The sequence below is a fragment of the Aeromonas sp. sif2416 genome (assembly GCF_019218665.1).
GTDB lineage: Bacteria > Pseudomonadota > Gammaproteobacteria > Enterobacterales > Aeromonadaceae > Aeromonas > Aeromonas encheleia.
In genome coordinates this window covers 1-748,785 of sequence record NZ_JAHUXC010000001.1, presented here as the reverse complement: position 1 = coordinate 748,785, position 748,785 = coordinate 1, and the positions used below count along the sequence as shown (strand labels likewise).

Genomic DNA, 748,785 nt, shown 5'->3' with positions numbered 1-748,785 from the left:
TCGAACCCTTGCTGGCGGGCAGAGGTGAGCTCGCGGTAGTAGTGCTGGTACATGTTCCAGGCCCAGCCCTCGTCGGCCATGCCCGGGGTACCGGTGCGGCGGTAGTGCTCGAAGCGGCCGAGCAGCGTATCCGGCGAGAAGGCCTGCAGTATGCTGTCGAGCGCTGCGCCTATGGCCTGCTGATTCGCGACGTGATGGATGCGCACGTTGCGCAGGCTCTCGGCCACCGCCGCCGGGGCGGTCAGGTGCACCGGGCTCTTCTGCTCGGCAAACATCACCGCCAGGGTCTCGTCATAGTCGAGCCCGAGCCGCAGCGGGTTGTCCTCGATGGGACGCAGGTGCCGGTCCGCCAGCGCCGCCTGATCGCTTTGCAGTTTCAGTAAGCCTTCCACCATGGCGCGTACCGTCTTGCCCATCTCTTCGAGCATGTCGTGGGCCTGCTGGGTATCTTGCAACTGCAACGGCTGACCCAGCCCGCGCATCAAGGGCGTCAGTGCGACGTGATCGACCCCCTCCAGCGGATGGGCGTAATCGGGATGGTTCTCGATGGTGGGCATATCCAGAAATTCTTGGTTCATGGTGTCCTCGACGGCAGAAAAGGGGGACAGGGACGGATGTTCCATATCCGGTTGCGGGTGGAAGTCGCTCTGGCGACGGGGATCGACCAGCGGGGTCAGGGGGTTGCGCTCATGCTGCAGCGCCAGCAAGGGATCGACGGCCAGGGCGCGCGGATCGTCCTGGCTCGGCCGATGCGCCTCCCCGCTCAGCCACTCGTCCAGCTGCTCGGAGAGACGGTTGCCCAGCACCTGCTGCAGGCTCTGCTCGGCCGAGATGGCCCCCAGGTAGGCGCGTAGCCGGAACGGACCGACGATCAGCTCGTCCCCCTGCTCCAGATGCACCTTGCGGGCCCGCCCTATGGGTGAGGTCGCACCGTTGATATAGGTCTGACCGCTCAGATCGCACAGACAGAAGCGACCGTCATGGAGCTCGACTCGGGCGTGGGCCGGCATGACCGCCCCCAACCTGTCGCGCAGCTGCCAGTCATCCTGTTCGGAGGCCCCGAGGGAACCGCCCATCTCATCGAAGCGGTATTGCACCTGCTGGTTGCCATCGAGCTGCTCGCTGTTGAGCACCACCAGGGAAAGTTGCTGGTTAAAGTCGTCCACATTCACTCCTGCACACAAATGGTCACGAACGGCTCACTCGGCGGCTGACCGAGAAAGGTACTCCAGCCCAGGCGCGCACTCTGCTCCTCCCCCAACCTCAGCCCTTTGGCCTGCTCCTGGCCGAAGCCAAGCCGCAGATCCCAGGCCAATTGGTCGCGCAGGATGAAGGAGACAAAGGTCACCAGGGCGTGGAAATGCTCTCCGTTCGGGAGAAACCCGAGAAACTGCCCAAAACTCAGGTTGTTGATCTTCAATAAAAACTTGCCCGCACAATCGTTCACCTTGTCGCCGATGACGAAGTCATCCCCCAGGGTGGCGCAGGCGCTGCCCAGCCGGTTCTGCTGATCCTGATGGATGGACACCCGGCGCCACTGCCAGGCGCTGACCGTCACATCCGCCAGATCGAAACAGTGCGCCACCAGGCCGGCCACCACCTCGGGGGAGCGGCTGGGGCTGGCCAGCATGCCGGCGTAGGAGAGCATCTTGGCGCGGTTGACCGGCAGGCTGCGGCAGACCGCCTCGTTACCCAGCCCCACCAGGGCGAACATCAGGCGGGAGAATCCATCCTCACCGTTGTCCTGAAAGCGCACGTGGTAGCGGTACTTGCGCCAGATCCGGTGCAGCAGGGTCAGCAGGCGGTGGTGGAAGAAGTCCAGAAACAGGCCGAGCTTCTGCTCGCCCTGGGCGTACTCCCAGGCCAGCGAGTCCAGGTAGTAGCCGGGCATGGGAGACTGACTGCCGTGCAGGCCGAGGAAGGCCACCTCCAGCTCATGGCGCCCCTTGCCATCCTTGCCTATCTGCAGCACGTCGCTGGTGGGGAAGCCGAGGGAGGCGGTCGCCTTGAAGCGGATCCCTTCATCGCCCGGCAGATGATCGAGCCCCCGCTCCTGATCGGTGCCGTCCAGCCGGTTGAGCAACTCGACCAGCTGGAAGAAATTGAAGCGGGGGGCGTCCCTGGCGGACGTCACATCAGGGAGTGCTGACCGATCTGGACTGGCCACTGGTAACGCTCCTTGTTGTCGAGATTGACCACCTCAAGCAGGTGGAAGGCATTGACGCTGGCATACAGCGAGAAGAAGTGAGCCAGCACTGTGCTGAACAGGTAGAGCTCCCCCTCGCTGCCAAAGGCGGACTGGCGGATGGAGAGCACAGACTTGAGTCCGCGCACCGGCATGCCGCGCACCAGCCGGTCGACCGGGGTGGTCTCGATCTCCTCGATCCCCGCCAGCCGCTTGCGCGAGGCCTGCTCGGCCTGCTTGTCGTGCAGCGCCGGGAAGTCATAGGTGCGCAGCACCTGCACCAGGGCATCGCGACGCAGCAGGGAGACATAGTTGAGGGACAGGTTGGAGATGAGGGTCCAGTGCAGGCTGCCATCCAGTGCCGGGCGCAATGGCCGGGTCGGCCGGATCAGATTGCGGAAGGTGGCAAACGAGGGCGAACTGCCGGTCGGCACGCAGATGTTGCCGACCTTGAGGGCGGCGGCGCGGGAACGGTTGGTGCAGGTCAGGGTGACCGAGATGGATTCATCGAGATCGACGGTGGTGGTCTCGTCCCCCCGCACGAAGGAGAGCTGATGCTCGAAGCCGTCGCCACTGACCGCCTCCCTGACCCGCACCCGGTAGTAGAGCGCCAGGCGGTGCTTGGCCCGCTCGATCTGGTGCTGGAAACTCTCGAACGGCTGATATATGCGTGGCGTGCCGCGGGAGCGGCCCAGGTTGCCCTCCACCCAGCCTTCGACCTCGTCGACCGAGAAGATCTCGAAGCTGTCCGCGTGGCGGTAACTCGCCTTGAGGGGGTACTCGGCCTGGCGGCCGTTGAGGTTGACCGGCTCACTGTCGTGCTGGAACAGGTTGATGGCCGGCACGCAGTTGAGCATGAAGGAGTCGGGCCGGATCTTGAGCTCCGCCGGCAGAGGCCGGTCGAAACAGAAGTGGATCTTGAACTCGCTGACCGGCAGGGGTTGCTTCGGCCAGTCACCGCCGGAGAGCTCGAAGAACAGAAAACTCTCCGGGAAGCAGAAATACTCTTGCAGGATCCGGTAGCCGGAATAGACGTTGTTCGGATAGGGCAGCAGGGCATCGTCGCGCTCGAAGCCGATGGGCTTGAGTGCCTTGGCCTCCTGGCGAAAGCGCTTGCCGTCGATCTCCAGCTCGATATGAGAGAGCTGGTTGGAGAGCCAGAAATAGAGCTCATAGGCGGTATAGCTGTCGCCACCGAGGAAGAAACGCAGCTTGTCCAGCTGCAGCTCGCTTAGCGGCAAGGGGGCATGCAGGGCGATATCCAGCGAGATGGTGGAGAGATCATTGCCACTCTGGGAGGCGATATGGCGGATATCGGCCGGGTAGATCCAGGCATCGTGGCTGGTCTGGAAGTGACAGGTCACCTCGTCGATGGGCAGGCTGTCGAGTTGACAACCCTGCTTGACCAGCGCCGGCTGGGTGATGGCACCCGGAATGACCGAGAACTGCATGATGGTCATGCTGGGCACGGGGCGCAAATAGTTGGGCCAGAGCATATTGAGCAGACCGTGGGTCAGCTCGGGGAACTCATCCTCGATCTTGGCGCGCAGATTGCCGGTGAGAAACGCGAAGCCTTCCAGCAGGCGCTCCACGTCCGGATCGGTATTTTGCTCCGACAGGAAACGGGTGAGTTCGGGATAGGCATCGGCAAATTCGCGCCCTTGCAGGCGCAAAAATGCCAGTTCATCCCTGAAGTAATGTTCCAGCGACATTGATCAGACCATGCGGTAGTGACGGTGGCTGTCCATATGGACGTTGAACGAGGTAACCTGTTCGATGTGATCCAGTCTCACGTGTGCCGTCACCTGAAACGACATCTCGAGCGGACTCGATTGATGGTCTGGTGAACGGACATCCACGTGAATGATCCGCGGCTCATAGCGACGGATGCATTGCCGGATCGCCTCACGGATCCGCCCCTTGATGTCGGCACTGCCCTGAGTGGCGTCATTGAGATCGATGACACCCAGCTCGGGGGCACTGCGACAATTACCGGGACGGGTGTTGAGGATTTGATCGAGCTGCCGTTTGACCGAATCGATCAGCTCCTCAACGTCCGATTGGGGGGAAGAGGCCAGCCCCTCCCCCCGGATCCTGTCAAACAGACTGGCCGCATTTCCTCTATCCCAAGAAGAGAGATACGGCATCGGGCATTATTCCTTGTCCAGACGACCCACCAGAGACAGCTCGAAGCTGGCGCCCATGTACTTGAAGTGCGGGCGCACGGCCATGGCGACCTGATACCAGCCCGGCTCGCCTTCCACGTCCAGCACCTTGATCTGGGCGGCACGCAGCGGGCGGCGGCTACGCACGTCTGCCGGCGGGTTTTCCTGATCGGCCACGTACTGCTTGATCCAGCCGTTCAGCTCACGCTCCAGATCCTGACGCTCCTTCCAGGAGCCGATCTGCTCGCGCTGCAACACCTTGATGTAGTGGGCCAGGCGATTGATGATGAACATGTAGGGCAGTTGGGTACCCAGCTTGTAGTTGGTTTCCGCTTCCTTGCCTTCCTTGGTGTTCGGGAACACCTTGGGCTTTTGCACCGAGTTGGCGGAGAAGAAGGCCGCATTGTCGCTGTCTTTGCGCATGGTCAGGGTGATGAAGCCCTCTTCCGACAGCTCATATTCACGACGATCGGTGATCAGCACCTCGGTCGGGATCTTCGCCTGCAGCTGGCCCATGGCCTCATAGACATGCACCGGCAGATCCTGGATGGCGCCACCGCTCTGGGGACCTATGATGTTCGGGCACCAACGGTACTTGGCGAAGCTGTCGGTCAGGGAAGTCCCCATCAGGTAGGCGGTGTTGCCCCAGAGGTAGTGATCGTGATCCGAGCTGATGTCTTCCTGATAGTTGAAGCCCTTGATGGGGTTCTCGGTCGGATCGTAAGGCAGACGGGCCAGGAAGCGCGGTGCGGTCAGCCCCAGATAACGGGCATCTTCCGATTCACGCAACACGCGCCATTTGGTATAGGCCGGGCCTTCGAAGACCGACTTGAGATCCTTGATGGACGGCAGATCGGTGAAGCTGTCCACGCCAAAGAAGGCCGGGGCGACAGAGGAAATGAAGGGGGAGTGCGCCATGGCACCGACCGCACTGACGTATTGCATCAGCTTGATGTCGGGGGAGCTGTGGGTGAAGGCGTAGTCGCCGATCACGGCACCGATGGGCTGGCCACCAAACTGGCCGTAGCCGCTCGAATAGACATGCTTGTAGAGGCCGGACTGGGTGATTTCGGGGGAGAACTCGAAATCTTCCAGCAACTCTTCCTTGGTCGCATGCAGCACCTGGATCTTGATGTTTTCACGAAAATCGGTGCGATCCACCAGCAGCTTGAGCGAACGCCAGGAGGATTCCAGCTCCTGCACCTCTTTGGCGTGCAGGATGACATCCATCTGCTTGCTCAGCTTCTTGTCGAGCTCGACAATCATGCTGTCCACCAGCGCCTTGTTGACCGGATCCGTGGTGGTACCGCTGTCCAGAATGTTGGCGATCAGGGCGGCGACACCCTGCTTGGCGACACTGTAACCCTCATCGACCGGGGTGATGCGCGCCTGCGCCATGATTTCGTCCAGCAAGGACGAGGGAGCAGCAGCACTCGCCCCCGCTTTAACCTGTTCTTCGACCAGAGACATATTTTTTCCTTATCAATCAGTCAATTAATCTGCGGATCACTCGGCAGGCTTAATCAGATCCAGCTCCTTGAGCAGTTGCTCGCGAGCCTCGTCACTGGACAGCAGATCCTGCAAACGATTGCGGAAGGACGGGATATTTCCCAAGGGTCCTTTCAGAGCAACCAGGGCCTCACGCAGTTCCAGCAGCTTGCGCAGCTCGGGAACTTGCTGGGCAACGCTGTCGGGAGTGAAGTCTTCCAGAGACTGGATCTTGATCGACACGGGCAGCTCGTCCTGGCTGTTTTCCTCCAGGCGATTGGGAACGGAAAACTTCAGCTCCAGTGCAGATTCTTTCATGACAGAAGAAAAATTATTCTTGTCGATGGACACGGTCTGACGCTCCTCGATAGGGGTCTCTTCCGTGCGTCCTTTCATGTTGCCAACCACCATCATGGTCAACGGCAGCTCTATTTCCGCCTGCTGACCGCCGGTTGCCGGCACATATTTGATATTAATACGCTCTTTGGGCGCAACAGTGGCGCCATCAATTCCTTTTCCCATGCTCTAAATACCAAGTTAAGGATCCATTAAGACCCCAAAGCTTATAGCCAATGTCTTTGCCAGCAACTGTAAGAAATGACAGTTGACGGGATCAACAGAGATCCTGACAGAAAAACATTAACCGACGATACATTTTTGATATACGACAAGCCGAAGCGTTGATGATCAAAAATGCAATATGCATCTTGTTACTTAATACAACCCGATCATGCCTCTACTCTTTGTTAGAGGTCATTATTGGCCAGGGGCCATTTACGGTAGATGGTATATTTTTAAATGTCACAACGTCAACACACCAATCAACAACAGATATAAAATATTACAGTAAAATTTTAATTCAATAAAAATCAATAACTTAGAAGAATTATGTGAAATTTACAAATCTAGATTCAATGTTGTTAATAAATATGGTGGATATTCATTTAAAGATGCGAAACACAATGACAGGCCAGTCATTTTCTCGGGCTAACCCTTGATTGAAACGCTTATTTACATGTAAAGGGAAACACGAACCTCTGCTTCATAAGGAGCCTTCACAAAAAAATTCATAAAGAATTCATTTTTTGTTTAAAAAAGAAGCTAGCCATCTTAAGGAATACATCCTCATTAAATAGATTTATTTATCGTTACTGACGGTTTCCACGACTCTATATTCTGTCTTGATTATGTCTTGCGACTGCTCCAACTGATGCGTGCTCGTCAGTGTCGTAAACCAGTGCTGCGCCAGTTTCTGACCGGCACCTTTTTCCTGTTCCGTCATGCCTCTCTCCAGCTCACGGCTGGCGGCGGTCGCATCGGTATTTCCATCCGTGGCGGCAAGCAAGTACCATGCATAGGCATGCAGTCTATTACGTGGAGCCCCCCAACCCTTCTCACGCATGGTGCCCATGCGATACTGCGCCTGTCGGTGATTGGCATTCGCCGCCAATCGATACTGCTTCAATGCCTCGCCATAATCCGCCTCACCGCCGAGCCCCAGCCGCAGCACCTCACCGTAGGCATATTGGGCCTCGCTGTTCCCCTGTGCCGCCGCCAGCAAGACAGTCTGACGAGCCGCTTTCAGCTCTCCTCTGCCCTGCTGCAACTTGGCCAGCTCGAGTTGTGCCTGGCTCACCCCGCCTTTGGCCGCCAGCGTTAGCCAGTGCTCTCGCGCCGACGGGTCGCTCTGTTGCAGACTCAGCTGATATTCAGCCTCATGGGAGCCATGACTCGCTGCCAGCTCCAGCCAGTAACGACCGAGTGCGAGATCCTGCGCTATTACCTCGCCAACGAGGTAGGCTTGCCCCAACCACAGCTGGGCTGGTGGCGATCCCGCATTGGCGGCACTCTGATAAAGGGGGAATGCCTCGGCCTTACTTGCCCGGCGAGCCAAGGTCAACAAAGCATCCGGTTGTTGCTGGGCCGCGGCCTTCTCGTACCAACGCAGGGCGAGGTCGGGACGCTTGCTCACCCCTTTCCCCTGCTCATAGCGCAGTCCGAGTTGATACTGGGCCTCACGATTGCCCTGCTCGGCAGCCTTTTCCAGCCACTGAACCGCATCGGCATCGGCGCCGGGCTGTTTGGTATACCACTCTCCCAGCACCAGCTGTGCCGTCGCATGATCCCGCTTGGCTGCCTGCTCGAACCAGTCAAGGCACTCGCTTACCAGTTTTCCTTTATGCTGTTGCTGGCAATCAGCCCCCAGCTGATAACTGGCCTCTGGATTGCCCAGCTTGGCCGAGCGTTTCCACCACTCATGGGCCAACTTGGGATTCTTCGGCTCACCCAGGCCGGCCTGATACCAGCTCCCCACCTGCAGCGCCGCCTTTCCCCGTATGTCGGCATCCGCCTCCAGGGGCCCTGATTGCTCGGCGGCCTGTTTCATCCAGCGCATCGCATCGGGATAATCTGGCTTGGTCGCCAGGCGATTGGCCAGCTCATACTGCGCCTTGCCCTGACCCTGCTGGGCGGCTTGAGAGAGTTCGGATTCGGTCTGTGACGTCGTTGTGGTACAAGCGGCGAGCCAATGGCTCGCCAGCACCAACCATAATGTGCGGTATGTCATCGTTTGTATCTGCGAATAATTAGGATGGTAGGGGTGGTTGCGTACATAACACTTTCTTACAACTTGATTGATTTTCTATTTCTCATCAACTGTCTTTAAATAAATCGTATTCCAGAAGATTCATACTGATTCAGAATATTATTGTTCGTTCACATGGTCCAACTTGACCAGCTCCAAACCCAGCTTACCCCCCTCATTTAACAGCTTATCAAGAATATTTGATGGGCAAATGAAACCTGTATATTGATCAGAGCTGATATCCAAAAGCACGACACCATATCCTCGCGCTTGCAACCATAGGTTATAAAGTACCAGCATGCTCCAAACCGATGCGTCCTCATCCGGCTCGGAGCACATGAAATGCTCCTTCAAACCATGAATATCCGCCAATGCGTTTCCTTGTAACTCAACTTCCTCAACGTCTCGCCAGTCGATATTGAGACATACCCAACGCTCATCGGAATTCAGCTCAACAAGTGTTGACACGATACGACCCTGTAGCGCATCGGCGTTCGTATTCATCAGATAGTTCACTCTGCCGACTCTGATGTCTTCAGGCAGAGGGGATAGTAAAGTCGATAGAAACCATTTTTTTCTTCGTCTTTCGACATAAACCATGGGAATTAACAGGGGAGACAAGATGATGACAGAGAGGATCAGGAATAGTTCTTTTATCGCCTTCACTCTTCTTCCTCTATTTTTTTCATACAGAGCCAAGGGTGCTAGGCAATTCGTGCCTAACATGAATGAGCCTGCGCAATAACATCAAACGTCACTCGGGCATCGAGATATATCGACCATGCAGGCTGTGCATGATCGATAAAATGCAGACTACTCCTGTACCCAGAACAACATGTCATCCTTGTTGATATGGGTTTGGGAAGGCAACTTCTGTCCTTTTCGCAGTTGCCACTGTTCATCGGTCAGGTTGCACCGCCAGTTGCCATCCTGCTCCACCACAGAGCCCGGCATGGCAATGGGATGTTGAACCACTCGCAGTGCCTGCCATTTTTCTGCAATACCATTCGCTCTGGCATGATCGACCAGATCCTTGGGGTAATAGCGCATATCCCGATAACCGCTGTCGTCCAACTCATAGAGCAGGGTGACAAGCGCCGCTTCAAAAGCCCAATAGCCAAAGTAGATGGCATGCTTTGCCTTGTGCCTGTCGTACCAATAACACTCTTTACATCCCTTGTACCACCCCTTGAGATATTGCTTGATGCTCGCCTGACGCTCAACCCTGGTGGGATTCACACCATCACCCTTGATGGCATCAAACAGCGGGCGATAAACCTCGGGGATATAGGATTCTGGACCACGGGGGAGACCGGGATAGCCCAAGCGAGCCAACAACATGCTCCACAGCGGGTCGTCGTCCCCTTCCGGATTTTTACTGATATAACGCACCAGCTCGGGCAGCATCTCATCCTGCCCATAGAGGATGCTTAATGAGAACATCCAGAGCAGATATTGATAGGCATCTTGCTCCCAGTAATAAAACTGTTCATCTGGAAACTCTTTTTTATGGCGCAGAAACTCTTTAGTGACGACGCTCAGTTGAGCAATAACCTCTTCATGAGAGACTCCACCAGAATAAAGCAAGATTACATGTTCAAGATTATCCATAAACATTCCAGCACTGGCACCAGAGCGAGTAGGTAATCCTGCTGGGTCACTCCAACGTTCATGGTGAGGATCATTTATCCAGCTCCACCACTCTTGGTCAAAATAGAGCGATTCTTTGTAGTCTTCTAGCTGAACCAAGAAGAAATCTTCAGATAACAGTGGATCTCGACGCTGCTCAATAAATGAACTCATTCTCTGCTCCTACTTGACCGGGATAGTACCGATAGCATCGGCATTCTTATTCAACTTGGTGATCTGAATCACCTCACCAGACTCATCGACGATCATTAACCAAGATTCATATTTTTGTTTTCTGATATCCGCCAATACCTTTTTATCTGTTATTTCATCCGGTAACCGTCTTTCTATCCACAAATTGCTCATCTGCTTGCCAGACCCCTTGGTCATCGACAACAGCTGGGTACTCTTGGTGCCATCCTCATCGATATACTCGCCCCCTGCAGTCCGAAACTTGGTCTCGGTCACCACGTAGGGAGGCGGAGGATTGGTGTTCTTGTAGATACCATCGATTCCCCGCCCTCTGGGCTTGTCGTTCAGGCTACGTACCCGGCGATGTTCTGGCAACAGATTCTCGAACTTGTGATTTGCCATCCAGTTGTCGCTGATGATCTCGCCATAAATCCCTTTCTTGGAGCGGCTCAGGATCTTGAGATCCACTTTGACGACATCATCCGGCAGCGGGTGGATAACGGTGCCACCGGGCACAGCCTTGTAACCTGGGGCATGCTTGACCGCCTCTTTCTCCAATCCTGCGGCAATCTCATCGAGGGATTTGAGCACGGGCCCCATGGCCGCTGGCAGCATCTGGCCGGCCTGTGACTGCATCTGCAGCACCATACGCTGGGATTGCTCAAGCCAGACTTTGACCGAAGCGGGAGCCAACCCCTTGATCTTGCTAATCAAACCAGTGAGAGAGCTGACAGCATCGTTCAAATAGCCTAGCAGCGCACTGACTGATATCTGCCCTCTCAGCCCCCGGATCTGACCGGCAAACCTTTTTAGCACTGTATCGATGCGCGAGATACCCAGCACTTTCTTGACTTTGGGATCACTGAGAAACGTCAGCACTGGTGCCATTGCGGGTCTGATAGCCTTGGCTGCATCCCCACCCGCCTTGCGGACAAACAGGAAGATGATCTTCAGCACCCCCTTGAGGGCAGAGCCCAGTGACGGGATCAGACCTATCAGGGTGAAACAGAGGTAAACCCACTTCTCAGGCTGTTTGTGATCGCGGGAAATATCTCGTGCATTGGCGATTAGATCGCGACAGTCCAGCACCTGGTCGACAACGGGGATCAACCCCAACACGGCATTGGCGGCAATCTGCCCCGCGCTTTGATTGGGATTGAAATCCCCCTGAAGGGCTTCCCAGATCCATTGCAGGCTAGAAGCTATCCCCTTCTTTACTGCATCGGCACTTTGTTTGACATAGGCAGCGCCGCCGGAAACGGCCTGATCCAGATGGTCATAGAGCCGCTCAAACAGATCATTACCAAACATATCAACCCTCGTCGCTCAGACTATCGAGATGGCCAGAGAGGGCCGAGATGGGTTCACGGGGCAAGTCGACAAAGTTGTCCTCCAGGTCATAGGTCACGGATGCCGTACCGGCAGGCACCTCTTCCAGCAGCGCCATGCCTTCACCATCCAGGGTCCCTTCCCGCACCGAACCATCGCTCAATACGGCCTTGTAGGGGGTGCCCGCCAACGGCATCAACTCGGAGTCGAGGTGATAAAACTTCATCCAGCGGTTTTGAGGGACATCCAGCATTTCCTTTAAACTCTTGGGAATTTGGCCCGCCCAACCGGCGCCCGAGCCCGGGCTGCCGCCGGAGTTCATCTTGATGGTGGGCCCCACCAGGGTGACGCCACCGCCATCGACCTTGATAAAGCAGCCGCCGACCTTGACGGTGATCTCGGAGCCCGCCTCCAACACCACCTTGGCACCGGCCTTGACGTGTACTTCCTGCCCCGCCTGGGTGAGCCAGCTCTGCCCGAGTTTTTGATGCAGAGACGCATCCACGGTGAGCGAGTAATCGGCCTTGATGTGGTCCCGCTTCTCGCCATTCACGGTGAGATGGTCATTGGCCTTGATGCGGGTCACCCGCTCATTGTCAATGTCGGTGTGCTGGTCGTGCTTGATGTGCCAGGCGGCATCGTTTTCTATGAGTACGTTCAGGTCTTTCTGGCCGTGAAGGTAAATCTCTTCCTGTCCCGCCTGGTCTTCGAAGCGCAGCTCGTTGAACCCCTCCCCCTGATGGGTCTCGGTGCGCAGCACGGTGCGGGTCTTGTTAGCCGGCAGCTCGTAGGGGGGTCGGTTGGTGGCGTGGAAGGTCCGGCCTGTGACTATGGGCTGGTCCGGGTCCCCTTCCAAAAAGCTCACTATGACCTCATGACCGATGCGTGGGATGGCCAGCATGCCGTACTGGCCACCGGCCCAGCCCTGGCTCACCCGCACCCAGCAGGAGCTCTGGTCGTTACTGGAACCGTAGCGGTCCCAGGGGAACTGCAGCTTCACCCGGCCATGCTCGTCGCAGTAAATCTCCTCCCCCTCCGGGCCCACCACGGTGGCGATTTGCGGGCCGTCCACCATCGGCTTGTGGGGCGCCTGTGGGCTGCCGATGCGGGCACGCCAGCTGGTGCTCGCCTTCACCACCGCAAATTCGTTGTGGTAGATGGTCGGGCCGCTGCCGCCCTCTTCCTCCAGCGCCTGGGGCTGTAATCCGGTGTGGCTGATGCGCACCACTTGCCAATCGGTGTTCAAGCCACCGTTCGGGTGTTCGGTCAGCGAAAACGTCTGGCCCGGCAGCAGGGCCGCGCAGTTGGACTTGCCACTGCCAGTCACCGCATCGTTGCGCAGCGCATCCAGCCGATGCTGGGTGAAGGCCTTGCCACTCGGGTCCAGCTTGTAGCGGCCCGGGTAGTCGAAGTGCTGGTAGGTATCGCGCTGGTGTTCAAGCTCGGCCCCCAGCTTCTTGTGGGACAGGCCATAGGCTGGGCTCTTGAAGCTGTAGTCTTTCAGCTCCACATCTGAGGGGCGCACCGCCTCCCGGTAGTGGAACTGGCGCACGTAGGGGCCCTGTTCCAGCGAGCGGTTGCCCAGATTGAAGAACAGCTCGGGACCGGCAGTCAGGGCCACCGCGTCGTCGGCAAAGACGATGCGGTGCTTGCCCTGCTCGAATTCGTGGAAGTAGAACAACCCCTCTTCGGCGGCCAGCCGGTTGACGAACGCGAGGTCCGTCTCCCGGTACTGCACGCAGTACTCCCGCTGGGCGTGCTCGTTTTTCAGCGCGAAGGCGTAGTCGGTGATGCCGTGCTCTTGCAGCAGGATGCTGAGGATTTCGTCGGGCTTTTGGGCCTGGAACATGCGGGAGTTCTGGCGCAAGGAGAGCCGCCACAGCGCCGGCTGCACCATGAGCTGATAGCGGGTGCGGCGAAAGCCGCTGTCCCCCTGCGCCATGTCGCTCACCACCCCGCACACCCGCCGTTGCAGCTCGCCCTGGTACCACACCAGCAGCTCGCAGGGCTGGTCCAGCACGGCGCCAAAATCGATGTCAGGCTGGGGGCTGGCCAGCTCCAGTCGCAGCTGGAAGGGACCGTTCAACGCCTCTTCCAGCATGAACTCGGCCACCACAAAGGTGGTCTCGGGCAGCGCCCCCACCTTGACGGTAAATTGTAATCCTGTGCTGTCTGCCATCGGCACGCCTCTGCTATCGGCCCGGCCCCGCAATCTTGCCGGGTAACCTGAGGTGGATGAGAGATCCGCCATGGCTGTCACTTTTTCACCGCCATGGCTACCGCACGCCCGGAGGCGTGCAATGGGATCCGTCGTCATGTTCTTTCTTGTGCTCGCTCACCCGGGCAAACAAACAGAAGAAAGACGCAGCATCGGCATGGCGTCGACGATAAACAGCAAAGGGATTGGTGCGTTGCTATCGAGGCGAAGGAGCTCTTGGTACGCTGCCTTGTGCTCCACACACAGAAAAAGGAGCACCCAAATGGATGCTCCTTTATTGCATCAAGCCTCGATCGGGGCACGCCAGTCATCGGCACCGGAGGTACCGGCAACGGTGTGTTCCCAGTCGATCTTGCGGTAGGCCAGGGAGACCTGGATCAGCTGGGTGAAGTCAGACTTCGCCGGATCCTGGCAGTGGGGCATCTGGCAGTCGATGTCGACGATGGTGGAATCGGTCAGCACGGTAGAGAAGAAGTGCTCCTGCTTGCCTTCGACCGAGGTGCGATACCACTTCAGGGTCACTTTCGGCAGCATCTCGCCGGAGGCCAGGGAGTTGTACATCAGCGGCACGGCCTTGTTCAGCGCGACGGTGAATTTGAACGGCTTGTGGACACGCTGACCAGCCGGCTGACCGGATTGCGGGTCGGTCGGCACGGTAACGACGTGCTGGAACTCTTGCACCAGCATCTCGTCTTCATGGCCCTGCACGAAGATGTTGCCGACGGAGTCGGAGGTGAAGGCACCGGCGGTGATGTTGCCCTGGGTTTTACCTTCGATGCTGATATAACATGGAGTTGGCATGAGTATGCTCCTGATTGGTTGAACGGTAATGACACTCGACCGAACCATTAGCAGCGACCATGCCAATCAGTTTTTTACCTTTAAAACAAATAGTTACACAAAACCCTACCTTCCTCTCCTGCCTTTATGCCGCAATACCTTGCTTTCCTGGCATATACCGCCAGCATTTGTTGCAACTGCAGTATCTAAATCCAGTATTAGAGCAACATGTTGCCTTGAACAGAACTTATCACCAACGACAACCCATAGACCGAGCTCCTTCTGCGCGGCTGTCACGCCGATAGCAGGTCGCCCTCCAGACATGGCTCAGGTTCGCCATCGGCACGAGCGACTGTGACCGTGACCGTGACCGTGACCAGAAGCAGGATCCCGGCTGGCTATAAATTGTTGATGGCTGTGCGCTCCATCTGACCACCGCAAACGCTATACCTATAACCATGGACTCTTGAGCAGGTGTGTGGCGATGGCATCCGACAGTTGCAGTGATTACCCTCTCCCCATCCCTGCCCATCCAGGTTCTCTCACCTACACTCGGACTCTGGCGGTGCCTCGTTCAAGGGTCGCCATTGTTCCACCCTAAAACAGCACTCACTACCCACCGGAGCCTCATCACCGGCGATGAGGCGACCAAGTCCCTGCTACATTGCACATCAAGGTGGTTTCATCATGTCGCACCACAGGCCCGTCACCCCGCCCGATCCCCATGGCCAACCCCTGTCCGATCCTTACGACTTTTCCCTGATCCTGGGCGGTCCCCTCTATCAGCTGTGGAACCGAGCTCATCTCGGCGACATCAATGCCCATATCAGGCGACGGATCCTGATCCTGAGCGGGCTCTGCTGGCTGCCCCTGCTGTTGCTGTGCGGGTGGGAAGGCAAGCTGTTGCAAGGGGTCGCGGTGCCCTTTCTGCTGGATATCGAGACCCATGTCCGCTTCCTGATCTGCGTCTCGCTGCTGGTCTACGCCGAATTGATTGTCCATCAGCGGATCCGGCTGATCGTCCGCCAGTTCATCGAGCGGGGGCTGATCTCGCCCCTCTCCTTGCCGCGTTTTCACGACGCCATTCAGGGCGCTATGCGCTGGCGCAATTCGATCCCCGTGGAGGTCGGGCTCATCCTGTTTGTGTTCTCGATGGGCTACTTCATCCGGATCCACACCTTCGTCCTGCAATCCTCTACCTGGTACGCCACCATACATGGGGAGAACGTGGCCCTGACCCTGCCCGGCTTCTGGTTCTTCTGGGTGAGCAACCCCCTCATCCAGTTTCTGATCCTGCGCTGGTTCTATCGGATCCTCATCTGGACCCGGTTCCTCTGGCAGGTCTCCAGGATCCGGCTCGACCTCATCCCGACCCACCCCGATCGCAACTGTGGCCTCGGTTTTCTCGGCGCCTCGGCCTATGCCTATGCACCACTGTTGACCGCATTTGGCGCCCAATTGGCCGGCTTCATCGCCAACCGGATCTTCTATGACGCCGCCGTGCTGACCGCCTACAAACCAGAAATCATTCTGCTGGCCGGCTTCGGCTTGCTGCTCGTGCTGGCACCGCTGAGCGTCTTCGCTCCCCGTATCATGGCGGCCAAGCGCCAGGGGTTGCGTGAATACGGCGCCCTCGCGGCGGAATACAGCCGCAGTTTCGAGCGGCGCTGGCTGCGCACGGCCGACAGAGACGGTGAATCCCTGCTCGGCGCCGCCGACATCCAGTCCCTCGCCGATCTGGCCAATGCCTATGCCGTCATCAAGGAGGTCAGGCCCATGCCCTTTAGCCGGGACATGTTCCTGCAGCTGATCCTCGCCGCCGTGGTGCCCTTCCTGCCTCTGCTGCTCACCCTGTTCCCCTTCGACGTGCTGCTCGATCGGCTCGTCGGGGTGATCTTCTGATGCGGGGCCCTAGCGGGAATACGGCGCGTATAAGCCGCTGCCAGGCCCGAAGAGCCGACAGCGGGAGGTGATCAGAGAAGCCTAGCGGCACCCTCAGCGATGCGGCTCTATTGCGTGAGGTGTTATCCGGTCGGGCTAAAAAACAAAAACCCCGCTTTGCAGGCGGGGTTTTGTTATTTGGCAGGGGGATGCTTTACCGGGCGGCCTGAGGAAAATTGTCACAGCCAGCTGCTGCGCTCGAACCTGCAACAGTCTTCACCCATCCACAGTTGAGACGGAAGCCCAGAAAGCAAAAAACCCGACCATAAGGTCGGGTTTTGCTATTTGGCGGCGGGTCAGGATTGACTCGCACCATCCCTGGCGCTCGCCCTGCGGGCAGCCTGCGGCTGTCCAAGCGGGCTATCCTGCCCGCTTGTCAAACCAGGGGCCGAACCGAGCCGCCCGTCACCGGAAAAAGTAAAAGGCCTGTCGCAAGACAGGCCTTTTACTTTATTTGGCGGTGAGGGAGGGATTCGAACCCTCGATACGTTGCCGTATACACACTTTCCAGGCGTGCTCCTTCAGCCACTCGGACACCTCACCAAATTTTCGACTGCGCTTTAACGTGTCCAATCACCACGCCGTTCTCGTCGCTATTGCGCTGGAACGGGGCGTAAGATAAGGGATAGGTGCAGACCGGTCAATCTCATTTTTTACTTTTTGCAATCAATTGCTCAATTACCGAACCAACTGACCAAAAAGATGCCATTCCCTATCCCTTTCAGTCAATTTTCAGACACTTCGTGCAAGTGTTCTCCTTTGATGGCCTCCTCCAGCGAGCCGTAGAACTCCAGCTCACCCGGGACGGGACGCACCCTGGCCCGGGCCAGGGTCTTGAGGGGCTGGAACTGCAACTCGGCCACCTTCAGCGGCACACCCGCCTTGGCCATCCGCCTTGCAAACTGCTGGAAGGCAGACAAGCCCCCCGCATCGAGGATGGAGACGGCCTCCATCTGCAGGATCAGCGCCTTGTGATCCTTGACCTGGGCCAGCAACTCGTCGAAGACCCGCTCCGCCGCCGCAAAGAACAGGGGGCCGTTGATCTTGTAGATCAGGGTCTGCGCCGGTACCTCGCTGGCATAACGCTTGTGCTCGGCCAGATTGTGCAGTTTGGTCATCTTGGCGATCTCGCGCATAAACAGCAGGGACGCCAGGATCACCCCGAAGGTGATGGCGATGACCATGTCGAAGATGACGGTCAGGGAGAGGCAGACCAGCAGCACCAGCACGTCCGAGCGCGGCGCCCGGCGGATCAGATCCACCACCTTGTGGGCTTCACTCATGTTCCAAGCCACCAACAGCAGCAGCGCGGCCATGGCGGAGAGCGGCAACCAGGAGAGCCAGGGGGCCAGCACCAGGATGGCGGCCAGCACCACCAGCGCATGCACTATGCCGGAGATGGGCGAGGTAGCCCCTGCCCGCACGTTGGCGGCGGAGCGCGCAATGGCGGCCGTCGCCGTGATGCCACCGAAGAAGGGGGCCAGGATATTGCCCAGCCCCTGCCCCACCAGCTCACCGTTGGAGCTGTGCTTGCGCCCCGTCATGCCATCCAGCACCACGGCGCAGAGCAGTGATTCGATGGCACCCAGCATGGCCATGGAGAAGGCGGCAGGCAGCAGCCGCTGAATGGCCGCCAGATCCCAGACCACGGGCGCACCGTCCGGCCCGGGCAGGGACCAGGGCATCATCAGGGTCGGCGCTATGGGCGGGATCCCCATGCCCTGGGTGCCATCGGCCAGGGTGTAGCTGAACTTGCTGCCGATGGTGGCCACATCCACGCCCACACTGTGCAGGCCCACTCCGAGCCCGACCCCTACCAACACGGCTGGCAGATGGCCCGGCACCGGCAGCCGCAATCTGGGCCAGAGCAGCAGCACGGCCAGGGTAGCCACCCCCACCAGGGTATCCCCCCACTGCCAGCTTGGCAGGGCCAGGACCAGCGCCTCGACCTTGCCGACGTAGGTTTCCGGCATCTCGGCCACGGTGAGGCCGAAGAAGTCCTTGATCTGCAAGGTGGCGATCACGATGGCGATACCGCCGGTGAAGCCCAGGGTGACTGAGGGCGGGATGTATTCGATCAGGCGGCCGAGCCGCGCCATCCCCATGGCCACCAGGAAGAAGCCCGAGATGAGGGTCGCCATCAACAGGCCGCCCACCCCGAATTGCTGGGCCACCGGATAGAGGATCACCACGAAAGCGGCGGTCGGCCCCGAGATGGAGAAGCGCGAGCCCCCCGTCACGGCAATCACTATGCCGGCGACGATGGCGGTGTAGAGGCCATGCTGGGGCGGGACGCCGCTGGCGATGGCCAGCGCCATGGCCAGCGGAATGGCGATGATGCCGACCGTGATGCCAGCGATGAGGTCGCGGCCGAAACGCGCCACGCTATAGGGTTCGTCAAGACAGGATTGGCGCAATGCGATAGCCAGCTTCACGCCTTGTAAGGAAGCTTGATTGTGCATGTATAGGGTAATACCAGAAGGAGGAGACAAAGGCCGGAGTGAACCGGCACCCGATCATCATCAAGGGCCGGCAGAGCTGTCGACACGGCGATGGTATCGAGAGCAACCTTACCCGAGCCGGCGAGATATTTCGATGGCCGGGATCAATAAATGGGCATTACCAGGCGAGATGACCCTTGATTGGCCGCATATCGCCTACTTTTCCCGCCATTAGCCACCCTTTTCCCCTACTTAGCCTGAGCCTTGGCGACGGCTCGGCACCGATCCCGTGAACATCAGCCCTCCCCCTGAACAGTCAGCGCCGGGACTGCTTGTTTGCCCGTTCGGCACACCCCATGGGCAGCTGCCGACCAACCGCTGTTGCCCTTCGCCATATCCCCAGCGTCGCCGGCCAGGACGACTCAGACAGGCCATGAGCAACGGATCCAAAAACGCCGGGCAGGCTCATCTCAAGCTGCTGATTGTGCTGAAAATAGTCCACAACGTCCAAGTTTTGGGCAAACGGGGCGAAAACCCATTTTTTGCACGGGTTAACGGGTTGACACCCGACCGGCAGGCTATTAATATCCGCACCGTCTCGACGAGACAGGCAATTCCTCCTTAGTTCAGTCGGTAGAACGGCGGACTGTTAATCCGTATGTCACTGGTTCAAGTCCAGTAGGAGGAGCCACTTTTCCCTCGTAGTTCAGTCGGTAGAACGGCGGACTGTTAATCCGTATGTCACAGGTTCAAGTCCTGTCGAGGGAGCCATATTCGGTTCCGAGTTGGAACACAGAAGACCAGAAACCCGTAGAGCCTAAGGCTTTACGGGTTTTTTGTTGTCTAAATCAGACTAACTGGCTCTCATGAGCCCCAACCAACTGGTGCCATGACTAGTTCTACTGGAAAAACTTGGTGCCTTTATTCGTGGTACTAGGGAGCCGAGGAAATGGCGAAGGACACGCTAATCGACGCCAAGATCGGGACTGCCAAGCCTTAGGCCAAGGCCTATACCCCAGGGGTTGGTGTAAGGGTCAATGCAGTGGTCATTAAGAAAAGAGAAGCGGCCTGAGTGCTGGCCGCCTTGCCTCGGCATTGATCAACCAGGCACATCTTATCCCATCCTGAGTGCCCACGACCCTTAACCAACATCAAGAGGTGATATGCCATGAGCATCATGACTTATTGCCGCGACAAAGGCGGTTCTTGCCAGTGCGCTTGGCGTGGTAGAGCGCCTCATCGACCACAATCAGCAGATCAGATGCTGGTTGACCAACCGTCCAGCTCGCGATACCACCACTGAAGGTCACTGCTAACCCGGGCTCCCGCCACTTGAGGGCAGCCGTCTCAATCCGCCAGGATTCCATCAAGGCCTCCGCATCTTCCAGCGAGCATTGTTCGAAGATAGCGACCAGCTCTTCACCACCATAGCGACAGAGGGTGGATGTCTCCCCCAACATGACCTGGCCAAGGGTGGCAACACGATTTAATACCGCATCACCAACCCAGTGCCCGTAGCTATCGTTGATGTTCTTGAAGTTATCGAGATCGATCAATGCCATCACAAAGGGGGTGTTATTCGTCTGAAATTTAATTAGCAATTCATTGAAATAATGACGATTATATAATCCCGTAAGCGCATCGCTCACACTCTTTTGATGGGTGTCATTGATGTGGGTTATTGTCTGAGACAATTCGGATTCCAACTCGCTAAATTCCGCCATACCGACACCCATATCATGCATTTGGGCATTTGGGCATCCGGATCATCACGCAGTTGACGCACCTGACGAACCAAGTACTCCATGATATAGAGGAGCTTCAATTGAAATAGTTTTGCTATCACATAAAAGAGACTCACGGTCAATAGCGGCACAAGTATGAGTAAGGCAAGATTCAGATCAACGAAACTTTGACGCCAAGGTTGAACAGTGACGGCCACCAGTTCAGGTTTATCAATAAGCGCCTCATAGGCCACAAACTCTCCGGCCGTGGCATCAAAAAATGTCCCTGACTGCCCAACCAATTTATCTTTCCATTCCCCCGAGAAGACGGTTCCCACCCTGCCAAGGTTGGAATGCATCCAGATCAGGCCTGTCTGTTTATCCAACAGCAGATGGCGTAGCCCATTATCAGCTGTCAGCATATTGGCAATTCGCTGAGACCAAACAGCCAGGTTGGCATCGACCGCGACGACCCGATCCCTATTACCATCGCCGTCCCGATTTGGCAGAAGATAAGACCCGGTGAGAGAGGGTTGATCAGTCGCAATATCAAGGTAGATGGGCGACCAATAGAATTGACCCGGACGCCTCAACGCTCCCTGATACCATGCCCTGTCTGTCAGTATCAGACCTTCGTCTATTTTATTCTGTGCTGCCCTATCCCGCTCCTTGTCGTTGGTAAACCACATCCCATGCGAATCAGCATAAAAAACTGATTCAGAAAGCGGGTTTAGATGAGCCTGGTCATTCCAAAGACTGCGGTAATAACTGACACTATCCTCGGTGGAACTCAACCTGAACCGACTATCTCCCAATACGGTGACGTTCACCAAGCGCTCAAGCTGCTGAAAGTAATCGGTATGCATCAATGCCAGGCTATGATTCAAAATTCGTATTTTGTCGAGCGTCATGTTGCGGTGGGCTTGATTGGCAACGATCAGCAAGCCCACAAACCCACACACCATTGGCAAGGCCAACAGCACAAGATACATTTTTATGAATTTGAATTTACTTGTTTTCTTTGTTGACAACTGCATTTTCCTCTAACTACCAGTGCGGAGAAAATCAATAGCAGACCCGATTACCCATGACCCTCTGCCAACGTTAAAAGGCGGCATGCCATAGTCGAGTTCACATGGTTGCTTACTCCAATCCACTTGGTATCTTCTTGAACTCATAACGACGATTACATCGGAGACGGAACTCAGCCTGATGACGTTTGACCCACATATCTACTGGCATCACTGTGATGTGAATGCTGATCATGGGTAATCAGGTTGAGATATAGAGCGCAAACTGAAGCGCCCCCAGTTCCCTGGACACCTTAAAATGAGGCAACTATTGGAGGTATCATGGGCCCGTCATCTTGCGAAAAGATCACAGGGACATCTGCCTGGTAAATTCTGACATCGGCATGGGTCGGCCATAGAAATAGCCTTGCAGGAAGGTCACTTGGCGCGCCCTCAGATAATCTGATTGAAGCTCGGTCTCTATCCCTTCTGCCACCAGTTTCAGGCCGAGCCGGCTCGCCAGATCGATGACGTTCTCGACGATGTGGCTGGAGAGCGCATCCGAACCGATCATCCCGACGAAGCTCTTGTCGATCTTGAGGAAATCGACATGGAACTTCTGCAGATAGGTCAAGGTAGAGTGGCCGGTGCCAAAATCGTCGATGGCAATCAAAACACCCAGCACGCGCAACTCGGCAAACAACCGGTCAGTCACCTCGTTCGCCACGAGCAGTTCCCGCTCGGTCAGCTCTAACACCAACTGGATGGGATTGTCCCGGAAGGCATCGATGAAATCGCGGCAAATCTCCACCAGACTCAAGTCCTTGCACTGGCTGGCACTGATGTTGACACCGAAGTGAAAGCCCTTGGGCAGACGGTGAACATGAGGAGCAAAGTGATCTCGCACCTGTGTCATCATCTCGCTAGTCATGGGGATGATGAGACCACTGTCTTCCGCCAGAGGGATAAAGCGATCCGGCGGGATCAAGCCCTGCAGGGGGTGTTGCCAGCGCATCAGCACCTCGCAGCCACTCCAGTAGAGATTGCCAGTGTCGTCGCCGGTCACCACGGGCTGTATGTAGGGAATGAACTCACGCTGATCCAGGGCCCGTCGCAGCTCTTGCGTGGGCGAAGCAGATCGCCCCATCAGCCGGAATACCCAAAATCCGAACAGCAGTCCCAGCAAGGGGAAGAGGATGAGGCTGACCTTGGAGTAAGCCCAGAGGTGGGCGCCATACACTTCTATGGGAAGCATGGTGACGACCCGGTATGGGTACTTTTCTGATGCCTGCTCCAAATAGCCCTCTGTACCCGGGGAGAAGAGCTGCTCGGTGAGCCGGCCATCCGGCAACAACATCTGCTGGCCAACCACCAGGCCCAAGGGAGTGTTGCGCCTCAACATGTCGAGGATGTTAAGTAGATAGTAGCCATCGACCCCCGCCATCGCGCTGTAGCCTCCCGAGACCTGCCGATAGACGATGAGTGGTCGATTCGGCGTCACCTCGTTCCCCTTCATAAGATCGAGCCGGCCATCCGTATAGTCGTCGAGTTTGGTGTGTGCCTGAATGGGGCCATGGAGGGAGGTACAGTAAATGGTATCCCCCTTGGCCAGGCTGACACTGCGCACATCCGGCACTGTCGCCACCTGCTCCCTCAACCCTTGCACTGCCTCCAGACAGGGCTTACCCACAGTGCCGATGACAGCAGAGGTCGCCTGCCTGGCATGGTCCAGTGTGCGATCAAACATGTGCTGGGCATGCAGCAAGCGCCCCTCGGCATCTTTTCTCATCTCGGAGGCGGTTTGCCATGAAATGATGGGTAATCCCAACACTATGGGCAACATGCCAGCCAGCAAGGCTCCCCACTGCCGGGCATAGCGATGGCGTAACGTTGTGCGATAAAGCGGCATAGCCATGCCTCACATTAAGATCCGATACGGCATAGATAGGCTCATCGAGGCGAGCTTGCCCTAATTTCCCCAGCAATTTACTGATCTCAAAAATCGCCGGTTGGTTTGGAGATGGTGCTCCGCAAGATGTCGTGGTTGAACGAACAGCCCAAGCCAGTCACCAACGCACGCAATCATAAGAACAAACCGAACTGGTTATCGTATACAGGACCTGAAGCAGCACGAAATATTTTTAGCGCTATGAAATGAGGAATTGGATGGCAAGGCTGCTCCATTTTTAACCACACCAGAAGCAACTCAAGAGTCTCAGCCTGCATTTTTATGCGAAGATTTTCTTATGCATATGCATAGCCCTTGTTGACCAAACCAGGGACTATCCCTGCAGTGGCACAGTGAATTTGTGCCACCTGATTAGAGGTAGGTGTGGTGATCTCGGATAGAGCAGAGCATGAGTCGGTGGGGAAATTTTTGGGGCAATGCGTCGATGGATCGGTTGTTTCGCAATCTGAAAAGTGAGTGGGTGCCGGCGACGGGATACCAGAATATGGGGGATGCCCAACAGTCTATAGCCGAGTATTTGATAGGTATTACAGCGATATAAGACTCCACCAGAACAACGGGGGATTAACCCCCAACGAATCTGAGCACCTCTACTGGCATTCAGACTCTGTCGAGGGAACCCACTTCGAGAGCACGCTTAGGAAACCAAGCGGGCTTTTGCTATTCTGCGCCACCCAGGTAGGCCTTGCGCACATCCTGATTGCCCAGCAACTCCTCACCACTGCCGCTTAACCGGATCTGCCCGTTCACCATCACGTAGCCACGATCGGACAGTTTCAGCGCATGGTAGGCGTTCTGCTCGACCAGAAAGATCGTCATGCCGCTTTGCGCCAGCTCGCGCAGCGTCTGGAGGATCTGCTTCACCACTATGGGGGCCAGCCCCAGGCTCGGCTCATCCAACAACAGCAGCTTGGGGCGGCTCATCAGTGCCCTGGCGATGGCCAGCATCTGCTGCTCCCCACCGGACATCGTCATCGCCCGCTGTTTACGACGCTCTTTCAACCGCGGGAACAGCTCGAACATGGTTTGCAGATCCTGAGCCGCATAGCGATCGCCTATCGGTATGGTGCCCATCAGCAGGTTCTCTTCGACCGTCATGTCGGGGAAGATCCGCCGTCCTTCTGGCGCTTGCGCTATGCCCGCCGAGGCAACGAAGTGTGTCGATTGATGGCTGATGTCCTCGCCGCGAAACAGGATCTGCCCGCTGCGAATACGTGGCTGACCAAAAATCGACATCAAGAGCGTGGACTTGCCGGCACCATTGGCACCGATCAGCGCCACGGTTTCCCCCTGATGCACCTGCAGGTTGACCTGTTTCAGCGCCTGAATGGCGCCATAAAAAACGTCGACGTTACGAAACTCCAGCATCGCCTCACTCATGCGCAGGCCTCATCTTCGTCGGTGCCCAGATAGGCGGCAATCACCCTGTCATCATGCTGGATCTGCTCAGGCTTGCCCTCTGCGATCACATCGCCGTGATCCAGCACTATGATGTGGTCAGAAATCTCCATCACCATGCCCATGTCATGTTCGATCAGCAGCACCGTGATGCCGTGTTGGTCGCGCAGAAACCTTATGATCTTGCTGAGGGTGCGCGTCTCCACCGGGTTGAGCCCGGCGGCGGGTTCATCGAGGCAGAGCATTTCCGGGGCCGTGCACATGGCGCGGGCGATTTCCAGCCGGCGTTGCTGCCCATAAGACATCTCCCCCGCCAACCGGTTGGCGCAATCCACCAGATCCACCACCTCGAGCCAGTAAAACGCGCGATCCAGGGCGCGGCTCTCTGCACGCCGATATGCCGGGGTGTTGAGCACACCGGCCAGCAAGTTGCGGTTGACCTGCATGTGTTGGGCGACCAGCAGGTTCTCCACCACCGACATCTCCCGGAACAGACGGATATTCTGGAAGGTGCGCGCCAACCCCGCCCGGTTCACCAGATGGGTGCCGCCAAACATCTTGTAGAAGAGGCGCTGCCCGAGTTGGGCCGGGTTGATCCAGTCACCCGGCTGGAGCTTCTGGCCGAGGATCTGGATCACATTGGTCGTCTTGTCGCGTGCGTTGAAGAAAATATGCCCGCCGGACGCCCGGTAGAAGCCGGTCAGGCAGTTGAACACCGTGGTCTTGCCTGCACCGTTAGGGCCTATGAGTGCGGTGATGGAGCCCCGTCGCACCTCGAGGCTCACATCGTTGAGCGCCTTGATGCCACCGAAGGAGATCATCAGGTGCTCAACGCTCAGGATCATGTCGTCAAGGGTCCTCTTTGTCATGGCGCCACTCCTTTTCGCACCGCAAAGCCGCTGCGGTTAATGCGAATGAGGCCGCGGGGGCGCCAGATCATCATCACCACCATCAACATGCCAAACAGCAGCACCCGGTATTCGGCGAAGCCGCGCAGCAGTTCAGGCGTGACCGTCAGCACAAAGGCCGCCAGCACGACGCCAATCGTCGAGCCCATCCCCCCCAGCACCACGATGGCGAGGATCAGGGCCGACTCGAAGAAGGTGAATGAGGTCGGGTTGACGAAGCCCTGATAGGTGGCAAAAAACACCCCGGCAATCCCAGCGGTAGCGGCCCCCAGCGTGAAGGCGGAGAGTTTGACCAGCACATGATTCAGCCCCATGGAGCGGCAGGCGACTTCATCTTCACGCAGCGCTTCCCAGGCGCGGCCAATCGGCATACGGGTCAGGCGATGTTTGACATAGAGCACCCACACCACCACCAGCACCAGAATGGTGTAGATGAAGATGAATTTCAGGTTGGGGTTATAGCTCAGGTTGAAGAACTCGTGGAAGGGCACGCCGCCCTGCTCCTTCGCCCGCCGCCCGAACTCCAGACCAAACAGCGTTGGCGGCGGGGCAGAAATCCCGTTGGGGCCACCGGTAAACGCCAGCCAGTTGTTCAGGATCAGGCGAATGATCTCCCCGAAGCCGAGCGTCACAATCGCCAGGTAATCCCCATGCATTCGCAACACCGGAAAACCCAGCAAGGCTCCGGCCGCCGCAGAGATCAGCGCCACCAGCGGCAACATCGACCAGAACCCAAGCCCAAGATATTGGTAGCCAAGCGCAAGGCCATAGGCCCCGATGGCATAGAAGGCGACGTATCCCAGATCCAGCAAGCCTGCCAGGCCAACGACGATATTCAACCCCAACCCCAGCAGCACATAGATCAGGCCGAGGATCGCCACGGTGAGCACATATTTGGTGGCAACGAAGGGGAAGCAGATGGCCAGCGCGAGCACCAGCGGAATGATCCAGCGCAGGGGATTCTTGTAATCTGGATCCCGTACATAGACCCCCGAGTTGTCTGTCTCAAAACAGGCGAGCAGGCGAACGCCTGCGGCCGTGGTCAAGAAGGCGCTCATCAGGAAGCGGCCGGCCATGACGGCCAGGATGATCCACGCCAGCCGTTGCCCGGCGAAATTAAAGCTGTAGCCATCCAGCACCACACCGACGATGGGGCCGAAGATGATCAGCGCCACCAACCCGGCGAAAATGGCATCCAGCAGGCAGCGTTTGAGGGAGAATCCGTCCTGCAATCTCGTCTGTGATGTCATCTGTTACGCCCTCACACCTTGGCAATGATGGGGCGGCCGAGCAGCCCCTGGGGACGAAAGATGAGGATCATCACCAGCAGCCCGAACGAGAACACATCCTTGTAATCAGAGTTCACCATCCCCGAGAATTGCGCCTCGGCAATACCGAGGATGAGGCCCCCCAGCATGGCGCCGGGTAAGGAGCCAATGCCCCCCAGCACGGCGGCGGTGAAGGCCTTGATGCCGATGATGAAGCCGACATAGAAATCGAAGGTGCCGTAGTTGAAGGTGATCAAGACGCCGGCAAGCCCCGCCATGGCGGCACCGATCACAAACACTAGAGAGATGATGCGATCGGTATTGATGCCAATGATCGAGGCCATTTTTCGATCCTGCTGCACCGCTCGGCACATGCGTCCCAACCTGGTATTACTGATGATCCAGGTGAGCAACAGCATGCCAGCAAAGGAGGCGATCAAGATAAACACCTTGGTGTAGGTTATCTGGATAAAGCCGTCGCCAAGATGAAGACGAAATACACCGTCCAGCAAGGTAGGCACCCCTTGCTGGCGTGGTCCCTGGCTGATCTGCGCGTAGTTTTGCAATATTAACGACATGCCAATGGCGGAAATAAGCGGCGCCAGACGGGTGGAGTTGCGCAGTGGTTTATAAGCGATGCGCTCGATTGTCCAGCCATATACCCCCGTCACCACTATGGTGAACACCAGGGTACCGAGGATAAGCAGCGGAAAAGAGTGCAGCCCGAAGAATGACAACAGCGCCAGCCCGATGGCGCTGAGATAGGCCGATATCATATAGACTTCGCCGTGGGCGAAATTGATCATGCCGATGATGCCGTAGACCATGGTGTAGCCAATGGCAATCAGACCGTAGACGGAACCCAGCGTTAATCCATTGATCAACTGCTGCAGGAAAAAGACATCCATCATAGTACGCTCTCGTTATAGGCCACTGAGGCCCGGTGGTTATAGAGCGCCGACTCGCGTCGGCGCTGAGCGTTTTCCACTATGCCGTTACTTGACTTCTTTATATGAACCCTTGTCATCCCATTCGTAGACCACGTAATCGGAGACTTTCAGGTCGCCTTTGCTGTCCCAGGACTTCTTACCCATCACGGTATCTACGCTGTTCGCTTTCAGCCAGGCGCTGGCCTTTGCGGAGTCCGTGCCACCGGCCGCCTTGAATGCCGCGGCAATGGTCTGCACAGACGCATAGGCGTAGAGGGTGTAGCCTTCAGGCTCAAATTTGTTGGCGCGGAATTGCTCGATGACCGCCTTGCCGTCCGGGATCAGACGGGGATCCTGACCGAAGGTCATGTAGATGCCATTGGTGTACTGCGGGCCGCCGGCGGCCGTGACCATCTCGGCGTTGACGATGCAGTCCCCCGAGAAGAATTTGGCCTGCACGCCCTGTTCACGCATCTGGCGTACCAGTGGGCCCCCCTCCGGATGGCAGCCGCCGAAGAACACCACGTCCGGTTTCTGCGCACCTATCTTGGTCACCAGGGCATTGAAGTCTTTCTCGCCGCGCGACAAGCCCTCGTACATCACATCCTTCACGCCGCGTTTGGCCAGCGCCGCCTTGGTCGCATCGGCAAGCCCCTGCCCATAGGTGTCTTTATCGTGAATGATCACCACTCGCTTGGCCTTGAGCTTGTCGATGATGAAGTCGCTGGCCACCTGCCCTTGCTGGTCATCACGCCCGCACATGCGGAACATGTCGCTCATGCCACGTTCGGTGACCAGCGGGTTGGTCGAGCCCGGGGTGATGGCGATGATCCCCGCGTCGTTATACACCTCAGAGGCTGGCATAGTGGAAGATGAGCAGAAGTGCCCTACCACCGCATTGACTTTATCCTGATCAACCAAGCGGTTAGCCACGGAGACCGCCTGTTTGGGTTCACAGGCGTCATCCCCCTGCACCAGCTTGATCTTTTCGCCATTGATCCCGCCGGCGGCGTTGATGTCATTGGCGGCCTGAGTCGCGCCGTGCCAGTACTGATCGCCATAGGTGGCGTTTGGGCCGGTGAAGGGGCCTGCGACACCGATCACAATATCCGCCTGGGCGGAAAACGCCGTGACCATACAACCGGCCAACACAAGCGAAATAGGGCTTCTGATGAATTTCAGCGACATTATGATGTTCCTTATCAAAGAAGCTTGGGTAGGTAAGCTAGAACGCCGGACGGCGCGTCCAATCCAACGGTAAAACGAGAGCACGATGCACGAAACAAACTCAATCCAGACAACATCCTGTGAGTGGATATAGGGCTTTTTTGCACGGCTTGCGTGCTGAAAAAAGCTAAGCAAATGATTGCCATAGTTGCAAACCGGACAGCAAATATTTGACCTGCCACAGTATAGGGCGCCATTTTCGGCCACCCGGTGTCGCCAAGTGAAATTACGGAGGGGATCACATCTGCTTAAAAATAACGGAAATGATTTCTACGATGGCCAGGATATTTGCTACCTTGCGCCCAAAAAGCACCGATAAGAAAACAGCGGCAATATATCGCCTCTCAATTCAGGCTTGTTCCATGACACTGCCTTGGCGGGCTATTCAGGCCTATCATCAGCACCTTCTCACCCAGTTCAGGAGTATCCATGCGTCGCTTCAACTTCATGCTCAACGGCAGCCGGCTGATGATGTTCCCCTTTTATGTCTGCATCCTGGTCTGCGTCGCCCTGCTGATGGTGAAATTTGCCATGCAGCTCTATGTGCTGTGCCGCGACATCATCGAGATCCACTACATGGATCTCATCACCGGCGTGCTGACCCTGGTGGACTTCGTGCTGGTGGCCCAGATGCTGATCCTGGTGGCCATCTGCGGCTATGTGCAGTTCATCCAGACCCAGGAGCAGCGCGAGGCCCTCGGCAACAACTGGCTCAGCAAGATCAACTTCGCCTCCCTGAAGCTCATCGTCATCAACTCCCTGGTCACCATCGCCGGGATCGAGGTGCTCAAGGCCTTTCTGGAGGATGGGGTGGGCAACGAAGTGGAGATGAAGTGGTCGGTGATCGTGTTCCTCGCCTTCTCCACCGCGGCGCTGATCTATGCGATCACCGAACGCCTGGCGGATCACAAGTAGCTCGGCCTTTGTTTTCATTCAGGGTTTATTCATCAGGGGCGGAATTGATAACTCTTTTCATTGCGGTTACCCCATTGTAAACTTGCTCCCCCGGACGGAATGTCCGGGCGTTGGAGCATGTATGACAAGCCTTTCTCTCTCACCACGACACTTTTGGCGGTGGCTGGCCTATCACCATCAGGCGGCCGAAGGCTCCCTCTATCTGATGTTCTTCTCCGGCCTGCTGTTGTGGGAGCCGCTGACCCCCGTCTGGTCGCTGGCGCGCTGGAACCTGTTGCTCCACGTCATGCTCTCCCTCTCCCTGTTCCCCCTGCTGTTTGGCGCCTTCTGGCTCTCTCACCGCCACCTGCTGCGCCACAGTCGCAAGCCGTTCCTGCGCACCACGGGCCGGATCATCGAGGGCCTGCTGCTGCTGTGCCTCGGCAGCGGCCTGGTGCTGATCCTGCACGGCACGCCGGGAGACGGACTCGGGACACTGGCCAGCTGGGCCCACTGGCTCAGCGCCTTGCTGTTAACCCCCCTGGTCTTGCGTCATGCCTGGCGCTGGACCCTGCTCAAGTGGCGCCCCTGACCCATGTTGAAGTCGCTGTTGTCTTGCCTGATCGCCGGTCTTGTGTTGCTCGGGATGCCGCTGGCCCACGCCCAGCAGATAGGCAGTGCCCTGATTGCCTACGACGATGCCAGCTCCCCTCGCCTGCTCACCGCCAATCAGGGCGCCGGCTCCGTCACCCTGCTGGCACGGGACAGCGGCGAGCGCATCGAAGAGGCGCATTTGGGGGGGGATCTGCGCCAGCTGGCGCGGGCCCCCGATGGCACCCTGCTGGTAACCGACTACAGCGGCGACCGCCTGCTGCTGCTGGGTGCCAACCTCAAGCTGGAAAAGGCCATCCCCACCGGCCATAGACCCTATGGCGTCATCTTCGACCCCAAGCGGGGCTGGTTCTGGGTCAGCTTGTTCGAGGCCGCGCGGCTGCAAGCCTATGATCTGAACGGCACCCTCAGGCTGGATGTGGCGACCGCCGAAACCCCGCGCGGGCTGGCGCTCACCGATGACGATCGCCTGCTGCTGACTCACGCCATGACCGGCCAGCTGGCCATCTACGATCTCGGCAAGCTCAAAGACCCGCTCGATGCCACTGCCCTGGCCAGGCCCCGCCTGATCACCCTGGCCGAGACCCACAGCGCCACCCCCAGCGACTCCCAGGGGCTGCCGCGCCTGCTGGATGGCATCGCCCTCTCCCCCGACGGCAGCGAGGCCTGGTTGCCCCATGTGCTGTGGAGCTTCGACCATCCCTTCCAGTTCCAGAGCACCGTCTTCCCGGCGGTCTCTATCATCGATCTCGATGAGGAGAAAGAGCGGGTGGATGAAAGAAAGCAGCTGTTCTTGCAGATCAACCTGCCCAATGTCGGCAACCGCAGCCAGATCGTCTCCAACCCCTTCGCCGCCCGCTTCGCCGCCGACGGCAAACGGGTCTACCTGACCCTGGCGGGCTCGGAGGATCTGCTGGTGTTCGATCTGTCCCGCAGCGGCAAGCAGAACAGCAACCGCCACCGCCGCAAGAAGTTCCAGGGGGGTGCCAAGGCGACCCAGTTGCTGCGCCACCTGCCGGGCCAGAACCCGCGGGATCTGCTCATCGATGGCGACCATATCCTGGTGCACAACGTCATGGGCCAGGATCTGACCCGCCTCGCCAGCGGCGGCAGCGGCCCCTTCGCCCGGGTCACCGTCGATGTCCCCCACTTCACCAGGCTGGTGGAGCAAGATCCCCGCCCCGCCGCCCTGGTGCGCGGCGAGCGGCTGTTCCATCTCGGCAATACCCTCGGCAACACCAGCGCCAATGGCCGTTTCCCCATGGCGGGAGACAACTGGATGAGCTGCAACTCCTGCCACCTCGACGGTTTCAACTTCACCAACCGCTTCCTGATGCAGGCACACCGCCAAGCCAGCAAAGATAACGCCATCAACGGCCACGCCAACCTGACCAACATGGTGGCGGGAGACTTTATTGGCGAATACCTGCGCATGGTCCAGCAGACCCAGGGCGGCATGGGGCATGACGGCCGGGATGGCGCCGACACCGTGGATCCCGCCCATCCTCAGCCCGAGGTGAAGGCCATGATGGAGGATCTGCATGCCTTCGTGACGGCAGATGGCAACCTGCCCTATCTCGCCAACTGGCTGCGCCTCGATGCCCCGCGTCAGGATCCGGCCAAGGCGCCGACCACTCATCCCAAGGAGTGGCTGAACTCCGCCTCCTGCCAGAACTGCCATGCCCAAGCCTTCGCGGACTGGAGCGACAGCAACCACCGCCTGATGGGCAACTCCCACCCCTACTACAAGGCGGTGCAGGCCCTGGCCCGCCAGACCGAGGGCGAGGCCTTCGGCCAGTGGTGCCAGGGCTGCCACATGCCCCAGCAGGTGTTGAGCGGCCAGACCGACTTGCCCAAGGGTTCCCACATGCTGGAGCAGGGCGGCGCCTCCCTCATCGAGGCGCACCGAGCGGGCGAGCCCGTGGTGGAAGAGGGCACCGGCTGCGTGTTGTGCCACCGCATCACCCGACTGGAAGACGCGGGGGGCAACAGCGCCTTCACCGTCAACCTGAAAGACAGGGAGAGCTATGTGTTCGAGGATGCCCCCGGCGGCAGTGCCCGTCACTGGCTGGCCGAGCGGCAGATCAACGCGCGTCCGGCGATGCACAAGGCCTCCTATCAGAAGGATTTCTATCAGGACGCGGCGCTGTGCAAGTCCTGCCACAACGAGTTTGCCCCGGGCACAGGCGCCAACATAGTCAACACCTGGGACGAGTGGCAGAATTCGAGTTTCGCCAGGGCCGATGATCCGGCCAGGCGCCGCAGCTGCATCGACTGCCATATGAACCCGACGCCGGGTAAGGGTGGCGATGCGGTCGCCGGCCAGTCCACCGAAAACGGCACCATGAAGAGCCGCCTCTATCGCCACAACTTCACCGGTGCCCAGCACCAGTTGGTGGGGCTGCGCAATCCGGATCTGGAGCAGGAGAGCCTGGCGCTGCTGCGCTCCAGCGCCGCCCTCAGCGCCCGCATAGAGCAGGATGCCGAGAAGCAGGCACTGGTGGTGCGCGTCACCAACGTCGGCGCCGGCCACGCCCTGCCCACCGGGGTGGCGGATTTTCGTGAGCTCTGGCTGGAGCTGACCCTCACCGACGCCGCGGGCAACATAGTGCTGCGCAGCGGCCAGCCGGTGAATGGTGCCGTGCCGGAGGATGCCCGGCTGTTCAGGAAGGTGTTCGGCGATGCCGACGGCAAGCCGGTGGGGCTCAAGTTCTGGCGCTACGCCAAGCTCTTGGCAGACACCCGGATCCCGGCCGATGGCTGGCGTGACGAGTCCTGGCCGCTGCCCGCGGATGCCAGAGGCCCCTTCAGCGCCGACATCAGACTCAACTTCCGTACCTATCCCAAGTGGGTCAACGACATTGTGCGCGCCACCGAGCCGCAGCTGCCCGAGCCCCCCATAGTGCTACTCAACCGGCTACAGCTGACCCAGCTGCAGCCGACCCCATCCTCCCCCGACATGGAGCCTGAACGCTGATGTTTGCAAGTTTCCTTATTACCCTGCGCGAGGGGCTGGAGGCCTTTCTGCTGGTTGGCATCTGCCTCTCCTACCTCGCCAAGCTGGGGGCGAGTCGCTACAACAAGTTCATCTACCTGGGGGTGGTGCTGGGCCTTGTCGCCTCTCTGGCGGTGGCCTTCCTGTTTCAAGTGGTGGTCAGCCAGTTCGAGAGCGAGCGTTACAACCACCTGCTGATGGCGGGGATCCTGATCTTCGCCACCCTGGTGCTCACCTACATGGCAGTCTGGATGCAGAAGCAGGCCAAATCCCAGGTGGGGGCCATGACGGCCCGCATCGATGCGGCGGTCGATGCGGGCAACCTGTTCGGGCTGGTGCTGCTCGCCTTCCTGGCGGTGATGCGAGAAGGCTTCGAGACGGTGCTCTTCTTCTCGGCGCTGGTCTATTCGGGCCAGGGGGTGGATCTTCACGAAGGGCTGATGGGGGCCCTGGCCGGGTTGCTGGTCTCGGTAGCCCTGGTGTGGGCGCTGCTGCGCTCCACCCGCAAGGTGGCGCTGGCCCCCTTCTTCCGCTGGACCGGCCTGCTGATCATCATCATCGCCGCCGGCCTGTTGTCCTCCGCCGTCAACATGTTGCAGGCGGCCGGGGTCATCACCCTCTGGACCACGCCGGTGTTCAACATCAGCCATATCCTCGACGATCGAGGGGTGTTCGGCACCTTCCTGCGCGCCCTGTTTGGTTACAATGCCTCCCCCGCCGGCCTGCAGCTGGTGACCTGGGTGGCTTATCTGGCGGTCTTCGTCACCATCTGGTATCGCAACTACAAGCCCAAGCCAGCCGCCGGCAAGGCATAAGCCAGCTCGTTCAATCCGGGGCCTGCGGCCCCCTTTTCTCGCTTTCGGATACCAGTGGCATGACGGATAACAACCAGAAAATTGCAGTGTTGGGGGCCGGCCCCGCCGGTCTGATGGCCGCCTGGCGCCTGCGTCAGGCCGGCTTTGCGGTCACCCTGTTCGAGCAGGAGCCCGTGGTGGGCGGCATGTGCGCCACCCAGCGCTTCACGGGCAAGGATGGCGACTACCGCTTCGACTACGGCGGCCACCGCTTCATCACCAAGAACCCCGAGCTGCTCGCCTTCATCGACGAGCTGATGGGGGAAGATCTGCTGCACGCCGAGCGCAAGAGCGTCATCCGCTTCAATGGTCGCACCTACGACTACCCGCTCAACCTCGGCAACCTGCTCAAGACGGCGCCACTGCCGCTGATGGCGGGGGCGCTCAAGGATCTGCTGCTGTTGCCCTTCGCCAAGAAGCCGGCGGATTTCGCCAAGGCCAGCTTCGCCGACTGGATCCAGAGCCACTTCGGTCGCACCCTCTATCGCCAGTTCTTCGAGGGTTACACCGCCAAGCTGTGGGGCATCAACCCGGATCGGCTCTCCGCCGACTGGGCCGGTCAGCGCATCAGCCTCATCGACTTGAAAGACGTGGCGCGCCGCCTGCTGCCAAGGCGCAAGGGCAACCACTCGGTGCGCACCTATGCCCGCAAGTACCGCTATCCGAAACATGGCTTCGGCCAGATCTTCACCACCCTGGGAGAGCGGCTGGTGGCGGAGGGAGTCGTGCTCAGGACAGGGGCCAGCATCAGCCGGCTGACTCAAGCCGATGGCCGCATCGAGCGGGTCGAGTGGCAGCAAGAGGGCGTGGCGCAGAGTGAGGCATTCGATCAGGTGATCTCCACCCTGCCGCTACCGCTCACCTGCCAGCATCTGGGGCTGCCCTGCGACCTGCACTATCGCGCCCTGCGCTTTATCAACATGCCGCTCAATCAGGAGAACCTGTCGGACAACACCTGGCAGTACCTCTCGGACCCGCAGATCCTCGCCACCCGGCTGCAGGAGCCGCGCCGGCGCAGCCCCTTCATGGCACCTGCGGGCAAGACATCTGTGATGCTGGAGGTCCCCTGCAATCCGGGGGACGCCACCTGGCAGGCACCGCTGGCGGAGCTGCGCGGCCGCATCAGCCAGGATCTGGCGAGTCTCGGGGTCGACACCGACAAGCTCGGCGAGGAGACCTTCGAGGCGCGCAGCGAGCATGCCTATCCGCTGATGGATCTCGGCTATCAGCAGCGGCGCGACGCCGCCATCCAGGGCCTGATGCCCATCGCCAACCTCATCATGAGCGGGCGCCAGGGCACCTTCCGTTACATCTTCACCGACACCGCCATGGAGATGGGGCTGATGGCGGCCGACATGGTGATCGACGGGGTGGACAGACGTCACGCCATCTTCAATCATCGCAACGAAAACACCGTGATCGAAACCCAGAGCGTGGCCTGAGCCCGGCTGAATGAATCAATAAAGGAGAGTAAGGATGAGCATCCGCCACGGTTTTATCGCCCTCTTGCTGCTTGCGAATGTGGGGCAGGCCCAGGCCTACTCCTATGCGGCGGCAGGCAAGGAGCCCCTGATCGATGCCCGCGAGCAGTTGCTGACGGCGGCGAGCGAGGGCCAGGATGGCAGCGCCATACTGGCGAGTCTCGCCGAGGAGCTCGACTATCTGGAGCAGCATCACAAGGTGCAGCTCCAGGCGCCGCTGGCCGAGGCCATCAAGGGCAAGGACGTCGAAGCGACCGCGGCTCTGCTCAATCGCGCCTACAAGGCCGAGATCGAGCGCCGCCTCGAGGGGGCCAGCCAGAATCTGGGGGACTATCAGACCGCCAAGGTGCTGGTGGTCAAGAGCAAGCGCTTCCTGGATCTGATCCTGCCCTCCCTCAATGAAGGGGATCGCAAGGCCGCCGAGCAGGCACTGGCCAAGGTGCTGGATGCCATCGGCAACCCCGGCGTGTTCGGCGTCGGCGCCAAGCCCGCCGATGCCGCCGCCTTCGCCGAGGCCGAGAAGGCGCTGATGGCCGTGCTGGCCCCGCTCTGATTGCTACCCGCCGACCGATGACAACCTCTCCCCTCATCCCCAGCCCTTCTCCCGCAAGGGGAGAAGGGGGCGATGGACCTCGCAGGCAGGATACGGGGAGAGCCGGGATGCGGGCACAAGGTCCCGGCCGCCTGCTTTGGCTGCTGGTGCTGTTGCAAGGGGCCTGGATGGGCTGGCTCTTTGCCTTCCCGGTGGCGCTGGATTCCGACGATGCGCTGAACTTTGCCCACGGGGTGACGCGTTTCAGCGTGCTGGAGTTCTCCCCCCACTTCCCCGGCTATCCCGCCTTTATCTGGCTCGCTCGCCTGATCCATCTGGTGGCCCCGGATCCCGCCAGCGCGGTGCAGTGGGCCAGCCTCTTGGGCAGCAGCCTGCTGCCACCCCTGGCCGCCTGGCTGGCGGTGCGGCTGTGGCGACGGCCGGCGCTGCTGGCCCCGGTGTGGCTCGTCACTATGGCGCTGCCGCTCACCCCGACCCTGGCGCTCAGCGGCCTCTCCGACGGCCCGGCGCTGGCCGCCTGGCTCGGTGCCCTGCTGGCGCTGCAACATCGCCGCCTCGCCCTGGCGGGCCTGTTGGTGGGGCTGCTGCTGGCCCTGCGCCCCTCCTACTTCGTGCTGGCGCTGCTGCCATTATTTCAAGGATGGCGGCAGGGCTGGCAAGCCAGGGAACAGCGACTCGCCTTCCTCTCCCCCATAGCGCTGGTGGGGCTAGCCTGCCTGCTGTTCGTCTGGCAGGCCGATGGCTGGGCCTACTTCAGCGAGGGACGGCGCTTCACCGACGGCCACTTCACCCTGTGGGGCAACACGGCGGCGGCGCACGGCACCCGTCTGCTGAGCTGGGGCCAGACCCTGGCTGCCCAGCTCAGCCCGCTCTGGCCGCTCCTGCTGTGGCCGCTCTGGCTGGGGGGACGACGCCTGGCCGCCGACCCAACTGCGCTCTGGGGAGCCTCCTGGCGTTGGGGCTGGCTGGCCCTGCTGCTCTGGACCCTGTTTGGCCAGAACCCGGACAATCCCCGCCACCTGGCGCCGCTCATCTACCTTGGCCTGATCCTGCTGGTCGGCGGCCTGCCTGCGGCAAAGCCTGTCGCGGTGGCGGCCATGCTGGGCGGTCTGGCGCTGCTCTGCACCACCCTCACAACCCCCTCCTCGCCGGCCTCCTTACCCGCCATGGTGCAGGCCCGCCAGTTGGCCGAGCGGCACTGTCCGGCCCTGGTCACCCAGTGGGGCGTGCGCCTGCTGCGCGAATCCAGCCCGCTGCCCGTCACCGATGGCTGGTATAAGGGCGATGCGGCGCTGGCACTGGGGCGAGGCGCCTGCCGCCTCAGCCGCCGTCCCCTGGCGGCCCACGATTTGCCGGGCCCCTATAGCGCTATCTGGTTTGCCCCCCGCTTTCGCGCCGAGCCCGGCCTCTGGCTCGCCATACCCCGCTGATGCACTGACACCCCGGTCAGCCTGTGTGGCGCCAGATGGCTCACCCCTCCCCGCCGGGGTCGGCTACACTCACTGCGCATCCGCCAAGAGAGTGTCTGCCGATGAAGGGTCTCAGGGAGTGGTATCTCGTCGTGCCGAGCCTGGCGCTGGCCAGCGGACTGCTGCTGTTGCCGTTCTGGCTGCAGGGGGGCAGCCAGGGCCATGATCTGTTCCACCATCTGCTCTCCGGCCACTATTTCGCCCAGCAGCTGTGGCAGGGGGAGCCCTATCCGCGCTGGCTGATGGCCATGAACGGCGGCTTTGGCAGCCCCACCTTCTTCTTCTATCCCCCGCTGCCCTACTATGTCAGCGCCCTGTTTGCCGGCCCCGGCGCCCTCGCCCAGCACGCCATCACCCCGCTGCTGTGGAGCGCCAGCCTGGCACTGCTGCTCTCCGGACTCGCCGCCTACCTCTGGCTGCGCGGCTTCACCGCCCCCGGGCGCGCCCTGGCCGTCAGCCTGCTCTACCTCGCCCTGCCCTACCACCTGGCCATGGATCTCTACGCCCGCTTCGCCCTCGCCGAGTTCTGGGCCTTCGTCTGGGCGCCACTGATCCTGCTGGGGCAGGATCTCGCCACCCGGCGTCAGCGGGGCGGCCTGCTGTTGTTGGCCCTGAGCGTGGCGCTGCTGGCGCTCTCCCACCTGCCCAGCCTGCTGCTGATGATGGGGCTCATCAGCCTGCGCGCCCTGCTGCAGGCCTGGCAGGGCCGTACCCTGCGCCCCTGCTGGCTGATCCTGGGGGCCCAGGGGCTGGGGCTCAGCATGGCGGCCACCCTGCTGCTGCCCGCTTTGGCCGATCAGGGGGCCATCTCCATGGAGCTGATGCGCGGCGGCATGTTCGATTTTCGGCGCAACTTCCTCGACCGCTTGCCGTCCGGCTGGGAGGACTGGCGCTTTCGCAGCCACCTCGCCTGGCAGAGCCTGCTGACCCTGGCCCTGCTGCTGACCGCCTGGGCCGCCGCCCGCGAGCCGCACCATCCCGAGCTGCTGTGCTGGGGGGCGCTGGGGGTGAGTGCCTTCCTGATGATGCTGCCCGTCAGCCAGCCGCTCTGGTCCTTGCTTCCCCCGCTGCAGCGGGTGCAGTTTCCCTGGCGTCTGAACCTGATCCTCTGCCTGGCCACCGTCGCCGTGGTGGCGCTGGCCACCCCCGCGCACCGCCCCTGGCAGTGGCTCTGGTGGGGGTTGCTGCTGCTGACGCTGATCTCCGCCCTCGCCTATGTACACAGCTCCCCCCTCACCCAGGCACCGGACAGGGCCGCCCTCGCCGACGAGTTCGACAGCAAGCGCAGCGCCCGCGAATATAGGCCAAAGCAGGTGCCGAGCGGCCTGTTCGCCCCGACCCTGCTCGCCTGGAAGGAGGAGTTCCTGCCCCCCGTCAGCGCCGATCAACCCGGTGCCCACTGGGCGGTACAACGCTGGCAGCCCCGCGCGCTGGCGCTGGAGGTGACGACCAAGGTGCCGACCAAGCTGGTGCTGCACCAGTATGACTACCCCGGCTGGCAGGCCTGGCTGGATGACTCCCTGGCGCTGACGGTGAGCGCCAACCAGCAAGGGCTGCTGCAGGTCTGGGTGCCCGCCGGCAGCCACTCCCTCAGCCTGAGGCTGATGCCGCGCTGGCCGGAGCGGCTGGGCAACCTGCTGTCGCTGCTGGGCTGGCTGCTCTGGCTTGGGCTCGCATGCTGTCGCCAACGATCGCCGCTAGAACGCTGATTTGTCAGCAGATCAGACCTCCCGGCACGGTGCGTGATAGTCCAGCCGGCCCGGCACAAAGCTGATAAACTTCAAGATTATTGCGCACTCCTCACTCGCTCACGATCGGATACCCTATGCCCCAGTCCATAGCCCTCTCCCCTCGCTTCCTGTTTATCCTGCTCGGTGCCCTGGCGGGTCTGACACCGCTGGCGGTCGACATGTACCTGCCCGCGATCCCGGCCATCGCCCGGGATCTGGCCACCAGCATCGACGGGGCCCAGCTCACCATCAGCGCCTTCCTCGGCGGCTTCGCCATCGGTCAGCTGTTCTACGGTCCCCTGGCCGACAGCTACGGCCGCAAGCCGGTGATCCTGGCGGGTCTCTCCATGTTTGCCATCGCCTCGGTCGGCTGCGCCATGGCGGAGTCGCTGCCGGAGCTGCTGGCCTGGCGCATGGTGCAAGCCGCCGGCGGGGCGGCTGGCTCAGTGGTGGTCAACGCCCTGCTGCGGGACATGTTCGAGAAGGATGCGTTCTCCCGCGCCATGTCCTTCGTCATCCTGGTGATGACACTGGCGCCGCTGGTGGCCCCGGTGGTGGGCGGCTACATCAGCGCCCACAGCAACTGGCGGGTGATCTTCTGGCTGCTGGTGGGCATCAGCCTGCTCATCTGCGTGGTGATGCAGTGGAAGATCCAGGAGACGCTCAAACCCGAACACCGGCAGCCGCTCAAGCTCGGCCAGGTGCTGCGCAACTACTGGGGCGTGCTCTCCCACCGCGGCGCCATGGGCTATGTGCTGTGTGGCGCCCTGTCGAGCTCCGGCATGTTCGCCTTCCTGAGCGCCTCGCCCTACGTCTACATCGAGTATTTCAAGGTACCGACCGAACACTACGGTTGGCTGTTTGGCCTCAACATCCTGCTGATGATGGTGGTCACCTTCGTCAACAGCCGGTTGGTGAAGGGGGTGGGCGCCGAGCGCATGCTGCAATACGGCCTGATCATGCTGCCGCTGGCCGGTGCCCTGCTCATCTACAACGCCTGGAGCCAGACCGGCGGCCTCTGGGGCATCGTCATCCCGGTGGTGCTGTTCGTCGGTCACATCAGCCTGGTGGGGGCCAACGCCATGACGGGTCTGATGGGCCACTTCCCCCAGTCGGCGGGCACCGCCGCAGCCCTGGCGGGCACCCTGCGCTTTGGCGTCGGCGCCCTGGTCGGCATCCTGGTCAACCTCAATCCGCCCCAGTCCCCGCTGCCCATGGCCATCGCCATCGCCAGCTGCGGCTTTGGCTCGGCGCTGAGCTACTGGCTGCTGACCAGCAAGCGCGCCGCGACGGCCTGATGGCCGAGTTCAGCCTTCCTGACATGAAAAAGCCCTGTCCACCGGACAGGGCTTTTTGCATGAAGAGCAGCCGATGAGCGCGCTATTGATCGGCCTCAAGGCCGCTGCGCGCCAGGATCTCGCTCTCGAATCCATCCAGGCTCAGCTGGTTCTTCTTGCGCCAATAGGCCTCGATGCCCTCCTGGCCCTGGCGCGTCGACCAGTTGGCCAGCGCCTCCCTGTCCCCCTGATAGTCGTACAGGGGCACCGCCATGCCGCAGGAGGTCTGCACCCGTTCGATGTCGAGCAGGAAGATCTGCCGGGCCGCCACGCTGGCCGGAAAGAGCGCCATGGCCGCCTCCCAGCCCGGGTCGCCGCGGTGCAACACCCGTGCCTGGCCATAGGCCCGCAGTATCATAGGCGCCCCCTCGAAGGCGCAGAACATCACCGTCATGCGAGGGTTGCGCAGCACATGGGCCGCCGACTCGTTGCCGCTGCCGGTCAGGTTGAGCCAGGCCAGACGGTGGGGGTCGATGATCCGCAGGGAGTCGCCGCCCTTGGGGGAGAGGTTGACCGTGCCCTGCTCCGCCGCCGTGCCGACGAAATAGATCTGCTGTGCCTCGATAAAGGCGATATGAGGTGGCGAGAGCGCCTCGAATAACTGTCCCATCTTCCTTCCCCTCTCCATGCGCCTCAGAGCAGGGCGCTATTGAGCCACAGATGTGCCCCTATGCTGACCATATAACCAAGCAGAATGGCGGGCAACCACTTGAGGTGGCCGAAGAAGGTGTACATGCCGCGGGCCTGCCCCATCAGCGCCACCCCGGCGGCGGAGCCGATGGAGAGCAGGCTGCCCCCCACTCCGGCGGTCAGGGTCACCAGCAGCCACTGCCCCGTCACCATCTCCGGACTCATCGACAGCACGGCGAACATCACCGGGATGTTGTCGATGACGGAGGAGAGCAGGCCGATGACGACGTTGGCCCGGGTCGGATCGCCCCCCGCGTAGAGGAATTGGGAGGCCAGCTCGAGATAGCCCATGAAGCCGAGCCCGCCGACGCACATCACCACCCCGTAGAAGAACAGCAGGGTGTCCCACTCGGCCCTGGCGATCTGGCTGAACACGTCGAACGGCACGACGCTATCGAGCCGCTGCAGCCGCACCTTGTCGCCGCTGCGCTCATAGCGGGCGCGCTTGCGGGCCAGGGAGCGAGCCAGGGTCTTGCGCAGGTAGAAGCCGAAAAATTGCAGGTAGCCCAGCCCCAGCATCATGCCGAGCACCGGGGGCAGGTGCAGGAAGTGCTGGCAGGCGACCGCGGTCACTATGGTGAGGATGAACAGCAGCACTATGACACCGGCGCCGCGCTTGAGCTCCACCTCCTCATCCTGCACCTGGGGGGCGTGGCGCGGCACCATGAGGCTCATCAGCAGGGCCGGCACCAGGAAGTTGAGCAGGGAGGGGATGAAGAGCGCGAAGAACTGGCCGAACTGCACCTTGCCCGCCTGCCACACCATCAGGGTGGTGATGTCGCCAAAGGGGCTGAAGGCGCCGCCGGCATTGGCCGCCACCACTATGTTGATGCAGGCGAGGTTGACGAAGCGGCGATCCCCCCCCGCCACCTTGAGCACCACGCTGCACATCAGGAGCGCCGTGGTCATGTTGTCCGCCACCGGCGAGATGAAGAAGGCCAAGATGCCTGTGAGCCAGAACAGGGTGCGCAGGCTATAACCCGAGCGCACCAGGGCGGCGCGCAGGGCATCGAACAGCCGCCGCTCCTCCATGGCGTTGATATAGGTCATGGCCACCAGCAGGAACAGCAGCAGCTCGGCATATTCCAGCAGGTTGTGACGAAATCCGTCGTGAGCCAGGGTGCCGAGCCCCTGCTCGGCATAGACGATGCCAATCACTATCCAGATGATGCCGGCGGCGATCAGCACCGGCTTGGATTTGTGCAGCTGCAGGGGCTCCTCGGCCATCACCAGGCCATAGGCAAACACGAAGAGGGCGAGGGCGAACCCGCCGGCCCCGCTGTGGGTCAGGGGGATGGCGCCGCCGTCGGCGAGGCTTTCGCAGGAAAACAGACTGAGCCCGAGCAGGGCGATGAGGCGCAGGGATCCAGACATGAATGCTCTTCTCTTGAGAACCATCTGGCATTGATGCTAGCAGCGGATATCAAAATAAATCGTATTTATATCAGGCTTTTCGGCATCACTGCCCGGGGAGAGGAGCGGTGTCAACGAGGGGGGAAGCGCGACAAATCGGGCCCCGGACAGGGCCCGATATCGGAGCTATTTCTTGCCGAACCCGGATTGCTTGAGGGTATAGCCGGCGCTGTTCTGCCAGGCATCCAGGCCGCTTCTGTTGTTGCCCGCCACCAGACTGGCGGCCAGGCTGGGGCTGTTGAACAGCTGATCGGCGATGAACACCAGGCCGCCCTCGCTGCGGGCACTGAGCACCCCCTTGGCCAGCAGCTCCTGGCGCAGCTCGATCACCGCCTCGCGCAGGGAGGCGGCATCCTCCCCGTTGGCGGTGGAGCCGGCCTGCACCATGAAGCCGGGATTTTGCCGCTTGCCGACCGGGTAACCGTGGGCTTCCGCCCCCTTGCCGTTGAAGTGGTAGAGCTCGCGCTCACCCGGCTTGTTGTCGGAGAGCGCCTTCTGCAGGGTCATCAGCTCGTTATAAATATCGATGGGCACGACGGCCGCCTGCTTGGTGCCCTTGCTATCGATGATAAAACTGACTTGCTTGTGTAACATCCTTGCTCATCCTGTGCCCCATGGAGACCCCTATTCTAACCACCTCTGGCGAGCGGGATCCAGCAAGGATCCTCATCCCTTTTGCAGGCCCGATCACTAACTGGCATAGTGAAAGCCATTGACCATCAACCGGTTATCCCATGCTGATCCTGCGTGACCTCTCAAAGAGCTTTGACAACGGCAGCGAACGCCTGCCCCTGTTTCACGGCCTGGATCTGTGCCTCGCCGCCGGCGAGACCTGCCTGCTGCTGGGGCAGAGCGGCTGTGGCAAGTCGACCCTGCTCAACCTGATCGCGGGCCTGATCCCGCCCGATGGCGGCGAGATCTGGCTGGGGGAGACCCGGCTCGATCGGCAGTCACCGGATGAGCGGGCCCGGCTGCGCGGTCGCCACTTCGGCATCGTCTATCAGGATTTCAACCTGCTGCCGACCCTCAACGTGCAAGAGAACCTCAGCCTGCCGCTCGAGATCAACGGCCTGCCCCGCGAGCCGGCCGTGCTGGATAAGCTGCTCGAACGGCTGGGGCTGACGGATAAACGCCACGCCTGGCCGGAGCAGCTCTCCGGCGGTCAGCGCCAGCGGGTGGCCCTGGCCCGCGCCCTGATTCACCAACCCCAGTGGCTGCTGGCCGATGAGCCCACCGGCAGCCTGGACGAGCACAATGCCGAGCAGGTGATGGCGCTGATGATGGAGGCGGTCAGGGAGACACGCGCCGGCCTCCTGCTGGTGAGCCACAACCCCGCCTATGCCGCGCTGGCGGACAGGGTACTGCGCCTCGAAGGGGGTCAGTTGGTGCAGCTCAAGGGGCCACGCCATGATTGAATCCTCTCTTCCTGAGGGCATCACATGCTGCCGCTAAAGGCGCTGCTGCGGCTCTATCGCTGGCACCCCTGGCTGCTGCTGATGAGCCTGACCGGGCTGATGCTGGGGGTCTCGCTGGTGGTTGCCATCGACCTGCTCAACCACAGCGCCAAGACCAACTTCGTCGCCGCCCGCACCCAGCTGGCGGGGGATGCCAACTATCGGCTGGCCCCGAGCGGCGGGCTGGATGAGTCGCTCTACGTCAAGCTGGTGCGCAGCCAGCGCGAGCTGGACGCCATGCCCCAGGTGCACGCCTGGCTCAAAGACGAGCAGGGTCGCAGCTTCCAGCTGCTGGGGCTGGATCTGTTCAATCCCGGCCCCCTGGCCCCGCTCTTTACCCTGGCGCCTCAGGCCACAGAAGCCCCCTTCGGCCGGACCGACAGCATCTGGCTGGCGGCGCCCGAGGCCGAACGCCTCGACTGGCGCCAGGGCCAGTCCCGCAGCTTCCTGCTGGGCGAGCGTCGACTCACCCTCAGCCTGGCGGGCACCTTCACCCCGGGCCCAGTGCCCATGGATCGGTTGCTGCTCACCGACATCGGCCTGGCGCAGCCCCTGCTTGGCAAGGACGGACGGCTGGATCGCATCCTGTTCAAGCTGACGGAGCCCCAGGCCCGCGCCCTGCAGGCCGCCCTGCAAGCCTATCTCCCCAATAAGCCCCTGTGGCTCGAACCCATCAGCCCGGCGCTCGATGCCAGCCAGCTCGGCGATGCCCTGGCCCTGAACCTCAGCGCCCTCTCCCTGCTCGCCATGGCGGTGGGGCTGTTTCTGGTGTTCAACGCCCAGCGCTTCGTGCAGAGCGTGCGCCGTCCCCAGCTCGCCCAGCTGATCATCCTGGGGTTGCCACCGCGCCGTGTGCTGCGCTGGCTGGGGCTGGAGCTGATGCTGCTGGCCTCCCTCGGTACCCTGCTCGGGCTGCTGCTCGGCAGCCTGCTGGCCCTGGCCCTGATGGGGCAGCTGACCCAGGCGCTGGCGGATCTCTACGGCCCCAACCCCATCGATCTGCTGCGCCTCTCCCCCATCAGCCTGTTCAAGGCCATCGCCATCGGCCTGCTCGGCACGCTCGCCGCCAACCTGCCCGGCTGGTGGCAACTGCTGCGCCAATCCCCCTTGGCCCTTCGCGAAGGCAACAGCCGCCCCACCAGCCACCCGGGGCGCAGACGCCTGCTGGCGCTGGCCATACTGCTGCTGTGCGCGCTCTGCCTCGCCCTGCCCCAGACCGGCCTGCCGGGCGCCCTGCTTATCGCCGGCGGCTGGCTGCTGGCCATGGCGCTCTGGCTGCCGGACGCCCTGCGCTGGCTGCTCGGCAAGTTGCGCAGCCATGGCCGCAGCGGCCTGACCGCCAGGCTGGCGGTGGCCGAGACCCAATATCATCTGGATCGCACCGCCATCGCCGTGATGGCGCTGCAACTCGCCATAGCCGCGGCCATCGGCATCGGGGTCATGGTGTCGAGCTTTCGCAGCAGCGTGGAGATCTGGCTGAACCAGCGCCTCGCCGCCGATCTCTATGTCAGCGCCCCCAAGGGAGCGGCGGGCAGCAGGGGCAGCCTGAGCCAAGAGACCCTGGACGCCATCCTCGCCAACCGGTTGGTGGAGCTGGCCTCGCGCCGTGCGGTCCGGCCCGCCCGCTGGCAGGGGGAGCCGATAGAGTGGGCCCAGATGGACTTTATCCCGCCGCTCCAGGCGGCCTATCCCCTGCTGACCGGACGCTGGCCGGAAAAACACAATGAGGTGCTGGCGAGCGAGCCGCTGACGGTGCGGCTCGGGGTCAGGGTGGGCCAGACGCTCGAGATAACGGATGAGGCAGGCCCACGACAAGTTCTGGTCACCGGCGTCTATCAGGATTACGGCAGCGACAAGGGGCAGCTCCTGCATGCCTTCGAGCAGGGACCGGTGCAGTCCCTCGCGCTCTTTAGCAAGACGCCCGAGCGGCTGGCCGATGCGCTGCGTGCCCAGTTCGGCGAGCGGCTCAATCTGCTGCCCGCCCCCGCCATCCACGCCGCGGCGCTCAAGGTGTTCGATCAGACCTTCGTGGTCACCGAGCTGCTCAAGCTGCTGATCTTAGGGATAGCCTTCGTCGGGATCGGCTCCGCCTTCATGGTGCTGGGGCTGGCCCGCCGCGCCGAATTGCAGACCCTGCAGAGTCTGGGCCTGAGCCCTCGCCGCTGCCGCCTGCTGCTGGTGTGGCAAGGGGCGGGTCTGGGGCTACTCACGGCGCTGCTGGCCCTGCCGGTGGGCTATGGCCTGGCCTGGGTGCTGATCGCCGTGGTCAATCCCCGCGCCTTCGGCTGGACCCTCACCTTCGAGCCCGCCCCCGCTCACGCCATCACGGCCCTGCTGCTGGCACCGGTGTGTGGGGCCTTGGCCTCCTGGTATGCGGCAAGGAGAGTGATATGAAGTGTTTACTGCGGGCCAACCTGCTGGCCGCCCTGTTTGCCGTGCTAGGCGCCAGTGTTCAAGCCCAGGATCTCGGCAACCTGCTGGGGGATGGCGGCGATCACTTCAAAAAAGCCTTGCCCAACCAACCCATACAGCTACCTGCCGATCACGGCGCCCACCCGGACTACAGATCCGAGTGGTGGTATCTCACCGGCAACCTCAAAGACGAGCAGGGGCGCGAGTATGGCCTGCAGTGGACTCTCTTTCGTCAGGGCATGAAGCGGCAGATTGCCTCGGACAACCCCTGGCTTGCGCCCCAACTCTGGCTCGCCCAGTTCGCCATCACGGATCTCGCCACCGGCAAACACTTGCAAGACGAGCGCACCAGCCGCCAGGGGCCGGGGCTGGCGGGCGCCAGTGGCGGCGACTATTGGCTAAAGGAATGGGCACTGACGTCCGAGGGGGCGGCGCTCTTCCCGGCAGAGCTCAACATCGACAGCGAAATTGGCCAGCTCAGGCTGCGGGTGAGTGCCCGCAAACCCCTGGTGCTGCAGGGCAAGGCGGGCTACAGCGAGAAGAGCCCGGGCAACGCCTCCTTCTACTACTCCTACCCGCGCCTGGCGCTGGAGGGCACCCTCAACATCAATGGGGAGGCCCGCACAGTGAGCGGTCAGGGCTGGTTCGATCACGAGTGGAGCAGCTCGGTATTGGCCGAGTGGCAATCGGGCTGGGACTGGTTCTCGCTGCAACTTGCCGATGGCCGCGAGCTGATGCTGTTTCGCCTGCGCACCAAACCGGGCCGCGCCAATCCCGAAAACCAGCCCGAAAACCGCTACGGCATACTGATCGAGCGCGATGGCAGCAGCCGGGTGCTGTCGCCTGACTCCATCGTCCTCACCCCGGGTAAAACCTGGCGCGGCCCCAAGGGGCAAGACTACCCCGTCGAGTGGCAACTTGAGGCCGCCGATTTGAATCTCGTTATTAAGGCCCGCCAGCCCAATCAGGCCATGACAGGCCGCTTTGACTACTGGGAGGGGGCTGTCACCGTGGAAGGGGATGCCAAAGGGCTCGGCTATCTGGAGATGACGGGGTATTGAGATCCCAGCTTATGTCTGTTCGCCCCCACCAACCACTTTCTTAGTCACCAGTTCCTAACCATCCTGACATTCCCCGTCAAAATCTGACCGCCATCAAGATTCCATTCAAATTCCATGAGTTAGCTGCGCTTTCACTCAGCAAGGCTGGTCAGCCTTTGATATCATACTCATCCGGTCCTCACCGCCCCAAAAGCAACCAAGGAGGCCTATGGTTTCCCGTCCCTCAATCCGGTTAAAAGCAGCACACAGGGAGCTGTAACCCCATGCGGTAGCTATCTTGTTTTCTGAGCGATGGAATCAATATTCCATATTAATGAAATCTACTTCACAATTTACATTTTAAATATTTCATAACTTCCACTGGATAAATATGGAACGAAAGCACGTTACCATATGAAATTATTTTATATGAAAATGTTATACTTCAAAAGGAGTCTATGAATGAGTCAGCAAGAACTGCATAATTTAATTACTTATCAAGATAGATACTTTGAGATATTAACAGAATTCTTTCTCGGTGTGACTGGCTGTTTACCACGTAAGTTTTCTCCACTGGAGAGCTTCTCAGAGTACGTCCAAAGGATGGCAATTATTTTAACAGACGACCCTATAAAAGCTGAGAAATCTATTGCGGCATTTTCAATTCTCGAAGAAAAACTTAAAAAACTATATTCAGAGGAGGGTGGTAAAGCTTTTAGTGCTGCAAAGAAACTCGATGCATGCAAATTGAATTTAGGAGGGAGCAGTCGTTTCTTACAAACACAGTTAAATGCTACGCGTAAGTCACTTCTATATTCTGACACAGTCTTAATTCCAGATCCTGTAATGCCATGGTTAGAAAAAGCACGTGATGAGGAGAAATTCAATCATGTTATTCTTCTTCAAATGGTATTTTTCACATTACACTTGTCTGACCTGAAAGGGAATGAATTTGATCTGCCACCATTTTTTGTATTCCCGAGCTTTGAAAAATCACTTGAAGAACGTGATAAGCAAACGCAAATAAATAGTGCTCAACTTATCACCGATGTTTTTTCACATTATGTAGATTCAGGTATAGAACACCCTCAAGATATTATAGAGTTTTCTAAAAAGAACCCCAGTCTATACTTTAAAAAAATTGAAGAGGCAAGGCTTTTTGTCTCGCCGGGCTCTGAACCAGGGGAACCGATAAAAGTAGCGTTGGATAATTACAAAGCTGAAATGAGACAATGGAGGTCAAAAGATTGGTGTAGAGAGTCGTTTTCTAAAGGTGATGCTAGTGTTGTGACTAATGCGATTTTTGAGCGAATAATGCCACACTATCATTTACTAGAAAATGCCGATGAGCTTAGGAGTCATCCATTTCTTTGTATTAGTGCTCAGGCACATTATTACCAACTCATTGCAAGTATGAAGAATACATCCGCTAGTACAATTGCGTCATTTGATCCATCGACATCAGCAATTTTGCAGTCTCTTACGTCTAAAAGGCTTGATTATTTGTCGAATATTGAAGACTCGCAACTTGTAGCATTGAGAAAGACAGATGAAAATGTTGAGTTTAGAAGAGAGTTAAGAGACTTAGTTAACAGCCTACCTAATACTAAGCTCGAAGACTTAGGGTACGTTGCTGCAGAAGTATGCTCTCATATTGAAAGGGCAATATCAAAACATGAGAAGCAGGTTTCATTATTTAATGAAAAATATCAAGCAAAACATAAATACACAGCTTTAATTGCAGTTGGCACATTAGGTGTAACAATGTTTCCAGTTTTAGCTCCTTTCTTAGGAGCATTACTTCCCCTTGGGGCAGCTACGGCTACAGGAAAATATGTTTCAGACAAGCTTGAGGAAAAAGCTGAAAGTAGACAGTTTTCTCATTCTATGATGGGTGTGATCTCGATGGCAAAAAGGAAATAAAACTTTGCCGTAGGTTAGAATAGCGAAGCGTATTCTGACACTCGCTAATTAATAGACCGTTCAAACCTTGTAGCAACAAGACATTCCTTATTGGGCTTAGCTCAACCCAATCTACGCCCAACCGTCCCCATTAAATGGTTTACGCCCCGATCGTTTGGCTGGATATAAACGCCAGCGACTGCCGATTAAAGTGCTCCGGCTGCTCCACGTTGCAGACATGGCCGCAGTTTTCGATGATCGCAAGCTGGCTGTAGGCATCCCGCGCCACCTGTTCGCGCACCGGGGCGATAAACATATGATCCTCCTCCCCCATCAGGTAGAGGGTCGGGATCGGCAGGGCGCGTTCGCGGAAGTAGCGCATCAGCGGGTTGACCTCGGTGGCGAGGCGGAACCAGCGTTTGAACTCCTTTTGGCACAGCTTGCGGGCCTCGCGCACGAACAGATTGCGGGACTCCTGATGGTGCTGGCGCGGCATGATGATGAAGGCAAACAGCCGGTAGAGCCACATGTAGGGCAGGATGTGCTGGCCGACCCGGCCGAGCTGCACCAGCGTCTGGGAGCGGATATCGAGCCGCAGTATGGCGCCGCCGAGCACCATGCTCTTGACCCGCTCGGGGCAGAGCTCCGCCAGGCTGCGAATGAGGATGGTGCCGAGGGAAATGCCGACGAAATGGGCACAGGGAATGCGCAGATGATCCAGCAGCCGCACTATGTCTTCGGTCACGGCCCTGAAGCTGTAGTGACCCTTGACCACCTGTTGCAGCTGGTTGGACTGGCCGTGGCCGCGCAGGTCCAGCAGCAGCACGTTGAAGTGCTCGCGATAGGCGCGCAGCTGCTTGAACCAGATGGAGGAGCTGCCACCGGCGCCGTGCACGAACACCACCCAATCCCGCTCGGGGCCAAGCTCAAAGGTCTTGTGGTACAACATCTTATGGGCTCCCGGGGGGTTGGGGGATATACTCGGCGGGCATATTAACAGAAGCGGCGCCCCGCTGAATATGCTGTCACTCATCATCGGACCAGCACGGAGTCCTGTATGACGCTCACTCTTTTGCGTGAATTTCTGCTCAGCCTGCCCGGCGCCACCGAAGATACGCCGTTCGGCCCTGAGTTCCTGGTCTATCGCATCGCCGGCAAGATGTTCGCGCTGGTGAACTGGCAGGCCGATCCGCTGACCATCAACCTAAAATGCGAACCGGAGCTCGCCCTGCTGCTGCGAGAGATCCACCCCGAGGTCAAACCCGGCTGGCACATGAACAAGCAGCACTGGAACACGGTGACCCTGAGCGAGGCGCTGGCCACCGAGCTCTGGCAGGGCTGGGTTCTGCACTCCTATGAGCGGGTGGTGGCCGGCCTGCCCAAGGCCAAGCGACCGCAGGCGCCGGCCCGATGAGCCCGCATGAAATGAGTCACCCAGCAGAGCAATCGGTCCCCCTGCAGATAGTAGCGCTGCGGGAGCAGCACATCCCCCAACTGATCGCGCTGTTCGAGCAGACGGTTCGCGAGACAGGTCCAGAACATTACAGCCAGGCCCAGGTCGAGCAATGGGCCCTCGGCGCCCATCACCCCGGCCTCGCCAGCCAGCTGCGCGAGCACCACGGCTGGGTCATAGAGCGGGCGGCCGAGCCGGAGGGCATCCTGCTCGGCTTTGTCACCCTGAGCGATGACGGTCACCTCAGCCTGCTCTATGTCGGCGCCGCCCATCAACGCCAGGGGCTCGGCAGCCTGTTGCTGGAGACCGCCCTGCTGGGGGCGCGGCGACTCGGTCTGCGGCTGCTGACCACGGAGGCCAGCGCCTTCAGCCACGGCCTCTTCCTGCGTCATGGCTTCGAGCAGGCCGGATTGGAAACCGTGGAGCGCGGCGGAGTCAGTTTTGTCCGTCATCGTCTCTACTGCCGCTTGCCAAGCTAGGTCCAGCCACTAAAATACGGCCCAATTCCGCATATCAATGAATGAAGGCAACCATCATGGTGGTAGAGAGCGAAGGCTATAACGCGCTTGTAGAGTATCTGGTCGAGAGTCTGGGGCTGTTCGAGGGCCAGCAGCAGGGCACGGGCGCCCAGAGCATCGAGGATCTGGTGAGCGGCCGGATCGCCGACAACCTGATGCGCATCTGCGAGCAGAATCCCCAGCTCGATCCCAAGGTGCGCTTCATGATCATGCAGGAGGCCGATGCCGTGGTCGCCGATCTGGAAGAGGTGCTCAGTGCCGTCTGGCTGCGGGCGCCGACCCCGGCCCAGCAAGCCTTCCTCGACGAATTCATCGATCTCATCAAGAACCTGTTCGACAGCGTCATCGGCTGAGCCGCCCCGGCGCCAGCCTCCCCACGCCCCTCAACGCCCCAATGAAAAGGGCCGCCTCATCGGGCAGCCCTGCTTGCTATCATTTCCAATTCATCGCGCTTTTCTAAGTTGAATGAATATCGAGGCAAGAAATGTGTCTGGTCTTGGCTGCCATCCATGGTAGCTAGCTTGTTAGTCTAGTCGAAGTCCAATTAAGTTCCCGGCCATGACACATTTTTTAAAGATTCTTTTCAATCTGATGAAGAGAGCGTCATTCAACGCTCTTTTCTACCGCCTTCAGCGATTCAGGCTCGGCGGCAGACAGACCCCGATCCCGCCCAGCCCGCAGTAGCCTTCCGGGTTCTTCTTCAGATACTGCTGGTGGTAATCCTCGGCGTAATAGAAGGGCGCCAGCGGCAGGATACGGGTGGTGATGGCGCGGACATCGCCGCTCGCCGCCATGGCCTGCTGGAAGGCGGCCAGGCTCTGCTGGGCGATGGCCTCCTGGCTCTCGTCGTCATAGAAGATCACCGAGCGATACTGGGTGCCGACATCGCCGCCCTGGCGCATGCCCTGGGCCGGATCATGCTGCTCCCAGAACAGCTTGAGCAGGTCGCCGTAGCTGATGACCTTGGGGTCGAACACCACCTGCACCGTCTCCGCATGACCGGTCAGGCCGCTGCACACCTCCTTGTAGGTGGGGTTGGAGGTCAGGCCGCCCTGATAACCGGCGGCGGTGGAATAGACGCCGGGCTGTTGCCAGAACAGGCGCTCCACACCCCAGAAGCAGCCCATGCCAAACCAGGCAAGCGCCATCCCCTCGGGCCAGGGACCCTGGGTCGGGTGGCCATTCACTGCATGCTGCTGGCCTATCACCAGTGCCTCGCGTCGTCCCGGCAGCGCCTCTGCCGGTGAAATAATCTGCTCCATACCACCTGTCCTTGTATAAAAACCCGTGCGACCACAGGGCTGACGAAGAGTCACCTCGAAGATAACAGTTTATGGGGCGGGATCAACCGGGCTGCGGCCGCCAGCGGGGCGCACCGCGGCCCCCGGGTCGGCCCTTCGCCGGCAGAAAATGGCAAAAGAAAACCGACAATTCAATATTTAGTCTTGATTTGTGAATTTATTTTCATATATTGAGCGAATTGCTGTTTTTTTATGGAAGAAGCCTCAAGTGCGTGAACGCGAACCCAGCCTGGTCTATGCCTTTCGGCAATCCACCCCCTATGTCAATGTGCACCGGGGTGCCACCTTCGTGCTGATGATGGGGGGCGAAGCCATCTGCCACCCCAATTTTGCCAACATCGTCAGCGACATCGCCCTGCTGCAGACCCTCGGCATTCGTCTGGTATTGGTGTTTGGCTCGCGCCCGCAGAATGACGAGGCGCTGGCCAAAGCCGGCATCGAGGCGCAATACCACAGACGGATCCGGGTCACCGACGATGAGAGTTTCGACATCATCAAGCAGGTGTGCGGCGGCTTGCAGTACGACATCACAGCCCAGCTCTCCATGGGGCTGGCCAACACCCCCATGCAGGGCGCCCGCATCAGCGTGGTGAGCGGCAACTTCGTCACCGCCCAGCCGCTCGGGGTGGACGATGGCATCGACTTCTGCCACAGCGGCCGGGTGCGCCGCATCGACGTGGAGGGGATCTGCCGCCAGCTGGATCAGCAGGGGCTGGTGCTCATCTCCCCCATCGGCTGCTCGGTCACCGGCGAGAGCTTCAACCTGAGCTCGGAAGAGGTGGCCCGGCGGGTGGCGGTGGATCTCAAGGCCGACAAGCTGATCTGTTTCAGCAGCACCCAGGGGGTGATGGACAGACAGGGCGAGGCCATCTCCGAGCTCTTCCCCGAGCAGGCGGAAGAGCTGTTGGTGGAGCTGGAGCAGGCGGGTGAGGAGATGTCCGGCACCGCCCGCTATCTGCGCGCCGCCATCGCTTCCTGCCGCGGCGGCGTGCCCCGCTCCCACCTGGTGAGCTATCAGGACGATGGCGCCATGCTGCAGGAGCTGTTCAGCCGCGACGGCCTCGGCACCCAGATAGTGCGCGAAAGCGCCGAGCGGGCGCGGGCCGCCACCATCGAGGACATCGGCGGCATCCTGGATCTGATCCGGCCGCTGGAGGAAGAAGGCATCCTGGTGCGCCGCTCCCGCGAGCAGCTGGAGATGGAGATCGACAAGTTCACCATCATAGAGCGCGACGGCCTCATCATCGGCTGCGCCGCCCTCTACTGCTTCATGGAGGAGGCGATGGCCGAGATGGCCTGCGTCGCCATCCACCCCGAGTACCGCAACTCCAACCGCGGCGATCAGCTGGTCGCCAAGGTGGCCGAGCGGGCCAAGCGGCTCGGCATCGCGCGCCTGTTCGTGCTCACCACCCGCTCCATCCACTGGTTCAGGGAGCGGGGCTTCGAGCCGCTGGAGGTGGAGGATCTGCCGGTGGAGCGCCAGCGCCTCTACAACTGGCAGCGCCGCTCCAAGGTTTTGTCCAAGACCATCTCGTAACTGATTGATCTTGTGTCGGGTTATTACCAATTCTTAAGTTTTTTACAAACTCGATTGACAGTGCAATCCAGTGCAGGGTATTTCTTAATGCACTCCACCGCCTGCGGTGGAGCCAGAAGAGGAGCGCTGCCCAGGCAGCCCAAGGGAGGACGCCAGCGTCCTGCGAACTTGGGTCAGGGGGAGTAGCGCCGAGACGAGGCGAGTGACTGGACATCGCCACGTCGGCTGCGGGGGCTGAATCCCCCGGGTTGTCATCGGTCGTGTGCATCCCACACCGCATTCACAGCGGGTTTGGTGTGGGATGGGCACCGCGGATGGAGTGCTTCTGGCCGGGATCCTTCGCTATTCCTGCCATTTTTCGCCTCCTCCTCTCTTTTGCCTGATGAAACCGGATTTTCACATTAAGACAGGAGTACATGATGAGCCCGATCAACGTCGCCAAGTTTGGCGGAACCAGTGTCGCCGATGCCGCGGCCATGAACCATTGCGCCGACGTGGTGCTGGCCAATCCGGCGACGCGGGTGGTGGTACTGAGCGCCAGCGCCGGTGTCACCAACCTGCTGGTGAGCCTGGCCCAGGGCGAACTCGACGAGGCGGGACAGGATGCCCAGCTGGCCAAGCTGGCCGGGATCCAGCACGCCATCCTGAGCGCACTGGGGGAGCCGGTCGAGGTGAGCGCCCTGATCCACGCCCAGCTCGGCGAGATCCGCACCATGGCCCGCCAGGCCAGCCAGCACACAGATGCGGAGCTGGCGGACAGGCTCATCGCCTGCGGCGAGCTGATGTCCACCCGTCTCTTCACCGAGCTATTGTGCCAGCGTGGCGTCAAGGCCCGCTGGCAGGATGTGCGCCAGCTGATGCGCACCGACAGCCGCTTCGGCAAGGCGAGCGTGGATCTCGCCGCCACCCGCGCACTCTGCCAGGCCAACCTGGGCCCCTTGCTCGGCGAGCACCTCGTCATCACCCAGGGCTTCATCGGCTCCGATGCCGATGGCCGCACCACCACCCTGGGTCGCGGCGGCTCCGACTACAGCGCGGCGCTGCTGGCCGAGGCGCTGGATGCCGGCAGCATCGAGATCTGGACCGACGTGCCCGGCATCTACACCACGGATCCCCGGCTGGTGACCCGGGCCCGCCCCATCCCCGAAATCAGCTTCGTGGAGGCGGCCGAGATGGCCACCTTCGGCGCCAAGGTGCTGCACCCCGCCACCCTGCAACCCGCCCTGCGCCAGGACATCCCGGTGTTTGTCGGCTCCGCCAAGGATCCGGCCGCCGGCGGCACCTGGATCCGCGCCAGCACCCAGACCAACCCGCTGTTCCGGGCCGTGGCCCTGCGCCGTCAGCAGGTGCTGGTCACCCTGCACAGCCTCAACATGTTCCACGCCTACGGCTTCCTGGCCGAGGTATTCGGCATACTGGCAAGGCACCGCGTCTCGGTGGACCTCATCACCACCTCGGAGGTGAGCGTCTCCCTGACCCTGGATCACACCGGCAGTCAGAGCAACGGCGAACCCATCTTGAGCGACAAGGTGCTGGCCGAGCTGGGGCAGCTGTGCAAGGTGAAGGTGGAGACCGACTTCGCCCTGGTGGCGCTGATCGGTAACCGCATGAGCGAGGCGGCCGGGGTCGGCAGCCAGGTGTTCGACGCCATCCGTGACCACAACATCCGCATGATCTGCTACGGCGCCAGCGCCCACAACCTCTGCTTCCTGGTCAAGGAGAGCGAGGCGGGCCACATCGTCAACCGCCTCCACCAGGAGCTGCTCGACTGAGCCAAGTCCGGATAACTGACATGAAATAACGAGAGGGGCCAAGGCCCCTCTCGTTATTTCTGCGCGGTCTATGGCATCGGCATCATGCCGAGGGGTCAGAGGACGGCAGCAGGTTGGCCTGGATCTGCTCGCGCAGCCCGGCCAGCTTGCCCAGCAGCGCAGCCTGATCGAGCCCGGCCTCATCGGGCCCCAGGTTGTCGACCAGCAGGGGGAAGTGTTCGCTCACCGCCCGCTCCAGCCAGTCGAGGCGGCGCAGGGTGAGCGGGCCGCAGCTCTTGCCGCTGAGATCGTCCTGGATGTCGAGATGATGGCTGCGGTACATGTCGCGCCACCAGCTGGCGGCCAGCCCCTCCTCGCTCGCCAGCGCCGAGCGCCACTCCGCCTGCAAGCCCTGCAACCGCGCCAGCACGGGGGCACTGGCCCCCTCCCGGGTCAGATGCTGCAACTCTTCCCTTGCCCAGGCGAGGCAGAGCTCGCGCCAATGGCGAAACAGCGGCAAGGGATCGGCCTCATCCAGCCAGAGACCGGACAGGGTGCGGGTCTCCAGCCGCTCTGGCACATGAAACTGGGGATCGGCCAGGCCGTTGGAGTTGAACTCGTGGCGCGGATCGAAGGGCCACATGTAGCCAAAGTCGAACACCGCTATCTGCTGGCCATCGTCGAGCAGATTGCCCGGGCTCGGATCCCAGTCAAACCAGCCCCAGCGGGCCAGCTCCGCCTGGACCGCCAGCATCTGCGCCAGGTTGCGTTTATCCAGCTGGCTGACCGGGGCACCGCGCAACCAGGGGGAGACCAGCACCCCGGCCCGGGCGGAGCCGAAGCTGGTGCAGACCACCTTGGAGAGGATGGTGGGGTGCAGCTCGCGCAGGGCCTCGATCTCGCGGCGCCGCTCCAGCTCGGTGAGAAAGGCGGTCTTGCCGTCGGCATTGGCCACCAGGGAGTCGTGCCGACGCCGTTTCAGGCACCAGTGATGCCCCTCCACCTTGAGATGGAACACCTCGGCGGTGAGGCCATGGCGATAGATCTTGAGTACGGCCGGGTGAGCCTCGGTCAACCTGAGCAACTGCGCAAGCGGCAGGGGACAGTCCCGCTCACGGCCGATCCGGATCTCCTCTTTGCTCTCCAGCATCTGGAGCAATCTTGCCTGACGTGCCGCAACCTTGGGATTCATACATGTACCTCCAGCCATTATTGAGAGACTAAGCAGCAAGCTGGAGGCAGACCAGCGGCAAAGCGCCATGATGACGCTTTCATCACAGAATGAATTCGCCCCCTGGATCGGGATCACAATTTGCAAGTTGCGGCAGTCACACAATATTCATCTTCCGGTCATTAAATTGACATCAAGGAACAAGCCCATCACCATCGGGTCAAAATAGATGCAGTCGCACCGCAGCGACCCCACCCGCTCCAAGGATGAGCCCACTATGAATGCCCCCGTTTTCGGCCGCAGCTCTCCCCCGCCATCTCGTCTGGCCAGGCTGCTGTTTGGCCTGCTGGTCGCGCTGCTGCTGCTGACGCTCATCCTGCCGGTGCTCAACCCCGGCAGCTGGCTCGGCCGTACCCAGCCGCTGATCCTGGGGCCCGCCGATCAGCCGCTCGCCACCCTCAGCCGCCACAGCCTGCTCTACAAGAGTGACAGCCGTGGCCTCTATCTGGTGGTGCGCAGCCAATGGCAACTGCTCAAGCCGTTGCAGGAGGGGGACAAGGTGCGGGTCGAGCTGCTCAACGACAGGGGCGAGCGCATCGATCAGCTGAGTCAGTCGGTGAACAAGCGGCAGAAATGCCGCAAGGATCGCTGCACCCTGGATCTCAACAGCGCCTTGCGGGCGCCGGATGATGCCCTGGACAGCCGCTACCAGCTGCGCATCGGCCTGCTGCTCAAGGATCGACCCGAGAGCGGCGAGTACAGCCAGATCCTGCAGACCCTGCCCGAGCGCGGCTTCAATCTCAGCTACCTGATGACCAGCCTGCTGCTGGTGCTGCTGGCCAGCGCCCTGGTGCTCAGGGCCTTGCTGCCACAGCTGCGCCACAGCATGGCCTCGCGGGTGTTTGGCAGCCTGCTGCTCGGCAACCTCACCTTCGTGCTGCTGCACGGCTTCGTGGTGTTCAAGCTCGGAGAGTTTCTGCTCTGGTCAGGATTTCGGCCCGAACACTATTACCTGGCCTGGGGCAGCATGGTGCTGGGCTGGAGCCTCTGCGCCCTGGCGGGCTTCAATCTCTACATGGGGCTGGTGTTCACCGCCCTGTCCGGCATAGGCCTGCTCGCCAACTTCATGAAGATCGCCATCTACGGGGTGCCGCTCGGGGGCGACGATCTCGGCAACCTGATGGCGCTGCTGCACATACTGCTCGATCAACATCCTGTGCTGCCGGTGCTGGGCGGCGTCCTGCTGCTGTGGCTCTGCTGGCGCTTTGCCCTGTCGCGCTGGGTGCTGCGCACCGTCGCCGCCACCGCCGCCTTCTTCGCGCTCTGCGTGTTCGCCACCCAGACCGGCAACAAGCTGCTGGGGGCCAACGTCCGCTACGTGGACAGGGCAGTCAACTATCACAGGGACATCATCCGCTCCGGCCCCGGCCTCTACCTGTTCAACCTGGTGGACGAGATGCTGCAAAGCGGCAACGTCTTCCGCTACCCCTTGCAGATCAACGAGCGTACCCCCGAGCTCGGTCACCGGGATCCCGTCCAGTCGGCCCTGGGCCCCTCCCCGCGCTTCGATCTGGTGATAGTGCTGCAATACGAGTCGCTCTGGCTCGACTGGCAAGGCAGGATCTGCGCCCCCGCCCCCACCCTGAGCCTGCCCGCCGGGGTGGCGCAGTGGCGCAAGACCATCCACTCCCCCACCACGGGCGGCATGACGGTGCTGGCGGAGTTCGAGATGAACACCGGCCTGCCGGTGGGCCTGCTCAAGCAGGGGGTGGTGCCCTACTACTACCTCTCGGCGCAGGTGCCGGGGCTGGCGCAGAGCGCGAAGAAAAACGGCTACAAGACGCTGTTCGCCCACCCCTATGTGGAGAAATTCTGGGGCCGCGCCAAGGCCATACCGGCGCTCGGTTATGAGGAGCGCTGGTTCGACACCCGCTTCACCAGCCTGGAGCACAAGGGGCTCTACATCTCCGACGATGCGCTGATCGATCACCTGCTCAAGCGCAGCGAGCAGGACAGCCAGCCGCTGTTCGCCTACGCGGTCACCATGCAGGGCCACGGCCCCTTCGATGGCAATCGCTATCAGGCCCAGCAGATCGACAAGGCCTGCCCGGATCAGAGCCCGGCCGATCGGCAGTTGCTCAACACCTACTACACCGGGGTGGTGGATGCCATGGCCTCCCTGGAGCGGCTGCTCAAGACGCTGGATCAATCCGGCAAACGCTACCTGGTGGTGGCCTTTGGCGATCACCAGCCGTTCCTGATGTCGGCGGGCAAGGGCATCCACGGGGACAAGCCGCCCCGCGACGCCCCCTACCAGATCCCCATGATGGCCTTCACCCGCGACGATGGCTCCCTGTCGCTGGCGCGCCAGTTTGACCCGGTGCGCCAGCTCTATCAGATGGGCCAGGCCACCCGCCAGTTGCTGGCAGGCGACCTCACCCCCATCCCGGAACTGGCCCTGCTCCACCCAGTGCTGGGGGAGGAGAAGGGCTTCGATCCCTCGCCGCTGGTGCCGCAGATCCGCGCCAGCTTCCGGGCCGACGCCCTGCCCTGATCCCTGACCTGAGAAAGTGAAAGAGGCCGCTGGTGCGGCCTCTTTTTGTCTGTGGCAAGCCCCGTCAGCGCCACCAGGGCTCGCACAGGCTCAGGCGCTGGGCATCCAGATCCAGCTCGGCCTCGATGCCGAGCGGCACCGTCAGCATGGGGTGGGTGTGGGCGCAGTCGAACTCCGCCAGGATCGGAAACCTGGGCTCCCCCACCTGCTCCAGCAGTATGTCGAGCGGCCGCTTGCCGCTGCCCTGGCCGTCGAACAGTTCGTGCTTGCCGAGCACCAGGGCACCGATGCGCTCGAACACCCCGCACAGCTTGAGGTGGGCGAAGGAGCGCTCCACCGTCTCCGCCGACATGAGGCTGTCTTCCAGCAGCAGAATGTCCCCCGTTTCGATCGGCGGCATATAGGGCGAGCCCCAGATCCCCGCCAGGGTGTTGAGGTTGCCGCCGATCAGCCTGCCCCTCACCCGGCCGCTGCCCACCGAGATCAGCCGGTTTGGCTGGCACTGCTTGGCGCGGGTCTGCTGCTCCCAATCCAGCCGCGCCTCGGTCCATTGCGTCGGGGTTGGCAAGCAATGGGGCAAGGTTCGCTCCCCGGCGAGGCAGATCTCGGTGAAAGCGGCCAGAGTCTCATCCACCAGCGGTGGCAACTCGCCAAAGGAGGCCACCAGCGCCGGACCGTAGAAGGTCACCAGGCCGGTCTGGGCATGGATGCCGAGCAGCAAGGCGGTCACATCCGAGTAGCCGATGAGGATCTTGGGATCTCTTCTAAGCGCCTCGTAGTCGAGATAGGGCAGCAGGGAGTTGGAGTTGCTGCCGCCGATGACCGACATGATGCAGCGCACTTCTGGATCCCGGATGAGCGCGTTGAGCTCTTCGGCCCGCGCCGCGATGGAGCCGGAGCGCCAGTGATCCCGCTCCCCGGTCAGGTTGCCCGCCTTGAGTGCGAAGCCCTGCGCCGCCAGATAAGCCTTGGCGCGGGCGAAGCGGTTCGGTGCCCAGGCGGTGGCCGCGCTGGAGGGGGAGAAAAAGCCGATGGTGTCGCCACGCTTGAGTCGCGTGGGTTTGATGGGTGTCATAAGGTCCGCTCCTTGGTCCTGCGCCGCCCTCAGGGCGTCGGCATGGGATAAAGGATCCATATTACGACATACAAGGAGACCAAAAAAAGCGCCAAATGGAGACTTTCCGTCAGAAACAACAAAGCCGATGAGCGGCTCATCGGCTTGTCATCGAGGCGCGGGTAGCGTCAGAGCACCACGGCGGTGCCGCTGATGCTGACCATCAGCATGCTGCCATTTTGCCCCACCACCTCGTAGTCGATGTCGATGCCGACCACGGCGTTGGCACCCAGTGCCTGCGCGCGCTCTTTGAGCTCATCGAAGGCGATCTCGCGGGCCCGGGCCAGCTCTTTCTCGTAGGCACCGGAGCGGCCACCGATGATGTCGCGGATGCCGGCGAACAGATCCTTGAAGATGTTGGCGCCGAGGATGGCTTCGCCCACCACTATGCCGCGGTACTCGCGAATGGCCTTGCCTTCCAGGGTGGGGGTAGTTGAGAGGATCATCATAAACTCCAGCTGAGATAATGGGTTCCAGACTACCCCAAAGCCGCGGCCGGCAACATACCCCCACCGCTAATAGCCAGTCGCTCGATAAGGCCTCTCGGGCTCCAGATCGCGGCCATAAAAAAGGAGAGGCCAGGCCTCTCCTTCTGTCACCTGGCGATCAGACGCCCGCTTAGTGCAGCTTCATGCTCGGGCGCAGCACCCGGTTGATGCGGCCCACCAGCATGATGAGGCCGGTCTTGATGTAGCCGTGCAGGGCGACCTGGTGCATCCGGTAGAGGGAGATGTAGACCATGCGCGCGAGGTAGCCTTCCACCATCATGGAGCCACGCATCAGGTTGCCCATCAGGCTGCCCACGGTGGAGAAGCGGCTCAGGGAGACCAGGGAGCCGTGATCGTGATAGAGGTAGGGCTTCAGCTCGCCACCGTTCATCTTGGCCAGGATGTTCTTGAACGCCTGGCTCGCCATCTGGTGGGCGGACTGGGCGCGCGGCGGCACGAACTTGCCATCCGGCTGCGGGCAGGCGGCGCAGTCGCCGATGACGAAGATGTTCTCGTCACGGGTGGTCTGCAGTGTCTCTTTCACCACCAGCTGGTTGATGCGGTTGGTCTCGAGCCCCGCAATCTCCTTCATGAAGTCCGGCGCCTTGATGCCGGCGGCCCACACCATCAGGTCCGCTTCGATAAGCTCCCCATCCTTGGTGTGCAGCCCCTCGCCGGTGGCTTCGGTGATCATGGTGGCGGTACGCACGTCCACCCCGAGCTTGACCAGCTCCTGGTGAGCGGCGCCGCTGATGCGCTCCGGCAGGGCCGGCAGGATGCGGGGGCCCGCTTCCACCAAGGTCACCTTGAGGCTGTCGGTGGTGAGGTTCTTGAAGCCGTAGGCATAGAGCTGCTCCACCGCGTTGTAGAGCTCGGCGGAGAGCTCGACCCCGGTAGCGCCGCCGCCGACGATGGCGATCTTCACCTTGTCGCCCGGCTGATATTCGGTGGCGAACTGCAGGAAGCGGTTCATCATGCTGTTGTAGAAGCGGTGCGCCTGGGACGGGCTGTCCAGGAAGATGCAGTGATCCTTGATGCCCTTGGTGTTGAAGTCGTTGGAGACGGAGCCGATGGCCATCACCAGCACGTCGTAGGCCACTTCCCGCTCATGCACCACCAGCTCGCCGTTATCGTCGTGGATCGGCGCCAGCACGATGCGTTTCTCGTCGCGCTTGATGTCGGTCAGGCTGCCCAGCTGGAAGTCGAAGCCGTGGTTCTTGGCATGGGACTGGTAGCTCAGGGCATCGATGCCCGCATCCATGGAGCCGGTGGCCACTTCGTGCAGCAGGGGCTTCCACAGGTGGGTGCGGTTGCGATCGACCAGGGTCACCTTGGCCTTGTTCTTCTTGCCCAGCTTGCGACCCAGGCTGGTCGCCAGCTCCAGACCGCCGGCGCCGCCACCTACAACGACAATATTCATCATGATGATTTTCCTTGGTTCCTCAAAACGAAAGGGAGCCATTGGCTCCCTAAAACGAAATCGGTTGACGTGATGGTTCAAGCTTCCTTGAAGGCCTTCATCCGCTGCAGATGATACGAGATGTTCTTGAATTTGTGAGTCTCGTGCTCATCCCATACGATGTCGTAATAGTTCTTCAATTCACGTTCAGTGTCACGATTATCGCGGATTTCATCCTGAACGGAAAGGATACACAGGCAGTTTCCTGAATTTTTCTTACGAAATTCGGTTACACACTTGGTGCCGATGTCATCGTACTCTTCCGGCCTGTCGATCTTGCCCTGCATGTTCTCTGCCGGGTGCAGATTGGGGTTGAAGATCACCTGTTTGATGCCGCACAGGAAGCCGATCCGCTCGCTCCAGTAGCCCCCCAGCCCCACCCCGCAGATCAGCGGCTTGGGGTCAGTGCTCATGTCGAGCTGCTTCTTCACTTCCTTGAGCAGATGGCTCATGTCGTGGCGCGGGTGCACCGTGCTGTAGTGAACGAAGCGCACATCATCATCGATAAACTGCAACTGCAGCACTTTCTCATGATTGCCGGGGCTGGTGGCATCGAAGCCATGCAGATAGATGATCATGGATAAGACCTCAGGAACTGTGTCGGTTCTATCGAAACTACCCCAGCGACCGGCCGTGGCGCCACCAAAACATCCAACTTTCTTGCTTTGGATCACGCCCCCAGCCGCCTGAAAACGCATTTCATTCGGGGGTTGTGGTCACTCGCGGACAAATCGACCCGATTGCGCCGCTGCCCGGCTGGCCTGACGAGCGAAAAACCCCGCCTCTCGGCGGGATCTTGTCAGCTGGCGAGAGGGCCCAGGCCTCAGCCCTGGGTCTGCTCGAAGCGATCCACCGCCGCGGCCACCAGCGCCAGGCTGCCCTGCCAGAAGGCCGCCTCACGGATGTCCTGCCCCAGGTGCTTGGCCACCAGATCCTCGGCGCTCATGCGGCCGGTGTCGCGCAACAGGGCGCGGTACGCCTGGGCCACGTTCGCCTCCCCCTGCGCCTGGCGGCTCATCAGCTGGTGGTAGACCCCGAGGCTGAACAGGTAGCCAAACAGGTAGGGGTAGTTGTAGAAGCCGAAGCCGGCGATGGAAAAGTGCGCCTTGGCGGCCCAGAACATGGGGTGATAGCGCGCCAGGCTCCCTTCGTACCAGCGGCCCCAGGCCTCATCGGTCAGGCTCTTGAGCCGCGCCGCCGGGACATAGCCCTGCTCGCGCTCGGCCACCAGCGCCAGCTCGAACTCGAAGCGGGCCGGGATGTTGACCAGGAAGGTAGCGGCGCCGTCCGCCTCGGCCCAGGCGATGGCCTGGCGCTGCTCCGGGTTCTGGGCCTGCTCGAACAGGGCGCTGCGCACCAGGGTCTCGGCGAAGATGGAGGCGGTCTCCGCCAGGGTCATGGGGTAGCCGCGCTGGCTCATGGGCAGATCGCGGATCAGCCAGTTGTGCCAGGCGTGGCCCAGCTCGTGGGCGAGGGTGATGACGTTGTCCATGGTGCCGGCATAGGTGATGAAGACCCGCGGCTCTACCGGCTCGGCAAACTTGGTGCAGTAGGCACCGGTGCGCCGGTTCGGGGTCGGCGCCGCGTCTATCCAGCCGCGCTCGGCCATCATGCGGGCGAACTCCCCCATCTCGGGATCGAAGCGGGTGAAGGCCGCGGCTATGATGTCGATGGCCTCCTCGAACGTTATGGTCCGGCTGACCGAGGCCGGGGGCGGCGCGAACAGGTCCTCCGGCCCCAACTCGTCGATACCGAGCTTGCCGGCCATCAGTGCCAGGGCGCGCTGGCCCAACCCCCGGGCTCTATAGGTCTCGGCCATCATGGTGTCCAGGGTGGCGCGCTCTATGTGGCTCTGGTGACAGGAGAGATCCAGCGCATCAAGCTGACGCACCTTGCCGCGCTGGCGGGCCAGCTCGAGGCGCCAACCGTTGAGGGCATTGAGGATGGCGGCCACCGTCTCCTGCTCCCCCTCCCAGCCGGCGCTGATGGCATCGAAGGCCTCCCGGCGCAGGGCTCTCTCCGGACTGGACAGCAGGTTGCTCGCCTCGGCCAGCCCCCTCTCCCGCCCATCGATGTGCAGGCGGATCTTGCCCACCAGATCGTTGTAGAGGTTGCCCCAGGCGTGCAGGCCATCGGTACCGAGGCCGATCACCAGCTGCTCGGCCTCCACCGGCAGGCGCTGATCCTGCAGCCGGCGCTCGTGGCGCAGGCGGTAATCCTCCTCCCCCAGCAGCGGATCCTGCATCAGCCGCTCGAACTCGGATTCAGGCAGCCCCAGCATCAGATCCTCCACCGGCGCCAGGGCCTTGAACAGGTCCGCATTGAGGGCGCGGGCACGGGAGGCCAGCTGCTTGGCCAGCGGATCCCGGGCATCCTGACTGCCCTGCGAGGCTGCCAGCACGGCGATGTTCCAGCCGATGTTGCGGATGCGCTGGGCGCGCAGGCGTACCTCGCGCAGGAAATCCTGCAGGGCATCGGCCTGCTCGCGCACCGCCCCTAGCCCATTGATGAAGCCGGTCAGCTCCTCGAGGCTGGCGCGGGCCAGGCTCATGTCCGCCTCCAGCATGGCGCTGTCGAGGGAGGGGTAGATGTGCTGGTTGTGCCACTGCTGTGGGTAGACTGGTTGTTGCATCAGACGCTCGTGTTCGGAGACGGGCGCTGGCCCGTCATGAAATAGGGGTGGCCCCCGGCGAGGGCCACGATTAAGGGTTGCGATGGGCTATATCAGCCGCTCGAGGCGGCTGACCGCCTCCTCCACCTGGCGCAGGCTCTCCTGCCAGAAGGCGGGCTCGCGAATGTCGACGCCCAGGTGCTTCTCCACCAGATCCTCGGCGCTCATGCGACCGGTGTCGCGCAGCAGCTCCCGATAGGCCTGGACAAACTCCTTCCCGGCCCGCTCCTTCTGGGCATAGAGCCCCAGGCTGAACAGGTAGCCAAACAGATAGGGGTAGTTGTAAAAACCGAGCTCGGCGATGGAGAAGTGGCTCTTGCTGGCCCAGAACAGCTCGTCATATTGGCTGAGGCTGTCACCATACCACTGCTCCTTCATGGATTTCATCATGCCGCGCAGCTCGCCGGCCCCCACATAGCCCTGCTCCCGCGCCGCCACCAGCGCCCGCTCGAAGTGGAAACGGGACGGAACGTCGAGCAGCAGGCTGGCGGCCCGCTCCCCCTCCAGCCAGGCGATGTCCCTGCGCTGCTCCCGGGTCTCCATCCGCTCGAGCAGAGCCTCGCGCACCAGGGTCTCGGCAAACAGCGAGGCGGTCTCGGCCAGCGTCTTGGGGTAGTCGCGCTGCTCCAGCGGCGCGTCCCGCAGCAGCCAGCTGTGCCAGGCGTGGCCAAGCTCGTGGGCCAGGGTGATGAGGTTGTCCATGGTGCCCTCGAAGGTGAGAAACACCCGAGGCTCGGCGGGCTCGGCATACTCGGTGCAATAGGCGCCGCTGCGCCTGTGTTCGCTCGGGGCCGCATCGATCCAGCCCCGCTCGGCCATCATGTGGACGAAGGCCCCCATCTCGGGGTCAAACCCGGCGAAGGCGTCGGCCACCAGCGTCAGCGCCTGCTCGAAGTCGATATTGATAGGTGTCAGCGCAGGGGGCGGCGCATAGAGATCCCAGGGGGCGAAGTCGGTGATCCCCTGGGCACTCGCCATGGCGCGCAGGGCCCGCCGACCCAGCTCCTTGTGGGCCTCGGCCTCTGCCATCAGGGTATCCAGCGTGCTGCGCTCGAGATGGCCCTGATGGCAGGAGAGCGCCAGGGCATCGAGCCGCCGCCGCTGGCCGCGCCGGCTGGCGAGCTCGTTGCGCCAGCCGTTGATGGCATTGAGGATGGCGGCCACCGTCTCCTGCTCCCCGGCCCAGGCCTGTTGAATGCCATGCCAGGCACTGGCGCGCCGCGCCCTGTCCGGGTGGGACAGCAGATTGTCCGCCTGGGCCAGCCCCATGGGTTCTCCCTCCACCAGCGGTCTGAGCCGGGCCACCAGGCTGTCGTAGAGATGGCCCCAGGCGTGCAGCCCATCCACCCCCAGCCCCTCGATCAGTTGCTCGCTCTCGAGCGACAGCCGCTGATCCTGCAACTGGCGATCGTGGCGGATGGCATAGGCCAGCTCGAACAGCTCGGGATCCTGCAGCAGGGCCCGCACCTGCTCCTCGGGGGCGTTCAGCCAGAACAGGGCCACCGGCTTGATGAGCTGGGCGAGGCTCGCCTGCAACTGCTGGCCGCGAGAGAGCAGCACCTTGGCCGGCTCGTCGCGACCATTGCGGCTGAGCCGGTTGTAACCGTAGACCTGGGCGTTCCAGGCCAGCCGTCTCACCTCATCCGATTGGCTCCGAATGGCCCGCATCAGATGGCGCAAGGCATTGATGTCATGGGTCTTTGGCAACTCGGCCAGCAAGGGGATCAAGGTAGACAGGTGCTGGTGGGCCTGATGAAAATCGGCGTCGACGGCCGGGCAATCGGGGGCGGCATAGATGTGATCATCCAGCCAAGCGGTTATGGTCATAACTGTCCTTATTGTTTGCATCCATGGCAGCTGGCTCCGTCTCTGTGGAGGGATGCCAGCCAGGATAGTACGAAGGGGGCCGGCGCTTGCCTAGCCCCCATTCGCGTCAGCAAACGGGACGTACGATGAGTGCGACGGCCCCTGTCGGCCGCCTCACCCACAGCTGTTATTTGGCGGGCTTCAACTTGCTCACCAGGGTCATGGCCAGCACCAGCAGCAGGCCCGCCACCACGCCGGCCACCGCATTGAGCAGGGTCGGCGTCAGGGCGGCCAGCACTGTGCCCACGGTTGGCAGGGTGGCCACGGCCTCGGCGGCCCCCTCCACCAGGTGATGGGCGAAGGGCCAGCCGTGCACCAGGATGCCGCCGCCGACCATGAACATGGCGATGGTACCGACCAGCGCCAGCAGGTGCATCAGGCGGGGAGCCGTCACCAGCAGGCCGCGCCCCAGCAGGCGGCGCAGGGCGCCGGCGTCCGGCTTCTTCAGCAGGTGCAGGCCGATGTCGTCCAGCTTGACGATGAGCCCCACCAGGCCATAAACCCCCACCGTCATCAGCAGGGCGATGCCCGCCACCACCGAGATCTGCAGGGAGAGACTGGTGCCCTGTACGGTGCCGAGGGCGATGACGATGATCTCGGCGGAGAGGATGAAGTCGGTGCGAATGGCCCCCTTTATCTTCTGCTGCTCATAGGCCAGCATATCGTCCGGCACGGGCTCCGCCCCCTGCCCCGACCCCTCGTCGCCATGGGGCAGGAACTTGTGGGCCAGCTTCTCCGCCCCCTCGAAGCAGAGGTAGGCGCCCCCCAGCATCAGCAGGGGGGTGATGAGCCAGGGCACCAGCACGCTGATGGCGATGGCGGCCGGCACCAGGATCAGCTTGTTGCGAAAAGACCCCTTGGCCACCGCCCACACCACCGGCAGCTCCCGCTCGGCGCGCACCCCGGAGACCTGCTCGGCGTTGAGGGCCAGATCGTCCCCCAGCACCCCGGCGGTCTTCTTGGCCGCCGTCTTGGTCATCAGCGCCACGTCATCGAGCACGCTGGCAATATCATCGAGCAGGGCCAACAGACTGGTTCCGGCCATATCAAGCATTCCTCATATCAGTGGTGAGAGCCCCTCGGGCAGATGGCCTGGCGACGACCTTGCTCATCAGGGGTTCCGCATTGCGGGCAAAAGATGGCACAGTGTAACGAGAAGCCGCCGTTTCGGCAGCACCCATAGCAGGGTCAATTGACCTTGTTTTACCCGCAAGCCCCTAGCCCAAGGAGTTCCCATGCAACCCTGGCAACCTCTGCTCGATTTCTGGTTTGGCGATGATGCCGACGACGCCGCCCGCGCCAACCGGCAGGCCCCGCTCTGGTGGGGCAAAAGCAGCGAGACAGATGCGCTGATCGCCAGCCGCTTCGGCGCGCTGGCCGCGGCGGCCGCCGCCGGCGAGCTGGCCCCCTGGGCCGAGGTGCCCGTCGGCCGGCTGGCGCTGATCCTGCTGCTCGATCAGCTGCCGCGCAACATCCATCGCGGCACCCCTGGCGCCTTTGCCCAGGATCCGCTGGCCCGCGAGCTCTGTCTGAAGGGCTTGTCGCTCGGGGCGGACAGGGCGCTCTCGCCGCTGGCGCGGCTCTTCTTCTACCTGCCGCTGGAACACGCGGAGTCCCGGGAGCAGCAGACTCGCAGCGTGGCACTGTTCGAGGGGCTGGCGGCCGAGCAGGAGGGCAGCCCCGCCGGGGTCACCTTCGCGGGCTTCGCCGACTACGCCCGCCGCCATCAGGTGATCGTCGAGCGCTTCGGCCGCTTCCCCCATCGCAACGCCATCCTGAGCCGCACCGACACGCCGGAGGAGGCGGTCTTCTTGCTGCAACCCGGCTCTGGCTTCTAGGCCCCACCGCAAACCGCAGAGATAAAAAAACGGGCCCACTGGGCCCGTTTCGCATTGCTTGGCTCGGGGGATCAGGCCGCCTCCGCCAGCGCCTCCTCTTTCTTCTGGTACGCCTGGGGCGAGAGCCCCAGCAGTTCCTGCACGGTCGATGCCACAGTGATGGAGGAGATGGTGCCCACCAGGATGCCGGCGAACAGGGTGAAGGAGAAGCCATAGAGCGCATCGCCGCCGAACAACAGCAGGGCCCCGACGGTGAAGAGGGTGGTGCCCGAGGTGATCATGGTGCGGCTGAAGGTGGCCTTGATGGCCACGTCCGAGCATTCGTGGATCCCCATCTGGGTGCGCGAGCTGAGCAGGTCCCGCAGCCGGTCCGAGATGACGATGCTGTCGTTCAGCGAGTAGCCTATCACCGCCATCAGGCCGGCGATCACGTTGAGATCGAACTCGATGTGGAACAGCGCCAGCAGCCCCAGCGCCACCAGACCGTCGTGCAGCACAGAGACCAGGATGCCGATGGCCTGGCGCCACTCGAAGCGCACCGCCAGATAGGCGGAGATGGCGAGCGATGCCACCAGCACCGCCAGCATCCCCTGCTGGAACAGCTCGGCGCCCACCTGGGGGCCGACTATGGTAGTGCGCAGCAGCTCCACCGGCAGGCCGAGCTGCTGGCTCAGCATCACCGCCAGCTCCTCGGCCGGCCAGGGCAGCTCGTGGGGCGGCAGCTTGATGAGCCACTCCCCCGGGATGCCGGCGCCGCCGAGCTCCACCGCCCCCGCCAGCGGGGCGCTCAGCAGAGCGTTGAGCTCGTGGGCCTCCTTCAGGGTCTGGATGCGAAACTCCAGCAGTATGCCGCCGGTGAAGTCGAGCCCGAGCGACAGCCCGTTGATGGCCAGCACGGCGACGCTCGCGACGGTCAGCAGCACGGAGATCCACAGTCCGATGTAACGCCAGCGGGTCAGGCCCATGGCAGCGATCATTCTCAGCATTGTTCTTCCCTCGACAGCAGATGGCTCTGGCTTCCCAGCGGGAAGCCGGTGGCGCGGAGCAGGCTCGAACCCACGGCGCTATGACACAGGCAACTCGTTCTGATCATGGTCATACCCTCAGCAGCTTGGCGCTGCTCTTGCCCCAGAGGGGGTTGATGATGGCGCGGGTGCCCCAGATGCCGGTCACCATGCTGGAGATGAGCCCCAGGATCAGGGTGATGGAGAAGCCCTGCAGCGGGCCTGAGCCGATGGAGTAGAGCACCACGGCGCAGATCAATGTGGTGATGTTGGCGTCGAAGATGGTGCGAAACGCCGAGCGATAGCCAAAGTCGATGGCGTTGGCCAGGCTCCCCCCCTCTCGCAGCCGGTCCTTGATCCGCTCGAAGATGAGCACGTGGGTGTCCACCGCCATGCCGACGGTGAGCACCAGGCCGGCGATCCCCGGCAGGGTCAGCACGGCCCCTGGCAGCACCGCCAGCATGCCCACCTGCATCAGCAGGTTGGCGATGAGCGCGGTGATGGCGACCCAGCCGAACTTGCGATACCAGGCCATCATGAACAGCATCATGCCCGCCATGCCGAACGCCAGGGCGGTGAAACCCGCCTCTATGTTCTGCAGCCCCAGGGTCGGCCCGATGGAACGCTCCTCCAGGATCTTGAGCGGTGCGGTGAGGGCGCCGGCCCGCAGCAGCATGGCCAGCTCCTGGGCCTCTGGCAGACTGCCAATACCTGTGATGCGGAACTGGTTGCCGAGCGCCGTCTGGATGGTGGCGACGTTGATCACCTCGCTCTGGGCCCGCAGCTTGCCCTGGGCGTTGGTCTTGTATTCGGTGAAGACGGTGGCCATCGGCTTGCCCACGTGCTGGCGACTGAACTGGTTCATCTTGCTGCCACCCAGGCTGTCGAGCACGATATTGACCTGGGGTTGGCCCATCTCGCCCATATTGGCGCGGGCATCGACGATGTGCTCACCGCTCAGCACCGGTTTGCGCGCCAGACCGACCGCCTGACCGCTGCGATCCGCCATGAAGAAGCGGCTGTCGGCCTGGGCCTCGTAAAAGGCCAGCGACGCGGTGGCGCCTATCACTTCCTTGGCCTGCTTGGGATTGTGTACCCCGGGCAGCTCGATGCGGATGCCGTCCTGGCCCTGACGCTGGACCGAGGCCTCGACGATGCCGAGCTCGTTGATCCGCTTCTTGAGGATGGAGAGGTTCTGGGTCACGGCGTTGTTGGCCAGCAGGGTGCGCTCGGCCTCGCTCATCACCAGCCGCAGCTCGTTGCCGCTGCGATTGAGTTGCCACTGATCCTGACGGGTACCGGCGGAATCCTTGATGATGTTGAGCCAGGGGGCCTGATCCGCCACCTCGGGCAGCGTGACGCGCACCTCCCCCTCGCTCACCCGGGCCACGTTGGCGCCGCGCAGGCGCGCCTCGCGGAACTGGGTACGCAGCATGTCCACCAGGTTCTTGGTCTGGTTGTCCACCACGAAGCTGAGATCGACCCCGATCAGCAGCTGGGAGCCGCCGCGCAGGTCCAGCCCGAGCTTGATGGGGGCGGCGCCGAGCTGGCTGATCCAGGTCGGCGCATTGGAGTAGAACTCCAGGGTCAGGGCCGCGCTGTCATGGCCCTGTTGCTCCAGCAGCTGCTTGGCCCTTTGCTGATCGGCCTGGCTGTTGAACACCAGCTCGACCCGCTCTTTCTGCTGCACCTGTTTGACCGGCTCTATCTGGTGATCGCGCAGCAGGCTGCGCTGCGCCTCGGTCAGGCTTGTCTGGCCGTGCAGGCCGAGGGAAGGCTGCTCACCGAAGAAGGTGGGCAGGGAGTAAAACGCGAAGGTGAGCAGCATGAGCAGCAGCAGGGCGTACTGCCACAGGTTCATGCGGTTCAGGGTGATGCGACTCTTTTTTCTCATGGCAAAGGCCTCTGTCGGGCGAAGGCGGCGGGCACGGAACCAGGGTTCGCACCACGCAAGAAAATTCAAATGAGATGGCGGGCCCGTTCACATGCGGTGAACAGGCTTTATGAGCGGCGATGAGGCAGTGCGGTAAGGCCAGACCCCATCGGGATCAGGCGAGATAACTCTGGGAGAAACGGTATTGCAGATGCTGGCGTTGCAAGCGATGCCGGTGAATGGTGGCAAAGCGATCGCGGAAGCTGTGTTTGGGGTAGAGCAGGGCGGCATAGAGCAGCAGGCCGCACAGCAGCAGCAGGATGGCCTGCTGTGACCAGCTCATGACGAGCTCGTAGACGACGCTCTTTGGCTGGTTGTCGCCGCGCAGGGAGTGCTCGAGGCGCAGCAGATGATTCTGGTGGGAGCCGACAAACTTGACGACACCGTCGTCGCTGTCGCTGGCGCCGTGGCTGGCCTGTACCAGCTCGGACTGATCTCCTGCGCCGGCCTTAGTCATCATCTGGGTCTGCTGGGCGGCGGACCGATGAGCGGATACCTTGAGCCCCTCCACCGAGACGGTAGAGAGCAACAGAGTGAGCGCGATGAGCAGGGTCATCGTCGCCAGTTTCACTTTGTCCAGCAGGCTCAAACGGTTAATTCCTGAAAAATAGAGGGGGTAAACTACCACAGCCCCCCGGATAGAACAAGGACGGCAGGCCTCGCGGCCTGCCGTCCTTGTCGCCTAGGGGATGCGCCATCAACCGCCTTTGGTCATGGCCGCGAAGTCCTCGGCATAGTCCTTGAGCAGGCTGTAGAGGTGGGCACGCTGGGAGAGATCCATCGACTGGCTGAGATCGCTGAGCCACTTGATGGTGCGCTGGCGGGACTGGTCGGTGTAACCGGTGAAGCGCCCGTCCATCAGGCCGTCCCCCTGTTGCAGCAGACGAGTCAGCTCCTTGCCAAAATCCGGGCTCTGGCGCTGCTTCATCAGCCGATCCAGCTCCAGGCTCCAGGCCCCCTGGAACTCCAGCCAGGGCCCCATCATCTCGTATTGCCACTCGGCCCATTGGGCGATCAGCGGCTCCTGGGCCGGCTTGACCCTGCCTATCCAGAACCGCAGCCGCTCGTTCATCTTCTCCCTGAAGCCCTTGAGCATCTCCTCCCTGGATTCGGTGGCGAAGTCATGCTGGCGCTCCTGCTGGCGCTTCACCCTGTCGGTCATGAAGTGGGCCACCTGGGCGTCGGTCAGGGTGCGAGCGAGGCGCACTGTGCGGGGGATGGCATTCTCCAGGGTGCGGGTCAGGCTGCCCTGTACCTTGTCGAGATGATACTCGACCTGGACCGGGCTCATGGGGCTCGCCACCGCCTTGGCCAGGGCATCGAGATCCCTGGCGTAGATGGGCAGCTCATGTTGGCGATGCCAGGCCATCAGCCCCTTCACCTCGCTGTCGAGCAGCTTCTTCTGGCTGCGATCCAGGGAAAAATAGTCGTCCAGCTGCCAGACGATGGCCGAGTCGAGCCAGTAGTAGATCACCCGGGTCGCGCAGCCCGTCAGCAGCAGACAGAGCAGCAGCAGACTCCAGCTACGGGGTTGACGCCATGAGAATGTGGTCACCATGCATGCCTCCAATTCGTTGAAAAAATAAGCGTCATTCGATGCACTCGAGTCAGTCTCACTCCAGACGTTGGCGGTGGCTGTCGATCAGGGTCTGATAATCGGGGCCGGCTTGTTGCTCCGCCATCAGCAGGCCCCACAGCAGGGCGATGTAGTCAACCCATGGCAGGAAGGCGTCGGCCTGAAATCCCTTGCCATTGAGCAGCTTATGAGTGCCTCCCCTGTCTTCAAGATAGCAGTTCTCCAACTGACTCTGCTGCTCTTCGCTCCAACCGTGGGTGCGCACTATGCTGGCGAGCTCGAACCCCGGGTGGCCGGCGGCGCCATACTCCCAGTCGATGACCCAGGGTCGGCTGCCCAACAAGTTAGCCGGATTGAGATCGTGATGGCAAGGGAGCCAGCAATCGTCCGGCTCGCGGCTGGCGAGCAGGCCCCGCTCCAGCGCCGGCAACCAGGCTGGCACCTGGGCCAGCCTGGCGCGATAACCGGCGCTATGGGCCCGCACCGCCATCACCACCCGGGGCAGCGGCAGCCGGTGCAGGCGGCGCAGCACCTCGGCCAGCAGGCGGGGCTGTTCGGCCGGCGGGGGCGGCGCCTGGACCCAATTCGGATCGTCGCACCAGTCCAGCAGCATCAGGCCGGAAGCCGGATCGCTGTGATGGCACGCCAGGACCAGCCCCTGCCCCACCGCCCCCTGGTAGAGCTGCCATTCGGTGGCCCGATCGATACCTAGCCGCACCGGATCCGGGTGACCGAGCCGCAAAAAGTAGCTGCGCCCCGAGGAGAGGCGCAGCCGGTAGTTGCAGTTGGTCAGGCCGAGGGCAAGGGGCTCGAGCTTCCCCTGGCGCCAGGGGGCCGGCAGGCGGTTCAGCAGTTCGAGCTCGGCCAGATCGCCGGACTGGGCCCGCGCCGCAGCGACAGCTTTGTGCAGATTACCGGGCTGTTTGTTCACATCACCAAGCTTCTTGTTCACATCACCAACCGAAAGTGGAGGTCTTCGCCTGCTTGCGGATCTCTTTCTGATCGGCCCACAGTAGCTCGCCGTTCTGCAGATCCATCAGGTTCATGGTCATCTGGTAGTAGACGTCCTTCACCTTGCCGTTGTCCTTGACGATGCTGGCCAGGTTGCCATAGACCATGTAGCGGGCGCCGGTCTGCTTGCCGAGCCGTACCATGGAGGCGGAGTCCACCATGCCGCTGCTCTGCTGATACTCGAGCTGCTGCTTGACCGCGGCCACCTTGCTCATGTCGACGAAGCGGAACTTGCCGGCCCGCAGCAGCTTGGTGCGCATGGTGTCGGTGATGGCCTCGGTGTCGATGTGCTCCGAGGTCTTGTTGCGGATGCTGTCCATAAACAGCACGGGACGGCCCGCCGCGGTGATCTCGCCGGTGGCGGGAGAGCTCAGCATGGAGTCCGCCATCTTGTCGGCGATGGCCTGCAGATCCGACGAGCCGTAATCCACGGTCACCGTCTCGGTTTCGGTCGGATCGCCATAGCTGACGGTGGTGCTGGAGCAGCCGCCGAGCAGCAGGGTACCGCTCAGGATCAGCAGGGCATGGTTCATTTTCATCAGTTCGATTCCTCAATCACTTCGCGTACATAGACCCTGTATCCCTGGGCGGTCGGGTTAGGCGCCAGGGCCGACAGGGTGCGGCTCTGGTAACCGTGGAGCTTGATGGGGGTCCAGCCGCGACCATCGCTGGCCAGCTCCTGGCCGCTGCCATCATACCAGTAGAACAGGTATTGCAGATGGCTGTCCCCCGAGCGGCTATTGGCCAGGATCACGTTGACCTGCAGCAGGCCATTCTGCTCGCGGCGGCTCTGCTCGGTCAGGGCAACGTCCAGCCCGCTGTTGTGGGTCTCCAGCTGGGCCGCGCCCCCCGCCGGGGCATAGAGCGCCACGCCGGCGGTGTTGGTGGTACAGGCTGACAACAGCAGCATCAGGCCAAGGGCCGCACCATGGGCTTTCATCGTATTCTCCTTATCGACCGCCAAAGGTGGCCATCGGTGGCTGCCCCGCAAGGGGCATAAATCACATCGGGTGTGGCCGCTAGAGCGGCAGCACCCGGGTCGTCAGGCCGGCACCGAGCCGCTGCACCCACACCAGGGTGGTGCGGCCGCCATGGACGGTGAGCGGCAACTCGCGGCGGGCACTGCCCGCCCCCAGCTGGAGCCGCACCTCGCCGGCCGGCAGCATCCCCTGCCAGCTGGAGGCCTGGGCCGGCAGCGTCAACCAGCTGCGGGTATCGGCCCGCTCCGACAGGGTGTTGAAGATGCCGACCATGATGTTGCCCACGTCTCCCCCCTCCTTGGCGGCGCTGCGCCGCAGCTGCTCCTTGGTCAGCAGCCGCAGCGCCTGCCGGGTCAACATGCCCGGCAACCGCTCCTGCAGATCCTTGGCGGCCAGCGCCCCTAGCTGGACCAGGGGGCTGGTCTGCTCCTGGCGGCCGCCCACCGAGACCAGCAGCGGCCCGCCGTCGCTGGCCCGATTATCGTAATAGGGCACCGCCACGGTAAAGGTCCGAAAATCGCCGCCCGAGGTGGCGATGGGCAGCGGCAGGAACAGCTCCCGCCGCGCCGGGATCAGGCCATCTTCAAACAGCACCACCAGCTGGCCCTGATCCTTGAGCAGTGGCGGCGCCTTGCGACCGACGCTCTTCTCGGTCTCCTTGAGCTCATCGGTGGAGCCGCGCAGCCGTGCCAGCCGCAGCAGGGCATCCTGCAGGCTCCGGTTGTCCGGCGCTATCTGGTAGCCGCGCTGGTAGTCGACCCAGGCATCGTTGAGATCCCCGGCCGCCTCATAGAGGACGCCGGAGAAGTAGAAGGTGTAGGCGTTCTGGAAGCCGTTCTTCACCTGGCCTATCAGACGATCGAGCTCGGGGGCCCCGCGCGACATCAGCTGGCGCATCTGTTGCTCGGTGCTCGCCTCCCGCCCCTGCCGTTCGACCTGCCGCACCTCGGCGGCCCGCGCCTTGAGCGCCCGCTCCTGCACCTGATTGGCGCGGCGCACCTCCACCAGGGCGCCGTCGGCATCCCCCCGTTGCAGGTAGTTCAGCGCCAGATAGTGGTGCAGCATGGTGCGCTCGTAGTCGGGCACCCGATAGGTCATGGTCTGATCGTTGGTGAGCAGGCTGCCCGCCTGGGCCAGGCCGCGGCTCAGCCGGTACTCGGCCTGGTTGTCCTCCCAGCCGAGGCGGCCATCGGCGGCGGCGAAGGCCTGCTTGCTGCCGGCATCCTGGCCGGCGAGCCAGGCGATACGCCCCTGCTCCAACCGATCCAGCACATAGCTGTCGTCCCCCAGGCTGGAGTCGCGAACCTCGGGCAAGGCCTCGGCGGCATGACCCAGCAGCAACTGATTGCGCAGCGGCACCATCTGATCTGAATAGGAGACGAAGAGATCCTGCCAGTGGGAGGCGCAGCCCCCCAGCAGCAGACCGGCCAACAGCAGGCCGGTCAGTGGGGCGGGACGGATCACAGGCTGAGCAGAGGGCCCAGCGGCTGACCACCGACCAGGTGCATGTGGATGTGGTAGACCTCCTGCCCGCCGTGGCGGTTGCAGTTCATGATCAGGCGATAGCCGTTTTCGGCGATGCCGGCATCGGCTGCCAGCTTGCGGGCGACGGTGAACATGCGACCGAGGGCCAGCTCATGATCCGGCTCCACGTCGTTGACGGTGGGGATCAGCACATTCGGCACTATCAGGATATGGGTCTTGGCCTTGGGCTGGATGTCGCGAAACGCGGTCACCAGATCGTCTTGATAAAGGATGTCGGCGGGGATCTCTTTGCGGATGATTTTGCTGAAAATGGTTTCTTGCGCCATGGGTAACTCCTTTATATGAAAAAGAAAATTTAACACAAACCTCAAGCGACTCCCAAAAATGCCGCCGTGGTCCGCCAAGTGTGACACAAGCCGATATTTGGCACAGCCGTTGTCCCAATCCCTTCAGTTATTGTTAAAAATACCGATAGTCAGGGGGACGTCCTCCGTATCATCGACGCCTCGCCCGCACAGGGTGGAGTGCAGGGTACCAAAAGGACGGGGTACTCAGGCAAGGGACTTTTGCATAGACAGCGGGACAATAATGAAACAAACCATGTCAGACCTCTCGATCTTACAGAGAGTCTATTTAGGCTTTGCCATCCTGGTCGCCGTGATGGTGGCCACCTCGGTGCTGACGTTTCGTAGCCAGAGCGAGCTCAATCAGGCGCTGGATCAGGTGACGCAGCAATCCATGCCGCTGGTGATCGCCAGCAGCCAGACCCAGATCAGCCTGCTCAGCGCCAACAAGTGGCTCACCGACGTGCTGACCGAGCAGGACACCAAGTTGCTGCAGGGGGAAGTGGCCGAACTGCAGCAGGCCAAGCAGCAGGTCGACAAGATGCTGGCGACCCTCAAGCAGCAGGTCGCCAGCCACCCCGAGCTGCAGGGGGAGATGGCCGCCCTCGGCCAGCTGGTCGATGACTATCTGCGGCTGACCCAGACCCTGCCCACCGAGCACGAGGCGCTGCTCACCCGGCTGCACAAGGTCAACCAGGCCAAGGGCCAGTTCCAGGTCAGCCTGCCCCAGTTCAAGAAGAACCTCGGCGACATGATGGTCACCGTCGACGACAGTTTCATCAAGATGCTCTCCGAGACCCTGACCACCAAGCTCTCCGCCATCGAGCTCTCCACCATGGATGCCCTCAACCAGAGCATCCCCGCCCCCATCGAAGCGGCGCTCAAGCGCAACAAGATGCAGATCGAGGGCTTCAACAGCACCATCAAGGATCTGCAGGGGGAGCTCAAGGATTTTGACAACAACATGGGCCACTACGTCCATGGCTTCGTGCGCGACACCACCGCCACTGAAGGGGTGCTCGCCCAGTACCTGGCGCTGATGAAGCAGCAACAGAGCATGCGTGAGCAGAGCAAGCAGGCGAGCCAGCTCATCGTCAGCATCCAGAACAAGCTGGAGGGGATCACCGCCCAGAGCCAGCAGCTAATGAACGCCAGCATCAAGGCCTCCGATCGGGTGCAGACCCGAAGCACCCTGACCCAGGGGATCAGCATAGTCATCGCCATCTTCGTCGCCATCCTGGTGGCCTATACCCTGGGCAAGGCCATTCGCCGCCCGCTCAAGGAGCTGCTGCGGGTGCTGACCGAGGTGACCCAGGGCGACATGACCCAGCGGGTCGGCTTCAAGAGCCAGAACGAGTTCGGCCAGCTCGGCAGCCAGATCAACCTGCTGATCCAGCAGATGGGGGACGTGCTCCGTCAGCTCTCCCAGGCGTCGAACCAGCTCAACAGCGCCGCCCACGACAACCGCCACACCACCGAATCGGTGCGGGCCGATCTGGAGAAGCAGCGCCAGGAGACCGCCTCGGTCGCCGCCGCCATGACCCAGATGGAAGCCTCGGTGCGGGAGGTGGCCCAGGCCGCCAACCAGACCCTGGAGCGGGTGCAGGATGTGGAGAAGGCCTCGGAGGTGGGCCGCAAGGTGATGGCCGGCAACATCACCACCACCCATCAGCTGGCGGGCAAGCTGCAGCAGACCGGTGCGGTCATCGCCGATGTGAGCGCCATGAGCGGCCAGATCGGCAACATCCTCGATGTCATCCGCGGCATCGCCGAGCAGACCAACCTGCTGGCCCTCAACGCCGCCATCGAGGCCGCCCGCGCCGGTGAGCAGGGCCGCGGCTTCGCGGTGGTGGCGGACGAGGTGCGCAACCTGGCCGGCCGCACCGCCCAGTCCACCAGCGAGATCCAGACCATGATCGAGAACCTGCAGCAGGGGGTCGCCCGGGCGGTCGACGTGATGCAGGAGTGCTCCCGCGAGATGGACAGCTGCGTGGATCAGAGCTCCCAGGCCAACAACGCCATGGAGGAGGTGCAGGGCATAGTGGTGCTGATCAGCGACATGTCGAGCCAGATCGCCTCCGCCGCCGAGCAGCAGCAGGCCACCAGCGCCGACATCGCCACCAACCTCAACCGCATCTCGGACATCTCGGATCTCAACTATCGGGGCATAGAGAAGGTGGCCGAGACCAGCCAGCAACTCGACAGCCTGGCCGAACAGCAGGAGGGGCTGGTGCAGCGCTTCCGGCTCAGCGCCTGAGCTTTACCGGGCGTTCTGTAACCAAAGAGAGGGGCCTGCGGGCCCCTCTCTCGTGACGCCGCAAAGCGCCTGGCGCGAAAGTCGGATCCCGATCACGGACAGGGGCGCACCGCTGCGCCAGCATGGGCCATCGACCTCTTTTGACCCCCTCGGCCAGGCCGAGCCCAGGATCTCGCCATGATCTCCCTCAGCCAGTTGCTGCTGTTTGCCGGCGCCGCCCTCTTGATGGCCCTGACCCCCGGTCCCAACATGCTCTATCTGCTCTCCCGCTCCCTCTGCCAGGGGCGGATGGCGGGCATCATGTCCTGGTGCGGTGTGGTGCTGGGCTTCAGCGTGCATATGCTGTGCGCCGCCATCGGCCTGACCGCCCTGTTCATGACGATCCCGCTGGGCTATGAGCTGCTCAAGGTGGCCGGCGCCCTCTACCTGCTGTGGCTCGCCTGGCAGGGCATACGGCCGGGAGCCAGCTCCCCGTTCGAGCCGACCGCGCTGGCGGCCCAGTCCCCCGGCCGGCTGTTCCTGATGGGGCTGCTCACCAGCGTGCTCAACCCCAAGGTGGCCATCTTCTACCTGTCGGTGCTGCCCCAGTTCATCGCGCCGGATGTGGGATCCGTGCTCAGCCAGAGCCTGCAACTCGGCACAGTACAGGTGCTCATCAGCGCCGTCGTCAACCTGATGGTGGCCCTGTCCGCCGCCCGCCTCGCGCTCTGGTTCGCCCGCCACCGCCTTTGGCTCGCGGTGCAGCGTTACGTGATGGCCACGGTGCTGGGGCTGCTCGCCGTCCGTCTGCTGGCCCAGGGCCGCAGCTAGCAAACCCCGCCCGGACCCAGACAACAAGAAGGCTCCCGTGGGAGCCTTCTTTGATTGGACCTTCGATGCGGCCAATGAGCCACCTCAGAGTTCAGGCGTAGGCGATGGCGCCCTTGCCGACCCCCTCGTAGGCCACTATCTTCACGAACTTGTCGCCCACCTGTTGCTTCACCTCGCGGGCGATATGGTGGGCCAGCAGCTCTATGGTGGTGTCGGTGTCGATCATCTCCACCTCAGCCGCCGGCATGGCGAGCTGGAACAGCCCCTGTGGCGCCACGTACTTGAAGCCAAGGTGATGCTCACCCAACTCGGCCTGCGCCAACTCGCTGAGTGCCAGCTCGTTCAAGGGCACCTTGTCTTCCTCGGTGCCGAGGTAGATGTCGGCCCAGCGCTCGGCCCAGTTCAGCTCGAGCTCCCCATCCCGCTCCCCATCCACCAGGATCTCGATGGGAGAGCGATGGCCGTGGGCGATGCGCTGGCAGTTGCCGTCGTGCTTCTTGAGCCCGTGGCTGTAGTGATAGAAGGCGCCGTCGAGCCGCTCCTGGCGCAGGGTCAGCGCCAGATCCTTGATGTTGTCCGGCAGCCGCTTGGCCAGCACCGCCAGCAGATAGCGGGTCACCGACTCCTTGTCCACCTGGGGCGCGGAGATGAAGGCGAACGCCTGGGACGGGCAGCGCAGGTGGATGGAGCGCTGGGGGCGCAGCAGATCCACGGTGCACTCGCCGTCGTCCAGGGGCTGGATGTGGACCAGGCCGCAGTCGGTCGGCACCAGCAGCTTGTGATCCACCTCTTCATCGATGATCGACTTGATCAGCTTCTTCACCCGACCAAAGTCCAGCAGCATGCTCATCTCGTTGAGCTCGCCGCTCATCTCGATGTCCACCAGCCAGCTCTCCCCCACCATGCCGCGACGCTCGCACAGGTAGCTGGAATCGATCACGGTCAAATCTCTAACAAATAACTTCATCACTCAGGCCTTGCTACAGAGAAAGTGCAGTTTGCGATATTATGACCCCGGATTATCGGCAAAGGAACTGGAACCCCCCATGAACAAATTGCTTATCAAGAATGCCACCCTGGTCAACGAAGGCCGCATCTATGCTTCCGACGTGTTGATCGAGGGGGAAAGGATAGCCCGCATCGCCCCGGACATCAGCGCCCCCGATGCGGTGGTGATCGATGCCGCCGGCCGTCATCTGATCCCCGGGATGATCGATGATCAGGTCCACTTCCGGGAGCCAGGCCTGACCCACAAGGGCACCATCGCCAGTGAATCCCGGGCCGCCGTGGCCGGTGGCACCACCAGCTTCATGGAAATGCCCAACGTCAATCCCCAGACCACCACCCTCGACGCCCTCGAAGCCAAATACCAGATAGCCGCCAACTCCGCCGCCGCCAACTACAGCTTCTACCTCGGTGCCACCAACGACAACCTGGAGGAGATCAAGAAGCTCGATCCCAAGCAGTCCTGCGGCATCAAGATCTTCATGGGGGCCTCCACCGGCAACATGCTGGTGGACAACCAGGAGACCCTGGCGGCCATCTTCCGCGAGAGTCCGGTGATGATAGTCACCCACTGCGAGGACACCCCCTCCATCAAGGTGCTGGAAGACGAGGCCCGCGCCAAGTGGGGCGAGGATGTGCCGATGCGCGAGCACGGCCGCATCCGCAGCGCCGACGCCTGCTACAAATCCTCCAGCATGGCGGTGGGGCTGGCGAAAAAATACGGCGCCAAGCTGCACGTGCTGCACCTGACCACGGCCAAGGAGTTGTCGCTCTTCACCGCCACCCCGGATCTGAAGGATCTCAAGGACAAGAACATCACCGCCGAGGTGTGCGTCCACCACCTGTTCTTCAACGAGTCGGACTACGACACCCTGGGCAGCCAGATCAAGTGCAACCCGGCGGTGAAGAGCGCCGCCGACCAGCATGCGCTGCTGGATGCGGTGCGCAACGATGTGCTCGACATCATCGCCACCGATCACGCCCCCCACACCTGGGAAGAGAAGCAGAACAGCTACTTCAAGGCGCCGTCCGGCGTGCCCCTGGTGCAGCACTCCCTGCAGGCGCTGCTGGAGCTCTACCACAACGGCGTCTTCTCGCTGGAGACCATCGTCAAGAAGACCTCCCACGCAGTGGCCGAGCGCTTCCAGGTGCAGGATCGCGGCTACATCCGCGAGGGCTACTTCGCCGACCTGGTGCTGCTGGATCTCGGCAAGCCCTATGTGGTCAACGACAGCAACCTGCTCTACCTGTGCGGCTGGTCGCCGTTCAACGGCTACCGTTTCCAGAGCACCGTCGAGATGACTCTGGTCAACGGCCAGATCGCCTGGCAGAACGGTCAGGTCACCGATCAGGTGCTGGGCAAGCGGTTGACCTTCAACCGCTGACCTTTGCTCGCGAGCGATGCCTGTCACTCGTGCCAAACGGCCGCCCATCGGGCGGCCGTTTTCATGCCGGACGGCGAATTGGCGCCGACAAAATGAGCGGCTGGTCACACTTTGATCCGAGGTTGCTCGTAAAGCAGACGAACGCACTCAGGAGTGGATTTCCCCTGTTGACAGGATCGGGGCATCTCCATAAACTCCCTCCCCGTCAGCCGAGCTGACTCCGTCGGTGTGTAGCGCAGCCAGGTAGCGCATCTGCATGGGGTGTAGAGGGTCGGAGGTTCGAATCCTCTCACACCGACCAAATTCCCCGAGAAAGGCCTTGTCTAACGACAAGGCCTTTTCTTTTTGTGCTCCCCTGCCTCTTTTTGTGTTCCCCTGCGTGGCCGCGCCGCGATTGTCTCGCCCGGTGCTTTGTGCTGTAGTGATGCCGTGTTTCGCCAACCGGCTTGCAAACTAGATGTCGCGTATTGCCCCCCTCTCCCTCGGTTCCCGCCTGTGCGGCCTGCTGCTGATCGGCCTGCTGAGCGGCTGTGCCACCCCCTATGACAGCGAAAAATCCTTCTGGAACGGCCGCACCGGCTTCTCCCAGACCCAGCTCGGCACGGATCGCTGGCAGCTGGAGTTTGTCGGCAACGAGCTGGTGGACAGGGAGACGGCGCGCAAGTACGTGCTCAAACGAGCGGGGGAGATGGCGCTGGCACTGGGGTACGCCTGGGTGCAGGTGCATGAGCTGAGCGTTTCACGAGATGCGGTCAGGGTGACCCCCGCCCGCCCCCGGTTCGGCTTCGACGAGTATGAGCCCGACACCTTCATGGACGAGATGCAGGTAGAGCACCGCACCTCGGCCCTGCTGATCTTCTCCCTCGCCCAGCGCGCAGTAAATGAGCAGAGTCTCGAAGCTATTTATATTGCAAATGTAAAAATAAACAGTGATTAATATAGATTAATTGCAAGATCTATATCACATACAACTAATAACAACATAAAGTTCTGCCATAAGCCGCTGGATTTCCCTTTCGTGATTAGGCATTCTGCCAGCACACCGGCTGTCAGGATTCCATGGCCCGGATCACAAAAACGGACTGAGGTGGCCCCCCGCCACCTGTACACGCACTGCACACAGAGACACTGGGACTCCCCCATGAAAATGAATAAGTTGACGGTTGCCATCCTCATCGCGATGTTGCTTGGCATTTTTACCGGTCAAGGTTACCGCCTGCTGGCGCCCGCTCAGGCGGCTGATTTCGCCAGTGACATCACCATCTTGACCGACATCTTCCTGCGCCTGATCAAGATGATCATCGCCCCCCTGGTCTTCACCACCCTGGTGGTGGGCATCGCCAAGATGGGCGACACCCGCACCGTGGGCCGCATCGGAGTCAAGACCCTCGGCTGGTTCATGCTGGCCTCGCTGATGTCCCTGACCCTGGGCCTGATCATGGTGCACCTGATGCAGCCGGGCGTGGGGCTCTCCCTCTCCCTGCCCGATGACACCGCCAGCTCCGGCGTGGTCGCCAGTGCCCTCTCCCTCAAGGACTTCGTCACTCACGCCATTCCCAAGAGCGTGATCGAGGCCATGGCCACCAACGAGATCCTGCAGATAGTGGTGTTCTCCCTCTTCTTCGGGCTGGCCGCCGCCGCCCTGGGCGATGCCGCCAAACCCGTGGTCAAGCTGATGGCAAGCAGCGCCGAGATCATGCTGAAGGTGACCGGCTACGTGATGAACTTCGCCCCCTTCGCGGTGTTCGGCGCCATCGCCGCCATGGTCGCCAAGGAAGGGCTCGGCATCCTCGCCACCTACGGCACCTTCATGGCCCAGTTCTATCTGGCCCTGGCCTGCCTCTGGCTGCTGCTCATCGCCATGGGTAGCCTGTTCATCCGCCGCCGCATCCTGACCCTGCTGTCCATGATCCGCGAGCCCATACTGCTGGCCTTCTCCACCGCCAGCTCCGAGGCCGCCTACCCCAAGACCCTGGATCGGCTGGAGAAGTTCGGCTGTGACAAGCGCATCGCCAGCTTCGTGCTGCCCATGGGTTACTCCTTCAACCTGGACGGCTCCATGATGTACTGCACCTTCGCGGTCATGTTCATCGCCCAGGCCTATGGCATCGAGCTCAGCATGGCCCAGCAGATCACCATGCTGCTGCTGCTGATGGTCACCTCCAAGGGGATGGCCGGGGTGCCGCGCGCCTCCCTGGTGGTGATCGCCGCCACCCTGAACCAGTTCCAGATCCCGGAGGCCGGCATCCTGCTGCTGCTCGGCATCGACCACTTCCTCGACATGGGCCGCTCCGCCACCAACGTGCTGGGCAACGCCATCGCCGCCAGCGTAGTGGCCAAGACCGAAGACAGCCTGGGAGAGACCCAGCCCGAGGGCGAACTCGCCAAGGCTTGAGCCAACGCCACCCAGCAAAAGGCCCGCAGATGCGGGCCTTTTTTCTGCGCTGTGATCAGCACCAGCGCCGCACCCGCCGGCAGTACTGCACATAGGCGATGCCGAAGCGGGCACGCAGGGCGCGCTCCTCCGGCAGGATCTGAAAGCGGGTGAGCCAGCCCAGCAACAGCAGCGGACCCAGCCAACCCCAGAGGCCGCCGAGATAGCAGGCCAGTGCCATCAACCAGCAGAGCAGCCCCAGATACATGGGGTTGCGGCTGAGGTGATAGACCCCCTGGGTCACCAGCACCCGGCACTGTTGCAGGCGGATCGGGTTGACCGTCGTGCGCTGCCGATGAAAGTTCAGCAGCGCCCCGCCCCCCAGCAGGGCGCCCGCGATCAGCAGGCCGCCAGCCAGGATGAGCGCCACCCCGCCCCCCCTCTCATCCCCCCGCCCCAGCCACATGGCAAGCGCGATCACGACAAACAATAACAAGGGTGGGATACGCAGCTCGAAACGCATATTTTCTTCCTGCAACATGTGCCACAAATGGCGCCATTGCGATACACTCGCAGCGCCGGTAGCTGGGCAAAAAGTGACAAAGATCATCAGCATAGCAACATGCAGCCCCAGCGACACCGCGTCTCGCATCAACCGCGATCATCCTCAACACGAACAATAAGAAGGAATCACCTCATGCACAAGCAAACCCTGCTCGCGACCCTGATCTTCGGCCTGCTCGCCGGCCAGGCCGTCGCCGCCCCCTACCTGCCACTCGCCACCGATCTGCGCAACGGCCAGGAGCAGACCGCGACCAACGCCTGGCTGGAAGTGGACTTGGGTGCATTCGAACACAATATCCAGACCCTCAAGGATCGCCTCGGTGACAAGGGGCCACAGATCTGCGCCATCATGAAGGCCGACGCCTACGGTCACGGCATCGATCTGCTGGTGCCCTCGGTGGTCAAGGCCAATATCCCCTGCATCGGCATCGCCAGCAATGAAGAAGCCCGCGTGGCCCGTGAGAAGGGCTTCGAAGGCCGACTGATGCGGGTGCGCGCCGCCACCCCGGCCGAGGTGGAGCAGGCGCTGCCCTACAAGCTGGAAGAGCTCATCGGCAGCCTGGAGAGTGCCAAGGGCATCTCCGACATCGCCCTGCGCCACAACACCCAGATCCCGGTCCATGTCGGCCTGAACTCCGCCGGCATGAGCCGCAACGGCATCGATCTGCGCCAGTCCGGTGCCAAGGACGAGGCCCTGGCCATGCTCAAGCTCAAGGGCATCACCCCGGTCGGCATCATGACCCACTTCCCGGTGGAGGAGAAAGAGGACGTCAAGCTGGGGCTGGCCCAGTTCAAGCTGGACAGCCAGTGGCTGCTCGAGGCGGGCAAGCTGGATCGCAGCAAGATCACCATCCACGCCGCCAACTCCTTCGCCACCCTGGAAGTGCCGGACGCCTACTTTGACATGGTGCGCCCGGGCGGCCTGCTCTACGGCGACTCCATCCCCTCCTACACCGAATACAAGCGGGTGATGGCGTTCAAGACCCAGGTTGCCTCGGTCAACCACTACCCGGCCGGCAACACCGTCGGTTATGACCGCACCTTCACCCTCAAGCGCGACTCCCTGCTCGCCAACCTGCCGCTCGGTTACTCCGACGGCTATCGCCGGGCGCTGAGCAACAAGGCCTATGTGCTGATCCAGGGCCAGAAGGTACCAGTAGTGGGCAAGACCTCCATGAACACCATCATGGTGGACGTGACCGATCTCAAAGGGGTGAAACCCGGTGACGAGGTGGTGCTGTTCGGCCGTCAGGGGGATGCCGAGGTGAAGCAGGCGGATCTGGAGGAGTACAACGGTGCCCTGCTGGCCGACATGTACACCATCTGGGGCTACACCAACCCCAAGAAGATCAAACGCTGATCGGCCATCTGATATGAAAAAAGGGCTCCCATGGGAGCCCCTTTTATTGCTACTACATTTAGGCGGTCTTTTTACGGGTCACCCAGAGGCTCAATCCCATAGAAGTCAGCAGGATCAGGGCCACGACGCCCAGCGCTATGCCGGTGGGGATCTTGAACACCTCCAGCAACAACATCTTGACCCCGATGAACATCAGGATCAGCGCCAGCCCGTACTTGAGCAGGGCGAAGCGATCGGCCACCCCTGCCAGCAGGAAGTACATGGCACGCAGACCCATGATGGCGAAGATGTTGGAGGTCAGCACGATGAAGGGATCCGTGGTCACCGCGAAGATGGCCGGGATGCTGTCCACCGCGAAGATGAGATCGCTCACCTCCACCAGCACCAGGATCAGCAGCAACGGCGTGGCGTAGCGTACCCCGTCACGCCAGACGAAGAAGTTCTCCCCTTCCAGGCTTTCGGTCACCTTGAAGCGGCGGCGCATCCAGCCCAGCAGCGGGTTGTTGCCAAGATCCGGCTCCTTGTCGGCGGCCCACAGCATCTTGACCCCGGTCAGCAGCAGGAAGGCGCCGAACAGGTAGAGGATCCAGTGGAACTGCTCGATGAGCCAGCTGCCGGCGAACACCATGCCGGCGCGCATGACGATGGCGCCCAGCACCCCGTACAGCAGCACCCGGCGCTGCAGCTCGGCCGGAATGGCAAAGTAACCGAACAGCATCAGCCAGACGAAGACGTTGTCCACCGCCAGCGCCTTCTCGATGAGGTAGCCGGTGAGGAACTCCAGCCCCTTCTGGTTGGCTATTTCACGGCCTGCGCTGTGATCCAGCCAGAACCAGATGGCCAGGTTGAACAGCAACGCCACGCTGATCCAGACCAGGGACCAGATACCCGCCTCCTTGAGCGACACCTTGTGCGCCTTGCCACCGCCGACAAAGCGGATGTCAATCCATAACAGGGCCAGCACTATGCTGAAGAAACCGGCCCACATCCACCATTCACCCATTTTCACTTCTCCCAGAAACGACAAAACCCACGACCGAGAGGCGTGGGTTTGCGTTTGGAGCAGATACACCTTGCCTCTCGGCAAGGTCTCACTTACAGCAAAAATATTGCTGCCCGGCTGCCGGGTGCACTGCAGGAAATGGGTGCACCGTAATGACGACAAACCGGCGAGAAGTTACTCCCCTTGTGCGGCGGATAGTATCAGCCTCGAAAGATAACGCCAAGAGGCATCTTATCCGCCACGGCAAAAAATCGGGGCGCCACCTGGGCGCCCCGCATACTCATCTCAGGCTCAGAGTGGATCCACCTTGAGACAGGAGACCGCGTGGTCAAAGTTCCCTTCCAGCATGGGCCTGGTCTTGGCACACTCGGGGCCGGCCACCGGGCAGCGGGTGCGGAACACGCAGCCGGACGGCGGGTTCATGGGAGACGGCAGATCCCCCTCCAGGATCTGGATGACCTTGCTGCGCTCCAGGTCCGGATCCGGAATGGGCACCGCCGACATCAGCGCCTTGGTGTAAGGGTGCAAGGGGTTGGCGAAGATCTCCTGGCGAGTGCCAAGCTCCACCGCGTTGCCCAGATACATCACCAGCACCCGATCCGAGATGTGCTTCACCACCGACAGATCGTGGGCGATGAAGATGAGCGACAGCCCCATCTCCTTTTGCAGGGACTTGAGCAGGTTGACCACCTGGGCCTGGATGGAGACATCCAGCGCCGACACCGGCTCGTCACAGATGATCATCTTGGGCTCCAGGATCAGCGCCCGGGCGATGCCGATGCGCTGGCACTGACCGCCGGAAAACTCGTGAGGATAGCGGTTCACCAGGTTGGGCAGCAGCCCCACCTTGGTCATCATGGTGCGCACCTTCCCCTTCACCTCATCCCGAGACAGCTTGGGATAGAAGGTGATGAGCGGCTCGGCGATGATGTCGCCTATGGTCATGCGCGGGTTGAGGGAGGCCAGCGGGTCCTGGAAGATCATCTGGATCTCCTTGCGCTTCTCCCGCAGCGCCCCCTGATCGAGCTGGGTCAGATCCTGGCCCAGCCACACCACCTTGCCGTCGGTGGCCGGCACCAGGCCGATCAGCGCCCGCGCGAAGGTGGACTTGCCACAGCCGGACTCGCCGACCACCCCCAGGGTCTCCCCCTCGTACAGGCGCAGGGTCACCCCGTCCACCGCCTTCAAGGCGGAGGGTTTGGCCCAGGGCCAGGCCTTGTCACTCTTGATGCTGAAGTGGACCTTGAGGTCGGACACTTCCAGCAGCAGTTTCTTGTCAGTACCCATTTAGTTTGCCCCCTTGATCATGGCATCCGATACCCAATGGCAGGCCCGTGTCCGTCCGTCGCCGAAGGGGGTCAGGATCGGGGATTGCTGGCCACAGATCTCGTGAGCCCGGTGGCAACGCTCCTGGAAGGGGCAGCCGACGGGCAGACGCAGCAGGTTGGGCGGATTGCCCGGGATGGTGGGCAGCACTTCCCCCTCGGTGTCGAGGCGGGGAATGGCGCGCAGCAAGCCCTCGGTGTAGGGATGACTCGGGCGATAGAAGATGTCGTTGACCCGGCCGTACTCCATGGTGCGGCCGGCATACATCACCAGCACCTTGTCACAGATGCCGGCGACGACGCCCAAGTCGTGGGTGATCATGACGATGGAGGTGTTGAACTCGCGCTTGAGCTCGTTCATCAGGGTCATGATCTGGGCCTGCACCGTCACGTCCAGCGCCGTGGTCGGCTCATCGGCGATGAGCAGTTGCGGACGGCAGAGCAGTGCCATGGCGATCATCACCCGCTGGCGCATGCCACCGGAGAACTCGTGGGGGTACATGTTCATCCGCTTGCGCGACTCGGGGATCTTCACCGCATCGAGCATGCGTACCGACTCCTCGAACGCCGCCGCCTTGCTCGCCCCCTTGTGCAGCATCAGCACTTCCATCAGCTGATCCTTCACCTTCATGTAGGGGTTGAGGGAGGTCATGGGGTCCTGGAAGATCATGGCGATCTTCTCGGAGCGGATCTTGTTGAGCTTGGATTCCGGCAGGTTGAGGATCTCCTCGCCCTGGAACTTGGCCGACCCGGTGATGATGCCGTTCTTGGCCAGCAGCCCCATGATGGCGAAGGCCGTCTGGGACTTGCCAGAGCCGGACTCGCCGACGATCCCCAGGGTCTCGCCAGCCGCCAGGGAGAAGTTGAGGTCGTTGACCGCCACCACATTGCCGTCCGGGGTCTTGAACTCGACCCGCAGATCTTTTACATCCAGTAATTTCATATAAACACTCCTTATCGATCTTTCGTGACGCTTTCCTGCCGATCCTTCAGACGCTATTAGCGGTCCTTGGGATCGAGGGCGTCACGCAGACCATCCCCGAGGAAGTTGAAGCAAAACAGGGTCACCACCATGAAACCGGCGGGGAACAAGAGTTGCCAGATGGCCACTTCCATCGACTTGGAGCCTTCATCCAGCAGGGCACCCCAGCTGGTCATGGGTTCCTGCACGCCGAGCCCAAGGAAGCTCAGGAAGGATTCGAACATGATCATGCCCGGCACCAGCAAGGTGGCGTAGACGGCCACGATGCCGAGCACGTTCGGCACTATGTGACGGGTGATGATCTTCCACTTGGAGACGCCACAAACGTGGGCCGCCTCGATAAATTCCTTGCTCTTGAGGCTCAGGGTCTGGCCTCGCACGATCCGCGCCATGTCCAGCCAGCTCACCGCGCCGATGGCGAGGAAGATGAGGGCCAGGTTGCGACCGAAGAAGGTCACCAGCATGATCACGAAGAACATGAAGGGGAAGGCGTTGAGGATCTCCAGTACCCGCATCATCAGGCTGTCGACCCGTCCGCCGATGAAGCCGGAGGCCGCGCCGTACAGGGTGCCGATGACCACGGCCACCATGGCGCCCATGATGCCGACCATCAGCGAGATGCGGCCGCCGAGCAGGGTGCGCACGAACAGATCGCGGCCCAGGCTGTCGGTGCCGAAGTAGTGACCCGCCTCCATGTCAGGGGCCGATTGCATGGCACCCCAGTCCGGATCGTCGAAGGTATATTGGGACAGATGGGGCCCGACTATCACCGCCAGACCGATGATGGTCAGGATGATGAGACTGGTGAGAGCCGCCTTGTTACGCAGGAAACGGCGACGGGCATCCTTCCACAGGGAACGCCCTTCCACCACTTCCACTTTCTGGGCGAACGCCTCGATGGCTTCGCGCTTCTCAGTTGTGACAACCATGATGAACTCCCGACTTAGTAACGGATCTTGGGATCGATGACGGCATAGAGGATATCGACCACGGCGTTAAAGGTAATGGTGAGGGCGCCGACCAGAATGGTCAGACCGAGCACCATGGAGTAATCACGGTTGAGGGCACCGTTGACGAACAGCTGACCAATGCCCGGCAGGCCGAAGATGGTCTCGATCACCACGGAGCCGGTGATGATGCCGACGAAGGCCGGGCCCAGGTAGGAGACCACCGGCAGCATGGCCGGCCGCAGCGCATGGCGCAGTATGATGTGACGCAGCGGCAGGCCCTTGGCGCGGGCGGTGCGGATGAAGTTGGAGTTCATGGTCTCTATCATGCTGCCGCGCATGATGCGCGAGATGGCGGAGATGTAATACATCATCATGCCAAACACCGGCAGCACCATGAACTGCACCCCTCCCCCCTGCCAGCCCCCGGCGGGGAACCAGCCAAGGTAGATGCTGAAGAAGAGCACCAGCAAGGGCGCCAGCACGAAGCCCGGGATCACCACCCCGGCCATGGCCGACGACATCAGCAGATAGTCGATGATGGTGTTTTGTTTGAGCGCCGCTATGGTGCCGAAGATGGCCCCCAGCATCACCGCCAGCACGAAGGCCGCCGAGCCAATCTTGGCCGAGACCGGCAGCGCCTGGCTGACCAGATCGTTGACGCTGAAGTCCTTGTACTTGAAGGAGGGACCCAGATCGCCTTGCAGCAGGTTGCCCAGATAGGTGAGGTATTGCACGCCTATGGGCTTGTCCAGGCCGTATTTGGCCTCGATGTTGGCCAAGACTTCCGGCGGCAGGGCGCGTTCGCTGGTAAAGGGGTTGCCAGGAGCGAAGCGCATCATGAAGAAGGAGACGGTGATCAGGACCAGCAGGGTCGGGATCGCTTCCAGTAGACGTTTAAAAATGAATTTCAACATAGACATTTCCTGTCCTGTACTGCTTCCAAAGGGTCGCGGTTGTAATAAAGGCCCGCCGTCTGGCGGGCCTGCTTGTTATGCGACTTGTTGCTTTACTCAGTGAGCAATGATGTACATGTCTTTGCTGTAGAGGTTATCCAGCGGGTTGGCCGGGTAGCCGCCCACATAAGGCTTGACCATGCGGGAGGTCACGTACTGGTAAATGGGCGCAATCGGCATGTCCTTGGCCAGGATATCTTCGGCCTGGACATAGAGCTTGTTGCGTGACTCTGCATCTACCTGGTTGCGCGACTCGGCCATCATCTTGTCGAAGGCAGCATTGGAGTACTTGCCGTCGTTGTTGCCATGGGTGGTCTGCATCAGATCCAGCATGGAAGAGGCTTCGTTGTAGTCGGCGATCCAGCCTGCACGACCCACGTCAAAATCACCCTGCTTCTTGGTTTCCAGGTAGGTCTTCCACTCCTGATTCACCAGGCTCACCTGCACACCCAGCTTCTTCCACATGGAGGCGACGGCGACGGCCACCTTCTTGTGGTTGTCGTCGGTGTTGTAGAGCAGTTCAAACTTGAGCGGCTTGCCCGGGCCGTAACCGGCCTCGGTCAGCAGCGCTTTGGCCTGGGCATCACGCTCGGCCTGGCTCAGCTTGGACCAGGCAGGTGCCACCGGTTTGAAGCCGTCGACAAAATCAGGAACGAGCGTGTAGCCCGGGGTCTCACCCTTACCCATCACCTTGTCGGCGATCACGTTGCGATCGATGGCATAGGAGAGCGCGGTACGCACTCGTACATCATCAAACGGCTTATGCTTGAAGTTGTACTGGTAGTAGTAAGTCCCCACGTAGCCACTGACCTGCACCTCTTTCGGGTACTCCTTCTTCATCTGCTTGAAGCGCTCGATCGGCATGTTGTAGGTGAGATCGAGTTCACCGGCCAGATAACGGTTCAGCTCGGCGTTGGTGGACTGGATCGGCAGGTAAGTGACCTTGTCGACCACCGTCTTGGCGTTGTTCCAGTAGTTGGGGTTGCGCTCGACATCGACGCGCTCGTTGACTACCCAATCCTTCAGCTTGTAGGCACCGTTGGAGACCATGTTGGCCGGCTGGGTCCACTTGTCACCAAACTTCTCGATCACCTTCTTCGGTACCGGATAAGTGGTGGTGTGGGACAGCATGCTGACGAAATAGGGGACCGCTTTTTCCAGCTGGACCTCGAAGGTGTAATCGTCCACCGCCTTCACGCCCAGGGTATCGGACGGCTTCTTGCCGCCGATGATGTCGGTCGCATTGACGATGGTCGGGATTTCCATGTACCAGGAATAGGGAGAGGCGGTCTTGGGATCCACTGCCCGCTTGAAGGCGAACTCGAAATCGTGGGCGGTGACGGGATCCCCGTTGGACCACTTGGCATCTTTGCGCAGGTGGAACACGAAGTGCTTGTTGTCCTTGGTTTCCCAGGATTCGGCCACGCCGGGCAGGGTCTCACCCTTGGGGCCTGAGGTGACGAGACCCTCGAACAGGTCACGCAGAATATTGGATTCGACCGTTCCTTCGGTCTTGTGCGGATCCAGGGTAGCGGGTTCTGAACCGTTACCTTTCACCAGAGACTGCTCGGGGGCGAGCTTGGTGCCAGCGGGGACATCTGCGGCCTGAGCCAGGCTGGCCCCACCGAATAGCGCAGCCAATAAAAGGGTATTTATCATTGTTTTTTTATGAGTCATTTCCATTTACTCCAACAAGAACATTCCATGCATTTGCCATAAGTGCGAGCCTGAGGTCGCAATCAGCATAATTCCCTGTCATTTCTGATAATGCAACATATATCATCAGAGCTGGTGCTAAGCCTTGGTCAAATAAACAGCTTTTAAGCCATTCCCTAGCATTTAAACAGGCTGGTTTGGTGCTTTTATATACAGCCCCGCCCGATTCTAGGAAATGGCTAACAAAAAAGAAACAATAAAAAGCCGGTCACTGGGACCGGCTCCGACAAAACAGACCTGAATCACATCAATCCGGGGAAGACGCCCTTGACGCCAGCCACCATGATCTCGATGCCAAGGGACATCATGATGAGCCCCATGATCCGGGTCACCACGTTGATGCCGGTGTTCCCCATCAGTTTGAACAACAAGGGGGCGGCACGGAAGATGAGCCAGGAGCAGTACGCAAATGCCATGGCCACCACGAACATGCCCAGCAACTGGGGCCAGGTTTTCTGGCTGGCATAGACAATAGAAGAGGAGATAGCCCCGGGCCCCGCCATCAGCGGCAGCGCCAGCGGCACCACGGCGATGGATTCCCGCGCGGCCAGTTCGCCCTTCTCCTGCTTGTTATGCTTCACCTCGCCCAGCTTGCCTTGCAGCATGGACCAGGCGATTAGAGTGATCAGCGAACCACCGGCGATGCGAAATGACGCCAATGAGATGCCGAAGCCATCCAGGATCAGCTGCCCCATGCACATGGAGACCATCAGGATCACCACCACCGCAATATGGGCAGTGGTATTGGTCTTCATCCGCTCTTCCGGCTGCATATGGCCCGTCAGGCTGACAAAGACCGGCAACAACCCAAGCGGGTTGATGATCGCAAACAGACCGATGAAAAATTTCAGATACAAAGAGACGTCAATTGCTGCCATAGGCGCCATCCAGAATCAAACGGGGCCACATGGGCCATCCCAACAAAAACTGTGCGTAAATTTACACCATGCTCATGACCTTCACCAATCAAATAATCTCACCCTTTCCGTGGGTTTTCAGTTAGTTCCTCTAATGAATCGACATAATTCAACATATCGAGTTGTTAATGCCAGCTTGGTTAAATTAACATTTTGGCAAAATTCATTAGCGCTTTATCTGACCACCTTGTCTTGTCGCGATATTTTGCATCGCGAAAAGAGACTTTCTCATTGATTGATATGGAGCCAAGTTGCAATGAAACCGGATGCGCAGCCCCTTGGCGCGGCGGCTCTCCGACTCGCGTTGCCAACTGATTATCGACGATCTCTGTCCTAACATTTTGGCCCAGAGTCATGATCAGGGTCGAACGGAAATCACACTATCGCATGTCAACCCGTGCCGGCATCTTCTGCTGTGACCGCCGAGGGCCAGCAAGCGGCCCTTTGGGTGTACAGATGGATGAAAAAAACACGCTTTTTTGCCGCAAACAACGGTAACAAGGTAAGGGGCTACCGCGAGATGTTCGCCTGCGAATCCAGCGCGCCCCTGACCCACGCGGGCCGAAGGCGCTCGAGATCCCTTGGCGCATCTTCACTAACCATTTGAAAAATTAAACATATCCCTTAATTAATGCAGGGATTATCGCCGCCAGACCACGCCCTGCTTGCCGATCGCCTCAACCGATCTACATATATGAAACAAAATTTCTTTTGTTCTTTTGTTACATATGATCCAGATCAAGTTTTTCTGCAGCGACCCCGCTCTATAATCGACTCAGAAAGCAATTTAGTAAGGCATGTAAATACCCCGTTGTGGTGATTCTATCCTTGACAGGAAGGCTATAATTGCCGGGCATTGCCAAGGTCTTACTAAACAGTTTTCAAATCATCAGGAGATAAACATGGCAGTAACCAATTTGGCTGAACTGGATGCACTGGTTGCCCGCGTCAAAGAAGCACAGCGTGAATTCGCCAGCTTCTCGCAAGAGCAGGTAGACAAGGTTTTCCGTGCCGCCGCCCTGGCCGCCAGCAACGCCCGTATCCCCTTGGCCCAAATGGCCGTGGCAGAGTCCGGTATGGGTATCATCGAAGACAAGGTTATCAAGAACCACTTCGCCTCCGAATACATCTATAACGCTTACAAAGACGAGAAGACCTGCGGCATCCTGAGCCAGGATGACGAGATGGGCACCATGATCATCGCCGAGCCGGTAGGTATCATCTGCGGTATCGTTCCGACCACCAACCCAACCGCTACCGCGATCTTCAAAGCCCTTATCTCCCTGAAGACTCGTAACGCCATCATCTTCTCCCCGCACCCCCGCGCCAAGAACTCCACCAATACCGCTGCCAAGCTGGTACTGGATGCAGCCATCTCCGCCGGTGCACCGAAAGACATCATCGGCTGGATCGACCAACCCTCTGTTGAGCTTTCCAACGCGCTGATGAAGCACAACGACATCAACCTGATCCTGGCCACCGGTGGCCCGGGCATGGTGAAAGCCGCTTACTCCTCAGGCAAGCCGGCTATCGGCGTGGGTGCGGGTAACGTGCCGATCGTCATCGACGAAACCGCCGATGTGAAGCGCGCCGTCGCCTCCATCCTGATGTCCAAGACCTTCGACAACGGTGTGGTCTGTGCGTCCGAGCAAGCTGTCATCGTGGTTGACTCCATCTACAACCAGGTGAAAGAGCGTTTCTCCAGCCACGACGGCTACATCCTGTCCAAAGATGAAGCGGACAAGGTACGTAAGGTGCTGCTGATCAACGGCGCGCTGAACGCCGATATCGTGGGCCAGCCGGCCACCAAGATCGCTGCAATGGCTGGCGTGACTGTGCCTGCCACCACCAAGATCCTGATCGGTGAAGGTCTGGAACTCTGCGCTGAAGATGAGTTCGCTCACGAGAAGCTCTCCCCGACGCTGGGTATGTTCCGTGCCAAAAACTTCGAAGACGCCGTTGATATGGCCTGTGACATGGTCAACATCGGTGGTATTGGCCACACCTCCGGCCTGTACACCGACCAGGATCGCAACGCCGACCGCATCAGATACTTCGGCGACAAGATGAAGACCGCCCGTATCCTGATCAACACCCCCTCCACCCAGGGCGGTATCGGTGACCTGTACAACTTCGCTCTTGCTCCTTCCCTGACCCTGGGTTGCGGCTCCTGGAGTGGTAACTCCATCTCCGAGAACGTCGGTCCCAAGCACCTGATCAACAAGAAGACAGTCGCAAAACGGGCAGAAAATATGCTGTGGCACAAACTTCCGAAATCCATCTATTTCCGTCGTGGCTCCCTGCCGATCGCCCTCGGTGATCTGGAAGGCAAGAAGCGTGCAATGGTGGTCACCGACCGTTTCCTGTTCAACAACGGCTATGCCGACGACGTGGTTCGTCTGCTCAAGAAGCTGAACATGGAAGTGGAAGTATTCTACGAAGTAGAAGCCGACCCGACCCTGTCCATCGTCCGCAAGGGCGCCGAGATGGCCAACTCCTTCAAGCCGGACGTTATCCTGGCGCTGGGTGGTGGTTCACCGATGGATGCGGCCAAGATCATGTGGGTCATGTACGAGCACCCGGACACTGCGTTCGAAGATCTGGCCATGCGCTTCATGGACATCCGCAAGCGTATCTACAAGTTCCCGAAAATGGGCGTGAAGGCCGAACTGGTCTGTATCACCACCACTTCCGGTACCGGCTCTGAAGTCACCCCGTTTGCGGTAGTCACCGACGACGCCACCGGCATGAAGTACCCGCTCGCCGACTACGAGCTGACCCCGAACATGGCCATCGTCGATGCCAACCTGGTCATGAACATGCCCAAGTCCCTGTGCGCCTTCGGTGGTGTGGACGCGGTCACTCACGCCATGGAAGCCTACGTTTCCGTACTGGCTAACGAATACTCCGATGGCCAGGCACTGCAAGCGCTGAAGCTGCTGAAAGAGTATCTGCCGTCCAGCTACCAGAACGGTGCCAACGATCCGGTTGCTCGCGAGAAGGTGCACAATGCTGCGACCATCGCCGGTATCGCATTCGCCAACGCCTTCCTGGGTGTCTGTCACTCCATGGCGCACAAGCTGGGTGCTGAATTCCACATTCCGCACGGCTTGGCTAACGCCCTGCTGATCAGCAACGTCATCCGCTACAACGCGAACGACAACCCGACCAAGCAGACCGCGTTCTCCCAGTACGATCGTCCGCAGGCTCGTCGTCGTTACGCCGAAATCGCCGACCACCTGGGTCTGACTGCGGCCAGTGACCGTACCGCTGCCAAGATCGAGAAGCTGCTGGCCTGGCTGGACGAGCTGAAAGCGACCCTGGGCATCCCGGCCTCCATCCGTGAAGCCGGTGTGAACGAAGCCGACTTCCTGGCCAAGGTTGACCAGCTGGCGCTGGAAGCCTTCGATGACCAGTGCACCGGTGCCAACCCGCGCTACCCGCTGATCACCGAACTGAAAGCCATCCTGATGGACACCTACTACGGCCGTCCCTTCACCGAGGAAGCTCAGGTAGCGACCAAGGTGGAAGCCAAGGTAGAGACCAAGGTTGAAAGCAAGAAAAAATCCAAGGCCTGATAACTGGCCTTGTGATAAAAAGCCCGCGCACCTGCGCGGGCTTTTTTATTTGTCTATCTGTTTAATTTTGCTAGCTTGTTGGTAGGCAAACACGAAACAAGAGCTAGCCAATGGCGCTGATCCAAGCCTCCATCGAGCAGTTAAGAATCGGCCACTACATCCATCTCCCCACGGGATGGACCAGTCACCCTTTCATGTTCAATGCCTTCAAGATCCGCGATCAGCAGCAGCTCGACATCATCCGCCACCTCGAACTCACCCTGCTGATGGTGGATCCCACGCGAAGTGATCTCCCGGTCGAACCCCTCTTGCACGGCGACACCACTCCCGCGGTCACCCTATCCGTTCCCCTCGACGAGCCCCTCCTCCCCGAGCCAGTCATGTTCGACGAGAAGGCCTTTCGCCGCTCCCTGCGCGCCGCCGACAAAGCATTCGGCCAATCCCTGTCCGAGCTGCGCGATGCGCTTGGCGCCCTCAACCTCAAGCCGGACGAGGGGCTGGCCCACACGGCGCAGATAGTGCGCGATGCCGCCGCCCGCATGGCCGCCCACGAGGGGCCGCTTGGCTTGCACCTGATCCGCAGCCAGCACACGGATATCCTGCTGCAGCACAGCCTGAGCGTGGCCTTCATCGCCATGCTGATGGCCCGCGAGCTGGGCATGAGCCCCGTCGAGATGGAAGAGGTGGGGCTGGCCGGGCTAGTCCACGACATTGGCGAGCTCAGGATCCCGAGCCAGATCACCCAGAAGCGGGGGGAGCTCAGCCGTGCCGAATTGAATTTTCTCAACATGCACCCCCAGTACGGGCTGGAGATGCTCAACCACCTGCAGGCATTTGAGCCCAGGATCCGCCAGGTCGCCCATCTGCATCACGAGCGACTCGACGGCAGCGGCTTCCCGCTCGGCAGCAAGGGGGGAGAGATCCCTCCCCTCGCCCGCCTCATCGGCCTGGTGGATTACTACGACGAGCTGCTGCACCCGCGCAGCAGCGCCACCCCGGCGGCGCCGAGTCAGGCCATAGCCCAGCTCTACAAGCAGTCCCAGAAGAAGTTCGATCAGGATCTGGTCAAATTGCTGATCAAGGTGCTGGGGGTCTATCCGCCCGGCTCCTTGGTTCGCCTCGACGACGGCTTGGTGGCACTGGTGCTCTCCACCGAGCCCAGCATGCCGCTCAGACCCAAGGTGCTGCCCTACTGCAAGGCGCAGCGCCCGGAAGGGGTACCGATGATCGATCTGCGGGAAGACGGGAGAGCCATCACCGCCTGCATCAGGCAGGAGGAGCTGGACGAGGGGCAGCGGCTGTTTTTCAACCTGACCAAGCGCTTCTGTTACTATTTCGCCTTCTGAGTTATCCCCAGAAGCTGGGGATAACTCATTGGACAAACCTGAATAATTGCCCAATCCCCCTCAAAATGGTCCGCTATTGAACCTGAATAAAAAACGCCCAGCCAGAAGGCCGGGCGGAGCATGCTACCTCCGTGTAGCGTATCCAGCGGATACATTCATGCTCTCTTCAGCAATACCAAGCCTGAATCGATTACACAAATATCAATTTAACATGCTGATTTTATATGGTTTTACTCCAGCATTCTGGCAAACTGCTCGCCGCGATACGCCCATTGCCCGAGACGGAACAGGATCCGGATCACAAAACGCCGCGCCGGGGCCACTGCGCGGCATGGTTTTAAAGGAACGTTTTTTATGCAGTTAGTCCTCTCCCTGCTGCAGCAGATGAGCGTCAGCCTGGTCATCGCCTACCTCTTTTCCAAGAGTCCGCTGCTGCGCCCCCTGGCCAACTACTCGGTCAGGCTCCCCCACAAAGTCTTGATATACGTTATTTTTTCCTGCTTCTGCATCCTCGGCACCTATGTCGGGCTGGACATAGATGACGCCATCGCCAACACCCGCGCCGTCGGCGCCGTGCTGGGCGGGCTGCTGGGGGGTCCGCTGGTGGGCTTTCTGGTGGGACTGACCGGCGGCCTGCACCGCTATACCCTCGGCGGATTTACCGATCTCGCCTGCGCCATCTCCACCACCTGCGAGGGCTTGCTGGGTGGCCTGGTGCACTGGCGGCTGATGCGGACCAACCGGGTGGATGCCCTGTTCAAACCCCGGATCGCCTTCTTCACCACCCTCTACGCCGAGATCTTGCAGATGGTCATCATACTGCTGGTCGCCACGCCCTTTGAGCAGGCCCTGCAGTTGGTGCGCACCATCGCCACCCCCATGATCCTGGCCAACTCCTGCGGGGCGGCGCTCTTCATCAGCATGATCCGCGACCAGCAACGGATGTACGAGAAGTTCTCCCGGGTCTTCTCCGCCAAGGCGCTCACCATCGCCAACCGCACCGTCGGCATCATGACCCAGGGCTTCACCGTCGAGGCGAGCAACAAAATTGCCCGCATCGTGCAGGAAGAGACCGGGGTCGGCGCCGTCGCCATCACGGACACCGACAAGATCCTGGCCTTCATCGGCACCGGCGAGGATCACCACAAGCCGGGTACCCCCATCACCTCGGCCATCACCCTGCAGGCCATCGCCCGGAACAAGGTGCTGTTCGCCGACGGCAACCGCCAGCCCTATCGCTGCAGCATCTCCCCCCAGTGCCAGCTCGGCTCGGTGCTGGTGATCCCGCTGCAAGGGGACAAGGGGGTGATAGGCACCATCAAGCTCTATGAACCCAAGAAGCGATTGTTCCTCAAGATCAACCACACCCTGGGGGAAGGGATCGCCAACCTGCTGTCCCAGCAGCTGCTGAGCGGCCGGCTGGAGCAGCAACAGCGGTTGCTGGTGCAGTCCGAGCTCAAACTCATCCAGGCCCAGATCAACCCCCACTTCCTGTTCAACACCCTCAACACCATCAGCGCCATCACCCGGCGCGACCCCGAGCGGGCCCGCCAGCTGCTGCTGCATCTGTCCCGCTTCTTTCGCAAGAACCTCAAACGCCAGAGCGACATGGCCACCCTGCAGGAGGAGCAGGAGCACTGCCAATCCTACCTGGAGATCGAGCTGGCCCGCTTTGGTGAGCGATTGACAGTGCAAAACGAGATCCCGCCGCGGCTGGGCCAGCTGCAGTTGCCGAGCTTCACCCTGCAGCCCCTCATCGAGAATGCCATCAAGCACGGCATCTCCACCCTGCTGGAACATGGCCGCATCCGCCTCTACGCGGAGGAGATCCCCGAGCTGGTCAGGCTCTGCGTCGAGGACAACGCCGGCGCATGGCAGGGGGATCTGACGGGGGACGGGCTCGGCATGAACATAGTGGACCGCCGACTCAAGAGTGCCTTCGGCGATCGCTTCGGCCTCAGCGTCCAGTGCGAGCCGGAGCAATGGACCCGGGTCTCCTTCAGCATCCCCAAGGCGCCCCGGCCCCCTTCCAAGGAGATAACATGATCCGCATCCTGATCGTCGATGACGAGCCCTATGCCCGCGAAGAGCTGGCCGAGCTGCTCGGCAGTGACCCCGATATCGAGATCCTCGGCGCGGCCGCCAACGCCCTTGAGGCGCTGCCGCTCATCCAGCGACTCAAGCCGGACGTGGTGTTTCTCGATATCCAGATGCCCAAGCTCAGCGGCATGGAGCTGGTGGCCATGCTCGATCCCCTGCCCCGCATCGTGTTCGTCACGGCGTTTGATGACTACGCCATCCAGGCCTTCGAGGAGAACGCCTTCGACTACCTGCTCAAGCCGGTCGAGCCCGTCCGGCTGGCCAAGACGCTGGCGCGCCTCAAGCAGGATCTCACCCCGCAGTCCATCACCTCTCTGGCGCCCGCCATCCGCCACATTCCCGGCTACCTGCACAACCGGGTGCGGCTGCTGCCCATAGAGCAGGTGGAGTATGCCTTCTCGGATCTCGGCGGGGTGCACGTCGCCTGCCAGGGTGAGCTGTTTCACACCCAACTCACGCTCAAGTCGCTGGAGGAGAAGACCCCGCTGCTGCGCTGCCATCGCCAATACCTGGTGGCTCCGGGCGCCATCTTCGAGATCCAGTTACTGGAGAATCAGCTGGCCCAGATCGTCACCCAAAGCGGGGCCAGGGTGCCGGTCAGCCGTCGCTACCTCAAGGAGCTGAAGGATGAGTTAGGCCTGGAGTGACCTGGCCTGAGTGTGCGCCGGCTCACAGTCGGCAACCGCTCGGGTCGCCATGCCGCCGCTCACCACCTTTACCTGCCGTTAACAGAAGAGCCCACTTAGACTGACCGCGCACACCATAAAATAACAATGCTGGAGCGTAACAATGATCTGGTTCTTCCTCTGCGTCGGCCTGCTAGTGGCTGGCTATTTCTTCTATGGCAAGTTCATCGAGCGGATATTTGGCCCGCAACCCGAGCTCGCCACCCCCGCCATCACCATGGCCGACGGCGTGGACTATGTGCCCATGTCGGACAAGAAGGTCTACCTGGTTCAACTGCTCAACATCGCCGGGGTCGGCCCCATCTTCGGCCCCATCCTGGGTGCCCTGTACGGCCCGGTCGCCATGCTCTGGATAGTGTTTGGCTGCATCTTCGCCGGCGCGGTCCACGACTACTTCTCCGGCATGCTGTCGGTGCGCGCCAAGGGCGCCTCGGTACCAACCGTGGTCGGTGAGCACCTGGGCACCACCGCCAAGCACTTCATGAACCTGTTTGCCGTGGTGCTGCTGATGCTGGTGGGCGTGGTGTTCGTGCTGAGCCCGGCGGGCCTGCTGGCGAACCTTACCTCCACCGATCTGGTCTACTGGATAGTGGCGATCTTTGCCTACTACATCCTCGCCACCATAGTTCCCATCGACAAGATCATCGGTCGCTTCTACCCCATCTTCGGCGCCCTGCTGGTGTTCATGTCGGTCGGTCTCATCATCGGCCTTATCGTCTCCGGCAAAGGCTTCTACAACACCGGGATGGACTTCTCCAACCTGCACCCGACCGAGCTGCCGCTGTGGCCGCTGCTGTTCATCACCATCGCCTGTGGCGCCGTCTCCGGCTTCCATGCCACCCAGTCCCCGCTGATGGCGCGCTGCATGCAGAACGAGAAGTCCGGCCGCTTCATCTTCTACGGCGCCATGATAGGTGAAGGGATCATTGCCCTCATCTGGTGCACCCTGGGTCTCTCCTTCTACGACAGCACCGAAGCGCTCAACGCCACCCTGGCGAGCGGCGGCCCGGCGGCCGTGGTGCACGAAGTCTCCACCAGCCTGCTCGGCACGGTCGGCGGCATCCTGGCCATCCTCGGCGTGGTGATCCTGCCCATCACCTCCGGTGACACCGCGTTCCGTAGTGCCCGTCTCATAGTGGCGGACTTCCTGAAGCTGACCCAGAAACCCATGGCCAAGCGACTGCTGATCGCCGTCCCCATGTTCATCCTCGGCTTCATCATCTCCAAGGCAGAGTTTGGGGTGATCTGGCGCTACTTCGGCTGGGCCAACCAGACCACCGCCGTCATCATGCTGTGGGCCGCCGCCGCCTACCTCATCAAGGAAGGCAAGCTGCACTGGGTCTGCACCATCCCCGCCATGTTCATGACAGCCGTGGTGTTTACCTACCTGGCCAACGCGCCCATCGGCTTTGGTCTGGCGATGGACATCTCCACCATCATCGGCCTGGTGTGTACCGCCGTCATCACCCTGGCCTTCCTGATCAGGTTCAGGCCATCCCGGCTGAGCGCGGTGAAGGAGAACTAACCCGCGTATCGCACCCAAATAAGAAGGCCCGGCATCGCTGCCGGGCCTTCTCGTTTTCCCTCTGCATTCACCCCTGTCTGGCCGCCGGACGCGCCTCCGCGGGCGCCTCGGCCGGGGCCTGATACCAGTGCTCTCTGGCCACCAGCACCGCCTGCTCCGGCTGGGCGATGAAATTGGGGGACATGATCTGCACCCCGAACTCGTTGAACACATCCTGGATATGGCCATGCAGTTCCGTCTTGGCCACCGCGGGCAACAAGCCGTCCTTCATGCGCACCTGCAGCTCGTACTCCACATACCAGTCCTGCAGGTTGAGCTGACGCACCAGCGGTGGCTCGGCCTGATTGAGCTGCTGGCAGCGCCGCGCCGCCAGCTCCAGCATGGCGTGCACCTGACGCCAGGGGGTGTCGTAGCCGATGGTCACCTTGGTCAGCAGGGCGACCCCCTTGTCCCCCGCCAGCCGCGTGAGATTGGTCACCCTGCCGCCGACCACCACGGCATTGGGCAGGGTCACCTCGTGATCTTGGCGCGTCACCAGCTTGGTCGAGAGCGCATTGAGCTCGGTCACCATCCCCTCCACCTCGCCGATCTGAACCAGATCGCCGGGCCGCAGGGCGCGGGAGTAGATGAGCACCAGACCGCTCATGGCATGGTTCATGATCCCGGCCGAGCCCAGGGTCACCATCAACCCGAAGAAGACGCTGATCCCCTTGAAGGCGTCGGAGTTGGCGCCGGGCAGGTAGGGATAGGCCACCGTCAGGGCGAACAGCCAGATCACCACCGAGAGCAACCGCCGGGTGGCACCTATGGTCTCGGCGTGCAGGCCCTGCACCCGGAACTGACCGCGCTCGATGCGATCGAACACTATGGCCAGCATCCGGATGAAGAAGCGGGTAATGACGATGATCAGCAGCACAGTTACCAGCCCCGGCATGGCCGAGATCATTCCCTCCAGCATGTCGCCGCACAGGGTGAACAGGGAGTCTCCCAGCCGCTCGCTCCAGGCCCGCGTTTGCGGAAAGAGCCCCAGCACATAGGTGAGCCAGCCATAGGTGAGCGCGAAGATCAGCAGCAGCGTCAGCAGACTCAGCAGGCGAGCCTCGACATTGCCCGCCACCTGGCGCCACTGATGGGGGATCAACCCCCTCTGCAACAGCAGGCGGTTGGCGAGCCACTTCTTGACCAGCCGCAGCCCCTTTTGCAGCAGCCAGACCAGGCCAAAGAAGAGGGCACTGGCCAGCAGGGTCTTGCCGACGGCCTTGAGCAGATAGGGGGCTGAATGCAGCTCCAGATACTTGATGCGGACCTCATCCAGGCGCAGCCGGACCCGCTCGGCCGCCTGATCCAGCGTCAACTCATCGAACTCGTCCAGATCGCCGGCCAGCAGCACCAGAATGCGCTTGCCGTTCACCATGAACTCCCGGCTATCCTGGCCGACCCGAGTCCCCTTGGCCAGGGTGACGGGCGAGTTCAAGTCGCCGGGCGCCATGGCCTGGAGCCGTTCATGGACCAGCCGCACCCTGGCCGCCCCATCCAGGCTGCCATACTTGGTCTGCAACATGACGATGGGCTCATGGAGCAGGATCAGGGTCTGTGACCTCTCCTGTTCGGTGGGCGCCATCCTGGGCTCTGCCGCCCAGCCGATCCTTGCCGACAACAGGCTGACCAGCAGCAGCCCTCCCCATAACAGACTCATCCAGCATGGTCTTTTCATCGCTAACTCATCTCCTTGAGCTGTGACATCCGAATCCCTTTTCCCCTTTGATTTTACAGAAAGAAATTCATCGTGCGCGGTTTATGACCAGCCAATGAACCGAGGCTGTACCGGAATGTCAACACTCTGATTGCAGTCTTGCGCTGACGTAATATGCTGTCATCATGCACCAGAAACTATGGGTGCAAGTCAGTGTGTGACCTTGCAGCCTCGATTGGAGACATTAATGATACCTGATTACATACTTACCTACGTTGCCCTCGGGATATTGGTGTTTGTCGTTCTGGTCATGTTCTACGGTGTAATCGTTATTCACGATATCCCGTATGAAATTGCCAAACACCGCAATCATCCCCATCAGGATGCGATTCATGTGGCGGGCTGGGTTAGCCTGTTTACCCTGCATGTGCTCTGGCCCTTCCTCTGGATCTGGGCCACGATTTATCGCCCCGATCGGGGTTGGGGTTTCAATCAGCGTCTGGAAAAAGACGAGAATGAGATCTCCACGCTCAAGCAAGAACTTGCCGCATTGCAAGCCCGTATGGCAACGCTCGAACAGACCGAAAAGTAGGTAATATTTCATGGACTTGCTACTCATTCTTACCTATACAGCCATCTGTGTAGGGATTTTCAAGATCTTCAAGATCCCGCTCAACAAGTGGACAGTGCCGACGGCCGTGCTCGGTGGCGTCTTCATCATAGGGGCGCTCATCGTACTGATGAACTACAACCATCCCTATTCTGAAATGTCGCGCAACTACTACGTCTCCACCCCCATAGTGCCTCTGGTGAAAGGCCGCGTCAGCGAAGTTGATGTCAAGCCCAACCAGAAAGTCAAAAAGGGAGATGTGCTGTTTCGCATCGAGTCAGAACCCTTCGAGCAGAAGGTCGCCAGCCTGACGGCGCGGCTCGACTCCAATCAGGATTTCCTCAAGGCACTCGGTGCCAGACTCCGTTCAGCCAGCCTGGATCGCGATCGTGCCCTGGAACTGGTACGCCGCGGCATCGGCAAGCAGCGTGACCTCGACGTCACCCAGGCCAACGTGGACGACATCGTCGCCCAGCTGGATCAGCAAAAAGCGACCATCAATGATCTGCAGGCACAGCTCAACGAGGCCAAGTACGCGCTGGAGCAGACCGTGGTCTACGCCCCGAGCGATGGTCACGTCGTCCAGCTGGCGCTGCGCCCCGGCATGATAGCGACCCCCTACATGTATCGCCCTGTGATGACCTTCATCCACGAGGACGATACCTCTTATGTCGGCTGGTTCTGGCAGAACAGCATGCAGCGACTGGCGGTCGGCGATGAAGCCGAGGTGGTGATCGACGGTATCCCAGGCAAGATCTTCAAGGGTGAGGTACAAGCCGTGATCCCCGCCATCGCCTCGGGTAACGTGCAGGCCAACATAGGTTTGCTGGATCAGACCTCAGCCCAGGTGCCGGGCCGTCTGCCTGTCCTCATCAAGATCACCGACCCCGAGTGGTCCAAGTATCAGGTGATCGCGGGCTCGAGTGGTCAGGCTGCCATCTACACCGATTATTTCCACCATGTGGCCATCATGCGCAAGATTCTGCTGCGCATGGGTAGCTGGCTCAACTACCTGTTCCCCTTCCACTAAGCAAGATTGCACTCTCTCGGCGGGCCAGAATCATTCTGGCCCGCTTCCTTTGGCGGCGAGACGCCCGTCACCACCTGCCCATATCACTTCTGCCCTCTCACGCCTACCCGCTGCATTTTGGCGGCAAGATCCCTATAATGGCGCCATCCCGTACCGACCAGCCTCCTCATGTTCGTTCTCAGACCCTATCAGACAGACGCAGTCAACGCCGTCATCCAGCACTTTCGTCAACGTCCGGATCCCGCCGTGGTGGTATTGCCAACCGGCGCCGGCAAGAGCCTGGTGATCGCCGAGCTGGCCCGCAAGGCCCGTGGCCGGGTGCTGGTGCTGGCCCACGTCAAGGAGCTGGTGGAGCAGAACCACGCCAAATACGAGGCCTGGGATCTGCGCGCCGACATCTTCGCCGCCGGGCTGGATCGCAAGCAGGCCAGCGCCCAGGTGGTGTTCGGCTCGGTGCAGTCGGTGGCCCGCAACCTGGCTGCCTTCGATGGCGCCTTTTCGTTGCTCATCATCGACGAGTGCCACCGGGTCTCGCTCGATGATGACAGCCAGTACCATCAGGTGATCGGCCATCTCAGAGCCACCAACCCGGCCCTCAAGATCCTCGGCCTCACCGCCACCCCCTACCGGTTGGGGCTGGGCTGGATCTACCGGCGCCACTATCACGGCATGGTGAAGAGCCACGGCGAGCGGCTGTTTGGCGACTGCGTGTTCGAGCTGCCACTGCGCTACATGGTGAAGAATGGCTACCTGACCCCGCCACGGCTGATCGATGCCCCCATAGTCCACTACGACTTCAGCAAGCTGGTGCCACGGGAGAACGGCCTGTTCAGCGAGGCGGATCTCAATGGCGAGCTCAAACGCCAGCAGCGGGTCACCCCCCATATCCTGAGCCAGGTGCTGGAATACGCCGCCGATCGGCAGGGGGTGATGATCTTCGCCGCCACCGTCGAGCACGCCCGCGAAATCCAGGGCCTGCTGATGGCAAAAGAACAATCTGCGGCCCTCATCACCGGCGAGACCCCGGGCCCGGAGCGGGATGCCCTCATCCACGCCTTCAAGGCGCGGGAGATCAAGTTTCTGGTCAACGTGGCGGTGCTCACCACCGGCTTCGATGCCCCCCATGTCGATCTCATCGTGATGCTGCGCCCCACCGAATCGGTGTCGCTCTATCAGCAGATCGTCGGCCGCGGCCTGCGCCTGTCGCCGGGCAAGGCCGATTGCCTGGTGCTCGACTACGCCGGCAACAACTTCAACCTGTTCGCCCCCGAAGTGGGGGAGCCCAGGCCCCATGCCGGCACCGAGCCGGTGCAGGTACCCTGCCCCGCCTGCGGCTTTGCCAACACCTTCTGGGGCAAGACCGACGAGGATGGCAAGGTCATCGAACACTACGGCCGCCGCTGTCAGGGGCTGTTCGAGGATGACGAGGGCAACCGGGAGGAGTGTGACTACCGCTTTCGCGCCAAGATTTGTCCCGCCTGCGGCGCGGAGAACGACATCGCCGCCCGCCGTTGCCAGAGCTGCGATCAGTTGCTGGTGGATCCGGACGACAAGCTCAAGGAGGCGCTCAATCTCAAGGATTGCATGGTGATCCGCTGCGCCGGCCTCGCGCTCGCGGCTGGCCGGGGCAAACAGGGGGAGCGGCTGGAGGTCACCTACCACGATGAGGACGGCCTGACCCTGACCGAATACTTCGGCTTTCACTCCCCGGCCGCACGGCGCTTGTTTCAACAGCACTTTGTGCGTCATCATTGGCCCGCCCCGGGCCTGGAGCCCGAATTCACCACCCTGGACAGCGTGCTGGCGGCCGACACCCAGTTTCGTCATCCGGATTTTGTCATCGCGCGCAAGTCCGGGCGCTTCTGGCAGGTGAAAGAGAAAATTTTTGATTATCAGGGTCGATACCGTACCGCGGACACCCTGAGTTAGTGCCCGCTTCTTGCTGGCAGCTGAGAGAGCGAGTCATTGACTACCAGGGCCGATGTCGTACCGCGGACACCTTAGTGAGTGCCTGCTCCAGGCGAGCGGGTGAGGGAGTAAATGGTTGGTTATCAGGGTTGGCATCGCACTGCCGACCCCTTCGTCAAGTTAGAGGATCTTATGCAGCGGCTGTTGATTGGTTTTTGTGCTCTGTTTTCCATGGTGGCCCACGCCACCCCGCTGACCCCGCCCAAGGGGGGCCAGTACGCCATCATAGTGCAAGGCAACGGCGGGGTTGAATTCGCCCGTCACGCCGACGACATGATAGCGCCCGCCTCCACCATGAAGGTGCTCACCGCCCTGGCCGCCCGCCTCGAACTCGGCGCCGACTTCCGCTTCGCCACCGACGTGCAGGCCCAGCCCGGCGCCAAGCAGGGTGACGTCATCAATGGCGATATCTGGATCAACTTCGTCGGCGATCCCACCCTGTCACGGATGGATCTGGTGGCCCTGTTCAAACAGCTCGGAGTCACCCGCATCCAGGGCAATGTCTACGTCAACACCGGCGCCTACAACGGCTACGAGCGCGGCAACGGCTGGTCCTGGGGGGATCAGACCCTCTGCTTCGCGGCGCCTGTCTCCTCCGTCATCATCGACAAGAACTGCGCCTATGGCACCATCACCGCCACCCAGATTGGCAAGCCGGCCATCGGCAACGTGGCCACCGGCGTGCCCATCGGCATAGGGGCCGACAACGTGGAGGTGATGAGCTATGGCGACATGGCGCGCCAGTTCTGCGCCCTGGAAGTGGACATGGCCAAGGGCAACTTCTATGAGCTCAAGGGCTGCATCAGCCCGAGCAAGGAGCCGCAGGGCCTGCGCTTTGCCATCCACGACGTGGAAGCCTGGGGCTGGGACAACATCCGCTGGGCCATGAACCGCGCCGGGATCAGCCACGACGGCCTGCTGCGCGTCACCCACAAGGCACCGGTCGGTGCCGAGACCCTGGCCACCCACTACTCCGTCTCCCTGCCCGTCATGCTGAGCAAGATGCTGAAGAGATCGGACAACCTCTACGCCGACACCTTCCTGAAGACGGTGGGTCGCCACTATTACAACAAGCCGGGCAGCTACCGCAGCGGCACCATGGCGGTGCGCGCCATCCTGACCAAGAACGGCATCGATCTCGGCAACGCCACCCTGGCCGACGGCTCGGGCCTCTCCGCCCACAACCTCATCAGCGCGCGCCAGATGCTGTCGGTGCTGAACTTCATCCAGAAGAATGATGCCGAGCTCGACTTCATCAAGTTGCTGCCCAGCGCACAGGTCGACGGCACCCTGGCCTGGCGCCGCAGCGTCACCGCCCCCATGATGAAGAACAAGGTGCATGCCAAGACCGGCACCATCACCGGCACCTCCAACCTGGCCGGTTTCATCGACACGGCGAGCGGTCAGCGCAAGGCCTTCGTCATGTTCCAGCGCGGTCTGTCCCAGGATCCGGCCACCCATGAACGCTACCGTGCCAGCAAGGCACCCTGGCCCTGGACCGGATTTGAGAAAGGAGTGCTGGAGAGCATCTACCAGCAGCAACCCATCCAGATTGCCGAGCAATAAATCGGGCTGAGCCTTGCCAGCAGCAACCCATCCAGATTGCCGAGCAACATTCGGCTGGCTATCGAAGATGCCGAACATGGGTATCGGCAATTTCCACTTTGACTGACCCTGAGGCGGGGCTATGCTGTGCCCTGCCTCATATCACGGAGAAAAAAGATGTTTGTAGAAATTTTTGGTCGTCCCGGTTGCCCCTATTGTGTCCGTGCAAAGCAGATCGCCGAGCAGCTGGTCGAAGAGCGTGACGATTTCGAGTTCCGCTATGTGGACATCAACGCCGAGGGTCTGACCAAGGACGATCTGGCCGCCAAGGCGGGCAAGCCCGTCACTACTGTGCCGCAGATCTTCCTGGATGAGCAGCACATCGGTGGCTGCACCGATTTCGAGGCCTATGCCAAGGCCAATCTGGGCCTCTGATCCCAGCATCATCTGCATATAAAAAAGGCGCCCTCTGGCGCCTTTTTGCATCATGGCCACCGCCGCACTGGCTCAGTCCAGCGGGGTGAAGCGGCTCACCACCGCCCCCTGATGCTCGATCCACTCCATGAACATGCCGACGGGGCGGGCATAGACGGCCCCATCCTGCTCGGACTGATAGATGACCAGCGACTCCTGGGTTTCGGTATGAGTGGCCAGGGTGAGAACCCGATAATGGCCTCCCTTGAAGTGACGGTAGCGACCGGGTGCGGGTGCGCGCATGGCAATGCCTCGATGAGATGATGAAAAAGCCCGTCGGACGAAGTCCCGAGACGGCCAGGACCAGGGGCTGACGCCGGTTTCCTGATCCAGCCAATCGTGCCAGATGGGATGAATATTTCAATACACTAGGGCGGCCTGGTGAAAGCATTCCTCATCTTTCACTGGTTTCTCGCCAGACAGACAAACGATCCTGCTGAAATCAACAAATTGGTCACCCTGTTTGATAGTGAAAAATCAGGGATTTATTCCAGAAATAAGATTGTTCTAGCATTCAATTCTGTGAAGAATAGGGGCAAAGAAATTAGATACTAAAACTCGCTTTCTGCCAACGCGCCCCCAGGGGAAGGAATCACGCTCACCATGTTCACTATCGACAAGTCGCACAAGCTCGACGATGTCTGCTATGACATCCGCGGCCCGGTGCATAAAGAGGCTCGCCGTCTCGAAGACGAAGGCCACCGCATCCTCAAGCTCAATATCGGCAACCCGGCCCCGTTCGGTTTCGATGCACCGGAGGAGATCATCAAGGATGTGATCCTCAACATGCCCCAGAGCCAGGGCTATTGCGACTCCAAGGGGCTGTTCTCCGCCCGCAAGGCGGTGATGCAGTATTACCAGCAGAAAGGGATGCGCAAGGTCGACATCGATGACATCTACATCGGCAACGGCGCCAGCGAGCTGATCGTGATGGCCATGCAGGCGCTGCTCAACAACGGCGACGAGATGCTGGTGCCCTCCCCCGACTATCCGCTGTGGACCGCGGCCGTCACCCTCTCCGGCGGTCATGCGGTGCACTACCGCTGCGATGAAGGGGCCGACTGGCATCCGGATCTGGACGACATCCGGGCCCGCATCACCCCGCGCACCCGCGGTCTGGTGCTGATCAACCCGAACAACCCGACTGGCGCCGTCTACGGTAGCGAATTCCAGCTGGAGCTGATCGAGATCGCCCGCCAGCACAACCTCATCATCTTCGCCGACGAGATCTACGACAAGATCCTCTATGACGACATCTCCCACACCAGCGTCTGTACCCAGTGTGACGATGTGATGGTGGTGACCTTCAACGGCCTCTCCAAGGCCTACCGTGCCTGTGGCTTCCGCCAGGGCTGGATGGTCATCACCGGCCCCAAAGGCCGTGCCAAGGGCTATATCGAGGGGCTGGAGATGCTGGCCTCCATGCGGCTCTGTGCCAACGTGCCCATGCAGCACGCGATCCAGACCGCGCTCGGTGGCTACCAGAGTATCAACGAGCTGATCCTGCCGGGCGGCCGGCTGCGTCGCCAGCGGGACAAGGCCTGGGAGCTGCTCAACGAGATCCCGGGGGTCTCCTGCGTCAAGCCCAAGGGGGCGCTCTACATGTTCCCGCGCCTGGATCCCAAGGTGTACGACATTCGCGACGATCAGAAGATGGTGTTCGACCTGCTGCAGCAAGAGAAGCTGCTGCTGGTGCAAGGCACCGGCTTCAACTGGCCGGCGCCGGATCACTTCCGGCTGGTGTTCCTGCCCCGTGAAGAGGAGCTGGAAGAGGCCATCGGCCGCCTCGCACGCTTCCTCAGAGGCTACAAGCAGTAAGCCCCCGTGCTTCACAACAAAGGCTCCCGAGGGAGCCTTTTCTATTGCGCCCATCCCTGGGCCACACCAACAAAAAAGCCCCGTCTGTGACAGACGGGGCTTTTTGCAGGCCGGGAGCGGGAACCGCCCCGGCCCAGGGTCGGCTTACAGCTCGACCACGTCGAAGCGCACGTCCGGATTCACATCCGCATCGTAATCCACCTCGTCCAGGCCGAAGCCAAACAGGCGCAGGAACTCCTGCTTGTAACCGGTGTAGTCGGTAAGCGTGGACAGGTTCTCGGTGGTGATGGAGGGCCAGAGATCGCGGCAGGTCTGCTGCACGTCGTCACGCAGCTCCCAGTCATCCATGCGGATGCGGGCCTGCTCGTCCAGCACCAGCTCCTCGCCATAGAGGCGGGTGCGCAGCATGCGGTCGACCTGCTCCATGCAGCCTTCGTGGATGCCCTTCTCCTTCATGATCTTGAAGGCCATGGAGATGTAGAGCGGCATCACCGGAATGGCGCTGGAGGCCTGGGTCACCACGGATTTGAGCACGGCCACGTGAGCGGTGCCGCCCTTGGCCTTGAGATCGCCACGGATGGCGGTGGCGGCGCGGTCCAGATCTTCCTTGGCGCGGCCCAGGGTGCCATGCCAGTAGATGGGCCAGGTCAGATCGGTACCTATGTAGGAGTAGGCAACGGACTTGGCGCCGTCGGCCAGCACGCCCGCGTCACGCAGGGCCGCCATCCACAGCTCCCAGTCCTGACCGCCCATGACGGTGATGGTGTTCTGGATCTCTTCCTCGTTCGCCGGCTCGACGGTGGCGGTGATGATCTGATCCTTGTTGGTATCGATGGCGGTGGTGGTGTAGGTCTCGCCGATGGGTTTCAACGCGGAGCGCACCACTTCACCGGTATCCGGCATCTTGCGTACCGGCGAGGCCAGGGAGTAGACCACCAGATCGATCTGGCCGAGATCGGCCTTGATGAGCTCGATCACCTTGGCGCGGCACTCGTTGGAGAAGGCATCGCCGTTGATGCTCTTGGCGTACAGGCCGGCCTCTTTGGCCGCCTTGTCGAAGGCGGCGGAGTTGTACCAGCCGGCGGAGCCCGTCTTGGTCTCGGAGCTCGGCTTTTCGAAGAAGACGCCAATGGTGGCGGCGCCGGAGCCGAAGGCAGTGGCAATGCGCGAGGCCAGGCCGTAACCGGTGGAGGCGCCGATCACCAGTACCTTCTTGGGACCATTCTCGATGGTGCCCTTGGCCTGGGTGTAAGCAATCTGGCGACGAACATTGGCTTCACAACCGACCGGGTGAGTGGTGGTACAGATAAAGCCGCGAACCTTGGGTTTGATGATCATAGGGGGTCTCGACACCGTTAAATGAATGAAATCGGGGCATAAGATACCTCATTGTGGCCCGTTATGGTGCTCTGATGTGTTGAACTGCCTGGAAAACCGGCAAAGTGCCGTCGCCCGCCGCGAAAAATGAAAAATCCGTTGGTGCAAGACAACACCCTCAACCCAATCGGGTGTATCAACCTCAGCGACCTGGACACTACCCAGTGCGAAAGCCGTTTAAAGAGGGGTAAAAGGCCGGTGAATCAACAGCAGGCCCAGTGATAGCACCGGCCTGATAAAATACCTTTTGGCCAATGGCCACCCCTCGCACCACTACCACACCACCGCGAGCAGCTCCCCCGGCAGGATGAAGCTGTGTCTGCCAATAGTGGCAGCGCGATGGTCTGGGTACGCCTCGGCATAGTCTTGGCCAGGGCCACCAGCTGGCGTTCCAGCTGCTTGACCTCGGAGGCCAGCAAGCGTTCCTGGTCGGTCAGCACACGGACCTGCCCGGTACCGGCTTGCTGTTCAGCGCGCAGTTGCGCCAGCTTGTCACGGGAGAGCACGCTGGCCAGTTCGAGCTGGGTCAGGGCATCGGCGGATTGATTGAACTGCGCGATAAGTTCCTACTGCTGGCTTAAGCCATCCAGCGTTTGTGCCAGGCGGGCGGTTTCGGCGGCGGTCTCATCGGAGATGGGGCCCAGCTGCTGCACCTCACCCGCCAACGCGGCCAGATCCTCACGGCCGGTGACCTTGGCCGCCAGTTCTAGCGCGAGTTTGAGGGTGGTAGCAGTGGACATGAGACATTCCTGAGAGATTCAGATATGCCCCATGGTAAAGGGATGGCAAAATGGAAGGGTTTATGGCCGATTAGTAGAAATCAACATGACTAACATTTCGATTATAAAAGAAAACAATTACTTAGTTTTTTCGTATCAACCAGAGATGGGCATTGAATGGATTAATGAACGCCTTGGTAATAAGGAGCCAGTAATTATAAAGCGTTCTCTTCATGTCACGATAGACAACGTTTACAAACCACCTGAAGATTCATTCTATCCAATCCATGAAGACTCTCTACTAATAAAAGCAGGCACTCTCAATAAAGAAAATTACTACCAATTAGATGGCAATATATTTAATCTAACCAACCGAGTGTTCATACATCGTGACTGCGACATTACTGAAAAGCATTTTATTCTTTTAGGGAGATTTTCATTATTTAAGAAATTATCAAACATAGCGCGCACCGATGTTTATATCGGAGGGGAGAACAAAGACGCCATCCCATTCAAAGAATACAGAACTCTCACAAACAGAATTCCAAATCGTACTGAAATCAATCATTACATCGACGCCAGAATAAATAGCACATTCAAAGATCATATAGAATCAAAAGTAGACTTAGAAGAACGTTACAATCGTTTTTTAGACAAAAAAATAAACACCGCCGCTATCAATAACTTCCCGAGCTTAAATCAATATGAAATTGATAAATATAATTTAATTAGAAGCACCCTCAAGGAAATGCTTGATGACTCGCTAACTTATAGCGAGCACCAATGGCAGGATAAAATACTAGAAATAATAATATTATTGTATCCAAAGTATATTTCCGCATTCAAGGAAGTCAGTGTAAAAAACATTTACACTGACAAGAAAAAAAGAATTGATATAATGCTTGTCGATACATCAGGCTTTGTTGATATTATAGAAATAAAAAAACCATTTGATGATTGTTTACTAAGGCAAGCAACATACAGAGATAACTATATACCTGCTCACGGTCTCGTCGGTACAATAATGCAGGTCGAGAAATACATATATCTACTCAGCAAATCAGGCCTAGCCATTGAGCAAGAGCTAACTAAAAAATACCAAAATCAAATCCCTAACACTTTAAGCATAAAAGTGGCCAATCCACAGGGGATGATTATCATGGGGCGGGAAAACACTATGACACCAGAACAAAAAAGCGACCTTGCAATTATAAAAAGAAAATATAAATCCATAGTTGACATCATTAGCTATGATGAATTGCTGTCTAGATTAGATATTACGATCTCACAGCTAACTTCAAAAAAAGAAAACCATTGATAGAATTAAAACGGCGGGTTTCCCCGCCGTTTCTACTTCCCCATCGTCATGCCGTCTCCGGTCGGTCCACATAGAAAGGTGCGTCTTCGCCATCCAGGGCCAGCAGCTCCAGCTCGATCTCGATGGGCTTGTCAATGAGGAAGTCCACCGCCTTCTTGGGGGCCAGGCTGGCACGGGGCACCGTCAGGATGATGGACTCCCCACCGATCACACTGCACCCGTCCAGGGTCAGCTTGGCCTTCACCTCCGGCTGCACATTGCCGGCGATACGTGTGCCGGTGACGGCGTTGTAACTGCCGCTCACCGTCACCGGACCACCGTCTGCCACCGCCCCCGCCTTGGTGGCGTGCAGCAGCCCCAGGGCATAGTTGATCTCGAAGTCAGTACCCAGCACCAGAGCAGTGGCGCCCTCCTTCACCACCAAGCCGGTGGCCGAGAGGTTGGTCTTGCCCAGGCTCACCCACTTGAGGTGCGCCGGCAGAGTCAGCGCCATCTCGGTCAGCGTCCCCACCCCCTGGTTGATGGGACTCTCCAGCCCCATAAAGGTGGGACCAGCGGGATCTCGCTGGTCTTGATGGTGACAGTGGCGGGCTTGGGTACGAAGTAGGTGCCACGCCATTAATTACATGTTCTTCACACATATTAATTACAAATTTAAAGTTTCATTTTCAAAAACATTAATATAACTTCGCAGCATCTAGGCATCAATTAAAGGGTTGACACAGGACCCTCGCCTGGGTATTTTTTTGCTCCTGCATATTGTTATGCAGCACTTTAAATGACTGTGACTTGATGTTTTAAGGAGATGAGATGGCAATCATAGACTCAACAACTCAAGAGTTCCAACGCTTTATTAATAACGGCGGCTCACTGACATTTACCGTTGATGCTCGCGATATCTCTGTTAGTGATTTCGAAGAGCTTGATAGCATCAAGCCAATTCTCTGCAGTGGCTTCGAAATCCCTCCGTCTCTCGTCATTCATGACCCGCTGGAGAAGACGGTGATACATAAATATGGCGACGAGTGGACTAAGATAGTTGAGGAAATATATAGCCGAGGTGGGCGCATTGTTTACCAAAAGCAGCCCTCTGGCCAATTCCTTGCTACATGCACCATCCCTGCCAACGCCTGATATAAAGATTCTCTGGTTATTTAAAGTAAAACCCCGCCATGGCGGGGTTTTACTCGATGTGAGCATCACCACTCTGAATATCCAAACAATCCAGGCTGATACCGGGGCCCGATCAATTGCCACTGCTCCACCACTACCGCATGGGTTTAGGGCAGCCCATGTTGGCGACCCCATTTCGCTATATTGCGACTGTTGAACTCATCCCGGATAGCCCTATCTCGCAACGCCATCTTGGGATGCGCCCCGCTGGGAATGTAATCAACGCGCCCCCCATACAGTGCACCTCTGCCAGCACCGGCTCACGGGCTGGGGCAAGCAATAGGTACAATATGACGCAGGGCCGCGCGACCGGGCCGATAGCCCGAATGTGATAGTGGATGGACTGACATTTCGATTGTATTTTGTACTGTTTTTCCCACATAGCCCCGTCACTACTCTGGAGCACCTTGAAGTGATGGGCTGTATGAGAGCCACCGCACAGGCAAACCGGCTGGCAACGCCAGAACACCTTCATAAACTGTGGCAATCTGTCATGAAGCGGCTCGCCGCAGCGACTACTGTTTCAGATACCCGATGCAATCAGCAAGTCACCTGCCCAGGCTTGGTTGTGCAGGCACCGCATTCAAGGAGGAGTCCATGTCACGCATTCTGGCCATCTGCCTCACCAGCCTGATTCTCACTGCCCCGCTGGTTACCCAGGCCGCCGTCTATCAATGCACCGTCAACGGCCGCGTCAGCTTCAGCGACATCCCCTGCAGCGGTGACGCCAAACCCATGGACTTGCGCGTCTACACCCCACCGGTCGAGGCGGTGGCAGAGGCCAGCAAGCAGACCCAGGAGATAGAAAAAAATCTGGCCGACAGCCAGAAGCAGCGCCAGATTGCGACCCTGCGCGCCGAGATGGAGGCCAAACAGCAGAAGATGAAAGGTGAGATCGCCAGGTTCAACGGGGCCACGACATCCCAGACCGGCGAGCCACGCTCCGCCGCCGAGATACAGTCCCTGACCCGCCGCCATCAGAGCGACATGGAGGCCCTGAACAAGCAGATCACGACCCTTCAGCAGCAGAAATAGGTAGGCTCAGGTGCCAACGTCGGCGCCTGAACCTGCAAACTGGAATGAAAAGGGGGAGCCAAGGCTCCCCCCTTGCTACTCCCCTCAATACTGGGTTTCGAAAGCGGCCTCGGTGACCCCGGCCGGCAGCGCCAGGGCGCCGGGCGTGGTCTTGCTGACCACCAGCCTGCTGGCCAGGGTGAAGGTCAGCGGCTCTATGGCCGACACCTCGCTGGACGGGGCCACATACAGCTTGTAGGTCCCAGGCTCGATGACCCACTCGCTGTTGAGGTTGTCGAAGCTGGCCAGCCAAGTGGCCGGGATCTCGAAGCTCAGCGTCTCGCTTGCCCCCGCCGCCAGCAGGCCGGTCTTGGCGAATGCCTTGAGCTCGATGGCCGGCTTGCCGAGGGTGCCCGCCGGCGCGGCCACATAGACCTGGGCGGCCTCCTTGCCCGGTACATCGCCACTGTTGTACACCGTCGTCGTCAGGCTCAGCTTGCCCCCTTGCTCGGTGAGGCTGTTGGCCGTGATCGCCATGTTCTTGTAGTCGAAGCTGGTGTAGGAGAGTCCATAGCCAAAGGGATAGCTCACCCCCTTGCCGAAGGTCGCATAGTAGCGATAGCCGACATAGATGCCTTCGTTGTAGTAGTGGGTATCTATGGTGCCATCACCGTCGGTGTCGGTACCTGGGAAGCCCTTGGACGAGGGCACATCTGTGTAGCTGAGGGGGAAGGTCTGGGTCAGCTTGCCGCTGGGGTTGACGGCCCCCGACAGCAAGTCGGCCACCGCATTGCCCGCCTCCTGCCCCGGCATGTAGGCCAGCAGTATGCCGTCTACCTTATCCTGCCAGGCGCTGGTGTCCATGACGCCACTGATGTTGAGCACCACCACCACCTTCTTGCCCTGGCCGTGGAAGGCGGCCGCGACGTCGTCGATCAGGCTCTGCTCCACATCCGACAGCTGGTAGTCGCCCTTCAGGTTCTGGCGATCCACCCCTTGCATGGAGTTGCGGCCCAGGGTGATGACGGCGACGTCATTGCTGGCGGCGTAGGCGCCGATGTCGCTCGGGCTCAGCGCCGGCTCCGGGCAGCTCACCACGGTGGAGATGCCACCGAAGTCGCTCGATGTCTTGTTCGCCTCGAAGAAGCTGCGATAGAACTCCTTCAGCCCGGCATCAACGGCGAACTGCTGCGCCAGCCCGTCCACCATATTGACGGTATGGGCCGCGTTCACATCACCACTGCCGGCCCCACCTTTCAGCGTGTTGATCTGGGTGATCCCGAAGGAGGCGACCTTGCTGCCCTTGGTCAATGGCAGACTGGCCTGGCTGTTTTTCAGCAGCACCATGCCGTCGCTGGCCGCCTGCCGGGAGAGGCGAGCATGGCCGTCGAGATCCGGCGCATTGCCGGCCACATAGCCCTGGTTCGATGGCATCTTCAGCACCTGGGTCAGGATCCGCACCGCCCCCTGCGCTATGGTATCGGCGCTCAGATCCCCGGCGGCATAGGCCTCCTGCAGGCCGGTCAGGGCATCCCCGTAACCGTATGGCAAGGCCGGTCCACCCGGTTCAATCAGGTCGTTGCCCGACTTGATCATCGCGGCATAGCTGCCGTCCCCCGACCACCAGTCGCTCATGACGAAGCCCTCGAAGCCCCATTCGCCCCGCAGCACAGCGGTGTTGAGATCGGCCCACTGCCCGGTGTAGGTGCCGTTGACCTTGTTCATGGCGGTCATCACCGCCCAGGGGTTGGCGTGCTCCTCCGCGTATTGGAAGCCCCGCAGATAGATCTCCCGGATGGCTCTTGGGGAGATGATGTTGTCCACGATGGAGCGCGAGGTCTCGGCATTGTTGGCGATGAAGTGCTTGATGGTGGTCCCCACCCCCTGGACCTGCGCCCCCGCCACCTCGGCGGCCCCCATCACCCCGGACACCAGCGGATCCTCGGAGAAGTATTCGAAGTTGCGGCCGTTGAGCGGGTCGCGCTGGATATTCATGCCGGGAGCGAGCCAGACATCCAGCCCGTACTCCTTGATCTCGTTGCCGATGGCGGCCCCCACCTGCTTGACCAGGGCCGCATCCCAGGTCGAGGCCAGCAAAGTGCCCACCGGGAAGGCCGTGCCATAAAAGGTGCCCGCTTCCCCGTCCCGGGTCGGCGTGATGCGCACCCCGGCAGGCCCATCCGCCAGCTTGCTGGCCGCGATGTCCAGACCCGACTCGGCGTTGTATACCCCGTTGATGTAGCCCACGCTGCCGGGCACATCGCTCTTGAGGTTATTCAGGGCATCCTTGTTGGCCACGAAGGCGCCATTGGCAAACACATAGCCAGGCCCCACCAGCATCCCCAGCCGCTCCTCGGGCGTCATCTTCTGCACCATCCCCTCGGCGAGGGCGCGGTAATAGGCGTTATCCTTGTTGACCTCCGTCTTGGCGCTGGAGCTGTTGTCATTGCATCCTTGCGCCACCAGGGCCACTGCGATGGCAATGGCAACCCCACTCCATCTGTTGAGGTTATTATTATGTTTCATATGATTCCCTTTCATTCCATGTTCAGGTGAACAAACAAGCCAGAATAGCCTGTGCAGCGTAGCGCGAAGACAAGGGCGCCCGCTTTGCATCCGGGAGCGGGAATTGTGCATGGCGGTGGTGATATTCAATATCACCACCGCCATCACAGCGTTACATTTGGTTACAACAACAGACGTTAAGTTTCACTGCATTTGATCTGACGCGCAGTTATCTCACCGGGAAGATGCCTTAATCGCGCAGCGCAGCAGGATGCTGCCTGGCCAGCACAATAATACTTATCAGGCATGAAGGGACTTATATGGGGAAGAGCGTTTCCAATATTATCGCCAGATCGACGCTGCATTTCCTGCGCGAAAATGGCGTTAATACCGATGCCATCCGTGCGCAGTGTCAACTCAGCCAATATGAGCTGGATAAGAATGATGGCCGCATCTCGGACAAACAGCATCTGCGCTTTATTAGAGAGACGGAGCCATATGATTTCCTGTGGCAAGAGCGCATGCGCCAAACCGATGCAGATGACCAGATCATCAGCGGGGCCTACGCATTATTCCCGGAGCTGGTGGGTTATTGCCTCAATCAGAAAAATGCCGAGGAGGCAGTGCTCGGCTATATCCGCAACCGGGTCATCATCGGCAACTGCGACAACTTCGTCCTGCGCAAAGAGGGGGAGCATCTCGCCATCGGCTATGTCGAGGAGTCAGGCATGCCGCAGCGCAACTACTCCGCCATCGGCAACTTCATGCTGCTCAGGGCCCTCGTCCGTCTCTATGCCCCTACCACCGAGAGCGTCGTTTCCCTGCGCGGGAGCGATGAGCGCGGGCGCAAGCGGCTCGATGATGCCTTCGGCTGCCACTGCCAGTTTGGGCAGGAGGCCAACATCATCTATTTCAAGGGGGCCGATCTGGCCAGCCCGGCCGAGACCTATCTGCCCCTGCTCAACAAGAATCAGCACCAGCTGATCACCCGCAAGGTGGCGGCGCTGGAACATGAACAGGGTTTTTCATCCCTGATCTATTCCCTGCTCGATGAGGTCATCGAGAATGACCATATCCAGGATGAGACCAGTTTCATGGATCATATTTGTGCCGTCATGGGCATGAGTCGCTGGACCATCAATATTCGCCTCGGTCAGGAGGAAACCAATCTCAGCCTGCTATTAAAAAAGGTACGAATAAATAAGTCCTGTCGCTGGCTGGCCGAAACCAACCTGAGTATTCAGGATATCAGCGAACGGCTGCGTTTCTCTTCCCTCTCGGTATTCTCGCGGTTTTTCTCGACCCATATGGGTTCTTCTCCCCTGCACTATCGGCGCCGGCTCGGTCAGCGGATCTGATGGGCCTCATATAAATAGATCTCATGTAAATGGGTGTGACGCCGATAATCTCGCCCCCAGGCCTGCAATCATATTCCGAATGGCACCACAATTGTGGGGTGCCAATTGATGCGTATTTATGGCTGCATCCTGCATGACCGGGAGATCACCCTGTGATTATCCGACCACGCAGGGGCTAGCCGATATTCAAGTCTCCTCGCCCAATAAATTAATCGGCACTGATAATTAAAAATACAAAAAGTTCACCGTGATTCGAGTAGGGTTCATGGGATAGCGATGCTATTGTTAATTTACTCAGATTACGGTCAGTCTGTCATTCAAGGGTCTCATGGAGGAGCTCTGTTATGTTCTGGAAACGCACAACCAGCAAGGAAGCGAGTGAACAGGCGGCAAGAGTGATGGAGCTGGGGGCCTTCGAACAAGCCATCCAGTCCCAGGTTCCCTACATCCAGTTTACCCCGGCGGGCATAGTCACCTTCGTCAACGATCTGTTCCTGAAGATAGTGGGCTTTCAACGGGAGGAGCTGATCGGCAAGCACCACAGCGCGCTCTGTTTCCCGGAAGACATCAAAACCCGTGAATACGAGAGCCTGTGGCAGGATCTGCGCGGCGGCACAGCCCGCAATGGCCGCTTCATCCGCCAGTCGAAGTCCGGCAATGCCGTCTGGCTGGAGGCCACCTACTTCCCCATCATGATCGACGGCCGGGTGGCCAGGGTCGCCAAGGTCGCCTCCGATGTGAGCCCGCAACAAAGCTCACTGGAGCGCACCCAGGCCCTGCTGGCAGCGCTCGACAAGTCACTGGCGGTGATCGACTTTCAACCGGATGGCACCGTCATCACCGCCAACCAGAATTTCCTCCACTGCTTCGGCTACCGGCTGGAGGAAGTGGTCGGCAAGCACCACCGCCAATTCTGCGATCCCGAGTTTTATCATAAGAACCCCAACTTCTGGCGGGATCTGGGCTCGGGCAACATCAAGTCAGGGCTCTTCATGCGGTTGGGACGCCATGGCGAGAAGATCTGGCTGGAGGCGACCTACAACCCCATCTTCAACCACGAGGGCAAGGTGGTAAAAATCATCAAGCTGGCGAGCGACATCACCGAGCGGGTCGAGAAATCCATCTCTACCCGTGAGGCGGCCCAGAAGGCCTGCGCCATCGCCAGCGAGACCGTCTCGAGCGCCGCCAAGGGGCGCGAGGTGATCGACAAGGTGCTGGAGACCTCCCGCCACATCAACACCTCGGTCAACGAGGTCAGCAAGCAGATAGATCTGCTCAATCAGCAATCCAAGAGCATCGAGTCCATCATCTCGACCATCAGCGGCATCGCGGATCAGACCAACCTGCTGGCACTCAACGCCGCCATCGAGGCGGCCAGGGCCGGGGAGCAGGGCCGGGGCTTTGCGGTGGTCGCGGACGAGGTGCGGCAACTGGCCGCGCGCACCTCTAGCTCCACCAACGAGATCGTCTCGGTCATCAAGCACAACTCCGACATCACCTCGAAGATCACCCAGACCGTCTCCATCGTCTCCGACAAGGCGGTGGCGGGACAGGAGCAGGCCAACATCGTCTCCAGCGTCATCAAGGAGATCATCGAGGATGCCAACTCGGTCTCAGACACCGTCAAGAGCCTGTCCATCTAAGCGCTGGTCACAACAAAACACGGGGCCTGTCCCCGTGTTTTTGTTTGCTGACTGGGCTAGCCGTTATTCAGTTCGCGACTCAATCCTCCCCCTGCAGGTAGCGCCTGGCATCCTCGTCGGCCGATGCCAGGGCCGCCTCCCACAACTCGGCGATGCGCAGCCCCTCCTCGCCCACTGCCTCCTCCTCCAGCGCCTCCAGCGCCCTCGCATCGGCCAGGGTAAAGGGATGGTGGGTCAGCAGCGTCTGCGCCCTCGCCAGTAACATCATGCTGTTCATCGCTCGGCTCCTCACTCTCTGCACGCTTGCGCCATGCGGCCACACTGCTACTCAAAATGTAGCCAAGGTAGCCAACAAAGGGCCGCTGACCAGCTCAGTCTGCGCGATGAACAGGGGACAAAGCCCGGGCCTATGACGATGCCTCTGCCGCAGGCCTAAGCCACGACACCGGCCTGGGCACGGTCACCTTACCGGGACAAGATCAGGGAAAAAGGAGGGAAAGGGGCACGACGCCCCCCTAAATTGGCCATCCGAATAATAACCATGCGGCCTTCCGGTTGTCTAAAGGCACCTAAAATCAGATAATACGGTCGCCTTCATACCGGATAACCCATCTCCCATGACTGAGTACCTGCTTTTACTGGTCGGCACTGTCCTGATCAACAACTTCGTGCTGGTGAAGTTTCTCGGCCTTTGCCCCTTCATGGGCGTCTCTGGCAAGCTGGAAACCGCCATCGGCATGGGACTGGCCACCACCTTCGTGATGACGCTGGCCAGCGCCTGCTCCTATCTGATGGAGCACTATATTCTGATCCCGCTGAACATCGCCTACCTGCGCACCCTCGGCTTTATCCTGGTGATCGCGGTGGTGGTGCAGTTCACCGAGATGGTCATTCGCAAGAGCAGCCCGACCCTCTATCGCCTGCTCGGCATCTTCCTGCCACTCATCACCACCAACTGCGCCGTGCTCGGCGTGGCGCTGCTGAGCATCAACGAACGCCACAACTTCATGCAGAGCATCATCTACGGCTTCGGCGCGGCGTGCGGCTTCTCGCTGGTGCTGATCCTGTTTGCCGCCATGCGCGAGCGTCTGGTGGCCGCCGATGTGCCCACCCCCTTTCGCGGCGTCTCCATCGCCATGGTCACCGCCGGGCTGATGTCGTTGGCCTTCATGGGCTTTACCGGCCTCATCAAGATATAGCGCTATGACCCATATACTCTTTGCCATCCTGGTGCTGGCCCTGCTGGCCCTGGCCTTCGGCCTCATTCTGGGCTTCGCCGCCGTCAAGTTTCATGTCGAGGCGGATCCCATCGTCGATCAGCTCGACGCCCTGCTGCCCCAGACCCAGTGCGGCCAGTGCGGCTATCCCGGCTGCAAGCCCTACGCCGAGGCGCTCGCCAACGGCGATCAGATCAACAAGTGCGTGCCCGGTGGCGATGCCACCATGCGCAAGATAGCCGACCTGATGGGGGTCGAGCCCCAGCCGCTCGGCGGCGGTGACGAGGCGGCGGTGCCCATCAAGAAGGTGGCCTTCATTCACGAAGACAGGTGCATAGGTTGCACCAAGTGCATCCAGGCCTGCCCGGTCGATGCCATCCTCGGTGCCACCAAGGCGATGCACACCGTCATCGTCAGCGAGTGCACAGGGTGCGATCTCTGTGTCGACCCCTGCCCGACCGACTGTATCGAGATGATCCCGGTTCCGACCACGGTCGATAACTGGAAATGGGATCTGGCCAAGGTCACCATTCCGGTCAAGATAGTGGAGTAACCATGCAGTCCTTGCTCGAACGTATCAAAGCCGGCACCCTCTGGGATTTTCACGGCGGCATTCATCCTCCCGAAAACAAGCACCAGTCCAGCCTGACACCGGTGATGGACGCGGGGATTCCTCCCCAGCTCATCATCCCGGTGCGCCAGCACGCGGGCCCGGCCGGCGATCTGCTGGTACGGGTCGGTGACAAGGTCAAGAAGGGTCAGCCGCTGACCCGCTATGACAAGGGCCGCATAGTGCCGGTGCATGCCTCCACCTCGGGCACCGTCACCGCCATCGACCTCCATACGGTGGCCCATCCGTCCGGTCTCGACGATCTCTGCATCACCCTCACCCCGGATGGGGAAGATGCCTGGGGAGTGCGCGACGCTCGCCCAGATTACTGGAATCTGGAGCGGGGCGAACTGCTCGAACGCATCCAGCAGGCCGGTATCGCCGGCCTCGGCGGCGCCGTGTTCCCGACCCACAGCAAGCTCGATGGCCGTGGTCAGCTCACCGAGATCCTGATCGTCAACGGCCTGGAGTGCGAACCCTACATCACCACAGATGATCGGCTGATGCAGCAGTATGCCGACGAGATCATGGACGGCATCCGGGTGCTCAAGCACCTGCTCAAGCCCAAGCTGACCCTGATCGGGGTGGAAGACAACAAGCCGGCGGCCATCGACGCCCTCAACCGCCATGCCACAGACCCGGATGTGCTGGTCAAGGCGGTGCCGACCAAGTACCCCTCCGGCGGGGCCAAGCAGACCATAGAGCTGCTCACCGGACGCCAGGTTCCCAAGGGCGGCCGGGCGGTCGACATGGGTATCATGGTGCTCAACGTCGCCACCGTGTTTGCCATCAAGCGCGCCATCATCGACGGTGAGCCGCTGATCGAGCGCATCGTCACCCTCACCGGGGATGCCTTCAAGAAGCCGGGCAACGCCTGGGTGCGCCTCGGCACACCGGTGCGCTGGCTGTTGCAACGCTTCGAGCTGCAGCCGGAGGCGGATCAGCGCGTCATCATGGGTGGCCCCATGATGGGCTTCACCCTGCCCCACGCCATGGTGCCCGTGGTCAAGGCCACCAACTGTCTGCTCTCCCCCACCCGGGCCGAGCTGCCGCCCCCCGGCCCCGAGCAGTCCTGCATCCGCTGCAGCGCCTGTTCCGACGTCTGCCCCGCCAACCTGCTGCCGCAGGAGCTGTACTGGTACAGCCGGGCCAAGGAGTACGACAAGGCCGAGGGGCTCAACCTGTTCGACTGCATCGAGTGTGGCGCCTGTGCCTGGGTCTGCCCGAGCGAGATCCCGCTGGTGCAGTACTACAAGATTGCCAAGGATGACATCCGCGAGGTCCACGCCGAGGCAGAGAAGGCCGAGCGCGCCAAGCAGCGATTCGAGGCCAAGCAGGCCCGCTTCGAGCGGGAAAAGGCCGCGCGCGAGGCCCGCCATGCCGAGGCAGCGGCCCAGCGCCGCCAGGCCATGACGACGGCGGGTGGGGAAGACCCGGTCGCCGCCGCCCTGGCCCGTCTCAAGGCCAAGCAGGCGGCCACCGCCGCCGGCGCAGAGGTGCAACCGGACAACGCCGCCATGATGGCGGCCCGCGAGGCACGCAAGCAGGAGGCGCTGGCACGTCGCGCCGCCAAGGCCAGCGATGGCGACGAAACGGTCGCCACCATCACGGCGGTGACGCCCGAGGCAGATCCCAAGAAGGCCGCCATCGCCGCCGCCCTGGCCCGTGCCAAGGCGAAGAAGGCCGCCCAGGCTGCGGGAGAAGCGATCGCCGAGCCCGAGGCCAACACAGCCGAGGCCACTGTGACCGAACCGGCTCCCGTCGCCGTGGTCGATCCCAAGAAGGCGGCCATTGCCGCCGCCATCGCCCGTGCCAAGGCGAAGAAGGCCGCCCAGGCTGCGGGGGAAGTGATCGCCGAGCCCGAGGCCAACACAGCCGAGGCCACTGTGACCGAACCGGCTCCCGTCGCCGAGGTCGATCCCAAGAAGGCGGCCATCGCCGCCGCCATCGCCCGTGCCAAGGCCAAGAAGGCCGCTCAGGCTGCGGGGGAAGCGGCCGCCGAGACTGAGGCCAACACAGCCGAGGCCCCGGCGGTCGAACCAGCCCCCGCTGCCGAGGTCGACCCCAAGAAGGCGGCCATCGCCGCCGCCATCGCCCGTGCCAAGGCCAAGAAGGCTGCTCAGGCTGCGGGGGAAGCGGTCACCGAGACTGAGGCCAAGACTGCCGAGGCCCCGGCGATCGAACCGGCCCCCGTCGCCGAAGTCGATCCCAGGAAGGCGGCCATCGCCGCCGCCATCGCCCGCGCCAAGGCGAAGAAACTGGCCGCCGAGGCTGCCGCTCAGGGCGAGACAGAGTCAGACCCACTTTCCGACAAGAGTCACTGATCCATGTTCAATATCGCGAGTGCGCCGTTTGCCCATAACCGCAAACAGACCCAGACCCTGATGTTGCTGGTGATCCTGGCCTGTCTGCCGGGCCTGCTGGCCCAGATCTGGTTCTTCGGCTGGGGAACCCTGATCCAGATCCTGCTGGCGCTGGCGACGGCACTGGGCAGCGAGGCGCTGGTGCTCAAACTGCGGGGCCGCCCCGTCAAACCGGCCCTGCTGGACGGCAGCGCGGCGCTGACCGCCGTGCTGATCGGGCTCTCCCTGCCCCCCCTGCTGCCCTGGTGGATGCTGGTGCTGGGCACCGCCTTTGCCATCATCATCGCCAAGCACCTCTACGGAGGGCTGGGCCAGAACCTGTTCAACCCGGCCATGGTGGCCTATGTACTGCTGCTGGTCTCCTTCCCGGTCCAGATGACCAGCTGGTTGCCGCCGTCGAGCATAGCGGCCTATGACCTTGGCTTCGGTGACGCCGTCTCGGTGATCTTCACCGGCTTCAGCCTGGACGGCTACAGCATGCTACAGCTCAAGCAGGGGGTGGATGGCCTGACCATGGCCACCCCGCTCGACACCCTGAAGACCGGCCTGACCCAGGGCCTCACCGCCAGCGAGGTGATGACCCACAAAGTATTCGAGGGCTGGGGCGGGATTGGCTGGAGCTGGGTCAACCTCGGCTATTTGCTGGGGGGGCTGTTCCTGCTGCAGCAGAAGGTGATCCACTGGCGCATTCCGGTCGCCGTGCTGGGGGCCTTGCTGCTCTCTGCCGCCCTGGGCTATCTGGCCACGCCGGATGCCACCGCCACCCCCATGCTGCACCTGTTCAGCGGCGCCACCATGTTGGGAGCCTTCTTCATCGCCACCGATCCGGTGAGTGCCAGCACTACCCCGCGGGGCCGGCTGGTGTACGGCGTGCTGATCGGCGTGCTGGTCTACCTCATTCGCCGCTACGGCGGTTACCCGGACGCCTTCGCCTTCGCGGTGCTGCTGGCCAACCTGTGCGTGCCGCTGATCGACAGCCTGACCCGTCCCAAGGTCTATGGAGCGCGCCGCAAATGACCTCATCTTTGACTTCTCATCCCAGCGGAACCGGAGCCACAACATGTTAAAGAGCATGCGCAAGAACGGCGTGACCCTGGCCCTGTTCGCCCTTGGCTGCACCGCCATGGTGGTGCTGACCAACGAGCTGACCAAGGACCGCATCGCCCACCAGCAACAGCTGGAGAAGCTGCGCACCCTCGAAGCCCTGTTGCCGGAGGGGAGCTATGACAACGATCTGGTGGCCAGCTGCAAGCTGGTCAGGAGCCGGGAATATCTGGGCAGCGATCAGCCCATGCCGCTCTATACCGCGACGCTCAACGGCGAGCACACCGGCTATGCGCTGGAAACCGTGGCCCCCGACGGCTACAGTGGGGCCATTCGCATGGTCGTAGGTACCGATGCCAAGGGCGCCGTCAGCGCGGTGCGGGTGCTGGCCCACAGGGAGACCCCGGGTCTGGGCGACAAGATCGAGCTGAAGAAATCCAACTGGATCGACAGCTTCGTCGGCCGGGTGCTCAATGCGGACAACGACGCGAGCTGGGCGGTGAAGAAGGATGGCGGCGAATTCGACGCCTTCACCGGCGCCACCATCACCCCTCGCGCCGTGGTCAAGGCGGTGAAGAACCTGCTGCTGTTGCAGCAACAGCACCCGGAGCTGCTGCGTGACGCCCCCCCCTGCGACACAGCCCCATGATCCCGGTCGATAATGAACCGAGATGGCACAGATTGACGGCCGAAGCCGGCTACTCGAACACAGCGGAGCCAACAGATGGAACAGATTGATGTGATTGACGATCAGGGTCTCGCCAGCGAGAGCAATGGCCGTCGCGAAGAGCTCAAGGAGCTGATGCTGCAGGGGCTGTGGAAGAACAACCCCTCCCTGGTGCAGGTGCTGGGCTTGTGCCCCACCCTGGCGGTCTCCTCCACCTTCACCAACGCCCTTGGGCTGGGGCTGGCGACCATGGTGGTGCTGATCAGCTCCAACCTGGCCATCTCCCTGGTGCGCAACTGGGTGCCCAAGGACATCCGCATCCCGGTCTACGTGATGATCATCGCCGCCCTGGTGACCAGCGTGCAGCTGCTGATGAACGCCTACACCTATGGCCTCTATCAGGCGCTCGGCATCTTCATCGCGCTGATCGTCACCAACTGCGTCATCATCGGTCGGGCCGAGGCCTATGCCTCCAAGAACCCGCCCCTGCTGGCGGCCATCGACGGCTTGATGATGGGGCTGGGCTTCACCCTGGTGCTGCTGGTGCTGGGGGGACTGCGGGAGATCATCGGCATGGGCACCCTGTTTGACGGCGCCGATCTGCTGCTGGGGGACTGGGCCAAGTCACTGCGCATCGAGCTGTTCCATGCCGATGCCAGCCTGCTGCTGGCGATCCTGCCGCCCGGTGGCTTCATCGGGCTGGGGCTGCTCATCGCCGGCAAGAATGCCATCAACGACTGGATGGGCCGCAAGCAGAGTGCCGACAAGGCGCACTGCAGCGTGCCGGCGGCCGGTGCCCGCGCCACCCAGCTCTAATGCTCTTGCGCCAGGACAGACCCGAGAATCGATGAACAATCAAAAACGCAGACAGATTCTGGAGCGGCTGCGGGACAACAACCCCCACCCGACCACAGAACTCAACTTCAACTCGCCGTTCGAGCTGCTGATCGCCGTGTTGCTGTCGGCCCAGGCCACCGACGTGAGCGTCAACAAGGCCACCGACAAGCTCTATCCGGTGGCCAACACCCCGGCCGCCATGCTGGCGCTCGGGGTGGACGGGGTGAAGCAGTACATCAAGACCATAGGCCTGTTCAACACCAAGGCCGAGAACGTCATCAAGACCTGCGCCATCCTGCTGGAGCGCCACGGCGGCGAGGTGCCGGAGGATCGCGAGGCGCTGGAGGCCCTGCCCGGGGTCGGTCGCAAGACCGCCAACGTGGTGCTCAACACCGCCTTCGGCTGGCCCACCATAGCCGTCGACACCCACATCTTCCGCGTCTCCAACCGCACCGGATTCGCGGTGGGCAAGAACGTGGATCAGGTGGAGGAGAAGCTGCTCAAGGTGGTACCCGCCGAGTTCAAGCTGGATGTGCACCACTGGCTGATCCTGCACGGTCGTTACACCTGCCTGGCGCGCAAACCGCGCTGCGGCTCCTGTATCATCGAAGACTTGTGTGAGTACAAAGAAAAGGTCTACCCGGAGAGCTGATCGATGAGGCGCCTGCACAACATGCAGTTGTGCCAGCCTCGTGACTCTGCCTCTGTTATCAACGATTTGTGTGAATACAAAAGAACCACTACCCGGAGAATTGAGCAATGAGAATCCTGCATACGATGTTACGCGTCGGCGATCTGCAACGCTCCATCGATTTCTACACCCGCGTGCTGGGGATGAAGCTCTTGCGCAAGAGCGAGAACAGCGAATACAAGTACACCCTGGCCTTCGTCGGTTATGGCGATGAGAGGGACGAAGCCGTCATCGAGCTCACCTACAACTGGGGCGTGAGCGAGTATGAGCTGGGCTCGGCCTACGGCCATATCGCGCTGGAAGCGGACGACATCTACGGCACCTGCGACGCCCTGCGCGCCGCCGGCGCCAAGATCACCCGCGAGCCGGGCCCGGTCAAAGGCGGCACCACCGTCATCGCCTTCGTGGAAGATCCCGACGGTTACAAGATTGAACTCATCGCCAAGAAAGATGCGGGCGCGGGCCTGGGCCAGAGCGTCTGAGTCACACCAGTACCCTCCCTTGCATGGAGGTGAATAAAAAACGGGGCCCTGGGCCCCGTTTTTTATGCTCGAGATTTCTGCCGTGGCAGCCGGCCATCAGGCCAGCCGGAAGCGGCCTATGGTCTGGCGCAGGCCCGCCGCCAGCTGACTCAGCTCCAGGCAGGCGCGGGCGGTGTGATCGGCGCCGATCGCCACCTCGTTGGAGGATTCATTGATCCGCTCCACGTTGCGGCCAAGCTCATCGGAGACCGCATCCTGCTCACCGCAGGCGCTGGCGATCTGGATCCCCTGGCCGATTGCCACAATCGGCCCGCCAGCGTGGACAAAGGGGAGCGCCGGCGATGTAATGGAGCCCTCGTCTCCCCTTCGCCTCAAGGTCTTGTTCATGGATAACGCGTCGACCCTCCCCTCTTCCTGGTCCGTTCAACTGCGCGAGCAGATGCAGGCCCGCCCGCTCACCGCCTTCGGGTTGCTGATCGCGCTGGTCGCCGTGCTGCTGCTCCTGCTGCAGAGCCTCGTCATGCTGGCGACCGGTGACATCAGCCCGGGGGTTCGTTACGGCCTCATCGGCGGTGTCGCCGGTTTCGCGGCCACCGCCCTCGGCGCCCTGCCGGCGCTGTTTCTGCGCTCTGTGCCCCAGCGGGTGGAGGACGGCATGCTGGGTTTTGCCGCCGGCATGATGCTGGCGGCCAGCGCCTTCTCCCTGCTGCTGCCTGGGCTGGAGGCCGCGGAGGGGATCACCGGGGACGGTTTTCTCGCCGCCGCCGTGGTGGTCGCGGGCATGACGCTCGGGGTGCTGCTGATGCTGGGGCTGGATCAGTTCACCCCACACGAGCATGACAAGACAGGTCCCTGCGGCCCCGGCCATGAGAGCTGCTCCCGGGTCTGGCTGTTCGTGTTTGCCATCGCGCTCCACAACCTGCCGGAGGGCATGGCCATCGGGGTCAGCTTCTCCCAGGGGGACATGGCGGTGGGCCTGCCGCTGACCAGCGCCATCGCCCTGCAGGACATACCGGAAGGGCTCGCAGTCGCGCTGGCCATGTGCGCCGCCGGTTTTCGCCCCTCGGTCGCCGTGCTGGTCGCCATCGGCAGCGGCCTGCTGGAACCGCTCGGTGCCCTGCTCGGGGTCGGTCTCGCCAGCGGCATGGCCCTCGCCTACCCCATTGGCCTGGGGCTGGCCGCCGGGGCCATGCTGTTCGTGGTCTCCCACGAGGTGATCCCCGAGACCCACCGCAACGGTCACCAGACCCATGCCACCCTGGGCCTGATGGCGGGCTTCGCCCTGATGATGACGCTCGACACGGCGCTGGGTTGAGGCGCGGATTGATGGTCGGGGGAGCGAGCCGGTTTATTTAGACGCCACACCGGCCTCCCCCGCCCGCATTCGACCACCGGCACTCGGCGCCGCCCTTATCTTTTGCTATGATCCGCGCCAACTTATTCGGCCCAAGGGCCATAGAGACGAGGTAGAGGATGAAAGTAGGTATTATCGGCGCCATGGAGCAGGAAGTGGCCCTGCTGCGCAGCCAGCTGAGCGACCTGACCACCCTGCAACTGGGCGGCTGCGAGTTCTATCAGGGCCGGTTGGCCGGTAAAGAGGTGATCCTGACCCGCTCCGGCATCGGCAAGGTCGCCGCCAGCGTCGCCACCAGCCTGCTGCTGGAGAAATTTGCCCCGGATTGCGTCATCAACACCGGCTCCGCCGGCGGTTTCGCCCAGGACCTGCACATAGGTGACGTGGTGATCGCCAGCGAGATGCGCTTCCACGACGTGGACGTGACCGCCTTCGGCTACGAGATGGGCCAGATGGCGCAGCAGCCCGCCGCCTTCCCCTGTGACGAGAAGCTGATCGCGCTTGCCCAGAGCTGCATCGCCGAGCAGGGCAAGCATCAGACCAAGATCGGCCTCATCTGCACCGGTGATCAGTTTATGTGCAAGCCGGACGCCATCGCCAAGGCCCGTGCCGACTTCCCGCAGATGCTGGCGGTCGAGATGGAAGGTGCCGCTATCGGCCAGGTGTGCCACATGTTCAAGGTGCCCTATCTGGTGGTGCGCGCCATGTCTGACATCGCCGGCAAGGAGCAGGTGGAATCCTTCGATGCCTTCATCGAGGTGGCAGGCCAGCACTCGGCCGAGATGATCATCAAGCTGCTCGGCAAGCTGTGATCGACGCCGCCGCCCTGGCACCCATGGCCGCCTCGCTGGTCTCGACTACGGCGGCCATGTTAGTGGGCGCCGCCCTGCTGGAGGCCATCCTGCCCTGGCCTGCCCGCTTCCGCCTCGGGGCCACGGTGCCGCTGCTGACGCGCCTCGGTCGGCGGGTCTATCGCCCCGACGGCTCGCCCAGGCAACAAACCCAGGCGGGGCTGCTGGCCCTGCTGGTGGTCTGGCTGCCCTGCGCCGCCGGGCTCTGGGCGGTGCGCAACCTCTCCCTCTCCGAGCCCCTGTTCGATCTCCTGTTTCTGCTGCTGATGCTGGAATCACGGCCGCTGCGGGAACTCGCCAAGGCGACCCGGGTGCTGGCGACTCAGGAGACGCAGGTCCTGGCCCGCCTGCAGGCGGCGCCCTGGCTCAAGCGCGAGACGGGGGCGATGTCGGTGATGGGGCTGAACAAGGCGGTCAGCGAGAGCTGCGTGCTGCGCCTGGTCGGCCAATGGGCCGGCCCCTTGCTGGGCTTCGCCCTGGCGGGCGTGCAAGGCGCCCTGCTCTGGCGCCTCGCCCAGCTGATGAATCAGGGCTGGAGCCCGAAACAGCCGCAGTTTGCCTATTTCGGCCGCCCCGCCGCCGCGCTCTATCAGGCACTCTGCGCGCCCGCCATCCTGCTGCTGGGGCTGCCGCTATTACTAACCCAGTTGCGTCAGCTCGGCAGCCGGCTGCGCGCAGCCCTGCACTGGCCCTATCCGACCATGGGCTGTCTGCTTGGCCTGCTGGCTCACGCCTGCGGCAGCCGACTCGGTGGCCCCCGCTACTATCAGGGACAGCTCGTGCGCTTCCCGGTGTTTGACGCCCACGCCGAACCCGTCGCCGACTCGCCGCAACGCCTGCTCCGGCGCCTGCTGCTGACGGGCTGGGGCTGGCTGGCGCTGGCGCTGCTATTGACCCTGCTGGAGCAATTCCATGGCTAGTATCTTCAGCCCGCGCACCCTGGGCGCACTGGTTTGCCTGCTCTGCTGGCCGCTGGCCGGGCTGGCGCAGACGCCGCAACGCATCATCAGCCTCACCCCTCATCTGACCGAGCTGCTGTTCGATATCGGCGCCGGGGATCGCATAGTCGCGACCGACGATGCCTCCGACTTTCCCCCCGAGGCGCAGGCTAAGCCGCGGGTCGCCAACTACCGCAGCATCAACCTCGAGGCCCTGCTGGCCCAGAAACCGGATCTGGTGGTGGCCTGGCGCTCGGCCCAGTCCCGCATGCTGGCCCCCGTCGAGCAGCTCGGCATCCCCATCTTCTATTCGGAGCCCACCGACTTCGCCTCGCTGGCCGGCGAGATGCGCCGCCTCGGCACCCTGCTCGGGGTCGAGCAGCAGGCTAATCGTGAGGCCGATGCCTATCTGGCGCGGCTCGATGCGTTGAAGAGCCGCTACGGCCAGCCCAAGCCGGTCTCGGTGTTCTACCAGCTCTGGACCCCGCCGCTCACCAGCGTCAACGATTCGACCTGGCCGGGCCAGGCCATCGCACTGTGCGGCGGCACCAACGTGACCGCCGCGGCCAAGACCCCCTACCCCCAGATCGGGCTGGAGCAGGTGATCAAGGCCAACCCGCGGCTTATCCTGGCTGGCAGCCGGGATCCCGCCGTGCTGGCCCACTGGCAGCAGTGGTCCATGCTGGATGCCGTCAAGCACCGGCGGCTCGCCCTCATCAACCCCGATGAGCTGCACCGCTTCACCCCCAGAGCCCTCAACGCGGTGGAGCAACTGTGCAAGGAGATCGCCCGGAGCAACCCGGCCTCCCCCGCCTGACCCCTGCCTCCCTCCGCGGGTCATCCGTCCGATGACCCGCCATTATATGTGGCATAAAATATGCTTCCAATCTGCCAGATACTCACTTCATAACGGGACAATGACATGTTCAACGGAAAAACGATCCTGATCACCGGCGGCACCGGCTCCTTTGGCAAGAAATTTATCGAGACGGTCCTCTCCCTCTACACCCCGAGCCGGTTGATCGTCTATTCCCGTGATGAACTCAAACAATTCGAGATGCAGCCGCGCTTCAACCATCCCTGCATGCGTTACTTCATCGGCGATGTGAGGGATGCCGAGCGGCTCAACATGGCCATGCACGGCGTGGACTTCGTGGTGCATGCCGCGGCCCTCAAGCAGGTGCCGGCCGCCGAATACAACCCCATGGAGTGCATCAAGACCAACGTGGGTGGCGCGGAGAACGTCATCAAGGCGGCGCTCAACAACGGGGTCGAGAAGGTGATCGCCCTCTCCACCGACAAGGCCGCCAACCCGGTCAACCTCTATGGCGCCACCAAGCTCTGCTCCGACAAGCTGTTCGTCGCCGCCAATAATATGGCGGGCAAGAACCCGACCATCTTCTCCGTGGTCCGTTATGGCAACGTGGTGGGCTCTCGCGGCTCGGTGGTCCCCTTCTTCGACAGGCTGATCAGAGAGGGTGCCAGCCATCTGCCGATCACCCATGCCGAGATGACCCGCTTCTGGCTCACCCTGCAGCAGGGGGTCGATTTCGTGTTGACCAACTTCCAGCGGATGAAGGGAGGGGAGCTGTTTATCCCCAAGATCCCGTCAGTGCGCATCACCGATCTGGCCAGCGCCATGGCGCCGGAGCTGCCGCAAGAGATCGTCGGTATTCGCCCAGGCGAGAAGCTGCACGAGGTGATGTGCCCGGCCGATGACTCCTATCACACCTTCGAGTTCAACGACTATTACGTGATCTCCCCCAGCATCAGTTTCACCAGTCGCAACAATGACTTCGCGGTCAATGCCCTGGGGGAGACGGCCACCCTGGTCGAGCCCGGCTTCGAATACAATTCCCTAAACAATCGGCACTTCCTGTCGATAGACGAATTGAAGATGATGAACCAGCAGGTGCTAGCCGAATGATCCCCTATGGACGCCAATCCATCACAGATGAAGATATCGATGCCGTCGTTGCCGTCCTGAAGTCGGACTATCTCACCCAGGGTGAGGCGGTGCCCGCCTTCGAACAAGGGCTGGCCGACTATTGCCAGGTCCCCCATGTGATCGCCTGCAACAATGGCACCACGGCGCTCCATCTGGCCTGTGCCGCGCTGGAGCTGGGGGCGAACGATTGGGCCTGGGTCTCGGCCATCAGCTTCGTCGCCTCCGCCAACTGTGCCCGCTACTGCGGTGCTCAGGTGGATTTTGTCGATGTGGATCCCGAGACCGGCAACCTCAGCGTGGCGGCCCTGCGGGAGAAGCTGCACGCCGTCCAGGGAACCTCCCGCCTGCCCAGGGTGCTGGTCGCCGTGCATCTGGCGGGCCAACCCGGTGATCTGAGCGAGATCGGCGCCCTGTGCCGGCAATATGGCATTCACCTCATCGAGGATGCCTGCCATGCCCTGGGGGCCAGCTATCAGAATGCCCCCATCGGCAGCTGTGCCCACAGCGACATGACCGTCTTCAGCTTCCACCCGGTGAAACCCATCACCACGGGGGAAGGGGGCGCCGTCACCACCCGCGATGCCGCGCTGGCCGCCAAGCTGAGGCTCTATCGCAGCCACGGCATCACCCGCGATGCCGAGCAGCTGGACTCCCCCAGTCCGGGTGGCTGGTACTATGAGCAACAGGTGCTCGGCTTCAACTATCGGCTGACCGACATTCAGGCCGCGCTGGGCCTGAGCCAGCTCGGCCGCTTGTCCCACTTCATCGACCGGCGCCAACAACTGGCTGCCCGCTACGATGAATTGCTGACCGAGCTGCCGCTGCAACCGCTGCGTCAAGACAATGACCGTAGCTCCGGCTACCACCTCTACGTAATCCAGGTCGCCGACCGGGATCAGGTGTTTGCCCGGCTGCGCGAGGCTGGCATAGGCGTGAATGTCCACTACATGCCCATACCGGCACAGCCCTATTATCGCAATCTGGGGCAGGATCCCGCCGCTTACCCCGGCGCCCAGGCCTACTACCGACAAGCCATCAGCCTGCCTCTGTTCCCCACCCTCTCGTTGGCCGAGCAGGACAGAGTCATCCAGACCCTGGAGCGGGTGTTATGCGCCTAGCCCTGGGCACGGTACAGTTCGGGCTCGCTTACGGCATCAGCAACCAGGCAGGACAGGTCGGTGATGATGCCCTCGACGATATCCTGACGCTGGCTCGCCAGTTGGGCATCGATACCCTGGACACGGCGCAAGCCTATGGCAATGCCGAGTCGCGGCTCGGCAGCCGCCACAGCGCCGACTTTTTGCTGGTGGACAAGCTGGCCCCCGGTATCTTGGCCAGCGAGGTCGCTGCTTCCGTCGACAACAGCCTGCGCCAACTGGCGCGCCCAAAACTGGATGGACTGCTGCTCCATCGCGGCCAGGACGCCAGCCCCGCCCTGTTCGAACAGCTGATGGAGCTGCAGCGACAAGGCAAGGTGGGCAAGCTGGGGGTGTCGGTCTACTCCCCGGATGAGCTGGATCTGTGGTTGAGCCATGGCTACCCATTGCAACTGGTGCAACTGCCCGCCAACCTGCTCGACCAGCGCTTCCTGCGCACGGGCTGGCTGGACAGGTTGCAGGCGCTGGGGTGCGAGATCCATGTGCGCTCCCTCTTCCTGCAGGGGCTGTTACTGATGCAGCCAGCTCTGCGCCCCGACTATTTTCAGCGCTTCGCCCAGCCACTGACCCGGCTGGACCACTGGCAGCCCCATCTTCCGCTTCTCGACAAGGCGCTGTCACTGATAGCGGCCCTGCCCCAGGTCAGCCGGTTCGTGGTGGGGGTCTGTCATGCCCATGAGCTGGCCGCCATCGCCGCGGCCTATGCCCGGCGGCAGACATTGAGCGACACCGAGCTGGCCGGCCTCGCCTGCGACGAACCCGGCCTCATCAACCCGGCACAGTGGAAGTCATCATGATCCTCGGAATCCTACAGGCCAGGGCGGGCTCCAGCCGGCTGCCAGGCAAGGTGCTCAAACCCTTGCTGGGCGTCCCCATGCTCGCCCGCCAGATTGAACGACTGAAACGATCGGCCAGGCTGGATCAGCTGATGGTCGCCACCAGCGACCAGGCCGACGATGAGGCCATCGCCCGACTGTGCGCGCAGCTGGACGTGCCCTGTTTTCGTGGCCCCCTTGACGACGTGTTGCAACGCTTCCATCTGGCCGCACAACGCTTTAACCCCAGCCAGATCGTCAGGCTCACCGGCGACTGCCCGCTGGCGGATCCCGAGCTCATCGATGAACTCATCGAGCTCCACCTGCAGGGTGGCTATGACTACAGCAGCAACTGCTGGGATCCCAGCTACCCGGATGGCCTGGACGCCGAGATCCTGAGTGCCGCCACCCTGCGTCTGCTGGCCGCGCAGGCCCAGAGCCCGGCCGAGCGCGAGCATGTCACCTATTACATCCGCCAACATGCCGAGCTGTTCAAGATAGGCAGATTGAGCCGCACACCTAGCCTGGCCCAGCTGCGCTGGACCGTGGACGAGCCCGCCGATTTCGAGCTGGTCGAGCAGATTTACCAACACCTCTATCCGCTCAACCCTGCGTTCAGCACCGGGGATATCCTCAGCCTGCTGGCCCGGGAACCACAGCTCGCGACCCTGAACACCCAACACCGGCGCAATGAAGGGCTGGAAACATCTCTGGCCAAGGAGAAGCACTCATGACCTCACGTTATCAACATTCAATGGCACTCTCTGCCCGGGCCGAACAGAGCATTCCCCTTGGCTCCCAGACCTTCTCCAAGAGCCGTCTCTGCTTCCCCTATGGCGCCGCCCCGCTGTTTATCGAGCGCGGCCAGGGCGCCAGGGTGTGGGATGTGGATGGCAATTCGTATCTGGACTTTGCCAGCGGTCTGCTCGCCATCAGCCTCGGCTATTGCGACCCGGATGTGAACCAGGCCGTGCTGGAGCAGCTCAACCTGGGCTCCATCTTCTCGCTCCCCCACCGGCTGGAGACCGAGGTGGCGGAGCAACTCATCGAGCTGATCCCCTGCGCCGAGATGGTCCGGTTCGGCAAGAATGGCACCGATGCGACCTCCGCCTGCATTCGCCTCTCCCGCGCCGTCACTGGTCGGGAGCGGGTCGCCGTCTGTGGCTACCATGGCTGGCAGGACTGGTACATAGGCTCCACCACTCGCCACCTGGGGGTGCCCGAGTGCGTGCGGGAGCTGACCCATCGCTTCGATTACAACGATCTGGCGTCACTGCGAGCGCAACTCGAGGCCCATCCCGGGGAGTTTGCCGCCGTGATCCTGGAGCCGATGAACGTCGCCTGGCCCACCCCCGAGTTTCTGCCCGGCCTGCGCCAGCTGTGTGACCAGCATGGCGCCCTGCTCATCTTCGACGAGACCATCACGGGTTTTCGCTTCCATCTGGGCGGCGCCCAGACCCTGTTCGGCGTCACGCCGGATCTGGCCGCCTTCGGCAAGGGCATGGCCAACGGCTTCCCCATCTCCGCCGTGGTGGGCCGTCGCGATCACATGCAGCGCATGGAGGATATCTTCTTCTCCGGCACCTTTGGCGGCGATGCCATCGCCCTGGCGGCGGCCAACGCCGTGATCAAGAAGATGCGCAGCCTCGATGTGCCTGCCCGACTGGCCGAACGGGGTCAGCCCCTGCTGGACGGACTGGATAGCCTGTTGCAGACGCTGGATGCCCCCCAATGGCTCAAGACCGCCGGTCACCCGAGCTGGAGCTTCCTGCTGATCGGCGATTCGGCCAACCATTCCAGCTGGCTGCTCAAGAGCTACTTCATTCAGGAGCTGTGCAAACGCGGCATCCTCAGCCTGGGTAGCCACAACATCAACCTGGCACACAGCGAACAGGACATGAGGACGCTGCTGGATGTCTATGCCGAGGTTCTGCCGGAGCTGATCCGTCTGGATGCCGACAACGCCATCCATCAGGCCCTGGATGGCGAGCCGATCCAGCCGGTGTTCAAGGTGCGCTGAGTGCTGCCGCTGTGGATTTTCAGCGAAGGGGATAAAGAGCGGGGTCTCGGCCACCTCAGCCGCTGCAGTGCCTACGCTGCCGCCTGGCAAACCCAGGGGGGCGCCGTCCATTGGGTAGTGGACGGGGATGAGTTCGCCGATTCCCTGCTTGAGGGTGAAAGTGTCAGCTGGGAGGCGTGGCAGGATAAAAACGTCCCCCCGCAGAACGCAGTCGCCATCGTCGACTCCTACTCGGCAAGTCTGGCCACCCTCGAGAGTATCTCGGCTGGCTTCCAGCGGGTCATCTATCTCGATGACACCGAGCGCCTGAACTACCCCAGGGGGTTGGTGATCCATGCCAGCCCCGGCACGCCCAGCCACCAGTCGGGCGCCGCCAGCTGGCAATGGGGGCCTCGCTGGCAACCCCTGCGCCCCCCCTTCTGGTCCCTGCCTGCCCGTACCCGGGTCGCCGCCCGCATAGAGCGCATCCTGATCATCATGGGAGGCACAGATGTGCGTGACCTGACCCCAGGCTTGGTGGCCTGGTTGCGCCGGCATAGACCCGAGACTGAACTGGAAGTCGTCACCCGGGAGCCCGACCCGCGCCTTGAGGGGTGCAGGCAACATCACCGCCTCGACGCCGAGCAGATGGCCGGCCTCATGTCTCGCTGCGACATGGCCATCAGCAGTGCAGGACAAGTCACCTATGAGCTGGCGCGCTGCGGCCTGCCGGGCATCCTGATCGGGGTCGCCGACAACCAGGCAAGCCAGCTGGCCGGCTGGTGCAGCAGTGACGCTTTTCTCTCGGCGGGTTGGTGGCACGAACCAGCATTATTCTCCCGACTGGAACAGGGCCTGTCCAGGCTGGCGCCAGCAGATGAGCGCGCCAGACGGACCCTCAGGCTGCAGACGCTAATGGCAGGAAACGGAACCCTGGAGGCACTCTCATGGCTCAAGCAGACATAGACCTGCAACGGCACTTCAGCCTCGCCGGGCTGGAGCTCATCCCCTTCGCCATGCTGGACGAACCGCAGATAGTGGCGGTCTGGCAGATGCGAAACCATCCGGAAATCGCGCGCTGGATGAACACGGGGGGCAATATCAGCCTCGAGGCCCATCGCGTCTTCATGGCGCGCCAGCAAGATGAAAGCCGCAATCTCAACTACCTCTGCCAGGACGCGCAAGGGATCCTCGGGGTGGTCGCCCTGCACCGGCTGGACTGGCAAAATCGACTGGCCTGGCTTGGGATCTATCGCAATCCCAGGCGCACCGACAAGGGGCTGGGGATGCGTCTGCTGGCCGCCATCAACCAGCTGGCATTCGAGGTCGCGCGCTTGCACACCCTCAAGCTGGAGGTCGCGGCGGACAATGAAAGAGCCATTCAGGCCTATTTGAGGGCCGGTTTTTGTCAGGAAGGCGCCTGGCGGGAAGCGGTCTACCGACCCCATACCACACATTATGTCGATCTCTTGCTCATGGGGATCACCGAACAGGAGTGGAGACATCCATGAACCCAAGCAGGGCTCAAGCCATCAATCCGAAGCGATGCTTCATCATTGCCGAACTCTCGGCCAACCATGGCCACTCGCTGGACAAGGCCCTGGCGACGGTGCGCGCCGCCAAGGAGTGCGGGGCCGATGCCATCAAGATCCAGACCTACACCGCCGATACCATCACCCTGGATTGCGACAATGAATATTTCCAGATTAATCAGGGCACTATCTGGGATGGCACCACGCTATACAAGCTCTACCAAGAGGCCTATACCCCCTGGGAATGGCATGCCGCCATCCAGGCCGAAGCAAAGGAAGCAGGGCTTGTCTTCTTCTCGACCCCCTTTGACTTCACCGCCGTCGATTTCCTGGAAACCCTCGATGTCCCCCTCTACAAGATCGCCTCGTTCGAGATCACCGACATTCCGCTGATCGAATACGCGGCCAGCAAGGGCAAGCCGATGATCATCTCGACCGGCATCGCGACCCTTGCCGATATCGATGCGGCCGTGCAGGCCTGCCGCCGCATGGGCAATCAGGATATCACCCTGCTCAAGTGCACCTCTTCCTATCCCGCCCCGGTGGAAGAAGCCAACCTGCTCACCATCCCCAATATGCGGCAGACATTTGGCGTCAAGGTGGGATTGTCGGACCATACCCTGGGGCAGGCCGTGGCCATGGCCGCCGCCGCCTTGGGTGCCGAGGTGATAGAGAAACACTTCATCCTGGATCGCGCATTGGGTGGCCCGGATGCCTCCTTCTCCATGACCCCAGCAGAATTTGGCCAGATGGTGGCGGGCGTAAGGCAAGTGGAGGCCGCACTGGGTGAGATCAGCTATAGCCTCAACCCCAAGGCCGAGCAGAACCGTCTGTTTTCACGTTCGTTGTTCGTCTGTGAGGATATGAAGGCGGGAGAGGCGTTCACTCCCCGTAATTTGCGATCCATCCGACCCGCTCACGGGTTGCCCCCAGTCCACCTTCCCTCCCTGCTGGGCCGCTGGGCCAGCCAGGATATTCAGGCCGGCACGCCGCTGGCCTGGTCATTGGTTTCCCAAGCTGCCGAGGAGCGCTAGATGCAACAGAAGAACGTCTTCATGGCACAAGAAGGGAATGAGTGGTACGAGCGAAACAAGACCGCCATTCTCGGCAAGTCGCTGGCCAGCGATCCCATCTTCAAGGCGCTGCACTATCTGGCGGTCAAACCCGCCCGGATCCTGGAGATAGGCTGCGCCAATGGCTGGCGACTGGCGCAGCTGGCCGAGCATTATGGTGCCCGCTGCTATGGGGTGGATCCGTCGGCAAGTGCCATCCAGGATGGGCTCTCTCGCTATCCAGGGTTGCATCTCTCCGTAGGGACCGCCGATTGTCTGCCCGAGATAGAAGCCGTCGATCTCATCATCTTCGGCTTCTGCCTCTACCTGTGCGACCCACAGGATCTGTTCAAGATTGCCGCTGGCAGCGATGCCCTGCTGGCCGATCGGGGTCTGATGACCATCATGGATTTCAATCCTCCAGCGGGCCACTATCGCAACGACTACCAGCATCACGCCAATCTCTTCAGCTACAAGATGAACTACGGGGAGCTGTTTGGCTGGCACCCTGGCTACCATCGTCTGTTCGAACACGTGCAGCATCACGATGGCGACGCCGAACTGGAGCCGGATGCGCTGATCTCGGTTCAGATATTACGAAAGGATGCGAGGCTACTCGCAGCGCAGAACCCCTACCCCAAGAGATAAAAATACCGACCCTAGGGTCGGTATTTTCATTTTCTGCTCTTACTTTCTGAATGCTTCGGCTCTTATTTCCGGAACAGTGCCATCACTTCGTTATCAATCATGTCGACGCTGTCGAGCGCCCTTGGATACATCTCCCTCGCCTTGGCTAAAAACTCCAGCCAGAGATCGATGGCGGGTTTCATCAGCACCAGCGTCTCCTCTTCGCCCTCGAATGAATAGAGAATGGAGCTCAGCAGGGTGAACACATAATTCATCGACCCGACCATGGTCTGGGAAATATGTTGCTGCCGGGTGGCGGCGATCTGGGAGAGATAGCCAAAGTTACGCAGCATCAGCTGATTCAACTCATTACGAGACCTGAAGTCCTGTTGCCATTCGGCCATCATCTTGTCGATGAGGATATTGAAGAACTCGATGTCCAGCAAGGGTTCAAAATCCTGCTTTGACAAGGGAATGGGGGTGCAGAGCCCGGCGATCTCCTCGAGCAGCGCAGGCTTGTCGACCCGATGGAGCAGGCTTATTTCTGCACTCGGCAAGGCTCTGGCGTGCTCAATCTTGGCACCATCGCTGCAGTTGAAGCATCGAACATCTTCATTCGCAGCCAATACCTGCTCTATCACGCGGCGGGAGGTGTCAAACATGGCGTTGCTGATGACGGTGCCATCAAAGTTCCCTGCACGCCGCCACTGGCTGTCGCCATACATCAGGTCGCCAAGGGCCCCGGCATTTTCCTCATTGTTGTAATAGGAGCTGAGCTTCGAATGATGGTGCCCCTTGTGCTTGTAGCCATTATCCAGGCCGAACAGATAAAGGTTCTTGAAACCGAGGTGAGTGGGCGCGCTGACACCGATATTGCCCACCAGAGGGTTGACACCGCCAAGGGCGGCACAGGCTTGCCAGCCTGGGAAGTAGTTCCGATAGAGCACCACCCCTGGCTCACTGAGCTTGAAGACAAGTGCCGATTGATTGAAGAGTGTCGCGCAATCAGGATGGATCACATCCGTACTCAAGAATAAAACATCCCGCAGATATTCAGGGTCATTCAGGTTGACCAGGAAGTCATAGACTATCTTGGTGCGTTCGGTTTCCACGTGAATATCTGGCTTGATGCCCACCTTGTGCAATGCCGAAATGGCACTGCCACACGAGATCAAAATAGCCTTGTCTTTATTCTCCCTGATGACCGCGATTGATTCATCCAGCGAGGGGCCATTGGCAATGATGAAGACGGGGGTCCGGTGATATTCTGGCGCGACCCTCTGGTCTTGTTTCAAAAAAGGGACCGCACGTTCGATATTGTTGATGGTGTGAGACAAGGCAATCAGGTTGTCATCGAAGAAGCCCCATCCCATCACCAACAGATAATATTCTTGCTGCACCTTCTCTATCAGTTTCCTTATCTTGTCGTTCTGATATCCCCACATGATGAAGGCATTGGCGATAAGGAAAGAGCCACGACTATGAATGGCCGACGAGAAGTCCTTCACTATGGTCTCTTCATCCTGCCCCAACAGGATGTGCAGCCCCAGATTTTCCTGATGCAAATAAGCCAGCAGCGGTGCCCAATCAAAACAGAATAGCGACCCGTAGAAGAGATCCAGATCAGGTTCAAACAGGAACAGAGTACCGATCTTGCACCGCTCATAGAGATAGCCGAGGTGGTAACCCAGACCCACCCCGAAGATAAGGGCGCTGGGTACCTCGAGGGGAACCCGGCTCAACATGTCTTCCCTGGTAGATATGTCGTCCAGATAAGCATTCAGTTTGTTGAGGTATTCCACATGCATGAAGCCGAGTGGATTGGCCTCTTGACTGAAGGAGAACTTGGATAGCCCCCCCTTCTCCATGAACTCCTTAACCAGGGTCTCGCAGATGAGATAAGGCTCGGCGCCATACACGGCGACGTCATCATCGAGCCAGGCCAGATTGGGCTGGCCATTTTCACTACAGAAAAATCTGAATGGACGAGCGGGTTGATAGGCTTCATACATGTCCGCAATATGGGGAATATATTGGCGAAAGGCCGCCATATTCTGCGCAAAGCGAAGCGGTAACGCCGCCGCCATGGCCACTTCCTGCTCTGCCTGTTGTTGCAGTCGCAGCGCCTCCTGTTCGGCTTTTGCCAAGGCAGTATCAATATTGACGGACATCAGAACTCCTTGCTGTTCACTCGATAGGCTTGCCCGGCCTTGTTGGCCCGCCCGACCTGGGTCAGCTGTTTAAAAACGGCTTGATGATGGCTGATGGCCAGGGCTTTCATCTGCTTTTCTTGAATGGAGAGGCTTGTGGCCAAGGCGGCGATGTCCTGTTGTTGCAGAGGATCATCTTTTGCCAATTGAGCCAGACGAGCGATCAAGGCCAGACGCTCATCCATGCACAATAACGCCTCGTCGTATCGCTGCTGTTGCAACAGCGCCTCCATTAAACTGGCATTTTCCGTCAATGCCTCATCGAGGGAGGCTGACGTGACGTTCACAGCTCACCCAGCTGTTGTCTCATTTGGTAGCCTTGCTGCTTTTCTGTCTCCGGCAGTTGATCCCAACCGGATTTGATTGTCACCATCAGCCCCATGACCTCATCGAGGGGGGCGCTATCGCGTGCCAGACTGGCATCCCAGATACGCTCATCCATATAGGAGTAGAGTCCATATAGATCTTCGGCCATGGTGCCCTGGCTCATGTCGAGTGCATCCTGCAATCCATGCAACAGCCCTTGCGCCTTGGAGACTGCAATGGATTTTGCCTCCATATCATGCCGCTCAATGGCACCCTTGGCCTGAGCCAGTCGCTCGAGAAAGCCTTGCATCATGAGCTGAATGACACGGTGAGGATCGGCAACCGCCAAATCAGCCGTGATGCTGGTTGCCTTATATGCCTTCAGATTACGGTTGTACATAACATGAGTCCTCGTAATATCACGCTCAATCAATTCTTATTGTTTATTTGTAACGACGTCAGGGCGGATGCCGAGTTATTCATTTTAACAAGCAGGGCATCCAGGCTGCCGTATTGGGCTCGCAAAGAGGCTTCATATTTTGCCAGCTGCGCGCTGGCCGTCGCCGTTTTTTGAGTGAGGCTGCGCAAATCTGAATTCAACACATCTTCTCGTTGTGCCAGCATGCCGCCACTCTTGGTGTACTCTTTCAACCCTGTGTTCAGGGTGGCTGCCAGGCCCTTGTCCCCACCAAACAGCGCTACAACCTGGTCGAAGTTCTTGTCGACGGCCTCGCCAAACTTCGTCTTGTCGAGAGACAGCTTGCCCTTGTTATCCATCTTGACGCCGATCTCGAAGATGGTGGAATAGGTACCGCTGTTCTGGGAAGGGCTGACCAGTAGATTACTCATGAAAGATTCGATGGCTCGGGTGGTCGAATCACCGGCCAGGGCGCCACCATCATCCTGTTTCACCCCCCCCACGAAGGTGCCACGCTTGCCCAGGGTGCCCATGCTGTCTTGCAGGGTGTTGTAACCGTCTACGAACTGCTGGACAAGTTCCTGAATAGAGGTCTTGTCGGTCGTGATATCGACCTTGTTTGACTTCAGTGCTCCCGACGTGGTGCTGTCTTTGTCCAGGTCCGAGACGCGCAACACCGTTATCTTGAGATCCTGGACGGAGTCGTCAAAGGTATTGGTATCGCTCTTGAGGGTGTTGCCATCCACGACAATTTCGGCACTGCTGGCCGGCCGTGTCTGGCTCATGACACCTCCCCCCGCCTCGAAGATACCGAGCTCGGCGGTACTCCCGGTGATGGTCAGATCCTTGCCATCTCCTGATACACCGGAGTCAATCATCAGCTTGGCCTTGCCATCGGCGGTATTGACGATGTTGACACTGAGCCCAAAGTTGTCACCATTGCTGTTGATGTTCTTGCGGATGTCTTGCAAGGTATCGCCGGCTTTCACATCCACCTTGAAGGTCTTGTCGCCGGCCTTGAACGTCAGTTGACCATCCTGAGTGACCAACGGGGTGGTTGAGCTGTCGAAGGTCCCTTCCTGACGACTCGTCTGCGCCAACTTGTTGACGGTGATGTTGTATTGACCGTTGGAAGCGCCTGACTTGCTCTCCACCTTCAGCACGGGATCGTCCTTGCTTTGGGTGATGTTGATGGCGCGCTTGTTGAAAGCGCCGGGGGCACTCAGTTTGTCGAGGATGTCGGTGAAGGCGGAGAGAGAGGATTTGAGCTGGCCTATGCCAGACAAGGTGATCTTGGTACTGTTTTGTTTGGTGATGATCGGTTGCTGCAACTGGGCTTTCTTCGCCGCCACACTCGCCGAAATCACGCTTTCAAGATCGAGTCCAGAACCCGCCCCTGCAGAGGTAATCGCCATACATCCTCCTGTCTATCAACTTAAAAAATAGGGTCAAACCTGACCATCGAACAGCAGCCCCGGGAGACTGGCCAGATTGCCACTCGCCTGCTCCATAGCCTGTAACCTCTTGTTCATCAAGAGCATTTCCTCACTCGGGATCTGGCGAATAACCTGCTTGGTATCCGCGTCTATCACCTTGATCACCGGTTGTTCGAGTTCGGGGACCAGAGTGAAATTGATTGTCCATCCCTTCAACTTGCTCAAACTATCCAATCTTTCTTGCAATTCTTGGGCCTGTTTTTCTATATAGGCCTTATCTATACGCGACTCTGCTGGTTTGGTATGCGCCGGCGGATCCTGCGATACCTTGGCTGTCGGCTCGACACTTGCCTGTTCGACCGAGTTATCCCCACCTGATGCGGGAGAAACAGTCATGGCGGCCTGAGGGCCGCCATGTTGAGTGAGCGTCGAAGTAACAGAAGGCAAGGTTATCGATTCATTGGCCATCTGCTGCTCCTTATATCAGTGGCTGAAGATGGTACCGGCTTAGCCCAGCAGCGACAGGGCCGACTGCGGACGCTGGTTGGCCTGGGCCAGGATGCTGGAGGCCGCCTGTTGCAGAATATTCTGCTTGGTCATATTGGCGGTCTCGGTCGCAAAGTCTGCATCACGGATACGGGAGCGCGCGGCACTGACGTTTTCCGAGATGTTGGACTGGTTGCGAATGGTCGAATCCAGCCGGTTCTGCACCGCACCCAGCTCGGCACGCTTGCCATCCACCACACCCAGCATGGAATCGACGGCAGCCAATACGTTTTGAGCCGCGCTCTGGGTGGCAATGTTAATGCCACCTGCACTGCCGCCAACGAAAATAGCTGACACCAGCACGGTACCGCCAGTGGCGGTCGTGATTGACGTGCCCGCAGCAGCGGCAATGCCCGAGATACTGAAGCCTGCAGACTGATTCAGGCTAAAGCCGATGGTCTGGTTGGCATCGGCGCCCACCTGGAAGGAGCCGCTGTAGTTGCCATCCAGCAACTTGGTGCCGGCGAAGGTGGTGTCTGTAGAGATGCGGTTGATCTCCGATCCCAGCTGATCCACTTCCTTTTGCAGAGCCTCGCGATCCTTGGCGGAGTTGGAGCCGTTGGCGGATTGCTGAGCCAGGGTGCGCATGCGCTGCAGCATGCCGGTCACTTCATCCATGGCGCCTTCCGCGGTCTGCGCCAGGGAGATGCCGTCGTTGGCGTTGCGGTTGCCCTGATCCAGGCCATTGACCTGGGAGGTCAGACGGTTGGAGATCTGCAGACCCGCCGCATCGTCCTTGGCGCTGTTAATGCGCAGACCGGACGCCAGGCGGGTGTACGAGGTATCCAACGACTTGGTGGTGTTCATCAAGTTACGCTGCGCGTTCAATGATGAAGTGTTGGTATTGATAAACATGGCCATAAAAGATTTCTCCTGATGAACAAGAAACTGCGGACTCTGCTTGTGTCAACACAGTCAGGATCCCACCGTTCAGATGGACAGCTTGAACGGGTCTGTACCATCTGGCGGGTCCTCTGTTTGAACGGACATCAAACCCGCAGTTGCGCAAATGTTGGACTTCCGAACACCCCTCATTTTGCTTCACATTCTGTAGCGGCATTTTCAACAAAAGCTTTAGGAGATTTATTGCCGCCCTCATCAACCCAGAGGTAAATACTCGCCGCCCGGCGTGATCTGGTTGACGAAACATCACACCGTAAGACCGCTCTGATACGGAGAATAGGCAGCGCGATTGCGGATCAGGACTAGATAGGGAATGGCATGATTTGTGCTTTCTTTATAGGGAGCCGATTTCTCGGCACCCATAAGAAAGGCCGACAGTGTCGGCCAAAGAAGAGCTTACGCTCAGGAGAACAACCTCGAGGGTGACAGAGTGAACGATCTGCGCAACACTCGAGGGGTATACCAATAAGAGAATCATGCTTTCGATAGAACAAGGCGTAAATCCGAACACCCCGTTGTTCCATCTTTCTTACCAGGGCGGCCTGAACAACCGCCCTTTTCTTTTTCTTGGAACTTATCGAGTTAGCCCAGCAGCGACAGGGCCGATTGCGGGCGCTGGTTGGCCTGCGCCAGGATGCTGGAGGCCGCCTGTTGCAGAATATTCTGCTTGGTCATATTGGCGGTCTCGGTCGCAAAGTCTGCATCACGGATACGGGAGCGCGCGGCACTGACGTTTTCCGAGATGTTGGACTGGTTGCGAATGGTCGAATCCAGCCGGTTCTGCACCGCACCCAGCTCGGCACGCTTGCCATCCACCACGCCCAGCATGGAATCGACAGCGGCCAGCACGTTCTGAGCATTGCTCTGACTGCTGATGCTGATACCGCCGGGATTGGAACCGCTGGTGAAAATGGTTGAAACCGCGGTAACGATGGAGCCAGCAGGACCACTGGTAAAATTGGACGCCGCCGTCGCAATCCCAGAAATACTGAAACCACCGACCTGACTCAGACTGAAACCTATAGTCTGGTTGGCATCGGCGCCCACCTGGAAGGAGCCGCTGTAGTTGCCATCCAGCAACTTGGTACCGGCGAAGGTGGTGTCTGTAGAGATGCGGTTGATCTCCGATCCCAGCTGATCCACTTCCTTCTGCAGAGCCTCGCGATCCTTGGCGGAGTTGGAGCCGTTGGCGGATTGCTGAGCCAGGGTGCGCATGCGCTGCAGCATGCCGGTCACTTCATCCATGGCACCTTCTGCGGTCTGCGCCAGGGAGATGCCGTCGTTGGCGTTGCGGTTGCCCTGATCCAGGCCATTGACCTGGGAGGTCAGACGGTTGGAAATCTGCAGACCCGCCGCATCGTCCTTGGCACTGTTGATGCGCAGACCGGACGCCAGGCGGGTGTACGAGGTATCCAACGACTTGGTGGTGTTCATCAAGTTACGCTGGGCGTTCAATGATGAAGTGTTGGTATTGATAAACATGGCCATAAAAGATTTCTCCTGATGAACAAGAAACTGTGGGCTCTGCTTGTGTCAACACAGTCAGGATCCCACCGTTCAGATGGACAGCTTGAACGGGTCTGTTCCACCTGGCGGGCCCTCCGTTTGAACGAACATCGGGCCCACAGTTGCGCAAATGCTGGATTTCCGAACACCCTCATTTTGCTTCACGTTCTGTAACGGCAGTCCCATCAGAAGCTTTAGGGTGACCCTATCAATAAAGAGGTTGTCACTCTCCATAATGATGTGATGGCAAAGAGGGCTCTTTATCACTCCCTGACACCCTGCACTTAATCTGCCGTCGAAGGCTGATATCAGGTATCAACGGGGAGGGTTAATACGCTCTGATTTATGGTTCATCGTTTTACCGGTACCGATAAGAAAGCCGACGATGTCGGCCAAAGAAGAGCTTGCGATCAGGAGGACAGCCTCGAGGTGACAGTGTGAACGGCTGCCAACCTCGAGGCGATATATAAGAGGGTCTCTTTTTCGATAGAACAAGGCGTCAATCCGAACACCCCGTTGTTCCATCTTTCTACCAGGGCGGCCTGAACAACCGCCCTTTTCTTTTTCTTGGGACTTATCGAGTTAGCCCAGCAGCGACAAGGCCGACTGCGGGCGCTGGTTGGCCTGCGCCAGGATGCTGGAGGCCGCCTGTTGCAGAATGTTCTGCTTGGTCATGTTGGCGGTTTCGGTGGCAAAGTCCGCATCGCGGATACGGGAGCGCGCGGCACTGACGTTTTCCGAGATATTGGATTGGTTGCGAATGGTCGAATCCAACCGGTTCTGCACCGCACCCAGCTCGGCACGCTTGCCATCGACCACTTCCAACATGGAGTCGACTGCCGCCAGGACATTTTGAGCATTGCTCTGACTGCTGATGCTGATACCACCGATGTTGGAACCGCTGGTAAACACACTGCCAACCGGCGCGCCACCTGCTGCAGTCACCGCAGTCGCAATGCCTGAAATGCTGAAACCGCCAGCCTGGCTCAGGCTGAAGCCAATGGTCTGGTTGGCATCGGCCCCCACCTGGAAGTTGCCGCTGTAGTTGCCATCCAGCAACTTGGTGCCGGCGAAGGTGGTGTCTTTGGAGATACGGTTGATCTCCGATCCCAGCTGATCCACTTCCTTTTGCAGGGCCTCACGATCCTTGTCGGAGTTGGAGCCGTTGGCGGATTGCTGAGCCAGGGTGCGCATGCGCTGTAGCATGCCGGTCACTTCATCCATGGCCCCTTCCGCGGTCTGCGCCAGGGAGATGCCGTCGTTGGCGTTGCGGTTACCCTGATCCAGACCGTTGACCTGAGAGGTCAGACGGTTGGAGATCTGCAGACCCGCCGCATCGTCCTTGGCGCTGTTGATGCGCAGGCCGGATGCCAGGCGGGTGTACGAGGTATCCAACGACTTGGTGGTGTTCATCAAGTTACGCTGGGCGTTCAATGATGAAGTGTTGGTATTGATAAACATGGCCATAAAAGATTTCTCCTGATGAACAAGAAACTGCGGGCTCTGCTTGTGTCAACACAGTCAGGATCCCACCGTTCAGATGGACAGCTTGAACGGGTCTGTACCATCTGGCGGGTCCTCTGTTTGAACGGACATCAAACCCGCAGTTGCGCAAATGTTGGACTTCCGAACACCCCTCATTTTGCTTCACATTCTGTAGCGGCATTTTCAACAAAAGCTTTAGGAGATTTATTGCCGCCCTCATCAACCGAGAGGCAGATACTCGCCGCTCGGCATGATGCGGTTGACGGAGAGTTGCGCCGTAAGACCTCCCTGATGTGGAGAATGCACACAGGGATTGCAGATCAGGGCTAGATCGAGAATGGCATGGTTTGTGCTTTGTTTTATGGGACGTCAGTTTTCTGGCATCCATAAAAAAGGCCGACAGTGTCGGCCAAAAAAGAGCTTACGCTCAGGAGAACAACCTCGAGGGTGGCAGAGTGAACGATCTGCATGACACTCGAGGGCTATACCATTAAGAGAACTTCTCTTTCGATAGAACAAGGCGTAAATCCGAACACCCCATTGTTCCATCTTCTTTACCAGGGCGGCCTGAACAACCGCCCTTTTCTTTATTCTTTAATTACCGCTTAATTCTGCAGCAGGGAGAGTGCGGACTGTGGACGCTGGTTGGCTTGCGCCAGAATGCTGGAAGCCGCCTGTTGCAAAATGTTCTGTTTGGTCATATTGGCGGTCTCAGTCGCAAAATCTGCATCACGAATACGGGAACGCGCGGCACTGACGTTTTCCGAGATATTGGACTGGTTGCGGATGGTCGAATCCAACCGGTTTTGTACCGCACCCAGCTCGGCACGTTTGCCATCGACCACTTCCAACATGGCATCAACAGATGCCAAAACATTTTGAGCATTATTCTGACTACTGATGCTAATTGCACCGGCAGAGCCACTCCTAAATACGGTGTCTACAGCAATGGTAGTGCCGGTTGCGCCAGTAACTATCGCGGACGCAGCGGCCGCAATCCCAGATATGCTAAAACCACCAGCCTGTGACAGACTGAAGCTGATGGTCTGGTTGGCATCGGCCCCGACCTGGAAAGCACCACCAAAATTGCCATCCAGCAGCTTGGTACCCGCAAAGGTAGTCGCGCCAGAGATACGGTTGATCTCGGCCCCCAACTGATCCACCTCTTTTTGCAAGGCCTCACGATCCTTGTCTGAGTTGGAACCGTTGGCGGATTGCTGGGCCAGGGTACGCATGCGCTGCAGCATGCCGGTCACTTCGTCCATGGCGCCTTCTGCGGTCTGCGCCAAAGAGATGCCATCGTTGGCGTTGCGGTTGCCCTGATCCAGGCCGTTGACCTGGGAGGTCAGACGGTTGGAGATCTGCAGACCGGCCGCATCGTCTTTTGCGCTGTTGATGCGCAGACCTGAGGCCAGCCGAGTGTAAGAGGTATCCAGGGATTTGGTGCTGTTCATCATGTTACGCTGAGCGTTAAGCGATGAAACGTTGGTATTGATATACATACTCATGACTATTCTCCTAAGCTATTAAATTTTATCTTTAATTCACTCAGGCTTTATTTTGTTCGTGCCTGATATGTTTAGTTAACGGCGCTCTTTGGTGAGACTTTAATTTGTTTTTTACAGCCTTCATGGCCGTAATTGCCGCCTAACCTATATATCGGCCTGTATTTCTCAGCCTTGAGAAAAAAGTTCAGGATTTTTTGTGGCGACTCCGAAGCCGCCCTCCTCGGCCAAGAGCCATCTCCCCCTCCGATGGGTGGGGAACGGTCATTTCGCCAGCACCTCCTGACCGCCAGCCCCTGGAAACTGGGCCTGGCTCCCATTTTTACACTCCAGGATTGCTCACTCGCCTGACTTGCCCCTAAAATCGCCGCCCCATCATCTATCGGACGTGAGTTGTTCTCCATGCAGACACTGGTTGAGCAGATTGTTTACATCAGCGACATGTTTGGTACTGCGGTCTTCGCGTTCTCCGGGGTACTGGTGGCCGGCAGGCTGCGCATGGATGGCTTCGGTGTCATGGTATTGGCGGCGGTGACCGCCATCGGCGGGGGCACCATACGTGACATGATCCTGGGAGCCACCCCGGTGTTCTGGGTGCGCGACCCTCTCTATATCTGGGTGGTCATCGCCACGGCGCTGATTGGCATGTGGATGGTCAAGCTGCCAAGGCGCATGCCCTGGTACGTGCTGCCGGTGGCGGATGCCTTCGGCCTGGCCCTGTTCACCGTGATCGGGGCACAGAAGGCGCTGAACTTCGGCACCCCGGGCCTGATTGCGGTGCTCATGGGCACCATGACAGGGGTGGCGGGCGGCATGATCCGGGATGTGCTGGCGCGGGAGGTCCCCATGGTGCTGCAGAAGGAGATCTATGCCACCGCCTGCATCCTGGGGGGCATCCTCTACACGGTGGCACTGGAGTGTGACGTAGACAGGGTCGCCGCCATGCTGATCAGCATGCTCGGGGTGTTCGGTTTGCGGGTGGCGGCCATCTACTGGCACCTGTCGCTGCCCACCTTCTCGCTGCAACGCCACTGAATCTGCCCCGAATGAGCGATATCGCACTCCCGGACAGGTAGCATTGAACCAAGCCGGCTTTTCTGTTGTCATACAGTGGTCGTTTTAAGCCGGAATACCTCATGCAAAAACTTGGGCTCATTACCACGCTAGTTCTGATGACGGTGGCGGCGGCTCATGCCAGCGCACAGGTCCTGTTCGGCCGCCTGGCGTCGACGCCGGTGCAGCAGTTCAACCAGCAGATCCGTCAGGCGAATAGCAGCCAGCAGGGTTGGGTCAACGACTATCGTGAAGTGGCGCGACGTTTCGTCGGCCATAGCGACGTTCCCAGTCGCATCCACGCCCAGCAACTGGATAATGATCTGGTGCTTTCGGTGGCCCTCGATGGCAACAAGAGTGACATGATCTATATCCTGACCCTGTTTCGCAGCAACAATCTGTGGCAGATGCGTCAGGCCGAGATGGGCTGGCGTTGCCAGGGCCAGGAGACCTTTACCCCTGTGCCCTGCCCCTGAGCGGCTACCTCTGTGAAATAAAAAAATCCGGCACTTGGCCGGATTTTTTTATTTGGCGGCAATCCCACCGTTAAGGGCGATAGACCTTCACATTGTCAAAGCCCTGCTCCTTCAGATAGAGCGCCTGCAGCTTGCTCATCACGCCGCGATCGCAGTAGAGCAGATAGGTCTGCTCCTTGGGCAGATCACCAAAGGTGGTCGCCAGCTTGAAGAAGGGCAGATGTATCACCTCGCGTCCTTCCACCACCAGCGGCTTCTCATCACGCTCATCGCTGGAGCGGATGTCCAGAATGACTTCGCCTGCGGCCAGCTCCTGGGTGGTCTCCACCTCTTGCACCTGAGCGGTGGTCTCTTCGCCGATGCGGCGGATGTCGAGATAGCGCGCCTCACTCACCACCTTGTCCAGGATCGCGAAGTCGAAGTTGCCCTCTTCCGCCTCGATGTTGGACAGTACGGCCTTGATGGTCGGCTTCTTGGAGATGACGCCGCAATATTCCGGCATGGTCTCGGCGAACTCCAGGGTACCGATGCGGCGCGCCTCGCTGATGATGTCCGGCTTGTCCCAGGTGATGAGCGGACGCAGGATCACCTTGTCGGTCACCCGGTCGATCACATTGAGGTTGGTCAGCGTCTGGCTGGATACCTGACCCACGCACTCACCGGTTACCAGCGCCGGGATCTGGAAGGTTTCCGCGACCTGGCCGGCGGCGCGCATCATCATGCGCTTGAGCACCACCCCCATCTGACCGTTGTCGATCTTCTCGAGGATCTCGGCCACCACTGGTTCGAAGTCGATGGCGGTGAAACGCACCTTGTGGGAGGCGCCAAACTTGCTCCACAGGTAGTAGGCCACCTGCTTCACGCCGATCTCGTGGGCGGCACCGCCCAGATTGAAGAAGCAGTAGTGCACCCGGCAGCCGCGCTTGATGAACTGGTAGGAGGCCACACCGGAGTCGAAGCCGCCAGAGATCAGGCTCAGCACATCTTCCTGAGTCGCCATGGGGAAGCCGCCCATGCCGTGGTGGACGGCGCTGATAATGTAGAGCTCGTCATTTTCCACCTCCAGATTGACCTGGACATCGGGCTTCTTGAGGCGCACACCGGCGGTTTCGCAGTGCTGGTTGAGACCACCGCCCACGTAGCGCTCAAGCTCCAGCGAGCTGAAGTCGTGCTTGCCGACCCGACGGGCCCGTACGCAGAAGGTCTTGCCCTTGAGGCGATCGCCCCAGACCGCACGGGTCTGTTCGAAGATGTCGTGCAAGTCGGTGAAGTTGCTCAGTTTCACTTCGAGGAAGTACTGGATGCCGGGGATGCAGGCTAGGGTCTCCAGGTACTGGGCGTGGAACTGATCATTGCGGGAGCTCACGACCAGCTTGTCCCAGTCCATCCGTACGCGGGCATCGTCGTCGAAGCGGCGCAACACGTTACGGATGTTGCCCTGCAGCATCTTGGTGAAGCGCTGACGCACTGACTTGCTCTTGATGGTGATTTCCGGGAACAGCTTGATAATGAACTTCATGATGATGACTCGGGTGGCCTCGATTTAAGGGCGCGAATTATATCAGAAGTTTAGGGTCAGCGCCTACTGGCTGAGCACCGGCTCACATTTCCCCACGCAATGTTTGCGACGCGGCGGCGTTCTTGCGTATATTCCCGAGCCTGCGCCTTGGCAACATGCTCGACAACAGATCGATTCGATGAAGACCTATATCTACTACCCCGGCATGGAAGTACGGGACGAGCTCTGGCTCAAGTTTGCCCTGATCTACCTGGAGCGGCTCGCCTTCGTCTTTACCGTGAGTGAGAAGAGCGGCCTTACCGCCCTGCTGGAGCGCCTGCGCCAGCAGACCGATCTGCTGGCCGAGCGGCCGGATGCCAGCTTCTTTGCGGCCATCACCCCGCAGCTGGAGAGCCAGCTCGGCGGCCTCCTCGCCCCCGATTTCGCCCGCCACAAGGTGTTTGGCAACAGAGACCTCATCGACCGCTGGCGTGCGAGCCCCAATCACGACTGCTTCTGCCCGGCCCAGGCCGGGCTGGAGCGGCTGCACGGCTTCTGCCTCGCGGCGGGCTTCGCCAGCCAGGACGAGGGCGGGATCAGGATGGCGCGGCGCTTCGCGAATCTGCTCTCCATGCGTCTCGCCCGTGAGTGGGCACTCGCCAATGAGGGGGCGCTCATCACCGATCACGACTACCTGGATCGCCTGTTGCACCTGCTGGAATCCCGCTACCACCACAGAGGCGGCCAGGATTGCTTCCATCTCGAGATCCCGTTGCAAGTACCCACTCACCTTGGCGAGATAGCCTTTGACGAGTTGATCGCCCTGCGCGCCCGCAGCGGCTTTCGCCAGCAGCTGGCCGAGTTTCACCAGGCGCTCGATGCCCTGCTCGCCATGCTCGGCAGCGGTTATGCCGAGCCCGCCGTGCTGACCCGCTTCGAGCAGGCCCAGCGAGGGCTCAATCTGCTGCTGGGGGGCGAGACCCGCAGCCTGCCGCTCACCACGCTGATCAGCACCGGCTTGCCGGCCATGGCGATGATCCATCGGCTCAAGGAAAGCCATTCGGACACCGGGCTCGTCTTCCACCCCATCAAGAAGAGCCACTTCCACCAGCGCAAGAGCCAGCACTTCTTCACCCGGCTCGGTCAGGTCAAGCCCTGACCCACGCAGCAGCCCATATACCCTCACTCGACCGGGTCGGGCCAAGTCCAGCGAAAGTCCCTCCTGCTCAGGAGGGATTCTCCAGTCGAAACTCGATACGATCGCTATTGCCCGCCTCGTCCACCACCACCAGCTGGTAACGACCCGCCTCGCTCAACACCTGATCACCGTCCCAGCGCAGCCGTTGGCCGTTGAGGAACCAGTGCGGCTTGCCGATCCCCCCCAGCACCCTGGGCTGCAGACGATAGCGCTGACTGCGGATGAGGTTGCCCTCCCCCAGCGCCACTATGCGAATGGGCGCCTGCAGGTCCGCCTCCCGCGCCTCCCCGGCGCAGCCACCGGCGAGCAGTGCCCTGCGCCGCTCGGCAGGATCCCGCCAGGGCTCCAGCGACAGGGGCCAGAGCGCCCGCCAGGCCGAGTCACTGGCATTGCCGCAGCGGGCCAGGGTCGGTTTGCCCTCCGCCGTCAGCGCGACCTTGCGCAGCGGCGACGGCCAATCCATGGGATCGGGCAAGGTGGGGGGATCCCGCTCCTCCAGCAGCCAGGCGCGCTGATGCTGCAGGCAGGCCTCCGGCAGGGTGGCGCGCTCACTGCGCCCCAGCGGCCAGCAGATGTTGGCCTCGCTGACGGTATTGGGTTGCACCGGCAAGGGGCTGTTATCCCCCAGCCGTGAATAGACCGAGAGCAGCAGCGGTATGGCCGCACTCTGGCCGTAAAAGCCGGGCAAGGGGGTGCCATCGGGACGCCCCAGCCAGACGCCTAGGGTCCAGCGACCGGACACCCCCAGCGCCCAGCTGTCGCGATAGCCGTAGCTGGTGCCGGTCTTCCAGGCCAGTCGGTTGACCCGCCCGGTCGCCTCGCTGGCGAAGGGCTGATCCGCCCGCCCCTGGGCGCTCAGGATCTGCCAGATGATCCAGGCGGCACCCGGGCTCAGCAGGGGGCGCGAGATGGCCTGCTGGCCCGCCTGCCAGACCGGCATCGCCACCTGCCCCTGCCGGCTGAGGGCACTGTAGAGCGCCACCAGCTGCTCCAGCCGGATGCCCGCCGCCCCCAGCGCGATGGCGGGATTGGGTTTGTCGGAGAGCGCCAGCCGCACGCCGGCGTTGTCCAACCGGTTGACCAGGGTGTCGGGGCCCAGCGCCTCCAGCACCTGCACCGCCGGCACGTTGAGGGATTGCTGCAACGCCTGGGTCAGGGTGACCGGCCCCTGGAAGGCGCCGCTGAAGTTGGCGGGTCTGTAGTCAGAGCCGAGGCGCGGCGCATCGGAGAGCAGTGAGCCCCCGTGCACCAGCCCGGCATCCAGCGCCAGCCCATAGATGAACGGCTTGAGGGTGGAGCCGGGGGAGCGGATCGCCTGCACCATGTCGAGGTAGCCGTGGCGCCGCAGGTTGCCGTACTCGGCGCTGCCCACGTAGGCGCGCACCGCCATGGTCCTGTTGTCCACCAGCAAGAGCGCCGCCGAGGTCTGCTCCGGGAAGCGGCGGATATAACTCTCCACCCGAGCCTCCAGCCAGCGTTGCAGATCCCCGTCTATGGTGGTGTGCACCAGGGCGCCCGGCTGACTGCTGGCGGCGAGGCGCGCAAACAACGGCGCCTCCATGGGGGTGAAATGGCCCCGCGCCAGCACCGGCTCGATGCGTCCCTGAGTCCAGACGCTCTCGGGCCAGGCCCCCTGCTTGACCAGCCGCAGCATCACCTTGTCGCGGGCGGCGCGCGCCCGCTCGGGGTGGCGATCCGGGCGGTAACGGCTCGGCGCCTGGGGCAACACCGCCAGCAGGGCGGCCTCGGCATGGCTGAGTTTGGCCGCACTCTTGCCCAGATAGGCAAAGCTGGCCGCCTGCACCCCCTCCAGGTTGCCGCCGAAGGGGGCCCGGTTGAGGTAGACGGTGAGCAGGGTGCGCTTGTCATAGTGCCACTCCAGCTGCAGCGCCCGCGCCATCTGGCGCAGCTTGCCCGGCACACTGCGGTGATAGGGCTCGATCAGCCGGGCCACCTGCATGGTGAGGGTCGAGCCGCCGGAGACCGCCCGCCCATAGCGCAGCCACTGCCAGACCCCGCGCACCATGGCCACCGGATTGACCCCGGGATGTTGCCAGAAGTGGCGATCCTCGTAGCCGAGCAGCGCCTCGATGTAGCGGGGGGAGACCTGCGCCAGGGTCACCGGGTAGCGCCACACCCCGCTGGTGTCGGCGAAGGCTCGCAGCGGTCGCCCCTGCATGTCGAGCACCACCCGCGCATAGGCGGGATCCAGCGGTGGCGGCGGGAAGAGGCGATCCAGCGTCAGCAACAACAGCAGCAGACCGCACAGGCCGCCGCCGGTGATCCGCAGCCAACGGGGCCAGCGTGACCAGGCACGCCACCCCTTGCGGACGAGCGCCAGACCCCGCTGGTTGGCCGGACGGCTCGCGTCCGGCGATGGCGCCTTATTCAGAGATGATCACCTCGTGGATATCCTGTCCCACCGCGCGCAGTTCGGGGCGGTACATGTCCTCCACCTGGGTCGGCGGCACCCGATAACGGCCCGGCGTCACCGCCCGCATCAGGTAGACCAGCTGCTGGTTGCTTCCCTCGCTCAGATCCAGCGCCGCCGTGTAGCGATCGTCTCTGTACTCCTGATGCTTGAGGTAGTCGTTCCACTCGCTCTGCCAGGCCGGTTTGCCTTCGATGCTAAGCTCCTCCAGCTTGATGCTGTTGCCAAGGGCCGGATTTTCCAGCTCGAACCCCGCCGGCAGCATCTCCACCAGCAGGGCGTCGGGCACCGCCTGCTCGCTCGCCACGTTGAGTCGCACCACCACCAGATCACCGACCCTGACCTTGGCGGGATCGAAGCGCTGACCCTCGGCATTGAACCAGCTGCGGGTCACGCTCATCCCCTGGCTGATACGCTCGGGCGCCTGCTCCGGGTAGCCGATCAGGGTGCGCTGCACATAGAGGGAGCCCTTGCCCTCGTTGGTGACGCTGGTCACCCCCAGCGCCTCGGGCGCCCCTAGCTGTGCGCTGGCCCGGCCGGCCAGGGGTTGCCCACCGGTGGCCGAGCCCAATTTGGCCTGCCAGTCGGTGGCGGGATCGGCCTGCGCCAGCCGCAGCAGGGCGAGCCGCTCCTGGGTGCTGAGCCACTGGCGATGGGCCAGCAGCTCGGCCAGCCTGGCGCTCAGCTCGGGCCAGCGCTCGGAGGCCAGCCGGTGCTGGCGCAGCAGGGCGAGTTCGAGGGCCCCGTCCCGCAGCGGCGAGCCGTAATCCCCCAGATAGTCATCCCCGCGCTCGACGCCGAGCGCCTGGGTCAACGCCTTGGCGGCGCTCTGCTCATCCCCCATGGCCGACAGGGCCAGGGAGAGGTGCAGCAGCGGCAGGCCGGAGCGGGCGTGATCCGCCTGCTGCTCCCAGATGAGGCGCAGGGCGGAGAGCGGTGCCTTGCCCACCCGCGCCAGCACGAAGGCGCTGTAGGCCTGATAGGCCAGGCGGCTGTGCTCGGGGGCGCTGCTCCAGCGCTCCCCATACTGGCTGTCGGTGAGGTAGCTCTGCAGGCGACCCAGCGCCTGATTGAGCATGGCCTCCGGCACGGCCTCGCCGGCCTCCTTGCGGGTCAACAGGTAGTCGGCGGCATAGGCGGTGAGCCACTGCTCCTCGTCGGAGCGGCCATCCCACAGGCCGAAGCCGCCACTTGGCAGCTGCAGCCGTTGCAGACGCTGCAACAGGGCCCGCTGCACCTCGGCTTCGCTCAGCGGTTTCTCTGTCTTGGGCAGATTCTGTGACCAGGCCTCCCGCTCGGCGGCGGTGCTGAGCTGATAGGGCCAGGCGCGCGACAGGGTCTGCTCCAGGCAGGCATAGGGGTATTGCGCCAACGCCTGCCACTGGGCCGCCGGATCCCAGGGCGGGGTACCGGAGAGACTCAACAAGCCTTGCAGATTGGCGGGATCCAGCCCCGCCAGCTCAGCCAGGGCAAAACTCATCTGCTGCGCCGGCACCAGCATCTGGTAGCGCTGACGCGTCTGCGCCGGCCAGGGGGAGCGCAGCGGCAGCGACCAGTCGCGGCTCACGGCAAAGTCCTTGCCGCTGGCAGCCAGCTGCAGGCGGGCCACCCCGCTCGCCCCGGTCACGGTGAGCGGCAGCGTCAGCCAGCGCTCCTCGCCATTCTTGAGGTTGAGGGTCTCGGGCAATTCGCCCCCCGCCTGCAAGCCCCCACTCAGGGTCCAGGCCAGCGACAGGCTCTGATCCGCACCGCTCATGTTGCGCAGCTGCACCAGGGCCCGGGTCTCATCCCCCCTGGCGCCGAAGCGCGGCCAGCCTATCTCGGCCACCAGGGGCGCCACCACCTTGACGGCGCGCTCCGCCTGGCCGACCTGCTGCTCGTTCCAGGCCAGCGCCATCAGCGCCAGCTCACCGTTGAAGTTCGGCAGCTCGAGCGGAATGCTCGCCTTGCCAGCCCCATCGAAGCTCACCTCGCCACTCCAGAGCGCGGCGATCTCGACCCGGCTCTCCAGCGCCCCGCCTTTCTTGAGGGCCGGCGCATCGCCACCGTAGCTGAGGCGAGCCAGCTTGCCGTCCTGAGGCGGGATCACCTGACCGTAGTTATCGAACAGATCCTGGGCGAAGCGCTTGCGCCCGAAGAAGATCTCGAACGGATCGAGGGGCTTGTAATCGCTGATGTTGAGCACCCCTCGATCCACCGCCGCCAGCACCACCCGGCCCTGACTGTTCGGCGTCGAGGTCACCGCCACCTCGAACCGGGTGAGCGGCACCGCCTTGTCCGCTGCACTCAGGGTGAGCGGCAGGCGACGGGACTCTCTGTCCAGCACCAGGGGCACCAGACCGACAGAACGCAGACTCTGCACGCTTTGCTGGCTTATTGGCACCGACTCGCTGTCGGGGGCGGCGATCTGCGCCGAGATATGCAGGTCATGACGTTGCCACTCGGGGCTGACGGGGATCTCGAACTCGCCGCGCCCCTCCTTCAACTCGATGCGCTGCCACCAGCGCAGGCCGTCGCCATCCTCCACCAGCAGCAGCCCCTTGCCGGGACGGGGCGCCACAAGCGTTACCCTTGCCTTGTCGCCGGCCTGATAGGCCCGCTTGTCGAGGCTAATGGCAATCTTGTCCGGTCGAGCCTGCTCGCCACCGCCGCCCCAGGCGTAGCTGCCGATCTCTACCCTCAGGCTGGATTGATGGCCCTGGCTGTTTTCCACCTCGAGCCGATACCAGCCAGCGGCCAGTGGCAGGCTGAGCCTGGTCGGCTCCTTGCCATCCAGTTGCAGGCTCTGCTCCTGCTCCAGATAGGGCTGGCTGTTGAATTCATACTTCCACCCCTCCCCACCCGCGTAGTGCCAGTAGTAGTCCCGATACTCGTTGATGAGGCGCACCTTCACCTCACCGGCCACCGGCTGGCCCTGCTCATCGAGGTTGAGGATCTGGAAGGGCAGCGGCGCGCCCCCCTCCACCCTGTCTGCCACGAAGTCCGCCTTGAGGGCCGGCCACTGGCTCCCCTCGGGCCAACCATACTGGGTGCGGCCACGATTGACCGCACGGCCACCCGGCTCGGACAGGGACACCCGATACGCGACCTCGAGCGGCCCCAGCGCGGCTACGCTCTCCAGCTGATCCCCCAGGGCGACCTGCCCCTGCCCCTTCTCGTCGAGAGTCAGGCTGACGGGCTCCAGCTCCCTGGCCTGTTCGCTCAGCAGCACATCCCCCAGGGTGAAGCCCTGCCACTGGGTGAACGGCATGGTGGCGCGACCTATCTTCACCTCCGCCTTGGCCTTGGTGCCGCTGGCGGGGGCGCCGTAGAGGTAATCCCCCTGCAATGGCAGCGTCAGCGCCGCTTCTTGGGTCAGTAGTTCCCCGTCCGGTCCGCGGCCGAGCTGCAGCTTGAGCCGCTCAGGCAGGAACTCCTCCACCAGGAAGGGCCACTCGAAGCGGCTGCCGGCGGCGGTCTTCAGGGTGATGTTCCAGCGCCCGAGCGGCGCATCCTCCGGCAACCGCAGACCGTAATGGGCGGCGCCGAGATGATCCGGCAGCAGCCGTTTCTGCTCGAGCAGCTGACCGTCCGGCTGTTTCACCTCCAGCTCCACCGCCATGCCCGGCAGCAACTGGCCATCCTGCCCCTTGAGCAGGATCTCGCTGTCGAGCCGCTCGCCGGGACGATAGAGATCCCGGCCGCTGAACAGATAGAGTTGCTGGGCCTGCCAGGGCTGGGTGCCCAGATCGAAGGAGGAGAGATCGAGGGCGGCGCCGTCGAGACGCAGCACCGCCAGATGGCTGCCCTGCTCCGCCAGCAGCAGACGCGCGCCCTGCACCTGTTCGAAGCGGCGATGGCCCTGGGTGTCCGAGCTTTGCACCTGCAGCCGGTTGCCCTTCTCATCGAGCAGGGAGAGCTGCACATCCTTGAGCGGGGCGGCGCTGGCGAGGGAGCTCACGAAGACTTCCAGCTGATCCGGGTAACGGCGTGCGCTGAGCCCCATGTCGCTCACCGCGAAATAGGTGGTCTCCTTGCGCCAGCGGTAGTCACCGAGGGGCGACATCACCGCAAAATAGACCCCGGCCTCGGCCAGTTGCGGCTCCTTCACGTTGATGAGGCGAGTCTCGCGGCGGTTGGGATCCAGCTCCAGGGCGTAGCGGCCGCTGAACACCCGCTTGGCACGGGCCGTGATCTGCTCCAGCTCCCAGTTGCCCATACCGGCACCGGGCCTGTATTCGGCGAGAAAGCGCGGCAGATAGTCGGCATCGACCCGGAAGAAGTCGATGTTGACCTCATCCACGTTGACCCCGTTGATGGGCAGGCGCAGCTCCTGGCGCAGTGGCAGCACCATGCCGCTGGCGGCGAAGGAGGCACCGGCCTCCAGCGGCCGGGTCTTGAGGGTCCAGCTCTGGGGTGCAGGGCCCAGGCCTGCCTTGAGGGTCACCTCATAACGCTTGTTGGGCTGAACCTGCGGGAAGTAGAGGGTGCGGCCATCCTCGGCCAGGATCCAGTCCCCCTGCACCTGCTTGCCCCCCTCCGTCACCCCGAGCCAGGCTTGCCAGCTCGATCTCGGCGCCAGCGGACCGGAGAAGACCAGCGCCAGCGCCGGTGCATCCCGGTACTGGCGGGCATTGGCCTGGCTGATCTCGGTTGGGGTGCCCTCCTCCTGCCGCGCTGCGGGCGCCTGAGCGGTGGGCTCGGGCTTGTCAGGGCCACAGCCTGCCAGGACCAATACCGCCAGCAAGAGCGCAGGCCAGGGGCGCGACAGATGCAAGAGGCGGGAAACGAGGTTGGAATCGGAGAGGTACATAGGTTTGGTCCCGGATTGGGTTGCCGCATTCACGGCATAATGGCCAATAGAATAAGGGATCCGGACCGGGTAACACAAAACCCATTTCGGGGTGATCCGCACCGATAACAGTAAGCATCACCCCATGTTGTTTTTAAACAAGCGAGATTTACACATAATCCATACGAATCTCCTTGTTAGATAACTATTTTATAGTTAATGATGTCCACCAGTTTTCTGAACCCAAGCTAAACTGGGAGCTATAGATCGCTTGTGCCGATTTTGGCTACTCTTTATTCTCTGCGCTCGACTACGGGTCGAGCCCAGAGAAGAGAAGAGATGCACAGCGCGAGGTGGGGTAAACACTTAATAATTATGATGTTATCTTGACCCCACCCTGCAGTGAGACTTATCTGTTCCATGGATGAAAACAGGTGACGAGACTCTACAAAACACTCATCTCCATATTGAAATACTTTCTAGCTTATTTTATTGCGACTGCAGTTATCCGCAGGCCTGGACTTAGTGCTGGTCACGGATGGTTGTGCACTCATTACTGATTGGGATAACACCACAATGGAAAATAACGATCTGTCCGTAGTCGAAAAAAGGTTGGTTGCCAGATTCCTGGATATGTTCATCAAGTTTGGTCTTATCCTGGCATTGGGCTCTTTCTGCTTTACCGTATTCTCCCCCTTCATGAACATGATGTTGTGGGCCCTCATTCTGGCGGTCACCCTCTATCCGCTCCACCAGCGTTTTGCCACGCGGCTGGGTGGGAAACAGGGCAAGGCAGCGACCCTGCTGGTCCTGCTGGGAGTATTGCTGATCGTCGCTCCGACCGTCGCCATGCTCAGCTCCCTGGGTGACAGCGTCAGCACCCTGGTCGACAAGGTGAACAACAACACCCTGGTGATCCCGGCGCCTTCCGCCAGCATCGCCGAGATCCCGCTGGTGGGTGGAAAAGTGCACGCCATGTGGCTGAAAGCCTCGATGGATCTGCCCAGCCTGATCAACAGCTACCGCCCGCAGTTGGGCGATCTCGCCAAGCAGGTGGTGGGCATGCTGGCCAGCATGGGGGGTGGCTTGCTGGGCTTTGTCGCCTCCTTCATCGTGGCCGGTATCATGATGGCCTGGGGTGCACCTGGCGCAGTCAGTGCCGATCGCATCGCCATGCGCATCACCGATGAGCGCAAGGGGCTGGCGCTGACCAAGCTCTGCACCAGCACCATCAGAGCCGTGGCTCAGGGTGTCATCGGGGTGGCCTTCATCCAGGCGCTGCTGGCGGGCATCGTCATGTCACTGGCAGGGATCCCGGGCGTCGGCATCTTCTTCATCCTCGCCCTCATCCTGGGCATCGCCCAGGTGCCTGTCATTCTGATAACGGGTCCGGCCATCGCCTACATGTGGGCGACCGGGGATAACGGTACCGTGGCCAACATCATCTACTCCGTTCTGCTGGTCATCGCAGGCATGGCGGACAACGTGCTCAAGCCGCTGCTGCTTGGTCGTGGGGTCGATGCCCCCATGCCGGTAGTGTTGCTGGGTGCCCTTGGCGGCATGGCAACCAGTGGCATCCTCGGGATGTTTATCGGTGCCACCCTGCTCTCCATCGGTTATCGCATCTTCATGGCCTGGGTCAACGAAGGTCCGGCTGCGGCGGATAAAGTGGCTGCGGATAAATAAACGCATGATCCCCGATCGTTACCTTATGCGCCCCCTGCTCACAGGGGGGGCATGTCTGTTGCTGAGCGCCTGTACCGTGCTCGGCCCGGACTATCAGCCCCCCCAGGTCAAGGAGATGGCGGGCTGGCAAAGCGCCAGCGAGAGCCAGTTCAAGGATTCCCCCCGCGCCGCTGACTATCACCGGTGGTGGACCCAGTTAAATGATCCCGTGCTGAGCGCCCTGGTCGAGGAGGCCCTGGTCAAGAATCCGGATGTGCGGATCGCCGGTTTGCGCATCCTCGAGGCCCAGGCCCAGCTCGGCATCGCCGAGAGCCTGCTCGGTCCTCAAGCCACGGTCGCCAGCGGGGAATGGCTGCAAGCCGGCCAGACCCGCAACGGCCACAGCACTTCAGGAAGCAGCTATGGCGCCGCCTTCAACCTGGGTTGGGAGCTCGATTTCTGGGGCAAGTTCCAGCGTGGGGTGGAAGCGGCGGATGCCAACTACTTCGCCACCCTGGCGCAGTACGATGACATCCAGGTCCTGATGATCGCCCAGGTGGCCCAGCTCTATGTGAGCATACGGACAGTGGAGGCCCGCCTTGAGATCGCCCACGAGAACGCCCGTATCCAGCAACGCAGCCTGGAGATCACCGAGCGGCTGTTCAAGAGCGGCAACAACGCCGAGCTGGACGTGCAGCAGGCCAAGACCCAATACCTGGGGACCCTCTCCAGCATTCCGCAACTCGAAACCAGCCTGCGCCAGAGCCAGAATGCCCTGAGCACCCTGCTCGCCAGGGTGCCAGGTCCGCTCCCCGAGATGCTCCCCGGCACCGGCGTGATCCCGCAGGGCGAGCTCGCGCTGGTCGCCGAGATGCCTGCCGATCTGCTGCGCCGCCGTCCCGACGTGCGGGTGGCGGAGCGGCAGCTGGCCGCCCAGTCGGCGCTGATCGGGGTGGCCGAGACCGAGCTCTATCCCTCCATCACCCTGCTCGGCACCCTGGGGGTGAGCGCCACCGGCGGTGGCAGCGAGACCTTCTCCTGGGCTGCTGGCCCCGCCATCAGCTGGGATCTGCTGGATCGCGGCCGCCTCAGCAATCAGGTGCTGGTGCAAGATGCCCGCTTCCAGCAACTGCACGAACGCTACCGCGACACCGTGTTCCGGGCGGCCCGCGAGGTGGACGACTCCGCCGTGGCCTATGCCAACGGCCAGGATGAGATCGAGCTGTTGGGCCAAACCGGCGCGGCGGCTCGCCGTTCTCTGGATATCGCCAACACCCAGTACCGCGAAGGGATGGCCGACTTCCAGCGGGTACTCGACTCCCAGCGCGCCCTGTTCAACCAGCAGGAACGGTTGGTCAACAGCCGCGGCGCCCGGATGCGCGATCTCATCACTCTCTACAAGGCACTGGGTGGCGGATGGGAACAGGGGCGACAGCGTCCCCTGGTGACGCCAGAAGTCGATGCCCAGTTCAGGACCAACTCAGATTGGGCGCCCCTGCTCGATGCAACTCAGCCCCAGCCCACGGCTCAGAAGGTAAAATAGAATGACTGACAGTTCCGCTTCCCCCGGCCAGGCCAGCCGCCGCTCCACCCTGGGGCTGCTTGGGCTGATCGTCCTCCTGCTGATCTGGTATCTGCTGGCCGATCGGTTGACGCCCTACAGCTCCCAGGCCAGGGTGCAGGCCTTCGTGGTCCCCGTCGCCGCCGAGGTATCGGGCCAGATCCGCCAGGTCTATGTGAAGGACAATCAGGACGTGTCGGCAGGGGCCTCCCTGTTCGAGATCGATCCCGAACCCTACGACATCGCCCTCGCCAAGGCGCGCTCCGACTACCAGACCGTACTCAGCAGCGTCAAGGCGAGCGGTGAAGGCATCAAGGCCGCAGAGGCAAGCCTGCAGGCCATGCGCGCCGCCTATGACAATGCGGCCAAGGATGCCGATCGCCAGGAGCGCCTCTATCGGGAAGATCCGGGTGCCATCTCGGTCCGCCGACTCGAGGTCGCCCAGGCCACCCGCGAGACGGCCAAGAGCCAGGTGGCCGCGGCCGAGGCCGATGTGCGCCGCGCCATCGAGGCCGCAGGGGTGAACGGCGAGAACAACTCCCAGTTGCTCAGCGCCCGCTCGGCGGTGCACAAGGCGGAGCTGGATCGGAAGAATACCCTGGTGGTGGCGCCCGGCAGCGGCCTCATCACTGACCTGAGTACCGACGTCGGCCAGTTCATCGGCGCCGGCGCACCGGCCATGACCCTGATCGCCATCCACGACGTCTGGATCTCCGCCGATCTGACCGAGAACAACCTGGCCAACATTCAGCCTGACGATGAGGTCGCCATCCTGCTCGACAGCCTGCCTGGCCGTATCTTCAAGGGCAAGGTGCGCAGCATCGGCTACGGGGTGGGTGATGGTCAGAGTCAGCCGGCGGGGTCGCTGCCGACGGTGGACAACAACCGTGACTGGCTGCGCCAGGCCCAGCGCTTCCCGGTCAAGGTCGCCTTCACCGAAGACGATCTGCCGCCGGTTGCCGCGCTGCGGGTCGGCGGTCAGGCCGACGTGCTGGTCTATGCGGATGAGGGCGGGCTGATGAACCTGTTGGGCGCCCTCTACATTCGCCTGATGAGCCTCTGCTCCTTCCTGTACTGATGAGCCCTATGCATAACGGAGATCGTGCGGTACTCAGGATTGGTGTTGGCATCGCGCTCGCTACCCTGATCTGCTATGGGCTGGCCCTGCCCATGCCACACCTTGGCTGCATCATGGCCTGGGTGGTGCTGTGCCGCCCGGGGGAGCCGCTCGCCCTGCGCAAGGGGCTGGTCGGGGGCCTCATGCTGCTGGCCATCATGGTCGGCGGCGTCTTGCTGGTGCCCCTGCTGACCCACTATGCCCTGGCGGCCGTGCTGCTCATTACCCTGCTGCTCTATCTGCTGATGCAACAGTCGATGGCCGGCAAGGGGGCATCCGCCATGCTGCTTATCATGGCCATCACCGTGATCCCGGTGGCGGGCCTCATCGAGCAGACGCTGGCCATCTCCATCGCTCAGATGATGGGGGTGGGGATCCTGATCGGCACCCTGGTCAATCTGCTGAGCCATGCGCTGTTCCCTCCCCAGCCCACGGCCGCCGCCGCGGGTAAGGCCCCCTCTCGCCCCGATCAGCCGACCCGGCTGGCGATGCGAGCCGTGGTGATAGTGCTGCCGGTCTGGCTGCTGGCACTCGGCAACCCGGCCTTCTACATTCCCGCCGTGATGAAGACGGTGGCGCTGGCGCAGCAGAGCACCTCAATCAATGCCAAACACGCGGGCAAGGAGCTGGTGCTGTCGACCCTGATGGGTGCCCTGCTGGCCTTCGTGCTCTGGATGGGGCTCAGCATCTGGCCCTCCCTGCTGATGCTGGTGCTGATTCTGGGCCTGATGACCCTCTGGCTGGCCAGGCGCCTGGTGCGGCTGGTGCCGGGTCGCTTCCCGCCCTCGTTCTGGAGCAATGCCTGGATCACGGCGCTGATCCTGTTTGGTCCGGCCATCGAAGACAGTGCGACCGGCAAAGACGTCTGGCTGGCGGCCGCGATGCGGTGCGGCCTGTATCTGCTGGTGGCCGGTTATGGCTGGTTGTGCATCGTGACCCTGGAGCGCTGGTGGCCTGTTGGCCGACCGGCGGCAGAAACACAGATAGGAGAGTGATATGTTATCCATTTTACTGGTCGGCATCCCCGTGATCCTGGCCAATATGCTGCTGCAATCCGCGGTGTCCGTAGGCGGTATTCGCTTCTACATCAATCACTTCCATGAACGGGAAGGGGTGCTGGCCGGGGTGTTGGCCCTGTTTGGCATCATCATCATAGTGCTGACGGGCAACCTGCTGCAGATCACGCTCTGGGGCGCCCTGTTCCTGTGGCTGGGGGAATTTGCCACCCTGCAGGAGGCCATCTATCACTCAGGGGTCAACTTTGCCACCCTGGGCTATGGCGACATCGTCATGAGCGCACAGTGGAAACTGCTTGGCCCGCTGGAGGCGGTCAACGGCGCCCTGATGATCGGCCTGTCCGGCGCCAGCATGCTGGCGGTCCTGCAGCATCACATTCGCAAACAACTCGGCCAGTAGTGTCACGAATAGGGCCTCTCGCCGGGCGTTCGAAAACATAAAAAAGAGGGGAGCCAATGGCTCCCCTCTCTCATTTCAGGTGGCTTGGGGCCAACCGCTCGCCCCGTGCCCCTAACCTCAGCTCACGGCGACCTGTTCGGTCGCGGTGGCGGAGCCCTTACGCTTGATCTCCCGCACCAGCAGGGTGGAGAGGGCACTAAGGGGCTAATGCCGGAAATGAGGTTCCATTGGAAACCTTTAATCTGTCATCAGATTAGCCGAACACGAGGGGGCGGGTTTCTGATGGCGTGAAATTTCGTTTGGGCCGGTTTTGCAGTATTCTTGCCATCCGACAGTTGTTCAACAGGATAGTGCCAGTTCATGTCGTCTACCGCGCTCAGTCCCCTCCCCTCTGCCAGCCAGGCACCGCTGTTTTTCCGCCTGGACACCCGCAGCCAACGGCTGGTCGCCCTGACCGATGTGATGCAGACCCCGCTCCACTGGCTGGATGAGCCCAGGAGTGCCTGGCCAGGCCAGTTGCCGGATACCCTGCGCCAGCCCATCGAGCAACGGCTCGCCAGCGGCCAGGGTGGCAAGTTGCTGGTGCGCTTCGCCGATCAGCAGTGGCACATTTCGCTCTCTCACGAACAGGACGCATTCTGGCTCATCTGCCTGCAGACCCAGCGCCATGAGAGTGCCGCCAATCTGGCGTTGCAGTTGCCACGGCTGAGCCAGATGGCCAGCCAGCAACAATATGCGGCCATGCTGGAAAGCCTCAAAGAATGCCTTGGCGCCGATCGACTGATCCTCTGGCACTACCAGGCCAACGGCCCGCTCGGCAGCGAGCAACTGAGCCCGGTGTTCAGCCTGGGGGTTGATTCTCTCGGTGCCATCCGCGGGGATAGCCGCTATATCCGGGCCCTGCGCACCCGCGGCGCCTTGAGTTTCTCGGAGGCGGCCCACCAGCCCATGCTGAGCCAGCACTATTATCTGGCCGATACCCAGGTCAGCTCCCGCCTGGATGGCGCCCTGCTGGAGCAGGAAAAGCTCATCGGGGTGCTCAGCCTCGAATATGCCGAGACGACCCAGCTCGGTGAGGAGGCACTGCAACTGGTGCGCCACTGTGCCCAGCTGCTGGGCCACTGGCAACCGGCACAGGCCGAGCCTGAGCCTTCCCTGTCGCTGCCCGCCGAGCTGGCCAGCAAAACCGGCCACGACTACTGCCGCGCCCTGATCGGCTGGGCCATGGCCAGCAGCGGGGCCCGCATCGGCTGGCTCGGTGAATACCAGCCGAGGGGGCAGGAGCTTTGGCTGATCCCGCACTGCGTGCACAAGGATGGCGCCTTCGTCTCCCGCAGGCCGGTCAATATCAATCTGGGGCCGGGTCAGGATCTGTTCCTCCATGGCCAGGCGCTCTATGTGGAGGACCTGCCCCTGCGCTACCCGCAGGCGACCCGCCTGCTGAAGACCGAGGCCAAGGCCTACGTCGGCATCCCCCTGGCCATAGGCTCGGCCTCTCCGCTTGGCCAACTCACCCTGTTGCTCGATGCCCCACTAGCCGACCCCATGCCCCTGCTCGATGCCCTAAACAGCCAGCGTGAACGCGCGGCCATCGAGCTGCAGCGCCTCGCCAGTGACGATGCCCTGCGCCTGGCGGAGGTGGCCTTCAATACCCACGATGGCTTGCTGGTGATGGATGACAACGGCATCATCCTCAAGGTCAATGCCTCCTTCACCCGCATCACCGGCTTTCGGGACGATGAGATGATCGGCCTTCACTTCGAGTCGCTACGACCCACCTACTATGGCGACAGCCTGAGGGATGAGGTCATCTCGGCTGTGCTCAGGCAGGAGTTCTGGCTGGGCGAGGAGCAGTGCCTGCACAAGAGCGGCCACCTCTTCCCGGTGCGGCTCATGGTGAGCGTGGTCAAGGATGGGGCCGGCGGCATCTCCCATTTCGTCTGCAGCTTCTACGACATCACCGAGGAAAAAGAGGCGGCCCGCCACATCGAGCAGCTCGCCTATTACGATGATCTGTCCGGCCTCTACAACAGGCGCAGCCTGAACGACATCCTGCAGCGCACCCTGCTCGCCCCGAGCGGGCAGTGGGGTGCCCTGCTGCTGCTGGATCTCGACAACTTCAAGTCGATCAACGACTCCCTCGGCCATGCCTGCGGCGATCTGCTGCTGCGGGCCGTGGTGGAGCGGCTCAAGTCCCTGCCGCAGGACAATCTGGTGCTGGCCCGCACCTCGGGCGACGAGTTCGCGCTGCTGTTCACGGCCCTGGGCCAGGGCTATGTCACCGCCAAGATCCTGGCGGAGCACTTCGCCCGCGAGTTGATGGGGATGTTCCGCAACCCGTTCGATATCGACGATCACAAGCTGCACTGCAGCGCCTCGGTGGGGATCAGCCTCTTCTGTGACGAAGACAAGGATCATATGGTCCTGATGCAGCAGGCCGATACCGCCTCCCACATGGCCAAGCGCTCGGGCCAGGGCAGCTATGTCTTCTTCAGCGAGGCCATGGCCGAGAAAGAGAAGAACAAGCTCTCCCTGAACAACCAGTTGCGCGACGCCCTGCGCAACAACGAGCTGGAGTTGCACTATCAGCCCCAGTACCGGGTCGACAACGGCACCCTCTCCGGCGCAGAGGCCCTGCTGCGCTGGCAGAAGAGCGACGGCACCATGGTGCCCCCCGGTGAGTTCATCCCCATCGCCGAGGAGACCAGCCTCATCCAGGAGATAGGCTACTGGGTGATGAAGACCGCCTGTGCCCAGTACAGTTTCTGGCTCAACCAAGGTCTGGTCATCCCCCATCTGTCGGTCAACGTCAGCGCCCGCCAGTTCCACACCGCCGGTTTCGTGCAGCAGGTGGAGTACATTCTGCGTGATACCGGGGTGCCCCCCTCCCGCCTGCTGCTGGAGGTGACCGAGTCCGTGGTGCTGGAAAACCGGCTGGAGAGCATCGCCAAGATCCGCCAGCTCAAGGCTCTCGGCCTCCTGATCTCCATCGATGACTTCGGTACCGGCTATTCATCCCTCGCTTATTTGCGCGATTTGCCGGCCGACGAGGTCAAACTGGATAGAAGCTTCATCCAGACGCTGGTCCACAGCGAACAGGACAGGGCCATCGTCAAGGCGATCCTGGATCTCGCCCAGGTATTTCGCTTTACGGTGACCGCCGAAGGGGTGGAAGATGAGGAGCAGCTCAAGGTGCTCAAGCAGCTGGGCTGCCAGCACTACCAAGGCTTCCTGACCAGTCGCCCGCTGACGGTCAAGGCGCTCGAACGGTTGCTGGGGGCCCCATCCCCGGGCTAAACATGTAGGATTTATAGGGCTTTATGTAATAAAATAACGGCCTGCTCGAATCATTGGAGTCGTCTATGTCTGTCATAAACCGGATCCCTGCCGTTGAAACCAGCGGCTCTGCCGAGAGTTGCGGAAGCACGCACCGGAGCCCTGCCGCCAGCGATGCCAGCAGTACCGATGTTATTGGCCGGATCCATTCCGTTGAGACCTGCGGCACGGTCGACGGCCCCGGCATCCGATTTATCGTGTTCATGCAGGGCTGCCTGATGCGCTGCAAGTATTGCCATAACCGGGATACCTGGGACACCCAGGGCGGCCGCGAGGTCACTGTGCCCGAGTTGATGAGCGATCTCACCAGCTATCGCCACTTCATGAATGCCTCCGGCGGCGGCGTCACGGCCTCCGGTGGGGAAGCCATGCTGCAGCAAGAGTTCATCGCCGAGCTGTTTGCCGCCTGCAAGGCGCAGGGGATCCACACCTGCCTCGATACCAACGGCTTCGTGCGCCATTACGACGAGCTGCTCGATCGGGTACTCGACAACACCGATCTGGTGCTGCTCGACATCAAGCAGATCAACGACGACAAGCACATCCCGCTCACCCACGTCAGCAACAAATACACCCTGGAGTTTGCCCGCTATCTGGCGGCAAGGGGCCAGAACATGTGGATCCGCTACGTGGTGGTACCCAGCTGGTCCGACGATGACGAGAGCGCCGAAGGCCTCGGCCAGTTCATCGCCAAACTGGGGGACTGCGTCGAGAAGGTAGAGCTGCTGCCCTACCATGAACTCGGCAAACACAAGTGGGACGTGCTGGGTGATCACTATGATCTGACCGGGATCAGGCCCCCCAGCAAGGAGACCATGGACAGAGTCCAGGGCATCCTCGGCAAGTACCACCCCAACGTCAAATACTGATGACAAAGGGCTGACTCGAAAGGGGCAGCCCTTTTCTTCACCCGGGCCATCCTGTCGATACGCTCGTCTTTCGTTCATCCGCTGAGGATTAGATGCCAAGGAAGATGTCATGACTGAAGGACAAGTCGCCGCCCTCCTGCTCTGGCTGGTGCTGCTCATCTTCAGCCTGCGGGGCACCCTGCTGCGCACCCTGCATGACAACCCCCTCTATCAACACCTCTGTCTGGGCGGTGCCATCGCCCTGGTACCGATCTGGTACCTTCGAGCCGGCCTGCATGAGGGGCTGGAGATCCATTTTCTCGGCCTCACCAGCCTGACCCTGTTGCTGGGTTGGCGCCTCGCCCTGCTCGCCCCCTGCCTCACCCTGCTGATCCTCGGCTACTTTGGCATCACCGATCTGGCCGATCTGGGCTGGCAGGCGCTGATTGGCATCGGCCTGCCGGTCGCTACCAGCTGGTTGCTGTTTCTGGCGAGCTGGGCCTGGCTGCCCCGCCACCTGTTCGTCTACCTGTTCGTGGCCGCCTTCCTCGGCGGCGCCCTCAGCATCACGGTCAAGATGATCGCCAGCGCCCTGTGGATGGGGCTGGATGCGCGCTACAGCTGGCAGGTGGTAGGCGCCGACTATCTCTCCATCTGGCCGCTGCTGCTCTTCCCCGAGGCCCTGCTCAACGGCATGGCCATGACCCTGCTCGCGGTCTACCGCCCCCACTGGGTCAACACCTTCTTCGATCGGGAATATCTGGGAAGATAACGCCAGATCTGGCGTGCATCGACACAACGTCTGGCGTGAACCATGCCACGCCGGCACCTGCGGTCTCGCGATGGGGATAGCAAAAGCCCCTGCTATTCAGGGGCCCGATTGCAAATCCCACGACTATCTAAAATCTATATTCGATATGCAGGGTGTGGCTGTCCAGCGAGGGATTGTGATCGTACATTTTCCCATTGGACATGTGTTCGTACTGATAACCAATCATCCAGTGGGCATCGAAGAGATAGCCCAACCCCAGACCTGTCGACAGCTGGAATGGGCCACCGTAATCCTTGAAGCCATTCCCCCGGTGCCCGTACTCATACGGACTCAACCAAAGCAACTCAAACGGCATCCAAACCACCCAACTGCTCATCTGGCACTCGGCCCGAGCCCCCGCACCCAACCTAGCGCCTACCTCCCCCCCGACATCCAAGATGCCGCCACGAGCCCCCAGACCAAACTGGCAACCTGACTCACCCCATTGCCAAAACATATGGTGATACTTGATATCTGCGGTAAATATGTCCTGCTTTTCATTTTCGGCCGGTGTTCCCAGCTGCACGGCGACGATATCGTCCTTGGCCATTGCCCCTGTGCTGGTAACCAACAAAGCCAGCAATCCTGAGAGCAAGAGAGTGTTAGCGTCCATGTCCCCTCCTACATCATCCTTGTTATGGTGCCATCAAAGTGTCAAATGGGCACACATCAGGAATAGTCTGTAGAAAAGAGTTTTGTCAATCAGATGTAAAAAACTAAAAAAATCTAATCTTTTAGGGTAATGGTCTACATATATCCAGCTATAGGTCAGAGAATCAGATTAACTCATCATGACTGGTCGTTATTTATACATATGACGAATTTTTTATAAATCATAAAATTGATATTAATGCAAGGTGAGTGTGGAGCTTAATTTGAATATGGTGATACCGGTTGCATATTTAGAAGAGAATTTTCTGGTACCTATACGAGTAGAATTAAATGTAGTTCAAAACTGAACAAGATCTGAACAAAACCACTAAAAAACCTTCTTTAACAATGCATTATGATGTTATATCAATGTTTTGTGACTCAACATGGTCTATTGACTCAATCGCACCTCATGGGTACTATTCGCATCCAATTAATCAGCCGTGATATACGTCACAAGTTGGCGTACGTGAAGCGCGGATAATAACTTACCTTGGTAAGCCAATTCTCCGGGTCATCATTTTCTTCAGCCTCTGATTTATGAAGTTCCTACATTTTTCTACGTTTCTCGTCCGGGGCAATGTAATTTCCGTGCGGTAGCTATGTCCTTCGCAAAATTAAATTTAAACATATTGGCAACAATTGGTGTTCCATGTCGTTGCAACCACCACGCTTTATCCTAAGCAGCCTCTCCTATTCATCCATAGGGTGAGCACAGGCCTGCCACTCGTGATAGAGTCAGGCTAGTTTCCGCCTACGCATTTTATGATTAAAAATCGCACATCTTTATTCTGTCTGCTCAACATCGCGTTTCTCTAATGGTATTCACGGATGTAACCTCTATGCGGGCTAGGGGAGTATTAAAGGCAAACTTCAGCAGCTATCGCATCAGATTTGCTTGGATGATCATGGCTCTCTTCATGGCCGCGACATTTTCGTGCAGCCACCTGCCTCGATATGATTATCAGTGAACCTCCAGGCAGAAAAGCTTCCAGCAATAATGGCAACATAAATTTTACATATTGAGTTTCGACTCCATGGGAAATATTGACACATGAACTACGCAAGCCGATTCCTGGCGATCTCGCTAGCTCTACAGATTGGTGGCTGCGCATATGAGCCAAAACAGGTCGAAGCATCCCGGCCCCTCGTCAATCCGATAGCCTCTTCCGGACTACAGGTCATGCCCGCAAACCTGCAACAGTCTCTCGATACCCTGCCCCAAGGGGCCGCGCTCAGTACCAACAGCGTCACCTTCACATTGGGCCAACGCTATGTATCAGCCCTGGGGCGTGAATGTGTTGAACTGTTGTTCAACAACATCCAAGGCCATTCACAAAGAAGCGCAGCATGCAAGATCGAAGAACAGTGGTATCTGATACCCCAATTGGAACAAGCATCTATCGGCAACCTGCTTGCTGAGCAATAAACGTGAAGGTATGTGTTTTGAAGAAAATGAACATTCGTCAGCTGGGTACCCTCCTGTTTCTCGTCAGTGCCTCCTGTACATCCATGGCTGCCGTCGCATCAGACCTGGCACAATCAAACGGACAGTCATTTGGCTATAGCCTTTCGGGTAATGCCGGTGACAGCAGCAGGCCTCAGCTTGGCGGTCAGTCAGCGTTGAACGCTCAAGCCAACACGAATTCCACGACCGGCAGCTTTACTCAACAGAATCGGCAGGGAATGTTGCTGCCGGGTGAGTCAGATGTACGGAAGTTACTGCCGCAATCGGAGGCGGGGCTACCGCCGCCCTATGGCGCCAACCTGTTTGCCGGGGGATATGAGACTGAACGCAGCGATGGCCTGAATGACAATTACCTGATCGCACCAGGGGATAAGCTGAATATCTGGATCTGGGGAGCCGTCAATTTTTCCAATGTCGTGACCGTCGATAATCAGGGCAACATTTTTATTCCTGATGTCGGGCCGATCAATGTCAAAAATGTGCCCGCCAGCCAAATCAACAATCTGGTCACCAGCAAAATTGGTGACGTGTTTACCAACAACGTCAATATTTACGTCAATCTGCTTACGACGACCCCAGTCAGCGTGTTTGTGACTGGTCCTGTGATCCGCCCTGGCCAATACGCAGGTCAATCTTCAGATAGCGTGCTCTATTTCCTCAAGCGGGCGGGCGGCATCGACTCGGAGCGTGGTAGCTACCGTCAGATCAAGATCTTGCGCCAGAACCAGGTCATCCAGCAGATCGACCTGTACGAGTTCATGCAGCAAGGCCGGATGCCCAAGCTTTCGTTGAAGGATCAGGATGTGATCCTGGTGGAGCCGCAGGGACCGATGATCAATGTGGCGGGCAAGGTGCGAAATCCGTTCCGCTTTGAATTGAAGAAGCGCAATACACAAGGCTCTGAGCTCATCGACTATGCTCTTCCTCTTGCCAAGGTGAGCCACGTCGGGGTCATAGGTGATCGTCCCAACGGCCCCTTCTCTATCTATCTTCCGTACAAAGATTTTGCCCGAGTCCAGCTCAAGGATGGGGACAAGGTCCTGTTTAACGATGACATGCATGCGCAGGTCTACGATGTGCAGGTCACCGGCAGCTATATGGGTCCCTCTTATTTCACCGTTCGTAAAGAGACCAAGCTGCACGATCTGCTCAATCACATTCCTATCGATCCCCAACTGGCCGATTACCAATCCATCTACCTGATGCGAAAGAGCGTCGCGGCCAGGCAAAAAGAGATGCTGGATGAATCACTCAACCGGCTGGAACGTAGCGTATTCACCGCACCAGCCAGTTCGGATGGGGAAGCCTCCATCCGCGCCAAAGAAGCCGAGCTGGTCATGCAGTTCGTAGACAAGGCTCGCAAGATCCAGCCCCTTGGCAAAGTCGTGGTGGCAGATAAAGGCATCATTGCCAACATTCAGCTGGAACAGGGCGACCAAATCGTTATCCCGAACAAGACCGACCTGATCCAGGTGGGCGGCGAAGTACTGATGCCGCAAGCCGTGGTTTACAACGCCAATGCCGACCTCGACGATTATGTCGCCTGGGCGGGTGGATTTACCGAACGTGCGAATGACAAACGCATCGCTGTGGTACATGCCAATGGGCTGGTGGAGTTTAAAGGTCAGGGTAGTGTCCAGGCAGGAGATCAGATCCTGGTCTTGCCGAAGGTTGATAGCAAGACTATGCAGTCAGTCAAAGACATCACCCAAATCATCTATCAGATCGCCGTGGCGGCGGACGTAGTTCTTAACTAACCCTCCTCCAAGGACAGACTCGCCCGGTGGCGAGTCTGTCATAGGGCAAAATGACACAATGCATAAACCCATTCTCAATCAAACACCTCGAAGTTCCTTGCAGGTGCTGAGCGATGTGACGTTTGGCCTGCTGATCCGTGAACTGAAGACCCGTTTTGGCAGTTACCGGCTTGGCTATGCCTGGGCCTTGCTCGATCCTCTGCTGATCATTGGCGCATTTAGCCTCATTTTTGGTATGCGAGGCCACAGTGGATTCGGAGGAGCGCCGGCACCGCTATTTATTACCGCCGGCTATTTGCCTTTTATCTTTTTTAAAAATGTTGTGGGCAAACTGCAATCCGCGGTCAGTGCCAATATGGGGCTATTTTGCTATCGGCAAGTTACGCCTTTTTCCACCTTTGTTGCCCGCTTTATGCTCGAGACCCTGATTGGCATGATGGTGGGCATTATTCTGGTGTTGGGGCTGCTCTGGTTTGGTTTTGATGCCATTCCGGCGGATCCTTTGCAGGTCATCCTCATCTATTTGCTGTTGATGGTGTTCTCGTTTTCCCTCGGTATCGTCTTCTGCGTGATCTGCACGCTATTTCAGGAGGCAGACAAGTTCCTCGGTCTGCTGATGATGCCGTTGATGTTTATCTCTTGCATCATGTATCCCTTGATCAGCATCCCAGTTCAGTATCAACACTGGTTTTTATGGAACCCGCTGGTACATGCCCTAGAGCTGATCCGAAGTGGCTGGATCGCCGGTTACAGCAGCCCCAATGTCAGCTGGGCTTATTTATCTGGCGTGACCTTGCTGCTGCTGACCTTTGCCATGAGCTGCTATCGCCTGAGCCATCGTCGACTGATCGCCAGTTAGAACAGAATCATATGATTATTCTTGACAATGTATCCAAATATTACCCGACCAAGTTTGGCCGTAACTATGTGCTGCGTGATGTGAGCATCGAGCTGCCGCGGGATCGCAATATCGGTATTCTGGGCGTCAACGGCGCGGGTAAATCCACCCTGCTACGTCTGCTGGGGGGCATGGATACCCCCAGCAAGGGCAAGGTAACGCGCCAATGCCGCGTCTCCTGGCCGCTGGCACTCGGTGGCGGCTTTCAAGGCAGCATGACAGGACGGGAAAATACCCGCTTCGTCTGCCGCATCCACGGGGTGCGTGACACTCAGGCGCTGGAGGAGTGGGTCAAGGAGTTTTCCGAAATCGGTCAACATTTCGAGCTACCAATCAAGACCTACTCCAGTGGCATGAGATCCAAGTTTTCCTTTGCCGTCAGCATGGCCTTTGACTTTGATATCTATCTGACCGATGAGATCACCTCGGTGGGGGATGCCCGCTTCAAACAGAAATGCATCGATGTCTTTAATCAAAAACGCCAGACCGCCAGCCTTATCATGGTGTCACACGACATGAAAAACCTGCGTCAGCAGTGCGACATGGGGATATTGCTGCGCAACAGCAAACTGGAGATATTCGACAATATCGATGACGCCATCCGCATCTATCAGGATCTTTAACAAGCTGCACCCAATATGACTCAACCTATCCGTTCCGAAAGACCATCTCGCCTTGCGCGTAAACTACGTAAGCTTAGCAATGAGCCAAAGCGTTTCTTTATCGACTCCAGTGGTTTTCAGATTGCCCACCGTTCTTGGCAACAGAGCCTCAAGCTCGGCAGTTTTCTCTGGGTGGTGGCCTGCTTTTCCATCGCCGTACTCTATTTGGGGTTCATCGCCTCCGACCGTTACGTGAGCCGGGCAGAGATAATTATCAAGCAAGCTGATCAAATCAAGATGCTGCCCGATGCCCTGTCGATGCTGGGTATCGGTGGCAGCAATCATCAGGATGTACTCTTGATCCAGGATTATCTGAACTCCTGGGATCTGCTAGCCAAGCTGGATAAAGAGCTCAACCTCAAGTCCCATTACCAGAGCGATAAGGCGGACTATTTTTCACGCCTGCCGGGCGATGTCAGCCAGGAAGATTTTATCGAGTATTATCGCAAGCATCTGACGCTGCGCCTTGATGAACTGTCGGGTGTACTCACCATCGAATTGCAGGCGTTTGATCCCGAATATGGCCAGCAGGTGGTGGGCCTGATGCTCAAGGAGTCCGAGCGCTTTATCAACAAGCTGGGACATCAGGTCGCGCTGGATCAGCTGGCGTTTGTAGAGAAAGAGGTCGATCGGGCTTATCGACGGCTGCAGGATGAGAAAGCCAAGGTGCTGGCCTTTCAAAACAGCCATCAGCTGATCAGCCCGGAATCCACCAGTAGTGCCCGCCTGGGGGTTGTCAGCCAGATCGAGGCCGAGCTGGTGAACCAGCAGGCAGAGCTCAAGCAACTACGCAGTTACATGAAGGAAACCGCCCCTGGCGTCATCTCGGTGCAGAGCCGGGTCGATGCCTTGACCAGGCAGCTGGAGCAGGAGCGAGCCAAGCTCACCGGTCTGGATAAGGATGCGATGAACGAAATCACCGCCGGCTATCTGGATGTGCAAACCCAGGCTACCCTGGCAGCGGATCTCTACAAGACCGGCCTTATCAGCCTGGAGCAGGCCAGGATCGAGGCTTACCGCAAACTGAAACATCTGCTGGTCATCAGTCAGCCGACCCGGGCCGAAGATGCCGAATACCCTCGCCGTCTCTACAACCTGGCCACCGTAGGCGTACTGCTTTTCCTCTTCTATGGACTGGTTGTAATGGGTCTCGCTACCCTGCGGGAACATCAGGACTGACGAGAATATAGTATTGAATTTAAAGCCATAGCGGCATGCTCGGGTAAATAAAGATCTCATGTGCCCGAGCACTATATTGATAGATAACGTACATCATGATGGACTGCATCAATCTGCTGGCGGTTTACCCTGAATGTCAGCCACTCTCGCGTTTTTATTTTACCATTATGGCGCCGTCAGTCAGGTCGCTGGCGCTCTTATAATATAAATAATGGAATGGCAATTATTGCCACTCCATTTCAGCCATGAGTCAATATTTTGTATAAATATAAACGTCCACGTATTGCTTTAGTGGCAGATCAGTTCACGACATTCAGCTTGACACCTGATGCGGACCTTATTCATCTCACCCCACTAGACTGGCAATGGAAACTAAGGCTATTCAAGCCAGACTTTCTGTTTGTTGAGTCTGCCTGGCGTGGCTATAAGAGCAGTTGGCAAGGGAAAATTGCCAGTTATGCACATAGTTCACCCAATAAACCGGAATTGAACAAGCTGGTGAGCTTTTGTCGTAAGCGAAAAATAACCACCATATTCTGGAATAAAGAAGACCCGTTCCATTTTGAACGTTTTGCCGATGCTGCCGCACTGTTTGATGTTGTATACACCACGGATGCAGGATCGATCGATCGCTACCACGCCCTCCCCCATCAGGCATTCCAGCATGTGGGTGTATTGATGTTTGCCGCCCAGCCACGCTGGTATCAGCCGGCGATAAGCGGTGAGCGGGGGCCAGGGATCGCTTTTCTGGGCGGCTATTATGGCAATGAATTGGCAGAACGCAGCAGGACACAAGAAGACGTACTGTATGCATTGCGTGATCAGGGGTTAGTCATTTTTGATCGGTTTTGGCAAAAGAATAATGATTGTAGCTATCCGGATAAACTACAACCATATTGCAAGCCGGCCATCTCACCGGCATTGGTCGCCAAGGCTTATCGGCAATATCAGCTTTACTTGAATTTCAATACGATCAGTCAATCTTCAACCATGTTATCCCGCCGTGTGTTCGAGTTGGCGGCGGCTGGCTGTCCTATTATCAGCACGCCGTCGATAGCGATGGATAACATTTTTGGTGAGAGTATTGTTGCGGTACAGGATGGTACAGCGGCACGAGAGTGGTGTGTGCAATTACAAAAAGACATTCGACAGAGAAACGAATTGGGCGAACAAGCGAGGGATATAGTGCTGGCCCAACACACCTGGCAGCACCGGCTGACACAACTTAATCGTGAACTCAGCCTATATTGAGTCATTTTTGGAAAATACGTAAAACCTAATAACTCACACGGGAATTTTATTATGCCAACAAAAGTGCAACGGGTTTTAATGGTATTCGGGACCAGACCGGAAGCAATAAAAATGGCCCCCATCGTCAAGGCCTTCCAGGCCAATCGCAAGGTTGATATCAGAGTCTGTGTCACAGGACAACACCGGGAGATGCTGGATCAGGTGCTCAATCTGTTCGAGATCGAGCCGGAATATGATCTCAACATCATGAAGCCGGGGCAGGACCTGACCGATGTCACCACCGCCATTTTGCAAGGACTGAGGCCGGTGTTTGCCGAGTTCAAGCCGGATCGGATCCTGGTGCACGGTGACACTGCTACCTCTTTTGCCGCTACCTTGGCGGCCTACTATCACCGTATCGCGGTCGGTCACGTCGAGGCTGGCCTTCGCACCGGCAATATCTACTCTCCCTGGCCAGAAGAGGGGATGCGACGTCTGACCGGCGGTATTGCCGATCAGCACTACACCCCGACGATCAGCTCGCTGAAAAACCTCATCATGGAAAATATCGCGCCCGAGACCATCTTCGTGACCGGTAACTCGGTGATCGATGCCCTGATCGAGGTTTCTCACCGCATTGATAATAATGTTGGCATGAAAACCGAGCTGGCCAGCTGCTTCCCGTTCCTGGACAAGAGCAAGAAGCTAATCCTGGTCACCGGCCATCGCCGGGAAAACCATGGCGATGGCTTCGAGCGCATCTGCAAGGCGCTGGCAGTGCTGGCCCAGCGAGATGACGTACAGATCGTCTACCCGGTGCACCTCAACCCCAACGTGCAGGAGCCGGTCAACCGTAACCTCAAGGGACTCGACAATGTGCATCTGATCGAGCCGCAGGATTACCTGCCCTTCGTCTATCTGATGAAGCAGAGTTACCTGATCCTGACCGACTCCGGCGGCATTCAGGAAGAGGCGCCGACCCTGGGCAAACCCGTGTTGTGCATGCGCGACACCACCGAGCGCCCCGCCGCCGTCAAGGCCGGTACCGTGCGCCTGGTCGGCACCTGTGACGAGACCATAGTGGCCGAAACAGTTCGCCTGCTAGACGATGAGCTGGCCTATCAGGTGATGAGTCATGCCAACAATCCCTATGGGGATGGCAAAACCAGTCAGCGTATCGTCGAAGCCGTGCTTGGCCTGAGCGGTGCCCTAGGTCAGCAGATTGACAGCGGCCTGCAGGTCGCCTGATTTACAGATTACATAATCTGTCCTTGGGGCAAGGGTTATGCCCCTTTTTACTATCGAGAGCACAAAATAATGAAATTCGAAACCATCTCCGTTGTTGGTCTGGGTTATATCGGTTTGCCAACAGCAGCAGTCATCGCCAGCAACGGCATTCGCGTCGTGGGCGTGGACGTCAACCAGCATGCGGTCGATACCATCAATCAGGGCAAGATCCACATCGTCGAGCCGGGTCTGGAAGATCTGGTCAAGCAAGCCGTGCAGGATGGCCATCTGAGTGCCCACACCAGCCCACAGAAGGCTGATGCCTTCCTGATCGCCGTGCCGACCCCGTTCAAGGGGGAGGATCACCAGCCGGATCTGAAATATATCGAGAGTGCCTCTCGTGCCCTGGCCCCCATGCTGGAGAAAGGCAATCTGGTGGTGCTGGAGTCCACCTCTCCAGTGGGTGCGACCGAGCAGATGGCCAAGTGGCTGGCCGAGGAGCGCAGCGATCTGACCTTCCCCCATACCGTGGCTGAAGGCCAGACCCCTGATATCTTTGTTGCACATTGCCCGGAGCGGGTCCTGCCAGGCCAGGTGATCCGCGAGCTGGTCGAAAACGATCGCATCATCGGTGGCATGGACAAGGCCAGTACCGCAGCAGCCACCCAGGTCTACAAGATGTTCGTCAAGAAGGGTGAGTGCATCGCGACCGAAGCGCGCACCGCCGAGATGAGCAAGCTGACCGAAAACGCCTTCCGTGACGTAAACATCGCCTTTGCCAATGAGCTGTCATTGATCTGTGACAAGCAGGGCATCAACGTGTGGGAGCTGATCTCCCTGGCCAACCGCCACCCCCGCGTCAATATCCTGCAACCGGGTTGTGGCGTAGGAGGTCACTGCATCGCGGTCGACCCCTGGTTTATCGTCAACCAGAACCCGGACACGGCCCGCATGATCCAGCAGGCGCGCCTTATCAACGACTACAAGCCGCACTATGTGGTGGAGCAGGTGGAGCAGGCCGTTGCCGGTCTGACCAACCCGAAAATTGCCTGCCTGGGATTGGCCTTCAAACCGGATATCGACGACCTGCGCGAAAGCCCGGCGCTGGATATCACCAAGACCCTGGCCAACAACCCGGCCTATCAGATCCTGGCAGTAGAACCCAATATCGAGGCCCTGCCACCGGCACTGGAAAATCGTAATAACGTCACACTATCACTCCTCTCCGACGCTCTGCTGCAAGCCGATGTGATCGTGATTCTGGTCAAGCACAAGCAATTCCTTGGTATGACCCAGAACGATACCAGGTCCTGCGAGATACTCGACTTCGTTAACGCCATCCAATAATTAACCACGGGGCCATGTCAGCATGGCCCCGTTAATATATATAAGAACATGAAAAAACAAAGAAACAACCGAATAGCTAAGAAAAACGTGGCCGCGATATCCAAGGCGGATCTGGTAAAAAAACTGGATCTGACGGCAAGCGCGTCTGCAGAGAAAATCGACACACTTGAGGATGAAATACAAACGTCCCTTCACCAGCTACGTGAAGCTCGGATCAAATACCGAAATGTGACCCAGCAAGTTTCTGACTATAAGGAAAAAGTCACCAGCCTAGAAGAAGAATATGATGAGGCGCGAGAACAACGGGATACTCTTCAGCAACAACTTGCTCAGCTAAATCATCAAGTTGAACAACTCAATGATCACCTTTTGACAAAAGACAGTGCCTTGTCAGTCAATACGGCGGTGACACAATCGATTCAGTCTGAACAAGAACATATGAAGATGGAGTTCTTGCGCTCAAGACTCGCGCTTCATGAGATGAGACAAGAATTGGCCCGCGTTCATGGCGAGCTAGAAGAGCAACGAGTGAAAGCCGCCAAGCTAAAAAACACACTTTCCTATCAACTCGGTCATACGCTCATCTTTTCCACCAAGAGTTGGAAAGGCTTTTTCTCTTTGCCTCTAAAACTGTTGGCACTGAAGAAAACTGCCAAGGAGCGACGTGGGATTACCATTCCTCCGAGTATGCTGTCCAAGCCACTGCCTGACACGATCAGTGTCAACACCCGAGCCGATGTTATTCATCTTGAACGCGCCTTCGAAAAGCTGGTACTGGATACCGGTGATGGTATCACCAAGGCTTTACGACGACTCAAAGTCGCCAGCATTATGGATGAATTTACCTATCTCTCCTACGAGCCTGAATGCAATCTGCTGCAATTGACCCCGCAGAACTGGTTGACCGAGCTCGAATCATTCCACCCAGAATTGCTCATGATTGAGTCGGCCTGGCGCGGTAAAAATGACCTTTGGGGCAGCAAAGTCGGCCATATGAGCCAGGAAGTCGTCAGTGTCGTGGAATGGTGCCGCAGCAACGGTGTCCCTACCATCTTCTGGAATAAAGAGGATCCTGTTCACTTCGAGACATTCCTGAATACCGCCAAGCTCTTTGACTATGTCTTTACCACAGATATCGACTGTATCAGCCGATATAAGACAGCACTTGGCCATGACCGTGTTTATTTTCTGCCATTCGCTGCCCAGCCAAAGGTTAACAATCCGATTGAGATGTATCAGCGCAAGGATGCTTTCTGTTTTGCCGGTGCCTACTATACCAAATATCCTGAGCGTACCCGTGATCTCGGTGACTTCTTGCTGAGCCTGCCCAGTTTCAAGCCGGTAGAAATATATGACAGAAACTATGGCAAGAATGATCCTAATTACCAGTTCCCGGCAGAGTATCAACCCTTTATTGTCGGTACGCTCCCCTATAGTGAAATCGACAAGGCCTACAAGGGCTATTACTACTCGATCAATCTGAACTCGATCAAGCAGTCGCAGTCGATGTTTGCACGTCGCGTCTTCGAGTTGCTGGCCTCCAATACGATCACCGTCAGTAACTTTTCTCGTGGAGTCAGGGCCATGTTTGGCGACCTGGTCTTTACGGGGGATTCGGGAAGCGAGCTGGTCAGACGGCTGAAGAGCGTCGCCGGGAATCCGCTGAAAGTGAAGCAGCTACGGCTAATGGCCCTGCGCAAGGTCATGCTGGAACATACCTATCAGGATCGACTCGCCTACATCTATTCCAAGGTCAGCAGCACCTCGCAGGAAAGCATGCTCCCTGCAGTCTGCGTCACCGCCTATGCCAGAAGCATCGAAGAGTGCGTCGCACTGATACAACACTTCACTCTCCAGGAATATGAGAACAAGCGCCTCGTAATCGTTACACCGAACGGACTGGACACCTCCGGCCTGGCTCCCGGGGGCAATGTCACTCTGCTGAGTGCATCGGACGCCGAGCAGCGCAGGCTGCGTGAAGCCTGCGGAGGCGCATGGCTGTCGGCAATGGTGGCGGAAGACTACTACGGCCCTCATTATCTGACGGACATCATCATTGCGACGCGCTACACCGACGCTCAGGTCATTGGAAAGGGAGCGCTATACAAGGTTAAGAATGGTGAGCTGCAACTGAATCATGGTAAGCGCATCTATCAGGAGCTGGCCGTTCTGCCAGCACGTAGCAGCCTTGCGTTCGGCTCAGTAATCCCCGAGAGCAACCTTCGCGAGTGGGTCACCAACCTCTACACCTATCACTATGAAAATGCTCGCGCCTTCTCGGTGGATGAGTTCAACTACTGCATAAATGGTGCCGATGAGGCGGATCGATTCGACGAGTTCCATACCCCCACGCTGGCAGCCGGCTATAGTCTGGCCGAACTCAATCAGATTGCCGAAAACTGCCAACCGTTCGAAGGCGGCGTCGATGAGCTGCCCGCATTACACGCAACTACTTTGAGCGAGTTGCTGGTGCCTGCTAAGAACACCCAGGTTTCAGCCTTGATGGAAAACGGCCTGCTGGCGTTCAGCTCTTCATTGTCCGACGGCAAGCATGAGTACTGGTATGCCAAACGCGAGCACCATCTGTCCGAGCTCAATGTGCAAGATGGCAAGCTACGCCTGCATATGGAGACCACACCGGGACTGAACCTGCAATTTGTTCTCCTCTTTATGGATATTAATAAAGAGCGCATCTCCCATGTGATAAAGCCGGCCAATCGCAATGTGGAAATAGATATTCCGCAAGGAACTATGTCGGTCAAACTTGGCCTACGTATCTATGCGGCTGGCTCTGCCTCGCTGTCATCGCTCATTCTCGACTTCAAACCGCAAGCCCCCTGCCAGCAACTGGCGCGTAATCCGTACCTGGTTATAACCAACAACTACCCCAGCTATAACGATCTCTACAAAAATGCCTTTGTTCACAGCCGCGTCAAGGCTTACAAGGAAGCAGGTGTTACCTGCGATGTCTTCCGCTTTAAGGCTGATACCGCACTGTCCTATCATGAGTTCGAGGATATCGATGTCACCACTGGGGGGGCCGAGGCACTCGAGGTACAACTGCGACACGGCCATTACAAGCACATCGTTATTCACTTTATTGACCGCAGTATGTGGGACGTTATCAAACACCATCTGGACAGAGTGAAAATTACCGTCTGGACACATGGTGCTGATATTCAGTCCTATGAACGTCGTGCATTCCTCTATGACACACCCGAACAACACGCCAAAGCGCAAGCATTGAGCGATGCACGCCTCTCTTTATGGCGAGAGATGCTCAGCCCCATGCATATGAATCTGAAGGTCGTATTTGTTTCACGGTATTTGGCGGAAACATCCATGGAGGATCTGGGAATACGCATCCCACCGCAGCAATATGCAATCATCCATAACCCGATTGACACCGACTTCTTTGAATACAAGCCCAAGCCTGCGGAGCAGAGAAAGAAAATTCTGTCTATCCGTCCCTACGCCTCCCGTGTGTATGCCAACGATCTGATGGTCAAAGCAATTCTGGAACTGCAACAATACGAGTTCTTTAAGGAGCTGGAGTTCAGAATCATCGGTGACGGCCCACTCTTTGACGAGATCCTCGCTCCCATTGTGGGGTTGGACAACGTTATTATTGAACGACGCTTTGTCAATCGACATGAGATTAAGGCGCTGCACCAGCAATATGGGCTCTTTATGTGCCCAACTCGGATGGATACACAAGGGGTGTCCCGAGATGAGGCGATGTCATCTGGTTTAGTCCCTATAACTAGCTATGTTGCTGCAGTACCTGAGTTCATCAATAAGGAATGTGCAATTTTTGACGGGGCTGAATCTATAAAAAATATGGTTAGTGGTGTTATCAGTTTATATAATGACCCGTCCCTATTTTTAAATATGAGTAATACCGCAACCAAATGTGTAAGAGGGAAATCTGAATTAAAAATGACTGTAAGAAAGGAACTAGACATTTGCAATATCAGCAAATCTTAACTCAATCACATAACCCGTCATTAGAATAGCTACAAATAAATGAAAAGGATATTGAATTGAATTTAACTTATCTTTTTGAAGAAACATACAAATATATTTCTTATGATAAACAGGATGGTTCTCTAAGCATTTCTACTATCGGCAATTCAGATGAACATGACTTCAAATATGTTTATAGCAAACCAATTGATATTCAAGTATTATGCAATCCAGAAAAAAATGAACATTCATTCTTTTTTGATTGCGATGGTGAAGCGAATATCTGTGGAGGAGTTGTATTCTTAAATTCGTCAAAAGAAAAAATAGGTTCAATAGTTAAGAATTGCAATCAGATATTTGATTTTGAAATACCAGAAGAAGCAAGCTTCATAACATTATGCTTAAGGGCAATTAAGAATCACGCATTTAAAATAAATAATTTCGTGATTGGTGAAAAATCTGACATTCATTCTTACATTAATAAATGTAGCAGTTTTGATGTAATGGCAACCACTACTAACATTAGTAAACACCAGAATAGAAAAATTATAATTGAGACTATTTTCTGTGATACAGAAACAAGAACACATGCCTTAGAAAAATATTTTAGCTATTTTTCAACTCAGATATATTTAATGAGTAGGCAAACAGAAAAGAATTTTATATGGGTTATTCACATTTCCTCTGACAAGCAACTTTACATACGTAAGATATCATCATTATTAAGCGATTATAATCTACATGAAGTATGTTTCATTAATGTTTTTGAGCATCCCAAAGAAGGATATAATAATGAAAACGAAACACATATAGACAGAAGATGCAGACCTAACGCAAGTTATCCAGAACGGCGCAATCATTTATTTTCTTTATTTTTAGATAAGTTCAAACCTATAGACTTAAGCAAAGGCAACCTTATAGCCAGAGTATCTACTGATGATGACGACTTCATGTTTCCAAATTATATTGCCGCAATCAATTTGTTAATTTCAAAATACCGAAAAAATATTGAAAGTAATGAATTCGTATGCTTGGGGTTTGGTCGTAACTATGTAGCCACATACAAAACCAACGGCTCAGTATTTATGGAGGACGTTAGTTTGAGTAGGTTAATACCAGGAATGAAATTTGTATGTTCAAACAAAACAATACCACGTTCTCCATTTGGGTTGCCAGAAGATTTCAATTTTGAGAAAAATAACAGTGGCCATGATATATACATTGACGATCATGAATTCCCCCCTTGCTATGTGTATAATCGTCATGGCGCCAATTACTCTAATGGACAAAAAAACCTTTATTACACAAAAAAATTCAATGAACTGTCATTTAAAAACCACAACGAGATAGTTGACTATATTTTAGCATAACGTATTACTTACCCTAGTTTCCTGTTACTAATGAATTGTACATGAGCTGTAATGGCAATGATCAAAAATATATTTCAACATTGCATTTTGTTGGGGGGATTCATGGTTTATATATTTAATGGTGAACAAGTAATATAAGCCCGCCATTTTGGTGGAATATTGTAAATACAATTATTACCTATTTTTCACCTTGCCTATATAAATTAACGTAGATAAACCATGCCACACGACATCAACATTATCACGCCACTCTATTTTCAACAATCTGGACGAGGGCGTCTATGCATTTTAATGAAAAGACTAGAGGCCTGCCTCAAGTCCCTTTCTTGCGTTAACCCACAAAATATACTAGTACCAACTAATTTACCCCCACAGTTGTCTGAAATAATTAATGCCATTGTGCTTGACGATAAACAAAATGGTCCAGTTTATTCCCCTGGTAACGCTCGCAATCATGCCATCGTCTATGCTCCCGCCAAGATGATATTTATCATGGATGCTGATCTTCTTTGTTCATCCATGCTAAGTGAGCAATTACATAGTCGAGGTGTGGAATGCGAGAGAGCTGGGGACAACGCTTTTGATATGTACCCCTGCCTCTATCTGACCAAGGAAGAGACGGAGCGGTTTGACGGGGATTTTCAGGGCTGTCTGGAGTCCTTCTTACGTGGTGAAAACCACAGGGTGGAGGGCATCGCCCTGGCCAGCAGTTGCCTGCTGATGAACCGCGAGTGGTTTTTGCAACTGGGGGGGTTTGACGAGCAGTTTGTTGGCCACGGTGGTGAGGACTTGGAGCTGATCGACCGGCTGACTCGTCACTACCCGATAGGGCCGCGTCCCACTGACTATGGCTTGAATATCAAGGCGCAGCATCCGGGGGATTATCAGGGCTTTCGCCGCTATTTCAGCTATTATGCCCTGCCCCATCTGTTTGCCGGCCGCTTCCTGGTGCACCAGTGGCACCCGCGCCCACTGACCCACCCTTATCACAAACGGCGGGCGGGCAATGACCAACTACTGGAACAGATGCTGGCCCGCTCTGAAGCAGATAAAGGCCCCTTGAAAGGGCCTGTGGTCCCCTGCAATGACCTTAATGGGGAACTGCCCGATTTTAGGGAGTGGATGATCCGTTTGCAGGAAGAGGCGGGTTATCCCGTCAGTGAGTACCCGGGGCTGTTACGCTGGCAGGATGGCATTAAGCCCAAGCGTCCCTTGTGGCGCAAAGTACGCAAGCTTTACCTCAACCCCAGGGCTTTTTTCAGAGACATGTTCAAGCCCGCATCTCACTGAACTTCATTTTTTATCTGAGCAACTTGCATGACTCTATGGACACAATCTGGCGGCATACTGGCCCGCGACTCGCAGATCAGCGCCTGCCTGGGCCAGCCATTGGCGCGTCTCACCCCTGACGCCACTCCCCAGCCCGGCGATGTACTGGTCGGCTGGGGCCAAAAGGCCAATACCCGTCAGATCAAGCAGCAGGCGCAAGAGTTGGGCCTGCCCTATTGGCAGTTGGAAGATGGCTTTATCGGTTATATCGGCCATCCAGCCCGGGGGGGCAAGGCGGTGTCGCTTATCGCAGATCCCGTCGGCATCTATTACGATGCGCGCCAGCCCAGTCAGTTGGAGCAGTTGATTGCCACCCCCTGTGAGCCCGCCCTGCTGGATCGGGCCGAGCGCCTCATTCGTGAGCTGGTACGCCTCGGGGTGACCAAGTACAACTGCTATGCCACGCCACCTGTCTATCCATCTCTTCACTCTTCAGACCGGCCAGCGGCTCGCGGCGGGGATGCCAGCGGCTTGCCAGCGGCACTGGCCCAGCGTCTGCTACGGGATGCCAGACCCAGGGTATTGCTGGTCGATCAGGTGGCGGGAGATCTCTCCATTCCCGGGGCGCTCGCCAGTGAGGCGGACTTTGTGGCCATGGTGGAAACGGCGCGCCGCAATCACCCCAATGCCCGCCTGCTGCTGCGCACCCATCCGGACACCCGCTTTGGCAAGAAGAGCGGCGTACTGGCTCGGCTGCAACTGGATGATGTGGAGGTAGTCGCCGAGCACTGCCACCCCCATGCCCTGCTCAGCCGAGTGGAGGCAGTCTATACCGTCTCTTCCCAGCTCGGATTTGAGGCCCTGCTGCTCGGCAAGCCGGTGCATTGCTTCGGCATGCCGTTTTACGCCGGCTGGGGCCTGACCCACGACAGCAAGCAATGCGAGCGACGCGACACCCGAGTCTCACTGGCTCAACTGGTCGCGGCGGCGCTGATCCGCTATCCACGCTATTTGGATCCGGTACTGGGCCGGCGCTGTGAGGTGGAGGAGGTGCTGGCCATCATCGCCCGCCAGCAGAAGCCGGCTCCGCGCTGGCGCCGGCTCTATCTGGTGGGTTTCTCCCTGTGGAAACGCGCCTTTATGCAGGCGTTCTGCCATCACCTGGCCGACGAGCTGCATTTCGTGCGCAAACCACCTAAACGCCTGACCGGTGATGAACAGGTACTGGTGTGGGGCAGTCGCCACCCCGATCTCACCTCGGCCATCCGGGTGGAAGATGGCTTTATCCGATCCAAGGGACTGGGCTCCAATCTGTGTCGCCCCTCTTCCCTCTCCCTCGATCCGGTCGGGATCTATTTCGATAGCCGCACACCAAGCGGGCTCGAGCAGTTGCTCAACTATCAGCAGCTGACCGAGCAGGACGTTAATCGGGGTGCGGCGTTGATCGAACTGCTCCAGCATCACAGGGTCAGCAAGTACAATGTCGGCGCCCAGGAGCACTTCACTCCCCCTGCCGATGGCCGCCCGCTGGTGCTGGTGGTGGGCCAGGTGGATGGCGATGCCTCCATCCTGACCGGCAGCCCGTCCATTCGCAGCAATGAGCAGTTGCTGTGGGCCGTGCGCGCCGCCAAGCCCGAGGCCCACATCCTGTTCAAGCCTCACCCGGATGTGGTGGCGGGCAATAGGGCCGGTGCCATTTCGGCTGAGTGTCTGGCGGAATGTGTCGACAGTCAGGTGCTGGATATCGGCCTCACCAGCCTCTATCCCCATGTGGATGAGCTGCATACCATGACCTCCCTGAGCGGCTTCGAGGCGCTGGTGCAGGGGGTCAAGGTCACCACTTGGGGCCAGCCCTTCTACAGTGGCTGGGGGCTGACCACCGATGCCCATCCCCCTGCCCGCCGTCAGCGCAGCCTGCCTCTGGCGGCGCTGGTCTACCTGACGCTGGTCGCCTATCCGCTCTATATCGATTGGCAGACCGGCCTCTGGATTAGTCCGGAGCAGTTGATCCGCCAGCTGGCTGCACAAGGGCAATCCGCACCCCGGAAATCGAGCCGCTGGCAGCGCTGGCAGATCAAGTTCGGTTATCTGACACAGACCCTGTTGCAACGCCCTTCCCTCCCCCAGTTCATGAGATAAGCCGTACATGAAGATTTTGCTGCTGCAAGGACCGCTCGGCCCCTTCTTTCAGACCCTCAGCCAGGCCCTGAGCGAGGCTGGCCACGAGGTGTACAAGATCCATTTCAATGGCGGGGATGAGTGCTGGCCCTGCGTGGGCCATAACGAACGCTTCACCGGCAAGCCGGAAACTTGGAACACCTTCTTTCGCCGCTTCATCAAGTGCAATGGTATAGACAGCCTGATCTGCTACGGCGATTGCCGCTTCTACCATCAGCAGGCCATCCGCATCAGCAAGCAGAAGAAGATCGCCGTCTGGGCCATGGAAGAGGGCTATCTACGTCCCGACTATGTGACCCTGGAGCAGGGGGGCGTCAATGCCTTCAGCCCGCTCTATGCCAAACGCGATCAACTGGTCGACATGGATTGGCCCGCTCCTTATGAGGCACCGCTGCAAGTGGGCAAGACCTTCGCCCGTCGCGCCTGGTATGCCAGCCGCTACCACATCAACAAGAGCCTGCTGCACTGGCGCTACCCGCATTTTGTCAATCACAGGCCCTGGAACCTCTATCAGGAGGCCAGGGGTTGGGTGGCGGGCGGCGTGGTGAAGTGGTGGCACAAGTGGGCCGATCGCAGCCTGCTCAAGGCGCTGCCGCAATACAAGGGGAAAATCTTCTTCGTCCCACTGCAGGTCACCGAAGACTTTCAGATCCGGGAACACTCCGACTTGAGCGGTGTGGAGGAGATGGTGGCCCAGGTCATGAACTCCTTTGCAGCGCACGCTCGCAGCGAGGACGTCTTGCTGTTCAAGCATCACCCCATGGACCGAGGCTATGTCAGCTATCAGTCCCAGCTCAGTCGCCTCATCACCCTGCTTGGCCTGGAAGGGCGGGTGTTCTATGGCTACGAGTTGCCACTGCCGACCCTCTACCCTCTGCTAAAAGGGGTCATCACCATCAACAGCACGGTCGGTCTCTCCGCCCTGTTGCACGATGTGCCGACCTACTGCATCGGGCGCGCCCTGTACGATCTGCAGGGTCTCACCACCCGTGGTAGCCTGGAGCAGTTCTGGCACAAGCAAAATCCAGTCTGTAGCGAAACCTTCGAGCGGATGCGTCAATCCCTGCTCCACCTGACCCAGCTCAATGCCAGCTTCTATCGCCATCTGGATATCAGTGCCATGGCGGTGGTACAGAAGATCCACCAGCACAGCGAGCAAACCGTTCCTTCCAGGCAGGGCAAGCACTCGCTGGTTTCCTCCGGCGTTGTCGGGGCCATAGGTGCGCTGAGTGCCTTGGGTTTCATGGCCGAAGAGATGCTGACACCGATGGCCATGCTGTAAGCCATTCCTACCCATAAAAAAAAGCCCGCAATATGCGGGCTTTTTTGTCTCTGCTTTATGCGCTCCATTACACGGAGCGGGGGCGCAGGTGGGCGTGCCAGCGGGTCTCCCACTTCTTGAACAGCCAGACGATGACGAAGGTCAGCAGCATGTAGAGCAGGCCAGCGGTCAGGAAGGCCTCGAACGGACTGTAGTAGCGGGAGTTGATGATCCGCGCGGCGCCGGTCAGGTCGACGATGGTGATGATGCCCGCCACCGCCGAGCCCTGCAGCATGAAGATCACCTCGTTGCTGTAGGCGGGCAGCGCACGGCGGAACGAGTTCGGCAATATGATGCGGGTGAGGGTTTGCCAGCGGGTCATGCCGAAGGCGTTGGCCGCCTCTATCTGCCCCTTGGGCATGTTGAGCACGGCGCCGCGCACTATCTCGGCGGTGTAGGCGCCGGTGTTCAGGGTGAACGCCAGCAGGGCACAGAACCAGGCCTCGGAGAACAGCTCCCAGGCGACGCTGTTCTTCAGCCACTCCCACTGGGCGGCGCCGTAGTAGATGATGAACAGCTGCACCAGCAGCGGGGTGCCGCGGAAGAAGTAGATATAGGCCCAGATCGGCCCCTTGATCAGCCAGTTGTGACTGTTGCGCAAGATGCCCATGGGCACCGCCAGCGCCAGACCCAGCGCGAGGGACGCCGCCACCAGCAGTATGGTGGTGTAGAGGCCCTGCCAGTAGGTGGGCCACTCATCGAGAATGATTGAGAAATCCATGGCTTACCTCGTCTTTATCGCGTAGTGACGCTCGGCCCACTTGAGTGCCGAGGTGGAGACCGCAGTGAAGATCAGGAAGATCAGGGCCACCGCCATGTAGAAGGTGAATGGCTGCTGGGTCGAGCCCGCCGCCAGGGACGCCTTGCGCACCATGTCATCGAGCCCGATGATGGAGACCAGCGCCGTGGTCTTGAGCAGCACCAGCCAGTTGTTGCCAAAGCCCGGCAGGGCGTGGCGCATCATCTGGGGGAACAGGATCCGCACAAACACCTGGCTAGCGCGCATGCCGAAGGCTCGGGCCGCCTCCAGCTCGCCCTTGTCCACCGCCAGGATGGCGCCGCGGAAGGTCTCGGTCATGTAGGCACCGAAGATGAAGCCGATGGTGGCCACCCCGGCCGCGAAGGGGCTGATATCGATGTAATCGGGCAGCAGGGAGACCCACTCCTGGTTCGGATTGCTCTCCAGCAGCCAGTTATTGTAGGTCTCGTTGACCCAGGTGCAGAGGTTGTTGATCAACACCTGGCCACCAAAGAACAGCAACATCATCAACACCAGGTCGGGGATGCCGCGAATGACGGTGGTGTAGCCGGTGGCGATGCCGCGCGCCCACTTGTAGGGGGAGAGCTTGGCCAGCGCCCCCAGCATGCCGAGCAGCAGGGCCAGCAGCAGCGAGGCCAGCCCCACCTCCAGCGTGACCCAGGCGCCCTCCAGCAGGGAGGTTTCATATCCTTTCAAATCAAACATATGCAGCTCCATCGCAACTAATTGACTGGGCTCGCCCTTCCCAAGCAGAGGCTCCATATCCTTTCAAATCGACCACATGCAGCTCCATTGCAACTGAGCGGGCCCGTAAACTCCCCTGGGGAGGCCACGGGCCCGAAGACTACAGACGGGGATCAAGCTGTCTGGATGACTCGCCGTGAGCGTCTCATCCTGATCCGTCGTAGACGGCGTTCTTACTCGCCGTAGACGTCGAAGTCGAAGTACTTGTCGTTGATCGCCTTGTACTTGCCGTTGGCGCGCAGGGCCAGGATGGCGGCGTTGAATTTATCTTTCAGATCCTTGTCAGCCTTGCGTACCGCGATGCCGGCACCCTCGCCAAACCACTTGGGATCGGTCAGTTTCGGGCCGACGAACTCGAAGGCATCGCCCCCTTCCTTCTTCAGCAGACCGTCGCTGATGGCGGCGGAGTCGGCCATCACATAGTCAACCCGGCCGGATTTCAGATCGAGATAGGCCTCGTCTGCGGTGCCATAGCGCTTGATGGTGGCGTTGGGGAAGTTATCGGTGATGTAGGTGTCCATGGAGGTGGCGCGCTGTACGGCCACTGTCTTGCCGTCCATGAAGGCCTTGTCGAGCTGCACTTCGGTGCCTTTCTTGGCGGCGAAGCGGGCCGGAATGTGCTGGTACTTCTGGGTGAAGTCCACCTTCTTCTTGCGCTCTTCGGTGATGTCCATGGTGGCGATGATGGCGTCATACTTGCGTGACAACAGCGCCGGGATGATACCGTCCCAGTCCTGCTTGATCAGGGTACACTTCACTTTCATCTCTTCACACAGGGCGTTGGCGATGTCGATGTCGAAACCTTTCACCTCGCCACTTGGCTCGGTCCAGGAGAAGGGAGGATAGGCCCCTTCCACCCCGATCCGCACCTCTTTCCACTCCTTGGCCATCAGGCTGCCGGAACACAGAGCAGTCACCACGGCTGTCGCCAGCATCAGCTTGTTCATGTATCTCTCCTTGATAAACACGTCGATCGTTGAAAACGAAGATTGTTGAATAATGAAATCCCGCCCATCAATAGATGGAGGAGATGAATTGCTTGAATCGTTCCGACTTGGGATGGGCGAAGATCTCCTTGGGATTGCCCTCCTCCTCCACCCTGCCCTGGTGCAGGAACATCACCTTGTTCGACACGTCGCGGGCAAACGACATCTCGTGAGTGACCACCAGCATGGTGCGCCCCTCTTCGGCCAGCTCGCGCATCAGCCCGAGCACCTCCCCCACCAGTTCGGGATCCAGCGCCGAGGTGGGCTCGTCAAACAGCATCACCTCGGGCTCCACCGCCAGGGCGCGGGCGATGGCCGCACGCTGTTGCTGGCCGCCGGAGAGGTGACCGGGATAATAGTCACGCCGCTCCCACAGGCCGACCCGGTTGAGCAACTGCTCCGCCTTGGCGATGGCCTCGGCACGGGGCACCTTCAGCACCTGGATAGGCACCTCGATGATGTTCTGCATGATGGTCATGTGCGACCAGAGATTGAAGCTTTGAAACACCATGGCCAGCCGGCTGCGAATACGCTCGACCTGGCGCATATCCTCCGGCAGCCGCTCGCCAGCCCGGTTGGCTTTCATGCGAATCAGCTCGCCATGGAGTGATACTGTGCCGGAAGAGGGGGTTTCCAGCAGATTGATACAGCGCAGAAAGGTCGACTTCCCCGAGCCGGAGGAGCCGATCAGGGAGATCACGTCCCCCTTGTGGGCCGTCATGTCGATGCCCTTGAGCACTTCGTGGGTGCCAAAATATTTGTGCAGTTCACGAACTTCCAGTGCGGCAACGTCGCTCATCCATTACAACCTTGTCTGTCCCTAGACGCCGCTACGGCGCGACTCCACCATCGCAAATTTAACAAAAAGTTAACCGATGGCAACCTTCAGCGAAAATATCATTCAGGTAGTTAAAAAACAATACAGAACCGAGGTATTTAGTGGTTTATCTGTATTTTTATTGGCCTTGGTGGTATTTTTCAGCACTTTGTCTGCATAAAATCCGCTTTGCACCACCTCTGAGATACCGCCTTTTTATACCCGGAACGCACCAGTGGCAAGAAGATTCAGCCATTTCAGTCAGAAGCCGTTCAGAGTCACTTTATTCATCCCTGTTCAGTCGAACAAAACGCACTTTTTTCGAAATGGAATTGATTTCATTGGCGATGACGACCCGAGGCCAGGGCACTTCGGGAAGGGGGCTTCGCAATGAAAAGGTAACAATCCGATAAAAAAAGGGCCGAATGAAACATACAAACTCATGGATATATGACTCTTGGCCAATAAGTAGTGGTAATGTGTCGTTTTCCCAGTTTTGTGACCGAGGCCCCAATGTTGCTGAATGTGTTGCTGATCCTGCTGCCGTTAGGTGTCGGCTATCTTGTCCCCCTCTCTTCTACCCGGCTCATCAAGCTGATCAATCAGTCCCTCGGCAAGATGGTCTACCTCATCCTGTTTCTGATGGGGCTGGGGCTGGCCTATGTGGAGAACCTCGGCAGCAACCTGGCGGTGATCTTCAAGGTGGCCGGGGTGATGCTGGCCGCCATCACCGCCTGCAACTTGCTGGCGCTCTGGTGGCTGGACAAGCGCAGCCCGCCGACCCACGAGGCACCCGATGCCAGGATGCCGAGCAAGCTGCATCTGTTGTGGGAGTCCCTACAGCTCTGCTTCGTGGTGCTGGCCGGGGTCGGCCTCGGCCTGCTGGTCGATCTGCGCGCCCTGCCCATCGACAAGTGGAGCGAGTGGGCCCTGATGCTGTTGCTGCTGCTCATCGGCATCCAGATGCGCAACTCCGGCATGCGGCTGCGCCAGATCCTGCTCAACCCCTGGGGCATGAAGATAGCCGCCACCGTCATCCTCAGCAGCTGGCTCGGCAGCCTGCTGGCGGCCCAGTTGCTCGACATGCCGTTCAGCCATGCCCTGGCGCTGGCCTCCAGCTTCGGCTGGTATTCGCTGTCGGGCATCCTGGTGGCCGACAAGCTGGGCCCTGTGCTCGGCTCCGCCGCCTTCATCAACGATCTGGGGCGTGAACTCATCGCCATCCTCATCATTCCCATGCTGATGCGCCGTCACCCCTCCGCCGCCATCGGCTATGGCGGCGCCACCGCGCTGGACTTCACCCTGCCGGTGATCCAGAAGTCCGGCGGCATCCAGGTCGTGCCGGTGGCCATCGTCTCCGGCTTCATCCTGAGCCTGCTCGGCCCCATCCTGATACTGGCCTTCCTCGCCATCTGAGCCGGGCCGGCCACGGCCCCTCCCTGCGCCGGCGGATCTGCCAGCTCTATGCCATAGGCAAGGGCCGGCAGATCCGCTAGGCTCAGCCACAGTCACCCTCAGCCACGGTCAACGCCCGCCCCCATGAACTATCTGGCTCACCTGCATCTGGCCGCCCACACCCACAGCTCCCTCACCGGCAATCTGCTGGGGGACTTCGTCAAGGGACCGCTGCCGAGCACCCTGGGCCCCGCCTTTGACGAGGGGATCTGGCTGCATCGCAAGATAGATGCCTTCACCGACGCGCATCCCGAGCACAGGGCCGCCGTCGGCCGCTTCGAGGCACCCTGGCGCCGCTTTGGCGGCATCCTGGTCGACATGCTCTATGACCACTGGCTCTGCCGGCACTGGCCGCAATTTACCGCAGAGCCCCTGCCCCGCTTCCTGAGCGAGAGCTATGGCCAACTGCTGGCGGATCACGTTCTGCTGCCGGACGGCCTGCCCCTGCCCCTGCGCCGGATGGCGGAGCAGAACTGGATCGCCTCATACCACAGCAGGGAGGGGCTGACCCGCGCCCTCAATGGCATCGGCCACCGGCTGCGCCGCCCGCTGCCACTGGGGGAGGCGCTCAGCACCCTGGATGAGGCCAAGTGGCGAGCCTGCGAGCAGGGCTTCCTGCGCTTCTACCCCGAGCTGATCCTGTTTAGCGAGCGGCAGCTGGCGGCCCGGCGCCACGGCGCGCCGGCATAAAAAAACGCCCCATGCGGGGCGTCTCATCAGGGCTGAAGCTGGCCTATTCGGCCTGATCCTTCTTCTTGCGAATGCTGAGCCCCAGCTCACGACCGCGCAGGCGGGCGTAGTAGATGGTGCCGACGAAGGCGAGCGTAGTGAACACCAACTCCACCACCGCCAGCGCGCGCTCCCCCTCGTCCGTGGTGATCAGGGTCAGGGCATGGAGGAAATAGGGCATCAGCACGAAGTTGCCCCAGGCATGGGTATAAGGGTTGCCCTGCGCTATGCCCTTGAGCGGGAACAGCAGCGGCACGGTCCAGATCACCGGCAGCAGCCAGGGGTTGAGCCCAGGGTGAGGCGAGAGCCACAGGTGCCACAGGATGACCCAGGCCAGCAGGCCGAAGAAGCCGACCAGGGTCAGCAGGCGGGCGAAGCGAGTGGTCACTTGAGGATCTCCAGCACCTGCTCCGGCGGGCGACCGATGCGGGCCTTGCCATCGCGGATGACGATGGGGCGCTCGATGAGCTTGGGGTGCTGATGCATGGCGCTAATGAGCGCATCGCCACTCTGGGCGGCCAGTTCCAGCTCCCGATAGAGATCTTCCTTGGTACGCATCAGCTGGCGGGGATCCTCGAACCCGAGCTGCGCCAGCAGGGTCCGAATTTGTGCCTCGCTCGGCGCCTGTTCCAGATAGAGCACCACCTCAGGGGCGATCCCGTGCTGCTCCAGCAGGGCCAGGGTTTCACGGCTCTTGGAGCAGCGCGGATTGTGGTAAATTTGGGTCTCGCTCATGGTAACTCCCTGATTGAACGCAAGATGGGACAAGAAACGGCGCTATTGTAGGGGAAACGGATGCACAGGGTAAGCGCAAGGGGACTGGAAATGAAACGAATTTGTTGGCTGTTTGTGGCCACTCTGCTGGGGGCCTGTTCGCCGCCCCCCGGCTTCACCGATGCCGCCGGCAAGCAGGTTGCGCTGGCCGAATTCGCCGACAAGCCGCTGCTGGTCAACTACTTCGCCCCCTGGTGCGCCCCCTGCCTGCGGGAGATGCCGCTGCTCGCGGCGCTGCAGCGGGAGGGCAAAATCAGGGTCATCGCCATCAACTATGATCCGGCCTCCCCCGCCGAGCTGACCGAGCTGGCCCAACGCTACCGGATTGCCGTGCCCCTGATGATCCCCCTCGATGAGGCCAGCCTGCCCTTCCCCCGTCCGAGCGCGCTGCCCACCAGCTATCTGCTCGATGAAGCAGGCAAGTTGCAAGAGACCCTGCAGGGGGAGCTCGACGAAGCCAGGCTCGCCACCCTCAGCGCCTGGGCGGCGAGAGGCCGATAGCGACTCGGCGCTTGTCTCGTCGAGGGCATGTCGGGGGGCACAGGGCTGACCAGAAAGAGAACGGGGCGCACCCTCACAGGCACACCCCGTTTACTGTGCTATCCCCTGGCGTATCAGCCCTTCAGGCTGTCCAGGTCCTTCTTCGCCCGCTCCAGCTGGGTGATACGGGCCTCGATGCGGGCCAGGGTCAGCTTGTCGCTGGTGGTGCCACGGGCCACGATCAGCTCGTCGATGGCGGCCTGATAATCCCCGCGCAGGGAGAGCGTCTCCGCCCTGGCCATGTGCAAGTCCGTCATCCGTCCGGCCTTGCGATAGGCATCGGACAGCAGGCTCCAGGCCAGGCTGTTCTCCTCGTGCTCCCGGGCGTAAGGATCCAGGATGGCGATGGACTTCTTGTAGTTACCCGCCTCCAGATAGGCGTTGCCGAGGTTGACCACCACCACCTCGTTGTCCGGCATGCGGGTGCGGAACCGCTCCAGCCGGGCGATGGCCTGAGCACTGCGCCCCTTGGCGAGATCGATGTCGGTCAGGGCATCCACCATGAACAGGTCTTCGGGATGGCGCGCCGCCAGCTGCTGCATCAGGGCATCGGCCTCGTCGGTACGCTTGAGCTGCAACAGCACCAGCGCCTTGCCGTAGAGGGCGGCATCCTTGAGGGGATAATCCCCCTTCTGCAACCGGCTGTCGAAGTAGGTGAGCAGCCCCTGCGGGCTCTCGGTGCCGTAGCGCACCTGGATGCGCACCTTGGCCAGCCAGAAATCGAGGCTGGGCGGCAGGGTCCGTAGCCCATAGCTGCTGGCACGGGAGCGGGCCTCGCTGATCCGGGTCTCGGGCAGCGGGTGAGTGAGCAGCATCTCAGGCGGCTTGCTGGCGTAGCGGTACTCGGCCGCCAGCTTCTGGAAGAAGGTGGCCATGCCCATGGGATCGAAACCGGCGTCATACAGGGTCTTCATGCCGATCCGATCCGCTTCGTATTCGTTGTCGCGGGTGTAGTTGATGGCCGATTGCATCGACAGCCCGAGCGTCGCCTGCAGGGCGGCGATACCGGCGGTGGGGTTGATCACCGCGAGCGCGATGGAACCCACCAGACCGGCCAGGGTCATGGCAGAGCTGCTGGCCTGCGCCTCCATGTAACGGGCGATGTGGCGCTGGGTCACGTGGGTGATTTCGTGGGCCAGCACCGAGGCGAGCTCGCTCTCGCTGTCGGCGTAGAGGAACAGACCTGTGTGCACCTTGACCCGGCCCCCCAGGAAGGCGGCCGCGTTGATGCTGGGATCGTTGATGAGGAAGAAGGTAAACGGGAAACGTACCCCATCGGCGTTGGTGAGCAGGCGCTGACCGAGATCATCGATGTACTCGCTCAGCACGGGATCGTCGATGATGGGCAAGCCCGCCCTGGCGAAACGCATGAAGGCATTGCCATAGCGCACTTCCTGCTCGATGGGCAGGGCTGCGACCCCGGCAGTACCGATGTCGGGCAGCTGGTTGCTCGCCTGGGCATGGAAGGTGGCCCCCATCAGGGAAACCAGCATGGGAAGCGATGCCATCAAGGGGGAAAAACGGGCCACGTTATCTCTATCTCCATCGGAAAAGGCTCTGGCAGAATACCCTTGCCTATCAAGGCTCACAAGCGTTGTTTCATACTGGTATCACGGCCATAATGGCGGCCACTGCGCGCGATGGAGCCTCCCCTTAATATGGAACAGCAATGGGAACAGCTCGACCTGACCCCCTGGCGTTGTCCCGAGCCCCTCATCCGGCTCAAGCTCTGGCTGCGCCGCGCCCAACCCGGTCAATCCCTGCACATCCTGCTGGGAGATCCCGGCTCAAGACAGGACATTCCGGCCTGGCTGCGTCGCCAGGGCCATCAGGTTCTGCAACTGCAGGAGTCCGAAGCCTGCCTCTCTTTGCAGCTAGTCGTCGGGGTCATGCCGTCGTCATGATCCCAGTAATGTAAGGAAGCTCCGATGTTAGAAGTCTTGAAGCGCTGGTATCAGACCCGTTTTTCCGATCCGGCCGCCGTCACCCTGTTCCTGCTGCTGGTGTTCTGCTTTGCCGTGCTCTGGCTGTTCGGCGATCTGCTGGCGCCTCTGCTGGTGGCGCTGGTGATGGCCTATCTGCTGGAGTGGCCGGTGATCCGGCTGCAACGGGCCGGGCTCTCCCGCACCCTGGCCACCAGCCTGGTGCTGTTGCTGTTCGTCGCGCTGACCACCATGGCCCTGCTGGGGTTGATCCCGACCCTGGTGAGCCAGGGCATCAACCTGGCCAAGGAGGCGCCCGCCATGCTGGCCCACGCCCAGGACTATGTGCGTGGACTGCCGGATAAATACCCCGACGTCGTCGACATCAGCCTGGTCGAGACCCTGATCGACAACATCCGCCAACGCATCCTGACCGGCGGCGAGCAGCTGGTGAGCGCCTCCCTGAGCTCGTTGGTCAATGTGGTCGCCATCCTGATCTACGTCATCCTGGTGCCGCTGATGGTGTTCTTCATGCTCAAGGACAAGCAGGTGCTGATGGGCAGCCTGCGCCGCTTCCTGCCGCGCAACCGCACCCTGGTCAACCGGGTCTGGGTGGAGATGAACGATCAGATCATCAACTACATCCGTGGCAAGGTGATCGAGATCCTCATCGTCGGGGTGGCCACCTACATCCCCTTCGCCCTGATGGGACTGCGCTACTCGGTGCTGCTGGCGGTGGCGGTCGGCCTGTCTGCGCTCATCCCCTACATCGGGGTCGCGGTGGTGACCATCCCCGTCGCCATGGTGGCCCTGTTCCAGTGGGGGCTGACCCCCGACTTTGCCTGGCTGATGGTGGCCTATCTGGTGGTACAGGGTCTGGATGGCAACCTGCTGGTGCCCCTGCTGTTCTCCGAGGCGGTCAACCTGCACCCGGTCGCCATCATCATCGCCGTGCTGGTATTCGGCGGTCTGTGGGGCTTCTGGGGGATCTTCTTCGCCATTCCGCTCGCGACCCTGGTCAAGGCGGTGCTCAATGCCTGGCCCAAGCGGGACGACTCCATCCCGGTCGCCTGATCATCTTCCTCAGGTTTGCCGCGCAGCCGATCGGTGGCAAGCTATGATAGTGAGGACGCAAGCCCTCAGAGGCCGGTGATGAGCAGTATCGGCCGCTGATGAAAGCACGCTATCATGCTCGGCCAGGCCCCACAGGGATGTGGCCAATACGACCTGTTCACCATGCTTTGGAGAGACGATGACACCAATCCGTCAGCTTGCCGCCACCTGTTCCCTCTTGCTGTTGCTTTCCCCCGTCGCCCGGGCCGAGGTCGATCTCGGCTCACTCGATATCTTCGTGCAGGACAGCCCGACCAGCCCGGTGCCCAAGGGGCTGGTGCTGGGCGGTGCCGTCATCGGCGGCAATGCCCGCTATCAGGGCCAGGACGATACCGCCCTCGCGCTGCCCGGCTTCATCTACTTTGGCGAGCAGTTCATGTTCCTCGGGGACAGGGCCCGCTACTACTTCCACAAGGATGACAGCTTCGCCGCCTACGGTTACGGCAGGGTGCGCTTTGGCAACCTGGACCCCGACGATGCCCCCGAGCTGGCGGGCATGGAGGAGCGCGAGTGGGAGCTGGAGGGTGGCGTCGGCGCCAGCCTGATCACCCCCTATGCCCTGCTCAGCACCCGGCTCAGCACGGACGTCACCGGGACCAGCAACGGTCAGGAGCTGCTGCTGTGGGCCGACTTCCCCATACTGCGGGACAAGCTGCTCATCATGCCCGGCATGGGGGTGATGATCCGCAGCAGCAAGCTGGCAAACTACTACTTTGGCGGCGTCTCGGGGAATGAGGCCACGGCGCAGCGTCCCGAGTGGGACACCGGCACCACCTTCTCCCCCATGGCCGCCCTCATCACCAGCTACCGCTTCAGCCCCCACTGGATCGGCATGTTTGCCGCCAACTACGAGTTCTATGACAAAGACGTCGCCAACAGCCCCATAGTCCAGCACGATGGGGAGCTCTACGCCGGCTTCGCCGTGGGTTACATCTGGTAGGCCCCACCGTCGGCCAGCAAAAAGGGAGCCCAAGGCTCCCTTTTTTACTGTGGCCCTCAGCGACCGGCCGTCATCACAGGCTGGCCAGAAACTCGGCCAGCGCCCGGTTGACGAACTCGGGATTCTCCAGGGTCGAGATATGGCCCGCGGCCGGGATCTCCTTGAAGGGGCAGGCCAGCGTCTCGGCCATCAGATAGCCTTCCAGCACGGGGCGAGCCTTGTCCTCACAGCCGGTCATCACCAGGCTCGGCACCGTGATCTCTTCGAGCCACTCCATGCGATCCTCGCGGGTCACGAAGCTGCGCCCCACCGCCACCAGGCTCGCCACCTTGTCCGCTGGCCAGCTGGCGAGGCGTGCCTTGAAGCCCGCCATCAGTGCCGCATCCGGTTGATGGGCGAAGAACAGCGGCGCCACCTGCTCCACGATGGGCGCCGGTATGCTGCCAAGCTGCTCGATGGCGGCGAGCATGGCGAGATAGCGCTCGCAGGGGATCTGGGGCTCCCAGCCGACGAAGCTGTCCATCAGCACCAGTCCCTTGAGGCGCGTCGGCGCCAGCCTGGCCAGCTCCACGCCCCACATGCCGCCGATGGAGAGCCCTACCAGCACGAACTCATCCACGCCGAGGGCATCGAGCAGGGCCAGGTGATCCCGGGCCAGGGTCGCCAGGGAGCAGGGCCCCTCCGGCAACGGGTCGGAATCGCCGTGCCCCCACAGCTCGGGCACTACGCAGCGGTATTGTCCCTTGAGGGCGGCCACTTGCGGCGCCCACATGGCGCTGTCCCACAGATAGCTGTGGCCAAACAACAGGACCGGGCCCTGGCCCTCGTCCAGATAGGCCAGCTGACGACCTGCTATCTCCATCAATTGTTTCATGTTTTCTCCTGTTGCCGGCAAACGGGGCGGCAGTGTAGCACGACCACGTTGGCCCTGGCCTCCCCCACCGCGGGAGGACGTCGCCCGTGACGCAGAAAGCACCAGGCCATCGCTCGCCACGGGTTTGCCGAGTGCCGGGCAATAAAAAGCCGGTCTGACGACCGGCAAAAAGGCATTGAATACAAGGAAAACCTGAGCGCCCTCAGGCGCGGATATATTTCGCCGTGCGCGGGAAGGCCTGCTCCTTGGCATCGAACAGGTAGCACGCCTCGGCCGGGATGCCGACGCTGTACTGCTGACCGGTGGCCACGTCGATGTCGGAGTGCGCCTTGACGGTGAAGTCGTGGCCATCCACGTCCATGTAGACGAAGGACTCGGCCCCCAGATGCTCGGCTACCTGCACTATGCCGGTCACCTTGCTGTGGGCATGGGGGTGATCCAGGGTCACCAGATGCTCGGGGCGCACCCCCAGCTCGACCTTGTCACCGACCGCGCCGCTGCGGGCATCGATCCGGGCACGCACGGTGTCGCCTGAGGTCAGCCGAACCACACACTCCTGCTCGCCTATCTCCTGCAGCTCGCCCGCCAGGAAGTTCATCTTGGGAGAGCCGATGAAGCCCGCCACGAACTTGTTGTCCGGGTTGTGGTAGAGATCGAGTGGAGTGCCAAACTGCTCCAGGTTGGTCTCGGCCTCACCCTTGAGCGGGCTCAGTACCACGATGCGGTTGGCCAGGGTCATGGCCTCCACCTGATCGTGGGTCACGTAGATGATGGTGGAGTTGAGCTCCTTGTGCAGCTTGGCGATCTCGATGCGCATCTTGACCCGCAGCGCGGCATCCAGGTTCGACAGGGGTTCGTCGAACAGGAACACCTGCGGCTGTTGCACGATGGAACGACCTATGGCCACCCGCTGGCGCTGACCGCCGGAGAGTGCCTTGGGCTTGCGGTCCAGCAGCGGCTCAAGCCCCAGGATCTCGGCGGCGCGCATCACCCGCTTGTGGATGTTCTCCTTGTCCATCTTCTTGAGTTTGAGGCCGAAGGCCATGTTCTCGTAGATGTTCATGTGCGGGTAGAGGGCGTAGGACTGGAACACCATGCCGACGTTGCGCTCCACCGGCGGCACGTCGTTCATGTAGCGGCCGCCTATGGTCAGCTCACCGCTGGTGATGTCCTCCAGGCCGGCGATCATCCGCAGCAGGGTGGACTTGCCACAACCGGACGGGCCGACGAAGACGATGAACTCCCCTTCCTTGATGGCCAGGTTGATGTTTCGCAGCGTGTCCTTGTGGACCGCCGGATCGTAGTTCTTGCGAACGTTGTTGAGTACTACTTCAGCCATGACGAGCTCCGCTCTTGAATCTTTGCAAATCGTGATGGCGGGGGGAGCCTGCTCCCCCGGCCACAAACCTTAACCTTTGACGCCACCGGCGGTGAGACCGCCTACCAGCCAGCCCTGTGATAGACCAGCAGGAACACCTTGGTGTTGGCGGCGTGGCACATGCGGCAAGCACACTTAACCTTTCACCCCGCCAGCGGTGAGGCCACCCACCAGCCAGCGCTGAGCCAGCAGGAACACCACTGTGATGGGCAGACCCGACAGCACGGCGGCGGCCGCGAAGTCACCCCACAGATAGTTCTGCGGATAGAGGTATTGCTGGGCACCGACCGCCAGGGTCAGGTTGTTCACATCCTGCAGCAGGATGGAGGCCACGGGCACCTCGGTGATAGTGCCGATGAAGGCCAGAATGAATACCACCGCCAGGATGGGCACCGACAGGGGCAGCAGGATCAGGCGGAAAGCCTGCCACGGGGTGGCGCCGTCGATGGCCGCCGCCTCTTCCAGGGAGGAGTCGATGGTCTCGAAGTAGCCCTTGATGGTCCAGACGTGCAGCGCTATGCCGCCCATGTAGGCCAGGATCAGGCCGCCGTGGGTGTTGAGACCCAGCCAGGGGATGTAGTCACCGATCTTGTTGAACAGCGCATAGATGGCCACCAGCGCCAGCACCGCCGGGAACATCTGGAAGATCAGCATCCCCTGCAGGATGGTCTGCTTGCCACGGAACCGCAGGCGGGCAAACGCATAGGCACAGGTGGTCGACAGCGCCACTATCATCACGGCGGTGATGCCCGCGATCTTGATGGAGTTCCACAGCCAGGTCAGCACGGGGAAGGGTGGCGGCGTGATGCTGCCATCGGCGTTGGTGATGGACATGCCCAGCGCCAGCTTCCAGTGATCCAGGGTCGGATCGGAGGGGATGATCTCCCCCACCGAGAAGTTGCCGTTACGAAACGAGATGGCGATAACCATGATCACCGGGAAGATGATCAGCGCGAGGAAGCCCCACATGACCAGGTGGGTTGCCCACACCCGGTATTTGACTGACTTGGGTTGTACGATTGCCATTTAGAAGCCTCCTTACAGTTGCTTGTCGGCTTTGGACAATTTCAGGTTGAGCAGTGCGAGCGCGCCGACGATCAGGAAGATGGCGGTGGCGATGGCACTGGCCAGACCGTAGTCCTGACCACCCGAGCCCTGGAACGCGATCCGGTAGGTGTAGTTCACCAGTAGATCGGTGGTCCCGGCGGGCGTACTGGCCCCTATGATGTCCGGCGCCCCGTTGGTCAACAACTGGATGAGGACGAAGTTGTTGAAGTTGAACGCAAAGGATGCGATCAGCAGCGGCGTGAGCGGCTTCATCAACAGCGGTACCGTGATCTTGAAGAAGTTCTGTACCGGACCCGCACCGTCCATGGCCGACGCCTCGTAGAGGTCCTCCGGGATCGCCTTGAGCAGCCCCATGCAGAGGATCATCATGTAGGGGTAGCCGAGCCAGGTGTTGACGATGAGGATCATCACCTTGGCCAGGAAGGGGGTGGTGTACCAGTCCGGCTTGATGCCGAACGCCGCTTCCAGGAACAGGTTGATCTCACCGAAGTTCTGGTTGAACAAGCCCTTGAACACCAGGATGGAGATGAACGCCGGGATCGCATAGGGCAGGATCAGCATGACCCGGTAGAAGCCTCGCCCCCTGAGTTGCTCCCACTGCACCAGACAGGCCATCACCATGCCGATGGCCAGGGTGAAGACGACCGAACAGGCGGAGAAGATCACGGTCCAGACGAAGATCTGCATGAAGGGACCCTGGATGCCCGGGTCTGTCATGATGCGGGCGAAGTTCTTCCAGCCCACGCTCACCACGAAACCGGGGGCCATGCCCTTGCCGACAAACTGGCCATCGGCATCGATGTACTGGTAGAAGCCGGTGTCACCGTTGGGCAGCATCAGCTCGCCACTCTGGTTGTCACGCAGCAGATTGCTGTCCTTGATCACCACCCCGGACTTGAGCACGGCGCCGTCCACCAGCTGGGTATAGAGCGGCTTCTGGGCGGCAAACTTGCGCAGGCTGCTCATGGTCAGGTGGATCTTGCCATCCGGCAACACCAGATCCAGCGCATTGAGGTTGGTACGGTGATCGACGATGGCCCGGATGGGTGCCGCCTGGCCGACGGACTCCCCGTTCAGGGGCTGCAACTGAACAACCTGGACGCCATCCTGCACCTTGCCCTCGCGGACGGCCTGGGTGCGATCCTGGTTATTCAGCAGGGTAAGGGGTTGACTGATAAAGGATTGGTCGTCCTGTTGCAACAGCAGCTGAAACTGATTGTTCTCACCACCCAAGAGGGTGAAATCGAATTCACCGCCGGTCACCTTGTAGCTTTTTTTCAGATGGTATTCCCGTGCCTGCTCGAGGGAGAGCAGGTTGGCACCCGAGTAGTTGGTGAAGGCGATGCCGATCGTATAGGCAAGAGGGAAGATGATAAAAACAACCATGCCAGCCACACCGGGGAAGATATAGCGGTGGGCATAGGTCTTCTTGTTCATGAAGACATACAGACCGACGGAGACCACCACCAGATCGAGCAGAGCGAATACCCACTCACCGCTGGCGTACATCATCACGGCTGCATAACCGTTGAGGATGGCTACCAGGGCTGCGAGGGTCCACTTAAGCCAGGTGTGCTTATCCTTCGGACCGGCATAGGATTCAATAGAAGGTACTACTTCCATGCCAATTAACCTTTATAACGCCAAGAGAGATTTGAGAGAGTGGGAGGCCCGAAGGCCTCCCTGGTGCGTGCTTACTGAACGATACGCTTGGCAGCGGTATCCAGGGCTTCATCAACGCTCTGACGGCCAGAGGTGACGTTCTTGAGGGCAGTTTCGAAGGAGGACCAGAAACGGCTCATCTCAGGCACGGACGGCATCGGCTCGCCATTCTGGGCGTTCTGCATGGTGGCCTTGATGTTCGGATCCGATTCCAGGGTCTTCTGGAAGGACTTCAGTGCCACGGCACCCAGCGGCTTGTCGGCGTTCACCGGCGCCAGACCGGCATCGGTCAGCAGGTAGTTCTCGAGGAACTCGATGGCCAGATCCTTGTTCGGGCTGGCGGCGTTGATGGTCGCGCCCAGCACGCCGACGAAGGCCTTGGCCGGCTTACCCTTCAGGGTCGGCAGCGGCGCTACGCCGTACTTGATGCCGCTCTTGTCCAGGTTGCTCCAGGCCCAGGGGCCGTTGATCATCATGGCCACTTCGCCCTTGTTGAACTTGGCATCCATGACACCGTAGTCGATGCCCTTCTCCAGGTGACCGGACTTGATCATCTCGGAGATGTAGCCGACGCCGGCCTTGGCACCCGCGTTGGCCACGCCGGTGTCTTTCACGTCATAACCGGTGGCGGTCTTCTTGAAGGCATAACCACCGTTGGCGGCCACCAGCGGGTAGCTGAAGTAGGGGGTGTCATAGGCCCACATGATGGCGCGCTTGCCACTCTTCTTCAGGTCTTCGTCGATCTTGGCGATCTCTTCGAAGGTCTTCGGCGGATTGGGCAACAGATCCTTGTTGTAAATCAGGCTGACGGCTTCGACCGCGACCGGGTAACCGTAGGTCTTGCCATCGACGGTCATGGCATCCCAGGCGAACTGCTCGAACTTGGCCTTCTCGGCGGCGTTCGGGGTCACGGGGACCAGCAGACCGGCCTTGACCCACTCACCGTAACGGTCGTGAGCCCAGAAGAAGATGTCCGGACCGTTGCCGGTGGCGGCAGCTTGCTGGAATTTCACCTCGACCTGATCCGGGTGAGCGACGGTGACCTTGATGCCGGTCTCGGCTTCGAACTTCTTACCTACTTCGGCCAGGCCGTTGTAGCCCTTGTCACCGTTGATCCAGATGGTCAGTTGACCTTCGTCAATCGCAGCAGTGGCTGAGCAAGCCACGCCCAGAGTAGCCAGACCGATCAGGGATGACAGCAATTTCTTTTTCATGAGCCTTTCCTTGTATTAGTTCCGCGCTGTAAGAGCATTGTGTGCGAGATGAATATTATCCCAAGCCGCCACCGCCTCACATGACACGCCTCGCATTTTTGAAATGCAATTACGTATTTTCTTCCAGAAAGTTCTGAAAACATTTTCTTATTTCAGGAGGTTAGGGGGATTTATTGGCATATTTTTGGTTGTTGGCCGAAAAATAATTACCAAACAGAAATAAATTTACACCACTGAAAGGGGTTTCACTCCAATGAAAACCCTTTCATCCCCATTATTCTGTGCAATGTGTTAACAAAGTACCGAGTCGGTTTCCATGCACGCCAACCCCTTAAATAAAAAGACACCACAGCGGGCTGTGGTGTCTTTTTAGCAAAAATGGAGCCTGGATCACATTATGACTGACGCAGCAGCTGATCCTTGAGGTTGGGCGGCACGCCACGAATGGTCAGGGTATCGGTCTGCGGATCGTAAAAGATGCGGCTGTTCAATAACTTCTGTTCAAAACTCAGGGTCAGACCGCCGCCGGAGCCGACAAATTTGGTCAGCCCACGCAGGGTGGAGCGATCGGCCGGGAAGCGCTCTTCCAGCTCATATTCCTGGCCGAGGAAGCTATAGAAGTCGAGATCGCCCTCTCCCGGCAATTCGGCGGAGAGCTCCTTGATCTCTATCTCCTCGCCGGCGCTGGCCTGCTCGGTGCAATATTTGAAGACCTGCTTCTTGTAGTCATTGCGTTCGGCGGGTTCGAGCTGACGGCTGTCGCAATAATCGTCCACCGCCTGCAACAGGCCTTTATTCTGCACCTTGGCATCCATCCCCTCGCGGGCACCCAGCAGATCCAGGAAGAAGTCCCCCAACTTGCGGCCGACCCGCCCCTTGCTGAAGGTGATATAACGGCGGGATTCCGGCTGGGTTTTCCACTCGGTCAGATCGATGCGGGCCACCAGGTTGAGTTTACCGATATCCAGGTAGTGAATATGGCGCAGGTCCAGCGCCTCGCTGACGGTGACGCTCTCCTTGCCTTCCAGCAGGGCAATCATCAAATAATCGACGCCGACATAGTTGTACTTGGCAAACAACAGCACCCCTTGCTCATCCAGGGCGTGCTCCACCAGGTTTTTCACCAGCAGCTGGGTCATGGTCACCGAGAAGGGGACGAATTCGGTCTGCTCGCCGAGCAGTTGCTCGAGGGCGATGCGAAAGGCGGGAGAGGGCTGTTTCGGGGCGTCTTCGCCGTCGGCCAGCTCGGCAACGGCCGTTTCCGGGTCGGCAAAGAAACCGAAGCCCTTGCCGCCCTTGCCGTTATAGATGCGATGCAGTTCTGCCATCAGCCCTTGCACCGCCTCGTCGGCAGGCAGGGTCTGGCTGCGGGTGTCGGCGTGCGGTTGACCATCGTTGCCCTGGCGCAGGGAGTGAAGAATGATCTTGTCGATATCGAGACTCATGTCACAAAGCCATAGTGTTAGCCGAAAGGGTGAAGTATTATAAGGCGCTTTGAACCGAGATGAACTGAAGATTATGCCCATCGTATCAAAGTACACAAACCAGCAATTTGATGACCTGATGAATGACCTGATCACCGTACTGGAGAAGCACAAAGCGCCAGTCGACCTCAGCCTGATGGTGCTGGGCAATCTGAGCACCAACATCATCAACAACATGGCTCCGGCACAACGTCAGGCTATTGCTGAAAAATTTATCCAGGCTCTGACTTCTTCGGTCGACAATCGCCACGACGCACATTGAGTCGCCGACTTTTTTGACGTTTCTCTACGCAGATGGATCACTATGGTCGAAACCGGCAACCCCTATCGTGATAATGTCTCTCGCCTGATCACCTGGGGGCATTGGTTCTCCTTCTTCAACATCATCCTGGCCATGCTGATCGCGACCCGTTACCTGGGTTCCATCAGTTGGCCATCGACCACGCTCGGCGTGACCTATCTCATCATCAGCTGGATAGGTCATTTCTCGTTCCTGAGCTTCGTCACCTACCTGCTGACCATCTTCCCGCTGAGCTTCGTGCTGCCCAAAGAGAGGCCGCTGCGCTTCATCTCGGCCATCATCGCCACCCTGGCGCTGGTGCTGCTGCTGATCGATACCCAGGTGTTCCAGCTGTTCAAGTTCCACCTGAACGGTCAGGTGTGGCAACTGCTGCTGGATCAGGCCCAGACCGAGGAGGGCTCGATCTGGAGCATCATCTTCGTGGCGGTGCCGACCATCTTCCTGCTGCAGCTGCTGCTGTCGGCCTATGTGTGGCGCAAGATCAACAAGCGCAAGCGCCGCCAGTACGGCAATCAGGTCGGGCTGGCCCTGCTGGTCTGCTTCATGCTGACCCACCTGGTCAACAGCTGGGCCGATGCGACCCTGTATCAGCCCATCACCATGCAGCGCGCCAACTTCCCGCTCTCCTACCCCATGACCGCCAGAAGTTTCCTGGCCAAGCATGGCTGGCTGGATCTCGAGCAGTATGAGAAGAAGGCCGAGGATCAGGGTAACGGTGAGCACCGGCTGCTCTACCCGCTGCGCCCGCTCAACGTGAGCGCCCCGTCCGAGCACAAGAACCTGCTGGTGGTGGTGGTCGACTCGCTGCGAGCCGACATGCTCAACAGCATCAACATGCCCAACCTGCAGCGCTACGCAGACAACCATCTCAATTTCCGCAACCACATGAGTGGCGGCAACGACGATGTGATGGGGATGTTCAGCCTCTTCTACGGGCTGCCCGGCCACTACTATGACGACATCCGCACCGACAAGCGCCCCCCGGTGCTGTTCGACGAGATGCTGCGCCAGGACTATCAGTTCGGCCTGTTCGGTGCGCTGGAAGATGCCCAGCAATACCAGCAGAGCCTGCTCGCCGGCCTGCGCAAGCAGGTGTTTGTCTCCGAGCAGATAGATGACACTCGCCTGATCGGCGACTGGCAGCAGTGGATGCTCAAGCGCACCGACGATCGCCCCTGGTTCTCGCTGGTCTATCTGTCGAGCCCGGGCGACTATGAGGTGCCCGCCGGAGTGAAGGGGCCCTTCCAGCCCGAGCTGACCCGCTTCAATCCGGCCACCGCCTACCGGACCGAGAACCTGCAGAAGCTGGAGAATCGCTACAAGAACACCGTGTTCTATACCGACCAGTTGCTGGCGCAGATGCTGGATCAGCTGCAGCAGCAGGGGCTGAGCGAGCAGACTATAGTCGTCGTCACCTCCAACCACGGTCAGGAGTTCAACGAGACCCAGAGCAACAGCTGGGGCTATGGCAGCAATTACTCGCCCTATCAGGTGCAGGTGCCCCTGGTACTCGCCTGGCCCGGTGCCGAGAGCAAGTCACAGGAGCAACCGAGCAGCCACCTGGATCTGGTGCCGACCCTGATGAAGGGCATGCTGGGGGTCCGCAATCCGCCGCGGGACTACAGCATAGGCCGCAGCCTGTTCGACACCAGCCCGCGCAACTGGCTGCTGGCCGGCGATCAGAATGATTTCGCCATCTATCAGGACAACACCATCACCCACTTCAACAAGCAGGGTGACTTCGAACTGCTGGATCGCGACAGCTATCGCCCCATCAAACACGGTACCCCGGACATGGGCGCCATGATCCAGGTGATGAACGAGCTCAATCGCTTCTATCGCGCCCCCTGACGGGGTTTATCGAGTCCGAAAAGCCCGCCACCCCGGCGGGCTTTTTATTGCCTTCGGTTCCATTCGTCACAGACATGTTCCTCTCACCTCCCCCTCCCTTTTCCTTCATTGCTGACCTATCTATCCGCAAACGTCTGCCTTCCCCTACTGATTTACCAGTCAAAAATATCAATCCAATCAAGACTATAAAAACCAAATGATAATAGTTATCAATCATTGATCTGGCTGGACCACTCTGCAATAATCCGCGCCCTTCAGGCTTAAATAATAATCATTATCAACAATGAAAACACCATTGCACTACTGGCCCATGCTGCTGTCCGGCACAGCCCTGGCCGCCAGCGATCCGGCCGGGATAGACTCAACCGGGATCAACCCCACCCTCAAGGCGCGCGAGACCATAGTGGTCAAGGGCCAGCGCATCGAGCAGAAGCTGTCCGATGTCTCGGGCTCCATCACCGTCATCACCGAGGAAGACCTGGATCGCCAGGTAGCCACCGAACTCACCGACGTGTTCAAGAACGAGCCCGGCGTCTCGGTGACCGGCTCCGCCGGCCGGCCGCAGAACATCATCATCCGCGGCATGGGTGGCAACCGGGTGTTGATCATCAAGGACGGAGTGCGGGTCAGCGATGGCTTCGGCGCCGACGATCTCAACGACAAGGTGGGCCGCTTCAGCTTCGATCTCGATGACGTCAAACAGATCGAGGTGGCCAAGGGGGCGGGCTCCTCCCTGCACGGCTCAGACGCCATCGGCGGCACCATCGTCATCAGCACCAAGCAGCCGGAAGACTACCTGCAGGGCCAGGACGCCTATCTGAGCGGCAAGATCCTGCAGGATGGCAGCAGCGACAAGCAGAAGCTGAGCGCCACCGGCGCCGCCCGGGTGCTGGACAGCGAGCACCTGCTGCGCCTCTCCGGCTGGCAGGGGCACGAGACCGCCAACTATGACGAGAGCCGCATCCCGGCGGATCTGGACGGCCTCAGCGCCTCCACCAGCTCCCGCTTCGAGCTGAATGAACACCACCTGCTGCGCCTCGAGCTCGACTACTTCGAAGACAATGCCGAGCGGGATCAGGGACCGCGCGAGGTGCCTCAGCCCGATGGCAAGTGGCAGGTGCGCCAGTACCGCGAAGAGGCGTCGCAGACGAGCCAGGGAGGCAAGCTGAGCTGGGAGGCGAGCAGCCTCGAGCATCTACTGGCGGATCGGTTCAGCTGGAGCCTCTATGGCGGCCATGCCAAGAACACCGCCAACAAGCGCAGCCTGCTGCAAAACGACCTGCTGAGCGGCTACCCCCGCTATCGCAGCGAGCGGGAGCTCGCCACCTTCACCGAAGACCGCATCGGCAGCGAGCTGGACGTGCGCCGTGACCTCAGCACAGGCGCCCTCGCCCACCAGCTGAGTTATGGCATGGAGCTGGAGCGCACCCGCCATGAGCGGCCGGTGGACAAGCTGAGCCTGGAGGCCGGCGTGCCGCAACCTCAGCAGTCGGCGCCCTTCAGCCGGGCCCGCACCGATCGGGCCGGCGTCTGGCTGAGCGACGTGGCAACCCTGGGCCAGTGGCAGTTCACCCCGACCCTGCGCATGGATCATCAGTGGCTGACCCCGCTGGATGGCAGCAATGGCGAGAACCACAGCTGGCACATCTCCCCCAGCCTGGCCGCCAGCTACCGCGTCAACGAGCAGTGGCGCAGCTGGCTCAGCTACGCCAACGGCTTCCGAGCCCCCTCCTACGACAAGGTGTACGGCAACATCCCCCACTACTTCGCCCTGCCGCCGTTCGAGATCATCGCCAACACCGAGCTGCAGGAGGAGACCAGCCACAGCTTCGAGTGGGGTCTGGGTGGCGAGGGGGAGAACTGGAGCATCAAACCGGCCCTGTTCTACAACCGCTACTACAACTTCATCGACTGGCGTGAGGTGGGGCTGCGCCTGAGCGACGGCGTCATCCTGCGCCAGTACCGCAACGTGGCCAAGGCCGAGACCTGGGGCGCCGAAGTGGCCGCCAGCTACTGGCTGACCCCGGAATGGGAAGTCGCCACCAAGCTCGGCTGGGTCGACGGGGAAGACAGCCAGGGCGAGGCGCTGCGCACCCTCACCCCGCTGGAGGGCAACACCCGCCTCAGCTACCAGGCCAACGACTGGAGCCTGGGGCTGCAGGCCGATTACGCCGCCGCCATGAACCGGGTCCCCAGCTGCGGCAACAGCCTGACCAACCAGCAGGGGGCGTGCATGCAGAGCGCCGGCTGGTTCAGCTTGGGCATGACCGCCGACTGGCTGATCACCGACGCCCTCAAGGTCAACCTCAAGCTGGATAACCTGTTCGACACCCGTTACACCCGCTATCAGGATGTGGCCGGGCTGGAAGCCGGCACCGACGCCTCCCTCTTCACCCAGACCGGTCGTTCCCTGAGCGCCAGCCTGCGCTACACCTTCTGGGGGATCTGATGCAGCACTTACTGATCCTGGCCGCCCTGCTGGCCACCCCGGCGTCCGCCCTTCTTCATGAGGCGACCCAAGAAGCGGCGCCCCTCATCCCCAAGCGTCCCGCGCTGCTACAGGGGGAGATAGCCCGGCTCGATCCCTATGGCGGCTGGCGTGACGACAGCCGCCGCTCTCCCGAGCTGCTGGCCCTGCTGCGCGAGCAGAACCGCTGGACCGAACAGCGGCTCAGCGGCCAGCAAGGGCTGGCACGGCAGCTGCAGACCGAGTGGCAAGCCCGGGGGCGGGGCGAACCCATGCCCGAGGAGTGGCTGCACCAGGCGGGCAGCCAGTGGCGCATGCAGGCGGACGGCAGCCTGTGGCAACGGACCGATGAGCGGGCCGCCCCCCGCCAGCGGCTGGCCCCGCGCCAACCAAGCAGCGGCTACTACGAGCTCGCCGGCTGGTCCCTGCACCCCGACGGGCGCTGGCTGGCGCTGGCCGAAGACAGCCGCGGCGATCGGGATTACCGCATCACCCTGCTGGATCTGGAGAGTGGCAAGACGCTCACCACCCTGACGCACCGCGCCGGCGATCTGCTCTGGAGCCGGGATGGCCGCACCCTCTACACCCTCGCCAACGAGCGCAACACCCTGCGCCCCTGGCAGCTGTGGGCCTGGCAGGACGGCAAGGAAGCACTCGTGCATCAGGAGGCCGACGCCGCCTGGCTGCTCAGCCTCTATCGCACCACGGACCGGCGCCACCTCATCTTGCAGAGCAACAACCACAACGGCTCCGAGCAATATCTGCTGGACGACGGCAAGGCGGCCCTGATCAAGGCTCGCCAGCCCGGGGTGGAGTACTACCTGGACACCCTGGATGAGCGGGTGCTGTTCAAGAGCAATCAGGATGGGGCGCTCGGTCTCTACCAGGCCGCCAGCCTGGCCGAGGCGGGCCGGCAACCCTGGCGCCGGCTCTGGTCCGGCCAGGATAAAACCCTCGAGAAGTGGCGCCTGTTTGCCGATCACACAGTGCTGCAATACCGCAAGGAGGGCGATGACTGGCTCGATGTGCTGGATGCCGACGGCAGGCTGGTGCACAGCCTGCCACTCACCGAGGGGGCCGGCACGGCCTGGATCCAGGGCAGCCAGGAGCCCACCAGTGGGCGGGTGCTGATCCGCCGCCAGGGCATGGCCGAGGCCCCGCACCAGCGCTGGCTGGATCTGGCCTCGGGTCAATGGTCGAACGATGCCGCCCAGGCCACGGAGTCCCCCTATCAGAGCGAACGGCGCTGGGTGCAGGGCAAGGATGGCACCCGGGTGCCGGTCTCCCTGGTGTGGCGCAAGGATGTCACCCGTCCCAAGGCGCTGCTGCTCTATGGCTATGGCGCCTATGGCACCCCCATGCGCCCCTACTACCAACCCCAGGTGTTGAGCCTGCTCAATCGCGGCTTCGTCTACGCCATCGCACACGTACGCGGCGGCGGCCTGCTGGGGGATGACTGGTACCAGGAGGGGCGTGGCCTGCACAAGCAGCACAGCGTGGACGACTTCCTGGCGGTCGCCGACGCCCTGGCGCGGGATCCCGCCATCGACCCCGCCCGCCTGTTCGCCATGGGCGGCAGCGCCGGTGGCCTGCTGGTGGCGGCGGCGCTCAATCAGGCGCCGACCCGCTTCGCCGGCGCCGTGCTGCAGGTGCCCTTCGTCGACCTGCTCGGCACCATGTTGGATCCCGAGCTGCCCCTCACCCGTCAGGAGTATGCCGAGTGGGGCAACCCGGCCAGGCCGGCCGACTATGCCGCCATGCGCCGGCTCAGCCCCTATGACAACCTGCACGCCGCCCCCTACCCGCCCCTCTATGTGACGGCCGGGCTATACGACAGTCAGGTGCCCTACTGGGAGCCGCTCAAGTGGCTGGCCCGCCTGCGGGAGCACAGCACGGGGACGGGTCCCTATCTGCTGAGCACCGAGCTCGATGGCGGCCACCAGGCCAGCCCCCGCACGGCGCAGCAGCAGGCCGCCCGTGAATATGCCTTCCTGCTCAGCCTGGCCGGGATCAGCCGCTGATGCCATGGCACCCCCTTTCATCTCTGTTTTGGAGTCAACTATGAAACCCTCTTCCCTGGCCCTCTGGCTGGCGACAACCCTGCTCGCCCAGCCCCTCTGTGCGGCGGAGCTGCTGTTCGTCGATGCAGCGCCGCTGACCATCACGCCGCAGCAGTGGCTGGAGCAGCGCCTCGGCGTGACCCTGGCCCCCGACTACGACAGGACCAGCCTGCTCGGCCATCACCATAGCTTCCACCAGCTGGTCAACGGGCTGCCGGTGGCCACCACTCAGGCCGCCGTCAGCATCGATCCGGCCGGCAAGCCCTGGCGCCTCTACCACAACCTGCGCCCCCTCACCGCCAGCCAGCCGGGTTGCGATGCCAGCGGCAACCTGGATCCCCTGCTGACCAGCCTGCGCGATGCGGGCGCCGAGATAGATCCGCTGGGACCGGTCGAGGCCTGGTACTGGCGCGCTGGGGAGACCCTGGTGCCGGCCCTGCGCCTGCGTGTACGCGAGCACAAGGAGGGCAACGCCAAGGCCTCCCATGTGCAGCTGTTTTCGAGCTGTGACGGCAGTCAGGAGCTCGGCCGCTGGGGCGACATCGCCACCACCCAGGCGCTGCAGGTAGCCGACGCGGGCGAGGTGTCGGTGCTGGCCCGGGTGTTCGATCCGGATCCTCGCACCCAGCTGCAAGATGCCAGCCTGGTCTGGCACGAAGCTCTGGTGCTGGCCGATGCCGCCTATCAGGACAAGGTGGCGCTGCCCGTCACCCTGTCTGGCAGTGACTACGTGCTGAGCGGCCCCCATGCCCGGGTGGTGGATGCCATGGAGCCCAGCACGGCCCCCTACCGCGCCGACAACCCGCTGGCATTTCGCCTGACCCGGGACGATGCCGGCTTTGCCGACATCAACGCCTACTACCACCTGGACCTGGCCCAGCGTCACCTCGAGGCGCTCGGCTTTGCCGACCTCATCCCCGGCGCCCTCGACATCGACACCGATGCGGGCTTTCAGGACAACTCCCTCTACGATCCGTTCGAGCGCAGGCTGGAGCTGGGCCGCAGCGGCGTGCCAGATGCCGAGGATCCAATGGTTGTCTGGCACGAGTTCGGCCATGCGGTGCAGCACCACATAGTGCCGGATCTCGGCGATGAGGGAGACTGGGGCGCCATCGGCGAAGGCTTCAGCGACTATCTGGCGGCCAGCCATCGCCAGCGCAGCGAGGCCGGGCGCAACTTCGAGCCGGCCATGGTGTTCAACTGGGATGCCCGCTTCACCGACAGGGCGCCGCGCCAGCTGGACGATCTGCGCGCCCGCTACCACCCGGACTACAACTACCCGGCCCACCGCACCATCAACGGCAGCAACGGGGATCAGCTGTGGGGCACGCCCCTGTTCCAGGCCCTGCTGGCGGCGGTGGCCGAGCACGGGGAGCTGGCGCGGGACGAGTTTGATCGCCTCGTCATCGAGGCCCACTTCGGCTTAGGACCCGCCATTCGCATGCCGCAGCTGGCCCGCCTCACGGTGGACACGGCCGAGCGGCTCTACCCGGCGCGCCACTATGGCCGTCTGCTGGAGCAGGCATTCCGCCAGCACGGCCTGCTGCAGGCGCCGGTCAACATAGCCCTGGCCGACGGCAGCGCCATCGAACTCGGCAAGCGCCAGTCCGTGGTGCTCAGCCTCAGCAACCCCGGCACCACGGCGGTGACCCTGCACAGTCTGACCCTGGCCCTGCCCGGCGGCCTGCAGGCCGATCCCTACCAGTGGCAGACCAGCACCCTGGCGGCAGGTGCCAGCATGACCACCACCCTGCGGCTGCTGGCCCAGACCCCGCTCGCCTGTGGCGATGTCGCGGCGCTGCCGGTCAGCCTAGCCCTCACCGGCGCCAGCCCGAGCGAGCGCCAGTGGCAGCAGCAACTGAGCCTGCCCATCGGTACCCCCGTGATCAGCCGGGCCAACGGCCAGTCACTGACCCTCAGGGATGCGTTGAGCTCCGATGAGAAGGGGCTGAGCCAGACCAGCCTGATGGTGGAGAAGACCCTGGCCCGGGTGAGCGGTGAGCTGCAACTGAGCCTGGATCTGCAACACCAGGCCCTGGACGAGCTGGAGATCTGGCTCAACTCCCCCTCCGGCACCCGGGTCCAGATCTGGGACAAGGGCTACAGCCCGCTGCCGCGCCTCAAGGGGGTGTTCCCGACCGAGCTGCAATCCTTGCAGCCCCTGAGTCAGCTCATCGGTGAGCCGCTGGCCGGCCGGTGGACCCTGGAGCTGGTGGACAACGCCCCCGGCAAGCAGGGCCGCCTCAATGGCTGGAGCATCAGCCAGCGCACCGGTGCCCAGTGCGGCGAGCCCATAGCGCCGCCGGATGACGGCATCATCCACTTCGACACCGCGGACAGCGGCGGCGGCGGAGCCTTCAACCCGCTCTGGCTGTTGCCGCTCGCCCTCTGGCGCCGCCTCGCCCGTCGCGAGACCGTTCGTTCCTATTAATAGCAGCGGGGAGCCAAGGCCCCTCCAAGGACCATAAATGAAGATGAGAATTAGCCCGCTGGCCTGTTTGCTGGCGCCCCTGCTCACCGCCTGCGGTGGCGGCTCGGACGAGGCGCCCCTGGCCGCGCCGGACTATCGCCTGACGGTCAACCGGCCCCAAGCGGGCACCCTGTGCGTCAACCTCAACCAGAACGACAGCTGCGACGCCGGTGAACCCGCCGTCAGCGGCGCCGCCGGTGCCCGCCCGCTGACAGGCAGCTCCCCCGCCTTGCTGACCAGCCCCCTGCTGTTCATCCCAAGCGACCCGGCCGCCCTGACCCTGACCCACCCGGCGGCGCGCCAGGATGGGCAGCAGCTCACCCCCACCCCCCTGAGCAGCCTGCTGCAGACCCGCATCGGCGAGGGATTACCACCGGCCGAGGCGCTGGCCGCCCTGCTGCTCGCCCTGGCGCCGCTGCAGCCAGGCCAGGATCTGGCGGCCCTGGCTCGGTTGGAAGAGTTCAACCAGGCCCTCGGTGAACTGGCGCTGGCCGCACTCGATGACGCCACGACCCTGCCGGGCCAATCCGCCGATGAACGCCGGCGCCAGATCTGGCAAGGGCTGGTCACCCTGCTGCCCGAGCTCGGCCAGCACTTTGCCAACAGCCCCGAGCTGCTGAGCCAGCAGGCCAGTCTCGCCGCCGTGCTACGACAACAGCAACCGAGGGCCCTGGTCACCGCCAGCGGCGTCACCACCTACAGCGACGGAACCGACTACCTGCTGATCAGCGAGCCCGCCGATCACCCGGGCCAGGAGGCTAGCCTCAAGCAGCCCCCCCTGCGCTATCGCAAGCTGGACGGCAAGGGCCAACCGCTGCCGGACAACGCGGCCCAGTGGGACTGCGTGGAGGATCTCAACAGCGGCCTCGTCTGGGAGAAGAAGCTGGATGACCCGGACAGTCCGCGGGATCTGCATCGGGTCTTCGCCTGGGAATTCGGCAACTACCATCCCACCCAGAAGGAGCTGGACTACGCCTGCCCGAATGGCGAGGCCATCTGCACCACGGAGCAGTACCGGCAGTGGCTCAACAGCCAGCAGCTGTGCGGCATCGCGCACTGGCGCCTGCCCCATGCCCAGGAGCTGATGAGCCTGCAGCATTTCGGCTCCCTCGATCAACAGGGTGGCGAGATAGCCAGCCTGGATGTGCGCTACTTCCCCGACCTGGGCACCGGCCTCAATGGCTTCGACGGCTACTACTGGAGCCAGACCCTGACCCCGTCCCGCCGGCTGGAGGGCGCCCCCTTGAGCGCCATCGCCTCGCTGTTCTGGGGTGAGGATGCCGGCACCGATTACCCCACCCCCGTGCAAACCCCTGACGACGCCAACGCGCTGCAACTGCGCCTGGTGGCCGAGGTAACCCGATGAACAAGTTTCTCCTGACTCTGCTGCTCGGCCTGTGCAGCCCGCTGGCACTGGCCATCGCCATCTGCGACGACAGCATGCCCAGAACTAGCCCCAGCTCCCGCTTCCTCGACCGCGGCAACGGCACAGTGACGGACAGAGCCTCCGGCCTGACCTGGATGCGTTGCCAGCTCGGCCAGAGCTGGCGCAACCAGAGCTGCAGCGGCGAACCAACCCGGCTCTACTGGCAACAGGCACTGCTGACGGCGGAGCGGATCCGCACCGAGCCCAACCACGCCCTCTATGGCTTCGGCGGCCACCATGACTGGCGCCTGCCCACCATCAAGGAGCTGGCCAGCCTGCTGGAATCCGCCTGCTACAAACCGGCACTGAATGAAACCATCTTTCCCCGCGCCATGGCCGGCGAGGGCAAGGAGGTGAACGACGGCTACGTCTACCTCTGGTCCTCCACCCCCTTCCCGGCGGGCAAGACGGTGGCCTACCTCGACATCACCAGCGGCGCCATCGGCATGCGGGCACCGAGTGCCTGGGCCAAGCAGGTGCTGCTAGTACGCTAGCCGGACGGTGCGGGGCCTCGGCCGGCCGCGTTGGCCCCGCCCCCTCGGCGAGGGATGCGATCATGGGTGGATTTGATATCAAAAAAGCACCAGATCACGTCATTGTGTGCCTGATCCCGCCGGATTTGGGCCGCAGAGCGCTGGCATGAAACCGGCAGAGCGGTTAGTCTAGCGGCGTTGAACCAACCCCATGAGGTACAGATGAAAACCGTATTGCGTTTTAGCCTGCTGGGCGCCTTGTTATTGGGTGGCCATGCCTTCGCCGCCGAGCCGAAAAAATTTGATATCAGCATGTTCCCCGCCGCCGAAGTGAACCAGGAACGTGTCGTGATCCGCCTGCCGGAAGTCGAGAACGAAGCCGACATGATGGTCGAGCTGCAGGTCGGCAAGAAGATGCCGGTTGATTGCAACCTGCCTCGCTTCGCCGGCAACTTGGAACAGCACAGCGTCAAGGGCTGGGGCTACAACTACCTGACCCTGGGACAGGTCTCCGGCCCCATCAGCACCCTGATGGCCTGCCCGGACGGTCAGAAGAAAGAAACCTTCATCCAGATCTATGGTCAGGGCTTCTTCGTGAACTACAACTCCAAGCTGCCGTTCGTCATCTATGTGCCGCAGGAGTATGAAGTACGCTACCGTCTGTGGCGTGCCGACAACCTGGCTCAGCCAGCCATGATCGAGTGAGTGACCGGATATCGAGTTCCGCCGGTTCATGAAGATCCCAAATAAAGCGCCATATGGCGCTTTATTTTTAGCTTTTTTATCTGCGGCCATTCTCTCCTTCCTTTACAGAAGCTGACATAACTCCACTATTTTTCAGGCTTTTTGTGCTGCTCACCGCAAAATTCCCGCACGGGGTGAGACAAACCCAGTTCGATGAAAGATATTTGTTAACATAGGAAGAAAATTGATTTTGCACTCTGCGACGGCCTGATGATACTTGCCCGCAAAGGTCAAACTAACCAGAACAAGAGCACTATGAGCTTCGAATCAGACAAGCGTTTCAATGACTTCAAACATTTCCCCCGTGGCCTGCGTCGCAGTGGCGAATTCACCGTGGCCGAAGCGGACAGTCTGGAAAAGTTCGGCACCGTCATGCTGGCGCTCTATCAGGGCAACCTGGCGCCGCGCGATGAGGTCGAGAGTGCCTTCCTCGAACAGGTCAAATCCGGTGAGGCCGGTGGCAACCCGCACGCCAAGGTGTGGTTCAAATATCTGAAGGTGATCGGTCCCAAGCGGGTGCACCGCCTCTGCACAGTCGCGGGCGGCGCCAACGAAGACACCGGCGGCGGCTTCGAGAGTGGTGGTGGCGGCGGTGGTGGCAGCGACGAGTCCCTCGATTAATGGATACCGAACTGCTGCGGACCTTCATCGAGGTCAGCAAGACCCGCCACTTTGGCCGGGCGGCTGAGAATCTCTATCTGACCCAGTCGGCGGTGAGCTTTCGGATCCGCCAGCTCGAGCAACAGCTCGGGGTCAGTCTGTTTGCCCGTCATCGCAACAACATCCGGCTGACTGCCTCCGGTGAGCGTCTGCTGCCCTACGCCGATGCCATCTTGCACACCCTGGGCCGCGCCAAGCAGGATGTGGCCCTCTCCCCCGGTTTCAGTCAGCAGCTCGCCATCGGCGCGCCAGCGGTGTTCTGGGAGCTCGATTTCAACGACTGGCTCAACCATGTCTATGCGCTGGCCCCCGGCCTCGCGGTACGGCTCGAGACCGCTTCCCGCGAGCACCTGTGCCGCCAGCTGCTGGAGCGCTCCCTCGATCTGGCCCTGCTCTCGGAGCCGACCAAGATCGACGAGATCGCCCTGCACCCCATCGGTGAGCTGGTGTTCGAGCTGGTGAGCCGGGATGGGGCCGCCAACGCCGACAGCCTGATGCAGATGCCGCACATTCACCTCGACTGGGGCACCAGCTTCGAGCCGCAGCCCAGCCGGCTGCAGAGCCTGCAGAAGACCCCGGTGTTGCATTCGAGCTCCGCCAGCATGGCGTTGCAGTTCGTGCTGGCCAACGGTGGCGCCGCCTATCTGCCACGGCGGATGGTGAGCCCCTTCCTCGAACAGGGACGGCTTCATCTGGTGGAAGGGGGTCAGCCGCTGAGTCGCCCGCTCTACCTCGCCTACCTGGAGAAGTCCGATCGCCGGGAGCTGATCGATCAGTTGCTGACCCTGCCGCTGGGCTGGGCCGATGCCGATCTGCGCCTGCCGCAGCCGGAATAATCCCAGACGGGATAGCACAGACAGCAAAAGGGGCCTCAAGGGCCCCTTTTGTATGGATGCACGCCGCCTCAGCCGTGCTGGCGGCGGTCGTTGGCCTGGGCCAGCAGCATGCGGCTCTCGCGCAGGAACTCGTCGGCATGTTCGCCGAAGAAGCCGGAGACCTGCGAGAAGGCATCGATGAAACCGGCCCTGTCCCCCTGCTCCAGCAGCCCCAACACCTCACCGAAGTTCTGGTAGTAGCGGCGGATCATCGCCAGATTCTGCGGCGACGAGAGGATGATGTCGGCGTAGAGCTCGGGATCCTGGGCGAACAGCCGTCCCACCATGGCGAGCTCCAGCCGGTAGATGGGGGAGCTCAGGGCCAGCAGCCTGTCCAGATTGGCCCGCTCTTGAGAGAGGTGCCAGCCGTAGGCGAAGGTCGCGAAGTGACGCAGCGCCTGAATGAGGGTCATGGCCTCATCATGGGCGCGGGCCTCGACCTGCTGCAGGCGGGCGCCCCAGATGGTCATCTGATCCAGCAGCCACTGGCTGGCGGCCGGGTCCCGGCCCTGGCAGCAGACGATCACCTGCTTGGCGAGGCTCGCCACATCCGGCCCGAACATGGGGTGCAGCCCCAATACCGGACCCTGGTGTACCGCCAGCATGTGAGCGAGCGGCTCCCCCTTGACGCTGGTGACATCCACCAGCAAACAATCGGCGGGCAAGTGGCCGAGCCGGTCGATGATCTGGCAGGTGATGTCGATGGGCACCGCCACCATCACCAGGCCGGCACCGGCCAGTATGGCGTCGGCCCTCGGCCAGTCGGCCTGCTCCAGGGTCTCGACGCGATAGCCGGAGAGGCTGAACATATGGCCGAACAGCCGGCCAAGCTGGCCCTGACCGCCGATGATGACCACCTTGCCTAGGGTCGGCTTCATGCACTTGAAACCGGTATCTTTCTCGCTGGCGTAGGATTCGCGCATCACCCGGCGCAGCACATCCTCGATGAGATCCCCCGGCACCCCGAGCACCTCGGCCTCGGCCCGGCGGCGGGCCAGCATGCTCGCCTCCCGATCCGGCGCATAGATGGGCAGGCCGTGCCGACTCTTCACCTCGCCCACTTCCCCCACTAGGGCCAGACGCTCCGCCAGCAGATCGATCAACTGCCGATCTACCACATCAATCTTCTCCCTGAGGGCATTCAACTCTTCAGCCATATCCGGTCCCTGCTGGCGCCGCTGGCGGCGGCGCCCTGTGATTCAATCGATGACAACAAGATGTCACGAAAACGGCACAGCCAAGGGTTGTGCCGTTCTCGCATTTCCGTCAGACAAGATACCACGGCTTAAGACGCGGTTCTGCCCTTGAGCGGCGCCGCCAGCTGGCTGTGGCAACGGGCCAGCAGGGTGGCGGTGGTGTCCCAGTCGATGCAGGCATCGGTGATGGAGACCCCGTAGCGCATCTGCTCCTTGGGCTGCTCGCTGGACTGGTTGCCCTCCAGCAGGTTGGATTCGAGCATCACCCCTATGATGGAGCTGTTGCCCTCCTGGATCTGGTGGATGACGTTGTCGGCCACCTTGGGTTGCAGGCGGTGATCCTTGCTGGAGTTGCCGTGGCTGCAATCCACCACCAAGCCGGGCAGCAGGCCCGCCTTCTCCAGCGCCTCTTCCGCCAGCGACACATTGACCGAGTCGTAGTTCGGGTGCTTGCCGCCGCGCAGGATCACGTGGCCGTCCGGGTTGCCCTGGGTCTGCAGCAGGGCGACCTGGCCCTGCTGGTTGATGCCCATGAAGGCATGGGGGCTGGAGGCCGCCTGCAGCGCATTGATGGCGGTGCCGAGGTTGCCGTCTGTGCCGTTCTTGAAGCCGACCGGCATGGAGAGGCCGGAGGCCATCTCCCTGTGGGTCTGGGACTCGGTGGTACGGGCGCCGATGGCAGACCAGGAGAACAGCTCTGCCAGGTATTGCGGGCTGATGGGATCCAGCGCCTCGGTCGCCAGCGGCAACTCCAGCTCCGCCAGCCAGCAGAGCAGCTCACGGGCGCGATGCAACCCCAGCTCCACGTCGAAGGTGCCATCCAGATTCGGATCGTTGATGAAGCCCTTCCAGCCGACCGTGGTGCGCGGCTTCTCAAAGTAGACCCGCATGACTATGTAGAGAGAATCCTGATAGGCGTCATGCAGCGCTTTGAGTCTGGTTGCGTACTCTTTGGCGGCGTCCATGTCGTGGATGGAGCAGGGTCCACAGATCACCAGCAGGCGGTGATCGCGACGATGGATGATGTCGGCTATGGTGGTGCGGGCCCCTTGCACGAATGCCAGCGCCTGGGCGGAGATGGGTAACTTCTCCTTGAGCTGGGCAGGCGTGATCATCACTTGTTCGGACTGGATATGGATGTTGTTCAGGGGGTCTCTCTGCATGATCTCATTCTCTCTACTGTATTAAGCCAAAAAGCGCGAAGTGTATTTTATTTTTTACACGAGTCAGCACTTTGTTACGCAACCGCCCCCACATTACCAAGGAAAAACAAACAATCAAGTGAAACCAGCGGTTTCATTCTCCATTAGGTGGATAAACAACCAGCATGACGACGAGTGGCACCCGAAAGTAGCGTGACAAAGGTGCCTCAACCACCAAATTTGTAAACATACAGTTACACTCACCATGCTGGGAGTATCCCTATACAAGTCCCCTTCCCCTCCCCGGCCGCGGTCAAGATTCTCAATATGCCATAAAAAAGCGGGGCACCTTGGCCCCGCTTGCGTTCCCGTGTTGCTCTTCTTTTATTATTTGCCGTGCGCCTTGATGACCGCGACCGCCTTGTCCGGGAAGTCGCTGAACACCCCGTCCACATCGGCCTGATAGAGGAAGATGTTGAGCAGGTCGGTGAAGTCTTTCGCATAGGCCGGGATCTGGCCCTGATCCTGGCGGAAGGTATAGGGATGCACTTTGAGGCCGGCGGCGTGGGCCTCCTTCACCATGGAGGTGAACACCGGCTTGCCCGGGGTGCCCGGCTCGGTGACTATCATCGGCTTCCAGGGGCCTATGCCGTCGGCATAGCCGGCGATCGTCTTCATGGCGCCCGGCTTGAACATCCAGCCGTAGTCGTAGGGGGTCGCCTTGCCCTTGGCGTCGTAGACCATGGTCTCGTTCCAGTCGGTCTCGGCCATCAGCTGCACCAGCTTCAAGTCCATGCCCAGCGCCGGCATCAGCTCGCCGTCGATGCGCTTGAGCTCATCGGCATCGAAGCTCTGCAGGTAGATCTTGCTCTCCTTATTGGTGTAGCCGTACTGCTTGAGCACCTGCAACACCGCCTTGGAGATGTCCTTGCCTTCGTGGCGGAACAGCCAGGGCGCTTTTATCTCCGGGTAGATGCCGATGTTGTTGCCGGTGCTCTTGTTGAGCCCCTGGATCATCTCGATCTCTTCCTGGAAGGTGTGGATCTGGAAACTGGACTGCCACAGCGGGAAACGGGCCGGATAGACGGGCACCTGCTTGCCATCCACCAGCTGGAACGGCTCCGTCATGCGCAACGAGCGCACCTCGGCCAGGGTGAAATCCACCACGTAGTAGCGGCCATCCGGGCGGGCCCGGTCGGGGAAGCGCTCGGCCACGTCTGTGATGCCATCGAGGAAGTGATCGTGCATCACCACCAGCTGGTCATCCTTGGTCATCACCAGATCCTGCTCCAGGTAATCGGCCCCCATGCCGTAGGCCAAGGCTTTGGACTCGAGCGTGTGCTCAGGCAGGTAACCGGAGGCGCCGCGGTGGGCGATCACTATCTTGCCTTCGTCGGCCGCCAGGGCGGGCAAGGCGAGGGCGGCCCCGAGGCCGAGTGCGACCAGGGAGAGAGGACGTTTCTTCATAGGTGATGCTCTTTATTATTGTGTGTTGGATGTAGGTTATTGTTATAGCAGAGGTTTATTTCAGTTTTGCGGCGGGCGGCCGAGGGACCGCCCGCCCGTCGTTCAGCCCGCCTTGGAGAGGGCGTGGTGCTGATGTTCCAGCCAGGCCAGCAGTTGCTGCTGTTCGGCATCGGAGAGGCGCAGCCCCAGCTTGCTGCGGCGCCACAGGATATCTTCCAGCGAATGGGCCCACTCGCGGTGCATCAGGTAGCGCACCTCCGACTCGTACAGGCCGGCGCCAAAGTGCTGACCGCGCACCTCGTGCAGCCAGAGGCGGGCGTGGCTGCCATAGGCCTCGGCGATGCGGCGGGCGCTGCGCTCGTCCAGCCAGTCGAACTCGAGCAGATAGGCGCGGGCCAGCTCGGCGGTGGTGCAGTCGAACTCGCCGCCCGGCAGCCGGCTGAAGGCGGTCCAGTCCTCCCCCATCTGGCCGAACCAGGGCTTGAGCTTGTTGCAGGCGGCCTGGGCCAGCTTGCGATAGGTGGTGAGCTTGCCGCCAAACACCGACAGCAGCGGCGCGCCATCGGATTCGCCACTGAGTTCGAGCGTGTAGTCGCGGGTCACCGCCTGGGGCGAGTCGGACTCGTCATCGCAGAGCGGGCGCACCCCGGCATAGGTCCAGATCACCTCGGCGGGCGAGATCTGGCGGCTGAAGTGGGCGTTGACCACCTGGCACAGGTAATCCACCTCGGCGGCGCTGATCTTCGCCTCGCGCGGATCGCCCTTGTGCTCCACGTCTGTGGTGCCGATCAGGGAGTAATCCTGCTGGTAGGGGATGACGAAGACGATGCGGTTGTCCTCGTTTTGCAGTATGTAGGCCTCTTCGCGCTCATGAATGCGCGGCACTATGATGTGGCTGCCCTTGATCAGGCGGATGCCGCGCGGGGATTTCTCGTGCAGGCTCTCGTCGTAGAAGGTCTTGACCCAGGGACCGGCCGCATTGACCAGGGCGCGGCAGGTGACACTGAACTGCTCGCCTCCCGCCCGCTCCAGGGTCAGGGTCCAGTGCTTGGAGCCGCGCACCGCCTTGATGCAGCGGGTGCGGGTCTGCACCTCGGCGCCCTTGTCCCGGGCCATCATGGCGTTGAGCACCACCAGCCGGGCGTCATCGACCCAGGCATCCGAGTATTCGAATCCCTTGCCGATGCCGCTCTTCAGCCCATCCTGCGGCAGGAAGCGCACGCCGCAACTGCCCTTGAGCCGGTCGCGCTTGGCCAGGTTGTCGTAGAGGAACAGGCCGGCGCGGATCATCCAGGCCGGGCGCAGGTGCGGGCGGTGTGGCAGGCGAAAACGCATGGGGCGGGCGATGTGGGGCGCCATGCCGAGCAGCACCTCTCGCTCGGCAAGGGCCTCTTTCACCAGCCGGAACTCGTAGTGCTCGAGGTAGCGCAGGCCACCGTGGATCAGCTTGCTGGAGTTGGAGGAGGTGGCAGAGGCGAGATCCTGGGCCTCGAACAACGCCACCTTCAGCCCCCGCCCCGCCGCATCTGCCGCGATGCCGACTCCGTTGATGCCGCCGCCGACGACGACCAGATCATAATGTTCGCTCATGTTCACCTACTTTCTTATTTTGGGTTTGCCAGGCCGGCAATGTTTGATTTCGCTCATATTAGAACATGAAAAAATGATAAACGAACATTTTATGAGGGAAATGTGATCGCGATTGTTCTGACAATGCTAAAAATGCTGCCAATCGGTGACGGAATAGCCAGGAAGGGATGAGGCGCGCACAGGGTGCGAGACAGGGGCGATGCCGGGGTGCGGGTATAGAGGATGGAAACAGGGATAAAGAGGAAAGGAAGCGGCCGCCAGCGTGGCGGCCTGATGCCGGTGCGGGTTAAGGGGTTATCAGCAGATGTGGCACTCGATCTGGTGCTGGGACATCAGCCGCATCAGCTTCTCCGGCGGCTCCTGATCGGTGAACATGGCGTGGATCTGGTTGAGGTTGCCGAGGTTGACCATGGCATTGCGACCGAACTTGGTGTGGTCGGCGGCCAGGAACACCTGGCGGGAGTGGGCGATGATGGCCTGGGCGATCTTCACCTCGTGGTAATCGAAATCGAGCAGGGAGCCGTCGTTGTCGATGCCCGATATGCCGATGACGCCATAGTCCATGCGGAACTGGCCGATGAAGTCACGGGTCGCCTCCCCCACTATGCCGCCATCCCGGTTGCGGATCTCGCCACCAGCGATGATGACGGTGAAGTCATCCTTGGCGGTGAGGATGCTGGCGACGTTGAGGTTGTTGGTGACGATGCGCAGCTCACGGTGATCGAGCAGGGCGCGGGCGATGGCCTCGGTGGTGGTGCCGATGTCGATGAAGAGGGAGGAGCCATCGGGAATGTGGGCGGCCACCTCGCGGGCGATGCGCTCTTTCTCCTTGAGTTGCATCACCTTGCGGGCGCTGTAGGCGGTGTTGACGGTACTCGAATGCAGGGAGGCACCGCCATGATGACGCCGGATCTTGTTCTGCTCGGCGAGATCGTTCAGATCCCGGCGAATGGTCTGGGGGCTGACGTCGAAGTGGGTCACCAGATCGTCGGTCGAGACAAAGCCCTGCCGTGTCAGGACGTCCAGGATCTCCAGATGTCGTTGGGTTTGCTTCACGCTTGCACTCCGGTGATGAGACGAAAAAAGGCCCCGGCAATGCGGGGCCTTTTGGAGTTTACCTTATCCCCTTTGGGATCGATAAGGTCAGGATCACGTTTTATGCCTTATCGGCAGCCGCTTTCTTGGCCGCGACAGCAATGTTCTCGTGCTTTAGGGTCATGGCCAGCAAGATGATGGAGAGCACGCAAGACGCGGTCAGCACCATGAAGCCGCCATCCCAGCCGAAGTGGTCGACTGTGTAGCCCAGCATGGCGTTGGCCGCCACGGCACCACCCAGGTAACCGAACAGCCCGGTGAAACCGGCCGCGGTACCGGCCGCCTTCTTGGGTGCCAGCTCCAGCGCATACAGACCGATCAGCATGACGGGGCCGTAGATCAGGAAACCGATAGCTACCAGTGCCATCATGTCGATGGTCGGGTTGCCAGCCGGGTTGAGCCAGTAAACCAGCACGGCAACGGTCACCAGCACCATGAACAGGATACCGGCCGGGGCGCGGCGACCCTGGAACAGCTTGTCCGAGATCCAGCCGCACAGCAGGGTGCCCGGAATACCGGCCCACTCGTAGAGGAAGTAAGCCCAGGAGGAGCTGTCGACGCTGAAGTCCTTGGCCTCCTTGAGGTAGGTCGGTGCCCAGTCCAGCACCCCGTAACGGATGAGGTAGACGAAGGCGTTGGCGATGGCGATGTACCACAGCAGCTTGTTGTGCAGCACGTACTTGACGAAGATCTCCTTGGCGGAGAACTCCTGCTCATGGCTCTCGTTGTAGTCCTTCGGGTAGTCCTCCTTGTACTCCTCGATGGGAGGCAGGCCGACCGATTGCGGGGTATCGCGCATCACGAAGAAGGCGATCACCGCGATGGCGGCGGCGGCGGCGGCCGGCACATAGAAGGCGCTGCGCCAGTCGTTGAACCAGCCCATACCGAGGATGAACAGCGGACCTATCATGCCGCCGCCCACGTTGTGGGCCACGTTCCAGACTGCGACCACTTCGCCGCGCTCCTTCTGGGACCACCAGTGCACCATGGTGCGACCGCAGGGCGGCCAGCCCATGCCCTGTACCCAGCCGTTCAGGAACAGCAGCACGAACATGATGGCGATGCTGGAGGTGGCCCAGTGCACAGTCCCCATCATGAACATGATGCCGGCCGAGAGCAGCAGGCCGGCGGAGAGGAAATAGCGCGCGTTGGAGCGATCCGACACGTTCCCCATCAGGAACTTGGACAGACCGTAGGCGATGGAGACGCCGGACAGGGCCAGGCCCAGATCACCGCGGGAGAAGCCCTGCTCGATCAGGTAGGGCATCGCTAGACTGAAGTTCTTGCGTACCAGGTAGTAACCGGCGTAGCCGAAGAAGATCCCGAAAAACATCTGCCAACGCATGCGTTTGTAGAAGGGATCGACCTGGTCGGCCGGCAGCCTGTCGATGTGGGGTGCAGGCCTGAAGAGACTAAGCATGTTCTGCTTCCTTATTGTTGTTATGGGCGGTTGAGGGTGCCCTGGTCTTGCCACGACCAGATGAGTCCTGATTCGTAAGCGAGCCTATTGTGCTCATATGTGAACATTCAATCTGTGATGGAGACTCAAATATTGCATATTTATTACAAAATAAATCATGTGATGAGTGATCGCTCATTGGCTTCCATCCCATATATGGCAAGGCATAGGGATACCCCCTAAGTAGTATTTGCGCCAATCACTGTTGCTTTTCGTCACATTTTCTTAGCAATGAGTGGGATCTTGTCCACATTTCCGGTGGCAGGGGGATGGTGAATTCACCCAGAAGGTTTATTTTCTCTCTCGTCCAAGAACGAGCGCAAACGAGCATAACGTTTGCGCCGACTCAAAAAACAAGAAAAACCGTTTTCGGGCGCAATAGATGGGACAAAAAGATAACGAGATGGAACATCAAACCTACTCTGGGTGGATATAAGGAAAAAAGGTATGAGCATACAAAGACCCAATACCCTGCTTGGCGAGTGCATCGCCGAGTTTATCGGAACCGGCCTGCTGATCTTCTTCGGCGTCGGTTGTGTGGCGGCCCTGGTGCTGGCCGGTGCCAACTTCGGACAATGGGAAATCTCCATTACCTGGGGTCTGGGTGTCGCCATCGCCATCTATGTCACCGGCGGCATCTCAGGTGCCCACCTGAACCCGGCCGTGACCCTGGCGCTGATGACCTTCGCCGGCTTTGACAAGCGCAAGGTGGTGCCCTTCATCATCGCCCAGATCGCCGGTGCCTTCTGCTCCGCCGCCCTGGTCTACTTCCTCTACGGCGGCCTGTTCACCCAGTGGGAGCTGACCCACAACGTGGTGCGCGGCAGCGTCGAGAGCCTCGGCACCGCCGGCATCTTCTCCACCTACCCCAACGCCCTGCTCTCCAACATGCAGGCGTTCGCAGTCGAGCTGGTGATCACCGCCGTGCTGATGCTGGGCATCATGGCGCTGGGTGACAACAACAACGGCGCCCCCAAGGGCTTCGCCGCCGCCCTGCTGATCGGCATCCTGATCGCGGTGATCGGCGCCTCCCTCGGCCCCTTGACCGGCTTCGCCATGAACCCGGCCCGTGACTTCGGTCCCAAGCTGTTCGCCTTCGTCGCAGGCTGGGGTGATGTGGCCCTGACCGGCGGCCGTGACAACCCCTACTTCTGGGTGCCCATCCTCGGCCCCATCGTCGGCGCCCAGCTGGGTACCGCCCTCTATGTGAAAGTATTGGCCCCCTGTGTGCCGGGCAACCGTGTTGCCGCCACCCAGGATGCAGCCCAACTCGCTAACGACAAGGCCGCCGCATAAGAGCGGCCCCAAAAAACGTGGAGAACATCATGTCTGCTGAAAAGAAATATGTCGTCGCCCTGGATCAAGGCACCACCTCGTCCCGTGCCATAGTGTTCGATCAGGATGCCAATATAGTCGCGACCTCCCAGCGCGAATTCACCCAGCACTACCCCAAGGCGGGCTGGGTCGAGCACGATCCCATGGAGATCTGGGCGACCCAGTCTTCCGTCTTCACCGAGGTACTGGCCAAGAGCGGCCTGCACAGCGAACAGATCGCCGCCATCGGCATCACCAACCAGCGTGAAACCACCGTGGTGTGGGAGAAGGCCACCGGCAAGCCCATCTACAACGCCATCGTCTGGCAGTGCCGCCGCACCGCCGCCATCTGCGAGGAGCTCAAGGCCCGCGGCCTGGAAGAGTATGTGCGCGACAACACCGGCCTGGTGCTGGATGCCTACTTCTCCGGCACCAAGGTGAAGTGGATCCTCGACAACGTGGAAGGGGCCCGCGAGCAGGCGATGAACGGCGAGCTGCTGTTCGGCACCATCGACACCTGGCTGGTGTGGAAGATGACCAACGGCGAGGTGCACGTCACCGATCCGACCAACGCCTCGCGCACCATGCTCTACAACATCCGCGAGCTGAAGTGGGACCAGAAGATGCTGGACGAGCTGGGCATCCCGCTCTCCATGCTGCCGGAAGTCAAACCCTCCTCCGAGGTGTATGGCTACACCACCCGTGGCGGCGGCGCCCGCATCCCCATCGCCGGCATCGCCGGTGACCAGCAGTCCGCCCTGTTCGGCCAGCTCTGCTTCGAGAAGGGCATGGCCAAGAACACCTATGGCACCGGCTGCTTCCTGCTGATGAACACCGGCACCGAGCCGGTCCGCTCCAACAACGGCCTGCTGACCACGGTCGCCATCGGTCCTAAGGGGGAGGTGAACTATGCCCTCGAGGGAGCCGTGTTCATGGGCGGCGCCACCATCCAGTGGCTGCGCGACGAGCTGAAGATCATTCACGATGCCCGCGACACCGACTACTTCGCCTCCAAGGTGGGTGATACCAACGGCGTCTACCTGGTGCCGGCCTTCGTCGGCCTGGGCGCTCCCTACTGGGATCCGTACGCCCGCGGCACCATGGTCGGCCTGACCCGCGGTGCCAACCGCAACCACATCATCCGCGCCGCGCTGGAGTCCATCGCCTACCAGAGCCGCGATGTGCTCGACGCCATGCAGCAGGACTCCGGCATCAAGCTGGCCTCCCTCAAGGTGGACGGTGGCGCCGTCGCCAACGACTTCCTGATGCAGTTCCAGTCCGACATGATGCACACCCCTGTGGTGCGCCCGACCCGTATCGAGACCACCGCCATGGGCGCCGCCTTCCTGGCCGGTCTGGCGGTCGGCTTCTGGAAGAGCTCGGACGAGCTGCAGGACAAGTTCAGCGTGGATCGCGAGTTCATCCCGCAGATGGATCACGCCGATCGCGACAAGCGCTATCGCGGCTGGCAGAAGGCGGTAGAACGCTCCCGTCGCTGGGCCGAAGAGGATTAATCGGGCAACCCATGCATCCTTGAGATGAAAACGCACGAGGCCGACAGCGATGTCGGCCTCTTTCTATGGTGCTCGTTTGCTATGGCGCGCCTGAGGCCCGCCATCTCCCCTACAGCGAATGGTTGCCGAGCTGCTCTCTCAGGAAGTCGAGCCAGACCCGCAGCCGGATGTCGCGCTGGGCATCGGAGTAGAAGACCCCGTTGATGGGGCGCGAGGCGCCGCTGTTGCTGCGGGCCAGCACCTCCACCAGGGCGCCGCTCGCCCGATCCGGCCCTGTCATGAAGTCCGACAGGCAGACGATCCCCTGCCCTGCCAGTGCCAGCTGGCGCAGGGTCTCGCCGCTGCTGGCCCTCAGGGTCGGGCTGATGGCGAACCTGTCCCCCTGCTCTTCGCTGAGCAGCGGCCAATGATTGAGGTGATCGGGGTGCAGAAAGCCGAGCAGCTCGTGGCCCGCCAGCAGATCCGCCGGTTGGCGCGGGGTGCCCCGCTCGCTCAAGTAAGCAGGAGAGGCCAACAGCCGCAGCCGCGAGCGACCGAGCGGCAGGGCACGCAGGGAGGAATCGGTCAGCTCGCCGATGCGAATGGCCATGTCCACCCGCCGCTCCATCAGGTTGATGAAGCCCTCGGAGCTGTGCAGCTGCAGCTCGATGCCGGGGTAACGGCGGCGAAACTCGCCGATGATGGGCACCAGCCGGTGCAGGATGAAGGGGGTGGCGGCGTCAACGCGCAGTATCCCCTCCGGCTGCTCCCGGCGCATCAGCAAATGGCTCTCCGCCTCGCTCATCTCGGTCAGCACCTTCACCGCCCGCTGATAGAACCAGCTCCCCTCTTCGGTCAGACTGACCCGCCGGGTGGTGCGGTTGAGCAGCACTGTGGAGAGCTTCTCCTCCAGCCGCTTGATGCCGCGGCTCACCACGGAGTTGTCCATTCCCAGATTCTCCGCCGCCTGGCGAAAACTGCCCGCCTCCACCACGGCCACGAACAGGGTCAATTCATCGGAATGGGTCTTCATTGTTGTTATCTCAGCAAGAGTAATGCGTCTTTATAGTCATTATGGCGGTGAGTTGGCAAGCCAAATGACCCGCATCGACTCGCCGGCTGGCGCGCTAGCCCGGGCCCCGACAAGCCGCCGGCGCAGACTGGCTATACTGAGTCGGCTCGCGCATCCCGTCTGAATGCGCGTGGAGGACAATGACTGAGGGCCATCCGCAGAGGGCCGGTTCGCCGCCTGCCGGGGCTCACAACAACCAACGAGGAGTCCGGTGATGAAATACAAGGGAAGCTGCCACTGCGGCAGGGTGGCATTTGAAGTCGAAGGGGAGCTGACCCAGGCCCTGGCCTGCAACTGCTCCATCTGCCAGCGCAAGGGATCCCTGCTGTGGATCATGCCCCACGACAGGCTGCACCTGCTGACCCCGGACGAGGCGGCCAGCACCTACACCTTCAACAAGCACGTGGTCAAACACCGCTTCTGTCCGCGCTGCGGCATGCACCCCTATGGAGAGGGAGTAGATCCCAAGGGCAACCACATAGTCGCCATCAATATCCGCTGCCTGGAGGGGATAGACCCCGACTCGGTGCCGGTGCACCACTACGATGGCCGGGCCCTGTGACCGGGCGTTGAGCCAAGCCATTCGCGCGCCGGGGCGGCTCAGCCCTGGCGTGCGATAAGCTCCTCCTTTCCGCCACTACCTCTCCCCCCAGACTTTTCCAATCCCTGGTGCCATTGCTGTGATCCGGCGCTAACACTCCCGCCGACAACAAGGCTACAATCGGCGCCCACATAAGGATGTTGAGCAGGCGTCTTATCACCAGCCCTGCTGTCACACGAAGGAAGCACAATGTCATTTGAACATCGCCTGTACGCCGCCCATCAAGAGCTGGCCAGCAAGGGCGTGAAGGAGATCAACTACAACCCGCCCCTGTGCCAGTTGCTGCGCAAATTCGGCTGGCAACTGAAACCGCCCCACTATGAGCGCTTTATGGTCAACCTGATCGCCATGGGGCTACCGGTGGGCATCATCTGGGGTCTGTTGATGTGGTTCTTCGGCCGGGAATATGAGGTGAGCTTGGAATATGCCCTGCGTCAGGCCAGCGTCTTCACCCTCTGTTTCGGTCTGCTGATGGCTATCCTCTTTTGGGTGCGCCGCCGGCAGCTCAAGCTGACGCCCTGGGAGCAATTACCCGGCTCCACGCCACGGACCCAGAAGCGCTGGCAACTCAGGCAACCAACGACCAGTCACGCATTACCCATCGACAAACCAGGGAGCCAGCCATGACCAAGGCCCATGAAAAACTGAACTATGTGGAGTTTGCGGCCAGGGATCTGACGGCTACCAAGGCCTTCTTCCAGGCCGCCTTCGGCTGGCAGTTTGTCGACTATGGCCCCGACTATGCGGCCTTTGCCGATGAGGGGCTGGATGGCGGCTTCTACCGTGCGGATCTGTGCAGTCACAGCGCGCAGGGCGGCGCCCTGCTGGTGTTCTACAGCGCCGATATCGAGGCGACCCAGGCCAGGGTCAGCCAGCATGGCGGCACCCTCAACCGCCCGCTGTTTGATTTTCCCGGTGGCCGCCGCTTTCACTTTGTCGAACCCAGCGGCAATGAGTTTGCGGTCTGGTCGGAAGCGGCCGCCTGATGGCGAGGGGTGGGCGCCCCAGCCCATCCAGCTATCTGCTTTCCTCTGGATTGCTACCCGCCGGTCTCTTTTCTCTCCCTATTGCTGCGCTCATCTCAATAGTGTTTTGCGAGAGCGGCTATGTTTCGCCCCCCTCGCCGCAGGCATACTGACCCTCGTCTTAGCAAGGAGGTGCAGATGCCATCCCCCCTGATCGTGATTGCCCAGCTCGAAGCCAGACCCGAATACGGTGCCCAGTTCCGGGCCGCCCTGACGCCGCTGATAGCGGCCACCCTGCAGGAGCCTGGCTGCCTCACCTATCAGCTGCATCAGAGCCTGGACAACGCCCACGGCTGGCTGCTTTATGAGCTGTGGGAGAGCGAAGAGGCGCTGCTCGCCCACCAGCGTCAGCCCCATTTTCTCGCCTTTGTGGCCGAGGCCGAGCCCTGGTTTGCCAACAGCAGCATCCGTCGCTACCACAGCCTGCCGGCCTGACGCCCCGCGGCGGCGCGCCAATACTATTTACACTCCCCCCTTCACCAGTGAAGGGCCGGGAACCGTTGAGAACACCATTAAGGAACATGATGATGAAAATGCCTGCCATGGGTCTGGGCACCTTCCGCCTGAAAGCCGAGCCTCTGCTCGCCACCCTGAATACCGGCCTGGAGCTCGGCTATCGCCACATCGATACCGCCCAGATCTACGACAACGAGTCCGAAGTGGGCGAGGTGCTGGCCACGACCGCTGTGCCCCGCGGCGATATCTACCTGACCACCAAGGTGTGGACCAGCGAATTTGGTCAGGGCAAGCTCATTCCCAGCCTCAAGACCAGCCTGGAGAAGCTGCGCACCGACTATCTGGATCTCGCGCTCATCCACTGGCCCTCCCCCAAGGATGAGGTGCCGATGGCGGTCTATCTGGAGCAGCTGGCCGAGGCGAAGGCCCAGGGCCTGACCCGGGAGATCGGGGTCTCCAACTTCACCGTGGCCCAGCTCAAACAGGCCATCGAGATCCTGGGGCCGGGCGCCATCGCCCACCAGCAGGTGGAGATCCATCCCCTGCTGCAAAACCGCAAGGTGGTGGAGTTCTGCCAGGATCAGGGCATCGCCCTCACCGCCTACATGCCGCTGGCCTATGGCAAGGTGCTGAGCGAGCCGCTGCTGATGGAGATCGGCAAGCGCCACGGCGTCTCGGCGGCCCAGGTGTCGCTGGCCTGGCTGCTGGCCCAGGACATGACGGTGATCCCGAGCTCCACCAAGCGGGAAAACCAGGCCGCCAACCTGGCCGCCCTCAAGGTGCGGCTCAGCCCGGAGGAGATGGCACAGATCGCCGGCCTGGACCGCGGCGAGCGCTGCGCCAACCCGGACTTCGCCCCCGCCTGGGACTAAGCCTGCCGCGGCGCCTTAGCCCGACCGATACCCCAAGCCCACCCTCAGGTGGGCTTGTCATTTTCTGCGCCCCCCACCACCAGCCCCGCGATTAATGCTCGTCCAGCAAAAGTCTTTTGATGTCATCGTCATTTTTGCCAACAAACAAGCTCGGCATACTGCCGCCATTCTCCCGTCGGGAGTCACAGTCCAAGGAGTTTGTATGCCACTGGCGTTGTTTGCCCTCACCCTGAGTGCCTTTGCGATCGGCACCACCGAATTTGTGATAGTGGGGCTCATTCCCACCATCGCCGAGCAGCTGCATGTCTCGCTGCCCTCCGCCGGCTTGCTGGTCAGCCTCTATGCCCTCGGCGTCGCCATAGGCGCGCCGCTGCTGACGGCGCTGACCGGCAAGCTGCCGCGCAAGTGGCTGCTGGTGGGGCTGATGGCGCTGTTCACCCTCGGCAACCTGCTGGCCTGGCAGGCCCCCGGCTACAACAGCCTGATCGTCGCCCGGGTGCTGACCGGCCTGGCCCACGGGGTCTTCTTCTCGGTGGGTAGCACCATCGCCACCGGCCTGGTGGCCAAGGAGAAGGCGGCCAGCGCCATCGCCATCATGTTCAGCGGCCTCACCGTCGCCCTGGTCACCGGCGTGCCGCTTGGCACCTGGATTGGTCAGCAGTTCGGCTGGCGCGAGACCTTCCTGGTGGTGAGCCTGCTGGGCCTGATCGCCATGGTCGGCAGCCTGCTGCTGATCCCGAACAACCTGCCCAAGGGCGCCGCCTCCACTATCCGCGAGCAGCTCTCGGTGCTGACCCACAAGCCGCTGCTGCTGGTCTATGCCAAGACCGCGCTGGGTTACGGTGGCGCCTTCACGGCCTTCACCTTCCTCGCCCCCATCCTGCAACAGGTGAGCGGCTTCGGGGCCAACGCGGTCAGCCTGATCCTGCTGGTGTACGGGGTATCGGTGGCGGTCGGCAACATCTGGGGCGGCAAGCTGGCGGACAAGATGGGCCCGCTGCCCGCGCTGAAACTGATGTTTGCCGGGCTGGCGATCATCTTGCTGATGCTCACCTTCACCGCGCCCCATCCGGTGCTGGCGGTGCTGACCGTGCTGGTGTGGGGCGCCTTCGCGTTCGGCAATGTGCCGGGTCTGCAGGTGCTGGTGGTGAAACAGGCAGAGATCCACACCCCCAACGCGGTGGATGTGGCCTCCGGCCTCAACATCGCCGCCTTCAACGTCGGCATAGCGCTCGGCTCAGTGGTCGGTGGTTTAGTGGTGGAGCACCTTGGGCTGATGCACACCCCCTGGATCGGCGCACTGATCGTGCTGCTGGCCTACGGCCTGACCCATGTCAGCGAGCGGCGCGAGGCCAGGCTGGCCCTGGCGGTCTGATCCCTGGCAGATTAAAAAAGGCCGACACCCAGTGTCGGCCTTGTTGTTTGCCCGATCCGCAATAACGGGATCAGGGCTCCTTGAGATCCTCGTCCGCCGCCCAGCGCGCCTCCAGCCAGAGCAGGTTGACCAGGCCGCAGAGCAGGGCAAACCCGAGCCCCAATATCCAGGTGAAATACCACATAGTCGAAGTCTCCCTTCGGTAGAAAGCGGGTTAGTAGAGGCTATGGCCGTGCTGGCGTACCTGCTCGGTGCTCATCTTGCCCCGCACCACCCGGTAGACCCAGAGGGTGTAGCCGATGTTGATGGGCATCAGCACGCCGACTATCCCCAGCATGATGAAGAGGGTCCGCTCGCTGGAGGTGCCGTCCCACAGGGTCAGGCTGCTGGACGGATCCAGCGACGAGGGCAGCACGAAGGGGAACAGGGCGATGGCGATGGTCAGCATCATGGCGGCGCAGGCGCCACCGCTGGCGAGGATGGCCAGCCGCGGCTTGCCCAGCATGCTGGCCAGGGTGCTCACCAGGGGCAGCAGCAGGCCCAAGGCGGGCATGGCCCAGAGCCAGGGCTGCGCCACGAAGTTGCCAAACCAGCCATTCGGCGCCGTCGTGACCTGCTTCATCAGCGGGGTGAGGGCAGCGTTGAGATCGCCGATCGACTCTATCTGGTAGCCCCCCATCTGGCTGAGCCAGACGCCGCCGAGGGCAAACAGGCCGCTGGCCAGGGGGCCGAGCCAGAGGCTCTGGCGGGCACAGCGCTGCGCTATCACCCCCTGGGTCTTGCACTGCAGGAAGCTGGCGCCGTGCAGCATCAGCAGGGCCAGCGCCGTACCCATGCAGGTCAACAGCAGCGGCCAGTGGAACAGGAAGGCGCCGTAGTGGATGCGCAGGGCCGAGTCGAAGCGAAACGGCAGCCCCTGCAGCAGGAAGCCCAGCGTCGCGCCGAACACCAGGGTCGGCAGCAGGGCGCCGGTCACCAGGGCCCTGTCCCACCAGCGGCGCCACTGTGTGGAGGCCAGCTTGCTGCGATAGTCGAAGCCGACCGGGCGCAGGAAGAGGCCGAACAGCAGGAACATGAAGGGCACGTAGAGCGCCGAGAAGGCGGCGGCATATACCAGCGGCCAGGCGGCGAACAGGGCGCCGGCCCCGGCGATGAGCCACACCTGGTTGCCCTCCCACACCGGACCCACGCTGTTGAGCAGCACCCGCCGCTCCTCATCGGTCTTGCCGACGATGGGCAGCAGCAGGCCCACCCCCAGATCGAAGCCATCCATCACCACGAAGCCGATGAGCATGAACAGCACCAGCCCCCACCAGACCAATTTCAGGGTTTCATAATCCATCAGATGGGACTCCCGCTTTGCAACACTTCACCTTGATAACGACCCGTCTGCAGGCTGGCGGGCCCTTTGCGGATCACATGACGCAACAAGAACAGCTCCACTACCAGCAGCGTGCTGTAGATGAGGAAGATGGCGATGAGGCTGAACCAGAGTTGGCCCGGCTGCAGCAGGGAGACCGAGGCCGACACCGGCAGCACGTCGCTGATGGTCCAGGGCTGGCGGCCGAACTCGGCCACGAACCAGCCCGCCTCGATGGCGATCCAGGGCAGGGGTATGCTCCAGAACAGCGCCTTAAGCAGGCGGGTCGATTGCACCAGCTTGCCCCGGCACAGTTGCAGGAAGGCGGCGCCAAACAACAGCAACAGCACCACGCCTATGCCCACCATCAGCCGGAAGCTCCAGAACAGCGGCGCCACCTGGGGGATGGAGTCCGCCACCGCCCGGGCGATGGCCGCCTCGTCCGCCTTGCCGATCTCCTTGGCGTAGGGGGTGAGCAGCAGGCCATAACCGAGATCGGCGCGGTGGCGCTCGAAGGTGGCGCGGGCCTCGGCGTTGCCGCCGTCCGCCCGCATGGCCTCGAGCGCGTCGTGGGCCAGCATGCCGCTGCGGATGCGCACCTCGTGCTGCGCCTTGAGATCCTTGAGGCCCGTCACCTACTCATCCAGGGAGCGGGTGGCGATGATGCCCATCAGGTAGGGAATTTTGATGGCCGCGTGGGTGGTCTCGGCACCCTGATCCGGCAGGCCGAACAGGGTGAAGGCGGCCGGCGCGGGCTCGGTCTCCCACTCCGCCTCGATGGCGGCGAGCTTGACCTTCTGCACCTCCCCCGAGCGGTAGCCCGACTCGTCCCCCAGCACTATGACCGAGAGGATGGCGGCGAGACCAAAGCCCGAGGCGATGGCGAAGGATCGCAGGGCGAAGCGCACCTCCATGCGGCGCAGCAGATACCAGCTGCTCACCCCCATCACGAACAGGGAGGCCGCCACATAACCCGCCGCCACGGTGTGCACGAACTTGACCTGGGCCACCGGGTTGAACAGCACGGCGGCCACGTCGGTCAGCTCCATGCGCATCGTCATGGGATTGAACTCGGCGCCGACCGGGTTCTGCATCCAGCCGTTGGCGATGAGGATCCAGAGCGCGGAGAGGTTGGAGCCGAGCGCCACCAGCGCGGTCACCAGCAGGTGCTGGCCGCGGGAGAGCTTGTCCCAGCCGAAGAAGAAGAGCCCCACCAGGGTGGACTCGAGGAAGAAGGCCATCAGCCCCTCCACCGCCAGCGGGGTGCCGAAGATGTCGCCGACGTAGTGGGAGTAGTAGGCCCAGTTGGTACCGAACTGGAACTCCAGGGTGATCCCCGTGGTGACCCCCATGACGAAGTTGATGCCGAACAACTTGCCCCAGAAGCGGGTGATGTCCTGATAGATCACCTTGCCGGTCATCACGTAGGCCGACTCGGCGATCACCAGGATCCAGGACAACCCCAGGGTGAGGGGCACAAACAGAAAGTGGAACATCGCCGTCGCCCCGAACTGTATTCGGGACAGGCTGACCACATCATCCAGGCTTATCATGCATGACTCTCTATGTTGCATTTAACAGACAGGTTTTCGCCCGTTAAGTACAACACGCCCTATGACACCTATAACAGATGCAGTTATAGTGAAATACACCTATAACAGTTAGGGCGCACCATGTCCCGTTACGGCCAGCTGGCAGCCTTGCTGCAACAGCAGATAGAGAACGGCCTCTGGCAACCGGGGGAGCGCATCCCCTCCATCCGCCAGAGCTGCAAGACCCACACACTCAGCCCCATGACGGTGCTGCAGGCCTATCAGCTGCTGGAGAGCCGCGGCCTGATCCTGGCCAGGCCCCAGTCCGGCTACTACGTCAAGGCCGCCACCTCCCCGCTGCGGGCCAGCGTTCCCCAGCAGGCGCACTACACCGGCTCGGTGGACATCAACGATCTGGTGTTCGAGGTGCTGCAGGCGAGCAAGTCCCGCGAGCTGGTGCCGCTCGGCATGGCGGTGGCGGATCCCGCGCTCTTCCCCCATCCCCAGCTCGGCCGGGCGCTGGCCGGCTGCATGCGCCGTCTCGACCCCTTCAGCACGGTGGCCGACCTGCCCCCCGGCAACGAGGCGCTGCGCCGCGCCATCGCCCAGCGTTACGCTGGCGACGGGCTGGCGGTCGACCCCCAAGAGATCATCATCACCACCGGCGCCATGGAGGCGCTCTCCCTGAGCTTGCAGGTGCTGACCGAGCCGGGGGACTGGGTGGTGGTGGAATCCCCCACCTTCTACGGCGCCCTGCAGGCCATAGAGCGGCTCAAGCTCAACGTGGTGGAGATCCCGGTGATCCCCGGGGTCGGCATCGATCTCGCCCTGCTGGCCGAGGCGCTCGCCCAGCGCCCCATCAAGGCGTGCTGGCTGATGGGCAACGTCCAGCACCCCCTCGGCCACACCATGCCCGATGGGCACAAGCAGGGGCTGATGCAGTTGCTCAACCGCCATGAGGTGCCGCTGGTGGAGGACGACGTCTACGCCGAGCTCTATTTTGGCCGCGAGCGCCCCAGGCCCATCAAGCATTGGGACGCCCGGGGCGACAGCCTGCTGTGCGGCTCCTGGACCAAGTGTCTGGCGCCGGGCTTTCGGGTCGGCTGGGTGGTGGCAGGGCCCCATGCCGAGCGCATCCAGCGGCTGCAGCTGATGTCGACCCTGTCGACCAATGTGCCGAGCCAGCTGGCGCTGGCCGACATGCTGCGCCAGGGCGGGGTGGATGCCCACTTTCGCCGCCTGCGCCATACCCTGGCCCAGCGCCAGCAGCAGATGCGGGCGGCCCTGCTGCGCCTCTTCCCGGATGAGGTGCGCATCTCGACCCCGGACGGCGGCTACTTCCTCTGGCTGGAGTTTGACCCGACAGTGGACAGCCGATCCCTGCATGCCCAGGCGCTGGCCTGCGGCTTCTCGCTCGCACCCGGGGCCCTGTTCTCGAGCCAGGGCCAGTACAACCACTGCCTGCGCCTGAACAGCTCCCACCCCTGGAGCCCGGCGCTGGAGGCGGCCCTGACCCGGCTGGCGGCGCTGATCCACCGGCAATAGGCCCGCCAGCCCTGACCTCTCGGGCTGACATTCTCCTCTCCGCCGAGGCGTCCCCCTGGCGCCTCGGCAGATTTATTTTCCGACCACTGCATCCAATTGCCTCCCTGCTTCGTCTCTCTGATGACCCTCAATCAAGGAGAGATGATGAAACCACAATTCCCCTGGCTGCTGCTCTGTTCGGTCTGCCTGCCGCTGCAGGCGGTCCCCGCCTCCCATCAGGCCGCTGACGGCACCCTTCGCCTCTATGGCCCGGGCGGGCCGGACAGCGCCCTCAAGCGGGCGGCCCACGCCTTCCAGCAGGAGACCGGGATCCGGGTCGAGGTCACCGCCGGCCCCGAGGCGAACTGGCGTGACAAGGCTATCCTGAACGCCGATCTGATCTTCGCCGGCGCCGAGCAGTCCATGTCCGCCTTTCTCGAACGCTACCCCTTCCTCGATCGCCAGAGCGCCCACTCCTACTACCTGAGGCGCAGCGTCATCGCCGTGCAGAAAGGCAATCCGGCCGGGATCACCGGCATCGAGGACTTGATCAACCGCCCCCTCAAGGTGGTCGTGACCGAGGGGCTGGGCAGCTACAACACCTCGGGCACCGGGCTCTGGGAGGACGTCGCGGGGCGCAAGGGCAAGCTGGCGGATGTGCAGAAGCTGCGACGCAACATCGTCGCCTTCGAGCAGGGCAGCGGCGCCAGCTTCCGGGCCTTCACCGGCCAGCAGGCCGATGCCTGGATCACCTGGGTGCACTGGCCCCTGAACCACCAGGACAAGGCCGATTTCGTCGAGATCGAGCCCGAGCGGCGCATCTATCGCGGCCTGCTCATCGCCAGGGCCGAGGGAGCCGATACCAGCACCCAGGCCTTCATCAACTTCATCAACAGCCCCAAGGGCGAGCCGTTCTTCACCCAGGATGGCTGGACTCGTTAACCCAAGGAGATACCCATGAAAAACACCCTCATCGCCCTCGCGCTGCTGCCGCTCGGTTCACTCTGGGCCATGGAGATCCAGCCGATCCCCAGCGCCGAGCAGCTGCCCGTCGCCCGGATAACCGAGCACGGCAAGGCCTATCTGGTCGATCCCCTGGGCTTTAGCCTCTACCGCTTCGACAAGGATTCCCAAGGAAAATCCACATGTTATGCTGAGTGCGCGCAGAATTGGCCCCCGATCCTCGCTAGTGAAAAAGAGGTCAAGGCGGGACTGGGCAAGGCGGCCGACGCCGGCTTTGCGCTGCTCCAGCGACAGGACGGGCAATACCAGTGGAGCTACCGTGGTCATCCTCTCTATCGCTGGGTCAAGGACTCGGCCCCCGGCCAGAGCAGCGGGGATGGCGTGAAGAATGTCTGGCACCGCGTCCAGCTATGAGGTCTGAGTGAATATCGACAGCCAACAACTCACCCACCTGCTGGCGCGCTGCCGGCTCAGGGACAAGCGATCGTTTGAAGCCCTCTACCAGCTGACGGGCCAACCGCTGTACGGCATGCTCTATGGCCTGCTCAAGGACAAGCAGTGGGCCGCGGACATACTGCAGGAGGGCTTTCTGAAGATCTGGCATGGCCAGAGTGCCTATCCCGTCGACTATCCCTGGGCCTGGCTCTGCCAGTGCATGCGCAACCTGGCCATCGATGCCTTGCGCACCCGGGCCCGTCAGGGGGAAGTGCCATGGGATGAGGGGGCCGAGGGCCATACCGAGGGGGCACATGCCCCCTCTTTCGCCCTCGATCGCTGTCTCGCGCAGCTCTGCGCCGACAAGCGCAACGCCATAGTGCTGGCCTACCGGCACGGCCTGAGCCATCAGGAGATAGTCACTCACACCCAAAGCCCGCTCGGCACCGTCAAGTCCTGGATCCGGCGCGGGCTGGAGGAGCTCAAGCAATGCCTGACCCAATGACCCCCCGTCGCTATCGGGATCCGGCGCTGCGCGAGCGGCTCGCCGGCGAATATGTGCTGGGGACCCTGAGCCCGCGGGTGCAGGCCCGGCTGACCAGCCTGATGGCGCGGGATCCCGACTGGTGGCAGTGGGTCGAACAGTGGCAACGACACCTGGATCCCCTGCTGCGCGGCGGCGACAGCGCCCCGCCCCTGCCCCGCCAACTCTGGCGCCGCATCGAGCAAGGTATCTCTCCCTCACCCAGACCCAGACGGCTGTGGTGGCCGCTGGCCATGGCCGCCTCCCTGCTGCTGGGGCTCTGGCTGCAGCCGCTGCTCCCCTGGCAGTCCCCCACCGTCATCGAGCCGGTGCGCTATCTGGCCATGATGTCCTCGGCCCAGGAGGAGGCCCCCTTCGTGCTGGTGGCCTATCAGGGCAAGCAGCCGGGTCAGTCCAGCATCCGCCTGCAGCAGAACCAGGCGAGCCCGCTCGCCCTGCCCGCCGATGCCATGCTCTGGATGCGGGACAAGGGCTCCAAGGCCCTGGTGCCGCTCGCCCCGCTGAGGGAGGTCATGGGCGGTCGCTTCCTGACCCCGGGGGAGTGGCAGCAGCTCAAGGCGAGCAGCGAGCTGCTGGTGATGAGCGGCGAGAAGGGCAGCGAGCGCCTGCTCTATCGCGGTCACTGCATCGAGCTCGGCCCCTGGCCGGCGCAGAGTTAGACTACTGGGGCGGTACCCGCCCCCGGCAGCTCTGAGTGCAAGCCTCCCAGGATAACAACAAGGCCCCGTGTTGGGGCCTTGTTGGTCGGAAGAGACCCGGCTTATCGGGCGTAGATCTCGGACTGTCGTTTAAAGCCGAGGGACTCGTAGAGCGACTTGGCCCTGTCGTTGAATGACATCACCTCCAGCCTGATCTGCGTCGCATCCCGGGCCCTGGCCCAGTCGTCGCAATGGGCGATCAGCGCCTTGCCGATGCCGCGGGATCTGTGACCTTCATCCACCACCACTGAGCCGATGCGGCAGATGGGCAGCCTGGTGAGGAAGGGGATGGATTCATTGATGTCGATCCTGGCGCTCAGAAAACCCAGCACCCGATCCTCTGCCACCGCCACGCAGAACAGCCGCCCCTCGGCCGCGATGGCGTCGAGCAAGAAGCCTCTCTCCGCCGCCGAGGGGGGACAAAACACCTCGGGGGCCTGCGCGAAGTGGATCAGCCCTATTTGCCGATTCAGCTCCATGATGGCGTCAATATCCTGCTCGCCTGCCTTGCGTATCTCCACTGCCTGCTCCTTGCCTTGTCGCGTCCCTGTTGGGTCAAACTGCCCTCTCACCCTGGGGTGAGAGGGCCCATCATAGTGGGAGGATCACAGGATAAGAAGGGGGTCGCGGCTAAAACATGGCTCAAATGAGCAACAAAAATGACCACGGCCCCAGGTCGGCACGCTAGTGCAAGCGCGGGTTACAGCGCCGCTACCTGCCGCTCTATGCTCCCCTTGAGGCTGTCATCGAGCTTGAGGGCCCGCGCCAGCTCATCCAGATAGCCGCGCTCCATGAAGTGATCCACGTCGATGGCGAGCAGGGAGGCGAGGTAGACCTCGGTGGCCTGCTCCATGTCGGTCACTTCCCGCGCCAGCGCCTGGGGATCGAGGGGGCGAGCCAGCTCGGCGTCGATCCAGCGCGCCGCGTCGCGCTGGCCCTGCTCGGTCAGGTACTGCTGGATCTTCTGGCGCTCGCTGTCGTCGATGTGGCCGTCGGCCCGGGCGGCCGCCACCATGGCCCGCACCAGCAGGGTGGCGCGGGCATCCAGCGCCTGGCCCTGCAGGGTGTCGAGGGGCTGGCTGGGTTGTGCGGCCCCGCCCTGCTGGGCCTGCCAATCCTGATAGAGCTTGTAGGCCAGCCCGCCGAGGGCCGCCGCTCCGCCCACCGCCGCCACCTTGCCGCCATATTTGCGCATCTTCTTGTTGCCCAGCAGCAAGGCCATGGCCCCGGCCGCTAGGCCGCCCTGCGCCACGCCCTTCATCTGCGCCTTGCGGCTGTCGCCGCCGTCGTTGAGCCAGCCCTTGCCAGCTCCCATCAATTGCTCCAGCATCTGTTTCATGAGACCTCCTCTTTGCATGGGTTTCCATGCTGGTCCGCGCCCACTGAACTCAAGGTGAATGGATGCCACTGCCCCGCCTGCTGCTGCTGACCCTGCTGACGCTGACCGCGTTCGCCGCCAACTCGGTGCTCTGCCGCCTGGCCCTGTTCGAGGAGCGGATGGATCCGGCCCTGTTCACCCTGCTACGGCTGACCAGCGGCGCCCTGATGCTGCTCCTGCTGTGCCGGGTCCGTCAGCAGTCGCCGCGCCAGGGGGACTGGGGCGGCGCCCTCGCCCTCATCGCCTACGCCGCCCTGTTCTCCTTCGCCTACCTCACCCTGACCGCGGGCACCGGCGCCCTGCTGCTGTTTGCCGCCGTCCAGCTCAGCATGCTGGCGCCCCCCCTGCTGCGCGGGGAGCCCCTGCCACGGCGCCAGTGGGTCGGCCTGCTGCTCGCCATGGCGGGGCTGGTGCTGCTGGTACTGCCCGGCATCCGGGCGCCGGATCCCCTGGGGGCCGCCATGATGATCAGCGCCGGCATCGCCTGGGCCTGCTACACCCTGCGGGCCTCGCGCTTTGGCGATCCCATCGCCGCCAATGCCGGTCACTTCCTGCGCGCCAGCCTGCCCGCGGCCCTGCTCTACCTGCTGCTGGGCCGGCTCGAGGCCAGCCCGGCCGCCATCGGCTACGCCCTGACCTCGGGCGCCCTCGCCTCCGGCCTGGGCTATGCGCTCTGGTATCTGGTGCTGCCCCAGCTGGGGCGCACCCTGGCCGCCAGCGTGCAGCTGCTGGTGCCCCTGCTCGCGGCCATGGCCGGGCTCATCTGGTTGGATGAGTCCTGGTCGCTGCGGTTGTTATTGTCATCACTGGGCATTCTGGGCGGCATTGCCCTGGTCATCTCGGGACGCCCCCCTTCAGGAGACAAACCATGAAGATCGCCATACTGCTGCTCGGCTGCAGCCTCTCCACCGGCCTGCTGGCCGCCATCGAAGACAGGGAGGCCCAGCAGGCCAAGCTGGATGTCGCCTGCCAGCAGGCCCAGCAACAACTGATCGGGCAGGGCAAGCAAGAGCGCGTCGACGGCTGCATCGAGGAGGGTGGCAAGGCGGCCAAGTGCCAGCAGGAGTTTGCCAGCTTCGGCCAGCGTGAGGGCAACAAGCGCCCCGATTTTTCCACCGTGCCCGCCTGTCAGCAGGCCGAGGCCTATCGCAAGAGTTATCGGCAATGAGCCGAGGAGAGAGCATGACCCCACCCCGCGAGCTGACCCTGCAGTTTCTGGCCGAGCCCGCCGACGTGAACTTCGGCGGCAAGGTGCACGGCGGCATGGTGATGAAGTGGATCGATCAGGCGGGCTACGCCTGCGCCGCCGGCTGGTGCGGCGGCTATGCGGTCACCGTCTACGTGGGGGGCATCCGCTTCCTGCGCCCCATCCAGATAGGCCAGCTGGTGGAGGTGCACGCCCAGGTGATCCACACCGGCACCACCAGCATGCACCTGGCGGTGGATGTCTACAGCCGTCACCCGGCCAACCGGGAGCGCCACAAGACCACCCACTGCATCATCATCTTCGTCGCCATGGACGAGACGGGCACCCCGACCAAGGTGCCCCAGTGGCAGCCGGTCTCGGCCGCCGACCACCAGTTGCAGCAGTACGCCAAGAAGCTGATGGCCCTGCGGGCCGATCTCGACAAGGAGATGCGCCAGCATCTGTGACCCCGCCCGCCTTGCCCGAGGCGGGTGATGGCCCTGTATAATGGCCGCTCTGAGACAGGAAGAGGGGAGAAACGATGTCACTGGAAAACGCGCCGCCCGAGGTGAAACTCGCGGTGGATCTCATCGAGCTGCTGGAGACCAACCAGATCGATCCGGCCCTGGCCCTGGCGGCGTTGGCCATAGTCCAGCGGGACTATGAGCGAAAGATCCAGCAAGGCGCCGAGCAAAAAAGCCAGCCGGGTGAAGGTCAGGATCACTGAGTCCGGTCCACACAAACCCCGCCGCACCATCAGGAGGATCTATGACAGCCCCCATTCGTTTCGAGAACGGCCGCCCTATGTTGCTGGGTGGGCTGCGCCGTCACCATCTGTTCCAACAGGGGGATTTCGGTGGCCAGTGGCGCGACTTCGGCGCCCTGGGCCCGTTGCCGGGCCAGCTGGGGGAGCATGCCTACGGCGTCATCTGCGGCGCCGACGCCACCGGCTGCGAGTACATGTGTGCGGTGGAGGTCGCCGCGCTGGAGGTGTTGCCCAAGTCCCTTGGCCGGATGCGCATCCAGGCGCAGAGCTACGCCGTCTTCCTGCATAGGGGCCATGTCGATGCCCTGCCGCAGACCTGGCAGCAGGCGCTGGACTGGCTGGCGCACTCCGATTACGAGTCTGCCCACAGGCCGGATTTCGAGCGCTACGGCGCCGCCTTCGATCCCCTCACCGGCAGCGGCGAGGTGGAAGTCTGGCTCGCCGTGCTGCCCAGACAGGCCATCGCCTGAGCGAGCCCAGCCCTCAATCGCTGACTCAGCGCGGCCCCATCACCTGATCGCACAGATCGATCAGCGCCTGGCTGAGCCGGGTCAGCGGCTCACCGCCGCCCGCCCCCAGATGCAGCGCCAGCTCAATCGGCGGCACCGACGGCCAGTGTGACAGCTCCAACTGACCCGGCAGCAGCAAGCGCCGTGGCAAGAGACTGACACCGATCCCCGCACTGACCGCCCCCTGCAGGCTGGCGAGGCTGGCACTGACGTAGGCGATGCGCCAACGCCGCCCCAGCCCGTCGAGGGTCTCCGTCAGTTGCCGCCGATAGAGCCCCTCGCTCGGAAACACCACCAGCGGCAGCGGATCCCGCTCCCCGGCAGGCCAGTCGCGGCTGTCGACCCAGGCGAGCGGCTCGCGCCAGCTGGCGATGGGGCTGCCCTGACCGTGCCCCTGCTTGACCAGCGCCAGATCCAGCTCCCCCGCCTCGAATCGCTGCCACAAGGCGTGGCTGAGATCGCTCTGCACCTCCAGCCTGACCTCAGGGTATTGGCGGGCGAAGGCCGCCAGCGTCGAGGTCATGGCCCCGGCGGCGAAGTCCTCCGGCACCCCCAGGCTCAGCGGCTGGCTCGCCTCGCTCAGCTGCTGCTCGGCCTGGGCCAGCAGCGCCAGGATGCGGCGCGCCAGCCCCAGCAAGGTCTCCCCCGCTACCGTGGTCACCACCTGGCGTCCGCGCCTGTCCAGCAGCGGGCAGCCGAGCTGTTGCTCGAGGCGCCGCATCTGCTGGCTGATGGTGGACTGGGTCAGGTGGACGCGCTCACCGGCACGGGTGAAGCTGCCGGTCTCTATGATGGCGACAAAACTGCGCAGCAACTGGGGATCCAGCATGTCCGATTCCATTTATAAAACCACTGATTGCCATTCTATCATTTAATTTCCAAATGACCCGATGACCCGTTAGGCTGCCGCCACTCCCTCTCTGCGCAGGATCTGCCCATGTCACCCGCCCCTCAGTCCGGTACCCGCCTCGTCAACTCCCTGACCGCTCTCTCGGATCCCACCCATCAGGAGTGGCTGGAGCAGGTGCTGCACCTGGCTCTGACCCATCGCCGACAAGGGGGCCGCCCCTTCGCCGCCCTGCTGGTTCGGGACAACCGGCTGGTGGCGAGCGCCGTCAATCGCATGCTGGAGAACGGCGACTCCACCCGTCACGCCGAGCTGGAGGTGCTGCGCGAGGGGAGCCAGCAGGGGCCGCTGGCGGGCACCATCGTCTACGCCAGCGGCCACCCCTGCCCCATGTGCCTGAGCGCGCTGGTGATGAACGGCATCAGTGCCGTCTACTACGCCTTCGACAATCAGGATGCGGCCCCCTTCGGCTTCGACAGCACCGCGAGCTATCAGCGGCTGGGGCTGGCCCTCAAGCCGCCGCCCCTGCCGCTGATCAAGCTGCCGAGCCCCATCCCGGCCGCCACCCTCTACGGCGACCCCTGCCATGAGTAAGCAGGGGGCAGGCGCCCTGCTGGTGCTGGTGATGCTGATCGGCATCAACCTGCGCCCCTTCCTCACCGCCATAGGGCCGCTGGCGGGACGGATAGACGCCCGGCTGGCGCTCGGCATGGACAACCTCGCCTGGGTGACCCTGCTGCCCCTGCTGCTGATCGGGGTCGGCGTGCTGTTCACTCCCACCTTACTGAGGCTGACCAGCCCGCGCCGCCTGCTGGCGGCGGCGCTGTTGCTGCTGGCGCTGGGCAGCGCCCTGCGCTTCAATCTGGCCAGCGGCGCCCTGCTCATCGCCAGCGCCGCCCTCTGCGGACTGGGCTCGGCACTGGTGCAGGGGGTGCTGCCCGGTCTCATCAAGGGGGCCTTCGCCCGGCGGGTACCGCTGGTGATGGGGATCTTCTCTGCCTGCATGATGGGAGGCGGGGCGCTGGGCGCCATCCTCAGCCCCCATCTGGCAGAGCGGTTCGACTGGTCGCGGGTGCTCGCCTTGTGGAGCCTGCCGGTGCTGCTGGCGCTGATCTGGCTCGGCTGGCGGGTGCGACTGCCGACGGTGACCAGGGCCCCGCAACCGCAGAGAGAACAGCGGCTGATCGGCCTGCCCCGCAGTTGGCTGCTGATCGGCTGCTTTGGCATCATCAACAGCGGCTATGGCATAGTCGTGGCCTGGCTGGCGCCGGCCTACATGGCGCAGGGCCTGAGCGCCCAGCAGGGGGGTGAGCTGGTGGCCTGGCTGGCGCTGGCCCAGACCCTGAGCGGCCTCGGCCTGCCCATGCTGGCGGCGCGCAGGCTGGATCGGCGCCCCTGGATGGGGCTCGCCATCCTTGCCCAGGCGCTGGGCTTCGGCGGCCTCTGGCTGGCGCCGGCCAGCGCCCCCATCCTCTGGTGCATGCTGTGCGGCGCCGGCCTCGGCGGCAGCTTCTCCCTCATCATGGTGATAGCGCTGGATCACCTGCCGGATCCCAGACGCGCCGGCGCCCTCAGCGCCCTGATGCAGGGCTTCGGCTTCATGCTGGCGGCCACCGGCCCCTGGGTGGCGGCCAGGCTCTATCATGCCAGCGGCGATTTTGCCGCCGCCTGGCAGTGGCAGCTGGGGGGGCTGGTGCTGATGAGCCTCTTGGTGCTGCGCCTCGATCCCCGCCACTACGCCCGGGTGATGCGCCACCCCCTCAACCCAGCCGATATCACAACCACAATGGCTCAAGACAACAGATCGACTTAGCCCTGGGTATGGGAGTGCAATGAGATGGCGAGTGCTGCGCCTCCATTCCCTCCGCCACTACGCTCGGGTGAGGCGCCTGCCCGTCGCGGCCGAAACTGACTCCCCGGCCCCCCTGCCAGCCCAAAGCAATACACCGGCCTGGGGCCGGTGTATTGGGGAGTGCAAGCTGGGCTGGCACGCGTCAGCGGGGCCTGTTAGCGCCCCTTCTTCTGCCGCCCCGCCTGGTTGGCGCGCGGCTTGGCCGCGGCGGCTTTGCCGCCCTTGCCGGGGGCTCCCTTGCCAGGCGCCTTGCCCGCAGCCCCCTTGGCGGGGCCCTTGTTCTCGAATGCAGCCGGGCCCGGCACATTGGGACGCCCGCCTATCTCGTGATCATCATCCCGGCGCGGTTTCTTGCCCGGCGCCGGTTTGCCATTCTGACCCGCTTGGGCCTTGGCGCCCTGAGCGCCGGCCGCCTTGGGTTTCTCCCCCTTGGCCGGCTTCACCTCGGAGGAGGAGTCCTCGATCAGCTTGAACAGCTCGATCAACTCGTCGTCGGTGAGATCCCGCCACTCCCCCACCGGCAGCCCCTTGAGGCTGACGTTCATGATGCGAACACGCTCGAGCTTGGTGACCTCGAAGCCGAAGTGCTCGCACATGCGGCGGATCTGGCGGTTCAGCCCCTGCACCAGGGTGATGCGGAACACGAAGGGCGCCTCTCTCTTCACCTTGCACTTCTTGGTGACGGCGCCGAGGATAGGCACCCCGGCGCCCATGCCCCGGATGAATTCGTCGGTCACCGGCTTGTCGACGGTCACCAGGTACTCTTTCTCGTGATCGTTGCCCGCCCGCAGGATCTTGTTGACCAGATCGCCGTGGTTGGTCAGGAAGATCAGCCCCTGGGAGTCCTTGTCGAGCCGGCCTATGGGGAAGATGCGGGTGCTGTGGTTGACGAAGTCGACTATGTTGTCCTTCTCCCCCGCCTCCGTGGTGGAGACTATGCCCACCGGCTTGTTGAGCACGATGAACACCAGGCTGTCGGCCTCCCGCGCCTCGATCACCTGACCGTTGACCTTGACCAGATCCCCGGCGAACACCTGATCCCCTATCCCGGCCCGCTTGCCGTTGATGAAGACCTGGCCCTGCTCGATGAAGCGATCGGCCTCACGGCGCGAGCAGATGCCGCTCTCGCTGATGTACTTGTTAAGGCGCATGGATTCATCAGCCAGCATGGGTCACCTGCCAGAGTATTGGGTTGAAGAGGGTCGTCGGCTGGGTCAGCCACATCATCGTCGGGTTAGTCTGCATACCATTCCATCTGCAAAAAGCATCTTCAAAAAGGGCAAAGCCTGCGCATTCACCAAAAAAACGCCGCTACAGTAGCATATTGCCCCGCGCCATACGCCGGATAGTTGCGCCCGGCCGCCTCAGGCCGTCGCCGTCGGCCCCATCCATCCCTGTTCGCCAAGCCATTTTTGCCCCTGCCGCTCGGCGCGCCTTGATCCCCACGCGGGCCAAACCCAGCCCCAAGCCGGGTGGTGACACAAGTAAGGGCGCCGACCGAAACCTGCCGAGAGACTGGCTGGCGATCCAGACCGGAAAGAGAGAACTATCACTTGCTATTTATTTAACAAAAATGCATAAAAAGATTTTCAGCGGCGCAAATTATTATACCTGTTTCGGCCATGACGGGCGCCAGCTCGTGATTGTCGGCAGTCGTCGCTGTTTAACAAATTTTTATCCGTATTCACTTTCTAACTCGAACATAAATCTGAATGCGGGCCATGAACCCTTCTCTGGCATGACGCCAATATGATCTTTCACTACAGGAGTTACAGATGAGTCATTCCCTCTCCCAGGCGGCGTTTCTCGACCAGGTGGCCCAGCGCAATGCCCATCAGCCGGAGTTCATTCAGGCGGTGAGCGAGGTGGTTGCCTCCATCTGGCCTTTCATCGAGCGCCACCCCCGTTACCTGCAACACGGCCTGCTGGAGCGACTGGTGGAGCCGGAGCGACTCATTCAGTTTCGCGTCAGCTGGGTGGATGATCGGGGCCAGGTGCGGGTGAACCGCGGCTACCGCATCCAGCACAGTTCGGCCATAGGTCCCTTCAAGGGCGGCATGCGCTTCCACCCCTCGGTGGATCTCTCGGTGCTCAAATTCCTGGCCTTCGAGCAGACCTTCAAGAACGCCCTCACCACCCTGCCCATGGGTGGCGGCAAGGGTGGCAGCGATTTCGATCCCAAGGGCAAGAGCGAGGGCGAGGTGATGCGCTTCTGCCAGGCGCTGATGCTGGAGCTCTATCGCCACCTGGGGGCCAATACCGACGTGCCGGCCGGTGACATCGGCGTGGGTGGGCGCGAGGTGAGCTACATGGCGGGCATGATGAAGAAGCTCACCAACAGCGCCGAGTGCGTCTTCACCGGCAAGGGGCTCTCCTTTGGCGGCAGCCTGATCCGCCCGGAGGCCACCGGCTACGGCCTGCTCTACTTCGTCGAGGCCACCCTGGCCCACCGTGGCCAGTCCCTGGCCGGCATGACGGTGTCGGTGTCGGGCTCGGGCAACGTGGCGCAATACGCCATCGAGAAGGCGATGGCGCTCGGCGCCCGGGTCATCACCGCCTCCGACTCCGGTGGCACCGTCTATGATCCGGACGGTTTCACCCCCGACAAGCTGGCTCGCCTGATGGAGCTCAAGAACGAGCAGCGCAAGCGGGTCGCGGATTACGCCCATGAGCTGGGGCTGGAGTTCTTCACCGGCCGCACCCCCTGGCACCTGCCGACCCAGATCGCCCTGCCCTGCGCCACCCAGAACGAGCTGGATGCAGAGGATGCCGCGGCGCTCATCGCGGGCGGTGTGCTGCTGGTGGCCGAGGGGGCCAACATGCCGAGCAGCGCCGCCGCCATCCAGGCCTTCCACCAGGCCCGTGTGCTGTTTGCGCCGGGCAAGGCCGCCAACGCGGGGGGCGTCGCCACCTCCGGGCTCGAGATGAGCCAGAACGCCCAGCGCCTCGGCTGGAGCCGGGAAGAGGTGGATGCCCGTCTCAAGGGGATCATGACCAGCATCCACGCCACCTGCGTGCGCTACGGCCAGGACGAGAAGGGCCATGTGAACTACGAGAGCGGCGCCAACATCGCCGGCTTCGTCAAGGTGGCCGATGCCATGCTGGCGCAGGGAGTCTGCTAATACTGCGGGGAATGGCTTAGGGCCGATGCCTCAAGCCCCCAAACACAACACGGCAGCCCCAGGGCTGCCGTGTTGTTTACGCCTTGGCCGCTCCCTGTCATTCAGGGCGCCGCACCTCGGCTCAGAGGTAGCAACTGATCTCGATAAGGTTCTGGTCCGGATCCAGGCAATAGACCGACTCTATGGGCCCGCAGGCTCCGCTCCTGGTGACGGGCCCCTCCACTATCTCGACCCCGTGACTGGCGAGCTGGGCCATGACCAGATCCAGGGGCCAGCGGGTGATGAGGCAGAGATCCCCAGAGCCGACACAGGCCCGATTGCGCGGCTCCTGCCCAAGCAGTTGCAGGTTGATCTTCTGGTTGCCGAAGCGCAGCGCCCGTCGCCCCGCCCCGAAGCTGATGGGCTCCATCTTGAATGCACCGCTGTAAAACGCGACCGAGCGATCTATGTCGCTGACCGTCAATACCAGATGGTCGATATGGCTGATCATGATTCTCCCCCCTTGCCACAATATCCAGCATCCATCATAACTGGCGCCATCGCGGGAAACTGTGCCATGGCACGCAAGGAATTGCTCCCAAGTAACTCTTTATCCAGAACTTTATCTCACTGGTGCTGAGCGCAGCTGTTGTCGCGCTGAGCCAGTAGGGCCTCATCGTCGCTGCCCATGGCGGCCAGAATGGCCTGATTGCAGGCACGCTCCGCCAGGCGGGCTGGATCCTGCTTGGCATCGCCAATCTCGGCGATCATGGGGCGATAATTGAGGGCGGCCGCGCAGTACATGGTTCGAAACTTGGGCAGTTGCCAACTGCTGTCATCCTGACGGGACAGCTCGTCACACAGCTTGCCGAACAGGGCCGTCGCCTTGAGGGTGCACTGGCTGAAACGGCGCACATCCTGCTCATAAGAGCGGCAAACGCTGTTCGATTTGATCTGCCAGAACTGGAAGGCGAAGGGCACCTGCTCCCCCTCATACTGCACCACCAGCGCCTTGGCCTCGTTGCCGTAGTGATCCGATACCTGCTGTTGCACCAGATTGAGATAGGCCGAAAAAAGATAAGAGATCGGGTCCACCATCACCTCCCTGTGATCCTATTGCCAGGTCCTTGTCAGACTCCTGTGCAAAAATTGGGCAACACCAATAGTAGCCTACTGATTTATTTATATAAATTTATCTATGGCGCGCACGTTATCACCCCACGTCCGCTGAAGATAGGTGCCGTTTGGATTAAGATGATGGCCTGCATAAGGCATCCGGATGACACCCAGCTTGCCTTATCGAAACGGATAGGGCGATGAGTTCATCGGCATTGGAGTTCGAATGAGAGGGGTGGGTCTTGCACGCGCATTGGACGGAAGAAGAGTTAGCAGCAACGGTCGTGGCTTATCTGGAGATGCGCTCGAAAGAGCTGGAGGGTACGCCCTTCGTTAAGACGCACTATTACGCGAGCCTCGCTAACCGTTTTGGACGCACTCAGAAGTCGTTCGAATACCGGATGCAGAACATCTCCTATATCTGCTCCTTGCTGGGCCGCCCTTGGGTCACCGGCTTAAAACCCGCCAAGAATGTCGGCCCCCATAACGCCCCCATCATAGAGCGACTACTCTGCCAACTCGGCGGCCAAGCCTACCGGGGAGACGCCGCATTCGAACAGGAGGTCATTCGCTATAAGGCAAAGCCCGCACCTAAGATGCCCGCGGGTATCCAGGAGCCGAAGGCGCGCTATGCCACCACGGGAAGCTATGACCGTGACCCGCAGGTGAAGGGCTGGGTGATCAGAGTGGCCGCCGGCAGGTGCGAGTCTTGTGACCAGGAGGCGCCCTTCATCACCGCCACCGGTGAGCCCTTCTTGGAAGTGCATCACCTGCGCACCTTGGCCGATGGTGGCTCTGATACCGTCGGCAACACGGTGGCGCTCTGCCCCAATTGCCACCGAGCCTTACACTATGGCGCCCATCAGCTCGCGTTAAAGGCCGCGCTTTACCACAAGATTGCGCGGCTCATCCCGGAGTAACCCAACGCTCCACATGCCAAAGGGTCTCACCCACGGGGGAAGGCTCATCGGGGCTTAGCACTGGATGCGCTCGATCCGGCCGCCGCTGAGCCTGAAGAAGGCATCCTGTGGCAGGTCTTGCCGCCAGGTGGCGGCGTAGTCGAGATCGGCATACAGGCCGCGCAGGGTGGCGCCGAGCAGGCCGTGGGAGATGACGATGGCACGCTCGGCAGTGGCGGGATCCATCAGCCAGCCCTGGGCCCGGCGCTGGATGCTGTGAAAGTCCTCCCCGGCGGGGGCCTGCAGATACCAGTCCGGCTTGCTGATATCGAGTTCGGGATGATCTTCCAGCAGATCCGGCACCCGGCAACTCTCCCACTCCCCCATGCCCAGCTCTACCAGCCGGTCGTCCCAGACGATGTGCTCGCCGTCGAGCCCAAGCTGCTGGCACACCAGCTGCGCCGTCTGTCGGGCACGGCCGAGGGGGCTGGCATAGACAGTCCAGCTGGCGGGGTCGCTCAACTGTTCGCGCAGACGGGCCCCCATGGCGATGGCCTGCGCCTCCCCCTTGGCGGTCAGCTCGGAGTTGCAGCGCCCCTGTAGCCGCTGCTCGGCGTTGTAACGGGTCTGGCCGTGGCGCAGCAGATAGATGATGCGAGACATGGGTTCTCCTGTGAGGTCAAAGAGAGGGGAAAGAGGCTGGTCGGGATGATAACAGAGACGATGACCCATACCGGAACCCATCCCCGCCAGTGGCAACCCAGATGGTCATTGCGCCGCCTCGGCCGTCTGGTTAGGCTGGACCATCAAAAGACCCGTACGAACCTTTATTGACCTTCTCCATAACAGCAGCGGCGTGATAAGGAGGGGCGAGCGGATCGAGCCATTCAAATGAGGCAGCCCATGGCGAAGTACCAGTTTCTCACCATACCGGCATCCAACCGGCAGAGTTATACCTATCTCGATGCCGACTCCCCCACCTTTACCCTGGAGAGGAACGCGCTGCTGGCCCAGGGCTTCGAGGTGGAGGACGATTTCATCTACGCCAACACCCCGGCAGAGGCGGTGGAGAAGTACAGATCCAACTTCACCTATGTGGCGGAGGAGTATGCCCAGTCCAACGCCATCTATGCCGTCTTCAGCCTTCTGGTGGTGATTGGCAAGTCTCTGTTGGGCCGTAAAAGAAGGCATTAACAACAAGAGAATGGCCGGTATCCGTCATCCAACAACTCGGATGACTGTGCATTCCCAGAAAGAGAGTACAGATTGCTGCGTCAGTCTTTATAAATGGGGCGCCATTACACAAACTCACACCAAGAACACAACTACCCATCAAAACAGCCCGAAGAAAAAATATTAAATAAACACTAAATAAACACTAAATAAACACTAAATAAACACTAAATAAACACTAAATAAACACTAAATAAACACTAAATAAACAAACCGAAACACAAAGACCGATGCCATCTATTCTTTTCATCTAAAAGTAATAAATAAGCGGATGAAAGAAAATAAAAAATGCAGTATAAAAGCGAACCTACGACAAATCTTGACCGGCTGAACCATGGACGACAAAAATAACAATGGCATCAATTATGGCGTGAATAGAAAACCACTCAATGATGAAATAGACATTATTGAACTGATGATTTTATTGTGGAAGAAAAAGTACCGCATTCTTCTCGCGAGTTTCATCTTTGGCTGCATCGGATTATTATATGCCATGACCGCTCCCGAACAGTGGACGGTTAATGCAACCATATATCAACCTAAGCAACGAGATACTCTGGAACTTGATCGATTAAGAACCACCCTTAACATACAAGGGTTAGCCGGTGCTAAGAATAACAAAGCTATCTATAATGATTTTTTATTAGAGTTTAAGTCTTACAACAATATCAGTAACTATCTACAAGGCACCTCTCAATTTAAAGAGTATATTGTAGAAAATGATTTAGATTCTTTGGCACAACAGCGTCTGTTAAGAAAGTGGTCAGAGTGGATGACGGTCGAACCTGCAGATAAAAAAGGTGAGCAACCAGGCATACGCCTTTCCTTTTCTTTCTTTAAAAAAGAGGATGCATTATCACTGCTGACGGGATATATAAACTACATCATTTCATTACAAAGCCAAGAGTTACTCAACATCCTGGAGAATAATAGAAATAGCCAGCTCAGCACTCTCCAGCTAAGAATAAAGATGAAAACTGAAGATGCACAGCGCAAGCTGGCGAGAGAGATTGAGAACATTGATTACAGCATGAGCATTGCCAATGCTGCCGGGGTGAATAAGCCATTGGAAAATTTCAGCTATGGTGATCGCTTCCCTATTACCCTCGGCAGAGATGGGTTAGCTAAAAAATTGGCCATCCTTAAGTCACTAAAGCCTGAAGGGTATATGCCGGAGATCATGGAGTTGAATGTACAGCTTAACAGGCTAAAAAACATTAATCTTAATAAGCTGGAGTTTCGTCCATTCTCTTATCTGGATACCCCTAGCCAACCGTTAACGAGAGACAAACCTAAACGCCCGCTGATCGTTGTCTTGGCCACTATGCTTGGTGGGATGATGGGTGTAGCGCTGGTGCTACTTCAGCACGCATTCAGGCAAGATAGAAACAAAGACGAATATGATTACCGGCCACGCTTGGCTAACGTGGGATGAGTCAATGTTGGCGTCATGATTTTATATGGCAGCTTTTTTCCCGCTAAATACGAAACAAAAACGGCGCCCAAAGGCGCCGTTTTTTATTCCCGCTGTGCGGGGAACAAGCCAGAGGCTTATTCGTCTTCCAGATAGGCGTAGCCTTGCAGACCCAGCTCCAGCTCGTCGAGCAGGGCCTTGCGGGTCGCGTCGTCCAGCGCCGGGTGGGAGACGATGCGCTGGTAGTTCTCGCGAATGACGGACGGGTCTATGTTGACGTAACGCAGCAGCTGGTCGACGGTGTCGCCGCGCACCACGTTGCGAATGTCCATCTTGCCTTCCTCGTCGAGCCACACTTCCGCGCAGTGAGTGTCACCGAACAGGTTGTGCAGATCCCCCAGGATCTCCTGGTAGGCACCGACCAGGAAGAAGCCGACGTGGCACACTTCGTTCTCGGCGTACTCCGGCATCGGCAGCGTGCTCTCGACCCCCAGACCGTCGACATAGTGTTCGACCTGACCATCGGAGTCGCAGGTGATGTCCATCAGGATGCCACGGCGGGTGAGCGGACGCTCGAGCCCCGTCAGCGGCATCACCGGGAACACCTGACCTATACCCCAGGCATCCGGCAGGGACTGGAACAGGGAGAAGTTGGCGAAGCACTTGTCGGCCAGTTTCTCGGAGAGCTCGTCGGCCAGCGCGCGGTGGTTGCGGTTGACCGGGTTGAGCAGCTCTTTGAGCGCCAGACAGGTGTTCTGGTGCAGCATCTCGGCCCAGGCACGTTGCTCCAGGTTGAGCAGGCCCATGGTGTACTGGGTGTTCACATCGCCCAGATCAGCCACCGAGTCGTGGAAGATCTCCAGCAGGGAGGGATCTTCGCTGCGCAGGTCCAGCCAGCCTTTCCACATGTTCTGCAGAATGGTGGGGGCGTCTTCATCCGGCGCGCTGATGTCGCTCATCTCCACCCCTTCGGCACCAATCAGATTGGTGACCAGCACGGCGTGGTGAGCGGTCAGGGCACGGCCGGACTCGCTGATGATGGTCGGGTGCGGCAGGTCAAACTCGCGGCACACATCGCCGATGCCCCACACCACGTTGTTGGCGTACTCGGACAGGCTGTAGTTGGCGGAGCAGTGGCTCTGGGAGCGGGTGCCCTCATAGTCCACACCCAAACCACCACCGACGTCGACCACGTCGATGGGCACCCCTAAGCGACGCAACTCGGAATAGAAGCGGCCGCACTCGCGGATACCGCCCTGAATGTCACGGATGTTGGCGATCTGGGAGCCGAGGTGGAAGTGCAGCAGTTGCAGGCAATCGAGCTTGCCCAGGCTGCGCAGGCGCTCGACCAGCGCCAGGATCTGGGAGGCGGAGAGGCCAAATTTGGACATGGAGCCGCCGCTCGATTCCCACATGCCGGAGCCGGTGGAGGCGAGCTTGGCACGCACCCCGATGTTGGGCTTGATGTTGAGGCGAGCTGACTCGTCCAGCACCATTTCCAGCTCGGAGGGCTTCTCCACCACTATGTAGACCTTGTGGCCCATCAGGTTGCCCAGGAGGGCGTGGCGGATGTATTCGCGGTCCTTGTAACCGTTGCAGACGATCACCGAGCCTTGCTCATGGTGATGGGACAGCACGGCCAACAGCTCCGGTTTGGAGCCCGCTTCCAGCCCAAGCCGCGGCTTGTCGCTGTAGGACTGGCTGATGGTCTCGATGACGCGACGCTGCTGGTTTACCTTGATCGGGTAAACACAGAGGTAATCCCCTTCATAGCCTGACTTCTCGATGGCCTGACCGAAGGCGTTGAACAGCGCATCGACCCGGCTCTTGAGGATGTCGGGGAAACGCAGCAACACGGGGGTGGTCAGCCCGGACTGGCGCAACTGTTCGATGGCATCGGAGATGACGATATGCGCGTCAGGGCGTGACTTGTCGGGAGCGACGGTCACATGACCGGCGTCATTGATATTGAAAAAACCCGCACCCCAGTAGGGAACGTTGTAGACCTTCAAGGAGTCCTTGCTGGACCAGTTAGTCATGGGCTATGCCTCGCAAATGAGCGGCCAGTAGGCCGCCTTCGTTACCCTCAATCACATCCAGACCATCTATTGCACACAGTGGCAAGCCAAGGCTTGCCTGCTGGAAGCTTGAAAGCAACCTGCCTTGGGCGGTTAGCTTCCAGCGCTGCCAGACCCTCTGTGCGCACATCACGGCAAGCCTTAAGGCTGCCTGGTGGATTTTGGGAAGTAACGAGTCTTGATGTGGGGCTGGTGGCTTTACATCAAGCTCAACGGTATGCGGTACCACCCTATGGCGGCGCCGCGGTACTTTGATGACAGACAGCATCAGCCACGCCATCTGTTCATCATTCGGCAGCCATCACGACGACAAGGGAGGTTTCAAGGAAGGGAAGCGAAGGCGTCAGCACGCGAACGTGTTGATAGACGACAACCACCACAGCCCGCTCAACACCAGTGACCGCCCATGACAAGGGAAGATGATGAGCCGTTGGCTCACTCGGTCAGAAGGTGGATGAGAGTCTGTTGTTCTCCCTGATACCGGAGCCTAACCGGTATTAAAGAAACCATACCCTAGCAGTGTCTGTCGTTTCTGCGTGCCTCGCCCTATAGGCGTAAGATCTTCCGGTGTCTGGCGGCTCTGCCTGCATCAGGGTTACCCTCGGATCGGCGCGGAGTGTACACACTTACCGCCGACGGTGACAATAAAAAATAGTGTTCAAAAACTGGTTTTAATAAGTCGATCAAATCTTGCTGCCAACAAGGCTGGCACTGGGATGGCAAGGGATCGCCTCCCTCCCTATTACCCCTGGAAATAACAGGTGAACAGGCCATTTTCCCCCATGCCTTGCCACTACAGGGCCGAGCCGGCATCAGGCCCCTTTACAAGTGATTAACCACGCTTTAATTTAGAATTATTATTCAATAAGTAGCCGAGATGCCGACCATAGCACCACCGAACGGGTATCTTGCGCGATCTTCTGCAAAAAGTGCGTCAAAAACTGCGCTGACGCAATAAGCGATCCGACCAGATTGCTCACAATGGTGCCTCCCTAATCGGTCTGAGGCCTGCCCATGGATACCCTGCTTGAGCGTTTTCTGCGTTACCTGACTTTTCATACCCGCTCCGATGCGTGCAATCCCGCCTGTCCCAGCACTGAGGGTCAGCTGATCTTCGCCCGCGCCCTGCGCGATGAGATGACACAGCTTGGCCTCAGCCAGGTCACGCTGGATGACAATGGCTACCTCACCGCCTGCCTGCCGGGCAACCAGCCGGATGCGCCCGCCATCGGCTTGATTGCCCATATGGACACCGCCGATTACGAGGCCGAGCAGGTCGTGCCCCAGATCATCGAAAACTATCGGGGGGGAGACATCTGCCTCGGCAAGGGAGACGAGGTGCTGGCCATCCGCCAGTATCGCTGCCTGAAGAACTACCTGGGCCAGGATCTCATCACCACAGACGGCACCACCCTGCTGGGGGCCGATGACAAGGCCGGCATCGCCGAGATCCTCAGCGCCGTCGCCCAGCTGCAGGCCAACCCCGAGATCCCCCGTGGCGACCTCTGGCTTGGCTTCACCCCGGACGAGGAGATAGGCCGCGGCGCCAACCTGTTCCCCCTCGACCGTTTCCCGGCGCGCTGGGCCTATACCGTCGACGGCGGCGAGCTGGGGGAGCTGGAGTACGAGAACTTCAACGCCGCCAGCGCCACGGTGCGCTTCATCGGCAACAACGTGCACCCCGGCACCGCCAAGGGCGGCATGATCAACAGCCAGACCCTGGCCGCCCGCTTCCATGCCGCCATGCCCCCCGAGCAGACCCCGGAGTGCACCGAGGGCTATGAGGGCTTCTTCCACCTGGCACAGATGCGCGGCACTGTAGAAGAGACCGAGCTGCACTACATCATCCGCGACTTCGATGACGACGCCTTCGCCGCCCGCAAGGCCCAGCTCAAGGAGCGGGTCGCCTCCCTGCAGCTGGACGCCTCCAAGGCGCGCATCGAGCTGACCCTGACCGACAGCTATCGCAACATGCGCAGCCAGATCGAGCCGCACATGCACATCGTCGAGCTGGCCAAGGCCGCCATGCTCGCCGCCGACGTGACCCCCAAGATCAGGCCGATCCGCGGCGGCACCGACGGCGCCCGCCTCTCCTTCATGGGGCTGCCCTGCCCCAACCTGTTCACCGGCGGCCACAACTTCCACGGCAAGCACGAGTTCATCCCGCTGCAATCCATGGAGAAAGCGGTCGCCACCCTGGTGGAGCTGGTGCGACTGACGGCCGCCTACCGGGATTGAGGGGGGGGGCGCTCGCGCGGCGGCTGTCGAGGGGATCGCCGGCCGCAGATGAGCGCCGCGTTGACGTCAACAAGCAGAAGGGAGGCCAGTGCCTCCCTTCTGCTATTCAGTCTGCTGCAATTCGGTCACCGCGGTTCATTCACCGGCCGGCTTGCGATCCACGTGGCCCAGATCCCGCTCCGGGGCGATGAGGTCGCGCACCCGCTGCTTGATCTCCTTGGCCTCGGGGAAGCCCTCATCGGCGACCCTGTCCCACACCTGGACACCGTTCACCAGGATCCTGAACTCCCCCTTGCTGGCGGGCACCAGTGCCACCTCCCCCAGGTCGCTGTCGAAGGTGGAGAGCAGCTCCTGGGCCAGCCAGGCGGCGCGCAGCATCCAGCGGCAGAGGGTGCAGTAGCGGATCTCTATGCGAGGCTTGAGGCTGGGTTGTGCCATTTCTGTCATGGGGTGACTCCGTCAAAATTGGCCTGCTGAGGATGGGAAGCGCGCATGCGCCGCCCGGCATCCGGGATGGCGCTCATTGCACGACGCCGTGAAAATCCGCCAGCCAGTGGCGGGCTATGGTGCTCATGGTGGTCTGGGGCAGATCGAACAGCCCGGGCAGCGTCTCCTGGCGGGCCAGCTGACGCACCCCCTCGATGATCTCCGCCAGCACCAGATAGACGTATTCGCCGATGACGGCGCCGTGCACGAAGTTGATCGCCTCGCCGTGGTTGAGCAGGAAAATGATGCTGCCATCCGGTCGGGTCAGTGCCAGCACATGGGGGCACACCTCCTCGCTCGGCCAGGGCAGAAGGGAGAGGCAGAACGCGAACTCGTCATCGGCGGAGGTGACCGAGGCCAGCATGGCGCCGGGGCGCAGCGCCTGCAGATCCGCGAGATCCAGCGAGCCGTTGCCGGTGGAGCAGATCACCAGCTCGGCCCGCTTGAGCGCCTCGGCCTTGCCCACCAGCTTGAAGCCATGGGAGAGCGCCTCCACCTGGCGCAGCGCATCCGTCTCCACCAGCTCGAGATGCAGGTTGCGGCACCTGAGCTCGCGGGCGATGCTGCGCCCCACCTTGCCGTAGCCGAACAGGGCGGCCTGGCAGACATTGAAGGTGCGATTGAGGGTGCGGGCCAGGGACTCGGCGGAGTAGACCACGCTCAAGCCGATCTGGATGTCCTCGGCCTGCTTGAGCGGGCTGCGCGCCACCGAGATGACGGGGGCGGCCAGCGCCTCCAGTTCGTAGCGCTGGTGGCCGTTCTCGGTCATCTCCACCACCCCGAGGAAGCGCGCCCCAAAGTGCTCGCTCAAGATCGCCTGGGTCCTGGCAAAGTAACCGCCTATGTCCAGGATGATGAGCCGCTCGTGGGCGCGGACCAGGGGGGCGATCTGCTCGATCACCCCCTCGGGATCGTTGGTCCAGTGGCGGTTGAGGGGCAACACCGGGTAGTGCTGCTGGGCCCAGATCAGGGTCGGTCCGTGAACTGACTTGGGTTTTGGCAAGATGGCACCGATCCGCCCTATCTGATCGAGGGTCTGGATGAAATGGGGTCGATCGGGGAGCAAATGGGTGACCAGCAGGATACAGAGGCCTTCGAGGCGTCCCTGCTCGGTGAAATGGCGAAAAAACAGATGCTCAGATCCTTGACTGCGCAACTGTGGCCTCCTTAGCGCGCCGCAAACAAGCAGGCAAACAGAACCCGGCATAGCCGGGTTCTGTGTGTGTCCAGATAATTGAAAATCCTTTTTATCTGAAACCACCATGGCGCTCAATCTTTATCTGTGCAGACTATGACTGACTCATCAAATAATGATGTAATAGCATGTTTTTCATGCAGAAATTAATAAAGTGATGCTTCTGGCCACACCCACCACAGACTCAGACCGGCGCCGATCCCCGCCACCAGGATCAACAGGCCCCAGCGCGTCAGCCAGGGCTGCTTGCCCAGGGCCCACTCCAGCAGCGGCAGCAGCCAGACCGGCAGCAGCACCAGCAGCGGCACCTCCACATACTGCCAGGCGAGTATCTGCACGAAGGCCAGGGCGAGCGCCAGCGCGCCAGGCGACTGCTGGGCGCCGGTCAGGGCAGCGAGCAGGGCGCGCAAGCCGGCGAAGGCGGCGAGGGCTCCCGCCAGCTGGGCGATCAGCAGGCTGCCATCGATGCCGATGACCAGGGCCAGCCAGATGAAGCCGAGCGCGAAGCCGAGCCCTTCCCGGCTGTCATCGCGCCACCCGGTCCAGGCGAACCAAGTGATGGCGGGCAGCAGGGCCAGCCAGATCCGCGGCTCGGTGCCAAGCACCGAGGCCAGCCCCTGCCACCACACCAGGGCGGCGAGCACCGCAAACAGCGCCAGGGCGGCACGCTTGTCGGCCAGCTGGGCCACGATGGCGGGCACCAGCAGGCACAGCGGCAGCCATTGCCACGCCTTGGCGGGCAGGCCGTAGGCGCCCCCCAGCAGGGAGCCCACCAGCCAGAGGGCCAGTGCCCCCCACAGATAGCCCAGCCGTGGCCAGCGCCATGACAGCAAAGCGGCCCCCAAAGGAGCCGCCAGGGTTTGTAGCAGGAGTGCTGCGCCCATTACTTGCGCACGCCTTCGACGAACAGGTTGATGCTCATCTCGTCCGGAATGCCGGGCAGCATGTAGCTCACGCCAAAGTCGCTGCGCTTGATGGTGGTGGTGGCGTTAAAGCCGCTGCGGTAGCCGCCCCAGGGATCCTTGCCTTCGCCGATGTGGACCATGTCGAAGGCCACTTCCTTGGTGACGCCGTGCAGGGTCAGTGAGCCCTTGAGCACGCCCTTGTCCTTGCTGCCTTCATAGCCGCTGCTGACGAAGGTCATCTTGGGGTACTGCTTCACGTCCAGGAAGTCCGGGCTGCGCAGGTGCTTGTCACGGGGCTCGTGGTTGGAGTCCACGCTGGCAGCATCGATCTCGAAGCTCGCCTTGGCCGCGGCCGGGTTGGCCTCGTCCATGCTGAAGGTACCGCTGAAGGTGTTGAACCGACCGACCAGCTCGGAGAAGCCGAGGTGGCCCACCTTGAACTGGACTGTGGTGTGCGCCGCGTCGACATCATAATCGGCCGCCATCAGGGGGGCCGCCATAAACAGGCAGGAAGCCAGCAGGGCCTTGGTCATTTTCATTCGGTTCGTTCCTTCGTTAGGGGGTTCACATCGATACTCGAAATGCTAACCTCCCAGTAGCAATAGATAATCATCGATTTATTAAAATAATTATCAACTGAGAGTGGAATATGGACCAGATAGCCGCCATGCGCACCTTCATCAAGGTGGTGGAGTGTCAGAGTTTTACCAAGGCCGCCCACCAGCTCGGCATCTCGGTCGCCATGACCTCCAAGCTGATGCAGCAGCTCGAAGAGTCCCTGTCGACCCGGCTGCTGTCACGCACCACCCGTCAGGTCAACCCGACCGAGGCGGGCCAGTTCTACTACCAGCGCTCCCAGGCGCTGTTGGCCGAGCTGGAGGAGACCCACAGCCAGCTCACCCGCAACAACCAGCAGCCCCAGGGCACCCTCAAGCTGTCGGTGCCGATGGATTTTGGCTACCTGCACCTCTCCCCCGCCCTGCCGCTGTTTCGCGAGCGTTTTCCCGACCTGAAGCTGGAGATCGAATACAGCGATCGGCGGGTGGCGCTGGTGGAGGAGGGCTTCGATCTGGCGCTGCGCATCGGCAACCTGCCTGACTCCTCCCTGGTCGCCAAGCCGCTCGCCATGATGCGGCTGGAGGTGTGCGCCAGTCCCGCCTATCTGGCGCGCCGCGGCACCCCGAGCCAGCCGGAGGATCTCAAACAGCACGACTGCCTCATCTACACCCTGACCCAGCCGGACTGGGTGTTCAAACGCAAGGGGGAGCAGCTGAGCGTGCGCCCGCAGGGGCCGCTGCGGGCCAACAACGGGGTGGCGCTGACCCGGGCCGCCTGCGATCACCAGGGCATCATACTGCAGCCCACCTTCATCGTCGGGGATGCGCTGCGCTCGGGGGAGCTGGTCTCACTGCTGCCGGAATGGGACAAGGGCCAGGTCGGCCTCTATGCACTCTATCCGCACCGCCGCTTCGTCTCGGCCAAGGTGCGCTGCTTCATCGAATTCGTGCAGGAGCGCTACCTCGCCCCCCACTACTGGGATCGCGAGGCCTGAGGCGGGGTTTGACTGGATGTGTGTGACAGCACGGCCTCAACCCCCATGATGGGAAGCGCGAGGCCCGCGATCAGGGCTGGGTGCCGGGGGCTTGCGGATCGGTGGCGGGCACCGGCAGCTCGGCCACCAGCAGTTGCCCGCTCAGCGTCAACTGCCAGCGCGGCAGGCGCCGGTGCAGGGTGGCAAGCTGCTCATCGCTCGGCACATAGGGCAGGCTGATGTGCAGGCAGTAGCAGTCGAGCATGGCCGCCAGCTGCAGGATCAGGATGAGGTTGGCCTCGTCGGTCTTGTGCTTGTTGATGCGCTTGCCGATCTCGTGGCGAAAGTGGGTCTCGGGATCCTGGGTCATCGCCTGCCAGCCGTAGCCAAACAGCGGGATGAAGGAGCTGACGATGCCAAGCGCGGTGAGTGGCCGCTTGGGCGGATGGTAGAGCGCATTGAGATCCAGCAGGATAGGAGTTAGATGCAGCTCACGACTGCCGGACAAAATGTTATTACTCATTGGATAACCCTGTTGATTCCACTAGACTGCGCCGCATATTTGACCTGACATGCCAACGAGGTGCTGATGCTAAGCGATATCGAGATCTCCCGCCAGTCCCCCCGTCTTTCGATCCAAGAGCTGGCCAAGCGCCTCGCCATCCCGTCCCATCTGCTCTACCCCTATGGCCACCACAAGGGCAAGCTGAGTCTCGCGCTGCTCGAGCAGCCTGCCGCGCCGGCCAAACGGCCGGGCAAGCTGGTGCTGGTGAGCGCCATCACCCCCACCCCGCTCGGCGAGGGCAAGACGGTCACCACCCTGGGCCTCTCCATGGGGCTCAACCACATAGGCCAGGCCAGCATCGCCACCATACGCCAGCCGAGCCTGGGCCCGGTGTTCGGGGTCAAGGGAGGCGCCGCCGGCGGCGGTCACGCCCAGGTGGTGCCGATGGAGGAGATGAACCTGCACCTGACCGGCGATTTCCACGCCCTCGCCGCCGCCCACAACCTGGCCGCCGCCGCGCTGGATGCCCGCCTGTTCCACGAAGACAAGCTCGGCGAGCAGTTCACCACCAGGACCGGCCTGGCGCGCCTCGACATCGATCCCGCCAACATCCTCTGGCCGCGCACCCTGGACATGAACGATCGCGCCCTGCGCCACCTCAGCGTCGGTCAGGGCGGCCCGAGCGATGGGGTGGAGCGTGCCGATCGCTTCGTCATCACCGCCGCCTCCGAGCTGATGGCCATACTGGCGCTGGCCACCGATCTGCAAGACTTGCGGGCCCGCATCGGCCGCATCCAGCTGGCCCTCGACATGAAGGGTCAACCCATCACCACCGAGCAGCTGGAGGTGGCCGGCGCCATGACGGTGCTGCTCAAAGACGCGCTGCAACCGACCCTGATGCAGACCACGGAGCAGACCCCGGTGCTGGTGCACGCCGGCCCCTTCGCCAACATAGCCCACGGCAACTCCTCGGTCATCGCCGATCGCATCGCCCTCGCCCTGACCGACTACGTGGTGACCGAGGCCGGCTTTGGCTCCGACATGGGGCTGGAGAAGTTCTTCAACATCAAGTACCGCCAATCCGGCACAGCCCCCGCCTGCGTGGTGCTGGTAGCCACTGTGCGCGGCCTCAAGGCCAACAGCGGCTTGCTCGACATTCGCCCCGGCCAGCCGCTGCCCGCCAGCCTGGCGAGCGAAGACCTGCCGACCCTGCGCCAGGGCTGCGCCAACCTCTCCTGGCACATCGCCAACGCTCGCCGCTATGGGGTGCCCGTGGTGGTGGCGGTCAACCGCTTCCCCAGCGACAGCCAGGCCGAGCTGGATCTGTTGCTGGCCGAGGCGACCCGGGCTGGCGCCGCTAGCGTCGCCCTCTCGCATGCCTTCACCCAGGGCGGCGCCGGGGCCAGCGAACTGGCCCGCGCCGTGGTCGCCGCCTGTGAGCTGCCAAGCGACATCCAGCTGCTCTACCCCGACGAAATGAGCCTCAGCGCCAAGCTCGCCACCCTGGTGGAGTGCGGCTATGGCGGCCGCGGCGTCATCCTCTCGGACAAGGCGCGCAGGCAGCTGGCGGCCCTGTCGGCGGCGGGCTGGGATCACCTGCCCGTCTGCGTGGCCAAGACCCCGCTCTCCCTGAGCCACGATCCGGCCCTCAAGGGGGTGCCCACCGATTTCGAGGTACCCATCGAGGAGGTGAGGCTGTGCGCCGGCGCCGGCTTCGTCTATGCCCTGGCGGGCCCCATCATGACCATGCCGGGCCTCGGCAGCCTGCCGGCCTATCGTCACATCGACATCGACGAGGATGGCGAGATAGTCGGCCTGAGCTGATGGCGATCCCGGCAGCCTGCCCCACCACAGCCACATCGATATCGACGAGCAGGGCGAGATAGTCGGTTTGAGCTGATGGCTAGCACGAAACAGGCGGGGGCTTAGGCCGCCGGCCCCAAAAAACAAGGCCCCGCCAATTGGCGGGGCCTTGTTGTTATCGGCACCTTAACGGACTCAGAGCGTGAAGCGTTGGGTCATGTGGTGCAGGGAGGTCGCCAGCTTGCTCAGCTCGACGCAGGCCTGGGCGGTCTGCTGGGCCCCCAACGCGTTCTCGTCGGCGGCATTGTGGATGTTGACTATGCTGCGGTTGAGCTCCTCGGTCACCGCGTTCTGCTCCTCGGTCGCGGTGGCGATCAGGGTGTTCATGTCGGAGATCTGGGTGACGGCGCCGTTGATGCTGTCGATGCTGTTGCCCGCCTCCCGCGCCAGATCGACGCTGCTCTGCATCTGCTGACGGCTCAGTTGCATGGCACTGCCCGCCTCGGCGGTGCGGCCCTGCAACACCTCGATCATCTTGCTGATCTCGGCGGTGGAGTTCTGGGTGCGCTGGGCCAGGGAGCGGACCTCGTCTGCCACCACGGCAAAGCCGCGGCCCTGCTCGCCCGCCCGGGCCGCCTCGATGGCCGCGTTGAGCGCCAGCAGGTTGGTCTGCTCGGCGATGCCGCGAATAACGTCCAGCACCATGCTGATGTTGGCGCTGTCCTGCTCCAGCTGCTGCACCACGCCGCCGGCCTGCTCGATCTGCTGCGACACCAGCTCGATGCTGCCGATGGCACGCCCCACCACCTTGTGGCCTTCGCCCGAGGTGTGGGAGGCCGCCTTGGCGGCGCTCATGGCGTCCGTGGTGTTGCGGGCAACCTCGAGGACGGTGGACTGCATCTCGTTCATGGCGGTGGCGACCTGGGACACCTCCCCCTGCTGGCTGGCCATGCCCTTGGCGGACTGCTCGGAGATGGCACTCACCTCCTCCACCGCGCTGCTGAGCTGGCTCACCGAGCCCGAGATCTCGCTCACCAGCTCGGCCAGCGACCCCTGCATGCGATCGATGGCCGAGCCGAGCTGGCCCAGTTCATCCCGCTTGAAGCGGTCGTTGCGGATCCACTCCTGCAGCTCACCCCTGCCGAGCTCGCCGCCGGCGATGCGCTGGGCCTGACGGGCCAGCATCACCAGGGGATCCCGGATCTGGCGGGTCAGCACGGTGGAGAGCACCGCCACCAGCCCCAGCCCCAGCAGCAGCGTGATGACGACGCTCAGCTTGGCATCGTCATAGGCCTCCACCACCTCGGCGCGGGAGTTGACGGAGTAGCCATGGTTGATGCGAATGAGATCCGCCACCGACTTGGACAGGGTGGTGTAGAGGTTGACCCCCTCGGACATGAAGAGGCGCTGGGCCTCGGCCATCTGGCCGCTGTCCTGCATCTGCCGGATACGCTGATGCAGGGCGACGTACTTGTCCCAGCCCGCCTTGACGATGTCGAAGCTACGGCGCTCCTCCACATCTGTCGCCCAGATGCTGGCATCGTGGGCCGCTATCTGCTGTCCGACCTCTCTCAGGCTCTGCTCGCTGGCATCGCGGTAATGGGCCTTCTGCTGGGGATCGTCCGCCACCAGGAACACATCCAGCTCGTAGCGGCGCAGGGCATTGATGGTCTCACCCAGAGCACTGGTGCGCACCACGGCGGGCAGTATGCTGTCGGTGAAGCCGATGGCGGCCCGGTTCATCTTGCTGAACTCCAGCAGCGAGAAGCCGCCGATGAAGGCCATCATCAGGCCGAGCACGGCGAAGCCGGCGGTGAGTTTCTTACCTATCGTCATGGTGTTCATGGCGTGTCCTGCATATGGGTGAACGAGTGGCATCCTCTGCGCTGTGCCTGTGGCACAAATCACGATACCTGCCATCCATAGCAGTAGATCAGGCCCCTCCGTGCCGGCACGAACGGGGCGAGCTTACCGGTGAGCCGCGCTTGTCGACTCTGATCGCCAAGCCTGGCCGGCCTGACGGGGTCGGGTGTCAAACAGGCCGTCAATCGGCATGGTGAGCTGTATCGGCCTGATCGGGCATGCCTTTAGCACTTTTATGACGAAAGTTCGGAAGGACGAAGGGAAGAAATAAAAAGGGGGAGCAAACGGCGGGGGCAGGTCGCGTCGACCCGCCCCCTGTGATCAGCCTTTCAGGCCGCCCAGAAACTCGGCGCGGGTGTCCGGCTGGGTCTTGAAGACGCCACCGAGGGAGGTGGTGGTGGTATGGGAGGTGGAATCCATCACCCCGCGCGCCTTCACGCAGAAGTGGGTCGCCTTGATGCTGATGGCCACATCCCTGGTGCCGAGCAGGGTCTGCAGCGCCAGCAGGATCTGCTGGGTGAGCCGCTCCTGCACCTGGGGACGGCGCGCGAAGAACTGGACGATGCGGTTGATCTTGGAGAGCCCGATCACCTTGCCACGGGGGATGTAGGCCACGTGGGCCAGCCCGTCGATGGTGACGAAGTGGTGCTCGCAGGTGCTGGTGAGGCTGATGTCCCGCACCATGATCATCTCGTCCACCTTCATCTTGTTCTCGATCACCGTCACCTTGGGGAAGGTGGCGTAGTCGAGGCCGGAGAAGATCTCGTTCACGTACATCTTGGCGATGCGGTGCGGCGTCTCGGCCAGACTGTCGTCGCGCAGATCCAGCCCCAGCGTCTCCATGATGGCGCGCATGTGGCCTTCGATTTTTTCCTTCTTCTGCTGGCCGTTCAATTCATTGGCCACCAGCGGTGTCTCCAGGCCCTGGGCCTCGAGGGCTGCCCTGACCAACAGGGCTTCCTGACTTAAGTTCGTCATCATCTTCCTCTCCCGTGCTCAGGGACTGTGATGGCCGCCAGCAATGCTGCGGTGGCGCAATCGTACTGGGCGATTATTGTCATAATTCGGACTAACTCAAGCCCGACACCTGACTTTATGCCAATCCGCCCGCTTTTACCCCCGCGACAGCCTGCCCATGAGGGGCTTTTTTTGGGATAATCCGCCCTCTACCACACCAAAGAGGTAATGATGATGGGATTCGATACCGGCGCACTCCTCCCCTTGAGCGATGCCCTGCAAGGGATGCTGGACCAACTCGCCTGCTGCTGCGACAGCGAGCAACTGCCGTTGCCAGAGGCGCTGGATCGGATACTGGCCGAGGAGATCGTCTCCCCCCTGTCGGTGCCGCCGTTCGATAACTCCGCCATGGACGGTTACGCCGTGCGGCTGGCCGATCTCGCCGCCGGCGCGCCGCTGGCCGTGGCGGGCAAGGCCTTCGCCGGCCAGCCCTATCAGGGAGACTGGCCCGCCGGCCACTGCATCCGCATCATGACGGGGGCACCGGTCCCCGAGGGCACCGAGGCGGTCGTCATGCAGGAGGAGGCGCAAGTCGAAGGCGAACTGGTGCGCTTCCTCACTCAGCCGAGGCCCGGCCAGAACATCCGTCGCCGCGGCGAAGACCTGGCCGAGGGCGCCCGGGTGCTGGCGGTGGGCCTTCGCCTCAGCCCGCGCGAGCTGCCGCTGCTGGCGTCGCTCGGCATCGCCAGCGTCAGGGTCCGTCACCCGCTCAAGGTCGCCATCTTCAGCACCGGCGATGAGCTCAAACCGGTGGGCACCCCGCTCGCCCACGGCGACATCTACGACTCCAACCGCTACGGCGTCAAGGCCATGCTGGCACGCCTGGGCTGCGAGTGCCTGGATCTTGGCATCATTCCGGACGACCCGGCCCAGCTACGCGCCGCCTTCCTCGAGGCAGACCGTGAGGCCGATGCCCTCATCACCACCGGCGGCGTCTCGGTCGGCGAGGCGGATTTCACCAAGCAACTGCTGGAGGAGCTCGGCGAGATCGGCTTCTGGAAGCTCGCCATCAAGCCGGGCAAGCCTTTCGCCTTCGGCCGCCTGCCGAACGCCTGGTTCTTCGGCCTGCCGGGCAACCCGGTCTCCGCCATGGTCACCTTCGATCAGCTGGTCAAGCCGGCGCTGGCCAGGCTGGCCGGCCAAACCCTGGCCGCGCCGCTGCGCCTCGCCGCCACCGTCACCGAACCCCTGAAGAAGTCCCCGGGGCGCCTGGATTTCCAGCGCGGCATATTGACCCAGGGGCCAAACGGCCTGGAGGTGCGCAGCACCGGCTCCCAGGACTCCGGCGTGTTCAGCTCCCTGTCCCGGGCCAACTGCTACATAGTGCTGGAGCAAGAACGCGGCAAGGTGGCGGCGGGCGAAACCGTCACCGTCGAGCCCTTCTCGGGATTGCTGCTGTGAGCGAGATCCTCAGCGATGCCGAGCTGCTGCGCTACAACCGCCAGATAGTCCTCAAGGCCTTCGACTTCGAGGGGCAGGAGGCGCTCAAGCAGGCCAAGGTGCTGGTGATCGGCGCCGGTGGCCTGGGCTGCGCCGCCGCCCAGTATCTGGGGGTGGCCGGAGTCGGCCAGCTGACCCTGGTGGATTTCGACAGGGTGGAGCTCTCCAACCTGCAGCGCCAGGTGCTGCACCATGATGGCCGCATCGGCCAGTACAAGGTGGACTCGGCGGCCGAGACGCTGCGCACCCTCAACCCCTGGCTCAGGGTCGAGACCCACGCCGTCCTGGCCGACGAGGCGCTGCTCGATGCCCTGCTGCCGAGTCACCAGCTGGTGCTCGACTGCACCGACAACGTCGCCATCCGCAACCTGCTCAACCAGCGCGCCCGCCAACACGGCGTGCCGCTGGTGTCCGGCGCCGCCATCCGGCTGGAGGGGCAAATTGTCAGCTTCAGCTGGCAGGCGGGCGAGCCCTGCTACGCCTGCCTCAGCTCGCTGTTTGGCGAGCAGTCGCTGACTTGTGTCGAGGCGGGGGTGCTGGCGCCCATGGTCGGTCTGGTGGGCAGCCTGCAGGCGCTGGAGGCCATCAAGCTGCTCGCCGGCATGGGCAAGAGCTACAGCGGGCGGTTGCTGATGATCGACGGTCTCAGTGGCGGCTTTCGCGAGATGAAGCTGCCCAAGCGCCCCGACTGCCCGGTCTGTTCAGGGCATTAGCCCGGCCAGGGTATTAGCCCGGTCAGAGCAAGCCGCTCGCACCAATCAAAAAGCCGAACCCATGGGGTTCGGCTTTTTTTGTCTGCCCAGGCTCAGTGCGTCGCCAGGATCCGTTGCAGCAGATGGTTGAATCCGGCGGGATCTTCCGCCGGCCAGGCATGATGGCCGGGAGGGGTGTGGATGCTGGCGTTGGGCAGGGAGGCGAACTGCTCCACCCGTTTGGCCAGCGGCAGATAGTCCTGGGTCGTGGAGATGATGGCCACCGGCTGCCAGAGGGTGCCGAGCCGGGCGCGGGCCGACCAGCCGGGCAAGGCAGCGAGCAGGGCCCTGTAGACCTTCTTCTTGTTGCTGCGCACGAAACGCAGCCGGAAGGTCTGGCGCAACTGGGCAAGCTCGGGGCCGGGGAAGAGTTCCCGCGCCAGCCACCAGGCGAGCGGGCGCAGGCCGAACCAGCGCAGCCACTTCAGGCGCTGGGCGTAGCGCTCCCGCTCCTTGGGGCTCTCCAGCAAGAACTCGCTAAAGCCGTTGACCAGCACCAGACCGCGGATCTTGTTCGGCAGTTGCAGGGCCAGCTCCAGCGCCACCATGGCCCCCAGGGAGAGCCCCACCACCCAGGCGGGCTCCGGCTGCTCGTCGAGCCAGCGGGCCACGTCCGCCGCCAGGGTGGGCACATCGAAGGGCCCCTCCTGCATGCTCTGGCCGTGACCACGCAAGTCGAGGGCCACCACCCGGTAGTGCTGCGAGAAGTGCTCGAGCTGAGCCTGCCAGTCGAGACCGGAGGAGCCGAGCCCGTGCAGCAATAGCAACAGTGGCCCCTCCCCCGCACTACGCAGGGCCAAGCCATGGGATTTCATTACCTGATTGCGACGCACCCGCGCTCTCCCTCTCGGCTCGATGCCGGCACCTGATGACATAGATTCCCTTGTTGCGCTGACAGTCCGCCCTCACCAATCAGACTCGTCGCCTTGCTGGATAGGGACATGGAACAGCGGATCCTGTCCCAGGCGCCTCCTCCCTCACCGACCAGACTCATCGCCTTGCTGGAAAGGGCCATAGAACAGCGGATTGTTCCAAACGCCTCAGCCCTCGCCGACCAGACTCACCGCCTTGCTGGATAAGGACATAGAACAGTGGATCCTGTCCCAAACGCCTCAGCCCTCGCCGACCAGGCTAACCGCCTTGATGTAGGCATAGAGGAGCTGCCCCGGCACCAGCGCGAGCCGCTCGGCGGAGCGACTGGTGATCCGGGCCAGCAGTATCTGCTGCCCCAGAGCCAACTGCAACAGGGTTTGGCCCGGCCTGACTTCCCGGATCTCCAGCAGACGGGTCTCGAGGCAGTTGGAGAGACTGGAGTGCGCTATGGGGGCGGTGGCGATCACCACGTCCCGTCCCGCCACCTTTATCTGCAGGGGGCCTGTCTCGTCGGGGGCATGATCCATGGTGACCATCAGGGTCTGCTCGCCGAGTCGCAGGCTCGCCATCTGCGAGGCGTCGTCGTAGTGGGCCAGGGTGGCGCTCAGCATGACGCCGGCGTCATCGCGACTGGCGAGCGACAAGTCGGTGCGGGCAAAGATGTCGCCGGGCCGACCCTGGGCCTCCACCCGCCCCTCGGCCAGCAGCACCAGCTGATCGCACAGCAGGCTCACCTCTTCCATGGCGTGGCTGACGAAGATCATCGGCAGGCCGCTCTCGCGCTGCAGGCCCCTCAGCACATGGGCCTGATGAATGCGGCTGCGCCTGTCCAGCGCCGAGAAGGGCTCATCCAGCAGCAGCAGATCGGGCTCGGCCAGCAGCGCCCGTCCCAGCGCCACTCGCTGGCGCTGGCCACCGGAGAGGCCATGGGCGGGCTGGGGCAGCAGTTCGGCGAAACCGAGTCGCTCGGCCAGCGCCTCGGGCTGCCAGCGCCCCCTGCCCTTGCGGGCCGCCAGCTGCAGGTTGGCCAGCACCGTCATGTGGGGGAAGAGCCGCGAGTCCTGAAACACCAGGCCGATGCGGCGCCGCTCGGGCAGCAGGCTCCCAAGCTCCCGCCCCTGCCAGCGCAGGCGATCCTGAGGCTGGCGATCGAGCCCGGCGATGATGCGCAGCAGGGTGCTCTTGCCACAACCTGAGGGGCCGAACAGGCCGAGCATGCCACCCAGCGGCAGCGCCAGCTCGCAGTCGAGCTCGAAGCCGCCAAACCGGCGCCTGGCCTTGAGGTGAAGGCTCATCCGAACAGCCTCCGTTGCCGACGCTGCAAGACGCCGTAGACCAGCACCAGCATGACGAGGGAGAAGCCCATCAGGCCGCCGGCCAGAGTGTGGGCGTTTTGATAATCCATGGCCTCCACGTGATCGAACAGGGCGATGGAGAGCACCTGGGTCTCCCCCGGGATGTTGCCCCCTATCATCAGCACCACGCCAAACTCCCCGAGGGTATGAGCAAAGCCCAGCGCCGCCGCCATCACGAAGCTCGGCAGCGTCATCGGCAAGATGATGTGGAAGAAGCGCTCGAGGGGCCCCAGCCCCAGGGTGGCGGCCGCTTCAAGTTCTTTGCTGCCCATGTTGACGAAGGCGGAGGTGAGCGGCTGCACCACGAAGGGCAGCGAATAGAGGATGGAGGCAAACAGCAGGCCGAGGAAACTGAAGGCAAGGGGGGCGCCGAAGGTATCCTTCCACCAGGCACCGAAGCCGTAGGAGGGGGAGAAGGCGAGCAGCAGATAGAAGCCGAGTACCGTCGGCGGCAGCACCAGCGGCAACGCCACCAGCGCCTCCACCAGCGGCCGCAGCCGGTGTTGGCTGCGGGACAGCCACCAGGCCAGCGGTGGTGACAGCAGCAGCAGGATGCCAGTGGTGCTGCCGGCCAGCTTCAGGGTCAGCCAGACGGCCAGCAGATCTCCCTCACTCATGGTCAAGGCCCCGGCCAGGTTCGAGCAACAACATGTCTTGCATCCTCATAGCAAAGGGTGGCCGGCCCAGAGGCCGGCCACCCATCATGCGGAATTAGCACTCACGCCATCATTGCGGCAGGGCATAACCCGCGTCCTTGATGGTGCTCTGGCCCGGGCCCTTGAGCCAGGCCACCAGGGCATCGACCGCTTCCCCTTTCTTCAGCACCAGCCCCTGCTGCTCGATGGCCGGATAGAGCTGATTCGGCACCGCCCAGGCTTCGCCGGTCTTGCCCGCTTCCACCAGGTTGGCCCAGGCGACGAAGCCCAGCTCGGCGTTGCCTGTGTCCACAAACTGCCAGGTCTGGCCGATGTTGGCACCGGTCAGCAGGCGATACTGCTTGGGATCGATCTTGAGCTGCTCCAGGGTCGCCATGGCGGCGGCGCCGTAGGGGGCGGTGCGCGGGTTGGCGATGGCGAGGTTGCCCTTCCAGCCGCGCAGGGTGGCTTCATCGGGGGCCGGGCCACCCTTCTTCCACAGGCCCAGTTGGCCGATGGCGTAGGTGAAACGCTCACTGCCCTTGCCCTCCGCCTCCAGTTTTTGAGGGGTACTGACGTCGGCGGAGAGGAAGAGATCGAAGGGGGCACCGTGGCTGATCTGGGTGTAGAGCACCCCGGTGGCCGCCGAGCTGATGACGACGCTATGGCCGGTCTTGGCGGTGAACTCCTTGCCGATGCGCTCTATGGTGCCCTTGAAGTTGGCGGCCACGGCGACCTTGACCTCGTCGGCCTGCACGGCACCGCTGTGCAACACGGAGGCGGAGGCGCCCACCAACAACACGGATAACAGCTGCTTCATTCCCTTACTCCTGTCATTACACCGAGGGGCCTGGTTCTGCCTGGCCCGAAAATGGGGCAATCCCTTCGCGGGACTCACTCCCTCAATATCAGCGTGCGCCTTACCAACTTCTTTTTACCAGCGAGCCGCGGCGTCGTCATCGCTCTGCTTGGCCTCGACCCAGCGCGCTATGCCCTCGGCGGTCAGCTCTTTCTTCCAGAACGGCGCCCGGGTCTTCAAGAAATCCATGATGAAGTGGCAGGCCTCGAAGGCCGCCTCCCGGTGGGCGCTGCTCACCGCCACCAGCACTATCTGATCGCCGAGCAGCAGCTCACCGATGCGGTGGATCAGGGTGCACTCCTGCAGCGGCCAACGGCCGCGCGCCTGGGCGACGATATCGGCCAGCGCCTTCTCGGTCATGCCGGGGTAGTGCTCGAGGGCCAGCCCCTTGACCTGCTCCCCCTGATTGAAGTCGCGCACCTTGCCGACGAAGGTGACGATGGCGCCCGTGTCGTGACGGGCGGCGAGCCGCTGGTATTCGTCACCGAGGGAGAAGTCGGCCCGCTGCACCAGGATGCGATCGGTCAAATCAGTGGGCATCTCGTGGGACATGGGCTCAGCCTCCGGTCACGGGGGGGAAGAAGGCCACCTCGTCGCCATCGACCAGCGCCGTATCGAGAGGCACCAGGGTCTGGTTGACCGCCACCAGCAGCTTGCCCGCTTCCAGCGCCAGTGCCCACTTGTCGCCACGCTCGCACAGGGCCACGCGCAGTTGTTCGGCCGTGGCGTAGTCGCTGGGCAGGCTCAGCTCGTCGCAACCGACCAGCTCCCGCACCTGGGCGAAAAACAGAACCTTGATCATGCGTTCTCTCCTGCATCCGGCGCCAGCTGGAAGTGACCGGACTTGCCGCCCTTCTTCTCGACCAGGCGCAGCTGCTCGATCACCATGTCCTTCTGCACCGCCTTGCACATGTCGTAGATGGTGAGCGCCGCCACCGAGGCGGCGGTCAGGGCTTCCATCTCCACCCCTGTCTTGCCCGAGAGCTTGCAGAGGGTGCGGATATGCACCCTATTGTGCTCGGGCTGGGCTTCGATCTCTACCTCCACCTTGGTGAGTGCCAGCGGATGGCAGAGCGGGATCAGGTCGGCGGTCTTCTTGGCCGCCATGATGCCGGCGATGCGGGCGGTGGCAAAGACGTCGCCCTTGTGGTGCTGGCCGCTCAGGATCAGGGCCAGGGTGGCGGGCGCCATGGTCACGAAGGCCTCGGCGCGGGCCTCCCGTTCGGTGACCTGCTTGTCGGTCACGTCCACCATGTGGGCCTCACCGCTTTGATTGAGATGGGTCAGGTTCATCACTTTCCCTCAGGGGTGGGGTTCAAAGGTGGGAGACAAAGTTGCAGGGTCTGGTGCGGGCGTCGAGCTGATCCCGGATTAGCTGCTCCCAGCCCAGCTGGCAGGCGCCGGTGGAGCCGGGCAGGCAGCAGATGAGGGTACGGTTGGCGAGTCCCGCCAGCGCCCGGCTCTGCATGGCAGAACCTTTTATCTCGGCAAAGGAGAGCTGGCGGAACATCTCGCCAAAGCCCTGCACCGTGCGCTCGAACAGCACGCCCACCGCCTCAGGTACCCGGTTCTGTTCATTGAAGCCGGTGCCGCCGTTGATCAGCACCACCTGCACCGCCTCATCGACGATCCACTGGCTGACCTGGGCCCGCACGCGGAACAGATTGTCGGCGCACAGCGCCCGATCCGCCAGCTGATGACCGGCCTGCGTCAGGGCCGACACCAGATAATCCCCCGAGCTGTCGTCGGTGGCGGTGCGGCTGTCGGAGACCGTCAGTACGGCGATCTGGAGAGGAATGAATTCGCTGTTTTTGGGTGCCATTGGGCAATTCCTGTCAATCATTGACCACGAGAGGAGAAGGGATGACACGCCCCCACCCGGCCAGATACCGCCGAAGCCATGCCGGCTGGTGAGAGGGGAAAACGGTGGGGGTCGCGTTATCGCGCACGGATTCTATCAAAAGTTGCCGTGCAGATGGGATTAACGAGTCCATAAAAATGAAAAACCACAGGGCCGGGCATGCCCGACCCTGTGGTCACGTCCTTAGAAGCCTTTCACCCCCGTCATGTCGGGCAGCTGGTGCGCTATGCCCTTGTGACAGTCGATGCAGGTGCTCTCGCCGCTGGCCAGGTTGGTGGAGTGCATCTTGGCGGCACGCCGTCCCTGCAGGGAGAAGTCCATGTATTCGAAGTTGTGGCAGTTGCGACACTCCCTCGAATCCGTCTCCTTCATCCGCTGCCACTCCCGCTCGGCCATCTCGCGCCGATGCGATTCGAACTTCTCGCGGGTGTCCACCTTGCCGGTCAGCATGCCCCACAGCTCCTTGGAGGCCTGCACCTTGCGAATGATCTTGTAGGTCCATTCGTGGGGCACATGGCAATCCGGGCAGCTGGCGCGCACGCCGGAGCGGTTCGCGTAGTGGATGGTGTCACGGTACTCGACGAAGACGTTGTCCTTCATCTCGTGGCAACCGGTACAGAACTTCTCGGTGTTGGACGCCTCCATGGCGGTGTTGAAGCCCCCCCAGAAGATGACGCCGCCGAAGAAACCCATCATCAGCAGCACCCAGAGGGCCGCCTTGGAGGGAGACTTGAAGGTGGTCCAGAGTCGCTGCACAAAACCAGGTAATTTCATCTGTGGATTCCTCAGTTCGGTGCTTCGTTCAAGGGAAACTTGAAAGTGTTCCAGAGATGTTGCGCAAAGCCGGGTAATTTCATCTATGGACTCCTTAGTTCAGGGCTTCGACCGGCTTGAAAGTATTCTCCACCAGCGGCTTGGCATCCGCTTGCGGCACGTGGCACTGCAGGCAGAAGTAGCGACGGGGGGAGACTTCACCCAGGGTCAGGCCGTCACGGGTCTCGAAGTGAGTCGGGCTGATCTTGGGAGCCTTCATGGCACTGGCGTTCTTGAAGCTGTGACAGGCCAGACACTTGTTGACCTTGTTGTCCACCTCGTAGTTACGGGTATCGTGCGGGATCAGCGGGGGCTGATGCATGTACTGACGATCGTAGATGTCGCCATCCTTGCGATAGTTCTTGAGCGGGGCGGCCTCGGCCTCGATCGCGAGATCCGTGCTGCCTCGCTCCGACTTGATGCCTCCCGTGCTGTTGGTGATCTCGGGGACTGCCGCCATCAAGGAACCCGCCATCAAGCAGGCCAGCATTGCTCCAATCAGCTTTTTCATTATGTGTTCTCCGACGTTTTCTCTGCCTTGACGGCAAAACCTACTGTGATTTCGAAAACTTGCTCCGCGCAGACATCGATGCAACGGCCGCAGTTAGTGCACTCCTGAGCCACAATCAAGGGCCCGTGACCGCGCCTGGCACCGTGGACCGGGCCGCGCAGGATGGGACGCTCGGGGCAGACCGCATAACAATCCATGCAGTTGCTGCAACGCTCACGCCCTTTGGCAGAAATCTTGATAAACCCGACCCGGTTGAGCAGGGCATAGAAGGCCCCCACCGGGCAGAGATGGCCACACCAGCCTCGCTCCACCACCAACAGATCGAACAGGAACAGGGCCACCAGCAAGCCCCAGCCCGCTCCCATGCCAAACAGCAGACCGCGCAGGGTCAGCGACACCGGGTTGACCAGCTCCCACACCAGCACGCCCGTGATGGCCGGGGCCACCAGCACCATGGCCAGCAGCCAGTAGCGCGTGTTGCGGTTGAACTGACCGTTGCCCTTGAGACCGAGCCGGGCCCGCAGCCAGGCCGCCGCATCCGTGATGAGGTTGACCGGGCAGACCCAGGAGCAGAACAGCCGCCCCCCGACCAGCCAGTACCCGAGCAGCACTATGGCCGCGCCGAGCCACAGGGTGGCGACCGGCCAGTGACCCGCCGCGACCGACTGCAACAGGGTGAGCGGATCCGTCAGCGGCACCCTCTCCAGCAATAAAGAGCTCGAGAGGTTGCCCTTGAGGATCCAGATCCCCGCCAGTGGCCCCAACAGGAAGAGCCCCAGCACGCCGAACTGGGTCAGACGGCGCAGCAGCAGGAAGCGGTGTGATCGCCACCAGCCGAGCCGCACCCTCGCCTCTTGCCCCGGATAGCGGCTCATAGCCCCTCCGGTTTGCGGGTCGGCAGGGTGAGGCGCTCACCGATGAGCGACTTGCCCGCCTTCTGCTTCTCTTCCCAGCCGAGCCGGTAGTGATGGCCGAGCTCCCCCTTGGCGAGCCGGTGGGGCACCACCTTGATCGCCGCCGTCTCCAGCACGCAGGCATGCTCGCACTTGCCGCAGCCGGTACAGCTGTCGCTGTGCACTGTGGGCAGAAACATGGCGTGCTTGCCGGTGCGCGGGTTGCGCACCAGTTCGAGCGTGATCGCCTGATCGATGAGCGGGCAGACCCGGTAACAGACATCGCAGCGCAGGCCCAGATAGTTGAGGCAGGTCTCATGGTCGATGAGCACCGCCACTCCCATCCGCGCCTGATCGATGTCGGTCATGGCCGGATCCAGCGCCCCGCTCGGACAGGCCACCACGCAGGGGATGTCGTCACACATCTCGCACGGCACGGCGCGCGCCTCGAAATAGGGGGTGCCGGTGGTCACCGGCTCCAGCAGCCTGGCGAGCTTGAGGGTGTCGTAGGGACAGGCTTCGACGCAGAGCCCGCAGCGCACACAGGCGCCGAGGAACTCCGCCTCGTCCAGGGCCGCAGGCGGCCGCAGTGCCTGGGCGGGCACCGCCTGCGCCTGCTGCCGGGCCACCCCGCCGAGCCCTGCGCCAAGCAGGCCCACGGAGCAGGCCCCCTTGGCAAGGTCGGCAAGGAACTGGCGACGGCTGCGACTCATCCCCCGGGCCCCGCCTTACGCCTTCATGACCTTGACGGCGCACTTCTTGTAATCCGTCTCCTTGGAGAGCGGATCCGTGGCGTCCAGGGTCAGCTTGTTGACCAGCTGGCTCGCATCGAAGAAGGGCATGAACACCAGGCCTTTGGGCGGACGGTTGCGGCCGCGGGTCTCGACCCGGGTCTTCACCTCACCCCGGCGGGAGGCGACGATCACCTCTTCGCCACGGCGCACGCCACGGGCCTTGGCATCTTCCGGGTGCATGAAGAGCACCGCATCCGGGAAGGCGCGATAGAGCTCGGGCACGCGGCGGGTCATGGTGCCGGTGTGCCAGTGCTCCAGCACGCGGCCGGTGGAGAGCCACATGTCGTATTCCTTGTCCGGCGACTCGGCGGCCGGCTCATAGGGCAGCGCGAAGATCACCGCCTTGCCATCGGGCTTGCCGTAGAAGCGCACCCCCTCGCCCGCCTTCACATAAGGGTCGAAGCCTTCGCGATAGCGCCACAGGGTCTCCTTGCCGTCCACCACGGGCCAGCGCAGGCCGCGGGCCTCGTGATACTGATCGAAGGGGGCCAGATCGTGGCCATGGCCACGGCCGAAGCTGGCGTACTCCTCGAACAACCCCTTCTGCACGTAGAAGCCGAAGTGGTCGGCCTCGTCGTTCAGTGCCCCCTTGCTCTGCTCTTTCGGGAACTGATCGACCTGACCGTTGCGGTAGAGCACCTCATAGAGGGTCTTGCCCTTCACTTCCGGCATCTTGGCGATGAGCTCGGCCGGCCACACCTCTTCCACGGTGAAGCGCTTGGCGAACTCCATCAGCTGCCACAGATCGGACTTGGCCCCTTCCGGCGCCTTGACCTGCTGGTGCCAGAACTGGGTGCGACGCTCGGCGTTGCCGTAGGCGCCCTCCTTCTCCACCCACATGGCGGTGGGCAGGATCAGATCGGCGGCCTGGGCGGTCACGGTCGGGTAAGGGTCGGACACCACGATGAAGTTGGCCGGGTTGCGATAACCGGGCAGCCCCTCCTCGTTCATGTTCGGGCCGGCCTGCATGTTGTTGTTGCACATCACCCAGTAGGCGTTGAGCTTGCCGTCCTTGAGCATGCGGCTCTGCAGCACGGCGTGGTAACCCACCTTGTCCGGGATGGTGCCTTCCGGCAGCTTCCAGATCTTCTCGGCGATGGCGCGGTGCTTGGGCTCGGTCACCACCATGTCGGCCGGCAGGCGGTGGGCGAAGGTGCCCACTTCCCGCGCGGTACCACAGGCGGAAGGCTGGCCGGTCAGGGAGAAGGGACCGCTGCCCGGGGTGGAGATCTTGCCGGTCAGCAGGTGGATGTTGTAGCAGAGGTTGTTGGCCCAGACGCCGCGGGTGTGCTGGTTGAAGCCCATGGTCCAGTAGGAGACCACCTTCTTGGCCGGATCCGCATAGATCTGGGCCAGTTTTTCCAGCTTCTCCTTGGAGACGCCGGAGAGCTTGGAGACCGACTCGACGTCGTAGTCCGCCACGAATTTCGCGAAGTCATCGAAGCTCATGGGGGTGGAGTCGCCGCTGTCCGGGTTCTTCGCCTGCTGCTGCAGCGGGTTGGTCGGACGCAGGCCGTAGCCGATGTCGGTGACGCCCTTACGGAACTGGGTGTGCTTGTTGACGAACTCCCAGTTCACCTTGTCGTTCTGGATGATGTAGTTGGCGACGTAGTTGAGGATCGCGAGATCGGTCTGCGGGGTGAACACCATGCCGTTGTCGGCCAACTCGAAGCTGCGATGCTCGAAGGTGGAGAGCACATGCACCTGCACGTCCGGATTGGAGAGGCGGCGATCGGACATCCGGGACCAGAGGATGGGGTGCATCTCGGCCATGTTGGAGCCCCACAGCACGAAGGCGTCGGCCTGCTCGATGTCGTCGTAGCAGCCCATGGGCTCATCCATGCCGAAGGTGCGCATGAAGCCGACCACGGCCGAGGCCATGCAGTGACGGGCGTTGGGATCCAGGTTGTTGGAGCGGAAGCCCGCCTTCATCAGCTTGGAGGCGGCGTAGCCTTCCCACACGGTCCACTGGCCCGAGCCGAACATGCCGACCGCGGTCGGGCCCTTCTCTTTGAGGGTGGCCTTGAACTTCTCGGCCATGATGTCGAACGCCTGATCCCAGCTGATGGGGGCGAAGTCACCGTTCTTGTCGAACTTGCCGTTGGTCATGCGCAGCAGCGGCTGGGTCAGACGATCCTCGCCATACATGATTTTCGACAGGAAGTAGCCCTTGATGCAGTTGAGGCCACGGTTGACCGGCGCATCGGGATCGCCCTGGGTCGCGACGACGCGGCCGGCCTGGGAGCCCACCAGCACTGAGCAGCCGGTCCCGCAGAAGCGGCACGGCGCCTTGTCCCAGGTGATGGCGGTCTTGTCGGTGCTGGTGATAAGGTTCGCCGCCAGGGTGGGGGCACTGACACCGGCCACGGCAGCGGCAGCCGCCACCGCATTGGCCTTCATAAAGTCGCGTCGACTCAGCTTCATGGCATATCCTCGCATTGCTTATCGAGTTCATCGAACTGGTGGTAGATCAGGGCGGCGGAGAGCACCCCGGGCATTGCCCCAATGGCATCTATGGCCGCCATGATGGGGCGCTGGCTCGACCCTTCCAGGGTCACCACCAACTTGCCTTCGTCGCTGACAGCGTGGATCTCGGCACCCTCGAGGGCCGCGATCTGTTCGGCGAGCCGGTGACGCAATGGGGGCTGGGTCAGCACCACCAGGCTCGATACGTGGAACTCTTCTCGGTTCATAGTGTTTTCCAACTTGCTCATCCTTGCTTCCTATCGGCTAGCGGCAGAGGCGATGCCACCCTGGGGGCATGCCGGCGACGCCCTGGCTCAGACCTGATTCGGTTCGCCGCGGGGTGCGCCGACCCTGATGCTGCCGACCGGGCAATCCGCGACGCAGGCGCCACAGCCATTGCACAGCTCGAGATCGATGCTGGGCGTCGGCACTCGTCCCAACTGGGGAGAAAAACGGATCGCATTGTGTTCGCAGCTGTCCTGACAGCGCTGGCAGAAGACCTGCTCATGGGCCAGACAACCGGCTTCGATATGGGCCACGTAGTCCCAGGGGGCTTCCGTCACCGGACGAAACAGCGGCAGCTCGCAGGCCGAGACACATTTGGTACAAAAGGTGCACTCGCCGCGGCTAAAGTCCAGGGTCGGGAAACCACCGTCTCCCTTGACCAGGATCTGCTCCGGACAGGCCGTCAGGCAGTCTCCGCAACGGGTACAGTCGGCCACGAAGTCGGGCCAGGAGAGGGACCAGGGCAGCCGTGTCTCGGGCTCGGGCGCACTCAGTCGGCCTCGAAACAAACCACGGCGTGACAGGTTGACCCCATCCGGCATATTGCTTCCTCTTCGCAGGTAAAAGACTCGAGTGCGGACTATGTGACTGGTATTTTCAATACCAATTATAAGCGTGGGTGTATATTGCGTCCCCGACAAGTTAAGGGATATACCACTAGGGGGATAAACAGGGGGGATTCTTGCGCTGGATCAATCCCTTGGCACAATGAGGTCACACAGGGGCGGGTCAAAATACCCCTATGTGAGGATTGCTTATTAATCGGTGGCTATTTTTATCGGGCGGCGAAACCTCAACCGCCGATGGAGGCAAGATGGGGGGTCATGCCGGCATTGCCGTCGTGCAGGCGATGGGTGGCGGCCTTGCCGACGAGGGCATGGCGGATCCGTTGTTGCAACTCGTCCTGTTGGCTGTCGGCAGTGAGCAGATCCCGCAGCTCCACACCGTGGTCGCCGAACAGGCAGAGGTGCAGCTTGCCCACAGAGGAGACCCGCAGCCGGTTGCAACCGGCGCAGAAGTCCTTGCTGTAGGGCATGATGAGCCCCACCCCGCCTTGTGACGCCGGGTGCATAAACACCTGGGCCGGACCGTCGTCGGCCCCGCGCAGCTGCTGGACCCAGCCATTGCCGAGCAGCTGCTGCTTGATGAGCTCGCCGCTGGCGTGGTGATCGCGAAACAGGCTGTCCATCTCCCCGGTCTGCATCAACTCGATGAAGCGCAGTTCGATGGGCTTGTGCCTGATCCAGGCCAGAAACGCATCCAGCTGCTGATCGTTGAGCCCCTTGAGCAGCACCGCATTGATCTTCACCGACTTGAAGCCGGCGGCCAGCGCCGCTTCGATCCCCTCCATCACCTCCGCCAGCTTGTTCTCGCCGGTGATCTGGTGAAACTGGCGCGGATCCAGGCTGTCGACGCTGACGTTGAGGGCGGTCAGGCCAGCATCGAACCACTCCTGCGCCCGCTCCTTCAAACGATAACCATTGGTGGTCATCGCCACCTTCTCGATCCCGGGCGTATTGGCCACGGTCTCGATGATGGCGGTGAAATCACGGCGCAGGGAGGGCTCGCCACCGGTCAGGCGCACCTTGCGGGTGCCCATGGCGGCGAAGCCGGACACTATCCGGCGGATCTCCTCTTGCGAGAGAAACGACTTGCGCCCCTCGGGGCGATAGCCGTCGGGCAGGCAGTAGGTACAACGAAAATTGCACACGTCGGTGACCGACAGGCGCAAATAGTAAAAACGACGGGAAAAACCATCTTCAAGTGGCAACATAAACACCTTTCCAAATACGGGAGGCCAGGGCATTTCTTTCCTGACCCTTACAGCGCGAAGATCGGCTGACGGCGGTTTCCCCCTATCTGAGGACTTAGGCAAAACCGCTCGGAGTTCATCTAGTTTTTCGATGCTAGCACAAGTTGGAGTACACTCCCACGCAACTTTATGTGGTTTATTACCGGCCCCGGGACCCTCAACCAGCATGCGAAAGTGGTTCAAAGTGCAGTCTGTCAGCAGCGCCATCGGCCGCTCCATGGTACTCATCCTGTTCATGGCGAGCCTGATCGCCGTCGTCGCCATGGTCACCCTGTTCTATTCGGTCCCCGATGCCAAGGCCATCAACCTGTCCGGTTCATTGCGCATGCAGGCCTATCGCATGGCCTACGAGATCGAGCAGGGCCAGACCGTGCTGGGGCGGCTCGCCCAGTTCGAGCAGACGCTGCGCGCGCGCGAGTTGCAGGAGACCCAGCGCTGGATCACCCCCGCCTCCCTGCGCCGCACCTATGGCGAGGTGCTGCTGCAATGGCAGGTGATGCGTGAGCACATCGAGAATGCCACCCCCAGGCGCTACACCGACAACACCGAGCAGTTCGTCGCCGCCATCGACGACTTCGTCAACCAGATGCAATACCACGTGGAGTTCAAGGTGCGCATGCTGGCGCTGGCGGAGGGGCTGGGGCTGCTCTCCATCATCACCATCGCCTGGTTCACGGTGCGCTTCACCCGCCAGCAGGTGGTGGCCCCGCTCAACCAGTTGGTCTATTGCGCCCGCCAGATCCAGCGCCAGGAGTTCGATCTCACCCTGCCCCCCCACTGCGAGAACGAACTGGGGGAGCTGTCGGGCGCCTTCGTCACCATGGCGGACGAACTCGGCAAGCTCTATCGGGAGCTGGAGAGCAAGGTGGAGGAGAAGACCGCCAAGCTGCAACAGGCCAACGATACCCTCTCCTTCCTCTACTCCACCGCCCAGAAGCTGCATGCGGCGCCGCTGAGCCGGCGTACCCTGCAGAAGCTGCTGGAGCGGGCGGCCGCCCATCAGCACATCGACTACATCCGGCTGACCCGCTTCGAGCACAACGCCATGCCGGTGTACATCACCGGCCGCAAGGGCTGGCCCGGCGATCTGGATAGCCTGGTGAGCTTCTATCTGCAGATGGACGATCAGGAGTTCGGCCGACTCGACATGATCAGCGAGCACCCCATCGACGAGCGGTTGATGAAGAACTTCTCCATGCTGCTGGCCCAGGTGCTGCACAAGGATCAGACCCTGCTGCAACATCAGCGCCTGCTGCTGATGGAGGAGCGAGCCGTCATCGCTCGCGAGCTGCACGACTCGCTGGCCCAGGCGCTCTCCTACCTCAAGATCCAGTCCACCCTGCTCAAGCGCTCCGTCGCCAAGGGGGATCACGGCAAGGCCGAGGCGGCCATGCAGCAGATCGACGAGGGGCTCAGCAACGCCTATACCCAGTTGCGCGAGTTGCTCGGCACCTTCCGCCTCAGCATAGGTGACGCCAATCTCGGCGAAGCCATCGGCGTCATGCTGGAGCAGCTCAAGCCCCAGACCCGGGCCGAAATCAGGCTCCAATACGGTCTGGCCGATACCGACCTCGAGGCGGGGCAGCACATCCATATCCTGCAGCTGATCCGTGAGGCAGTGCTCAATGCCATCAAACATGCCGGCGCACAGCTGATTGAGGTTAGCTGTGAGACCCTGGCTGATGGTAACATTCAGGTTCAGATTTCAGATGATGGTGTCGGAATAGGGGGCGCGAGCTCCGCGGTCAATCACTACGGTCTTAGCATCATGAGCGAGCGCGCCAGCAAGTTGCACGGCCAGCTGGCCATCAGTGAGCCGCCATCCGGCGGCACCCGTGTACACCTGACCTTTCCCACCAGCCTAACAAGAGACGCCTGATGGACGAGATGAAATATAGTGTTCTGGTCGTGGATGACCATCCCCTCATGCGCAAAGGGATTGTGCAGCTGCTGGAACTGGAAGATAACATCGAGGTGATCGGTGAGGCTTCCAACGGTACCGATGCCGTGGCCATGGCCAAGGAATCCGAACCCGACCTGATCCTGCTCGATCTCAACATGAAGGGGCTCTCCGGCCTCGACACCCTCAAGGCGCTGCGGGCCGAAGAGGTCACCTCCCGGGTGGTGATCCTGACCGTCTCCGATGCCCGCCAGGACGTGGTGGCCCTGCTCAAGGCCGGCGCCGATGGTTACCTGCTCAAGGACACCGAGCCTGACATGCTGCTGGGCCAACTGGCCGATGTCATGACCGGCAAGCAGATCCTGAGCGAGCCGCTGCGCCCCTATTTGGAAAACATCTATGAGCTGGATCATCTGCAGCAGAAGCTGGAGAGCCTGACCCGCCGCGAGATGCAGATCCTGCGCGAGATAGCCAAGGGGCTCTCCAACAAGCAGGTCGCCTCCGTGCTCCATATTTCCGAAGGAACGGTCAAGGTCCACGTGAAGAGTCTGCTGAAGAAGCTCGAGGCCCAGAGCCGGGTGGAAGCCGCCGTCATGTACCTGGAGCAGCGCAACTAGCGCGCTCACACCCTGGGTCCTGCGATCACATCAGGGTCGCGGCTGGCGGCTCAGCTGGCTGCATAAATAATCAATCAGGCCCCGCTACGTCGGGGCCTTTTGCTGACCAGGTGTCGGCCCGCCCCCGCCACACAGTCCCGATCGGCCGGGCCCATGAAATGATTTATTTCCCCTCTGTGCCTTATTGAGCGAGTGCATTATTATCTTCAGGCGACCACATAGGAAGGATGGACGGCATGACTCCCGAACAGATCGAGTTGGTGCAGAGAGCATGGGGCAAGGTAACCGCGTTGAATCACACCTATGTGCAGGAGGTGTATGAGGAGCTGTTCCGACTGTCGCCGGAATTGATCGACCTCTTTCCCGATCCTGCGGGCATGCCGGTCGCCAAGGTGTCGGAGACCCTGAACACGGTGATCACCAGCCTGGAGCAGCTGGATGCCTTGGGTTTCATCATCAGGGATCTCGGTCGCAGGCACCGGAAATTCAAGGTGGAACCACACCAGTTCGCACTGTTGAAGCAGGCGCTGACGACAGTGCTGGCGCGGCGCTTGGGCGCAAACTTCAAGCCAGAACTGGCCGAGGCCTGGTCACAGATGTATGACGAGATCGCGGCCCTGATGCTGGAAGGCTTGAACCAGCACGCCGAGTCAACCGCCTAGCCCACATCTGCCATCATACCAGACAGCAGCTACCGCTGAAGGTGGATGGCAGAGGCGCATTTTGCAGGGGAGTCATTTGCAATATGCGAACGAGACCCCATTCTGCAGATGGGGCATGTTCGAAACCCTTGCGAGTCACTTGTGTCCAAGACTGCATCGGACCAACGCTGTATTTTTTCCTCCCCATAACCACATGATTTTCATCGACTATTAAAATAGTTCTTCCTTCAACGGCCCCAATAAACCGATTTCCCCACCCTCTGGCACAGTCACTGCATTGTCATATGCAGATGCGACTTATCGGAGGATGGAACATGAAACTTCAACCCTTGGCACTGTTCCCCTTGCCCTCACACATACTGCCGGGCGGGAAACTCCCCCTGCGCCTGTTTGAGCCACGCCACCTGCAGATGCTCAAGGAGTCGTTCATCGATGATCGGGGCTTTGGCATCGTCATGGAAGAGACGACCAGCACGGGCAGCTGCGGACGCATACTGCCGGTCGGTACCCGCGTCAAGGTGACTGATTTCTATACCCTCAACGATGGCTTGCTCGGGGTCACAGTGCTCGGTCTCGAACGCTTCTCCATTCATGAAATGGAGACGGACGAAACCGGCTTGCGCCACGCCAAGGTAGAAACCCTGCCCAACTGGCCGAGTGCCCACTCCGATTTCAGCGACACACCGCTGGTGAGCAGATTGAGGGAGGTGTTTGAACAATATCCGGAACTGGATGAGCTCTACCCGGACAAGCAGTTCGACGATGCGGCCTGGCTCTGCCAGCGCTGGCTCGAGATCCTGCCCATGCCGATCTATGAAAAACAGATGTTGATTGCCAAACAAAACAGTGAAGCGGCGCGCCAGTTCTTGCGCCGACTGATCGCACAGTGAGTCAAAAGCAGCTTTGCAAAATGCGAATATTCTTACAATGAAAACACATAATTCGCATTTTGCAACGATCCGGCAGCGAGGAATGACAGATTACTCAGCCGCAAGCCGCAAAAACAGGTCATTAAAAGTTGGCACGAATTTTTCATAAGTGCCTGTACAACCCGATTTATCCCGTGCTCTCTTCAGTATTTGCTGAAGAATTGGTCAACCACCAGGTTGACCATTTTTTTATCTGGATCCCGGGTTGGCGGTCCCGCAATGCCGCTGCAAGCAGCTGCGCAGCCGGGCCAGGCTGATCGGTTTGGCCAGGAAATCGTTCATCCCCTGAGCCAGACAGCGCGCCCTGTCCTCCGTCATGGCATTGGCCGTCAGCGCCACTATCGGGATCCCACACCCCATTTCACGCAAGCGGCGGGTCGCCTCCAGCCCATCCATATGCGGCATCCGCATGTCCATCAGGATGAGATCGGGCCGCCGCTCGTTGACCTGCGCCAACGCCTCCAGGCCATTGGCCGCCAGCCGCACCCTGCACACCAATTTCTGCAGCATGAGCGACACCACCAGCTGATTGACCGGGCTGTCCTCCACCACCAGCACATCCAGATCCAGCATGGCGAGCGCATCGGTGACGGGCTGACCCGGGTCGATGCAAGGGGCCGCCATGCCGGGCAACTCGAACCAGAAACGGCTGCCCTGACCGGGCGTACTCTGCAGGCAGATCTCGCCGCCCATCAGTTGCACCAGCCTCCGGCTGATGGCAAGCCCGAGCCCGGAGCCGGAGAAACGGCGGGTGGCCGAGCTGTCGACCTGAAAAAATGGTTCGAACAGCAACCCCTGATCCTCGGCGGAGATACCTATCCCGGTATCGGTCACCGACACCCTCAGCCGCTCATCCTGCCACCCCAGCGCCAGCTGCACGCTGCCGGTGGCGGTAAACTTCACCGCATTGCCGAGCAGGTTGCCGATCACCTGGGACAGACGGACCGAGTCCCCCTGCAACCAGTCCGGCACCGACTCATCCAGTTGCCAATGCAAGCGGATGCCCTTGGCGCTGGCTTGCGCCTGCAGCGGCTCCACCAGCGCCTGACACAGGCGGGTGGGTTGCAGCGGCTCAGCATGCAGCGCCAGGGTATGAGATTCGATCTTCGAGAAGTCGAGCACATCATCGATGATGGTCTGCAGCAGATGCGCCGAGTGGGTGGCATGGCCGAGCAGGGCCTGTTGCTGGGCCTCGAGCCGCCCGTATTGCAACAGATCCAGCATCCCCAGCACCGCATTCATGGGGGAGCGGATCTCGTGAGTCATCATGGCCAGGAACTGTGACTTGGCCCGGTTGGCCGTCTCCGCCTCGTCCCGTGCCCGCGCCAGCTCCTGCTCCCGGCGGATCTGGTTGTCTATCTCCCGCGCCGTGCCCCGATAGCCGATAAAGACACCGTCGGCATCGAAGCAGGGCTCGGCGTTGAGCTCCATCCAGCGAGGCCCCCTGGCCAGCACCACCTGGGTGCGCATCGCCCGCACCGGCAGTTGCAGCGCGATCAGCCGTCGGTACTTGCACCACTCGGGATCCTGGGGGTCATGGGCAAAATCATAGAGGCTGCGGCCGACCTGGCGGGCGATCAGCTCTCTGCGGTAACCGGGGGCCGACACATAACTGAGCCTATGCTCGGGATCCGTCTCCCAGAACCAGTCGGACGCCATGGCGGCAAAGCTGCGAAAACGCTGCTCGCTGGCCTGCAGGGCCAGGGTCTTGAGCTCGACCTGCTCCTGCAGGCGAGCTCTATAGGCAATGTTGACCAGCGCCTGGGAGATGAGGGGACGGCACCGCTGCATCGCCGCCTTGCTCTTGAGATCGAAGGTGCCCACGGCGCCATGACGGCAGATGAGCACCCCGGAAAAACCGGGGGCCTGCAGCCCCGTCATCATGACGCTGGCCCAGCCCGCCGCCCCCGCCAGGGGCGCCAGTTCGGGCAGCTGGGACGGATCATAGATGACCAGGGTTTCCCCCGCGATGGCGCGGGAGAAGAGCGGGGTCAGTGGCCAGGGGCGGCCCGTCTCCTCGGGCTGGGTGCTGAGATGAGTGGTGCCGCTCGCCCCGCCCCAGGCCACCACATCCGCATGCTCGAAGCCGATGAAGGGCTTGAGCGCCTGGATGAGGCTGTCCAGCACCTGCTCCAGGCTCTGGGCATCGGCCAGCGTCGCCACCCCGCACAGCAAGGCCTGCGACTCCTGGCGGTATTTGGCCTCCCGCTCCCGGCAACGCACCAGCTCCACCAGCGTGGTCTGCAGCTTGTCACCCAGAGCTTCGAGTTCGGTATTGCCTATCATCTTGTGTCCAGCACTGTGTCAGCTATCGAGGAAGATTACGCTCGATACCATGAGGTTGCCATGGGCCAGCTCACCATGGGGCAAACGCCCCTGCTCGCCGAAGGTAAAGGGGGTGATGAAGGGGATCTCCCCCAGTTGGCTGCGGAACTGGTCGACGACGTCGTTCAGACTCTCCCCCAGCACCAGTCGGCAGCCGGCACAGAACACCACCAGGGCGCCGAAGGGCTGCAGGCTGCCCGCCATGCCATATTCGGGCTCGATCCGCACCGCATTCAGGCTGCGCTGCAACAGGCCTTCCTCACTGCTGTACATCAGCTGCAGGCGCTCCCCCAGCCGGGTCTCGGTAAACAGCCGCAACCCTTCTCTCGGAGTCACCGCCTCGGGATGAGAGAGCTTGTAATAAGGCATGTCGTCCAGGGTCCCGACCTGGCGGGCCAGCGGAGAGAGGGTGGTCTCCCTCAGGATGGGGCCCACCTGCCAAGGGGTCTCGCGCTCCGTCCAGCGGGCATACACCCGGGCCGCCGGCTCGTGATCTATGGTCAGCACCTCGCGCCCATCCAGGGCGGTGATGGTGCCATGCTGCTCGGTGGGCACATAGCCGGAGTGAAACTGGAAGGCCAGCTGGCAATCGGGGTAGAGCACCGCCAGCACAGCGCCTTGCCGGCTCTCGCCCTCGTCCCAGCACAGCTGCCATTCGCCGGTGACCCCATCATCCGCCGCCGAGCCCCCCACGACGGGAACCGTCGTGCCAAACTCCGCCTCGATCCCCGCCAGCATGACCTCTTCCAGCCCGGGGCTGGTATGCAGCAAGATGAGCTGTGGCAGCTCGCCGGGGCGTCCGCCATCGGCGATGGCGCCGCGCAGCAGCTGGCGCGCATCCAGCTCGTCCCCGGCCTGACCGGCCACGCCGTAGGCCCCCTTGTCGTCATAGAGGGCGGCGACCGCCAGGCCCCAGCCATGCCGGGCATGGTGGCCGGCCTGAGTCATGATCCCGCCGCAGGAGCTGCAACCGATGAGACGACAATCCGGGAAGCAGATTTTAAGCGCATGACGCAGTACCGCAGCATCGTGAGCTTGGGTAAAATAGACCAGCAACAACGATGGGGAATGAGCTGATTGAGCGAGCAGCCGCTCGACTATCTGTTGGGCGGCCAGCAGGGTCGTCTCTGCAAGAGAGTGAGCCGTCAGGAAGTTCAACGCCATCTCCTAGTGGTATGCGATGCAGGTGGTAAGCAAAAATCATACCCTTATCAAATGATTAGCTGGCCATATTGGCTAGAATGGTTCTCACAGACCCACCCACAGGATGGCTGCATGTGGCAAAAAAATATCAGTAACTTTGATCGGGTCGTCGCCATCGGCGGTGGCCACGGCATGGGCCGGGTGCTCTCTTCCCTCTCGTTTTTAGGGCAACGGCTGACCGGTATCGTCACTACCACGGATGATGGCGGCTCCACCGGACGCTTGCGCAAGAGCCAGGAGTGCATCGCCTGGGGGGACTTGCGCAACTGCCTCAATCAGCTGGTGACCGATCCCGGCATCGGCAGCCAGTTGTTCGAATACCGCTTCAATGGCAGAGGGGAGCTGGCGGGTCACAACCTCGGCAATCTGATGCTGCTGGCGCTCGACAACCTCTGTGTCCGCCCCCTGGATGCCATCCGGCTCATCAGCGACATGCTGAAGATAGAGCCCCAGTTACTGCCCATGTCCGAGCTGCCCACCGATCTCTGTGCCCACACCGTCTGCGGTGACCAGATCCTGGGAGAGGTCTCCATCGATCAGCTCGCCACCCCGCCACGGGCCCTGAGCCTGAGTCCGGCCGTGCCGGCCACCCGCGAGGCCGTGCAGGCCCTGACCCAGGCCGACATGATCATCCTGGGGCCAGGCAGCTTCCTCACCTCCGTCATGCCCCCCCTGCTGCTGGACGAGGTGGCTGGCGCCATTCGGGATAGCCAGGCCATCGTCGTCTTCGTCTGCAACCTGGTCGCCGAAAACGGGCCGGCCGGCCAGCTGGCACTGCCCGAGCAGCATCGCTGGCTGGAAGAGCGGATAGGTCAAGGCCGGGTCGATGCCATACTGGCGCCCGAGGGCCTCAGTGTCCCCGAGCTGGCGGATTGCCTCATCCAGGCCGAGCTGGGTGAGACCGCCCTGCCCCATCGTCACGATCGTCTCAAGCTTCGACAGGCGCTGGATGAGGTGATCCAGGGCAGGCACATCAGGCATCACAAGGCAGGCTGAGCCCGAGATCAGTGATAGCGGGCCAGATGGGAGAAGACTTGTGGCAGGGAGTGCTCCAGCTGCGCCAGCAGTTGGCCAGCCTCTTCTACATCTTCCCGGCGGCAGGCAAGCTCCAGCGCCATCACCTGCCGGTAGCTGGGCTCGGCACCATAACTGCCACAGGAAGACTTCATGCTATGGGCCACCCGGGCCAGTGCGGGCCAGTCCCGCTGCTCGTACAGCGGCCTGAGCCGAGCAAGCTGCTCGCCCACCTCCTCGACAAACACCGAGATGACGACGGGCATCATCTCGTGACCAATGTCCTCTGCCAGCTGCCGTAGCACCTTCTGATCCAGCCACTCCATCTTCGCTTCCCTTTGATGGTATTCAAACAGACCACAATATAGATGATGATCGCGCCGGCTGTCATCCGGCATAGGATCGCAGACCAGCCCGGTGAGCGGTCTCGATAACGCCATAATGTGAGCCGGTTCAAGTTATCGAAAAGCAGGAATACCAGGGAGCAACATAAATGTTGCCACCAAATTAACATTTAAATAACAATGCGAGTCATGAGAATGATGCGGCTCAGCAACACCTCTCTCATCCCTTTTGCCTGTATGGCTGCTGCGAAGAACCAGGGTAGGATTCTACCCTGGTATTTTTTTATCTCTCACTCGGGTGAATTGCCGTGCGCCAGTTCACCCAGCCGGAACAGGCAAAACTCCCCCGGCACCATCTTCACCCAATGTTCATTGCCGGTCAGCGGCCTCGTCGCGATCAGGGTCACCACGTCGTTCGGCGTCGTCTCACTCTGGAAATCGATGGCCACGTCCTCATCCAGCAAACGGGCCTCGCCAAAAGGCGCCCGGCGGGTGAGCCAGTAGAGGTTGTTGCTGCAATAGGTCATCACGAACTCCCCATCCGACAGCAACATGTTGAACACCCCCAAACCGCGCAACTCATCACACCGGCTCGCCAGATAGCGGAACATGGCGGGGAAGTTGGCCGGACGCTTGGGATACTTCTGCTCCAGCTGCGCGAGCAGCCAGCAGAAGGCGTGCTCGCTGTCGGTGTCCCCGACCGGGCGGTGACGCCCGGTCGACAGCCGCTTGTAGCCTGTCAGTTGCCCGTTATGGGCGAAGGTCCAGTAACGGCCCCACAGCTCCCGGGTGAACGGGTGGGTATTCTCCAGCGACACGCAGCCACGATTGGCCTGCCGGATATGGCTGACCACGGCGCGGCTCTTGATGGGCAGCGCCTGCACCAGCTTGGCGATGGGTGACTGGGCGCTGGGCTCGGGATCCTTGAAGGTGCGAAAACCGCGCCCCTCATAGAAGGTGATCCCCCAGCCATCCTTGTGGGGGCCAGTCTTGCCACCGCGCAGCATCAGCCCGGTAAAACTGAAGCAGATGTCGGTCGGCACATTGGCACTCATGCCGAGCAGTTCGCACATATCCAGTCCACTCCCTGAATGACTTGAGCCTCTCTTCAATCAGCGGCTCTCGCCGGAGGGGGCGCGACAGAAGCGGTCGGCATGACCGCACCGCGTCCCCTCCGACAGACGCCGATTACTCGGCCATCTCTTTTTCTTTTCAACCAACTGGATCAGCATAAGGCGGATCACCTCGCTGAGCAGCTGGTTACTTGGCCATCTCTTTTTCAACCAGCTGGATCAGGATGTGGATTACCTTGATGTGCACTTCCTGAATGCGGTCGGCATAACCGAAATGGGGCACCCGGATCTCGACGTCGGCCAGGCCGGCCATCTTGCCACCGTCCTTGCCGGTCAGCGCGATCACCTTCATGCCCTTGGCATGCGCGGCCTCGATGGCCTTGAGAATGTTGCCGGAGTTGCCGCTGGTGGAGATGCCGAGCAGCACGTCGCCACGACGACCGACCGCTTCCACGTAGCGGGAGAACACATAGTCGTAGCCAAAGTCATTGGAGACGCAGGAGAGGTGGCTCGGATCCGAGATGGCGATGCCGGCGTAACCGGGACGGTTCTCCCGATAACGACCGGTCAGCTCCTCGGCAAAATGCATGGCGTCGCAGTGAGAGCCACCGTTACCACAGGAGAGCACCTTGCCTTCCTGCTTGAAGGAGTCGGCCAGCAGGCGGGCGGCCGCCTCTATGCTCTTCAGGTTCTGCTCATCGGCCAGGAATGCCTGGAGCACGCTGGCAGCTTCGGTCAATTCATTGCGGATAAGTTCTTGGTACATGGCGTCTGGTGTCTCTTTGTATCGTCCAACATAGGGTTCCGCATTGTCGCACAAGCCAATCCCGCCGTCGCCCCCCGGCCAGCAGGGGGAAAGCCGGTTGCGTTAGCTCGCTCACGGCCGGGAGGTAACCGAGTTGTAAACATCTTGATAATTTTGTGCACATGAATTACAACAGAGGCCACATCCAACAGGTCAGACCTCTGGATCAGTTCATTCACTTAGCACCCAACTTCGGCAACTCATGCAAGGAGCAAACAATGACGACGACCCTCACTCTGCTCGGAGTGATCCTGGTGATCGGCGCCATGGCTTATCGCCGGGCGTCTCTGCTCACCTCTACGCTTGCCACGGCAGTCGCCCTGGTCATCGGCACCTTCTATGGCCAGGTTCCCCTGCTGGTGTGGGCTCTGTTCGCCCTGGTTGCCATCCCGTTGAACCTGGTGGAATTTCGCCGTAATCAACTGACCAGGCCGCTGTTCAAGCTCTACAAATCCATCATGCCGGAGATGTCGCGCACCGAGAAAGAAGCCATAGAGGCGGGCACCACCTGGTGGGAAGCGGATCTCTTTGCCGGCAACCCGAACTGGAAGAAGCTGCACGCCATCCCGGTCGCGACCCTCTCCAGCGAGGAGCAGGCCTTCATGGACGGCCCGGTCGAAGACGTGTGTCGCATGGTCAACGACTGGGAAGTGACCCATGAGCGCGCAGATCTCTCCCCCGAGGTGTGGCAGTATCTGAAGGACCACAAGTTCTTCGCCATGATCATCAAGAAGAAATACGGCGGGCTGGAATTCTCCGCCTATGCCCAGTCCTGCGTGCTGCAGAAACTGTGCGGCGCCAGCGCAGTGCTCGCCTCCACCGTCGGCGTGCCCAACTCCTTAGGGCCGGGTGAGCTGCTGCAGCACTATGGCACCGAGGAGCAGAAAGACCATTACCTGCCCCGCCTCGCTATCGGCAAGGAGATCCCCTGCTTCGCCCTGACCAGCCCGGAAGCGGGCTCGGATGCGGGCTCCATCCCGGACTTCGGCATCGTCTGCAAGGGAGAATGGGAAGGGGAAGAGGTGCTCGGCATGCGTCTGACCTGGAACAAGCGCTACATCACCCTGGCACCGATCGCCACCGTGCTGGGGCTGGCCTTCAAGCTGCGCGACCCGGACCATCTGCTCGGTGAGGAAGACGATCTCGGCATCACCTGCGCCCTGATCCCGACCCATATCAAGGGTGTCGAGATCGGCCGCCGTCATTTCCCGCTCAACGTGCCGTTCCAGAACGGCCCGACCCGCGGCGAGGAGGTATTCGTGCCGCTCGACTTCATCATCGGCGGCCCCGCCATGGCGGGTCAGGGCTGGCGCATGCTGGTCGAGTGCCTCTCGGTCGGGCGCGGCATCACCCTGCCCTCCAACAGCACCGGCGGCGTCAAGATGCTGGCCCTGGCGAGCGGTGCCTACAGCCGCATCCGCCGCCAGTTCAAGCTGCCGATCGGCAAGATGGAAGGCATCGAAGAACCGCTGGCACGCCTCGGTGGCAACGCCTACATCATGGGCGCGGCGGCCAAGCTGACCGTGACCGGCATCGATCTGGGGGAGAAACCCTCGGTCATCTCCGCCATCGTCAAGTATCACCTCACCGACCGCGCCCAGAAGTGCGTCATCGATGCCATGGACATCCACGGCGGCAAGGCGATCTGCATGGGCCCGAACAACTACCTGGCCCGTGGCTACCAGGGCGCCCCCATCGCCGTCACCGTCGAGGGGGCCAACATCCTGACCCGCAGCATGATCATCTACGGTCAGGGCGCCATTCGCTGCCACCCTTATGTGTTGCCGGAGATGCTGGCCGCCAGCCACCCGGACCAGGAGCAGGCGCTCAAGGCGTTCGACAAGGCGATGTTCAGCCACGTCGGTTTCGCCATCAGCAACCTGGTGCGCAGCTTCTGGCTGGGCCTGACCGGTGCCCGCTTCGCCGCGTCGCCGTTCAAGGATCAGACCAAGGGCTACTACCAGCAGCTGACCCGCCTCTCCGCCAACCTGGCCTTCCTGTCCGACATGGCGATGGGCACCCTGGGCGGCGAACTCAAGCGCAAGGAGCGGGTCTCCGCGCGCCTCGGCGATGTGCTGAGCCAGCTCTATCTCGCCTCCAGCGCCCTCAAACGCTTCCAGGACGAGGGCCGTCAGCAGGCGGATCTGCCGCTGCTGCACTGGGCGCTGCAAGATGCGATGTTCAAGGCACAGGAGGCGATCGATGAGCTGCTGCGCAACTTCCCGAACCGCTGGATCGGGCTGGCCCTGCGGGTCATAGTGCTGCCGCTGGGTCGCGACCTGAAACGCCCGAGCGACAAGCTGGACCAGCAGGTCGCCCGTCTGCTGCAGACACCGAGCGCCACCCGCGACCGTCTGGCCGAGGGGCAGTACCTCACCCGCGAGGAGGGCAACCCCTTCGGCCTGCTGGAACAGGCTCTCGATGACGTGCTGGCCGCCGAGCCGCTGTTCGAGAAGATCTGCAAGGCAGACGGTCGCAAGCGCCCCTTCACGCAGTTGGACAAGGTCGCCGACGAGGGGCTGGCGCTGGGGGTCATCAACCCGGCCGAGGCCAACCTGCTGCGCCGGGCCGAGCAGAGTCGCCTGCGCACCATCAACGTCGATGACTTTGACCCCATCGACCTGGTCGCCAACAAGGCCCTGTTCGAACCATCGGCCTATCACAGAGCGGCCTGAGTCCGCGGATAAATGCCAAAACGCCTCCCTTGTGGAGGCGTTTTTCATGCCGATATCGGCAACCTCAGCGGAGGCGAAAGAGAGACGTATGCGGGATCATATTTTGGTTATCTATACGTTTCCTATCTTTAATGAAGCGGTTAAGGTAAGCACAGGATCACACACAGGATTGCATAATGGATGATCAAATCCTGATAATTGACGATGACGACGACCTCCCCCTGCCCACACCGCGCCCAGCCGGTTGGAAGGTGATGATCGTGGACGATGAGCCCGAAGTGCATCGCATCACCAAGATCACCCTGAGCAAGTTTGAATTCGATAACAAGCCGATCGATTTTCTGCACGCCTATTCGGCCGCCGAAGCCAAGGCGCTGCTCGCCGCGACCCCGGATGTCGCCCTGCTGCTGCTCGATGTGGTGATGGAAGCGGATCACGCCGGTCTCGAGGTGGTGAAGTTCGTGCGTGACGAACTGCAAAACAAGATGGTGCGCATCGTGCTGCGCACCGGCCAGCCCGGTCAGGCTCCGGAAGACGATGTCGTCACCAACTACGACATCAACGATTACAAGGACAAGACCGAGCTCACCTCCCAGAAGTTGCGCACCCTGCTGCGCGCCAGCCTGCGCTCCTACCGCGACATCCGCACCCTGGAGAGCAATCGGCAGGGGCTGGAGAAGGTCATCGAAGCCTCCAAGGGGATCTTCGAGCAGCGGGCCCTGCGCCAGTTTGTCGAGGGGGCGCAGACCCAGCTCAGCGCCCTGCTCAACCTGGAAGAGTCCCAGATCTACGATGTGAAGCACCTGGCCTACGAGGTGCGGGATCAGATACTGGAGCCGCTGCTGGCCGACGAGCCCTCGCTCCTGCTGAGCGAGGCGCCCGACATCTTGCGCCAGGCCATGACCAGGGGAGCCAACGTCTACGACGGCAACCAGCTGGTGCTCTACTGCCAGAATGCCCGCCATCACCTGCTATTCCACATCGAGACCACCCGCCCGCTCAACCAGATGGATACCGGCCTGCTGAGCCTGTTCACCGAAAACATCATAGTGGCGCTGGAGAACATCCGGCTCAACGAGGTGATAGGTGACAACCAGCGCGAGATCATCTATCGCATCGGCGAGCTGGTGGAGACCCGCTCCAAGGAGTCCGGCCTGCACGTCAAGCGGGTGGCGCTCTATACCGAGCTGTTCTGCCAGTTGCTCGGCATGAACGAAGAGCGGTGCGAGCTCATCAAGCGCGCCTCCCCCCTGCACGACATCGGCAAGGTGGGGATCCCGGATGCCATACTGCACAAGCCGGGCAAGCTCACCCCGGAAGAGTGGGAGATCATGAAGACCCACGCGCAATTGGGGCAGGACATGCTGTCCGGCAGCGATCTGGCGCTGTTCCAGATAGGCGCGACCATCGCCGGCAATCACCATGAGAAGTGGAATGGCAGCGGCTATCCCCGTGGGCTTCGGGGCGACCAGATCCCGCTGGAGGGGCGCGTCGTGGCACTGGCCGACGTATTCGATGCGCTGGGCTCGGATCGCTGCTACAAGCAGGCCTGGCCGCTGGATCGGGTGATGGCGCTGATCGAAGCGGAACGAGGCCAGCACTTCGACCCCCAGCTGGTGGATCTGATGCTGGCCAACCTGGACAGGTTTCTCGACATTCGCGATCAGCACAAGGATATCTACATAGGGGCGCATTGAGCGGCCAGCGAGGCATCCTCATCATAAAAAAAGCCGCCCCATGGGGCGGCTTTTTCACGGCCAGGGCCGGGTTACTGTTCCGGCAAATTGAGATCCAGTTTGAGCCCAGGCACCGCACTTTCGCTCTGCGCCTGCTGCGCCGCCATCGCCTTGTGCAGGGTCTGGCGCTTCTGTCGCAAGATGAAGCCCCCCGCCCCCAGCAGGAGCAGCAGCCCCCCACCAGCACTCAGCGCCCAGGGCAACCAGCCGCGGCTCTCCTGCTCCTCGAACCGGGTCTGAACCGGCACCGAGGTCGCGGGCGCCGCCGAGGGTGGTGGCGTCAGCACCGGCGGCAGGATGTTGAACGCCTTGATCGGCAGTTGCAGCTGGATTTCACGCCCCAATCGGGTCGTACCAAACAGGGTCGCCTCTACCTTGTACTGCCCCACCGCCTTGAGCGCCACGAGATCGATGCTGAGCCCGGGCTCGCTCGCCACGGCATTGAACGGCATGCTGACCCCAGTGCTGTCGGCGACCTTGCCCTGGATCAGCACCGAGGCCGGATCCAGCTCGTCGGCGTCGATGACGAACGAGAGCCTGGCCCCCATCTCGCCGGAGGGGGGCGCCAGGCTGTAACTCACCGGCCAGGGGTAGATCAGCACCTGCTGTGACTGGGCGCGGGAGAAGACCTGATTGCCGGTGCTGTAGAGTGCGCGGTACTTGCCAGCGGGCACGTCGAGCACCGCCTCCGCGGTCATGATGCCGTCACCCGGCACCTCATCGAGCCCCTTGCCATCGTCGAGGTAGTGACCGAGCGTCTCCTCGAGCATGGGCTCTCCGCTCTGCTCGGCATTGTTGAACTGCTGCAGCCTCACCGTCATGCCCAGATCGGAGAGGTAGTACCCCGCCCCGGGGGCAGCACCATCGATCAGCAGCCGGGACTGAAGCTTGATGCGTTCACCCTGATAGAGCTGAGTCGGCAGCGGCTCGCTCTCGAGCCGGACGTCGGACAGCAGGCGCACCCGGTTCTCGGGATCGACAGCCCCTATGGCCTGCCAGGGGCCCGGCATGGGGTCGCGCACCGTGATGAGATCCTGATCCTGCAACGCCAGCCAGCCCACCTCGGGCGGCGTGACCTTGCCGACATAGAGCTTGCTGCCATCGGGCCGCACCAGGATCACCGAGGGCATCCCCGGCTTGCGCTTGACGATGAAGGTGATCTCTTTCACCCCGTAATCGATGCGAAAGCGATTGTCGAGCAGGGGAATATCGGAAGGGGCAAACACCTCGTTGGCCATGACTGAAAGTGATAGCGAGGCCAGCAGCAGGCCACCCCAGAGGGTCCTCATTGCCGCCACAGGCAGGCGCCTCCTTTCTTCTGCACCAGATCGAGCCGCGCCTCGTGGGCCGCGAGTACCTCGTCATTGGCGCGCACCACCTTGAGCGGCGAGCGGTTGCTCTCCAGCCGGCGGATGCCGGTGTCCTGGCTGCTGTCATTCTCGCTGCTCTCATTGGCCAGGTTGAGCTTGGTCTGGCCACCTGTCATCAGCAGGTAGACGTCCGCCAGGATCTCCGCATCCAGCAAAGCCCCGTGCAGGGTGCGGTGGGAGTTGTCGATGCCGTAGCGATCGCACAAGATGTCCAGGTTGTTGCGCTTGCCGGGGAAGAGATCCCGCGCCATCGCCAGGGTATCTGTGATGCTGCAGATATCCGCCGTCTTGAAGCTGAGGCCGAGCTTGCTGAACTCATAGTCCATGAAGCCCACGTCGAAGGGCGCATTGTGGGCGATGAGCTCGGCGCCACGGATGAACTCGATGAAGTCGTCGGCTATCTGGCTAAAGGAAGGCTTGTCGACCAGGAAGGCATCCGTGATGCCGTGTACCTGGATGGCCTCGGGGTCCACCAACCGATCCGGCTTGATATAGACGTGGAAATGATTGCCCGTCAGCTTGCGGTTGATCACCTCCACACAGCCGATCTCGATGATGCGATGGCCGAGGTAGACGGGACCGCCTGCCGTGTTCATACCTGTGGTTTCAGTATCCAGAATGATCTGGCGATTCAGTTGGGGTGTGTTCATGATCCAATCTATGTCAAACTTCGGTTTTACTCGCTAGTTTACCCCAAGCCTCATGTTAAAACAGATTGATTGCTCATGTTGAAACAGATTGATTTATACACGGATGGCTCCTGCCTCGGTAATCCGGGCCCGGGTGGTTACGGTGCCGTCATGGTCTATGGCCAGCACCGCAAGGAGATTGCCGGCGGCTTTCGCCTGACCACCAACAACCGGATGGAGCTGATGGCCGCCATCATGGGGCTGCGTACGCTCAACGCCGCCTGCCAGGTGCGCCTCACCACCGACAGCCAGTATGTGCGCCAGGGGATCACCCAGTGGATCATCGGCTGGAAGAAGAAAGGCTGGATGACCGCCAACCGTCAGCCGGTCAAGAACGTCGATCTCTGGAAGGAGTTGGATGCGGAAGTCGCGCGCCACCAGATCGAATGGCTCTGGGTCAAGGGTCACTCCGGCCACCCGGAGAACGAGCGCTGTGACGAACTGGCCCGCGATGCCGCCAGCGGCAAGCAACTCGCCGAAGACGTGGGCTATCAGCCCTGATAGCTCCTCCCCGGGCCAGTCGCGAGACTGGCCCGATCGTGCATCACGCGAGGATGTAAGCTACCACCCCTGACGCGCCATGCCCGGCGCCGCCATCGACTCTGGCAGACGCCAGCGCCGGCGCACCGGGATCAGCGGAAAACGCCGCTTGCGGGCCGCGATCACATAGACAGAGGCCAGGGGCCGGCAATAGTCCCGCCCCAGACTCTCCCGCCACCAGCCGATCCGGCTCTGCCTTCCCATGAAGGAAAAACCGAAGCGCTCGTCAAACATCACCTCGCAGCCCAGCAGTTGCAACCAGTCGGTCACCCGCGTCGGGGTGAACATCCGCGCCGACCAGGGCAGCTGTTGTCGCATAAACGGCAGATAGTGACCGAGCCCCACCAGGCTGGTGGGGTTGTAACCGCTGACGATGAGCCAGCCATCATCGGTCAGCACCCGCTCGGCTTCACGCAGCACCTGGTGCGGATCCGGCGAGAAATCGAGGCAGTGGGCGAGCAGGCAGGCGTCCACGCTGCCGGTGCGTACCGGCAAGGCGAGCGGATCCCCCTTAATATCCAGCAGCCGCCCGCCGGGGGCGACCCCGATCTGGTGGCGGATGGAGGAGCCGCCGCAGGAGAGCTCGGCGCTCAGGGCGCCAATCTTCAGCAGATGATAGCCAAACAGGTGCGGGCACCAGTTATCGAGCCGCTCCTGCAGCTCGGCGGCCACCCAGTCTCCCATGGGCAGCGCCGACCAGCTGGTCGGGATCTCGATCTGTTGTTCGGTACGTGCCAGCTGCATAATGGGACCAATCCGGGGTTCGAACGCCATCCTGTTATATAAGATCCCTTCCACAAAGAGAACACAAAGAGAAGCCGAGCCATGTATACCGTCATCACAGTTCCTGCCTTTAACGACAACTACATCTGGTTGATCCGACACGAAAATCACTGCCTGGTCGTGGATCCGGGCGAGGCAGCCCCGGTACTGGAGCGGCTCGAGGCGCTCGGGCTTGAGCTCGATGCCATACTGCTGACTCACCATCATAAGGACCATGTCGGCGGCGTCGGCGAGCTGCTCCGTCACTTCCCCCGCGCCAGCCTCTATGGTCCAAGGCACGATCCCATGCCGGCCCATCACGGTCAGTGGCTCGAGGACGGGGATAGGATCAACTGGCACGGCCTGAGCCTGGATGTCATCCATGTGCCCGGCCACACCCTTGGCCACATCGCCTACCACGGTCAGGGCATGCTGTTTTGTGGCGATACCCTCTTCTCCGCCGGCTGTGGCCGCCTGTTCGAAGGCACCCCCGCCCAGATGCACGACTCCCTGCAACGGCTCGCGGCCCTGCCCGATGACACCCTCCTCTATTGCGCCCATGAATATACCCTCTCCAACCTGCGTTTCGCCCACGCGGTCGAGCCCGACAACCAGGCGATCCAGCGCCGGATCGGCCTGATCAGCAAGCTGCGCCAGCAGGGCCTGCCGAGTCTCCCTTCCCGGCTGGGGGATGAGCGGCATTTCAACGTATTTCTGCGCTGCGAGCAGGATTCCGTGAGATTTTCTGCTGAGAAATACGCCCTTAAATGCTTGGAAAATCCAGAGGATACCTTCGCCGTGCTGCGGGGCTGGAAGGACGTTTTTTGAACAAACCTTGATCAGGGGGCCATTGCCCCTTATGATGCGTGCTGTTTTTCCTAAAGATGACCTGAGCGAGATGAAGCTACGAACGGCCTTATTGGCAGCGCTGTTTCTCAGCGGCTGTCAAAACCTGAGCCATCAGGATGACCGGGCGGTAACGGCAATCGAGCCGATCAAATCCCCCCAAGTCAGCAAGAAAACATACAAAAAACATTCAGCGCGCTTCCTGTTCGGTGATGAACAGATTGAAGAACTGGATGACACGGATAACCTGTGGGTGCGTATCAGCGATGATATGCAGCTTGACTCGCATGAGAACGCCCGTGTCCGCCAGCAGCGTGATTGGTTACTGCGTAATGATAAGCATATGGCGACCATTGCCAGCCGGGCTGAGCCCTACCTGTATCTGATGGTAGAGGAAATCGAACGGCGTGAGCTGCCAATGGAGCTTATTACCATCCCCATGATCGAGAGCATGTTCGATCCCAATGCCCGTTCCCGCAGCAATGCGGTCGGTCTTTGGCAGTTCGTGCCTGCCACCGGCAAAAACTTCGGTCTGCGCCACGACAACTGGTATGACGGCCGTCGCGACGTGCTGGCATCCACCAATGCCGCGCTGGACTACCTGGAATACCTGAACCGTTTCTTCGACGGTGACTGGCTGCAGACGCTGGCCGCCTACAATGCCGGTGAAGGCCGAGTACGCAACGCCATCATCCGCAACCAGAAGGCCGGTCGACCGACCGATTACTGGTCGCTGGACCTGCCCCGGGAAACCCGGATGTATGTGCCCAAGATCCTGGCCATGGCTGACATGATCCGCAACGCGGACAAATACAATGTCACCCTGCCGGTGCTGGCCAACAGGCCGCAGCTGCGCACCATCAACACCGGTGGCCAGATCGATCTGAACGTGGCGGCGCAGTTGGCAGGCATTTCCGCCTCCCAGCTCAAGGAGGTCAATCCGGCCCTCAAGCGCGGCATGACCTCGCCACAGGGACCCTATCAGCTGCTGGTACCGGTCGAGTATGCGGATACCCTGGAGCTGGCCCTGGCCGACCTGCCCAAGCGTGAGCGTACCCGTGGTGCCGGCTCCTATCAGGTCACCAGCGGCGATACCCTCTCCCGCATCGCCCAGAACCACGGGGTGAGCGTGCAGCAGCTCAAGCTGGCCAATAACCTGCGCAGCAACAGCCTGCGCCGTGGCCAGACCCTGATGATCCCCCATGGTGGCAAGCCGATGGCGGCTCAGGCCAGCCAGAGCAAGCCACAGCAGCTGGCCAGCCGCAGTGGCAGCAAGATCCAGTACAAGGTGCGTTCCGGTGATAATCTCTGGAGCATCAGCCAGGCGCACGGGGTAGCTCACGACGAGCTGGCCAAGTGGAACGGGCTGAATGCCAAATCGGCTCTGAAGCCGGGCATGAAGTTGGTGGTCTGGCCCAAGCAGGGCAAGGGCAGTAACAAATCCATGGTCTATCAGGTGCGGCGCGGGGATTCCCTCTCCTCCATCGCCGCCCGCTTCCAGGTCGCCGTCAACGACGTGATGCGCTGGAATCAACTCGGCAAGAGCGACTACCTCAAGCCGGGCCAGGAGCTGACCCTGTTCGTGAAGAACAACAGCTGATGGTTGATGACCGACTAAAAAAATACCCCGCCTGGTGCGGGGTATTTTTTTGGCTGTTCAGCGGGCCACATCGCTCAGGGGCTGATGGCCTGGGCCGCGAAACGCGCCACTATGGGGTTGTGATCCGAGGCATCGGTGGCGGGTGAGTTCACCTCGACCAGATCCAGATTGCGGTAGTAGAGGTGGTCCAGCGGGCGGCCGAAGGCGGTGCGGCGCAGATCCGGTACCGGGATGGCTTCCTGCAGGCCGAGCTCTCCCACCAGCTTGTTCAGCCAGAACGCGCGCTTGTCGCTCCAGGTGTTGAAATCCCCCGCCAGAATGACCGGGCCCTGGTGACGATGGATCAACGCGGTCAGATCGTTGAGCTGCTCGCGGAAGGTGGCCATGCCCAGCTCGAAGTTGACCGCATGCAGGTTGACCACCAGCACACCGTCAGGATCACCCTGCAAGGGGTACAGGCTCACCAGACCGGACTTGGGAATACGCAGCAGAGGCTCGGGTGAGCGCACGCCGCAGACGAAGGCCTGTGGCGTTTTGGCCACTGTCATGACGCCGAAGGAGACACCGCCCTGGGTGAAGGCTTGCAGCTGCTGCCACTGGAGGTCGCCGCTCCTCAGCCAATCCAGCATCTCGGGCCGGGTCGCCGACTCCTGCAGCAACACCAGATCCTGGGACTTGGCATACTCGTCCAGCCCTTCACGCCAGTTCTTGCGCTGACCCTTGTAGAGATTCCAGACGGTGAGGCCAAACTCGCGGGGCAAGGCGGTGGAGGCCAGCGCCACCAGCGGTGGCTGCTGGCAGCTGATGCCGGGAACTATGCCCGCCGCCGTGACCAGATGATCCTGATCCGGCACCTCGAAACAGCCAACCAGCCCCAGCGTCAGCAGGGAGGTACCCAGAATACGATAACTATTTTTCATTGGCTAACAACCACCTGCCTCTGCAATGCGCCATGACCATCACAAATGTCATGGACGCCGACTAGTCTCATTATTCGTGTCCGGCCCGACTCATCCATGAGGGATCCCGCAATGGCGAGACAGCACCAGTACCGCGTGACATTTTATGATCAACAAGGAAATTGTCACCAAGTGGAGCTTTCCACCGTCTATCAGATCAGACGGGATCCCCAGTGCGATCTCTGCCTGTTTGACACCCAGCACTGCGTGGGATCGGAAGAGATGCTGGAACGCATGATACGGCAAAAAACCGGGCTTGAGCAGGAAATATCCATCATCAACGCCCGGCTTATCTGAGCCGGATCAGACCGGAACGGGACGGGATCTGCCCTGATCGTCGATGGCGACGTAGGTGAAGACCCCCTCGGTCACGCAGTAGCGCTGGGCTTCATTTTCCCGCAGCACCGGCTTGACCCACACCTCCAGCTTGAGCCGCATGGAGCTGCGACCCACCTTCAGGCAGCGACCGTAGCAACACACCACGTCCCCGACCTTGACCGGACTGTGGAAGGTCATCCCCTCGACGGAAACGGTACAAATACGTCCTTTTGCCAACTCCTTGGCCATGATGCCCCCACCTATATCCATCTGGGACATGATCCATCCCCCGAAGATATCGCCATTGGGGTTGGTATCGGCTGGCATCGCCAGAGTTCTCAGCAACAGTTCCCCATCGGGATGACGCTTTGTATCTACCATCATTACCGCTCTCTCTATCATGGATGCGGCATGATAGGGGGCGATCCCGGCCTTGGCAAACCTCAATTGCCCGCCAGCCCCGGCGAATACAGGGCTGGACGCGGCCCGTCACCGACACAACAGACGATATTGAGCCCCATTTCCGGCTCAGCGATCCGGGGCGGCCTGCTCGGCAAACCAGTGCGCCGGATCGGGCCAGCGGTAGACGAAGCCGAGCCGCTGGCAGATGCGTTGCCCCTCGATCGGCGCAAAAACGCCGGCGGGCTCGATAAACTGCGGGGGCGCCAGGCCGAGCAGCCGGCTCGCGAAGGGATAGAGCTGCTCCCGGCGCGGGTGCACGGGGGCGCTCAGGTTGTAGGCATCCCCGTCCTGTCCCTGGTCCAGCATCAGCTGGCAGGCCGCCACCACGTCATCCAGGTGCACCAGATTCACCGCCTGGCCGCCGCCAGTCACCATCTTGCCGGCGAGGAAATGGCCGGGATGACGCTCCGGGCCATAGAGCCCGGCCGGGCGCAGCACCATGGCGCAGGCAAAGCCTGCTCCCTGCACCACCTGCTCGGCGGCCAGCATCCGCTCCCCCCTGGCATGGGCCGGGCAGGGCTGATCTTCTTCCCCCTGCCCCGGCGCCCACACCGAGGTCGCGCTGATCAGCAGCACCTTGCGTGTGCCCGCCGCCTTGGCCAGCTGACACAGCCGTGCCACCGCTCCCGGGTAATCCTCGGTCTTGCTCGGTGGCACGCAGACAACCAGCGCGTCGCAGGCGAACGGCAAGGGCGCCGCCAGCTGGGGGCTAATCAACAGCGGCAACGCCGGCACCCCCTCCGCGCTCAGCCGCTCCGCCTTCTCGGCCGAGCTGACGGTCACCAGAACTCGCCTGCCCTCTGCCTGCAAGGCCTTCGCCAGCGGCAGTCCCAGCCAGCCTGCCCCCAGGATCCCGATCTGGCTCATGTTCGCGTCTCGCATTGGTAATATCCTGACAAAAAAAAAACGGCCATCCAATGATGACCGTCGAAAGTAACGAAGGAAATAGCTGGATTAACCAGTTACCTCCCACAGCGGGAAAATCGGGAGCGCACGCTCCTAATTCGTGGGGCCTATCCTAGTGGCAGCGCAGGCAAAAAGCTTTGAAGCGGATCACAGTTGAAAAGGATTTCTGAAAGCGCTTTCAATCCTGGCCGCGAGAATTGGCCCATTCAGGGCCAACTTATTGCTCAGGCCACGGACTCGCGGCGCACCAGTTCAGCCTCGAACTTGAGCGCCAGGCCGTCGACCGGCTTGTGATCCAGCAGCCGCAAGGCCAGCTCGGCCGCCCTCTCCCCCATCTCCTCGATGGGATAACGCACCGTGGTGAGTTTGGGGTAGATGTAACGGGCGTAGGGGATATCGTCGAAGCCCACCACGGAGATCTGCTGCGGTATCTTGTAGCCCCGCTCCAGCAGGCAGGAGATGGCGCCCGCCACCATGGCGTCGTTGAAGCCCAGCACGGCGCTGAACTCGACACCCCGCTCCAGCAGCTCGCCCATGGCCACATAGCCCCCCTTCTCGTCGGCGAAGGCGCGACCGATGAGGGCCTCGTCCAGCTCGATGCCGGCCCGTTGCAGGGCGAAGCGATAACCGGCCATCCGCTGCTGGCCATCGACGAACTCCTCGTCATCCGAGGTGACGAAGGCAATCTTGCGATGACCCGCATCCAGCAGATGCTGGCAGGCGGTGGTGATGCCGGCCTGGTTGTCCAGCCAGACGCAGCGCTCCTCGCAGCCCGGCACCTGGCGGTTGATGAAGACGATGGGGGTAGTGCCCGCCGCCAGCTCGCTCAGCTCCTCGTCGGGCAGCGCCTTGCTGTGCAGGATCAGGGCGTCGCACTGACGCTGCAACAACGCCTGGATGGCGTGGCGCTCCCGGGTCGCGTCATGGTTGCCGGAGACCACTATGGTGAACTTGTTCGCCTTGTCGACCATGCTCTCGATGCCGCGCATCATCTGGGCGAAGAAGGGACCCCCACAGAGGTCACCCACCAGCACGCCGATGCAGTTGGAACGTTTGCTGACCAGCGCCTGGGCAAAGCTGTTGGGACGAAAACTCAGCTCCTTCATGGCCGCCAGCACGGCTTCACGCTTCTCCGGGGCCACCTGCGCCGTGTTGTTGATGACTCTCGACACCGTCGAGATGGACACATTGGCCAGCTGAGATACGTCTTTGATCGTTGCCACTCTCAATTCCTTTGTTGGGGAAGCCTGTCTGTGTTGATCGGGGCATTATATAGAACCAGCCAGACCAAGACGCGGCGCCCGATCACCTGGCAGGTTTCCTTTTGTAACAAAATCTTAAGGGATGATAACCATTTTGAGGCAAGAAAGGGAGACAGCCGCCGCGGCGGCTGTCTCCCGTCTCAATAGGCGTGGTTCAGCTCACGTTCCGACATGAAACGCAGCGGCTGCTGCAGCTTTTGCTGGTAGATGAGATCGAAGGAGAGCACGTTCTGGACATAGTTGCGCGTCTCCCGGTAAGGGATGCTCTCCACCCAGACATCCATCGGCTTGTTGGTACTCTGATCGCGCCAGCGCTTGACCCGGCCTGGGCCCGCGTTATAGGCCGCCGCGGCCAGGATCCGGTTGCCGTCATAGACATCCAGCAGGCGCTTGAGGTAGGCGCTGCCGAGCCGGATGTTCATGGCCGGATCGAACAGCTGCTGCTCGTTGCGATAGGGTACCCCCAGCTTGGCGGCGGTCTCCTTGGCGGTGGCCGGCATCAGCTGCATCAGGCCCCGTGCCCCGACCGGCGACTGCGCCAGCGGGTAGAGGGCGCTCTCCTGGCGGGAGATGGCGTAGAGCAGGCTGGTGTTCATGCTCCGCTCCTGCGCCATCTGGGAGAAGGTGCGCTTGAGCGGCAGGGGGAAGCGCAGGTCGAGCGCGTCCCAGGCCTCGGCCCGGATGCTGGACAGGATCGCCAGTTCATGCCAGCCCTGATTGAGGGCGATGTGACCAAACTCGATGCGCTGGGCGACCGGGTTGCGATCCATGTTGTGGATCCACTCCGAGCGCGCCGCCGTGACCTCGTTCATGGCCAGCAACTCTCGCACCCGCAGCAGGAAGGGCCAGCGGCTGCTCGCCGTGCGCCAGTCCGGCACCTTCTGGGCCGAGCTCTGGTTCTTCATGCGATAGGGCACGCCGGTGCGCTGCGCCGCCATGAAGCCGTAGAAGCCGCGCAGATTGGCGGTTTCCAGATAGAGATCCCGCGCCGGTTTCTGCTGACCCTGCACCTCCAGGGCGCGGGCCAGCCAGTAGCGCCAGCGATCCTCTTTCTGCAGGGCGATGGGCATCCGCTTGACCCAACCGGATAGCCCACGCCAGTCCTGCTCCCAGACGGCGAGTCGCGATCTCAGCTCCAGCAGCTCCGCATCCTTCATCCGCACCAGGGTCGCATCCAGCCAGTTGCGCTGGACCAGGGAGCGGTCCAGCAGCAGGCGGCGCGCGGCGGCGCGTTCGATGGGCAAGACCTCGGCCTGGCTCAGGCCAAAGCGGCGCTTCATCTCCCCCAGCTGGCGCAAGACCGCCTCGGGATCCTGATTGGCGTAGCGGGCCAGCCCCAGCGACAGCAGGTGCCTGGACGACGGCGCCGTCGTGAAATAGGCCGGGTTCATCGCCTTGGCGGGCTGCTCATACAGCGCGATCATCTGATCCCCATAGGGTTTCAGGTTACCGCTCAGCTGGGCACCGAGGTGGCGGATCAGATCCGGATTCTGTGCCTCGAACGCCAGCTTCATGCGCTGCCAGATCTTCTCCTGGGTGCGCAGGCCCGCCTGTTGCCAGAGCTGGAACAGGGGATCGCAGGCATCGGGCCTGGACTGGCCGCTCAGCCAGAGCTTGCCTGCCTCATTGAGCGCCTGTGTCTTCTGCCCGGTGTAGTAGCGCGCCTGATAGTGCTGGCAGAGCAGATCGGTGGAGCTCGGCTTGGCCGGGTAGAAGCGCAGGAACTGGGACCACTGCTGGCTCTGGGCCAGATAGGTGAGGTAGCCGCGCTCCAACCGGTTGGACTGGGGGGTATCCCCGTGCTGGCGGATGAAGCGGGTCACGTCACCATAGTTGGCCGCCCCCGGCCGGAAGGCCAGCTGGTAGTAATCCAGGTAGGGCAGCAGCGGGTAATGGGCCAGCCGCGCGCGAATTTGCTGGAATCGGACCTGATCGTCGGCCCGCACCGCATCATAGCCCTCACGATAGAGGGATTGCTCCATGGTCTGCGCCATGATCCCTGGCACCCACAGCGCCGATAAGACGATTCCCCAGACGGCTTTCACGAATAGCGTTCTCCCTTGAGAGGCACAACCACCGCCCGTTGGCGGTGGTGACATGACACTCATTCTACCCGGTAAATATGGGAGCTACGCCACACTATTTTTATCGGCCGGGACGACGCGTTCGGGGCGGGTCAGCCGACGGACGTAGCGCTCAAGATAGGGCACAGGCAACGGCTTGGAGGCGAGATAGCCCTGGTAGAAATGGCAGCCCTGCGCCTGCAGGAACTCCAACTGCTGGCGGGACTCGACCCCTTCCGCCGTCACATTGAAACCCATGTGGCGGGCCATGGCGATCACCGCCTCGACGATGGCCATGTTGTCGCCATCCTTGGGGATGTCCTGAATGAAGGAGCGATCGATCTTCAGCTCATCGGCCGGCAACCGCTTGAGGTAGCTCAGGGAGGAGTAGCCGGCACCGAAGTCATCGATGGCAAAGCTGATGCCAAGAGCCTTGAGCTCGGTCATCTTGCTGATGGTGTCTTCCGCGTGGCCGAGCACCACGGACTCGGTGATCTCCAGGTTCAGGCAGGCGGGATCCATGCCGGTGGCGGCCAGCACATCGTGGACGCAGTCGACGAAATCCGTGGCGTGGAACTGCTTGGCGCTGACGTTGACCGACAGCTGGGGCACGTGGATCCCGTTCTCCTCCCAGGAGACATACTGGCTGCAGGCTTCATGCAGAACCCAGTTGCCGATATCGACGATGAGATCCGTCTCCTCGGCGATGGGGATGAACTCGGCGGGTGAGACCAGGGCCCGGCCCGGCGGCTGCCAGCGGATCAGCGCCTCCACCCCTATGATGTCGCCCCCCTCCACCATGTGTTGGGGCTGATAGTGCAGCGTCAGCTCCTGGTTGTTGAGGGCGCTGCGCAGCTCGTTGTGGATGTGCAGGCGGCGATCCGCCTGCAGTTGCATGGAGGCATCGAAGAAGCGCCGGGTCTTGCGGCCCGCCGACTTGGCCTGGTACATGGCGGTGTCCGCCTGCTTGAGCAGATCCCCCGCCTCCTGCTCCCGGCCGGGGAACAGGGTGATGCCGACGCTGGCCCCGATGTGCAACACCTGACCGCCGTGGGTATAGGGGGCGGCGATCTCGCCGATGAGTCGCTCGGCGATGAGATCGGCCTGCATCTCCGCCTGGGGCGGGCTGGTCGACAGCGACGGTAGCAGCAGCACGAACTCGTCACCGCCGAGGCGGGCCAGGCAATCCCCCTGCCGCACCAGCCGCTTGAGCCGGCTGGCCACCTCCTTGAGCAGCCAGTCGCCGGTGGCGTGGCCGAGGGAGTCGTTGATGGTCTTGAAGTGATCGAGATCGATAAACAGCAGGGCGCCGACCAGGTGCTCGCGGCTCGCCTCGAGGAAGGCCTGGGCCAGGGTCTCGTGCAGCTGACGGCGATTGGGCAGGCCGGTCAGCTCATCGTAATAGGCAAGATCCTGAATGCGCCGCTCCGCCGCCTTACGCTCCGAGATATCTTCGAAGAAGATGACGTAATGGCTGATCCCCCCCTTGTCATCCTGCACCGGGGTGACTATCTCCCACTGGGGATAGGAATCACCGCCGACGTTCAGCCGCAGGGTCTCCCCCTGCCAGCGATCGAGGGCATTGAGCTCGTAGCCAAGCCCCCCCAGTCCGGACCAGAGGTCATTGCCAAGGTGCAGGCCTATCACCTCCTGGCTGTCGAAGCCGGTGATCTGGCTGAACGCATGGTTGACCCGCAGGATCTTGAAGTCGGGATCCGTGATGATGATCCCTTCATGAGTCTCGAACGCTACCGCAGATAGCCGCAGCTGGGCGTCGCTCTGCAACCGCTCCAGCTCGGCCACCATGCGTACCGAGAAGATGGTCAGAACGGAATCCAGGTTGGCGGTCTGGGTCTGGCTCGGGAAGAGCAAGGCCAGATGGCCCAGGATCTGGCCAGCGCGATCACAGAGCGGCTGGGCGTAGTAGTGCTGGCCCGGTGGCAGGCCGGCGCAGTCGGTCAGGGGTTCGCTGATGGGGGCCGCACCGGCGGCACCCTGCCGATAGAGCTGCCGGCAGGGCAGGTCGGCGATCCCGTACTCCTTGAGATCGATGCCGTGACTCGCCAGTACCCTGAGCCGATCGCGACCGACCCGCTCCGTCAGCCATACCGCATTGGCCCCCAGGATGTGGGCGAGCTCGTTGACCAGGGTATTGCAGAAGTCGAGCCCCGTCCTGGCGGAGAGGGCCTGCGCCAGCTGGGCCAGCAAGGGGTCTTGCAACAGCGGGGGATGCTGGGCGAGCCCGGCAGCTTGCCCGCTGCCGTTCGCCTCTCGATCCGTCACCTCGAGGGGCGCCAGCCAGCCGCAGCACAGCTGCTGCGCGGGCACGTACTGGCCGCACCAGAGCACATGGTGCAGGGCGCCGGCATCATCGCTGAGATGACCGATGAACTGGCCTGGCTGACGAGAATGGTGGAGTCTGGAGAGAAAGTCGGCGAAGCCGGGTTCATCCTCTGGCGCCAGCCGCGTGGCCCAGGGATGCGCCCCCTCCCCCTGCCAGGGTTGGCAAGAGACATGATCGGACAGACTCCATTGCTTATGCTGCCGATCATAAAACCACATCATCTGAGTGGCTTGCTGTTTCATTTACGACTCCAACACTACAACTACGCAATCCATCCCGGACACGGCCTGGAGGGAATATCCACTCGCGCCCATATACCCGCCTGCGCATGGCGGTTGCGATGCGAGGAGAGAGGTGTGGGTAAAGAGGCGAGACTAAGCGGCGAAAACCAGACATCGGGTCGACACAAGGCGCTGCCAAGAGGGGACAGAGACGATCCTAGTTGCTTCATACTGCCTGCCCGTTTCGCCGAGCTCAAGCGGTTTTTGGCATGAAACGGGAAAAGCTCACAATTTATAAATTGCTGAATAACCAAGGGAATATTTCGTGACGCAGATCACGTTTTCATCCGCCAGCATGGGTAATCTGAGGGTGAAGACACAAGCAAGACGACCCGAAGGGGGCCAATATGAAAATCGAAATGACCAGTAAAATCATCGACATCACCCCAGCCATCCGCGAGCGCATTGAATCCCGTTTTGAAAAGCTCGAGCGTCTTCAGGTGCCTCTTATCACACCCCATGTGATCATCTCCAAAGAGCGTTTGATGTATATCGTCGAGGCCACGGCCGGTATCCCCAACGGCAAGCTGTTTGCACAGGCAGAGCACGAGGATCTGTACGCCGCCATCACCGATCTGGGCCAGAAGCTGGAGCGCCAGCTCACTCGTCACATCGAGAAACCCATAGCACGCCGTGGGGCGGCCGTGGTCAAGGAAGTGCCCCAGCCGGATGAAGCCGACGCATAATCCGGACTGTCATCACCCTCATTGAGCAAAAAGGCGGGCCATCCCGCCTTTTTGTATTTGCAGCGCCTGACGTCACCCCAGCCAGCGCAAGCGGGCATCGACCCCTAGTTTCAACTCCTCCAGCAGCGGCAGCATGAGCAAGGGATCCTCCCCCCTCGGCTGGGAGGCCAGCCTGCCCTGCCAGCGTTCACGCCCCAGCGCCGAGAGGTTGTCGTAGATGGCCGGATCCAGCGCCGCGGCCTTGCTCACCAGCGGGGGCGAGCGCAGCGCCAGCCAGAGCCGCACATCCACCATGCTCCCCCCCTGTTGCAGACGCTCGTTGAGCTCGCTGGCATCGGGCTCCGCCACTGTCCCCTGCAAGGCCGCCTCGGGTGGCAGACCGAAATGGCTGCGCCAGGCCTGCTCTTGCGGCGCCGCCGCCGGCGTGGCCCCAAACCAGGGTTGCTCCTCGACGGCATCGGTCAGCAGGGCCAGGTGCAGCCGGAAGTCGGCCCTGTCCCCCTGGCGGAGATCCTGGTTGAGGCGCTGGCCCAGCTGGGCTTCATCGACGAGCAGTCGGTCACGTATCGCGCTGGGCAGCATGAGATAAATCTCAGAAATGGGGGTTTCATTGTTTATCGGCCATCAACCCGATCCTTTGAGCATTAAAAATAAAGCCAAGGGGTTCACAAGCGCGACAGATCTGTTAGTATGCGCCTCGCACTCGAGGAGGGGTTCCCGAGCGGCCAAAGGGATCAGACTGTAAATCTGACGGCTCTGCCTTCGAAGGTTCGAATCCTTCTCCCTCCACCATTCAAGTGCAACAATCAGGTACTGCCCCGTGGAGGGGTTCCCGAGCGGCCAAAGGGATCAGACTGTAAATCTGACGGCTCTGCCTTCGAAGGTTCGAATCCTTCTCCCTCCACCACTCTTCTGAAGACCCGGCCAAGCGCCGGGTTTTTGCATTTCCGGGCCCTCTCAATCTCACCCCGTCGGATAGCACCATGAAAAACGGGAGGCCAAGGCCTCCCGTTGTTGCGACATCCGCCTCACAGGGTGAAGCGATAGAAGATGTCCACCGCCTGGGCCACCCCGCTCACCGCCTGCAGATAGAGTCTCGGCAGCACCTCGTAGCGCAGCTTGAACTCGGCGATGGGGCTGAACACCCCGACCCCGTACTGGAACTGCAGGCCCGGCAGCAGATAGGCAGACAGGGTCACCTGGGTATCGTCCCCACTGCCGGCGGTGTCGAGTGCCACGTCGCTCATGCCGAGGGACTCCCCTATGCTGGAGACCACCCCGTTGGCCTGGCTGACCGCACCGGCCACCAGCAGGCCGTTGAAGCCGCCATCCTCGCCACTGGTCTGCAACCCCTTGCCGCGCAGCAGATAGGAGAGCTGCTCGGACTGCGTCATCATGGGCTCGGAATAGACGGTGATCTTCGGCTTGGCCGCCGGCCCCGTGACCCGCACCCCGACGGTGACGTTGTCCTCTATGGTATCGGGATCCCGATACGCCTCTATGTTGAGATAGGGCTGATCGATGGGGCCGGAGAACAGGATCCGGCCATCCTTGATGATCAGGTTCTGGCCGTAGGCCTTGAAGCGCCCCTCGTTCAGGACCAGCTGGCCGTTGCCCGACAGCGGCTTGGACGGATCCTGGCGGATGTTGAGCGCCCCGGCCACCTTGGTCTTGAGCCCCATGGCCTCCAGCCGCACGTCATCCCCCAGCCGGATGGCCAGCTTGATCTCCATCGGCAGTGGCGCCGTCTTCGGCAGCGGTGGCACATCGTCATAGATCACGGTCACGTCATCGGAGAGGGCCACCGCGCTCTCGGGCAGGCTCTTGACCAGGATCCGCGACCAGGGGATGTCCACCTGACCGCTGATCCTGGTCTCCTCGCCCAGCGAGATGGCGATGTCCGGCGTCACCCTGACCCGGCCCATGCCCGGGTACTGGGCCTCCAGATCCTTGCCCTGGATGGTGAGGCTGCCGGTGACCGGCAGTTGGGCCCAGCTCAGCCAGCCCCCCAGCGCGAGCGGCCCCTTGCCCACCAGCATGGAGCCATCGAGCTCGGCCCTGTTGCCTTCAATCTTGAGACGGGTCACCAGCTTGCTCAGGGTGACCATGTCGGAGTGGGTCTGCACCTCGCCATCGCGCAGGTTGAGCTCGCCGTACAGCAGGGGTGACGCCAGGGTGCCATCGAAGCGCGCATCCGCCGAGATGATCCCCTGCAGGGTGCGCACCTCGGGGATCAGCGGGGCGAAGGTGGTCAGCTTGAGGCTGTCGAACTTGAGCTGGCCGGACAGGTTGCCACGCCCGGCGGGCTCCCTGATCAGCATCTCGGTGTCGATGTTGCCGATCTGGCGGGAGGCGAAGTCGATCCGGACCGCGGCCTGCTGGCGCTCGAAATCGACCCCCAGCTCGAGTTGCTGGTAGTCGGTCTTGAGCTCATCGGCCACGAAGGTCCCGGCCGTGGTGCGGACCCTGGCGTGCAGGGTCGGCTGGGAGCCGCGCCAGCTGGCGCGACCGTCTGCCGACAGGACCGCTTGCCAGCGGAAGTTATCCGGTAACCAGGGGCGCAGTCGCTTGAGATCGAACGCGCTCAGGGCGAAGTCCAGGCTGCCCTGCTCGGCGGAGAGCCGGCTGCCCTTGACGCAGAGGCTGGCCCCCTGCGACCCCAGGCAGAGATCCCCCATGGTCAGCTGCTGTTTGGGCAGATCCAGGTCCAGCGACCAGGGCGCCGCCAGCTCCCAGCGTTTGAGCGGCGTCTTCAACTTGAGGCTCGAGAGGGCGCCGCGCCAGTGATCCCCGTGCAGGCCGCCATTCAGGCTCAGGTTGGCGGCCACCGGCTCCCCCTTCATGGTCAAGGTGAGATCGTGGCGGTTGAGATCGCCGCTGAGGTTCAGGGCCAGCTGGGAGAGCGAGTTCGCCCCCTGCACCAGGCTCGCCACCGTCAGCGCCAGCTCACCGGCGGGCTTGTCTCCCACCAGGGCATTGCCCTTGATGGCGCTCCCCTTGAGCACTGTGCCGGCATAGGAGAGACGACCCGAGGCCAGATCGACGTTCACCCTCGGCGCCTGTTGGCTGCCGGTGAGGCGGACCTGGCCCTTGACGTCACCCTTGAGACCGGGATAGAGGCCACCCAGGGCGGGCGCATCCAGATCCGCATCCAGCCTCCAGGCTTGCGCGGTGAGCGATCCCTTGGCCCGTAGATGGTTGGGGCCGCTTTGCAGCGCCAGCGCCGGGATCTGCCACTCCATCTTATCGTTGCCGCTGAGCTCCCCCTTGAGGGCCAGCGGATACTGGTTCAGTTTGCCGTCTACCCTGAGATCGGGTAGCGCCAGCTGCCAGTGGCCCGCCTCGGTCAGCTCGAAACGGCTGACTATCTTGCCCGCCAGCTTGCCCTTGATCTCGGGCACCAGCTCGGCCGGGTTGATCTCCTTGAATTCGGTGGTGCCCTGCCACTGGACCCCCTTGCTCCAGGCCAGCTTGCCATCGAGCTTGAGCTCGCCGGTCAGGGCATTGAGCAGCAACTCGATGCGACTCAGCTTCGCCAGATCGCCCTTACCCGACAAGGCCAGCTTGAAGGGCGGCACATCCGTGCCCTTGCCGCTGGTCTTGAGCGCAAACTGATAGCCGGAGAGCTGTCCCTTGGCGGTCAGGCTGCCCTTGCCCAACTGGTAGCTGGGCTCCTCCTTGGCGGGCTTGTGCAGCGGCCAGCCGAGGCTCTTCCAGTCCAGCGCCAGATCAAACGGCAAGTCAGGATCCAGTGCCGCCAGGGTTCCCTTGAGAGTGGCGGCCACCGGCCCCTTGGCTTGCAGCGCCAGCGCCAGCTTGCCGACCGAGCCGTCCAGCGTCAGTTTCGCCTGCTCGGAGCCAAGCTCCCACTGCTTCAACCCCTTGCGCGCCTTGGCATCCAGGGTCAGGGCGAGCGGATAGTCATCGACCAGGCGCACATGGCCGCTGAGCGCCAGATCGGCCATGTCGTGGCGCAGGGAGAGTTCGCGGATGTCGATGCGCTCTTCCTTTGCCGTGGCGGAGAGCACCAGCTTGTCGATGCCCTCGATCAACTCACCCTGCTGATAACGCAGCCTGGTCAGGGACAGTCCTTCGAGCTGGACGGGGAATGGCAGGCTAAAGGCGGGCAGCGCGATGGGCGCCGCTTTCTTGGCCTTAGTGGCCTTGCTGTCATTTCCCTGTTTTGCCTTGGCGATGACCGGCTCCTTGGTGCCGACAGGGGATGGGGCCGCCTTGGTCGCCGACTGGGCGGCCTTGGCCGTCTTGCCTGCCTTGTCGGTTGGGGTCTTGGCCGGTGGCGTCTCGACCAGGGTCACATTCAGACCATCGAGCATGGGCCCGCGCACGATCAGCCCCTTGCGATCCAGGCTCGCCCCTATATCGAGAGACTTGAGGGTCAGCCCCAGCCCGGGCACGGCGAAATCCAGATCCGTCACCTTGAGGCTGTCGATCTGGATGCGCAGCGGCAGCGGCTGCCAGACGAAGGGCGCCGTCGGTTCTTCGGCGGCAGGCTCGGCTTGCGCCGCCCGGACCACGGGATGGCTCACCTCCAGCGACTTGATCCAGAGCTTGCCCTGCAGCAACTTGCCGAGATCCCAATCCAGCACGGCGTGATCGATCGTGACATCGACCAGCGCATCCTGCCAGCCGAGCCCTTTCAGGGTCCAGCCGTAGCCGAGTTGCCCTGCCACCAGTTCCCCCTTGAGGGAGGGCAGCGCGGCCCTGGCCTGTTGCCACAACCACTGGTTGCCCGGGTGGCTGAAGCCCAGCAGGCTGACGCCGATGAGCAGCAGAAAGACGATGCCCATCAGCCACAAGAAAATACGTTTTACCCAGATCACGATGCAGACCCCAGCGAAAGAGACAGCCGCAGCGGCCAGAGAAGAAGACGGTTAAAGCAGATCATAATTCAGGCCCCAGCGCGAAGTGCAGCCGCAGCGGCTTGTCTTCCTCGGAGATGCCCACCGCCAGATCCAGCCTGACCTGACCGATGGGCGTGACCCAGCGCACCCCGACCCCGGTGCCTATCTTCCAGGCCTCGCTGTAGTCGATGGTGGCGGTACCGCCATCCACGAACAGGGCGCCGAGCCACTTTTCGCTGAAGCGATAGTTGTACTCCAGGCTGCCCACGCTGGTATAGCGCCCGCCGGTGAGCTTGCCATCCTCATCCTTGGGGGAGATGGTCTCATAGCCGTAGCCACGCACGGTCTGATCGCCACCGGTGAAGAAGCGCAGGGAGGGAGGCACCAGGGCGAAGTCGTCCCCTATGATGGCCCCCTGCTCGACCCGCATCAGGAAACGGTGATCATCCCCCAGGGTCCGCAGCCACTTGCTGCGTCCCCACACCCGCATGAAGCTGATGTCGGAGCCCCAGTAAGGGCTGGAGAACTCAGTGGTCAGCTGCTGGCGATCGCCCCACTCCGGCACCAGGCCGCCGCGCACCCGCAGCCGCGACCAGGAGACACCCGGGATCAGCAGCAGGCTGTTCCCTTCGTCGTTACCCTGCACATAGCGTTCGTTCTCCAGCCGGATGAAGACGTCCCTGTCCCAGCTATCCGGCCGCCGCTTCCAGCGGTGCACGCCGAAGGTGGCCAGATCGGAGCGGGTGTCGTTGTTGTCCGTGTATTGGTAACCCGCTTGCAGCGAGTAGTAGTCCCGCAGCGGGTTGCCGACCGGGATCTGGTAATCGAAGCTGAGTTCGGCCTCAGGGGCCGAGATCTTGGCGGTGCTGGACAGGCTGTGGCCGTAGCGGTTGACCCAGGGCTTCTCCCAGGTGGCACTCATCCTCGGCCCCACGTCGGTGGCATAACCGACACCGGCCTCGATCTCGTGATCGACCCTGTTGGTGAGCGTCACCTGCAGCGGCACCATGTTGCCCTCGGCCTGACCGATCAGCGGCTTGATATCCACCTGTTTGAACAGCTTGGTGGAGGAGACATCCTGCGACATCTCGGCCAGGCGGATCGCCAGATAGGGATCGCCGCTCTTGACGTTGATAAGCGGCCGGATGAGGCGCAGCGCCTCCGGGGTGGCATCGTAGCGGATCTCGCCGAAGTGATAGCGGGAGCCGGAGCGGAACAGGATGAAGATCTCGGCCGTGCCCTGATCCGGGAACACCTTGACCTGGCTCTGGCTGATCTTGGCGTCGAAGTAGCCACGCGCCAGCCCCAGGCTGCCGAGATCCGCCTTGATGGACTCGTACTTGCCATGGTTGAGGGGCTCGCCCTCCTTGAGGGGCAGCTTGTCCAGCAGCTCGCTGTAGATCTCGTCGCTGCTCGCATCCCCTTCCAGCAGTATGTCGAGGCGCGAGATGAGCACCGGCTTGCCCCTGTCGATCTCGACCAGCACCTTGGCGGGGGACTTCTTCTCGCGCTTGAGGGTGATCTTGGGCTGATAGTAGCCATACACCTGCAGCGCTTGCTGCACGCTCTCGGTGATCTTGGCGCGGGCGGGGCGATACTGGCGCTCCTGGTAGACGGGCAGGGCATTGAGATAGGCCTCGACGTTATCCTTCTGTTCGCCCTTGACCCCCTTGATCTGATAGGTCAGCTTGGCCGCCATGGCCGGCGTCACCAGCAGCAACAGGCAGAGGGCGAGCCCCAGTGCGCCAAGCCCGCGACGAATGCTTCGTCCAGGCGATGTGATCCCTGCAGGCAGGAGAGGATAGCATCCTGTCAAACGTCAATTTCCCCGCATAACATTATTAAAAGACTGAATTATTTAGAATGATAATGAGGCTCACTCCCGAGCAAGCGCAGTTCATCCTAGCATAAACAGGGACTCGACAGCAGGGAGTACCCCCGCGCGCGCCTCCCCCATGTTGGCATGGGTCATCCCGCAAAACAGCCCTCGGCAGGTGCCCCCAGGGGGAAAACCCCGCCTCCCTGAGCGAAAAACGCACACTCCCCCGGCCAGGGGGTACAAAAAACCGCCACCCTGACCCGCGGTCACTCTCCCACAGCCTGCCACACTCCATGGCCGGCCGCGGGCGCCACGCGACAACCTCTGTCGGCTCACAACCGGAATGACCGCCCAGAGCATCAAGGGCGGCTTGACAGCCTCGTTCATCAAGGCCCGGTTCGCTCCCTGCTATTCAACAGGAAAATAAATTTAAATCAATCACTTGAACAGGTGGAATGAAAGCTTCGCTCAATCCAATCGATTTATCCCGCTGCCACTGCGCGCCCGCCTGCCCCACACTGGCGACATCAATAGAAGGAGAGATCCCATGCCCTCACGTAGCGAACAGATGGCTGACTACATCGCCGATCGGCTCGAGTTCATCACCTTTCTGGCCTGCTGCAGCGCCTTGCTGGCCCTGCTGACCGGCATGAGTGGCCAGCAGGCGCTGGCCTTCACCGCCCTCAACCTGCCCTTTGGGCTCGCCCTGTTGCTGGGGCTGGCCATGCTGGCCCCGCTGCCGGCGCACTGGCGCCTGCCCGGGATCACCCTGCTGCTGCTGGGGGGCGCACTGTCCACCCTGCAGCTGAGCGGTCAGTGGCTCAATCCGCTGGCGATCTGGAGCCTGTACGCCCTGCTGGGGCTGGAGATCCTGTGGCAGGCTCGTCCCAGAACGCGGCTGACGGCGAACGCGCGCGGCTGATCCCGCTCATCTTCCCGCCCCGGTGCGCCGACGGCTGACGTGGGCGCCGAATTCGGGTAATCTTGCGCCCCATTTGTTGTCATCTGCCGCGGAGCCCCCCATGAAGAAAGCCTGTGCCCAGCACATCCTGGTCAAAACCGAGAAGCAATGTCTTGAGATCAAGGAAAAGCTCGCCAAGGGCGCCGATTTTGGCCAGATGGCGAAGCGTTTCTCCACCTGCGCCTCCGCCAAGCGCAGCGGCGATCTGGGGGAGTTTTCGAAGGGGGACATGGTCAAGGCGTTCGACGATGCCGTGTTCAAGGGGGAGCTGCTGACCGTGCTGGGCCCGGTGCGCACCAAGTTCGGCTTCCACCTCATCAAGGTGCTGTACCGCAACTGAGCCCCGGGGCGTCGCGAGGGCGCCCAGCCCGCTCACACCTCACAGGGCTAGGACGCCGGCACCAACCCGGCAGCGAACGCCAAGGCTGCTGAAAATGGCCGGATTAGCATAAATTTACTAACGTTATCAGTTAATTAAGTTTATCCTTCTGGGCATTGCTCCATCATAACCAGTGGATCCCTCATATGCCCAGTTATTTGTGGTGGCCCCTGCTAGCCTGGTTGCTGCCCCTCGGCGGCGCCATCGGCAGCCGCGTTCACCTCTGGCCCTGGTGGGTCGGCTTCAGCCTCTGCCTCGCCAGCGCCCTGATCAGCCTCGGACTCTTGCTGCACCTGCTCTGGCGCCGATACGGGGTGCCACGCCGGGCGGACAACCAGTGGAGCCAGCTGTGGGGCCATCTGTGGGGAGTCGTCCCGCTGCTGCTGCCCCTGCTGTTTGTGGTGCAGGCGCTACGCGCCCCGCTCACCAACGACGTCAGCACGGATCCCTACCACCCGCCCCGCCTCCAGTGGGCCGAGCGGCTGAGAACGGCGCAGGATCTCCCCATCAATGCCGCCCCCCTGCAAGCATTTGCCGGCAATCCCGGTCCTCTCTATACCAGAGCCACCCCCATCGAGGTTGTCACCGAGGCGAGCGAGCTGATGAGCGAGCTGGGCTGGCAGGTAGAGCCCAGCCCGGACGGTCTCGATGCCGTGGTGACCTCGGGCTGGTTCGGCTTCCAGGACGATGTGGCGCTGCGGGTCTTCCAGGGTCCGAAAGAAACCCGGGTCGACATGCGCTCCGCCTCCCGTCAGGGGCGCAGCGATCTGGGCGCCAACCGGGCGCGGATCCAGGACTTTTTGACCCGCCTCAACGAGCGGCTCGGTCAGGCCTACAAACCCAATTTGAAGCAATAAGAAGGTAATCAATGCGTGTCGAGGTCAAGCCCGATCGGGAATATGCCTGGTTTATCCGCCCCTTCTTCTGGCTGCAGCAACGCAACTACGGCCAGGTGCTGATCCCCGGCAAGTGCTGGGGCCGCTCGCCACGCCTGTTTGCCGCCGTGGCCACCCTGTACGGGGTGATCAACCGCAAGCGATCCCCCATAGATCCCGTGCTGCGATCCCTGGTGACGGTGCGAGTCTCCCAGCTCAACTGGTGCCGGTTCTGCGTCGACATCAACGCCATGACGCTGATCAAGCGGGCGGGATCCAGCGCCAAGGTGGAGGCCCTGGCCCAGTGGCGGGACAGCCCCCTGTTCGATGAGCGGGAACGCGCCGTGCTCGACTACACAGAGGCGATGACCGGGCTGGAGGGGGTGAGCGACGAGCAGGCGGCACGGCTCAAACCCTGGTTCGACGACGATGCCCTGGTGGAGCTGACCGGCCTCATCGCCTTCCAGAACATGTCCGCCAAGTTCAACGCCGCCCTCGACATCGCGCCCCAGGGTTTCTGCCAGCTGTCGGTGCAACCCGAGCGGCCCCCTCTGCCCGGCAATAAAAAGCCGGACCAGACACCCCGATGACCAGATCCCGCCTGCTGCTCCTGCTGAGCATGGGGTGCCTCATCGGCGCCTTCTTCGCCCTCGATCTCGGCCGCTACCTGAGCCTCGCCGAGCTGCAGGCTCGTCAGGCGCAGCTCTCCGGTTGGGTACAGGCACACTTCGGCCAGGCCAGCCTGCTGTTCATGCTCATCTACGTGCTCACCACCGCGCTCTCCCTGCCCGGCGCCAGCCTGCTGACCCTGGTGGGCAGCGCCCTGTTCGGCGTCGCATGGGGGCTGCTGCTGGTGTCGTTTGCCAGCACCATCGGCGCCACCCTGGCCTTTCTCAGCGCCCGCTTCCTGCTGCGCGACTGGGTCAGGGCACGCTTCGGCGACAAGCTGGCCCAGCTCGAGCAGGGGATGGCGAAGGATGGCGCCTTCTACCTGCTGAGCCTGCGCCTCATCCCCCTCTTCCCCTTCTTTCTGATCAACCTGCTGATGGGGCTCACCCCCATCAGAGTCAGTACCTACTACTGGGTGAGCCAGCTCGGCATGCTGCCCGGCACCTTCGTCTATGTGCTGGCGGGCAACGAACTGGCCACCCTCACCAGCACGGGCAACATCCTTTCCCCCGGCCTGATGGCGGCGCTGACCCTGCTCGGGCTGATGCCTTTATTGATGAAGAGCCTGGTGAGCCTGCTGCAACGCAGGCTCGCCCTGCGCCGGCTGCACGCCCCCTATCAGAAACCCCGGCGCTTCGACTACAACCTGCTGGTGATAGGGGCCGGCGCCGGTGGCCTGGTCAGCAGCTACATCGCCGCCGCGGTCAAGGCCAGGGTGGCCCTCATCGAGCGCCACAAGATGGGGGGGGATTGCCTCAACACCGGCTGCGTCCCCTCCAAGGCGCTGATCAGAAGCGCTCGCTTCGCCTTTGATCAGCGCAAGGCCGGCGCCCTGGGCTTCAGCCCCAGCCAATCCCGGGCCGACTTTGCCGCCGTGATGGCGCGCATTGCCGAGGTGATAGAACAGGTCGAGCCCCACGACTCCGTCGAGCGCTACCAGCGGCTCGGGGTGGAGTGCGTCCAGGGGCAGGCCCGCCTAGTCTCCCCCTGGGAGCTGGAGGTGAACGGCCGGCGCCTCAGCAGCCGTCACATCGTCCTCGCCACCGGCGCCAGGCCGCGGGTGCCGGACCTGCCGGGGCTCGGCGAGGTGCCCTACCTCACCTCGGACAGCCTCTGGCAGTTGCGCGAGCCACCGCGCCACCTGCTGGTGCTCGGCGGCGGCCCCATCGGCTGCGAGCTGGCCCAGAGCCTGGCCCTGCTCGGCATCCCGGTGACCCTGGTGGAGCTGGCCGACCAGCTGTTGCCAAGGGAAGAGCCCGAGGTCGCCGCGCTGCTGCAGGCGCAGATGGAGGCGGACGGCGTCAGGGTGCTGACCGGCTGGCAGGCCGAGCGAGTCGAGCTCGACAAAAACGACGAGATCGCCCTGCAACTGCGCCAAAGCACCCCGCAGGGCGACGAGCTCATGCTCATCGAGGGAGACCGGCTGCTGCTGGCGCTGGGCCGGGTCGCCAATGTGACCGGCTTCGGGCTGGAGGAGCTGGGGGTCACCCTCAATCCCGGGGGCACGGTGCGGGTGGATGCTTTCCTCGCCACCAACTACCCCAGCATACTGGCGGTGGGGGATCTGGCCGGCCCCTACCAGTTCACCCACTTCGCCGCCCATCAGGCCTGGTATGCGGCGGTCAATGCCCTGTTCAGTCCCTTCAAGCGCTTTCGGGCCGACTACCGGGTGATCCCGGCCGCCACCTACACCAGCCCGGAAATCGCCAGGGTGGGGCTCAACCGCAGGGAGGCGCAGACGCAGGGCATCCCCTTCGAGACGACCCGCTTCGCGCTGGCCGAGCTGGATCGGGCCATCGCCGACGGCGAGCGAGAGGGGTTCGTCGAGGTGCTGACGGTGCCGGGCAAGGACAAGATCCTGGGGGCCACCATAGTGGGCGCCCAGGCCGGCGAGCGGCTCGCCGAATTCGCGCTCGCCATGCGCCACGGGCTGGGGCTTCGCAAGATCCTCGCCACCGTGCACGCCTATCCCACCCTGATGGAGGGCAACAAGCAGGTGGCGGGGCTCTGGTTGCAGGCCTGGCAGCAGGCCCACCAGCCAGCCTGGCTGCCCACCCTGCTGGCCCGTTATCACGGTTGGCGCCGCGGCGCCTGATCCCCTTTGCATAAGGCAATCATCATGTTCAAGACCCGGCTTCGCTCCTTGTTCCACGCCATGTGCCTCGCGGCACTGCCCCTACTGATGGCAACCCCGTTGCAGGCCGGCGAGGAGGAGTGGCAGCAGACCCTGCAGCAGGCCGAGGGCCAGACCGTCTATTTCAACGCCTGGGGCGGCAGCCCGGAGATCAACGCCTACCTGCTGTGGGCCGGGCAGGAGCTCAAGCGCCAGTACAAGGTCACATTGGTGCAGGTGAAGGTGGATGACATAGCCCAGAGCGTCAGCCAGCTGCTGGCCAACAAGCGGGCGGGCAAGTCAAACGGTGGTCCCATCGACCTGCTCTGGGTCAATGGTGAGAACTTCAAGGCGCTCAAGGAGCAGGGGCTGCTGGGCGCCCCCTTCAGCCCAGATCTGCCCAACATGGCCCTGGTGGATCGACGCCTGCCGGTGACGGAGGACTTCACCCTGCCGGTAGACGGGCTGGAGGCCCCCTGGGGCATAGGCCAGCTCAACCTGATGGTCAACGGCGATGAGGTGAGCACTCCGCCCCGTTCGGCCGCCGCCCTGCTCGACTGGGCCAGGGCCCACCCCGGCCGTTTTACTTACCCCAAGCCGCCGCAATTTCATGGCTCCAGTTTTCTCAAGCAGATTCTGCTGGAGTTGACCGCCGATCCCGCCCCCCTCTATCGGGAGGCGACCGACGCCGAGTTCGCTCGTCTGAGCGCACCGCTCTGGGTCTGGCTCGATGCGCTTCACCCCGCGCTCTGGCGCAAGGGCAGGCTGTTCCCCACCAGCGCAGCCGAGACCAAGCAGCTGCTCGATGACAATGAGCTGGCCATGGCCATCAGCTTCAACCCGGGGGAGGCCCAGAGCTCGGTGCAAAACGGCACCCTGCCGCCGACCGTCAGGGCCGTCGCCATGAGCAAGGGGGCGCTGACCAACAGCCACTTCCTCGCCATCCCCTTCAACGCCAGCGCCCGGGCCGGTGCCATGGTGGCGGCCAACTTCCTGCTGAGCCCCGCCGCCCAGACCCGCAAGGCGGATCCCGCCTTCTGGGGTGATCCCAGCGTGCTGGATCCCGCCAGACTCGGTGCCGCCCCGTCCGCGAGTGCCGGCCCCCAACTGCGCTTCAAGGCGGTGGCCGAGCCCCATCCCAGCTGGCAGCTGCGGCTGGAAGCAGCCTGGGCCGAACGCTACGGCCGCTGATCGATGAGCAGCCGGGCCTGGCGCCTGCCCTTCATCCTGCTGTGCGGCCTGCTGCTGGCCGCGCCGCTTTGTGGCGGCCTGTTGCTGCTGCTGGCCGAGGGCATCGCCATGGGCAATCTCAGGCTGCTGCTGGCCCAACCCGGGCTCTGGCACTCGGTGGGGCTGAGCCTCTGGGTGGCGACCGCCTCCACCCTGGGCGCCCTGCTCTGCACCGCCCTGCTGCTCGCCCAGGGCGACGGAAGTCGCTGGATGGGCTGGCTCCGCCGCCTGCTCTCCCCCCTGCTGGCCCTGCCCCACGTGGCCTTCGCCATCGGTTTCGCCTTCCTGCTCGCCCCCTCCGGCTGGCTGCTGCGGCTGTTCTCCCCCGCCCTCACCGGCTTTGCGCTGCCACCGGACTGGCAGAGCCTGAGAGATCCCTGGGGGCTAGGGCTGATACTGGCGCTGATCCTGAAAGAGACCCCCTTCCTGCTGCTGATGGCGCTGGCCGCCCTGGAGCCCGCCAAACTGGCGCGTCAACAGTGGCTGGGGGCCAGCATGGGCTTCAGCGCGCCGCAGATCTGGTGGCGCCTGCTGCTGCCCGCCCTCTGGCCCGCCCTGCGCCTGCCACTCTACGCGGTGGCGGCCTATGGCCTGGCGGTGGTGGATCTCGCCCTGCTGCTGGGGCCGGATGCCCCGGCCCCGCTGGCGGTGCGGATCTGGCTCTGGTATCAGGATCCCGATCTGCTCTGGCGCGGCGCCAGCGCCAGCGGCGCCCTGCTGCTGCTGGCGGGCAACCTGCTGCTGATCGCCGGCCTTCGGCTGCTGGAGTGGGGCCATGGGAGGCTGGGCAAGGCGCGCTGGCTGGATGGGCGGCGCACCCGCCCCTCCCCCCTGCTGGCACGGCTGACCCGGACGGGCGTCTGGGCCCTGCTCGCCATCAACCTGCTGGTGCTGGCCTCGCTGCTGCTCTGGTCGTTGACCCGGCGCTGGCCCTTCCCCGCCCTGCTGCCGAGCCAGTGGAGCGGCCGCCACTGGCTGGAGCTGCTGCCCAGCCTGGGCCCCTTGCTGTGGCAGAGTCTGCTGCTGGCGATGCTCTGCGCCGGCGTCGCGCTGCTGCTGGTGGTGCTTAGCCTGGAGGCGCAGCAGGATCGCCGACCCTGGCCGCTCTGGCTCATCTGCCTGCCGTTGCTGTTGCCCCAGGCCAGCCTGCTGTTCGGGTTGCGGCTCCAGATCGACTGGCTGGGCGGCGCCGGAGTCGATGGCATAGGCTGGGGCTGGGTGCTCTGGAGCCAGCTGCTGTTCGTCGCCCCCTATGTCTACCTCTGCCTGCACGGCGCCTATCGCCAGTTCGACCCTCGCCTCACCCGGGCGGCACTCTGCCTGGGGGCCAGCCCCTGGCGGGCCTGGTGGCGGGTGAAGGCGCCGCTGCTGGCACGCCCGCTGCTGTTCGCCTTCGGGGTCGGGGCGGCGGTGAGCCTGGCCCAATACCTGCCCACCCTGTTGTTTGGCGCGGGCCGCGTGGTCACCATCACCACGGAGGCGGTCGCCATCGGCAGCGGCCTCAACCGGCGGCTGGCGGGTCTCTACGGCCTGCTGCAGTTGCTGCTGCCGCTGTTCATCTACGGCCTGGCGCTCTGGCTGCCCCGCCGCATCAATCCCGCACTGAGGCATTGAGCATGCTGCATACCACCCCCCTCACCCTGCACCTGGATGGCCGCCCCCTGCTGGTGCTGCCCCCCCTCGAGGTAGCCCCCGGCGAGGTGCTGACCCTGATGGGGCCGAGCGGCTGCGGCAAGAGCTCGCTGCTGGCGGCGCTGGCGGGCGTGCTGCCCGCCAAGGGCCCCATCCGGCTGAGCGGCGACATCTATCTGGGTGAGCGGTTGCTCAGCCCCTTGCCCCCTCAGGCCAGGCGCGTCGGCATGCTGTTTCAGGACGATCTGCTGTTTGCCCACCTGACGGTGGCGGAGAACCTGATGTTCGGCATGCCCGCCCAGCTCCAGGGGCTGGCGGCCAGGCGAGCGCGCGCCCTCGAGGCACTGGCGCAGGTGGCGCTCGCCGATCAGGCCGACAAGCTGCCGGGCCGGCTCTCCGGCGGCCAGAAGGCGCGGGTCAGCCTGCTGCGGGCGCTGCTGGCCGAGCCGCAAGCCCTGCTGCTGGACGAGCCCTTCTCCCGGCTGGACAAGCCGCTGCGCAGCGCCTTTCGCGCCCTGGTGTTCGAGCAGATCAAGCGCCTGAACATACCGGCCATCCTGGTCACCCACGACGAGGAGGATGCGCCGGGCGCAATCCTGACCCTGACCCCCCCCTGCTCCGACAAAGAGGAAGCCGACCTTGTTTGACCGCCACCTGATCCCCCTCATTCGCCGTCCGCTCCAGTTGCTGGCAGTCCCCCTGTGCCGGGCCGGGATCAGCGCCAACCAGGTCAGCCTCACCGGCTTTGCCATCGGCATGCTGGCCTTGCCGCTGCTGGCGCTGGGATGGCACGGCTGGGCGCTGCTCGCCATCCTGTTCAACCGGCTGCTGGACGGACTGGACGGGGCCGTGGCGCGGCAGACGGGGATCACCGACTGTGGCGGCTTCCTCGACATCAGCCTCGACTTCATCTTCTATGCCGCCGTGGTGCTGGGCTTTGCCCTCGGCGCCCCCGCCAACGCCCTGCCCGCCGCCACCCTGCTGTTCGCCTTCATGGGGACGGGCTCGAGCTTCCTGGCCTTCGCCATCATGGCGGGCAAGCGCGGCATCGAGAACCCCGTCTACCACCACAAGTCGCTCTACTATATCGGCGGTCTGACCGAGGGCAGCGAGACCATCAGCCTGTTCGTGCTGATGTGCCTCTGGCCCGGGGCCTTCGGGCCGCTGGCCTACGGCTTCGCCCTGCTCTGCGGCATCACTACCCTGACCCGGCTCTGGGGCGGCTATCACACCCTTCATTGAGGAAGGGCACCAAGCGCTGGCGGCGAATCAATCAGAGGATGAATAGCGGCCCCCCGCCATGCACTGAGCACTTGCGCACCGGCGCCAATGTCTTACCATGACGACACTCCTTATTCAGGCCTTCGAGAACCCTATGCGTCGCCTTGTCTGTGTCCTCACCCTATCCGCCTTCCCCCTGCTTTATGGCTGCAGCAGCACACCGGCTCCAACGCCCGTGGTCAAGCCACAGCCAAAGAGCGCCTTCATCAACCAGACACCACCGAGCAAACCCCTTTATAGCCAAGGGGTTAGCAAGGGCGACTTCGCCAATCGTCCCAACGTAGACAGATTCGTGCAGCGCATGGTGCAGAAGCACGGTTTCGACAGTGCGCAACTGCATCAGGTGCTGGCGCAGGCCCAGCGCTACGACTGGATCATCAAGCTGATGGACGCCCAGGCCCCCACCACCACGCCGCCGACCGGCCCGACCGGTGCCTGGAACCGCTATCGCGCCAAGTTCATCACCCCGGACAACGTGCAAAATGGCGTCAACTTCTGGCGTGAATACGAGAGCGAGCTCAACCGGGCGCAGCAGATCTACGGGGTGCCGCCCGAGATCATCGTCGGCATCATAGGGGTGGAGACCCGCTGGGGCCGGGTGATGGGCAAGACCCGCATCCTGGATGCGCTGGCGACCCTGGCCTTCGACTATCCGCGCCGGGCCGAATTCTTCACCGGCGAGCTGGAGGCCTTCCTGGTGATGACCCGGGATGAGGGCATGGATCCCGCAGAGCCCCAGGGCTCCTATGCCGGCGCCATGGGCTATGGCCAGTTCATGCCGTCCAGCTTCCGCAGTTATGCGGTGGACTTCGACGGCAATGGCCATACCAACCTGTGGGATCCGGTGGATGCCATCGGCAGCGTGGCCAACTACTTCAAGGCCCATGGCTGGGAGAAGGGACAACCGGTGGCGGTGCGCGGTCAGGGCCAGCTGCCCGGCTTTGAGCACGGCTTCCAGACTCGCTACCCCGTCTCCTCCCTGCGCGGGGCCGGGCTGGTCCCCACCGGCTCCCTCGGCAATCACAGCGAGGCGAGCCTGCTGCGCCTGGATGTGGGCACCGGCTATCAGTACTGGTACGGCCTGCCGAACTTCTACGCCATCACCCGCTACAACCACAGCACCCACTACGCCATGGCGGTGTGGCAGCTGGGTCTGGCGGTCAGGGATGCCAGGGGTTTCTGAGAGCCGTCACCTACCAACCAAAACGGGCCCGCTGGGCCCGTTTTGTCATTCGTTTTCCAGCAACCAGCGCCTGAGCAAGCCGGCCAGCTGCGCCTGCTGCTGGTCCGTCAGCGGGGCCAGCAGGCGACGCTCGTTCGCCACGTGCCGCTCCACCGCCCTGTCGATCAGCTCATGCCCGTCCGCCGTCAGGCAGACCAGCAGGCTGCGCCTGTCGCTCGGGGCCGCCTGTCGCTCGATCAGGCCCCGCTCGGCCAGCTTGTCGAGCCGGGCCGTCATGGCCCCCGAGGTCAGCATGGCGGACTGGTAGAGCTGGGTCGGCGTGAGCGGCTCGCCGGCGCGGCGCAGGGTCGCCAGGATGTCGAAGTCGGAGCCCAGCAGGCCGCACTCCTTGAGCTCCTCATTCACCTCGCGCCCGGCGATCGCCGCCATGCGCGCCACCCGCCCCAGCACGCCCATGGGCGAGCAGTCGAGATCCGGTCTCTGCCGGGCCCACTGCGCCAGCAGCAGGTCTACATGATCACTGTCCATCCAGACTCCATTATCTTTTCGTAAAGATACTTGATAATAAACCAACTCGCGGCTAATTTATCTTTACTTGAAGATACTTTCCCATGAGATAGCCATGCCACTGCTGATTGCCCTGCTCGCCCCCCTGCTCTGGGGCAGCACCTATGCCCTGGTCAGCCTCTACCTGACCGACTACTCCCCCTACTGGGTGGCGGTGTGGCGCGCCTTGCCCGCCGGCCTGCTGCTGCTGATGCTGCATCCCCGCCGACCGCCGCTGATCTGGAGCAGGCAATTCCTGCTGGCGTTTTGCAACATCACCGCCTTCTTCGCCCTGCTGTTCGTGGCGGCCTTCCGCCTGCCGGGCGCCGTGGCGGGTACCCTGGGCGCGACCCTGCCGCTGATCCTGATGGGGCTGGCCTGGTTGCAGGATGGCAAACGGCCGAGCCTGAAATGGCTGCTGCTGGGGCTGATGGGGCTGGCGGGGGTGCTCCTGCTGCTCAACCCCTCCGCCAATCTGGATCCCATCGGGGTGGGCTGCGCCCTGCTCGCCACCCTGCTCATCGGCCAGTCCAGCCGCTGGATGCAGCGCTGGCCGGTGAGCGATCTGCTGGCCCTCACCGCCTGGCAGCTGCTGTTGGGAGGGCTGATGCTGATCCCGCTGGCCTGGTGGCTGGCGGGCCCCATGCCGATACCCCGGCTGGCGAGTGCCCCCGCCTTTGCCTGGCTGATCCTGCTCAACACGGCGCTGGCCTACTGGGCCTGGCTGTGGGGTCTCAAGCGTCATGGCCCCGAGGTGATGGGCATGCTGGCCCTCACCAATCCCATGGTGGCGGTGTCGCTGGGGGTGCTGATGGTGGGCGAGACCCTGGATGGCCGCCAGTGGCTCGGCATCGGGGTGATCCTGCTCTCCCTGTTCCTGATGAAGCTGCCGACGCGCTCCTTCCTCAAACGCTGGCAAGTCCGCAAGGCGAGCACCAGCAAGGCCGGCAATGACTGACCCGCGAGACGAATGGCTTGAATAGCCAACAGGATGCATAAAAAAAGAGGAGCCATTACGGCTCCTCTTTTGCGTTGGTTGACCTGCAGAGGGATCTAGACGCCGGCCTTGGCCAGGGCGGCGGAGACGATCAGCTGTGCCTCCTGCTGGATCAGATCCAGGTGTGCCTCGCCCTTGAAGCTCTCCATGTAGATCTTGTAGATGGACTCGGTGCCGGAGGGGCGCGCCGCGAACCAGCCGTGCTCGGTCACCACCTTGAGGCCACCGATGGCGGCGTCGTTGCCGGGCGCGCGGGTCAGCTTGGCGAGGATGGGGTCACCGGCCAGGGTGGAGGCTTCAACCAATGCCGGATCCAGCTTGGAGAGCACCGCTTTTTGCGCGCTGTTGGCCGGGGCATCGATGCGACGGTAGCTGGAGCGGCCGAACTTGGCCTCCAGGGCGTCGTAATGGGCCTGGGGATCCTTGCCGGTCACGGCCAGGATCTCGGCGGCCAGCAGGGCCAGGATGAAACCATCCTTGTCGGTGGTCCAGACGCTGCCGTCCTTGCGCAGGAAGGAGGCACCCGCGCTCTCCTCGCCGCCGAAGCCGAACTCGCCGCTGTAGAGGCCATCGACGAACCACTTGAAGCCGACCGGCACCTCTTTCAGGGTGCGGCCAATCTCGCCCGCCACCCGATCGATCATCGAGGAGGAGACCAGCGTCTTGCCGACCGCGGCCGTCTTGGGCCAGCCGGTTCTGTGGGTGAACAGGTACTGGATGGCCACCGCCAGGTAGTGGTTCGGGTTCATCAGGCCGGACTTGGTGACGATGCCGTGGCGATCGTAGTCAGGGTCGTTGCCGAGCGCGATGTCGAACTTGTCTTTCAGGGCGATGAGGCCGGCCATGGCGAAGGGGCTGGAGCAATCCATCCGGATCTTGCCGTCCTTGTCCAGGGTCATGAAGGAGAAGGTGGGATCGACGCGATAGTTGACTACCTCGATGTCGAGCTCATAGCGCTTGGCGATCACGTCCCAATAGGCCACGCCGGAGCCACCCAGGGGATCGACCCCGATCTTGATGCCGGCCCGCTTGATGGCCGCCAGATCCAGCACATTTTCCAGATCGTCCACATAGGGGGTGACGTAGTCGTGCTCGACCACCAGGGCGCTCTTGAGGGCCTCGGCGAACGGCATCCGTTTCACCCCGGCGAGGTTCGCCTCCAGGATGGCGTTGGCCCTGTCCTCCACCCACTTGGTGATCTCCCCTTCGGCGGGGCCGCCGTGGGGCGGGTTGTACTTGAAACCACCGTCTTCCGGCGGATTGTGGGACGGGGTGATCACCACCCCATCGGCCAGGGCCGCCGGCTTGCTGGCGTTGTGGCGCAAAATGGCGTGGGAGATGACCGGGGTCGGTGTGAAACCGAGGCCGGCCTGGATGCGGGTCTCGACGCCGTTGGCCGCCAGCACTTCGACCGCGCTGGCGAAGGCGGACTCAGAGAGGGCGTGGGTATCCATGCCGACAAACAGCGGCCCCGTGATGCCGGCCTGCTGGCGATACTCCACCAGCGCCTGGGTCACCGCCAGGATGTGGGATTCGGTGAAGGCGTTGTGCAGGGCGCTGCCGCGGTGGCCGGAGGTGCCGAAGGCCACCCGCTGCTCGGGGCGGCTCATGTCAGGCTTGTTGAGGTAGTAAGCGCTGACCAGACGGGGAATGTTGGTCAAGTCGCTGAGACGGGCCGGCTGACCGGCGTGGGGATGCTGTGCCATGGCGTTTTCCTTGCATGAGGCCTTGCCCGGCAAGGCCTGAGTCTTTGATGCGTTAAACGGTGCCGCACACCTGGGCGGTCAAGGCTTCATCGTAACCCATGCTGGCCATCAGCTGGGCCACCATGTTCTGCTTGCGGCTGGTGTTGGTATTGGTGATCACCCAGAACGGGGTATCCGGCACCTGCTTGGGCTTGGTGGTGCTGCCACTGGCACGCAGCGCCTCGGGGTCCCGCGAGAAATAGACGCGCTTGCGCCCCTTGATCTCGGTCGCCTGAGTGAAACTCTCCGGGTTGTCCTGGTAGAGGCTACTCAGCACCAGCATGAAGCGGTTGATGGACTTCTCTTCTCTTTGCAGCTCACCCGAGTCGAGCAGGGCCTGCAACCCCACGGCATCGGCGACCACACGCGGCTGGGGGGCCGCCACGGGCTCGACCACCGGCACGGCAATGTGGGATGGCTGTTCCAGCAGACGGCGCAGGATATCGGAGGCACTCTCGCCGATGTGCCGGGTCTGGCTGGCGATATAGAAGTAGAGATCGTCATCAAGCTCGATGGTTTTCATAGGGATGCGCTGGACTCGTCGAAATTCGGATGCGGCGATTATACATAGGCAAACCCGGCAGCCCAAGGGAGGGACTGGCAGATGTGCATGAATCTCATCGAGAATACGGCATAATGCGGGTCCAAGTGTGTGATCCCCCGCACTGATAAGGGATCCCGGGGTCGTCTTTTTGGAAAAAAACCACAAGAGAGACCACCCCAAGAGAATGAAATCCTTTTCTTTCAGTGCGTTAAGAATCTGGCGAAACAGCCCACGACCGATAAGGTGTTATTTTGCAACACAATCAGCTTTTGCATTTCAAGGAGCAGGGCCAGGGCCCTGCCGTCGTCCTGATTCACGGCCTGTTCGGCAGCCTGGACAACCTCGGCCTGCTGGCCCGTCCGCTCAGTGAGCAATACAGGGTCATCAGCCTGGATCTGCGCAACCATGGTGCCTCCTTTCACTCGGACGAGATGAGCTACCCGCAGCAGGCGGCGGATGTGATCGCCCTGCTGGATCATCTGGCGCTGGATCAGGTGGCGATAGTCGGTCACTCCATGGGCGGCAAGGTCGCCATGCAGGTCGCCAAGCAGGCCCCCGCGCGGGTCGGCCGGCTGGTGGTGGCCGACATAGCCCCGGTGGCCTACCCCCATGCCCGTCACCAGAATGTGTTCGCCGGGCTCAACGCCACCCTTGCCAATCCGCCCCAGAGCCGTGCCGAGGCCGAGGCCCTGCTGGCCCAGTACGTAGAGATCCCCGGCGTGCGTCAGTTCCTGCTCAAGTCCTTCGCCAAGGGGGAGTCCGGTTGGGGCTGGCGCTTCAATGTGCCGGCGCTGGAGCGCAACTACGCCAACATCATGGGCTGGCCCGACGACAGGACCCGCTTCGAGGGGCCGACCCTGTTCATCAAGGGGGGAGATTCCGACTATGTGCAGCCCCAATATACCGAGACGGTGATGGCACAATTCCCGGCCGCCAAGGCCCGCGTCATCGCCGGAACCGGTCACTGGCTGCACGCCGAAAAGCCGGTGTTGTTCAACAAATTGGTTGTGGATTTCCTGTCGACAGGCGGTTAACAGTTTCAAATCCTTTGTGATATAGTGCGCCCGTCATAAGGAGTGTGCGCAATCCATGCTGAGTGAACATATCGATCTGATCGAGAGTCTGGGCCTGAAGCTGTTCTTCGTGGCCATCTTCCTGCTGATTGGTCTGGCCATTCACGACGTGCTCAAACGCGGCAACGTGCCCCGCTTCGGTCGTCTCATCGTCTGGCTGGTTCTGTTTCTGGGTTGCGCGGGTTTTGTCGCCAAGGGGCTGATCGAAATGGGCTGGGAAGGCTCAGGGATCGGCTAACTACTTTTCATCTGTGATGTATGGCCAAACAGCAAACTGATCGAACAACACTGGATCTGTTCGCAACTGAGAAGCGCCCCGGCAGGCCAAAGACCAATCCACTCCCCCGTGAGACCCAACTCAAGATCAACAAGCGCAATCAGCTCAAGCGAGATCGGGAGAACGGCCTGAAACGGGTAGAGTTAAAGATGGAGGCCGAGTTGCTGGAGCGCCTGAACCAACTTGCGTTACAACAGAACGTCAGCCGAGCCGAGCTGATCCAATCTATCCTGAAGCAACAGATTGAGTCTGCTTTTGCAGCAGGCATCGCAATCTGACCGTTAAGCATTAACACCAAATACGGGTAACTAAACACTATGGCTAGTGTAGGTCTGTTTTTCGGCAGCGATACCGGTAATACCGAAGCTGTCGCCAAGATGATCCAGAAAGAACTGGGCAAACAACTGATTGAAGTCCGTGACATTGCCAAGAGCAGCAAGGCCGACATCGACAGCTTCGATCTGCTGATGTTCGGTATCCCGACTTGGTACTACGGCGAAGCCCAAGCCGATTGGGATGACTTCTTCCCCGAGCTGGAAGAGATCGACTTCACCAACAAGCTGGTCGCCATCTTCGGATGCGGCGATCAGGAAGACTATGCCGAGTACTTCCTCGATGCCATGGGCACCCTGCGCGACATCGTCGAGGCCAAGGGCGCCATCATCATCGGCAACTGGCCGACCGCGAGCTACGAGTTCGAAGCCTCCAAGGCCCTGGTCGATGACAAGCACTTCGTCGGTCTGGGTATCGATGAGGATCGCCAGCCGGAGCTGACCGCCGAGCGCGTCAAGGGCTGGTGCAAGCAGTTGCACGAAGAGATGTGCCTGAGCGAGCTGGAGTGATCTCCCTCCTCTGACAACAAGGGCCCCGCTGGGGCCCTTGTTGTTTCTGACTCTCGCCTCAGCAGGTGGCCTACTCGGTCGCTCTGTGTTCCGGTCTGGCGCGCACGTAGAGGGTGCGCTTGACCTGGGCCACCAGCTCACCCCCCTTGTCCTGCACCTGCACCTCGAACTCGGGGAAGTGCTTGTCTCCGCGCTCGGTGGCCGCCACGATCGATGCCAGCTTGGCGTCGGTCAGGGTGAACTCCGCCACCAGCATCCCTTTGCCCGGCTTGATGTAATTGATGCTGCCCGCCTTGTCCCAGACATAATAGCGGTTCTTGAAATGGCCCATCAGCATCAGCGGATAGATGGGGTCCGTCATGGCAAACATGCTGCCGCCGAACTGGGTCCGGTTGGCATTCTTGTTCCACCAGCGGGATTTCAGGGTGACCCGACAGAAGCGAAAATCGGGGCTCAGGGTTTCGATGTTGATGCCGGCTCCCCAGAAGGGAGGCCAGGCGTTGAGGGCGTGGCGCACCCAGGCCGCGTTGCCAAAAAGCCAATCCATGGATCTCATCCGACCAGACAATAGAGAAATTACATAGTATCAACATTTCCGGGCGGAGCAAGCCTAGCCACTGCGGGGTATATTTATACTCCAAGGGGGCTGAACATGCTAAAGCCCTTGAATTGCTGGGTTTATTTTTAACTTGGCTACGACCTATAATGACAGGCCATACGAGTTCGTGGTTGCCATTCCTTCGGCAGTCAATCAGAATAACCACACCTTCGAGAATGCGAATTAATAGAATATGGCAGACAACAACCAAGCGTTAAAAAAGGCCGGGCTCAAGATCACCTTGCCCCGCGTCAAAATCCTGGAAATCCTGCAACAGCCGGACTGCCAGCACACCAGTGCGGAAGATCTGTATAAACGGCTGATCGATCAGGGTGAGGAGATTGGTCTCGCTACCGTCTATCGCGTTCTCAACCAGTTTGATGATGCAGGTATCGTCACCCGTCACCACTTCGAAGGCGGCAAGTCGGTGTTCGAGCTGGCTACCCAGGAGCATCATGACCACCTGGTCTGCCTCGATTGTGGCAAGGTGATCGAGTTCTCCGACGAGGTGATCGAGCAGCGTCAGCGCGACATCGCCAAGGTGCACAACATCCGCCTGACCAACCATAGCCTCTATCTCTATGGTCACTGCGCGAACGGCGACTGCAAGCACGAATAACGCCGTCGGCCCGCGAGCAGCAACGAAAAAGCCAGCATGATGCTGGCTTTTTTGTGTCCGCAAGGGGGCGGGTGATGGCAGGGTCTCCCCTGCCTTTCTCGCATCAGCCTTCGGCCTTGCCCCAGACGTCGCGCAGGGCCACGGTGCGGTTGAACACCAGGTGCTCCGGGCTGGAGAGCTTGTTGTCGGCACAGAAGTAGCCTTCACGCTCGAACTGGTAGGCAAACTCCGGCTTGGCATCCTTGAGGGAGGCCTCGACCCGGGCACCGGCGATGATCACCAGCGAATCCGGGTTGAGCGCCGCCTCGAAGTCATCCTCGGCAGCGGGGTTCGGCATCTTGAACAGACGATCGTAGAGACGGATCTCGGCCGGCAGGGAGTGAGTGGCGCTGACCCAGTGGATCACTCCCTTCACCTTGCGGCCATCGGCCGGATCCTTGCCCAGGGTCTCGGGATCGTAGGAGCAGTAGACGCAAGTCACCTTGCCTTCCGCATCCTTCTCGACCCGCTCGGCCTTGATGACATAGGAGTTGCGCAGGCGCACTTCCTTGCCCAGCACCAGGCGCTTGAACTGCTTGTTCGCCTCTTCCTTGAAGTCCGCCTCGTCGATGAAGATCTCGCGGCTAAAAGTCAGCTCGCGGCTGCCCATCTCGGCGTTGTTCGGGTGCGCCGGTGCGGTCAGCACCTCGTCGCCCGCCAGGTTCTCGATGACCACCTTGAGCGGGTGCAGCACGGCCATGGCACGCGGGGCGTTCTCGTTGAGATCGTCGCGGATACAGGCTTCCAGCATGCTCATCTCGACGATGTTGTCCTGCTTGGTCACGCCGATGCGCTTGCAGAACTCGCGGATGGAGGCCGGGGTGTAGCCACGGCGGCGCAGACCGGAGACGGTCAGCATGCGCGGATCGTCCCAACCGCTGACGTGCCCCTCGGTCACCAGCAGGTTCAGCTTGCGCTTGGACATGACGGTGTATTCGAGGTTCAGGCGGGAGAACTCGTACTGACGGGGGTGGCAGTCGATGCTGATGTTGTCCAGCACCCAGTCGTACAGCCGGCGGTTATCCTGGAACTCCAGGGTGCACAGGGAGTGGGTGATCCCCTCCAGGGCGTCCGAGATGCAGTGGGTGAAGTCGTACATCGGATAGATGCACCACTGGTCACCGGTCTGGTGGTGGTGGGCAAACTTGATGCGATAGATGACGGGATCGCGCATCACCATGAAGGGGGATGCCATGTCGATCTTGGCGCGCAGGCAGGCGCTGCCCTCGGCCATCTCACCGTTCTTCATCTTGGCAAACAGCGCCAGGTTCTCTTCGACGCTGCGATCGCGGAACGGGCTGTTCTTGCCGGCCTCGGTCAGGGTGCCACGGTACTCGCGCATCTGCTCGGGGGAGAGCTCGTCCACATAGGCAAGACCCTTCTCGATGAGCTCGATGGCGTAGCCGTGCAGCTTGTCGAAATAGTCGGAGGAGTAGCAGATCTCGCCGCTCCACTGGAAGCCGAGCCACTGCACGTCCTGCTTGATGGACTCCACGAACTCGATGTCTTCCTTCGCCGGGTTGGTGTCATCGAAGCGCAGGTTGCACTGGCCCTGGTAGTCGCGGGCGATGCCGAAGTTCAGGCAGATGGACTTGGCGTGGCCGATATGCAGATAACCGTTCGGCTCGGGTGGGAAACGGGTATGCACGCTCTTGTGCTTACCGCTGGCCAGATCTTCATCGATGATCTGACGGATAAAGTTGGTTGGGCTGCTCGCCTCGGTCATGAATTCACCTCGAATGTCTCAGCTCGTGGGGCAACCGCGCGCCCCCGCTTAGAAACCGTCAATGATCCACTATTCATCCATGAGGCTCAACAGGAATTTGCCGCCACGGCAAGGGGGCCGCGCCACCAGGCCCCATTTGTGCTGGGGCCGACAAGCTTCCCACCTAGTGGACCCGCTAAACCTCACGCGGCTTAGTCTCATCCGGGTAAATCCTAAAATAGATCAATTCATATGGGTCTAGAATTAAATGGTCTCTTGTGAGTACACACAAAATACTTTTATCACGACAGTTCCAATACAAAAGCTCAAAAATACAAATCAAACACCACATAAGTCAGCTTATTATTCTGATAAATCGCATCAACTCAACATAAGATGCAACAATCCATTTTCCAAACCACTCAATCCTTAGTATTCTATTTATCATTTTCTGCAGCGACATCAAGGAAGATGACCGACAGCACCTGTCCCTCCTCGCTCCCCCGATCCGCTCGCCTCATCCTCACACAGGTAGCTGAACCATGTCCTATCCCTTATCAAGACGTGAATTCATCAAGCAGTGCGTCATCGCCGGCATCGCCGTCTACAGCGCCCCCCTTCTCGCCAACCTCTCGCTGTCCGGTATGGAAGACGAGATCTTCGATCCCGAGTTGCTCGGCCAATGGAAGCAGGGCGGCAAGATCAAGTTCCGCAGCGACGGCCTGGCCAAGGTGACCGGCCAGAAGATCTACAGCCGGGACTATCGCGCCCAGGATCTGGCCGGCTGGCCGTCCCAGCAACAACATGCGCTGCTGATCCGGGTCGACAAGGCGGATCGCGTCTATCTGGGGCTGGATCTCGCCATGCTGCCTGCCAATGCCCAGCCGGTTCGGGTCGTCACCGCCGCCGATCTGGCGCGCGACGGCGTCGAGCTGCCCTCCTTCTACGGCATCAACATGATGGTGAGCGAAGGGGCCACCCCGGATTATCTGGGTCATGCGGCCGCCATGCTGATCTTTCAGGACTTCGCCACCTTCAACCGGGCCAAGCAGATCCTGCAATTCAACGACAAGGTGATCCGTTACGGTGAGGTTGTGCCGCTGGTCGCCACGACCCGCGATCCCTGGGCCTGCTGGCGCATCATCCGGATCGAGGGCAAGCTCGGCATGAGCGACCAGTACAGCACCTTGAAGAACGGGCTCTTCTTCCCGGCCATCGTCAGCCACCAGCCGGTGTGGCCGACGGCCAAGGCCGATGGCAACGCGGGCGAACAGGGGATTTATCAGGCCGAGCTGGTGCACAAGGAGCTGGAGGCCGAGGACGCCCTGGTGCTGGATCGCAGCTACCAGACCCAGTTCATCGAACCCATGATGATGGAGCCGGAAAACTTCAACGGCTGGTTCGACGCCAAGGCGCGCACCATGCACCTGGTGATAAGCACCCAGTCCCCTCACGACTTCTACTACCAGGCCGCCGAGATGCTGGCCAAAGGCCCGCTGGCTGGCAAGGTCGACAAGCTGGTGGTGCACTCCCCCTTCATCGGCGGTGGCTTCGGCGCCAAGGATCACACCATATTCCCCTTCTATGGCCTGCTCGCGACCATTTATGGTGACGGCCCGGTGCGCCTGGCCAACGATCGTTTCGAACAGTTCCAGGGTGGCCTCAAGCGTCATCCGTTCAACATGCACAACAAGCTGGTACTCGACAAACAGAGCGGCCAGTTCCGCGCCCTGATCTCCTCCATGACGGTTGACGGTGGCGGTCGCCTGAACTTCACCGGCTCGGTGGCCAGCGTCGGCGCCAGCGCCATTCAGGGCGTCTACTACCTGCCCAAGAACGACATCACGGCGGTTGCCCTGCCGTCCGAGAACCCGGACTGCGGCTCCATGCGCGGCTACGGCTCCCTGCAAACCATGGCGGCCATGGAGATGATGATCAACGAGGCCGCCGCGCTGCTGAAGATGGATCCGCTGGCGCTGCGGCGCCGCAACCTAATCAAGCCCGGCCAGCCCAATACCCAGGGCGCCATTCCCCAGGGCAACAACCGTTACCCCGAGATCCTGGCGATGGCCGAGCGGCACGAGATCTGGGCCCAGCGCCAGGCCAGGAAGCAGGCTTACGAGACCCAGCACCCGGATCGCCTGCACGGCACGGGTTTCAGCATCACCACCAAGGACTATGGCACCGGCGCCGTGGCCCCCTCCGCCTGCGTCGAGCTGACAAGCAAGGGGGAAATCCTCCTCAAGATCAGTGGCATGGAGATGGGGACCGGGATCCAGACCTCCCAGGCCGAGATCGTCAGTCGCTACTTCGGCCAACCGGCCGACACCATAGATCTCGCCGAAATCGCGCTCTGGGAGAGCTTCAAGCTGGTCGAGACCGATAACCCCTACACCATCTCTCAGGAACGCCAGGACGAGATGCAGAAGAACCCGCGCTGGACGCTGGCCATTCCGCAGGCCTCCTCGGCCTCCATCTCCTCCTACTTCCAGAGTCACGCCACTGTGGCGGCGGCCCGCATCCTGTTCGAGCAGACACTCTGGCCGGCGGCGACCGCCATCTGGCGCAAGCAGTTCTTCGTCGGCCAGGCCGGCCTGGATCTGGGCCCCGCCAGCGAGGCGAGCTGGACCCCAGCGGGGTTGACGACCCGTGGCATGCCGCCGTTGCCGCTCTCCCTGCTGGCGGCTCATGCCCACGCCAACGGCCTCATCACCGGTGCCATGGTGCACAGCTTCAACCGCTGGGCCTGGGCCGAGTGCGACTTCACCATCGAGGGTCAGAGCCAGCGCCTGCCCATAGATGCGCTGGCGTTACGCTACGGTGACGGCGCCAGCAGCGCGCGGCGCGCACAGGCCGATGCCAACGGCTACCAGCTGCTCGATCGCACCCAGGCTCACTACCCCAGTACCAACCTGAACAACGCCATGGTGACCTACTACGCCCCCTGCGCCACCCTGGTCGAGATCGCGCTGGAGAAGGGCTCGGGCAAGGTGCACATACTGTCCGCCCACAGCTGGCTGGACGCCGGTCGGGTCATAGTCCCCGAACTGGTGGAAGGCCAGATCCAGGGCGGCTTGGCCATGGGGGTCGGTCATGCTCTGTATGAATATCTGCCGTCAGGCCAGGAAGGGCCGGGCAACGGCACCTGGAACCTGAACCGCTATCAGGTGCCCCTGGCGCACCAGCTGCCAGTCTGGAACCTGACCCACACCCTGCTGGAACCCCTCTCGCCGACCGATGCCACCAAGGGCATTGGCGAAGTGGTGATGATCCCCGTGGTCGCCGCCCTGGTCGAAGCCATCTATCAGGCGACCGGCACCCGCTTCTATCATCTTCCCGTGACTGCAACCGACATTCAGAAGGCCATCCAATGATCACCGTAAACATGACCATCAACGACCGTCTCATTGGCCCGCTCGAAGTGGATGACAACACCATGATGATCGACTTCCTGCACGAGTATGTGAACCTGACCGGCACCAAGTTCGGCTGTGGCATCGGCGTCTGTCATGCCTGCACCATAGTCGTCGACGGGGCGGATGGCAGCAGCGAGAGCGTGCGCACCTGCGTCAACGGGGTTGGCCGCTTCAATGGCCAGCGCATACGCACGGTGGAAGGCCACGCCAAGCGTAACAACCAGGGCAAGATCATCGCCCTGAGTCCGGTGCAGAAGACCTTCCTCGATCACTTCTCCTTCCAGTGCGGCTGGTGTACCTCCGGCTTCGTCAACGAGACCACTGTGCTGCTGGAACGTCTGCGCAAGCAGCCGGTGGCCATGGCCGATCTCGAATCCACCATCGAGGGGGCACTCAAGGATCACGTCTGCCGCTGCACCGGTTACAAGAAGTATTACGAGGGGGTCAAGGCCATGTTGATCTCGGAGGGGGTAGTACGCACATGATGCTCTCCGGACTCGCATTCGCACTCTTGCTCGGCACAGGCACAGTGTCTGCGGCCGACGCCCAGGATCCGCAGGTGGCACAGGGAGAATACCTGTCCAAGGTCGGCGACTGCGCCGCCTGCCACACCGCCGAGGGTGGCCAGAAGTATGCCGGTGGACTGGCGTTCAAGACGCCTTTCGGCGTCATCTACTCCACCAACATCAGCTCCGACAAGGCCCAGGGGATAGGCAGCTACAGCTATCAGAATTTTTATGAGGTGATGCACAACGGCAGCGCCCCCAATGGCCGCCTCTATCCCGCCATGCCTTATACCTCCTACCACCTGGTCACGGATGAGGACATGAAGGCGCTCTATGCCTACTTCATGCAGACCAAACCGGCCGCCACCCCTAACCGTGACAACGAGGTCGGCTTCCCCTTCAACGTGCGCACCGGCCTGCTGTTCTGGAACATGGTGGCCCATGAGGACAGCGCCTTCGAAACCGATCCGGCCAAGAGCAGCAACTGGAATCGTGGCCGCTACCTGGTGGATGGGCTGGGGCACTGTGGCGAGTGCCACACGCCGCGGGATACCTTCATGGCGATGGACGACTCCGGCTACCTGAAAGGGGCCATGATCGAGGGGGTGATGGCCCCGGAGATCACCGCCACCGAGCTCAGGCGCCAGGGCTGGACCCATGACTCCCTGACCCGGCTGCTGCGCAAGGGCTACTCGGTCAAGGGCGGCGTCTTCGCCGGCATGTATCCCGTGGTCGAGAAGAGCTTCGCCTACCTGACCGACGAAGACATGCACGCCGTCACCAGCTACCTGCTGGGCAGCGACACCCCGCTGCCGGTGCCGGAGCCCAAGCAAGTCACCCTGGATAGGGCGCACCCCGGCTATGGGCTCTACCGGGACTACTGCGCCGGTTGTCACGGCCAGGAGGGTCAGGGCAAGCCGAACGTGACGCCATCCATGTACACCAACGCCACCCTGGATCAGGCGACCCCGACCAACACCCTGGCGGTGCTGCTGCGCGGGATCCCGGCCCAGAGCTACAGCCAGACCGAGCGCTTCGCCCCCATGCCCAGCTACGCCAAGGAGCTCAACGAACAGCAACTGGCGGATCTGGTCAACTTCCTGCGCCAGACCTGGGCCCATCAGCCCTCCACCCTGAGTGCAAGCGACATCGAGGCGCTCAAGAAGGAGATCGTCGAGGCGCACGATGAGTAGCGGTCAGCTGGAGGTGCTGCGTCAGAGCCTCGCCTGGCTCGCCCAAGGAAAATCTATCTGGCTGTGCAGCATAGTGGCGACCTACGGCTCGGCTCCCCGCCCGCAAGGGGCCCTGTTCGCCACCGACGGCAGCCGCCGCAGCGGCTCCATCTCCGGCGGTTGCATCGAGGATGCCTTCGTCGCCATGTTGGCCAGGGGGGAGTATGACTCGTCCCTGAGTCTGCTGGACTATGGATCCCATCTGGCCCCCGATGGCAGCGAGTTCGAGCTGCCGTGCGGCGGCCGCATCCGGCTGCTGGTCGAACGCCTCTCAGGGGGCGAGGCCGTCGCGGATCTGAACGAGTGGCTGAGCAGGCTGCAAGGCGCCCTCCCCTTCGTGCGGGAGGTGCAACTAGGCCTAGGGGTGCGCTCCTATCTGGCCGACGAGATGCAGAGCCAGTGCGAGCAAGAAGATCCAGACAGGGTGCGGCTGAGCTATGCCCAGCGCTGGCGCCTGCTGCTGCTGGGGATCAGTCAGGTGAGCGAGCAGGTGGCCAGACTGGGACAGGCCGCTGGCTTCGAGGTGTTGCTGTGCGACACCCGCGAGGCATATCGCCCCGACTGGCACTGGGGGCCGGAGCAGGGCGGCATAGCGGTGGAGTGGTGTGACCCCGAGCGTTTCGTCGAGCGTCATGTCACGGCCCGGAGCGCCGTGCTCGCCCTGGCCCACGATCCCAGGATCGACGATGCCGGCTTGATGGCGGCACTGGAATCAGAGGCCTTCTATCTGGGCGCCATGGGCTCGGTGCGCACCAGCGAGCGCCGCCTGGAGCGATTGCAGCGCATCGGCGAGATCAGCCGGGAGCGGCTCGACAGGATCCATGCGCCTATCGGGCTGCCGATCGGCAGCAAGGCCCCGATCGAGATCGCCATCGCCACCCTGGCCGAGGTGATCGCCGCCCGTCATGGCATTCGCCTGAGGCTTCGCCAAGATGCGGCCTGAGCGGATAGCCCTGCTGCTGGCCGCCGGCTTCTCCCGCCGCTACGGCAGCGACAAGCGCCTCGCGGGCTCCCCGCCCCTGATCCTGCGCACCCTCGCCACCCTGCTCCCCTGCCATGACCGCGTGCTGGTGGTGCTCAGGCAGCGAGACGAGGCGTTACGCCAGCTGCTGGCGCCGACGGGTGCCCTGATCACCCAGGTGCCGGCAGATGGCGGCATGGGTGACAGCCTGGCCCACGGCGTCCGCACCCTGCTCGCCCAGGATTGGCCCATCCAGAGTCTGCTGGTGGCGCTGGCCGATATGCCCCATCTCTCCCGTACCAGTCTGCTGGCCTTGCAGGCTGCCCAGCAGGGTCACTCGCTGGTGCGGCCCCTCTACCAGGGTCAGCAGGGGCATCCCGTCAGCTTTCCCGCCGATCTGCTGCCCGAGCTGGCCCGCCTCTCTGGTGAGCAAGGCGCCAAGCCGGTGCTCGATCGCCACGCCGACCGCCTGATCTGCCTGACGCTGGATGATCCCGGCTGCGTGCAGGATATCGACAGGCCCGAAGACCCTCTCTGATCCACCCCGACGACGACGCCGGCAAAACGCGGGCAAAAAAAGCCCCGCACCAGGCGGGGTCACAAGGGATGAAAAACAGACAATACACACACACAACAAAGGCTCACACGCACAGTCAACCTTTCCCAAAACCGATGACATATCGGCCTTGGGAAAGGCGGGTCTTGCGACCCGCCTGGTGTTAGCGGTTGACAGCTATCAGTTCAGTTCGGTGACGCGGCTGGTGCGCTTGCCATCGAAGCTGGTGGTACGCAGGTAGACCTTGCCGTTCACGCTCGGCTTGGCCGCGGCGTCATAGGCGCTCCAGCTCTTGCCATCCAGGCTGTACTGGATGGGCAGACCAGGCAGATCCACGTTCGCTTCCAGCTTGCCGTTGACGACCTTGGCACCCGGTACCGAGAGACGGTACTCGACGCCGTAGGCTTCCAGTTTCGCCAGCTCACGCTGACCCAGCAGGTTGGCGAACTGGTTCCACTCCTTGTCCAGAGTGGCCTTGTTGACATGCTTGGTCTCGCCGGAGAACTCACGACCCTTCACATAATCCAGCTCGAAGCCACCCTTGTGCCAGGCACGCTCGGCCACGGAGAAGATCCGCGGGTAGACCATGTACTCGTACTGGGCATCGGTACGCACGGTTTCACCCCACTGCTGACCGGACATGCCCTTGAACTTGACGGGATCCTGGTCACCCTTGGCCACGAAGGCGTTGCCGTCGCGATCGGTCGAGGTCTCGGCGTTCTGCGGCAGGTTTTCCGGGGCGAAGTTGAACAACTTGCGGGTGTCGGTGAAGCGAGTCGCCCAGTAGTAGCCACGCTCGGCCGGATGCACCTCGTTCGGGAAGTCCAGGTAGAGGTAATCCGGGTTGGACAGCACCACGTCATAACCCTTGTGTGCCCACGCCATCGCGTTGTTGAAGCCGCCCCAGTAGAGGGTTTCCCAGAAGTTGACCTGGGTCTTGTCGGTGGCGAAATCCTTGGCGCCGTCGGCGTACTTCAGGCCATCTTCCCACGCCATCAGGGTGGAGTAGCCATCCGCCTTGACCATCTTGGCAACTTCCTTCGCGTAGTAGACCATCAGCTCATCTACGCTCTTGATCTTGCCCTCGTCGATCATCTTCTGGCACAGCGGGGACTTGCCGAACGGCTTGTCCTGCTTGCTCCAGTCGGCGTTGCCCTTCCAGGCCACCAGATCTTCTTTCTTGGTGACGGCCGGATCCTGGTAACCATCGCGGATCATGATGTTCTTCGCCTCGTCACCACCGTAGTGCCAGACGGTCAGCGGCTGGCCGGCGGCCTTGTGCATGGCGCCGACTTCATCCATGACCTTGGCCACGAAGGCGGAAGAGCCCGGCTGGCAAGGGTTGATGAAGGACATCTTGTCGTAGAACTGGACCGAGGTGATGTTGGAGGTATCGGCCGGATCGAGCAGACGGTACTGGTTCGCCTCCTGCTCTTTACCCTCGGCCATCAGCCGCTTGTAACGCGCCTCCATGGAGACCACGGCGGCACGGGCATGCGCCGGCATGTTGACCTCGGGGATCACGGTCACACCGCGCGCCTTGGCGTAACGAACCAGGTCGATATAGTCGGACTTGGTGTAGAAACCGCTGCCCATGTTGTCGCTGGTCGGGCCTGAACCCAGCTGCGGCAGGATGCACTTGGTTTCGGACAGATCGTGGCAACGTTCGCCACCGACGTCGGTCAGCTCCGGCAGGCCCGGGATCTCGATGCGCCAGCCTTCATCGTTGGTCAGGCCCAGGTGCAGGGTGTTGAGCTTCTTGGACGACATCTGGTCGATCAGCTTGCGCAGGGTTTCCGGGCCACGGAAGTGGCGGGCCACGTCGGTCTGCATGCCGCGGTATTCGAAGCGCGGGGCATCCTCGACCGCCATCTGGCTGATCAGCTTGTCGTTGACCCCCAGCAGGGAGATCAGGGATTGCGCGCCCCAGAAGGCGCCGTCGATGTCGTGGCCCTGGATCAGCGCGCCCTGCGAGCCGATGTTCATGTCATAGCCTTCGGCCTGCTTGACCTTGCTGCCGAGCTTGATGGTCACTGGGTAGCCGGTGTCGGAGAGGGTAACACCCAGCTTGGTCAGTGACGCCTTGATGGCTTCGGCACGGTCGGTCGGCAGATCCAGCGCGTTGAGTTTGATGCTGGAGAGATCGACCTGCGGACCCGCCTTCACCACCTGCTTGAGCGGGGTCGGCATGATCTGGTCGTCGATCTTGCTGGCCGGCAACAGCGTGCTGGCCTGATTGGCAGCGAAACGGGTCTCGCTGTTCATCAGGATGTTCTTGTCATCCTTGGTGCGCTTCCAGCCGTCGGCCGGCATCGGCTTCTCGTAACTGGTGGCATCTTCGATGTTGGTCATGCTGGCGATCACCTTGGGCTCGGCGCCCTCGGTGGCGACGTACCAGTTCGGCATGATGTCGCTTTCAAACAGCACCCAGTACTCCACCACCAGCGGCACTTCGACCGTGGCATCCTTGGCAAAGCCCTGGAACTTGTCGGTCGGCGTCATGCGATAGAGGTCGCCGGTCAGGTGGGTGATGGTGAACTGGTCGTTGTCCACCCGCTGGATGCGGCGGATGGAGTGGATGTAGATGTTCCAATCCTTGGAAGTCACGTCCGCACCGGTGTTGGTCAGGTGCAGCTTGGCAACGCCACAGCTCGCCCACTCGGAACCCAGCGCCTGACAATCCAGACCGGCACTGGCACCGTCGTTGGTGACCACTTCATACTTGACGACCAGGTTGCTGGCGAGGGAATCGACCACGGCTTGCTTGGCGGCATCGGCTGCCTGTACCTGAGCGGCACAAACGGTAGACATGGCAATGGCTAACAGAGAATGTTTCAAGTTCATAACTGCTGCTCTCATTTGAAGTAAAGGTTGGATTTTCTTGGCTTTTTTTATATGGGGCCCCTAAGCGGGGCCCTTAGTTATGTCAACAATGGACTTAGACTTGAGGTGAGCTTGCGCTCGATTAACGCAGGGATTTCATCTCACCGGCGATGATTTCGGCCAAGGGGCCCAGAATCACCTGCAGGTTCTGCTCACCGAGCTTGACCACACCGGCCGCGCCCAGGGCTTTCAGCTTGCGCTCATCCACGATGCTGCGGTCTTTCAGGGTCAGACGCAGACGGGTGATGCAGGCATCGATGGTTACCAGGTTATCTTGACCACCCAGCACTTCCAGATACTGGCGAGCCAGCTCGGTGCGGTCGGTAGTCTGAGCCTGTACCGGCACGGCTTCGTCATCTTCACGACCCGGAGTCTTCAGGTTGAACTTGACGATGACGGTACGGAAGATGGCGTAGTAGAGGCCGAAGAACACCAGGCCCTGCACCAGCAGCATGTACCACTGGGTCGCCAACGGGTTGCGCGATTGGATGAACATGTCGACAAAGCCAGCACTGAAGCCGAAGCCTGAAATCCAGTGCATGCTGGCGGCGATGAACACGGAGATACCGGTCAGCAGGGCGTGGATGACGTAGAGCACCGGCGCCACGAACATGAAGGAGAACTCGAGCGGCTCGGTCACACCGGTGAAGAAGGCGGCAAAGGCGGCTGCGATCATGATGGATGCAACTTTCTCTTTGTGCTCTTTCTTGGCGGTGTGGTAGATGGCCAGCGCGGCGCCCGGCAGACCGAACATCATGATGGGGAAGAAGCCCGCCTGGTACATACCAGTGACACCCACAACCGCTTTACCCGCGTCGATGGAGGTTTGACCGCCCAGGAAGTTCGGGATGTCGTTGATGCCTGCCACGTCAAACCAGAACACGGAGTTCAGGGCGTGGTGCAGACCGACCGGGATCAACAGACGGTTGAAGAAGGCGTAGATACCGGCACCGGTGGAGCCCATGCTGACGATGGATTCACCGAAGTTCACCAGGCCACCATAGATAACCGGCCAGACGGCCATCAGGATGAAGGAGACCACGATCATGACAACGGAGGTCACAATCGGCACCAGACGACGGCCGGAGAAGAAGGCCAGCGCCTTGTGCAGTTCGACACCGCTGAAGCGGTTATACAGCTCGGCGGCGATGACACCGGTCAGGATACCGATAAACTGGTTCTCGATTTTACCGAAGGCGGCAGGGACTTGATCCAGCGGAATTTGTTGGATCTGAGACACGGCGCCCGGGCTCAGCAGGGTGGTGACCACCAAGTAGCCGACCAGACCGGCCAGCGCGGCAGAACCGTCTTTATCCTTGGACATACCATAGGCAACGCCCACAGCAAACAGGATGGCCATCTTGTCGATGATGGCGGCACCCGCCTTGATCAGGAATGCTGCCAGCGCACTCTCGCCGCCCCAACCGTTCGGGTCAATCCAATAACCAATCCCCATAAGGATCGCTGCGGCAGGCAATACCGCTACCGGCACCATCAGGGCACGGCCGATCTTTTGTAAATAACCGAGAATGTTCACGGTTCCTCTCCTTAGTTGATGTTTTTCTAGAATTAAGTGCTTATCACGTTCGACGCATAAGCCATCAAGGCTTGATTGGCAGTCTATGGGTTTTATTTCGCTGCGCAAATTAATAAACCAACATTCGTGATCATTATCACTCAACAGAGATAAAGGTAACGGATAGATGTGGCTTAGTTCGCAATCTTTATTTACGCTATAAAACAACTTGAATCCATCTAAAATCCCTTGCCGTCGATAGACCGGCCGCAACCCGTACAGAGGTATCTAAAATGCGCCTGATCCCGTTGAAGTCCGCCAGCCAAGTGGGTCTCTGGTCTGCCCGTTACATCGTTGACCGCATCAATGCGTTCAAGCCGACCAGCGACCGCCCCTTCGTGCTGGGCCTGCCGACCGGCGGCACCCCGCTGACGACCTACAAGCGCCTGATCGAACTGCACCAAGCCGGCGAAGTGAGCTTCGAGCACGTGGTCAGCTTCAACATGGACGAGTACGTGGGTCTGCCGGCCGAGCACCCGGAGAGCTACCACAGCTTCATGTACAACAACTTCTTCAACCACGTGAATATCCGCCCGGAAAACATCAACATCCTCAACGGCAATGCCGAGGATCTGGTGGCCGAGTGCAAGCGTTACGAAGACAAGATCAAGTCCTACGGCAAGATCAACCTGTTCATGGGCGGCGTCGGCAATGACGGCCACATCGCGTTCAACGAACCGGCCTCTTCCCTCTCCTCCCGCACCCGGGTCAAGACCCTGACCGAGGACACCCGCATCGCCAACTCCCGCTTCTTCGGTGGTGACATGGAGCAGGTGCCCAAGCTGGCGCTGACCGTGGGCGTCGGCACCCTGATGGATGCCGAAGAGATCATGATCCTGGTCACCGGTCACGGCAAGGCCCTGGCCCTACAGGCCGCGGTGGAAGGTTGCGTCAACCACATGTGGACCATCTCCACCCTGCAACTGCACCCCAAGGGCATGATGGTGTGCGACGAGCCCTCCACCATGGAGCTGAAAGTCAAGACGGTCCGTTACTTCCAACAACTGGAAGCCGCCAACATCAACCGTCTGTAAGGAGCCGTCATGTACGCACTGACTAATTGCACCCTCTATACCGGCAGCTGCGTGCTGACCGGCCACGGCGTACTGATCGAGGGCGACAAGATTGTCGCCATTGTGCCCCGGGCAGAGCTGCCCGCGGAGGCAGTTCAGCATGATCTGCACGGCGCCAACCTGAGCGCCGGCTTCATCGACGTCCAGCTCAACGGCTGCGGTGGCGTCATGTTCAACGGCCACATCACCACCGAGACCCTGGCCATCATGCAGGCGGCCAACCTGAAGTCCGGTACCACCAGCTTCCTGCCGACCCTGATCACCAGTCCGGATGCGGACATGAAGCAGGCGGTGGCGGTCACCCGCGACTACATGGCCGCCCACCCCAACGAGGTGCTCGGCGTCCATCTGGAAGGGCCTTACACCAACCTCAAGCGCAAGGGCATCCACCCGGCCGATCAGATCCGCCAGCCGGCCGACGAGATGATCGACTTCTTCTGTGACAACAGCGACGCCATCGCCAAGATCACCCTGGCACCTGAGCGCAACAAGCCGGAGCACATCCGTCGCCTGGTCGAGGCTGGCATCCTGGTCTCCGCCGGCCACACCGCCGCCAGCTACGAGCAGGCCATGGCCGGGTTCGACAACGGCATCCGCTTCGCCACCCACCTCTACAACGCCATGACCCCCACCCTGAACGGGCGCGAACCCGGGGTGGTCGGTGCCATCTATGATCGCAAGGATGTCCATGCCGGCATCATCGTCGATGGTCATCACGTGCACTGGGCCACAGTGCGTCTGGCCCACAAGATCCTCGGCGAGCGGCTGGTGCTGGTCACCGATGCCACCGCGGCGGCGGGTGCACCGGAAGGCTTTGAGAAGTTTGATTTTTGTGGCGCAACCGTCTATTTCCGCGATGGTCAGTGCGTCGATGAGAATGGTACACTCGGCGGTTCTGCCCTCACCATGATCGAAGGGGTGGAAAATCTGGTCAAACAGGTCGGATTACCGCTCGATGAAGCACTGAGAATGGCCACCCTTTACCCCGCACGCGCCATTGGATGGGACTCACGTCTCGGTAGTATCCAGGTCGGAAAAATTGCCAACCTCACCGTCTTTGATCAGGCCTTCACGGTCTGCGGGACCGTGGTTAACGGACACTACACACAACAGTGACACTATGACTGGCGGACAAATAGCAAACGTAGATCTCATCAAGCAGGTTAACAGTGCGGTCGTGTACCGGCTCATTGACCTGCAGGGGCCCATCTCGCGGGTCAAAATTGCCGAGTTGAGTCAGTTGGCCCCGGCCAGCGTGACCAAGATAACCCGGCAACTGATCGAGCATGGGCTGATCAGGGAGACCTCGCCGCAGGCATCGACCGGCGGACGACGAGCCATCTCCCTGACCACCATCAAACATCGCTTTCAGTTTGTCTCTGCCAAGCTCGGCCGCGGCTACCTGCAGCTGAGTCTCTATGATCTCGACGGCAAGGAGCTTGATCAGCACATCACCCAGGTGACCGAGATCGAGCAGCAACCCGTGGTCGACATGCTGCTGCGGGAGATTGGCGCCTTCATCGATGCCAACGCCGAGCGCAGCCGCAACCTCATCAGTGTCGCACTCACCATGCCGGGCCTGGTCAATCCGGAATCCGGCATGGTCATCTACACCCCGACCTACCAGATCCGCAACCTGGCGCTGGCCAAGCTGCTCGAGCACCATTTCAACCTGCCCTGCTACGTGGGCAACGATACCCGCTCGCTGGCGCTGGCCGAGCATTTCTTCGGCGAGTCCCGCGACTGTATGGACTCCATCCTGGTGAGCGTGCACCAGGGCACTGGCTCCGGCATCATCACCAAGGGCAAGGTGTTCCTCGGCCAGAATCGCAACGTCGGCGAGATCGGCCATATCCAGGTCGAGCCGCTCGGCAAGCGCTGCCACTGCGGCAACTTCGGTTGCCTGGAGACCATCGCCTCCAACGAAGCCATCGTCGACAAGGTCAAGGAGCTCATCAGCCGTGGCCACCTGAGCGCCCTGCAGGACAAACACATCACCATCCAGGAGGTGTGCAAGGCCGCCGTGGCGGGGGATGAGCTGGCACGCAGCGTGATCGAGAACGTGGGGGAACATCTGGGCCGGGCCATCGCCATCACGGTCAACCTGTTCAACCCGCAGAAGGTGTTGATCGCCGGCGAAATCACCGCCGCGGAGGAGATCCTGATCCCGGCCATCCGTCGCTGCGTCGAGCACCAGTCCCTGCCGAGCTTCCACCGTGGCCTGCCCATCGTGAAGGCGCGCTTCCAGAACCAGCCCACCATAGGCGGCTTCGCCCTGGTCAAGCGCTCCCTGCTGGAAGGGGATCTGCTGCAGATCATCATGGAGCAGAAATAGTCCTGCTCCCTCCAATAAAAAAACGGCAGCCATCGGCTGCCGTTTTTGTTTTATGAAGCGTGACACCCGAATTAGCCCCCGGGGTTTGAACAGGCTCGGCTCCGGCCGAGAGACCCGGTTCCGCATAGCCATGTTCCCCGGCACATGGCTGGGAGCGGCAGGCAGTGTTGGAAATAGGCCCGACTTGACCCACCTGACCAGCCGCCCGGCGCCGGCGGCTTATCGCGGTGCCACCATACCCTCCCCTCTTCCCCAATAACAAACGGCAGCCCATCGGCTGCCGTTGCTATTGATGGTTCATCCCGCAGGCTTAGCCCGCGCGGCAGGGCTTGAACAGATCCAGCTTGCCGTCATAGATGCTGGTCTGCACGTCCATGATGCCGAGCATGGAGTGGAACAGGTTGTCGTGGGAGAAGCGCTTGCTGCTCGCCTCCTGGCGCAGGCAATCCTGGTTCAGTTGGCGGTCGCGTTGCAGCTGGGGGGAGAACCAGGTCAGCAGCGGCACCCGGGTCTGATCATCCGGCGCGAACTTGTAGGGGGTGCCGTGCAGGTAGAGCCCCATGGCCCCCAGAGATTCACCGTGATCCGACAGATAGACCAGCCCCACGTTGTATTGGCTCTCCAGGGTCTTGAGCTTGGCGATGAGCTGGGCCAGCACCTTGTCGGTGTAACGGATGGTGTTGTCGTAGGTGTTGACCAGCTCCTCGTTGCTGCAGTTCTCGATGTCGCTGCGCGGGCAGTCCGGCAGGAAGAAGCGATCGGCGGCCGGGTAGCGGCGGTAGTAGGTCGGACCGTGGCTGCCCATCAGGTGGAAGGCCACCAGCTTGTCGCCCTGCTTGCCCTTCATGTCGGCGATCTGCTGATCCAGCCCCTGCAACAGCACCTCGTCATAGCAGGAGTCGCCTTCGCAATAGGTGGGGAACTGCTTGGGCTCGATCTCGATGGTGGGCACCTTGTCGCACACCCCCTTGCAGCCGCCGTCGTTCTCCTTCCACAACACGGAGACACCGGCGTGTTGCAGCACGTCCAGCAGGCCGTCCCTGGACTTGGCCAGGGTCTCGTCGTATTCACGGCGCGTCAGGTTGGAGAACATGCAGGGCACGGAAACCGCGGTAGCGGTGCCACAGGAGCGCACATCCTTGAAGGAGACGAGGTTCGGCTCCTGCTCGGTGAAGCTGTTGGTCTCTTTCTTGTAACCGTTGAGGGAGTAGTTCTGGCTGCGCGCCGTCTCCCCCACCACCAGGAACATCAGGGTCGGCTTGTCGCTCTTGGCCACCACCTTGGCATCGGTTCCCATCGGCTGATAGGGGATCGGGGTGGCGAAGACGATGTCCCGGGCGTAGCGATAGAGGCCGCGCACATAGTTGGCGGGCACTATCTCCTTGACGATGGAGTGGTTGTTGCGCCCGACCGAGGCGTAATCCTGGTAATAGAGGGCGGCGACCCCGACCAGAAACAGCAGAGAGAGGGCGATGCCGCCGAGGCGCATGCCCAGCCCCTTGTACCAGGGCGTCGGGTATTCGATCTTGATCCACAGCAGGCAGAGTACCGGCAGCACGGCGGTCAGCAGGAACCAGAGCATGACGGATGCGTTGAGGTAGGAGGTCGCCTCGCCGCTGTTGGTCTCGATGATGTTCTGCACCATGCCGACATCGAAGATCACCCCGTACTTGAGCATGGCGTAGCTGGCGATGGAGCCGGTCATGATCAGCAGTATGAAGAAGGGTTTGAGCAGATACCTGAAGGTAAACGGCAGGAAGACGGCGTTGAGCGCGGCCATCAGCACAAAGGGGATCGAGAGGGCGAAGCCCGCCTTGACATGCTCAAGGGCGGTGAGAATGCGGTAAAAGTGCAGAAAAATGGGCCAGTTGAAGACCAGTGCAAACAGCAGCACCAGCAACAGGTTGACCTTCATCACTCCCAGGGTGAGACGCATAACGATACTCCGACAAGCCAGTAGATCGGGAGGCCCTGCATGGGGGCTCCGTTTTGAACATCCAGATCACCCGTCTCTCTTCCCGAGCAGACAACAGGGTGATGGGCACAGCGGCCCGGATGCAGGAGAGAGTAAGCAGGCAAACTTAAGCGGGAATTAAGGCTGGAGCAGATTGGATAAAATAAACTCAAACGGGGCCATTCAGACGTAAAAAACGGCAGCCCAGGGCTGCCGTTTCGTGCTCTCGTCGGAGGTGACACCGTGGTGATGCCCCTCCCGGGTTTTCTACCCGGCGATAACGCTACCTGACGATCAGAGCAGTTCTGCCACTTCGTCGGAGATGGAGCCGTTGTGGTACACCTCCTGCACGTCGTCCAGATCTTCGAGCATGTCGATCAGACGCATCAGCTTGGGTGCGGTCTCGGCATCCAGCTCGGCCTCGGTGGAGGGGATCATGGTCACTTCGGCGCTCTCGGGCTTGAAGCCAGCCGCTTCCAGGCCATCCAGCACGGTGCCGAAGTCGTTCGGGGTGGTGTACACCTCGATGGAGCCATCCTCCTCGGTCACCACATCATCGGCACCGGCTTCCAGCGCCGCATCCATCAGGGCATCTTCGTCCACGCCGACGAAGGTGATCAGGCCTTTCTTGCTGAACAGGTAGGCCACTGAGCCGTCGGTGCCCAGGTTGCCACCGCACTTGTTGAAGGCGTGACGCACCTCGGCGACGGTGCGGTTACGGTTGTCGGTCAGGCACTCCACCATCACAGCGGAGCCCGCCGGGCCGTAACCTTCATAGATAATGGTCTCGAGCTGTTCGCCATCGCCACCACCGGCGCCACGCTGGATGGCGCGGTTGATGGTGTCTCGGGTCATGTTGCCGGTCAGGGCTGCCGCCACCGCCGCGCGCAGACGCGGGTTGTTGGCCGGATCCGCGTCACCGATCCGCGCTGAGGTGGTGATTTCACGGATCAACTTGGTGAAGATCTTGCCACGCTTGGCGTCTTGCGCCGCCTTGCGGTGTTTGATGTTGGCCCATTTGCTGTGACCTGCCATAAAAACTCTCCGTTATAATTTTAAATCAATGGGATACGGGCCGCGCAGCGACCCGGTCTTAAGCATGTTCTCAGGCTTTCGCCTCAGCCTCGGCCTTGGCAACGGTGGCGATGGCCAGCTCGGTCAGCTGAGCCTGGTTGGCGAAGCTGGGGGCGTCCGTCATCAGACAGGCGGCGGCCGTGGTTTTCGGGAAGGCGATCACGTCCCGGATGTTGTCGGTACCGGTCAGCAGCATGCTCAGACGATCCAGGCCGAAGGCCAGACCGGCGTGCGGCGGGGTACCGTACTTCAGCGCATCCAGCAGGAAGCCGAACTTGAGGCGTTGCTCGTCCGGGGTGATCCCCAGGATGTCGAACACGGTGGACTGCATCTCGCTGTTGTGGATACGGACAGAACCGCCGCCCACTTCGTAACCGTTGATCACCATGTCGTAGGCGTTGGCATAGGCTTCCAGCGGATTGGCTTTCAGCTCGGTCGGACCCAGATTGCTCGGCGCGGTGAACGGATGGTGCATGGCGGCCAGGCCACCCTCGCTGTCTTCCTCGAACATGGGGAAGTCGATGACCCACAGCGGCTTCCAGCAGTTCTCCACCAGACCCAGATCGCGACCCACCTTCAGGCGCAGGGCGCCGATGGCATCGCACACCACCTTCTTGCTGTCGGCGCCGAAGAAGATGATGTCGCCGTCGGCCGCGCCGGTGCGGGCCAGGATCTCGCGCACGATCTCATCGGAGAGGAACTTGGCGACCGGGGACTGAACGCCCTCGAGGCCGTTGGCCGCGGCGTTGACCTTCATCCAGGCCAACCCCTTGGCGCCATAGATGCCGACAAACTTGGTGTACTCGTCGATCTGCTTGCGGGACAGCTCGGCGCCACCCGGTACCTTCAGGGCCGCCACGCGGCCTTTCGGATCCTTGGCCGGACCGGCAAACACCGCGAACTCGACGTCGGTCAGCAGATCGGCCACGTCGACCAGCTCCATCGGCAGGCGCAGGTCCGGCTTGTCGGAGCCGAAGCGGCGCATGGCCTCGTCGAAGGTCATCACCGGGAAGTCGCCGAGATCCACGGCCAGCACGTGTTGCCACAGCTGGCGGATCATCTCTTCCATCAGCTCGCGCACCTGGGGTGCGGTCATGAAGGAGGTCTCCACGTCGATCTGGGTGAATTCCGGCTGACGGTCGGCCCGCAGGTCTTCATCGCGGAAGCACTTGACGATCTGGTAGTAACGATCGAAGCCGGACATCATCAGCAACTGCTTGAACAGCTGCGGGGACTGCGGCAGGGCGTAGAACTTGCCCTTGTGGACGCGGCTCGGCACCAGGTAGTCACGGGCCCCTTCCGGAGTGGCCTTGGTCAGCATGGGGGTCTCGATGTCGAGGAAGCCCTGCTCGTCCATGAAGCGGCGCACGAAGGCGCTGGCCTTGGCACGGGTCTTCAGGTACTTGGCCATCTCGGGGCGACGCAGATCCAGATAGCGGTACTTGAGGCTGATCTCTTCGCTGTTGGTCTGGTTGAAGTCGAGCGGCAAGGGCTCTGAGCGGTTGATGATGGTCAACTCGTGGCCAAACACCTCGATGGCACCGGTGGCCATGTCGCTGTTGCGCTGGGAGTCGGGGCGGCTACGCACCACGCCGGTCACCTGGATGCAGAACTCACCGCGCAGTTCGGAGGCCAGGGCGAAGGCGTCCGGTTTGTCCGGATCGAAGAATACCTGCACGATCCCTTCCCGGTCGCGCATATCGATAAAGATCAGACCGCCGAGGTCACGACGACGATGGACCCAACCGCACAATGTAATGGTCTGCCCGGCATGGGCCTCATTGACCTGTCCGCAATAGATAGAGCGCATGGACTTCTTCCTTCGAAATTGTAGAGAGACGGTTAACCTTGGGCCGCCGGGCACGACTGGCAAGCACCGTCTGTCTCACAGCTGGCCAGATTCTTGTTCTTACCCGGTTTGAAATCAGTCTCGTACCATCCGGCTCCCCAGAACCGGACCGTTGCCAGCGATGTCGGCGCGACCGGAGGCAACCCGTAGGGGGCCGAAAAGTCGGTGCGAGGGCATCGGCAAGCGTCGTTGTTTGGCAAGTGTATGGTCGCCGCCATCGCCACCTTAGGCGCATGACCCCGAGGGTCACAACAAATTGGCAAACAAAAGGGCTGGCATTATAGAGGAAAACCCCCATTTGGGTAAAATGGCCCGCAGCCTCCTTTGCCCTGTTTTTATCATTCAGGATCAAAAATGAGTGCAAAAAGAGCGAAACCATCACACAGGATCCGTCATGAGCCTCTATTTGGGTCTGCCGCAGTGGTCACACCCGGCCTGGCCCGGTCAGTTACTGGGCATGGGTGCCAAGCCCGCCGACCACCTCGCCCACTATGCCCAAGTCTTCAACACGGTGGAAGGCAATACCACCTTCTACGCCTCGCCGACCCCGGACACGGTGCGACGCTGGAGCGATGCGGTACCGGACAGCTTCCGTTTCAGCTTCAAGTTTCCGCAGACCATCAGCCACCAGAGCGATCTGGTCAGCGTCGACAAGCAAGTGAGCGACTTCATCGCCCTGCTCGGCCCGCTGCACGACAAGCTGGGGCTGCTCAAGCTGCAGCTGCCCGCCCGCTTCGGCCCCGCCGGCCTGCCGCGCCTTGCCGCCTTCTTCCAGCGTTTACCGCAAGACTTTCGCTATGCGCTGGAGGTGCGTCACCCCGACTTCTTCGCCAAGGGCGAGGCGGAGAGGGCCCTGAACCGGTTGCTGATGGAGCAGGGCATCAACCGCATCATGCTCGACAGCCGGCCGCTGTTCTCGGTGCCGGCCAGCACCCCGGCGATGATCGACGCCCAGGGCAAGAAGCCCAGGCTGCCGGTGCACCTGCTCGCCACCGCCGATGCCCCTGTGGTGCGCCTCATCGGCTTGCCGGATCCGGCCGCCAACCACCCCTTCCTGCCGCCCTGGCTGCCCCGCTGGCAACAGTGGCTGGCGGAGGGGAAGGATCTCCACCTCTTTATTCATACCGCCGACAATGCCAGAGCCCCCGAACTGGCGCGTCAGATAAGCCAGTTGCTCGGCCACCCAATGGCGCCCTGGCCAGGGGAAAACGATCGCGCGCGGCAAGGCTCACTGGACTTTTAAGCCGGGCCAAAAAGAGCGGCTGTGTCTTTAGTAGCCAGCCCTTTTCGCTGTCCTCGGCCGGGCGCAAAAAAAGCCGCTTTTTTGTGGTACGGCCGGGCCGCACGTCAAGACAAACGCCGGTCAATCCACTACACTAGCGCCCCATACGAGGGCCCTGGTATTCGTCCGTTGCAATCCGTTGCAACTTGATTACACGGCTCAGAATATGGGCCCGGCTGCCAGTCCGTTGTGACTGATGGCCCGACTCAGAATAAGGGCCAGGACGATGGCCCGTTGCGAACGGAACTGGCCCAAGGGATTTCAAGGCCTGCTACCCGTTCGTCAACCGGTGACGACGCCATCTCGATGCCCGTCTACCCAAGATTCAATTGAACAAAAACAGTCGATTTGTACACCGGCTGTCAGGTTGCGCAGACATGCATACCAAAGATCAGATTTTTGCTGCCCCCATCGCCCGCCTGGGGGATTTTTGTTTTGACGAACAGGTCGTTGACGTGTTCCCCGACATGATCCAGCGATCCGTGCCGGGTTACAGCAACATCATCTCCGCCATCGGCATGATGGCCGCCCGTTACGCCCAGCCAGACAGCCGCCTCTATGACCTCGGCTGCTCCCTCGGCGCCGCCACCCTGGCCATGCGTCGCCACGTGGCGCAACCGGGCTGTAGCATCACCGCGGTCGACCTCTCCCACCCCATGATCGAACGCGCTCGCGCCCACCTCTCCGGCTTCAAGTCCGAGGTGCCGGTGGAGCTGGTCGAGGCGGACATCTGCGACATCGAGATCGAGAACGCCTCAGTGGTGGTGCTCAACTTCACCCTGCAGTTCGTCGAGCCCGAGCAGCGGGCCGCCCTCATCAAACGCATCCACGACGGCCTGCGCCCGGGCGGCATCCTGATCCTGAGCGAGAAGTTCCGCTTCGAGGATGCCCAGGTCAACGAGCTGCTCATCGATCTGCATCTGGATTTCAAGCGGGCCAACGGCTACAGCGAACTGGAGATAAGCCAGAAGCGCAACGCCCTGGAGAACGTGATGCGCACCGACACGCTGGAGGTGCATCGGGCTCGCCTGCGCGCGGCCGGTTTCGTCCATCAGGATCTCTGGTTCCAGTGCTTCAACTTCGGATCCATGATTGCCATCAAAGCCAGCGACGCCAACTAAGCCATGATCGACTTTGCCAACTTCTATCAACTGATCGCCAAGAACCGGCTGAGCCATTGGCTGCATAGCCTGCCCGCCCAGCTGCACGCCTGGCAGCACGACAATCTGCACGGGGATCTGCCGCGCTGGAACCGGGCGCTCAACAAGCTGCCCACGGTCGCCCCCGGCCATATCGAACTGCACAGCCGGGTCGAGATCGGCAGCGATGACAGCCTCAGCGAGGGCGAGCGCAAGAAGACCGAGAGCCTGCTGCGCCAGTTCATGCCCTGGCGCAAGGGACCTTTCCATGTCCACGGCATCCACATCGACACCGAGTGGCGCTCCGACTGGAAGTGGGATCGGGTGCTGCCCCACATCAGCCCCCTGGCCGGCCGCTACGTGCTGGACGTGGGCTGCGGCAGCGGCTACCACCTCTGGCGCATGGTCGGGGAAGGGGCCAAGCTCGCGGTAGGCATCGATCCCAGTCCGCTGTTCCTCTGCCAGTTCGAGGCCATTCGCCACTTCGCCGGCAACGATCAACGGGCCCACCTGTTGCCGCTCGGCATTCAGGAACTGCCCGAACTGCGCGCCTTCGACACCGTCTTCTCCATGGGGGTGCTCTATCACCGCAAGTCCCCCATCGAGCACATCGAACAGCTGCGCAACCAGCTCAAAGACGATGGCGAGCTGGTGCTGGAGACGCTGGTGGTGGATGGCGGGGTCAACGAGGTGCTGGTGCCCACCGACCGCTACGGCAAGATGCGCAACGTCTGGTTCATTCCCTCCAGCGCGGCCCTCAAACTCTGGGTCGAGCGCTGCGGATTCACCGATGTGCGGATAGTGGACGAGAATATGACCAGCACCGACGAACAGCGTCGTACCGACTGGATGATTAATGAATCCCTGAGTGATTACCTGGATCCCGCCGATCCGGCACTCACGGTCGAAGGATACCCGGCACCCAAACGTGCCGTGCTGATCGCCAGGAAGGCCAAAGACTAGCCGATGGCAGCTCAGGAAGTTACACTGACCCAATTCCAGGAAGCACAGTTAAATGAATGACATGAAAAGCAAATTAAAAGGAATGACCCTGCTCTCCCTGCTCAGTCTCGGCGGGTGTGTCAGTATGGAGAAAGCACCCCCTGTCCCGACCCTGACGCTGGCCGAGATTCGCAACGAGATCACCCTGAGCGAACAACGCCTGCAAACATCCATGGAACAGCAACAGAAGCAGTATGTGCAGCAACAGCACCTGCTGGTTCAGCTCAACACCGATGTCACCAACATGAAAGAGTCCGTGAAGAAAGTCGACAGCAAGCTGGCTACCCTGCCACCAGAGCCCCCCAAGCCCATGGCCATCCCGACCGAGAAGTGCCAGGCCCCGAGCCAGGGTCACACCGTCGACGGCAAGCTGCTGGTGGGTGAAGCGGAGTGGATCTGGGTCGATGCCGCCAACGATGCCTTCCAGGCGCGGGTCGATACCGGTGCCACCACCTCCTCCATCAGCGCCCAGGAGATCACCATCTTCGAGCGCAACGGCAAGAACTGGGTGCGCTTCTTCCTGAGCCATCAGGAGATGGACGACAAGATCCAGATCGAGGCCCCGCTGGTACGCCACGTGCGGGTGCGTCAGGCCTCCGCCGACGATCTCGACCGCCGTCCGGTGGTGCGCCTCACGGTGCGCATCGGCGACATGACCGAGAAAGCCGAGTTTACCCTCAAGGATCGCAGCGACATGACCTTCCCTGTGCTGCTGGGCCGTGAATTCCTCAAAGACATCGCCGTGGTCGATGTGGCCCGCGAATATATCCAACCAAAACCCAAGCTCAAGGATGTAAAATAATCCATGGTTTCCCGTAAGCCGTTCTATCTGCTGGTCGCCCTGCTGTACATTGTCGGCCTGGGAATGACGTTTTATCACCATGTCGCGCTGGACGTGCCTTTGACGCCAGGCGAGAAACGTCAGATCTGGTCTATCGAAGCCAAGCTGGAATTCGAGGCCACCGGTGAGCCGGTCATCGCCTCTCTCGCCATTCCGGGCACCCAGCCCGGTTTCACCCTGATGAACGAGAACGCCGCCAGCCCCGGCTACGGCCTCTCCTTCGTCGAGAAAAACGGTGATGCCCGCGCCGAGTGGTCCATCCGCACCGCCTCCGACCGCCAGGAGCTCTACTACCGGGTCGACATGATGGCCGATGCCCATGCCAAACCGGCCGCCAATCCCCAGCCTCCCACCATCGAGAAGCAGATCGAGAGTGAGCCTTACGCCACCGCGATGAAGCAGATCCTGGAGCGGGCGCAGGAGCGTTCCGCCGACGGCTACACCCTGACCCGCGAGATCATCAAGGAGATCGAGAAGCAGGAGCAGAACGCCGAGCTGCTGAAGTCGCACAAGAGCCGTGCCAACCTGATCGCCGAGCTGCTCAACAACGCCAACGTACCGGCCCGGGTGGTACACGCCCTCAGCCTGGAAGATGGCCGTCGTCGCCAGGAGCTGGTGGACTATCTGCAGGTGTTCAACAACCCGACCGACTACAAGCTGTTCAACCCGCAAGATGGCAGCCAGGGCCAGCCGGCCAACCTGCTGCTGTGGGAGTACAACTCGGGCGCCCTGCTGGACGTGACCGGCGGCCACAACTCCCGCGTGACCTTCTCGATGATCGAGCAGGAGCAACCGGTGAACGTGGCGCTGGCGCAGAAGTTCGAGAAGTCCGAGATGATGAACTTCTCCATCCACAGCCTGCCACTGGAAGAGCAGGCCCTGTTCAAGGGGCTGCTGCTGATCCCCATCGGCGTGCTGATGGTGGTGTTCCTGCGGGTCCTGGTGGGGATCAAGACCTCCGGCACCTTCATGCCGGTGCTGATCGCGGTCGCCTTCATCCAGACCTCGCTCATCACAGGTCTGGTGGGCTTCCTGCTGATCGTCGGCACCGGCCTCATCATCCGTTCCTACCTGTCGCGGCTCAACTTGCTGCTGGTGGCCCGAATATCGGCGATCATCATCATGGTGATCTCGATGATCGGCATCTTCTCGGCCTTCGCCTTCAAGCTGGGGCTGACCGACGGCATGAAGATCACCTTCTTCCCGATGATAATCCTCTCCTGGACCATAGAGCGGATGTCCATCCTGTGGGAAGAAGAGGGTCCGAAGGAAGTGGTTCGCCAGGGCGGCGGCTCCCTGCTGGTGGCGGTCATCGCCTACCTGGCCATGGACAACGAGCTGATCCGTCACCTGACCTTCAACTTCCTCGGCCTGCAGCTGGTGCTGATGGCGACCGTGCTGCTGATGGGTAACTACACCGGCTACAAGCTGAGCGAGCTCAAGCGCTTCAAGCCGCTGGTGAACGAGATGAAGTCTGGTCGCACCCCGGGTAAGGACAAGTAACAGATGTGGTTCTGGGAAAAATACACCAGTCCGTGGAGCCTGTCCCAGGCAGGCATCCTCGGCATGAACAAGCGCAACCACTCCTACATCAGCCGTTACAACCCGCGCAGCCTCTATCCGCTGGTGGATGACAAGTTGCAGACCAAACGCATCGCGCTGGACGCGGGCGTGACGGTGCCCGAGCTTATCGGCACCATCCGCGAGCAGCACGATGTGGGCCGGATCACTACCCTGGTCAAGGAGTGGCCGGGCTTCTGCATCAAGCCGGCCCGTGGCTCCGGCGGCAAGGGGATCCTGGTGATCCTGCGCCAGGAAGACGGCCTGTTCTACAAGCCGAACGGCAGCGCCTGCAACGGTCAGGATCTGGAGCGCCATGTCTCCAACATCCTGGCGGGGCTCTACTCGCTGGGTGGCAAGCCCGACGTGGCGCTGGTGGAAGGCCTCATCAACTTCGATGATGTGTTCGACGGCTACTCGTTCGAAGGGGTGCCCGATGCCCGGGTGATCATCTTCAAGGGCTTCCCGGTGATGGCCATGATGCGGCTCTCCACCTCGGCCTCCGATGGCAAGGCGAACCTGCACCAGGGCGCCGTGGGCGTCGGCCTGTGCATCCGCACCGGCCGCGCGCTGCGGGCGGTCCAGTTTGGCAATCCGCTGCGCCACCACCCCGATACCGGCCTCGATCTGTACGATCTCAAGGTGCCCCACTGGGACACCCTGCTGACCCTGGCGGCCTCCTGCTACGAGATGTCGGGGCTTGGCTACATCGGCACCGACATGGTGCTCGACAAGTTCCGCGGCCCCATGCTGCTGGAGCTCAACGCCCGTCCCGGTCTCGCCATCCAGATCGCCAACGGCCGCGGCCTGGTGCCCAACCTCAAGACCATAGAGAAGCTGGGTCAGGTCAAGATGAACGTGGAGCAGCGCGTCAACTTCGCCAAGGATCACTTCGGCATCTTCGATGAGTAGAGCTAGGTAGCCCAGCTGCCCGACTCGCAAAAAACGCGCCCCTGGCGCGTTTTTTTATGGCCGGCGCCCGGGTTCACCCGCGGCCAGTACGTGGCGTTCCGGGAAGGCCGATCGCCATCACATCCCATGGCCGCGCCGCTTCAACGGGGGGCGGGAAGGCGATAAGCTCCGGGGCAGTGGCGCTTAAGGTCGCCATGGGGCCTTGCCTCTTGGCCCTAGCGCTGAGTGACGCAAGCCTCTGCCAGGGGACAGGATGGCGCCTAATGTCGGCGACAAACCGCCCTCCCGATGGTAGATTAATTAAATCAAATAGATAGCAACGATCGGATTCCCCCTATGCAACGTTGGCCCAGCCTGAAACAGCTGCAATATCTGGTCGCTCTCGACGAGCACAAGAACTTCAATCGCGCCGCCAAGGCCTGCCATGTCAGCCAGTCGACCCTGAGCACCGGGATCCAGACCCTGGAGGACATGATGAATCTGCAACTGGTGGAGCGTGACCACAAGAGCTTCATCATGACGCCGGTCGGCATGGAGATAGTCGCCCGGGCGCGCAACCTGCTCTCCGATGCCCGCGATCTGATGGAGCTCGGCCAGCAGCAGGGCGGCGTCATGCACGGCACGGTCCGGCTCGGCTGCATCCCCACCATAGCCCCCTTCCTGCTCAGCAAGCTGCTGCAGGTGTGCGGCAAGGAGTATCCAGATCTGGAGCTGCTGCTGCGGGAAGACACCACCACCAATCTGCTCAAGCAGCTGGAGCAGGGTCAGCTCGACCTGCTCATCCTGGCGTTACCGGTGGAGATTGGCGGCTTTCACAGCAAAACGGTGGGGCTGGATCCCTTCCACATGGTGATGCCATCCAACATGGCGGCGGGCCTGCACATGCCGTTCGATTACAAGGAGCTGCCCAACCAGAGCATCTTCCTGCTGGAGCGGGAGCACTGCCTGACCGAGCACGCGGTGAGCGCCTGCCGGCTGCGGGACAAGAGCAAGATCAACCCGTTCGCCGCCACCAGCCTGCACACCCTGGTGCAGATGGTCGGCGCCGGCCTTGGCACCACCTTCCTGCCGCAGATGGCCATCGACGCCGGCATCCTCGAGAACTCGGATCTGGTGGCCATTCCCCTGCCGGGGGAGAAGCCCTATCGCGAGATCGGTCTGGTGTGGCGCCCCAGCACCACCCGGGTGCAGACCTTCTACAAGATCGCCGAGCTGCTCTCGCCGCTGATCGAGCCCAAGCCGGCGAGCTGAACCGCCGCTGGCCGGTTGCCCATTTTGTGCACCGGCCAGGCCATTTTGTTATCGGCGTTCAGGTTCCAGGCAGAAACACTGGCTATCATGAGTCGCGTGCCCTACCGAAGGAGTCCCGATGTTCCGCACGTTGCTGCTGCCCCTGCTGGTCCTGTTGCTGGCCGCCTGCTCCAGTACGCCCGAGCCAGCCCCCCCTGCCCGCCAGAGCGGTGCCTTCGACGGCTTCTACCAGCAGTGGCGCGGCGTCCCCTATCGCATGGGCGGCACCAATCGCGCCGGCCTCGACTGCTCCGCCTTCACCCAGCTCGCCTACAGCCAGGTGCTGGGCTTCGAGCTGCCCAGAACCACGGAGTCCCAGGCCAATCTGGGTCGGCCGGTGGATCGCTACCGCCTGCAATATGGCGATCTGGTGTTCTTCAAGACCGGCTGGCAGCAGTACCACGTCGGCGTCTACACAGGCGCGGGGGAGTTCATTCACGCCTCCACCAGCAAGGGGGTGATCCGCTCCCGGCTCGATAACGTCTACTGGAACAGCCGCTACTGGCAGGCGCGCCGGCTGACCCAATAGCCAAGCGTCCATAACGAAGAAGGCCCTGACGGGCCTTCTTCGTTTTCGCGTTCAACGACTCAATGCTTGCGGTGCCAGCGCGGCGAGACCGCTTTTTCCCCCCAGGGGGTGACGCAGGGCAGCAGGGCGCCCTCGATCACCCTGTCGCTGCCGGCCAGCGCCTCGGCAATCTTCTGATGCAGCACCTGCAACAGGCGACCCTCCTGCTCCGCCAGGGAGTGACCCGCGGCGAAGAACTCGCGCTGATGTTGCAGTGCCAGCTTCTGGGCAAACTCATAGGTGTTGAAACAGTCAGGCATACGCTCGATCACATCGTCCAGCCGGGTCAACAGGCTGTGCAGTTCCCTTGTCATGTGCGGCTCTCTCTCTGGATGGATAATAAAAACTATCCCTTATTGGATAGCCAGCCAACCTCGGCCCCCTGAAACTGTGGCACTGAACACAGTTCTGGCCACCTCATCCTCTCCCCCTCAACGCAATCCTGGCCCCCTGTTTACAAAGCTGCAACCAGGCAGTACATTTGGACCGACTAATCAGTCGGCCAAATCTTGAGCGGAGCCTCCATGGAAGCGAGACAGTTGCAATCCCCCCCGACCGACAAGTTTGCCCTGGCCGAGCGGCTCATTCGTCTCAAGCAGGCGTACCAGGCTCACCCCATGCCGAGCCACGGCGAGCGCAGCGCTCGGCTGCTGCAACTCAAGCGCAGCCTGCTCGCCCACAAGCAGGGGCTGTGCGACGCCCTGGCCCGGGATTATGGCCGGCGCAGCGACTACGACTCCCTGATCGCCGACATCCTGCCCTGCGTCATGCAGATCAACTACAGCCAGAAGCGGCTCAAGCGCTGGATGAAGCCCCAGCGCCGTCACGCCGGCTTGCTGCTGGCCCCCGCCAGGGTCGAGGTTCACTACCAGCCGCTCGGCGTGGTCGGCATCATGGTGCCCTGGAACTTCCCGGTGATGCTGAGCCTGGGCCCCCTCATCAGCGCCATCGCCGCCGGCAACAGCGCCATGCTCAAGCTCTCCGAGTTCACCCCCCACACCAATGCCGTGCTGCGCACCCTGCTGGCGGAGGTGTTCGATGAACAGCAGCTGACCGTCGTCGAGGGGGATGCCCAGCTGGCGGCCGCCTTCAGCGCCCTGCCCTTCGATCATCTGCTGTTCACCGGCTCGACCGCGGTGGGGCGACAGGTGATGGCGGCGGCGGCCCCCCAGCTCACCCCGCTCACCCTGGAGCTCGGCGGCAAGAGCCCCTGCCTCATCGCCCCCGACATGCCGATGGCCCTGGCGGTGGAGCGGATGATCTTCGGCAAGAGCCTCAACGCCGGCCAGATCTGCGTAGCCCCCGACTATGTGCTGCTGCCACGGGGGCAGGAGCAGTCCTTCATCGAGGCCTACCAGCGCCACTTCAGCCGACTCTATCCCAAGGGACTCGGCAGCCCGGATTACGGCGCCATCATCAATGCCCGCCAGTATGAGCGCCTCACCGCCTGGCTGGCGGAGGCCGAGCAGGCGGGTGCCCAGCTCCATGCCTGCGCCTCCCCCGCCCGGGACGACGCCACCCGGCGGCTGGTGCCCCACCTGCTGACCGAGGTGCCCGGCCATTGCCAGCTGATGCAGCAGGAGATCTTCGGTCCCCTGCTGCCGCTGGTGCCCTACGACAGCCTCGACGAGGCGCTTGCCTACATAGCGGCGCGGCCCCGCCCCCTCGCGCTCTATCTGATGAGCCTGGACCCGGCGCTGCAGTCGCGACTCATCCAGGAGACCCACGCCGGCGGCATGGCCATCAACGAGAGCCTGTTCCAGGTGGCGGCGGACGATGCCCCCTTCGGCGGCATCGGCGCCTCCGGCATGGGGCACTACCACGGCCACGAGGGCTTTCTCACCTTCTCCAAGGCCAAGACGGTGTTGCGCCGTGGCCGGTTCAGCACCGGCGCCCTGATCCACCCCCCTTATCGGCGCTGGTACCAGCGGCTGATGATGGCCCTGTTCCTGCGCTAGGAGAGCCCCATGACCGACAAGCGCCGCCAAATCCTGGATGCCGCCCTCGCCCTGTGCGCCGAAGATGGCCTGCAGGGGGCCGCCACCGCCCGCATCGCCAAGGCGGCCGGGGTGGCCAACGGCACCCTGTTTCACCACTTCCCCAGCAAGGAGCTGCTGATCCAGCAGCTCTATCAGGACATCAAGCAGCGCCTCGGCGCCGCCATCCGCGAGGCGGACCCGGCCCTGCCACTCGAGAGCCAGGCCCGGCACTACTGGCACCAGGCGATGGACTGGATGCAGGCCCACCCCCACGAGCTCAAGTTCGTGCTGGGATTCTTCCACTCCCCCCTGCTGGCGCGGCCGCTGCGCAGCCAGATCCTGCGCGACACCCTGGGTTTCCTGCCACAGCTCTTGAGCCAGGGGCTGGCCAGTGGCGAGCTGAGGCAAGCCCCCCCGGCCCTGATGCTGGAGGTCTGCCAGAGCCAGTTCCTGGCCTGCGCCTCGCTGTTTGTCGACGAGCCCGAGCTGGGACGAGACCCCGACTGGCAGGCCAGCGCCTTCGCCCTGTTCTGGTCCGCCATCGCCAGGGGGCGCCATGACGCCTGATACCCTGCTCGCCGCCGGTCGCCGCGGCTGGATCACCGCCCTGCTCTGGATCATTGGCCGCACCCTGTGCCGTGCCGCCCGGGTCGACGAGGCGGTGCGCCGCGAGCTGGCCCCGCTGCCCGAGGGGCTCTGCATCCGGCTGGAGGTACATGGACTGCGCCATGGGCTGACCCTCCATAAAGTGGCCGGACGCTGGCGCTGCGGGGCCCCCGCCACGCCGGCGCCCCACTCGCTGCGAGTCTGCTTCAAGCACCCCGCCATCGCCTTTCGGGTGCTCAGCTTTCGCCTCGGCATCAACCAGGCCTTCTGCGAGAACCGGCTGCTGGTGGAGGGGGATATCACGGCCGCCATGCACCTGGTGCGCGGGCTGGAGCAGTTGCAGTCCCTGATCCTGCCCGCCTTCATGGTACGGCCACTGCTGCGCCACTATCCGGATCCCGCCGACAAGCTGAGCCGCGCCGGCCGCATCTATCTGGGGTTGCTGACCGGCTGACCGGGCCGCCACGGACTGAAACAATTGCCTTGCAGGATCCTTTGAATTGACCGAGTACCAGGAGTGACGAGATGAGCCGATATTATGATTTCTTCTGCCCGGTCAAGCTGATGGCGGGGGAGCAGGCGCTGGAGCAGCTGGCCGGCGAGCTGATGGCGCTGGGAGCCACCCGCCCGCTTCTGCTCACCGACAAGGGGGTCAGCGGCAGCGGGCTCGCCACCCTGCTGAGCCAGGTGCTGGCCGAGGGCGGGCTACCGGTGGCCGCCTGCTGGGACGAGATCCCGGCCGACTCCTCCACCGCCGTGGTGGAGCGCATCGCCGCCCGTTACCGGGAGCTGGGGTGTGACAGCCTGGTGGCGCTCGGCGGCGGCTCCGTCATAGATACCGCCAAGGCGGTCAACATCCTCGCCAGCCTGGGGGGAGAGCGGCTGCTGGATCACGCCGGGGCCGGCTGCCTGACCCGGCCATTGAAACCGCTGGCGGCGGTACCGACCACCGCCGGCACCGGCTCCGAGGTCACCCAGGTGGCGGTGATCCGGGACGAAGGGAGCGGGCGCAAGCTGCCCTTCACCTCCCCCTTCCTGCTGCCCCAGCTGGCGGTACTGGACCCGCGCCTCAGCCAGGGCCTGCCGCTGTCCATCACCGCCGCCACCGCCATGGATGCCATGACCCACGCCATCGAGGCCTTCATCGGCAATGCCAAGAACCCGGTCAGCGACGCCCTGGCCCTGATGGCGGTGGAGAAGATAGCCGACGCCCTGCCGCAGGTGCTGGCGCGCCCGCAGGATCCGGCGTTGCGGCTGCAACTGGCGGAAGGCTCCACCCTGGCGGGCATGGCGTTTTCCAACTCCATGGTGGGGCTGGTGCATGCCCTGGGCCACAGCCTGGGGGCCCGCTGCCATCTGCCCCATGGCCTGTGCATGAACCTGTTCCTGCCCACGGTGCTCGACTACAACAGGCCCGGCATCGACGAGGAGCTGGCCCGTCTGCTGCTGCCGCTGGTAGGGGCGGAGCGCTTCGCGGCCACCCCCGCCGCCCTGCGGGCCCAGGCCAGCCTGGATGCCTTGTGTATTCTGCGCGACAGCCTGTGGCAGGCGGTGCGGCTGCCACGCACCTTGGCGGAGGCGGGGGTGACCGACAAAGCCGTGCTCGCCGAAATCCGGGATCTCGCCATCAACGACGGCGCCCTGCTCTATAACCGCAAGGATGCAGATCGGGAGCAACTGCTGGCGCTGCTGGAGCAGGTGTGGGAATAGAGGAGGATCGGCGGGCCGAGGCGAGAGCACTGCCGATGCCGGTATGCTGCCTGGCATCGGCTCACAGCTGATGACATGAGGAGTCAGGCCGGCGGCGTGAACACCCCGGTGGAGAGGTAGCGATCCCCCCGATCGCAGATGATGGCCACCACCACCCCCTGGCTCAGCTCGGCTGCCACCCGCAGGGCCCCCGCCACGGCGCCACCCGAGCTGACCCCGCAGCAGATCCCCTCCTCCCGCGCCAGCCGGCGCATCATGGTGAGCGCCTCGTCCTGGGTCACATCCAGCACCCGATCGACCCGCTCTGGTTCGAAGATGGCGGGCATATAGGCGGCGGGCCAGCGGCGGATACCCGGGATCTGGCTCCCCTCGGCCGGTTGCAGGCCTATTATCTGCACCGCCGGGTTCTGCTCCTTGAGGTAGCGGGAGACCCCCATGATGGTGCCCGTGGTGCCCATGGCCGAGACGAAGTGAGTAATTGCCCCCTCGCTCTGGCGCCAGATCTCGGGGCCGGTCGAGAGGTAGTGGGCATCCGGGTTGGCCGGGTTGTTGAACTGATCCAGCACCAGCCCCTCGCCGCGCGCCTGCATACTGAGCGCCAGATCCCGCGCCCCCTCCATGCCATCCTCCACCAGCACCAGCTCGGCGCCGTAGGCCTGCATAGCGTCCCGCCGCTCCTGGCTCATGTTGCTCGGCATGACGAGCCGCATCTGGTAGCCCCTGGCCGCCGCCACCATGGCCAGGGCGATGCCGGTGTTGCCGGAGGTGGCCTCGATCAGCCGCTTCCCCGGCAGTAAGCGGCCACTTGCCTCCGCCGCCTTGATGAGGTGCAGGGCCGGCCTGTCCTTGACCGAGCCGGCGGGGTTGTTGCCCTCCAGCTTCACCAGCAGCGTCACCCTTGAATGGGGATTGATGCGCTGCAGACGCAGCAGCGGGCTATTGCCGATCAGACTGTCCAGGGTGGCGAAGGCCATAAGGGGATCCATCCTCTGCTAACTGTTCTATACCTTGCCTAGCGAACCGCTCGCCGGCCGGCCAGTGTAAGCGAGCATCATCGGCCGGCAAAGAGCGCGGTTGGCAAAGTCCGGCCAGCATGCTCTGATAACCCTTCCCCACCCTTTGAGGAGCCCCCATGAGCGACATTCTTCATCAGGCCGACCAGCAGCAGTTCATCTGCGTGGTGGACGGCAAGACTTCGCGGCTCAGCTACCGCTGGCTGGATGCGAGCACTGTCGATGCGCACAGCACCCAGGTGCCCTCCGAGCTGAGGGGGCAGGGCATCGCCGATCGGCTGGCGCGCAGCTTCTATGACTGGTGCCAGGCGCAGGGGCTGACCATAGTGGCCAGCTGCAGCTATGTCGATGTCTGGTTGCGCCGCCATGGCGGGAAAAGTTGATGTACGCCACGGCCACAGCCACCTCGGGCATGACCGAACAGAGGCACCTCCAGGCACGCACTGAAGATCTGCTGCGCGCCGACCCCATGCGCATGGCCTGCCTGCGGGCGGCGCGGGAGCTGGCCCTGCCCGACTGGGCGCTGGGTGCCGGCTTCGTGCGCAATCTGATCTGGGATCACCTGCACCTGAAAACGGTGCCGACCCCGCTCAACGACATCGACCTCATCTATCTGGACCAGGGGGATCCGCAAGGGCTGGCCGAGGCGGCGCACGAGGCCTGGCTGGCGGCGAGGCTGCCAGGGCAGCACTGGGAGGTGCGCAATCAGGCGCGCATGCATCACCGCCAGCAGGTGCCCCCCTTTGCCAGCTCGCTGGAAGCGCTCAGTCACTGGGTGGAGATCCCCACCTGCATCGGGGTCAGGCTGCTGGCCAACGATGAGTTTGAATGGCTGGCGCCCCATGGCTTTGACCACAACTGGTCGCTGCGAGTGAGCGCTAACCCGAGATGCCGCCAGGACAGCCAGGTATTCGTGCAACGGGTGCAGGACAAGGGTTGGCAATCCATCTGGCCGGACCTTGAGGTCGAGTGGCCATAACGCCGTTGCAATGCCCCGCCATGCATGGGCAAACTAAGAAAAAGATCTATATGACTCAATGGGTTAATTAATGCGCGACTTCTTCTCTCTCGAACGCTGGCTGCCGGGCCTCGCCGCCCTGTTGCAATATCAGCGGGCCTGGCTGATGCCGGACCTTCGCGCCGGCCTGTCGGTGGCCGCCGTGGCCCTGCCCGTGGCCATCGCCTATGCGGAGCTGGCCGGGGTGGGCGCCATCGTCGGCCTCTACTCCTGCATACTGCCCATGCTGGTCTATGCGCTGTTTGGCACCTCCCGCCAGCTCATCGTCGGCCCGGATGCCGCCACCTGCGCCGTCATCGCCGCCGTGGTGACCCCCCTCGCCGCCGGCAACGCCACCCTGCAATGGCAACTGGTGATGACCATGACCGCCATGACCGGCTTCTGGTGCCTCATCGCCAGCCGCTTCAAGCTGGGGGTGCTGGCGGACTTCCTCTCCCGCCCCATTCTGATGGGGCTGCTCAACGGGGTGGCCATCACCATCATGGTGGGCCAGCTCTCCAAGATCTTCGGCTTCACCTTCAGCGAGCGTTACCTGATAGAGCGCATCCTCAACGGCGCCAGCTACATCACCCAGACCCACCTGCCGACCCTGGCCATGAGCCTGACGGCCCTGCTGACCCTGGTGCTGACCAAGCGCTACAGGCCCGCCTGGCCCTCCTCCATGGTGGCCATGATAGTGACGGCGGCCCTGGTGTGGGCCCTGGATCTCGGCCGCTTCGGCATCGCCACCCTGGGCACCATCGGCTCAGGCCTGCCGGAGTTTCAGGTGCCTGAGTTCCCCCCCGGCCTGATGCGCGAGCTGGTGTTGCCGGCCCTCAACCTGGCCATGGTGAGCTTCGTCTCCATGATGCTGACCGCCCGCAGCTTCGCCGCCAAGAACGGCTACGAAATCGATGCGGACAAGGAGTTCCGGGCGCTGGGGATGGCGAACCTGGCCTCGGCCCTCTCTCAGGGCTTCGCCATCAGCGGCGCCGACTCGCGCACCGCGGTCAACGATGCCAACGGCGGCAAGAGCCAGCTGGTCTCCATCATCGCCGCCCTCATCATCGCTCTGGTCACCTTCTACCTGACGGCGCCGCTGCAGTACATCCCCACCGCCGCCCTCGGCGTGGTGCTGGTGATGGCCTCATTGTCGCTGACCGACTTTCGCGGCCTCTGGGGGCTGCGCGACTCCGACCGCGCCGCCTTCTGGCTCGCCCTCATCACCTTCGTCAGCGTGCTGGCCATGGGGGTCATCCCGGGGATCACCCTCGCCGTCCTGCTCGGCCTGTTCCAGTTCCTACGCAACGTGATGCGACCAACGGATCAGCTGCTCGGCATGGATGACGAGGGGGTGGTGCGCACCCTGGGGGACAACGAGCAGGCCAAGGCCATTCCCGGCATCCTGGTCTATCGCTTCAACTCGCCGCTCACCTACTTCAACGCCCCCTACTTCAAGCGGCGGGTGCTGGCGCTGCTGGTGCAGGATCCCCAGAATCCCAAGTGCCTGGTGATCGACGCCGTCGCCTGCTTCACCCACCAGGACATCAGCGTGATGAGCATGGTGGGTGAGCTGCACAAGGAGCTGAAGCGCCGCGGCATCCACATGGTGATGGCCGGTCGTCACGGCCAGATGACCCACTGGCTGCAGCAGGCGGGGATCCGGGTCGGCGACGAAGGGATCACCCTCTATCCCGACATGTACCAGGCGCTGCGCATGACCCGCAGCTACCGCGAGCCGGTGTTCAAGGACGATGAGGTGGTGGAGAGCACCACCGACAGCCAGCTCGCTCGCTGGCCCCGGGATGAGGCGCTGCCGGACTCGGCGCGACTGACCCTGCCCTGCGAACAGGAGGCAGGCTCGGCCCCGGCCTGAGCCGGATCGGCGGCCCCACCCTCCCCACAGGATGACGGGGTCAGCCATTGCACAGCTCAGACTCTTGGTGTTAAATGCCCGTCCAGATGGCGCTGACGAGGGCCATCATTGCTATTTGGATATGCCATGCAGACTCAATCCCACGCGGGCCCGGGCACCCTCTTCGCCCTGACCTGGCCACTGTTCATCGATCTCGCCCTGCACTTCCTGACCGGGGCCCTCAACACCTTCATGGTGGGCCACGTCTCCTATCAGGGGGTGGCGGCGCTGGCGGTCGGCAACCAGGTGTTCGATCTCGCCATCACCCTGTTCAGCTTCGTCAGCATCGGCACCAGCGTGGTGATCACCCAGTATCTGGGGGCAGGCGATCGGGAGAAGGCGCGGGTGGTGATCCACACCGCCATCGGCTTCAACCTGCTGGTGGGACTGGTGGCCGCGGTGGGGGTCATGGCCGGTGCCAGCACCATGCTGGCGCTGATGAACCTGCCGGCCCACCTGATGGGCGACGCCACCCTCTACCTGCAGATCATCGGCCTCTGTCTGCTGCCGGAGGCGGCGGCGCTCTGCCTGGCTGCCACCCTGCGTGCCCACGGCCACACCCGGCAGGCCATGTACGTGACCCTGACCGTCAACCTCATCACCTTCGTCGGCAACCTGCTGCTGCTCTACGGCTGGTTCGGCCTGCCCCAGCTCGGGGTGGCCGGGGTCGCCATCAGCACGGTGGCGGGTCGCATCGTCGGCGTGGTGCTGCTGGTGTGGCTGGTGGGCCGCAAGACCGGCATCCGCTTGCGTCTGCCGGAGATCCTGCGTCCCAGCAAGGTCATGCTGGACAAGGTGCTGCACATAGGCCTGCCGGCGGCGGGAGAGAACCTCTCCTGGATGCTGCAGTTCATGGTGGTGACCGCCTTCGTCGGCCTGCTCGGCGACAAGGCGCTGGCGACCCAGTCCTACTTCTTCCAGATCTGCCTGTTCATCCTGCTGTTCGGCCTCTCCATCGGCCTTGGCAACGAGATCATCATCGGCCATCTGGCGGGGGCCCGCCGCTTCGAGCAAGCCTATAAGCAGCTGATGAAGAGCCTGAAGCTCGGCCTCATCGTCACCACCCTGATCGCCATCGCCGCGGCCCTGAACGGGCGCGCCATCATCAGCCTGTTCACCGACGACCCCGACATCATCACCCAGGTGGCGCAGCTGTTCCTCATCAGCCTCATCCTCGAACCCGGCCGCACCTTCAACCTGGTGGTGATCAACGCCCTGCGCGCCACCGGGGATGCCCGTTTCCCGCTCTACATGGCGCTCGTCTCCATGTGGGGCATTGCCGTTCCGCTCGCCTATTTCCTTGGTATCATGCAAGGCTATGGGCTGGTCGGCATCTGGTTGGCGCTCGCCTGCGATGAGTGGGTGCGCGGTCTGGCCATGTTCTGGCGCTGGCGCAGTCGCCGCTGGCAAAACAAAATCCTCGTGGAATCATAAGCGGAATCATGATGAAGAAAATCGGACTCTTGTTGGCGGCCATCCTGCTCAGCCCCCTGGCCATGGCGCAGACCGCCCCCAAAACCCCCAAGGCACCCGCCCCCCAGACCTGGTATGTGGCCCCCATCGCCATCGATGAGAGCAGCGAGGCGCAGAAGGCGCTGACCAAGGATTTCATGGCCCAGATGATCAAGACCATCAAGATCAACGAGTACCAGACCGGCAAGGCGCTGGGCAAGCACAAGGATCCCAAGTGGCTGATCCGCACCAGGCTGCTGCCCGCCAGCACCGCCCCCCTGGTCGGCAAGAAACATCCTCAGGCCCTCACCTACGGCAAGGGCATCCCGACCCAGGAGATCGTCGGCGAGCTCATCATGGACGGCACCCTGGTCGCCCATGTGGGCCAGGGCTGGCGTGAGCCCATAGTGCCCGGCACCCCGGTGGCCGAGAAGATCACCATAGCCAACTACCAGTACGCCATCGGCAACGAGGCCAAGGCACCGGATCTGGAAGAGCTGGCGGCCCAGATCGGCTTCGAGGTGGGCAAGGTGATCGCCCGTGACGGCAAACCGCTGCCCGAGAAGAAAAAGAAAAAGGAGTAATCCTCCTCTGCATCGCAACAAGGGGCCCGGTGCCCCTTTTTGCTGCCCGCGGCAGTCATGCCAGCGTAAAGTTGTGATGAGTATCGCAATTTTACGCGCGAATGCTTACTCATAAATCCCTTATCAGGTTGCGATTCAAGCAGTTAAACGCAGACTCCCCGGCACGATGAATCATTGCTCCCGAATTTGAGTTGGATCACATTTCTTAGCCCGGGTTAGGGGTACTTTGAAGGTCAAGGCACAATCAAACGACAACAAGGAGGCTTCATTACATGTTCCCTGAGTACAGAGATCTCATCTCGAAACTGAAGAGCAGTGATGTCCATTTCCAGCAGAAGTTTGACTTGCACAACGACCTGGATGCGGAGATTAGAAAACTGGAAAAGCATCACGCCAGCGATTACAGCTCCGAGGTGAAGGATCTGAAAAAACAGAAACTTAAACTGAAAGAGGAGATATACGACATCCTCAAACAACATCCACACTGACGCCTCGACGAATACCCGGATAAGCAACTTATCCCCCAGCCCGGCTTGTATGCCGGGCTTTTTATTGCCCGCCATACCGCCATCAGGTTCCCTGGAAATCCTGCTCTCTCAGGGCTTGGTTGGTGCCGCCAAGCCGGGTAACATCTCCCCTCTCTGCACTCCCCGACCCGCGCCGGCCTCGTCGCCCGAGCATGCCGGGTGGGAGTCGCCCCGTCGCCCTCTCGCCACGTTACAAGGACCCGGACATGCCAAGGCTCGACAGCATTCATCTCTATCCCATCAAATCGACGGCAGGCATGCCACTGACCCGCGCCCTGGTGACCGAAGAGGGTCTGCTGGGGGATCGCCGCTACATGGTGGTCAAGCCGGACGGCAGCTTCATCACCGCCCGCACCCATCCCCAGCTGCAGCTGGTGGTGGCCACCCCCATCGAGGGCGGCCTGCTGCTGCGCTACCCGGGCCAGGATCCCCTCAGCCTGCTGGAGCAGGCATTCAGCCGGGCCCCGCAGGCCACCGGCGTCTGGAGCGACAGCTTCAGCGCCCTGCACACCACGGCGCAGGCCGATGCGTGGCTGAGCCGATGCGTGGCTGAGCCGGTCCGGCTGCTCTGGCTGGGGGAGAAATCCGATCGCTTCAGAACCAAGACCGGCACCAGGGTCAGCTTCGCCGACGGCTATCCCCTGTTGCTCATCGGCCAGGGATCCCTCGACGATCTCAACCTGAGATCCGATGCCCTGCACCAGATGAGTCAGTTTCGCACCAACCTGGTGGCGAGCGGCACCCGGCCGTTCGAGGAGGATGGCTGGACGCGGATCCGCATCGGCGGGGTGGCATTTCGGGTCGCCAAGCCCTGCAGTCGCTGCATCATGACCACGGTGGAGCCGGGCAGCGACAGGTTCAACGCCCTCAAAGAGCCGCTCGCCACCCTCACCCGCTATCGCCGCGGCGAGGATGGGGAGGTCTATTTCGGCCAGAATCTGGTGGCGCTGAACGAGGGCTGGATTGAGGCCGGCAGCGAGATCGAGGTGCTGGAACGCACCCGCCCGCCGGTTTACCCCAATGCGGCGCCGCAGAAGCGGGCGCTGATTTGCGTCGCCCGTGAGCCGCTGGCGCGGGATCTGGAGACCTTCTGGTTCGAGGCGGCCGATGGCGAGCCCCTGCCCGACTACCTGCCCGGCCAGCACCTGCCCATCAGCCTCGACATCAAGGGCGAGCGGCTGCAGCGGCGCTACACCCTGAGCTCCAGCCCGGATCGGCCGGATCGCTACAGCATCAGCGTCAAGCGGCTCGGCGATGGCCGCCTCTCCCCCTGGCTGCACCATCAGCTGCGGGTGGGGGACAGCCTGCTGGCCGCCCCTCCCGCCGGTGACTTCCATCTGGGCACCGAGCGCAAGCTGCTGCTGCTCTCGGCCGGCTCAGGCGTCACCCCCATGCTGGCCATCGCCCGCACCCTGCATCTGAGACACGAACTCGGGGAGGTGCACTTTATGCACCTGTGCCGCAGCGAGGCCGACATCCCGGCCGCCGCCGAGCTGCACGCCCTGCGCCTTGCCGGCATGCAACTCTCCTTGATCCTGAGCCAGCCCGATGGTCACTGGCAGGGCATGAGCGGTCGCCTCGGCAAGTTGCACCTCGATCAGATCAAGGGTCTGCTTGAACGGGAGATCTTCCTGTGCGGTCCTCACGGCTTTATGAGCGAGGCGGTCAAGCTGCTGCAGGAGCAGGGGGTCACCGCCGAGCGTATCCGGCAGGAGAGCTTCGGCGGCGCCATCCTCTCGATGGCCCGTCCCCATCAGGCGGTGCAGCTGCGGATCGGCGAGAAGAGCTTCGCCGGCAACAACCAGGGCACAGTGCTGGATCAGGCCCACAAGCAGGGGGTGGAGCTGCCCTGGAGCTGCCGCGCCGGCATCTGCGGCAGCTGCAAGCAGACCCTGCTCGAAGGCGAGGTGGATCACCCGGAGGCGCCGGCCATCACCGCGGCCGAGCGGGCCGAGGGCAAGATCCTCACCTGCTGCGCCGTGCCGCTTAGCGATCTCGTGATCAAATGACCTGGTGATCAAATAATCTGATGATCGTGCCGCGATAAGCCAGGGGGCGGGAGCCCGGCCCGAACCACCGGACCACAGAAACGAAAACGGCTGCCCTGAGGCAGCCGTTTTCTTATCGCGTTTGGCTATCAGCCACGCAGGGCGGCGATGCGCTGCTCGATGGGCGGGTGGCTCATGAACAGCTCGCTCACGGAGCGCTTGCCGTTGATGCCAAAGGCCATCATGGCCCCTTCCATCTGCGGCTCGGCACCACGAGAGAGGCGCTGCAGCGCGGCAATCATCTTGTCGCGACCGGCCAGCTTGGCGGCACCGGCGTCGGCGCGGAACTCACGCTGACGGCTGAACCACATGACGATCATGGAGGCCAGCACGCCGAACAGCATCTCCAGCACGAACACGGTGATCATGTAGGCGAAGCCACCGGAGCTGCTGCTCTCTTCGCTGTTGTTGGAGCTGAAGAAGTTGCTGATGACGCCGGCCACGATGCGGGCGAAGAACATCACGAAGGTGTTCACCACCCCCTGGATCAGGGTCAGGGTGACCATGTCACCGTTGGCCACGTGGCTCACCTCGTGGGCCAGCACGGCTTCCGCCTCGTCCCGGCTCATGCTGTAGAGCAGGCCGGAGGAGACGGCCACCAGCGAATCGTCGCGGCGGGCACCGGTGGCGAAGGCGTTCATCTCGGGGGAGTCGTAAATCCCCACTTCCGGCATCTTGATGCCAGCCTCGCGGGCCTGACGAGCCACGGTGCTCACCAGCCAGTGTTCTGTCTCGTTACGGGGTTGCTCGATGACCTGGACACCATAGCTGCGCTTGGCCATCCACTTGGACATCAGCAAGGAGATAAAGGAACCCCCAAAACCGAACACGGCGCAGAACACCAACAGACCGGAAATACTGGACTTGTTGATCCCCAGAACCGAGAACAGGATATTGAGTACCACCCCCAGCACCAGCATGACGGCCAGGTTGGTCACCAGGAATAGCATAATTCGCTTCATATTGACTCCTTGTGAGATATAGACGCACGGTCCGGGCCGATCCATTGTCGGCCCGATACCACACCAGCTCCAGATAATAGATAGATCCGATGAATGTTTGCTGAATGTCAGCCTCAGAGCAGGGGTGAAATATCCAGGCACCCTCGCAGATCCGCCTCGAGTGGATTGTTTACAAAGGGTATTTCACCCAAAAACGGCGCCGGCAGCAAGCCCCTCAGGGTCTCCAGATTCTCCTGATAATGACTCATGCCGTCGCTCAGCCGGTTGATCACCCAGCCGGCGATCGGCAGGTCCATGTGGCGAATGGCGGCGAAGGTGAGCAGCGCGTGGTTGAGGCAACCGAGCTTGGCCCCCACCACCACTATCACCGGCAGGTTCTCCTGCTTGACCCAGTCCGACAGCAGGTGGTTTCTGTCCAGCGGCAGGAACCAGCCCCCCGCCCCCTCGACGATCACCAGCTCGGCCCCGGCCTGCTCTATCTCTCGCAGGCCCGCCGACAGGCCGCTCAGGCTGATGGTCTCGCCCACTTCCCGCGCGGCTATATGGGGCGCGATTGGGGGTTCGAAGGCGAAGGGGTTGACCCGCTCATAGGGCAGCGCCAGGCTGGCGGCCTGCTGCAGCAATAGAGCATCCTGGTTGCGCAGCCCCTCGGCGGTGCGGGCGCAACCCGCCGAGACGGGCTTGTAACCGGCGCAGCGAATGCCCTGAGCGGCAAACTCCCGCAACAGGGTGCGGGCGACCAGCGTCTTGCCCACGTCGGTGTCGGTGCCGGTGATGAAAAATGATTTGACCATGATGACTCCTCAACGCACATCGGGTGACGCCGGATCGACGCCCCCGCGTAGCCATGCTCTCAACAGGGGTGGCAGGTCCTGGCCTGTCCACCCGCGCGTTCTCTATTCGGACACAAACGGTACGCCTGCGGATCTGTCCCCGGCGAGATCCGGGGGACGGGTGGTTTAGCTGCGGATCACGCGCCCGAGGCAGACCTGGTAGCTGGCGGCCAGCAGGCCGTCTGGCTGGCGGTGGCGCTCATAGGCCTGGCTCAGGCGCTGCAGGCGCTGGCGGTTGCCGAGCCCGGGCCGACGCCCGTCGTTGATCTGGCTGGCGCCTATCCCCTTGAGATCCCGCAGCAGGCCGTTGAGCTCCGGGTAGGCGAGCGACCAGGTCAGGCACTCCAGCGCGGGGGCGCCGAAGCCCCCGGCGGCGATGGCGTGCTGCAATTGTGACAGGCTGAGGAAGCGATTGACATGGGCAGCGCCGTCAACCGTGCGCCAGGCCTCACGCAATTGCCAGAGCGAATCCGCGAGCAGGGTGGAGAACAGCAGTTGGCCACCGGGCTTGAGCACCCGGTGCAGCTCGGCGAACGCCTGGGCCGGTCGCTCGCACCACTGCAGGGCCAGGTTGGAGAAGACCCAGTCCAGGCTCTGATCGGCGAAGGGTAGCCGCTCCGCATCGCCACACAGCAGTTGGGCCCCGCTGCCGCGCAGGGCCGCCTGTTGCAGCATGCCGGGGGCGAGATCCAGCCCGTGCAGCCGCCGGCAACGGCCGGCCAGCTGGGGCAGGAAGAAGCCGGTGCCGCAGCCGAGATCCAGCCCCGACTCGGGCAACGCCCCTGGGTGCGCCAGGCCTGCACCGGCCAGGCTCGAATCGCTCGCCCCGTCCGGCATCCTGGCCAGCAAGGCCTGCCCCACCTCCTGCTGAAACTGGGCATGGGCGTCGTATCGGTGGGCCGCGGCGCCGAAACGGCGCGCCAGCTGCACCTTATCGACTCGCTGGAAGGCGTCATGCATGCTTGGCCTCCCCTTGCATTGGCTCGGCCCCGGCCTGGCCCAGGCCATCCAGCAGGCGATCGATCTCCTGCTCGCTATGGGCGGCGCAGAGGGTGATGCGCAGCCGCGCCGTGCCCGCCGGCACCGTCGGGGGCCGGATGGCGCCGACCCAGAGGCCGGCCCCGCGCAGCCGCTCGGCCAGTTGCAGGGCCGCCCGGCTCTCTCCCACCAGCAGCGGCTGGATCGGGGTCTCGCTCGCCCCGAGCGTCCAGCCGAGCTGGCCGGCGCCCTGCCGAAAGCGCCGGATCAGCTGTTGCAGATGGGCGCGCGCCTCATCGGCGCCCCTTACCAGCGCTATGCTCTTGGCTACCGCGCAGGCCTGGGCGGCGGGCATGTGGGTGCTGTAGACATAGGAGCGGGCGAAGTTGACCAGGTACTCCACCAGCTCGCGGCTACCGCCGACGAAGGCCCCGGCCACCCCGAGCGCCTTGCCGAAGGTGCCCATCTGGATGTGGACGCAAGCCGGGCTCACCCCTTGGGCCGCCAGGGTACCGCGCCCCTCTGGCCCCAGCACGCCGAGGCCGTGGGCGTCGTCGATCATCAGCCAGTTGCGGCTCCGGGCGGCCAGCTCGCTCAGCTCGCGCCAGGGCCCCTGATCCCCGTCCATGCTGAACACCCCTTCGGAGACGATGAGCCCCTTGCCCGACTCGAGTTGGCGCGCCAGCGCGGCCATGTCGTTGTGGGGGAAGCGCTTCATCCTGCAGGGCAGCTGGCTGCCCATCTCCTGCAGGGAGGCGTGGTTGAGCCTGTCCTGCCACAGCAGGTGATCCTTGCCGAGCAGCGCCTTGAGCACCGCCTGGTTGGCCGAGAAGCCGCAGTTGAACAGCAGCACCGCCTCCAGCCCCAGCCAGTCGGCGATCTGCTCCTCCAGCGCCTGATGGGCCCGGCTGTAGCCGGTCACCAGCGGCGAGGCGCCGGCGCCGGCCCCATGGCGATCGATCCCCTCCTTGAACGCCTGCTTGATGGCGGCATTAGCCCCCAACCCCAGATAGTCGTTGGCCGAGAAGTTGAGATAGTCCTGACCGCCGACCCGCAGCCGGGCGCCACTGCCGCCCTCGGTCGGGGTGCGGCGCCGGCGCAGGGCCTCGCGCTCGCGGGCGGCCAGCGCCTCGCCCAGTGCGAAGGGACCCTGCGCCGCAGAGGTGAGCACGGCACTCATGAGGATTCGGCGGCGCGGGACGGCGCCGTGCGGGTGGCGTCATAGAACAGATCGTCGACCCCGGGGGCGCGCCTCGCCTGGGCCAGCAGCTCGGCCTCAAGCTCCTCGGTCTGCACCGCATCCGGCTTCTGGGGGCGCTGGGCGGGGCGAATGCCGAGCCGCTTGAACAGCTGCATGTCGCTGTTTTCATCCGGGTTCGGCGTGGTCAGCAGCTTGCAGCCATAAAAAATCGAATTCGCCCCCGCCATGAAGCAGAGGGCCTGCATCTGCTCGTTCATCTTCTCCCGTCCCGCCGAGAGGCGCACGTGGGAGCCCGGCATCATGATCCGCGCCACGGCTATGGTGCGGATAAATTCGAACGAGTCGAGGTTCTCTTCGTTTTCCAGCGGGGTGCCCTTCACCTTGACCAGCATGTTGATGGGCACGCTCTCCGGGTGGCGCGGCAGGTTGGCGAGCGCGATCAGCAGGCCCGCTCTATCCCGCGCCTGCTCCCCCATGCCGACGATGCCGCCGGAGCACACCTTCATGCCGGCGCCGCGCACGTGCTCCAGGGTATCGAGCCTGTCCTGATAGGTGCGGGTGGTGATGATGTCACCGTAAAACTCGGGGGAGGTGTCGAGGTTGTGGTTGTAGTAGTCGAGCCCGGCGGCGCCGAGGCGGGAGGCCTGCTCCGCGGTCAGCATCCCTAGCGTCATGCAGGTCTCCATGCCGAGGCCGCGCACCCCTTCGATCATCTGCAGTATGTAGGGCATGTCCCGCTCCCTGGGGTTGCGCCAGGCGGCCCCCATGCAGAAACGGGATGAGCCATTGGCCCTGGCCTCGCGGGCCCGCTCCAGCACCTTTTCCACTTCCATCAGCCGCTCGGCCTCGAGTCCGGTATGATAGCGGGCGCTCTGGGGGCAATACTTGCAATCCTCCGGGCAGGCGCCGGTCTTGATGGAGAGCAGGGTGCTGACCTGTACCTCGTTGGGATCGAAATGGGCGCGGTGAACGGTCTGGGCCTGGAACAACAGATCGTTGAACGGCAGGGCAAACAGCGCCTGGACCTCGTCGTGAGTCCAGTCGTGACGCAGGGCTGAGGCGCCCGTCGAGAGAGCATGCATGGGGATGGCTTCCTGTGATGAAGGGGATCCGCCGGTCCGCATCCTTGCCGGGCAGACCGCCAAACCCGCCACCGGCCGCCCTCGTCAATGCAACGGGAGGGCCAAGCCAAGTGGCTGAAATTGTTGGCTAGTGTAGAGAGCGCGCGTAGACTGTCAACACCGACCAGATCAAATTAATTGACAATAGAACACAAAATGACCAATCAAGAATTCGACCTGCACCACATCTGGCACCCCTATACCTCCCTCACCCAGCCCCTGCCCTGCTACGAGGTGGCCAGCGCCAAAGGCGTGACCCTCACCCTGAGCGACGGCCGCGAGCTGGTGGATGGCATGAGCTCCTGGTGGGCCTGCGTGCACGGCTATCAGGTGCCGGAACTGGATGCGGCGGCCCATGCCCAGCTCGGCAAGATGGCCCACGTCATGTTCGGCGGCCTGACCCATGCACCCGCCGTCGAGCTGTGTCGCAAGCTGGTGGAAATCACCCCGGCCGGGCTGGATCGGGTATTCCTGGCCGACTCCGGCTCGGTGGCGGTGGAGGTGGCGCTCAAGATGGCCCAGCAGTACTGGCACGCGAAGGATCAACCGCGCACCAAGTTTGTCTCCCTGCGCGGCGGCTATCACGGCGACACCTTCGGCGCCATGAGCGTCACCGATCCCGATGGCGGCATGCACGAGCTCTACCGGGGCTTCCTGCCGGAGCAGTTGTTCGCCCCGGCTCCCGATTGCCGCTTCCACGCCCAGTGGGACGAAAACTGCGTGGTGGAGCTCGCCAGCCTGGTGGCGGATCGCCACGAAGAGATCGCCGCCATCGTGCTCGAGCCCATAGTGCAGGGGGCGGGCGGCATGCGCTTCTATCACCCCCGCTACCTGCAGTGGGTGCGCGCCCTGTGCGACGAGTTCGGCATCCTGCTCATCGCCGACGAGATCGCCACCGGTTTCGGCCGCACCGGCCAGCTGTTTGCCTGTGACTGGGCGGGCATCAGCCCCGACATAATGTGCCTGGGCAAGGCGCTCACCGGCGGCTACATGACGCTCTCCGCCACCCTCACCACGGAGCGGGTGGCCCACACCATCTGCGATGGCAAGGCCGGCGTCTTCATGCACGGCCCCACCTTCATGGCCAATCCGCTGGCCTGTGCGGTCGCCAATGCCTCCATCGAGCTGCTGCTGGCCTCCCCCTGGCAGGAGCGGGTGCAGGCCATCGAGCATCAGCTCAGGACCGAGCTGGTACGGCTCACCCTGGATCCGGCCGTGGCGGATGTGCGGGTGCTCGGCGCCATCGGGGTGGTGGAGATGAAGGAGCGGGTGGACGTGGCGCGCATCCAGCGCAAGTTTGTCGAGCTGGGGGCCTGGATCCGGCCCTTTGGCAAGCTCATCTACCTGATGCCTCCCTTCGTCATCAGCCCGGAGCAGCTGAGCGTGCTGACCAGGGCCATCGGGCAGGCCATCCACGACGGCGAGTTCTGAGCCGTCACAACAGGCCCCGCTCGATCGGACGGGGTCTTTTGAATCTTTTTCATCAGAATGTGAGCAACTCATCAAAAACCTGCGCACGAGAAGGGTAGACTGCGCGGGTTTTACCCAACAGATGTACCGTTCCCATGCGCCTCTCCATCGCTGCCAAAATCAATTTCTTCCTGCTGTTCATCTTCTCCATGGTGCTGGTGTTCTCCGCCGCCTATCAGGCGGTGCGCGAGCGTGACCTCATCCTCTCCCTCATCAAGGAGCAGAGCCACGAGCAGACCGAGGCCTATTTCGACAGCCTCAACATGCTGATGCTGACCGGCAAGATGGACGCCCGCGATACCCTGCGCCACAAGTTCATGGAGCACGCCCACGTGGAGGATGCCCGCATAGTGCGCGGGGCGCCGGTCAACAAGCAGTACGGGCCGGGCCGCGAGAGCGAGGCTCCCAAGGACAGGTTCGATGCGCTGGCGCTGGCGGGCAAGGGCAGCCTGGAGGTGGTGCACGACAACATGCACAGCCGGCTGGTGGTGACCCGCCCGCTGTTGGCGAAGAAAGATTTTCGCGGCACCGACTGCACCAGCTGCCATCAGGTGCCGGAGAACACCGTGCTGGGGGCGGTGCGATTCGACTACTCCCTCGACAGCCTGTTCACCCGGGTCGAGCAGAACATCCTCACCTCGGCGCTCAGCCTCACCGTCATCTTCGGGCTGGGCCTGCTGCTGACCCTCTGGGCCATCCGCACCTGGATAGTGCGCCCGCTCAACCAGCTGACCCGCTCCATGGAGGAGGCCACCGATCTGCATGAGTTCGGTCATCGACTGGAAGGGGATGAGGGGGACGAGATAGGCCGCGTCGCGCTGGCCTACAACCAGATGCTCGACAGCGTGGAGCGCCAGCTCGGCAAGCGCCCGGCGCCCCATCCGGAGCAGGACGAGCAGAAGCGCGGCTAGTCCGCGCACCGGCCCGGCAGCTTGGCTATCTATAAGGAGCGGCACCCTGAGGCCGCCCCGACAGAGGATCCGCCAGCCCTGCAACCCCCAGTCACCTCATCTGCACCCTGTTTCGCGCCTGCACTCTCCACCCCCAACCAGATGGCCCCATCCGGCCTTCACCCTGCCGAAAAGCCCGCAAACGCCCGACATTTTTGCTTGTTTATCAAACCCGCGCGGGTAAGATTGACGGCTTAGTCTGCCAAGGTGGGCCATTCATGCCCGGGCCAGACCCCTAGTGTTGCAAATAGCGCTGCAAGAACAAGCTGGAGACAATATTTCGATGACGCACGCATCCGTAGTAGATGTGCTGACCGGTAAGTATGCGGTTGGCACCACCCAGACAGTCAAAGGGTGGATCCGGACCCGCCGCGATTCCAAGGCGGGGATCTCATTTTTGGCCATATCCGATGGTTCCGGTTTCCATCCGGTACAGGCCGTCGTTCCCAATACCCTGGCCAATTACGAGGATGAAGTGCTGCGTCTGACCACCGCCTGCTCCGTGGAAGTGACCGGTGTGGTAGTGGCTTCCCAGGGCAGCGGCCAGGCCTTCGAGCTGCAAGCCTCCGAGGTCAAGGTAGTGGGCTGGGTCGAAGATCCGGACACCTACCCCATGTCCGCCAAGCGTCACAGCATCGAGTTCCTGCGTGAGCAGGCTCACCTGCGCGCCCGTACCAACGTGGTCGGCGCCGTGACCCGGGTACGCAACTGCCTGGCCCAGGCCATTCACCGCTTCTTCCACGAAGAAGGCTACCTGTGGATCGCCGCCCCGCTCATCACCGCCTCCGACACCGAAGGCGCTGGCGAGATGTTCCGCGTCTCCACCCTGGATCTGGAAAACCTGCCGCGCACCCCGGCCGGCAAGGTCGACTACGACAAGGACTTCTTCGGCAAGGAGACCTTCCTGACCGTCTCCGGTCAGCTCAACGTCGAGACCTATGCCTGCGCCCTGTCCAAGGTCTACACCTTCGGCCCGACCTTCCGCGCCGAAAACTCCAACACCAGCCGCCACCTGGCCGAGTTCTGGATGGTGGAGCCGGAAGTAGCCTTCGCCGATCTGGAAGATAACGCCGCCCTGGCCGAAGCCATGCTGAAGTACGTCTTCAACGCCGTCCTGGCCGAGCGCCGCGACGATCTGGAGTTCTTCGCCCAGCACGTCGACAAGGACGCCATCGGCCGCCTCGAGCGCTTCGTCGCCTCCGACTTCGCCCAGATCGACTACACCGATGCCATCGAAGTGCTGAAAAACTGCGGCAAGACCTTCGAGTTCCCGGTCTCCTGGGGCATCGATCTCTCCTCCGAGCACGAGCGCTACCTGGCCGAGGAGCACTTCAAGTCCCCTGTGGTGGTGAAGAACTACCCGAAAGACATCAAGGCCTTCTACATGCGCCTCAACGACGACGGCAAGACCGTCGCCGCCATGGACGTGCTGGCCCCGGGGATCGGCGAGATCATCGGTGGTGCCCAGCGTGAGGAGCGCCTCGAGGTGCTCGATCAGCGCATGGCCGAGATGGGCCTGAACAAGGAAGACTACTGGTGGTATCGCGACCTGCGTCGCTACGGCACAGTGCCCCACTCCGGTTTCGGCCTCGGCTTCGAGCGCCTGGTGGTCTATGTGACCGGCATGGGCAACGTCCGCGACGTCATCCCCTTCCCGCGCACCCCTCGCACCGCCGAGTTCTAATCGCGGACAGCACACGAATCGCAAAAAGCCGACCCTTGGGTCGGCTTTTTTGTTCTTTGCTGTCGCCCTGCGTCTGTCACGCCAGGCTGACCACCACCTTGCCCTTTGCGCGACCGGTCGCCAGATAGGCGAGCGCCTCGTCAATCTGTTCAAACGGAAAGACTTTGTCGATCACGGGCCTGAGCTTGCCCCCGTCGAGCAGCGCGGCAATCCGGGTCAGCTGGGCACCATCCGGGCGCACGAACATCATGCCGTAGGTGACACCCCGTCGCCGGGCAAGACGGTGGATCTTCCAGCTCATCAGGCCAAACAGGGCGGTCATGATGACATTCATGTTTCTCGCCCGCGCAAAGGCCGCATCCGGCGGGCCGATCAGCGACAGGAGCCGCCCCCCCGGCCGGAGGATCGACAGTGACCGCTCGATCGCGTCTCCCCGCAAGGTCCCCAGCACCAGATCGTACCCCTGCAATAGCGCATCGAACTCCTGCCGTCTGTAGTCGACCACCACCTCGGCCCCCAACCGCCCTACCCACTCGACGTTCGCCGTGCTGGTGGTGGTCGCGACGAAGGCCCCCAGGTGCCTGGCAAGCTGGATGGCAAAGGAGCCTATGCCGCCGGAACCCGCGGGAATGAACACCCTCTGGCCCGGCGCGAGTGGGGCCTGCTCGGTGAAGGCCTGCCAGGCCGTCAGCGCCACCATGGGAATGGACGCCGCCTGAACGAAGTCGAGGCTGGCCGGCTTGAGGGCCGCCGCGTGTTCGGGCACCACAACCCATTGCGCCAGGGCGCCGCGCCCCAGATCGAAGAGGCTGGCATAGACGGCATCCCCCGGCCTAAACCGCGTCACCCGGCTGCCGACCTCCACCACCACACCGGCCAGATCGCTGCCGAGCACGGCGGGCAGCTCAAACTTGAGCAGGGGTTTGAAAGTGCCTCGCGGGATCATGTTGTCGATGGGATTGAGGCCGACGGCATGCACCTTGACCAGGATCTCGTCCGGCCCCATGGTCGGGTGCGGCAGTTCCGCGAACCCGGGTCGTGCCGAGCGACCATAGTGTTTGAACACAAAGGCTTTCATCATCTTGTTACCAGAAAGCATGAGGTGACCGAACCAGGCAAACCGCCCTGTCCCACACAGGGCAGCGGCACAGGTCAGGCACGCCTCATCGCGAGGATAAAAGAGGCGGTCTGGAGAGAGAATTGCGGGTTGGGCGTGGCGCCGTCCCCAGCAGACCACCGGTCTTGTTGCCGGGATCAGCGGCCCTGAGGCGCAACCTGATAACGTTCGGCGGCATGGGCCTGCCGAAGGTCGGAGAGCAGCGCCTTGCGCGCGCCATCGAGCTCATCCCAGCGACTGGCCTCATGCAGCGGCGGTATGGTGACCACTTCCCGGCGATCGAAACCGACCAGGGCCGCGTCCACCAGCTCCTCCACCGCCATCAACTCCGGCAAGCTGTCGGGATCGATGCCGGAGCGTGCCCAGATCTCGGTGCGCGTGCCAGCGGGCAGCACCGCCTGCACATAGACCCCGGCAGGAGCGAGCTCCAGGCTCATCCCCTGGGAGAGGAACAGCACGAAGGCCTTGGTCGCGCCATAGAGCGTCATGCCAAATTCGGGCGCGAGCCCGACCACGGAGCCGATGTTCACGATGCTCCCCTCCCCGGCTTGCACCAGCCGTGGGGCTATGGCGGCCGCCAGGCGAGCCAGTGCCATGGTGTTCAGGGTCACCAGTTGCTCGACGCTGCCGGCGGTCTGGGCGAGGAAGTGGCCCACCTGACCCGCCCCTGCGTTGTTGATCAGGATGCCGATGCTGGCATCGCCTTGCAGCCGGGCCTCCACGGCGGCCAGCTCCCGGGATTGGGTGAGGTCGGCGGGCAGGATGTCGACGGCGACGCCGTACGCCTGGTGCAGGCGGCCGGCCAGCGCCGTCAGCCGCGCCTCGTCGCGGGCGACGAGCACCAGATCGTGGCCGCGCCGGGCGAAGCGGTCCGCATAGGTGGCGCCAATGCCACTGGAGGCGCCGGTGATAAGCACTCTGGGTTTAATGGTCATGATGTCATTCTCTCTGTGATCGTTTTGAACTGGGCTGGATACAGTGCCAGGCACTCAACGGCCGATAGCGCTGTGTCGACAGGGGGACCTGCTATGACGCCCCCTGCCGATGTACGTTTACTCGCCGGCACCCGCCAGGGCCGGGTAATCGATGTAGCCCTCGGCGCCGCCGCCATAGAGGGTCTCGGGTTTCAATGCGGCGAGCGGGGCGCCCTGCTGCAGGCGCTCGACCAGATCCGGATTGCTGATAAAGGGGCGACCGAAGGCAAACAGGTCCGCCTTGCCCTGGGCCAGAGCACTGCTGGCCAGCGTCAGGTCATAGCCGTTATTGGCCAGATAGCTCTGCTTGAAGCGCCGGCGCAGGGAGGCGAAGTCGAAAGGGGCGACATCCCGGGGGCCACCTGTGGCGCCCTCTATCACGTGCAGGTAGACGACCCCCAGCGCGCTGAGCCGCTCGACAAGATAGTCGTACTGCGGCTGGGGATCGCTGCAGGAGATGCCATTGGCCGGAGAGACGGGGGAGATCCGGACCCCGGTGCGATCGGCCCCTATCTCCTCGGCCACGGCGGCGGTGACCTCGAGCAGCAGCCGCGCGCGGTTCTCGATGGAACCGCCATAGCCGTCGGTACGCAGGTTGGCCCCATCCTTGAGGAACTGCTCCAGCAGATAGCCGTTGGCACCGTGGATCTCGACCCCGTCGAAGCCAGCCGCCATGGCGTTGGCAGCCGCCTGACGAAAATCGTCGATGATGCCGGGGAGCTCCTCCAGCGCCAATGCCCGGGGCATAGACACCTCGACGAAGTCATTGTTGACGAAGGTCTTGGTCTGGGCCCGAAGGGCCGAGGGGGCCACCGGCGCCACCCCATCGGGTTGCAGCACGACGTGGGAGACGCGGCCGACGTGCCACAGCTGCACGAAGATCCGGCCTCCCCTGGCATGCACCGCATCGGTCACCTTGCGCCACCCCGCAATCTGCGCCGCCGTGTAGAGGCCGGGAGTGTCCTGGTAGCCTTGCGCCTGGGCCGAGACCTGGGTCGCCTCGGCGATCAGCAGACCCGCCGTGGCCCGCTGGCTGTAATAGGTGGCGGCATGCTCGCTCGGGACCAGGCCGGGGCCGGCACGGTTGCGGGTGAGTGGCGCCATCACGATGCGGTTGGCGAGGGTGATGGGGCCAAGGGTATAGGCCTCGAAGAGTCTCTTGTCTGTCATGGCGTGCCTCTGTCATGTGGAACATGGGTCTGGGGAGGAAGGTAGTCCGTATTCCGACATAGCGCCGCCATGATCAGGGGCTGCAAGCGTCAATCGAGTGTCACGGCGCTCAACCCCTTCCCGGGGTCTGCGCATTAAAGATGACGATCATAATCTTTTCAGTCAAGGATTTTGATGATGACCAACATCAATGTATAGTGATCACCACTTCCATGATTCAGAGGACGACCGGGTATGAGGGTCACCAAGGCACAGGCTCAGGCAAACCGGGCACACATAGTCGCCACCGCAGCCAAGCTGTTTCGCGAGCGGGGTTACGATGGCGTGGGGGTGGCGGATCTGATGGCGGCGGCCGGCTTCACTCACGGCGGTTTCTACAAGCACTTCCCCGCCAAGGCGGATCTGATGGCAGAGGCCGCGACCTGCGGGTTTGAACAGAGCCTGGAGAAAACCAGTCCCCTCGATGCCCCCGAGTTTGTCAGGCACTACCTGTCCAGAGAGCACCGCGATGCCCCTGGGGATGGCTGCATCATGGCCGCACTGTGCGCCGATGCGGCGCGGCAGCCGGCCCAGGTCAAGACCGCCTTCGAGGCCGGTATCGAAGATATGCTGGCCCGCACCTGTGGCCTGAGCGACACGCCGGATGCGCAGGACACCCGGGCCCGTCGCGCCAAGGGGATAGCGCTGATGGCACAGATGATAGGGGCCATCATGCTGTCACGGGCCTGTCCGGATGAGTCGCCACTGGCCGATGAGATCCTGGATGCCTGCAGCGCAGCCCTCTTGTCCCGGCTCTCCTCATCCGAAGAGGCGGCCACCGCCGAGTCAAACCAGGACACTTGAGCCGACCAGCCGGACTCATTGCCAGGCTCGCAGGCCAGCCCCGGCCTGTGACGCCCCTTCATCGTCCCCTGCCGACTCCTGACAGGGGCGACCCCTGCATCTCATCCTGATCCTCGAATAAATCCCCCCTCTTCCCCTGCCTGCCACGCTCCCGAACGCCCCTGTTCAAGGGCATATCCATAGTTTTTATGCACTTAAATCGGAAAAGGGTCTGTTATTGAACCACCTCAATTTTTTACCTCTTTAGGGAGGGCAGAATACCCACTAACCCCTTAGGGCTAAATAACAACGCGAATGGCGGACCCAGGGTCCGACGCAGAGATGGATTAATCACACGAGGTAATGGAATGATCTTGATGGAGTTTTTTGTGGTACTCGGCTGCTTGCTGCTGGGTACCCGCTTTGGGGGCATGGGACTGGGTCTCATCAGCGGCATAGGTCTGTTCCTGCTGACCTTCGTGTTCGGGCTGACCCCGGGTGAGCCACCGGTGCAGGTGATGCTGACCATACTGGCGGTGATCGGTTGCGCCGCCACCCTGCAGACCGCCGGCGGTCTCAACCTGATGATGCAGATTGCCGAGCGCCTGCTGCGCCGTCACCCGCAATACATCACCATTCTGGCGCCGCTCACCACCTGGACCCTCACCTTCCTGTGCGGTACCGGCCACGTGGTCTACACCATGTTCCCCATCATCGCCGACATAGCGCTGCAGAAGAACATCCGTCCCGAGCGGCCGATGGCGGTGGCGTCCGTTGCCTCCCAGATGGCCATCTGTGCCTCCCCGGTCTCGGTGGCCGTGGTCTCCATGGTCTCCATCCTGGCGGCCGGTCACGGCATAGGTCAGGCCTACGGCCTGCTGGACATCCTGATGATCGCCATCCCCTCCTCCCTGACCGGCGTGATCATGGCGGCCCTGTGGAGCCTGCGTCGCGGCAAGGATCTGGACCAGGACCAGGAGTTCCAGGCCAAGATCAAGGATCCTGAGCAACGCGCCTTCATCTATGGCGGCGGCGAGACCCTGCTCAACACCAAGTTCCCGAAAGAAGCCTACTGGTCGACCTGGATCTTCTTCGCCGCCATCGCCGCCGTGGTGGTGCTGGGGGCCAACGAAGGGCTGAGACCCGTGTTCGAGATCAAGGGCAAGGCTGGCCCGCTCTCCATGAACCTGGTGATCCAGATGATGATGCTGATCGCCGGCGCCATCATACTGATGCGCTGCAAGGTCAAGCCGGGTGACATCTCCAACGGTGCGGTGTTCAAGGCCGGCATGGTCGCCATCTTCTCCGTGTTCGGAGTCGCCTGGATGAGTGAGACCTTCTTCCAGGCTCACATGCCGCTGCTCAAGGAGTCGCTGGCCCACGTGGTACAGGCCCAGCCCTGGACCTACGCCCTGGTGCTGTTCCTCATCTCCAAGCTGGTGAACAGCCAGGCCGCCGCCCTGACCGCCATCGCCCCCATGGGCCTGGCGCTGGGGGTGGAGCCGAAGCTGCTGATCGCCTTCCTGCCTGCCAGCTATGGCTACTTCGTGCTGCCGACCTACCCGAGCGATCTGGCCTGTATCGGTTTCGACCGCTCCGGTACCACCCGCATCGGCAAGTTCATCATCAACCACAGCTTCATCATTCCGGGGCTGATCGGGGTCAGCAGCTCTTGCGCCCTGGGGTATGTGCTGACCACCATCTTGCTGTAATCCCAGCGGCGTTCGACACGCTCTGGCCTGACAGGCCCCCGTCATGGGGGCCTGTTCTTTTCTCCCTCCTTCTCTCTCCCGCAGCGATTTCCCGCCGCTGCGGCTTTGCCAAGGGCTCGCCAGCTGGGTAGCATGTCCCCTCTTTCACCATTGGAATCAAACCCATGTCTCGCGTCATCACACTCTGGAGTGGCGGCAAAGATGCCATGCTGGCGCTCTGTCATGCCCGTGAACAGGGGCATCAGGTGGTCGCACTGGTGACCTTTGCCCCACCCGAGCCCCGTTTTCTGGCCCATCCGCTGGCCCTGGTACGCCGTCAGGCGCAGGCTCTCGGTCTACCTCACCAGCTGGTCACCATAGAGGCGCCCTTCGAGCAGGGCTATGAGACGGCGCTGGCCCGGCTACGACAGGAGTGGGCCCTCGATGGGGTGGTGACCGGTGACATCGACAGCGTGGGGGGCGCCAACAACTGGATTCGCGAGCGCTGCCGCCCGCTCGGGTTGACCGTGCACACCCCGCTCTGGCAGCAATCCCGCGCGGCGCTGCTGGCCGGCATGCTGGCGCGCGGCATAGTCGCCCACCTCTCCTGCGTCGATACTCGCACCCTGGCACCCGACTGGGTGGGCCGTTCGTTGAACGCAGCCAGCCTCGCCGAGCTGAAGGCGCTGGCCGACGCCCAGGGCTTCGATCTCTGCGGCGAGCAGGGGGAGTACCACAGCATGGTGACCGACGGCCCCGGCTTCGCGGCCCCCTTGCGGCTCGCAGGCTGGCGGGTGGCGCGCCAGGATCATCTGGCCTATCTGGTCGAAGAGGAGCCATTGCCCGCAGAGCGGCCATAAAAAACGGGAGGCACTGGCCTCCCGTTCCGATCCCCCCCCTGGGGGCGCCTAGTTCGCCAGCCGGCTCAGCACCCGCTGCAGCAGCCGAATGCGCGGCTCTATGCTGTCGAGCAGCAGGAATTCGGCCTCGGAGTGGAAGCCGCCCCCCATGGGGCCGAAGCCATCCAGTGACGGCACCCCGGCGGCGGCGGTGAAGTTCGCGTCCGAGCCGCCCCCCGCCTCCAGCCAGTTGAAGGCAATACCCTCCTCCTGCGCCGCCGACTCCACCAGCGCCATCAGGGCCTCGGTGTCGCCATTGGGGCGCATCGCCGGCTTGAAGCTCTGGCGATCCACCTCGACCCGGCAACCGGCCAGGAAGGGGTTGTTGGCCATGAAGCCGAGCCTGTCGTGCACCGCGGCGGCCTCCTCGTTGCTCCAGAAGCGCAAGTCGACGATCGCCTCGGCGAAGTCAGGCACCACGTTGACGCCGGTGCCCCCCTGCACCACCCCCACGTTCATGGTGGTACCGGTCTCCATGTTGACCTGCTCGTTGATGGCCAGCACCCAATGGGCCAGCTCTGTGATGGCGGAGACCCCCTCCGCCAGGGCAGAGCCCGCGTGGGAGGCCTTGCCGTGGAAGCGGATGCGGTACTTGGCGTTGCCCTTGCGGGCGCTGATGAGATCCCCGCTCGGGCGGGCGGCCTCGGCCACCAGCACGCAGCCGCTCTGCTTGGCCTTGGCTACCAACCAATCCCTGGACCAGGGGGAGCCAATCTCCTCGTCGCAGTTGTAGCAGACCAGTATCTTCAGCCTGGCCAGCAGCGCCGGATCCAGCCCCTTCAGGGCATACCAGAGGGAGAGCAGGCCGCTCTTCATGTCGGAGACGCCGGGGCCGAAGGCCTGATTGCCTTCGACTTTCAGCGGACGTTTAGCCGCCGTCCCCTCCGGGAACACGGTATCCATGTGGCCGATCAGCATCACATCGTAGCGATCGGCGCCCGGCGCATTGGTGATCTCGAGGCAGGGGCCGCACTCGGCGGCAAACTGGTGGCGCACTACCTGCCAGCCGATGGCTTCATACTTTTCGGTCATGATGTCGGCCACCGTCGCCACCCCGGCCGGGGTGCGGGTGCCGCAGTCCAGGTTGATGAGCGGGGCCAACTCGGCCAGGTAGGTCTCGAGGGAAAACGGAGTCTTCAGGTCAGTCATCATCTTCTCCATGCCAGCCTTGCCACCCTTGGTGCAGGCCGGTCAGCAACAGGATGAGAGCGGGCAGCCAGGCCGCCCGCTCCGCCATCACATAAACAGCAGGTAGTTGAGCGCCAGCGCCGTCACCAGCGCCCCCGCCATAGGCACGCTGGTACGCTTGACCACCACGAAGGGGGAGACCCTGGCGATGCCGGCACAGGCGATCAGCACGGCGGCGATGGGGGACACCGATCGACCTATGCTGGAGGCCAGCTGCATCGGCAACAGCATGGTGACCGCGGGGACCCCGAACTTGGCCGCCACCGCAGGCGCCAGGGTGGAGAAGCTGAGGAAGGCCGCGTTGCCGGAGCCCATGATGACCGCCGCCACCATGATGAGCCCCACCATCACCAGGGTCATCAGCCCGCTGCCGATCCCCGCGTTGGCGGCGGAGTGCAGCAGGGTGTCGATGGCCCCTATGGCCTTGAGGGACTCGGCGAACAGCTCGGCGCAGACGATCAGCGCCACCACCGGGCCGAACACCTTGCCCATGCCGTCGAGGAAGCTCGACAGCCCGGCCATGGCGGTACGCGCCGAGCGGCTACGCAGCAGCTCACACAGCATGCCGATGAACACCGACAGCAGCATGGCCACCTCGACGCTCATCTTGATGTCGTCCACCAGCAGCTTGGAGAAGGTCATCATCAGCACGAAGGGGATGATGGGCAGCAGGGCATACCAGGTCGGCGCCTTCAGCTCATCCTTCCCCTGCTCGTCGAGCTCGGCATGATCGCCTCGATGCAGGGCCGGATCCCAGCCATCCTGCCGATCGCAATGCCGCTGCCAGAAGAAGTGCAGCACCATGGTCACCAGCAGCATGGGAGCCACCAGCCAGATCTGGTAGTCGACGAAGTAGCTGGTCGGATCCAGGCCGGACTGACCGGCGGAGAAGATTGCGTTGGTCTGGGTCGGGCCTATCTCGAACGCCTGGGAGGTGGCGATGACCCCGCAGGCGGAGGCCGGGCTGATGCCGAGGTTGCGCATCACGGGGTACATGGTGACCATCAGCAACAGGCCGAGGCCGGTGGCCGAGGTGACAAACAGCGACACGAAGACCGCCACCAGATAGCAGATCGCCAGCATCAGGTAGCTGGACTGGATGCCCGCCACCGGCTTGACCGCCACCCGCACCAGCGCCTGGGAGGCGCCGATGTGGGACATGTAGGTGGCAAAGCCCGCCACCGCCATGATGGTGAGGCCGAGCCCCGCCGCGCGGTAGGAGAAGATGCCCTTGAACACCTCGAACAGGTCGAACAGCGCGAACCCTGTGCTCTTGTCCGCGGGCAGTATGGGGTGCAGCCCCAGCCAGTACGCCAGGGTGAAGAGGGTCATCCCCGCCAGGGCCAGTACCGCCTGGGGGTTGTAATCCTTGACGATGCCGTAGACCACGGCCGCCAGCACAAGCAAGACGAATATGAGTTCCAAAATGCGCTCCTGATAGGATTATCGAAGTGCGAAATCTAGTGGCGATGTCCCGTCTTCCCCTTGATCCCCATCAATAAAGATGATTTGAACGCTCATTAGCAGCACGAAACTCCATATAAATCACAAAAAGCAGCCTTTAAATCCAAATAAAAACCATTAGAATCCCATTGCAGGGCCTCCAGGCCAACAACCTCCACTTTTTTTGCTTTGGATCAACGCCCGTGGTGGTTGAACTGGCCAAGATGCCCATCGACACAGAGCGACCATTTCGCACCGGAGAGAGTTATGACAAACCTGGCCACCGCAGAGAGCAGCAACTGCGACTACAAGCTGTGGGACATCCTCATCGAGTCTGCAAGGGAGCGCACCACCATTCGTTACTCCAAGCTGGCCAAACAGGCCGGGCTGGAGAGCAGCCAGGATGAGCTGCGTACCCTGCTGCAACGCATTCGCATGTATTGCACCGAGCATCAGCTGCCGATCCTCTCCACCATAGTGGTGGACGACGTGGGCAAGTACGGCGGCCTCTCCTCCAGCCTGCCCAACGCCCCCTGGGAACGTGCCAGGGTGTTCGATTACCAGTGGCCCCTCTCGCCATAAGTCGCCCCATCGAAGAGTTTTTGCAACGACGCGCCCAAGGGCGCGTTTTGTGTTTCTGGCGCTCGGGCCGGGTGTCGGTGCGGCCGGTCCGCAGAAAAAGCGCCCGGGCGGGGCGCCGGCGTTGCCATGAGGGGATCACAATGCCAGAATCGGGCCTTCGTTGATCCAGGGCCCTGCCCGCAGCTAAAGGACCTCCCATGGCCACCACCCTCTATGGCATCAAGAACTGCGACACCATCAAGAAGGCCCGAAAGTGGCTGGATGAGGCCGGTATCGACTACCGTTTCCACGATCACAGGGTCGACGGGCTGGATCCTGCCCAGCTGGACCTGTGGCTAGGCCAGCTCGGCTGGGAAGCCCTGCTCAACACCCGCGGCACCACCTTCCGCGCCCTGCCGGACGAGGCGAAACAGGGGCTCGACCAGACCAGGGCCCGCGCCCTGCTGCTGGCCCAGCCCGCCATGATCAAGCGCCCGCTGCTGGATCTGGGTGGCGAGCTGCACCTGGGCTTCAAGGCCGATCACTACCAATCCCTCTTCTCTCGTTAAACTTTTCTGTTAAGGAACGCCGATGTCGGATGTCATCGCACTGGCCAAGGATCTGATCCGCCGCCCCTCAGTTACCCCCCTGGATGAGGGGTGCCAGACCCTGATGGCGGAGCGCCTCGCTCGCCTCGGCTTCGTCATCGAACCCATGGTGTTTGAAGACACCACCAACCTGTGGGCGCGCCGCGGCACCCAGGGCCCGCTGTTCTGCTTCGCCGGTCACACCGACGTGGTGCCCGCCGGCCCGCTGGACAAGTGGCACACCCCGCCGTTCGAACCGACCATCAAGGATGGCATGCTGTATGGCCGCGGCGCCGCCGACATGAAGGGGTCGCTCGCCGCCATGGTGGTCGCCACCGAACGCTTCGTCGCCGCCCACCCGGATCACCAGGGCTCGATCGCCTTCCTCATCACCTCGGATGAAGAGGGTCCCTTTATCAACGGCACCGTGCGTGTCATTGAGACCCTGGAGGCGCGCAACGAGAAGATCCGCTGGTGCATCGTCGGCGAGCCCTCCTCCACCAGCGAGGTGGGGGATGTGGTGAAGAACGGTCGCCGCGGCTCCATCACCGGCGATCTGCTGGTGCGCGGGGTGCAGGGTCATGTGGCCTACCCCCATCTGGCGGACAACCCCATCCACCGCGCGGCCCCGGCCCTGGCGGAACTCGCCAGCAGGGTCTGGGATCAGGGCAATGCCTACTTCCCGCCCACCAGCTTCCAGATAGCGAATCTCCAGGCCGGCACCGGCGCCTCCAACGTGATCCCGGGTGAGCTGCAGGTCCAGTTCAACTTCCGCTTCAGCACCGAACTGACCGACGGGGAGATCCGCCGCCAGGTCGAGGCGTTGCTGGACCGCCACGGTCTCGACTACGAGCTGAAGTGGACCCTTTCCGGCCAGCCGTTCCTGACCGATACCGGCGCCCTGCTGGAGGCGGCCGTCGGGGCCATCGAGAGCGTCAATGGCCAGCAGCCGGCCCTGCTCACCACGGGCGGCACCTCGGATGGCCGCTTCATCGCCCCCACCGGGGCTGAAGTCATTGAACTGGGCCCGGTCAACGCCACCATCCACAAGGTAAACGAGTGCGTGAAGGCAAGCGATCTCGATCTGCTGGCCGACATGTACCAAGGGGTACTGGCACGGTTGCTGGCATGACCTTCATCCCATGGGAAACGACCCGGAGGCTGTGATGACCCAGGATCAACTGCTGGGGCTCGACGAGAGCCACCTCATCCTGGTGGGGCGCGGCCCCCACCGCCTGACCGCCGCCACCGCGGCGGCCTTCAACGACATGCAGGTCGCCGCCGCCTATGCCGGTCACAACCTGCAGCCGGCCTCCAGCTGGCGCGGCTTCGAGCGTCAGCTCGCCATCTGGAACGGCAAGTGGCGCGGCGAACGCCCGCTGCTGGACGCCACGGGCCAGCCGCTGGACGCGCTGCAGCTGAGTGAGACCGAACGGCTGCACGCCATCCTGCGCTGGAGCGCCCTGCCCGGCACCAGCCGCCATCACTGGGGCACGGATCTGGACATCTATGATCCTGACTGCCTGCCCGCCGATACCAGGCTGGCGCTGGAGCCCTGGGAATACGAAGAAGGCGGCTGGTTTAGCGACCTGAGCGACTGGCTGGGGGAGCACATGAACGACTTCGGCTTCTTCCTGCCCTTCGCCAAACCGGCGGGGGCCCAGGGCGGCGTCGCCTACGAGCCCTGGCACCTCAGCTTCGCGCTGGAGTCCGGGGAACAACGACTGGATCAGGCGGCGCTGGCGCTTTGCCTGCAGCAGGCGGATATTGAAGGCAAGGCGACCGTACTGGCCCATCTCGACGAGATCCTGGCCCGTTACGCCACCCCCTGTCTCGACGCGAGGAATCGCTCATGAAGACGGGGCATATTGAAGGCAAATTGACCATGCTGACCCGGCTCGACGAGCTCCTGGTCAGTTATGACGTCACCCCCTGCCGCGACGAAAGGAGAACATCATGAGTCTGTGGTTATGGATAGGCCTGCCGCTGCTGTTCCTGCTTGGCCTGTTTCTCAACGCCATCAAGGACATGAAGCAGCTCGAGAAACAACTGCCCAAATACAGGGACAAGATCCGGGAAGTCAAAGACGACGAGGACGACTGAATCCCGCACCGGGACCCTGCTGGTGCCCCGGTCTCTGCTTTGCCCTCCCCTCGGGGAGGGTCACAAACCGCCCCGCACGACCATCCCCACCTCACGCCACCGACCCGCCCTCTGGAGCCAGTCGTCACACTTTATCCCCCATTCCTGGCCGGGAGGCCGGCGGCGCCAGACGCTGAAAAACAGCACTTTAAATGTAAGAAACTGCAAATCGATGCACAATTAAGCCACACAAGGCGACCCAAACTGCATATAATGTGCCTGTTTTGCATTCTGCTATAAAAGGAGTTCGCCATTGGATGCCACCACCATCAACAGTTTCTTTCTTATCGGTGCCTTGTTGGTGGGATGCAGTGTCCTGTTAAGCGCGCTCTCCTCTCGTGTCGGCATTCCCATCCTGGTCATCTTCCTCGCCGTCGGCATGCTGGCCGGTGAGGATGGCCCCGGCGGCATCCATTTCGCCGACTACTCGGTCGCCTACCTGGTGGGCAACCTGGCGCTCGCCATCATCCTGCTCGACGGCGGCATGCGCACCCGGGTCTCCTCCTTTCGGGTCGCGCTCTGGCCCGCCCTGTCGCTCGCCACCGTCGGGGTGGCCATCACCACGGGCCTGACCGGTCTCGCCGCCGCCTGGCTGTTCGATCTCAACCTGATGCAGGGCATGCTGATCGGCGCCATCGTCGGCTCCACCGATGCGGCGGCGGTGTTCTCCCTGCTCGGCGGGCGCAGCCTGAACGAGCGGGTCAGCGCCACTCTGGAGATAGAGTCAGGCAGCAACGATCCCATGGCGGTGTTTCTCACCGTCACCCTGATCGAGATCCTCGCCACCCAACAACAGGGGCTGGACTGGGCCTTCCTGCTGCTGCAGCTGGTCAAGCAGTTCGGGCTCGGGGCCGGCATCGGCCTCGGCGGCGGCTGGCTGCTGTGGCGCCTCATCAACAGCGCCAGGCTGGCTCCCGGCCTCTATCCCCTGCTCACCGTCAGCGGTGGCCTGCTCATCTTCGCCATCACCACGGCGGTGGGGGGCAGCGGCATCCTCTCCATCTACCTCACCGGCCTGCTGCTCGGCAACCTCTCCCTGCGCAGCCGCAGCACCACACTGTCGGTGCTGGATGGCCTGACCTGGCTCAGCCAGATCGGCATGTTTCTGGTGCTGGGTCTGCTCGTCAATCCGAGCAACCTGCTGCCCATCGCCCTGCCGGCGCTGGTGCTGGCCGGCTGGATGATCCTGTTCGCCCGCCCGGTATCGGTCTGGATTGGCCTGCTGCCGTTCAAGAACTTCGCCCCCCGCGAGCGCTGGTTCATCTCCTGGGTGGGGCTGCGTGGCGCCGTGCCCATCATACTGGCGGTCTTCCCCATGATGGCGGGGCTGCCCAACGCCCAGCTCTACTTCAATGTCGCCTTCTTCGTGGTGCTGGTCTCCCTCATCCTGCAGGGCAGCTCGCTGCCGCTGGCCTCCAGGCTGGCACGGGTCGAGGTGCCGGCACCGCCCTCCCCCATCAACCGCTCCGGGCTGGAGATCGATCTCGACAGCCAGTGGGAGACCTTCATCTATCGCCTCAGCGCCGAGAAGTGGTGCATCGGCTCGCCGCTACGCGAGCTGCGCATGCCCCAGGGGACCCGCATCTGCGCCCTGTTCCGGGGCCAGGAGCTGTTGCACCCCTCGGGCAGTACCCGCCTGCAACCGGATGATATCCTCTGCGTCATCGGTCACGAGCGGGATCTGCCCGCCCTCGGCCAGCTGTTCAGCCAGGCCCCCGAGCAGGATCTGGGCCCGCGCTTCTTCGGCGACTTCCTGCTGGAGGCGGCCGCCAGACTGGTGGATCTCGCCCCGCTCTACGGGCTGGATGTGAGCGAGGTGGCGGATCAGACACTCGGCGATTTTATCGCCGGGCAGTTGGGCGATAATCTGGTAGTAGGTGACCATTTCGCTTGGCAGGGTCTGCTCTGGACGGTGGCGGAGATGGAAGAGGGTGAGCCTCGCAAGATAGGGGTACGCTTTTTGGAAGAAGATCCGGTTTAAGACAGCAGTCTGACCATTGTTAGCAAAAAGTGCTCAGCGCGAAGGGAGTTCACTATGCCTTATCAAAGCCTGTTGTCTGGTCTCTATCCCCCCTCGCCCCGACTGGGGCTGATCGAGGGCTTCTTCGGCAAGGGCTGGAGTTGGGAAGCCCGCGCCCGCTATGCTCAGTGGCTGCCTCGCCACGGCTATGGCTTCTACATCTATGCGCCGAAAGAAGATGGCCATCTGCGCAAGCACTGGGCCCAGCCCTGGCCTGCGCACCAGCTCGAGGATCTGCGCCGCCTGGCCCAGCAGTGCCGTGACAACGGCCTCGCCTTCGGGGTGGGCCTGAGCCCCATGGGCGCCCATCACGACTACCCGCGCAAGCGTGCGGCGCTGCTGGAGAAGGTCCGCCTCATCGACGAGGCGCTGCAGCCCGACATACTGGCGGTGCTGTTCGACGACATGAAGGGGGACACCCCGGATCTCGCCCACTGGCAGCTCACCATAGCCCACGACATCGCGGCCCACAGTAAAGCCAGCCGCCTGCTGTTCTGCCCCAGCTACTACTCGACGGATCCGGTGCTGGAGAAGGTGTTCGGCGCCATGCCGCCCCATTATCTGACCGATCTGGGCCAGGGGCTGGACAAGCGTTTTGACATCTTCTGGACCGGCCCCAAGGTCTGCTCCAGCGACTACCCTGCGCCCCACCTCAAGCAGGCCGCCGACTGGCTGCACCGCAAGCCCTTCCTGTGGGACAACTACCCGGTCAACGATGGCAGCAAGGCCAGCAGCTTCCTGCACCTGCGCGCCTTCGAGAACCGCCCGGCGGAGCTGGCCGATCTGGTGGCGGGCCACGCGGTCAATCCCATGAAACAGGCGGCGCTCTCGGTGCTGCCGCTCGCCACCCTGCCCATGAGCTACCGGCTCGGCAAGCAGTACGATCCGGACAAGGCGCTGCACGCCTCCCTCAATGCCACCTGCGGCCCGCAGATCTCCGCCATGATCCAGGCCGATCTGTCGCTGTTCCAGGACATAGGGCTGGCCCAGCTCACCCCGGCGCAGCACGACTATCTCCAGGCCCGCTACCTGCCGTTCCAGGATCAGGGCTGCGTCGACGAGATCCTGCGCTGGCTGGCGGGGGAATACGTGTTCGATCCGGACTGCCTGACCGACTGAGGCGCCGCCAGACGCCCATAAAAAATGCCACCCCTCTTGGTCAGAGACGGGTGGCATTTTTCATTGCGCTACACTCAGCCCAGCGCCAGCCATACCCCAACCCCCAGCATCAGGGAGCCGGCGATGCGGTTCATCAGGGTGACGTTACCGCTCTTGGCGAGGAAGTGGCGCAGGGTGCGGCCCCCGCTGGCATAGAGCAGCAGACAGGAGAACTCGATGACGAGGATCAGCATCACCAGGGCGCTGATCTGGGGCGCCATCGGCTTGGCCGCATTGATGAATGGCGGCAGCAGGGAGACCATGAAGGCCCAGCCCTTGGGGTTGGCGATGGCGGTGACGAAGCCCTGCAGCGCCAGTCCAAGGGGCTTGGTCTCCTGGCCGGCCGACAAGTCCGCCGGGATGGCCATCTTGCCCTTCGCCTGCCACATCTGGATGCCGAGCCAGACCAGATAGGCCCCGCCCACGTACTTGAACGCCGAGAACAACGCCGGGTAGTTGAGCATGACAGCGGCCACCCCGATCACCGACAGCACCGAGACCAACCCGACCCCGATGAGCTCCCCCCACATCATGTGCAGGGTGCGGCGCACCCCCAGGCTCATGCCGAGGGTCATCGCCAGGGTCATACACATGCCGGGGGTCACAGAGACAAAGAAGAACGTGGGAATAAACAGCGCCAGAATAGCGGGATCAATCCAGTGGGACACACTACACCTCCATGGTAACAAGGCTTCAATCTTGCCTACCGCCCCCCTTGCACACAAGCAAAAACCCGTCAGCCGGCCGATTTCGGCCATCGAGGGCGCGGAGCCACCCCAGGTTGCGGACCGAGGCGGCCATCATCCCCGCCCACTCACTACCAAGGGGGTAGCACGGCGACCAACACCAGACTGCCAGCCAGATGCTGTCACATGACTCAGCGCAAAGAGGCCCACGTCGATGCCGCCGCCGACCCTCGATGGGCTGAGCCCGCGCCCACCGGGCCCGCGGGGCGCCTCCTCGGGGGGCCCGGAAGCTGTCAGTTTTAAACGACATTTTGAATGAATGGGGTCATTAGGGACTGGGCTGCATCCGCAAATGTGGGTATGGTAGAGGCACGTCATTCCCCCTCACGTAGAGAATCCCATGAGCCTGAAGTTCAAGAAACCCGCTTTTATCGCGCTGGGCCTCGTCGCCCTGCTCTCCGCTCTCTGGCTCGACTTCTATCTGCCGGAACACACCATCGCCACCATCACCGGGGTCGAGGTGAAGCGCACCGACAAGGATGGCCCCATCAGCCAGAAGAATCCGGCGGATGGCCCCACAGTAGATGTCTACTACATCTATACCGAGCGCCCCGGCGAGAAGATCCGGGTGTTCCGCAACGAGGATACCCTCTGGGGCTGGCCCTTCTACTTCAAGTTCGATGCCGCCGACGTGCAGGCCAAGGCCAAATCCATGGAATTCGAGAAGCGCCTGGCCATGATCACCTCCTACGGCTGGCGCGTGAACATGTTCTCCCTGTTCCCCAACGTTACCAAGATCGAGAGCACCCAGCCTGACGCCTCCACCTGGAGCTTCTTCCGCTGGTTCTGGTTCGGCGTCTGGGCCCTGGTGATGGGCAAGGCCGCCATCGCCACCTGGCGTTACTTCGACCGGCTCGAGGACGAGATATGATCGACTCAGGCAAAAACGGCGCCAGCGGCCTGCAGCGATGGCATATGGCGGCTTGTCCGGTCAGCCAGACAAATCTCGGGGAGAGACAATGACAGAGCCGAGCAAGACCCGGACCAGCTTCTATCGACGGCTCTACGTTGCCCACCTGATCAGCCAAGGCACCGACAGCATTCCCGCCATCATGGCGGCCACCGGCATGCCGCGACGCACCGCCCAGGATACCCTGGCGGCCCTGGCGGAGCTGGACATCCACTGCGCCTTCGAGCAGACCGAGGGGGCACGCCACCTGCAGGGCCACTATCGGATCGGCGACTGGGGCCCCATCAACCCGGCCTGGATAGCGGCGCAGCTCGATACCATCAAGCAGACCCTGGGCTACCCCTGATGGTGGCTGCCAGCACCAGCAACGCATAACAAGAGAGGGGAGCCATGGCTCCCCTCTCTGCTGTGGTTTCCTCATCGGCATCATGCCGCCTGTCCCTATTCCGGGAAAGGCTCCTCCGGCAGCGGCTCCTCCGACTCCCCCTGGGTGCAGTCGATGATGGAGCGCTTGGGATTGTTCGGATCCCGCAGCAGCAGGGGAGCCTCCCCCAGATCGTGCTTGCGCTCATCGGCAAACTCGCTGCCATAGGCGTTATGGGTCAGCCGCCTGGCGTTGGCGATGGGGGTGTCAACAAACAGGGCGTGCACCTCGAAGGTCGAGGTCGGGATGAGGAAGCCGTGGATCGGCAGGCCATGCAGCTCCTGGTGGGTCTTGTACCAGGCGAAGCCATCGGTCGTCTTGTAAGGCTTGAAGGCATTGAGCTGCGGCGAAGATCCCTCCCCCCGTTCGGCGTCGAAAGAGAGGTTGTCCAGATCGCAGGTCGCCAGCCCCTGCCACATCGTCTCAAATGGCGTGGCACAGGCCGTCAGTTGTGCACCGACCAGCAGTGCCAGCGTCGTCTTCCACATCCCCTGCCCCTTATCCATTCGCCCTGATCTCAATGAAATGCCTGCAGACGCTGCACCAGCAGGTCGATGAAGCCGACCCGATCCAGCCCCAGCAAGACATGGGTGTTGGCGGCATGGCCGGTCAGGCCATGGCGATCCACCACCGTCATTCCCACAGTATGCACCCCCTGAGTCTCGATGCCGACCCAGCAATCTATCCCATGGAACAGCTCGGGCGCCAGCAACCAGGCGATGGTACAGGGATCATGCAGCGGTGCCCCGCGAAATCCCCACTTGGGATCCCGATGATAAATCATGAAGAAATCGAGCAGCTCCGCCACACAGCGGGCCACCGGGTTGGGGATGGCGCGCACCCGCTCTATGTCCGCGTCCATCACCTGCGCCTCGTGGGTCACGTCCAGCCCGCACAGGGTGAGGGGGATGCCGGACTTGAACACCATGTCGGCCGCCTCGGGATCCACATAGATGTTGAACTCCGCCGCCGGGGTCCAGTTGCCCGCTCCGGCCGAGCCCCCCATCAGCACGATGCGGCCTATCTTGGGGTGCAGCTCGGGATGCGCCGCCAGCAGCAGGGCGATGTTGGTGAGCGGGCCGGTCGGCACCAGGGTGACTGGCTCCGGGCTGTGGCGCAGCGTCTGCGCCATCAGCTCAAGCGCCGTCATGGACTGGGGGTCAAAGCCCGGATCCGGCAGTTTGGGGCCGTCGAGACCCGACTCCCCGTGCACGTTGTCGGCAATGATAAGCTCGCGAGCCAGGGGCCGCGGCGCCCCCGCCGCCACCGGAATGTCGTGGCGACCGAGCAGGGTGAGGATGCGCAGGGCATTGTTGAGGGTCTTGTCCGGCGTCTGGTTGCCCGCACTGGTGGTCACCGCCAGCACCCTCAGCTCGGGGCTGGCCAGCGCCAGGATGAGGGCGATGGCATCATCGTGGCCGGGATCGCAATCGAGAATGACGGGCAGTGACATGACGGACTCCTACGACAAAAAAAGATCCACACCTTAGCAAGCCACCACCAGATTAACTCTGGAGGGAGTCACAAAACGGCCTATGCCCACGTTATCAAGTACTTGCCACCGAACTTCGCGGGATGGGCGCCGCCGGCACACGGGGATTCGCCGCCCACCGCCGGTTCGGGTATGATCGCTCCCCGTTTCCAGCCTGCCGTGCCCCTATGTCTGTCATCGTCGATACCTTTATCGCCCCGCCCTGTGCGGCCGAGATCAACATCCTCCATCAGGATGCCCATCTGCTGCTGATCGACAAGCCGAGCGGCCTGCTCAGCCTCTCCGGCAAGAATCCGCAGAACCTCGACTCGGTGCACTATCGGCTGGTGCAGGATTTCCCCGGTTGCACCCTGGTGCATCGCCTCGACTTTGGCACCTCGGGGCTGATGGTGGTGGCCAGAGACAAGGCCATCAACGCCGCGATCTCCCACCAGTTCAGCCAGCGCGCCGTGACCAAAACCTACGGCGCCCTGCTGTGCGGCCACCTGGCCGATGACGAGGGGCTGATCGACGCCCCCATCGCCAAGGATCCGGCCCTGTTCCCGCGGATGAAGATCTGCGCCGTTCAGGGCAAGCCGGCCCGCTCCCGCTACCGGGTGGTGGAGCGCCTGGTTCGCCAGAACGAAGATGGCGTTTCCCTGCCGCTGACCCGGGTCGTGCTGACCCCCGAGACCGGCCGCACCCATCAGCTGCGTATCCACTGTCAGCTGCTGGGCCACCCCATACTGGGTTGCGATCTCTACGGCGGCCTGCTGTTGGCGGGCACGGAAAAAACGCCGCGGCTGATGCTGCATGCGAGCGCGCTGGACTTCGTGCATCCGGTGAGCGGTGAGCCGATGGCGGCGAGCTGTGCCAGCCCGTTCTGATGGCGGCGTGAGGGAAGAGCGAAGCTGGAAGGAAAGGGGCTCCAGTCGGCAAACGACGGATAAAGATAGGGGCCGCGCTTTCGCAACGGCCCCCACCCCCACTCGTGGTGGTGCTATCAGATCAGCTTACGGGCGGCGCCCAGCACGATCTTGATGGCATCAGATTCGGTTCGTGCCATGGTTTCGGCGTTCGGGATTTCCTGCTGGGTACGGTTCACGATGACACCGGCCACCATGCCGGCGCGCAGGCCCTGGCTGGAGCACATGGTCAGCAGGGTAGCGGACTCCATCTCGTAGTTCAGCACGCCCATGGCTTGCCACTCTTTCATGGAACCCTGGAAACGGCTCACTACGCGACCGGATACGGTATCGTAACGCTCCTGACCCGGGTAGAAGGTATCGGAAGAGGCGGTCACACCGATGTGCAGCGTGGAGCCCAGCTCCTTGGCGGTGTTGACCAGCGCCGTGGTGCAGTCGAAGTCGGCCACGGCCGGGAATTCCATGGGTGCGAAGTGCAGGCTGGCACCGTCGAGGCGCACTGAACCGGTGGTGACGATCACGTCGCCCACGTTCAGGTGCGGCTGGATGGCGCCCGTGGTGCCGATGCGCAGGAAGGTGCGGATACCCAGCTGGGCCAGCTCTTCCACCGCGATGGAGGTGGACGGGCCGCCGATCCCGGTGGAGCAGATGATCACGGCCTTGCCGTCCATCTCGCCGCGCCAGGTGGTGAATTCACGATGGCTGGCCAGGTGCACCGGGTTGTCCAACAGTTCTGCGATGCGCTTGACGCGCTCGGGGTCACCGGGAACGATCGCCAGGGTGGCGCCTTGCAGATCAGCTTTCTTCAAACCCAAGTGGAAAACATCAGACATAGTGGACTCCTGGTTGCGCCCCACCAGCGGGTGGCAGAGTGCAGTTAAGATGATTCTTTAATGGTACTTTCGAGCCTGTTTCCCTCCATTGGGGAAGGCGCCAACTATGGTCGAAAGCGCTTTCCAATTCCTTGAAGCAACTCACACTTCCATGCATTGACAGTGACAAATTCAGCGCAAAACGTTTGCTAACTTGATGAATTTCCTGAAAAACGTTTTTCTGCTCTCCGCCCGCTCCCGCCCCTTGTCAAGCCCTCGCCGCCACGATTCGACCAGAGCGCGAGCGAGTCCACAAAGTTATAAAACAGATACTATTGACCCCTTTCCATCTCCCTCGACGCTGTTATTTTGGCACCTGAATACCACTTAATGGCTAATTATCGGAGTCCACCATGGCGACATTCAAATTCTACATTCCCGCGGTCAACCTGATGGGAGCGGGCTGCCTGCAAGAAGCGGCAGCCGATATCCAGGGCTATGGCCATCGCAAGGCGCTGATCGTCACCGATCATGTCCTCAACCAGATAGGCGTGGTCGCTCAAGTAGCTGCCCTGCTGGCAGAGCATGGCATCGAGAGCCTGGTGTTCGACGAGACCAGGCCCAACCCCACCATGGCCAACGTGGAGGCTGGCCTCGCCATGCTCAAGGCCAATGGCTGCGACTGCGTCATCTCCTTAGGGGGCGGCTCGCCCCACGACTGTGCCAAGGGCATCGCTCTGGTGGCCGCCAACGGCGGCAGCATTCGGGACTATGAAGGAGTGGATCGCTCCGCCAAGCCGCAGCTGCCGCTTATCGCCATCAACACCACCGCCGGCACCGCCTCCGAGATGACGCGTTTTTGCATCATCACCGACGAGAGCCGCCACGTGAAGATGGCCATCGTCGACAAGCACGTCACCCCGCTGATGTCGGTCAACGATCCCGAGCTGATGCTGGCCAAGCCCGCCGGGCTCACCGCCGCCACCGGCATGGATGCGCTGACCCACGCCATCGAGGCCTATGTCTCCACCGCCGCCACCCCGGTCACCGATGCCAGCGCCATCATGGCGATCCAGCTCATCGCCCGCCACCTGCGCACCGCCGTCAATCAGGGTGACGATCTGCCAGCCCGCGAGCAGATGGCCTATGCCCAGTTCCTGGCCGGCATGGCGTTCAACAACGCCAGCCTCGGCTATGTGCATGCCATGGCGCACCAGCTCGGCGGCTTCTATGACCTGCCCCACGGCGTCTGCAATGCCGTGCTGCTGCCCCACGTGCAGCGCTATAACGCCCAGGTGAGCGCCGCTCGCCTCAAGGACGTCGCCCGCCACATGGGGGTGGATGTGAGCGCCATGAACGACGAGCAGGGCGCCGCCGCCGCGATCAAAGCCATCCAGCAGCTGGCCCGCGACGTGAAGATCCCGGCCGGCCTGGAGCAGCTCGGGGTGAAGGCCGACGACTTCGACCTGCTGGCCAGCAACGCCCTGAAGGATGCCTGCGGCTTCACCAACCCGCAGCAGGCGAGCCACGACGAGATAGTCACCATCTTCCGCGCCGCCATGTAAACCCGCGCCATCTCTGCCAAGGGCCGCCGTGCGGCCCTTTTTATTGGCTGATGGATCAATGGCTTTTTACTTCCGTGGAGGGAGTGGGTATGATTTGCCAAGCTAAAAAGACTGTATGGATGATCTGAACCCGATATGCGGATGAAACACCTGATTGCCGCGGCCCTGACCGCCCTCACCCTGTCCGGTTGCAGCCTGGTCTATCGCATCGATATTCCCCAGGGCAACTACGTGGAACAAAAACAGGTCGATAAACTGCGCCAGGGCATGACCCGCGAGCAGGTCGAGTTCGTGCTGGGTTCTCCCATGCTGCGCGACGGCTTTGACCCCAACACCTGGTATTATCTCTATGAGTTCCAACCGGGCCGTGGTGACAAGGAACGCAAGGAGCTGACCCTGAACTTCGTGGGGGACAGGCTGGCAACAGCCACGGGAGACTTCCCGCTGCCCGCAGCCTTCACCACCCCGCTCTGATATCCCACAAAACCGGCCAAGGCCGGTTTTGTTCTATCTGCGTCATGAGGAGGCAAGCATGAGCCAGATCCTGATCGCGGGGGCAACCGGCCTGATTGGGCAGGCGCTGGTCCGCCAGCTCGGCCCAGAGCATCAGCTGACCCTGCTCTGTCGCAAGGCGGGAGAAGCGGCCCCCGGCCGCCACTGGCTGCCGGTGGACTTCGAGCGGCTGGACAGGCTCGAGCTGCCCACCCCCATCGATCTCGCCTTCTGCTGCCTCGGCACCACCCGCAAGGAGGCCGGCTCCGACGAGGCGTTTCGCCGGGTCGACCACGACTATGTGCTGACCTTCGCCGCCCTCGCCCGTCGCCACGGTTGCCGCCGCCTGCTGGTCGTCTCCAGCCTGGGGGCCAGTGCCCGCTCCCCCGCCCTCTATCCCCGCACCAAGGGGCAGATGGAGCAGGCCTTGCTGGCGCAAGAGTGGCAACGGCTCGTGCTGGTGCGCCCCGCCATGTTGCTTGGCCATCGCCAACCGCCGCGCAAGTCAGAGCAAGTCATTCAGGCCATCTATCCGTTGATCAGGCCGCTGTTGCGGGGACCCCTCAAGCGCTGGCGGGCCATAGAGGCGAGTCAGGTGGCCCACGCCATGACGGTGCTGGCCTATCAGGCGCAGGGGGTAGAGATAGTGCAGAACGAGCGACTGCTAACCCTGTAAGGCCCAGGCCAGTGCAGCCCCTGTGGTAAAACATCCAATAGCAAAGAGGCGCCATGGCGCCTCTTTTCATTGCTCGGTCTTCCCCGCATCAGGTCGATTCGCCATCGTCCCGCTTGCGGTGGACGTCGGGCCGCCCGCCGGTGACCACATCGGCACGTCCCTCTTCCTTGGCCTTCTCGGCCCGCTTCTTGCGCATCTCCTTAGGATCGGCGAGGAGCGGGCGGTAGATCTCGACGCGATCGCCATCCTGCACCGGCTCGGTGCCCTTGACCGGGCGGCTGTAGATGCCGAACTTGTTGACCGCGAGATCGATCTCCGGGTGCTTCTGCACTATGCCGGACTGCTCGATGGCGGCCAGCACGTTGGTGCCGGGGGCGACCCGGATACGCAGCACGGTTTGCCGCTCGGGCAGGGCGTAGGCGACTTCGATATTGAGCAGATCAGACACCGTAGACCACCTTGGCGCGGTTGGAGAAGGCGAGCACCATGGAGCCCACCAGATCGCGGAAGATCTGGCCAAAGGCCAGCTCGATCAGCTTGGAGGTGAATTCGAAGTCGAGATCGAACTCCACCTTGCAGGCATCCACATCCAGCGGGGTGAAGGTCCACCAGCCCGCCAGCGTCTTGAAGGGACCTTCCACCAGCTCCATCTTGATCCGGCGGTTGGTATCGAGCAGATTGCGGGTGGTAAAGGTCTTGGCAATGCCCGCCTTGGCCACATCGACCGAGGCCGTCATGTAGTCCTCGCCGGTCTCGTGGACGCGGCTGCCGACACAACCGGGCAGGAACTCGGGGTAAGCGTGAACATCGTTGACCAGCCGGAACATTTGTTCGGCACTGAACATCACCAGGGCACTGCGAGTAATACGGGGCATGGGCTTTCCTCATCCAATCGGACCGATTTTATCACCTTGTCAGCCAAAATCACCGCCGAAACCGTTCACAAAGCCGTCACTCGCGCAATTGTGTGTTGTGCAACCGCTCCCCCACCTTCAGATCACCCCGCCAACCCACATTATTTCGCAGCGGCTCAGGACGCCGTCGCCTGAGCCATAGTGCACTTTGCAGCCACGATTACCCGGGTTCCCATCACCCTGCCAGCCAAAATCGTTCCATAACTGCTCACAAAGCCACCACTCGAGCGGTTGCGCGTTTTACAGCCGCCGCCACCCACGTATAATGCGCCTTCATCAACATTGCCGAAGGCCCCCGTCATGAGCAAAAAGAACAGTAAAAACAAAGCCGGGTCCAGCACCATTGCACTCAACAGAGGCGCCCGTCACGAGTACTTCATCGAAGAGCGTGTGGAAGCCGGTCTGTCCCTGCAAGGGTGGGAAGTCAAGTCCCTGCGGGCGGGCAAGGCCAACATCAGCGAAGCCTATGTCATCTTCCTGCAGGGAGAAGCCTTCCTGTTCGGCTCCACCTTCCTGCCGCTGAATGCCGCCTCCAGCCACGTGGTGTGTGACCCGACCCGTACCCGCAAACTGCTGCTGAGCCGTCGTGAACTCGACAAGCTGGAGAGCCTGACCGCCCGCCAGGGCTACACCATAGTGCCGCTGGCGCTGTACTGGAAAGAGTGCTGGGTCAAGGTCGAGATCGGCCTGGTGAAGGGCAAGAAAGAACACGACAAGCGGGAAGACACCAAGGCCCGCGAATGGGATAGAGAAAAAGCCCGCATCATGAAGAACAAGAACCGCGGCTGATGGCGAGTCGCGCTCGCCCGCGCGGCGTCCAATAAACCAGCAATCGACCGGCCAAGGCCGGTCGATTGCCATCAACGCCTTGCCATGACAGGATTTTTGCGTACAATCGCTTTTGACAACTTGGGGCTGATTCTGGATTCGACAAGATTCACGAAACCCAAGGTGCATGCCGAGGTGCGGTAGGCCTCGTTAACAAACCGCAAAAAAATAGTCGCAAACGACGAAAACTACGCACTCGCAGCTTAATAACCTGCGCTGAGCCCTTCTACCCTAGCTTGCCTGTGTCCTAGGGAATCGGAAGGTCATCCTTCACAGGATCGTGTGGAAGTCCTGCTCGGGGCGGAAGCATTAAAACCAATCGAGCTAGTCAATGCGTGGCGTGTCTCTCCGCAGCGTGTTGGCGAATGTAAAGAGTGACTAAGCATGTAGTACCGAGGATGTAGTAATTTTGGACGGGGGTTCAAATCCCCCCAGCTCCACCAAACAATGTTCCGGCCGGGAACGAAGAAGTACAGAAACCCGCACAGCGTAAGGCTTTGCGGGTTTTTTGTTGTCCGTAAAAGTCCGAGGGAGTCGCCAGAAGCCAGCTCATTTAGTACCATTATGAGTACCACAAGGGCTGTGGTACTAAATTCAGTGGTACTAAGAGGCAATATGTGTAGCCCGCCGCGAAAAATGAAAAACCATTCCGGGTAAAACGATAAACAGAGCTCAGGCCACATTTATCAAACTTGGCGAATTCAGAATCACCGAGTTTGAAAAACGTTTAACAGGGGGTTAAACCTCGATTTCATAGGTGGGCAGGTCCGGTGCAGAGCCCACTATCGCCCCCGCCTGGTAAAAGGCCTTCTGGCCAATGGCCACCCCTCCCCCTCGCACCACCACGCCACCGCCCAACGCCTCCAACGTGCTGCTAGTGCCAGTCGTCGCCGTGACGGTACCGACCAGCAGTGGGTCGGCGCCGGGCACCAGCTCCATGAATCGCTTAAACAGGTTCATACAAAACGCTCCACGCTCAGTTGCTGGCGTACCGTCATGGCCCTGTTCTGCAGCGCAGCAGAGACCCTGACGCCCCGGTTATAGCCCTTCCAGCCATCCACCGCGAGCAGTGCCCCCGGCAGGATGAGACCCGTATCTGCCGACAGTGGCAGCTCGATGGTCTGGGTGCGCCTCGGCAGGGTCTTGGCCAGGGCCACCACGCCCTGGGCTCGGGCCGCCAACACATCGCACACCAGCGGGTGGGTGATGGTCGGCGCCTGCCGCTCGCCCGCCGTACCCTGCCGCAGCACCCGCGCACTGATGCCCTGATGGCCACCGCTGACCCATATCCCGTTGGCTGCCTGCCCCGGTTGGAAGTCACTGCCCAGCGTCGTGATGATGGCGCGGGGGATGGCCACATCGGCCAGGGAGGTATCGAACTGCCAGGGCACGGTCGGATACCGTGATCCGCTCGGTCATATCAACGACTAGAGCGCGAATGCTGCCCTTAAGCGACTGGGCTACGGCGAGCGACTTGTGGCCCACGGCTTGCGCTCGCTAGGCAGTATCCTTCTGACTTTTCAAATAGTCCGATTCTTGGGGTATGTTCACCTGTTCTTGTGGGCTTGTGGAGGCAAGGAACTTTACAAACCATTGGTTACCCACCTTGGGATCCAGATCCCCCTTGCTGCTGACTCGCTGATGATGGCCATTCAGAACAACATCGTGGCCGCTCACCTGGAAAACGCCGGGGAGCAGCAGGAGCAGGCCTATGCCTTGCTGATGCTGCGGCACATGGTGGTGAACGGTGATGATCACTCCCTAGCCCATGAGCTGCGAGGCCACCATGAGCGCCGGCACCACATCGATACTCAATCACCTAAACGGCGAAATGGGTACTCCGCCTGTGAGTACCCTTGGTAGGACAGCCAAGAGTCATGACGAAACCAGCGAATCCCAAGCACCAGCCAGCAGACACCAAGAGGCACCCAGTGCGGCACCCTTTTATCTGATTCCCCCATGCGTAGGACTTTTTGAAAAGTCTCTCTACCTTGCCTACCTAAGGCTCTCAAAGCCTTGCTGTATAAGGAATACAGAGAGGTAGACAGTAATTATTTACTCTCTACTCACTGTCTACCCTCTCAACCTCTTTTCATTCTTTCATCTTTGTTTGACGCTTGTTCCATCAATGCTTGCTCTACTCCAGTCGATGTGAGCCGCTTGGTGTAACTCGGTCAGCAAGGCTTCATGAAGGCGTCGCCAGCATGTCATGCCGCCTATGTTGGGGTTGGCATCATTCGAATCAACTCGGTTTTGTTAGCGGCTCTAAACAACCTGACAATGCCGGACGACGGTGGCAACTGAGTGTGCAATCCGGATATGGCACAGGGCGGGGCAGCCCATACCGGAGGTTGCTACACTGGCTAGAGAGATTCGTATGGACACACAAACAAGGATATGGACGATGAGAGAGACTCCCAGCGCCCTCGCGGCACGGCTGCCCCCCAAAAAACCCAGCCCGGGGCATCTGCGCGCCGATCTGGATACCTGGCGGCAGCAGTTTTTTCGGGCGCTGCCCGACGCGCGGTGCCTCGAGACCCTGTTCGATCGGGCCCCGGACATTGTCTTCTCCATCAAGGACAGGGCTGGCCGCTATGTGAGCATCAGCGAGTCCTGTACTGAGCGCTGTGGCCTGGCGAGCCGGCATGACGCCATCGGCAAGACGGCCCACGAGATCTTCCCGCCCCACATGGCCGTGCGCTACCAGGCCCAGGACCTGCGTCTGTTCGACACCGGTGAGCCCGTAGTGGACAATCTCGATCTGACCCTGTTTAACGACCGCAGCCCCGGCTGGTGCCTGACCAACAAGGAGCCGCTGCGCGACGCCGGTGGCGCCATCATAGGCCTGGTATGCATGTCACGCGATCTGCACGAGCCGAGCCGGGCCGGATTCATCGACGCTCGCTTCGTCGAGGCGGTCGATCACATCCTGACCCATTATCCCGCCCCCTTGCGCATTGAATCGCTGGCACGACGGGCCGGAGTATCAGTCGCCCAGTTTGAGCGGCGCATGAAGCGAATCTTCCAGCTCTCCGCCGGCCAGTTCATCACCAAGACTCGCATCGACATCGCGATCAACTGGCTAAAGGGCAGCGATATAGCCATCGCTGACATCGCATTGCGGTGCGGCTTTTGCGATCAGAGCGCCCTGTCGCGGCAGTTTCGTGCCCTGACAGGCCTGTCTCCACGCCAGTACCGGCAGTTGCTGCGCCGGGGGAATTGACGCGCCGCCGGTGCGGCGCGTCGTACCCACCTATTGAGCCAACCCCACACTGAGGCTCAGATCCCGGTAGGGTGCACCGGCGTCCACCGCTATGTGGTAGTAGGCGCCGCCCTCGGGTGCCTGGATGGTGACTGTCTCGTCGTTGCCGCCATTGGCCGAGCCCTGATCGTAGCTGTCCCGGTTCGGCCAGCCCCGGTGCATGACATAGAGGTTGGCATCGCCACTGCCACCTCGGGTCTGCACCGTCAGCAGTGTCGTCCCCTGGGGCACGAAGACGTAGAAGTAGCGGATGTCGTCCGCAGCGATACCGGTGCGGGCACAGGTCGCGTCGATGAGCTGATCGTCGGGATAGCCGCAGTCCGGCTCGGGCGGCTGGCCGGCCGTGGTGGCCGTCTGCACCCAGGCGGCGAAGTCGTCGTCATAGGTCAGATCCTGCATGGTCGACCAGTAGCCGTCATAGTCGTCGGCGCGAAATCTGGTCACGGTATCGTCCACCCTGTCCCTGTGGTGTTCGAACATGTAGCGCACCGCCATATAGCCCCAGCGGTAGGCGCGGGTCCCATAGTCGTTCATGTCATAGGTGTTGCCGAAGATGGTCGACAGGGGATAGGTGCCGGCCTGGGCCGCCTCGATCGCCTTGGCGTTGTCGTTGCCAAGGGACAGATACTCGGCCAGACCTTCTATCCACCAGACGGTGGGCTGGCTGATGGCACGGGCGAAGTCGCCGGCCATGTTGAAACGGCCATCCAGATAGTGCACATACTCGTGCTCCAGATTCCACACCGAGAACAGGGGGCGCAGCCAGGAGGCCTCGTGGGCGATGAAACGTGCCTGGTTGCCGGGTTGGTCGGGATCACCTTCCAGATACATGCCGCCGTTGTCGGTGGCGATGCCGTAGATGAGGCCAGCGTAGCGGCTGTAGTTGGCGTAGTCGTCGAACACCACCACCTCCAGCGCGTCGTTGACGTCGCCCGGCAGTGGCCGGTTCTGGGTCTTCAGCATGCGGTGGAAGTATTGCTCCTCGTTGGCCAAGGCTGTGCAGCTCTCGGTCAGTTGCTGCTCTGTCATATCCTGGGCTCGGATGCGCAGTGTCGACCCGCACTCGTGGCGGATCGGCAGCACGACGTCGGCCAGCCGCTGCTCGAAGTCACAGGTGCCGTACTCGGCGCAATGGGCATTGTCATAGTATTTCACGGCACTGGCGGCCGCTAACCAGAGATCGGCGCCGGGACCATCCAGACTGCTCTTTGCCAGGATCTGCTCGATCCTGGCCCGCGATGCGGCGAAGTGGGCCGGATACTGCATGTAGCGCAGGGCCTCGTTCAGGCTGTCGGTGAGCTGGTAGGCGTAGCTGGTGCCGAGCAGGGCGGCCTGGTTGCCCTGCACGAAGGCGAACAGGGCCTCGGCGTAGCTGCCGTCTCGCTCGGCCAGGGCGCGCCCCTCAGCGCGGTAGTGGGACATGAACAGGACGGTCAGCAGGCCGGTGTAACCCGACCCCACCTCCCAGTGCTTGAGGGCATCGGCGGCATCCGGCTGTCCGTCTCGATTGGTGACACGGGCGATGAGGGGTTTGAGACGCGGCAGGTAATAGGCCTCATCATGGAGATTGGTCATCAGGGTGAAGCTCTCCCCGATCGTGCTGCCCGCGTCCGGATTGGGGATGAACAGGGCCGGGTTGTCCAGCAGTCGATCGAGGCCGACCCGGATCGCGTCGCGCACCGTGAGCGGTGGCTCCGGGTAGAGATCGCGGGCGATGGCGTTGTAATAGCCGGCGCGCAGATAGAGCACCAGATTGGCGAGGCCACGGCCGCTGCCCTGATAGTCGGCGGCGCGCGCCTGCAACCGTCCGGCCACCGCCAGCAGGTTGGCTGTGTCATAGATGCGGACGCCGTCGTCCGCCGTCAGAGAGAAGAGGCCATAGGTACACGACACCTCGGGCAGACCCTCCAGGTAGTCGGCCAGCGCCGCACCGGATTTGTCGAGGAAGCCGGCCGGATCGCGACAATCGCCCCCCTCGGCCATCAGGCTCTGGGCCTGGACCTGGGTCTGGGCCTGGGCGCGCCAGTCGGGCTCTCGATCGCGCCGGACGTGGGGATCTTGCGCCAGCTCGAGGGCGGCGGGCGGCGGCAGCAGGCGATGCAGCCGCGGCGCCGGCAGGGTAGTGAGGGACTGGCCGTGCTCGGCGCCGGCCAGATCTGCCGGCACCATGGCGGGCGAGGGCAGGGAGACGGGGGCCTCGGTGGCGGCCAGGGCGGTGGCCCAGCCAGCCAACAACAGACACGCCAAGGGTTTTAGTGCAAGCATAGGACTCTCCATGGTTGGGGTAGATGCCCGTGCCGGTGTAGTCACGCCGCTGGCGCCTCCCTGCGCCGGTCCGGGACACCTAATGTGGCAGAGAGTCCCCCCGACCGTATTGGCATATCCCTGCGCCTTGACGGCGCTATTTGCCAAAAATGCGGCATTTCAGGTTGTTTAGCCCAGGTCGAGTGATGGAGAGGAATGGAAAATCAAGCAACGAGGTCACTCGCATAATTCCCCCACAGGCTGAAAGCATCAGCTCTGGCGTGGCGGTATGAAACGGCCGAGAGTGTGTGGCGATGAGGGCGAAAAGGGGGGGATTAACCTTTCTAGGTAAAGCGACAAACAGAGCTCAGGCCACATTTATCAAATGTGGCGGATCAAGAACCACCGAGTTTGATAGACATCAAACAGGGGGTTAAACCTCGATTTCATAAGTGGTTGGCGCCATTCCCTGGTCATCGATGGTGTTCATCAGGTGGCTCATTACCTACGCCGGCCAGTGTCATAGTTCCCCCGACACTGTCCGCGAGGCCATGATATCTCGGCCACGGTTTGAGGAGCGACTCGTAGACAACTCCCAGCGTGGATGGTGCTCCCTAGGCCGAAGTTGCTGGTCGCACCAATAGCTGCCACTCCTCGCCCATTCCAAAGCCCATTCACCCCATCGAACTTTCGTGTTGGCCACACACGCTGCACTCAACTTCGCGAGTTGGCCCGATGGTAACGGTGACCTCTGTTCCCTTGATGATGCACTTGCCTCCTCTCGTCATTTCACTGTCGACCTGCCTCACCATGCTATCGTTAACATGGTGAATTGAAATGGAATTTCATGATGAGCAATGGAGCACGGCAAGGCAGAATGGCCACGACGTTGGCCGCGTTGGGCGTGGTTTACGGTGACATAGGCACCAGTCCGCTCTACGCCTTGAAGCAGAGTTTTGCCGGGCATATGGGGTTGCAGCCAGGCAAAGAGGAGATCTACTCGATAGTGTCTCTCTTCTTCTGGACCATCATGATTGTCGTTTCGCTCAAATACGTGCTGCTGGTACTGCGGGCCGACAACAAGGGCGAGGGAGGCATACTGACGCTGGCCTCCCTCGCCGCTCGTCGCCTCTCTTCACGCACCCGTGCGGTGGTGATGTTGTTGGGACTGGCCGGGGTGGGGTTGTTCGTCGGGGATGCGGTGATCACCCCGGCTATTTCCGTGCTCTCCGCCGTGGAGGGGTTACAGATAGTGGCCCCGAACCTGGCTCCCTTTGTCTTCCCTATCGTGCTGGTGGTGCTGATCGTGCTGTTTGGTGTCCAGCACTATGGAACGGCCGGGATTGGCCGTTGGTTTGGCCCCATCATGCTGATCTGGTTCGCTACCCTGGCGCTGCTCGGCCTGCTCGAAATAGCGCAGACCCCCGCCATCCTGAGGGCCATCAACCCGCTCTATGCGGTTGACTTCCTGCTGACGAATCCGGGGACAGCCTTTGTTGTGCTGGGTGCGGTCGTGTTGTGCGTGACGGGCGCCGAGGCGCTTTATGCCGACATGGGGCACTTTGGGCGCGGGGCGATCCAGCTGGCGTGGGGTAGCCTGGTGATGCCGGCCCTGTTGCTCAACTATTTCGGTCAGGGTGCGTTATTGCTGCGTCACCCCGAGGCCATCGAGAACCCTTTCTATCTGCTGGCCCCTTCCTGGATGACCTTGCCACTGATTGTGCTGGCCACCATGGCGACCGTTATCGCCTCTCAGGCGGTCATTTCCGGTCTCTATTCCGTGGTACGGCAGGCTATATTGCTCGGATTTCTGCCGCGCCAGGAGATCCGCTACACCTCTGCGCACGAGAAGGGCCAGATCTATCTACCTCTGGTCAACTGGCTGCTGTTGGGGGGGATAGTGCTGGTGATCTTCTGGTTCAAGAGCTCAAGCAATCTGGCTGCCGCTTATGGCATTGCCGTGACCGGTACCATGGTCATCACCACGCTGTTGCTGATGGTTGTGGCGCTCCATCGCTGGAAACAACCCCTCTGGCTCATCGGTTTGGTGGGCACACCGCTACTGCTGCTGGATCTGGCCTTCTTCGCAGCCAACACCACTAAATTCTTCTCTGGTGGCTGGTTGCCCGTGTTGTTCGCCTTGCTGACCATAGTGGTGATGACCACCTGGAAGCGTGGGCGCGAACTGGTGCTCGACAAGCTCGAGAACAAGTCGCTGGCACTGCAGCCTTTCGTCGATGATATGCAGCGTCACCCTCCCCTGCGGGTACCGGGTACCGCGGTATTTCTTTCCAAGTCGATCAAGGTGGCCCCCCATGCCATTTTGCATAACCTCAAACACAACAAGGTGTTGCATGAACGGGTCATCTTCCTGACCGTAAGGGTAAAGGATGAGCCCTGGTTGCCCATGGAGGAGCGACTGGAGTTGACCCAGATAGGAGCAGGGTTCTGGCAGGTGGTGGCCAACTTTGGTTACCAGGAGACCCCGTCAATGGCGGAAATATTCCAGGCTTGCGCCGAGCATAAACTGATAGTGAAGCTCAACAACACCTCCTTCTTTCTCTCCTACGAGTACCTCATCAGCACCGATTTACCGGGTATGGTGCGCTGGCGTGAAGGGCTGTTTATCTGGATGAATCGCAACTCCTCCCGGGCAACCGATTTCTTCCAGATCCCGACCAACAGGGTGGTGGAACTTGGCATGCAGCTTGAGCTGTAGATGTGTGTTCAGCAGCATTCGCCCATGCAAGAGGGGCATGACTTCATGCCGCCTCGACTCATACCACAGGCCTGCTCGGCTAACGCCTTGAACCACTTGGCAGTGAGCTCGGAGACAGGGTTCAGGTCGAGCCAGCCCCAGAGATTCATAGTCATCGGCGAAGAGAGCCTGATTGTGCTCCATGGCTCCTTATCAAACACGAAAAATGGGGTGCCGATTAGAATGCAGGCTATTTAACGCACGCATTTTTGTGCACATAATGATTCCTTGGATATCGGATAGTGGGGAGCGCATGGAACGATACCTCCCCGTTAATCCCATCACCACAACCTCTCAAGGAGGGGATAATGGGTCGAGGTTACTATCGGCGCAGACGCGGTTCACTGGTCGGCGATGCCGCCAGCGCCATGCTGCGTATCAGTTGGCAAGGGGCGCTGCTGATCGGGATTGCAGGGTCTATTATCTTCTCCCTGTTACTACCTTGGTTCTTGCAGAGCATCCTGGCATCGCAACAATCCCAGGCCGGCCCCACCACTGTGCTGGAGCAGGTGATTGAGCATCGTCAGCACTGGGCCGAACGTCTTGGGGAGGTTTTCCTCTGGCTGGGCATTCTGGTGGCCGGTCTGAAATTGCTGGCCGGTAATCTGGAGAGCTGTCGTCACCAGCCTGGCCTGCCGGGCTTTCTGGCGCGTTTACTGGCACGATGGAGTGACTAGGATTCAGCTAGTACCGTTTCGGCCCAACAGATCAAATCCAAACTTATCAGACGGTTGATCGGAACAAATAAGAAAGGTATTTCAGAGTTGGTCGGGGAGCGCAGCGGACAAATGACAACCCTCTGGATAAGTAGCTGTGCCCTGTACTGCAGGCGATTCACCTTGGATATCCACCCAGAATATTGACCTGTTTCCCTCTGGTTTAGCGAGACTCAAGATCAGTTGCGGGATGTGACGACGGCATTATTTGCCTGACTCAAGAGAACAAAGAGAAACCCGGGATCTTGTTTGAAACTGGCGCTCTGGCCAAGGACCTCCCCAACTCTCGGGTCTGCTCGCCGATGCAAGTCCTGCCACTTTTCAGGCAAAGAGCCAGGATCTGGGGTCAGCGAGGGAGTCGGCAGAGGGCTCCGAGCGACCATCATCCCCCTGGTGCCGGGTGCCGGAGCACCGCCGAGATCCCATTTTTGCCCCGCGGCTTTGGTAAAGGCCCGCGGTTGGCGCTATCTTGTTGCCCCCATGTCATGAGCCCCGAGAACCGATGAAGATCCTCGCCGTCACCGCCTGCCCCACCGGCATAGCCCACACCTACATGGCCGCCGAGGCGCTGCAAAGAGCCGCCGACAAGCTGGGGCTGAAGATCAAGGTTGAGACCCAGGGCGCCATGGGTCTGGAGAACATACTGACCGCCCGGGACATCGCCGGCGCGGACCTGGTGCTGATCGCCTCCGATATCGAGATCGAGCAGAAGGAGCGCTTCCTCGGCTGCCCCCTGCGCCAGGTATCGCTGGAAGCCGTGCTGCTGGATGCGGCCGCCGTGCTCAAGACCCTGACGCCCGGCGTCTGAATGCTCCGCCGCGAACTCACCTTCTGCTGCCGTCAGGGCCTGACCATAGCCCAGGGCAAGCAGCTGAGCCGACTGGCCGGGCTGTTCAAGTCCCAGATCGGCTTCATCAACATCAGCCGTCGCCAGAGCGTCGGGGCGGATAACCTGCTCGCACTGCTCACCCTGGGCACCCAGCCCGGTGATCTCTGCCAGCTGCTGATCGAAGGGCTGGATGCCGAGCTCGCCCACATGGCGTTTACCTGCTGGTGCGGCGAGCTGGGTCAGCCCCTTGGCCGTCCGGGATCGGCGGCCCTGGCCGAGCAGCGCCTCGCCGCCGCCCAGCCCGACTACTGTTTCGCACTCAACCAGCTTGGCCACGCCACGGCGCCCCTCGACAAGGCCCTGGCGCTGAAGGTGCTGGTGGATCTGCTACCGGCCGAGCTGGTGCGCGACAGGCCTATGCTGGAGCAGGCCATCGCCAGCCGCGAACAGCTCGCCGCGACCATCATCCGGCCCGGCCTCGCCATGCCCCATGTGATCTGCCCCGCCATCCGCCAGCCCGCCCTCTCGCTGCTCCACTGCGCCGAGCCCATCGAATGGGGCTCAACCCTGGGCCCGGTGCAGACCCTGCTGCTACTGGCGATCCCGGCCGGGCTTCCCCCCGAGCAGTTGCGCCCCCTCACCCGGCTGGCCCGCGCCATGATAGACGAGGTGGTCAGCATGGCACTGCAACACGCCAGCACGGCCCCCGCCCGTCAGGCCATCGTCATCGAGAGCCTGCTGAGCTGAGTTAAGGGTCCCCCGCCGGCCCACCGCCGTTCATCTCCCAGTCGCCCCCCCTGTGATACACTGCCGCATCCCTTGCTGTTGGTGTGCATTCGATGAAATCTGCCCGTCCCCGTATCTCCCTCTCCGGCCGCCCGGCTGCCGCAGACCGCCCCCTCAATGCACGCTCACGCATTGGCAACCCTGCCGAGCAAAAGCCGGTGCTGGCGCCAGCCGATCGCAAGTTGCTGCTGCTGAACAAGCCCTACATGGTGCTGTGCCAGTTCACCGACGAGGCGGGACGAGAGACCCTCAAGGATTACATCAAGGAGCCCGGCATCTATGCCGCCGGCAGGCTGGACCGCGACAGCGAGGGGCTCTTGCTGCTCACCAACGACGGCAAGCTGCAAGCGCGCCTCACCCAGCCTGGGGAGAAGACCCCCAAGACCTACTGGGTGCAGGTGGAAGGCGTGCCGAGCGAGGAGGCACTGGCGGCCCTGCGCGCCGGGGTCGAGCTCAACGACGGCATGACCCTGCCCGCCGGGGCGCGGATCATGGACGAACCCGAGCTGTGGCCACGCAATCCGCCGATCCGCGATCGCAAGGAGATCCCCACCCGCTGGCTCGAGATCAAGATAGTGGAGGGACGCAACCGCCAGGTGCGGCGCATGACCGCCCACATCGGCCATCCCACCCTGCGCCTCATTCGCTACGCCATCGGTGACTGGACCCTCGATGGCCTGGCCCCCGGGCAGAGCCACAGCCTGCCCGCCCCCGAGCTGGCGGCAGCTTCCCGCACCAGCAGCCGATCCCGCCAGCCCGAACGGGAGCGCGCAGGCGCGGCGACACGCCAGACCGGCGCCAAGGCGCGCTCCCCTGGGCAAACTACATCCGAACGCAGCGCCCAACCTGCCGCACAGACGGCCGAACACAATGGCGGCCAACCCCGCGGCACGAGCCGGGGCACGGCCCGCCGCCCTGCGCGAGCGCCTCAAGACAAGGAGTCATCATGATCGAACATCCCCCCATGCCGGCCAGATTGACGGTCGCCGCCCTGGTGCACTGGCAGGGCCGCTTCCTGCTGGTGGAAGAGGAGATCGCGGGCCAGCGCCGCTTCAACCAGCCCGCCGGCCATGTGGAACCGGGCGAGAACCTGATCGAGGCCGCCTGCCGCGAGCTGAAAGAGGAGACCGGGCTCTGCGCCCGTCCCAACGCCTGGCTGGGGGTCTATCTGTTCAAACCGGCGGACAGCGAGGCCACCTTTGTGCGCACCGCCCTGGTGTTCGACCTTGAAAAGGCGCCGGGTCAGCACCATCCAGAGGATCCTGACGGTGATGTGCTGGCCTGCCACTGGCTCACCCTGGACGAGATCGCCGAGTGCAAGCCCGCCCTGCGCAGCCCTCTGGTGTGGCAGTGCATCCAGGATTATCTGGGGGGCACCCGCTTGCCGCTGTCGGCCCTCAAGGCCTTTATTTGAGGCCATTTGGCACCGGTTTGGCACCCGAGGGGCTACAGAGAGAAAAACGATTTCCTGCCGACCTCCTCTTCATGGGGACGCCGGCATGGATATGTGACCGGGGGCGCGAAATTCTGGTAGAATACGCCCCGTTTAAACGAACTGGTAACTTCGACTAATGACAGACAACAGCCAAATCAAGGTGATCGTCGGCATGTCCGGCGGCGTGGATTCTTCCGTCTCGGCCTACCTGCTCCAGCAGCAGGGTTATCAGGTCGAAGGCTTGTTCATGAAGAACTGGGAAGAAGACGACACGGACGAGTATTGCTCTGCCTCCCAGGATTTGGCTGATGCCAAGGCGGTCTGCGACAAGCTGGGCATGAAGCTGCATACCATCAACTTCGCCGCCGAGTACTGGGACAATGTGTTCGAGCACTTCCTGGCGGAGTACAAGGCGGGTCGCACGCCGAACCCGGATATCCTGTGCAACAAGGAGATCAAGTTCAAGGCGTTCCTCGAATTCGCCGCCGAAGAGCTGGGTGCCACCTACATCGCCACCGGCCACTATGTGCGCCGTGACGACAGCACCGGCCGCCCGCGCCTGCTGCGCGGCCTCGATGGCAACAAGGATCAGAGCTACTTCCTCTACACCCTGAGCGAGCAACAAATCGGTCAGAGCCTGTTCCCGGTCGGGGATCTGGAGAAGCCGGAGGTGCGCCGCATCGCCGAGCAGCTCGATCTCGTCACCGCCAAGAAGAAAGACTCCACCGGCATCTGCTTCATCGGCGAGCGCAAGTTCAAGGACTTCCTCGCCAAGTTCCTGCCCGCCCAGCCCGGCCCCATCGAAACCGTGGACGGCAAGGTGATCGGCGAGCACCAGGGCCTGATGTATCACACCCTGGGCCAGCGCAAGGGGCTCGGCATCGGCGGGCGTAAAGACGCTACCGAAGAGGCCTGGTACGTGGTCGACAAAGAGGTGGAACGCAACACCCTGATCGTGGCGCAGGGCGAGCACCCGCGGCTCTACTCCGACGGCCTCATCGCCAGCCAGCTGCACTGGGTGGATCGCACCCCGATCCGCGCGCCGCGCCGCTGCACCGTCAAGACCCGCTACCGCCAGGAAGATATCCCCTGCCTGATCCAGCCCATCGACGACGAGACCATTCGTGTCATCTTCGATGAGAAACAGGCCGCCGTGACCCCGGGGCAATCCGCCGTCTTCTATGACGGGGAAGAGTGCCTGGGCGGTGGCATCATCGAACAGCGTTTCAGCCATTCGGTTTGAATCCTTAACAGAAGGCAGCAGACGTGAGCGACAAATTCCAAGACAGAACTATGGCTTTCGCCGGCATCTGCCAGGCGGCCTATCTGGTACAAAAAGTGGCCCGTGATGGCAGCTGCGATGAAGCCTCCCTGCGCGAGAGCCTGCAAAGCGTGCTGGTGACCAATCCCAAGCAGCCGCTGGAAGTGTTCGGCAGCCACCTCGCCATCCGCGATGGTTACCGCGCCCTGGTGGAGCAGCTTGGCGCCGATGGCAGCCAGAAGAACGCCGAGCTGACCCGCTACGTGGTGAGCCTGATCGCGCTGGAGCGCAAGCTGGCCAAGCGCAAGGACATCCTCAACATGCTGGGGGAGCGGATCGGCCAGATCGGCCGCCAGCAACAGCATTTCGATCTGCTCGACGAGCAGATCCTGGCCAACATGGCGAGCATCTACAGCGATCTCATCAGCCCCATAGGGCCGCGCATCCAGGTGGCGGGCACTCCGCTGTTCCTGCAGCAGCCGCTGGTGCAACACAAGGTGCGCGCCCTGCTGCTGGCGGGCATCCGCGCCGCCGTACTGTGGCGTCAGCTCGGTGGCAGCCGTACCCAGATCATCTTCGCCCGCAAGAAGATGGTGGAACTGGCCAAACGTTTTTAAGAATCGGCTCACGCTCTGTTGTGAGAGGTCGTCAGCAAGGTGAAGAGCAGCACAGGAACCGGAGTTTATGTCGATAAATGAGGATTCCGAGCAGCACATGAGCCTTGATCACGGCATCGCAGCAGGAGCGCGAGTTGATGCGAATCCCCCACACACATCAGGAGTTCACCCCATGGAGCTGTCCGCGCTGACTGCTGTTTCCCCGATTGACGGTCGTTATGGCGACAAGGCCGATGCCCTGCGTCCCATCTTCTCCGAATTCGGTCTGCTGCGTTTTCGCGTCGAAGTCGAGGTTCGCTGGTTGCAGAAACTGGCAAGCCACGCCGGGATCCCGGAAGTCCCTGCCCTGAGCGCGGCCGCCAACGCCCTGCTCGACGGTATCGTCAGCGACTTCAACGAGGCGGACGCCGCCCGCATCAAACAGATCGAGCGCACCACCAACCATGATGTGAAAGCGGTGGAGTACTTCCTGAAAGAGAAGGTGGAAGTGAACCCTGAGCTGGCCGCCGTCAGCGAGTTCATCCACTTCGCCTGCACCTCGGAAGACATCAACAACAACTCCCACGGCCTGATGCTGAAGACCGCCCGCGACCAGGTGATCAAGCCCTATTGCGAGAAGCTGATTAGCGAACTCAAGCGCCTGGCCCATGAGTACCGCGACATGCCGCTGCTGTCGCGCACCCACGGCCAGCCCGCCACCCCGAGCACCATGGGCAAGGAGATGGCCAACGTCGCCTATCGCCTGGAGCGCCAGTTCAAGCAGATCATGGCGGTGGAGATCCTCGGCAAGATCAACGGTGCGGTCGGCAACTACAACGCCCACGTCAGCGCCTATCCGGAAGTGGACTGGCACCAGTTCTCCGAGGAGTTTGTCACTTCGCTCGGCCTGAACTGGAACCCCTACACCACCCAGATCGAGCCCCACGACTACATCGCCGAGCTGTTCGATGCCATGGCCCGCTTCAACACCATACTGATCGACTTCGATCGGGACGTGTGGGGCTACATCTCCCTGGGTCACTTCAAACAGCGCACAGTGGCCGGCGAGATCGGCTCCTCCACCATGCCGCACAAGGTCAACCCCATCGACTTCGAGAACTCCGAAGGCAATCTGGGTCTGGCCAACGCCGTGTTCCAGCATCTGGCGAGCAAACTGCCCATCTCCCGCTGGCAGCGTGACCTCACCGACTCGACCGTGCTGCGCAACCTGGGGGTGGCGGTGGGCTATTCCCTGATCGCCTATCAGGCGACCCTGAAGGGGATCTCCAAGCTGGAAGCCAACGCCGGCGCCATGGCCGCCGATCTGGACGCCAACTGGGAAGTGCTGGCCGAGCCCATCCAGACAGTGATGCGCCGCTACGGCATAGAGAAGCCCTACGAGAAGCTCAAGGAGCTGACCCGTGGTCGCCGCGTCGACGCCGAAGGCATGCGTACCTTCATCGACACCCTCGAATTGCCCGAGGAGGTGAAGGTCGAGCTGAAGAAGCTGACCCCGGCCAACTATATCGGTCAGGCCCAGCGTCTGGTGGATCTGCTGAAGTAAGCCGATAGCCTGATACGACAGGGGCCCTGTGATACGCGCAGGGCCCCTGTTATTTTTGACTGCCACACCGTTTGCCAAGCTTTTTGCCATACATCCATACATAAAGAGGCCTTGCCCAAGGCCGGCAGCTCCCTTGGGCAAGACCTCTCTTAACTTTGTCTGACCTTTTGACGAGAAGAACCATGTACGAACTGAATCTGGATATCGCTCACTTCCTCGAACATTACTGGCAGAAGCGCCCGCTCCTCATCAAGGGCGGCTTCACCGACTTTCAGGATCCCATCAGCCCGGACGAACTGGCGGGTCTGGCCATGGAAGAGACCATAGAATCCCGTCTGGTGACCCGCTTCGACGGCAAGTGGGAGGCGACCCACGGCCCCTTCGAATCCTACGATCACCTGGGGGAAGAGAACTGGACGGTGCTGGTGCAGGCCTGTAACCACTGGGCCCCCGAGGTGCACGAGCTGGCGCTGCCGTTCCAGTTCATCCCGGGCTGGCGCTTTGACGATGTGATGGTGAGCTTCTCCACCCCTCACGGTGGCGTCGGCCCCCACATCGACAACTACGACGTGTTCATCACCCAGGGCCAGGGCAAGCGCCACTGGCGAGTCGGCGAGGCCAACACCCTCAACGAGTTCGCCGCCCACGCCGCCCTGCTGCACTGCGAACCGTTCGACGCCATCATTGACGTCATCATGGAGCCGGGCGACATCCTCTACATCCCGCCTGGATTCCCCCACGAGGGCTACGCCATCGAGCCGTCCCTGAACTTCTCGGTGGGCTTCCGCGCCCCGGATGCCAAGGCGCTGATCTCCTCCTTCGCCGATCACCTGATCGACAACGAGGTGCGCACCGAGCGTTACGGCGATGCGGATCTCAAGCCCCGCCCCCGCCACGGCGAGATCCAGCCCCACGAACTGCACCGTCTGCGCGAGCTGATGCAACAGGCGCTGGACGACGAGACCCTGTTCAAGGAGTGGTTTGGCACCATGATCTCCGAGGCCAAGCACGATCTGGACGTCAATCCGGTGGAGCCTGACTACAGCGCCGAGGAAGTGGCCGATCTGCTGACCCAGGGCGAGCCCGCCATCAAGGTGCCGGGCCTGCGCTCGGTCTGGTTCAGCGGCGACAGCCAGCAGTGCTACATCGACGGCGAAGCCTGGACCCTGCCAAGCGAGGACGCCGCCGCCATATCCCTGCTGTGTGACAAAGACATCATCACCCAGGCCGACATGGTGGAGCTCGCCGATCAGGCTGGCTTCCTGCAACTGCTGACCCGCCTGGTCAACCGCGGTTACTGGTTCTTCGCCTGATTTCGCGACACATGAAAAGCGCCGCTGGTGACAGCGGCGCTTTTTTTTGCCTGATGCTGCTTCCTTTGATGGCGAGACTCGCCATTTGCCCGCGCAATCTGCCATCGGTCACGGCGTACGGTCCGCTATCTCCGCCATCGGCTCACCAGGGGCCGACGCCGCGGCTACACTTGAGGGCGGCTCGGCCAGGGAGCTGCGCTGCCACCCCAAGCCTAGGCACCCTTGCCATCATCCGGCACAGGCCCCGTAGCTTGTCATTTAACAACATCTTGGACGGACGCTGATGCGTCCAACCATAGGAACCGAATGGGTTTAAATATGGGAAACCAATTATTTTAGCCCCTAAAATCAGCTGTGAGCGAAAACGTTATCTTCCAAAATGGGGCGGTTTTAGCTCAAAACGTTGTTTCTGGATCATAAAAAGTATCCAAAAACTGGTGTATATTGCACGGCGGAAACTCCTTAACCATGAAGACTGACATGAAAAAGACCAAAATCGTCTGCACCATAGGTCCCAAGACCGAATCCAAAGAAATGCTGGGCAAAATGCTCGACGCCGGCATGAACGTCATGCGCCTGAACTTCTCTCACGGTGATTACGAAGAGCACGGCACCCGTATCCGCAACCTGCGCGAAGTGATGGCCGCTACCGGCAAGCACGCCGCCATCCTGCTGGATACCAAGGGTCCGGAAATCCGTACCATGAAGCTGGAAGGTGGCAACGATGTCTCTCTGGTCGCCGGCCAGACCTTCACCTTCACCACCGACCAGACTGTTGTTGGCAACAAAGATAAAGTCGCCGTGACCTACGCCGGCTTCGCCAACGACCTGCGCGTCGGCAACCGCATCCTGGTGGATGACGGCCTGATCGGTCTGGACGTCATCGAAATCACCGAGCGCGAAGTCATCTGCAAGGTGCTGAACAACGGTGATCTGGGCGAGAACAAGGGCGTCAACCTGCCGGGCGTCTCCATCAAGCTGCCGGCCCTGGCCGAGAAAGACAAGCGTGACCTGATCTTCGGTTGCGAGCAAGGCGTTGATTTCGTTGCTGCTTCCTTCATTCGCAAGAAAGAAGACGTGCTGGAAATCCGTGAGCACCTGAAGGCTCACGGTGGCGAAGCCATCCAGATCATCTCCAAGATCGAAAACCAGGAAGGCCTGGACAACTTCGATGACATCCTGGCCGTGTCCGATGGCATCATGGTTGCTCGTGGCGACATGGGTGTGGAAATTCCGGTAGAAGAAGTGATCTTCGCCCAGAAGATGATCATCACCAAGTGCAACAAGGCACGTAAAGTGGTCATCACCGCCACCCAGATGCTGGATTCCATGATCAAGAACCCGCGTCCGACCCGCGCCGAAGCCGGTGACGTGGCGAACGCCATCCTGGACGGTACCGACGCAGTCATGCTGTCCGGTGAATCCGCCAAGGGCAAGTACCCGCTGGAAGCCGTGACCATCATGGCCACCATCTGCGAGCGTACCGACGCCGTGATGCCGTCCAACCTGTCTGCTGCCAACGACAGCAACAAGCTGCGCATCACCGAAGCCGTCTGCAAGGGCGCCGTCGAGACCTCCGAGAAGCTGGATGCCCCACTGATCGTGGTTGCCACCGAAGGCGGCAAGTCTGCCAAGGCCATTCGCAAGTACTTCCCGAAAGCCTGGATCCTGGCCATCACCACCAACCAGAAAACCGCAGCCCAGCTGGTCCTGACCAAGGGTGTGGTTGCTCACGTGGTTGACAGCATCGCCTCCACCGACGATTTCTATCGCATCGGTAAAGAAGCGGCGCTGGCCAGCGGCATGGGCCTGAAAGGCGACGTCGTCGTCATGGTTTCCGGTGCCCTGGTACCGAGCGGCACCACCAACACCGCCTCCGTTCACGTACTCTAACCAGTCCTGAACCGATAAAACGGCGCCCTTTGGGCGCCGTTTTTTTTATGCCGCCCCCCTGCTTCGCCTTCCCGGCCGGTGTTAGAATCCACGCGGATTTCCCCCACGAGGGAAACCTCCCAAATTTCGCGTAATAACCCGGAAGTTTTATGCCCTCAACACAGTTCAGAAGAGTCTCGGCCACCCTGTTGCCGCTGCTCTGTTTACTCATCAGCCTCTGCGCCCCGCAAGCCATGGCGCAGGATGTGCCCCAACGCGCCACCGTACAACGGGCGCTCGATGCCCTCGGCAAATCGGATACCCTCACCGTCAGCCAACAGGCCGATCAAAAGTTTCTGACCGATACCCTCAGCCTGCTCGACAACATCGAGAAGGAGCAGGAGAAGGCCAAGGCGCAGACGCAACGGATACGCACCCTCCCCACCGAGATGAAGGAGATAGGTGCCAAGCTCGACGGCCTGACCCAGGGCAAGAGCCAGGAGCAGCTCAAGAGCGAATACGCCAGCATGAGCCTTGCGGAGCTGGACAGCCGCCAGGCCGAGATCATGGCCAACCTGCAGGCCTCCCAGGAGGCCCTCGGCACCATCGGCAGCCAGATCACCAGCCTGCAGACCCTGCCTGAGCGAGCCCAGGCCAACATGAGCCGCGCCTATCAGCGCAGCCAGGAGATCCGCTCCCGCCTGAACTCAGGTGACACTATCAGCAGCGCCGAGAAGATGAAGCTCAATACCGAGCTGGTGTTGCTGGACCTGCAGCTGGCCAACCTGCAGAAGGAGCTGGACAACCGTACCAGCATGCAGGATCTCGCGGTCAAGCAGCGCGATTACCAGAGTGCCCGCCTCGCCAGCGAGGAGCAGAAGCTGCTGGCACTGCAGGAGCAGAGCAGCGCCAAGCGTCTGGGTGACACCGAGAAGGCCGCCGAACAGACCGGTGAGCTGGTGGCCATCGCAGACAATCCGCTGGTGCAAAAAGAGCAGGAACTCAACCACCAGCTCAGCCAGCAACTGATCAGCGCCACCTCCAATCTCAACTCGCTCGCACAGAAAAACCTGCAGGCCAAGAGCTGGCTTGAGCGTGGCACCCAGACCGAGCGCAACCTCAACGAACAGGTGCAGATGCTCAAGGGCAACCTGCTGCTGTCGCGCATCCTCTACCAGCTCTACCAGCAGCTGGAGGCCGCCCCCTCCACCCTGGTGAAGAACCTGGAGGAGCAGATAGCCGATCTGCATCTGGCCCAGTTCGAGTTGAGCCAGCAACGGGATCAGCTGTTCCAGAAGACCCAGTATCTGGATAACCTGGTAGCCAGCAGCAGCGAGCCGGTCAGCGAAGAGGACAAGGCCAGCCTGGCCAAGCTGCTCGACACCCGCATCAGCCTGCTCGATCAGCTCAACCGCCAGCTCGACAGCCAGCTGACCAACGCCATCAGCCTGCAGCTGACCCAGCAGCAGCTGACCCGGGTCTATGCCTCCATCGAGTTCACCCTGCAACAACACATCTTCTGGGTCAGCAGCAACAAGCCCATCGATGGCAAGTGGTTCATCAACTGGCCTGCCCAGGCCTACAAGCAAGCCTCCGACTGGGTACTCAAGCCCGACTGGAGTGGCTGGGGCGAGATGCTGTTGCCGGTCTCCCTGCTCGCCTTCCCGCTGCTGCTGGTCGGCGGTCTGCTGCTGTGGAAGCGGCCGACCTTCCTCAAGCGCCAGCAGGCGATCACCAAGGATCTCGGCCGTTTCCGCCAGGACAGCCAGTGGCACACCCCGCGCGCCCTGCTCTACACAGTGCTGCAGCGCCTGCCGGGCAGCCTCTTCATCCTGGCCGCCGGCCTTTGGCTCACCTACTGTGGTCTGCTGAGCCCCAAGCTCATCTTCCAGATCACCCTGAACCTGGCGCTCGGCTATCTGGTGTTCAGCGTCTACCTGTCGGTGATGCGACCCGGTGGCCTCGGCGAGACCCACTTCCGCCTGCCGAGGGCCGAGCTGCAGGCCAAGCGCAACAGCATGCGTTACCTCTGGCTGCCGCTGCTGCCGCTCATCATGCTGTCAACCAAGGCGGTGGTTGAACCCTCCTCCCTGGGCAATGACGTGATAGGACAGGCGCTGACCATGCTGCTGCTCGGTCTGACCGCCTACCTGGTGCTGCCCATCTCCCGCGCCCGCATCAAGGGCGAGGCCAGTATGGTGCAGACCCTGACGGCGGTCGCCCTGGCGCTGGCCCCATTGGCACTCATGGTGCTGGCGGCGCTGGGTTACTACTACACGGCCCTGAAGCTGACCGGCCGGCTGATCGAATCCTTCTACCTCATCATCATCTGGGGCCTGGTCTACCGCACCGCCCTGCGCGGCCTGGAGCTGGCGGCCCGCCGCCTGGCCTATCGCCGCGCCGTCGCCAAGCGGGAACACAGATCCCAGGAAGATGCGGAAGGGGGCGAGGCTATCGAAGAGCAGCCCATGGATCTGGAGGATGCCAGCCAGCAGTCCCTGCGCCTGACCCGGATCATGCTGCTGCTGGTGTTCGGCGTCGCCTTCTACTGGCTCTGGTCCGATCTGGTCGCGGTCTTCACCTACCTCGACAGCGTGGTGCTGTGGCACAAGAGCGAGGGCACCGGCGCCAATGCGGTGCTCTATCCCATCAGCCTGAGTGATGTGCTGACCGGCCTGTTCCTGTTCGGGGCGGCCCTGTCGCTGGCCCGCAACCTGCCCGGCCTGCTGGAGGTGCTGGTGCTCTCCAAGCTGCGCCTCGCCCAGGGCACCGCCTACGCCTTCACCACCATGCTCAACTATGTGTTGATCGGGGTGGGCTCGCTCACGGCGCTGGCCATGCTGGGGGTCCAGTGGGAGAAGCTGCAGTGGCTGGCCGCGGGTCTCTCGGTCGGTATCGGCTTTGGCATGCAGCAGATCGTCTCCAACTTCATCTCCGGCATCATCATCTTGTTCGAGCGTCCGGTCCGGATCGGCGACACCGTCACCATCGGCACCATCTCGGGGACAGTCAACAAGATCCGCATCCGCTCGACCACCCTCACCGACTTCGACCGCAAGGAGGTGATCATCCCGAACCAGCAGTTGATGATAGAGCGGCTGGTCAACTGGTCCCTGTCCGACACCGTCACCCGGGTCATCGCCCGGGTCGGGGTGGCCTATGGCTCGGATCTGGAGCTGACCCGCAAGCTGCTGATGCAGGCGGCCATGGAGAACAGCCGGGTACTGAAAGATCCGGCCCCCATCGTCTACTTCCTCACCTTCGGCCCCAGCACCCTGGATCACGAGCTGCGCTTCTTCGTGAGTGAGCTCGGCGATCGCAACCCGGCCATCGATGAGCTGAACCGCAAGATAGACCTGCTGTTCCGCGAGCACGGCATCGACATCGCGTTCAACCAGATGGACGTCTACATCAAGAACATGAAGGGGGACGAGCAGAAGGTGGAATCCCACCGGAGCCTGCCACCGGCAAGCGACGGCAACCCCGCCTGATCCCGACCTCCTGCACATGCAAACAGGCTCCTCAACGGAGCCTGTTTTTTTACCTGGACGGCCGGGCTTGAAAGCGGGAGGGAACCCCCAATATAGAGAGGACTATGGACGGTTATCGCACGAGGATCGCAATGGACTATCTCTACGCCGTGGTGCTGTTTGCCATCTCGGCATCGGTCACCCCGGGGCCGAACAACATCATGGTGATGAGTGCCGGGGCCAACTTTGGGATCAGGCGGAGCCTGCCGCTGCTCGCCGGGATCTGCGTCGGCTTTACCCTGATGTTGTTGCTGGTCGGGCTGGGCTTCGGCCAGCTGTTCAGCCTCTTCCCCGGATTGCACCTGATCATCAAGTGGGTGGGCACCCTCTACCTGCTCTATCTGGCTTGGCTGATCGCCCGCTCGGCGGATGAGATCACGGGGCAGCCCGCGGCCCGCCCCCTCGGCTTTCTCAAGGGGGCCCTGTTCCAGTGGGTCAATGCCAAGGCCTGGGTGGTCGCCACCGGCGCCATCGCCGCCTTCACCAGCGTCGGTGCCGACTTCTACCAGCAGAACCTGACCATAGCCCTGACCTTCTTCGTCGTCTCCTTCCCCAGCGTCGGACTCTGGCTGCTGTTTGGCTCCCTGCTCAAGCGCTGGCTGACCAGCACGCTCGCCCGCCGCCGCTTCAACCATGCCATGGCAGCCTTGCTGGCCCTGTCGGTTGCCCCCGTCATGTACGAGCTGCTGAGCCCGCCGGGCTGAGCGGCACAGGCCCTGTGGATGCGGGGCCCCATACGTGCGACCATCCCTCCAGACCCCTTTCCCCGTGACGGGTGGCCGACGCGGGCCCCCTCACTTTCAGGAGCGAGCAATGCAGCAAGTCGTTTATGTCGCCAACCCGGTCAGCGGGTTGATCCATGTCTTTCAGCTGCAGGACAATGAGCTGGTCCCGCTGCAAGAAGTCCAGACCGGGGGTGAAGTGCAGCCGCTGGTCATCAGCCCGGACAAGCGCTGGCTCTATGCCGGTGTGCGCCCCGACTTCAGGGTGCTGAGCTACCCCATAGCGACGGACGGCCGGCTCGGGACGCCCGCCTCGGCGCCGCTCTCGGGCAGCGCCTCCCACACCTGCACCGACGCACGGGGCAAGCTGTTCTTCGCCGCCTCCTACGCCTTCAACCACGTCAGCGTCTCGCGCATGGACGTCGCCGGCCGGGTGCTGGCGCCCCATCAGCGCATCGATCAGCTGATGGCCGCCCACTCGGTGACCCTGCTGCACGACAAGCAAGGCCATCAAGAGCTGCTGGTCGCCTGCCTGAAGGACGACGCCATCCGCCGCTTCGCCCTGGACGACCAGGACAGGCTGAGCCCCCATCCGCAAGGCGACCTCCATACCGCCGCCGGTGCCGGGCCGCGCCATCTGGCGCAGCACCCGACCAATGGCGATCTCTACTGCCTGAACGAGCTCGACTGCACCCTCAACCGCTATCACCGGGAGCCGGATGGCCGCATCAGTGCGCGGGAGAGCCTGGACATCATGCCGGCAGGCTATGAAGGGGAGCGTTGGGGGGCGGATATCCACCTCAGCCCAGACGGGCGTTTTCTCTATACCAGCGAGCGCGCCAGCAGCCTGCTGACCCTGTTCGGGATCGACGAAGGAGACGGCACCCTGACCCTGCTCGACCACTTCCCGACCGAATCCTGCCCCCGCGGTTTTGCCATCGACCACAGCGGCCACTACCTTATCGCCGCCGGGCAGACGTCCCACAGCCTGGCCGTGCACCGCATCGCGGCACAGACGGGCCAGCTCAGCCTCTCAACCCGTCAACCCGTGGGGGAAGGGGCCATGTGGGTGAGAGTGTTGGTGCTGGAGGGCGAAGCCCGCTAAGGGCGTCTGTCGAGAGGGAATAGAGAGCCATGAATGACAAGGCGCGGTGCTCGTTGGAGCACCGCGCCTTCGTTGTATCAAGCCGAGCGGAGATTATTTGGTGCCGTTGAGCTCATCATCCGGCCAGTACTTGTAACCCTGCATGGTGGCCTGCACCGCGACCCCCTTCTCGGTGAGCTGATACATCTTCACCTTCTGGAAATCGGCGTTGGCCGCCTCGCTGACTACCACCTTGCCATCGTTGGCCGATTTGGCGGCCATGTCCGCCTGGGCGCTGGCATCGAAGCCGGTGGTGATGAAGCGATCCAGTGCGGCGGTATCGTTGAAGATGATCACGGCTTGGAATTTCTTGATCCCCATGCCGATCCCCATCCCGGCAGTCGCCATCTTCATATAGGTGTCACGACCGGTGCGGTTGTCACGCAGTACGCCATAGCCACTCCCCGCGCTGAGCACCAGCAGGTTATTGTTCACATTGTTAAAGACGGCATAGCCCTTGGATCTTGCCACTTCCTGTCTGATGTTCGGATTCTGCCCATACAGCGTGGACAGCGTCTGTTGACGCATCTGCTGAATGTTGCTGCGCTGCTCGGCAGGGTTGTCTCCCTTGGCACAACCCACCAGCAGCAATATGATGAAAATCGGGCTCCATAGACGCAAGTCACGCATGTCATTACTCCTTTGTATGTAACTACGGGGATGAGGCTGTCATACGTTACACAGTCCCTCTCCCGTTCCAGGGCAAGTCAGAGGCAATCCCAGTGACCCACTAGTGGTTCTCACAGTCCAGCGCCCAATGGGCTCTCACCGGATACAAGTACCTCATTGGGTCAGTATAACCAGCTTCCACTGAACTTCTGCTGACCCGCCCGCCGGCACCCAGGCGGGCGGGCGCGACAAATCGACACAGATACAAGGTGTTAGTGGCATGGATGCCCAATCTGGCCCTGCCTGCCACCGGCCGCCCCTACCCCTTGGTCACCTCGCCGAGAAACTCGGTGAAGCGCTGCCAGGATTTGGCATCGGCATCGGCGCGGTAATTCTCCGAGCCGAACACGCTGAAGGCGTGGGGGGCCCCGCCGTAGCTGATGGCCTCATGCTTGATACCCGCGATCTCCAGCTCGGAGATGAGCCCGGCAAACTGGCCAAGCGACACCGCCTGATCCGCGCTGCCATGCTGGATCAGCAGGCTCGCCTTGGTCTGCTTGTAGTCCTGGCCGGCCGGCGTCTCCAGCCCGCCGTGCACGCTCACCACCCCCTTGAGATCGGCGCCGCTGCGGGCCAGCTCCAGCACAGCCGCCCCGCCGAAGCAGTAACCGAGCGCCACAGTGTTATCGAGCCGCCCGCCCAGCTTGCCCGCCTCCGCCAACGCCCCCGCCAGCAGCTTGCGCATCCTCGGCCTGTCCTGATAGAGAGCCCCGGTGAGCTTCTTCTTCTCTTCCATGGCCGCCGGCCGCACTCCGACCCCGTACAGGTCCACCGCAAACACGCTGTAGCCGAGCGCCGCCAGCATCTCGGCCCGCTTGACCTCATAGTCCGTCAGACCGTCCCAGTCATGCACCAGCAGCACCAGCGGCGCCTTGGGGCCGGCGGCCAGGTAGTAGCCCTCGAATGACTGGCCATCTATGTCGTAACGCACCGCGCCAGCCTGACTGGCCCCACTCCATATCAGCCCGAGCAGGGCCAGGATCCATGCCTTCTTCATCGCCATCTCCTCGATCGTGAACGACGCCCATGATTGTAGTCGCCAGGATCCAGGGCCGCGCATCGGGACTCCAGCGTTGCCCTCTTGCGGCAGACCACCGAACAGAAAGAAGCCGGATTGGATGAAACCGAGCCAAAAAAAGAGAGGCCACCCTAAGGTGGCCTCTTGGTTGCTAACCCTTGGCGAGACGCCGTCGCTTAATCCTGGGCGGCGTCCATCACGCCCTCTTCGGAGTGAGCAGGCAGGATCAGGTTGAGCAGGAATAGAGAGAGGCCACCCTAAGGTGGCCTCTTGGTTGCTAACCCTTGGCGAGACGCCGTCGCTTAATCCTTGGCTGCGTCCATCACACCCTCTTCGGAGTGCGCGGGCAGGATCAGGTTGAGCAGGAATAGAGAGAGGCCACCCTAAGGTGGCCTCTTGGTTGCTAACCCTTGGCGAGACGCCGTCGCTTAATCTTTGGCGGCGTCCATCACGCCCTCTTCGGAGTGCGCGGGCAGGATCAGGTTGAGCAGGATCGCGGCCACCGAGGCCAAACCCACGCCAGCCAGGGCGAAGTCACCTATCTTCATCTCCAGCGCACCGACACCCACGGTCAGGGTCACGGCGACGATGGCGATGTTGCGGGCGAGGCCCAGATCCACCTTGGACTCCACCAGCGTCTTGAGGCCGATGGCGGCGATGGATCCGAACAGCAGCAGCATGATGCCGCCCATCACCGGCATGGGGATGGAGGTGAGCAGGGCGTTGAACTTGCCGAAGAAGGCCAGGATCACGGCGAACACCGCGGCCCAGGTCATGGTGACCGGGTTGAAGTTGCGGGTGATCATCACGGCGCCTGTCACTTCGGCGTAGGTGGTGACGGGCGGGCCACCGATGAAGCCGGCGAAGCAGACCCCGATGCCGTCACCGGCCAGGGTGCGGTGCAGGCCCGGATTCTTGGTGTAGTCCTGCCCGGTCACACCACCGATGGCGAGCACGCCACCTATGTGTTCGATGCAGGGGGCGATGGCCACCGGCAGCATGAACAGGGCGGCGGCCCAGTTGATCTCCGGGGTCTCGAAGTGAGGCAGCGCCAGCCAGGGGGCGTTGGCCATGCCCTCGAAGCTCACCTGGCCCATCAGCACCGCGGCCACATAACCGGCGATGACGCCGGAGAGGATGGGGATGAGCTTGATCCAGCCCTTGCAGAACACGGCCGCGATCAGGGTCACCGCCAGGGAGATCCCCGCCAGGGTCAGCGCGGTGGCAGGCGCCACCACCTGCTCACCTCCGGCCCGGCCCATCGCCATGTTGCAGGCGACCTGGGCGACCGACAGACCGATCACCATGATCACCGGGCCAATCACCACGGGCGGCAGCAGCTTGTGCACGAAGCCCATGCCCCGCACGCGGATCAGCGCCGCCAGGATGAAGTACATGAAGCCGGCGGCAAACAGGCCGAACATGGTGGACGGCAGTCCCCAGGTCTGGGTAGCGTAGATGATGGGGGCGATGAAGGCGAAGCTGGAGCCGAGGAAGATCGGCACCTGACGACGGGTGCAGAGCTGGAACAGCAGGGTGCCTACACCGGCGCCAAGCAGGGCCATGGAGGGGTTCAATCCGGTGAGCAGGGGCACCAGAACCATGGCACCGAAGGCAACAAACAGAATTTGCAGCCCGGCGACACTTTGCTTGACCAAGGAAAACATGGGTGTCCTTAATTTTTTGATGACTGACAGGAATAATTGACACTTTTCAGTCATCACAACACATTTTCAAGGCGTGAAATGCGCAACAAGGCGTCATTTGTTACCTTTTACTGCTTGGAGAGGGCATGAAACTGGCTTTTTAGGCGGGATTCGTTGCTACAAGCATCGAATACGCGATTTTACGCACTTTTATGGTCGGCGCCAAACGTTTTTCCAACTCCGCTTATTGATTAGGGCGGCAACGGGTTCAGATATTGAACGCCGACCCGAACTTTTGCCGACAGGGCCAAGCGAGACAAGGGATGGCGGGCCCTGGCGAACCGCAACGAAAGAGGGGATGGCTAGGCCATCCCCTCTTCTCGTCAACGCCTTACCCGATCAGACCCGGCGATAGGGCAGATAGAGCGGCTCCCACATGTGGCTCAGGATGTGCTGCTGCAGATCCTGACCGATCAGCGGGTGGGATGGATCCCGGCGCACTATGTCTTTGAGCACGGCGGTCGCCACGTGCACCGAGATGCTGCGCAGCTCGCGGATCCGTGGATAGACCGAGCCCTGCGCCAGATCGGCCTCGCTCACGCACTCCGCCAGGGCGAAGGCGGCGGTGGTGAAGATGTCGGGGCTGATCTCGCGGATCTGGCTGACGATGGCGGCCAGGCCCACGCCGGGGAAGATGAAGACGTTGTTGCCCTGGCCGATGCGGTAATCCCGCCCCTCGTGGTGCACGTCCTTGAACGGGCTGCCGGTGGCGACGATGGCGCGGCCCTGGCTCCAGCGGTAGATGTCTTCCGGCAACGCCTCGCAGTTGGCGGTCGGGTTGGAGAGCGGGAACACCATGGGGCGATCGCAGTGCTCCAGCATCAGCTGGATGTGCTGCTCCTGGAAGGCCCCACCCGCCCCGCTGGTACCCAGCAGCACGGTGATGGGCACATGGCGCAGCACCTCGGTCAGGCCGGCCTTGCCCTGCAGGTCCCACTGCGCCAGCAGCAGGCCAGGCTTGGCGTAGCGCCGCTTGTATTCGTCCAGCCCCTCACGGTTGTCACACACCAGCCCCTGGGTATCCAGGATATAGATGCGATCCCGCGCCGCCTGCGGATCCAGCCCCTCGCGGATCATGCCCGCACAGATCTGATCCGCCACCCCAACCCCACCGGCACCGGCGCCATAGACCAGGTAGTTCTGCTGGCCCAGGCTCTCGCCCTTGGCCTTGACCGCCCCTATGATGCCCGCCAGCACCACGGCCCCGGTGCCCTGAATGTCGTCGTTGAACGAGGGCAGCGCCTGCTGGTAGCGGGACAGGTTGTTGAAGGCGTTGGACTTGCTGAAGTCCTCCCACTGCAGCACGGCATTGGGGAAGTGGCGCTTGACCCCGGCCACGAACTTGTCGATGAAGTCGTCATACTCCTTGCCGCGAATGCGGCGATGGGGCTGGCCGAGATACATGGGATCGTCGAGCAGGGTCTGATTGTCGGTGCCCACGTCCAGCGCTATGGGCAGGCAGCAGGCGGGGTGGATGCCGGCCGCCAGGGTATAGAGGGAGAGCTTGCCGATGGGAATGCCCATGCCGCCCACCCCCTGATCGCCGATCCCCAGTATGCCCTGGCTGTCGGTCACCACTATGATGCGCACCGACTTGCTGTCCACGTGACGGGCCAGGGAGCCCATGTCATCGACGTTTTTCGGGGTGATGTAGAGGCCGCGCGCCTTCTGGTAGCGGTGGCTGAACTCCTGGCACGCCTTGCCCACGGTCGGGGTGTAGATGATGGGGGTCATCTCCTCCACGTGACGGGAGAGCAGGGCGTAGAACAGGGTCTCGTTGCGATCCTGCAGGGCGCGCAGGTTCTGATACTTCTCGATGTCGCTGCAGGCGCTCAGGAAGCCCTGATAGACCCGATCCAGCTGGGCCTCGAAGGTCTGCACCTGGGGCGGCAGCAGGCCGTCGAGCTCGAAGTCGGCCCGCTCCTGTTCGGTAAAGGCGGTGCCCTTGTTGAGATTGCGATCGTTGAGCAGATCGGTGCCAGTCAGTGCAACGGGGCGAAAGTCCTCTCCCTGTGCGTCTTTCCACAGCAGATATTGTCCGGTAGCCATAGTCGTTCTCTTTGATACGTGGGAAGTGCCATTGCGGCGAAGAAGCGAGACACATAATGAAATCAATCATATAACTTTTGCCTTACCCATTTTGTGAAGCCGGGCATAAAGTCGCCCACCCCGGCCCTCTCCCCCGACCCACAGACCTCCTCCCTGCCAATCCCCCTGCCTGTGGCTAAGCTAACCCATGGACAAGCTGCCGCCCGTTATTCGGCTTGCCGAGCCGGCCACACGCCACCAGAGTTTCTGACTCAAGGAAGGTCATCATGGGAAGCAATCGACTGGAAGCCTTCAGCGATGGGGTCATCGCCATCTTGATCACCATCATGGTGCTGGAGCTCAAGGTGCCCCACGACGCCAACTGGCAGGCACTCACCCCGCTGCTGCCGGTGTTCCTGAGCTATGTCCTCAGCTTCATCTACCTGGGTATCTACTGGAACAACCATCACCACATGCTGCACACCTGCCGCCAGATCACCGGCCCCATCCTCTGGGCCAATCTGCACCTGCTGTTCTGGCTCTCCCTGATCCCCTTTGCCACCGGCTGGATGGGGGAGAACCACTTCGCCAGCCTGCCGACGGCCCTCTATGGCCTGGTACTCTTGATGGCCGCCATCGCCTACTTCCTGCTGCAGGCGCTGATCATCCGCTCTCAGGGGCCGCACTCACTGCTCAAGCGGGCGCTCGGCACTGACTGGAAGGGCAAGATCTCTCCCCTGCTCTATTTCAGCGCCATCCTGGCCGCCTTCTGGGCCCAGTGGTTGTCCCAGCTTATCTATGTGCTGGCCGCCCTGATCTGGTTGGTACCGGATAGCCGCATCGAGCACATCCTGGCCGAGCATGAGGCCGACTAGCTCTCTCCTTGCTCTGGCTCCCGGCAACGAGGGGCCGTGCCGCCTGTCATGCCAGGGGCCAACGAAGGAAGGTGGATCAGATTGACCTGGATCACCGCGGGATGCGCATCATCCGGCTATAAATGCCATTGCCCTGCCGGCCCCCTTGGCGCAAGATCGGCCGGAGCCGGGCCTAGAGCCCAGGGTCAGCAACCTTGGCCCCTTGCCGCTGCACAAGGCAACAGCACCAGCAACAAGCCCACGGCCAGAATCCATCTCACCGAACCCGACAGAGCGACATGACCCCAGATCCTGCAACCCCGAGTGACCACTTTCCCGTCTCCGCCGTGATCCTGGCCGGTGGCCGCGCCACCCGCATGGGGGGCGAAGACAAGGGCTGGGTGCCCCTGGCGGGCAGGCCCCTCGTCGGACATGTGCTCGAGCGGCTGCGGCCCCAGGTGGACGAGCTGCTGATCAACGCCAACCGCAATCAGGCCCGTTATCGGCAGCTAGCCCCCGTCATCGAGGATGGCAACCATGACTTCCTCGGCCCTCTGGCGGGCATGCAGGCCGGCCTGGCCGCCGCCCGCCACGACTGGGTGCTGTTCGTGCCCTGTGACGGCCCCGGCCTGCCGCGGGATCTGATGCGCCGCTTTCGCGCCGCGCTGACGCCGGAGGCCGGACTGCTCCCCGAGCTGGTGGTGGCCCATGACGGCCAGCATCTGCAACCCGTGGTCGCCCTGCTGCACAAGTCGCTGCTCCCCTCCCTGCAGCAGGCGCTGGCCGAGGGGGAGCGCAAGATAGCCTGCTGGTTCGGCCGCCACCGGATGGCGGTGGTGCACTTTGCCGATCAGCCGGACGCCTTCATCAATCTCAACGATCCGCACGAGATCTCGGCCTACGAGGCGCGTCTGCTGGGTGCTGACGAGCTGGCGGAGGGAATGCGATCATGATCTCCCGGCTGCCGCTGCTCGGCTTCGTCGCCTGGAGCGGCACCGGCAAGACCACCTTGCTGGAGCGGCTCATCCCCCTGCTCGGCCAGCGCGGCCTGCGGCTCGGGGTGCTCAAGCACACCCATCACGATTTCGACATGGATCAGCCGGGCAAGGACAGCTATCGCCTGCGCAAGGCTGGCGCCCGGCAGGTGATGGCGGCCTCGAGCCGGCGCAACGCCCGCATCGTCGAGACCCCGGACGGCGAGCCTCCCTTTTCCGCCCTACTGGCTGGCTTCGACTGGGCTCAGCTCGATCTGCTGCTGATCGAAGGCTTCAAGCACGAGCACTTCCCCAAGATAGAGCTGCATCGCAGTGCCATCGGTCGGCCACTGCTGTTTCCGGAGGATGGCGAGGTGATGGCGCTGGTGAGCGACAGCCCCCAGGCCACCACCCTGCCCCAGTTCGATTTCGAGGCGCTGCCCGCCATCGCCGACTTTATCTGCGCCTGGCTGGGCGAATGGCAAGGGGCCAGCCCCCATCAAGACCGGCTTGCCGACCACGACCGGCCACCGGCGCAGGCGGCCCTGCTGGCGAGCCAGGCCCTCATCCGGCAGCCACTGCGCCTCAGCGCCCTGGCCATGACGGCTATCCCCCACCCGGCGGGTGACGGCTATCTGCCTGGCCATCTCGGCCAGGATGCCAATGGCATCTTGCAGGTCAGCCCGACAAGTGCTTTTATGCCTTCTGCCCTCCCCGCAGCCAACTGTCTGATCGAACTCGATCCCTCCCGCCCGGCCATCGCCCCCGGCGAGCGGGTCTGGGTTCGTCCGCTGGCGGGGTGGATGCCGTGACGCCGGCGCGGCGACACGAGAACATCAATCTGACATGAGACGATTCCCTTGCGCCTGAACGACCCGCTCTCCCGCTTCGATCTGCTGATCTATGGCCGCTACCGCCTGGTTCACGGCCTGCGCATCTCCCTGGCCTTCACCCTCACCTTCCTGCTGACCCGTGAGCTCAAGCTGCCGGAGAGCACCTGGCCGCTCATCACCCTGGTGGTGGTGATGGGCCCCATCTCGTTCTGGGGCAACGTGCTGTCGCGGGCCCTGCAACGGGTGGTCGGCACCATCTTCGGTGCGGCCTGCGGGGTAGTGGCGCTCTATCTGGAGCTCTACTCCATGCCGCTGATGTTGATCTGGTGCAGCGGCATCATGTTCCTGTGCGGCTACCTGGCGCTCGGCAAGCGCCCCTACGTGGGGCTGCTCATCGGCATCACCCTGGCGGTGACCATGGGCGCCATGCCGGGGGACATAGAGACGGCGCTATGGCGCAGCGGCGACGTGATCCTGGGCTCGGTGCTGGCGCTGCTGTTTTGCAGCATCTATCCCCAGCGCGCCTACAGCCACTGGCGGCTGCAGATGCACGACACCCTGCAGCAGGCACACCGCCTCTATCACACCCACCTATCCCCCAACATCCTGGAGCGCCCCAAGCTGGCCCGCAGCCATTCCCAGCTGCTCTCCAGGATGGTCAGCCTGCGCCCCTTGCTGACTCCCGCCGTCAAGGAGACCCGCCTCAGCAGCACCCTGTTCGAGGCCATCCAGACCACAATGCGCAACACCTTCTGCACCCTGGAGATGCTGGCCAACACCTACTGGACCGATCGCCAGAGCCACTTCCTGATGCAGAGCAGCCCGCAATTGCGCGCCTGCCAGCAGGCCACCGAGGAGGTGATCACCCAGCTCGCGCTCATGCTCAAGAGCGGGGATCCCCGCGCGGCCGAGCAGGCCATCGCCCGCTTGCAGGCGGCGGCGGCCCAAGTTCAAGCCCAGGTGCGGCTCAACACCGATGCCGAGGCCACCGTCAGCGGCTACCTCTGGCTCAACGTGCAGCTCATCGAGCAGCTCAGCCACCTGTACCGCCTGCTGGGGCTGGTGCTGCAGCCCTACAACAAGCCCTCGGTGCGGCCATGAAAAAGCCCCGCCGAGGCGGGGCTTTTCAATTGGCTGAGAGGACGGCAGAACGCATTTCACGGCCTGAACAGCCTCTTGCGCCCTCTCTAGGTCAGCCTGTCCGCAGGCCCTGCCGGTGAACCCGCGGATGGCGTCTGAGCGCCAAACACCGCCACCGCATTCCTGCCGCCCTGCTTGGCGCGGTACATGGCCTCGTCGCCAAAGTGCAGCAGATCCCGCTCATTGTCTGCCTGGTCTGGATACATCACCACGCCTATGCTCGACGAAATATCCAGCTCAACGCCGTCATCCATGACAAAGGGCATGTCGAGCACCTTGCGGATCTTTTCCGCGACAAACACGGCATCTTCCATCTTCCTGGCATCGGGCAGGAGGATGACGAACTCGTCGCCACCGATGCGCGAGGCCGTATCGGATTCACGCAACACGGCCCCCATCCGTGACGCGACCTGCTTCAACAACCAGTCTCCGGCCCCATGTCCGTGCTGGTCATTGACCGCCTTGAACCTGTCCAGATCGATGAACAGCAGCGACAGTTTACGTTGCTCTCGCCTCCCCAGCGCGAGCAGCAGGCTGAGCCTGTCTTCCAACATCCGGCGGTTCGGCAGACCGGTCAGCTGGTCGTAGAACGCCATCTTGCGAATGGCGTCTTCGGCGGCCTTGCGCCGGGTGATGTCCCGGGAACTGCCGACGATGTGGGTCGGTCTGGACTCACCGTCCAGCATGATGTTGGCCACGACCTCGACCGGGACCAGGCTCCCGTCCTTGTGCCAGACCTCCAGCTCGATCTCGATGTGGCGGGCCGTCAGGTCTCCCTCATCAATGCGCCTGATGTGATGCTCCACCGCCTCGCTGCACGCGCGGGCAGCCTGTGGCGGCAGCCAGTGGCCCAGAGGGTGGGTGGCTATGTCTTCCTGGGTCAGGCCACGCAGCCGTTCGACCGAGGGGCTGGTGTAGCTGTATTGCATGGAGGGATATTGCATCACCCAGATCACATCGTTGCTGTTTTCCGCTATCAGGCGATACAGGGCCTGACTCTCCTGCAGTGCCTCCGCCAGACGCGAACGCTCTATGGCCAGCTGCGCCAGTCTGGCGTAGTCCGCCAGCAGGGCGAGATCATGGGCATCCGGGACGGCGGGTTCCCGCCGATAGAGGTTGAATACGCCGATGATCCGGCCATCCCCGTTTTTGATGGGCTGGGCCCAGGCGGCGCGCAGCCCGCTCTCGACCGCCTTGTCGCGCACCGCTGCCCAACTGGGATCGGTGGCAACATCCTGTGCAATCACCCTCTCCCCACGGAGCACGGCCGCCACCGCAGAGCCGTTCCCCTCCGCGATAGGCATGCGCCCGGTGGGGCTTCGCCACTCATCAGGCAAGTCAGGGGCGGCGCAGTTGACCAGCTCGGTGCCATCGTCAGCCACCAGAAATACGGTGCCCAGCACACCGGGGTGATAGGCATTGATGATGCGCACCATGGCGTCCAGCACCTCGGACAAGGGGACGTTATGGCCCAGCAGCTCCAGCACCTGGTTGTTCAGATAGAGGTAGTGATTGTGCGCCGCCAGTTCCCGCTCGGCGGCTTCACGGGCGATGGTCTGGTTATGCAATTCGGTCACGTCGGTGGAGACACCGATCAGCGCCAGGGGTTGATCCGGCAGTTGCACCGGCACCTTGACCGACTCGTAGTAACGGGTCTCCCCGCTCGGGGTGGTGGCTACCTCCTTGCCGCTTTGCTTGTTACCCGTGGCGAACACCTGGCTATCGAGGAGCCAGAAATGGTCGGCCACCTCCGGCGTCAGGATTTCGTGATCCAGGCGTCCGATGATCTGCTCGGCCGGCAGGCCAAACATCTCGGCGGTCTTGGCGTTGACGTAGACGAAGCGCCGCTCGCTGGTCTTGAAATACACATAGGCGTCCAGGGTGTTGAGGACCAGGTTCAGCAACTCGCGCTGCTGGTGATTCTGGCGCAAGAATTCCACCAGCAGCCACTGCAGGACGGAGAGACAGGCCAACGCCACCACTGAGAAGATCACCTGATTCCACCAGTGGAACAGGTACGCCGCCTTGCTCACCGCCACCACTTGCTGCCACTGCCCAAGGTGCAGCGGGGTCAACACCGCAAGCCGCTCCACCCCGTCCACCGTGGAGCGGTAAAATTTCACATCCGATCCGTGCTGGGTCTCCTGAAAAGAGGGTTTGTGGCTGGCCTGCCACCCCGCAACCCCATCGGCAGGCGCACCTGAATTCGCATAGCGATACAGCAGCTTGCTCGTGTGTTGGTCAAACATGGCAAGGACCACGTTTTCCCCCAGGTTGAAACCGCGCGTGTCATCGGTATTGAGCCAGGCTGACAGGCTCTGCAAGCTGAGATAGCCGATGGCACTGCCCAGCGACTGCCCGTCCGCAGACAATATCTTTCTGAACATCACCATGCCCCCGCCCCCCTGTTCGCTGTCCTGGTCACTGGACACAAAGAAGAGGGAAGAGTCGGCTCCGCTCTCATGGAAGGCCCGATAACGGGGTGAATGCAGGAAGGAGTCGGTCTTCAACAGGGTCGGCGGCAGCATCGATGCCAGCGGTATGCTGGATGCGATGCTCAGGATGCCGCCATCGGGATCCAGGACGGCGACGGTATCCAGCCAGGGGTGTTTCACTTCCTGCTGCAACAGGAGTTGCTTGTCTTGCGGCGCCGGCTTGGCCAGGGTAGCAGTACCGATCGAGCCGAGCCGATGATCCAGGATCTCCTGCAGCCGTTCAAAGCTGCGCAGATGCATCGCCGACACGTTTCTCAGATTCTGCACCACCCCGGCTTCAATCCAGTAGCGATCCAGATAGAGGTAGCCCGCCGTAACGGCGCTCTGGACCAGCAGCACCAGCAACAACAGGTCCCGTCTGGCCGCCAGACGGGAGAAGCGCGAGCTCATGAAGGCTCGCAGACGCATAGCAGAAACTCTCATATCACCATCCCGTAACATCAGGATCAGACCCCGGCCGTCCATGTCTGTTTACCGCCAGCCGGGACGCAGGAGCGGGGTAAATTAACCAAGATTAACCCCTCACCTCGATTTCAGGCCAAACCTTTTAATAATTAATGACATAAATGCCATACAGAGCACCATTTGCGCCCGCAGGAGTGGCGACCGCCGCCCCGCAACCAGCCCTGGCCGCGGACATGAAAAAGCCCCGCCGAGGCGGGGCTTTGCTGCTGACTGACGGCTCCTGAGGTGCCGTCCATCCTGCCGGTCGCCGGCACTCAGACGAGGGGGCGCTCCTCTGGGGTCATCTCCGCCAGCTGCTGCTGGGTCAGGGTCGAGACCAGCTTGTCGTCGAGATAGAGGTCCAGCAGTTCGCCGCGCATCTCGCCGCGCATCATGCTGCTGCGACCGTCGATGTAGTGGATCTCCATCTGGGCCGTGCGCTCGCCCGGATAGCTGACCTTCACCTCACGCACCCCTTGCGGCAGCATGGCCAGCGGCACCTTGTTGAGGGCCGGATCCAGATGCTGGTTGACCTTGATCACCGCATCGGCCTTCTGATCCACCAGCGCCGGTGACTTGCCGGTGATGGGGTTCTTGCCGGACCAGAACTCTATGGTGTTGAATACGAACAGATCCGCCGTCGCCGCCAGGCCATAGACGGGGGAGAGCAGCACGAAGACACCGGCACGGCCATAGCGGTTGTCCACCACGCTGAGGTTGCCCTTGGTCAGCATGGCGGAGAGCCCCATCTGTCCCATGCAACCGCTGAGCCCCATGCTCGCCACCATCCCCAGCAACAGGGCCGCTGCCCTGCCTTTCTGTCGTACTGCCATCGCTCTCTACCCGCTCAAAAAAAGGAGTCGGCAGCCTAAACAAGCCGGCAGGGCGGGACAATTCACAAGGCAGGGGCGGTACAGCCAGGATTCAGTTTCGCCGCTCGACCGCTCACACTTTTGGCACTCTCGCCAGATACCGTCGCAAGGGCCGGCGGGGCAAACCGCCGGGCTCAGATGGATAGACTGGAAACCGTCTCCGAGACCCGGGTCGCCTCCCGCCGGATCTCGCTCATCAGCCGATCGACGCCGGCGATCTGCTGCTTGCCGAGTTCGGCGCTGCCCGCCACCCCGGCCATGTCGCCGGTCACCCTGGCGGTCAGCTCGCGATTCTTCTGCACCACCTTGGCAATCTCACCGGTCGACAGCGAGGTGCGGGCCGCCAGCTGGCGCACCTCGTCGGCCACCACCGCGAAGCCCCGTCCCTGCGACCCCGCCCGCGCCGCCTCGATGGCCGCGTTGAGCGCCAGCAGGTTGGTCTGATCGGCGATGGCGCTGATGGTCGAGACGATGGCCTCGATATGCCTGGACTGCTCGTTGAGCTGGCCGATGAGGGTGATGGCCTGATCCACTTGGGCGGCGATGAGAGAAGAGGTATCGACCACGGCGCGCAGCAACTCGGCCCCCTGCTCGGCGCTGTGCAGGGTCTCCTGCGCCGTGCTGTGGGCGAGCCGGGCCGCTTCCCGGGTGGCATGGCTCTGGTGGATGCGCGTGGTGATGTCGCTGGCGAACTTGACCACCCTGACCACCTTGCCGCGCTCGTCCCGGATCGGGTTGTAGGTGGCCTCCAGCCAGATGACCTCGCCCCGGCTGTCATAGCGCCTGAAGAGGCCGGACTTGAACTGGCCGCGGGCCAGCTCCTCCCAGAAGTGCGGCTGCTCGCGCCAGAAGGCGTCGTCGCAGAAGAGCCGGTGATGCTTGCCCTGCAACTGGCCGATGCCGTACCCCATGCAGGCGAGGAAGTTCGCATTGGCGGTGATGATGTCGCCGCTCGGGGTGAACTCGATCATCGCCTGGGATCTGTCCAGCGCCTGGGCCAGCGCCTCCTGGCGTTGCAGGCGCTGCTGCCGGGCCGTCATGTCGGTGGCCAGCTTGACCACCCGGGTCACCCTGCCCTGCTGCTTCACCGGAAAATAGCTCGCCTCCAGCCAGCGCGTCTCGCCCTTGTGATCGATGCGCTCGAAGAGGCTGGACTGGGCCTGCCCCTGCCGAAGCCGGCTCCAGAACTGCTGATAATCCGCCGAGCGGGACGCCTCCGGACGGCAGAACAGAGCGTGATGCTGCCCCTGCAGCTCGGCCGCCCCGTACCCCATCAGGCTCAAGAACGCCTCGTTGGCCTCCAGGATCGCCCCGTCCGGGGTGAAGATGATGGTCGCTATGCCCTGCTGAATGGCCTCGACGAAGCCCTGCTGCTCGCCGAGCCGGCTCTGGCACGCCAGCAGTTGCGCCTTAAGTTTGTGATTGAACATGGTACTCCTTGAACTGACGAACCGGGCCAACACGCCCGCCCATTGCCGGACGGTATCGGCCGCGCGGGCGCCGATATGAGTGGTCTGATGACTCGAGGGGGCGCGGGGCGCGCAGTGTAGAGAAAAGCGGCGTCGCCGCCAAGACCGCCAGTACGTAGAAGAATCGCTTCCGGATCACCCGGGATCGATCAGGGGACAGGGCACCACTCCAGGCAGGCGGGGTTCGCCACGAAGCCGAGCCGCTCGTACAGCGGGCGCCCCTCCTCGCTGGCGTGCAGCCACAGCTTGCCCAGCCGCTGTTCCCGGGCATAGGCCGCCATGACATCGAGCAGGGCGCTCGCCATGCCCCGCTTGCGCCAGGCCGGCAATGTGTACATGTTGAGCAGATAGGCTTCGCGCCCCGCCAGGTTGCCCGGATAGGGCGGCCGCACGAAGAGTGCCAGGGTGCCGCACGCCACCGCCTCGCCATCGACCTCCACCAGCCAGGAGCGGGCGCTGCCATCCCTCGCTGCCGCACTGAAATAGGCCTCGGTCGCCTGCCACAGCGCCCCATCCGCCAGCGGCTCATCGAGCTCCCCCAGCTCACAAAACAGCGCCATGCGCAGCCGCACCAGGGCGGGGATATCGGCGGCCTTGGCCTCGCGAATTATCATGTCTCTTCCTCGGGTTGCACGACCGGGGCAGCTGCCCCCTGTCACCATGACGAGAGGGGCCCGCTGGCCCCTTCATTTGACTCCCACGTTAATGGGCGCCCGCCCCCCTGGCAAGGCGCCAGTGATCCAATGACAGGGGGCCTGCGCCCCACACCGCCAGGGTCAGCAGCATCCAGCCCCACAGCTGGTGATCGTGGAAGCCCCCCGCCCACAGGGTGGGATAGGAGATGACCGCCATGATGTTGAACGCGAACAGCAGGGCGGCGACGGGGCGGGTGAACAGGCCGGCCAGCAGGAACAGCGGCAGCAGCAGCTCGGTCGCGGTTCCCACATAGGCCGCCCACTGCCAGGGCAGCAGGGGCACCCGATACTCGGATTCAAACAGATAGAGGGTGGAGTCCCAGGCGCTCAGCTTGAGCCAGCCCGAGCGCAGGAAGACCGAGGCCACCCACAGCCGGGCCAGCAGCAGCACGCCGCCGCTAAGCCAGGGTTGAATGCGCCCGGCCCACAGACAGAGCGGCTTGGAGAGCAGTTGTTCCGTCATGGCATAAGCTCCAGATCGACCAGCAGATCGAGGGTGATGAGTGGGGTCAGGTGCTCGGCCGCAGAGGGCGTCTGCGCCAGCAACCGGGCCAGGGGGGCTCCCTGCTGGCAGCCCAGCAGCAGGGCCCAGGCGGCTGCTTCCAAGGGGAGCGGCATGACCCTGTGATCCCGCTGCTTCTTCAGCACCAAGTGGCAAGGCGCCGCCAGCTCGGTCACGGTGGCTCCCTGATGCAGGGCCATCTGCCACAGCCCCAGCACGGGGTAGCGACTCTCAAACAGCAGGAGGTCGCCGGCGGGCAGCAGCACCAGCTGCTCCCAGCGCTCGGGAGGGACGGCGGCGAGTCGCTCGGCGGGCCAGCGCCTCGGCTCGGGCGCCAGCAGGGCGGCCCTGTCCAGCGCCCATTCGAAGCGGGCAAGCTCCCCGAGCCAGGGCAGCCTGGCGGTGGTCGGCAAGTGGGCGAGCCAGTCGCCGAAGCTCTCGCCATAGTGCATGACGCTCCCCTCCCGCAGTGGCTCGGCCAGCACGAAGCCGCGCGCCGCGGCGGCGAAGAATGCCTCCCCCACCATGGCCTTGACCGCGGGATAGCTGCCAGCCAGCATCTCGGTCAGGCTCAGGATGAAGTGATTGCGATAGACCCGCAGCACGGACTCGGCCGGCAGGAAGCTGGAGTGGATCTGCGCCAGTATGGCGTCATCCTCGCCGAGCAGGCCGCGGGCAAAGGCTTGCTGTAGGTTCGCCAGCTCAGACATGGGCGGCCTCCTGCCCTGCCCCTTGCGCCGCGCTCAGGATCTGGTGGGCGCGCTCGGCCTCCCCCAGCAGCACCGGCAAGGGGGGAATATCCAGATCCCATTCGATCAGGGTGGGGATGGCGCGTTGCCGGCAGACCTGCCGATAGAGCGCCCACACCGGCGGCGCCACCGGGGCGCTGTGGGTGTCGATATAGAGGTGGCCCTCGGGCAGGCGCTGATCGGTAAAGCCAGCGAGGTGGATCTCGCCGACGGTGTCCAGGTTGATGGCGGCCAGATAGTCGGCGCAATCGAAGCCGTGATTGACGCTGCTGACATAGAGGTTGTTGAGATCCAGCAGGATGGCGCAGCCACTGCGGCGCTGCAGCTCGGCCAGGAAGGTCCACTCGCTCATCTCGCCGGGCAGTTGCAGATAGGACGAGGGGTTCTCGATCAGCAGCTGACAGCCCAGGCTCTGCTGCACCCGCTCTATCTTGTCGCTCAGGTGGCCTAGCGCGGCCCGGGTATAGGGCACCGGCAGCAGATCGTTGAAGTAACGCCCGCCTATGCTGCCCCAGCTCAGATGCTCCGAGACCCGCACCGGCTTGATGGCCGCGACCAGCGCCCCAAGCTGGCGCAGATGAAGGGGATCGAGCGGATCGGCCGAGCCCAGCGACATGCCGACCCCATGCAGGCTGATGGGGTAGTGCCCGGCCAGCTCGGCCAGCACCTCGAAACCCCGGCTGTGGCGCTCGAAGTAGTTCTCGCTGTGCACCTCCAGCCAGCCGACCCCGGGCAGGGTCTGGCGGATCTCGTCCTGATGGGGGGTGCGTAAACCTATACCGATCAATGGGTTCATGGCGGGGCTCGCTGTCATAGTGGGAACCATGATGTGGCAGGGGTGCCACATCATGGCATGGCGCTTACTTGGGTTGCAGCGACCCACCCGTCAGCTTCTCGCACAGACCCTTTGGCATCACCAGGAACGCATCCCCCTGGGCATCCATCTTGGCGGTGCCGGCGCAGGAGTTGCTCTTGGTGGCGCAGTCGTTGTTCCCCGCCTTGGCCACGCCGTAGCACTTCTCCTTGTCGTCGGCCGCCATGGCCGGGGCGGCGATAAACTGGGCACCGAGGGCCAGCAGACCCGTCATGGCAGAGGCGATGGCAGTGCTCTTTTTCACGTTCATGTCAGTCATCCTTATTGTTGGGAATGGCGTCTCCGGTGTCTGGCATCCGGCTACCTGCAATAAAACCGGCAGACGGGGGAAATTATTCCCAACAAATTGCATTAACGCGTTATTAACAGATGCAATAACGCTAACGCTTTGTTTTAAAAACAGATCGGATGGAAGGGTGCCGAGCATAGCCAAGGCGGCCGCCCGCGCAGAGGCCAGAGCGCGATGATCCCAGGCCCGCTATCTCGCGCCGCCCTCCCCGCATCACAGGCCAAAAAAAGGGCCAGCGGGCCCCCTTTACTGCTCATGACTGACCGGCAGATGCGGGTGCTCAAGTCGTCTTGACGCACTTCTGGACGAAGCTGTTCTTGGCCGCCCCCGCCAGCTTCTTGTCGGCCGCCGCCTTCTCGCACTGGCTCGCCTTGTCGGTGGCTGCGTCCGTCTTCACGCACTTCTGGATAAAGCTGTTCTTGGCAGCCCCCGCCAGCTTCTTGTCGGCAGCCGCCTTTTCGCACTGGCTCGCCTTGGCGTTGGCCGGGGCGTCCTTGACGCACTTGCCGACGAAGCTGGTCTTGGCCGCACCCGCCACCTGGGCCTCGCACTGCTCCTGCGCCGTCGGGGTGGCGCCCTGGGCAACACCGACGCCCATCAAACACAAGCCGATCAGGATGGCGATACCTTTCATATGACAAACCCCTACTGTTGATTCGATGGTTGTTTTCCCAAATACGAGTGGGCCAAACGAGGCACTCTCGTCAGGCTGCAATATAGCCGCCCCGCCCCATTACAACAAAAGCGCCTCCAGGCGCCGCTCGCCACAAGCCACGGTAGGGCCCAGGCCCTTGTACTCAGGCCCCGGTTGGCTCGAAGCGGGCAAGCCAATGGCAGCCACCGCCAACTGCGGTCAGCCCCCTTATCGACGCAGCCTGACTCGGTATCTGCCCACTCACTTATCGGCGCAGCAAGGGTCGGCATCTGCCGCCCCCGTCCGGCTTGAGCACCAATTGGTGAGCTGGCGCAAGAAACGCAGATCTTCCTGATAGTTGCATCATTTTCTGACTGGTTTACATATGAGGCTTGGGCATATGCTGGCCATTCGGCGCCTATTGAACCATTAGGGGACCGCCCCACTGGTCAATGGAGCGCATTGGAAGCTGTAATCCAGGGGCGGTAGCGTTGTTTTTTGTGAAATACGCCTTGCTTATAAAGGTCGGAATCCCAGATTTCGTAGAACTAACCCCGTGAAACCAAATATTATAAATTAATATTTACACCTTGATTGTCATAGCAAGCAAGCTTTCGTATTTTTTCTTTTGTGAAATTTAAAACCGTAAGCATGAATACCTAAGCTACTGTCAGTAGTAATTGCTAAGACAGATAATATTTACTAGATGCAGGAAGGAAATTGCTGATGCACGCCGAAGATGTAAGAGATATGTTGCTAGCCATAGAGGATGGTTTTCTTTTTGAATCATTTTCTCAAGAATTCATGAGTGCATATCTAGGAGCTAAATTTTTAAGTAGTGGTGGTATTAAAGATAAAGGAATAGATGGTTTAGAACACACGGCAGAAATAGAAGGCAAACCAAAATCAATCTTTCAAATGTCTATTGATAAAAAACCACATATTAAAATAGAAAATACTCTCGAGAAGCTACTTTCCAACGGCATCGATTACTCAAGGTTAACATATATTACAAACATCTCTGTTAAAAACAAAGATGCTTTAATGGACTTGGCTGAAGATAAATATAATAAAAACTTAAGGATATATGATGGAGACTGGATTGCAAATAATAGCAACCAATCGGAATCGACCAAGTCGACGATTCAGAATTTCATATCCCGGCATCTACGTGAAATGCAGACACCTGGAAGGTCATTTGTAGTAGATGATTTTATAAAAGATCCAAAACTGTATGTTTTCCTTATGCAGCAAATAAAAGGAGGGGAAGAAAGTCAAGATTTAAACAACAAGTTGATTGATAGCCTTATAATTTATTCCCTAAGAGAAACTGACCCTGAAAAATCAATTTTAATGACAGCAGATGAAATTGAAAAATCAGTGAAAAGCATGTTTGATTTTGAAGTTGAAAGATTACGTTCAAAAATAAACAAGAGACTTAATCGCTTATCTCAAAAGCCAGATAGAAAAGTAAATCATCACAAGAGAGATCGCGATGATCGCTACTGTTTACCATTTGAAACAAGGCTGGAAATCATTGCAAGTAACAGCAGAGATCAGATGCTGTATGAAGGGTTCATGCAAGAATCCGAACTCATTATTATTAAAAAACTCAATGGAGAGGCGGTTAAGGTAAAAGAGTTGAGCTTTATTTTAAAGAAAACGATAGAACTGATTTATTATAATCAAGGTTTGGAATTTTCTAATTTCCTTTTAAATGGGGGTTCAGCTGACATATTTGAAGTGAACCTGTCTGACACCGTAGATTTGGTCTTAGATAGCTCCGGTGTTATAGATAAGAATAGAACGAAAGTCAAAACAGCACTCATATTAGCGATAAGAGAAATTGTTTATTCTGGCTCTGAACTATCTAAGGTATATTTGAAGTCATTGTCCAGAACTTACCTAATGTTATTTCTTATGAAGTGCGACCCCAAAATAATAACATTTTTCCATGCTATGGCAGGGCATATGCGAATTTTTGTTTGTACATCAATTCTTGTCCCTGCATTCTCTGAAGTATATTTAGAGGAGCAAAATAAACGATATTGGAACTTACTTAAATCAGCAAAATCCAGAGGTGTGAGGCTGCTAGTTAATGACACAATACTAGATGAACTTCTTGCGCATATTAAAAACTCTTATCGGATTTATAATGAGCAATATTTAGAAAATGCCGAGCGATTTAAGAAAGGCACTGAGGAATTTATTGGGCAAATATTAATTCGATCTTATTTTTACTCTAAAAATGAAGGAAGGGTAAAGTCATACACATCCTTTTTAGATAACTTTTTGTCTATTGACTCTTCATCTGCAAGGCAAGAGTTAATAGATTTTCTTAGTGAGGAATTTGGTGTTGAATATGTTTCCTCAGATACAACTGAAATGAAAGTTAATTTGGACCGCTCTGATTTTGAACTACTATATCAAGAATTAAAGGAAGTAAAGGGGTCTGCAGGAAAAGCGAAGGCTGACGCAAATTTAATTTTAACGATATATGCTCTTCGCTCTGCCCATGGAGAAATGAAATCCTCTATTGAGGGATATAAGACATGGTGGCTTTCTTCTGATACAGCCACTCATAGAACCGTAAGCCGACTTTTCAAAGAAAAATATCCTGTCAGTTGCTACATGAGGCCTGACTTTCTCTATAACTATATTAGTTTCACACCTCCCAAGGAAAAGGTTGCGGCCTTATACGAAAATACATTCCCTAATTTATTAGGAGTGCAAATATCAAACCATGTATCTCCAGATATAGGAAAGCGAGTCTGCGAAATGATTGCAGAGCATAAAGATAGAGCTAATGGGAGAGTGAAAGGGAAAATCAGAAAAATTTGTGACGATCTAAAGTCTAGTACAGGACTTGATTATGAAGATAAGCTGTCATCATTTTTTGATGATTGAGGAAACTAGTCAAGCACACCCACCTTGCACATAGCTAAATGTGTGCAGACATTAACAATTTAAAATGTAAAATATAATACCCCCCATCACGGGGGGCTTTTAATTTATGCAATAGAACACTCACTAAAATTATTCCACCAAAAAACTTAGCCGGGAAAGTTCAGCTAACAAGTTATGGGAGATAAGTGGAAGCTCGGCGTGCTTGGCAAAGAGTCCAATAGCGACATATCTCCCCCCAGGATCTCGCCCATCGAGTCCTCGAATTTGGCAGAATGAGTAGTATTAATTAACATCACCCATTTTTAATCCCCCCCCCCCTCTATTTCTCACCCAACCACCCCTCCCAAACGATATTCCCGCCCAACCGCCACCCCTTCCACAAAGTCGGGATCGTGGGAGATCAGCAGCAGGGTGCCCGGATAGTCGGCCAACACCTGAATCAGCAACTGGCGAGACGCGTGATCCAGGTGGCTGTCCGGCTCATCCAGTAGCAGCAGCTCAGGCTGCTGGGCCAGCACCATCAGCAGGCCCAGTTTCAGCCGCTCGCCACCGCTCAACTGGTGGGCGGGTTGCAGGGCCCTGTCTCGCCTAAGCCCTATGCCGGCCAGCCGGGTTCTGGCCTCGCTTTCGGCAAGGCTGGGCGCCACCGCCAGCAGGTTCGCCAGTGGGCTAAGGGTTCGGTCTATCAGGCTGAGACCCTGATCCAGACAGGCCACCCGGGCGCTTAGCCGATAGTGGCCTGACTCGGGTGCCAGCTCCCCTCGCAGCATCTTGAGCAGGCTGGATTTTCCGGCGCCGTTCTCCCCAACCAGCAGGCAGCGATCCCCCCGTTGCAACACCAGGTCGACCCGCTGCCGGTGCCAGCGGGGGTGGGTTGCCGCCACTATCACCAGCGGCTGGGTGCTCGCCTTGGCGTTGAACTCTGTCCCGGCCTGCCACTGCATGCGCAGGGGTTGCACCGCAGCCAGGGCGGCGGCCGCCTCGGTCCTGGCGCTGGCTTGCGCCTGATGGCCGCGATCGGCGCGGTCCAGCGCCTTGCCAAGGGACTTGCCCGCCTTATCCTTTTTGAAATCCAGCAGGATCTTGGCCTGAGAGCCGCGCGCCTGGCGGCCCTGACTCGCCCGTTTGTCCGACTGTTCGCGCACCCTTTGCAGCGCCAGGGCGGCCGCCTTCTCACCGCGTACCGCCTGCGCCAACCGTGCGGCGCGGGCGGCCTGCTCCCGGGCCTGCTGGGCGAGATAATCCTCAAACGAGAGCCGGGCACTCTGCAGCCCCGACTCGCTCAGCTCGAAGATCTGTTGGGCCTGATTGAGCAATCGCCGGTCGTGCGTCACCAGCAGGTAGCCGCCGCGATGGCGGGCCAGTCGCTGGCCCAGCCAGGCGATGCCGCCGGCGTCGAGGTGGTTGTCCGGTTCATCCAGCAGCAGAAAATGCGCGGGGTGGGCAAAGAGCGCCAGCAGCCTAAGGCGGGTGAGCTGGCCGCCACTCAACTGGTTGAGGGGCGCATTGGCATCGACCCTGAGCCCAGCCTCTGCCAAGAGGGCGGCGAGATCGTCACGCAGGGTCCAGCGCTCCCCCAGCAGATCGAAATCTCGGCCATCTGTGCAGCCTTGCTCGATACGCCCGAGGGCGCACAGGGCCTCCCCCCAGCCAATGAGATCGGCCACGCAGCCATCGCTCGCGGGGGCAAACTGGGCTAACCAGGCGACGGGCTGGGCCCATTCTATCTTGCCCGCGCTCGGGGCACGCTGGCCCGCCAGCAGTTCGAGCAGCAGGCTCTTGCCGATGCCGTTGCGACCCATCAGGGTGCAGGGGGCGCGTGGCAGAGAGAAGCTTAGAGGGGCAATACCCGGCAGATAGGGCAGTTGCAACTGTTTGATATGACATGAGAGTTGGGTCATCTGAACTCCTGATGGCCGATACCGGAGCAATAAGCCGAGAGTTAAGCCAAATGACAGGGACGCAGCTCCTGCAAACAACAGCAATGAGGGATCAACATCAACCTGTCAGGGTAAAGACGCACCCGGCCTCAATGAAGAGGGGCAGAAAACTTGAGGGTGCGGACAGGTTAAATGCGCATCGGAGGAAAGACTCTCATATCAGGGAAGCCATGAGGCTAACCCAAGGGTGTCAACAAGGTCAACCGGCGGTTGATTCAGCTCAGGAGGCGTCACCAACAAAATCATCCCCCGACTCGGGGGATGATTTTTTATGGGCCATCAGCTAGGCATCAGGCCCCCAACATCACCACTGCCCATGGGGGTTGCTCTTGTTTCGCGACTCCACCATGGCGATCAGGATGGCCATAAAGCTGGATATCAGCATCAGCACCATGGCAATGGGCAGCAAGAACAGGACGACATATGCCCCTCCCAGATCTACCCTCGGTGAGTCCGAAAGCATCAGCAATGGCAGCGGCGCCACCAATAGCAAGGCAAAGTAAAAAACAATCCTGGCGATGGCCAGCGGTGTCTTGAGGGACTGGGTCACTATTTTTCGGTACGGCCACATGATGGTTTGCTCCCTGAACTGTGGTTCTGTTCTTGTCGGTCGGCCGCACCCGTGGAGGAACTGCGGCCTCGCTCGTCCATAATGGTTTCAAGCAGCACCCTGATTAACAGCCGGAGAGCGCAGGGTCAATGGGTCGAGAGCGGCCGGGTTTATGCCCCAAATTGAATCATCCTGCACGCCGCGCCCCGGGCGGCAAAAGTAGGCGCCAAACCATAAGTGCACAGCAGCAACCGCTGGCAGCGGAGCAAGCTGTCAGCAGGTTGTGATGACCCGCCATTCGGGGGCTTGTCTCTGGGCCCGCGCTGTGACGCTTGCCTTCACCCGGATATTCCCGCCCATGACAGGGAGGATTGTCCCCGATATTGCGGGCGCAGGCGGCTGGCGCAGCGCACTGCCGTAGGAGCTATCGACCGTGCAGCGCCACCGGTGTCAGCCTCCTTGTGAAAGACATGGGTGGCGCGCTGGCTTTCGTCAGTCTGGCCGCCTTGCATCGGATAGGAGGATTTGGCGGCAGCCACCAGGCGGGACAGGCAGATCATGCAGGCGGGCTGAGGGGCTGGCATCTCGGGGGGCGAACGTGTGTAATAGCCGTTTGTTTTCATCGGGCACAGAACTCTCCATGCAACTCAAACCGCTGCTCAAGGGACGCTTCCAACCTCACTGGCAGGCCAGCCACGACCTGATCGTACGGGTGATCGAGTCCTGCATCACCGAGCTGCGCCTGCTCCGCGAGGGAGAAGCGCTGATGCGCCAGGGGGAGCAGCTTCGGGATCTGGTGCTGGTGCCAAGCGGTCGTATCGCCATGGGTCACACTGCCATGAACGGCCGCCGCTTTCAGCTCGGCCCCCTGGAGTGCGACTGCCAGCTGTTTGGCGAGATGGAGTTCTTCACCGGTTACCGCTGCCAGCTCGACATCATCGCCGAGGAGCCCCTCGAAGTGGCCCGCATCGACGGACAGCAGCTGGAGTTGGCGCTGCTCGCCCACCCCAGGCTGGCGCTCTTCTTCGCCAGTGCCATCGCTATCGATTACCAGGACACGGTGGACATCTTCACCTGCCGCATGCTCTACCCCATCAGCTACAACATCGCCTATGACCTCTACCACAGCCATTGTCAGGACAACCCGGTGAGCGGTTTCAGCAAGGGCTATCAGGAGGCGGAACGGTTCGGCACCACGGACAGGGTCTACCGGCGGGCGGTGAAGGAGCTGATCGACAAGGGTCTGGTGGAGCGCGGGGAGGATGGCTTGCGCATCCGCGATCTGGCGGGGCTGAAGGCGTTTCTCGAGCAACCGTAGGCAACAAGAGCACAGCCCTTAGCCAAGCGGACAAAGCCCGATAACAAAGAGCGGGATAAAAAAGAGGGGCGGTCTCCACCGCCCCTCTTGCTTGTCAGTGTTTGCCTCAGGCCAGACAGGGCTGGGGCCGTGCCATCCGCAGGGAAGCCACCAGCATCATCAGGATCAGGGCGTAGATCAGCGGGATGGCATACATCACCGCCTGCAGGCCGATCACCTGCTCCAGCAGGGCGCTGATGGCCGGGCTGAACATGGCCCCCGCGCTGCCGCTGATGAGGATATAGGAGACGTTCTTGCTCGAGGCCTGGCGAACAAACGACACCCCGTAGGCGATAAAGGCGTTGTAGAGCGCGGCGCAGACGAAGCCGTAGCCATAGGTGAGATAAGGCAGCTGGCTCAGGTTGTCGGTGGTGACGATCAGCGTCGTCATCCCCATCGCCAGGGTGATGATCACCAGCAGGAAAGTGCGGATCGGGATGCGGGTGACGATAACGGTCGACACCAGGGCGCCGAGCAGGGCCGCCGTCCAGTACTGGGTGATGATGCTGCCCGCCTCCTCAAAGGGGATGCCGAACTTGTCCTTCACGAACATGGGGGCCCAGGTGAGGAAGGTGTAAAGCGCCAGCATGCCGAGGAAGAGGCCAAGGCCACCGCTGACGATGCCAAGGTTCCACTCCGAGTGTTCGTTGCCGGCACTCTCGCCCCCCGCCTCGCAGCTGCGGAAGTTGGTCAGCACCGCCACCAGCATGGTTGCCAGCGCCACCACACCCACCGCCAGATAGCTCCAGCTCCACGCCATGGCGTGAGTCAGGGTGTAAGTGGTGATGAGCGGGAAGACCACCCCGGCCACGTTGAAGGTGGCATCCTGCACCACCAGCATGGTGCTCTGCATCCGCGCCTTCCAGACGCTCACCACCAGAGTCCCCGCAATGCAGAGCCCCACCCCGCCACAGAGGCCGATCACCGTCATGGCCGCCATCACCACATAGAGGGATCCGGTCAGGTGGAGCGAGGCCGCCGCCAGGGCGATCAGGCCGTAGCAGAGCAGCGTCATCCGCTTGAGGCCCACCTTCTCGATCAGGAAGAAGGCGGCTATGGTGCCCGCCAGCGCCCCGCCGTTGAGCAGGGAGAAGATGGAGGCCACCTGATTGACATCGGCGCCAAACTTGGCGGCGATGGGCTCGATCAGCATGCCGAACTGGGTCGCAAAACCGGCCATCACGAAGTTGGCCAGGAAGCTGATGGCAGTGAGGGAGAGCTTATTGTTCATATTGGATCTCTCATAAGGTACAGGGTGCGTGCAGGGTTGACGGCGCGGCTGCGCTTACAGCGCTGTATGCAGCGCCAGCTCGATCATCTGGTTGAAGGAGAGTTGCCGCTCGGAGGCACTGGTCTCTTCACCGGTCAGGCAGTGGTCGGAGACCGTCAGAATAGCGAGCGCCTCGATCCCCTGCTGATGGGCCAGCCCGTAGAGACCGGCCACCTCCATGTCGATGCCGAGCACGCCGAACTTCTCCAGCGCTGGAATGAGGTTTTCGTCCGGATCGTAATAGAGGTCGCCGGTGAAGATATTGCCCACCTTGACCGGAATGGACTTCTCCTGCGCCAGGGTGAACGCCTTGTGTAGCAGGGCGAAGTCGGCCGAAGTCGCCATCTGGTAACCGGCGCTGCGCTTGGCATTGGTGGGGGAATCGGTGCCTGCCGCCTGCGCCAGGATCACATCACGCATCTGCACATGACGCTGGGTCGCCCCCAGGCTGCCGATGCGGATGATGCGCTTGACCCCGAAGTCGTTCACCAGCTCGTGGGCGTAGAGCACCATGGAGGGGATCCCCATGCCGTGGCCCATCACCGAGATGCGCTGGCCCTGGTAGTAGCCGGTGTAGCCCAGCATGTTGCGCACATTGGTCACCTCGCGCGCATCGGTCAGAAAGGTCTCGGCGATATAGCGGGCCCGCAGCGGGTCCCCCGGCATGATGACGGTCTCGGCGAAATCGCCCGGGTTGGCATTGATATGAGCGGTCATTGTTGTCGTGCTCCAGATTGACTCCTGTGGATGAGCGCATCCTAGCCCCGGCCCCGCCTCCCTTTGCAGGACAAAAGTCCTGTTGCCCCGATCCAGATCCCAGTTCCAACAACTTGTTACCCGGCGCTGGCAACGGCAAGCCAATGAAGCCGAGACCCGGTGATGGCTTGCCCCGGCGGCCACCCGGCCAGTGCCCGGCCACAGCAGACACAAAAAAGCGCGGGGGCCCGATGGCCCCCGCTGGCAACGCCCCTCAACAACGGGGCTCTGCTCTGTTCCCTCTTGCGCTCCTGCCCACGACGCTGAACCAGCGTCAGGGCCCATATGTCACCGCATCGTCATGCTTCCACCTCCAGCAGCGCTGTGCCGTAGGAGTTGTCGACTGTGCAGCGCCACTGGCCATAGCTCTCTTTGCGAAACACATAGGTGGCGCGGCGAGTCTCGTCCACCAGGCCACCTTGCCCGTCCGGGTAGCGCAGCCGGGTCTCCATGATCACCAGGGCGTTGTCGGCCCCCTCTATCACCTCCATGGCCCCCTGGGTCACCTCAAGCCGGCCGTCAAAGTAATCGGAGATGGCGGTGAAAGCGCGGCGGATGGCGGGGATGCCGCGCGCCACCATGCCGGGTTTGATAACCAGGGCGGCGTCCTCGGCGTAGAAGGCCATCAGGGCATCGAAGTCGCGCCGGGAGATGGCGGCGTCGCAGGTCTCGATAAGTTGGCGAAGGGGGTGTTGGCTCATGCTGTGCTCCTTAATCCAATCCGTGAATCCGATGCGGGTTTCCCCGCCGGATGACAGAAACAAAAATCCCCCACTCTCTATATCAAGACTGGGGGATTTTTTTATTGACGCTTAACCGAGCAGGAAGGCCCGCAGCGGGGCGAACTCCGCCGGCAGGTTGTGGGAGAGCAGCGGCAGAACGGCGTGCTTGGCCAGCGGTGCTGGCAATGGCACATCCAGCCCCAGGATCTCGTCCACCGACTCCTTGAACTTGGCTGGGTGGGCGGTGCAGAGGAACAGGCCCACCTCGTCCTCACCGAGCTGCTCGTTCAGCAGATCCCAGGCGATGGCGCCGTGGGGCTCGCACAGGTAATCGAGCTGGTGCAGGCGCTGCAACGCATCACGAGTCTCGGCATCGCTGCGCATGCCAGAGCCCAAGGTCTCCAGCGCCCAACCTTCACGGCGGCACAACTCTTCCACGCGCGGCCAGTTGTTGGGGCGGCTCACGTCCATGGCGTTGGAGAGGGTCGCCACCGTCTGGTGCGGCTCCCAGCTGCCGGTTTTCAAGTAGCGCGGCACAGTGTCGTTGGCGTTGGTGGCGGCGATGAAGCGCTTCACCGGCAGCCCCAGCGCCTTGGCGATGAGGCCTGCGGTCAGGTTGCCAAAGTTGCCGGACGGCACACTGATCACCGCCTTGGCGCGATCCGCCTTGGGCAACTGGGCCAGGGCCTCAAAGTAGTAGCAGACCTGTGCCAGCAGGCGGCTGATGTTGATGGAGTTGGCGGAGTTCAGGCCGATGGCGGTCTTGAGCCCTTCGTCATCGAAGGCATCCTTCACCAGCGCCTGACAGGCATCGAAGTCGCCGTCGATGGCGATGGTACGGATATTGCCCCCCAAGGTGCAGAACAGTGCCTCCTGCAGGGGGCTGATCTTGCCCTTGGGATAGAGAATGACCACCTCAATCCCCTCCAGGCCATAGAAGGCGTGGGCCACGGCGGCACCGGTGTCGCCGGAGGTAGCGGTGAGTATGGTGATCTTGTCGTTGGTTCTGAAGCTGGCCAGACACTGGGCCATAAAGCGGCCACCGAAATCCTTGAACGCCAGGGTCGGGCCGTGGAACAGCTCGAGAGCGTAGGTGCCGTCTTTCAGCTTCACCAGCGGCGCCGGGAAGGTGAAGGCAGCATCGATCAGCTCGCTGACCTTGGCGGCGGGGACCTCGTCCCCCAGCAGGTGGCTGATGATGCGCGCCGAGCGCTCGGCGAGCGGCAGATCCAGCAGGGCATCCACGTCCGCCAGCGGGGTGATCACTTCCGGGAAGAAGAGCCCCTGCTCACGGCCCAGCCCCTGGCGCACCGCCTGGGCAAAGCTGACCTGTTCACTCTTGTCCTTGATATTGTAAAGATTCATAGCTCGCTTCCTGTTACCCGTGCCCCGGCCATGTCCAGTTTGCAGACCCGGGCAAATCCATCTTCGTTCTGCACGAAATGTGCGTCCATCCAATCCTTCATGCGCTCGGCCTGGGCCAGATCCTTCATCACCACGAAGACGCTGGGACCCGAGCCCGAGATGCCGGTGGCCAGCGCCCCGTTCTGGGCGGCCTGGGCCCGCACCTCGTTGAAGCCTTCGATCAGCGCCGCGCGATAGGGTTCGGCGATCACGTCTTTGAGCACGCTCGCCGCCAGCGGCTCCTGCTGGGTGTAGCTGGCGTGCACGAAGGCGGCCAGCCGGCGGCCATAGGTGAGGCAATCCTGGCGGCGATACTGGGCGGGCAGTATGGCGCGGGCGGCGGCGGTGGAGACCACGGTGCCCGGGTAGCAGACCACCCAGTACCACTGCTCGAACACCGGAATGCCCTGGCTGATGACACCGTGCTCTTCGAGCACCAGCTGCATGCCGCCGAGATAGCAGGGGGCCACGTTGTCATAGTGGACCGAGCCGGAGATCTTGCCTTCCATCTCGCCCATCAGCAGCAGCATGTCGTGTTCATTGAGGGGGGCGCCGTGGAAGGCGTTGAGCCCTTCCAGTGCCGCCACCACGCTGCAAGCGCTCGACCCCAGGCCCGAGCCGACCGGCAGGTTCTTCTCCAGCACCATCGCCAGCGGCTTGAGGGTCAGGCCGCGCTTCTCCAGGGCCTCCCCATAGGCGAGCCAGCAGTCGTAGAGGATGTTCTTCTTGGGATCATCCGGCAGCTTGTGGGCATAACGGCCCACGGAGGAGAGGGCGAAGGGCTCGGCGGTTGCTGACGCCGCCTTGACCTGCACCCGATCCCCCAGCAGGGAGCCATCCACGGGGGCGAGCGCCGCCCCCAACACATCGAATCCCACGCTCAGGTTGGCACTGGAGGCGGGAGCATAGGCAACCACACTGCCTTTCTTTTCCAAATAGGGGTTCATGTCTGAACTCATGCTTATAGCTCCTGCTTCCAGTTCTGGGTGCGCAGCACGTCGGCGAAGACGCCGGCGGCAGTCACTTCGGTGCCCGCGCCATAGCCGCGCAGCACCAGCGGGATCGGCTGGTAATAGGTGGAGAAGAAGGCGAGCGCGTTCTCCCCGTCCTTGACCTTGAACAGGGGCTCATCGGCACCGACCGCCTTGATGGCGACCTTGCACTTGCCCCCCTCGATGGAGCCCACGTAGCGCAGCACCTTGCCCTCGCTCTGAGCCAGGGCGAACTGATCGCGGAACCAGCCATCGGCCTCGGGCAGACGAGCCATGAAGGACTCCACATCGCCGCTCACATCAAAGCCAGGGGGCAGCGCCTGCTCCACCTCCACATCAGACAATTCCAGCGCCATGCCGGACTCGCGGGCCAGGATCAGCAGCTTGCGCGCCACGTCCATGCCGTTCAGATCGTCGCGGGGATCCGGCTCGGTGAAGCCGTTGCCGCGGGCGATGCCGGTGGCCTCGGAGAAGGCCATGCCCTCGTCCAGCTTGCCGAAGATGAAGGAGAGGGAGCCGGACAGGACGCCGTCGAAGGCGCGCAGTTTGTCACCGGCCTTGATCAGGTTCTGCAGGTTCTCGATGACCGGCAGGCCGGCACCGACGTTGGTCTCGTAGAGGAACTTGCGGCGAGTCTGGCGGGCGGTGCGACGCAACGCCTTGTAGTAATCCAGAGAGCCGGTGTTGGCCTTCTTGTTCGGGGTCACCACGTGGAAACCGGCGGCCAGGAAGTCCGCGTACTGCACGGCGATGGCCTCGCTCGAGGTGCAATCGACGATCACCGGGTTGATGAGGTGACTCTCTTCCACCAGCTTCTTCACAGCTTCCAGGCTGAAGCTGTCACGGGCTTCCACCAGCTGTTCACGCCAGTTGGCGAGGCTCAGGCCATCCTTGTTGACCGCCATCTGGCGGCTGTTGGCGATGCCCACCACCCGCAGGCCAGTGCCCTGCTCTGCCAGCACCGGTTGCTGGCGCGCAATCTGATCCACCAGGGCCGCGCCGACACCGCCGACCCCGACCACGAACAGGTCGATGAACTGCTGGCTGCCGAAGAAGTTCTGGTGGCACGCCTTGATGGCCTCAGCCACCTTGCGATCCCGTACCACCGCCGAGATGGAGCGCTCGCTGGAGCCCTGGGCGATGGCGACTATGTTGATGGAGGCCTGGGCCAGGGAGGTGAAGAAGCGCGCCGCCATCCCCTTGCTGGTGCGCATGCCGTCGCCGATGAGGGAGATGATGGCGAGATCCTGCATGATTTCGAGGGGATCCAGCAGCTGGTTCTTGAATTCCAGCTCGAACTCGCGCTCCAGCACCTTGCGGGTCTTGTCGCTGTCGTAGCTGTGGATGCAGAAGCTGACGCTGTACTCGGAGGAGGATTGGGTGATCAGCACGATGCTGACCCCGGCGCGGGAGACGGCGGAGAAGATCCGGCCCGCCATGCCCACCATGCCCTTCATGCCGGGGCCGGAGACGTTGAACATGCACATGCCGGAGAGATCCGAGATGGCTTTTACCTTCAGGTCGTCATCCCCCTGCTCGACCCCGATCAGGGTGCCCGGACCCTGAGGGTTGAAGCTGTTCTTGATGAGGCAGGGAATGTGGAACTGGGCCACCGGGGCTATGGTCTTCGGGTGCAGCACCTTGGCGCCGAAGTAGGAGAGCTCCATCGCCTCCTTGTAGGAGAGGGTCTTCAGCAGATAGGCGTCCGGCACCAGACGGGGGTCGCAGTTGTAGCAACCTTCCACGTCGGTCCAGATCTCGCAACATTCCGCGTCCACGCAGGCGGCCAAGACGGCGGCGGAGTAATCCGAGCCGTTGCGGCCGAGCAGCACGGTCTCACCCTTGTCGCTGCCGCCGGTGAAGCCCGGCATCAGGTAGAGGCATGACTCTTTTCCAGAGGGGCCCTGCCCCTCTACAACCGGGCGCAACCCCTTAGCGGCAAAGCGCAGGCGGGAAGCCTCGATGTCCACATGGGCTTCCAGATAACCGCCGTCGGTGACCAGCAACTGCTCCGGCACGATCGAGCCCAGCTCGACCCCACGCACCCGCAGCAGCTCGTGCATGAAGGCGATGGAGAGGTTCTCGCCCCGGCTCAGGATGCGGGCCTGCACGTTGTCCGGGCAGAGCCCCAGCAGACGGATGCCCTGCATCAGCCGCTCGACCTGATCCAGCTCGGCGGTGAGACGAGCCTGCAGCGCCTTGTCGTCCAGCGCCGGGTAGGCGGCCTTCAGCCCGGCCAGCAGGCGGGAGAAGATGCCGTTGATCTCAAACAGGGTACTGCTGGCATCCATGCCGCGACTGGTCTGCTCCACCAGGGCCACCAGGTGATTGGTCACCTTGGCCGGTGCCGACAACACCAGGGCAACCTGGGACTGACCATGGGTATTGACCGCGATATCGGCTACCCGTAAGAAACGCTCTGCGTCGGCCAGTGACGACCCGCCAAACTTCAATACTCTCATCGCATTCTCTCCCTGTATTCCCTGCAAAGTGACCGGCAAATCGGCCTGAAAACTGTCCAACAAAAAGGCCCGTACTGGGTGGGTACGGGCCTTTTCTGATTTCTGTGCTTGTTCGTCAGCGCATCAACCGGCCCCAGTGCCACCTGTGGTGGTACCGGTAATAATGGTGGTGGTGATGACGTTGATGAATGACTGCATGACGAACACTCTTGAACGAAGCTGGCTTTTAGCAATACCGCGCCGGGCGCCGGGCTGTCAACTTAATCCTCTTTGCCGAGTCGGCGGGCGAGGTCTTTGCAGAGCAGATGCAGCATATTCAAATCCCGCTGCGGCAGCATGGGCACTCGGTCCATCACCCATTGATGTAGTTTTTCATCCTGCGAAACCCCGAGTTCATCGAGAATTTCTGCTGTTTTTGATTTGAGTACCCGAACCTGCCCGACGCTATCAAAACTTTCTGCTACGGCCTGGGGTTCATCCAGCAAGGGACTCATCTCATAGGCATACAGCATGATCGCCTGGCCCAGATTCAAAGAGGGATAGCTCACCTTCAGCGGCAGGTAGCTGATGAGGTCCACCTGGGCGAGCTGCTCGTTGGAGAGGCCGGACTCCTCACAGCCAAACACGATGGCGACCTTGTTCACCGACGGCTTGGCGCGGATCTGGTCGCGGATCTCCCCCGGCGTCAGGTAGTGCTGGTAGCGACCGCGCTGGCGGGCCGTAGTGGCGATCACCAGATCCATGTCGGCAAGGGCTTCAGGCAAGGTATCAAAGGCCTCAGCCTCGGCCAGGATCTCCTGCGCCCCGTGGGCGACCCAACTCGCCTCTTCCTCTTCGTGTACCCGGCTGGCCACCAGGCGCATGGCATCGAAGCCCATGGTTTTCATGGCGCGGGCGGCCGCCCCGACGTTGGCCGCCCGGGCTGGTGCCACCAGGACAAAATAGAGTTTCATTGGGTTTCCTCTTGGGCAGGGCCGACCTCTCTCATCAAGGGTAAAGCATCGGCAAAACAGGGGCGCAATCTACCGTTTATCCTCGAAAATTGCCACTTGAACAGACGTTTGAATGTTGCCATAGTGACCCAATAGGTGGCCAAATTGCCGTCAATGATCCGCGAAGTTACCGCGATGGAACTGCGGTGTGCGGATCGGGAACGAGCCGGCAGACAGGCCACCACCGCCGTGCTATCGGGCCGGCTCATCACAAGGAAGAGAGAGATGCAGCAGCCATTGGAACAGGCCGTCGCCGAGACGATCTTGCAGCGCTTCGAGTCGTTTTACAGCCGGTTTCTCGAAATCACCCAGGGCAGCAAGAGCCGCTTCGAGCACGGTGACTGGCTGGGGGTGCAGCTCGCCGGACGTGAGCGCATCCGCCTCTATGACCATCATGTCGGTGCCACCACGGCCCTGATCAAGCAGATGATGGGGGAGCAGCTGCCGAGCCAGGCGCTGCTCAAGCAGGTGAAGGGGGCCTTCAGCGATCTGCTGCCCCGCTGTGACAACTTCGAGGTGGCGGAGTCTTTCTTCAACTCCGTCTACCGCCGCATCTTCCGCCATCGCAACATCCGCGACGAGAACCTCTACATCCACCCGTTCCGCAGCCGGGGGGATCACCCCGACCTGAGCGCACTGCTGCGGGTCTATCGCACCGATCTCGCCCATCTGCCACAGACACTCAGCCAGCTGCTGGGGGACTACAGCTTCACCCTGCCCTTTGAGGACAAACAGCGGGACATCGTCGACATCCACCGTCATCTGGCCGAGAACGGCCCGGGCATTCTGCACGATGAGCCGTTCGCCATCGAGCTGCTCAAGGAGGTGTTCTACCGCAACAAGGGCGCCTATCTGGTGGGGCTTATCCGGGTCAAGGGCGAGGTGCACCCCTTCATCCTGCCGCTGCTCAGCACCGGCCAGAGCATCTATGTGGATACCGTCATCTTCGAGCCGGAGCTCGCCTCCATCGTATTCGGCTTCGCCCGCGCCTACTTCATGGTCTATGCCCCGGTGCCGGCGCTGTTCGTGCTGTTCCTGCGCCAGATCATGCCCCGCAAGCCCGATTACGAGATCTACAACGCCATCGGCTGCCAGAAGCACGGCAAGACAGAGCTCTATCGCCACTACCAGCAGCACCTGGCCCAGAGCCGGGAGCAGTTCGTCATCGCCCCCGGCATCAAGGGCATGGTGATGAGCGTGTTCACCCTCCCCTCCTACGACGTGGTGTTCAAGGTGATCAAGGACGAGTTCACCCCCCCCAAGGATGTGAGCCACGAGCAGGTCAAGGCGAAGTACCGGCTGGTGAAACAGCACGATCGGGTGGGCCGCATGGCCGATACCCAGGAGTTCACCAACTTCGAGTTTCCCCTCGAGCGGATCTCCCCCGAGCTCTTGGCCGAGCTCAAGACGGTAGCCCCCTCTGCGCTCACCCTCACCGCCGACAAGCTGGTCATCAAGCACCTCTACACCGAGCGCAAGATGATCCCGCTGAACCTCTATCTGGATAAGGCGGACGAGCAGCAGACCCGGCTCGCGCTGGAGGAGTACGGCAACGCCATCAAGCAATTGGCGGCGGCCAACATCTTCCCCGGCGACATGCTGTTCAAGAACTTCGGCGTGACCCGCCACGGTCGGGTGGTGTTCTACGACTACGACGAGATCTGCTACATGACGGAGTGCAACTTCCGCCAGATCCCGCCGCCGCGCTATCCCGAGGACGAGTGGAGCGCCGAGCCCTGGTACTCGGTCGCCCCGAACGACATCTTCCCCGAGGAGTTCGCCACCTTCCTGCTGCAAAAGCCCCAGGTGCGAACGATCATGATGCAGGTGCACAAGGAGCTGTTCGATGCCAGCTACTGGAAGATGCTGCAAGGCAACATCAAGGAGGGAGTGTTCGAGGATGTCTATCCCTACCGACGCAAGAAACGCTTCCGGTTTCAGCGGGGGGGATGAGACGCCCCATAGCTCAGATACCCAGCAAAAAGGGACGCCGCGGCGTCCCTTTTTGATTCGAACCAGACGGCTCGGCTACGACAGTCTCTGACGAGACTCTCTCTTACTTAGTGGCCGGCAGGGCATCGAAGGTGAGCAGAGCCGTCTTGTTCACATCGCTCAACACCAGCTGCTGACCGGAGATCTGATAGGTCGCGACCTTCTCCAGCGCCTGCAGGTAGTTCGCCTCCTTGCCCGCCAGATCACCGGCACACATCATGCGGGTCGCGCCCATGGCCCCCAGCGTCAAGACGCCGTCACCCTGCTGGGTGATGCCGCCAAAGTAGCGGTTGCAGCCGCCCTTGCCCGCCACCTTGTCACCCGCGACCTGCAGGGTGAAGGTGTCGCCGCTCGCCCCCTGCAGTTGCCAGGTCGATGCTTGCAGTTGAGCCAGATTGGAACTCGCAGTCATGGCGCAGCCTCCCAGAGCCAGCGCGGCCAGCAGGGTCAGTTTCTTGTTCATGAGTTCACCTCTTGATGGAGAAAATAGTGAAGACGCAGAGTGATGGGGGCCTGTGTATCATGAGTCGGAAGCGGATTAAAACTCTTTTATTGTGATGCGGGTTGCCTTTACTACCTGCTGGCATGTGCCATGCTTAGGGTCCTGTTCCGGACCCAGGGAGGGGAAACGAATGGTCAAGTCTCTCATCATCGCACTCGCATCAGGCCTCGCGTTTTCGGCCCAGGCGGCCGACTGGAGTTTTCTCCAGACCGAATCAGACAGCCAGCTCTACGTGAAGAGTTATTCCGGCGTGCTGCTCGGCAATCAGACTCATCACGGCGACAATTTCGACCTCTGGCTCATCAACACCGGCTACCAATACCCGGTGCAGGATGATGTCACCCTCTACATGGAAGCCGGCCCCGCCGTCGGCACCCGCAGCGATCAGGCCGGCTTCAATATCAGCTCAGGGGTGCGCTACCAGCTCTCCCCCTCGCTGAACATCGGCAGCCAGCTCAAGCAGTTGGAGGTGAGCAAACCCAGCACCCTGGTGGAGCTCAACAGCAGCCTGCTGCTGACACCACAACTGGCCATCACCGCCAACTACGGCGTCAGCGCCTTCAGCACGGAGCAATTTCTCACCCTGGGGGTTGGCTTCAACTTCTGAACCTTCAGATGAGCCGGGCACCACTGATCAGCACGCCGTTGAGATCGGCGTAGACATAGTCACCCGGCGCTATGGTCACCCCGGCAAAAGAGAGCTCGGCATCCAGCTCACCCTGCCCCAGCTTCTCGGTCTTGACCGGACAGGCTGCCAGCGCCTTGACGCCCAGCGCCAGCGTCGCCAGGGTGCCCACATCCCGCACCGCGCCATAGATCAGGATCCCCTCCCAACCCTGCTCCACCGCCTTGATGGCCAGCTGATCCCCGAGCAGTGCCCGGCGCAGGGAGCCGCCCCCATCGATCACCATCACCTTGCCCCGGCCGGGCTGCGCCACCAGTTCCCGCACCAGGCTGTTATCCTCGAAACAGGAGAGGGTGACCGCCTGGCCATGAAACAGCGGCTTGCCGCCATAGTCGTGGAACAGCGGCTCGGCCACCTGCACGGCATCGCCGTGTTGATCGCAAAGGTCGGGGAGTAAGTCCAGCATCGTCAGCGTCCTTCCATGGAGTGAGTCCGTTCATTCTTTCATCATGTCGGGTCCCTGACAATCCAGCAGGAGGCCAGTCTGCCCAGATGGTGTGGCTCCCCCTTCATCAGCACGGGGATCAGCCAGATCTCTCCCCCTCGACCCAGTAGCAGGCATTCTGGCCGAAACGGCTGGCCAGCCGGACGGCATCGGCACGGGGCATCTGTAACAATAACGACTCTTCCTGCCAACTTTCGTCCAAAGAGCTACCCCACACAGGCCCCATGACGAGCAAGTCGGGGGCGTCGTCGATGAGCCGCAACAGGGCAAGATGACGACGAGAGTTGCGACGCATTCCTACCCATCTGCTGGCCAGATTCCAGGCCGTGACGATGGCATAGGCGGGCCAGGAGGGCGGCTCGAACGGGGCAAAAAAACAGACTTTTCTGTAGTTTTCCCACAAAATCATGTCAATCACATGTTACATCCCATTACATTCCATAGGGGCGAAAAAGCGGGCCAGCCCAAGTATCATGCAGCGAACTCAGGGTTTGACTTATATCAAGCCAGAGTTAAAAAGTTGCTATCTGACGGCAAAGAGTGTTGTTATGCGCCTGTTAACTGATAAAATGCAGCAACTTTTGTAATGGACTACCTTTCAGGGCTTCGCTCGTTCAGGCTTGTTGAGACCCCATGTGTGGCACAAGGATGTTTGCCAACATCGATACCAAATTCGCGATGATTCGACCTGATATTCATACCCAGGATGACGTAATAAATTTTCAGGACCGGTCGAATAACGCCAAAGAGTGTTAAAATTTCGAAAATTAACTGATAAGAATCTGGGAATACTCATGCAAACACCACACATTCTGATCGTCGAAGACGAACTGGTCACCCGCAACACTCTGAAAAGCATCTTCGAGGCCGAAGGCTACATCGTGCTCGAGGCCAACAATGGCGACGAGATGCATCAAGCCCTGACCACCCACACCATCAATCTGGTGATCATGGACATCAACCTGCCGGGCAAGAACGGCCTGTTGCTGGCCCGTGAGCTGCGCGAAGATGACAACATCGCCCTGATGTTCCTGACCGGTCGTGACAATGAGGTGGACAAGATCCTGGGTCTGGAGATCGGCGCCGATGATTACATCACCAAGCCGTTCAACCCTCGCGAGCTGACCATCCGTGCTCGCAACCTGCTGAGCCGCACCATGAACGTCACCGCCGGTGGTGAAGAGAAGAAGCTGGTTGAGCGTTACCTGTTCAACGGCTGGGCACTGGACATCAACAGCCGCGCACTGGTCAGCCCGGCTGGGGACATGTTCAAGCTGCCCCGTTCAGAATTCCGCGCCATGCTGCACTTCTGCGAGAACCCGGGCCAGATCCAGACCCGTGCCGAGCTGCTCAAGAAGATGACAGGCCGCGAGCTGAAACCCCACGATCGCACCGTCGATGTCACCATCCGCCGCATTCGCAAGCACTTCGAGAGCGTGGGTGACACCCCGGAAATCATCGCCACCATCCATGGCGAAGGCTACCGCTTCTGCGGCGAGCTGGAGCAGGAATAAGCCCGACCGGCAGAGTGTGGAGTGAGAGGCGCCATTGGCGCCTCTTCTGTTTCCGGCAGCCAGCGCCTGCTTGGCGTGGAAAAACAAAAAGCCCACTCGGTTGAGTGGGCTTTTTGTTTGATATCTGGAGCGGGCAGCGGGAATCGAACCCGCATCATCAGCTTGGAAGGCTGAGGTAATAGCCATTATACGATGCCCGCAAGGCTCAGAAACTGCTGTCGATATTCGGGGAGTTGATCAGCGTCAGGGGTAGCGTGCGAGGCAGAGGCAATAACGAGACGGGTCGTCTACCGGATATCGGAATGTGGAGCGGGTGATGGGAATCGAACCCACGTATGCAGCTTGGGAAGCTACCGTTCTACCATTGAACTACACCCGCGTCAGTGGCCTCTACTATATGCATTTTGCCGGCGAGCGCAATCACCGCCGTCCTGTTTTTTGCCATAAATCAAGCTGTTCGGCCAACTAATGAGCATGCAGCTGCTTTTTCAATCAATCATCTTCACGCCGCCGGATCTGCGAGGTTGCCAAGCCATGGGGGCGACGATAGTCTTGCGCCACTCGACCGAGGAGGGTGGTAATGGACAAGAACACGCAGAAACATCTCTATGGCTGGTTGCGCAAACAATCGAGCCATGGCCGACGCTGGATCGGCCTCTCCATCGGCTTTGGCCTGGGTCAGGGCATGCTGATGGTCGCCCAGGCCTGGTTGCTGGCCACCCTGCTCCATGGCTTCATCATCGAAGGCACCACGCCAGAGCAATCCATCCCCCTCTTCATTAGCCTGCTGCTGGTGACCGCGGCCAAGGCTGGTCTGGCCTATGGCCGCGAGGTCGCCAGCTTCAAGGCGGGCAGCGCGGTGCGCCAGGCCATCCGCGAGCTGGTGCTCACCCGCCTCGGCCGGCTCGGTCCGGCCTACATCCAGCGCCGCCCCGCCGGCAGCTGGGCCAGCCTGCTGCTGGAGCAGATTGAAGACATGCAGGAGTTCTTCTCCCGCTATCTGCCGCAGATGGCCGTCGCCGTGTTCATTCCCCTGGTGATCCTGGTGGCCGTGTTCCCGGTCAACTGGGCCACCGGCATCATACTGCTCGGCACCGCCCCCCTGATCCCGCTCTTCATGATCCTGGTGGGGGTCGGCGCCGCCGATGCCAACCGCCGCAACTTCCAGTCGCTGGCGCGGCTCTCCGGTCACTTCCTCGATCGCCTGAAGGGATTGCGCACCCTGCAACTCTTCCTGCGCACCCAGGCCGAAGGTGAGGCCATTCGCGACGCCTCGGAAGATTTTCGGGAGCGCACCATGGAGGTGCTGCGGCTCGCCTTCCTCAGCACCGCCGTGCTGGAGTTCTTCGCCGCCATCGCGGTGGCGCTGGTGGCGGTCTATTTTGGCTTCTCCTACATAGATCACCTGAACTTCGGCAACTATGGCGTCAAAGTTACCCTCTTTACCGGCCTGTTCGTGCTGTTCCTCGCCCCCGAGTTCTACGCCCCGCTGCGTGAACTCGGCGCCCACTATCACGCCAAGGCGCAAGCTATAGGTGCCGCCGAACAGCTGCTGGAGTTTCTGGAGGCCGAGGTCAGCGAACCCGCCTCTGGGCATGCTCCCTTCCAGGCCGATGGCCCCATCAGGGTAGAGGCCCGCGCTCTGGAGGTGCTGAGCGCCGAGGGCAAGGTGCTGGTCGGCCCGCTCGACTTCCAGCTGGCGCCCGGCTCACGCACGGCCCTGGTCGGCATCAGCGGTGCGGGCAAGAGCTCGCTGGTCAACGCCCTGCTCGGCTTCGCCCCCTATCGCGGCGAACTCAGGGTCAACGGGCAGGAGCTCGCCGAGCTGGACATGAGCCAGTGGCGCCTGCAACTGGGCTGGCTATCCCAGAACCCGCAGCTGTTCCACGCCAGCCTGCGTGACAACCTGCTGCTGGCCAGGCCTTCCGCGAACGATGCCGAGCTGGAAGCGGCCCTGAAGCGGGCCCAGGCCTGGGAGTTTGCCAGCGAGAAGGGATTCGACTATCAGGTCGGCGATCAGGCCGGCGGCCTCTCGGTCGGCCAGGCCCAGCGCCTCGCCCTAGCACGCACCCTGCTCAAATCCACCCAGCTGATGGTGCTGGATGAACCCACCGCCAGCTTGGACCGCCACTCCGAGCGCGCCATCATGAGCACCCTCGAACAGGCGAGCGCAGGCCAGACCCTGCTGATGATCACCCACCGCCTCGATCAGCTCAGCCAGATGGACAACATCCTGGTGCTGGAACGCGGCCAGCTGGTGGAGCAAGGCCATTTCTCCCAACTCAGCCAGGCCCGTGGGCCCTTCGCCCGGCTGCTGTCCCAACGTTCAGGGGATTCTCTCGATGACTGATCTACTGCCGTTCCTGCGCCTCTACCGCCAGCACTGGCTCAGCCTCTCGCTGGGTCTGCTGCTGGCCTTCGTCACCCTGGTGGCCGGCATGGGGCTGCTGTCCCTCTCCGGCTGGTTCCTCTCCGCCGCCGCCGTGGCCGGGCTGGCCGTCGCCAGCCGCGACACCTTCAACTACATGACCCCGGCCGGCGGGGTGCGCTTCTTCTCCATCGTGCGCACCGCCAGCCGCTGGGGCGAGCGGGTGGTGAGCCACGATGCCACCTTCCGGGTGCTGACCCGGCTGCGAGTCTGGTTCTGGCAGAAACTCTCGCCGCTCTCCACCGGCACCCTGGCCGGCTTTCGCCAGGCGGACCTGCTCAACCGGCTGGTGGCCGACATCGACGCCATGGATCATGTCTACCTGCGCCTCATCACCCCCATAGGGGCGGCCCTGCTCAGCTGTGCCGGGCTGGTATTCTTCCTCTCCTTCTTCGACAGCCGCCTGGCGCTGATCCTGGGGGCCATACTGCTGCTCGGCATGATTGCCCTGCCGCTGGTGTTCTACTTCGCCGGGCGCAAGCCGGGCCAGGCGCTGATCGCCGAGAAATCCAGCCTGCGCACCCGGCTGGTGGACTATCTGGACGGCCAGGCCGAGCTGCAGATGTTTGCCGCCGCCCCCAAGGCGCTCGCCGAGCTGCAACAGGCCGAGCAGGCCCTGATCCGCGCCCAGGCCCGCATGGCCAGGGTGAGCGGCCTGGCCAATGCCAGCGTCCAGCTGCTGAGCGGCTGGACCCTGACCCTGATGCTGTGGCTGGCCGGTCATGGCGTCGGGGGCGCGGTGCCGGATCCCATCACGGCGCTGATGGTGTTCGCCACCCTGGCGAGCTTCGAGGCACTGCTGCCGCTGGCGGGGGCCTTCCAGCACCTCTCCACCAGCCTCACCTCGGCCCGTCGTCTCAACGAGATCCTGCAAGATGCCAAGGCCCCTGAGTGGGGGGATGAACAGCAGCATGCCCGCGAGGGCGCCCTGCAGATCCGCGATCTCCATTTCACCTACCCCGGCCATGGCCAACCCGTGCTGCGGGGCTGCTCCTTAGAGCTGCAGGCTGGCGAGAAGTTGGCGCTGCTGGGCCAGACCGGCTGCGGCAAGTCCACCCTGATGGGGCTGCTGACCCGCGAGTGGGAGATGCAGGCGGGCGAGATCCTGCTGGATGGCAAGCCGCTCACGACTTATGGGGAAGGGGCGCTGCGCACCTCCGTCTCGGTGGTGAGCCAGCGGGTGCATCTGTTTGCCGCCACCCTGCGGGACAACCTCAAGCTGGCCGCCCCGGCCGCCAGCGATGAGCGGCTTGTCGAGGTATTGAACCTGGTGGGGCTCGCCGCCCTGCTGGAAGATGAGGAAGGTCTCGATGCCTGGCTGGGGGATGGTGGGCGGCCCCTCTCCGGCGGCGAGCGCCGCCGCATCGGCATCGCCCGCGCCCTGTTGCACGATGCGCCGCTCTGGCTGCTGGATGAGCCGACCGAGGGGCTCGACAGCCAGACCGAGCGCGAGATCATGGCCCTGCTGTTCAGGCTCGGCGCCGAGCGCTCCCTGCTGCTCATCTCCCACCGCCTGCTGGGGCTGGAGCAGATGGACAGGATAGCCCTGATGGAAGAGGGGCAGATCCGCCTCTGCGCCCCTCACGCAGAGCTGCTGGCCGACGACTACTACCGCAGCCTCCATCAGCGGTTGGCACCGGTCTGATCCGCCGTTATCAGGCCTAAATAAAGGAACAGGGGCGGATCCACCGATGCGCCTCTCACTCTTCCAGGAGTTGCTGGCCGACGACGACTACCGCAGTCTCCATCAGCGGCTGGCGCCGGTCTGATCCCCGTCATGCCCCCTCCCTATGGCTAAAAATGGGGCTGGTCCCGGGCAGCGACTGGCCCCTATAATGGCCCCCTCACTGTTCAACAAGAAGCCGACATGAAACGCCTGACTCTACTGCTGCCCCTCATCGCCTCTGGCTGCGCCGATTTCTCCTTCAACAGCAATCTGGACAAGGAAAACTTCGACGAGTATTTCAAGCCGGGCGGCGTCCAGATCTATGAGCAGGGTCAGCTTGCCGACCTCAACTACCTCTACCTCGGCACCGTCGAGGGGGAATCCTGCCAGATCGATGCCAATCAGCCGGTGCCCAATGCCGGTGAGGCCCGTACCCTGGCTCGCCGCCGCGTGGCGGACATGGGTGGCAACGGCGTCAGCTTCGACAAGTGCGCCGAGTTCAGCGATGTGCCGGGCTGCCTGAAGCAGGTGATCTGTTACGGCCAGGCGCTGAAAGTCGCCGAAGTGAAGTAAGCTACCGCCATGGCACTGGCCATAGTTCGACTCGGCAGCCCCCGTCTGCCGGACGAGGGTCTGCGCATCGGCACCGTGCGCCGCCCGCCCCGTGGCGTCCCCAAAGCTGAGTTTGCCAGCCAGGATTGGTACGATGTCTGGTTCCCGAACCTGGCTCCCAGTAGCGACACCATGAAGCTGGGTCAGGCCGCCGAGACGCCAGCTCAGTGGACCGCCTTCTGCCGGCAGTACAAGGCCGAGATGGCCAGTCCCTCTGCCCGCCACGATCTGGCGTTGCTGGCTGCCCTCTCCCACCACACCAACCTGTCGCTGGGCTGTTATTGCGAGCAGGAGTCCCGCTGCCATCGCGCCATCCTCAGGGAGCTGCTAGTCGGCTGCGGTGCCACCCTGCGCTGAGCCGCCGATAGACAGAGAGGGCGTCCCATGGGACGCCCTCTCTGCTTTTACCCTGCTGCCTGATGCTTACCGGTTCACACGACGCTCTGCGTCGAGAGCCGCCGCCGCAAGGCCCGCTCCTCCCCGGCACTGAGCCCGGTCTGCGCCTCATCGACGACCCCGGTCGCCAACCAGTCGGCGAGATCCGCCACCGTCTCCTCCAGCGGCCGGAAGTTGAGCCCCTGCACTATGGCGGCCTCGGCACTGATGCGGCCATAGCCGGCATATTCGGCCAGCTCGTTGGGCAATAGCGTGGGGTAGCTCTGCCAGGGCTCGATGCCGGCGTCCAGCAAGGCGGGCCAGGGCACCCACTCAAGCTGCAGCGGTTCGCGCGGGGCCAGCCGGGCGGCGAGGCGCGCCACCCAATCCGCCAGTTCAATGCCGGGTTTGAGCAGGTTGAAGCAGCCCCCCAGCTGCTGCTCGGCGGCCCGCAGCACGAATTCGGCGCAGTCCCGCACATCCAGATATTGCAGCCGATCCTGACCCGTGCCCGGCAATAGCCAGGGCCCTCCTCGCTGCACCCGCTTCACCCACCAGGCCAGGCGAGCCGTGGGATCCTGGGGGCCGCACAGCACGCCGGGGCGCAGGATGCAGAGCCGCTCCCCCCAGCGGGCGCGATATTCGGCCTCGCATAGCACCTTCAGCGGACCGTAGTCGGTGACTGACTCGTCGCTGGCCACCTCGTGCAGCGGTGCCGACTCATCCATCCCCTCCTGGGCGAAGTCGCGATAGACGCTGATGGTGGAGATGAAGATCAGCCGCTCGCAGCGCCCCAACAAGGTCCTGGACAGGCTGACCGCCTGCTCGGGTCGGTAGCAGCAGGTGTCGATGGCCAGATCCCAATGCAGCCCCTCCGCCTGCAGCGCACCAAGCTGCTGATCCCTGTCTCCCTGCAGCAGGGTCAGCTCGCGCCAGTCGGGATGCTGGCGATGGCCGCGATTGAACAGCGTCACCTCGTGGCCCCAATCCAGCGCCAGCGAGCTGAGATAGCGGCCCAGAAACCCGGTGCCGCCGATGATAAGCAGTTTCATCCATGTCCCCTTGTTCGGTACGAACTGACCCTCTCTGCGACAGCCCCTATTTCATACCGATATACCCCCTGTTCGGCACAAACCAGCCGTCTGCGCGACAGCCCGCATTTCATGCCGATATGCTTCCTGCCCCCACCCTACGCAAGTTGGCGCCGGGGCACAGCCCCCGGCGAGCTGGGATGGGAGCAAGATCACGGCGACAGGAGGGAAACCGGCATCGGGCGGCTATGCCTGCGTTTTCGGGCCGGCTGTGCTAAATTGCCGGGGTTTTTTAGCCGCGGATCCGCCATGAAGTTCGAAATCGACACCCTCGGGATCATCCACTCTCCCTACAAGGAGAAGTTCGCCATCCCCCGCCAGCCCGGTCTGGTCAAATCCGTCCGGGCCCGGCTCGAGCTGCTGCCCCCCTACGATCAGCCGGACGTGCTGCGCGGCATAGAGCAGTTCTCCCACCTCTGGCTCAGCTTCGTGTTTCACCAGACCATGGAGCAGGGTTGGCACCCGACGGTGCGCCCGCCACGACTGGGCGGCAACGAGCGGGTCGGGGTCTTTGCCACCCGCTCCACCTTCCGCCCCAATCCGCTCGGCCTGTCGGTGGTCGAGCTGCACGGCGTCGGCCGTGAGCGGGGCAAGCTGTGGCTGGAGCTGGGGGCGGTCGACTTGCTCGACGGCACCCCTGTGGTCGACATCAAGCCCTACATTCCCTATGCCGACAGCCTGCCGGATGCCCGTGGCGGCTTCGCCCCCGAGGCCCCGACCCCGCCGCTGGCGGTGAGCTTCGGCACCGAGGCGGAGCAGCAGCTCGCCCGACTTGCCTCCCGCCACCCCGAGCTGCGCCAGCTGGTGAGCGAGGTGCTGGCCCAGGATCCGCGCCCCGCCTACAAGAAAGGCAAGCCGGATGAGAAGCTGTACGGGGTCAGGCTGTTCGATCTCAACGTGCGTTTTCAGATCCAGGAGCCCCACTGCCTGGTGTCGGCCATAGATCCCGCCTGAGCGCCGCTGAGATCACACCCATAAAAAAACCACCCGCCCGGGTGGTTTTTGCATGTTACGCCTGTGCCTGCCAGATCAGAGGCGCTGCAGCAGCAGACTGCCGATGGAGTAGCCGGCGCCGAAGGAGCAGAGCACGCCACGGGCCCCGCTCGGCAAGTCCTGATTGAACAGGTGGAAGGCGATGATGGAGCCCGCCGAGCTGGTGTTGCCGTAGCTGTCCAGGATCACCGGCGCCTCCTGCTGGCTGGCGTCGTGGCCCAGCAGCTTGCGACCGATGAACTGGTTCATGGTGAGATTGGCCTGATGCAGCCAGAGCCGGCTCAAGGCATCCGCCCCCCAGCCCTGCTCGCCGAGCTGGCGCTCTATCTGCTCGCACACCAGCGGCAACACCTCCTTGAACACCTTGCGCCCCTGCTGGCGGAACAGCTTGTCATCGCCGTAGCGGGTACGCGGGCTAAACCGGTTGAGGAAGCCGAAGTTGTTGCGGATGTTGTTGGAATACTGGGTCGTCAGCTTGCTGGCCACCAGCTGCCAGGCCCCTGCCACCTTGCAATCCGCCTCCCGCTCCAGCAGCACGGCGGTGCAGGCGTCGCCGAAGATGAAGTGGCTGTCTCTGTCCCTGAAATTGAGGTGGCCCGAGCAGATCTCCGGGCTGACCACCAGCGCCAGTTTGGCGGTACCGGCCGCCAGCAGATCCGCCGCCGTCTTGATGCCGAAGGTGGCGGACGAGCAGGCCACGTTCATGTCAAAGGCCATTCCACCCGCCCCCAGGTAGTGCTGCAGCTCGATGGAGAGCGCCGGATAGGGGCGCGGCATGTTGGAGGCGGCGACGATCACCAGATCGATCTCGGCGGGCTCGCGGCCGGCGGCGATCAGCGCCTGCTCGGCGGCGGCCACCGCCATCTCCACCATGATGGAGGGCTTGTCATCCGGACGCTCTGCCATGAGCGGCTGCATGATGTCGGGATCCAGCACCCCCTCCTTGCTCACCAGGTAACGGCTCTTGATGCCGGAGGCCTTCTCGATGAATTCGCAGCTGGAGTGCTGCTTGGCCGCCAGCTGACCGGCATCGATGGCCGAGGCGTTCTCCTCGTTGTAGAGATCCACATACTGGTTGAAGGCGGCCACCAGCTCTTCGTTGCTGACGGCAAAGGGCGGGGTATAGAGGCCTGAGCCACTGATCACGATAGAAGTCATCTTTGCTCCTGGCCGGGTGCGATCCCGGCTTGTCTGTTTTGTAGGGTAAGAGTCATAGCTGATCGATCGCCGCGGCGAGACCGGCCAGGGTCAGCGGGTGCATGCGCCCGCCAATCAATTCATTCATCAACTTGATGGAAGGGTGCCAGAGCCACTCCCGCCTGGGAATGGGGTTGATCCATGCCAGCCTGGGATAGTGCTGCTGCAGGCGGGCGAGCCACACCTGGCCCGCCTCCTCGTTCCAGTACTCGACGCTGCCACCCGGCCAGCTGATCTCGTAGGGGCCCATCTTCGCATCCCCCACCAGGATCACCCTGTAGTCGCTGCCGTAAGTGCGCAGCAGGCGCAGGGTGTCGAATCGCTCCTCGGTCCGGCGATTGTTGTCTTGCCAGACGAAGTCGTAGAGGCAGTTGTGAAAATAGAAGAACTCCAGATGCTTGAACTCGTGGCGCAGGGCCGAGAACAGCCGCTGTACCTCGGCCACGTGGGCATCCATGGAGCCCCCGACATCGAAGAACACCAGCAACTTGATGCCATTGCGGCGCTCGGGCCTCAGCTTCACATCGAGCCAGCCCTGGCGGGCGGTGCTCTGGATGGTGTCATCGAGATCCAGCTCATCCGGGCTGCCCTTGCGCACCCAGCGCCTCAGCTTGCGCAGCGCCAGCTGGATGGCGCGCTGGCCCAGGGGGGAGTCATCGTCGCTGAAGTTGCGATAGTGGCGCGCCTCCCACACCTTGGCCGCCTTGCCCTGTCGCCCCTCTCCCCCCATGCTGACCCCTTCCGGGTGAAAGCCGCCGTGACCGAAGGGGCTGCTGCCCCCGGTCCCCACCCACTTGTTGCCGCCGGCGTGACGCTCTTTTTGCTCCGCCAGCCGCTGGTTGAGGGTCTCCAGCAGCTTGTCGAGCCCGCCGAGGGATTGCAACAGTGCCTTCTCTTCCGGACTCAGCAGCCGCTCGAACTCCTGGCGCAGCCACTCATCCGGCAGGGTCTCAGGCAACAGGGGGTTGGCCTGCAGGCCGTCGTAATACTCGGCGAAGGCGCGATCGAAGCGATCGAAGTGGGCCTCGTCCTTGACCAGCAGGCAGCGAGACAACAAGTAAAAGTCATCCATGTCGAGGCGGGCGAGCCGGGCCGCCAGGGCCTGGTGCAGATCCAGCAATTCGCGCAGCGAACAGGGCAGCTTGTGGCGCCGCAGATGGGTGAAAAAATCGATCAGCATTCAGCGACCGCGCCGCGCCAGGAAGGCCAGCTTCTCGAACAGGTGCAGATCCTGTTCGGTCTTGAGCAGGGCGCCATACAACGCAGGCACCAGCTTGCCCGGCTCGCGGGTGCGCATCGCCTCGGGGGAGATGCCGTCGGCCAGCAGCAGCCGGATCCAGTCCAGCAGCTCTGAGGTGGATGGCTTCTTGCGCAGCCCCTCCACCTCCCGCAGCTCGAAGAACAGCGCCATCGCCTCGTCCAGCAGCTCTTCTTTCAGTCCGGGATAGTGCAGCTGGACTATGGCCTGCATCTCGGCCTTGTCGGGGAAGCGGATGTAATGAAAGAAGCAGCGGCGCAGGAAGGCATCCGGCAGCTCTTTTTCGTTGTTGGAGGTGATGATGACCACGGGGCGCTGGCGAGCCTTGACCCGCTCGCCGGTCTCGTAGACGTCGAACTCCATCCGATCCAGCTCCAGCAGCAGATCGTTGGGAAACTCGATGTCGGCCTTGTCGATCTCGTCGATGAGCAGCACAGGCCGCTGATCGGCCGCGAACGCCTGCCACAGCTTGCCACGGCGAATGTAGTGGTTGATGTCCTCCACCCGCGGATCGCCGAGCTGTGAGTCCCGCAGCCGCGCCACCGCATCGTATTCATAGAGCCCCTGCTGGGCCTTGGTGGTGGACTTGATGTGCCAGGCGATGAGATCGGCGCCGAGCGATTCGGCAACCGCCTCGGCCAGCACCGTCTTGCCGGTGCCGGGTTCCCCCTTAATCAGCAGCGGTTTCTCCAGCAAGATGGCGGCATTGACTGCCATACTCAACGCCTCTGAGGCGAGGTAGCGATCGCTTCCTGCAAATCCCATAACGTCCATTCCTTTGGCGGCGGGAGACCCGAGCAAGGCCTAGGTAAGAAAGAATAAGTTCTATATGTTGTAATAACATATTGTTATAACGATTCGTCACTTCTCATTCAGAAACCACAGGGTAATCTTGTTTCATCGCCTTAACAAACACAGGGATAGCACCATGAGCAAAATTTTTGAGGACAACAGCCAGACCATAGGCAACACCCCACTGGTTCGTCTCAATCGTGTTACCAAGGGCCGCGTGCTGGCCAAGATCGAGAGCCGCAACCCCAGCTTCAGCGTCAAGTGTCGGATCGGCTCCAACCTCATCTGGGATGCCGAGAAACGCGGCGTGCTGACCAAGGGCAAGGAGATCATCGAGCCCACCAGCGGTAACACGGGCATTGCTCTGGCATTCGTGGCCGCGGCCCGTGGCTATCCCATCACCCTGACCATGCCGGCCACCATGAGCCTGGAGCGCCGCAAGCTGCTCAAGGCGCTGGGCGCCAACCTGGTGCTGACCGAAGGTCCGCTCGGCATGAAGGGCGCCATCGCCAAAGCCAACGAGATCCTCGAATCCGAGCCGGGCAAGTATGTGTTGCTGCAACAGTTCGAAAACCCCGCCAACCCCGAGATCCACGAGCTGACCACAGGCCCCGAGATCTGGGACGCCACCGACGGTGACGTCGATGTGTTCGTGGCCGGTGTCGGTACCGGTGGCACCATCACAGGCGTCTCCCGCTTCTTCAAGCAGACCAAAGGCAAGGCTATCATCTCGGTCGCGGTCGAACCCTCCGAGTCCCCCGTCATCAGTCAGAAGTTGGCCGGTGAAGAGATCAAGCCAGGTCCGCACAAGATCCAGGGCATAGGTGCCGGTTTCATACCGGGAAACCTGGATCTTAGCCTGCTGGACAGAGTCGAGCAGGTGAGCAGCGAGGAGTCCATCGAGATGGCTCGCCGCCTGATGGAAGAAGAAGGCATTCTGGCGGGGATCAGCTCGGGGGCCGCCGTGGTGGCCGCCGCCCGTCTGGCCGAGCTGCCGGAGTTCGAGGGCAAGACCATCGTAGTCGTGCTGCCAAGCGCCGCCGAGCGTTACCTCTCCAGCGCCCTGTTCGCCGGGGTATTCAGCGAGCAGGAATTGCAGCAGTAATTGATCGTCTTACATCAAAACAACGGCGCTCTTCGGAGCGCCGTTTTCTTTATGAGCTAAACTCAGTAGTCGACAGTGTCAGTCGGCCCCTTATTTTTTGGGGTAAAATAACAAATTTGGATGTGACAAAAAAAGCAGACATTCTGTGATAAATCTCATATCCTGTGCCGCGTCACGAGGTGTTTGCTGGTTAAGTATCACAAGGTAACAAAATGTTATTTTTCGTTATAAATTAATTTCAAGCCAGTCATGGCGCGGCTTGTAGCCCGATAACGAAAAGACTTGGTCAGGACGCCGAATACTGCACAGAAAATTGACCTGGATTAAACCATTGCGGGTCTGATTTCGTTACTTTACAACATATCCATACTGACACGGTGAGACAGGAGGCCTCATAAGCGTCCATCTCTCCACACAATATCAATAATATGGGGTGAAACCATGTACGAGAAGTCTGTTGTTATTACTGCTGAAAACGGCCTGCACACCCGTCCTGCAGCTCAGTTCGTGAAAGAAGCTAAAGAATTCCAAAGCGAGATCACTGTGGTCTCCGGTGGCAAATCCGCCAGCGCCAAGAGCCTGTTCAAGCTGCAGACCCTGGGCCTGACCAAAGGCACCAACGTGACCATCCAGGCCGATGGCCCGGACGCTCAGAAAGCCGTTGAGAAGCTGGTTGCCCTGATGGACGAGCTGGAGTAATCCAGCTTTATTCCTCCCCCACAGTCGTTTTAATAGGAAGGATTATGATATCTGGCATTCTTGCGTCCCCCGGTATCGCATTCGGTAAGGCGCTTCTTCTGAAAGAAGATGAAATCGTTATCAATCAGGGCAAGATCTCTGTTGACCAGATTGACGCCGAGATCAACCGCTTCCTCGAAGCCCGCACCCAGTCAGCCGCACAGCTGGAAGCCATCAAAGAGATGGCAGGTCGCACCTTCGGTGAGGAAAAAGAGGCCATCTTCGAAGGCCACATCATGCTGCTCGAAGATGAGGAGCTGGAAGGGGATATCAGATCCTTCATCAAAGACAACAAGGCTTCCGCCGACAAAGCCATCTATGAGGTGATCGAGCAGTATGCCAAGATGATGGCCGAGCTGGATGACCCCTATCTGCGTGAGCGCGCCACCGACTTCCGTGACATCGGAACCCGTCTGGTGAAGAACGTGCTGGGCATCGCCGTTGTCAACCTGAGCACCATCGACGAAGAGGTCATCCTGGTCGCCAAAGACCTGACTCCGTCTGAAACCGCTCAGATCAACCTGAAATACGTGCTGGGTTTTGTCACCGACATCGGTGGCCGTACCTCTCACACCTCCATCATGGCCCGCTCCCTGGAGCTGCCGGCCATCGTGGGCACCAACGACATCACCGCGCGCGTCAACAATGGCGAGATGCTGATACTGGATGGGATCAACAACCAGATCATCATCAACCCGACCGCCGAGCAGCTGGCTGAGGCCAAGAAATTCCAGGCCCAGTTCCAGGCCGAGAAAGACGAGCTGGCCAAGTTGAAAGATCTGCCCGCCATCACCCTCGATGGTCATCAGGTCGAAGTGTGCGCCAACATCGGTACCGTCAAGGATACCGAGGGTGCCATCCGTAATGGCGCCGAAGGCGTGGGTCTGTACCGTACCGAGTTCCTGTTCATGGACCGCGATGCGCTGCCGACCGAAGATGAGCAGTTCAAGGCCTACAAAGAAGTGGCAGCGGCCATGCCGGATCAGCCGATCATCGTCCGCACCATGGACATCGGCGGCGACAAAGAACTGCCTTACATGAATTTCCCGAAAGAGATGAACCCCTTCCTGGGCTGGCGTGCCGTGCGCATTTTCTTCGATCGCGAAGACATCATGCACGCCCAACTGAAGGCCATTCTGCGTGCCTCTGCCTTTGGCAAACTGCGCATCATGTTCCCGATGATCATCTCCGTCGAAGAGTTCCGCAGCCTCAAGGCGACCGTGGAGCAGCTGAAGGCTGAACTGCGTGCCGACGGCAAAGCCTTTGATGAATCCATCGAAGTGGGTATCATGATCGAGACACCGGCTGCTGCCGTGATGGCTCATCATCTGGCCAAGGAAGTGGATTTCTTCAGTATCGGTACCAACGACCTGACCCAGTACACCCTGGCCGTCGATCGTGGTAACGAGATGATTTCCGCCATGTACAACCCGCTGTCACCCTCCGTCCTGACCCTGATCAAGATGGTAATCGACGCTTCCCATGACAATGGCAAGTGGACCGGTATGTGCGGTGAACTGGCTGGTGACGAACGCGCCACCCTGCTGCTGCTGGGTATGGGTCTGGATGAGTTCTCCATGAGCGCCATCTCTGTACCACGTATCAAGAAGCTTATCCGTAACACCAACTTCGAAGATGTGAAGGCAATGGCAGACCAGGCTCTGAGCTATGCGACCGCCGCCGAAATCGAAGCCTGTGTAGATAACTTTATTAAGCAGAAGGCAGTCTGCTAAGATCGGCTGCAAACAGCGACAATCATCTCTAGGAGCTTTACTATGGGTCTGTTTGATAAACTGAAGAAACTGGTTTCCGATGACAGCTCTGACACCGGCGGCATCGAAATCTTTGCCCCCCTGTCAGGGGAAATCGTACCGATCGAAGACGTGCCTGACGTTGTCTTCGCCGAGAAGATCGTCGGTGACGGCATCGCCATCAAGCCGGCTGGCAACAAGATGGTTGCGCCGTGTGACGGCACCATCGGCAAGATCTTCGAGACCAACCACGCGTTCTCTCTGGAATCCGACTCTGGTATCGAGCTGTTCGTTCACTTCGGTATCGACACCGTCGAGCTGAAAGGCGAAGGCTTCACCCGTATCGCTCAGGAAGGTCAGAAGGTCAAGCGCGGTGATACCATCATCGAGTTCGATCTGGCTATTCTGGAAGCGAAAGCCAAGTCTACCCTGACGCCTGTGGTCATCTCCAACATGGATGAGATCAAAGAGCTGATCAAGATGACTGGCGCCGTGACCGTGGGCGAGACTCCGGTGATCCGCATCAAGAAATAATGCGCCGCTGGCCTGTGCCAGCTGCCGCAACGAAAAACCGAAGCCCTGGGCTTCGGTTTTTTTATGGGCCAGGATCCGTTGACGACGGCCCCCCTCGCCCATCGCCAACCGGCCGCCCAGCGCCTCGGTCCGATACCGAGTCACAACCCTAACCTGCCTCCAATCCCTGATCCACACCACGCGGAGTCACGGGGCTGCCCGTCACGAGGGCCAATGATCCAGCGGCATGGCCCCCGGCATCGGCTGAGTCATATAATCCGAGCAGAACCAGCCCATCACCCGTTTCTCATCGGCACGGCCATAACAGGCAGGGTGGCCGCCGTATCGCCCGCGCCTGAAGCTGCCTGTCGGCCACCGCTTGGGAGCTGGGGTAAAATGTCAGAAAGTTATCGAGATCAAGGTTTTGGCAAGCAAGCCTTGTAACATGGAGACGATCAAGACCGGGTCCGGGCACAGGAAGCGAGCCCAAAGAGACAGAGACAGAGGCAGAACCAGAGCGGATGCAACGGGCACCCCGAGCAGGAGATAAGCATGTTGAAGAATACGGAACAACGTTATGGCAGCCTGAGCATCGGGCTGCACTGGCTGACCCTGCTGTTGATGATCGCCGTCTACAGCCTGATGGAGTTCAGGGACATCTTCCCCAAGGGCTCCGCCGGCCGCGATGCGATGAAGGAGTGGCACTTCATGCTGGGTCTGCTGATCCTGGCACTGGTGGTGGTGCGCCTGCTGGTGCGTTTCAGCAGCCCGTCACCGCGCATCAAGCCCGCACCCTCTCCCCTGATGCTCAGGCTGGCCCACCTCGCCCATCTGGCGCTGTACGGCTTTCTGCTGCTCACCCCGCTGCTGGGCTGGCTGCTGCTGAGCGCAGGGGGCAAGCCTATCCCCTTCTTCGGAGCCGAGTTGCCCGCCCTGATGGCGCCGGATGATGGCCTGAAGGGGACCATCAAGGAGCTGCACGAGACGCTGGCCAACATCGGCTATGCCCTGATCGCCCTGCACGCCCTGCACGCCCTGCACGCCGCCGCGGCCCTCTATCACCACCATGTGCTCAAGGACAACACCCTGACCAATATGCTGCCCGAGAAGAGATAGCCCCCAGGACCGGGCACACCAACAAACAGACCCCTATCATGGGGCCTGTTTATTGGTCGATGCATCGTCCTCAGGGCAAGACCACCCGGCTCTCGCCGCCACCGAGGGCCTCGACCCTTATTTGCACACCGATGCGTTCCACCAGGGTCTGGACGTGGGAGATGACCCCGATCTGGCGGCCCGCCGCCTGCAAGGAGTCGAGGCTGGAGAGCGCGAGATCCAGGCTGTCCGGATCCAGGGTGCCGAATCCCTCGTCGATGAACAGCGACTCGACCTGGGTCTGGCGGGAGGAGAGGCTGGAGAGCGCCAGCGCCAGCGCCAGCGACACCAGGAAGCTCTCACCGCCGGAGAGGGAGTCCACCGAACGCACCTCGTCCCCCATGTCGAGATCCACCACCTGCAGCGCCAGATCGGTGCCGGGCACCCGCTCCAGCCGGTAGCGCGGCGACAGCTCGGCGAGCTGGGCATTGGCCTCCAGCAGCAGGCGCTCCAGGGTGAGGCTCTGGGCGAAGGTGCGGAATTTGGCACCGCTGGCCGACCCTATCAGCTCGGACAGCTGTTGCCAGTGATCCACCACCCCCTGCTGGCGGGCCAACTCTGCCTGCAGGCTCCCCGCCTTGAGCGCCGCCGTCTCGGCCTGGGCCAGGGTGCTCTTGCACTGGAACAGCTGCTCCTCCAGCTCGCGGCACAGCGCCGTGCTGGTGGTGAGGCGCTGGCTCAGCTCCTCGGTGGAGAGCGCGGTCAGCTCCCCATGATGCTCGCGGTAACGCTCCAGCTTGGCCTCCTCTTGCGCCTGCGCCCGCTGGCGCTCCCCAAGCCGGGTTCTGGCCTCGGCCAGGGCATCTTCCAGCCGCTGCAAGGCGGCGCGCCGCACCTTGAGCTCATCCGGGCTGATAGCCAGCAGCCGGCGCAGATCATATTCGGCGATGCCGAGCGCACTGGCCTGCGCCGCCCAGCGCCCCTGCACCTCGCGCCGCCGCCGGCTGCTCAGCTGCCTGTCCTGCTCGAGGTGAGTGAGCCGGGTCCTGAGCTCGGTCTGTCGCTCCCTGGCGGCCCGCAGGGCGGTCACCGCCTCCTCAAGCCGGCTGGTCGCCTGCTGCAAGCGCTGCTGCCATTCGTGCTCGACCTGGGCGATGGCGCGGCCATCGAGACAGGCCTCGCGGCTGGCCAGCAGCCCCTGGCGCTGCTGTTCGCCCTCCTTGTAGTCGCGCTCCAGCTTGTGCAGCAGCGCGTTCTGGCCCTGCACCCGCACCTCCTGGGCGCTCAGGATCGGAGTCAGGCTGGCGAGCTCGTTGCCGAGTTGCTCCCACTCCTCCTGCCCCTGCAGATAGGCCTCGCAGCTCTGCTGCCACTCCTGCCAGCGCTCACCCTCAATCCACTGGCGCCAGGGCTCTGCCCCCATCTGCTGATCGAGCCTGGCCTCCCCCTGTGCCAGACGCTGGCGCAGGGTGATCTCCTGCTCGGCCAGCGCCTTCAGCTCGGCCTCCCAGGCTACCTTCTGGCGCTCGTCTTCGTGCCACTGCAGCTCACACTGCTGATACCGGACGTTGAGTTGGGCCAGTTGCTCCCGCAGCCTCGCCAGCTGCTGCTGCCCCTGCTGGGCCTGCTGCAACTGCTGTTGACCGGCCACCAGTTCGTGCTCCAGGGCCTCCCCCTGGGCCAGTAGCTCGGCCTGCAGCTCGACCCACTCCGCCGGGCTCTGGCGCGGTGGCAGGCCACGCCCTCCCAGCAGTGACCAACGCTGGCTCAGCTGTTCGGATCTCGCCGCCAGCTCGGGCTGATGCTGCTGGCGGGCGGCTAGCTGGCGAGCCAGTTCGAGCCCTTCGCTCTCCTCCTGGATGTGCTGATGATGGAGTCGCTCCCAGTCGAGATCCAGCTGACGGACGCGCTCGGCCAACTGCGCCAGTATGCCAGCCACCTGGGGCTGGCTCTGACGGTAGGGGTGCTCCTCGGCGCCGCAGAGCGGGCAGGGATCCCCCTCCTGGAGCACGTGACGATGCTGCTCGAAACTGGCCACGGCGCGGGCCTGCTCCAGGGCATGGCGCGCCTCCTCCCGCTGGGTGCCGAGCCGCGCCAAGGCGGGCTCCAGCTCATCGCGCTGGGCGGCGAGCCGGGCCAGCTGCTGCTCGAGCATGCCGATCTCTTGCCACAATCGCTGCTGCTGTTCGCTGTGATTGCGACCCGCCTGTGCCAGCTCCAGCAGCTGCCGCACCCGCGCCAGCTGCTCGGTCCGGGACTGACGCTGCTCCTGCGCCCTGGCAACCTGGGCGTCCCACTCTTGCGCCTGCGCCTGATCGTGTTGCTGCTGCAGACGCGCATGCTCCTGCTGCCAATGGTCGCGCTCCTGTTGCCCCTGCTCGAGGCGAGCCTGCAGATCGCGCAGGGCATGACCCTTGTGTTCATGGCTCTGCAGCAAGCGCTGCAGCAGCGCCTTGTTCTCGGCCCAGTCCTGCATGGCCGCCAACAGGGGTTGCCACTGGCGCGCCAGCGGGGCCAGCGTCTTGCGCTCCTCGAGCCAGCTCGCCCACTGCCGGCGGCGATCCTCGAGCGCCTGCGCCCGCTCGCGCTGCTGCTGCCACTCCTGTTGCAGCTGGAGTTGCAGGGTTCGCGCCTGCGCGCCCTGCTGCTGGATCTCCTGCAACTGGCCGGCCTTCTCCCGGATGCGGGTATCGAGATCCTGTGCCCGCTTGAGCTCGGGTTGCAGGGCCCCCCACTCCCGCTCGGCGCTCAGCTTGCCCGCCAGCAACTGTTGCTCACGCAGGGCGGCCTGTTGCTGCGCCTGCGAGGACAGCTCAAGCTCGGGTCCCAACTGGCCGATCAGCTGCTCCTGCTGCTGCACCTCCTGGTCGAGGCGGGCCAGCTCGTCGTGATCCGCGCGGGCCACCTGGGCCTGCTCGGCGCGGCCAAACTCCTCCCGCTCCGGGGCCGCCTGGGCATGGGCCGCCTCGGCGTCAGCCAGCGCGGCCTGTCCCTCTTGGCAGGCGAGGCGCAGGGCGGTGATACGATCGTTGAGGTCGCGCAAGTCCTGCAACAGCTGACGCTGCTGCTGCTCGTGCTTGAGACTGGTGGAGAGGCGCTGCTGCTCGGCGACCCAGTGCTCGCGGGTCGCCTCGTCCATCAGCGCCACGTCGCCGAGCCGTTGGCCTATGGTCGCGAGCGTCTGCTGCTCGGCCCGGGCCCGCTCATGGGTCTGTACCGAGATGGCGGAGTAGAGCTCGGTGCCCGTCATCCGCTCCAGCAGCGCCGAGCGCTCGTCGGCGCCCGACTTGAGGAAGGCGGCGAACTCCCCCTGGGGCAGGATCACCGCGCGGCGGAACTGCTCCCAGGAGAGGCCCACCAGCTCGTCGATGCGCTCCTGCAACTCCCGCTTGCTGCCGGAGAAAATCTGGCCGGTAACGACGTCGGTCAGGCTGCGCTCCTGGGCCTGAAAACGCCCCTCCGAGCGGTTGCGGGCCCGGCGCACCGCCCAGCGTGCCAGCCAGATGCGACCGTCACAGCCGAGAAACTGCACCTCGGCAGCGCCGCTGGCATGGCCACGGCTGAGGATGCCGCGCACGTCGTTGGCCTTGAGCTTCTCCTCGTCATCCGCCCGCCCCACCTCGGCCACGTGCTTGCGATTGGCGATGAAGCGCGGCATCTCGTCATAGAGTGCGAGGCAGATGGCGTCGAGCAGGGTGCTCTTGCCCGCGCCGGTATTGCCCGTGATGGCAAAGAGCCCAGCGGCCCCCAGGGCGCCACGGGTGAAGTCGATGGCGAAGGCTCCGGTCAGGCTGGCCAGGTTCTCACCGCTGAGAGACAAGATTTTCATGCTTCGGACTCCTTGACCTGCGCCAGGATCTCTTCAAACGAGGCCACCAGTTCGGCCTCTGGTTCACCGTCAAACTGGCGCTGATAGCAGAGCCTGAACACCTCGGTCGGCGAGAGTTCATCCAGCCTGCGCCGGCTGGCACCATCGGCCAGCCCCTGACCCGAGCCCTGATAGCGGGTGCTGATGCGGGCCAGCCGCACCGGCTTGCCCGCCATCGCCGCCAGGATCCGCTCGCGGATGCGAGCCTCGGGCTTGGGCAGCAGCAGGCGTACCTCGAGGAAGGGTTGCGCCTCCTGGGGGCACTCGGGCAGGGAGAGCGCCTCTATGGCTTTGAGCGCCGCGTCGAGTTCACTCTCCGGTAGCCGGATCATCTCGACGCTGCGGGGCACGGGGAGTCGCTCCAGCCCCGCCAGTTTGCCATCTTCGAGCGTCACCTCCAGCACCTGATGGTTGTAGTTCGCCTCTGCCAGCGACAGCGGCAGCGGCGAGCCGCTGTAGTGCACCGCCGTGGCCGGGCTCTGGGCCAGATGCAGGTGACCGAGCGCCGTGTAGTCGGCACCTGCGAAGATGTCGGCGGGCAGGGCGTGCTGATTACCGCCGAGCACCCGCCGCTCGGACAGCTCGGAGAGCTGGCCCGCCGCCAGATAGGCATGGCCCATGGCGATCAGCGCCTGGCCGGGCTCGCAGCGTGCGCGCCCCGCGCCCAGCACCTCGGCATAGACCTGGCGCACCCCCTCGATCAGCCGATCCTGCCCCTCTTCCAACTGCTCGACCCGCAGATCGCTGCTGCGCAGGAAGGGCACGGCGGCGCACCAGGCCGCAATCTTGCCCTCCTGGTCTTGCAGCGGCACCAGCAGGCGCTCGGTCTCGAGCCGCCCCTCCCCATCCCGGCTGATGCTGCCCACCAGGTGCAGATCGAAGGCCCGCAGCAGCTCGTGGGGGGCATCCAGCTTGGAGGGGGAATCGTGGTTGCCGCCGATCAGCACCATGTTGAGCCTGGGCATCTCGGCCCGCAGCCGGGCCAGGAAGCGGTAGAGCTGTTGCCAGGCGCTGGCGGGGGGATTGGCGGTATCGAACAGATCCCCTGCCACCAGCAGGGCATCGATCTGCCGGCTCTTGATGGTGTCGGCCAGCCAGTCGAGGAAGGCGTCGTGTTCGAAGCGGCGCTCGTGGCCATGGAGTTGATGACCCAGATGCCAGTCGGCGGTGTGCAGGATTTTCATGAGAAGGCGGCTCGGATTGTCGAATCGATCTGTCGAATCAATCTGTAGAATCAATAGGGGAGCGGTGCCGGCGGCACCCGATGCAGACAAGATGCGGATCTGCCATCACTTTTTCAAGCAAAACAGGCCGCCGGCGTCAGATTCAGGCGGTCGGGAAGCACATCCGGTATTGGGGGTGACCGGTCAGCGGATCGGACTGCTCCCCCGCGATCACGAAGCCGTGACGCCGGTAGAAGCGCACTGCCGGCTCGTTCTCCACGAACACCCGGGTATGCAGCTTGCCCTCCTGCAGCTTGGCCTCCTGCAGCAGGGCATGGCCGACCCCGCGTCCCTGCCGGTCGGGGCGCACGAACAGCGCCGCCAGGAAATCCTCCACCAGCGCCATGAAGCCGAGCAGCTCACCGCGCTCCTCGTATACCCAGATGCGGGCATGATCGAGGTAGCGGGTGCGCAGCTCCTCCTGGGCCTGCCACCAGCAGGAAGCGTCAACAAAATCATGAGCCTGCAAGGATGCCAGCAGCCAGATCTCGACTATCTCTTCCATGTCTTCCGGCCTGCTCGCTCTCAACATTTCCGCATCCTTGTTAACAAACTCGACACAGGCAGTCTAGGGGAGTTTGATGACACGATGGGGGTGAAACAGGACTCCCTGTGAACTCGATCTCCCTTTATTTAGCGAGAATGATTGGCTGATCACAAAGCGCCTCTCTAGTACAATGCCCGCCGGACAATCTATGAGACCGAGGACGCCATGTGGTTTAAAAACCTGCAGATTTATCGCTTTACCCGCCCCTTTGACCTGACCGTGGATCAGCTGGAAACCCAGCTCGAGGCCTGTGCCTTCACTCCCTGTGGCAGTCAGGACATCTCCCGGTTCGGTTGGGTCAAGCCCCTCGGCAAATTCGGCTCAACCCTGACCCACAGCGCCTCTGGCCACATCCTGCTCTGCGCCCGCAAGGAAGAGAAGATGCTGCCGGGCACGGTGATCAAGGAGATGCTGGCGGAGAAGGTCGAAGCGATCGAATTCGAGCAGGGCCGCGCCCTCAAGAAGAAGGAGAAGGAAGCGCTGAAGGAGGAGATCCTCCACACCCTGCTGCCCCGTGCCTTCAGCCGCACCAGTCAGACCTTCGCCTGGATCAATCCGGCCGACAACCTGATGGTGGTGGACGCAGGCTCCGCCAAGAAGGCGGACGATCTGCTGGCCCTGCTGCGCAAGAGCATCGGCACCCTGCCGGTGGTCCCGGTGGCCCTCAAGAACCCACCCGAGATCACCATGACCGAGTGGCTGAACGAGGGTAACCTGCCCGCCAGCTTCACCCTGGAAGACGAGGCCGAGCTGCGCAGCGCCATGGAGCACGGTGGCATCATCCGCTGCAAGCAGCAGGATCTGATGAGCGAGGAGATCAAGAATCACCTGGCCAACGACAAGCTGGTGACCAAGCTGGCCCTGAACTGGGGCGAGACCCTGAGTTTCGTGCTGGGGGACGATCTCTCCATCAAGCGTCTCAAGTTCAGCGAAGAGCTGCGCGAGCAGAACGACGATGTGACCAGCGAAGATCCCGCCGCCCGGCTGGATGCGGACTTCGCCCTGGTGACCGCCGAGCTGGCCCAGTTCATCCCGGCGCTGTTTGCCGTCCTGGGTGGCGAAGAGCAGTCCATCTAGCCGAGCCGACCAGATAGGATAGTCCCCTGGCGACAGGAGTCATCGCAAGCAACCGCCCTTCACTTAACAAAAAGGGCGGTTTTTTTATGTGTCGAGCCAGGGTGCCGGAGGCAGTCCCCGCCTCAGAGCGCGCCGCGATCCAGGAGCGTGCGGTGCAGCCGCTCGGCCAGGGTGCGATAACCCGCCCCATTGAGATGCACCGCATCGGACTTGAACTCGGGGCTGCGCAGCAGCTCGCCGATGCTCTCCTCGTCCAGCACCAGCTGGTATTGCTCCGCGAGCTCGGCGTAGAGCGGCGCCCCCGTGGCGAACAGGGACCTGCGGGGCACGGCCACCAGCAACAGCTGGGCACCGCTGCCCTGCACCGCCTCTATCATGGCGGCCAGGTTGGCCTTGAGCGCCGCCTCCCCGCTGCCGCGCAGTATGTCATTGCCCCCCTCCAGCAAGATCACCAGCGCGGGCCTGTGCTCGGCCAGCAGCGCCGGCAAGCGGGCCCTGCCCGCCTGACTCAGCTCGCCCGAGACCCCGGCGTTGATGACGGGGTGACCGCTCAGAGCGGCCAGCACACTGGGGTAGCTCTGAGTCGGGCTGGCGCCGCGCCCCTCGGTCAGGCTGTCGCCGAACGCCAGTATGGTCTCCCCCGCCCCCAGGGGCCTGAAGCCCGGCTCGCCGCAGGCCGTCAGCAGCAGGCAGAGCAGCCCCATCACGCATCTTCTCATCCCTCTCCCCCAAGCCCGCCGGGCTCCTCCGTGGATATGTCTGTAACCATATGAGTAGCAAGACAATCTTTCAATGAAGCCTCGATTGTGCCACATTCCAGCCTGGTGTTGAAAAAACAGACAAGGAGAGTGTCATGTCCCTCAAGCCCCTCGGCCTGCTGGTGGCCTTCGGCCTGCTCGCCGGTTGCGCCCCCCAGAATGGCTTCCATTATGTGCCCCCGCCCCAGACCCTGCTCGCCCCCGAGGCGGCCAGCAGCTGGACCGACAAGCAGGGCTGGCAGGGCCGTGACTTCATGGTGGCCGCCGCCAATCCGCTGGCGGTGGATGCCGGCTATCAGATCATCAAGGCCGGCGGCAGCGCGGTGGATGCCGCCATCGCCGTCCAGCTGGTGCTGACCCTGGTGGAGCCCCAATCCTCCGGCATCGGCGGTGGCTCCCTGCTGCTGGTGTGGGATGGCAAGCGGGTGAGCGCGGTGGATGGCCGGGAGACCGCCCCCGCCGCGGCGACGGATCAGCTGTTCATGCGAGACGGCAAGCCGATGGCGTTCTACGACGGCGTGGTGGGCGGTCGCTCGGTCGGTGTCCCCGGCACGGTGCGCGCGCTGGCGCTGGCCCATCAGCGCTATGGCAAGCTGCCCTGGGCCCAGCTGTTCGAGCCGGCCATCACGCTCGCCGAGCAGGGCTTCATCATCAGCCCACGGCTGGCCAGCTTGCTGCAAAAGGATCCCTATCTGGCCAAGGATCCCGACGCTCGCGCCTACTTCTATCTGCCGGATGGCACCCCGCGGGCCGCCGGCAGCAGGCTCAGCAACCCGGCGCTGGCCGGGGTGCTGCAGACCCTGGCCCGGGAGGGGGCCGACGCCTTCTATCGGGGGCCGCTCGCCGAGGCCATGGTGGCCAAGGTGCACCAGCACCCCACCAACCCCGGCGTGCTGGCGGCCGCGGATCTGGCCAGCTACAGCGCCAAGCTGCGGGACGGCCTCTGCTTCGACTATCGCCAGAGCGAGGTGTGCGGCTTCCCGACCCCCTCCTCCGGCACCATCGCCCTGGGCCAGATCTTCGGCATGCTGGAGAGCCGCGACATGGCGGCCCTCAAGCCGGTGCCCACGGCCGACGGCCGGCTGGCAGCATCAAGCGAGGCCATCCACCTCTACAGCGAGGCGGCGCGGCTCGCCTTCGCCGACCGCAACCAGTATGTGGCAGACGGCGACTTCGTCGGCGTGCCGGTGCAGGGGCTGCTCGACAAAGGCTACCTCGCCGAGCGCGGCAAGCTGATCGGCACCCGCTCCATGGGGATCGCCCAGCCCGGCACGCCGCCACTGGCGCTGACCCGCGGCAAGGACGCCACCCCTGAGCTGCCCTCCACCAGCCACGTCTCCATCGTCGACAAGGCGGGGATGGCGGTCTCCATGACCAGCTCCATCGAGGATGGCTTCGGCTCGCGGCTGATGGTCAACGGCTACCTGCTCAACAACCAGCTCACCGACTTCTCCTTCACCTCGGTGGATGCCGCCGGTCTGCCGGTCGCCAACCGGGTCGAGCCTGGCAAGCGCCCGCGCTCCTCCATGTCGCCCCTGCTGGTGTTTGACAAGCAGACCGGCGAGCTGGAGATGAGCCTCGGCTCCCCCGGTGGCTCGGCCATCATCAACTACGTGGGCAAGACGCTGCTCGGCACCCAGGATTGGGGGCTGAACCTGCAGCAGGCCATCAACCTGCCCAACTTCGGCAGCCGCAACGGCCCCACCGAGCTGGAGCAGGGGCGCACGCCCCAGGTTGTGATCGAGGGTCTCAAGGCCAGGGGGCATGAGGTGCTGCTGAACGAGCAGACCTCAGGCCTGCAGGGGGTGGAGCGCAACGCCACCGGCTGGTTTGGCGCCGCCGATCCCAGACGGGAGGGGGTGGCCCGGGGCGAGTGATCGCCGCAAGCTCATCACAGCGGAGGCGGCCAGGGTGCCGCCTCCGCACCTTGTCCGTTTGCCTCGCGTGGCGGCCCGAACAACCAATCACAGATGAATTACTCCTGCCAAGAAAAGGGCAAACATCCCGCCTTCTCCCCTCAGTTTCATTACTTATTCACATTTAATCGCAGATATGGGCATAAATGTGGATAAAGATTGCCAATTCTGCATAAATGTATTATTTTTCAACAGAAACGGCAGCGTTGTCTTCAACACTCTGTGCTTGCTGCGGCCGACACTGTCTCTTTCGCCCCCTGCTCATTGACAGCTGCCCTCTTCGCCCCCGCGGTGATCTGGTAGCCCACTGACTGCCATTAGCGAGGTGACGATATGGACCATTCACTCCCCCTGATCACGACTCTGGTAGGCGGCCTGGTGCTCGCCTATCTGTTTGGCATGCTGGCCCAGCGCCTGCGCATCTCCCCCATGGTGGGCTACCTGGCGGCAGGCGTCGTCTGCGGCCCCTTCACCCCCGGCTATGTGGCCGATCTGAGGCTCGCCCCCGAGCTGGCGGAGATCGGCGTCATCCTGCTGATGTTTGGCGTCGGCCTGCACTTCTCCCTGAAGGATCTGCTGTCCGTCAAACAGATCGCCATCCCCGGTGCCATAGTGCAGATCACCCTGGCGACCCTGCTCGGGCTCGGCCTCTCCCAGCTGCTCGGCTGGAGCATCACCGCCGGGCTGGTCTTTGGCCTGGCGCTCTCAACGGCCAGCACTGTGGTGCTGCTGCGGGCGCTGGAGAGCCGGGGCCAACTCGATACCAGGGAGGGGCGCATCGCCATTGGCTGGCTGATCGTCGAGGATCTGGTGATGGTGCTGGCGCTGGTCCTGCTCCCCATCCTGGCCAAGCTGCAACAGGGCGACGAGGCCCTGACCCTCACGCATATCCTGTGGGATCTCGGTTTCACCCTGGCCAAGGTCGCGGCCTTCATCGCCCTGATGGTCATAGGCGGACGCCGCCTCATTCCCTGGTTGCTGGCCCGCACCGCCGCGACCGGCTCCCGCGAGCTGTTCACCCTGGGGGTGCTCTCCTGCTCACTCGGCATCGCCTTTGGCGCCGTCAAGCTGTTCGGGGTCTCCTTCGCCCTCGGCGCCTTCTTCGCCGGCGTCGTGATGAACGGCTCGCACCTGAGCCACAAGGCGGCCAACGACACCCTGCCATTGCAGGATGCCTTCGCCGTGCTCTTCTTCGTGTCGGTGGGCATGCTGTTTGATCCCGCCGTCCTGCTGCGCGAGCCGCTGGCGGTGCTGGCGACCATCTTCGTCATCATCATCGGCAAGTCGGTGGCGGCCTTCATCATAGTGCGGCTGTTTGGCCACAGCCGACGCACCGCCCTCACCATCTCGGCCAGTCTGGCGCAGGTGGGGGAGTTCTCCTTCATCCTGATGGGGCTGGGCAGCCTGCTGGGGCTGGTGCCGGATGTGGCGCGCGACCTGGTACTGATCGGGGCCTGTTTCTCCATCATGCTCAACCCGCTGGTGTTCAATCAGGCCGAGCGCTGGTTGCGGCGCCACCCTGAGCCGGCGGCGGAAGAGGCCCCCATCCAGTGCCCCCTGCGGGGCCATGTCGTGGTGGTCGGGGCCGGCGCCATCGGCAACCATCTGATCCGGCGCCTGCACGAGCAGGGGCAGACGATGGTGGTCATAGACAGTGACGAGAGCCTGCTCGCCCCCTGGCGCGCCCTGGGGATCAGCTGCCTGGCGGGTCAACCGACTCAGGGGGATCTGCTCGATGCGGCGCTGCCCGATGCCAGCTGGCTGCTGATCACCCTGGATGACAGCCTGCTGGCCGGCGAGGTCGCGGCCATGGCCCGTGAACGGGGAGCCTTGCTGCAAGTGGCGGCCTGCGGCCAAGCGCCCGAGGAGGTGCATCACCTGCGCGGACGCGGCGCTCAGCACGTAGTCCAGAGCCAAGAGGAGGCGGCGCGGCGATTGTGCCAGCTGGTGATCCACTCCCTCCCCGCCGAACCGGATCCGGCCTGACCCCTGGATCGCAGGGCGCAGCACGGCAAGCGCCTGGAATATGCCCCTGGCCCCAGCCCCCTCCCGTCACAAGATGAAAAAATCGAGGCCACCCTGGGGTGGCCTCGTTATGTTCAACGCCTGATAGAAGTCCGCGCCTACACCCCCAGTCGATCCCGCAGGCTGTACCAGGTGGCACCCGCCATGGTGAAGGGGATGCGGAACAGCCGGCCACCCGGGAAGGGGTAGTGAGGCAGTTTGGCGAAGGCATCGAACCGCTCGGCCTGGCCACTCAGCACCTCCGCCAGCAGCTTGCCCGCCAGATGGGTACAGGTCACGCCGTGGCCACTGTAGCCCTGCATGTAGTAGATGTTGTGGCCGATGCGGCCAAACTGCGGCAGACGGGACAGGGTCAGCAGGAAGTTGCCGGTCCAGGTGTACTCCACCTTGACGTCTTTGAGCTGGGGGAAGGTCTGCAGCATCTTGGGGATGATCAGCCGCTCTATGTCCGCCGGATCCCGCGCCCCATAGACCACGCCGCCGCCGTAGAGCAGGCGGTGATCGCCGGTGGTGCGGTAGTAGTCGAGCAGGTAGTTGCTATCTTCCAGGCAGTAGTTCTGCGGCAGGAGGGCGCGGGCCCGCTCCTCCCCCAGCACCTCGGTGGCGATCACCTGGGTGCCGCACGGCATGCTCTTGGACGCGAGCTCGGGCACCAGGTTGCCGAGATAGGCGTTGCCAGCCACCACCACGAAACGCGCCTTCACCGCCCCCTTGGCGGTCTTCACCAGCGCGGGCTGGCCCGGGGTGATGGCGGTGACGGCGGATTGTTCGAAGATCCTGCCCCCCTGCATGCGGATGGCCTCCGCCTCCCCCAGCGCCAGGTTGAGGGGGTGGATATGACCACCACGCTTGTCGAGCAGGCCGCCGACGTAGCGATCGCTCGCCACCACCTCGCGGATCCCGTCCTCATCGAGCAGCTCCAGCTCGTCGTTGCCCCACTGCTGCCAGCGGGCCTGCTGGGCCTTGAGCTCGTGCAGTTGACGCTCGGTCTCGGCGGCAAAGACCCCGCCCTGCTGCAGATCGCACTGGATGTTGTAGCGCTTGATGCGCTCGCGGATGATGTCGCCCCCCTCAAACAACATGGAGCCGAGCAGCCTGGCCTGATCCGGCGGGCAATTCGCTTCTATGGTGTCGATGTCACGGCTGTAGGAGTTGACGATCTGGCCGCCGTTGCGACCGCTGGCGCCGAAGCCCACCCTGGCCGCCTCCAGCACCACCACGGAGTAGCCCTTCTCCACCAGATGCAGCGCGCTGGAGAGGCCGGTGTAACCCGCCCCTATGATGCAGACATCGCACTCCAGCTGCTCGGTCAGGGTCGGATAGGGTGCGTGTTTATTGGCGCTGGCTGCGTAGTAACTGTTTACATGTTCGGTCATGATCCTTGTTTCCTTACCGGTTCTTTTCCAAAACTAGAAGTTGGCCGGGGTATGGGCGCTGACGATGCGGCAGCTCTGCCCCGACGGGTTGCTGAAACTGTGGGGCTCGCCGGTGTCGATCACATAGCTGTCCCCGGCATTGAGCCGATAGGTCTGCCCGGCCAGGGTCAGCAGCACGGATCCCTCCAGTACGGTGCCGACCTCCTCCCCCAGGTGCTTGACCTGGCCCCCGGTGTCCGTGCCGGGGGCGTAGGTCTCCAGCATGAAGCCGAGCTGGCGGCGGTTGTTGCCGTTGTGCACCAGCTTCATTGAGACCCCCTGGCTACCCAGCTCGATCAGCTGCTCGGCCTTGATCACCACGCTCGGCGTCCTCTCCTCCTCGGCGAAGAAGCGCGACAGCGGCAGCTCGTAGACGCTGAGCAACTTCTGCAGCGAGGCCACCGACGGGCTCACCTTGTTCTGCTCTATCATGCAGATGGCGCCGTGGGTCAGCCCGCTCAGCTCGGCGACCCGACGCTGGGAGAGCCCGAGGCGGCGGCGGGTGGCGGCGAGCCGCTCCCCCATGCTTTTATCCATCCCTTTGCCCGTCAAGGGGTTATCCGTCATGGCCTGCCACTGGGCCTCTCCTTGTGGTTGCTGCATCGCCCACCTCCCTGTGTACCTGCCTAAGTCCTGTGAGCCATCTGGTTAAAATAGCGGACCAATTCCACCGCCGTGTTCGTTATCCTGCACAACCAGGCTGTTCATTATTTTGCACACCTGAGTCCATGAAATCCGATAGAATCGCCCTGACAGCTCCATTTCTAGCATGCAACGGCCGCTTTACTCAAATATATTTAACACTTGAAAAACATTTCGGCTCAATTTATGGTCGTTGTGTGCTTATTATTCTATACGGTGGCATCGTCGGATGAGTTGGCCACCCGGACCCACAATCGAGGCTTCCTATCTATGTCAGCATCGTCAGCATCACAACCCGCTCAGGCTCACGCCTTGCTCAAATCCCTTGCCTATATAGATGGTCACTGGTGCGAGGCCCATGACGGGCGCCAGTTCGCGGTGCTCAACCCGGCCACGGGTGAGGTCATCACCCAGGTGCCCGACATGGGCGAGGCCGACACCCGCCGCGCCATCGAGGCAGCGCACGGCGCCCAGCCCGCCTGGGCCGCCCTCACCGCCAAGGAGCGCAGCACCAGGCTCTATGCCTGGTTCGAGCTCATCATGGCCAACCAGACCGAGCTCGCCCGCATCATGACCCGCGAGCAGGGCAAGCCGCTCGTCGAGGCCAAGGGCGAGGTGGCCTACGGCGCCAGCTTCATCCAGTGGTTCGCGGAAGAGGGCAAGCGCGCCTATGGCCGCACCATCCCGGGCTTCTCGGGGGATAGGCGCCTCGCGACCATCAAGCAGCCGGTGGGCGTGGTGGCCGCCATCACCCCCTGGAACTTCCCCATCGCCATGATCACCCGCAAGGCGGGCCCGGCCCTGGCGGCCGGCTGCACCATCGTCATCAAACCCGCCGCCGAGACCCCGCTCTGTGCGCTGGCGCTGGCGGTGCTGGCCGAGCAGGCGGGCATTCCGGCCGGGGTCATCAACATCATCACCTCCCATCAGGCCTCGGTCGTGGGTGACGAGCTGTGCCGCAACCCCAAGGTGCGCAAGCTCTCCTTCACCGGCTCCACCCGCATCGGCAAGCTGCTGATGCGCCAGTGCGCCGACACCATGAAGCGGCTGTCGCTGGAGCTCGGCGGCAACGCTCCCTTCATCGTGTTTGACGATGCGGATCTCGACGCCGCCGTCGCGGGTGCGCTCGCCTCCAAGTACCGCAACGCGGGCCAGACCTGCGTCTGCGCCAACCGCATCCTGGTGCAGGCCGGCGTCTACGACGCCTTCGCCGACAAGCTGGCCACCGCCGTGCGCGCCTTCAAGGTCGGGGATGGCATGAGCGAGGGCAGCCAGATAGGCCCCCTCATCAACCCGGCCGCCATGGCGAAAGTGACTAGCCTGGTCCGTCAGGCCGAGGCCGCCGGCGCTTGTGTGCTGGTGGGGGGCGAGCCCCATCCCGCCGGCCCGCTGTTCTACCACCCCACCATCCTGACCGAGGTGGCGCAGGACAACCCCATACTGCAGGAGGAGATCTTCGGCCCCGTGGCCCCGCTGGTGCGCTTCGAGACCGAGGCCGAGGCCATCGCCATGGCCAACGACACCCCCTACGGACTCGCCGCCTACTTCTATGGCCGGGACATTGCCCGGGTGTGGCGGGTCGCCGAGCGGCTGGAATACGGCATGGTCGGCATCAACGAGGGGATCATCTCCACCGAGCTGGCGCCCTTTGGCGGCATCAAGGAGTCGGGCCTTGGCCGCGAAGGGGCCAGCGAGGGCCTGGAAGAGTACCTCGAGACCAAATATCTCTGCTTCGGCTCGATTGCATAAAAATACATTTATTGTAATTATTAATTCTTTAATGACAGGGGTGTCTCGAGTCGTCCGCCCCATGACATCACCACAAGGAGAGGGTCAGCAGCCAGGCTGCCGGCCCATCACAGTGAATTGAGGGGCTAGCCCCAGAGGGAGAATAAAGATGAGTAACCAATCCTGGCAGGCCCGCCGTGAAGCCGCCGTGGTACAGGGAGTCGGCACCCTGCTGCCGGTCTTTATCGAGCGGGCGCAGAACGCCGAGCTGTGGGACGTGGAGGGCAATCGCTACATCGACTTCGCCTCCGGCATCGCGGTGCTCAACACCGGCCACAACCATCCCAAGGTGCTCGCCGCCGTGCGCGAGCAGCTCGAGAAGTTCAGCCACACCTGCTTCCAGGTCACTCCCTACGCCGGCTACATCGAGCTGGCGGAGAAGCTGAACGCCCTGGTGCCCGGCCCCACCCCCAAGCGCACCCTGTTCCTCTCCACCGGCGCCGAGGCGGTGGAGAACGCCATCAAGATCGCCCGGGCCCACACCGGCCGCAGCGGCACCATCGCCTTCAAGGGCGGCTTCCACGGCCGCACCATGATGGGGATGGCGCTCACCGGCAAGGTGGTGCCCTACAAGACCGGCTTCGGCCCCTTCCCGGGTGAGGTCTATCACCTGCCCTTCCCGGCCGATTATCTGGGGGTGAGCGAGGCCGAGGCCCTGGCGGCGCTGGATCTCTGCTTCAGCTCGGACATTGAGCCGGCCCGGGTGGCCGCCATCATACTGGAGCCAGTGCAGGGGGAAGGAGGCTTCTACGTCGCCTCCCCGAGCTTCATGCAAGCCTTGCGCAAGATCTGCGATCAGCACGGCATAGTGCTCATCTGTGACGAGATCCAGACCGGCTTCTGCCGCACCGGCAAGACCTTCGCCACCGAATACAGCGGCATAGAGCCGGACATCATGACGCTGGCCAAGAGCCTGGCAGGCGGCTTCCCGCTCTCGGCCGTGGTGGGCAAGAGCGAAATCATGAACGCCGCCAAACCCGGTGGTCTGGGCGGCACCTATGCCGGCTCCCCCATCGCCTGCGCCGCCGCCCTGGCGGTGCTGGAGGTCATCGAGGAGGAGCAGCTCAACCTGAAGGCCCAGACCCAGGGCGAGCAGATCAAGGCCCGCCTGCACCGCCTGGCGGAGCGCTTCGACTGCATCGGCGACATCCGCGGCCCCGGCGCCATGGTGGCCATGGAACTGGTCAAGGGACGGGATGCCACTAAACCTGACCCGGATCTCACCAAGCAGCTGGTGGCCGAGGCGGGCAAACAGGGGCTGGTGTTGCTGGCCTGCGGCGTGCGCGCCAACGTCATCCGCTTCCTGGCCCCCCTCACCGCCCCCCCGGCCCTGATCGACGAGGGGCTGGACCTGCTGGAGCAGGCGCTGGCCGCCGCCAGTCAGGGCTAGCGCCCGGATCTGCCCACCCGCACGAAGGATATCGTCAGATAACTGCAGGCCGTCCATCGCGGACGGCCGCCATATACGGTATCATCGCGCCCCTAAAAAATGATGGCAGGAGCAGTTGGCTCCCTCTGTGACGCATCACGCCGTCATGGAGCCCGTCTCCCTGCTCGGCAGGCGGGCTCTTCACCACTGCATTCTTAGGAGACAGGCCCCATGGCCCCACGCCCCGCGCGACTGAAGAAAACCCTGACCCTGTGGCAAGTGGTCGTGATGGGGTTGGCCTACATGACCCCCATGGTGGTGTTCGATACCTTCGGCATCGTCACCGACATCACCCAGGGTCATGTCACCACCGCCTACCTGCTGGCCCTGGTGGGGGTGCTGTTCACCGCCTCCAGCTACAGCAAGATGGTGCGCCACTACCCGATCGCCGGCTCGGCCTACACCTATGCCCAGCGGGAGTTCTCCCCGGTGGTGGGCTTCATGGTGGGCTGGTCCTCCCTGCTCGACTACATCTTCCTGCCGATGATCAACATGCTGCTGGCCAAGATCTATCTGAGCGCCCTCTTCCCCGGCGTCGAGCCCTGGATCTTCATCCTCGGCATGACGGTGCTGATGACCGCCATCAACCTGCGCGGCATCGATCTGGTGGCCAACCTCAACGGCCTCATCATCTTCATCCAGGTGGCCATCATGCTGGTCTTCCTCGGCCTGCTCGGCCATGGCATCTATCAGGGGGAAGGGCTCGGCACCCTCAGCCTGCAGCCCGTCTACAGCACCAGCACCGAGCTACTGCCGCTGCTGACCGGCGCCACCATCCTCTGCTTCTCCTTCCTCGGCTTCGACAGCCTGAGTGCGCTGTCCGAGGAGACGCCGGAGGCCGGCAAGGTGATCCCCAGGGCCATCATCCTGACCGCGCTGCTTGGCGGCCTCATCTTCGTGGTGGTGGCCTATGCCCTGCAGCTCTACTTCCCGGATGCCTCCCGCTTCAAGGCGCCGGACGCCGTGCTGCCGGAGATCGCCCTCTATGTCGGCGGCAAGCTGTTCCAGAGCGTGGTGCTGGTCTGCGCCTGCGTGGCGGTGCTGGCCTCCGGGCTCTCCTCCCACGCCGGGGTCTCCCGCATCCTCTACGTGATGGGACGGGACAAGGTGCTGCCCCAGCGCACCTTCGGCTACATCCATCCCAAGTGGCGCACCCCGGTGTTCAACATCCTGCTGGTGGGCCTGCTGGCCTTGTCGGCCGTCAGCTTCGATCTGGAGATCGCCCTGGCGCTGATCAACTTCGGCGCCCTGGTGGCCTTCACCGTGGTCAATCTGTCGGTGATCTCCTGCTACTACGTGCGTCAGGGCCGCAACAAGACCTGGCAGGATCGCCTGCAATACCTGGTGCTGCCCCTGCTCGGGGCCGGGACTGTGGCTGTCCTGTGGCTCAACCTGGAGCAGACCTCCCTGATGCTGGGGCTGATCTGGGCCGCCATCGGCGGAATTTACCTGTTTTTGCGCACCACGGTCTGGCGCGTCTCGCTGCCGAGCCACTCGGCGGGAAGCCTTGCCAGCAGCGGGCTGGCCCCCCTGCCGTCGACTCCAGAATAGGCGCGGTTTATTGATGTAAACCCTGTCCTTGCGCATTCTCTTGTCGGGAATGCCGATCCTGGCTTGTCATCCCCCCCCATCTGGGGCAAAATGCGCGCCGATTTGAATAACCGATGTGATCCTCACATCGGTTATTTTTCATTTTGAAAACAAGTGTCTACTTCGAGGCCGGAACGTTCCGGAAATGATATCTAGGTTCAGATGGACCTAATGCCGCAATGAGGAAAAACATGGGGCTCTTATTGGCTTTGTCTCCGGTTGTCACCGGAACCTGCTTTGGTCGCCGCGCGACCAACGTCTGTGGTTTGCATAGCAATGCGATGCATATGCGAGAAACCAGTCCCATGGCCTCAAGCCATTCAACTTCCTGCCAGCCGTGCAAGGAGGAAGCCTGAGTGAGCCAGCAACCCGTTCGTCTGAAAAAAACCCTCAGCATGTGGCAAGTGGTGGTAATGGGCCTGGCCTATCTGACCCCCATGGCCGTGTTCGACACCTTCGCCATCGTCGGTGACATCACCGAGGGCCGGGTCGCCACCGCCTATCTACTGGCGCTCGGCGGCATCCTGCTGACCGCGTTCAGCTACGGCCATCTGGTGCGCAAGTTCCCCTCCGCGGGCTCCGCCTACACCTATGCCCAGAAGGTGTTCAACCCCTACATCGGTTTCATGGTGGGCTGGTCTTCCCTGCTCGACTACATGTTCATGCCGATGATCAACATACTGCTGGCCAAGATCTACCTGACCGCCATGTTCCCGGGGGTCGATCCCTGGATCTTCATCTTCGGTCTGGTGACTGTGATGACCTTCCTGAACCTGCGCGGCATCAACCTGGTGGCCAACTTCAACGGCGTCATAGTGGTGATCCAGCTCGCCATCATCACCCTCTTCATCGGCCTGATGGGCTGGGGCATCTACCACGGTGAGGGCGCGGCCACCCTGATGAGCAGCCGGCCGTTCCACTTCGAATCCGCCAGCGTGCTGCCGCTGTTTACCGGCGCCACCATCCTCTGCTTCTCCTTCCTCGGCTTCGACGGTCTGAGCTCACTCAGTGAAGAGACCCCGAACGCCGGCAAGGTGATCCCGCGCGCCATAGTGCTGACCGCCCTCATCGGTGGCGTCATCTTCGTGGTGGTCTCCTACTGCCTGCAGCTCTACTTCCCGGATCTGGCCCGCTTCAAGGAGCCGGACGCCGTGCTGCCCGAGATCGCGCTCTACGTCGGCGGCACCTTCTTCCAGAGCGTGGTGCTGGTGTGCACCACGGTCGCGGTGCTGGCCTCCGGCATGGCGGCCCACGCCGGCGTGTCCCGCATCCTCTACGTGATGGGGCGCGATCGCATGATCCCGGAGCGGGTGTTCGGCTACATCCACCCGAAATACCGGACTCCGGCCATCAACGTGCTGATGGTGGGCGGTCTGGCCCTCTCCGCCGTGTCCTTCGATCTGGATACCGCGCTGGCGCTGGTGAATTTCGGTGCCCTGGTGGCCTTCACCTTCGTCAACCTGTCGGTGATCGGTCAGTTCTGGGTGCGGGAGAAGCGCAACAAGTGCCTCAAGGATCACCTGCTCTACCTGCTGCTGCCGCTGCTCGGCGCCGCCACCATAGGGGCGCTCTGGATCAACCTGGAGCAGAGCTCGCTGGAGCTTGGCCTGATCTGGGCCGGGCTGGGGGTGACCTACCTGTTCCTGCGACTGGCGGTGTTCCGCATCCCTTTCCGTCAGTACGAGGAAGCGGTCGACGGTCAGTAAGGATCGTGGATAAACAGAAGGGGAGCCGCGGCTCCCCTTCTTGCATTCAGACATCCGCGCGGGCGGATCATCAACCCTGATTGAGCACCGCGGTGGCGGCCGCCTTGACCGGATCCTTGGCCACCGCCTTCGCATCCCGCTGAGCCTGCTTGAGCTGCTGCCCGGTCTGATTGACCTTGCCCTGCGCCTCCTTCAGGCCGGCGCTCTGCTTGTTCAGCGCGGCATTGGTGTGCTGCTTCGCCTCTTTCAGGCCCGCCGTCTTCTTATCCAGCACATCGGTGCTGCTCTTCTTCACCTCGGCCTTGGCCTTGTCTTTCTGCTGACGCATCAGCTTGTCGGCGTCGCAGTTGCCCTTGACCCCCAGGGTCGCATTCATCGCCTCGTTTCTGGCCGCCTTGTCGAGGTTGCACTCGGACTTGAACACGCTGGCCTGCGCACCGGCAGACAGCAACCCCAGAGACAGACACAATACCCATGCACGCATAACAACTTCCTCAGCTTGGAGACAGGAGAGTCCGGCAGCATATAACCCTGAGATCTCAGTGCAAGGCTGAGGGCCGGTTGTGGGCCGGATGGCGCCATATCCGCTTTTACTCCGACACTTTTTGTCTGCGACGAGCCGCGCCGCCCTGTCACCAAATCATCATAAAAGTGTCACTTTGTCATATTTCTGTCATGGAGCCTTGCTGTAATGCGCCCGTCCACTCTTCACAGACTGCCCAGAGGCACCATGCACAGCACCCCATCTTCCGCACAACAGCAGACCCGTCGTACCGGCCCACTGTTCAACTGGCTGGCTGTGATCACCCTGATCTACCTCATCCTGGTCGCCGTCGGCGCCGTCTCCCACGGCTTCAAGGGCTTCTCCGGCGGCGCCGAGGGCGCGGCCCAGATCTTCGCCTTCGCCAACAACCCCTTCGTCGCCCTGCTGCTCGGCATCCTGGCCACCGCCCTGGTGCAATCGTCCAGCACGGTCACCTCGGTGATCGTCGGCCTGGTGGCGGGCGGCCTGCCCATGGAGATGGCCATCCCCATGGTGATGGGCGCCAACCTCGGCACCACCATCACCAATACCATCGTCTCCCTCGGCCACATCCGGGATCGCGCCGAGTTTCGCCGCGCCTTCGCCGCCGCCACGGTACACGACTTCTTCAACCTGCTGGCGGTCTTCATCTTCCTGCCGCTGGAGCTGATGTTCGGCCTGCTGCAACGGAGCGCCGAGTGGATCGCCAGCCTGCTGATGGGCTCCGCCGACATGTCGATGAAGGGGATGGACTTCATGAAGCCCCTCATCTCGCCGGCACTGGATCTCATCGATCAGGCCGTCGCCATCCTGCCGGGCAAGGGCCCCGCCATCGCCACCATCTGCATCGGTATCCTGCTGATCCTCGCCTGTGTCACCAGCCTGGGCAAGGTACTGCAACAGGTCATGGTGGGCCGTGCCAAGGAGCTGCTGCACAAGGCGCTGGGCCGTGGCCCGCTGACTGGCATCGCCTCCGGTACCCTGGTCACCGTCATGGTGCAGTCCTCCTCCACCACCACCAGCCTGATGATCCCGCTGGCCGGCGGCGGCGTGTTCAGCACCCGTCAGCTCTACCCCTTCACCCTGGGCGCCAACATAGGCACCACCATCACGGCGCTGCTGGCGGCCACCGCCATCAGCGGTACCGGTGCCCAGCTGGCACTGACCATCGCCCTGGTCCATGTGCTGTTCAACCTGTTCTCCGTGGCGCTCATCTATGGCGTGCCCTTCCTGCGCGAGCTGCCCATCAAGGCCGCCGAAGGGCTGGCCCGAGTGGGCAGCGAGAACAAGCTGCTGGCCCTTGGCTACGTGGCCGGGCTCTTCTTCGCCCTGCCGGCGCTGATGATGGTGGCGGCCAAGTAATAACGTCTGATGGCACCAGGGGAGGGTCACCTTCACCCCCTGGTCATTTGTCTCGCCTGGGAGCGCCATCCAGCCAATCCAGACGACAGAAGAAGAGGGGCAACAATCGCTCCCTCCTCCTTTGTCAGCCCGCTCACATCCGCCGGCGGCGCGGCTCGCCCTGCGCCCCTGGCTGGGATAAGATGCGACTCTCATTGCACTCTTTGCATTTCAGGGAATAAGGAAAACCAATGAAGTTCATTCTGATCGCGCTGCTGGTTGCCGGGGTGGCCTACTACTTCTACTCCAGCGCCAACAACAAGAAACTGGCGGAAGAGAACGTGCGCCAGGGCGCCGAGTTCCTCGCCGGCAACAAGGAGAAGCCACTGGTGACCACCACGGCCTCCGGCCTGCAATATGAGGTACTGACCCCGGGCAGCGGCACAGTTCACCCCACCGCCACCAGCAAGGTGAAGGTGCACTACGAGGGCAAGCTCTTGGACGGCACAGTGTTTGACAGCTCGGTCGCCCGCGGCGAGCCCATCGAGTTTGGCCTCAATCAGGTGATCAAGGGCTGGACCGAAGGGGTGCAGCTGATGGTGGAAGGGGAGAAGACCCGCTTCTACATCCCCGCCAACCTGGCGTATGGCGATAGAGCCGCTGGCAAGATCCCGCCTGGATCTGTACTGATCTTCGATGTGGAGCTGCTGGGCATCCAGTAAGCCCCAAGGCTCAACCGCCATCAAAAACCAAGGCCAGCGCTCACACGCTGGCCTTGTCGTTTCTGCCCATCCCCCATTTCACCGCGCTCTCTGGCCGAGCCACCCTGGCAGGCTCGCGTCCACCCGCCAGCGCCTCGAGCCGACCAGACTATCAACCCATGGTGAACAGTGCTTATACATGGCAGTAGATTGTTAACCATTATTCCCGGGCAGATAATGACCTCATCCTCAGTGGCCCCCGCCCTGATCCCGTTTCCCGCGGTGCCGGCCGACCCTGCCGAAGCCGCCAACAAGGAGTCTCATCATGGCTATCGCCCCCGTCTGGTTTATCTCCCACGGCGCCCCGGATCTGGTTCTGCGTGACCAGCCGGCTACGCAATTTCTAACGAAATTGCGCCTCGGCGACATCAAGGGGCTGGTGGTGATCTCGGCCCACTGGTTCAGCCGCGGCGAGCCGCAGCTCAACGTCGAGCCCAGCCCGGCGCTGATGTATGACTTCTACGGCTTCCCCGCGCCCCTCTACCAGATCCGCTGGCCCGCCAAGAGCCCGGCCTGGCTGCAGGAGGCGGTGAGCGATCAGCTGCTGCTGGCCGGCCTGCCGGCCAGCCCGGTGCGGCGCGAGCTGGATCACGGCGTCTGGTCGCCGCTCTCCCTGATGGATCCCCAGAGCGCCACCCCGCTGGTGCAGCTCTCCATCCCGGCCAGCTTCACCCCGGCCCAACTGTGGCAGCTGGGGGAGGCCCTGCAGGCCCTGCGCGAGCAAGGGATCGGCATCCTCGCCTCCGGCGCCATCACCCACAACCTGCGCGCGCTCGGGCCGGATGACAGCCCGGTGCCCGACTGGGCAAGCGCCTTCGTCCGCTGGCTGGAGCAGGCCATGAGCGACGGCGATCGCACGGCGCTGGAGGATTATCGGGCCCGGGCCCCGGGCGCGGTGGAATCCCATCCCCACGACGATCACCTGCGCCCGCTGTTCGTGGCGCTGGGCGCGGCCGGCCAGGACAAGCCCCACAAGCTACACGACAGCTGGGACTACGGCAGCCTCTATATGGGTTCCTACCGGTTCGGCTAGGGCGACGGGGATGAGCGGCGGCTGACAAGGCGCATCGATGGCGGGCCTGTCCCGCCATTTTTTCCTGTCGTTCCCGCGGGGAAATGCCGAAGAAAGGGACTGGTTTTGCGATAATTCCGGTAGAATGACCGCTTTCTGGTGCATTTGACCGACAAGGATGACTGTCGCAACCCGGGTGACATGATGAACCTGCTTCGATCGCTGACCCTGCTGTGCCTGCTGTTCGCCCAGCCCGCGCTGGCGCTCACGCTGCACAGCCGCCACTACATACAGCACACCGACTCCCCCCGGCTCCCGGCCGAGCAGCGCTGGCTGCAGCAGACCGCGCAGCTGCGCGTCGGCATCCTGCACCACGACTATCGCCCGTTCAGCATGACAGCCTCGGACAGCCGCTTCGAGGGGATCTCCGCCGACTATCTCAACATCCTGGCCAAGGCCCTGCAGAAACCGTTGGTGCTGCGCCGCTTCGAGGACAAGGAGAGCGCCCTCGCCGCCCTGCGCCAGGGTGATGTCGACATCGTCAATCTCGGCAACCTGACCCTGGCCGACGGGGATCGGAGCGGGATCCGCCTCAGCCGGCGCTACTTCAGCAACACCCCCGTCTTCTCGGCGCCAAAGCAGCGCCAGGATCCCCTGCTGACCCCCGGGCAGAGCGTCGCCACCGTGCGGGGCTTTATCGATGAGCAGGCGTTCAAACGCGACTACCCCCTGCTCAGCCTGGTGACCTACCCCTCCAACGTGGCGGCCTTCGACGCCGTCTTCTTCGGCCGGCAGGATGCGCTGCTCAGCGACATCCACTCCATGTATTACCTCAACAGCGAGCGCTTCGACAAACTCAGGCGGCGCGGCGCGGCGCCGCCGAGCCTGGTTTCCGACGGCTTTCGCTTCGCGGTCTCCGCTCGGGCGCCGCAGCTGCTGAGCCTCATCAACCGCACCCTGCGCGATGTCGACGACATCACCCGCAACCTCATCTTCAGCCAGTGGAACGGGCCCATCCGCGACATGATCGACAACCCGGCCGATCTCTATGACGCCGCCGAGCTGGCCTGGTTGCGCAAGGCCCCCCCCATCAAGGTCTGGCTGATGGACGATCTCTACCCTTATGGGGTCAAGGATTATGATGATCAGCTCACCGGCATGACAGTCGACATGCTGGCCAAGGTGAGCAAGCGCACCGGCCTGCGCTTCGAGTTCGCCTCCTTCGGTTCGGATCGCCAGCGCAACAACGCAATGCGGGATGGCCGGCTCGATCTCATCGGCGCCATCTCCCAACCCGTGGCCGAGAGCTATGGGCTGCGCCCTTCCCTGCCCTATGCCAGCGACGACATCTATGTGATCCTCGCCCAGCAAGCGGATCGGACCACCTCCAGCCTGCAGGATCTGGCCGGCAAGCGCGTCGGCATGGCCCACTACCATCCCCTCGCCGCACGCCTCGGCAGCAGCGAAGTGAGTTTCATGGAGAGCGCCGAGGAGGCGATGCAGGCGCTCAACCGGGGCAGCCTCGACGCCGCCATAGTGCCGCTCTACTTCGCCCAGCATGCGGTGGACGGCCACCGCCTGACCCGGCTGCGCATCGCGGGCCCCGCCGACGACGAGCCGATCCGCATGGGCTTCGCCAGCCTGGCGGACAACGACATGCTGATGAGCATCCTCGACAAGACCATCCTCTCCATCTCCCCCAATGAGCTGGCAATGATGAGCTACGAGTGGCGCAACCGTAAGCTGCCGGCCCCCACCTTCATGGAGCGCCACGCCGACTACTTTTACCTGCTGTTTGCGGTCCTGTTTGGCCTGGCCCTGCTGCTGCTGTACCGCAATCGCATGCTCAACCGGCTGGCCCGCTCGGAGCAGGCGTCCCGCCAGCAGCTGGAGGCCCATGTCCGCTTCATCGAGGCGCTGGGGGAGAGCCTGCCCCACCCCATAGTGGTGCGGGACAGGAGCGGCAAGGTGCTGCTGTGCAACAGCAAGTACCTGGCGCTGCTCAATGCCCAGCCAGGCGCCGTGCTGGGCAAGCCCCTCATCGAGGGCCTCCGTGGCCGGGTCGATGCCGATGCCCTCGCCGGGCTGGAGCGGGACTTCGCCAAAGTACTGCGGGATGGTGAGCCCATCTTCGCCGATCGCGTCTTCAACAAGGGGGATCACAGCAAGTGCATCTATCACTGGATGGTGCCCTACTGTGACAGCCAGGGGGTCATCAGCGGGGTGATCAACGGCTGGATCGACATCACGGAGCGCAAGGCGATGGAGAGCGCGCTGCGTCTGGCCAAGGAGCAGGCCGACAGCGCCAGTCGGGCCAAGAGCGACTTCCTCGCCACCATGAGCCACGAGATCCGCACCCCCATGAACGCCATCCTCGGCATGCTGGAGCTCGCCATCCAGGATCCGGCGCTCTCGCCCCATACCGGCGAGCAGTTGCGCATCGCCTCGGAATCGGCCAACGGCCTGCTGGATCTGGTCGGGGATGTGCTGGATATCTCCAGCATAGAGGCGGGTCAGATGACGCTGGCCCCGCAGCCGTGTGCGCTCACGCCGCTGCTGCAGTCGGTCGCCCAGGTGTTCGCCGGCATGGCCGAGCAGAAGGGGTTGAACTATCGCATCGAGCTCGCGACCCAGTCGTTGCCATTGGTGCTGGTCGACCCCTTGCGGCTGCGCCAGGTAGTCTTCAACCTGCTGAGCAACGCCATCAAGTTCACCGAGCGCGGCGAGGTCAGTATCCGGGCCACCCTGGAGGGGGAGCACGAGCAGGCCCCAGTGCTGCGACTGCGCATCAGCGACAGCGGGGTCGGCATCCCGGCCGACAAGCTGCCACTGCTGTTCACCCCCTTCTACCGCGCCCACTCTCCCTATCAATACGCGGGCACCGGCCTTGGCCTCAACATCGCCAGGATCCTGTGCCAGATGATGGGGGGCGATATCGGGGTCAGCAGCCAGATCGGCGTGGGTACCCGACTCGATGTCAGCCTGCCGCTGACGCCGGTGGTCTCGGCCCTGCCGTCGCCAGAGAGCCTGATCAGGCAGGAGGAGGCCGAACAGACGCCACTGCGGATCCTGGTGGTGGATGACAACCATGCCAACCAGACGCTGCTGCGCCAGCAGCTCAAGTACCTGGGGCACGAGGTGAGTGTGCGCAGCAACGGGCTGGAGGCGCTGCGTGCCGTCGGCAGCCACCACTTCGATCTCGTCATCACCGACTGCCAGATGCCGACAATGGATGGCTTCGAGTTGACCCGCCGCCTGCGTGCGCGTGGCCATGAGCTGCCCATCTGGGGCTTCACCGCCCACGCCCTGCCCAGGGAACGGGAGCTCTGCCTCGCCGCCGGCATGGATGAGTGCCTGTTCAAGCCCATCGGCCTAGCCCGCCTGCGCAGCGTGCTGGCCGGGCTGAGCCGATCGGAGCGGCGCGAGTCTTGATGGGAGGCCAGTTGCTGCCAGGTCAGAGCTGGATCCCGATGGGCGATAGATGGGAGAGAGGCAGCTCTGGCTGGCGGCTTGAAACTGAAACGCCTAGAGACGGGGAGCGAGACGGCAACCGCCTGCAACTCGAAGTGAAGCGAGAAGAACTGCCAGGGTGACATGAAGTACCAAACCTCTTCAGGGTATGTTCACCCCTCTGTGTTAAAAGCGATATGGGCATAACAGGTGACACCAACGAGGGATAAAGCTGCAAAACTGTTGAGGTTTAGAAATGCTACTTGATTACTTTGCGTTAGGGGTCTTGGTATTCGTCGTCTTGGTGTTGTTCTACGGCATAATCGTCATTCACGATATTCCTTATGAAATAGCCAAACATCGTCAGCATCCCCATCAGGATGCCATTCATGTGGCTGGCTGGGTCAGCTTATTTACTCTGCATGTTATTTGGCCATTCCTTTGGATCTGGGCCACCCTCTACCGCCCCGAGCGGGGGTGGGGGTTCGTTCAACGCTTAAAGAAGGATGAAGAGGACATTTCAGCGCTCAGGCAAGAGCTCGCCACGCTGCAAGCCCGCATGGCGACGCTCGAACAGAATGAGAGAGGGTGATAGCCATGGACCTGCTACTGATCCTCAGCTACGTTGCTTGCGCTACGGGCATATTCAAGATATTCAATCTCCCGCTCAACAAGTGGACCCTGCCGACCGCCGTGCTCGGTGGTTTTTTTCTCGTGGGTGGGCTCATCGTTCTGATGAACTACAACCATCCCTACGCGTCAATAGCGCGTAACTACTATGTCTCCACGCCTATTGTGCCGCTGGTGAAAGGTCGTGTCAGTGAGGTGCCCGTCCAGGCAAATCAGATGATCAAAAAGGGCGATGTACTGTTTCGCATTGAGGCCGAACCCTTTGAACAGAAGGTGGCCAGCTTGGCCGCAAGGCTCGCATCCAATCGGGAGCAACTCAAATCCATTGATGCCAGGCTCCGCTCCGCCAGCCTGGATCGTGACCGAGCACTGGCATTGGTGAATCGTGGCATCGGCAAGCGGCGTGACCTCGATATGACCCAGGCTAATGTGGATGACATTACGGCCCAAATAGACCAACAGAAGGCCATGATCGTAGACCTGCAAGCCCAACTCAACGAGGCCAAGTATGAGCTGGAGCAGACCGTGGTCACGGCTCCCAGTGATGGCTATGTTTCTCAGTTGGCGCTTCGTCCCGGTATGATTGCGGCCCCTTTTCAATATCGCCCCGTGATGAACTTCATCCACCAAGATGATACTACCTATGTTGGCTGGTTCTGGCAGAACAGCATGCAGCGCTTAGCCGAAGGGGATGAAACCGAAATTGTAATAGATGGTATCCCTGGTCGGGTCTTCACTGCTGAGGTGATGTCTGTCATACCGGCGTTGGCGGCCGGGAATGTGCAGGCGAACGCCAGTCTGATCGATCAGACATCGGCCCAGACACCAGGGCGCCTGCCTATTGCTCTCAAGATCACGGATCCTGACTGGCCCAAGTATCAGGTTATTGCGGGCTCCAGCGGTCAGGCCGCCATCTATACCAAGTACTTCACCCAGGTTTCCATTATCCGCAAAGTGCTGTTGCGAATGACGAGTTGGCTTAACTATCTGTTTCCCTTTCACTAGCGCCGCGGCGGAACCAATGGCGGCCCGGAGTCCATTCGGGTCGCCTGAATGTGGGAAACAATCCTCTAAATATGTCTGACGTGGGCACAGGCACAACAACAGGTCAGCTACGTCTCGTTAGCAGGATTCCATTCTTGTCTGCGCGCCAACACCATGAGGGATTCACTTATGAACCGTTTACAACAGCAATGGACCTTGATCAGTCCATAGAGGGATATCTGTGAAAATATGCTTATGGTTCCTCGTAGCCAACTATTTTCTCGTGCTCTTTGATGTGTCCGTCCATCGCTCAGACGAATACTCAATTCTGGCTACTTACTACATCTTCTACCCCTTTGTATTGGTGCTTAGCATTGTGTGTGAGATCGTGTTCATTGCCAAAAAGCAGTGGGTATATACCACGATAAATGCCGTCCTTGGCGTCGCCACTGTCGTCATTGCGGACTACCTCGGCAGATAATCCCCACCAAATAAAAAGCCCCAGTCAAAACTGGGGCTTTTGCTTCCGATTATCTCAACGTGGTCAATGCGTGGACACGATAAGAAACAAATCATTTAATTTCATATAGTTAAAAATAAAAAAGACAGCCTTGGCTGTCTTTTTTTATGCGAGGAGACGGTTCAGTAGAAGATCCGCTCGCCCCGTTCGCTCATCTTGAGCCACACCGGCTTGGTGCTGGTCTTGCTCCAGATGCGGTGCAGGTAGCTGTAGAAGCGGGCGCGATCGCTGCGAAACAGCATCACCGGGAAGGCCAACACGCCCACCAGCAGCACGAAGATGCGGCGAAGGATTATCTGAGTCAGAGAGAAGGGATGAAACATGATTTAACGCCTCACTGGTAAGACCACTGAGCAAAGATTACTCCACAATTTGTAGGATTACTACACCAATAAGCCCATTTTTTTATAAAAAAACCGCCTAAAAACCAAAAAGTGAAACCGGGTTACATTATTTAACCAAAGAGTAACAAGGCTGGCAAAAACCACTCCTTGGACAAGAGTTAGTGCATGGGCAGGGAGATGAAGGAAGAAGAGGATGAAACTGGCAGAAGTCGCGGTCCTGAGCGTGCTGGGCCTGCTGATCTGGTCGGAGTGGCAGGAGTGGCGACTCAACCAGCATGACGCCATCACACTGGCGTACCAGGGGGTGCCTACCGTCAGCCTGTGGCAATGCGGTCAACTGAGACAGAAGATGGCCGATCTGACCGAACACTCCGCCGAAATGCAATTTCAATACCGGGGGCAATCTCTGAGCGACGTGAGTCACTATCTGCAGAGAGAGTGGCGCCAGCAGGGCTGCGAGCAGTTACTCACCCAGCAAGGATATTAAAGACAAGGAGGTATGCCGAAGAGAGGTTTCGAGACTGAAACAGGCATGGAAGACGAAGAAAACAGAGGAAGAATATGGAGGCACGTTCCGGAGTCGAACCGGACTAAACGGATTTGCAATCCGCTGCATAACCGCTTTGCTAACGCGCCATGCTGACAAGGCTGATTGCCTTGAAAGTGATACCCATGGTTGGTGCCATGAGAAATTGGAGCGGGAAACGAGACTCGAACTCGCGACCCCGACCTTGGCAAGGTCGTGCTCTACCAACTGAGCTATTCCCGCCTGACTGCCATGTGCCAGTTGCCTGACAACGAGGCGCATTATACGTACCCAGAGCACGGGCACAACCCTTTTTTCTGACTTTCAGCACTTTTCCCGGTCGTTTGCTCAGGCTTTAAACGCCTTGGCCGAAATTCCCTCGGCCCGCTGTGACTCCGTAGGCGAATTCAAGATAAAGTCATTGAAATGATTAGTCTTTAATCAGAGACTTGTCGCGTTTAGTAACTGGATTCTCAATTGAAAATCACAAGATGAAATGGACCTTCAAGCCTCGTGGGCTCAGAGCCCAGCTGATGCTGGCTTTTTTCATGTTAGGCCTGGTGCCCTTCCTGGTCGTCACCCTGTTTTTCCTCTATAGCCACGGCAAGGACCTCACCACCCAGACCTCCAATCATCTGGTGTCGGTGCGCAATATCAAGAAGAGCCAGCTGGAAGACTACTTCGGCAACCTCAAAGAGCAGATCATCAACTTCTCCCAGCAGGATTTTGCCGGCAACAGTATCGGTCGTTTCTATGGCTTCACCGGGGCCTTCGAGAAGCTGGGTACCACCCCGCAGGAGGCGCGCGCCCGTGCCCAGGCCCGCTATGTGCCTGGCTCCTGGGATCAGTTGCAAAAACCCGACAGCAAGGTGGACATAGAGCCCTCCATCAGCGCCCTGATCCTGGCGGACGAGATGTACGGCCGGGTGCATCAACGCTTCCACCGCGGCTATGCCGACATGGTGCGCAAGTCCAACTACAGCGACATCTTCCTGGTGGATCTCAACGGTGACGTGGTCTATTCGGTCACCAAGCATGCCAACTTTGCCACCAACCTGCTCTCCGGCCCCTATCAGGCCAGCGGCCTCGGCGACACCTTCGCCAAGATCAAGCGCCGGCTCGATGGTGGTCAGAAACCCCAGCAGATCTTCGAATTCACCGATTTTGGCCGCAACGAGCTGACCGGCCAGGTGGTCGCCTACCTGGCCGCCCCCGTCATGCAGTACGACTATGTGCGCGGGGTGGTGATCTTCGAGCTGCTGCCGGACAAGCTCAACCAGATCATGGCGGAGCGGGAGGGACTCGGTGAGACGGGGGAGACCATACTGGTCGGCCCGGACAAGCGGATGCGGGCCAATGCCTGGCTCGCCCCCGAGTTCAGCGTGGAGAACAGCTTCAGCCCGAACTTCCGACCGCTGCAGACCCCGCTGGTCGTCAAGACCCTCTCCGGTGAGCAGGGGGTCGGGCTGTTTCGCTCCTATCACGATGACGAGGTGCTGGCCGCCTACACCCAGGTCAAGGTATTCGACACCGAGTGGGCCTTCGTCGCCGAGATCTCCACCAGCGAGGCCTACCGCCCCATCCGCCAGCTGGAGACCCTGGTCATACTGCTCGGTGCCGGCTCCCTGCTGCTGCTGATCCTGTTCTCCCGCTGGCTCTCCCACTCCATCACGGCGCCGCTGCGCTCCCTCACCGCCGCCGCCGAGCAGGTGGCCGACGGTGCCCTGGATCACCCCATCAGCATCGCCCGTACCGACGATGACATCGACCGGCTGGCCCAGGCGTTTCGTCACATGCAGCGCTCGGTGAAGGACAAGATAGAACTCATCGAGCGCCAGACCCAGGAGCTGCAGCAGCAGGTCAAGCTGACCCACAAGCAGAACCTGAGCCTGCAACAGGCGGACAAGCTCAAGGATGAGCTGCTCGCCAACACCTCCCACGAGCTGCGCACCCCCATCCACGGCATCAAGGGGATGGCGGAGTCCATGCTCGCCAGCCAGCAGGACCTGACCGAGGGCCAGCAGAAGCAGCTCGGCCTCATCATCAAGAGTGCCGACGGCCTGGCCCGCCTGGTGGACGATCTGCTCGACTATCACCAGATGCGCTACGGCCAGCTGGAGATCCATCCCCAGCCGGTCTCCTCCAAGGGAGTCATCCGGCTGGTGCTGGATCTCTGCCAGCATCTGGTGCAGGCCAAGCCGCTCACCCTGGTGGACATCAGTCCGGCCGAACTGCCGCCGGTGCTGGCCGACGAGCAACGGCTGGAACAGGTGCTCTACAACCTGGTGGGCAACGCCATCAAGTACACCCCCCAGGGCAAGGTGGTGCTGAGCGCCCTGGTGGAGGGTCAGTTCCTGCGCATCAGGGTGACCGACACAGGCATCGGCATACCCCGGGAGCATCTGGAACACATCTTCGAACCCCTGGTGCAGATGAGCCCGGAGCTGAGCAAGCAGGGAGCCGGCCTCGGCCTCTCCATCACTCGCCAGCTGGTGCATCTGATGGGGGGCGAACTCAGCGTGGAGAGCGAACCGAGCGTCGGCTCCACCTTCGCCTTCACCCTGCCGCTCGCCAGCGGCAAGGCGGGCAGCCTGACCCTGGACAGCCGCCAGATGGAGCATCAGCTGGTGCGCCAGCAGCCACTGATCCTGCCGGACTGGGACAGCGATGACCTGCCGCCACCGCCGGCCGATGCGCCCCTCATCCTGGTGGTGGATGACGAGCCCATCAATCTGCACATACTGCGCCACCTGCTGCAGCCCTGCGGCTACCGCATCCTGCCGAGCAGCGACGGCCACGACGCCCTCGCCAAGCTGGCCCAGGAACCGGTCGACCTCATCCTGCTGGACGTGATGATGCCGACCCTGTCCGGCTTCGACGTCTGCCGCCGCCTGCGCGAGCAGCATCCCAAGGACAAGCTGCCGGTGCTGCTGCTCACCGCCCTCAACCAGCCCAAGGACATCGAGGAGGGCTTCAACGCCGGGGCCAACGATTATCTGGTCAAGCCGTTCTGCAAGGAGGAGCTGTTTGCCCGGGTCAGGGCGCTGCTGGAGGCCAGTGCCGGCCGTGCCTCCCTGGTGGAGAACCGGCTGCTCAAGCAAGAGATAGAGCACCGCCTCAGCCTGCAGGCACAGCTGCATCAGGATCAGGAGCGGCTGCTGACTCTGCTGGGGGAAGGGGCGGATCCCATGGTCTTCATCGACGAGCAGGGCATGGTGCTGTTTGCCTCCCGCGTGCTGGCGAGGCTGCTGGGACAGGAGCCGGAGGCCATGGAAGGCTTGCCCCTCGACGAGTGGCTGGCGACCCCCCTGGCGAGCCAGTGGCCCGACCTGACCGCACGGCCGGAGCAGGATCTGAGCTTCCTGGTGGCGGGTCAGAAGGATGAACTCAACGCCCGTGCGCTGCCCATCAGCCTGGGTGGTCAACGCGCCTTCGCCCTCACCCTCAGCACCGAGTCCCGCCAGGATGACAACCGGGTGATGGCGCTGGAAAACGCCCTCAAGAGCCTGTCGCGCCAGGCCATCATAGAGGATGGTCAGCTGCTGGGTGAACTCAGCCGGCTCGGTGGCGAGTTCCGCTCCCTGGCGGACAACCTGATCCGCCAGCAGGATGACGAGCCGCTGCGCCGGGCCCTGGTGGACACCATGCGCCTCACCCTGGACGCCTGGCAGCAGAGCACCGGCAAGGGCAAGATAGTGCTGGCGGAGAAGAGCAAGCTGTGGCGCGTCTACATGGACAGATCCAGCCCCCAGACCCGCACCCTCGACAAATACCTGAGCCTGGACACCCTGCCCAAGGCCCCCCGCTGGAAGACGGTGGTGGCCAGCGCCGAATACGTGCTCAAACAGTGTCCGCTGAACGAGGTGCAGCAGCAGAGCCTGCACCAGAGCACCCAGCTGCTGCGCCAGCTCGCCAGCCGCAAGGGCTGATGGCCAGTCTCATTCACCCCTGGCAATGCCGGAGCGGTTTGAAATCGGCCGGGCCGGAAACACCACAGCCGCGACTGGCGCGGCTGTGGTGCAATAAAGGCTGAGGGGCTGACGCTCATAGGATAGGGCAATGGTGCGAATGCTCGATCATGACCCGGCTCGGCCGCATCCCCCACTCTCAGGCCTATTGCTTCAATTCATTCTTCACCTGGGCAAATGACTTGGGCCAGGGCCCCGCCTTCTGCAGGGCAGGCGACAGCTTGCGAATGGCCGCCAGCGCCTGACTCATGCTGGCATGCTCCCCCTTCAGCACCACATACCAGGGGCTGCCGTGGAACTTGGTCTGATAGATCCACACCTTGCCAGCGAGCCGGTTGGCGAGCACAAACTGCTCTATGGCCGCCAGGCTGCCTGATCCCATCAGCTGGACGCTGAGGTGGTTGCCGTTCTTCTGCTGCAGGACCTTGGCAGGCGTCAAGCTCACCTTGCCGGGTGCCTTGCCTTGCGGCTTGGCCTCAGGCTTGGGAGCCGGCTTGGACACCGACTCCGGAGACACCGACGGCTTGGCCGCAGGCTGAGCGGCAGAGGGCGGAGTGCCGGCGGTTATCAGCATGGGCGGCTGAGCCACCACCTTCTCTTCACCCGCTATCGATACGGCCGCGCTCGGCTCGCCCAGCATGGGGGTGGGAATCGCCTCGTCGGCCATCCCCTCTCCCTGCACCCCATCAGACCCGATACCGGCCGTCAGCGCAGGCAGGGGCAAGCCCGCCTCATCCTGCTGAATAGAGGTTGCCGCGGCGCCACTGACCCGGGGTTCGGACGAGAGGGGCTCTGCTGGCATGGGGACCTCGACGGCCGCCTCGGGCTCGCTCTTTCGAGCGGCAGGGTCCACATAGCTCAGCACCAGGAAACACAAAGCGCCGGCGGCCAGACCGAGCCCAATCTGGCGAATGAGAGAAGGGGTAATGCAGTTGCGCAGATGGCATTCGGTCATCATGTCCTCCAGGACGTCATGAGAATGGCGAGGTGACCACCGGTGCTGCAAAGAGGCATCATGGCCAGCAGCTCGTACGGCAGGGGATGGGTATCGGCAGCGAGCGCGGCCCCTGACCGGGGTGGGCCTTGGGCTCGTGCATGTCGCTCAGCGTCTTGGCGGGATGGAAGATAGACGGGAATGACTGCGCCGGCAGCCATCTCTGTTTGTTATTCGTTACACCGCATAAACGCCGGAGCACCATACCGGGGGTGCGCTGAACTTGGCCTGAATCCTCCGACTATCCACAGGGGTCAGGCCGCTTCTAGCCGATTGTTTCGCCTGGTATTTGCCTCGGCTCGCCCCGATGGGCGCTCTTCTGCATCCCAGAAGCAAATCAGAGGAAGGGATGAGCTATTCTGTGGGGTTCAACGAGCCGGCATGCTGGCAGAAGCGGCGGAAAACAAACAGACAACAAAAAGCCCAACCTGTTGTACAAGTCGGGCTCAGAAGATGGCGGAGAGACAGGGATTCGAACCCTGGGTGGCATTGCTGCCACAATTGATTTCGAGTCAATCCCGTTCGGCCACTCCGGCATCTCTCCGCGGGCCCTCATATTGACCCAACCCGAGTCGGGAAATCAATGTAAATATCGTTGAAGATCATACGACTGGCTATTAAACCGCCAGCCCGCAGTTGATCGCTCCCCTCCCCCGCCATCGCAGCCGGCCGCACATCGGCCATGCCACCCCTGGCGGTCAAGATGTGACTCTTCCCCGCCGGCGTCAGCGGCCATCAGTCGACCCGCGCTTATCCCCGTTTCGCCGAAAAACCGGGGCCTGCGCGGTGAAAGGGGGTGGTGGGCTATGCCCAGCCGGCTCGGCAGCGCCTCAGCCCGGCGCTGGTAATCCCGGGACTATTGGTTACAATCTCTGCTCATTTTTTGGGAGGGAGCGCTTCCCTCAAGACAAGACTGACAGATAGGAAAAACCATGTTGTATCCACGTATCGTCTCACTGCTGCTGGTCGCCACCAGCCTCTGGGCCGCGCCGGCCTGGTCCAAAACCTATCCCCTCCCGCTGGCGGACAGCCGCCTGATCGGCGAGCTGGAAGATTACATAGTGCAACCAGGGGATCACCTGGAACTGGTCGGCAAGCACACCCAAATTGGTTTTCTGGCCTTGCTGGAGGCCAACCCTGGGGTAGACCCCTATCTGCCCACCCCAGGCACCCGGCTGACCCTGCCGACCCAGATGTTGCTGCCCGATGTGCCGCGGGAGGGGATCGTCATCAACCTGCCCGAGCTGCGGCTCTACTACTTCCCCAAGGGCAAGCAGGAGGTGATGGTGCTGCCCATCGGCATCGGTGACATAGGTCGCGAGACGCCTGAGATGACCACCACCATCATCGCGAAGAACCCGAACCCGACCTGGGTGCCCGGCCCCATGGTGCGCAAGTCCTGGTTGGAGCAAAAGGGCATAGATCTGCCGGCCGTGGTGCCGCCCGGACCGGACAATCCGCTGGGCAATTTCGCCATGCGCCTGGGCTACGGCCAGCGGGACTACCTCATTCACGGCACCAACAAGGATTTCGGGGTCGGTCTGCGGGTCAGCGCCGGCTGCATCCGGCTGCGTCCCGACGACATCGAGACCCTGTTTAACTTGGTGCCGGTCGGTACTCAGGTGCGAGTGATCAATCAGCCGGTCAAGATGGCAGTGGAGCCGGACGGCCGACGCTGGCTGGAGGTCCACTCCCCGCTCTCCCGTACCGAGGAGGAGATGGCACAGGGCGCCCCCCTGGTGCTGTCAACCGAGGTCGAGCAGTTCATTGCCGCCCCCGAGGTGGACAGCACCCAGGTGACTGCCCTGCTCGACAGCAAGAACGGGCTGCCCCAGCCCATCAGCGGCTGAGTGCTCACCGGCATGGCGGTGATGAGACAGGGCCTGCTAAGTCTGCTGCTCCTGTGCGCCAGCACGACGGCGATGGCCGACATCCTGTGGATGCGCAATGGCGATCGCCTGACCGGCACCATAGAGGAGATCACCGACGAGCAGATCAGCATCAAGCCGGCTTACAGCCAGGCCCTGACCATTCCCCGTGATGCCATCAAGCGCTGGCGGCTGGACAAACAGGATCAGCCGAGGCCGTTGACCAGGACCGGGATCCCCTTGCTGGACACGCCCGACGAGCTCAATGCCTGGCTCTGGAGCGGCACCGGTGATCTGAACATCAAGTTGAAGGAGAACGACAAGAAGACCAACAACGTCAACCTCAAGGTGTCGACCGAGCTGGCCAATCTGGACTGGCGTTATACCCTGGATGGCGAATACATCTATGAGACGGCGAACAGCATCACCGACAGCCACGAGTACAAGCTCAGCCCCAAGCTGGACTTCTTCTTCGATGAGCACTGGTTTGTACGCTCATCACTCGATGCCGACTACAACCTGATCGACAGCAACTACCTGGAGCTGAGCTATGCCTCTGGCCCGGGCTACCGCTTCTGGAACGACAAGCAGAGGCGACTGGAGTTCATCAGTCAATTGGGTTTGCAGCGTTCCTACTTCACCCCCGAGGTCTGGAGCAATTCGGATCTGTTCGATGAACGCATCATCGACTACCCCTTCATCAACCTCGGTTGGGACTATCGTCAACCCATCTCCGTCTGGCAGCAAAGATTCGAGTTGTTCAGCAAGGGAACCTACGAGAAGTTCATCGATCAACCCTCTCCCTACCTGACCAGGAATCAATCCGTCAACGGCAGCCTGGGGCTCAGGTACTACTTCAACGACCACCTGCGCCTCTCCTGGTCGAGTGAACTGAGCTGGGACGATAACTGGCTCGAATATGGCGGAGATCAGCAGAGTCTGGATGACAAGGAGTGGCGCCATACCATCACCCTGGGTGCCAGCTTCTAACGCTGACCTGGCCCGCCACGGGCACCCAACCCGGAAACGACACAGGCCCACCGAAGTGGGCCTGTGTTTATCTGCAGCAAGCGGGACCAGGGTCAGAAATAGACTCGGGTGACCGATTCGATGACGCAGCCGGGGCGGCGAATGCCCTCTATCTCTATCTTGATCTCTTTGAGCAACTCGAGCCCACCCTTGATCGGCGTCACGCGGGAGAGCCTGGTGCGCGCACGGATGTTGCTGTCCACCTTGATCGGGTACGGGAAACGCACCTGCTCCAGACCGAAGTTCACCACCATGCGGGCGCTTGGAAACTCCGGGGTTGCCTCATCCACCGAACCGGTCAGCTGGGGCAGCAGGGCCAGGGTCAGGAAGCCGTGGGCTATGGTGGTCTTGAACGGCGATTCGGCCGCCGCCCGCTCGGGATCGGTGTGGATCCACTGATGATCGCCGGTGACGGCGGCAAACTGATCGATCAGCGGCTGGCTGATCTGCAGCCACTCGCCGACATGGGTCTCTTCCCCGATCCGGGTCTGCAGCTCGGCGTACAGGCTGGCCGCCTCACCATCCAGCTCAATCAGGTCGTCCTCGGCCAGGGCCGGCTGGCTGTTGACCGCCTGGGCCTGGGATCTGCCCCGTCGCCGCACCAGCTGATGGTCGGCCTGCAGGTCGAGCACCCGCCCCAGCAAAGGGTGAAGGTGTGCCTTTTGCTGAAACTCACGCCAGTAGTCGCGGATCGCCGGAGAGAGCCAATCCTTGAGCTCAAAGGGGTGTTGCGCCAGTATCTCGCGCTTGTGCTTCAGAAAATCGACAACTTTCATTTACCGATCCCTATTCGATTCCATGCCTGTAAAGAGGTCTAACCAGTCCCATTTTATGAAAGTTTCAATGGTAAGTACAAAAAAATCTCGGCGTACAACTGTACCGGGGGTGAGAGTGATCACTAACCGGAAGGCTGAATGGGGGCTGTTCTGGCGGGAAAAACGATTATCTTGATGGCAACGTCACGAGAGCAGAGCGAATCCGAAAAGGGCTCTGCTCGACCTGTTTCTGCCATCAGAGCCCCGTTTTCCGATCATTTTTTCCCGGCAGACCACCAGTGACCATGAGCCTCGGCCTCCAGGAAGCTCCATGCCAGGATCCGGCTCACCTTGTTGCCCTGGGCCATGTCGAGCACCCGCACCTGGCGTGCCCCGGCCTGGGCCAATGCCTTCTTGGCGGCAGGCAGGTTCTCTTTCTTCGACACCAGCGAGCTGAACCAGAGGCACTGGGTGGCGAACTCCTTGCTCTGGTCTACCATGCCCGCCAGAAACGCCGCCTCGCCCCCCTCACACCAGAGTTCGGCCTTCTGGCCACCGAAGTTGAGCAGCGGCGCCCCCGTCACCGCCTTCCCGAGGTTGCGCAGCTTGCGCTCCGAGCCCTTGCTCGCCTCGGCCAGCGACGCATGAAACGGCGGGTTGCAGAGCGTCAGGGCGAAGCGCTCCTTCGGGCCTATGATGCCGCGAAAGATGTGTTTGGGGTTGGCCTGATGGCGGCATTCGATCTGCCCCGCCAGGCCATTGCTGCCCGCCAGCAGGGTCGCAGCCTTGACCGACACCGGGTCTATATCCGAACCCACGAAGCGCCAGCCATATTCACGGGCCCCCAGCAGTGGATAGATGCAGTTCGCCCCCACGCCGATGTCCAGCACCCGCACCCCCTTGCCCGTCGGCACCTGGCCCGCGCTCTCGGCCAGCAGATCCGCCACCCGGTGCAGATAATCCACCCGCCCCGGGATGGGGGGACAGAGGTAGCCCGGCGGTAGATCCCAATGCTTGATGCCATAGTGCAGCGCCAGCAGGGCGCGGTTCAGCGCCTTGACGGCGGCAGGATCGGCGAAATCCAGGGTGCGGGTGCCATGCTCATTGATGAATACGAAGGGCAACAGCTCTGGCGTGCGCTGACAGAGCGCGTCGAAGTCGTAGGGCGCCTGATGGCGGTTGCGCGGATGCAAGCCGGATTTGCGATCGGAGTGGGTCTTCATGCTGAGTCTGCCGAGGAACGGGGGGCCACACTATAGAGAGTCGGCCCCGGAAAGTCTAAACGACGGCCATAAAAAACCGGGCTGCCTGAGCCCGGTTCAAGTGAGGTTGGAAAAACAGTCCGTACTGCGAGCCGTTTGTCCAGCCTGACTCAGATCTCGATCCGGCGTGCCTGCCAGAATTTGCCGCGCCAGTAAGCGTTGTCCAGTCTGGAGCGGGTGACCCCGGCCCGGGTGGAGGCATGGATGAATTCACCGTTGCCGACATAGATGCCCACGTGGTTCAGACGCTTGCTGATCTTGAAGAAGACCAGATCCCCTTCCATCAGATCCCGTTTGGCTACCCGGGTCCCTTCGTGTACCTGGGAGCGGGTATCCCGTGGCAGCTCGATGCCGACCGCATTGCGGAACACTTCACGGGCGAAGGCAGAACAATCGATACCCCGTTGACTGCTCCCGCCCATGCGGTAGGGGACGCCACGCCACTCTTTATATACGGTCAGGATTTCGTTTACATCGGGTGTCTGCGAAGCTTCCGGTTCAACCACGGGTTCCATCATGGAAACTTCGATCTTGCTCGCGACCTCGGTCTGGGGTGCCGAGGCACAACCCACCATTCCGAGCGCGACCAGCAGTAGCATCAGGTGGCGCAATCCTTTATCCCCGCAAAAGAGTAAACATTGTTAAAATACGGCCGTAGAGGGCAATTTATAAGGCAACAGCACCCGACTATATCCAAGAATTCTATCGAGGCAAGTGAAAATCCCTATCGACATCACATTTTCGCAAGGAAATGCATTATTTTTCATAATTAATGTGATCATGCCCAAACAATATACAATCGCGAAAGTGGCCATCAGGGCCAGTTAAAACTGATTTTTATCGCTGCTTCACCCCCTTTTTTAAGTGAAAAATTATGATCTCAGCGGATCTCTATTTGTTAAAACCGGCTCAGATCTGTGCCGAGCAGCTGAATACGCTGCCCCCTGAACTCTCCCGGGAGGAACATCAGCATTGGCACGCCATCCAGCAGCCAAACCGCCGGCAGGAGTACCTGCTGGGCCGGGTGCTGCTCCGCCGCCTGCTGGCCGAGCGGCTCCACTGCCCGACCGAGGAACTGGTGTTTTGCACCGGCCCTCACGGCAAACCCGTATTGTGCGACGAGAGTTGGCAGTTCAACCTCAGCCACAGCGGCGACTGGCTGGTGCTGGCACTCTGTCAGGCGGGACCGCTCGGGGTGGATGTCGAGATGGGGCTGCGCCGCCGCCAGATCCTGCCACTGGCCAGACGCTTCTATGCAGCCAGTGAATATGCATGGCTGCTCTCCCTGCCTGCGCAAGCGCAGGAATCGGCCTTCTATCGGCTCTGGTCGCGCAAGGAGGCGGTGCTGAAAGCCCAGGGGGATGGCATAGCCGCCGGACTCGACAAGCTGTGTTTTGTGCCCGAGGAGGGGTGGCGGCTGGATAATCGGCTCGATGCCCACGCCTATCAGGTGCAAGACTGGCCGCTCGACGGCGGCTGGCTCTGCCTCGCCGCCCCAACCCGCAACGTCAATGGCTACCTGCTGGACGAGCGCTTGAAATCCACCCCCATAGACCCCATGTTAACTCACACCATTTTTCGAGAGTCAGCCTCATGATCGTCGACATCAATCCCCAGAACTTTCACGCCGAACTGATCGATGCGTCCATGAAGAAGCCGGTCGTCATCTATTTCCACGCTCCCCAGATGCCCGAATGCCAGGGCATGACCCCGCTGGTGGAGAGCCTGGTCGGCCCGGCCAATCCCCAGGTCACCCTGGCCATGGTCGACATGAATGATCCCCAGCTGCAGCCGCTGGCCAGCCAGCTCGGTCTGCGCGCCCTGCCCGCCCTGGTGCTGTTCCATCAGGGCCGCCCGGACGAGCAGGCCATCCTGGAAGGCCCGCAGGACGAAGCGACCCTGCGCCAATACTTCGCCGCCTTTGCCCCCAAGGAAGAGGAGTTGCTGCTCGAACAGGGCCAGCAGGCACTTGCCGAAGAACTGCCCGATGTGGCGCACGCCCACCTCACCAAGGCCCATCAGCTGGCGCCGAGCCGACACGACATCAGCCTGTGGCTGGTGCAGGCCGCGCTGGATCTGAATCTGCTGGATGAGGCACAGGCGCTGCTCGCGACCATCCCCATGGTGGCGCAGGACGATCATTATCAGACCCTGAGCTCCCGACTGGCGCTGGCACTGCAAGCCGCCGACAGCCCCGAGCTGCGCGCGCTGGAGCTTCGTCACGCAGAGAACCCGGACGATGCGACCCTCACCCAGGAGCTGGCGGTACAGTACAGCCAGGTCGGCCGGCAGGAGGAGGCATTGGCGCTGCTGTTTACCATTCTCAGACGCGATATGGCGTTTGGCGATGCCAAGAAGATCTATCTCGATATCCTGACCACCATGGGTGCCCATCCGGCTGCGCAGAGTTATCGTCGCAAGCTCTATAGCCTGCTTTATTGATCGATGAAGAAATCAGGGGATGCCGAGCAATCGGCATTGCCTTGTTCAGGCAGGAAGTGCGGTAATAAGGGAAATGACAAATTTCAGGCAAAAAAAAATGGCGCATTAAAATGCGCCATTTTTTCGCATGGATTACTTCTTGTAGGAAGTAGCCATGTTGTCGATGCGCTGGTTAGCACGCGCAGCTTCTTGATTAGCAGTTGCGATATCAGCAGCCATCTTGGATTGATCAGCACGAACTGCGCTAACATCTTGAGCCAGTTGGTCAACTTTGTTAGACAGATTCTGAACGGAGGTTTCCAGTTCGCTGGTGTTCGCACAACCGCCCAGCAGGGCAGACAGACCAACAACACCTACCAACAACAATTTTTTCATTTTTAAAGCTCCCTTTAACTCGCCAGACGTTTAGCAAGCGGCGTGATTATGGCACAAATAAATACGAGTTTGGATAGGCCCCACCACAGATAAATGCATTAAAACTCTCATTTTTTTTTAAACGTACACTTTTTGTGCAAACTTAAGTCAAAAACGAGTGCTCTGGATGAGGTTCGCACCAAGCGTAACCAAAAAATGTACTTATTACAATTTCGTATGAAGCTCAGGCTGAACGTTCTGCCAATAATTGACGGTATTGCACCAAATCTTCGATGGTCAACACCGGCATCTGATGCTGGCGACCAAATTCCACCAGATCGGGCAGCCTGGCCATGGAGCCATCCAGCTTGGTCAGTTCGCACAGCACCCCATACGGTTTGAGTCCAGCCAGCTGCATCAGATCGACCGTGGCTTCGGTGTGACCACGCCGGGTCAGCACGCCACCGGTGCGAGCCCGCAACGGGAAGACGTGACCGGGGCGATGCAGATCCGATGGCTGGGCGCCGTCGGCGATGGCGGCCCGGATGGTGGTGATGCGATCGGCGGCGGAGACCCCGGTGGTGACGCCCTGGGCCGCTTCTATGGTGACGGTGAAGGCGGTCTGATAATGGCTGGAGTTCGCCTCCACCATCATCGGCAGCTCGAGCTGGCGTACCCGCTCATCGGTCAGGCAGAGGCAGACGATGCCGGAGCATTCGCGGATCATCATGGCCATCTGTTCGTTGGTCATGGTTTGCGCGGCGAAGATGAGATCCCCTTCGTTCTCGCGATCTTCATCATCGGCCACCAGCACGCCACGGCCGGCACGCAATGCGGCCAGCGCCATTTCGACACGGGTAATGGGATCACCAAATTCACTGAGTAGAGACTGATTCATGGTAAGACTCCTAAATAAGACAAGGACCAGAATCAGGGCATGGAAAGGCAGACAGAAGTAGGTATGCGGCAGCCAGCCCTAGGAGGGCCAGACTGGCAAACTCTGTCTTATCCTCTTTCATCCGGACTGTGACCGTCGGCTCCGGCATCTCACCGGATCTGCTGACCCCGGCCCCGGTTCTACACCAAGGTCGGGCGCTCGCGGGCTCCCCGAGTCAGATCGGGATACCGCCGGTGGGGAATTTCACCCCGCCCTGAGAATAAGCACCGATAGCCTAAAGAAAAAAAACCTGGGATACCAGCGCAAAACCCATCAAGGATAAATATGGGCCCTGCGGGTATCGACTTGATCTGACGGCGCACGGCGCGCTGTCCTTTCTGATTTTGTTTATGGCATAGTGCCTGAAAAAACGCGCAGCCCGCGCAGACTCGGGCGCCAACACCACAAACGGAATCATGACAGAGATGGAAAAGAAAATACTGCTGACGGATTGCCCCGACGCCAAGGGCCTCATCGCCAAGATCACCAACATCTGCTACAAGCACCAGCTCAACATCAACAAGAACGACGAGTTCGTGGACCACGAGAACGGTCGTTTCTTCATGCGCACCGAGCTGGAAGGCCGATTCAACGATGAGACCCTGCTGGCGGATCTCGATGACGCCCTGCCGGCGGGCGCCCAGCGCCGCTTGGTCAAGGCGGGCAAGAAGCGGATCGTCATCCTGGTGACCAAGGAGACCCACTGCCTCGGCGACATCCTGATGAAGAATTACGCCGGCGCCCTGGACATGGACATAGTGGCGGTGATCGGCAACTACGACACCCTCGCCGAGTTGACGGGCAAGTTCGAGATCCCGTTCCATGCCGTGAGCCACGAGGATCTGAGCCGCACCGAGCACGAAGAGCAGGTGCGCGCCATCATCGACGGCTACCAGCCGGATTACGTGATCCTGGCCAAGTACATGCGGGTGCTGACCCCGAGCTTCGTGGAGGCCTATCCGCGCAAGCTCATCAACATCCATCACTCCTTCCTGCCCGCCTTCATCGGGGCCCGCCCCTATCGCCAGGCGTTCGATCGCGGGGTCAAGCTGATCGGTGCCACCGCCCACTTCGTCACCGACGATCTGGATGAAGGTCCCATCATAGAGCAGGACGTGATCCACGTCGGCCATGCCTTCAGCGCCGACGACATGGCCAAGGCCGGCCGGGATGTGGAGAAATCCGTGCTGAGCCGGGCGCTGGAGCTGGTACTGAACGAGCGCGTGTTCGTCTACGGCAACAAGACGGTGGTGTTCAAGTAAGCTGCGGATCACCGAACACCCAACAAAAAAGGCTCCCGAGGGAGCCTTTTTCATTAGCAGACTGTCATTCGTGCAGCGCCAGGCCGTTGATGGTGGCCACGCCCTTGTCGAGCTTCAGCTCGGCACTGAGCTGTTCAGACTCCGCCTTCAGATAACCCTGGGCGATGAACTGCGCCAGCATGGGCGCCAGCTGCGGGACGGCCTTGCCCAGCTGGTCGCCGAGTTTGGCATGGAGCAGACCGGACAGGGCCTGCATCCCCTCCTCGCTGCCCACCAGCTGCTCCAGCGAGGTCGGTGCCAGCTTGACCTCCCCCTGCAGGCTGACGGGTTCACCATTGAGCTGGGCGCTGAGATCCGTCAGCTGCAGCGTGGCGCCGCGTTGCAGCATCTTGTCCAGGGCCTGCTGGATGGCCACCTCATCCACCCGCTGGCCGCTGACCTCCTGCAAGGCCTGGTAGCCTTCCAGATCCAGCCCCTTCAGCTCCAGGTTCAGGTTGCCCTGCGTCAGCGCCAGGGTGTCGCTCTCATTCTCCAGATTGAGGGTCGCCACCTTCATCTGATAACGGCTGGAGAGCGTCTGGGCATCGTCCCCCGCCAGCTGGGTGGTCGTGCTCATCCCCTGCAGGGAGACCCTGACGCTCTCCGGCAGGGTCAGGGAGAAGGCAGACAGGGTCGCGTCGCTGCGGGGGGAGAGCCAGATCCCGCTGATCTCGGCCAGATCGGCGCTGCCCTTGAGATCCGCCAGCACCATGTCCAGCTTGCCCTGTGCCTCATGCAGCGTCATCCCTTGCCACTGGAAGACCACATGGCCATTTCCCTCCAGATCGCCGCTGTAGGTACCGGTCATGGGCAGGAAGCTTAACTCGCTGACCCCGTCCTTGAGCTTGAAGTCATTGGCCCAGAAGCGGGCACTGTTGCCCATGGTCCAGAGGCTGCTTGCCGACTCCATGCCGACTTGCCACTGCTGCATGCCGAGCGCGGTGAAGACCGGCGCCAGGGTGCCTTGGGCGGTATCGAGCAGCAGATGGCTCTTGATATAGAGCGGCAGAATGCGGTTGTTGAAGCTGAGCTGCACCTCGATGGGCTCGCTCCCTGCCAGCTGGGGATCGAAGCTGGCCAGGGTCTGCGGCGTCACCACCACCTTGAGCACGCCGTCGCGGCTAAACAGATTCTGGCTGGACGGGATCCAGCTCAGCTCGATGCCGCTCTCCTGTTTGACCTTGATGATCTGCTCGGCCAGGGTCTGGTCGAAGGTATTTCCCGTGTACCAGCAGGCACCCAGCCCACCCACCACCAATGCCGCACCGACGGCCAGCGCCACTCTCTTCTTCATCTTGATGTCATCTCCAAAGGCTCATTGGCGCACTCTACGGGGCAGAGGTGCGATGAGGCAAGCCCCATGCCGGGTCGAGGCTTATTATCTTGTGTCATAACAAGGGGCTAAGCAGACCGCTCAGGCCCCTCGCCTGCCGCTATCTGCAGCGGTAAGCGACGCGTCAGCCACCAGGACACGAGCCACTGGCCTGCGTCAAAGCAGGGGGCTGAACATGTAGAAGATGTTCTCCAGCAATTTCTTGTACCAGGGACGGGCCCGCCACTTGACCAGCGACATGGGGGTCGCCTCCAGCATGTAGCCCTGCACCAGCTGATTCATCTCGGCCACGAACGCCGGGTTGTCGATGAGCAGGGTCACTTCGAAGTTGAGCCAGAGGCTGCGCCGATCGAGGTTGACCGTCCCCACCAGGGCGAAATCGTCATCCACCAGCACACTCTTGGTGTGCAGCAAGCCGGCATCGTAGCGATATATCTCGACCCCGGCCGCCAGCAGATCTTCCATGAAGGAGTTGCTGGCGTGGTTCGCCATCAGGGAGTCGTTGCGATGGGGCAGCACCAGCTGCACCAGCACGCCGCGGGCCGCCGCCGAGGAGAGCGCCGCCGCCAGCGGATCATCGGGCACGAAATAGGGGGTGGTCAGCACCAGGTGATGGCGCGCCTGGTAGATGGCCAGCAGCAGGCTCTGCTGGATGCAGTCGCCGCCGACGAAAGGGCCTGAGGGGATGAGCTGGGCCCGGTAGTTGGTCTGCGGCCAGGCTTCGGGCTCGTGCTGCAGGCTGTCGAGCAGGCGCTCGCCGGTTTCCATCTCCCAGTCCCAGACGAAGGTGGACCACATCAGCGGCACCACGGGCCCCTGCACCCTGATCATGATGTCGACCCACTGGCCCACGCCCGCGTCCTGCTTGAAGAAGCGGGGGTCCACCATGTTCATGGAGCCGGTGTAGCCGACCCTGTCATCGATCACCACCAGCTTGCGGTGCATGCGCAGATCCTGGCGCTGGAACGGGATGCGCCAGGCACCGACCGGCAGCACCTCCACCAGCTTGACCCCGGCCTTGCGCAGCTGCCGCGGCCAGGCGGAGCGGAAGAAGGTCTTGCTGCCGATGGAATCGAGCAACACGCGACAATCCACGCCGCGTTGCGCTACCTCGATCAGCGCCTCGCACACTGTGTCGGCGTCCCCGCCGGGATGCCAGATGTAGAACTCCAGATAGCAGGATTGGGAGGATTGACGGATGTCGCGCACTATCTCCTGCAAGATGCTCTGTGGCTTATGCAGCAGCGTCATCCGGTTGCCGGAGAGCATGGGCATGGCCAGCCGCCCCTGGATCAGATCGTGCAGCGGCCGCGCCTTGCTGCCCACCTCGCAGCAGTGCTGGGGGAAGAGGCGGGCCAGCTGGCGGATCCAGATAGCATAGGGACGGTACATGGCCTGGGCGCGTTCGGCCCGCTTGCGGCCGAGCCTTATCTCGCCAAACAGCACATAGAAGCCGACCCCGGCGAACGGGATGGCATAGATGAGCGACAGCCAGGCGAGGGAGACCCCGATGGGGCGCCGTTTCATCACCACCCGCAGCGAGATCCCCGCCACTATCACGGTGTGAAACAGCAGCAGCAGCCAGCCGAGGAAGCGGGAAAACAGCAACTGGATGTCGTATTCCAAACCGTCGAGCAAGGCGATTCCTTGGTGCAATGAACGAATGACGTGGGCAGATCCCGGGGGATCAGAATGGTATGCTGTAGCACAAACCCATTCTATCAGGTCGTTAGCATGATCCTGCAATCTGTGCTGCTGAGCCTGGCCATGTTAGGTCAAGGCTCATATGACATCAATGAGCAGCAGATAAACCAGTACCTGCAATCCCAGGTGCAAGTCGACAAACAGCTGGAATTGCCCGGCATCATCAAGGCCCATGTTCAGCTCGAGCAGAGCGATGTCCAGATCGGGCGCCAGAGCCCGGATACCGCCCGGGTGTTTGGCAAGGGCAAGCTGAAGATCTCCCTGCCGGACCAGACCCAGTACGACGCGCTGCTGAACATGACCTACGAGGCGAGACCGCGCTACGACAAGGCCCAGAGCGCACTGTTTCTCGATAACATGAAGCTGATCGACTACAAGCTGGAGCCGGCAGAGGCCGAGCAGAAGTTCGGTTTCATGCTCAGGATGCTGCTGCAGAGCATGGAGAAGCGGCTGGAGACTCAACCCGTTTATCGGCTCGACGACAAGGATCCCAATCAGCTCTGGCTCAAGGAGAATCTGGTGGGGCTGGAGCTGTCACCGGGCAAGATCCACCTGCTGACCAAGCCCCAGTAAGCGCTCAGTTGTAAGCCGGGGTATTGGCCTGGCGCACCAGCAGATCGATCTGGTAACCCTGCTCGCGCTGCTGGTGATACAGGGTATGGAGCGGCCCGCCCAGCTCGTGCAGGGACAGGTCGGCAAAGCCCGCCTTGAGGTAGAAGGGTTTCTCGAATGGCAGGGCATGGCAGACCACCGGCTTGTCCAGCAGATCGTGACAGGCCCGCAGCAACAGGCGGGAACCCAGGCCCAGGGACTGGTAGTGCGGCAACAGCCTGAAACCGCACAGGTGATAGTAATCCTGCTCGTCGCGCAGGCGCACGGCGCCCACCAGCCAGTGGGCATCGCGCACCACGAAGATCCGCTCGGCCAGATCCGGCACATAGTGGGAGAATGTCGTCTCGTAGTAGTCTCTGATCAGGGAGAGATCCGCGTCGCAGTACTCTTCGAAACTGAACTCCATTGCCCGCCTGCTTGTCACACCCATTTCACCCTTGGCCCAGCGGCCCTCTCTTTTCCATTCATCATCCGTGCCCGGCCGACCTGACAGGTCAGACCACAGCCAAGATAGCATGCCTTGGCGTCACAAAAAACGGTGTTATTGACATTGATCTCTGTAACCCAGGTGGCCGGCCTGGCATGGCTCCCGGCGCTGCACTTAGCGTAGACGTCGGTGCGATGCTGATGGATCCATCCTACCCGTTTTACGCATCTATGCCACAGAAACGCTCTCAAGATACTGATTTAAAATAAGAAGCTTGAAAAGCAAACATTTATTGGTAATGCATCATTTTGGCCAGGCCCAACAAATGGCTTCCCTTGCGCAGCTTTTGGACCGCGCCAACCTGGGTGACACCTCGTCGCAGCCCAGTATTGCCGCGGCCTGAGTCGGGGCCCTGCCGGGCAACCGGGCCGTCACCTTCGCCATCACCCACGATATCCCCACCAACGACGGTTTTCGCTACCAGATCCTGAACCAGACCGACGAGAAGCTGGCCTATGCCTATCTGCTCGGCCGCGATGGTGGCTCGCCGCTGGTCTACTCCGATCACGGCGAGACCCAGGACAAGGATGGGTTGCGCTGGCAGGACTACTACCTGCGCGGCGATCTCAAGGGGATGATCCGCTTCCACAACGCGGTGCAGGGTCAGCCCATGCAGCTGGTCGGCAGCGGCGACTGCTTCGTGCTGTTCAAGCGTGGCAAGCAGGGGCTGGTCGGCATCAACAAGTGCGACTACGAGCAGGAGTATTGGCTCGATACCGCCAAGTTCGAGCTGGACTGGTATCGCACCTATAGGGACGTGCTCGAGCAGGCGGCCACCCTCAATGTGCAGAGCCAGTGGGTGCGGCTCACCATCCCGGCGCGCAGCGCCCGGCTCTGGCTGCAGGAGTGAGCGAGCTGACGCCCTGAGCGAAGGCCGCCTGCGGGCGGCCTTCATGGTTCCCGCTTTTATTGCGGCCCGGCGCCTCGCCGAGCTTGTTCTGCCTCGCCCCTGATGCTTTACTCAACGGGGCTACCGAGGCTTAAGGAGCAAGCCGTTGAAAGCATGGATGTTGCTGGGAGCCATCCCACTGTTTCCCCTGTCCGTCTGGAGCCAGATACCGCCGCCGGCCGAGGTGGTGATCCTGGCCGCCGAGGCGCCGCCCTCAGTGCCTGCCGTGGCGCCTCCCCCACCGCCCGTGGCAACGCCAGCGATCGTAGCAACGCCAACGGTCGTGGCCGCGGCCCCCGTGCCGGCCTCCCGCCAGATCCAGGTCTACAAGTCGGTGCAGAAGAATGGCGTGATCCGCTACTCCGACATCATGCCCGATCAGGGTCACTATGAGCTGCTGCTGTTCAACGACTGCTACGCCTGCGATCCCGCCTCCAAGGTCAACTGGCGCACCACAGGCCTCTTCCTCTATGACTATGCCAGCACCATCAAGGCGGCAGCCAAGACCTACAGCGTCGATCCCGCCCTCATCCGCGCGCTTATCCACGCCGAATCCGCCTTCAACCCGCTGGCCGTCTCCCGCAAGGGCGCCATGGGGCTGACCCAGCTGATGCCAGCCACCGCCCGCGAGCTCGGGGTGGGCAACGCCCTGCTGGCGGAGCAGAACATCTTCGGCGGGGTGAAGTACCTGGCGGGCTTGCTCAAGCAGTATGACGGCAACATCTCTTTGGCCACCGCCGCCTACAACGCCGGGGCCGGTGCGGTGCAGAAGCACGGCGGCATCCCGCCCTATGCGGAGACTCGCGCCTACGTGGAGCGAGTCAAACTGCTGCACCAGCGCTACCGGGATATGCTGAGCGCCCGGGGCCTGTAAAACATCAACATTCCCCCGCGGTCCCCGATACCGAGACCTGCCCCATGGTGGAGCGGGTACAGCTGCTACACAGGCGCTACAAGGAACTGCTAAGCGCCCGGGGCCTGTAAAACCCACATTATCCCGCCCTATGCCGAGACCCGCCCCCATATGGTTCGGATTCCACTGCCACACCGGCACCACAAGAAGCGGCCGAGCACACGGAGCTTGTAAAACTCACAACCCCATAAAACAAAAAACACGCCCGAAGGCGTGTTCTAGAGCAGCATGTTGCGCGAGCTTATTTCTGCTCGGTCGCCACCATGCGATAGGCCAGGGCACCCAGGATGCCGCCGACGATGGGGGCAACCCAGAACAGCCACAGCTGGCTGACGGCCCAGTCACCCACAAACAGCGCCACACCTGTGCTGCGCGCCGGGTTGACCGAGGTGTTGGTCACCGGAATGCTGATGAGGTGGATCAGGGTCAGGCACAGACCGATGGCGATCGGTGCGAAACCGGCCGGCGCGCGGCTGTCGGTGGCGCCCATGATCACGAACAGGAAGAAGCCCGTCATCACCACTTCACACACCAGGGCCGCCAGCAGGCTGTAACCACCCGGTGAATGCTCGCCATAGCCGTTGGAGGCAAAGCCGGCAGTCACATCGAAGCCGGCCTGGCCGCTGGCGATCACATAGAGCACGGCACCCGCCGCTATCCCGCCCAGCACCTGAGCCACGATATAGGGCAGCACGCCAGAGGCAGGGAAACGACCACCGGCCCACAGGCCCACGGTCACGGCCGGGTTCAGGTGGCAACCTGAGATGTGGCCGATCGCGAAGGCCATGGTCAACACGGTCAGACCAAACGCCAGGGAAACCCCGAGCAGACCTATTCCTACATTGGGGAATGCCGCCGCCAGCACCGCACTGCCACAACCCCCCAGCACCAGCCAGAAGGTGCCCATAAACTCAGCTGCATATGGTTTCACGCTAATAATCTCCCATGATGATGAAATATGAGCCGGGGCTCATGCGGACACTGTCATTAAACAGGCGCCACATTATGGGAGTGTGAATCAAGAAGATGAAGTGAGCCCATTTTGTCTATGAAATGTGACTAGCATCACAAGTTATTGATTAATTAAGAGGATTGTCATTATCACGCGCTATGGACCTCACTGGTCCGACCGGAGCCTGCGACAGGCTGCGGCAACAGTGCTGATTTAATCAACAGTGGCGAAACGTTTTGCCGGACCGGATGGACCGTGCCGGTGCTCAGCGATAACGGCCGCGCACCGAGCCGGTCACCCGCCCCGCCATCTTGATCAAGCTCTGGCGGGTATGGAAGTGGCAGAGCGCCACCCCGAGGGCATCCGCCGCATCCGCCTGGGGCGTGGCCGACAGCTTGAGCAGATGAGTCACCATGTGCTGCACCTGCTCCTTGGCCGCCCCGCCCGTGCCCACCACCGCCAGCTTGATCTGGGTCGCCGAATATTCGCTGACCGGCAGCAGGGCGTTGACCGCCGCGACTATGGCGCTGCCCCTGGCCTGACCGAGCTTCAAGGCCGAATCGGCGTTGCGGGCCATAAACACCCGCTCGATGGCAAACTCGTCTGGCTTGAACTGGGTGATGATCTCGCTCACCCCGTCATACACCTGCTTGAGGCGTGACGGCAGCTCGCCCAAGTCGGTGCGGATGCAGCCCGATCCCAGATACTCCGCCTTGCCTGCGACTATACGGATCACGCCGTAGCCGGTGATCCGCGAACCCGGATCTATCCCCAAAATAATGCTCATGAAACCATCGTTGCTCTAAAGGCAGATCATGGGCGCCAAGATAGCAAACAAGCCCCCGCTTGGCTCGCACAGCCGCAGGCTGGCCCGCTGACTGCGCGCGGAAGCACCATCTTATACAGTGGTATGGCGACGCGCTGACCAGTGCAACCCGTCAAGCCGTGGCCCATGCCAGCGTAAATCCCCCTCCCCACCCGAGCGTTACTCCCCGGCCAGGGTCACCAGCTGCTCGGCCAGTTGATGGCTGCGCAGGTAGCTGTCGATGAGGGCGCCATCGGCCTTGCCCGCCTCAATCTGTGCATACCAGTGCGCCAGCATGGCATTGAAACCGCGCCGCGCCAGCACCGGTTGCCAGTCATCCACCGCGATGGCGCTCAGCTGCTTGCCACGAGCGAGGGTGCCCTGGGTGCAGCTCTCCACCTGCAGCGACAGATCCTCGCCATAGAGGCTGATCCGCTCCTCGGTGATCCCGGCGCTGCGGTTCATGCTGCCGCTCACCGCCGCCTGCCCGCTCTGCCAGGCCACGCTCACCCCGGCCAGCAGCTCGGGCTGCTGGCTACTGCGCCTGAGCACGGCGTGCAGGGGGCCGGTGGGCGCACCGCCATAGTGGCAGAGGCTGTCGAGCACATGGATAAAGTCATCGAACAGGAACTGGCGGGGCAACCCGGGCAGGGCATGGCGGTGCTTCTGCCAGTGCAGCTCGGTCACCGGCTGCTGACGAGCGGCCGAAAGTGCGGGCAGGTAACGGCGGTTGAAGCCCACGAACAGCGGACAATCCTTCGCCATGGCCAGGTTGCCCAGCGCCTCCACCTCGGTGGCGCTGTCACAGAGCGGCTTGTCGACAAAGGTGGGAATGCCGGCGCGCAGACACTGCTCCGCCAGCCTGCCATGCACGGCGGTGGCGGCATGGATCATCACGGCATCCGGGCGGCTCGCCAGCAACTCATCCACCTCGGTAAAGCACTCGGCGATCCGGTACTGGCGGGCCAGCTTGTCCAGCACTTGGGGATTGCGGGTGCAGAGCAGCGGAGTGACTCGCTCGTCGCTGGCGAGCAGCGGCAGATAGGCCTTCTGGGCGATATCACCGAGGCCAATCAGGGCAATGCGCATGGGAACTCCTTGTCATGAGTGCGATAGCCGCAGGGTAACATCTCGCCCGCACCGAACGCATGAAATCGGATCTGTGCGAACGACGGGCGGGATACCCGCTCAGCGGGGAAGTGTTCTTGCTGCCATCGGCTGGCTAAGATGCTCTCTTCACGTGCTGACCCCATCAAGGAAGACCATGAGCAACTCGACCCTTCACTCTCTGTTTCGCTACAAGGCCTGGCCGACGGCGAGCTGCTGGATGCCCTCGCCACCCTGGACCCGCAAATCCACGGGGAGGCACACCACAATGCCCTGCGAGTCTTCAACCACATCCATGTGGTCGATGCCATCTTCAAAGCCAATCTGCTGGGGGAGCCCCATGGCTTCAGTGCCACCAATACCCCGGAAACACCGCCCCTTGCTGCGCTGCGCACCGCCATCGGCGAACTGGATGGCTGGTATCTGGCATACGTTGCCAGCCTGAGCCAAGCAGATGGCGACGCCGTGCTCTCGTTCAACTTTGTGGATGGTGACAAGGGACAGATGAGCCGCGCCGAGATGCTGCTGCATCTGGTGACCCACGGCGGATATCACCGAGGGGCTATCGGGCGCATTCTGGTTCAATGCGGCATCACGCCGCCGCGCGATACCCTGACCACCTTCCTGCATCGCAGCGAACCCGAGCGGCGGGACGGCTAAACGACAAACGAGGGCGGCCCATGTTGCCCTCTATTTTGTGGATTTGGCCTGCTCTCTGGTATCGAGCCACTTGCCGATTCGGGCCCCCAGCTCGGAGCAGATCATGGCGCTGACCATGGCCCCTATCATCCGGTTCATATCCGAGATCTCTTTTGATTCCAGAAGCAGGGGCGCGATCAGGTTAAAGGCTATTAGCCCCATCACCAGTCCGAGCCCGCCGCCCACCTTCTCTCTTCTGGAACGGACTTTTATCGCCATCTGCTCACTCCTGTTCGGGAATACCCGCTGCAATATATTCAGGAGAGAGGCCGTTATGCCTCTCCTACCTTTTCGTCAGCCGCCAAGATAGCAAAGCCACTGCTACCTGACTGCTTTTGGTTGCATGTGGTGATGTACTTTGATGACGCAGTTCAAAAAACAATAAATTTCTGATGGTTATGTCAGCTCCAATGCTCGCACAGGCGGCTTCGTTTGGCTTAGCATGGTCATTCAGAACCTGTTGAGCTGCGATGGGTTGCTGCCAGCACTGGTCAATGGAGCATATTGGAAGCTGTAATCCATGGGCGGCAGCGTCGGCTTACGTTTTGGAACATAAGTTATTGTTTCTCATGCATTACCGAGAATGCTCTTCCCTCATGTTTATATATTTCGATAAGGATATATATGCTAACCGAGTTTACTATCTCTAACTACAAGCAATTTCTAAATTTAAAAATAAAGCACCTGAAAAATATAAATGTCATTGGGGGTAAAAACAATACTGGTAAAAGCTCCATACTAGAAGCCATCTTTACTCTTTATGATCGAGGAAGCCCTGACTTAACAATAAAGCAATATTCATGGAGAGGAATTAGCAACCTGTTATTAGATAAGGATAGTATCTGGGCTCCTATATTTCATGATTACAACCTACAAAATCAAATAACTCTTACAGCAAGAAATGATGATGAGCGGCTCAGCAAGGCCACTATAAAATACGGCAAACTGGACCTACAATCCAATGCGGTTTATTCAGCAAAAAATGACAGTGGCATAATAAATCAAACCCAAGCCTTCAACCAAGAGGGACTTTCCATATCTTATTTTGAAGGCCCTCAAAGCGCTGGTAATGTTAAAATAACTTCCAACGGCCAGCAAATGACATCTAATTTCGAGAACTTAGCAAACTCTCCATTATCAGTTGTTTATTTATCTTCATCATTGAAAGGTAATGCACAACTGAACGCTGAATATCTAACCAGACTTGATAGAAAGGGCTTGTTACCTGGAATAGTTTCATCATTGAATGTTATCGAGCCAAGACTAACCAGTATATCTCTAGGGTTTAGCGGGGGACAGATCTCTATATATGGTGATGTAGGATTAAAGACAAAGATACCTATTGGCTTTTTAGGTGAGGGAATAGAAAAACTACTTGGAATTCTCCTAGCTATAGAGGCAAATAAAGGTAGTATCATACTGATTGATGAGATAGAAAATGGCTTGCATTATAGTGTTCTTCCACAAATATGGAGCATCATAAGTAAAGCTGCCCAGAAAAATAAAATTCAATTATTTGTTACAACACACTCTTATGAAACTCTTGTTGCATTGTGTCAAAGCGCATTAAAACAAGATAATAAAGATATATCTTACTACCGGTTAGATAAAGAACCAGACACGGTTACTATTAGTCATTATGACTTCGATACTTTTAAGGCAGCAATTGAAAGCAACTGGGAGGTAAGATAACAATGCCTCTTTATTTAAATACAGATCAAATTGACGCAGGTCAATTATCGACTTTAACTCCTGATGCGATCACTGAGGAACATATAGTTTTTGTTGAAGGTCCTGATGATGATCATTTTATTCGAGCTGTATTAAAAAGCATTGGTGTAGATAGAGGAATTCAAATAATAAGGACGGGCGGAATTACACAATTTCCTTCAAAATTCCAAGCAAAAATCAAGGAAAGTAATTTTAAAGCTGTACGATGTATTGCTATCATAATTGATGCGGACAGCTCAAAGGAAGAAGCTTTAAAAATGGTAAGGAAAACGCTTGTAACTAATAGCTTTTCTGCACCAAATGAACATGGAATACCAGTTAAATGTGATAAACGAAATGTTAAAGTAGGTGTCTTTATAATTTCAAAGCCTGGGGAAAACTCAGGTATGCTTGAGGACCTATTCATTGAAACACAAAAAGACACGCCAATATCAGCCCATGTAGGAAAATATATTTCCGGCCTTGCTGAAAGCCTTGAAAAGCATATACCAGAAAAAGGTATTCCTAGACCGACCCCCAAAGATTTTAGATATCCGAACAATGAGTCTAAAGCAAGGGCAAGAGCTATATTATCTGGGTTTTATGATGATATATCTACTGTTGGCTATGCTGCTCAGCATGGATATATAGATATGAATAACTCATCATTGGATGAAATAAAGACTTTTTTACAAACCATTTTTAATCTACAGGAATGATATGTGGCCATTTTCCAACATGTCACCGCAGCAAAACAACTATTAATTTTAATAAGTAAAAAGGCGACCATCTGGTCGCCTTTTTTATTTCTATCGCTTTCCAATCAGTAATATCACCGAGCCGGTCGCTTGGCACCATTCCCTTTGGCCGCAGGCTTGCCGCCCTGAGTGACGGGTTTGGCGCCCGGCTTGGCGGAGCCAGCACGGGTCGGCGCCTTGCCCTTATGGGCGGGTTTGCCAGCTGGTTTACCTTGACCTGCACCTTGCACAGCTGGCTTGCCGTTGGCACCAGCCCCTTTGCTGAGCTGGGAGCCTACTGGCTTGCCATTGCCCGCCTTACCGCCAGTGGCCTTGTTGCCTGCCCCATTGCCACGCTGATGGACGATGTTGCTGTGGCGGGTCAGGGCCGGTTTCAGCCCCTTGTTGATGCTGCGCTCGGCCTTGACCTCGCCGCGCCCTTCCGGCGGCACCAGGCAATCTGGGCCGTTGCCGATGAGGTGGCCCTTGCCCATCTCCTGCAGCGCTTCGCGGATCATCGGCCAACCGGCCGGATCGTGGTAGCGCAGCAGCGCCTTGTGCAGGCGACGACGGCGCTCCCCCTTGACCACGAACACGTCCCCGCCCTGGCGACTCACCTTGTTGAGGGGGTTTTTCTCGGTGTAATACATGGTGGTGGCGTTTGCGAGCGGCGACGGGTAGAAGTTCTGCACCTGATCGAGCTTGAAGCGGTTGGTCTTGACCCAGAGCGCCATGTTCACCATGTCCTCATCGGTGGTGCCCGGATGGGCCGAGATGAAGTAGGGGATCAGGTACTGCTGCTTGCCCGCCTCTTTCGAATACTTGTCGAACAGCTCCTTGAACTGGTAGTAGCTGCCCATGCCCGGCTTCATCATCTTGGAGAGCGGACCCTCCTCGGTGTGCTCGGGGGCAATCTTCAGGTAGCCGCCGACGTGATACTTGGCCAGCTCCTTGATGTAGCGGGGATCTTCCACCGCGATGTCGTAGCGCACCCCGGAGGCGATCAAAATCTTCTTGATGCCCTTCACATCCCGCGCCTTGCGATAGAGATCGATGGTCGGGGTATGGTCGGTGTCCATGTGCGGGCAGATGGTCGGCCAGACACAGGAGGCTCGGCGGCAGGTCTGCTCGGCCCTCGGGCTCTTGCAGCGCAGCTTGTACATGTTGGCGGTGGGGCCACCGAGATCCGAGATGACGCCGGTGAAGCCCGGCACCTTGTCGCGGATCTCTTCGATCTCTTTGATGATCGACTCTTCCGAGCGGCTCTGGATGATGCGCCCCTCGTGCTCTGTGATGGAGCAGAAGGAGCAGCCGCCGAAGCAGCCGCGCATGATGTTGACCGAGGTCTTGATCATCTCGTAGGCCGGGATCTTCTCCTTGCCATAGGCCGGGTGCGGCACCCGCTGATACGGCAGGCCGAACACCCCGTCCATCTCGTCGGTTTCCAGCGGGAAGGCGGGCGGGTTGACCCAGACGATGCGATCGCCGTGGGCCTGGGAGAGCGCGCGGGCGCAGCCCGGGTTGGTCTCGTGGTGCAGGATGCGCGACGCATGGGCGTAGAGCACCTTGTCTTCCTTCACCCGCTCGAACGCCGGCAGCTTCACATAGGTTTTCTCCCATGGCTTCTGCTTGGGCGGCTGCACCAGCACCGGCTTGGCCTCTTGCGCCGCCGGTGCCACCTCGGTGGCATCGTCGGAGCAGGGCGCCCCTTCCATGTAGGGGTTCATGATGGGGTCGATGCGGCCGATCTGATCCAGCTTGCTCGAATCCACCCCGCGCCACTCGGGCAGCGGCTCCTTGCGGATCACCGCGGTGCCGCGGATGTCCTGCATGGTCTCCATGGTCTCGCCGTTGGCGATGCGGTGCGCTACCTCGATCAACGGCCGCTCGGCGTTGCCGTAGATCAGGATATCGGCCTTGGCGTCCAGCAGGATGGAGCGACGTATGGTCTCGGACCAGTAGTCGTAGTGGGCGATGCGGCGCAGGGACGCTTCGATGCCACCTATGACCACAGGCACCTCCTTGAAGGCCTCCTTGCAGCGCTGGGTGTAGACCAGGGTGGCGCGATCGGGCCGCTTGCCACCCACATCCCCGGGGGTGTAAGCGTCGTCGTGGCGCAGCTTCTTGTCGGAGGTGTAGCGGTTGATCATGGAGTCCATGTTGCCCGCGGTCACCCCGTAGAAGAGGTTCGGCTTGCCCAGGCGCATGAAGTCATCCTTCGATGACCAGTCCGGCTGGGCGATGATGCCGACCCGAAAGCCCTGGGATTCCAGCATGCGGCCGATGACCGCCATGCCGAAACTCGGGTGATCCACGTAGGCGTCACCGGTCACCAGGACGATGTCGCAGCTGTCCCAGCCGAGCTTGTCCATCTCCGCGCGGGACATGGGCAGGAAGGGCGCCGTGCCGTAGCACTCGGCCCAGTAGCGGGGATAGGAGAAAAGGTGGGTAACCGGCTGCATTTTGAACACCTGGAACAATTCGGGTCGCGCATTATACCGGCAGAGCCGTGCGGGAGCGATGGCTTTTTGCCCCCATAAACCCAGAGGGATAAGGCGCAGCCGCCCGTGAGGCTAGGCGCAGCCGCCCGTGAGGCTAGGCGCGCCGCCGCCGTGGCGGCAGACTGCGCCGACAACCGGCCAACGAAGAGGGCGCCCGCAGGCGCCCTTCTCAATCCAGTGGGGTCAGCCTGGCCGCTCAGGCCGCCGGCTTGCCCCGCTGCTCGGGCTCGCTGTCCACCGCTAGCGCCTCGTCCACCAGCAGATCCCGCGCGCCGGTCATGCCGGCCCGCCGGGCCAGCAGGTGATAGATGGCGGGCACCATCACCAGGGTCACCAGGGTCGCAAGGGAGAGGCCGAAGAACACCACAGTCCCCACCGCCATCCGGCTCTCGTAGCCGGCCCCCATGGAGATCATCAGCGGCACGGCGCCTATGATGGCGGTCAGCGAGGTCATCAGTATGGGCCGCAGGCGGCGCACCGAGGCCGCGATGATCGCCTCCTCGAATCCCTCGCCGCGCTGGCGCAGCTGGTTGATGAACTCGACGATGAGGATGCCGTTCTTGGTCACCATGCCGATCAGCATGATCATGCCGATCTGGCTGTAGATGCTCAGCTCCTGCCCCGTCAGCCAGAGCCCGAGCAGGCCGCCGAAGATGCCGAGTGGCACAGTCACCATCACCACGGTCGGGGTCAACAGGCTCTCGAACTGCGCCACCAGCACCAGATAGACCACTAGCAGGGCCAGGCCGAACACCATCAGCATCTCGCCCTGGTTGTCGCGGTAGTCCTTGGAGTCACCGGCATAGTCCACCGTCATGCCAGCGGGCAGATGGGTGCTGGCCCAGCCGTCGAGGAAATCGAGCGCCTCCCCCAGGGTGTGGCCGGGGGCCACGTCCGCGGTGAGGGCGATCGCCTTCTGGCGCTGGTAGTGGTTGAGGCGCTGCGGGCTCGCCACCTGCTTGACGGTGGCCAGGGTCGACAGGCTCACCATCTCGCCGCTGGCCGCCTTCAGATAGATGCGGCTGACATCGGAGATCCCGTTGAAGTCGCGCTGGTTGGCGCGCAGATAGACGTCATACTCCTCGCCCCTGTCCACATAGGTGGTCTGGCTGACGCCGCCGAGCAGGGCCTGCAACGAGCTGGCCACGGTGGAGACGGGGATGCCGAGCTGGCTGGCCCTGTCCCGCTCTATGGTCACTTGCAGCTCGGGGGTCTTCTCGGCGTAGTCCAGATCCGGCGCCAGCATCAGGCCACTTTGGGCGGCAGCCTGCTGCAACACCAGCCCCAGCTGGTAGATCTCGGCATAGTCCGAGCCCTGCAGCACGAACTGCACGGCGGCGTTGGAGCCGCCCTTGAAGCCGGGCTGGAAGGTGCGGATCATCACGTCAGGAATGGCGGCGAGGCGTGTGCTCAGGGTGCGGGCGAACTCGGTCGCGGTCTCGCCGCGCACCGCCCAGTCGGTCAGCTGGATGATCGCCATCCCGGTCTGATCGCCGCCCCGGCCGAAGGCCGGGGTGCTGAAGCTCATGGCCTGCACCACCCCCTTGCCGAGCAGCGGCATGACCGCGGCCTCCACCTGCTGCATGTTGCGCTTCATCCGCTCTATGCTGGTGCCCTCGGCCCCCTTGACGAACACATAGAGCACGCCCCTGTCCTCGGTCGGGGTCAGGCTGGCGGGCAACTGGCTAAACAGGGCGCCGATGCCGCCTAGGCAGAGCACCAGCACCAACGGGGTCCAGGCGGAGCGGCGCAGCACCCAGCCCAGCAGGCGCCGGTAGTGCAACTCCACCCAACCGAGGCCACGGTCCAGGGTCGCGGTCAGGGCGTTGGGCTTGTCGACCGCGCGCATCAGCCAGGAGCCCATGGCCGGAGTCAGGGTCAGCGCCACCAGGGAGGAGAACAGCACGGCGAGCGACAGCAGGATGGCGAACTCAGTGAAGAGCCGCCCCACCATGCCATCCATGAAGGCGATGGGCACGAACACCATCACCAGCACGGCCGTGGTCGCTATCACCGCGAAGCCCACCTCGCGGGTGCCGTGCCAGGCCGCCATCAACGGGGGTTCGCCCCGCTGCAGATGGTGGTGGATGTTCTCCACCACGACGATGGCGTCATCCACCACCAGGCCGATGGCGAGAATAAGGGCGAGCAATGTGATGAGGTTGATGGAGAAGCCGAGGTACCAGGCGCCGATGAAGGCGGAGATGAGCGACACCGGCACAGTGATGGCCGGGATCAGGGTGGTTCTGCCCTGCCCCAGGAACAGATAGAGCACGGCCACCACCAGCACGGCGCAGATGGCCAGGGTGATATACACCTCGTGGATGGCCTGCTTGATGAAGACGGTGGAGTCGTAATCCACCTCGAGCTTGGCCCCCTCCGGCAGGAAGCGCTGCATCTCGCTCATCTTCTGCTCTATCCCCTGGGCCACCGCCAGCGGGTTGGCGGTGGACTGGGCGACTATGCCAATCCCCAGGCTCTCCTTGCCGTTGCGCTGGTAGGCGCTGTCTTCGTTCTTGGCCCCCACCTCCACGTCGGCGATGTCGGCCAGGTAGATGCTCTGGCCATTGGCGGCGGTCGCCACCGGCAGGGAGCGAAAATCCTCGGCACTGTGGTAGAGACGGGCGATCTGCACCGCCATCGTCATGCTGTTGTTGCGGATCTCCCCGCCCGGCAGCTCGATGTTCTCGCGCTTGAGGGCATCCTGCACATCCGCCACCGTGATGCCGCGGGCCGCCATGTCGGCGGGACGCAGCCTGACATACATCACCTGGGTCAGATCGCCGGAGAGAGAGATCTCGCTCACCCCGTCCACCAGACTCAGGGGGTCGACCAGCACCCGGTTGGCGTAATCGGTCAGGGCGGTGCGGTCCATCTGGGTGCTGCTGAAGTTGAGCCAGATCGCCACATCCCCGTTACCGTTGTCCTTGGTGACCATGGGCTCGTCCACCTCGTCCGGCAACTTGGGACGGGCACGGGAGATGGCGTCACGCACATCCGAGGTGCCTTCTACCATGTTCCAGCCGAGCTTGAACTCCACCGTGATGGATGAGCGCCCCTTGCGGGTCACCGAGTTGATGTTCTTGATGCCGCTGATGCCGGAGAGCTGATCCTCGATGGGCTTGGTGACCTGGCTCTCCATGACCTCGGGGGCGGCGCCGTCATAGGTGGTGGTGATGGAGACGGACGGGGTCTGCACGTCCGGCATCTCCCGCACCGTCAGCTTGGAAAAAGCTACCAGGCCGAACACCGTGAGCAGGGCACTGATGACCACCGCCACCAGCGGGCGGCGCACTGACATATCGGAGAGCCACATCAGCCTTTTACCTCTGCCAGATCGCGCACATAGGCACCGTCACGCAGGTTGACCAGCCCCTCGACCGCGATGCGATCGCCGACGCTCAGCCCTTTGATGACCCACACCTCCTCGCCGTGGGTATCCCCCAGCTCCACCGGGATGCGCTTCACCCGGCCGTCCGTCTCCAGTCGATAGACGAAGCGCTGCTCGCCGGCGTACTCCACCGATTGGGCCGGGATCAGGGTCATCTTCTGGGCGGGCAGGGAGAGCTCCACGTTCATCATCATGCCGGGCCTGAGCTGGCCGGTGGGATTGGGGATGATGACGCGGGCCTTGATGTTTTGGGTCTCGTTGGAGATCCGGCTGTCGAGCGTCTCCAGCACGCCGGAGAAGGATTGATCCGGCCAGGCCGAGCTGGTGGCCGTCACCGCCATGCCCGGCCTCAGCAGGGCGAGGTAACGCTCGGGCACCGCCAGATCGAGCCGCAGTTTGGCGAGTTCATCCAGGTGGAGCAGCACGTCGCCGCTGTTGACCAGGGCGCCCTCGCTGAGATCGATCAGGCTGACGGTGCCGTTGAAGGGGGCTGGCAGGGTGCGCAGCGACAGCTCGTACTGGGCCGCGTCGACCCTGGCCTGGGCCTGGGCCACGGTCGCCTCCTGCCCTTCCAGCTCCGAATTGGTGATGGCGCCGCGTTCCACCAGCCGGCGCATGTCGCGCAGCTTGCGCTTCTCATCGCGCAGGCTGGCGCTCTGCTCGGCCAGCTCCGCCCGCTGCTTGCCCTCATCCAGGGCGATCAGGGTCTCCCCCTGCTTGACCCGCTGACCGGAGCGCACTCCTATCTTGACGATGCGGCCGGTGACCTCGGGACTGACCGCCACTGAGCGATTCGCCGCCAGCTTGCTGACCAGCTTGATGGAGGGCTCGGCCAGGCTCTGCCGGACTGTCTGCGCCCGGATATTGACTTGCTTAGGCTGGGGTTTGCTGACCGGTTCGGCCTGACGAAGATACCAGAGACCCGCCACCAGCAGGGCGAGCGGGAGGAGCCACAACCATATGCGCATTTTCATCAAACAATCCATGCAATGTAGGAGAAATGGGGAGACTTCATCAATGATGGCATCATGGTAACTCCTGACTATGCCGCGACTATGTATAAATGTGACAAATCGTAACAGCCAGGGCGAAAGATCATCAGCCTCGCCTGTGACGGGTGAATCTGACCCTAGGTCGGGCCCAGGCTTGCGGCCGCACTCAGGGTGAGGGCTAGCAGGATGACGGCCGGGAAAACAGGGAGTAAGCTGGAGCCCTTACTCATGCAAGGAGACGCACCGTGTCACGAAAACCCCGTTTGGGACTGGCCCTGGGCAGCGGCGCTGCCCGAGGCTGGGCACACATAGGCATCATACGGGCACTGGAGCGGCTCGGCGTCAAACCGGATCTGGTGGCCGGTTGCTCCATCGGCAGCTTCGTGGGCGCCGCCTACGCCGCCGGTGAGCTGGACAAGCTGGAGTCCTGGGTACGCGGCTTCAGCCGACTGCAGGTGATGGGACTGCTCGATCCCGCCCTCTCCGGCGGCCTGTTTCGCGGCGAGAAGGTGTTTGGCATCGCCGCCAACCACCTCGGCGATCCCCCCATCGAGAGCCTGCCGTTGCCCTTCGCCTGCGTCGCCACCGAGCTCAACACCGGGCGCGAGATCTGGCTGCAAGAGGGCCCGCTGCGCCAATGCGTGCGCGCCTCCTGCGGCATGCCCGGCATCCTGACTCCGACCCGGGTCGACGATCAGTGGCTGGTGGATGGCGCCGTGGTCAATCCTGTGCCCATCTCTCTCGCCCGCGCCATGGGGGCCGAGGTGGTGATCGCCGTCAACCTCAACGCCGATATGCACCAACCCTGGGCTGACGACTCCGACGAACCCGTTCAGGGCGGCCGGTTCAGCCAGTGGCTGAACCGGGGGGAACCGAGCACCCCCGGCATGTGGAGCGTGATGACGGGCTCCATCAACATCATGCAGGAGCGGATCACCCGCGCCCGTATGGCCGGGGACCCCCCCGAGATCCAGCTCTGCCCGCGTCTTGGCAGCTTCTCCATCATGGATTTCCATCGGGCGAGCGACGCCATCGGCGAGGGCGAAGCCTGCGTCGAGCGCAACCTGGAGCAGCTCAAGGAGGAGTTGTCCCGGCTCAGGCTCATCTGAGCGCCGTTAGTCACAATAAAAAAGAGCGCCACCGGCGCTCTTTTTTATCTCAGGGAATGGGATCAGAACAGCCCCAGCCCCTTGAGCATCACGATCAGGATCAGCAAGGGCGACACGTAACGGATGATGAAGAACAGGGGTTTGAGGATCTTCAGCTCCAGCTTGCCCCCATTGGTCAGCGCCGCCGCCATCCGCTCATAGCCCCAGACCCAGCCGACAAACAGGCAGAGGAAGATCCCGCCGAGCGGCATCAGCACATTGGACGAGATGAAGTCGAACAGATCGAAGAAGGTCTTGCCGGCGATCTGCACCTCCGCCAGGGTGCTGTTGGAGAGCGCACAGGTCGAGCCGACCACCCCCAGCACCAGCAGGTTGATCAGGGTCGCCTTGGGGCGGCTCATGTGGAAGCGCTCCGACAGCACCGAGACCGGCACCTCCAGGATGGAGAGCATGGCGCCGGTCGCCGCGATGGCAGAGAGCACGAAGAACAGCACCATGAACAGATGGCCGAACGGGATGCTGGCGAACACCGCCGGAATGGTGATGAACAGCAGGGAGGGGCCGGCCGAGGGTTCGAAGCCGAACGCAAACACCGCCGGGAAGATGGCGATCCCCGCCAGCATGGAGACGAACAGGTCAGCACACATGACCCGGACCGTGGTCAACGGGATGTGCTGATCGTCCCGGAAGTAGCTGCCATAGGTCATCATGCAGCCCATGCCGATGGAGAGCTTGAAGAACGCCAGCCCCATGGCCGTCAGCACCACGCCGGCGGTGATCTTGGAGAAGTCAGGGGAGAACAGGAAGCGCAGCCCCTCGCTCGCCCCCGGCAGGGTCAGGCTGCGCAGGCCGATCACCAGCAGCAGGATGAACAGCACCGGCATCAGCCTCTTGGTCACCGCCTCTATCCCCTTGGCGACCCCCATCAACAGGATCCCCCCCATCAGCGCCAGCACCAGCCACTGCCACAGCAGGCTCTGCAGCGGGTTGGTGATCAAGGAGTTGAAGGCCGCACCTGTGACGGCGGGATCGGTCGACAGGATCTCCCCGCTGATCGCCTTGAAGATGTAGGCGAACACCCAGGCCGCCACCTCGGAGTAGAAGGACATAATAAGGAAGGCCGCGGTGACCCCCATGGCCGCGATCAGCCACCAGGGCTGTCCCTTGGGCGCCAGCTTGATGAGTCCGCTCACCGCGTCGGATTTGGCCTGACGGCCCAGCATGATCTCCGAGATCATCACCGGCAAGCCCACCAGCAGGGTGGCGATGACATAGACCAGCAGGAAGCCGGCGCCGCCATTTTCCCCGGTCAGGTAGGGGAATTTCCAGATATTGCCGAGGCCGACGGCCGAGCCCAGGGTGGCGGCGAGCACGCCGAAGGTGCTGGTGAAGCCATCTCTGGCTTTCGGTATGGTTTGACTCATGCTTGTCTCACTGTACGCATCACGGGAGGAGGCTCCCCATTCAAGGGTCGGAATTCTCTGGGGATTAATCCAGCTTGCCAAGCGGTTTTAATTAAAATCACTGCGCAGAGCACAGCCGGCAGCATTTAATTAAATGTGGCGGTATTTTGATGGATAAAAAAATGCCGCCTCGAGGGCGGCACTTTTACCAAAGCGCTGGTGATCAGGCCTTGGCAATATCGTCCGGACCGATCTGACCGATTTCGGCGACTTTCTTGTCAGCCAGCAGCCAGAGGGTGAACTTGTGCAATTCCGGGTGATGAGCCAGGGCGACCAGGAAGGCGCCTCCGACTTCACGATAACCCAGTTCATAGTTCTTCAGGGTAGTCGGGGGGACACCCAGCAGATCGGCAAACTTGGGACGGCTCAGGCCAACCGCTTCGCGGATCTGACGGATCTTCTTGCCAACAGTTACGATATTTGAATTCATGGTGTTCCATACTCCGTTCGGCGGATTCACTCCACCTGTATTTTTCGCGACGACTCGTAGTCAAGTGTATCAGTTTTGAACGGACTCGTTATGGTCGAGCCTCTATCTTTAATAAGCGTCTTTCGACGACAACCCTAACAAACATCGGGGATGGTAATCGCAGAGCAGCCTCAGGTAAACAGTCTCGAAAAGAAACCTTATTGTTGCCACGGCCATAACTCGTATAATCCGCCGGTTATCCCTTAAAGAGTAATCAGCATGGCATTTCCAGGCATCATCTCCCGTCTTCATCCCGATTCGGACCCCGCGACCCTCGCTCGACAGCTCCTTCAGGGCCAGCAAACCCGAGCCGAGGCGTTCTGGTTGCCAGCCGCCCTGCAAAGCGAGGCCGCGTCAGTGCTGGCGGCCCTCTCCGACCGGTGCAGCCTTTACCTCGAGCAGCCCGGCACGCTGCCCCTGCGCGGCCACGACGGCGTCTTGCAGGAGGATGGCACCCTGCTGCTCGGCAATGGTAACCATATGAAGCTTTCCGTGACGCAAGGAGATGGCGGCCTGGTGCCCGAACAGGGTCTGTGCGAGATGGCGCTGTGGCTGGAGGCCGGACATCGAAATTTCATTTGTTCAGCAGCAGTTCAGCCCGTGGCGCGGGCCATCCTCAATATCTGGCCCCTCGACCCCTATCTCGCCCGCCATTTTCTCCTCAGCTTCACCCCCTTGCTGTGCGAAGCAACCGAGGCCGATTACCTGGCGGTATTTTCCACGCGGGAGTCTGGAGCCACGGCACGGCCGGCCTGGGTTGAGGCCTATATGAAGCTTGAAAAAAAGCTGCACCGCGCCTACTTGGATCACTAATAAATTCGGATAAACAGCCAGTTACTCACACGACACAAATTGCCTTATCGATTATCTGTGAGCTTGATCATGTTTTGAAATGAGCATAAAGTGCGCCACGTCATCGGAATGACATCGGCTGTTCGTGAAGGGGGAAGCATTGTCGACAATGCAACCCGTTCACCTGTGCACCCAGATACGTGCCTCCTGGATGGATCTAGGATCCCTGCTCGGTGCAACCATTGTTGCCCGGCAGAGCCAGCAGCTTACATAAATTAAAAAATGCGAAGCACGTGGACTACGTGCCATCTCAACGAGGATTTTTTTATGATGAAAATGGCTCCTTCCCTGATCGCCATCGCTATGGCTACCATGGGCGCAACTGCTGCACACGCCGCTGACGACATCTACTTCGGTGCCGGTGTCGGTGCTACTCACTTCAACGGTCTGAACAAGATCGAAGGCGTTACCGCCGGTGAAGAAGACGCAGCTGCTGCAAATGCCTTCGTAGGTTACAACTTCAACGAATACTTCGGTTCCGAGCTGGGCTACCAGTACACCGGCCGTGGTAACACCGATGGCAACCGTTACGAGAGCCAGGGTGCCACCCTGTCCGGTATCGCTCGTCTGCCGCTGGGTAACGACTTCTCCCTGTTCGGTGAAGCTGGCGCCTACTGGGGCCACACCGACGGTATGGGCACCAGCGATACCAAAGTATCCCCGCTGGCTGGCGCCGGTGTGACCTACAAGGTTAACGACGCTCTGGATCTGCAAGCTCGTTACCGTTACATGTGGGACGTGGCTGACCTGACTACCGCCACCGGCGAGCAGTACAAGTCCAACCAGAGCGTGGCTACCCTGGAAGCCGTTTACCACCCGTTCCGTACTTCCTACGTAGCACCGGTTGCCGCTCCTGTTGTTGAAGAAGCCGCTCCTGCTCCGCAGATCGTTGAGAAGAACTTCGCCCTGAACTCCGACGTGCTGTTTGCCTTTGGCAAAGACAGCCTGAAGGCCGAAGGTGTTGACGCTCTGAATGCTCTGTACCAGCAGATCGTTGAGTTCCAACCGAAAGACGGCAACGCCGTAGTCGTTGGTTACACCGACCGCATCGGTTCTGACGCTTACAACCAGAAGCTGTCCGAAGCTCGTGCCCGCACCGTTGCCAACTTCCTGGTCAGCAAGGGTATGGCTGCCAGCAAAGTCGGTATCGAAGGTCGTGGCGAAGCCAACCCTGTCACCGGTACCAAGTGTAACGGCGTCAAGGCCAAGGCTGAGCTGATCTCCTGCCTGGCCCCGGACCGTCGCGTAGAAGTTCGCATCTCCGGCGTTCAGGAAGTTCAGCAGTAATCTGACTCCGCTCAGATAATGCGAAAAGGGGATGCCACGGCATCCCCTTTTGCTTGCCTGCGATCTGCGTCACGGCAACGCTCGCCCTCTCCTGCCCCCCTTGCCGTCTCCCCCTCCTCACCGCTAGTCCCTCGCTGGATGTTTGTACAGAAACTTGATCAATGTGGGTCAAAAGAATACAGTAGCCTCGCTTGTAAGACATTGGATGAACTATTAAAAGTGCTTATTGCCCGGTTAGTTGTCCATGGAGAATTAGCTTCATGAGAATCCAGGTTACCATCCATTTTTTATTCAAGCCGCCCGTGATCGGCTCACGACGTCGCAGCATGAATTGTCATCTGCGGTCGGTATAACAGAAGAGTGCGCAGTACGCCCATAGCACGGCAACTCAACGAGGATAAAATGATGAAAATGAAAATGGCACCAACCCTGATTGCTCTGGCTATTGCAGCCATGGGAACTTCCACCGCCCAGGCGGCCGACGACTGGTACACAGGTATGGGTGCCGGTTGGGCATATGGCCATGACCTTGACTCCTTCGGCCAGGATGCCGACAAGGACGCCACCGCGCTGTCCCTGTTTGGTGGCTACAACTTCAACGAGAACTTTGCCGCTGAGCTGGGTTATCTCTACGCCGGCAAGGGTGGCGTCGATGGCGTCGACTTCAAGACCCAGGGTGCGACCCTGTCCGGTATCGCCCGCCTGCCGCTGAGCGACATCTTCTCCGTGTTTGCCGAAGGCGGTGCCTACTTCAACCACGTCAACGGCAATGGTGAGAGCGACAACGGCACGGCCCCCCTCGCCGGCCTGGGTCTGACCGCCAAGCTCTCCGATCTCATCGATGTGCAGGCCCGTTACCGCTACATGTGGAGCCTGGGTGACGAGCAGAAGACCTGGGAAACCGACATGAGCGTCGCGACCCTGGAACTGGTGATGCACCCGAACCGCACCACCTATGTCGCGCCCGTGGTCGCCCCCGTGGTCGCCGAGCCGGCTCCCGTCGTGGTCGACAAGAACTTCTCCCTGAGCTCAGACGTGCTGTTTGCCTTCGGCAAATCCACCCTGAAACCGGAAGGGACCGCCGCACTCAATACTCTGTATCAGCAGATCGTTGACGTTCAGCCGAAAGATGGCAGCGCCGTGGTGGTGGGTTACACCGACCGCATCGGCTCCGATGCCTACAACCAGAAGCTGTCCGAAGCACGCGCCCGTACCGTGGCCGACTTCCTGGTCGGCAAGGGCCTGCCGGCAGGCAAGGTGGCCATCGAAGGTCATGGCGAAGCCAACCCGGTCACCGGCACCCAGTGCGATGGCGTCAAGGGCAAGAACGAGCTGATCTCCTGCCTGGCTCCGGATCGTCGCGTCGAAGTGCGCGTCACCGGGGTGCAGGAAGTCCAGCAATAAGCTGCATGCTTGCACGAAAAAAAGGGGCCGTACGGCCCCTTTTTTTATGCCAAAATATTGCCGCCCGCCCCCCTGGCCGGATCACAATAGCTGCCGGTTGTCTCACAGAATTTCTATATGGATGCGCTACTTAAGTGGTTAAACCTCTTATATCGCCTATACATAATGGTGGTTATGCATAACAAGGGCTGGGAGCCCTATAACACCCAACATCGACGAGGATACGCGATGAACATAAGACTGAAACCGGTATGGATTGCATTGGCATTGGCGACCACGGCGGCACAGGCGGCCCCCGTTCACGACTGGTATATAGGGGCAGGGGCGGGCTGGGCATGGGCACATGATATCGATGACTTTAGTCAGGATGTCAGCGACGATGACACCGCCTACAACGTCTTCGCAGGCTATAACTTCACCGAAAACCTGGGCGCCGAACTGGGCTATCTGTCCGGCGGCGAGTGGGATATCAATGGCCACGAGTTCAGCAATCAGGGGGCAACCCTGTCGATCCTGGGCCGGCTGCCATTGAATGACATCTTCTCGGTGTTTGCCGAGGGTGGCGGCTACCTCTACAGCGTCAAATCCATCAACGGCAACGAAGAGAACCTGGCGCCGCTGGCCGGGCTTGGCATGACCGCCAGGCTGACCGACTGGGTCGACATCCAGGCCCGCTATCGCTATATGGTGCGGGTCGGTGATGACTCGGACAACGACAAGGTGGGCAGCGGCACCCAACGCTGGGTCAGCGACATCAGTACCGCCACCTTGGAGCTGGTGCTGCACCCCAACCGCACCGTGGCCGCGGCCGTGGTCGCCGCCCCCATAGTGGCGCCGCCCCCGGCTCCGGCCCCCGTGGATCAGACCTTCAACCTGAGCTCGGACGTGCTGTTTGCCTTCGGCAAGGCGGAGCTGAAACCTGAGGGGATGCAGGCGCTGGAGTCGCTCTATCAGCAGATAGTCGACATCCAGCCCAAAAATGGCAGCGCCGTGGTGATGGGCTACACCGACCGCATCGGCTCGGATGCCAACAACCAGGCGCTGTCGGAAGCCCGCGCAAGCACTGTGGCCAACTTCCTGATCGGCAAGGGCCTGCCGGCCGACAAGGTCAGCATTCAGGGCAATGGCGAGAGCAACCCGGTGACCGGCAACCAGTGTGACGAGGTCAAGCCCAGGGCCGCGCTCATCGACTGCCTCGCCCCGGATCGCCGGGTCGAAATCCGGGTCACCGGCGTGCAGGATGCCGACGCCGCCATGCCCGCCACCTCTGAGCCAGCGACTGAGCCCGCCCTCGAGCCGGCTGCCGAGCAACCGGCACAGTAGCAACCGGCACTCATGCCGTGCACAAAAAAAGGGATGCTGCCGCATCCCTTTTTGCATCTGTGCCATTGACCCGAATCAGAACGAGGTGCGGCGATAGCGCCGGTATTCCGGCCGCCAGAAGTTCGCCTCTATGGCCTGATCGATCACCTCATCCGGAGTCTGCACCGCCTTGCCCTGCAGCATGGCGGTCTTGGCCACCATCTTGGCGATGTAGCGGGACACCTGGTGGATATCCGCCAGATCCGGCAGCAAGGAGCCATCCTCCCCCTTCACCAGCGGCGAACACTCCGCCAGGGCACGGCTGGCCGACATCAGCATGGCGTCGGTCACCCGGGTGGCACCGGAGGCGATGACGCCGAGCCCGATCCCCGGGAAGATGAAGGAGTTGTTGCACTGGGCGATGACGTAGCGCTTGCCCTTGTGCTCCACCGGCGCGAACGGGCTGCCGGTCGCCACCAGCACCTGGCCATCGGTCCAGCGGATGAGATCCGCCGGGGTGGCCTCCACCCGGGAGGTGGGGTTGGAGAGCGGGAAGATGATGGGGCGGGTGCAATGCTTGTGCATGGTCTTGACCACCTCTTCGGTGAACAGACCCGGCTGACCGGAGACGCCGATCAGGATGTCCGGCCGACCGTGCTCCATCACCTCCAGCAGGGAGATGTTGTCCCCCACCGGCCACTCCTTGATCCGCTCCACCGGCTGGGAGAGACGGCGCTGGAACGGCAGCTGGTTCGGGATCTTGTCGGTGATGAGGCCGAAGCGGTCGACCATGAACACCCGGCCCCGTGCCTCGGCGTCATTCAGCCCTTCGGCCTTCATCTGCGCCACTATCTGCTCGGCGATGCCGCAACCGGCGCTGCCGGCGCCGAGGAAGGCGACCCGCTTCTCGGAGAGCTTGGCACCGGAGGCCTTGCAGGCCGCGATCAGGCTGCCCAGCGTCACCGCCGCCGTGCCCTGGATGTCGTCGTTGAAGCAGCACAGCTCATCCTTGTAACGGTTGAGCAGCGGGGTGGCATTGCCCTGGGCGAAATCCTCGAACTGCAGCAGGATCTCGGGCCAGCGGCGCTTGACCGCCTGGATGAAGGCATCGACGAACTCGTCATACTCCTCCCCCGAGATGCGCGGATGGCGCCAGCCCATGTAGAAGGGATCGTTGAGCAGCTGCTGGTTGTTGGTGCCCACATCCAGCACCACCGGCAGGCAGTAGGCGGGCGAGATGCCGCCACAGGCGGTGTAGAGCGACAGCTTGCCGATGGGGATGCCCATGCCGCCGATGCCCTGATCGCCGAGCCCCAGGATCCGCTCGCCGTCGGTGACCACTATCACCTTGACGTTCTGCTTGGTGGCGTTCTGCAGCATGTCATCGATCCTGTCCTTGTCCGGATAGGAGATGAACAGGCCGCGGGCACGGCGGTAGATGTTGGAGAACTCCTCGCACGCCTTGCCCACGGTCGGGGTGTAGATGACCGGCAGCATCTCGGTCAGATGGTTGGTCAGCAGGCGATAGAACAGGGTCTCGTTGGTATCCTGGATGTTGCGCAGGTAGATGTGCTTGTCCATGTCGTTGCCAAACGCCATGAACTGGCGATAGGCCCGCACGGCCTGCTCTTCGATGGTCTCTATGTTCTGGGGCAGCAGGCCTTCCAGATTGAAGCTGCTGCGCTCCTCGCTGGTGAAGGCGCTGCCCTTGTTGAGCAGCGGCGTCTCCAGCAGGGCCGGGCCGGCGTAGGGGATGTAGAGAGGACGTTTCTGATTATTATCTTCAAACATGGATCTGTACCTTGACTGTGTGGCCCGCCGATCCTATGGGCTTGGGCCAACAATTTCAAAGAGTTTGCGCATCCGTGGCGACAGGTTTGCGACCCAGTCGACGAAAGGCCCCCGGGGTCTGACCAGTGAGGCGGCGAAAACGGTTGGCAAAGTTGGCACCGTCGCTGTAACCGACCCGGCCGGCAAGCTCGCCGAGCGGCCAGTTGGTATAGAGCAGCAGCTGGCGCGCCTTGTTCATCCGCAGCTGGGTGAGCCAGGCCATGGGGCCCATGCCGAACAGCTGCCGGCAGAGGCGGTGCAGATGGGGTACAGAGCAGGCCATCTGGCCGGCGAGCAGCGCCACGCTCCAGGGCTCGTCCAGACGCGCCTCCACCCGCCGAAACAGCGCCTGCAACCGCAGCTCCGGGGTGCCACGCACCTCCCCCTGCAGGGTCCTGTCCAGCAGGGCCAGCAGCAGGCTCAGCAGTTGCGGCTGCAGCGGAGAGCGGACCCCCTCCCCCTGCATCAGGCTGAGCAGATGGTAGAGCTGCTCCCCCTCCTCCCCTTGCCAGATGCGGTGGCCGAGCCGGTGCAGATGGCGCCAGCGCGGGATGTCGTCGAGCAGGATCCAGCTGGTCTGCCAGCGCTCGCCGACAAGCCGCAACCCGCCCGGCACGGCCGCCGGCAGGAACACCAGCGCGCCCGCGGGGATGGGCTGTTCGGTCGCCCCGGTCAGCAGCACGCCCCCCTCGTCGTGGCTGACCATCAGGATGTGGAACTCGGGTCTGTTGCGGCGGATGAGGTAGTGATCCCGCAGGCGGGAGAGACCGGTCAGGAAGATGCCCGCCTCACCGAGCAGGGGCAGACCCTCCCGCCCCAGCATCCGCTCCTCGCAGCTCGGGGCGATCTCCAGGCACTCGCTAGCAAAGCCCATAACACCTCAACAAGATAGTTTTGCACAAGAAAACCGAGAGTCACTCACAGTGGCACCGCCCCGGTCAGCCCCTATCATATCCCTGACAAGTGTCATCTTTTACACACCCGGTTAATATAAATGAATTATTGGCAAGCGATTTTAAAACAAACCACCGATCGCGAGTTCATGACGCGACTGTGGCGACTGGCCCTGCCGGTTTCGCTGCAATCCATGATGTTCTCCCTGCTGGGTCTCATCGATATCATGATGGTGAGTCAGCTTGGTACCACGGCTGTGGCGGCGGTCGGCTTGGGCAACCGGGTCTTCTTCTTCAATCTGCTGGTGATAGCGGGCCTCTCTGGCGGGGTCTCGGTGTTGGCGGCACAGTATTACGGCCGCGGCGAGCTGGGCGGGGTGCGCCGCTCCCTGGCGCTGGCGCTGGTGGGCGCCCTATTGGTGAGCCTGCCGTTTGCGCTCATCTATGTGCTCTCGCCGGGCAGCGTGCTCGGCTTTGCCAGCCAGGATCCCGCATTGCGCCTGCTGGCCGACGAGTTCCTGATGATCACCGGCGCCACCATCCTCTGCACCGCCATCGTCGTGCCGCTGGAGGCGGCCCTGCGCTCGGTGGGCAACGCGGCGGCGCCGACCCGGATCGGCATCATCGCCATCATCGCCAACGTCATCCTCAACTACGCCCTCATCTTCGGTAACTTCAGCTTCGAGGCCATGGGGGTCGCGGGCTCGGCCTGGGGCACCACGCTCTCCCGCCTGCTGCAGACCGTGCTGCTGCTGATCTATGTGTGGCGGCAGGAGCCGCGTCTCGTGCCACGCAGACAGGACTGGTGGGACGCCTTTAGGCGCAAGGAGGTGGTGCGCTTCACCCTGATCGCCCTGCCGCTGCTGTTCCATGACGGACTCTGGGCCTTCGGCATGCTGCTCTATGGCTTCCTCTACGCCCACCTCGGCACCGACTCCCTGGCCATCATGACCACCCTCGGCACCCTGGAGAGCATCCTCATCTCGCTGTTCTTCGGGCTGGCGGTGGCCTGCTCCACCCTGCTCGGCCACCGGCTCGGGGCCGAGGAGTACGAGGCTGCCTGGCAACACTCCCAGCTGTTCCTGCTGCTCGCCCCCGTCGGCGCCCTGCTGGTGGGGATAGCGGTCTGGCTGCTGCAGACCAACCTGCTGCAGTGGGTCGGCAACCTGCCGGCTGAGCTGATGGGGGAGGCGGGCCAGGTGCTCGCCATCATGTGCCTCGGCATGCTGCTCAAGGTGTTCAACATGGTGGGCATCATAGGGGTGCTGCGCTCCGGCGGGGACGTGAACTACAGCATCTTCATCGACATCATCGCCATGTGGTGCATCGGCCTGCCCTGTGCCTGGGCGGCGGTCAGCCTGCTGGGCTGGCCCCTCTCCTGGGTGGTGGCGGTGGTGCTGCTGGAGGAGCTGTGCAAGGTGCTGCTGGTGCAGCGCAGGATCCGCCAGCGCCACTGGCTCAAAAACCTGGTGATGGGCTAAAAAACGGGGTCATATCAATGACAGAAAATCCCCCTTTGCAGTATGCTAGCGCCCTCTTCAATCAGCGACAGGGCGCGCCCGTGTCCTGTCAGTAGTCGTTTAAGGAGACGAGCATGCAACCAGAGAAAGAGCTGATCACCGAGACTGCCCTGCTGGAGATGGCCAACGGCATCATCAAGAGTCACGAAGACTTCATCCACGGCATGCGCGCCGACGCGGTGGAGCAGAAGGGGGAGATCCTGGTGTTCAAGGGGGAATTCTTCCTGGCCGAGGATGGCACCCCGACCGGCAAGACCATGGCGGTGTTCAACATGTTCAAGCTGCTGGCCCAGCAGTTGTCGGGCAAGTACCGGCTGAACTAGACGCAGGCGTTGTGGATCGGGATGCCGCCCTCAGGCGGCATCCGTGTTTACCGGGCTGGGCAGAACGGGTTTTTCGCCGATCACGCAGTTGCGCCCCGCCATCTTGGCCAGATAGAGACACTCGTCGGCCCGGTTGAGCAGCTCTTCGATGCTCTCCCCGCAGCGGGCCAGCGTCAGCCCTATGCTCACCGTCACCTCCAGCAACTCGTCCGAGATCGGGCTCTTCACCAGCCGCGCCTCCACCGCTATCCTCAGCCGCTCCGCTATCCGCTTCGCCTTGGCCAGCTCGCCACAACCGGGTAGCAGGATGGCGAACTCCTCGCCCCCGTAACGACCGAGCACCATGCCGGGTTCCAGCTGCTCCGCCAGGGTGGCCGCTACTTCCCTGAGCACCGCATCCCCCGCCAGGTGGCCGAAGGTGTCATTGATGCGCTTGAATCTGTCCAGATCCAGCAGCAACACCGCAAAGGGGGCCTGCTTGTGGATCATGGTGGCCCTGGCCTTCTCTATCCTCTTCATCAACAGGCGGCGGTTCATCATGCCGGTCAGCTCGTCCGTGGTGGACTCCCGATAGAGCTGCAGCAGCATGTTGAGCTGGCCGCACTGCACCCAGGCGCTCGCCACCGTGAACAGCGCCAGCAGCCAGATCTGGTTGAGGGTCTGCAGGCTCCACAGCGGCTGCTCGGTCAGCCACCAGTTACCCAGCAACATGGTGACCAGGATGCCGCCTGCCAGTTGCAGGCCGAGGGAGAGCGGTATGGGGAAGATGGCAAACAGGCTGATCAGCAGATAGGGGAAGGCCATGTAGCCCGCCTGCAGCTCCTGATCCGGCCCGAAGCTGTGCAGGCAGATGAGGGCAAACAGCATCATCACCGCCATCAGATAGCCTAAGGCCAGCTTCATCCGTTCGCGCTTGAAGTGAATGAGATAGGAGAAGGGGATGAGCGGAGAGAGGGCCAGCAAGCAGAAGATGCGGGCCTTGAACAACTCGTCGAACTGGGCAGGGGCCAGGGTCAGCCAATCCACCAGCGCCCAGGCGGGAAGACCCAGCATCAGCACACAGGTCAGCAGCCGCAGACGTACCGTCATGAAACCCATGCGGGTCAGGGTAAAATCATCGGAGTGTTCTCTGGCACTCCAAAACTCCGACAGCTTCAGCATCCAGAGTCTCCACGTTACAGACGAGGGCTCATTCTACGCCGTGCAGCCTCAAAACCCTATGCGACAGTGACCATTGGAGGGCGAGCACCGTCACACAAACCGGCGGATCATAATCGCCGCGCGCAAACGTTTCAACCCATCCAGAAATAAACCCGATCCCGCTCAATTAGCGCTGGTCAGCCTCATCTCAGCCACTACAATAGCGCCCAATTTTATCCCCCTCCCCACCATTTTTTGAGGTATTTATGGAACAGGCAGCCGCCACGCGCGCCCCCCTAGAGGCACATCCCCCCAGGCGAGCCCACAGCGAACTGGTCTACGGCATCGACGATATTCCCCCCCTGCCCCAGACCCTGTTCGCCGCCCTGCAGCATATGCTCGCCATGTTTGTCGCCATCATCACCCCGCCCCTCATCATCGCCAATGCCCTCGGCCTCCCCGCCGCCGACACCCGCTATATCGTCTCCATGTCGCTGGTCATGTCCGGCATCGCCTCCTTCATCCAGACCCGCCGCTTCGGCCCGCTCGGCTCCGGCCTGCTGTCGGTGCAAGGCACCAGCTTCAACTTCCTCGGCCCCATCATCGCCTCAGGCCTCGCCCTCAAGCAGGCCGCCATGCCCACCGAGGATCTGCTGGGCACCCTGTTTGGCACCATGCTGGCGGCCGCCCTCACCATAGTGGTGATGAGCCGCTTCCTGCATCTGGTCAAGCGGGTGATCACCCCGCTGGTGACCGGCATAGTGGTGCTGCTCATCGGTCTGACCCTGATCAAGGTGGGTCTCATCAGCATGGGCGGCGGCTATGGCGCCCTGGCCGACGGCAGCTTCGCCAGCCACAGCAACCTCTTCCTCTCCCTGCTGGTGCTCGGCCTCATCGTCTTGCTGCAACGCAGTCGCAATCCCTGGCTGCGCCTCTCCGCCATCATGATCGCCATGTTGGTGGGTTATGGGGCGGCCTTGCTGCTGGGCAAGGTGAGCGCGCCAATCTTCGAGGGCCCATTGGTGATGGTGCCCATCCCCCTGCACTACGGCCTCGGCTTCGACTGGCAGCTGTTCGTGCCGCTGGCCATCATCTTCGTGGTGACGGCGCTGGAGGCCATAGGCGACATGACCGCCACCTCCGACATCTCCGGCGAGCCGCTGGACGGTCCCGTCTACATGGCGCGGATCAAGGGCGGCGTGCTGGCCGATGGGGCCAACTCCATGCTGGCGGCGGTCTTCTCCACCTTCCCCATGTCCACCTTCGCCCAGAACAACGGCGTCATCCAGCTGACCGGGGTGGCCAGCCGTCACGTCGGCCTCTTCATCGCCGCCATGCTGGCCCTGCTCGGCCTGTTCCCGGCGGTGGCCAGCCTGGTACAGCAGATCCCCGAGCCCGTGCTGGGCGGTGCCACCATCGTCATGTTCGGCACCATAGCCGCCGCCGGGGTGCGCATCATCTCCCGCGAGGAGCTGGACCGCCGCGCCCTGATGATACTGGCGGTGTCGATCGCCATGGGGCTGGGGGTGGCGCAGGTGCCCGAGGTGCTGCAGCACCTGCCGGAGCTGGCCCGAAGCGTGCTCTCCTACGGCGTCGCCACCGGCGGACTGACCGCCATCATCATGAACCTGCTGCTGCCCATTCGCGCCAACACCAGCCGCTGATCGGGTCAGACCTCCTCCCCTTGAAGCCCCGCCGTGCGGGGCTTTACCTTGCCCCTCCCCGCGGGTACTGTGCTGGCACCACTGCCGCCGGAGGCCGCCATGCCCTACTCCCTGCTCAGCCCGACACCGGATACGCCATCCACTCCCCAGCCCCCCGATCTCGTGCTGGCCCAGGAGCAGCAGTGGCTGCGCGACTGCGCCCGCCACGGTCAGGCCGGTGCCCACCTCTGGCAGGCACCCCAGTGCCTCATCGTCACCCGCAAGGACATGCGGCTGCCCCACTATCAAAGCGCTTGCGAGCAACTCGCCGCCGAGGGCTGGCCCGTCTATGTGCGCGACAGCGGGGGCACCGCCGTGCCCCACGGCGCCGGCATCCTCAACCTCTCCCTGTTGCTGCCGCGCACCACCACGGATCTTGGCCACTACTACCAACTGCTGGGGGCGCCGCTGCTGGCCCTGCTGGCGGACTATGGCCTGCAGGGCGGCTACGACTTCGTACCCGGTTCGTTTTGCGACGGTCAGTACAATCTGGTGATCGGGGGTCGCAAGATCACCGGTACCGCCCAGCGCTGGCTGGCGCCGGCCCAGGATCACGGCGGCGCCGTGTTGGCCCAGGCCATGCTGCTGGTGGCGGGGGATCTGGACGAGGGAACCCGGATGGCGAGCCGCTTCTATGAGCTGGCGGGCGGAGAGCTGCGCTTCCTGCCCGGCACCTCCACCACGCTGGCACAGCAGATCGGTTGGCAGGGCAGTCCCGAGGAGCTGGTGGCGCAGGTCCGGCGGCGACTGCAGACGCTGCTGACCGGCGGCTAGGCCCCTGCCCTTCTCCAACGGGCAGGGGAGCTAACCACTAGGGCGCCAACGAAAAAGCCACGACCGGGGTCGTGGCTTTGTCATTTCCTGCACGGAGCAAAGACAGGCTCAGGCCGTCTGCGGCTCGGGCTCCGACTCGGTATCCTGGTCCCGGCTGAAGCAATAGACCAGGGTCTCGGCTGTCACAGCATGGGATCCCAACAGAGACTCATGCAGTCTGGGGCTCGGATTCCGCATCCAGATCCCGGCTGAAGTAGGCGCGGGTCTCGGCGATCACCACGTGGCGCAGGCCGATGAGGCCGATGAGGTTCGGCACCGCCATCAGGCCGTTGACGATGTCGGCCAGCAGCCAAATCATGTCCAGATGGAGGAAGGCGCCACTCGCCACCAGCACCAGATAGATGAGGCGGTAGGGCTTGATGGCCTTGACCCCGAACAGGTACTCGGTGCAGCGCTCGCCGTAGTAGTTCCAGCCGAGGATGGTGGTGAAGGCGAAGAACAGCAGCCCTATGCTCACCAGATACTGGCCTATCTGCGCATCCAGCCCCTGGGCGAAGGCGGCGCTGGTCATGGCGGCACCGCTCAGGTCCCCGCTCCAGACGCCGGTGACCACCAGGGTCAGGCCGGTCATGGTGCAGATGATGAGGGTGTCGATGAAGGTGCCGGTCATGGAGACCAGCCCCTGCTCCACGCAGGAATCCGTCTTGGCCGCCGCTGCCGCTATGGGGGCAGAGCCGAGGCCGGATTCGTTGGAGAAGACCCCGCGCGCCACCCCGGACTGGATCGCCAGCATGATGCCGGCCCCGACGAAGCCGCCGGTGGCGGCATGGCCGGTGAAGGCGCTGTTGATGACCAACATCACCGCCTCCGGCAGGGCGCCGGCATTGTTCACCAGCACCCCGGCGCAGGCGAGGATGTAGAAGATGGCCATGAAGGGCACCACCTTGCTCGACACGCTGGAGATGGACTGGATGCCCCCCAGGGTCACCAGCGCCACTATCAGCGTCAGCACCACGGCGGTCGCCTCGCGGGGCACCGAGAAGGAGAGGCTCATGGCGTCGGAGATGGCGTTGACCTGGGGGAAGGTGCCGATGCCGAAGAAGGCGACACCTATGCCAAACAGGGCGAACAGCTTGGCGAGCGGCTTGGAGCCGAGCCCCTTCTCCAGATAGTACATGGGGCCACCCGCCATCTGGCCGTTGGCATCCTGCTGGCGATACTTGACCGCCAGCAGACACTCGGCGTACTTGGTCGCCATGCCGAACAGGGCCGCCATCCACATCCAGAACAGGGCACCCGGGCCGCCGAGCTTGATGGCGGTGGCAACCCCGACTATGTTGCCGGTGCCTATGGTGGCGGAGAGCGCGGTGCAGAGCGCGGCGAAGCTGGAGACATCCCCCTGCTTGCCCTGGCCCTGATCGCGGCCAAATACCAGTCGCAGGGCGAGCGGCAAGCGCACGACCTGAAGCAAACCCAGACGCAGGGTGAGATAGACACCGGTCCCGACCAGCAGGATCAGCAGGGGCGGACCCCAGATAAAGCTATCGATGGCGGTTAACGCCGATTGAATTGATGACATGCATCCTCCTTAAAAAACAACAATTAAGGAGGAGAAGGATGATCTTCCCATAGGTGTCGCGATCGCCAGAGGTGATCGGATGCGGGCCAAGCCCAGGTACAACCATCCCATCCCCTCTGTCCTTTTGCCTGAGAGTTTCCGACACCAGCCTGCGATGCAGTCATGGTGCCTTGCTCCTTCGGCGCCCGATCTAACGGGTCTCTCCAGAGTATCGTCCAGTAGCAGTCCACACCGGTTGCCCGGTACCTGAAAGATTCACTTCTTCGGTGGATGGTCCCCCATCGCTCTCCTGCTACCTTCATCCGAACTAGTTTGGATTAGGAAGCGGGCATGGTAATCCAAAAACTGTGAGCTGTCTCCCGCTCGGCCGCCCGGGGCCGCGCTTTTTTTCCACTGGCGCCAGCATCCAGAAGAATGTTACTTGTTCGTTAACTATCAACAGCTTACCGAGTTTCATTCGACCCATTCTCGAGACAGCTTCGCCACCTCGTTGCATATCGACAGCATCTTTCGTCTCGACCAGAAAAACTTGCCAACATATCCAATCAAAATGCTTGCACAGAAACGCAATAAGCCGATAATCCCGCGCATAACTAAGCACTTTGCCGAGGAGTTATGCATTGTGCCTGGTGGGTCCCTCCGGACCACTCGCCTGAGCCGGCCGCTGCCGTCTCAACAAACCAAGGCTAGGGCAGACCTGCCCCCTAAGGACTTTCAAAACAGAATGAACGAGACCCTGATCGCACAAGATTACCGTCAGCTGGTTGAACAATTTGGCTCCCCCCTGCTGCTGCTCGACAAGGCAGCCGTCCGCAAACAGTATCGGGCCCTGGCCGCCGCCCTGCCCGATGTGCGCTTGCACTATGCACTCAAGCCCCTGCCCCATGAGGCGGTGGTCTCTGTCTTGAAGGAAGAAGGGGCCTGTTTCGATCTGGCCACCAATGGCGAAGTGGATCTGGTGCGCAGCCAAGGGGTTCGCCCGGGACGCTGTATTCATACCCATCCCATCAAGCGCGACAGCGACATCCGCTATGCGCTGGAGTTCGGCTGCACCGTGTTTGTCTATGACAACCCGCTGGAGCTGGAGAAGTTCATTCCCTACAAGGACGAGGTGAAGCTGCTGCTGCGAGTCAGCTTCCCGAACCCGGAGACCAAGGTCGATCTCTCCAAGAAGTTCGGCTGCACCCCGGAGCAGGCGCTGCCGCTGCTGCAACTGGCCCAGGCCAAGGGCATCAAGGTGATGGGGCTGTCGTTCCACGTCGGCTCCCAGGTCCCCCACTCCCGTCGCCACGTGCAGGCCATCGACGCCTGCCGCGAGATCATGGAGCAGGCCTGGGATCTCGGGCTCAAGCCCTGGGTGCTGGACATCGGCGGCGGTTTTCCGGTGGACTATGAGGGTGGCGAGTTCGACATCGACGGCTTCTGCGCCCCGATCCGCGCGGCGCTGGCCAAGCTGCCCGCCACCGTGCAGAAGATCGCCGAGCCGGGCCGCTTCATCAGCGCGCCGGCCATGACCTCGGTGTCCAGCGTGATGGGCAAGGCCCACCGCGGTGACAAGATCTGGTACTACCTGGATGACGGCCTCTACGGCAGCTACAACGGTCAGCTCTATGATCACGTCACCTACCCGGTGAGCACTCCCTATGCCCACGGCGAGCTGCACAACGCCGTGCTCTCCGGCCCCACCTGCGACAGCGTGGACGTGATCCGCGACGGCATCATGCTGCCGGATCTGGCGATCGGCGAGCTGGTCATCGGTCGGGTGATGGGGGCCTACACCTGGGCCTCGGCCTCCACCTTCAACTTCTTCCCCAAGGCGAGCATCCTGATCCTGGACAGCGCCCAGAAGCAGAAGCTGGTGGCGGTGGCCTGATCCGGCCTGGATTGCACCAAACAAGAGGGGGAAGCAAATGCTTCCCCCTCTTCGTATCTATCTCTGCACCACTCTGGCCTCAGAGGAACTGGCTACCCAGCAGCCAGGAGGTATAGGCCACGAAGATAGCGAGCAGCAGGCCCCCTTCCCAGCGGTTGATCCTCCCCTGCCCCTTGCGGCCAAGACACATGATCAGCAGCAACAGGGTCAGCCCCATCATCAGGCTCCAGTCACGGGAAAGCACCACAGAGTCCACATCCAGCGGCGCTATGCCGGCGGCGATGCCGACCACGGCCAGGGTGTTGAACAGGTTGGAGCCGAGCACGTTGCCGAGCGCCAGATCGTGCTCCTTCTTGCGAATGGCGATGAGGGAGGAGGCGAGCTCCGGCAGCGAGGTCCCCACTGCTACTATGGTCAGGCCGATCACCAGATCGCTGATGCCAAGCGCCTGGGCTATGGTCACCGCGCCCCACACCAGCAGGCGGGAGGCGGCGATCAGCAGCACCAGGCCAACCAGGAGCCAGACGATGGCGCGCTTGAGCGACATGCCCTCGCTGCTGATATCGTCCGCGATATCCGCATCGAGCGCATCTCCCTTGCCGGTCATGCCGGCCCAGATGGACCAACCCATCAGCACCAGGAACACGGCCCCCAGGATCAGCGCATCAGTGCCACCCAGGTGGCCATCGATAAGCAGGGCACCTGAGAGCAGGGTGATGCCGAGCAGGATGGGGATCTCCTTGCGTACCACCTGGGAGGAGACGGCGATGGGGCTGATGAGGGCGGTCAGACCCAGGATCAGCGCGATGTTGGTGATGTTGGAGCCATAGGCGTTGCCGAGGGCCAGCCCAGGGTTACCCTGAGCCGCCGCCAGCACGGAGACCACCATCTCCGGGGCCGAGGTACCAAAACCTATGATCACCATGCCGATCAGCAGCGGTGGCATGCCGGCATAACGGGCGGTCGCGGCGGCGCCGTCCACAAATTTATCCGCACTCCAGACCAGCAGCGCCAGTCCGGCAATCAGGGCAACAAAAGCCAGGGTCATATTCTTCTATCCCATCGACTGCAAACACGAGAGCCAGGCTGCTAGCCTGGCTCCATCCAAAAGTGGGCTCAGTGTAGCGAGCCGCCTTGCTATTTCAAGGTGAAATCAAACAATGATTAACAGTTCAGAGCGCGGCCAGCAGACTCTCGGCATCGGACACCTCAAACTTGCCCGGCGCCTCCACGAACAGCTGCTGCACCACGCCGTCCTGGGCGATCAGGGCGAAGCGTTGCGCCCGCAGGCCACCGAAGGCGCCGGTCTCCTTGGCCAAGCCCAGGGCCTGGGTCCAGCTGCCGTCGCCATCCGCCAGCATGGTGATGGCTTCGGCATTCTGGGCCTCCTGCCACGCCCTCATCACGAAGGCGTCGTTCACCGAGAGGCAATAGATGACATCGACCCCGCGCGCCTTGAACCGGTCGGCCAGCACCACGTAACCGGGCAGATGGGCATTGGAGCAGGTGGGGGTGAAGGCGCCGGGCACCGCGAACAGCACCACTCTCTTGCCCGCAAACAGGGCCTGGCTGTCCTGCACCTGCTTGCCCTCGGCAGTCAGGAAGGTGAATTCGCCCGCAGGCAGGGATTGGCCGACAGTGATCATGATGTCTCGTCCTTAAGTGGAGGGAAGAAGTCTCAGTCTACTCCAACCCTGGAGGGGGCGACACCGGCTCACCCGTGCCGCCGTGCCTGCCAGGTTGCGATGGCGAGGAGGGAATCCGGAGTGAACTCGGCGGCCCGCGCCGCTATCTCGGCCAGGCTCATCCAGTGCACCTCGCTCACCTCCTCCGCCTGCAGCTGCAGCGGCCCCTGATAGCAGCAGCTGAACAGCCCGCCCCAGACCCTATAGCCCTCACCCTCGGCGTAGAAGGTGCCAAACGCCTGCAACGCCACCTCGCGGATACCCAGCTCTTCGGCCAGCTCGCGCCGGGCGGAGGGTTCCATCTGCTCACCCTGGGTCACCACGCCGCCGGCGCAGGCGTCCAGCATGCCGGGGCAGAAGTCCTTGCCGAGGGTACGGCGCTGCACCAGCACCCTCTCAGCCTCATCGAGCACCAGGATATAGCTGGCACGATGACGCAGATTCTCCCGCCGCACCTTGGCCCGCTCGGCGACCCCGATCACCCTATCCTGCGCATCCACTACGTCCACCCACTCCACTCGCGACACCTTCATTGAACTCATCGATGACCCGCAGTATATCGGGGCAGCGGCCTGCCGAGGCACCCTTTTTTCACGGCCAGAGACGCCGCTTCGCAGGGCGCGATAACGCCGAAAGAAGGATTCATACAACCCTTTATAAAATGTCACATCAGTGTCACGGGAGCGCGGCATAGTGTGCCCTGTCCAAGCAACAGGGTGTTTTGCCATGAAGGTGTTCAAGCAGTTGTCTCCACGCCAGATTGCCCGTTATATCAAGAGCTTCCATCACGGTAGCTTCATGATAGAGGCGCTGGGGCGCTTCGAGTTTCAGGGCGGGATCATCGATCTGAAATCCCTGAGCTGCCATCAGGCGCTGCGCCTGGCCCGGCAGATCAACCTGGCGGTGCGCGATCTGCGCACCACCGCCCTGTTGCCGGGCTGACATACTCCTTTCCGTTGGTAGTCTGCTTCCATGTACGTCTTTGCCCGCCGATCGTCGATCGTGCGGGCGTTTTTATCGCGCCCTGCCGTCGGCGCTCAATGCTGCAGGATCTGGGACAGGAACAGCTTGGTGCGCTCCGATTGGGGATGGTCGAAGAACTGATCCGGCACGTTCTCCTCGATGATCTGGCCTCTGTCCATGAAGATCACCCGATCCGCGACCTGCTTGGCAAACCCCATCTCGTGGGTGACGCAGAGCATGGTCATCCCCTCATGGGCCAGCTCCACCATGACATCCAGCACCTCGCGCACCATCTCGGGATCCAGCGCCGAGGTCGGCTCGTCAAACAGCATGACCTGCGGGTTCATGCAGAGGCTGCGGGCGATGGCCACTCGCTGCTGCTGCCCGCCGGACAGCTGACCCGGATACTTGAGCGCCTGCTCCGGGATCCTGACCCGGCGCAGGAAGGTCATGGCGATCTCCTCGGCCTCCTTGCGGGGCAGTTGCTTGACCCAGATGGGTGCCAGACAGCAGTTTTCCAGCACGGTCAGATGGGGGAACAGGTTGAAGTGCTGGAACACCATTCCCACCTCCTTGCGCACCGTCTCTATGTGCTTGAGATCCGAGGTGAGCACTGTGCCCCTGACCAGGATGTCACCGCTCTGGTGCTCCTCCAACCGGTTGATGCAGCGGATCATGGTGGACTTGCCCGAGCCGGATGGCCCGCAGATGACGATCTTCTCCCCCTTGCCCACCTGCAGGTTGATGTTACGCAGCACATGGAACTCGCCATACCATTTGTTGACGTCCTTGAGTGAAACCACGGTGTCCGTTGTCATGTTGAAGCTACTCCCGAAGCTTGTGAGCGCTGGTTCTGTGCTCCCATTACCCGTTTTTCCCCATTCCACCCCTGTCGGGCGATATTGCGCTGCATATGACAGTCGCCATGCCGTTTGTGATAGGCGGCCTTGAGCGCGGCCATCATCTCTGTTGTCATCTTGCAATCACTCCTAACGCTTGTGACCCGTGTTGAGCTTGTTCTCCAGATAGATGGAGTAGCGGGACATACCAAAACAGAACATCCAGAAAATCATGGCGATGAACACATAGGCCTCGGTGGAGAACCCCAGCCAGGCCGGATCTGCCAACGCCACCTTGGAGATGGCGAGCAGATCGAACAGGCCGATGATCAGCACCAGGCTGGTGTCCTTGAACAGGGAGATGAAGGTGTTCACCAGGGAGGGGATGGTGATCTTGAGGGCCTGCGGCATGATGATGAGCCCCATCACCTTCCAGTAGGAGAGCCCAAGGGCATCCCCCGCCTCATACTGCCCCTTGGGGATCGCCTGCAGGCCGCCGCGCACCACCTCGGCCACATAGGCCGACTGGAACAATATGATGCCGATGAGGGCCCGCAACAGCTTGTCGAGCTCCACCTCGGTGGTCATGAACAGTGGCAGCATGACGGAGGCCATAAACAGCACAGTGATCAGGGGCACCGCCCGCCAGAACTCGATATAGACGGTGGACAGGCTGGAGATGACCGGCATGTGGGAGCGGCGCCCCAATGCCAGCAGGATCCCGAACGGCAGCGCCACCGCTATCCCCACCACCGCCAGCACCAGGGTCAGCATCAGCCCGCCCCAGCGGTTGGTCTCCACCACCTCGAGGCCAACCCCGCCGTGGATCAGCAGGAAGGCGATGACCGGGAACACCAGCAGGGTAAAGATCGCCAGCCAGCCCTTGCGGGGTGTCCTTGGCCAGATCAGCAACGCCAGCAGCCCGGCCAGCCCGGCAAACACCAGGTTGATGCGCCAGTACTGATCCACCGGGTAGAAGCCGTAGAGGTATTGCCCCAGCCGACTCTCGATGAAGATCCAGCAGGCCCCTCCCTGCACGCAATCGGCACGGCTGCTCCCCAGCCAGTTGGCCGAGAACAGGGCCCAATACAGCGCGGACCAGATAGCCGGCAACAGCAGGTACGCCAGCCCCAGGGTCAGCAGGCCGTTCCACCAGTTGGGGAACAGGTTTTGCCTGATCCAGGCGAGGATCCCTCGACGATTGCTGGGCGGCGGCAGCGCTTCTTGCAACTCATTCACAAACATATTGCCTCCCTAGCGCTCCACCAGCGTCATCTTGCGGTTGTAGATGTTCATCAGCACCGAGGTGGTGATGCTGATGAGCAGATAGACCCCCATGGTCATGGCGATCACCTCGATCGCCTGCCCGGTCTGGTTGAGGGTGGTGCCCATGAACACCGAGACCAGATCCGGATAGCCGATGGCGGTGGCCAGCGAAGAGTTCTTGGTGAGATTCAGATACTGGCTGGTGAGCGGGGGTATGATGACCCGCATCGCCTGCGGGATGACCACCAGCCGCAGGGTCTTGGTGGGCGACAGCCCCAGCGCGGAGGCGGCCTCCGTCTGCCCCTTGCTGATGGCCTGGATGCCGGAGCGCACTATCTCGGCGATGAAGGCCGCCGTGTAGATGGTCAGCGCCAGCAGCAGGGCGGCCAGCTCGGGCAGCACCGTCAGCCCGCCCCTGAAGTTGAAGCCCTGCAGGGTCGGGATGCTCCAGGAGAGCGGGCTCCCCACCAGCAGGAAGGTGAGCAGTGGCAGCAGGATGAGCAGGCCTATGGAGCAGAGCCAGACCGGGAAGCTCCTGCCGGTCAGCTCCTGGCGGCGACGGGCCCAGCGACGCAGGCCCCAGCTCACCAGCAGCGCCAGCAGCAGCGCCCACAGCACATAACCGAAGCCATCCTCGAACAGGGGCTTGGGGATATACAGGCCGCGCACATTGAGGAAGGCGAGTTCTCCCAGCTCTACGCTCTGGCGCGGCGAGGGCAAGGTGCGCAGCACCGAGAAGTACCAGAAGAAGATCTGCAGCAGCAACGGAATGTTGCGAAAGGTCTCGATGTAGACGGTGGCAATCTTGGCCACCAGCCAGTTGCTCGACAGCCGGGCTACCCCGAGCACGAAGCCGAGCAGGGTGGCAAACAGAATGCCGAGCACCGACACCAGCAGGGTATTGAGCAGGCCGACCACGAAGGTGCGACCGAAGGTATAGGTCTCGTCGTAGGGGATCAGGCTCTGCAAGATGCCGAAACCGGCGGTGTTGCCCAGAAAGTCGAAGCCGGTGGTGATGCCACGGGTGGCCAGATTGGTCAGGGCATTGTTGATGATGTAGAACAGAAACGCGATCACGGCCGCAACGGCCAGGCACTGGAAGATCAGAGCCCGTACCTTCGCGTCATACCACCAGCGGCCCTGTTCTTTCCTCTGGTTCGGTGCATGTAACGCCATAGGGATGACTCCGGCATGGCCAAGGCAAGAGAGAAATGGGGGGCCAGGCCCCCCGGCAGTTCATCGACTCAGCGGATGGGCGGGGCATACATCAGGCCCCCCTTGTTCCACAGCGCGTTGATGCCTCGATCGATCTTGAGCGGAGACCCAGCCCCCACGTTGCGATCGAACGACTCGCCGTAGTTGCCGACCTGCTTGACGATGTTGTAGGCCCACTTGTCATCCAGCCCCAGCACGGCGCCCTTGGGCTCTTCCAGCCCCAGCAGACGGCGGATGTCCGGATTGGTGGATTTCAGCATCTCATCCACGTTGGCACTGGTGACCCCCGCCTCCTCGGCATTGAGCATGGCGTAGAGGCTCCAGCGCACCACCTTGAACCACTGCTCATCCCCTTGCCGCACCGCCGGGCCCAGCGGCTCCTTGGAGATCACCTCAGGCAGCACCACGGCCTCTCCGGGCTTGGACAGCTTGATCCTGAGCGAATAGAGCTGGGACTGATCCGAGGTCAGCACGTCGCAGCGCCCCGCCTCGAATCCCTTGACGGTCTGATCCGAGGTGTCGAACACCACTGGGGTATATTTCATGCCACCGTTGGCACGGAAGTAGTCCGCCAGGTTGAGCTCGGTGGTGGTACCGGACTGGATACAGACAGCGGCGCCGTCCAGCTCCTTGGCGCTCTTGACCCCGAGGGACTTGTTGACCAGGAAGCCCTGACCGTCGTAGTAGTTCACGCCGGCGAAGGTCAGGCCCAGCGAACCGTCACGGGTCAGGGTCCAGGTGGTGTTGCGGGAGAGCAGGTCGACCTCACCGGATTGCAGGGCGGTGAAACGCTCCTTGGCGGTGAGGGAGACATACTTGACCTTGCCGGCATCCCCCAGCACGGCGGCGGCGACGGCGCGACAGACATCCACGTCCAGCCCGGTCCAGGTGCCCTTGGCATCCGGGTTGGAGAATCCGGGCAGGCCATCGCCGACCCCGCACTGCACGAACCCCTTCTTCTTGACCGCGTCCAGGGTCCCATCCGCCCAGACATTGGCCGCCGTCAGCGACAGCACTATCACCATACCTGCCTTGTGTATCTGCTTCATGTCACTCTTCCCTGTGGTTTGATTCAAAGTTGGCACCCCAAACCTCATCAGATGCCTTGGTTTTCTCTGCTTTTTGCAGCTTATCCAGCCGGTTAAAAACCTGTCAATCGGTGCAACCTGGCCCACTTCTGGTGCAACAGCACAAAATGTTTAAACCGCTCGCGGTGCACCATTTGAATAGAAAATAGACCCTTATCGACCAAATAGCCTGCTGTCATAGGCCATTCATTCCATGAGGATTATTTTTTCGACAAAATGCGACTGCACCGTGGTGGGGCAACGAAGTGGCCTCATAACAGATTCATTAAGCTCAGATTTCTGTCAGCAGGCTCCAACACAGGGAGCGTTGACCCTGAAAGGCAGGAATGGGAGTGGCGGTGAAGAGCGCGATGACCCTGTGGCTTTCCGGCGCTAGGGGACGCCATTGGCGGAGCTGCCATTGACTCGGCAGGCCCCCTGCCCGCACTGGCTCTGTGATAATGCAGCCGGACGGCCAGGGGATCAGCCGCCGCGCGGGCCGTCTTCGATCTCGGTGATGACGCCGTTCTCGACGGTGACAAACTGCATGAACTCGCTCTTGCCGAAGTTGTATGTCCAGCGCTCGGCATACTTGACCGTCATCCTGGCGCCAAAGCCGTTCTCCTCGTAACGGGTCAGGTCCTCCCTGAGCATCGGCTGACCGCAGCGGATCAGCAGCTCGGCCGTGGTATCCCCCTCGGTCAGCAGGGCGCTCTTGCAACGCAGGGTACCGGCGCTCACCGGCAGCGTGGCAACCAGCAGCAGCAACCACCACATTGACTTCATTTTGCACTCCATTTGAACAGCGCGGCCCCCAGCGTGACACACACCAGGGCGAACAGGACGACCTGGGCCAGGGGCCCCGCCACCTCCTGCCAACCGGCTCCCTCCAGCATCACGGCACGGGCCGCATCGATGATCTGACTGAGCGGCAAACGCGCCGCCACTGCCTGCAACCAGGGGGGAGAGCCTTCCAGCGAAAACCAGACGCCGGATAAGAACATCATGGGCAGACTGATGAGATTGAGCAAACCGCTCGCCAGCTCTTCGTTCTGGATGCGGGCGGCGATGAGCAGCCCGAGCGAGGCCATGGCGGCGCCACCGATCAGAGCGATCAGCAGCAGCAACCAACCCGAGCCGAGCAGCGGGACGTCGAGCAGCCAGTACGCCACCAGAAACACCAGCAGACTCACCACCAGGGTGATCAGGACGCGCGACAACAGCTGGGCACAGAGGAACTCGGCCGCCGACAGCGGGGTGGCCCGCAATCGCTTGAGCACCCCGTTCTTGCGATAGCGCACTATGACGAAGCCGACCCCGAACAGTCCGGAGAACATCAGGTTCATGCCGATCACCCCGGGCAGCAGCCAGTCGCCGTAGCGGATGGCTTGGCCGCTCAGGGTCTCCTTCTGCAGCGGCATGAGCACAGCTTGGCGCAGCAGGTACTCCGCCATGGCCCCCTGGGGCGCATCCGGGTTGACCCAATAGCGCCCCTGCGCCGGCGAGAGCAGCAGATCCAGCTGATGATGGCGCACCTTGAGCCGCCCCCTCCCCTCGTCCTCATAGGGGATCAGCTTGAGCAGCGGAATGGCACCGAGGGGCTGGTAGGCGGCGGGCAGCGCCCCCAGCACCCCGATCTGCACCAGCGGCTTGGGGGGGCCGGAGAAGATGAGGGAGAAGCCGATCACCAGCAGCAGGGGGAAGGCCAGGTTCCAGATCAGCGCCGCCCTGTCTCGCACAAACTCTAGGTTGCGGGCATGGAAGAGTGCGCCGATACGCTTCACCGAGCCGCTCATGCGCCGCTCCTCAGGCTATGGCCGACCCGCTGCGGGAAGAGATCCTCGAGGTTGTGGGCATGGAAGAGTGCCCGGATACGCTTCATCGATCCGCTCATACGCCGCTCCTCAGGCTGTGGCCGGTCAGGAACAGGAAGAAACCCTCGAGGTTGCGAGCAGAGAGCAGCCCGCCGATGCACCTCATCGATCCGTTCATGAGCCACTCCTCAGGCTGTGGCCGGTCAGGTAGAGGAAGAGATCCTCCAGATTGGGGGAGCGTACCTGCATGCCGGTCAGCGGCACCCCCAGGCTGAGCAGCCTTGGCAACAGGGCCGCCACGTCTGGACAGCTCAGCTCCACCTGATCGCCATGGCGCTGCAGCGGATGGCCCAGGGTGGCGAGGGCCGGGTGATCCATCAGCCGCACCAGCACGCCGTCGAAGTGGCGGGCCAGCAGGGCCGCCGGCGTATCCAGGCTGAGCAGGTGACCGTGGTCGACGATGGCGATGCGGTCGCACAGCTGCTGCGCCTCGTCCATGTAGTGGGTGGTGAGCACCACCGTCTTGCCCTGGGCCTTGATCGCCTCGATGCGTTGCCAGAAGTGGTGACGCGCCTGGGGATCCAGCCCTGTGGTGGGTTCGTCCAAAAACAGCAGCTCGGGATCGCCGAGCAGCGCCAGCGCCAGCAGCAGACGCTGACGCTGGCCGCCGGAGAGCTTGCGGCTGTCCCGATCGATGAACTCGCCGAGGGCACACAGCTCGATGAGCAGCTCCCGCGACAGGGGATTGGGATAGAGACTGGCAAACAGACGCAGGGTATCGCGCACCGTCAGGAAATCCTGCAGCGCCGTGTGCTGAAACTGGATGCCGATACGGGAGCGGTAATCGGGGCCGCGGGGGGCGCCATGAAACAGGATCTGGCCGCTGTCCGGGGTGAGGATCCCCTCCAGCAGCTCTATGGTGGTGGTCTTGCCCGCCCCGTTCGGCCCGAGCAGGCCGAAGCAACTGCCGGCGGGAATGGCGAAGCTGAGGCCATCCACCGCCTTGACGCCGGGAAAGTGCTTGATAAGGTCGATGACCTCGATGATGGCTGCCATGGTCGCACTCCAGGGAGAAGCCCTGACTATAACCCGGGCATCTGCCCATTGCCCGGCCCCGAGGCCCCAAAAACAAACGGCGACCCTGAGGTCGCCGTTTGCATCAAGCCAGCCGGATCACAGGATGTCCAGCAGCTCCACTTCGAATACCAGTGCGGAGTACGGCGGGATGGAGCCGGCACCACGGGCACCGTAGGCCAGATCGTGCGGGATGTAGAGCTTCCACTTGGAGCCTACCGGCATCATCTGCAGCGCTTCCACCCAACCGGCGATGACGCCGGTCACCGGGAATTCGGCCGGCTCGCCACGGGCGACTGAGCTGTCGAACACGCCACCGTGGGTGAAGGTACCGTGGTAGTGCACGCGCACGGACTGGCCGGCCACCGGCACGGCGCCATCGCCTTCCACCATGACTTCGTATTGCAGACCTGAGTCGGTCACCTTGACGTCGGCGCGCTTGGCGTTGTCGGCCAGGAAGGCTTCGCCTTCACCGGCAGCGGCCTTGGCAACGGCTTCCTGCTGTTCCTGCATGCGGGCGGTGATGACCTGGAAGGCATCGTTGATATCGTCACGGCTGACCGCGAACTCCAGACCATTCAGGGCATCTGCCAGACCTTGTTGCAGGGCCGGGATATCCAGACCGGCGAACGCTTGCTGCGCCAGTTGATCACCCATGTTGCGGCCGATGCCATAGCTGGCCTTCTGTTCGATAGAGTCGTATTGGGACATTGAGATGTAGCTCCAGATCCAAGTAATGAGGCATGTAAAAGAGACGGGATGATATCAGACTTTTTCCCGGGGTGCTGCCGGCGCCGGCCCTGATTTCCCCGCCGGTGGGAGAGAGTTCACACCAGCCGGAGGCGAACGCCGCCCATTGGCGGCGATCTCCTCAAGAGCTAACCACTCTCGTCAGGCGTCCAGCAGCGCCCGCACCGCCGCCACCTTGGCGCCGTCGGTGATATTGACCCGGCCGTCGTCCGAGGTGCCCATGTTGACGCCGTGGGGTACCATGCCGCCGCGCCAGCCCATGCCGGACATGTGCACCTCGCTCACCCCGGTGAACTCGAGGATGGTGCGCACGTTGTCCGCATTGACCCCGGCCCCCGGCATCAGGCTGGCGCGACCCGCCAGCGTCTGCTGCATGGCCTGCAGGGTCTCCAGACCCGCCAGGGCGGTCGGTGCATGGCCAGAGCTCAGGATCCGCTCACAGCCGGCCGCGACTATGGTCTCCAGATCGGCGCGCCAGTCGGAACTGAGATCGATGGCGCGATGGAAGGTGACGCCGAGGGGGCCGGCGGCGTCGACCAGCTGCTGGAGCAAAGCGGCGGGCACCCGGCCGGCCTCGTCCAGCAGACCCACCACCACACCCTGCAAGCCGGCGGCACGGGCGGCGGCCACATCCAGCAGCATGAGCTCGAATTCGGCGGCACTGAAACAGAAATCCCCGGCGCGGGGGCGGATCATGGCGTACACCGGGATGGTCGCGTGGCGCGCCACCTGTTGCATGAAGCCATAGGAGGGGGTGAGACCACCCAGTCCCAGCGCAGAGCAGAGCTCGATGCGATCCGCGCCAGCCTGCTGAGCGGTAAACAGGGATTCCAGGTTGTCGATACAGATTTCAAGACGGGTCATGATGACTCCTTATTCCGGGGAGATCAGACCCTGTGTCTGATCTCATAAATTGAGCAAGGCCGCACCGCGTACCCCGCCGGCACCGCCGAAACGGGCCTGGCGGATCGCCGGCAGGGCGACGCCGGGCAGCAGATGGCCGGGCAGGCGCTGCGGCAACTGTTCATAGAGGGCGGGCAGGCCGCTAAGGCCACCCCCCAGCACCACCACCTCGGGATCGATCACCGAGATGGCGGTGGCGAGCCCGGCGGCCATGATCTCCAGCCAGCAGTCGATGGCCGCCAGAGCGCTGGGCTCCCGGGCATCGGCGCGGGCGACGATCTGGTGGCCGCTGGCCCGCTCGCCGTGGAAATGATGATAGAGCCGCTCCAGGCCGGTGCCGGAGGCATAGGTTTCGAAACAGACCAGGCGGCCACAACCGCAGCGAGGACGAGGCAGGTCGGGATACTTCATCAGGATGGTGGCCGGCAGCGGGTAATGGCCTATCTCCCCCGCCAGCCAGTTGCGCCCCTGGATGAGCCTGCCTACCAGATAGACGGCGCCGCCGATGCCGGTGCCAATGGTCACCCCCAGGGCGCTCTCCGCCTCGGCGGCAGCCCCTTGCTGCACTTCGGACCAGAGGAAGCAGTTGGCGTCGTTGTCGACACTGACGGTACGACCCAGCAGGGTCGCCAGATCCGCCCCCAGATGACGGCCATGGATGGCGGGCAGGTTCGCGGCCACTATGCTCCGATCGTGGCGATTGAGGATGCCGGGAAAACCGATGCCGACCGCCCCTCTGGTGCCAAACCGGGCGTCGGCCTCCAGGGTCCTGGCGAGAATGAGTTGCTGCAATCCCTGATAATCGTCACCCGGGGTGCTCATGCGCTCCTCGTGACAGAGATTCAAGCCGCCGTCATAGACCGCGAAGGCTATCTTGGTGCCGCCAATATCAAAGCCGTAATACATGCCCACACTCCCTTGCCGGTGAACCGGGTCACCTCAGTCTGTCCAGAAGGGGCACATTGTATTAATTCGCAAAAAAAATAAAGTGACCGGAGGCCAAAAACGGGAGCCAGCTCAAAGCAAACGGAACATTTGTCGCTGCAGGCAGGGTTGCCCGAAGCTCTGCAGGGTGCGCTCCTGGCCATCAAAGATGAAGCCGCGGCGCTGGTAGAAGCGCTCCCCGATGTCGTTGCCATCCAGCAGCCACAACCTGACGCATTCGCAGCCTTCCCGGCGCATCTGCATCGCCACCGCCTGCCACAGCCGCTTGCCGTGGCCCTGACACCAATGGTCGGGATGCAGGTAAAACGCCAGGATGCGGGCCGTCATCAGCGCCCCCTCCCGCGCCGGCTGCCAATAGAGCAGGCCGATGACCAGCTCCCCCAGGCAGAGCAGCATGGGATGGGGGCCCGGCTCGGCGAGCCGGTGGCGCCACACCCGCAGGTGCGCGGTGACCGCCAGCCGGGTCAGCGGCGCCTCCCCGAGCACCTTGCCATAGGCCGCCAGCCAGCTGGCCCGCTGCATCACCGTCATGGCGGCGGCGTCAGCGGGGCGGGCCATGCGCAGACTTATGCCTTGCACTGAGGAGTCAGACCTGCGGCGCGGGCCTGTTGATACAGGGGCTGCGCCTCGGCCTGCTGGGCCTGCAGCTCGGCGATGCGGTTCTGATCACTCGGGTGGGTGGAGAGCAGCTGGGGCGGCGCCTTGCCACCGGAGGCCGCGCTCATGTTCTGCCACAGGGGAATGGCCTGGGCCGGGTCGAAGCCGGCACGGGCCATCAGATCCAGCCCAAGCCGATCGGCCTCGCTCTCCTGTTCACGGCCATAGGGCAGGGTGATCCCCACCTGGACCCCGAGTCCGAGCGCCGCCATGGTGGCGCCGCCGCCCTGACTGCTGCCCAGGGCCACATCGGCCACCGCCAGCCCGATGCCGGTCAACTGATCCCGGGAGAGACGCTCGTTGGAGTGCTGGGCCAGCACATGGGTCAGCTCGTGACCTATGACGGTGGCGAGCTGATCCTGATTCTTGGCGACCTTGAGCAGGCCGCTGTAGACCCCGATCTTGCCGCCAGGCAGGGCGAAGGCGTTCACCTCCTTGGAGTCGAACACCACCACCTCCCAGCTGGTGATGCCGTAGCTGGCCGGCACCTGGGCGGTGATCGCCTTGGCCACGCAGGAGACATAAGCGTTGAGCCTGGCATCCTTGCTCACCTTCTCCTGCTTCTTCATCTGATCGAAGGAGTCGGCCCCCAGCTGGTTCATCTGCTGGGGGGAGAAGAGCAGCATCTGGCTGCGGCCGGTCGGCGACTGGGCACAGCCGGCCAGCAGCGAACCGCACAGAGCCACCAGGCCGATTTTGGACAGAGAAGAGGCGCGCATGAAGGGATCCTTTACCTTGAAGTTGCCCTATTTTCGGGAATGCCGCCGTCCGGTGCAAGCCGCCAGCCATGACATGCGACCAAAAAGATCCCATGGCGCCAATAAAAACGAGCCCGCATGGGGCTCGTTGTTCTGTACTGGCGAGGCGCTGGCTTACATCAGGCCCAGCTTCTTCAGGTCGGCCTGGACCACCTTGGCGGGGACAGGCACGTAACCGTCCTTGGCCACTATGGTCTGACCGGCCTTGGAGAGGATCATCTTCACAAACTCTTGCTCCATCGGGGAGAGCGGCTTGTTCGGATGCTTGTTCACGTAAACGTACAGGAAGCGCGAGAGCGGATACTTGCCGGTGATGGCGTTGTCAGAGGTCGCCTCGATGAAGGTCTTGCCATCCTTGGAGAGCGGCACGGCACGCACGCCTGAGGTGACATAACCGATGCCGGAGTAGCCGATGCCGTTCAGGGAGGAGGAGACGGACTGCACCACGGAGGCGGAGCCCGGCTGCTCGTTCACGCCGCTCTTGAAGTCGCCGTTACACAGGGCGTGCTCCTTGAAGTAACCGTAGGTACCGGATACCGAGTTGCGACCGAACAGCTGCAGATCCTTGCTGGACCAGCTGCCATCCAGACCCAGATCGGACCACTTGGTGGCGGCCTTGGCTTCGCCGCACTTGAGGGTGCTGGAGAAGATGGCGTCGATCTGCGGCATGGTCAGCCCCTTGATGGGGTTGTCCTTGTTGACGAACACGGCCAGGGCATCGACCGCGACGCGGATGGCGGTCGGCTTGTAGCCGTAACGCTTCTCGAATGCCTCTTCTTCACCGGCCTTCATGGCACGGCTCATGGGGCCAAACTGGGCGACGCCCTCGGTCAGTGCGGTCGGCGCGGTAGAAGAACCGGCGGCCTGGATCTGCACGTTGACGTTGGGGTACATGCGCTTAAATTCTTCGGCCCACAGGGTCATCATGTTGGCCAGGGTGTCTGAGCCGACAGAGGACAGGTTGCCCGAGATGCCGCTGGTCGGGGCGTATTCCGGCAGGTCTTTATCCACACCGGCAGCCAGAGTGCTGACAGAAAACAGGGTTGCTGCGGTGAATCCGATCACACCGGCCAGTTTGTTGAGTTTCATCCAATCTCTCCAAAATTACAGAAGGCTATTGCCAATACATGGCGCCGATTAACACTGTCTTGCGGTGGTCAACCCGACTGCACCAGTCAGATTGTTGAGTTTCATTCCCTAGCCTCTATCTCCAAAGTGACAGAAGGTCTGTTCTTAAGACGGCGCCAGTATCTGACCTGGCAATGACAAATTTATGGATTTAATGTGACACTTTGATGACATGGCGGCAGATGCTGGCAGATGAGAAGGGGGCCTCGCAGAGGCCCCCTTGATGACGCTAACGCATTGCTGCCGAGGCTATTTCACCACCATCCTCGCCGGGATGAGGAAGCTGAAGCGGCTGCCGACGCCGACCTGGCTCTCTATCTCGAGCTGGGCGTCGTGATGACTCAGCGCGTGCTTGACGATGGCGAGGCCGAGCCCGGACCCCCCGGTGTGGCGGGAGCGCGCCTTGTCGACCCGATAGAAGCGCTCGGTGAGACGCGCCAGATGCTCAGGCGGTATCCCCTCCCCCTCGTCCTGCACCGCGAACAACGCCATGGCCCCCTGCTTGCGCCACTCCACGCTGATCTTGCGACCCGCCGGGGTGTAGTGAATGGCGTTGTAGACCAGGTTGGAGACGGCGCTGCGCAGCTGATCCCTGTCCCCTCGCACCAGCAGGCCGGGCTGCACCCTGAACTCTATCTGGTGCGCATGCTCCCCGGAGAGCGCCCGCGCCTCCTGCTCCAGCAACCCCAGCATGGCGGGCATGTCCACCAGATGGGACAGATCCACGGTCGGAGCCGCCTCGATCCGCGACAGGGTGAGCAGCTGATTGACCAGATTGTCCATGCGGATGGTCTGCTCCATCATCACCCTGTGCGCCTTGGCCCACATGGCGGGCGGCGGCGGCTCCTCGGTCATCTCCAGATAACCCTTGAGCACGGTGAGCGGGGTGCGCAGCTCGTGGGAGACGTTGGAGACGAAGTGCTTGCGGGTCTTCTCCAGACTGCGCAACCGGGTCACGTCGCGCACCACCAGCATGGCCTGATCCTCGGCGTAGGGCATGATGCGAAACTCGAGCGACTTCTCCTCGTTAATCGGGGAGTTCATCTCGAAGGGTTCGTCATACTGCCCCTTGCCGAGGTAGGCGACGAAGGCGGGATTGCGGATCAGGTTGCCGATGTGCTGACCGGCATCCTCAGGCCAGCGAAAGCCGAGCAGCTGCTCCGCCAGCCGGTTGCACCAGAGGATGCTGCCATCGGTGCGAAACACCACGGCCGCATCGGGCAGCGCCTCGGCCCCCTCCCGAAAGCGGCGGATCAGACCCGCCAGCTCGCGGCGCCGGGCCCGGTGGCGCTGCTGCAGCTTGTAGATGCCGTTGAAGATGTATTCCCAGCTGCCGCTGCCGTTGGGGGGCACCAGGCTGCGATCGTGCCACAGCCAGTCTGACAGCCGCTTCTGGAAGCGGTAGTGCCAGCCGAGGTGCAGCAGGGTGGCTAGCAGCAGGCAGAGGGTGAGGTAATTCGTCAACCAACCTACCAAGACGAAGGGGGCGTAGAAGAACGCCATTCGCCACAACTGTCGCCGCCAGGCGTAAGGTTGCAACATGTTAGCCCCTAGAGACGGGTTGAGAAGCGATAACCGGCTCCACGCACCGTCTGGATCAATCTGTCGTGCCCCGTCTCTTCGATCGCCTTGCGCAGGCGACGGATGTGCACATCCACGGTTCTGTCCTCCACATACACATTAGTACCCCAGACGTTGTTGAGCAGTTGCTCGCGGCTGTAGACCCGCTCCGGGTGCGTCATGAAGAAGTGCAGCAGCTTGAACTCGGTTGGCCCCATGTCGAGCGCCTTGTCTTCGGCGCTGACGCGATGGGAAACCGGATCCAGCTTGAGCCCCTGCACCTCGATCACCTCGTCCACCGAGGTAGGGGAGACCCGACGCATCACGGCATGCAGCCGCGCGGTCAGCTCCTTGGGGGAGAACGGCTTGGTGATGTAGTCGTCGGCTCCCGCCTCCAGACCGCGCACCTTGTCCTCCTCCTCGCCACGGGCGGTCAGCATCACCACCGGGATCTGGCGGGTCACCTCATCCTGTTTGAGTTGCTTGATAAACTGGATGCCACTGCCACCGGGCATCATCCAGTCCAGCACGATAAGTTCCGGGTAGGGCTCACGCACCTTAGCCAAGCCATCGGCATAGTCTTCCGCTTCAATCGTCTCATATCCCTTTTGCTCGAGCACGAAGCAGAGCATTTCGCGGATTGGTGCCTCGTCCTCGACCACCAGAATTCGCTTAGCCATATCCCTTCTCTCTCCTCTGTGAAGATGGGTGCGCCAATTATTAGAACTTTCTGTGACACTTTTATGACTTTATGACGGGCGGGATAATAAACGTTTTCAGTTTCAGTTGGCAGCGACGCGTTGCAGCAGGTCCCAGCGGTTGCCACTGAGGTCCTCGAACACCACCACAGTGCCATAGGCCTCGACCCGGGGCTGTTCACAAAAGTGCACGCCATAGGCCTGCATCCGATGGTAATCGCCCCAAAAATCGTCGGTCTCGAGGAACAGGAAGACCCGGCCACCGCCCTGCCGGCCGATGGCGGCCTCTTGCTCGGGATTGGCGGCTCGCGCCAGCAACAGCGCCGCACCGGAGGCGCCACGGGGGGCGACCCGCACCCAGCGCTTGCCGGGCTTGCCCGGCTCGTCGAGCGGGCTGTCTTCCAGCAGGGCGAAGCCGAGCCCCTGGGTGAAGAAGGCGATGGCCTGGTCGTAGTCGGCCACCAGCAGGGTCAGGGCGCCAAGGAGTTGCGGCATGGGGATGTTCCTCGTCAGATGAGCCGGGCGGCGAGCGCCCTCATTGCGGCGCAGCATAGCGGGCTTTTGACCGCAGAGGCCAGCACGGCCAGTGCATTTGAGGGCACCACCGCACGCCCTTACTCCACCTCGACCCGGTTACGGCCCTGCTTCTTGGCCCGATAGAGCGCCTCGTCGGCCCGCTTGAGCACGCTTTCCAGCGGATCGCCGCGCCGCTCCGCCACCCCGAAGGAGGCGGTGATCTTCAGGCCCCTTGGCCAGTGCGGATAGCCGACCAGCGCGGCCCGCAGCCGCTCGGCCAGCGCCAGCGCCTTGCCCTGCTCATGGTGCAGGCAGACCAGCACAAACTCCTCTCCCCCCCAGCGCACCAGACGGCAGAGGCTATCGCAGTGGCGCAGCACCTCACTCACCATGTGCTTGAGCACCTCGTCTCCCATGGGGTGGCCATGGTTGTCGTTGACCCGCTTGAAGTGATCGATGTCGATATAGATGAAGGAGAGCGGTATCTCGCCGAGCTCGCTGAGCAGCTTCTCGCCGCCGAACCGGTTGAGGGCCCCGGTCAGGGGATCGTAACGGGCCTCCTCCTCGGTGCGCCGACTCTGCTCGCTCAGGCTCAGGCTCAGCGCCTCGGCCGCCCGCCGCGCCGCCCTGGCCTTGCGCAGCCGGTCCCGCATCAGCAAGTGCTGCACCAGAAACAGCGTGAGCCCGTAGGCCAGCCAGCTCAGCAGCAGGGGACGATAGAAGGAGCCAGCCCGCCCCCAGCGGCCATAAAACTCCATCTGCTCCAGCGCCAGCCGGTAGTGGCCGGGCTTCATGCCGACGCCGGAGGCGATCTCGATGGCAAAGACGTGGTGCAGATCCGGCCCCTGCTGGGAGAGCGGGATCTTGTACTGCTGCACCCACCAGGTGGCCGGGGTAAATACCTTGAGCGGCACGTCCTGGACACGGCCGTAATCGTCGGGGCGGAAGATCACCTCGTTGAACTTGTGGGAGGTCTCATCCCCGGGCTTGGAGTAGGCGGGGTGATAGTTGCGCAGATAGAGTCGCCATACTTGCTCCCCCTCGCCCTCGACCCGCAACTTGATGCGCACCCCGTCGAAATGGGAAAGATCGATTCCCTGCTCGGGCTTGGCCAGGGTCAGAGCCAGCTCACAGAAGGGAAATTCGTAGCCGGCGCGCAACTGGCAGTCGATGGCGGGTTGCTCCCGTGATGGGAGCAGGGAGGTGACCGAATGGCCCCCCAGCGGGCGATCATCATGCACGGTGACGGACAGTTCGGTATTCGCCACCATCTCCAGCCGTCGATCGGGCCCGAATTCAAACAGCAGGATCGCCAGCAGGCTCAATACCAGCAACACCCAGAACAACAGGTTGGTCACGCGAGAATAGGAAGGAAGCATATGTATCACGCCTAAACAGGACTCTTACTCTACACCTTCCGATCCGGCTCCAACCTGCTCCGGATCCGAAGGTTATTACACGCGCCGCCTCGGGCGCCATGGGCTAACGGGCCGCTGACATGCCTAGGGGCATGCGGGGCCGCCGCTCCCAGACGCAGGGATAACCCTGCTTGAGTTCCGTTCGGAATCAGATCCATGCTCGGGGTGGGAGGGAGCGGGCCAACGTCTTGATATCTTTACCACAGAGCACTCCATGCTACGGAAAAATAAAGAGAAATCGTCTTGCGCCCCATAGTACACAAGGCGGGCAGGAAGCGATAGCGCCCTCAGCCGCCCGCTCGCAGCGTCCGGTAGAGGGTGGTGCGGCTGATGCCGAGTCGGCGCGCCGCCTCGCTCACGTTGCCGTCACACGCCGCCAGGGTCTGCTGCACCCGCAGCCGGTTTTGCTCCCTCAGGGTGACGGCCTCCCCCACACACTGGGCTCGCGACAGCGTCTGCTCCTCGGGCAGATGCAGGTGCGAGGGCAGGATGTTGCCCAGCCCTTCCGCCAGCACGCAGGCCACCTCCAGCACCTGCTTGAGCTGACGCACGTTGCCGGGCAGGGAGTGGGCCAGCAGCTGGCGCTCGGCGGCCTCATCGAGCCGCAACGCGGGATCCATCTCCCGCAGCAGGTGCAGGATCAGGGCCCTGCGCTCGGCCAGCGGTCGCGCCCGCAGCGGCGCAAGTGACTGGCGCCAGCCGCAGATGCGGTAGTAGAGATCCTCGCGAAAGGTGCCGGCCTGCACCATGGCGGCCAGATCCCGGTGGCTGGCGCTGACCAGCCAGAAGTCCACCGGCTCGGGTTTGTGGCTGCCGACCGGCGTGACGGCGCGCTCCTGCAACACCCGCAGCAACCGGGTCTGGGCCGACAGCGGCAGCTCGCCGATCTCGTCCAGCATCAGGATGCCGCCGTGGGCGGCGCGCAGATAGCCCTGACTGCCCTGGCTGCGGGCGCCGCTGAAGGCCCCGCCCACGTAGCCGAACAGCTCGGCCTCCACCAGCTCCGCCGGCAGGGCGCCGCAGTTGACGCACAGCAGCGCCTTGTCCCGTCGGCTCGACTGGCGGTGCAGGATGCGCACCAGGTGCTCCTTGCCGCTGCCGGTCTCCCCCTCGACGAGCAGGGAGATGCCCCGCTCCAGCATCTTGAGCGGCACCGACGCCGCCGTCTGACGAGGCGCCACGACGGGCGCGGGTTCGGGCGCCAGCCGCAGGCCACGGCGCTCGCGCAGCAGTTGTTGCCCATCGAAGGGGTACTGGCCGAGCCAGAGTCGCCCGGCCCGGTTCGCGCCGAGCAGTTCCCCCGCCTCCCCCAGCAGCAGCCGGGCAGACCAGAGGTTCTGGGGCTCCAGATCCACCAGCCAGCCCGGCTGGCGGGCCAGCAAGGCGTTCTCGAGCGTCATGGCCAGCAGCCGCACCGTGCCCAGCATGTCGCCGTCGTGGTGGGCCGCATCGGTGGAGATGTCGAGCACCCCGAGCAGACTGCCGTCCGGCCCGAGCAGCGGGCTGGCGCTGCAGCTGAGGAAGCTGTGCTGGGCGAAGAAGTGCTGGGCCCCCAGCACCTGCACCTCGCTCTGTTCGGCAAGCGCGGTGCCGATGGCGTTGGTGCCCTTGCTCGCCTCCCCCCAGCGGGCGCCGCTGCGCAGGAAGATGCGCTCGGCGTGGCGGGCGAAGCCATCATCGCCGCTGGCGGCCAGGATGGCGCCCTCGGCGTCACACAGCAGCAGCCGGCAGGGTCGCCCGGCCAGCAGCTGGGCAAACAGCGGCAACACGAAACGCTGGAAGCAGGCGACGAGCCCCTGGCTCGCCTCCAGCCGGGCCGACAGCTCCCCCTGGGGCAGCAAGTCCAGCTCGGTGCTCTGCTGGCGGCTGAGCCCCTGATGCAGGCAGCGCTGCCAGGAGCGTTGGATGGGGCCGGCAAATTGAGGTAACTCGATCATCACGCCTCCTGTTCATAAAGGGCACAGTGTCGCGGTCACTGTCCAGAAACGGCACAGGCTGGACGCCGCCACCGGGCTCACTGGTTAATCAAGATACGACGCCACACCCCGTTTGATAACGTTTTTGTAACTTTTATCGTGCTGGTCAGACCCTCTGGCATGACCCTTGCGATGGCTGATGGGTGATTGCGGCAGGGAACAGGCATGACAGCCGGAGTGCCCAGGCACAACCGATCAGGACCACACACATAAGGACGTCGAGATGATTTATACCGCCCCCGGCCAGGCAGGTGCCCTGGTCAGCTTCAAGTCCCGTTACGACAACTTCATCGGTGGCGACTGGGTCGCCCCCCGCGCCGGCCGCTACTTTGAGAACATCTCGCCGGTGGATGGCAAGGTGTTCTGCGAGGTGGCCCGCTCCGACGCCGCCGACATCGAACTGGCGCTGGATGCCGCCCACAAGGCGTTCGCCAGCTGGAGCAAGACCAGCGTCACCGAACGCAGCAACCTGCTGCTGCGCATCGCCGATCGCATCGAGCAGAACCTGGAGCGCCTCGCCGTCGCCGAGACCTGGGAGAACGGCAAGGCGGTGCGCGAGACCCTGGCCGCCGATCTGCCGCTGGTGGTGGATCACTTCCGCTACTTCGCCGGTTGCATCCGCGCCCAGGAGGGCTCGGCCGCCGAGCTGGATCAGAACACCGTCAGCTACCACTTCAAGGAGCCCATCGGGGTGGTCGGCCAGATCATCCCCTGGAACTTCCCGCTGCTGATGGCGACCTGGAAGCTGGCACCTGTGCTGGCGGCCGGTTGCTGCAGCGTACTCAAGCCCGCCGAGCAGACCCCGGTCACCATCATGCTGCTGATGGATCTCATCAAGGACATACTGCCCCCCGGCGTGGTCAACGTGGTCAATGGCTTCGGTGCCGAGGCGGGCCAGGCGCTGGCCACCAGCGACCGCATCCAGAAGCTCGCCTTCACCGGTTCGACCGAGATCGGTGCCCATATACTGCGCTGCGCCGCCGACAAGATGATCCCCTCCACCGTCGAGCTCGGCGGCAAGTCCCCCAACATCTATTTTGCCGATGTGATGAGCCACGAGAGCCAGTACATCGACAAGGCAGTAGAGGGCATGCTGATGACCTTCTTCAATCAGGGCGAGGTGTGCACCTGCCCCTCCCGCGCCCTGGTGCACGAGAAGATCTACGACGATTTCATGGAGCGAGTGCTGGCCCGCACCCGTGCCATAGTGCAGGGCAACCCGCTAGACACCGCGACCCAGGTGGGGGCCCAGGTCTCCCGCGAGCAGTACGACAAGATCCTGAGCTACATGGCGATAGGCCGGAACGAGGGGGCCAGGATGCTGATCGGCGGCAACGCCGCCAGGGTGAGCGGACTGGAGGGGGGCTTCTACATCCAGCCCACCATCTTCCACGGTCAGAACAAGATGCGGGTGTTCCAGGAAGAGATCTTCGGCCCGGCGCTCGGGGTCACCACCTTCAAGGACGAGGCGGAGGCGCTGGCCATCGCCAACGACACCCAGTACGGGCTGGGGGCGGGTCTGTGGACCCGGGACAGCAACCTGGCCTGGCGCATGGGCCGCGGCATCCAGGCCGGCCGGGTCTGGGTCAACTGCTACCACGCCTATCCGGCCCACGCCGCCTTCGGCGGTTACAAGAAGTCGGGGATAGGCCGCGAGACCCACAAGATGATGCTGGATCACTACCAGAACACCAAGAACCTGCTGGTGAGCCACGACATCAACCCGCTCGGCTTCTTCTAGGCGGGCAGTCGCTCATCTCAACCGACAAGGGCGCCTTAGGGCGCCCTCCCTTTATCCGTCGATCTCATCCCGACTGACGCCAGCCAGGGCTCAGCCCCCTGGCTGGGCTAGCTGCTGACGATAACGCTGGGGGGAGCAGCCCAGCTCCCGGTTGAACATGGCGATGAAGGCCGAGGTGGAGCCGTAGCCGAGCCGCCAGCCTATCTCCTGAATGGGCAGCTCCCCTTTGAGCCAGGCTAGCGCCTTGAGCAGCCGCAGCCGGGCCCGCCACTGACCGAAGTTCATGCCGAGCTCGCGCACGCAGCGCCGGGCCAGGGTGCGCTCGGTGCTGTGCAACTGCTCGGCCCACTGGGCCAGGGTGCGGGGATCGGCAGGATCGCTGCGCAGGGCCGCCAGCATGGGGGCCAGCAGCTTGTCCTGGCTCATCGGCAGGTAGCTCTCCTGGCAGCGAGTCCGGCTCAGTTTCTCCACCAGCAGCTCGGCCTGGCGCCTGTCCCACTCGTCCTCCATGTGCCCCAGCCGCCGATCGCAGAAATCCGCCAGCAGGGCCCGGATCAGCGGCGTCATCTCCAGCAGCCTGGGCTCGGTGGGCAGCCGGGCGGCCAGGCTGTCGTTGACATAGATGGAGGTGTAGTCGAGGGCCTGCTGGTTGTAGGAGGCGTGCTCCAGCCCGGCCGGCACCCAGATGAGGTAGTCCGCCGGGGCCAGCAGCCGCTGCTCGTCCAGCACTATCTCCATCACCCCCAGGCTTATCATGCTGAGCTGACCCCAGGGGTGGCTGTGGGAGGCGCAGGCGCTGTCGGCCTGGATCTGCTGATAGCGCAGGTAGAGCGGATTGGGCTCGGCCAGTTCGGCATCCTGGCGCTGATGGGGACGCGGCTGCATGGGTTGTCCTTTCTGCGGGATAGATTGTCAGTTTTACGTTACTTGCCAACAAAAAGACAAGAGTAGACTGATGGCCTGATGCTAAGGAGTCTTTAATGCGTATCTTCTCCCCCCTCCTGTTCCCCCTGATGGCGGTGCTGATCTGGGCCACCAACACCGTGGTCTCCAAGGCCGCGGCCGGTGTCGTCGATCCCGCCGCCATCTCGTTCTACCGCTGGGTGCTCGCCGCCCTGGCGCTCTCCCCCTTCTGCCTGCCGCAGCTGTGGCGCCGCCGCGCCGAGGTCCGCCTCTGGCTCGGCAAGCTGCTGGTGCTCTCCCTGCTCGGCATGGTGCTCTACCAGTGTCTGGCCTACTACGCCGCCCACAGCACCTCGGCCACCAACATGGGGGTGATAGGCTCATTGCTGCCGCTGCTCACCCTGCTGATCGGCGCCTGCTTCTTCGGCCAGCGGCCCGGCAAGCAGGCGCTGGGGGGCATGAGTGTCTCCCTGTTCGGGGTGTTCTGGCTGCTGAGTCAGGGCCAGCCCCTGGCGCTGCTGCACAACGGCATCAACCCGGGGGATGGCATGATGCTGCTGGGGGCGGCCAGCTATGCGCTCTATGGCCTGCTGATCCGCCGCTGGCAGCTGCCGTTCGGCCCCTGGCTCAACCTCTATGTGCAGATCCTGCTGGCGGTGCTGCTGCTCATCCCGGTCGCCCTCAGCGCCGACTCGCTGGCGGTGCCGCGGGAAGGCTGGAGCATGGTGCTGTTCGCCGGGCTGGCCTCCTCCCTGCTGGCGGCCTACTGCTGGATGCGCGGCCTGGCCAGCCTCGGGCCTGAGCGCACCTCGGTGTTCATGAACCTGATCCCGCTGATCACCGCCATGATCGCGGTCAGCAGCCTGGGGGAGCCCATCCACGGCTATCACCTGCTGGGTGGCGGCCTGATCCTGGGGGGTGTCATGTGCTCCCAGTTCAAACCGAGACGGCGCGCGCCCCAGCTGGAAGGGGCCTGATCCCCGGCCGCACAAGGGTGCAGGATGCAGATAAACAACAAGGGAGCCGAGGCTCCCTTGTTGTTTATCCTGCTCGCCTCAACCGGGGCGGCGCCAGTGATAACGCCGCTCGGGGCGGCCGCGCTGGCCGTAGTTGAGATCCACATCCAGCTTGTCTTCTGACTCCAGAAACTCCAGATAACGGCGCGCCGTGGTGCGGCTGAGCGACAGGCGCAGCGCCACCGTATCGGTGGAGAAGGCCTGGTCCGGCTCCCCCGCCAGCAGCTCCAGCACCTGGCGCAGGGTGATGGCATCTATGCCCTTGGGGGTATCGCGCACCTCCCGCGGCTGAATGCGGCCCTTGCCCATCAGGCGGTCGAGATCGCTCTGCTCCAGCAGGCCGCGCTCGCACAGGCGCCGGTGCAGGGTCAGGATCTCGTCCAGGCTCTGCTGGATGCGAAACAGCCGCAGCGGCTTGATGATGTAATCCTGCACCCCCAGGTTGAGGGCCTGCTGTATGGTCTCCACGTCGCAGGAGGCGGTCACCATGACCACATAGACCTCGCGATTGTGGCTGCGCAGCCGGTTCACCCACTCCAGGCCGGAGCCATCTGGCAGGGAGATATCCACCACCAGCAGCTGGGGCTCGGTGGCGCGCATCATGAGATCGGCCTGGGCCAGGCTCTCTGCCCGGCCCAGCAGGGAGTAACCCGGGGTCGAGGAGATCAGCTCGGCCAGGATGGCGCCGATCCGCTCGTCATCCTCGATAACAAGAGTGAAAATTGGCTTCATCGCTCACACCAATTGGTTTTTATTCAAATAGATACCGAACAATGTCGTCTGCTCGGCGGTGCGTCGCCATTCTATCACACCCCCACGGCGGGCCACCGTCTTCTTGACCAGAAAGAGACCTACGCCGTGATCGCCGATCTGGCGGCTGACGCCGTAGTCGAACAGGTGATCCGCCAGCGCCTCGTCCACTCCCTCGCCGCTGTCCTCCACCTCGATCACCAGCCGCCGCCCGAAGTCGTCGACGGAGAGCAGCACCCGGGGCGGGCACTGCTGGCGATTGGCCCAGGCGGCGCGGATGCCGTTGTCCAGCAGGTTGCCGAGGCAGGTGATGAGATCCGCCGATATCTCGGCCGAGTACTCCCCGAGCGCCGAGCCGGGATCCAGCACCAGCTCGACCCCCAGCTCCCGCGCCCGGCTGAACTTGCCGAGGATGAGCCCGGCCACCGGCTTGTTCTCGATGGAACGCAGCAGATCCTGCAGCATGGTCTGACAGGCCTCGTTCTCCTGCTGGATCAGCTCCACCGCCTCGTCCACGTGACCGAGCTGCAGCAGGCCGGAGAGGCTGCTCAGCTTGTTGGCAAACTCGTGGGTCTGGATCCGCAGCATCTCGGCATACTGACGCAGGTGAGTCACCTGCATCCCCAGACTGCCGGTGCCATCCGGTCGGCTGAAGATCAGCATGCGGCCCGGCTCGCGACCGCTGAGATCCTGCCAGTGACCGACGAAGGCCTCCCCCTGCACGGTGAAGTTCACCCCCCCCTGCTGGTTCAGGGCGGGCAACAGGCTGGGGGCCAGCTCGGCCAGGGATTGCCCCAGCAGGGCATGGCGGCCGGTACCCGGCAGCCGCAACTGGTAGAAGGCCGCGCTGTTGAGCATCTTGATGCGATGGTTGCCATCGAGGGCCACTATCCCCTCCGAGATGCCCTCCAGCACCAGATCCTGCTGGGCGAAGCGGTTGACTATGGTCTCCGGCTCCAGATCCAGCAGGGTGCGCCGCAGCCGGTGCTGCAACCAGAACGCCAGCAGCAGGCCGCAGCCCAGCACGGCGCCGATGGCGCTGATGAGCAGGGCGATCCGCTCAAGGTAGATGCCCTCCACCGTCTGCATCAGGTAGCCCACCGCCACCGCGCCTATGGCGCGCCCGTCCGCTCCTATGACCGGCGAGAAGCAGCGGATGGCCGGGCCGAGGGTGCCCGCATCCTTGGAACAGTAGCTGCGCAGCTCATTGATCACCGGCCAGATGTCCTCACCGCGGAAGGTCCCGCCGACCAGCTCGGGGGAGGGGTGGCTCAAGCGGCGGGCATGTTCGTCGGTCACCACCATGTAGGCGGCATCGGTGCGGCTGCAGATCCCCTGCACATAGTCGCGCAGGCCGGGATCGCGGCCCTGCTGCAGGGCCTGCACCACCCGGGTGTCCGCCGCCAGCACCCGCGCCAGATCGCTGCCCTTCTCCTGCAGGTTGCTCTCCAGCAGGTGGCGAATGAAGAGGGCGAGCAGGCCCCCCAGGATCACGATCAGCAGCAGTGACAGCCCGAGGGAGAGGGTGACCAGTTGGTGGCGCAGTTTCATCGATTAACCTTGCAGCGTCAGGAGGCGGACCAATAGTGCGGGCGCCACCAGGTCTGGTCAATAAGCGGCGCGGGATCGCCGCTGAAATCGGCAAGCCCCTCGTCCCGGGCGCAGAGCGCCACCGCCCTGGCCACGGCGCGGGCCACCTCTCCCACCTGCTCGATGGGAGGCAGCAGCCGCCCCTCCGCCAGCGGATAGGCACCCACCGCCCGCACCGCCGCCTGCAACATGCCATCGCTGATGCGGCGCGCCTTGACGGCGCAGGCACCGAGGCCGATGCCGGGGAAGACGTAGACGTTGTTGCACTGGGAGACCACCCGCGCCTCACCTGCTACCTCGACCGGGGCGAAGGGGCTACCGGTGGCGAGCAGGGCGCGCCCGGCGGTGGCCTGCCACACCTGGGCCGGCGTCGCCTCGGCGCTGCGGGTCGGGTTGGAGAGCGGCAGTATCACCGGTCGCTCGCACACCGCGCCCATGGCGCCGAGTACCTGCTCGGTGAAGAGGCCACCCTGGCCGCTCACCCCGATCAGCACCCCGGGGCGCAGCCGCGTTATGAGCTCGGGCAGGGAGGCGCAGGCCTCCTCCGCCGGGCGGGCGAAGGGTCGCTGGGACGGCGTCAGGTTGGCTCTGTCCAGGCAGACCAGGCCGTCCTGATCGAACAGTTGCACCCCCTCAGGGTTGCCCGCCAGCTGGGCCAGCATGGCGGCGATGCCGCAGCCCGCCGAACCCGCGCCGACGATCAGCACCGGGGTATCGGCAAGCGTGCTGCCGGCCTGCTGCAGACCCGCCAGCACGCAGGCGGAGGCGACCGCCGCCGTGCCCTGGATATCGTCGTTGAACATGCACAGCTCGTCTCTATAACGGGCCAGCAGGTTGGCGGCGTGCTTGCCGGCGAAGTCCTCGAACTGCAACACCACCTGGGGCCAGCGCCGGCGAATGGCCGCCACCACCTTGTCCATGAAGTGGTAGTAAGGCTCCCCATCCACCCGTGGCGCCTGCCAGCCGAGGTAGGAGTCATCCTCCAGCAGCTCCGGGTTGTTGGTGCCCACATCCACGCACAGCGGCAGGGTGCGGGCCGGGTTGATGCCGCCGGCGGCGGAGTAGAGCGCCAGCTTGCCGATGCAGATCCCCATGCCGCCGATGCCGAGATCGCCGAGCCCCAGCACCCGTTCCCCGTCGGAGATGACGATGACGTCCACCTCCTGCTCCACCGCGGCGAAGATGTCGTCGAGATCGTCCCTGTCGTGCCAGGAGAGGTAGAGACCGTGGCTGCGCAGGTAGAGATCGCTGTGGCGCTGGCAGGCCTCACCCACCACCGGGGTGTAGATGATGGGCAGCAGCTCCGGCAGGTGGTGGCGCACCAGATCGTAGAACAGCACCGGGTTGTCCTCCTGCAGCTGGCGCAGCAGCAGGTGCTGATCGAAGGGGCTCTGCATGGCCGAGACCAGGCGGTAGATGCGGCGGCGCTGCTGGGAGAGTGACTCCTCCTTGTGGGGCATGCGCCCCATCAGGCCCTGTCGCTTGCGTTCGGCATAGGGCAGGCTGGTGCCCATCATGATGTCGTTCATTGTCGATTCCTTTTATGCCAGCAGCGAGATGAGCAGGGTGGCCAGGATCAACATCACGGCCCCCCCGAGACGGGAAGAGATCTGGGCGAACGGCATCAGCTTCATGCGCTGGGCCGCCGACAGCACGGCCACGTCGCCGGTGCCCCCCATGTTGGCCATGCACAGGCCGCCGGTGATGGCCGCCTCTATGGGATAGAAGCCGATCATCCGCCCCACGATGGCCGCCCCCAGGGCCCCACCGACGACGGTGACCAGCACCATGATGAAGTAGTTGACCGAGAAGGCACCGATAAGCTCGGGGATGCTGGTGTAGGCGACGCCTATGCCCACCAGCAGGGAGGGGGTGAGGTTGCTCACCACGAACTGGTACCAGTCGGCGGCCGCCTGCTCGTAACGGCGCGGCAGCACGCCGCTCACCTTGATGATGGCCACCGCCAGGATCATCAGGGCGAAGGGGTGCATGGGGATGAAGTTGCCGAGCAGGGAGCCCAGCACGAACATGCTGGAGCTGATGAAGAGCCCGAGGCCGAGGCTCTCCAGGGTCGGAGCCTGGACCTTCTCGTCGGCCACGCTCTCGCCGCTCTCCTTGATCATCAGCTTGCCGTTGCCAGTCAGGGAGGGATAACGGCGGCCGAGGCGGGCCAGCATGGTGCCCACCAGGATGGCCAGGGTGTTGGCGATCACCACCGCCGGCACCATGCGTGACAGCAGATCGGCGCTGGACATCTGCAGCGGGCCAGAGAGGATCTCCACCAGCGGCACGGCGCCGGCGCCCATGCCGCCACCCATGATGGGCAGGCCGATGAGCAGCACCGCATTCTTAAAGCCGTAGCCCAGCAGGGAGCCGACCAGGCCGACGCTGAGCAGCGCCAGGGCCACGCCCCCCAGGATCACCGGCAAGTAACGCATGGCGGCGTTTTTCAGCAGGGCGCCGCTCATGCCAAACACCGAGCCGGTCACCAGGCTGGCGATGAAGAAGTTGAGGAAGCCCCCCTCCTTCATGAAGCCGATGATCACCTGGCCCGCCTCGACCGGCAGGACCCGGTACTCAAACAGCGCGGCGCCGCCGAAGATGGCGAGTATGGTGCCGCCCCCCAGGTATTCGCGGATGGGGGTGATGCGCTCGCCGAGCTCGGTCAGCAGGGTGCCGAGCACGAACATCAGCGCCAGGGCGCCGACCATGCCGAGCGGCAGGGAGCCGTTCCAGCCGGAGAAGAGGACGCAGGTGGCCAGTCCGAGGAAGATCATCATGGGCATGCCGGCGATCTGTTGGTCGCTCCAGGCGACCTTGGCTTGTGCTTGGGGGGTAGAGAGGTTTTTCATTGTTATGCTCCAGCGTGTGGTGTGGCGCTACTCTAGTGATCCCCCCCGGCGCTGTCGGTTAGCAGGCTTGCAAAGCCATATAAAAACATTGAAACCTTAAGCACCATTCAGCACCGGACGCCGGCCCCGCCAAATGCCCTCGCCACCGCCTCTTTCTTGTGCCTCTCGCCGCCGCAACCTTAATGTGAGCTGAATCACGCTTTACTTAGCCTGCTAAATAAATATAATGCTTAGCAGGCTAAGTATATGAGGTGTCTGCCATGAAAAAGGATCTGGAGATGTTGCGCGAGTTGTCCCTCGCCGAGCAACTGGGGCGGCTGCACCGCTTGTGGCGCACCGTGGCCGACATCGAGCTGGCCCCACTTGGGCTCACCCATCCGCGCTGGACCGCGCTCTGGAAGCTGAGCCGCCTCGGCGGCCACCTCAGCCAGAAGACCCTGGCCGAGGCCCTCGAGATAGAGCTGCCCTCCCTGATGCGCACCCTGGGTCAGCTGGAAGAGCAGGCCCTGATCGAGCGCCACTGCTGCAGCCAGGACAAGCGCGCCCGCATCGTCACCCTGACCCCGGCGGGCAAGGCGCTGCTCGATCAGATCGAGGATCGCATCATGGGGATACGCCATGAGCTGCTCAGCGGCATCAGCCAGCAGGTGCTGGCGCAGTTTGAAGAGACAGTGCACCGCATTTCCGCCAATGCCCTCGGCAAGATTGGCGCCCCGCAGGAAGAGAGAGAATAAGATGACCCCGGATCAACAATTCAAACGCTGGATCAAGTGGTCCATCCTGTGCTTCATCCTGGTGTTCGGCTACTTCCTGCTGGCCGACATCAAGATGCCGCTCACCCCGCAGGCCATGGCCACCCGGGTCGTCACCAGGATGGCGCCCCAGGTCAGCGGCAAGGTGGTCGAGGTCGCGGTGGCGAACAACCAGCACGTCAAACAGGGAGATCTGCTGTTCGTGCTGGATCCCGCACCGTTCGAACTCGCGGTCGAGCAGGCCCGGCTCGCCCTGGCTCAGGCCGAGCAACAGAATCGCCAGCTGGATGCGACCCTGAACGCCACCGCCGCCGACTACAGCTCGCTGCAGACCCAGACCGCCCAGAAACAGCGGGAGGCCGAGCGCATCGATGCCCTCTATCGTCGCCACATGGTGTCCGAGCAGCAGAAAGATGACGCGGACAGCGCCGCCCGCACCGCCCGGGCCAACCTGCTGGCCAGCCAGGCCCGCATGGAGCAGGCCAGGGTCAATCGTGGCCTGGCCGGTGACGACAACCTGCTGCTGCGCCAGGCGCGCAACCGCCTCGCCCAGGCCGAGCTCAACCTCACCTACAGCCAGGTCCATGCGAGCCAGGATGGCATCATCACCAACCTGCAGCTCAAGCCGGGCAGCGTGGCCAGCGCGGGGGCGCCCCTGCTGGCCCTGGTCTCGGAGCAGGTGGACGTGATCGCCGATTTTCGCGAGAAGAGCCTGCGCCATGTCAGCCCCGGCAGCCAGGCCCTGATCGCCTTCGACGGTGAGCCAGGTCGCCTCTATGCCGCCCGGGTCTCCAGCCTGGATGCCGGGGTCAGCGCCGGCCAGTTCGATGCCAACGGCCTCTTGGCCAACCCCATCGAATCGGATCGCTGGGTGCGTGATGCCCAGCGCCTGCGCCTGCATCTGGCCCTCGAGCAGCTGCCCGCCCATCTGCCGGCCGGGGCTCGCGCCACCGTCCAGCTGCTGCCGGACAACGCCCTCACCGCCCTGCTGGCACGCGGCCAGATCCGCCTGCTCAGCCTGCTGCACTACATCTACTGAGATGACGGCCATGAACCTGTGGCACAGGCCCCTCACCGCCAACGAGCTGCGCCAGTGCCTGCGCATCGCCTTTGGCTGCACCCTGGGTTTCGTGCTCTGCAAGATCTTCGGCTGGAGCAACGGGGTCTTCTTCACCGTCACCCCTGTGTTGCTGCTGGGGATGATACCGGTGATGAACGGTCACGCCGCCCGCCAGCTCATCGCCTCCGCCGCGTCGTGCGGGCTGGAGGTCGGCCTGCTCGGCGGCCTGTTCGGCGGCCATCCCGGCCTGATGATCCCCATCGTCTTCCTGCTGTTCCTCTACCGTTTCGCCGCCATGTCCCGCGGCAGCCTGTTCCTGTTCGGCGCCAACGGCGTGCTGAGCCTCAGCATCATGCTGCACTTTGCCAGCTACCCCGGGACAGACCTGAACGATCTGATCTTCAGCAACCTGTGGGCCAGCGTCCTGTCGGTGCTCATCGCCTACCTGATGACGGCCCTGATCCCGGATGTGGAGGAGAGGCCCAAACCCGCCGCCTCTCCCAAGGCCCCGCACCGGATGCGGCACGAGGCGCTGCTCGGCGCCAGCATCGCCACCCTCTCATTTCTGGTATTCCAGCTGTTCGATCTGCGCGACTCCATGTCCGCCCAGGCGACCACCCTGCTGGTCCTGTTCCCCATGCACTGGGACGGTGCCCTCAGCTATGCCCGCAAGCGCGCCATGGGCACCCTGCTCGGGGTGAGTTTCGGCATCCTGGGCCAGCTGGTGCTGTACGACTGGTCCGGTTTGCTGCTGCTGGTCGCCCCCCTGCTCTGGCTCGGGGCCATGCTGTTCAGCCATGCCCATGTGAAGGAGGCCAGCGGCTCCGGGGTCGGCTTCGGCGCCCTCACCACCCTCGGCATCCTGTTTGGCCAGTACCTGACCCCGGGCAACGATCTGGTGTTCAGCGCCCTGTACCGGGTGAGCAGCATTATGTTCGCCATCGTCGTCACCCTGCTGGCCTGCTACCTCATTCACCGCCTGCTCAACCGCTTCGAGGCGACCCGCTTCGGTTATTGACCCCTTTTCTGCAGCCAAAGGATGGCTCCCTTTCGCCCCGCTATGCCTACCGGGGCGTTTTTTTGCGTCCTGTGCGCTGGCCGGGCCATAGGCTTGTGGTACCGAGAGACTGCGCTCCGTCTGGGAGGTGCCGGGGCGGGATGTCGGGGCCACATGTGGACTCCATTGAATGGTATTTCTGCGGTACCGGCGATATATGACGAACCTGGCCCGAACCGTGCTACTGTGGCGCCTCACTCACCGGCCGATTGCGCTCTGCACCTGATGACAGGTTTGTCATGCAAAAGAGTCGCCAGCCAGGGCAGCCCTTGCCCACCCCTCACCCTCAACCCGACGTCGCCGGACCCGCTGTATTGACCCGATGCCATAAGGCGCATCCCTCCCTGCCGCAGCCTGTTCTCACTGTTGTTATCTGCTATCCACTCTTTTTTACTGCGACAGCGGCCATCCCGACGGGAACCAGCTTCAAGCCATCCGCCTGAGGCACTTTCTGTTTGGCGCAGCCCTGCCGCCAACACAGGACACCTGCCATGATTGCCTACCTCATTCTGGTTCATCGCTATCCCGACCAGTTCAAGCGCCTGTTCAAGGCGATTTACCACGACAGCAACCACTACCTGATCCACGTGGACAAGCGCTCGGGTCCCGAGTTGCAACAGGAGATCGCCGACTTCCTTGCCGATTACCCCAACGCCGCCATGCTACCCAGCAAGAATGCACTCTGGGGCGGCTACAGCCTGGTGGATGCGGAGCTGCGCGGCATAGCGGCGCTGCTGGAGCAGAACAAGGAGTGGGAGTTCTTCATCAATCTGAGCGCCCAGGACTTCCCGCTGCGCTCCCAGCACGACATTCACGACTTCCTGCGCGATCACAAGGGCAAGGATTTTCTCAAGGTCGCGGATCAGCGCCAGCACCGACCGGACACCCTGCACCGCATCGATCACTATGTGACCGAGACCGCCCGGGAATTGGTGTGCGAGCCGGTGAAGACCCGCCCCTACCTGGAGGGGGTGACCCCCTACATTGGCAATCAGTGGATGATCCTGAGCCGGGCCTTCTGCGAGTTCGTCAGCCACAGCCCTGAGGTCGATCGTTTCAAGGATTTCTACCGCCACACCCTGATCGCCGACGAGGGCTTCTTCCAGACGGTGATCATGAACACCAGCTATCAGGGCCAGATAGTCAACGATGACAAGCGAGCCATCGACTGGATCCCCATGGGCGACATCAAGCTGCGCCCGCGCGACTACACGGTGCATGACGCAGACGCCCTGCAGCAAAGCGATCACCTGTTCGCCCGCAAGTTTGATGAGACCATCGACAGCGACATCCTGGATATTCTGGAGCGCGCCATGATGTGTCCCCTCGCCACACCGGCTATCCGCCAGCCAGTGCCGGCCTGACTATCCATCCGGACACATACCGACGCGGTCAGCACTCTTCGAGATTGCGACGCTGGCTCAAGCTGTTAGGCTCAAGTCCATATGACACCAAGGGGAGCTACAACATGAAACAGATCAACCTATTCCTGCTGAGCCTGGGTGCCCTGACCCTGCTCGGGGGCTGCGAGCGCGGTGCCGGCGGCCTGGGGGTGACCGGCGGCGATCCGGTCAGCTATCTGTGTGAACAGAACCAGAAGGTGCAGGTGCGCTACTTCTCGCTCTCGGACGAGAGCCTGAACTTCATCAAGCTGTCCCTGCCCAACGGCAAGGACTACACCCTGCCACAGGCGGTCTCCGCCTCCGGTGCCCGCTATACCGATGATCATGAGGTGGTCTGGTGGAACAAGGGGAAGGAGGGCTTCGTGGAGATGCGCGACAAGGATGGCGAGTGGCAGAGCCTCTACAACGACTGTAAACAACAATAAAGTGACCCCGGCCTGGCCGGGGTCTGTTTTATCACCCAGAGATCAGTTGATCTCGATTTCGAAGCGGTTGACCACCTGTACCGGGTGAGCATCCGGATTGCCCTCTGCCGGGCTATAACGGAGCCGGGACAGAGTCGCCAGCGCACTCTGCTCCAGCTCACCGGGTGGCTCTGCCGCCACCACTTCCGGCTTGGTCGGCATGCCATTGGAGTCAATCAGATAGCGCACCTCCACATAGCCCTTGACCGGCTTGGCAGGCCGCCGTACCGGTTCATCATCACCGAAGAATGAACGCTGGTTCTCCTGGATCCAGTAATGGGACAGCTGCTCGAGCGGGATCACTATAGGTGCGCGATCGAGTGCCGCCTCCGGTCGGGATGAGCACCCCTGCAACAACGCCAACACCAGTCCTGACCAGACTGCGACTTTCCATTTCATGCAAGGCTCCTTGTTCTCTCTGCTGGGCTCAGCGGCCGTCACGACCCGCCCCTGTCGGTCAGTCGCCCATCCTAACGAAAAAGTATCCGTTTGAAAATCAGCAAGCGGACCAACCCCGAGCGGTTGACCCGTTATCACCCAGCTTGCTCATCCGTGAGCCGTGGTGTCAGGCACGCTTGTCGCTGACCACCAGCCAGAGTGCGTGCACCATGCCGGGCAGGCCGCCGAGCAGGGTCAACACTATGTTGAGAAAGAAATGCAGGCTGAAACCCACCTGGATAAAGGCACAGACCGGGGGCAGGAAGATGGCCAGCAGGATCTTGAGCAGATTGTTCATCTCATGGTTCCTCATGAAAGATGTCGCGTGATTCGGATGGGCTAACCATAAACAGCCTTGCCTGCAACTGCAAACCCGACGGGGATCCTTTCCCTCGTTTCTTCCCTGGCGTTGAGCCAGGGTTCAGCTGGCTGCGGTCAGCGTCACGCAGGGGATCCATTCTTCCATACTCTCCCGCCAGGCGTTGAGATCGTGGATCTGCTGGTTGCTGCTGCCACGCCAGAGCAGGCCGGGATCCGCCAGCTCCCGCACGAACTTGCCGTCGACCAGCACGTCCAGCAGGGCCACCAGCTCACGCTGGGCTGCCGACAGCTCGCCGAGCAGATAGCCGGTCCAGCACCAGATGTCCTTGCCCGGGCACTCGGCCCGCACCCGCTTCACCAGCGCCAGCACAGAGGGCACGTTGGCCGGATGCAACGGATCACCGCCGGAGAGCGACAGGCCACGGCGCTTGATGCGGCTGTCGTTGAGATCCTTGATGATGCGATCGCTCATGGCCTGGTCGAACGGCGTGCCGCCATCGAGCCGCCAGGTGGCCTGGTTGTAGCAACCGGGGCACTGGTGCTCGCAGCCCGCCACGAACAGGGTGGCACGGGTGCCGGGGCCGTTGATCACATCGACCGGGTAGTACTGGTGGTAGTGCATCCTCTCTCCTCAGCCCCTGCACGGGCGCCAGATCCGCCAATAAAAATGGCTCCCTCATCAGGAGCCATCTCGTCGCTCAGCCGTTCGTCTTACATGTGCTTGACGCGGCGCTTGACCTCTTCCTGCTTGCCCGCGTTGAAGGGGCGCGCATCCGGGCTGCCGAGGTAGCCGCACACCCGGCGGGTCACCGACACCTTGGCGGGATCGTGGTTGCCGCAGCGTGGGCAGGTGAAGCCCTTGGAGGTACACTCGAACTCGCCGGTGAAGCCGCAGTCGTAGCACTCGTCGATGGGGGTGTTGGTGCCGTAATAGGGCACCCTGTCATAGCTGTAGTCCCAGACGTTTTCGAGCGCTTCCAGGTTGTGCTGGATGTTGGGGTACTCGCCGTAGCAGATGAAGCCGCCGCTGGCGATGGGCGGATAGGCCGCCTCGAAGTCCAGCTTGTCGTAGGGGTTGACCTGCTTCTCCACGTCGAGGTGGAAACTGTTGGTGTAGTAACCCTTGTCGGTCACCCCGGCCACCACGCCAAACTCCTTGGCGTCGATGCGGCAGAAGCGGGTGCAGAGGTTCTCGCTCGGGGTGGAGTAGAGGCTGAAGCCGTAGCCGGTCTCCTCTTTCCACTCGTCGGTCGCCGCCTTGAGCCGCGCTATGATGGCGATAGCCTTCTGGCGCAGCGCCTCGCTGTCAAACAGATGGGTGTCGGTGCCGAACAGGGCGTTGATGGTCTCGTGCACCCCTATGTAGCCGAGCGAGATGGAGGCGCGGCCATGTTTAAAGATCTCGCTGACGTTGTCGTCGGCCTTGAGCCGCACGCCGCAGGCGCCCTCCATGTAGAGGATGGGGGCGACCCGCGCCTTGACGCCATCGAGTCGCTCGATGCGATACATCAGCGCCTGCTTGGCGACCCGCAGCGCCGCATCCAGCTTGTCCCAAAAGTCCGCCTCATCGCGGGACTTCAGGGCGATGCGCGGCAGGTTGAGGCTTACCACCCCGATGTTGTTGCGCCCCTCGTGGACAAGCTCGCCATTCTCTTCGTAGGCGCCGAGGAAGGAGCGGCAGCCCATGGGAGTCTTGAAGGAGCCGGTCACCTTGACCACCTGATCATGGTTGAGGATGTCCGGGTACATCCGCCTGGAGGCGCACTCCAGCGCCAGCCGCTTGATGTCGTAGTTGGGATCCCCCGGCTTGTGGTTGAGGCCATCCTTGATGGCGAACACCAGCTTCGGGAACACCGCCGTCTTCCTGTTCTTGCCAAGGCCCGCGATGCGGTTGCCGAGGATGGCGCGCTGGATGAGGCGGGATTCCCAGCTGTCGCCGAGGCCGAAGCCGAAGGTGACGAAGGGCGTCTGGCCGTTGGCGGTGTGCAGGGTGTTGACCTCGTACTCCAGCGACTGGAAGGCGTCGTGACACTCCTTCTCGGTGCGGGCCATGGCGTAGGCGTCCACATCGCTGATGCCCCACTCCTCGGCCACCTCCCGGTGTTTCTGCCAGCTGATGGTCACATAGGGCGCCAGCACCTCGTCGATACGGTTGATGGTGGTGCCGCCATAGATGTGACTCGCCACCTGGGCGATGATCTGGGCGGTCACGGCAGTGGCGGTGCTGATGGATTTCGGGGTGTCGATCTCCGCGTTGCCCATCTTGAAGCCGTGGGTCAGCATGCCCTGCAGATCGATCAGCATGCAGTTGAACATGGGGAAGAAGGGGGAGTAGTCGAGATCGTGGAAGTGCAGATCGCCGCGCTCATGGGCCTGCACCACCTCGCGGGGCAGCATGTGGCTGGTGGCGTAGTGCTTGGCGACGATGCCGGCCAGCAGATCCCGCTGGGTCGGTATCACCTTGGAATCCTTGTTGGCGTTCTCGTTGAGCAGGGCCGCGTTGGTCTGCTCCACCAGGCCGCGGATCTCCTGGGCCAGCCGACCGCGCGCCTCGCGGGCCAGATCCCTGTCGTGGCGATACTCGATGTAGGCACGGGCGATCGCCTTGTCGTCGGAGGCCATCAGATGGTTCTCGACCCGGTTCTGGATCTCGTGAATGTCGACCTCGCCCCGCCCTTCCAACTCCAGGCTGACGGCGCTGGCAACCCGCTCGCCCAGCGCCGGATTGGCCTGGCTGACCGCTGCCGCCGCTCGGCTCACCGCCTCGGCAATCAGCTGGGCATCGAATGGTGCGCGACATCCATCACGTTTGATCACAACCGGTTTCATGCGTTTTCCCCGTTTTAAAGGCCAGGCTGTCGCCTTCGGCTTACCTTGTTTGGTACCCTTCCCCGCGCCTCGTCCTGGGCGCAAATAAATTCAGCCGAGGCTTGACCAGCCTGGGCTGACGATGAGAAGAGAACAGCTTATACACAGCTTAACAACACAACATATAGGTGTTTTTAATGAATGCATCCCTATATGTGGTGTCTATTAGGCACCAAAGCGCGGCCTCATTTCTTGATCCACATCAGGTTTTGAGAGGAGTGGGGCAGTTCACAACCAGCACCAAAAGAGCCTCATTAAAGCCACCCCAGACGGGGGGCGGGCTGGCGTCCGATCACCCCCCTATGGGGATGGCGTAGCCATCCGACAACAATTGACGAAGGCATACCAGTGGCAAAGCGCACATACTGGGTGCAGTGTCCTGCCAACGGGAAATGAACGTGACCAAGGTGTTGCTACTGCTAGCCCTTCTCCCTCTCCCCCTCCGGGCCGCCGAGATATTGGTGATCAGCAGCTATCACCCCGCCAACCTGTGGGATCAGAGCTACAACACCAGCCTGCAGGAGCACCTCAAGGGCGCCCATCACCTCAGTCACTTCTATCTGGACAGCAAGCGCCAACCCCGCCAGGAGGTGGAGCAGAGCACCGCCAGGGCGATGAGTGCCTACCGGCAACTCAAGCCGGATCTGGTGGTGCTCGGCGACGACAATGCCATCAACGCCCTCGCCCGGCCGATCGCGGCCCAGGGCACCCCTGTGGTGTTCCTCGGCATGAACGAGAATCCCCGCCACAAGGGGCTGGTCGGTCACCCCCAGATCACCGGGGTGCTGGAACGCCCCCTGCTCAAGCGCAACATCAGCGAGATGAGCCAGCTGATGGGGGGGCTGGGCAAGGCGCTGGTGCTGTTCGATGCGAGCGAGGTGTCGCGCACCGCCATCGAGGATGAGTTCACGACCCCAAATGAGCAGCGGGTCGGCCAGACCAGGGTCAACAGCCAGCAGATCGACGACTACCGGCGCTGGCAGGAGGTGGTGCTCGCCAGCCGACAGAACGGCTATGAGGCGCTCTTCATCGGCCTCTACCACACCCTGACCGATGAACGGGGAGTCCATGTGAGCGAGAAACAGGTGCTGACATGGACCAGCCAGCATAGCCCGGTGCCGCTGTTCTCCTTCTGGGAGTTCTCGGTCGGCAAGGGCGGGGCCATCGGCGGCCTGGTGCTCAACGGCCATGCCCAGGGGGAGAAGGCCGCCGAGCTGGTCAACGCCATCCTGGAGGGTACCACCCCCGAATCCCTCTCCCCGCGCGCGGCCCTGCGCGGTGAATACGTGTTCAGCCGGGAGGAGCTGGCGCGCTGGCAACTCAGGGTGCCACCCAAGTGGCAGGAGAAGGCCCAATGGCTGGAGTGAGCCCAGAAACAACAAACCCGGCCTGATGGCCGGGTTTGTTGCTCGGTGATTCACCTCGACTCAAGGCTGGATCGCCGCCTGCAACTCCTCTTCGGTCCAGACGGTGATGCCGAGCTCCTGCGCCTTGGCGAGCTTGGAGCCTGCGGCTTCGCCGGCCACCAGCACGTCGGTCTTGGCGGAGACCGAGCCCGCCACCTTGGCCCCCAGCGCCTGCAAGGCCGCCTTGGCATCGTTGCGTGACAGGGTGGTCAGGGTGCCGGTCAGCACGAAGGTCTTGCCGGCGAAGGGTTGCTCGGCGGCGGCCTTCTTCTCGATGGCCGGCCAGTGGATGCCGGCCGCCAGCAGGGCGTCGAGCACCTCGATGTTGTGCGGCTGGCGCAGGAAGTAGTAGACATGCTTGGCCACCACCTCCCCCACGTCCGCCACCGTCAGCAGCTGCTCCACCGAGGCGGCGCGCAGGGCATCCAGGGTGAGGAAGTGGTTGGCGAGGTTGAGGGCGGTCGCCTCCCCCACCTCGCGGATGCCGAGGGCAAACAGGAAGCGCGGCAGTGTGGTGCTGCGCGCCGCATCGATGGCCGCCACCAGGTTGAGCGCGGATTTCGGCCCCATCCGCTCCAGCCCGGCGAGCTGGATGGCAGTCAGGCTGAACAAGTCGGCCGGGGTCTTCACCAGCCCCTTGTCCACCAGCTGCTCCACTATCTTGTCCCCCAGGCCATCCACGTCCATGGCGCGGCGTGCGGCGAAGTGCTTGATCGCCTCCTTGCGCTGCGCCTCGCAGAACAGGCCGCCGGAGCAGCGGGTCACCACCTCCCCCTCCAGCCGCTCCACCGCCGAACCACAGACCGGGCACTGGGTGGGGAACAGGATCTTCCGAGCATCCGCGGGGCGCTGGGCCTCCACCACCGCTACTATCTGCGGGATCACGTCCCCCGCCCGACGCACGATCACGGTATCGCCGATCATGACGCCGAGCCGTTCGATCTCGTCGGCATTGTGCAGGGTGGCGTTGGAGACGGTGACGCCGCCGACAAACACGGGTTTGAGCTTGGCGACCGGGGTCACGGCACCGGTGCGGCCGACCTGGAACTCGACGTTCTCCAGCAGGGTCATCTCCTCCTCTGCCGGGAACTTGTGCGCCGTGGCCCAGCGCGGGGCGCGCGCCACGAAGCCAAGCTCCTCCTGCAGGGGGATGGCGTCGACCTTGTAGACCACGCCGTCGATCTCGTAGGGCAGCTCGCCACGGCGGGCCAGGATGTCGTCATGGAACGCCTGACAGCCGGCGGCACCCTCCTTGAGCTTCACCTCGGCGCTCATGGGCAGGCCCCACTCCTTGAGCTGGCACAGCCGCCCGAAGTGGGAATCCCCCAGCAGCTCGCCGCCCACCCCGACCCCGTAGGCATAGAAGCTCAGAGGACGGCTGGCGGTGATGCGGGAATCGAGCTGGCGCAGGCTGCCTGCCGCGGCGTTGCGCGGGTTGACGAACACCTTCTCGCCGGCGGCCAGCGCCTTCTCGTTCATCGCCGCGAAACCGGCCTTGGGCATGAATACCTCGCCGCGCACCTCCAGCCGGGCGGGCCAGCCGCTGCCCCGCAGGGTGAGCGGGATGGCCTTGATGGTGCGCACGTTGTCGGTGATCTCCTCACCGGTGGCACCATCCCCCCGGGTCGCCGCCTGCACCAGCTGGCCCTCCACGTAGAGCAGGCTGACCGCCAGGCCATCCAGCTTGGGCTCGCAGCAGAAGCTGAAACTCAGCTCGCGCTTGAGCCTATCCCTCATGCGCTGCTCGAAGGCCTGCAGCTCCTCGCTGCTGAACACGTTGTCCAGACTCAGCATGGGGATCTCGTGGCGCACCTGCCGGAAGGCAGACAACGGCTGGCCGCCGACCCGGACACTGGGTGAGGCCGGGGTTTTCAACTCGGGATGCTCGGCCTCCAGCGCAATCAATTCGCGCATCAGCCGATCGTATTCGGCGTCCGGCACGGTGGGATTGTCCAGCACATAGTACTGATGACCATATTCGATCAGCAGCTCACACAGTTGACGGTGGCGGGAGAGGATTTCGCTCATGGAGAAGTCTCGGACTGTGGTTGGAATAGTAAGTTAATCGCACAAACAAAAATGCGGCACCCAGGTACCGCATTTTTGATGTCATAGACCCGCAGGCGCCTTAGTCGCGACTGGCCTCGTAGGCCGCCAGCTCGTGACGGTAACGGGCGATGTCGTCGTCGCTCAGGGGGCTGCGCGAGGCGTCGGTCAGCATGGCGTCGAGGTCGCTTGCCAGTTGATCCGCCGCCTGCAGCATGTGCTCGAAGGCGAAGGCCGCGTTGCTGCGCAGGGGCAACTGCATGAACAGGGAGACACCCGGGGTGCTGAACTGCTCCATGCGGTAGGGGTTGAAGGTGCCCGGCTTGACCATGTTGATCATGGAGAACAGCACTTCACCCTTGCCACCCAGATCCTCGTGACGGTGGAAGATATCCATCTCGCCAAACTTGAAGCCCAGCGTCAGCAGGGAAGAGAGCAGCGTCGCCCCCTGCAGATCGTGACCGGGGCGGGCCATCAGGTTGATGACATAGACATCCTGCCAGATCTTCTCGACCGGCGGCAGCTCCTGCACAGGGTCGGCCATGAGGGGCTCGTCATCATAGACCGGCTCTTCGTAGGCTGGCTCAGGAGCAACATAACGGGGTTTGTGTTCGGGGGCTGGCTCGCGGGCACCGAAGGTCGGCGCAGTGGCGTAGGCCGGCTCCACCAGCGGCTCTTCGTCCAGCGGCTGCAGCATGGGCTCGCGCTGGGGACGGGAGCGGTGCACCGGGGTACGACGGATCACCTGAGCAGGCTTGCGCACCGGGGCGGCAGGGGCTTCCTCCATGGTCTCGGCGAGCGGCTCTTCGTACTCGTCCTCGTCGTCTTCATAGACGGGCGCGGGAGCATAGACGGGCGCGGGAGCCACCGGGCGGGCGACAGGCTTGCGCACGGGCGGTGGCAGCTCGTCATCCTCGTCTTCGTCATCGAAGGCGGGGACGGCAGCACGGCGGCTGGCTTCAGGCTGGCGCGCCTCATCGTTGTGCAGCTTGGGCTCGGCACGACGCCCGCCACTGACCACACGCACCTGGCCGATGCCATCGCTGTCGAACGTATCGTTGTCACGTTCCCGTGATTTGGAATCCATCCGGCCCAGAGGTTTCTCTTTGATCGGTGCCTGACGGTTTTTTCTGTTGCTCCACAACCCGTGAATGAGCAATGCCGCGATGGCAATACCGCCCAGGGCAACCAAGATGTAACGCAATTCCTGCATTAGCTGCTTCTCTTTCTAGTTTTGCTCAGCCAAAGCGACGGCTTCACCGATATCGACCGACACTATGCGAGAAACCCCGGGCTCTTGCATAGTGACGCCTATCAGTTGCTCAGCCATCTCCATGGAGACCTTATTATGACTGATGTAAACGAACTGTACTGTGCTCGACATCTCTTTGACAAGAGAACAGAAGCGACCGACGTTCACTTCATCGAGCGGCGCATCCACCTCATCCAGCAAACAAAAGGGTGCTGGGTTGAGTCTGAAGATGGCAAAAACCAACGCAAGGGCGGTTAGCGCCTTCTCCCCCCCGGAAAGCAGGGCAATGGTAGCATTCTTCTTGCCCGGAGGTCTTGCCATGATGCTCACTCCGGCCTCCAAAAGATCATCCGAGGTCAGCTCAAGCCAGGCACTGCCCCCCCCGAACACCTTCGGAAACAGGGATTTTAAATCTTCGTTGACCTTATCGAAAGTGTCACGGAAGCGTATTTGTGTTTCTTTATCAATTCTTTTAATGGCTTGGCTCAGGGTTTCCAGCGCTTGCTCCAGATCCTGGCACTGGTTTTCCAGGTAGCTTGAGCGGGTTTTCGCCGCCTCATACTCCTCCAGCGCCGCCAGGTTGATGGCCCCCAGCGCCTCCACCTGGGTCTCCAGGGTCTGGATCTCCTGGCGCAGCTTGCCGCGATCGGCGGCGATCAGCACCGCCTGATCGAGATCCACCAGCCGCACCCCCAGCTCCTCGAACTGCTCATGCAGCCCCTGGCGCCGGGTCAGGTTGCGCTCCCGCTCCAATCTGAGCTGGGCGAGCTTCTCCTGCAGGGTCACCAACTGCTTGTGATCGGCACTGCGCGCCTGCTCCAACTCGGTCAGTTGCCGCTCCAGCTCCGCCAGGCGCTGATGGCAGGCCAGCTGCTGCGCCTCGAGGTTGCGCTGCTCGGTCAGCAGGGGCGACAGATCCTGACCCGGCATGTCCCCCGGCGCCTTGAGTTCCGCCAGCTCCAGTCCGAGCCGCGCCAGCTCCTGCTCACGCAGGGCCATGAGCTGGCTCAGGTTTTGCTGCTCCAGCTGCCAGCGCTGACAGTGGGCCTGCTGCTGCTCCCGGCGCGCGCGCGCCTCCTCCAGCGCCCGCTCGGCCTGGCTGACCCGCTCCTGGGCAAGCAGCAGGGCCTCGGCCAAGGGCTCGCCCTGCTCCTGCAACTCCATCAGCCGCGCCTCATCCAGCTCGAGCTGCAGCACGGCCCTCTCCAGCCGCTGCGCCTCGTCGGCCTGCTCCCTGTCCAGCCGCAGCAGCTCTTCACCGAGCAGGCCGAGCCGCTGCAACCGCTCCTGACGCTGACCCTGTTGCAGGCTCCAGGCTTCCCGCAGTTGCTGCCACTGCAGCTCCCGCTCGCGCAGGGTGCGCTGAGCCAGCTCGAAGGCAGCATGCAGCTGGGCCCGCATTGCATCGGCCGCACCCAGCTGGGCATCCAGCTGGACCAACGCCTGCTGGCTCGCCGCCAGCTCGGTGTGTAACCGCTCACGTTCACCGAGCAGGGCCAGGGTACCGAGCGCCCCCCCCTGGCCGAGATCGGCCCAGTTCGGACCGAACCAGTCCCCCGCCGGGGTCAGCAGCGACTCACCGGCCGCGAGCCCGGCCTGACGGGCCAGGGCCGCCTCCCGGCTCTCCACCAGCCAGATGGCGTTGAGGAAGGCGGGGATATGCTCCCCCGCCAGCTGGGCCGCCAGGGTGCCGGGCACAGCCGGATGGGCCGGGCCTATCCAGAGCCCACTTTGCTCCAGGTTGCACTCATCCGCCGGCTGGGCGGTGAGCCAGCGTCCCAGCACCTTGTCCAGTGCCTGGGCCCATTCAGGCGCCACCTGCAGCCGATCGGCCAGGGTAGCCCCCTGCATCTGTTCCCCCAAAATTTGGTCAAGCGTGGTGAGGCGGGCCTCCAGTTCGCACACCAGGCCGCCCTGCTGGCCCCGTTGCGCCTTGAGTGCCTCGTGGCCGACCACCGCGGCCTGCCACTGTTCATCCAGCTCGGCGTGCCGCGCCCGGGCGAGCTCCAGCTCGGCCGCCAGGGCATCCAGCCTGGGCTGCAGATCGTCACTCTCCCCTCCTAGCGGTCCGGCCTGTTCGTCTTCCAGCTTGAGCCGTGCCAGCCGGGTCTTGGCCTGCAGCTCCTGCAGGCCATTGACCTGGGCTCGGGTCTGATTGAGCCGCCCCTGCAACTGCCCCAGTTGCTGCTGCCACTCTTGCTGGCGCTGCCGGGCCTGCTCCAGCTGCTCGCTGGCAGTCAGGCGCTGCGTCTGCTGGTCGGTGAGCAACTGCTCACACTGCTCCAGCCGCGCCGACTCCAGCTCCCCCCTGAGCGTGCCGTCGGTCAGTTGCTCCTGCTGACTCGCCAGCTGCGTCTTGATGCCGTCTATCCGCTCGCCGAGGGCCTGGCGCCTGACCTGCCAGTCACGGCCGAGTTCGGTCTGGTGAAGCTGCTGCTGCTCGAGGCGGGCGATGGCCTGCCCACCGAGGAAGATCTGTTGTTGTCGGTTGGCCTGCTCGGCCTGGGCCTCCTGGCGGGCAACCGACAGGCTGACGTGACGCCCCTCGTCCTGGGTTCGCTTGGCGTCCAGCGCCGCCAGCGCCTGCTCGGCCTGGCTCAGTTCGGCCTTGGCCTCGCCGAGGCGGGTCTCCAGCGCCCACAGCTCGGAGCCGATGAGTTCGGCCCGGGCGGCGCGCGAACGGCCCTTGAGTTGCTTGTAGCGTTCGGCGGTCTCGGCCTGGGCCTTGAGGTGATCGAGGCGGGAACCCAGCTCGCCGCGAATGTCGCCGAGCCGCTCCAGGTTCTCCTGGGTGTGGCGGATGCGTTGCTCCGTCTCCCGGCGCCGCTCCTTGTAACGGGAGACCCCCGCCGCCTCCTCCATGAACAGCTTGAGATCCGCCGGACGCGACTCCACCAGCCGGCTGACGGTGCCCTGCTCTATGATGGCGTAACTGCGGGGGCCGAGGCCGGTGCCGAGGAAGAGATCCGTCACATCCTTGCGGCGGCACTTCTGGCCATTGATCTGGTAGTGATTGGTGCCGTCACGCAGCACCTCCCGGCGCACCGAGATCTCGCTGAAGCGGCCGAATTCGCCGGGCACCCGATTGTGGGGGTTGTCGAACACCAGCTCCACCGAGGCGCGGCCATGGGGGCTGCGGTTGAGGGAGCCGTTGAAGATGACGTCCGTCATGTTCTCGCCGCGCAGATGGCGGGCCGAGCTCTCCCCCAGCACCCAGCGCACCGCGTCGATCACGTTGGACTTGCCGCAGCCGTTGGGCCCGACCACGGCCGTCATGTCGGCCGACAGTTCGATGCGGGTCGGCTCGACAAACGACTTGAAACCGGCGAGTTTGATCAATTTCAGACGCATGAGGGCCTATCTGGGTAACGAAATAACGAAAAGGCGGGCGGTTTCCATCAATATCCGGCGCTCAGCTGAACTGCGACGGAAAAGGAATGGTCAGCGACTTTACCAAATCAAGGGCTTGTTTGTAATATGCTGGCAGTTTCCCGTTAACAGATGGAGCTCAGATGAGCCAATCCCCCCTGGTCAAAGATTCAGTCAGCGGTGCAGACTACTTCCTGCGCGGCTTTTCGCTCATCCGCCAACCCGGCATCCGCACCTACGTGCTGATCCCCCTGCTGGTCAACGTGGTGCTGTTTGCCGGCGCCTTCTATGCCCTGTTGCTGCAGCTCGACGGCCTGTTCGGCTGGCTGCATCAGCAGATCCCGGCCTGGCTCGGCTGGCTCGACTACCTGCTGTGGCCCATCGCCCTGGTCACCATACTGGTGGTGTTCTCCTTCATCTTCAGCTCGGTGACCAACTGGATCGCCGCCCCCTTCAATGGCCTGCTGGCGGAGAAGGTGGAGCAGATCCTGACCGGTGAGGCAGTGAGCGACACCGGCATGCTGGATGTGGTCAAGGATGTGCCGCGCACCTTCGGCCGCGAGTGGACCAAGCTGAAGTACTACCTGCCCAAGGCCATCGGCTGCCTCATCCTGTTCCTCATCCCGGTGGTGGGGCAGACCCTGGCGCCCGTGCTCTGGTTCCTGTTCAGCGCCTGGATGATGGCGATCCAGTACGTGGATTATCCGTTCGACAACCACAAGATCGACTTCATCACCATGCGCGATGCCCTCAAGCAACGCCGCGGCAAGTGCCTGAGCTTCGGCGCCCTGGTCACCCTCTTCTCCGCCATTCCGGTGGTCAACCTGTTCGTGATGCCGGTCGCCATCTGCGGCGCCACCGCCATGTGGGTGGATCAATACCGCAGCGAGCAGCTCCGCCGCTGAGCCGGCTCTGCCATAACTAAAAACGGGGGCATAGGCCCCCTTTTCATTACTTATTCTAATGCAAATGTGAGAGTGCTTGTCGTGCCAGACCAGTCTTGTTAGGATGCGGGCCTTTCTCGCACCCTGGGATAACTCATGTTACATGCTCTCTTCTTGCTCGGCCTGGTGGCCGAAGGGATGACTGGCGCGCTGGCGGCGGGTCGGCGGCGGATGGATCTGTTTGGTGTGGTGATCATCGCGTCGGCGACGGCCATCGGCGGTGGCACCATCCGGGATGTGCTGCTGGGGCACTATCCCCTGCTCTGGGTGGAGCATCCCGAATACGTGCTGCTGGTGGCGGGGGCGGCCATGGCGGGGGTCATCTCGGCACCGCTGATGCGCTATCTCGGCAAGCTGTTCCTGGCGCTCGATGCGCTGGGGCTGGTGGTGTTCTCCATCTTTGGCGCGGCCCGGGCGCTGGAGATGGGCCACGGGGCCGGTATCGCCTGCATCATGGCCGTGGTGACCGGCGTCTTCGGCGGCGTGCTGCGGGATCTCCTGTGCCAGCGCATCCCACTGGTGTTCAAGCGCGAGCTCTACGCCGCCGTCTCCCTGGTGACGGCCGCCCTCTACTGCTTCGCGCTGGCCCAGGGCCTGCCCAATGACTGGGCCGCCTTCGGGGCTATCGGTGTCGGCTTCGTGCTGCGGCTGCTGGCGGTGCGCTTCAAGTGGGGGCTGCCCACCTTCAATTATCAATATGCCACTCACTGAGTGCGTCAGCTTCTGACTGTATTGAGTTTATTATCACCAACAAAAAAGCGCCTTCCGGCGCTTCTTTGTTGGTGACGACGATGCAAGACTGGCTCAGTTGATCCCTTCCGAACTGAAGAAAGTCGCCTTGTCGGCGATGAAGCGGATCTTGATATTCTTGCCCTCCCCTCCCCAGATGCAGCTGGTAGTTCCCAGCTTGTCGTCACAACTCTCAGCCTTGCCCAGGATGCTGCTCGCCTCCGTATAGCTGATCCCCATCTTCAACTTGTCGTAGTTCTCCCGGTTCAGCTTGCTGCACCCGGTCAACAGCAGGGCGATCAGCCCCCCGATCAGAATCTGCTTCATTTATTTCTCCTCTGGATAGTGTCCAGAGCCTAGCAGCTCGGGGGCCCCCTGTGCCAACCCTGCGCCGCGGCACACCAACCCGGAATCCCCTGTTGGCGAGCAGCGAACGGCAGAGCCGAACCGCCGGTTACCAGCTGCGTACCGGGCCCGTGTCGAGGTGCACGAAGTTGTCAGACGGGTAGTAACCCACACCGCCGACCTTGAGATTCAGGGCCGCCTTGCGCAGGTGTGCCAACTGCACGCCGGGGATGCGCACATCCACCGCCTGACCCAGGGTGTGGTAGCTGTGTTTGGCGACGCCACGGCTGCGCTGCCGCTTCTGGCGATTGGTGGCCGGTGAGCGGTAGCCCGAGATGAGCTGGATCTCGCCCTGGCGACCCAGCCTGTGCTGCAACAGAAACAGCTGATCGAACAGCTTCTTGTCGATGTTGAACACTTCGTTGCGACGGTAGTCGCGGAAAATATGATTGAGCTCGGCCAGGCCATCGCTCAGATAACGGCCATTCTCCCAATAGCTGGTGCGCACCCGCTCGCCGGTATTGAGGTTGAAGAAGCTGAGTTCACGGCCCGAGGTACTGCGGCTCGCCATGGCCGGAAACGACAGCAGGCTGGCCCCCATCAGGCAACCGGCGCCCAGCAGCAGACGGCGTCGGCTTATCTCTTGTTCCAGCATCCGTTGTCCGTCCATTCCAGAGTGAAGTAACAGTGGTGAATGAAAATGATACAGAGGCCGAAACTACCCGCCGAGAAAAGCCCTGTCAAACCGCAAACGCCCATAGAAAAGCCCGGCATGAGCCGGGCTTTTCACTCTGTGGCAGGGATCACAACAAGCGGCTCTGGAAGCTCACTCGATCGAATCCGTAGATGTCGTTGCGCAGTTGCTGGCGACCCTCTTCGTCGATCCAGCTGCTCCAGTAGACGGTGAACACCGGGATCGGCGTGGTCAGGGGCAGCCACTTGGTCTGGCTCTCTTTCAGGATATTGGCGACCTTGTCCGGCTGATAACGGGAGTCCGCCAGCAGCAGCTCGGCGAGATCGTCCGCATGCTCGACCCGGATGCAGCCGGAGCTGAAGGCGCGCGCCCCCTGCTCGAACAGCGCCTTGCCCGGCGTCGAGTGCAGATAGATGGCATCGTTGTTGGGCAGATAGAACTTGTAGCGCCCCAGGGCGTTGTGATCGCCGGGCTTTTGCCGCAACCGGTAAGGGAAGCCCGACGCCAGCGCCTGATGCCAGCCATCTTCGCTGAACTGCACCGGGTTGCCCTCGCCGTCGATCACCTCGAACTGCTCCCGATTGAGGTAGGCAGGATCCCGTCCCAGCTTGGGCAGAATGTCCTTGCTCAGGATGGAGCGCGGCACGTGCCAGGCAGGGTTGAGCACGATGGAGCGGATCTCGCTGGCGAGGATGGGGGTGGCCCGCTGCTCCTTGCCGACGATGACGCGACTGGTGAAGACCTCGCTGCCGGACTCCACCACGCTCAGGCGGTAATCCGGGATGTTGACCAGCACATAGCGGCCGGCGAGATGATCCACCAGATCCCGGCGCCACAGGTTGCGCAGCAGCAGGCTGGCGCGCACCTCTGGGCCGGTGTTGAGCCAGGAGCGGGTCTGACGGCCTATGATGCCGTCGGCGGTCAGACCGTGGCGACGCTGGAACTGCTTGATGGCCTGTTCGGTGTCCGCATCATAGGTGGCGTCCTGATGGGTGGGGGCGCCATCCCCCAGCTCGTTGAGGATGGAGCGGATCTGGCCGAGCTCGGTCGAGCTCTCCCCGGCACGCAGGGTCGGCATGTCCAGGTTGGGCCAGTGCTTGGCCATGGGCATCGCCAGCAGCTTGCCCACCTCCTCGCGCACGGCCTCATATTCGGCGACCTGGGGCCTGAGTTGCTTGACCTGATCCAGCAGATTGTCACCAATCGGCTCGTGGGCCAGCGGCTTGGTCAGATCGAGCTTGAGGGTCTGCATCTGCTCGCGGGCGACCAGATCCATGGCACGCCAAGCCTGCTGGAAACGGGCCAGCTTGCCAAAGGCCTCGTCGTAGAGGGCGCCGCGCCGATCGGCAGGGGCCTTCTGCAACTGCTGCCAGAGTCGGTAGAAGTCCGGGTGCAGCTGGGCGAGCACCGCCTCCTGCAGCTGACGATCCAGCTCCAGGCGCGCCTGCTGGGCCGTGCTGTTCTGATACCAGTCGTGCTGGATGCTGGGACTGGCCACCACCATCTGTTCCGTGCTGGCCTGGGCCATGCCCGCCGGCCAGCAGCCCAACCAGATAAGGTTTGCCAATGCCCACCAATACTTCTTACCCATGCTTACCTCAAATCGGTTCACTTCGGCCTGTCAGGCGCCACGGTCAGGTGCCCATGATGCGTGAATGCCAGCGACTTTGCTAGCGGGCGGGCGCGTAACGACGCCAGATGAGCGCGTGCTCATCACTCTTGCCAACCGCCTCGATCGCCTGGTTGAAGCGCTGCACAAAGTCGCTCGGCAGGGTCTTCTTGCTCAACATGAAATAGGTTGGTGTCTCATAGACCCGCATGACATGGGGGACTATGCCTTCCGCCAGCCCCTCTCTCTTCAGACCCCAGGGAGTGGCAAGAATATCCCCGAGGAAACCATCGACCCGCCCCAGCAACAGCTTGCGATAGTTTTGCGCATCGTTGACCTCGCTCACCTGCTCTCGATGGCGCTGCAGCAGCCAGGCAATCTCGGCGCCGTAGTAATAGTCCTTGGTCACCCCCAGCTTGTATCCCCTGGCCAGCCAGCTAGCGAGGTCCTGCTCGGCATAGCTGTCGGACTTGCGCACCCAGAGCGCGCTGCGGCCCGGGTTGTAGGCAGTGGAGAACCAGGCGTAACGCGCCCTGTCATCGTAGAAATAGGCTTCCATGGCGATGTCCAGCCGGCCCTGTGCCAAGTCCTGCAGCACCCGTTTCCAGGGGCGCTCGACATAGACCAGGCGACACCCCAACCGGGCCGCCACCGCGTTGAGATAATCGACCGAGAAGCCGTGCAGGCGCCGACGCTCACCGTCCTGCTGGTAATAGTGATAGGGTGGCCAGTTGTCGAAGCCGACACGCAAGGGCGTGGCACAACCCGAGCGGGCCCACGCCAGCTGGGCAGGCAACAGGCAGAGCAGGCAGAGAAAGAGCAGCCTCATGGATCATCCTTGACGATGGGACGCGCCATCTTAGATCTGCGCAGGACAAATGGCGACAGATCCTGCCACAGCAATGAGCAATATCAGTCATTTGCCTGATGAGGCCCCCCTTTGACGCGGGGATGGCCATGAGCCAGATGCGGGGGCACAGGCCCCGATGGCGAGGATAAAGGGAGGCCGTCGGCGACATTTGGAGCGTGGGGGAAAAGGGGTTAATATCTGAGCGAATATATTTTTGTGATCCACTATGCTTTTTTTGCAATTGGATTAGCATATGCGCGAAATCAGCCTACCCATCCGTCAGGCATCGAGTGAGTGATATGACCTATAAAAAGTTCGGTTTTCTGGCTGCCATCATGGCATTGAGTGGTTTTTACCTCTACACCCTCTACTTGGCCGCTCACCCCAACGTGAGCCTGGCTTACAAGCTCTATTACCTGGAAGGCAAGACCCGCTTCTGGGAGCACAACTCCAGCATGACCTACCAGCCGGGTAACGAACTCAACCTCACCAAGCCGAGCCGCTTCCTCTCCAGCGAAGGCTGGGCCAAGAAGCCGAACGCCGAAGGCACCGAACTCAGCGGCCAGGGTGGCCTCTATTTCGTGCTGCCCAAGCACCAGGCACAACCCGGGCAGGTGACCATCCAGGCCAGGATCAACAGCCCGGAGGCGGGCACCCTGCTCAAGGTCGCACTGGGTCACGACATCACCACCACAGTCAAGCTGGCCAAGGCGGGCATCAACGAGATCCGGCTCAACCTGCCCGGCGAATCGCTGACCGCCGATCCCAAGCACCCCAACTTCCTGGCCCTGTCCGCACCGACACCGCTCAACGTCCAGTCGGTACGTCTGACCGTCGCCCAGTGAATCTAAAAATATAAGACTTTGTTTTATAACACCATTTTCCAATAAGGAAGTTCCCATGTCGCATGCCGATTTTCGACTCTCTCTGGTCGTTCCCGTTTATAACGAGGAAGAGAGCATAGACGCCTTCATCAGCGCGATAGACAACGAGCTGGCCCCGCTCAAGGATCAGCTTGAGATAGTGTTCGTCAACGACGGCAGCCGCGACCGCACCCGTGAGGTGGTCGAGCAGGCCATCGCCCGCGACCCCCGCGTCACCCTGGTCAACCTGGCCCGCAACTTCGGCAAAGAGGCCGCCATGACCGCCGGCCTGCATCAGGCCAAGGGCGATGCCATAGTGCCGATGGACGTGGATCTGCAGGATCCCCCCGCCCTCATCCTGGAATTCGTCAAGCTGTGGCAGACCGGCGACTACGACACCGTCTTCGGCATCCGGGTCGATCGCAGCGCAGACACCCCGATGAAACGCCTCACCGCCGGCGGTTTCTACCGTTTCTTCAACGCCCTCTCCACCAGCACCAAGCTGCCGGAGAACGCAGGTGACTTCCGCCTGATCGATCGCAAGGTGGTCGAGGCGCTCAAGCAACTGCCCGAGCGCAACCGCTTCATGAAGGGGCTCTTCGCCTGGGCCGGTTTCCGCGCCGTCGGCGTCCCCTACGAGCGTCCCGCCCGCCACGCCGGTGAGACCAAGTTCAACTACTGGAAGCTGTGGAACTTCGCCCTCGACGGCCTGCTCAGCTTCTCCAGCTGGCCGCTGCGGGTATGGAGCTACGTCGGGGTCGGCGTCTCCCTGATCGCCTTCCTCTACATCCTCAAGATCATCACCCAGGTGCTGTTCTTTGGCATCGATGTGCCCGGTTACGCCTCACTGATGTCGGTGATGCTGTTCCTCGGTGGCATCCAGCTACTCTCCCTCGGCATCATCGGCGAGTACATTGGCCGCATGTTCGTCGAGGTGAAGCAGCGCCCGGTCTACCTCATCGAAGGTGTGTACGGCCAGTATGCCAAGCAGGATGAAGCACAACCACAGGACGGCGCGGCCACCGGCAGCAAGAAGAGTGCCGGCAAGAAGGCGGCCACAGTGAAGGCCGCTGACGACCAGCAGGAGCAAGCGCCTCAATGATCTCCCGCGAGGAATTCTGGCGTCTGGTTCGTTTCGGTTTCGTCGGCGGGGGGGCTACCCTCGTCGATCTTGGCACCTCGATCGCGCTGTTTCGCACCTGGCCCACCATCTCAGAGCACCTGGTCACCACGCTCGCATTTGCGGTAGCCTTCTGGTTCTCCTTCTTCGGCCATCGCTACATCACCTTCCAGAAACAGGGGGCGGCCGGCAAGTTCCTGCTGGTGGCCCTCTTCTCGCTGGTGGTGCGTAACCTGCTGCTCTCCGGCCTGCTGCTGGCGGGCCTCTCCGGCCTGCTCCCCGTGGTAATCGCCACCCTGGCGGTCACAGTTCTCACCTACCTCCTCTCCAGGATCTGGGTATTTGCCTGATGAATGACATGACAATTCCGACCCCCGACACCGCGGGCCCCTACCGCCCCTCCCTGCGGATCAGCAACCGCGACTGGCTGATGATCATCGCCGCCTTCGTGCTGAGCCGGGCCGCCCTCTACGGCATGGGTTACTTCGGCGTCCAGCTCTACGGCACGGCCCCCATAGGCCCGCTGCAGGCTTACTGCCAGTTTGACTGCGTCTGGTTCCAGCGCATCATAGAGAACGGCTACGACCTCTATCCGCGCTGGCTCAGCAAGGGCAACGCGGCGAACTGGGCCTTCATGCCGCTTTACCCCATGCTCGCCGGCGGCCTCGCCAGCCTGCTCAACATCGAGAGCCTGATCGGCCTGATGCTGGTGGCCAACATCGCCTTCTTCATCAGCCTGCCGCTGATGCTGCTGGTACTGCGCCAGCTCAAGCTCGGTGACGAGACAGCCCGCTTCGGGGTCTGGCTGCTGGCCTTCTCTCCCTTCTCCGCCTACTTCGTCTCCGGCTATACCGAGCCCATGTTCATGGCGCTGATGCTGGGCATGTTCCTGTTCGCCTACCGCGAGCAGTGGCTGATGGTGGCCTTCCTCGGCGTCCTCATCTCCGGCACCCGCAACCTGGGGGTGATGATGGTGTTCCCGGTGTTGATCCTGGCGCTGCAGGCCTATGGCTGGCGCGAGTTCTTCCGCTTCACCGAGCGAGCCTTCAAGGTGGTGTTCACCCTCTGGCTCATTCCGTTCGGCCTGTTCGCCTACATGGTCTATCTCTACCACCTCACCGGGGACGCGCTCGCCTTCAAGCACATCCAGGTGGCCTGGGGCCGCTACATGGACAGCCCCCTCGACTGGTGGCTCAGTGGCTTCGAGCTCGGCGGCCGCAAGGCCTACCTTTCCATCATGGTGATCTTCGGCTGGTGCCTGAACGGCTATCTGTTCAGCCAGAAGCGCTGGGCCGAGGCGACCCTGATGTTCATCTGCTGCACCATACCGCTGATGACCGGGCTCAATGCCATGCCGCGCTACATGTTCGGCCTCTACCCGACCCTGCTGGCCATCGTACTGCTGACCCATCGCTGGCCGGCCATCCGCCCGGCGGTGCTCTGCGTCAGCGGCATGGTCGCCTCCTTCATCGCGGTGGCCTTCGTCAACTTCAAGTTCTTTACCGTCTGACGCGGGCTCGCCTGCAGGCGAGCAGCCCCACCTGAACATGCCGGTCGACTGACCGGCATTTTTTTGGCCCCCGTCCGGGGGCCTGCACGGCAGCCATCACACTTTGCTCTGCTTGAAAACGTAACCATTTGAACTGACCTCACAAATCGGGATTTTACCGATCCAGACCCGCCACCTTGCCCCCTAGAATGAGCTCCTCAACGGAATCCGCTCACCCAGCTCAAGGAATGGCTTATGCGTCCCTCTCTTCGCCTCGATCGCAGCCTCTCGCCCCTGTGGCTCGCCGTGCTGGCCACGCCACTGTTCGCCAGCCAGGCGCTGGCCGCACCGGCGCTGCACCTCTATGTGGATGGCGAGCCGGTGGCCGAGACGCTGGCACTGGACGAGGGCACCGTCAGCCTGACTCACACCTTAAGCAAGGGCAGCCACCAGATCCGCATCAGCGACGCAAACAACAGCTGCGGCACCAGCTTCGGCCCGAGCGAGAACCAGCCACTCCCCTTCGGCACCGCCCAACCCATGGACAAGTGCGCCAAGGATCAAAGCTTTAGCCTGCGGGTGATGCTGGCGGGGGACTACGAGTTCACCTTCAACCCGGCGACCCCCAGCCTCAAGGTGCTGCGGGCGACCAAGAAGAGCGAGTTCAAGCGCCAGCCCCCCGAGGAGCCCTGCATCGCCTGGGATGGCGGCCCGGTCACTGTGTCGCTCAAGGGCGTCTGGCCGGATGGCACCCGGCTACGGGATGCCTACTCAAAACAGGAGGCTGTGGTCAAGGGCGGCAAGCTGACGCTAACGCCATCGAAAGAGAGCGGCGGCTTGCTGCTGCTCGAGCCCATAGCGGCGCCCAAGCCCGAGCCCTTCAGCTGGGATCAGGCCAGCGTCTACTTCCTGCTGACCGACCGCTTCCACAACGGCGATCCCGCCAACGATCACAGCTTCGGTCGCCAGAAAGACGGTCAGGACGAGGTCGCCACCTGGCACGGCGGCGACTTCAAGGGCTTGACCGAGAAGCTCGATTACATCAAGTCCCTCGGCATGAACGCCATCTGGATCACCCCCATGGTGGAGCAGGTGCACGGCTTCATCGGCGGCGGCGAACAGGGCAACTTTCCCTTCTACGCCTACCACGGCTACTGGGCGCTGGATTTCACCAAGATAGACCCCAACTACGGCGACGAGGAGAGCCTGAAGACCCTGGTGGACGAGGCCCACAAGCGCGGCATGCGCATCATCCTCGATGTGGTGATGAACCACGCCGGCTACGCCACCCTGGCGGATCTGCAGGATCTGGGGCTCGACAGCCTGACCCAGAACACGGGGAAATTGCCGGCCCGCTGGAACGAGTGGCGCCCGAGCGGTGGCCTCGACTGGCATGGCTACAACCAGTTTATCGATTACCAGTCCCCGAACTGGAACCAGTGGTGGGGGCCTGACTGGGTGCGCGCCGGCCTGCCAGGTTACCCGCAACCCGGCACCGACGATGTGACCGGCTCGGTGGCTGGGCTGCCGGACTTCCTGACCGAATCGACCAAGCCGGTGGGTCTGCCCCCCCTGCTCGCGGCGAAGAAGGACAGCCTGGCCAGGGCGCTGCCCGATGCCACGGTCAGCGATTACCTGATCGCCTGGCACACCGACTGGGTGCGGCGTTTTGGCATCGACGGCTTCAGGGCCGACACCGTCAAGCACCTGGAGCCGGCAGTGTGGGCCAGGCTCAAGCAGGCGGGCACGGCGGCGCTCAAGGAGTGGAAGGCCGCCAACCCGGCCAAGGCCCTCGACAACCTGCCGTTCTACATGGTGGGCGAGGTGTGGGATCACGGGGTGGCCAAGGACTTCTGGTACCGACACGGTTTCGACTCCCTGATCAACTTCGACTACCAGCGCGAGTTCGCCCTGCCCCAGGCCCAGTGCATGGCGGCGGCCGAGCCGACCTATGCCGGCTACGCCAGCCGCATCAATCAGGATCCGGAGTTCAACGTGCTGAGTTACATCAGCTCCCACGATACCAAGCTGTTCTTCGGCGACTATCGGGACGTGCCGCTGCAGCGCCGGGTGGCCAACAGCTTTATGCTGCTGCCGGGCGGCATCCAGCTCTACTACGGCGACGAGTCCGGCCGCGATCTCGCCAAGGATGGTGGCGTCTTTGACCAGAGCGTGCGCTCTGACATGAACTGGCAGGAGCTGGGGAGCGGCGACAAGGCCGAGCTGGTCAAGCACTGGCAGCACCTCGGCCAGTTCCGCGCCGCCCATCCGGCGGTGGCGGCGGGCAGCCACCAGAAGCTGTCCGATGCACCCTACAGCTTCGTGCGAGAAAAAGGCGCCGACAAGGTGGTGGTGGTGTTTGCCGGCCGGCAGCCATAACCCGGCCCGCACCAGACAAACGAGAGGGGAGCCACTGGCTCCCCTCTCTCATTGCGCAGGCCCCTTCACCTCATGCCAGCTGCCGGGCGATGGCCGGCCACTGCAGCCGCGCCTTGACCAGAGTCTCCTGCCACAGAGGCCAGGCCAGCAGGGCCTGCTGATAGGCGCCGGCCTGGCCGGGCAACTGGATGCCATAGCTCGCCAGCCGGTAGGCCATTACCGCGTAGAAGGCGTCGATGATCCCCGCCTCCTCGAAATAGAAGGGGCCCCTCGCCTGGGCCCAGAGCGTCTGCAACCTGGCCAGCTCGCCTATGGTCTCCACCGGCGGCTCGCACTGGGTCGGCGCCCCCAGGAAGAAGGGCAGGCGGCTGCGGATCTGGCCAAAGCCCGAGTGCAGCTCGGCGCACAGGCTGCGGGCCAGGGCGCGCTCGGCCCTATCCTGCGGGTAGAGCCGCCGTTCCGGGCACAGCTCATGCAGGTATTCGGCGATGGCCAGGGAGTCGTGTATCCGCAGTTCGCCATCATCCAGCCAGGGCACCAACCCGGTCGGCGAGACCCGCTTCAACCGCTGCAGCGCCTTGGCATCCTCCAGATCGAACACCTGCTCCTGCCACTCCAGCCCGCTCATGGTGAGCACCAGCGCCGCCCGCATCGCCCAGGTGGAGCCCGTGCCCACCGTCAGTACCAAGGATCCCATTTATTGCCTCCTGCTTGGGTTGTTGATGCCATGGATCGGCCCCGTTGGCACGACATCCCATGGTCGCCTCACATTTGCACCGCTGCGGGTTTGACCCCCCACAGGAGCAGTGCTAGTTTGATTTTTCAAAACAATCAGTTAGCAATAATGTGAGCAATGGACAGCCAATTTACCATCGTCATCGCAGATGACCACCCCCTGTTTCGGGGCGCCCTCTATCAAGCGGTGCACATGGCCATCGACGAGGCCCGGCTGCTGGAGGCCGACTCCATCGACAGCCTGACCCAGCTGCTGGGAGAACACCCCGAGGTGGATCTGCTGCTGCTCGATCTCAAGATGCCGGGAGCCAACGGATTCGAAGGGCTCGCCTACCTGCGTGGCCAATACCCGGATCTGCCGATCGTCGTGGTGTCCGCCTCGGAGGATCCCGCCATCATCCAGCAGGTACTGCGCCTCGGCGCCCTCGGCTTCATCCCCAAGTCCGTCCCCATGAAGGAGCTGGTCAGCGCCCTCAATACGGTGATCGGAGGCGATAACTGGGTGCCGGAGGGGATCTCCCTGCGGCCCGAGTCCGAGGATGGCCCCGACTTCGCCAGCAAGCTGGCCAGCCTCACCCCCCAGCAGTACAAGGTGCTGATCATGCTGCGCGACGGCAGCCTCAACAAGCAGATCGCCTGGGAGCTCAAGGTTTCCGAGGCCACCATCAAGGCCCACATCACCGCCATCTTCCGCAAGCTCGGCGTCAAGAATCGTACCCAGGCGGTCATCGCCCTGCAGCAGATGGGCATCAAGGACGACTGAGCCGGCGCCATATCACGACCTACCTTCCGCAAGCTCGGCGTCAAGAACCGCACCCAGGCGGTCATCGCCCTGCAGCAGATGGGCATCAAGGACGACTGAGCCGGCGGCGCCTGCACTCAATGTTGCGAAGGCCATCAGCAAGGTCTGCGTTCCTACCTTCCGCGCACTCGGTGCCAAGCTCCTTCATTGTTCATCGCCCTACGGCTGATGAACGACGGAGCCCGAGCGGCCGAGCGCCTTCCGCCGGTTTGTGGCTCGACAAATAGTACGATCGTACTTTATGCTGCAGACAACAGTGAGGAGCCGCCGATGAGCAAGGGCCGTTTGACCCGCGAGAACATTTTGCAGACCGCCTTCGAGCAGGCGAGCCAGCAAGGGTTGGAGAGTCTGACCATAGGCTCCCTCGCCAGCCTGTGCGAGATGTCCAAGAGCGGCCTGTTCGCCCATTTTCAATCCCGCGACAACCTGCAGATCGCCGTGCTGGGCTATTCCGCCGAGGTGTTCCGGGAGCGGGTGATCCAGCCGGTGCGCCGGCAGCAGCATCAGACCCAGCAGCAGAAGCTGACCGCCCTGCTCCGGGCCTGGCTGGCCTGGAACCAGAGTTTTGCCGGCCGCTGCATGTTCCTCGATGCCTGGACCTCGGCCCAGGAGGGGGAGGTGCAGCAGGCAGCCCGCCAGCTGGTGCGCTTCTGGCTCGACTACCTGGCCCGCCAGGTGGTGCAAGGCCAGACCCAGGGCGAGTGGCGCAGGGATCTGGATCCCTGGCGCGCCGTCTACCGGCTCTATGGCCTCTATCTCGGGGATCAGGTGTTCAATGCGCTGGATTTGTGTCAGGATCCGACCCGCCACTTCTGGCCCGAAGTGGAGAGTCTGCTGCTGAGCTGGCGCTGATTTTCAGTTTTCCTTTTAAAAACCGATAAAAAAGCACGACCGTTCGCACATAAAAACGACAGGATGACCATGAGCAGCAAGATCTATTTCAACACCCGCCGTTTCAGCCCGAGCAAGCTGTTGCTGGGGCTCGGCACCCGATTGCACCACGTGCTGGCTCCCGCCCACGCCAGGCGTACCGCCAGCAAGCTGTTGCTGACCCCGCAACGACCCAGCCGTGAAACCGACGCTCCGGCCGGGCTGGTGCAGCAGGCGGTGCACACCCGCGAAGGGGCGCTGATGAGCTATCGACTCGGCCAGGGACCGGTCTGGCTGCTGATGCACGGCTGGTCCGGCAGCGCCAGCCAGTTCTACCCGCTGATGGCCCATATAGCCGCCCAGGGCTTCACGGCGCTGGCCTACGATCACCCGGCCCACGGCCAGAGCGACGGCCACACCGGTCACCTGCCCAGGTTCGTGCGCGCTTTCGACGAGCTGCTCGAGCGCTGCGGCCCCATCGAGGGGGTCATCACCCACAGCATGGGCGGCGCCGTCACCCTCGCCAGCCAGCATCCCGCCCTCGACAGGCTGCCGCTGCTGCTGATCTCCCCCGTGCTCGACTACGTGCCCCAGCTCTATGGCATGGTGGCGCGCTCCGGCTACTCCATCCGGCTGTTCGATGCGGTGGTGAAAGAGATAGAGCAGGAATACCAGCATCCCCTCAGCACGGTGGATCCCCTCGGCCGGCTCGCCAGTCGCGCCGGCCATGCCCTCATCGTCCACGACGAGGAGGACAGGTTCGCCCCCCATAAGGACTCGCTGCGCGCGGCGCAGGATGGCCGCACCCGGCTGGTGAGCACCCGTGGCCTCGGCCATGGCCGCATCCTCGCCAGCCCCCCGGTATTCGCCGCCTTCGATCGGCTGACCCAGCCCCAGGGCGCCGCCTGATACTGCCTGGAACTGGCCGCCTCAAAAAATGATGAGGCGGCCATTTTTATATTTGATACAGCGGCTTATAGTTGAATTGCTCGGTGGTAAAACGCGCAGATGGCAACAACAAGGCGCAACATCATGCTCAGACCCGCCCATGGTGGCTGCTTGCCGGCAACAACATAAGGGGTAGCGTCATGGCCAGACCCAATACAGCGCTTCTGTTGACCGGTGGCGGTGCCCGCGCCGCCTATCAGGTCGGTGTCCTCAAGGCCGTGGCCGAGCTCTACCCCCGCAACCTCGGCATCCCGTTTCCCATCCTGTGCGGCACCTCGGCCGGGGCGCTGAACGTCACGGCGCTGGCCTGCTACGCCTCCTGCTTCCATCTGGGGGTGCGCAAGCTGGAGTGGATCTGGCGCCGCTTCGAGACCCATCACATCTTCGACTTCCACCCCTGTCAGCTGCTGTGGCGCACCCTGTATCAGGGCTCGGCCGGCCTCATCAGCCCGAGCAGCAACCGCGCCTTCCACCTGTTCGACAATGCACCGCTGCGCCGCCTGCTGGAGCAGGTCATCGACTATCACCGCATCGATGACAACATCCTCTACGGCAGCCTGGAGGCCATCGCCATCACCGCCTCTGACTATGATGACGGTCTCTCCACCACCTTCTTCCAGGGACGGTCCGAGCATCAGCCCTGGGAGCGGGCCAGACGGCGCGGCCTGCGCACCCTGCTCACCTCGGATCACCTGCTGGCCTCCTCGGCGCTGCCCTTCGTCTTCCCCGCCACCCGCATCGGCGACAGCTTCTACGGGGACGGCTCCATCCACCAGCTGAGCCCATTGAGCCCCGCCATCCACCTGGGGGCGGAGCGGATCCTGCTGGTGACCCTGGACTCGCCACACCCGGCGGCGATGGCACCGCATCAGGGCCATCTGACCAGCTCCAACATCGCCGGCCATCTGCTCAACACCGTCTTCTCCGACACCCTCAACTCGGATCTGGAGCGGCTGGGGCGCATCAACCAGACCCTGGCACTCATTCCGGAGCGGGAGCGCAATCGACTGAAGCTGCGCCAGGTAGAGACCTGCGTGGTAAGGCCTAGCCAGGATCTGGATCTCATCGCCCTCGACTACCTGCACAGGCTGCCGACCCATGTGCGCCGCCTGCTGCGGGTGATGGGGGTCACCGGCAGCGAGAGCAGCAGCCTGGCCAGCTTCCTGATGTTCGATCCGGGTTACTGCCAGCAGCTGATAAAGCTCGGCTATCAGGATGCGCTGGGGGAACGCCAGCGCATCGAGGCCTTCTTGGGCATAGAGGAGCGGATCCGCGAGGAGGCGTGAGGAGGCGGCTCGCCTAGTGCCCCTCCAGCAGGCGCTGCTCGGCCCGCTCCATCGCCACCGCATTGCCAAACAGCACCAGTCGATCGCCGGCGGCCAGCCGCAGCTCGGGCCTCGGCTCCAAGCTCTGCTCGCCGCGGTGGATCGCCTTGATCCGCACCTCGCCGAGGGCCAGCTCCCGCACCCGACGCCCCACCGCCCAGGCCTGATCGTGCAGCAGCACGGGATGCAGCCGCTCGAGCAGCTGATCCGTCTCCAGGTTGTTGGCGCTCTGATCCCCCCAGTAGAAGCCGTGCAGGAAGCGGTACTGGCTGCTGCGCTCGTGCTCCATGCGCCGGATCACCCGGCCGATGGGGATGTCGCAGTTGACCAGCAGGTGGGACACCAGCATCAGGGCCCCCTCCTGGGATTCGGGGATCACCTCGAAGGCCCCGGCCTGCTTGTAGTGTTCGAGAAAGCTGTCGTCCCGGGTGCGCACCAGCACCTTGACCCCGCTCGCCAGCTCCCGGATGAGGGTCAGCATGGCATCGATCCGCTTGCGATCATCGAAGGTGATGATCACCAACTTTGCCCGCATGAGGCCGGCGGCCAGCAGGATATCCCGGCGGCTGGCGTCACCGAACGCCACCTGCTCCCCCGCCAGCTTGGCCTCGTTCACCCGCTCCGGATCCAGATCCAGCGCGAGGAAGGGCAGCTCCTCGAGCTTGAGAAAACGGGCACAGGTCTGCCCGGTGCGGCCGAAGCCGGCGATGATGACGTGCTGATGCTTGCTCAATCCCGACTGGGCCACCTCGGAGCGGGAGAGCAGCGCAGCATCGGTAAGGGAGTGGGCCAGCCCCTGCGCCTTCTGCACCAGCCAGGGGGTCAGGGCGATGGAGGTGACCCCGATGCCGATGAGCAGGGAGACCTGCTGCTGGCTGAGCAAGCCATGGTGGCTCGCCAGCGCCAGCAGCACGAAGCCGAACTCCCCCACCTGGCTCAGCATGATGCCGGCCGCCATGGCATCGCGCTTGCGCTCCCCCATCAACCGGCCCGCCAGCAGCACCAGCAACGACTTGAACAGGATGAGCCCCAGCACGCTGGCGAGCACCAGCCACCAGACCCGCGCCACCAGCTGCCACTCCATGGCCATACCGATGGTGATGAAGAAGAGCCCCATCAGCACGTCCCGAAACGGCTTGATGTCGACCTCCAGCTGATGGCGATAGTGGGACTCCCCCAGCATCATGCCGGCCAGGAAGGCACCGAGCGCCATGGAGAGCCCCATCCACTGGGTCAGCGACGCCGCCAGCAAGGCCACCAGCAGGGCGCTGAGCACGAACAGCTCGTCGGAGCGCGCCCGCGCCACCTCGTGAAACAGGGTGGGCAGCAGCCATTTTCCCACGGCGAGCAGGGCGATCAGGGCGAACAGCCCCTTGAGGGAGGCCCAGGCGATCTCCGCCAACAGGGCGCTGCCCTGCACCTCGGGCCTGGCGAGTATGGGGATCATCACCAGCAGCGGCACCACCGCCAGATCCTGGAACAGCAAGATGCTCACCCCGAGCTGGGCGCGGCGGGTGTGCAGCTGCTTCAGTTCCCCCAGCTGCTTGATCACCACGGCGGTGGAGGAGAGCGCCAGGGTGCCAGAGACCACCAGCGCCTGGGGCAGGGTCAGCCCCCACCACCACCCTAGCCAGAAGAACAGCGAGGTGGTGAACAGCACCTGCAGGCCGCCGACCCCCAGCACCAGCTTGCGCATGGAGAGCAGGCGCGGCAGTGAGAACTCGAGTCCGAGGGAGAACATCAGGAAGACGATGCCGAGCTCCCCTATGGTCTGCATGATCGCCTGCCCGGTGACGATGGCGGCGCCATGGGGGCCGAGCAGCATGCCGACGAACAGGTAAGCGAGGATCACCGGCTGACCGAGGCGCCGGAAGATCGCCACCAGCAGGACGGCGGCGAGCAGCAGGATCAATACGTCTGCATACAATGGCTTCTCCCATTCATCTCCCGACGCGGCGGCCGCGAGGCCAACCCCTTCACCAGCGTTGAGGAACGCCTCAGGCTCCCGGCGTCCATTTCACTCGTGCTTGCCTCTGGCGGTTCTACACTGGGCCAAAGCCCGTGCACGGCGAGGCCGGCGAGGCGTTAGCCGCGCCGCTGGCACCCCGCCAGCCACCTCTTTTTTCCTCCCTTTTTGTTTCGTTAAGCCTAGCCAGCACCCTTGTTCACTATCGAACATATTTAGGGCACAAGTATTGCAAGAAAGAGTCAGGCAAGGACAAGCAAGCTGGATGGTTAGGGGCTGTCGCGTGGAAAACACATCATCATTGAATGGCTTCGGGCATGGCATCGAGCAGTGGGTGCAGCAGATGGAGCGGCTCAGGCCGCTGGCCGGCCAGGAGCGCCAGCAGTTGCTCGAGCGGCTGCTGGCACAACGGGATCTTGACGCCCTGCTGGCAATCTTTGCCGAGCGGGTGGCAAAGGTTGTCCGTATCCATAGCCTCCATCTCGACTGCGACCAGCCCCATAGCCTCATCTGCCGGCCGCCCCAGACCCATCAGGTGCTGCATAGCTATCGATTCGAGTTGCGTGGCCAGCATGATCAGCGCCTCGGTCTGCTGCAATACGAACTGGAGCAGCCCCTGAGCGACGATCAGCAGCGGCTGCTGCGCCAATATCATCAGCTGCTTTGCCTGCCACTGCCGCTCTATCTGCGGCTGGATGGGCTGGAGCGGCAGGTGCGGCTCGATCACCTGACCGGGCTCGGCAACCGCTCCTACTTCGATGAGGCCATAGGTCGCGCGGTGGAGCAGCACTGCCGGGAATCCCACGGCCTGGTACTGGTGTTGCTGGATCTGGACAGGTTCAAGCAGGTCAACGACACCTGGGGTCACCCGGTGGGGGATCTGGTGCTGAGCCGCTTCGCGCAACTGCTCAACGGCTGCATCCGCGGCACGGATCAGGCTTTTCGCCTCGGTGGTGACGAGTTCGCGCTCTTGCTGCAACCCGCCGAACCCGAGGCCTGGCGCCCGGTCTGGCTACGCCTGCAACATGTGATGCACAGCCACGAGGAGCTCAGCGCCTTCGCGGTCAGCTGCAGCCTGGGCGCCGCCAGCTGGCAGGCCGGGGTGGATGTGCAGAGCCTGTATGAGGCGGCGGATGCCCACCTCTACGCCCGCAAGAGAGCCGGAGTCAGCGGTGCGTCAGAGTGATGGTCCAGCTGATGCCCTCATCCATACGCCCGCAAGAGAACCGGAGTGACCGGCCCATCGGAGTAACGGCTCAAGCCAGTGCCAGCCGATGCCCTCATCCATACGCCCGCAAGCGGGCCGCAGTCACCGGCCCATCGGAGTGATGGGCAGGGTTCAAATCTCGACTGGCTCAGGTTTCTGCCAATGCCAGCCGATGCCGCCCGCCGGCACCTGAAAGCCATCACAGACGAAGAGGCCGGCAACCGCCGCCACCTGCTCGCCGTAATAGAGGATGGGGATGCGGCCCCGCTGCCAGGAAGGGACTCCATACTCCTGCAGCAGCTTCTTCAGCCGCCGGCTGCCCACCCGCCCCACGGGTTTGAGCATGCTGCCCGCCGCCACCTGAAAACGCACCGACAGCGGCTCGTCCGCCCGGGGCAAGCGCAGCCCCTCCTCCTCGGGTTGCAGGCACAGGCTGAGCCGGCCCAGCCCGTCCGGCAGCTCAACCGACTCCCCCACCCGGATGGGCAGCGCCTCGTGCCGGGACAGCAGATTGGGTCGCACCAGATACAGCCGTCCCTGAAAGCGGCGGCACTCCAGATCCTTCAAGCCCAACTGCGGATTGGCATCCTCCCGCGCCAGCGCCACCTCCTGCCATAGCAGGCCAAGCAGCTCCCGCGAGGGCATCTCCCCGCCCTGGCGGCGGATCCAGTGGCGCAGCAGGTTGTTGCGCCGGGCCGGCGACAGGGCCTGCAGCGGAGCTATGTGCAAGGCATCCCCCTCCCCGGCCCGCTGCCAATCCTCTTCCGCCAGCTCGGTGATCAAGGCCTCCTGCTCGGCGCAGATCGCCATGCTGCGCGCCGCCGTCTGGGCCATGGCGGGCCAGCGCGCCTTGAGCTGCGGGATCAGCGTCTGGCGCAGGAAGTTGCGATCATAGCTCTCGTCCAGGTTGCTCTCATCCTCCACCCAGCCATGGGGCAGGCTCGCCGCCGCCTCCGCCAGCTCGGCCCGACTGATCTCGAGCAGCGGTCGCAGCAGGCGGCCACCGGCGAAGGGCTGATCTGGCACTGTCCCCGCCAGCCCCCGCAGGCCGGCACCGCGCTTGAGCGCCAGCAGCAGGGTCTCCAGCTGATCGTCCTGGTGGTGGGCGCTGAGCAGCCACTCCCCCTGCCCGAGATGGGCGGCCAGGCACAGATAGCGCGCCTCACGGGCCTGGGCCTCCAGACTCTCGCCGTTGCCGCGCGCCAGTTGCACCCGCTCGACCAGGAGCGGCACCGCCAGCTGCCGGCACAGGCCTTCGCAGTGCGCCACCCAGGCGTCGGCATGGGGGCTCAGGCCGTGATGCACGTGCAGGGCGCGCAACCCGAGCCGGTGTTCGCGGGCAAATTGCGCCGCCAGCACCAGCAAGACGGTGGAATCGAGCCCGCCACTGAAGGCAACCAGCAGGCCTTTGGAACCTTCCGGCGCTGGCAGGGTCTGACAAAAACGAGAATAAATACGAGAAATCATAGGCTTCCCCAAAACGGCTGGTGGGATCTTAGCAGAGTCAGGCTTATCAAGCTGTAACCGGACTGCTAGAGTGAGATCCCTCCCGAGCTGGGCTGGGAAGCTGAATAACCCGAATTGGAATCAAGCGAATGAACAATAAGAAAAGCATACTGGCCGGCCTCATCGGGTTGGCGTTGTTAGCCGGTTGTAGTCAGGCGCCGGACACAGCAAGCAAGCACTCCGGCCTCGCGCTGGCCAACATGGACACCCGGGTCAAGCCCGGTGATGACTTCTTCCGCTACGTGAACGGCCACTGGCTCGCGACGGCCAAGATCCCGGACGACAGGCCGGCCGACGGCGCCTTCTACCTGCTGCGGGACAAGTCCCTCGCCGATGTGCGGGTGCTGGTGGAAGGGCTGGACGGCAAGGCGGCCGCGGCGGGGACGTCGGCCCAGCAGATCCACGATCTCTATCGCAGCTACCTGGATCAGGCCACGCGAGACGCCAAGGGCACGGCCCCGCTGCTGCCCCAGCTCAGCGAGATAGACCGGATCAGCGACCAGAGCACGCTGGCCAAGGCCTTCGCCCAGGCCGGCCGCCTCGGCGGCAATGCCCCGTTCGGCTTCTGGATCGATGCCGACGCCAAGGCGCCGGACAGCTATGCGGTCTACCTCTATCAGTCCGGGCTCGGCCTGCCGGATCGGGACTACTACCTCAAGAGCGATGCGGCCAGCCAGGCGCTGAGACAGAAGTACGAGCAGCACATCGCCGGCATGCTGAGCCGCTTCGGCGAGACGGATGCGGGGCCCAAGGCGAAACGCATCCTGGCCCTGGAGACTCGGATCGCCCAGATCCAGTGGGACAACGTGGCCCTGCGGGATCGGGAGAAGAACTACAACAAGGGCTCCCTCGGCGAGCTCAAGCGCCTCGCCCCGAGCATTGACTGGGACGCCTATCTCGGCCAGGCCGGCCTCGCCGGCCAGAGCAGCCTGGTGATCGGCCAGCCCAGCTATCTGTCGGCCCTCAACGGCCTGATGCAGCAGACCCCGATCGGCGACTGGCAAGCCTACCTCAAGTGGCACCTAATCACCGATTACGCCCCCTATCTCGACGGCCAGACCGACCGCCAGAACTTCGCCTTCTTCGGCACCACCCTGAGCGGTACCCCCAAGCAGCGCGCCCCCTGGGAGCGTGCGCTCGGGGTGCTTGACGATCTGCTGGGTGAGGCGGTCGGCCAGCTCTATGTGGAGCGTTACTTCCCGCCCCAGGCCAAGGCCCGCATGGAGCAGCTGGTGGAGAACCTGCGCACCGCCTACGGCCAGAGCATCGAGGAGCTGGACTGGATGTCGCCGACCACCAAGACCCAGGCCCTGGCCAAACTCGCCAAGTTCAGGCCCAAGATCGGCTACCCGGACAAGTGGAAGGATTACAGCGCCATCGAGATCCGCCAGGACGATCTGGTGGGCAACCTGCAGCGGGCCCGCGCCTTCGAATACGCCGACAACCTGGCCCGCCTCGGCAAGCCGGTGGACAGGGACGAGTGGCACATGTCACCGCAGACGGTGAACGCCTACTACAACCCGAGCAACAACGAGATAGTGTTCCCGGCCGCCATACTGCAGCCCCCCTTCTTCGACATGACAGCGGATGACGCGGTGAACTACGGCGCCATCGGCGGCGTGATCGGCCATGAGATGGGCCACGGCTTCGACGATCAGGGCGCCAAGTCCGATGGCGATGGCGTGATGCGCGACTGGTGGACCCCAAGCGATCTCAAGGAGTTCCGCTTCCGCACCAGCCGGCTGGTGGCCCAGTACAACCGCTTCGAGCCCATCAAGGGCCAGTACGTCAACGGCCAGTTCACCCTGGGGGAGAACATCGGCGATCTCGGCGGCCTCACCATAGCCCACAAGGCCTACCTGCTTTCCCTTGATGGCAAGGAGGCACCGGTGCTGGACGGTTTCACCGGCGAGCAGCGCTTCTTCCTCGGCTGGGCCCAGGTGTGGAAGGGCATGTACAGACCCGAGCTGATGCAGATGCTGCTCTCCTCGGATCCCCACTCCCCGCCCGAGTATCGGGTCAACGGGGTGGTGCCGAACATCCCCGCCTTCTACGAGGCGTTCAACATCCAGCCGGGCGACAAGCTCTATCTGGACCCTGCCAAACGGGTCAAGATATGGTAATAGAGAGGGCAGAGAAATCCTCCCTGTCTGGACCCGGCCAAGCGCACCGGATAGGGTAGTGAAAGAGAAGGCGCCGGACCAACACTGAGTCCGGCGCCGAACACAGACATGACGGCAGGGGCTTGCCCCTGCCATCCCAGCAGCAACAAGGGTCACATCCATGAAAGCCTTATTGATTACTCTCGGACTGCTCACTCTGCCACTGACCAGCCAGGCGGCAGAGGGCTTCTTCAAGCAGCTGACGCTCCCCACCGGTCAGGTGCTCACCGTCGCCGAGGGACGCGGTGAACCCGCCTCCATCGGCAGCTACGACGTGCGCCTCTATTCCGGCGCCAACCCCCAGTTCCCCCTCGATCAGTTCATCGATGGCAAGGTGCAGGCGCGGGACGGCGGCATCAAGGAGCTGAAGTTGCAGGATCTCAACGGTGACAAGCAGCCGGAGCTCATCGTCATAGTGGAGAGCGCCGGCAGCGGTGGCTACCTCAGCGCCGATGCGTTCACCATCAACCCGCAGGCCGGGCTCGACAGCTTCAACCACGTCAGCGAGCTGGCCCCCGGCGACGACGTGATCCAGGCGCTCAAGACCCCCCGCGATTGACTGGCTCGCTCACCCCCACCACTTTGTAACACAGCCCCGCATCGCGGGGCTGTTGCGTTATCGCAGGCTGAGGCCGCTCTCATCGCCCACCCTCTGAGCCTCTCCCCCCACCTGTCTTGACACCTCATGGCCCCGATAGACGACCCTTTTCTTCTGTGCCTATAATCGCCGCACGGTGCCATCACGAAAATAAGGAGGTAAAAAATGGTTATCCAAGCGTGTCCGATGTTCTCGGCCCGCCTGTTCGGCACATTCGAGTGCTCTTGCCTGCATACCATCGCGCTGCGATAGCGGGTTCGAGCAAAGCCGACTCCCTTCTTGACCGAGACCTTTCTCGACCGTTGTCGCCAGCGCTCCTGATGACAGGGATCTTTGATCCCGCATTTTAGAGAGCAAGAGCATGACAACTTTGATGAGCACCCACTCCCTGCAGATGAACGCGGGAGAGCTTCCCCTGTTCGACAGCATCGATCTCAGCATCCACAGCGGTGACCGCATCGGCCTCATCGGCGCCAACGGTAGCGGCAAGAGCACCCTGCTCAGCCTGCTGGCCGGCCAGGTCGAGCCCCATGACGGGCGCATCCACAGAGCCGCCCCCTGTCGCTGCGAGTTCGTGACGCAGCACCTTCCCAGCCGTTTGCACGGACTCAGCACCCGCGCCGCCCTCGGCGATGCCGTAGCGGACGATCCCGCCCTCGGCTGGCAGTTGGACAAGATGCTCGAGGATCTGCAGCTGGCGCCGCACGCCACCCAGGTCGTCACCAGCCTGAGCGGCGGCCAGCACAGCCGATTGCAACTGGGCCGCGCCTTGCTGCGCCAACCCAATCTGCTGCTGCTCGACGAGCCAAGCAACCACCTGGATCTCCCCTCCCTGCTCTGGCTTGAGCAGTTCCTGCAGGGCTGGCGCGGGGCCTTGGTGCTGGTCTCCCACGATGCCCGCCTGCTCGACCGGGTCACCCAGGACACCCTGATCCTGCGGGACAGACGCCTCTATCGCTTCGCCCTGCCCTGCAGCCAGGCCAGGGCGGCGCTGGTACAGGAGGACGAGAGCGCCCGCCAGCGCCGGGCCGATGAGCAGAAGGAGATCGACCGCCTGAGCGCCAGCAGCAAGCGGCTCGCCATCTGGGGACGGGAGCATGACAACGCCAAGCTGGTGCGCCAGGCCAAGTCCATGGAGAAGCGGATCGTCAGGCTGCGGGAGGAGCAGAGCCTGGTCGGTGCCGGCGCCCCCTGGCGGCTCGAGCTGCACGGGCTGGGGCTGCCCGCCGACGCCCTGCTGCGGCTGGAGGCGCTCGACGTGCGCCCGGCCCCCGCCTTGCCGCCCCTGCTGCGGGCCGAGGGGCTCTGGCTGCGCTCCGGCGACAGGGTCGCCCTGCTCGGTGCCAACGGGGCGGGCAAGTCCTCCCTGCTGCGCCAGTGTTGGCGTGAGCTGTGCGAGCAGCGCCAGGGTGAAGGCTGGTACCATCACCCCGCGGCCAGCATCGCCTACTACGATCAGTCCCTGCAGCAGCTCGACGACCAGGCCACCCTGACCGATGCGCTCTATGCCCTGGCCCCGCTGCCGGCGATAACCCTGCGCCAGGCCCTGATCCGCGCGGGCTTCCCCTACGCCCGTCACGGCCAACGGGTGCATGCCTTAAGCGGCGGCGAGCGGGCCAGACTGCTGTTTCTCGCCCTGTCGCTGGCGAGCCATCACCTGCTCTGGCTCGATGAGCCCAGCAACCATCTGGATCTGGAGGGCAAGGAGGAGCTGGCCGAGGCGCTGGCGCAGTTTGCCGGCGGGGTGCTGCTGATCTCCCACGACCGGGATCTGATCGAGCACAGCTGCAACCGCTTCTGGGTGATCAGGGAGGGCAGGATCCTGGAGGCCCACGGCGCCGAGCAAGCCTATGCCGAGCTGCGCGGCGACAGCCTGCCCCCCGGCGGCATCGCACCCCATGAGGCGCCGACGGAGGAGACTACCCGGGCGGAGGGCGACGAGGCGCTGCTGGCACGCTGGTACGAGCTGGATGGCCTGCTGGCCGCCGATCTCGCCCGCAAGCCCAGGCATCAGACCCCGCGGCTGCAGCAGGGCTGGCGCGACGAGTTACGGCTGCTCGCCGAGCGGCTCGGCCTCGACTGACGGCTAACCTCGAGCACCATGAAAAAGCCCCGCACTGGCGGGGCTTTTTTTATCCGTGACGCGGCGTTACTCGATGGTCGAGAGGCGGCTGACATGGCCCCGACGACGATGGCGCCGCCACAGGGAGAAGAGGCCATAGCCCGCGCTCAGCAGCAGGGCGTAGAGCACCTCGGAGGCGAGCGCCACCAGCACCGCCAGGCAGAGCAGCACGCTCAGGCCCGCCAGCCCCTTGCCCACCCCGCCGAGCAGGCGCCAGCCCGCCGCCATGCAGAGCAGGTAGACCAGCACGAAGTTGCCGTTGGCGTAGCGAATGAGCGCATCCAGGGGCAGCCGCCACCAGAGGATCAGGGTGATGGAGAGCAGGCAGATGGCGAGCACCCAGCACAGGGCCGCCAGCGGGGCACCGCGGGCGCTGAGCCGGGAGAGGGAGACCGGCAGCTTGCCCTCCCGCGCCATGCTCCAGATCAGGCGAGCAAAACCCTGCAGATAGATGTTGATGCTGGCAAAGCAGGAGAGATACCCCAGAATGGCCACCAACCACTTGGCGGTCGGCCCGAACAGCAGCGAGAGCAGCGCCGGGATGGCGGTGGCATTGGTCGCCTCATCGCCATAGAGGCCATATTTGAGCACCACCAGCGAGTGGACCCAGTAGATGAGCCCCGCCAGCAGCACGCCGCCGAGCAGGGCCAGCGGGTAGTCCCGCTCCGGCCGCTTGAACTCCTCCCCCATGTGGGCGAAGGCTTCCAGCCCCACGAAACACCAGAACATCACCGCCAGCGCCGTGCCCATGGCGGGCCACTCGGCTGCCGTCGGCAGCGGCTGGGCCGCGTCGCGCCAGCTGAGATCTCCCTTGATCCAGATGAGCAGGGTCAGCCCCAGGATCGCCAGCGCGATGAGCAGTTGCAGGTTGCCGGAGGAGCGGGCGCCACGCAGGCCGAGCAGGAAGACCCCGAGCAAGGTCAACAGCTGGATGGCCCACAGGGTCAGCTCGCCCAGATCGAACAGGGCGTGCCAGAAGCCGGCGGCTATGGTGAGCGCGGCGGGCAGCCCCACCGGCAGCACCGCCAGAAACAGGAAGGCGGAGAAACGCTCGGCACCGTTGCCAAAGGCGAGCCCGATCAGATGGGGTGCCCCGCCCGCGTGGGGATAACGGCGGCCGAGCCGGGCGAAGGTGAAGGCGATGGGCAGCACCAGCACTATGAGCAACAACCAGGCCCAGAGCGAGGCGCCCCCCGCCAGCGACGCCGCGGTCGCCGGTACCACGAAGATCCCGGTGCCGAGCAGGGAGGTGGCGAGCAGCCCCATCCCCTGCCAGAGCCCGAGCTCTTTCTTCAACGCAGACATATCCTTTTGTCCTGACTGAAAAAACACCCCGCCATGTTAGGCCGCAGCCCCTTGCTTGTTAAGGGCTATCCGTTGCTCAAACAAAAAAAGCCGCCTCTTACGAGGCGGCTTCTTCTTTCAACAGCGTAACCGGAGTTATCAGGCAATCAGCTTGTAGATGATACCGGACATGGCGATCAGGCCAATCAGGGTCACGAAGCCGTTGCTGATGTTGCCAGCGTATTTGCGCATGGCCGGAACCTTGGTGATGGCGTACATCGGCATCAGGAACAGCAGCATGGCGATGATGGGGCCGCCCAGGTCTTCGATCATGCCGAGGATGCTCGGGTTGATGGTGGCGATAGCCCAGGTGGTCAGGATCATGAAGACCGCAGTCACCTTGTTCAGCTGCTTGATGTCAACGTTCTTGCCCTTCTCGCGCAGCGCCTTGGCCATCAGGCCGTTCATGCCTTCCTGTGCACCCAGGTAGTGACCCAGGAAGGATTTGCTGATGGCGACCATGGCGATCAACGGAGCCACAGTGGCGATAACCGGGTTGTCGAAGTGGTTGGCCAGGTAGGACAGGATGGAGATGTTCTGTTCTTTGGCAGCCGCCAGATCAGCCGGGGAGAGGCTCAGTACGCAGCTGAACACGAAGAACATGACGGTCATGACCATCATGACGTGGGCACCCAGCAGGATGTTGCTGCACTTCTTCTCGGCACCTTCACCGTAACGACCCTTGTTGTCCACCGCGAAGGAGGAGATGATCGGGGAGTGGTTGAAGGAGAACACCATGACCGGAATGGCCAGCCACAGGGTCTTGAGGAAGTCACCGTTGAAGGCGTCAGCCAGCGCTGGCGCTTCGGTGATGATGGTACCGTTCCAGTGCGGGATCAGGTAGAACGCCAGGCCCATCAGGGTGATCACGAACGGGAATACCAGCACGCTCATCGCCTTGACGATGAACTGGCCGCCGAGGCGAACGATCGCCATCAGACCCAGGATCAGCGCCAGCGACAAGATGGCACGGGGCGGTGCAGTCATGCCCAGCTGGTGAACAATCACGCTCTCAACGGTGTTGGTGATGGCGACCGAATACATCAGTACGATCGGGTAGATGGCGAAGAAGTAGAGCAGGGTGATGAATTTGCCTGCAGTCTTGCCGAAGTGCTCTTCTACGACTTCGGTGATGTCGCCATCACGGGTGGAGCCGGACAGCACGAAGCGGGCCAGACCGCGGTGAGCGAAGAAGGTCAGCGGCAGAGCCAGGATCAGCATGGCAACCAGCGGCCAGAGGCCACCCACACCGGCGTTGATCGGCAGGAAGAGCACACCGGCACCGATAGCGGTACCGTACAGACCCAGCATCCAGACCAGGTCGGCCTTATTGATGCCACGGGAAGCCTGACTGGCTAAACGACCATCAACTGCAATATTCATGTCGGACATAAGTTGTTCCTGTCATCAAGGAAAGTGAAATCTTGTTGTCTATTGGCCAGCTGGCCCGGTTCCGTTTCCCTGGAACGCCTGCTGTTCGTCCTTGTCACTACCCCCTCACGCCCCGGCAATCAGGCTATCGCCCCTTGTGATAACCGAATTGCAACAAACGACGGCATGAGATCCTGAACCTGGTTGAGGCACCCGCTTGCGTTAACAACCCAGCAACAAGCACCTCATCCGATGAGCTGACTCTAATTAAATGCCCCTATTAATCACAGCGTTTTTTTGAATTAATCAACCAAAGTTTGACTGTGGTCGACTTTCGGTCGTTCGAGATCACATTACAGACGCCGATTTGTTAGCTTTTTTTAACAAATCAAATTTGTTTCAATAGATTCCAATACTTACCGCGACCAACAAATGCGTAACATGTCTGGTTCCGAACGCAGATTGTGTGTCTCAGCCCCTTGGCGTACCCTTGTTTTTCGCCCTCAGCCTGTCGAATCAAGATGACCATCACCCGCACCGATCTCGCCGAACTGGCGGTGTTTGCCGCCGTCGCCCGCCACCAGAGCTTCAGCAAGGCCGCCCTCGAACTCGGGGTCTCGGCCTCCGCCCTGAGCCATAGCCTGAAGGGATTGGAGAGTCGGCTCGGGGTCAGGCTGCTCAATCGCAGCACTAGAGCCGTGGTGCCGACCGACGCCGGTCAGCGGCTGCTGCAACAGCTGGTGCCGACTCTGACCCAGCTGGAGGGGGCCCTCGACGAGTTGACCCGTCACAGTGATGAGCCGGTCGGCAGGTTGAAGATCTGTGCGCCGCGCGGGGCCATCGATGAGGTGCTGGCCCCGGTGCTGATCGACTATCTGGTGCGCTATCCGCGGGTGCAGGTGGAGGTGGTGGAGCAGGAGTTGATGCCGCGCCTCATTGAGGACGGCTATGATGCCGCCATCTTCTATGGCGACCTGCTGCCCAAGGAGATGATCGCCATCCCGCTCGGGCCGCTGCAGCGCTATCTGGTGGTGGGATCCCCGGCCTATCTGGCCAGGCGCGGCACGCCCCAGCACCCGGCCGAGCTGGTCCAGCATGACTGCATCGGCTATCGCCTTACCCCCCATCACCACTACCGCTGGGCCTTTGCCGCCGACGGCAAGTTGCTGGAGATCGAGGTGAGCGGGCCGCTGACCACCAGCACCCCGGCCCTCTACCTGGGGGCCGCCGAGGCGGGGCTGGGGCTGGCTTACTGCCTGGAGGAGGAGGTTCGCCAGCAGCTGGCGAGCGGCAGCCTGGTGAGCGTGCTGACCTCATGGAGCCCAACCTTTGCCGGTTTCTGTCTCTTCTACCCCAGCCGCCATCAGCTGGGACACGGCCTGCGCGCCCTGATCGACATGCTCAAGGCGCACCACCAGCCGCCGCAATTACTGAGCGGAATTCATCAACTCATCAAATAAACACCGGATTATCAATCAAAACGTAAAAATCTACACTGGTGCTTCGATCCCAACACAGCAAGAAGCATCGCCATGTCCGCTTATTTCACCCGACGCCAACGGGCCATGACCCGTCGCTTCTGGGGCTATGCCCTCCCCTCCATCCTCGCCATGCTGGTGTCCGGCGCCTATTACCTGGTCGACGGCATCTTCGTCGGCCACTACGTGGGGGCCGCCGGCCTCGCCGGCATCAACCTGGTCTATCCGGTCATCATGGTGCTGATCGGTCTCGCCGCCATGATCGCCATGGGGGCGGCGACCGCCATCTCCTTCCAGCAGGGGGCGAAGAACCTTCGCCAGGCCCGCCAGGCCCTGGTCAACGCGCTCTGGCTGCTGGTGCTGCTGGGCACCACGGCGCCGCTGCTGCTGTACCATTGGCACATCGAGATCCTGCTGGGGCTGGGGATCGAGCAAGGCACCGAGACCTGGCAGCAGGCCAGCGACTACCTCCTGTGGATCGGCGGCGGCACCCTGCTGCTGGCCAGCAACCTGGCGGTGCCCTACCTGCTGCGCAACGACGGCCGGCCCAGACTGGCCATGATCCTGGTCAGTGCCGGCGCCGTGCTCAACATCCTGCTCAACTATGTGATGGTCGGCCGGCTGGGACTGGGGCTGGTGGGCACGGCCCAGGCCACGCTCATCTCGGAGGGCATCGTCAGCCTGCTGGGCCTCGGCTATTTCTTTAGCTCCCATGCCAGGCTGCGCCTCTCGTGGCGCCAGCTCGCGCCCGATCTGCCGGCCATGCCCGGCCTGCTGTTCACCGGGCTGCCGAGCCTGATCGCCCAGTTCAACCTGGGGCTGCTGCTGCTGCTGCACAACAGCCAGCTGATGGTCCACGGCTCGGTCAAGGATCTGGCCGGCTTCACCGTGGCCGGTTACACCGAGGCGGTGTTCATCGTGATCCTGCAAGGCCTGGCGTTCGGCATCCAGCCCCTCATCAGCCAGGCGGCGGGGGCCAGGCGCCACCGGGATCTGAAGTTCCTGATGGAGATGGGGCTCAAGATCACGCTGATCTACGGCATGCTGGTCTGGCTGCTGATCCAGCTGTTGCCACGCCAGGTGGCCATGCTCTACACCGGCGATCAGGATGAGGAGCTGCTGTCCGCTGCCGTCAGCAGCCTGACCCTCAACCTCGCCGCCATCCCGCTGGAGGGGATCATCATGTTCGGCATAGTGCTGCTGCAATCCATGGCGCGCACCCGCCAGGCGCTGATCATCTCGGCGGCCAAGACCCTGCTGCTGCTGCCGCTGATCTTCTTGCTGCCGCTGCAGTGGGGCCGCGATGGGGTGCTGATGGCCCAGCCCACCACTGTGCTGCTGCTGACCCTGCCGCTGTGCTGGCTGCTGTGGCGGGAGTGGCGCCGCCTCGCCCTGGCCTGCGCGCCCCGTCCGCTGCGTCGCACCCGGCCGCTCGGCCCCCGCCAGGAGGCACAACTGACACGCCGCGCCGGCTAGCCCTGGCCGCAAGAACGGCAGGCTAGAGCCGGATGGCGCGGGTGTGGACCTCGGGCTCGGCCATCGCCTGCTGCGCCGTCACCAGCTGCAGCTCATAGGCCCCCGCCAGCCAGGTGTGGGCCATGACCGCATCCACGCTGGCGTTGGTGCGCTCGAACGCCTGCACGGGATCCTGTCCGGCCAGCAGATTGGCCAGCATGATGGCGCTGAGCAGATCCCCCACCCCGATGGGATGGCGCTTGAACGGATAGAGGGGCCGGGAGATATGAAAGGCCCCGGCGTCGCACACCAGCAGCATCTCGAACCTGTCCAGGGCAAACCCGGCCCGCCCCAGATGCTTGACCATCACCAGCTTGACCCCCTGTTCGCGCAGCTGCTGGCAGGCCGCCAGCGCCTCGGGCAGATTCTGGATCTCGCGGTCGGTCAGCTGCTCCAGCTCCAGCAGATTGGGGGCCAGCATGTCGGCGCAGGCCAGCGCCCGCGTCTTGAAGAAATCGGCGACACCGGGGGCCACTATGCACCCCTTGTCGGGGTGACCCATGACGGGGTCACAAAAATAGAGGGCCTCTGGATTGAGCGCCTTGAGATGGGCCACCGCGGCCAGGATCTCCTCCCCCTGCTCGGCAGAGCCGAGGTAGCCGCTCAGCAACGCATCGCACTGCCCCAGCACGCCAATGTCGGCGAGGCCCGTCATCAGCTGGCGGATGTGGCCATCCGGCATCCCCATCCCCTGCCAGCCCGCGCTGTACTGGGTGTGGTTGGAGAACTGCACGGTATTGACCGGCCAGACTTCCAGCCCCATGCGGCGCATGGGAAACACGGCTGCGCCATTGCCGGCGCAGCCGAACACCACGTGGGATTGAATGGAGAGAACTCGTTTCATGATGGCGACTCACACAAAAAGGGCTAAGCCCCGCAGGGAAAAACGGGCCTCGCGGCCCGTTGTTGTCACTCTCGATTAACGCAACACCTTGACGGTGTAGCTGCCATCGGCCTGGCGATAGAGGCCGTGGATGTCGGTCTCGAAGCCAGGGTAATGGGCCCCGATCTCGCACAGCATCTCGAGGAACTCCAGCACCGGCAGGGAATCCGCGGACACCATCTCCCCCGGCAGCACCAGCGGCACTCCCGGCGGGTAGGGCAAAATCATGTTGGCGCTGATGCGATCCACCATGTCACGCAGCGGCACCTCTTCCAGGTTGCCGGCCAGCTCCTGCTGCCAGGCGACATGCGGGGTCATCTTCATCTCCGGCAGCACGTCGAATGCCTTGAACATCAGCTCCGGCAGACGGTACTTGCTGGTCAGGGCGTGGATGCTCTGGGCCAGCTCCTGGATGCGCATGCCTTCGTAGAAGCTCGGGTCTTCACGGTAGAGGCTCGGCAATATGCTCTTGATGGTCAGGTTCAGGTCATAGCCGCGCTTGAACTCGGTCAGGGCGCGCAACAGCTGCATCGCCTTGGACTGATCGATGCCGATGGAGAACAGGAACAGCAGGTTGTAGGGGCCGGTTTTCTCCACCACTATGCCGCGCTCGTCGAGGAACTTGGAGACCAGAGAGGCGGGCAGGCCGCGCGCCATCAGCTCGCCCTGACGGTTCATCCCCGGGGTCAGCAGGGTGACCTTGATGGGATCCAGGTACATGTGGTCATCGTCGATGCCGTTGAAGCCGTGCCAGTCATCCTTGGGATCCAGCTTCCAGCACTCGAGGGTGTCGATGTCGTCCGGCTGCCAGACGTCGAAGAACCAGCCTTCGCTCTGCTCCCGCAACCGCTTGATCTCTTTACGGAAGGAGACGGCGCGATCGATGGAGTCCTTGATCAGCCGCTTGCCGGTGTTGCCCCGCATCATGGCGGCGGAGATCTCGGTGGACGCCACTATGCCGTACTGGGGCGAGGTGGAGGTGTGCATCATGAAGGCTTCGTTGAAGGTCTCCTCCTCCACGTCGCCCTTGATGTGGATCATCGAGGCCTGGGAGAAGGCCGCCAGCAGCTTGTGGGTGGACTGGGTCTCGTAGAACACCTTGCCCGGCATGGCCTCGCCGCTCATGCCGCACTTGCCCTCATAGATGGGGCTGAAGTTGGTGTAGGGCACCCAGGCGCTGTCGAAGTGGATGTAGGGGGTATCCAGACTCTCCTTGATAAAGCCGGTGTTGTAGAGCAGACCGTCATAGGTGGAGTTGGTGATCACCGCGTAGCGCGGCGCCTGGGCGCCCGGGGTGGCGGCCACCTTGGCGGCGATGGTCTCGCGGCTGAACTCGCTCTGGGGAATGCCACCCAGGATGCCGTAGGCGTTGCGGGTCGGCCGGAAGTAGATCGGGGTCACGTCGTTCATCATCATCAGATGAGTCAGGGACTTGTGACAGTTGCGATCCACCAGCACAGTGCTACCCGCCGGGGCGGAGAACATGCCGACTATCTTGTTGGCGGTGGAGGTGCCGTTGGTGACTATGTAGGAGCGATCGGCGTTGAAGGTGCGGGCTATGTACTCCTCGGCCTCCTTGTGCGGACCAGAGTGATCCAGCAGGGAGCCCAGCTCCGGCATGGAGATGGAGACATCCGCCTTGAACGCGTTGGGGCCGTAGAAGTCATAGAAGATGCTGCCGGCCGGGCTCATCTGGAAGGCGGTGCCGCCCATGTGACCCGGGGTGCAGAAGGTGTATTTGCCCTCTTCCACGTACTTGAACAGCGCCTTGGTGAAGGGCGGCAGTATGGCGTCCTGATACTCCTGGGTGGCCTGGCCCATCTTGAGGGCGATGTCGTCGGCCATGCCGAGACGGTACTCGAAGAAGTGCACGTTCAGGCGCAGATCGGTCAGGTGAATGTCCAGGGTCGACTGGTCGTTGGCGAAGGCGAAGATCGGCAGCTTCTCGTTGCGATCGTGGATCTCCTTGCACAGGCCGAGGGAGTACTTGTCCCAGTCGAAGATGGCGCCGCAGACGCGGGGGTTCTTCTCGATCAGCTTGAGCAGATCGGCCACGTCGACCGGATAGACCACCTGAAAGCCTTTGCGCTCGAGGGAGGCCTGCAGCTGACGGATGGGCTCTTCCTTGAAGAACACGCCCAGGTGGTTGAGGATGGCAATGATATTCATCTTGATGCTCCACACGTGAAGAGGCGCTCTCCATCAGGGATGGTGAGTGAAGAGCGCAGGAAAAAGGGAAACGGAGTTAGTGGCTGGGCTGCTCGTTGAGCAAGGCGTCGTGCTGACGCAACCCCTGTTTCTTGGCGTAGAACATCAGGATGATGAGCGACACCACGAAGGTAGCGGTGAGGTTGGACCCCTTGGCGCCCATCAGGGCCACCAGGCAGAACACGCTGGCGACACCGGAGAACAGCATGGCGCCGATGCTGCGGGAGGTCATGCCCTCGAAGCGGATGAGGTTAATGCTGGAGTAGAAGTAGGGCAGCATGGTCAGCAACACCGCATCCGTGGTCAGCACGTTGAACAGGTCGGCGGCGTGGGCGGACTGGGAGGTGAAGGCGGTCAGCACCACCATCAGGGCCGTCATCTTGAGGGAGCCGAGGATCAGCCCCTTCTTGGCGACGCCGTTCTTGTCCAGCTCACCGTAGATCTTCGGGAAGTTGCCGTCGTGGGCGGCACGCTTGCCCGCCTCCCCTACCAGCATCATCCAGGAGCCGAGCGAGGTGAAGCAGGCCAGGGCGGTGAAGGCGGAGACGAAGGGGGCAGACCAGTCGCCGAAGATGGCGGAAGAGGCCATGGCGAAGGGGGCGCCCGAGGCAGCCACCTCACCGGCCGGGAACATGCCGCCGATCACCTGGGTGGAGAGTATGTAGATGACGCCGGCGATGCCGGTGCCCAGCATGGTGGCCAGCGGCACTGTGCGCTTGGGATCCTTGACCATGCCGGAGGAGACGGCGGCCGACTCCACCCCGACGAAGGACCAGAGGCAGATCAGCACGGCGCTGATGACGGCGTGCAGGTCGCTGCCGCCTGTGGTGTTCCAGTTCTGGCTGTAGAGGGTGGTATCGAAATGCGCCCAGCCCATCAGGGCGGTGCCCACCACCGGCAGCAGGATCAGCACCAGCCCCAGGGTACAGAGTCGGCTCACCCAGCTGCCGCCAAGCAGGTTGACGAAGGTGAAGATCCAGACCGCCGCTATGGTGGCCACGGCCGCCGGGATGGGGTTGTTGAGGATGGGGAAGAACACCGACAGATAAGAGACGCCGGTGATGGCGATGGCCAGGTTGCCGATCCAGTTGGCGTGGTAGTAGAGCACCCCGGTCTGGAAGCCGAACACCGGGGAGATTTCGCCGGCATAGGCGATGGGGCCCCCTTCTTGCGGGTTCTTGGTGGCGAGGCGGGCGAACACGAATGCCAGGCCCATAGCGCCCACCAGGCAGATAGCCCAGCTGAATACCGAGATGGAACCGACAGTGGCCAGGGCCGAAGGCAGCAGCGCGATGCCGCTCCCCATCATGTTGCCGGCCACCACACCTGTACAGGCGATGAGGCCGATCTTCTTGCTCGTATCGAGGGACATAGGATCTCCGGGTCTATAAAAGGTCGGGTCGTCAAACACTACTGGCGGAAGCTCCCGCCAGAGAATGGGCACAGACTAGACCGCCGGCCCGCGGAAAACATAAGGGCCCCCTCAGGGATAAAAACATGAGCACACTTTTTTAAAGCCGCTCAGAACAACTCATATAAACCCATCAAATACAGACAGTTAAACCACTCATCATGAGCCACCTTGATAAAATCCTGATGTGCCGCCGCCGCCTTGATGAAGTTGATGACCCCTGCCGGCCCACCTTGATATTTTTCGGTGTGCCCCCGACGGGATGAGTGGGCGCCGTTCAGCCCCATCGGCTTGCGGGCCCGGTGCCAGGCTGCCCTTGGTCAGCCGCCGCCGGCGCAATCCTGGGCCCCCCTACCCCATGGCGGGCAGGCGTCAGGGCTCGCCAGCACCATGAAAATCAGCAAGGGCCGGGGCGCCAGCGACTGTGGCCAAAGGTGCATAAGGAGAGGGAGAGAGGGGGATGGGGGGATAAGAGATTGGGGCGCGACGCCCCTTCGGCTGGGCGAGCGGCGGATCCCGCCTCCCGGCCACGGAGAAGCAACAGGCCACCCTGGGGTGGCCTGTTGCTGTAGAAAAAATGGGATCAGGGGGGAGAGATATGGCTTAGAACAGCTTCACCTTGCTGTTGCCAAAGGTGTTGTAGAGAACGGGCGTCAGGGTTTCCATGTTGCTGTAGAAGCCCAGCTGCTGGCAGAGCAGGTAGGTCTGCTCGGTCGCCTCCATCAGGAATGCCTGGCTATAGGCGTCTCCCGCCGCGTCGGGATGCCCGTCCAGCTCGGCCAGCTTGCCTAGCAGAATGTAGTAGAGCACGGTGCGGCCCCGGCTGGCGGCCAGCGCCAGCAGCCGGTTTGCCTCTCGCTGCTGGCCGCTCAGGACGGCCTGCAGGCTCAGCGCCTCCCACACCCGCGCCGGCATCATGCCACCACTCTGTACCACGCTGGCCAGGTGGGCGCCTATCCCCTGCAGCCGTTCGCTCTCCGAGTGGCCCGTCAGGGTGGCCAACGCCTCCCCTGCCAGGTAACGCTCCGCCAGCAGCAGGGGCTGATCGGGCTGGGTCACGAGGGAGCCGTCGAGCAGCGCTATGCCGCGCTTGAGCGCCACCGCATCCTGGCTGTTGGTGTAATAGTGCGCCTCCATCATCGCCATCAGCGAGGCATCGTCGGCGGGCCAGCCCATGCCGGGTGATGCCTCGGGTCGCTCGAGGGCGCGCAGCAGATCCTGGCTGCTCTCCTGCAGCACCGCATGCACGTTGTGACGGCTGAGCTGGTACTGGTGGCTGCACAGCACCCGGTTGGTGTTGAGGTTGCGATACTCCAGATCCATGTAGGTGCCACCTGGGTGATGGGAGACGCGCACGCTCAGCTCCTTGCCGGGCAGAATGCCGCTCGTGCGGCTATGGGTATCGTATTGCACCCGCAGCGGGGTGGCCGCCGCGACCTCCCCCATCAGGGTGCGGGTGATGCCATCGGCGAGGCGCACGCTCTCGTTCTCGCCATCCATGCCGGAGTGGAAACGAAACACCAGCAGATTGGGATCCAGCAAGCTGTGGATCTGGGGGCTGGCGTGCTGGTAGCCGAGCAGGCTGACGATGGAGACCAGCACCACGACCACGAAGATGTCGAAGCTGACCATCTTCCAGCGACTGTGGCCGGTATGGGTCGAGATGGCCCGGGTCAGGGGCCCGGCCGGGAAAGGGGCCAGGCTCTGGCCCTGCGCCACCTCGCCATCGGCCAAGGGCTCGTCCGGCTCATCGCGGGGTGACGGCTTGGGCATGGCCCCGGGGGAGGACTCCGGCATGGCCAGGGAGACGACCCGCAGCGGCCGCACCGGCGCCACCAGCTTGTAGCCGCGCTTGGGCACTGTGACTATGTAGTCCGCCGCGTCGTTGCGACCATCCTTGAGGATCTTGCGCAGCTCGAAGATGGATTGGGTGACCACCTGATCGGTCACCTCGGCGCCGTCCCACACCTCGTTGATCAGGGAGTCACGGCCAAATACGGTGCCGGCATTGCTCGCCAGGAACCGCAGCAAGTTGACCAGCCTGGGCTCAAGGTAGACCTCGCGATCGGGACGACACAGCATGTTGTCGTTGACGCTCAGGGTCCAGTCATGGATCTCAAAAACCGATTCGCTCATGATTCGCTCACTGCAGGATGGACGGCGTCAGGGCCAGGGCAGGCGGCACTCCGCCGCCGGCAGGCTAAAGGCGCCTGTGGGCCTGTCTGCGCTCGTCTCGTTGATGTCTGGGGGCAATCCTTGCAGGGATTCCGATCCGGCAGATCGGAATCGGTCACTCTAAGTAAAATGGGAGATGGATCCCACTTTTTTTGATCGCTAATGGCCGCCGAGTTGATCAGACAGGGGGTTTTCGGCAGGCGCCGGGCCGGGGAAAAGGAATCTGGGCGATCTTCATACAGGACACAAATAACAAGACCCCTGCACATGGCAGGGGTCTTGGGGAGTCACTCGGAAAGGCTTTGGCTTAGCAGTAGCCGTATCCCAGCAGACGCTGGTAGCGCTGCTCCAGCAACTGGTCGCTGTCGAGCGGGCGCAAGGCCGCCAGGTCTTGTTTAATACGGGCCTTGAGGCGCTCGGCCATCAGCTCCACGTTGCGGTGGGCGCCGCCGAGGGGCTCTTCGACTATGTTGTCGATGAGCTTGAGCTCCTTCAGGCGCTGGGCCGTGATGCCCATGGCATCGGCGGCGACCGGCGCCTTGTCGGCGCTCTTCCACAGGATGGAGGCGCAACCTTCCGGCGAGATGACGGAGTAGGTGGAGTACTGCAGCATGTTGACCCGATCGCCGACGCCGATGGCCAGTGCGCCGCCGGAGCCGCCTTCACCGATCACGGTGCAGACCACAGGCACGGTCAGGCCGGCCATGACTTTCAGGTTGCGGGCGATGGCCTCGGACTGGCCACGCTCCTCGGCACCCACGCCGGGGTAGGCACCCGGGGTGTCGATGAAGGTGATGATCGGCATCTTGAAGCGCTCGGCCATCTCCATCAGACGCAGGGCCTTGCGGTACCCTTCCGGGCGCGGCATGCCGAAGTTGCGTCGGATCTTCTCCTTGGTCTCGCGACCCTTCTGCTGACCAATCACCATCACCGGCTCGCCGTCGAGACGGGCGATGCCACCGACGATGGCCTTGTCATCGGCGTAGGCGCGATCGCCGGCCAGTTCGTCGAAGTCGGTGAAGATCTGCTCGATGTAGTCGAGGGTGTAAGGGCGCTGGGGATGACGCGCCATCTGGGATACCTGCCAGGCCCCCAGATCGCCGAAGATCTTCTTGGTCAGCTCTTCGTTTTTCTTCTCCAGCCGACGGATATCTTCGCTCAGGTCCACGGCACTGTTGTGCTCACTCACATGGCGAAGTTCATCGATCTGAGCCTGCAATTCGGCGATCGGCTGTTCAAAATCCAGAAAAAGACTCATAGGGACTATAGATCCTCTAATCAAAAACCAATTCAACCCGCTCTCGTCCAAGCAGGACTCGCAAGTCATCTATCAGTTGATCGGTGGGCGTCACCCGCCACTCGGTACCGAGCGTCAATCGCACCCGGGAGCCGGGGCGACGATAGTTTACCTGAACCGGACAGACTCCGGCACGGGCGGGCTCCAAAATCTCGCACAAACGCGGGAAAAAGCGCTCATCAATGCGTTGTTCATCGAGGGAAATGCGGATCGCCCTGGCGAAACGCTCCCTCGCATCGTTAATATCCAGCAATTCGCGGGCCGACATTTTAAGGCCACCGGAGAAGTCATCAAAGCTGACCTGTCCAGAAACCACTAAAATACGGTCTTTTTGCATCAATTCTTCGTATTTTTCCAGCGCTTCACTGAACAGGGTCACATCCAGACGGCCGGATCTGTCGTCCAGGGTGAAGATCCCCATCTTGTTGCCACGCTTGGTTACCATGCTGCGGGCGGCGATCACCAGCCCCGCCGCCGTGGTGATGGTGTCGCGGGAGGTGGGGTGCAGATCGCACAACCGCCCCGACGTATAACGACGCAGCTCGCTGCTGTACTGGTTGATGGGATGGCCGGTCAGATACAGACCGAGCGTCTCCCGCTCCCCTTCCAGCCAGACCTTGTCGGGCCAGTGCGGCACGTTGGCGAACGCCTTCTTGACGTCATCGATCTCCTCGGTGAGCACCCCGAACATGTCGACCTGGCCCACCGCCTGCGCCTTGGCGTGCTGCTCGGCGGCGCGCATCGCCTCCTCCAGCGTCGCCATCAGCGCCGCCCGGTGCGGACCCAGTCGATCCATGGCGCCGGAGAAGATCAGCTTCTCCATCACCCGCTTGTTGATCTTCTTGATGTCGACCCGGTTGCAGAAGTCGAACAGATCGCGGAAGGGACCCTCACTGTCTCGCGCCGCCAAGATGGCGTCGATGGGGCCCTCGCCGACCCCCTTCACCGCGCCTATGCCGTAGACGATGTGGCCGTCCTCATTGACGCTGAACCGGTAGCGACCGGTGTTCACGTCCGGCGGTATCACGGTGAGCCCCATCCGCTGGCACTCGTCCACCAGCGTCACTATCTTGTCGGTGTTGTCCATGTCGGCGGTCATCACCGCCGCCATGAACTCGGCCGGGAAGTGGGTCTTGAGCCAGAGCGTCTGGTAGGAGACCAGCGCATAGGCGGCGGAGTGTGACTTGTTGAAGCCGTAACCCGCAAACTTCTCTACCAGATCGAAGATCTTGATCGCCAGCTCGCCGTCGACCCCGTTCTTGACCGCCCCTTCCTCGAAGCCGGAACGCTGCTTGGCCATCTCGGCAGGGTTTTTCTTGCCCATGGCCCGGCGCAGCATGTCAGCGCCACCCAGCGTATAGCCCGCCAGCACCTGGGCTATCTGCATCACCTGCTCCTGATAGAGGATGATGCCGTAGGTGGGTTCGAGTATGGGTTTGAGGCTCTCGTGCTGCCACTTCTCGTCCGGGTAGGAGATGGCTTCCTTACCGTGCTTGCGCTCGATGAAGTTGTCCACCATGCCGGACTGCAGCGGGCCCGGACGGAACAGCGCCACCAGGGCGATCATGTCTTCGAAGCAGTCGGGCTGCAGCCGCTTGATCAGATCCTTCATGCCGCGGGATTCGAGCTGGAACACCGCCGTGGTCTCGAAGCGCTGCAGCAGCGCGAACGACTTCTTGTCATCGATGGGGATGGCGGCGATGTCGATCGGCGGCTTGCCCTCCTTGGCCAGGCGCGGGTTGATCATGCCGAGCGCCCAGTCGATGATGGTCAGGGTGCGCAGCCCCAGGAAGTCGAACTTCACCAGGCCCGCGTACTCCACGTCGTTCTTGTCGAACTGGGTGACCGGGTGATGGCCGGAGTCATCGCAATAGAGCGGCGCGAAGTCGGTGATCTTGGTGGGGGCTATCACCACACCACCTGCGTGTTTGCCGGCGTTGCGCACCACCCCTTCCAGCCGGCGCGCCATGTCGATGAGATCCTTGACCTCCTCGTCCTGCTCGTACAGCTCCGGCAGCTTGGGTTCGACCTCGAACGCCTTGGCGAGCGTCATGCCCGGATCCGGCGGGATCAGCTTGGAGATGCGATCCACGAAGCCATAGGCATGGCCCAGCACCCGACCCACGTCCCGCACCACCGCCTTGGCCGCCATGCTGCCGAAGGTGATGATCTGGGAGACCGCCTCCCGGCCATACATCTCCGAGACGTGCTCGATCACCTCGTCCCGTCGGTCCATGCAGAAGTCGACGTCGAAGTCGGGCATGGAGACCCGCTCCGGGTTCAGGAATCGTTCGAACAGCAGATCAAATTCGAGGGGGTCCAGATCGGTGATCTTGAGCGCATAGGCCACCAGCGACCCGGCTCCCGAGCCCCGGCCCGGGCCGACGGGGATGCCGTTGTCCTTGGACCACTGGATAAACTCCATCACGATGAGGAAGTAACCAGGGAAGCCCATCTGGTTGATCACCTTGAGCTCGATCTCCAGCCGCTCGTCGTACTCGACGCGCTTGGCGGCGCGCACCTCGGGATCCGGGAACAGGAAGGCCAGCCGGTCCTCCAGCCCCTCCCTGGACTTCATCACCAGGAAGTCTTCGGTGCTCATGTCACCGGTCGGGAAGTTCGGCAGGAAGTATTCGCCGAGGCGCACCGTCACGTTGCAGCGCTTGGCGATCTCCACCGTGTTCTCCAGCGCCTCGGGGATGTCGGCGAACAGCTCGCACATCTCCTCCTGGCTACGCAGGTATTGCTGCGGGCTGTAGCGGCGCGGGCGACGCTTGTCCATCAGGGTGTAGCCATCGTGGATGGCGACCCGGATCTCGTGGGCGTCGAAGTCCTCGGCGGAGAGGAACACCACCTCGTTGGTGGCCACCACCGGCAGCTCGAACTCGGTGGCGATGGCCACCGCCATGTGCAGGTAGACCTCTTCATCGGGTCGGCCGGTGCGCAGCAGCTCGAGGTAATAGGCGTCGGGGAAGTGGCGCTGGTAGAAGGCGAGGCTCTGCTCCACCATCTGCCGGTTGCCCTTGAGCATGAACTTGCCGAGATCCCCCTCCCGCCCGCCGGACAGCACTATCACGCCCTTGGCGTGTTCGGCGAGCCAGCTCTTGTCGATGACGGGGCGACCCTGCACATGACCGCGCTGATAGCCACGGGAGATGAGCAGGGTGATGTTCTGGTAACCGTCGTTGTCCATGGCGAGCAGGGTGAGGCGGAACTGCTCGTCGCCGAGCTCCTCGCTCTGCACCCAGAAATCCGCCCCGACGATGGGCTTGATGCCCTTGCCATGGGCCGAGCCATAGAAGCGCACCAGGCCGCACATGTTCATCTGGTCGGTCAGCGCCAGCGCCGGCATATCGTTGGCCGCCGCCGCCGAGGCGATGGGACCTATCTTCTGCAGGCCATCGACCATGGAGAAGTCGGAGTGGACCCGCAGGTGGATGAAACGAGGTTCGGCCATGGTTATTCGATCCCCAGCGCCCGGCGCACCGGTTTGAAGCTCTTGCGATACTCGGGCAAGGGGCCGCGCTCGGCCAGGATGGCGAGGTGCTCTGCGGTCGGATAGCCCTTGTGGCGGGCGAAGCCGTAGGCGGGATGACGGCCGTCCAGCTCGGTCATCTCGGCGTCACGGGTCACCTTGGCGAGGATGGAGGCGGCGCTGATGGCGGCCACCAGGCTGTCGCCCTTGACCACGGCGCGCGCCTCCATGGGCAGCGCCGGGCAGCGGTTGCCATCGATGAAGACCAGCTCGGGCGTCATGGCCAGGCCCGCCACCGCCCGCTGCATCGCCAGCATGGTGGCGTGCAGTATGTTCAGCTCATCGATCTCATCCGGACTGGCCCGACCGATGGACCAGGCCAGCGCCTTGGCCTTGATCTCGTCAAACAGGGCGAGGCGCTTCTTCTCGGAGAGCTTCTTGGAGTCGGCCAGCCCCTGGATGGGGTTGGCCGGATCCAGGATCACGGCGGCGGTGACCACGTCGCCCACCAGCGGGCCACGGCCCACCTCGTCAACCCCTGCTACCAGCTTGTCTTGCGGAATCTCGATCGTCATATCAATGCCTTGAATCAAAACAGGCCCCGCAGGGCCAGTGTCAGCACAGCATCGCCCGGGGGCGCGCTATCTGCCGAGCAGTTCGGCGACCGCCTCGGCGGCCTGCACGTCGGCGTTGCAGCGAATTTTCTTGTGCAGCCGGGTGAAGGTGGCGATGAGTTCGCTGTTGTCGTGTTCCAGCAACTTGCTGACCTCGTCCACCAGATTGCACGGGGTGCACTCATGTTGGAGGAGCTCGGGCACCAGCATCTGGTCCGCCAACAGGTTGGGCAGGGAGACATAGTCCGTCTTCACCAGCCACTGGGCCAGCCAATAGCTGAAAGGCTTGAGCTTGTAGCCCACCACCATGGGTTTCTTCACCAGCATGGCTTCCAGCGCGGCGGTACCGGAGGCGAGCATCACCACGTCGGCGGCGATCATGGCCTCACGGCCCTGCCCTTCCAGCAGCACCATGTCGAGATCCGGCGCCACCTCGGCCTTGATGGCCATGAACTGCTCACGCAGTTTCTGGTTGACCAGCGGCACTATGAAGCCGAGATCCGGGCAGTGCACCGTCAGGTGCTTGCACGCCTCGAGAAACACCGGTGACATGAAGCCGACCTCGGCACTGCGACTGCCCGGCAGCACCGCCAGCCAGCGCCGGCTCGGGTCGATGCCGAGCGCCTGGCGCACGGCGGCCTGATCCGGCACCAGCGGAATGGCATCGGCCATGGTGTGCCCCACGAAACGGCAGGGGGCATCGAAACGGTCGTAGAAGGCTTTCTCGAACGGCAGGAAGGCGAGCACCAGATCGGTGGCGGCCTTGATCTTGTGAATGCGGCTCTGGCGCCAGGCCCAGACGGAGGGGCTGACATAGTGAACCGTCTTGATACCGGTGCGGCGCAGCTTCAGCTCCACCCCGATATTGAAATCCGGTGCATCCACCCCGATGAAGATATCAGGGGGATTGGCAATAAAATGGCGCAGCAGCTCGCGGCGTACCTGAAGGATGCGGGGCAGACGGCCCAGCACCTCGGTGATGCCCATGACGGAAAGCTCTTCCATCTCGAACAGCGCCTTGACGCCGAGCGCCTGCATGCGCGGTCCGGCGATGCCTTCGAAGCGGGCATCGGGATAGCGGACCAGCAGCTCCCGCACCAGACCGGCAGCCAGGATGTCGCCGGAGGTCTCTCCGGCGACGATGCCGATGCGGATCGGGTCAGGCACGGATGATCCCGCGCTCGTTGTCTTTGAGGAAGTCGACATAGAGCTGGACGGCCGGTTCGGCTTGAGCCATCTCGATCAGCACGGGCAGCACCTCCTCGATGGTCTTGCCGGAGCGGAAGATCTCCTTGTAGGCGCGCTTGACGGCGGAGATGGCCTCAGGGCTATAGCCACGGCGACGCAGGCCTTCGGAGTTGACCCCGAACGGCTTGGCGTAGTTGCCGGCCGCCATCACATAGGGCGGTACGTCCTTGTTCAGGGCGGCGCAGCCACCGACGAAGGCGTGGGAGCCGACCCGACCAAACTGGTGAATGGCAGAGAGGCCGCCGAAGATCACGAAATCGCCGATCACCACGTGGCCCGCTAGGGTCGCGTTATTGGCGAAGATGCAGTTGTCACCGATGATGCAGTCGTGGGCCACGTGCACGTTGACCATGAACAGGTTGCCGCTGCCCACCTTGGTCAGGGCCTGATCCTGGGTGGTGCCGCGGTGCACTGTGCAGTTCTCGCGAAACACGTTGTTGTCACCGATCTCGAGGAAGGTGCGCTCACCGGCGTACTTCTTGTCCTGGCAATCCTCACCGATGGAGGAGTGCTGGAAGATCTTGTTGCCACGGCCGATCCTGGTCGGGCCCTTGATCAGCACATGGGAACCGACCCAGGTGTTGTCACCGATTTCCACCTCGGCTCCAATGACGGAGAAGGGGCCGATTTCCACCCCTTTGCCGATCACCGCAGACTCATGAACGATGGCAGTATCGTGAATGATGGCAGTCTGGTCGATCACGGTTACACCTCGCGCTTTGCACACATCAGTTCGGCGGTACAGACCACTTCACCATCAACGGTAGCAACACCGGTGAACTTGGCAATGCCGCGACGCTCTTTTAAGAACACCACGTCGAGCACCAGCTGATCGCCAGGGCCAACCGGGCGCTTGAAACGAGCGTTATCGATTGAAGCAAAGTAATAGAGTTCGTTGGGGGACGGTTTGCCCACCATGGTAAAGGCCAGGATGCCGGTCGCTTGGGCCATGGCCTCCAGGATCAGCACGCCGGGGAACACCGGCTTGGCCGGGAAGTGGCCTTGAAAGATCGGCTCGTTGAACGAGACGTTCTTGATGGCACGCAAGGTCTTGCGCTCATCGCTGATCTCGTAGCTCTCGACCTTGTCCACCATCAGGAACGGATAACGGTGGGGCAGCAGATCCATGATTTCCTGGATGCCCAGGCTCTTCTTTTCAGTAGTCAAAACAGTACCCTATACCAATCGTGATTATTCTTGACCCAGCTTTTTCTCAAGTCGGTTCAACCGCTTGTGCATCTCTTCGATACGCATCACCCGGGCGGCGGTCTTGCGCCACTCTTTATTGGATTGCAGGGGGATGCCGGAAGAGTAGATACCGGGCTCGGTAATGGGTCGCATCACCATGGCCATACCTGTGATGGTGGCCTGGTCGCAGATCTCCATGTGCCCGTTAAAGACGGAGGCGCCGCCAATGATACAATATTTGCCGACCTTGAGACTACCGGCCATCGTGGTCGCACCCGCGATGGCTGTGCCATAACCAATCTCGACGTTGTGGGCGATCTGGCACTGGTTGTCGATGATGACATTATCCGCGATGCGGGTATCTTCCAGCGCACCCCGGTCTATGGTGGTACAGGCTCCGATCTCGACCCGGTTGCCAATGGTCACGCCACCGAGCTGGGGGATCTTGATCCACTCGCCACGTTCGTTGGCATAACCGAAGCCGTCGGCCCCGATCACAGTGCCGGCTTGCACCAGACAGTCTGTGCCCAGGGTCACGTTGTGATAGAGGGTGACGTTGGCCCACAACCGGGAGCGCGCTCCCAGTCGGGTATGCTTGCCAACGAAACAACCCGGGCCAATGCGCACGTCATCCCCCAGCACGACGCCGGATTCGATGACCGCATTGGCGCCGATGGCCACTCTCTCGCCCAGTTGCACGTCCGCCGCAATGACGGCACTCGGATGGATATCCGTGGCCGGCTGCGGGGTGGTGTCCAGCAGTTGGGCTACCCGGGCAAACCCCACATAGGGGTCTTTGAGCACCAGAGCATTGGTGGGACAAAATGGCAAATCCGCCTCTGTAATGAGCACGGCCGTGGCCTTGCTCTGCTCCAGATAATGCCGGTATTTTTGATTGGACAGGAAGGCAATGTCACCCTCCCCGGCCTTTTCCAGTGTCGCTACCTTGCGGATTTCCTGGGTCCCATCGCCATGGACCTGGGCCCCCAGTTGCTGGGCCAGCTGTGCGAGAGTGAATGCCATCAATTAGTTGCTCTTGCTTACCTGAGAAATAACCTGGGAAGAGATGTCCAGCTTGCTGGCGGCATAAGGCGCGGCATTGCGCTCCAGCACCAGATCATAACCATTGCTCTTGGCGATGGAATCGATGGCAGCCTGGACCTTGGTCAGGATCTTGTTGCGCTCTTCCGCCTGGCGACGGCCGTTGTCTTTCTCAAACGCCTGACGCTTCTGGTTGAACTCCATCTGCAGCTTGGCCAGCTTCTCCTGGTTCTGCTTCTTCTGCTCGTTGCTCATGAAGGCTTCGTCCTTCTTGAACTTCTCGACCAGTGCCTGACCGTCGGATTCCAGCTTCTGCAGCTCGCGCATGCGCGGCTCGAACTCGCCCTTCAGCTTCTTGGCCACGGCTTCACGCTGGGGCAGCTTTTGGAAGACTTCGCCCATGTCAACCACGGCGATCTTGGTCTCAGCCCAGGCGGAGCCCATACCGGCAGCCATCAGTGCAAAACTCAAACCAGCTACTTTCAACGCTTTATTCACACTTACTCCTTGGTCCCTCGGTCGAGGGCTACCTGATTTAACTGATTGTGCAAGCAGTCCTTGGGACCGGCTTGTTACCTGGTGAGGCACGCAAGCTGCGCGTCCCATCATTGAATACCCCCACCGAGGTGGGGGAGCGTCCGCCCTCTTTAGAAGGTACGGCCGATGTTGAAGGAGAATACTTCAGTATCATCCCCTTCGTATTTCTTGAGCGGCTGAGCCAGCACGAATACCAGCGGGCCCATGGGAGAGAGCCACTGCAGCGACAGACCGGCCGACACCCGGATATTGCTGGGGTCGGAGTAATCCATCAGGTAGTTACAGCCGCTGAAGCAGCGGTTCTGGTACTGCTCATAGTTGAAGGTGGTATCCCACACGCTGCCGGCATCGATGAAGAAGCTGGTCCGCAGCTGGGGCTGATAGCTTTCGGAGGCGAAGGGCGTCGGCACTATCATCTCAAGGGAGGCGACCGCCAGGGCGTTGCCCCCCACCGAGCTGTCGGTGCCCTGGATCACGTCGTTACCACCCAGGTTGTAGTAATAGAGCGCCTTCGGACCCACGGTGTTGCTCTTGAAGCCACGCAGGGTATCGAAACCACCGGCATAGTAGTTCTCGAAGAACGGCAGCACGTGGTCATAGTCACCGTTGCTGCCGTAACCGTTACCGTAAGAGGCGCGGGCCTTGGCCAGCATGACCCATTGGTGGTCCGCATCGAACGGGAAGTAGTGGGCATCTTCGGCGTTCAGCTTGAAGTACTGCAGATCCATGCCAGGCAAAGTCACCTTAGCGTTGACACGCTGACGGTCACCGGCGGTCGGGAACTGGCCCTTGTTGAGGGTAGAGCGGGTCCAGCCGGCGGTGACGTCGACGGTGTTGAACACCATGCGGTTGTCACCATCCAGGTTGCCGCTGTACACCTTCCAGAACTCATCCACCTGCACATAGGGGTTGGGCTGGGACAGCTTGTTGTTCTCGTAGCCGAGGCTGAAGTCGAGACGGTTGTTCTCGTTGACCGGGAAGCCACTGGAGAGGCGGAAGCCGATGGTGGTGTTCTCGTAGTCAACGATGTTGGCATCGGCCGCGCTGAACTCGTTGTAATAGAGTCGGCCACCCAGGCTGACACCGTCGACGGTGAAGTAGGGATCGTTGTAGCTGAGATCGATGTTCTTCGAGTAGTCGTTGGTGCTGGCGTTGATACCGATCTTCTTGCCGGTACCCATGAAGTTGTCCTGCTGCAGGCCCGCCTGCAGACTCAGACCCGATTCGGTACCGTAACCGATACCCGCGTTGATGGAGCCGGCCGGCTGCTCCTTGACCTTGAAGTCGAGATCGACCTGATCATCGCTGCCCGGCACCCGCTTGGTGTCCACTTCCGCGCTCTCGAAGAAGCCGAGGCGGTTGAGACGGGTCTTGGACTGTTCAACGTTGTCGGAGGAGAGCCAGGTGCCTTCCATCTGACGCATCTCGCGTCGCAGCACTTCGTCCTGGGTGGTGACGTTGCCGCTGAAGTTGATGTTGCGCACGTAAACCCGGGGGCCCGGCTCGATGTTGACGATCAGCTCCACTTCCTTGGTCTCGTCGTTGACCTGCGGGAAGGTGGTCACCTTGGGATAGGCGTAGCCGTAACGACCGAGGAACTTGGAGAGCACCTCTTCGGTGTGGGTCACCTGGCTGGCGGAGTAGACGCTGCCCGCCTCGATGGGGATGAGCCCCTTCATCTCGCTGCCGCGATCGATGAGATCGCCCTTGACCTGGATGCCGGAGACCTTGTACTGATCCCCTTCCTTGATGTTCAGGGTGACGTAGACGCCCTTCTTGTCCGGGGTCATGGAGACCTGAGTCGACTCCTGCTGGAAGCGGATGTAGCCACGGTCCATGTAGTAGGAGCGCAGCACTTCGATGTCGCCGGCCAGCTTCTGCTTCTGATAGCGCTGATCGCCGGTGAAGTTCCACCAGGGCACGTCGTCCTTGAGGGAGAGCTGGGCCAGCAGTTTCTCTTCCGGGAACACCTGGTTGCCGACGATGTTGATCTGCTGGATCTTGGCCGCTTCCCCTTCCACGAAGGTGAACTTGAGATCGACCCGGTTACGGGGCAAGGGGGTGACGATGGCCTTGACCTTGGCGGAGTATTTACCCACGCCGTAGTAGAAGTCTTCCAGCCCCTTCTCGAGGGAGCTCAGCACGGTACGATCCAGCGGATCGCCCACCCGGATGCCGGAGGACTCCAGGCTCTGGGTCAGCTGCTCTTCCTTGATGTCCTTGTTACCGGAGAACTCGATGCTGGAGATGGTCGGGCGCTCCTTCACCACGACTTGCAGCACCTGGCCGTCACGATAGACTTTGACGTCCTCGAAGTTACCCGAGGCATACAGCTTCTTGATGGCGTTGGCCAGGGCCACCGAGTCCACGGAGTCACCGACCCGGACCGGCAGATTCAACAGGGCGGCGCCCAGGGTCACCCGCTGCAGACCCTCGACCTGAATGTCTTGCACCACAAAAGAGGCAGGGGCCGCCTGAGCCAGGAAGCTGGCTCCCAGCAGGCAACTCAACACCAATGCTTTTTTAACAGCCATTTTGTTCTTATGTGTCCTTGTTGATGCTCTAGCCTCAGAGGCGAGCGAAATCATTAAACAGCGCAATGCCCATCAGTAACATCAGAATGGCGGCGCCTATCCTGAACCCAACTTCCTGAATTTTTTCTGGTACCGGCTTGCCGGTGACTGCCTCGATGAGGAAGTAGACCAAGTGGCCTCCATCCAGCACCGGCAGGGGAAACAGGTTGATGATCCCCAGGTTGACGCTGATCAACGCCAGGAAACCGAGGAAATAGACCAACCCGTAATCGGCGCTGCTGCCGGCCCCCTTGGCGATGGAGATGGGGCCGCTCAGATTGTCCAACGAGACGATGCCGCCGATCAGCTTGCCGATCATGTCAAAGGTCAGCGTGATCAGGCTCCAGGTCTTCTGGACCCCATGCCACAGGGCTTGCAAAGGCCCATACTGTAACAGAACTCGATACTCATCCGGTAATGGAACCAGTTGCGGCGACAGGCCGACGAAACCGACCAGCTGGCCCCGTACTTTTTTCACGTCCGGCAGCAGGGTCAGGGTCAACTCATTCCCCCCGCGCTCCACCATTACCTGCAGTGGCTGCTCCGGCGATTGCTGTACCCGCTCGACGAACTGGGTCCATTCGGTGATCTCCTGCTCGCCGACCCGCTTGATGCGATCCCCCACCTGCATGCCGGCTTTCTCGCTGGCGCTCTTGGGCACGATGGCCTCGACCACCGGGAGCACCTTGCCACCGAGCGGCACTATCCCCAGGCTGCCGATGGGAGACTCTTTGTCCGGATCGAAGGTCCAGCTCTCCAGCATCAGCGTCTTGTCGATCCCATAGCTGGTGTCCGCCGCCTTCAACTTGAGCTGTACCGACTTGTCCCCCAGATGGCTGATGAGGGCGTAGGTCACGCTCTCCCAGTCTCCGGTCTCCTCATCGCCGACCCCGACGATCTCCATGCCCGGCGCTATGCCGGCCTGGGCCACGATGGAGGCGGGACGCACCTCGCCGATCACCGGCTTGACGCTGGGCACACCTATCATGAACATCAGCCAGAAGGCGAACAGGGCGAACACGAAGTTCGCCATGGGACCGGCCGCGACGATCGCCATCCGCGCCCAGACGCTCTTGTGATTGAAGGCCTGCGCCTCCTCCCCCGGTTTGAGTTCATCGACCCGACCGTCCAGCATCTTGACGTAGCCACCCAGCGGGATCAGGGCCAGCACGTACTCGGTGCCGTCCTTGCCGACACGGCGCCAGATCGCCTTGCCAAAGCCGATGGAGAAGCGCTCCACCTTGACGCCACAGCGGCGGGCCACCCAGAAGTGGCCGAACTCATGCACCGCCACCAGCAGCCCGAGGGCGACGATGAAGGCACCGATATTCCACAGTACGCCGCCCATCAGCCGATCACCTCGTGCTCATCGCCAACAGGGCGCCCGAGGGCGTTGTCATTCCACAGTACAACACCCATCAGTGGTTGATCCCGAGGTCATACCCGAGGGCGTAGAGAGGGGCCTCTGGCCAGCACAGTCCGTTCATCGAGCAAGCTCCTCTATCAGTTGGTGGGCACGGACACGCGCCGTGCCATCCAGTGCAATCAAATCGTCAAGCGATGTTACGGCAGAACTGCCCAGCGCCGCCATGATGGACTCGTTGACTCTGGCAATATCCATAAATCCAATCCGCTCTGCAAGAAAAGCCGCGACGCTCTCTTCATTGGCGGCATTGAGCGAGGTGGTCGCCGCCTGTCCTTGCTGGCAGGCCGCCATGGCCAGCGCCAGGCAGGGATAGCGTTCGTAGTCGGGACGGATAAAGCTGAACTCTCCGACACTGAAGAAATCCAAAGGTTCCACCCCAGATTCTACCCTGCCCGGATAGGCCAGGGCGTGGGCGATGGGGGTACACATGTCGGGGTTGCCGAGCTGGGCCAGCACTGAGCCATCCTTGTACTGCACCATGGAGTGGATGACCGACTGGGGATGGATCACCACCTGGATCTGCTCAGGGAGGGCATTGAACAGCCAGCGCGCCTCTATGTACTCCAGCCCCTTGTTGATCATGGTGGCAGAGTCCACCGAGATCTTGGCCCCCATGGACCAGTTGGGGTGCGCGATCGCCTGGGCTGGCGTGACCTTGCCCAGCGCGTTGATATCGGTATAGCGGAAGGGGCCGCCCGAGCCGGTCAGCAGGATCTTGCTGATGCCCGCCCCCGCCAGATCGCAGAAGCCGGGTTGGCGCTGAATGGCCTCCGGCAGGCACTGGAAGATGGCGTTGTGTTCGCTGTCGATGGGCAGCAACTCGGCCCCATGGTGGCGAACCGCCTCCATGAAGAAGGCTCCGGACATCACCAGCGCCTCCTTGTTGGCCAGCAGGATCCGCTTGCCGGCACGCACGGCCGCCATGGTGGGGGCCAGCCCTGCGGCCCCGACGATGGCGGCCATCACGCTGTGGGCATCCGGGTGAGCGGCGACCTCGCACAGGGCCGCCTGACCGGCCAGCACCCGGGTGGCGCTGCCGTGGGTCCTGAGCCGCTCGGCCAGCTCGCGGGCCGCGGTCTCATCTACCATCACGGCGAAACGGGGGGAGAATTCGAGACAATCGCGCAGCATGGCATCCACGCTGCGGGCAGCCGTCAGCGCCAGCACCTGCCAGCGGCCCGGATTCTGCCGCAGTACCCTGAGGGTGCTCTGACCGATGGAGCCGGACGCTCCCAGGATCACCAGTGAGTTGTGCATCAAGACTCCTGAACGAGTAACAGACCGATGGAGCCAGCGGCCCTCGATATCATCAGAAAGTTATGCATCAAAACCCCTGACCGAGTAACAGATAGCTGAGCAGGAAGACCGGCAGGGCCGCCGTCAGGCTGTCGATGCGATCGAGGATGCCACCGTGGCCCGGCAGCAGGGTGCCGGAATCCTTGATGCCCGCCTCCCGTTTGAACATGCTCTCGGTGAGATCGCCGAGCACGGAGGCCAGCACCGCCAGCAGGGAGCACAGCAGCACGACCCCCATCTTGGCGGGCACGAGGCCCATGAACCAGGTTACACCAATCGCCAGCAGGCTGGCGGTAAACAGGCCGCCCAGCATGCCCTCAATGGTTTTGCCCGGACTGACGGCCGGTGCCAGCTTGTGTTTGCCAAACGCCTTGCCGAAGAAATACGCGCCAGAATCTGCCGCCCAGACCAGGCCCATGACGAACAGCAGGATCCAGGCCCCCATCATGGGGTCGTGATAGAAGTTGTAGCCACGGATGGCCACCAGTGACCAGAAGAAGGGCACCAGGGTGACCAGACCAAACAGGGATTTCAGCCAGACGGACTTTTTCCACAGGCTGGCGCTCTGGGGATAGCGCAACACCAACAGCAGGCCCAGCAGCCACCAACTGACCGCAGTCCAGAGCACCCCCATCAACAGAGGATGCAAGTGAGGGATCCAGAGCTGCTCCACCGGCACCCAGAACAGACTGGCCCCGAGCAGCAGACAGAACACCAGCGGCAGCCATTGCTGCGGCTGGGCAGAGACGAAGGCGCTCCACTCGCGGCTAGCCAGCAAGAACACCAGGGCAGCCAGCAGGGCAAAGAATTTCAACGGCAGGAAAAACAGTGCCCCCAAAACCAGGGGTACTAACAGTAATGCGGTAATAATTCGTTGTTTTAGCAAAAGAAACCTCTCTCTTGGGAGCGGGGTTTAGCCGGTCTGGTGCTCGGCGATCAATTCCCGTATCTGTTCACCCGTGCACCCGAAGCGGCGCTCGCGGGTCACGAAGGAGGCAACCGCCTCGCTGAACTCGGCCTCGTTGAAATCGGGCCACAATACCGGGGTAAAATAAAGCTCGGCATAGGCGAGCTGCCATAGCACAAAATTGCTGATGCGATGATCGCCTCCGGTGCGGATCAGCAGATCCACCGGCGGCAGATCGGCCATGCAGACCTGCTGCGCCAACGCAGTCTCATCGACCGCTTCGGCATCCAGCTCACCGGCCGCCACGGCGCGGGCCAGCTTGCGGGCCGCCTGGGCGATGTCCCACTGGCCACCATAGTTGGCGGCGATGTTGAGGGTCAGCCCCTGGTTGTCGGCGGTCAGTGCCTCGGCCTTGGCGATCTTGGCCTGCAGCCGATCGCTGAAACGGGCGGTGTCGCCTATCACCTTGAGCCGAATGCCATTGCTGTGCAACTTCTTCACCTCGCGGCCCAGCACCGTCAGGAACAGCTCCATCAGGGCATTCACCTCCCCTTCCGGGCGCCGCCAGTTCTCGCTGGAGAACGCAAACAGGGTCAGCGCCTCCAGCTGGGCACGGGCGGCAAAGGTCACGGCCTCGCGCACGGACTTCACGCCCGCCTTGTGGCCAAAGACCCGCATCTTGCCACGGTTCTGAGCCCAGCGACCGTTGCCATCCATGATGATGGCGACGTGACGAGGCAAGGACGAGCTGGCGCTATCGCCTAGCGCTGCCAAAAGCGACATTCATTTCTCCCACAAAGACAAAAGCGCCGTGCAGGGGCACTACACGGCGCTCGTAATATACCTGTCGGAGGCTTAGATTTCCATTAGCTCCTTTTCCTTCGCAGCCAGGGCTTCGTCTATCAGCTTGATGAAGGCGTCGGTGAGCTTCTGGATCTCTTCCTGGGCACGACGATCGTCGTCTTCGGAGATCTCTTTGTCCTTGAGCAAGGACTTCAGGTCGGCGTTGGCGTCGCGACGGATGTTGCGCACGGCAACCCGGGCACCTTCGGCTTCGGCGCGGACGATCTTGGTCAGATCGCGGCGACGCTCTTCGGTCAGCGGCGGCAACGGCACGCGCAGAGTCTGACCGTTGCTGGACGGGTTCAGGCCCAGATCCGAGGTCAGGATGGCTTTTTCCACCGCCTGGATCATGGAGCGATCGAAGATGGAGATGGACAGGGTGCGGGCATCTTCTGCCACTACGTTAGCCAACTGTTTCAGAGGAGTGGCTGCACCGTAATACTCCACCTGGATACCGTCGAGCAGGCTCGGGTGAGCGCGGCCGGTACGGATCTTGGACATCTGGGTCTTGAGCGATTCTACGCTCTTGGCCATGCGGTCCTTGGCGTCGTTTTTAATCTCGTTGATCACAGTGGTTTTCCTTTTGACGAGCGAACCCTGAGCAGGTCCGCTTCTGACTTATTTACTGACGTAATGGATAAGAGCGCCTTCCGGCTTGCTGCTACCTTATTTGCTGATGTGATGGATCAGTGTGCCTTCCGGCTCACCCATGACAACGCGGCGCAGGGCACCCGGTTTGTTCATGTTGAACACCCGGATCGGCAAGTCGTGATCACGGGCCAGGGTAAAGGCTGCAAGATCCATCACTTTGAGCTCTTTATCAAGCACTTCGTTGTAGCTGAGCTCATGATACAGCACGGCGTCCGGATTCTTAACCGGATCCTCGTTGAATACACCATCGACCTTGGTGGCCTTGAGCACCACGTCGGCTTCGATCTCGATGCCGCGCAGGCAGGCTGCGGAGTCGGTGGTAAAGAAGGGATTGCCGGTACCGGCAGAGAAGATCACCACCTTGCCGGCACGCAGCTGGCTGATGGCCTCGGCCCAGCTATAGGAGTCGCAGACGCCTTGCAGCGAGATGGCAGACATCAGACGGGCATTCACATAAGCACGATGCAGGGCATCACGCATGGCCAGGCCGTTCATGACGGTCGCCAGCATGCCCATGTGGTCACCCACCACGCGGTTCATGCCCGCCTTGGCAAGACCGGCACCGCGGAACAGGTTGCCGCCGCCGATGACCAGACCGACCTGAACACCCAGCTCAACCAGCTCTTTGATCTCTTGGGCCATCCGTTCCAGCACCGCTGGATCAATGCCAAAACCCTCGGATCCTTGCAGGGCTTCACCACTCAACTTCAGAAGAACACGTCTGTATGCAGGCTTGGGATTGGTACTCATGTCACTGATTCCTGGTCATATAAAGACCGCGACATAAGTCGCGGTCTGGGGAAACGGAAAAACCGGTTCGATTAAGCCTTCTGAGCGGCCGCGATTTGGGCTGCAACTTCAGCCGCGAAATCGGTCTCTTGCTTCTCGATGCCTTCGCCCACTTCGAAACGGGTGAAGGAAACAACGTCAGCGCCTTCTTTCTTCAGCAGCTCGGCAACGGTCATGGAAGGATCTTTCACGAACGGCTGACCAGTCAGGGAAACCTCACCGGTAAACTTCTTCATGCGGCCTTCAACCATCTTCTCGGCGATGTCTTTCGGCTTGCCGGAGTTGATGGCGATGTCGATCTGGATTTCGCGCTCTTTGGCAACGACTTCGGCGGACACGTCTTCCGGCTTGACGAACTGCGGGCTGTTGGCAGCAACGTGCATGGCCAGATCTTTGGCCAGCTCGGCAGTACCACCGATCAGCTTGGTGATAACACCGATACGGGAACCGTGTACGTAGGTGCCCAGGTTGTCACCTTCAACCAGCATCACGCGACGCAGGTTCATGTTCTCACCGATCTTGGCGATCAGGTTGGTGATGGTCAGCTCGATGGACTCACCGTTACCGAAATCGGCGGCCTTCAGGGCGTCAACGTCAGCAATCTTCTGGGTCGCGGCGATGTCGGCGATCTTCTGGCCCATGGCCATGAAGCTGGCATCTTTGGCGACGAAGTCGGTTTCGCTGTTCAGCTCGATCATGGCGGCAATGTTGCCTTCGGTACGGGCAAAGATCACGCCTTCAGCGGCGATACGGCCGGCTTTCTTGGCGGCTTTGGCCTGACCGGATTTGCGCATGTTCTCGATAGCCAGCTCGATGTCACCAGCGGCTTCTTCCAGTGCTTTTTTGCAATCCATCATGCCAGCGGCGGTGCGCTCGCGCAGTTCTTTTACCAGGGCGGCAGTAACGTTAGCCATGTTCAGTATCCTCGGTCTTGATTTGACAAGAAACAGGGGCCACAAGGGCCCCTGCTAACCAATTACATCAGCTTGGTTAATAAGGGCTTTTCAGTCCTTATCAATTACTCAGCTTCAACGAAGCCATCTTGTTCGGCTTGAACAACGATGTCCTGAGCGCGAGCTTCCAGTACGGTGTCAGCAGCAGCATTCAGGTACAGGTTGACGGCACGGATGGCATCGTCGTTACCCGGGATGACGTAATCAACGCCGTCCGGGTTGGAGTTGGTATCAACGATGGAAACGACCGGGATACCCAGGTTGTTGGCTTCTTTGATAGCGATGTGCTCGTGGTCGGCATCGACAACGAACAGAACGTCAGGCAGGCCGCCCATGTTCTTGATACCACCCAGGCTCTTCTCCAGCTTGTCCATTTCGCGAGTACGCATCAGCGCCTCTTTCTTGGTCAGCTTTTCGAAGGTACCGTCTTGGCTCTGGGTTTCCAGATCTTTCAGGCGCTTGATGGACTGACGAACGGTTTTCCAGTTGGTCAGCATGCCGCCCAGCCAGCGGTGGTTAACATAGAACTGGTCGCAACGAATGGCGGCATCTTTTACGGCTTCAGACGCGGCACGCTTGGTACCAACGAACAGTACCTTGCCTTTCTTGGCAGCTACGGAGCTGATGAAGTTCATGGCATCGTCAAACATCGGAACGGTTTTTTCCAAGTTGATGATGTGAACCTTGCTGCGGGCACCGAAGATGTAGGACTTCATTTTCGGGTTCCAGTAACGAGTCTGGTGACCGAAGTGAACGCCGGCTTGCAGCATGTCGCGCATAGAAACTTTAGCCATTTTATACCTCTGTATTGGGGTTAGGCCTCCACACATCCCATGTAACCGACCCCAAAGGGGCACCCCGGTACAGGTGTCGATGTGTGTGTGTTATTGAGTAAGGGTGATGAAATGCAGACGCAAGTTCCCCATTCCGGCGCGCTTTATACCATAACTTTGGTCAGGACACCACCAGCAGCCACGCTAAAAATGGATCCCCAGGAGCGGGAATGCGACCGCTGGCTGACGCTGTGATGACAATCACACTGGAAGTAAACGGAGGTTGGGGATAAAATTTCGCCCTGATTGCAAACGCATCTATTTTTCATTACCTGATTTTAGGTCATCCCAGGATGAGAAGTCAGGCCCCAAGAGAGATCCCATGTCCATCAAAATCAAGACACCGGAAGAGATTGAAAAGATGCGCATTGCCGGCCAGCTGGCTGCCGATGTGCTGGTCATGATCGCCCCCCATGTTAACACCGGCGTGACCACCGACGAGCTAAACACCCTGTGCCACGACTACATCGTCAACGTGCAGCAGGCGGTCCCCGCCCCCCTCAACTACCACGGTTTCCCCAAGTCCATCTGCACCTCGGTGAACGACGTGATCTGCCACGGCATCCCCAACCACAAGAAATTGCGGGAAGGGGACATCATCAACCTGGACATCACCGTCATCAAGGATGGTTACCACGGCGACACCTCCGCCATGTTCATCGTCGGCCAGACCACCCCGCTGCGCCGCCAGCTGTGCAAGGTGGCCCAGGACAGCCTGTACGCTGCCATCAAGCGGGTGCGTCCCGGCATGTGCATCACCGAGATCGGCGCCGTGATCCAGCCCATCGTCGAGCAGGCCGGTTTCTCCGTGGTACGCGACTACTGTGGCCACGGTATCGGCAGCGAGTTCCATGAAGAGCCGCAGATCCTGCACTACCGCAACGGCGGCAAGCTGGAGCTCAAGGCCGGCATGTGCTTCACCATAGAGCCCATGGTCAACAGCAAGAAATACCACTGCCGAGTCAACCCGAAGGATGGCTGGACAGTGACCACCAAGGATGGCGGCGACTCCGCCCAGTGGGAGCACACCCTGCTGGTCACCGACGATGGCTGCGAGGTGCTGACCCTGCGCCCCGACGACACTATCGACCGGTTCTACAAACACGGTTAACATCAAACCCCGGCCCTGCACCGGGGTTTTGTTTTTAGCCGCCCGACCAGAGTGTGAGATGCCATGGATGCCAGCCTGCTTTCCCCCCATCTGTTGCCCGATGATCAGCTCACCCGCGAGAACTGCAAGGAGTACTTGAGCCGCTTCCTTGTCTGGTTGCATGCCCGCTTCGATGCCGGTGACAACATCATCGAACTGGTAGCCACCCGCTCCGAGTACATGGATCAGCTGCTGATCCGGCTGTGGCAGAAATTCGGCTTCGACAAGACGGCACTCACCCTGATCGCGGTGGGCGGCTATGGCCGCGGTGAGCTGCATCCTCACTCCGACATCGACCTGCTCATCCTCTATGAAGGGGAGGAGCTCGATGAGGTGCTGGGGCTGCGCATCGGCGAGTTCATCACCCTGCTGTGGGATCTCAAGCTGGAGGTGGGGCAATCGGTGCGCAACGTGGCCGAGTGCATCGAGCAGGGCCGGGCTGACATCACGGTCGCCACCAACCTCATCGAGGCGCGCTACATCACCGGTCGTCTGGCCGGGTTCGAGCAGTTGCAAGCCGCGACCCATCCTCTGCATTTCTGGCCGAGTGAGGAGTTCTTTCGCGCCAAACGCGAGGAGCAGAGCCTGCGCCATCAGCAGTTCCTCGGCACCGCCTACAAGCTGGAACCCGATCTCAAGAGCAACCCGGGGGGCCTGCGCGACATCCAGACCCTGGCCTGGGTCGCCCGCCGCCACTTCGGCGCCACCACCCTCTATGAGATGACCAGCCACGGCTTCCTGAACCGGGCCGAGTACCGCGAGCTGCTCGACTGCCAGAACTTCCTGTGGAAGGTGCGCTTCGCGCTGCACATGGCCATCAACAAGGGCGACAACCGCCTGCTGTTCGACCGCCAGCGGACCGTGGCCCAGATGCTGGGCTTCGAGGGCGAAGGCAATGGCCCGGTCGAGCAGATGATGAAGCGCTTCTACCAGACGGTGCGGCGGGTCGCCGAGCTCAACGAGATGCTGCTGCAGCTGTTTGACGAAGCCATTCTGGGCAACACCGCCATGGATGTCCGCCGCCTCTGCCCCGAGTTTCAGCTGCGGGGCCGGCTCATCGATGCGGTGGATCCCGAGCTGTTTGGCCGCGATCCCGCCGCCATACTGCGGCTCTTCTACCAGATTGCCCAGCATCCCGACATCGCCGGCATTCACTCCGCCACCCTGCGTCAGCTGCGCGAGGCGCGGCGCACCCTCAGCTGCTGGTTGCAGGACCTGCCCGAGTGTCGCCGCCTGTTCATGGCGCTGCTGCGCCACCCCAATGGCATAGGTCAAGCGCTCACCCTGATGCACAAGTACGGGATCCTCGCGGCCTATCTGCCCCAATGGAACCTCATCGTCGGCCAGATGCAGTTCGACATGTTCCACGCCTACACGGTGGATGAGCACACCCACCGGCTGCTCAAGAACATCCATCGCTTCGCCAATCCGGCCAGCCGTCAGACCCACCCGCTCTGTCACGAGGTGTTCACCCAGCTGCGCAAGCCGGAGCTGCTCAGCATCGCCGCCCTGTTCCACGACATCGCCAAGGGCCGCCGTGGGGATCACTCCGAGCTCGGCGCCGTCGATGCGCTGGAGTTCTGCCAGCTGCACGGCCTGGATCGCTACGAGAGCCGGCTGGTGGCCTGGCTGGTGCGCCACCATCTGCTGATGTCGGTCACCGCCCAGCGGCGCGACATCTACGATCCTGAGGTGGTGGCCGATTTTGCCCAGAAGGTGCGCGACGAGCTGCACCTCGACTTGCTCTACTGCCTGACCGTGGCCGATATCTGCGCCACCAACGATACCCTCTGGAACGACTGGAAGGGCACCCTGCTGCGCGAGCTCTACTTCGCCACCCAGAAGGCCCTGCGCCAGGGGCTGGAGAACCCGCCCGACATGCGGCTCAAGATCCGCGAGAACCAGCGTCAGGCGAAGCAGATCCTGGCACAACGTGAGGTGCCGGAGGAGGCGATCAACGCCTTGTGGAGCGACTTCAAGGCCGACTACTTCCTGCGCCACAACCCGGAGCAGATCGCCTGGCACTGCCGCAAGATCATCGCTCATGGCGACAATCCCGCCCCGCTGGTGATCATCGGCAAGCACCCCACCCGGGGCGGCAGCGAGGTGTTCATCTATTGCCGCGACACCCCGAATCTGTTCGCCACCGTGGCCTCGGCGCTGGATCAGAAGAACCTCAACATCCACGACGCCCAGATCATGAATTCGCGCAGTGATTACGTGCTGGATACCTTCATAGTGCTGGAGCCGACCGGCGATCCCATCAGCCCGAACCGCACCGCCACCATCAGGAAGGCGCTGGAGAAGGCGCTGCAGGAGCCGGGCAAGCTGGTGCTGCGCAACAAGCCACTGTCGCGCCGCCACCGCCAGTTCAGCGTGCCGACCCGGGTGGTGTTCTTGCCCCGCTCCTCACTCCATAAAGGGGAGACCCGCCACACCCTGCTGGAGCTGACGGCGCTGGATACCCCGGGGCTGTTGGCCCGCATCGGCGCCGTGTTCCAGCAGTGCGGCCTCTCCCTGCATGCGGCCAAGATCACCACCATAGGCGAGCGGGTGGAGGATTTCTTCAGCCTCACTACGCTCGAGGGGGAACCTCTGAACCAGGCCGAACAGCAGGCGCTGGAGGAGCGCTTGGTCAATCAGCTCAATCCGCAGGAAGAGGGCGCGGATCAATCGGGAGGCGGCTCCACTGGACACCAATTTTCATGCTGATTTATCAATCAGAACAAGCGCTTGAGCAACCAACGCACAATAAGTCGCCATTCTCCCGAAGAAATCGGCCCGGGCCCTTAAAAACAATTAGAAAAGTGTGATACAACAAACGGAATTATTTAAAGGAAACCTGTCATGACCGAGTTGCAACAGATCATCGAAGCGGCCTTCGAACGCCGTGATTCCATCACTCCCGGCTCCGTCGATGCCGCCACCAAGACCGCCATCCTGCAAGTCATCGAACTGCTGGATTCCGGCAAGGCCCGTGTCGCCGAGAAGATTGCCGGCGAGTGGGTGGTACACCAGTGGTTGAAGAAGGCGGTACTGCTCTACTTCCGCATCAATGACAACGGCATAATCAAGGGTGACGACGCCCAGTATTACGACAAGGTTCCCCTCAAGTTTTCCGACTATACCGCCGAGCAGTTCAAGGCTGCCGGGGTACGCGTGGTGCCGCCGGCGACCGCTCGCAAAGGCTCCTTCATCGCCCCCAATACCGTGCTGATGCCCTCCTACGTCAACATCGGCGCCTTCGTCGATGAAGGCACCATGGTCGACACCTGGGCCACCGTCGGCTCCTGCGCCCAGATCGGCAAGAACGTGCACCTGTCCGGCGGCGTCGGCATCGGTGGCGTACTGGAGCCGCTGCAGGCCAACCCGACCATCATCGAAGACAACTGCTTCATCGGTGCCCGCTCCGAGGTGGTAGAGGGTGTGATCGTGGAGGAAGGCTCCGTCATCTCCATGGGCGTCTTCATCGGCCAGTCCACCCGCATCTATGATCGCGAAACCGGCGAGATCCACTACGGCCGCGTGCCGGCTGGCTCGGTGGTCGTCTCCGGCTCCCTGCCTTCCAAGTGCGGCAAGTACAGCCTGTACGCCGCCGTGATCGTCAAGAAGGTGGATGCCAAGACCCGTGCCAAAGTCGGCATCAACGCCCTGCTGCGTTCCATCGACGAATAAGATGTCGCCGTGCAAAAAAAGGGCGCCTGAGGGCGCCCTTTTTTATTGTTTTGTGCATCATGAATATAGATACCATCAGGATGCTTGGCTTCAACACCCTGCTGCGAGTCATCGATGACTGCCCAGCCGGCGACCCCACAGCAAGGGCCCTTTGGGACCCTTTTGATTTTGGCGCCCCTGTCACAGGCAAGCTACGGTGACTCGGTTAAGATAGATGGGTCAGGATCGTTTCAAATCGAGGAAGCCCGATGTACGAGAATCTAAAGAGCCTGGGGATCCAGGAACCCACCTCAGTGGACAGCTACACCCTGCGCCAGGAGGCCAATCACGACATCCTCAAGATCTACTTCAAGAAGCAGAAGGGCGAGTTCTTCGCCAAGAGTGTCAAGTTCAAGTATCCGCGTCAGCGCAAGACCATACTGATCGATTCGGGCACCCATGAGTACAAGGATGTCACCGAAATCAACGCCAACCTCAAGTACGTGGTGGATGAGCTGGACAACCTGACTCAGGGGGTGCACGTCCAGGCTGACCCTGACATCAAGCAGAAGATATTACGCGATCTGCGCCACCTGGAAAAAGTGGTGCAGAACAAGATAAGCGAGATAGAGCGGGATCTGGAGAAGCTGTAACCCAGACCCGGCAACGGCAAAGGGCGCCCCTCAGGCGCCCTTTTTCTTTGTGCTAAGCGTTGGCGGCGCTCATATCCACCCATGGTATACATCTACCCTGGCAGCCCCTCCCCTGTCGATGTCACCGGCTGAGGGGCTCACACACCACCAGCCTCGGATACACCGCCGAGCGCCCAGCAAAAAGGGAGGCTTGCGCCTCCCTTTTTCAGACTCTGAGTTTCAGGCAACTGTATTAGTTGCTCTTCATCCAGATGTCCATCTCGGTTTTCAGGTTGTCGGACTTGGTACCGAAGATGGCCTGAACACCAGAACCAGCCACGACCACACCGGCAGCGCCCAGTTTCTTCAGACCAGCCTGGTCAACCTTGGACACATCCTTCACACCGACACGCAGACGGGTGATACAGGCATCCAGAGAGGCGATGTTGTCTTTACCACCGAAGGCACCGACCAGGGCGGCAGACATCTCGTCTTTGCTCTGGGCGACGGTTTCTTCAGCCGCTTCGTCTTCACGACCCGGAGTCTTCAGGTTCATGGCACGGATCACCACGGTGAAGACCACATAGTAGAGGACGGCGTAGACCAGACCCAGGCCCACCAGCAACAGCATGTTATCGGCACGGGGTGACTGCACCACGAAGTCGATGAAGCCGTTGGAGAAGGTGTGACCGTGTACGATCCCCAGGGAGTTGGTCAGCACATAGGCCAGACCAGCCAGCAGGGCGTGAATCGCATACAGTACCGGGGCAACGAACAGGAAGGAGAACTCGATAGGCTCGGTGATACCGGTCAGGAAGGAGGTCAGGGCGGCAGAGGCCATGATACCAACGATCTTGGCGCGGTTTTCCGGCTTGGCACAATGCGCAATGGCAAAGGCGGCAGCAGGCAGACCGAACATCTTGAACAGATAGCCACCGGCCAGCTGACCGAAGCCGTTACCGGCGGCGCGGGTAGCGTCGTTGGCGGTCAGGAAGCAGGTCATGATGCCGTGTACGGTTTCACCGGCACCGTTGACACAGGTACCAGCCTGATAGAAGAAGGGTACGTTCCAGATGTGGTGCAGACCGAACGGGATCAGGGAGCGTTCAACCACGCCGTAGATACCGAAGGCCAGTACCGGGTTCTGGTTGGCAGCCCAGTCGGAGAAGGCGGCGATAGCGCCACCCACTGGCGGCCAGATCACGGACAGGATCACACCCAGACCGATGGAAACGAAGCCAGTGATGATGGGCACGGCGCGTTTGCCGGCGAAGAAGCCCAGATACTCTGGCAGCTGGATCTTGTAGAAGCGGTTGAACGCCCAGGCGGCGACACCACCGGCGAGGATACCGCCGAGTACACCGGTATCGATCTTCTCCACACCCATCACAGGTGCCATCACGCTCAAGGTAGCGGTCATGATGCCGTAGCCTACGATGGCAGACAGACCGGATACACCGTCGTTATTGGTAAAGCCAAGTGCCACGCCCACGGCGAACAGCAGGGCCATCTGACCGAATACGGAACCACCGGCTTGCTCCATCAACTGGGAGACAATTTCCGGCAACCAGCTGAAGTGGGCAGCACCCACCCCCAGCAGAATACCTGCAACGGGCAAGACCGATACTGGCAGCATCAGCGCCTTACCGACCTTTTGCAGATTAGAGAAAGCATTTTTTAACATGTGTGCGCTCCTGAATGGATTTTTTTCCGTCAGCGACTCAGTGCAATTTATAGATGACAGCGTTCGTCATCCGCGCTTGCACTGAATACGACTCGGGTTTACTTATTTTGACCAACAGAATATAACCCAGCGCCGCGGGAAATGCCTCCGTCGCGCCGAAGGGAATAATAAATTTGGAGGAGAGATCACAAGATAAATAAATGGGATTTACTGGGGGCAATCGGAATATTACTTCGCACACTCATATTATTACAGCGAGATGAAAAGTGCTGTTTCACATTGTATTTTTATACGTCTCAACAATTCTTAAAGAAACATATTGTAACTCAATGTAACTTATTGCTGTTTTCTATTATCTAGTCTACCGATTAAAGAGGCCTCCAACAAGGGAGGCCTCAAATAAATATTAGCCGATTTAAACGCGGCTATTTAATTCTTCTGTGAGCGTTTGACCGCATCAATAAAGACCGACTTGGCCTTGGTCGAGCCAGCACGTTCTGCCTCGTTCACCAACTGCATCGCCTTGTCGATGTCACCGGCCTTGACCGCCTTCTCGATCTGGCTGTTATAGAAGGTTTCGGTCTCGGTCAGCATGGCTGGAGCCGGCTTGCTGGGGGTCGCTGCGACCACGGCTGTGGTGGCTGCCGTTGCAGCTATGGCAGGCTGGGCCTGGCTCATCGCCACCTTGTCCGAGTACTCGGGCTTGAACACCGCCTCTAGGCCCTGCCCCTTGGCGGTATCAACCACCTCGATCTGCACCAGCCCCCAGGGAGAGTGCGGGATAACGGGATCCTTGATGTCCGGCTCGACAGTCCCGTTCGCACGGGCAAAAGCCTTGGCCGGGTGCAATATGGTGGTGCTGCCCGCCAGCTCATCGGCCGGCGCGTAGACCACCATATAGGTTTCGGTCGCCGGGTTGCCTGGCGTGCTGCGATTGACATGCAGATTGCCTTCAATCCGATCGTTGTTGAGCAGATAGGCCGGCTGGTAAGTGAATGCCGACTCACCCAGCACGCGGGTGACCTTGAACTGGGCATCCAGCATGATCACCTTGGGCACCAGCACCGTCTTGCTCACCTGAGAAGCCACGGTGATGGCCAGGTTGCCGGTGTTGGCCGGTAGACGATAGGCGGCAAAGTAGCTCATCCCCTCGTCAAACTGATAACTGGGCTGCTTGCCATCGATGACCAGCAGCGTGTCGCCTTCCGGCAGAGAAACATAGTTGAATTCGTTGAAGCCCTTGCAGCAGCTGGTGGTCTGAGAGAGCGCCTGCTTGGCTTGATCGGCATTGCTCAGGATGGAGGCGTGCTCCTCTATGGGCACCACCATGCTACCGGAACAACCGGCCAACAGCGCGGTAACCACGGCCGCGATAGACATCTTTACCAGTTTCATTCTTCTTATCTCCATAACCCGGTTGCCAAATCCTGTGAAACAAAACTGCCCCCAAGAGGGGGCAGTGACTAACTTAACTGAAGATACTGCTTACCACCAAGCTTCCGCTTGCACACCAACCTGATAGGTGTCCTTGGAAGTGCCGCCTTCGAAGGAATTCTTGCTGCCGCTGCTATCCGCTTCGGTATCAGCCAGGTAGGAGGCGAACACACGGATTTCCGGACGGGCCCAGAAGCTGGGGCCGGCGGACCAGGCCTGCGCCAGGGTCAGCTTGTAGCCACCATCCTTGTCGCTGCCACCGCTGGTGTAGCTGGTCTTGTCCTTGAAGACACCGCCTTCAAAGATGGTCTTGTTGAAATCATCCCACTTGTACATAGGACGGACGACGGCAGAGAAGGTTTCAGTCTGGTCGTGACCATCCCACATCTCGTTGCCTACCCCGTACACCAGCTGGTGACCCATCTCCCAGGAGTTACCCATCGGGATCACACCGTGGTTGATGATACGGTAGCCATCGGCACCGCTTTTCGCTTCGGCGCCGTACCAGGAGCCGTCACCGTAGAAGGCCATGGTCTTGGAGTAGCCTTCGCTACCATACTGCAGCACGGTCTTGTTGAAGCCACCCAGGATGCCTTGGGTCAGTTCGGCAGTCAGCATGACGCCGTCTTTCATGTTGTCGTTTTTCAGATCTTTCTGGGCTTCGGTCTCGTTGACGATGGCATAGTCAACGCCCAGCTCCAGAGAACCATCCTGCCACAGCGGGATGCCGGCATAACGCAGATCCAGGGTGTTGACGTTCAGATCTTCATTCTTCTGGAACACGCCCGGGCTGGTTTCGGTGTACTGACCGAATACGTCGGCGGCGCTGCGGTCGTTGCGGACCCAGGCGAAGGAGATCTTGCCAGGACCGGCCTGGATGCCTTCGATACCGGCACCGGCACCGGAGATGTTCCAGTAGTAGAAGTCGGAGATATGGATGTCGTGACGTTGGTAGTAACGCTTACCAGCCCACAGAGTCGCTTCCGGTGCAAAGCCCAGCAGGCCCTTGGCCTGGACGTTGAACTGACGCAGCGCAAAATCGGAGTCGCCGTTGCACTGTTTGGCATCGAAGTTACAGACGGTGCCGGTCCCTTCCCAGTCATTGGAACCGTTGGAAGCCATGGCAAACATGGAGTCTACATAGAAAGTTTTGCCGTCCTTGTTGAAAACTTCCTGACCCAGTTGCACTTCGCCATAGGTATCGTTTTCGTTACCCAGACGGCCAACCTTGTTGACGTTGTATTTCACCATGTCCCCGTCGCCGGAAACACCAACACCTGAACGGAAGTAGCCGTGGAAATCAACGGCGAAGGCGGCTTGGGAAGCCAGGGCAGCGGTTACTGCTGCTGCAATCGGGAGCCACTTTGCTTTCATTTTCATTTTTCCTTATTCCCGCTGGGAGTGTGATCCTGATATTCAAGTTCTTATCACCAGAAATCATTTCGGTGATAACCGGGGTCGATTATAAGTAGCGAATTTCGCGACAAACATGAGCTGATTCACAAAACGGCGACAAATCGCGCACCAGAGTCATGACAAGTGAATGAAGGATGTAAAACTAACAATGACAACAACCAATGCATCACCACATCCAGCAATGAAGCAATAAATCACCAATGAAATCGCTTTCAACTATTAATTCGCGATGAGGAATAAGATGAGAACCTTCAATTCCATGACAAAAACATGACTGAAATCGCTTTCAATGCGGAACTTTTAATTTTGTAACTTGTCGCAGTTCTGATGAATAACGGCTTTTTTAGCAGAGTCCGGGTACAGAAAATAACCTGACAAAGTACAGGATATATTTAAGAGAAAGCTTGGCTAAGCCCCAAAATAACTATCCCCCAGCGGCAAGCCGATGGGGGATAAAATAAGAATACTGGACCAAGAGGATTACAGTTTATTTTCCCAGGTTTTCAACCAGGCCATGGCCGCAACTTCGGGCTCATCTTCCACAGTCGCGTCTATCTCCAGACGCGGTACCAGGGCCTCGGCGGCCAGCTCCTGCAACAATCCATCCAACTGGCGACCGGCCCCGCAGAAGTGTTCGTAACTGCTGTCCCCCAAGGCGATGAGGGCATAACGCCACCCTTTCATGTAGGGCGCCCGATCGGCCAGGGCGCTGGCAAAGGGCAGCAGGTTGGGGGGAATGTCGCCCTGCCCGGTGGTCGCACTGATCAGCAGCAAGAAGCGGGAGGCGTCTATGTCCTCCAGCTCGGCTTCGTCGAAGATCCGGCAGACATGGCCCTCGGCTTGCAGATGATCGCTCAGGGTCTCGGCCACCAGCATGGCCGAGCCGTAGACGGTGCCGACCAGGATATCTATCTCGGCCATCAGCGGCTCCTCTGGCGAAGGAGAGGGCCTGGATCTCGCAGGATGTTCTGGGTCTCGGCCCCCGGCAGGTGCGGGGCACACGGGGTGGCTAGCGGGGTATCTCTCTGAACCATAACCTGTTCCTCTGACTGACGTGGCCTACAGCATGCCACAGCCCGGTCAGAGGCAACAGACCGTGGGGATGGCTAGACCGCGTAGTCGCTCTCGCTGGCAGGCCAGCCCAGCCTGGCAAACAGACCCAGCAACTCTGGTCCGAGCGGAGCCTGGATCCGCATCGGCACCTTGAGCACCGGGTGCTCGAAGCTCAACTTGTGGGCGACCAGCAGCAGCCGCTCACAGCCATAATGCTCGCGGAAGAAGCGATTATGACGACCATCACCGTGGGTGGTATCACCGACGATGGGGTGGAACAGGTGATCCAGGTGGCGACGCAGCTGATGCTTGCGGCCCGTCTTGGGGAAGAGCCGGACCAGGCTGTAACGGCTGGTGGGATGCTTCTTGGAGACCGCATGGGGCAACTCGACCCGGTGCAGGCTGCGAAACGTGGTCACCGCCTCCTGGGCGGGACGATCGGGGTTGCTCATGGCATCGGCGATCTTGTCCAGCTGCTCTTTGAGCGGGTGGTCGATCAGCCCCTGCTCGGGCGCCCAGCCCCGCACCAGCGCCAGATACTCCTTGTGCACCTTGCGGGCGGCAAACGCCTCGGTCAGGGTGCGCGCCACCGCCGGGTCCAGTGCAAACAGCAGCACCCCCGAGGTGGGGCGATCGAGCCGGTGCACGGGGTAGACGTGACGACCGCCGATGAGATCCCGGGTCATCTGCATGGCGAAGCGGGTCTCGGCCTTGTCGAGCCAGCTGCGGTGGACCAGCAGACCGGACGGCTTGTTGACCGCCACCAGCCAGTCATCCTGATAGAGCAGGGTCAGTTTCATTGCTCCACCGCCTTGCCACCTGACAGCAGGTCGTAACAACTTCCGATGAGACGCAGAGGCCCCATGACCCCAGCCAGGGCTTCCTTCTGATAGAGCCGAGTCAGCTTCATTATTGCTCTACCACCTTACCACTCAGCAGCAGATCGAAGCGGCCGATCAGCCGCAGCAGATCGGCGACCTCGGCCAGCTCTTCCTTGTAGACTTCGCTCGCCATGGGATAGAGGGAGACGCTGGTTGGCAGCGGCGCCTGCAACATCACCAGTTGCTCCATGCGCGGGATCAGCACGAACTGCAGCCATTGATCGAAGCTCAGGGTATCGACGCAAAATGGCAGCTCGCTCGCCAGCGCCTCGGCCCCTGGATGCTCGGCTTGCCAGCGATCGAGGCGTTGCAACTCGGCGGTGAGTTCACCCAGCAGGTTGGCTACCAGCAAATATTGATTCATCTCGCTCTCTTCCTCATCACCACATTAACGGCCCACCCACTGCATGACAGAGGGAGATGGCCGAGCTCATCAAAAAGGGGCGCTACTATACACCGCCCCCCCGGCGGCTGCCATGTTGCCATCACGGCTGCGCCCTCACACGCCACCACTGGCTATCTGATGCAGCCTCCTTATAATCGCCGGCATCCTCATTTAAGCCGGACCATCACATGTCTGACATCAATACCCTGACCGAATTTCTGACCCAGGCCGATACCGAGTTCCAGCTGTTCGACATGGGTCGCCAGGTGCGCCCGCTGGCGAGCGATCTCTTCGTGCGCATCGAACAGCAGCAGGAGCCCTACCCCTGGCCGCTGCAGCAGCACGCCTGGCTCGGCGTGCACTTCTTCCAGCCGGCCGAATCCAGACACTACCTCTGGTTCCTCAAGTTCGCGCTCGATGAGCGCGGTCTGCTCATCGGCAGCGGCCCCAAGCACTTCATGGATCAGGTGATCGAGACGCTGGGTTACAAGCTGACCGGCGAGCTGGATGAGGATAAGGCCCAGCGACTGGCCGACAATCCCTACACCTTCCGCCCGGCCGAGGCCAAGATGGCCAGCCTGCACGCCAAGCTGGCCCGCCAGCTGGAGCAGGCCCCTTCCGCCTACTACGACGCCCTCTGTCACTATCTGGCGGCACCGGGTGAAGAGGGCTGGCAGAGCCTGGGGTTGCAAGGCTTCGCCGATCTGGCCGAGCGGCTGCAGGACGAGCGCAATCTGGCGCTGGTGTGCAAGGCGCTGCCGCGACTGCCCCAGGCCCCGCTCTATGGCCTGTGCCAGAGCCTGGAGAACGCCCCGCTGCCGCCGGCGCTGCAAGGCGCGCTGCTCGAGCGTATCGGCAAGGAGCAGGAGTGCGCGGTCCCCAATGCCGAGACCCTGGCCTATCTGTGCCGGGCGCTGGCCTCCTGCCCCGGCAACAAGCTGCGCAGCAACAAGCTGCTGACCCTGCTGCAAACCCAGCCGAGCCCGGCCCTGCTGCTCGCCATCGCCGGCCGCCTCTGGCCCGATCTGCAGTCCCCCGCGCTGCTCAGCCTGTTTCTGGAGCAGCTGGCGCTGCAACAGACCCAGTTCTTCAATCAGCTGTTTGCCGAGCTGGTGACCCTGCCGGCCCTGCGCAATGATATGCTGGCGAGATTGCGAGACCCCGAGCGCAGCGATGCCCTCGGCCAGGCCATAGGCCGGTTGTTCGCCTCGGCATAGCCACAGGCGACGGCTCTGGCCCGCATCGTCAAGGGGCGGGCCAGGGCCCTCATTCATACCTCACAGAAGGAACCCGCTGATGGGAGAAATGCTTGGAATCTTGCTGCTGATTTTCGTCGGGGGGGCCTTCTGGCAACAGCGTCGTCAGGCGGAGCTGGCCTGGCAATACATGCGGCGTTACTGCCAGCATCACGATCTGCAACTGCTGTCGCTGGCCCGCACCCACCGTGCGCTGGGGCACAAGCCTCTGCGCCTGCTGACCTATTACCAGTTCGAGTTCTCCAGCGATGGGGAGAGCCATTACCAGGGCCAGCTCTGCATGCAGGGCTTGCATGTCACCGGGGTCGAGCTGCCCCCTCATCGCCTGCCTTCGTAGCGGCGGTTGGGAGCAATGGTGACGAGGCTGGCTATAATTCTCGACAATCGCCCTCAAGGAGATACGAGATGGAATTGCTGACCCACGACATGTCCGCCCTGTTTGCCCAATTGGGCCTGGCCAATGACGAAATAAGCCTGCACCGCTTCATCCGCGAACACCATCTGGACAACCAGACCCTGCTGCCCGAGGCCACTTTCTGGAATCCTTCCCAGGCGGTGTTTCTGCGCGACGCGCTCTGGAATGACTCCGACTGGTCGGAAGCCATCGACCAGCTGGACGTGATGCTGCGCCAGGCAAACTGAGCGGGCCAGCGTCGGCCCGCTTTCCTGACAGGTGGGGTTTGAGCTCTGTGCCTCAATCACCTCTCAATCGCCCTGGCTTCCCCCCGCCCCCAACAAACTGAGCCGGCGCCCTTCGCTCTGCTTTCCTGAAGGGCAGGCTTTGATTAAGCTCTGTGCCTCCATCCGCAAGCAGCAAGACGGCCGCCAGTCAGGTCGCAGTGAGAAGCCCAGATGTCAGCCCAAGAGATCATCAAGATCGCCAACGAACTGAGTGCCAGGGGGATCACCCCCTCGACCGCCATGGTCAAGGCCCGCCTCAGTCACCCCGTGCCCATGGCCGAGCTGCTCAAGGTGTTGAGCCAATGGAAGCAGCAACCCCAGCCGGCCGAGCCGATTGCGGCCACGCCCCCGGTGGTCGCAGCGCCCCCGGCTGAGGTGGTCAGCCTGCAACAGCTGAGCGAGCAACTCGAGCGGCTCGAGCAGAAGGTCGATCGCCTGACCGCCCTGCTGCTCAAGCAGCCGGACTGAGCGCCGCCATGTACATCCTCGAACTCAGCTTTGAATGCTACCGTGACACCTCCCTCGGCGAAGCCGAGCCGGCCATAGTCAACTACCTCGACATGCTGCGCTACCAGGGGCAGATCCTGGGGCGGGAGTTTCCCACCAGCATGCAGGATGGTCACTTCGTCAGCCGGGTCGTCTGCCCCGAGCAAGACAGCCTGCACCCGGATAATCAGAGCGAGCAGGTCGCGCTGGCCGAACAGGGCCTGCACCAGGCCGGTCTGCTGGCCCCCAAGCTGCATCTGCAAGGGATGGATCTGCTGTCCGACAGCACGGACCCCTGCGGCCAGACTGACGAGCGACCGAGCTGGATGCTGCTCTACACCAGCTTCCTGCACAGCTGCTCACCGCTGCGCTGCGGCGATCATTTCGCCCCCATCCCGCTCTATCGCCTGCCCGCCATCGCCAACGGCGACCACAAGCAGATCATCAAGTGGCAGGAGGACTGGGAGGCCTGCGATCAGCTGCAGATGAACGGCTCCATCGCCGAACACGCGGCGCTGCACGAGATAGGCGAGGTGGGCAGCCGCCTGCAGCGCCGGGGCAGCGATCTTGCCAAACGGCTGGAGGGCTCGAGCGGAATCCCGACCTACTACTACCTCTATCGGGTCGGCGGCCTGAGCAAAGCCGCGGAGCAGGCACGCCCCTGCCCCGGCTGTGGTGGTAACTGGACACTCGAGGCCCCGCTGCACGAGATCTTCGACTTCAAGTGCGATGCCTGCCGGCTGGTCTCCAACCTCTCCTGGGACTTCAAGGATTAGGGGCGCCGGCCAGCAGGGAAACCCCGCGCCGCACCAAACGCCGCACATAGAGAAGGGCCTTGCCAGCTGGCAAGGCCCTTCTCATTCACGCCGACTCAGGGCTTGGGGTCGAGCACTGCCCGCCCTCAGACCCACTTCAGTACGGCAGGGTCTCCAGCCGGGTGAGGAACGCCGGCAACGAGGGGGCCAGCGACAGGCGGCGGCCGGAGTCGAGCCATTCCAGCCACACCTGGCCGCTCTCGTTATCCAGCGAGATCAGCGTCATCTCGTTGCGGGTGGTGGCGATGAACAGCGACGGCGAGCGTTTCAACTTGCGCAGCATCAGCAGGTGACCGATGAGGTTCTCCCTGAGCAAGTCCAGATCCGCCTCGTTCCACGGCAGGATCAACTCGATGCGCAGCCCCTTGTAGGAGCAGGGGATGGGGCGGCTGAACCAGTGGCCGAACAGGGCGAGGGCGGCGGGGTGCAGCACCAGCTCCAGCGCCTCGCTCATGGCGGTGAAATCTGCCGGTGTGTCGCGTTGCACCGGGCGCCAGGCCACCCTCCCCTCCTTGGGTTCATCCAGCTCACAGGGCGAGCGCCATTGCGGCTCCCACTCGCACAGGGGCAGGCCCCGCCTCGCCTCGCCATCGCGCTGCCAGCGTAAAAAAAACTGCTCCAGGGCAGACAAGACTTGATCCGACATCGATATTCCCCACAATAGCGGCCAAGGATAGCCGCAATAAAATGACCGCAAAAGCCGGTCATTGCACCATCAAACCGTTGAGCAAACAAGCATGAGCAAACAAGAGAGATACGCGGGCGCCAGCGCGCTGCAGGGCCTGAGCCTGGGCCAGCAGTCGGCCTACATCAGCCAGTACGCCCCTGAGCTGTTGCAACCCGTGCCACGCAGCCTGAACCGCGACGACCTGGGCCTGGGCGAGACCCTGCCCTTCCAGGGTTGCGACGTCTGGACCCTGTACGAGCTCTCCTGGCTCAATGCCAAAGGCAAGCCCATGGTGGCGCTCGGCGAGGTGGCCGTGCCCGCCACCAGCCCGAACCTCATCGAATCCAAGTCGTTCAAGCTCTACCTCAACTCCTTCAACCAGACCCGCTGCGACTCGCTGGCGGCGGTGCAGGCCCTGCTGGTCAAGGATCTGAGCGCCTGCGCCGGCAGCGAGGTGAGCGTCACCCTGTTCCCGCTCGATCAGGCGCCCCATCAGATAGCGGCGCTGCCGGGGGAGTGTATCGACGAGCAGGACATCGAGATCGACGGCTACGAGTTCGACCAGACCCTGCTGCAGGGCGCGGCGGGCACTGACATCGTCGAAGAGACGCTGCACAGCCATCTGCTCAAGTCCAACTGCCTGGTCACCCGCCAGCCGGACTGGGGATCCCTGGTGATCCACTACCGCGGCCCGCGCCTCGATCGGGAAAAACTCTTGCGCTATCTCATCTCGTTCCGCCAGCACAACGAGTTCCACGAGCAGTGCATCGAGCGCATCTTCATCGATCTCAAGCACTTCTGCGGCCCGAGCCAGCTGACCGTCTATGCCCGTTATACCCGCCGCGGCGGGCTGGACATCAACCCCTTCCGCAGCGACTGGGAGCGGGTGCCCGCCAACCTGCGCCTCATCCGCCAGTAACCGCGGGACGCGGCTGACGGGCGGGGCCCGGCGGCCCGTCGCGCAAGCCATCAGTAAACTCTGGACGCACAGGGGGGGCTTGGATAACATGCCTGCACCCCTGTGCTGCTCTCAATCCAATGAATCAACTGTTTTTTCTGGCAATGATGATGTCCTCCCTGTCGGCTCCGGATCTGGATCTGGCCAAGGAGCAGTTGTCTATCGATCTGCAACAGGCCCAGACCCTGGTGCTGACCGATCCCGCCAGATGTGTCCAGATTGCCTCCTCCTTCCTCGAACGCACAGCCAATAATCCCAAGCAAATCATCAGTAACCGCCAGGAATACGGCTATCGGGAACCCATGCTGAGCTATGGCACGGCCACCCAGGCCACCGGAGCCCATCTGCTCAAGGGCGAGTGCCTGCAGCAACTGGGGCAGTTCAGGCTGGCCCAGGAATCCCTCGATCAGGCCATCGCCATGGCCGAGAAGGAGCAGCAGTTCGAGCTGCAGGCCCACGGTCTCTACCTCAAGGTCCGCAGCCGGAACCAGCAGGAGAGATCCCATGGCGCCGGCGCCATCCTGCTCGATGAACTGGACAAGTTGCTGGCCAACCCCGGCCTCAAGGAGAGCCAGCTGCAGGTCTATAGCCGGCTGTTGCACGTCAACGCCAGCATAGAAGGGCAGCAGTTCGATCTGGCCAAGCGCCAGCTGAGCGAGGCCCACCAATGGGCGGAGCAGGCCAAGAATCCCCTGGCCATGGCCTGGGTCAGTGCCGTGGGGGGAGATCTCTACCACGCACTCGGACAACCCCAGCTGGCCCTCGGTGACTACATCGATGCCCAGCAGCAGGCCAAGAGCCTGCAGGATCCGCTGTTCCTCGGCCTGCTGTCGAACCAGGTCGTCAACCTCTATCAGGAGGAGCAGGAGCCGCAGAAGGCGCTGCAATATGCCAATGAGGCCGCCAACTACTTCCACGCGCTCGGCAACCCCTCCCTGCTGAGCGATGCGCTGATCGTGCTCGCCCGCCTCAACCGCGATCAGGGCGAGATGAACATGGCGCTGGTCTATTTCTTCAACGCGCTGGACCTGCTCGACGAGAACAACAGCCGCACCCGCATCGCCCACCTCAAGTTCGAGATCGGCAAGACCTATCTGCAGACCGGCAACCTGACCCTGGCCCGCAACTACCTCAACGCGGCGCGCCAGTCCCACGAGATGGGAGATGACAAGGAGTCGCTGATCGACACCCTGCTGCTGCTCGGGGAGCTGCACCTCAAGCAGAAGGAGGCGGGGATCGCCATACTGCAGCTGGAAAACGCCCTGACCCTGGCCAACCGGCTCGGGGACATCCGCCGCCAGTTCGAGATCTTCCGCCTGCTCTCCATCGCCTACGAGCAGAAGGGCTACCTCAAACAGGCCCTCGACAGCTACAAGAATTATCACCAGCGCAGCGAGTTGGTGCGCCAGCAGCAGCTCGATCTGGAGCAGGAAGCTGTCCGTGACAACTATGCCCAGGTGGAGCGCGTACAGCAGGTCAAGGAGCTGGAGCAGCGCCTCGACGTCAGCCAGCATCAGCAGGAGCGCTATCTCTGGTCCAGCGTCAGCACCGGCCTGCTGCTGGCCCTGTTTATCTACCTGTTCTTCACGCTCTGGCTCAAGCTGCGGGTCGCCCGCCTCAATGCCAGGCAACTGGGAGAGGCTCTGCTGATCGAGCCGCGCAGCGGCCTGGCCAACTGGCAGCGGCTGATGAGCCGCTGGCCGCGGGAGATGGCCAAGCGCCAGCAGAAATCCGAGCGCTGGTATCTGAGCGAGCAGCCCACCAGCGAGTTTGACGACAAGCTGCACTACCTGCTGTTTCGGGTGCCCTTCCTGGTCAACAGCCTGGAGCGGCACGGCTATCAGGTCAGCCGCGAGATAGAGCAGGCCTTCGGCCACTACATCAACCGGCTGACCCCCCAGGATGGCCGCATCTACGATCTGCGCGAGGGCCACCTGCTGTATGTGGTGCCGCAGCGCCACGTGGCCCAGCTGCATCAGCTGGCGCAGGAGCTGCTCGATACCCTGGCCGCCTTCCCCTGTGACTACCCGCTGGATCGCCACATCAGCCTCGGCATCGTCAGCCACCCCTTCCTGCCTAAGGCGGCGACCGCCCTCGACCACCATGGCCTGTTCGACCTCTGCTATCTGGCGCTGTCAGGGGCCATGCAGCTCAGTGAAAAACACCGCCAAAGCGTCTGGTTGGAGCTGGCCGCCATCGATTGCCAACAGGCCGCGTTTTTTAATGGCGATGTGTGGCAATGCTGCTTGATGGCAATTGACAAGGGACTGGTAAAAGTAAATTCTTCTCATGAAAAGCAATGGGTTAATTGGCTTCAGCTTTCACGGACGAAAGTGCCGGACAACCCATGACATTAGGTACTCAACGGGGTCTTTCATTGGCTTACTGTTGCTGGACGATACAAAAACGATAATGAACAGGGCGACCTGAATAATGAATGACATCGCTGCCGTAACAGGACAACTGGCAAGACTCAGGGAATCCCTCCAGCAGAAACAGCAGGAGCTCGATGGCATGGCCACGTTCTCCGATGCCGAGCGCACCCGCGGCATCCAGTTCATCGGCAAGCTGATGCAGGCCTGCCGCGGTCACGATCGTGAACTGGACAACCGGCTCGCCAAGCTCAAGCAGAAACTCGATGGCAATCCCCCGCTCTCGTCGCTGGATGGGGATCTGGCCGCCATCGAGAAGCTGCTGCAGCAACACGGCAGCGCGCTGGAGGAGTCCATTAGCCTGACCCAGGCCACCATAGAACTGGGCAGCAAGCAGCTCAAGTCCATCAAGGGCTTCCCGGAAGAGACCCGCCGCTCGCTCAAGGAGTTCCTCGCGAGCCCCGAAGGCTATGGCATCGGCGATCACCAGAAGAAGGTGGTCCGTCTGCTGGAGTTCTACCAGCAGGCCATCAAGATCCAGCTGCTGCCGACCCAGCCGCTGCTCACCCCCACCCAGGGGGCGGCCACCGATCTGGCGGCGCCCGGCCCCATGGATCCCTTCGATGTGAAGGCCCACGCCCAGATTGCCGACGAGTTGCAGCGGCTCATCACCGAGCTCGACTTCGCCGGCGCCGTGGGCGAGAGCCTGGCGGACATCCGCCGCCAGCTGCTGGGGGGCATCACGCCGCCGCTGCTGGCCGAGATCTGCCTGCAGATCATCGAGCTCATCATCGAGGGCACCAGGGAGGAGCGTAAGTCCTCCCAGGCCTTCCTCAGCACCCTCAACGAGAGCCTGTCGGCGGTCCATTTCAGCTTCACCGAATCCCTCGACGAGGGTCGGGCGCTGCAAAATGCCACCCTGCTCAGCGGCCAGGCGCTCGATCGGGAGCTGGAGGCCATCGATCACACCCTGGCCAGGCACGACTCCCCCATGGAGCTCAAGGGCGCCATCGCCAGCCACCTGGACACCATTCGCCACCTGCAGCAGGACAGGGAAACCATGGCCAGCCGTGAGCGCCATCTGCTCACCCACCTGTCCAACATGGAAGCCAAGCTGCGGCTGATGAAGGAGGAGACCGCCGAGTACAAGAAGCGGCTCACCATCCAGAAACACAAGCTGTTCCTCGACAGCCTGACCCAGGTCCACAACCGGGCGGCGCTCGACGAGCGGCTCGAACTGGAATATAAGCGCTGGCTGCGTTACAGCACCCCGCTGTGCCTGGCCATCATCGACATCGATCACTTCAAGAACATCAACGACAACTACGGCCACATGGCCGGTGACAAGGCCCTGAAGGTGGTCGCCAAGGCCCTGCAGAGCGCCTTGCGTGATACCGATTTCATCGCCCGCTTCGGCGGAGAGGAGTTCGTGGTGCTGCTGCCGAACATCAACCCGGACAAGTACCAGAAGCCGCTGGAGAACCTGCGCCAGACCATCAAGAGCATCCCGTTCCGGTTCAGGGACGCCAGGGTCGAGATCACCATCTCCATCGGCGCCACCCTGTTTCGCGAGGGGGATCACACCACTGATGCGTTCGAGCGGGCCGACAAGGCGCTCTACAGCTCCAAAAATCTGGGGCGGGATCAGGTCAATCTGGCCTGAACCCGGCCTGACCGCTGGCTAAAAAACCGGCAAACGCACTCCCGCCCTATTCCCCTGCCCCACCGCTTGCCTCTACTATCGAAATCGAGGGATGTCACGGCATCCCGTTTTCTCCCCAGGGAAAGCACAACGATAACAAGACGAGTGAAGGGGAACTTATGATTACGCACATCAATCCTGTCGGCAGCATGGACTTGCTGTCCCAACTCGAGGTGGATCGCCTCAAGCAGACCGCCTCCAGCGATATCTATCAACTGTTTCGCAACTGCTCGCTGGCGGTGCTCAACTCCGGCAGCCACACCGACAGCTCCAAAGAGATACTGGAGCGCTTCAAGTCTTTCGACATTCATGTGATCCGGCGCGAGCGCGGGGTCAAACTCGAGCTGTTCAATGCGCCCGAGCACGCCTTCGTCGATGGCGAGATCATCCGCGGCATCCAGGAGCATCTGTTCTCCGTGCTGCGGGACATCCTCTACGTCTCGGCCCAGCTGGAGTCGAACCGCCAGGTCAATCTGACCAACGCCACCCACCTCTCCAACCTGGTGTTCGCCATACTGCGCAACGCCAAGGCGATCCTGCCGGGGGCGGATCCCAACCTGGTAGTGTGCTGGGGCGGCCACTCCATCAACGAGATCGAATACCAGTACACCCGCTCGGTGGGCAGTGAGCTGGGGCTGCGCGAGCTGAACATCTGCACCGGCTGCGGCCCGGGCGCCATGGAAGGGCCCATGAAGGGGGCCGCCGTCGGCCACGCCAAGCAGCGGGTACGCAACGGCCGCTATGTCGGCCTCACCGAACCGTCCATCATCGCCGCCGAGCCGCCCAACCCCATCGTCAACGAGCTGGTGATCCTGCCGGACATCGAGAAGCGGCTGGAGGCCTTCGTGCGCCTGGGCCACGGCATCATCATCTTCCCCGGTGGGGTCGGTACCGCCGAGGAGCTGCTCTACCTGCTCGGCATCATGATGCACCCGGCCAACGAGCGCCAACCCATCCCCATCATACTGACCGGTCCCAAGGAGAGTGCCGACTACTTCCGCGCCATCGACGACTTCGTCAAGGCGACCCTGGGGGAACCGGCCACCCGCCTCTACCGGATCATCATCGGCGATGCGCCCGAGGTGGCCCGTGTCATGAAGGAGGCCATGCCCAAGATCCGCGAATACCGCAAGTCGGTCGGCGATGCCTACTCCTTCAACTGGTCCTTGCGGATCGAGCCGGAGTTCCAGCTGCCATTCGAGCCGGATCACGCCAGCATGGCCAGCCTGGATCTGCACCGCAACCAGCCACCCCAGCTGCTGGCTGCCAACCTGCGCCGCGCCTTCTCCGGCATAGTCGCCGGCAACGTGAAGGAAGGGGGCATCCGCGCCATCGAGAAGAAGGGCCCCTTCAAGCTGCACGGTGACAAGGAGCTGATGCACCTGATGGACCGGCTGCTGGAGAGTTTCGTCAGACAGCAACGGATGAAGCTGCCCGGCAGCCAATACATCCCCTGCTACGAGATAGTGAAGTAAGCGGCGAGATGAGGGCACTGCGCCGGTCATGACAGTAGGGGCACCCGGGTGCCCCTCTCTCGTTGACAGCAAGACCCCAGCACATGAAGGGCTACCATGACGCCCGTCCCTTGTTACAATGGGCCGTCCCGACTTCCAAGAGCGCCCCATGTCAAACCTCAGGCCACACCTGCTCATCATCGATGCCCTCAACCTCATCCGTCGTCTGCATGCGGTTCAGGCCCAGCAGGCGCTGACCCCGGCCCAGGCCTTGCTCGCCACCCGCGCCAATCTCATCAACACCTGCAAGAAGCTGCTGGCCAGCAGCGAGCCGACCCACGTCATCGCGGTGTTTGACGGCGAGGTGCACAGCTGGCGCAAGGAGATCTATCCGGCCTACAAGGAGGGGCGCACTCCCATGCCAGCCGAGCTGCGCGACGGGCTGGCCGACCTGCAGGATGCCTTCTGGGAGTGCGGCGTGGATGCCCTGCTCTCCCAGACCGACGAGGCGGACGATCTTATCGCCACCTTAGCCAGTGGGATTGCCCAGCACGGAGCCAGGGCCACCATCATCTCCACCGACAAGGGGTTCTGTCAGCTCATCTGCCCGCAGATCCAGATCCGGGACCATTTCAACAAGCGCTGGCTGGATGCGGCCTTCGTGCAGCAGCAATATGGCGTCACCCCCGACCAGCTGGTGGACTTCTGGGCCCTGACCGGCATCGGCGGCTCCAACATCAAGGGGGTGCCGGGCATAGGCCCAAAGACCGCCACAGCACTACTGCTGCAACATGGCAACCTGGCCGCCCTGCTCAGCGCCTGCCAGCAGGAAGAGGCCGGCAAGCCCCTGCTCAAGCTGCGCCAGCATCAGGCTGAGGCGCTGCTGGCCCAGCGGCTGGTGCGCCTGCAGCGGGATATCCCGCTCGGTTTCAACCTGCGGGAGATACGCTACCCGCCGCAAGCCGATGAATGAGACCAGGCCGTCAGCACGCTGCATCCGATGGTGCGGCTCCTGTTGACATAAGTGGGATAAATGTAAAGAAACATGGAGGATGTGGTGCAAAAATGGTATAAAACAGCCGAATCCTCCCCCTCTGTTCCCTAGAAGTGGATACCTCTCATGTCAAAAAGAAAAATTACCGTCATTCCGGGCGACGGCATAGGCCCCAGCATCATCGAATCCGCCATCCAGATCCTGACTCACGCCGGTTGTGACTTCGAATACGACTACGCCGATGCCGGCCTGGTCGCGCTGGAGAAGCACGGCGAGCTGCTGCCCCAGGCCACGCTGGATCTGATCGAGAAAAACAAGGTCAGCCTGAAGGGCCCGCTCACCACCCCGGTCGGCGGTGGTTTTACCTCCATCAACGTCTCCCTGCGCAAGAAGTTCAACCTCTACGCCAACGTGCGCCCTGTCATCTCCTTCAAGGGCACCCGCAGCCGTTACGACAACATCGACATCATCACGGTGCGTGAGAACACCGAGGGCATGTACTCGGGTGCGGGCCAGAAGCGCAGCGATGACAACAACAGCGCCGAGGCGATGAGCATCATCACCCGTGACGGCGCCGAGCGCATCGTCACCTTCGCCTTCGAGCTGGCCCGCCAAGAAGGCCGCAAGAAGGTCACCATCATCCACAAGGCCAACATCCTCAAGTCCACCTCAGGCCTGTTCCTGGAAGTGGCGCGCGAGGTCGCCGCCCGTTATCCAGATATCCAGAACGAGGAGATGATCGTCGACGCCGCCTGCATGAACCTGGTGATGTACCCGGAGCGGTTCGATGTGATGGTCACCACCAACCTGTTCGGCGACATCCTCTCGGATCTCTGTGCCGGTCTGGTCGGCGGTCTGGGCATGGCCCCTGGCGCCAACATCGGCGAGGGTGCCGCCATCTTCGAAGCGGTACACGGCTCGGCGCCGGATATCGCCGGCAAGAACATCGCCAACCCGACCTCGGTGATCCTTGCCTCCATCCAGATGCTGGAATATCTCGGCATGCAGGACAAGGCCGAGCGCATCCGCGAGGCGGTGCGCTCGACCATAGAGTCCGGTGATCGGGTGACGCAGGATCTGGGGGGCAGCGCCTCCACCAGCGAATTTACCCAGGCCATCATCGACCGTCTGTAAATGCGCCTAACCATATGATTTTAAAAGGGAGCCTCGGCTCCCTTTGTTTTATACCGGATCCCCCTACCTCCCTCGTCAGATGAATACTATGTTCATATGAGGGATAAGGAGATCCACTATGCGTGCTACGTTCATCTTGCTGATCTTCAGCAGCAGTGCCATGGCATTAGACAGACCCATCGACAACGCCTGGTTGACGCCACCGCCCCAGAGCGCTCAACCGGCCGCGCAAGTCTGGCAGTCCACTATCGATACCAATGACCTGCTCAAGGCTCCCAAACAGCTCTCGTTTGGCGTGGACATCATGACCGACAGCAACGGCGCCCAACAGATCACCCCCTACCAGAAACTGAACCTGACGGCCGAGAAGAGCGTGAGTCTCTCTTTCGAAAAGCACAAACCCAGGATCAAGTTCAACGCCGGCGGCATCAACACGGCGGTCAAGCTGAGGGGGGATGGGGTCAAGATGCAGTTCAACCCGACCGACAAGACCATACCGCTGCAGGTAGAGCTCAAGATCACGGATGACGAATCCATGATGCGCTTCGACTACCGTTTCTAAGAGCATCCCATAGCAAAAAACCGGACGGGTATACCCGTCCGGTTCTGTTTTGCCGTCACGATGACTGCGAGGGTGCTATCCCGAGGTCAGACCTTGGGCTCCAGCTTGGAAACCCAGTACTTGTTGTAGACGTGCACCGTGATCTCTTCCCGATCGTGATAGAGCTGCTTGGCCTGGATCACGAACGCATTGTCGATCTCCTTGAGCAGGCCACGCAACACCTCTATGTTGTGCACCGCCTCGGCATAGCGCTTCTTCATCGGCAGCTTGAGGTTGAACATGGCCTCCTGGCAGTCGTTCTCGCGGAACCAGTCGGCGATCATGTGGGTCACCCGTGCCGGCTTCTCCACCATGTCGCACACCAGCCAGTAGATGTTCTTCTTGCTGGGACGCCAGACGAAGCCGTCATCGCGCAGGTGTTTGACCTGACCGGTGTCCATCAGGGACGGGGCCATGGTGCCGTTATCCACCGCGGTCACCATCATGCCGCGACGCACCAGCTGATAAGTCCAGCCACCCGGGCAGGCGCCCAGATCGACGGCCTTCATGCCGGAGGTGAGGCGCAGATCCCACTCTTCCTTGGGCACGAACACATAGAAGGCCTCTTCCAGCTTGAGGCTGGAGCGGCTCGGTGCGTCCGGCGGGCAGCGCAGACGCGGGATCCCCATGTGGAATTCGGAGTTGTTGAACGAGTAGGAGTAACCGATCAGCAGGTGATCGTTGGCCATGAAGAAGGCGTGGAACACCGGACGGTGCGGCGTCTCCTTCTTGGTCAGCAACTCGTTGCTGCGCAGCGCCTGGCGCAGCGGCACGGTGAACTTGCGGCAGAAGGCCGACAGCTCTTTCGCTTCGTTGGTGTCGGCGGTCTCGACCCGCAGATCGCCGCAGATGGTGTAGCCGCTGGCCGCCTCTATGATGGGCGAGATCCGATCGGACAGATCCAGATCCTTCAGCTCATGGGTCACCACCAGCATCTGGCGGATGAAGATAAGCTCCTTGAACGGCAGTTTGCGGGCCAGCAGATCGGCCTGCTCCTCGTCATACAACTCGAAAATCACATAGCCGCTGTCGTCCTTGACCCGGGCGAAACCGTAACACTGCATGCTACTGGCACGTTCGGTGATCTCTGCCGCCGCCTCTTTCTCAAAACCGGGGCGGCAATAAAGCAGCAGATTATTCATTCTTTCCTCCAAGACGACAGCCAGCCCATATCAGAGCCGTCCATCCCAACATAAAACAGAGGCCACCGGCCGGGGTGATGAGCCCCAGCCCCTTGCTGCCAAGCAGCACCATGGCATAAATACTGCCGGAGAATCCCAGGATCCCCAGCACAAAGGCGGTGCCAGCGAAGGTGATCACCTTGCTGCGCACACCGCACCAACCCAGGATCAACAGGGCCAGTGCGTGAAAAAACTGATACTGCACGGCGGTGTTGAACGCCGCCAGACGGCCGGCATCGATGCCGGTCGCCGCCAGTCCGTGGGCGCCATAGGCCCCCAGCATGGTGGCCGTCAGGCCGAACAGGCCGGCCAGCACCAGCCAATGTCGATGGATTTGCATCCCACTCTCCTTGCTCTTCAAGGCACTCAGCGCGTTGCCGAGGTCGCGTCGATAAAGCGCCTCATCTGATCCGCCGCCTGTTGCAGGTTCTCCTGCTCGCTCACCCCGCTGGCTTTTCTCGGCTTGAAGCCATGATCACCATCGGTCAGCCAGTGGACCGATACGGCGGGTGAGAAGGGGAAATCGGCCAGTTCGGCACGGCTACCGAAGGTGTCGCGCTCCCCCTGCAACAACAGGGTCGGCGTCTTGATCTGCTTGAGCACCTCGCCCCGCCAGCTGTCGGGCTTGGCCGGGGGGTGGAAAGGATACCCGAGAATGAGCAATCCTGCAGCATTCATCTCGTCGCAGATCTCGGCCGCCATCCGTCCCCCCATGGACTTGCCCGCCAGAAACAGCCGGGGATGGGCAAACTGGTGCACCATCTCGCGCCAATGGGCGAGCAGGACCGGCTGCCTGTCTGGCGGCCTGCGCTTGCCATCCAGGGCCCGCTTGCTCATGTAGGGGAAGTTGAAGCGGACTACCTCGATGTCCGGCCCCGCCAGCAAGGCAGAGAGCCGGGTGAAGAAGTCGTGCTCCATGCCGGCACCGGCGCCGTGGGCCACCAGAATGCGAACGGGGGCGTCCACCGCCCCCTCTATGATGACGTCAGGCATCGGCGAGACGTGCCCGGCGACGGGCCTCTTCCTGTTCCACCAGCTCCAGCATCCAGTCGCGGAAGGCCACTATCTTGCCCTGATCCGACTGCTGCTCCTGGCACACCAGATAGAAGGCGTTCTTGCTGACCAGTACCTGCTCGAACGGACAGATGAGACGACCCGCCTCGATCTCGGGCTGGGCCAGCACGCTGTGGCCGAGCGCCACCCCCTGGCCGTGGATCGCCGCCTGGATCACCATGGTGGAGTGGCTGAAGATGGGCCCCTGGTTGACGTTGGGCGCATCGATGTCGAGCTGGCGGAACCAGGCCTTCCAGTCGCGACGGGAGGTGTCGTGCAGCAGGGTGTGCCGAACCAGATCCTCAGGGGTGCGCAGCGGCTTGGGGCCGGTCAGCAGCAGCGGCGAGCAGACCGGGATCAGGTATTCGGTGTGCAGCTTGTCACAGCGCAGACCCGGCCAGTTGCCGCGGCCATAGTAGATGGCCACGTCCACGTCATCGGTGAGCGAGCCTTCGTCCATGTCCACCGCCTTGATCCGCACGTCTATGTCCGGATGGCGCTCGCTGAACTTCACCAGCCGGGGCACCAGCCACTGGATGGCAAAGCTCGGCTGCAGGCTGACGGTGAGCGCGCCCTTGGCGCTGCGGGCCAGCAGCTTGTCGGTCGCCTCGGAGATGGAGGCGAAGATGTCCTTGATGTCGAGGAAGTAACTCTGCCCCTCCTCGGTCAACAGCAGGGAGCGGTTCTTGCGGCGAAACAGCTTGATGCCGAGGTACTCTTCCAGCGCCTTGATCTGGTGGCTGATGGCGGCCTGCGTCACGAACAGCTCTTCCGCTGCCCGGGTAAAGCTTAAGTGACGGGCGGCGGCTTCAAACGCTTTCAGTGCATTGAGCGGGGGTAAACGACGAGACATGAGATGACCGACGATGAGTTTTTCTAATGGTGCGCATTATAAATTGTCGGTTGCGGGCCGACCAGTGAATAAACATAATTCGCCACGCAATCCGTTGCCATATGGCTCACACCTTCTCTTCCATGTTGGTTTACATGTGGTTTTTGTGAGTGGGCCGGCAAAGATTGTGGTGTTGTGTTTCTTCCTCTGCGGGAAGAAGGGCTTAAATCGGACCGATTTAACCCAGTCTGTCATCTGAATGTGTTTGGCGCCTCCGGTTGGATGGCGCCTTTTTTCTTATCCCTATACCTTGAACTGCCCCACCAGTTGCTGCTGTTTGTCCGCCAGTTGCGACAACTCGCGTCCGTTGTCGGCCGAGGTGGCCGCCTCGGCCCTGATGGTATGGCTCACATCGCGGATGTTGCTGACGTTGCGGTTGATCTCGTCCGCCACCCCGCTCTGCTCCTGCGCCGCGCGGGCAATCTGCTCGTTCATCTGGTGGATGGTGCCGACCGCCTGGATGATCTGCTCCAGCACGCTGACCGACAGCTCCACCTTGCCGAGCGTCACATCCGCCTGGCTGTGGCCCGTCATGATCGCCTTGACTACCGCCTCGGTGCCCGACTGCAGCTGGCTGATCAGGGTCTGGATCTCGACGATGGCATTCTGGGTGCGGCCGGCCAGGTTGCGCACCTCGTCGGCCACCACCGCGAAGCCGCGCCCCTGCTCGCCGGCCCGGGCGGCCTCGATGGCGGCATTGAGCGCCAGCAGGTTGGTCTGCTCGGCGATCCCCTGAATGACGATGAGGATGTCGTTGATGTTGTCGCTGTTGGCCGCCAGCCGCTCCACCACGGGCTTGGCGTCGCTGATCACCGTCATCAGCCTGGACATGGCCTGCTGGGTGTCGGCCACCACGGACTTGCCCTCCTGCGCCGCCGTGTCGGCCTGATTGGCCGCATCCACCGCCGAGTTGGCATTGCCCGCCACCTGCAAGGCGGTGGCGCTGAGCTCCTCGAACGCGGTGGCGACCAGATCGACCTCCTGATACTGGGCCTGCATGCCGGCACTGGTGCGCTCGGCCCCCTGCGCCGCCTGGGTTGCGCTGGCCCGGGTGCCGGCGACCGTGTCGATCACCTGGCTGATGGTGGATTGCAGCTTGTCGAGGAAGTTGTTGAACCACCTGGCCAGCTCACCGATCTCGTCATCGCGCTGCAGATCGATGCGCTGGGTCAGATCCCCCTCGCCGCTGGCGATGTCCTTGAGACGGGCCACCACGGTGCGAATGGGGGCGACTATCCGCCGCGCCATCAGCCAGATGCAGAGCAGGGCGAGCAGCGAGATCACGCCCCCGATCAGCAGCTGTGCGACCACGCTGCGTTGGGCCTGACCTTCGAGCTCCCCCTGCAGCTGCAGGGCAGAGGAAAGTACCACGGCACGGGGCAGCTCGATGTAGATGCCCCACTTGCGATCGGTGCCACGCATCCTGACCGGCACGAAGGTCTGCAACAAGGCGCCATCGGGGCTCCAGCGGGTGACCACCTCGCCCTGGCCGAGCCAGCCCTTCAGATCCGTCGCCAGCCCCTGATCCTGCTGGCCAAGGAGGTTGCCGAGCCCGACCTCGAATCCCTCCACCCCGGCCACTCGGCCCTCGCGGCTGAGCAACAGCACCTTGCCCTGCCCCTCATAGAGGGTCTTGTCCATCTCCTCCACCAGGCTCTGCAGCCTGGTCAAGGAGATATCCACCCCGACCATGCCGAGCAGGGTTCCCTGCTCCAGCAGGGGGGCCGTCACCGAGGTCATCAGCACCTCCCGGGTGCCGACCTCGTCGAGATAAGGCTCGAGCAGGCAGAGGGCCCGCGAGCGGATGCTGCAGCTGTACCAGCCATTTTCCACCCCGCCGTTGGCGGTCGGCTTGTCATCGGCCAGCACCGCCTCATCCATGACCTCCAGGGTCACCTTGCCATCGACCCTGGCCCAGTAACTGGAGAAGCGCCCCTTGTCGTTGGCCCCCAGCGCCGTCGAGCCCTGGTAGTTGGCGTCCTCGCCATCGAGCTGATTGGGCTCGAAGACCCCATAAACCCCGAGCAGGTTGGCGGACGATTCAGCCGCATCCTGCAGCTGCTGGTTCACCGCGCCGCGCAGCGCCTCCGAGTGGACGAAGTTGTCGGCCGCGTTCTTGCGCTGGAACAGTACGCTCTCGGCCAGCAGGGTGGCCCGGAAATAGGCTTCATCGAGATAGCTGGTCACCCTGGCCGCCTGGGTAGCGCCCATGGCCTGCATCCAGTTCTCCGCCGCATGTTGCGCCTCCAGGGTGGTGGAAGTGAGTACCTGCTCCTGCATGCGAGCGGCATTGAAGAGGGAGGACGTCACCAGTGCCGCGGCACTGGCCAGTAAACAACAGCCGGCGATCAGGGTGATCCGGCCCTGAACAGAAAGAGAACTCATGCCACATTTCCTGACTTCTAAAGGTGTAAGTACTGTATCGGTTTAGGAAACTAAAACTTAACCATATCAACTCAGATCCAGGCTGAGTTGGTTGATTTCCCCGGCACCGGGCAGACCCACCACCAGGCCAAGCAGGCGAATGGGTTTTCCTTGAGCCCGTTGCAGCCCCTCGTGCAGCAGGTCGTGGAACAGGGCGGCCTGATAACCCCCGCGGCGGTAGACGGTGGTCTGCTGAAAGTCGGCAAACTTGAGCTTGATCCCCTGCCCCATCAGCGCCTCGGCGGGGCAGGCCCGGGCGAAGCGCAGCTCCAGCTCGGGGATGAGCTGGCTCAACACCTGCCAGCAGGCCGCCTCGTCCAGCACATCGCTGGCGAGCGTGGTCTCCACCCCTATGCTCTTGCGCACCCGTTGGGCCTGCACCGGCTGATCGTCCTGGCCCCAGATCCGCCCCGTCAGCATCTCCCCCAGCTTGCCGAAGCGGGCGCAGAGCTCCCCGGCAGAGAGGGCCCTGGCGTCCTCGCAGGAGTAGAGCCCCTGGGACTCCAGCCGATCCGCGGTCTTGCGCCCTATGCCGGGCAGCTTGCCGAGGGGCAGCTGGCGCACGAACTCGTCCACCTCCTGCGGCCTTATCACGAACAGGCCGTCCGGCTTGCGCTGCTCGGAGGCGAGCTTGGCCAGAAACTTGTTCGGTGCGACCCCGGCCGAGGCGGTCAGCCCCAGTTCGCTGACGATGGCGGCGCGGATCTCGGCCGCCATCAGGGTGGCGCTGCCGCCGCAGTTGGGGCTGTCGGTGACGTCGAGGTAGGCCTCGTCCAGAGAGAGCGGCTCCACCAGCTCGGTGTAGCGCAGGAAGATGGCGCGCAGCTGGCGGGAGACCTCCTTGTAGAGCGCCATCCGGCCAGGGATGAGGACCAGTGGCGGGCAGAGCTTCATGGCCAGGCCGCTCGGCATGGCGGAGCGCACCCCGAAGCGGCGCGCCACATAGTTGCAGGTCGAGATGACGCCGCGCCGATCGGCGGAGCCGCCGATGGCCAGCGGCACCTCGCGCAGGGCCGGGTTGTCCCGCATCTCCACCGCGGCGAAGAAGCAGTCCATGTCGATGTGAATGATCTTGCGCATACCACTGTATAAATAGACAGGCAATATTCCCATGCTACCCCAGCCCTGTCATTTCTGCCAGCACGCGAGCGGAGGAGAGAGAATAGACTCTTAAGGCACCGTTCAATCTGAGACTCAAGGAGGAGAGAGATGAGAAAATTCTGGCTGGGACTCTGCCTGCTGCCGCTGCTGGGCATGGCCAAGGATCAACCGACCGCGGAGTGCAGCTGGCTGTTCGAGCGCATCGAGCTGCTGGAGAAGGCCATCAAACAGGGGGACGAGCTCGGCACCCGGGAGGAGCTGGCGCGCTGGCAGGCGGAGTTCAACAAGAAGCGCTGTCGCCAGTACGACTACTGAGCGCCATAAAAAAGCGAGCCGACCATGGGTCGGCTCGCTGGCATTCGAGAGCTGTTGCGACCGGGGCCGCGAGTCAGATGATCCGGTTATCGACCAGCATCTTGCGACGGGCCTCTTCCTTGGCCATCTTCTTCTTGCGGTTGTCGCAGGGCTCCGGGCAATCACACTCCTTTTCGATCCCTATAGTGCCGAGCCCTCCACAGGAACCGGAAATGGTCTTCTTCTGGAAGATGTAGCCGATGGCCATGGCCACCACTACCGCCAGAAACACCCCGAAGGTAATCAGAAAAATCTGCATGTTGTTACCCCTTACTTCTTAACCAGATAGGGCTTGAAGGCATCCGAATAGGCCTCTTCGAAGCCGTCGTCCGTCTTGGTGATGATGAAGATCGCCAGACCCCGCTCCTTGGCATAGGCCAGGCTCTTCTGCGGCCCCATCACCATGAACACGGTCGCCAACCCGTCTGCGGTCATGCAGGAGGGGTGGATCACCGTCACCGATACCATGCGATGCTGGATGGGCTTGCCCGTCACCGGATCTATGGTGTGGGAGAAGCGCTTGCCATCCATCTCGTAGTAGTTGCGATACTCACCCGAGGTGGCTACGCCGTTGTCCCCCGGCAGGATCACCTCCTGCACCGAGCCGGCATTGGCGGTCGGCTTCTCGATGGCGACGCGCCAGGGGTGTCCCTTGCCGTTGACGCCATTGATGCGCAGCTCACCGCCGATCTCCACCAGGTAGTTGCGCGACCCCAGGGATTCCAGATACTCGGCGACCTTGTCCACCCCGAAGCCCTTGGCGATGGCGGAGAGATCCACGTAGAGATCCGGAATGTCCTTCTGCAGGGTATCGGCATCGGCGGAGGTGATCACGTGCAGGTTGCCCAGCCCCGTCTTCTGGCGGGTCTGGCTGATCAGCTCGTCGGACGGCACCTTGGTCGGCCGCTTGTCCGGGCCAAAGCCCCACAGATTGACCAGGGGACCCACGGTCACATCCAGTGCGCCGCGGCTCTCGCGGCCAATGTGAATGGCCTCGGTCACCACCCGTGCGGTGTCGCGGGACACCACCAGCGGGGTCGAGCCCTTGTGCTGGTTGAAGCGCGACAGCTCGGAATCGGGGCGGTAGGTCGACATCTGATCGTTGACCCGCTCCAGCAGGACATCGACTTCGGCCTGCAGCTTGGCCGCGTCTGTGACGCTGCCATCCGCCACCTTGATGGAATAATAGGTACCCATGGTGCTGCCGGTGATGTGGATCTCCGGCTTGGATTGGACCGTTTCCTGACCGCACCCCGTCAAGAAAAAGGCTAGCCCGAAGGCTAGCCAGGTCTTTACAACACTGTGCATGGATTAACCACCAAAGTCATCCAACAGGATGTTTTCGTCTTCAACGCCGAGGTTTTTCAGCATGTTGATGACGGCAGCGTTCATGACGGGAGGCCCGCACATGTAGAACTCGCAATCTTCCGGCGCCTCGTGGTTCTTGAGATAGTTCTCGAACAGCACGTTGTGGATGAAGCCGGTGTAGCCATCCCAGTTGTCTTCCGGTTGCGGATCGGACAGCGCGACGTGCCACTGGAAGTTGTCGTTCTCGGCGGCCAGCATGTCGAAGTCTTCGACATAGAACATCTCGCGCTTGGAACGGGCACCGTACCAGAAGCTCATCTTGCGCTTGGTCTTCAGGCGGCGCAGCTGATCGAAGATATGGGAGCGCATCGGCGCCATGCCCGCACCACCGCCGACGAACACCATCTCGGCGTCGGTGTCCTTGGCGAAGAACTCACCGAACGGACCAGAAATAGTCACCTTGTCGCCAGCCTTGAGACTGAAGATGTAGGAGGACATCTGGCCGGGAGGCGCGGTCCAGTTGCTGGGCGGCGGGGTCGCGATCCGCACGTTCAGCATGATGATGCCGAACTCTTCCGGATAGTTGGCCATGGAATAAGCACGGATGATCGGCTCATTGACCTTGGACTCCAGCTCGAAGATCTTGAAGCGATCCCAGTCCCCGCGATACTCCTCGGGAATATCGAAGTTCTTGTACTGCACGTGGTGGGCAGGGGCTTCGATCTGGATATAACCACCAGCGCGGAACGGGACGCTCTCGCCATCCGGGATCTGCAGCTTGAGCTCCTTGATGAAGGTGGCCTTGTTATCGTTGGAGATGACGGTGCAATCCCACTTCTTCACCCCGAAGATCTCTTCCGGCAGCTCGATGTCCATGTCGGAACGGACGGTGACCTGACAGGCGAGACGCTCGCCATGACGGGCTTCGCCCTTGCTGATGTGATCCAGCTCGGTCGGCAGAATATCGCCGCCGCCGGCTTTCACCCGCACCTTGCACTGACCACAGGAGCCACCGCCGCCACAGGCGGAGGAGACGAAGATACCGCTGCCGGCCAACACGCCGAGCAGCTTGCCACCCGCCGGGCTGGTGACAGCCTTGGCCGGGTCGCCGTTGATGCTGATTGTCACGTCACCGGCGGTCACCAGCTTGGACTTGGCGAACAGAATGACTGCCACCAGGGCCAGCAGGATCACGGTGAACATGACCACACCCAGAATAATTTCCATCTATATTTCCTTTCCGATTACAGGGAAATACCAGAGAAGGACATGAAGCCCAGCGCCATCAGACCCGCGGTGATGAAGGTGATGCCGAGGCCACGCAGGCCTTCAGGAACATCGGAGTACTTCATCTTCTCGCGGATCCCCGCCATCGCCACGATGGCCAGCATCCAACCGGCACCCGAGCCCACGCCATAGACCACAGACTCCACGAAGTTGTAGTCACGCTGCACCATGAAGGAGACGCCACCGAAGATGGCGCAGTTCACGGTGATGAGCGGCAGGAAGATACCCAGGGCGTTGTAGAGCGCGGGGAAATACTTGTCCAGCGCCATCTCCAGGATCTGCACCAGCGCCGCGATCACCCCGATGAAGGTGATGAAGCTCAGGAAGCTCAGATCTAGGCCGGATACCAGGGCGCCATCTTTCAGGACGTAGTTGTAGATCAGGTTGTTGGCCGGCACGGCCACGGTCTGTACCACAATGACGGCGATACCCAGACCCATGGCCGTCTTGACCTTCTTGGACACCGCCAGGAAGGTACACATCCCCAGGAAGAAGGAGAGCGCCAGGTTTTCGATGAAGATCGAACGAATCAACAGACTCAGATAGTGTTCCATACCTTAATCCTTTGCCTCCACCTGCTTGGGATCCTTGGTGCGAACGCCCCAGATGATCAGACCAATGATGAAGAATGCACTCGGCGGCAGCAGCAGCAGGCCGTTAGGCACATACCAGCCACCATTGTTCACCAGCGGCAGCAGCTCGATACCGAACCAGGTGCCGGAGCCCAGGATTTCACGCACGGTGGCCACGGCCAGCAGCACGGCGCCGTAACCCAGACCGTTGCCGATACCGTCCAGGAAGGAGGGCAGCGGGGCGCTCTTCATGGCGTAGGCTTCGGCACGACCCATCACGATGCAGTTGGTGATGATCAGGCCCACGAATACCGACAGTTGCTTGGAGATGTCATAGGCATAGGCCTTGAGCACCTGGTCAACCACGATAACCAGCGAGGCAATCACCGCCATCTGGGCGATGATCCGCACGCTGTTCGGGATCTGATTGCGGATCAGGGAGATGAACAGGTTGGAGAAGGCGGTGACCGCGGTAACGGCCAGCGTCATCACGAACGCCGTCTTCATCTGGCTGGTAACGGCCAGCGCGGAACAGACACCCAGCACCTGCAAGGCGATGGGGTTGTTGCCGAGCACAGGCGTCAACAGCAATTTTTTCATTTCGCTCTTGTCAGCCATTGTTGATTTCTCCTGCACGAACCTTGGCCAGGAAAGGACCAAAGCCCTTGGGTCCCATCCAGAAGTCAAACGTGTGCTGTACGCCATTGCCGGTCAGGGTCGCGCCGGACAGGCCATCGATGTCATGCTCGGAACCAGCCGGAGCATGCCCCTTGATCACTCGCAGTGCGGGCTGACCGTCTTGATCGAACAGCTTCTTGCCGACGAAGAGTTCACGCCAGGCCGGATTCTCGATCTCGCCGCCCAGACCCGGTGTTTCGCCGTGATCATAGTAGGTGATGCCCTTGATGGTTTGACCATCGGCCGCGACCGCCACGAAGGCGTACATGGTGGACCACAGACCCTGGCCGTAGACCGGCAGTATGATGTTGTCGACCTTGCCTTCTGCATCCTTCGCGAAGAACACCGGCACCAGCTTGGAGATCTGGCGCAGACCAGCCTTGTCGTCGGCCGGGGCCAGACGGGTGTTCTTGGCCGGATCCTTCGCCGCCAGCTTGGTGTCGAAGTTGTCGGCATCGCCGTCAACGAACTCACCGGTGGTCAGATCGACCAGGCGCGCTTCAATCTTGTTGCCATACAGCTGGGCCAGATCACGCTTGGCCACGGAGCTGACATCGACACCGGCAACGGACAGGATGTTGCTTTGCTTGTCCAGCGCCCTGTTTTCCAGCTGAGCCGGGCGCAGCCCCACGGCGGCCACGGAGACCACGATGGAACACACCAGACACAGACCGGTCACCACGGTGAGGGTACCGATGGTTGAGTCTTTATTAAACGCCACGTGCGATCCTCCGCTTGATGTTCGCCTGCGCCACGAAATGGTCAAACAAGGGGGCAAACAGGTTAGCAAACAGAATGGCCAACATCATGCCTTCCGGGAACGCGGGGTTCACTACCCGGATCAGCACTACCATGACGCCGATGAGGGCGCCGTACCACCACTTGCCCTTGTTGGTAAAGGCGGCGGAGACCGGATCGGTCGCCATGAAGGCCATACCAAAGGCGAAGCCGCCCAGCACCAGATGCCAGTGCCACGGCATGTTGAACATGGGGTTGGTATCGGAACCTATGACGTTGAACAGCAGGGAGGTGGCCACCATGCCGATCATCACACCGGCGATGATGCGCCAGGAGGCGATCCGCATGTAGACGATCATGGCCGCACCGATGAGGATCATCAGGGTGGAGACTTCACCGATGGAACCTGGCAGGTTCCCCAGGAAGGCATCCATCCAGCTGATGGCTTCGCCGGTGGCACCGTTGATCAGCGCCATCTGGCCGCCCTGGGCCCACTGGCTCAGCGCGGTCGCGCCTGAATAGCCGTCAACGGCCACCCAGACGGCATCGCCGGAGATCTGACCGGGGTAGGCGAAGAACAGGAACGCACGACCCGCCAGGGCCGGGTTCAGGAAGTTCTTGCCGGTACCACCGAACACTTCCTTGGCCAGCACCACACCGAAGGTGATGCCGAGCGCGGCTTGCCACAGGGGCAGCTCGGGCGGCACTATCAGGGCGAACAGGATGGAGGTCACGAAGAAGCCTTCGTTGATCTCGTGCTTGCGCACCATGGCGAACAGCACTTCCCAGAAGCCACCGACCAAGAACACGGTCAGGTAGATGGGCAGGAAGTGGGCCGCACCGATCAGCATCTTGCTGCCGATGCCGGCCACGGCCGGATCCAGCGAGGCACCCAGCAGGGTCGCGATGGTGTATTGCCAGGTATCGGCACCGGCCGCGCTGCCCAGATGGGCGATGGCGGCGATGGACTGATTACCGACGTTGAACATGCCCCAGAACATGGCCGGGAACACGGCCAGCCACACCATGATCATCATGCGTTTCAGATCGATCGCATCACGGACGTGGGCAGCATTGCGGGTCACGGACCCGGGGGTATAAAACAGGGTATACGCCGCCTCGAACAGGGCATAGTACTTGGAGTACTTGCCGCCCGGCTCGAAGTGATGTTCCAAATTTTCAAGAAGTTGCTTGAAACTCATCGCTTAACCTTCCAGTTCTATCTTGGCCAGGCACTCACGCAAGATCGGGCCGTACTCTGTCTTGCCGGGGCAGACGAAGGTACAGAGCGCCAGATCTTCCTCATCCAGCTCCAGGCAGCCGAGCGACTGTGCGCTGTCGGTGTCGCCGGAGACCAGATCCCGCAGCAGCAGGGTCGGCAGGATGTCGAGCGGCATCACGCGCTCATAGTTGCCGATAGGCACCATGGAGCGATCACTACCGTTGGTGGTGGTAGTGAAGTTGATGAGTTTGCCCTTCATCAGATGAGAGAGGGTGGTACGGGTGATGGAGAACTTGTCGGCGCTGGGATTGACCCAACCCAGGAACTCTTTCTCACGGCCTTCGCCCAGCACGCTCACCTGATTGTGGTAACGACCCAGGTAGTCATGGACCCCTTCGGCCTTGGCACCACTCAGGATGGAGCCGGAGATGACACGGTTTTCATCCGCGCGCAGCTCGTTGTTGGTCAGCTGGCTGATGCAGGCGCCCATGCGGGTGCGCAACAGGCGTGGCTTGACCACGTTCGGACCGGCCAGGGCGATCACCTTGTCGGTGAAGATCTGACCCGTGGTGAACAGCTTGCCGTAGGCGATCACATCCTGATAGTTGATGTGCCACTGCACCTTCTTGCTGCCGACCGGATCCAGGAAGTGGATATGGGTGCCAGGCAGACCGGCGGGATGCGGGCCAACAAACACGGCTTCCTTGACTTGCGCCAGGTTGGAGTGCGGCAGACTGCCTTCACCCTTGCAGACGTGGACGCTGCCATCGGTCAGGCGGCTCAGCACGCTCAGGCCATCGAGGAAGGCCTGGGCCTGTTCCTTGATGATGAGCTCGGCATTGGCAGCCAGCGGGTTGGAGTCCATCGCGGTGACGAAGATGGCACGCGGGGCAGAGCCCACTGCCGGCACCTTGCTGAATGGACGGGTACGCAATGCGGTCCACTGACCTGATGCGACCAGGATCTCCTGCACCTTGCTGCGCTCGAGCTGTGCAAGCTCGGCAGACGCAAAGTGTTCAAAGGTCACCTGCTCGTCAGAGCCATCGATGTCGATGACGACAGATTGCAGAACACGCTTGGCACCACGGTTGATCTCAGAAACCACACCGGTGGCAGGGGCCGTGAATTTAACGCCGGGATTCTTCTTATCTTCGAAGAGCTCCTGACCTTTAATGACGCGATCACCTACTTTGACGAACATAGTAGGACGCATCCCCACGAACTCTTCGCCGAGTGTAGCAACACGGGTGATGGCCGGGCCATCGTAGATTACTTGCTCCGGAGCACCCAGCACGGGGATGTCCAGTCCTCTTTTAATTGTAATCATACTCACTTGCACTACCGTTAAGGGAAGACAGGTTGGTTAGCGCCGAGAAATACATCACGACGAGTTGTTGAATGAGCCCGTCAATATCGCGGCAAATTGTCGATAAAACAAACAAATCAGCAACATACAGGTTCATTCAAAAGCGACTGAGTTTACCACCTTAGACAAGTCAGTCGCCACGCCAAATGGGGAAAATCCCCGCGCTATCACAAAATTAACCTCTAATGAATAATTCCCTGCCGCCCCTGCAACCCGTGGTTTTAAAGGATTTTTTGTTTTGCTACCCAGTTAGGGGTAATTTTACATGTCCCAAAGGTTGATTAGAAAAAGTAATCCTCACTCGCGGGCGATGCGCTCGGGGCCGGGGGCTCGCGCCACGAGCTAATTGTAATTATTTTGTTAATTAATCGACAATTGAGTAATGAAAAGGTCAACGACTCAGGCAAAGGGGGACTTGCTGACACAGCCCGGGGTTTTGGGGGCCTGCTCCCGCAATTGCCACTCCGCCTCGGTATAGGTATGCAGCGCCAGCGCATGGATGGCATGGGCCAACTCGTCCGCCAGCACGGCATTGACCTGACGATGGCGCCCCAGCAGGCGCTGCCCCTCGAACGCCTGGCTCACCACTATCACCTTGAAGTGGCTCTCGGAGCCCGGCTCCACCCTGTGCATGTAGCTCTCATTGATCACCTCAAGGTGGCTGGGGGACAAGGCTGCGGCCAGTTTGGCCTCGATCTGTTGTTGCATGCTCACGACAAAGACTCCCAAGATGGATGTCTGGCCATTGTAGCCAGGGTTGTGCCCCCGATGCATCAGGCCGGCGGGAAATAGGGCCACCACCGCGCGTCGCGCCGGGCTGGTGAAATTCTCCGCCCCCGCTAGAATAGCGCCACTTCACACGCCTGCCGGGCAGCACTCTGCGGGCAGTTGTCATCTATATGCATCATCCTGGACGCTTTCTTATGCAAACCCTTCTCGACACGGCCCATTGTCGCCTGACCCTGTATCGTTACCCGCGGCAGAGCCAGGATCCCCTGCAGGCCTGGGATGCGGCGGACGAGTACCTGATCAACCAGCTCGCCGAGACCCCCCTCGCGGCGGACGGCCCCGTCATCATCATGAACGACGGCTTCGGCGCCCTGACCGCCTACCTGCACGGCCATGCCCCGGTCTGTGTGAGCGACTCCTATATCAGCGAGCGGGCCACCCTGGCCAATCTGAGCGAGAACGAGCTGGATCCCGCGCAGGTCACCCTGCAGGATGCGCTGGTGCCACTGCCCGCGGCCCCCGCGCTGGTGGTGATCAAGGTCTCCAAGTACCAGGCATTGCTGGAGCAACAGCTGCTGGCCCTGCGCCAGGTGGTGACCCCGGCCACCCGCATCCTGGCCGCAGGCAAGGCGAAAGACATCCACAGCTCGACCCTCAAGCTGTTTGAAAGATACCTGGGGCCGACCCAGACCTCCCTGGCCTGGAAGAAGGCGCGCCTGATCCACTGCAGCGTCGATGACACGCCGGTCGCCGAGCGCCCGGCCCTGACCGACCCCTTCCCGACCACTTGGCCGCTGGAGGGCAGCAACCTGCTGATCCACAACCATGCCAACGTGTTTTCGCGCACCAGCCTAGATATCGGCGCCCGCTTTATGCTGGATAATTTGCCTGTGCACAGTGCACGCAAGGTGATCGATCTGGGTTGCGGCAACGGGGTACTGGGGCTGGCGCTGCTGGCGCGGGATGCCGAGGTGGAGGTGACCTTCATCGACGAATCCTATATGGCGGTCGCCTCGGCGCGGCTGAACGTCGAGCACAATCTGCCGGATGCCCTGCCCCGCGCCCGCTTCATGGTCAACAACTGTCTCGACGGCGTCGCGGTCGGCGCGGCGGATCGGATCCTCTGCAACCCCCCCTTCCATCAGTTGCAGGCGATCACCGATCATATCGCCTGGCAGATGTTCAGCGACGCGCACCGGGTATTGCCTCAGGGGGGGGAACTCTGGATAGTTGGCAACCGTCATCTGGACTATCACAACAAACTCAAGCGCCTGTTTGCCAACGCACAAGTCGTTGCATCGAACAGCAAATTCGTTATTTTGAAAGCCATCAAACGCTAAAGATAAAGCTAAAGGAAACCCACGATGAAAAAGTCACTCTTGCTGCTGGCCGCCCTGATGCTGGGTGGTTGCGCCACTCACTGGCCGGAGACCGCGCTGCTCAACCCGCAGGTAATCCCCTCCAATCAGCAGTACTACGCTGGCAACCGGATCACCATGGAAGGGGTGGACAAGCGCGAGGCCGCCTATGTCTTCTCCATCAAGAAGAAAGAGAAGGCCGCCGTGCTGGTCAACAGCGAGCAGCCGCTCAACAACCTGCTGGCCGAAAAACTGGCCGAGGGGCTGCGCAGCCAGGGCCTGGAAGTGGGCAACAGCGGTACCACCAACCTGACCCTGGCCATCTCCACCGCCGCGGTCAATGTGGAAGAGAAGACCTTCACCTATGTCACCAAGTCCAAGGTCAGCCTGCAGGTGATCGCCGACTTCCAGGGCAGCAAGCTGACCAAACAGTTCAACATGTCTTCCAGCAAGGAAGAGCCGGGTGAACCGAGCATGGCCGAGCTGGAGTCCATCCTGAACCAGCAGCTTGGCAGTTTATTGCAGCAGATCATGGCAGACGAGGCGCTGCGCGGTTATCTCAAGGGCCAGCCGACGAGCTGAGCGAGGATAGTTAGATGAAAAAACTCTGGTTACTGGCCATGCTGATCGCCCCGCTGGCGTTCGCAGGCCCCAAGGTCAGGATGGAGACCAACCACGGCAATATCGTGATCGAGCTGGCCTCCAAGCAGGCGCCGCAGACGGTGAAGAACTTCCTGCGCTATGTGGCGGACGGCAGCTATGACGGCAGCCTGTTCCACCGCGTGATCCAGAACTTCGTGGTGCAGGGCGGCGGTTACAACCAGCAGTTCCAGCAACTGCCGACCTTCGAGCCCGTGGTCAACGAGTCCAAGGGCGGCCTGCCCAACAAGCGTGGCAGCATCGCCATGGCACGCACCCAGGCGGTGGACAGCGCCACCCGCCAGTTCTATTTCAACCTGACCGACAACGATAACCTCAACGCCAATGCCGGCGCCGGTTATACCGTGTTCGGCCAGGTCGTCGAAGGCATGGAGGTGCTGGACAAGCTGGCCCAGGTGCAGACGGGCTACAGCTCGATCCTGCGCGCCAACGACGTGCCGACCAGCCCCATCATCCTGAAAAAGGTGGTGTTGCTGGCCGAGAGCAGCACCGACAAGAAAGCGAGCAAGTAACCCCGGCTCATCCCTGTCGCCATGCAGTGACAGAGATTGCCGTCCGGCTGAAGGCCCACCCCGCTTGGGGTGGGCCTTTTGTCTGCCGCCTGTCGGGCTTGCCTTGGCTATCCCTCCCGAACCTGACAAAATGACCCCCTTTTCCCAGAGGAGTCAGGCATTTGAACACTGTTCGCCCCCCGAGCCGCACAACAAGCTGGCGCGACTCTCTCGTCGTCTATCTGGAGAGGCGGGTTCTCACCCTGTTTGCCATGGGCTTCTCCTCCGGCCTGCCATTGTTGCTGGTGTTTGGCACCCTCTCCTTCTGGCTGCGTGAGGCCGATGTCAGCCTGACCGACATCGGTTACATGAGCTGGGTCGCGCTGGCCTACGGCTTTAAATGGATGTGGTCACCGCTGGTCGACCGGCTGCCGCTGCCGCTGCTCTCCCGATTGCTGGGGCGGCGGCGCAGCTGGATGCTGCTCTCCCAACTGCTGATCGCCCTCTCCCTGGTGGGCATGGCCTACTGCGATCCCAAGACCCAGCTCGCCCAGCTCGCCCTGTTTGCCCTGCTGGTGGCGTTTTGCTCCGCCACCCAGGATATCGTCATCGATGCCTATCGTATCGAGTCGGCCCCTGAGCGCTTGCAGGCGGCCATGGCGGCCTCCTACATGACGGGGTACCGGCTGGCGATGATCATGGCGGGGGCCGGCGCGCTGGCGCTGGCGGCCTGGCTCGGCAGCAACAGCGGCTACGACTACCGCGGCTGGCAGCTCACCTACCTGCTGATGGCGGGAATGATGTCCCTTGGCATCATCACCACCCTGCTCAGTCATGAGCCCGATATCGATGTGAAGCGTCAGGATGAACAGCAGGCGATGCGCAAGACGCTGCTGCTCGGCCAGGGCTGGCCGCGCCCGTTGGCGGGGTTGGGGGCCTGGATCTACGAGGCTATCTGGTGCCCCTTCGCCGATTTCTTCCGCCGATACGGCGGCTCCGCCCTGCTGATCCTCGGGCTCATCGCCTGTTATCGCATCTCGGACGTGGTGATGGGGGTGATGTCCAACAGCTTCTACGTGGATCTGCAGTTCAGCAAGACGGAGGTGGCCACCATCACCAAGGTGTATGGCGTCATCATGACGCTGGTGGGCGCCGCGCTGGGGGGCGTGCTGGTGATGCGCTTCGGTACCCTGCGCATCCTGTTTCTCGGCGCCGTGCTCACCGCCAGCACCAACCTGCTGTTTGCGCTGCTCAATCAGGTCGGCCACAACCTGGAGCTGCTGACCCTGATCATCTCGCTGGACAACCTCAGCGCCGGGATAGCCACGGCGGCCTTCGTGACCTACCTGTCGAGCCTGACCAACGTCGCCTTCTCGGCGACCCAGTATGCGCTGTTCAGCTCCATCATGTTGCTGTTGCCCAAGCTGCTGGCCGGTTTCTCCGGCCACTTCGTCGAGCTGTTTGGCTACAGCAGCTTCTTCATCGGCACCAGCCTGCTCGGCATCCCGGTGATGGTGCTGATCATAATGGTAGCCAAACGAAACAAACACTTGTCTTCGAAAGCGAACAAATAGCAAGCGTTTGCGCCAATGAGGGGGTGATTAGATTCACAATTCCTGACAAAGTTCCCTGGCTCTTGTTTATCCGCTGAATTTATTTGGCTAGAATCCCTCCCGCTCCTTGTGGGCAGGCTACGGAAAACCTCAACTAAATACACAAGAGACCAATAAAATGGCCAAATTTACCAAGACTCTGATCGCTGCCGGTCTGCTGGCTGCCTCCGCCACCCCGGCTTTTGCTGCCGATTACAGCGGTGACATCCATAAGAACGACTACAAGTGGTTCCAGTTCAACGTGATGCACACCATCGATCAGATGCCCTACAGCGAATCTGAAGGTGGTTACAACGATACCTACTTCGAAATGGAGTTTGGTGGCCGCTCTGGTATCTTCGATCTGTACGGTTATGTCGACGTCTTCGACATCTTCCAGAACAACAGCGACGACAAGCACAACCAAGACAACCTGTTCATCAAGTTTGCACCGCGTATCTCCATCGACGGCATGACCGGCAAAGATCTCTCCTTCGGCCCGGTGCAAGAACTGTACATCGCCAACCTGATCAACGTGGGTGGTCCGGATGGTCTGTTTGAAGCCATGACCGGTCTGGGTGCCGACGTACAGGTGCCTTGGTTCGGCAAGGTTGGCATGAACCTGTATGCCCGTCACGTCAACGAAGGCAGCGGCGAGCAGGGCTGGAACGGCTATCAGTTCTCCATGAACTGGTTCAAGCCTTTCTACACCTTCTCCAACGGCAGCTTCATCGCGTATCAGGGTTACCTGGATCACCTGTTTGATGCCAAGGACACCTCCACCGACGGTACCGCCATGTTCAACGGCCTGTACTGGCACTCCGACCGCTACGCCGTCGGTTACGGCCTGAAGTACTTCAACGACATCTATGGCATCCAGAACGGCTCCTACGGCCTGAAGACCACAGGTTTCGGTCACTACTTCTCCGTTACCTACAAGTTCTAATCGAACGGGTATCGCGGACACAAAAAACCGGAGCAGCTGCTCCGGTTTTTTTATGGCTCGACCATCGACTGTCTTGCCATCGAACGTCTTGCCATTGAACAAGGGGGAGGGCCGAACCCTCCCCGCCTGCGATCAATCGCGGAAATTCTGGAACTGCATCGGCTGACCCAGCTCGGCCCCGCGCACCAGTGCCATGGCCTCCTGCAGATCGTCACGCTTCTTGCCGGTGACACGCACCTCGTCACCCTGGATGGCGACCTGTACCTTGATCTTGGAATCCTTGATCAGCTTCACCAGCTTCTTGGCGATCTCCTTCTCGATCCCCTGCTTGAACTTGACGTTCAGGTGGAAGCGTTTGCCGGAGTGGACGCTGTCACCCACGTCGATGGAATTGCCTTCGATGTTGCGCTTGAGCAGGGCTCCGCGCAGGATCTCGACCATCTGCTTGAGCTGGAAATCGGCATCGGCCTCCAGCTTGACTTCTTCTTTGTTCAATTCGAAGCTGGCTTCAACACCACGAAAATCGAAACGGGTCGCCAGTTCACGATTGGCGTTATCGACGGCGTTCAACACCTCGTTCATTTTGACTTCAGAGACAATATCGAATGACGGCATGTCAGGGCTCCTCAAGTTGCGCTTATAGGGGGGCAAATCTACCAGAAAACCGGCAAATTTGCTGATTTCGATGGGGCTGCTCTGCTAGAATCCCCTGCGCACAGGAATGGCGAGACCCGTTAGTGTCCGCCATGCGACATCTTCACTTATCCCCGGCAGGTGGTTGTTCGGAACGCAGCCCCTACCTTGATTGAGCCTCTCCATGCCAAGCGGATTACGCGATTTAAACCTTAAAAACAGCCGACAGCCCTCCTCCCCCCAATGGTCACTGCTGGGCTGTGGTGCCCTGGGTGGCGTGTTCGCATCCCTGTTGACCCTGAGCGGCCAATCGACCCGCGTCTTGCTGCGCGATCGGCACCGCTCTACCCTGCACCCCGGCATCGATTTCACCTCGCTGGAAGGCCATACCCAGCTGATCGCCATCGAGCGGGGCTTCGTCAGTGAGCCCGGCCAGATCAAGCGACTGCTGGTGATGACCAAGGCCGGTCAGGTGGTGTCGGCCCTGACCCCGCTGGTGGGCAAGCTGGTGGCAGGCATCCCCATCATCTTGCTGCACAATGGCATGGGCATCGCCGAGCAGGTGGTGCAGCTGTTCCCGCACAACCCGGTGATCGCCGGCGTCACCAGCCACGGCGCCATGCAGAACGGTCACTTCGTGTTCCGCCATACCGGCAAGGGTGAGACCTGGCTAGGCCCGGTCAACGAGGCCGCCAAGGCCCACGCCGGCCTGGCGGACGAGCTCGCCGCCGCCCTCGGCCAGGCCGGTTGGGATGAGCACATCCTGGCCCGCCAGTGGCAGAAGCTCGCCATCAACTGCGCCATCAATCCGCTGACCGCACTGTATAGACTCAAGAATGGCGATCTGACCGGCCCCCGCTTCGCCGACGCCCTGCAGCAGATCTGCGTGGAAGTGGCGGACGTGATGCAGGCCGAAGGCCAGCCCACCAGTGCCGAAGAACTATTGCGCCGCGCCATGATGGTGGTGGAGCTCACCGCCGACAATTACTCTTCCATGTATCAGGACATGGAGTTGGGCCGCGAGACCGAGATCGAGGCCATCACCGGCTTCCTGCTGGCCAGAGCCGCCCAGCACGGCATCGCGGTGCCGGTCAATCAGGGCCTCTATCAGGCCATCAAAGAGAAGAGCTGAGCCCGGCTGGATAGCCGGCAGAAGGAGTGACAGATGAGCGTACTGGTATTGGTAGCCCCGGGTTCGGAAGAGATCGAGACCGTCGCCATCGTCGACACCCTGGTGCGGGCCCGCATCGAGGTGTTGCTCGCCTCCTGCTGCCCGGCGGGTCTGCGCCAGATCCGCGCCTCTCGCGGGGTGCAACTGGTCGCCGACTGCCACATCGACGAACTCAGCAGCCGTGACTTCGAGGCCATAGTCGTGCCGGGCGGCCTGCCCGGCAGCGAGACGATCCGCGATACGCCGCTCGCCATCGACCTGCTCAGGGAGCAGGCGGCGCTCGGCCGCTGGCGGGCGGCCATTTGTGCCGCCCCCGTGGTGGTGTTGCAACATCACCATCTGCTGGGGGATGCCAGCGTCACCTGTCACCCGGCTTTTCAAGCAAGCCTGCCCGCCGCACAGTTGAGCACGGCGCGGGTCGTGCGGGATGATGCCCATCGCCTCATCACCAGTCAGGGACCCGGCACCGCCATCGAGTTTGCCCTCGAGATAGTACGGGTGCTGCGCGGTGACGAGGCCGCCCTCGCAGTCGCCGGCCCCATGGTGATGCCATAAAGCGAAGGTTGTGAACGCGGCTGGCTAGTTGACTGGCTCCAGATCTGTTCTGGGCTGTTTGGCGCGGTAGGCATCCATAATCGGAGCCCAGTCCATGCCCATCGGCACGGGATATTGCTTGAATAGCTCGCCATATTTTTTGTCGAAATCATCCATGCCATATTGGTGCGCCACAGAGACCTTTTTATCATACCAATCATCGGTCACCTCTTCGGCGATGCCACGGGCAAGCAGCTGGTCAGGCCTAATCCTGAATCCCTGTAACAACACTTCAAAATAACCACCAGGGGCTAACCCAAAATATAGCCAATGGCGACGCTCAACCTTTCCATCGACCATGTACTCTTGTCGTATCCATTTTTCCAGATCGGCGGGTAAATCTACCTTGATGCGATAGCGTTTACGATCGTGAAATGAAACCATCTCAATAATGGCTTTATCTGGTACAGGAGCCCCATTAGTCGGCCCACCATCTCCTCCACTCCAGTAGTATTTTTTTTGAATAATACGCTTTTCACTAGTCTCTGGCCCTCCCCCTCCGCCCGGATAACTCACGATCAAACGGTCATTGCGATAAAATTCAGCTTTACTAGTCCAAATCTCATCAATATTACTTCCGGTTCCATAAATCCAATAAATCGGCTGTACTGCATAAACCGCCAGAGACCACACAAGGTTACTCAGGATAAATAATTTATTTAATATCATTCCTTTTTGTTCCCTATCAATTCGCGCCTTTCCTTGCTGACTGTTGCCTCGTATTTATTGGTATTAGCTGGGTTAGCAATCCCTTGACTACTGGCGCTATGATGCAAATAATCACGACGCAGCGCGCGATAATCAACGAGGGATAGTGAATAAGCCAAGTTTTCCACCACCTTTTGTTTTGTGGCTTATTGGATCCAAAGCTGATCCAGCGTAACCAGATTAACCACTGGTCGTTTAACGAGGTAGAGTCCGCACCTCATCCTATACGGTAAGATGTACCACCCCTTCGGCACAATCGGCCTTTAGATGGATATGGACATTATAGAATGAGATAACTATATAAAATAAACAGAGGCAGGAAACGTCCACAATAGAGCTATTGTTAACTCGTTGCTAGTGCCATAATTCAATATTCAAGCCTCTCAGTTGACCGGTTCTTGATCTGTTTTGGGCTGTTTGGCGCGGTAGGCATCCATAATGGATGCCCAGTCCATCCCGAGCGGCACAGGATATTGTTTGAATAACGCGCCATATTCCTTGTCGAAGTCGTCTATTCCATATTGGCGAGCTACCGAAACCTTTTTATCATACCAGTCGTCAGTCACCTCTTTGGCAATGCCACGGGTGAGCAACAGATCAGGGCTCAATTGCAGTCCCCCTCCGGTTAGCACGACCTCAAAATAACCACCGGGAGCTAGGCCGAAATAGAGGCGATTTCGGCGATCATAGCGCCCGTCAACTAAATAAGCTTGGCGCATCTGTTTTTCTAAATCTGCGGGTAAATTCACCTTGATGCGGTAACGCTTGCGATCATGAGATGAAACCATCTCGATCACGGCTTTATCGGGTACAGGCACGCCGTCCGTAGGCAGACCACCACCGCCAGCCCAGTAATAGCGCTGCCCTTTTATGCGATCGGCAAGCAAGCCGCCAGCCCCCCCTCCAGCCAAGCTGGTCGGCATAAACCAACTCGCCATCACGATAAAACTCTGTCTTGGTATTTGTAGTTCTATCGATATTGCTGCCGGTGCCATAACGCCAAGAAAAGGGCTTTAGCGGCGCCTCCATCGCGCAGGCCAGCAAGGGGCAGAGCATCCCCAGGATCCACATCCATCGCTTTATCATCATGATTCCTTGTTACCTATCAGCTCGCGTCTCTCCTTGCTGACAGTTGGTTCATGTCTATTTGTATTGGTAATATATTGGCTGCTGGCACGGCGGTGGGGATATATAAAAACCTTCCTTCTTCCTCATCAATATCAAAAATATTCTCAGTCTGCGGATGGCCTGTATGTGCTTATTACCCAGCAGACTCAACAATGCGGCCGACCAATTTTTATATGGCTGCATGCAACAGCCTCCTAACCTGGCTCAACGGCCTCAATGCCACGGGGAACGAAGAAATTGTTACTGCTAAGCATGGTGTTGGCCTGAGCGTCGAGGATGGCGTGCATGAGCTCCTTCGAGCTGAAGTCATGCATGAAATAGTTGAAGAATGCATCAACAGTTGGTGGAACTCGCATTGAGTCATTAAAAAACTTCACCCGCTTGGCAGCCTGTACCGTCTTGCTGTTGTAACGTTGCCACATCACGATGTCATCTGCATCCTTCCCTACCTGCTCAAGCCAGCCCCAACGCGCCTTGAGTTCAGCGCGTTCACTACCACGCGCCACTTCCAGACGAGCCTCGTAGTCGAACCGCTTTTCCCCCAGCCAGGTGCAGTAACAAGTCATATGGCGTTCAAAACCTGCCGGAGTCGGGTCGACTCGACCGGCCCACTGCTGGTAATAGTCGCTGAAATCCTGCACTGAGCGTCCCGCCAAGTTGTCCAGCATAACGAAGTAGCTCGCCACTTTGCGGGATGTTTTTTCCAACGACCGGAAGTTGGGGAAGGGCACTTGAGCCCGACGAGCGGTATCAAACATTTTTCTAAGCGGCACCCGGCAAAGCTCGGCACTGGGCCGCTGTTCGTTGGGCAGTAAGCCCCCAGTAACATCTTCGCTGATGCCAGGGCAGAGCTCCTCCCGCCAACCTGGCTTGAGCGGCCCAAGGGGTAGCAGGGGGCGATAGTCTCTCCGCTCGTGGGCGGCAACCAGATGAAGGGCTCGCTTGACGGCAGGATGGAGTGGCTTGTCATACTCGATCACCTTGGCCCCAGCCACCACGCCCAACGGCACGCCAGCCGGATTCTTGGTCAACAGACCTGCCCAGTCAGATACCTCCGCAACAGTGTCCCCCATATCGAGCAGGCTACGCCGTGAGCTGTCGAACAGACCAGCGAAGATCACCTCGACCTTGCTCTCCTCGTAGCGGTACTCGTTGCCCACTTTGGTACAGACTGACTCCAGCAGCTCCTCGATAAAGCGGCGGGCAAGAGCCGCCCCCAAATCTGCCCCGAAGACCGATACCTGGATCAACTTGATGGGAAGCTTGTTCAGTTCTTTGGAAGCAGACACGCTCAGTTTGAACTTATTCTTGGCATAATCGACTCTGGCATCGACCCCGGTCATAAACAAGTCGGCGACCCACGGGAGATCCCGGATGGGGGCTATGGCCTCAACCAATGCTCGCTTGGCCGCATTTTTGGCCGCTGAGGCCGATGCCTCGAAACTGCTCTTCAGGGTCAGCATATCGCCGAGTTTATTGGTCAGAACCTTGCTCCAATCCCCTTTGACAGCTTCGACCACAGTTTCTTTAGCCTGATCTTTCAGATCGTCAAGGTAATCGCCAGCCAACGCCTGCTGCCTTGCATCCAGAATGCTGTCCAGTCGCTCAGCAGTGGTGTCATCAAGCTGCGTGCCCAAGCCAGGAATATAGACTTTGTCATAGGTATATGAAGATGTCAGTGCTGCGGTCATTTCCCTTGGATGTGCTCGAAACAGACGCCCTACATTGGTCAACCGCTGACTGTCCTCATCAACATTTATATTCCGCTGGCGACCATCGAAGAAGAAACCAATCTGCAATGCTAGAGAGCAGGTGCCAATACCTGCCTGATGGAGGCTCTCCTCACGAGCTATGCGGCATGCTAAATCATCCCTGTCGATCATCTTCCTTTCCTCGTACGGTAGGTGTCAACGATACTATCCATCTCTACAACGCAGCTATGGGCCCAGCGTACCATCGGGGTATTGTCAGGTAGCATCAATACACAGAAATCATCCTGCCCCTTTTCCCGTTTGGGCATGGGCAAAGTGACCGAGTGCTTTTCAAATTGGTAGCCTGCTTTCTCTTGCTCCTCGGTCATATCGAGTTCCCAATCGATCTTCACCGTGTCGCCGTCGATCCGATAGGGACCAGCACTACCACCGCCAGCATTTAATCCGTCAAACGCAAACGCATTACTGCCCATTTTACCGTTGACGTAGACGTAGCTGATGGGGCGGTCCATCACGGAAGCAACGTCGATAGAGGCCCCGCCATGACGCTCCTGCACCAGAAACGTCCATCCCAGCCAGAGCACCAGTACAATGGCACTCAGCCAGCGTCCCCAACGAGGCATCAAGTCCCACGCTGCCGTAGCCATCGTGGAGATAAATCGTGTCAGGCTTCTTTCTACTGTCATGCTTGTCTCTTTTGTTCTTCCAGGGCAGAACGCCCACCTTCCAGATAGGCCAATCCCCAGAGCATTAACTGAGCGTCGGTTGCCCCAGTTTGCTTGGCTTTGTCGAGCGCCTTGCGGACCATGGCCATCCTCTCACAAGGCGGAAACTGAGCGATGTTCTCCCCTGACTGCCAGAGAGCCAGCAGGCGATGGGCTTGCGGTGAGCCTTCCAGTGCCTGATAGAGTGCCGGGGTCAGTTGGAGCAACTCTGGTTCTGTCGGGGGGATAGACAAGACCAGCTCACGCCAGTTGCCATCGCACTCCCGCAGCCACCAACAGCTGATGCCGCCAAAGATACCGCCAAGCCAGGGCGCATTCTGCTGGTCAAGCAACAAGGGTAAGGCATCAGGTGTATAGAACCGCAACAACATACTGTACTTGCCACCCGGCTCTATTACCCTTGCCCCGAGCGCCAGTTGCTCTTGCAGGGCTTCCACTGGTCGCTCGCAGTCAATCAGCCCAACAACATGCCCTTGCTCGGCGAGTTCGGCAAGCAAGCCTGCATCCAGTTGTGAGCACAGCCAGAGCCAGGGGCCAAGATTGACCAGATCAAACAGGTCGTCGTGCAGATAGAGCGGCAAAAAACGCCCCTCATTCAGCCTCTCTCGCTGCTCGGCACTGAGATTGGCCGCTTCGAGAAGTGCTACCGTCTTTCCTTCACGCCAGATTGATTCAGGTAGCATCTTACTCTCCCTTCACCACGGCATCGCCCTGAGCCATGGCTCTCAGCATGCAAGGAATACAGACCGGCTTTTCAAGGGGCGGCATAGCCTTAAACAGCGGCGGCTTGGGTGGGGCTACGACCTCTACCGCACCGGGCAAGCTCGGCATCTGCCCACCCCAGCCGGAGCCAGCCCCCGGACTGCCACCCGAGTTCATCTTGATGGAGCCGCCGCTGAGGGTGACACCGCTCGGGTCGATTTTGACGAAGCTACCTCCCACTTTCAGGGTCAACTCGGAGCCCGCCTCCATCACTATTTTCATGCCCGCCTTGTGGTGCACCTCACTGCCCGCTTCCACCAGTAGGGATTGACCCAGCTTCTGGTGCATAGACGCATCCACGGTGAGCGAGTAATCAGCCTTGACCTGGTCCCGCTTCTCCCCCTCCACCATCAGATGGTCATTGGCCTTGATGCGGGCCACCCGCTCATTGTCGATGTCGGTGTGCTGGTCATGCTTGATGTGCCAGGCCGCATCGTTCTCAATCAGCACGTTCAGGTCTTTCTGACCGTGAAGGTAAATCTCTTCCTGCCCCGCCTGGTCTTCGAAGCGCAGCTCGTTGAAGCCCTCGCCCTGGTGGGTCTCGGTGCGCAGCACGGTGCGGGTCTTGTTAGCCGGTAACTCGTAGGGGGGTCTGTTGGTGGCGTGGAAGGTCCGGCCTGTGACTATGGGCTGGTCCGGGTCCCCTTCCAGGAAGGAGACAATCACCTCGTGGCCGATGCGCGGGATGGCCAGCATGCCGTACTGTCCGCCGGCCCAGCCCTGGCTCACCCGCACCCAGCAGGAGCTCTGGTCGTTGGAGCTGCCATATCTGTCCCAGGGGAACTGCAGCTTCACCCGGCCATGCTCGTCGCAGTAAATCTCCTCCCCCTCCGGCCCCACCACGGTGGCAATTTGCGGGCCGTCCACCATCGGCTTGTGGGGCACCTGTGGGCTGCCGATGCGGGCACGCCAGCTGGTGCTCGCCTTCACCACCGCAAATTCGTTGTGGTAGACGGTGGGGCCGCTGCCGCCCTCTTCCTCCAGCGCCTGCGGCTGCAATCCGGTGTGGCTGATACGCACCACTTGCCAGTCGGTGTTCAAGCTACCGTTCGGGTGCTCGGTCAGGGCAAAGGTCTGGCCCGGCAGCAGGACCGCGCAGTTGGACTTAGCCAAGCCGGTCACCGCATCGTTGCGCAGCGCATCCAGCCGGTGCTGGGCAAAGGCCTTGCCGCTCGGGTCCAGCTTGTAGCGGCCCGGGTAGTCGAAGTGCTGGTAGGTATCGCGCTGGTGTTCAAGCTCGGCCCCCAGCTTCTTGTGGGACAGGCCATAGGCCGGGGTCTTGAAGCTGTAGTCTTTCAGCTCTACGTCGCTCGGGCGCACCGCCTCCCGGTAGTGGAACTGGCGCACGTAGGGCCCCTGCTCCAGCGAGCGGTTGCCGAGGTTGAAGAACAGCTCGGGGCCGGCGGTCAGGGCCGCCGCGTCGTCGGCAAACACGATGCGGTGTTTGCCTGCGTCGAATTCATGGAAGTAGAACAGCCCCTCTTCGGCGGCGAGCCGGTTGACGAACGCGAGGTCCGTCTCCCGGTACTGCACGCAATATTCCCGCTTGGCATGCTCGTTTTTCAGAGCGAAGGCGTAGTCGGTGATGCCGTGCTCTTGCAGCAGGATGGAGAGGATTTCGTCGGGCTTCTGGGCCTGGAACATGCGGGAGTTCTGGCGCAAGGAGA

651 protein-coding genes, 11 tRNA genes, 1 other RNA gene, 11 pseudogenes and 4 riboswitches are annotated in these 748,785 nt (G+C 61.9%); of the genes and pseudogenes, 337 read left to right on the top strand and 337 right to left on the bottom strand.

Translation table 11 applies throughout. The annotated features are described in order from the left end of the window. From tagH to hcp1, 12 genes are all read right to left on the bottom strand, one after another. On the bottom strand, positions 1–1,166 hold a 1,166-nt coding region (gene tagH / locus KW821_RS03345), incomplete at its 3' end, for a type VI secretion system-associated FHA domain protein TagH (protein ID WP_218290422.1). Between the two features lie 2 nt (positions 1,167–1,168). Then, positions 1,169–2,167 (bottom strand): type VI secretion system baseplate subunit TssG, encoded by a 999-nt coding sequence (gene tssG, locus KW821_RS03340; protein WP_042653751.1) that lies wholly within the window; start codon positions 2,165–2,167, stop codon positions 1,169–1,171. Next, positions 2,131–3,897 carry a type VI secretion system baseplate subunit TssF gene (gene tssF / locus KW821_RS03335; RefSeq protein ID WP_042653489.1) on the bottom strand — a complete coding sequence of 589 codons (1,767 nt, stop codon included), beginning with the start codon at positions 3,895–3,897 and terminating at the stop codon, positions 2,131–2,133. The genes tssG and tssF overlap by 37 nt, the downstream gene beginning before the upstream one ends. 3 nt (positions 3,898–3,900) lie before the next feature. Further along, positions 3,901–4,332, bottom strand: coding sequence for a type VI secretion system baseplate subunit TssE (gene tssE / locus KW821_RS03330; protein WP_218290421.1), 432 nt, complete (start codon positions 4,330–4,332; stop codon positions 3,901–3,903). A 6-nt stretch (positions 4,333–4,338) separates the two neighbouring features. Continuing rightward, positions 4,339–5,820, bottom strand: coding sequence for a type VI secretion system contractile sheath large subunit (tssC, locus tag KW821_RS03325; RefSeq protein WP_218290420.1), 1,482 nt, complete (start codon positions 5,818–5,820; stop codon positions 4,339–4,341). Positions 5,821–5,856: 36 nt separating this feature from the next. Next, entirely contained in the window at positions 5,857–6,360 is a 504-nt protein-coding gene (gene tssB / locus KW821_RS03320; protein ID WP_025326628.1) for a type VI secretion system contractile sheath small subunit, read from the bottom strand. A 616-nt stretch (positions 6,361–6,976) separates the two neighbouring features. Then, a complete protein-coding gene (locus KW821_RS03315) occupies positions 6,977–8,404 on the bottom strand; it encodes a tetratricopeptide repeat protein (RefSeq protein ID WP_218290419.1) in 1,428 nt (475 codons plus the stop codon). Between the two features lie 138 nt (positions 8,405–8,542). Next, positions 8,543–9,088, bottom strand: a complete 546-nt coding sequence (locus KW821_RS03310; protein WP_218290418.1) for a hypothetical protein — start codon at positions 9,086–9,088, stop codon at positions 8,543–8,545. A 147-nt stretch (positions 9,089–9,235) separates the two neighbouring features. Then, positions 9,236–10,225: a PoNi-like cognate immunity protein gene (locus tag KW821_RS03305; protein ID WP_218290417.1), complete on the bottom strand. Its 990-nt coding sequence runs from the start codon at positions 10,223–10,225 to the stop codon at positions 9,236–9,238. Between the two features lie 9 nt (positions 10,226–10,234). Next, entirely contained in the window at positions 10,235–11,554 is a 1,320-nt protein-coding gene (locus KW821_RS03300; protein ID WP_218290416.1) for a hypothetical protein, read from the bottom strand. Between the two features lies 1 nt (position 11,555). Then, positions 11,556–13,751, bottom strand: a complete 2,196-nt coding sequence (tssI, locus tag KW821_RS03295; protein ID WP_218290415.1) for a type VI secretion system tip protein TssI/VgrG — start codon at positions 13,749–13,751, stop codon at positions 11,556–11,558. A 321-nt stretch (positions 13,752–14,072) separates the two neighbouring features. Continuing rightward, positions 14,073–14,591: a type VI secretion system effector Hcp1 gene (gene hcp1 / locus KW821_RS03290; protein WP_042653482.1), complete on the bottom strand. Its 519-nt coding sequence runs from the start codon at positions 14,589–14,591 to the stop codon at positions 14,073–14,075. Between the two features lie 666 nt (positions 14,592–15,257). Between hcp1 and KW821_RS03285 the strand changes: the two genes are divergently transcribed. Next, complete coding sequence (locus KW821_RS03285) at positions 15,258–16,472, top strand: hypothetical protein (RefSeq protein ID WP_218290414.1); 1,215 nt, start codon at positions 15,258–15,260, stop codon at positions 16,470–16,472. A 494-nt stretch (positions 16,473–16,966) separates the two neighbouring features. Here the strand turns inward: KW821_RS03285 and KW821_RS03280 are convergent. Both KW821_RS03280 and dauA read right to left on the bottom strand, forming a co-directional pair. Continuing rightward, a tRNA-Ser gene (locus KW821_RS03280) sits at positions 16,967–17,054 on the bottom strand. Positions 17,055–17,236: 182 nt separating this feature from the next. After that, complete coding sequence (gene dauA / locus KW821_RS03275; RefSeq protein WP_218290413.1) at positions 17,237–18,973, bottom strand: C4-dicarboxylic acid transporter DauA; 1,737 nt, start codon at positions 18,971–18,973, stop codon at positions 17,237–17,239. Between the two features lie 594 nt (positions 18,974–19,567). Between dauA and KW821_RS03270 the strand changes: the two genes are divergently transcribed. Together KW821_RS03270 and KW821_RS03265 are read left to right on the top strand one after the other, a co-directional pair. Beyond that, positions 19,568–19,643 (top strand) — tRNA-Asn (locus KW821_RS03270). Between the two features lie 4 nt (positions 19,644–19,647). After that, positions 19,648–19,723 (top strand) — tRNA-Asn (locus KW821_RS03265). A 404-nt stretch (positions 19,724–20,127) separates the two neighbouring features. On the opposite strand, the gene KW821_RS03260 is transcribed toward KW821_RS03265, so the two are convergent. The 3 genes from KW821_RS03260 to KW821_RS03250 form a co-directional block, all read right to left on the bottom strand. Next, positions 20,128–20,676 (bottom strand): GGDEF domain-containing protein, encoded by a 549-nt coding sequence (locus KW821_RS03260; RefSeq protein ID WP_218290412.1) that lies wholly within the window; start codon positions 20,674–20,676, stop codon positions 20,128–20,130. Beyond that, positions 20,631–21,707 (bottom strand): PDC sensor domain-containing protein, encoded by a 1,077-nt coding sequence (locus KW821_RS03255; RefSeq protein WP_218290411.1) that lies wholly within the window; start codon positions 21,705–21,707, stop codon positions 20,631–20,633. Before KW821_RS03255 ends, KW821_RS03260 begins: the two co-directional genes overlap by 46 nt. A 346-nt stretch (positions 21,708–22,053) precedes the next feature. Continuing rightward, the gene (locus KW821_RS03250; RefSeq protein WP_218290410.1) at positions 22,054–23,595 is read right to left on the bottom strand and encodes an EAL domain-containing protein; all 1,542 of its coding nucleotides are present in this window, start codon (positions 23,593–23,595) and stop codon (positions 22,054–22,056) included. Positions 23,596–24,028: 433 nt separating this feature from the next. On the opposite strand from KW821_RS03250, the pseudogene KW821_RS21645 reads away from it, so the two are divergent. Then, positions 24,029–24,255: pseudogene (locus tag KW821_RS21645) on the top strand (integrase core domain-containing protein); the annotation flags it as partial. Positions 24,256–24,315: 60 nt separating this feature from the next. On the opposite strand, the gene KW821_RS03245 reads toward KW821_RS21645, so the two are convergent. From KW821_RS03245 to KW821_RS03225, 5 genes are all read right to left on the bottom strand, one after another. Then, on the bottom strand, positions 24,316–25,023 hold the full coding sequence (locus KW821_RS03245) for an ABC transporter ATP-binding protein (protein WP_218290444.1): 708 nt from the start codon (positions 25,021–25,023) through the stop codon (positions 24,316–24,318). An 8-nt stretch (positions 25,024–25,031) separates the two neighbouring features. After that, a complete protein-coding gene (locus KW821_RS03240; RefSeq protein WP_218290409.1) occupies positions 25,032–25,922 on the bottom strand; it encodes an ABC transporter ATP-binding protein in 891 nt (296 codons plus the stop codon). Then, on the bottom strand, positions 25,919–27,211 hold the full coding sequence (gene livM / locus KW821_RS03235) for a high-affinity branched-chain amino acid ABC transporter permease LivM (protein WP_218290408.1): 1,293 nt from the start codon (positions 27,209–27,211) through the stop codon (positions 25,919–25,921). The genes KW821_RS03240 and livM overlap by 4 nt, the downstream gene beginning before the upstream one ends. Positions 27,212–27,222: 11 nt before the next feature. Then, positions 27,223–28,137, bottom strand: a complete 915-nt coding sequence (locus KW821_RS03230) for a branched-chain amino acid ABC transporter permease (protein ID WP_042653749.1) — start codon at positions 28,135–28,137, stop codon at positions 27,223–27,225. Between the two features lie 87 nt (positions 28,138–28,224). Then, the gene (locus KW821_RS03225) at positions 28,225–29,262 is read right to left on the bottom strand and encodes a branched-chain amino acid ABC transporter substrate-binding protein (protein WP_218290406.1); all 1,038 of its coding nucleotides are present in this window, start codon (positions 29,260–29,262) and stop codon (positions 28,225–28,227) included. A gap of 552 nt (positions 29,263–29,814) precedes the next feature. Between KW821_RS03225 and KW821_RS03220 the strand changes: the two genes are divergently transcribed. From KW821_RS03220 to KW821_RS03180, 9 genes are all read left to right on the top strand, one after another. Beyond that, on the top strand, positions 29,815–30,300 hold the full coding sequence (locus KW821_RS03220) for a YqhA family protein (protein WP_042653475.1): 486 nt from the start codon (positions 29,815–29,817) through the stop codon (positions 30,298–30,300). 121 nt (positions 30,301–30,421) lie between these two features. Further along, positions 30,422–30,871 (top strand): hypothetical protein, encoded by a 450-nt coding sequence (locus tag KW821_RS03215; protein ID WP_042653474.1) that lies wholly within the window; start codon positions 30,422–30,424, stop codon positions 30,869–30,871. Between the two features lie 3 nt (positions 30,872–30,874). Continuing rightward, positions 30,875–33,868 (top strand): hypothetical protein, encoded by a 2,994-nt coding sequence (locus tag KW821_RS03210; RefSeq protein WP_218290405.1) that lies wholly within the window; start codon positions 30,875–30,877, stop codon positions 33,866–33,868. Further along, positions 33,868–34,701: an FTR1 family protein gene (locus KW821_RS03205; RefSeq protein WP_218290404.1), complete on the top strand. Its 834-nt coding sequence runs from the start codon at positions 33,868–33,870 to the stop codon at positions 34,699–34,701. Before KW821_RS03210 ends, KW821_RS03205 begins: the two co-directional genes overlap by 1 nt. Positions 34,702–34,760: 59 nt before the next feature. Continuing rightward, on the top strand, positions 34,761–36,182 hold the full coding sequence (locus KW821_RS03200; protein WP_218290403.1) for an FAD-dependent oxidoreductase: 1,422 nt from the start codon (positions 34,761–34,763) through the stop codon (positions 36,180–36,182). Positions 36,183–36,216: 34 nt separating this feature from the next. Next, positions 36,217–36,774: a hypothetical protein gene (locus KW821_RS03195; protein WP_218290402.1), complete on the top strand. Its 558-nt coding sequence runs from the start codon at positions 36,217–36,219 to the stop codon at positions 36,772–36,774. A 140-nt stretch (positions 36,775–36,914) separates the two neighbouring features. Further along, positions 36,915–38,204, top strand: a complete 1,290-nt coding sequence (locus tag KW821_RS03190) for a hypothetical protein (protein WP_218290443.1) — start codon at positions 36,915–36,917, stop codon at positions 38,202–38,204. A 101-nt stretch (positions 38,205–38,305) separates the two neighbouring features. Continuing rightward, a complete protein-coding gene (locus tag KW821_RS03185) occupies positions 38,306–39,952 on the top strand; it encodes a hypothetical protein (RefSeq protein ID WP_218290401.1) in 1,647 nt (548 codons plus the stop codon). A gap of 116 nt (positions 39,953–40,068) precedes the next feature. Next, a complete protein-coding gene (locus KW821_RS03180) occupies positions 40,069–41,271 on the top strand; it encodes a Bcr/CflA family multidrug efflux MFS transporter (protein ID WP_042653468.1) in 1,203 nt (400 codons plus the stop codon). A gap of 82 nt (positions 41,272–41,353) precedes the next feature. Here KW821_RS03180 and KW821_RS03175 read toward each other — a convergent pair whose 3' ends face one another. From KW821_RS03175 to KW821_RS03165, 3 genes are all read right to left on the bottom strand, one after another. After that, a complete protein-coding gene (locus KW821_RS03175) occupies positions 41,354–41,920 on the bottom strand; it encodes a pyridoxamine 5'-phosphate oxidase family protein (protein ID WP_218290400.1) in 567 nt (188 codons plus the stop codon). A 23-nt stretch (positions 41,921–41,943) separates the two neighbouring features. Further along, the gene (gene nhaD, locus KW821_RS03170; protein WP_218290399.1) at positions 41,944–43,374 is read right to left on the bottom strand and encodes a sodium:proton antiporter NhaD; all 1,431 of its coding nucleotides are present in this window, start codon (positions 43,372–43,374) and stop codon (positions 41,944–41,946) included. Positions 43,375–43,539: 165 nt separating this feature from the next. Next, positions 43,540–44,007, bottom strand: a complete 468-nt coding sequence (locus tag KW821_RS03165; RefSeq protein WP_218290398.1) for a DUF4357 domain-containing protein — start codon at positions 44,005–44,007, stop codon at positions 43,540–43,542. 140 nt (positions 44,008–44,147) lie between these two features. On the opposite strand from KW821_RS03165, the gene KW821_RS03160 reads away from it, so the two are divergent. The 4 genes from KW821_RS03160 (at position 44,148) to KW821_RS03145 (ending at position 50,242) form a co-directional block, all read left to right on the top strand. Continuing rightward, the gene (locus tag KW821_RS03160) at positions 44,148–44,828 is read left to right on the top strand and encodes an ABC transporter ATP-binding protein (RefSeq protein WP_218290397.1); all 681 of its coding nucleotides are present in this window, start codon (positions 44,148–44,150) and stop codon (positions 44,826–44,828) included. Between the two features lie 24 nt (positions 44,829–44,852). Beyond that, the gene (locus KW821_RS03155) at positions 44,853–47,261 is read left to right on the top strand and encodes an FtsX-like permease family protein (protein ID WP_218290396.1); all 2,409 of its coding nucleotides are present in this window, start codon (positions 44,853–44,855) and stop codon (positions 47,259–47,261) included. Continuing rightward, a complete protein-coding gene (locus KW821_RS03150) occupies positions 47,258–48,340 on the top strand; it encodes a lipocalin-like domain-containing protein (protein ID WP_218290395.1) in 1,083 nt (360 codons plus the stop codon). Before KW821_RS03155 ends, KW821_RS03150 begins: the two co-directional genes overlap by 4 nt. Before the next feature lie 441 nt (positions 48,341–48,781). Beyond that, positions 48,782–50,242 carry a hypothetical protein gene (locus KW821_RS03145; RefSeq protein WP_218290394.1) on the top strand — a complete coding sequence of 487 codons (1,461 nt, stop codon included), beginning with the start codon at positions 48,782–48,784 and terminating at the stop codon, positions 50,240–50,242. 139 nt (positions 50,243–50,381) lie between these two features. Here KW821_RS03145 and KW821_RS03140 read toward each other — a convergent pair whose 3' ends face one another. Then, positions 50,382–51,170, bottom strand: a complete 789-nt coding sequence (locus tag KW821_RS03140) for an alpha/beta fold hydrolase (protein ID WP_218290393.1) — start codon at positions 51,168–51,170, stop codon at positions 50,382–50,384. Positions 51,171–51,278: 108 nt separating this feature from the next. On the opposite strand from KW821_RS03140, the gene KW821_RS03135 reads away from it, so the two are divergent. Genes KW821_RS03135 through KW821_RS03125 form a run of 3 tightly spaced genes read left to right on the top strand, consistent with a single transcriptional unit; the run spans position 51,279 to position 52,545 of the window. Beyond that, positions 51,279–51,635: an MmcQ/YjbR family DNA-binding protein gene (locus KW821_RS03135; protein ID WP_218290392.1), complete on the top strand. Its 357-nt coding sequence runs from the start codon at positions 51,279–51,281 to the stop codon at positions 51,633–51,635. Positions 51,636–51,646: 11 nt separating this feature from the next. Then, positions 51,647–52,153 (top strand): GNAT family N-acetyltransferase, encoded by a 507-nt coding sequence (locus tag KW821_RS03130; protein ID WP_256353277.1) that lies wholly within the window; start codon positions 51,647–51,649, stop codon positions 52,151–52,153. A 56-nt stretch (positions 52,154–52,209) separates the two neighbouring features. Next, positions 52,210–52,545 (top strand): DUF3802 family protein, encoded by a 336-nt coding sequence (locus KW821_RS03125; protein ID WP_042653458.1) that lies wholly within the window; start codon positions 52,210–52,212, stop codon positions 52,543–52,545. A gap of 276 nt (positions 52,546–52,821) precedes the next feature. Here KW821_RS03125 and msrA read toward each other — a convergent pair whose 3' ends face one another. Further along, complete coding sequence (gene msrA, locus KW821_RS03120) at positions 52,822–53,454, bottom strand: peptide-methionine (S)-S-oxide reductase MsrA (protein ID WP_218290390.1); 633 nt, start codon at positions 53,452–53,454, stop codon at positions 52,822–52,824. A 247-nt stretch (positions 53,455–53,701) separates the two neighbouring features. Here msrA and argA point away from each other — a divergent pair, with 247 nt between their 5' ends. Beyond that, complete coding sequence (argA, locus tag KW821_RS03115) at positions 53,702–55,030, top strand: amino-acid N-acetyltransferase (protein ID WP_218290389.1); 1,329 nt, start codon at positions 53,702–53,704, stop codon at positions 55,028–55,030. Positions 55,031–55,138: 108 nt separating this feature from the next. After that, positions 55,139–55,363, top strand: a riboswitch (Lysine riboswitch). An 86-nt stretch (positions 55,364–55,449) separates the two neighbouring features. Further along, positions 55,450–56,802 carry a lysine-sensitive aspartokinase 3 gene (lysC, locus tag KW821_RS03110; RefSeq protein ID WP_218290388.1) on the top strand — a complete coding sequence of 451 codons (1,353 nt, stop codon included), beginning with the start codon at positions 55,450–55,452 and terminating at the stop codon, positions 56,800–56,802. Between the two features lie 82 nt (positions 56,803–56,884). Here the strand turns inward: lysC and KW821_RS03105 are convergent, their stop codons facing one another. Further along, complete coding sequence (locus tag KW821_RS03105) at positions 56,885–57,973, bottom strand: hypothetical protein (RefSeq protein ID WP_218290387.1); 1,089 nt, start codon at positions 57,971–57,973, stop codon at positions 56,885–56,887. 256 nt (positions 57,974–58,229) lie between these two features. Between KW821_RS03105 and KW821_RS03100 the strand changes: the two genes are divergently transcribed. Further along, the gene (locus tag KW821_RS03100) at positions 58,230–60,506 is read left to right on the top strand and encodes an LTA synthase family protein (RefSeq protein ID WP_218290386.1); all 2,277 of its coding nucleotides are present in this window, start codon (positions 58,230–58,232) and stop codon (positions 60,504–60,506) included. A 64-nt stretch (positions 60,507–60,570) separates the two neighbouring features. Here KW821_RS03100 and KW821_RS03095 read toward each other — a convergent pair whose 3' ends face one another. The 7 genes from KW821_RS03095 to KW821_RS03065 form a co-directional block, all read right to left on the bottom strand. Further along, positions 60,571–61,581, bottom strand: coding sequence for a S66 peptidase family protein (locus KW821_RS03095; RefSeq protein ID WP_218290385.1), 1,011 nt, complete (start codon positions 61,579–61,581; stop codon positions 60,571–60,573). 167 nt (positions 61,582–61,748) lie between these two features. Further along, a complete protein-coding gene (locus KW821_RS03090) occupies positions 61,749–62,066 on the bottom strand; it encodes a heavy metal-binding domain-containing protein (RefSeq protein WP_042653452.1) in 318 nt (105 codons plus the stop codon). A gap of 172 nt (positions 62,067–62,238) precedes the next feature. After that, positions 62,239–63,531 carry an NAD(P)/FAD-dependent oxidoreductase gene (locus KW821_RS03085; protein WP_218290384.1) on the bottom strand — a complete coding sequence of 431 codons (1,293 nt, stop codon included), beginning with the start codon at positions 63,529–63,531 and terminating at the stop codon, positions 62,239–62,241. 74 nt (positions 63,532–63,605) lie between these two features. Then, positions 63,606–64,145 (bottom strand): alpha/beta hydrolase YcfP, encoded by a 540-nt coding sequence (gene ycfP / locus KW821_RS03080; protein WP_218290383.1) that lies wholly within the window; start codon positions 64,143–64,145, stop codon positions 63,606–63,608. 245 nt (positions 64,146–64,390) lie between these two features. Further along, positions 64,391–66,199 carry a M3 family oligoendopeptidase gene (locus tag KW821_RS03075; protein WP_218290382.1) on the bottom strand — a complete coding sequence of 603 codons (1,809 nt, stop codon included), beginning with the start codon at positions 66,197–66,199 and terminating at the stop codon, positions 64,391–64,393. An 87-nt stretch (positions 66,200–66,286) separates the two neighbouring features. Next, on the bottom strand, positions 66,287–68,065 hold the full coding sequence (locus tag KW821_RS03070) for a M3 family oligoendopeptidase (RefSeq protein WP_218290381.1): 1,779 nt from the start codon (positions 68,063–68,065) through the stop codon (positions 66,287–66,289). A gap of 166 nt (positions 68,066–68,231) precedes the next feature. Further along, complete coding sequence (locus KW821_RS03065) at positions 68,232–69,149, bottom strand: DUF808 domain-containing protein (RefSeq protein WP_218290380.1); 918 nt, start codon at positions 69,147–69,149, stop codon at positions 68,232–68,234. 190 nt (positions 69,150–69,339) lie between these two features. Between KW821_RS03065 and KW821_RS03060 the strand changes: the two genes are divergently transcribed. Further along, on the top strand, positions 69,340–69,942 hold the full coding sequence (locus KW821_RS03060; protein ID WP_218290379.1) for a DUF924 family protein: 603 nt from the start codon (positions 69,340–69,342) through the stop codon (positions 69,940–69,942). Between the two features lie 71 nt (positions 69,943–70,013). Here the strand turns inward: KW821_RS03060 and secF are convergent, their stop codons facing one another. The 9 genes from secF to hinT form a co-directional block, all read right to left on the bottom strand. Next, positions 70,014–70,928, bottom strand: a complete 915-nt coding sequence (secF, locus tag KW821_RS03055) for a protein translocase subunit SecF (RefSeq protein ID WP_197720918.1) — start codon at positions 70,926–70,928, stop codon at positions 70,014–70,016. A 109-nt stretch (positions 70,929–71,037) separates the two neighbouring features. After that, positions 71,038–72,840: a protein translocase subunit SecD gene (secD, locus tag KW821_RS03050; protein WP_218290378.1), complete on the bottom strand. Its 1,803-nt coding sequence runs from the start codon at positions 72,838–72,840 to the stop codon at positions 71,038–71,040. Between the two features lie 154 nt (positions 72,841–72,994). Beyond that, positions 72,995–73,468, bottom strand: a complete 474-nt coding sequence (locus KW821_RS03045) for a hypothetical protein (RefSeq protein ID WP_218290377.1) — start codon at positions 73,466–73,468, stop codon at positions 72,995–72,997. Between the two features lie 108 nt (positions 73,469–73,576). Then, the gene (locus KW821_RS03040) at positions 73,577–74,437 is read right to left on the bottom strand and encodes a DUF6279 family lipoprotein (protein WP_218290376.1); all 861 of its coding nucleotides are present in this window, start codon (positions 74,435–74,437) and stop codon (positions 73,577–73,579) included. Between the two features lie 55 nt (positions 74,438–74,492). Then, complete coding sequence (locus KW821_RS03035) at positions 74,493–75,365, bottom strand: phosphotransferase (RefSeq protein WP_371317025.1); 873 nt, start codon at positions 75,363–75,365, stop codon at positions 74,493–74,495. A gap of 43 nt (positions 75,366–75,408) precedes the next feature. After that, a complete protein-coding gene (gene lpoB, locus KW821_RS03030) occupies positions 75,409–76,005 on the bottom strand; it encodes a penicillin-binding protein activator LpoB (RefSeq protein WP_042653442.1) in 597 nt (198 codons plus the stop codon). Next, positions 76,005–76,406, bottom strand: a complete 402-nt coding sequence (locus tag KW821_RS03025) for a YcfL family protein (RefSeq protein ID WP_218290375.1) — start codon at positions 76,404–76,406, stop codon at positions 76,005–76,007. Before KW821_RS03025 ends, lpoB begins: the two co-directional genes overlap by 1 nt. Positions 76,407–76,485: 79 nt before the next feature. Then, a complete protein-coding gene (locus KW821_RS03020; RefSeq protein ID WP_218290441.1) occupies positions 76,486–77,907 on the bottom strand; it encodes a hypothetical protein in 1,422 nt (473 codons plus the stop codon). After that, on the bottom strand, positions 77,907–78,257 hold the full coding sequence (gene hinT, locus KW821_RS03015) for a purine nucleoside phosphoramidase (protein ID WP_218290374.1): 351 nt from the start codon (positions 78,255–78,257) through the stop codon (positions 77,907–77,909). Before hinT ends, KW821_RS03020 begins: the two co-directional genes overlap by 1 nt. A 262-nt stretch (positions 78,258–78,519) precedes the next feature. Between hinT and KW821_RS03010 the strand changes: the two genes are divergently transcribed. Together KW821_RS03010 and KW821_RS03005 are read left to right on the top strand one after the other, a co-directional pair. After that, positions 78,520–80,532, top strand: coding sequence for a methyl-accepting chemotaxis protein (locus tag KW821_RS03010; protein WP_218290373.1), 2,013 nt, complete (start codon positions 78,520–78,522; stop codon positions 80,530–80,532). A 177-nt stretch (positions 80,533–80,709) separates the two neighbouring features. Then, positions 80,710–81,342: a LysE family translocator gene (locus KW821_RS03005; protein WP_218290372.1), complete on the top strand. Its 633-nt coding sequence runs from the start codon at positions 80,710–80,712 to the stop codon at positions 81,340–81,342. Positions 81,343–81,433: 91 nt separating this feature from the next. On the opposite strand, the gene KW821_RS03000 is transcribed toward KW821_RS03005, so the two are convergent. After that, positions 81,434–82,309, bottom strand: a complete 876-nt coding sequence (locus tag KW821_RS03000) for a 6-carboxytetrahydropterin synthase (protein ID WP_218290371.1) — start codon at positions 82,307–82,309, stop codon at positions 81,434–81,436. Between the two features lie 79 nt (positions 82,310–82,388). Here KW821_RS03000 and KW821_RS02995 point away from each other — a divergent pair, with 79 nt between their 5' ends. From KW821_RS02995 to KW821_RS02980, 4 genes are all read left to right on the top strand, one after another. Beyond that, positions 82,389–83,732, top strand: a complete 1,344-nt coding sequence (locus tag KW821_RS02995) for a dihydroorotase (RefSeq protein ID WP_042653437.1) — start codon at positions 82,389–82,391, stop codon at positions 83,730–83,732. A 224-nt stretch (positions 83,733–83,956) separates the two neighbouring features. Next, positions 83,957–84,033 (top strand) — tRNA-Pro (locus KW821_RS02990). Between the two features lie 156 nt (positions 84,034–84,189). Continuing rightward, a complete protein-coding gene (locus tag KW821_RS02985; RefSeq protein WP_218290370.1) occupies positions 84,190–84,669 on the top strand; it encodes a hypothetical protein in 480 nt (159 codons plus the stop codon). Positions 84,670–84,873: 204 nt separating this feature from the next. Then, on the top strand, positions 84,874–86,127 hold the full coding sequence (locus KW821_RS02980) for a dicarboxylate/amino acid:cation symporter (protein ID WP_042651762.1): 1,254 nt from the start codon (positions 84,874–84,876) through the stop codon (positions 86,125–86,127). Between the two features lie 55 nt (positions 86,128–86,182). Here the strand turns inward: KW821_RS02980 and KW821_RS02975 are convergent, their stop codons facing one another. Beyond that, entirely contained in the window at positions 86,183–86,629 is a 447-nt protein-coding gene (locus KW821_RS02975; RefSeq protein WP_170175998.1) for an isoprenylcysteine carboxylmethyltransferase family protein, read from the bottom strand. Positions 86,630–86,803: 174 nt separating this feature from the next. Between KW821_RS02975 and alr the strand changes: the two genes are divergently transcribed. Next, positions 86,804–88,030: an alanine racemase gene (gene alr / locus KW821_RS02970; RefSeq protein ID WP_042654536.1), complete on the top strand. Its 1,227-nt coding sequence runs from the start codon at positions 86,804–86,806 to the stop codon at positions 88,028–88,030. Between the two features lie 58 nt (positions 88,031–88,088). Here alr and KW821_RS02965 read toward each other — a convergent pair whose 3' ends face one another. From KW821_RS02965 to KW821_RS02935, 7 genes are all read right to left on the bottom strand, one after another. Further along, complete coding sequence (locus KW821_RS02965; protein ID WP_218290369.1) at positions 88,089–89,033, bottom strand: TerC family protein; 945 nt, start codon at positions 89,031–89,033, stop codon at positions 88,089–88,091. 291 nt (positions 89,034–89,324) lie between these two features. Further along, positions 89,325–90,320 (bottom strand): murein tripeptide/oligopeptide ABC transporter ATP binding protein OppF, encoded by a 996-nt coding sequence (oppF, locus tag KW821_RS02960; RefSeq protein WP_218290368.1) that lies wholly within the window; start codon positions 90,318–90,320, stop codon positions 89,325–89,327. Continuing rightward, positions 90,321–91,301 (bottom strand): ABC transporter ATP-binding protein, encoded by a 981-nt coding sequence (locus KW821_RS02955; RefSeq protein ID WP_042654533.1) that lies wholly within the window; start codon positions 91,299–91,301, stop codon positions 90,321–90,323. 56 nt (positions 91,302–91,357) lie between these two features. After that, positions 91,358–92,269, bottom strand: coding sequence for an oligopeptide ABC transporter permease OppC (oppC, locus tag KW821_RS02950; RefSeq protein ID WP_042654532.1), 912 nt, complete (start codon positions 92,267–92,269; stop codon positions 91,358–91,360). A 14-nt stretch (positions 92,270–92,283) separates the two neighbouring features. Next, positions 92,284–93,204 (bottom strand): oligopeptide ABC transporter permease OppB, encoded by a 921-nt coding sequence (gene oppB / locus KW821_RS02945; protein WP_042654531.1) that lies wholly within the window; start codon positions 93,202–93,204, stop codon positions 92,284–92,286. Between the two features lie 96 nt (positions 93,205–93,300). Further along, entirely contained in the window at positions 93,301–94,920 is a 1,620-nt protein-coding gene (locus tag KW821_RS02940) for an ABC transporter substrate-binding protein (protein WP_042654530.1), read from the bottom strand. A 281-nt stretch (positions 94,921–95,201) separates the two neighbouring features. Next, positions 95,202–95,837, bottom strand: coding sequence for a YchE family NAAT transporter (locus KW821_RS02935; RefSeq protein ID WP_218290367.1), 636 nt, complete (start codon positions 95,835–95,837; stop codon positions 95,202–95,204). Positions 95,838–96,778: 941 nt separating this feature from the next. On the opposite strand from KW821_RS02935, the gene adhE reads away from it, so the two are divergent. From adhE to KW821_RS02910, 5 genes are all read left to right on the top strand, one after another. Beyond that, positions 96,779–99,454, top strand: coding sequence for a bifunctional acetaldehyde-CoA/alcohol dehydrogenase (adhE, locus tag KW821_RS02930; protein WP_042654528.1), 2,676 nt, complete (start codon positions 96,779–96,781; stop codon positions 99,452–99,454). A 110-nt stretch (positions 99,455–99,564) separates the two neighbouring features. Further along, positions 99,565–100,800: an HD-GYP domain-containing protein gene (locus tag KW821_RS02925; protein WP_218290366.1), complete on the top strand. Its 1,236-nt coding sequence runs from the start codon at positions 99,565–99,567 to the stop codon at positions 100,798–100,800. Between the two features lie 354 nt (positions 100,801–101,154). Further along, positions 101,155–102,846: a sensor histidine kinase gene (locus KW821_RS02920; protein ID WP_218290365.1), complete on the top strand. Its 1,692-nt coding sequence runs from the start codon at positions 101,155–101,157 to the stop codon at positions 102,844–102,846. Next, complete coding sequence (gene btsR, locus KW821_RS02915; protein WP_218290364.1) at positions 102,843–103,547, top strand: two-component system response regulator BtsR; 705 nt, start codon at positions 102,843–102,845, stop codon at positions 103,545–103,547. The genes KW821_RS02920 and btsR overlap by 4 nt, the downstream gene beginning before the upstream one ends. Before the next feature lie 142 nt (positions 103,548–103,689). Further along, the gene (locus KW821_RS02910; protein WP_042654524.1) at positions 103,690–105,111 is read left to right on the top strand and encodes a carbon starvation protein A; all 1,422 of its coding nucleotides are present in this window, start codon (positions 103,690–103,692) and stop codon (positions 105,109–105,111) included. 67 nt (positions 105,112–105,178) lie between these two features. Here KW821_RS02910 and KW821_RS02905 read toward each other — a convergent pair whose 3' ends face one another. Then, positions 105,179–106,807 carry a mechanosensitive ion channel family protein gene (locus KW821_RS02905; RefSeq protein WP_218290363.1) on the bottom strand — a complete coding sequence of 543 codons (1,629 nt, stop codon included), beginning with the start codon at positions 106,805–106,807 and terminating at the stop codon, positions 105,179–105,181. A gap of 244 nt (positions 106,808–107,051) precedes the next feature. Between KW821_RS02905 and KW821_RS02900 the strand changes: the two genes are divergently transcribed. From KW821_RS02900 to KW821_RS02880, 5 genes are all read left to right on the top strand, one after another. Further along, positions 107,052–107,396 (top strand): DUF3302 domain-containing protein, encoded by a 345-nt coding sequence (locus tag KW821_RS02900; RefSeq protein ID WP_126623294.1) that lies wholly within the window; start codon positions 107,052–107,054, stop codon positions 107,394–107,396. Positions 107,397–107,406: 10 nt separating this feature from the next. Further along, entirely contained in the window at positions 107,407–108,444 is a 1,038-nt protein-coding gene (locus KW821_RS02895; protein WP_042654522.1) for an HlyD family secretion protein, read from the top strand. A gap of 168 nt (positions 108,445–108,612) precedes the next feature. Next, positions 108,613–110,373 (top strand): DEAD/DEAH box helicase, encoded by a 1,761-nt coding sequence (locus KW821_RS02890; protein ID WP_218290362.1) that lies wholly within the window; start codon positions 108,613–108,615, stop codon positions 110,371–110,373. 171 nt (positions 110,374–110,544) lie between these two features. After that, a complete protein-coding gene (gene dacB / locus KW821_RS02885; protein ID WP_042654520.1) occupies positions 110,545–111,978 on the top strand; it encodes a D-alanyl-D-alanine carboxypeptidase/D-alanyl-D-alanine-endopeptidase in 1,434 nt (477 codons plus the stop codon). A gap of 156 nt (positions 111,979–112,134) precedes the next feature. Further along, positions 112,135–112,392 (top strand): GrxA family glutaredoxin, encoded by a 258-nt coding sequence (locus tag KW821_RS02880; protein ID WP_218290361.1) that lies wholly within the window; start codon positions 112,135–112,137, stop codon positions 112,390–112,392. A gap of 72 nt (positions 112,393–112,464) precedes the next feature. Here KW821_RS02880 and KW821_RS02875 read toward each other — a convergent pair whose 3' ends face one another. Then, positions 112,465–112,674: a DUF1653 domain-containing protein gene (locus KW821_RS02875; protein ID WP_218290360.1), complete on the bottom strand. Its 210-nt coding sequence runs from the start codon at positions 112,672–112,674 to the stop codon at positions 112,465–112,467. A 360-nt stretch (positions 112,675–113,034) separates the two neighbouring features. Here KW821_RS02875 and KW821_RS02870 point away from each other — a divergent pair, with 360 nt between their 5' ends. Further along, positions 113,035–114,249 carry a pyridoxal phosphate-dependent aminotransferase gene (locus tag KW821_RS02870; protein ID WP_042654517.1) on the top strand — a complete coding sequence of 405 codons (1,215 nt, stop codon included), beginning with the start codon at positions 113,035–113,037 and terminating at the stop codon, positions 114,247–114,249. Positions 114,250–114,393: 144 nt separating this feature from the next. Here the strand turns inward: KW821_RS02870 and fabV are convergent, their stop codons facing one another. Continuing rightward, complete coding sequence (gene fabV, locus KW821_RS02865) at positions 114,394–115,587, bottom strand: enoyl-ACP reductase FabV (protein WP_218290359.1); 1,194 nt, start codon at positions 115,585–115,587, stop codon at positions 114,394–114,396. Positions 115,588–116,192: 605 nt separating this feature from the next. Then, complete coding sequence (locus KW821_RS21640) at positions 116,193–116,366, bottom strand: hypothetical protein (RefSeq protein ID WP_256353275.1); 174 nt, start codon at positions 116,364–116,366, stop codon at positions 116,193–116,195. Positions 116,367–116,451: 85 nt separating this feature from the next. On the opposite strand from KW821_RS21640, the gene KW821_RS02855 reads away from it, so the two are divergent. Continuing rightward, a complete protein-coding gene (locus tag KW821_RS02855; RefSeq protein ID WP_218290358.1) occupies positions 116,452–117,663 on the top strand; it encodes a Shedu immune nuclease family protein in 1,212 nt (403 codons plus the stop codon). A gap of 46 nt (positions 117,664–117,709) precedes the next feature. Here KW821_RS02855 and KW821_RS02850 read toward each other — a convergent pair whose 3' ends face one another. Continuing rightward, a complete protein-coding gene (locus KW821_RS02850) occupies positions 117,710–118,204 on the bottom strand; it encodes a hypothetical protein (protein WP_256353274.1) in 495 nt (164 codons plus the stop codon). Between the two features lie 269 nt (positions 118,205–118,473). Here KW821_RS02850 and KW821_RS02845 point away from each other — a divergent pair, with 269 nt between their 5' ends. Continuing rightward, a complete protein-coding gene (locus KW821_RS02845; protein WP_218290357.1) occupies positions 118,474–118,797 on the top strand; it encodes a hypothetical protein in 324 nt (107 codons plus the stop codon). Positions 118,798–118,943: 146 nt separating this feature from the next. Here KW821_RS02845 and KW821_RS21895 read toward each other — a convergent pair whose 3' ends face one another. Next, positions 118,944–119,075, bottom strand: coding sequence for a Mor transcription activator family protein (locus tag KW821_RS21895; RefSeq protein WP_218290440.1), 132 nt, complete (start codon positions 119,073–119,075; stop codon positions 118,944–118,946). A 358-nt stretch (positions 119,076–119,433) separates the two neighbouring features. Between KW821_RS21895 and KW821_RS02835 the strand changes: the two genes are divergently transcribed. Continuing rightward, the gene (locus tag KW821_RS02835; protein ID WP_042654512.1) at positions 119,434–119,871 is read left to right on the top strand and encodes a DUF4124 domain-containing protein; all 438 of its coding nucleotides are present in this window, start codon (positions 119,434–119,436) and stop codon (positions 119,869–119,871) included. An 84-nt stretch (positions 119,872–119,955) separates the two neighbouring features. Here KW821_RS02835 and KW821_RS02830 read toward each other — a convergent pair whose 3' ends face one another. After that, complete coding sequence (locus KW821_RS02830) at positions 119,956–122,376, bottom strand: glycoside hydrolase family 3 protein (protein ID WP_218290356.1); 2,421 nt, start codon at positions 122,374–122,376, stop codon at positions 119,956–119,958. A gap of 500 nt (positions 122,377–122,876) precedes the next feature. Between KW821_RS02830 and KW821_RS02825 the strand changes: the two genes are divergently transcribed. Further along, complete coding sequence (locus tag KW821_RS02825; protein ID WP_218290355.1) at positions 122,877–123,713, top strand: AraC family transcriptional regulator; 837 nt, start codon at positions 122,877–122,879, stop codon at positions 123,711–123,713. 344 nt (positions 123,714–124,057) lie between these two features. After that, the gene (locus KW821_RS21890; RefSeq protein WP_218290354.1) at positions 124,058–125,356 is read left to right on the top strand and encodes a methyl-accepting chemotaxis protein; all 1,299 of its coding nucleotides are present in this window, start codon (positions 124,058–124,060) and stop codon (positions 125,354–125,356) included. A gap of 79 nt (positions 125,357–125,435) precedes the next feature. On the opposite strand, the gene KW821_RS02815 is transcribed toward KW821_RS21890, so the two are convergent. Next, positions 125,436–125,633, bottom strand: a complete 198-nt coding sequence (locus KW821_RS02815) for a hypothetical protein (protein WP_218290353.1) — start codon at positions 125,631–125,633, stop codon at positions 125,436–125,438. A gap of 340 nt (positions 125,634–125,973) precedes the next feature. Between KW821_RS02815 and rsxA the strand changes: the two genes are divergently transcribed. From rsxA to gloA, 8 genes are all read left to right on the top strand, one after another. Beyond that, positions 125,974–126,555, top strand: a complete 582-nt coding sequence (rsxA, locus tag KW821_RS02810; RefSeq protein WP_042654507.1) for an electron transport complex subunit RsxA — start codon at positions 125,974–125,976, stop codon at positions 126,553–126,555. Between the two features lie 4 nt (positions 126,556–126,559). Next, positions 126,560–127,126 (top strand): electron transport complex subunit RsxB, encoded by a 567-nt coding sequence (gene rsxB / locus KW821_RS02805; protein WP_042654506.1) that lies wholly within the window; start codon positions 126,560–126,562, stop codon positions 127,124–127,126. Positions 127,127–127,128: 2 nt separating this feature from the next. Further along, positions 127,129–129,507, top strand: coding sequence for an electron transport complex subunit RsxC (gene rsxC / locus KW821_RS02800; protein WP_218290352.1), 2,379 nt, complete (start codon positions 127,129–127,131; stop codon positions 129,505–129,507). A 3-nt stretch (positions 129,508–129,510) separates the two neighbouring features. Continuing rightward, positions 129,511–130,563, top strand: a complete 1,053-nt coding sequence (rsxD, locus tag KW821_RS02795; protein ID WP_218290351.1) for an electron transport complex subunit RsxD — start codon at positions 129,511–129,513, stop codon at positions 130,561–130,563. 43 nt (positions 130,564–130,606) lie between these two features. Beyond that, entirely contained in the window at positions 130,607–131,239 is a 633-nt protein-coding gene (gene rsxG, locus KW821_RS02790) for an electron transport complex subunit RsxG (RefSeq protein ID WP_042654541.1), read from the top strand. Positions 131,240–131,314: 75 nt separating this feature from the next. Continuing rightward, complete coding sequence (locus KW821_RS02785) at positions 131,315–132,073, top strand: electron transport complex subunit E (RefSeq protein ID WP_042654503.1); 759 nt, start codon at positions 131,315–131,317, stop codon at positions 132,071–132,073. A 31-nt stretch (positions 132,074–132,104) separates the two neighbouring features. Next, the gene (gene nth / locus KW821_RS02780) at positions 132,105–132,746 is read left to right on the top strand and encodes an endonuclease III (protein WP_218290350.1); all 642 of its coding nucleotides are present in this window, start codon (positions 132,105–132,107) and stop codon (positions 132,744–132,746) included. A 107-nt stretch (positions 132,747–132,853) separates the two neighbouring features. Continuing rightward, complete coding sequence (gloA, locus tag KW821_RS02775; protein ID WP_218290349.1) at positions 132,854–133,267, top strand: lactoylglutathione lyase; 414 nt, start codon at positions 132,854–132,856, stop codon at positions 133,265–133,267. A gap of 96 nt (positions 133,268–133,363) precedes the next feature. Here gloA and KW821_RS02770 read toward each other — a convergent pair. Continuing rightward, a pseudogene (locus KW821_RS02770) lies at positions 133,364–133,552 on the bottom strand (methyl-accepting chemotaxis protein); the annotation flags it as partial. A 100-nt stretch (positions 133,553–133,652) separates the two neighbouring features. On the opposite strand from KW821_RS02770, the gene KW821_RS02765 reads away from it, so the two are divergent. The 13 genes from KW821_RS02765 (at position 133,653) to KW821_RS02705 (ending at position 145,561) form a co-directional block, all read left to right on the top strand. Then, positions 133,653–134,582: a ZIP family metal transporter gene (locus KW821_RS02765; RefSeq protein WP_218290348.1), complete on the top strand. Its 930-nt coding sequence runs from the start codon at positions 133,653–133,655 to the stop codon at positions 134,580–134,582. Positions 134,583–134,740: 158 nt separating this feature from the next. Then, a complete protein-coding gene (gene mtnN, locus KW821_RS02760) occupies positions 134,741–135,433 on the top strand; it encodes a 5'-methylthioadenosine/S-adenosylhomocysteine nucleosidase (RefSeq protein ID WP_218290347.1) in 693 nt (230 codons plus the stop codon). A 23-nt stretch (positions 135,434–135,456) separates the two neighbouring features. Continuing rightward, positions 135,457–136,392, top strand: a complete 936-nt coding sequence (locus KW821_RS02755; protein ID WP_218290439.1) for a cobalamin biosynthesis protein — start codon at positions 135,457–135,459, stop codon at positions 136,390–136,392. Then, entirely contained in the window at positions 136,385–137,227 is an 843-nt protein-coding gene (locus tag KW821_RS02750; RefSeq protein WP_218290346.1) for a cobalamin-binding protein, read from the top strand. Before KW821_RS02755 ends, KW821_RS02750 begins: the two co-directional genes overlap by 8 nt. A gap of 105 nt (positions 137,228–137,332) precedes the next feature. Beyond that, positions 137,333–138,337 (top strand): UDP-N-acetylglucosamine 4,6-dehydratase (inverting), encoded by a 1,005-nt coding sequence (gene pseB / locus KW821_RS02745; RefSeq protein WP_218290345.1) that lies wholly within the window; start codon positions 137,333–137,335, stop codon positions 138,335–138,337. Next, entirely contained in the window at positions 138,334–139,476 is a 1,143-nt protein-coding gene (gene pseC / locus KW821_RS02740; RefSeq protein WP_218290342.1) for a UDP-4-amino-4,6-dideoxy-N-acetyl-beta-L-altrosamine transaminase, read from the top strand. The genes pseB and pseC overlap by 4 nt, the downstream gene beginning before the upstream one ends. Beyond that, positions 139,467–140,312, top strand: coding sequence for an aldo/keto reductase (locus tag KW821_RS02735; RefSeq protein ID WP_218290340.1), 846 nt, complete (start codon positions 139,467–139,469; stop codon positions 140,310–140,312). Before pseC ends, KW821_RS02735 begins: the two co-directional genes overlap by 10 nt. Continuing rightward, complete coding sequence (locus tag KW821_RS02730) at positions 140,309–141,064, top strand: cytidylyltransferase domain-containing protein (RefSeq protein ID WP_218290338.1); 756 nt, start codon at positions 140,309–140,311, stop codon at positions 141,062–141,064. The genes KW821_RS02735 and KW821_RS02730 overlap by 4 nt, the downstream gene beginning before the upstream one ends. Beyond that, a complete protein-coding gene (locus KW821_RS02725; RefSeq protein ID WP_218290336.1) occupies positions 141,061–142,350 on the top strand; it encodes an aminotransferase class III-fold pyridoxal phosphate-dependent enzyme in 1,290 nt (429 codons plus the stop codon). Before KW821_RS02730 ends, KW821_RS02725 begins: the two co-directional genes overlap by 4 nt. Next, a complete protein-coding gene (locus KW821_RS02720; RefSeq protein ID WP_218290334.1) occupies positions 142,351–143,295 on the top strand; it encodes a hypothetical protein in 945 nt (314 codons plus the stop codon). Next, positions 143,277–143,840, top strand: a complete 564-nt coding sequence (gene pseH / locus KW821_RS02715) for a UDP-4-amino-4,6-dideoxy-N-acetyl-beta-L-altrosamine N-acetyltransferase (RefSeq protein WP_218290332.1) — start codon at positions 143,277–143,279, stop codon at positions 143,838–143,840. The genes KW821_RS02720 and pseH overlap by 19 nt, the downstream gene beginning before the upstream one ends. Next, the gene (gene pseI / locus KW821_RS02710) at positions 143,837–144,895 is read left to right on the top strand and encodes a pseudaminic acid synthase (protein ID WP_218290330.1); all 1,059 of its coding nucleotides are present in this window, start codon (positions 143,837–143,839) and stop codon (positions 144,893–144,895) included. The genes pseH and pseI overlap by 4 nt, the downstream gene beginning before the upstream one ends. Beyond that, on the top strand, positions 144,896–145,561 hold the full coding sequence (locus KW821_RS02705; protein ID WP_218290328.1) for a bifunctional 2-polyprenyl-6-hydroxyphenol methylase/3-demethylubiquinol 3-O-methyltransferase UbiG: 666 nt from the start codon (positions 144,896–144,898) through the stop codon (positions 145,559–145,561). A gap of 62 nt (positions 145,562–145,623) precedes the next feature. Here KW821_RS02705 and KW821_RS02700 read toward each other — a convergent pair whose 3' ends face one another. The 9 genes from KW821_RS02700 to KW821_RS02660 all read right to left on the bottom strand — a co-directional run bounded on the left by KW821_RS02700 (position 145,624) and on the right by KW821_RS02660 (position 155,858). Beyond that, positions 145,624–147,711, bottom strand: coding sequence for a 6-hydroxymethylpterin diphosphokinase MptE-like protein (locus KW821_RS02700; protein WP_218290326.1), 2,088 nt, complete (start codon positions 147,709–147,711; stop codon positions 145,624–145,626). Next, on the bottom strand, positions 147,711–148,037 hold the full coding sequence (locus tag KW821_RS02695) for a hypothetical protein (RefSeq protein ID WP_232018922.1): 327 nt from the start codon (positions 148,035–148,037) through the stop codon (positions 147,711–147,713). The genes KW821_RS02700 and KW821_RS02695 overlap by 1 nt, the downstream gene beginning before the upstream one ends. Then, positions 148,034–148,456, bottom strand: a complete 423-nt coding sequence (gene fliS / locus KW821_RS02690; RefSeq protein WP_042654486.1) for a flagellar export chaperone FliS — start codon at positions 148,454–148,456, stop codon at positions 148,034–148,036. Before fliS ends, KW821_RS02695 begins: the two co-directional genes overlap by 4 nt. Before the next feature lie 29 nt (positions 148,457–148,485). Then, on the bottom strand, positions 148,486–149,889 hold the full coding sequence (gene fliD / locus KW821_RS02685) for a flagellar filament capping protein FliD (protein WP_218290324.1): 1,404 nt from the start codon (positions 149,887–149,889) through the stop codon (positions 148,486–148,488). 33 nt (positions 149,890–149,922) lie between these two features. Continuing rightward, positions 149,923–150,378 (bottom strand): flagellar protein FlaG, encoded by a 456-nt coding sequence (locus KW821_RS02680; RefSeq protein ID WP_256351766.1) that lies wholly within the window; start codon positions 150,376–150,378, stop codon positions 149,923–149,925. Positions 150,379–150,417: 39 nt separating this feature from the next. Beyond that, complete coding sequence (locus KW821_RS02675; protein ID WP_042654484.1) at positions 150,418–151,317, bottom strand: flagellin; 900 nt, start codon at positions 151,315–151,317, stop codon at positions 150,418–150,420. A 624-nt stretch (positions 151,318–151,941) separates the two neighbouring features. Next, the gene (locus tag KW821_RS02670; protein ID WP_042651513.1) at positions 151,942–152,847 is read right to left on the bottom strand and encodes a flagellin; all 906 of its coding nucleotides are present in this window, start codon (positions 152,845–152,847) and stop codon (positions 151,942–151,944) included. A 600-nt stretch (positions 152,848–153,447) separates the two neighbouring features. Then, positions 153,448–154,332: a flagellin gene (locus KW821_RS02665; protein WP_042651511.1), complete on the bottom strand. Its 885-nt coding sequence runs from the start codon at positions 154,330–154,332 to the stop codon at positions 153,448–153,450. 623 nt (positions 154,333–154,955) lie between these two features. Then, positions 154,956–155,858: a flagellin gene (locus KW821_RS02660; RefSeq protein WP_218290322.1), complete on the bottom strand. Its 903-nt coding sequence runs from the start codon at positions 155,856–155,858 to the stop codon at positions 154,956–154,958. A gap of 399 nt (positions 155,859–156,257) precedes the next feature. Here KW821_RS02660 and KW821_RS02655 point away from each other — a divergent pair, with 399 nt between their 5' ends. Further along, a complete protein-coding gene (locus tag KW821_RS02655) occupies positions 156,258–156,890 on the top strand; it encodes a trimeric intracellular cation channel family protein (protein ID WP_218290320.1) in 633 nt (210 codons plus the stop codon). A gap of 101 nt (positions 156,891–156,991) precedes the next feature. Beyond that, the gene (locus KW821_RS02650) at positions 156,992–157,384 is read left to right on the top strand and encodes a hypothetical protein (RefSeq protein WP_042651508.1); all 393 of its coding nucleotides are present in this window, start codon (positions 156,992–156,994) and stop codon (positions 157,382–157,384) included. 70 nt (positions 157,385–157,454) lie between these two features. Here the strand turns inward: KW821_RS02650 and thiI are convergent, their stop codons facing one another. Continuing rightward, positions 157,455–158,903 carry a tRNA uracil 4-sulfurtransferase ThiI gene (thiI, locus tag KW821_RS02645; protein ID WP_042651507.1) on the bottom strand — a complete coding sequence of 483 codons (1,449 nt, stop codon included), beginning with the start codon at positions 158,901–158,903 and terminating at the stop codon, positions 157,455–157,457. A gap of 178 nt (positions 158,904–159,081) precedes the next feature. Here thiI and KW821_RS02640 point away from each other — a divergent pair, with 178 nt between their 5' ends. Beyond that, the gene (locus tag KW821_RS02640; protein ID WP_218290319.1) at positions 159,082–160,041 is read left to right on the top strand and encodes a hypothetical protein; all 960 of its coding nucleotides are present in this window, start codon (positions 159,082–159,084) and stop codon (positions 160,039–160,041) included. A gap of 67 nt (positions 160,042–160,108) precedes the next feature. Here KW821_RS02640 and pbpC read toward each other — a convergent pair whose 3' ends face one another. Next, positions 160,109–162,421: a penicillin-binding protein 1C gene (gene pbpC / locus KW821_RS02635; protein WP_256353296.1), complete on the bottom strand. Its 2,313-nt coding sequence runs from the start codon at positions 162,419–162,421 to the stop codon at positions 160,109–160,111. A gap of 43 nt (positions 162,422–162,464) precedes the next feature. After that, positions 162,465–167,303: an alpha-2-macroglobulin gene (locus KW821_RS02630; RefSeq protein WP_218290318.1), complete on the bottom strand. Its 4,839-nt coding sequence runs from the start codon at positions 167,301–167,303 to the stop codon at positions 162,465–162,467. Between the two features lie 612 nt (positions 167,304–167,915). On the opposite strand from KW821_RS02630, the gene KW821_RS02625 reads away from it, so the two are divergent. The 8 genes from KW821_RS02625 to KW821_RS02590 all read left to right on the top strand — a co-directional run bounded on the left by KW821_RS02625 (position 167,916) and on the right by KW821_RS02590 (position 177,997). Further along, complete coding sequence (locus KW821_RS02625) at positions 167,916–168,968, top strand: AI-2E family transporter (RefSeq protein WP_232018919.1); 1,053 nt, start codon at positions 167,916–167,918, stop codon at positions 168,966–168,968. 4 nt (positions 168,969–168,972) lie between these two features. Continuing rightward, the gene (locus KW821_RS02620; RefSeq protein ID WP_218290316.1) at positions 168,973–170,490 is read left to right on the top strand and encodes an efflux transporter outer membrane subunit; all 1,518 of its coding nucleotides are present in this window, start codon (positions 168,973–168,975) and stop codon (positions 170,488–170,490) included. Between the two features lies 1 nt (position 170,491). Then, complete coding sequence (locus KW821_RS02615) at positions 170,492–171,586, top strand: HlyD family secretion protein (protein WP_042651502.1); 1,095 nt, start codon at positions 170,492–170,494, stop codon at positions 171,584–171,586. Positions 171,587–171,594: 8 nt separating this feature from the next. Next, positions 171,595–172,620, top strand: coding sequence for a DUF2955 domain-containing protein (locus KW821_RS02610; protein WP_218290315.1), 1,026 nt, complete (start codon positions 171,595–171,597; stop codon positions 172,618–172,620). A 1-nt stretch (position 172,621) separates the two neighbouring features. Further along, the gene (locus KW821_RS02605; protein WP_042651500.1) at positions 172,622–173,041 is read left to right on the top strand and encodes an ion channel; all 420 of its coding nucleotides are present in this window, start codon (positions 172,622–172,624) and stop codon (positions 173,039–173,041) included. A gap of 360 nt (positions 173,042–173,401) precedes the next feature. Continuing rightward, complete coding sequence (locus KW821_RS02600) at positions 173,402–176,338, top strand: GGDEF and EAL domain-containing protein (RefSeq protein WP_218290313.1); 2,937 nt, start codon at positions 173,402–173,404, stop codon at positions 176,336–176,338. A gap of 65 nt (positions 176,339–176,403) precedes the next feature. Then, positions 176,404–177,246, top strand: a complete 843-nt coding sequence (gene pflA / locus KW821_RS02595) for a pyruvate formate lyase 1-activating protein (protein WP_218290311.1) — start codon at positions 176,404–176,406, stop codon at positions 177,244–177,246. A gap of 109 nt (positions 177,247–177,355) precedes the next feature. Beyond that, positions 177,356–177,997, top strand: coding sequence for an energy-coupling factor ABC transporter permease (locus KW821_RS02590; RefSeq protein ID WP_218290309.1), 642 nt, complete (start codon positions 177,356–177,358; stop codon positions 177,995–177,997). Positions 177,998–178,124: 127 nt separating this feature from the next. Here the strand turns inward: KW821_RS02590 and KW821_RS02585 are convergent, their stop codons facing one another. Further along, positions 178,125–178,649, bottom strand: coding sequence for an acyloxyacyl hydrolase (locus KW821_RS02585; protein WP_218290308.1), 525 nt, complete (start codon positions 178,647–178,649; stop codon positions 178,125–178,127). Positions 178,650–179,741: 1,092 nt separating this feature from the next. On the opposite strand from KW821_RS02585, the gene KW821_RS02580 reads away from it, so the two are divergent. The 4 genes from KW821_RS02580 to KW821_RS02565 are packed head-to-tail and all read left to right on the top strand — an operon-like array spanning position 179,742 to position 183,433. Then, a complete protein-coding gene (locus KW821_RS02580; protein WP_218290305.1) occupies positions 179,742–180,116 on the top strand; it encodes a hypothetical protein in 375 nt (124 codons plus the stop codon). Positions 180,117–180,142: 26 nt separating this feature from the next. Next, entirely contained in the window at positions 180,143–181,912 is a 1,770-nt protein-coding gene (locus KW821_RS02575; protein ID WP_218290436.1) for a polysaccharide biosynthesis/export family protein, read from the top strand. 58 nt (positions 181,913–181,970) lie between these two features. Then, a complete protein-coding gene (locus KW821_RS02570) occupies positions 181,971–182,771 on the top strand; it encodes an ABC transporter permease (RefSeq protein WP_218290304.1) in 801 nt (266 codons plus the stop codon). Positions 182,772–182,782: 11 nt separating this feature from the next. Further along, positions 182,783–183,433 (top strand): ABC transporter ATP-binding protein, encoded by a 651-nt coding sequence (locus tag KW821_RS02565; protein ID WP_218290301.1) that lies wholly within the window; start codon positions 182,783–182,785, stop codon positions 183,431–183,433. 63 nt (positions 183,434–183,496) lie between these two features. Here KW821_RS02565 and KW821_RS21620 read toward each other — a convergent pair whose 3' ends face one another. Then, positions 183,497–183,757, bottom strand: a complete 261-nt coding sequence (locus KW821_RS21620) for a hypothetical protein (protein ID WP_256353304.1) — start codon at positions 183,755–183,757, stop codon at positions 183,497–183,499. Here KW821_RS21620 and KW821_RS02560 point away from each other — a divergent pair. The 9 genes from KW821_RS02560 to KW821_RS02520 all read left to right on the top strand — a co-directional run bounded on the left by KW821_RS02560 (position 183,638) and on the right by KW821_RS02520 (position 198,520). After that, positions 183,638–184,651: a sugar transporter gene (locus KW821_RS02560; RefSeq protein ID WP_256353295.1), complete on the top strand. Its 1,014-nt coding sequence runs from the start codon at positions 183,638–183,640 to the stop codon at positions 184,649–184,651. The two genes, KW821_RS21620 and KW821_RS02560, sit on opposite strands and share 120 nt — an antisense overlap. Positions 184,652–184,909: 258 nt before the next feature. Further along, a complete protein-coding gene (locus KW821_RS02555) occupies positions 184,910–185,902 on the top strand; it encodes a glycosyltransferase (RefSeq protein ID WP_256353273.1) in 993 nt (330 codons plus the stop codon). A gap of 51 nt (positions 185,903–185,953) precedes the next feature. Then, positions 185,954–187,129, top strand: a complete 1,176-nt coding sequence (wecB, locus tag KW821_RS02550) for a non-hydrolyzing UDP-N-acetylglucosamine 2-epimerase (protein WP_256353272.1) — start codon at positions 185,954–185,956, stop codon at positions 187,127–187,129. A gap of 69 nt (positions 187,130–187,198) precedes the next feature. Next, a complete protein-coding gene (gene wecC, locus KW821_RS02545) occupies positions 187,199–188,455 on the top strand; it encodes a UDP-N-acetyl-D-mannosamine dehydrogenase (protein WP_218290297.1) in 1,257 nt (418 codons plus the stop codon). Positions 188,456–188,503: 48 nt separating this feature from the next. Continuing rightward, positions 188,504–192,442: a glycosyltransferase gene (locus KW821_RS02540; RefSeq protein ID WP_218290295.1), complete on the top strand. Its 3,939-nt coding sequence runs from the start codon at positions 188,504–188,506 to the stop codon at positions 192,440–192,442. Positions 192,443–192,498: 56 nt separating this feature from the next. Further along, the gene (locus KW821_RS02535; RefSeq protein WP_218290293.1) at positions 192,499–193,791 is read left to right on the top strand and encodes a hypothetical protein; all 1,293 of its coding nucleotides are present in this window, start codon (positions 192,499–192,501) and stop codon (positions 193,789–193,791) included. 219 nt (positions 193,792–194,010) lie between these two features. Next, the gene (locus KW821_RS02530) at positions 194,011–195,081 is read left to right on the top strand and encodes a galactosyltransferase-related protein (protein WP_256353271.1); all 1,071 of its coding nucleotides are present in this window, start codon (positions 194,011–194,013) and stop codon (positions 195,079–195,081) included. Between the two features lie 27 nt (positions 195,082–195,108). Next, positions 195,109–197,199, top strand: a complete 2,091-nt coding sequence (locus tag KW821_RS02525; RefSeq protein ID WP_218290291.1) for a capsular polysaccharide biosynthesis protein — start codon at positions 195,109–195,111, stop codon at positions 197,197–197,199. A 7-nt stretch (positions 197,200–197,206) separates the two neighbouring features. Next, on the top strand, positions 197,207–198,520 hold the full coding sequence (locus KW821_RS02520; RefSeq protein WP_218290289.1) for a capsule biosynthesis protein: 1,314 nt from the start codon (positions 197,207–197,209) through the stop codon (positions 198,518–198,520). 67 nt (positions 198,521–198,587) lie between these two features. On the opposite strand, the gene KW821_RS02515 is transcribed toward KW821_RS02520, so the two are convergent. From KW821_RS02515 to KW821_RS02500, 4 genes are all read right to left on the bottom strand, one after another. Further along, positions 198,588–199,280 (bottom strand): ABC transporter permease, encoded by a 693-nt coding sequence (locus tag KW821_RS02515; protein ID WP_042651497.1) that lies wholly within the window; start codon positions 199,278–199,280, stop codon positions 198,588–198,590. Positions 199,281–199,283: 3 nt separating this feature from the next. Beyond that, complete coding sequence (locus tag KW821_RS02510) at positions 199,284–200,024, bottom strand: ABC transporter permease (RefSeq protein WP_042651496.1); 741 nt, start codon at positions 200,022–200,024, stop codon at positions 199,284–199,286. 212 nt (positions 200,025–200,236) lie between these two features. Continuing rightward, complete coding sequence (locus KW821_RS02505; protein ID WP_042651495.1) at positions 200,237–201,010, bottom strand: ABC transporter substrate-binding protein; 774 nt, start codon at positions 201,008–201,010, stop codon at positions 200,237–200,239. 67 nt (positions 201,011–201,077) lie between these two features. Next, on the bottom strand, positions 201,078–201,848 hold the full coding sequence (locus KW821_RS02500) for an ABC transporter ATP-binding protein (protein WP_218290287.1): 771 nt from the start codon (positions 201,846–201,848) through the stop codon (positions 201,078–201,080). A gap of 531 nt (positions 201,849–202,379) precedes the next feature. On the opposite strand from KW821_RS02500, the gene KW821_RS02495 reads away from it, so the two are divergent. Together KW821_RS02495 and KW821_RS02490 are read left to right on the top strand one after the other, a co-directional pair. Next, positions 202,380–203,282 (top strand): lysine exporter LysO family protein, encoded by a 903-nt coding sequence (locus KW821_RS02495; protein ID WP_218290285.1) that lies wholly within the window; start codon positions 202,380–202,382, stop codon positions 203,280–203,282. A 123-nt stretch (positions 203,283–203,405) separates the two neighbouring features. Beyond that, a complete protein-coding gene (locus KW821_RS02490; protein ID WP_218290283.1) occupies positions 203,406–204,011 on the top strand; it encodes an ACP phosphodiesterase in 606 nt (201 codons plus the stop codon). A 43-nt stretch (positions 204,012–204,054) separates the two neighbouring features. Here the strand turns inward: KW821_RS02490 and KW821_RS02485 are convergent, their stop codons facing one another. Next, the gene (locus KW821_RS02485) at positions 204,055–204,438 is read right to left on the bottom strand and encodes a DUF2069 domain-containing protein (RefSeq protein WP_042651492.1); all 384 of its coding nucleotides are present in this window, start codon (positions 204,436–204,438) and stop codon (positions 204,055–204,057) included. Next, the gene (gene arsC, locus KW821_RS02480; protein WP_042651491.1) at positions 204,435–204,785 is read right to left on the bottom strand and encodes an arsenate reductase (glutaredoxin); all 351 of its coding nucleotides are present in this window, start codon (positions 204,783–204,785) and stop codon (positions 204,435–204,437) included. The genes KW821_RS02485 and arsC overlap by 4 nt, the downstream gene beginning before the upstream one ends. A 60-nt stretch (positions 204,786–204,845) precedes the next feature. On the opposite strand from arsC, the gene KW821_RS02475 reads away from it, so the two are divergent. After that, a complete protein-coding gene (locus KW821_RS02475) occupies positions 204,846–205,325 on the top strand; it encodes a TlpA disulfide reductase family protein (RefSeq protein ID WP_218290282.1) in 480 nt (159 codons plus the stop codon). A gap of 113 nt (positions 205,326–205,438) precedes the next feature. On the opposite strand, the gene KW821_RS02470 is transcribed toward KW821_RS02475, so the two are convergent. Beyond that, positions 205,439–206,893: a M48 family metalloprotease gene (locus KW821_RS02470; protein WP_371317017.1), complete on the bottom strand. Its 1,455-nt coding sequence runs from the start codon at positions 206,891–206,893 to the stop codon at positions 205,439–205,441. A gap of 129 nt (positions 206,894–207,022) precedes the next feature. Between KW821_RS02470 and KW821_RS02465 the strand changes: the two genes are divergently transcribed. The 3 genes from KW821_RS02465 to KW821_RS02455 all read left to right on the top strand — a co-directional run bounded on the left by KW821_RS02465 (position 207,023) and on the right by KW821_RS02455 (position 209,339). After that, positions 207,023–207,268: a sulfurtransferase TusA family protein gene (locus tag KW821_RS02465; protein WP_042651488.1), complete on the top strand. Its 246-nt coding sequence runs from the start codon at positions 207,023–207,025 to the stop codon at positions 207,266–207,268. Positions 207,269–207,292: 24 nt separating this feature from the next. Then, on the top strand, positions 207,293–208,360 hold the full coding sequence (locus KW821_RS02460; protein ID WP_042651487.1) for an AI-2E family transporter: 1,068 nt from the start codon (positions 207,293–207,295) through the stop codon (positions 208,358–208,360). A 178-nt stretch (positions 208,361–208,538) separates the two neighbouring features. After that, on the top strand, positions 208,539–209,339 hold the full coding sequence (locus tag KW821_RS02455) for a MipA/OmpV family protein (RefSeq protein WP_042651486.1): 801 nt from the start codon (positions 208,539–208,541) through the stop codon (positions 209,337–209,339). Positions 209,340–209,412: 73 nt separating this feature from the next. On the opposite strand, the gene KW821_RS02450 is transcribed toward KW821_RS02455, so the two are convergent. The 6 genes from KW821_RS02450 to yejK form a co-directional block, all read right to left on the bottom strand. After that, positions 209,413–210,213 carry an alpha/beta fold hydrolase gene (locus tag KW821_RS02450; protein WP_218290280.1) on the bottom strand — a complete coding sequence of 267 codons (801 nt, stop codon included), beginning with the start codon at positions 210,211–210,213 and terminating at the stop codon, positions 209,413–209,415. A 202-nt stretch (positions 210,214–210,415) separates the two neighbouring features. Next, a complete protein-coding gene (locus KW821_RS02445) occupies positions 210,416–211,552 on the bottom strand; it encodes an ABC transporter ATP-binding protein (RefSeq protein ID WP_042651484.1) in 1,137 nt (378 codons plus the stop codon). A gap of 174 nt (positions 211,553–211,726) precedes the next feature. Next, complete coding sequence (gene malG, locus KW821_RS02440) at positions 211,727–212,617, bottom strand: maltose ABC transporter permease MalG (RefSeq protein WP_033131921.1); 891 nt, start codon at positions 212,615–212,617, stop codon at positions 211,727–211,729. Positions 212,618–212,629: 12 nt separating this feature from the next. After that, positions 212,630–214,282, bottom strand: a complete 1,653-nt coding sequence (malF, locus tag KW821_RS02435; RefSeq protein ID WP_218290278.1) for a maltose ABC transporter permease MalF — start codon at positions 214,280–214,282, stop codon at positions 212,630–212,632. Between the two features lie 71 nt (positions 214,283–214,353). Continuing rightward, positions 214,354–215,535, bottom strand: a complete 1,182-nt coding sequence (gene malE / locus KW821_RS02430; RefSeq protein ID WP_042651482.1) for a maltose/maltodextrin ABC transporter substrate-binding protein MalE — start codon at positions 215,533–215,535, stop codon at positions 214,354–214,356. 395 nt (positions 215,536–215,930) lie between these two features. Next, positions 215,931–216,980 (bottom strand): nucleoid-associated protein YejK, encoded by a 1,050-nt coding sequence (gene yejK, locus KW821_RS02425; protein WP_218290276.1) that lies wholly within the window; start codon positions 216,978–216,980, stop codon positions 215,931–215,933. Between the two features lie 73 nt (positions 216,981–217,053). Between yejK and KW821_RS02420 the strand changes: the two genes are divergently transcribed. The 10 genes from KW821_RS02420 (at position 217,054) to hdfR (ending at position 230,307) form a co-directional block, all read left to right on the top strand. After that, positions 217,054–217,281 carry a YejL family protein gene (locus tag KW821_RS02420; RefSeq protein ID WP_042651480.1) on the top strand — a complete coding sequence of 76 codons (228 nt, stop codon included), beginning with the start codon at positions 217,054–217,056 and terminating at the stop codon, positions 217,279–217,281. 42 nt (positions 217,282–217,323) lie between these two features. Continuing rightward, a complete protein-coding gene (locus KW821_RS02415) occupies positions 217,324–219,171 on the top strand; it encodes a DUF3413 domain-containing protein (protein WP_218290274.1) in 1,848 nt (615 codons plus the stop codon). A gap of 283 nt (positions 219,172–219,454) precedes the next feature. Beyond that, the gene (locus KW821_RS02410; protein ID WP_218290273.1) at positions 219,455–221,620 is read left to right on the top strand and encodes a TonB-dependent hemoglobin/transferrin/lactoferrin family receptor; all 2,166 of its coding nucleotides are present in this window, start codon (positions 219,455–219,457) and stop codon (positions 221,618–221,620) included. Further along, positions 221,620–223,659, top strand: a complete 2,040-nt coding sequence (locus KW821_RS02405) for a prolyl oligopeptidase family serine peptidase (protein WP_218290272.1) — start codon at positions 221,620–221,622, stop codon at positions 223,657–223,659. Before KW821_RS02410 ends, KW821_RS02405 begins: the two co-directional genes overlap by 1 nt. A gap of 40 nt (positions 223,660–223,699) precedes the next feature. Next, on the top strand, positions 223,700–226,129 hold the full coding sequence (locus tag KW821_RS02400) for a proprotein convertase P-domain-containing protein (protein ID WP_218290270.1): 2,430 nt from the start codon (positions 223,700–223,702) through the stop codon (positions 226,127–226,129). A 37-nt stretch (positions 226,130–226,166) separates the two neighbouring features. Continuing rightward, entirely contained in the window at positions 226,167–227,534 is a 1,368-nt protein-coding gene (locus KW821_RS02395; protein ID WP_218290269.1) for a DUF1566 domain-containing protein, read from the top strand. Then, positions 227,531–228,088, top strand: coding sequence for a DUF1566 domain-containing protein (locus KW821_RS02390; RefSeq protein WP_218290267.1), 558 nt, complete (start codon positions 227,531–227,533; stop codon positions 228,086–228,088). Before KW821_RS02395 ends, KW821_RS02390 begins: the two co-directional genes overlap by 4 nt. A 201-nt stretch (positions 228,089–228,289) precedes the next feature. Further along, positions 228,290–228,772, top strand: coding sequence for a serine protease inhibitor ecotin (gene eco / locus KW821_RS02385; protein WP_042651473.1), 483 nt, complete (start codon positions 228,290–228,292; stop codon positions 228,770–228,772). Positions 228,773–229,066: 294 nt separating this feature from the next. Next, positions 229,067–229,432 (top strand): DUF413 domain-containing protein, encoded by a 366-nt coding sequence (locus KW821_RS02380; RefSeq protein ID WP_042651472.1) that lies wholly within the window; start codon positions 229,067–229,069, stop codon positions 229,430–229,432. Then, complete coding sequence (gene hdfR, locus KW821_RS02375) at positions 229,432–230,307, top strand: HTH-type transcriptional regulator HdfR (RefSeq protein ID WP_042651471.1); 876 nt, start codon at positions 229,432–229,434, stop codon at positions 230,305–230,307. Before KW821_RS02380 ends, hdfR begins: the two co-directional genes overlap by 1 nt. Positions 230,308–230,375: 68 nt before the next feature. Here hdfR and tyrA read toward each other — a convergent pair whose 3' ends face one another. From tyrA to glpT, 6 genes are all read right to left on the bottom strand, one after another. Continuing rightward, entirely contained in the window at positions 230,376–231,503 is a 1,128-nt protein-coding gene (gene tyrA, locus KW821_RS02370; RefSeq protein WP_218290266.1) for a bifunctional chorismate mutase/prephenate dehydrogenase, read from the bottom strand. 128 nt (positions 231,504–231,631) lie between these two features. After that, positions 231,632–232,705 carry a 3-deoxy-7-phosphoheptulonate synthase gene (locus KW821_RS02365; protein WP_218290265.1) on the bottom strand — a complete coding sequence of 358 codons (1,074 nt, stop codon included), beginning with the start codon at positions 232,703–232,705 and terminating at the stop codon, positions 231,632–231,634. Positions 232,706–233,071: 366 nt separating this feature from the next. Then, positions 233,072–234,151 (bottom strand): glycerophosphodiester phosphodiesterase, encoded by a 1,080-nt coding sequence (gene glpQ / locus KW821_RS02360; RefSeq protein WP_218290263.1) that lies wholly within the window; start codon positions 234,149–234,151, stop codon positions 233,072–233,074. Between the two features lie 102 nt (positions 234,152–234,253). Further along, complete coding sequence (glpD, locus tag KW821_RS02355) at positions 234,254–235,741, bottom strand: glycerol-3-phosphate dehydrogenase (protein WP_218290262.1); 1,488 nt, start codon at positions 235,739–235,741, stop codon at positions 234,254–234,256. A gap of 297 nt (positions 235,742–236,038) precedes the next feature. Beyond that, on the bottom strand, positions 236,039–236,797 hold the full coding sequence (locus KW821_RS02350) for a DeoR/GlpR family transcriptional regulator (protein WP_218290261.1): 759 nt from the start codon (positions 236,795–236,797) through the stop codon (positions 236,039–236,041). A gap of 100 nt (positions 236,798–236,897) precedes the next feature. Further along, positions 236,898–238,256 (bottom strand): glycerol-3-phosphate transporter, encoded by a 1,359-nt coding sequence (gene glpT / locus KW821_RS02345; RefSeq protein WP_218290259.1) that lies wholly within the window; start codon positions 238,254–238,256, stop codon positions 236,898–236,900. Positions 238,257–238,742: 486 nt separating this feature from the next. On the opposite strand from glpT, the gene KW821_RS02340 reads away from it, so the two are divergent. Beyond that, a complete protein-coding gene (locus tag KW821_RS02340) occupies positions 238,743–239,591 on the top strand; it encodes an MIP/aquaporin family protein (protein WP_042651464.1) in 849 nt (282 codons plus the stop codon). Between the two features lie 29 nt (positions 239,592–239,620). Further along, positions 239,621–241,123, top strand: coding sequence for a glycerol kinase GlpK (gene glpK / locus KW821_RS02335; protein WP_042651463.1), 1,503 nt, complete (start codon positions 239,621–239,623; stop codon positions 241,121–241,123). A gap of 109 nt (positions 241,124–241,232) precedes the next feature. Here the strand turns inward: glpK and KW821_RS02330 are convergent, their stop codons facing one another. Then, a complete protein-coding gene (locus KW821_RS02330) occupies positions 241,233–242,135 on the bottom strand; it encodes a LysR substrate-binding domain-containing protein (RefSeq protein ID WP_218290258.1) in 903 nt (300 codons plus the stop codon). A 253-nt stretch (positions 242,136–242,388) separates the two neighbouring features. On the opposite strand from KW821_RS02330, the gene KW821_RS02325 reads away from it, so the two are divergent. The 6 genes from KW821_RS02325 (at position 242,389) to KW821_RS02300 (ending at position 246,503) form a co-directional block, all read left to right on the top strand. Then, positions 242,389–242,736, top strand: a complete 348-nt coding sequence (locus tag KW821_RS02325) for a GFA family protein (RefSeq protein WP_218290257.1) — start codon at positions 242,389–242,391, stop codon at positions 242,734–242,736. A gap of 228 nt (positions 242,737–242,964) precedes the next feature. Then, a complete protein-coding gene (locus tag KW821_RS02320; RefSeq protein WP_218290255.1) occupies positions 242,965–243,402 on the top strand; it encodes a DUF6404 family protein in 438 nt (145 codons plus the stop codon). Continuing rightward, positions 243,399–243,761 carry a VOC family protein gene (locus KW821_RS02315; RefSeq protein WP_218290254.1) on the top strand — a complete coding sequence of 121 codons (363 nt, stop codon included), beginning with the start codon at positions 243,399–243,401 and terminating at the stop codon, positions 243,759–243,761. The genes KW821_RS02320 and KW821_RS02315 overlap by 4 nt, the downstream gene beginning before the upstream one ends. Before the next feature lie 177 nt (positions 243,762–243,938). Then, positions 243,939–244,235, top strand: a complete 297-nt coding sequence (locus KW821_RS02310) for a putative quinol monooxygenase (RefSeq protein ID WP_042651459.1) — start codon at positions 243,939–243,941, stop codon at positions 244,233–244,235. A gap of 89 nt (positions 244,236–244,324) precedes the next feature. Beyond that, positions 244,325–245,128: a 2,5-didehydrogluconate reductase DkgB gene (gene dkgB, locus KW821_RS02305; protein WP_218290253.1), complete on the top strand. Its 804-nt coding sequence runs from the start codon at positions 244,325–244,327 to the stop codon at positions 245,126–245,128. Between the two features lie 202 nt (positions 245,129–245,330). Further along, positions 245,331–246,503 carry an MFS transporter gene (locus KW821_RS02300; protein ID WP_042651457.1) on the top strand — a complete coding sequence of 391 codons (1,173 nt, stop codon included), beginning with the start codon at positions 245,331–245,333 and terminating at the stop codon, positions 246,501–246,503. 70 nt (positions 246,504–246,573) lie between these two features. On the opposite strand, the gene cydX is transcribed toward KW821_RS02300, so the two are convergent. From cydX to KW821_RS02285, 3 genes and pseudogenes are all read right to left on the bottom strand, one after another. Further along, positions 246,574–246,687: a cytochrome bd-I oxidase subunit CydX gene (cydX, locus tag KW821_RS02295; protein ID WP_025326454.1), complete on the bottom strand. Its 114-nt coding sequence runs from the start codon at positions 246,685–246,687 to the stop codon at positions 246,574–246,576. 30 nt (positions 246,688–246,717) lie between these two features. Continuing rightward, entirely contained in the window at positions 246,718–247,845 is a 1,128-nt protein-coding gene (cydB, locus tag KW821_RS02290) for a cytochrome d ubiquinol oxidase subunit II (RefSeq protein WP_218290251.1), read from the bottom strand. After that, positions 247,845–249,416: pseudogene (locus KW821_RS02285) on the bottom strand (cytochrome ubiquinol oxidase subunit I). The gene cydB and the pseudogene KW821_RS02285 overlap by 1 nt, the downstream one beginning before the upstream one ends. A 120-nt stretch (positions 249,417–249,536) precedes the next feature. Here KW821_RS02285 and KW821_RS02280 point away from each other — a divergent pair. The 5 genes from KW821_RS02280 to KW821_RS02260 all read left to right on the top strand — a co-directional run bounded on the left by KW821_RS02280 (position 249,537) and on the right by KW821_RS02260 (position 253,520). Beyond that, positions 249,537–250,940, top strand: a complete 1,404-nt coding sequence (locus KW821_RS02280; protein WP_218290250.1) for a PLP-dependent aminotransferase family protein — start codon at positions 249,537–249,539, stop codon at positions 250,938–250,940. A 144-nt stretch (positions 250,941–251,084) separates the two neighbouring features. Next, positions 251,085–251,861, top strand: a complete 777-nt coding sequence (locus KW821_RS02275) for a substrate-binding domain-containing protein (RefSeq protein WP_218290248.1) — start codon at positions 251,085–251,087, stop codon at positions 251,859–251,861. Between the two features lie 15 nt (positions 251,862–251,876). Beyond that, on the top strand, positions 251,877–252,296 hold the full coding sequence (locus KW821_RS02270; protein ID WP_218290247.1) for a hypothetical protein: 420 nt from the start codon (positions 251,877–251,879) through the stop codon (positions 252,294–252,296). A gap of 7 nt (positions 252,297–252,303) precedes the next feature. Continuing rightward, positions 252,304–252,822, top strand: a complete 519-nt coding sequence (locus tag KW821_RS02265) for an RNA polymerase sigma factor (RefSeq protein ID WP_042651452.1) — start codon at positions 252,304–252,306, stop codon at positions 252,820–252,822. Then, a complete protein-coding gene (locus tag KW821_RS02260; protein ID WP_218290246.1) occupies positions 252,807–253,520 on the top strand; it encodes a hypothetical protein in 714 nt (237 codons plus the stop codon). The genes KW821_RS02265 and KW821_RS02260 overlap by 16 nt, the downstream gene beginning before the upstream one ends. A gap of 101 nt (positions 253,521–253,621) precedes the next feature. On the opposite strand, the gene KW821_RS02255 is transcribed toward KW821_RS02260, so the two are convergent. After that, positions 253,622–254,080, bottom strand: coding sequence for a GNAT family N-acetyltransferase (locus tag KW821_RS02255; RefSeq protein ID WP_218290245.1), 459 nt, complete (start codon positions 254,078–254,080; stop codon positions 253,622–253,624). 179 nt (positions 254,081–254,259) lie between these two features. Beyond that, entirely contained in the window at positions 254,260–254,898 is a 639-nt protein-coding gene (locus tag KW821_RS02250) for a tellurite resistance TerB family protein (RefSeq protein ID WP_218290243.1), read from the bottom strand. A gap of 62 nt (positions 254,899–254,960) precedes the next feature. Here KW821_RS02250 and KW821_RS02245 point away from each other — a divergent pair, with 62 nt between their 5' ends. The 5 genes from KW821_RS02245 to KW821_RS02225 all read left to right on the top strand — a co-directional run bounded on the left by KW821_RS02245 (position 254,961) and on the right by KW821_RS02225 (position 257,359). Then, the gene (locus KW821_RS02245; protein ID WP_218290242.1) at positions 254,961–255,809 is read left to right on the top strand and encodes a DMT family transporter; all 849 of its coding nucleotides are present in this window, start codon (positions 254,961–254,963) and stop codon (positions 255,807–255,809) included. Continuing rightward, positions 255,806–256,105, top strand: coding sequence for a hypothetical protein (locus KW821_RS02240; protein WP_218290241.1), 300 nt, complete (start codon positions 255,806–255,808; stop codon positions 256,103–256,105). Before KW821_RS02245 ends, KW821_RS02240 begins: the two co-directional genes overlap by 4 nt. 14 nt (positions 256,106–256,119) lie before the next feature. Next, positions 256,120–256,590, top strand: a complete 471-nt coding sequence (locus KW821_RS02235; protein WP_042651446.1) for an acyl-CoA thioesterase — start codon at positions 256,120–256,122, stop codon at positions 256,588–256,590. Positions 256,591–256,664: 74 nt separating this feature from the next. After that, positions 256,665–256,850, top strand: a complete 186-nt coding sequence (rsmS, locus tag KW821_RS02230) for a pleiotropic regulatory protein RsmS (protein WP_218290239.1) — start codon at positions 256,665–256,667, stop codon at positions 256,848–256,850. A gap of 41 nt (positions 256,851–256,891) precedes the next feature. Next, positions 256,892–257,359 carry a GyrI-like domain-containing protein gene (locus KW821_RS02225; protein ID WP_218290236.1) on the top strand — a complete coding sequence of 156 codons (468 nt, stop codon included), beginning with the start codon at positions 256,892–256,894 and terminating at the stop codon, positions 257,357–257,359. A 25-nt stretch (positions 257,360–257,384) separates the two neighbouring features. Here KW821_RS02225 and KW821_RS02220 read toward each other — a convergent pair whose 3' ends face one another. Continuing rightward, positions 257,385–258,227, bottom strand: a complete 843-nt coding sequence (locus tag KW821_RS02220; protein WP_218290234.1) for a LysR family transcriptional regulator — start codon at positions 258,225–258,227, stop codon at positions 257,385–257,387. A 108-nt stretch (positions 258,228–258,335) separates the two neighbouring features. Here KW821_RS02220 and KW821_RS02215 point away from each other — a divergent pair, with 108 nt between their 5' ends. Both KW821_RS02215 and KW821_RS02210 read left to right on the top strand, forming a co-directional pair. Next, complete coding sequence (locus tag KW821_RS02215; RefSeq protein WP_218290232.1) at positions 258,336–258,839, top strand: nucleoside deaminase; 504 nt, start codon at positions 258,336–258,338, stop codon at positions 258,837–258,839. Further along, on the top strand, positions 258,832–260,058 hold the full coding sequence (locus KW821_RS02210) for an MFS transporter (RefSeq protein ID WP_218290230.1): 1,227 nt from the start codon (positions 258,832–258,834) through the stop codon (positions 260,056–260,058). Before KW821_RS02215 ends, KW821_RS02210 begins: the two co-directional genes overlap by 8 nt. Positions 260,059–260,252: 194 nt before the next feature. Here KW821_RS02210 and rluF read toward each other — a convergent pair whose 3' ends face one another. Further along, the gene (gene rluF, locus KW821_RS02205; protein WP_218290228.1) at positions 260,253–261,266 is read right to left on the bottom strand and encodes a 23S rRNA pseudouridine(2604) synthase RluF; all 1,014 of its coding nucleotides are present in this window, start codon (positions 261,264–261,266) and stop codon (positions 260,253–260,255) included. 23 nt (positions 261,267–261,289) lie between these two features. Between rluF and KW821_RS02200 the strand changes: the two genes are divergently transcribed. Both KW821_RS02200 and gdhA read left to right on the top strand, forming a co-directional pair. Then, positions 261,290–261,850: a hypothetical protein gene (locus KW821_RS02200; RefSeq protein ID WP_218290226.1), complete on the top strand. Its 561-nt coding sequence runs from the start codon at positions 261,290–261,292 to the stop codon at positions 261,848–261,850. 22 nt (positions 261,851–261,872) lie between these two features. Beyond that, on the top strand, positions 261,873–263,219 hold the full coding sequence (gdhA, locus tag KW821_RS02195) for an NADP-specific glutamate dehydrogenase (RefSeq protein ID WP_218290224.1): 1,347 nt from the start codon (positions 261,873–261,875) through the stop codon (positions 263,217–263,219). 121 nt (positions 263,220–263,340) lie between these two features. Here the strand turns inward: gdhA and KW821_RS02190 are convergent, their stop codons facing one another. Further along, positions 263,341–263,709 carry a VOC family protein gene (locus tag KW821_RS02190; RefSeq protein WP_218290222.1) on the bottom strand — a complete coding sequence of 123 codons (369 nt, stop codon included), beginning with the start codon at positions 263,707–263,709 and terminating at the stop codon, positions 263,341–263,343. Between the two features lie 116 nt (positions 263,710–263,825). Then, complete coding sequence (locus tag KW821_RS02185; protein WP_218290220.1) at positions 263,826–264,293, bottom strand: hypothetical protein; 468 nt, start codon at positions 264,291–264,293, stop codon at positions 263,826–263,828. A 263-nt stretch (positions 264,294–264,556) separates the two neighbouring features. Between KW821_RS02185 and KW821_RS02180 the strand changes: the two genes are divergently transcribed. After that, positions 264,557–265,234 carry an HNH endonuclease signature motif containing protein gene (locus tag KW821_RS02180; protein ID WP_256353268.1) on the top strand — a complete coding sequence of 226 codons (678 nt, stop codon included), beginning with the start codon at positions 264,557–264,559 and terminating at the stop codon, positions 265,232–265,234. 54 nt (positions 265,235–265,288) lie between these two features. On the opposite strand, the gene KW821_RS02175 is transcribed toward KW821_RS02180, so the two are convergent. Beyond that, entirely contained in the window at positions 265,289–265,876 is a 588-nt protein-coding gene (locus tag KW821_RS02175; RefSeq protein ID WP_218290218.1) for a histidine phosphatase family protein, read from the bottom strand. A gap of 240 nt (positions 265,877–266,116) precedes the next feature. Between KW821_RS02175 and KW821_RS02170 the strand changes: the two genes are divergently transcribed. Together KW821_RS02170 and KW821_RS02165 are read left to right on the top strand one after the other, a co-directional pair. Further along, a complete protein-coding gene (locus tag KW821_RS02170) occupies positions 266,117–266,407 on the top strand; it encodes a hypothetical protein (RefSeq protein ID WP_042651435.1) in 291 nt (96 codons plus the stop codon). 373 nt (positions 266,408–266,780) lie between these two features. Beyond that, positions 266,781–267,881: an LPS O-antigen chain length determinant protein WzzB gene (locus KW821_RS02165; RefSeq protein ID WP_218290216.1), complete on the top strand. Its 1,101-nt coding sequence runs from the start codon at positions 266,781–266,783 to the stop codon at positions 267,879–267,881. Positions 267,882–267,997: 116 nt separating this feature from the next. Here KW821_RS02165 and speA read toward each other — a convergent pair whose 3' ends face one another. After that, positions 267,998–269,899, bottom strand: a complete 1,902-nt coding sequence (gene speA / locus KW821_RS02160; protein WP_042651433.1) for a biosynthetic arginine decarboxylase — start codon at positions 269,897–269,899, stop codon at positions 267,998–268,000. Positions 269,900–270,952: 1,053 nt separating this feature from the next. On the opposite strand from speA, the gene pepT reads away from it, so the two are divergent. Beyond that, positions 270,953–272,176: a peptidase T gene (gene pepT, locus KW821_RS02155; RefSeq protein ID WP_218290214.1), complete on the top strand. Its 1,224-nt coding sequence runs from the start codon at positions 270,953–270,955 to the stop codon at positions 272,174–272,176. 135 nt (positions 272,177–272,311) lie between these two features. On the opposite strand, the gene KW821_RS02150 is transcribed toward pepT, so the two are convergent. The 4 genes from KW821_RS02150 to KW821_RS02135 form a co-directional block, all read right to left on the bottom strand. Further along, positions 272,312–272,614: a SelT/SelW/SelH family protein gene (locus KW821_RS02150; protein WP_371317591.1), complete on the bottom strand. Its 303-nt coding sequence runs from the start codon at positions 272,612–272,614 to the stop codon at positions 272,312–272,314. Between the two features lie 82 nt (positions 272,615–272,696). Next, positions 272,697–273,818, bottom strand: a complete 1,122-nt coding sequence (locus KW821_RS02145) for an adenosylhomocysteinase (protein ID WP_218290210.1) — start codon at positions 273,816–273,818, stop codon at positions 272,697–272,699. Between the two features lie 185 nt (positions 273,819–274,003). Next, entirely contained in the window at positions 274,004–274,741 is a 738-nt protein-coding gene (locus KW821_RS02140) for a hypothetical protein (protein WP_218290208.1), read from the bottom strand. Then, positions 274,741–275,301 (bottom strand): YceI family protein, encoded by a 561-nt coding sequence (locus tag KW821_RS02135; RefSeq protein ID WP_042651428.1) that lies wholly within the window; start codon positions 275,299–275,301, stop codon positions 274,741–274,743. The genes KW821_RS02140 and KW821_RS02135 overlap by 1 nt, the downstream gene beginning before the upstream one ends. A 110-nt stretch (positions 275,302–275,411) precedes the next feature. On the opposite strand from KW821_RS02135, the gene KW821_RS02130 reads away from it, so the two are divergent. After that, positions 275,412–276,314, top strand: coding sequence for a LysR family transcriptional regulator (locus KW821_RS02130; RefSeq protein WP_042651427.1), 903 nt, complete (start codon positions 275,412–275,414; stop codon positions 276,312–276,314). A gap of 70 nt (positions 276,315–276,384) precedes the next feature. On the opposite strand, the gene KW821_RS02125 is transcribed toward KW821_RS02130, so the two are convergent. Then, positions 276,385–276,816: a hypothetical protein gene (locus KW821_RS02125; RefSeq protein ID WP_218290207.1), complete on the bottom strand. Its 432-nt coding sequence runs from the start codon at positions 276,814–276,816 to the stop codon at positions 276,385–276,387. Positions 276,817–276,882: 66 nt separating this feature from the next. On the opposite strand from KW821_RS02125, the gene KW821_RS02120 reads away from it, so the two are divergent. Further along, positions 276,883–278,622 (top strand): formate--tetrahydrofolate ligase, encoded by a 1,740-nt coding sequence (locus KW821_RS02120; RefSeq protein WP_218290205.1) that lies wholly within the window; start codon positions 276,883–276,885, stop codon positions 278,620–278,622. 174 nt (positions 278,623–278,796) lie between these two features. Here KW821_RS02120 and KW821_RS02115 read toward each other — a convergent pair whose 3' ends face one another. Together KW821_RS02115 and folE are read right to left on the bottom strand one after the other, a co-directional pair. Next, positions 278,797–280,446 carry a methyl-accepting chemotaxis protein gene (locus KW821_RS02115; protein WP_218290203.1) on the bottom strand — a complete coding sequence of 550 codons (1,650 nt, stop codon included), beginning with the start codon at positions 280,444–280,446 and terminating at the stop codon, positions 278,797–278,799. 339 nt (positions 280,447–280,785) lie between these two features. Next, positions 280,786–281,442: a GTP cyclohydrolase I FolE gene (gene folE / locus KW821_RS02110; protein WP_218290431.1), complete on the bottom strand. Its 657-nt coding sequence runs from the start codon at positions 281,440–281,442 to the stop codon at positions 280,786–280,788. 213 nt (positions 281,443–281,655) lie between these two features. On the opposite strand from folE, the gene moeA reads away from it, so the two are divergent. Both moeA and moeB read left to right on the top strand, forming a co-directional pair. Then, on the top strand, positions 281,656–282,882 hold the full coding sequence (moeA, locus tag KW821_RS02105) for a molybdopterin molybdotransferase MoeA (protein ID WP_305729933.1): 1,227 nt from the start codon (positions 281,656–281,658) through the stop codon (positions 282,880–282,882). Continuing rightward, on the top strand, positions 282,879–283,634 hold the full coding sequence (gene moeB, locus KW821_RS02100) for a molybdopterin-synthase adenylyltransferase MoeB (RefSeq protein WP_218290199.1): 756 nt from the start codon (positions 282,879–282,881) through the stop codon (positions 283,632–283,634). The genes moeA and moeB overlap by 4 nt, the downstream gene beginning before the upstream one ends. A 92-nt stretch (positions 283,635–283,726) precedes the next feature. Here the strand turns inward: moeB and KW821_RS02095 are convergent, their stop codons facing one another. From KW821_RS02095 to moaA, 16 genes are all read right to left on the bottom strand, one after another. Continuing rightward, positions 283,727–284,506, bottom strand: a complete 780-nt coding sequence (locus tag KW821_RS02095) for an alpha/beta fold hydrolase (protein WP_218290197.1) — start codon at positions 284,504–284,506, stop codon at positions 283,727–283,729. 279 nt (positions 284,507–284,785) lie between these two features. After that, positions 284,786–285,841 (bottom strand): molybdenum ABC transporter ATP-binding protein, encoded by a 1,056-nt coding sequence (gene modC / locus KW821_RS02090; protein WP_042651420.1) that lies wholly within the window; start codon positions 285,839–285,841, stop codon positions 284,786–284,788. After that, positions 285,838–286,518: a molybdate ABC transporter permease subunit gene (gene modB, locus KW821_RS02085; RefSeq protein WP_218290194.1), complete on the bottom strand. Its 681-nt coding sequence runs from the start codon at positions 286,516–286,518 to the stop codon at positions 285,838–285,840. Before modB ends, modC begins: the two co-directional genes overlap by 4 nt. Positions 286,519–286,627: 109 nt before the next feature. Then, positions 286,628–287,356, bottom strand: a complete 729-nt coding sequence (modA, locus tag KW821_RS02080; protein ID WP_218290193.1) for a molybdate ABC transporter substrate-binding protein — start codon at positions 287,354–287,356, stop codon at positions 286,628–286,630. Between the two features lie 114 nt (positions 287,357–287,470). Next, on the bottom strand, positions 287,471–287,947 hold the full coding sequence (moaE, locus tag KW821_RS02075) for a molybdopterin synthase catalytic subunit MoaE (protein ID WP_218290190.1): 477 nt from the start codon (positions 287,945–287,947) through the stop codon (positions 287,471–287,473). 4 nt (positions 287,948–287,951) lie between these two features. Beyond that, positions 287,952–288,197, bottom strand: a complete 246-nt coding sequence (gene moaD, locus KW821_RS02070) for a molybdopterin synthase sulfur carrier subunit (RefSeq protein WP_218290188.1) — start codon at positions 288,195–288,197, stop codon at positions 287,952–287,954. Continuing rightward, the gene (gene moaC, locus KW821_RS02065; RefSeq protein WP_218290186.1) at positions 288,194–288,688 is read right to left on the bottom strand and encodes a cyclic pyranopterin monophosphate synthase MoaC; all 495 of its coding nucleotides are present in this window, start codon (positions 288,686–288,688) and stop codon (positions 288,194–288,196) included. Before moaC ends, moaD begins: the two co-directional genes overlap by 4 nt. Positions 288,689–288,710: 22 nt before the next feature. After that, complete coding sequence (gene moaB / locus KW821_RS02060; protein ID WP_042651414.1) at positions 288,711–289,217, bottom strand: molybdenum cofactor biosynthesis protein B; 507 nt, start codon at positions 289,215–289,217, stop codon at positions 288,711–288,713. A 222-nt stretch (positions 289,218–289,439) separates the two neighbouring features. Further along, positions 289,440–290,030 carry a cytochrome c3 family protein gene (locus KW821_RS02055; protein ID WP_042651413.1) on the bottom strand — a complete coding sequence of 197 codons (591 nt, stop codon included), beginning with the start codon at positions 290,028–290,030 and terminating at the stop codon, positions 289,440–289,442. Between the two features lie 94 nt (positions 290,031–290,124). Further along, the gene (locus KW821_RS02050; protein ID WP_042651412.1) at positions 290,125–290,580 is read right to left on the bottom strand and encodes a nitrate reductase cytochrome c-type subunit; all 456 of its coding nucleotides are present in this window, start codon (positions 290,578–290,580) and stop codon (positions 290,125–290,127) included. Next, the gene (napH, locus tag KW821_RS02045) at positions 290,580–291,455 is read right to left on the bottom strand and encodes a quinol dehydrogenase ferredoxin subunit NapH (protein WP_218290184.1); all 876 of its coding nucleotides are present in this window, start codon (positions 291,453–291,455) and stop codon (positions 290,580–290,582) included. Before napH ends, KW821_RS02050 begins: the two co-directional genes overlap by 1 nt. Then, positions 291,452–292,186, bottom strand: a complete 735-nt coding sequence (napG, locus tag KW821_RS02040; protein ID WP_042651410.1) for a ferredoxin-type protein NapG — start codon at positions 292,184–292,186, stop codon at positions 291,452–291,454. Before napG ends, napH begins: the two co-directional genes overlap by 4 nt. A 15-nt stretch (positions 292,187–292,201) precedes the next feature. Further along, positions 292,202–294,691: a nitrate reductase catalytic subunit NapA gene (gene napA / locus KW821_RS02035; protein ID WP_042651409.1), complete on the bottom strand. Its 2,490-nt coding sequence runs from the start codon at positions 294,689–294,691 to the stop codon at positions 292,202–292,204. After that, complete coding sequence (locus KW821_RS02030; RefSeq protein ID WP_232018914.1) at positions 294,688–294,981, bottom strand: chaperone NapD; 294 nt, start codon at positions 294,979–294,981, stop codon at positions 294,688–294,690. The genes napA and KW821_RS02030 overlap by 4 nt, the downstream gene beginning before the upstream one ends. 66 nt (positions 294,982–295,047) lie before the next feature. Continuing rightward, complete coding sequence (napF, locus tag KW821_RS02025) at positions 295,048–295,560, bottom strand: ferredoxin-type protein NapF (protein ID WP_218290182.1); 513 nt, start codon at positions 295,558–295,560, stop codon at positions 295,048–295,050. A 251-nt stretch (positions 295,561–295,811) separates the two neighbouring features. Further along, positions 295,812–296,792, bottom strand: coding sequence for a GTP 3',8-cyclase MoaA (gene moaA, locus KW821_RS02020; RefSeq protein ID WP_218290180.1), 981 nt, complete (start codon positions 296,790–296,792; stop codon positions 295,812–295,814). Beyond that, positions 296,780–296,918: riboswitch (molybdenum cofactor riboswitch) on the bottom strand. It overlaps the preceding gene by 13 nt. Positions 296,919–296,997: 79 nt before the next feature. Here moaA and narQ point away from each other — a divergent pair. The 4 genes from narQ to KW821_RS02000 all read left to right on the top strand — a co-directional run bounded on the left by narQ (position 296,998) and on the right by KW821_RS02000 (position 300,900). Continuing rightward, a complete protein-coding gene (gene narQ, locus KW821_RS02015) occupies positions 296,998–298,710 on the top strand; it encodes a nitrate/nitrite two-component system sensor histidine kinase NarQ (protein ID WP_042651405.1) in 1,713 nt (570 codons plus the stop codon). Beyond that, entirely contained in the window at positions 298,710–299,348 is a 639-nt protein-coding gene (narL, locus tag KW821_RS02010; RefSeq protein ID WP_218290178.1) for a two-component system response regulator NarL, read from the top strand. Before narQ ends, narL begins: the two co-directional genes overlap by 1 nt. Positions 299,349–299,584: 236 nt before the next feature. Continuing rightward, positions 299,585–300,010: a globin domain-containing protein gene (locus KW821_RS02005; RefSeq protein WP_218290176.1), complete on the top strand. Its 426-nt coding sequence runs from the start codon at positions 299,585–299,587 to the stop codon at positions 300,008–300,010. A 314-nt stretch (positions 300,011–300,324) separates the two neighbouring features. Then, positions 300,325–300,900 carry an LON peptidase substrate-binding domain-containing protein gene (locus KW821_RS02000; RefSeq protein WP_218290174.1) on the top strand — a complete coding sequence of 192 codons (576 nt, stop codon included), beginning with the start codon at positions 300,325–300,327 and terminating at the stop codon, positions 300,898–300,900. Positions 300,901–301,128: 228 nt separating this feature from the next. Here KW821_RS02000 and KW821_RS01995 read toward each other — a convergent pair whose 3' ends face one another. Both KW821_RS01995 and KW821_RS01990 read right to left on the bottom strand, forming a co-directional pair. Next, on the bottom strand, positions 301,129–303,225 hold the full coding sequence (locus KW821_RS01995; protein WP_218290172.1) for an ATP-binding protein: 2,097 nt from the start codon (positions 303,223–303,225) through the stop codon (positions 301,129–301,131). An 18-nt stretch (positions 303,226–303,243) separates the two neighbouring features. Then, positions 303,244–304,428: an FIST signal transduction protein gene (locus KW821_RS01990; protein WP_218290170.1), complete on the bottom strand. Its 1,185-nt coding sequence runs from the start codon at positions 304,426–304,428 to the stop codon at positions 303,244–303,246. Positions 304,429–304,539: 111 nt separating this feature from the next. On the opposite strand from KW821_RS01990, the gene yvcK reads away from it, so the two are divergent. Beyond that, the gene (gene yvcK, locus KW821_RS01985; protein ID WP_218290168.1) at positions 304,540–305,463 is read left to right on the top strand and encodes a uridine diphosphate-N-acetylglucosamine-binding protein YvcK; all 924 of its coding nucleotides are present in this window, start codon (positions 304,540–304,542) and stop codon (positions 305,461–305,463) included. An 8-nt stretch (positions 305,464–305,471) separates the two neighbouring features. On the opposite strand, the gene KW821_RS01980 is transcribed toward yvcK, so the two are convergent. From KW821_RS01980 to lpcA, 3 genes are all read right to left on the bottom strand, one after another. Next, on the bottom strand, positions 305,472–305,807 hold the full coding sequence (locus tag KW821_RS01980) for an Hpt domain-containing protein (protein WP_218290167.1): 336 nt from the start codon (positions 305,805–305,807) through the stop codon (positions 305,472–305,474). Between the two features lie 308 nt (positions 305,808–306,115). Beyond that, the gene (locus KW821_RS01975; protein ID WP_218290165.1) at positions 306,116–306,898 is read right to left on the bottom strand and encodes a class II glutamine amidotransferase; all 783 of its coding nucleotides are present in this window, start codon (positions 306,896–306,898) and stop codon (positions 306,116–306,118) included. Between the two features lie 187 nt (positions 306,899–307,085). Then, positions 307,086–307,664 carry a D-sedoheptulose 7-phosphate isomerase gene (gene lpcA / locus KW821_RS01970; RefSeq protein WP_042651397.1) on the bottom strand — a complete coding sequence of 193 codons (579 nt, stop codon included), beginning with the start codon at positions 307,662–307,664 and terminating at the stop codon, positions 307,086–307,088. Between the two features lie 257 nt (positions 307,665–307,921). On the opposite strand from lpcA, the gene fadE reads away from it, so the two are divergent. Both fadE and KW821_RS01960 read left to right on the top strand, forming a co-directional pair. After that, on the top strand, positions 307,922–310,378 hold the full coding sequence (fadE, locus tag KW821_RS01965; RefSeq protein ID WP_218290163.1) for an acyl-CoA dehydrogenase FadE: 2,457 nt from the start codon (positions 307,922–307,924) through the stop codon (positions 310,376–310,378). Positions 310,379–310,554: 176 nt separating this feature from the next. Then, positions 310,555–312,075: an HD domain-containing phosphohydrolase gene (locus KW821_RS01960; protein ID WP_042651395.1), complete on the top strand. Its 1,521-nt coding sequence runs from the start codon at positions 310,555–310,557 to the stop codon at positions 312,073–312,075. Positions 312,076–312,146: 71 nt separating this feature from the next. On the opposite strand, the gene KW821_RS01955 is transcribed toward KW821_RS01960, so the two are convergent. Both KW821_RS01955 and dnaQ read right to left on the bottom strand, forming a co-directional pair. Next, a complete protein-coding gene (locus tag KW821_RS01955; protein WP_218290430.1) occupies positions 312,147–313,403 on the bottom strand; it encodes a TIGR03503 family protein in 1,257 nt (418 codons plus the stop codon). Beyond that, positions 313,400–314,134 (bottom strand): DNA polymerase III subunit epsilon, encoded by a 735-nt coding sequence (dnaQ, locus tag KW821_RS01950; RefSeq protein WP_042651393.1) that lies wholly within the window; start codon positions 314,132–314,134, stop codon positions 313,400–313,402. The genes KW821_RS01955 and dnaQ overlap by 4 nt, the downstream gene beginning before the upstream one ends. A 75-nt stretch (positions 314,135–314,209) precedes the next feature. On the opposite strand from dnaQ, the gene rnhA reads away from it, so the two are divergent. Continuing rightward, the gene (gene rnhA, locus KW821_RS01945; RefSeq protein ID WP_042651392.1) at positions 314,210–314,674 is read left to right on the top strand and encodes a ribonuclease HI; all 465 of its coding nucleotides are present in this window, start codon (positions 314,210–314,212) and stop codon (positions 314,672–314,674) included. A gap of 60 nt (positions 314,675–314,734) precedes the next feature. On the opposite strand, the gene KW821_RS01940 is transcribed toward rnhA, so the two are convergent. Then, on the bottom strand, positions 314,735–315,457 hold the full coding sequence (locus KW821_RS01940) for a class I SAM-dependent methyltransferase (protein WP_042651391.1): 723 nt from the start codon (positions 315,455–315,457) through the stop codon (positions 314,735–314,737). A gap of 81 nt (positions 315,458–315,538) precedes the next feature. On the opposite strand from KW821_RS01940, the gene gloB reads away from it, so the two are divergent. Both gloB and KW821_RS01930 read left to right on the top strand, forming a co-directional pair. Next, the gene (gene gloB, locus KW821_RS01935; protein WP_042651390.1) at positions 315,539–316,303 is read left to right on the top strand and encodes a hydroxyacylglutathione hydrolase; all 765 of its coding nucleotides are present in this window, start codon (positions 315,539–315,541) and stop codon (positions 316,301–316,303) included. Positions 316,304–316,373: 70 nt separating this feature from the next. Then, the gene (locus KW821_RS01930; protein ID WP_042651389.1) at positions 316,374–317,921 is read left to right on the top strand and encodes a LysM peptidoglycan-binding domain-containing protein; all 1,548 of its coding nucleotides are present in this window, start codon (positions 316,374–316,376) and stop codon (positions 317,919–317,921) included. Between the two features lie 74 nt (positions 317,922–317,995). Here the strand turns inward: KW821_RS01930 and KW821_RS01925 are convergent, their stop codons facing one another. Beyond that, positions 317,996–318,841, bottom strand: a complete 846-nt coding sequence (locus KW821_RS01925; protein ID WP_218290161.1) for an endonuclease/exonuclease/phosphatase family protein — start codon at positions 318,839–318,841, stop codon at positions 317,996–317,998. A 111-nt stretch (positions 318,842–318,952) separates the two neighbouring features. Between KW821_RS01925 and KW821_RS01920 the strand changes: the two genes are divergently transcribed. Continuing rightward, positions 318,953–319,177, top strand: a complete 225-nt coding sequence (locus KW821_RS01920) for a hypothetical protein (protein WP_042651387.1) — start codon at positions 318,953–318,955, stop codon at positions 319,175–319,177. Positions 319,178–319,183: 6 nt separating this feature from the next. On the opposite strand, the gene yciA is transcribed toward KW821_RS01920, so the two are convergent. The 5 genes from yciA to KW821_RS01895 all read right to left on the bottom strand — a co-directional run bounded on the left by yciA (position 319,184) and on the right by KW821_RS01895 (position 326,477). After that, on the bottom strand, positions 319,184–319,582 hold the full coding sequence (gene yciA, locus KW821_RS01915; RefSeq protein ID WP_197720916.1) for an acyl-CoA thioester hydrolase YciA: 399 nt from the start codon (positions 319,580–319,582) through the stop codon (positions 319,184–319,186). Between the two features lie 144 nt (positions 319,583–319,726). Next, a complete protein-coding gene (locus tag KW821_RS01910) occupies positions 319,727–320,542 on the bottom strand; it encodes an NAD-dependent epimerase/dehydratase family protein (protein WP_218290159.1) in 816 nt (271 codons plus the stop codon). Between the two features lie 248 nt (positions 320,543–320,790). Next, positions 320,791–321,789, bottom strand: coding sequence for a LacI family DNA-binding transcriptional regulator (locus KW821_RS01905; protein WP_218290157.1), 999 nt, complete (start codon positions 321,787–321,789; stop codon positions 320,791–320,793). 179 nt (positions 321,790–321,968) lie between these two features. After that, positions 321,969–323,873, bottom strand: a complete 1,905-nt coding sequence (locus KW821_RS01900; RefSeq protein WP_218290155.1) for a transglycosylase SLT domain-containing protein — start codon at positions 323,871–323,873, stop codon at positions 321,969–321,971. Between the two features lie 84 nt (positions 323,874–323,957). Further along, positions 323,958–326,477, bottom strand: coding sequence for a bifunctional diguanylate cyclase/phosphodiesterase (locus KW821_RS01895; protein WP_218290153.1), 2,520 nt, complete (start codon positions 326,475–326,477; stop codon positions 323,958–323,960). Between the two features lie 386 nt (positions 326,478–326,863). Between KW821_RS01895 and hpf the strand changes: the two genes are divergently transcribed. Further along, a complete protein-coding gene (gene hpf / locus KW821_RS01890; RefSeq protein WP_042651382.1) occupies positions 326,864–327,202 on the top strand; it encodes a ribosome hibernation-promoting factor, HPF/YfiA family in 339 nt (112 codons plus the stop codon). Between the two features lie 72 nt (positions 327,203–327,274). Here the strand turns inward: hpf and KW821_RS01885 are convergent, their stop codons facing one another. Then, positions 327,275–327,784 (bottom strand): VC2046/SO_2500 family protein, encoded by a 510-nt coding sequence (locus KW821_RS01885; protein WP_218290151.1) that lies wholly within the window; start codon positions 327,782–327,784, stop codon positions 327,275–327,277. Positions 327,785–327,909: 125 nt separating this feature from the next. On the opposite strand from KW821_RS01885, the gene KW821_RS01880 reads away from it, so the two are divergent. Then, a tRNA-Tyr gene (locus tag KW821_RS01880) sits at positions 327,910–327,994 on the top strand. Positions 327,995–328,024: 30 nt separating this feature from the next. After that, positions 328,025–328,109 (top strand) — tRNA-Tyr (locus tag KW821_RS01875). 121 nt (positions 328,110–328,230) lie between these two features. Here KW821_RS01875 and KW821_RS01870 read toward each other — a convergent pair. Both KW821_RS01870 and KW821_RS01865 read right to left on the bottom strand, forming a co-directional pair. After that, the gene (locus tag KW821_RS01870; RefSeq protein ID WP_218290149.1) at positions 328,231–332,043 is read right to left on the bottom strand and encodes a translocation/assembly module TamB domain-containing protein; all 3,813 of its coding nucleotides are present in this window, start codon (positions 332,041–332,043) and stop codon (positions 328,231–328,233) included. 61 nt (positions 332,044–332,104) lie between these two features. Next, positions 332,105–333,880, bottom strand: a complete 1,776-nt coding sequence (locus KW821_RS01865) for an autotransporter assembly complex family protein (protein WP_218290147.1) — start codon at positions 333,878–333,880, stop codon at positions 332,105–332,107. Positions 333,881–334,430: 550 nt separating this feature from the next. Between KW821_RS01865 and KW821_RS01860 the strand changes: the two genes are divergently transcribed. From KW821_RS01860 to mltB, 10 genes are all read left to right on the top strand, one after another. Next, complete coding sequence (locus KW821_RS01860; RefSeq protein WP_218290145.1) at positions 334,431–334,805, top strand: hypothetical protein; 375 nt, start codon at positions 334,431–334,433, stop codon at positions 334,803–334,805. 100 nt (positions 334,806–334,905) lie between these two features. Continuing rightward, the gene (locus KW821_RS01855) at positions 334,906–335,184 is read left to right on the top strand and encodes a peptidylprolyl isomerase (RefSeq protein WP_042651377.1); all 279 of its coding nucleotides are present in this window, start codon (positions 334,906–334,908) and stop codon (positions 335,182–335,184) included. Between the two features lie 185 nt (positions 335,185–335,369). Next, a complete protein-coding gene (locus KW821_RS01850; RefSeq protein WP_042651376.1) occupies positions 335,370–336,080 on the top strand; it encodes a DUF1499 domain-containing protein in 711 nt (236 codons plus the stop codon). 11 nt (positions 336,081–336,091) lie between these two features. Then, positions 336,092–336,688, top strand: a complete 597-nt coding sequence (locus KW821_RS01845) for a carboxymuconolactone decarboxylase family protein (protein WP_218290143.1) — start codon at positions 336,092–336,094, stop codon at positions 336,686–336,688. Beyond that, on the top strand, positions 336,685–338,862 hold the full coding sequence (locus KW821_RS01840) for an FAD-dependent oxidoreductase (RefSeq protein ID WP_218290141.1): 2,178 nt from the start codon (positions 336,685–336,687) through the stop codon (positions 338,860–338,862). Before KW821_RS01845 ends, KW821_RS01840 begins: the two co-directional genes overlap by 4 nt. Before the next feature lie 24 nt (positions 338,863–338,886). Continuing rightward, positions 338,887–340,071 carry an ABC transporter substrate-binding protein gene (locus KW821_RS01835; RefSeq protein WP_218290139.1) on the top strand — a complete coding sequence of 395 codons (1,185 nt, stop codon included), beginning with the start codon at positions 338,887–338,889 and terminating at the stop codon, positions 340,069–340,071. Positions 340,072–340,074: 3 nt separating this feature from the next. Further along, a complete protein-coding gene (locus tag KW821_RS01830) occupies positions 340,075–341,724 on the top strand; it encodes an ABC transporter permease (RefSeq protein ID WP_218290137.1) in 1,650 nt (549 codons plus the stop codon). Between the two features lie 2 nt (positions 341,725–341,726). Continuing rightward, a complete protein-coding gene (locus KW821_RS01825; protein WP_218290135.1) occupies positions 341,727–342,389 on the top strand; it encodes an ATP-binding cassette domain-containing protein in 663 nt (220 codons plus the stop codon). Beyond that, entirely contained in the window at positions 342,382–342,984 is a 603-nt protein-coding gene (locus KW821_RS01820; protein ID WP_218290133.1) for a CDP-alcohol phosphatidyltransferase family protein, read from the top strand. The genes KW821_RS01825 and KW821_RS01820 overlap by 8 nt, the downstream gene beginning before the upstream one ends. Before the next feature lie 133 nt (positions 342,985–343,117). After that, the gene (gene mltB, locus KW821_RS01815) at positions 343,118–344,206 is read left to right on the top strand and encodes a lytic murein transglycosylase B (protein ID WP_218290429.1); all 1,089 of its coding nucleotides are present in this window, start codon (positions 343,118–343,120) and stop codon (positions 344,204–344,206) included. 45 nt (positions 344,207–344,251) lie between these two features. Here the strand turns inward: mltB and KW821_RS01810 are convergent, their stop codons facing one another. Then, a complete protein-coding gene (locus tag KW821_RS01810) occupies positions 344,252–344,734 on the bottom strand; it encodes a MarR family winged helix-turn-helix transcriptional regulator (RefSeq protein ID WP_218290131.1) in 483 nt (160 codons plus the stop codon). Between the two features lie 94 nt (positions 344,735–344,828). Between KW821_RS01810 and KW821_RS01805 the strand changes: the two genes are divergently transcribed. Next, positions 344,829–345,710: a DMT family transporter gene (locus KW821_RS01805; protein ID WP_218290130.1), complete on the top strand. Its 882-nt coding sequence runs from the start codon at positions 344,829–344,831 to the stop codon at positions 345,708–345,710. A 95-nt stretch (positions 345,711–345,805) separates the two neighbouring features. Here the strand turns inward: KW821_RS01805 and pgm are convergent, their stop codons facing one another. Together pgm and seqA are read right to left on the bottom strand one after the other, a co-directional pair. After that, positions 345,806–347,455, bottom strand: coding sequence for a phosphoglucomutase (alpha-D-glucose-1,6-bisphosphate-dependent) (pgm, locus tag KW821_RS01800; protein WP_218290128.1), 1,650 nt, complete (start codon positions 347,453–347,455; stop codon positions 345,806–345,808). A 52-nt stretch (positions 347,456–347,507) separates the two neighbouring features. Beyond that, positions 347,508–348,017 (bottom strand): replication initiation negative regulator SeqA, encoded by a 510-nt coding sequence (seqA, locus tag KW821_RS01795; RefSeq protein WP_218290127.1) that lies wholly within the window; start codon positions 348,015–348,017, stop codon positions 347,508–347,510. Positions 348,018–348,307: 290 nt separating this feature from the next. Between seqA and KW821_RS01790 the strand changes: the two genes are divergently transcribed. From KW821_RS01790 to fldA, 4 genes are read left to right on the top strand one after another with little or no spacing between them, the layout of a single operon-like run. Then, complete coding sequence (locus KW821_RS01790) at positions 348,308–349,072, top strand: alpha/beta fold hydrolase (protein ID WP_218290428.1); 765 nt, start codon at positions 348,308–348,310, stop codon at positions 349,070–349,072. Between the two features lie 55 nt (positions 349,073–349,127). Next, complete coding sequence (locus KW821_RS01785; RefSeq protein ID WP_005325663.1) at positions 349,128–349,349, top strand: DUF2788 domain-containing protein; 222 nt, start codon at positions 349,128–349,130, stop codon at positions 349,347–349,349. Positions 349,350–349,369: 20 nt separating this feature from the next. Then, a complete protein-coding gene (ybfE, locus tag KW821_RS01780) occupies positions 349,370–349,666 on the top strand; it encodes a LexA regulated protein (protein WP_218290126.1) in 297 nt (98 codons plus the stop codon). Positions 349,667–349,705: 39 nt separating this feature from the next. Next, complete coding sequence (gene fldA, locus KW821_RS01775; RefSeq protein ID WP_042651363.1) at positions 349,706–350,230, top strand: flavodoxin FldA; 525 nt, start codon at positions 349,706–349,708, stop codon at positions 350,228–350,230. A 70-nt stretch (positions 350,231–350,300) separates the two neighbouring features. Here the strand turns inward: fldA and KW821_RS01770 are convergent, their stop codons facing one another. Next, positions 350,301–350,777: a DUF4442 domain-containing protein gene (locus KW821_RS01770; protein ID WP_218290124.1), complete on the bottom strand. Its 477-nt coding sequence runs from the start codon at positions 350,775–350,777 to the stop codon at positions 350,301–350,303. A 244-nt stretch (positions 350,778–351,021) separates the two neighbouring features. On the opposite strand from KW821_RS01770, the gene fur reads away from it, so the two are divergent. Further along, the gene (gene fur / locus KW821_RS01765; RefSeq protein ID WP_218290122.1) at positions 351,022–351,447 is read left to right on the top strand and encodes a ferric iron uptake transcriptional regulator; all 426 of its coding nucleotides are present in this window, start codon (positions 351,022–351,024) and stop codon (positions 351,445–351,447) included. Between the two features lie 103 nt (positions 351,448–351,550). Here the strand turns inward: fur and glnS are convergent, their stop codons facing one another. After that, positions 351,551–353,212 (bottom strand): glutamine--tRNA ligase, encoded by a 1,662-nt coding sequence (gene glnS / locus KW821_RS01760; RefSeq protein WP_218290119.1) that lies wholly within the window; start codon positions 353,210–353,212, stop codon positions 351,551–351,553. A 521-nt stretch (positions 353,213–353,733) separates the two neighbouring features. Here glnS and KW821_RS01755 point away from each other — a divergent pair. The 5 genes from KW821_RS01755 to KW821_RS01735 are packed head-to-tail and all read left to right on the top strand — an operon-like array spanning position 353,734 to position 359,844. After that, positions 353,734–356,565, top strand: a complete 2,832-nt coding sequence (locus tag KW821_RS01755) for a xanthine dehydrogenase family protein molybdopterin-binding subunit (RefSeq protein ID WP_218290117.1) — start codon at positions 353,734–353,736, stop codon at positions 356,563–356,565. Further along, a complete protein-coding gene (locus KW821_RS01750; RefSeq protein WP_218290116.1) occupies positions 356,562–357,092 on the top strand; it encodes a (2Fe-2S)-binding protein in 531 nt (176 codons plus the stop codon). The genes KW821_RS01755 and KW821_RS01750 overlap by 4 nt, the downstream gene beginning before the upstream one ends. Continuing rightward, positions 357,089–358,306: a cytochrome c gene (locus tag KW821_RS01745; RefSeq protein WP_218290115.1), complete on the top strand. Its 1,218-nt coding sequence runs from the start codon at positions 357,089–357,091 to the stop codon at positions 358,304–358,306. The genes KW821_RS01750 and KW821_RS01745 overlap by 4 nt, the downstream gene beginning before the upstream one ends. Beyond that, on the top strand, positions 358,299–359,288 hold the full coding sequence (locus KW821_RS01740; protein ID WP_218290113.1) for an XdhC family protein: 990 nt from the start codon (positions 358,299–358,301) through the stop codon (positions 359,286–359,288). Before KW821_RS01745 ends, KW821_RS01740 begins: the two co-directional genes overlap by 8 nt. After that, positions 359,278–359,844 (top strand): NTP transferase domain-containing protein, encoded by a 567-nt coding sequence (locus KW821_RS01735; RefSeq protein ID WP_218290110.1) that lies wholly within the window; start codon positions 359,278–359,280, stop codon positions 359,842–359,844. The genes KW821_RS01740 and KW821_RS01735 overlap by 11 nt, the downstream gene beginning before the upstream one ends. A 198-nt stretch (positions 359,845–360,042) precedes the next feature. On the opposite strand, the gene KW821_RS01730 is transcribed toward KW821_RS01735, so the two are convergent. Beyond that, a complete protein-coding gene (locus tag KW821_RS01730) occupies positions 360,043–362,706 on the bottom strand; it encodes a beta-N-acetylhexosaminidase (protein WP_218290108.1) in 2,664 nt (887 codons plus the stop codon). Between the two features lie 121 nt (positions 362,707–362,827). Beyond that, positions 362,828–364,282 (bottom strand): N-acetylglucosamine-specific PTS transporter subunit IIBC, encoded by a 1,455-nt coding sequence (nagE, locus tag KW821_RS01725; protein ID WP_218290106.1) that lies wholly within the window; start codon positions 364,280–364,282, stop codon positions 362,828–362,830. A gap of 272 nt (positions 364,283–364,554) precedes the next feature. Between nagE and nagB the strand changes: the two genes are divergently transcribed. From nagB to KW821_RS01710, 3 genes are read left to right on the top strand one after another with little or no spacing between them, the layout of a single operon-like run. Next, the gene (nagB, locus tag KW821_RS01720; protein WP_042651352.1) at positions 364,555–365,355 is read left to right on the top strand and encodes a glucosamine-6-phosphate deaminase; all 801 of its coding nucleotides are present in this window, start codon (positions 364,555–364,557) and stop codon (positions 365,353–365,355) included. Between the two features lie 9 nt (positions 365,356–365,364). Then, positions 365,365–366,510 carry an N-acetylglucosamine-6-phosphate deacetylase gene (nagA, locus tag KW821_RS01715; protein WP_218290104.1) on the top strand — a complete coding sequence of 382 codons (1,146 nt, stop codon included), beginning with the start codon at positions 365,365–365,367 and terminating at the stop codon, positions 366,508–366,510. A gap of 4 nt (positions 366,511–366,514) precedes the next feature. After that, the gene (locus KW821_RS01710; RefSeq protein ID WP_042651350.1) at positions 366,515–367,729 is read left to right on the top strand and encodes an ROK family protein; all 1,215 of its coding nucleotides are present in this window, start codon (positions 366,515–366,517) and stop codon (positions 367,727–367,729) included. A gap of 310 nt (positions 367,730–368,039) precedes the next feature. Here KW821_RS01710 and KW821_RS01705 read toward each other — a convergent pair whose 3' ends face one another. The 3 genes from KW821_RS01705 to aspS form a co-directional block, all read right to left on the bottom strand. Beyond that, positions 368,040–369,665, bottom strand: a complete 1,626-nt coding sequence (locus KW821_RS01705) for a phosphoethanolamine transferase (RefSeq protein WP_218290102.1) — start codon at positions 369,663–369,665, stop codon at positions 368,040–368,042. 312 nt (positions 369,666–369,977) lie between these two features. Further along, positions 369,978–370,718 (bottom strand): YebC/PmpR family DNA-binding transcriptional regulator, encoded by a 741-nt coding sequence (locus tag KW821_RS01700; RefSeq protein ID WP_042651348.1) that lies wholly within the window; start codon positions 370,716–370,718, stop codon positions 369,978–369,980. A gap of 70 nt (positions 370,719–370,788) precedes the next feature. Continuing rightward, complete coding sequence (aspS, locus tag KW821_RS01695; RefSeq protein WP_218290100.1) at positions 370,789–372,567, bottom strand: aspartate--tRNA ligase; 1,779 nt, start codon at positions 372,565–372,567, stop codon at positions 370,789–370,791. Between the two features lie 433 nt (positions 372,568–373,000). On the opposite strand from aspS, the gene KW821_RS01690 reads away from it, so the two are divergent. The 8 genes from KW821_RS01690 (at position 373,001) to KW821_RS01655 (ending at position 381,161) form a co-directional block, all read left to right on the top strand. After that, the gene (locus tag KW821_RS01690; protein ID WP_218290098.1) at positions 373,001–373,849 is read left to right on the top strand and encodes a DUF72 domain-containing protein; all 849 of its coding nucleotides are present in this window, start codon (positions 373,001–373,003) and stop codon (positions 373,847–373,849) included. A gap of 416 nt (positions 373,850–374,265) precedes the next feature. Then, positions 374,266–375,009, top strand: coding sequence for a carboxy-S-adenosyl-L-methionine synthase CmoA (gene cmoA, locus KW821_RS01685; RefSeq protein WP_218290096.1), 744 nt, complete (start codon positions 374,266–374,268; stop codon positions 375,007–375,009). 3 nt (positions 375,010–375,012) lie between these two features. Further along, the gene (cmoB, locus tag KW821_RS01680; RefSeq protein ID WP_042651344.1) at positions 375,013–375,990 is read left to right on the top strand and encodes a tRNA 5-methoxyuridine(34)/uridine 5-oxyacetic acid(34) synthase CmoB; all 978 of its coding nucleotides are present in this window, start codon (positions 375,013–375,015) and stop codon (positions 375,988–375,990) included. 82 nt (positions 375,991–376,072) lie between these two features. Continuing rightward, on the top strand, positions 376,073–376,831 hold the full coding sequence (locus KW821_RS01675; RefSeq protein WP_197720935.1) for an ATP-dependent zinc protease: 759 nt from the start codon (positions 376,073–376,075) through the stop codon (positions 376,829–376,831). A 3-nt stretch (positions 376,832–376,834) separates the two neighbouring features. Further along, positions 376,835–378,373, top strand: coding sequence for an inactive transglutaminase family protein (locus tag KW821_RS01670; protein WP_218290094.1), 1,539 nt, complete (start codon positions 376,835–376,837; stop codon positions 378,371–378,373). Positions 378,374–378,376: 3 nt separating this feature from the next. Then, a complete protein-coding gene (locus KW821_RS01665; protein WP_042651341.1) occupies positions 378,377–379,342 on the top strand; it encodes an alpha-L-glutamate ligase-like protein in 966 nt (321 codons plus the stop codon). 336 nt (positions 379,343–379,678) lie between these two features. Next, on the top strand, positions 379,679–380,593 hold the full coding sequence (locus tag KW821_RS01660; protein ID WP_042651340.1) for a hydrogen peroxide-inducible genes activator: 915 nt from the start codon (positions 379,679–379,681) through the stop codon (positions 380,591–380,593). A gap of 118 nt (positions 380,594–380,711) precedes the next feature. Beyond that, on the top strand, positions 380,712–381,161 hold the full coding sequence (locus KW821_RS01655) for a C40 family peptidase (protein WP_218290092.1): 450 nt from the start codon (positions 380,712–380,714) through the stop codon (positions 381,159–381,161). 59 nt (positions 381,162–381,220) lie between these two features. Here the strand turns inward: KW821_RS01655 and KW821_RS01650 are convergent, their stop codons facing one another. After that, the gene (locus tag KW821_RS01650; protein ID WP_042651338.1) at positions 381,221–381,514 is read right to left on the bottom strand and encodes a hypothetical protein; all 294 of its coding nucleotides are present in this window, start codon (positions 381,512–381,514) and stop codon (positions 381,221–381,223) included. 210 nt (positions 381,515–381,724) lie between these two features. Here KW821_RS01650 and KW821_RS01645 point away from each other — a divergent pair, with 210 nt between their 5' ends. The 4 genes from KW821_RS01645 (at position 381,725) to KW821_RS01630 (ending at position 385,495) form a co-directional block, all read left to right on the top strand. After that, entirely contained in the window at positions 381,725–383,158 is a 1,434-nt protein-coding gene (locus KW821_RS01645; RefSeq protein WP_218290090.1) for a coniferyl aldehyde dehydrogenase, read from the top strand. Between the two features lie 9 nt (positions 383,159–383,167). Beyond that, complete coding sequence (locus KW821_RS01640) at positions 383,168–383,746, top strand: TetR/AcrR family transcriptional regulator (RefSeq protein ID WP_042651336.1); 579 nt, start codon at positions 383,168–383,170, stop codon at positions 383,744–383,746. Beyond that, a complete protein-coding gene (locus KW821_RS01635; protein WP_042651335.1) occupies positions 383,736–384,239 on the top strand; it encodes a hypothetical protein in 504 nt (167 codons plus the stop codon). Before KW821_RS01640 ends, KW821_RS01635 begins: the two co-directional genes overlap by 11 nt. Before the next feature lie 71 nt (positions 384,240–384,310). Further along, a complete protein-coding gene (locus tag KW821_RS01630) occupies positions 384,311–385,495 on the top strand; it encodes an iron-containing alcohol dehydrogenase (RefSeq protein ID WP_218290088.1) in 1,185 nt (394 codons plus the stop codon). A gap of 83 nt (positions 385,496–385,578) precedes the next feature. Here KW821_RS01630 and cysM read toward each other — a convergent pair whose 3' ends face one another. Then, a complete protein-coding gene (gene cysM, locus KW821_RS01625; protein WP_218290086.1) occupies positions 385,579–386,481 on the bottom strand; it encodes a cysteine synthase CysM in 903 nt (300 codons plus the stop codon). Positions 386,482–386,627: 146 nt separating this feature from the next. On the opposite strand from cysM, the gene KW821_RS01620 reads away from it, so the two are divergent. From KW821_RS01620 to KW821_RS01590, 7 genes are all read left to right on the top strand, one after another. After that, complete coding sequence (locus KW821_RS01620; protein ID WP_218290084.1) at positions 386,628–386,891, top strand: GNAT family N-acetyltransferase; 264 nt, start codon at positions 386,628–386,630, stop codon at positions 386,889–386,891. Continuing rightward, entirely contained in the window at positions 386,891–387,487 is a 597-nt protein-coding gene (locus tag KW821_RS01615; RefSeq protein ID WP_218290082.1) for a nucleotidyltransferase family protein, read from the top strand. Before KW821_RS01620 ends, KW821_RS01615 begins: the two co-directional genes overlap by 1 nt. Before the next feature lie 70 nt (positions 387,488–387,557). Further along, positions 387,558–389,381 carry a SulP family inorganic anion transporter gene (locus KW821_RS01610; RefSeq protein ID WP_042651332.1) on the top strand — a complete coding sequence of 608 codons (1,824 nt, stop codon included), beginning with the start codon at positions 387,558–387,560 and terminating at the stop codon, positions 389,379–389,381. A 126-nt stretch (positions 389,382–389,507) separates the two neighbouring features. Continuing rightward, on the top strand, positions 389,508–390,854 hold the full coding sequence (locus tag KW821_RS01605) for an MATE family efflux transporter (protein WP_218290080.1): 1,347 nt from the start codon (positions 389,508–389,510) through the stop codon (positions 390,852–390,854). Between the two features lie 11 nt (positions 390,855–390,865). Then, positions 390,866–391,456: a hypothetical protein gene (locus KW821_RS01600; RefSeq protein WP_218290078.1), complete on the top strand. Its 591-nt coding sequence runs from the start codon at positions 390,866–390,868 to the stop codon at positions 391,454–391,456. 272 nt (positions 391,457–391,728) lie between these two features. Next, positions 391,729–391,944 carry a YdcH family protein gene (locus KW821_RS01595; protein ID WP_050718646.1) on the top strand — a complete coding sequence of 72 codons (216 nt, stop codon included), beginning with the start codon at positions 391,729–391,731 and terminating at the stop codon, positions 391,942–391,944. 245 nt (positions 391,945–392,189) lie between these two features. Continuing rightward, entirely contained in the window at positions 392,190–393,992 is a 1,803-nt protein-coding gene (locus KW821_RS01590) for an MOSC N-terminal beta barrel domain-containing protein (protein ID WP_218290076.1), read from the top strand. A gap of 128 nt (positions 393,993–394,120) precedes the next feature. On the opposite strand, the gene htpX is transcribed toward KW821_RS01590, so the two are convergent. The 5 genes from htpX to bioB all read right to left on the bottom strand — a co-directional run bounded on the left by htpX (position 394,121) and on the right by bioB (position 399,087). Next, entirely contained in the window at positions 394,121–394,993 is an 873-nt protein-coding gene (htpX, locus tag KW821_RS01585; protein ID WP_042651327.1) for a protease HtpX, read from the bottom strand. A gap of 113 nt (positions 394,994–395,106) precedes the next feature. Then, on the bottom strand, positions 395,107–395,787 hold the full coding sequence (gene bioD / locus KW821_RS01580) for a dethiobiotin synthase (protein WP_218290074.1): 681 nt from the start codon (positions 395,785–395,787) through the stop codon (positions 395,107–395,109). A gap of 165 nt (positions 395,788–395,952) precedes the next feature. Next, entirely contained in the window at positions 395,953–396,786 is an 834-nt protein-coding gene (gene bioC / locus KW821_RS01575; RefSeq protein ID WP_218290073.1) for a malonyl-ACP O-methyltransferase BioC, read from the bottom strand. Further along, positions 396,779–397,984 carry an 8-amino-7-oxononanoate synthase gene (bioF, locus tag KW821_RS01570; RefSeq protein ID WP_256353260.1) on the bottom strand — a complete coding sequence of 402 codons (1,206 nt, stop codon included), beginning with the start codon at positions 397,982–397,984 and terminating at the stop codon, positions 396,779–396,781. Before bioF ends, bioC begins: the two co-directional genes overlap by 8 nt. Beyond that, on the bottom strand, positions 397,981–399,087 hold the full coding sequence (bioB, locus tag KW821_RS01565) for a biotin synthase BioB (RefSeq protein ID WP_218290072.1): 1,107 nt from the start codon (positions 399,085–399,087) through the stop codon (positions 397,981–397,983). The genes bioF and bioB overlap by 4 nt, the downstream gene beginning before the upstream one ends. A 195-nt stretch (positions 399,088–399,282) precedes the next feature. Between bioB and bioA the strand changes: the two genes are divergently transcribed. From bioA to asnS, 3 genes are all read left to right on the top strand, one after another. Then, entirely contained in the window at positions 399,283–400,557 is a 1,275-nt protein-coding gene (bioA, locus tag KW821_RS01560) for an adenosylmethionine--8-amino-7-oxononanoate transaminase (protein ID WP_218290070.1), read from the top strand. Positions 400,558–400,691: 134 nt separating this feature from the next. Next, positions 400,692–401,507 (top strand): HAMP domain-containing protein, encoded by an 816-nt coding sequence (locus KW821_RS01555; protein ID WP_218290069.1) that lies wholly within the window; start codon positions 400,692–400,694, stop codon positions 401,505–401,507. 322 nt (positions 401,508–401,829) lie between these two features. Beyond that, positions 401,830–403,230, top strand: coding sequence for an asparagine--tRNA ligase (asnS, locus tag KW821_RS01550; protein WP_042651320.1), 1,401 nt, complete (start codon positions 401,830–401,832; stop codon positions 403,228–403,230). A 76-nt stretch (positions 403,231–403,306) separates the two neighbouring features. On the opposite strand, the gene KW821_RS01545 is transcribed toward asnS, so the two are convergent. From KW821_RS01545 to KW821_RS01535, 3 genes are all read right to left on the bottom strand, one after another. Then, positions 403,307–404,311 carry an NADP-dependent oxidoreductase gene (locus KW821_RS01545; protein WP_256353259.1) on the bottom strand — a complete coding sequence of 335 codons (1,005 nt, stop codon included), beginning with the start codon at positions 404,309–404,311 and terminating at the stop codon, positions 403,307–403,309. Positions 404,312–404,484: 173 nt separating this feature from the next. After that, positions 404,485–405,282, bottom strand: a complete 798-nt coding sequence (locus KW821_RS01540; RefSeq protein ID WP_218290067.1) for an SDR family oxidoreductase — start codon at positions 405,280–405,282, stop codon at positions 404,485–404,487. 117 nt (positions 405,283–405,399) lie between these two features. Continuing rightward, complete coding sequence (locus KW821_RS01535; protein ID WP_218290066.1) at positions 405,400–406,491, bottom strand: alkene reductase; 1,092 nt, start codon at positions 406,489–406,491, stop codon at positions 405,400–405,402. Between the two features lie 234 nt (positions 406,492–406,725). Here KW821_RS01535 and KW821_RS01530 point away from each other — a divergent pair, with 234 nt between their 5' ends. The 3 genes from KW821_RS01530 (at position 406,726) to KW821_RS01520 (ending at position 409,864) form a co-directional block, all read left to right on the top strand. Beyond that, a complete protein-coding gene (locus KW821_RS01530; RefSeq protein WP_218290064.1) occupies positions 406,726–407,334 on the top strand; it encodes a TetR/AcrR family transcriptional regulator in 609 nt (202 codons plus the stop codon). A gap of 347 nt (positions 407,335–407,681) precedes the next feature. Beyond that, complete coding sequence (locus KW821_RS01525) at positions 407,682–409,025, top strand: anaerobic C4-dicarboxylate transporter (protein WP_042651319.1); 1,344 nt, start codon at positions 407,682–407,684, stop codon at positions 409,023–409,025. Positions 409,026–409,189: 164 nt separating this feature from the next. Beyond that, positions 409,190–409,864 (top strand): adenine nucleotide alpha hydrolase, encoded by a 675-nt coding sequence (locus tag KW821_RS01520; protein WP_218290063.1) that lies wholly within the window; start codon positions 409,190–409,192, stop codon positions 409,862–409,864. Positions 409,865–409,912: 48 nt separating this feature from the next. On the opposite strand, the gene KW821_RS01515 is transcribed toward KW821_RS01520, so the two are convergent. Together KW821_RS01515 and dcuC are read right to left on the bottom strand one after the other, a co-directional pair. Then, on the bottom strand, positions 409,913–411,052 hold the full coding sequence (locus tag KW821_RS01515) for a M20 family metallopeptidase (protein ID WP_218290062.1): 1,140 nt from the start codon (positions 411,050–411,052) through the stop codon (positions 409,913–409,915). A gap of 87 nt (positions 411,053–411,139) precedes the next feature. Next, entirely contained in the window at positions 411,140–412,516 is a 1,377-nt protein-coding gene (gene dcuC, locus KW821_RS01510) for a C4-dicarboxylate transporter DcuC (protein ID WP_218290060.1), read from the bottom strand. A gap of 285 nt (positions 412,517–412,801) precedes the next feature. Here dcuC and KW821_RS01505 point away from each other — a divergent pair, with 285 nt between their 5' ends. The 7 genes from KW821_RS01505 (at position 412,802) to KW821_RS01475 (ending at position 418,963) form a co-directional block, all read left to right on the top strand. Then, the gene (locus KW821_RS01505; RefSeq protein ID WP_042651315.1) at positions 412,802–413,116 is read left to right on the top strand and encodes a hypothetical protein; all 315 of its coding nucleotides are present in this window, start codon (positions 412,802–412,804) and stop codon (positions 413,114–413,116) included. Positions 413,117–413,313: 197 nt separating this feature from the next. Beyond that, positions 413,314–413,664: an ArsC family reductase gene (locus KW821_RS01500; RefSeq protein ID WP_218290059.1), complete on the top strand. Its 351-nt coding sequence runs from the start codon at positions 413,314–413,316 to the stop codon at positions 413,662–413,664. A gap of 22 nt (positions 413,665–413,686) precedes the next feature. Then, complete coding sequence (dapE, locus tag KW821_RS01495) at positions 413,687–414,814, top strand: succinyl-diaminopimelate desuccinylase (protein ID WP_218290057.1); 1,128 nt, start codon at positions 413,687–413,689, stop codon at positions 414,812–414,814. Positions 414,815–414,848: 34 nt separating this feature from the next. After that, positions 414,849–415,538, top strand: coding sequence for a M15 family metallopeptidase (locus KW821_RS01490; RefSeq protein WP_218290056.1), 690 nt, complete (start codon positions 414,849–414,851; stop codon positions 415,536–415,538). Between the two features lie 100 nt (positions 415,539–415,638). Next, positions 415,639–415,785, top strand: coding sequence for a hypothetical protein (locus tag KW821_RS01485; RefSeq protein WP_005325762.1), 147 nt, complete (start codon positions 415,639–415,641; stop codon positions 415,783–415,785). 292 nt (positions 415,786–416,077) lie between these two features. Continuing rightward, positions 416,078–417,805 (top strand): potassium/proton antiporter, encoded by a 1,728-nt coding sequence (locus KW821_RS01480; protein WP_218290055.1) that lies wholly within the window; start codon positions 416,078–416,080, stop codon positions 417,803–417,805. Between the two features lie 54 nt (positions 417,806–417,859). After that, entirely contained in the window at positions 417,860–418,963 is a 1,104-nt protein-coding gene (locus KW821_RS01475; RefSeq protein ID WP_042651310.1) for a beta-N-acetylglucosaminidase domain-containing protein, read from the top strand. A 74-nt stretch (positions 418,964–419,037) separates the two neighbouring features. On the opposite strand, the gene KW821_RS01470 is transcribed toward KW821_RS01475, so the two are convergent. Then, positions 419,038–419,670: a LysE family translocator gene (locus KW821_RS01470; protein WP_218290053.1), complete on the bottom strand. Its 633-nt coding sequence runs from the start codon at positions 419,668–419,670 to the stop codon at positions 419,038–419,040. A 418-nt stretch (positions 419,671–420,088) separates the two neighbouring features. Here KW821_RS01470 and KW821_RS01465 point away from each other — a divergent pair, with 418 nt between their 5' ends. Both KW821_RS01465 and KW821_RS01460 read left to right on the top strand, forming a co-directional pair. Further along, positions 420,089–420,619 (top strand): DUF1523 family protein, encoded by a 531-nt coding sequence (locus tag KW821_RS01465; RefSeq protein WP_218290052.1) that lies wholly within the window; start codon positions 420,089–420,091, stop codon positions 420,617–420,619. Between the two features lie 88 nt (positions 420,620–420,707). Further along, on the top strand, positions 420,708–421,004 hold the full coding sequence (locus tag KW821_RS01460) for a helix-turn-helix domain-containing protein (RefSeq protein WP_042651307.1): 297 nt from the start codon (positions 420,708–420,710) through the stop codon (positions 421,002–421,004). 95 nt (positions 421,005–421,099) lie between these two features. Here KW821_RS01460 and KW821_RS01455 read toward each other — a convergent pair whose 3' ends face one another. Both KW821_RS01455 and rihA read right to left on the bottom strand, forming a co-directional pair. After that, on the bottom strand, positions 421,100–421,570 hold the full coding sequence (locus tag KW821_RS01455; RefSeq protein WP_042651306.1) for a hypothetical protein: 471 nt from the start codon (positions 421,568–421,570) through the stop codon (positions 421,100–421,102). A 29-nt stretch (positions 421,571–421,599) separates the two neighbouring features. Beyond that, on the bottom strand, positions 421,600–422,535 hold the full coding sequence (gene rihA, locus KW821_RS01450; protein WP_218290050.1) for a pyrimidine-specific ribonucleoside hydrolase RihA: 936 nt from the start codon (positions 422,533–422,535) through the stop codon (positions 421,600–421,602). 206 nt (positions 422,536–422,741) lie between these two features. Between rihA and KW821_RS01445 the strand changes: the two genes are divergently transcribed. Further along, positions 422,742–423,440 (top strand): RluA family pseudouridine synthase, encoded by a 699-nt coding sequence (locus tag KW821_RS01445; RefSeq protein ID WP_218290048.1) that lies wholly within the window; start codon positions 422,742–422,744, stop codon positions 423,438–423,440. A gap of 116 nt (positions 423,441–423,556) precedes the next feature. On the opposite strand, the gene udp is transcribed toward KW821_RS01445, so the two are convergent. Then, positions 423,557–424,312, bottom strand: coding sequence for a uridine phosphorylase (udp, locus tag KW821_RS01440; RefSeq protein WP_042651303.1), 756 nt, complete (start codon positions 424,310–424,312; stop codon positions 423,557–423,559). Between the two features lie 392 nt (positions 424,313–424,704). On the opposite strand from udp, the gene yiaY reads away from it, so the two are divergent. The 3 genes from yiaY to KW821_RS01425 all read left to right on the top strand — a co-directional run bounded on the left by yiaY (position 424,705) and on the right by KW821_RS01425 (position 427,024). Continuing rightward, the gene (yiaY, locus tag KW821_RS01435; RefSeq protein ID WP_218290046.1) at positions 424,705–425,856 is read left to right on the top strand and encodes an L-threonine dehydrogenase; all 1,152 of its coding nucleotides are present in this window, start codon (positions 424,705–424,707) and stop codon (positions 425,854–425,856) included. A 135-nt stretch (positions 425,857–425,991) separates the two neighbouring features. Further along, positions 425,992–426,330 carry an outer membrane protein assembly factor BamE gene (locus tag KW821_RS01430; RefSeq protein ID WP_005325779.1) on the top strand — a complete coding sequence of 113 codons (339 nt, stop codon included), beginning with the start codon at positions 425,992–425,994 and terminating at the stop codon, positions 426,328–426,330. Between the two features lie 58 nt (positions 426,331–426,388). Continuing rightward, complete coding sequence (locus KW821_RS01425; protein WP_218290044.1) at positions 426,389–427,024, top strand: NAD(P)H-binding protein; 636 nt, start codon at positions 426,389–426,391, stop codon at positions 427,022–427,024. An 88-nt stretch (positions 427,025–427,112) separates the two neighbouring features. Here KW821_RS01425 and KW821_RS01420 read toward each other — a convergent pair whose 3' ends face one another. Both KW821_RS01420 and KW821_RS01415 read right to left on the bottom strand, forming a co-directional pair. Beyond that, a complete protein-coding gene (locus KW821_RS01420; protein ID WP_218290042.1) occupies positions 427,113–427,472 on the bottom strand; it encodes an RnfH family protein in 360 nt (119 codons plus the stop codon). Then, on the bottom strand, positions 427,465–427,899 hold the full coding sequence (locus KW821_RS01415) for an SRPBCC family protein (protein WP_042652536.1): 435 nt from the start codon (positions 427,897–427,899) through the stop codon (positions 427,465–427,467). Before KW821_RS01415 ends, KW821_RS01420 begins: the two co-directional genes overlap by 8 nt. Before the next feature lie 339 nt (positions 427,900–428,238). Between KW821_RS01415 and smpB the strand changes: the two genes are divergently transcribed. Beyond that, the gene (gene smpB / locus KW821_RS01410; protein WP_042652537.1) at positions 428,239–428,727 is read left to right on the top strand and encodes an SsrA-binding protein SmpB; all 489 of its coding nucleotides are present in this window, start codon (positions 428,239–428,241) and stop codon (positions 428,725–428,727) included. A 122-nt stretch (positions 428,728–428,849) separates the two neighbouring features. Continuing rightward, positions 428,850–429,209: a transfer-messenger RNA gene (gene ssrA, locus KW821_RS01405) on the top strand. A 295-nt stretch (positions 429,210–429,504) separates the two neighbouring features. Here ssrA and KW821_RS01400 read toward each other — a convergent pair. Then, positions 429,505–429,726 (bottom strand): hypothetical protein, encoded by a 222-nt coding sequence (locus tag KW821_RS01400; protein WP_042652560.1) that lies wholly within the window; start codon positions 429,724–429,726, stop codon positions 429,505–429,507. Further along, entirely contained in the window at positions 429,723–430,157 is a 435-nt protein-coding gene (locus tag KW821_RS01395; RefSeq protein ID WP_042652561.1) for a hypothetical protein, read from the bottom strand. The genes KW821_RS01400 and KW821_RS01395 overlap by 4 nt, the downstream gene beginning before the upstream one ends. A gap of 4 nt (positions 430,158–430,161) precedes the next feature. On the opposite strand from KW821_RS01395, the pseudogene KW821_RS21885 reads away from it, so the two are divergent. After that, a pseudogene (locus tag KW821_RS21885) lies at positions 430,162–430,290 on the top strand (integrase); the annotation flags it as partial. Here KW821_RS21885 and KW821_RS01390 read toward each other — a convergent pair. Next, positions 430,264–430,524, bottom strand: coding sequence for a hypothetical protein (locus tag KW821_RS01390; RefSeq protein ID WP_218290040.1), 261 nt, complete (start codon positions 430,522–430,524; stop codon positions 430,264–430,266). The pseudogene KW821_RS21885 and the gene KW821_RS01390 sit on opposite strands and share 27 nt — an antisense overlap. Positions 430,525–430,878: 354 nt before the next feature. Further along, a pseudogene (locus KW821_RS21880) lies at positions 430,879–430,980 on the bottom strand (IS5/IS1182 family transposase); the annotation flags it as partial. A 190-nt stretch (positions 430,981–431,170) separates the two neighbouring features. Between KW821_RS21880 and KW821_RS01385 the strand changes: the two are divergent. Next, positions 431,171–431,989, top strand: coding sequence for an AraC family transcriptional regulator (locus tag KW821_RS01385; protein WP_218290038.1), 819 nt, complete (start codon positions 431,171–431,173; stop codon positions 431,987–431,989). 30 nt (positions 431,990–432,019) lie between these two features. Here KW821_RS01385 and KW821_RS01380 read toward each other — a convergent pair whose 3' ends face one another. Beyond that, a complete protein-coding gene (locus tag KW821_RS01380) occupies positions 432,020–434,293 on the bottom strand; it encodes a M9 family metallopeptidase (RefSeq protein WP_218290036.1) in 2,274 nt (757 codons plus the stop codon). A 203-nt stretch (positions 434,294–434,496) separates the two neighbouring features. Beyond that, positions 434,497–434,598: pseudogene (locus tag KW821_RS21615) on the bottom strand (IS6 family transposase); the annotation flags it as partial. A 524-nt stretch (positions 434,599–435,122) separates the two neighbouring features. On the opposite strand from KW821_RS21615, the gene KW821_RS01375 reads away from it, so the two are divergent. The 14 genes from KW821_RS01375 to KW821_RS01310 all read left to right on the top strand — a co-directional run bounded on the left by KW821_RS01375 (position 435,123) and on the right by KW821_RS01310 (position 452,759). Beyond that, entirely contained in the window at positions 435,123–436,991 is a 1,869-nt protein-coding gene (locus KW821_RS01375; RefSeq protein ID WP_218290034.1) for a potassium transporter Kup, read from the top strand. Positions 436,992–437,338: 347 nt separating this feature from the next. Then, the gene (locus KW821_RS01370; RefSeq protein ID WP_218290032.1) at positions 437,339–437,707 is read left to right on the top strand and encodes a hypothetical protein; all 369 of its coding nucleotides are present in this window, start codon (positions 437,339–437,341) and stop codon (positions 437,705–437,707) included. Positions 437,708–438,248: 541 nt separating this feature from the next. After that, complete coding sequence (locus KW821_RS01365; RefSeq protein ID WP_042653876.1) at positions 438,249–438,554, top strand: PTS fructose transporter subunit IIB; 306 nt, start codon at positions 438,249–438,251, stop codon at positions 438,552–438,554. Then, complete coding sequence (locus KW821_RS01360) at positions 438,555–439,322, top strand: PTS sugar transporter subunit IIA (RefSeq protein ID WP_218290030.1); 768 nt, start codon at positions 438,555–438,557, stop codon at positions 439,320–439,322. A 92-nt stretch (positions 439,323–439,414) separates the two neighbouring features. Then, positions 439,415–440,311 (top strand): pseudouridine synthase, encoded by an 897-nt coding sequence (locus tag KW821_RS01355; protein ID WP_218290029.1) that lies wholly within the window; start codon positions 439,415–439,417, stop codon positions 440,309–440,311. Next, positions 440,308–440,775, top strand: coding sequence for an NUDIX hydrolase (locus KW821_RS01350; protein ID WP_042653879.1), 468 nt, complete (start codon positions 440,308–440,310; stop codon positions 440,773–440,775). The genes KW821_RS01355 and KW821_RS01350 overlap by 4 nt, the downstream gene beginning before the upstream one ends. Before the next feature lie 157 nt (positions 440,776–440,932). Continuing rightward, positions 440,933–442,039, top strand: coding sequence for a tRNA 2-thiouridine(34) synthase MnmA (mnmA, locus tag KW821_RS01345; protein WP_042653880.1), 1,107 nt, complete (start codon positions 440,933–440,935; stop codon positions 442,037–442,039). 23 nt (positions 442,040–442,062) lie between these two features. Next, a complete protein-coding gene (hflD, locus tag KW821_RS01340; protein WP_042653881.1) occupies positions 442,063–442,674 on the top strand; it encodes a high frequency lysogenization protein HflD in 612 nt (203 codons plus the stop codon). Positions 442,675–442,846: 172 nt separating this feature from the next. Then, on the top strand, positions 442,847–444,217 hold the full coding sequence (gene purB, locus KW821_RS01335) for an adenylosuccinate lyase (RefSeq protein ID WP_218290027.1): 1,371 nt from the start codon (positions 442,847–442,849) through the stop codon (positions 444,215–444,217). Between the two features lie 182 nt (positions 444,218–444,399). Continuing rightward, on the top strand, positions 444,400–445,530 hold the full coding sequence (locus KW821_RS01330) for a cupin domain-containing protein (RefSeq protein WP_218290025.1): 1,131 nt from the start codon (positions 444,400–444,402) through the stop codon (positions 445,528–445,530). 480 nt (positions 445,531–446,010) lie between these two features. After that, positions 446,011–447,423, top strand: a complete 1,413-nt coding sequence (pykF, locus tag KW821_RS01325; RefSeq protein WP_042653884.1) for a pyruvate kinase PykF — start codon at positions 446,011–446,013, stop codon at positions 447,421–447,423. A 149-nt stretch (positions 447,424–447,572) separates the two neighbouring features. After that, positions 447,573–450,893 carry a mechanosensitive channel MscK gene (gene mscK, locus KW821_RS01320; RefSeq protein ID WP_218290023.1) on the top strand — a complete coding sequence of 1,107 codons (3,321 nt, stop codon included), beginning with the start codon at positions 447,573–447,575 and terminating at the stop codon, positions 450,891–450,893. Between the two features lie 131 nt (positions 450,894–451,024). After that, positions 451,025–451,636: a LysE family translocator gene (locus KW821_RS01315; protein ID WP_218290021.1), complete on the top strand. Its 612-nt coding sequence runs from the start codon at positions 451,025–451,027 to the stop codon at positions 451,634–451,636. Positions 451,637–451,745: 109 nt separating this feature from the next. After that, positions 451,746–452,759 carry a beta-propeller fold lactonase family protein gene (locus tag KW821_RS01310; RefSeq protein ID WP_218290019.1) on the top strand — a complete coding sequence of 338 codons (1,014 nt, stop codon included), beginning with the start codon at positions 451,746–451,748 and terminating at the stop codon, positions 452,757–452,759. 93 nt (positions 452,760–452,852) lie between these two features. Here the strand turns inward: KW821_RS01310 and KW821_RS01305 are convergent, their stop codons facing one another. The 4 genes from KW821_RS01305 to KW821_RS01290 all read right to left on the bottom strand — a co-directional run bounded on the left by KW821_RS01305 (position 452,853) and on the right by KW821_RS01290 (position 458,240). After that, on the bottom strand, positions 452,853–453,428 hold the full coding sequence (locus KW821_RS01305; protein WP_252994762.1) for a YSC84-related protein: 576 nt from the start codon (positions 453,426–453,428) through the stop codon (positions 452,853–452,855). 298 nt (positions 453,429–453,726) lie between these two features. Beyond that, on the bottom strand, positions 453,727–454,464 hold the full coding sequence (locus KW821_RS01300; protein ID WP_218290017.1) for a dienelactone hydrolase family protein: 738 nt from the start codon (positions 454,462–454,464) through the stop codon (positions 453,727–453,729). A gap of 449 nt (positions 454,465–454,913) precedes the next feature. Beyond that, positions 454,914–456,152, bottom strand: coding sequence for a uracil-xanthine permease family protein (locus KW821_RS01295; protein ID WP_042653890.1), 1,239 nt, complete (start codon positions 456,150–456,152; stop codon positions 454,914–454,916). Between the two features lie 378 nt (positions 456,153–456,530). Further along, positions 456,531–458,240: an NAD-dependent malic enzyme gene (locus KW821_RS01290; protein WP_042653891.1), complete on the bottom strand. Its 1,710-nt coding sequence runs from the start codon at positions 458,238–458,240 to the stop codon at positions 456,531–456,533. 266 nt (positions 458,241–458,506) lie between these two features. Here KW821_RS01290 and KW821_RS01285 point away from each other — a divergent pair, with 266 nt between their 5' ends. The 4 genes and pseudogenes from KW821_RS01285 to KW821_RS01270 all read left to right on the top strand — a co-directional run bounded on the left by KW821_RS01285 (position 458,507) and on the right by KW821_RS01270 (position 461,981). Beyond that, positions 458,507–459,094: a TMEM175 family protein gene (locus KW821_RS01285; protein ID WP_218290015.1), complete on the top strand. Its 588-nt coding sequence runs from the start codon at positions 458,507–458,509 to the stop codon at positions 459,092–459,094. 278 nt (positions 459,095–459,372) lie between these two features. Then, the gene (mobA, locus tag KW821_RS01280) at positions 459,373–460,026 is read left to right on the top strand and encodes a molybdenum cofactor guanylyltransferase MobA (RefSeq protein ID WP_218290014.1); all 654 of its coding nucleotides are present in this window, start codon (positions 459,373–459,375) and stop codon (positions 460,024–460,026) included. Beyond that, a pseudogene (gene mobB / locus KW821_RS21875) lies at positions 460,023–460,532 on the top strand (molybdopterin-guanine dinucleotide biosynthesis protein B); the annotation flags it as partial. The gene mobA and the pseudogene mobB, both read left to right, overlap by 4 nt. Before the next feature lie 375 nt (positions 460,533–460,907). Continuing rightward, positions 460,908–461,981, top strand: a complete 1,074-nt coding sequence (locus KW821_RS01270; RefSeq protein ID WP_218290010.1) for an FUSC family protein — start codon at positions 460,908–460,910, stop codon at positions 461,979–461,981. A gap of 86 nt (positions 461,982–462,067) precedes the next feature. On the opposite strand, the gene KW821_RS01265 is transcribed toward KW821_RS01270, so the two are convergent. The 9 genes from KW821_RS01265 to KW821_RS01225 form a co-directional block, all read right to left on the bottom strand. After that, positions 462,068–464,938 carry a diguanylate cyclase gene (locus tag KW821_RS01265; protein WP_218290009.1) on the bottom strand — a complete coding sequence of 957 codons (2,871 nt, stop codon included), beginning with the start codon at positions 464,936–464,938 and terminating at the stop codon, positions 462,068–462,070. A 296-nt stretch (positions 464,939–465,234) separates the two neighbouring features. Further along, positions 465,235–465,792, bottom strand: a complete 558-nt coding sequence (locus KW821_RS01260; RefSeq protein ID WP_042653896.1) for a DUF3332 domain-containing protein — start codon at positions 465,790–465,792, stop codon at positions 465,235–465,237. Between the two features lie 173 nt (positions 465,793–465,965). Next, complete coding sequence (locus KW821_RS01255) at positions 465,966–467,261, bottom strand: PAS domain-containing methyl-accepting chemotaxis protein (protein WP_218290007.1); 1,296 nt, start codon at positions 467,259–467,261, stop codon at positions 465,966–465,968. A 188-nt stretch (positions 467,262–467,449) separates the two neighbouring features. Next, positions 467,450–467,914, bottom strand: a complete 465-nt coding sequence (locus KW821_RS01250; protein WP_218290006.1) for a GNAT family N-acetyltransferase — start codon at positions 467,912–467,914, stop codon at positions 467,450–467,452. Positions 467,915–468,002: 88 nt separating this feature from the next. Continuing rightward, complete coding sequence (locus KW821_RS01245; protein ID WP_218290004.1) at positions 468,003–468,458, bottom strand: DoxX family protein; 456 nt, start codon at positions 468,456–468,458, stop codon at positions 468,003–468,005. Beyond that, complete coding sequence (locus tag KW821_RS01240) at positions 468,455–469,207, bottom strand: DNA-binding domain-containing protein (RefSeq protein WP_218290003.1); 753 nt, start codon at positions 469,205–469,207, stop codon at positions 468,455–468,457. The genes KW821_RS01245 and KW821_RS01240 overlap by 4 nt, the downstream gene beginning before the upstream one ends. Next, a complete protein-coding gene (locus KW821_RS01235) occupies positions 469,200–470,042 on the bottom strand; it encodes a DUF692 domain-containing protein (RefSeq protein WP_218290002.1) in 843 nt (280 codons plus the stop codon). The genes KW821_RS01240 and KW821_RS01235 overlap by 8 nt, the downstream gene beginning before the upstream one ends. 64 nt (positions 470,043–470,106) lie before the next feature. Next, the gene (locus tag KW821_RS01230) at positions 470,107–470,370 is read right to left on the bottom strand and encodes a DUF2282 domain-containing protein (protein ID WP_084228363.1); all 264 of its coding nucleotides are present in this window, start codon (positions 470,368–470,370) and stop codon (positions 470,107–470,109) included. Between the two features lie 319 nt (positions 470,371–470,689). Then, positions 470,690–471,043 carry a hypothetical protein gene (locus KW821_RS01225; RefSeq protein ID WP_218290000.1) on the bottom strand — a complete coding sequence of 118 codons (354 nt, stop codon included), beginning with the start codon at positions 471,041–471,043 and terminating at the stop codon, positions 470,690–470,692. A gap of 726 nt (positions 471,044–471,769) precedes the next feature. Between KW821_RS01225 and KW821_RS01220 the strand changes: the two genes are divergently transcribed. Continuing rightward, the gene (locus tag KW821_RS01220) at positions 471,770–473,950 is read left to right on the top strand and encodes a hypothetical protein (protein ID WP_218289999.1); all 2,181 of its coding nucleotides are present in this window, start codon (positions 471,770–471,772) and stop codon (positions 473,948–473,950) included. Positions 473,951–474,276: 326 nt separating this feature from the next. On the opposite strand, the gene KW821_RS01215 is transcribed toward KW821_RS01220, so the two are convergent. Then, entirely contained in the window at positions 474,277–475,851 is a 1,575-nt protein-coding gene (locus KW821_RS01215; protein ID WP_218289998.1) for an ATP-binding cassette domain-containing protein, read from the bottom strand. A 343-nt stretch (positions 475,852–476,194) separates the two neighbouring features. Beyond that, complete coding sequence (locus tag KW821_RS01210) at positions 476,195–476,440, bottom strand: hypothetical protein (protein ID WP_371317590.1); 246 nt, start codon at positions 476,438–476,440, stop codon at positions 476,195–476,197. A gap of 640 nt (positions 476,441–477,080) precedes the next feature. Between KW821_RS01210 and KW821_RS01205 the strand changes: the two genes are divergently transcribed. Further along, positions 477,081–477,758 carry a Crp/Fnr family transcriptional regulator gene (locus KW821_RS01205; RefSeq protein WP_218289995.1) on the top strand — a complete coding sequence of 226 codons (678 nt, stop codon included), beginning with the start codon at positions 477,081–477,083 and terminating at the stop codon, positions 477,756–477,758. Between the two features lie 106 nt (positions 477,759–477,864). Here the strand turns inward: KW821_RS01205 and tsgA are convergent, their stop codons facing one another. The 7 genes from tsgA to KW821_RS01170 form a co-directional block, all read right to left on the bottom strand. Next, positions 477,865–479,028 (bottom strand): MFS transporter TsgA, encoded by a 1,164-nt coding sequence (gene tsgA / locus KW821_RS01200; RefSeq protein ID WP_218289994.1) that lies wholly within the window; start codon positions 479,026–479,028, stop codon positions 477,865–477,867. Positions 479,029–479,082: 54 nt separating this feature from the next. Continuing rightward, entirely contained in the window at positions 479,083–479,784 is a 702-nt protein-coding gene (deoD, locus tag KW821_RS01195) for a purine-nucleoside phosphorylase (protein WP_218289992.1), read from the bottom strand. Positions 479,785–480,122: 338 nt separating this feature from the next. Next, positions 480,123–480,524, bottom strand: coding sequence for a DUF4440 domain-containing protein (locus KW821_RS01190; RefSeq protein WP_218289991.1), 402 nt, complete (start codon positions 480,522–480,524; stop codon positions 480,123–480,125). Between the two features lie 111 nt (positions 480,525–480,635). Then, positions 480,636–481,910: a threonine synthase gene (gene thrC / locus KW821_RS01185; RefSeq protein WP_218289990.1), complete on the bottom strand. Its 1,275-nt coding sequence runs from the start codon at positions 481,908–481,910 to the stop codon at positions 480,636–480,638. Next, positions 481,907–482,908 carry a homoserine kinase gene (gene thrB / locus KW821_RS01180; protein ID WP_218289988.1) on the bottom strand — a complete coding sequence of 334 codons (1,002 nt, stop codon included), beginning with the start codon at positions 482,906–482,908 and terminating at the stop codon, positions 481,907–481,909. The genes thrC and thrB overlap by 4 nt, the downstream gene beginning before the upstream one ends. Positions 482,909–482,910: 2 nt before the next feature. Beyond that, positions 482,911–485,403 (bottom strand): bifunctional aspartate kinase/homoserine dehydrogenase I, encoded by a 2,493-nt coding sequence (thrA, locus tag KW821_RS01175; protein WP_218289987.1) that lies wholly within the window; start codon positions 485,401–485,403, stop codon positions 482,911–482,913. A gap of 260 nt (positions 485,404–485,663) precedes the next feature. Beyond that, a complete protein-coding gene (locus tag KW821_RS01170) occupies positions 485,664–486,356 on the bottom strand; it encodes a tRNA/rRNA methyltransferase (protein ID WP_218289986.1) in 693 nt (230 codons plus the stop codon). Between the two features lie 264 nt (positions 486,357–486,620). Here KW821_RS01170 and aceK point away from each other — a divergent pair, with 264 nt between their 5' ends. Then, complete coding sequence (aceK, locus tag KW821_RS01165) at positions 486,621–488,348, top strand: bifunctional isocitrate dehydrogenase kinase/phosphatase (protein WP_218289984.1); 1,728 nt, start codon at positions 486,621–486,623, stop codon at positions 488,346–488,348. A 103-nt stretch (positions 488,349–488,451) separates the two neighbouring features. Here the strand turns inward: aceK and KW821_RS01160 are convergent, their stop codons facing one another. Further along, the gene (locus KW821_RS01160) at positions 488,452–488,850 is read right to left on the bottom strand and encodes an META domain-containing protein (protein ID WP_218289983.1); all 399 of its coding nucleotides are present in this window, start codon (positions 488,848–488,850) and stop codon (positions 488,452–488,454) included. A gap of 169 nt (positions 488,851–489,019) precedes the next feature. On the opposite strand from KW821_RS01160, the gene KW821_RS01155 reads away from it, so the two are divergent. Next, on the top strand, positions 489,020–489,496 hold the full coding sequence (locus tag KW821_RS01155) for a hypothetical protein (RefSeq protein WP_218289981.1): 477 nt from the start codon (positions 489,020–489,022) through the stop codon (positions 489,494–489,496). A gap of 4 nt (positions 489,497–489,500) precedes the next feature. Here KW821_RS01155 and KW821_RS01150 read toward each other — a convergent pair whose 3' ends face one another. Together KW821_RS01150 and KW821_RS01145 are read right to left on the bottom strand one after the other, a co-directional pair. Then, entirely contained in the window at positions 489,501–489,980 is a 480-nt protein-coding gene (locus KW821_RS01150; protein ID WP_042653911.1) for a putative 4-hydroxy-4-methyl-2-oxoglutarate aldolase, read from the bottom strand. 41 nt (positions 489,981–490,021) lie between these two features. After that, positions 490,022–490,437, bottom strand: a pseudogene (locus tag KW821_RS01145) (DUF3293 domain-containing protein). A 376-nt stretch (positions 490,438–490,813) separates the two neighbouring features. Between KW821_RS01145 and arcA the strand changes: the two are divergent. Beyond that, positions 490,814–491,533, top strand: a complete 720-nt coding sequence (gene arcA, locus KW821_RS01140) for a two-component system response regulator ArcA (RefSeq protein ID WP_033130442.1) — start codon at positions 490,814–490,816, stop codon at positions 491,531–491,533. A gap of 125 nt (positions 491,534–491,658) precedes the next feature. Here arcA and KW821_RS01135 read toward each other — a convergent pair. Beyond that, a tRNA-Gly gene (locus KW821_RS01135) sits at positions 491,659–491,733 on the bottom strand. 105 nt (positions 491,734–491,838) lie between these two features. Continuing rightward, positions 491,839–491,912: transfer RNA gene (locus tag KW821_RS01130), tRNA-Gly, on the bottom strand. A 201-nt stretch (positions 491,913–492,113) separates the two neighbouring features. On the opposite strand from KW821_RS01130, the gene cydD reads away from it, so the two are divergent. The 4 genes from cydD to KW821_RS01110 all read left to right on the top strand — a co-directional run bounded on the left by cydD (position 492,114) and on the right by KW821_RS01110 (position 496,596). Next, positions 492,114–493,883 (top strand): cysteine/glutathione ABC transporter permease/ATP-binding protein CydD, encoded by a 1,770-nt coding sequence (gene cydD / locus KW821_RS01125; RefSeq protein ID WP_218289980.1) that lies wholly within the window; start codon positions 492,114–492,116, stop codon positions 493,881–493,883. Next, the gene (cydC, locus tag KW821_RS01120; protein ID WP_218289979.1) at positions 493,876–495,606 is read left to right on the top strand and encodes a cysteine/glutathione ABC transporter ATP-binding protein/permease CydC; all 1,731 of its coding nucleotides are present in this window, start codon (positions 493,876–493,878) and stop codon (positions 495,604–495,606) included. Before cydD ends, cydC begins: the two co-directional genes overlap by 8 nt. A gap of 222 nt (positions 495,607–495,828) precedes the next feature. Beyond that, positions 495,829–496,200 (top strand): Rcs stress response system protein RcsF, encoded by a 372-nt coding sequence (gene rcsF, locus KW821_RS01115; protein ID WP_042653916.1) that lies wholly within the window; start codon positions 495,829–495,831, stop codon positions 496,198–496,200. Positions 496,201–496,209: 9 nt separating this feature from the next. Next, positions 496,210–496,596: a DUF488 domain-containing protein gene (locus KW821_RS01110; RefSeq protein WP_218289978.1), complete on the top strand. Its 387-nt coding sequence runs from the start codon at positions 496,210–496,212 to the stop codon at positions 496,594–496,596. A 74-nt stretch (positions 496,597–496,670) separates the two neighbouring features. Here KW821_RS01110 and KW821_RS01105 read toward each other — a convergent pair whose 3' ends face one another. Beyond that, positions 496,671–497,666 (bottom strand): NAD-dependent epimerase/dehydratase family protein, encoded by a 996-nt coding sequence (locus KW821_RS01105; RefSeq protein ID WP_218289976.1) that lies wholly within the window; start codon positions 497,664–497,666, stop codon positions 496,671–496,673. Positions 497,667–497,954: 288 nt separating this feature from the next. On the opposite strand from KW821_RS01105, the gene tsaA reads away from it, so the two are divergent. After that, complete coding sequence (gene tsaA, locus KW821_RS01100) at positions 497,955–498,659, top strand: tRNA (N6-threonylcarbamoyladenosine(37)-N6)-methyltransferase TrmO (RefSeq protein ID WP_218289974.1); 705 nt, start codon at positions 497,955–497,957, stop codon at positions 498,657–498,659. Between the two features lie 75 nt (positions 498,660–498,734). Here tsaA and KW821_RS01095 read toward each other — a convergent pair whose 3' ends face one another. From KW821_RS01095 to KW821_RS01085, 3 genes are read right to left on the bottom strand one after another with little or no spacing between them, the layout of a single operon-like run. Then, on the bottom strand, positions 498,735–499,856 hold the full coding sequence (locus tag KW821_RS01095) for a beta-ketoacyl-ACP synthase III (RefSeq protein ID WP_218289972.1): 1,122 nt from the start codon (positions 499,854–499,856) through the stop codon (positions 498,735–498,737). 52 nt (positions 499,857–499,908) lie between these two features. Continuing rightward, positions 499,909–501,075 (bottom strand): VWA domain-containing protein, encoded by a 1,167-nt coding sequence (locus KW821_RS01090; protein WP_218289970.1) that lies wholly within the window; start codon positions 501,073–501,075, stop codon positions 499,909–499,911. Next, positions 501,076–501,918: a MoxR family ATPase gene (locus KW821_RS01085; RefSeq protein WP_218289968.1), complete on the bottom strand. Its 843-nt coding sequence runs from the start codon at positions 501,916–501,918 to the stop codon at positions 501,076–501,078. 163 nt (positions 501,919–502,081) lie between these two features. Here KW821_RS01085 and cysK point away from each other — a divergent pair, with 163 nt between their 5' ends. The 5 genes from cysK to KW821_RS01060 all read left to right on the top strand — a co-directional run bounded on the left by cysK (position 502,082) and on the right by KW821_RS01060 (position 507,168). Continuing rightward, a complete protein-coding gene (gene cysK, locus KW821_RS01080) occupies positions 502,082–503,050 on the top strand; it encodes a cysteine synthase A (protein ID WP_042653923.1) in 969 nt (322 codons plus the stop codon). A gap of 441 nt (positions 503,051–503,491) precedes the next feature. Further along, positions 503,492–503,749 carry an HPr family phosphocarrier protein gene (locus KW821_RS01075; protein WP_005303128.1) on the top strand — a complete coding sequence of 86 codons (258 nt, stop codon included), beginning with the start codon at positions 503,492–503,494 and terminating at the stop codon, positions 503,747–503,749. 44 nt (positions 503,750–503,793) lie between these two features. Beyond that, positions 503,794–505,521 (top strand): phosphoenolpyruvate-protein phosphotransferase PtsI, encoded by a 1,728-nt coding sequence (ptsI, locus tag KW821_RS01070; RefSeq protein ID WP_218289966.1) that lies wholly within the window; start codon positions 503,794–503,796, stop codon positions 505,519–505,521. 42 nt (positions 505,522–505,563) lie between these two features. Then, positions 505,564–506,073, top strand: a complete 510-nt coding sequence (crr, locus tag KW821_RS01065) for a PTS glucose transporter subunit IIA (protein ID WP_005312365.1) — start codon at positions 505,564–505,566, stop codon at positions 506,071–506,073. Between the two features lie 531 nt (positions 506,074–506,604). Then, complete coding sequence (locus tag KW821_RS01060; RefSeq protein WP_218289964.1) at positions 506,605–507,168, top strand: cytochrome b; 564 nt, start codon at positions 506,605–506,607, stop codon at positions 507,166–507,168. Positions 507,169–507,238: 70 nt separating this feature from the next. Here KW821_RS01060 and KW821_RS01055 read toward each other — a convergent pair whose 3' ends face one another. From KW821_RS01055 to KW821_RS01045, 3 genes are all read right to left on the bottom strand, one after another. Further along, positions 507,239–510,976, bottom strand: coding sequence for an AAA family ATPase (locus KW821_RS01055; RefSeq protein ID WP_218289962.1), 3,738 nt, complete (start codon positions 510,974–510,976; stop codon positions 507,239–507,241). Next, positions 510,973–512,199 (bottom strand): exonuclease SbcCD subunit D C-terminal domain-containing protein, encoded by a 1,227-nt coding sequence (locus KW821_RS01050; RefSeq protein ID WP_218289960.1) that lies wholly within the window; start codon positions 512,197–512,199, stop codon positions 510,973–510,975. Before KW821_RS01050 ends, KW821_RS01055 begins: the two co-directional genes overlap by 4 nt. A gap of 142 nt (positions 512,200–512,341) precedes the next feature. Continuing rightward, positions 512,342–512,770 carry a GNAT family N-acetyltransferase gene (locus tag KW821_RS01045; RefSeq protein WP_042653927.1) on the bottom strand — a complete coding sequence of 143 codons (429 nt, stop codon included), beginning with the start codon at positions 512,768–512,770 and terminating at the stop codon, positions 512,342–512,344. Positions 512,771–512,950: 180 nt separating this feature from the next. Here KW821_RS01045 and rdgC point away from each other — a divergent pair, with 180 nt between their 5' ends. Next, entirely contained in the window at positions 512,951–513,862 is a 912-nt protein-coding gene (gene rdgC, locus KW821_RS01040) for a recombination-associated protein RdgC (protein WP_042653928.1), read from the top strand. A gap of 122 nt (positions 513,863–513,984) precedes the next feature. Here the strand turns inward: rdgC and KW821_RS01035 are convergent, their stop codons facing one another. After that, positions 513,985–514,581 carry a GDSL-type esterase/lipase family protein gene (locus KW821_RS01035; protein ID WP_218289958.1) on the bottom strand — a complete coding sequence of 199 codons (597 nt, stop codon included), beginning with the start codon at positions 514,579–514,581 and terminating at the stop codon, positions 513,985–513,987. A 134-nt stretch (positions 514,582–514,715) separates the two neighbouring features. Between KW821_RS01035 and ggt the strand changes: the two genes are divergently transcribed. Then, complete coding sequence (ggt, locus tag KW821_RS01030) at positions 514,716–516,497, top strand: gamma-glutamyltransferase (RefSeq protein WP_218289957.1); 1,782 nt, start codon at positions 514,716–514,718, stop codon at positions 516,495–516,497. A 372-nt stretch (positions 516,498–516,869) separates the two neighbouring features. Next, positions 516,870–518,522: a YbaL family putative K(+) efflux transporter gene (gene ybaL / locus KW821_RS01025; RefSeq protein WP_218289955.1), complete on the top strand. Its 1,653-nt coding sequence runs from the start codon at positions 516,870–516,872 to the stop codon at positions 518,520–518,522. A 137-nt stretch (positions 518,523–518,659) separates the two neighbouring features. Here the strand turns inward: ybaL and KW821_RS01020 are convergent, their stop codons facing one another. Further along, entirely contained in the window at positions 518,660–519,937 is a 1,278-nt protein-coding gene (locus KW821_RS01020) for an FAD-binding oxidoreductase (RefSeq protein ID WP_042653932.1), read from the bottom strand. Between the two features lie 33 nt (positions 519,938–519,970). Then, positions 519,971–520,579, bottom strand: coding sequence for an HTH-type transcriptional regulator PuuR (puuR, locus tag KW821_RS01015; RefSeq protein ID WP_218289954.1), 609 nt, complete (start codon positions 520,577–520,579; stop codon positions 519,971–519,973). A 309-nt stretch (positions 520,580–520,888) separates the two neighbouring features. Between puuR and KW821_RS01010 the strand changes: the two genes are divergently transcribed. The 4 genes from KW821_RS01010 (at position 520,889) to KW821_RS00995 (ending at position 527,131) form a co-directional block, all read left to right on the top strand. After that, the gene (locus tag KW821_RS01010; protein WP_218289952.1) at positions 520,889–522,367 is read left to right on the top strand and encodes an NAD-dependent succinate-semialdehyde dehydrogenase; all 1,479 of its coding nucleotides are present in this window, start codon (positions 520,889–520,891) and stop codon (positions 522,365–522,367) included. Positions 522,368–522,515: 148 nt separating this feature from the next. After that, entirely contained in the window at positions 522,516–523,796 is a 1,281-nt protein-coding gene (gene gabT, locus KW821_RS01005) for a 4-aminobutyrate--2-oxoglutarate transaminase (RefSeq protein ID WP_218289951.1), read from the top strand. A 210-nt stretch (positions 523,797–524,006) separates the two neighbouring features. Further along, positions 524,007–525,386, top strand: a complete 1,380-nt coding sequence (locus KW821_RS01000) for an APC family permease (RefSeq protein ID WP_218289950.1) — start codon at positions 524,007–524,009, stop codon at positions 525,384–525,386. Positions 525,387–525,820: 434 nt separating this feature from the next. Continuing rightward, a complete protein-coding gene (locus KW821_RS00995) occupies positions 525,821–527,131 on the top strand; it encodes an APC family permease (RefSeq protein WP_252996431.1) in 1,311 nt (436 codons plus the stop codon). A gap of 70 nt (positions 527,132–527,201) precedes the next feature. Here the strand turns inward: KW821_RS00995 and KW821_RS00990 are convergent, their stop codons facing one another. Beyond that, positions 527,202–527,615 carry a hypothetical protein gene (locus tag KW821_RS00990; RefSeq protein WP_042653938.1) on the bottom strand — a complete coding sequence of 138 codons (414 nt, stop codon included), beginning with the start codon at positions 527,613–527,615 and terminating at the stop codon, positions 527,202–527,204. A 246-nt stretch (positions 527,616–527,861) separates the two neighbouring features. Between KW821_RS00990 and KW821_RS00985 the strand changes: the two genes are divergently transcribed. The 6 genes from KW821_RS00985 (at position 527,862) to KW821_RS00960 (ending at position 535,853) form a co-directional block, all read left to right on the top strand. Then, the gene (locus tag KW821_RS00985) at positions 527,862–529,016 is read left to right on the top strand and encodes a sodium:phosphate symporter (protein WP_042653939.1); all 1,155 of its coding nucleotides are present in this window, start codon (positions 527,862–527,864) and stop codon (positions 529,014–529,016) included. Positions 529,017–529,246: 230 nt separating this feature from the next. Next, positions 529,247–529,717, top strand: coding sequence for an FKBP-type peptidyl-prolyl cis-trans isomerase (locus KW821_RS00980; protein ID WP_218289948.1), 471 nt, complete (start codon positions 529,247–529,249; stop codon positions 529,715–529,717). A gap of 304 nt (positions 529,718–530,021) precedes the next feature. Then, entirely contained in the window at positions 530,022–530,789 is a 768-nt protein-coding gene (locus tag KW821_RS00975; protein ID WP_218289947.1) for a class III extradiol ring-cleavage dioxygenase, read from the top strand. Between the two features lie 183 nt (positions 530,790–530,972). Then, positions 530,973–534,200, top strand: coding sequence for a response regulator (locus KW821_RS00970; RefSeq protein ID WP_218289946.1), 3,228 nt, complete (start codon positions 530,973–530,975; stop codon positions 534,198–534,200). Between the two features lie 274 nt (positions 534,201–534,474). Further along, positions 534,475–534,810: a DUF3302 domain-containing protein gene (locus KW821_RS00965; RefSeq protein WP_042653942.1), complete on the top strand. Its 336-nt coding sequence runs from the start codon at positions 534,475–534,477 to the stop codon at positions 534,808–534,810. Positions 534,811–534,815: 5 nt separating this feature from the next. After that, positions 534,816–535,853, top strand: coding sequence for an HlyD family secretion protein (locus KW821_RS00960; RefSeq protein ID WP_218289945.1), 1,038 nt, complete (start codon positions 534,816–534,818; stop codon positions 535,851–535,853). A 621-nt stretch (positions 535,854–536,474) separates the two neighbouring features. On the opposite strand, the gene KW821_RS00955 is transcribed toward KW821_RS00960, so the two are convergent. Beyond that, positions 536,475–536,675, bottom strand: a complete 201-nt coding sequence (locus KW821_RS00955; protein ID WP_218289944.1) for a YbfA family protein — start codon at positions 536,673–536,675, stop codon at positions 536,475–536,477. Positions 536,676–536,889: 214 nt separating this feature from the next. Between KW821_RS00955 and KW821_RS00950 the strand changes: the two genes are divergently transcribed. Beyond that, on the top strand, positions 536,890–537,183 hold the full coding sequence (locus tag KW821_RS00950) for a hypothetical protein (protein ID WP_218289943.1): 294 nt from the start codon (positions 536,890–536,892) through the stop codon (positions 537,181–537,183). Between the two features lie 75 nt (positions 537,184–537,258). On the opposite strand, the gene KW821_RS00945 is transcribed toward KW821_RS00950, so the two are convergent. Beyond that, positions 537,259–537,332 (bottom strand) — tRNA-Cys (locus KW821_RS00945). A gap of 57 nt (positions 537,333–537,389) precedes the next feature. Further along, positions 537,390–537,465: transfer RNA gene (locus KW821_RS00940), tRNA-Gly, on the bottom strand. Positions 537,466–537,713: 248 nt separating this feature from the next. Between KW821_RS00940 and KW821_RS00935 the strand changes: the two genes are divergently transcribed. Further along, the gene (locus KW821_RS00935; RefSeq protein ID WP_218289942.1) at positions 537,714–541,151 is read left to right on the top strand and encodes an ATP-binding protein; all 3,438 of its coding nucleotides are present in this window, start codon (positions 537,714–537,716) and stop codon (positions 541,149–541,151) included. Between the two features lie 184 nt (positions 541,152–541,335). Here the strand turns inward: KW821_RS00935 and KW821_RS00930 are convergent, their stop codons facing one another. Continuing rightward, complete coding sequence (locus tag KW821_RS00930) at positions 541,336–542,145, bottom strand: SPOR domain-containing protein (RefSeq protein WP_218289941.1); 810 nt, start codon at positions 542,143–542,145, stop codon at positions 541,336–541,338. Positions 542,146–542,638: 493 nt separating this feature from the next. Continuing rightward, positions 542,639–542,728 (bottom strand) — tRNA-Ser (locus KW821_RS00925). 388 nt (positions 542,729–543,116) lie between these two features. On the opposite strand from KW821_RS00925, the gene KW821_RS00920 reads away from it, so the two are divergent. Beyond that, a complete protein-coding gene (locus KW821_RS00920) occupies positions 543,117–544,034 on the top strand; it encodes a L,D-transpeptidase family protein (protein ID WP_218289939.1) in 918 nt (305 codons plus the stop codon). 21 nt (positions 544,035–544,055) lie between these two features. Next, the gene (locus KW821_RS00915; RefSeq protein WP_218289938.1) at positions 544,056–545,042 is read left to right on the top strand and encodes a DUF481 domain-containing protein; all 987 of its coding nucleotides are present in this window, start codon (positions 544,056–544,058) and stop codon (positions 545,040–545,042) included. 92 nt (positions 545,043–545,134) lie between these two features. On the opposite strand, the gene KW821_RS00910 is transcribed toward KW821_RS00915, so the two are convergent. The 3 genes from KW821_RS00910 to KW821_RS00900 form a co-directional block, all read right to left on the bottom strand. Beyond that, the gene (locus tag KW821_RS00910; protein ID WP_218289937.1) at positions 545,135–545,857 is read right to left on the bottom strand and encodes a MaoC family dehydratase; all 723 of its coding nucleotides are present in this window, start codon (positions 545,855–545,857) and stop codon (positions 545,135–545,137) included. 254 nt (positions 545,858–546,111) lie between these two features. Beyond that, positions 546,112–547,059, bottom strand: a complete 948-nt coding sequence (rlmF, locus tag KW821_RS00905) for a 23S rRNA (adenine(1618)-N(6))-methyltransferase RlmF (protein ID WP_218289936.1) — start codon at positions 547,057–547,059, stop codon at positions 546,112–546,114. Positions 547,060–547,208: 149 nt separating this feature from the next. Beyond that, positions 547,209–547,697: a C40 family peptidase gene (locus KW821_RS00900; RefSeq protein WP_042653950.1), complete on the bottom strand. Its 489-nt coding sequence runs from the start codon at positions 547,695–547,697 to the stop codon at positions 547,209–547,211. 275 nt (positions 547,698–547,972) lie between these two features. Here KW821_RS00900 and KW821_RS00895 point away from each other — a divergent pair, with 275 nt between their 5' ends. Continuing rightward, the gene (locus KW821_RS00895) at positions 547,973–548,695 is read left to right on the top strand and encodes a 4'-phosphopantetheinyl transferase superfamily protein (protein WP_218289935.1); all 723 of its coding nucleotides are present in this window, start codon (positions 547,973–547,975) and stop codon (positions 548,693–548,695) included. Next, positions 548,692–549,540, top strand: a complete 849-nt coding sequence (locus tag KW821_RS00890) for a tetratricopeptide repeat protein (protein WP_218289934.1) — start codon at positions 548,692–548,694, stop codon at positions 549,538–549,540. Before KW821_RS00895 ends, KW821_RS00890 begins: the two co-directional genes overlap by 4 nt. A 132-nt stretch (positions 549,541–549,672) precedes the next feature. Here the strand turns inward: KW821_RS00890 and KW821_RS00885 are convergent, their stop codons facing one another. Both KW821_RS00885 and ribB read right to left on the bottom strand, forming a co-directional pair. Next, positions 549,673–549,915 (bottom strand): Lpp/OprI family alanine-zipper lipoprotein, encoded by a 243-nt coding sequence (locus KW821_RS00885; RefSeq protein ID WP_042653953.1) that lies wholly within the window; start codon positions 549,913–549,915, stop codon positions 549,673–549,675. Positions 549,916–550,138: 223 nt separating this feature from the next. After that, positions 550,139–550,792, bottom strand: coding sequence for a 3,4-dihydroxy-2-butanone-4-phosphate synthase (gene ribB / locus KW821_RS00880; RefSeq protein WP_042653954.1), 654 nt, complete (start codon positions 550,790–550,792; stop codon positions 550,139–550,141). Between the two features lie 105 nt (positions 550,793–550,897). Beyond that, positions 550,898–551,057: riboswitch (FMN riboswitch) on the bottom strand. A gap of 199 nt (positions 551,058–551,256) precedes the next feature. Here ribB and purU point away from each other — a divergent pair. Continuing rightward, a complete protein-coding gene (gene purU, locus KW821_RS00875; protein ID WP_042653955.1) occupies positions 551,257–552,093 on the top strand; it encodes a formyltetrahydrofolate deformylase in 837 nt (278 codons plus the stop codon). A gap of 64 nt (positions 552,094–552,157) precedes the next feature. Here the strand turns inward: purU and KW821_RS00870 are convergent, their stop codons facing one another. Both KW821_RS00870 and cls read right to left on the bottom strand, forming a co-directional pair. Then, positions 552,158–553,426, bottom strand: a complete 1,269-nt coding sequence (locus tag KW821_RS00870; protein WP_218289933.1) for a DUF945 family protein — start codon at positions 553,424–553,426, stop codon at positions 552,158–552,160. A 195-nt stretch (positions 553,427–553,621) separates the two neighbouring features. Further along, entirely contained in the window at positions 553,622–555,103 is a 1,482-nt protein-coding gene (gene cls, locus KW821_RS00865; protein ID WP_042653957.1) for a cardiolipin synthase, read from the bottom strand. A 96-nt stretch (positions 555,104–555,199) separates the two neighbouring features. Here cls and KW821_RS00860 point away from each other — a divergent pair, with 96 nt between their 5' ends. Then, positions 555,200–555,742: a DUF1439 domain-containing protein gene (locus KW821_RS00860; RefSeq protein WP_218289932.1), complete on the top strand. Its 543-nt coding sequence runs from the start codon at positions 555,200–555,202 to the stop codon at positions 555,740–555,742. Between the two features lie 4 nt (positions 555,743–555,746). On the opposite strand, the gene KW821_RS00855 is transcribed toward KW821_RS00860, so the two are convergent. Further along, positions 555,747–556,187, bottom strand: coding sequence for a GNAT family N-acetyltransferase (locus tag KW821_RS00855; protein WP_218289931.1), 441 nt, complete (start codon positions 556,185–556,187; stop codon positions 555,747–555,749). A 430-nt stretch (positions 556,188–556,617) separates the two neighbouring features. Between KW821_RS00855 and KW821_RS00850 the strand changes: the two are divergent. Together KW821_RS00850 and KW821_RS00845 are read left to right on the top strand one after the other, a co-directional pair. Further along, positions 556,618–557,118: pseudogene (locus KW821_RS00850) on the top strand (alpha-amylase); the annotation flags it as partial. Between the two features lie 157 nt (positions 557,119–557,275). Beyond that, positions 557,276–558,031, top strand: coding sequence for a lytic transglycosylase domain-containing protein (locus tag KW821_RS00845; protein ID WP_042653961.1), 756 nt, complete (start codon positions 557,276–557,278; stop codon positions 558,029–558,031). 280 nt (positions 558,032–558,311) lie between these two features. On the opposite strand, the gene aqpZ is transcribed toward KW821_RS00845, so the two are convergent. The 3 genes from aqpZ to KW821_RS00830 form a co-directional block, all read right to left on the bottom strand. Then, positions 558,312–559,001, bottom strand: a complete 690-nt coding sequence (gene aqpZ / locus KW821_RS00840; protein WP_042653962.1) for an aquaporin Z — start codon at positions 558,999–559,001, stop codon at positions 558,312–558,314. A 286-nt stretch (positions 559,002–559,287) separates the two neighbouring features. Then, complete coding sequence (gene ruvC / locus KW821_RS00835) at positions 559,288–559,809, bottom strand: crossover junction endodeoxyribonuclease RuvC (RefSeq protein ID WP_042653963.1); 522 nt, start codon at positions 559,807–559,809, stop codon at positions 559,288–559,290. Between the two features lie 198 nt (positions 559,810–560,007). Further along, on the bottom strand, positions 560,008–560,916 hold the full coding sequence (locus KW821_RS00830; RefSeq protein ID WP_218289930.1) for a Gfo/Idh/MocA family protein: 909 nt from the start codon (positions 560,914–560,916) through the stop codon (positions 560,008–560,010). A gap of 175 nt (positions 560,917–561,091) precedes the next feature. On the opposite strand from KW821_RS00830, the pseudogene KW821_RS00825 reads away from it, so the two are divergent. After that, a pseudogene (locus tag KW821_RS00825) lies at positions 561,092–561,594 on the top strand (DinB family protein). Positions 561,595–561,624: 30 nt separating this feature from the next. On the opposite strand, the gene KW821_RS00820 reads toward KW821_RS00825, so the two are convergent. Next, positions 561,625–561,852 carry a hypothetical protein gene (locus KW821_RS00820; protein WP_218289929.1) on the bottom strand — a complete coding sequence of 76 codons (228 nt, stop codon included), beginning with the start codon at positions 561,850–561,852 and terminating at the stop codon, positions 561,625–561,627. Between the two features lie 405 nt (positions 561,853–562,257). Here KW821_RS00820 and KW821_RS00815 point away from each other — a divergent pair, with 405 nt between their 5' ends. Both KW821_RS00815 and KW821_RS00810 read left to right on the top strand, forming a co-directional pair. Further along, the gene (locus KW821_RS00815; RefSeq protein WP_218289928.1) at positions 562,258–563,325 is read left to right on the top strand and encodes an ATP/GTP-binding protein; all 1,068 of its coding nucleotides are present in this window, start codon (positions 562,258–562,260) and stop codon (positions 563,323–563,325) included. A 2-nt stretch (positions 563,326–563,327) separates the two neighbouring features. Then, positions 563,328–564,062: a DUF3226 domain-containing protein gene (locus tag KW821_RS00810; RefSeq protein ID WP_218289927.1), complete on the top strand. Its 735-nt coding sequence runs from the start codon at positions 563,328–563,330 to the stop codon at positions 564,060–564,062. A 113-nt stretch (positions 564,063–564,175) separates the two neighbouring features. On the opposite strand, the gene KW821_RS00805 is transcribed toward KW821_RS00810, so the two are convergent. From KW821_RS00805 to KW821_RS00795, 3 genes are all read right to left on the bottom strand, one after another. Further along, positions 564,176–566,542 carry a YgiQ family radical SAM protein gene (locus tag KW821_RS00805; protein WP_218289926.1) on the bottom strand — a complete coding sequence of 789 codons (2,367 nt, stop codon included), beginning with the start codon at positions 566,540–566,542 and terminating at the stop codon, positions 564,176–564,178. A gap of 235 nt (positions 566,543–566,777) precedes the next feature. Continuing rightward, positions 566,778–569,897 carry an efflux RND transporter permease subunit gene (locus tag KW821_RS00800; RefSeq protein ID WP_218289925.1) on the bottom strand — a complete coding sequence of 1,040 codons (3,120 nt, stop codon included), beginning with the start codon at positions 569,895–569,897 and terminating at the stop codon, positions 566,778–566,780. Beyond that, a complete protein-coding gene (locus KW821_RS00795) occupies positions 569,897–570,946 on the bottom strand; it encodes an efflux RND transporter periplasmic adaptor subunit (protein WP_218289924.1) in 1,050 nt (349 codons plus the stop codon). The genes KW821_RS00800 and KW821_RS00795 overlap by 1 nt, the downstream gene beginning before the upstream one ends. A gap of 263 nt (positions 570,947–571,209) precedes the next feature. Here KW821_RS00795 and rssA point away from each other — a divergent pair, with 263 nt between their 5' ends. Beyond that, a complete protein-coding gene (gene rssA / locus KW821_RS00790) occupies positions 571,210–572,073 on the top strand; it encodes a patatin-like phospholipase RssA (RefSeq protein ID WP_218289923.1) in 864 nt (287 codons plus the stop codon). A gap of 62 nt (positions 572,074–572,135) precedes the next feature. Here rssA and KW821_RS00785 read toward each other — a convergent pair whose 3' ends face one another. Next, a complete protein-coding gene (locus KW821_RS00785; protein ID WP_042653969.1) occupies positions 572,136–573,497 on the bottom strand; it encodes a sodium-dependent transporter in 1,362 nt (453 codons plus the stop codon). Between the two features lie 202 nt (positions 573,498–573,699). Next, positions 573,700–573,966, bottom strand: coding sequence for a DNA-binding transcriptional regulator (locus KW821_RS00780; protein ID WP_005298604.1), 267 nt, complete (start codon positions 573,964–573,966; stop codon positions 573,700–573,702). Between the two features lie 258 nt (positions 573,967–574,224). On the opposite strand from KW821_RS00780, the gene KW821_RS00775 reads away from it, so the two are divergent. The 4 genes from KW821_RS00775 to KW821_RS00760 all read left to right on the top strand — a co-directional run bounded on the left by KW821_RS00775 (position 574,225) and on the right by KW821_RS00760 (position 578,871). Beyond that, a complete protein-coding gene (locus tag KW821_RS00775; protein WP_218289922.1) occupies positions 574,225–574,818 on the top strand; it encodes a hypothetical protein in 594 nt (197 codons plus the stop codon). Between the two features lie 306 nt (positions 574,819–575,124). Continuing rightward, positions 575,125–576,144, top strand: a complete 1,020-nt coding sequence (locus KW821_RS00770; protein ID WP_042653971.1) for a porin OmpA — start codon at positions 575,125–575,127, stop codon at positions 576,142–576,144. 405 nt (positions 576,145–576,549) lie between these two features. Then, positions 576,550–577,548 (top strand): porin OmpA, encoded by a 999-nt coding sequence (gene ompA / locus KW821_RS00765; protein WP_218289921.1) that lies wholly within the window; start codon positions 576,550–576,552, stop codon positions 577,546–577,548. 228 nt (positions 577,549–577,776) lie between these two features. Beyond that, positions 577,777–578,871: an OmpA family protein gene (locus tag KW821_RS00760; protein ID WP_218289919.1), complete on the top strand. Its 1,095-nt coding sequence runs from the start codon at positions 577,777–577,779 to the stop codon at positions 578,869–578,871. Between the two features lie 75 nt (positions 578,872–578,946). On the opposite strand, the gene KW821_RS00755 is transcribed toward KW821_RS00760, so the two are convergent. Together KW821_RS00755 and KW821_RS00750 are read right to left on the bottom strand one after the other, a co-directional pair. Continuing rightward, a complete protein-coding gene (locus KW821_RS00755; protein ID WP_218289918.1) occupies positions 578,947–580,641 on the bottom strand; it encodes an NAD-dependent malic enzyme in 1,695 nt (564 codons plus the stop codon). A gap of 55 nt (positions 580,642–580,696) precedes the next feature. After that, the gene (locus KW821_RS00750; protein ID WP_042653975.1) at positions 580,697–581,554 is read right to left on the bottom strand and encodes an AraC family transcriptional regulator; all 858 of its coding nucleotides are present in this window, start codon (positions 581,552–581,554) and stop codon (positions 580,697–580,699) included. Positions 581,555–581,674: 120 nt separating this feature from the next. On the opposite strand from KW821_RS00750, the gene KW821_RS00745 reads away from it, so the two are divergent. Continuing rightward, positions 581,675–583,054: an MATE family efflux transporter gene (locus tag KW821_RS00745; RefSeq protein WP_218289917.1), complete on the top strand. Its 1,380-nt coding sequence runs from the start codon at positions 581,675–581,677 to the stop codon at positions 583,052–583,054. A 113-nt stretch (positions 583,055–583,167) separates the two neighbouring features. Next, positions 583,168–583,416 carry a DUF2498 family protein gene (locus KW821_RS00740; protein WP_042653977.1) on the top strand — a complete coding sequence of 83 codons (249 nt, stop codon included), beginning with the start codon at positions 583,168–583,170 and terminating at the stop codon, positions 583,414–583,416. A gap of 30 nt (positions 583,417–583,446) precedes the next feature. Here KW821_RS00740 and KW821_RS00735 read toward each other — a convergent pair whose 3' ends face one another. Further along, positions 583,447–584,577: a diguanylate cyclase gene (locus tag KW821_RS00735; RefSeq protein ID WP_218289916.1), complete on the bottom strand. Its 1,131-nt coding sequence runs from the start codon at positions 584,575–584,577 to the stop codon at positions 583,447–583,449. A gap of 245 nt (positions 584,578–584,822) precedes the next feature. Between KW821_RS00735 and KW821_RS00730 the strand changes: the two genes are divergently transcribed. Next, positions 584,823–586,220: a nucleobase:cation symporter-2 family protein gene (locus tag KW821_RS00730; protein WP_218289915.1), complete on the top strand. Its 1,398-nt coding sequence runs from the start codon at positions 584,823–584,825 to the stop codon at positions 586,218–586,220. A gap of 99 nt (positions 586,221–586,319) precedes the next feature. Beyond that, positions 586,320–587,033 (top strand): protein ligase, encoded by a 714-nt coding sequence (locus KW821_RS00725; protein ID WP_218289914.1) that lies wholly within the window; start codon positions 586,320–586,322, stop codon positions 587,031–587,033. A 208-nt stretch (positions 587,034–587,241) separates the two neighbouring features. On the opposite strand, the gene KW821_RS00720 is transcribed toward KW821_RS00725, so the two are convergent. Beyond that, complete coding sequence (locus tag KW821_RS00720) at positions 587,242–588,612, bottom strand: sodium:alanine symporter family protein (RefSeq protein ID WP_218289913.1); 1,371 nt, start codon at positions 588,610–588,612, stop codon at positions 587,242–587,244. A 106-nt stretch (positions 588,613–588,718) separates the two neighbouring features. Continuing rightward, a riboswitch (glycine riboswitch) is annotated at positions 588,719–588,829 on the bottom strand. A 507-nt stretch (positions 588,830–589,336) separates the two neighbouring features. Between KW821_RS00720 and KW821_RS00715 the strand changes: the two genes are divergently transcribed. Next, positions 589,337–590,485, top strand: coding sequence for a type III PLP-dependent enzyme (locus KW821_RS00715; RefSeq protein WP_042653982.1), 1,149 nt, complete (start codon positions 589,337–589,339; stop codon positions 590,483–590,485). 79 nt (positions 590,486–590,564) lie between these two features. On the opposite strand, the gene KW821_RS00710 is transcribed toward KW821_RS00715, so the two are convergent. From KW821_RS00710 to yfcD, 3 genes are all read right to left on the bottom strand, one after another. Further along, positions 590,565–591,533, bottom strand: a complete 969-nt coding sequence (locus tag KW821_RS00710; protein WP_218289912.1) for a calcium/sodium antiporter — start codon at positions 591,531–591,533, stop codon at positions 590,565–590,567. Positions 591,534–591,657: 124 nt separating this feature from the next. After that, positions 591,658–592,131 (bottom strand): peroxiredoxin, encoded by a 474-nt coding sequence (locus tag KW821_RS00705; protein WP_218289911.1) that lies wholly within the window; start codon positions 592,129–592,131, stop codon positions 591,658–591,660. A 68-nt stretch (positions 592,132–592,199) separates the two neighbouring features. Further along, positions 592,200–592,712: an NUDIX hydrolase YfcD gene (gene yfcD / locus KW821_RS00700; protein WP_371317589.1), complete on the bottom strand. Its 513-nt coding sequence runs from the start codon at positions 592,710–592,712 to the stop codon at positions 592,200–592,202. Between the two features lie 184 nt (positions 592,713–592,896). On the opposite strand from yfcD, the gene KW821_RS00695 reads away from it, so the two are divergent. Continuing rightward, positions 592,897–593,112: a DUF1107 family protein gene (locus KW821_RS00695; protein ID WP_218289910.1), complete on the top strand. Its 216-nt coding sequence runs from the start codon at positions 592,897–592,899 to the stop codon at positions 593,110–593,112. Between the two features lie 95 nt (positions 593,113–593,207). Here the strand turns inward: KW821_RS00695 and KW821_RS00690 are convergent, their stop codons facing one another. From KW821_RS00690 to KW821_RS00605, 18 genes are all read right to left on the bottom strand, one after another. Next, complete coding sequence (locus KW821_RS00690; RefSeq protein WP_042653987.1) at positions 593,208–593,951, bottom strand: amino acid ABC transporter ATP-binding protein; 744 nt, start codon at positions 593,949–593,951, stop codon at positions 593,208–593,210. Between the two features lie 171 nt (positions 593,952–594,122). After that, positions 594,123–595,217, bottom strand: coding sequence for an amino acid ABC transporter permease (locus KW821_RS00685; protein WP_218289908.1), 1,095 nt, complete (start codon positions 595,215–595,217; stop codon positions 594,123–594,125). A 9-nt stretch (positions 595,218–595,226) separates the two neighbouring features. Beyond that, positions 595,227–596,414: an amino acid ABC transporter permease gene (locus KW821_RS00680; protein ID WP_256353256.1), complete on the bottom strand. Its 1,188-nt coding sequence runs from the start codon at positions 596,412–596,414 to the stop codon at positions 595,227–595,229. Positions 596,415–596,482: 68 nt separating this feature from the next. Further along, the gene (locus KW821_RS00675) at positions 596,483–597,502 is read right to left on the bottom strand and encodes an amino acid ABC transporter substrate-binding protein (RefSeq protein WP_042653990.1); all 1,020 of its coding nucleotides are present in this window, start codon (positions 597,500–597,502) and stop codon (positions 596,483–596,485) included. Between the two features lie 501 nt (positions 597,503–598,003). Continuing rightward, positions 598,004–598,318, bottom strand: a complete 315-nt coding sequence (locus tag KW821_RS00670; RefSeq protein WP_218289907.1) for a DUF2845 domain-containing protein — start codon at positions 598,316–598,318, stop codon at positions 598,004–598,006. Then, complete coding sequence (locus KW821_RS00665; RefSeq protein WP_218289906.1) at positions 598,303–599,316, bottom strand: ABC transporter permease; 1,014 nt, start codon at positions 599,314–599,316, stop codon at positions 598,303–598,305. The genes KW821_RS00670 and KW821_RS00665 overlap by 16 nt, the downstream gene beginning before the upstream one ends. Before the next feature lie 192 nt (positions 599,317–599,508). Further along, the gene (locus KW821_RS00660) at positions 599,509–600,390 is read right to left on the bottom strand and encodes an ABC transporter ATP-binding protein (RefSeq protein WP_218289905.1); all 882 of its coding nucleotides are present in this window, start codon (positions 600,388–600,390) and stop codon (positions 599,509–599,511) included. A gap of 117 nt (positions 600,391–600,507) precedes the next feature. Continuing rightward, positions 600,508–601,119, bottom strand: a complete 612-nt coding sequence (locus KW821_RS00655) for an FKBP-type peptidyl-prolyl cis-trans isomerase (RefSeq protein ID WP_042653994.1) — start codon at positions 601,117–601,119, stop codon at positions 600,508–600,510. A 180-nt stretch (positions 601,120–601,299) separates the two neighbouring features. Next, the gene (locus tag KW821_RS00650) at positions 601,300–602,022 is read right to left on the bottom strand and encodes a copper homeostasis protein CutC (protein WP_218289904.1); all 723 of its coding nucleotides are present in this window, start codon (positions 602,020–602,022) and stop codon (positions 601,300–601,302) included. Between the two features lie 42 nt (positions 602,023–602,064). Beyond that, complete coding sequence (locus tag KW821_RS00645) at positions 602,065–602,967, bottom strand: ROK family protein (RefSeq protein ID WP_218289903.1); 903 nt, start codon at positions 602,965–602,967, stop codon at positions 602,065–602,067. Positions 602,968–603,078: 111 nt separating this feature from the next. Next, entirely contained in the window at positions 603,079–603,585 is a 507-nt protein-coding gene (locus tag KW821_RS00640; RefSeq protein WP_218289902.1) for a GNAT family N-acetyltransferase, read from the bottom strand. Beyond that, positions 603,573–604,382 carry a M48 family metallopeptidase gene (locus KW821_RS00635; RefSeq protein WP_218289901.1) on the bottom strand — a complete coding sequence of 270 codons (810 nt, stop codon included), beginning with the start codon at positions 604,380–604,382 and terminating at the stop codon, positions 603,573–603,575. The genes KW821_RS00640 and KW821_RS00635 overlap by 13 nt, the downstream gene beginning before the upstream one ends. A gap of 153 nt (positions 604,383–604,535) precedes the next feature. Beyond that, positions 604,536–605,510 carry a PstS family phosphate ABC transporter substrate-binding protein gene (locus KW821_RS00630; protein ID WP_042653999.1) on the bottom strand — a complete coding sequence of 325 codons (975 nt, stop codon included), beginning with the start codon at positions 605,508–605,510 and terminating at the stop codon, positions 604,536–604,538. Positions 605,511–605,798: 288 nt separating this feature from the next. Further along, complete coding sequence (gene phoR, locus KW821_RS00625) at positions 605,799–607,091, bottom strand: phosphate regulon sensor histidine kinase PhoR (protein WP_042654000.1); 1,293 nt, start codon at positions 607,089–607,091, stop codon at positions 605,799–605,801. An 8-nt stretch (positions 607,092–607,099) separates the two neighbouring features. Next, positions 607,100–607,789, bottom strand: coding sequence for a phosphate regulon transcriptional regulator PhoB (gene phoB, locus KW821_RS00620; RefSeq protein WP_042654001.1), 690 nt, complete (start codon positions 607,787–607,789; stop codon positions 607,100–607,102). A 102-nt stretch (positions 607,790–607,891) separates the two neighbouring features. Beyond that, positions 607,892–608,302, bottom strand: a complete 411-nt coding sequence (locus KW821_RS00615; protein WP_218289900.1) for a VOC family protein — start codon at positions 608,300–608,302, stop codon at positions 607,892–607,894. A gap of 119 nt (positions 608,303–608,421) precedes the next feature. Then, positions 608,422–609,702: a GGDEF domain-containing protein gene (locus KW821_RS00610; protein WP_218289899.1), complete on the bottom strand. Its 1,281-nt coding sequence runs from the start codon at positions 609,700–609,702 to the stop codon at positions 608,422–608,424. A gap of 326 nt (positions 609,703–610,028) precedes the next feature. Further along, positions 610,029–611,678 (bottom strand): sigma-54-dependent Fis family transcriptional regulator, encoded by a 1,650-nt coding sequence (locus KW821_RS00605; RefSeq protein WP_218289898.1) that lies wholly within the window; start codon positions 611,676–611,678, stop codon positions 610,029–610,031. Positions 611,679–611,940: 262 nt separating this feature from the next. Between KW821_RS00605 and KW821_RS00600 the strand changes: the two genes are divergently transcribed. After that, positions 611,941–613,458, top strand: coding sequence for an aldehyde dehydrogenase family protein (locus KW821_RS00600; protein ID WP_218289897.1), 1,518 nt, complete (start codon positions 611,941–611,943; stop codon positions 613,456–613,458). Positions 613,459–613,548: 90 nt separating this feature from the next. On the opposite strand, the gene KW821_RS00595 is transcribed toward KW821_RS00600, so the two are convergent. Then, entirely contained in the window at positions 613,549–614,343 is a 795-nt protein-coding gene (locus KW821_RS00595; RefSeq protein WP_218289896.1) for a helix-turn-helix transcriptional regulator, read from the bottom strand. Between the two features lie 95 nt (positions 614,344–614,438). On the opposite strand from KW821_RS00595, the gene KW821_RS00590 reads away from it, so the two are divergent. Next, positions 614,439–615,338: a DMT family transporter gene (locus KW821_RS00590; RefSeq protein ID WP_218289895.1), complete on the top strand. Its 900-nt coding sequence runs from the start codon at positions 614,439–614,441 to the stop codon at positions 615,336–615,338. A 78-nt stretch (positions 615,339–615,416) separates the two neighbouring features. Here KW821_RS00590 and KW821_RS00585 read toward each other — a convergent pair whose 3' ends face one another. The 4 genes from KW821_RS00585 to KW821_RS00570 are packed head-to-tail and all read right to left on the bottom strand — an operon-like array spanning position 615,417 to position 620,569. Continuing rightward, a complete protein-coding gene (locus KW821_RS00585) occupies positions 615,417–616,109 on the bottom strand; it encodes a response regulator (RefSeq protein WP_218289894.1) in 693 nt (230 codons plus the stop codon). A 3-nt stretch (positions 616,110–616,112) separates the two neighbouring features. Beyond that, entirely contained in the window at positions 616,113–617,678 is a 1,566-nt protein-coding gene (locus tag KW821_RS00580) for a sensor histidine kinase (RefSeq protein WP_218289893.1), read from the bottom strand. A 17-nt stretch (positions 617,679–617,695) separates the two neighbouring features. Next, the gene (locus KW821_RS00575; RefSeq protein ID WP_218289892.1) at positions 617,696–619,246 is read right to left on the bottom strand and encodes an NAD-dependent malic enzyme; all 1,551 of its coding nucleotides are present in this window, start codon (positions 619,244–619,246) and stop codon (positions 617,696–617,698) included. A gap of 12 nt (positions 619,247–619,258) precedes the next feature. Beyond that, positions 619,259–620,569 carry a 2-hydroxycarboxylate transporter family protein gene (locus tag KW821_RS00570; RefSeq protein ID WP_218289891.1) on the bottom strand — a complete coding sequence of 437 codons (1,311 nt, stop codon included), beginning with the start codon at positions 620,567–620,569 and terminating at the stop codon, positions 619,259–619,261. Between the two features lie 260 nt (positions 620,570–620,829). Here KW821_RS00570 and slyA point away from each other — a divergent pair, with 260 nt between their 5' ends. The 5 genes from slyA to KW821_RS00545 all read left to right on the top strand — a co-directional run bounded on the left by slyA (position 620,830) and on the right by KW821_RS00545 (position 625,266). Next, positions 620,830–621,303 carry a transcriptional regulator SlyA gene (gene slyA / locus KW821_RS00565; protein ID WP_218289890.1) on the top strand — a complete coding sequence of 158 codons (474 nt, stop codon included), beginning with the start codon at positions 620,830–620,832 and terminating at the stop codon, positions 621,301–621,303. Position 621,304: 1 nt separating this feature from the next. Continuing rightward, complete coding sequence (locus KW821_RS00560) at positions 621,305–622,360, top strand: HlyD family secretion protein (protein ID WP_042654013.1); 1,056 nt, start codon at positions 621,305–621,307, stop codon at positions 622,358–622,360. A 10-nt stretch (positions 622,361–622,370) separates the two neighbouring features. Beyond that, complete coding sequence (locus tag KW821_RS00555) at positions 622,371–623,399, top strand: DUF2955 domain-containing protein (RefSeq protein ID WP_218289889.1); 1,029 nt, start codon at positions 622,371–622,373, stop codon at positions 623,397–623,399. Between the two features lie 530 nt (positions 623,400–623,929). Then, positions 623,930–624,802 (top strand): beta-1,6-N-acetylglucosaminyltransferase, encoded by an 873-nt coding sequence (locus tag KW821_RS00550; RefSeq protein WP_218289888.1) that lies wholly within the window; start codon positions 623,930–623,932, stop codon positions 624,800–624,802. Positions 624,803–624,906: 104 nt separating this feature from the next. Beyond that, positions 624,907–625,266 carry an MliC family protein gene (locus tag KW821_RS00545; protein WP_042654015.1) on the top strand — a complete coding sequence of 120 codons (360 nt, stop codon included), beginning with the start codon at positions 624,907–624,909 and terminating at the stop codon, positions 625,264–625,266. Between the two features lie 42 nt (positions 625,267–625,308). On the opposite strand, the gene KW821_RS00540 is transcribed toward KW821_RS00545, so the two are convergent. The 4 genes from KW821_RS00540 to nrdD form a co-directional block, all read right to left on the bottom strand. Next, entirely contained in the window at positions 625,309–625,704 is a 396-nt protein-coding gene (locus KW821_RS00540; protein WP_218289887.1) for a TonB family protein, read from the bottom strand. Positions 625,705–625,870: 166 nt separating this feature from the next. After that, complete coding sequence (locus tag KW821_RS00535; RefSeq protein ID WP_042654017.1) at positions 625,871–626,041, bottom strand: YqaE/Pmp3 family membrane protein; 171 nt, start codon at positions 626,039–626,041, stop codon at positions 625,871–625,873. Positions 626,042–626,164: 123 nt separating this feature from the next. Next, positions 626,165–626,686: an anaerobic ribonucleoside-triphosphate reductase-activating protein gene (nrdG, locus tag KW821_RS00530; RefSeq protein ID WP_218289886.1), complete on the bottom strand. Its 522-nt coding sequence runs from the start codon at positions 626,684–626,686 to the stop codon at positions 626,165–626,167. A gap of 89 nt (positions 626,687–626,775) precedes the next feature. Continuing rightward, positions 626,776–628,893 carry an anaerobic ribonucleoside-triphosphate reductase gene (nrdD, locus tag KW821_RS00525; protein ID WP_218289885.1) on the bottom strand — a complete coding sequence of 706 codons (2,118 nt, stop codon included), beginning with the start codon at positions 628,891–628,893 and terminating at the stop codon, positions 626,776–626,778. Between the two features lie 431 nt (positions 628,894–629,324). Here nrdD and KW821_RS00520 point away from each other — a divergent pair, with 431 nt between their 5' ends. Continuing rightward, positions 629,325–630,299 carry an ABC transporter substrate-binding protein gene (locus KW821_RS00520; RefSeq protein ID WP_218289884.1) on the top strand — a complete coding sequence of 325 codons (975 nt, stop codon included), beginning with the start codon at positions 629,325–629,327 and terminating at the stop codon, positions 630,297–630,299. A 60-nt stretch (positions 630,300–630,359) separates the two neighbouring features. Here KW821_RS00520 and ligA read toward each other — a convergent pair whose 3' ends face one another. From ligA to KW821_RS00505, 3 genes are all read right to left on the bottom strand, one after another. Beyond that, positions 630,360–632,366, bottom strand: a complete 2,007-nt coding sequence (gene ligA / locus KW821_RS00515; protein WP_218289883.1) for an NAD-dependent DNA ligase LigA — start codon at positions 632,364–632,366, stop codon at positions 630,360–630,362. Positions 632,367–632,466: 100 nt separating this feature from the next. Further along, positions 632,467–633,597, bottom strand: coding sequence for a cell division protein ZipA (zipA, locus tag KW821_RS00510; RefSeq protein WP_218289882.1), 1,131 nt, complete (start codon positions 633,595–633,597; stop codon positions 632,467–632,469). A gap of 15 nt (positions 633,598–633,612) precedes the next feature. Then, the gene (locus KW821_RS00505; protein ID WP_218289881.1) at positions 633,613–636,987 is read right to left on the bottom strand and encodes an AAA family ATPase; all 3,375 of its coding nucleotides are present in this window, start codon (positions 636,985–636,987) and stop codon (positions 633,613–633,615) included. A gap of 161 nt (positions 636,988–637,148) precedes the next feature. On the opposite strand from KW821_RS00505, the gene cysZ reads away from it, so the two are divergent. Continuing rightward, the gene (cysZ, locus tag KW821_RS00500; protein WP_218289880.1) at positions 637,149–637,910 is read left to right on the top strand and encodes a sulfate transporter CysZ; all 762 of its coding nucleotides are present in this window, start codon (positions 637,149–637,151) and stop codon (positions 637,908–637,910) included. A gap of 135 nt (positions 637,911–638,045) precedes the next feature. Next, positions 638,046–638,660 carry a trimeric intracellular cation channel family protein gene (locus KW821_RS00495; protein WP_218289879.1) on the top strand — a complete coding sequence of 205 codons (615 nt, stop codon included), beginning with the start codon at positions 638,046–638,048 and terminating at the stop codon, positions 638,658–638,660. 93 nt (positions 638,661–638,753) lie between these two features. Here KW821_RS00495 and KW821_RS00490 read toward each other — a convergent pair whose 3' ends face one another. The 4 genes from KW821_RS00490 to KW821_RS00475 form a co-directional block, all read right to left on the bottom strand. Further along, positions 638,754–639,005 carry a DUF3862 domain-containing protein gene (locus tag KW821_RS00490; RefSeq protein WP_218289878.1) on the bottom strand — a complete coding sequence of 84 codons (252 nt, stop codon included), beginning with the start codon at positions 639,003–639,005 and terminating at the stop codon, positions 638,754–638,756. A gap of 127 nt (positions 639,006–639,132) precedes the next feature. Beyond that, positions 639,133–639,678, bottom strand: a complete 546-nt coding sequence (locus KW821_RS00485) for a YcbK family protein (protein WP_042654027.1) — start codon at positions 639,676–639,678, stop codon at positions 639,133–639,135. Positions 639,679–639,826: 148 nt separating this feature from the next. Then, complete coding sequence (locus tag KW821_RS00480; RefSeq protein ID WP_218289877.1) at positions 639,827–641,308, bottom strand: murein L,D-transpeptidase; 1,482 nt, start codon at positions 641,306–641,308, stop codon at positions 639,827–639,829. A gap of 79 nt (positions 641,309–641,387) precedes the next feature. After that, a complete protein-coding gene (locus KW821_RS00475) occupies positions 641,388–642,155 on the bottom strand; it encodes an ABC transporter substrate-binding protein (RefSeq protein ID WP_218289876.1) in 768 nt (255 codons plus the stop codon). 320 nt (positions 642,156–642,475) lie between these two features. Between KW821_RS00475 and KW821_RS00470 the strand changes: the two genes are divergently transcribed. From KW821_RS00470 to KW821_RS00450, 5 genes are all read left to right on the top strand, one after another. After that, a complete protein-coding gene (locus KW821_RS00470; protein ID WP_042654030.1) occupies positions 642,476–643,021 on the top strand; it encodes a hypothetical protein in 546 nt (181 codons plus the stop codon). Positions 643,022–643,076: 55 nt separating this feature from the next. Continuing rightward, on the top strand, positions 643,077–644,141 hold the full coding sequence (locus tag KW821_RS00465) for a glycosyltransferase family 2 protein (RefSeq protein ID WP_042654031.1): 1,065 nt from the start codon (positions 643,077–643,079) through the stop codon (positions 644,139–644,141). Beyond that, positions 644,138–644,509 carry a GtrA family protein gene (locus KW821_RS00460; protein ID WP_042654032.1) on the top strand — a complete coding sequence of 124 codons (372 nt, stop codon included), beginning with the start codon at positions 644,138–644,140 and terminating at the stop codon, positions 644,507–644,509. The genes KW821_RS00465 and KW821_RS00460 overlap by 4 nt, the downstream gene beginning before the upstream one ends. Continuing rightward, positions 644,509–645,669 carry a membrane protein gene (locus KW821_RS00455; protein ID WP_042654033.1) on the top strand — a complete coding sequence of 387 codons (1,161 nt, stop codon included), beginning with the start codon at positions 644,509–644,511 and terminating at the stop codon, positions 645,667–645,669. The genes KW821_RS00460 and KW821_RS00455 overlap by 1 nt, the downstream gene beginning before the upstream one ends. A 234-nt stretch (positions 645,670–645,903) precedes the next feature. Continuing rightward, positions 645,904–648,027, top strand: coding sequence for an alpha-amylase (locus KW821_RS00450; RefSeq protein WP_218289875.1), 2,124 nt, complete (start codon positions 645,904–645,906; stop codon positions 648,025–648,027). A gap of 70 nt (positions 648,028–648,097) precedes the next feature. Here KW821_RS00450 and KW821_RS00445 read toward each other — a convergent pair whose 3' ends face one another. Next, entirely contained in the window at positions 648,098–648,724 is a 627-nt protein-coding gene (locus KW821_RS00445) for a glutathione S-transferase (protein ID WP_218289874.1), read from the bottom strand. Between the two features lie 156 nt (positions 648,725–648,880). Between KW821_RS00445 and KW821_RS00440 the strand changes: the two genes are divergently transcribed. From KW821_RS00440 to KW821_RS00425, 4 genes are all read left to right on the top strand, one after another. Then, positions 648,881–649,525: a response regulator transcription factor gene (locus tag KW821_RS00440; RefSeq protein ID WP_042654036.1), complete on the top strand. Its 645-nt coding sequence runs from the start codon at positions 648,881–648,883 to the stop codon at positions 649,523–649,525. A 309-nt stretch (positions 649,526–649,834) separates the two neighbouring features. Then, positions 649,835–650,416, top strand: coding sequence for a TetR/AcrR family transcriptional regulator (locus KW821_RS00435; protein ID WP_218289872.1), 582 nt, complete (start codon positions 649,835–649,837; stop codon positions 650,414–650,416). A gap of 69 nt (positions 650,417–650,485) precedes the next feature. Then, a complete protein-coding gene (locus KW821_RS00430; protein ID WP_218289871.1) occupies positions 650,486–651,343 on the top strand; it encodes an alpha/beta hydrolase in 858 nt (285 codons plus the stop codon). Between the two features lie 179 nt (positions 651,344–651,522). Further along, on the top strand, positions 651,523–652,668 hold the full coding sequence (locus KW821_RS00425) for a patatin-like phospholipase family protein (RefSeq protein WP_218289870.1): 1,146 nt from the start codon (positions 651,523–651,525) through the stop codon (positions 652,666–652,668). A gap of 13 nt (positions 652,669–652,681) precedes the next feature. On the opposite strand, the gene KW821_RS00420 is transcribed toward KW821_RS00425, so the two are convergent. Further along, complete coding sequence (locus tag KW821_RS00420; protein WP_218289869.1) at positions 652,682–654,634, bottom strand: cation:proton antiporter; 1,953 nt, start codon at positions 654,632–654,634, stop codon at positions 652,682–652,684. A gap of 304 nt (positions 654,635–654,938) precedes the next feature. Here KW821_RS00420 and KW821_RS00415 point away from each other — a divergent pair, with 304 nt between their 5' ends. Further along, positions 654,939–655,859, top strand: a complete 921-nt coding sequence (locus tag KW821_RS00415; RefSeq protein WP_218289868.1) for a GGDEF domain-containing protein — start codon at positions 654,939–654,941, stop codon at positions 655,857–655,859. Between the two features lie 153 nt (positions 655,860–656,012). On the opposite strand, the gene tilS is transcribed toward KW821_RS00415, so the two are convergent. Further along, entirely contained in the window at positions 656,013–657,347 is a 1,335-nt protein-coding gene (tilS, locus tag KW821_RS00410) for a tRNA lysidine(34) synthetase TilS (protein ID WP_218289865.1), read from the bottom strand. 128 nt (positions 657,348–657,475) lie between these two features. Here tilS and KW821_RS00405 point away from each other — a divergent pair, with 128 nt between their 5' ends. From KW821_RS00405 to KW821_RS00395, 3 genes are all read left to right on the top strand, one after another. Further along, positions 657,476–659,509, top strand: coding sequence for a M13 family metallopeptidase (locus tag KW821_RS00405; protein ID WP_218289863.1), 2,034 nt, complete (start codon positions 657,476–657,478; stop codon positions 659,507–659,509). A 160-nt stretch (positions 659,510–659,669) separates the two neighbouring features. Continuing rightward, on the top strand, positions 659,670–660,107 hold the full coding sequence (locus tag KW821_RS00400; RefSeq protein WP_042654044.1) for a PliI family lysozyme inhibitor of I-type lysozyme: 438 nt from the start codon (positions 659,670–659,672) through the stop codon (positions 660,105–660,107). A 400-nt stretch (positions 660,108–660,507) separates the two neighbouring features. Then, positions 660,508–662,229, top strand: a complete 1,722-nt coding sequence (locus KW821_RS00395; RefSeq protein WP_218289861.1) for an ATP-binding cassette domain-containing protein — start codon at positions 660,508–660,510, stop codon at positions 662,227–662,229. 66 nt (positions 662,230–662,295) lie between these two features. On the opposite strand, the gene yjeH is transcribed toward KW821_RS00395, so the two are convergent. Together yjeH and KW821_RS00385 are read right to left on the bottom strand one after the other, a co-directional pair. Further along, positions 662,296–663,573, bottom strand: a complete 1,278-nt coding sequence (yjeH, locus tag KW821_RS00390) for an L-methionine/branched-chain amino acid transporter (RefSeq protein WP_218289859.1) — start codon at positions 663,571–663,573, stop codon at positions 662,296–662,298. A 138-nt stretch (positions 663,574–663,711) separates the two neighbouring features. Next, positions 663,712–665,004 (bottom strand): HAAAP family serine/threonine permease, encoded by a 1,293-nt coding sequence (locus KW821_RS00385; RefSeq protein WP_042654047.1) that lies wholly within the window; start codon positions 665,002–665,004, stop codon positions 663,712–663,714. Positions 665,005–665,504: 500 nt separating this feature from the next. On the opposite strand from KW821_RS00385, the gene KW821_RS00380 reads away from it, so the two are divergent. Together KW821_RS00380 and KW821_RS00375 are read left to right on the top strand one after the other, a co-directional pair. After that, positions 665,505–666,443 carry a LysR family transcriptional regulator gene (locus KW821_RS00380; RefSeq protein WP_042654048.1) on the top strand — a complete coding sequence of 313 codons (939 nt, stop codon included), beginning with the start codon at positions 665,505–665,507 and terminating at the stop codon, positions 666,441–666,443. A 72-nt stretch (positions 666,444–666,515) separates the two neighbouring features. Continuing rightward, positions 666,516–667,937, top strand: a complete 1,422-nt coding sequence (locus tag KW821_RS00375) for an MATE family efflux transporter (RefSeq protein WP_218289857.1) — start codon at positions 666,516–666,518, stop codon at positions 667,935–667,937. 22 nt (positions 667,938–667,959) lie between these two features. Here KW821_RS00375 and pdxY read toward each other — a convergent pair whose 3' ends face one another. From pdxY to rpsB, 21 genes are all read right to left on the bottom strand, one after another. Beyond that, positions 667,960–668,820, bottom strand: a complete 861-nt coding sequence (pdxY, locus tag KW821_RS00370; RefSeq protein ID WP_042654050.1) for a pyridoxal kinase PdxY — start codon at positions 668,818–668,820, stop codon at positions 667,960–667,962. Between the two features lie 75 nt (positions 668,821–668,895). After that, positions 668,896–671,028 carry a lysine decarboxylase CadA gene (locus tag KW821_RS00365; protein ID WP_218289855.1) on the bottom strand — a complete coding sequence of 711 codons (2,133 nt, stop codon included), beginning with the start codon at positions 671,026–671,028 and terminating at the stop codon, positions 668,896–668,898. Between the two features lie 76 nt (positions 671,029–671,104). Beyond that, positions 671,105–672,439, bottom strand: a complete 1,335-nt coding sequence (cadB, locus tag KW821_RS00360; protein ID WP_042654051.1) for a cadaverine/lysine antiporter — start codon at positions 672,437–672,439, stop codon at positions 671,105–671,107. 642 nt (positions 672,440–673,081) lie between these two features. Continuing rightward, a complete protein-coding gene (cadC, locus tag KW821_RS00355) occupies positions 673,082–674,614 on the bottom strand; it encodes a lysine decarboxylation/transport transcriptional activator CadC (RefSeq protein WP_218289853.1) in 1,533 nt (510 codons plus the stop codon). A gap of 346 nt (positions 674,615–674,960) precedes the next feature. Continuing rightward, on the bottom strand, positions 674,961–675,911 hold the full coding sequence (gene accA, locus KW821_RS00350) for an acetyl-CoA carboxylase carboxyl transferase subunit alpha (RefSeq protein ID WP_042654053.1): 951 nt from the start codon (positions 675,909–675,911) through the stop codon (positions 674,961–674,963). Positions 675,912–675,927: 16 nt separating this feature from the next. Beyond that, positions 675,928–679,407 carry a DNA polymerase III subunit alpha gene (gene dnaE, locus KW821_RS00345; protein ID WP_042654054.1) on the bottom strand — a complete coding sequence of 1,160 codons (3,480 nt, stop codon included), beginning with the start codon at positions 679,405–679,407 and terminating at the stop codon, positions 675,928–675,930. 2 nt (positions 679,408–679,409) lie between these two features. Continuing rightward, positions 679,410–680,000, bottom strand: a complete 591-nt coding sequence (gene rnhB / locus KW821_RS00340; protein ID WP_042654055.1) for a ribonuclease HII — start codon at positions 679,998–680,000, stop codon at positions 679,410–679,412. A gap of 66 nt (positions 680,001–680,066) precedes the next feature. Beyond that, a complete protein-coding gene (gene lpxB / locus KW821_RS00335) occupies positions 680,067–681,206 on the bottom strand; it encodes a lipid-A-disaccharide synthase (protein ID WP_218289851.1) in 1,140 nt (379 codons plus the stop codon). Further along, entirely contained in the window at positions 681,199–681,990 is a 792-nt protein-coding gene (lpxA, locus tag KW821_RS00330) for an acyl-ACP--UDP-N-acetylglucosamine O-acyltransferase (protein ID WP_084228369.1), read from the bottom strand. Before lpxA ends, lpxB begins: the two co-directional genes overlap by 8 nt. A gap of 2 nt (positions 681,991–681,992) precedes the next feature. Beyond that, complete coding sequence (gene fabZ, locus KW821_RS00325; RefSeq protein ID WP_042038166.1) at positions 681,993–682,454, bottom strand: 3-hydroxyacyl-ACP dehydratase FabZ; 462 nt, start codon at positions 682,452–682,454, stop codon at positions 681,993–681,995. 24 nt (positions 682,455–682,478) lie between these two features. Then, a complete protein-coding gene (gene lpxD / locus KW821_RS00320; RefSeq protein ID WP_042654315.1) occupies positions 682,479–683,498 on the bottom strand; it encodes a UDP-3-O-(3-hydroxymyristoyl)glucosamine N-acyltransferase in 1,020 nt (339 codons plus the stop codon). 3 nt (positions 683,499–683,501) lie between these two features. Beyond that, complete coding sequence (locus KW821_RS00315) at positions 683,502–684,014, bottom strand: OmpH family outer membrane protein (protein ID WP_042654057.1); 513 nt, start codon at positions 684,012–684,014, stop codon at positions 683,502–683,504. Positions 684,015–684,163: 149 nt separating this feature from the next. Continuing rightward, on the bottom strand, positions 684,164–686,587 hold the full coding sequence (bamA, locus tag KW821_RS00310) for an outer membrane protein assembly factor BamA (protein WP_218289849.1): 2,424 nt from the start codon (positions 686,585–686,587) through the stop codon (positions 684,164–684,166). Positions 686,588–686,621: 34 nt separating this feature from the next. Next, positions 686,622–687,974, bottom strand: a complete 1,353-nt coding sequence (gene rseP, locus KW821_RS00305; protein WP_218289847.1) for a sigma E protease regulator RseP — start codon at positions 687,972–687,974, stop codon at positions 686,622–686,624. Positions 687,975–688,109: 135 nt separating this feature from the next. Continuing rightward, entirely contained in the window at positions 688,110–689,309 is a 1,200-nt protein-coding gene (gene ispC, locus KW821_RS00300) for a 1-deoxy-D-xylulose-5-phosphate reductoisomerase (RefSeq protein ID WP_218289846.1), read from the bottom strand. Positions 689,310–689,376: 67 nt separating this feature from the next. Continuing rightward, positions 689,377–690,234, bottom strand: coding sequence for a phosphatidate cytidylyltransferase (locus KW821_RS00295; protein WP_042654061.1), 858 nt, complete (start codon positions 690,232–690,234; stop codon positions 689,377–689,379). Between the two features lie 27 nt (positions 690,235–690,261). Next, positions 690,262–691,038: a polyprenyl diphosphate synthase gene (uppS, locus tag KW821_RS00290; protein WP_218289845.1), complete on the bottom strand. Its 777-nt coding sequence runs from the start codon at positions 691,036–691,038 to the stop codon at positions 690,262–690,264. Between the two features lie 72 nt (positions 691,039–691,110). After that, positions 691,111–691,668 (bottom strand): ribosome recycling factor, encoded by a 558-nt coding sequence (gene frr / locus KW821_RS00285; RefSeq protein WP_042654063.1) that lies wholly within the window; start codon positions 691,666–691,668, stop codon positions 691,111–691,113. A gap of 96 nt (positions 691,669–691,764) precedes the next feature. Beyond that, on the bottom strand, positions 691,765–692,499 hold the full coding sequence (pyrH, locus tag KW821_RS00280; protein WP_042654064.1) for a UMP kinase: 735 nt from the start codon (positions 692,497–692,499) through the stop codon (positions 691,765–691,767). 71 nt (positions 692,500–692,570) lie between these two features. After that, positions 692,571–693,452 (bottom strand): translation elongation factor Ts, encoded by an 882-nt coding sequence (tsf, locus tag KW821_RS00275; RefSeq protein WP_042654065.1) that lies wholly within the window; start codon positions 693,450–693,452, stop codon positions 692,571–692,573. 104 nt (positions 693,453–693,556) lie between these two features. After that, entirely contained in the window at positions 693,557–694,285 is a 729-nt protein-coding gene (gene rpsB, locus KW821_RS00270) for a 30S ribosomal protein S2 (protein ID WP_042654066.1), read from the bottom strand. A 361-nt stretch (positions 694,286–694,646) separates the two neighbouring features. Between rpsB and map the strand changes: the two genes are divergently transcribed. The 4 genes from map to KW821_RS00250 all read left to right on the top strand — a co-directional run bounded on the left by map (position 694,647) and on the right by KW821_RS00250 (position 699,781). Next, positions 694,647–695,435 carry a type I methionyl aminopeptidase gene (gene map / locus KW821_RS00265; RefSeq protein WP_218289844.1) on the top strand — a complete coding sequence of 263 codons (789 nt, stop codon included), beginning with the start codon at positions 694,647–694,649 and terminating at the stop codon, positions 695,433–695,435. A gap of 63 nt (positions 695,436–695,498) precedes the next feature. Next, positions 695,499–698,186: a bifunctional uridylyltransferase/uridylyl-removing protein GlnD gene (gene glnD / locus KW821_RS00260; RefSeq protein ID WP_218289843.1), complete on the top strand. Its 2,688-nt coding sequence runs from the start codon at positions 695,499–695,501 to the stop codon at positions 698,184–698,186. Between the two features lie 135 nt (positions 698,187–698,321). After that, a complete protein-coding gene (gene dapD, locus KW821_RS00255; protein WP_042654069.1) occupies positions 698,322–699,149 on the top strand; it encodes a 2,3,4,5-tetrahydropyridine-2,6-dicarboxylate N-succinyltransferase in 828 nt (275 codons plus the stop codon). 248 nt (positions 699,150–699,397) lie between these two features. Beyond that, on the top strand, positions 699,398–699,781 hold the full coding sequence (locus KW821_RS00250) for a DUF3461 family protein (protein WP_042654070.1): 384 nt from the start codon (positions 699,398–699,400) through the stop codon (positions 699,779–699,781). 232 nt (positions 699,782–700,013) lie between these two features. On the opposite strand, the gene ptsG is transcribed toward KW821_RS00250, so the two are convergent. The 6 genes from ptsG to KW821_RS00220 all read right to left on the bottom strand — a co-directional run bounded on the left by ptsG (position 700,014) and on the right by KW821_RS00220 (position 706,592). Beyond that, entirely contained in the window at positions 700,014–701,444 is a 1,431-nt protein-coding gene (gene ptsG / locus KW821_RS00245; protein ID WP_042654071.1) for a PTS glucose transporter subunit IIBC, read from the bottom strand. Between the two features lie 429 nt (positions 701,445–701,873). Then, a complete protein-coding gene (locus KW821_RS00240) occupies positions 701,874–702,839 on the bottom strand; it encodes a MalM family protein (RefSeq protein ID WP_218289841.1) in 966 nt (321 codons plus the stop codon). Between the two features lie 90 nt (positions 702,840–702,929). After that, the gene (locus KW821_RS00235) at positions 702,930–704,252 is read right to left on the bottom strand and encodes a maltoporin (protein ID WP_305729931.1); all 1,323 of its coding nucleotides are present in this window, start codon (positions 704,250–704,252) and stop codon (positions 702,930–702,932) included. A gap of 522 nt (positions 704,253–704,774) precedes the next feature. Next, positions 704,775–705,215, bottom strand: coding sequence for a flavodoxin (locus KW821_RS00230; protein WP_218289839.1), 441 nt, complete (start codon positions 705,213–705,215; stop codon positions 704,775–704,777). A gap of 185 nt (positions 705,216–705,400) precedes the next feature. After that, on the bottom strand, positions 705,401–706,147 hold the full coding sequence (truC, locus tag KW821_RS00225) for a tRNA pseudouridine(65) synthase TruC (RefSeq protein WP_218289838.1): 747 nt from the start codon (positions 706,145–706,147) through the stop codon (positions 705,401–705,403). 109 nt (positions 706,148–706,256) lie between these two features. Further along, positions 706,257–706,592, bottom strand: coding sequence for a YqcC family protein (locus KW821_RS00220; protein WP_042654075.1), 336 nt, complete (start codon positions 706,590–706,592; stop codon positions 706,257–706,259). Between the two features lie 209 nt (positions 706,593–706,801). Here KW821_RS00220 and KW821_RS00215 point away from each other — a divergent pair, with 209 nt between their 5' ends. From KW821_RS00215 to KW821_RS00195, 5 genes are all read left to right on the top strand, one after another. Beyond that, the gene (locus KW821_RS00215; RefSeq protein ID WP_218289837.1) at positions 706,802–707,830 is read left to right on the top strand and encodes a DUF3549 family protein; all 1,029 of its coding nucleotides are present in this window, start codon (positions 706,802–706,804) and stop codon (positions 707,828–707,830) included. Positions 707,831–707,909: 79 nt separating this feature from the next. After that, positions 707,910–708,206, top strand: a complete 297-nt coding sequence (locus KW821_RS00210; protein ID WP_218289836.1) for a DUF3301 domain-containing protein — start codon at positions 707,910–707,912, stop codon at positions 708,204–708,206. A 68-nt stretch (positions 708,207–708,274) separates the two neighbouring features. After that, positions 708,275–708,511, top strand: a complete 237-nt coding sequence (locus tag KW821_RS00205) for a DUF2789 domain-containing protein (RefSeq protein WP_042654078.1) — start codon at positions 708,275–708,277, stop codon at positions 708,509–708,511. 210 nt (positions 708,512–708,721) lie between these two features. Next, entirely contained in the window at positions 708,722–709,018 is a 297-nt protein-coding gene (locus KW821_RS00200; RefSeq protein WP_218289835.1) for a hypothetical protein, read from the top strand. 8 nt (positions 709,019–709,026) lie between these two features. After that, positions 709,027–709,812 carry a Zn-ribbon-containing protein gene (locus KW821_RS00195; RefSeq protein WP_218289834.1) on the top strand — a complete coding sequence of 262 codons (786 nt, stop codon included), beginning with the start codon at positions 709,027–709,029 and terminating at the stop codon, positions 709,810–709,812. Between the two features lie 136 nt (positions 709,813–709,948). Here the strand turns inward: KW821_RS00195 and syd are convergent, their stop codons facing one another. Then, positions 709,949–710,497 carry a SecY-interacting protein gene (gene syd, locus KW821_RS00190; protein WP_042654081.1) on the bottom strand — a complete coding sequence of 183 codons (549 nt, stop codon included), beginning with the start codon at positions 710,495–710,497 and terminating at the stop codon, positions 709,949–709,951. Positions 710,498–710,588: 91 nt separating this feature from the next. On the opposite strand from syd, the gene queF reads away from it, so the two are divergent. The 7 genes from queF to KW821_RS00155 all read left to right on the top strand — a co-directional run bounded on the left by queF (position 710,589) and on the right by KW821_RS00155 (position 719,694). Beyond that, positions 710,589–711,437 carry an NADPH-dependent 7-cyano-7-deazaguanine reductase QueF gene (gene queF, locus KW821_RS00185; RefSeq protein ID WP_218289833.1) on the top strand — a complete coding sequence of 283 codons (849 nt, stop codon included), beginning with the start codon at positions 710,589–710,591 and terminating at the stop codon, positions 711,435–711,437. A 119-nt stretch (positions 711,438–711,556) separates the two neighbouring features. Further along, positions 711,557–713,827, top strand: a complete 2,271-nt coding sequence (locus tag KW821_RS00180; RefSeq protein WP_218289832.1) for a hypothetical protein — start codon at positions 711,557–711,559, stop codon at positions 713,825–713,827. A gap of 82 nt (positions 713,828–713,909) precedes the next feature. Beyond that, positions 713,910–715,511, top strand: coding sequence for a diguanylate cyclase (locus KW821_RS00175; RefSeq protein ID WP_218289831.1), 1,602 nt, complete (start codon positions 713,910–713,912; stop codon positions 715,509–715,511). Positions 715,512–715,669: 158 nt separating this feature from the next. Beyond that, complete coding sequence (gene ppnN, locus KW821_RS00170; protein WP_042654085.1) at positions 715,670–717,025, top strand: nucleotide 5'-monophosphate nucleosidase PpnN; 1,356 nt, start codon at positions 715,670–715,672, stop codon at positions 717,023–717,025. 148 nt (positions 717,026–717,173) lie between these two features. Beyond that, positions 717,174–717,977 (top strand): flap endonuclease Xni, encoded by an 804-nt coding sequence (gene xni, locus KW821_RS00165; protein WP_218289829.1) that lies wholly within the window; start codon positions 717,174–717,176, stop codon positions 717,975–717,977. 147 nt (positions 717,978–718,124) lie between these two features. Continuing rightward, entirely contained in the window at positions 718,125–719,132 is a 1,008-nt protein-coding gene (locus KW821_RS00160) for an isocitrate dehydrogenase (RefSeq protein ID WP_218289828.1), read from the top strand. 118 nt (positions 719,133–719,250) lie between these two features. Next, positions 719,251–719,694, top strand: a complete 444-nt coding sequence (locus tag KW821_RS00155) for a hypothetical protein (RefSeq protein WP_042654087.1) — start codon at positions 719,251–719,253, stop codon at positions 719,692–719,694. Between the two features lie 86 nt (positions 719,695–719,780). On the opposite strand, the gene rlmM is transcribed toward KW821_RS00155, so the two are convergent. The 6 genes from rlmM to dinB all read right to left on the bottom strand — a co-directional run bounded on the left by rlmM (position 719,781) and on the right by dinB (position 726,363). Then, a complete protein-coding gene (gene rlmM, locus KW821_RS00150) occupies positions 719,781–720,875 on the bottom strand; it encodes a 23S rRNA (cytidine(2498)-2'-O)-methyltransferase RlmM (protein ID WP_042654088.1) in 1,095 nt (364 codons plus the stop codon). Next, the gene (locus KW821_RS00145; protein ID WP_042654089.1) at positions 720,868–721,254 is read right to left on the bottom strand and encodes a DUF423 domain-containing protein; all 387 of its coding nucleotides are present in this window, start codon (positions 721,252–721,254) and stop codon (positions 720,868–720,870) included. The genes rlmM and KW821_RS00145 overlap by 8 nt, the downstream gene beginning before the upstream one ends. A gap of 26 nt (positions 721,255–721,280) precedes the next feature. After that, positions 721,281–721,907: an alpha/beta family hydrolase gene (locus tag KW821_RS00140; RefSeq protein ID WP_218289827.1), complete on the bottom strand. Its 627-nt coding sequence runs from the start codon at positions 721,905–721,907 to the stop codon at positions 721,281–721,283. Continuing rightward, a complete protein-coding gene (locus tag KW821_RS00135; RefSeq protein WP_042654091.1) occupies positions 721,900–722,820 on the bottom strand; it encodes a transcriptional regulator GcvA in 921 nt (306 codons plus the stop codon). Before KW821_RS00135 ends, KW821_RS00140 begins: the two co-directional genes overlap by 8 nt. 282 nt (positions 722,821–723,102) lie before the next feature. Continuing rightward, on the bottom strand, positions 723,103–725,244 hold the full coding sequence (locus KW821_RS00130) for a methyl-accepting chemotaxis protein (RefSeq protein ID WP_218289825.1): 2,142 nt from the start codon (positions 725,242–725,244) through the stop codon (positions 723,103–723,105). A 66-nt stretch (positions 725,245–725,310) separates the two neighbouring features. Then, positions 725,311–726,363 carry a DNA polymerase IV gene (gene dinB / locus KW821_RS00125; protein ID WP_218289824.1) on the bottom strand — a complete coding sequence of 351 codons (1,053 nt, stop codon included), beginning with the start codon at positions 726,361–726,363 and terminating at the stop codon, positions 725,311–725,313. A gap of 129 nt (positions 726,364–726,492) precedes the next feature. Here dinB and KW821_RS00120 point away from each other — a divergent pair, with 129 nt between their 5' ends. Beyond that, positions 726,493–726,699 carry a hypothetical protein gene (locus KW821_RS00120; RefSeq protein ID WP_042654094.1) on the top strand — a complete coding sequence of 69 codons (207 nt, stop codon included), beginning with the start codon at positions 726,493–726,495 and terminating at the stop codon, positions 726,697–726,699. 73 nt (positions 726,700–726,772) lie between these two features. Here the strand turns inward: KW821_RS00120 and nqrM are convergent, their stop codons facing one another. The 9 genes from nqrM to KW821_RS00075 form a co-directional block, all read right to left on the bottom strand. Beyond that, complete coding sequence (nqrM, locus tag KW821_RS00115; RefSeq protein ID WP_042654095.1) at positions 726,773–726,997, bottom strand: (Na+)-NQR maturation NqrM; 225 nt, start codon at positions 726,995–726,997, stop codon at positions 726,773–726,775. Positions 726,998–727,008: 11 nt separating this feature from the next. Next, positions 727,009–728,046 carry an FAD:protein FMN transferase gene (locus KW821_RS00110; protein ID WP_042654096.1) on the bottom strand — a complete coding sequence of 346 codons (1,038 nt, stop codon included), beginning with the start codon at positions 728,044–728,046 and terminating at the stop codon, positions 727,009–727,011. Positions 728,047–728,049: 3 nt separating this feature from the next. Next, positions 728,050–729,273 (bottom strand): NADH:ubiquinone reductase (Na(+)-transporting) subunit F, encoded by a 1,224-nt coding sequence (nqrF, locus tag KW821_RS00105; protein WP_042654097.1) that lies wholly within the window; start codon positions 729,271–729,273, stop codon positions 728,050–728,052. A gap of 17 nt (positions 729,274–729,290) precedes the next feature. Next, positions 729,291–729,887 (bottom strand): NADH:ubiquinone reductase (Na(+)-transporting) subunit E, encoded by a 597-nt coding sequence (gene nqrE / locus KW821_RS00100; protein WP_005330713.1) that lies wholly within the window; start codon positions 729,885–729,887, stop codon positions 729,291–729,293. Positions 729,888–729,890: 3 nt separating this feature from the next. Continuing rightward, entirely contained in the window at positions 729,891–730,523 is a 633-nt protein-coding gene (locus KW821_RS00095; RefSeq protein WP_042654098.1) for an NADH:ubiquinone reductase (Na(+)-transporting) subunit D, read from the bottom strand. Then, complete coding sequence (locus tag KW821_RS00090; RefSeq protein WP_218289823.1) at positions 730,516–731,304, bottom strand: Na(+)-translocating NADH-quinone reductase subunit C; 789 nt, start codon at positions 731,302–731,304, stop codon at positions 730,516–730,518. Before KW821_RS00090 ends, KW821_RS00095 begins: the two co-directional genes overlap by 8 nt. Beyond that, a complete protein-coding gene (locus KW821_RS00085; RefSeq protein WP_042654100.1) occupies positions 731,294–732,523 on the bottom strand; it encodes an NADH:ubiquinone reductase (Na(+)-transporting) subunit B in 1,230 nt (409 codons plus the stop codon). The genes KW821_RS00090 and KW821_RS00085 overlap by 11 nt, the downstream gene beginning before the upstream one ends. A gap of 3 nt (positions 732,524–732,526) precedes the next feature. Further along, positions 732,527–733,870 carry a Na(+)-translocating NADH-quinone reductase subunit A gene (locus KW821_RS00080; RefSeq protein WP_042654101.1) on the bottom strand — a complete coding sequence of 448 codons (1,344 nt, stop codon included), beginning with the start codon at positions 733,868–733,870 and terminating at the stop codon, positions 732,527–732,529. A gap of 438 nt (positions 733,871–734,308) precedes the next feature. Next, the gene (locus KW821_RS00075; protein WP_042654102.1) at positions 734,309–734,617 is read right to left on the bottom strand and encodes a BolA family transcriptional regulator; all 309 of its coding nucleotides are present in this window, start codon (positions 734,615–734,617) and stop codon (positions 734,309–734,311) included. 215 nt (positions 734,618–734,832) lie between these two features. On the opposite strand from KW821_RS00075, the gene KW821_RS00070 reads away from it, so the two are divergent. The 5 genes from KW821_RS00070 (at position 734,833) to KW821_RS00050 (ending at position 739,685) form a co-directional block, all read left to right on the top strand. Next, entirely contained in the window at positions 734,833–735,978 is a 1,146-nt protein-coding gene (locus tag KW821_RS00070) for a methyltransferase (protein ID WP_218289822.1), read from the top strand. A 24-nt stretch (positions 735,979–736,002) separates the two neighbouring features. Further along, positions 736,003–736,578, top strand: coding sequence for a YajG family lipoprotein (locus KW821_RS00065; protein ID WP_218289821.1), 576 nt, complete (start codon positions 736,003–736,005; stop codon positions 736,576–736,578). 14 nt (positions 736,579–736,592) lie between these two features. Beyond that, positions 736,593–737,168, top strand: a complete 576-nt coding sequence (locus KW821_RS00060; RefSeq protein ID WP_218289820.1) for a peptidylprolyl isomerase — start codon at positions 736,593–736,595, stop codon at positions 737,166–737,168. 161 nt (positions 737,169–737,329) lie between these two features. Further along, the gene (locus tag KW821_RS00055) at positions 737,330–738,721 is read left to right on the top strand and encodes an MFS transporter (protein ID WP_218289819.1); all 1,392 of its coding nucleotides are present in this window, start codon (positions 737,330–737,332) and stop codon (positions 738,719–738,721) included. Between the two features lie 157 nt (positions 738,722–738,878). Beyond that, positions 738,879–739,685, top strand: a complete 807-nt coding sequence (locus KW821_RS00050; protein WP_033132094.1) for an outer membrane protein OmpK — start codon at positions 738,879–738,881, stop codon at positions 739,683–739,685. 132 nt (positions 739,686–739,817) lie between these two features. Here the strand turns inward: KW821_RS00050 and KW821_RS00045 are convergent, their stop codons facing one another. Continuing rightward, positions 739,818–740,300 carry a YajQ family cyclic di-GMP-binding protein gene (locus tag KW821_RS00045; RefSeq protein ID WP_033132093.1) on the bottom strand — a complete coding sequence of 161 codons (483 nt, stop codon included), beginning with the start codon at positions 740,298–740,300 and terminating at the stop codon, positions 739,818–739,820. Between the two features lie 202 nt (positions 740,301–740,502). Here KW821_RS00045 and KW821_RS00040 point away from each other — a divergent pair, with 202 nt between their 5' ends. Both KW821_RS00040 and KW821_RS00035 read left to right on the top strand, forming a co-directional pair. Next, positions 740,503–741,450 carry a ketopantoate reductase family protein gene (locus KW821_RS00040; protein ID WP_218289818.1) on the top strand — a complete coding sequence of 316 codons (948 nt, stop codon included), beginning with the start codon at positions 740,503–740,505 and terminating at the stop codon, positions 741,448–741,450. A gap of 33 nt (positions 741,451–741,483) precedes the next feature. Further along, positions 741,484–742,044, top strand: coding sequence for a DJ-1 family glyoxalase III (locus KW821_RS00035; RefSeq protein ID WP_218289817.1), 561 nt, complete (start codon positions 741,484–741,486; stop codon positions 742,042–742,044). Positions 742,045–742,068: 24 nt separating this feature from the next. Here KW821_RS00035 and KW821_RS00030 read toward each other — a convergent pair whose 3' ends face one another. The 6 genes and pseudogenes from KW821_RS00030 to tssI (KW821_RS00005) all read right to left on the bottom strand — a co-directional run. Next, positions 742,069–742,752, bottom strand: coding sequence for a DUF2931 family protein (locus tag KW821_RS00030; protein ID WP_218289816.1), 684 nt, complete (start codon positions 742,750–742,752; stop codon positions 742,069–742,071). 422 nt (positions 742,753–743,174) lie between these two features. Next, positions 743,175–743,862: pseudogene (locus tag KW821_RS00025) on the bottom strand (DUF2931 family protein). Positions 743,863–744,113: 251 nt separating this feature from the next. Further along, positions 744,114–745,802, bottom strand: coding sequence for a DUF2235 domain-containing protein (locus KW821_RS00020; RefSeq protein WP_218289815.1), 1,689 nt, complete (start codon positions 745,800–745,802; stop codon positions 744,114–744,116). Further along, a complete protein-coding gene (locus KW821_RS00015) occupies positions 745,799–746,317 on the bottom strand; it encodes a DUF3304 domain-containing protein (protein ID WP_218289814.1) in 519 nt (172 codons plus the stop codon). Before KW821_RS00015 ends, KW821_RS00020 begins: the two co-directional genes overlap by 4 nt. Further along, entirely contained in the window at positions 746,314–747,039 is a 726-nt protein-coding gene (locus tag KW821_RS00010) for a DUF4123 domain-containing protein (protein ID WP_218289813.1), read from the bottom strand. Before KW821_RS00010 ends, KW821_RS00015 begins: the two co-directional genes overlap by 4 nt. Position 747,040: 1 nt before the next feature. After that, positions 747,041–748,785, bottom strand: a 1,745-nt coding sequence (gene tssI / locus KW821_RS00005; protein ID WP_218289811.1) for a type VI secretion system tip protein TssI/VgrG, incomplete at its 5' end; no start/stop codon positions are given.

Coding starts and splice junctions, on each gene's coding strand:
- KW821_RS00920 (WP_218289939.1), top strand. CDS start 543,117: ATGTTGTATCCACGTATCGTCTCACTGCTGCTGGTCGCCACCAGCCTC.
- KW821_RS02325 (WP_218290257.1), top strand. CDS start 242,389: ATGAAATACAAGGGAAGCTGCCACTGCGGCAGGGTGGCATTTGAAGTC.
- KW821_RS03165 (WP_218290398.1), bottom strand. CDS start 44,007: ATGTTACACAAGCAAGTCAGTTTTATCATCGATAGCAAGGGCACCAAG.
- KW821_RS01670 (WP_218290094.1), top strand. CDS start 376,835: ATGGTTTCCCGTAAGCCGTTCTATCTGCTGGTCGCCCTGCTGTACATT.
- KW821_RS01640 (WP_042651336.1), top strand. CDS start 383,168: ATGACCGACAAGCGCCGCCAAATCCTGGATGCCGCCCTCGCCCTGTGC.
- KW821_RS01250 (WP_218290006.1), bottom strand. CDS start 467,914: ATGATAATTCGCGAGGCCAAGGCCGCCGATATCCCCGCCCTGGTGCGG.
- KW821_RS03220 (WP_042653475.1), top strand. CDS start 29,815: ATGCGTCGCTTCAACTTCATGCTCAACGGCAGCCGGCTGATGATGTTC.
- KW821_RS00710 (WP_218289912.1), bottom strand. CDS start 591,533: ATGACCCTGGCTTTTGTTGCCCTGATTGCCGGACTGGCGCTGCTGGTC.
- KW821_RS00070 (WP_218289822.1), top strand. CDS start 734,833: ATGCAAACCCTTCTCGACACGGCCCATTGTCGCCTGACCCTGTATCGT.
- ptsI (WP_218289966.1), top strand. CDS start 503,794: ATGATATCTGGCATTCTTGCGTCCCCCGGTATCGCATTCGGTAAGGCG.
- rlmM (WP_042654088.1), bottom strand. CDS start 720,875: ATGAATAATCTGCTGCTTTATTGCCGCCCCGGTTTTGAGAAAGAGGCG.
- KW821_RS00555 (WP_218289889.1), top strand. CDS start 622,371: ATGAACCTGTGGCACAGGCCCCTCACCGCCAACGAGCTGCGCCAGTGC.
- KW821_RS00610 (WP_218289899.1), bottom strand. CDS start 609,702: ATGCTTCCTTCCTATTCTCGCGTGACCAACCTGTTGTTCTGGGTGTTG.
- adhE (WP_042654528.1), top strand. CDS start 96,779: ATGGCAGTAACCAATTTGGCTGAACTGGATGCACTGGTTGCCCGCGTC.
- napG (WP_042651410.1), bottom strand. CDS start 292,186: ATGAGTCGCAGCCGTCGCCAGTTCCTTGCCGACCTTGCCAAGGGGGCC.
- pflA (WP_218290311.1), top strand. CDS start 176,404: ATGTCTGTCATAAACCGGATCCCTGCCGTTGAAACCAGCGGCTCTGCC.
- lpcA (WP_042651397.1), bottom strand. CDS start 307,664: ATGTACCAAGAACTTATCCGCAATGAATTGACCGAAGCTGCCAGCGTG.
- KW821_RS01235 (WP_218290002.1), bottom strand. CDS start 470,042: ATGAACCCATTGATCGGTATAGGTTTACGCACCCCCCATCAGGACGAG.
- tssE (WP_218290421.1), bottom strand. CDS start 4,332: ATGCCGTATCTCTCTTCTTGGGATAGAGGAAATGCGGCCAGTCTGTTT.
- KW821_RS03145 (WP_218290394.1), top strand. CDS start 48,782: ATGAGTCAGCAAGAACTGCATAATTTAATTACTTATCAAGATAGATAC.
- thiI (WP_042651507.1), bottom strand. CDS start 158,903: ATGAAGTTCATTATCAAGCTGTTCCCGGAAATCACCATCAAGAGCAAG.
- KW821_RS00135 (WP_042654091.1), bottom strand. CDS start 722,820: ATGTCTCGTCGTTTACCCCCGCTCAATGCACTGAAAGCGTTTGAAGCC.
- KW821_RS00375 (WP_218289857.1), top strand. CDS start 666,516: ATGTCCGCTTATTTCACCCGACGCCAACGGGCCATGACCCGTCGCTTC.
- eco (WP_042651473.1), top strand. CDS start 228,290: ATGAAAACCGTATTGCGTTTTAGCCTGCTGGGCGCCTTGTTATTGGGT.
- gabT (WP_218289951.1), top strand. CDS start 522,516: ATGAGTAACCAATCCTGGCAGGCCCGCCGTGAAGCCGCCGTGGTACAG.
- KW821_RS00415 (WP_218289868.1), top strand. CDS start 654,939: ATGGTTAGGGGCTGTCGCGTGGAAAACACATCATCATTGAATGGCTTC.
- KW821_RS02590 (WP_218290309.1), top strand. CDS start 177,356: ATGACTGAAGGACAAGTCGCCGCCCTCCTGCTCTGGCTGGTGCTGCTC.
- KW821_RS00505 (WP_218289881.1), bottom strand. CDS start 636,987: ATGCGTCTGAAATTGATCAAACTCGCCGGTTTCAAGTCGTTTGTCGAG.
- napH (WP_218290184.1), bottom strand. CDS start 291,455: ATGAGCCGCTATCCGGGGCAAGAGGCGAGGGTGCGGCTCGGCTGGTGG.
- KW821_RS03105 (WP_218290387.1), bottom strand. CDS start 57,973: ATGAATCCCAAGGTTGCGGCACGTCAGGCAAGATTGCTCCAGATGCTG.
- KW821_RS01295 (WP_042653890.1), bottom strand. CDS start 456,152: ATGTTTTCCTTGGTCAAGCAAAGTGTCGCCGGGCTGCAAATTCTGTTT.
- modB (WP_218290194.1), bottom strand. CDS start 286,518: ATGAGTGAGGGAGATCTGCTGGCCGTCTGGCTGACCCTGAAGCTGGCC.
- KW821_RS01465 (WP_218290052.1), top strand. CDS start 420,089: ATGAGCCTGAAGTTCAAGAAACCCGCTTTTATCGCGCTGGGCCTCGTC.
- dkgB (WP_218290253.1), top strand. CDS start 244,325: ATGATGAAAATGCCTGCCATGGGTCTGGGCACCTTCCGCCTGAAAGCC.
- KW821_RS00810 (WP_218289927.1), top strand. CDS start 563,328: ATGCCTCTTTATTTAAATACAGATCAAATTGACGCAGGTCAATTATCG.
- rcsF (WP_042653916.1), top strand. CDS start 495,829: ATGAAACGCCTGACTCTACTGCTGCCCCTCATCGCCTCTGGCTGCGCC.
- rdgC (WP_042653928.1), top strand. CDS start 512,951: ATGTGGTTTAAAAACCTGCAGATTTATCGCTTTACCCGCCCCTTTGAC.
- KW821_RS00080 (WP_042654101.1), bottom strand. CDS start 733,870: ATGATTACAATTAAAAGAGGACTGGACATCCCCGTGCTGGGTGCTCCG.
- nqrM (WP_042654095.1), bottom strand. CDS start 726,997: ATGCAGATTTTTCTGATTACCTTCGGGGTGTTTCTGGCGGTAGTGGTG.
- slyA (WP_218289890.1), top strand. CDS start 620,830: ATGAAAAAGGATCTGGAGATGTTGCGCGAGTTGTCCCTCGCCGAGCAA.
- rnhB (WP_042654055.1), bottom strand. CDS start 680,000: ATGACGATCGAGATTCCGCAAGACAAGCTGGTAGCAGGGGTTGACGAG.
- KW821_RS01490 (WP_218290056.1), top strand. CDS start 414,849: ATGACCCAGGATCAACTGCTGGGGCTCGACGAGAGCCACCTCATCCTG.
- KW821_RS00685 (WP_218289908.1), bottom strand. CDS start 595,217: ATGTTTGTGAATGAGTTGCAAGAAGCGCTGCCGCCGCCCAGCAATCGT.
- KW821_RS00975 (WP_218289947.1), top strand. CDS start 530,022: ATGGCTATCGCCCCCGTCTGGTTTATCTCCCACGGCGCCCCGGATCTG.
- KW821_RS03195 (WP_218290402.1), top strand. CDS start 36,217: ATGAGCATCCGCCACGGTTTTATCGCCCTCTTGCTGCTTGCGAATGTG.
- tyrA (WP_218290266.1), bottom strand. CDS start 231,503: ATGGCTGAAGAGTTGAATGCCCTCAGGGAGAAGATTGATGTGGTAGAT.
- KW821_RS02495 (WP_218290285.1), top strand. CDS start 202,380: ATGTTGCTGAATGTGTTGCTGATCCTGCTGCCGTTAGGTGTCGGCTAT.
- modC (WP_042651420.1), bottom strand. CDS start 285,841: ATGAGCCTTCACCTCAAGGCCAGGCGCCGGTTTGGCGGCTTCGAGCTC.
- KW821_RS00915 (WP_218289938.1), top strand. CDS start 544,056: ATGAGACAGGGCCTGCTAAGTCTGCTGCTCCTGTGCGCCAGCACGACG.
- KW821_RS01360 (WP_218290030.1), top strand. CDS start 438,555: ATGCTCCGCCGCGAACTCACCTTCTGCTGCCGTCAGGGCCTGACCATA.
- glpD (WP_218290262.1), bottom strand. CDS start 235,741: ATGAGCGAACATTATGATCTGGTCGTCGTCGGCGGCGGCATCAACGGA.
- KW821_RS03085 (WP_218290384.1), bottom strand. CDS start 63,531: ATGATGAATATTGTCGTTGTAGGTGGCGGCGCCGGCGGTCTGGAGCTG.
- KW821_RS03305 (WP_218290417.1), bottom strand. CDS start 10,225: ATGAGTTCATTTATTGAGCAGCGTCGAGATCCACTGTTATCTGAAGAT.
- KW821_RS02150 (WP_371317591.1), bottom strand. CDS start 272,614: ATGGCACAACCCAGCCTCAAGCCTCGCATAGAGATCCGCTACTGCACC.
- KW821_RS02275 (WP_218290248.1), top strand. CDS start 251,085: ATGAAACCACAATTCCCCTGGCTGCTGCTCTGTTCGGTCTGCCTGCCG.
- KW821_RS00760 (WP_218289919.1), top strand. CDS start 577,777: ATGAACATAAGACTGAAACCGGTATGGATTGCATTGGCATTGGCGACC.
- rseP (WP_218289847.1), bottom strand. CDS start 687,974: ATGGGCGGCGTACTGTGGAATATCGGTGCCTTCATCGTCGCCCTCGGG.
- KW821_RS01645 (WP_218290090.1), top strand. CDS start 381,725: ATGGAAGCGAGACAGTTGCAATCCCCCCCGACCGACAAGTTTGCCCTG.
- KW821_RS01920 (WP_042651387.1), top strand. CDS start 318,953: ATGGCGAGACAGCACCAGTACCGCGTGACATTTTATGATCAACAAGGA.
- KW821_RS01505 (WP_042651315.1), top strand. CDS start 412,802: ATGACAAACCTGGCCACCGCAGAGAGCAGCAACTGCGACTACAAGCTG.
- KW821_RS01445 (WP_218290048.1), top strand. CDS start 422,742: ATGTCTGTCATCGTCGATACCTTTATCGCCCCGCCCTGTGCGGCCGAG.
- KW821_RS00450 (WP_218289875.1), top strand. CDS start 645,904: ATGCGTCCCTCTCTTCGCCTCGATCGCAGCCTCTCGCCCCTGTGGCTC.
- KW821_RS01095 (WP_218289972.1), bottom strand. CDS start 499,856: ATGACTTCTATCGTGATCAGTGGCTCAGGCCTCTATACCCCGCCCTTT.
- secD (WP_218290378.1), bottom strand. CDS start 72,840: ATGAGAAAAAAGAGTCGCATCACCCTGAACCGCATGAACCTGTGGCAG.
- yciA (WP_197720916.1), bottom strand. CDS start 319,582: ATGATGGTAGATACAAAGCGTCATCCCGATGGGGAACTGTTGCTGAGA.
- hpf (WP_042651382.1), top strand. CDS start 326,864: ATGAAAATCGAAATGACCAGTAAAATCATCGACATCACCCCAGCCATC.
- KW821_RS00550 (WP_218289888.1), top strand. CDS start 623,930: ATGATTGCCTACCTCATTCTGGTTCATCGCTATCCCGACCAGTTCAAG.
- wecC (WP_218290297.1), top strand. CDS start 187,199: ATGAAATTCGAAACCATCTCCGTTGTTGGTCTGGGTTATATCGGTTTG.
- KW821_RS00740 (WP_042653977.1), top strand. CDS start 583,168: ATGCAACCAGAGAAAGAGCTGATCACCGAGACTGCCCTGCTGGAGATG.
- KW821_RS21890 (WP_218290354.1), top strand. CDS start 124,058: ATGTTCTGGAAACGCACAACCAGCAAGGAAGCGAGTGAACAGGCGGCA.
- KW821_RS02625 (WP_232018919.1), top strand. CDS start 167,916: ATGTTCATCAAGTTTGGTCTTATCCTGGCATTGGGCTCTTTCTGCTTT.
- KW821_RS02855 (WP_218290358.1), top strand. CDS start 116,452: ATGACTAACATTTCGATTATAAAAGAAAACAATTACTTAGTTTTTTCG.
- KW821_RS00575 (WP_218289892.1), bottom strand. CDS start 619,246: ATGAACGACATCATGATGGGCACCAGCCTGCCCTATGCCGAACGCAAG.
- malE (WP_042651482.1), bottom strand. CDS start 215,535: ATGAAAAAGAAATTGCTGTCATCCCTGATCGGTCTGGCTACTCTGGGC.
- KW821_RS02975 (WP_170175998.1), bottom strand. CDS start 86,629: ATGCGTTTCGAGCTGCGTATCCCACCCTTGTTATTGTTTGTCGTGATC.
- KW821_RS00795 (WP_218289924.1), bottom strand. CDS start 570,946: ATGAAAATGCGCATATGGTTGTGGCTCCTCCCGCTCGCCCTGCTGGTG.
- KW821_RS02515 (WP_042651497.1), bottom strand. CDS start 199,280: ATGGATTTCTCAATCATTCTCGATGAGTGGCCCACCTACTGGCAGGGC.
- purB (WP_218290027.1), top strand. CDS start 442,847: ATGGAGCTGTCCGCGCTGACTGCTGTTTCCCCGATTGACGGTCGTTAT.
- KW821_RS00890 (WP_218289934.1), top strand. CDS start 548,692: ATGATCGTCGACATCAATCCCCAGAACTTTCACGCCGAACTGATCGAT.
- udp (WP_042651303.1), bottom strand. CDS start 424,312: ATGTCTGATGTTTTCCACTTGGGTTTGAAGAAAGCTGATCTGCAAGGC.
- KW821_RS01500 (WP_218290059.1), top strand. CDS start 413,314: ATGGCCACCACCCTCTATGGCATCAAGAACTGCGACACCATCAAGAAG.
- KW821_RS00735 (WP_218289916.1), bottom strand. CDS start 584,577: ATGCTGAAGCTGTCGGAGTTTTGGAGTGCCAGAGAACACTCCGATGAT.
- KW821_RS02785 (WP_042654503.1), top strand. CDS start 131,315: ATGGAACAGATTGATGTGATTGACGATCAGGGTCTCGCCAGCGAGAGC.
- KW821_RS02055 (WP_042651413.1), bottom strand. CDS start 290,030: ATGAAATTACCTGGTTTTGTGCAGCGACTCTGGACCACCTTCAAGTCT.
- rlmF (WP_218289936.1), bottom strand. CDS start 547,059: ATGAAGACCCACTCCGATCGCAAATCCGGCTTGCATCCGCGCAACCGC.
- xni (WP_218289829.1), top strand. CDS start 717,174: ATGTCAAACCTCAGGCCACACCTGCTCATCATCGATGCCCTCAACCTC.
- dnaQ (WP_042651393.1), bottom strand. CDS start 314,134: ATGAACACACCCCAACTGAATCGCCAGATCATTCTGGATACTGAAACC.
- KW821_RS01170 (WP_218289986.1), bottom strand. CDS start 486,356: ATGAAACTCTATTTTGTCCTGGTGGCACCAGCCCGGGCGGCCAACGTC.
- KW821_RS02640 (WP_218290319.1), top strand. CDS start 159,082: ATGAAGACCTATATCTACTACCCCGGCATGGAAGTACGGGACGAGCTC.
- KW821_RS01910 (WP_218290159.1), bottom strand. CDS start 320,542: ATGCGAGACGCGAACATGAGCCAGATCGGGATCCTGGGGGCAGGCTGG.
- KW821_RS03285 (WP_218290414.1), top strand. CDS start 15,258: ATGTCGCACCACAGGCCCGTCACCCCGCCCGATCCCCATGGCCAACCC.
- pgm (WP_218290128.1), bottom strand. CDS start 347,455: ATGGCACAGCATCCCCACGCCGGTCAGCCGGCCCGTCTCAGCGACTTG.
- KW821_RS00635 (WP_218289901.1), bottom strand. CDS start 604,382: ATGCGCGCCTCTTCTCTGTCCAAAATCGGCCTGGTGGCTCTGTGCGGT.
- tssI (WP_218290415.1), bottom strand. CDS start 13,751: ATGGCAGACAGCACAGGATTACAATTTACCGTCAAGGTGGGGGCGCTG.
- KW821_RS02510 (WP_042651496.1), bottom strand. CDS start 200,024: ATGTTTGATTTGAAAGGATATGAAACCTCCCTGCTGGAGGGCGCCTGG.
- KW821_RS02730 (WP_218290338.1), top strand. CDS start 140,309: ATGATCCTCGGAATCCTACAGGCCAGGGCGGGCTCCAGCCGGCTGCCA.
- KW821_RS02130 (WP_042651427.1), top strand. CDS start 275,412: ATGGACCAGATAGCCGCCATGCGCACCTTCATCAAGGTGGTGGAGTGT.
- nth (WP_218290350.1), top strand. CDS start 132,105: ATGAACAATCAAAAACGCAGACAGATTCTGGAGCGGCTGCGGGACAAC.
- KW821_RS02140 (WP_218290208.1), bottom strand. CDS start 274,741: ATGGGCGCAGCACTCCTGCTACAAACCCTGGCGGCTCCTTTGGGGGCC.
- thrA (WP_218289987.1), bottom strand. CDS start 485,403: ATGAGAGTATTGAAGTTTGGCGGGTCGTCACTGGCCGACGCAGAGCGT.
- KW821_RS00750 (WP_042653975.1), bottom strand. CDS start 581,554: ATGGGCTTTGCTAGCGAGTGCCTGGAGATCGCCCCGAGCTGCGAGGAG.
- glnD (WP_218289843.1), top strand. CDS start 695,499: ATGGATGCCAGCCTGCTTTCCCCCCATCTGTTGCCCGATGATCAGCTC.
- fur (WP_218290122.1), top strand. CDS start 351,022: ATGGCAGACAACAACCAAGCGTTAAAAAAGGCCGGGCTCAAGATCACC.
- ribB (WP_042653954.1), bottom strand. CDS start 550,792: ATGAATCAGTCTCTACTCAGTGAATTTGGTGATCCCATTACCCGTGTC.
- bioA (WP_218290070.1), top strand. CDS start 399,283: ATGACCAATCAAGAATTCGACCTGCACCACATCTGGCACCCCTATACC.
- KW821_RS01600 (WP_218290078.1), top strand. CDS start 390,866: ATGAAGAAAATCGGACTCTTGTTGGCGGCCATCCTGCTCAGCCCCCTG.
- KW821_RS01160 (WP_218289983.1), bottom strand. CDS start 488,850: ATGAACAAGAAACTGACCCTGCTGGCCGCGCTGGCTCTGGGAGGCTGC.
- KW821_RS03245 (WP_218290444.1), bottom strand. CDS start 25,023: ATGCTGGAGTTTCGTAACGTCGACGTTTTTTATGGCGCCATTCAGGCG.
- KW821_RS01380 (WP_218290036.1), bottom strand. CDS start 434,293: ATGCTTGCACTAAAACCCTTGGCGTGTCTGTTGTTGGCTGGCTGGGCC.
- KW821_RS01305 (WP_252994762.1), bottom strand. CDS start 453,428: ATGCGTGACTTGCGTCTATGGAGCCCGATTTTCATCATATTGCTGCTG.
- KW821_RS01350 (WP_042653879.1), top strand. CDS start 440,308: ATGATCGAACATCCCCCCATGCCGGCCAGATTGACGGTCGCCGCCCTG.
- KW821_RS00755 (WP_218289918.1), bottom strand. CDS start 580,641: ATGTTTGAAGATAATAATCAGAAACGTCCTCTCTACATCCCCTACGCC.
- KW821_RS02530 (WP_256353271.1), top strand. CDS start 194,011: ATGCCACACGACATCAACATTATCACGCCACTCTATTTTCAACAATCT.
- KW821_RS00545 (WP_042654015.1), top strand. CDS start 624,907: ATGAAACAGATCAACCTATTCCTGCTGAGCCTGGGTGCCCTGACCCTG.
- KW821_RS01300 (WP_218290017.1), bottom strand. CDS start 454,464: ATGAAGAAGGCATGGATCCTGGCCCTGCTCGGGCTGATATGGAGTGGG.
- KW821_RS00400 (WP_042654044.1), top strand. CDS start 659,670: ATGAAAGCCTTATTGATTACTCTCGGACTGCTCACTCTGCCACTGACC.
- KW821_RS00690 (WP_042653987.1), bottom strand. CDS start 593,951: ATGACAACGGACACCGTGGTTTCACTCAAGGACGTCAACAAATGGTAT.
- truC (WP_218289838.1), bottom strand. CDS start 706,147: ATGAAACTGACCCTGCTCTATCAGGATGACTGGCTGGTGGCGGTCAAC.
- KW821_RS00210 (WP_218289836.1), top strand. CDS start 707,910: ATGGGAGAAATGCTTGGAATCTTGCTGCTGATTTTCGTCGGGGGGGCC.
- KW821_RS00195 (WP_218289834.1), top strand. CDS start 709,027: ATGTACATCCTCGAACTCAGCTTTGAATGCTACCGTGACACCTCCCTC.
- KW821_RS00520 (WP_218289884.1), top strand. CDS start 629,325: ATGAACGTGACCAAGGTGTTGCTACTGCTAGCCCTTCTCCCTCTCCCC.
- KW821_RS01045 (WP_042653927.1), bottom strand. CDS start 512,770: ATGTTGAGAGCGAGCAGGCCGGAAGACATGGAAGAGATAGTCGAGATC.
- KW821_RS03160 (WP_218290397.1), top strand. CDS start 44,148: ATGCTGATCCTGCGTGACCTCTCAAAGAGCTTTGACAACGGCAGCGAA.
- KW821_RS02125 (WP_218290207.1), bottom strand. CDS start 276,816: ATGAGTAATAACATTTTGTCCGGCAGTCGTGAGCTGCATCTAACTCCT.
- KW821_RS01745 (WP_218290115.1), top strand. CDS start 357,089: ATGATGCTCTCCGGACTCGCATTCGCACTCTTGCTCGGCACAGGCACA.
- KW821_RS03230 (WP_042653749.1), bottom strand. CDS start 28,137: ATGGATGTCTTTTTCCTGCAGCAGTTGATCAATGGATTAACGCTGGGT.
- KW821_RS01595 (WP_050718646.1), top strand. CDS start 391,729: ATGTTCCCTGAGTACAGAGATCTCATCTCGAAACTGAAGAGCAGTGAT.
- dapE (WP_218290057.1), top strand. CDS start 413,687: ATGTCGGATGTCATCGCACTGGCCAAGGATCTGATCCGCCGCCCCTCA.
- KW821_RS01260 (WP_042653896.1), bottom strand. CDS start 465,792: ATGGCAGTACGACAGAAAGGCAGGGCAGCGGCCCTGTTGCTGGGGATG.
- bamA (WP_218289849.1), bottom strand. CDS start 686,587: ATGGCTGTTAAAAAAGCATTGGTGTTGAGTTGCCTGCTGGGAGCCAGC.
- KW821_RS01535 (WP_218290066.1), bottom strand. CDS start 406,491: ATGACAGACAAGAGACTCTTCGAGGCCTATACCCTTGGCCCCATCACC.
- KW821_RS01230 (WP_084228363.1), bottom strand. CDS start 470,370: ATGAACGTGAAAAAGAGCACTGCCATCGCCTCTGCCATGACGGGTCTG.
- tssB (WP_025326628.1), bottom strand. CDS start 6,360: ATGGGAAAAGGAATTGATGGCGCCACTGTTGCGCCCAAAGAGCGTATT.
- KW821_RS02215 (WP_218290232.1), top strand. CDS start 258,336: ATGTCACCCGCCCCTCAGTCCGGTACCCGCCTCGTCAACTCCCTGACC.
- KW821_RS02655 (WP_218290320.1), top strand. CDS start 156,258: ATGCAGACACTGGTTGAGCAGATTGTTTACATCAGCGACATGTTTGGT.
- KW821_RS00630 (WP_042653999.1), bottom strand. CDS start 605,510: ATGAAACTCAACAAACTGGCCGGTGTGATCGGATTCACCGCAGCAACC.
- KW821_RS00435 (WP_218289872.1), top strand. CDS start 649,835: ATGAGCAAGGGCCGTTTGACCCGCGAGAACATTTTGCAGACCGCCTTC.
- KW821_RS02330 (WP_218290258.1), bottom strand. CDS start 242,135: ATGAAGACCCATTCCGATGAATTGACCCTGTTCGTGGCCGTGGTGGAG.
- KW821_RS02500 (WP_218290287.1), bottom strand. CDS start 201,848: ATGAGCGACGTTGCCGCACTGGAAGTTCGTGAACTGCACAAATATTTT.
- KW821_RS02170 (WP_042651435.1), top strand. CDS start 266,117: ATGGCGAAGTACCAGTTTCTCACCATACCGGCATCCAACCGGCAGAGT.
- KW821_RS01770 (WP_218290124.1), bottom strand. CDS start 350,777: ATGGATTGGCTTTTTGGCAACGCGGCCTGGGTGCGCCACGCCCTCAAC.
- KW821_RS02520 (WP_218290289.1), top strand. CDS start 197,207: ATGAAGATTTTGCTGCTGCAAGGACCGCTCGGCCCCTTCTTTCAGACC.
- KW821_RS02630 (WP_218290318.1), bottom strand. CDS start 167,303: ATGTACCTCTCCGATTCCAACCTCGTTTCCCGCCTCTTGCATCTGTCG.
- KW821_RS02390 (WP_218290267.1), top strand. CDS start 227,531: ATGAACAAGTTTCTCCTGACTCTGCTGCTCGGCCTGTGCAGCCCGCTG.
- KW821_RS03095 (WP_218290385.1), bottom strand. CDS start 61,581: ATGACACCCATCAAACCCACGCGACTCAAGCGTGGCGACACCATCGGC.
- KW821_RS01830 (WP_218290137.1), top strand. CDS start 340,075: ATGAGCAGCCGGGCCTGGCGCCTGCCCTTCATCCTGCTGTGCGGCCTG.
- KW821_RS01620 (WP_218290084.1), top strand. CDS start 386,628: ATGAGCGACATTCTTCATCAGGCCGACCAGCAGCAGTTCATCTGCGTG.
- KW821_RS00460 (WP_042654032.1), top strand. CDS start 644,138: ATGATCTCCCGCGAGGAATTCTGGCGTCTGGTTCGTTTCGGTTTCGTC.
- KW821_RS00590 (WP_218289895.1), top strand. CDS start 614,439: ATGCGTATCTTCTCCCCCCTCCTGTTCCCCCTGATGGCGGTGCTGATC.
- purU (WP_042653955.1), top strand. CDS start 551,257: ATGGAAAAGAAAATACTGCTGACGGATTGCCCCGACGCCAAGGGCCTC.
- KW821_RS01110 (WP_218289978.1), top strand. CDS start 496,210: ATGGCACTGGCCATAGTTCGACTCGGCAGCCCCCGTCTGCCGGACGAG.
- KW821_RS03240 (WP_218290409.1), bottom strand. CDS start 25,922: ATGACAAAGAGGACCCTTGACGACATGATCCTGAGCGTTGAGCACCTG.
- KW821_RS02845 (WP_218290357.1), top strand. CDS start 118,474: ATGGCAATCATAGACTCAACAACTCAAGAGTTCCAACGCTTTATTAAT.
- nagA (WP_218290104.1), top strand. CDS start 365,365: ATGTACGCACTGACTAATTGCACCCTCTATACCGGCAGCTGCGTGCTG.
- KW821_RS00960 (WP_218289945.1), top strand. CDS start 534,816: ATGGACCTGCTACTGATCCTCAGCTACGTTGCTTGCGCTACGGGCATA.
- KW821_RS00440 (WP_042654036.1), top strand. CDS start 648,881: ATGGACAGCCAATTTACCATCGTCATCGCAGATGACCACCCCCTGTTT.
- alr (WP_042654536.1), top strand. CDS start 86,804: ATGCACAAGCAAACCCTGCTCGCGACCCTGATCTTCGGCCTGCTCGCC.
- malG (WP_033131921.1), bottom strand. CDS start 212,617: ATGGCAATCGTACAACCCAAGTCAGTCAAATACCGGGTGTGGGCAACC.
- rnhA (WP_042651392.1), top strand. CDS start 314,210: ATGTTGAAACAGATTGATTTATACACGGATGGCTCCTGCCTCGGTAAT.
- KW821_RS02405 (WP_218290272.1), top strand. CDS start 221,620: ATGCAGCACTTACTGATCCTGGCCGCCCTGCTGGCCACCCCGGCGTCC.
- KW821_RS03150 (WP_218290395.1), top strand. CDS start 47,258: ATGAAGTGTTTACTGCGGGCCAACCTGCTGGCCGCCCTGTTTGCCGTG.
- secF (WP_197720918.1), bottom strand. CDS start 70,928: ATGCTGAGAATGATCGCTGCCATGGGCCTGACCCGCTGGCGTTACATC.
- rsxC (WP_218290352.1), top strand. CDS start 127,129: ATGCAGTCCTTGCTCGAACGTATCAAAGCCGGCACCCTCTGGGATTTT.
- KW821_RS02705 (WP_218290328.1), top strand. CDS start 144,896: ATGCAACAGAAGAACGTCTTCATGGCACAAGAAGGGAATGAGTGGTAC.
- ruvC (WP_042653963.1), bottom strand. CDS start 559,809: ATGAGCATTATTTTGGGGATAGATCCGGGTTCGCGGATCACCGGCTAC.
- KW821_RS00970 (WP_218289946.1), top strand. CDS start 530,973: ATGAACCTGCTTCGATCGCTGACCCTGCTGTGCCTGCTGTTCGCCCAG.
- KW821_RS01050 (WP_218289960.1), bottom strand. CDS start 512,199: ATGAAAATCCTGCACACCGCCGACTGGCATCTGGGTCATCAACTCCAT.
- rihA (WP_218290050.1), bottom strand. CDS start 422,535: ATGTCACTGCCCGTCATTCTCGATTGCGATCCCGGCCACGATGATGCC.
- moaD (WP_218290188.1), bottom strand. CDS start 288,197: ATGATCAAGGTTCTGTTTTTCGCCCAGGTGCGGGAGCTGGTCGGTTGC.
- KW821_RS02670 (WP_042651513.1), bottom strand. CDS start 152,847: ATGGCCATGTTTATCAATACCAACACTTCATCATTGAACGCCCAGCGT.
- KW821_RS00785 (WP_042653969.1), bottom strand. CDS start 573,497: ATGAGTCAAACCATACCGAAAGCCAGAGATGGCTTCACCAGCACCTTC.
- KW821_RS02310 (WP_042651459.1), top strand. CDS start 243,939: ATGCCATCCCCCCTGATCGTGATTGCCCAGCTCGAAGCCAGACCCGAA.
- cydX (WP_025326454.1), bottom strand. CDS start 246,687: ATGTGGTATTTCACCTGGATATTGGGGCTCGGGTTTGCCCTGCTCTGC.
- KW821_RS01850 (WP_042651376.1), top strand. CDS start 335,370: ATGCCCAGTTATTTGTGGTGGCCCCTGCTAGCCTGGTTGCTGCCCCTC.
- KW821_RS03075 (WP_218290382.1), bottom strand. CDS start 66,199: ATGCAACAACCAGTCTACCCACAGCAGTGGCACAACCAGCACATCTAC.
- KW821_RS00930 (WP_218289941.1), bottom strand. CDS start 542,145: ATGACCGAATGCCATCTGCGCAACTGCATTACCCCTTCTCTCATTCGC.
- map (WP_218289844.1), top strand. CDS start 694,647: ATGTCCATCAAAATCAAGACACCGGAAGAGATTGAAAAGATGCGCATT.
- KW821_RS03175 (WP_218290400.1), bottom strand. CDS start 41,920: ATGGGACAGTTATTCGAGGCGCTCTCGCCACCTCATATCGCCTTTATC.
- cadB (WP_042654051.1), bottom strand. CDS start 672,439: ATGTCCCTCGATACGAGCAAGAAGATCGGCCTCATCGCCTGTACAGGT.
- KW821_RS00230 (WP_218289839.1), bottom strand. CDS start 705,215: ATGGCCGAGATAGATATCCTGGTCGGCACCGTCTACGGCTCGGCCATG.
- KW821_RS00585 (WP_218289894.1), bottom strand. CDS start 616,109: ATGAAGCCAATTTTCACTCTTGTTATCGAGGATGACGAGCGGATCGGC.
- KW821_RS00845 (WP_042653961.1), top strand. CDS start 557,276: ATGTTGCTGGGAGCCATCCCACTGTTTCCCCTGTCCGTCTGGAGCCAG.
- KW821_RS00560 (WP_042654013.1), top strand. CDS start 621,305: ATGACCCCGGATCAACAATTCAAACGCTGGATCAAGTGGTCCATCCTG.
- KW821_RS01240 (WP_218290003.1), bottom strand. CDS start 469,207: ATGTCTGAGCTGGCGAACCTACAGCAAGCCTTTGCCCGCGGCCTGCTC.
- KW821_RS01415 (WP_042652536.1), bottom strand. CDS start 427,899: ATGCCCCGTATTACTCGCAGTGCCCTGGTGATGTTCAGTGCCGAACAA.
- KW821_RS01020 (WP_042653932.1), bottom strand. CDS start 519,937: ATGACCGAACATGTAAACAGTTACTACGCAGCCAGCGCCAATAAACAC.
- pepT (WP_218290214.1), top strand. CDS start 270,953: ATGGATACCCTGCTTGAGCGTTTTCTGCGTTACCTGACTTTTCATACC.
- KW821_RS01545 (WP_256353259.1), bottom strand. CDS start 404,311: ATGATGAAAGCCTTTGTGTTCAAACACTATGGTCGCTCGGCACGACCC.
- KW821_RS01655 (WP_218290092.1), top strand. CDS start 380,712: ATGTTCCGCACGTTGCTGCTGCCCCTGCTGGTCCTGTTGCTGGCCGCC.
- yvcK (WP_218290168.1), top strand. CDS start 304,540: ATGTGGCAAAAAAATATCAGTAACTTTGATCGGGTCGTCGCCATCGGC.
- nhaD (WP_218290399.1), bottom strand. CDS start 43,374: ATGTCTGGATCCCTGCGCCTCATCGCCCTGCTCGGGCTCAGTCTGTTT.
- KW821_RS01190 (WP_218289991.1), bottom strand. CDS start 480,524: ATGAGCCAACACCCCCTTCGCCAACTTATCGAGACCTGCGACGCCGCC.
- KW821_RS01615 (WP_218290082.1), top strand. CDS start 386,891: ATGTACGCCACGGCCACAGCCACCTCGGGCATGACCGAACAGAGGCAC.
- KW821_RS03135 (WP_218290392.1), top strand. CDS start 51,279: ATGACGCTCACTCTTTTGCGTGAATTTCTGCTCAGCCTGCCCGGCGCC.
- rsxD (WP_218290351.1), top strand. CDS start 129,511: ATGTTCAATATCGCGAGTGCGCCGTTTGCCCATAACCGCAAACAGACC.
- KW821_RS00395 (WP_218289861.1), top strand. CDS start 660,508: ATGACAACTTTGATGAGCACCCACTCCCTGCAGATGAACGCGGGAGAG.
- KW821_RS00110 (WP_042654096.1), bottom strand. CDS start 728,046: ATGCACAGTGTTGTAAAGACCTGGCTAGCCTTCGGGCTAGCCTTTTTC.
- KW821_RS00470 (WP_042654030.1), top strand. CDS start 642,476: ATGACCTATAAAAAGTTCGGTTTTCTGGCTGCCATCATGGCATTGAGT.
- KW821_RS01430 (WP_005325779.1), top strand. CDS start 425,992: ATGCGGATGAAACACCTGATTGCCGCGGCCCTGACCGCCCTCACCCTG.
- KW821_RS01810 (WP_218290131.1), bottom strand. CDS start 344,734: ATGGACAGTGATCATGTAGACCTGCTGCTGGCGCAGTGGGCCCGGCAG.
- KW821_RS00145 (WP_042654089.1), bottom strand. CDS start 721,254: ATGCAAATCCATCGACATTGGCTGGTGCTGGCCGGCCTGTTCGGCCTG.
- bioC (WP_218290073.1), bottom strand. CDS start 396,786: ATGCATGACGCCTTCCAGCGAGTCGATAAGGTGCAGCTGGCGCGCCGT.
- tsaA (WP_218289974.1), top strand. CDS start 497,955: ATGAAGTTCGAAATCGACACCCTCGGGATCATCCACTCTCCCTACAAG.
- KW821_RS00570 (WP_218289891.1), bottom strand. CDS start 620,569: ATGAAAAACCTCTCTACCCCCCAAGCACAAGCCAAGGTCGCCTGGAGC.
- speA (WP_042651433.1), bottom strand. CDS start 269,899: ATGACTAACTGGTCCAGCAAGGACTCCTTGAAGGTCTACAACGTTCCC.
- KW821_RS01385 (WP_218290038.1), top strand. CDS start 431,171: ATGAGAGAGACTCCCAGCGCCCTCGCGGCACGGCTGCCCCCCAAAAAA.
- aspS (WP_218290100.1), bottom strand. CDS start 372,567: ATGCGCTCTATCTATTGCGGACAGGTCAATGAGGCCCATGCCGGGCAG.
- KW821_RS00985 (WP_042653939.1), top strand. CDS start 527,862: ATGCACAGCACCCCATCTTCCGCACAACAGCAGACCCGTCGTACCGGC.
- KW821_RS00535 (WP_042654017.1), bottom strand. CDS start 626,041: ATGAACAATCTGCTCAAGATCCTGCTGGCCATCTTCCTGCCCCCGGTC.
- KW821_RS02235 (WP_042651446.1), top strand. CDS start 256,120: ATGACCCCACCCCGCGAGCTGACCCTGCAGTTTCTGGCCGAGCCCGCC.
- KW821_RS00430 (WP_218289871.1), top strand. CDS start 650,486: ATGAGCAGCAAGATCTATTTCAACACCCGCCGTTTCAGCCCGAGCAAG.
- KW821_RS02565 (WP_218290301.1), top strand. CDS start 182,783: ATGATTATTCTTGACAATGTATCCAAATATTACCCGACCAAGTTTGGC.
- puuR (WP_218289954.1), bottom strand. CDS start 520,579: ATGCAGCAACCACAAGGAGAGGCCCAGTGGCAGGCCATGACGGATAAC.
- KW821_RS01540 (WP_218290067.1), bottom strand. CDS start 405,282: ATGACCATTAAACCCAGAGTGCTTATCACCGGCGCCTCCAGTGGCATT.
- KW821_RS01245 (WP_218290004.1), bottom strand. CDS start 468,458: ATGACGGAACAACTGCTCTCCAAGCCGCTCTGTCTGTGGGCCGGGCGC.
- KW821_RS02580 (WP_218290305.1), top strand. CDS start 179,742: ATGAACTACGCAAGCCGATTCCTGGCGATCTCGCTAGCTCTACAGATT.
- KW821_RS03210 (WP_218290405.1), top strand. CDS start 30,875: ATGTTGAAGTCGCTGTTGTCTTGCCTGATCGCCGGTCTTGTGTTGCTC.
- KW821_RS02175 (WP_218290218.1), bottom strand. CDS start 265,876: ATGTCTCGCATCATCTATCTGCTGCGCCACGGCCAGACCCGTTACAAC.
- KW821_RS00660 (WP_218289905.1), bottom strand. CDS start 600,390: ATGGCAGCCATCATCGAGGTCATCGACCTTATCAAGCACTTTCCCGGC.
- KW821_RS01735 (WP_218290110.1), top strand. CDS start 359,278: ATGCGGCCTGAGCGGATAGCCCTGCTGCTGGCCGCCGGCTTCTCCCGC.
- narL (WP_218290178.1), top strand. CDS start 298,710: ATGGACGAGATGAAATATAGTGTTCTGGTCGTGGATGACCATCCCCTC.
- pseC (WP_218290342.1), top strand. CDS start 138,334: ATGATCCCCTATGGACGCCAATCCATCACAGATGAAGATATCGATGCC.
- KW821_RS02825 (WP_218290355.1), top strand. CDS start 122,877: ATGCGCCAAACCGATGCAGATGACCAGATCATCAGCGGGGCCTACGCA.
- KW821_RS02250 (WP_218290243.1), bottom strand. CDS start 254,898: ATGAAACAGATGCTGGAGCAATTGATGGGAGCTGGCAAGGGCTGGCTC.
- KW821_RS02870 (WP_042654517.1), top strand. CDS start 113,035: ATGTTCACTATCGACAAGTCGCACAAGCTCGACGATGTCTGCTATGAC.
- smpB (WP_042652537.1), top strand. CDS start 428,239: ATGAGCAAAAAGAACAGTAAAAACAAAGCCGGGTCCAGCACCATTGCA.
- yjeH (WP_218289859.1), bottom strand. CDS start 663,573: ATGTCTGCGTTGAAGAAAGAGCTCGGGCTCTGGCAGGGGATGGGGCTG.
- cydD (WP_218289980.1), top strand. CDS start 492,114: ATGGACAAGAACACGCAGAAACATCTCTATGGCTGGTTGCGCAAACAA.
- KW821_RS00095 (WP_042654098.1), bottom strand. CDS start 730,523: ATGGCTGACAAGAGCGAAATGAAAAAATTGCTGTTGACGCCTGTGCTC.
- KW821_RS01035 (WP_218289958.1), bottom strand. CDS start 514,581: ATGAGAAGATGCGTGATGGGGCTGCTCTGCCTGCTGCTGACGGCCTGC.
- KW821_RS02165 (WP_218290216.1), top strand. CDS start 266,781: ATGGACGACAAAAATAACAATGGCATCAATTATGGCGTGAATAGAAAA.
- KW821_RS02450 (WP_218290280.1), bottom strand. CDS start 210,213: ATGAAACAATTGATGGAGATAGCAGGTCGTCAGCTGGCCTATCTGGAC.
- KW821_RS00540 (WP_218289887.1), bottom strand. CDS start 625,704: ATGAAATGGAAAGTCGCAGTCTGGTCAGGACTGGTGTTGGCGTTGTTG.
- KW821_RS02315 (WP_218290254.1), top strand. CDS start 243,399: ATGACCAAGGCCCATGAAAAACTGAACTATGTGGAGTTTGCGGCCAGG.
- rpsB (WP_042654066.1), bottom strand. CDS start 694,285: ATGGCTAAAGTTTCTATGCGCGACATGCTGCAAGCCGGCGTTCACTTC.
- seqA (WP_218290127.1), bottom strand. CDS start 348,017: ATGAAAACCATCGAGCTTGATGACGATCTCTACTTCTATATCGCCAGC.
- KW821_RS01220 (WP_218289999.1), top strand. CDS start 471,770: ATGCACGCCGAAGATGTAAGAGATATGTTGCTAGCCATAGAGGATGGT.
- KW821_RS01400 (WP_042652560.1), bottom strand. CDS start 429,726: ATGAACCTGTTTAAGCGATTCATGGAGCTGGTGCCCGGCGCCGACCCA.
- KW821_RS01425 (WP_218290044.1), top strand. CDS start 426,389: ATGAGCCAGATCCTGATCGCGGGGGCAACCGGCCTGATTGGGCAGGCG.
- pdxY (WP_042654050.1), bottom strand. CDS start 668,820: ATGAAACGAGTTCTCTCCATTCAATCCCACGTGGTGTTCGGCTGCGCC.
- ompA (WP_218289921.1), top strand. CDS start 576,550: ATGAAAATGAAAATGGCACCAACCCTGATTGCTCTGGCTATTGCAGCC.
- KW821_RS00075 (WP_042654102.1), bottom strand. CDS start 734,617: ATGCAACAACAGATCGAGGCCAAACTGGCCGCAGCCTTGTCCCCCAGC.
- oppF (WP_218290368.1), bottom strand. CDS start 90,320: ATGGGTACTGACAAGAAACTGCTGCTGGAAGTGTCCGACCTCAAGGTC.
- ispC (WP_218289846.1), bottom strand. CDS start 689,309: ATGCACAACTCACTGGTGATCCTGGGAGCGTCCGGCTCCATCGGTCAG.
- KW821_RS00485 (WP_042654027.1), bottom strand. CDS start 639,678: ATGCTGGAACAAGAGATAAGCCGACGCCGTCTGCTGCTGGGCGCCGGT.
- ppnN (WP_042654085.1), top strand. CDS start 715,670: ATGATTACGCACATCAATCCTGTCGGCAGCATGGACTTGCTGTCCCAA.
- KW821_RS03205 (WP_218290404.1), top strand. CDS start 33,868: ATGTTTGCAAGTTTCCTTATTACCCTGCGCGAGGGGCTGGAGGCCTTT.
- napF (WP_218290182.1), bottom strand. CDS start 295,560: ATGCCGGATGGGGTCAACCTGTCACGCCGTGGTTTGTTTCGAGGCCGA.
- KW821_RS03130 (WP_256353277.1), top strand. CDS start 51,647: ATGAGTCACCCAGCAGAGCAATCGGTCCCCCTGCAGATAGTAGCGCTG.
- KW821_RS00040 (WP_218289818.1), top strand. CDS start 740,503: ATGCCAAGCGGATTACGCGATTTAAACCTTAAAAACAGCCGACAGCCC.
- KW821_RS02940 (WP_042654530.1), bottom strand. CDS start 94,920: ATGACTCATAAAAAAACAATGATAAATACCCTTTTATTGGCTGCGCTA.
- KW821_RS01845 (WP_218290143.1), top strand. CDS start 336,092: ATGCGTGTCGAGGTCAAGCCCGATCGGGAATATGCCTGGTTTATCCGC.
- KW821_RS01885 (WP_218290151.1), bottom strand. CDS start 327,784: ATGCTGCCCAGCGCGATACGTGACCGACTGCTCGTCGATGAAGCCCAG.
- pykF (WP_042653884.1), top strand. CDS start 446,011: ATGAAAAAGACCAAAATCGTCTGCACCATAGGTCCCAAGACCGAATCC.
- KW821_RS01330 (WP_218290025.1), top strand. CDS start 444,400: ATGTACGAACTGAATCTGGATATCGCTCACTTCCTCGAACATTACTGG.
- KW821_RS00050 (WP_033132094.1), top strand. CDS start 738,879: ATGGCCAAATTTACCAAGACTCTGATCGCTGCCGGTCTGCTGGCTGCC.
- moeA (WP_305729933.1), top strand. CDS start 281,656: ATGGGATTCGATACCGGCGCACTCCTCCCCTTGAGCGATGCCCTGCAA.
- KW821_RS03250 (WP_218290410.1), bottom strand. CDS start 23,595: ATGCCGCTTTATCGCACAACGTTACGCCATCGCTATGCCCGGCAGTGG.
- KW821_RS01805 (WP_218290130.1), top strand. CDS start 344,829: ATGCCACTGCTGATTGCCCTGCTCGCCCCCCTGCTCTGGGGCAGCACC.
- KW821_RS01590 (WP_218290076.1), top strand. CDS start 392,190: ATGCCAAGGCTCGACAGCATTCATCTCTATCCCATCAAATCGACGGCA.
- KW821_RS02750 (WP_218290346.1), top strand. CDS start 136,385: ATGGCTAGTATCTTCAGCCCGCGCACCCTGGGCGCACTGGTTTGCCTG.
- nrdD (WP_218289885.1), bottom strand. CDS start 628,893: ATGAAACCGGTTGTGATCAAACGTGATGGATGTCGCGCACCATTCGAT.
- KW821_RS03155 (WP_218290396.1), top strand. CDS start 44,853: ATGCTGCCGCTAAAGGCGCTGCTGCGGCTCTATCGCTGGCACCCCTGG.
- KW821_RS01375 (WP_218290034.1), top strand. CDS start 435,123: ATGAGCAATGGAGCACGGCAAGGCAGAATGGCCACGACGTTGGCCGCG.
- dapD (WP_042654069.1), top strand. CDS start 698,322: ATGACCGAGTTGCAACAGATCATCGAAGCGGCCTTCGAACGCCGTGAT.
- nagB (WP_042651352.1), top strand. CDS start 364,555: ATGCGCCTGATCCCGTTGAAGTCCGCCAGCCAAGTGGGTCTCTGGTCT.
- KW821_RS03010 (WP_218290373.1), top strand. CDS start 78,520: ATGAAACAAACCATGTCAGACCTCTCGATCTTACAGAGAGTCTATTTA.
- arsC (WP_042651491.1), bottom strand. CDS start 204,785: ATGAGCGAGACCCAAATTTACCACAATCCGCGCTGCTCCAAGAGCCGT.
- KW821_RS01980 (WP_218290167.1), bottom strand. CDS start 305,807: ATGGAGTGGCTGGATCAGAAGGTGCTACGGCAGCTGGCAGAGGACATT.
- KW821_RS00995 (WP_252996431.1), top strand. CDS start 525,821: ATGTGGCAAGTGGTGGTAATGGGCCTGGCCTATCTGACCCCCATGGCC.
- lpoB (WP_042653442.1), bottom strand. CDS start 76,005: ATGAAAATGAACCATGCCCTGCTGATCCTGAGCGGTACCCTGCTGCTC.
- KW821_RS00600 (WP_218289897.1), top strand. CDS start 611,941: ATGATTTATACCGCCCCCGGCCAGGCAGGTGCCCTGGTCAGCTTCAAG.
- KW821_RS02505 (WP_042651495.1), bottom strand. CDS start 201,010: ATGAACAAGCTGATGCTGGCGACAGCCGTGGTGACTGCTCTGTGTTCC.
- KW821_RS02050 (WP_042651412.1), bottom strand. CDS start 290,580: ATGAAAAAGCTGATTGGAGCAATGCTGGCCTGCTTGATGGCGGGTTCC.
- KW821_RS02210 (WP_218290230.1), top strand. CDS start 258,832: ATGAGTAAGCAGGGGGCAGGCGCCCTGCTGGTGCTGGTGATGCTGATC.
- KW821_RS03000 (WP_218290371.1), bottom strand. CDS start 82,309: ATGAAGTTATTTGTTAGAGATTTGACCGTGATCGATTCCAGCTACCTG.
- KW821_RS02920 (WP_218290365.1), top strand. CDS start 101,155: ATGCAGTTAGTCCTCTCCCTGCTGCAGCAGATGAGCGTCAGCCTGGTC.
- mobA (WP_218290014.1), top strand. CDS start 459,373: ATGACCCCAGATCCTGCAACCCCGAGTGACCACTTTCCCGTCTCCGCC.
- KW821_RS01530 (WP_218290064.1), top strand. CDS start 406,726: ATGAGGGTCACCAAGGCACAGGCTCAGGCAAACCGGGCACACATAGTC.
- KW821_RS00480 (WP_218289877.1), bottom strand. CDS start 641,308: ATGGGTAAGAAGTATTGGTGGGCATTGGCAAACCTTATCTGGTTGGGC.
- KW821_RS01060 (WP_218289964.1), top strand. CDS start 506,605: ATGTTGAAGAATACGGAACAACGTTATGGCAGCCTGAGCATCGGGCTG.
- KW821_RS01475 (WP_042651310.1), top strand. CDS start 417,860: ATGCCTTATCAAAGCCTGTTGTCTGGTCTCTATCCCCCCTCGCCCCGA.
- KW821_RS00085 (WP_042654100.1), bottom strand. CDS start 732,523: ATGAGTTTCAAGCAACTTCTTGAAAATTTGGAACATCACTTCGAGCCG.
- KW821_RS00140 (WP_218289827.1), bottom strand. CDS start 721,907: ATGCCTGACGTCATCATAGAGGGGGCGGTGGACGCCCCCGTTCGCATT.
- KW821_RS02525 (WP_218290291.1), top strand. CDS start 195,109: ATGACTCTATGGACACAATCTGGCGGCATACTGGCCCGCGACTCGCAG.
- bioD (WP_218290074.1), bottom strand. CDS start 395,787: ATGGTCAAATCATTTTTCATCACCGGCACCGACACCGACGTGGGCAAG.
- KW821_RS00965 (WP_042653942.1), top strand. CDS start 534,475: ATGCTACTTGATTACTTTGCGTTAGGGGTCTTGGTATTCGTCGTCTTG.
- KW821_RS00815 (WP_218289928.1), top strand. CDS start 562,258: ATGCTAACCGAGTTTACTATCTCTAACTACAAGCAATTTCTAAATTTA.
- yejK (WP_218290276.1), bottom strand. CDS start 216,980: ATGAGTCTCGATATCGACAAGATCATTCTTCACTCCCTGCGCCAGGGC.
- KW821_RS02585 (WP_218290308.1), bottom strand. CDS start 178,649: ATGGACGCTAACACTCTCTTGCTCTCAGGATTGCTGGCTTTGTTGGTT.
- KW821_RS01315 (WP_218290021.1), top strand. CDS start 451,025: ATGGACTATCTCTACGCCGTGGTGCTGTTTGCCATCTCGGCATCGGTC.
- btsR (WP_218290364.1), top strand. CDS start 102,843: ATGATCCGCATCCTGATCGTCGATGACGAGCCCTATGCCCGCGAAGAG.
- bioF (WP_256353260.1), bottom strand. CDS start 397,984: ATGAGTGCCGTGCTCACCTCTGCGGCGCAGGGTCCCTTCGCACTGGGC.
- fabV (WP_218290359.1), bottom strand. CDS start 115,587: ATGATCATCAAACCCAAGGTTCGCGGCTTTATCTGTACCACCACTCAC.
- KW821_RS02835 (WP_042654512.1), top strand. CDS start 119,434: ATGTCACGCATTCTGGCCATCTGCCTCACCAGCCTGATTCTCACTGCC.
- KW821_RS03100 (WP_218290386.1), top strand. CDS start 58,230: ATGAATGCCCCCGTTTTCGGCCGCAGCTCTCCCCCGCCATCTCGTCTG.
- KW821_RS02540 (WP_218290295.1), top strand. CDS start 188,504: ATGAAAAAACAAAGAAACAACCGAATAGCTAAGAAAAACGTGGCCGCG.
- mscK (WP_218290023.1), top strand. CDS start 447,573: ATGCCCTCAACACAGTTCAGAAGAGTCTCGGCCACCCTGTTGCCGCTG.
- KW821_RS00120 (WP_042654094.1), top strand. CDS start 726,493: ATGAGAAAATTCTGGCTGGGACTCTGCCTGCTGCCGCTGCTGGGCATG.
- KW821_RS00855 (WP_218289931.1), bottom strand. CDS start 556,187: ATGGAGTTCAGTTTCGAAGAGTACTGCGACGCGGATCTCTCCCTGATC.
- ggt (WP_218289957.1), top strand. CDS start 514,716: ATGTCCCTCAAGCCCCTCGGCCTGCTGGTGGCCTTCGGCCTGCTCGCC.
- KW821_RS02190 (WP_218290222.1), bottom strand. CDS start 263,709: ATGATCAGCCATATCGACCATCTGGTATTGACGGTCAGCGACATAGAT.
- KW821_RS00805 (WP_218289926.1), bottom strand. CDS start 566,542: ATGCAGCCGGTTACCCACCTTTTCTCCTATCCCCGCTACTGGGCCGAG.
- KW821_RS03200 (WP_218290403.1), top strand. CDS start 34,761: ATGACGGATAACAACCAGAAAATTGCAGTGTTGGGGGCCGGCCCCGCC.
- KW821_RS00030 (WP_218289816.1), bottom strand. CDS start 742,752: ATGATATTAAATAAATTATTTATCCTGAGTAACCTTGTGTGGTCTCTG.
- KW821_RS00035 (WP_218289817.1), top strand. CDS start 741,484: ATGAGCGTACTGGTATTGGTAGCCCCGGGTTCGGAAGAGATCGAGACC.
- KW821_RS01205 (WP_218289995.1), top strand. CDS start 477,081: ATGCAACTCAAACCGCTGCTCAAGGGACGCTTCCAACCTCACTGGCAG.
- KW821_RS01835 (WP_218290139.1), top strand. CDS start 338,887: ATGTTCAAGACCCGGCTTCGCTCCTTGTTCCACGCCATGTGCCTCGCG.
- KW821_RS02260 (WP_218290246.1), top strand. CDS start 252,807: ATGCCTGACCCAATGACCCCCCGTCGCTATCGGGATCCGGCGCTGCGC.
- KW821_RS01525 (WP_042651319.1), top strand. CDS start 407,682: ATGATCTTGATGGAGTTTTTTGTGGTACTCGGCTGCTTGCTGCTGGGT.
- KW821_RS01700 (WP_042651348.1), bottom strand. CDS start 370,718: ATGGCAGGTCACAGCAAATGGGCCAACATCAAACACCGCAAGGCGGCG.
- nqrF (WP_042654097.1), bottom strand. CDS start 729,273: ATGGAAATTATTCTGGGTGTGGTCATGTTCACCGTGATCCTGCTGGCC.
- KW821_RS00695 (WP_218289910.1), top strand. CDS start 592,897: ATGAAGGTGTTCAAGCAGTTGTCTCCACGCCAGATTGCCCGTTATATC.
- wecB (WP_256353272.1), top strand. CDS start 185,954: ATGCCAACAAAAGTGCAACGGGTTTTAATGGTATTCGGGACCAGACCG.
- KW821_RS00495 (WP_218289879.1), top strand. CDS start 638,046: ATGTTACATGCTCTCTTCTTGCTCGGCCTGGTGGCCGAAGGGATGACT.
- KW821_RS02600 (WP_218290313.1), top strand. CDS start 173,402: ATGTCGTCTACCGCGCTCAGTCCCCTCCCCTCTGCCAGCCAGGCACCG.
- KW821_RS02815 (WP_218290353.1), bottom strand. CDS start 125,633: ATGAACAGCATGATGTTACTGGCGAGGGCGCAGACGCTGCTGACCCAC.
- cmoA (WP_218290096.1), top strand. CDS start 374,266: ATGCATACCAAAGATCAGATTTTTGCTGCCCCCATCGCCCGCCTGGGG.
- narQ (WP_042651405.1), top strand. CDS start 296,998: ATGCGAAAGTGGTTCAAAGTGCAGTCTGTCAGCAGCGCCATCGGCCGC.
- gloA (WP_218290349.1), top strand. CDS start 132,854: ATGAGAATCCTGCATACGATGTTACGCGTCGGCGATCTGCAACGCTCC.
- KW821_RS00675 (WP_042653990.1), bottom strand. CDS start 597,502: ATGAAGCAGATACACAAGGCAGGTATGGTGATAGTGCTGTCGCTGACG.
- dacB (WP_042654520.1), top strand. CDS start 110,545: ATGCAGCGGCTGTTGATTGGTTTTTGTGCTCTGTTTTCCATGGTGGCC.
- moaE (WP_218290190.1), bottom strand. CDS start 287,947: ATGTCCCACGAGATGCCCACTGATTTGACCGATCGCATCCTGGTGCAG.
- KW821_RS00215 (WP_218289837.1), top strand. CDS start 706,802: ATGTCTGACATCAATACCCTGACCGAATTTCTGACCCAGGCCGATACC.
- KW821_RS01355 (WP_218290029.1), top strand. CDS start 439,415: ATGAAATCTGCCCGTCCCCGTATCTCCCTCTCCGGCCGCCCGGCTGCC.
- KW821_RS02700 (WP_218290326.1), bottom strand. CDS start 147,711: ATGTCCGTCAATATTGATACTGCCTTGGCAAAAGCCGAACAGGAGGCG.
- KW821_RS02610 (WP_218290315.1), top strand. CDS start 171,595: ATGCATAACGGAGATCGTGCGGTACTCAGGATTGGTGTTGGCATCGCG.
- KW821_RS02900 (WP_126623294.1), top strand. CDS start 107,052: ATGATACCTGATTACATACTTACCTACGTTGCCCTCGGGATATTGGTG.
- KW821_RS02340 (WP_042651464.1), top strand. CDS start 238,743: ATGAGCATACAAAGACCCAATACCCTGCTTGGCGAGTGCATCGCCGAG.
- KW821_RS00060 (WP_218289820.1), top strand. CDS start 736,593: ATGAAAAAACTCTGGTTACTGGCCATGCTGATCGCCCCGCTGGCGTTC.
- KW821_RS02445 (WP_042651484.1), bottom strand. CDS start 211,552: ATGGCTGAAGTAGTACTCAACAACGTTCGCAAGAACTACGATCCGGCG.
- KW821_RS00830 (WP_218289930.1), bottom strand. CDS start 560,916: ATGCGCATTGCCCTGATTGGCCTCGGTGATATCGCCCAGAAGGCCTAT.
- fldA (WP_042651363.1), top strand. CDS start 349,706: ATGGCTAGTGTAGGTCTGTTTTTCGGCAGCGATACCGGTAATACCGAA.
- KW821_RS02220 (WP_218290234.1), bottom strand. CDS start 258,227: ATGCTGGATCCCCAGTTGCTGCGCAGTTTTGTCGCCATCATAGAGACC.
- KW821_RS00220 (WP_042654075.1), bottom strand. CDS start 706,592: ATGAATCAATATTTGCTGGTAGCCAACCTGCTGGGTGAACTCACCGCC.
- hdfR (WP_042651471.1), top strand. CDS start 229,432: ATGGATACCGAACTGCTGCGGACCTTCATCGAGGTCAGCAAGACCCGC.
- KW821_RS00160 (WP_218289828.1), top strand. CDS start 718,125: ATGTCAAAAAGAAAAATTACCGTCATTCCGGGCGACGGCATAGGCCCC.
- mnmA (WP_042653880.1), top strand. CDS start 440,933: ATGACAGACAACAGCCAAATCAAGGTGATCGTCGGCATGTCCGGCGGC.
- KW821_RS01520 (WP_218290063.1), top strand. CDS start 409,190: ATGTCTCGCGTCATCACACTCTGGAGTGGCGGCAAAGATGCCATGCTG.
- dnaE (WP_042654054.1), bottom strand. CDS start 679,407: ATGGCCGAACCTCGTTTCATCCACCTGCGGGTCCACTCCGACTTCTCC.
- KW821_RS02465 (WP_042651488.1), top strand. CDS start 207,023: ATGGAACAGCAATGGGAACAGCTCGACCTGACCCCCTGGCGTTGTCCC.
- napA (WP_042651409.1), bottom strand. CDS start 294,691: ATGAAGCTGAGTCGACGCGACTTTATGAAGGCCAATGCGGTGGCGGCT.
- KW821_RS02890 (WP_218290362.1), top strand. CDS start 108,613: ATGTTCGTTCTCAGACCCTATCAGACAGACGCAGTCAACGCCGTCATC.
- KW821_RS00465 (WP_042654031.1), top strand. CDS start 643,077: ATGTCGCATGCCGATTTTCGACTCTCTCTGGTCGTTCCCGTTTATAAC.
- KW821_RS00240 (WP_218289841.1), bottom strand. CDS start 702,839: ATGAAACTGGTAAAGATGTCTATCGCGGCCGTGGTTACCGCGCTGTTG.
- KW821_RS03070 (WP_218290381.1), bottom strand. CDS start 68,065: ATGACCATAACCGCTTGGCTGGATGATCACATCTATGCCGCCCCCGAT.
- hinT (WP_218290374.1), bottom strand. CDS start 78,257: ATGGCGCAAGAAACCATTTTCAGCAAAATCATCCGCAAAGAGATCCCC.
- KW821_RS00895 (WP_218289935.1), top strand. CDS start 547,973: ATGATCTCAGCGGATCTCTATTTGTTAAAACCGGCTCAGATCTGTGCC.
- KW821_RS02615 (WP_042651502.1), top strand. CDS start 170,492: ATGACTGACAGTTCCGCTTCCCCCGGCCAGGCCAGCCGCCGCTCCACC.
- KW821_RS02830 (WP_218290356.1), bottom strand. CDS start 122,376: ATGAAACATAATAATAACCTCAACAGATGGAGTGGGGTTGCCATTGCC.
- KW821_RS02905 (WP_218290363.1), bottom strand. CDS start 106,807: ATGAGTCTGTTATGGGGAGGGCTGCTGCTGGTCAGCCTGTTGTCGGCA.
- KW821_RS00775 (WP_218289922.1), top strand. CDS start 574,225: ATGGCATTTCCAGGCATCATCTCCCGTCTTCATCCCGATTCGGACCCC.
- KW821_RS01485 (WP_005325762.1), top strand. CDS start 415,639: ATGAGTCTGTGGTTATGGATAGGCCTGCCGCTGCTGTTCCTGCTTGGC.
- KW821_RS01455 (WP_042651306.1), bottom strand. CDS start 421,570: ATGTGGAAGACGACGCTGGCACTGCTGGTCGGTGCACAACTGACGGCC.
- pseH (WP_218290332.1), top strand. CDS start 143,277: ATGGCTCAAGCAGACATAGACCTGCAACGGCACTTCAGCCTCGCCGGG.
- KW821_RS00950 (WP_218289943.1), top strand. CDS start 536,890: ATGAAACTGGCAGAAGTCGCGGTCCTGAGCGTGCTGGGCCTGCTGATC.
- KW821_RS03025 (WP_218290375.1), bottom strand. CDS start 76,406: ATGAAAGCCCATGGTGCGGCCCTTGGCCTGATGCTGCTGTTGTCAGCC.
- lpxD (WP_042654315.1), bottom strand. CDS start 683,498: ATGGCATTCACTCTCGCACAGCTGGCCCAGCAACTGGGGGCCCAGGTC.
- KW821_RS03040 (WP_218290376.1), bottom strand. CDS start 74,437: ATGGTGACCACATTCTCATGGCGTCAACCCCGTAGCTGGAGTCTGCTG.
- fliD (WP_218290324.1), bottom strand. CDS start 149,889: ATGGCGATTACCTCTGCAGGGGCGGGTTCTGGACTCGATCTTGAAAGC.
- htpX (WP_042651327.1), bottom strand. CDS start 394,993: ATGAAGCGAATTATGCTATTCCTGGTGACCAACCTGGCCGTCATGCTG.
- gdhA (WP_218290224.1), top strand. CDS start 261,873: ATGAGTCATTCCCTCTCCCAGGCGGCGTTTCTCGACCAGGTGGCCCAG.
- KW821_RS00800 (WP_218289925.1), bottom strand. CDS start 569,897: ATGTGGCTCTCCGATATGTCAGTGCGCCGCCCGCTGGTGGCGGTGGTC.
- KW821_RS02400 (WP_218290270.1), top strand. CDS start 223,700: ATGAAACCCTCTTCCCTGGCCCTCTGGCTGGCGACAACCCTGCTCGCC.
- KW821_RS02320 (WP_218290255.1), top strand. CDS start 242,965: ATGTCATTTGAACATCGCCTGTACGCCGCCCATCAAGAGCTGGCCAGC.
- moaB (WP_042651414.1), bottom strand. CDS start 289,217: ATGGCACCCAAAAACAGCGAATTCATTCCTCTCCAGATCGCCGTACTG.
- KW821_RS02605 (WP_042651500.1), top strand. CDS start 172,622: ATGTTATCCATTTTACTGGTCGGCATCCCCGTGATCCTGGCCAATATG.
- KW821_RS01650 (WP_042651338.1), bottom strand. CDS start 381,514: ATGACAAGGGAACTGCACAGCCTGTTGACCCGGCTGGACGATGTGATC.
- KW821_RS01635 (WP_042651335.1), top strand. CDS start 383,736: ATGACGCCTGATACCCTGCTCGCCGCCGGTCGCCGCGGCTGGATCACC.
- KW821_RS02135 (WP_042651428.1), bottom strand. CDS start 275,301: ATGAAAATGACCAAGGCCCTGCTGGCTTCCTGCCTGTTTATGGCGGCC.
- KW821_RS01285 (WP_218290015.1), top strand. CDS start 458,507: ATGGGAAGCAATCGACTGGAAGCCTTCAGCGATGGGGTCATCGCCATC.
- arcA (WP_033130442.1), top strand. CDS start 490,814: ATGCAAACACCACACATTCTGATCGTCGAAGACGAACTGGTCACCCGC.
- folE (WP_218290431.1), bottom strand. CDS start 281,442: ATGACGAACTTAAGTCAGGAAGCCCTGTTGGTCAGGGCAGCCCTCGAG.
- KW821_RS02735 (WP_218290340.1), top strand. CDS start 139,467: ATGCGCCTAGCCCTGGGCACGGTACAGTTCGGGCTCGCTTACGGCATC.
- KW821_RS01860 (WP_218290145.1), top strand. CDS start 334,431: ATGCCCTCACGTAGCGAACAGATGGCTGACTACATCGCCGATCGGCTC.
- mltB (WP_218290429.1), top strand. CDS start 343,118: ATGCGTCGCCTTGTCTGTGTCCTCACCCTATCCGCCTTCCCCCTGCTT.
- KW821_RS01515 (WP_218290062.1), bottom strand. CDS start 411,052: ATGACTGACCTGAAGACTCCGTTTTCCCTCGAGACCTACCTGGCCGAG.
- hcp1 (WP_042653482.1), bottom strand. CDS start 14,591: ATGCCAACTCCATGTTATATCAGCATCGAAGGTAAAACCCAGGGCAAC.
- KW821_RS02875 (WP_218290360.1), bottom strand. CDS start 112,674: ATGCGCGCACCCGCACCCGGTCGCTACCGTCACTTCAAGGGAGGCCAT.
- cydB (WP_218290251.1), bottom strand. CDS start 247,845: ATGGATTATGAAACCCTGAAATTGGTCTGGTGGGGGCTGGTGCTGTTC.
- KW821_RS00955 (WP_218289944.1), bottom strand. CDS start 536,675: ATGTTTCATCCCTTCTCTCTGACTCAGATAATCCTTCGCCGCATCTTC.
- ybaL (WP_218289955.1), top strand. CDS start 516,870: ATGGACCATTCACTCCCCCTGATCACGACTCTGGTAGGCGGCCTGGTG.
- KW821_RS02955 (WP_042654533.1), bottom strand. CDS start 91,301: ATGAAATTACTGGATGTAAAAGATCTGCGGGTCGAGTTCAAGACCCCG.
- queF (WP_218289833.1), top strand. CDS start 710,589: ATGAGCAAACAAGAGAGATACGCGGGCGCCAGCGCGCTGCAGGGCCTG.
- KW821_RS01010 (WP_218289952.1), top strand. CDS start 520,889: ATGTCAGCATCGTCAGCATCACAACCCGCTCAGGCTCACGCCTTGCTC.
- KW821_RS01555 (WP_218290069.1), top strand. CDS start 400,692: ATGCGCCTCTCCATCGCTGCCAAAATCAATTTCTTCCTGCTGTTCATC.
- msrA (WP_218290390.1), bottom strand. CDS start 53,454: ATGGAGCAGATTATTTCACCGGCAGAGGCGCTGCCGGGACGACGCGAG.
- KW821_RS02765 (WP_218290348.1), top strand. CDS start 133,653: ATGGATAACGCGTCGACCCTCCCCTCTTCCTGGTCCGTTCAACTGCGC.
- KW821_RS00990 (WP_042653938.1), bottom strand. CDS start 527,615: ATGCGTGCATGGGTATTGTGTCTGTCTCTGGGGTTGCTGTCTGCCGGT.
- KW821_RS00670 (WP_218289907.1), bottom strand. CDS start 598,318: ATGGAGTGCAAAATGAAGTCAATGTGGTGGTTGCTGCTGCTGGTTGCC.
- dauA (WP_218290413.1), bottom strand. CDS start 18,973: ATGCACAATCAAGCTTCCTTACAAGGCGTGAAGCTGGCTATCGCATTG.
- KW821_RS00065 (WP_218289821.1), top strand. CDS start 736,003: ATGAAAAAGTCACTCTTGCTGCTGGCCGCCCTGATGCTGGGTGGTTGC.
- bioB (WP_218290072.1), bottom strand. CDS start 399,087: ATGCATGCTCTCTCGACGGGCGCCTCAGCCCTGCGTCACGACTGGACT.
- KW821_RS03140 (WP_218290393.1), bottom strand. CDS start 51,170: ATGTTGTACCACAAGACCTTTGAGCTTGGCCCCGAGCGGGATTGGGTG.
- ligA (WP_218289883.1), bottom strand. CDS start 632,366: ATGAGCGAAATCCTCTCCCGCCACCGTCAACTGTGTGAGCTGCTGATC.
- KW821_RS00180 (WP_218289832.1), top strand. CDS start 711,557: ATGAATCAACTGTTTTTTCTGGCAATGATGATGTCCTCCCTGTCGGCT.
- KW821_RS00910 (WP_218289937.1), bottom strand. CDS start 545,857: ATGAAAGTTGTCGATTTTCTGAAGCACAAGCGCGAGATACTGGCGCAA.
- oppB (WP_042654531.1), bottom strand. CDS start 93,204: ATGTTGAAATTCATTTTTAAACGTCTACTGGAAGCGATCCCGACCCTG.
- KW821_RS00020 (WP_218289815.1), bottom strand. CDS start 745,802: ATGATCGACAGGGATGATTTAGCATGCCGCATAGCTCGTGAGGAGAGC.
- KW821_RS01710 (WP_042651350.1), top strand. CDS start 366,515: ATGACTGGCGGACAAATAGCAAACGTAGATCTCATCAAGCAGGTTAAC.
- cysZ (WP_218289880.1), top strand. CDS start 637,149: ATGAGCCAATCCCCCCTGGTCAAAGATTCAGTCAGCGGTGCAGACTAC.
- KW821_RS02380 (WP_042651472.1), top strand. CDS start 229,067: ATGAGCTTCGAATCAGACAAGCGTTTCAATGACTTCAAACATTTCCCC.
- KW821_RS01310 (WP_218290019.1), top strand. CDS start 451,746: ATGCAGCAAGTCGTTTATGTCGCCAACCCGGTCAGCGGGTTGATCCAT.
- tssC (WP_218290420.1), bottom strand. CDS start 5,820: ATGTCTCTGGTCGAAGAACAGGTTAAAGCGGGGGCGAGTGCTGCTGCT.
- KW821_RS00425 (WP_218289870.1), top strand. CDS start 651,523: ATGGCCAGACCCAATACAGCGCTTCTGTTGACCGGTGGCGGTGCCCGC.
- yfcD (WP_371317589.1), bottom strand. CDS start 592,712: ATGAGTTCAATGAAGGTGTCGCGAGTGGAGTGGGTGGACGTAGTGGAT.
- KW821_RS02665 (WP_042651511.1), bottom strand. CDS start 154,332: ATGGCCATGTTTATCAATACCAACACTTCATCATTGAACGCCCAGCGT.
- KW821_RS01755 (WP_218290117.1), top strand. CDS start 353,734: ATGTCCTATCCCTTATCAAGACGTGAATTCATCAAGCAGTGCGTCATC.
- KW821_RS02245 (WP_218290242.1), top strand. CDS start 254,961: ATGCCACTGCCCCGCCTGCTGCTGCTGACCCTGCTGACGCTGACCGCG.
- tssF (WP_042653489.1), bottom strand. CDS start 3,897: ATGTCGCTGGAACATTACTTCAGGGATGAACTGGCATTTTTGCGCCTG.
- KW821_RS02415 (WP_218290274.1), top strand. CDS start 217,324: ATGGTCGAAACCGGCAACCCCTATCGTGATAATGTCTCTCGCCTGATC.
- KW821_RS02980 (WP_042651762.1), top strand. CDS start 84,874: ATGAAAATGAATAAGTTGACGGTTGCCATCCTCATCGCGATGTTGCTT.
- KW821_RS01085 (WP_218289968.1), bottom strand. CDS start 501,918: ATGGGATTTGCAGGAAGCGATCGCTACCTCGCCTCAGAGGCGTTGAGT.
- modA (WP_218290193.1), bottom strand. CDS start 287,356: ATGAAGCAGCTGTTATCCGTGTTGTTGGTGGGCGCCTCCGCCTCCGTG.
- KW821_RS02935 (WP_218290367.1), bottom strand. CDS start 95,837: ATGGCAGCAATTGACGTCTCTTTGTATCTGAAATTTTTCATCGGTCTG.
- KW821_RS01895 (WP_218290153.1), bottom strand. CDS start 326,477: ATGAAACAGCAAGCCACTCAGATGATGTGGTTTTATGATCGGCAGCAT.
- KW821_RS02910 (WP_042654524.1), top strand. CDS start 103,690: ATGATCTGGTTCTTCCTCTGCGTCGGCCTGCTAGTGGCTGGCTATTTC.
- KW821_RS00860 (WP_218289932.1), top strand. CDS start 555,200: ATGATCCTGCAATCTGTGCTGCTGAGCCTGGCCATGTTAGGTCAAGGC.
- KW821_RS01930 (WP_042651389.1), top strand. CDS start 316,374: ATGAAGCTACGAACGGCCTTATTGGCAGCGCTGTTTCTCAGCGGCTGT.
- KW821_RS00900 (WP_042653950.1), bottom strand. CDS start 547,697: ATGCTACTGCTGGTCGCGCTCGGAATGGTGGGTTGTGCCTCGGCACCC.
- KW821_RS02675 (WP_042654484.1), bottom strand. CDS start 151,317: ATGGCCATGTTTATCAATACCAACACTTCATCATTGAACGCGCAGCGT.
- KW821_RS01460 (WP_042651307.1), top strand. CDS start 420,708: ATGACAGAGCCGAGCAAGACCCGGACCAGCTTCTATCGACGGCTCTAC.
- KW821_RS01630 (WP_218290088.1), top strand. CDS start 384,311: ATGAGCCGATATTATGATTTCTTCTGCCCGGTCAAGCTGATGGCGGGG.
- KW821_RS02570 (WP_218290304.1), top strand. CDS start 181,971: ATGCATAAACCCATTCTCAATCAAACACCTCGAAGTTCCTTGCAGGTG.
- tilS (WP_218289865.1), bottom strand. CDS start 657,347: ATGATTTCTCGTATTTATTCTCGTTTTTGTCAGACCCTGCCAGCGCCG.
- KW821_RS02300 (WP_042651457.1), top strand. CDS start 245,331: ATGCCACTGGCGTTGTTTGCCCTCACCCTGAGTGCCTTTGCGATCGGC.
- KW821_RS01055 (WP_218289962.1), bottom strand. CDS start 510,976: ATGAAAATCTTGTCTCTCAGCGGTGAGAACCTGGCCAGCCTGACCGGA.
- KW821_RS00745 (WP_218289917.1), top strand. CDS start 581,675: ATGAATTATTGGCAAGCGATTTTAAAACAAACCACCGATCGCGAGTTC.
- accA (WP_042654053.1), bottom strand. CDS start 675,911: ATGAGTCTTTTTCTGGATTTTGAACAGCCGATCGCCGAATTGCAGGCT.
- KW821_RS00730 (WP_218289915.1), top strand. CDS start 584,823: ATGGAACAGGCAGCCGCCACGCGCGCCCCCCTAGAGGCACATCCCCCC.
- KW821_RS01665 (WP_042651341.1), top strand. CDS start 378,377: ATGTGGTTCTGGGAAAAATACACCAGTCCGTGGAGCCTGTCCCAGGCA.
- yiaY (WP_218290046.1), top strand. CDS start 424,705: ATGGCGACATTCAAATTCTACATTCCCGCGGTCAACCTGATGGGAGCG.
- KW821_RS03300 (WP_218290416.1), bottom strand. CDS start 11,554: ATGTTTGGTAATGATCTGTTTGAGCGGCTCTATGACCATCTGGATCAG.
- KW821_RS00885 (WP_042653953.1), bottom strand. CDS start 549,915: ATGAAAAAATTGTTGTTGGTAGGTGTTGTTGGTCTGTCTGCCCTGCTG.
- KW821_RS01610 (WP_042651332.1), top strand. CDS start 387,558: ATGCGCGACTTCTTCTCTCTCGAACGCTGGCTGCCGGGCCTCGCCGCC.
- malF (WP_218290278.1), bottom strand. CDS start 214,282: ATGGAAGTAGTACCTTCTATTGAATCCTATGCCGGTCCGAAGGATAAG.
- rluF (WP_218290228.1), bottom strand. CDS start 261,266: ATGCTGGCTGATGAATCCATGCGCCTTAACAAGTACATCAGCGAGAGC.
- KW821_RS03005 (WP_218290372.1), top strand. CDS start 80,710: ATGATCTCCCTCAGCCAGTTGCTGCTGTTTGCCGGCGCCGCCCTCTTG.
- KW821_RS01605 (WP_218290080.1), top strand. CDS start 389,508: ATGCAGACTCAATCCCACGCGGGCCCGGGCACCCTCTTCGCCCTGACC.
- KW821_RS00380 (WP_042654048.1), top strand. CDS start 665,505: ATGACCATCACCCGCACCGATCTCGCCGAACTGGCGGTGTTTGCCGCC.
- KW821_RS02240 (WP_218290241.1), top strand. CDS start 255,806: ATGAAGATCGCCATACTGCTGCTCGGCTGCAGCCTCTCCACCGGCCTG.
- KW821_RS03090 (WP_042653452.1), bottom strand. CDS start 62,066: ATGATCCTCTCAACTACCCCCACCCTGGAAGGCAAGGCCATTCGCGAG.
- rsxG (WP_042654541.1), top strand. CDS start 130,607: ATGTTAAAGAGCATGCGCAAGAACGGCGTGACCCTGGCCCTGTTCGCC.
- moaA (WP_218290180.1), bottom strand. CDS start 296,792: ATGTTGCCACTTGAAGATGGTTTTTCCCGTCGTTTTTACTATTTGCGC.
- deoD (WP_218289992.1), bottom strand. CDS start 479,784: ATGACCGCTCATATCAATGCCAACCCGGGCGATTTCGCCGAGACCGTC.
- KW821_RS00200 (WP_218289835.1), top strand. CDS start 708,722: ATGTCAGCCCAAGAGATCATCAAGATCGCCAACGAACTGAGTGCCAGG.
- KW821_RS00780 (WP_005298604.1), bottom strand. CDS start 573,966: ATGAATTCAAATATCGTAACTGTTGGCAAGAAGATCCGTCAGATCCGC.
- KW821_RS00725 (WP_218289914.1), top strand. CDS start 586,320: ATGCCCTACTCCCTGCTCAGCCCGACACCGGATACGCCATCCACTCCC.
- KW821_RS02925 (WP_218290366.1), top strand. CDS start 99,565: ATGGCGCTGATCCAAGCCTCCATCGAGCAGTTAAGAATCGGCCACTAC.
- phoB (WP_042654001.1), bottom strand. CDS start 607,789: ATGGCTAAGCGAATTCTGGTGGTCGAGGACGAGGCACCAATCCGCGAA.
- KW821_RS02985 (WP_218290370.1), top strand. CDS start 84,190: ATGTCGCGTATTGCCCCCCTCTCCCTCGGTTCCCGCCTGTGCGGCCTG.
- KW821_RS00580 (WP_218289893.1), bottom strand. CDS start 617,678: ATGAAACTGCGCCACCAACTGGTCACCCTCTCCCTCGGGCTGTCACTG.
- KW821_RS02965 (WP_218290369.1), bottom strand. CDS start 89,033: ATGGGTGAATGGTGGATGTGGGCCGGTTTCTTCAGCATAGTGCTGGCC.
- KW821_RS02755 (WP_218290439.1), top strand. CDS start 135,457: ATGGCCGCCTCGCTGGTCTCGACTACGGCGGCCATGTTAGTGGGCGCC.
- KW821_RS00605 (WP_218289898.1), bottom strand. CDS start 611,678: ATGATCGAGTTACCTCAATTTGCCGGCCCCATCCAACGCTCCTGGCAG.
- dinB (WP_218289824.1), bottom strand. CDS start 726,363: ATGCGCAAGATCATTCACATCGACATGGACTGCTTCTTCGCCGCGGTG.
- KW821_RS01940 (WP_042651391.1), bottom strand. CDS start 315,457: ATGCAGCTGGCACGTACCGAACAACAGATCGAGATCCCGACCAGCTGG.
- glnS (WP_218290119.1), bottom strand. CDS start 353,212: ATGACCGAGGCGAGCAGCCCAACCAACTTTATCCGTCAGATCATCGAT.
- thrC (WP_218289990.1), bottom strand. CDS start 481,910: ATGAATCTTTACAATATCAAGGACAAGAGTGAACAGGTCAGCTTTGCC.
- KW821_RS00720 (WP_218289913.1), bottom strand. CDS start 588,612: ATGTCATCAATTCAATCGGCGTTAACCGCCATCGATAGCTTTATCTGG.
- KW821_RS01925 (WP_218290161.1), bottom strand. CDS start 318,841: ATGAAAAATAGTTATCGTATTCTGGGTACCTCCCTGCTGACGCTGGGG.
- KW821_RS00045 (WP_033132093.1), bottom strand. CDS start 740,300: ATGCCGTCATTCGATATTGTCTCTGAAGTCAAAATGAACGAGGTGTTG.
- KW821_RS02120 (WP_218290205.1), top strand. CDS start 276,883: ATGCTAAGCGATATCGAGATCTCCCGCCAGTCCCCCCGTCTTTCGATC.
- KW821_RS01995 (WP_218290172.1), bottom strand. CDS start 303,225: ATGATAGGCAATACCGAACTCGAAGCTCTGGGTGACAAGCTGCAGACC.
- nrdG (WP_218289886.1), bottom strand. CDS start 626,686: ATGCACTACCACCAGTACTACCCGGTCGATGTGATCAACGGCCCCGGC.
- oppC (WP_042654532.1), bottom strand. CDS start 92,269: ATGGTTGTCACAACTGAGAAGCGCGAAGCCATCGAGGCGTTCGCCCAG.
- KW821_RS02620 (WP_218290316.1), top strand. CDS start 168,973: ATGATCCCCGATCGTTACCTTATGCGCCCCCTGCTCACAGGGGGGGCA.
- KW821_RS00980 (WP_218289948.1), top strand. CDS start 529,247: ATGAAGTTCATTCTGATCGCGCTGCTGGTTGCCGGGGTGGCCTACTAC.
- KW821_RS01150 (WP_042653911.1), bottom strand. CDS start 489,980: ATGCTGGACTTACTCCCCGACCTTTGCGATCAACACGGCGATGCCGTG.
- KW821_RS02410 (WP_218290273.1), top strand. CDS start 219,455: ATGAAAACACCATTGCACTACTGGCCCATGCTGCTGTCCGGCACAGCC.
- KW821_RS01960 (WP_042651395.1), top strand. CDS start 310,555: ATGGATGATCAAATCCTGATAATTGACGATGACGACGACCTCCCCCTG.
- KW821_RS00130 (WP_218289825.1), bottom strand. CDS start 725,244: ATGAGTTCTCTTTCTGTTCAGGGCCGGATCACCCTGATCGCCGGCTGT.
- KW821_RS01705 (WP_218290102.1), bottom strand. CDS start 369,665: ATGCGTCTCACCCTGGGAGTGATGAAGGTCAACCTGTTGCTGGTGCTG.
- KW821_RS01000 (WP_218289950.1), top strand. CDS start 524,007: ATGGCCCCACGCCCCGCGCGACTGAAGAAAACCCTGACCCTGTGGCAA.
- KW821_RS02280 (WP_218290250.1), top strand. CDS start 249,537: ATGTCCCGTTACGGCCAGCTGGCAGCCTTGCTGCAACAGCAGATAGAG.
- KW821_RS03125 (WP_042653458.1), top strand. CDS start 52,210: ATGGTGGTAGAGAGCGAAGGCTATAACGCGCTTGTAGAGTATCTGGTC.
- KW821_RS01675 (WP_197720935.1), top strand. CDS start 376,073: ATGACCCTGCTCTCCCTGCTCAGTCTCGGCGGGTGTGTCAGTATGGAG.
- KW821_RS00250 (WP_042654070.1), top strand. CDS start 699,398: ATGTACGAGAATCTAAAGAGCCTGGGGATCCAGGAACCCACCTCAGTG.
- KW821_RS03315 (WP_218290419.1), bottom strand. CDS start 8,404: ATGACATACCGCACATTATGGTTGGTGCTGGCGAGCCATTGGCTCGCC.
- cydC (WP_218289979.1), top strand. CDS start 493,876: ATGACTGATCTACTGCCGTTCCTGCGCCTCTACCGCCAGCACTGGCTC.
- fadE (WP_218290163.1), top strand. CDS start 307,922: ATGACGACGACCCTCACTCTGCTCGGAGTGATCCTGGTGATCGGCGCC.
- glpT (WP_218290259.1), bottom strand. CDS start 238,256: ATGCTTAGTCTCTTCAGGCCTGCACCCCACATCGACAGGCTGCCGGCC.
- KW821_RS02660 (WP_218290322.1), bottom strand. CDS start 155,858: ATGAGTATGTATATCAATACCAACGTTTCATCGCTTAACGCTCAGCGT.
- KW821_RS00455 (WP_042654033.1), top strand. CDS start 644,509: ATGAATGACATGACAATTCCGACCCCCGACACCGCGGGCCCCTACCGC.
- phoR (WP_042654000.1), bottom strand. CDS start 607,091: ATGTTGCAACCTTACGCCTGGCGGCGACAGTTGTGGCGAATGGCGTTC.
- tsgA (WP_218289994.1), bottom strand. CDS start 479,028: ATGAACAATAAGCTCTCCCTCACTGCCATCAGCTTCCTGGCCAACTTC.
- KW821_RS01215 (WP_218289998.1), bottom strand. CDS start 475,851: ATGACCCAACTCTCATGTCATATCAAACAGTTGCAACTGCCCTATCTG.
- KW821_RS02880 (WP_218290361.1), top strand. CDS start 112,135: ATGTTTGTAGAAATTTTTGGTCGTCCCGGTTGCCCCTATTGTGTCCGT.
- KW821_RS00490 (WP_218289878.1), bottom strand. CDS start 639,005: ATGAAGCAGATTCTGATCGGGGGGCTGATCGCCCTGCTGTTGACCGGG.
- KW821_RS02030 (WP_232018914.1), bottom strand. CDS start 294,981: ATGAGCAAGTTGGAAAACACTATGAACCGAGAAGAGTTCCACGTATCG.
- KW821_RS01155 (WP_218289981.1), top strand. CDS start 489,020: ATGGTCAAGTCTCTCATCATCGCACTCGCATCAGGCCTCGCGTTTTCG.
- KW821_RS02575 (WP_218290436.1), top strand. CDS start 180,143: ATGAACATTCGTCAGCTGGGTACCCTCCTGTTTCTCGTCAGTGCCTCC.
- KW821_RS00015 (WP_218289814.1), bottom strand. CDS start 746,317: ATGACAGTAGAAAGAAGCCTGACACGATTTATCTCCACGATGGCTACG.
- KW821_RS01075 (WP_005303128.1), top strand. CDS start 503,492: ATGTACGAGAAGTCTGTTGTTATTACTGCTGAAAACGGCCTGCACACC.
- livM (WP_218290408.1), bottom strand. CDS start 27,211: ATGACATCACAGACGAGATTGCAGGACGGATTCTCCCTCAAACGCTGC.
- KW821_RS01740 (WP_218290113.1), top strand. CDS start 358,299: ATGAGTAGCGGTCAGCTGGAGGTGCTGCGTCAGAGCCTCGCCTGGCTC.
- KW821_RS00445 (WP_218289874.1), bottom strand. CDS start 648,724: ATGGGATCCTTGGTACTGACGGTGGGCACGGGCTCCACCTGGGCGATG.
- KW821_RS02005 (WP_218290176.1), top strand. CDS start 299,585: ATGACTCCCGAACAGATCGAGTTGGTGCAGAGAGCATGGGGCAAGGTA.
- KW821_RS00705 (WP_218289911.1), bottom strand. CDS start 592,131: ATGATCACTGTCGGCCAATCCCTGCCTGCGGGCGAATTCACCTTCCTG.
- asnS (WP_042651320.1), top strand. CDS start 401,830: ATGACGCACGCATCCGTAGTAGATGTGCTGACCGGTAAGTATGCGGTT.
- ybfE (WP_218290126.1), top strand. CDS start 349,370: ATGGCCAAACAGCAAACTGATCGAACAACACTGGATCTGTTCGCAACT.
- KW821_RS00655 (WP_042653994.1), bottom strand. CDS start 601,119: ATGTCCCAATACGACTCTATCGAACAGAAGGCCAGCTATGGCATCGGC.
- KW821_RS00385 (WP_042654047.1), bottom strand. CDS start 665,004: ATGTCCGACATGAATATTGCAGTTGATGGTCGTTTAGCCAGTCAGGCT.
- aceK (WP_218289984.1), top strand. CDS start 486,621: ATGCAGCAGCCATTGGAACAGGCCGTCGCCGAGACGATCTTGCAGCGC.
- KW821_RS02420 (WP_042651480.1), top strand. CDS start 217,054: ATGCCCATCGTATCAAAGTACACAAACCAGCAATTTGATGACCTGATG.
- KW821_RS02490 (WP_218290283.1), top strand. CDS start 203,406: ATGAACTATCTGGCTCACCTGCATCTGGCCGCCCACACCCACAGCTCC.
- KW821_RS01955 (WP_218290430.1), bottom strand. CDS start 313,403: ATGAGGACCCTCTGGGGTGGCCTGCTGCTGGCCTCGCTATCACTTTCA.
- KW821_RS00010 (WP_218289813.1), bottom strand. CDS start 747,039: ATGCTACCTGAATCAATCTGGCGTGAAGGAAAGACGGTAGCACTTCTC.
- KW821_RS01290 (WP_042653891.1), bottom strand. CDS start 458,240: ATGGCTACCGGACAATATCTGCTGTGGAAAGACGCACAGGGAGAGGAC.
- KW821_RS02850 (WP_256353274.1), bottom strand. CDS start 118,204: ATGGGGCTGGAGAGTCCCATCAACCAGGGGGTGGGGACGCTGACCGAG.
- KW821_RS00475 (WP_218289876.1), bottom strand. CDS start 642,155: ATGAGGCTGCTCTTTCTCTGCCTGCTCTGCCTGTTGCCTGCCCAGCTG.
- KW821_RS00615 (WP_218289900.1), bottom strand. CDS start 608,302: ATGCCGCAACTCCTTGGCGCCCTGACCCTGCTGGTGGCCGACTACGAC.
- KW821_RS21640 (WP_256353275.1), bottom strand. CDS start 116,366: ATGTCCACTGCTACCACCCTCAAACTCGCGCTAGAACTGGCGGCCAAG.
- uppS (WP_218289845.1), bottom strand. CDS start 691,038: ATGTCGCTTTTGGCAGCGCTAGGCGATAGCGCCAGCTCGTCCTTGCCT.
- glpQ (WP_218290263.1), bottom strand. CDS start 234,151: ATGAAGAAACGTCCTCTCTCCCTGGTCGCACTCGGCCTCGGGGCCGCC.
- rsmS (WP_218290239.1), top strand. CDS start 256,665: ATGTCACTGGAAAACGCGCCGCCCGAGGTGAAACTCGCGGTGGATCTC.
- KW821_RS00650 (WP_218289904.1), bottom strand. CDS start 602,022: ATGACCCGTCTTGAAATCTGTATCGACAACCTGGAATCCCTGTTTACC.
- KW821_RS02225 (WP_218290236.1), top strand. CDS start 256,892: ATGACAGCCCCCATTCGTTTCGAGAACGGCCGCCCTATGTTGCTGGGT.
- KW821_RS02680 (WP_256351766.1), bottom strand. CDS start 150,378: ATGGCCAATGAATCGATAACCTTGCCTTCTGTTACTTCGACGCTCACT.
- KW821_RS00595 (WP_218289896.1), bottom strand. CDS start 614,343: ATGCAGCCGCGTCCCCATCAGCGCCAGGATGCCGAACTGGCCGAGCCC.
- KW821_RS00770 (WP_042653971.1), top strand. CDS start 575,125: ATGATGAAAATGGCTCCTTCCCTGATCGCCATCGCTATGGCTACCATG.
- KW821_RS03180 (WP_042653468.1), top strand. CDS start 40,069: ATGCCCCAGTCCATAGCCCTCTCCCCTCGCTTCCTGTTTATCCTGCTC.
- zipA (WP_218289882.1), bottom strand. CDS start 633,597: ATGCAGGAATTGCGTTACATCTTGGTTGCCCTGGGCGGTATTGCCATC.
- KW821_RS03215 (WP_042653474.1), top strand. CDS start 30,422: ATGACAAGCCTTTCTCTCTCACCACGACACTTTTGGCGGTGGCTGGCC.
- KW821_RS01690 (WP_218290098.1), top strand. CDS start 373,001: ATGAGCCTCTATTTGGGTCTGCCGCAGTGGTCACACCCGGCCTGGCCC.
- KW821_RS01990 (WP_218290170.1), bottom strand. CDS start 304,428: ATGGCGTTGAACTTCCTGACGGCTCACTCTCTTGCAGAGACGACCCTG.
- KW821_RS01750 (WP_218290116.1), top strand. CDS start 356,562: ATGATCACCGTAAACATGACCATCAACGACCGTCTCATTGGCCCGCTC.
- glpK (WP_042651463.1), top strand. CDS start 239,621: ATGTCTGCTGAAAAGAAATATGTCGTCGCCCTGGATCAAGGCACCACC.
- KW821_RS01365 (WP_042653876.1), top strand. CDS start 438,249: ATGAAGATCCTCGCCGTCACCGCCTGCCCCACCGGCATAGCCCACACC.
- KW821_RS00405 (WP_218289863.1), top strand. CDS start 657,476: ATGAACAATAAGAAAAGCATACTGGCCGGCCTCATCGGGTTGGCGTTG.
- KW821_RS00935 (WP_218289942.1), top strand. CDS start 537,714: ATGAAATGGACCTTCAAGCCTCGTGGGCTCAGAGCCCAGCTGATGCTG.
- KW821_RS01255 (WP_218290007.1), bottom strand. CDS start 467,261: ATGTTCAATCACAAACTTAAGGCGCAACTGCTGGCGTGCCAGAGCCGG.
- mtnN (WP_218290347.1), top strand. CDS start 134,741: ATGAAAGTAGGTATTATCGGCGCCATGGAGCAGGAAGTGGCCCTGCTG.
- KW821_RS00235 (WP_305729931.1), bottom strand. CDS start 704,252: ATGAAAGCAAAGTGGCTCCCGATTGCAGCAGCAGTAACCGCTGCCCTG.
- KW821_RS01660 (WP_042651340.1), top strand. CDS start 379,679: ATGCAACGTTGGCCCAGCCTGAAACAGCTGCAATATCTGGTCGCTCTC.
- cysK (WP_042653923.1), top strand. CDS start 502,082: ATGAGCAAAATTTTTGAGGACAACAGCCAGACCATAGGCAACACCCCA.
- KW821_RS02460 (WP_042651487.1), top strand. CDS start 207,293: ATGTTAGAAGTCTTGAAGCGCTGGTATCAGACCCGTTTTTCCGATCCG.
- KW821_RS00175 (WP_218289831.1), top strand. CDS start 713,910: ATGAATGACATCGCTGCCGTAACAGGACAACTGGCAAGACTCAGGGAA.
- KW821_RS00665 (WP_218289906.1), bottom strand. CDS start 599,316: ATGAGCGGCTCGGTGAAGCGTATCGGCGCACTCTTCCATGCCCGCAAC.
- KW821_RS02455 (WP_042651486.1), top strand. CDS start 208,539: ATGACACCAATCCGTCAGCTTGCCGCCACCTGTTCCCTCTTGCTGTTG.
- KW821_RS02725 (WP_218290336.1), top strand. CDS start 141,061: ATGACCTCACGTTATCAACATTCAATGGCACTCTCTGCCCGGGCCGAA.
- thrB (WP_218289988.1), bottom strand. CDS start 482,908: ATGAGTTCAGACATGAACCCCTATTTGGAAAAGAAAGGCAGTGTGGTT.
- moaC (WP_218290186.1), bottom strand. CDS start 288,688: ATGAACCTGACCCATCTCAATCAAAGCGGTGAGGCCCACATGGTGGAC.
- KW821_RS01265 (WP_218290009.1), bottom strand. CDS start 464,938: ATGAGAGTTTCTGCTATGCGTCTGCGAGCCTTCATGAGCTCGCGCTTC.
- KW821_RS03065 (WP_218290380.1), bottom strand. CDS start 69,149: ATGGCCGGAACCAGTCTGTTGGCCCTGCTCGATGATATTGCCAGCGTG.
- rsxA (WP_042654507.1), top strand. CDS start 125,974: ATGACTGAGTACCTGCTTTTACTGGTCGGCACTGTCCTGATCAACAAC.
- cmoB (WP_042651344.1), top strand. CDS start 375,013: ATGATCGACTTTGCCAACTTCTATCAACTGATCGCCAAGAACCGGCTG.
- KW821_RS21620 (WP_256353304.1), bottom strand. CDS start 183,757: ATGATTGCTGCCACCGATACCCAGCATCGACAGGGCATCGGGCAGCAT.
- KW821_RS02115 (WP_218290203.1), bottom strand. CDS start 280,446: ATGAACACCATGACGATAGGTAAGAAACTCACCGCCGGCTTCGCCGTG.
- KW821_RS01105 (WP_218289976.1), bottom strand. CDS start 497,666: ATGAAACTGCTTATCATCGGCGGCACCGGGTTTCTGGGCCGCTATCTC.
- KW821_RS00365 (WP_218289855.1), bottom strand. CDS start 671,028: ATGAATATCATTGCCATCCTCAACCACCTGGGCGTGTTCTTCAAGGAA.
- KW821_RS02995 (WP_042653437.1), top strand. CDS start 82,389: ATGAACAAATTGCTTATCAAGAATGCCACCCTGGTCAACGAAGGCCGC.
- KW821_RS00820 (WP_218289929.1), bottom strand. CDS start 561,852: ATGGCGATAAAAGTCCGTTCCAGAAGAGAGAAGGTGGGCGGCGGGCTC.
- KW821_RS00715 (WP_042653982.1), top strand. CDS start 589,337: ATGAACGAGACCCTGATCGCACAAGATTACCGTCAGCTGGTTGAACAA.
- rsxB (WP_042654506.1), top strand. CDS start 126,560: ATGACCCATATACTCTTTGCCATCCTGGTGCTGGCCCTGCTGGCCCTG.
- fliS (WP_042654486.1), bottom strand. CDS start 148,456: ATGTACAACCGTAATCTGAAGGCATATAAGGCAACCAGCATCACGGCT.
- KW821_RS02000 (WP_218290174.1), top strand. CDS start 300,325: ATGAAACTTCAACCCTTGGCACTGTTCCCCTTGCCCTCACACATACTG.
- crr (WP_005312365.1), top strand. CDS start 505,564: ATGGGTCTGTTTGATAAACTGAAGAAACTGGTTTCCGATGACAGCTCT.
- KW821_RS01785 (WP_005325663.1), top strand. CDS start 349,128: ATGCTGAGTGAACATATCGATCTGATCGAGAGTCTGGGCCTGAAGCTG.
- KW821_RS02475 (WP_218290282.1), top strand. CDS start 204,846: ATGCACAGGGTAAGCGCAAGGGGACTGGAAATGAAACGAATTTGTTGG.
- KW821_RS00680 (WP_256353256.1), bottom strand. CDS start 596,414: ATGGCGTTACATGCACCGAACCAGAGGAAAGAACAGGGCCGCTGGTGG.
- KW821_RS01730 (WP_218290108.1), bottom strand. CDS start 362,706: ATGAACTTGAAACATTCTCTGTTAGCCATTGCCATGTCTACCGTTTGT.
- gloB (WP_042651390.1), top strand. CDS start 315,539: ATGTATACCGTCATCACAGTTCCTGCCTTTAACGACAACTACATCTGG.
- nqrE (WP_005330713.1), bottom strand. CDS start 729,887: ATGGAACACTATCTGAGTCTGTTGATTCGTTCGATCTTCATCGAAAAC.
- KW821_RS02650 (WP_042651508.1), top strand. CDS start 156,992: ATGCAAAAACTTGGGCTCATTACCACGCTAGTTCTGATGACGGTGGCG.
- pseI (WP_218290330.1), top strand. CDS start 143,837: ATGAACCCAAGCAGGGCTCAAGCCATCAATCCGAAGCGATGCTTCATC.
- tsf (WP_042654065.1), bottom strand. CDS start 693,452: ATGGCTAACGTTACTGCCGCCCTGGTAAAAGAACTGCGCGAGCGCACC.
- KW821_RS01370 (WP_218290032.1), top strand. CDS start 437,339: ATGGGTCGAGGTTACTATCGGCGCAGACGCGGTTCACTGGTCGGCGAT.
- KW821_RS00645 (WP_218289903.1), bottom strand. CDS start 602,967: ATGTATTACGGCTTTGATATTGGCGGCACCAAGATAGCCTTCGCGGTC.
- cysM (WP_218290086.1), bottom strand. CDS start 386,481: ATGGATCCCCTTATGGCCTTCGCCACCCTGGACAGTCTGATCGGCAAT.
- KW821_RS00155 (WP_042654087.1), top strand. CDS start 719,251: ATGCGTGCTACGTTCATCTTGCTGATCTTCAGCAGCAGTGCCATGGCA.
- KW821_RS01975 (WP_218290165.1), bottom strand. CDS start 306,898: ATGTGCGAACTGCTCGGCATGAGTGCCAATGTGCCGACCGACATCTGC.
- pyrH (WP_042654064.1), bottom strand. CDS start 692,499: ATGAGTACCAATCCCAAGCCTGCATACAGACGTGTTCTTCTGAAGTTG.
- KW821_RS00870 (WP_218289933.1), bottom strand. CDS start 553,426: ATGAAGAAGAGAGTGGCGCTGGCCGTCGGTGCGGCATTGGTGGTGGGT.
- ptsG (WP_042654071.1), bottom strand. CDS start 701,444: ATGTTAAAAAATGCTTTCTCTAATCTGCAAAAGGTCGGTAAGGCGCTG.
- ycfP (WP_218290383.1), bottom strand. CDS start 64,145: ATGATCATCTATCTGCATGGCTTCGATGCCACCAGCCCCGGCAATCAT.
- KW821_RS02270 (WP_218290247.1), top strand. CDS start 251,877: ATGAAAAACACCCTCATCGCCCTCGCGCTGCTGCCGCTCGGTTCACTC.
- cadC (WP_218289853.1), bottom strand. CDS start 674,614: ATGAGCGAATCGGTTTTTGAGATCCATGACTGGACCCTGAGCGTCAAC.
- syd (WP_042654081.1), bottom strand. CDS start 710,497: ATGTCGGATCAAGTCTTGTCTGCCCTGGAGCAGTTTTTTTTACGCTGG.
- KW821_RS02395 (WP_218290269.1), top strand. CDS start 226,167: ATGAAGATGAGAATTAGCCCGCTGGCCTGTTTGCTGGCGCCCCTGCTC.
- KW821_RS01855 (WP_042651377.1), top strand. CDS start 334,906: ATGAAGAAAGCCTGTGCCCAGCACATCCTGGTCAAAACCGAGAAGCAA.
- KW821_RS02365 (WP_218290265.1), bottom strand. CDS start 232,705: ATGCAGAGAGACCCCCTGAACAACATCCATATCCAGTCCGAACAAGTG.
- pseB (WP_218290345.1), top strand. CDS start 137,333: ATGTTCAACGGAAAAACGATCCTGATCACCGGCGGCACCGGCTCCTTT.
- KW821_RS01225 (WP_218290000.1), bottom strand. CDS start 471,043: ATGAAAGGTATCGCCATCCTGATCGGCTTGTGTTTGATGGGCGTCGGT.
- KW821_RS01825 (WP_218290135.1), top strand. CDS start 341,727: ATGCTGCATACCACCCCCCTCACCCTGCACCTGGATGGCCGCCCCCTG.
- KW821_RS00205 (WP_042654078.1), top strand. CDS start 708,275: ATGGAATTGCTGACCCACGACATGTCCGCCCTGTTTGCCCAATTGGGC.
- KW821_RS03060 (WP_218290379.1), top strand. CDS start 69,340: ATGCAACCCTGGCAACCTCTGCTCGATTTCTGGTTTGGCGATGATGCC.
- KW821_RS01090 (WP_218289970.1), bottom strand. CDS start 501,075: ATGCTGATCGATTTTTTCACCCATCTGCGGCGCCACAAGCTGCCCTGT.
- lysC (WP_218290388.1), top strand. CDS start 55,450: ATGAGCCCGATCAACGTCGCCAAGTTTGGCGGAACCAGTGTCGCCGAT.
- KW821_RS03185 (WP_218290401.1), top strand. CDS start 38,306: ATGAAGGGTCTCAGGGAGTGGTATCTCGTCGTGCCGAGCCTGGCGCTG.
- KW821_RS03260 (WP_218290412.1), bottom strand. CDS start 20,676: ATGGCGGAATTTAGCGAGTTGGAATCCGAATTGTCTCAGACAATAACC.
- KW821_RS02895 (WP_042654522.1), top strand. CDS start 107,407: ATGGACTTGCTACTCATTCTTACCTATACAGCCATCTGTGTAGGGATT.
- KW821_RS01840 (WP_218290141.1), top strand. CDS start 336,685: ATGACCAGATCCCGCCTGCTGCTCCTGCTGAGCATGGGGTGCCTCATC.